Source organism: Pseudomonas sp. GL_117, assembly GCF_057835125.1.
This window is the reverse complement of record NZ_CM174418.1, coordinates 4,342,550-5,253,681: the sequence shown is the minus strand read 5'-3', so window position 1 is coordinate 5,253,681 and position 911,132 is coordinate 4,342,550. Positions and strand designations below refer to the sequence as shown.

General features: G+C 60.3%; 827 protein-coding genes, 13 tRNA genes, 6 rRNA genes, 1 other RNA gene, 11 pseudogenes and 2 riboswitches (2 of these 860 running past the window's edge). Of the genes and pseudogenes, 485 read left to right on the top strand and 373 right to left on the bottom strand.

What is annotated here, in order from left to right:
- Both AC3ISR_RS23960 and sfsA read left to right on the top strand, forming a co-directional pair.
- Positions 1–993, top strand: partial view of a pyridoxal phosphate-dependent aminotransferase gene (locus AC3ISR_RS23960; RefSeq protein WP_192298901.1) — the 3' portion only. It extends 180 nt beyond the left edge of the window; only the last 993 of its 1,173 coding nucleotides appear in the window; the start codon falls outside the window, past its left edge; its stop codon occupies positions 991–993.
- Positions 993–1,703 (top strand): DNA/RNA nuclease SfsA, encoded by a 711-nt coding sequence (gene sfsA / locus AC3ISR_RS23955; RefSeq protein ID WP_463984661.1) that lies wholly within the window; start codon positions 993–995, stop codon positions 1,701–1,703. The genes AC3ISR_RS23960 and sfsA overlap by 1 nt, the downstream gene beginning before the upstream one ends.
- Here sfsA and AC3ISR_RS23950 read toward each other — a convergent pair.
- On the bottom strand, positions 1,700–2,017 hold the full coding sequence (locus AC3ISR_RS23950) for a Rieske (2Fe-2S) protein (RefSeq protein WP_192298899.1): 318 nt from the start codon (positions 2,015–2,017) through the stop codon (positions 1,700–1,702). The genes sfsA and AC3ISR_RS23950 overlap by 4 nt on opposite strands.
- A 155-nt stretch (positions 2,018–2,172) precedes the next feature.
- Between AC3ISR_RS23950 and AC3ISR_RS23945 the strand changes: the two genes are divergently transcribed.
- From AC3ISR_RS23945 to AC3ISR_RS23935, 3 genes are read left to right on the top strand one after another with little or no spacing between them, the layout of a single operon-like run.
- On the top strand, positions 2,173–3,051 hold the full coding sequence (locus tag AC3ISR_RS23945; protein WP_463984660.1) for a heme/hemin ABC transporter substrate-binding protein: 879 nt from the start codon (positions 2,173–2,175) through the stop codon (positions 3,049–3,051).
- A 50-nt stretch (positions 3,052–3,101) separates the two neighbouring features.
- Positions 3,102–4,085: a FecCD family ABC transporter permease gene (locus tag AC3ISR_RS23940; RefSeq protein WP_192299107.1), complete on the top strand. Its 984-nt coding sequence runs from the start codon at positions 3,102–3,104 to the stop codon at positions 4,083–4,085.
- Complete coding sequence (locus AC3ISR_RS23935) at positions 4,085–4,852, top strand: heme ABC transporter ATP-binding protein (RefSeq protein ID WP_192298897.1); 768 nt, start codon at positions 4,085–4,087, stop codon at positions 4,850–4,852. Before AC3ISR_RS23940 ends, AC3ISR_RS23935 begins: the two co-directional genes overlap by 1 nt.
- A gap of 244 nt (positions 4,853–5,096) precedes the next feature.
- Here AC3ISR_RS23935 and AC3ISR_RS23930 read toward each other — a convergent pair whose 3' ends face one another.
- The 3 genes from AC3ISR_RS23930 to AC3ISR_RS23920 form a co-directional block, all read right to left on the bottom strand.
- Positions 5,097–5,369, bottom strand: coding sequence for a TfoX/Sxy family protein (locus tag AC3ISR_RS23930; protein WP_010562703.1), 273 nt, complete (start codon positions 5,367–5,369; stop codon positions 5,097–5,099).
- Positions 5,370–5,572: 203 nt separating this feature from the next.
- Positions 5,573–5,917: a pentapeptide repeat-containing protein gene (locus AC3ISR_RS23925; RefSeq protein ID WP_192298896.1), complete on the bottom strand. Its 345-nt coding sequence runs from the start codon at positions 5,915–5,917 to the stop codon at positions 5,573–5,575.
- A gap of 93 nt (positions 5,918–6,010) precedes the next feature.
- Positions 6,011–7,567, bottom strand: a complete 1,557-nt coding sequence (locus AC3ISR_RS23920) for a bifunctional aminoglycoside phosphotransferase/ATP-binding protein (protein WP_192298895.1) — start codon at positions 7,565–7,567, stop codon at positions 6,011–6,013.
- Positions 7,568–7,685: 118 nt separating this feature from the next.
- Between AC3ISR_RS23920 and mrcB the strand changes: the two genes are divergently transcribed.
- The 20 genes from mrcB (at position 7,686) to yfiB (ending at position 34,937) form a co-directional block, all read left to right on the top strand.
- Complete coding sequence (gene mrcB / locus AC3ISR_RS23915; protein ID WP_192298894.1) at positions 7,686–10,010, top strand: penicillin-binding protein 1B; 2,325 nt, start codon at positions 7,686–7,688, stop codon at positions 10,008–10,010.
- Positions 10,011–10,026: 16 nt separating this feature from the next.
- Positions 10,027–10,761 (top strand): tetratricopeptide repeat protein, encoded by a 735-nt coding sequence (locus AC3ISR_RS23910; RefSeq protein WP_192298893.1) that lies wholly within the window; start codon positions 10,027–10,029, stop codon positions 10,759–10,761.
- Positions 10,761–11,090 carry a YqcC family protein gene (locus tag AC3ISR_RS23905; RefSeq protein ID WP_192298892.1) on the top strand — a complete coding sequence of 110 codons (330 nt, stop codon included), beginning with the start codon at positions 10,761–10,763 and terminating at the stop codon, positions 11,088–11,090. The genes AC3ISR_RS23910 and AC3ISR_RS23905 overlap by 1 nt, the downstream gene beginning before the upstream one ends.
- A gap of 431 nt (positions 11,091–11,521) precedes the next feature.
- Complete coding sequence (locus AC3ISR_RS23900; protein ID WP_192298891.1) at positions 11,522–13,246, top strand: acetolactate synthase 3 large subunit; 1,725 nt, start codon at positions 11,522–11,524, stop codon at positions 13,244–13,246.
- 2 nt (positions 13,247–13,248) lie between these two features.
- A complete protein-coding gene (gene ilvN / locus AC3ISR_RS23895; RefSeq protein ID WP_003176102.1) occupies positions 13,249–13,740 on the top strand; it encodes an acetolactate synthase small subunit in 492 nt (163 codons plus the stop codon).
- Between the two features lie 47 nt (positions 13,741–13,787).
- Positions 13,788–14,804, top strand: a complete 1,017-nt coding sequence (gene ilvC, locus AC3ISR_RS23890) for a ketol-acid reductoisomerase (RefSeq protein ID WP_003194132.1) — start codon at positions 13,788–13,790, stop codon at positions 14,802–14,804.
- A 144-nt stretch (positions 14,805–14,948) separates the two neighbouring features.
- Positions 14,949–15,806: a CDP-diacylglycerol--serine O-phosphatidyltransferase gene (gene pssA / locus AC3ISR_RS23885; protein WP_017734128.1), complete on the top strand. Its 858-nt coding sequence runs from the start codon at positions 14,949–14,951 to the stop codon at positions 15,804–15,806.
- Between the two features lie 63 nt (positions 15,807–15,869).
- The gene (gene msrP, locus AC3ISR_RS23880; protein ID WP_463984659.1) at positions 15,870–16,883 is read left to right on the top strand and encodes a protein-methionine-sulfoxide reductase catalytic subunit MsrP; all 1,014 of its coding nucleotides are present in this window, start codon (positions 15,870–15,872) and stop codon (positions 16,881–16,883) included.
- Positions 16,883–17,503: a protein-methionine-sulfoxide reductase heme-binding subunit MsrQ gene (gene msrQ, locus AC3ISR_RS23875; protein ID WP_192298889.1), complete on the top strand. Its 621-nt coding sequence runs from the start codon at positions 16,883–16,885 to the stop codon at positions 17,501–17,503. The genes msrP and msrQ overlap by 1 nt, the downstream gene beginning before the upstream one ends.
- Positions 17,504–17,991: 488 nt before the next feature.
- Positions 17,992–19,528 (top strand): 16S ribosomal RNA (locus AC3ISR_RS23870).
- Between the two features lie 83 nt (positions 19,529–19,611).
- Positions 19,612–19,688: transfer RNA gene (locus AC3ISR_RS23865), tRNA-Ile, on the top strand.
- Positions 19,689–19,718: 30 nt separating this feature from the next.
- Positions 19,719–19,794, top strand: a tRNA-Ala gene (locus AC3ISR_RS23860).
- A gap of 247 nt (positions 19,795–20,041) precedes the next feature.
- Positions 20,042–22,933: ribosomal RNA gene (locus AC3ISR_RS23855) — 23S ribosomal RNA — on the top strand.
- Between the two features lie 149 nt (positions 22,934–23,082).
- Positions 23,083–23,198: ribosomal RNA gene (rrf, locus tag AC3ISR_RS23850) — 5S ribosomal RNA — on the top strand.
- The 16S, 23S and 5S rRNA genes sit together here with 2 tRNA genes alongside, the layout of an rRNA operon.
- A gap of 135 nt (positions 23,199–23,333) precedes the next feature.
- Positions 23,334–26,786 (top strand): exodeoxyribonuclease V subunit gamma, encoded by a 3,453-nt coding sequence (gene recC / locus AC3ISR_RS23845; RefSeq protein WP_463984457.1) that lies wholly within the window; start codon positions 23,334–23,336, stop codon positions 26,784–26,786.
- Entirely contained in the window at positions 26,783–30,457 is a 3,675-nt protein-coding gene (recB, locus tag AC3ISR_RS23840; RefSeq protein ID WP_463984456.1) for an exodeoxyribonuclease V subunit beta, read from the top strand. The genes recC and recB overlap by 4 nt, the downstream gene beginning before the upstream one ends.
- Positions 30,454–32,526 (top strand): exodeoxyribonuclease V subunit alpha, encoded by a 2,073-nt coding sequence (recD, locus tag AC3ISR_RS23835; protein WP_463984455.1) that lies wholly within the window; start codon positions 30,454–30,456, stop codon positions 32,524–32,526. Before recB ends, recD begins: the two co-directional genes overlap by 4 nt.
- An 89-nt stretch (positions 32,527–32,615) precedes the next feature.
- Positions 32,616–33,182 (top strand): regulatory sequestration protein YfiR, encoded by a 567-nt coding sequence (yfiR, locus tag AC3ISR_RS23830; protein ID WP_463984454.1) that lies wholly within the window; start codon positions 32,616–32,618, stop codon positions 33,180–33,182.
- On the top strand, positions 33,179–34,441 hold the full coding sequence (dgcN, locus tag AC3ISR_RS23825; protein ID WP_192300630.1) for a diguanylate cyclase DgcN/YfiN: 1,263 nt from the start codon (positions 33,179–33,181) through the stop codon (positions 34,439–34,441). The genes yfiR and dgcN overlap by 4 nt, the downstream gene beginning before the upstream one ends.
- A 4-nt stretch (positions 34,442–34,445) precedes the next feature.
- Complete coding sequence (gene yfiB, locus AC3ISR_RS23820; protein WP_226457244.1) at positions 34,446–34,937, top strand: outer membrane lipoprotein YfiB; 492 nt, start codon at positions 34,446–34,448, stop codon at positions 34,935–34,937.
- 127 nt (positions 34,938–35,064) lie between these two features.
- Here the strand turns inward: yfiB and AC3ISR_RS23815 are convergent, their stop codons facing one another.
- Entirely contained in the window at positions 35,065–36,021 is a 957-nt protein-coding gene (locus tag AC3ISR_RS23815; protein ID WP_192300628.1) for a LysR family transcriptional regulator, read from the bottom strand.
- 129 nt (positions 36,022–36,150) lie between these two features.
- On the opposite strand from AC3ISR_RS23815, the gene AC3ISR_RS23810 reads away from it, so the two are divergent.
- Complete coding sequence (locus AC3ISR_RS23810; RefSeq protein WP_463984453.1) at positions 36,151–37,668, top strand: CoA-acylating methylmalonate-semialdehyde dehydrogenase; 1,518 nt, start codon at positions 36,151–36,153, stop codon at positions 37,666–37,668.
- A gap of 15 nt (positions 37,669–37,683) precedes the next feature.
- Positions 37,684–38,571: a 3-hydroxyisobutyrate dehydrogenase gene (mmsB, locus tag AC3ISR_RS23805; RefSeq protein ID WP_192300626.1), complete on the top strand. Its 888-nt coding sequence runs from the start codon at positions 37,684–37,686 to the stop codon at positions 38,569–38,571.
- 62 nt (positions 38,572–38,633) lie between these two features.
- On the opposite strand, the gene AC3ISR_RS23800 is transcribed toward mmsB, so the two are convergent.
- The 4 genes and pseudogenes from AC3ISR_RS23800 to AC3ISR_RS23785 all read right to left on the bottom strand — a co-directional run.
- Positions 38,634–38,978 (bottom strand): cupin domain-containing protein, encoded by a 345-nt coding sequence (locus AC3ISR_RS23800; protein ID WP_192300625.1) that lies wholly within the window; start codon positions 38,976–38,978, stop codon positions 38,634–38,636.
- Positions 38,979–39,200: 222 nt separating this feature from the next.
- Positions 39,201–40,601, bottom strand: a complete 1,401-nt coding sequence (locus tag AC3ISR_RS23795) for an amino acid permease (protein WP_192300624.1) — start codon at positions 40,599–40,601, stop codon at positions 39,201–39,203.
- A 109-nt stretch (positions 40,602–40,710) separates the two neighbouring features.
- Positions 40,711–41,601, bottom strand: a complete 891-nt coding sequence (locus AC3ISR_RS23790; RefSeq protein WP_463984452.1) for a LysR family transcriptional regulator — start codon at positions 41,599–41,601, stop codon at positions 40,711–40,713.
- 80 nt (positions 41,602–41,681) lie between these two features.
- Positions 41,682–41,777, bottom strand: a pseudogene (locus AC3ISR_RS23785) (LysR family transcriptional regulator); the annotation flags it as partial.
- Between the two features lie 358 nt (positions 41,778–42,135).
- Here AC3ISR_RS23785 and AC3ISR_RS23780 point away from each other — a divergent pair.
- The 4 genes from AC3ISR_RS23780 to AC3ISR_RS23765 all read left to right on the top strand — a co-directional run bounded on the left by AC3ISR_RS23780 (position 42,136) and on the right by AC3ISR_RS23765 (position 46,177).
- Entirely contained in the window at positions 42,136–42,900 is a 765-nt protein-coding gene (locus AC3ISR_RS23780) for a sulfite exporter TauE/SafE family protein (protein WP_192300622.1), read from the top strand.
- 116 nt (positions 42,901–43,016) lie between these two features.
- Positions 43,017–43,607, top strand: coding sequence for an NADPH:quinone oxidoreductase MdaB (gene mdaB, locus AC3ISR_RS23775; RefSeq protein WP_192300621.1), 591 nt, complete (start codon positions 43,017–43,019; stop codon positions 43,605–43,607).
- A gap of 30 nt (positions 43,608–43,637) precedes the next feature.
- Positions 43,638–44,534 (top strand): LysR substrate-binding domain-containing protein, encoded by an 897-nt coding sequence (locus AC3ISR_RS23770; RefSeq protein ID WP_489324494.1) that lies wholly within the window; start codon positions 43,638–43,640, stop codon positions 44,532–44,534.
- A gap of 197 nt (positions 44,535–44,731) precedes the next feature.
- On the top strand, positions 44,732–46,177 hold the full coding sequence (locus AC3ISR_RS23765) for a SulP family inorganic anion transporter (RefSeq protein WP_463984451.1): 1,446 nt from the start codon (positions 44,732–44,734) through the stop codon (positions 46,175–46,177).
- 39 nt (positions 46,178–46,216) lie between these two features.
- Here AC3ISR_RS23765 and AC3ISR_RS23760 read toward each other — a convergent pair whose 3' ends face one another.
- Positions 46,217–46,597 carry a lysozyme inhibitor LprI family protein gene (locus AC3ISR_RS23760; RefSeq protein WP_463984450.1) on the bottom strand — a complete coding sequence of 127 codons (381 nt, stop codon included), beginning with the start codon at positions 46,595–46,597 and terminating at the stop codon, positions 46,217–46,219.
- Between the two features lie 194 nt (positions 46,598–46,791).
- Between AC3ISR_RS23760 and AC3ISR_RS23755 the strand changes: the two genes are divergently transcribed.
- The 4 genes from AC3ISR_RS23755 to AC3ISR_RS23740 are packed head-to-tail and all read left to right on the top strand — an operon-like array spanning position 46,792 to position 50,932.
- Entirely contained in the window at positions 46,792–48,195 is a 1,404-nt protein-coding gene (locus AC3ISR_RS23755) for a GntT/GntP/DsdX family permease (RefSeq protein WP_463984449.1), read from the top strand.
- 12 nt (positions 48,196–48,207) lie between these two features.
- Positions 48,208–49,068, top strand: a complete 861-nt coding sequence (locus tag AC3ISR_RS23750) for a MurR/RpiR family transcriptional regulator (RefSeq protein ID WP_192300616.1) — start codon at positions 48,208–48,210, stop codon at positions 49,066–49,068.
- Position 49,069: 1 nt separating this feature from the next.
- Positions 49,070–50,533 carry an N-acyl-D-amino-acid deacylase family protein gene (locus tag AC3ISR_RS23745; protein ID WP_463984448.1) on the top strand — a complete coding sequence of 488 codons (1,464 nt, stop codon included), beginning with the start codon at positions 49,070–49,072 and terminating at the stop codon, positions 50,531–50,533.
- A gap of 30 nt (positions 50,534–50,563) precedes the next feature.
- Positions 50,564–50,932, top strand: coding sequence for a glyoxalase superfamily protein (locus tag AC3ISR_RS23740; protein WP_192300614.1), 369 nt, complete (start codon positions 50,564–50,566; stop codon positions 50,930–50,932).
- A gap of 582 nt (positions 50,933–51,514) precedes the next feature.
- Here the strand turns inward: AC3ISR_RS23740 and AC3ISR_RS23735 are convergent.
- The 3 genes and pseudogenes from AC3ISR_RS23735 to AC3ISR_RS23725 all read right to left on the bottom strand — a co-directional run.
- Positions 51,515–52,111, bottom strand: a pseudogene (locus AC3ISR_RS23735) (methyl-accepting chemotaxis protein); the annotation flags it as partial.
- Between the two features lie 258 nt (positions 52,112–52,369).
- A pseudogene (locus tag AC3ISR_RS23730) lies at positions 52,370–53,434 on the bottom strand (methyl-accepting chemotaxis protein); the annotation flags it as partial.
- Between the two features lie 171 nt (positions 53,435–53,605).
- A complete protein-coding gene (locus tag AC3ISR_RS23725) occupies positions 53,606–59,242 on the bottom strand; it encodes a membrane-targeted effector domain-containing toxin (protein ID WP_463984447.1) in 5,637 nt (1,878 codons plus the stop codon).
- A 199-nt stretch (positions 59,243–59,441) separates the two neighbouring features.
- On the opposite strand from AC3ISR_RS23725, the gene bamJ reads away from it, so the two are divergent.
- The gene (bamJ, locus tag AC3ISR_RS23720; RefSeq protein ID WP_192300611.1) at positions 59,442–60,059 is read left to right on the top strand and encodes a BamJ family beta-barrel-assembly machinery protein; all 618 of its coding nucleotides are present in this window, start codon (positions 59,442–59,444) and stop codon (positions 60,057–60,059) included.
- 144 nt (positions 60,060–60,203) lie between these two features.
- Here the strand turns inward: bamJ and AC3ISR_RS23715 are convergent, their stop codons facing one another.
- The 3 genes from AC3ISR_RS23715 to AC3ISR_RS23705 all read right to left on the bottom strand — a co-directional run bounded on the left by AC3ISR_RS23715 (position 60,204) and on the right by AC3ISR_RS23705 (position 62,105).
- The gene (locus tag AC3ISR_RS23715; protein WP_056858344.1) at positions 60,204–60,461 is read right to left on the bottom strand and encodes a PA4570 family protein; all 258 of its coding nucleotides are present in this window, start codon (positions 60,459–60,461) and stop codon (positions 60,204–60,206) included.
- Between the two features lie 159 nt (positions 60,462–60,620).
- Positions 60,621–60,962, bottom strand: coding sequence for a zinc ribbon domain-containing protein YjdM (locus tag AC3ISR_RS23710; RefSeq protein WP_489324493.1), 342 nt, complete (start codon positions 60,960–60,962; stop codon positions 60,621–60,623).
- 174 nt (positions 60,963–61,136) lie between these two features.
- On the bottom strand, positions 61,137–62,105 hold the full coding sequence (locus AC3ISR_RS23705; RefSeq protein WP_192300610.1) for a polyprenyl synthetase family protein: 969 nt from the start codon (positions 62,103–62,105) through the stop codon (positions 61,137–61,139).
- Positions 62,106–62,344: 239 nt separating this feature from the next.
- Here AC3ISR_RS23705 and rplU point away from each other — a divergent pair, with 239 nt between their 5' ends.
- The 7 genes from rplU (at position 62,345) to AC3ISR_RS23670 (ending at position 67,935) form a co-directional block, all read left to right on the top strand.
- The gene (rplU, locus tag AC3ISR_RS23700) at positions 62,345–62,659 is read left to right on the top strand and encodes a 50S ribosomal protein L21 (RefSeq protein WP_007950961.1); all 315 of its coding nucleotides are present in this window, start codon (positions 62,345–62,347) and stop codon (positions 62,657–62,659) included.
- Between the two features lie 34 nt (positions 62,660–62,693).
- Positions 62,694–62,951 carry a 50S ribosomal protein L27 gene (rpmA, locus tag AC3ISR_RS23695; RefSeq protein WP_003176049.1) on the top strand — a complete coding sequence of 86 codons (258 nt, stop codon included), beginning with the start codon at positions 62,694–62,696 and terminating at the stop codon, positions 62,949–62,951.
- A 194-nt stretch (positions 62,952–63,145) separates the two neighbouring features.
- Positions 63,146–64,369 carry an Obg family GTPase CgtA gene (gene cgtA / locus AC3ISR_RS23690; protein ID WP_003230855.1) on the top strand — a complete coding sequence of 408 codons (1,224 nt, stop codon included), beginning with the start codon at positions 63,146–63,148 and terminating at the stop codon, positions 64,367–64,369.
- 123 nt (positions 64,370–64,492) lie between these two features.
- Positions 64,493–65,611 carry a glutamate 5-kinase gene (proB, locus tag AC3ISR_RS23685; RefSeq protein ID WP_003176047.1) on the top strand — a complete coding sequence of 373 codons (1,119 nt, stop codon included), beginning with the start codon at positions 64,493–64,495 and terminating at the stop codon, positions 65,609–65,611.
- A gap of 16 nt (positions 65,612–65,627) precedes the next feature.
- Positions 65,628–66,092, top strand: a complete 465-nt coding sequence (locus tag AC3ISR_RS23680; protein ID WP_034100556.1) for a CreA family protein — start codon at positions 65,628–65,630, stop codon at positions 66,090–66,092.
- Between the two features lie 101 nt (positions 66,093–66,193).
- Positions 66,194–66,676, top strand: a complete 483-nt coding sequence (locus AC3ISR_RS23675; RefSeq protein WP_192300609.1) for a glutathione peroxidase — start codon at positions 66,194–66,196, stop codon at positions 66,674–66,676.
- Positions 66,677–66,825: 149 nt separating this feature from the next.
- A complete protein-coding gene (locus tag AC3ISR_RS23670) occupies positions 66,826–67,935 on the top strand; it encodes an NADH:flavin oxidoreductase (RefSeq protein ID WP_192300636.1) in 1,110 nt (369 codons plus the stop codon).
- Between the two features lie 847 nt (positions 67,936–68,782).
- Here AC3ISR_RS23670 and AC3ISR_RS23665 read toward each other — a convergent pair.
- The gene (locus AC3ISR_RS23665) at positions 68,783–69,961 is read right to left on the bottom strand and encodes a glycosyltransferase family 4 protein (RefSeq protein WP_463984446.1); all 1,179 of its coding nucleotides are present in this window, start codon (positions 69,959–69,961) and stop codon (positions 68,783–68,785) included.
- Between the two features lie 54 nt (positions 69,962–70,015).
- Positions 70,016–70,780 (bottom strand): sulfate transporter CysZ, encoded by a 765-nt coding sequence (gene cysZ / locus AC3ISR_RS23660; protein ID WP_463984445.1) that lies wholly within the window; start codon positions 70,778–70,780, stop codon positions 70,016–70,018.
- 282 nt (positions 70,781–71,062) lie between these two features.
- On the opposite strand from cysZ, the gene trxB reads away from it, so the two are divergent.
- Positions 71,063–72,025: a thioredoxin-disulfide reductase gene (gene trxB, locus AC3ISR_RS23655; RefSeq protein ID WP_192300606.1), complete on the top strand. Its 963-nt coding sequence runs from the start codon at positions 71,063–71,065 to the stop codon at positions 72,023–72,025.
- Positions 72,026–72,382: 357 nt separating this feature from the next.
- On the opposite strand, the gene AC3ISR_RS23650 is transcribed toward trxB, so the two are convergent.
- From AC3ISR_RS23650 to AC3ISR_RS23625, 6 genes are all read right to left on the bottom strand, one after another.
- Positions 72,383–72,724: a HopJ type III effector protein gene (locus AC3ISR_RS23650; protein WP_192300605.1), complete on the bottom strand. Its 342-nt coding sequence runs from the start codon at positions 72,722–72,724 to the stop codon at positions 72,383–72,385.
- Positions 72,717–73,013 (bottom strand): DUF1244 domain-containing protein, encoded by a 297-nt coding sequence (locus AC3ISR_RS23645; protein ID WP_192300604.1) that lies wholly within the window; start codon positions 73,011–73,013, stop codon positions 72,717–72,719. The genes AC3ISR_RS23650 and AC3ISR_RS23645 overlap by 8 nt, the downstream gene beginning before the upstream one ends.
- Positions 73,014–73,095: 82 nt before the next feature.
- Positions 73,096–73,467, bottom strand: coding sequence for a dihydroneopterin triphosphate 2'-epimerase (gene folX, locus AC3ISR_RS23640; RefSeq protein WP_192300603.1), 372 nt, complete (start codon positions 73,465–73,467; stop codon positions 73,096–73,098).
- 2 nt (positions 73,468–73,469) lie between these two features.
- Positions 73,470–74,030, bottom strand: coding sequence for a GTP cyclohydrolase I FolE (gene folE, locus AC3ISR_RS23635; protein WP_192300602.1), 561 nt, complete (start codon positions 74,028–74,030; stop codon positions 73,470–73,472).
- A gap of 20 nt (positions 74,031–74,050) precedes the next feature.
- Positions 74,051–74,761: a dihydromonapterin reductase gene (folM, locus tag AC3ISR_RS23630; RefSeq protein ID WP_192300601.1), complete on the bottom strand. Its 711-nt coding sequence runs from the start codon at positions 74,759–74,761 to the stop codon at positions 74,051–74,053.
- A gap of 57 nt (positions 74,762–74,818) precedes the next feature.
- Positions 74,819–75,379: an antibiotic biosynthesis monooxygenase gene (locus AC3ISR_RS23625; protein WP_192300600.1), complete on the bottom strand. Its 561-nt coding sequence runs from the start codon at positions 75,377–75,379 to the stop codon at positions 74,819–74,821.
- Positions 75,380–75,591: 212 nt separating this feature from the next.
- Between AC3ISR_RS23625 and AC3ISR_RS23620 the strand changes: the two genes are divergently transcribed.
- Positions 75,592–76,551: a MerR family transcriptional regulator gene (locus AC3ISR_RS23620; protein WP_192300599.1), complete on the top strand. Its 960-nt coding sequence runs from the start codon at positions 75,592–75,594 to the stop codon at positions 76,549–76,551.
- 2 nt (positions 76,552–76,553) lie between these two features.
- Here AC3ISR_RS23620 and AC3ISR_RS23615 read toward each other — a convergent pair whose 3' ends face one another.
- Positions 76,554–77,159 (bottom strand): hypothetical protein, encoded by a 606-nt coding sequence (locus tag AC3ISR_RS23615; protein WP_192300598.1) that lies wholly within the window; start codon positions 77,157–77,159, stop codon positions 76,554–76,556.
- 60 nt (positions 77,160–77,219) lie between these two features.
- Positions 77,220–77,687: a PAS domain-containing protein gene (locus AC3ISR_RS23610; RefSeq protein WP_192300597.1), complete on the bottom strand. Its 468-nt coding sequence runs from the start codon at positions 77,685–77,687 to the stop codon at positions 77,220–77,222.
- Between the two features lie 129 nt (positions 77,688–77,816).
- Here AC3ISR_RS23610 and AC3ISR_RS23605 point away from each other — a divergent pair, with 129 nt between their 5' ends.
- A complete protein-coding gene (locus AC3ISR_RS23605; protein WP_192300596.1) occupies positions 77,817–78,272 on the top strand; it encodes a flavodoxin in 456 nt (151 codons plus the stop codon).
- On the opposite strand, the gene AC3ISR_RS23600 is transcribed toward AC3ISR_RS23605, so the two are convergent.
- A complete protein-coding gene (locus AC3ISR_RS23600; RefSeq protein WP_463984444.1) occupies positions 78,253–79,149 on the bottom strand; it encodes a LysR family transcriptional regulator in 897 nt (298 codons plus the stop codon). The two genes, AC3ISR_RS23605 and AC3ISR_RS23600, sit on opposite strands and share 20 nt — an antisense overlap.
- A gap of 98 nt (positions 79,150–79,247) precedes the next feature.
- Between AC3ISR_RS23600 and AC3ISR_RS23595 the strand changes: the two genes are divergently transcribed.
- From AC3ISR_RS23595 to AC3ISR_RS23560, 8 genes are all read left to right on the top strand, one after another.
- A complete protein-coding gene (locus tag AC3ISR_RS23595) occupies positions 79,248–79,619 on the top strand; it encodes a CidA/LrgA family protein (protein ID WP_192300594.1) in 372 nt (123 codons plus the stop codon).
- Positions 79,609–80,295: an LrgB family protein gene (locus AC3ISR_RS23590; protein WP_305391509.1), complete on the top strand. Its 687-nt coding sequence runs from the start codon at positions 79,609–79,611 to the stop codon at positions 80,293–80,295. The genes AC3ISR_RS23595 and AC3ISR_RS23590 overlap by 11 nt, the downstream gene beginning before the upstream one ends.
- 150 nt (positions 80,296–80,445) lie before the next feature.
- Positions 80,446–81,228, top strand: a complete 783-nt coding sequence (locus tag AC3ISR_RS23585) for a class II aldolase/adducin family protein (protein WP_192300592.1) — start codon at positions 80,446–80,448, stop codon at positions 81,226–81,228.
- Positions 81,228–82,130: an alpha/beta fold hydrolase gene (locus AC3ISR_RS23580; protein ID WP_463984443.1), complete on the top strand. Its 903-nt coding sequence runs from the start codon at positions 81,228–81,230 to the stop codon at positions 82,128–82,130. The genes AC3ISR_RS23585 and AC3ISR_RS23580 overlap by 1 nt, the downstream gene beginning before the upstream one ends.
- 261 nt (positions 82,131–82,391) lie before the next feature.
- Positions 82,392–83,303: an SDR family oxidoreductase gene (locus tag AC3ISR_RS23575; protein WP_463984442.1), complete on the top strand. Its 912-nt coding sequence runs from the start codon at positions 82,392–82,394 to the stop codon at positions 83,301–83,303.
- A 483-nt stretch (positions 83,304–83,786) separates the two neighbouring features.
- Entirely contained in the window at positions 83,787–85,577 is a 1,791-nt protein-coding gene (locus tag AC3ISR_RS23570) for a DUF1302 domain-containing protein (protein WP_192300589.1), read from the top strand.
- Positions 85,578–85,603: 26 nt separating this feature from the next.
- A complete protein-coding gene (locus AC3ISR_RS23565; protein WP_192300588.1) occupies positions 85,604–86,962 on the top strand; it encodes a DUF1329 domain-containing protein in 1,359 nt (452 codons plus the stop codon).
- 273 nt (positions 86,963–87,235) lie between these two features.
- Positions 87,236–89,734, top strand: coding sequence for a LuxR C-terminal-related transcriptional regulator (locus AC3ISR_RS23560; RefSeq protein ID WP_463984441.1), 2,499 nt, complete (start codon positions 87,236–87,238; stop codon positions 89,732–89,734).
- Here AC3ISR_RS23560 and AC3ISR_RS23555 read toward each other — a convergent pair.
- Positions 89,731–90,606 (bottom strand): helix-turn-helix domain-containing protein, encoded by an 876-nt coding sequence (locus tag AC3ISR_RS23555; RefSeq protein ID WP_463984440.1) that lies wholly within the window; start codon positions 90,604–90,606, stop codon positions 89,731–89,733. The genes AC3ISR_RS23560 and AC3ISR_RS23555 overlap by 4 nt on opposite strands.
- A 139-nt stretch (positions 90,607–90,745) precedes the next feature.
- Here AC3ISR_RS23555 and AC3ISR_RS23550 point away from each other — a divergent pair, with 139 nt between their 5' ends.
- Entirely contained in the window at positions 90,746–91,648 is a 903-nt protein-coding gene (locus tag AC3ISR_RS23550) for a DMT family transporter (RefSeq protein WP_192300585.1), read from the top strand.
- Positions 91,649–91,769: 121 nt separating this feature from the next.
- Here the strand turns inward: AC3ISR_RS23550 and norR are convergent, their stop codons facing one another.
- Positions 91,770–93,293, bottom strand: coding sequence for a nitric oxide reductase transcriptional regulator NorR (gene norR / locus AC3ISR_RS23545; RefSeq protein ID WP_192300584.1), 1,524 nt, complete (start codon positions 93,291–93,293; stop codon positions 91,770–91,772).
- A 147-nt stretch (positions 93,294–93,440) separates the two neighbouring features.
- Between norR and hmpA the strand changes: the two genes are divergently transcribed.
- The 8 genes from hmpA to ptaA all read left to right on the top strand — a co-directional run bounded on the left by hmpA (position 93,441) and on the right by ptaA (position 102,142).
- The gene (hmpA, locus tag AC3ISR_RS23540) at positions 93,441–94,622 is read left to right on the top strand and encodes an NO-inducible flavohemoprotein (RefSeq protein WP_463984439.1); all 1,182 of its coding nucleotides are present in this window, start codon (positions 93,441–93,443) and stop codon (positions 94,620–94,622) included.
- Between the two features lie 151 nt (positions 94,623–94,773).
- Entirely contained in the window at positions 94,774–95,280 is a 507-nt protein-coding gene (locus AC3ISR_RS23535) for a disulfide bond formation protein B (protein ID WP_192300582.1), read from the top strand.
- A gap of 793 nt (positions 95,281–96,073) precedes the next feature.
- A complete protein-coding gene (gene cyoA, locus AC3ISR_RS23530) occupies positions 96,074–97,015 on the top strand; it encodes a ubiquinol oxidase subunit II (RefSeq protein WP_192300581.1) in 942 nt (313 codons plus the stop codon).
- Positions 97,016–97,018: 3 nt separating this feature from the next.
- The gene (cyoB, locus tag AC3ISR_RS23525) at positions 97,019–99,037 is read left to right on the top strand and encodes a cytochrome o ubiquinol oxidase subunit I (protein WP_192300580.1); all 2,019 of its coding nucleotides are present in this window, start codon (positions 97,019–97,021) and stop codon (positions 99,035–99,037) included.
- A gap of 3 nt (positions 99,038–99,040) precedes the next feature.
- On the top strand, positions 99,041–99,667 hold the full coding sequence (locus AC3ISR_RS23520; protein WP_060754365.1) for a cytochrome o ubiquinol oxidase subunit III: 627 nt from the start codon (positions 99,041–99,043) through the stop codon (positions 99,665–99,667).
- Entirely contained in the window at positions 99,667–100,002 is a 336-nt protein-coding gene (gene cyoD, locus AC3ISR_RS23515; RefSeq protein ID WP_003176003.1) for a cytochrome o ubiquinol oxidase subunit IV, read from the top strand. Before AC3ISR_RS23520 ends, cyoD begins: the two co-directional genes overlap by 1 nt.
- 11 nt (positions 100,003–100,013) lie before the next feature.
- Complete coding sequence (gene cyoE, locus AC3ISR_RS23510) at positions 100,014–100,901, top strand: heme o synthase (RefSeq protein WP_034100500.1); 888 nt, start codon at positions 100,014–100,016, stop codon at positions 100,899–100,901.
- 146 nt (positions 100,902–101,047) lie between these two features.
- Entirely contained in the window at positions 101,048–102,142 is a 1,095-nt protein-coding gene (ptaA, locus tag AC3ISR_RS23505; protein WP_463984438.1) for a pyoverdine biosynthesis transaminase PtaA, read from the top strand.
- 69 nt (positions 102,143–102,211) lie between these two features.
- Here the strand turns inward: ptaA and AC3ISR_RS23500 are convergent, their stop codons facing one another.
- Positions 102,212–102,916 carry a hypothetical protein gene (locus AC3ISR_RS23500; protein ID WP_192300578.1) on the bottom strand — a complete coding sequence of 235 codons (705 nt, stop codon included), beginning with the start codon at positions 102,914–102,916 and terminating at the stop codon, positions 102,212–102,214.
- Between the two features lie 217 nt (positions 102,917–103,133).
- Here AC3ISR_RS23500 and AC3ISR_RS23495 point away from each other — a divergent pair, with 217 nt between their 5' ends.
- Positions 103,134–105,158 carry a c-type cytochrome gene (locus AC3ISR_RS23495; protein WP_463984437.1) on the top strand — a complete coding sequence of 675 codons (2,025 nt, stop codon included), beginning with the start codon at positions 103,134–103,136 and terminating at the stop codon, positions 105,156–105,158.
- Positions 105,159–105,200: 42 nt separating this feature from the next.
- On the opposite strand, the gene AC3ISR_RS23490 is transcribed toward AC3ISR_RS23495, so the two are convergent.
- The 8 genes from AC3ISR_RS23490 to AC3ISR_RS23455 all read right to left on the bottom strand — a co-directional run bounded on the left by AC3ISR_RS23490 (position 105,201) and on the right by AC3ISR_RS23455 (position 112,513).
- Positions 105,201–105,374 carry a hypothetical protein gene (locus AC3ISR_RS23490; protein ID WP_225595684.1) on the bottom strand — a complete coding sequence of 58 codons (174 nt, stop codon included), beginning with the start codon at positions 105,372–105,374 and terminating at the stop codon, positions 105,201–105,203.
- Positions 105,375–105,452: 78 nt separating this feature from the next.
- Positions 105,453–106,526, bottom strand: a complete 1,074-nt coding sequence (locus tag AC3ISR_RS23485) for a hypothetical protein (RefSeq protein ID WP_463984436.1) — start codon at positions 106,524–106,526, stop codon at positions 105,453–105,455.
- A gap of 55 nt (positions 106,527–106,581) precedes the next feature.
- Positions 106,582–107,940, bottom strand: coding sequence for a hypothetical protein (locus AC3ISR_RS23480; protein WP_192300574.1), 1,359 nt, complete (start codon positions 107,938–107,940; stop codon positions 106,582–106,584).
- A gap of 203 nt (positions 107,941–108,143) precedes the next feature.
- Entirely contained in the window at positions 108,144–108,788 is a 645-nt protein-coding gene (locus AC3ISR_RS23475; protein ID WP_318652611.1) for a response regulator transcription factor, read from the bottom strand.
- A complete protein-coding gene (locus AC3ISR_RS23470; protein WP_463984435.1) occupies positions 108,785–109,510 on the bottom strand; it encodes a sensor histidine kinase in 726 nt (241 codons plus the stop codon). Before AC3ISR_RS23470 ends, AC3ISR_RS23475 begins: the two co-directional genes overlap by 4 nt.
- 170 nt (positions 109,511–109,680) lie before the next feature.
- Positions 109,681–110,094 carry a helix-turn-helix transcriptional regulator gene (locus tag AC3ISR_RS23465; protein ID WP_192300571.1) on the bottom strand — a complete coding sequence of 138 codons (414 nt, stop codon included), beginning with the start codon at positions 110,092–110,094 and terminating at the stop codon, positions 109,681–109,683.
- A gap of 123 nt (positions 110,095–110,217) precedes the next feature.
- Positions 110,218–111,468, bottom strand: a complete 1,251-nt coding sequence (locus tag AC3ISR_RS23460) for a 2-aminoadipate transaminase (RefSeq protein ID WP_192300570.1) — start codon at positions 111,466–111,468, stop codon at positions 110,218–110,220.
- A 148-nt stretch (positions 111,469–111,616) separates the two neighbouring features.
- Positions 111,617–112,513: a LysR substrate-binding domain-containing protein gene (locus AC3ISR_RS23455; protein WP_226457283.1), complete on the bottom strand. Its 897-nt coding sequence runs from the start codon at positions 112,511–112,513 to the stop codon at positions 111,617–111,619.
- Between the two features lie 143 nt (positions 112,514–112,656).
- Here AC3ISR_RS23455 and AC3ISR_RS23450 point away from each other — a divergent pair, with 143 nt between their 5' ends.
- The gene (locus tag AC3ISR_RS23450; protein ID WP_463984434.1) at positions 112,657–113,685 is read left to right on the top strand and encodes an amino acid ABC transporter substrate-binding protein; all 1,029 of its coding nucleotides are present in this window, start codon (positions 112,657–112,659) and stop codon (positions 113,683–113,685) included.
- Between the two features lie 168 nt (positions 113,686–113,853).
- On the opposite strand, the gene AC3ISR_RS23445 is transcribed toward AC3ISR_RS23450, so the two are convergent.
- The 7 genes from AC3ISR_RS23445 to AC3ISR_RS23415 form a co-directional block, all read right to left on the bottom strand.
- The gene (locus AC3ISR_RS23445; RefSeq protein ID WP_192300567.1) at positions 113,854–114,171 is read right to left on the bottom strand and encodes an XRE family transcriptional regulator; all 318 of its coding nucleotides are present in this window, start codon (positions 114,169–114,171) and stop codon (positions 113,854–113,856) included.
- Between the two features lie 9 nt (positions 114,172–114,180).
- The gene (locus tag AC3ISR_RS23440) at positions 114,181–114,522 is read right to left on the bottom strand and encodes a type II toxin-antitoxin system RelE/ParE family toxin (RefSeq protein WP_192300566.1); all 342 of its coding nucleotides are present in this window, start codon (positions 114,520–114,522) and stop codon (positions 114,181–114,183) included.
- Between the two features lie 191 nt (positions 114,523–114,713).
- Positions 114,714–116,597: an alkaline phosphatase D family protein gene (locus AC3ISR_RS23435; RefSeq protein ID WP_463984433.1), complete on the bottom strand. Its 1,884-nt coding sequence runs from the start codon at positions 116,595–116,597 to the stop codon at positions 114,714–114,716.
- Between the two features lie 110 nt (positions 116,598–116,707).
- Complete coding sequence (locus tag AC3ISR_RS23430) at positions 116,708–116,905, bottom strand: hypothetical protein (RefSeq protein WP_463984432.1); 198 nt, start codon at positions 116,903–116,905, stop codon at positions 116,708–116,710.
- Between the two features lie 122 nt (positions 116,906–117,027).
- On the bottom strand, positions 117,028–119,271 hold the full coding sequence (locus AC3ISR_RS23425) for an ATP-binding protein (protein ID WP_192300563.1): 2,244 nt from the start codon (positions 119,269–119,271) through the stop codon (positions 117,028–117,030).
- Positions 119,268–119,882, bottom strand: a complete 615-nt coding sequence (locus AC3ISR_RS23420) for a biliverdin-producing heme oxygenase (protein WP_192300562.1) — start codon at positions 119,880–119,882, stop codon at positions 119,268–119,270. The genes AC3ISR_RS23425 and AC3ISR_RS23420 overlap by 4 nt, the downstream gene beginning before the upstream one ends.
- A gap of 195 nt (positions 119,883–120,077) precedes the next feature.
- Positions 120,078–120,458 (bottom strand): response regulator, encoded by a 381-nt coding sequence (locus tag AC3ISR_RS23415; protein ID WP_463984431.1) that lies wholly within the window; start codon positions 120,456–120,458, stop codon positions 120,078–120,080.
- A gap of 150 nt (positions 120,459–120,608) precedes the next feature.
- Between AC3ISR_RS23415 and AC3ISR_RS23410 the strand changes: the two genes are divergently transcribed.
- Together AC3ISR_RS23410 and AC3ISR_RS23405 are read left to right on the top strand one after the other, a co-directional pair.
- Entirely contained in the window at positions 120,609–121,130 is a 522-nt protein-coding gene (locus tag AC3ISR_RS23410; protein ID WP_318652610.1) for a demethoxyubiquinone hydroxylase family protein, read from the top strand.
- Positions 121,131–121,171: 41 nt separating this feature from the next.
- Positions 121,172–121,546 carry a c-type cytochrome gene (locus tag AC3ISR_RS23405; protein WP_192300560.1) on the top strand — a complete coding sequence of 125 codons (375 nt, stop codon included), beginning with the start codon at positions 121,172–121,174 and terminating at the stop codon, positions 121,544–121,546.
- On the opposite strand, the gene AC3ISR_RS23400 is transcribed toward AC3ISR_RS23405, so the two are convergent.
- The 5 genes from AC3ISR_RS23400 to AC3ISR_RS23380 all read right to left on the bottom strand — a co-directional run bounded on the left by AC3ISR_RS23400 (position 121,547) and on the right by AC3ISR_RS23380 (position 126,353).
- Positions 121,547–123,568 (bottom strand): LTA synthase family protein, encoded by a 2,022-nt coding sequence (locus AC3ISR_RS23400; RefSeq protein WP_463984430.1) that lies wholly within the window; start codon positions 123,566–123,568, stop codon positions 121,547–121,549.
- 71 nt (positions 123,569–123,639) lie between these two features.
- Positions 123,640–124,251: a hypothetical protein gene (locus AC3ISR_RS23395; RefSeq protein ID WP_463984429.1), complete on the bottom strand. Its 612-nt coding sequence runs from the start codon at positions 124,249–124,251 to the stop codon at positions 123,640–123,642.
- Positions 124,251–125,519: a sialidase family protein gene (locus AC3ISR_RS23390; RefSeq protein ID WP_192300557.1), complete on the bottom strand. Its 1,269-nt coding sequence runs from the start codon at positions 125,517–125,519 to the stop codon at positions 124,251–124,253. Before AC3ISR_RS23390 ends, AC3ISR_RS23395 begins: the two co-directional genes overlap by 1 nt.
- A gap of 22 nt (positions 125,520–125,541) precedes the next feature.
- Positions 125,542–126,087: a cytochrome b/b6 domain-containing protein gene (locus tag AC3ISR_RS23385; RefSeq protein ID WP_463984428.1), complete on the bottom strand. Its 546-nt coding sequence runs from the start codon at positions 126,085–126,087 to the stop codon at positions 125,542–125,544.
- The gene (locus tag AC3ISR_RS23380) at positions 126,087–126,353 is read right to left on the bottom strand and encodes a PepSY domain-containing protein (RefSeq protein ID WP_192300555.1); all 267 of its coding nucleotides are present in this window, start codon (positions 126,351–126,353) and stop codon (positions 126,087–126,089) included. Before AC3ISR_RS23380 ends, AC3ISR_RS23385 begins: the two co-directional genes overlap by 1 nt.
- A 146-nt stretch (positions 126,354–126,499) precedes the next feature.
- Between AC3ISR_RS23380 and AC3ISR_RS23375 the strand changes: the two genes are divergently transcribed.
- Positions 126,500–127,162: a response regulator gene (locus tag AC3ISR_RS23375; RefSeq protein ID WP_192300554.1), complete on the top strand. Its 663-nt coding sequence runs from the start codon at positions 126,500–126,502 to the stop codon at positions 127,160–127,162.
- On the top strand, positions 127,159–128,502 hold the full coding sequence (locus AC3ISR_RS23370; protein ID WP_192300553.1) for a sensor histidine kinase: 1,344 nt from the start codon (positions 127,159–127,161) through the stop codon (positions 128,500–128,502). Before AC3ISR_RS23375 ends, AC3ISR_RS23370 begins: the two co-directional genes overlap by 4 nt.
- A gap of 147 nt (positions 128,503–128,649) precedes the next feature.
- On the opposite strand, the gene AC3ISR_RS23365 is transcribed toward AC3ISR_RS23370, so the two are convergent.
- The 3 genes and pseudogenes from AC3ISR_RS23365 to AC3ISR_RS23355 form a co-directional block, all read right to left on the bottom strand.
- The gene (locus tag AC3ISR_RS23365) at positions 128,650–129,189 is read right to left on the bottom strand and encodes a hypothetical protein (RefSeq protein WP_463984427.1); all 540 of its coding nucleotides are present in this window, start codon (positions 129,187–129,189) and stop codon (positions 128,650–128,652) included.
- 8 nt (positions 129,190–129,197) lie between these two features.
- Positions 129,198–129,476 (bottom strand): colicin E3-like toxin immunity protein, encoded by a 279-nt coding sequence (locus tag AC3ISR_RS23360; protein WP_318652612.1) that lies wholly within the window; start codon positions 129,474–129,476, stop codon positions 129,198–129,200.
- Between the two features lie 20 nt (positions 129,477–129,496).
- Positions 129,497–130,142: pseudogene (locus AC3ISR_RS23355) on the bottom strand (colicin E3/pyocin S6 family cytotoxin).
- A gap of 281 nt (positions 130,143–130,423) precedes the next feature.
- Here AC3ISR_RS23355 and AC3ISR_RS23350 point away from each other — a divergent pair.
- Entirely contained in the window at positions 130,424–130,681 is a 258-nt protein-coding gene (locus AC3ISR_RS23350; RefSeq protein WP_225595688.1) for a hypothetical protein, read from the top strand.
- A complete protein-coding gene (locus AC3ISR_RS23345) occupies positions 130,629–130,925 on the top strand; it encodes a T6SS effector amidase Tae4 family protein (protein ID WP_463984426.1) in 297 nt (98 codons plus the stop codon). Before AC3ISR_RS23350 ends, AC3ISR_RS23345 begins: the two co-directional genes overlap by 53 nt.
- Before the next feature lie 442 nt (positions 130,926–131,367).
- Here AC3ISR_RS23345 and AC3ISR_RS23340 read toward each other — a convergent pair whose 3' ends face one another.
- Together AC3ISR_RS23340 and AC3ISR_RS23335 are read right to left on the bottom strand one after the other, a co-directional pair.
- Positions 131,368–131,739, bottom strand: coding sequence for a PH domain-containing protein (locus AC3ISR_RS23340; RefSeq protein WP_463984425.1), 372 nt, complete (start codon positions 131,737–131,739; stop codon positions 131,368–131,370).
- A gap of 27 nt (positions 131,740–131,766) precedes the next feature.
- A complete protein-coding gene (locus AC3ISR_RS23335) occupies positions 131,767–132,420 on the bottom strand; it encodes an NBR1-Ig-like domain-containing protein (RefSeq protein ID WP_463984424.1) in 654 nt (217 codons plus the stop codon).
- Between the two features lie 271 nt (positions 132,421–132,691).
- On the opposite strand from AC3ISR_RS23335, the gene AC3ISR_RS23330 reads away from it, so the two are divergent.
- Positions 132,692–133,498 carry an isopenicillin N synthase family oxygenase gene (locus tag AC3ISR_RS23330; protein ID WP_463984423.1) on the top strand — a complete coding sequence of 269 codons (807 nt, stop codon included), beginning with the start codon at positions 132,692–132,694 and terminating at the stop codon, positions 133,496–133,498.
- 24 nt (positions 133,499–133,522) lie between these two features.
- Positions 133,523–134,170 (top strand): LysE/ArgO family amino acid transporter, encoded by a 648-nt coding sequence (locus AC3ISR_RS23325; protein ID WP_463984422.1) that lies wholly within the window; start codon positions 133,523–133,525, stop codon positions 134,168–134,170.
- On the opposite strand, the gene AC3ISR_RS23320 is transcribed toward AC3ISR_RS23325, so the two are convergent.
- Complete coding sequence (locus AC3ISR_RS23320) at positions 134,132–134,461, bottom strand: hypothetical protein (RefSeq protein ID WP_192300546.1); 330 nt, start codon at positions 134,459–134,461, stop codon at positions 134,132–134,134. The two genes, AC3ISR_RS23325 and AC3ISR_RS23320, sit on opposite strands and share 39 nt — an antisense overlap.
- Positions 134,462–135,238: 777 nt before the next feature.
- Here AC3ISR_RS23320 and AC3ISR_RS23315 point away from each other — a divergent pair.
- The 5 genes from AC3ISR_RS23315 (at position 135,239) to rrf (AC3ISR_RS23295) (ending at position 140,445) form a co-directional block, all read left to right on the top strand.
- A 16S ribosomal RNA gene (locus AC3ISR_RS23315) occupies positions 135,239–136,775 on the top strand.
- 83 nt (positions 136,776–136,858) lie between these two features.
- Positions 136,859–136,935 (top strand) — tRNA-Ile (locus AC3ISR_RS23310).
- 30 nt (positions 136,936–136,965) lie between these two features.
- Positions 136,966–137,041 (top strand) — tRNA-Ala (locus AC3ISR_RS23305).
- A gap of 247 nt (positions 137,042–137,288) precedes the next feature.
- Positions 137,289–140,180 (top strand): 23S ribosomal RNA (locus AC3ISR_RS23300).
- Positions 140,181–140,329: 149 nt separating this feature from the next.
- Positions 140,330–140,445, top strand: a 5S ribosomal RNA gene (gene rrf / locus AC3ISR_RS23295).
- A 369-nt stretch (positions 140,446–140,814) separates the two neighbouring features.
- On the opposite strand, the gene AC3ISR_RS23290 is transcribed toward rrf (AC3ISR_RS23295), so the two are convergent.
- Positions 140,815–140,899: transfer RNA gene (locus AC3ISR_RS23290), tRNA-Leu, on the bottom strand.
- A 108-nt stretch (positions 140,900–141,007) separates the two neighbouring features.
- Here AC3ISR_RS23290 and queA point away from each other — a divergent pair.
- The 6 genes from queA to AC3ISR_RS23260 all read left to right on the top strand — a co-directional run bounded on the left by queA (position 141,008) and on the right by AC3ISR_RS23260 (position 147,081).
- Positions 141,008–142,057, top strand: coding sequence for a tRNA preQ1(34) S-adenosylmethionine ribosyltransferase-isomerase QueA (gene queA / locus AC3ISR_RS23285; RefSeq protein WP_192299575.1), 1,050 nt, complete (start codon positions 141,008–141,010; stop codon positions 142,055–142,057).
- A 5-nt stretch (positions 142,058–142,062) separates the two neighbouring features.
- Positions 142,063–143,178 carry a tRNA guanosine(34) transglycosylase Tgt gene (tgt, locus tag AC3ISR_RS23280; RefSeq protein WP_003175976.1) on the top strand — a complete coding sequence of 372 codons (1,116 nt, stop codon included), beginning with the start codon at positions 142,063–142,065 and terminating at the stop codon, positions 143,176–143,178.
- Positions 143,179–143,221: 43 nt separating this feature from the next.
- A complete protein-coding gene (gene yajC, locus AC3ISR_RS23275) occupies positions 143,222–143,560 on the top strand; it encodes a preprotein translocase subunit YajC (RefSeq protein ID WP_003175975.1) in 339 nt (112 codons plus the stop codon).
- A 62-nt stretch (positions 143,561–143,622) separates the two neighbouring features.
- Positions 143,623–145,491, top strand: coding sequence for a protein translocase subunit SecD (gene secD / locus AC3ISR_RS23270; RefSeq protein ID WP_192299574.1), 1,869 nt, complete (start codon positions 143,623–143,625; stop codon positions 145,489–145,491).
- A gap of 9 nt (positions 145,492–145,500) precedes the next feature.
- Complete coding sequence (secF, locus tag AC3ISR_RS23265; RefSeq protein ID WP_016977660.1) at positions 145,501–146,415, top strand: protein translocase subunit SecF; 915 nt, start codon at positions 145,501–145,503, stop codon at positions 146,413–146,415.
- Positions 146,416–146,538: 123 nt separating this feature from the next.
- A complete protein-coding gene (locus AC3ISR_RS23260; protein WP_192299573.1) occupies positions 146,539–147,081 on the top strand; it encodes a glycine zipper 2TM domain-containing protein in 543 nt (180 codons plus the stop codon).
- 205 nt (positions 147,082–147,286) lie between these two features.
- Here the strand turns inward: AC3ISR_RS23260 and suhB are convergent, their stop codons facing one another.
- Positions 147,287–148,102: a type III secretion system regulator SuhB gene (gene suhB / locus AC3ISR_RS23255; protein ID WP_003175971.1), complete on the bottom strand. Its 816-nt coding sequence runs from the start codon at positions 148,100–148,102 to the stop codon at positions 147,287–147,289.
- Between the two features lie 145 nt (positions 148,103–148,247).
- Between suhB and trmJ the strand changes: the two genes are divergently transcribed.
- From trmJ to AC3ISR_RS23150, 21 genes are all read left to right on the top strand, one after another.
- Entirely contained in the window at positions 148,248–149,018 is a 771-nt protein-coding gene (gene trmJ / locus AC3ISR_RS23250) for a tRNA (cytosine(32)/uridine(32)-2'-O)-methyltransferase TrmJ (RefSeq protein ID WP_192299572.1), read from the top strand.
- 3 nt (positions 149,019–149,021) lie between these two features.
- Entirely contained in the window at positions 149,022–149,804 is a 783-nt protein-coding gene (cysE, locus tag AC3ISR_RS23245; RefSeq protein ID WP_192299571.1) for a serine O-acetyltransferase, read from the top strand.
- A gap of 302 nt (positions 149,805–150,106) precedes the next feature.
- Positions 150,107–150,598: a Fe-S cluster assembly transcriptional regulator IscR gene (gene iscR, locus AC3ISR_RS23240; protein ID WP_003194020.1), complete on the top strand. Its 492-nt coding sequence runs from the start codon at positions 150,107–150,109 to the stop codon at positions 150,596–150,598.
- A 50-nt stretch (positions 150,599–150,648) separates the two neighbouring features.
- Positions 150,649–151,863: an IscS subfamily cysteine desulfurase gene (locus AC3ISR_RS23235; RefSeq protein ID WP_192299570.1), complete on the top strand. Its 1,215-nt coding sequence runs from the start codon at positions 150,649–150,651 to the stop codon at positions 151,861–151,863.
- A gap of 99 nt (positions 151,864–151,962) precedes the next feature.
- Positions 151,963–152,349 carry a Fe-S cluster assembly scaffold IscU gene (gene iscU, locus AC3ISR_RS23230; RefSeq protein WP_028617851.1) on the top strand — a complete coding sequence of 129 codons (387 nt, stop codon included), beginning with the start codon at positions 151,963–151,965 and terminating at the stop codon, positions 152,347–152,349.
- 28 nt (positions 152,350–152,377) lie between these two features.
- A complete protein-coding gene (gene iscA, locus AC3ISR_RS23225) occupies positions 152,378–152,701 on the top strand; it encodes an iron-sulfur cluster assembly protein IscA (protein ID WP_010565230.1) in 324 nt (107 codons plus the stop codon).
- A gap of 8 nt (positions 152,702–152,709) precedes the next feature.
- Positions 152,710–153,231, top strand: a complete 522-nt coding sequence (gene hscB / locus AC3ISR_RS23220; RefSeq protein WP_463984139.1) for a co-chaperone HscB — start codon at positions 152,710–152,712, stop codon at positions 153,229–153,231.
- Between the two features lie 53 nt (positions 153,232–153,284).
- Positions 153,285–155,147: a Fe-S protein assembly chaperone HscA gene (hscA, locus tag AC3ISR_RS23215; RefSeq protein WP_226457740.1), complete on the top strand. Its 1,863-nt coding sequence runs from the start codon at positions 153,285–153,287 to the stop codon at positions 155,145–155,147.
- Between the two features lie 3 nt (positions 155,148–155,150).
- The gene (gene fdx, locus AC3ISR_RS23210) at positions 155,151–155,492 is read left to right on the top strand and encodes an ISC system 2Fe-2S type ferredoxin (protein ID WP_015372914.1); all 342 of its coding nucleotides are present in this window, start codon (positions 155,151–155,153) and stop codon (positions 155,490–155,492) included.
- 14 nt (positions 155,493–155,506) lie between these two features.
- Positions 155,507–155,707, top strand: coding sequence for a Fe-S cluster assembly protein IscX (gene iscX / locus AC3ISR_RS23205; RefSeq protein WP_192299567.1), 201 nt, complete (start codon positions 155,507–155,509; stop codon positions 155,705–155,707).
- Between the two features lie 88 nt (positions 155,708–155,795).
- A complete protein-coding gene (gene ndk, locus AC3ISR_RS23200; protein ID WP_017846179.1) occupies positions 155,796–156,221 on the top strand; it encodes a nucleoside-diphosphate kinase in 426 nt (141 codons plus the stop codon).
- Between the two features lie 28 nt (positions 156,222–156,249).
- A complete protein-coding gene (gene rlmN / locus AC3ISR_RS23195; protein ID WP_192299566.1) occupies positions 156,250–157,398 on the top strand; it encodes a dual-specificity RNA methyltransferase RlmN in 1,149 nt (382 codons plus the stop codon).
- Between the two features lie 12 nt (positions 157,399–157,410).
- Complete coding sequence (pilW, locus tag AC3ISR_RS23190; protein ID WP_192299565.1) at positions 157,411–158,169, top strand: type IV pilus biogenesis/stability protein PilW; 759 nt, start codon at positions 157,411–157,413, stop codon at positions 158,167–158,169.
- On the top strand, positions 158,169–159,176 hold the full coding sequence (locus tag AC3ISR_RS23185; RefSeq protein WP_463984137.1) for a RodZ domain-containing protein: 1,008 nt from the start codon (positions 158,169–158,171) through the stop codon (positions 159,174–159,176). The genes pilW and AC3ISR_RS23185 overlap by 1 nt, the downstream gene beginning before the upstream one ends.
- A gap of 2 nt (positions 159,177–159,178) precedes the next feature.
- Complete coding sequence (ispG, locus tag AC3ISR_RS23180; RefSeq protein ID WP_003175952.1) at positions 159,179–160,288, top strand: flavodoxin-dependent (E)-4-hydroxy-3-methylbut-2-enyl-diphosphate synthase; 1,110 nt, start codon at positions 159,179–159,181, stop codon at positions 160,286–160,288.
- A 23-nt stretch (positions 160,289–160,311) separates the two neighbouring features.
- Positions 160,312–161,601 carry a histidine--tRNA ligase gene (hisS, locus tag AC3ISR_RS23175; protein ID WP_192299562.1) on the top strand — a complete coding sequence of 430 codons (1,290 nt, stop codon included), beginning with the start codon at positions 160,312–160,314 and terminating at the stop codon, positions 161,599–161,601.
- A gap of 41 nt (positions 161,602–161,642) precedes the next feature.
- On the top strand, positions 161,643–162,284 hold the full coding sequence (locus AC3ISR_RS23170; RefSeq protein WP_192299561.1) for a YfgM family protein: 642 nt from the start codon (positions 161,643–161,645) through the stop codon (positions 162,282–162,284).
- The gene (bamB, locus tag AC3ISR_RS23165; protein ID WP_192299560.1) at positions 162,277–163,428 is read left to right on the top strand and encodes an outer membrane protein assembly factor BamB; all 1,152 of its coding nucleotides are present in this window, start codon (positions 162,277–162,279) and stop codon (positions 163,426–163,428) included. Before AC3ISR_RS23170 ends, bamB begins: the two co-directional genes overlap by 8 nt.
- 134 nt (positions 163,429–163,562) lie before the next feature.
- Entirely contained in the window at positions 163,563–165,032 is a 1,470-nt protein-coding gene (gene der / locus AC3ISR_RS23160; RefSeq protein ID WP_016977675.1) for a ribosome biogenesis GTPase Der, read from the top strand.
- Positions 165,033–165,167: 135 nt separating this feature from the next.
- Positions 165,168–166,316, top strand: coding sequence for a pyridoxal phosphate-dependent aminotransferase (locus AC3ISR_RS23155; RefSeq protein WP_463984136.1), 1,149 nt, complete (start codon positions 165,168–165,170; stop codon positions 166,314–166,316).
- Positions 166,304–167,095 carry an amidohydrolase gene (locus tag AC3ISR_RS23150; protein WP_192299558.1) on the top strand — a complete coding sequence of 264 codons (792 nt, stop codon included), beginning with the start codon at positions 166,304–166,306 and terminating at the stop codon, positions 167,093–167,095. The genes AC3ISR_RS23155 and AC3ISR_RS23150 overlap by 13 nt, the downstream gene beginning before the upstream one ends.
- Before the next feature lie 176 nt (positions 167,096–167,271).
- On the opposite strand, the gene leuA is transcribed toward AC3ISR_RS23150, so the two are convergent.
- The 4 genes from leuA to AC3ISR_RS23130 form a co-directional block, all read right to left on the bottom strand.
- Positions 167,272–168,951 carry a 2-isopropylmalate synthase gene (leuA, locus tag AC3ISR_RS23145; protein WP_192299557.1) on the bottom strand — a complete coding sequence of 560 codons (1,680 nt, stop codon included), beginning with the start codon at positions 168,949–168,951 and terminating at the stop codon, positions 167,272–167,274.
- 321 nt (positions 168,952–169,272) lie between these two features.
- Positions 169,273–170,094 carry a peptidoglycan DD-metalloendopeptidase family protein gene (locus AC3ISR_RS23140; RefSeq protein WP_226457745.1) on the bottom strand — a complete coding sequence of 274 codons (822 nt, stop codon included), beginning with the start codon at positions 170,092–170,094 and terminating at the stop codon, positions 169,273–169,275.
- 3 nt (positions 170,095–170,097) lie between these two features.
- Positions 170,098–171,477 carry an exodeoxyribonuclease VII large subunit gene (gene xseA, locus AC3ISR_RS23135; RefSeq protein ID WP_192299555.1) on the bottom strand — a complete coding sequence of 460 codons (1,380 nt, stop codon included), beginning with the start codon at positions 171,475–171,477 and terminating at the stop codon, positions 170,098–170,100.
- Positions 171,478–171,507: 30 nt separating this feature from the next.
- The gene (locus tag AC3ISR_RS23130; protein ID WP_463984134.1) at positions 171,508–172,398 is read right to left on the bottom strand and encodes a LysR family transcriptional regulator; all 891 of its coding nucleotides are present in this window, start codon (positions 172,396–172,398) and stop codon (positions 171,508–171,510) included.
- Between the two features lie 99 nt (positions 172,399–172,497).
- Between AC3ISR_RS23130 and AC3ISR_RS23125 the strand changes: the two genes are divergently transcribed.
- From AC3ISR_RS23125 to guaA, 4 genes are all read left to right on the top strand, one after another.
- Complete coding sequence (locus AC3ISR_RS23125; protein ID WP_463984133.1) at positions 172,498–173,265, top strand: sulfite exporter TauE/SafE family protein; 768 nt, start codon at positions 172,498–172,500, stop codon at positions 173,263–173,265.
- A 161-nt stretch (positions 173,266–173,426) separates the two neighbouring features.
- Positions 173,427–173,975: a sugar ABC transporter ATPase gene (locus AC3ISR_RS23120; protein WP_192299552.1), complete on the top strand. Its 549-nt coding sequence runs from the start codon at positions 173,427–173,429 to the stop codon at positions 173,973–173,975.
- A gap of 104 nt (positions 173,976–174,079) precedes the next feature.
- Positions 174,080–175,549 (top strand): IMP dehydrogenase, encoded by a 1,470-nt coding sequence (guaB, locus tag AC3ISR_RS23115; RefSeq protein ID WP_192299551.1) that lies wholly within the window; start codon positions 174,080–174,082, stop codon positions 175,547–175,549.
- Between the two features lie 126 nt (positions 175,550–175,675).
- Complete coding sequence (gene guaA, locus AC3ISR_RS23110; protein WP_016977685.1) at positions 175,676–177,253, top strand: glutamine-hydrolyzing GMP synthase; 1,578 nt, start codon at positions 175,676–175,678, stop codon at positions 177,251–177,253.
- 143 nt (positions 177,254–177,396) lie between these two features.
- Here the strand turns inward: guaA and AC3ISR_RS23105 are convergent, their stop codons facing one another.
- A complete protein-coding gene (locus AC3ISR_RS23105) occupies positions 177,397–179,343 on the bottom strand; it encodes a putative bifunctional diguanylate cyclase/phosphodiesterase (RefSeq protein WP_192299550.1) in 1,947 nt (648 codons plus the stop codon).
- Positions 179,344–179,695: 352 nt separating this feature from the next.
- Positions 179,696–180,400, bottom strand: a complete 705-nt coding sequence (gene treR / locus AC3ISR_RS23100; RefSeq protein WP_192299549.1) for a trehalose operon repressor — start codon at positions 180,398–180,400, stop codon at positions 179,696–179,698.
- Between the two features lie 218 nt (positions 180,401–180,618).
- On the opposite strand from treR, the gene treP reads away from it, so the two are divergent.
- The 5 genes from treP to AC3ISR_RS23075 all read left to right on the top strand — a co-directional run bounded on the left by treP (position 180,619) and on the right by AC3ISR_RS23075 (position 188,084).
- The gene (gene treP / locus AC3ISR_RS23095; RefSeq protein WP_192299548.1) at positions 180,619–182,061 is read left to right on the top strand and encodes a PTS system trehalose-specific EIIBC component; all 1,443 of its coding nucleotides are present in this window, start codon (positions 180,619–180,621) and stop codon (positions 182,059–182,061) included.
- 108 nt (positions 182,062–182,169) lie between these two features.
- Positions 182,170–183,816: an alpha,alpha-phosphotrehalase gene (gene treC, locus AC3ISR_RS23090; protein ID WP_192299547.1), complete on the top strand. Its 1,647-nt coding sequence runs from the start codon at positions 182,170–182,172 to the stop codon at positions 183,814–183,816.
- A gap of 68 nt (positions 183,817–183,884) precedes the next feature.
- Positions 183,885–185,105: a maltoporin gene (locus AC3ISR_RS23085; protein ID WP_192299546.1), complete on the top strand. Its 1,221-nt coding sequence runs from the start codon at positions 183,885–183,887 to the stop codon at positions 185,103–185,105.
- Positions 185,106–185,292: 187 nt separating this feature from the next.
- Positions 185,293–187,809 (top strand): phosphoenolpyruvate--protein phosphotransferase, encoded by a 2,517-nt coding sequence (gene ptsP, locus AC3ISR_RS23080; RefSeq protein WP_463984130.1) that lies wholly within the window; start codon positions 185,293–185,295, stop codon positions 187,807–187,809.
- 2 nt (positions 187,810–187,811) lie between these two features.
- Positions 187,812–188,084, top strand: a complete 273-nt coding sequence (locus tag AC3ISR_RS23075) for a PTS sugar transporter subunit IIB (protein WP_192299544.1) — start codon at positions 187,812–187,814, stop codon at positions 188,082–188,084.
- A gap of 301 nt (positions 188,085–188,385) precedes the next feature.
- On the opposite strand, the gene mltF is transcribed toward AC3ISR_RS23075, so the two are convergent.
- Positions 188,386–189,846, bottom strand: coding sequence for a membrane-bound lytic murein transglycosylase MltF (gene mltF, locus AC3ISR_RS23070; RefSeq protein WP_192299543.1), 1,461 nt, complete (start codon positions 189,844–189,846; stop codon positions 188,386–188,388).
- Positions 189,847–190,133: 287 nt separating this feature from the next.
- Here mltF and purL point away from each other — a divergent pair, with 287 nt between their 5' ends.
- From purL to AC3ISR_RS23045, 5 genes are all read left to right on the top strand, one after another.
- Positions 190,134–194,030 carry a phosphoribosylformylglycinamidine synthase gene (gene purL, locus AC3ISR_RS23065; RefSeq protein WP_192299542.1) on the top strand — a complete coding sequence of 1,299 codons (3,897 nt, stop codon included), beginning with the start codon at positions 190,134–190,136 and terminating at the stop codon, positions 194,028–194,030.
- Between the two features lie 4 nt (positions 194,031–194,034).
- Positions 194,035–194,346, top strand: coding sequence for a YqfO family protein (locus AC3ISR_RS23060; RefSeq protein ID WP_192299541.1), 312 nt, complete (start codon positions 194,035–194,037; stop codon positions 194,344–194,346).
- Positions 194,347–194,718: 372 nt separating this feature from the next.
- Positions 194,719–195,288 (top strand): DUF6036 family nucleotidyltransferase, encoded by a 570-nt coding sequence (locus tag AC3ISR_RS23055; protein ID WP_463984129.1) that lies wholly within the window; start codon positions 194,719–194,721, stop codon positions 195,286–195,288.
- Positions 195,272–195,724, top strand: coding sequence for a hypothetical protein (locus AC3ISR_RS23050; RefSeq protein ID WP_463984128.1), 453 nt, complete (start codon positions 195,272–195,274; stop codon positions 195,722–195,724). The genes AC3ISR_RS23055 and AC3ISR_RS23050 overlap by 17 nt, the downstream gene beginning before the upstream one ends.
- A 201-nt stretch (positions 195,725–195,925) precedes the next feature.
- A complete protein-coding gene (locus AC3ISR_RS23045) occupies positions 195,926–196,234 on the top strand; it encodes a DUF6124 family protein (protein WP_463984127.1) in 309 nt (102 codons plus the stop codon).
- Between the two features lie 104 nt (positions 196,235–196,338).
- On the opposite strand, the gene nagE is transcribed toward AC3ISR_RS23045, so the two are convergent.
- From nagE to AC3ISR_RS23010, 7 genes are all read right to left on the bottom strand, one after another.
- The gene (gene nagE / locus AC3ISR_RS23040) at positions 196,339–198,045 is read right to left on the bottom strand and encodes an N-acetylglucosamine-specific PTS transporter subunit IIBC (RefSeq protein ID WP_463984126.1); all 1,707 of its coding nucleotides are present in this window, start codon (positions 198,043–198,045) and stop codon (positions 196,339–196,341) included.
- Positions 198,046–198,072: 27 nt separating this feature from the next.
- The gene (ptsP, locus tag AC3ISR_RS23035; RefSeq protein WP_463984125.1) at positions 198,073–200,583 is read right to left on the bottom strand and encodes a phosphoenolpyruvate--protein phosphotransferase; all 2,511 of its coding nucleotides are present in this window, start codon (positions 200,581–200,583) and stop codon (positions 198,073–198,075) included.
- A 36-nt stretch (positions 200,584–200,619) separates the two neighbouring features.
- Positions 200,620–201,630 (bottom strand): SIS domain-containing protein, encoded by a 1,011-nt coding sequence (locus tag AC3ISR_RS23030; protein WP_412547879.1) that lies wholly within the window; start codon positions 201,628–201,630, stop codon positions 200,620–200,622.
- Positions 201,623–202,729 (bottom strand): N-acetylglucosamine-6-phosphate deacetylase, encoded by a 1,107-nt coding sequence (gene nagA / locus AC3ISR_RS23025; protein WP_463984124.1) that lies wholly within the window; start codon positions 202,727–202,729, stop codon positions 201,623–201,625. Before nagA ends, AC3ISR_RS23030 begins: the two co-directional genes overlap by 8 nt.
- A 9-nt stretch (positions 202,730–202,738) precedes the next feature.
- The gene (locus AC3ISR_RS23020) at positions 202,739–203,497 is read right to left on the bottom strand and encodes a GntR family transcriptional regulator (protein ID WP_192299534.1); all 759 of its coding nucleotides are present in this window, start codon (positions 203,495–203,497) and stop codon (positions 202,739–202,741) included.
- Between the two features lie 262 nt (positions 203,498–203,759).
- Positions 203,760–204,263 (bottom strand): L,D-transpeptidase family protein, encoded by a 504-nt coding sequence (locus AC3ISR_RS23015; protein WP_192299533.1) that lies wholly within the window; start codon positions 204,261–204,263, stop codon positions 203,760–203,762.
- A gap of 36 nt (positions 204,264–204,299) precedes the next feature.
- Positions 204,300–204,848, bottom strand: coding sequence for an NUDIX hydrolase (locus tag AC3ISR_RS23010; protein WP_192299532.1), 549 nt, complete (start codon positions 204,846–204,848; stop codon positions 204,300–204,302).
- Positions 204,849–204,997: 149 nt separating this feature from the next.
- Here AC3ISR_RS23010 and AC3ISR_RS23005 point away from each other — a divergent pair, with 149 nt between their 5' ends.
- The 5 genes from AC3ISR_RS23005 (at position 204,998) to purT (ending at position 208,258) form a co-directional block, all read left to right on the top strand.
- Positions 204,998–205,600 carry a CoA pyrophosphatase gene (locus tag AC3ISR_RS23005; protein WP_192299531.1) on the top strand — a complete coding sequence of 201 codons (603 nt, stop codon included), beginning with the start codon at positions 204,998–205,000 and terminating at the stop codon, positions 205,598–205,600.
- 37 nt (positions 205,601–205,637) lie between these two features.
- On the top strand, positions 205,638–206,162 hold the full coding sequence (locus AC3ISR_RS23000) for a gamma carbonic anhydrase family protein (RefSeq protein ID WP_192299530.1): 525 nt from the start codon (positions 205,638–205,640) through the stop codon (positions 206,160–206,162).
- Positions 206,159–206,374: a DUF1289 domain-containing protein gene (locus tag AC3ISR_RS22995; protein ID WP_192299529.1), complete on the top strand. Its 216-nt coding sequence runs from the start codon at positions 206,159–206,161 to the stop codon at positions 206,372–206,374. Before AC3ISR_RS23000 ends, AC3ISR_RS22995 begins: the two co-directional genes overlap by 4 nt.
- A gap of 165 nt (positions 206,375–206,539) precedes the next feature.
- Positions 206,540–207,007, top strand: coding sequence for a VUT family protein (locus tag AC3ISR_RS22990; protein WP_192299528.1), 468 nt, complete (start codon positions 206,540–206,542; stop codon positions 207,005–207,007).
- A 69-nt stretch (positions 207,008–207,076) separates the two neighbouring features.
- A complete protein-coding gene (gene purT / locus AC3ISR_RS22985) occupies positions 207,077–208,258 on the top strand; it encodes a formate-dependent phosphoribosylglycinamide formyltransferase (protein WP_192299527.1) in 1,182 nt (393 codons plus the stop codon).
- A gap of 105 nt (positions 208,259–208,363) precedes the next feature.
- On the opposite strand, the gene AC3ISR_RS22980 is transcribed toward purT, so the two are convergent.
- From AC3ISR_RS22980 to AC3ISR_RS22970, 3 genes are all read right to left on the bottom strand, one after another.
- Positions 208,364–209,674: an MFS transporter gene (locus AC3ISR_RS22980; protein ID WP_489324492.1), complete on the bottom strand. Its 1,311-nt coding sequence runs from the start codon at positions 209,672–209,674 to the stop codon at positions 208,364–208,366.
- 255 nt (positions 209,675–209,929) lie between these two features.
- A complete protein-coding gene (locus tag AC3ISR_RS22975; RefSeq protein ID WP_463984122.1) occupies positions 209,930–211,168 on the bottom strand; it encodes a transporter associated domain-containing protein in 1,239 nt (412 codons plus the stop codon).
- Between the two features lie 12 nt (positions 211,169–211,180).
- Positions 211,181–211,993: a cytochrome C assembly family protein gene (locus AC3ISR_RS22970; RefSeq protein WP_192299524.1), complete on the bottom strand. Its 813-nt coding sequence runs from the start codon at positions 211,991–211,993 to the stop codon at positions 211,181–211,183.
- 234 nt (positions 211,994–212,227) lie between these two features.
- Here AC3ISR_RS22970 and ffh point away from each other — a divergent pair, with 234 nt between their 5' ends.
- From ffh to AC3ISR_RS22915, 11 genes are all read left to right on the top strand, one after another.
- A complete protein-coding gene (gene ffh / locus AC3ISR_RS22965) occupies positions 212,228–213,604 on the top strand; it encodes a signal recognition particle protein (RefSeq protein WP_024077237.1) in 1,377 nt (458 codons plus the stop codon).
- 251 nt (positions 213,605–213,855) lie between these two features.
- Positions 213,856–214,107, top strand: coding sequence for a 30S ribosomal protein S16 (rpsP, locus tag AC3ISR_RS22960; protein WP_045059142.1), 252 nt, complete (start codon positions 213,856–213,858; stop codon positions 214,105–214,107).
- A gap of 5 nt (positions 214,108–214,112) precedes the next feature.
- Entirely contained in the window at positions 214,113–214,649 is a 537-nt protein-coding gene (gene rimM / locus AC3ISR_RS22955; protein ID WP_017736776.1) for a ribosome maturation factor RimM, read from the top strand.
- Positions 214,631–215,404, top strand: coding sequence for a tRNA (guanosine(37)-N1)-methyltransferase TrmD (gene trmD / locus AC3ISR_RS22950; protein ID WP_192299523.1), 774 nt, complete (start codon positions 214,631–214,633; stop codon positions 215,402–215,404). The genes rimM and trmD overlap by 19 nt, the downstream gene beginning before the upstream one ends.
- Positions 215,405–215,449: 45 nt before the next feature.
- The gene (rplS, locus tag AC3ISR_RS22945) at positions 215,450–215,800 is read left to right on the top strand and encodes a 50S ribosomal protein L19 (RefSeq protein WP_003175895.1); all 351 of its coding nucleotides are present in this window, start codon (positions 215,450–215,452) and stop codon (positions 215,798–215,800) included.
- An 82-nt stretch (positions 215,801–215,882) separates the two neighbouring features.
- The gene (locus AC3ISR_RS22940; protein WP_192299522.1) at positions 215,883–216,296 is read left to right on the top strand and encodes an acyl-CoA thioesterase; all 414 of its coding nucleotides are present in this window, start codon (positions 215,883–215,885) and stop codon (positions 216,294–216,296) included.
- A 151-nt stretch (positions 216,297–216,447) separates the two neighbouring features.
- Complete coding sequence (gene xerD, locus AC3ISR_RS22935; RefSeq protein ID WP_192299521.1) at positions 216,448–217,344, top strand: site-specific tyrosine recombinase XerD; 897 nt, start codon at positions 216,448–216,450, stop codon at positions 217,342–217,344.
- Positions 217,345–217,483: 139 nt separating this feature from the next.
- On the top strand, positions 217,484–218,215 hold the full coding sequence (locus tag AC3ISR_RS22930) for a thioredoxin fold domain-containing protein (protein WP_124525023.1): 732 nt from the start codon (positions 217,484–217,486) through the stop codon (positions 218,213–218,215).
- Positions 218,216–218,344: 129 nt separating this feature from the next.
- Positions 218,345–219,649 (top strand): homoserine dehydrogenase, encoded by a 1,305-nt coding sequence (locus AC3ISR_RS22925; protein ID WP_192299520.1) that lies wholly within the window; start codon positions 218,345–218,347, stop codon positions 219,647–219,649.
- Between the two features lie 67 nt (positions 219,650–219,716).
- A complete protein-coding gene (gene thrC, locus AC3ISR_RS22920) occupies positions 219,717–221,126 on the top strand; it encodes a threonine synthase (RefSeq protein ID WP_192299519.1) in 1,410 nt (469 codons plus the stop codon).
- Between the two features lie 356 nt (positions 221,127–221,482).
- Positions 221,483–221,767: a DUF3509 domain-containing protein gene (locus tag AC3ISR_RS22915; RefSeq protein WP_192299518.1), complete on the top strand. Its 285-nt coding sequence runs from the start codon at positions 221,483–221,485 to the stop codon at positions 221,765–221,767.
- A gap of 170 nt (positions 221,768–221,937) precedes the next feature.
- Here AC3ISR_RS22915 and AC3ISR_RS22910 read toward each other — a convergent pair whose 3' ends face one another.
- Together AC3ISR_RS22910 and AC3ISR_RS22905 are read right to left on the bottom strand one after the other, a co-directional pair.
- On the bottom strand, positions 221,938–222,822 hold the full coding sequence (locus AC3ISR_RS22910) for a TIGR02285 family protein (RefSeq protein ID WP_192299517.1): 885 nt from the start codon (positions 222,820–222,822) through the stop codon (positions 221,938–221,940).
- Positions 222,822–224,021 (bottom strand): CaiB/BaiF CoA transferase family protein, encoded by a 1,200-nt coding sequence (locus tag AC3ISR_RS22905; RefSeq protein ID WP_192299516.1) that lies wholly within the window; start codon positions 224,019–224,021, stop codon positions 222,822–222,824. Before AC3ISR_RS22905 ends, AC3ISR_RS22910 begins: the two co-directional genes overlap by 1 nt.
- A gap of 148 nt (positions 224,022–224,169) precedes the next feature.
- Here AC3ISR_RS22905 and AC3ISR_RS22900 point away from each other — a divergent pair, with 148 nt between their 5' ends.
- Positions 224,170–224,712: a YaeQ family protein gene (locus AC3ISR_RS22900; RefSeq protein ID WP_192299515.1), complete on the top strand. Its 543-nt coding sequence runs from the start codon at positions 224,170–224,172 to the stop codon at positions 224,710–224,712.
- 92 nt (positions 224,713–224,804) lie between these two features.
- Complete coding sequence (gene recJ / locus AC3ISR_RS22895) at positions 224,805–226,514, top strand: single-stranded-DNA-specific exonuclease RecJ (RefSeq protein WP_226456294.1); 1,710 nt, start codon at positions 224,805–224,807, stop codon at positions 226,512–226,514.
- 137 nt (positions 226,515–226,651) lie between these two features.
- On the opposite strand, the gene AC3ISR_RS22890 is transcribed toward recJ, so the two are convergent.
- The 4 genes from AC3ISR_RS22890 to AC3ISR_RS22875 form a co-directional block, all read right to left on the bottom strand.
- Positions 226,652–227,932: a virulence factor family protein gene (locus tag AC3ISR_RS22890; protein ID WP_226456293.1), complete on the bottom strand. Its 1,281-nt coding sequence runs from the start codon at positions 227,930–227,932 to the stop codon at positions 226,652–226,654.
- Positions 227,932–230,574 (bottom strand): bifunctional lysylphosphatidylglycerol flippase/synthetase MprF, encoded by a 2,643-nt coding sequence (gene mprF / locus AC3ISR_RS22885; RefSeq protein ID WP_226456292.1) that lies wholly within the window; start codon positions 230,572–230,574, stop codon positions 227,932–227,934. The genes AC3ISR_RS22890 and mprF overlap by 1 nt, the downstream gene beginning before the upstream one ends.
- 266 nt (positions 230,575–230,840) lie before the next feature.
- Positions 230,841–230,917, bottom strand: a tRNA-Met gene (locus AC3ISR_RS22880).
- A gap of 207 nt (positions 230,918–231,124) precedes the next feature.
- A tRNA-Met gene (locus AC3ISR_RS22875) sits at positions 231,125–231,201 on the bottom strand.
- Between the two features lie 279 nt (positions 231,202–231,480).
- Here AC3ISR_RS22875 and dinB point away from each other — a divergent pair.
- The gene (gene dinB, locus AC3ISR_RS22870; RefSeq protein ID WP_192299511.1) at positions 231,481–232,539 is read left to right on the top strand and encodes a DNA polymerase IV; all 1,059 of its coding nucleotides are present in this window, start codon (positions 231,481–231,483) and stop codon (positions 232,537–232,539) included.
- 129 nt (positions 232,540–232,668) lie between these two features.
- Here dinB and AC3ISR_RS22865 read toward each other — a convergent pair whose 3' ends face one another.
- From AC3ISR_RS22865 to AC3ISR_RS22850, 4 genes are all read right to left on the bottom strand, one after another.
- Positions 232,669–233,622 carry a hypothetical protein gene (locus tag AC3ISR_RS22865; RefSeq protein ID WP_192299510.1) on the bottom strand — a complete coding sequence of 318 codons (954 nt, stop codon included), beginning with the start codon at positions 233,620–233,622 and terminating at the stop codon, positions 232,669–232,671.
- A 20-nt stretch (positions 233,623–233,642) separates the two neighbouring features.
- A complete protein-coding gene (locus AC3ISR_RS22860) occupies positions 233,643–235,358 on the bottom strand; it encodes a proline--tRNA ligase (protein WP_192299509.1) in 1,716 nt (571 codons plus the stop codon).
- Between the two features lie 184 nt (positions 235,359–235,542).
- Entirely contained in the window at positions 235,543–237,075 is a 1,533-nt protein-coding gene (locus tag AC3ISR_RS22855; RefSeq protein WP_192299508.1) for an AmpG family muropeptide MFS transporter, read from the bottom strand.
- A 43-nt stretch (positions 237,076–237,118) separates the two neighbouring features.
- Positions 237,119–237,433 carry an MGMT family protein gene (locus AC3ISR_RS22850; protein WP_017139745.1) on the bottom strand — a complete coding sequence of 105 codons (315 nt, stop codon included), beginning with the start codon at positions 237,431–237,433 and terminating at the stop codon, positions 237,119–237,121.
- A 192-nt stretch (positions 237,434–237,625) separates the two neighbouring features.
- Here AC3ISR_RS22850 and AC3ISR_RS22845 point away from each other — a divergent pair, with 192 nt between their 5' ends.
- The 5 genes from AC3ISR_RS22845 (at position 237,626) to groL (ending at position 242,252) form a co-directional block, all read left to right on the top strand.
- On the top strand, positions 237,626–238,633 hold the full coding sequence (locus AC3ISR_RS22845) for a DUF481 domain-containing protein (RefSeq protein WP_192299506.1): 1,008 nt from the start codon (positions 237,626–237,628) through the stop codon (positions 238,631–238,633).
- Between the two features lie 106 nt (positions 238,634–238,739).
- The gene (locus AC3ISR_RS22840) at positions 238,740–239,471 is read left to right on the top strand and encodes a HugZ family pyridoxamine 5'-phosphate oxidase (protein ID WP_192299505.1); all 732 of its coding nucleotides are present in this window, start codon (positions 238,740–238,742) and stop codon (positions 239,469–239,471) included.
- Positions 239,472–239,537: 66 nt separating this feature from the next.
- Positions 239,538–240,014 carry an FxsA family protein gene (locus AC3ISR_RS22835; protein WP_192299504.1) on the top strand — a complete coding sequence of 159 codons (477 nt, stop codon included), beginning with the start codon at positions 239,538–239,540 and terminating at the stop codon, positions 240,012–240,014.
- A gap of 247 nt (positions 240,015–240,261) precedes the next feature.
- The gene (locus AC3ISR_RS22830; protein ID WP_124525003.1) at positions 240,262–240,558 is read left to right on the top strand and encodes a co-chaperone GroES; all 297 of its coding nucleotides are present in this window, start codon (positions 240,262–240,264) and stop codon (positions 240,556–240,558) included.
- Positions 240,559–240,608: 50 nt separating this feature from the next.
- Positions 240,609–242,252, top strand: coding sequence for a chaperonin GroEL (groL, locus tag AC3ISR_RS22825; protein ID WP_463984120.1), 1,644 nt, complete (start codon positions 240,609–240,611; stop codon positions 242,250–242,252).
- Between the two features lie 215 nt (positions 242,253–242,467).
- On the opposite strand, the gene AC3ISR_RS22820 is transcribed toward groL, so the two are convergent.
- The gene (locus AC3ISR_RS22820; RefSeq protein ID WP_463984119.1) at positions 242,468–244,417 is read right to left on the bottom strand and encodes an LTA synthase family protein; all 1,950 of its coding nucleotides are present in this window, start codon (positions 244,415–244,417) and stop codon (positions 242,468–242,470) included.
- 201 nt (positions 244,418–244,618) lie between these two features.
- Here AC3ISR_RS22820 and colR point away from each other — a divergent pair, with 201 nt between their 5' ends.
- The 5 genes from colR to AC3ISR_RS22795 all read left to right on the top strand — a co-directional run bounded on the left by colR (position 244,619) and on the right by AC3ISR_RS22795 (position 248,392).
- Positions 244,619–245,302 (top strand): two-component system response regulator ColR, encoded by a 684-nt coding sequence (colR, locus tag AC3ISR_RS22815; protein ID WP_016975511.1) that lies wholly within the window; start codon positions 244,619–244,621, stop codon positions 245,300–245,302.
- The gene (locus AC3ISR_RS22810; RefSeq protein ID WP_192299501.1) at positions 245,292–246,572 is read left to right on the top strand and encodes a sensor histidine kinase; all 1,281 of its coding nucleotides are present in this window, start codon (positions 245,292–245,294) and stop codon (positions 246,570–246,572) included. Before colR ends, AC3ISR_RS22810 begins: the two co-directional genes overlap by 11 nt.
- Before the next feature lie 191 nt (positions 246,573–246,763).
- Positions 246,764–247,444: a class I SAM-dependent methyltransferase gene (locus tag AC3ISR_RS22805; RefSeq protein ID WP_192299500.1), complete on the top strand. Its 681-nt coding sequence runs from the start codon at positions 246,764–246,766 to the stop codon at positions 247,442–247,444.
- 4 nt (positions 247,445–247,448) lie between these two features.
- On the top strand, positions 247,449–248,168 hold the full coding sequence (locus AC3ISR_RS22800; RefSeq protein ID WP_192299499.1) for a lipopolysaccharide kinase InaA family protein: 720 nt from the start codon (positions 247,449–247,451) through the stop codon (positions 248,166–248,168).
- A complete protein-coding gene (locus AC3ISR_RS22795; RefSeq protein ID WP_192299498.1) occupies positions 248,165–248,392 on the top strand; it encodes a hypothetical protein in 228 nt (75 codons plus the stop codon). The genes AC3ISR_RS22800 and AC3ISR_RS22795 overlap by 4 nt, the downstream gene beginning before the upstream one ends.
- Positions 248,393–248,616: 224 nt before the next feature.
- On the opposite strand, the gene AC3ISR_RS22790 is transcribed toward AC3ISR_RS22795, so the two are convergent.
- From AC3ISR_RS22790 to AC3ISR_RS22770, 5 genes are all read right to left on the bottom strand, one after another.
- Positions 248,617–251,643 (bottom strand): multidrug efflux RND transporter permease subunit, encoded by a 3,027-nt coding sequence (locus tag AC3ISR_RS22790; protein WP_463984118.1) that lies wholly within the window; start codon positions 251,641–251,643, stop codon positions 248,617–248,619.
- Between the two features lie 3 nt (positions 251,644–251,646).
- The gene (locus AC3ISR_RS22785) at positions 251,647–252,777 is read right to left on the bottom strand and encodes an efflux RND transporter periplasmic adaptor subunit (RefSeq protein ID WP_463984117.1); all 1,131 of its coding nucleotides are present in this window, start codon (positions 252,775–252,777) and stop codon (positions 251,647–251,649) included.
- A 135-nt stretch (positions 252,778–252,912) separates the two neighbouring features.
- On the bottom strand, positions 252,913–254,010 hold the full coding sequence (locus tag AC3ISR_RS22780; RefSeq protein WP_192299577.1) for a DUF1513 domain-containing protein: 1,098 nt from the start codon (positions 254,008–254,010) through the stop codon (positions 252,913–252,915).
- 2 nt (positions 254,011–254,012) lie between these two features.
- Positions 254,013–255,077, bottom strand: coding sequence for an imelysin family protein (locus AC3ISR_RS22775; RefSeq protein ID WP_226456282.1), 1,065 nt, complete (start codon positions 255,075–255,077; stop codon positions 254,013–254,015).
- Between the two features lie 31 nt (positions 255,078–255,108).
- Positions 255,109–256,536 (bottom strand): di-heme oxidoreductase family protein, encoded by a 1,428-nt coding sequence (locus tag AC3ISR_RS22770; RefSeq protein WP_463984116.1) that lies wholly within the window; start codon positions 256,534–256,536, stop codon positions 255,109–255,111.
- A gap of 139 nt (positions 256,537–256,675) precedes the next feature.
- Between AC3ISR_RS22770 and AC3ISR_RS22765 the strand changes: the two genes are divergently transcribed.
- The gene (locus AC3ISR_RS22765) at positions 256,676–257,239 is read left to right on the top strand and encodes an NAD(P)H nitroreductase (protein ID WP_192299493.1); all 564 of its coding nucleotides are present in this window, start codon (positions 256,676–256,678) and stop codon (positions 257,237–257,239) included.
- Between the two features lie 168 nt (positions 257,240–257,407).
- Here the strand turns inward: AC3ISR_RS22765 and AC3ISR_RS22760 are convergent, their stop codons facing one another.
- The 7 genes from AC3ISR_RS22760 to gap form a co-directional block, all read right to left on the bottom strand.
- Positions 257,408–259,546 carry a methyl-accepting chemotaxis protein gene (locus AC3ISR_RS22760; RefSeq protein WP_463984115.1) on the bottom strand — a complete coding sequence of 713 codons (2,139 nt, stop codon included), beginning with the start codon at positions 259,544–259,546 and terminating at the stop codon, positions 257,408–257,410.
- A gap of 139 nt (positions 259,547–259,685) precedes the next feature.
- Positions 259,686–260,087 (bottom strand): YbaN family protein, encoded by a 402-nt coding sequence (locus AC3ISR_RS22755; RefSeq protein ID WP_226456278.1) that lies wholly within the window; start codon positions 260,085–260,087, stop codon positions 259,686–259,688.
- A gap of 187 nt (positions 260,088–260,274) precedes the next feature.
- Positions 260,275–260,883: a biliverdin-producing heme oxygenase gene (locus AC3ISR_RS22750; protein WP_463984114.1), complete on the bottom strand. Its 609-nt coding sequence runs from the start codon at positions 260,881–260,883 to the stop codon at positions 260,275–260,277.
- A gap of 135 nt (positions 260,884–261,018) precedes the next feature.
- On the bottom strand, positions 261,019–263,589 hold the full coding sequence (locus AC3ISR_RS22745) for a TonB-dependent receptor (protein WP_192299489.1): 2,571 nt from the start codon (positions 263,587–263,589) through the stop codon (positions 261,019–261,021).
- 115 nt (positions 263,590–263,704) lie between these two features.
- Positions 263,705–264,673, bottom strand: coding sequence for a FecR family protein (locus AC3ISR_RS22740; protein ID WP_192299488.1), 969 nt, complete (start codon positions 264,671–264,673; stop codon positions 263,705–263,707).
- A 61-nt stretch (positions 264,674–264,734) separates the two neighbouring features.
- Positions 264,735–265,253: an RNA polymerase sigma factor gene (locus AC3ISR_RS22735; RefSeq protein WP_192299487.1), complete on the bottom strand. Its 519-nt coding sequence runs from the start codon at positions 265,251–265,253 to the stop codon at positions 264,735–264,737.
- A gap of 244 nt (positions 265,254–265,497) precedes the next feature.
- Positions 265,498–266,499: a type I glyceraldehyde-3-phosphate dehydrogenase gene (gene gap / locus AC3ISR_RS22730; protein WP_192299486.1), complete on the bottom strand. Its 1,002-nt coding sequence runs from the start codon at positions 266,497–266,499 to the stop codon at positions 265,498–265,500.
- 221 nt (positions 266,500–266,720) lie between these two features.
- On the opposite strand from gap, the gene edd reads away from it, so the two are divergent.
- The 4 genes from edd to AC3ISR_RS22710 all read left to right on the top strand — a co-directional run bounded on the left by edd (position 266,721) and on the right by AC3ISR_RS22710 (position 271,837).
- Complete coding sequence (edd, locus tag AC3ISR_RS22725; protein ID WP_463984113.1) at positions 266,721–268,547, top strand: phosphogluconate dehydratase; 1,827 nt, start codon at positions 266,721–266,723, stop codon at positions 268,545–268,547.
- Complete coding sequence (locus tag AC3ISR_RS22720) at positions 268,544–269,500, top strand: glucokinase (protein ID WP_305391457.1); 957 nt, start codon at positions 268,544–268,546, stop codon at positions 269,498–269,500. The genes edd and AC3ISR_RS22720 overlap by 4 nt, the downstream gene beginning before the upstream one ends.
- 143 nt (positions 269,501–269,643) lie before the next feature.
- Positions 269,644–270,378 (top strand): response regulator, encoded by a 735-nt coding sequence (locus tag AC3ISR_RS22715; RefSeq protein WP_463984112.1) that lies wholly within the window; start codon positions 269,644–269,646, stop codon positions 270,376–270,378.
- Positions 270,368–271,837, top strand: a complete 1,470-nt coding sequence (locus AC3ISR_RS22710; protein ID WP_192299482.1) for an ATP-binding protein — start codon at positions 270,368–270,370, stop codon at positions 271,835–271,837. Before AC3ISR_RS22715 ends, AC3ISR_RS22710 begins: the two co-directional genes overlap by 11 nt.
- A 126-nt stretch (positions 271,838–271,963) precedes the next feature.
- Here the strand turns inward: AC3ISR_RS22710 and AC3ISR_RS22705 are convergent, their stop codons facing one another.
- Positions 271,964–272,893 carry an AraC family transcriptional regulator gene (locus AC3ISR_RS22705; protein WP_192299481.1) on the bottom strand — a complete coding sequence of 310 codons (930 nt, stop codon included), beginning with the start codon at positions 272,891–272,893 and terminating at the stop codon, positions 271,964–271,966.
- Positions 272,894–273,221: 328 nt separating this feature from the next.
- On the opposite strand from AC3ISR_RS22705, the gene AC3ISR_RS22700 reads away from it, so the two are divergent.
- Together AC3ISR_RS22700 and AC3ISR_RS22695 are read left to right on the top strand one after the other, a co-directional pair.
- Positions 273,222–273,563 carry an antibiotic biosynthesis monooxygenase family protein gene (locus AC3ISR_RS22700; protein ID WP_192299480.1) on the top strand — a complete coding sequence of 114 codons (342 nt, stop codon included), beginning with the start codon at positions 273,222–273,224 and terminating at the stop codon, positions 273,561–273,563.
- A gap of 12 nt (positions 273,564–273,575) precedes the next feature.
- Complete coding sequence (locus AC3ISR_RS22695) at positions 273,576–273,854, top strand: hypothetical protein (RefSeq protein WP_192299479.1); 279 nt, start codon at positions 273,576–273,578, stop codon at positions 273,852–273,854.
- Between the two features lie 159 nt (positions 273,855–274,013).
- Here the strand turns inward: AC3ISR_RS22695 and AC3ISR_RS22690 are convergent, their stop codons facing one another.
- Positions 274,014–274,646, bottom strand: a complete 633-nt coding sequence (locus tag AC3ISR_RS22690) for a flavin reductase family protein (RefSeq protein WP_192299478.1) — start codon at positions 274,644–274,646, stop codon at positions 274,014–274,016.
- A 196-nt stretch (positions 274,647–274,842) separates the two neighbouring features.
- Here AC3ISR_RS22690 and AC3ISR_RS22685 point away from each other — a divergent pair, with 196 nt between their 5' ends.
- Positions 274,843–275,604: a COG4705 family protein gene (locus AC3ISR_RS22685; protein ID WP_192299477.1), complete on the top strand. Its 762-nt coding sequence runs from the start codon at positions 274,843–274,845 to the stop codon at positions 275,602–275,604.
- Between the two features lie 127 nt (positions 275,605–275,731).
- Here the strand turns inward: AC3ISR_RS22685 and AC3ISR_RS22680 are convergent, their stop codons facing one another.
- The 4 genes from AC3ISR_RS22680 to AC3ISR_RS22665 form a co-directional block, all read right to left on the bottom strand.
- Positions 275,732–277,051, bottom strand: a complete 1,320-nt coding sequence (locus AC3ISR_RS22680; protein ID WP_192299476.1) for an MFS transporter — start codon at positions 277,049–277,051, stop codon at positions 275,732–275,734.
- 281 nt (positions 277,052–277,332) lie between these two features.
- Entirely contained in the window at positions 277,333–278,658 is a 1,326-nt protein-coding gene (locus AC3ISR_RS22675) for a sigma-54-dependent transcriptional regulator (RefSeq protein WP_463984111.1), read from the bottom strand.
- Positions 278,652–280,418, bottom strand: a complete 1,767-nt coding sequence (locus tag AC3ISR_RS22670) for an ATP-binding protein (protein ID WP_192299474.1) — start codon at positions 280,416–280,418, stop codon at positions 278,652–278,654. Before AC3ISR_RS22670 ends, AC3ISR_RS22675 begins: the two co-directional genes overlap by 7 nt.
- Positions 280,419–280,569: 151 nt before the next feature.
- On the bottom strand, positions 280,570–282,093 hold the full coding sequence (locus AC3ISR_RS22665; RefSeq protein ID WP_016971118.1) for a fumarate hydratase: 1,524 nt from the start codon (positions 282,091–282,093) through the stop codon (positions 280,570–280,572).
- A gap of 217 nt (positions 282,094–282,310) precedes the next feature.
- Here AC3ISR_RS22665 and AC3ISR_RS22660 point away from each other — a divergent pair, with 217 nt between their 5' ends.
- Together AC3ISR_RS22660 and AC3ISR_RS22655 are read left to right on the top strand one after the other, a co-directional pair.
- Complete coding sequence (locus AC3ISR_RS22660; RefSeq protein ID WP_192299473.1) at positions 282,311–283,243, top strand: iron-sulfur-binding ferredoxin reductase; 933 nt, start codon at positions 282,311–282,313, stop codon at positions 283,241–283,243.
- 30 nt (positions 283,244–283,273) lie between these two features.
- Positions 283,274–284,023: an enoyl-CoA hydratase-related protein gene (locus tag AC3ISR_RS22655; protein ID WP_192299472.1), complete on the top strand. Its 750-nt coding sequence runs from the start codon at positions 283,274–283,276 to the stop codon at positions 284,021–284,023.
- Positions 284,024–284,168: 145 nt separating this feature from the next.
- Here AC3ISR_RS22655 and pyk read toward each other — a convergent pair whose 3' ends face one another.
- The gene (gene pyk, locus AC3ISR_RS22650) at positions 284,169–285,620 is read right to left on the bottom strand and encodes a pyruvate kinase (protein WP_192299471.1); all 1,452 of its coding nucleotides are present in this window, start codon (positions 285,618–285,620) and stop codon (positions 284,169–284,171) included.
- A 173-nt stretch (positions 285,621–285,793) separates the two neighbouring features.
- Here pyk and AC3ISR_RS22645 point away from each other — a divergent pair, with 173 nt between their 5' ends.
- Together AC3ISR_RS22645 and AC3ISR_RS22640 are read left to right on the top strand one after the other, a co-directional pair.
- Positions 285,794–286,168 (top strand): tol-pal system YbgF family protein, encoded by a 375-nt coding sequence (locus AC3ISR_RS22645; RefSeq protein ID WP_192299470.1) that lies wholly within the window; start codon positions 285,794–285,796, stop codon positions 286,166–286,168.
- Between the two features lie 226 nt (positions 286,169–286,394).
- Positions 286,395–286,754, top strand: a complete 360-nt coding sequence (locus tag AC3ISR_RS22640; RefSeq protein ID WP_192299469.1) for a PilZ domain-containing protein — start codon at positions 286,395–286,397, stop codon at positions 286,752–286,754.
- Positions 286,755–286,814: 60 nt separating this feature from the next.
- On the opposite strand, the gene AC3ISR_RS22635 is transcribed toward AC3ISR_RS22640, so the two are convergent.
- Genes AC3ISR_RS22635 through AC3ISR_RS22610 form a run of 6 tightly spaced genes read right to left on the bottom strand, consistent with a single transcriptional unit; the run spans position 286,815 to position 293,488 of the window.
- Entirely contained in the window at positions 286,815–288,146 is a 1,332-nt protein-coding gene (locus AC3ISR_RS22635; RefSeq protein WP_192299468.1) for a DUF58 domain-containing protein, read from the bottom strand.
- 7 nt (positions 288,147–288,153) lie between these two features.
- On the bottom strand, positions 288,154–289,149 hold the full coding sequence (locus AC3ISR_RS22630; protein ID WP_192299467.1) for an AAA family ATPase: 996 nt from the start codon (positions 289,147–289,149) through the stop codon (positions 288,154–288,156).
- A complete protein-coding gene (locus AC3ISR_RS22625; RefSeq protein WP_463984109.1) occupies positions 289,146–290,306 on the bottom strand; it encodes a DUF4350 domain-containing protein in 1,161 nt (386 codons plus the stop codon). The genes AC3ISR_RS22630 and AC3ISR_RS22625 overlap by 4 nt, the downstream gene beginning before the upstream one ends.
- Complete coding sequence (locus AC3ISR_RS22620; RefSeq protein ID WP_463984108.1) at positions 290,303–291,832, bottom strand: DUF4129 domain-containing protein; 1,530 nt, start codon at positions 291,830–291,832, stop codon at positions 290,303–290,305. The genes AC3ISR_RS22625 and AC3ISR_RS22620 overlap by 4 nt, the downstream gene beginning before the upstream one ends.
- Positions 291,819–292,799, bottom strand: coding sequence for a stage II sporulation protein M (locus AC3ISR_RS22615; RefSeq protein WP_192299446.1), 981 nt, complete (start codon positions 292,797–292,799; stop codon positions 291,819–291,821). Before AC3ISR_RS22615 ends, AC3ISR_RS22620 begins: the two co-directional genes overlap by 14 nt.
- Positions 292,796–293,488 carry an RDD family protein gene (locus AC3ISR_RS22610; protein ID WP_192299445.1) on the bottom strand — a complete coding sequence of 231 codons (693 nt, stop codon included), beginning with the start codon at positions 293,486–293,488 and terminating at the stop codon, positions 292,796–292,798. Before AC3ISR_RS22610 ends, AC3ISR_RS22615 begins: the two co-directional genes overlap by 4 nt.
- A 167-nt stretch (positions 293,489–293,655) precedes the next feature.
- Between AC3ISR_RS22610 and sbcB the strand changes: the two genes are divergently transcribed.
- Entirely contained in the window at positions 293,656–295,083 is a 1,428-nt protein-coding gene (sbcB, locus tag AC3ISR_RS22605) for an exodeoxyribonuclease I (RefSeq protein ID WP_463984107.1), read from the top strand.
- A 90-nt stretch (positions 295,084–295,173) separates the two neighbouring features.
- Here sbcB and mvaT read toward each other — a convergent pair whose 3' ends face one another.
- Positions 295,174–295,548, bottom strand: coding sequence for a histone-like nucleoid-structuring protein MvaT (mvaT, locus tag AC3ISR_RS22600; protein ID WP_005790963.1), 375 nt, complete (start codon positions 295,546–295,548; stop codon positions 295,174–295,176).
- A gap of 349 nt (positions 295,549–295,897) precedes the next feature.
- On the opposite strand from mvaT, the gene purU reads away from it, so the two are divergent.
- A complete protein-coding gene (gene purU, locus AC3ISR_RS22595) occupies positions 295,898–296,746 on the top strand; it encodes a formyltetrahydrofolate deformylase (RefSeq protein ID WP_192299443.1) in 849 nt (282 codons plus the stop codon).
- A gap of 86 nt (positions 296,747–296,832) precedes the next feature.
- Positions 296,833–297,072, top strand: coding sequence for a hypothetical protein (locus tag AC3ISR_RS22590; RefSeq protein ID WP_192299579.1), 240 nt, complete (start codon positions 296,833–296,835; stop codon positions 297,070–297,072).
- On the opposite strand, the gene AC3ISR_RS22585 is transcribed toward AC3ISR_RS22590, so the two are convergent.
- Both AC3ISR_RS22585 and AC3ISR_RS22580 read right to left on the bottom strand, forming a co-directional pair.
- A complete protein-coding gene (locus AC3ISR_RS22585) occupies positions 296,995–297,759 on the bottom strand; it encodes a methyl-accepting chemotaxis protein (RefSeq protein ID WP_412547877.1) in 765 nt (254 codons plus the stop codon). The genes AC3ISR_RS22590 and AC3ISR_RS22585 overlap by 78 nt on opposite strands.
- A 93-nt stretch (positions 297,760–297,852) precedes the next feature.
- Positions 297,853–298,884 (bottom strand): annotated as a pseudogene (locus AC3ISR_RS22580) (cache domain-containing protein); the annotation flags it as partial.
- Between the two features lie 204 nt (positions 298,885–299,088).
- On the opposite strand from AC3ISR_RS22580, the gene AC3ISR_RS22575 reads away from it, so the two are divergent.
- Positions 299,089–300,567 carry a helicase HerA-like domain-containing protein gene (locus tag AC3ISR_RS22575; protein WP_489324491.1) on the top strand — a complete coding sequence of 493 codons (1,479 nt, stop codon included), beginning with the start codon at positions 299,089–299,091 and terminating at the stop codon, positions 300,565–300,567.
- A gap of 4 nt (positions 300,568–300,571) precedes the next feature.
- On the opposite strand, the gene AC3ISR_RS22570 is transcribed toward AC3ISR_RS22575, so the two are convergent.
- The gene (locus tag AC3ISR_RS22570) at positions 300,572–301,027 is read right to left on the bottom strand and encodes a DUF721 domain-containing protein (RefSeq protein ID WP_192299440.1); all 456 of its coding nucleotides are present in this window, start codon (positions 301,025–301,027) and stop codon (positions 300,572–300,574) included.
- A 305-nt stretch (positions 301,028–301,332) separates the two neighbouring features.
- On the opposite strand from AC3ISR_RS22570, the gene secA reads away from it, so the two are divergent.
- The 3 genes from secA (at position 301,333) to AC3ISR_RS22555 (ending at position 306,375) form a co-directional block, all read left to right on the top strand.
- A complete protein-coding gene (gene secA, locus AC3ISR_RS22565) occupies positions 301,333–304,068 on the top strand; it encodes a preprotein translocase subunit SecA (protein WP_192299439.1) in 2,736 nt (911 codons plus the stop codon).
- Positions 304,069–304,192: 124 nt separating this feature from the next.
- Entirely contained in the window at positions 304,193–305,410 is a 1,218-nt protein-coding gene (gene argJ / locus AC3ISR_RS22560) for a bifunctional glutamate N-acetyltransferase/amino-acid acetyltransferase ArgJ (protein ID WP_192299438.1), read from the top strand.
- Positions 305,411–305,430: 20 nt separating this feature from the next.
- Positions 305,431–306,375: a Nudix family hydrolase gene (locus AC3ISR_RS22555; protein ID WP_463984105.1), complete on the top strand. Its 945-nt coding sequence runs from the start codon at positions 305,431–305,433 to the stop codon at positions 306,373–306,375.
- Between the two features lie 125 nt (positions 306,376–306,500).
- Here AC3ISR_RS22555 and AC3ISR_RS22550 read toward each other — a convergent pair whose 3' ends face one another.
- The 3 genes from AC3ISR_RS22550 to AC3ISR_RS22540 are packed head-to-tail and all read right to left on the bottom strand — an operon-like array spanning position 306,501 to position 310,082.
- Positions 306,501–307,079: a cob(I)yrinic acid a,c-diamide adenosyltransferase gene (locus AC3ISR_RS22550; protein WP_463984104.1), complete on the bottom strand. Its 579-nt coding sequence runs from the start codon at positions 307,077–307,079 to the stop codon at positions 306,501–306,503.
- 2 nt (positions 307,080–307,081) lie between these two features.
- The gene (locus tag AC3ISR_RS22545) at positions 307,082–309,118 is read right to left on the bottom strand and encodes a sensor histidine kinase (protein WP_192299435.1); all 2,037 of its coding nucleotides are present in this window, start codon (positions 309,116–309,118) and stop codon (positions 307,082–307,084) included.
- 46 nt (positions 309,119–309,164) lie between these two features.
- Complete coding sequence (locus AC3ISR_RS22540) at positions 309,165–310,082, bottom strand: putative 2-dehydropantoate 2-reductase (RefSeq protein ID WP_192299434.1); 918 nt, start codon at positions 310,080–310,082, stop codon at positions 309,165–309,167.
- A 123-nt stretch (positions 310,083–310,205) separates the two neighbouring features.
- Here AC3ISR_RS22540 and AC3ISR_RS22535 point away from each other — a divergent pair, with 123 nt between their 5' ends.
- The gene (locus AC3ISR_RS22535) at positions 310,206–310,691 is read left to right on the top strand and encodes a YajQ family cyclic di-GMP-binding protein (RefSeq protein WP_003175814.1); all 486 of its coding nucleotides are present in this window, start codon (positions 310,206–310,208) and stop codon (positions 310,689–310,691) included.
- A 136-nt stretch (positions 310,692–310,827) separates the two neighbouring features.
- On the top strand, positions 310,828–311,670 hold the full coding sequence (locus AC3ISR_RS22530) for a mechanosensitive ion channel family protein (protein WP_463984102.1): 843 nt from the start codon (positions 310,828–310,830) through the stop codon (positions 311,668–311,670).
- 189 nt (positions 311,671–311,859) lie between these two features.
- Here the strand turns inward: AC3ISR_RS22530 and AC3ISR_RS22525 are convergent, their stop codons facing one another.
- A complete protein-coding gene (locus tag AC3ISR_RS22525; protein ID WP_463984101.1) occupies positions 311,860–313,161 on the bottom strand; it encodes an OprD family porin in 1,302 nt (433 codons plus the stop codon).
- A 733-nt stretch (positions 313,162–313,894) separates the two neighbouring features.
- Between AC3ISR_RS22525 and AC3ISR_RS22520 the strand changes: the two genes are divergently transcribed.
- On the top strand, positions 313,895–314,320 hold the full coding sequence (locus AC3ISR_RS22520; protein WP_463984100.1) for an HIT domain-containing protein: 426 nt from the start codon (positions 313,895–313,897) through the stop codon (positions 314,318–314,320).
- Positions 314,321–314,323: 3 nt separating this feature from the next.
- Positions 314,324–314,530, top strand: coding sequence for a SlyX family protein (locus AC3ISR_RS22515; RefSeq protein ID WP_010208093.1), 207 nt, complete (start codon positions 314,324–314,326; stop codon positions 314,528–314,530).
- A gap of 72 nt (positions 314,531–314,602) precedes the next feature.
- Here the strand turns inward: AC3ISR_RS22515 and AC3ISR_RS22510 are convergent, their stop codons facing one another.
- On the bottom strand, positions 314,603–315,205 hold the full coding sequence (locus tag AC3ISR_RS22510; RefSeq protein WP_191956007.1) for a cold-shock protein: 603 nt from the start codon (positions 315,203–315,205) through the stop codon (positions 314,603–314,605).
- Between the two features lie 428 nt (positions 315,206–315,633).
- Here AC3ISR_RS22510 and AC3ISR_RS22505 point away from each other — a divergent pair, with 428 nt between their 5' ends.
- The 18 genes from AC3ISR_RS22505 to AC3ISR_RS22420 all read left to right on the top strand — a co-directional run bounded on the left by AC3ISR_RS22505 (position 315,634) and on the right by AC3ISR_RS22420 (position 329,383).
- Complete coding sequence (locus AC3ISR_RS22505; protein WP_122720393.1) at positions 315,634–316,107, top strand: Dps family protein; 474 nt, start codon at positions 315,634–315,636, stop codon at positions 316,105–316,107.
- A gap of 181 nt (positions 316,108–316,288) precedes the next feature.
- Positions 316,289–316,630, top strand: coding sequence for a ribbon-helix-helix domain-containing protein (locus AC3ISR_RS22500; protein WP_192299430.1), 342 nt, complete (start codon positions 316,289–316,291; stop codon positions 316,628–316,630).
- A 171-nt stretch (positions 316,631–316,801) separates the two neighbouring features.
- Positions 316,802–317,023: an FmdB family zinc ribbon protein gene (locus AC3ISR_RS22495; RefSeq protein WP_010208103.1), complete on the top strand. Its 222-nt coding sequence runs from the start codon at positions 316,802–316,804 to the stop codon at positions 317,021–317,023.
- Positions 317,024–317,130: 107 nt separating this feature from the next.
- Entirely contained in the window at positions 317,131–318,906 is a 1,776-nt protein-coding gene (aspS, locus tag AC3ISR_RS22490; RefSeq protein WP_192299429.1) for an aspartate--tRNA ligase, read from the top strand.
- Between the two features lie 136 nt (positions 318,907–319,042).
- A complete protein-coding gene (locus AC3ISR_RS22485) occupies positions 319,043–319,789 on the top strand; it encodes a YebC/PmpR family DNA-binding transcriptional regulator (protein ID WP_192299428.1) in 747 nt (248 codons plus the stop codon).
- Between the two features lie 157 nt (positions 319,790–319,946).
- Positions 319,947–320,471: a crossover junction endodeoxyribonuclease RuvC gene (ruvC, locus tag AC3ISR_RS22480; RefSeq protein WP_065908840.1), complete on the top strand. Its 525-nt coding sequence runs from the start codon at positions 319,947–319,949 to the stop codon at positions 320,469–320,471.
- A 68-nt stretch (positions 320,472–320,539) separates the two neighbouring features.
- A complete protein-coding gene (ruvA, locus tag AC3ISR_RS22475) occupies positions 320,540–321,151 on the top strand; it encodes a Holliday junction branch migration protein RuvA (RefSeq protein ID WP_003193868.1) in 612 nt (203 codons plus the stop codon).
- A complete protein-coding gene (gene ruvB / locus AC3ISR_RS22470; RefSeq protein WP_015885611.1) occupies positions 321,152–322,210 on the top strand; it encodes a Holliday junction branch migration DNA helicase RuvB in 1,059 nt (352 codons plus the stop codon).
- Between the two features lie 138 nt (positions 322,211–322,348).
- A complete protein-coding gene (gene ybgC / locus AC3ISR_RS22465) occupies positions 322,349–322,804 on the top strand; it encodes a tol-pal system-associated acyl-CoA thioesterase (protein WP_015885610.1) in 456 nt (151 codons plus the stop codon).
- A gap of 1 nt (position 322,805) precedes the next feature.
- Positions 322,806–323,501 (top strand): protein TolQ, encoded by a 696-nt coding sequence (gene tolQ / locus AC3ISR_RS22460; protein WP_032890916.1) that lies wholly within the window; start codon positions 322,806–322,808, stop codon positions 323,499–323,501.
- A 23-nt stretch (positions 323,502–323,524) separates the two neighbouring features.
- Entirely contained in the window at positions 323,525–323,977 is a 453-nt protein-coding gene (gene tolR, locus AC3ISR_RS22455; protein WP_161549410.1) for a protein TolR, read from the top strand.
- A complete protein-coding gene (tolA, locus tag AC3ISR_RS22450; protein ID WP_159959465.1) occupies positions 323,977–325,050 on the top strand; it encodes a cell envelope integrity protein TolA in 1,074 nt (357 codons plus the stop codon). Before tolR ends, tolA begins: the two co-directional genes overlap by 1 nt.
- A gap of 17 nt (positions 325,051–325,067) precedes the next feature.
- Complete coding sequence (tolB, locus tag AC3ISR_RS22445; protein WP_192299426.1) at positions 325,068–326,348, top strand: Tol-Pal system beta propeller repeat protein TolB; 1,281 nt, start codon at positions 325,068–325,070, stop codon at positions 326,346–326,348.
- A 52-nt stretch (positions 326,349–326,400) separates the two neighbouring features.
- Positions 326,401–326,901 (top strand): peptidoglycan-associated lipoprotein Pal, encoded by a 501-nt coding sequence (gene pal / locus AC3ISR_RS22440; protein WP_003209827.1) that lies wholly within the window; start codon positions 326,401–326,403, stop codon positions 326,899–326,901.
- Positions 326,902–326,907: 6 nt separating this feature from the next.
- Complete coding sequence (ybgF, locus tag AC3ISR_RS22435; protein ID WP_192299425.1) at positions 326,908–327,741, top strand: tol-pal system protein YbgF; 834 nt, start codon at positions 326,908–326,910, stop codon at positions 327,739–327,741.
- A 164-nt stretch (positions 327,742–327,905) separates the two neighbouring features.
- The gene (gene queE / locus AC3ISR_RS22430; RefSeq protein WP_159955528.1) at positions 327,906–328,553 is read left to right on the top strand and encodes a 7-carboxy-7-deazaguanine synthase QueE; all 648 of its coding nucleotides are present in this window, start codon (positions 327,906–327,908) and stop codon (positions 328,551–328,553) included.
- A gap of 1 nt (position 328,554) precedes the next feature.
- On the top strand, positions 328,555–329,244 hold the full coding sequence (queC, locus tag AC3ISR_RS22425) for a 7-cyano-7-deazaguanine synthase QueC (RefSeq protein WP_192299424.1): 690 nt from the start codon (positions 328,555–328,557) through the stop codon (positions 329,242–329,244).
- A 63-nt stretch (positions 329,245–329,307) separates the two neighbouring features.
- A tRNA-Lys gene (locus AC3ISR_RS22420) sits at positions 329,308–329,383 on the top strand.
- Between the two features lie 477 nt (positions 329,384–329,860).
- Here the strand turns inward: AC3ISR_RS22420 and AC3ISR_RS22415 are convergent.
- From AC3ISR_RS22415 to AC3ISR_RS22400, 4 genes are all read right to left on the bottom strand, one after another.
- Positions 329,861–331,219, bottom strand: coding sequence for a site-specific integrase (locus AC3ISR_RS22415; RefSeq protein ID WP_489324489.1), 1,359 nt, complete (start codon positions 331,217–331,219; stop codon positions 329,861–329,863).
- A complete protein-coding gene (mobH, locus tag AC3ISR_RS22410; protein WP_489324488.1) occupies positions 331,216–333,054 on the bottom strand; it encodes a MobH family relaxase in 1,839 nt (612 codons plus the stop codon). The genes AC3ISR_RS22415 and mobH overlap by 4 nt, the downstream gene beginning before the upstream one ends.
- 377 nt (positions 333,055–333,431) lie before the next feature.
- Complete coding sequence (locus AC3ISR_RS22405; protein ID WP_489324487.1) at positions 333,432–333,788, bottom strand: type II toxin-antitoxin system RelE/ParE family toxin; 357 nt, start codon at positions 333,786–333,788, stop codon at positions 333,432–333,434.
- Positions 333,789–333,790: 2 nt separating this feature from the next.
- A complete protein-coding gene (locus AC3ISR_RS22400; RefSeq protein WP_489324486.1) occupies positions 333,791–334,081 on the bottom strand; it encodes a type II toxin-antitoxin system ParD family antitoxin in 291 nt (96 codons plus the stop codon).
- A 120-nt stretch (positions 334,082–334,201) separates the two neighbouring features.
- Between AC3ISR_RS22400 and AC3ISR_RS22395 the strand changes: the two genes are divergently transcribed.
- Positions 334,202–334,543 carry a hypothetical protein gene (locus AC3ISR_RS22395; RefSeq protein ID WP_489324485.1) on the top strand — a complete coding sequence of 114 codons (342 nt, stop codon included), beginning with the start codon at positions 334,202–334,204 and terminating at the stop codon, positions 334,541–334,543.
- Between the two features lie 417 nt (positions 334,544–334,960).
- On the opposite strand, the gene AC3ISR_RS22390 is transcribed toward AC3ISR_RS22395, so the two are convergent.
- The 16 genes from AC3ISR_RS22390 to AC3ISR_RS22315 form a co-directional block, all read right to left on the bottom strand.
- Complete coding sequence (locus AC3ISR_RS22390; protein WP_489324484.1) at positions 334,961–336,499, bottom strand: conjugal transfer protein TraG N-terminal domain-containing protein; 1,539 nt, start codon at positions 336,497–336,499, stop codon at positions 334,961–334,963.
- Complete coding sequence (locus tag AC3ISR_RS22385) at positions 336,499–336,846, bottom strand: hypothetical protein (RefSeq protein ID WP_489324483.1); 348 nt, start codon at positions 336,844–336,846, stop codon at positions 336,499–336,501. The genes AC3ISR_RS22390 and AC3ISR_RS22385 overlap by 1 nt, the downstream gene beginning before the upstream one ends.
- A 10-nt stretch (positions 336,847–336,856) precedes the next feature.
- Complete coding sequence (locus AC3ISR_RS22380) at positions 336,857–338,167, bottom strand: integrating conjugative element protein (RefSeq protein WP_489324855.1); 1,311 nt, start codon at positions 338,165–338,167, stop codon at positions 336,857–336,859.
- Positions 338,168–338,235: 68 nt separating this feature from the next.
- Positions 338,236–339,174: a TIGR03756 family integrating conjugative element protein gene (locus tag AC3ISR_RS22375; protein ID WP_489324482.1), complete on the bottom strand. Its 939-nt coding sequence runs from the start codon at positions 339,172–339,174 to the stop codon at positions 338,236–338,238.
- Positions 339,171–339,605 (bottom strand): TIGR03757 family integrating conjugative element protein, encoded by a 435-nt coding sequence (locus AC3ISR_RS22370; protein WP_463985022.1) that lies wholly within the window; start codon positions 339,603–339,605, stop codon positions 339,171–339,173. Before AC3ISR_RS22370 ends, AC3ISR_RS22375 begins: the two co-directional genes overlap by 4 nt.
- A gap of 313 nt (positions 339,606–339,918) precedes the next feature.
- Positions 339,919–340,467, bottom strand: coding sequence for a hypothetical protein (locus AC3ISR_RS22365; RefSeq protein ID WP_463985021.1), 549 nt, complete (start codon positions 340,465–340,467; stop codon positions 339,919–339,921).
- A gap of 329 nt (positions 340,468–340,796) precedes the next feature.
- Positions 340,797–341,048 carry a hypothetical protein gene (locus AC3ISR_RS22360; RefSeq protein ID WP_181639781.1) on the bottom strand — a complete coding sequence of 84 codons (252 nt, stop codon included), beginning with the start codon at positions 341,046–341,048 and terminating at the stop codon, positions 340,797–340,799.
- Between the two features lie 493 nt (positions 341,049–341,541).
- Positions 341,542–344,415 carry a conjugative transfer ATPase gene (locus AC3ISR_RS22355; protein ID WP_489324481.1) on the bottom strand — a complete coding sequence of 958 codons (2,874 nt, stop codon included), beginning with the start codon at positions 344,413–344,415 and terminating at the stop codon, positions 341,542–341,544.
- Positions 344,415–344,834, bottom strand: a complete 420-nt coding sequence (locus AC3ISR_RS22350; protein ID WP_489324480.1) for a TIGR03751 family conjugal transfer lipoprotein — start codon at positions 344,832–344,834, stop codon at positions 344,415–344,417. Before AC3ISR_RS22350 ends, AC3ISR_RS22355 begins: the two co-directional genes overlap by 1 nt.
- Entirely contained in the window at positions 344,812–346,278 is a 1,467-nt protein-coding gene (locus tag AC3ISR_RS22345; protein ID WP_489324479.1) for a TIGR03752 family integrating conjugative element protein, read from the bottom strand. The genes AC3ISR_RS22350 and AC3ISR_RS22345 overlap by 23 nt, the downstream gene beginning before the upstream one ends.
- The gene (locus tag AC3ISR_RS22340; RefSeq protein ID WP_489324478.1) at positions 346,268–347,155 is read right to left on the bottom strand and encodes a TIGR03749 family integrating conjugative element protein; all 888 of its coding nucleotides are present in this window, start codon (positions 347,153–347,155) and stop codon (positions 346,268–346,270) included. Before AC3ISR_RS22340 ends, AC3ISR_RS22345 begins: the two co-directional genes overlap by 11 nt.
- Positions 347,152–347,808: a PFL_4703 family integrating conjugative element protein gene (locus AC3ISR_RS22335; RefSeq protein WP_489324477.1), complete on the bottom strand. Its 657-nt coding sequence runs from the start codon at positions 347,806–347,808 to the stop codon at positions 347,152–347,154. Before AC3ISR_RS22335 ends, AC3ISR_RS22340 begins: the two co-directional genes overlap by 4 nt.
- Positions 347,805–348,185 carry a TIGR03750 family conjugal transfer protein gene (locus AC3ISR_RS22330; protein WP_489324476.1) on the bottom strand — a complete coding sequence of 127 codons (381 nt, stop codon included), beginning with the start codon at positions 348,183–348,185 and terminating at the stop codon, positions 347,805–347,807. The genes AC3ISR_RS22335 and AC3ISR_RS22330 overlap by 4 nt, the downstream gene beginning before the upstream one ends.
- A 12-nt stretch (positions 348,186–348,197) precedes the next feature.
- Positions 348,198–348,536 (bottom strand): TIGR03745 family integrating conjugative element membrane protein, encoded by a 339-nt coding sequence (locus AC3ISR_RS22325; protein WP_489324475.1) that lies wholly within the window; start codon positions 348,534–348,536, stop codon positions 348,198–348,200.
- Positions 348,537–348,554: 18 nt separating this feature from the next.
- On the bottom strand, positions 348,555–348,794 hold the full coding sequence (locus AC3ISR_RS22320; protein WP_489324474.1) for a TIGR03758 family integrating conjugative element protein: 240 nt from the start codon (positions 348,792–348,794) through the stop codon (positions 348,555–348,557).
- Positions 348,791–349,060, bottom strand: coding sequence for an integrative conjugative element protein, RAQPRD family (locus AC3ISR_RS22315; RefSeq protein WP_489324473.1), 270 nt, complete (start codon positions 349,058–349,060; stop codon positions 348,791–348,793). Before AC3ISR_RS22315 ends, AC3ISR_RS22320 begins: the two co-directional genes overlap by 4 nt.
- A 363-nt stretch (positions 349,061–349,423) precedes the next feature.
- Between AC3ISR_RS22315 and AC3ISR_RS22310 the strand changes: the two genes are divergently transcribed.
- Positions 349,424–349,612, top strand: a complete 189-nt coding sequence (locus AC3ISR_RS22310) for a hypothetical protein (protein ID WP_489324472.1) — start codon at positions 349,424–349,426, stop codon at positions 349,610–349,612.
- Positions 349,613–353,083, top strand: coding sequence for a tetratricopeptide repeat protein (locus AC3ISR_RS22305; RefSeq protein ID WP_489324471.1), 3,471 nt, complete (start codon positions 349,613–349,615; stop codon positions 353,081–353,083).
- Between the two features lie 304 nt (positions 353,084–353,387).
- Here the strand turns inward: AC3ISR_RS22305 and AC3ISR_RS22300 are convergent, their stop codons facing one another.
- The 10 genes from AC3ISR_RS22300 to AC3ISR_RS22255 form a co-directional block, all read right to left on the bottom strand.
- Positions 353,388–354,143, bottom strand: coding sequence for a TIGR03747 family integrating conjugative element membrane protein (locus AC3ISR_RS22300; RefSeq protein ID WP_489324470.1), 756 nt, complete (start codon positions 354,141–354,143; stop codon positions 353,388–353,390).
- Between the two features lie 18 nt (positions 354,144–354,161).
- The gene (gene traD / locus AC3ISR_RS22295; RefSeq protein WP_489324469.1) at positions 354,162–356,324 is read right to left on the bottom strand and encodes a type IV conjugative transfer system coupling protein TraD; all 2,163 of its coding nucleotides are present in this window, start codon (positions 356,322–356,324) and stop codon (positions 354,162–354,164) included.
- An 8-nt stretch (positions 356,325–356,332) separates the two neighbouring features.
- Positions 356,333–356,836, bottom strand: a complete 504-nt coding sequence (locus AC3ISR_RS22290; protein ID WP_489324468.1) for an integrating conjugative element protein — start codon at positions 356,834–356,836, stop codon at positions 356,333–356,335.
- Complete coding sequence (locus tag AC3ISR_RS22285; RefSeq protein ID WP_489324467.1) at positions 356,833–357,390, bottom strand: lysozyme family protein; 558 nt, start codon at positions 357,388–357,390, stop codon at positions 356,833–356,835. The genes AC3ISR_RS22290 and AC3ISR_RS22285 overlap by 4 nt, the downstream gene beginning before the upstream one ends.
- Positions 357,375–358,124 (bottom strand): TIGR03759 family integrating conjugative element protein, encoded by a 750-nt coding sequence (locus AC3ISR_RS22280; protein ID WP_489324466.1) that lies wholly within the window; start codon positions 358,122–358,124, stop codon positions 357,375–357,377. The genes AC3ISR_RS22285 and AC3ISR_RS22280 overlap by 16 nt, the downstream gene beginning before the upstream one ends.
- A gap of 6 nt (positions 358,125–358,130) precedes the next feature.
- Positions 358,131–358,829, bottom strand: coding sequence for a methyl-accepting chemotaxis protein (locus tag AC3ISR_RS22275; RefSeq protein WP_489324465.1), 699 nt, complete (start codon positions 358,827–358,829; stop codon positions 358,131–358,133).
- 66 nt (positions 358,830–358,895) lie between these two features.
- Complete coding sequence (locus AC3ISR_RS22270) at positions 358,896–359,183, bottom strand: short-chain dehydrogenase (protein ID WP_489324464.1); 288 nt, start codon at positions 359,181–359,183, stop codon at positions 358,896–358,898.
- Between the two features lie 353 nt (positions 359,184–359,536).
- Entirely contained in the window at positions 359,537–360,490 is a 954-nt protein-coding gene (locus tag AC3ISR_RS22265) for a hypothetical protein (RefSeq protein ID WP_489324463.1), read from the bottom strand.
- Between the two features lie 348 nt (positions 360,491–360,838).
- On the bottom strand, positions 360,839–362,116 hold the full coding sequence (umuC, locus tag AC3ISR_RS22260) for a translesion error-prone DNA polymerase V subunit UmuC (protein ID WP_489324462.1): 1,278 nt from the start codon (positions 362,114–362,116) through the stop codon (positions 360,839–360,841).
- Entirely contained in the window at positions 362,109–362,534 is a 426-nt protein-coding gene (locus AC3ISR_RS22255; RefSeq protein WP_489324461.1) for a LexA family protein, read from the bottom strand. Before AC3ISR_RS22255 ends, umuC begins: the two co-directional genes overlap by 8 nt.
- Before the next feature lie 267 nt (positions 362,535–362,801).
- Between AC3ISR_RS22255 and AC3ISR_RS22250 the strand changes: the two genes are divergently transcribed.
- The 3 genes from AC3ISR_RS22250 (at position 362,802) to AC3ISR_RS22240 (ending at position 370,171) form a co-directional block, all read left to right on the top strand.
- A complete protein-coding gene (locus AC3ISR_RS22250) occupies positions 362,802–363,878 on the top strand; it encodes a metallophosphoesterase family protein (protein ID WP_489324460.1) in 1,077 nt (358 codons plus the stop codon).
- 14 nt (positions 363,879–363,892) lie between these two features.
- The gene (locus AC3ISR_RS22245) at positions 363,893–366,100 is read left to right on the top strand and encodes a hypothetical protein (protein WP_489324459.1); all 2,208 of its coding nucleotides are present in this window, start codon (positions 363,893–363,895) and stop codon (positions 366,098–366,100) included.
- A 783-nt stretch (positions 366,101–366,883) separates the two neighbouring features.
- Positions 366,884–370,171 carry a hypothetical protein gene (locus AC3ISR_RS22240; protein ID WP_489324458.1) on the top strand — a complete coding sequence of 1,096 codons (3,288 nt, stop codon included), beginning with the start codon at positions 366,884–366,886 and terminating at the stop codon, positions 370,169–370,171.
- Positions 370,172–370,309: 138 nt separating this feature from the next.
- Here the strand turns inward: AC3ISR_RS22240 and AC3ISR_RS22235 are convergent, their stop codons facing one another.
- The 10 genes and pseudogenes from AC3ISR_RS22235 to AC3ISR_RS22190 all read right to left on the bottom strand — a co-directional run bounded on the left by AC3ISR_RS22235 (position 370,310) and on the right by AC3ISR_RS22190 (position 379,009).
- A complete protein-coding gene (locus AC3ISR_RS22235) occupies positions 370,310–371,644 on the bottom strand; it encodes an ATP-binding protein (protein WP_489324457.1) in 1,335 nt (444 codons plus the stop codon).
- A gap of 206 nt (positions 371,645–371,850) precedes the next feature.
- Positions 371,851–374,091 (bottom strand): SNF2-related protein, encoded by a 2,241-nt coding sequence (locus AC3ISR_RS22230; RefSeq protein WP_489324456.1) that lies wholly within the window; start codon positions 374,089–374,091, stop codon positions 371,851–371,853.
- Between the two features lie 90 nt (positions 374,092–374,181).
- Positions 374,182–375,615 (bottom strand): DUF6094 domain-containing protein, encoded by a 1,434-nt coding sequence (locus AC3ISR_RS22225; protein ID WP_489324455.1) that lies wholly within the window; start codon positions 375,613–375,615, stop codon positions 374,182–374,184.
- Between the two features lie 13 nt (positions 375,616–375,628).
- On the bottom strand, positions 375,629–376,237 hold the full coding sequence (locus AC3ISR_RS22220; protein ID WP_489324454.1) for a hypothetical protein: 609 nt from the start codon (positions 376,235–376,237) through the stop codon (positions 375,629–375,631).
- Between the two features lie 64 nt (positions 376,238–376,301).
- Complete coding sequence (locus AC3ISR_RS22215; protein WP_489324453.1) at positions 376,302–376,583, bottom strand: hypothetical protein; 282 nt, start codon at positions 376,581–376,583, stop codon at positions 376,302–376,304.
- A gap of 80 nt (positions 376,584–376,663) precedes the next feature.
- Positions 376,664–377,245: a DUF3275 family protein gene (locus tag AC3ISR_RS22210; protein WP_489324452.1), complete on the bottom strand. Its 582-nt coding sequence runs from the start codon at positions 377,243–377,245 to the stop codon at positions 376,664–376,666.
- 72 nt (positions 377,246–377,317) lie between these two features.
- On the bottom strand, positions 377,318–377,644 hold the full coding sequence (locus AC3ISR_RS22205) for a hypothetical protein (RefSeq protein ID WP_463984231.1): 327 nt from the start codon (positions 377,642–377,644) through the stop codon (positions 377,318–377,320).
- Between the two features lie 110 nt (positions 377,645–377,754).
- A complete protein-coding gene (locus AC3ISR_RS22200) occupies positions 377,755–378,069 on the bottom strand; it encodes a hypothetical protein (RefSeq protein ID WP_489324451.1) in 315 nt (104 codons plus the stop codon).
- 92 nt (positions 378,070–378,161) lie between these two features.
- A pseudogene (locus AC3ISR_RS22195) lies at positions 378,162–378,664 on the bottom strand (STY4534 family ICE replication protein).
- 96 nt (positions 378,665–378,760) lie between these two features.
- On the bottom strand, positions 378,761–379,009 hold the full coding sequence (locus tag AC3ISR_RS22190; protein ID WP_489324450.1) for a hypothetical protein: 249 nt from the start codon (positions 379,007–379,009) through the stop codon (positions 378,761–378,763).
- A 526-nt stretch (positions 379,010–379,535) separates the two neighbouring features.
- Between AC3ISR_RS22190 and AC3ISR_RS22185 the strand changes: the two genes are divergently transcribed.
- The 3 genes from AC3ISR_RS22185 (at position 379,536) to AC3ISR_RS22175 (ending at position 381,807) form a co-directional block, all read left to right on the top strand.
- A complete protein-coding gene (locus AC3ISR_RS22185) occupies positions 379,536–380,315 on the top strand; it encodes a hypothetical protein (RefSeq protein WP_489324449.1) in 780 nt (259 codons plus the stop codon).
- The gene (locus tag AC3ISR_RS22180) at positions 380,308–380,751 is read left to right on the top strand and encodes a hypothetical protein (protein ID WP_489324448.1); all 444 of its coding nucleotides are present in this window, start codon (positions 380,308–380,310) and stop codon (positions 380,749–380,751) included. The genes AC3ISR_RS22185 and AC3ISR_RS22180 overlap by 8 nt, the downstream gene beginning before the upstream one ends.
- 135 nt (positions 380,752–380,886) lie before the next feature.
- Entirely contained in the window at positions 380,887–381,807 is a 921-nt protein-coding gene (locus tag AC3ISR_RS22175) for a hypothetical protein (RefSeq protein ID WP_489324447.1), read from the top strand.
- 732 nt (positions 381,808–382,539) lie between these two features.
- Here the strand turns inward: AC3ISR_RS22175 and AC3ISR_RS22170 are convergent.
- From AC3ISR_RS22170 to AC3ISR_RS22060, 23 genes are all read right to left on the bottom strand, one after another.
- Complete coding sequence (locus AC3ISR_RS22170) at positions 382,540–382,851, bottom strand: hypothetical protein (RefSeq protein ID WP_489324446.1); 312 nt, start codon at positions 382,849–382,851, stop codon at positions 382,540–382,542.
- Between the two features lie 43 nt (positions 382,852–382,894).
- Positions 382,895–383,479, bottom strand: coding sequence for a type VI secretion system-associated protein TagO (locus tag AC3ISR_RS22165; protein WP_489324445.1), 585 nt, complete (start codon positions 383,477–383,479; stop codon positions 382,895–382,897).
- 137 nt (positions 383,480–383,616) lie between these two features.
- Positions 383,617–384,141, bottom strand: coding sequence for a PFGI-1 class ICE element type IV pilus protein PilL2 (gene pilL2, locus AC3ISR_RS22160; protein WP_489324444.1), 525 nt, complete (start codon positions 384,139–384,141; stop codon positions 383,617–383,619).
- Between the two features lie 180 nt (positions 384,142–384,321).
- On the bottom strand, positions 384,322–384,750 hold the full coding sequence (locus tag AC3ISR_RS22155; RefSeq protein ID WP_463984240.1) for a hypothetical protein: 429 nt from the start codon (positions 384,748–384,750) through the stop codon (positions 384,322–384,324).
- Positions 384,747–385,085, bottom strand: a complete 339-nt coding sequence (locus AC3ISR_RS22150; RefSeq protein ID WP_463984241.1) for a toxin-antitoxin system TumE family protein — start codon at positions 385,083–385,085, stop codon at positions 384,747–384,749. The genes AC3ISR_RS22155 and AC3ISR_RS22150 overlap by 4 nt, the downstream gene beginning before the upstream one ends.
- A 66-nt stretch (positions 385,086–385,151) precedes the next feature.
- On the bottom strand, positions 385,152–387,089 hold the full coding sequence (locus AC3ISR_RS22145; protein WP_489324854.1) for a DEAD/DEAH box helicase: 1,938 nt from the start codon (positions 387,087–387,089) through the stop codon (positions 385,152–385,154).
- A gap of 49 nt (positions 387,090–387,138) precedes the next feature.
- On the bottom strand, positions 387,139–389,043 hold the full coding sequence (topA, locus tag AC3ISR_RS22140) for a type I DNA topoisomerase (RefSeq protein WP_489324443.1): 1,905 nt from the start codon (positions 389,041–389,043) through the stop codon (positions 387,139–387,141).
- A 302-nt stretch (positions 389,044–389,345) separates the two neighbouring features.
- The gene (locus AC3ISR_RS22135; protein WP_489324442.1) at positions 389,346–390,485 is read right to left on the bottom strand and encodes a PDDEXK-like family protein; all 1,140 of its coding nucleotides are present in this window, start codon (positions 390,483–390,485) and stop codon (positions 389,346–389,348) included.
- 210 nt (positions 390,486–390,695) lie between these two features.
- On the bottom strand, positions 390,696–391,166 hold the full coding sequence (locus AC3ISR_RS22130) for a single-stranded DNA-binding protein (protein ID WP_489324441.1): 471 nt from the start codon (positions 391,164–391,166) through the stop codon (positions 390,696–390,698).
- Between the two features lie 10 nt (positions 391,167–391,176).
- Positions 391,177–391,989, bottom strand: coding sequence for a Rha family transcriptional regulator (locus AC3ISR_RS22125; protein WP_489324440.1), 813 nt, complete (start codon positions 391,987–391,989; stop codon positions 391,177–391,179).
- On the bottom strand, positions 391,986–392,543 hold the full coding sequence (locus tag AC3ISR_RS22120) for a DUF3158 family protein (RefSeq protein WP_489324439.1): 558 nt from the start codon (positions 392,541–392,543) through the stop codon (positions 391,986–391,988). The genes AC3ISR_RS22125 and AC3ISR_RS22120 overlap by 4 nt, the downstream gene beginning before the upstream one ends.
- 5 nt (positions 392,544–392,548) lie before the next feature.
- Positions 392,549–393,271, bottom strand: a complete 723-nt coding sequence (locus tag AC3ISR_RS22115) for a PFL_4669 family integrating conjugative element protein (protein WP_463984248.1) — start codon at positions 393,269–393,271, stop codon at positions 392,549–392,551.
- A 7-nt stretch (positions 393,272–393,278) separates the two neighbouring features.
- Positions 393,279–393,815: a hypothetical protein gene (locus AC3ISR_RS22110; protein ID WP_489324438.1), complete on the bottom strand. Its 537-nt coding sequence runs from the start codon at positions 393,813–393,815 to the stop codon at positions 393,279–393,281.
- Positions 393,799–395,133 carry an STY4528 family pathogenicity island replication protein gene (locus AC3ISR_RS22105; protein WP_489324437.1) on the bottom strand — a complete coding sequence of 445 codons (1,335 nt, stop codon included), beginning with the start codon at positions 395,131–395,133 and terminating at the stop codon, positions 393,799–393,801. The genes AC3ISR_RS22110 and AC3ISR_RS22105 overlap by 17 nt, the downstream gene beginning before the upstream one ends.
- Positions 395,130–395,834, bottom strand: coding sequence for a DUF2857 domain-containing protein (locus AC3ISR_RS22100; RefSeq protein ID WP_489324436.1), 705 nt, complete (start codon positions 395,832–395,834; stop codon positions 395,130–395,132). The genes AC3ISR_RS22105 and AC3ISR_RS22100 overlap by 4 nt, the downstream gene beginning before the upstream one ends.
- 28 nt (positions 395,835–395,862) lie before the next feature.
- Positions 395,863–397,569: a ParB family protein gene (locus AC3ISR_RS22095; RefSeq protein WP_489324435.1), complete on the bottom strand. Its 1,707-nt coding sequence runs from the start codon at positions 397,567–397,569 to the stop codon at positions 395,863–395,865.
- Positions 397,566–397,799: an Arc family DNA-binding protein gene (locus AC3ISR_RS22090; protein WP_463984253.1), complete on the bottom strand. Its 234-nt coding sequence runs from the start codon at positions 397,797–397,799 to the stop codon at positions 397,566–397,568. Before AC3ISR_RS22090 ends, AC3ISR_RS22095 begins: the two co-directional genes overlap by 4 nt.
- Entirely contained in the window at positions 397,799–398,038 is a 240-nt protein-coding gene (locus AC3ISR_RS22085; RefSeq protein WP_489324434.1) for a type II toxin-antitoxin system HicA family toxin, read from the bottom strand. Before AC3ISR_RS22085 ends, AC3ISR_RS22090 begins: the two co-directional genes overlap by 1 nt.
- Positions 398,035–398,391 carry a hypothetical protein gene (locus tag AC3ISR_RS22080; protein WP_489324433.1) on the bottom strand — a complete coding sequence of 119 codons (357 nt, stop codon included), beginning with the start codon at positions 398,389–398,391 and terminating at the stop codon, positions 398,035–398,037. Before AC3ISR_RS22080 ends, AC3ISR_RS22085 begins: the two co-directional genes overlap by 4 nt.
- Positions 398,388–399,737 carry a replicative DNA helicase gene (dnaB, locus tag AC3ISR_RS22075; RefSeq protein ID WP_489324432.1) on the bottom strand — a complete coding sequence of 450 codons (1,350 nt, stop codon included), beginning with the start codon at positions 399,735–399,737 and terminating at the stop codon, positions 398,388–398,390. Before dnaB ends, AC3ISR_RS22080 begins: the two co-directional genes overlap by 4 nt.
- Positions 399,734–400,426, bottom strand: a complete 693-nt coding sequence (locus tag AC3ISR_RS22070; protein WP_463984257.1) for a DUF2786 domain-containing protein — start codon at positions 400,424–400,426, stop codon at positions 399,734–399,736. Before AC3ISR_RS22070 ends, dnaB begins: the two co-directional genes overlap by 4 nt.
- Entirely contained in the window at positions 400,426–401,166 is a 741-nt protein-coding gene (locus AC3ISR_RS22065) for a hypothetical protein (RefSeq protein ID WP_463984258.1), read from the bottom strand. The genes AC3ISR_RS22070 and AC3ISR_RS22065 overlap by 1 nt, the downstream gene beginning before the upstream one ends.
- A 1-nt stretch (position 401,167) precedes the next feature.
- Positions 401,168–402,028, bottom strand: a complete 861-nt coding sequence (locus AC3ISR_RS22060) for a ParA family protein (RefSeq protein ID WP_489324431.1) — start codon at positions 402,026–402,028, stop codon at positions 401,168–401,170.
- A gap of 280 nt (positions 402,029–402,308) precedes the next feature.
- Here AC3ISR_RS22060 and AC3ISR_RS22055 point away from each other — a divergent pair, with 280 nt between their 5' ends.
- Positions 402,309–403,178: a phosphotransferase gene (locus tag AC3ISR_RS22055; protein WP_463984260.1), complete on the top strand. Its 870-nt coding sequence runs from the start codon at positions 402,309–402,311 to the stop codon at positions 403,176–403,178.
- Positions 403,179–403,183: 5 nt separating this feature from the next.
- Here AC3ISR_RS22055 and AC3ISR_RS22050 read toward each other — a convergent pair whose 3' ends face one another.
- Positions 403,184–403,747 (bottom strand): helix-turn-helix domain-containing protein, encoded by a 564-nt coding sequence (locus tag AC3ISR_RS22050; RefSeq protein WP_463984261.1) that lies wholly within the window; start codon positions 403,745–403,747, stop codon positions 403,184–403,186.
- 88 nt (positions 403,748–403,835) lie between these two features.
- Here AC3ISR_RS22050 and AC3ISR_RS22045 point away from each other — a divergent pair, with 88 nt between their 5' ends.
- Both AC3ISR_RS22045 and nadA read left to right on the top strand, forming a co-directional pair.
- Positions 403,836–404,000, top strand: a complete 165-nt coding sequence (locus AC3ISR_RS22045; RefSeq protein ID WP_463984262.1) for a hypothetical protein — start codon at positions 403,836–403,838, stop codon at positions 403,998–404,000.
- Between the two features lie 259 nt (positions 404,001–404,259).
- The gene (gene nadA, locus AC3ISR_RS22040) at positions 404,260–405,318 is read left to right on the top strand and encodes a quinolinate synthase NadA (protein ID WP_463984263.1); all 1,059 of its coding nucleotides are present in this window, start codon (positions 404,260–404,262) and stop codon (positions 405,316–405,318) included.
- 136 nt (positions 405,319–405,454) lie between these two features.
- Here nadA and AC3ISR_RS22035 read toward each other — a convergent pair whose 3' ends face one another.
- The 12 genes from AC3ISR_RS22035 to arcD (AC3ISR_RS21980) all read right to left on the bottom strand — a co-directional run bounded on the left by AC3ISR_RS22035 (position 405,455) and on the right by arcD (AC3ISR_RS21980) (position 419,813).
- Positions 405,455–405,943 (bottom strand): RDD family protein, encoded by a 489-nt coding sequence (locus AC3ISR_RS22035; RefSeq protein WP_192299421.1) that lies wholly within the window; start codon positions 405,941–405,943, stop codon positions 405,455–405,457.
- Positions 405,944–406,037: 94 nt separating this feature from the next.
- Positions 406,038–406,256, bottom strand: coding sequence for a cold-shock protein (locus tag AC3ISR_RS22030; protein ID WP_192299420.1), 219 nt, complete (start codon positions 406,254–406,256; stop codon positions 406,038–406,040).
- Between the two features lie 391 nt (positions 406,257–406,647).
- Positions 406,648–407,772: a glycine cleavage system aminomethyltransferase GcvT gene (gene gcvT, locus AC3ISR_RS22025; protein WP_463984264.1), complete on the bottom strand. Its 1,125-nt coding sequence runs from the start codon at positions 407,770–407,772 to the stop codon at positions 406,648–406,650.
- A 39-nt stretch (positions 407,773–407,811) separates the two neighbouring features.
- Positions 407,812–409,188 (bottom strand): L-serine ammonia-lyase, encoded by a 1,377-nt coding sequence (locus AC3ISR_RS22020; protein WP_463984265.1) that lies wholly within the window; start codon positions 409,186–409,188, stop codon positions 407,812–407,814.
- A gap of 161 nt (positions 409,189–409,349) precedes the next feature.
- On the bottom strand, positions 409,350–412,190 hold the full coding sequence (gene gcvP, locus AC3ISR_RS22015) for an aminomethyl-transferring glycine dehydrogenase (RefSeq protein WP_192299417.1): 2,841 nt from the start codon (positions 412,188–412,190) through the stop codon (positions 409,350–409,352).
- A gap of 10 nt (positions 412,191–412,200) precedes the next feature.
- Positions 412,201–412,584, bottom strand: a complete 384-nt coding sequence (gcvH, locus tag AC3ISR_RS22010) for a glycine cleavage system protein GcvH (protein ID WP_192299416.1) — start codon at positions 412,582–412,584, stop codon at positions 412,201–412,203.
- A 333-nt stretch (positions 412,585–412,917) separates the two neighbouring features.
- Positions 412,918–414,426 (bottom strand): sigma-54-dependent transcriptional regulator, encoded by a 1,509-nt coding sequence (locus AC3ISR_RS22005; RefSeq protein WP_192299415.1) that lies wholly within the window; start codon positions 414,424–414,426, stop codon positions 412,918–412,920.
- Positions 414,427–414,623: 197 nt separating this feature from the next.
- On the bottom strand, positions 414,624–414,986 hold the full coding sequence (locus AC3ISR_RS22000) for a DUF5064 family protein (RefSeq protein ID WP_192299414.1): 363 nt from the start codon (positions 414,984–414,986) through the stop codon (positions 414,624–414,626).
- 18 nt (positions 414,987–415,004) lie between these two features.
- A complete protein-coding gene (gene arcC, locus AC3ISR_RS21995; protein ID WP_192299413.1) occupies positions 415,005–415,934 on the bottom strand; it encodes a carbamate kinase in 930 nt (309 codons plus the stop codon).
- A 90-nt stretch (positions 415,935–416,024) separates the two neighbouring features.
- Positions 416,025–417,035, bottom strand: a complete 1,011-nt coding sequence (locus AC3ISR_RS21990) for an ornithine carbamoyltransferase (protein WP_192299412.1) — start codon at positions 417,033–417,035, stop codon at positions 416,025–416,027.
- A gap of 69 nt (positions 417,036–417,104) precedes the next feature.
- Positions 417,105–418,361: an arginine deiminase gene (gene arcA, locus AC3ISR_RS21985; RefSeq protein ID WP_192299411.1), complete on the bottom strand. Its 1,257-nt coding sequence runs from the start codon at positions 418,359–418,361 to the stop codon at positions 417,105–417,107.
- A gap of 24 nt (positions 418,362–418,385) precedes the next feature.
- Complete coding sequence (gene arcD / locus AC3ISR_RS21980; RefSeq protein ID WP_192299410.1) at positions 418,386–419,813, bottom strand: arginine-ornithine antiporter; 1,428 nt, start codon at positions 419,811–419,813, stop codon at positions 418,386–418,388.
- A gap of 446 nt (positions 419,814–420,259) precedes the next feature.
- Here arcD (AC3ISR_RS21980) and arcD (AC3ISR_RS21975) point away from each other — a divergent pair, with 446 nt between their 5' ends.
- The gene (arcD, locus tag AC3ISR_RS21975; protein WP_192299409.1) at positions 420,260–421,687 is read left to right on the top strand and encodes an arginine-ornithine antiporter; all 1,428 of its coding nucleotides are present in this window, start codon (positions 420,260–420,262) and stop codon (positions 421,685–421,687) included.
- Positions 421,688–421,792: 105 nt separating this feature from the next.
- Here the strand turns inward: arcD (AC3ISR_RS21975) and AC3ISR_RS21970 are convergent, their stop codons facing one another.
- The 7 genes from AC3ISR_RS21970 to AC3ISR_RS21940 form a co-directional block, all read right to left on the bottom strand.
- Entirely contained in the window at positions 421,793–423,142 is a 1,350-nt protein-coding gene (locus tag AC3ISR_RS21970) for a CoA transferase (RefSeq protein ID WP_192299408.1), read from the bottom strand.
- Between the two features lie 40 nt (positions 423,143–423,182).
- Positions 423,183–424,526: a sensor histidine kinase gene (locus AC3ISR_RS21965; RefSeq protein ID WP_192299407.1), complete on the bottom strand. Its 1,344-nt coding sequence runs from the start codon at positions 424,524–424,526 to the stop codon at positions 423,183–423,185.
- Between the two features lie 68 nt (positions 424,527–424,594).
- The gene (locus AC3ISR_RS21960) at positions 424,595–425,059 is read right to left on the bottom strand and encodes an LTXXQ domain protein (RefSeq protein WP_463984266.1); all 465 of its coding nucleotides are present in this window, start codon (positions 425,057–425,059) and stop codon (positions 424,595–424,597) included.
- 183 nt (positions 425,060–425,242) lie between these two features.
- Positions 425,243–425,920, bottom strand: a complete 678-nt coding sequence (locus AC3ISR_RS21955; RefSeq protein WP_192299405.1) for a response regulator transcription factor — start codon at positions 425,918–425,920, stop codon at positions 425,243–425,245.
- A gap of 7 nt (positions 425,921–425,927) precedes the next feature.
- Entirely contained in the window at positions 425,928–426,335 is a 408-nt protein-coding gene (locus tag AC3ISR_RS21950) for an SH3 domain-containing protein (protein ID WP_192299404.1), read from the bottom strand.
- A gap of 107 nt (positions 426,336–426,442) precedes the next feature.
- The gene (locus AC3ISR_RS21945; protein WP_010208140.1) at positions 426,443–426,742 is read right to left on the bottom strand and encodes a YciI family protein; all 300 of its coding nucleotides are present in this window, start codon (positions 426,740–426,742) and stop codon (positions 426,443–426,445) included.
- Between the two features lies 1 nt (position 426,743).
- Positions 426,744–427,340, bottom strand: a complete 597-nt coding sequence (locus AC3ISR_RS21940; protein ID WP_192299403.1) for a septation protein A — start codon at positions 427,338–427,340, stop codon at positions 426,744–426,746.
- Between the two features lie 87 nt (positions 427,341–427,427).
- On the opposite strand from AC3ISR_RS21940, the gene AC3ISR_RS21935 reads away from it, so the two are divergent.
- The 5 genes from AC3ISR_RS21935 (at position 427,428) to rluB (ending at position 432,269) form a co-directional block, all read left to right on the top strand.
- Positions 427,428–428,291 (top strand): PHP domain-containing protein, encoded by an 864-nt coding sequence (locus AC3ISR_RS21935; RefSeq protein ID WP_192299402.1) that lies wholly within the window; start codon positions 427,428–427,430, stop codon positions 428,289–428,291.
- 13 nt (positions 428,292–428,304) lie between these two features.
- Complete coding sequence (locus tag AC3ISR_RS21930) at positions 428,305–428,934, top strand: L-threonylcarbamoyladenylate synthase (RefSeq protein ID WP_192299401.1); 630 nt, start codon at positions 428,305–428,307, stop codon at positions 428,932–428,934.
- Complete coding sequence (locus AC3ISR_RS21925; RefSeq protein WP_489324430.1) at positions 428,935–429,753, top strand: segregation and condensation protein A; 819 nt, start codon at positions 428,935–428,937, stop codon at positions 429,751–429,753.
- A gap of 12 nt (positions 429,754–429,765) precedes the next feature.
- Complete coding sequence (gene scpB, locus AC3ISR_RS21920; protein WP_489324429.1) at positions 429,766–430,752, top strand: SMC-Scp complex subunit ScpB; 987 nt, start codon at positions 429,766–429,768, stop codon at positions 430,750–430,752.
- A 305-nt stretch (positions 430,753–431,057) separates the two neighbouring features.
- Entirely contained in the window at positions 431,058–432,269 is a 1,212-nt protein-coding gene (gene rluB / locus AC3ISR_RS21915) for a 23S rRNA pseudouridine(2605) synthase RluB (protein ID WP_192299399.1), read from the top strand.
- Positions 432,270–432,371: 102 nt separating this feature from the next.
- On the opposite strand, the gene AC3ISR_RS21910 is transcribed toward rluB, so the two are convergent.
- Together AC3ISR_RS21910 and AC3ISR_RS21905 are read right to left on the bottom strand one after the other, a co-directional pair.
- Positions 432,372–433,331 (bottom strand): M29 family metallopeptidase, encoded by a 960-nt coding sequence (locus AC3ISR_RS21910; RefSeq protein ID WP_489324428.1) that lies wholly within the window; start codon positions 433,329–433,331, stop codon positions 432,372–432,374.
- 74 nt (positions 433,332–433,405) lie between these two features.
- Positions 433,406–433,540: a hypothetical protein gene (locus tag AC3ISR_RS21905; RefSeq protein WP_263864820.1), complete on the bottom strand. Its 135-nt coding sequence runs from the start codon at positions 433,538–433,540 to the stop codon at positions 433,406–433,408.
- Between the two features lie 628 nt (positions 433,541–434,168).
- Between AC3ISR_RS21905 and AC3ISR_RS21900 the strand changes: the two genes are divergently transcribed.
- The 3 genes from AC3ISR_RS21900 to arfB all read left to right on the top strand — a co-directional run bounded on the left by AC3ISR_RS21900 (position 434,169) and on the right by arfB (position 436,247).
- A complete protein-coding gene (locus AC3ISR_RS21900; protein ID WP_463984270.1) occupies positions 434,169–435,590 on the top strand; it encodes an amino acid permease in 1,422 nt (473 codons plus the stop codon).
- A gap of 81 nt (positions 435,591–435,671) precedes the next feature.
- Positions 435,672–435,821, top strand: coding sequence for a hypothetical protein (locus tag AC3ISR_RS21895; RefSeq protein ID WP_463984271.1), 150 nt, complete (start codon positions 435,672–435,674; stop codon positions 435,819–435,821).
- Between the two features lie 12 nt (positions 435,822–435,833).
- Complete coding sequence (arfB, locus tag AC3ISR_RS21890; protein ID WP_192299396.1) at positions 435,834–436,247, top strand: alternative ribosome rescue aminoacyl-tRNA hydrolase ArfB; 414 nt, start codon at positions 435,834–435,836, stop codon at positions 436,245–436,247.
- On the opposite strand, the gene AC3ISR_RS21885 is transcribed toward arfB, so the two are convergent.
- The 4 genes from AC3ISR_RS21885 to AC3ISR_RS21870 all read right to left on the bottom strand — a co-directional run bounded on the left by AC3ISR_RS21885 (position 436,244) and on the right by AC3ISR_RS21870 (position 438,389).
- The gene (locus AC3ISR_RS21885) at positions 436,244–437,440 is read right to left on the bottom strand and encodes an MFS transporter (protein ID WP_226456231.1); all 1,197 of its coding nucleotides are present in this window, start codon (positions 437,438–437,440) and stop codon (positions 436,244–436,246) included. The genes arfB and AC3ISR_RS21885 overlap by 4 nt on opposite strands.
- Positions 437,441–437,544: 104 nt before the next feature.
- On the bottom strand, positions 437,545–437,715 hold the full coding sequence (locus AC3ISR_RS21880; RefSeq protein ID WP_226456230.1) for a hypothetical protein: 171 nt from the start codon (positions 437,713–437,715) through the stop codon (positions 437,545–437,547).
- A 74-nt stretch (positions 437,716–437,789) separates the two neighbouring features.
- A complete protein-coding gene (locus AC3ISR_RS21875; RefSeq protein ID WP_192299578.1) occupies positions 437,790–438,065 on the bottom strand; it encodes a hypothetical protein in 276 nt (91 codons plus the stop codon).
- A 12-nt stretch (positions 438,066–438,077) separates the two neighbouring features.
- On the bottom strand, positions 438,078–438,389 hold the full coding sequence (locus AC3ISR_RS21870) for an Mpo1-like protein (protein WP_192299393.1): 312 nt from the start codon (positions 438,387–438,389) through the stop codon (positions 438,078–438,080).
- Positions 438,390–438,550: 161 nt separating this feature from the next.
- Between AC3ISR_RS21870 and AC3ISR_RS21865 the strand changes: the two genes are divergently transcribed.
- The gene (locus AC3ISR_RS21865; RefSeq protein ID WP_192299392.1) at positions 438,551–439,609 is read left to right on the top strand and encodes an AraC family transcriptional regulator; all 1,059 of its coding nucleotides are present in this window, start codon (positions 438,551–438,553) and stop codon (positions 439,607–439,609) included.
- On the opposite strand, the gene AC3ISR_RS21860 is transcribed toward AC3ISR_RS21865, so the two are convergent.
- The 7 genes from AC3ISR_RS21860 to AC3ISR_RS21830 all read right to left on the bottom strand — a co-directional run bounded on the left by AC3ISR_RS21860 (position 439,566) and on the right by AC3ISR_RS21830 (position 447,744).
- A complete protein-coding gene (locus AC3ISR_RS21860) occupies positions 439,566–441,020 on the bottom strand; it encodes a TrkH family potassium uptake protein (protein ID WP_192299391.1) in 1,455 nt (484 codons plus the stop codon). The genes AC3ISR_RS21865 and AC3ISR_RS21860 overlap by 44 nt on opposite strands.
- 264 nt (positions 441,021–441,284) lie before the next feature.
- Positions 441,285–442,628 carry an imelysin family protein gene (locus AC3ISR_RS21855; protein ID WP_192299390.1) on the bottom strand — a complete coding sequence of 448 codons (1,344 nt, stop codon included), beginning with the start codon at positions 442,626–442,628 and terminating at the stop codon, positions 441,285–441,287.
- Between the two features lie 128 nt (positions 442,629–442,756).
- Positions 442,757–444,808, bottom strand: coding sequence for a putative bifunctional diguanylate cyclase/phosphodiesterase (locus tag AC3ISR_RS21850; RefSeq protein WP_192299389.1), 2,052 nt, complete (start codon positions 444,806–444,808; stop codon positions 442,757–442,759).
- Between the two features lie 529 nt (positions 444,809–445,337).
- Positions 445,338–445,565, bottom strand: coding sequence for a hypothetical protein (locus AC3ISR_RS21845; protein WP_192299388.1), 228 nt, complete (start codon positions 445,563–445,565; stop codon positions 445,338–445,340).
- A gap of 397 nt (positions 445,566–445,962) precedes the next feature.
- A complete protein-coding gene (locus tag AC3ISR_RS21840; protein WP_192301010.1) occupies positions 445,963–446,559 on the bottom strand; it encodes a superoxide dismutase in 597 nt (198 codons plus the stop codon).
- A gap of 178 nt (positions 446,560–446,737) precedes the next feature.
- The gene (locus AC3ISR_RS21835) at positions 446,738–447,337 is read right to left on the bottom strand and encodes a LysE/ArgO family amino acid transporter (protein WP_192301011.1); all 600 of its coding nucleotides are present in this window, start codon (positions 447,335–447,337) and stop codon (positions 446,738–446,740) included.
- A 5-nt stretch (positions 447,338–447,342) separates the two neighbouring features.
- Entirely contained in the window at positions 447,343–447,744 is a 402-nt protein-coding gene (locus tag AC3ISR_RS21830) for an ACT domain-containing protein (protein WP_192301012.1), read from the bottom strand.
- A gap of 99 nt (positions 447,745–447,843) precedes the next feature.
- On the opposite strand from AC3ISR_RS21830, the gene AC3ISR_RS21825 reads away from it, so the two are divergent.
- The 10 genes from AC3ISR_RS21825 (at position 447,844) to AC3ISR_RS21780 (ending at position 459,064) form a co-directional block, all read left to right on the top strand.
- Positions 447,844–448,737, top strand: coding sequence for a LysR family transcriptional regulator ArgP (locus AC3ISR_RS21825; protein ID WP_192301013.1), 894 nt, complete (start codon positions 447,844–447,846; stop codon positions 448,735–448,737).
- Positions 448,738–448,789: 52 nt separating this feature from the next.
- Complete coding sequence (locus tag AC3ISR_RS21820) at positions 448,790–449,788, top strand: NAD-dependent epimerase/dehydratase family protein (protein ID WP_192301014.1); 999 nt, start codon at positions 448,790–448,792, stop codon at positions 449,786–449,788.
- A gap of 114 nt (positions 449,789–449,902) precedes the next feature.
- Positions 449,903–450,748 carry an ATPase gene (locus AC3ISR_RS21815; RefSeq protein ID WP_463984272.1) on the top strand — a complete coding sequence of 282 codons (846 nt, stop codon included), beginning with the start codon at positions 449,903–449,905 and terminating at the stop codon, positions 450,746–450,748.
- Between the two features lie 277 nt (positions 450,749–451,025).
- Positions 451,026–452,285 carry a D-mannose isomerase gene (locus AC3ISR_RS21810; RefSeq protein WP_192301016.1) on the top strand — a complete coding sequence of 420 codons (1,260 nt, stop codon included), beginning with the start codon at positions 451,026–451,028 and terminating at the stop codon, positions 452,283–452,285.
- 104 nt (positions 452,286–452,389) lie between these two features.
- Positions 452,390–453,676, top strand: a complete 1,287-nt coding sequence (locus AC3ISR_RS21805; RefSeq protein WP_489324427.1) for an ABC transporter substrate-binding protein — start codon at positions 452,390–452,392, stop codon at positions 453,674–453,676.
- Positions 453,677–453,777: 101 nt separating this feature from the next.
- Entirely contained in the window at positions 453,778–454,686 is a 909-nt protein-coding gene (locus AC3ISR_RS21800; RefSeq protein ID WP_192301018.1) for a carbohydrate ABC transporter permease, read from the top strand.
- Positions 454,679–455,524 carry a carbohydrate ABC transporter permease gene (locus tag AC3ISR_RS21795; protein ID WP_124524882.1) on the top strand — a complete coding sequence of 282 codons (846 nt, stop codon included), beginning with the start codon at positions 454,679–454,681 and terminating at the stop codon, positions 455,522–455,524. Before AC3ISR_RS21800 ends, AC3ISR_RS21795 begins: the two co-directional genes overlap by 8 nt.
- A gap of 2 nt (positions 455,525–455,526) precedes the next feature.
- Positions 455,527–456,684 carry an ABC transporter ATP-binding protein gene (locus tag AC3ISR_RS21790; RefSeq protein ID WP_192301019.1) on the top strand — a complete coding sequence of 386 codons (1,158 nt, stop codon included), beginning with the start codon at positions 455,527–455,529 and terminating at the stop codon, positions 456,682–456,684.
- An 84-nt stretch (positions 456,685–456,768) separates the two neighbouring features.
- The gene (locus tag AC3ISR_RS21785; protein ID WP_192301020.1) at positions 456,769–458,115 is read left to right on the top strand and encodes a carbohydrate porin; all 1,347 of its coding nucleotides are present in this window, start codon (positions 456,769–456,771) and stop codon (positions 458,113–458,115) included.
- A gap of 103 nt (positions 458,116–458,218) precedes the next feature.
- Complete coding sequence (locus AC3ISR_RS21780; protein ID WP_192301021.1) at positions 458,219–459,064, top strand: D-hexose-6-phosphate mutarotase; 846 nt, start codon at positions 458,219–458,221, stop codon at positions 459,062–459,064.
- A gap of 122 nt (positions 459,065–459,186) precedes the next feature.
- On the opposite strand, the gene AC3ISR_RS21775 is transcribed toward AC3ISR_RS21780, so the two are convergent.
- The gene (locus AC3ISR_RS21775) at positions 459,187–460,047 is read right to left on the bottom strand and encodes a MurR/RpiR family transcriptional regulator (RefSeq protein ID WP_177413991.1); all 861 of its coding nucleotides are present in this window, start codon (positions 460,045–460,047) and stop codon (positions 459,187–459,189) included.
- Between the two features lie 218 nt (positions 460,048–460,265).
- Between AC3ISR_RS21775 and zwf the strand changes: the two genes are divergently transcribed.
- The 3 genes from zwf to AC3ISR_RS21760 are packed head-to-tail and all read left to right on the top strand — an operon-like array spanning position 460,266 to position 463,115.
- The gene (gene zwf, locus AC3ISR_RS21770) at positions 460,266–461,732 is read left to right on the top strand and encodes a glucose-6-phosphate dehydrogenase (RefSeq protein ID WP_463984274.1); all 1,467 of its coding nucleotides are present in this window, start codon (positions 460,266–460,268) and stop codon (positions 461,730–461,732) included.
- Positions 461,719–462,432 carry a 6-phosphogluconolactonase gene (pgl, locus tag AC3ISR_RS21765; RefSeq protein ID WP_192301023.1) on the top strand — a complete coding sequence of 238 codons (714 nt, stop codon included), beginning with the start codon at positions 461,719–461,721 and terminating at the stop codon, positions 462,430–462,432. The genes zwf and pgl overlap by 14 nt, the downstream gene beginning before the upstream one ends.
- 17 nt (positions 462,433–462,449) lie before the next feature.
- Positions 462,450–463,115, top strand: coding sequence for a bifunctional 4-hydroxy-2-oxoglutarate aldolase/2-dehydro-3-deoxy-phosphogluconate aldolase (locus AC3ISR_RS21760; protein WP_192301024.1), 666 nt, complete (start codon positions 462,450–462,452; stop codon positions 463,113–463,115).
- 221 nt (positions 463,116–463,336) lie between these two features.
- Here AC3ISR_RS21760 and AC3ISR_RS21755 read toward each other — a convergent pair whose 3' ends face one another.
- Positions 463,337–464,512, bottom strand: a complete 1,176-nt coding sequence (locus AC3ISR_RS21755) for an aminotransferase class V-fold PLP-dependent enzyme (protein ID WP_463984276.1) — start codon at positions 464,510–464,512, stop codon at positions 463,337–463,339.
- Positions 464,513–464,526: 14 nt separating this feature from the next.
- Positions 464,527–464,763, bottom strand: a complete 237-nt coding sequence (locus AC3ISR_RS21750) for a DUF3820 family protein (RefSeq protein WP_135289383.1) — start codon at positions 464,761–464,763, stop codon at positions 464,527–464,529.
- A gap of 205 nt (positions 464,764–464,968) precedes the next feature.
- Here AC3ISR_RS21750 and AC3ISR_RS21745 point away from each other — a divergent pair, with 205 nt between their 5' ends.
- A complete protein-coding gene (locus AC3ISR_RS21745) occupies positions 464,969–465,436 on the top strand; it encodes a ferritin-like domain-containing protein (protein WP_192301026.1) in 468 nt (155 codons plus the stop codon).
- A 124-nt stretch (positions 465,437–465,560) separates the two neighbouring features.
- On the opposite strand, the gene AC3ISR_RS21740 is transcribed toward AC3ISR_RS21745, so the two are convergent.
- Positions 465,561–466,031 (bottom strand): MaoC family dehydratase, encoded by a 471-nt coding sequence (locus AC3ISR_RS21740; protein ID WP_010208208.1) that lies wholly within the window; start codon positions 466,029–466,031, stop codon positions 465,561–465,563.
- A 57-nt stretch (positions 466,032–466,088) separates the two neighbouring features.
- Positions 466,089–467,033, bottom strand: coding sequence for an alpha/beta hydrolase (locus AC3ISR_RS21735; RefSeq protein ID WP_192301027.1), 945 nt, complete (start codon positions 467,031–467,033; stop codon positions 466,089–466,091).
- Positions 467,034–467,242: 209 nt separating this feature from the next.
- Here AC3ISR_RS21735 and fadD2 point away from each other — a divergent pair, with 209 nt between their 5' ends.
- Positions 467,243–468,931 (top strand): long-chain-fatty-acid--CoA ligase FadD2, encoded by a 1,689-nt coding sequence (fadD2, locus tag AC3ISR_RS21730; protein WP_192301028.1) that lies wholly within the window; start codon positions 467,243–467,245, stop codon positions 468,929–468,931.
- A gap of 392 nt (positions 468,932–469,323) precedes the next feature.
- Positions 469,324–471,015 carry a long-chain-fatty-acid--CoA ligase FadD1 gene (gene fadD1 / locus AC3ISR_RS21725; protein ID WP_463984277.1) on the top strand — a complete coding sequence of 564 codons (1,692 nt, stop codon included), beginning with the start codon at positions 469,324–469,326 and terminating at the stop codon, positions 471,013–471,015.
- Positions 471,016–471,135: 120 nt separating this feature from the next.
- Here fadD1 and AC3ISR_RS21720 read toward each other — a convergent pair whose 3' ends face one another.
- Positions 471,136–471,513 carry a hypothetical protein gene (locus AC3ISR_RS21720; protein WP_010208214.1) on the bottom strand — a complete coding sequence of 126 codons (378 nt, stop codon included), beginning with the start codon at positions 471,511–471,513 and terminating at the stop codon, positions 471,136–471,138.
- Positions 471,514–471,712: 199 nt separating this feature from the next.
- On the opposite strand from AC3ISR_RS21720, the gene AC3ISR_RS21715 reads away from it, so the two are divergent.
- The 3 genes from AC3ISR_RS21715 to def all read left to right on the top strand — a co-directional run bounded on the left by AC3ISR_RS21715 (position 471,713) and on the right by def (position 473,554).
- Entirely contained in the window at positions 471,713–471,898 is a 186-nt protein-coding gene (locus tag AC3ISR_RS21715; protein WP_192301030.1) for a CsbD family protein, read from the top strand.
- A gap of 168 nt (positions 471,899–472,066) precedes the next feature.
- Positions 472,067–473,011: a YihY/virulence factor BrkB family protein gene (locus AC3ISR_RS21710; protein ID WP_192301031.1), complete on the top strand. Its 945-nt coding sequence runs from the start codon at positions 472,067–472,069 to the stop codon at positions 473,009–473,011.
- A 3-nt stretch (positions 473,012–473,014) separates the two neighbouring features.
- Positions 473,015–473,554, top strand: a complete 540-nt coding sequence (def, locus tag AC3ISR_RS21705) for a peptide deformylase (RefSeq protein ID WP_226456213.1) — start codon at positions 473,015–473,017, stop codon at positions 473,552–473,554.
- Positions 473,555–473,691: 137 nt separating this feature from the next.
- Here the strand turns inward: def and AC3ISR_RS21700 are convergent, their stop codons facing one another.
- The 3 genes from AC3ISR_RS21700 to gstA all read right to left on the bottom strand — a co-directional run bounded on the left by AC3ISR_RS21700 (position 473,692) and on the right by gstA (position 475,886).
- The gene (locus AC3ISR_RS21700) at positions 473,692–474,510 is read right to left on the bottom strand and encodes a class I SAM-dependent methyltransferase (RefSeq protein ID WP_305391422.1); all 819 of its coding nucleotides are present in this window, start codon (positions 474,508–474,510) and stop codon (positions 473,692–473,694) included.
- Positions 474,511–474,570: 60 nt separating this feature from the next.
- Positions 474,571–475,008 carry a GNAT family N-acetyltransferase gene (locus tag AC3ISR_RS21695; protein ID WP_192301034.1) on the bottom strand — a complete coding sequence of 146 codons (438 nt, stop codon included), beginning with the start codon at positions 475,006–475,008 and terminating at the stop codon, positions 474,571–474,573.
- 275 nt (positions 475,009–475,283) lie between these two features.
- Positions 475,284–475,886: a glutathione transferase GstA gene (gstA, locus tag AC3ISR_RS21690; protein ID WP_489324426.1), complete on the bottom strand. Its 603-nt coding sequence runs from the start codon at positions 475,884–475,886 to the stop codon at positions 475,284–475,286.
- Positions 475,887–475,982: 96 nt separating this feature from the next.
- Between gstA and AC3ISR_RS21685 the strand changes: the two genes are divergently transcribed.
- The 3 genes and pseudogenes from AC3ISR_RS21685 to AC3ISR_RS21675 all read left to right on the top strand — a co-directional run bounded on the left by AC3ISR_RS21685 (position 475,983) and on the right by AC3ISR_RS21675 (position 478,340).
- Positions 475,983–476,852: a LysR family transcriptional regulator gene (locus AC3ISR_RS21685; RefSeq protein ID WP_192301036.1), complete on the top strand. Its 870-nt coding sequence runs from the start codon at positions 475,983–475,985 to the stop codon at positions 476,850–476,852.
- Between the two features lie 123 nt (positions 476,853–476,975).
- Positions 476,976–477,794, top strand: a pseudogene (locus AC3ISR_RS21680) (PAS domain-containing protein); the annotation flags it as partial.
- Positions 477,768–478,340 carry a methyl-accepting chemotaxis protein gene (locus AC3ISR_RS21675; RefSeq protein WP_489324853.1) on the top strand — a complete coding sequence of 191 codons (573 nt, stop codon included), beginning with the start codon at positions 477,768–477,770 and terminating at the stop codon, positions 478,338–478,340. The pseudogene AC3ISR_RS21680 and the gene AC3ISR_RS21675, both read left to right, overlap by 27 nt.
- A 145-nt stretch (positions 478,341–478,485) precedes the next feature.
- Here AC3ISR_RS21675 and AC3ISR_RS21670 read toward each other — a convergent pair whose 3' ends face one another.
- The 5 genes from AC3ISR_RS21670 to gntR form a co-directional block, all read right to left on the bottom strand.
- A complete protein-coding gene (locus AC3ISR_RS21670; RefSeq protein ID WP_192301038.1) occupies positions 478,486–478,974 on the bottom strand; it encodes a hypothetical protein in 489 nt (162 codons plus the stop codon).
- 156 nt (positions 478,975–479,130) lie between these two features.
- Complete coding sequence (locus AC3ISR_RS21665) at positions 479,131–479,550, bottom strand: hypothetical protein (RefSeq protein WP_192301039.1); 420 nt, start codon at positions 479,548–479,550, stop codon at positions 479,131–479,133.
- A 221-nt stretch (positions 479,551–479,771) separates the two neighbouring features.
- Positions 479,772–480,404 carry a glutathione S-transferase family protein gene (locus tag AC3ISR_RS21660; protein WP_192301040.1) on the bottom strand — a complete coding sequence of 211 codons (633 nt, stop codon included), beginning with the start codon at positions 480,402–480,404 and terminating at the stop codon, positions 479,772–479,774.
- Between the two features lie 323 nt (positions 480,405–480,727).
- Positions 480,728–481,144, bottom strand: a complete 417-nt coding sequence (locus AC3ISR_RS21655) for a hypothetical protein (protein ID WP_489324425.1) — start codon at positions 481,142–481,144, stop codon at positions 480,728–480,730.
- 353 nt (positions 481,145–481,497) lie between these two features.
- Positions 481,498–482,529 (bottom strand): HTH-type transcriptional regulator GntR, encoded by a 1,032-nt coding sequence (gene gntR, locus AC3ISR_RS21650; RefSeq protein ID WP_192301070.1) that lies wholly within the window; start codon positions 482,527–482,529, stop codon positions 481,498–481,500.
- 213 nt (positions 482,530–482,742) lie between these two features.
- Here gntR and AC3ISR_RS21645 point away from each other — a divergent pair, with 213 nt between their 5' ends.
- Both AC3ISR_RS21645 and AC3ISR_RS21640 read left to right on the top strand, forming a co-directional pair.
- Entirely contained in the window at positions 482,743–483,276 is a 534-nt protein-coding gene (locus AC3ISR_RS21645; protein WP_192301042.1) for a gluconokinase, read from the top strand.
- Positions 483,277–483,360: 84 nt separating this feature from the next.
- Positions 483,361–484,713, top strand: coding sequence for a GntP family permease (locus AC3ISR_RS21640; RefSeq protein WP_192301043.1), 1,353 nt, complete (start codon positions 483,361–483,363; stop codon positions 484,711–484,713).
- A 160-nt stretch (positions 484,714–484,873) separates the two neighbouring features.
- Here AC3ISR_RS21640 and alaC read toward each other — a convergent pair whose 3' ends face one another.
- On the bottom strand, positions 484,874–486,085 hold the full coding sequence (gene alaC / locus AC3ISR_RS21635) for an alanine transaminase (protein WP_192301044.1): 1,212 nt from the start codon (positions 486,083–486,085) through the stop codon (positions 484,874–484,876).
- Positions 486,086–486,281: 196 nt separating this feature from the next.
- Between alaC and AC3ISR_RS21630 the strand changes: the two genes are divergently transcribed.
- The gene (locus AC3ISR_RS21630; RefSeq protein ID WP_192301045.1) at positions 486,282–486,761 is read left to right on the top strand and encodes a GyrI-like domain-containing protein; all 480 of its coding nucleotides are present in this window, start codon (positions 486,282–486,284) and stop codon (positions 486,759–486,761) included.
- Between the two features lie 101 nt (positions 486,762–486,862).
- Here the strand turns inward: AC3ISR_RS21630 and AC3ISR_RS21625 are convergent, their stop codons facing one another.
- The gene (locus AC3ISR_RS21625) at positions 486,863–487,372 is read right to left on the bottom strand and encodes a GNAT family N-acetyltransferase (RefSeq protein ID WP_192301046.1); all 510 of its coding nucleotides are present in this window, start codon (positions 487,370–487,372) and stop codon (positions 486,863–486,865) included.
- A 157-nt stretch (positions 487,373–487,529) separates the two neighbouring features.
- Between AC3ISR_RS21625 and AC3ISR_RS21620 the strand changes: the two genes are divergently transcribed.
- A complete protein-coding gene (locus AC3ISR_RS21620) occupies positions 487,530–488,009 on the top strand; it encodes an SRPBCC family protein (protein ID WP_463984278.1) in 480 nt (159 codons plus the stop codon).
- A gap of 301 nt (positions 488,010–488,310) precedes the next feature.
- Here AC3ISR_RS21620 and AC3ISR_RS21615 read toward each other — a convergent pair whose 3' ends face one another.
- The gene (locus AC3ISR_RS21615) at positions 488,311–489,165 is read right to left on the bottom strand and encodes a LysR family transcriptional regulator (RefSeq protein WP_192301048.1); all 855 of its coding nucleotides are present in this window, start codon (positions 489,163–489,165) and stop codon (positions 488,311–488,313) included.
- 87 nt (positions 489,166–489,252) lie between these two features.
- Between AC3ISR_RS21615 and AC3ISR_RS21610 the strand changes: the two genes are divergently transcribed.
- Positions 489,253–489,765 (top strand): multidrug/biocide efflux PACE transporter, encoded by a 513-nt coding sequence (locus AC3ISR_RS21610; RefSeq protein ID WP_463984279.1) that lies wholly within the window; start codon positions 489,253–489,255, stop codon positions 489,763–489,765.
- On the opposite strand, the gene AC3ISR_RS21605 is transcribed toward AC3ISR_RS21610, so the two are convergent.
- Positions 489,664–490,422, bottom strand: coding sequence for an SDR family NAD(P)-dependent oxidoreductase (locus tag AC3ISR_RS21605; RefSeq protein ID WP_192301050.1), 759 nt, complete (start codon positions 490,420–490,422; stop codon positions 489,664–489,666). The two genes, AC3ISR_RS21610 and AC3ISR_RS21605, sit on opposite strands and share 102 nt — an antisense overlap.
- Before the next feature lie 106 nt (positions 490,423–490,528).
- On the opposite strand from AC3ISR_RS21605, the gene AC3ISR_RS21600 reads away from it, so the two are divergent.
- On the top strand, positions 490,529–491,425 hold the full coding sequence (locus AC3ISR_RS21600; protein ID WP_192301051.1) for a LysR family transcriptional regulator: 897 nt from the start codon (positions 490,529–490,531) through the stop codon (positions 491,423–491,425).
- Positions 491,426–491,474: 49 nt separating this feature from the next.
- On the opposite strand, the gene AC3ISR_RS21595 is transcribed toward AC3ISR_RS21600, so the two are convergent.
- The 5 genes from AC3ISR_RS21595 to AC3ISR_RS21575 all read right to left on the bottom strand — a co-directional run bounded on the left by AC3ISR_RS21595 (position 491,475) and on the right by AC3ISR_RS21575 (position 496,500).
- Complete coding sequence (locus tag AC3ISR_RS21595; protein WP_463984280.1) at positions 491,475–493,091, bottom strand: inorganic phosphate transporter; 1,617 nt, start codon at positions 493,089–493,091, stop codon at positions 491,475–491,477.
- A 161-nt stretch (positions 493,092–493,252) separates the two neighbouring features.
- Positions 493,253–494,275, bottom strand: coding sequence for a transporter (locus tag AC3ISR_RS21590; RefSeq protein ID WP_192301053.1), 1,023 nt, complete (start codon positions 494,273–494,275; stop codon positions 493,253–493,255).
- A 299-nt stretch (positions 494,276–494,574) separates the two neighbouring features.
- A complete protein-coding gene (locus tag AC3ISR_RS21585; RefSeq protein WP_192301055.1) occupies positions 494,575–494,880 on the bottom strand; it encodes a PepSY domain-containing protein in 306 nt (101 codons plus the stop codon).
- Between the two features lie 189 nt (positions 494,881–495,069).
- The gene (locus AC3ISR_RS21580; protein WP_463984281.1) at positions 495,070–495,372 is read right to left on the bottom strand and encodes a hypothetical protein; all 303 of its coding nucleotides are present in this window, start codon (positions 495,370–495,372) and stop codon (positions 495,070–495,072) included.
- Positions 495,373–496,500: a glycerophosphodiester phosphodiesterase family protein gene (locus tag AC3ISR_RS21575; RefSeq protein ID WP_192301056.1), complete on the bottom strand. Its 1,128-nt coding sequence runs from the start codon at positions 496,498–496,500 to the stop codon at positions 495,373–495,375.
- A gap of 232 nt (positions 496,501–496,732) precedes the next feature.
- Between AC3ISR_RS21575 and AC3ISR_RS21570 the strand changes: the two genes are divergently transcribed.
- On the top strand, positions 496,733–497,056 hold the full coding sequence (locus tag AC3ISR_RS21570) for a DUF2025 family protein (protein WP_192301057.1): 324 nt from the start codon (positions 496,733–496,735) through the stop codon (positions 497,054–497,056).
- A 72-nt stretch (positions 497,057–497,128) separates the two neighbouring features.
- Here the strand turns inward: AC3ISR_RS21570 and AC3ISR_RS21565 are convergent, their stop codons facing one another.
- Together AC3ISR_RS21565 and AC3ISR_RS21560 are read right to left on the bottom strand one after the other, a co-directional pair.
- On the bottom strand, positions 497,129–497,449 hold the full coding sequence (locus AC3ISR_RS21565; RefSeq protein ID WP_192301058.1) for an antibiotic biosynthesis monooxygenase family protein: 321 nt from the start codon (positions 497,447–497,449) through the stop codon (positions 497,129–497,131).
- The gene (locus AC3ISR_RS21560) at positions 497,446–498,144 is read right to left on the bottom strand and encodes a CTP synthase C-terminal region-related (seleno)protein (RefSeq protein WP_192301059.1); all 699 of its coding nucleotides are present in this window, start codon (positions 498,142–498,144) and stop codon (positions 497,446–497,448) included. The genes AC3ISR_RS21565 and AC3ISR_RS21560 overlap by 4 nt, the downstream gene beginning before the upstream one ends.
- Before the next feature lie 80 nt (positions 498,145–498,224).
- Between AC3ISR_RS21560 and AC3ISR_RS21555 the strand changes: the two genes are divergently transcribed.
- Entirely contained in the window at positions 498,225–499,106 is an 882-nt protein-coding gene (locus AC3ISR_RS21555) for a LysR family transcriptional regulator (RefSeq protein ID WP_192301060.1), read from the top strand.
- Between the two features lie 46 nt (positions 499,107–499,152).
- On the opposite strand, the gene AC3ISR_RS21550 is transcribed toward AC3ISR_RS21555, so the two are convergent.
- The 5 genes and pseudogenes from AC3ISR_RS21550 to AC3ISR_RS21530 form a co-directional block, all read right to left on the bottom strand.
- On the bottom strand, positions 499,153–499,683 hold the full coding sequence (locus AC3ISR_RS21550; protein ID WP_192301061.1) for a DUF1003 domain-containing protein: 531 nt from the start codon (positions 499,681–499,683) through the stop codon (positions 499,153–499,155).
- A 76-nt stretch (positions 499,684–499,759) separates the two neighbouring features.
- A pseudogene (locus AC3ISR_RS21545) lies at positions 499,760–500,194 on the bottom strand (methyl-accepting chemotaxis protein); the annotation flags it as partial.
- Positions 500,195–500,311: 117 nt separating this feature from the next.
- Positions 500,312–501,079: pseudogene (locus tag AC3ISR_RS21540) on the bottom strand (PAS domain-containing protein); the annotation flags it as partial.
- A 262-nt stretch (positions 501,080–501,341) separates the two neighbouring features.
- The gene (locus AC3ISR_RS21535) at positions 501,342–502,400 is read right to left on the bottom strand and encodes a diguanylate cyclase (RefSeq protein ID WP_192301062.1); all 1,059 of its coding nucleotides are present in this window, start codon (positions 502,398–502,400) and stop codon (positions 501,342–501,344) included.
- 184 nt (positions 502,401–502,584) lie between these two features.
- A complete protein-coding gene (locus tag AC3ISR_RS21530) occupies positions 502,585–503,202 on the bottom strand; it encodes a TetR/AcrR family transcriptional regulator (RefSeq protein ID WP_192301063.1) in 618 nt (205 codons plus the stop codon).
- 123 nt (positions 503,203–503,325) lie between these two features.
- Between AC3ISR_RS21530 and AC3ISR_RS21525 the strand changes: the two genes are divergently transcribed.
- The 3 genes from AC3ISR_RS21525 to AC3ISR_RS21515 all read left to right on the top strand — a co-directional run bounded on the left by AC3ISR_RS21525 (position 503,326) and on the right by AC3ISR_RS21515 (position 506,860).
- Positions 503,326–504,384, top strand: coding sequence for an MBL fold metallo-hydrolase (locus AC3ISR_RS21525; protein ID WP_463984282.1), 1,059 nt, complete (start codon positions 503,326–503,328; stop codon positions 504,382–504,384).
- A 107-nt stretch (positions 504,385–504,491) separates the two neighbouring features.
- A complete protein-coding gene (locus tag AC3ISR_RS21520; protein ID WP_225595736.1) occupies positions 504,492–505,214 on the top strand; it encodes a hypothetical protein in 723 nt (240 codons plus the stop codon).
- Between the two features lie 140 nt (positions 505,215–505,354).
- Positions 505,355–506,860 carry an amidase family protein gene (locus AC3ISR_RS21515; RefSeq protein ID WP_463984283.1) on the top strand — a complete coding sequence of 502 codons (1,506 nt, stop codon included), beginning with the start codon at positions 505,355–505,357 and terminating at the stop codon, positions 506,858–506,860.
- A gap of 59 nt (positions 506,861–506,919) precedes the next feature.
- Here AC3ISR_RS21515 and AC3ISR_RS21510 read toward each other — a convergent pair whose 3' ends face one another.
- The 6 genes from AC3ISR_RS21510 to AC3ISR_RS21485 form a co-directional block, all read right to left on the bottom strand.
- On the bottom strand, positions 506,920–507,300 hold the full coding sequence (locus tag AC3ISR_RS21510; protein ID WP_192301066.1) for a helix-turn-helix domain-containing protein: 381 nt from the start codon (positions 507,298–507,300) through the stop codon (positions 506,920–506,922).
- 106 nt (positions 507,301–507,406) lie between these two features.
- A complete protein-coding gene (locus AC3ISR_RS21505) occupies positions 507,407–508,354 on the bottom strand; it encodes a hypothetical protein (RefSeq protein ID WP_463984284.1) in 948 nt (315 codons plus the stop codon).
- Positions 508,355–508,677: 323 nt separating this feature from the next.
- Complete coding sequence (locus AC3ISR_RS21500) at positions 508,678–509,325, bottom strand: HAD-IB family hydrolase (RefSeq protein ID WP_463984288.1); 648 nt, start codon at positions 509,323–509,325, stop codon at positions 508,678–508,680.
- Between the two features lie 71 nt (positions 509,326–509,396).
- Positions 509,397–509,582 carry an HNH endonuclease gene (locus tag AC3ISR_RS21495; protein ID WP_463984285.1) on the bottom strand — a complete coding sequence of 62 codons (186 nt, stop codon included), beginning with the start codon at positions 509,580–509,582 and terminating at the stop codon, positions 509,397–509,399.
- A gap of 50 nt (positions 509,583–509,632) precedes the next feature.
- The gene (locus AC3ISR_RS21490) at positions 509,633–510,883 is read right to left on the bottom strand and encodes a ribonucleotide-diphosphate reductase subunit beta (RefSeq protein WP_305391406.1); all 1,251 of its coding nucleotides are present in this window, start codon (positions 510,881–510,883) and stop codon (positions 509,633–509,635) included.
- 485 nt (positions 510,884–511,368) lie between these two features.
- A complete protein-coding gene (locus AC3ISR_RS21485) occupies positions 511,369–511,638 on the bottom strand; it encodes a DUF2790 domain-containing protein (protein ID WP_192300705.1) in 270 nt (89 codons plus the stop codon).
- A gap of 397 nt (positions 511,639–512,035) precedes the next feature.
- Between AC3ISR_RS21485 and acs the strand changes: the two genes are divergently transcribed.
- The 7 genes from acs (at position 512,036) to argR (ending at position 520,082) form a co-directional block, all read left to right on the top strand.
- A complete protein-coding gene (acs, locus tag AC3ISR_RS21480) occupies positions 512,036–513,991 on the top strand; it encodes an acetate--CoA ligase (RefSeq protein ID WP_192300637.1) in 1,956 nt (651 codons plus the stop codon).
- Positions 513,992–514,687: 696 nt separating this feature from the next.
- Positions 514,688–515,473 carry an ABC transporter substrate-binding protein gene (locus tag AC3ISR_RS21475; RefSeq protein ID WP_192300638.1) on the top strand — a complete coding sequence of 262 codons (786 nt, stop codon included), beginning with the start codon at positions 514,688–514,690 and terminating at the stop codon, positions 515,471–515,473.
- A 91-nt stretch (positions 515,474–515,564) separates the two neighbouring features.
- Positions 515,565–516,254, top strand: a complete 690-nt coding sequence (locus tag AC3ISR_RS21470; protein WP_024077013.1) for an ABC transporter permease — start codon at positions 515,565–515,567, stop codon at positions 516,252–516,254.
- A complete protein-coding gene (locus AC3ISR_RS21465; RefSeq protein WP_061449306.1) occupies positions 516,251–516,949 on the top strand; it encodes an ABC transporter permease in 699 nt (232 codons plus the stop codon). The genes AC3ISR_RS21470 and AC3ISR_RS21465 overlap by 4 nt, the downstream gene beginning before the upstream one ends.
- A gap of 1 nt (position 516,950) precedes the next feature.
- Entirely contained in the window at positions 516,951–518,063 is a 1,113-nt protein-coding gene (locus AC3ISR_RS21460) for a M14 family metallopeptidase (protein ID WP_192300639.1), read from the top strand.
- Between the two features lie 27 nt (positions 518,064–518,090).
- On the top strand, positions 518,091–518,855 hold the full coding sequence (locus tag AC3ISR_RS21455) for an ABC transporter ATP-binding protein (protein ID WP_090400457.1): 765 nt from the start codon (positions 518,091–518,093) through the stop codon (positions 518,853–518,855).
- Positions 518,856–519,101: 246 nt separating this feature from the next.
- The gene (gene argR, locus AC3ISR_RS21450) at positions 519,102–520,082 is read left to right on the top strand and encodes a transcriptional regulator ArgR (protein WP_192300640.1); all 981 of its coding nucleotides are present in this window, start codon (positions 519,102–519,104) and stop codon (positions 520,080–520,082) included.
- Positions 520,083–520,086: 4 nt separating this feature from the next.
- On the opposite strand, the gene AC3ISR_RS21445 is transcribed toward argR, so the two are convergent.
- The gene (locus tag AC3ISR_RS21445) at positions 520,087–526,002 is read right to left on the bottom strand and encodes a dermonecrotic toxin domain-containing protein (RefSeq protein ID WP_489324424.1); all 5,916 of its coding nucleotides are present in this window, start codon (positions 526,000–526,002) and stop codon (positions 520,087–520,089) included.
- 288 nt (positions 526,003–526,290) lie between these two features.
- Between AC3ISR_RS21445 and AC3ISR_RS21440 the strand changes: the two genes are divergently transcribed.
- The 7 genes from AC3ISR_RS21440 to astE all read left to right on the top strand — a co-directional run bounded on the left by AC3ISR_RS21440 (position 526,291) and on the right by astE (position 534,161).
- A complete protein-coding gene (locus tag AC3ISR_RS21440) occupies positions 526,291–527,511 on the top strand; it encodes an aspartate aminotransferase family protein (protein WP_192300642.1) in 1,221 nt (406 codons plus the stop codon).
- A gap of 245 nt (positions 527,512–527,756) precedes the next feature.
- Positions 527,757–528,776 (top strand): arginine/ornithine succinyltransferase subunit alpha, encoded by a 1,020-nt coding sequence (aruF, locus tag AC3ISR_RS21435; protein ID WP_003175655.1) that lies wholly within the window; start codon positions 527,757–527,759, stop codon positions 528,774–528,776.
- Between the two features lie 52 nt (positions 528,777–528,828).
- Positions 528,829–529,854, top strand: coding sequence for an arginine N-succinyltransferase (gene astA / locus AC3ISR_RS21430; protein ID WP_192300643.1), 1,026 nt, complete (start codon positions 528,829–528,831; stop codon positions 529,852–529,854).
- Positions 529,851–531,320, top strand: a complete 1,470-nt coding sequence (gene astD / locus AC3ISR_RS21425) for a succinylglutamate-semialdehyde dehydrogenase (RefSeq protein ID WP_489324851.1) — start codon at positions 529,851–529,853, stop codon at positions 531,318–531,320. Before astA ends, astD begins: the two co-directional genes overlap by 4 nt.
- 150 nt (positions 531,321–531,470) lie before the next feature.
- Positions 531,471–532,817: an N-succinylarginine dihydrolase gene (gene astB, locus AC3ISR_RS21420; protein ID WP_489324423.1), complete on the top strand. Its 1,347-nt coding sequence runs from the start codon at positions 531,471–531,473 to the stop codon at positions 532,815–532,817.
- Between the two features lie 37 nt (positions 532,818–532,854).
- On the top strand, positions 532,855–533,145 hold the full coding sequence (locus AC3ISR_RS21415) for a hypothetical protein (RefSeq protein WP_003214319.1): 291 nt from the start codon (positions 532,855–532,857) through the stop codon (positions 533,143–533,145).
- Positions 533,146–533,156: 11 nt separating this feature from the next.
- Complete coding sequence (gene astE / locus AC3ISR_RS21410) at positions 533,157–534,161, top strand: succinylglutamate desuccinylase (RefSeq protein WP_192300645.1); 1,005 nt, start codon at positions 533,157–533,159, stop codon at positions 534,159–534,161.
- 71 nt (positions 534,162–534,232) lie between these two features.
- On the opposite strand, the gene AC3ISR_RS21405 is transcribed toward astE, so the two are convergent.
- Positions 534,233–534,742, bottom strand: coding sequence for a 6,7-dimethyl-8-ribityllumazine synthase (locus AC3ISR_RS21405; protein ID WP_192300646.1), 510 nt, complete (start codon positions 534,740–534,742; stop codon positions 534,233–534,235).
- 88 nt (positions 534,743–534,830) lie between these two features.
- Positions 534,831–535,000, bottom strand: a riboswitch (FMN riboswitch).
- 189 nt (positions 535,001–535,189) lie between these two features.
- Between AC3ISR_RS21405 and ltaE the strand changes: the two genes are divergently transcribed.
- From ltaE to mgtE, 8 genes are all read left to right on the top strand, one after another.
- Positions 535,190–536,194: a low-specificity L-threonine aldolase gene (gene ltaE, locus AC3ISR_RS21400; protein WP_192300647.1), complete on the top strand. Its 1,005-nt coding sequence runs from the start codon at positions 535,190–535,192 to the stop codon at positions 536,192–536,194.
- Between the two features lie 146 nt (positions 536,195–536,340).
- Positions 536,341–538,959, top strand: coding sequence for an alanine--tRNA ligase (alaS, locus tag AC3ISR_RS21395; protein WP_192300648.1), 2,619 nt, complete (start codon positions 536,341–536,343; stop codon positions 538,957–538,959).
- A 97-nt stretch (positions 538,960–539,056) separates the two neighbouring features.
- Entirely contained in the window at positions 539,057–540,298 is a 1,242-nt protein-coding gene (locus AC3ISR_RS21390) for an aspartate kinase (RefSeq protein ID WP_192300649.1), read from the top strand.
- Between the two features lie 178 nt (positions 540,299–540,476).
- On the top strand, positions 540,477–540,665 hold the full coding sequence (csrA, locus tag AC3ISR_RS21385; protein WP_003175645.1) for a carbon storage regulator CsrA: 189 nt from the start codon (positions 540,477–540,479) through the stop codon (positions 540,663–540,665).
- A 62-nt stretch (positions 540,666–540,727) separates the two neighbouring features.
- Positions 540,728–540,818: transfer RNA gene (locus AC3ISR_RS21380), tRNA-Ser, on the top strand.
- 107 nt (positions 540,819–540,925) lie between these two features.
- Positions 540,926–541,002, top strand: a tRNA-Arg gene (locus AC3ISR_RS21375).
- A gap of 72 nt (positions 541,003–541,074) precedes the next feature.
- Positions 541,075–541,151: transfer RNA gene (locus AC3ISR_RS21370), tRNA-Arg, on the top strand.
- A 349-nt stretch (positions 541,152–541,500) separates the two neighbouring features.
- Positions 541,501–542,943, top strand: a complete 1,443-nt coding sequence (gene mgtE, locus AC3ISR_RS21365; protein ID WP_192300650.1) for a magnesium transporter — start codon at positions 541,501–541,503, stop codon at positions 542,941–542,943.
- Between the two features lie 103 nt (positions 542,944–543,046).
- On the opposite strand, the gene AC3ISR_RS21360 is transcribed toward mgtE, so the two are convergent.
- From AC3ISR_RS21360 to AC3ISR_RS21350, 3 genes are all read right to left on the bottom strand, one after another.
- Entirely contained in the window at positions 543,047–543,373 is a 327-nt protein-coding gene (locus AC3ISR_RS21360; protein WP_003193592.1) for an Arc family DNA-binding protein, read from the bottom strand.
- 380 nt (positions 543,374–543,753) lie between these two features.
- Entirely contained in the window at positions 543,754–543,933 is a 180-nt protein-coding gene (locus AC3ISR_RS21355) for a PA3371 family protein (RefSeq protein WP_192300651.1), read from the bottom strand.
- 10 nt (positions 543,934–543,943) lie between these two features.
- Entirely contained in the window at positions 543,944–544,171 is a 228-nt protein-coding gene (locus AC3ISR_RS21350; protein WP_192300652.1) for a hypothetical protein, read from the bottom strand.
- Positions 544,172–544,497: 326 nt separating this feature from the next.
- On the opposite strand from AC3ISR_RS21350, the gene AC3ISR_RS21345 reads away from it, so the two are divergent.
- Both AC3ISR_RS21345 and AC3ISR_RS21340 read left to right on the top strand, forming a co-directional pair.
- A tRNA-Arg gene (locus AC3ISR_RS21345) sits at positions 544,498–544,574 on the top strand.
- Positions 544,575–544,842: 268 nt separating this feature from the next.
- Positions 544,843–546,237, top strand: coding sequence for an MFS transporter (locus tag AC3ISR_RS21340; RefSeq protein ID WP_192300653.1), 1,395 nt, complete (start codon positions 544,843–544,845; stop codon positions 546,235–546,237).
- 60 nt (positions 546,238–546,297) lie between these two features.
- Here AC3ISR_RS21340 and AC3ISR_RS21335 read toward each other — a convergent pair whose 3' ends face one another.
- From AC3ISR_RS21335 to flgA, 4 genes are all read right to left on the bottom strand, one after another.
- Positions 546,298–547,047, bottom strand: coding sequence for a flagellar brake protein (locus AC3ISR_RS21335; RefSeq protein ID WP_192300654.1), 750 nt, complete (start codon positions 547,045–547,047; stop codon positions 546,298–546,300).
- 96 nt (positions 547,048–547,143) lie between these two features.
- The gene (locus AC3ISR_RS21330) at positions 547,144–547,614 is read right to left on the bottom strand and encodes a flagella synthesis protein FlgN (protein WP_192300655.1); all 471 of its coding nucleotides are present in this window, start codon (positions 547,612–547,614) and stop codon (positions 547,144–547,146) included.
- Between the two features lie 48 nt (positions 547,615–547,662).
- The gene (flgM, locus tag AC3ISR_RS21325) at positions 547,663–547,986 is read right to left on the bottom strand and encodes a flagellar biosynthesis anti-sigma factor FlgM (protein WP_192300707.1); all 324 of its coding nucleotides are present in this window, start codon (positions 547,984–547,986) and stop codon (positions 547,663–547,665) included.
- Between the two features lie 142 nt (positions 547,987–548,128).
- The gene (flgA, locus tag AC3ISR_RS21320; RefSeq protein ID WP_192300656.1) at positions 548,129–548,893 is read right to left on the bottom strand and encodes a flagellar basal body P-ring formation chaperone FlgA; all 765 of its coding nucleotides are present in this window, start codon (positions 548,891–548,893) and stop codon (positions 548,129–548,131) included.
- A gap of 81 nt (positions 548,894–548,974) precedes the next feature.
- Here flgA and AC3ISR_RS21315 point away from each other — a divergent pair, with 81 nt between their 5' ends.
- The 7 genes from AC3ISR_RS21315 to AC3ISR_RS21285 all read left to right on the top strand — a co-directional run bounded on the left by AC3ISR_RS21315 (position 548,975) and on the right by AC3ISR_RS21285 (position 555,385).
- A complete protein-coding gene (locus AC3ISR_RS21315; RefSeq protein ID WP_192300657.1) occupies positions 548,975–549,907 on the top strand; it encodes a chemotaxis protein CheV in 933 nt (310 codons plus the stop codon).
- Between the two features lie 44 nt (positions 549,908–549,951).
- Positions 549,952–550,779: a protein-glutamate O-methyltransferase CheR gene (gene cheR, locus AC3ISR_RS21310; protein WP_060756330.1), complete on the top strand. Its 828-nt coding sequence runs from the start codon at positions 549,952–549,954 to the stop codon at positions 550,777–550,779.
- Positions 550,780–551,111: 332 nt separating this feature from the next.
- Positions 551,112–551,519 carry a flagellar basal body rod protein FlgB gene (gene flgB / locus AC3ISR_RS21305; RefSeq protein ID WP_159936855.1) on the top strand — a complete coding sequence of 136 codons (408 nt, stop codon included), beginning with the start codon at positions 551,112–551,114 and terminating at the stop codon, positions 551,517–551,519.
- 3 nt (positions 551,520–551,522) lie between these two features.
- On the top strand, positions 551,523–551,966 hold the full coding sequence (gene flgC, locus AC3ISR_RS21300) for a flagellar basal body rod protein FlgC (protein ID WP_192300658.1): 444 nt from the start codon (positions 551,523–551,525) through the stop codon (positions 551,964–551,966).
- A gap of 16 nt (positions 551,967–551,982) precedes the next feature.
- Positions 551,983–552,705: a flagellar hook assembly protein FlgD gene (gene flgD, locus AC3ISR_RS21295; protein WP_192300659.1), complete on the top strand. Its 723-nt coding sequence runs from the start codon at positions 551,983–551,985 to the stop codon at positions 552,703–552,705.
- A 33-nt stretch (positions 552,706–552,738) separates the two neighbouring features.
- Positions 552,739–554,058: a flagellar hook protein FlgE gene (flgE, locus tag AC3ISR_RS21290; RefSeq protein WP_192300660.1), complete on the top strand. Its 1,320-nt coding sequence runs from the start codon at positions 552,739–552,741 to the stop codon at positions 554,056–554,058.
- 181 nt (positions 554,059–554,239) lie between these two features.
- Positions 554,240–555,385, top strand: a complete 1,146-nt coding sequence (locus AC3ISR_RS21285; protein ID WP_489324422.1) for a hypothetical protein — start codon at positions 554,240–554,242, stop codon at positions 555,383–555,385.
- Positions 555,386–555,480: 95 nt separating this feature from the next.
- On the opposite strand, the gene AC3ISR_RS21280 is transcribed toward AC3ISR_RS21285, so the two are convergent.
- Positions 555,481–558,378 carry a ribonucleoside-diphosphate reductase subunit alpha gene (locus tag AC3ISR_RS21280; RefSeq protein WP_192300661.1) on the bottom strand — a complete coding sequence of 966 codons (2,898 nt, stop codon included), beginning with the start codon at positions 558,376–558,378 and terminating at the stop codon, positions 555,481–555,483.
- A 684-nt stretch (positions 558,379–559,062) separates the two neighbouring features.
- On the opposite strand from AC3ISR_RS21280, the gene AC3ISR_RS21275 reads away from it, so the two are divergent.
- Together AC3ISR_RS21275 and AC3ISR_RS21270 are read left to right on the top strand one after the other, a co-directional pair.
- Positions 559,063–559,788, top strand: a complete 726-nt coding sequence (locus AC3ISR_RS21275) for a response regulator (protein ID WP_192300662.1) — start codon at positions 559,063–559,065, stop codon at positions 559,786–559,788.
- Entirely contained in the window at positions 559,785–561,395 is a 1,611-nt protein-coding gene (locus AC3ISR_RS21270; protein WP_192300663.1) for an ATP-binding protein, read from the top strand. The genes AC3ISR_RS21275 and AC3ISR_RS21270 overlap by 4 nt, the downstream gene beginning before the upstream one ends.
- 98 nt (positions 561,396–561,493) lie before the next feature.
- Here the strand turns inward: AC3ISR_RS21270 and AC3ISR_RS21265 are convergent, their stop codons facing one another.
- The gene (locus AC3ISR_RS21265) at positions 561,494–562,210 is read right to left on the bottom strand and encodes a 4'-phosphopantetheinyl transferase family protein (protein ID WP_463984934.1); all 717 of its coding nucleotides are present in this window, start codon (positions 562,208–562,210) and stop codon (positions 561,494–561,496) included.
- A 110-nt stretch (positions 562,211–562,320) separates the two neighbouring features.
- On the opposite strand from AC3ISR_RS21265, the gene AC3ISR_RS21260 reads away from it, so the two are divergent.
- Genes AC3ISR_RS21260 through AC3ISR_RS21250 form a run of 3 tightly spaced genes read left to right on the top strand, consistent with a single transcriptional unit; the run spans position 562,321 to position 564,668 of the window.
- Entirely contained in the window at positions 562,321–562,629 is a 309-nt protein-coding gene (locus AC3ISR_RS21260) for a hypothetical protein (RefSeq protein ID WP_192300665.1), read from the top strand.
- Positions 562,630–562,647: 18 nt separating this feature from the next.
- On the top strand, positions 562,648–563,325 hold the full coding sequence (locus AC3ISR_RS21255; protein WP_192300666.1) for a response regulator transcription factor: 678 nt from the start codon (positions 562,648–562,650) through the stop codon (positions 563,323–563,325).
- Complete coding sequence (locus AC3ISR_RS21250) at positions 563,322–564,668, top strand: ATP-binding protein (protein ID WP_192300667.1); 1,347 nt, start codon at positions 563,322–563,324, stop codon at positions 564,666–564,668. Before AC3ISR_RS21255 ends, AC3ISR_RS21250 begins: the two co-directional genes overlap by 4 nt.
- A gap of 129 nt (positions 564,669–564,797) precedes the next feature.
- On the opposite strand, the gene AC3ISR_RS21245 is transcribed toward AC3ISR_RS21250, so the two are convergent.
- Positions 564,798–565,796 (bottom strand): AraC family transcriptional regulator, encoded by a 999-nt coding sequence (locus AC3ISR_RS21245; RefSeq protein WP_192300668.1) that lies wholly within the window; start codon positions 565,794–565,796, stop codon positions 564,798–564,800.
- 338 nt (positions 565,797–566,134) lie between these two features.
- On the opposite strand from AC3ISR_RS21245, the gene AC3ISR_RS21240 reads away from it, so the two are divergent.
- From AC3ISR_RS21240 to AC3ISR_RS21230, 3 genes are all read left to right on the top strand, one after another.
- Positions 566,135–567,466, top strand: coding sequence for a dicarboxylate/amino acid:cation symporter (locus AC3ISR_RS21240; RefSeq protein ID WP_192300669.1), 1,332 nt, complete (start codon positions 566,135–566,137; stop codon positions 567,464–567,466).
- Between the two features lie 124 nt (positions 567,467–567,590).
- Entirely contained in the window at positions 567,591–568,544 is a 954-nt protein-coding gene (locus tag AC3ISR_RS21235; protein ID WP_192300670.1) for an XdhC family protein, read from the top strand.
- Positions 568,541–569,140, top strand: a complete 600-nt coding sequence (locus AC3ISR_RS21230; protein WP_463984933.1) for a nucleotidyltransferase family protein — start codon at positions 568,541–568,543, stop codon at positions 569,138–569,140. The genes AC3ISR_RS21235 and AC3ISR_RS21230 overlap by 4 nt, the downstream gene beginning before the upstream one ends.
- Positions 569,141–569,214: 74 nt before the next feature.
- Here AC3ISR_RS21230 and rne read toward each other — a convergent pair whose 3' ends face one another.
- Complete coding sequence (gene rne / locus AC3ISR_RS21225; RefSeq protein ID WP_489324421.1) at positions 569,215–572,376, bottom strand: ribonuclease E; 3,162 nt, start codon at positions 572,374–572,376, stop codon at positions 569,215–569,217.
- A 768-nt stretch (positions 572,377–573,144) separates the two neighbouring features.
- Between rne and rluC the strand changes: the two genes are divergently transcribed.
- From rluC to AC3ISR_RS21210, 3 genes are read left to right on the top strand one after another with little or no spacing between them, the layout of a single operon-like run.
- Complete coding sequence (gene rluC / locus AC3ISR_RS21220; protein WP_033901273.1) at positions 573,145–574,104, top strand: 23S rRNA pseudouridine(955/2504/2580) synthase RluC; 960 nt, start codon at positions 573,145–573,147, stop codon at positions 574,102–574,104.
- Positions 574,091–574,753 carry an HAD-IA family hydrolase gene (locus tag AC3ISR_RS21215; RefSeq protein ID WP_192300673.1) on the top strand — a complete coding sequence of 221 codons (663 nt, stop codon included), beginning with the start codon at positions 574,091–574,093 and terminating at the stop codon, positions 574,751–574,753. The genes rluC and AC3ISR_RS21215 overlap by 14 nt, the downstream gene beginning before the upstream one ends.
- Before the next feature lie 21 nt (positions 574,754–574,774).
- The gene (locus tag AC3ISR_RS21210) at positions 574,775–575,758 is read left to right on the top strand and encodes a S49 family peptidase (protein ID WP_463984931.1); all 984 of its coding nucleotides are present in this window, start codon (positions 574,775–574,777) and stop codon (positions 575,756–575,758) included.
- 134 nt (positions 575,759–575,892) lie between these two features.
- Here the strand turns inward: AC3ISR_RS21210 and AC3ISR_RS21205 are convergent, their stop codons facing one another.
- Entirely contained in the window at positions 575,893–576,471 is a 579-nt protein-coding gene (locus AC3ISR_RS21205) for a Maf family protein (protein WP_489324420.1), read from the bottom strand.
- A gap of 105 nt (positions 576,472–576,576) precedes the next feature.
- Between AC3ISR_RS21205 and AC3ISR_RS21200 the strand changes: the two genes are divergently transcribed.
- The 20 genes from AC3ISR_RS21200 to AC3ISR_RS21105 all read left to right on the top strand — a co-directional run bounded on the left by AC3ISR_RS21200 (position 576,577) and on the right by AC3ISR_RS21105 (position 594,150).
- Entirely contained in the window at positions 576,577–577,107 is a 531-nt protein-coding gene (locus AC3ISR_RS21200) for a YceD family protein (protein WP_015885435.1), read from the top strand.
- Between the two features lie 13 nt (positions 577,108–577,120).
- Complete coding sequence (gene rpmF / locus AC3ISR_RS21195; RefSeq protein WP_008152339.1) at positions 577,121–577,303, top strand: 50S ribosomal protein L32; 183 nt, start codon at positions 577,121–577,123, stop codon at positions 577,301–577,303.
- Positions 577,304–577,307: 4 nt separating this feature from the next.
- On the top strand, positions 577,308–578,318 hold the full coding sequence (plsX, locus tag AC3ISR_RS21190) for a phosphate acyltransferase PlsX (RefSeq protein WP_192300676.1): 1,011 nt from the start codon (positions 577,308–577,310) through the stop codon (positions 578,316–578,318).
- 126 nt (positions 578,319–578,444) lie between these two features.
- Entirely contained in the window at positions 578,445–579,383 is a 939-nt protein-coding gene (gene fabD / locus AC3ISR_RS21185) for an ACP S-malonyltransferase (protein WP_021491483.1), read from the top strand.
- 19 nt (positions 579,384–579,402) lie between these two features.
- Complete coding sequence (fabG, locus tag AC3ISR_RS21180) at positions 579,403–580,146, top strand: 3-oxoacyl-ACP reductase FabG (protein ID WP_192300677.1); 744 nt, start codon at positions 579,403–579,405, stop codon at positions 580,144–580,146.
- 192 nt (positions 580,147–580,338) lie between these two features.
- Positions 580,339–580,575, top strand: a complete 237-nt coding sequence (gene acpP / locus AC3ISR_RS21175; RefSeq protein ID WP_003175607.1) for an acyl carrier protein — start codon at positions 580,339–580,341, stop codon at positions 580,573–580,575.
- Positions 580,576–580,700: 125 nt separating this feature from the next.
- Positions 580,701–581,945, top strand: coding sequence for a beta-ketoacyl-ACP synthase II (gene fabF, locus AC3ISR_RS21170; RefSeq protein ID WP_192300678.1), 1,245 nt, complete (start codon positions 580,701–580,703; stop codon positions 581,943–581,945).
- Positions 581,945–582,760 (top strand): aminodeoxychorismate lyase, encoded by an 816-nt coding sequence (gene pabC, locus AC3ISR_RS21165; RefSeq protein ID WP_192300679.1) that lies wholly within the window; start codon positions 581,945–581,947, stop codon positions 582,758–582,760. Before fabF ends, pabC begins: the two co-directional genes overlap by 1 nt.
- Before the next feature lies 1 nt (position 582,761).
- Entirely contained in the window at positions 582,762–583,862 is a 1,101-nt protein-coding gene (mltG, locus tag AC3ISR_RS21160) for an endolytic transglycosylase MltG (RefSeq protein WP_192300680.1), read from the top strand.
- A 19-nt stretch (positions 583,863–583,881) separates the two neighbouring features.
- Entirely contained in the window at positions 583,882–584,514 is a 633-nt protein-coding gene (gene tmk / locus AC3ISR_RS21155) for a dTMP kinase (RefSeq protein ID WP_192300681.1), read from the top strand.
- Positions 584,507–585,496: a DNA polymerase III subunit delta' gene (locus AC3ISR_RS21150; RefSeq protein ID WP_192300682.1), complete on the top strand. Its 990-nt coding sequence runs from the start codon at positions 584,507–584,509 to the stop codon at positions 585,494–585,496. Before tmk ends, AC3ISR_RS21150 begins: the two co-directional genes overlap by 8 nt.
- A 64-nt stretch (positions 585,497–585,560) precedes the next feature.
- Positions 585,561–586,346 carry a TatD family hydrolase gene (locus AC3ISR_RS21145; protein WP_192300683.1) on the top strand — a complete coding sequence of 262 codons (786 nt, stop codon included), beginning with the start codon at positions 585,561–585,563 and terminating at the stop codon, positions 586,344–586,346.
- Positions 586,347–586,775: 429 nt separating this feature from the next.
- Positions 586,776–587,429, top strand: coding sequence for a TetR/AcrR family transcriptional regulator (locus tag AC3ISR_RS21140; protein ID WP_192300684.1), 654 nt, complete (start codon positions 586,776–586,778; stop codon positions 587,427–587,429).
- Between the two features lie 115 nt (positions 587,430–587,544).
- Entirely contained in the window at positions 587,545–588,513 is a 969-nt protein-coding gene (locus AC3ISR_RS21135) for a GTP 3',8-cyclase MoaA (protein WP_192300685.1), read from the top strand.
- Between the two features lie 218 nt (positions 588,514–588,731).
- A complete protein-coding gene (locus AC3ISR_RS21130) occupies positions 588,732–589,337 on the top strand; it encodes a DUF4823 domain-containing protein (RefSeq protein WP_192300686.1) in 606 nt (201 codons plus the stop codon).
- A 16-nt stretch (positions 589,338–589,353) separates the two neighbouring features.
- Complete coding sequence (locus tag AC3ISR_RS21125) at positions 589,354–589,914, top strand: DUF1285 domain-containing protein (protein WP_463984929.1); 561 nt, start codon at positions 589,354–589,356, stop codon at positions 589,912–589,914.
- Between the two features lie 70 nt (positions 589,915–589,984).
- Positions 589,985–590,698 (top strand): GntR family transcriptional regulator, encoded by a 714-nt coding sequence (locus AC3ISR_RS21120; protein ID WP_192300688.1) that lies wholly within the window; start codon positions 589,985–589,987, stop codon positions 590,696–590,698.
- The gene (locus AC3ISR_RS21115) at positions 590,695–591,696 is read left to right on the top strand and encodes an ADP-ribosylglycohydrolase family protein (protein ID WP_192300689.1); all 1,002 of its coding nucleotides are present in this window, start codon (positions 590,695–590,697) and stop codon (positions 591,694–591,696) included. Before AC3ISR_RS21120 ends, AC3ISR_RS21115 begins: the two co-directional genes overlap by 4 nt.
- An 89-nt stretch (positions 591,697–591,785) precedes the next feature.
- On the top strand, positions 591,786–593,252 hold the full coding sequence (locus AC3ISR_RS21110; RefSeq protein ID WP_192300690.1) for a purine-cytosine permease family protein: 1,467 nt from the start codon (positions 591,786–591,788) through the stop codon (positions 593,250–593,252).
- A complete protein-coding gene (locus AC3ISR_RS21105) occupies positions 593,245–594,150 on the top strand; it encodes a PfkB family carbohydrate kinase (RefSeq protein ID WP_463984928.1) in 906 nt (301 codons plus the stop codon). The genes AC3ISR_RS21110 and AC3ISR_RS21105 overlap by 8 nt, the downstream gene beginning before the upstream one ends.
- 62 nt (positions 594,151–594,212) lie before the next feature.
- On the opposite strand, the gene AC3ISR_RS21100 is transcribed toward AC3ISR_RS21105, so the two are convergent.
- A complete protein-coding gene (locus AC3ISR_RS21100) occupies positions 594,213–594,545 on the bottom strand; it encodes a hypothetical protein (RefSeq protein ID WP_463984927.1) in 333 nt (110 codons plus the stop codon).
- A gap of 34 nt (positions 594,546–594,579) precedes the next feature.
- Positions 594,580–594,876, bottom strand: a pseudogene (locus AC3ISR_RS21095) (MFS transporter); the annotation flags it as partial.
- Positions 594,877–594,970: 94 nt separating this feature from the next.
- Between AC3ISR_RS21095 and AC3ISR_RS21090 the strand changes: the two are divergent.
- From AC3ISR_RS21090 to AC3ISR_RS21065, 6 genes are all read left to right on the top strand, one after another.
- Positions 594,971–595,450, top strand: coding sequence for a GNAT family N-acetyltransferase (locus AC3ISR_RS21090; protein ID WP_010208407.1), 480 nt, complete (start codon positions 594,971–594,973; stop codon positions 595,448–595,450).
- Between the two features lie 180 nt (positions 595,451–595,630).
- A complete protein-coding gene (locus AC3ISR_RS21085) occupies positions 595,631–596,452 on the top strand; it encodes an SDR family oxidoreductase (RefSeq protein WP_463984926.1) in 822 nt (273 codons plus the stop codon).
- 32 nt (positions 596,453–596,484) lie between these two features.
- Positions 596,485–597,465 carry a substrate-binding domain-containing protein gene (locus AC3ISR_RS21080; RefSeq protein ID WP_192300694.1) on the top strand — a complete coding sequence of 327 codons (981 nt, stop codon included), beginning with the start codon at positions 596,485–596,487 and terminating at the stop codon, positions 597,463–597,465.
- Entirely contained in the window at positions 597,462–598,961 is a 1,500-nt protein-coding gene (gene araG / locus AC3ISR_RS21075; protein ID WP_489324419.1) for an L-arabinose ABC transporter ATP-binding protein AraG, read from the top strand. Before AC3ISR_RS21080 ends, araG begins: the two co-directional genes overlap by 4 nt.
- A gap of 16 nt (positions 598,962–598,977) precedes the next feature.
- Complete coding sequence (gene araH / locus AC3ISR_RS21070; RefSeq protein ID WP_192300696.1) at positions 598,978–599,943, top strand: L-arabinose ABC transporter permease AraH; 966 nt, start codon at positions 598,978–598,980, stop codon at positions 599,941–599,943.
- 183 nt (positions 599,944–600,126) lie between these two features.
- Entirely contained in the window at positions 600,127–600,930 is an 804-nt protein-coding gene (locus AC3ISR_RS21065; RefSeq protein ID WP_463984181.1) for an IclR family transcriptional regulator, read from the top strand.
- Here AC3ISR_RS21065 and AC3ISR_RS21060 read toward each other — a convergent pair whose 3' ends face one another.
- Entirely contained in the window at positions 600,931–601,983 is a 1,053-nt protein-coding gene (locus tag AC3ISR_RS21060; RefSeq protein WP_192300698.1) for an NAD(P)-dependent alcohol dehydrogenase, read from the bottom strand. It lies immediately after the preceding gene.
- Between the two features lie 183 nt (positions 601,984–602,166).
- Here AC3ISR_RS21060 and AC3ISR_RS21055 point away from each other — a divergent pair, with 183 nt between their 5' ends.
- Positions 602,167–603,060 carry an AraC family transcriptional regulator gene (locus AC3ISR_RS21055; protein ID WP_192300699.1) on the top strand — a complete coding sequence of 298 codons (894 nt, stop codon included), beginning with the start codon at positions 602,167–602,169 and terminating at the stop codon, positions 603,058–603,060.
- A gap of 177 nt (positions 603,061–603,237) precedes the next feature.
- Here AC3ISR_RS21055 and AC3ISR_RS21050 read toward each other — a convergent pair whose 3' ends face one another.
- Positions 603,238–604,902, bottom strand: coding sequence for an electron transfer flavoprotein-ubiquinone oxidoreductase (locus AC3ISR_RS21050; RefSeq protein ID WP_192300700.1), 1,665 nt, complete (start codon positions 604,900–604,902; stop codon positions 603,238–603,240).
- Between the two features lie 505 nt (positions 604,903–605,407).
- On the opposite strand from AC3ISR_RS21050, the gene AC3ISR_RS21045 reads away from it, so the two are divergent.
- From AC3ISR_RS21045 to AC3ISR_RS20980, 14 genes are all read left to right on the top strand, one after another.
- A complete protein-coding gene (locus tag AC3ISR_RS21045) occupies positions 605,408–606,157 on the top strand; it encodes an electron transfer flavoprotein subunit beta/FixA family protein (protein ID WP_024076934.1) in 750 nt (249 codons plus the stop codon).
- A gap of 2 nt (positions 606,158–606,159) precedes the next feature.
- Positions 606,160–607,089, top strand: a complete 930-nt coding sequence (locus AC3ISR_RS21040; protein ID WP_192300701.1) for an electron transfer flavoprotein subunit alpha/FixB family protein — start codon at positions 606,160–606,162, stop codon at positions 607,087–607,089.
- 73 nt (positions 607,090–607,162) lie between these two features.
- Positions 607,163–607,978: a substrate-binding periplasmic protein gene (locus tag AC3ISR_RS21035; protein WP_192300702.1), complete on the top strand. Its 816-nt coding sequence runs from the start codon at positions 607,163–607,165 to the stop codon at positions 607,976–607,978.
- Between the two features lie 9 nt (positions 607,979–607,987).
- Positions 607,988–608,350: a DUF4398 domain-containing protein gene (locus AC3ISR_RS21030; protein ID WP_192300703.1), complete on the top strand. Its 363-nt coding sequence runs from the start codon at positions 607,988–607,990 to the stop codon at positions 608,348–608,350.
- Positions 608,347–609,162 (top strand): OmpA family protein, encoded by an 816-nt coding sequence (locus AC3ISR_RS21025; protein ID WP_192300704.1) that lies wholly within the window; start codon positions 608,347–608,349, stop codon positions 609,160–609,162. The genes AC3ISR_RS21030 and AC3ISR_RS21025 overlap by 4 nt, the downstream gene beginning before the upstream one ends.
- Positions 609,163–609,449: 287 nt before the next feature.
- Complete coding sequence (locus AC3ISR_RS21020; RefSeq protein ID WP_192297207.1) at positions 609,450–610,889, top strand: aminotransferase-like domain-containing protein; 1,440 nt, start codon at positions 609,450–609,452, stop codon at positions 610,887–610,889.
- Between the two features lie 104 nt (positions 610,890–610,993).
- Positions 610,994–611,461 carry a translation initiation factor 2 gene (locus AC3ISR_RS21015; RefSeq protein WP_489324418.1) on the top strand — a complete coding sequence of 156 codons (468 nt, stop codon included), beginning with the start codon at positions 610,994–610,996 and terminating at the stop codon, positions 611,459–611,461.
- A 162-nt stretch (positions 611,462–611,623) separates the two neighbouring features.
- Positions 611,624–611,878, top strand: a complete 255-nt coding sequence (locus tag AC3ISR_RS21010) for a YkgJ family cysteine cluster protein (RefSeq protein WP_015885398.1) — start codon at positions 611,624–611,626, stop codon at positions 611,876–611,878.
- Positions 611,879–611,919: 41 nt separating this feature from the next.
- Positions 611,920–612,525 (top strand): START domain-containing protein, encoded by a 606-nt coding sequence (locus AC3ISR_RS21005; protein WP_192297205.1) that lies wholly within the window; start codon positions 611,920–611,922, stop codon positions 612,523–612,525.
- A gap of 103 nt (positions 612,526–612,628) precedes the next feature.
- Positions 612,629–612,865 carry a hypothetical protein gene (locus AC3ISR_RS21000; RefSeq protein ID WP_192297244.1) on the top strand — a complete coding sequence of 79 codons (237 nt, stop codon included), beginning with the start codon at positions 612,629–612,631 and terminating at the stop codon, positions 612,863–612,865.
- Between the two features lie 213 nt (positions 612,866–613,078).
- Entirely contained in the window at positions 613,079–613,420 is a 342-nt protein-coding gene (locus tag AC3ISR_RS20995) for a ribonuclease E inhibitor RraB (RefSeq protein ID WP_025854181.1), read from the top strand.
- A 400-nt stretch (positions 613,421–613,820) separates the two neighbouring features.
- The gene (locus AC3ISR_RS20990) at positions 613,821–615,230 is read left to right on the top strand and encodes a circularly permuted type 2 ATP-grasp protein (RefSeq protein WP_192297204.1); all 1,410 of its coding nucleotides are present in this window, start codon (positions 613,821–613,823) and stop codon (positions 615,228–615,230) included.
- A 4-nt stretch (positions 615,231–615,234) separates the two neighbouring features.
- Positions 615,235–616,185: an alpha-E domain-containing protein gene (locus tag AC3ISR_RS20985; RefSeq protein WP_192297203.1), complete on the top strand. Its 951-nt coding sequence runs from the start codon at positions 615,235–615,237 to the stop codon at positions 616,183–616,185.
- Positions 616,182–616,985, top strand: a complete 804-nt coding sequence (locus tag AC3ISR_RS20980; RefSeq protein WP_192297202.1) for a transglutaminase family protein — start codon at positions 616,182–616,184, stop codon at positions 616,983–616,985. The genes AC3ISR_RS20985 and AC3ISR_RS20980 overlap by 4 nt, the downstream gene beginning before the upstream one ends.
- A gap of 121 nt (positions 616,986–617,106) precedes the next feature.
- Here AC3ISR_RS20980 and AC3ISR_RS20975 read toward each other — a convergent pair whose 3' ends face one another.
- Positions 617,107–617,913 carry a c-type cytochrome gene (locus AC3ISR_RS20975; RefSeq protein WP_192297243.1) on the bottom strand — a complete coding sequence of 269 codons (807 nt, stop codon included), beginning with the start codon at positions 617,911–617,913 and terminating at the stop codon, positions 617,107–617,109.
- Positions 617,914–618,562: 649 nt separating this feature from the next.
- Here AC3ISR_RS20975 and AC3ISR_RS20970 point away from each other — a divergent pair.
- The 3 genes from AC3ISR_RS20970 to AC3ISR_RS20960 all read left to right on the top strand — a co-directional run bounded on the left by AC3ISR_RS20970 (position 618,563) and on the right by AC3ISR_RS20960 (position 622,758).
- Positions 618,563–619,768, top strand: coding sequence for an acetyl-CoA C-acetyltransferase (locus tag AC3ISR_RS20970; RefSeq protein WP_192297201.1), 1,206 nt, complete (start codon positions 618,563–618,565; stop codon positions 619,766–619,768).
- A gap of 16 nt (positions 619,769–619,784) precedes the next feature.
- Positions 619,785–621,929: a 3-hydroxyacyl-CoA dehydrogenase NAD-binding domain-containing protein gene (locus AC3ISR_RS20965; RefSeq protein ID WP_489324417.1), complete on the top strand. Its 2,145-nt coding sequence runs from the start codon at positions 619,785–619,787 to the stop codon at positions 621,927–621,929.
- Positions 621,930–622,032: 103 nt separating this feature from the next.
- Complete coding sequence (locus AC3ISR_RS20960) at positions 622,033–622,758, top strand: amidotransferase (RefSeq protein ID WP_192297199.1); 726 nt, start codon at positions 622,033–622,035, stop codon at positions 622,756–622,758.
- On the opposite strand, the gene AC3ISR_RS20955 is transcribed toward AC3ISR_RS20960, so the two are convergent.
- The 3 genes from AC3ISR_RS20955 to AC3ISR_RS20945 form a co-directional block, all read right to left on the bottom strand.
- The gene (locus tag AC3ISR_RS20955) at positions 622,755–623,726 is read right to left on the bottom strand and encodes a magnesium and cobalt transport protein CorA (RefSeq protein ID WP_192297198.1); all 972 of its coding nucleotides are present in this window, start codon (positions 623,724–623,726) and stop codon (positions 622,755–622,757) included. The genes AC3ISR_RS20960 and AC3ISR_RS20955 overlap by 4 nt on opposite strands.
- Before the next feature lie 125 nt (positions 623,727–623,851).
- On the bottom strand, positions 623,852–624,574 hold the full coding sequence (locus AC3ISR_RS20950) for a lysophospholipid acyltransferase family protein (RefSeq protein WP_192297197.1): 723 nt from the start codon (positions 624,572–624,574) through the stop codon (positions 623,852–623,854).
- Between the two features lie 212 nt (positions 624,575–624,786).
- On the bottom strand, positions 624,787–625,479 hold the full coding sequence (locus AC3ISR_RS20945; protein WP_226454842.1) for a crotonase/enoyl-CoA hydratase family protein: 693 nt from the start codon (positions 625,477–625,479) through the stop codon (positions 624,787–624,789).
- Positions 625,480–625,815: 336 nt separating this feature from the next.
- Between AC3ISR_RS20945 and AC3ISR_RS20940 the strand changes: the two genes are divergently transcribed.
- The 4 genes and pseudogenes from AC3ISR_RS20940 to AC3ISR_RS20925 all read left to right on the top strand — a co-directional run bounded on the left by AC3ISR_RS20940 (position 625,816) and on the right by AC3ISR_RS20925 (position 628,300).
- Positions 625,816–625,905, top strand: a tRNA-Ser gene (locus tag AC3ISR_RS20940).
- Between the two features lie 427 nt (positions 625,906–626,332).
- On the top strand, positions 626,333–626,551 hold the full coding sequence (locus tag AC3ISR_RS20935; RefSeq protein ID WP_305391377.1) for a hypothetical protein: 219 nt from the start codon (positions 626,333–626,335) through the stop codon (positions 626,549–626,551).
- A gap of 174 nt (positions 626,552–626,725) precedes the next feature.
- Positions 626,726–626,851, top strand: coding sequence for a hypothetical protein (locus AC3ISR_RS20930; RefSeq protein WP_463984185.1), 126 nt, complete (start codon positions 626,726–626,728; stop codon positions 626,849–626,851).
- Between the two features lie 500 nt (positions 626,852–627,351).
- Positions 627,352–628,300: pseudogene (locus tag AC3ISR_RS20925) on the top strand (hypothetical protein).
- 38 nt (positions 628,301–628,338) lie between these two features.
- Here AC3ISR_RS20925 and AC3ISR_RS20920 read toward each other — a convergent pair.
- The 5 genes from AC3ISR_RS20920 to AC3ISR_RS20900 all read right to left on the bottom strand — a co-directional run bounded on the left by AC3ISR_RS20920 (position 628,339) and on the right by AC3ISR_RS20900 (position 632,840).
- The gene (locus AC3ISR_RS20920; protein ID WP_463984186.1) at positions 628,339–629,358 is read right to left on the bottom strand and encodes a hypothetical protein; all 1,020 of its coding nucleotides are present in this window, start codon (positions 629,356–629,358) and stop codon (positions 628,339–628,341) included.
- Between the two features lie 79 nt (positions 629,359–629,437).
- Entirely contained in the window at positions 629,438–630,388 is a 951-nt protein-coding gene (locus AC3ISR_RS20915; protein WP_463984187.1) for a DUF4238 domain-containing protein, read from the bottom strand.
- Between the two features lie 419 nt (positions 630,389–630,807).
- The gene (locus AC3ISR_RS20910) at positions 630,808–631,122 is read right to left on the bottom strand and encodes a type II toxin-antitoxin system YafQ family toxin (RefSeq protein ID WP_032887529.1); all 315 of its coding nucleotides are present in this window, start codon (positions 631,120–631,122) and stop codon (positions 630,808–630,810) included.
- Positions 631,052–631,378, bottom strand: a complete 327-nt coding sequence (locus tag AC3ISR_RS20905; RefSeq protein ID WP_032887531.1) for a type II toxin-antitoxin system RelB/DinJ family antitoxin — start codon at positions 631,376–631,378, stop codon at positions 631,052–631,054. The genes AC3ISR_RS20910 and AC3ISR_RS20905 overlap by 71 nt, the downstream gene beginning before the upstream one ends.
- Before the next feature lie 1,192 nt (positions 631,379–632,570).
- Entirely contained in the window at positions 632,571–632,840 is a 270-nt protein-coding gene (locus AC3ISR_RS20900) for a short-chain dehydrogenase (protein ID WP_463984188.1), read from the bottom strand.
- 251 nt (positions 632,841–633,091) lie between these two features.
- On the opposite strand from AC3ISR_RS20900, the gene AC3ISR_RS20895 reads away from it, so the two are divergent.
- Positions 633,092–633,550, top strand: a complete 459-nt coding sequence (locus AC3ISR_RS20895) for a DUF2442 domain-containing protein (protein ID WP_463984189.1) — start codon at positions 633,092–633,094, stop codon at positions 633,548–633,550.
- A 37-nt stretch (positions 633,551–633,587) separates the two neighbouring features.
- Here AC3ISR_RS20895 and AC3ISR_RS20890 read toward each other — a convergent pair whose 3' ends face one another.
- The 5 genes from AC3ISR_RS20890 to AC3ISR_RS20870 form a co-directional block, all read right to left on the bottom strand.
- Positions 633,588–633,989: a c-type cytochrome gene (locus AC3ISR_RS20890; RefSeq protein ID WP_463984190.1), complete on the bottom strand. Its 402-nt coding sequence runs from the start codon at positions 633,987–633,989 to the stop codon at positions 633,588–633,590.
- A gap of 30 nt (positions 633,990–634,019) precedes the next feature.
- Positions 634,020–635,060, bottom strand: a complete 1,041-nt coding sequence (locus tag AC3ISR_RS20885; RefSeq protein WP_463984191.1) for a DMT family transporter — start codon at positions 635,058–635,060, stop codon at positions 634,020–634,022.
- 86 nt (positions 635,061–635,146) lie between these two features.
- Positions 635,147–635,806 (bottom strand): M24 family metallopeptidase, encoded by a 660-nt coding sequence (locus AC3ISR_RS20880; RefSeq protein ID WP_192297191.1) that lies wholly within the window; start codon positions 635,804–635,806, stop codon positions 635,147–635,149.
- Positions 635,807–635,963: 157 nt separating this feature from the next.
- Entirely contained in the window at positions 635,964–636,542 is a 579-nt protein-coding gene (locus tag AC3ISR_RS20875; RefSeq protein WP_192297190.1) for a DUF4337 domain-containing protein, read from the bottom strand.
- Positions 636,543–636,596: 54 nt separating this feature from the next.
- The gene (locus tag AC3ISR_RS20870) at positions 636,597–636,962 is read right to left on the bottom strand and encodes a DUF2784 domain-containing protein (RefSeq protein WP_192297189.1); all 366 of its coding nucleotides are present in this window, start codon (positions 636,960–636,962) and stop codon (positions 636,597–636,599) included.
- Positions 636,963–637,072: 110 nt separating this feature from the next.
- Here AC3ISR_RS20870 and AC3ISR_RS20865 point away from each other — a divergent pair, with 110 nt between their 5' ends.
- Positions 637,073–637,759 (top strand): HAD-IA family hydrolase, encoded by a 687-nt coding sequence (locus tag AC3ISR_RS20865; RefSeq protein WP_192297188.1) that lies wholly within the window; start codon positions 637,073–637,075, stop codon positions 637,757–637,759.
- A gap of 133 nt (positions 637,760–637,892) precedes the next feature.
- Here AC3ISR_RS20865 and AC3ISR_RS20860 read toward each other — a convergent pair whose 3' ends face one another.
- Entirely contained in the window at positions 637,893–638,639 is a 747-nt protein-coding gene (locus tag AC3ISR_RS20860; protein ID WP_192297187.1) for a 3-oxoacyl-ACP reductase family protein, read from the bottom strand.
- Positions 638,640–638,765: 126 nt separating this feature from the next.
- On the opposite strand from AC3ISR_RS20860, the gene AC3ISR_RS20855 reads away from it, so the two are divergent.
- Positions 638,766–639,689 carry a LysR family transcriptional regulator gene (locus AC3ISR_RS20855; protein WP_192297186.1) on the top strand — a complete coding sequence of 308 codons (924 nt, stop codon included), beginning with the start codon at positions 638,766–638,768 and terminating at the stop codon, positions 639,687–639,689.
- A gap of 123 nt (positions 639,690–639,812) precedes the next feature.
- On the opposite strand, the gene AC3ISR_RS20850 is transcribed toward AC3ISR_RS20855, so the two are convergent.
- The 3 genes from AC3ISR_RS20850 to AC3ISR_RS20840 form a co-directional block, all read right to left on the bottom strand.
- Positions 639,813–640,541, bottom strand: coding sequence for an aspartate/glutamate racemase family protein (locus AC3ISR_RS20850; protein WP_065873911.1), 729 nt, complete (start codon positions 640,539–640,541; stop codon positions 639,813–639,815).
- Between the two features lie 13 nt (positions 640,542–640,554).
- The gene (locus AC3ISR_RS20845; protein ID WP_192297185.1) at positions 640,555–642,081 is read right to left on the bottom strand and encodes an NCS1 family nucleobase:cation symporter-1; all 1,527 of its coding nucleotides are present in this window, start codon (positions 642,079–642,081) and stop codon (positions 640,555–640,557) included.
- A gap of 498 nt (positions 642,082–642,579) precedes the next feature.
- Positions 642,580–643,314 carry a phosphoadenylyl-sulfate reductase gene (locus tag AC3ISR_RS20840; protein ID WP_105522965.1) on the bottom strand — a complete coding sequence of 245 codons (735 nt, stop codon included), beginning with the start codon at positions 643,312–643,314 and terminating at the stop codon, positions 642,580–642,582.
- A gap of 153 nt (positions 643,315–643,467) precedes the next feature.
- On the opposite strand from AC3ISR_RS20840, the gene thrH reads away from it, so the two are divergent.
- Positions 643,468–644,085: a bifunctional phosphoserine phosphatase/homoserine phosphotransferase ThrH gene (gene thrH / locus AC3ISR_RS20835; RefSeq protein WP_463973252.1), complete on the top strand. Its 618-nt coding sequence runs from the start codon at positions 643,468–643,470 to the stop codon at positions 644,083–644,085.
- A 123-nt stretch (positions 644,086–644,208) separates the two neighbouring features.
- Here the strand turns inward: thrH and pabB are convergent, their stop codons facing one another.
- The 4 genes from pabB to rloA all read right to left on the bottom strand — a co-directional run bounded on the left by pabB (position 644,209) and on the right by rloA (position 648,712).
- The gene (pabB, locus tag AC3ISR_RS20830) at positions 644,209–645,552 is read right to left on the bottom strand and encodes an aminodeoxychorismate synthase component I (RefSeq protein WP_463984192.1); all 1,344 of its coding nucleotides are present in this window, start codon (positions 645,550–645,552) and stop codon (positions 644,209–644,211) included.
- A gap of 99 nt (positions 645,553–645,651) precedes the next feature.
- Positions 645,652–646,638, bottom strand: coding sequence for an alpha-L-glutamate ligase-like protein (locus tag AC3ISR_RS20825; RefSeq protein ID WP_192297182.1), 987 nt, complete (start codon positions 646,636–646,638; stop codon positions 645,652–645,654).
- On the bottom strand, positions 646,638–648,170 hold the full coding sequence (gene rloB / locus AC3ISR_RS20820; RefSeq protein ID WP_192297181.1) for an osmotic stress tolerance membrane protein RloB: 1,533 nt from the start codon (positions 648,168–648,170) through the stop codon (positions 646,638–646,640). The genes AC3ISR_RS20825 and rloB overlap by 1 nt, the downstream gene beginning before the upstream one ends.
- Before the next feature lie 5 nt (positions 648,171–648,175).
- On the bottom strand, positions 648,176–648,712 hold the full coding sequence (gene rloA / locus AC3ISR_RS20815; RefSeq protein ID WP_192297180.1) for a retropepsin-like aspartic peptidase RloA: 537 nt from the start codon (positions 648,710–648,712) through the stop codon (positions 648,176–648,178).
- 272 nt (positions 648,713–648,984) lie between these two features.
- Between rloA and AC3ISR_RS20810 the strand changes: the two genes are divergently transcribed.
- From AC3ISR_RS20810 to prpD, 6 genes are all read left to right on the top strand, one after another.
- A complete protein-coding gene (locus AC3ISR_RS20810; protein WP_192297179.1) occupies positions 648,985–649,695 on the top strand; it encodes a GntR family transcriptional regulator in 711 nt (236 codons plus the stop codon).
- Positions 649,695–650,588, top strand: a complete 894-nt coding sequence (gene prpB / locus AC3ISR_RS20805) for a methylisocitrate lyase (protein WP_027603670.1) — start codon at positions 649,695–649,697, stop codon at positions 650,586–650,588. Before AC3ISR_RS20810 ends, prpB begins: the two co-directional genes overlap by 1 nt.
- Before the next feature lie 160 nt (positions 650,589–650,748).
- Positions 650,749–651,876 carry a bifunctional 2-methylcitrate synthase/citrate synthase gene (prpC, locus tag AC3ISR_RS20800; protein WP_192297178.1) on the top strand — a complete coding sequence of 376 codons (1,128 nt, stop codon included), beginning with the start codon at positions 650,749–650,751 and terminating at the stop codon, positions 651,874–651,876.
- A gap of 199 nt (positions 651,877–652,075) precedes the next feature.
- Positions 652,076–654,670 (top strand): Fe/S-dependent 2-methylisocitrate dehydratase AcnD, encoded by a 2,595-nt coding sequence (acnD, locus tag AC3ISR_RS20795; RefSeq protein ID WP_463984193.1) that lies wholly within the window; start codon positions 652,076–652,078, stop codon positions 654,668–654,670.
- A gap of 9 nt (positions 654,671–654,679) precedes the next feature.
- The gene (gene prpF, locus AC3ISR_RS20790; RefSeq protein WP_463984194.1) at positions 654,680–655,870 is read left to right on the top strand and encodes a 2-methylaconitate cis-trans isomerase PrpF; all 1,191 of its coding nucleotides are present in this window, start codon (positions 654,680–654,682) and stop codon (positions 655,868–655,870) included.
- A 229-nt stretch (positions 655,871–656,099) separates the two neighbouring features.
- Complete coding sequence (gene prpD, locus AC3ISR_RS20785) at positions 656,100–657,584, top strand: 2-methylcitrate dehydratase (RefSeq protein ID WP_463984195.1); 1,485 nt, start codon at positions 656,100–656,102, stop codon at positions 657,582–657,584.
- A gap of 123 nt (positions 657,585–657,707) precedes the next feature.
- Here the strand turns inward: prpD and AC3ISR_RS20780 are convergent, their stop codons facing one another.
- The 7 genes from AC3ISR_RS20780 to AC3ISR_RS20750 form a co-directional block, all read right to left on the bottom strand.
- Positions 657,708–659,030, bottom strand: coding sequence for an ABC transporter ATP-binding protein (locus tag AC3ISR_RS20780; protein ID WP_463984196.1), 1,323 nt, complete (start codon positions 659,028–659,030; stop codon positions 657,708–657,710).
- A 16-nt stretch (positions 659,031–659,046) separates the two neighbouring features.
- Positions 659,047–660,792 (bottom strand): ABC transporter permease, encoded by a 1,746-nt coding sequence (locus tag AC3ISR_RS20775; RefSeq protein ID WP_463984197.1) that lies wholly within the window; start codon positions 660,790–660,792, stop codon positions 659,047–659,049.
- 237 nt (positions 660,793–661,029) lie between these two features.
- The gene (locus AC3ISR_RS20770; protein WP_463984198.1) at positions 661,030–661,758 is read right to left on the bottom strand and encodes an alanyl-tRNA editing protein; all 729 of its coding nucleotides are present in this window, start codon (positions 661,756–661,758) and stop codon (positions 661,030–661,032) included.
- 2 nt (positions 661,759–661,760) lie between these two features.
- The gene (locus AC3ISR_RS20765) at positions 661,761–662,753 is read right to left on the bottom strand and encodes a serine O-acetyltransferase (protein ID WP_192297171.1); all 993 of its coding nucleotides are present in this window, start codon (positions 662,751–662,753) and stop codon (positions 661,761–661,763) included.
- A 37-nt stretch (positions 662,754–662,790) separates the two neighbouring features.
- Entirely contained in the window at positions 662,791–663,705 is a 915-nt protein-coding gene (locus AC3ISR_RS20760; RefSeq protein WP_192297170.1) for a PLP-dependent cysteine synthase family protein, read from the bottom strand.
- A gap of 15 nt (positions 663,706–663,720) precedes the next feature.
- Positions 663,721–665,583, bottom strand: coding sequence for a molybdopterin-synthase adenylyltransferase MoeB (moeB, locus tag AC3ISR_RS20755; protein WP_463984199.1), 1,863 nt, complete (start codon positions 665,581–665,583; stop codon positions 663,721–663,723).
- Between the two features lie 38 nt (positions 665,584–665,621).
- Positions 665,622–666,515: a DMT family transporter gene (locus tag AC3ISR_RS20750; RefSeq protein ID WP_192297241.1), complete on the bottom strand. Its 894-nt coding sequence runs from the start codon at positions 666,513–666,515 to the stop codon at positions 665,622–665,624.
- A gap of 160 nt (positions 666,516–666,675) precedes the next feature.
- Between AC3ISR_RS20750 and AC3ISR_RS20745 the strand changes: the two genes are divergently transcribed.
- Entirely contained in the window at positions 666,676–668,100 is a 1,425-nt protein-coding gene (locus AC3ISR_RS20745) for an aminotransferase-like domain-containing protein (protein ID WP_192297168.1), read from the top strand.
- Positions 668,101–668,239: 139 nt separating this feature from the next.
- On the opposite strand, the gene ppsR is transcribed toward AC3ISR_RS20745, so the two are convergent.
- Positions 668,240–669,058 (bottom strand): posphoenolpyruvate synthetase regulatory kinase/phosphorylase PpsR, encoded by an 819-nt coding sequence (gene ppsR, locus AC3ISR_RS20740; RefSeq protein WP_192297167.1) that lies wholly within the window; start codon positions 669,056–669,058, stop codon positions 668,240–668,242.
- Between the two features lie 178 nt (positions 669,059–669,236).
- Here ppsR and ppsA point away from each other — a divergent pair, with 178 nt between their 5' ends.
- The 8 genes from ppsA (at position 669,237) to AC3ISR_RS20700 (ending at position 677,334) form a co-directional block, all read left to right on the top strand.
- Positions 669,237–671,612: a phosphoenolpyruvate synthase gene (gene ppsA, locus AC3ISR_RS20735; protein ID WP_463984200.1), complete on the top strand. Its 2,376-nt coding sequence runs from the start codon at positions 669,237–669,239 to the stop codon at positions 671,610–671,612.
- A 106-nt stretch (positions 671,613–671,718) separates the two neighbouring features.
- Complete coding sequence (locus tag AC3ISR_RS20730) at positions 671,719–672,708, top strand: alpha/beta fold hydrolase (protein WP_192297165.1); 990 nt, start codon at positions 671,719–671,721, stop codon at positions 672,706–672,708.
- Between the two features lie 188 nt (positions 672,709–672,896).
- The gene (gene rraA / locus AC3ISR_RS20725) at positions 672,897–673,388 is read left to right on the top strand and encodes a ribonuclease E activity regulator RraA (protein ID WP_032887592.1); all 492 of its coding nucleotides are present in this window, start codon (positions 672,897–672,899) and stop codon (positions 673,386–673,388) included.
- Positions 673,389–673,413: 25 nt separating this feature from the next.
- Positions 673,414–674,409, top strand: coding sequence for a zinc transporter ZntB (locus AC3ISR_RS20720; protein WP_192297164.1), 996 nt, complete (start codon positions 673,414–673,416; stop codon positions 674,407–674,409).
- Between the two features lie 86 nt (positions 674,410–674,495).
- The gene (locus AC3ISR_RS20715) at positions 674,496–674,741 is read left to right on the top strand and encodes a CrfX protein (protein ID WP_192297163.1); all 246 of its coding nucleotides are present in this window, start codon (positions 674,496–674,498) and stop codon (positions 674,739–674,741) included.
- A gap of 2 nt (positions 674,742–674,743) precedes the next feature.
- A complete protein-coding gene (locus tag AC3ISR_RS20710) occupies positions 674,744–675,568 on the top strand; it encodes a mechanosensitive ion channel family protein (protein WP_003175519.1) in 825 nt (274 codons plus the stop codon).
- Between the two features lie 87 nt (positions 675,569–675,655).
- Positions 675,656–676,246 carry an RNA polymerase sigma factor SigX gene (gene sigX, locus AC3ISR_RS20705; protein WP_122485727.1) on the top strand — a complete coding sequence of 197 codons (591 nt, stop codon included), beginning with the start codon at positions 675,656–675,658 and terminating at the stop codon, positions 676,244–676,246.
- A gap of 107 nt (positions 676,247–676,353) precedes the next feature.
- Positions 676,354–677,334, top strand: coding sequence for an OmpA family protein (locus AC3ISR_RS20700; RefSeq protein ID WP_192297162.1), 981 nt, complete (start codon positions 676,354–676,356; stop codon positions 677,332–677,334).
- A gap of 60 nt (positions 677,335–677,394) precedes the next feature.
- Here AC3ISR_RS20700 and cobA read toward each other — a convergent pair whose 3' ends face one another.
- The 8 genes from cobA to AC3ISR_RS20660 form a co-directional block, all read right to left on the bottom strand.
- A complete protein-coding gene (cobA, locus tag AC3ISR_RS20695; protein WP_489324416.1) occupies positions 677,395–678,138 on the bottom strand; it encodes a uroporphyrinogen-III C-methyltransferase in 744 nt (247 codons plus the stop codon).
- 10 nt (positions 678,139–678,148) lie between these two features.
- Complete coding sequence (locus AC3ISR_RS20690) at positions 678,149–680,857, bottom strand: nitrate reductase (protein WP_463984202.1); 2,709 nt, start codon at positions 680,855–680,857, stop codon at positions 678,149–678,151.
- Positions 680,857–681,174 (bottom strand): nitrite reductase small subunit NirD, encoded by a 318-nt coding sequence (nirD, locus tag AC3ISR_RS20685; protein ID WP_463984203.1) that lies wholly within the window; start codon positions 681,172–681,174, stop codon positions 680,857–680,859. Before nirD ends, AC3ISR_RS20690 begins: the two co-directional genes overlap by 1 nt.
- Positions 681,171–683,624 carry a nitrite reductase large subunit NirB gene (gene nirB / locus AC3ISR_RS20680; RefSeq protein ID WP_192297158.1) on the bottom strand — a complete coding sequence of 818 codons (2,454 nt, stop codon included), beginning with the start codon at positions 683,622–683,624 and terminating at the stop codon, positions 681,171–681,173. Before nirB ends, nirD begins: the two co-directional genes overlap by 4 nt.
- Before the next feature lie 234 nt (positions 683,625–683,858).
- Positions 683,859–685,529, bottom strand: a complete 1,671-nt coding sequence (locus tag AC3ISR_RS20675; RefSeq protein WP_192297157.1) for a bifunctional protein-serine/threonine kinase/phosphatase — start codon at positions 685,527–685,529, stop codon at positions 683,859–683,861.
- Positions 685,529–686,740: a nitrate/nitrite transporter gene (locus tag AC3ISR_RS20670; protein ID WP_463984204.1), complete on the bottom strand. Its 1,212-nt coding sequence runs from the start codon at positions 686,738–686,740 to the stop codon at positions 685,529–685,531. Before AC3ISR_RS20670 ends, AC3ISR_RS20675 begins: the two co-directional genes overlap by 1 nt.
- Positions 686,741–686,951: 211 nt before the next feature.
- Positions 686,952–687,527, bottom strand: coding sequence for an ANTAR domain-containing response regulator (locus AC3ISR_RS20665; protein WP_192297155.1), 576 nt, complete (start codon positions 687,525–687,527; stop codon positions 686,952–686,954).
- Positions 687,528–687,540: 13 nt separating this feature from the next.
- Complete coding sequence (locus tag AC3ISR_RS20660) at positions 687,541–688,767, bottom strand: CmpA/NrtA family ABC transporter substrate-binding protein (protein ID WP_192297154.1); 1,227 nt, start codon at positions 688,765–688,767, stop codon at positions 687,541–687,543.
- Positions 688,768–689,017: 250 nt separating this feature from the next.
- Here AC3ISR_RS20660 and AC3ISR_RS20655 point away from each other — a divergent pair, with 250 nt between their 5' ends.
- The 5 genes from AC3ISR_RS20655 to AC3ISR_RS20635 all read left to right on the top strand — a co-directional run bounded on the left by AC3ISR_RS20655 (position 689,018) and on the right by AC3ISR_RS20635 (position 692,259).
- On the top strand, positions 689,018–689,911 hold the full coding sequence (locus AC3ISR_RS20655) for a secretin N-terminal domain-containing protein (RefSeq protein WP_463984205.1): 894 nt from the start codon (positions 689,018–689,020) through the stop codon (positions 689,909–689,911).
- 14 nt (positions 689,912–689,925) lie between these two features.
- A complete protein-coding gene (locus tag AC3ISR_RS20650; RefSeq protein WP_463984206.1) occupies positions 689,926–690,141 on the top strand; it encodes a FliM/FliN family flagellar motor switch protein in 216 nt (71 codons plus the stop codon).
- Between the two features lie 165 nt (positions 690,142–690,306).
- Positions 690,307–690,693, top strand: a complete 387-nt coding sequence (locus AC3ISR_RS20645; protein WP_226454900.1) for a winged helix-turn-helix domain-containing protein — start codon at positions 690,307–690,309, stop codon at positions 690,691–690,693.
- Complete coding sequence (locus AC3ISR_RS20640; protein WP_192297151.1) at positions 690,686–691,147, top strand: transglycosylase SLT domain-containing protein; 462 nt, start codon at positions 690,686–690,688, stop codon at positions 691,145–691,147. Before AC3ISR_RS20645 ends, AC3ISR_RS20640 begins: the two co-directional genes overlap by 8 nt.
- A gap of 86 nt (positions 691,148–691,233) precedes the next feature.
- Positions 691,234–692,259, top strand: coding sequence for a quinone-dependent dihydroorotate dehydrogenase (locus AC3ISR_RS20635; protein WP_192297150.1), 1,026 nt, complete (start codon positions 691,234–691,236; stop codon positions 692,257–692,259).
- 123 nt (positions 692,260–692,382) lie between these two features.
- Here AC3ISR_RS20635 and rmf read toward each other — a convergent pair whose 3' ends face one another.
- On the bottom strand, positions 692,383–692,598 hold the full coding sequence (gene rmf, locus AC3ISR_RS20630) for a ribosome modulation factor (protein ID WP_002553055.1): 216 nt from the start codon (positions 692,596–692,598) through the stop codon (positions 692,383–692,385).
- Positions 692,599–693,130: 532 nt separating this feature from the next.
- Between rmf and rlmKL the strand changes: the two genes are divergently transcribed.
- A complete protein-coding gene (gene rlmKL, locus AC3ISR_RS20625; RefSeq protein WP_192297149.1) occupies positions 693,131–695,395 on the top strand; it encodes a bifunctional 23S rRNA (guanine(2069)-N(7))-methyltransferase RlmK/23S rRNA (guanine(2445)-N(2))-methyltransferase RlmL in 2,265 nt (754 codons plus the stop codon).
- Between the two features lie 140 nt (positions 695,396–695,535).
- On the top strand, positions 695,536–697,935 hold the full coding sequence (locus tag AC3ISR_RS20620) for a sensor domain-containing diguanylate cyclase (RefSeq protein WP_463984207.1): 2,400 nt from the start codon (positions 695,536–695,538) through the stop codon (positions 697,933–697,935).
- Positions 697,936–697,959: 24 nt separating this feature from the next.
- Here AC3ISR_RS20620 and dacB read toward each other — a convergent pair whose 3' ends face one another.
- Positions 697,960–699,420, bottom strand: coding sequence for a D-alanyl-D-alanine carboxypeptidase/D-alanyl-D-alanine endopeptidase (dacB, locus tag AC3ISR_RS20615; protein WP_463984208.1), 1,461 nt, complete (start codon positions 699,418–699,420; stop codon positions 697,960–697,962).
- Positions 699,421–699,657: 237 nt separating this feature from the next.
- On the opposite strand from dacB, the gene AC3ISR_RS20610 reads away from it, so the two are divergent.
- Positions 699,658–700,002, top strand: a complete 345-nt coding sequence (locus AC3ISR_RS20610; RefSeq protein WP_016979277.1) for a YggL family protein — start codon at positions 699,658–699,660, stop codon at positions 700,000–700,002.
- Between the two features lie 37 nt (positions 700,003–700,039).
- On the opposite strand, the gene AC3ISR_RS20605 is transcribed toward AC3ISR_RS20610, so the two are convergent.
- The gene (locus tag AC3ISR_RS20605; RefSeq protein ID WP_192297146.1) at positions 700,040–701,230 is read right to left on the bottom strand and encodes a benzoate/H(+) symporter BenE family transporter; all 1,191 of its coding nucleotides are present in this window, start codon (positions 701,228–701,230) and stop codon (positions 700,040–700,042) included.
- A gap of 214 nt (positions 701,231–701,444) precedes the next feature.
- Between AC3ISR_RS20605 and AC3ISR_RS20600 the strand changes: the two genes are divergently transcribed.
- Positions 701,445–702,209 (top strand): GntR family transcriptional regulator, encoded by a 765-nt coding sequence (locus AC3ISR_RS20600; RefSeq protein WP_192297145.1) that lies wholly within the window; start codon positions 701,445–701,447, stop codon positions 702,207–702,209.
- 139 nt (positions 702,210–702,348) lie between these two features.
- Here AC3ISR_RS20600 and guaD read toward each other — a convergent pair whose 3' ends face one another.
- The 4 genes from guaD to xdhA all read right to left on the bottom strand — a co-directional run bounded on the left by guaD (position 702,349) and on the right by xdhA (position 708,461).
- Entirely contained in the window at positions 702,349–703,653 is a 1,305-nt protein-coding gene (guaD, locus tag AC3ISR_RS20595) for a guanine deaminase (protein ID WP_192297144.1), read from the bottom strand.
- A 12-nt stretch (positions 703,654–703,665) separates the two neighbouring features.
- Entirely contained in the window at positions 703,666–704,505 is an 840-nt protein-coding gene (gene xdhC, locus AC3ISR_RS20590) for a xanthine dehydrogenase accessory protein XdhC (protein WP_463984209.1), read from the bottom strand.
- Positions 704,506–704,620: 115 nt separating this feature from the next.
- A complete protein-coding gene (gene xdhB, locus AC3ISR_RS20585) occupies positions 704,621–707,020 on the bottom strand; it encodes a xanthine dehydrogenase molybdopterin binding subunit (RefSeq protein WP_463984210.1) in 2,400 nt (799 codons plus the stop codon).
- Positions 707,013–708,461: a xanthine dehydrogenase small subunit gene (xdhA, locus tag AC3ISR_RS20580; RefSeq protein ID WP_463984211.1), complete on the bottom strand. Its 1,449-nt coding sequence runs from the start codon at positions 708,459–708,461 to the stop codon at positions 707,013–707,015. Before xdhA ends, xdhB begins: the two co-directional genes overlap by 8 nt.
- Before the next feature lie 280 nt (positions 708,462–708,741).
- On the opposite strand from xdhA, the gene AC3ISR_RS20575 reads away from it, so the two are divergent.
- The 8 genes from AC3ISR_RS20575 to AC3ISR_RS20540 all read left to right on the top strand — a co-directional run bounded on the left by AC3ISR_RS20575 (position 708,742) and on the right by AC3ISR_RS20540 (position 720,144).
- Positions 708,742–709,401, top strand: a complete 660-nt coding sequence (locus AC3ISR_RS20575) for a GntR family transcriptional regulator (RefSeq protein ID WP_192297140.1) — start codon at positions 708,742–708,744, stop codon at positions 709,399–709,401.
- A gap of 2 nt (positions 709,402–709,403) precedes the next feature.
- Positions 709,404–712,892 carry a chromosome segregation protein SMC gene (gene smc, locus AC3ISR_RS20570; protein ID WP_463984212.1) on the top strand — a complete coding sequence of 1,163 codons (3,489 nt, stop codon included), beginning with the start codon at positions 709,404–709,406 and terminating at the stop codon, positions 712,890–712,892.
- Positions 712,893–713,183: 291 nt separating this feature from the next.
- The gene (zipA, locus tag AC3ISR_RS20565) at positions 713,184–714,047 is read left to right on the top strand and encodes a cell division protein ZipA (RefSeq protein ID WP_192297138.1); all 864 of its coding nucleotides are present in this window, start codon (positions 713,184–713,186) and stop codon (positions 714,045–714,047) included.
- A gap of 64 nt (positions 714,048–714,111) precedes the next feature.
- A complete protein-coding gene (gene ligA, locus AC3ISR_RS20560) occupies positions 714,112–716,469 on the top strand; it encodes an NAD-dependent DNA ligase LigA (protein WP_463984213.1) in 2,358 nt (785 codons plus the stop codon).
- Positions 716,470–716,762: 293 nt separating this feature from the next.
- Complete coding sequence (locus AC3ISR_RS20555; protein WP_463984214.1) at positions 716,763–717,929, top strand: zinc-binding metallopeptidase family protein; 1,167 nt, start codon at positions 716,763–716,765, stop codon at positions 717,927–717,929.
- A 238-nt stretch (positions 717,930–718,167) separates the two neighbouring features.
- Positions 718,168–718,264, top strand: an RNA gene (gene ffs, locus AC3ISR_RS20550) — signal recognition particle sRNA small type.
- 241 nt (positions 718,265–718,505) lie between these two features.
- A complete protein-coding gene (locus tag AC3ISR_RS20545) occupies positions 718,506–719,552 on the top strand; it encodes an N-acetylmuramidase family protein (protein ID WP_192297135.1) in 1,047 nt (348 codons plus the stop codon).
- 1 nt (position 719,553) lies between these two features.
- Positions 719,554–720,144, top strand: a complete 591-nt coding sequence (locus AC3ISR_RS20540) for a hypothetical protein (RefSeq protein ID WP_463984215.1) — start codon at positions 719,554–719,556, stop codon at positions 720,142–720,144.
- Between the two features lie 72 nt (positions 720,145–720,216).
- Here the strand turns inward: AC3ISR_RS20540 and AC3ISR_RS20535 are convergent, their stop codons facing one another.
- Complete coding sequence (locus AC3ISR_RS20535) at positions 720,217–721,080, bottom strand: LysR family transcriptional regulator (protein ID WP_463984216.1); 864 nt, start codon at positions 721,078–721,080, stop codon at positions 720,217–720,219.
- Between the two features lie 102 nt (positions 721,081–721,182).
- On the opposite strand from AC3ISR_RS20535, the gene AC3ISR_RS20530 reads away from it, so the two are divergent.
- Positions 721,183–722,082, top strand: coding sequence for a DMT family transporter (locus AC3ISR_RS20530; RefSeq protein ID WP_192297132.1), 900 nt, complete (start codon positions 721,183–721,185; stop codon positions 722,080–722,082).
- Here AC3ISR_RS20530 and AC3ISR_RS20525 read toward each other — a convergent pair.
- Positions 722,033–722,791 (bottom strand): substrate-binding periplasmic protein, encoded by a 759-nt coding sequence (locus tag AC3ISR_RS20525; RefSeq protein ID WP_192297131.1) that lies wholly within the window; start codon positions 722,789–722,791, stop codon positions 722,033–722,035. The genes AC3ISR_RS20530 and AC3ISR_RS20525 overlap by 50 nt on opposite strands.
- A gap of 133 nt (positions 722,792–722,924) precedes the next feature.
- On the opposite strand from AC3ISR_RS20525, the gene dnaX reads away from it, so the two are divergent.
- The 5 genes from dnaX (at position 722,925) to AC3ISR_RS20500 (ending at position 728,568) form a co-directional block, all read left to right on the top strand.
- Positions 722,925–724,985, top strand: a complete 2,061-nt coding sequence (gene dnaX, locus AC3ISR_RS20520; protein WP_192297130.1) for a DNA polymerase III subunit gamma/tau — start codon at positions 722,925–722,927, stop codon at positions 724,983–724,985.
- Between the two features lie 43 nt (positions 724,986–725,028).
- Positions 725,029–725,367 carry a YbaB/EbfC family nucleoid-associated protein gene (locus AC3ISR_RS20515; protein ID WP_003175481.1) on the top strand — a complete coding sequence of 113 codons (339 nt, stop codon included), beginning with the start codon at positions 725,029–725,031 and terminating at the stop codon, positions 725,365–725,367.
- 132 nt (positions 725,368–725,499) lie between these two features.
- Positions 725,500–726,534, top strand: coding sequence for an NADP-dependent oxidoreductase (locus tag AC3ISR_RS20510; RefSeq protein WP_192297129.1), 1,035 nt, complete (start codon positions 725,500–725,502; stop codon positions 726,532–726,534).
- Positions 726,535–726,600: 66 nt separating this feature from the next.
- Positions 726,601–727,203, top strand: a complete 603-nt coding sequence (gene recR, locus AC3ISR_RS20505; RefSeq protein ID WP_192297128.1) for a recombination mediator RecR — start codon at positions 726,601–726,603, stop codon at positions 727,201–727,203.
- Positions 727,204–727,419: 216 nt separating this feature from the next.
- The gene (locus tag AC3ISR_RS20500) at positions 727,420–728,568 is read left to right on the top strand and encodes an acyl-CoA dehydrogenase family protein (RefSeq protein ID WP_192297127.1); all 1,149 of its coding nucleotides are present in this window, start codon (positions 727,420–727,422) and stop codon (positions 728,566–728,568) included.
- Between the two features lie 117 nt (positions 728,569–728,685).
- On the opposite strand, the gene AC3ISR_RS20495 is transcribed toward AC3ISR_RS20500, so the two are convergent.
- Together AC3ISR_RS20495 and fnr are read right to left on the bottom strand one after the other, a co-directional pair.
- Positions 728,686–729,234, bottom strand: a complete 549-nt coding sequence (locus tag AC3ISR_RS20495) for an adenine phosphoribosyltransferase (protein ID WP_192297126.1) — start codon at positions 729,232–729,234, stop codon at positions 728,686–728,688.
- A 92-nt stretch (positions 729,235–729,326) separates the two neighbouring features.
- Positions 729,327–730,061 carry a fumarate/nitrate reduction transcriptional regulator Fnr gene (gene fnr, locus AC3ISR_RS20490; protein WP_192297125.1) on the bottom strand — a complete coding sequence of 245 codons (735 nt, stop codon included), beginning with the start codon at positions 730,059–730,061 and terminating at the stop codon, positions 729,327–729,329.
- A gap of 153 nt (positions 730,062–730,214) precedes the next feature.
- On the opposite strand from fnr, the gene AC3ISR_RS20485 reads away from it, so the two are divergent.
- Complete coding sequence (locus AC3ISR_RS20485; protein ID WP_463984217.1) at positions 730,215–730,664, top strand: hypothetical protein; 450 nt, start codon at positions 730,215–730,217, stop codon at positions 730,662–730,664.
- Here AC3ISR_RS20485 and hemN read toward each other — a convergent pair whose 3' ends face one another.
- The 14 genes from hemN to ccoN (AC3ISR_RS20415) all read right to left on the bottom strand — a co-directional run bounded on the left by hemN (position 730,665) and on the right by ccoN (AC3ISR_RS20415) (position 744,771).
- Positions 730,665–732,047, bottom strand: a complete 1,383-nt coding sequence (gene hemN / locus AC3ISR_RS20480) for an oxygen-independent coproporphyrinogen III oxidase (RefSeq protein WP_192297123.1) — start codon at positions 732,045–732,047, stop codon at positions 730,665–730,667. It abuts the gene before it with no gap.
- Between the two features lie 103 nt (positions 732,048–732,150).
- Positions 732,151–732,834, bottom strand: coding sequence for a sulfite exporter TauE/SafE family protein (locus tag AC3ISR_RS20475; RefSeq protein ID WP_226454929.1), 684 nt, complete (start codon positions 732,832–732,834; stop codon positions 732,151–732,153).
- Positions 732,827–733,039 carry a cbb3-type cytochrome oxidase assembly protein CcoS gene (gene ccoS, locus AC3ISR_RS20470; RefSeq protein ID WP_192297121.1) on the bottom strand — a complete coding sequence of 71 codons (213 nt, stop codon included), beginning with the start codon at positions 733,037–733,039 and terminating at the stop codon, positions 732,827–732,829. The genes AC3ISR_RS20475 and ccoS overlap by 8 nt, the downstream gene beginning before the upstream one ends.
- 22 nt (positions 733,040–733,061) lie before the next feature.
- Complete coding sequence (locus AC3ISR_RS20465; RefSeq protein ID WP_463984218.1) at positions 733,062–735,506, bottom strand: heavy metal translocating P-type ATPase; 2,445 nt, start codon at positions 735,504–735,506, stop codon at positions 733,062–733,064.
- A gap of 114 nt (positions 735,507–735,620) precedes the next feature.
- Positions 735,621–736,160: a FixH family protein gene (locus AC3ISR_RS20460; protein ID WP_192297119.1), complete on the bottom strand. Its 540-nt coding sequence runs from the start codon at positions 736,158–736,160 to the stop codon at positions 735,621–735,623.
- A gap of 20 nt (positions 736,161–736,180) precedes the next feature.
- Positions 736,181–737,584 carry a cytochrome c oxidase accessory protein CcoG gene (ccoG, locus tag AC3ISR_RS20455; RefSeq protein WP_192297118.1) on the bottom strand — a complete coding sequence of 468 codons (1,404 nt, stop codon included), beginning with the start codon at positions 737,582–737,584 and terminating at the stop codon, positions 736,181–736,183.
- 365 nt (positions 737,585–737,949) lie between these two features.
- A complete protein-coding gene (gene ccoP, locus AC3ISR_RS20450) occupies positions 737,950–738,927 on the bottom strand; it encodes a cytochrome-c oxidase, cbb3-type subunit III (RefSeq protein WP_192297117.1) in 978 nt (325 codons plus the stop codon).
- Positions 738,924–739,109: a CcoQ/FixQ family Cbb3-type cytochrome c oxidase assembly chaperone gene (locus tag AC3ISR_RS20445; protein ID WP_003193169.1), complete on the bottom strand. Its 186-nt coding sequence runs from the start codon at positions 739,107–739,109 to the stop codon at positions 738,924–738,926. The genes ccoP (AC3ISR_RS20450) and AC3ISR_RS20445 overlap by 4 nt, the downstream gene beginning before the upstream one ends.
- Positions 739,110–739,114: 5 nt before the next feature.
- The gene (gene ccoO / locus AC3ISR_RS20440; protein WP_003193167.1) at positions 739,115–739,723 is read right to left on the bottom strand and encodes a cytochrome-c oxidase, cbb3-type subunit II; all 609 of its coding nucleotides are present in this window, start codon (positions 739,721–739,723) and stop codon (positions 739,115–739,117) included.
- On the bottom strand, positions 739,723–741,165 hold the full coding sequence (gene ccoN, locus AC3ISR_RS20435) for a cytochrome-c oxidase, cbb3-type subunit I (protein WP_192297116.1): 1,443 nt from the start codon (positions 741,163–741,165) through the stop codon (positions 739,723–739,725). The genes ccoO (AC3ISR_RS20440) and ccoN (AC3ISR_RS20435) overlap by 1 nt, the downstream gene beginning before the upstream one ends.
- A 429-nt stretch (positions 741,166–741,594) precedes the next feature.
- On the bottom strand, positions 741,595–742,527 hold the full coding sequence (gene ccoP / locus AC3ISR_RS20430) for a cytochrome-c oxidase, cbb3-type subunit III (protein WP_192297115.1): 933 nt from the start codon (positions 742,525–742,527) through the stop codon (positions 741,595–741,597).
- Positions 742,524–742,724: a cbb3-type cytochrome oxidase subunit 3 gene (locus AC3ISR_RS20425; RefSeq protein ID WP_010208563.1), complete on the bottom strand. Its 201-nt coding sequence runs from the start codon at positions 742,722–742,724 to the stop codon at positions 742,524–742,526. Before AC3ISR_RS20425 ends, ccoP (AC3ISR_RS20430) begins: the two co-directional genes overlap by 4 nt.
- Before the next feature lie 3 nt (positions 742,725–742,727).
- On the bottom strand, positions 742,728–743,336 hold the full coding sequence (gene ccoO, locus AC3ISR_RS20420; RefSeq protein ID WP_192297114.1) for a cytochrome-c oxidase, cbb3-type subunit II: 609 nt from the start codon (positions 743,334–743,336) through the stop codon (positions 742,728–742,730).
- A gap of 10 nt (positions 743,337–743,346) precedes the next feature.
- The gene (gene ccoN, locus AC3ISR_RS20415) at positions 743,347–744,771 is read right to left on the bottom strand and encodes a cytochrome-c oxidase, cbb3-type subunit I (protein WP_192297113.1); all 1,425 of its coding nucleotides are present in this window, start codon (positions 744,769–744,771) and stop codon (positions 743,347–743,349) included.
- Positions 744,772–744,850: 79 nt separating this feature from the next.
- Between ccoN (AC3ISR_RS20415) and AC3ISR_RS20410 the strand changes: the two genes are divergently transcribed.
- The gene (locus AC3ISR_RS20410; RefSeq protein WP_192297112.1) at positions 744,851–745,543 is read left to right on the top strand and encodes an alpha/beta family hydrolase; all 693 of its coding nucleotides are present in this window, start codon (positions 744,851–744,853) and stop codon (positions 745,541–745,543) included.
- Positions 745,544–745,637: 94 nt separating this feature from the next.
- Here the strand turns inward: AC3ISR_RS20410 and AC3ISR_RS20405 are convergent, their stop codons facing one another.
- The 4 genes from AC3ISR_RS20405 to AC3ISR_RS20390 form a co-directional block, all read right to left on the bottom strand.
- Positions 745,638–747,203 (bottom strand): methyl-accepting chemotaxis protein, encoded by a 1,566-nt coding sequence (locus AC3ISR_RS20405; RefSeq protein ID WP_192297111.1) that lies wholly within the window; start codon positions 747,201–747,203, stop codon positions 745,638–745,640.
- Positions 747,204–747,276: 73 nt separating this feature from the next.
- The gene (locus AC3ISR_RS20400) at positions 747,277–748,068 is read right to left on the bottom strand and encodes a CPBP family intramembrane glutamic endopeptidase (RefSeq protein WP_305391333.1); all 792 of its coding nucleotides are present in this window, start codon (positions 748,066–748,068) and stop codon (positions 747,277–747,279) included.
- Positions 748,069–748,291: 223 nt separating this feature from the next.
- Entirely contained in the window at positions 748,292–749,176 is an 885-nt protein-coding gene (locus tag AC3ISR_RS20395) for a DMT family transporter (RefSeq protein WP_226454935.1), read from the bottom strand.
- 52 nt (positions 749,177–749,228) lie between these two features.
- Positions 749,229–750,854 carry a methyl-accepting chemotaxis protein gene (locus tag AC3ISR_RS20390; RefSeq protein ID WP_463984062.1) on the bottom strand — a complete coding sequence of 542 codons (1,626 nt, stop codon included), beginning with the start codon at positions 750,852–750,854 and terminating at the stop codon, positions 749,229–749,231.
- 389 nt (positions 750,855–751,243) lie between these two features.
- Here AC3ISR_RS20390 and aceK point away from each other — a divergent pair, with 389 nt between their 5' ends.
- Complete coding sequence (gene aceK / locus AC3ISR_RS20385) at positions 751,244–752,965, top strand: bifunctional isocitrate dehydrogenase kinase/phosphatase (protein WP_192297107.1); 1,722 nt, start codon at positions 751,244–751,246, stop codon at positions 752,963–752,965.
- A gap of 61 nt (positions 752,966–753,026) precedes the next feature.
- Here aceK and AC3ISR_RS20380 read toward each other — a convergent pair whose 3' ends face one another.
- A complete protein-coding gene (locus AC3ISR_RS20380) occupies positions 753,027–753,629 on the bottom strand; it encodes a hypothetical protein (protein WP_463984063.1) in 603 nt (200 codons plus the stop codon).
- Between the two features lie 592 nt (positions 753,630–754,221).
- On the opposite strand from AC3ISR_RS20380, the gene hrpA reads away from it, so the two are divergent.
- From hrpA to AC3ISR_RS20360, 4 genes are all read left to right on the top strand, one after another.
- Entirely contained in the window at positions 754,222–758,133 is a 3,912-nt protein-coding gene (gene hrpA, locus AC3ISR_RS20375; RefSeq protein ID WP_305391330.1) for an ATP-dependent RNA helicase HrpA, read from the top strand.
- Between the two features lie 255 nt (positions 758,134–758,388).
- A complete protein-coding gene (locus tag AC3ISR_RS20370; protein WP_192297104.1) occupies positions 758,389–759,510 on the top strand; it encodes a beta-ketoacyl-ACP synthase III in 1,122 nt (373 codons plus the stop codon).
- Positions 759,511–759,589: 79 nt separating this feature from the next.
- Complete coding sequence (locus AC3ISR_RS20365) at positions 759,590–760,204, top strand: RNA polymerase sigma factor (RefSeq protein WP_192297103.1); 615 nt, start codon at positions 759,590–759,592, stop codon at positions 760,202–760,204.
- Positions 760,198–760,443, top strand: a complete 246-nt coding sequence (locus AC3ISR_RS20360) for an anti-sigma factor family protein (protein ID WP_192297102.1) — start codon at positions 760,198–760,200, stop codon at positions 760,441–760,443. Before AC3ISR_RS20365 ends, AC3ISR_RS20360 begins: the two co-directional genes overlap by 7 nt.
- 107 nt (positions 760,444–760,550) lie before the next feature.
- Here the strand turns inward: AC3ISR_RS20360 and AC3ISR_RS20355 are convergent, their stop codons facing one another.
- Positions 760,551–761,873: a putative porin gene (locus tag AC3ISR_RS20355; protein ID WP_192297101.1), complete on the bottom strand. Its 1,323-nt coding sequence runs from the start codon at positions 761,871–761,873 to the stop codon at positions 760,551–760,553.
- Positions 761,874–762,156: 283 nt separating this feature from the next.
- Between AC3ISR_RS20355 and AC3ISR_RS20350 the strand changes: the two genes are divergently transcribed.
- Positions 762,157–763,281, top strand: a complete 1,125-nt coding sequence (locus AC3ISR_RS20350) for a GNAT family N-acetyltransferase (RefSeq protein WP_192297100.1) — start codon at positions 762,157–762,159, stop codon at positions 763,279–763,281.
- Between the two features lie 187 nt (positions 763,282–763,468).
- On the opposite strand, the gene aqpZ is transcribed toward AC3ISR_RS20350, so the two are convergent.
- The 5 genes from aqpZ to AC3ISR_RS20325 form a co-directional block, all read right to left on the bottom strand.
- A complete protein-coding gene (gene aqpZ / locus AC3ISR_RS20345) occupies positions 763,469–764,170 on the bottom strand; it encodes an aquaporin Z (protein ID WP_463984064.1) in 702 nt (233 codons plus the stop codon).
- A gap of 303 nt (positions 764,171–764,473) precedes the next feature.
- Positions 764,474–766,306 (bottom strand): ABC transporter ATP-binding protein, encoded by a 1,833-nt coding sequence (locus AC3ISR_RS20340; protein WP_192297098.1) that lies wholly within the window; start codon positions 766,304–766,306, stop codon positions 764,474–764,476.
- Positions 766,307–766,388: 82 nt separating this feature from the next.
- On the bottom strand, positions 766,389–766,952 hold the full coding sequence (locus tag AC3ISR_RS20335; RefSeq protein WP_226454944.1) for a peptidylprolyl isomerase: 564 nt from the start codon (positions 766,950–766,952) through the stop codon (positions 766,389–766,391).
- Between the two features lie 3 nt (positions 766,953–766,955).
- Positions 766,956–767,759 carry an alpha/beta fold hydrolase gene (locus AC3ISR_RS20330; RefSeq protein WP_192297096.1) on the bottom strand — a complete coding sequence of 268 codons (804 nt, stop codon included), beginning with the start codon at positions 767,757–767,759 and terminating at the stop codon, positions 766,956–766,958.
- 14 nt (positions 767,760–767,773) lie between these two features.
- Positions 767,774–768,697 (bottom strand): PA3225 family LysR-type transcriptional regulator, encoded by a 924-nt coding sequence (locus tag AC3ISR_RS20325; RefSeq protein WP_192297095.1) that lies wholly within the window; start codon positions 768,695–768,697, stop codon positions 767,774–767,776.
- Between the two features lie 49 nt (positions 768,698–768,746).
- Here AC3ISR_RS20325 and AC3ISR_RS20320 point away from each other — a divergent pair, with 49 nt between their 5' ends.
- The 5 genes from AC3ISR_RS20320 (at position 768,747) to AC3ISR_RS20300 (ending at position 773,603) form a co-directional block, all read left to right on the top strand.
- Positions 768,747–769,061 carry a 3-phosphoglycerate kinase gene (locus tag AC3ISR_RS20320; protein WP_192297094.1) on the top strand — a complete coding sequence of 105 codons (315 nt, stop codon included), beginning with the start codon at positions 768,747–768,749 and terminating at the stop codon, positions 769,059–769,061.
- A 151-nt stretch (positions 769,062–769,212) separates the two neighbouring features.
- Entirely contained in the window at positions 769,213–769,812 is a 600-nt protein-coding gene (locus tag AC3ISR_RS20315) for an FMN-dependent NADH-azoreductase (RefSeq protein WP_192297093.1), read from the top strand.
- 203 nt (positions 769,813–770,015) lie between these two features.
- Positions 770,016–770,882, top strand: coding sequence for a carboxylate/amino acid/amine transporter (locus AC3ISR_RS20310; RefSeq protein ID WP_463984065.1), 867 nt, complete (start codon positions 770,016–770,018; stop codon positions 770,880–770,882).
- Positions 770,883–771,094: 212 nt separating this feature from the next.
- Positions 771,095–772,348 (top strand): trypsin-like serine protease, encoded by a 1,254-nt coding sequence (locus AC3ISR_RS20305; RefSeq protein ID WP_463984066.1) that lies wholly within the window; start codon positions 771,095–771,097, stop codon positions 772,346–772,348.
- 1 nt (position 772,349) lies between these two features.
- A complete protein-coding gene (locus tag AC3ISR_RS20300) occupies positions 772,350–773,603 on the top strand; it encodes a hypothetical protein (protein ID WP_463984067.1) in 1,254 nt (417 codons plus the stop codon).
- A gap of 133 nt (positions 773,604–773,736) precedes the next feature.
- Here the strand turns inward: AC3ISR_RS20300 and AC3ISR_RS20295 are convergent, their stop codons facing one another.
- A complete protein-coding gene (locus AC3ISR_RS20295) occupies positions 773,737–775,035 on the bottom strand; it encodes a mechanosensitive ion channel family protein (RefSeq protein ID WP_305391324.1) in 1,299 nt (432 codons plus the stop codon).
- 193 nt (positions 775,036–775,228) lie between these two features.
- Here AC3ISR_RS20295 and AC3ISR_RS20290 point away from each other — a divergent pair, with 193 nt between their 5' ends.
- The 6 genes from AC3ISR_RS20290 to copD all read left to right on the top strand — a co-directional run bounded on the left by AC3ISR_RS20290 (position 775,229) and on the right by copD (position 781,070).
- Complete coding sequence (locus tag AC3ISR_RS20290) at positions 775,229–776,575, top strand: DEAD/DEAH box helicase (protein ID WP_135288619.1); 1,347 nt, start codon at positions 775,229–775,231, stop codon at positions 776,573–776,575.
- A 150-nt stretch (positions 776,576–776,725) separates the two neighbouring features.
- Positions 776,726–777,115, top strand: a complete 390-nt coding sequence (locus AC3ISR_RS20285; RefSeq protein WP_192297088.1) for a transcriptional regulator — start codon at positions 776,726–776,728, stop codon at positions 777,113–777,115.
- Between the two features lie 127 nt (positions 777,116–777,242).
- Positions 777,243–778,949, top strand: coding sequence for a copper resistance system multicopper oxidase (locus tag AC3ISR_RS20280; protein ID WP_463984068.1), 1,707 nt, complete (start codon positions 777,243–777,245; stop codon positions 778,947–778,949).
- A gap of 22 nt (positions 778,950–778,971) precedes the next feature.
- Positions 778,972–779,775 (top strand): copper resistance protein B, encoded by an 804-nt coding sequence (locus tag AC3ISR_RS20275; protein ID WP_225595266.1) that lies wholly within the window; start codon positions 778,972–778,974, stop codon positions 779,773–779,775.
- A 48-nt stretch (positions 779,776–779,823) separates the two neighbouring features.
- Positions 779,824–780,210, top strand: a complete 387-nt coding sequence (gene copC / locus AC3ISR_RS20270; RefSeq protein ID WP_192297085.1) for a copper homeostasis periplasmic binding protein CopC — start codon at positions 779,824–779,826, stop codon at positions 780,208–780,210.
- Complete coding sequence (gene copD / locus AC3ISR_RS20265) at positions 780,207–781,070, top strand: copper homeostasis membrane protein CopD (RefSeq protein WP_192297084.1); 864 nt, start codon at positions 780,207–780,209, stop codon at positions 781,068–781,070. Before copC ends, copD begins: the two co-directional genes overlap by 4 nt.
- On the opposite strand, the gene AC3ISR_RS20260 is transcribed toward copD, so the two are convergent.
- The 3 genes from AC3ISR_RS20260 to AC3ISR_RS20250 form a co-directional block, all read right to left on the bottom strand.
- Positions 781,067–781,933, bottom strand: a complete 867-nt coding sequence (locus AC3ISR_RS20260) for a DUF6279 family lipoprotein (RefSeq protein ID WP_192297083.1) — start codon at positions 781,931–781,933, stop codon at positions 781,067–781,069. The genes copD and AC3ISR_RS20260 overlap by 4 nt on opposite strands.
- Positions 781,934–781,999: 66 nt before the next feature.
- Positions 782,000–782,722, bottom strand: a complete 723-nt coding sequence (locus tag AC3ISR_RS20255; protein ID WP_192297082.1) for a TorF family putative porin — start codon at positions 782,720–782,722, stop codon at positions 782,000–782,002.
- A 208-nt stretch (positions 782,723–782,930) separates the two neighbouring features.
- The gene (locus tag AC3ISR_RS20250; RefSeq protein WP_017527541.1) at positions 782,931–783,110 is read right to left on the bottom strand and encodes a hypothetical protein; all 180 of its coding nucleotides are present in this window, start codon (positions 783,108–783,110) and stop codon (positions 782,931–782,933) included.
- Positions 783,111–783,432: 322 nt separating this feature from the next.
- Here AC3ISR_RS20250 and AC3ISR_RS20245 point away from each other — a divergent pair, with 322 nt between their 5' ends.
- The 3 genes from AC3ISR_RS20245 to AC3ISR_RS20235 all read left to right on the top strand — a co-directional run bounded on the left by AC3ISR_RS20245 (position 783,433) and on the right by AC3ISR_RS20235 (position 786,398).
- A complete protein-coding gene (locus AC3ISR_RS20245) occupies positions 783,433–784,269 on the top strand; it encodes a CvfB family protein (protein ID WP_192297081.1) in 837 nt (278 codons plus the stop codon).
- Positions 784,270–784,358: 89 nt separating this feature from the next.
- Entirely contained in the window at positions 784,359–784,757 is a 399-nt protein-coding gene (locus AC3ISR_RS20240; RefSeq protein ID WP_192297080.1) for a DUF2177 family protein, read from the top strand.
- A gap of 198 nt (positions 784,758–784,955) precedes the next feature.
- A complete protein-coding gene (locus AC3ISR_RS20235; RefSeq protein ID WP_192297079.1) occupies positions 784,956–786,398 on the top strand; it encodes an NCS1 family nucleobase:cation symporter-1 in 1,443 nt (480 codons plus the stop codon).
- Here the strand turns inward: AC3ISR_RS20235 and AC3ISR_RS20230 are convergent.
- Positions 786,310–787,506, bottom strand: a complete 1,197-nt coding sequence (locus AC3ISR_RS20230) for an MFS transporter (protein ID WP_463984069.1) — start codon at positions 787,504–787,506, stop codon at positions 786,310–786,312. The two genes, AC3ISR_RS20235 and AC3ISR_RS20230, sit on opposite strands and share 89 nt — an antisense overlap.
- A 102-nt stretch (positions 787,507–787,608) precedes the next feature.
- Here AC3ISR_RS20230 and ptrR point away from each other — a divergent pair, with 102 nt between their 5' ends.
- Positions 787,609–788,502 carry a putrescine utilization regulator PtrR gene (gene ptrR, locus AC3ISR_RS20225; RefSeq protein ID WP_192297077.1) on the top strand — a complete coding sequence of 298 codons (894 nt, stop codon included), beginning with the start codon at positions 787,609–787,611 and terminating at the stop codon, positions 788,500–788,502.
- 142 nt (positions 788,503–788,644) lie between these two features.
- Positions 788,645–788,767, top strand: a complete 123-nt coding sequence (locus tag AC3ISR_RS20220; protein WP_003193089.1) for a PA1414 family protein — start codon at positions 788,645–788,647, stop codon at positions 788,765–788,767.
- Positions 788,768–788,866: 99 nt separating this feature from the next.
- Here the strand turns inward: AC3ISR_RS20220 and AC3ISR_RS20215 are convergent, their stop codons facing one another.
- Genes AC3ISR_RS20215 through speB form a run of 4 tightly spaced genes read right to left on the bottom strand, consistent with a single transcriptional unit; the run spans position 788,867 to position 793,235 of the window.
- Positions 788,867–790,249, bottom strand: coding sequence for a sodium:solute symporter family protein (locus tag AC3ISR_RS20215; protein WP_192297076.1), 1,383 nt, complete (start codon positions 790,247–790,249; stop codon positions 788,867–788,869).
- Positions 790,250–790,269: 20 nt separating this feature from the next.
- The gene (locus AC3ISR_RS20210) at positions 790,270–791,841 is read right to left on the bottom strand and encodes a purine-cytosine permease family protein (protein ID WP_226454959.1); all 1,572 of its coding nucleotides are present in this window, start codon (positions 791,839–791,841) and stop codon (positions 790,270–790,272) included.
- Positions 791,842–791,862: 21 nt separating this feature from the next.
- Positions 791,863–792,285 carry a YybH family protein gene (locus tag AC3ISR_RS20205; RefSeq protein ID WP_192297074.1) on the bottom strand — a complete coding sequence of 141 codons (423 nt, stop codon included), beginning with the start codon at positions 792,283–792,285 and terminating at the stop codon, positions 791,863–791,865.
- Positions 792,285–793,235: an agmatinase gene (gene speB, locus AC3ISR_RS20200; RefSeq protein ID WP_003175388.1), complete on the bottom strand. Its 951-nt coding sequence runs from the start codon at positions 793,233–793,235 to the stop codon at positions 792,285–792,287. The genes AC3ISR_RS20205 and speB overlap by 1 nt, the downstream gene beginning before the upstream one ends.
- A gap of 161 nt (positions 793,236–793,396) precedes the next feature.
- Between speB and AC3ISR_RS20195 the strand changes: the two genes are divergently transcribed.
- The 8 genes from AC3ISR_RS20195 to AC3ISR_RS20160 all read left to right on the top strand — a co-directional run bounded on the left by AC3ISR_RS20195 (position 793,397) and on the right by AC3ISR_RS20160 (position 807,150).
- Positions 793,397–794,290, top strand: coding sequence for a LysR family transcriptional regulator (locus AC3ISR_RS20195; RefSeq protein WP_003193084.1), 894 nt, complete (start codon positions 793,397–793,399; stop codon positions 794,288–794,290).
- Between the two features lie 4 nt (positions 794,291–794,294).
- The gene (locus AC3ISR_RS20190) at positions 794,295–794,885 is read left to right on the top strand and encodes a tRNA-uridine aminocarboxypropyltransferase (protein WP_192297073.1); all 591 of its coding nucleotides are present in this window, start codon (positions 794,295–794,297) and stop codon (positions 794,883–794,885) included.
- Between the two features lie 72 nt (positions 794,886–794,957).
- Positions 794,958–800,879: an NEL-type E3 ubiquitin ligase domain-containing protein gene (locus AC3ISR_RS20185; RefSeq protein ID WP_463984070.1), complete on the top strand. Its 5,922-nt coding sequence runs from the start codon at positions 794,958–794,960 to the stop codon at positions 800,877–800,879.
- 80 nt (positions 800,880–800,959) lie between these two features.
- On the top strand, positions 800,960–801,862 hold the full coding sequence (gene cysM, locus AC3ISR_RS20180; protein ID WP_192297071.1) for a cysteine synthase CysM: 903 nt from the start codon (positions 800,960–800,962) through the stop codon (positions 801,860–801,862).
- Positions 801,862–803,214, top strand: a complete 1,353-nt coding sequence (gene rlmD, locus AC3ISR_RS20175; protein WP_192297070.1) for a 23S rRNA (uracil(1939)-C(5))-methyltransferase RlmD — start codon at positions 801,862–801,864, stop codon at positions 803,212–803,214. Before cysM ends, rlmD begins: the two co-directional genes overlap by 1 nt.
- A 120-nt stretch (positions 803,215–803,334) precedes the next feature.
- The gene (gene relA, locus AC3ISR_RS20170; protein WP_192297069.1) at positions 803,335–805,578 is read left to right on the top strand and encodes a GTP diphosphokinase; all 2,244 of its coding nucleotides are present in this window, start codon (positions 803,335–803,337) and stop codon (positions 805,576–805,578) included.
- Positions 805,579–805,745: 167 nt separating this feature from the next.
- The gene (mazG, locus tag AC3ISR_RS20165) at positions 805,746–806,579 is read left to right on the top strand and encodes a nucleoside triphosphate pyrophosphohydrolase (protein ID WP_192297068.1); all 834 of its coding nucleotides are present in this window, start codon (positions 805,746–805,748) and stop codon (positions 806,577–806,579) included.
- A gap of 25 nt (positions 806,580–806,604) precedes the next feature.
- Positions 806,605–807,150, top strand: a complete 546-nt coding sequence (locus AC3ISR_RS20160; protein ID WP_105694808.1) for a DUF2058 domain-containing protein — start codon at positions 806,605–806,607, stop codon at positions 807,148–807,150.
- Positions 807,151–807,244: 94 nt separating this feature from the next.
- Here the strand turns inward: AC3ISR_RS20160 and AC3ISR_RS20155 are convergent, their stop codons facing one another.
- The 4 genes from AC3ISR_RS20155 to purM form a co-directional block, all read right to left on the bottom strand.
- The gene (locus AC3ISR_RS20155; protein WP_017734626.1) at positions 807,245–807,433 is read right to left on the bottom strand and encodes a hypothetical protein; all 189 of its coding nucleotides are present in this window, start codon (positions 807,431–807,433) and stop codon (positions 807,245–807,247) included.
- A gap of 355 nt (positions 807,434–807,788) precedes the next feature.
- Positions 807,789–808,502 (bottom strand): DUF3108 domain-containing protein, encoded by a 714-nt coding sequence (locus tag AC3ISR_RS20150; protein WP_192297067.1) that lies wholly within the window; start codon positions 808,500–808,502, stop codon positions 807,789–807,791.
- Between the two features lie 8 nt (positions 808,503–808,510).
- Entirely contained in the window at positions 808,511–809,161 is a 651-nt protein-coding gene (gene purN / locus AC3ISR_RS20145; RefSeq protein ID WP_192297066.1) for a phosphoribosylglycinamide formyltransferase, read from the bottom strand.
- A complete protein-coding gene (purM, locus tag AC3ISR_RS20140) occupies positions 809,161–810,219 on the bottom strand; it encodes a phosphoribosylformylglycinamidine cyclo-ligase (protein WP_192297065.1) in 1,059 nt (352 codons plus the stop codon). Before purM ends, purN begins: the two co-directional genes overlap by 1 nt.
- Positions 810,220–810,559: 340 nt before the next feature.
- Here purM and AC3ISR_RS20135 point away from each other — a divergent pair, with 340 nt between their 5' ends.
- The 5 genes from AC3ISR_RS20135 to AC3ISR_RS20115 all read left to right on the top strand — a co-directional run bounded on the left by AC3ISR_RS20135 (position 810,560) and on the right by AC3ISR_RS20115 (position 815,105).
- The gene (locus AC3ISR_RS20135) at positions 810,560–811,564 is read left to right on the top strand and encodes a DUF2066 domain-containing protein (protein WP_192297064.1); all 1,005 of its coding nucleotides are present in this window, start codon (positions 810,560–810,562) and stop codon (positions 811,562–811,564) included.
- A 35-nt stretch (positions 811,565–811,599) separates the two neighbouring features.
- Complete coding sequence (locus AC3ISR_RS20130) at positions 811,600–812,673, top strand: AI-2E family transporter (RefSeq protein WP_192297063.1); 1,074 nt, start codon at positions 811,600–811,602, stop codon at positions 812,671–812,673.
- Between the two features lie 203 nt (positions 812,674–812,876).
- A complete protein-coding gene (hda, locus tag AC3ISR_RS20125; protein ID WP_058422138.1) occupies positions 812,877–813,581 on the top strand; it encodes a DnaA regulatory inactivator Hda in 705 nt (234 codons plus the stop codon).
- A gap of 213 nt (positions 813,582–813,794) precedes the next feature.
- Entirely contained in the window at positions 813,795–814,424 is a 630-nt protein-coding gene (locus tag AC3ISR_RS20120) for a C40 family peptidase (protein ID WP_192297061.1), read from the top strand.
- Positions 814,425–814,568: 144 nt separating this feature from the next.
- Complete coding sequence (locus AC3ISR_RS20115) at positions 814,569–815,105, top strand: C40 family peptidase (RefSeq protein WP_192297060.1); 537 nt, start codon at positions 814,569–814,571, stop codon at positions 815,103–815,105.
- A 133-nt stretch (positions 815,106–815,238) separates the two neighbouring features.
- Here AC3ISR_RS20115 and AC3ISR_RS20110 read toward each other — a convergent pair whose 3' ends face one another.
- A complete protein-coding gene (locus AC3ISR_RS20110; RefSeq protein WP_463984072.1) occupies positions 815,239–816,552 on the bottom strand; it encodes a PQQ-dependent sugar dehydrogenase in 1,314 nt (437 codons plus the stop codon).
- A gap of 99 nt (positions 816,553–816,651) precedes the next feature.
- Positions 816,652–816,886, top strand: a riboswitch (cobalamin riboswitch).
- An 80-nt stretch (positions 816,887–816,966) separates the two neighbouring features.
- Between AC3ISR_RS20110 and cobO the strand changes: the two genes are divergently transcribed.
- The 13 genes from cobO to AC3ISR_RS20045 all read left to right on the top strand — a co-directional run bounded on the left by cobO (position 816,967) and on the right by AC3ISR_RS20045 (position 828,284).
- Positions 816,967–817,578 (top strand): cob(I)yrinic acid a,c-diamide adenosyltransferase, encoded by a 612-nt coding sequence (gene cobO, locus AC3ISR_RS20105; RefSeq protein WP_192297058.1) that lies wholly within the window; start codon positions 816,967–816,969, stop codon positions 817,576–817,578.
- Positions 817,575–818,966 (top strand): cobyrinic acid a,c-diamide synthase CobB, encoded by a 1,392-nt coding sequence (locus tag AC3ISR_RS20100; protein WP_463984073.1) that lies wholly within the window; start codon positions 817,575–817,577, stop codon positions 818,964–818,966. Before cobO ends, AC3ISR_RS20100 begins: the two co-directional genes overlap by 4 nt.
- Positions 818,963–819,613 (top strand): 5,6-dimethylbenzimidazole synthase, encoded by a 651-nt coding sequence (bluB, locus tag AC3ISR_RS20095; protein ID WP_192297056.1) that lies wholly within the window; start codon positions 818,963–818,965, stop codon positions 819,611–819,613. The genes AC3ISR_RS20100 and bluB overlap by 4 nt, the downstream gene beginning before the upstream one ends.
- Positions 819,610–820,518, top strand: coding sequence for an adenosylcobinamide-phosphate synthase CbiB (gene cbiB / locus AC3ISR_RS20090; RefSeq protein ID WP_192297055.1), 909 nt, complete (start codon positions 819,610–819,612; stop codon positions 820,516–820,518). The genes bluB and cbiB overlap by 4 nt, the downstream gene beginning before the upstream one ends.
- Positions 820,511–821,500: a threonine-phosphate decarboxylase CobD gene (gene cobD / locus AC3ISR_RS20085; protein WP_305391318.1), complete on the top strand. Its 990-nt coding sequence runs from the start codon at positions 820,511–820,513 to the stop codon at positions 821,498–821,500. Before cbiB ends, cobD begins: the two co-directional genes overlap by 8 nt.
- The gene (locus AC3ISR_RS20080) at positions 821,497–822,948 is read left to right on the top strand and encodes a cobyric acid synthase (RefSeq protein WP_305391317.1); all 1,452 of its coding nucleotides are present in this window, start codon (positions 821,497–821,499) and stop codon (positions 822,946–822,948) included. The genes cobD and AC3ISR_RS20080 overlap by 4 nt, the downstream gene beginning before the upstream one ends.
- 51 nt (positions 822,949–822,999) lie before the next feature.
- Positions 823,000–823,521 carry a bifunctional adenosylcobinamide kinase/adenosylcobinamide-phosphate guanylyltransferase gene (gene cobU, locus AC3ISR_RS20075; RefSeq protein WP_192297052.1) on the top strand — a complete coding sequence of 174 codons (522 nt, stop codon included), beginning with the start codon at positions 823,000–823,002 and terminating at the stop codon, positions 823,519–823,521.
- A complete protein-coding gene (gene cobT, locus AC3ISR_RS20070; protein ID WP_192297051.1) occupies positions 823,518–824,573 on the top strand; it encodes a nicotinate-nucleotide--dimethylbenzimidazole phosphoribosyltransferase in 1,056 nt (351 codons plus the stop codon). The genes cobU and cobT overlap by 4 nt, the downstream gene beginning before the upstream one ends.
- Positions 824,570–825,145, top strand: coding sequence for an alpha-ribazole phosphatase family protein (gene cobC / locus AC3ISR_RS20065; protein WP_192297050.1), 576 nt, complete (start codon positions 824,570–824,572; stop codon positions 825,143–825,145). Before cobT ends, cobC begins: the two co-directional genes overlap by 4 nt.
- Positions 825,146–825,147: 2 nt before the next feature.
- Positions 825,148–825,876, top strand: coding sequence for an adenosylcobinamide-GDP ribazoletransferase (locus AC3ISR_RS20060; protein ID WP_192297049.1), 729 nt, complete (start codon positions 825,148–825,150; stop codon positions 825,874–825,876).
- Between the two features lie 42 nt (positions 825,877–825,918).
- Positions 825,919–826,323, top strand: a complete 405-nt coding sequence (locus AC3ISR_RS20055) for a MarR family winged helix-turn-helix transcriptional regulator (protein ID WP_192297048.1) — start codon at positions 825,919–825,921, stop codon at positions 826,321–826,323.
- 63 nt (positions 826,324–826,386) lie between these two features.
- The gene (locus AC3ISR_RS20050; RefSeq protein ID WP_463984097.1) at positions 826,387–827,586 is read left to right on the top strand and encodes an MFS transporter; all 1,200 of its coding nucleotides are present in this window, start codon (positions 826,387–826,389) and stop codon (positions 827,584–827,586) included.
- A 149-nt stretch (positions 827,587–827,735) separates the two neighbouring features.
- Positions 827,736–828,284 carry a glutathione peroxidase gene (locus AC3ISR_RS20045; RefSeq protein WP_226454975.1) on the top strand — a complete coding sequence of 183 codons (549 nt, stop codon included), beginning with the start codon at positions 827,736–827,738 and terminating at the stop codon, positions 828,282–828,284.
- 65 nt (positions 828,285–828,349) lie between these two features.
- Here the strand turns inward: AC3ISR_RS20045 and AC3ISR_RS20040 are convergent, their stop codons facing one another.
- The 4 genes from AC3ISR_RS20040 to AC3ISR_RS20025 all read right to left on the bottom strand — a co-directional run bounded on the left by AC3ISR_RS20040 (position 828,350) and on the right by AC3ISR_RS20025 (position 831,513).
- The gene (locus AC3ISR_RS20040) at positions 828,350–829,627 is read right to left on the bottom strand and encodes an OmpP1/FadL family transporter (RefSeq protein ID WP_463984078.1); all 1,278 of its coding nucleotides are present in this window, start codon (positions 829,625–829,627) and stop codon (positions 828,350–828,352) included.
- Between the two features lie 146 nt (positions 829,628–829,773).
- Complete coding sequence (locus AC3ISR_RS20035) at positions 829,774–830,256, bottom strand: hypothetical protein (protein WP_192297045.1); 483 nt, start codon at positions 830,254–830,256, stop codon at positions 829,774–829,776.
- Between the two features lie 283 nt (positions 830,257–830,539).
- Positions 830,540–830,764: a hypothetical protein gene (locus tag AC3ISR_RS20030; RefSeq protein WP_005790139.1), complete on the bottom strand. Its 225-nt coding sequence runs from the start codon at positions 830,762–830,764 to the stop codon at positions 830,540–830,542.
- Positions 830,765–831,207: 443 nt separating this feature from the next.
- The gene (locus AC3ISR_RS20025) at positions 831,208–831,513 is read right to left on the bottom strand and encodes a hypothetical protein (protein ID WP_463984079.1); all 306 of its coding nucleotides are present in this window, start codon (positions 831,511–831,513) and stop codon (positions 831,208–831,210) included.
- Between the two features lie 457 nt (positions 831,514–831,970).
- Here AC3ISR_RS20025 and AC3ISR_RS20020 point away from each other — a divergent pair, with 457 nt between their 5' ends.
- The gene (locus AC3ISR_RS20020) at positions 831,971–832,294 is read left to right on the top strand and encodes an SEL1-like repeat protein (RefSeq protein WP_192297043.1); all 324 of its coding nucleotides are present in this window, start codon (positions 831,971–831,973) and stop codon (positions 832,292–832,294) included.
- Positions 832,295–832,355: 61 nt separating this feature from the next.
- Positions 832,356–833,834 (top strand): DNA recombination protein RmuC, encoded by a 1,479-nt coding sequence (locus AC3ISR_RS20015; protein ID WP_463984098.1) that lies wholly within the window; start codon positions 832,356–832,358, stop codon positions 833,832–833,834.
- 34 nt (positions 833,835–833,868) lie between these two features.
- Here the strand turns inward: AC3ISR_RS20015 and AC3ISR_RS20010 are convergent, their stop codons facing one another.
- From AC3ISR_RS20010 to AC3ISR_RS20000, 3 genes are all read right to left on the bottom strand, one after another.
- On the bottom strand, positions 833,869–837,339 hold the full coding sequence (locus AC3ISR_RS20010; RefSeq protein WP_192297042.1) for a hybrid sensor histidine kinase/response regulator: 3,471 nt from the start codon (positions 837,337–837,339) through the stop codon (positions 833,869–833,871).
- 119 nt (positions 837,340–837,458) lie between these two features.
- Positions 837,459–837,842, bottom strand: a complete 384-nt coding sequence (locus AC3ISR_RS20005; RefSeq protein WP_192297041.1) for a YbaN family protein — start codon at positions 837,840–837,842, stop codon at positions 837,459–837,461.
- Between the two features lie 20 nt (positions 837,843–837,862).
- Positions 837,863–838,450, bottom strand: coding sequence for a UPF0149 family protein (locus tag AC3ISR_RS20000; RefSeq protein WP_192297040.1), 588 nt, complete (start codon positions 838,448–838,450; stop codon positions 837,863–837,865).
- Between the two features lie 265 nt (positions 838,451–838,715).
- Here AC3ISR_RS20000 and recQ point away from each other — a divergent pair, with 265 nt between their 5' ends.
- Positions 838,716–840,842: a DNA helicase RecQ gene (recQ, locus tag AC3ISR_RS19995; protein ID WP_192297039.1), complete on the top strand. Its 2,127-nt coding sequence runs from the start codon at positions 838,716–838,718 to the stop codon at positions 840,840–840,842.
- Positions 840,843–840,963: 121 nt separating this feature from the next.
- Complete coding sequence (locus AC3ISR_RS19990; protein WP_192297038.1) at positions 840,964–841,398, top strand: MarR family transcriptional regulator; 435 nt, start codon at positions 840,964–840,966, stop codon at positions 841,396–841,398.
- Between the two features lie 135 nt (positions 841,399–841,533).
- Here the strand turns inward: AC3ISR_RS19990 and AC3ISR_RS19985 are convergent, their stop codons facing one another.
- Positions 841,534–843,723, bottom strand: coding sequence for a patatin-like phospholipase family protein (locus AC3ISR_RS19985; protein ID WP_192297037.1), 2,190 nt, complete (start codon positions 843,721–843,723; stop codon positions 841,534–841,536).
- A gap of 84 nt (positions 843,724–843,807) precedes the next feature.
- Between AC3ISR_RS19985 and AC3ISR_RS19980 the strand changes: the two genes are divergently transcribed.
- On the top strand, positions 843,808–844,095 hold the full coding sequence (locus AC3ISR_RS19980) for an Rdx family protein (protein WP_226454981.1): 288 nt from the start codon (positions 843,808–843,810) through the stop codon (positions 844,093–844,095).
- A gap of 33 nt (positions 844,096–844,128) precedes the next feature.
- On the opposite strand, the gene AC3ISR_RS19975 is transcribed toward AC3ISR_RS19980, so the two are convergent.
- The 3 genes from AC3ISR_RS19975 to AC3ISR_RS19965 all read right to left on the bottom strand — a co-directional run bounded on the left by AC3ISR_RS19975 (position 844,129) and on the right by AC3ISR_RS19965 (position 846,275).
- A complete protein-coding gene (locus tag AC3ISR_RS19975) occupies positions 844,129–844,410 on the bottom strand; it encodes a hypothetical protein (RefSeq protein ID WP_463984080.1) in 282 nt (93 codons plus the stop codon).
- 132 nt (positions 844,411–844,542) lie between these two features.
- Positions 844,543–845,427 (bottom strand): DMT family transporter, encoded by an 885-nt coding sequence (locus AC3ISR_RS19970; RefSeq protein ID WP_192297034.1) that lies wholly within the window; start codon positions 845,425–845,427, stop codon positions 844,543–844,545.
- A gap of 98 nt (positions 845,428–845,525) precedes the next feature.
- Entirely contained in the window at positions 845,526–846,275 is a 750-nt protein-coding gene (locus AC3ISR_RS19965; RefSeq protein WP_192297033.1) for an AraC family transcriptional regulator, read from the bottom strand.
- A gap of 137 nt (positions 846,276–846,412) precedes the next feature.
- Between AC3ISR_RS19965 and AC3ISR_RS19960 the strand changes: the two genes are divergently transcribed.
- Positions 846,413–847,222 carry a UDP-2,3-diacylglucosamine diphosphatase gene (locus tag AC3ISR_RS19960; protein WP_192297032.1) on the top strand — a complete coding sequence of 270 codons (810 nt, stop codon included), beginning with the start codon at positions 846,413–846,415 and terminating at the stop codon, positions 847,220–847,222.
- 160 nt (positions 847,223–847,382) lie between these two features.
- On the opposite strand, the gene AC3ISR_RS19955 is transcribed toward AC3ISR_RS19960, so the two are convergent.
- The 3 genes from AC3ISR_RS19955 to phhA all read right to left on the bottom strand — a co-directional run bounded on the left by AC3ISR_RS19955 (position 847,383) and on the right by phhA (position 849,823).
- A complete protein-coding gene (locus AC3ISR_RS19955; protein WP_463984081.1) occupies positions 847,383–848,576 on the bottom strand; it encodes an amino acid aminotransferase in 1,194 nt (397 codons plus the stop codon).
- Positions 848,576–848,932 carry a 4a-hydroxytetrahydrobiopterin dehydratase gene (locus tag AC3ISR_RS19950; RefSeq protein WP_110625390.1) on the bottom strand — a complete coding sequence of 119 codons (357 nt, stop codon included), beginning with the start codon at positions 848,930–848,932 and terminating at the stop codon, positions 848,576–848,578. Before AC3ISR_RS19950 ends, AC3ISR_RS19955 begins: the two co-directional genes overlap by 1 nt.
- A 99-nt stretch (positions 848,933–849,031) precedes the next feature.
- Positions 849,032–849,823: a phenylalanine 4-monooxygenase gene (phhA, locus tag AC3ISR_RS19945; protein ID WP_192297030.1), complete on the bottom strand. Its 792-nt coding sequence runs from the start codon at positions 849,821–849,823 to the stop codon at positions 849,032–849,034.
- Between the two features lie 257 nt (positions 849,824–850,080).
- On the opposite strand from phhA, the gene AC3ISR_RS19940 reads away from it, so the two are divergent.
- Entirely contained in the window at positions 850,081–851,634 is a 1,554-nt protein-coding gene (locus tag AC3ISR_RS19940) for a sigma-54-dependent transcriptional regulator (RefSeq protein WP_192297029.1), read from the top strand.
- A 72-nt stretch (positions 851,635–851,706) separates the two neighbouring features.
- On the opposite strand, the gene AC3ISR_RS19935 is transcribed toward AC3ISR_RS19940, so the two are convergent.
- The gene (locus tag AC3ISR_RS19935; RefSeq protein ID WP_192297028.1) at positions 851,707–852,744 is read right to left on the bottom strand and encodes a hypothetical protein; all 1,038 of its coding nucleotides are present in this window, start codon (positions 852,742–852,744) and stop codon (positions 851,707–851,709) included.
- A gap of 586 nt (positions 852,745–853,330) precedes the next feature.
- Between AC3ISR_RS19935 and AC3ISR_RS19930 the strand changes: the two genes are divergently transcribed.
- The 52 genes from AC3ISR_RS19930 to AC3ISR_RS19675 all read left to right on the top strand — a co-directional run.
- Positions 853,331–854,071, top strand: coding sequence for a flagellar basal body rod protein FlgF (locus AC3ISR_RS19930; RefSeq protein WP_192297027.1), 741 nt, complete (start codon positions 853,331–853,333; stop codon positions 854,069–854,071).
- 62 nt (positions 854,072–854,133) lie between these two features.
- Positions 854,134–854,919, top strand: coding sequence for a flagellar basal-body rod protein FlgG (gene flgG / locus AC3ISR_RS19925; protein ID WP_005790105.1), 786 nt, complete (start codon positions 854,134–854,136; stop codon positions 854,917–854,919).
- Positions 854,920–854,972: 53 nt separating this feature from the next.
- Positions 854,973–855,668, top strand: a complete 696-nt coding sequence (gene flgH, locus AC3ISR_RS19920) for a flagellar basal body L-ring protein FlgH (RefSeq protein WP_192297026.1) — start codon at positions 854,973–854,975, stop codon at positions 855,666–855,668.
- Between the two features lie 3 nt (positions 855,669–855,671).
- Complete coding sequence (locus tag AC3ISR_RS19915) at positions 855,672–856,784, top strand: flagellar basal body P-ring protein FlgI (protein ID WP_370694869.1); 1,113 nt, start codon at positions 855,672–855,674, stop codon at positions 856,782–856,784.
- A 4-nt stretch (positions 856,785–856,788) separates the two neighbouring features.
- Entirely contained in the window at positions 856,789–858,054 is a 1,266-nt protein-coding gene (gene flgJ, locus AC3ISR_RS19910) for a flagellar assembly peptidoglycan hydrolase FlgJ (RefSeq protein WP_192297025.1), read from the top strand.
- Positions 858,055–858,064: 10 nt separating this feature from the next.
- On the top strand, positions 858,065–860,107 hold the full coding sequence (gene flgK, locus AC3ISR_RS19905; RefSeq protein WP_192297024.1) for a flagellar hook-associated protein FlgK: 2,043 nt from the start codon (positions 858,065–858,067) through the stop codon (positions 860,105–860,107).
- A gap of 14 nt (positions 860,108–860,121) precedes the next feature.
- Entirely contained in the window at positions 860,122–861,747 is a 1,626-nt protein-coding gene (locus tag AC3ISR_RS19900; RefSeq protein WP_192297023.1) for a flagellar hook-associated protein 3, read from the top strand.
- Between the two features lie 277 nt (positions 861,748–862,024).
- Complete coding sequence (locus tag AC3ISR_RS19895; RefSeq protein ID WP_192297022.1) at positions 862,025–862,954, top strand: ketoacyl-ACP synthase III; 930 nt, start codon at positions 862,025–862,027, stop codon at positions 862,952–862,954.
- 265 nt (positions 862,955–863,219) lie between these two features.
- Entirely contained in the window at positions 863,220–864,644 is a 1,425-nt protein-coding gene (locus AC3ISR_RS19890) for a flagellin N-terminal helical domain-containing protein (protein ID WP_192297021.1), read from the top strand.
- A gap of 74 nt (positions 864,645–864,718) precedes the next feature.
- Entirely contained in the window at positions 864,719–865,069 is a 351-nt protein-coding gene (locus tag AC3ISR_RS19885; protein WP_192297020.1) for a flagellar protein FlaG, read from the top strand.
- 81 nt (positions 865,070–865,150) lie between these two features.
- Positions 865,151–866,554, top strand: coding sequence for a flagellar filament capping protein FliD (fliD, locus tag AC3ISR_RS19880; protein ID WP_192297019.1), 1,404 nt, complete (start codon positions 865,151–865,153; stop codon positions 866,552–866,554).
- A 139-nt stretch (positions 866,555–866,693) separates the two neighbouring features.
- Positions 866,694–867,098, top strand: coding sequence for a flagellar export chaperone FliS (gene fliS, locus AC3ISR_RS19875; RefSeq protein WP_192297018.1), 405 nt, complete (start codon positions 866,694–866,696; stop codon positions 867,096–867,098).
- Between the two features lie 26 nt (positions 867,099–867,124).
- Entirely contained in the window at positions 867,125–867,421 is a 297-nt protein-coding gene (fliT, locus tag AC3ISR_RS19870; protein ID WP_192297017.1) for a flagellar protein FliT, read from the top strand.
- A 170-nt stretch (positions 867,422–867,591) separates the two neighbouring features.
- Positions 867,592–869,064: a sigma-54 dependent transcriptional regulator gene (locus tag AC3ISR_RS19865; RefSeq protein ID WP_192297016.1), complete on the top strand. Its 1,473-nt coding sequence runs from the start codon at positions 867,592–867,594 to the stop codon at positions 869,062–869,064.
- 110 nt (positions 869,065–869,174) lie between these two features.
- Positions 869,175–870,365 carry a sensor histidine kinase gene (locus tag AC3ISR_RS19860; RefSeq protein ID WP_192297015.1) on the top strand — a complete coding sequence of 397 codons (1,191 nt, stop codon included), beginning with the start codon at positions 869,175–869,177 and terminating at the stop codon, positions 870,363–870,365.
- A gap of 6 nt (positions 870,366–870,371) precedes the next feature.
- On the top strand, positions 870,372–871,748 hold the full coding sequence (locus AC3ISR_RS19855) for a sigma-54-dependent transcriptional regulator (protein WP_192297014.1): 1,377 nt from the start codon (positions 870,372–870,374) through the stop codon (positions 871,746–871,748).
- A 132-nt stretch (positions 871,749–871,880) separates the two neighbouring features.
- Complete coding sequence (gene fliE / locus AC3ISR_RS19850) at positions 871,881–872,210, top strand: flagellar hook-basal body complex protein FliE (RefSeq protein WP_192297013.1); 330 nt, start codon at positions 871,881–871,883, stop codon at positions 872,208–872,210.
- A gap of 16 nt (positions 872,211–872,226) precedes the next feature.
- The gene (gene fliF, locus AC3ISR_RS19845) at positions 872,227–874,008 is read left to right on the top strand and encodes a flagellar basal-body MS-ring/collar protein FliF (protein WP_192297012.1); all 1,782 of its coding nucleotides are present in this window, start codon (positions 872,227–872,229) and stop codon (positions 874,006–874,008) included.
- On the top strand, positions 874,001–875,020 hold the full coding sequence (gene fliG, locus AC3ISR_RS19840) for a flagellar motor switch protein FliG (protein ID WP_017735208.1): 1,020 nt from the start codon (positions 874,001–874,003) through the stop codon (positions 875,018–875,020). Before fliF ends, fliG begins: the two co-directional genes overlap by 8 nt.
- Positions 875,021–875,030: 10 nt before the next feature.
- Positions 875,031–875,795: a flagellar assembly protein FliH gene (gene fliH, locus AC3ISR_RS19835; protein ID WP_192297011.1), complete on the top strand. Its 765-nt coding sequence runs from the start codon at positions 875,031–875,033 to the stop codon at positions 875,793–875,795.
- Positions 875,785–877,143 carry a flagellar protein export ATPase FliI gene (gene fliI / locus AC3ISR_RS19830; protein WP_192297010.1) on the top strand — a complete coding sequence of 453 codons (1,359 nt, stop codon included), beginning with the start codon at positions 875,785–875,787 and terminating at the stop codon, positions 877,141–877,143. The genes fliH and fliI overlap by 11 nt, the downstream gene beginning before the upstream one ends.
- Before the next feature lie 3 nt (positions 877,144–877,146).
- Positions 877,147–877,596, top strand: a complete 450-nt coding sequence (fliJ, locus tag AC3ISR_RS19825) for a flagellar export protein FliJ (protein WP_192297009.1) — start codon at positions 877,147–877,149, stop codon at positions 877,594–877,596.
- A gap of 183 nt (positions 877,597–877,779) precedes the next feature.
- The gene (locus AC3ISR_RS19820; protein WP_192297008.1) at positions 877,780–878,085 is read left to right on the top strand and encodes an STAS domain-containing protein; all 306 of its coding nucleotides are present in this window, start codon (positions 877,780–877,782) and stop codon (positions 878,083–878,085) included.
- Positions 878,082–879,800, top strand: coding sequence for a SpoIIE family protein phosphatase (locus tag AC3ISR_RS19815; RefSeq protein ID WP_463984084.1), 1,719 nt, complete (start codon positions 878,082–878,084; stop codon positions 879,798–879,800). Before AC3ISR_RS19820 ends, AC3ISR_RS19815 begins: the two co-directional genes overlap by 4 nt.
- Before the next feature lie 30 nt (positions 879,801–879,830).
- The gene (locus AC3ISR_RS19810) at positions 879,831–880,178 is read left to right on the top strand and encodes an Hpt domain-containing protein (RefSeq protein WP_192297006.1); all 348 of its coding nucleotides are present in this window, start codon (positions 879,831–879,833) and stop codon (positions 880,176–880,178) included.
- Positions 880,179–880,320: 142 nt separating this feature from the next.
- A complete protein-coding gene (locus tag AC3ISR_RS19805) occupies positions 880,321–881,664 on the top strand; it encodes a flagellar hook-length control protein FliK (protein WP_463984085.1) in 1,344 nt (447 codons plus the stop codon).
- A 220-nt stretch (positions 881,665–881,884) separates the two neighbouring features.
- Positions 881,885–882,385: a flagellar basal body-associated protein FliL gene (gene fliL, locus AC3ISR_RS19800; protein ID WP_192297004.1), complete on the top strand. Its 501-nt coding sequence runs from the start codon at positions 881,885–881,887 to the stop codon at positions 882,383–882,385.
- A 9-nt stretch (positions 882,386–882,394) separates the two neighbouring features.
- Positions 882,395–883,363 (top strand): flagellar motor switch protein FliM, encoded by a 969-nt coding sequence (gene fliM / locus AC3ISR_RS19795; RefSeq protein WP_017735217.1) that lies wholly within the window; start codon positions 882,395–882,397, stop codon positions 883,361–883,363.
- Positions 883,364–883,406: 43 nt separating this feature from the next.
- Positions 883,407–883,874: a flagellar motor switch protein FliN gene (gene fliN, locus AC3ISR_RS19790; RefSeq protein ID WP_192297003.1), complete on the top strand. Its 468-nt coding sequence runs from the start codon at positions 883,407–883,409 to the stop codon at positions 883,872–883,874.
- A 1-nt stretch (position 883,875) separates the two neighbouring features.
- A complete protein-coding gene (gene fliO / locus AC3ISR_RS19785) occupies positions 883,876–884,310 on the top strand; it encodes a flagellar biosynthetic protein FliO (RefSeq protein ID WP_192297002.1) in 435 nt (144 codons plus the stop codon).
- Positions 884,310–885,053 (top strand): flagellar type III secretion system pore protein FliP, encoded by a 744-nt coding sequence (gene fliP / locus AC3ISR_RS19780; RefSeq protein WP_192297001.1) that lies wholly within the window; start codon positions 884,310–884,312, stop codon positions 885,051–885,053. Before fliO ends, fliP begins: the two co-directional genes overlap by 1 nt.
- Before the next feature lie 4 nt (positions 885,054–885,057).
- Complete coding sequence (gene fliQ / locus AC3ISR_RS19775) at positions 885,058–885,327, top strand: flagellar biosynthesis protein FliQ (protein ID WP_003214552.1); 270 nt, start codon at positions 885,058–885,060, stop codon at positions 885,325–885,327.
- Positions 885,328–885,331: 4 nt separating this feature from the next.
- The gene (gene fliR / locus AC3ISR_RS19770) at positions 885,332–886,117 is read left to right on the top strand and encodes a flagellar biosynthetic protein FliR (protein WP_192297000.1); all 786 of its coding nucleotides are present in this window, start codon (positions 885,332–885,334) and stop codon (positions 886,115–886,117) included.
- Between the two features lie 3 nt (positions 886,118–886,120).
- Positions 886,121–887,257, top strand: a complete 1,137-nt coding sequence (flhB, locus tag AC3ISR_RS19765; RefSeq protein WP_192296999.1) for a flagellar biosynthesis protein FlhB — start codon at positions 886,121–886,123, stop codon at positions 887,255–887,257.
- Positions 887,258–887,762: 505 nt separating this feature from the next.
- Positions 887,763–887,963, top strand: a complete 201-nt coding sequence (locus AC3ISR_RS19760) for a cold-shock protein (protein WP_192296997.1) — start codon at positions 887,763–887,765, stop codon at positions 887,961–887,963.
- A gap of 128 nt (positions 887,964–888,091) precedes the next feature.
- Positions 888,092–890,206: a flagellar biosynthesis protein FlhA gene (gene flhA / locus AC3ISR_RS19755; RefSeq protein ID WP_192296996.1), complete on the top strand. Its 2,115-nt coding sequence runs from the start codon at positions 888,092–888,094 to the stop codon at positions 890,204–890,206.
- Positions 890,207–890,217: 11 nt separating this feature from the next.
- Positions 890,218–891,534, top strand: coding sequence for a flagellar biosynthesis GTPase FlhF (flhF, locus tag AC3ISR_RS19750; RefSeq protein ID WP_192296995.1), 1,317 nt, complete (start codon positions 890,218–890,220; stop codon positions 891,532–891,534).
- A gap of 106 nt (positions 891,535–891,640) precedes the next feature.
- Positions 891,641–892,474, top strand: coding sequence for a flagellar synthesis regulator FleN (gene fleN / locus AC3ISR_RS19745; RefSeq protein ID WP_003192912.1), 834 nt, complete (start codon positions 891,641–891,643; stop codon positions 892,472–892,474).
- Complete coding sequence (gene fliA / locus AC3ISR_RS19740) at positions 892,471–893,211, top strand: RNA polymerase sigma factor FliA (RefSeq protein WP_065909829.1); 741 nt, start codon at positions 892,471–892,473, stop codon at positions 893,209–893,211. The genes fleN and fliA overlap by 4 nt, the downstream gene beginning before the upstream one ends.
- Positions 893,212–893,379: 168 nt before the next feature.
- Positions 893,380–893,754, top strand: coding sequence for a chemotaxis response regulator CheY (locus AC3ISR_RS19735; RefSeq protein WP_192296994.1), 375 nt, complete (start codon positions 893,380–893,382; stop codon positions 893,752–893,754).
- An 18-nt stretch (positions 893,755–893,772) separates the two neighbouring features.
- The gene (locus AC3ISR_RS19730) at positions 893,773–894,561 is read left to right on the top strand and encodes a protein phosphatase CheZ (protein ID WP_192296993.1); all 789 of its coding nucleotides are present in this window, start codon (positions 893,773–893,775) and stop codon (positions 894,559–894,561) included.
- Positions 894,562–894,572: 11 nt separating this feature from the next.
- Entirely contained in the window at positions 894,573–896,810 is a 2,238-nt protein-coding gene (locus AC3ISR_RS19725; protein ID WP_192296992.1) for a chemotaxis protein CheA, read from the top strand.
- 47 nt (positions 896,811–896,857) lie between these two features.
- Complete coding sequence (locus AC3ISR_RS19720; RefSeq protein WP_192296991.1) at positions 896,858–897,988, top strand: protein-glutamate methylesterase/protein-glutamine glutaminase; 1,131 nt, start codon at positions 896,858–896,860, stop codon at positions 897,986–897,988.
- Positions 897,988–898,728 (top strand): flagellar motor protein, encoded by a 741-nt coding sequence (locus AC3ISR_RS19715; RefSeq protein WP_192296990.1) that lies wholly within the window; start codon positions 897,988–897,990, stop codon positions 898,726–898,728. The genes AC3ISR_RS19720 and AC3ISR_RS19715 overlap by 1 nt, the downstream gene beginning before the upstream one ends.
- A 121-nt stretch (positions 898,729–898,849) precedes the next feature.
- Positions 898,850–899,737, top strand: a complete 888-nt coding sequence (gene motD, locus AC3ISR_RS19710; protein WP_463984086.1) for a flagellar motor protein MotD — start codon at positions 898,850–898,852, stop codon at positions 899,735–899,737.
- Between the two features lie 50 nt (positions 899,738–899,787).
- On the top strand, positions 899,788–900,576 hold the full coding sequence (locus tag AC3ISR_RS19705) for a ParA family protein (protein ID WP_192296988.1): 789 nt from the start codon (positions 899,788–899,790) through the stop codon (positions 900,574–900,576).
- The gene (locus AC3ISR_RS19700; protein ID WP_463984087.1) at positions 900,576–901,349 is read left to right on the top strand and encodes a CheW domain-containing protein; all 774 of its coding nucleotides are present in this window, start codon (positions 900,576–900,578) and stop codon (positions 901,347–901,349) included. The genes AC3ISR_RS19705 and AC3ISR_RS19700 overlap by 1 nt, the downstream gene beginning before the upstream one ends.
- 79 nt (positions 901,350–901,428) lie before the next feature.
- Entirely contained in the window at positions 901,429–901,914 is a 486-nt protein-coding gene (locus AC3ISR_RS19695) for a chemotaxis protein CheW (protein WP_017735234.1), read from the top strand.
- Positions 901,915–902,307 carry a DUF2802 domain-containing protein gene (locus AC3ISR_RS19690; RefSeq protein ID WP_192296986.1) on the top strand — a complete coding sequence of 131 codons (393 nt, stop codon included), beginning with the start codon at positions 901,915–901,917 and terminating at the stop codon, positions 902,305–902,307.
- A 458-nt stretch (positions 902,308–902,765) separates the two neighbouring features.
- Complete coding sequence (locus tag AC3ISR_RS19685) at positions 902,766–904,394, top strand: ShlB/FhaC/HecB family hemolysin secretion/activation protein (RefSeq protein ID WP_463984088.1); 1,629 nt, start codon at positions 902,766–902,768, stop codon at positions 904,392–904,394.
- Between the two features lie 11 nt (positions 904,395–904,405).
- Positions 904,406–904,927 carry a toxin-activating lysine-acyltransferase gene (locus AC3ISR_RS19680; RefSeq protein WP_192296984.1) on the top strand — a complete coding sequence of 174 codons (522 nt, stop codon included), beginning with the start codon at positions 904,406–904,408 and terminating at the stop codon, positions 904,925–904,927.
- Between the two features lie 24 nt (positions 904,928–904,951).
- Positions 904,952–911,132, top strand: the 5' portion of a protein-coding gene (locus AC3ISR_RS19675) for a hemagglutinin repeat-containing protein (protein WP_489324414.1). 1,589 nt of this gene lie beyond the right edge of the window; the window shows 6,181 of its 7,770 coding nt (coding positions 1–6,181); it begins with the start codon at positions 904,952–904,954; its stop codon lies off the right edge, out of view.

Genomic DNA, 911,132 nt, shown 5'->3' with positions numbered 1-911,132 from the left:
GGCAAGACCCGTTACACCGCAGCCCGCGGTCTACCTGAGTTGCGCGAAGCGATCAGCGGTTTCTACCAGCAACGTTACGGCTTGAATATCGACCCGGAGCGCATCCTGATCACGCCTGGGGGCTCAGGTGCATTGTTGTTGGCCAGCAGCTTGTTGGTGGATCCGGGCAAGCACTGGTTGCTGGCCGACCCTGGCTACCCGTGCAACCGCCACTTCCTGCGGCTGGTGGAGGGCGCGGCGCAGTTGGTGCCGGTGGGCCCGGACGTGCGCTATCAACTGACCGCCGAGCTGGTGGCCAGGCATTGGGACCAGGACAGTGTGGGCGCGCTGGTCGCTTCCCCTGCCAACCCGACCGGCACCATCCTCACGCGCGACGAACTGGCTGGCTTGTCGACGGCAATCAAGGCGCGTCACGGTCACTTGGTGGTGGACGAGATTTACCACGGCCTCACCTACGGCACCGATGCCGCCAGCGTGCTCGAAGTGGACGATGACGCCTTCGTCCTGAATAGTTTTTCGAAGTATTTCGGCATGACCGGCTGGCGCCTGGGTTGGCTGGTAGCACCACCGGCTGCAGTCGGGGAGTTGGAGAAACTCGCGCAGAACCTCTACATCAGCGCACCCAGCATGGCCCAGCATGCCGCGCTCGCGTGTTTCACCCCGGACACCCTGAGCATCCTCGAGGAGCGCCGCGCCGAATTCGGCCGCCGTCGCGACTTCCTGCTGCCGGCCCTGCGTGAACTGGGTTTTGGCATTGCGGTTGAGCCGCAGGGGGCGTTCTATTTGTATGCCGATATCAGCGCGTTCGGTGGTGATGCCTTCGCGTTTTGTCGACACTTCCTTGAAACCGAACATGTGGCGTTTACGCCGGGGCTGGATTTCGGTCGCCATCAGGCCAGCCATCATGTGCGTTTTGCCTACACGCAAAACCTTGAGCGGCTACAAGAGGCGGTGGATCGGATCGCCCGTGGGTTGCGGAGCTGGCAAGGCTGATGCGTTTTAATCCTCCCCTCGAACAAGCGCGGCTGATCCGTCGTTACAAGCGTTTTCTCACCGATATCGAAACCGTTGGCGGCGAGTTGCTGACTATTCACTGCCCGAACACTGGCTCGATGCTCAACTGCATGGTGGAAGGCGGGCAGGTGTGGTTCAGTCGTTCCAATGACCCCAAGCGCAAGCTGCCCGGCACCTGGGAAATCGCCGAGACACCCCAGGGCCGCCTGGCCTGCGTCAATACGGCACGCGCCAATCAGTTGGTCGAGGAGGCGTTGCACGCCGGGGTGATCGCTGAGCTCAATGGCTTCACCGCACTCAAGCGTGAAGTGCCGTACGGCCAGGAGAAAAGCCGCATCGATTTTCGCCTGGAATACCCCGACGGTGTGGCTTATGTGGAAGTCAAAAGTGTCACCCTGGGCTTCGATGACAGTGCGGTCGCGGCGTTCCCGGACGCGGTAACGCAGCGCGGAGCCAAGCATCTGCGCGAGTTGGCGCACCTGGCCCGCGAAGGGGTACGGGCGGTGCAGTTGTATTGCGTCAACCTCTCGGGGATTGAGGCGGTGCGCCCGGCCGTGGAAATCGATCCCGCTTACGCGGCGGCATTGCGTGAGGCCAAGGCTGCCGGTGTACAAGTGTTGGCGTATGGCGTGCGGGTCACGCCGCAGGAAGTATGCGTAGAGCGTCGCCTGGACGTACTGCTCGACTAGAGTTCCACCCACAAGCCCTGCGCGTCTTCACGGCCGGGCAGGGCGGTGAGGCTTTGGCCGGCGCACGGGCCGGAGATGCACTCGCCACTTTCGATCAGGAACAAGGCACCGTGGGTGGCGCACTGGATCAGGCTGGCGCTGGTGTCAAGGAACTGGTCCGGCTGCCATTCCAGCGGGATGCCGCGATGAGGGCAGCGGTTGATGTAGAAGTAGGCAACGCCGTCACGGCGCACCGCCAACAGTTTGCAGCCATCGATTTCAAAACCGCGGCTGCTGTCGGGGGCGAGGGTGTCGGAGGGGCAGAGAAACTTCATTTCAATCCTTAAGTGCCTTGACGTTCAAATGCAAACAATTATCAAATGCAGGCTTCGCCCGTCAGCTGACTGGGCGCCCAGTACGATGCCCGGCAGGGATTATCTGTCACATCGATGAGTGCCCGTAAGGCCCGCCTTTGGAAGGAAACCCTGTTATGCGCTTGAGTGCCAGCGCTATTGCGCTTGTTGTCGGACTGCTGTTCAACCTCGGGGCACACGCCTCTGAACGGCCACAACGCTGGGTCAGTGCCGGTGGGGCGCTTTCGGAGTGGGTGACGGCCCTGGGGGGCGAGTCGAATCTGGTGGGGGTGGACACCACAAGCCAGCATCCGGCCTCACTCAAGGCCTTGCCGAGTATTGGTTATCAACGACAACTGTCGGCGGAGGGCATCCTGAGCCTGCGTCCACAGATTCTGGTGGGCACCGAGGAGATGGGGCCGCCGCCGGTGCTGGCGCAGATCCGCAGCGCGGGCGTGCAGGTGGAGATGTTCTCGGCCCAGCCGGATCTGCCGACGCTGAAGGGCACCCTCCAGCACTTGGGCAAGTTGCTGGGTGATGAAACCAAGGCCAATGAGTTGTTTAGCGGATATGAGCAGGTTCTGGATCAGCAGAAGAACTGGTTGACCAAGGCCCAAGCCACGCAAAAGGCCCCGGGTGTATTGCTGTTGCTCGGCCATTCGGGTGGCAAGCCGCTGATTGCCGGCAAGGATACGGCGGCGGACTGGGTGTTGCAGCAGGCCGGTGGACGCAACCTGGCGACCCACAGTGGTTACAAGCCGTTTTCGGTAGAGTCGCTGGCTGGCTTGAGCCCTGATGTGCTGGTGTTCTCTGATCGCGCCCTGAGCGGTGATGCGGCGCGGGCGGCCCTGTTCAGGGAGAACCCGATCCTGGCTGCAACCCCGGCGGCCAAAGGGGGACGGGTGTTTGAGCTGGACCCCACGCTCTTGGTCGGTGGGCTTGGGCCGCGCTTGCCGCAAAGCCTCAAGCAATTGTCCGCCGGGTTTTATCCGTCCCAGGGCAAGCCTGCCCCATGACTACTCTGGTTAAACCCAAGACGCTGTTTATCGGGCTGGCGCTGTTGTGTGTGTTGGCGATTTGGCTCTCATTGGCCCTGGGGCCGGTCAGCCTGCCGTTGTTGGATACGCTCCGCGCGGCGTTGCGCTTGATGGGCGCCCCTATCGAGGCCCAAGGGCTGGAGCAGGCGGAGCTGATCCTGGGGCAGATCCGTTTGCCGCGTACGTTGCTGGGGCTGGCGGTGGGCGGGGTGCTCGCGTTGTCGGGCGTGGCGATGCAGGGCCTGTTTCGCAATCCGCTGGCGGACCCGGGGCTGGTCGGGGTGTCGAGCGGCGCGGCGTTGGGGGCGGCGATTGCGATTGTCGGCGGCGCTTTTTTTGGCGGTTTGCCGCAAGCGTTCGGCCCTTATTTGTTGTCATTGTGTGCGTTTCTCGGTGGCTTGGGGGTCACCGCACTGGTGTATCGGCTGGGGCGGCACAACGGGCAGACGAACGTCGCGACAATGCTGCTGGCCGGCATCGCTCTTACGGCGCTCGCGGGTTCGGCGGTGGGGCTGTTTACTTATCTGGCGGACGACGCCACCTTGCGCACCCTGACCTTCTGGAACCTGGGCAGCCTCAATGGCGCCAGCTATTCGCGGCTGTGGCCGTTGCTGCTGGTGAGTGCCGCTGTCGCGTTGTGGCTGCCGCGTCGGGCCAAGGCCTTGAATGCGCTGCTGCTGGGCGAGTCCGAGGCCAACCATCTCGGGGTTGATGTTGAGCGGCTCAAGCGCGAGTTGGTGTTCTGTACGGCCCTCGGCGTTGGCGCAGCCGTGGCGGCGGCGGGGATGATCGGGTTTGTCGGCTTGGTGGTGCCGCATCTGGTGCGATTGCTGGCGGGGCCGGATCATCGGGTGTTGCTGCCGGCGTCGGTGCTGGCGGGGGCGAGTTTATTGCTGTTTGCCGACTTGGTGGCCAGGCTGGCTTTGGCGCCGGCGGAGTTGCCCATCGGTATTGTGACTGCGTTTATCGGCGCGCCATTTTTTCTCTACCTGTTGTTGCGGGGGCGTGCCTGATGCTGCGTGTGGAAGACCTGCAGATCCGTCGCGGCCGCAAAACCGTGCTGGCGGATGTCACCCTGGAGCTGCTGCCGGGTGAAGTACTCGGTGTGCTGGGCCCCAATGGCGCGGGCAAAAGCACGTTGCTCGGTGCGTTGTGCGGTGAGTTGCCGCCGGATCAGGGCGGCGTATGGTTGGATCAGCGCCCGCTGAGCGAGTGGAGTGGTTCGCAGCGCGCGCAACGTTTGGCGGTGTTGCCGCAGTCTTCGTCCCTGGAGTTTGCCTTTCGCGTCGAAGAAGTCGTGGGCATGGGCCGCTTGCCCCATCAGACCGGGCGGATGCGCGATGATGAAATCATCGCGGCGGCCCTGCTGGCAGCGGATGTCGGGCATTTGAGCGGTCGCAGTTATCTCGCCTTGTCCGGCGGCGAGCGTCAACGCGTGCACCTGGCGCGAGTCTTGGCGCAGTTGTGGCCGGGGGAGGCTGGGCAGACATTGTTGCTGGATGAGCCGACATCGATGCTCGACCCTTTGCATCAACATACGACCTTGCAGGCGATCCGCACCTTCGCCGATCGCGGCGCGGCGGTGCTGGTGATTCTCCACGACCTGAATCTGGCGGCGCGTTACTGTGACCGGATCTTGCTGCTGGAGGCGGGGCGTCCCCATGCCCTGGATACGCCAGTACAGGTGATGCAGCCGGAGCCGCTCAAGGCAGTGTTCGGTTTGGATGTGTTGGTACAGCCGCATCCGGAACGGGGGCATCCGCTGATCATTGCGCGCTGAAACGTAGTTTTGCGCAGGCAAAAAAAGACCCGGCAAGAGCCGGGTCAAATAACCGTGATTAGCCTGATGAGGAGATAATCTGAGAGTCCGAACCAAGGGTCTTTCAGTTATCGGCTGATCTCGCGACCAGTTGTGATAATCATAACGATTCTCATTTGAGAGTCAACATTTGTTTTTGCATGCATTCGTGCTTTTCTCAAACGCTCGTTCGTAACCCCCGTCAACCCTGGCTCTGACCGTCGCGCTAATTCTTCTGGCGCGCCGAGATAGCATCCAATTGACGGTTCAACGCTTCCTTGCGCTCGGCTGGAATGTCGTTCCAGTGAACATCCATCAACGCCCCTTCAATTGCATACAGCAAGACTTTCGATGCGCGGAACCCGCGAGTCCGTACAGCTCGGTAGGCGTCGACCGCGCCCAGGCGACGCAGGTCGGACGCACTGTGGATGCCCACCGCATGCAGCCATTGTGCTGACGTCTTGCCGAGGTTTTTCAGGTGTTGCAGCTCATCGTTCATCAAGCCTCCTTGCGACGGCCGAATGGTGCGGTGGGTATCGTGACCAGGCAAGCCTGAAAAGGAGTGTAGCGCTCAGTAGGAAAAGCGTAGTTCTTTGGCCTGAAACGGCCTAAAAGCTTATAAGAATGGTGCGGGGATTTTTTGCAGGGCAGGGATGGAGCACCCCGGAGCACTGAATGTGTCCGGGGCTTTGCGGCAGGGAATTACTTGGTGCGATAACGCAGGCGTGTACCGAAATTGACCGACATGAGGATCTCGTCGGCGGTCAGTTCGGGCGGGAAGTAAGTACCGGATATCTGTGCATGGGCCAGGCTGGCGCCTTCGAGCGAGCACTCGCGCAGATCCAGGCCGCGCAAATCGGCCGAGCGGAAATAGGCGTCGGTGAAGTCCACGCCCGCGGCTTCCAGTTCGCGTAAATCCAGCCCTCGGAAGTCGCCACCGCGCATGTCGATCGTGCCGCCTTTTGGGCGCTCCAGGTTGAAGCCGCGAATATCGTCTTTATGCAGGAGCGAGTAGAGCGGTGTATCAAGAAGCTTCGGCTGACTCATGATGGCAACTCCTGTTAGTTTTATGACGCCATTATAGTGCCACTATTGCTTGGCCGTGCGCCGAAAGTCGGTGACACGGCCAAGAAATTTTTCTTACAGCCCAGGCAGGCGCTGACGGATGTGCGCGACCAAAGCGTCCAGTGTCCCGCTTTCATTGGTTTCGACGCGTTTGCTCAGGAGCAGTTCCTCGGCGCTCAGTGGTTCGCGGTTGGCCTGTTGCTCTTCGATAACGGCCAGTGTTGCGTCGGACGGATCGTTTTTGTCGGCCTGACGTTGTGCCAACCAGCTCTCGATAACGGCTTGTGGTGCGTTGCAGTCCAGGATCAGGAACGGTGCGCCAGTGGCTTCGGCAACCTTGGCGGCGGCGTCGCGTTGTGCGCGCTTGAGGAACGTGGCATCCAGCACTACCGGGAAACCGGCGCGCAGCACGATATCGGCGATTTCATTCAAGCGCGCGTAGGTGGCAGCGCTTGCGTCGGCTGCGTAGATACCGGCCTTGGGCGTGTTCTCGACCTGCTGTTCGCCGAACAGGCGTTTGCGTTCCACATCCGAGCGCAGGCGCACGGCACCCAGTGCCTCGACCAGGCGCATGGACACCTGGCTTTTGCCCACCGCGGAAACGCCGTGGGTAATTGCCAGGAACCGCGAAGGAATGGTGCTGTAGCTTTCCGCCAGGTTGGCGTAGTTGCGGTACTGGCGCAGGCTGCTGGCGCGTTGCACCGGGCTGGCGTCGCCTGGCATGCTGAACAGCGCGATCTTGGCGCGTACCAGGGCACGGTAGGCTTTATAGAAGTTCAGCACTTCGAGGCCCTGGTAGTCGCCGGTCAGTTCCAGGTATTGGCTGATAAAACGCCGTGCCAGGGATTTGAGGCCACGGTCTTCCAGGTCCATCGCGAGGAAACCGGTATCCGCGTACACGTCGGTGAAGCGGAACGGCTCGTTGAACTCGATGCAGTCGAAGATCACCACCTGGCCGTCGATCAAGGTGGCGTTGCCCAGGTGGATGTCGCCGTGGCATTCACGGGTGAAGCCGTCCTGCTTGCGCTGGATGAACAGTGGCTTGAGGCGTTCGAAGCTGCTTTCGGCCCAGGCTTGCAGCGCGTCGAGTTGAATCAGGTCGGCCTTGTCGCTGAGGAAGGGACGGATCTGGTCGAAGTTCTGGCGCACCGGTGCCATCACCTCGTCCGGAGTGCCGGCTGGGTGGTCTTGCGCAACTTTCGGTGCCGTCAGGTGGAACTGTGCGATCTGTTTGGCCATCTCATCGATGTGCGCGCTGGTCAGTTCGCCGTTGGCTTGCAAGGTGCTGAGCAGTTGGCTTTGCGGGAACTGGCGCATTTTCAGCGCGTACTCGATGACCGGGCCTTCACCGCCCAGTTGTGGGGCTTCGGCGGTGCCAGTGATCGGCAGCACCTCAAGATACAAATCCTTGGTCAGGCGCCCGTTGAGGCGCAGCTCTTCCCGGCAGAAATGGCCGCGATCATCCAGGGCCGTGAAGTCCAGAAAGCCGAAGTTCATCGGTTTCTTCAGTTTATAAGCGTAGGGCCCAGTGAGTATGACCCAGGAAATGTGGGTCTCGATCACTTGGAATTCTTCAACCGGATGAGGGTACAAAGCCGGGTTTTGCAGGGCTGCGATCAGGGACTGGCTCACGGGCGATCCTTCAAAGACTGGGGGAAATCATGGCGGGCATTATGGCTGCTGATGTCTGCCGTGCAAACCGCTGTCCGGCTCATGTTGATCATCAATAAAGTGCGTATAATCCGCCGCCATGACTCGAACCCGATCTCCCCGTTCCCGTAAAAAACCTCCTTCCCGTGGCCTGCGCCCTTGGCTGGGCTGGGCGCTCAAGCTCAGCCTGGTGGGCCTTGTGGTCCTCGCCGGCTTCGCGGTGTATCTCGATGCCGTGGTGCAGGAGAAGTTCTCCGGCAAGCGCTGGACCATCCCGGCCAAGGTGTATGCGCGGCCATTGGAATTGTTCAATGGCCAGAAGCTGAGCAAGGATGACTTCCTCACCGAGCTTGATGCCTTGGGCTATCGCCGTGAGCCCGTGAGCAACGGCCCGGGCGCCGCTGCCGTCAGCGGCAATACCGTCGACCTGAACACCCGCGGCTTCCAGTTCTATGAAGGCCTGGAAAAAGCCCAGCCGGTGCGCGTGCGTTTCTCCGGCGACTATGTGGCCGAGCTGTCGTCCCTCAACGGTTCGAAGCTGCCGGTAGTGCGTCTGGAACCGCTGATGATCGGCGGGATTTATCCGAAGAACCTTGAAGATCGCATCCTGATCAAGCTCGATCAGGTGCCGCCGTACCTGCTCGAAACCCTGGTCGCCGTAGAAGACCGCGATTTCTACAGCCACTGGGGCGTCTCGCCGAAGTCGATTGCCCGTGCCATCTGGGTGAACACCTCCGGCGGCAAGATGACCCAGGGCGGCAGTACGCTGACGCAACAGTTGGTGAAGAACTTCTACCTGACCAACGAGCGCAGCCTGACCCGTAAGCTCACTGAAGCCATGATGGCGATGCTGCTGGAGGTGCATTACAGCAAGCAGGAAATCCTCGAGGCGTACCTCAATGAGGTGTTCGTCGGCCAGGATGGTCAGCGCGCGGTGCATGGTTTCGGTCTGGCCAGCCAGTTCTTCTTTGGCCAGCCGCTGTCCGAGCTGAAGCTGCATCAGGTCGCTTTGCTGGTGGGGATGGTCAAGGGCCCGTCCTACTACAACCCGCGTCGCAACCCGGAGCGTGCGCTGGAGCGTCGTAACCTGGTGCTTGATGTGCTTGAGCAGCAGGGCGTTGCCACTGCAGAACAAGTGGCTGCGGCGAAGAAGATGCCGCTGGGCGTGACCACGCGCGGCAAGTTGGCTGACAGTTCGTTCCCGGGCTTTATCGACCTGGTCAAGCGCCAGTTGCGTGAAGACTATCGCGACGAAGACTTGACCGAAGAGGGCCTGCGTATCTTCACCAGTTTCGACCCGATCCTGCAGATGAAGGCCGAGGCGTCGGTAAATGACACCTTCAAGCGCATGACCGGCCGCAAAGGCGCCGACGAAGTCGAAGCGGCCATGGTCGTGACCAACCCGGAGACCGGCGAGGTCCAGGCCCTGGTTGGCAGTCGCCTGGCTAGCTTTGCCGGGTTCAACCGCGCGCTGGATGCGGTGCGACCGATCGGCTCGCTGGTCAAGCCGGCGGTTTACCTGACCGCGCTGGAGAAACCGAGCAAATACACACTGACCAGTTGGTTGTCGGATGATCCGCTGTCGGTCAAAGGCGGGGATGGCCAGGTGTGGACGCCGCAGAACTTCGACCGCCGTTCCCACGGCACGGTTTTCCTGTACCAGGGCCTGGCGCACTCCTACAACATCTCCACTTCACGCCTTGGGCTTGAAGTGGGCGTGCCGAACGTGTTGAAAACCCTCGCACGCCTGGGCATTACCCGTGAGTTCCCGGCCTTCCCGTCGATCCTGTTGGGTGCCGGTGCGATGACGCCGATGGAAGTCGCGACGATGTACCAGACCCTGGCCAACGGCGGTTTCAATACGCCGATGCGTGGGATTCGAAGCGTGCTGACTGCCGAAGGCGAGCCGCTCAAGCGTTATCCGTTCCAGATCCAGCAGCGTTTCGATGCAGGCTCCATCTACCTGATCCAGAACGCCATGCAGCGCGTGATGCGTGAAGGTACGGGCGCCTCGGTCTATAAGGTGCTGCCGTCGAACCTGACGCTGGCGGGCAAGACCGGCACCAGTAACGACTCGCGTGACAGCTGGTTCGCCGGTTTCGGCCAGGATGTGCTGGCGGTGGTGTGGATGGGCCGTGATGACAACGGCAAGACTCCGTTCACCGGCGCGACAGGTGCGTTGCAGGTCTGGACCAGTTTCATGCGCAAGGCCGACCCGCTGCCGTTGAACATGCCGCAGCCGGACAATATCGTGCAGGCCTGGATTGATCCGCACACGGGGCAGGGCTCTGACGCGAACTGTCCGGGTGCGGTACAGATGCCGTATATTCGCGGCAGCGAGCCACCACCCGGCGCCGCGTGCGGTGGCAGTTTGCCTGCTGACGCGGAGTCGGTGATGGATTGGGTCAAGGGCTGGATGAATTAAGCGAAGAGGGTTTCACGTGAACAAGTGGTTGTTTCCAGCTATTACAACTCTGGCTTTGCTCGGTGGTTGCTCCAGCGTGCAGCGCGGCTCCATCCCCGTGGTGGATTCGAGCACCGCTGTCTCCAACAGCGACCGTATCTCGGCCAATGGCGGTTTCCGCCAGACCGTGACCAACCGTCCCGCCCAGGCCCGGCCGCAGGCTGTGCCGCAGGATTCGGGCGTGGTGGTGATGGTGCCGGGTGCTGGCGCCGCGACATCGGCGCCCATCAGTGCCGAGCCGTGGACGCCGGGGCCAAGCACTTCCGGCCCGATCGATTCCACGCCGATCCAGTCGGCGCCGATCAACCAGGGCACCTACAATATGCCGTCGACGCCGAGCGGCATTCCGTCGTCGTCCAATTCCGGCGGCCTGTCGGCTGACGAGCAACTGGACGGCCCGGTGCTGGCGTTGTTGACCACTGCCCAGCAACAGCAGGCCGGTGGCGATTTGAACGGCGCATCGTCGAGTCTTGAGCGCGCCCAGCGTGTGGCACCTCGTGAGCCGCAAGTGTTGTATCGCCTGGCCCAGGTGCGCATGGCCCAGGGTGATGCGCCACAAGCCGAGCAGTTCGCCCGTCGTGGCCTGACGCTGGCCAATGGTCGCCCCGACCTGCAAGCCAACCTGTGGGCCCTGATCGGCGACGCGCGCGCCGCCCAGGGTGATGCCGCCGGTGCTGCTCAGGCGCGGCAGAAAGGCAAGGTCACGTACTGATGGATGCACGGTTTCCCGCAATTGCCGAGCAATTATTGCTGATCGAGCGCGAATTGCGCGTGCAGGGCTGGTGGGACGAGGTGTCCCCCGGCATTGAAGCGCTCAGCAGTGTCGAGCCGTTTTCGGTGGATACCCTGGACTTCCACCAGTGGCTGCAATGGATCTTCCTGGTGCGCATGAAGCAGATCCTCGAACAGGACCTGCCGCTGCCCAACGCCTCGGGGATCCTGGAGATGGCGGAAATGGTCTACGCCGACCGTCCGCGTGAGAGCCTCGGATTGCGTAACGCGCTGAAAAAGTTCGACCAATTGATCGTCGACGCTCGTTAATTGCCTGACTGCCGGGTTTTCCGGCAGTCTTGCGCACATTTCTACCGCTTGACGACATTCAGGCGAGTTTTATCCCTCCTCAAAGCCCTTTCTTCTACGTTCTCATGCGCTTAGTTGGAAAAAAGCGCAATTATTGCTTGACTTGAACGGCCTGAAACAGAAGAATCCAAAGTCCGCTGTATCGGGACTGCCAGAAGCAGGCCCGCTCAGCAGATCATGAGGCGCACACCCGCGCCGACCTGTTACACCCGCAACGCGTTACCTCGCGCTGGGTGGGAAAAGCCCGCAACACTTGGGACGATCCCAATACTTGCTCAGTCAGTGCTGACGTAGTCGGCGACCACCGTCGCTCATGCTCTGTTGAGAAGTAAACCTATTAAGACCCGTCGGTTTTCAACGGACGGTATTCTGGCGTTTTAGAGGTGAACAACGTGGAGCTTTTATCTGGCGGTGAGATGCTCGTCCGCTTTTTGCGTGACGAAGGCGTCGACTATATCTACGGGTACCCAGGTGGTGCTCTGCTGCATGTCTACGACGCACTGTTCAAGGAACCGGCTGTCAACCACATCCTGGTTCGCCACGAACAGGCCGCGACCCATATGGCGGACGGTTACGCCCGTGCCACCGGCAAGGCCGGCGTGGTACTGGTAACGTCCGGCCCAGGCGCAACCAATGCCATTACCGGCATCGCGACTGCTTATATGGATTCCATTCCGATGGTGATCATTTCCGGTCAGGTGCCAAGCACCATGGTCGGCACTGACGCATTCCAGGAAACCGACATGATCGGTATTTCCCGGCCGATCGTGAAACACAGCTTCATGATCAAGCACGCCTCGGAAATCCCGGAAGTCATGAAAAAGGCGTTCTACCTCGCACAGTCCGGTCGCCCGGGCCCTGTGGTGGTCGACATTCCAAAAGACATGACCAACCCGGCGGAAAAATTCGAATACGTCTTCCCGAAAAAAGCCAAGCTGCGCTCCTACAGCCCGGCCGTCCGTGGGCACTCGGGGCAAATCCGCAAGGCGGCAGAAATGCTCCTGGCGGCCAAGCGTCCCGTGCTGTACTCGGGTGGTGGCGTGATTCTCGGTGGTGGTTCTGCACCGCTGACCGAACTGGCCAAGCTGCTCAACCTGCCGGTAACCAATACCCTGATGGGTCTCGGCGCATTTCCGGGTACTGACCGTCAGTTCGTCGGCATGCTCGGCATGCACGGCAGCTACACAGCCAACCTGACCATGCACCACGCCGACGTGATCCTGGCCGTGGGCGCTCGTTTCGATGACCGTGTGATCAACGGCGCGAGCAAATTCTGCCCGAATGCCAAGATCATCCACATCGACATCGACCCGGCGTCCATCTCCAAGACCATCAAGGCCGACGTGCCGATCGTGGGTCCTGTAGAAAGCGTATTGACCGAAATGGTCGCTGCGCTCAAGGACATCGGCGAAACGCCGAACAAGGAATCCGTTGCCAGCTGGTGGAAACAGATCGACGAATGGCGCGGTGATCGCGGCCTGTTCCCTTACGACAAGGGTGACGGCAGCATCATCAAGCCACAGACCGTGATCGAGACCCTGTGCGAAGTGACCAAGGGCGACGCCTTTGTGACCTCCGACGTGGGCCAGCACCAGATGTTCGCCGCGCAGTACTACAAGTTCGACAAGCCAAACCGCTGGATCAACTCCGGTGGCCTGGGCACGATGGGCTTTGGTTTCCCTGCGGCCATGGGTGTGAAACTGAGCTTCCCGGACAGCGACGTCGCGTGCGTCACCGGCGAGGGCAGTATCCAGATGAACATCCAGGAACTGTCGACGTGCCTGCAATACGGTCTTCCAGTGAAGATCGTGTGCTTGAACAACGGCGTACTGGGCATGGTTCGTCAGTGGCAGGACATGAGCTACAACAGCCGTCACTCCCATTCCTACATGGAATCGCTGCCGGACTTCGTCAAGCTGGTTGAAGCCTATGGCCATGTCGGCATTCGCATCACCGATCTGAAAGATCTGAAGCCGAAGATGGAAGAAGCGTTCGCCATGAAGGATCGCCTGGTGTTCATCGATATCAAGGTGGATACCAGCGAGCACGTCTACCCGATGCAGATCAAAGACGGCTCTATGCGCGACATGTGGCTGAACAAGACGGAGCGTACTTAATCATGCGGCACATTATCTCCCTGCTTCTGGAGAACGAACCCGGCGCTCTGTCTCGTGTTGTCGGCCTGTTTTCGCAACGTAACTACAACATCGAAAGCCTGACCGTGGCCCCGACCGAAGACCCGACCCTGTCGCGTCTGACGTTGACCACCGTGGGCCACGATGAGGTGATCGAGCAGATCACCAAGAACCTCAACAAGCTGATCGAAGTGGTCAAGCTGGTCGACCTGTCGGAAAGTGCCCACATCGAGCGCGAGCTGATGCTGGTTAAAGTCAAGGCCACGGGCGCCCAACGTGCCGAGATCAAGCGCACTACCGATATTTATCGCGGGCAGATCGTCGATGTGAGCGCCAGCGTTTATACCGTTCAACTGACCGGTACAAGCGACAAGCTGGACAGCTTCATCCAGTCGATCGGGACGGCCTCGATTCTGGAAACGGTACGCAGTGGTGTCACCGGCATTGCCCGTGGCGACAAAGTACTCAGCATCTAAACCAAATTAGCGAATGGCCTTACGGCCTGGATATATAGAGGAACCTCATGAAAGTTTATTACGATAAAGATTGTGACCTGTCGATCATCCAGGGCAAGAAAGTCGCCATCATCGGCTACGGCTCCCAGGGTCACGCGCAAGCTTGCAACCTGAAAGATTCCGGCGTTGACGTGACTGTTGGCCTGCGCAAAGGCTCGGCCACTGTTGCCAAGGCAGAAGCCCATGGCCTGAAAGTGACTGACGTTGCTTCCGCTGTTGCTGCTGCCGACCTGGTCATGATCCTGACCCCGGACGAGTTCCAGTCCTCGCTGTACAAGAACGAAATCGAGCCGAACATCAAGAAGGGCGCCACCCTGGCCTTCTCCCACGGTTTCGCGATCCACTACAACCAGGTTGTACCGCGTGCTGACCTCGACGTGATCATGATCGCGCCGAAAGCACCGGGTCACACCGTGCGTTCCGAGTTCGTCAAAGGCGGCGGTATCCCTGACCTGATCGCGATCTACCAAGACGCATCGGGCAACGCCAAAAACGTTGCGCTGTCCTACGCAGCAGGCGTGGGTGGTGGTCGTACTGGCATCATCGAAACCACCTTCAAGGACGAGACTGAAACCGACCTGTTCGGCGAGCAAGCCGTTCTGTGCGGCGGTACCGTTGAGCTGGTGAAAGCTGGCTTCGAAACTCTGGTTGAAGCTGGCTACGCGCCAGAAATGGCCTACTTCGAGTGCTTGCACGAACTGAAGCTGATCGTTGACCTCATGTACGAAGGCGGTATCGCCAACATGAACTACTCGATCTCCAACAACGCCGAATACGGCGAATACGTCACTGGCCCGGAAGTGATCAACGCCGAGTCCCGTCAGGCTATGCGCAACGCCCTGAAACGTATTCAGGACGGCGAATACGCCAAAATGTTCATCAGCGAAGGCGCTACCGGCTACCCTTCGATGACCGCCAAGCGTCGTAACAACGCCGCTCACGGTATCGAAGTCATCGGCGAGCAACTGCGCTCCATGATGCCGTGGATCGGTGCCAACAAGATCGTCGACAAAGCCAAAAACTAAGTCGTACGGATCAAGAGAAAACGCGGCTTAGGCCGCGTTTTTTCGTTTGGGGGGCAGGTTCTGGTATAAAGCTGCATCGTTTGCGGGCGAACACTCGCCGCAAGTATCTGTCGAATTTTTTCACACCGTTGCAAGGTAAAGTCCATGAGCGAACGTCCCGAAGAGCCAAACCAGGCTCCTGACGCCGAAAGCCTGCTACCGATCGATGAGCATGTCGAAGAAGGGCATGACGCGGAGGGCCGCAAGGTCCGGCATCGTGGCATCTATCTGCTGCCCAATCTGTTCACTACGGCGAACCTGTTTGCCGGGTTCTATTCCATCATCAACTCCATGAGCGCCCAAAGTGCGCTGGCAGCGGGTGATGCGGTGAGTGCCAGCAAATACTTCGGTTTTGCTGCCATCGCAATCTTTGTTGCCATGGTGCTCGACGGCCTTGATGGGCGTGTGGCGCGCATGACCAATACCCAAAGTGCCTTCGGTGCCGAGTATGACTCGCTGTCGGACATGGTTGCCTTTGGTGTTGCGCCTGCGTTGCTGGCGTTTGCCTGGGCGCTGGGTGATATGGGCAAGGTCGGCTGGATGGTCGCCTTTATCTATGTCGCCGGGGCTGCATTGCGCCTGGCGCGTTTCAATACCCAGGTTGGGACCGCTGACAAGCGTTACTTCATTGGTCTGGCCAGCCCGGCTGCAGCAGGTGTGGTGGCGGGTATCGTCTGGGCATTCAGTGACTACGGTATCCAGGGTTCGAAGATGTCGTTCCTGGTGGCCTTGATGGTTGCGGCCGCTGGCATGCTGATGGTCAGCAATATCAAGTACAACAGCTTCAAGGAACTGGATCTCAAGGGGCGCGTGCCTTTTGTGGCAATCCTGGCCGTTGTGCTGGTGTTTGCAGTGGTCTTCAGTGATCCTCCGCGGATCCTGCTGCTGGCGTTCCTGGTCTATGCCGCGTCGGGCCCGGTTCAGTACTTGCTGCATCTGCGTCGGGACAAAACATTGCCTTAATGTAATTTCCCCCATACTCCGCAGTCTATTGGTGCATCAGTTCTCCAATGCTGCGGAGTTGCCATGTTAATCAAATTGCCAAAAGCGTCCGATTGCCACGAGTCGGATGTCACACCTGAATCCCTTTATTTCTCTCGCCGCAGCTTGCTCGGTGGTGCGCTCGCCGGTATCGCTGCCAGCAGCTTGCCGCGCTGGGCCAGTGCGGCTGATGCTTCCCGTTACGCCGATGTTGAGCCGGGCAAGGCACCGAATTGGTTTGCCGAGAAACTGCCTGGCACTCAATGGCAGGCTGTGACGGTGAAGGATGAAGCGATCACCCCCTTCAAGGATGCGACTCACTACAACAACTTCTATGAGTTCGGCACCGGCAAGGGCGATCCGGCAACGAATGCGGGTTCGCTCAAGACCGAGCCCTGGAGTGTTGTGATTGATGGTGAGGTTGCAAAGCCAGGGCGTTATGCCCTGGAAGATTTTATGAAGCCTTATCAGTTGGAGGAGCGGATCTACCGTTTACGGTGTGTCGAGGCGTGGTCGATGGTCATCCCCTGGATCGGCTTCCCTATCTCGGCGTTGCTCAAGCAAGTCGAACCGACCTCCAAGGCCAAGTACATTCGATTTGAAACGCTTCAGGACCCCAAGAGCATGCCGGGCCAGCGTTCGAGTTTTGGTTTGATCGACTGGCCATATATAGAAGGGTTGCGTCTGGATGAAGCGATGAACCCTTTGGCGATTCTTGCCGTTGGCATGTACGGGCGTGAACTGCCCAACCAGAACGGTGCGCCGCTGCGCTTGGTGGTGCCTTGGAAGTACGGCTTCAAAAGCGTGAAGTCCATTGTGCGCATCAGCCTGGTGAGCGAACAGCCGAAAACCACCTGGCAGAGTATTGCGGCGGATGAGTATGGGTTCTACGCGAACGTGAACCCCACGGTTGATCATCCGCGGTGGACCCAGGCGCGGGAGCGTCGCCTGCCGAGCGGCCTGTTCAGTCCCAATGTGCGTGAGACACAGATGTTCAATGGCTACTCGGATGAGGTTGCCTCCCTGTATGCCGGCCTTGATCTGCGGAAGAACTACTGATGCGCTACCCCATCTGGCGCCTCGGCGTTTTTATCGCGGTGGCCGTGTGGCCGCTATTCTGGCTATACGAGGCGTGGAGCTCTGTTCTCGGGCCTGATCCGGGCAAAGTGCTGGTGGATCGGCTGGGCCTGGGGACGTTGGTCCTTTTGCTGATCACTCTTGGAATGACGCCGTTGCAGAAGCTCAGCGGCTGGGCGGGGTGGATAGCTGTACGCCGGCAGTTGGGATTGTGGTGCTTTGCTTACGTAGTGCTGCATCTGGCGGCTTATTGCGTGTTTGTCCTTGGGCTCGACTGGTCGCAGTTGGGGGTGGAGTTGCGCAAGCGGCCTTACATTATTGTAGGGGCGCTGGGCTTCTTGTCGCTTTTGGTGTTGGCGGTGACTTCAAATCGCTATAGCCAGCGACGTTTGGGGAGTCGGTGGAAGAAATTGCATCGCCTGGTTTACGTGATTCTTGGGCTCGGCTTGCTGCATATGTTGTGGATAGTGCGGGCTGATCTCAAGGAGTGGGCGGTCTATGCATCTATAGGTGTATTGCTTTTGGCCCTGCGGATACCACCGGTGATGCGCCGAATCCCTCGTCTTATTGCCAAAAAGGCACCTTCTGCAACAAAAGCGTAATTAAAGGTTGACGGCAAATTGTAACTGTCTATAATTCGCCCCACTTCCGGCGCAGTCGAAACGGAAAACTCTTTGGTAAACAATGAGTTACGCAGTTTTCGGCAGCAGGTTGCTTCAGTTCATCGAAGCGCTGAGGAAGTTGAAAAAGAGGTGTTGACAGCAGCGTGTAACGCTGTAGAATTCTCCTCCCGCTAACGAGAGATCGTAAGCGCAAGTGGTTGAAGTTATTGAAGAAATCTTCGAAAGCTTCTGAAAATAATCACTTGACAGCAAATGAGGCTGCTGTAGAATGCGCGCCTCGGTTGAGACGAAAGATCTTAACCAACCGCTCTTTAACAACTGAATCAAGCAATTCGTGTGGGTGCTTGTGGAGTCAGACTGATAGTCAACAAGATTATCAGCATCACAAGTTACTCCGCGAGAAATCAAAGATGTAACCAACGATTGCTGAGCCAAGTTTAGGGTTTCTTAAAAACCCAAAGATGTTTGAACTGAAGAGTTTGATCATGGCTCAGATTGAACGCTGGCGGCAGGCCTAACACATGCAAGTCGAGCGGTAGAGAGAAGCTTGCTTCTCTTGAGAGCGGCGGACGGGTGAGTAATGCCTAGGAATCTGCCTGGTAGTGGGGGATAACGTTCGGAAACGGACGCTAATACCGCATACGTCCTACGGGAGAAAGCAGGGGACCTTCGGGCCTTGCGCTATCAGATGAGCCTAGGTCGGATTAGCTAGTTGGTGGGGTAATGGCTCACCAAGGCGACGATCCGTAACTGGTCTGAGAGGATGATCAGTCACACTGGAACTGAGACACGGTCCAGACTCCTACGGGAGGCAGCAGTGGGGAATATTGGACAATGGGCGAAAGCCTGATCCAGCCATGCCGCGTGTGTGAAGAAGGTCTTCGGATTGTAAAGCACTTTAAGTTGGGAGGAAGGGCAGTTACCTAATACGTATCTGTTTTGACGTTACCGACAGAATAAGCACCGGCTAACTCTGTGCCAGCAGCCGCGGTAATACAGAGGGTGCAAGCGTTAATCGGAATTACTGGGCGTAAAGCGCGCGTAGGTGGTTTGTTAAGTTGGATGTGAAATCCCCGGGCTCAACCTGGGAACTGCATTCAAAACTGACTGACTAGAGTATGGTAGAGGGTGGTGGAATTTCCTGTGTAGCGGTGAAATGCGTAGATATAGGAAGGAACACCAGTGGCGAAGGCGACCACCTGGACTAATACTGACACTGAGGTGCGAAAGCGTGGGGAGCAAACAGGATTAGATACCCTGGTAGTCCACGCCGTAAACGATGTCAACTAGCCGTTGGAAGCCTTGAGCTTTTAGTGGCGCAGCTAACGCATTAAGTTGACCGCCTGGGGAGTACGGCCGCAAGGTTAAAACTCAAATGAATTGACGGGGGCCCGCACAAGCGGTGGAGCATGTGGTTTAATTCGAAGCAACGCGAAGAACCTTACCAGGCCTTGACATCCAATGAACTTTCCAGAGATGGATTGGTGCCTTCGGGAACATTGAGACAGGTGCTGCATGGCTGTCGTCAGCTCGTGTCGTGAGATGTTGGGTTAAGTCCCGTAACGAGCGCAACCCTTGTCCTTAGTTACCAGCACGTAATGGTGGGCACTCTAAGGAGACTGCCGGTGACAAACCGGAGGAAGGTGGGGATGACGTCAAGTCATCATGGCCCTTACGGCCTGGGCTACACACGTGCTACAATGGTCGGTACAGAGGGTTGCCAAGCCGCGAGGTGGAGCTAATCCCATAAAACCGATCGTAGTCCGGATCGCAGTCTGCAACTCGACTGCGTGAAGTCGGAATCGCTAGTAATCGCGAATCAGAATGTCGCGGTGAATACGTTCCCGGGCCTTGTACACACCGCCCGTCACACCATGGGAGTGGGTTGCACCAGAAGTAGCTAGTCTAACCTTCGGGAGGACGGTTACCACGGTGTGATTCATGACTGGGGTGAAGTCGTAACAAGGTAGCCGTAGGGGAACCTGCGGCTGGATCACCTCCTTAATCGACGACATCAGCTGCTCCATAAGTTCCCACACGAATTGCTTGATTCATTGAAGAAGACGATAAAGAAGCAGCCCGAAATTGGGTCTGTAGCTCAGTTGGTTAGAGCGCACCCCTGATAAGGGTGAGGTCGGCAGTTCGAATCTGCCCAGACCCACCAATTTTGTGTGGGAAACGCCTGTAGAAATACGGGGCCATAGCTCAGCTGGGAGAGCGCCTGCCTTGCACGCAGGAGGTCAACGGTTCGATCCCGTTTGGCTCCACCACTACTGCTTCTGTTTGTTGAAAGCTTAGAAATGAGCATTCCATCGTGACGATGGTGAATGTTGATTTCTAGTCTTTGATTAGATCGTTCTTTAAAAATTTGGGTATGTGATAGAAAGATAGACTGAACGTTACTTTCACTGGTAACGGATCAGGCTAAGGTAAAATTTGTGAGTTCTCTTAGTTGAGAAATTCGAATTTTCGGCGAATGTTGTCTTCACAGTATAACCAGATTGCTTGGGGTTATATGGTCAAGTGAAGAAGCGCATACGGTGGATGCCTTGGCAGTCAGAGGCGATGAAAGACGTGGTAGCCTGCGAAAAGCTTCGGGGAGTCGGCAAACAGACTTTGATCCGGAGATGTCTGAATGGGGGAACCCAGCCATCATAAGATGGTTATCTTGTACTGAATACATAGGTGCAAGAAGCGAACCAGGGGAACTGAAACATCTAAGTACCCTGAGGAAAAGAAATCAACCGAGATTCCCTTAGTAGTGGCGAGCGAACGGGGACTAGCCCTTAAGTGGCTTTGAGATTAGCGGAACGCTCTGGAAAGTGCGGCCATAGTGGGTGATAGCCCTGTACGCGAAAATCTCTTAGTCATGAAATCGAGTAGGACGGAGCACGAGAAACTTTGTCTGAATATGGGGGGACCATCCTCCAAGGCTAAATACTACTGACTGACCGATAGTGAACTAGTACCGTGAGGGAAAGGCGAAAAGAACCCCGGAGAGGGGAGTGAAATAGATCCTGAAACCGTATGCGTACAAGCAGTGGGAGCAGACTTTGTTCTGTGACTGCGTACCTTTTGTATAATGGGTCAGCGACTTATTTTCAGTGGCGAGCTTAACCGAATAGGGGAGGCGTAGCGAAAGCGAGTCTTAATAGGGCGTCTAGTCGCTGGGAATAGACCCGAAACCGGGCGATCTATCCATGGGCAGGTTGAAGGTTGGGTAACACTAACTGGAGGACCGAACCGACTACCGTTGAAAAGTTAGCGGATGACCTGTGGATCGGAGTGAAAGGCTAATCAAGCTCGGAGATAGCTGGTTCTCCTCGAAAGCTATTTAGGTAGCGCCTCATGTATCACTGTAGGGGGTAGAGCACTGTTTCGGCTAGGGGGTCATCCCGACTTACCAAACCGATGCAAACTCCGAATACCTACAAGTGCCGAGCATGGGAGACACACGGCGGGTGCTAACGTCCGTCGTGAAAAGGGAAACAACCCAGACCGTCAGCTAAGGTCCCAAAGTTATGGTTAAGTGGGAAACGATGTGGGAAGGCTTAGACAGCTAGGAGGTTGGCTTAGAAGCAGCCACCCTTTAAAGAAAGCGTAATAGCTCACTAGTCGAGTCGGCCTGCGCGGAAGATGTAACGGGGCTCAAACCATACACCGAAGCTACGGGTATCACGTAAGTGATGCGGTAGAGGAGCGTTCTGTAAGCCTGTGAAGGTGAGTTGAGAAGCTTGCTGGAGGTATCAGAAGTGCGAATGCTGACATGAGTAACGACAATGGGTGTGAAAAACACCCACGCCGAAAGACCAAGGTTTCCTGCGCAACGTTAATCGACGCAGGGTTAGTCGGTCCCTAAGGCGAGGCTGAAAAGCGTAGTCGATGGAAAACAGGTTAATATTCCTGTACTTCTGGTTATTGCGATGGAGGGACGGAGAAGGCTAGGCCAGCTTGGCGTTGGTTGTCCAAGTTTAAGGTGGTAGGCTGAGATCTTAGGTAAATCCGGGATCTTAAGGCCGAGAGCTGATGACGAGTTAACTTTTAGTTAACGAAGTGGTTGATGCCATGCTTCCAAGAAAAGCTTCTAAGCTTCAGGTAACCAGGAACCGTACCCCAAACCGACACAGGTGGTTGGGTAGAGAATACCAAGGCGCTTGAGAGAACTCGGGTGAAGGAACTAGGCAAAATGGCACCGTAACTTCGGGAGAAGGTGCGCCGGTGAGGGTGAAGGACTTGCTCCGTAAGCTCATGCCGGTCGAAGATACCAGGCCGCTGCGACTGTTTATTAAAAACACAGCACTCTGCAAACACGAAAGTGGACGTATAGGGTGTGACGCCTGCCCGGTGCCGGAAGGTTAATTGATGGGGTTAGCTAACGCGAAGCTCTTGATCGAAGCCCCGGTAAACGGCGGCCGTAACTATAACGGTCCTAAGGTAGCGAAATTCCTTGTCGGGTAAGTTCCGACCTGCACGAATGGCGTAACGATGGCGGCGCTGTCTCCACCCGAGACTCAGTGAAATTGAAATCGCTGTGAAGATGCAGTGTATCCGCGGCTAGACGGAAAGACCCCGTGAACCTTTACTATAGCTTTGCACTGGACTTTGAATTTGCTTGTGTAGGATAGGTGGGAGGCTTTGAAGCGTGGACGCCAGTTCGCGTGGAGCCATCCTTGAAATACCACCCTGGCAACTTTGAGGTTCTAACTCAGGTCCGTTATCCGGATCGAGGACAGTGTATGGTGGGTAGTTTGACTGGGGCGGTCTCCTCCTAAAGAGTAACGGAGGAGTACGAAGGTGCGCTCAGACCGGTCGGAAATCGGTCGTAGAGTATAAAGGCAAAAGCGCGCTTGACTGCGAGACAGACACGTCGAGCAGGTACGAAAGTAGGTCTTAGTGATCCGGTGGTTCTGTATGGAAGGGCCATCGCTCAACGGATAAAAGGTACTCCGGGGATAACAGGCTGATACCGCCCAAGAGTTCATATCGACGGCGGTGTTTGGCACCTCGATGTCGGCTCATCACATCCTGGGGCTGAAGCCGGTCCCAAGGGTATGGCTGTTCGCCATTTAAAGTGGTACGCGAGCTGGGTTTAGAACGTCGTGAGACAGTTCGGTCCCTATCTGCCGTGGACGTTTGAGATTTGAGAGGGGCTGCTCCTAGTACGAGAGGACCGGAGTGGACGAACCTCTGGTGTTCCGGTTGTCACGCCAGTGGCATTGCCGGGTAGCTATGTTCGGAATAGATAACCGCTGAAAGCATCTAAGCGGGAAACTAGCCTCAAGATGAGATCTCACTGGAACCTTGAGTTCCCTGAAGGGCCGTCGAAGACTACGACGTTGATAGGTTGGGTGTGTAAGCGCTGTGAGGCGTTGAGCTAACCAATACTAATTGCCCGTGAGGCTTGACCATATAACACCCAAGCAATTTGCGTCGAAAGGCCAGATTGCGGTGTGTGAAGACGAAATAAACCGAAAGTTCGACGCTCACAAAACACCGAAAGCTATCACATACCCAATTTGCTGAAGCGAGGCACAAGCCACGACTCAGTACCCGAATTTCTTGACGACCATAGAGCATTGGAACCACCTGATCCCATCCCGAACTCAGCAGTGAAACGATGCATCGCCGATGGTAGTGTGGGGTTTCCCCATGTGAGAGTAGGTCATCGTCAAGATTAAATTCCGAAACCCCATTTGCGAAAGCAGATGGGGTTTTGTTTTGGGCGGTCGAAAAGTGCGAAGAGGGCCATTGCAATGGCCTTCAATGCTAAAGTCCACGCCTCGATTTTGCTTTTCCCAAGGAAGCCGTTATGCCGGATGCGACGTCTCTCAGTGCTGGATTCATGGTGGTTCATGGCAACCGCCTGGATGAACTGCGTAGCCTGGTCGTCAGCTGGATGCGTCGCTATCCCCTGGCGCCGCTTGAAAACGAGATCGCCCTGGTACAAAGCAACGGTATCGCCCAATGGCTCAAGTTGGCCTTGGCCGAAGACCCGGAAGATGACGACATGGGCGGTTGTGGTATTGCCGCAGCAATTGACGTGCAACTCCCCGGCAGTTTCATGTGGCAGCTCTACCGCATGGTCCTCGGCCGTGACGAAATCCCGCTCAAGTCCCTGCTCGACAAAGCCCCACTGACCTGGCGCCTCATGCGCCTGCTCCCGGAACTCATCGGTCAACCCTACTTCGAGCCGCTGCAACGCTTCCTCACCCACGACACCGACCTACGCAAACGCTACCAACTCGCCGAGCGCCTGGCCGACCTGTTCGACCAATATCAGGTTTACCGCGCCGACTGGCTTGAGGACTGGGCCGCAGGCAGCCACCAATTACGCAACGGCCGAGGCGAGTCAAAACCCCTCGACCCTGCCAACTGCTGGCAAGCCGAACTATGGCGTGCGCTATTGCTGGATGTCGGCGCAGAGGGCATGGCCGAAAGCCGTGCCGGCGTTCACCAGCGTTTCATCGAGCGCATCAACACCCTTGAAACGGCCCCCCCAGGCCTACCTTCGCGGGTGATCGTGTTTGGGATTTCATCGCTGCCCGCCCAAGCACTGGAAGCACTCGCCGGCCTCGCGCGTTTCAGCCAAGTCCTGCTCTGTGTACATAACCCTTGCCGTCACCACTGGTCCGACATCGTTGCCGACAAAGACTTGCTGCGTAACGAATACAAGCGCCAAGCACGCAAAGCCGGCATGCCGCTCACCATCGACCCGCAAACCCTGCACCAGCACGCCCACCCGTTGCTCGCCGCTTGGGGCAAACAAGGCCGCGACTACATCAGCCTGCTCGACAGCTACGACGATCCCAACAGCTACCGCGCCGCATTCCGCGACGGTCGCATTGACCTGTTCAGCGACAGCGAACCCACCACGCTGCTCAACCAACTCCAGGACGACATCCTCGAACTGCGCCCACTCAACGAAACCCGCGAACTCTGGCCCGCTGTCGACCTGGAGCGTGACACCTCAATCCGCTTCCACGTCGCCCACAGTGCCCAGCGCGAAGTGGAGATCCTCCACGACCAACTGCTCCAACGCTTCAGCGCCGACCCCGCATTGCGCCCGCGAGACATCATCGTCATGGTCCCCGACGTCGACAGCTACGCGCCGCACATCCGTGCCGTGTTCGGCCAGCTGGAACGCAACGACCCACGCTTCATCCCCTTCACCCTGACAGACCAGGGCCAACGCGGCCGCGATCCCTTGCTGATCGCCGTCGAACACCTGCTCAAACTCCCCGACAGCCGCTTCCCGGTCAGCGAAATCCTCGACCTGCTCGATGTGCCCGCCCTGCGCGAACGCTTCGCCGTCAAGGAGCGCGACCTACCCACGCTGCACCGCTGGATCGAAGGCGCCGGAATTCGTTGGGGGCTTGATGCGCAGCAACGCGCAGGGCTGGGGCTGCCACAAGAACTGGAACAAAACAGCTGGCGATTCGGCCTACGTCGGATGTTGCTTGGTTACGCCGTAGGCAGCGGCGCGTCCTGCGAAGGCATCGAACCCTACGACGAAATCGGCGGCCTGGATGCCGCCCTCATCGGTCCATTGGTCGCCTTGCTCGACGCCCTCAATGACGCGCATAAAACCCTGTCCGAGTCGGCAACCCCCCAGGTCTGGGGCGAGCGCCTGCAACGCCTGATGCAACTGTTCTTCCTGCCTAGCAGCGAGCACGACGACTACTTGCTGGGCCAACTCGAACAGCTGCGCGAAACCTGGCTGGAAACCTGCGAGTCCGTAGGCCTACAGGACGAGTTACCGCTCACCGTAGTCCGTGAGGCTTGGCTGGCTGGCTTGGACCAAGGCCGCCTGTCCCAACGCTTCCTCGCTGGAGCTGTCAATTTTTGTACACTGATGCCCATGCGAGCGATCCCGTTCAAACTTGTCTGCCTGCTCGGCATGAACGACGGCGACTACCCGCGCGCCCAGCCGCCGCTGGACTTTGACCTGATGGGCAGCGACTACCGTCCCGGCGACCGTTCACGCCGCGAAGACGACCGTTACCTGCTGCTCGAAGCCCTGCTCTCGGCGCGCGACCAGCTCTACATCAGTTGGGTCGGCCGCAGCATCCGCGACAACAGCGAGCGCCCGGCCTCGGTGCTGATCGGTCAGTTGCGCGACCACCTCGCCAGCGGCTGGCACCACGCCCACAGCGCCGAACCGCTGCTTGAGGCCATGACCCAGGAACACCCGCTGCAACCCTTCAGCGCCCGCTACTTCCACGAAGGCGACGCGCTGTTCAGCTACGCTCGCGAATGGCAGTTGCTGCACGAAGCATCTGATGTCGAAGCCAAAGCAGAACAATTGCCGGAGCATCACCAGGAAGAACCCCTGAGCCTCGGCCAGTTACAAGACTTCCTGCGCAACCCGGTCAAACATTTCTTCAGCCAGCGTCTGAAAGTGTTCTTCGAGGCCGCTGAAGTGCCTCTGGCCGATGAAGAACCCTTCGTTCTCGACGCCCTGCAACGCTACAGCCTCAGCGACAGTTTGTTAAACGCGGCACTGGCCGAGCCCGATCATCCTGACCAGGCCCTCAACGCCCAAGCCCTGCGCCTGCAAGGGAGTGGCCTGCTGCCCATGGTCGGTTTTGGCGAATGCCTGCGCAATGAATTAATCGAGCCGTTGCCCGACCTGCTGCAACGTTACCAACAACTGCTGGCTCTCTGGCCCACGCCACACATCGGTGCTGAACCGATCAGTTTTGAGCATCAAGGCATTCAGCTGGAAGGCTGGATCAGCGGCCTGCACCGGCGCAGTGATGGCGGATTGCTTAGCGTGACCACTATTCCCAACAGCATCGGTTCGATCAAGACTCGCAAGTGGCACCGGCTGATCCGCCCCTGGGTCAACCACGTGGTCGCGTGCGCCTGTGGCCTGTCGTTAAGTACCGGCCTGGTCGCCAGCGACGACACCCTGCTGCTGGCCCCTCTGGAGAAATCCACCGCCCAGGACATCCTGCGCAAGCTGCTCCAGGCCTGGCATCGCGGGATGCAAAAGCCGCTCCCCGTGGCCGTCAAGACCGCCTTCGCCTGGCTCGGCCAAACCGACCCGGCCAAAGCCGACGCCGCAGCCAGCAAAGCCTACGAAGGTGACGGCGTGAACACCGACGGCGAGCGCCGCGAAAGCCCTGCGCTCACCCGCCAATTCCCCGACTACGCGACACTCATCGCCAGCGCCGAATTCGAAGGCTGCTGCGAAACCCTGTATCGCCCGCTGATGAACGCAGCATGGCGATCACTGACCAGCGAGGAGGCCAGCGCATGAGCAGCAAACCCTTGGCCCTGGCCTTTCCGCTCAAAGGCAGCCAACTGATCGAGGCCAGCGCCGGCACCGGCAAGACCTTCACCATTTCTGCCTTATACCTGCGTCTTGTACTGGGGCACGGTGGCGAAGAGTCCGGGTTTGGCCGCGAACTGCTGCCACCGCAAATCCTCGTCGTAACCTTTACCGACGCCGCCACCAAGGAGCTGCGCGAGCGTATCCGCATCCGCCTGGCCGAAGCCGCGCGCTACTTTCGCGACGAAATCCAGCAACCCGATGCGCTGATCGCCGACCTGCGCAACCAATACCTGCCCGAACAGTGGCCCGCCTGCGCCAACCGCCTGGACATCGCCGCGCAATGGATGGACGAAGCCGCGGTTTCGACGATCCACAGTTGGTGCCAGCGCATGCTGCGCGAGCACGCGTTCGACAGCGGCAGCCTGTTCACTCAAACCCTGGAAACCGACCACAGCGACTTGCTTGGCGAAGTCCTGCGCGATTACTGGCGACTGTTCTGCTACCCGATGCACGACGATGCGCTCAACTGGGTCCGCACCCACTGGGGTGGCCCCGCTGCGCTGATGCCGCGGGTGCGCGCACTGTTTGGCAGCGAACGCCCCAGCGGTGAAAGCCGCGACCCTGCCGAACTGATCAACGCCTGCCTGCAGGAACGCCGCGAAGCGCTGATCGAACTCAAGGCACCTTGGCAACAATGGGCCAACGAACTGCGTGACATCTGCCTGCAAGCCGTGGCCGCCAAAGCCGTCGACGGCCGCAAGATGCAGGCGCGGTACTTCGAGCCCTGGTTCGAAAAAATCAGCGCCTGGGCCGCTGACGAAACCCTTGAGCAACTCGACATCGGCACCGGCTTCACGCGCCTGAGCCCCGACGGCATGGCCGAAGCCTGGAAGGGCGAGCCGCCGCAGCACCCTGGCATCGACGCCATGGCCGGCCTCAAGGCCGCCCTCGACGCGCTGCCAACCCCCGATGCCGCTGTGCTGCAACACGCCGCCGGTTGGGTCGGCAAACGCTTCGAAGAAGAAAAGCGTCGCCGCGCCGAAATGGGCTTCGACGACATGCTCACGCGCCTCAACACCGCGCTCCAGGCCGACGGCGGCGAGCGCCTGGCCAGTGTGATCCGCGAGCAGTTCCCGGTCGCGCTGATCGACGAATTCCAGGACACCGACCCGGTGCAATACAGCATCTTCGACAGCATTTACCGCATCGAAGAAAACCACCTCGACAGCGGCCTGTTCCTGATCGGCGACCCCAAACAGGCGATCTACGCCTTCCGCGGCGCCGACATCTACACTTACCTGCGCGCACGCGAGGCCACTACCGGGCGCCATCACACCCTGGGCACCAACTTCCGCTCCAGCCACGCGATGGTCGAGGCGGTCAACCACGTGTTCCAACGTGCCGAAAGCGGCCGTGGCGCGTTTCTCTTCCGCAAGCCGGACGGTGAAAACCCTGTGCCGTTCCAGCCGGTCTTGTCCCAAGGCCGCAAGGAGCTGTTGCAGGTCGATGGCCAGACGCTGCCGGCGATGAACCTGTGGCACCTGCCCACCGACCAACCGATTTCCACTGTGGTCTATCGCCAGCAACTGGCTGGCGCCTGTGCCACGCAGATTGCTGAACTGCTCAACGGCGGGCAGCAGGGCACAGCAGGTTTCCTACAGCCAGATGGTAGTTTCAACGGGGTGCTGCCGTCAGACATCGCCATCCTCGTGCGTGATGGCAAGGAAGCCCAAGCCGTGCGCGCCGAACTGGCCGCCCGTGGCGTACGCAGCGTGTACCTGTCGGACAAGGACTCGGTCTTCGCCGCCCAGGAAGCCCATGACCTGCTGGCCTGGCTCAAGGCCTGCGCCGAGCCGGACGTCGAGCGCCCGCTGCGCGCCGCCCTGGCTTGCGTAACCTTGAACCTGTCACTGCCGGAACTGGAGCGTCTGAACCAGGACGAACTGGCGTGGGAAACCCGCGTCATGCAGTTCCGTGGCTACCGCGCGATCTGGCGTACCCAAGGCGTGCTGCCGATGCTGCGGCGCTTGCTGCATGACTTCAAATTGCCGCAAACCCTGATCGCCCGCAGCGACGGCGAACGGGTGCTGACCAATCTGCTGCACCTCAGTGAACTGCTGCAACAAGCCGCCTCGGAACTGGACGGCGAACAGGCGTTGATCCGCCACCTGGCCGAACACCTGGCATTGTCGGGGCAGGCCGGGGAAGAGCAGATCCTGCGCCTGGAAAGCGATGAGCAACTGGTCAAAGTGGTGACGATTCACAAGTCCAAGGGCCTGGAGTACGACCTGGTCTTCCTGCCGTTCATCTGCTCGGCCAAACCGGTGGACGGCACGCGCTTGCCGCTGCACTACCACGATGAAAAGGGTAACCCCCAAGTCAGCCTGCGCCCGACCGCCGAGCTCATCACCCAGGCCGACGATGAGCGCCTGGCCGAGGACCTGCGCCTGTTCTACGTAGCCCTGACCCGCGCCAAGCACGCCTGTTGGCTCGGTATCGCCGACCTCAAGCGCGGCAACAGCAGCAGCTCGGTGTTACATCTCTCGGCGCTGGGCTACTTGCTCGGCGCCGGTGCCGCGCTGGGTGAGTCCGCCGCCCTGGCGCGCTGGTTGCTGGACTTGCAGGAAGGCTGCCCCGCCGTACACTACGGCCACGTGCCCGACGCGCAAGACATCCTCTTCCACCCGCCGCGCAACGAAGCCACCTTGCTCGCACCATTGCTGCCCAAACGCAAAGCGGCAGAGAACTGGTGGATCGCGTCCTACAGCGCCCTGCGCATTGGCGACAGCATGAGCGTGGCCACCCTTGAAGCCCCGGAAAGCCCACAGGCGCAAAAGCTGTTCGATGACGAGCGCCTCGACCCGGATGCGCCGCGCGAAGTGGCGGCTTCCGGCGGTGACATTCACCGTTTCCCACGCGGTCCGAATCCGGGGACTTTTCTCCACGGCCTGTTGGAATGGGCTGGCGAAGATGGTTTCAACGTCACCCCGCAGGCCATCGAACAAGCCGTTGGTGCGCGCTGCAATCGACGCAATTGGGAGGGCTGGATCACCACCCTCAGCGCCTGGCTGGGCCAGTTGCTGCACACCCCGCTGCCGGTGGATAACGATCAGGTCGCACTCAGCAACCTGCAGCAATACCAGATCGAAATGGAGTTCTGGTTCGCCAGCCACAAAGTCGACGTGCTCGCCCTCGACAAGCTGGTGTGCCAGGCCACCCACAACGGAGTGTCCCGGGTCGCCGCCGAACCGGTGCTGCTCAACGGCATGTTCAAGGGCTTTATCGACCTGACCTTTGAACACGACGGCCGCTATTACGTGGCCGACTACAAATCCAACTGGCTTGGCCCCGACGATTCGGCCTACACACTGGAAGCCATGGAGCAGTCGATCCTCGAGCATCGGTATGACCTGCAATACGTGCTTTACCTACTGGCCCTGCACCGCCAGCTCAAGGCACGCCTGCCCGATTATGACTACGACCGCCACGTCGGCGGTGCGCTCTACGTGTTCCTGCGCGGCGTTCAAGCCGCCAGCCATGGCGCGTATTTCACCCGCCCGCCGCGCGAACTGATCGAAAGCCTGGATCTGTTGTTTCAGGGCAAGCCCATCCCACCCAAGGTTGAGCCCGCCTGGGAACAAGGAGTTCTGCTATGAGCCTGTCGCCATTGCCGTTGGAGGCGTTGGACCCCCTCAGCCGCGCCGCCGACCTCGTGCAACTGCTGGAGCGCTGGGTTGACCGCGGCTGGCTGCGCGCCCTGGACAAGGCCTTCGTCGGCTTCCTGCACGAACTCGATCCCCAGGCCGACCCGCTGGTGCTGCTGGCCGCTGCATTGACCAGCCACCAACTGGGCCACGGTCACGTCTGCCTGGACCTGTTCGAAACCCTCAAGGCGCCGGACTTCGCGCTGTCCTTGCCGCCCGAAGGCGACCTGCAGACCGGCGCGATGGTGCTGCCGTCGCAACTGCTCGACGGCCTCGACGGTGGCCACTGGTGCCAGGCGCTGGCTGCCAGTCGCCTGGTGGCCCAGGCCGTCGACGCCAGTGAGGCCGCGCAAAGCCGCCCGCTGGTATTGGCCGGCACGCGCCTGTACCTGCGTCGTTACTGGACTTACGAGCGGCGCATCGACAGCGCCTTGCGTCGTCGCCTCGCCACCCAGGAAAGCGTCGCTGCCGACTTGCCCCAGCGTCTCAATGGCCTGTTCGACCAGCCGCCACCGGACGGCGTGATCGACTGGCAAAAACTCGCCTGCGCCCTGGCCACGCGCGGTGCATTCAGCATCGTCACCGGCGGCCCCGGCACCGGCAAGACCACCACCGTGGTGCGCCTGCTCGCACTGCTGCAAGCGCCGGCGGTAGAAGCCGGCAGCCCGTTGCGCATTCGCCTGGCCGCGCCCACCGGCAAAGCGGCGGCGCGTCTCACCGAATCCATCAGCCAGCAAGTCCAGTCGCTGACCGTGCCCGACGACGTGCGCGAAAAAATCCCGACCCAGGTCACCACGGTTCATCGCTTGCTGGGCAGCCGCCCGGGGACGCGCCATTTCCGTCATCACCTGGGCAACCCGTTGCCCCTGGATGTGCTGGTGGTGGACGAAGCCTCGATGATCGACCTGGAAATGATGGCCAACCTGCTGGACGCCTTGCCGCCCCATGCACGGCTGGTACTGCTGGGCGACAAGGACCAACTCGCCTCGGTGGAAGCGGGCGCTGTGCTTGGCGACTTGTGCCGCGACGCCGAAGCCGGCTGGTACAGCGCCGACACCCGCCAATGGCTGCAAGCGGTCAGCGGCGAAGACCTCAGCGCCAGCGGCCTGGAGGAAGACCGCGACGCCAGCCATCCCCTGGCCCAGCAAGTGGTGATGCTGCGCTACTCGCGGCGTTTCGGCGAAGGCAGCGGCATCGGTCAGCTCGCCCGCTGGGTCAACCAGCAAAACCCCGAGCAAGCCCGTGACCTGTTGAATGCCGGCAGCCACGCCGACCTGGCTTGCGTAAGGCTCAAAGGGGAACACGACCACGCCCTGGAACGCTTGGTCCTGGACGGGCAGGGCAGTGACGGCGCCAGAGGTTATCGCTACTACCTCGACCTGCTGCGCAGTGCGCGTCCCGCCCTCGACACCCCACGCGAAGACAATGCCTGGATCGACTGGGCACAACAGTTATTGCAGGCTTTCGACGCCTTCCAACTGCTCTGTGCCGTGCGCAAAGGCCCGTGGGGGGTAGAAGGGCTGAACCTGCGCATCACCGCCGCCTTGCGCAAAGCGCGGCTGATCGACGGCGACGAGCAATGGTACGAAGGCCGCCCGGTATTGATGACCCGCAACGATTACGGCCTGGGCCTGATGAACGGCGACATTGGCATCGCCCTCAAGCTGCCCGAAAGTGACGGTGGGCCCCAGGTGCTACGCGTCGCTTTCCCACGTAACGATGGCCAGGGTGGTGTACGGTTTGTTCTGCCCAGTCGTCTGAACGATGTGGAAACCGTGTACGCCATGACCGTGCACAAATCCCAGGGCTCGGAATTTACCCACACCGCGCTGATCCTGCCGGATGCGTTGAACCCGGTGCTGACCAAAGAACTGATCTACACCGGCATCACCCGGGCCAAGCGCTGGTTCAGCCTGATCGAACCCCGTGGCGGGGTATTTGAAGAGGCCGTGCGGCGCAAGGTCAAGCGCTTGAGCGGGCTGATGCTGGAGTTGGGGCATGTGGCGCAAAAACCTGACTGATAGGTCATTTATGGCGCTATATCGCGGGGGTTTCCGTCGCTGTGCTATCGTTGCGGCATCATTGTGACAAGTCCTGAGAGAAACGCTGCATGAACGTGGCTGTCTCGCCTACAGAGCGTCGTTTGAGCTGGAGACACATGCTGCTGACGGCGGTTCTGTGCATGCTCGCTCCCTGCGTGTTTGCCCAGGCGCCCAGCCCGGCGGATCATCGCGCCCAGGCCGTCACCCAGGTGGTACTCGGTATCCTCAGCTACGCCCGTTGGCCGGTGGAACCTGCGCAGTTGCGGCTGTGCATCGTCGGGCCCACCCAGTACACCGACGACCTGATCAAAGGCACCACCCAGGCCACCGGCCGTCCGGTGCTGGTCCAGCGCTTGCTGGCCGATCACCCCGACATCGTCAATACCTGTAACGCCGTATACATCGGCAAACTCAGCGCTGATGAACGCAGCAAGTTGTTTGCCTCACTGATCGGCCACCCGGTGCTGAGCATCAGTGAAGGTGGCGACCAGTGCACCGTCGGCAGTCTGTTCTGCCTGCGGGTAGGGGATGAGCAGGTGTCGTTCGAAGTCAATCTCGATTCGGTGGCGCGCAGCGGCGTGCGCATTCACCCGAGTGTGCTGCAACTGTCCCGACGCAGGGCGCCAGAGTCATGACCGCGCTGAAAGAACGCCCGACCCTGCGTTCGGTCATCGGCCGTGGGCACATGATCCTGGCGCTGGTGGCGGTGATTCTGGCGAGTGTGTCCTTGACCCTGCTCGGCGTGCTGGCGCTGCGTGTCTATGCCGAACACAACCTGCACCTGATCGCGCGTTCGATCAATTACACCGTGGAAGCGGCGGTGGTGTTCAACGACAGCGCGGCGGCCACCGAGGCCCTCAGTCTGATTGCCTCCACCGAAGAAGTGGCCCAGGCCGAAGTCTTCGATGCCAACGGCAAGTTGCTGGCGCAATGGGTGCGTCCGGACACCGGCATGCTTTCGCGGGTTGAGCTGGCGCTGGCGCATACCCTGCTTGAACAACCCATCAGCCAGCCGATCCTGCACCAAGGGCGCATCATCGGCAGCATCCACCTGACCGGCCACGGCGGCAGCCTGCTGCGCTTCTTGCTCAGTGGCCTGGCCGGGATTCTGATCTGCACCGCCCTCAGCGCCTGGGTCGCCCTGCACCTGGCCCAGCGCCTGTTGCGCGGCATCACCGGGCCGTTGCAAAGCCTCGCCGCCGTGGCCCACGCTGCCCGTAGCGAGCGGGATTTCGACCGCCGCGTGCCGCCGGCGCGGATTGCCGAACTCGACAGCCTGGGCAGCGACTTCAACGCCTTGCTCGGTGAGATGCAAGCCTGGCAGAACCACCTGCAAAGCGAGAACGAAACCCTCGCGCACCTGGCCAACCACGACAGCCTGACCGGCCTGCCCAATCGCGCGTTCTTCGAAGGCCGCTTGATCCGCGCCCTGCGCAGTGCCGCCAAGGCCAAGGAACAACTGGCGGTGCTGTACCTCGACAGCGACCGCTTCAAGGAAATCAACGACAGCTTCGGCCACGCCGCCGGTGATGCGGTGCTGGTGGCCGTCGCCGACCGTGTGCGTGCGCAGCTGCGTGAGGATGACCTGGTGGCACGCCTGGGCGGCGACGAATTCGCGATCCTGCTGGCGCCCCTGCACAAACTGGAAGATGCCCAGCGTATCGCCGACAACATCATCGCCAGCATGGACCTGCCCATCTCCGTGCCGGGAGAGGCCCAGGTGTTTACCTCCCTCAGTATCGGCATCGCCCTCTACCCCGATCATGGTGCCACCCCCGGCACCCTGCTCAATGCCGCCGATGCGGCGATGTACCAGGCCAAACGCTCGTCTTCGGGCGGCCAGCAAACGGCGGAATCGGAAGCCTCCGTCGTCAACGTTCAACACAGGAGTTGACCCCTTGTTCTCGACCGCGCGCTTTATGTTTATCACCCTCCTGGTGGCGCTGCTCGCCCTCGGCGGCTGCCAGACGGCCCCACCCAAAGGCCTGACCCCGGCGCAGATTGCCGTGCTCAAGCAACAAGGCTTTGAACTCACCGACGACGGCTGGGCCTTTGGCCTGTCTGGCAAAGTGCTGTTTGGCAGCGATGTCGAAAGCCTGAACCCGCCCAGTACCGAAATCGTCGAACGCATTGGCAAGGCCCTGCTCGGCGTGGGTATCGAACGGGTGCGTGTCGACGGCCACACCGACGCCTCGGGCAAGGAAACCTACAACCAGCAACTGTCGCTGCGTCGCGCGAAAAGCGTGGCCAAGGTACTGACCGGCGTGGGGATGAAGGAAGAAAACATCCAGTTGCGCGGGCTGGGCAGCAGCGAACCGGTAGCGCCGAATACCACGGTGGCAGGGCGTACGGAGAACCGGCGGGTATCGATCGTGGTGATCGCCGACTGAGTCGATTCACCTATTTTCAAATTGAAACACAATCAACTGTGGGAGCTGGCTTGCCTGCGATAGCGGTCTATCAGCCGTGAAGTGCCGACTGATCCACCGCAATCGCAGGCAAGCCAGCTCCCACACTCTATTTGGGGTGTGCTTTAAACCCCATCTCTCGTGTCTCCCCCATCAACAACCCCTGGTTCTGCTCCGTCACTTCCCGGATGTAATCCCACAGCAACGTAATCCGCTTCAACTTCCGCAGATCCTCCCGGCAGTACATCCAGAACTGCCGCGTAATCGCGATCTCCTCTCCCAGCACCGGCAACAAGCGCGGGTCCTGCGCCGCCAGGAAACACGGCAGGATCGCCATCGACCGTCCCTGCTGCGCTGCCACGTACTGCGCAATCACGCTGGTGCTGCGCAAGCTGGCGCTGGCGCCGGGCACCACGTTTGCCAGGTACAACAATTCCGAGCTGAACGCCAAGTCATCCACGTAACTGATGAACGGATGCTCGGCCAGATCCGCCGGGCGTCGGATCGGCGGGTGTTGGTCGAGGTATTCCTGGGTCGCGTACAACTGCAGTTTGTAGTCGCACAGCTTGCAGCACACGTAAGGCCCGTGTTCCGGGCGTTCCAGGGCGATGACGATGTCGGCTTCGCGCTTGGACAGGCTGATGAAGTGAGGCAGGGGCAGGATGTCCACCGAGATTGCCGGATACGTATCGACGAAGTGGCTCAATTGCGGCGTGACGAAAAAGCTGCCGAACCCTTCGGTACAGCCCATGCGCACATGCCCGGACAGCGCCACGCCAGAGCCGGAAACCTGCTCGCAGGCCATGTGCAGGGTGCTTTCGATCGACTCGGCATAGCCCAGCAAACGCTGGCCCTCGGGGGTGAGGACGAAGCCGTTGGTGCGGGACTTTTCGAACAGCAGGGTGCCGAGTGACACCTCCAGCGAACTGATACGCCGCGACACCGTGGTGTAGTCCACCGCCAGGCGCTTGGCGGCGACGCTGGCCTTGCGGGTGCGGGCCACTTCGAGGAAAAACTTCAGGTCATCCCAGTTCAGGGCGCCCAGTGACGTGATGTTTTTTTGCATATTGGTCCGGCTTTTATGTGCGTTCTTATTAGAGATTTGCACATCTATACTCCAAAAACAGTCCGAACGCCTCATTCCCAAGGCGATTCACGCGCCTTGTCTCTGCATAACTACAAGATTGGAGACCCCATGAACGCTTCTGCCGATATCTCCGTACAACAGGTCAAATTGCTGATCAATGGTGAATGGGTCGAGTCCAAGACCACCCACTGGCAAGACATCGTCAACCCGGCCACCCAAGAAGTGCTGGCCAAAGTCCCGTTCGCCACGGCCGATGAAGTCAATGCCGCCATCGACGCCGCTCACCGCGCCTTCCAGACCTGGAAGCTGACGCCGATCGGCGCGCGCATGCGCATCATGCTCAAGCTGCAAGCCCTGATCCGCGAACATTCCAAGCGCATCGCCGTGGTCCTCAGCGCCGAGCAGGGCAAGACCATTGCCGATGCCGAAGGCGATATTTTCCGCGGCCTGGAAGTGGTGGAACACGCCTGTTCCATCGGCACCCTGCAGATGGGCGAATTCGCCGAGAACGTCGCCGGTGGCGTCGACACCTACACCCTGCGTCAACCGATCGGCGTGTGCGCCGGCATCACCCCGTTCAACTTCCCGGCGATGATTCCGCTGTGGATGTTCCCGATGGCAATTGCCTGCGGTAACACATTCGTCCTCAAACCGTCCGAGCAGGACCCGCTGTCGACGATGCTGCTGGTAGAACTGGCGCTGGAAGCCGGTGTGCCGGCGGGCGTGCTCAACGTGGTGCACGGCGGCAAGGACGTGGTGGATGCGCTGTGCACCCACAAAGACATCAAGGCCGTGTCCTTCGTCGGCTCGACCGCAGTCGGCACCCATGTGTACGACTTGGCGGGCAAGCACGGCAAACGCGTGCAGTCGATGATGGGCGCCAAGAATCACGCCGTGGTGCTGCCGGATGCCAACCGCGAGCACACCCTCAACGCCCTGGTCGGTGCCGGTTTCGGCGCGGCAGGCCAGCGCTGCATGGCCACCTCGGTGGTGGTTCTGGTGGGGGCGTCCAAGCAATGGCTGCCGGACCTCAAAGCGCTGGCGCAGCAACTCAAGGTCAACGCCGGCAGTGAAGCCGGCACCGACGTCGGCCCGGTGATTTCCAAGCGTGCCAAGGCGCGCATCCTGGAACTGATCGAAAGCGGTGTGAAGGAAGGCGCCAAGCTGGAGCTGGACGGCCGCGACATCCAGGTGCCGGGCTACGAGCAAGGCAACTTTGTCGGCCCGACCCTGTTCTCCGGCGTGACCACCGACATGCAGATCTACACCCAGGAAATCTTCGGCCCGGTGCTGGTGGTGATCGAAGTTGCGACCCTCGATGAGGCCATCGCACTGGTCAACGCCAACCCGTTCGGCAATGGCACTGGCCTGTTCACTCAAAGTGGAGCGGCGGCGCGTAAGTTCCAGAGCGAAATCGATGTAGGCCAGGTCGGCATCAACATTCCGATCCCGGTGCCGGTGCCGTTCTTCAGCTTCACCGGTTCCCGTGGCTCCAAACTCGGCGACCTCGGCCCGTACGGCAAGCAAGTCGTGCAGTTCTACACCCAGACCAAGACCGTCACCAGCCGCTGGTTCGACGACGACACGGTCAACGATGGCGTCAACACCACCATCAACCTGCGCTGATTCCGGGAGACGAGCATGAAGATTGCATTTATCGGCCTGGGCAACATGGGCGCGCCCATGGCCCGCAACCTGATCAAGGCCGGCCACGCGCTGAACCTGTTCGACTTGAACCAGACGGTCCTCAAGGAACTGGCCGCGCTGGGCGGCACTATCAGCGCCTCACCGCGTGACGCGGCCAACGGCGCCGAACTGGTGATCACCATGCTGCCGGCCGCGGCCCATGTGCGCAGCGTCTGGCTGAATGAAGACGGCGTACTCGCCGGCATCGGCAAAGGCGTACCGGCGGTGGATTGCAGCACCATCGACCCGCAAACCGCGCGTGACGTAGCCGCGGCTGCGGCCAAGCAAGGCGTGGTGATGGCGGATGCACCGGTGTCCGGCGGCACCGGCGGCGCCCAGGCCGGGACGTTGACCTTTATGGTCGGCGCCACCGCAGAACTGTTCGCCACCCTGCAACCGGTGCTGGCGCAGATGGGCCGCAACATCGTGCACTGCGGCGACGTGGGTACCGGGCAAATCGCCAAGATCTGCAACAACCTGCTGCTGGGCATCAGCATGGTCGGCGTCAGCGAGGCCATGGCGCTGGGGGATGCGCTGGGCATCGATACCCAGGTGCTGGCGGGAATCATCAACAGCTCGACCGGGCGCTGCTGGAGTTCCGATACCTACAACCCGTGGCCGGGGGTGATCGAAACGGCGCCGTCGTCCCGTGGCTATACCGGCGGGTTTGGTGCCGACCTGATGCTCAAGGATCTGGGGCTGGCGACTGAAGCGGCACGCCAGGCGCACCAACCTGTGATCCTCGGCGCGGTGGCGCAGCAGTTGTACCAATCGATGAGTCAGCGTGGGGAGGGGGGCAAGGACTTCTCGGCAATCATCAACAGCTACCGCAAACCCGAATAAGGTCGACCTGTCGTGAGCGGGGCAAGCCTGCTCACGACAGCGGTTTTGGCTTCGGCAGCAGGTCAGGCGAACACGAAGTACTTACGCACGGTCTCGACCACTTCCCAGGTGCCTTTCATCCCCGGTTCCACCACAAAGATGTCCCCGGCGCGCAAGTGAATCGGCTCCAGGCCGTCTGGGGTGATGATGCAGTAGCCTTCCTGGAAGTGGCAGTATTCCCACTTCACGTAGTCCACATACCACTTGCCCGGTGTGCAGATCCAGGTGCCCATGATCTTGCTGCCGTCTTCGCTGGTATAGGCGTTGAGGTTGACGGTGTGCGGGTCGCCTTCGAGCTTTTCCCATTTGCACGCGTCCAGGACCGGCAGGGGGTGAGTGTCGCGCAGTACGGTGATGGGCTTGGACATGATGTCTCCGAGGCAGGGAATTCAAAGATGAACCCTACGGCCTCGGGCGTTGCGCCAGTGGTCTGAACTCGACATCGGGATGCCCAGAAGCGCAGCAGGGTCCGATTCCTCTGACACGCCTCTGTTCACTGTGGGAGCGGGCTTGCTCGCGAATGCGGTGGGCCAGTCAACTCAGCCGTAACTGGCCGACTGCATTCGCGGGCAAGCCCGCTCCCACACGGATTACTGCGCCACAGCGACTTTCGTGTTTTTCATCCGCAAGCGATAGGCAATGTAGATCACCCCCACCCACACCGGCATTGCAAACACCGAATTGCGAATCCCCGGGATCGCCAGCATCACGCTGATGATCACCACCATGAATGCCAGGCACAGGTAGTTGGTGTACGGGAACCAGAAGGTCTTGAACGATGGCGTCACGCCTTGCTCGCCCATGGCCTTGCGGAACTTGATGTGGGTGAGGCTGATCAGCGCCCAGTTGATCATCAGCGAGGCAACCACCAGTGCAAACAGCAGTTCCAGCGCGCTGTGCGGTGCCACATAGTTGACCACCACGCAGAGCATCGTCACCAACGCCGAGACCGCCAGGGCGCGTAGCGGCACGCCTTGCTTGTTGAGCTTCATCAGCGCTTTTGGCGCATCGCCTTGCTCGGCCAGGCCGAACAGCATGCGGCTGTTGCAGTACACGCCACTGTTGTAGACCGACAACGCTGCGGTCAGCACCACGAAGTTGAGGATGTGTGCCGCGGTGTCATTACCGATCAACGAGAAGATCTGCACAAACGGGCTGCCACTGTAGGCATCGCCCGACGCGCCGAGGGTTTGCAACAGTTGGTCCCACGGGTACAGCGACAGCAGCACGGTCAGGGCGCCGACGTAGAAAATCAGGATGCGGTACACCACCTGGTTGATCGCCTTGGGGATCACCTTGCGCGGCTCGCTGGCTTCGGCGGCGGTGATGCCCACCAGCTCCAGGCCACCGAACGAGAACATGATGAACGCCATCGACATCAACAGCCCCATGCCGCCATTCGGGAAGAACCCGCCGTGGTCCCACAGGTTGCTGATGGACGCTTGCGGGCCGCCAAGGCCGCTGAACAGCAGGTAGCAGCCGAGCAGGATCATGCCGATGATCGCCACCACCTTGATGATCGCAAACCAGAACTCGGCCTCACCGAAGAACTTCACGTTCAGGGTATTGATCAGGTTTACGGCCGCAAAGAACACCAGCGCGCTGACCCAGGTCGGAACCTCTGGCCACCAGAACTGGATGTACTTGCCCACCGCCGTCAGTTCGGCCATGCCGACCAGTACGTAGAGCACCCAGTAGTTCCAGCCCGCCAGAAAGCCCGCGTAGCCGCCCCAGTATTTGTGGGCGAAGTGGCTGAAGGAACCGGCCACCGGCTCTTCGACGATCATTTCGCCAAGCTGGCGCATCATCAGGAATGCGATGAAACCGGCGATCGCGTAACCCAGGATCATCGACGGCCCCGCTGACTTGAGCACGCCCGCCGAACCGAGGAACAGCCCCGTACCAATCGCCCCTCCCAAGGCGATCAGCTGAATATGCCGATTCTTCAGGCCCCGCTTGAGGCCCACCGGGTTAACCATGTCATCCGCCATTCACGTTACCTTCTACTTTTTTCGCGAGGTGGTGCACATCGCACCTGCCCTTGGAACTGCTGAGGGGGCAGATATTACTCTGCGTGACCGCCGAGCGTTATCAACGCGGTCAAAAAATGTGTGAGGGGTTCAGGGCGTCGAACAAGGCTTTGGCGTAACCGGGTAGCTGTTCAAATGAGCGCGCGCTGAGCAGCAGCTGTCGGCAGGCCCATTCTTCGCGCAAGGGTTGAGCCTTGAAGCGGCGTTCCTTCGGCCAACGCTCCAGGGCCGCCTGGGGCACGATGCCGAGCCCGGCGCCGCCTGCGACCATGCGGATAACCCCATCAAAACCCTCCGCGCGGATCCGCGTTTGCAGGCGGAACCCGGCGTGCAACGCCTGTTCTTCCAGATACACCGCCAGCGCGCTGTTGGCGGCGAGGCCTACGTAGTCGTGTTGCAGGCTATCGATGAAGCTGACGTTCCGGCTGGCGAGCGGATGATCCAGCGGCATGATCAACACCAGCGGGTCGTCGCGAAACGCCAGGGTCTGTAAGCCGTGGGTGTCCACCGCGTCGGAAATGATCCCGAGATCGGCCGTACCCTGGCGCAGTGCCTGGGTGATGCGCAGGCTGGGCAATTCCTGCAGGTCGATGTCGAGGTTGGGGTGCTCACGCAGAAAGTCCGCCAGCAGTTCCGGCAGGTATTCGCTGAGGGCGGTGGTGTTGCACAGCAGGCGCACCTGGCCTTTGACGCCGTTGGCGTATTCCGCCAGGTCCTGTTGCAGGTGTTCGGCCTGTTGCAGCAACAGGCGCGCGTGACGGGCCAGGGCCTTGCCGGCGGGCGTGGGGGTGACGCCACGGCGACCGCGTTCGAGGAACTCGATGCCCAGTGACGCTTCCATCGCCCGGATGCGTGCACTGGCAGCGGCCAGGGATAAATGGCTGCGGGCGCCGCCGGCGGTGATATTGCCGGTGTCGAGGATGTGCAGGTAGAGGCGCAGGTCGATCAGGTCAAAGTGCATGGCGGGGGTTCTTGAGTGACTGGGTTGGCCTCTTCGCGGGCAAGCCCGCTCCCACACTTGACCGGGTTCCAGCATGAGAGTGCGGCTGAATAATGGCTGCGGGCGGCGCCGGCGGTGATATTGCCGGTGTCGAGGATGTGCAGGTAGAGGCGCAGGTCGATCAGGTCAAAGTGCATGGCGGGGGGTCTCGAGTGATTGGGCTGGCCTCTTCGCGGGCAAGCCCGCTCCCACACTTGACCGGGTTCCAGCATGAGAATGGGGCTGAATAATGGCTGCGGGAGGCGCCGGCGGTGATATTGCCGGTAGGGGCGCAGGTCGATCAGGTCAAAGTGCATGGCGGGGGGGCTCGAGTGACTGGGCTGGCCTCTTCGCGGGCAAGCCTGCTCCCACACTTGACCGGGTTCCAGCATGAGAATGGGGTCGAATGTGGGAGCGGGCTTGCCCGCGAAAGCGTCATCAGCCTCACCCAAAACAAGAGGCTGCCTCAGTATATGGCGAATTTCCAACCCCGCCTCAACCCGCCACAATCCGGCCATGACTACTGTCCTCACGTTCTACCAAGACATCGGCCCCGCCCTGACCCTGCTGGTATTCGGCACCTTCCTGCTGGCCGGCGCCGTCAAGGGCGTTATCGGCCTGGGCCTGCCCACGGTCGCCATGGGCCTGCTCGGCCTGGCTATGCTCCCGGCGCAGGCTGCGGCGTTGCTGATCATTCCATCGACCGTTACCAACCTCTGGCAATTGGCATTCGGCGGCCACCTGCGTGCGCTGCTCAAACGCCTGTGGCCGCTGTTGCTGCTGATCTTCCTCGGCACCGGGCTCGGCACGCTGTGGCTGGGCATGGACGGCGGCGGCTGGGTGGTGCACGCCTTGGGCGGCGCGCTGCTGGTGTATGCGTTGAGCGGATTGTGCCTGCCTACGTTGAAGGTCAAGCCTGAAACCGAACGCTGGCTTGGCCCGGTGTGTGGCCTGGTCACCGGCATCATCACCTCGGCCACCGGCGTCTTCGTGATTCCGGCGGTGCCGTACCTGCAAGCCCTGGGCTTGAGCCGCGACCAACTGGTGCAGGCGCTGGGGCTGTCGTTCAGCGTGTCAACCCTGGCGTTGGCCGCCGGTCTGTCTTGGCGCGGCAGCCTCGGCGTTGGCGAAATCAATGCCTCGCTGCTGGCGCTGGTGCCCGCGCTGCTGGGTATGGGGTTGGGCCAAGTGGTGCGTCAGCGCATCAGCGCGGTGCTGTTCAAACGCGTGTTTCTTATCGGCATGGCACTGCTGGGCGGCCATCTGCTGATCAACGGTTAACAATCGCCGGGTATTCGTGCATTGCGGTCAAATGTATTTTGCCGCGCCACCGCTTATTCCGAGGGGCTGAGGTCGATAGTCTGCGTCCAGACATTTCAACTTCTGGAGACCCTCCCATGAAAAAAGTACTCCTGCTCAACGGCGGCAAAAAGTTCGCCCACTCCGATGGCCGCTACAACAACACCCTGCATGATGCCGCCGTGGCCGTGCTGGACCGTGGGGGTATCGACGTCAAGGTCACCCATATCGATGAAGGCTACGACGTGGCCGAAGAAGTCGCGAAATTCCTCTGGGCCGACGTGATCATCTACCAGATGCCCGGCTGGTGGATGGGCGCACCGTGGATCGTCAAGAAATACATCGACGAGGTCTTCACCGAAGGCCACGGCAGCCTGTACGCCAGCGATGGCCGCACCCGCTCCGATGCGTCGCAGAAATACGGCAGCGGCGGCCTGATCCAGGGCAAGCAATACATGCTGTCGCTGACCTGGAACGCACCGCAGCAAGCCTTCGACGACCCGAGCGACTTTTTCGAAGCCAAGGGCGTGGACGCGGTCTACTTCCCGTTCCACAAGGCCAACCAATTCCTTGGCATGACCGGCCTGCCGACCTTCCTCTGCGTGGACGTGATGAAACGCCCGGCCATCGACGCCGACGTGGCGCGCTACGAGCAGCATCTGGCGCAGGTGTTCAACCTCTCGGTGTAAGCTGCGGCTAACCGATTACGAGGACAGCCAGTGAAAGCCCGATCCGACGAGCTACAAATCTTCGTCAGCGTGATTGAGTGCGGCTCGATTTCCGCCGCGGCGGAGCAGGTCGGGCAGACGCCGTCGGCGGTCAGCCGCACCTTGTCGCGCCTGGAGGCCAAGCTCGACACCACGCTGATCAACCGCACCACGCGACGCATGGACCTGACCGAAGAGGGCAAGTACTTCTTCGAGCAGGCCAAGCTGATCCTGGCGCAGATGGATGAGCTGGAAGAACGCCTGTCGTCGCGCCAGAAGCACCCGGCCGGGCGCCTGCGTATCAATGCGGCTGTGCCGTTCATGCTGCACGGGATCGTGCCGTACATCGCCGAATTTCGCCGCCTGTACCCGCAGATCCAGTTGGAGCTGAACAGCGATGACTTGATCATCGACCTGCTGGAACAAAGCACCGACATCGCGATCCGCATCGGTACGCTGGCCGACTCCACCCTGCATGCCCGCGCCTTGGGCTGCACGCCGCTGCATATCCTCGCCAGCCCTGCCTATATCGAGCAGTTCGGCACGCCGACCACGGTAGCTGAACTGGCCGACCACACCTTGCTTGGCTTCACCCAGACTGAAACCCTCAACCACTGGCCACTGCGCCATGTGGAAGGCGAACGCTGGCTGATCCAGCCGGGCATTGCCGCGTCCAGCGGTGAAACCCTGCGCCAGCTGGCGCTGGAGGGGCAGGGCATTTGCTGCCTGTCGAACTTCATGACCAGCGCCGACATCGACGCCGGGCGCCTGGTGCCGGTGCTGGAGGCGTTCAACAGCGGCTATCGCCAGCCGATTCATGCGGTGTTCTATCGCAACTCGCAGTTGGCGCTGCGCATCCAGTGTTTCCTCGACTTTATCCAGGCCAAGCTGGCGCGGTATGCCTGCTAGCGGTTGGCTTGGGATCGCGGTGCAGCCTTTCGCAGGCAAGCCCGCTCCCACACTTGACGGCATTCCAAGGTTGAAACGCGGCCAAATGTGGGAGCTGGCTTGCCTGCGAAAGGCCCGACACGGTCCACCAGACTAGCCCCACCCCCCGGCAATTGCGTACCATCGCCCGCCTTATTCCCGCCTTACCCTGGTACTTCATGAACCTCACCCGTCTGCGCGCCGATGCCCTGGCCGGCCTCACCACGTCTTTCGCGCTGCTGCCCGAATGCATCGCCTTTGCCCTGGTGGCCCATCTCAACCCGCTGATGGGGCTCTACGGCGCCTTTATCATCTGCACGCTCACGGCGCTGTTCGGCGGTCGTCCCGGCATGGTCTCGGGTGCGGCAGGGTCGATGGCGGTGGTGATCGTCGCGCTGGTGGTGCAACACGGTGTGGAGTACCTGCTGGCCACGGTGCTGCTGGGCGGGTTGATCATGATCGCCTTTGGCCTGTTGCGCCTGGGCAAGCTGGTGCGCATGGTGCCGCACCCGGTGATGCTGGGGTTCGTCAACGGCCTGGCGATCATCATTGCATTGGCGCAACTGGAGCATTTCAAGAGCGGTGAACACTGGCTCGGCGGCAGGCCGCTGTACGTGATGATCGGCCTGGTGCTGGTGACCATGGCCATCGTCTACCTGCTGCCGCGCATCACCCGCGCAGTGCCGCCGGCGCTGGTGGCGATCCTTGGAGTGGGCCTGGCGGTGTACCTGCTTGGCCTGCCGACCCGCACCCTGGGCGATATGGCCCACATCGCCGGCGGCCTGCCGACGTTTGCGCTGCCGCAGGTCCCCTGGACCCTGGAAACCCTTGGCATCATCGCGCCGTACGCGTTCCTGATGGCCATGGTCGGCCTGCTGGAAACCCTGCTCACCCTTAACCTCACCGACGAAATCACCGAGACCCGTGGCTACCCTGATCGCGAAAGCGTGGCCCTGGGCGCGGCGAATATGGTCTCGGGCGTGTTCGGCGGCATGGGGGGTTGCGCGATGATCGGGCAAACCGTGATCAACCTCAGCTCCGGCGGGCGCGGGCGTTTTTCCGGGGTGTTTGCCGGGGTGATGATCCTGTTGTTTATCCTGTTCCTGTCGCCGTTTATCGAGCGCATTCCGCTGGCGGCGCTGGTCGGGGTGATGTTTGTGGTGTCCCAGCAGACCTTCGCCTGGGCGTCCTTGCGGGTGATCAACAAGGTGCCGCTCAACGATGTGCTGGTGATCCTGGCAGTGACGGTGATCACCGTGTTCACCGACCTGGCCACCGCCGTGCTGTGCGGGATCGTGATTGCGGCGCTGAACTTCGCCTGGCAACAGGCCCGCGAGTTGTACGCCGATACGCATCTGGAGGCCGATGGCAGCAAGCTCTATCGGGTGCACGGCACCTTGTTCTTCGCCTCGACCACGCCGTTCTTGAACCAGTTCGACCCGGCGGGCGACCCGGCGCAGGTGACGCTGGATTGCCGGCACCTGAGCTTTGTCGATTATTCAGCGATTGCCGCGCTGATGACCTTGCGCGAGCGGTATGCCAAGGCCGGCAAGCACCTGCGGGTGCTGCATTTGTCGGAGCGCTGCAAGAAGCTGCTCAAACGCGCCAAGGTGCATCACGACTGATGGTGGAACCTTGTGGCGAGGGAGCTTATTCCTACAGGGTCAGGGTCCGACCAGGTTTTCCAGTTCCTGGGCGCGGGTCTGGGTCATGTCCAGTACGCAGCCGGAGCCGTTGACCTGATCGATGCTGCCTCCGGTGGCTGAGCCGGCGAAGGCGCAATTGGCATCGCGGTATTTTATCCACAGGCGCTGCACGTCTTGCAGTTGCTGTTTGCGTGCGCCTTCCTGGGCGGCGAGGGCGGTCTTGTAGGCCGCGTTCAGGCGCTTGTCCTGCACCTTGGTTTCCTTGGCGTTGCAATTGACCATGTCGGCGGTGGTGTTGGCGCCGTCCATGCATTTTTGCAACGCCGCGTTTTCGGCAGCCGAGGCCGCGCCGCACAGGACGAGGAGCAGGGCGCCGATGGCTAGGGATGTACGAGTCATGGTCGTGTTTCCTGAGCGTGAGTGATTGCGCATTGTAGGACTCGACGACGACGCTTGAGTTTCCGACATCCTCTGATCTTCATGTAAGAACACCCCCCGAATTTTCATCCACAGCTGTCGGGCATATCCCCAGGCGACAGTGCTTGTCTGTGGGCGAAAATTACTTTCATAAAAATTGAAAACACTCATCGGTAATGATTTATGACTTTCACAACCTATTCGACGTGACCCTTTCCGAGGAGTACCGCATGGCCGCATTACCGGGCTTGGGGCTATTGGCATACGCTGCCATCGCCATCATCGCTTTGATCGTGCTGATTGCACGCTACCGACTCAACCCGTTTATCGTCATCACCCTGGTGTCCATTGGCCTGGCGCTGCTGGCCGGGATGCCGGCGGACACCATCATGGGTTCGTATGAAGCGGGCGTCGGCAAGACCCTGGGGCACATCGCCTTGGTCGTGGCGCTGGGCACCATGCTCGGCAAGATGATGGCCGAGTCCGGCGGCGCCGAGCAGGTAGCGCGTACCCTGATCAATCGGTTCGGCGAGCGCAACGCGCATTGGGCGATGGTCTGCATCGCGTTCCTGGTGGGGCTGCCGCTGTTTTTCGAGGTCGGTTTTGTGTTGCTGGTGCCGATCGCCTTTACCGTGGCGCGACGCGTGGGCGTGTCGATCCTGATGGTCGGTTTGCCGATGGTCGCCGGTTTGTCGGTGGTGCATGCCTTGGTGCCACCGCACCCGGCGGCGATGATGGCGGTGCTGGCGTATAACGCGTCGGTGGGGCAGACCGTGCTGTATGCGATTTTGATCGGTATTCCCACGGCGATCATCGCCGGCCCCGTGTACGCCAAATTCATCGTGCCGCGCATTCACCTGCCGGCGCAAAACCCGCTGGAACGCCAGTTCATCGAGCGCGAGCCGCGTACCCGCCTGCCCAGTTTTGCGCTGACCATGGGCACGATCCTGCTGCCGGTGGTGCTGATGATGATCGGTGGTTGGGCCAACGTGATCTCGACGCCGGGCAGCGGTTTCAACCAGTTCCTGTTGTTTATCGGCAACTCGGTGATTGCGCTGCTGCTGGCGACCTTGGTGAGTTTCTGGACCTTGGGCATCGCCCAGGGGTTTAACCGCGAGTCGATCCTCAAGTTCACCAACGAATGCCTGGCGCCGACGGCGAGCATCACCTTGCTGGTGGGCGCGGGCGGCGGCTTGAACCGCATCCTGGTGGATGCGGGCGTGACCAATGAAATCCTGGGGCTGGCCCACGCGTTTCAGCTGTCGCCGCTGGTGATGGGCTGGCTGTTCGCGGCGTTGATGCGCATCGCCACCGGCTCGGCGACGGTCGCCATGACTACCGCTTCCGGCGTGGTGGCGCCGGTGGCCATGGGCCTGGGTTATCCACACCCGGAATTGCTGGTGTTGGCCACTGGTGCGGGTTCGGTGATCTTTTCCCACGTCAATGACGGCGGCTTCTGGCTGATCAAGGAATACTTCAATATGACGGTAATCCAGACCTTCAAGACCTGGACCGTGCTGGAGACCTTGATTTCAGTGGTCGCCTTCGGTCTCACCTATGGTCTGTCCTGCCTTCTGTAACCCGGAGATTCCATGGACATCCTCTACCAGATCCGTGCCCGCCAGGATTCCTTCAGCGCCGGTGAAGGGCGTATCGCCAGGCTGCTGCTCGACGACGTGGGGTTTGCCGCGTCGGCCAGCCTGGAAGCGTTGTCCCAGCGGGCCGAGGTCAGTACGGCCACACTGTCGCGGTTTGCGCGCAGCGTGGGCTGTCGCGATTTGCGTGACCTGCGCCTGCAATTGGCCCAGGCCAGTGGGGTGGGCAGCCGTTTTCTGGACCCGGCGGGCAAGCCTGAGCAGTCGGCGTTTCATCGGCAGATTCTTGGCGACATCGAGGCGACTTTGCGCCAGCACTTGTCGGGGTTCAACCAGGCAGGGTTTGCCGATGCGGTCAGCCTGCTGGGCAAGGCACGGATGGTCCACGCGTTTGGCATGGGCGGCCCGTCGAGCCTGTGCAGCGACGAATTGCAGGTGCGCCTGGTGCGCCTGGGCTATCCGATTGCCGCCTGCCATGACCCGGTGATGATGCGGGTCACGGCGGCGACCCTGGGCTCGGATCACGCGTTGATTGTGTGTTCCTTGACCGGCCGCACGCCTGAGCTGCTGGACGTGGTGGCACTGGCGCGCAATTACGATGCACGCGTCATCGCCATCACCTTGGCCGACTCACCCTTGGCGCAGTTGGCGGATGTCCTGCTGCCGCTGCAACCGGCCGAAACCAGTTTTATCTACAAACCCACGGCGGCGCGCTACGGCATGCTGCTGGCCATCGACCTGCTCGCCACCGAGCTGGCACTGGCCCAGCCGGACGACAACCGCGAGCGCCTGCGCCGCATCAAGCTGGCCCTCGACGAATACCGCGGCGGCCCCGACAGCCTGCCGCTTGGAGACTGATATGAAGTACGACACGTTGATTCGCCAGGCGCTGATCATTGATGGCAGCAACACCCCCGGGTACATCGCCGATGTGGGACTGTGGGAGGGGCGCATCGCGGCGATCGGTGATTTGTCGCAGGCAACGGCCACGGATCAGATCGACGCCACGGGGCGCGTGCTGGCGCCGGGGTTTATCGACGTGCACACCCACGACGACACCATGGTGATCCGCCAGCCGCAGATGCTGCCCAAGCTGAGCCAGGGGGTGACCACGGTGATTGTCGGCAACTGTGGCATTAGCGCCTCGCCAGTGAGTTTGCGCGGTGACCCACCGGACCCGATGAATTTGCTGGGCACGCGTGAGGCGTTCACTTATCCACGGTTTGCCGATTACCGCACGGCCGTGGAAAGTGCTCATCCAGCGGTCAATGTCGCGGCGTTGATCGGCCACACGGCGTTGCGCAGCAACCATATGGACGATCTGCATCGCACCGCCACGCCGGACGAAATCACCGCCATGCGCGAGCAATTGCAAGACAGCCTCGCGGCCGGCGCCCTCGGTTTATCCACAGGCCTGGCCTACGCCAGTGCGTTTAGCGCCGAGACCGATGAAGTGTTGCAACTGAGTGAAGAACTGACGGCGTTCGGCGCGGTGTACACCACCCATTTGCGCAGTGAATTCGAGCCGGTACTGGAGGCCATGGACGAGGCGTTCCTGATCGGCCGGCACGCCAAGGTTCCGGTGATCATTTCTCACCTCAAATGTGCCGGAGCGGGTAATTGGGGGCGCAGTCCGCAGCTGTTGGCCGCGCTGGAGTCGGCGGCGAAAACCCACCCGGTGGGCTGTGATTGTTACCCCTATGCGGCGAGTTCTTCGACCCTGGATCTGAAGCAAGTCACCGACGCGTTTCGTATCACCATCACGTGGTCGACGCCGCACCCCGAGTTGGGCGGGCGTGATTTGCAGGACATCGCCGCCGAGTGGGACGTTTCGCTGATGGATGCTGCACGTCGCCTGCAACCGGCGGGGGCGGTGTACTACGGGATGGACGAGGCGGATGTGCGCCGCATCCTCGCGCATCCATTGTCCATGGTGGGCTCGGATGGGTTGCCGGAAGACCCGTTCCCCCACCCACGGTTGTGGGGCGCGTTTGCGCGGGTGCTCGGGCATTTCAGCCGGGATGTGGGGCTGTTCCCGCTGCACACGGCGGTGCACAAGATGACCGGCTTGTCGGCGGCGCGGTTTGGCTTGGCCGAGCGTGGCGAAATTCGCCAAGGGCACTGGGCCGACCTGGTGCTGTTCGACCCGTTGCGCGTGCGTGATGTGGCCGATTTCAAGGACCCGCAACGGGCGGCGCAGGGCATTGACGGGGTGTGGGTCAACGGCGTGTTGAGTTACTGCGAGGGGCAGGCCAATGGCCAACACGCCGGCCGGTTCCTGGCGCGCAATGGCGATTTGCGTTGTGGTTTTTCGTCTCTATAGTGGGGGCTTTTCATACACGGAGCGGTTGCCATGCACTTAGGAAAAGTCATCCCCATTTTGCGGATTTTCGACGAGGCCAAGGCGTTGGAGTTCTACGTCGAGTTCCTGGGGTTCAAGGTGGATTGGCAGCATCGTTTCGAGGCGAATTTTCCGCTGTATCTGCAAGTGTCACTGGGGGAATGTGTGTTGCACCTGACCGAGCATCATGGTGACGCCTCGCCGGGCGCAGCGGTGCGAATTCAGGCACAAGGCGTGGACGCCTATCAGCAGCAGTTGCAGGGCAAGGACTATCGCTATGCCAAGCCTGAGGTTGAGCCAACACCGTGGGGCTCGCGGGAGATGAGCATCAAGGACCCGTTTGGGAATCGGGTGGTGTTTGTTGAGGAGGGCGAGGGGTAAATCGCAGGCAATAAAAAACCGCCTTGGGAGGGCGGTTTTTTGCAATCCCAGTTAGTGGCTGGGTTTGATGTCTCACAGGAGCATTGGCTTGTCAGCGATGCTACTGTCGCTCAAAACTTTATGCAAGACCCGACAAAAAGTGGTTTCCACTGCAAAAAAAGCAACAACTTTGGATCGGGAGAATTGTTGCCTGTAACACCTTAGCGTAGATCGCTGAGCTAGCATCGTCCTCGTTCTATGTACATCGTGAGGAGGGGGACTGGGTTCGCGCGCAAATTTTGGACCGATCGCCACGGGCTAGTAATCCGTGCCGGATTCATGCGGGAGGACCATAAACCCAGCCGCCTCACAGGAGCATTGGCTTGCATCCGAAGGCTCACATGTTCCGGTAAGTGCGCTGGAGGTAAGGCCCAACTCACGGAGGGCCGAGTATGTCTAGGTTTGCACGACGTACGTGGAACCTCGTAGTGAACTGCCTGCGTGCTTATCACGTCTGGAAGTTCCTGCGGGACAGCTTCGATGACCGTTAAGGTCTGAGAAGTGGAGCCGCCTCGGTTCAGGCCGAGGCGGCTTTTTGGTTTCCTACACCCGGAAATGGCTGACCATCTGCTGCAACTGGCTACCCAAACGCGCCAATTCAACACTCGATTTCGCCGTCTCGTCACTCGCCGTAGCCGTCTGTTCCGAGACATCACGCACGTTCACGATACTGCGGCTGATCTCTTCTGCCACGGCACTCTGCTGTTCGGCGGCGGCGGCAATCTGTTGGTTCATCGACTGGATGTTCGACACCGTGCGGGTGATGTTTTCCAGGGACACACCGGCCTTGCGCGTCAGCTCGACGCTGCTGTCGGTGAGGCTGCGGCTGTTGTTCATCACATTGGCCACTTGCTGGGTGCCGTTCTGCAAACCGGCGACCAGGCCTTCGATTTCCTCGGTGGATTTCTGTGTGCGCTGGGCCAGGCCCCGCACTTCATCGGCGACCACGGCAAACCCACGACCGGCTTCACCGGCACGCGCGGCTTCAATCGCGGCGTTGAGTGCCAGCAGGTTGGTCTGCTCGGCCACGGCCTTGATCACGTCCATCACGCTGCCGATCTTGTTGCTCTCTTGTTGCAGGTGCGCCATGGCGTCGGTGGAACGTGCCACTTCGGCGGCCAGGCGCTCGATCTGGGCGATCGCTTCACCCACCACCTTGTCGCCTTCGCGGGCTTGGCCGTCGGCGTCGGAGGCGGCTTGGGAGGCTTGTTCAGCGTTGCGCGCGACTTCCTGCACGGTGGCGGTCATTTCATGCATTGCGGTGGCAACCTGATCGGTCTCGATCTTCTGGCTGTTCACCCCGGCGCTGGTTTGTTCGGTCACGGCCGACAGTTCTTCGGCGGCGCTGGCGATTTGTGTCACACCGTCGCGGATACCGCTGATCAGCTCGCGCAGGGTCGTGCCCATGCGCTGGATGCCTTGTTGCAGCACGCCCAGTTCGTCGCGGCGGGTGACCTGGATGTTGTGGCTCAAGTCGCCGGAAGCGATGCGCTCGACCACGGCCAGGGTTTCCTGCAGTGGGCGGGTGATCTGGCGGGTGATGACCAGTGCGGCGATAACCCCGACCAGCAGGGCCAGCAAGGTGCTGATCAATTGCAGGCTGCGGGCCTGGGCGCTTTCGGCGTCGCGGCGCTCAAGCTGGATGTCGTAGAGCTTGTCGCTGATGGTGACGATGTCGGCACCTTGGGTGGTCATTTCTGCGCGAGCGCTGACGATGTTGGCGTTGGCGGCCTTGTAGCTTTGTACGGCGGTGCGGTAGGCGCCAAGGGCGGTTTCAAGCGAAGCCAGTGCGGTTTGCTGTTCGGCACCAAAGACGGCGCTGAGCTTTTTCAAGCCACTGATGGCTTTTTCGATTTGTGCGGCGGCGCGGGCTTCGGTTTCGGCGTTGACGTTGCCGGTGTAGCCACGCACTTCATAACGGGCGAGCTGGAACTCTTCCTTGGCCTGGGTCAGTGCCTGGTACTGGACGAAACGCTCCGGACTGTCGGCCATCTGCTGCACGCTGGTGTCCAGGGCATTGATCTGGGCGTTGGCGATGTCGGCCTTGTCACCCATGACCTGGCGCGCGGCGTTGCCGTTACGGTAGGCCTCGCGCATTTTGTTCAAGGATTGCTGGTAGGCGGTGATGACGCTTTTCTGCTCGTTGAGCAGCTTGAGGTTATCCGGGCTCTTGAAGCTGTCCAGCAGCTTTTGTTGCTGGGCAGCGAACGCGTCCAGGTTGGTCTGTACGGTTTGTGCCACGGCTTCGTCACCGTTGGCCAGCATGTATTGCAGGCGCACGATGCGCAGCTTGGTCAGCGAGGCATTGAGCTGGGTGATATCGCTCATCCAGTTGCTGCGGTCGATCAGGCCGCCCAGGCTGGTCCAGCCGGTCAGGGCCAGGATCGAAGTGAGGACCAGTACCAGGCCGAAGCCCAGGCCGAGTTTGAGGTTGACGCTGATGTTACCGAACCAGCTGTTCATCGAATGCTCCGCAAGAGTGATGTCTGTTTGCTGGTTGATGTTGTTGTTTGAGCCAGCCGAGGTGTAGCGGGTTATCGGCGGCAAAACCTGAATCTGAAATGCTATTTCGGCTCATCGACGCAGGGCGCCGATGAGTGGTTGCGGGAGAATTGGGTCAGTGGCTCATGGGGTTTAGCCGACGTGCTTCAGGCCAACACCTCCGGGCGGAGGGGTTTTGAGCATATCGACCAGTTGCGATAAATAGAAAAAGCGCTGATGACGCTGTTCTGGCCAGCGCTCGATGAAGAACTGGCCCTTGTCGTTGATTTGAATGGGGGTGCTGACAATCTCATTGCCACGGGACATGTGCACAAGGTTGATCTCGGTGGAGGTTCGGCGCTCGACGATGAAATGCCCGGGTGTTGTGAGTCTGCTGCGGTCCGGCGGCGCCGGCACGCTTGGCACTCTTCGCCCAGGAATACCGACGTAGAGCGTGAAGTCACTGCGCAACGCCACGTCCTTACCTTCCTCGAACGATTCCCACGCCCCCTGGTGCAACGGCCTGGCCAGTTCCGGGGCGCTGTCGCGCACATGCAGGCTGACGGCATCCTGCAGCGTGGCGAGGCCCGGCACGCCCAGGTACGTATCGGTGTGGGTACTGCCCACGAACGCGACCCACTTGTGTGGCCCTTGGGCGAGTTGGTCGGCCTTGATCACCTCGTTGGCGAAGTAGCTGAACATTTGAAGGCGCGGCAAATCGCCATTCAGACCTTTGACGTAATAGGTGGCCGTACAGTCCAGCGCTCGTACGCGTATCCCGTATTTGTTGGCTTTCTTGACCAGGTGAGTGTAGGTGTCCGTGCCCTCGTAAAGGGGCATCTGGCCTCGGTCCAACTGCCGGAGGTAGTTCTCCAGGATCGACGGCATCTTCGAGGTGCGGTAGTAGGTTTCCAGGGCTTCCTGATGCAGATCGGTCAACAAATGCTCGAGGTACAGCGTCTTGACCCCCAGCTTTTTCAGGTGCTTGAAGTACTGGATCAGCAGGCGCTTGCTGGATTGCGCGGAATGGGCCTCGCCGATGACCAGCCCATTGCGCTGTTTGAACAGCCGTTCAAACAACACGCTCTCGTTTCTTGCGCTGGTCAGCTCGCCCAAGGCTCTGCGTTGGGGCAAGGTGAGGTCGGCGAAATGCGCTTTGGCAGTGGCGTACAGGCGCTGGCGGGTCTCGATGAAGGTGTTCATTGCCCTGGCATTCTCTGGCTGGGCGTGGGAGTAACGCGAGTCCAGGCCACGCCGCTCCAGGCGCATCTGGTCGATGTTCGCGCGCATCGCTGCCGGGATGTCGAACGCCGCGTAATGGGAGACGGTGCCCGATGCTGGCGTGAGGCTGCTCGGTGCGCGCAGTGCCCCATGGGTTGTTGCAATGGATAGGGCGTAGTCACCTCGGGACTGGGCGCTGCTGTGTGTGTCGGGCCACAGGCCGGTCGGCTCCCCAGGCGCCACGTCGTGAACGCGCAGCGCTGGCGCCTGTTGCAACTCCGCCAGCCCGGCAATGCGCTCGTAACGGCCCAGGCGGTTGGTCTCGACCAACGCCAGCCAACCTTCGTCCGGGTTGTGTTTCAGGTTGAACTCGATAGCGGTGTGAGAGTAGAAATTGCGCAGCTTGCTGCTGCGCGGCACAAAACGCGCGCCTTCGCCCAGGGCCAGCACGTGGCCCATATGGTATGAAACTGCAGCGTCCAGGCCGTCGATGGCGATGTTCAGGCGCTGGGTTTCGAGCAGCAGCTTGCGGTACGTGAACGGCGCATCCGCTGCGAACCCCAAGGCCTCGTCCACCTGCGCCAGATGCCGCTCGATCTGTTGCAGGGCGTGGGCTTTGTTGCCGCTGAGCTGGTTGTTGAGGATTTTCAACTTGCGATGGAACAGGTCGCGGGGCAGGTTCTCGATGTACACCCGCTTGAGTCCCTGTTCCGCCAGGCCTGGCAGTTGTTCGATCAACAGCTGTTTACTGGCGATGGAGTTGTCGACGGCTCCGATAATCAAGCGCTTGTTGCGGCTGAACAGGCTCTTGAGAATGTCGCTGTGGGCTGCGTTGCTCGCCAGTGCGGGCAGTGCGCTTTTCGGCGCCGGGGCCGGTAACGCCTGGTAGAACGCGTCGGCGTCTTCGCTCAAGCGTGCGACGTTTTGTTCATAGGCCGTGCGCAGTGGTTGCACTTCGATAAACGCGTTGCCTTGGGCCGCCGCCGCGTCCTGCCCCCGGCTTTGCATGTGTGTTTTGAAGCCTGGGTCGAGCAGGGTGCGGAAGGTCTTGGCCTGATCGGGCGCTACGTCGAAGGCCTCCAACGGGCTGCTTTCATCCGCCAGCAGCTTTTCGTATTGCTTGCGCCCACCCCCGGGGACGCTGAAACGCACCCACTGCCCATCACTGTTCTGGCTGACCAGGCGTGCGGTCGAATGGAGCTGGCCGGTCAGCGGGTCGTGGCGATACAGCAAGTAACGGCCCAAGGCGTCGGGAGTCTGCGATGCCCACAGTGGCTGCCCATCAAACAGGATGGATTGCATGCCTTCGGGGTTGATCGCATCCAGTTGCTTGAGCGGCGCACTGCCGACGGCGTGTGAACTGGTCTGGATGACGGCACGCAGGGGTTTGAAGCTGCTTTTGAGCAGTGGGCGCAAATCGAACAGCACGGCCCCCATAGCATTGGCCAGGAAGCCGACGTAGTGCTCAATCGCGGCTGCCATGTCGTTCTGGTGATAGGCGTTGAGGGCCAGCATGGCGTCCTTGAATGCCAGCAGGCCGCCCAAGGTCAAGCTCAGCAAGGGGAATGGCATCGTTGCAATGGCCGTTACCCACTCGATACAGGTCCACAGGATGCCGGTAATCATTTGGGTGCGATTGACCGTCGTGCCGTGCACGTCATCGATGGTGCGCTGCAAGCTCATGTTGTATAGCTCGTGGCGCAGATCGAGCAGCGGCGTGACGCGGCTTATCGAGTCGTGCCGAGCCGGGCTTGGGGTGGTGCGGTCGATGTCATCCGGCAGGCCGTTGCGGGCGTTCTCCAGAAACAGGTGCACTCTGCGCAGCGACTGCAACGACACACGAGAGCACCAATAGCCGGGCATGCCTTCGACTTTTTTCAGCAGGTAGTTGAACAGCTTCGCTTCGCGAAAGTTGACGCCGTCCGGTGCGTTGGGCGTGTACAACAACACGGGATAGTCGGCGTGGCTGAACAGGTAGTTGCCCATCACCCAATCACCGTCGATAAACAAGCGGTGGACTTTGTAGGTATTGCGCGTGGTGCTGCGGGTATCCGACAAGCTGTCGATGGCCTGGTTGAGCCAGCTCAGGTCGACACTGGCGATATGCCCCTTGAGTCGGGCCTCCAGCGCGGCACTCTGCATCTGCAATTGGTGAATCGCCAGCACCGCACTGCGTCGTTCGTGATAACCGGGGCTGTCGCTGGATTGCAGGCGCTGGCGCACTTCATTGATATAGCGTTCACCGACCCATACGCCGGTGACCGAGCGGGCAACGTTCTGTGCGGTCAGCGGGCTCAGATCTACGCCCTTGGGGCCGCGAAAGACCGCGGATCTGGAAAACTTCTCGTCGAGAAAGCCGATGCCGTCTGCATAGCCGTCGCGGTACAGGGTGGTGTAGGACAGTGGTGTTGGCGGCGCACCGAGCAATGTCCGTGGCGAGTAGGCGAAGACGCTGTCCGGGTCGATGTCATTTTTGGAGCGTCCCAGCAGTCTGTTCAGGCTGAGCCTGGCTTTATCGCGCAAATAGCTGTCGAAGCTCGGGAAATTGGCTTCGGCATCGGGTCTGGCATTGTAGGTGCGCAGGGCACCCTCGATGTTATCCGCCAGGGTGATCAGCCGGGTTCTGTCTGCCAGGGAGGCGTTACGAAACCAGGAGGGTGAGCTGAAACTGTAATCATCCAGTTGCAGCGCCAGGCGGTGTGCGGCCATCGCGTTCAGGCAATCGGCGTGGCTGCAGGGTTTGCCGAAGGTCACCTCGTGGTGTTCTTCGGCATCGGGGCGCAGGCTGATCGCCTGGATGAAGGTGCTCATTTTCGGGCGGAAGCGCAGCGGCACTTGTTGCAGTACGTAATTGCTCATCGTCTGGGGTTGATCCAGCCAACCGATGATATGGGTCTGGCATTCGCGCAGGCTGCTGAAGGCGAAGAACTGTTGTGCGCTGGGGGCGTCAGGGGTGCACAGCAATAGGCGTTTGACCTGGCCGTGGGCATCATCTTCGCGCAGCAGCCACAGGTCTCGCAGTTGAGCGCCGTGCAGCAGCACGGTTTGTGCGCAGAGCTGCGGGCGGGGATTTTCGCGCAGGTCTGCAAACAGCTGCACATCGTCCGGACTGAGGTGGCCTTGCAGCTGGGCAATGTAGGCCAAGGCGACCAGGCGCTGATCGAAAAACGTGCGGGCCGCCTGTTTGATCTGCGGGGTGCCCAGCACGGTTTTTTGTGTGTCGGCAAAGTCCAGGCGTGGTTGCAGGTCTTGCAGCAGGGTGATCAGCACTTGCGGGGTGAGTCGGGCATAAGCCGTATCGAGCGGGGCGCCGGCGTAGCTCAAGGTGCTGTGTTCAAGGAAGGCTGAGCCCGGCGCGCTGTCGCCGGTGTGCAGGCCGCGCAAGGCCAGTTCCACCAGTGAACGCTGCTGCTCGTAGGTGCCGACCGGCGGCACTGTGCGCCGGGTTGTGATGTGCAGCAGGTCCGGGTCGAGGTCGTGGATGTCCAGTTCATCGGCCAGTTTCTCGGCCCATTGGTGCCGGGCGAGGGCCTGGGGCGTTGCTGCCGGGCCGAACAGATTCATGAACGCCTCGCGCGCCTGGTTGTAGTTGCGCAGGTGTTGGTCGAGGGTGTCGCGAAGCGGCTTGCTGGCGCTGCGGTACCAGTCGGGCAGGGCGTAGAACAGGTCGCGCTCAAGCAGTCGCTGTGCGCGAAAGTCCAGGCGCAATGTCAGGTCGGGCAACGCGGCTTGGATGGCGTTGTCGAGGTGCTCCTTGATGTGTGTGGTGTCTGCATGGCTCAGGGCGTAATTGATGTCCTGTTCACGTTTGTCGAGCAGCGCTTGGTAGACGTGTTCGAACAGCGGTTTGTCCTGGATCGGAAGTAAGGTCAGTGGCCATATATCAACGGTATCCAGGTGTTGGTAGCGCACAGGCAGGTGACGATTGAACTCAGCCCGCCCGGTGGCGAGCGCCATCGCAGATTGCAGGCCTTGGTCCAGGTCGTGCAGCGAGTCGAAGGCTTCCAGACCCCGCGCGGGCGTGAACAACAAGACCGGCCCCACGGGGGGCGCTGCTGGCAGGCTGTCGACGACGGGGTTGGCCTGGCGCGTCAGCACAAACGCACCGGCGAATATGACGGTCTGTTCCTGGTAGGTGAAGGCCAGGGCGTACATGCCGGGGCGGAAGGTTGGCCCCAGCGAGCAGTTTTCCAGCATCTGCTGGTCGGCGGGGGACAGCAGGTTGTCACTGACGTTGAGCCGGGTTTCCAGTTCCAGCGCGTTGATGCCGGCGGTGAAGGTCAGATAAGTCTTACGGCTCTGCCCTGCGACGGCGCTGGTTTCATCCAGCGCCTTGAGGCGGCTGTTCAGGTCCGGTGGGATCACATCCTGATACAGGGCACGCGCCTGGCTCATAAACGTAGCGTTGATACGCTTGAGGTCGGTGTTGAGCTGTTGCAGCGTGGCGTACTCCGCCGGCAAGGTAACGGGGCGTTTGCTCTGGCCGCGCAGGGTGGGGTCAATCTCCAGCAAGTGGGCGTGAATCTGATCAAGCGTGGGCGCGGCATCGCGGGTATTCGGCGTACTCATTGGCACAACCCCTGAGGTGGTGAGTGGAATCACCAGCATGGGCAGCGCAGGGGCGTGTTCGGCAGTAGATAGGTATGTCGGTGCGCTCATCAAGGCACGGTGTTGTGTGCTAGTCTGCTGGCCCTTTTAGTTTTGGGTGACAAGGAACGCGCGGCTTTTGTGCGGCGTTTTCAGTGTTGTCCTACAGCGGAGCACCTTCATGTCCGAAGTTAATCTGTCCACCGACGAAACCCGCGTCAGCTACGGTATTGGCCGTCAACTGGGCGACCAACTGCGTGACAACCCGCCACCGGGTGTGAGCCTGGACGCCATCCTGGCTGGCCTGACCGACGCTTTCGCCGGCAAGCCAAGCCGTGTTGATCAAGAGCAAATGGCTGCCAGCTTCAAGGTTATCCGCGAAATCATGCAAGCCGAAGCGGCTGCCAAGGCCGAAGCGGCTGCTGGCGAAGGCCTGGCTTTCCTGGCTGAGAACGCCAAGCGTGATGGCATCACCACCCTGGCTTCCGGCCTGCAATTTGAAGTGCTGACTGCCGGTGAAGGCGCCAAGCCGACCCGTGAAGACCAGGTACGTACCCACTACCACGGCACCCTGATCGACGGCACTGTGTTCGACAGCTCCTACGAGCGCGGCCAGCCTGCAGAATTCCCGGTTGGCGGCGTGATCGCCGGCTGGACCGAAGCCCTGCAACTGATGAATGCCGGCAGCAAATGGCGCCTGTACGTGCCGAGCGAACTGGCTTACGGCGCTCAAGGCGTTGGCAGCATCCCGCCGCACAGCGTTCTGGTGTTCGACGTCGAGCTGCTCGACGTTCTGTAAGACCTGCTGATTACTGCGGGAAATGGCTTGTGTGGGAGCGGGCTTGCTCGCGAAGACGGCGTGTCAGTCGCACATTTATTGACTGACCCACCGCTTTCGCGAGCAAGCCCGCTCCCACATGAAGCTCGCTTCCACAGGATGGGCTCATGGATGGAATTTGCCATTCAATTCAGTGGCCGGGCGCAACGCTCGGGCATAGCAGAACAGAAACAGATTGCGCACCACTTCCTTCAGTACCCCGGGCTCACTTGAGCTCAAGCCATTCACGTCCAGGTCGCCCTGGTCCTGCAGCTCGCTCAGCGCCTCTTCTTCCAATACCGCACAGACTTCGCCGGTTTCCCGATGCAGGATGCGCAGGTAAGGGTGTGGGCGGTCCAGCCAGGCGTCTATCAAATAAGTCATGGTCGTTCTCCTTGATGGGTTTCAATGAGAATAATTCTTATTCGTAGAATAGCAAGTGCCTATTGGCGGTTTGTGGTTTTTTCTGTGTGGTTATTGCGCGGGGTCAACCGGGAGGGCGAAACGCCATCCCGCGGCGGGCGCGGGATGGAAGTTGCAGGTTCAGACCTTGCGGACGAACTCGGACTTGAGTTTCATCGGGCCGATACCGTCGATCTTGCAATCGATGTCGTGGTCGCCATCGCACAGGCGGATGTTCTTGACCTTGGTGCCGACCTTGACCACCAGGGAGGTGCCCTTGACCTTGAGGTCCTTGATCACGGTGATGGTGTCGCCGTCCTGCAGGACGTTGCCCACAGAGTCTTTCTTCGCGGTTTCATCGCTAGCCGCTTCGGCCTCGCCATTGGCGGACCACTCGTGGGCGCATTCCGGGCAGATCAGCTGGGCGCCGTCTTCGTAGGTGTATTCGGAATTGCATTTCGGGCAGGGTGGCAACGTGCTCACTAAAGCTCCTTGTAGAGTCAGGGATGGCTAAAAGTCGCACATTATATAGGGTTTTAACGGTGGGAGGGGCGGCTTGGCTCGGTCTAATGTGGGAGCTGGCTTGCCTGCGATATCGGTAGTGAATTCACTAAAGCTATCGCAGGCAAGCCAGCTCCCACATTAAACGGTGTGCAATCAGTGCGTACGGGCGACCGCAAACTCACTCAGCTCAACCAGTGCATCCCGGTATTCGCTGGCCGGCAGGGCTTCCAGGCATTGGATGGCACGGGCCACGTAGTCACGCGCCAATTGCGCGGTGTAGTCCAGCGAACCCGAGGCTTCCACGGCTTCGCGGATGCTTTCGAGGTCTTCGATCCCGCCTTTCTGGATCGCCTTGCGCACCAGGGCCGCCTGTTCCGGCGTGCCTTCGCGCATGGTGTAGATCAGCGGCAAGGTCGGCTTGCCCTCGGCCAGGTCGTCACCGACGTTCTTGCCCAGGGTCTCGGCGTCGCCGCGGTAATCGAGCAGGTCGTCTACCAGTTGGAAGGCCACGCCCAGGTGGTCGCCAAAGGTGCGCAGGGCTTCGGCCTGTTCGGCGGTCGCGCCACACAGCGCGGCGGCGCTATGGGTGGAGGCTTCGAAGAGCATCGCGGTTTTGCCGCGAATCACTTCCATATAGGTTTCTTCGGTGGTGCTGGCGTCGCGCACCTTGGACAGCTGCAACACTTCGCCTTCAGCGATGATGCGGGTGGCCTGGGACAGAATCTTCATCACCGGCATCGAGCCCAGTTCGACCATCATTTCGAACGAGCGCGAGTACAGGAAATCGCCGACCAGCACGCTGGGGGCGTTGCCCCACATGGCATTGGCGGTCTCGCGGCCACGGCGCATGCCCGACATGTCGACCACGTCGTCATGCAGCAGGGTCGCGGTGTGCAGGAATTCGATAGTCGCCGCCAGCAAACGCAAGTCGTCGCCTTCGCGACCCAGGGCCTTGCCACACAGCAACACTAATAAAGGACGCAGGCGTTTGCCGCCCGCCGACGTAATATAGTCGCCAATTTTGGAGACCAGCGGCACTTTGGACGTGAGCTGTTTCTTGATGATGCCGTCGACGGCGCTAAAATCGTCCGCGACCGCGCGGTAGAAAGCTTGGGGTTGCATCAGCTACAGTCGCTCCAGAAGGGTTGCGCGGCATGCTAGGACCCTGACCCCGCAGTGTCAAGGCGCGATAGACGGCCCCTTGCAAGGCTTCTATAGCTTGCGTACAATCGCGCACCCTGAACTTCCTGGGCAGCACCTGCCTTACGCAATTGCATTCGGGACGTCCATCCCATGCAGCCATGCCAGCCAATACCTCTTCTTATAAAGAGCTGGGTGAGCAGGATTATCGGAGAAATACCATGTCGTACGCAGTAATTGTTACTGGTGGCAAGCAATACAAAGTCGCCCCAGGTGAATACCTGAAGATCGAAAAACTGGAAGTCGCTACCGGCGAATCCGTTACCTTTGATCGCGTTCTGTTGGTCGCCAATGGCGATGACGTGAACATCGGCGCTCCAGTTGTTGCTGGCGCTACCGTTGTGGCTGAAGTGATCTCCCAAGGTCGTCACGATAAAGTCCGCATCATCAAGTTCCGTCGTCGTAAGCACCACATGAAGCGTATGGGCCACCGCCAGTGGTACACCGAGATCAAAATCACCGGTATTCAGGCTTAATTTCAGCCTAATTCCTCACTAGGAGAATTGACTCATGGCACACAAAAAAGCTGGTGGTAGTACCCGTAACGGTCGCGACTCAGAAGCCAAACGCCTTGGCGTGAAGATGTATGGCGGCCAGAAAATCATTCCGGGCAACATCATCGTGCGTCAGCGCGGCACCCAATTCCACGCCGGTTACGGTGTAGGCATGGGTAAAGATCACACCCTCTTCGCGAAAATCGAAGGCGTGATCAAGTTTGAAGTAAAAGGCGCGTTCAACCGCCGTTACGTGAGCGTTGTCGCAGCTTAATTGCGAGATCGCTGGAAAAGCCCTGTCTTGCGACGGGGCTTTTTCGTTTGTGGAGTGAGTCTCTTGCAAAGCTGTTTGTAATGGGCGATAGCAGCAGGATATGCGGTCGTTGCTTGAGGTCGCTGCGCTCATTTTTGCAAGAGTCTTATGTCTTGGTTTCTTAAGCTCGTCCATGCGGCGAGAGGCGTTTTGTTATGAAGTTCGTTGATGAAGTTTCCATCCGAGTAAAAGCAGGCGACGGCGGTAACGGTTGCATGAGTTTCCGTCGCGAAAAATTCATCGAAAACGGTGGCCCAAACGGCGGTGACGGCGGTGACGGCGGTTCCATCTACATGATGGCCGACGAAAACCTCAACACCCTGGTCGACTACCGTTACACCCGGCACTTCGATGCCGAGCGTGGCTCCAACGGCGGCAGCACCGACTGCACCGGTAAAAAAGGCGAAGACCTGGTGCTGCGCGTACCCGTCGGCACCACGATTATCGACTCCGCTACCCAGGAAGTGATCGGCGACCTGACCAAGGCCGGCCAGAAGCTGATGGTTGTGCAGGGCGGCTGGCACGGTCTGGGTAACACCCGATTCAAGTCCAGTACCAACCGTGCGCCACGCCAGACCACGCCAGGCAAGCCGGGCGAGCAGCGTGACCTCAAGCTGGAAATGAAAGTACTGGCCGACGTAGGCCTGTTGGGCCTGCCGAACGCGGGTAAAAGTACCTTCATCCGCTCGGTCTCGGCCGCCAAGCCGAAAGTCGCCGACTACCCGTTCACCACCCTGGTGCCAAACCTGGGCGTGGTCAGCGTCGACCGCTGGAAAAGCTTCGTGATCGCCGACATTCCCGGCCTGATCGAAGGCGCTTCCGACGGCGCCGGCCTGGGCATTCGCTTCCTCAAGCACTTGTCCCGCACCCGTTTGCTGCTGCACCTCGTGGACATGGCGCCGTTGGATGAAACCAGCGCAGCGGACGCCGCTGAAGTGATCGTCAGCGAACTGACCAAGTTCAGCCCGGCCCTGGCCGAGCGTGATCGCTGGTTGGTCCTGAACAAGTGCGACCAGATCCTCGAAGAAGAGCACGAAGAGCGCGTCAAGGAAATCGTCGACCGCCTGGAGTGGGAAGGCCCGGTCTACGTGATCTCGGCCATCGCCAAAGAAGGCACCGAGCGCCTGACCCGCGACATCATGCGCTACCTCGAAGACCGCGCCGACCGCCTGGCGGCCGACCCGGTGTTCAAGGCCGAACTGGCTGAACTCGACCAGCAGATCGAAGACGAAGCCCGTGCCCAGTTGCAGGCGCTGGACGACCAGCGTGCCCTGCGCCGCAGCGGCGTGAAGTCGGTCCATGACATCGGTGACGACGATTGGGACGAAGAAGACGTGGATGATGAAGACGGTCCTGAAATCATTTACGTGCGCGACTGATTCGTTGCAGTAAACTTAAGCGCCGCTCAATTGAGCGGCGTTTTGGTATCTGGGTATACGTAGTCACGAATAACGTTATGGGTTGCGCTGGGTCGCGCAGCCCTCTATCTAAGGTTGAAGATGATGCGGAGCAAAGTGACAGGTGCGCAGCGCTGGGTCGTAAAGATCGGAAGTGCGCTGCTGACGGCGGATGGCAAGGGGCTCGATCGTGCAGCCATGAGCGTCTGGGTCGAGCAAATGGTGGCCTTGCATGAGGCTGGCGTTGAGTTGGTGCTGGTGTCGTCCGGGGCGGTTGCCGCCGGGATGAGCCGCCTCGGCTGGACCGCGCGACCCAGCGCGATGCACGAACTGCAAGCCGCCGCCGCCATCGGCCAGATGGGCCTGGTACAAGCCTGGGAATCCAGCTTCGCCGAGCACGGCCGCCACACGGCGCAGATCCTGCTGACCCACGACGACCTGTCCGACCGCAAGCGCTACCTCAACGCCCGCAGTACCCTGCGTGCGCTGGTTGAGCTGAAAGTCATCCCGGTGATCAACGAAAACGACACCGTGGTCACCGACGAAATCCGTTTCGGCGACAACGACACCCTGGCCGCCCTGGTAGCCAACCTGGTGGAAGCCGACCTGCTGGTGATCCTCACCGACCGCGACGGCATGTTTGACGCCGACCCGCGCAACAACCCGGATGCGCAACTGATCTACGAAGCCCGCGCCGATGACCCTGCGCTGGACGCCGTGGCCGGCAGCGTCGGCGGTGCCTTGGGCCGTGGCGGCATGCAGACCAAGCTGCGCGCTGCACGCCTGGCTGCGCGTTCCGGTGCCCACACCATCATCGTCGGCGGGCGCATCGAGCGTGTGCTCGACCGCCTCAAGGCTGGCGAGCGGATCGGCACGCTGCTGTCGCCTGAGCGGGGTATGCTCGCGGCGCGCAAACAATGGTTGGCCGGTCATCTGCAAACCCGTGGCACCCTGGTGCTGGACGATGGCGCTGTATCTGCGCTGTCCCAAGGCAACAAAAGCTTGCTGCCGGTCGGCGTCAAGCTGGTGCAGGGCAGCTTCCGCCGTGGCGAGATGGTGGTGTGTGTGGCCCCGGACGGTCGTGAAATCGCCCGCGGCCTGGCCAACTACAGCGCCCTGGAAGCGCAGAAAATCATTGGGCAGTCGTCTGACGCGATTGTGGGCCTGTTGGGTTATATGGCGGAGCCGGAACTGGTGCACCGCGACAACCTGATCCTGGTTTAAACAAAGGGAGTATTCGATGCGCGTAATGAAGGGATTGCTCGGCCTGCTATTGGCCATGCCACTGTTGGCGTCTGCCGAAGAAGTTGGCCAGGTGTCGACGGTATTCAAGTTTGTCGGCCCCAACGACCGGATCGTCGTCGAAGCCTTCGATGACCCCAAGGTCGACGGTGTGACGTGCTACCTGTCGCGCGCCAAGACCGGCGGCGTCAAAGGCGGCCTGGGCCTGGCCGAAGACCGTGCCGAAGCCTCGATCGCCTGCCGTCAGGTGGGGCCGATCCGCTTCAAGGGCGAGCTCAAGGATGGCGACGAAGTATTCAAGGAGCGTACGTCGCTGGTGTTCAAGACCATGCAGGTGGTGCGCTTCCTCGACAAGAAGCGCAACACCCTGGTTTACCTGGTGTACAGCGACCGCCTGATCGAAGGCAGCCCGCAGAACGCCGTGACGGCGATTCCGATCCTGCCGTGGCCTACCGCTCAGTAATCCGCAGGCGGGTTTTGTCATCGGCGTCTATGATTGCAGGCTTGCGGGTTGTAATCTCGACGAGCCGCTTTGCTAAGAACATGGGATATCTGGAGTTCGTCATGAGTGCTTTCCACGATCTGAAACTCAAAGCTTTGGACGGACAAGAGCTGCCACTGGCACCCTTCAAGGGGCAAGTGGTGCTGGTGGTCAATGTGGCCTCCAAGTGTGGCTTGACCCCGCAATATGCGGCTCTGGAAAACCTCTACCAGCAATACAAGGGCCAGGGGTTTGTCGTGTTGGGCTTGCCCTGCAATCAGTTTGCAGGCCAGGAGCCGGGCAGCGAAGAGGAAATCCGCGAGTTCTGCAGCCTGAACTATGGCGTGACCTTCCCGCTGGGCGGCAAGCTTGACGTCAACGGCCCGGACCGTCACCAGCTCTACCGCTTGCTGGCGGGCGAGGGTGCGGAGTTTCCCGGGGATATAACCTGGAACTTCGAGAAATTCCTGCTGGGCAAGGATGGGCGGGTGCTTGCACGCTTCTCTCCGCGTACCGCACCGGATGATCCCACCATCGTCCAAGCCATCGAAAAAGCCTTGAATTAACTCGGCCCGGCCTGTGGAGGGGGAGCCAGCTCTCTCGCCACAGGTCAGTCGCCGTTCGCTTTTATCCTTTAATCACTCAGATCAATAGTGCTGTTCAGGCCTCTGTGGGGCCAATATTATCCACGTCATAAACCCGCCTTACGTGGAGCATCCCCATGCCTGTCCAAGCCTTGTTCAAACCCTTCCAGCTCGGTGCTCTGCAACTGTCGACCCGTGTAGTCATGGCGCCGATGACCCGTTCGTTCTCGCCGGGCGGCGTACCCAACGCCCAAGTCATCGAGTACTACCGCCGCCGCGCCGCTGCCGGTGTGGGCCTGATCATCACCGAAGGCACGGTGGTCGGCCACCCAGCATCCAACGGCTATCCCAACGTCCCGCATTTTTACGGTGAGGCCGCTCTGGCTGGCTGGAAAAAAGTGGTCGACGCCGTGCATGCCGAGGGCGGCAAGATCGTCCCGCAGCTGTGGCATGTGGGCAGTGTGCGGCGCATCGGCACCGAGCCGGATGCCAGCGTGCCGGCCTACGGCCCAATGGAAAAACTCAAGGACGGCAATGTCGTTGTCCATGGCATGACCCGGCAAGACATCCAAGACGTGATCAATGCCTTTGCCCAAGCCGCCAAGGATGCCCAACGCATCGGCATGGACGGCGTGGAGATCCACGGCGCCCACGGTTACTTGGTCGACCAGTTCTTCTGGGAAGGCAGCAACCAGCGCACCGACGAATATGGTGGCAGCCTGGCCAACCGTTCGCGTTTTGCCATCGAGTTGATCCGGGCCACCCGCGCCGCGGTTGGCGCGGACTTTCCGATCATCTTCCGTTTCTCTCAGTGGAAACAGCAGGACTACACCGCCCGACTGGTGCAAACCCCCGAGGCGCTGGGTGAGTTCCTGCAGCCGTTGGCTGACGCTGGTGTGGACATTTTCCACTGTTCCACTCGCCGCTTCTGGGAGCCGGAATTCGAAGGTTCCGACCTCAACCTGGCCGGTTGGACGCGCCAGCTCACCGGCAAGCCGACCATCACCGTAGGCAGCGTTGGCCTGGACGGCGAGTTCCTGCAATTCATGGTCAACACCGACAAGGTCGCGCAGCCGGCCAGCCTGGAGAAGCTGCTGGAGCGCCTCAACAATGAGGAATTCGACCTGGTTGCCGTGGGCCGTGCGTTGCTGGTGGACCCGGATTGGGCGGTGAAGGTGCGCGAAGGTCGCGAGGGCGACATTCTGCCGTTCAGTCGCGAGGCGTTGACCACGTTGGTCTGATCAAGCCATTCGGCGTTGGAGAGGGGCCGGGTATGTCGATACCCGGCCCTTTTATTTCAGCGGTTGCTCAAGCGATGGTGTGGTTGTACCGGCCGTCGCCCTGCATAGGGCGTCCGGTAACCGTCATCGTGGTCGGGCTGCCTCGGTGTAGGCCTTGACGAGGTTTGCCGGTAGTCCCAGTCGGGTTGTGAGTAGTCGCGATCCGGCTGTGGCCGGTACGGTGGGTTCCAGCCTGGTCGGGTGTACTGATAGTCGGGCTGTGGCGGGGGCGGAGGGTTCCAGCCTGGCCGGGTGTACTGGTGGTCGGGCTGTGGCTGGTACGGAGGGTTCCAGCCTGGCCGGGTGTACTGGTAGTCGGGCTGTGGCTGGTGCGGAGGGTTCCAGCCTGGCCGGGTGTACTGGTGGTCGGGCTGTGGCTGGTACGGAGGGTTCCAGCCTGGCCGGGTGTATGGCTGATCCGGCTGTGGCCGGTGTGGTGGGTTCCAGCCCGGCTGGGTGTGTTGGTTATCCGGCCGGGGTGGGCGCGGGCGATACCACGGTTGCTGAAGGTGGGTCTCGGGCCTTTGCGAGGGATTGCCCGTAGCCGCCGGAGCGCTGAAGTGCCAATTACCGTGAGCCGCTGCTCCGTTGATGTGTGTCGACATAAAAAACTCTTTCAGATTATGGGGTGCCCACCTTCACCAGGCAGGTGCGTCATGGGTGGCCATAATCGGAGTGACGTTCCCGAAATATCCTGTTTGGTGGCGGGGATTCAGACAATGCCTATTGCCTATTCCGAATCGCGGCCCCATAAACCGTCGGCTGTGGGCGCCGGGTGGTGAAGTGGATGACTGAAACTGTCGCCGGATCAGCGGGTGGAGGGTAACGGCGGAGCAACAAACTCTCCCTTGCACACACCCCGTAACTGGTGCTCGAACTGCTCGATGATCGCCGGCCAACCCTGGCGGCTGGCATGTTGGCGTGCATTCAGGCGCGCCCTGCGCAAACTCTCGCGCTCTTCGAGCAGCCAGCAGGCCGCATCGCAAAACGCCTCTTCATCCCCCGGCATCGCCAGTACGCCGTTATAGCCATGGCGGATATGCTGGGTCGCAGCCGCCTGGTCATACGCCACCACGCCCAACCCGGAAGCCATGGCTTCCAGCACCACGTTGCCGAAGGTTTCGGTGAGGCTGGGAAACAGGAACAGATCGCCCGACGCGTAATGCCGCGCCAGTTCTTCGCCGCGTTGCGTGCCGCAGAACACGGCGTCGGGCAGGTCATGTTCCAGCAGTGAGCGTTGCGGCCCGTCGCCGACGATGATCAATTTCAGCCTGCGCTGTGGATATGTGCTGCGCAGCGCCTCGAAACAGCGCTTGAGTACACCCAGGTTTTTCTCCTGGGCCAAACGTCCTACGTGCAAAACTGCAATGTCGTCATTGCCCAGGCCCCAGCTCTCACGCAGTACGTTGTCGCGCTTGGCCGGATGGAACAATTGGCTGTCGACGCCCCGCGACAACATGCCCAGCCGCTCGAAGTGGCGGCGTTCCAACTCCAGGCGCTGGCTGGCACTGGGCACCAGGGTCAAGGTCGAGCGGTTATGGAACCAGCGCAGATAATGGGTGACTACCCGGCTCAGCATGCTTAACCCATATTGGTTCGAGTACTGCTGGAAGTTGGTGTGAAAGCCGCTGACCACGCTGATCCCCAGGCGCCGGGCAGCCCGCAGCGCGGATAAGCCCAGCGGGCCCTCGGTGGCGATGTACAGTACATCCGGACGCTGGCGGGTCCAGCGGCGCAGCAATTTGTGCATCGACGACTGGCCCCATTGCAGGCCCGGGTAGCCCGGCAGCGGCCAGCCACGGCACAGCAGCAATTCGTCGTCGCTGGGACGGCTCTGGTCAGCGTTCTGGCGTGGACGCACCAGTTCGACCTGATGGCCGCGCGCGCGCAGACCTTCGCACAGGCGGCCAAGGGTATTGGCCACCCCGTTGATTTCGGGCGGGAAGGTTTCGGTGATCAGAGTGATGTGAAGCGAGGCTGTCGTCATGGCCCACAGTGTCACTGTGGGCCATGTCGTCATTGTGTCATTGGGATGATGGATTTATGACGTGGTCACGTTCTGCCGCGCCATTGCCTCGGCACCTTGCTCACGCACCCAGAACAAGGTCGCCCCGGCCACTGCCGCCGGCATCATCAACAGGTTGACCACCGGCACCAGCAACACCAGGTAAACGATGCCGCCGAAGCTCATGCTCTGCCAGCGTTTCTGGCGCAGCCAGGCGAGCATCTCGTTCCAGCCCAGCTTGTGGTTGTCGGCCGGGTAGTCGATGTACTGGATCGCCATCATCCACACCCCGAACAGTAGCCACAACGGCGCGGCGATCAGGTTGACCACCGGAATGAACGACAGGATAAACAAGCCGATGGCCCGTGGCAGGAAGTACCCCAGCTTGCGCATTTCCCGGGCCAGTGTGCGCGGCACCATGGCGATCAACTCACCCCAACTGAACGCCGGTAAATCATCGGTGCCACGCACCACCACTTCGACTTTCTCCGAAAGAAAACCGTTGAACGGCGCGGCGATGATATTGGCCAGCATGGTGAAGGTGAAAAACACCATCAGCACCACCAGCACCACAAACAGCGGCCATAGCAAGTAGTTGAGAAAGCTCAGCCAGTTCGGCAGCGTCGGCATCAGGTGGTCGACCCACAGGCTGAACTGATGGCCGGCGAAATAGATCAAGCCGACGAACAACACCAGGTTGATCGCCAGTGGCAGCAGCACAAACAGGCGCAGGCCAGGGCTCAAGACCAGTTTGAGGCCTTCACGCAGGTATTGCGGGCCGGAAAGGGCAGGGGCGGGCATGGATAACTCCGAGCAAAGGGGCGAACGCGCCGACCTTACCGGCTTTGTATCACGGGCGAAAGCGGCGACATCAGCCGTAACAAACACGTCGATCAGCCGGGTCGACTGCATAGGGACCGTCTATGAGCTGGATTGTTAATGCGTATTTCCTTAATCTTGCCCCCCTCTATACGCTGCACCCATTATTTTCAGGGCCTGCGAGTTAAAGCCTTCCCCAAGTGCTTCGTGGTCCCTTTTTTATTCCAGCCGCCTTGTGGTCCGGGCGGTCGACAGGAGTGAGTCATGTCTGATACCCGTCATTCGCGAGTGATTATTCTCGGTTCCGGCCCTGCCGGTTACAGCGCTGCGGTCTACGCTGCCCGGGCCAACCTCAAGCCGCTGCTGATCACCGGCATGCAGGCGGGCGGTCAATTGACCACCACCACTGAAGTCGACAACTGGCCGGGCGACGTCCACGGCCTGACCGGCCCGGCGCTGATGGAACGCATGAAAGAACACGCCGAGCGCTTCGAAACCGAGATCGTGTTTGACCATATCAACCAGGTCGACTTCTCCAAGAAGCCTTACAGCCTGACCGGCGACAGCGGCGTCTACACCTGTGACGCACTGATCATCGCGACCGGCGCCAGCGCCCGTTACCTGGGCCTGCCATCGGAAGAAGCGTTCATGGGCAAGGGCGTTTCCGCCTGCGCGACCTGCGACGGTTTCTTCTACCGCAACAAGCCGGTCGCTGTGGTCGGTGGCGGCAACACTGCCGTGGAAGAAGCGCTGTACCTGGCCAACATCGCCAGCACCGTGACTCTGGTTCACCGCCGCGAGACGTTCCGCGCCGAGAAGATCCTGATCGACAAGCTGCACGCCCGTGTGGCTGAAGGCAAGATCATCCTCAAGCTCAATGCCACCCTGGACGAAGTCCTGGGCGACAACATGGGCGTGACCGGCGCCCGCCTGAAAAACAACGACGGCAGCTTCGACGAGCTGAAAGTCGACGGCGTATTCATCGCCATCGGCCACACGCCGAACACATCGTTGTTCGAAGGCGTGCTGGAAGCCAAAGACGGCTATCTGGTCGTACAGGGCGGCCGTGAAGGCAATGCGACTGCGACCAACCTTGAAGGCATCTTCGCTGCTGGCGACGTAGCCGACCATGTGTATCGCCAGGCCATCACCTCGGCCGGCGCTGGTTGCATGGCGGCACTGGATGCCGAGCGTTACCTGGATGGTTTGGGCAACGCTTCGCTCTAAACCGTGGCAATAAAAAACCGGCTGAGAGGCCGGTTTTTTTACACCCACGATTTAACTGACACCAAAGCACAAATGTGGGAGCGGGCTTGCCCGCGAATGCTGAGTATCAGTCACTGAATTAGGCGACTGACCCACCGCTTTCGCGGGCAAGCCCGCTCCCACAGTTTGATGGTTGTCCGACTCAGGATCTGCGGGTCAGGGGCTGCGCCGTGAACGTCACACCCGCCAAGCCGGACACCAAAGCACAAATGTGGGAGCGGGCTTGCCCGCGAATGCTGAGTGTCAGTCACTGAATTAGACGACTGGCCCACCGCTTTCGCGGGCAAGCCCGCTCCCACAGTTTGATGGTTGTCCGGCTCAGGATCTGCGGGTCAGGGGCTGCGCCGTGAACGTCACACCCGCCAAGCCGTGTGCGATAAGTGCACGGATGTTGCCATGGTCACTGCCCTCAGGCGTCGCCACCACCGAACGGTAGTGCTCGCCAAACGCCAGCAGCGCTTGCTGATCGCTCAAGCCTTCCAGCACAGCCAGGCCCAGGGTCTTGCAGGAGCCTTCGTTCTGGCCGGCAGCGTTTTCCACATCACCATTGGTAAAGGCTTGCGGCTGGTAGTCATAACCTGCGGCAATAAACGCCAAGGTGTCGGCAAACGCATGTTCGCCGCTGTTGAGGCTGGCGCGCAGGGTGTTCAAATCAGTCATGGGTTTTTCCTTTGGCGAACGCCGCCTGTTGATCGGCGCTGGCTTCTTTCTGGTATTGGGCTTTCCACTCGGCGTACGGCATGCCGTACACCACTTCTCGGGCATCATCGAGGCTCAGCTCGATGTGGCGCTCATCGGCCTCGGCCTTGTACCACTTGGACAAGCAGTTGCGGCAGAAGCCTGCGAGGTTCATCAGGTCGATGTTCTGCACATCCTTGCGGCTGTCCAGGTGTGCCACCAGCCGGCGGAAGGCGGCTGCTTCGAGTTCGAGGCGTTGTTGGTCGGTCATAGTGGTCTCTTCGAGACAGCTTCAAGCGGGCAAGCTTCAAGCTGCAAGTTGGAATGGGTTGGCTTTAGCTTGCAGCTTGCAGCTAACGGCTTGCAGCTAACGTTATCGACACCGATTCGGCAAAGCGCAGCGCATGGGGCTTGTCCACTTCGACTTCGGCGTACAGCACTGTTTCATTGCTCATCACCAGATCCAGCAGTTCCTGGGTCAGGCGCTCCAGCAGGGCAAAACGGTTGCCTTCCACATGGGCAATGATCGCCTTGGTGATGGTGCGATAGTTCAGCGCATGGTCGATGTCATTGTCGCGCACGGCTTCCTGGGCGGCATACAGGATGGTCAGGTTGATCAGCACATCCTGCTTGTTGAGGATTTCGTCCTCGTTGATGCCGATGTAGGTGCGCAGGCACAGGTCCTTGACCCGGATGCGCGCCATGCCTGGTTGAAGTTGTGGCATTGCTACTTGCTCCGTCCGATCAGTTGCAGGAACTCCATGCGCGTGGTGTTCGACTCGCGGAACGCGCCGAGCATCACCGAGGTGTTCATGGTTGAATTCTGTTTCTCCACACCGCGCATCATCATGCACATGTGCTTGGCCTCGATCACCACTGCCACGCCGGCGGCCTGGGTCACTTCCTGGATCGCATCAGCGATTTGCCGCGTGAGGTTTTCCTGGATCTGCAGGCGCCGTGCGTACATGTCGACAATGCGCGCCAGCTTCGACAGGCCGAGGACCTTGCCGGTTGGAATATAGGCCACGTGGGCCTTGCCGATGAAGGGCAGCAGGTGGTGCTCGCATAGCGAGTACAGCTCGATGTCCTTGAGGATCACCATCTCGTCATTGTCGGAAGTAAACAGCGCGCCGTTGACGATGTCGTCCAGGTTCTGCTCGTAGCCGTGGCACAGGTACTGCATTGCCTTGGCCGCGCGCTTGGGGGTGTCGAGCAAACCTTCACGCTCCGGGTCTTCGCCCAGGCCTTTGAGGATCTCGCGGTAGTGTTGGGGCAGGGATAAGGTCATACAACATCCTCACAAACGGCTTACTTGATATGCCGCCCGCCGTTGACGGTCAGGGTGGTACCAGTGACATAGGGGTTGTCCAGCAGGTAACGCACGCTCTGGTAGATCACCTCGGGCCCGGGTTCGATGCCCAGTGCGGACTTGGCCAGCACCTGGGTGCGATAAGCGGCGTCGTCGCCTTCGTTGAACATCACCATGGCGGGCGCGATGCCGTTGACCTTGATCAGCGGCGCGAACTGCGCGGCAAACGACAGCGTGAGGCTGTCGAGCCCGGCCTTGGTGGCGCAATAGGCGATGTGCTGGCGGCTGCCCTTGCGCACCACGTCATCGCTGATGTGCACGATGTCGGCGGGTGTCGAGCGTTGTAGCAAAGCTGAACAATGCAGGTTGATCAGGTAAGGCGCAAGCATGTGCACGCTGAACATGTCGGTAAAGGCACGGCTTTCGTCGTCGGGACTCTCTGCGATCCAGGCCGAGGCGTTGTGGATGATCGCACGCAGGCTTTGGGTGTGGGTGTTCAGCTCGGCGATAAACGCCAGGATGCCGGCTTCGCTGGAGAAGTCGGCAAACACACCGATCGCACCGCGTTCGCGCAGGGCCTGCACGCCGGGACGTTCGCTGCGGTAGCTGAAAATCACCGGATGGCCGTCGTCCAGCAGGCGCTGGGCGCAATGCAGGCCGACACGCTGGCCGGCGCCGGTGATCAGGATCGGGGCGTGTGTTGCAGTCATGGAGGGCTCGCTTCGCTGGCAGGTTCAAATCATACCAGCGAGCGGCCCCCCCTGTACTCACGCGGCGGCTTCGGTGGCCTTGCGTGGTGTGGGCGCAGGGTGCAGCCAGTTGGCCAGCAGGTGGGTCGACAGCGGAATGAACAGATAAACCATCAGCGGCGTGAGTGCCAGGGTGCTGACCAGCACGCGCGGCACCAACTCCAGCTCATTGAGCAGCGGGCCCAGTACAAAGTTGAAGATCAGTGACACCGGGAAAAACGCCAGCCAGATCGCCACGGCCTGCTTCCAGCGCGGCGGCCGTGCACCCACGGCACCAAACCAACCGTCGATGCCGCTCACGCGATGCTCGGACGGGTCGGCAAACAGCTCGCTGCCACGGCCCAGCCAGGCACTGCGGGACGCGGAAAACTCCCAGGCATGCAGGGTCTTTTCATCGGCGAAGCGGAAGATGATCTGGAATTCGTCGTCATTGGGCGGCGGTGCGAGCACGCCTGAACCCAGGTAACCGGGGAAGTCGGTGGCCAATTGCTCGCCTTCGCGCAGCCAGGCCATCAGTTCTTCGTAGCGACCTTTGGCCACGCGACGCGCAACCATCAGGGTGACTGGGGAGGTAGACATTATGTATCTCCAAATAAACGGGTGCGCTGGACCGGGTAGGTGGCGCACGAACATAGCGGCGGGGTAGTGCCGCTATGTAAAAACAGGCAAGGATTATTCCTGTTTTACAGAAATACGCCAGTGACATTGGTCTAAAGAGGGTGGACCTTGAAAAAGACAGCTCTAAAGGCGTTAAATGGCTGCCCCAATTACCGTTGGTTTTTTGGCCTAAAATGCCCGAAATTACTGCTCCTCTTGATAGCATTTCACATCTGGATTCGACCGATTCCGAGGCGTTTTTTCCGATTCGTGAAGTGTCGAGATTGACAGGCATCAATCCAGTGACGCTGCGTGCATGGGAGCGGCGTTATGGCCTTATACAGCCGACGCGCACCGAAAGCGGGCACCGGCTCTACTCCAAGGCCGATATTGAGACGGTCAATCGTATTCTTGATTGGATCGAGCGCGGCGTGGCCGTAAGCAAGGTCGGCAAGATCCTGGCGCGCGACGACCAGCAGGCGCAAGCCGTGCGTGCCGAGCACGACACGCCTGAGGGCGCCGAGTGGGCTCAATGGCAGGCGCGGTTGAGGCTGGCCGTGAGTGCTTTCGATGATCGCCAGTTGGAGCATGTGTACGGCCAGATTTTTGCGACCTACCCCCAGAGCATCGTGTTCCAGGACATCCTGATGCCCCTGTGGAACGAGCTGCTGCGCCATCAAGGCCGATTCGGCCAGGCCAGTGAGTGGCTGTTCTTCGACGCGTTCCTGCGGGTACAGGCGTTGGCGCGTCTGCATGTGGCGTGCGCCTCGTCGGCCCCCCGGGTGCTGTTGGCGGCCATGCCCGGCGAATGCCGCAAGTTGGAATTGCTGGTGGCCGGGCTGTTGATGACGCGCGACGACCTGGCGGTGAAGGTGCTGGGCATGGGCCAGCCATTTGATGAGCTGACACTGGTCTGTGAAAAGACCCGTCCCCAGGCCCTGATCGTCTATTCCAACCGTTCCCACGGTTATGACCTGCCGGGGCGCCTGAACCGCCTGGCGCTGACCCTGGATTGCCCGTTGTTCCTGGCGGGGGTCGCGTCGGACCTGGCCGAGAAGGACCTGGCCGGTTCTTCCATCGGCTGCCTGGGCAATGAAGGACGCCTGATGCAGCGTCGCTTGCAGCAGTTTCTCAGTGGGCAGCTGGATACCTGAGATCAGGCGTGTACGTGCGGGTGGACCAGGCGGTGTTGATGCAGGATGAATTGGCGCAGGCGCTCGATCTCATCCGCATCGCTCTGGCTCAGGCGGTAGGCGAACAAACCGCGTGCGGTTACCCGTTCCAAAGTGCCGCGTAGCGCAATGCGTTCGTAACCGGAAGGGCTGAACCACAGCGCAAAGGTCTTGGGCGCCTTGACCCGGCCGCGGATCTCGACCAGCACCCCCTTGAATGACACTTCGTGCACCCACAGCGCGCCCGGCGTGCCTTTGATGTTCTCCAGTGCCACCGGTGCCTCGAGGGCCAGGCGCCACGGACGGATCATCGGCCCGTCTTCGAAAATGCTCGGCACCCCCAGACGCAGATGCACCGCATGAAACTCATCCTCCACCAGATGCAGGGGGAAGGTGAGTTGCTGGTTGTCGAACTGTGCCTGGATGGTGACGTGATCGTGAGCGGCCAGGCGTGTGAGCAAATCGCGGATCTGCGCGCCGCCGTTGACGGTCAGGCTCGATGAAGCATCCCGCAGGTTTAGCTGGGGGGTGTGCTGCATGTTCTGAATGAAATCCAGTTCATCCTGGGTCAGAAGTGCGTCGCGTCGCATCGATCATTGCTCAATGAGGGGGTACTAAAATGCCATTATCCGCTCTACAGACCGCATTATCTAAATTTTGTTAGATCCGCTCGTCATCTTTAGCGCGGCCAGCTCGGCCTTGACCTGGGCCAGTTCGGCTTCCAACTGGGCGACGCGCTGCTGGGCCTTGACCTGCAAGGTCACATCTTTTTGCACACCGACAAAATAAGTCTGCTTGTCGGCCTCGTTGTACACCGTCGACAACGACAATTCGTTCCAGAAGTGACTGCCGTCCTGACGATAGTTGCGCAGGATTTCCCGGCACGAACCGCCACAGTCCAACGCCTCGCGAATCGCCATCAGCGCCGGCTGGTCGCGGTCACCTGACTGCAGGAAGCGACAATCCTGGTACAGGATGTCATCCAGGTGGTAGCCGGTCAGCTTCTCGAATGCCGGGTTGACGTAAATTATCGGCTTGTCCTTGCCTTCGCGCTCGGCGACGACAATCCCGTCGTTGGAAGCGTTGACAACCATTTGCATCAGCTTGGCGTTGATCATTGAGCGGTCCATGGCTTGTTTTGGGAGCTTTGAGTTTATGGCAACGGTTGAATGTTTCACCGGGCCCGCTGAAATATTTGTGACAACTGCTAATATCCCAGCCTTTCACTCAACTACAGGATCAGATTGATGAAAGTCGCCATCCTTTCCGGCTCGGTCTACGGCACGGCTGAAGAAGTCGCCCGCCACGCCGCCGGTATCCTCAGCGCAGCCGGTTTTGAAGCCTGGTACAACCCGCGCGCCACCCTGGCGGACGTACAGGCTTTCGCGCCCGAAGCGTTTCTGGCGGTGACGTCCACCACCGGCATGGGTGAGCTGCCCGACAACCTGCAACCCCTGTATTCGGCCCTGCGTGACCAACTGCCCGCCACCTTGCGCGGTCTGCCCGGTGCGGTGATCGGCCTGGGCGACGCCAGCTACGGCGACACCTTCTGCGGCGGCGGCGAGCAAATGCGTGAACTGTTCGGCGAACTGGGCGTGCGCGAAGTGCTGCCGATGTTGCGCCTGGACGCCAGCGAAAGCGTCACCCCCGAGGCCGACGCCGAGCCCTGGTTGGCCGAGCTGGTCACTGCACTGCGCGGCTGACCGGATACTCGCGCAACAACGCCAGCCAGGCCTGGGCGGCTCTCGACAGATAGGCGCCCTCACGCCAGATGAATGCAATGTCCCAGCGCAGGAAGTCCGGCGCCTTGAGCGTCAGGCGCACCACGCCCGGTCGCACCAGCCCACGGGCGACCACGCTGGGCAGCAGCACCACGCCTTGACCGGCCGCGACCAAGGCCACGAGAAAATCCGCCTGGCCACTGCGGCCGATTTCCTTCGGGGTAAAACCCACTTGCTTGCACGCCTGCATCAGCCGGTCGTTCAGCACAAAACTGCGCTGGTACATCAGGAATGGCGTGTCCGCCAATTCCTCCAGGCGCACCTGGGCGTTTTCCGCCAGCGGGTGATCCATCGGCAGCAGGGCGTCCAAAGGCTCGTCGCAAAAGGCTTGCCAGGCGAAGGCCGGGTCGTTGGGCATCAGGCTGCCACCGACATCCAGCTCACCGTTGAGGATCGCCTGTTCGATAGTGCGGCTGCCGCCCTCCAGCAACTGGATAGTGACGTTGGGGTAACGCTTGCGATACTCGGCAAACAGCCCGGCGAACAACGTATCCCCCGCCAGCAGCGGCAAGCCCAGGCGCAGCTCGCCGCGGGCCAGTTGCTGCATGTCGTCCAGCTCACTGAGCAACTCGCTGTGCAGGCGCAGCATCGCCTCGGCGCGCTGCAATACCACCGCGCCGGTGGCGGTCAGGCGCACGTGCGAGCCGGTGCGCTCAAGCAACGGAGTGCCAAGGCTGTGCTCCAATTGCGCCACCTGTTTGCTCACGGCGGATTGGCTGATGTGCAAGGTTTTACCGGCTTGGGTAAAACCGCCCCGGTGGATGACTTCGACAAAGCTGCGCAGCTGTTTGAATTCCATGCTCTCAATTCCAGTTTGGAATAGTTGACAGTCTAACAATTCGCTGTGGGTATGGGGTTGGCCTCTTTAAAATGGGCGCTTGCGAGGACCCAAAGCCCATGAAACGTTTCACCCGTTTGTCTATTGAATTGGTTGTGCTGTTGGCCATCTACTTTCTCGGCTGCCAACTGGCCGTGTGGTTCGCCTGGCCTATCCCTGGTGGTGTCGTCGGCCTGGGCCTGCTCCTGGCCACGTTCGCCAGCGGCCTGGTCAAGCCCGCCGCCCTGCAATTGGGCGCTGGCGTGTTGATGGCCGAGATGCTGCTGTTCTTTATTCCGGCCTTGATGAGTTTGCTGGACTACGGCGGCCTGCTGCGCAACGAGGGCTGGCGCATCCTGCTGGTGATCGGCGTGAGCACCTTGGCGGTGATGTTGGTGACGGCGTTCACCGTTGAGATCGTCTGCCGCTGGAGGCTGCGCCATGAAGCTTGAACTGATGCCGGTGTTCTGGCTCGCCCTGACCCTGGGCGCGTACATCTTCAGCCGCTGGATCTACCGGCGCACCGGGCGCTATCTGTTGTCGCCGCTGATTCTGGTGCCGGTGCTCTTGCTGGCGGTGGCGGTGCCGATGCACACCGCCTACGCCGAATACGCCGCCGACACCCACTGGCTGATGCTGGTGCTGGGGCCGGTCACCGTGGCATTCGCCGTGCCGATCTGGCAACAGCGCCGCCTGTTGGCGCGGCACTGGTCGGCGTTGCTGCTGGGAATGGTCGCCGGCAGCGTGGCCTCCATCGGCACTTCGTTCGGCCTGGCCAAAGCGCTGGCGCTGGACAGCGCGGTGACAATGTCCCTGGTGCCGCGCTCCATCACCACACCGTTTGCCATGCCGGTGTCGTCCGACTTGGGCGGCGTGCCGGAACTCACCGCCGTGTTCGTGATGTTCACCGGCGTATTCGGTGCGATGCTCGGTGGCGTGTTGCTCAAGTGGCTGCCGCTGCGCACGCCCTTGGCGCGTGGCGCATTGTTTGGCGTGGGGGCCCATGGCGCCGGGGTCAGCCGGGCACATGAAGTGGGCGGTGAAGAAGGCTCGGTCGCCGGTTTGGTGATGGTATTGACCGGGCTGCTCAACCTGTTTGCCGCGCCTTTATTGGCGGCGCTTCTCTGACGCCATTTGCGCAGGTTTCAACTATTCTCAAAGCTGACTCGTACGGTCATCAAGCTGGCTGCCAAGGCAACTACGACGACTGGGACGTCTGACTAGACTGGCCCATCACTCAAAAAAACAATAAGAAAGTGCGCCAAGGAGGTCATCACCGTGAGCTTAGCCCCGGTTCTATCGCCGCAAAATGTCCAAGGCCAGGTCAGCGCTGCCGAATGGCAGACCCGTGTCGACCTGGCAGCCTGCTATCGCCTGGTGGCGTTGCACGGTTGGGATGACCTGATCTTTACCCACATCTCGGCCAAGGTGCCGGGCACCGATGACTTCCTGATCAACCCGTATGGGCTGATGTTCCACGAGATCACCGCGTCGAGCCTGGTCAAGGTCGACCAGGCCGGCAACAAGCTGATGGACAGCCCCTACGAGATCAACCCGGCGGGCTACACCATCCACAGCGCGATCCACGAAGTCCGCCACGACGTCACCTGCGTGCTGCACACCCACACCGCGTCCGGTGTCGCAGTGGCGGCGCAGAAGCAGGGCGTGCTGCCGATCAGCCAGCAATCGATCTTCGTGCTGTCGAGCCTGGCCTACCACGCCTACGAAGGCGTGGCGCTGAACCATGAAGAGAAGGCCCGCCTGCAGGCCGACCTCGGTGATAACAATTTCCTGATGTTGCACAACCACGGCCTGCTCACCTGCGCCGCCAGCATTGCCGACACCTTCCTGATGATGTTCACCTTCCAGCGGGCCTGCGACATCCAGGTGCTGGCGCAGAACGGTGGGGCCGAGTTGATCCCTATCGGCCCGCAGATTCTTGCCGGGGCCAAGGCGATGGTGGCGGCCGTGACCAAGAGTGCACAAGGCATGGGGGGCGCGCTGGCCTGGCCGGCGTTGCTGCGTAAGTTGGACAGCCTCGACCCTGGGTATAAAACCTGATGCCACTCGCCGAGATCCCGCTCACTGCCTGGCACAAGCGCGGCCAGAGCTTCGTCTTCCGTGGCCATACCATCCGTTATTGGGTGGCGGGGCAGGGCGAACCGCTGCTGCTGATCCACGGCTTCCCCACCGCCAGCTGGGACTGGCACTACCTGTGGCAACCCCTGGCCCAGCGCAACCTGGTGATCGCCTGCGACATGCTCGGCTTTGGCGAATCGGACAAACCCCTCGACCATGAGTACTGCCTCTTGGAGCAGGCGGATTTGCAGCAAGCCTTGCTGGAGCATTTGGGTGTGGACCAGCCGGTGCACGTGCTGGCCCATGACTACGGCGACAGCGTCGCCCAGGAACTGCTCGCGCGGCATTACGAAGCGCGTTTCCAGATGGCCAGTTGCGTGTTTCTCAACGGCGGCTTGTTCCCCGAAACCCACCGGCTGGCGCTGGTGCAGAAACTCCTGCTCAGCCCCCTGGGCTGGATGATCGGTCGCGCGTTTGGGCGCAGCGCGTTGTCCGACAGCTTCGGCCAGATTTTCGGTCCGCATACGCGCCCCAGCGAAAGTGCCCTGGATGATTTCTGGCGGTTGATCAACTGCAACGATGGCACGCGGGTGCTGCATAAACTGATCGCCTACGTGCCCCAGCGCCGTCGCCTGCGCGAGCGATGGCTGGAAGCGATGCAGCGTGACGAGGTGCCCCTGCGGGTGATCGACGGCGAGGTTGATCCGATTTCCGGTGCCCATATGGTGGCGCGTTATCAGCAGTTGATACCCCATGCCGATACGGTGCTGCTGGCCAATATCGGCCACTACCCGCAGATCGAGGCGCCGGTGCAGGTGCTCAAGCATTACCTGGCGTTTCGTGAGCGGATCGCCGGCCCGATGTCCTATCTGGCTTATTCCTGAAGGCACACAGTTCAACATCTGTGGGAGCGGGCTTGTGTGGGAGCGGGCTTGCTCGCCAAAGCGGTGGATCGGAGAAATAGGTGTCGACTGAAACACCGCCTTCGCGAGCAAGCCCGCTCCCACACAAGCTGACGTCCACGGCGCCCCGGCCATCATCCCCCAGCCTTATCGCGCACCATTCAGCCCTGGCCGACTTTATTGTGACCAGAGGCCGGGTGCCTGACACTCATGCCATTCCCATTGTCGCCAGCGGAGTTCGGTATGAGTGAGTCAGTGCAGTTCCAGGATAAGGTCGTGATCGTCACCGGAGCCGGCGGCGGGTTGGGCCGGGCCCATGCGCTGCTGTTCGCCCGCCACGGGGCCAAGGTGCTGGTCAACGACCTGGGCGGCTCGACCCAGGGCGAAGGTGCCAACGCCTCGGCGGCCGACCGCGTGGTCGCCGAAATCCGCGCCGCTGGCGGTATTGCCGAAGCCAACCACGACTCTGTCACCGACGGTGACAAGATCGTGCAGCACGCGCTGGAGGTGTTTGGCCGCATCGATGTGGTGGTCAACAACGCCGGCATCCTGCGCGACAAGACCTTCCACAAAATGGACGACAGCGACTGGGACCTGGTTTACCGGGTGCATGTCGAAGGCGCCTACAAAGTCACCCGCGCTGCCTGGCCGCATATGCGTGAGCAAGGGTATGGACGGGTGATCTTCACCGCGTCCACCTCGGGCATCTACGGCAACTTCGGCCAGTCCAACTACGGCATGGCCAAGCTCGGCCTGTATGGCTTGACCCGCACCCTGGCGCTGGAAGGGCGCAAGAACAACATCCTGGTCAACGCCATCGCGCCCACCGGCGGCACACGCATGACCGAAGGCCTGATTCCGCCGCAGGTGTTCGAGCGGCTCAAGCCGGAGTTGGTCAGCCCGCTGGTGGTGTACCTGGGCAGTGCCGCGTGCGAGGAAACGTCCGGCCTGTTTGAAGTGGGCGGCGGCTGGATCGGCAAGACCCGCTGGGAGCGCAGCCTTGGCGTGGGGTTCGATCCTGAAGCCGGTTTTTCCCCGGATGACGTCGCCGCGCACTGGCAGCAGATCTGCGACTTCGAGGGCGCCGCCCACCCCAAGGACAATATCGAGGCGCTGAAGGAGATGATGGCCAACTTGCAGAAGTACAGCCTCTGATCATTGCTCCAACAGCAGTGAATCGTGCGGGGCGCCAAGGGCGCCCCGTTTTATTGCGCGCATAAAAAAGGCCGCTGCATAGGCAGCGGCCGAAGTAAGACGTTGGATCAAGGAGCTACAAATCCACGTCAGTGAACACCGGTAACAGATTGATAAAAGGCATCAATCCCATTGAATCTGGCTTTTCTCCCGGTAGCGGAAGCGGGCGTTGTGCCCTGCAAGCCCGGTAAGAATAGTCGGTTGTAACAGAATGAGTAATAGCGCTTCAGGACAAGGACTGTTACCGATACCGCAACAGTTGCCGGGGCGCTATCCATTGGCCTGATAAGCCGCCATCCATTCGATCCATACCTGCCTCCAAACCCGCGGCCTGGGCGGCCGCTAATCCTTTCGAGCGACAACACGAATCCCTCCTTGGTGCGCTTATCGCTCCTGTTGCGCGGCAGTAGGGTGGGGCCTTCTGTCACTCACCGGGGAAGACGCATGACAAAAACAACAATGCGCGCCATCTTCACGCCACAGGCGCTGGCCGCTGCGGTTGCACTGGGTTGCTGTGCGCAGGCGCAGGCTGTTTCGTTCAACATTGGCGAGATCGAAGGGCAATTCGACTCCTCGCTGTCGGTCGGCGCGAGCTGGGGCATGCGCGATGCCGATAAGAAACTGGTGGGCACCGTCAATGGCGGCACCGGGCAGGCGTCTACCGGCGATGACGGACGGCTGAACTTCAAGAAGGGCGAAACCTTCTCCAAGATCTTCAAGGGCCTGCACGACCTGGAACTCAAGTACGGTGACAGCGGCATGTTTGTGCGCGGCAAGTACTGGTACGACTTCGAGTTGCAGGACGAAGACCGCGAATTCAAACAGATCAGCAACCACCACCGCGACGAAGGCGCGCGCTCGTCCGGCTACGAGCTGCTCGATGCCTTCGTCTATCACAACTATTCGATTGGCGATCAGCCGGGCAACGTGCGCCTGGGCAAGCAGGTGGTCAGCTGGGGCGAAAGCACCTTCATCGGCAACTCCATCAACAGCATCAACCCCATCGACGTTTCCGCCTTCCGTCGCCCTGGCGCGGAGATCAAGGAAGGGCTGATCCCGGTGAACATGCTGTTCGCCTCCCAGAGCCTGACCAACCAGCTGACGGTGGAAGGCTTCTACCAGTTGAATTGGCAGAACACCGTGCTGGATAACTGCGGTACGTTTTTTGGTGGCGACGTTGCGGCCCATGGCTGTAATGGCAACTACACCGTGGGCAACCCGGCGATTGCGCCGTTGCAGCCGGTGGCCGCAGCCTTCGGGCAGGGTTTTGAAGTGACGCGCGAGGGCGTGATCGTGCAGCGCGCACGGGACCGGGATGCGCGTGATGGCGGCCAGTTCGGTGCGGCCCTGCGCTGGCTGGGGGATGACACCGAGTACGGCCTGTATTTCATGAACTATCACAGCCGTACCCCGACCGTCGGCACCATCACCAACAACACCACGCTGGCCCGGCTCGGCGCCATCGCTGGCGCCGCCAACGGTATCGCGCCCGGCACTGGCTCGGGCCTGGTCCAGAGCCTGATGCTCGGCCGTGGCCAGTACTACCTCGACTACCCCGAGGACATCCGTCTGTTCGGCGCCAGTTTCTCCACCACCTTGCCGACCGGCACGGCGTGGACCGGCGAAATCAGCTACCGCCCGAATGCCCCGGTGCAACTCAACACCACCGACCTGACCCTGGCCCTGATCAACCCGGTGGCCGGCCAGGCGGCCTCACCGATCCGCAGCAACTTCGGCGACGACAACAAAGGCTACCGCCGCAAGGAAATCACCCAGATCCAAAGCACCATGACCCAGTTCTTCGACCAGGTGCTGGGCGCCGAACGCCTGACCCTGGTGGGCGAGGCGGCCTTCGTGCACGTCGCCGGGCTGGAAGACAAATCCAAGCTGCGTTACGGCCGTGACTCGGTCTACGGCGCCTACGGTTTCCAGGGCGACACCGACGGTTTTGTCACGGCCAACTCCTGGGGCTACCGCGCCCGGGCGATCCTTGACTACAACAACGCGCTGTTCGGGGTGAACCTCAAGCCCAACCTGTCGTGGTCCCACGACGTCGCCGGCTACGGCCCCAACGGCCTGTTCAACAAAGGCGCCAAGGCCATCAGCGTCGGCGTGGATGCGGACTACCGCAGCACCTACACCGCCAGCCTGAGCTACACCGACTTTTTTGGTGGCGACTACAACACCCTCACCGACCGTGACTTCCTCGCCCTCAGCTTTGGCGTGAACTTCTGATCTGGCTTAAAGAAGGACAAGAATCCATGCGTAAGACACTTGCTGTATTGGCTCTGAGTTTGCTGGCTGCCAATGTCATGGCTGCCGTATCGCCGCAGGAAGCCGACAAACTCGGCACCAGCCTGACCCCGATCGGCGCCGAAAAAGCCGGCAACGCCGACGGCTCGATCCCGGCCTGGACCGGCGGCATCCCGAAAAACGCCGGCGCGGTGGACAGCAAAGGCTTCCTCGCCGACCCGTTCTCCAGTGAAAAACCGCTGTTCGTGATCACCGCGGCCACCGTCGACAAGTACAAGGACAAACTCTCCGAAGGCCAGGTGGCGATGTTCAAGCGCTACCCCGAGACCTACAAGATCCCGGTGTACCCGAGCCACCGCACGGTCAACCTGCCGCCGGAGATCTACGAGTCGATCAAGCGCAGCGCGCTCAACGTCAAGCCAATCAACGACGGCAACGGCCTGGAGAACTTCACCGGCAACCGCTACTACGCGTTCCCGATTCCCAAGAACGGCGTGGAAGTGCTGTGGAACCACATCACCCGCTACCACGGCGGCAACCTGCGCCGCATCATCACCCAGGCCACACCGCAGACCAATGGCAGCTACACGCCGATCCGCTTCGAAGAAGAGGTGGCGGTGCCGCAACTGATCCCCGACATGGACCCGGCCAAGGCCGCCAACGTGCTGACCTTCTTCAAGCAGTCGGTGACCGCGCCGGCACGCCTGGCGGGCAACGTGCTGCTGGTGCACGAAACCCTCGACCAGGTGAAAGAGCCGCGCCTGGCGTGGATCTACAACGCCGGCCAACGCCGCGTACGCCGTGCCCCGCAAGTGGCGTATGACGGGCCGGGCACCGCGTCCGACGGCCTGCGCACCTCCGACAACTTCGACATGTTCTCCGGTGCGCCCGACCGCTACGACTGGAAGCTGGTGGGCAAGAAGGAGATGTACATCCCCTATAACAGCTACAAGCTGGACCAGCCGACACTCAAGTACGACGACATCATCAAGGCCGGCCACATCAACCAGGACCTGACCCGCTACGAACTGCACCGGGTGTGGGAAGTGGTCGGCACGGTCAAGCCCAGCGAGCGGCACATCTACGCCAAGCGCCACATGTACATCGACGAAGACAGCTGGCAGGTGGCGCTGGTGGATCACTATGACGGTCGTGGCCAACTGTGGCGTGTCGCCGAAGGGCATGCGCAGTTCTACTACAACCACCAGACCCCGGCCTACACCGTGGAAACCCTGTACGACATCATCGCCGGGCGCTACATCGCCCTGGGCATGAAGAACGAGGAGAAGAGCAGCTTCGTATTCGGCTTCAACGCCAAGGCCGCGGACTACACCCCCGCTGCGCTGCGAGCCGAAGGCGTACGCTGACTTCAGAGGTGAAATGCAATCCAACTGTGGGAGCAGGCTTGTGTGGGAGCGGGCTTGCTCGCGAATGCAGTGTGTCAGTCAAAGATGCTTCGACTGATCCACCGCCTTCGCGAGCAAGCCCGCTCCCACACAAGCCCTGCTCCCACATTCGTTTGTGTACACCTTGGGTTTTATGGCCACCAATCACCCCGCTGAATACTTCTTCAACAACCGCCAACCACAGGACTAGGGTACGCATCAGGTTGCATAACAATAAAAAAGCAGGATGCAGCAATGACCGCCATGACACGCTGCCTGGACCGTCCTGGATTCATGCCCCGGCTGTCCGCCCACCATCTGCTGCGCCCGCGCCTGGCCGAGCCTTTGCTGGCGGCGCAGGCACGGGTCAGGTTGCTCTGCGCCCCCGGTGGCAGTGGCAAGAGCGCCTTGCTCGCCGAGTGCGCGTTGCAGGCACCGGCCGCTTGCCAGGTGTATTGGCTGCCGCTCAATGGCGTCACCCTCAGCCCGCTGGAGTTGTGCCAGCGCCTGGCCCTGAACCTGGGCCTGCCGTTTACCGATGAAGCCACGTTGCTGCTCGACCTTGGTCGCTGGCAGGCCCCGGCGTGGCTGTTTCTCGATGATTTCTGCCGCCAGCCTGCGCCCGCACTGGACGCACTGCTCGACCGCCTGCTCAGCGCCGCCAGCCCGGCGTTGACCTGGTGGCTGGGCGCTCGCCGCCGGCCCCTCTGCAACTGGCCGCGCCTGTTGCTCGATGACGAACTGCTGGAATGCAGCGGCAGCGAACTGGCCTTCAGCGCTGCAGACATCCAGGCGCTGGCGCCGGGGCACGAGGTCGACCGCATCCTGCAGTTCAGCGGCGGCTGGTGCGCGGGCGTGCGGATCGCCCTGCTCGGCGACGGGCACCCGGACAAAACCCTGCTCGACTACCTGCAACACGAACTGTTCAGCAGCTTGCCGCCGGAACTGGCCGAGGCCTGGCGCGTGCTTGCCCATCTGCCGCGTTTCAACCCCGGCTTGTGCGAGCACCTGTTCGGCGCCGGCGACGGCGATCAGTACCTGCGCGACTTGCAGGCCCTCGGCGCCTTTATCCAGCCGTGGGAAGATGCCGCCGACTGGCTGCAGGTGTTCCCGCCGCTCGCGCAACTGCTGCGCGACGAGCCCTGGCCGGCCAAGCGCTCCTGGCATCGGCGTGCCTGCCAATGGTTCACCGCCGAGGGGGATTGGCAGGCGGCGTTCGAGCAGGCGTTGCTGGCGGAGGAATATGAGATCGCGGTCAGCCTGTTGCAGCACTTCAGTTTCGAGGACCTGTTCCGCCAGCAAAACGCCGTGCTGCTGTTGCGCCTGCACGAGCAGCATGGCGATGAGCTGATGCTCGGCTCGGCGCAACTGGTGGGGTTGGTCACGGCGGCCTTGTTGTTCGCCGGGCGCTTCGAACAGGCGGCGTTGTGCATCGATCAACTGGCGCGTTTCGCGCCGCAACCCAGCGCGGCGCAACAGTGCTATCTGCTGGCGCGCTGGCAGGCGCAATGGGGCTGGTTGCTGCATTTGCGTGGGGATGCCGAGCGTTCCCGCGAACATTTTCTTGAAGCGCTGCAAGCTTTGCCCGACAGCGCCTGGACCTCGCGCCTGATGTGCTTGTCGGGGCTGACCCAGCAAGCCTTGCTGCGCGGCGAACTGGAAGTGGCGCAAGCCTTGAGCCGCGAAGCGTTGTGCCTGGCCCGTGCCCACGGGTCATTGGTGTTGGAGGCGTTGCTGGAGTTGGACCACGCTCAATTGCTGGAACAGCGCGGCGCGCCGTACCGGGCGCAGAGCCTGTTGGAAAATGTCCAGGCGATGTTGCTCAAGCAGCGTCTCAAGGCCGGGCCGCTGGTCGGGCGCATCGCCTTGCGCCGTGGGCACCTGGCCTTGCGCCAAGGCCAGGATGCGCTGGCCGCCGAGTGTTTCGATGCCGGCTTGAAGATGTGTCTGCACAGCCAGGACAAGCGCGTGCTCTATGGTTTTCTCGGCCTGGCGTTGCTGGCGGCCAACCGTGGCGATTACGCCCAGGCCTTTGTGCAACTGCGCGAGGCCGAGCGGCTGATGCAGCAGCGTCAGGTGCCGGATTCGGTGTATCGCGCGGTGTTGCTGTTGGTCAGTGGGCACTTCTGGTTGCAACAGGGCCGTGCCGAGTTGACGCTCGAAGCGGTGCGGCGGGTGCTGCGTCACTTCCGCGGGCCACAGGCCAAGCAGGCTCCGCCGGCGACGTTGGAGTTGATACCGCGCCTGGAATACCTGTTGGTGCTGGCCGAAGTGAAACTGGGCTGTGCCGAGCAACCGTTGGAGCGCTTGCACGCCTTGCTGGCGACTATCCAGCAGCGCGGCATGTTGTGCCTGGAAACCGAACTGCACCTGGTGCTCGGCGAGGTGGCCTGGCAACTCGGCGACTCGACCCTGGCGCGGCGGTCGTTGCAGGCCGGGTTGGAGCTGGCCGCACGTTGCCAGGTGCAGCAGGCCATTCGTGAGCTGCGTTTGCGCTCGCCCGGGTTGTTGAGTGAGGTGGGGCTTGAAGCGCAGGTGTCGCCCGCCGGTGCGGCGGACAATCCCCTGAGCCAGCGCGAACTGGAAGTGCTGCAATTGATCGCCCTGGGTAGCTCCAACCTGGAAATCGCCGACCGTTTGTTTATCTCCCTGCACACGGTCAAGACCCATGCACGGCGCATCCACAGCAAGCTTGGCGTGGAGCGGCGCACGCAAGCGGTGGCCAAGGCGAAGACGTTGGGCCTGATGGTCTAGGCGCTGAACGCCTGGCGGTATTCGCCGGGCGTGGCGCCCATGGCCTGGCGGAAGCGGTGGGTGAAGTGGCTGGCGCTGGAAAAACCGCACATCAGGGCGATCTCACCCAGGGGCAGGGCGCTGCTGCGCAGCAGTGCCTGGGCGCGGGTCAAGCGCCGCGCCAGCAGGTATTGGTGCGGCGGCAGGCCGAAGCTTTGGCGGAACATTCGCGCGAAGTGGTATTCCGACAGCGCGCACAGCCCGGCGAGTTGCCCGAGGCTGATGGGGTCTTCCAGGTGCTGATCGATGTAGTCCACCAATAGCCTGCGCTGGTACGCCGCCAGCCCGCCTTTCAAGCGCAACCCATCGCGCGCGCCGACCTGGCTGAGCAGGGTGTGGCTGAGCATTTCGTGGGCCAGGCTGCTGGTCAGCAGGCGTTCGGCCGGTTCGTGCCAGTTGAGGGCGATCAACTGGTGGAAGCGCCGGGCCTGGTTGGCATCTTCCAGGAAGGTGCTTTCGCGCAGTTGCAACGCGCGCGGTTCGCGGTCGAGCAGGGTGACGCAGCCGAGGGCAAATTGCTCCGGGCTGAAATACACGTGGGCCAGGCGGATCTCGCCGTTGATCACCCAGGCCGACTGATGCTCGGCCGGCAGGATGCACAGCTTGTCGGGCCCGCCCTTGGTGCCCGGCTGATCGCGGCGAAACGTGCCGGTGCCGCCACCGACGTAGCAGGACAAGGTGTGATGGCTCGGTGCCTGATAATCCTGGGAATCGTGATGGTTGCTCCACAAGGCCGCAGACAAGCCGTCACCGAGCTCGGCGCAGGCTTCGAGGCGTGCGTTGGGCGAGCGGTTAAGGGCTTGGAAGACTTGCAGGGATTGCAGATCAGGCATGGCGAGCACTCTGTGGACGCCTTGCATCCTACTCCGCGCTGATGACGCTGTGATCCCACCGCCCGACAAAAGCGCAAGAATCTGCAAGCGGTTTGCTCGGGCCGGGGGCGACACTGGGGCTCAATCGATGGAGCCTGTCATGAACCTTTTCCTGTACTTACTCACCGTGCTGATCTGGGGCACCACCTGGATCGCCCTTAAATGGCAGCTGGGCGTGGTGGCGATCCCGGTGTCCATCGTCTATCGCTTCGGTCTCGCGGCGCTGGTGCTGTTTGCGTTGTTGCTGCTCAGCCGCCGGTTGCAGGTGATGAACCGGCGCGGGCATCTGATCTGCCTGGCCCAGGGCTTGTGCCTGTTCTGCGTGAACTTCATGTGCTTCCTGACGGCCAGCCAGTGGATTCCCAGCGGGCTGGTGGCCGTGGTGTTTTCCACGGCGACCTTGTGGAACGCGCTGAACGCCCGGGTGTTTTTCGGCCAGCGCGTGGCGCGCAATGTGTTGATGGGCGGCGGCCTGGGTCTGCTGGGGTTGGGCTTTCTGTTCTGGCCGGAGCTGGTCGGGCACACCGCCAGCCCGCAGACCCTGCTTGGCCTGGGCTTGGCGCTGCTCGGGACGATGTGTTTCTCGGCGGGCAACATGCTGTCGAGCCTGCAACAGAAAGCCGGGCTCAAGCCGCTGACCACCAATGCCTGGGGCATGGCGTATGGTTCGGCGATGTTGGCGACCTATTGCGCGGTGCGCGGGATTGCGTTCGAGATGGACTGGAGCGCGCGGTATATCGGCGCATTGTGGTACCTGGTGATCCCGGGCTCGGTGATCGGGTTTACCGCGTACCTGACCCTGGTCGGACGCATGGGGCCGGAGCGGGCGGCGTACTGCACGGTGCTGTTCCCGGTGGTGGCGTTGAATGTGTCGGCGTTTGCCGAGGGCTATCAATGGACCGGGGCGGCGCTGGTGGGGTTGGTGCTGGTGATGTTGGGGAATGTGTTGGTGTTCAGAAAACCCAAGCCCGTTACCCCCATCCTCAAGGCGCAGCAAATCTGATGTGGGGGCTTGTGTGGGAGCGGGCTTGCTCGCGAAGGCGGTGGGTCAGTCAACGGATTTAGCGACTGACACTCCGCCTTCGCGAGCAAGCCCGCTCCCACATTTGACCGAGTTGACCGGGTTATTTGAGACCGAGGCGCTTGGCCATGCGCCCCAGGTTGGCGCGGTCCAACCCCAGCTCACGGGCCGCACTGGCCCAATTGTGATCGTGACGCTCCAGGCAGGCGCTGATGATCTGGCGTTGAAAGTGCTCGGTGGCCTGGCGCAGGTCGCCCGTGACCATGGGGATCGCGTCGTCTGGGGCTTCGATGGCCGGCGCGCTGACGTCAGGCAAGTCCAGGTCCTGGGCGCTCAGGCTGAGAATCTTCGGCCGCTCGCGGCAGTTGCCCAGGGCTTTGAGCGCGCTGCGGCCGATCAAGTGTTCCAACTCTCGCACATTGCCCGGCCAGTTATAGGCCAGCAGCGCCGCCTGGGCATCGCTGCTCAGGCGCAGGCTGCCCAGGCCCATGCGCGAGCGGTTCTGCTCCAGGAAGAAACCCGCCAGCAGCAACACATCGCGCCCGCGCTCGCGCAGGGCCGGGACTTGCAGCGGGTACACGCTGAGGCGGTGGTAGAAGTCGGCGCGGTAGCGGCCGTTGCGCACTTCTTCGGCGAGGTCGCGGTTGGTGGCGGCGATCAGGCGCACGTCGACCTGATGTTCCTTGTCCGAGCCCAGTCGCTGCAACTGGCCGCTTTGCAGCACGCGCAGCAGTTTGGCCTGCACGCTCAGGGACAGTTCGCCGACTTCATCGAGGAACAGCGTGCCGCCATTGGCCAGTTCGAACTTGCCGCGTCGCTCATTCAGCGCGCCGGTAAAGGCGCCGCGCACATGGCCGAACAGCTCGCTTTCCACCAGGGTTTCCGGCAGGGCGGCGCAGTTGAGGCTGATCAGCGGTTTGTCGGCACGGGCTGACGCGGCGTGGATCGCCTGGGCCACCAACTCCTTGCCCACCCCGGTTTCGCCGGTGATCAGAACGGTGAGGTCGCTGCCGCCCACCAGCTTGATCTCTTCCACCAGGCGCTTGTGGGGTTTGCTCTGGCCGATCATTTCCTTGTGCTGCTGGCCGCTGGCCTCGCGATAGATTTCGGCGCGCAGGGTCAGGCGTTCGATACGTTCGGCGACGTTGACGGTCGCGGCCGCGAGGCTGGCGAAGGCTTGCAGGGCGTCGAGTTCGACCCGTTCGAAACGCTCGGTGTCGAGGGCGTCCAGGGTCAGCAGGCCCCATGGCCTGTCGTCGACAAACAGCGGGCAGCCCATGCAGTCGTGGACTTCCAGCTGCCCGTGTATGCCAGCGACGAGACCGTCGTAGGGGTCGGGCAATTCGCTGTCGCTGTCAAAGCGCGTCGGGCCGGGGCTGGCGAGCAATACGGCGAAGCGCGGGTGTTCACTGACCTTGAAGCGCCGCCCGAGGGTATCGGGGCTCAAGCCATCCACCGCCAGTGGTACCAGCCATTCACCGTCCAGGCGCAACAACGCGGCGGCATCACACGGCAGCAGGGCACGCATGGCTTGCAACAGGCGGCGGTAGCGCTCGCCTTCGGGCAGTTCACGGGACAGGTCGGCGACCAGGGGCAGCAGGGTGGTGAGCAGCGATTGTGCAGTCATAATGACTCCTTGTAGTCCTTATGACTATAAGGTGTAGGAAGTCATACTGACTACATATTGTTCAAGTTATTGAAATATAAGAATTTATAAGTTGGCACGAATACTGAGTAGGTAAAGGCAATCAGTAAAAAGACCCAGGAGTCTGCCATGCTTAGTGCCCAAGACCGTGCCATCGTCAAATCTACTGTGCCCCTGCTGGAAAGCGGTGGCGAAGCGCTGATCACCCATTTCTATCGCATGATGCTCTCCGAGTACCCTGAGGTGCGCCCGCTGTTCAACCAGGCTCACCAAGCCAGTGGCGACCAGCCGCGCGCCCTGGCCAACGGCGTGCTGATGTATGCGCGGCACATTGACCAGTTGGACCAACTGGGTGACCTGGTGGCGAAGATCATCAACAAGCACGTGGCCTTGCAGATCCTGCCGGAGCATTACCCGATCGTGGGGGCCTGCCTGCTGCGGGCGATTTCCGAAGTGCTGGGCAGCGAGATCGCCACCCCTGAAGTGATGAATGCCTGGGGCGCGGCCTACGGCCAACTGGCGGATATTCTGATCGGTGCCGAAAGCGCCATCTACGCTGAAAAAGCCCAGGCCCCAGGCGGTTGGCGCGGTGCGCGGGCGTTCACGCTGGTCAAGCGTGTGGAAGAAAGCGCCGAGATCACGTCCTTCTACTTTGCACCTGTGGATAACGGCCCGATCCTCGCGGCTGCGCCCGGCCAGTACATCGGCATGAAGTTGGTGCTGGACGGCGAAGAAGTGCGCCGCAACTATTCCCTGTCGGCCCTGAGCGATGCCGGCCAGTACCGCATCAGCGTCAAGCGCGAAGCCGGTGGGCGGGTGTCCAACTACCTGCATGATCAACTGCAGGTTGGCGCGACCATCGATCTGTTCCCGCCGGCGGGCGAGTTCACCTTGGTGGCCAGTGATAAACCGCTGGTGCTGATCAGCGGCGGGGTGGGTATCACACCGACCCTGCCAATGCTCGAAGCCGCGCTGGCGACCGAGCGCCCGGTGCACTTTATCCACTGCGCGCGCAATGGCGGGGTGCATGCGTTCCGCGATTGGGTGGATGCCCTGGCGGCCAAGCACCCGCAACTCAAGCGCTTCTATTGCTACGCCGAGGATGACGGGGTGAGCGCGGCGGCAGACAAGGTGGGCTTGTTGAGCCAGGCGCAACTGGCGGCGTGGTTGCCCGAGCAGCGTGATGTGGATGCGTATTTCCTCGGGCCCAAGGGCTTCATGGCGGCGGTCAAGCGTCACCTCAAGGCGTTGGGGGTTCCAGAGAAACAAAGCCGGTATGAGTTCTTCGGTCCGGCTGCGGCATTGGAGTAACACGCTGTCCGAATTGTGGGAGCGGGCAAGCCTGCTCCCACATGGGGTCGCTATTGCGACTGATTAATCTCCTGTTAACCCCTTTCTGTTTAAACCTCTCTCTGTGTGTAAACTTGCGGCCATTGGCATGACCAGACAAAGGGAAACAGAGATGAGTGACGAATTGCGTTTAGGCAGGGAGCGGCGCTTTCTGGTGTTGCTGGGCATCATCTGCCTGGCGCTGATCGGTGGTGCACTTTATATGCAGGTCGTGCTGGGCGAGGCGCCGTGCCCGCTGTGCATCCTGCAACGCTATGCGCTGCTGCTGATTGCGGTCTTCGCCTTCCTCGGCGCGGCCATGCGCCGCAAAGGCGCGGTGACGCTGTTCGAAGGCCTGGTGGTGCTCAGCGCCCTCGGCGGCGTGGCAGCAGCCGGCCATCATGTGTACACCCAGTTCTTCCCCCAGGTCAGTTGCGGCATCGATGTGCTGCAACCGATCGTCGACGACCTGCCCCTGGCCAAGGTGTTCCCCCTGGGCTTCCAGGTCGACGGTTTCTGCAGCACGCCGTATCCGCCGATACTGGGCCTGTCCCTGGCGCAATGGGCGCTGGTGGCGTTCGTGCTGACGGTGATCCTGGTGCCGCTGGGTATTTACCGTAACCGCCAACGCCGCACCTGAGTGTTGACTGAAACGCCCCGGTCCTCCTTGAGGGAAGTCCGGGGCGTTTTTGTTTGTAGGGTTTTGTGAACAGAGGGTGACACGGGACAATTCCGGGTGCGCGCAGCGTGCGACATGTTGTCACACGGAAGCTGCCGCAGGACATTTCCGACTCGCTCATTGCCTCGTTAAATTTGCCTAAAACGCGCAAATTGTGCTGTCAGTTCGTGGTTTGGACGAGGCGGCGCAGCTCACGCCGCCCGTGCCTTTGAGTGATGTCCGAATGCCTTGTTTTCTGGGGGGTTGGGTACGTTTAGCGTGCCCTTACACTGGGTAAGGGCTGTGACGTTTTGTGCAATAACACGGCAATTTTTGTGGTTTTTGTTGAGAATCGAACACGATAAGATCGCGAACCTTTGCGGTTTTGGTGAAGGATTGTTGCTGTAATCGATAAAAATTATTTCTTTATAAGACATGGTTTATACATCGCTAGCTAACTACAATCGCCCGCACTGAATGTCCGGTGCTGTTCAATATTTGAGCACTGGAGCGGTCGAGGGGCAGATGGATGGCTCTGTGCGACCCCAAGGTTCCGGCAGCCTTTCAACTATCCGCACCAAATGGAATTGGTCTGTAACAAGGCCTTTAACCACGAAATCGAATAAGAACTCACCGCAGGTCCGCGAAACGCGCCGTTAAATGGCGTGATGGGCAGGCTCTTATTCAATCGAAGAGAAATGCCAACCCTTGGCAGGGTGAAGTGTTGGCGATCAAAACCCAACTGCATTGCGCAAGCTGCTTTAGAGGTCGTGAGATGAGTAAAAACAGGTACCCCCGATTACTAGGCTTTTTGCCGCTGCTTGGCATGATGTTAATGCTGGGAGGCTGCAAGTGGACCTTGCTCGACCCGAAAGGACAGGTCGGCCTGGATGAACGAAACCTGATCATCACCGCCACCCTGCTGATGCTGCTGGTCGTGGTCCCTGTGATCATCATGACCTTCGCGTTCGCCTGGAAATATCGCGCGTCGAACACCAGCGCGACCTACGCGCCGAAGTGGTCGCACTCCACCAAGATCGAAATCGCGGTGTGGCTGGTCCCGATCCTCATCATCATTGCCCTGGGTTATGTGACCTACAAGTCCACCCACGCTCTGGACCCGTACCGTCCGCTGGAATCCGACGTCAAGCCGATCAACATCGAAGTCGTCGCGCTGGACTGGAAGTGGCTGTTCATCTACCCAGACCTGGGTATCGCCACTGTTAACCAGATCCGCTTCCCGGAACACACTCCGCTGAACTTCAAGATCACCTCCGACGCCGTGATGAACTCGTTCTTCATCCCAGCCCTGGGCGGCCAGATCTACGCGATGGCAGGCATGCAGACCAAGCTGCACCTGATCGCCAACCAGAAAGCTGAAATGGAAGGCATCTCCGCCAACTACAGCGGCGCTGGCTTCACCGGCATGAAATTCAAAGCGATCTCGACAAGCCAGGAAGAATTCGACGCCTGGGTAGCCGAAGTCAAGGCCGCACCTAAACAGCTTGATCAAGCTGAATACGACGCCCTGGCCAAACCAAGCCAGAACAACCCAGTCGCCCTGTACTCCACGTACGAGCCGAACCTGTTTCAGAAAATCGTCGACAAGTACGAAGGTATGAAGCCAGGCAAGCCGGTCAAGCACGAGAAGAAAGAAGTGGCCGCGGTTGAAGGTTCTGACACGGGCTCGCATTCAACTGCTGGGGCAGAGGAGTAAACGATGTTTGGTAAATTAAGTTGGGATGCGATCCCGTTCCACGAGCCGATTGTGATGATTACCATCGCCATGATCGCGCTGGGTGGTCTGGCGCTGTTCGCGGCAATCACTTATTTCAAGAAGTGGACCTACCTGTGGACCGAGTGGCTGACTTCGGTTGACCACAAGAAAATCGGCGTCATGTACATCATCGTGGCCATGGTCATGCTGCTGCGTGGTTTTGCCGACGCCATCATGATGCGTACCCAGTTGGCCATGGCCACCGAGGGTTCGCCTGGCTACCTGCCACCTGAACACTATGACCAGATCTTCACCGCCCACGGTGTGATCATGATCATCTTCATGGCGATGCCATTCTTCACCGGCCTGATGAACCTTGCAGTGCCGCTGCAGATCGGCGCGCGTGACGTTGCCTACCCGTTCCTGAACTCCCTGAGCTTCTGGCTGCTGGTTTCCGGCGTGGTGCTGATCAACGTATCCCTGGGCGTCGGCGAATTCGCCAAGACCGGTTGGGTTGCGTATCCGCCGCTGTCGGGCATTCAGTACAGCCCTGGCGTGGGTGTGGACTACTACATCTGGGCCCTACAGTTATCAGGACTCGGGACGACGCTGACGGGGGTCAACTTCCTGGCCACCGTGCTGAAAATGCGCGCCCCTGGCATGAAACTGATGGACATGCCGATCTTCACCTGGACCTGCACCTGGGCCAACGTCCTGATCGTGGCTTCGTTCCCGATCCTGGCCGCCACCATGGCGCTGCTGTCGCTTGACCGTTACCTGGATTTCCACATTTTCACCAATGAACTTGGTGGCAATCCAATGATGTACGTGAACCTGTTCTGGGCATGGGGTCACCCTGAGGTGTACATCCTGATCCTGCCAGCGTTCGGTATCTTCTCCGAAGTGATCTCGACCTTTACCGGCAAGCGCCTGTTCGGTCACCACTCGATGGTTTACGCATCGGGCGCAATCTCTGTACTGGGCTTCATGGTTTGGCTGCACCACTTCTTCACCATGGGTTCGGGGGCCAGCGTCAACGCCTTCTTCGGCCTGGCGACGATGCTGATTTCCATCCCGACGGGGGTGAAGCTATTCAACTGGCTGTTCACCATCTACCACGGTCGTCTGCGCATGACCAGCCAGGTCCTGTGGACCCTGGGCTTCATGGTGACCTTCGCCATCGGCGGCATGACTGGCGTACTGCTGGCCATCCCGGGTGCTGACTTCGTCCTGCACAACAGCCTGTTCGTGATCGCGCACTTCCATAACGTGATCATCGGTGGTGCGGTATTCGGTTACATCGCTGGCTTCAGCTTCTACTTCCCGAAAGCGTTCGGCTTCAAGCTGCACGAAGGCTGGGGCAAGGCTGCATTCTGGTTCTGGATCTCGGGCTTCTTCGTCGCGTTCATGCCGCTCTACGCGCTGGGCTTCATGGGCATGACCCGTCGTCTGAACGCCACTACCAACCCTGAGTGGGTGCCGTACCTGTACGTCGCCATGTTCGGTGCGGTGATGATCGCTGTGGGTATCGCCTGCCAGCTGATCCAGCTGTACGTGAGTATCCGTGATCGCAAGCAGAACATGTGCGAGTCCGGCGACCCATGGAATGGCCACACCCTGGAATGGTCGACTTCGTCGCCACCACCGTTCTACAACTTCGCCGTGATCCCGACTGCGAACACCATTGATGCGTTCACCGAAGCCAAGGAAGACGGTACTGCGTACCAGAAACCGGCCAAATATGAACCGATCCACATGCCAAGCAACACCGCCACTGGCGTGGTGATGGGTGCGCTGTTGACCGTGTTCGGTTTCGCGATGATCTGGCACATCTGGTGGCTGGCAATCGTGAGCCTGGTTGGCACTATCGGTTACTTCATCGTTCACGCAGCCCGTGACGATCAAGGCTACATGGTGCCGGTCGAAGAGATCGAACGCATCGAAGCCGAGCAGCACGCTCGCCTGGTAGCCGAGAAGAAGATCCCGGCCAACCGTGTTGAAACCTCGTTGGAACAGGCTTAAACCATGTCGAACTTAGTGACCAATGCTGGACACGCCCATGTCGATGACCATGGGCACGATGACCATCACCACGACTCGGGGCCGATGACCGTTTTCGGTTTCTGGCTCTACCTGATGACCGACTGCATCTTGTTTGCGTCGATCTTCGCGGTGTACGCGGTACTGGTAAACAACACTGCCGGTGGCCCGTCGGGCCACGACATCTTCGAACTGCCCTACGTGCTCGGCGAAACCGCCTTGCTGTTGTTCAGTTCGATCACCTACGGCTTCGCCATGTTGGCCTTCTACAAGGGCAACAAGAAAGGCGTACTGAGCTGGTTGGCACTGACCTTCCTGTTCGGCCTGGGCTTCATCGGCATGGAGATCAACGAGTTCCACCTGCTGATCTCCGAAGGTTACGGCCCGCACCGTTCCGGCTTCCTGTCCGCGTTCTTCACGCTGGTAGGCACCCACGGTCTGCACGTATCCGCCGGCCTGCTGTGGATGGCGGTGATGATGTATCAGGTCAATAAACACGGCCTGACCAACACCAACAAGACTCGCCTGAGCTGCCTGAGCCTGTTCTGGCACTTCCTGGACGTGGTCTGGATCTGCGTATTCACCGTTGTCTACCTGATGGGGACTCTGTAATGGCTAATGCACACTCCCATGACAGCCACGATGCAAGCCACGGCAGCGTCAAGTCGTACGCTATCGGCTTCATCCTGTCGGTCATCCTGACCCTGATCCCGTTCGGCCTGGTGATGTACCCGACCCTGCCGAAATCGATCACCTTGATGATCGTGTTGGCATTCGCGGTAATCCAGGTTCTGGTTCACCTGGTGTACTTCCTGCACCTGGACCGTTCCGAGGCCCAGCGTGAGAACGTGATTGCGTTCGTGTTCGCAGGCCTGGTGATCGTTCTGCTGGTTGGTCTGTCGCTGTGGATCATGTTCAGCATCCACACCTACATGATGGCGAAGTGAGGTAAGACCCGATGTCGCTTAAGCACTTTATCCAAATCACCAAACCGGGGATCATTTTCGGTAACGTGCTTTCTGTGGCGGGCGGTTTCTTCCTGGCCTCCAAGGGACATGTCGATCTGGCCATCTTCCTGGCTGCGATGATCGGTACGTCCCTGGTGGTGGCTTCCGGTTGCGTGTTCAACAACTGCATCGACCGTGACATCGACATCAAGATGGAGCGCACCAAGAATCGCGTGCTGGTCCAGGGCCTCATCTCCCTGAAGCTGGCACTGGTCTATGCGACCGTCCTCGGTGTTGCCGGTGTGGCGTTGTTGTACAAGGTGGCCAACCCGCTGGCGGCGCTGTTTGCCGTGATCGGGTTTGTCATCTACGTCGGCCTCTACAGCCTGTACCTCAAGCGCAAGTCGGTGCACGGCACGCTGGTGGGCAGTCTGTCGGGGGCGATGCCGCCGGTGATTGGTTATGTGGCTGTGACCAATAGCTTCGACATGGCCGCGCTGACGCTACTGGTGATGTTCAGCCTGTGGCAGATGCCGCACTCCTACGCCATTGCGATTTTCCGCTTCAATGACTACCTGGCTGCGTCGATTCCGGTTCTGCCGGTCAAGCGTGGCATCCAGGTGGCCAAGAAACACATCCTGCTCTACATCCTGGCCTTCCTCGTGGCGACCTTGATGTTGACCTTCAGTGGCTATGCCGGCATGAGCTACCTTGCCGTCGCCGCCGCCATGGGCATGTACTGGTTGTACATGGCCTGGACCGGCTACAAGGCGGTGGATGACACCGTCTGGGCGCGCAAGTTGTTCGTGTTCTCGATCTTCACCATCACCGCGCTCAGCGTGATGATGTCCCTGGATTTCCAAGTGCCGAAAGAGCTTCTGCTGACCTACGCTCACTGAGTGGTCGCGCAGTGAAAGAGCCCCGCCTTCGAGAGAAGCGCGGGGCTTTTTCTTGGGCGGGCGGTTAAATCGGACCAGGCTTTTCTCGTCTTACCCTCAAGTACGAGCTGTGCGAATCCATCCCCCGCCTTACAAGGAGTTGTCACATGGTCAGCGTTAGTCGTCGGTCCCTTCTCGCCGTGGGCGCAGCCCTGCCGCTGTTGGGGCGTCTGGACTGGGCGGTAGCGGCCCCGAAGCCGGCAAAGTCTGACAAGGTGCGGCTCAACTACAACGAAAGCCCCTACGGCCCCTCGGGCGTTGCGCGTGAGGCGATGCAGCGCGGCATCGCCAGCGCCGGGTTGTACCCCTACGGCCACATGTACGCACTGGCCGGGCTGTTCGCCCAGCAGCAAGGGCTTGCCGAGGACCAGGTGGCGGTGTTTTCCGGCTCCATGGCCGCGCTGCGGTTTGCGGTCCTGGCGTTTACCAGTGAAACCCGCGGGCTGGTGATGGCCACGCCGTCCTATGAAGTCCCGCGCCAGGCGGCCGAATCGCGCAAGGCGCCGGTGAAAGAGGTCGACCTCAACGCCGAACACGCCCACGACGTGCCCGCCATGCTCGCCGCCGACCCCCAGGCCGGCATGCTCTACCTGTGCAACCCCAACAACCCCACCGGCACCATGACCCCCACCGAGGCGATCCGCCACGCACTGGCGAACAAACCCAAGGGCAGCGTGCTGGTGGTGGACGAGGCTTACATCGACTTTTCCGACGCTCCCAGCGTGATCAGTTGGGTCAAGGAACACGATGACCTGCTGGTGCTGCGCACCTTCTCGAAAATCTACGGCATGGCCGGTGCCCGCGTCGGCCTGGCGGTGGGTCACCCGAAGTTGCTGGAACAACTGGCGGTGTTCGGCGGCGACAACGTCCCGGCCGGTTCGGCGTTGCTCGGCGCCAAGGCCAGCCTGGAAGACATCAAGCTACTGCCCCAGCGCAAGGCGCTCAACGCACAACTGCGCGACGAGACCGTGGCATGGTTGAAGGGGCGTGGGTTTACCTGCACGGTGTCCCAGAGCAACTGCTTCATGATCGACGTGAAGCAGCCGGCCGAGCAGGTTATCGAGCGTCTGGCAGAGCAGGGTGTGTTGATCGGGCGGGTGTGGAAGAACTGGCCGCAGTGGGTGCGGGTGACGGTGGGGAACAAGCAGGATATGCAGCGCTTTCGTGAGGCGTTTGCGGCGCAGGATGTGCGGGCTGTCTGACCCCGTATGAAACAGATGTGGGAGCGGGCCTGCTCCCACATTCAGTTCGGCGGTGTCGCTGGCGAGGTGTTATTGCTGGACGATGCTGTAACCGTCAAACGCACGCTGCTGCTGCAACGCGGTGATCACACTCTTGCGGCTCAGCGGTTGCTCAGCGCCGGTGTTGTCCACGAAGCTTTCCACTTCCAGCTCAGCCTCATCCCCTTCACCCACAAAGCTGAAGCCCAGGAATTCAAACGCCTCGCGGTCAACGTTCAGCTTCGAGCGCGGTGTGCGCAATGGCAGGGTGACGCTGATCCCATCCTTGCTGATCACAAACACTTCGGCTTCTTTCTTCGGGCGCGAGGCCTTGCTCTTGCCGGCGCTTGGGTTGCTGATGGCCTGGTGGCTCTGGTTCAGCACCTTCAACGCCAGGCCGTAGACCAGCTCCTGGAACTCGGGGTCGTCCTTGAAGCTGGACAGGATGCGGCTGATGGAGAACTTGCTGCTCAGGTCTTCCAGGGCGATGTTATCGGCGGCCTCGGCGTCCTTGAGTTGCTTGAGCTGGCCCATCAGGTCGTAGGCCTTGTCATCGTCGAAAGCGTCGTGGGCCTGGCGGATCGCCACGCGCAGTTCGCGGATCTGATCGCTTTCCTTGGAGGTGTGAAACGCGTCCAGCACCATTTCGCTGATGATCTTGGCCGCTGGCACATGCTGTGAAAGATTGATGGCGTTTTCGTATTCCGCTTTGGATTGCAAGGCGACTACGGATTCTTCGTGGTGGGAATCAGACATTGAAATTTCACTACTTCAGTAAACGGGAGACAAAAAAGCGTCGCGCATTTTCAAGGCGTGGGGGGATCAGGTCAAGGCAGCACATTGCTCCTGACCCATATCAAAACCCCCTGCCCGCATATCCGTTACAACAACCCTGCCTGATGAACCTATAAAAACGACCACTGACCTGCGCCAAGGGGGCCTCCCCACGCCAGGTGATTAAAGGACTAACACGATGGCGCTTTCTCTTGCACGCCTGGCCATGCTGGGGGCGACGCTGAGCGTGGCGCTTCCCCTGCACGCCAGCGCCCCCGACACCCCACTGATCGAGCATGGCAAGTACGTCGCGCAACTGGGCGACTGCATCGCTTGCCACACCGCCAAGCAAGGCCAAGTGATGGCGGGCGGGCTGGAGCTGAGCACGCCGATGGGCACGATCTTTTCCAGCAATATCACGCCCGACCGTGACACCGGCATCGGCAACTACACCTACGAGCAATTCGACCGGGTCATGCGCGAAGGTGTCACGCCCAGCGGTATGAACCTGTACCCGGCGATGCCATATCCGTCCTACGCCAAGATGAGCGAAGACGATATGCGCGCCTTGTACGCCTACCTGATGCAAGACGTAGCGCCTGTGCAGCGAGCCAACCGTGAAGCCGACATGGGTTTCCCGTTCAACCAGCGCTGGGGCCTGGCGCTGTGGAATTTCGCCTTTCTCGACAAGCGGCCCTTCCAGCCGGACCCGGCGCGGGATGCACAGCTCAACCGCGGCGCCTACCTCGTCCAGGGCCTGGGCCATTGCGGTTCGTGCCACACGCCGCGTGGCATCGCCTTCCAGGAAAAAGCCCTGAGTGATGAAGGCCGCAGTGGCCAGCATTACCTGGCTGGCGAAACCGTAGAGCATTGGCGCGCCCTGAGCCTGCGCAACCTGTGGACCGTGGAAGACACCGTGCAATTGCTCAAGACCGGGCAAAACCGCTTCGCCACGGTCGCCGGCAACATGGCCGATGTGATCCACCACAGCACCCAGCATTTCAGCGATGACGACCTCACGGCCATCGCCCGCTACCTCAAGTCCCTGCCACCGGGCAAAGACGATTTGCCAATGCCGTCCGTGGCCCAGGCACCCGCTGCGCCGCCGGCGGACCTGTTCACCAGCCGTGGCGGCCTGGGTTACATGCAGTTCTGCAGCGACTGCCATCGCAGCGACGGCGCCGGTGTCAAAGGCCTGTTCCCGCCGCTGGCGGGCAATCCGGGCATTGCCTCCAGCAACCCGACGTCACTGCTGCACATCACCCTGACGGGTTGGGAAACCGCGCAAACGGCCGCTCACCCACGGGTCTACACCATGCCCGGCTTCGCCCGCCTGGCCGATCAGGAAATCGCCGAGATCCTCAGCTTTGTGCGCACGAGCTGGGGCAATGGGGGCACGCCCGTCAGCGCGGCGCAGGTCAAAACGCTGCGTGACCAGCTCAACCCGGTGACCACCGATTCAACGGCATTTGAAACCCCGCGCCTGGCCGATCTGCTCGCCGCGCCCAACGCCGACCAAGTGGTGCGTGGCATGCGCCTGCATCTGCAAACCAAGGCATTGTTGCCGGACAACGTCGGCAACGCGCTCAATTGCACCAGTTGCCATCTCAACGCCGGTACCGTGGCGGACGGTTCGCCCTTTGTCGGCGTGTCGGCATTCTTCCCCAGCTACGCACCGCGTGCGGGCAAGGTGGTGAGCCTGGAAGAACGCATCAACGGCTGTTTCCGTCGCTCGATGAACGGCAAGCCATTGCCGCCGCAATCGGCGGATATGCAAGCGATGGTCGCCTACTTCGACTGGATGAAAAACAACACCCGCCCCGCAGACAAAGTCGCCGGGCGCGGCGTGGGCAAGGTCGACCCGGCGATCAAGCCGGACCTGGTCAATGGTCAAGCGGTCTACGCCAAGCAATGTGCGGTGTGCCATGGCGACAACGGCCAGGGCCTGGCGCGCGCCGACGGCGAACTGATCTACCCGCCGCTGTGGGGCGAGCAATCGTTCAATATCGGCGCCGGCATGGCCCGCACCTATACGGCGGCGGCATTCGTCAAACGCAACATGCCGATAGGCTTTCACGAGAAATTTCCGCTGGGGCAGGGTGGTTTGTCCGACCAGGACGCGGTGGATGTCGCGGCGTATTTCTCGGGGCAACCGCGCCCGGACTTCCCGGACAAGGTCAAGGATTGGCCCAATGGCGGCAAGCCCGCCGATGCACGTTATTGATGGGCTGAAAACGGGGAGCCGCCGGGCTCCCCGCGCAGCGGCCTAGGGGTAGGTGACCGCTCCCACCGAGCAGCTTTGCTTGTTGCTTTCATAACTGTTGGCCCGCACCGTCCACGTGCCGCCCTGGGTGGTGCCCAGCCAGATGGCGATGGTGGTGATCAGCGTCGCGTCATGGACGTGCTTGTCCTGGCGCCAGCAGACTTTCAGTTCGGTCATGGTTCCGTCTTGCGTGAATTTTTCCTGGCAATAGCTGGCCATGGTTGGGTTCTCCCTGAGTGGATGGCGGTACAGCGCTTAATGACCCGTGGCGCTTGGGATGCTGATCACCCCGAGCAACACCGGTATGTCGATGTCGGTGGAATCAAGCTCAATATCGAACTGGTCCGAGCCCGCACTCGTCACCGCGCCGGCCTGCACCGAGAACGGGCCGATACGGCTCACATTGCTGGCCAATTGCTGGGCCGATTGCAGGGTGCTGGCGCGCAGTTTCAGGCACGGGCGAAAGCCCAGCACTGCCTTGAGCGGCAGCAGGCCAAGCGGGCCGTCGAGCGCCAGAAAGGGCGGTGCGCCAGCGGGCAGTGGGTAACGGGTGGCGTCGAAGAAGCTCGGGTCGAGCCACGCGGCGGGGCTCAGGCTGAAGGTGCCGAAGGCCTGCATCGACACGCTCAGGCTCAGCGTCGTGGTGTCTTCCAGGGCGGCGAGGCTGGCGGTATCCACTTGGATAAAGGCAGGCGCGCTTTCCGGCACGTTGACGCTGACGGCATCGAGCACTGCCACGGGGGCAACGCGTGCTTGCCACTGTGCAAACGTGGCGCTCCAGTTTTCCAGGGCATAGCCGGGATACAGGTACTGAGGAGCGCCCGCCGCCAGTTGCACCCACATGTTGGTCGCGACCTTCTCCAGCTGCATGGCCAGCCAGCATTGATTGAGTGCCGCGCAAATCTCGGGGACGCTCGGCCCCAGCGTCGCCATCAGGTGTTGATGGGTCTGGGACAGCGGTGTGCTGTTCAGTTGTTGGGCCTGCAAGGGATTGGGCGGCGTCGAGGTGCTCACCAGTTGCCGATACCGATCAAAGTCGACCGGGCTGGCGTTTACGTTCGCCAGAGATACCGGTTGTGCGGCTTCCAGCAAGTAGCTGAGGTAAATCCAGTAAGCGGTGAACACCCCGCTGTGGATCGAATAAGTCCCCGTGGGCACGGGAATGCCATTGCCCAACTGGTAGATGCTGGCGTTGCATATGGCCGGAATCGGGCTACCCAGGTCGGTGTAGGTGTTGAGCGCGGTAATCGAAAACACTTCGCCGGGTGCTACTTGGGCCAGGTTGGCCAAGGTTTGGTCGTATAGCTGCCAAAGCGTTGGGTCTGCCACGCGCGATACTCCTGTGCCATGAGGCCGGGAGCCGCGAAGGCTCCCGGCCGGGCTGTCATTGGCCCAGTTGTTGGCTGACCACACCCAACAGAATCGGCAGGCTGCTGTGGATCGGACCGATGGTCACGGTGGCCGAGGCGTCATCCCAACGGATGTCTTGTTTGCTGCCATAGGCGGACGTAGTCGCCGACCCGATGCGGAACGGGCCGATGCCGATGGACGCGGTGGCCTGGGATTGCCAGCTGCTTTTCACGTTGCTGTAGTCGCTGGCCTTCATTTTCAGTTTCACCGTTGGCTCAAAGCCGACCACCAGTTGCGTCGGCACGGCCGCCAGGGAGCCGTTTTCGCCGAAGAAGGCCGGCGAGCCCGGTTTGAGTTTGTTCTGGAAGGTGTTCACCAGCGAACCGTTATCCCACCAGGCGCCCGGAGCGATGATAAAGCTGCCCAGACCAGTGAAGTCGACGGTCAGCGAGAAGTCGCTGCTTGAGGTGTCGATGCTGGTTTTCTGGCCACTGGCGGAACCGCTGGCGGTGAAGTTGAAAAAATCGCCGAACAGGCTGGCATTCGCCGAAGCACTCCAGCCGGATTGGCTGAAACTGTAACTGGCGGTGCTGGAGCTGACCGAAATCGAGGCCCCGACCTGCCCGGCGACGCTGGCGGCTTGCCAGGCGGCATACGCGGTGGCAAATCCTTGCAGGGTGTAGGACGGAGCAAAGGACGATACCAACGCACTGGCCGGTGGTGGAGTGGTGCCACCGACGACCACCGGCTGTGAACCCGGCGCTGCGATCGACCCGGAGGTCACGGCCATGTTGAACGGGTTTTGCGCGGTGAGGCTCTGCGCACCGTTGATCCCGACCTTGCTGCGTGCTTGCTGCAACGGCACATACCCGGCGCCATACGCCTGCACCATCAACGAATCGAGGGCGTTGGCGGCGCCAAGCAGATTGTTGTTGGCGGTGACGTAGCTTGGGTAGCTTTGTACGACCCACGTCGAGAACGGCACAAACGGTGGAGAGTTGATGGCTTTGTAGTTGACGTACTGCTGGATCGCCTGGGTGGTGACGTTGTTGAACGCGGTTTGCGCGGTGTTCAACGCCGACGTGGCAAGGTTCACCTGGCTGGCCAGGTTCGGGTTGGGGATCGCGCCCAGGTCGATGCAGTCCAGAAACACCGCGTAGCTGGTCAGCAGGCCGCCGGCCGGCGAGTACGACGGGCTGTTGGCGGGCACCACATCGCCCAGGCCGTGGATGTAGTAATTGACGATCGTCGGGTCGACGTTGCCCAGGTCGACGTTCAGCGTGGTGGAACCCGCGCTGAAGCGCTGACCGCCGCCCAGCCCACCGCTCAGTGCTTGATTTTGTACAGCCCCCATCCATTTTGCCCACAGGTCCAGCGTATCAACGTTAGCCATGACATTAAGCTCCAAATCGGTTGAGTAAACCGAGCACCGGGCAACCGCCGCGGTCTCCGAAGGCCATCAATGCAAAAGGTGAAGGGCACTGATAGCCGGAGGCCATATTCGTCATCGCGGGCGTTCGAGGCACTGTGCCGGATGCTGATTTACGTGTTCCGCAATACTGATTTTCGGATCGGTACAAGTACCGATGCCCGCCGTCAGACCAGGCCTTCGCGCAGCGCATAACGGGTCAATTGGGCGATGCCTTTGACGTTGAGCTTGCTCATGATGTGCTCGCGGTGGGTGCTCACGGTCTTGCTGCTGATGTGCATGCGTTCGGCAATCGCCCGCGTGGTGCAGCCTTCCACCAGCAACTGCAGGATCTGTTTTTCGCGCGGGCTCAAGGGGGCTCCGGCGACCCCGGTGCGTTGGCTGGGGTGTTGATGGGCGACCATCTCGGTGGCCACCTCCGGTGACAGGTAGATGCGCCCGCCGGCCACACTGCGCAAGGCCTTGAGCAGTTCTTCGGCGGCGCAGTCCTTGAGCAGGTAACCGCAGGCCCCCGACTCCAGCGCCAGGGCAATCTTGCGCAGTTCACCATGGGCGGAAACGCACAGACAACGCACGGCGGGGTAGGCCTGGCGGGCGCGAAGCAACGTGTCGATACCGTTGAGCAGCGGCATCTCCATATCCAGCACCACCAACTCGGGGCGCAGCAGGTCAATCTGCGACAACGCCTGCAGGCCATTTTCTGCCTGGCCGACGACGTGCATGTCCGCCTCGGCGGCGAGCAAGGCGGCCAGGCCCTGGCGAAACAGTTGGTGATCGTCAACCAGCAGCACCCGCAATGGGGCGCCGCTCACGGCGCAGGTACCCTGAAACGCCGGTGGTGTGCAGGGGCCATTGGGATCACCACACGGGCACATGTGCCAAAGCCAGGGCGCGAGTCGATCATTAGCCTGGCACCGACCGCTTCCAGGCGTTGGCGGATGCTCGCCAAGCCGCGGGAGGGGTCTATCAGCGTCGGGTCAAAGCCACGGCCACAATCGGCCAGCACCACTTCAACGCAGCGCTGAAGGCACGAAGAACTCAGGAACGCCTGGCTCGCCTCGCTGTGTTTGCGCAGGTTGGCCAGCAACTCATGGACGGCACGCAACACGGCGGCCATCAGCGGTGGCGCAAGCGGCAGGCGTGGCCCCTGAAGGTTGAGCAGAATCGATGGCGAACCGGTGAAGCGCTGGTGCATTTCGCGCACGCTGGTACGCAGCGCATCATCCAGGCGCAAGCCGCCCGCGGGGGGGCGCACGAGGCCGTCGATCACGTGGCGCAGTTGTTGGCTCACGTCACGAATCAGGCGCCGTATGTCCTCGATCATCGGTCGGATATGGGCGCTGCCCTCGTGGCGATTCAACTCCGCCAGGCGCAGTTGCGCCCATGCCAGGGTTTGCAGCGGTTGGTCGTGCAGCTCGTGGGAAATGCGTCGGCGCTCTTGTTCAAGCTGCGACAGTTCAAGCACAGGCGTTGCTGGCGAGGCGTGCGGGGCAAAGGTCTGTGGCCCGGCACGCAGGGTTTTTTGACGTGACATTCCTTGTCTCCGTGATAGATCGGGATAGTGCGTCACAAAAAGGGCGGTGCTGAAGGTTGCTGTGTCGCTTGCCCGATGTTCCTTGCAAAGGGGATGAATCACAACATTGGAGCCCAGCCGCGTGCAGCGCAATACTGCCGATGGCGTAGGTTTTACGCGGGCATGGCGGTCTAGAGCGGGTGTTGCAGGCAGTAGAGGACCAGTTGCGCCATGCGCTGGATGCCGAGTTTACGGTAGAGGTTTTCCCGGTGTTTGCGCACGGTGAGGTCACTGATGCCCAGGTTTTTTGCAATTTGCTTGCTGGTTTGCCCGGCGGCGATGTATTCGGCAATTTCCCGTTCACGGCGTGTCAACGGTGGTGCAAGGGCCAGCCGCCGACGGCCGGGGTGGAATTCCCATTCGACGGCAAAGGTGGCGAGTTGAACCGCAGACTTGAGCCCGGTTTTCGCCAGGATATTGCTGCGGTGTTTACGCGCGGTGAGTGGGCTGATGGCCAGGTGCAGGGCTACCGCCTGGCAATCCATGCCCATGCTGATCAATCGCAATACCGCTTGTTCGCGGGCCGTCAGGGCACCCGTATTCAAGGCCCGCTCCGGTTCCATATGGGGATGACTGCGCAAAATGTGACCCTGGAGTTCTCTGCTGAGAACAACGGTATAGCACTTTGACAGCAGTTCGGAGGGGCGACCCGCTCAGAGGTGACGCAATCAGACCAACTGCGCCAGGCAGCGCTGCAAAATATCCAGGCCTTCCTCCAGCACCGCAGGCTCGATCGTCAGCGGTGCGAGCAAGCGGATGATGTGCCGCGACTTGCCGCTGGGCATCAGCAGCAAGCCTGAATCCCGCGCCAGGCCGAGCAATTGCGTGAGTTGCTGGGGCGCCGGCGTGCCGTCGGCGTGGGCCAACTCGATGCCGCGCATGGCGCCGACGCCGGTCAGGCGGCCGAGGTAGGGCGACAGGCCTTGTGCACGCCAGGCGTTGTAGCGGCTGACGATGGCTTCTTCCTGCTGCGCGCCCCACGTGTTCAAGTGCGCATCGCTCATCGCATCCAGCGTGGCCAACGCTGCTGCGCAAGCAATCGGGTTGCCGGAATAGGTGCCGCCCAATCCGCCTTTGGGCAGGTTGTCGAGCAGCGCCTTGCGCCCGACCACCGCACCCAGTGGTACGCCACCGGCGATGCTTTTGCCCAGCAGGATCAGGTCCGGCTCAATGCCCAGGCGCGAAAAGGCGAAGCGCTGGCCGGTGCGGCCGAAGCCGGACTGGATTTCATCGGCGATCAGCAGGATGTTCTTTTCATCGCAAAAGTGCCGCAGGGCTTGGGCGAACCCACTGTCCAGGGCCAGGAAACCGCCTTCGCCCTGCACCGGCTCGATGATGAAGCAGGCCACGTCGTTGACGTCGATTTCCACGCTGAACAGGCGGTCCATGGCCTTCAAGGCCTCGGCGCAGGACACGTCGTTATCGGGGCTTGGATAAGGCAAGTGGTACACAGGGCCGGGTAGTACGCCGACCTTTTGCTTGTAGGGCGCTACCTTGCCATTGAGGTTGAGTGTGGCCAGGGTACGGCCGTGGAACGCGCCGTCAAACGCGATCACCGCCGTGCGGCCAGTGGCGCCGCGCACGATCTTCAAGGCGTTTTCCGCAGCTTCCGCGCCACTGTTGGTGAGCATGCCGCTGACCGGGTAATCCACTGGGATAAACGCGCTCAGACGCGTCATCAGTTCAATGTAGGGCGCGTGGGGCGCGGCGTTGAACGCGTAGTGGGTCAACTTTGTCGCCTGTTCGCGAATCGCCGCGACCACACCGGGGTGGCAATGGCCGAGGTTGAGTACGCCGATGCCGCCGACAAAATCGATATACCGTTTGCCCGTGGTGTCCCAGACCTCGGCGTTCCTGCCGTGGCTGAGGCTGATGGGGTGAACGATGGAAATCGACTGGCTGATGGTTTCGCGGCTCATGAATCTGGGACTCGGCAATGGAGGGCACCTTTTTATCTAAGCCGTGCGCCGGGCCTTGTCGCAAACGAAATAAAGTCGCCGGATCATTATTAAAATTCGGGATGTGCCGTGGCGAGGGCGCTTGCTGCCGCGGGGCGTGCAGCGGTGCCTATCCAGTTGGAGCACGTTGCTTTGCTACCTCGACGATCCAGCTGAGAAAGGCCTTTACCTTGGGAATCTCCCCGGCATGTTCGGCATGGGCGATAAAGTGCGCGCCAGCGCTGGGCATCGCGTACTGCCACGCAATCATCAAACTGCCATTGGCCAGCTCTTCGGCCACCAGATACTGTGGCACCAGCGCTACGCCGTAGCCCGACTGCGCGGCACGGATGCACATGTAGAAGGTGTCGAAACGCGGCCCGTGGTAGCTGTTCTGCGAGTGCAGGCCCTGTTCCAGGAACCATTCGTGCCAGGCCTCCGGGCGCGAGGTGCATTGCAGCAAGGTATGGCGCGACGAGGCGTCGCTGCCCTCGGCGACGAACCCCGGTGCACACACCGGTACCACCGCTTCACGAAACAACTCGATGCAGGTCGCCCCCGGCCACGAGCCCTGGCCGAAGAAAAACGCGATGTCGGCCTTGGCCTGCAGCACATCGAAGGGTTCCAGTTCGTTGCGCACGTCGAGGTGGATATTGGGGTGGCGCGCCGCGAAGTCCTTGAGCTTGGGCACCAGCCAGCGGTCACCGAAGGTCGGTTGGGTGGCGATGCGCAGCACTTCGGTCTCGCCACCGTAGGTGAGGATGTAGCGGCTGGAAATGTCCACCTGCGTGAGGATCTTGCGCACTTCGGCCAGGTACAGCGACCCCGCCGGCGACAGGTACAAGCGCTGGCGCACCCGTTCGAAGAGGTTGTGGCAGAGCATTTCCTCCAACTGCGCCACTTGCTTGCTCACGGCACTCTGGGTCAGGTGCAGCTCTTCGGCGGCGCGGGTGAAACTCAGGTGTCGGGCAGCGGCTTCGAAGCACTGCAGGGCGGTCATCGAGGGGGTCAAGCGTTTTGAAATCATGCAGTTCATTCCAAATCGGAAGGAGCCTTTGCCTAAAGGTCGTTTGTGGCAGCGGCGCAAAGCCGTTGATACTGCCCGCCAGCACTATAAACCGGCGCGGGATATGCGGCGCCGAATAAAAAGAACGACAGGGAGAGCCTTGCATGACCCCATTCAAAACCACTTTGGCCGCACTTGTTGCCAGCGCTGTACTGGGCCTGGCCGGCACCGCCCAGGCGGGCGTGACCCTTGATGCGATCCAGAAGAAAGGCTTTATCCAGTGCGGTGTCAGCGACGGCTTGCCAGGCTTTGGTGTGCCGGACAGCAACGGCAAGATGACCGGCATCGATGTGGACGTGTGCCACGCCGTCGCGGCGGCGGTGTTTGGTGATGCGTCGAAAGTGAAGTTCAGCCAGTTGACCGCCAAGGAGCGTTTCACTGCGTTGCAGTCCGGCGAAATCGACCTGATCTCGCGCAACACCACCTGGACCAGTTCGCGGGATTCGGGCATGGGCCTGGTGTTCACCGGCGTGACCTACTACGACGGCATCGGCTTTCTGGTGAACAACAAGCTGGGCGTCACCAGCGCCAAGCAACTGGACGGCGCGACGGTGTGTATCCAGGCCGGCACCACCACCGAACTCAATGTCTCCGACTACTTTCGCACCCACGGCCTGAAGTACACGCCGATCACCTTCGACACCGCCGATGAAAGCGCCAAGGGCCTGGAAGCCGGCCGTTGCGACGTGCTGACCACCGACCAGTCGGGCCTGTACGCCCAGCGCATCAAGATGGCCCACCCGGACGAATTTGTGGTGCTGCCGGAAATCATCTCCAAGGAACCCCTGGGCCCGCTGGTGCGCAAGGGCGATGACGAGTGGTTCAGCATCGTCAAGTGGACCCTGTTTGCCATGCTCAATGCCGAGGAAATGGGCATCACCTCGCAGAACGTCGAAGAGCAGGCCAAGACCACCAAGAACCCGGATGTGGCGCGTTTGCTCGGCGTAGACGGTGAGTACGGCAAGGACCTGAAACTGCGCAAGGATTGGGTGGTGCAGATCGTCAAGCAGGTGGGCAACTACGGCGAGGTGTTTGAGCGCAACATTGGCCAGGGCAGCGTGCTGAAGATCAAGCGTGGGTTGAATGCGTTGTGGAACAACGGCGGGATTCAATACGCGCCGCCAGTCAGGTAAGCGCAAGAGAGGGTGAGCAGTAACCTGTGGCGAGGGCGCTTGCTCCCACTGGACTGCGCAGCAGCCCCATGTTTTGGGGCCGCTTCGCGCCCCAGCGGGAGCAAGCTCCCTCGCCACAGGCGGTGGGTCAGGTAAAAATTGGCCGGCTGATCCACCGCCCCCGGGGGGTTACTGGACATCGCAGGCTGCGGCATTTGCATCGGAGTTCGGTACCAGGCGCACCTCTACACGCTGACCCAATGCCCTGGCTGCGCTCGCCAGAGTAGCCAGCGTCATGCCCGCATCATTCCCGTCGAGTGCACGGTCTACGGCTGTGCGGCTGGTATGCATACGTTCTGCCAGTGCTTTTTTACTGACCTTCTGCGCTTTCATCGCTTCTGCCAATTGCCAGGCGATAACACGCTTCAACGCGCCAGCAGAGACTTCCTCTATGAGCCCATCGTCGTTGAGAAAATCATCGAAGCTGGAGCCGATATGTTTGTTCATGGGGGGTCCTCATAGCTTGTTTTTGCGACGTCTGGCGGTAGCTAACTCGATCAGCGGAGTTTTCTGAGTCTTTTTGATGAAACCGTGCAACAGGACCATTTCGCTATCAACCAGCGTGAAGATGACTCGTGCAATGTTTTCACCGAGGTCAGTTCGCACCTCCCAGAGTCGATGTTCCAGTTTTCGAACCAGCGGCATTCCCTGCGGCCACGCGAACTGGACCGACTTGATGTCAGTGCCTATGAGTTTTCTTGATTCCCTGGGCAGTTCCATCAGCCATTCACGTACGGGCTCCTTGCCAGCCTCCGTTCGGAAAAAAGCGACGTTCAATACGAGATGTATGTCGTTCACTGAGAGTGCACCAAAATAGGTTCATATGGCAATCGGCGATTGATGGGGCTTTTCGCAAAGACCGGTAAGAGCCTGGCACTGTTTAGGTGAACGACGAGGCTTGAATATTTTCAGAAAGTTTCTTTAAAAACAGAGGGTTGTGAACATTCTGATGAGCGAGTGAGAGCATGGTTTTACATAGGTGAGAAAACTTACTGCGGCGCCACCATGCGCGTGCGCGGCGTCCCATCGGCGTTGTGCTGGTAGATCGCTTCAGGCTGGCCCTGTTCGTTGAAAAACACCTGGCCGATCCCTGCCGAATTCCATAGCCGTTCGCCCGCTTCGGCGTGTTCGGGAATGTGCGGCACTACTTGCATGGTGCGTCGACGGGTAAACCAGTTGAGCGGGGAGCGCGGTGAGTAGAGCCAGCGGTTGAGGCGGTCGAACCATTCCAGCAGGCGCGGCGGGAATTCGTTCTTGATGCCGCTGCTGGTGATCTGCCAGATTTTCGGGCCGGCGTTGCGGTGGCGGATCAGCACTTCGTAGACGAACGAGTAATGCACGTCGCCGGAGAGGATCACGTAGTTACCCGGCGTGCGGGAGTGACGGAAGATATTGAGGATCACCTGGGCGGCGCCGCGATGGGCCATCCAGTTTTCCGCGTCCACCAGCAGCGGGTAACCGCACCAACTGAAGACCTTTTGCACGGTTTCGATCAGCTTGACGCCGAAGATCGGTGCGGGTGAGACGATGATGGCCGAGGGGTGGTCGAGCAGTGCCTGTTGCAGTTCGCTCAAGGCTTCCCAGTCCAGCAGACCGGAGGGTTGCTTGAGGGTGAACTCGCTGCGCCAGCGCCGGGTGCGGGTGTCGAGCACCACCAGGGCCGGAGTGGTGGGCAGCACGTAGTGCCAGTGCTGGAATGTCAGCAGGGTTTCGAGCAATTCATCCTGTCTGGTCGCATCGAGGCAATTGTCCAGGGCGTGGGCGGTGAGCGTTTGGGTCTGGCTCAGCAGATCACCGAACACCTGCGGCTGGTTACCCCATCCCTGACAGAGCAGATAGGCGAGCAGCGCGTTGCCGATGATGCGTTTGGAAAACGGGTGGCCGTAGGCGGTTTCTTCCCATTGGGCGCTGAGGTTCCAGTCGTCGGTGATGTCATGGTCGTCAAAGATCATCAGCGTGGACAGGTGCGCAAACACCCGTGCGACACCCGGCAGGCCATCGCGGAACCGTTCGATCTGCACCTGTTCCCGGGCGTACCGCCGTTGTTCGTCCGCACCCAATTGCGGCGGTTGCGGCGCGATCAGTGTCCACGGCGTGGGCGACCATACCAGCAGGTACATCGCGATCACTTCGGCAAAGGTCACCAAGTGATTGTCGGCGGTGCTGCTGGTGAAAATCGGTTTCTTCGCCCCACCAAAAAAGCGTTCGCGCAGGGTTTCGTTGCTCTCCAGCGCGGGCAGCAGGTCGGCACGATGGTAATAGCTGGCGCGATGCCCATAGAGGCTGGCGCTGTCGTCCACCACCGCACCCTCAAGGGATTCGTCGAACAGGCCCAGGCGCTCGACCAAGGCATGAATCGCCCGCAGCATCGGCCCGGCGACATCGTCGGCGTAGATCTGGTCGCCGCTCATCATCAGCAAGGCCGGACGTTCTGTCGGGGTGGGTGCACCCGCCAGCAGGCGGTCGACACACAACAAGCCTTCGTCGGCACGGTGATGGGGTTTGCGGCAGGAGCCGTGCACCAGTTGCCGGATGCGACTGTGCAACACGAACGTCGGGCCGTGGGCATTGGCATAGAGCAGGTGCGGCGCCCAATCGGCGATGCCGTGGCCGTCGATCAGCAGGTCATAGCCAATCTCTACATCCTCGGGCAGCGCGTCATCCAGCGGTACGTCGATCAGGTGGATGAACGCGTGGCGCCCGACCGGCACGACCTGGCACTGACCCTGGTCCAGGGTGACCAGACGGGCCTGCCCGGCAACGTGCAGTTTGAGGGTCGGCGCCAGTTCGCGACTGCCCACCAGCCAGAACACCAGGCGGTGGGGTTCCAGCCGCCGTAGAAGCGGGCCAGCGAGGACAGCAGGTTGACGCATGGGTATGACGGCTCTGTTCAAGGACGATATTCAGATTAACGCAGTGGATGTCAGCATTTTGTTGAAGCGACCCAGAGGACGGTATTTAAACCGCCCCCTGACTCAACGCGTCAGATGATTCTTCCGCCGCCCAGGCTGTCGATGCTGCCAGAGCGCCGCTTGTCTTGCCGGTTTCTGCTACCGCTGAAATCAACGCTTGCGTCCGGAGTGGGCGGCGGTTGTCGGGGGGCTGTGATTTTTGCCGGCGTGGAAGTGGCCGGCAGAATGTTGTGTATGAACGTTGCGGTAGAACCGAAAAAAATATCCATGGCGTTTTCCTCTGAATGGTTGGGGTACGCCGCGCTGCATCATGGACACAGCGACGCGAGCCGACCTTACAGAGCGTGTGGCGGGAAACCTATAAGCGCCTCATCTCAAAACGTTGCGAGATTCAGGTATGCGAATCGCCAAGCACCTTGGGCACCGTAAAGCGGAACTCGCTGCCACGCCCCACCTCGCTTTCAGCAACAATTTTGCCGCCGTGGGCCTGGATGATGCCTTGGGTGATGTACAGCCCCAGCCCGCTGCCGGTGGGATTGTTTTCAGTCTGTGTCCAATAGCGATCAAACACGTGGGGCAGTTGCTCCGGCGCAATGCCTTCACCGCTGTCACGTACCGAAAACACGATCTCTTCACCGTTGCTCATGGCGCTGATACCGATATTGCCCTGGCGCGGGGTGAACTTGATGGCATTGCCGATCAGGTTCGACAGCACCTGGAACAGGCGCTCCGGGTCCGCATTGATCTGCAGGCCGGGCTCGGCATTGAACGACAGGTCGATGCCTTTCTCCATCGCCAGCGGCGCCAGCAGCGAGTAGGCCTCCTCAAAGATCTGGCTGACATCCAGCGACACCGGCTTGACCACATAACGCCCGGCCTCGATTTTCGAGGTGTCGAGCAGGTCCTCCAGCAACACGTTCATGCGCCCGGCGGCCTGTTGCATGGTGTCGATGGCCGAGGAAATCCGCCGCGAGGTGTGTGGGCCATCGGAGCTGAAGGCCTTTTGCATCATGCCGCAGAGCATCGAGATGACAGTCATCGGGTTGCGCAGGTCGTGGGACACCACCGCCACCAGTTCATCACGTGCGCGCACCGCTTGTTGCTCGCGCAGCACCTGGCGCGCCAGGTCGTTTTCCAGGGCGGACCGGCGCAGGTCGTTGGCGGCGAAGCGGTCGCCATGGCTCCATTTGGTGGAGATGCCGGCCATTTCCACTTTCCAGATTTCAAACGAGGTGCGTGGGCGAAGACGCAGGCCTGCGTCGGAGTTTTCCAGGGCCAGCGGCTTTTTCGGGTCGCCACTCCAATTGATGTTCTCTTTCACTTCCGGGCGGAACCACAGCACGCCGTTGTCCACCGGCTTGGGCAGGCTCATGGCCAACACGCCGCTGGCGACTTGTTGGAAGTCGACGGCCGGTGGATACACCGAGGCCAGGTTGTGGCTGGAAAACACCGGCTCGCCGCCTTGTTGCAGCCACTTGTGCAGCGCACGGATCTGCCCCGGTTCCGGGCAATTGCCGTAGCGGTGCAGTTGCTTGTCTTCGATGATCGCCACGCCGCCGGACAGGGTCAGGTTCATCAGCACCTGGGCTTGCTGGGCCAGGCCGTCGAAGACGTTTTCTTGGGACGCCTTCATCGCTTGATCCAGCAGGGCCAGGGCCTCGACCTTTTCTTCGCGTTGGCGGTTCAGGTCGAGGGCTTCCATGGCGCTGATCTGCAACGACAGCACCTGGCCGATGGTCTGGCAGGCGGTGCGCAGGTCGTTCGGCACCAGCAGCGGCGCGCGGTTGCCGCAACTGATCAGGCCCCAGAGCTTGTCGCCCTTCATCAGCGAGATGCTCATGGACGACAACACGCCCATGTTCTGCATGTATTGGCAGTGAATCGGCGACACGCTGCGCAGGGTGGCGAAGCTCAGGTCCAGCGGTTGGCCGGTGTCCGGGCGCAGCTTGGGCAGCAGTGGCACGGGTTCGTAGGCTGCGTTCGGGATGATGCGTAGCCAGTTGGTGCGATACAGCTCACGGGCCTGCTCCGGGATGTCGGACGCGGGGAAGAACAACCCGTTGAAAAGCTCCATGGACGGTGCTGATGCTTCGGCGATGACCTGGCCATGGCCTTCCTCTTCGAAACGGTAGATCAGCACACGGTCGTAACCGGTCATGGCCTGGATTTCATTCACGCTGATTTCGTACAGCGCCTGCAGGGTTTTCGCCGACTGCAAACGCTGCAGCATCTTGCCCAGGTCACTGGTGCGACCGTTCAGCGCCCGTGGGTGGAAATCCCTGAGCAGCGGTTCGAACTCCAGCACCAACACGTTCTGATGGCGATGCAACAAGCCCTCGAATTCCGCACCGTTGAACGTGACGTGCAGCGGTGGCGCGTCAAAAAACGTGTTGTTTGCGGCCATGGCTGCAACAGCCTGGGCTTGCTCGCTACCAATCAGCGTGTGCAGCGGCTGACCCAGCAGCGCCTCGGGCGCATGGCCGAACAATGTGCCGATGTTGGCGCTGACCTGGATGATTTCCAGGCCCGGTTCGGACAAGGTCAGCAGCACGCCGTGGGGTTGGATCGCCCCCGGGAAGCGAATGGGCTCGTCGGCACAGTTGGCAAGCAGCTTTTCAAAATCGTCGGGTTTCATAGCAGTACCTCCTGGCTGTCGAGCCATTGCTCAAAGCAGCTGAATGTCGAACAGGCTGCATCCACCGCGCGCTGTTTGGCGTCAGCGTCCAGCGGCAGGCGGCCCAGGTAATCGAGGAAATCCTTCCAGCGTCGACCGGTCTCGGCGCCGTACACATTGAGAAACGCGCCACCGTTGTCGGCGTCCAGGCCCAGGCGCTGGGCCATTTCCCGGCGCAGTACCTGGCCGCCCAAGGTTGCGCCTTCGAGCACATACAAGGCGCCTAGACAGGCGGCGGCGGTGTCGGATACCGGGAGTTCGGCGCAGCGGGGCAGGGCGTCGATGGCGAGGTTGTCCAGACCCAGCGCGTGCAGGTCGTCCACCAGCGTCGGTGTTTTCAGACGCATTGCCGAGTCGAAGCCTTCAGGAATCAAGGCGTTGTCATACAGTGAGGCTTCGATGGGCCGATAAAAGCCGTAGTACGCCTGGAGCAGGCGCCCATACCAATGGGCATCCAGCCGTTCAGAGAAAAACGGCAGGCGCTGTTCCAGCGCTACGTGCAGCAGGGCAGTGCCTGTGCGCAACGCTTCCAGCAAGGTGGGCGGACCAACGTCATGGGCCTTTGAGTGCATTCAGCTAGCTCGAACTGTGGGCCTGTCGGCCATGAATGACGCGTGGAAATGGGCGACGATTCTACACACCTCAGAGCCGATAACTGTCCGCACAAGGCGAATAGGCTGACCAGCGGATCAGAAAAGTCGCTCCATGCCTCATTAATGACCGCACTATTTGCCGCGAAGTTCGGTTTAAGTGATGTTGTGATGCTATCAGTGCACGGACGATCCGTGCCCGCTCAGTGCGGTTTGCACCGACTCCAGCAGGTGTTCAGTGCTCCACGGTTTGGGCAGAAAGCGCACCGAGCCCCCCAATTGCGTCGCCAGCCTGGCATTACCGGACGTCAGTAGCACCGGCACGCTCGGCCAGCGATGGGCCACCACCCGGCTCAAGTCATAGCCATTGAGCAACCCCGGCATCTGAACATCACTGACAATCAGGTCCACTGGTTCGTCGCCTCGTTCCAGGTAAATCATTCCTTCATCCGCCGAAGGAAACGATGTCACCAGCGCCCCGAATTCCTCCAGCACATCCACCATTAACGAGCGAATGATCTCGTCGTCTTCCAACACTAAAATCGATGGCTGAGCCATGATCCTTACTCCACCATCAGGGTTCATTAACGTGGAGTAGAGCACGACTGGATAGGTTCGATCGGATGTGTTCGAAGTGATGGGTGGTCATGAGAATGCCGTTGCAGGATACTCGCGCACCTCAAGGCCACTCGCGCAAGGCAGTCAACCGTGAATGATCCGGATCTGGGCAACCGCATGATCAAAGTCGACCATGCCGGTGAGCATGGCGCGATTTGCATCTACAGCGGCCAACTGTTCATGGCCCGGTTGTTGGTCCCGGGCATGGTGGCCGAGTTGCAAGAATTCCTCTCCCACGAACGGCGTCATCGCGAGGTGTTCAGGGCTGAACTGCAACGCCGCGGTTACCGCCGCTGCCGCAGCTATTGGTTGTGCGGGCTGGGTGGCCTGGTGCTGGGGTTGATCACTGGCCTGTGCGGGCGCAAGGCGATCGTTGCCACCACCGTTGCCGTGGAAAGCGTGGTGCTGCGCCACCTGGCCCATCAACTGCAGAGCTTGCACGACATCGACCCGCAGGCCGTAGCGGCGATTGCCTCGATTGTCGAGGAAGAACAGCACCACCACGATCACTCGGCGGCGCAGATTGATCAGCGTGACCCGTGGTTCCGTGGGTTGACGCCGGTGGTCACGGCGTGGACCGAAGCCGTGATCTGGATGGGCATGCGTTCCTGACAAACAGGCATAATCGCCCGCTACACCTGATGGAGCCTGCCATGAAGTACGCCTTGATCACCCTCGCCCTGACCCTCAGCGCCAGCCCCGCCTTTGCGGCCGGCGATGCCGAGGCGGGCGGCAAGCTGTTCACCAAGACTTGCGGCGGTTGCCACAGCGTTGGCGAAGGCGCGCGGGGCGGGTTTGGGCCGCAGCTCAATGGCATCATTGGCCGTCCCGCCGGTACCACGGACGACTACCAGTACTCCGACGCGATGAAAAACTCCGGCGTGGTCTGGACCCGCGACAAACTCGCCGCCTATATCGAGGCGCCGAAGAAGGTGGTGAGCGGCACACGGATGATCTTCTGGGGCATCAGCGACCAGGAGAAGATCGACAACATCCTGGCCTACCTCGAAACCTTCCAGCCCCGATAATCACTCGCGCACATTCCGGAACAGCATCCACCGCGCACTCTCATGCAGCCCGCGCGTGAGCCCCTGCAAGCGCTGGAATTCCTGCGGATGCTGCGCGGCCACGTCGTCTCGCGGGGTGTGTGAGGCCAGGTCATGCAGGGTCGGCGAGCTGCCGTCGTGCTGCATCTGCAACAGGAAATGTTGGGTTACGCCGCCGATAATCGGGAAGCTGCCTTCACGCAACACCAGCGGCACCACGCGTTCGCCTTCGGGCGCCGGCTGCTGGATATCGCGGCCCAGGGCACCATTGCGAAACGGCATGCCCGCCATACCCGCCACGGTCGGCAACAGGTCCGCCAGCCCCACCGCTTCTTCGATCACCTGTGGCGCCAGGCCAGGGGCGTGGATCAGCAGCGGCACGTTATTGCTCTCCAAGCCGAGCTGTTCGAAGGCCGGCGCCATGTGTGGGATCTGGCTGATGCGCGTGTTGTGGTCGCCGAAGAACACAAAGATGCTGTTGTCATACCAGCCGCCGGCCTTGGCGATCTCCATCAGGCGGCCGATGTTGTAGTCCAGCAGGCGCACCGCGTTGTATTGCTCGACGCTGCGCGACCCTGCGGCCTGGACTTGCTCCAGAGTCACCTCGGCGACCTGGAACCCATCGTTGTGTTTGGGGATGGTGAATGGCCGATGGTTGCCGGAGGTTTGCAGGTAGGCGAAGAACGGTTGCGCCTCCGGTACGGCACGCAGCAGTTGGTCGCTTTCCTTGAACAGGTCCAGGTCGGAAATGCCCCACACATCCACCCGTGGCGAGCGCCAGTGGCTTTCGTCATAGAGCTGCACGCCGTCGATGCTTTGGCGGATCAGGGCGTTGATGTTCGCCCAGCCGGCATTGCCGCCGATCATGTAGAACTTCTGGTAACCCGCGAACGCATTGATCAACGTGTGTTGCCGGGTGATCAGCGGGTTGCGTGTGGCGGTCTCCTGGCGGGTCACGTCCGGCACGCCGCTGATGCTGGCCCACACGGTCTTGGCGGTGCCGGTGACAGGTACGTAGAAGTGTTTGAAGAACCAGCTCTGCGTGGCCAGCTTGTCGAGGTTCGGCGTGGGGTTCAGCGGGTTGCCGTAGGCGCCGACAGCACTGGTGCCGAGGGATTCAAGCATCACGAACACTACATTGGGCGGGCGCTTGCCGGCCAGTCGATAGGGCTGCACGCCTTGTTCGCGGATGAAATTCAGTTGCTGGGTGTCGGGCTGATCGACCCCCAGGTAGTCGGCGATTTGCGGATAGTGTTCGCGCACCTTTTTTTCATCGAATTGCGACTGCCCGACCTTGAAAGTGTCGTACAAAAACAGCACCGGGTTCAGGCCCACGGCGGCGACTTGGCTGTTGCCAGAAAAGAACGCATCGCTCCAGCGCAGGGGCACCGGGTTTTCCAGGTTGAGATTGGCGACGCGACCAAGCAGGGCCAAGAGTACGGCGACCACGCCGATCACCGAGACTGACGCCACTGCCCATTTGCCCATCGGCTGGGCTGGACGCTCCAGGGTCAGGCGTTCCAGGCACACCAACGCCCATACCCACAACGCCACGGCGGCCAGCCAGCAGGCAGTTATCCACAGCACGGGGTAGGTTTCCCAAACCATCTGTTGTGAAATCTGCGCGTCTTGCAGGTAGCGCAACACGGTCGCGTTGATACGTACACCCAGGTAGGCGTAGTGGCCGAAGTCGATGATGTAGACCAGGCCGACCACGGCCAGGGCCATCACCAGATAACCGCGCGCCAGCCAGCGCAGGGCGGGCAGGGTAATGAGGTTCCAGCGCGGTAACCACGCCAGCACCGCCAGCGGCAGTAGCAGCAACACCGCCAGGCGCAGGTCGAAACGCAGGCCGATGCCGAGGGTTTCCAGTAACTGCGGAGTGTTTAACGGCAGGCCGGAAAAACCCAGCACAAATACCAGCCGCAACGCCGCCAGCAACACAAACACCAAGCCGATCGCGCCTACGCCGTAGCGCAGGCGGCGTGATTGCAACGCACTCATCATCTCTCTACTCAATCTAATAAACACCACAAGACAAATGTGGGAGCGGGCTTGCTCGCGAAAGCGGTGGGTCAGTTAGAGCTGCTGTGACTGACACTGCGCATTCGCGAGCAAGCCCGCTCCCACAGTTTGAATTGCATTAACCCGGCGATGACGCAGTAGGTCGCCAGGAGTGGGTCCACCAGATAATCCCAGTAGTTCTCCGACGCCTTCAGCCGCAGTGCAAACGCTAAAGTGCCCAGCACCAGCATCCACACGGCCAACGTATTACGCAGCCACAACATCAACAGCGCCGCCACGGCCACCAGCACAATCATCGGCCGCGGGTTGAACCCCCAACGGTACGGATCGACATACGTCAGCCCCAGCGTCGCCGGGTACAGCACCAAGCTCAACACACAGAACACCAGCAACATCTGCACCCGGTGCGGGCGAGCAAGCGGCTGCACCAAGCCCAATCGGCTCAAGGCAGCCCACGCCAGCAACACCAGCGTGCTGATCGCCAGGTCATCGGTAAAACTGCGCACATACGCCGCCAACGGCAGTTCATTGACCGGGATAAAACTCAACGCCACCAACACTGGCAGCAACCACGGCCGCCACGGCTGGGTGAAGCGCGGCGCGCACAGCGCCACAAACCCCAGCAACACAAAACTCAGATGGGCCTGCCACAGGGAAACCATCACAGACGCTCCGCCAGCCAGGCTTCGTTGAAGCTGACGTGTTTGATAAAGGTGTTATTCCACGAGTACACCAAGTGGTAGGTGCCGTCCGGGCTGCGGCTGAAATACGGGTACTCGTATTCGAAATCGCAGCCACGGGGTTTGCACACGCGGTAATCCAGGCTGCTCAGGAAACGTTGTTCCAGGGGCAGGCGTTTTGCGCCGCTGGAGGCGCGGAAGCCTTCGCCGATGATTTCTTTGTAGGCGTCGGGGGAGAACGGCTGGCCCAGCGGGTCCGGCGACTGGTCCAGTTGCACCACGGTGCGCCACTGACTGAGCTGGGCGTCGGTGCCGTAGAGGCTGAGCTTGAAGCGGCCGTCCTTCAGGTCGTTGAGTGCCACTAGCAAACCATCATCTTCGGTGCCCACCGCCGCCAGCGAGGAATTCGGGTTGGCCGGCTCCAGCGGGTATGGCTCGCTCCAGGTCTGCCCGGCGTCGGTGGTGCGGCTGGCCAGCACACGATGGTGAGTGTCGCCAGCGTAACGCAACATCGCCACGGCGCGCTGGCCGTCCAGCGGCACGATGGTCGGTTGCAGCGAGTGCTTGCCCCGGCTGATGCGGAATTTGTCGATCACGGCGCCGTCGGCGCTCAAGTACAGGTACTCGGCGAACTTGCCCATGAACTCGTGGTACACCGGCAGGCCAATGGAACCGTCGGCGTGGAACACCGGCGCGGCACGCACCAAGGTGCTGATATTGAAAAACGGCGAGGTCACCAGTTGCCTCGGTGCCGACCAGCTGGCGCCGAGGTCATCCGAGACCATCACATTGATCGCACTGGCGGCCCAGCCACCGACTGACACCGACACGTAAAACATCCACAGGCGATTGTCCGGCGCGAGGGCGATCACCGGGTTGCCGAGTTTGCGGATATAGCGCTGTGTGCCGTCGCGGGTGCTTTCCCGTGTGGCCAGTACCTGCTCGGCGCCCCATTCGCCGCTGCTGGCATCGAAGCGCGCGGTGCGCACTTGCACATCGGCGGCGCCTTCGCGGGAACCGGCGAACCACACCGCCATCAAGTCGCCGCCGGGCAGGGCAGTGACGGAGGAGGAGTGCACAAAATCCGTCAACTGCGTCGACACAAACCGGCTGGTGTACTGCGGGGCCGCCGCGACTTTCGCGGTCGTCGGGCTGGCCTGGGCAAACGGCGCCAGCACATGGGGCGGATGGCTTTGCCAGGCGGCGAGAAACACCGCGAGCAGGCCGCAAATCATTAAGACGGAGCGCATAGGAGACCTGTGGATAAAAGGATTACTGCGCACGTTCATCCGGCAGGCGCTTCCTGCGACCGGTGAGCATGGATAACGGTAAGTTGTCGCGTACCAGGGCACTTTCAAACAGCGCGGCCAACACATGCATACACACCAGGCCCAGCAGCCCATTCGCCGCGGTCTCGTGGATTTGTTGCGGCCAGTCGGCGCCCCACAGCGCATCGACTTCCTGCATCAAGAAGCCGCTGGCGCCAAGGGTGAGCAAAGCAAGCAACATCAACAGCATCACCAGCGCGCCAATCGGTGAATGACCCAGGCGATGTTGCGGCCGGCGGTTGAGCAGCGAACGCAGGTGGGCATTCAGCCGTTTGGGTGTCGGCCAAAAGTCCGTCCAGCGTGCGCTGCGCGGCCCGACGAAGCCCCACACTAAACGCACCAGCAGCCAGGCCATGGCGTAGTAGCCCAGCCAGACATGCCAGTCGTCGCCCGCTTCGTTAAAGAAGTAATTGGCGACAAAGACCCCGGCGATCGACAGGTGAAACAGCCGCACCAACGGGTCCCACAGGCGCAGGGATTCGCCTGGCATCAGCCTTTGATCTCAGTCTTCACAGCCTTGCCGGTCACCGGGTCGTGGTAGATCTCGACCTTGCGCTTGTCTTTGTCGAAACCGTAGATCTCGTAGCAATTGCCGTCGGTGACTTTGAATTTGCTGATCTGGTAGCCGTCGGCCTTGAGCTTGTCCTGGAAGGCTTGCTGGTCTTGCCATTGCGAGCGTTCGGCGGTGGTGCATTGCGGGCCGGCGAGGGCCAGGGGGCTGGTGAGAATCAGGGACAACAGCAGAATTTTGCGCATGGAAAAGCTCTCAGCAGAGGTGGGAGATTTCACAGTGCAAAACCAACCTTAGTGCAACCTTAGTTGGCAACGAGCCGTAACATCTTTGCCAGGGGTGTGCCTGGAAAACCCGGCATGATTTCGCCGTTTCCTACAGAGAATTAGTAATGCGTCTACTCCTTGTCGAAGATGATCGTGCCCTCGGCCAGGGGATTCGCGTGGCCTTGGGTGCCGAAGGCTACACCCTCGATTGGCTGCAAGATGGCGTCGCGGCCCTGCATGCGCTGCGTACGGAGTCGTTTGATCTATTGCTGCTCGACCTCGGTCTGCCGCGCCTCGACGGCCTTGATCTGTTGCAGCAACTGCGCGCCGAGCAACACGACTTGCCGGTGCTGATCCTCACCGCCCGCGACGGCACCGCCGAACGCATCGCCGGCCTGGACGCCGGTGCCGACGACTACCTGGTCAAACCTTTCGACGTCGAAGAACTCAAGGCCCGCGTACGCGCCCTGTTGCGCCGCAGCCAGGGGCGCGCGCAGCCGTTGCTGGAACACGCCGGCGTCAGCCTCGACCCGGCCACCCAGCAAGTGCGCTATCAAGATGGGGAGGTCATCGTGACGCCGATGGAATACCAACTGCTGCACCAACTGATGGTGCGCCCCGGCAAAGTGGTGACGCGCGAGCGCCTGTCCCGCGCGCTGTACGGCTGGCAGGACCGGGTCGAGAGCAATACCCTGGAAGTGCTGATCCATAATCTGCGCAAGAAGTTATCCACAGAGCTGATCCGCACCGTGCGCGGTGTCGGTTATGTGCTGGCGCTTAAACCATGACCTCGGTTCGTGCGCGCATCCTCATCCCCGTGTTGGTGCTGATCCTGCTCGGCGACGCGTTGATCAGCTGGCTGGTGCTGCGCGACAGCCACCACGAAATCGAAGAAGTCTACGACGCCCAACTCGCCCAAAGCGCGCGCCTGCTGCAAGGCGTGTTGCGCCAGCGCGACCCCGGCGAAGCCGACTGGCAGCGCTTGTACGAGGCGTTTGACCAGGCCATGAGCCGCGTGGGTGAGGAGGGCGTGGCCCATCCCTATGAAACCCGCCTGACCTTCCAGATCTGGCGCACCGACGGCCAACTGCTGGTGCGCTCCGCCGAAGCGCCGGTGCTGGCCACACCGCCTGCGACCCTCGGCTCCCACGACCTGATGGACAACGGCAACGACTGGTGCGCCTTCCTTCTCGCCGACCCGCAGCAAGGGCTGTTGATCTGGGTGGGCGAGCGTGACGACATTCGCCAGGACGTGATCCAGCGCATCATGCGCCACACCCTCTGGCCTACGTTGATCGGTGTACCACTGCTGGCGGTGTTGATCTGGCTGGTTATCGGTTGGGGCTTCAAACCGCTGCGCGCCATGGCCCTGTCGATTCGCGGACGCAATACCGACACCTTGCAACCGCTGCATTTAGCGCCACTGCCCAGCGACCTGGAACCCATGCAAACTGCGCTGAACCGGCTACTGGTCCAGGTGGACGAGCTATTGGAGCGCGAGCGCCGCTTCATCGCCGACGCCGCCCACGAACTGCGCACGCCCCTGGCGATCCTGCGCATCCACGCACAAAACGCGCAAAGCGCCGAAACCCCGGAGCAACGCCGTGAAGCCCTGGAGTTTCTGGTCAATGGCGTCGACCGCGCCACCCGCATCGGCAGCCAACTGCTGACCATGGCGCGCATCGAACCGCAACTGAACAACCCGGTGCGCAGTCGTGTGCAACTGACCGAGCTGGTGCGCGAAGAACTGGCCGAACTGACGCCGTTGGCCATGGAAAAAGGCGTGGAACTGGTGCTGGAAGGCGAGGAAGAGGTTTGGCTGGAAACCGAGCCTGTCGCGCTGGCGATTGCATTGCAAAACCTGGTCACCAATGCGCTGAATTTTTCGCCTGCTGGCAGTGAAGTGAAGGTGGTGATTGGCGCCAATTGCCTGAGCGTCGAAGACCAGGGGCCGGGGATCGATGAGGCGGAATTAGGGCGATTGTTCGAGCGGTTCTACAGCCGCGGGAACGCCAACGGCGCTGGGTTGGGGTTGGCGATTGTGGAGATGATCGTTGGCAAGATTGGCAGTCGCTTGGCGTTGCGGAATTTGGAGCAGGGTGGGTTGTGTGCCCGCCTGGAATTCTGACCCAGCATTAATCCCCAGTGGGAGCTGGCTTGCCTGCGAAGACGGCGTGTCAGCTGATATAAGTGCTGGCTGAGCCCCCGCTTTCGCAGGCAAGCCAGCTCCCACACTTTGACCTGTGCCAGGCTCGGGAAATGACTGCACCGCCAATCATCTGTGGGAGCTTTCGAGGCCCGGCGAAGTGGGCGATAGCGGATTGATCGACTTTGGTGTTTGGCTTTGGGGCTTCGTCGCAAGAGCGTGCGCATAGACCACACCGTTGAAGGTATGGGTTCTGCAGTCATAAAAGGTTGGCATGCGCTCAGGTGTCAGTTGGGGATCAACTTTTTGCAACAGGCCCGCATCGTCAACCCATAACCCGCTGTAGTAACTATTTTCATCCGTTCTCACATAGTCCTGCTTGTCGCTTTCATGGAGCGCGACCATCCAGAAGATTGGATCGGGGCGATCCAGGCGGGCGTTGGCTTCGCTGAAGACCTGGTCCCATGGGTGGCCGACTTTGGACAGTAGAAACCGATAGAGCGGCGTGTAGTCGAAACCGTGTCGATGGTGGCTGTGCATTGAGCTGCGGTTGGACTGTGCGGCCTTTTCGCTTTTGGTGTTTCGCTCGTACCGATAAGCGCAGTAACTGCCGTGACATACTCCATGGGTGCGGGTGTTGACTGAACGGTAGAGGAGGGGCTTTTTCATGGTCGGCCTCATGGGGTCTTGGGCTGCTTGGGGGGGGGTGGCCAGGCGCCTTGGTAGCGGAAGGAGATTTGGTAGTTGAAAAGGCCAGGCGCTATTACGTGTTGGAAGTACGGCTGGAGAATCGTTATCCAACTTGGTAGTACGTCGAACCCTCCTGCATATATCTGGGGCTCCTCGTTTAAATCGAGCGCGTTGAGGATGCTGTCCTCTTCCTCAAAGTCTGCTGAGTGTTCGCTTGCTTCCAAGTTGTCGGTTGTTTTGTTGAACCATTGCAGGCGTATTTTCATTGTCATAACAACGTCTCCAGTTATTTTTCTATGCGTCTTTCGTCTTTTGCTGGACCCCGTTGTTCGCCGGTGTAGGGGTCAAATGAGCCTAGATGCTCCAAGTCGCTGTATCGATATACTTCCAGTTCACCTCGTTCTGAGTCCCACTCAAAAATCCTCCTTCCTTTGGCGTCCTTCCAACGCTCTCGCAGGCCGCCGCCATTACGTTTTCGTGTCTTTCTTTTTTGTTCTATCAAGCCAGGGAATCCAGTGATGTCCTCGGTTTTTGGTGCAGGAAAGTAATCATAATCCGGGTTTTTCATCCCCTTCCGAGGCTGATTAACCACCACATACAACGGCCCAACCCCCGACTCCACCGGGAACACCAGAATAAAATCCCGATACTGCGGCGGATAAACCGGGGTCACCAAAATCTGCGCTGCCTTATTCCTCAATCAGCTCAAGGGGGACGTAACCGGATGGATCGTTGTAGTGAATGAGCCCGTCGGGCAGTTGGCAGGGCTTGAGGAATACGCCGCCGGGAGGTTTGGTGGGCGCAGGGTTTGCAGGAGGGAGAGGGGCGAGCAAGTCGATGGGCGGCGAATAGGGAATCCGTTTCGGCTGCGGGGTCAGGATGCGGCGTTTGAGTTGTTCTTCTTCGGTGATGGGGTAGGCGCGTTCTGACATGGCGGGCTCACTTCCTTGTGTGGGGGAGTGAGGCTACGGGGGGGAAGCGAGGGGCAGAAATAAGCGTTGTTCGATGGTTTTCGTGGGAAAAGTCAGCTGGCTTGTCGCGACGTTGAAAGTACGTATTTGAGTTCTCTCATCTGCGGGTGGGTGGGGCTGTGTGCTTTGGACTTCAGGCAAAACTTGCACACGAGTAGGACCGATCTGTTTTCCGTCTGCGTCCCTCTTTGAATGCAAGGTGTTTGTTACGGTCGCGCGAAAAAACGCGATGGAAATACCAAATGCTGACGTTCAACACCCTATGGAAAAACCACCCCGAAATTTTCGGCGATGCAGCCCCGTGCAGAACCAACGGCACCAAAAATTTCAGCGATCAATGCGCGATCAATTTAGGCGTGGCGCTGCGTCGATCTGAGCCGCTTAGTCGGCGTGCGCTATTGTTGGCAGCACCCCAAGAGCGAAGGCCATGTATTGGCAGCGGAGGAAATGGCCAGAGCATTAAGCCGTGCCAGCATCCCTGGTTTGAGGGCTGTTATTAAGTTGAAGCCCGAAGATTTTGAGGAAGTGCTAGCCGGGCAGCAGGGCGCTATCTTCTTCAAAGACTTTTGGCGGCGGGGGAGCGAGACGTTTGGCAATCGTAGTGGTGACCATATCGACCTGTGGAATGGGCGACGGTTGACGGATTGGCTGAGCTACCCGCGTATTCAGATGGGTTTTTCGGTTGAGGGGACTTTTTCGAGTTATCACGATTCCAGGGAGATTTGGTTTTGCAGGGTTTTATGACGGTGGTTAAGGGGATTGGGTTTGTGGTGTTGGTGGTTGCTGTAGCGCTTGTGGTGTTTAACGGGTTAGTGGTGGCGGTGTCTGCGTATTTTGGGCCGTTTTATGAGAGTGATGCGGAGCAGAGTCGGAATTTTGGGCTTTGGTTGGTGGGGAATGGGGGGGCGGTTGTGGGAGCGGTGGTGGGCGGGGCGGTCTGGTATTGCAGTTGTTTAAAGAGGGGCGCGGAGTCTCGGGAGAGTAGAACGGGGCGGAAATAGTTAGCTTTGTTTCGAATACTGCGATTTTCGTTTATTTCGTCTGGCGTTGGCCTCAACTGAATTACGCAACATTGGAGCTGCATCATGGTCACCAAGTTGCTCCCACATTTTGATCCGGTACAGCCGTTGAACGATGTAGGCAGCAAAAAGACCTTGGAGCGCCGAGGTCTTTTTTTACCCACCGATCAGGCCAGCAGATGCCTGGAAATCAACCGGGAAATTTCAACAATCGAAGTCTTCCCCGTGAATTCAAACTTCACTTTCCCCAACGAAGAAAAGTAAATCTCCAACTCAGAATCCAGATCAAACGTCCCGGATGTTTCCACCGAGTAGGCGACGATATTTTTATACGGCAGCGACGTGAAGTCCTTCTTGCTGCCGGTAATTCCCTGCACATTCACGGCGATGATGCGTTTGTTGGTGAAGACCACGCCGTCGCGCATGGATTTGTACGCATCGATCACTGTTTCGCCGTCCAGCAGCAGGGCGGATACGCGTTCGGCGTATTCGTTGTTTTGTTTGAGTTTGAAGAAGCCTTTGTTGTTGAAGTCGATCATGGGGCGATCCTTTTGATGGTGCGGCGCTTAGCGCGCCATGACGTTGACGATGACATGCAGGATAAACGCGGGTCCATAACAGGGCTGGCCTTGTTCATCTTCTATGCGCCAGATGGAAGTCACCGTGCAGGTTTCTTTGGGCGCGGCGAATGTGACGGTGAGGTGTACCGGCTGGCCAGGAAGGGTAACGGCAATCGGAATTTCGTTGGTAAGACTGCGCAGGTGGCTGTCCATCACCACTTCCAGTGGGGCGCCTGTGTCGGTGCGGCGGGCGATGACGTACTCGCCGTCTACTCGTACCAGCCTCCGCCCGCGCCAGGGGTGGGTGCCGAGGTTTTGGATTTCCCAGGTTTTTTGGAAGGTTTCGCCGGGTAGCACCACGGTTTGGTCGGGGGTAGTGACGTCGGCGTTGAAGACAACAACGTCACCGGGGTCGTGTAGGCCGGTGGCTCGGTTGGTGGCTGCCGTTGAATGGGTATCAAGCGGGGCGCCTGCCAGGTCGGCGAAGTAGCGGAACAGCAGCAGTGGCGAAACCTGGAGTGCTTTCGCGAGTTTGATCAGGGTGCGTACAGAGGGATCTTGGGAGGCGCCTCCGGCCAGGCCGTAGAGGTAGGTTCGGGAAATGCCGGATTCTCTGGCTAATGTGGTTATGGATTTGCCAAGCTCACGACTGCGTCGCACAACCAGAGCTCGGAGAGTGTTGCGCGTTCGTATACTCATATTCGATTGTTGATCCCCAGTACTTGGCAGCGGTTGTTACCTTGTTCGCCAAAAAAGACAACCTGCTCGCCGCGGCGAGTAACGCGTAATGCAAACTTGTGACCTGCTGGCGATGTTGTGAAGGACATGGATTGGTCCCTTTTTGGTTAGCTATATCCAGTGTCGTAGTTTCTCGCATGCTTGCGAACCTAGTGTTTGTTGCATTCCTTTACATCTATCATTGGATATAACCATGACTCAAATAAAAACCTGCTCTGATTCCATTGCTCGATCAGGCTTCGGCACTCTGCAAATACCGGATTCCATGTTTCAGGACTACAGAAAGATCGTTGATGGGTACTCAGCAATATCTCCTGCTACCAAAGCATCATTTTCATTCGGTCAGGATACCGATGGTTTTTTCCCATTTGGTGCCGAATATTCAGGCTCTGAGGACCATCCCGATCTGTGTGAGCGCTTCTGTTATTGGCCTGTCCATGTTTCGAAGCGAATCGGTTTTGAGTTCACACGGAGCGACTTTTTCGCGGCTGTGGATACCTTTGAACGACAGATCAGCGAGTTGGCTCAAGAGTTGATGGACGGCATCTGTGGTGAGTTTGGGGTCCCACCACTCGCTCCGTTTCGCTTGGCGTCCTACGTGCAGTTGTGTGTCTACGGTGTTCAGACGGCAAACATCGAACGCCGATTTGCCCAAGACCCTCATGAAGATGGGCATATGTTGTCGTTTATCAAACCTACTCGCGAAGGGCTTGTCTTGGTGAAGGGCGGCTCGCTGGAGTCGGTGCGTCTATTGGAGAACGAAGTTGCGGTTCTGGCAGGATCACTACTTACTGAACTCTCTGATTACGCAATTCCTGCTGCTTATCACGCGGTCCTTGCGCCTCAAAGGCCGGTCTCCAGAAGCTCGCTAATCTACTTTGCCAACCCGAATCCAGAGCAAGTGCTAACCAGCTTTTTCTGCAAGCAGCCAATTGACTTGAATAGCGCCGTAAACGCCCGACACACCGGGTTTGGTAATCAGCCTATTCAGCTTCCTTAATTTCCTCATGGGCACGAATACTTCATGGCTCCCTACTTCAATGCCCTTTTCCTTGAAGGCTTGCTCTTAGGTATCGGCCTATTCGCCGCCCCTGGCCCCAAAGACACCTTGGTCATCCGCCAAGGTGTCGGTCGCGGCCCTATCTGGGGGGTGGTTGCCATCTGCGTGTTCGCCGATGTTCTGCTGATCGCCCTGGGCATAGCCGGTCTGGGCAAGCTATTGGAAAGCCGGCCAGTACTGGTCGCGCTGTTGCTGATTTCCGGCGCGGCCTACCTGCTGTGGTTTGCTACTCAGCGCCTGTTGGCCTGCCTGCGTGACCACTCCATGCCGGACACCCTAAGCGGTAAATCGCAACGAGGGCTGTTACGGACGGCAGTTGTGCTGGGATTCGCCAACCCCTACGCCTGGCTCGATACCGTCGTGCTTATCGGCTCCATCGGCGCTGCAAAGCCCTTGAACCAACAAGCACTCTTCGCGACCGGTGCCATGACCGCATCACTGCTGTGGTTCGTATTCTTGGCGTTGGGATGTCAGCGTTTGACCAACCTGTTTCGCACTCCTGTGGTGTGGCGCTGGCTGGACGCCGTTGTGGCGGTGTTGATGGTGTATCTGGCCGGTATGTTGATCACCGATTCACTGGATGTCTTTAAGGTAATCCTTGAGGGTGGATAGGGGCGGGGGTAGTTCCTCGAGCTGATGAACGCTTTGCACGTCAGTCGCTAATCTTTTCAGCTCCCGCCCCAACACTGTCTCAGCCCCACCCACCGCAACCAGCGCCTGCCCCACACATACATCCACCTTCAGCAAAATCCCCGCCAAATCCCCCTGGCGCAGCAACAATCCAAACACCTCCCTGTCATAGCCAACCATCACCGGGTCGTCGCGCAAAACCGGACTGCCGCCGTCTTCCTCATGCACCAGTTTCAGTGCAAAAAGCGCCACAGCTTCCAGCGTCAATTCCATGGTCTCAGCTCCTTCACATACGGGGGAGGGCGATGATCACTGTTCTTGCGCGCCAAAAACAACCCCGCGCCTCAGCACTCCACTATCAACTCCGCGCGACGATTGCGGGGGCGGCCCTCGGCGCTGTTGTTGTCCGCCAGCGGTCGGGGTCTCCACATAACCAGTGGCTGCTAGGCGCCTTGGCTGTATGCCGTTGGCTTGCAGGTAGTCCTCCACGCTACCGGCGCGGGCGATTCCTTCTATATAGAGAGGGAAGGCCTGTTTTGGGTTGTTTGATAGAAAAACCAAATAAACGGTTGACGGCAGATTCTGGATGTCTATAATTCGCCCCACTTCCGGCGCAGTCGAAACGGAAAACTCCTTGGTAAACAATGAGTTACGCAGTTTTCGGCAGCAGGTTGCTTCAGTTCATCGAAGCGCTCAGGAAGTTGAAAAAGAGGTGTTGACAGCAGCGTGTAACGCTGTAGAATTCGCCTCCCGCTAACGAGAGATCGTAAGCGCAAGTGGTTGAAGTTGTTGAAGAAATCTTCGAAAGCTTCTGAAAATAATCACTTGACAGCAAATGAGGCTGCTGTAGAATGCGCGCCTCGGTTGAGACGAAAGATCTTAACCAACCGCTCTTTAACAACTGAATCAAGCAATTCGTGTGGGTGCTTGTGGAGTCAGACTGATAGTCAACAAGATTATCAGCATCACAAGTTACTCCGCGAGAAATCAAAGATGTAACCAACGATTGCTGAGCCAAGTTTAGGGTTTCTTAAAAACCCAAAGATGTTTGAACTGAAGAGTTTGATCATGGCTCAGATTGAACGCTGGCGGCAGGCCTAACACATGCAAGTCGAGCGGTAGAGAGAAGCTTGCTTCTCTTGAGAGCGGCGGACGGGTGAGTAATGCCTAGGAATCTGCCTGGTAGTGGGGGATAACGTTCGGAAACGGACGCTAATACCGCATACGTCCTACGGGAGAAAGCAGGGGACCTTCGGGCCTTGCGCTATCAGATGAGCCTAGGTCGGATTAGCTAGTTGGTGGGGTAATGGCTCACCAAGGCGACGATCCGTAACTGGTCTGAGAGGATGATCAGTCACACTGGAACTGAGACACGGTCCAGACTCCTACGGGAGGCAGCAGTGGGGAATATTGGACAATGGGCGAAAGCCTGATCCAGCCATGCCGCGTGTGTGAAGAAGGTCTTCGGATTGTAAAGCACTTTAAGTTGGGAGGAAGGGCAGTTACCTAATACGTATCTGTTTTGACGTTACCGACAGAATAAGCACCGGCTAACTCTGTGCCAGCAGCCGCGGTAATACAGAGGGTGCAAGCGTTAATCGGAATTACTGGGCGTAAAGCGCGCGTAGGTGGTTTGTTAAGTTGGATGTGAAATCCCCGGGCTCAACCTGGGAACTGCATTCAAAACTGACTGACTAGAGTATGGTAGAGGGTGGTGGAATTTCCTGTGTAGCGGTGAAATGCGTAGATATAGGAAGGAACACCAGTGGCGAAGGCGACCACCTGGACTAATACTGACACTGAGGTGCGAAAGCGTGGGGAGCAAACAGGATTAGATACCCTGGTAGTCCACGCCGTAAACGATGTCAACTAGCCGTTGGAAGCCTTGAGCTTTTAGTGGCGCAGCTAACGCATTAAGTTGACCGCCTGGGGAGTACGGCCGCAAGGTTAAAACTCAAATGAATTGACGGGGGCCCGCACAAGCGGTGGAGCATGTGGTTTAATTCGAAGCAACGCGAAGAACCTTACCAGGCCTTGACATCCAATGAACTTTCCAGAGATGGATTGGTGCCTTCGGGAACATTGAGACAGGTGCTGCATGGCTGTCGTCAGCTCGTGTCGTGAGATGTTGGGTTAAGTCCCGTAACGAGCGCAACCCTTGTCCTTAGTTACCAGCACGTAATGGTGGGCACTCTAAGGAGACTGCCGGTGACAAACCGGAGGAAGGTGGGGATGACGTCAAGTCATCATGGCCCTTACGGCCTGGGCTACACACGTGCTACAATGGTCGGTACAGAGGGTTGCCAAGCCGCGAGGTGGAGCTAATCCCACAAAACCGATCGTAGTCCGGATCGCAGTCTGCAACTCGACTGCGTGAAGTCGGAATCGCTAGTAATCGCGAATCAGAATGTCGCGGTGAATACGTTCCCGGGCCTTGTACACACCGCCCGTCACACCATGGGAGTGGGTTGCACCAGAAGTAGCTAGTCTAACCTTCGGGAGGACGGTTACCACGGTGTGATTCATGACTGGGGTGAAGTCGTAACAAGGTAGCCGTAGGGGAACCTGCGGCTGGATCACCTCCTTAATCGACGACATCAGCTGCTCCATAAGTTCCCACACGAATTGCTTGATTCATTGAAGAAGACGATAAAGAAGCAGCCCGAAATTGGGTCTGTAGCTCAGTTGGTTAGAGCGCACCCCTGATAAGGGTGAGGTCGGCAGTTCGAATCTGCCCAGACCCACCAATTTTGTGTGGGAAACGCCTGTAGAAATACGGGGCCATAGCTCAGCTGGGAGAGCGCCTGCCTTGCACGCAGGAGGTCAACGGTTCGATCCCGTTTGGCTCCACCACTACTGCTTCTGTTTGTTGAAAGCTTAGAAATGAGCATTCCATCGTAATGATGGTGAATGTTGATTTCTAGTCTTTGATTAGATCGTTCTTTAAAAATTTGGGTATGTGATAGAAAGATAGACTGAACGTTACTTTCACTGGTAACGGATCAGGCTAAGGTAAAATTTGTGAGTTCTCTTAGTTGAGAAATTCGAATTTTCGGCGAATGTTGTCTTCACAGTATAACCAGATTGCTTGGGGTTATATGGTCAAGTGAAGAAGCGCATACGGTGGATGCCTTGGCAGTCAGAGGCGATGAAAGACGTGGTAGCCTGCGAAAAGCTTCGGGGAGTCGGCAAACAGACTTTGATCCGGAGATGTCTGAATGGGGGAACCCAGCCATCATAAGATGGTTATCTTGTACTGAATACATAGGTGCAAGAGGCGAACCAGGGGAACTGAAACATCTAAGTACCCTGAGGAAAAGAAATCAACCGAGATTCCCTTAGTAGTGGCGAGCGAACGGGGACTAGCCCTTAAGTGGCTTTGAGATTAGCGGAACGCTCTGGAAAGTGCGGCCATAGTGGGTGATAGCCCTGTACGCGAAAATCTCTTAGTCATGAAATCGAGTAGGACGGAGCACGAGAAACTTTGTCTGAATATGGGGGGACCATCCTCCAAGGCTAAATACTACTGACTGACCGATAGTGAACTAGTACCGTGAGGGAAAGGCGAAAAGAACCCCGGAGAGGGGAGTGAAATAGATCCTGAAACCGTATGCGTACAAGCAGTGGGAGCAGACTTTGTTCTGTGACTGCGTACCTTTTGTATAATGGGTCAGCGACTTATTTTCAGTGGCGAGCTTAACCGAATAGGGGAGGCGTAGCGAAAGCGAGTCTTAATAGGGCGTCTAGTCGCTGGGAATAGACCCGAAACCGGGCGATCTATCCATGGGCAGGTTGAAGGTTGGGTAACACTAACTGGAGGACCGAACCGACTACCGTTGAAAAGTTAGCGGATGACCTGTGGATCGGAGTGAAAGGCTAATCAAGCTCGGAGATAGCTGGTTCTCCTCGAAAGCTATTTAGGTAGCGCCTCATGTATCACTGTAGGGGGTAGAGCACTGTTTCGGCTAGGGGGTCATCCCGACTTACCAAACCGATGCAAACTCCGAATACCTACAAGTGCCGAGCATGGGAGACACACGGCGGGTGCTAACGTCCGTCGTGAAAAGGGAAACAACCCAGACCGTCAGCTAAGGTCCCAAAGTTATGGTTAAGTGGGAAACGATGTGGGAAGGCTTAGACAGCTAGGAGGTTGGCTTAGAAGCAGCCACCCTTTAAAGAAAGCGTAATAGCTCACTAGTCGAGTCGGCCTGCGCGGAAGATGTAACGGGGCTCAAACCATACACCGAAGCTACGGGTATCACGTAAGTGATGCGGTAGAGGAGCGTTCTGTAAGCCTGTGAAGGTGAGTTGAGAAGCTTGCTGGAGGTATCAGAAGTGCGAATGCTGACATGAGTAACGACAATGGGTGTGAAAAACACCCACGCCGAAAGACCAAGGTTTCCTGCGCAACGTTAATCGACGCAGGGTTAGTCGGTCCCTAAGGCGAGGCTGAAAAGCGTAGTCGATGGAAAACAGGTTAATATTCCTGTACTTCTGGTTATTGCGATGGAGGGACGGAGAAGGCTAGGCCAGCTTGGCGTTGGTTGTCCAAGTTTAAGGTGGTAGGCTGAGATCTTAGGTAAATCCGGGATCTTAAGGCCGAGAGCTGATGACGAGTTACCTTTTAGGTAACGAAGTGGTTGATGCCATGCTTCCAAGAAAAGCTTCTAAGCTTCAGGTAACCAGGAACCGTACCCCAAACCGACACAGGTGGTTGGGTAGAGAATACCAAGGCGCTTGAGAGAACTCGGGTGAAGGAACTAGGCAAAATGGCACCGTAACTTCGGGAGAAGGTGCGCCGGTGAGGGTGAAGGACTTGCTCCGTAAGCTCATGCCGGTCGAAGATACCAGGCCGCTGCGACTGTTTATTAAAAACACAGCACTCTGCAAACACGAAAGTGGACGTATAGGGTGTGACGCCTGCCCGGTGCCGGAAGGTTAATTGATGGGGTTAGCTAACGCGAAGCTCTTGATCGAAGCCCCGGTAAACGGCGGCCGTAACTATAACGGTCCTAAGGTAGCGAAATTCCTTGTCGGGTAAGTTCCGACCTGCACGAATGGCGTAACGATGGCGGCGCTGTCTCCACCCGAGACTCAGTGAAATTGAAATCGCTGTGAAGATGCAGTGTATCCGCGGCTAGACGGAAAGACCCCGTGAACCTTTACTATAGCTTTGCACTGGACTTTGAATTTGCTTGTGTAGGATAGGTGGGAGGCTTTGAAGCGTGGACGCCAGTTCGCGTGGAGCCATCCTTGAAATACCACCCTGGCAACTTTGAGGTTCTAACTCAGGTCCGTTATCCGGATCGAGGACAGTGTATGGTGGGTAGTTTGACTGGGGCGGTCTCCTCCTAAAGAGTAACGGAGGAGTACGAAGGTGCGCTCAGACCGGTCGGAAATCGGTCGTAGAGTATAAAGGCAAAAGCGCGCTTGACTGCGAGACAGACACGTCGAGCAGGTACGAAAGTAGGTCTTAGTGATCCGGTGGTTCTGTATGGAAGGGCCATCGCTCAACGGATAAAAGGTACTCCGGGGATAACAGGCTGATACCGCCCAAGAGTTCATATCGACGGCGGTGTTTGGCACCTCGATGTCGGCTCATCACATCCTGGGGCTGAAGCCGGTCCCAAGGGTATGGCTGTTCGCCATTTAAAGTGGTACGCGAGCTGGGTTTAGAACGTCGTGAGACAGTTCGGTCCCTATCTGCCGTGGACGTTTGAGATTTGAGAGGGGCTGCTCCTAGTACGAGAGGACCGGAGTGGACGAACCTCTGGTGTTCCGGTTGTCACGCCAGTGGCATTGCCGGGTAGCTATGTTCGGAATAGATAACCGCTGAAAGCATCTAAGCGGGAAACTAGCCTCAAGATGAGATCTCACTGGAACCTTGAGTTCCCTGAAGGGCCGTCGAAGACTACGACGTTGATAGGTTGGGTGTGTAAGCGCTGTGAGGCGTTGAGCTAACCAATACTAATTGCCCGTGAGGCTTGACCATATAACACCCAAGCAATTTGCGTCGAAAGGCCAGATTGCGGTGTGTGAAGACGAAATGAACCGAAAGTTCGACGTTCACAAAACACCGAAAGCTATCACATACCCAATTTGCTGAAGCGAGGCACAAGCCACGACTCAGTACCCGAATTTCTTGACGACCATAGAGCATTGGAACCACCTGATCCCATCCCGAACTCAGCAGTGAAACGATGCATCGCCGATGGTAGTGTGGGGTTTCCCCATGTGAGAGTAGGTCATCGTCAAGATTAAATTCCGAAACCCCATTTGCGAAAGCAGATGGGGTTTTGTTTTGGGCGCGAAAAAAAGCCCAGGAAGGGCCGGTTTATCCTTTCATCGACGTTTTCAGTCCCGGGCAAGTTTATGATTTTTGAGTACGTTTCGGTCGCTGCTGGAGTCAATCTACCCGGCACTCCGAAGCGCTCTCCAGCGGGTCCTTGGAGGCTCGTAAGTGGCGATGAACGGTAGGGGGGGAGGGTCGTGTTGTCTTGGCGTGTCTGGGCGCTCCTGGAGAGGGCTCGGCACGATAGATCGCCTGCTAAAGGAAGGCTTGATGCGTTCCGCGCTTTTCTACAGACGAAAAAAAAGACCTTGAAATTCAAGGTCTTTTTTTAAGATGGTGCCCCGAGGGAGACTCGAACTCCCACTCCTTTCGAAAACGGATTTTGAATCCGCCGCGTCTACCAATTCCGCCATCAGGGCTCAATGGCGGCGAAGTATAGAGATGAGATTACCGTTGGTCAATCACCTTTCATGGTCAATTTTCACTATTTCCGCTAGACTTCCCGGCCCTGCTAGACGAACTCCATCATGCGCGTTGCTGACTTTACTTTTGAGCTTCCTGATTCGCTGATCGCTCGCCATCCTTTGGCCGAGCGTCGCGCCAGTCGACTGCTGACCCTGGACGGGCCCAGCGGTGCCCTCGCACACCGTCAATTCACTGATTTGCTGGAGCATTTGCGCCCAGGCGATCTGATGGTGTTCAACAATACCCGGGTGATTCCGGCGCGGCTGTTTGGCCAGAAAGCTTCCGGCGGCAAGCTGGAAATCCTGGTAGAGCGCGTACTGGACAGCCATCGTGTGCTGGCCCATGTGCGCTCCAGCAAGTCGCCGAAACCGGGCTCCTGCATCTTGATCGATGGTGGTGGCGAAGCCGAGATGGTGGCGCGCCATGACGCCCTGTTCGAACTCAAGTTCGCAGAAGAGGTGTTGCCTCTGCTGGAGCGTGTCGGCCATATGCCGCTGCCACCCTATATCGATCGCCCCGACGAAGACTCGGACCGCGAGCGCTACCAGACCGTCTACTCGCAGCGCCTGGGTGCCGTTGCCGCGCCGACCGCCGGGCTGCATTTCGACCAGCCACTGCTGGATGCGATTGCCGCCAAGGGCGTCGAGACCGCCTATGTGACCCTGCACGTGGGGGCCGGCACGTTTCAGCCGGTGCGTGTGGATAACATCGAAGACCACCACATGCACAGCGAGTGGCTGGAAGTCAGCCAGGAAGTTGTCGACGCTGTGGCCGCCTGCAAGGCGCGTGGCGGGCGAGTGGTGGCGGTAGGCACCACCAGCGTGCGCTCCCTGGAAAGCGCGGCACGTGATGGCGTGCTCAAGCCGTTCAGCGGCGACACCGACATCTTTATCTTCCCGGGCCGACCGTTCCATGTGGTCGATTGCCTGGTCACCAATTTCCATCTGCCCGAATCCACGCTGTTGATGCTGGTCTCGGCATTTGCCGGCTACCCGGAAACCATGGCCGCTTACCAGGCCGCCATCGCCAACGAGTACCGTTTTTTCAGCTACGGTGATGCGATGTTTATCACCCGCAACCCGGCGCCACGCGGCCCAGAGGAACAACTATGAGTCGTATGTCGTTTGAATTGCTCGCTACCGACGGCAAAGCCCGTCGCGGTCGCCTGACTTTCCCGCGCGGCACCGTGGAGACCCCGGCGTTCATGCCGGTCGGCACCTACGGCACCGTCAAGGGCATGTTGCCGCGCGACATCGTCGCCACCGGCGCCGAGATCATCCTCGGCAACACTTTCCACCTGTGGTTGCGTCCGGGCACGGAAGTGATCAAGAAGCATGGCGACCTGCATGACTTCATGAAGTGGCAAGGCCCGATCCTCACCGACTCCGGTGGTTTCCAGGTGTTCAGCCTGGGGGCCATGCGCAAGATCAAGGAAGAGGGTGTGACCTTCGCCTCGCCGGTAGACGGTTCCAAAGTGTTCATGGGCCCGGAGGAGTCGATGCAGGTGCAGCGCGACCTGGGCTCCGACATCGTGATGATTTTCGACGAGTGCACACCGTACCCGGCCGATGAGGACGTCGCGCGGATCTCCATGGAGCTTTCCCTGCGTTGGGCCCAGCGCTCGAAGAACGCACATGGTGATAACACCGCGGCGCTGTTCGGCATCGTCCAGGGCGGCATGCACGAAAGCCTGCGCAAACGCTCGCTGGAAGGCCTCGACAAGATCGGCTTTGACGGCCTGGCCATCGGCGGCTTGTCGGTTGGCGAGCCCAAGCACGAGATGATCAAGGTGCTGGATTATCTGCCGGGCCTGATGCCTGCTGACAAACCTCGTTACCTTATGGGCGTTGGCAAACCGGAAGATCTCGTAGAGGGTGTGCGCCGCGGTGTGGACATGTTCGATTGCGTGATGCCAACCCGTAATGCCCGCAATGGGCATCTGTTCATCGATACAGGCGTGCTGAAGATCCGTAACGCGTTCCATCGCCATGATGATTCGCCGCTGGATCCCACCTGTGATTGCTACACCTGCCAGAACTTCTCCCGTGCTTATCTGCACCATCTGGACAAGTGTGGGGAAATGCTGGGTAGCATGTTGAATACCATCCACAATTTGCGTCACTACCAAGTCCTGATGGCTGGTTTGCGCGAGGCTATTCAACAGGGTACATTGGCCGCCTTCGTCGATGCCTTCTATGCCAAGCGCGGGCTTCCTGTGCCGCCCTTGGACTGAGTTTTCCGACCCTAAGATTCACTATTTGCAACTGGAGTGCTAAATGAGCTTTTTTATCTCTAACGCCATGGCTGATGCCGCTGCGCCTGCCGCTGCCGGTCCTATGGGCGGTGGTTTCGAGTGGATTTTCCTGGTCGGCTTCCTGGTCATCTTCTACCTGATGATCTGGCGCCCACAGGCCAAGCGCGCCAAAGAGCAGAAAAACCTGCTGGGCAGCCTGCAGAAAGGTGACGAAGTCGTGACCACTGGCGGCATCGCCGGCAAGATCACCAAGGTTTCCGATGCTTTCGTGGTGCTGGAAGTTTCCGACACTGTGGAAATGAAGTTCCAGAAGGGCGCCATCGCCGCCACGCTGCCAAAAGGCACGCTCAAAGCGATCTAAGTAACAACCTTTACCAATCGACGGGGCGCGCAAGGCGCCCCGCGTCATAAGCGGGCGGCGTGATGCTGAACAAATACCCTCTGTGGAAATACGTACTGATCCTGGCGGTGCTGGCGATCGGTTTTATTTATTCCGCTCCCAATCTCTACCCTGATGACCCTGCGATCCAGATCACTGGCGCCAGCACTTCGCTGCAGGTCAATCAGGCTGATCTGGAACGCGCGAGCAAAGCGCTCACTGACGCAGGTATCCAGGTCAAGGCGGCAACGTTGGCAGCTGATGCGAAGGGCGGCTTGTTGCGCCTGACCAAGCAAGAAGACCAATTGCCGGCCAAAGATGTCGTGCGCAAGGTCATGGGTGACGACTACGTTGTCGCGCTCAACCTGGCACAGACCACGCCAAAATGGCTGCGCAGCATTGGCGCGCACCCGATGAAGCTGGGTCTGGACTTGTCCGGTGGTGTGCACTTCCTGCTGGAAGTCGACATGGACAAGGCCCTCGACGCACGCCTTAAAGTCTATGAGGGCGATGTGAAGAGCCTGCTGCGCAAAGAGAAATTGCGTTATCGCAGCCTGCCGCAGCTCAACGGTGCCATCCAGCTGGGCTTCTCTGACGAGGCTTCCCGCGAACAGGCCCGTGCACTGGTACGCAAGAACTTCACCGATTTCGACATCGTACCGGCCGACCTGAACGGTCAACCTGTACTGCGTCTGGCGATGACCCCGGCCAAGCTGGCGGAAATCCGCGAATACTCCATCAAGCAGAACTTGACCACGGTACGTAACCGCGTCAACGAACTGGGTGTGGCCGAGCCGATCGTTCAGCGCCAGGGTGCCAATCGCATCGTGGTTGAATTGCCGGGCGTACAGGACACTGCTGAAGCCAAGCGTATCCTGGGTAAAACCGCCAACCTGGAATTCCGCCTGGCCGCTGAGCCGGGAGCTTCCAAGGCCACCTCCGAGGAATTCGAGTTCCGCGAAGGCAACCGCCCGCCTGCACTGATCGAGCGTAGCCTGATCATCACTGGTGACCAGGTGACCGACGCCAAGGCCGGTTTCGGCGAGCACGGCACGCCTGAAGTAAACATCCGCCTGGATGGCCACGGTGGTGAGCTGATGAGCCGCGCCACGCGCAGCAACGTCGGTCGCAGCATGGCGGTCATCTTCATCGAGCAGCGTCCGGTCACCACCTACACCAAGCAAGTGGTCGACGGTGTAGAGAAAGATGTGCCGGTACAGTCCTTCAAGGAAGAGAAGAAGATCATCAGCCTGGCGACCATCCAGTCGCCGCTGGGTGCTCAATTCCGCATCACTGGCCTGAACGGTCAGGGCGAGTCGTCCGAGCTGGCACTGTTGCTGCGTGCCGGTGGCCTGGCGGCGCCGATGTACTTCGCTGAAGAGCGCACCATTGGCCCGAGCCTGGGTGCCGACAACATCACCAAGGGTATCGATGCGGCTTTGTGGGGCATGCTGTTCGTGTCGCTGTTCATCATCGCCATCTATCGCTTCTTCGGCGTCATCGCCACCGTGGCCCTGGCGGGCAACATGGTGATGCTGCTGGCCCTGATGTCGCTGCTGGGCGCTACACTGACCCTGCCAGGTATCGCCGGTATCGTACTCACCATGGGTATGGCGGTAGACGCCAACGTGCTGATCTTCTCGCGGATCCGTGAAGAGATCGCCGCCGGCATGACCGTACAGCGTGCAATCAACGAAGGCTTCGGCCGGGCATTTACCGCGATTCTCGACTCCAACCTGACCACCTTGCTGGTCGGCGGGATTCTCTTTGCCATGGGCACTGGCCCGGTCAAAGGTTTTGCGGTGACCATGTCCCTCGGTATCTTTACCTCGATGTTCACGGCCATCATGGTGACCCGCGCAATGGTCAACCTGATCTTTGGCGGGCGTGACTTCAAGAAGTTGTGGATTTAAGGGGCTGCCATGTTACGTACAATCAACTTCATGGGCGTTCGCAACGTTGCGTTCGGCGTCACTGTGCTCCTTACCGTTCTGGCGTTGTTCAGCTGGTTCCATAAGGGCTTGAACTACGGTCTGGACTTCACCGGCGGTACGCTCATCGAGCTGACCTACGAGAAGCCCGCCGACGTCACCCTGGTGCGCAACGAGCTGGTCAAGGCCGGCTATCACGAAGCCATCGTGCAGAGCTTCGGTGCAACCACCGACCTGCTGGTGCGTATGCCGGGCGAAGACCCGCAACTGGGTCACCAGGTAGCCGAGGCCTTGCAGAAGGTCGGCGGCGACAACCCGGCGTCGGTCAAGCGTGTCGAGTTCGTCGGCCCGCAGGTGGGTGAAGAACTGCGCGACCAGGGCGGCCTCGGCATGCTGATGGCGCTGGTCGGCATCATGATCTACCTGGCGTTCCGCTTTCAGTGGAAGTTCGGCGTCGGCGCGATTGTGTCGCTGATCCACGACGTGATCGTGACCGTGGGTATCCTGGCGTACTTCCAGGTTACCTTCGACCTGACCGTACTGGCAGCCGTGCTGGCGATCATTGGTTACTCCCTCAACGACACCATCGTGGTATTCGACCGGGTTCGTGAGAACTTCCGCGTACTGCGCAAGGCGTCGTTGATCGAGAACATCAACATCTCCACCACCCAGACCCTGCTGCGGACCATGGCGACGTCGATCTCCACCTTGCTGGCGATTGCCGCGCTGATGATCTTCGGTGGCGATAACCTGTGGGGCTTCTCCCTGGCGCTGTTCATCGGCGTTCTGGCGGGGACCTACTCGTCGATCTACATCGCCAACGTGGTGCTGATCTGGTTGAACCTCAACAGCGAAGACCTGATCCCTCCGGCCAGCACTGGCAAGGAGGTCGACGACCGCCCTTGATGGGCCGTTGTTGATCCGCTGTGACAAGAAAGGCACGAGTATTGAACTCGTGCCTTTTTTTTTGCTCCAAGGCTGGGTATAGCGCGGACGTTTCCGTCCGTTTGTGATGGTCAGGAGGTTCATGTGAACAAGTCGTTGCTGGTTGGTGCGGTATTGGGTGCTGTCGGTGTGACTGCCGGGGGTGCTTTTGCCACCTATAGCCTGGTAAAAAGCGGCCCTGAGTATGCGCAAGTGCTGGCGGTGCAGCCGGTGAAAACCCAGATCAAGACACCACGCGAGGTCTGCAAGGACGTCGCTGTGACCCGGCAGAAGCCGGTGCAGGATCAACATCAAATAGTCGGCACCGTGGTCGGTGCGCTGGCCGGTGGCCTGTTGGGCAACCAGGTCGGTGGCGGTAACGGTAAAAAGCTGGCCACTGTGGCCGGTGCGGTCGGTGGCGGTTATGCCGGTAACAAGGTTCAGGAAGGCATGCAGAACCGCGATACCTACACCACCACGCAAACCCGCTGTAACACCGTCAATGACATTAGCGACAAAGTGGTCGGTTACGACGTGCGTTACAACCTGGATGGCAAGGAAGGCACCGTGCGTATGGATCGCGATCCGGGTGGCCAGATTCCTGTGGATAAAGAAGGGCGTCTGATCCTCGGCCAGAATCAGCAGTAACCCATAAGCCTGGTGCAGTTCAAAATGTGGGAGCGGGCTTGCCCGCGAAAGCGGAGTGTCAGTCACCGGATGTATTGACTGGCCCACCGCATTCGCGGGCAAGCCCGCTCCCACATTGAGTATGTGTTGTGGCAGGAAATGCAGTGTTACCGCAATCCCAGGCAAAAAAAAGCACCCCGAAGGGTGCTTTTTTGTGCTCGCTCGCTTAGCGCTTCAGCGAGGCCGGCAGGTGCGGCTGGATTGCCGTCAATACTGCCTTGAAGCATTTGGTGTTACCCGCAACCACGTGACCTTTCTCAAGGAAGTCGTGACCGCCAGTGAAGTCGCTCACCAAGCCGCCTGCTTCCTGGATCAGCAGGGCGCCTGCAGCCATGTCCCACTCGGACAGCCCCGACTCCCAGAACGCATCAAACCGGCCGGCGGCCACGTAGGCCAGGTCCAGGCTCGCTGCGCCAGCGCGGCGGATGCCGGCAGTCTGGCCAACCAGGGCGCGGAACATGCCCAGGTAGTTTTCCAGGTTGTCCATCTGATCGTCACGGAACGGGAATCCGGTACCCAGCAGGGCGCCGTCCAGGCTGGTGCGGCCGCTGACACGCAGGCGACGGCCATTGAGCTGGGCGCCACGGCCACGGCTGGCGGTGAATTCTTCCTGACGGACCGGGTCCAGTACGACTGCGTGTTCCAGGCGGCCACGGTATTTGCACGCGATGCTCACGGCAAAGTGTGGAATGCCGCGCAGGAAGTTGGTGGTGCCATCCAGCGGGTCGATGATCCACAGGTAGTCTTCGCCTTCGCCGCTACCTTTGTGCAAACCGGTTTCTTCACCGAGGATGCCGTGGGTAGGGTAGGCCTTGCGCAGCGCGTCGATGATTTTCTGTTCGGCGGCGCGATCCACCTCGGATACGTAATCCTTGGCGTCTTTTTCGTCGACCTTGATGGTATCCAGGCGCTCGATGGAGCGGAAGATCAATTCACTGGCGCTGCGGGCGGCGCGCAGCGCGATATTCAGCATGGGCTGCATGGATGTGTCACCTAAGGTTGTTAAAGAAAGCCGGGCATTCTAGCAGAAACTTTCTTCAGGTGAAGGACGACGTTCGCTTTCATGGCATAACCTTAGGCGGTTCTGTAAGATTTGCTCCCCTTTCCTGTGTCCGAGAGCGCCTCCCTTGCTGCAAAACATTCGTGTCGTCTTGGTCAATACCAGTCATCCCGGCAATATCGGCGGGGTGGCGCGAGCCATGAAAAACATGGGGCTGACGCGCCTGGTGCTGGTCGAGCCGCGCGTGTTCCCGCACCACGAGGCCGATGCCCGCGCTTCGGGCGCCAATGACATCCTTGCAAATGCACAGGTGGTCGCCACGCTGGAAGACGCCTTGGTCGGCTGCAACCTGGTGCTCGGCACCAGCGCCCGCGACCGCCGCATCCCCTGGCCGCTGCTGGATCCGCGCGAATGCGGAACCAAAGTGGTGGAGGAGGCCGCTGGTGGCGCCGAAATCGCCCTGGTATTCGGTCGTGAAGATTCCGGCCTGACCAATGACGAGCTGCAGCGATGTCATTACCACGTACACATTCCATCAGATCCCGAGTTCAGTTCCTTGAACCTTGGGGCGGCGGTGCAGGTGTTGACTTACGAAGTGCGCATGGCCTGGCTGGCCGCTGCTGGCCAGCCGAGCAAAGTGGAAAAGGAAGAAGTCGCTTCGACCAAAAGTGGCGAGCTGGCCACCATGGACGAGCTGGAGCGGTTCTATGAGCACCTGGAGCAAACCCTGGTGGCCATCGAGTTCCTCGATCCTGAAAAACCACGGCACTTGATGGCGCGCCTGCGTCGCTTGTACGGACGCAGCTCGGTCAGCCGGGCGGAAATGAATATATTGCGTGGCATCCTCACGGAAACCCAGAAAGCGGCCCGTGGTGAGCTTCTAAAGCGGAAGGATTAAAAAATGTTCGAGCGTTTGCGAGAAGATATCCAAAGTGTTTTCCACCGGGACCCGGCGGCGCGCAACGCCTTTGAAGTGCTGACCTGCTACCCGGGCATGCACGCTATCTGGATTCACCGCTTGTCCAGCGCGTTGTGGGGCATGGGCTGGAAATGGCTGGCGCGGCTGGTGTCGAACTTCGGGCGTTGGATGACGGGGATCGAGATTCATCCGGGAGCCAAGGTGGGGCGTCGCTTCTTTATCGACCATGGCATGGGCATTGTTATCGGCGAGACCGCAGAAATCGGCGACGACGTGACGCTCTACCAGGGTGTGACCCTTGGCGGCACCAGCTGGAACAAGGGCAAGCGCCATCCGACCCTGGAGAATGGTGTGGTGGTCGGAGCGGGCGCCAAGGTGCTCGGCCCGTTTACCGTTGGTGCCGGCGCGAAAGTCGGGTCCAACGCCGTCGTGACCAAGGCTGTGCCGCCTGGCGCCACCGTTGTCGGCATTCCCGGGCGCATTATCGTCAAGCCGGAAGTCGGCGAAGAGCAGGAAGCCAAGCGCAAGGCCATGGCCGAGAAGATCGGCTTCGATGCCTATGGCGTCAGCGAAGATATGCCTGACCCGGTGGCGCGTGCCATTGGCCAGTTGCTCGATCATCTGCAAGCGGTGGACGGCAAGCTGGAGGGTATGTGCGGTGCGTTGAAGGATCTGGGGAGTCCTTACTGTGCGAAGGAGCTGCCTGAGTTGCGCGAAGAAGACTTCGCCGAAATCAAGGACGAAGCGGCTACCAGGGCGAGCTGAGTTCTCGCAATCGCCGCAAACCCCTTGTGGGAGCGGGCTTGCTCGCGAATACGGTGTATCAGTCGCCAAATATATTGACTGGCTCACTGCTTTCGCGAGCAAGCCCGCTCCCACTTTTGATCTCCGTTGGTCTCGCGGTCCCAGTCCGGTCGCCTTCCCGCTGTTCGTCACCACCCCATCCTGCTATGATTCGCGCGCCCTTTTTACGGGTAATCCTGACTAAAGTACTAGGTCTTATAGTTGACTTAAATACTCGGGAATCGCATACTCGCTCCCATTCTGAAACACCTTGGTACTTGTCCATGAGACTGACTACAAAAGGCCGATACGCGGTGACTGCCATGCTTGACTTGGCTTTGCACGCGCAAACTGGGCCGGTGTCCCTGGCCGATATCTCCGAGCGCCAAGGCATTTCCCTGTCCTATCTTGAGCAACTGTTCGCCAAATTGCGCCGCAGCAATCTGGTTTCCAGTGTGCGTGGGCCGGGTGGTGGCTATCAGCTGTCCCGCGATATGCAGGGCATCCAGGTCGCCCAGGTGATCGATGCGGTCAACGAATCCGTCGACGCCACCAAATGCCAGGGTCTGGGTGATTGCCATGCCGGCGACACCTGCCTGACGCACCACCTGTGGTGTGACTTGAGCCTGCAGATCCATGAGTTTTTGAGTGGTATCAGCTTGGCTGATCTTGTGACTCGCCGTGAGGTGCAAGAAGTAGCCCAGCGTCAGGACCAGCGCCGTTGCAATACCAAGGCGCCGCGTCTGGACAAGATCGAAGCGTCCGCCGTCGAGTGACAGCCGAAGAGCTAACGGCACGCCAGCCAGCCTGATTTAGGAGAAAGTCCATGAAATTGCCGATTTACCTTGATTACTCAGCGACCACCCCGGTTGATCCGCGTGTCGCGCAAAAGATGAGCGAGTGCCTGCTGGTTGACGGAAACTTCGGCAACCCTGCCTCCCGTTCCCACGTATTTGGCTGGAAGGCCGAGGAAGCGGTCGAGAACGCTCGTCGCCAAGTCGCTGACCTGGTCAATGCCGACCCGCGCGAAATCGTCTGGACCTCCGGTGCTACCGAATCCGACAACCTGGCAATCAAGGGCGCCGCGCACTTCTACGCGACCAAAGGCAAGCACCTGATCACCACCAAGATCGAGCACAAGGCTGTCCTCGACACCATGCGCCAACTGGAGCGTGAAGGTTTCGAGGTCACTTACCTTGAACCAACCACCGACGGTATCGTCACTCCGGCCATGATCGAAGCCGAGCTGCGTGAAGACACCATTCTGGTTTCCGTGATCCACGTGAACAACGAAATCGGCACCATCAACGACATCGCGGCCATCGGCGAGCTGACCCGCTCCAAAGGCGTGTTGCTGCATGTCGATGCGGCCCAGTCCACCGGCAAGGTCGACATCGACCTGTCGAAGCTGAAAGTCGACCTGATGTCGTTCTCCGCCCACAAGACCTATGGCCCTAAAGGCATCGGCGCGCTGTACGTGAGCCGCAAGCCTCGCGTACGCATCGAAGCCACCATGCACGGCGGCGGTCACGAGCGCGGCATGCGTTCGGGCACCCTGGCAACCCACCAGATCGTCGGCATGGGCGAAGCCTTCCGTGTAGCCAAGGAAGACATGGCTGCCGAAAACATCCGTATCAAGGCCCTGAGCGACCGCTTCTACAAGCAGGTCGAGAACCTTGAAGAGCTGTACATCAACGGCAGCATGACCGCCCGTGTACCGCACAACCTGAACTTGAGCTTCAACTACGTCGAAGGCGAGTCGCTGATCATGGCGCTCAAGGACCTGGCGGTTTCGTCCGGTTCGGCCTGCACCTCGGCGTCCCTTGAGCCGTCGTACGTACTGCGCGCCCTGGGCCGCAACGACGAACTGGCACACAGCTCGATCCGCTTTACGTTCGGCCGCTTCACCACCGAAGAAGAAGTCGACTACGCCGCGCAGAAAGTCTGCGAAGCCGTCAACAAGCTGCGCGTTCTGTCGCCGCTGTGGGACATGTACAAAGACGGTGTCGACATTTCCAAGATCGAGTGGGCGGCACACTAAATATAGAAGCCGCCACCCCGGCTCTGTAGGCACGTGGCGGAAAACGCAGGCGTGTCTACAGGGTTCCAGAGCGGCCCTGATGAGTGAGGATTCAGTACCATGGCTTACAGCGAAAAGGTCATCGACCACTACGAAAACCCGCGTAACGTCGGCAAGATGGACGCGGAAGACCCAGACGTCGGCACCGGCATGGTCGGCGCCCCGGCGTGCGGCGATGTCATGCGCCTGCAGATCAAGGTCAACGACGCGGGCGTTATCGAAGACGCCAAGTTCAAGACCTACGGCTGCGGTTCGGCCATCGCCTCCAGCTCCCTGGCGACCGAATGGATGAAAGGCAAGACCCTGGATGAGGCTGTCACCATCAGCAACACCCAGCTGGCCGAAGAACTGGCCCTGCCGCCAGTGAAAATCCACTGCTCCGTACTCGCAGAAGACGCCATCAAGGCGGCCGTTCGCGACTACAAGCAGAAGAAAGGCTTGATCTAAGCATTTGGCGACGAGTAAGGAGTCAACGATGGCTATCAGCATGACAGAAGCGGCTGCGCGGCACGTGCGACGCTCCCTGGATGGGCGCGGTAAAGGTGAGGGGATTCGTCTGGGTGTACGCACCACGGGCTGTTCCGGCCTTGCCTATGTGCTGGAGTTCGTCGACGAGGTGGTTGCGGAAGACCAGGTGTTCGAAAGTCACGGCGAGAAAGTGATCATCGACCCTAAAAGCCTGACCTACCTGGACGGCACCGAACTCGATTTCGTCAAGGAAGGGTTGAACGAAGGCTTCAAGTTCAACAACCCCAACGTACGCGGTGAATGTGGCTGCGGCGAAAGCTTCAACATCTGAGGCTATTCGTGGGTACTCCTTGTCATTTCGCTTTATTCGAGCTGCAGCCGAGTTTTCGGCTGGACCTTGAGCAGCTTGCCACGCGCTACCGAGAATTGGCGCGTGGTGTGCATCCGGACCGCTTTGCTGACGCTACCGAACGTGAGCAGCGCTTGGCGCTGGAGCAGTCGGCCAGCCTCAACGAAGCCTATCAGACGCTCAAAAGCCCCCCGAAACGCGCGCGCTACCTGCTCGCGATGAACGGTGGCGAGTTGCCGCTGGAAGTGACCGTGCATGACCCGGACTTCCTGAGGCAGCAGATGCAGTGGCGCGAAGAGCTCGAAGACTTGCAGGACGAGGCCGATCTGGCCGGTGTCGCAGTCTTCAAGCGTCGTCTGAAAACGGCCCAGGATGAGCTCAACGAAAGCTTCGCAGCCTGTTGGGATGACGCTGCGCAACGCGAACAGGCCGAACGCCTGATGCGGCGCATGCAGTTCCTCGACAAGCTCACCTACGAAGTGCGCCAGCTAGAAGAGCGCCTCGACGATTAACCCCGTGTGCTGCCCGTGATGCACGCCTGATAGACAGATAAGACCTGATTACCATGGCCCTACTGCAAATCGCCGAACCCGGCCAAAGTCCTCAACCGCACCAGCGTCGCCTGGCGGTCGGGATTGACCTGGGCACCACCAATTCCCTGGTCGCTGCCTTGCGCAGCGGCCTGTCCGAGCCGCTGCCCGACGCCGATGGCCAGGTGATCCTGCCGTCCGCCGTGCGTTACCACGCTGACCGTACCGAAGTGGGTGAGTCAGCCAGGCTGGCGGCGTCTACCGATCCGTTGAACACCGTGCTGTCGGTCAAGCGCCTGATGGGGCGTGGTTTGTCCGACGTCAAGCAGTTGGGTGACCAGCTGCCGTACCGCTTTGTCGGTGGCGAATCCCACATGCCGTTCATCGACACCGTCCAGGGCCCGAAAAGTCCGGTGGAAGTGTCGGCCGATATTCTCAAGGTGCTGCGCCAGCGTGCGGAAACCACCTTGGGCGGCGAACTGGTGGGGGCGGTGATCACCGTTCCGGCGTACTTCGATGACGCCCAGCGCCAGGCCACCAAGGATGCGGCAAAACTCGCCGGTCTGAACGTGCTGCGCCTGCTCAACGAGCCGACGGCGGCAGCGGTGGCTTATGGCCTCGACCAGCATGCCGAAGGCCTGGTTGCGATCTACGACCTGGGCGGCGGCACCTTTGATATTTCGATCCTGCGCCTGACCGGCGGCGTGTTTGAAGTGCTGGCCACCGGAGGCGACAGTGCCTTGGGCGGTGACGACTTCGACCACGCCATCGCGGGCTGGATCATCAGCAGCGCCGGCTTGTCTGCCGACCTGGACCCGGGCGCGCAACGCAACCTGTTGCAAACCGCCTGTGCCGCCAAGGAAGCACTGACTGACGCTGCATCTGTTGACGTCTCCTACGGCAACTGGTCGGCCCAACTGACCCGTGAAGCCTTCGATTCGCTCATCGAGCCGATGGTCGCCCGCAGCCTCAAGGCCTGCCGCCGCGCCGTGCGTGATTCCGGTATCGAGTTGGAAGATGTCGGCGCCGTGGTCATGGTCGGTGGTTCAACTCGCGTGCCGCGCGTTCGTGAGGCGGTCGCTGAAGCCTTTGGTCGCCAGCCGTTGACCGAAATCGACCCGGATCAAGTCGTCGCCATTGGCGCCGCCATCCAGGCCGATACCCTGGCCGGCAACAAGCGTGACGGCGGCGAACTGCTGCTGCTTGACGTGATTCCATTGTCCCTGGGGCTGGAAACCATGGGCGGCCTGATGGAGAAGGTGATTCCACGCAACACCACCATCCCCGTCGCCCGCGCCCAGGATTTCACTACGTACAAAGATGGCCAGACGGCCATGATGATCCATGTGCTGCAAGGCGAGCGCGAGCTGATCAGCGACTGCCGCTCCCTGGCGCGCTTTGAATTGCGTGGCATCCCGGCGATGGTGGCGGGTGCGGCGAAGATCCGCGTGACCTTCCAGGTCGACGCCGACGGCCTGCTGAACGTGGCCGCGCGCGAGATGGGTTCGGGCGTTGAGGCGAGCATCCAGGTCAAGCCGTCCTATGGCCTTACTGATGGTGAAATCGCCAAGATGCTCAAGGATTCGTTCCAGCACGCCAGTGACGACAAGGTCGCCCGCGTACTGCGTGAGCAACAAGTGGATGCCCAGCGCCTGCTCGAAGCGGTGCAGGGCGCCCTGGATGTCGACGGCGAGCGCCTGCTGGACGCCGAAGAGCGCATGGTCATCGACCTGCAGATGCAGGAACTGGCCGAATTGATGAAGGGCACCGATGGTTATGCCATCGAGCAGCAGACCAAGCGCCTGTCGCAAGTGACCGATGCCTTTGCCGCCCGCCGCATGGACCAGACGGTAAAAGCCGCCCTGGCGGGACGCAACCTGAATGAAATCGAGGAATAATTAATGCCGCAGGTCATTTTTCTGCCACACGCCGAGCATTGCCCGGACGGTATGGTCGTGGAGGCTGAGACCGGCAAGTCCATCCTCGAAGTTGCCCATGACAACCACATCGAGATCGAAAGTGCCTGCGGCGGCGTCTGCGCCTGCACCACTTGTCATTGCATCATCCGCGAGGGGTTCAACTCCCTGGAAGAGGCCGACGAGCTGGAAGAGGATTTTCTCGATCGCGCATGGGGCCTGGAGGCGCATTCGCGCCTAAGCTGTCAGGCCAAGGTCGGGACTGAAGACATCACCGTCGAAATTCCGAAATATTCGCTCAACCATGCGGCCGAAGCGCCGCACTGATTGGTAGTACTGTCATGAAATATGGTTGGAATGATGTACAGCGCATTGCTGAAGAGCTCGCTGAAGCGAAGCCGGATGTGGACCCGTTGAAGGTCAACTTCGTTGATCTGCAGCGCTGGATCATGGAGCTTCCCGATTTCGACAACACCTCTGGCCGCTGTGGCGAGAAGGTATTGGAAGCGGTCCAGGCGCTCTGGATCGAAGAAATCGACTGATCATCCCCGCAGGTTAGGCAATACCCGATAACCCGCGTATAATTCGCGGGTTTAATTTTTCGTAAATTACCGTTTCTGGAGTTACACCATGGCTGTTCAACGTACTTTCTCCATCATCAAGCCTGACGCTGTTGCAAAAAACGTCATCGGCGAGATCACCACTCGTTTCGAAAAAGCCGGCCTGAAGGTTGTAGCTTCGAAACTCAAGCAACTGTCCAAAGCCGAAGCTGAAGGCTTCTACGCTGAGCACAGCGCTCGTGGTTTCTTCGGCGACCTGGTTGCCTTCATGATCTCCGGTCCTGTTGTTGTTCAGGTTCTGGAAGGCGAAAACGCTATCGCTCTGAACCGTGAGCTGATGGGCGCTACCAACCCTAAAGAAGCTGCTGCCGGCACCATCCGTGCTGACTTCGCTGATTCCATCGACGCCAACGCTGTTCACGGTTCGGACTCCGAAGCCGCAGCTGCTCGTGAAATCTCGTACTTCTTCGCAGCTACTGAAGTAACCACTCGCTAAGCATTGGCTTAAGAGTGAAGGTGAATCCATGACTACATCGACTGTTAAAACCAACCTGCTGGGTCTGACCCAGCCGGAAATGGAGAAATTCTTCGACTCAATCGGGGAGAAGCGTTTCCGTGCCGGTCAGGTAATGAAATGGATTCACCACTTTGGCGTCGATGATTTCGACGCCATGACGAACGTCAGCAAGGCCCTGCGCGACAAGCTCAAGGCTATTGCCGAGGTGCGTGGTCCCGAAGTGGTCAGCGAGGACATCTCCAGCGACGGCACCCGTAAGTGGGTGGTGCGCGTGGCGTCCGGCAGCTGCGTCGAGACCGTATACATTCCCCAGGGCAAACGTGGCACCTTGTGCGTTTCGTCCCAGGCAGGCTGTGCCCTGGATTGCAGTTTCTGCTCCACCGGCAAGCAAGGCTTCAATAGCAACCTCACCGCCGCCGAAGTCATCGGCCAGGTGTGGATTGCCAACAAATCCTTTGGCAGCGTCCCGGCGACCGTCGACCGTGCCATCACCAACGTGGTGATGATGGGCATGGGTGAGCCGCTGCTGAACTTCGACAACGTCATCTCCGCCATGCACCTGATGATGGACGACCTGGGCTACGGCATCTCCAAGCGCCGCGTGACCCTGTCGACCTCCGGCGTGGTTCCGATGATCGATGAGCTGGCCAAGCACATCGACGTCTCCCTGGCGTTGTCGCTGCACGCACCCAATGACGCATTGCGTAACCAATTGGTGCCGATCAACAAGAAGTATCCGCTTAAGATGCTGCTCGAATCCTGCCAGCGTTACATGGCGACCTTGGGTGAGAAACGCGTGTTGACCGTCGAGTACACCCTGCTCAAGGACATCAACGACAAGGTCGAACACGCCGTCGAGATGATCGAGTTGCTCAAGAACACCCCGTGCAAGATCAACCTGATCCCGTTCAACCCGTTTCCCCATTCTGGCTACGAGCGGCCGAGCAACAACGCGATCCGCCGTTTCCAGGATCAACTGCACCAGGCTGGCTACAACGTCACCGTCCGCACCACCCGTGGTGAAGACATCGACGCCGCCTGTGGCCAACTGGTCGGGCAGGTGATGGACCGCACCCGCCGCAGTGAACGTTATATCGCCGGGCGCGAAGTGAATGCCGCCGACGATTTGCCGCTCATTGCCGTGAATCGAATCTGAGAGAGGATCTCTATGCCCTTGCGCCTTGCGCTGCTTTTGCTTGTTACCGGCCTTGTGGCCGGTTGTGTTTCATCGGGCTACGAGAGCCCTTTGCAAACCGGCAAAGGCCGTGATGAGGCGCGGGTTGCCTATGTGCAACTGGGGTTGGGTTATCTGCAACAGGGTCTGAGCGAACAGGCCAAGGTGCCGCTGAAGAAGGCGCTTGAGCTGGACAGCGACGATGCGGACGCCAATGCCGCGCTGGCCCTGGTGTTCCAGGCCCAGGCCGAGCCGGAACTGGCCGGCCAGTATTTCAACAAGGCCCTGGCCGCCCGTCCTGCCGACCCACGGCTGCTGAACAACTACGGCAGTTTCCTGTTCGAGCAGAAACGTTATGACCAGGCCGCCCTTTATTTCCAGCAAGCCAGCGCCGATACCCTCTATCCTGAGCGTTCCCGTGTCTTCGAGAACCTCGCAGTGACCTCGCTGCGCCTAGGCCAGCGCGACAGCGCTCGCCAGCAACTGGAAAAAGCCCTGCACTTGAATGGGCGTCAGCCGCGGGCCTTGCTCGAAATGGCTGAGTTGTCCTACGAAGACAGGCATTATGTGCCGGCACGTGACTATTACGAGCGTTTTAGCCTGCTCAGCGGGCAAAATGCACGTAGTCTATTGCTCGGTGTGCGGCTGGCGACGGTTCATGAAGAACGCGACACGGCCGCACGTTTTGGCCAGCAACTCGAACGACTCTATCCCGGTACGCCGGAATATCAGCAATACCTGTCGGAGCAATGATGAAAGCGGCGCACCCGGAAGTTGTAGCAGCTAATCGCGTAAACCCAGGCGACACCTTGCGTCAGGCCCGCGAAAGCAATGGTTGGTCGCTGGCGGAAGTGGCCCTCAAGCTCAATTTGACCACCACATCCCTGGCCAACCTGGAAGCCGGCGCGTTCGACAAGTTGCCGGGGCATACCTTCGCCCGTGGCTACATCCGCGCCTACGCCAAATTGCTCGGCATCGACCAAGCCATACTGGTCCAGGAGTTCGACCAATTCACCGGTACGGATTCCCAGGGCAGCAATGTCCACGGCTTGGGCCGTATCGAGGAGCCGGTGCGGGTTTCCCACACGATTCTGCGTATTGTCAGCCTGTTGCTGCTGATCGCCGTGATCGGCGGTGGTTTTGTCTGGTGGCAAGACCAGACCTCCCAGCGCACCAAAGACATGACCAGCAACGCCATGGAGCACGTCGAAGTCGAAAGCGCCGACGGCACCACCCAGATTCATCCACTGGATGAGCCGGAAGACCAGGCTGTTGCCGAAGGCCAGGCTGCCCCCGAAGCGCCGGTTGCCACCGAGCAACCCGCCCCGGAAACCGCGCCAGCCGCGACCGCCGCTGCACCGACTCCCGCGACGCCGACTGCACCGGCTCACGCCCAGGCCACCCCAGCCGCCCCGGTTGCGCAGGCGCATACGCCAGCCGCACCGGCACAAGCGCCTGCTCCAGTCACGCCTGCCGCCCCTGCGATTTCCGCGCCGACCACCCCAGCGTTGATCGCCGGTGATGGCCGCGTACAGGTCACTTTCATCGCCGACTGCTGGACGCAACTCACCGATGGCAATGGCAAGGTGCTGTTTAGCGGTCTGAAGCGTAAGGGAGATACGCTCGACCAGGCCGGCAAGCCTCCTTTGACGCTGCGTCTGGGCTTTGCCCGTGGCGCGCAAGTGGCCTACAACGGCCAGCCTGTGGACGTGGCGCCGTTCACCAGTGGCGAGACCGCTCGCCTCAAGTTGGGACAATAGTCATGCACGGCGAATCTCCAATCAAACGTCGCGTATCGCGCAAGATCTGGGTTGGCTCGGTGCCTGTGGGTGGCGATGCCCCCATCGCGGTCCAGAGCATGACCAACAGCGACACCAATGACGTGGCCGCCACCGTCGCCCAGATCAATCGTCTGGAAGCGGCTGGTGTCGACATCGTGCGCGTCTCCGTACCGGACATGGACGCCGCCGAAGCCTTCGGTCGCATCAAGCAGTTGGTCAAGGTGCCACTGGTTGCCGACATTCACTTCGACTACAAGATCGCCTTGCGCGTAGCCGAACTGGGTGTGGACTGCCTGCGGATCAACCCGGGCAACATCGGTCGCGAAGACCGTGTGCGTGCCGTGGTGGATGCTGCCCGTGATCGCGGTATTCCAATCCGTATCGGCGTCAACGCTGGTTCCCTGGAAAAAGACCTGCAAAAGAAATACGGCGAGCCTACGCCGGCAGCACTGGTTGAGTCGGCGCTGCGTCACGTTGAGCACCTCGAACGCCTGAATTTCCAGGACTTCAAGGTCAGCGTAAAGGCCTCCGACGTATTCATGGCGGTCGAAGCCTACCGCCTGCTGGCCAAGGAAATCGTGCAGCCGTTGCACCTGGGTATCACTGAAGCGGGCGGTTTGCGCTCAGGCACAGTGAAATCTGCGGTGGGTCTCGGTATGCTGCTCGCCGAAGGGATTGGCGATACCATCCGCATCTCCCTGGCGGCAGACCCTGTTGAGGAAGTGAAAGTCGGTTACGACATTCTCAAATCCCTGCGTTTGCGCTCCCGTGGCATCAATTTCATTGCCTGCCCGAGCTGCTCGCGGCAGAACTTCGACGTGGTGAAAACCATGAACGATCTGGAATTGCGCCTTGAAGACCTGTTGGTGCCACTGGATGTAGCGGTGATCGGTTGTGTGGTCAACGGTCCGGGCGAAGCCAAGGAAGCCCATGTGGGCTTGACCGGCGGTACACCGAACCTGATTTACATCGATGGCAAGCCGTCGCAGAAATTGACGAATGACAATCTGGTGGACGAGCTTGAAAAGCTGATCCGCGAGAAAGCGGCCGAAAAGGTCGCAGCTGACGCAGCGCTGATCGCGCGCGGCTGATTGAACGAATTTAAGGATTTGATGTGAGCAAGTCTCTGCAAGCCATTCGCGGCATGAACGACATCCTGCCGGAGCAGACGCCGTTGTGGCGCTACTTCGAAAGCACCGTCGCGCGCCTGCTGGATAACTACGGTTACAAGCAGATCCGCATGCCGATCGTCGAATTCACCGAGCTGTTCAAGCGCTCCATCGGTGAAGTGACCGACATCGTCGAAAAAGAAATGTACACCTTTGAAGACCGCAACGGCGACTCCCTGACCCTGCGTCCGGAAGGTACCGCCGCGTGCGTGCGCGCCGTGCTGGAGCATGGCCTCACCGGTGCCGGCCAGCCGCAGAAGTTGTGGTACATCGGCCCGATGTTCCGCCATGAACGGCCACAGAAAGGCCGTTATCGCCAGTTCCACCAGATCGGCCTGGAAGTGTTCAACATCGACGGCCCGGACATCGACGCCGAGCTGATCGTGCTGACCTGGCGCCTGTGGGGCCTGCTGGGCATCCGTGACGCGGTCAAGCTTGAACTCAACAGCCTGGGCACCAGCGAATCCCGCGGCCGCTATAAAGTGGCCCTGGTCGAGTACCTGTCCGCTCACCTGGACAAGTTGGACGAAGACAGCCAGCGCCGTCTGAAAACCAACCCGCTGCGCGTGCTCGATACCAAGAACGCCGACACCCAAGCCGTACTGGTCAACGCGCCGAAAATGGCCGATTACCTGGACGACGAGTCGCGCATTCACTTCGAGGGCCTCAAGGCTCGCCTGGATGCTGCCGGTATCCCGTTCGTGATCAACACCAAACTGGTGCGCGGCCTCGATTACTACAGCAAGACCGTGTTCGAGTGGGTCACCGACAAACTCGGCGCCCAGGGCACCGTGTGCGCCGGTGGGCGCTACGATGGCCTGGTCGAGCAGATGGGCGGCAAGCCGACCACTGGCGTGGGCTTCGCCATGGGCATCGAGCGCTTGATCCTGCTGCTGGAAACCCTGGAAAAGGTCCCGGAAGAAATCTCCCGTCAGGTGGATGTGTACCTCTGCGCCTTTGGCGAGGCCGCCGAACTGGCCGCCCTGGCCTTGAGCGAGAAGGTGCGCGACCAACTGCCGAACCTTCGCCTGCAGGTCAATGCCGGCGCCGGCAGCTTCAAGAGCCAGTTCAAGAAGGCCGACAAGAGCGGCGCGCTGTATGCGCTGATCCTTGGCGATGACGAACTGGCCCAGCAAGTGATAGGTTTCAAACCCCTGCGTGGCCAGGGCGAGCAACAGAACATTGCCTTTGATGCGCTCGCTGCGCACTTGGCCACCTGCGTCGTGCAGGGTTGAAGCTGTCGAACAGCCGAATTTAGCGATTAAGGAGTATTGGGGTGTCGAGTACTGATGATGAGCAACTGGCCGAGTTCAAGGACTGGTGGCAGCGTAACGGCAAGCCCCTGGTTACTGGCGGCCTGCTGGCTTTAGTGGTGGTGTTCGGCTGGCAAGCCTGGCACAAGTATCAGGCCAACCAGTCCCAAGGCGCCTCGGTCCTCTACCAGCAGTTGCTGGAAACCACGCTGACTCCGGATGGCAAGCCTGACCCGGCACAGGTTGCAGACCTGGCCGGCAAGCTGAAAAACGAATTTGGCGGTAGCACCTACGCCCAGTACGGCAGCCTGTTCGTCGCGAAAGTCGCGGTCGACACCGGCAAGCTGGATGACGCCGCCTCCGAGCTGAAGGCCATCGCCGACAAGCCGAAGAACCCGACCCTGGGTGAAATCGCACGTCAGCGCCTGGCTCAGGTACTGGCAGCACAGAACAAGGCCGACGAAGCACTCAAACTGCTCGACGGCGATGCTGACAAGGCATTTGTAGCCACTCGCGAAGAGCTCAAGGGCGACCTTCTGGTCCAATTGGGTCGTACCGACGAAGCCAATGCTGCGTACAAAAAAGCCAAGGCGGCGCTGTCTGATGAAGCGGCGGTCGGTGGCTTACAAATCAAGCTCGACGACTTGGCCAAAGGGGATGCGTGACGTGATCCGTTGGAAACATGCAGCATTGCTGGCTCTGGCCGTTCTGGCCGCGGGTTGCAGCAGCAACAGCAAGAAAGAACTGCCTCCTGCGGAGCTGACCAGCTTCAAGGAAGAAGTGGTCCTGCAAAAGCAGTGGAGCCGCTCCATCGGTGATGGCCAGGGCGAAACCTACAACATGTTGGTGCCGGCCATCGACGGTGACAACATTGTGGCCGCCGACGTAACCGGCGTGGTGATCTCCATGGATCGCCTCAACGGCGACGTGAAGTGGAAGAAAGACCTCGAACTGCCTGTCTCCGGCGCCGTCGGCGTAGGTTACGGCATGGTGATGCTCGGCACGCTGAAAGGCGAAGTCGTAGCCCTGGATTCCAGCACCGGTGAAGAGAAATGGCGCGCTCGCGTGACCAGTGAAGTTCTCGCACCGCCTGCCACCAACGGTGACATCGTCGTGGTGCAAACCCAGGACGATCGTGTGATTGGCCTCGACGCCAGCACCGGCCAGCAACGCTGGTTGTACGACAGCACCCCGGCGGTACTGACCTTGCGCGGCACCAGTGGTCCGGTTGTGACCAATAATCTGGCCGTTGCAGGCCTGTCGACCGGTAAAGTAGTCGCCCTGGACACCCAGAACGGCGTACCGGCCTGGGAAACCCGTGTGGCTATCCCACAAGGTCGTTCCGAGCTGGATCGCGTTGTGGACATCGACGGTGGCTTGCTGCTGTCGGGCGAAACCCTCTACGTCGCCACTTACCAGGGCCGTGTCGCGGCACTGGACCTGCAGAGCGGTCGTGTGAACTGGCAGCGTGATGCTTCCAGCTACGCCGGTGTCGCCCAAGGGTTTGGCAGCGTCTACGTAAGCCTGGCGTCCGGCACCGTTGAAAGTGTCGACGAGCGTTCCACCACTGCACTGTGGAGCAACGACTCCCTGGCCCGCCGTCAACTGTCGGCACCGGAAGTGTTCTCCAGCTACGTAGCGGTTGGCGACTTCGAAGGCTACCTGCACCTGCTGAGCCAGGTGGATGGTCGCTTCGTAGGTCGCGAGCGTATCGACAGCGACGGCCTGCGTGCGCGTCCGCTGGTCGTGGGTAACATGCTTTATGTGTTTGGCAACAGCGGCAAGCTGGAAGCCCTGACCATCAAGTAAGAACTATGCTTGGGGTAACACCCAGGCGGCCCCGCTTCGGCGGGGCATGCGGCATTTGATTATGCTGCCCCGAGCACCAGCCGCTGCCATGCAGCGGCTTTTGTATTTTCTGAAATAACGAAGTGGAGAGCCGCATGGTTCCCGTAATCGCCCTGGTGGGCCGACCTAACGTCGGCAAGTCCACCTTGTTCAACCGCCTGACCAGGACTCGCGACGCCATCGTCGGCGACTTGTCCGGTCTGACCCGTGATCGCCAATACGGTGAGGCAAAGTGGCAAGGGCGCTCCTACATTATTGTCGACACCGGTGGTATCTCCGGTGACGAGCACGGCATGGACGAAAAAATGGCCGAGCAGTCGCTGCTCGCCATTGAAGAAGCCGACGTCGTGCTGTTCCTGGTGGACGCCCGTGCGGGCTACACCGCTGCCGACCAAATGATTGGCGAGCACCTGCGCAAGCGCAACAAGCGTTCCTATCTGGTCGCGAACAAGATCGACAACATCGATCCTGAAGCTGCCCGTGCCGAATTCAGCCCGATGGGCCTGGGCGATGCGATCCCGGTCGCCGGTGCCCACGGTCGCGGCATCACCCAGATGCTGGAAATTGCCCTGCGCGATTTCCCCAAGGATGACGTCGAGGAAGAAGAGGGCGAAGAGGAAATCGTCGCCGAAGGTGAGGAAGCCAAGCGCATTCCTGGCCCGAGCGAAAAAGACGGTATCAAGATCGCTATCATCGGTCGTCCCAACGTCGGCAAGTCGACCCTGGTCAACCGCATGCTCGGTGAAGACCGCGTCATCGTCTATGACCAGCCCGGCACCACCCGCGACAGCATCTACATCCCGTTCGAACGCAACGAGGAAAAGTACACGCTGATCGACACCGCCGGTGTGCGCAAACGCGGCAAGATCCACGAGGAAGTTGAAAAGTTCTCGGTGGTCAAAACCCTGCAAGCGATCAAAGACGCCAACGTGGTGATCTTTGTGATGGACGCCCGCGAAGGCGTGGTGGACCACGACCTCAACCTGCTGGGCTTTGCCCTCGAGGCCGGTCGGGCACTGGTGATCGCGATCAACAAGTGGGACGGCATGACGCCGAGCGAGCGCGATTTCGTCAAGATCGAGCTGCAACGTCGGCTGTTCTTCGTCGAGTTCGCCGACATTCACTTCATCTCGGCATTGCACGGCACTGGCGTGGGCAACCTCTACGCGTCCGTGCAGAACTCGTTCAAGTCTGCCGTGACCCGTTGGCCGACCAACCGCCTGACCCAGATCCTGGAAGATGCGGTTGGCGAGCATGCGCCGCCGATGGTCAACAACCGCCGGATCAAACTGCGTTACGCCCACTTGGGTGGTGCCAACCCGCCGATTATCGTGATCCACGGTAACCAGATCGAGAAGGTGCCGAAGTCCTATGTGCGTTACCTGGAAAACACCTACCGCCGTGTCTTGAAACTGGTCGGTACACCGATCCGTATCGAGTTCAAGGGTGGCGAGAACCCGTACGAAGGCAACAAGAACACACTGACTGACCGTCAGGTGAACAAGAAGCGTCGTTTGATGACTCACCACAAGAAGGCCGACAAGAAGCGTCGTGACAAGAAGTAACGGCAGCTTCAAGTTGTAAGCGTCAAGCCTCAAGAAAGGGCTCCTTTGGAGCCCTTTTTTGTGCGCGAGGGTTTGTGCCTTGACCCCGTGCGATTGGCAGCTTAAAACTTGGGGCTCACCTGCAGGGGCTTTTTGATGATCACCAGCAAGCTGCCGAATGTCGGCACGACCATTTTCACCACCATGTCGCAACTCGCAGCCGAGACCGGCGCGCTCAACCTGTCCCAAGGGTTCCCCGACTTCAATGGTCCCCAAGGTTTGCTTGATGCCGTGGGCAAGCACGTCGCCAGCGGGCATAACCAGTACTCGCCGATGACCGGCTTGCCGGCCCTGCGTCAGCAAGTGGCGGCGAAGATCGCCCGCAGCTACGGCGCCAAGGTCGATGCCGACAGTGAAGTGACCGTGACCCCGGGCGCCACCGCCGCAATCTTCTGCGCGATCCAGGCAGTGATCCGAAATGGTGATGAAGTCATCGTGTTCGATCCCAGCTACGACAGCTACGAGCCGTCAGTCGAGCTGGCCGGCGGGCGCTGCGTGCATGTGCAGTTGAGCCTGGATGGCTTTGCGCTGGACTTCGACAAGATCCGCGCCGCGCTGTCGCCCCGTACGCGCATGATCATCCTCAACTCCCCGCACAACCCCACCGGTGCCTTGATCAGCCGTGCCGAGTTGGATCAGTTGGCCGATCTGATCCGCGACCGGGATATTTACCTGGTCAGCGACGAGGTCTATGAACACCTGGTGTACGACGGTGTGCCCCACGTGAGCGTACTGGCCCACGAAGAGCTGTATCAGCGCGCCTTCGTGGTCAGTTCCTTCGGCAAGACCTATCACGTCACCGGCTGGAAAACCGGCTACGTGGTCGCGCCAGCGGCCCTCACCGCTGAGCTGCGCAAGGTGCACCAGTACGTCAACTTCTGTGGCGTGACACCACTGCAGTTCGCCCTGGCCGACTTCATGGCCGAGCACCCGGAACACGTCGAGGAACTGCCAGCGTTCTACCAGGCCAAACGCGACCTGTTTTGCGACTTGCTGGCGCCGTCGCGCTTCAGCTTTAGTCGAGTGGCCGGCACCTACTTCCAACTGGTGGATTACTCACAGATCCGTCCGGACCTGGATGACGTCGCCATGTCGCTGTGGATGACTCGAGAACACGGCGTGGCGACGATTCCCGTCTCGGTGTTCTACCAGAACCCACCCCAAGGCCAGCGCCTGGTGCGCCTGTGCTTTGCCAAACGCGAGGAGACGCTGCGCCAAGCAGCCGAGAAGCTATGCGTGATCTGAGTGCACTGCCGGACCTGAACATCGCCCTGGTCCAGACCACCCTGGCCTGGCACGACCGCCAGGCCAACCTTGAACACTTCGAGGCACTGCTGGAGCAGGCCAGGGGCGCCGATCTGATCGTGTTGCCGGAGATGTTCACCACCGGGTTTTCCATGGCGTCCGACACCCTCGCCGAACCGGAGAACGGTCCGACCCATCGCTGGCTCCAGGCCCAGGCAGCGAAGTACGACGCGGTGATCACCGGCAGCGTGATCATCCAGGCCGCCGATGGCAGCCACCGCAACCGCCTGCTGTGGGCGCGACCCGATGGCGAGGTGCTGCACTACGACAAGCGCCACCTGTTCCGCATGGCCGGTGAGCACAATCACTACACCCCCGGCGAGCGCCAGGTGCAGTTCGAGTTGAAGGGCTGGCGTATCCGCCCGCTGATTTGCTACGACCTGCGCTTCCCGGTGTGGAGCCGCGATGCCCAGGACACCGACCTGTTGCTCTACACCGCCAACTGGCCCGGTGCGCGGCGTTTGCATTGGAACCGCCTGCTGCCGGCGCGGGCCATCGAGAACCTGTGCTACGTGGCGGCGGTGAATCGGGTGGGTACGGACGGCAAGGGTTTTGTCTACACCGGTGACAGCCAGGTGCTGGATTTCCAGGGTGAGACCCTGCTCAGTGCGGGGGAGGCGGATGGGGTGTTCCAGGTGTGCCTGAATGCGGCGGAGCTGGCGGCGTATCGCACCCGATTCCCGGCGAATCTGGATGCCGATACCTTTCAGTTTGTCTGATAGGCCGCCTTCGCGAGCAAGCCCGCTCCCACATTCGACCGCGTTTATCCTGTAGGAATGCGGTCGAATGTGGGAGCGGGCTTGCTCGCGAAGAGGCCATCAGCACCACCCAAGACCCAAAGCAAAAAAAGGCCCCTGGATTCACACCCAGGGGCCTTTCGCATTTCAGCAGCCGCTTACGCCGCTTTCGCTTCCAACTGGCTCAACGAGCGGTTCAGCGCGCTGAACACTGCCTTGAAGCTGGCCGTGGTGATGTTTTCATCAATGCCCACGCCATGTACCGGCCGCTCACCGTTCACACGCAGTTCGATGTACGCCGCCGCCTTGGCATTGGTACCGGCGCCGATTGCGTGTTCGTTGTAGTCCATGATCTCCACCTTGATCGGCAGGGCGGCAACCAGCGCTTCCAGCGTGCCGTAGCCCTTGCCGTGCCAGCGCAGGTTGGTTTCGCCCTGGCCTTTGCCCGAGACTTCCACTTCCACCGAGCTGTTGCCGTTCTCTTCCTGCAAGCGATGGCTGACCAGCGCATACGGGGTGTTGGCTTGCAGGTATTCACGCTGCAGCAACGCGTAGATTTGCGGCGCGGTCATCTCCAGGCCCACGCGGTCGGTTTCGGCCTGCACCACCTGGCTGAACTCGATCTGCATGCGACGCGGCAGGCTGATGTCGTATTCCTGCTCCAGCAGGTAGGCGATGCCGCCCTTGCCCGACTGGCTGTTCACGCGGATCACGGCCTCGTAGCTGCGACCAATGTCGGCCGGGTCGATCGGCAAGTAGGGCACTTCCCACAGGGCGTCGTCTTTCTGCTGGGCGAAGCCCTTGCGGATGGCATCCTGGTGGGAGCCGGAGAAGGCGGTGTGGACCAGGTCGCCGACGTACGGGTGGCGCGGGTGCACCTGGATCTGGTTGCACTCTTCGACGACTTTGCGCACGCCGTCGATGTCGGAGAAGTCCAGCTCAGGATTGACGCCCTGGGTGTACAGGTTCAGTGCCACGGTAACCAGGTCGACGTTACCGGTACGCTCGCCGTTGCCGAACAGGCAGCCTTCGACGCGGTCGGCACCGGCCATCAGGCCCAGTTCGGTGGCGGCCACACCAGTGCCACGGTCGTTGTGGGTGTGCAGGCTGATGATCACGCTGTCACGACGGTTGATATGACGACCGAACCACTCGATCTGGTCGGCATAGATGTTCGGCGTGGCGCATTCCACGGTAGCCGGCAGGTTGAGGATCATCTTGTGCTCGGGCGTCGGGTTCCACACCTCGATCACCGCGTCACAGACTTCCTTGGCGAACTCCAGTTCGGTCGCGCTGAAGGTCTCCGGGGAGTACTCGAAAGTCCACTGGGTTTCCGGCTGCTGGGCGGCGTATTTGACGAACAGCTTGGCCGCGTTGACCGCGATGGCCTTGATGCCGTCCTTGTCCTGGTTGAACACGATGCGGCGGAACGATGGCGAGGTCGCATTGTACAAGTGCACGATGGCTTTCTTGGCGCCGCGCAGGGATTCGAAGGTGCGCGCGATCAAGTCTTCACGACCCTGGGTCAGCACCTGAATGGTGGTGTCCTCGGGGATGTGGCCGTCTTCGATCAGGGTGCGCACGAAGTCGAAGTCGGTTTGCGAGGCGGCCGGGAACGACGCTTCGATTTCCTTCACGCCCACCGATACCAGGGTCTTCCAGAAACGCAGCTTCTTCGCGGCGTCCATCGGCTCGATCAGCGACTGGTTGCCATCACGCAGGTCGGAGCTGCACCAGATCGGCGCGGTGGTGATGGTTTTCGAAGGCCAGGTGCGGTCCGGGATGTCGATGGTCGGAAACGCGCGGTACTTCGAAGACGGGTCTTTGAGCATGCTCATCGGGAAATCCTTTGTTTAGGGGCCGAGAAAAGGCGGCCTGCCGTGTAACTGTTATTGGGGATAAAGCGGGGACGAGGCAGATCGATTCAGCCTGGCAGTCGTGCGCTGACGAGGCACAGGCTGCGGTGCTGGCGGAGCTGAATGAGGGTGTGAGAGGTTTTCATAAGCTCAACCCTAACCGCCGGGGTGAAAGATGGCAAGCAGTCGAGAAAAATTGAGATAAGTTCTGCTATTGGCTCGCGAAACAGGATTTTATGCCTGATAACTGTCAAGACTCTCGCTTTAATTGCGCGCCATTTGGCTGGCGCGCAATCGAGTCGGTCAGGGCTGGAACGCGCCGATAAAGATCGCCGGGTCGACCCGCGCATCGTTCAGGCTGACATTCCAATGCATATGCGGCCCGGTCGCACGGCCGGTCGAACCGACCTTGCCCACCACCGCGCCGCGGGTGAGTTGATCGCCGACTTTCACGTCGATCTTCGACATGTGGCAGAACATGCTGATAAAGCCCTGGCCATGGTCGACGAACACGGTGTTGCCGTTGAAGAAGTAGTTGCCCACCAGGATCACCTTGCCGTTCGCTGGAGTCTTGATCGGCGTACCGGCCGGTACGGCGAAATCCAGGCCCGAATGCGGGTTGCGCTCCTCGCCGTTGAAGAAGCGCCGCACGCCGAACTTGCTCGACAGCGGTCCGTTCACTGGTTTGTCCAGTATCAGGTTGCTGGGCAGGTTCGGGCTGAAGCTGCGGTAGGCCTTGATCTGCACCGCCAGCTCGGCCTCGATGCGCTTGAGCTGCGCCGGGTCCGGGTTCACCTGGCTTTTGTTCTTCAAGGTGATGCGCTGTTCCGGGTACTTCTTGTAGCCGACGATAAATGGCAGGTTGCGTCCACCGCTACTGATGCGTTCATTGCCCGGCTTGACCGTCAGCGGGATGCCGACGATTGCCAGCCAGTTGTCCTGCTCCCTGACCACCAACACCGGCTTGCCCAGGTAAGTGGCTTTCGGCGCGGCCGCCGATGGGCCCAACTCGACCACGGCCACACCGCCCGGCACCGGCTTGTTCAAGGTGCGGGTGATGTAGCTGTCGGCGTGGGCGTTGACGGCAAGGCACAACAACATCAACAGGCTGAATAAACGTGGCATCGATCAATCCAATAACGAAAGGGTGACGGGTGTCAGGTGATTGTCTTCCACCCGCACCTGCAGTTGGCCTTCACCGAGGCGTGCGGTCAGGCGCTGGCCGGTGTGGGTTTGTGCTGCGTTGCGAATCGCCTGGCCGCGCTCATCCAGCAGGATGCTGTAGCCACGCCCGAGGGTCGCCAGCGGGCTGACCACCTGCAACGTCTGCACCTGGCTTTGCAGTTGCAGGCGGCGCGCCTTGAGGCCTTCGCGCATGGCGCGGGGCAGACGCTCGGCGAGGCTGTCGAGGCGCTGGCGCAGCAGGGCCAGTTGACGGCCGGGGTGTTGGCCGGCGAGGCGGGTTTCCAGGCGGATCAGGCGTTCGCGACGGGTGTTGAGGTTGCGTTCGAAGGCGCGGCGCAGGCGCATGTCCAGGTCATCCAGGCGCTGGGCTTGCTGGCGCAGGCGCTCGCCGGGGTGACGCAGGCGTCGGGCCATGCCCTCCAGGCGCAGGCGGTCGTGGGTCAGGCGGTTGCGCATCAGCATCACCAGGCGGCGATGCAGGCTGTCGACCTGGCGCACCAGGTTGCTGGAATCGGGGGCCAGTAACTCGGCGGCGGCGGATGGGGTAGGGGCGCGCACGTCCGCGACGAAATCGCTGATGGAGACATCGGTTTCATGGCCGATGGCGCTGACGATAGGTGTCACGCAGGCATCTACTGCACGGGCGACCGCTTCTTCGTTGAAGCACCACAGGTCTTCCAGCGAGCCGCCGCCACGGGCCAGGATCAACGCGTCAAAGCCACGGGCGTCGGCCATTTTCAGTGCGCGCACAATCTGCGGGATCGCTTCGCGGCCTTGCACGGCGGTGGGGATCAATGTCAGTTGCACCTGCGGCGCACGGCGGCGGAACACGCTGATGATGTCGCGGATCACCGCGCCCGTGGGCGAGCTGATAATGCCGATCTTCTGCGGGTGGGCCGGCAGCGGCACCTTGCGCTCGGCACTGAACAGGCCTTCGGCGCTGAGCTTCTCCTTCAGCGCGTCGAAGGCCAGGCGCAGCGCGCCATCACCGGCAGGCTCTACGGTATCGAGGATCAGTTGGTAATCGCCGCGGCCTTCAAACAACGAAACCTTGCCGCGTACCTTCACCGCCAGGCCGTCCTTCAACGCCTGGCGCACCCGCGCCGCATTGTTGCGGAACAACGCGCAACGCACCTGGGCGCCGCTGTCCTTGAGGGTGAAATACACGTGGCCGGAAGCCGGGCGGGCGAGGTTGGAGATCTCGCCTTCGACCCAGATATTGGTGAACACGTCTTCCAGCAACACCCGCGCACGGCCGTTGAGCTGGCTGACAGTCAGGACTTCGCGGTCCAGGCCCAGGCGGGCAAACGGGTCTTTAATCATGAGCAGAGGTCTTTAATCATGGGCGGCAGTTTATAGGCATTCACGCAGGGTTTGACAGAATTGCTCCACCAGCGCGCTCGGCGTCTGCGCGCAGGCCAGGGCCACGGTGCTCAGGCAGTCCGGGTCGGCCAGCGGTAGAAACCGCACATTGGCGGGGGCGATGTCCTGCATGGATTTTGGTAACAAGGCAATACCGAAGCCGGCCTGGATCAACTGCAACTGGGTGGTCTTGCGCGACATGACCCGTGCCGCCTTGGGGAAAAATCCTGCACGCATGCACAGCTCGGCGGATAGATAACTCAGCCCCCCACGCTGGGGATGGGGGATCGAGATAAACGCTTCGTCCTTGAGTTGTTCCAGTTCAATCGGCGCATTACTGCGTGCCAACCCATGCTTTGGCGGCACCGCGAGCAACAGTTGTTCACTATATAAAGGTGTCACGCGCACGCCTTCGCGCTGGCGCAATACCGGCAAACGCAACACGCCCACCTCCAGGCGGCCGTCGGCGATTTCCTCCAATTGCGCCTCCGAGGACAGCTTGACGATGTCCATCGACACGCCCGGGCAGCGCTCCAGCCACGTACTGATGCCATGCAGCAACGCGCCACTCATCGGCACGGTACTGGAATGGCTCAAGCGCAGCGTGCCGCGTTGGCCGTTGCCGATTTGCGTGGTCATCTCGCAGGCCTTGAGCAGCTCACTCAGCAGGTTGCGCGCCCGTGGGTAGAAGGCTTCACCCGCCGCCGTCAGTCGGGGCTGGCGCGCAGTGCGTTCGAACAAGGGGGTTTGCAGTCTGGTTTCCAGCTCCTTGATCTGCCGGCTCAATGCGGATTGGGCGACAAACAAGCGCTCGGCTGCGGCGCTGAAGCTGCCACTGTCGGCGATTTCGACGAAGTAACGCAGTTGGCGGGTGGAGATCACGCGTCATGCCTTTTCGAGATGGGTGGAGGGCTTTGAAGATATTAGTCGCAACCCTCGTCGATGGCTAAAGTGAAGGCTATCTCTTTCAAGGAATAACCCATGAGCCCGGTTGAGCTGATGAGCCAGTGGTCGTTTGGCGCTGTGGATTGGCTGGTGATCGGCCTGGGCGTGGCGGTGGCCTACATCGTGTTTGGTATCGCCGGTTTTGGCACGGCGCTGGTGGCGGGGCCGATCCTGATCCTGTTTATGCCGCTGTTCAAGATCATCCCGCTGCTGGTGCTGCTGGATTTTGTCGCGGCGTTCGGCAATCTGCTGCAATCACGGCGCGACGTGAACAAGCCGGAGTTGCTGCGCCTGCTGCCGTGCATGGCGATCGGTTGCACCCTTGGCGTGGTGTTTTTGCTCAACCTGCACTCGGATGTGTTGCTGCTGTTGATGGGCCTGTTTATCAGTGCATATGCGATCTACAGCCTGGCCGTAAAAGCCCGGCCGGCGCAATTGGCGGCGGGTTGGTCGATCCCGATGGGCACCGTGGGCGGCTTGTTTGGGGCGTTGTTTGGCAGCGGCGGTTTTTTATACGCGATCTATCTGAACAGCCGCTTGCCCAAGGACGCGGCGCGCGCCACCCAAAGTGCGTTGATCAGTTGCAGCACGGTGGTGCGCTTGAGCCTGTTCCTGATTGCCGGGGTGTATGCGGATTTGCCGCTGTTGATGTTGGCGCTGTGCCTGTTGCCGGCGATGGTGCTGGGACTTTGGTTTGGGCGCAGGCTGACGATGCGCCTGTCCCGTGAAACCTTTGTGCGATTGGTGGCCTGGCTGGTGCTGGCCAGCGGTATTGCATTGATCGGGCGGTATTTGAGCGCTTGACCTGATTTCTTCAGGGATTAAGCTGCCAGCCTTCAGGGCCTCTTCGCGGGCAAGCCCGCTCCCACATTCGAGCGCATTTCTTCTGTTGGAATGCGGCCACCTGTGGGAGCGGGCTTGCCCGCGAAGGCGCCAGACGGCACACCGCAGGACTCTCAGGCCCCATGAACTCCCAAAGCATCCTTGTCCCGAAAATCTCCACCTTGCCCGTCCACGAACCCCGCGCCCGGGCGATTGTGCGTTGGCTGGTGCGCAAGAACATCATCAAGGAAGAACTCACCACCTGCGGGCGTACCGGCAACCGCATGGCCTACGCCATGGCCGATGGTGCCCGCGCCGTGGTGCTGTACCCCGAGGCGCTGCCATTCAACGAGCCGATCAACGGTCTGGAGATCATCTACAAGCGCTGCATCTATACGCCGGCCAAGGGCTTCCTCGAAGAAGCGGGCTGCCCGGAATGCCGCAAGGAAGTCGGCGAGGCGCTGTTCGAAAGCCTGGAAGACTGGATGCCGGGCCACACCGACAACTTCACCTGTCCGCTGTGTGGGCATGAAGACGACATCAACGGCTTCCTCTTCCTACAGGAATGCGGATTTTCCAACCTGGGATTCATCTTCAACAACTGGGCGGAGGCGGGGTTCAAGCAGAGCTTTATCGACGAATTTGCCGATTGGCTGGACCAGAAGATGAGTTGGGTCAAAGTCGAACTTTAATCCATCTATCAGTATTACCAAGTTTGTCAGAGTTTTACATTGAGCCCAGTGGGGTGCATGAGTATAATGGCGCGCTTCCATTTTCCCGCTCGGGAGCCCCCGCGATGCTGCGTATCAGCCAAGAAGCTCTGACATTCGACGACATTCTTTTAGTGCCCGGTTATTCCGAGGTGCTTCCTAACGAAGTCAGTCTCAAGACCCGCCTAACCCGTGGCATCGAGCTGAATATTCCACTGGTTTCCGCTGCCATGGACACCGTCACTGAAGCCCGTTTGGCAATCGCCATGGCTCAGGAAGGCGGCATCGGCATCATCCACAAGAACATGACCATCGAGCAGCAAGCTGCCGAAGTGCGCAAGGTCAAGCGTTACGAAGCTGGTGTGGTGAAAGATCCGATCACCATCGAAGCCGACGCCACCGTGCGCGACCTGTTCGATCTGACCCGCCTGCACAACATCTCCGGTGTTCCGGTGCTGCATGATGGCGACCTGGTCGGCATCGTCACTTCCCGTGACGTGCGTTTCGAAAACCGTCTTGAAGTCACCGTCCGTGAAGTGATGACGCCTAAAGAGCGCCTGGTCACGGTCATGGAAGGCGCCGACAAGAACGATGTGCGCGAACTGCTGCACAAGCACCGCATCGAGCGCGTGCTGATCGTCGACGACAAATTTGCCCTCAAGGGCATGATGACCGTCAACGACATCGAAAAAGCCAAGGCTTACCCGCTGGCCAGCAAGGATGACCAAGGTCGTCTGCGCGTTGGCGCTGCCGTCGGCACCGGTAAAGACACTGGCGACCGCGTTGCCGCGCTGGTGGCTGCTGGCGTTGACGTGGTAGTGGTCGACACTGCCCACGGTCACTCCAAAGGCGTGATCGACCGCGTGCGTTGGGTCAAGCAGAACTTCCCTGAAGTGCAAGTGATCGGCGGCAACATTGCCACCGGCGCTGCCGCCAAGGCCCTGGCCGAAGCGGGCGCGGATGCGGTCAAGGTCGGTATCGGCCCTGGCTCGATCTGCACCACCCGTATCGTTGCCGGTGTGGGCGTGCCGCAAATCAGCGCCATCGCCAACGTTGCTGCTGCCCTTGAAGGCACTGGCGTTCCGTTGATCGCCGACGGCGGCATCCGTTTCTCCGGTGACCTGTCCAAGGCCATCGTTGCCGGTGCTTCCTGCGTGATGATGGGCTCGATGTTCGCCGGTACCGAAGAAGCACCAGGCGAGATCGAACTGTTCCAGGGTCGTTCGTACAAGGCTTACCGCGGCATGGGTTCGCTGGGCGCCATGTCCCAGGCACAAGGCTCTTCCGACCGTTACTTCCAGGACTCCTCGGCAGGCGCCGAGAAGCTCGTTCCGGAAGGCATCGAAGGCCGTGTACCTTACAAAGGCACCCTGAGCGCGATCATCCACCAACTGATGGGCGGCCTGCGCTCCTCGATGGGCTACACCGGTAGCGCCAACATCGAAGAAATGCGCACCAAGCCAGAGTTCGTACGGATCACCGGCGCCGGCATGGCTGAATCCCATGTTCACGACGTGCAGATCACCAAGGAAGCGCCAAACTACCGCGTCGGCTGAAGCCGACGACTAGAAGCCACAAGTTATAAGCTGCAAGCGGGGCTGTGTTGGTGCAGCTCCCGCGCAGTCCCCGATTACTTGCAGCTTGCAGCTTGAAGCTCGCAACTGCTTTTCAGAGTCCCTCCCATGGCCCTCGACATTCACGCCCACCGCATCCTGATCCTCGACTTCGGTTCCCAGTACACCCAACTGATTGCCCGCCGCGTGCGTGAGATCGGCGTGTACTGCGAACTGCATCCGTTCGACATGGACGACGAAGCGATCCGCGAATTCGCACCGAAAGGCGTCATCCTCGCCGGTGGCCCCGAGTCCGTGCACGAAGCCAACAGCCCGCGCTGCCCGCAAGCCGTATTCGACCTGGGCGTGCCTGTCTTCGGTATCTGCTACGGCATGCAGACCATGGCCGAGCAACTGGGCGGCAAGGTTGAGGGTTCCGAACTGCGTGAATTCGGCTACGCCCGTGTCGACGTGGTCGGCAAGAGCCGCCTGCTGGACGGCATCGAAGACCACGTTGACGCCGACGGCCTGTTCGGCCTCGACGTGTGGATGAGCCACGGTGACAAGGTCACCAAGATGCCGGAAGACTTCCACATCCTGGCCAGCACCCCGAGCTGCCCGATCGCCGGCATGTTCAGCGACGAGCGTCGTTACTACGGCGTGCAGTTCCACCCGGAAGTGACCCACACCAAGCAAGGCGGCCGCATCCTGTCGCGCTTCATCCTCGACATCTGCGAGTGTGAAGCCCTGTGGACCCCGTCGAAAATCGCTGAAGATGCCATCGCCCAGGTTCGCGCCCAGGTCGGCACCGACAACGTACTGCTGGGCCTGTCCGGCGGCGTTGACTCCTCCGTGGTAGCAGCCCTGCTGCACAAAGCCATTGGCGACCAACTGACCTGCGTCTTCGTCGACAACGGCCTGCTGCGCCTGCACGAAGGTGAGCAAGTGATGGCCATGTTCGCCGAGAACATGGGCGTCAAGGTGATCCGCGCCAACGCTGAAGATCAGTTCCTCAACAACCTGGCCGGCGAGTCCGACCCGGAGAAGAAGCGCAAGATCATCGGTCGTACCTTCATCGACGTGTTCGATGCCCAGTCCAACAAACTGGACAACATCAAGTACCTCGCCCAGGGCACCATCTACCCTGACGTGATCGAGTCGGCCGGCGCCAAGAGCGGCAAGGCCCACGTGATCAAGTCCCACCACAACGTGGGTGGCCTGCCTGAGGAGATGAACCTCAAGCTGGTAGAACCGCTGCGCGAACTGTTCAAGGACGAAGTGCGCCGTCTGGGCCTGGAACTGGGCCTGCCGTACGACATGGTCTACCGCCACCCATTCCCGGGCCCGGGCCTGGGCGTGCGTATCCTCGGTGAAGTGAAGAAGGAATACGCCGACCTGCTGCGTCGCGCCGACCACATCTTCATCGAAGAGCTGCGCAAGGCCGACTGGTACCACAAGGTCAGCCAGGCGTTCGTGGTGTTCCAGCCGGTGAAATCCGTTGGCGTTGTAGGCGATGGCCGTCGTTACGCGTGGGTCGTGGCCCTGCGTGCCGTAGAAACCATCGACTTCATGACCGCCCGTTGGGCACACCTGCCGTACGAACTGCTGGAAACTGTCAGCGGCCGTATCATCAATGAGATCGAAGGCATTTCGCGCGTTACTTATGACGTGTCGAGCAAGCCGCCGGCGACGATTGAGTGGGAATGATCCCGCGTCCGGTACCGACCGGCATCAAGTGCTAAGAAATACCCCGAAAGCCCGCGTAACTGCGGGCTTTCTGCTTTTTTGGCCTGCCACCTTCGCTGTCGCTTCGGCATGAGCGCGAGTTGCGCCTTGCCCTCTTTGGCGGTTTAAACCACCTGCAACTTGGCCAGTTGCTCGCCTTCAAGCCAGGTACTGATGTCGCTGGCGCGCATGGGTTTGGAGAACAGGTAGCCTTGGGCCCAGGCGCAGCCGAGGTCTTTCAGGGCGTCGAGTTCTTCGGCGGTTTCCACGCCTTCGACGATGCATTCCAACTGCATGTCCTGGCACATGGCAATCAGCGACTTGACGATCTTGAAGCGAGCCGGGTCGAGGTGGATGTTGGTGACGAAGGTTCGGTCCACCTTCAGTTTGGTCAGCGACAGCGCATGGATCTGGCTCAGGCTGGAATAGCCGGTGCCGAAGTCGTCGAGAGAAATGCCACAGCCCAGTTCGCGAAACTGGCTGATCGCCCGCTGGGTCTGCGGCAGGTCTTGGATGGCCGCGGTTTCGGTGATTTCCAGATCGAGAGAGGGCGGGTCGAAACGGCTGTTCTTGATCTGCTCGACGATCTGCTGGGCGGCGTCCTGGGAACCACAGTCGTGAGCGGACAGGTTGAATGACAGGCGGATGCCCGCAGGCCAGCTCGTTGCCGCGTCCAGCGCCTTGTTCAGCAACGGTATAGTGAGGCGATTGATCATGCCGATACGCTCGGCAATCGGGATGAACTCACTTGGCGGGACGTTACCCAGCTCCGGGCTTTCCCAACGTGCCAACGCCTCGAAGGCGACTGTTTGCTGACTGTGAACATCCACGATGGGTTGGAACACCATGTAAAACTCACAATCCAGATCGGCCCTGCGCAGGGCCTGTTCGGTCAGCCCTTCGCGATTGAGCTGCTGGCGATGGGCTGCGCTGAACAGGCAGACCGAGCCTGGACGGTGGCGCTTGCTCTGGTACAGGGCATAGTCGGAGTATTCATACACTTGTGTGGCGCTGGATGCCTGATCCGGGAAGGTCGCGATGCCCAGTGACGCACTGATCTGAATAGGGATGTCCACCAGCAGAAACGGCTCGCGCATACTGGCGCAGATTCTCTCGCCAAAGGCCTGCAACTGGTCGTCGCTCATGGCCTGAGTGATGATCAGACCGAACTCGTCGCCTCCCAGCCGGGCCAGGTGTACTTCTTCGTTGAGTAACCCGGTCAGGCGCTGGCCAACCAGATAGAGCAGTTTGTCACCGATGCTATGGCCATAGAGATCGTTGACCGGCTTGAAGCCATCCAGGTCGATCAGCCCCACGGCCAGGCGAACCTCCTGCCCGCTGGCGCGGGACAGCAGCGTATCGAGGCTGGAAAAAAATTGCCGCCGATTGGCCAGCCCGGTCAGGCTGTCCTGGTTGGCCAGTTGAAGGTTTTCCTCACTGAGTTTTGCCGTCTGCGCCTGCATGTTCACCAGCCGGGTGAAGTCGGCGTACTGCGCCTTGAGAATGATCAGCATGGCGATGGACACCAGCAGGACGTCAATCGCAGTGGCCACAAAGGAAATGATATGGGTGGATGCGAAGAACACCACGAACGCCGAGTTGACCACTGCAGTGGTGACCAGGGCTGCCGGCAGCAGGTGCATCATGCAAAAAATGCAGCCGATGACGGTGATCGCCATATAAAAGGCGACATGCGCCTGGGAATAGCTGTCGCCATAGGGAAACAGCGCCAGCGACCAGGCGGTGAACGCCGCGGCGACAAACGGCGCGAGCATATTGGTGCGCTTAAGCGCCGTCAGCATCTGCGCCGGGCTGCGCGAGCGACTGCGCGTGCATATCCATTGCGCTGCACGAATCACCCCGAACAACGTCATGATCAAAGGGCAATACACCACCAGCCAGCGCGGCGCGACCGCAAAGTGGGTGCCCGCCAGCATCAGGCTGTTGACCAGCAGGATGAAATACATCATGGGCAACTGGCGAGACAGCGCGATGTATTGCGCCTTGACCAGACCGGGATTGTCCTTGGGCACAGACATGAGCGCTCGCACTCCGCGCAGTGTTTTCTTCATATATCCAAAGCTCTGAAAATACGGCCAGATAAATACCCAAACGGATTTTCCTTTCCCCCCTGGACCGAGCAGGGCTAAACACTGCTCTCATGGAAGTGTGTCGGCCGACCCCTCTTGTTTCTGCAATATTTGCGACTAGTGGCACTTTGAATTCGTTCCGGCAGCCGCGCGCAATAGTGGTAAGCGAGGCAAGCGCCTTCGGACAGCGCCGACAATTAACGGCCAATGGCTTGCTATCTGCGACGATTGGCGCTTTTGCGCAGGGAACGGGTGATTGGCGCTAACCGACCAGGGGCTATTTAGCAGACTCAACGAGCGCTGCTTCGCCCCGCACTGCTCAGCCAGATGTCGCTCAGCGGCGCGCAATATCCGAAAAGTAAAACTTATCCAACGTATGCCGCGACTCGGTGTACTCGAACTGCCGCCCATCCTGCAAAAACGTCTGGTTGCTCACCACGATCACATGGCTTTGGCCTTCGAGATCGAGGTGTGCCTGGTCGTCCTTGCTGCGGGGCAGGGCTTCGATGGTGCGCTGGGCGTAGGCGATTTGCAGTTGCAGGGTCTGTTCGATAAACGCGTAGATCGACTGCTCGGCGATGCTGCGGTCCAGGCCGGGGATCAGCTCGGCGACGAAATGGTTGATGTCGAGGATCACCCGTTTGCCGCCGATGCGCCGCACCCGTTTGATGCGGGTGATCAGGGTGCCGGGCTCGGCTTCGATATGTTGCAGCAGTGAACCTTCCAGCGGGAACTGGGTGAACTCGACGACGTCGGTGCGTACGTCATCGCCCAGGTCGGCGTGGGTTTCATGGAAGCTGACGATGCCGCCCAGTTGGAACTCAATCGGGTTGGGCGACAGCACGAAGGTGCCCTTGCCGTGGATCTTTTGCGCAAAGCCGCGCTCCTGCAACTGCTCGATAGCCCGGCGCACGGTGCCGCGGCTGGCCTGGTAGCTGTGCATCAGTTCGGTTTCGGAGGGGAGGCGCGTGCCGCGTTGCAGGCGTTCAGTGGTGATGCTGGCAAGCAGATCGGTATAGATCTGGTTGTATTTGCTCATGGGGATGGCTCTGTGCCTTTGCGTTCAGGCAGGAACCTTAGTGGCATGGGTGGGGTTTGTCCATTCGACCTACAGTGAGTCGGGTCCTACACCGAATAAACTTTTTGTAACTCGTCTGTACGAGTTATTGCTTTAACTCGTACAGACGAGTACTTTTGCCCTCGGCGTGCTGCCAATGACTGCCCCCCCAATAAAAAAAACCAAAGTGGAAACCAAGCATGAGCCACGACTATTCGAACATTGCCCGCGAGATCCTCGAACACCTCGGTGGCAGCGACAATCTTGAGCAAGCCGCCCACTGTGTGACCCGCCTGCGCCTGGCGTTGAAGGACCCGAGCCTGGTCAACGGCAGTGCGCTGAACCAGGTCGATCTGGTCAAGGGCTCGTTCTTCACCGGCGGCCTGTTCCAGGTGGTCATCGGCCCCGGCGAAGTGGAAAAGGTCTACGCCGCCCTGCGCGAACAGACCGGCCTCGCCGCCGCCACCATCGCCGACGTGAAGAAAAAAGGCGCCGACAAGACCAACGCCATGCAGCGCCTGGTGCGGGTGTTCTCCGATGTGTTCATGCCGATCCTGCCCGCGCTGATCATCGCCGGCCTGTTGATGGGCGTGAACAACCTGATGGGTGCCAAGGGCATGTTCATCGAGGGCAAGACGCTGCTGGAGGCGTATCCGAACCTGGATGGCCTGTGGAGCCTGATCAACCTGATGGCCAACACCTCGTTCGTGTTCCTGCCGGCGCTGGTGGGCTGGTCGGCGGCCAAGCGCTTTGGCGGCAGTGAAATCCTCGGCATCGTGCTGGGCCTGATGCTGGTGCACCCGGACCTGCTCAATGCCTGGAACTACGGTAAAGCTGTTGCCGGCCTCGACGGCCAGAGCCTGCCGTACTTCGATATTTTCGGCTGGTTCAAGATTGAAAAAGTCGGCTACCAGGGGCAGATCCTGCCGATCCTGATGGCCGCCTATGTGATGAGTGTCATCGAGAAATGGCTGCGGGCGCGGGTGCCCAACGCGATCCAACTGCTCGTCGTGCCGATCACCACCATCGTTGTCACCGGCGTGCTGGCCCTGGCGATCATCGGCCCGGTGACCCGTCACCTCGGCATCCTGATCACCGAAGGTGTGGTCACCCTGTTCGACCTGGCGCCGATGGTTGGCGGGGCGATTTTCGGCCTGCTGTATGCGCCGTTGGTGATCACCGGCATGCACCACATGTTCCTCGCCGTGGACCTGCAACTCATCTCGACCCAGGGCGGCACCTTTATCTGGCCGATGATTGTCATGTCCAACCTGGCCCAGGGCAGCGCCGCGCTTGGGGTGTTCTACATGACCCGCAATGCGCGGGACAAAAGCATGGCGTCCACCTCGGCGATTTCCGCGTACTTCGGCATCACGGAGCCAGCGATGTTCGGGGTGAACCTGCGCTTCAAGTTTCCGTTCTACGCCGCGCTGCTGGGCTCGGCGCTGGGCAGCATTTTCCTGTCGCTGAACAAGGTGCAGGCGTCGGCCATCGGGGTCGGTGGCTTGCCTGGGTTTATCTCGATCATTCCGCAGTACATCCCCAGTTTCGTGATCGGGATGGTGATTGCGATCGTGGTGCCGTTTGTTCTGACCTGTGGGTTGAGCATGAAGATTGTTCGGCCTGGGTACAGGGTTGCCTGAACCACTGCTATCGCGGGCAAGCCCGCTCCCACTTTTTGATTTGTGAATACATGCAGATGTGGGAGCTGGCTTGCAAAGCCAGCACCAAACTCTACTCAAGGAGCCCCCATGCAAAACTGGCAACACTCGGTGATCTACCAGATCTACCCCAAAAGCTTCCACAGCCACGCGGGTAACGCCACCGGTGACCTGTTGGGCATCGTGGACAAACTCGACTACCTCCAATGGCTGGGCGTCGACTGCCTGTGGATCACCCCGTTCCTACGCTCGCCGCAGCGCGACAACGGCTACGACATCAGCGACTACTACGCCATCGACCCCAGCTACGGGACCATGGCCGACTGCGAGTTGCTGATCAGCGAAGCCGCCAAGCGCGGCATCAAGCTGATGCTCGACATCGTGGTCAACCACACCTCCATCGAGCACGCGTGGTTCCAGCAAGCACGCAGCAGCCTCGACAACCCGTACCGCGACTTCTACATCTGGCGCGACCAGCCGAACAACTGGGAATCCAAGTTCGGCGGCTCGGCCTGGGAGTACGAGGCGCAAACCGGCCAGTATTTCCTGCACCTGTTCGACCACACCCAGGCCGACCTCAATTGGGACAACCCCAAGGTGCGCGCCGAAGTGTTCAAGCTGATGCGCTTCTGGCGTGACAAGGGCGTCGGCGGTTTCCGCCTGGACGTGATCAACCTGATCTCCAAGCCCGCCGATTTCCCCGAGGACAACACCGACGGCCGTCGCTTCTACACCGACGGCCCGAACGTGCACGAGTACTTGCAGGAAATGCACCGCGAAGTCTTCGAAGGCCACGACCTGATCAACGTCGGCGAGATGTCGTCCACCAGTCTGGAACACTGCATTCGTTATTCGAATCCAGCGTCGAAAGAGCTGTCGATGACCTTCAACTTTCATCACTTGAAAGTCGATTACCCAAACCTGCAGAAGTGGGTGAAGGCCGACTTCGATTTCCTCCAGCTCAAGCAGATCTTTTCCGACTGGCAACTGGGCATGCAGGCCGGTGGCGGCTGGAATGCGCTGTTCTGGTGTAACCACGACCAGCCGCGCGTGGTCTCGCGTTTTGGTGACGACGGTTTACACCGCGTGGTCTCGGCCAAGATGCTCGCCACCGCGCTGCACTTTCTCCAGGGCACGCCGTACGTGTATCAGGGCGAAGAGTTGGGCATGACCAACCCGGGCTTCGACCGCATCGAGCAATACCGTGATGTGGAGACCCTGAATATCTTCCGTCTCAAGCGCGATGCGGGCGAGTCCGAAGCCGTGAGCATGGCTGCGATCATGCAGAAGTCGCGGGACAACGGGCGTACGCCGATGCAGTGGAATGCCGGGGCCAACGCCGGTTTCAGCCGCGGCGAGCCGTGGATTGGTATTGCGGCCAATGCCTCGACGATCAACGTCGAATGCCAGCTGGATGACCCGGATTCGGTGCTGCATCACTACCGTGCGCTGATCGCCTTGCGTCGCCACGAGCCGCTGATCCAGCACGGCGTCTATCGCCAACTGCTGCCAGACCATCTCCAGGTCTGGGCCTACCTGCGCGAAGGTCACGGCGAACGCCTGCTGGTGCTGAACAACTTCTACGGCAAACCCTGCGAAATCCAACTGCCTGACAACGTGCTCAACGCGGCGACCGAGCAACGCCTGCTGATCAGCAACTACCCCGACTGCCCGCAGCGAAGCGCGGCGGTGGTGTTGCGCCCCTACGAATCGTTTGTGCTGCACCTCAAGGACTGAGACCCGCTGTAACCCCGTGTGGGAGCACGGGGCGCTGCAAAAACCATAATAAAAATTCGGAGTGCGTCATGAAAACAACAATAAAACTGGGCCTCGTTGCGTCCTGCCTGGGCTTGCCCTTCGGTGCGCAGGCGCTGGAATTTGCCGGTTACCTGCGTAGCGGCGCAGGCACTTCAACGGGCAGCGGTCCGCAACAATGCTTCCAATTGCCGGGGGCGCAATCCAAGTACCGCCTGGGTAACGAATGCGAACAATACGCTGAGCTGGAACTGCGTCAGGACCTGCTGACCCTCGACGACGGCTCGGTGCTCAGCGTTGATGCCATGGCCTCGCTCTATAACAAGTACGACCGCGAGCTCAAGTTCCAGGGCGAGAACAACGGCTCGGCGCGCATGCCGCAGATGTATGCGCAGTGGTCCAACCTGCCCAGCCTCAACGGCGGCTCGATCTGGGCCGGGCGGCGTTATTACAAGCGTAACGACATCCATATCTCCGACTTCTACTACTGGAACCAGAGCGCCACGGGCGGCGGCATCGAGGACGTGCTGATCGGCGACCTCAAGTACAGCTATGCGATTTCCCGCAAGGACAACCTGTACCAGAAGGAATACGCCACCCGTCACGACTTCAACGTTGCCGGCTTCAAGACCAACCCTGGCGGTGAGCTGGAACTGGGCTTGAGCTACATCGAAAAAGCCGGTGGGCGCGACACCAACAGCGGCTGGGCGCTCACCGCGCAGCACGTGCAAAAACCTTTCCTGGGCGGCAAGAACAAGTTCGCCTTGCAGTACGGCGAAGGCCCCGGCACCGGGCTCGGCTACACCGGCAATACATTCCTGGATAACAGCAGCAAGAGTTATCGCGCCGTGGAGTTTTTCGACTGGCAGGTGACTCCGCGTTTCGGCGGGCAGATCGAGGCGGTGTACCAGAAAGACATTCGCCCCGGCAGTCAGGACCAGACCTGGATGTCTGTCGGTGTGCGTCCGGCGTATGCCATCAGCGAGCAGTTCAAGCTGGTCACCGAGCTTGGCCATGATCAGGTCGATGCCAGTGGCGGCACGCGCAAGCTGAGCAAATTTACCTTTGCCCCGACCTGGTCACCCAAAGGCCCGGATTTCTGGGCGCGCCCGGAAGTGCGTTTGTACTACACCTATGCAACCTGGAACGAAGCGGCCAAGCGCGCGGCGAATGAGCTGGCGGCAGGGTCGGCGTTGTCCGATACCGGGTCGTACGGTACGGCGCGGCATGGGTCGAACTTTGGTGTGCAGGTCGAGTACTGGTGGAAGTAAGTATGTGGGTGTACGCGGACTAATAATGTGGGAGCGGGCTTGCTCGCGAATGCGGTGTATCAGCTATGTATTCGGTGACTGACACACTGCATTCGCGAGCAAGCCCGCTCCCACATGTTGATCTCCGCCGCCCCAGGGATTTGTATCCAACCGATGATTTTTACAGAACAAAACAACAGGTGAAGTCATGACCACAACTCAACCCCTGGAACTGCTGGCACCGCTGTCCGGCGTGCTGCTGGCACTGGACTCGGTGCCCGACCCGGTCTTCTCCAGCCGCCTGATCGGCGATGGCCTGTGCATCGACCCGACCTCGCAGACCCTCTGCGCACCGTTGGCCGGGGTGATCAGCAATATCCAGGACAGTGGGCATGCGGTCAGCATCACCGATGACCACGGCGTGCAGGTGCTGATGCATATCGGCCTGGACACCGTGAACCTCGCAGGCAAAGGTTTCACCCGCTTGGTGCAGGAAGGCCAGCGCGTGGAGGCCGGGCAGGCGCTGATCGAATTCGATGCCGATTATGTGGCGCTCAATGCCCGCAGCCTGCTGACCTTGATGCTGGTGGTCAGCGGTGAGCCGTTCACCTTGCTGGCGAACGGCTCGGTCGAGATGGGCCAGCCGCTGTTGCAGTTATCCCCAGCCGCGCCGGTTGACGCAGTGGATGAGGAGGAGGGCGATGCGCTGTTCTCCAAACCGCTGACGCTGCCCAACGCCAACGGCCTGCATGCGCGCCCGGCGGCGGTGCTGGCCCAGGCGGCCAAGGGCTTCAAGGCGAGCATCTACCTGCACAAGCAAACCCAGAGCGCCAACGCCAAGTCGCTGGTGGCGATCATGGCGCTGCAAACCGTGTACGGCGACACCTTGCAAGTGAGCGCCGCGGGCGAGGATGCCGACGCGGCGATCAAGGCATTGGTGGCGCTGTTGGCTGACGGTTGCGGCGAGACGGTCGCGGCAGCGGCCGAAGTGATTGCGCCGGTGTCATCGTCGACACTATTGCGTGGCGTGTGCGCGTCGCCGGGCTCGGCGTTTGGCCAGGTGGTTCAGGTGGCTGAGCCCGAGTTGAGCATCACCGAGCAGGGCGCTGGTGAAGCGGCCGAACGCGCCGCATTGCAGCGTGGCCTGCGGGCCGCCAACGCAGCGCTGCAAGCGTTGCAAGACAAGGCCGCCGGTAGCGCCCAGGCGGAGATTTTCCGTGCTCACCAAGAGTTGCTCGAAGACCCGACATTGCTTGAGCAAGCCCACGACCTGCTGGCGCAAGGCAAGAGCGCCGCGTTTGCCTGGAACAGCGCCACGCTCGCCACCGTCCAGTTGTTCCAGGGCCTGGGCAATGCGCTGATCGCCGAACGTGCAGCGGACTTGGCCGACGTTGGCCAACGCGTGCTCAAGTTGATCCTCGGCATTCAAGACAGCGCCTGGGACTTGCCCGAGCGCGCGATCCTGATCGCCGAACAGCTGACGCCCTCGCAAACCGCCAGCCTCGACACGCGCAAGGTGCTGGGGTTTGTCACCGTCGGCGGCGGCGCCACCAGTCACGTCGCGATCCTCGCCCGTGCCCTCGGCCTGCCGGCGATGTGTGGTGTGCCGCTGCAAGTGCTGGCGTTGGCCAATGGCAAGCAGGTGCTGCTGGATGCCGACAAAGGTGAGCTGCACCTGGAGCCGAACCTGGCTGAAATCGAACAGCTGGAGGCCGCGCGCCAACAGCAAGTACTGCGTCGCCAGCGCGAAGTGGCGCAGGCTGGATTAGCTGCCACTACTCGCGATGGGCATCACGTTGAAGTCACTGCCAACGTCGCCTCGTTGCAAGAAGTCGAGCAGTCGTTGACCCTGGGCGGCGAGGGGGTTGGCCTGCTGCGTTCCGAGTTCCTCTACCTGGACCGCAATCGCGCGCCCAGCCCGGAAGAACAGGCGGGCACCTACACCGCCATCGCCCGTGCCCTGGGCACCGAGCGCAATCTGGTGGTGCGTACCCTGGACGTCGGCGGCGACAAACCATTGGCCTACGTGCCGATGGACGCCGAGACCAACCCGTTCCTCGGCTTGCGCGGCATTCGCCTGTGCCTGGAGCGCCCGCAGCTGCTGCGCGAGCAGTTCCGTGCAATCCTCGCCAGCGCCGGTTTTGCGCGCCTGCACATCATGTTGCCGATGGTCAGCCTGCTGTCGGAGCTGCACCAGGCCCGCACGATTCTTCAGGAGGAAGCGCTGGCGCTCGGGCTCTCTGAACTGCCGAAACTTGGCATCATGATCGAAGTGCCGTCCGCCGCGCTGATGGCCGATGTGTTTGCGCCCCATGTGGATTTCTTCTCCATCGGCACCAATGACCTGACCCAATACACCCTGGCCATGGACCGCGACCACCCGCGCCTGGCCAGCCAGGCCGACAGCTTCCACCCGGCGGTGCTGCGCTTGATCGCCACTACCGTCAAGGCGGCCCATGCCCATGGCAAGTGGGTCGGCGTGTGTGGGGCGTTGGCCTCCGAAGCACTGGCGGTGCCGGTGTTGCTCGGGCTGGGGGTGGATGAGTTGTCGGTCAGCGTACCGTTGATCCCGACCATCAAGGCCACCGTGCGCGAGCTGGACCTGGCCGACTGCCAGATCATCGCCCGTCAGGTGCTGGGCCTGGAAGAAGCCGCCCAAGTGCGTGAGGCGTTGCGCCTGTACCACGCGGCCACCGTTGAAACCTCACCTGTCGTGGAGCTTTGAACATGTTCGAGAAATTGCAGCGGGCGTTCTGGAAGGCGTTGACTCCGGATTTGATTGCCGAGACGGTCGCCGCGCCTGGGGTGTTGTCAGCCGAAGTGCTGAATGCGTTGGGTGGGGCGGACAACCTCAAGTCGCAGCAGCGGGTGGCACTGACGCGGGTGAGGGTGCAGTTGTTGGATATGGCGAGGCTGGATGCCGCGGCGTTGAAGGCGGCGGGTGTGCCAGCGGTGATGGTGCTGACGGGGGGCGTGGTTCACCTGCTCACCGGCCTCTGAACCAGATGGAGATTCAAATGTGGGAGCGGGCTTGCCCGCGAATGCGCCGTGTCAGTCTCTACATGTGCCGACTGACCCACCGCTTTCGCGGGCAAGCCCGCTCCCACAGGTGATTGGTGTTGCTGGGCTGTCAGCGCTCGGCTGGAGATCCCCCTCACACCGCCAATCCCCTGTGGGAGCTGCCGAGCTTTAGCGAGGCTGCGAAGGCGGCGGCACTGTTGGTAGAGGTGTTGGCTGAACCACCGCTTTCGCGGGCAAGCCCGCTCCCACATTGGTTTGTGGTGTCTGGGAGAGTGCGTGCTTACAGTTGGGGGTTGTCTTCCGGCGGCTTGGTCTTGTTCACGCCCGGCACATGCAGGTTGCCTTCGACCACCTGGTTGCCCTCCAGCTGCGGCTGGGTCACCCAGGTCAGGATGTCGTAATAGCGCCGGATGTTCGCCACAAAGTGCACCGGCTCGCCACCCCGGGCATAACCGTAGCGGGTCTTGCTGTACCACTGCTTCTGCGACAGGCGCGGCAGCATCTTCTTGACGTCCAGCCACTTGTTCGGGTTCAGGCCTTCGCGCTTGGCCAGGGTGCGCGCATCTTCCAGGTGACCGGTGCCGACGTTGTAGGCAGCGAGGGCGAACCACGTACGGTCCGGCTCGGCGATGCTGTCGTCCAGTTCATCCTTGATCTTGGCCAGGTACTTGGCGCCGCCCATGATGCTTTGCTTGGGGTCCAGGCGGTTGGACACGCCCATGGCCTGGGCGGTGTTCTGGGTCAGCATCATCAGGCCGCGCACGCCGGTCTTGGAGGTGACCGCTGGTTGCCACAGCGATTCCTGATAGCCGATAGCCGCCAATAAACGCCAGTCGACCTTTTCTTCCTTGGCATAGGCCCGGAAGTGTTTCTCGTATTTGGGCAAGCGCTGCTGCAAGTGCTGGGCGAAGGTATAGGCGCCGACATAACCGAGTACATCAACGTGCCCGTAGTAGCGGTCTTTGAGCCGTTGCAGAGTGCCGTTCTTCTCGACCTTGTCCAGGTAACTGTTGATCTCGTTGAGCAGGCTGTTGTCTTCACCGGCGGCCACGGCCCAGCTCTGGTTGCTGGCGTTGCCGAGGTCGAACGCCACGCGTACGTTGGGGAAGTAGACTTGGTTCATCGCCACTTCGTTGGAGTCCACCAGGGTCAGGTCGATTTGCCCTTCGTCCACCATGCGTAGCAGGTCGACCACCTCAACGGCGTCGGATTCTTCATATTCGATTGCAGGGTTCTGCTGTTTAAGCGCCGCCAGTTGTTCGGCGTGGGTGCTGCCCTTGAGCACCATGATCTTCTTGCCCACAAGGTCCGCCGCATTCGTCGGGCGGGACTGGCCGTTGCGGTAGATGATCTGCGGGGTCACTTCAAGATAAGGGTGGGAGAAGCGCACCTGCTGCTGGCGCTGCTCGCTGCTGACCAGGCCGGCGGCGGCCAATACCGGGCCGTTGGTCTTGCCCAACTGGCCGAACAGGTCATCGAGGTTGTCGGCGGTCTCGATCTGCAACTTGACGCCCAGGTCATCGGCAAAACGCTTGACCAGTTCGTATTCGAAACCGGTTTCGCCGTTGCGGTCCTGGAAATAGGTCGCCGGGCTGTTCCGGGTAATCACCCGCAATACGCCATCCTCCTTGATTCGCTCGAGCGTGCTGGGTTTATCAACACAGGCGCTGAGCATCAGGAAGAGTCCGGTTGCGATGAGCCATTTGGCGCACCGCGGGCGCAAAGCAGTAGGGGAGAACATCTGCGCAGTATACGCAAACGGCCCACGGCGCCATATCTCGACAGCGCGGGACTTGTCTGCTAGGTGCCGAAAAAGCGTGCTGCAGCCCGCAGAAATGCGGGTTGGCGGGTGATTGTGACGGTTAAAATAACTGCGCCGAATGCCCTGGATAATGCCCCGATAGCGTGCAAACCATGCCAACTGACGTTCGGCAGCGGCCAGCGGTGCCGTTTCGGGTGCCGTTGGCGATGGTTTACGCTAGAATGCACGGCCTCAAAGCACACCCCCTTCCCGAGGCTGTCCCGAAGATGTTGATCCTGCGCGGCGCTCCTGCCCTTTCTGCCTTTCGCCACAGCAAACTCCTTGAGCAACTGAGCCAGAAGGTTCCAGCTGTTACAGGCCTGTACGCTGAATTTGCTCACTTCGCCGAAACCACCGGCGTATTGACCGCCGACGAACAGCAAGTGCTGGCACGCCTTCTGAAGTACGGCCCAAGCGTTCCCGTTCAAGAGCCGACTGGCCGCTTGTTCCTGGTTCTGCCACGGTTCGGCACCATCTCGCCTTGGTCGAGCAAGGCCAGCGACATCGCCCGCAACTGCGGCCTGGAAAAAATCCAGCGCCTGGAGCGTGGTATTGCCTTCTATGTCGCCGGCCAGTTCAGCGACGCCGAAGCCGAGCTGATCGCCAGCAGCCTGCACGACCGCATGACCCAGATCATCGTCGGCCAGCTGGAACAGGCCGCCGGTCTGTTCAGCCACGCCGAACCCAAGCCGCTGACCGCGATTGACGTGCTCGGTGGTGGTCGCGCCGCCCTCGAGAAGGCCAACACCGAACTCGGCCTGGCCCTGGCCGACGACGAGATCGACTACCTGGTCAACGCCTTCAACGGCTTGAAGCGCAACCCGCACGACATCGAACTGATGATGTTCGCCCAGGCCAACTCCGAGCACTGCCGTCACAAGATCTTCAACGCCAGTTGGGACATCGACGGCGAGAGCCAGGAAAAAAGCCTGTTCGGCATGATCAAGAACACCTACGTGATGCACAGCGAAGGCGTTCTGTCGGCTTACAAGGACAACGCCTCGGTCATCGTCGGCTCCGTCGCCGGCCGCTTCTTCCCGGACCCCGAGACCCGCCAGTACGGCGCGGTGCAGGAGCCGGTGCACATCCTGATGAAGGTCGAGACCCACAACCACCCGACCGCGATTGCCCCGTTCCCGGGCGCAGCCACCGGCTCCGGCGGCGAGATCCGCGACGAAGGTGCAACCGGCCGTGGCGCCAAGCCAAAGGCAGGCCTGACCGGTTTCACCGTGTCCAACCTGCAGATCCCGGGCTTCGAACAACCGTGGGAAGTGCCGTACGGCAAGCCTGAGCGCATCGTCACCGCGCTGGACATCATGATCGAAGGCCCGCTGGGCGGCGCTGCGTTCAATAACGAATTCGGCCGTCCGGCGCTGACCGGTTACTTCCGTACGTTCGAGCAGTCCATCACCACCCCGCGTGGCGATGAAGTGCGCGGCTACCACAAGCCGATCATGTTGGCTGGCGGCATGGGCAACATCCGTGAAGAACACGTCAAGAAAGGCGAGATCCTGGTCGGCTCCAAGCTGATCGTGCTCGGCGGCCCGGCAATGTTGATCGGCCTGGGCGGCGGCGCAGCTTCCTCCATGGCCACCGGCACCAGCTCGGCAGACCTGGACTTCGCTTCCGTACAGCGCGAAAACCCAGAGATGGAACGCCGCTGCCAGGAAGTCATCGACCGTTGCTGGCAGTTGGGTGACAAGAACCCGATCAGCTTCATCCACGACGTCGGCGCCGGCGGCTTGTCCAACGCCTTCCCGGAGCTGGTCAACGATGGCGACCGTGGTGGCCGTTTCGAACTGCGCAACATTCCAAACGACGAGCCGGGCATGGCCCCGCACGAAATCTGGAGCAACGAATCCCAGGAACGCTACGTGCTGGCTGTTGGCGCAGAAGACTTCGCGCGCTTCCAGGCCATCTGCGAACGCGAGCGTTGCCCGTTCGCCGTGGTCGGCGAAGCGACTGCCGAACCGCAACTGACGGTCACCGACAGCCACTTCGGCAACAGCCCGGTGGACATGCCGCTGGAAGTGCTGCTGGGCAAAGCCCCGCGCATGCACCGTTCGGCCGTACGTGAAACCGAACTGGGCGACGATTTCGACCCAAGCACGCTGGATCTGTCCGACAGCATCGAACGCGTGCTGCACCACCCGGCCGTGGCGAGCAAAAGCTTCCTGATCACCATCGGCGACCGCACCATCACCGGCCTGGTTGCCCGTGACCAGATGGTCGGTCCGTGGCAGGTCCCGGTGGCTGACGTTGCCGTCACCGCCACCAGCTTCGACGTCTACACAGGTGAAGCCATGGCCATGGGCGAGCGCACGCCGCTGGCCTTGCTGGACGCCCCGGCGTCGGGCCGCATGGCCATCGGTGAGACCCTCACCAACATCGCCGCGTCGCGCATCGGTAAATTGTCTGACATCAAACTGTCGGCCAATTGGATGTCCGCTGCCGGTCACCCGGGTGAAGACGCGCGCCTGTACGACACCGTCAAAGCCGTCGGCATGGAGCTGTGCCCTGAGCTGGGTATCACCATTCCGGTGGGCAAGGACTCCATGTCCATGGCCACCCGTTGGAACGAAGACGGCACCGACAAGAGCGTCACCTCGCCGCTGTCGCTGATCGTGACGGGTTTCGCGCCCGTCACCGACATCCGTCAGACCCTGACCCCGCAACTGCGCATGGACAAGGGCACCACCGACCTGATCCTGATCGACCTGGGCCGTGGCCAGAACCGCATGGGCGCGTCGATCCTCGCGCAAACCCATGGCAAGCTGGGCAAGCAGGCGCCGGACGTCGATGACGCCGAAGACCTCAAGGCCTTCTTCGCGGTGATCCAGGGCCTGAACGCCGACGGCCACCTGCTGGCTTACCATGACCGTTCCGACGGCGGTTTGCTGACCAGCGTCGTCGAAATGGCCTTCGCCGGTCACTGCGGCCTGAACATCGTGCTCGACAGCGTTGCCGAGGATAAGTCCGAGATCAACGGCATCCTGTTCAACGAAGAACTGGGCGCGGTGATCCAGGTTCGCCAGGACGCCACCCCGGACGTACTCGCACAATTCAGCGCCGCTGGCCTGGGTGATTGCGTAGCCGTGATTGGTCAGCCGATCAACAACGGCCAGATCGACATCGTCTTCAATGGCGACACCGTATTTGAAGGCCAGCGCCGTCTGCTGCAACGCCAGTGGGCCGAGACCAGCTACCAGATCCAGCGTCTGCGCGACAACGTGGAGTGCGCCGAGCAGGAATTCGACGTGATCCTGGAAGAAGACAACCCGGGCCTGAGCACCAAGCTCAGCTTCGACGTCAACCAGGACATCGCCGCGCCTTACATCAAGAAAGGCATCCGCCCACAAGTGGCGGTACTGCGTGAGCAGGGCGTCAACGGCCAGGTGGAAATGGCGGCTGCGTTCGATCGTGCCGGCTTCAATGCGATCGACGTGCACATGAGCGACATCCTCGCCGGTCGCGTTGACCTCAACGAGTTCAAAGGCCTGGTAGCCTGTGGCGGTTTCTCCTACGGCGACGTGCTGGGTGCCGGTGAAGGCTGGGCCAAGTCGGCCCTGTTCAACAGCCGTGCGCGCGATGCGTTCCAGGGCTTCTTCGAGCGCAACGACAGCTTCACCCTGGGCGTGTGCAACGGTTGCCAGATGATGTCCAACCTCAGCGAACTGATCCCGGGCAGCGAGTTCTGGCCGCACTTTGTGCGCAACCGTTCCGAGCAGTTCGAAGCCCGTGTCGCCATGGTGCAGGTGCAGGAGTCCAACTCGATCTTCCTGCAAGGCATGGCCGGTTCGCGCATGCCGATCGCCATCGCCCACGGTGAAGGCCATGCCGAGTTCGAAAGCGAAGAAGCGTTGCTGGAAGCCGACCTGTCCGGTTGCGTGGCCATGCGTTTCGTCGACAACCACGGCAAGGTCACCGAGACCTACCCGGCCAACCCGAACGGCTCGCCGCGCGGGATCACCGGCCTTACCAGCCGCGACGGTCGCGTCACCATCATGATGCCGCACCCGGAGCGGGTATTCCGCGCCGTGCAGAACTCGTGGCGCCCGGAAGAGTGGAACGAAGATGGCGCCTGGATGCGCATGTTCCGCAACGCTCGCGTGTGGGTGAACTAAGACGGTGTACAAGCTCGCCTTCTTTGTGCCCGACAGTCATGTGGAGACGGTGAAGACCGCCGTCTTCGCAGCTGGCGGTGGGCGCATCGGCAGCTACGACAGCTGCGCCTGGCAAGTGCTGGGCCGGGGCCAATTCCGTGCGATGGACGGCAGCCAGCCGTTTATCGGGCAAGTGGGCCAGGTTGAAGTGGTTGACGAATGGAAGGTTGAGCTGGTGGTGGCGGATGAGTTGATCGCGGCTGTTGTGGCTGCTTTGAAACTCAGCCACCCGTACGAGACACCCGCGTATGAAGTGTGGCAGTTGGCGGATTTCTGATTCGCATGCTGCAAAAACAACGAACCCGCCGGGCCAGTTTGGTCAGCGGGTTTTTTGTTGTCTGCTAGGGCCTCATCGCAGGCAAGCCCGCTCTCACATTCGACTGTATTCCCACATCAACATGTGGGAGCGGGCTTGCCCGCGATGGCGCCTGCCCTAGCACCTCAGACCTTTCCGACAAGCCTTTCAGGTTGTCCCTCGGAACCTGCCTCAATAGCCTTTTACGGTCGCTGTCGGTTCAGTGATCGGGATCTGAATTCGAGGCCCGTCCAGTAACATTGCTTACGGGTTTGACATTCAATGATGGCATTTCCAGATACCGTCGTTCCGCGCATCAAGACAAGTACTTCACTAGGACGAGCTTTGGTTGCGATGTTCAAGTCCATCGAAGAGGAATTGATGCTTGAAGGCGCCAAGCCGGGTGCGGTCAAGGTGATTGTTTTCGGCGGCTGCGCTGTTCACTTATATACGCACCATCGTATTTCCACGGATGTGGATGCGGAGATTTATTCCTCGGATTGTCGAAACACACTGCGCCTTCAAACCCTACTGGCAGAGTTTCCTGAACAGTTTTTCGATGAGCACTCTGGCCGTGTCATGGAGCTGAACTATGACCTTCAATACAACACCGGTTTTGGTCCGCTTCACGAAGACTATTGGGAGCGAAGCATCCCATTGGAAGACTTTTCGCTTGAATCCGCGTTGCACCTGCATATCGCGGCACCTGTCGATATTGCGATCTCAAAGTTGGGTAGAGCTACAGAGCAGGACGTGAGTGACATCATGGCGTTGCTCCGGGCGGGCTTCATAGTGACCACTGAGCTCCGTCGGCTGGCAATGCAGGCGATTGATATGTATGTTGGCAACAAAGAGCAGCCTAAATCTATTCTGACCAATATCTTGCACGAATATCTGGAGACTGCAGATGGCGAAGCCTATTAATGGTCCCGTCCTCTCGTCCGCCTTGGACACACTGGTCAAATGCCCTTTGAATCAGGCGGATGACGATGCGCTGGTGAGTGCCGCAAAAGCTGTCTGGTACTCGGACGCGAATCTCGTCGGTGAAGTGAAAAACTTTCTAGATGCTCACTCCTGCGAACTGGAACTTCGTCGCGCGGGGTATCTGCTGGAGCGCTTCACACGTTTTTCGTGTGTGACGGATAGCCGAGTTTTAGAAGCAATGCGTGCTATCGAGCTGTTTTCGGCGACTGCTTCCAAACAGGATGTGAAGCCTTTGGGCGTTGTTGCACTGCGCAGCCGTCGTGATGAACTGGCGGTGTCCTGGGGACTGAGTGAGGGGTTGGGTTTGAAGGTCCAAGCGCTGATGCCTTTTCAGACTCGTCATTACGAAGCGGAGCAGCGTGGGGCGTCTGCCTAGACGTTCGTTGCGATTAGAGAGCCCGGCTTAGGCCGGGTTTTTATTGTCTGCGATTTTTTCAGCTCGCGAATATTTCCGACAAGCCTTTCAGGTTGTCCCTCGGAACTCGCCTCAATAATTTTCGCCAGTCGCTGCTAATTCAGCGACCGGGACTGCAAGCCTGAAAAATCACCAGAAGCCTATTCCATCTGGAGTTTAATGATGATCAGCGACAACTTGCTAACCGGTTCAATCTCATCTCAAACCGAGTCCCACCACGCTGGTGATTCACCGTCCGACCAAATCTTCACTGTACTACCCAATCTGAACACCGAAGCCCTGCTCGCCAATGCTTCCCAGGACCTTGCGTCAGTGCAGGCGCTGATGGGCCATTTGGCTTTTGAAGTCGACGGTGCCCAGCGAGACATCGCACTGGCAGTTCACCGGATGCTCGAAGGTATCCAATTGATGGTGGGTCGGGTGTTGGACTTGAATGAGATTCCTGGTCTCAACACTCCAATCGCCAGTTAAGGCCAATCGCAGGCAAGCCAGCTCCCACATTTTGAATGTATTCACAGATCATAAATGTGGGAGCCGGGTTTGCCCGCGATGGGGCCTGTTCAGGCAATGATCAATCAAGCACCAGCCCCAACCTGCCGACCACTGACCAACCGTTCCAACGCTTCACCCAACCCCGACGCCTTGTCGCCGATCAGCAAGTGCCAAACACCACTATCCAATTGGCTCACGCCTTGGCAACCCAGCGCAGTCAGGTCAGCCTCGGACAGCACCGAGTCATCCCCCAGCTCCACCCGCAATCGAGTCATTGCCACCGCTTCCAACTGCCGTACATTCGCCCGGCCACCCAAGGCATCCAGCCATTTCTCGGCCTCCTGCACGTTCACCGCGACCGGTTTATCCACAGGCACAACCGTCACCGGCGCACTGGCAACAAACGCAGGCATCGCCAACCGAATCTCATCGGCAATGCTATCGGCCATCGGCCCCACCACCACCTGCAGACTCCCGCCATTCCCCGGCCGTACAACGGCCATGGCGCCCAATGCTTTCAAGTCCGCATCCACTGCTTTATTGCGATCGACCATGTCCAGGCGCAGACGTGTGGTACAGGCACCCACGCTCAGCAAATTGGCGGCACCGCCCAGCGCCCGGATATAGGCGCTGGCGCGCTGGTTATCGGTCATCACTTCAGCCTGCACCGCCTGGACATCCTCACGCCCCGGTGTCTTCAGGTTGAAACGACGAATGCAGTGGTTGAACACGCTGTAGTAGATCGCCGCGTAAGCCAACCCTACCGGGAACACCAACCAGCCATTGGTGGACTTGCCCCAACCCAGCACCATGTCGATAAACCCACCGGAGAAGGTAAACCCGAGGTGGATATTCAACATGTTGGTGACCGCCATCGACAGCCCGGTCAACAGCGCATGGATCAAGTACAGGAACGGCGCGAGGAACATGAACGCAAATTCAATCGGCTCGGTCACCCCGGTCAAAAACGAGGTCAGCGCCATCGACAGGAAAATCCCGCCCATCACCTTGCGGCGCTCCGGTAATGCATTGCGGTACATCGCCAGGCACGCCGCGGGCAGGCCGAACAGCATCACCGGGAACATGCCGGTCATGAATTGGCCGCCTTTGGGGTCGCCGGCGAAGTAGCGCGTCAGGTCGCCCGTCACCACGGCGCCGGTCGCGGGGTCGGTAAAACTGCCGAACACAAACCACGCCATATTGTTAAGAATATGGTGCAGCCCGGTAACGATCAGCAGGCGGTTGAACACGCCGAACACAAACGCCCCCAGGCTGCCGCTCTCCATCAGCAACACGCCAAAACTATTGATGCCATGCTGGATCGGCGGCCAGATCAAACCAAAGATCACCCCCAGCCCGACCGCGCTGAACCCGGTGACAATCGGCACAAACCGGCGCCCGCCAAAAAACGCCAGGTACTCTGGCAGCTTGATGTCCTTGAAGCGGTTGTACAGCCCGCCGGCCATCAGGCCGCTGGCGATACCGGCGAGCATGCCCATGTTGATGCTGGTGTCCATCACCTTGAGGGTGGAGATCATCACCAGGTAACCAATCGCCCCGGCCAGACCGGCGGTGCCGTTGTTGTCGCGGGCAAAGCCCACGGCAATGCCGATGGCGAAGATCAGCGCGAGGTTGGCGAAAATCGCCTGCCCCGCATCGTGCATCACCGCGATGTTCAACAGGTCGGTGTCGCCCAGGCGCAGCAGCAGGCCGGCGATGGGCAGGATCGCGATCGGCAGCATCAGCGCACGGCCAAGGCGTTGCAGGCCTTCGATGAAATGTTGGTACATGGCGAGTCTCCTTTTTTCTTGTTGTTGTCAGCTCAGCGGCCAGTGGTGTTGACAGGCTTGGCGAACCGCCTTGGCGCTGCTCAGGTCGAGCAGGCCCTGGCTCAGTTGCCGGCATTGCGCCGCGTCCAGGTGGCGGACGCGGTCCTTGATTTCACCGATCTGCGGCGGGCTCACCGACAGCTCGCTGACGCCCAGACCGATCAGTACCGGCGTGGCCAGCGGGTCGCAGGCGAGGGCGCCGCACACGCCGACCCAGCGCCCATGCCTGGCCGCGCCGGCGCAGGTCTGGGCGATCAGCCGCAGCAACGCCGGGTGCAACGCGTCGACCCGCGCGGCGAGGCCTGCATGGTCGCGGTCCATGGCCAGGGTGTACTGGGACAGGTCATTGGTGCCGATGGACAGGAAGTCCGCATGCTTGGCCAGTTGCTCGGCCAGCAGCGCGGCGGCGGGCACCTCGATCATCACGCCGAGTTCCGGGCGTTGGGTCAGTCCGAGCTCTACGCAGAGTTCGTCCAGGCGCTGGCGGATCTGCAGCAGTTCATCCACTTCGCTGACCATCGGCAGCAGGATGCGGCAGCGCGCCAGCGGCGAGACTTGCAGCAGTGCGCGCAGTTGCTGATCGAGCAGCTCGGGCCGCACCTGGGCCATGCGGATGCCGCGCAAGCCCAACACCGGATTGGCTTCGACCGGCAGCGGCAGGTAGTCGAGCTGCTTGTCGCCGCCCACATCGATGGTGCGGATGATCACCGTCTTGTCGCCCATGGCATCCAGCACGGCTTGATAGGCCTGGCGTTGCTCCAGCTCATCCGGTGCGGTGCGACGCTCGACAAAGAGGAACTCGGTGCGCAGCAGGCCGACGCCATCAGCACCGTTTTCGTACGCCAATTGGGCCTCGGCGCTGGAGGCAACGTTGGCAGCGACTTCGATGCTCACGCCATCGGTGGTGCGTGCCGCTTGTCGGGCCTGGGCCTGTTGCTGTTGGCGGCGCAGTGTCTGCGCGTCGCGCAGCTGGTGCACTTCGGCGTGGCGCGCTGCACTGGGGGCCAGTTCCAGGCGGCCGTTGGCAGCGTCCAGTACCACGCGTTGGCCGTGGGGCACGTCGAGTAGTTCGGCTCCCAGCGCGACCACGCAGGGCAGGCCTTTGCCTCGGGCGAGGATTGCCACATGGGACGTCGCACCGCCTTCGGCCATGCAGATGCCGACGGCGTGTTGTGCGCTCAACTGCAACAAGTCCGAGGGGGTCAGTTCGTGGGCGCTGACAATGGCGCCGGGCGGCAGTTCGAAATGCCAGGCTTCACCCAGCAAGGCGCGCAAGACACGTTGTTGCAGGTCGCGCAGGTCATTGGCGCGCTCGGCAAACAGTGGTTTGCCCAGGCTCAGCAACACCGCGCATTGGGCCTGGATCGCATCGCGCCAGGCGTGGGTGGCGGCGCTGCCGTGTTCGATGGCGCGGGTGGCCGCGTCGAGTAAGGTCGGGTCTTCCAGCAGGGCCAGGTGGGCGGCGAAGATGTCTTCCTCGTCGACGTTCTTGCGCTGGCGGGCGTGGTCGAGGGTGCTGCGGATTTCGCTACGTACCTGTTCCAGTGCCGTGTCCAAGTGTTGCAACTGTTCGTCGGCGGAGTGCTGGCCGGGGTCCTGCGGCAGTTCGATGCCGGTCAGGCGCACCAGTGGCCCGCACACCAGACCGGGGGCCGCGCACACGCCTTGCAATACACCGGCTTCGCGGTTCGCGCGGCGCGGCGTGATAGTCACCGGCGCGTGAGGTTCTTCGCCGACCGCCACTGACAACGCCGCGACCAATGCCTGCAACGCCGCCGCCGAATCCTTGCCGCGGCAGGTGACGCGCACCTCATCGCCTTCACCAATCCCCAGCCCCAACAGCCCGATCAGGCTGTCGCACGGCGCCGATTTGCCGGCGAAATGCAGCTGCGCCTGGCTGCTGAAACCCTGGGCCGCCTTGCGGATCAACGCCGCCGGACGCGCATGCAAACCGCCCCGGTGGGTGATGCGCACACTGGCGCTGCTTTCGCTCGCGGCGTTATCCACAGGCGCTTCAACCGCAGCTGCCGAGCGCGCCACGATCTGCAGCAACGGCTCACCGACCTTGACGGATTTTCCCGCGACCGAGCGTAGTTCAAAGTGCTCGCCGTTGGTCAGGATAATCAGGCTGACCAGGCTCCTGCACTGCCGCGCAATGCGGTCCAGATCAAACTGTATCAACGCCTGCCCCTGGCTCACCCGTGCACCGTCCTTGACCAGCAGCGCGAACCCTTCGCCATTCAGCTCCACGGTGTCGATGCCCACATGCATCAACACCTCGGCGCCGTTTTCGGCACGAATCGTCAGGGCATGCCCGGTGCGGGCGACGTGGATGATCACGCCGTCACAGGGCGCATGCAGGCAGTCGTTGAGCGGGTCGATGGCAATGCCGTCGCCGATGGCGCCGCTGGCGAACACTTCGTCGGGAACGTCGCCGAGGGCCAGTACTGGCCCGCTTAACGGGGCGCTGAGGGTCAATTTATTATTGTTGTAGGACATCGGCACGGTACTCATCAGGAAAACGCGGCAATCGACTCAGTGAGTGCGAGTGACTTTGCTCAGGTGGCGCGGCTGGTCCGGGTTCATGCCCCGGGCGACGGCGAGGCCTGCGGCCATCACGTAGAAACTCTGGATCGCCAGGATCGGGTCCAGGCTCGGGTGTTCGGCGCGGTTCAGGGTCAGGTCGCGCTCGGCGATGTCGTCCGGTGCAGCCAGCAGCACGCGGGCGCCGCGTTGGCGCATATCGGCGGCCAGGCTCAACAGGCCGGCTTGCTCGGCGCCGCGTGGGGCGAAGACCAGTAGCGGGTAGTTGTCGCCAATCAACGCCATCGGGCCGTGGCGCACTTCGGCGCTGCTGAAGGCTTCGGCCTGGATCGCCGAGGTTTCCTTGAGTTTGAGTGCGGCTTCCTGGGCGATGGCAAACCCGGCACCACGGCCGATCACCATCAGTTGCTGGCAACCGCGCAGCGCTTCAATGGCTGCGGACCAGTCCTGCCGGGCCGCTTCGCGCAGGCCGTCGGGCAGTGCCTGGCAGGCTTGCAGCAAATCCGCTTCGCCGTTCCAGTGGCCGACCAACTGCGCGCTGGCGCTGAGGGTGGCGATAAAGCTCTTGGTGGCGGCGACACTCTGTTCCGGCCCTGCGCACAGCGGTACGTGAAATTCGCAGGCGGCCTCCAGCGGCGAGTCTTCGGCGTTGACCATCGAGATACTCAGCGCGCCGCGCTTGCGCAGCAGGCGCAGGCTGTTGACCAGGTCCGGGCTCTGTCCCGATTGAGAGAAACCGAACGCCACCTGGCCGCTGACCTTCATTGGCGCTTGCAGCAACGTCACCACCGACATCGGCAACGAGGCGACCGGAATGCCCACATGCTGCATTGCCAGGTAGGCAAAGTAGCTGGCGGCGTGGTCCGAGCTGCCGCGCGCGATGGTCATCGCCACTTGCGGCGGCTGGCGCCGCAGGCGCCCGGCGATTTCCTCGAGCAGCGGCTGCAGGCGTTGCAGTTGGGCGGCGACGGCGTCGCAGGAGGCCAGGGCCTCTTCAAGCATTTTTGAAGTCAATGGTTTCTCCTTCGACCATTACGTCGGTGAGTTGCAGGGAGCGGTCCAGGCGCACGCAGTCGGCAAAGCTGCCGGGTTGCAGGCGGCCGCGTTCTTCCAGGCCCAGGTAGTCCGCCGGAAATTGCGACAGGCGTTGTGAGGCTTCGCTGATGGGCAGGCCGATTTTCACCAGGTTGCGCAGCGCCTGATCCATGGTCAGCGTACTGCCGGCCAGGGTGCCGTCGGCCAGGCGCACGCCGCCCAGGCATTTGGTCACGGTGTGGCTGCCCAGCTTGTATTCGCCGTCGGGCATGCCGGCGGCGGCGGTGGAGTCGGTGACGCAGTACAGGCAGGGGATCGCGCGCAGGGCCACGCGCATGGCGCCGGGGTGCACGTGCAGCAAGTCGGGAATCAGCTCGGCGTACTTGGCGTGGGCCAACGCGGCACCGACGATGCCTGGCTCACGGTGATGCAGCGGGCTCATGGCGTTGTACAAATGGGTGAAGCTGCTGGCGCCGGCGGCGAGGGCGGCGACACCTTCTTCGTAGCTGCCCAGGGTGTGGCCGATCTGCATGCGGATGCCGCGTGCGCTGAGGGCGCGGATCAAGGCGTCATGGCCGGCGATTTCCGGGGCGATGGTGATCACGCGGATCGGCGCCAGGCGCAGGTAGGCTTGCACTTCATCTATCAACGCGGTGTGGGCGAAGTTGGGCTGGGCGCCGAGTTTTCCCGGATTGATGTAGGGCCCTTCCAGGTGAACGCCAAGTACCCGGGCGCAGCCTGTAGGGCGTTGCTCGCAGAAGCTGCCGAGTTGCTCGAGCACACGGGAGATCTCGTCCACCGGCGCGGTCATGGTCGTAGCCAGCATTGACGTGGTGCCAAAGCGCACGTGGGTGCGGGTAATGGTCTGGAAGGCGGCAACGCCTTCCATGATGTCCTTGCCGCCACCGCCGTGCACATGCAGGTCGATAAAGCCCGGCAGCAGGTAGGGCAAATCGTTGCTGGCCGGGTCGCAAGGCGCGCCGTCGATGGCGACCACCTTGCCGTGTTCGTGCACCAGGCGGCCGCGCATCCAGCCGTGGGGCGTGAGGATATTGTCTTCGGACATGGCAGTTCTCTAAGGCCGCAACTCGGCGGCAAAGTCATAGCGGCGCAGCTCTGCGACAAAGTCGTAGTAATCGTTGCGGCAATAGGTGTCGGTGATTTCAATCGGCGTGTTGTCGGCGGTGTAGCCCACGCGGGTCATCAGCAGCATGGCGGTGCCGGGGGCGATGCCGACCAGCTTGGCGAATTCGTCCGAGGCGTTGATTGCCTGGATGTGTTGCAAGGCGCGCACGATGGGTTTGCCAATGCCTTCCAGGTATTCGTACAGCGAGCTGCCGACCACCTGTGGGTTGGGCAAGACGGTGGCGGGCATGGCGGTCATTTCAATGGCCATCACCGTGTCGTCGGCTTTGCGCAGGCGCTTGAGGCGCGCGACTTTGTCGGTGGGCGACAGGCACAGGCGGATCAGTTCTTCGTGGGTCGGCGGGGTGATGTCGCGCTCCAGCCATTGGGAGCTGGGCACGAAGCCCTTGAGGCGCAGCATCTCGCTGAAACCGGACAGGCGTGACAACGGCTGTTCCAGGCGCGGCGTGATAAAGGTGCCCGAGCCTTGGCTGCGGCGGATCAGGCCTTGGGCAAACAGCACTTCCAGGGCTTTGCGGGCGGTGACCCGCGAGATGCTCAACTGCTCGCACAGCGCACGTTCCGAGGGCAGCGCCTGTTCGGACGTCCACTGGCCGGCATGGATCGCCGCTTCCAGTTTGCGCGCCAGTTGCAGGTACAGCGGCGTGGATTGCTTGTCGTCGGGGCGCAGGGCCAGGATGGGGTTCATCGTTCAGGTTTCCGATGCGGTTATTGGAGTGTTGTCGCCCGGTATTGGCCGGAAATTAATACCACTTAAATACCATGTCAATGCAGCCAAAATGGTACAGGCCAGGGTTTTAGAGCCCTGTAGTAGGGCTTATTTTCAAGTGGTATTAGAGAGGTCTTTGTTGCGCGCAGAGCAGCGCAGCCCGGCGCGGTGAACTGGTATTCACCGGCGGGCGTGATCTGAGGTGGGATTTTTTTTGAATTAATTTACGAACGGTCGACGATTACGGACGAATCTCGATCAGGGTGCCGTCCTTGACCAGGTTCCACACTTCCCGCATGTCGACGTTGCGCATGCCGATGCAGCCGTCGGTCCAGTCCAGGGTGTGGAACCACTGCTCCGGGTATTCTTCGGTGTCGGGGGTGCCGTGGATCATGATCATGCTGCCGGGCTTCACGCCTTCGCGGCGGGCGCGTGCGGCGTCACTGATATTGGGGTAGGAAATGTGCATGGCCAGGTTGAAGCGCTCGCTGGTCTTGCGCCAGTCGAGCCAGTACAGGCCCTCCGGCGTGCGGCGGTCGCCCTCGACCAGTTTTTGGCCCTTGGGGTTCTTGCCGAGGGAAATGCGGTAGGTCTTGAGGGGCTTGCCGTCGTTGATCAACTGCAATTGGTGGGCGGACTTGAGGACCAGGACTTTTTCGACGGTTTTGCCGCCGATGGTTTCTACGGTGGAGGCTGATGACAACGTAGCGAACGACAGGCAGATAAGAGCGAGCAACAAACGCATTAAAACGGTTTCCCTGAGAAAAAGTGCTGCCTGGAATTATTTGGGCGACGGCATCATCGGCGGCACCGCTTCGCTGCGCACCGGGAACTGCTGTTGGCGGCGGTCGGCGAAAAAGCATTCTAAGGTACGCCCGACCGTGCGGAAAGCCAGCTCGGACCAAGGGATGTCGGCTTCGTCGAACAGCTGCACTTCAAGGCTTTCGGGGCCTGCGGCGAAATCCAGGTCGACCAGTTCGGCACGGTAGAAGATGTGCACCTGGTTGATGTGGGGCACATCGATCAGGGTGTAGATGCTCAGGTTGCACACACGGGCGCAGGCTTCTTCCAGGGTTTCGCGGGCGGCGGCCTGTTCGACGGTCTCGCCGTTTTCCATGAAGCCGGCGGGCAGGGTCCAGTAACCCAGGCGCGGTTCGATGGCGCGGCGGCACAACAGCACTTTATCGCCCCACACCGGCACGGTGCCGGCCACGATATTGGGGTTCTGATAATGAATGGTCGAACAGTGATCACACACAAAACGCAGGCGGCCGTCGCCGTCGGGGATGCGTTGGGTGACCGGTTTACCGCACTGGCTGCAGAAATTCATGCTGGGGTTCCTGGAAAGTGCGTCTATCTTGGCGTGGAGGGCAGGGCGCTGCAACAAGTTGTCGTTTAGCGACACCGACAGGGTTTTGGGGTTGGGCACCCGCACGCTTTGGTGCATGATGCAAGGTAGCCAACAGACCGAGATGACTCATGCTGGACGAGCTACTTCGCCGGGTAAGCAATCACACCCCCCACACGCTGGAAACTGACGGACGTTTCCCCGAGGCCGCGGTGCTGGTGCCGATTACCCGTAGTGACGAACCTGAGCTGATCCTGACCCTGCGCGCCAGCGGCCTGTCGACCCACGGTGGCGAAGTGGCCTTCCCCGGCGGGCGCCGTGACCCCGAAGACCCGGACCTGATCTTTACCGCCTTGCGCGAGGCCGAAGAAGAAATCGGCCTGCCGCCCGGCCTGGTGGAGGTGATCGGCCCGTTGAGCCCGTTGATTTCCCTGCATGGCATTCGGGTCACGCCTTATGTCGGCGTTATCCCCGATTACGTCGAATACCTGGCCAACGACGCCGAGATTGCCGCCGTTTTCAGCGTGCCTTTGGAGTTCTTCCGACAGGACCCGCGTGAACATACCCACAGGATCGATTACCAGGGCCGCAGTTGGTACGTGCCCAGTTATCGGTTTGGCGAATACAAGATCTGGGGCCTGACGGCGATCATGATCGTCGAGCTGATCAACCTGCTCTATGACGACGCCAAGATCAGCCTGCATCAGCCCCCCAAGAGCTTCATCAATAGCTAAAAGCCATCGTTTGAATGGCATGCCGTGAGGACACACCATGAAATACCGCCTGGGCGACGCCCGCGTCGAGACGCATCCCCACAGCTGGGTGGCCCCCAATGCCACGCTGGTGGGCAAGGTCAAGCTGGAGGAGGGCGCCAACGTCTGGTTCAACGCGGTGTTGCGTGGCGACAACGAGCTGATCCTGATTGGCAAGAACAGCAACGTGCAAGACGGCAGCGTGATGCACACCGACATGGGCTACCCGCTGACCCTGGGCACCGGCGTGACCATCGGCCACAACGCCATGTTGCACGGCTGTACCGTCGACGACTACAGCCTGATTGGCATCAACGCGGTGATCCTCAATGGCGCCAGGATTGGCAAGCATTGCATCATCGGCGCCAATTCGCTGATCGGCGAAGGCAAGGAAATTCCTGACGGCTCGCTGGTGATGGGTTCGCCGGGCAAGGTGGTGCGTGAGTTGACCGAGGCGCAGAAGAAGATGCTGGAAGCCAGCGCCGCGCACTATGTGCACAACTCGCAGCGTTATGCGCGTGACTTGGCTGAGCAGGAAGAATGAACCCGATCGAACGCTCCGTTGCCTCGCCGTGCGTGAGTATTTGTGCGCTGGATGACGACGATATCTGTACCGGCTGCCAGCGTACGGTAGACGAGATCACGCGCTGGGGGCGCATGGACAATGCCGAGCGCCGTGTGGTGTTGGGGTTGTGCCATGAGCGTGCGGTGGCGGGGGGGATGGTGTTTATGGTTTCGGGGAAATCTAGCGCCTGATAGATTGCTTTCGCGAGCAAGTCCGCTCCCACAGTTGACCGCATTCCTACAGAATAAACGCGGTCCAAATGTGGGAGCGGGCTTGCTCGCGAAGGGGCCCGCCCCGACGACATATTTCCAATTGTGAAGTACCCTGTGCGGCATAACCCACAGGTCCACTTTCCCATGCTCTTCCTGATCGCCTACATCAGCAGCGTCGTGCTGATCAACTTCGCCTTCTCCACCGCCCCGCACCTGGATGTCATCTGGTCCGCCTGGGGTGGCCTGGTGTTTATCCTGCGCGACATGGTGCAAACCCGCTTCGGCCACGGTGCAATCGTCGCCATGCTGGCGGCGCTGGTGCTGTCCTATGTCACGTCCGACCCGGCGATCGCGCTGGCCAGCGCCACGGCGTTTGCGGTGTCCGAGTGCATCGACTGGCTGGTGTTCAGCATCACCAAGCGTGCGCTTCACGACCGCCTGTGGATAAGCTCGGCGCTGAGCATTCCCCTCGATACCTTTATCTTTTTCGGCTTGATCGGTGCGCTTACCCCGGCCGTCGCGGGCACGGCGCTGGTGTCGAAATTCGCCGGGGTCACGGTGGTGTGGCTGATCATGGCCTGGCGCGTGCACAAGCGAGCTGTCGCCAACTGAGGCCAATTCTTGCAGTTCATGTAAAATGCCGGCCTTTCTCCCCATGATCCGCTCCCCTGAGGACCTGAGATGACCCGAATCGGAACTCCATTGTCGCCAACCGCGACCCGCGTTTTGCTGTGTGGCTGCGGTGAGCTGGGCAAGGAAGTGGTAATCGAGCTGCAACGCCTGGGCGTTGAAGTGATTGCCGTGGATCGCTACGCCAATGCGCCGGCCATGCAGGTCGCGCACCGCAGCCACGTGATCAATATGCTCGACGGCGCCGCCCTGCGTGCGGTGATCGAGGCCGAGAAGCCGCACTTCATCGTGCCGGAAATCGAAGCCATCGCCACCGCCACCCTGGTAGAGCTGGAAGCCGAAGGCTTCACCGTGATCCCGACTGCACGCGCAACCTCGCTGACCATGAACCGCGAAGGCATCCGTCGCCTGGCCGCTGAAGAGCTGGACCTGCCGACCTCGCCGTATCACTTCGCTGATACCTTCGAAGACTACAGCAAGGCCGTCCAGGACCTGGGCTTCCCGTGCGTGGTCAAGCCGGTGATGAGTTCGTCGGGCAAGGGCCAGAGCCTGCTGCGCAGCACCGACGACGTGCAGAAAGCCTGGGAGTACGCCCAGGAAGGCGGGCGCGCCGGCAAAGGGCGGGTGATCATCGAAGGCTTTATCGACTTCGACTACGAGATCACCTTGCTGACCGTGCGCCACATTGGCGGCACCACCTTCTGCGCGCCGGTTGGTCATCGTCAGGAGAAGGGCGATTACCAGGAGTCCTGGCAGCCACAGGCCATGAGCCCGATTGCCCTGGCCGAATCCGAGCGCGTTGCCAAGGCGGTCACCGAAGCATTGGGTGGCCGTGGTCTGTTTGGCGTGGAGTTGTTTATCAAGGGCGATCAGGTGTGGTTCAGCGAAGTTTCGCCGCGTCCCCATGACACGGGTTTGGTGACGTTGATTTCCCAGGATCTGTCGCAGTTCGCCTTGCACGCGCGGGCAATTCTCGGCCTGCCAATTCCATTGATCCGCCAGTTCGGACCTTCGGCTTCGGCGGTGATTCTGGTGGAGGGGCAGTCGACCCAGACTGCATTCGCCAACCTTGGCGCGGCCTTGAGCGAGCCGGACACGGCGTTGCGTCTGTTTGGTAAACCGGAAGTGAATGGCCAGCGCCGTATGGGCGTGGCGTTGGCGCGGGATGAGTCGATTGAAGCGGCTCGGGCTAAAGCGACCCGTGCTTCCAAGGCTGTTGTAGTAGAGCTGTAAACCGCGTCGCGCCCTTCGCGAGCAAGCCCGCTCCCACATTTGACCGCATTCTCATGCTGGAACTCGGTCAAGTGTGGGAGCGGGCTTGCTCGCGAAGGCGATCTATCAGGCGACTTTATTCAAATCGTTATCCCGCGTCTCTTTCAGGCACAGCACCGCAATCAAGCTAAGCAACGCTGCCGCCGACACATACCCACCGACATAGCTCAGCCCGCCCATCGCCACCAGCTTGGTCGCGAAGAACGGCGCCGCCGAGGCTCCCACAATCCCACCCAGGTTATAGGCCGCCGAAGCGCCGGTATAACGCACGCGGGTCGGGAACAGTTCCGGCAGCATCGCGCCCATCGGCGCAAAGGTCACGCCCATCAGGAACAGCTCCAGCGCCAGGAACAGCGCCACAGCCCAGGTCGAACCGTGGGTCAGCAGTGGTTCCATGGTGAAACCCGACAGGATCGCCAGGATTGCGCCGACGATCAGCACCGGCTTGCGCCCGTAGCGATCACTGGCCAAGGCCGCCAGTGGCGTCGCCAGGCCCATGAACAGCACCGCGAAGCACAGCAAGCCGAGGAACGTCTCGCGGCTGTAGCCCAGGGTGGACACGCCGTAGCTCAGGGAAAACGCCGTGGTGATGTAGAACAGCGCATAACACACCACCATCGATGCGGCGCCCAACAGTACTGGCAGCCAATGCTGGCTGAACAGCTCCACCAACGGCACTTTGACTGGCGCTTCTTTGGCCACGGCATTGGCGAACACCGGGGTCTCGTGCAGTTTGAGGCGCGCATACAGGCCAACCATCACCAGCGCAGCGCTGAGGATGAACGGGATACGCCAGCCCCAGCTGCGGAACTGCTCGTCGCTCAGGCTCATGGCCAGGATCAGGAACAAGCCGTTGGCCGCCAGGAAGCCGATCGACGGGCCCAATTGCGGGAACATACCGAACCAGGCACGTTTGCCTTTCGGTGCGTTCTCAGTCGCCAGCAAGGCTGCGCCACCCCATTCCCCGCCCAGGCCAAGGCCCTGGCCGAAACGCAGCACACACAGCAGGGTGGGGGCCCAGGCGCCGATGCTGTCATACCCCGGCAGCAAGCCGATCAACGTGGTGCACACGCCCATCAGCAGCAGCGAGGCCACCAGCGTGGATTTACGCCCGATACGGTCTCCGAAGTGGCCGAACAACGCCGAACCCAGCGGGCGGGCGATGAAGGCGATACCGAAGGTCAGGAACGATGCCAGCATCTGCGCGGTGCCGGAGGTCTGCGGGAAGAACACCGGGCCAATCACCAGTGCAGCGGCAGTGGCGTAGATATAGAAGTCGTAGAACTCGATGGCGGTGCCGACGATGCTCGCCGTGGCAACCCGCGCGGTCGAGTTGCTCGGTGCAGCGGTCGCCGCTTCGTTATAGGTGGTGCTCATGAAGGTATCCCTGGCAGTCAGTGCGCGTTTGGACGCGGATTATTATTGGTCGAACACCCATGGATCAGGGTTGTGTGCGGGGCCGCTCGGGATGGGGGCGGACACCGGTCAGACACGGTAATGCGGCGCCTGTCCGCTTGGAGTGCGGGTAGCACGCGGACGGGTGGGGCTCTGGTAGGCCGCAGGGATTATAGGAAGGGGTTTGGAGATACAACAAGAGGGACTGATGCACCGCAAACCAAATGTGTCAGATAGTCAGGCGGCGACCGGCACGCGATTGGTGTGCCAGATCAGCACCTTGCTCACCCGGTTGTCCTCGGTCTCGAGGATCTCCAGGCGATAGCGGCCGATCTTCAGGCACACCGCGCAATCGGGGATGGTTTCCAGCGCTTCAGTGACCAAACCATTGAGGGTTTTGGGCCCGTCGCTGGGCAGGTGCCAGTTCAGGCTCTTGTTCAACTCGCGGATCGATGCGGCGCCATCGATGATATAGCGACCGTCTGGTTGCGCCTCGATATGCGGGTTGTCCGCGCTCTGCTCGCTTTCGAATTCGCCGACGATCTCTTCGAGGATGTCTTCCAGGGTCACGATGCCCAGCACTTCGCCGTATTCGTCCACCACCATGCCCAGGCGCCGTTGCTGCTTGTGGAAATTCAGCAGTTGCAGTTGCAGCGGTGTGCTCTCCGGGACGAAGTAGGGCTCGTGGCAGGCGGCGAGCAACGCTTCTTTGGTCAGGCTGGCGTCGGGCAGCAGGTGCTGGATCTGGCGGGTGTTGAGCACCGCTTCCACTTGGTTGATGTCGCTGTGGAATACCGGCAGGCGTGTGCGTTGGGAGCTGCGCAGTTGCTCGATGATCGCTTCGATCGGGTCATCCAGGTTGATGCCGTCCACTTCGCTGCGCGGTACCAGGATGTCATTGACCGTGATGTTGTCGAGGGCGTGGATGCCGGGCATGCCAGGGGGACGGTCTGCGTCGGCCTGGGGCTCGGGTTCGTCGTCGTGATCAGGCAGTGGCTCGTCGCTCTTTTTCACCACGCCGGTCTTGCGGGCGAACGGGCGCAGCAACAAGAGGCTGATGCCGTTGAGCAGCCAGGCCAGGGGATAGAGGATTTTCAGCGGCACGCCCAGCAGCGCGTTGCCAAAGCCGAGCACCGCCTGCGGGTAGCGGGTGGCGAGGGCGCGGGGCAGGTAGTCGGCGAGGACCAGCAGGAGTGCACAGGAGATCAGCCAGCCCAGCCATGGACCGTTCTGCGCCCAGGCATAGATCGCCAGCAGCGTGCAGAGGATCACCACTGCGGCACGACACAGGCTGTTGCACAGGATCAGGCTATTGCGCGGAAAGTTCAGGCGCGCGGCCGCCTTGTCGCCCTGGCGAGTGCCCGGGCGCAGTGCCAGCAGGTGCTGTTGCGCGGCCTCGATAGCGGTAAACAGCGCCGCCCATAACACCAGCAAGGCGACTACCGCGAGCATCGGCCCCAAGGGCAAGTTGTCCATGATCGCGGTCCGTCAGATATGCAGGATGTATTCACGAACCAGCTTGCTGCCGAAATAGGCCAGCATCAGCAGGCAGAAACCGGCCAGGGTCCAGCGGATCGCCTTGTGCCCGCGCCAGCCGAGACGGTTGCGGCCCCACAGCAGCACGCTGAACACCACCCAGGCCAGGCACGCCAACAGGGTTTTGTGCACCAGGTGCTGGGCGAACAGGTTTTCGAAGAACAGCCAGCCAGAAATCAGCGACATCGACAGCAGTGTCCAGCCGGCCCACAGGAAACCGAACAGCAGGCTTTCCATGGTTTGCAGCGGCGGGAAGTTCTTGATCAGCCCGGACGGATGCTTGTGCTTGAGCTGGTGGTCCTGCAGCAGCAGGAGCAGGGCCTGGAACACCGCGATGGTGAACATGCCGTAGGCCAGGATCGACAGCAGGATATGCGCGAGGATGCCCGGCTCCTCATCGATCACCGGTACGGTGCCGGTCGGGGCGAATTGCGCCAGCAGCACCGTCAGCAAGCCGAGGGGGAATAGCAGGACCAGCAGGTTTTCCACCGGGATGCGCGAGCAGGCGATCAGCGTCAAGGCGATCACGGCGGCAGCGATCAGGCTGGCGGCACTGAAAAAATCCAGGCCCAGGCCGACTGGCGTCATCAGGTGGGTAAACAGGCTGGCAGCGTGAGCCAGCAGGGCAAGGACGCCAAGGCCGACCAGCAGGCGTTTGTCCGCCTTGGTGCCTTGGGCCAGACGAGTGCCCTGATAGAGAGTCGCAGCGGCATACAACACGGCGGCGGCGAGGCTGGATAGCAAACTGGGTGACAAAGGGAGCATAAATCCTGTTAGGCAAGCCCGAAAGCCGCTGAGTTTGGCATACCCCCGCGTAACACGAAAGACTCTCAGGCCAGACAGCGGGTGTGCACGGCGACAGTCTTCGCTATAATCCGCGACCTGCCCACGCCGCAGGCTCGCCAAGCGCTGTTTTTAATAGCGATTTATCACAGCCTGGGCCGCCATGACCTCGGTCTACCAATGCACTTCGCTGAATAGGGCCTGAAAGGATCGCGCATGTTTGAAAACTTGACTGACCGTCTCTCGCAGACGCTGCGCCACGTAACCGGCAAGGCCAAGCTGACCGAGGACAATATTAAAGATACCCTGCGCGAAGTGCGCATGGCGTTGCTGGAAGCCGACGTGGCGTTGCCTGTGGTCAAGGACTTCGTCAACTCGGTCAAGGAGCGCGCGGTCGGCACTGAAGTGTCCCGCAGCCTGACTCCGGGCCAGGCGTTTGTAAAAATCGTCCAGGCTGAACTCGAAAGCCTGATGGGCGCGGCCAACGAAGACCTGAACCTCAGCGCCGTGCCACCGGCTGTCGTGCTGATGGCGGGCCTGCAAGGTGCGGGCAAGACCACCACTGCCGGCAAGCTGGCGCGCTTCCTTAAAGAGCGCAAGAAGAAGTCCGTGATGGTCGTGTCGGCCGACGTATACCGTCCGGCGGCGATCAAGCAGCTGGAAATGCTTGCGGGCGAAGTGGGCGTGACCTTCTTCCCGTCCGACCTGAGCCAGAAGCCGGTCGACATCGCCAACGCGGCTATTAAAGAAGCCAGGCTGAAATTCATCGACGTGGTCATCGTCGATACCGCCGGTCGCTTGCACATCGACGAAGAGATGATGGGCGAGATCAAGGCGTTGCACGCTGCGATCAACCCGGTCGAGACGCTGTTCGTGGTCGACGCCATGACCGGCCAGGATGCGGCCAACACCGCCAAGGCCTTCGGTGACGCACTGCCGCTGACTGGCGTGATCCTGACCAAGGTCGACGGCGACGCCCGTGGCGGTGCCGCGCTGTCGGTGCGTGCCATTACTGGCAAGCCGATCAAGTTCATCGGTATGGGCGAGAAGAGCGACGCGCTCGAACCGTTCCATCCGGAGCGTATCGCTTCGCGTATCCTCGGCATGGGCGACGTGCTCAGCCTGATCGAGCAGGCCGAGGCCACGCTCGACAAGGACAAGGCCGACAAACTGGCCAAGAAGCTGAAGAAGGGCAAGGGCTTCGACCTCGAAGACTTCCGCGACCAGCTGCAACAAATGAAGAACATGGGCGGCCTCGGCGGCCTGATGGACAAGCTGCCAAACATCGGCGGTGTGAACCTGGCGCAAATGGGCAACGCCCAGGGCGCGGCAGAGAAGCAGTTCAAGCAGATGGAAGCCATCATCAACTCCATGACCCCGGCCGAGCGCCGCGACCCTGAGCTGATCAGCGGTTCGCGCAAGCGTCGGATCGCCATGGGTTCCGGCACCCAGGTGCAGGACATCGGTCGCTTGATCAAGCAGCACAAGCAGATGCAGAAGATGATGAAGAAATTCTCCGCCAAGGGCGGTATGGCCAAGATGATGCGCGGCATGGGCGGTATGTTGCCCGGTGGCGGCATGCCGAAAATGTAAAGAATTCGAGCGGGGGCCTGGCTCCTGCTCCGACCCACAGGGATGTGGGATCTCCAGCAAACCCGCCGTTGGCGGGGGCTGACTCGCCGTTTTAATCGACGGCTCTATAGCAGATCTGAATGGCACGCCTATAGGCGCCAGAAAAAGACATTTGCAAAAGTCCGGATATTCCTTAGAATATGCGGCCTTTCGGGCACCTATGCCCGCTGTGCATTTAGATTTGCAGCACCGACTACAGGAACGATGTTCACATGCTAACAATCCGTCTTGCCCTTGGCGGCTCCAAAAAGCGCCCGTTTTACCACTTGACCGTAACTGACAGCCGCAACCCACGTGACGGCTCTCACAAGGAACAAGTTGGCTTCTTCAACCCGGTTGCTCGTGGTCAAGAAGTCCGTCTGTCCGTGAACCAAGAGCGCGTAGCCTACTGGCTGAGCGTTGGTGCACAACCATCTGAGCGTGTTGCTCAGCTGCTGAAGGACTCGGCTAAGGCCGCAGCCTGAGCAATATGAACGCGACGCCAGCTGTTGCTGATGATTTGATCGTTATCGGCAAGATTTACTCTGTTCATGGCGTTCGCGGCGAAGTGAAGGTGTATTCCTTTACTGATCCGACTGAAAACCTGTTGCAGTACAAAACCTGGACGCTCAAGCGCGAAGGTAGTGTGAAACAGGTCGAGCTGGTCAGTGGACGCGGGAGCGACAAGTTCCTGGTCGCAAAGCTCAAGGGTCTTGATGATCGTGAAGAAGCTCGTCTTCTGGCCGGTTATGAGATCTGCGTGCCGCGTAACCTGTTCCCTGAATTGACCGACGGCGAGTACTACTGGTACCAGCTTGAAGGTCTGAAGGTTGTTGATCAACTCGGGCAATTGCTCGGGAAAATCGATCATCTTCTGGAAACCGGCGCCAATGATGTAATGGTGGTCAAGCCTTGCGCTGGCAGCCTGGATGATCGCGAACGCCTGTTGCCGTATACCGAGCAATGCGTGTTGGCCGTCGACCTGGCAGCGGGCGAGATGAAGGTGGAATGGGATGCGGACTTCTAAGCGTGGCTAATCTGCGCATTGAAGTGATCAGTTTGTTTCCCGAGATGTTTTCCGCCATCAGCGAGTACGGCATCACCAGTCGGGCGGTGAAACAGGGGCTGTTGCAGCTCACCTGTTGGAACCCGCGAGACTACACGACGGATCGACATCACACTGTGGACGATCGCCCATTTGGCGGTGGCCCGGGCATGGTGATGAAGATCAAGCCCCTGGAAGACGCATTGGCCCAGGCCAAGGCTGCAGCGGGGGAGAAGGCGAAGGTGATTTACCTGTCCCCTCAAGGCCGTCAGCTGAAACAGGCTGCGGTACGCGACATGGCGAATGAGGAAGCACTGATCCTGATTGCCGGTCGCTATGAAGGCATTGACGAGCGCTTTATAGAGGCTCATGTCGATGAAGAGTGGTCGATTGGGGACTATGTCCTGTCTGGCGGCGAGCTGCCGGCGATGGTCCTGATAGATGCGGTTACACGACTGCTGCCTGGAGCTTTAGGGCATGCGGACTCCGCGGAGGAAGATTCCTTCACGGATGGTTTGCTGGATTGCCCGCACTACACCCGACCGGAGGTGTATGCGGATCAGCGTGTTCCCGACGTATTGCTAAGTGGCAATCACGCACACATCCGGCGTTGGCGTTTACAGCAGTCCCTTGGTCGGACCTATGAACGACGCGCCGATCTTCTGGAAAGCCGCTCGCTTTCTGGAGAAGAGAAGAAGCTGCTCGAGGAATACATCCTCGCGCGGGACGATAGTTAACAACGTATCGATGGTAGGTCCATTGACTTACCTTAGGAGCACAGCATGACTAACAAAATCATCCTTGCACTCGAAGCAGAGCAGATGACCAAAGAGATCCCTACCTTTGCCCCGGGCGACACCATTGTCGTTCAGGTGAAAGTGAAGGAAGGCGACCGTTCGCGTCTGCAAGCGTTCGAAGGCGTGGTAATCGCCAAGCGTAACCGTGGTGTGAACAGTGCTTTCACTGTTCGTAAAATCTCCAACGGTGTTGGCGTAGAGCGTACTTTCCAGACCTACAGCCCGCAAATCGACAGCATGGCCGTCAAGCGTCGCGGTGACGTACGTAAAGCCAAGCTGTACTACCTGCGTGACCTGTCCGGTAAAGCAGCTCGCATCAAGGAAAAACTGGCTTAAGTCCAGCTTCCCGATGCAGAAAAAAGCAGCCTACGGGCTGCTTTTTTGTGCCTGAAATTTGTCTATTTGCCGGTATTTGTCCATGACCTCCCGCCTTGAAGAAATCCAGCGCCGCACCGACCTGTCCGTCACCCATGTGACCAAGGCCGTGTTCCCGCCGACCACCAATCACCACAATACGTTGTTCGGTGGCACTGCCTTGGCGTGGATGGATGAAGTGTCGTTCATCACGGCCACCCGTTTCTGCCGTCTCCCACTGGTCACGGTCTCCACCGACCGTATCGACTTCAACCACGCGATCCCGGCGGGTTCCATCGTTGAGTTGATCGGTCGCGTGATCAAAGTCGGTAACACCAGCCTCAAGGTCGAGGTGGAAGTGTTCGTCGAGAGCATGAGTGCTGATGGTCGCGAAAAGGCGATCCAGGGTGTGTTCAGTTTTGTGGCCATTGATGCCGATAAGCGACCAGTGCCAGTGCTGCCTGGGTTTGTAGACTGATCTGGAACCGCGTCGTGGCCTTCGCAGGCAAGCCTGCTCCCACATTTGATCGGTGTTGGATGCAAATCAGTGGTCCAACACAAAACCCTGTGGGAGCTGGCTTGCCTGCGATAGGATCTGACAGACACTCCAGTAATCCACCTGAGCCCCCATGCCCGCCATTGACCACCCCTTGATCGACCGCTTCCTCGATGCCCTTTGGTTGGAAAAAGGCCTGTCGGACAACACCCGCCAGGCTTACCGCAGCGACCTGGCCCTGTTCAATGGCTGGCTACAGGAAAAAAATCTCGAACTGCTCAACGCCGGCCGCGAGCTGATCCTCGACCACCTGGCCTGGCGCCTGGAACAGAACTACAAGCCACGATCCACTGCGCGATTCCTCTCCGGTGTGCGTGGTTTTTATCGCTATCTGCTGCGGGAAAAGCTGATCGCCCTCGACCCCACCCTGCAAGTCGATATGCCCCAACTTGGCAGACCATTGCCCAAATCCCTGTCGGAAGCTGACGTGGAGGCCTTGCTCGCCGCCCCGGACCTGAGTGAAGCCATCGGCCAGCGCGACCGCGCCATGCTCGAAGTGCTGTACGCCTGCGGCCTGCGGGTGACTGAGCTGATCAGCCTGACCCTGGAGCAAGTGAACCTGCGCCAGGGTGTGTTGCGGGTGATGGGCAAGGGCAGTAAGGAGCGGCTGGTGCCGATGGGCGAGGAGGCGATTGTGTGGGTCGAGCGCTATATGCGCGATGCCCGCGGCGAACTGCTCGGCGGGCGCCCCAGCGATGTGCTGTTCCCCAGCCTGCGTGGCGAGCAGATGACCCGCCAGACCTTCTGGCACCGCATCAAGCACCAGGCCAGGGTTGCCGGGATCGGTAAGACGCTGTCGCCCCACACGTTGCGCCATGCATTCGCTACGCATTTGCTCAACCACGGGGCGGATTTGCGTGTGGTCCAGATGCTGCTCGGCCACAGCGACTTATCCACCACCCAGATCTACACCCATGTGGCACGCGCACGTTTGCAGGATATGCACGCCAAGCACCACCCGCGAGGCTGAAAACGTCCAATTTATCCGGCCACGGGCTGCCCTGCGGCCCAACTGTGGTAGGCTTTGCCGGTTAGCAAAGGGGACGACCCAGACCTGTGTTGCCAAGCAGTGTTACTTCCCGTCCCTGCATCTGCCTTCAGGAGTTCCCATGCGCTTGACCCAGATTATTGCCGCCGCAGCCATTGCGTTGGTTTCCACCTTTGCCTTCGCCGATGACGCTGCCGAGCAGACCATCCGCAAGAGCCTGGCCAACCTGCAGCTCGATACCCCGATCGAAAGCATCAGCGCCAGCCCGATGGCAGGCCTGTATGAAGTCAAGCTCAAGGGCAGCCGCGTGCTGTACGCCAGCGCCGACGGCCAGTACATCGTCCAGGGCTACCTGTTCCAGTTGAAGGATGGCAAGCCGGTCAACCTGACGGAAAAAGCCGAACGCCTGGGTGTTTCCAAGCTGATCAATGGTATTCCGGTGGCCGAGACGGTGGTGTACCCGGCCATCGGCGAGACCAAGACCCATATCACCGTGTTCACCGACACGACCTGCCCGTATTGCCACAAGCTGCACGCCGAAGTGCCTGCGCTGAACAAGCTCGGCGTGGAAGTACGCTACGTAGCGTTCCCGCGCCAGGGCCTGGGTTCGCCGGGTGACGAGCAGTTGCAAGCGGTGTGGTGCTCGGCCGACAAGAAAGCCGCCATGGACAAGATGGTCGACGGCAAGGAAATCAAGGCGGCCAAATGTGCCAATCCGGTTTCCAAGCAATTCGCCTTGGGCCAGTCCATCGGTGTGAACGGTACGCCGGCCATCGTTTTGGCCGACGGCCAAGTGATTCCGGGCTACCAGCCAGCACCACAAGTTGCCAAACTGGCGCTCGGTGCCAAATAAATCAGTATCGTCGAAACGTCGACGATCAAGGCGCGCTGACACGTCGGCGGGTCGTTAATTGCAAGCCGCAGTCGTGCGGCTGTTTTCCACGGCCGACCTAGCGTCGGCCGTTTCATGGGGAGTTCTTCAGTGAAACCGGTCAAAGTAGGCATCTGTGGGTTAGGGACCGTCGGTGGCGGCACCTTCAACGTACTTCAGCGTAATGCTGAAGAAATTTCCCGCCGTGCAGGTCGCGGGATTGAAGTGGCGCAAATTGCCACGCGTTCGCCAAAGCCTCAGTTCGAAACGACCGGTATTGCGATTACCAACGATGTCTTCGCCGTTGCCACCAACCCCGAAATCGATATTGTCATTGAGCTGGTCGGCGGCTACACCGTGGCCCGCGAGCTGGTGCTCAAGGCCATCGAGAACGGCAAACACGTGGTCACCGCCAACAAGGCGCTGATCGCCGTGCACGGCAACGAGATCTTCGCCAAGGCGCGCGAGAAGGGCGTGATCGTGGCGTTCGAAGCGGCGGTGGCCGGTGGCATCCCGGTGATCAAGGCGATCCGGGAAGGCCTGTCTGCCAACCGTATCAACTGGGTGGCCGGCATCATCAACGGCACCGGTAACTTCATCCTCACCGAAATGCGCGAGAAGGGCCGCACCTTCGAAGACGTGCTGGCCGAAGCCCAGGCCCTGGGTTACGCCGAAGCCGACCCGACCTTCGACGTGGAAGGCATCGACGCCGCGCACAAGCTGACCATCCTGGCGTCCATCGCCTTTGGTATCCCGCTGCAGTTCGACAAGGCCTACACCGAAGGCATCACCAAGCTGACCACCGCGGATGTGAACTACGCCGAAGCCCTGGGCTACCGCATCAAGCACCTGGGCGTTGCGCGCAGCACCCCGGCAGGTATCGAGCTGCGTGTGCACCCGACGCTGATCCCGGCGGACCGCCTGATCGCCAACGTCAATGGCGTGATGAACGCCGTGATGGTCAACGGTGACGCCGCCGGCTCCACGCTGTTCTACGGCGCCGGTGCCGGTATGGAGCCAACCGCTTCGTCGGTGATCGCCGACCTGGTGGACGTGGTGCGTGCCATGACCAGCGACCCGGAAAACCGCGTACCGCACCTGGCCTTCCAGCCGGATTCGCTGTCGGCCCACCCGATCCTGCCGATCGAAGCCTGCGAAAGCGCCTACTACCTGCGTATCCAGGCCCAGGATCACCCGGGCGTACTGGCTCAGGTCGCGAGCATCCTGTCGGAGCGCGGTATCAATATAGAGTCGATCATGCAGAAGGAAGTCGAGGAGCAAAACGGCCAGGTGCCGATGATCCTGCTGACCCACCGCGTGCTCGAGCAGCACATCAACGATGCCATCACCGCCCTGGAAGCCCTGCAAGGCGTGGTCGGCCCGGTGGTGCGCATCCGCGTCGAACACTTGAACTAACCGATTTGTTCCAGGGGCCCCGTACGTGCGGCGGCCTCTGTTCGAGAATGTTTTAGAGGAGCCAGTCATGCGTTACATCAGCACCCGCGGCCAGGCACCGGCCCTGAATTTCGAAGATGTCCTGCTGGCAGGCCTTGCCACCGACGGCGGCCTGTACGTGCCGGAAAACCTGCCACGCTTCACCCAGGAAGAAATCGCCTCGTGGGCCGGTCTGCCGTACCACGAGCTGGCGTTCCGGGTGATGCGCCCGTTCGTCACCGGCAGCATTCCGGACGCGGATTTCAAGAAGATTCTGGAAGAGACGTACGGCGTGTTTTCCCACAACGCTATCGCCCCTCTGCGCCAGTTGAACGGCAACGAATGGGTCCTGGAGCTGTTCCACGGCCCCACCCTGGCGTTCAAGGACTTCGCACTGCAACTGCTGGGTCGCCTGCTGGACTACGTGCTGCAAAAGCGCGGCGAGCGCGTGGTGATCATCGGCGCCACCTCCGGTGATACCGGTTCGGCGGCCATCGAAGGCTGCAAGCACTGCGAAAACGTCGACATCTTTATCCTGCACCCGCACAAGCGCGTGTCGGAAGTGCAGCGTCGGCAGATGACCACCATCTTCGGCGAGAACATCCATAACATCGCCATCGAAGGCAACTTCGATGACTGCCAGGAAATGGTCAAGAACAGCTTCGCCGACCAGAGCTTCCTGAAGGGCACACGCCTGGTGGCGGTGAACTCGATCAACTGGGCGCGGATCATGGCCCAGATCGTCTATTACTTCCACGCCTCGCTACAGCTGGGTGGCCCGGCCCGTTCCGTGTCGTTCTCGGTGCCGACCGGCAACTTCGGCGACATCTTCGCCGGCTACCTGGCGCGCAACATGGGCCTGCCGATCAACCAGTTGATCGTCGCCACCAACCGAAACGACATCCTGCATCGCTTCATGAGCGGCAATCAGTACGTCAAGGAGACCCTGCACGCCACGCTGTCGCCGTCCATGGACATCATGGTCTCGTCGAACTTCGAACGCCTGCTGTTCGACATGCACGGTCGCAACGGTGCAGCCATTGCCGGCTTGATGGACACCTTCAAGCGCGGCGGCGGTTTCAGTGTGGATGAAGAGCGCTGGACCGAAACCCGCAAGCTGTTCGACTCCCTGGCCGTGGACGACGCGCAGACCTGCGAAACCATCGCAGAAGTCTATGCCCAGACCGGCGAGCTGCTGGACCCGCACACCGCCATTGGTGTGAAGGCCGCCCGCGAATGCCGTCGCAGCCTGGACATTCCGATGGTGATCCTGGGCACCGCGCATCCGGTCAAATTCCCGGAAGCGGTGGAGAAGGCCGGTGTCGGCAAGGCCCTGGAATTGCCGGTGCACTTGGCTGACCTGTTCGAACGTGAAGAACGTTGCACAGTCTTGGCCAATGACCTGAAGGCTGTGCAGACGTTTGTGAGCCAGCACGGAAATCGTGGCAAGCCGCTCTGATTCAATAGCTTTGCGAGGTTGCTCAAGCCCGTCTTCGTGACGGGCTTTTTTATTGGGGCAAGCCATACCCATGGGTTAACGACGTTTTTTGTTTTTGGCAGGCCCGGCCGAGCGCTATGAGAATAGCTTCTGCGCGACCACTATTACGCTGCCGACAGCGGCATAAAAGCCTGTTGCGTAAGTATTTATGTGCGCCGTTTTTTGCCTGTCATGTAGCAAGCGCATGCTGGAATCCGTCACCCATGACGCCCCCATAAAGACGATAAAGCGAACTTTCCTACGTCACAAACAGTCACTTAGGATAGATGCAGCTCCCGTTGAAACGATTGTTCCCGAACTATTGAGTGGTGATCGAGATGGAAAGTATCAGCCTATTGCTCGAAGAAGCACTGAGCCCTTATCAGGTTACGCTGACCACCTCTGGTGTGCAGGCCGAGTGCCTGGTAACCGTGAAGAACCCTGCTGGCGCCATCGTGGTCGAGCGTGAAGTCGACCGCGCCCAATTGATGGACAAGCGCGTGCTGGTGGATGTGGTGGATTGCCTGCTGCGCGACATCAAGATTGCCGAAGGGCGCCTGGAGCCCTCGGTCATTGCGGCCTTGCGCAACGCAGCCCAGACCCGCAGCGCCGCCGTTGCATGAAGAATTGTTTAATCATGGAAACTTCCTACGGCATGGCCGGTCAGATTTCGTAACAGCAAGAGCAAACATTGTGCTCCGGTGTTTGTGCCTTGCTGTACTGGTCTTTGTAGGCCACGTTTAACCCCGAAGTGTCTCCCCACTCTTCGGGGTTTCTTTTTGCCCGGGATTTGTCACTGCTCCGGGAAGTCCTGGAAAAAGCTCGGGTTGTCCCGCAGGTAACGTTCGCGCATGACCGGGTCCAGCCACGACGCATACGATTGCTGCACCTGCTCCAATGGAATCTCACGCAGCACTTGATTGATTCGCGCTATGGCCTGGCGACCCAGGGGTGTATCCGAGCAGGCAATGTGCGTGTGTTGGTAAGGTGCTGTGCCCTTGATGGGATAGAAGCTCAGGTCGTCGGTGGCAATGCCCTGTTGCTGGGCGTGGTAGCGGATCTCCGGCCAGTAACCCAGTACCGCCTCCAGGCGTCCCAGGCGCTGCATTTGCAACAGGCTGCCCAAGGCATCGTTGCCGTAGTGAAGGGCGAGCGTGTGGGTATCGGCGTGCTTGAGCTGCTCATCGATGACCGGTCCGTAGCTGCGCTCCGCGATCGCGCCCACCCGTGTCTTGTGGGCATCGAGGAAGGCCTGCAGGTCAAACTGGCCCTCGATGATGTAGGGCTTCATCGCGTCCAATTGGCTGTGCCGGATCGCGATGCCATTGCTGGCAACCACAAATGCCTGGCTGGAAAACACGATGTACTTGGCGCGATCTGGCGTCCACAGCAATGACGGGTCGCAGGTGAACGTAGGTTCGCGCAGCATCTGCATGCCACGCGCGCGATTGACGTGCTGCACCTGATGCCGGTACTCCGGCAAGTGTTCGATGAGAATCGGCAGCAACTGGTCCAGCGCGCCCTGGCCTTTGCCCGGCCCCTCGAAAATGGTCAGCGGCGGCAAGTCGCGCAGCAGCCAGATCAAGGTGTCTTCGGCATGCGCCGTTGCAGGCAGCCCACCCAGTATTGCGCAAGCGAGGCACCACTGGATGAACCAGCATCTGCACCGGTGGGCCATCAGATCGCGCCTTCCTCACGCAAACGCACAATGGCGGCAGCGTCGTAGCCCAGTTCAGCGAGTACCACGCTGTTGTGTTCACCCAGTTGCGGCCCGACCCATTCGCAACTGCCTGGGGTGTCCGACAGTTTCGGCACGATGCCTGGCATCTTGAAGTCCTTGCCGCCGGGCAGTTTGGCCTGGAGGAACATTTCCCTGGCGAGAAATTGCGGGTCGCCCAGCATGTCTTCGGCGCTGTAGATGCGACTGGCGGGTACCTCGGCGTTGTTCAATGCTTCGACCACCTGATCCAGCGCAAGCGAATTGACCCAGCGATCAATCACGCCATACAGCTCGTCGCGGCGGCTGTCGCGCCCGTCATTGCTGGCCAGTTGCGGATCATTGGCCAGGTCTTCGCGACCAATGGCCAGCATGAACCGCTTGAAGATCGCATCACCGTTGGCGCCGATCTGTACGTGCTTGCCATCGGCGCTGGTATGGATCGACGACGGTGTAATGCCCGGCATGATGTTGCCGGTGCGCTCGCGGATAAATCCGAAGACATCGAACTCGGGGATCATGCTTTCCATCATGGCGAAGATGGCCTCATACAGCGCCACGTCCACCACCTGGCCCAGCCCGCCATTCACCTCGCGATGACGCAGCGCCATCAACGCGCCGATCACCGCCCACAGCGCGGCAATCGAGTCGCCGATGGAAATCCCCGTACGCACCGGCGGGCGGTCCTCGAAGCCGGTGATGTAGCGCAGGCCGCCCATGGATTCGCCCACCGCGCCAAAACCCGGCTGGTCTTTCATGGGCCCGGTCTGGCCAAACCCCGACAGGCGCACCATCACCAGCTTGGGGTTCAGTGCATGCAAGGTTTCCCAGCTCAGGCCGAGCTTCTCCAGCACGCCGGGGCGGAAGTTTTCGATAAGGATGTCGGCGTCGGCCAGCAGCTGTTTAAGGATCGCCAAACCCTGTGGGTGCTTGAGGTTCAGCGTCAACGACTGCTTGTTGCGCGCCTGCACGAACCACCACAGCGAAGTGCCTTCATACAACTTGCGCCATTTGCGTAACGGGTCGCCGCCGTCCGGGGATTCGACCTTGATCACCTCGGCACCGAACTCGGCACAGATCCGTGACGCAAACGGGCCAGCGATCAGGGTGCCCAGTTCGATGACTTTCAGCCCGGCAAGTGGTTTGGCGGTAAACGACATGAGGATCCTTGCAAACATGAGACGGTGGTGTGATGCCTTTTAACATAGGCGAGCGGCCCAGGGATAAGGATGATGCAGCGCAGTATTCGTTGAATGGCCTCGCCATCGGTTAGACTGGCCGCCTTTCCCTGTCTCTAGAAGTCCGTTCATGGCCCAGCCGTCCACGACCTACAAATTCGAACTCAATCTCACCGACCTCGATCGTTCGGTGTACGAGAGCGTCAAACAGACCATCGCCCGGCATCCTTCGGAAACCGAAGAGCGCATGACCGTGCGCCTGCTGGCCTACGCCCTCTGGTACAACGAACAGTTGTCGTTCGGTCGTGGCCTGTCAGATGTAGACGAACCAGCCCTGTGGGAAAAAAGCCTGGATGACCGGGTTTTGCATTGGATCGAAGTTGGCCAGCCTGATGCCGACCGCCTGACCTGGTGCTCGCGCCGCACCGAGCGCACCAGCCTGCTGGCCTATGGCAGCCTGCGTGTGTGGGAAGGCAAGGTGGTGCCGGTGGCGAACAACCTCAAGAACGTGCACATCGCAGCTGTGCCGCAGGACGTCCTGGAGATCCTGGCCAAGGACATGCCGCGCGTTATCAAGTGGGACGTGATGATCAGCGAAGGCACGATGTTCGTGACTGACGACCGTGGCCAGCACGAAGTGCAGCTGCAATGGCTGGTCGGCGAACGCGGCTGAACCTGCAGCAGCAGGCAGCTCCCACAAAGGGCCTGTGCCGTTTTCACTATTGCTGTTTAACCGTTGTATCGAAGAGAAGCCTTCCTCACCCCATGCGTATCGATCCCCGCCCGTTGCCCGCCGTCCTGCCGTTTCTCGGTGATCTGCCACCGCTGTTGACCCGCCTCTACGCCGCACGCGGGGTACAGTCCGAAGCCGAGCTGGATAAAAGCCTGGCGCGGTTGATTCCCTATCAGCAGCTCAAGGGCATCGACGCGGCGGTGGATTTGCTGGTGACGGCCCTGGAACAGCGCCAGCGCATCCTGATCGTCGGCGACTTTGACGCCGATGGCGCCACTGCCAGCACCGTGGGCACCCTCGGCCTGCGTTTGCTCGGTGCGGCCCATGTCGATTACCTGGTGCCCAACCGCTTCGAATACGGCTACGGCCTGACCCCGGAAATCGTCGCCGTGGCCTTGCAGCGCGAGCCGCAGTTGCTGATCACTGTGGACAACGGCATTTCCAGTGTCGAAGGCGTGGCGGCGGCGAAAGCGGCGGGGCTGCAAGTGTTGGTCACCGACCACCACTTGCCGGGCGATGAGCTGCCGGCGGCGGATGCCATCGTCAACCCGAACCAGCCAGGTTGCGAGTTCCCCAGCAAGGCCCTGGCCGGCGTGGGGGTGATCTTTTACGTGCTGATGGCCCTGCGTGCGCGTTTGCGCAGCCTGGGCTGGTACGAGAACAAACCCCAACCGAACATCGGCGAGTTGCTCGACCTGGTGGCCCTGGGCAGCGTGGCCGACGTGGTGCCGTTGGACGCCAACAACCGTATCCTGGTGCACCAGGGCCTGGAGCGTATCCGCGCCGGGCGTGCGCGGCCAGGGATCAAGGCGATCCTCGAAGTGGCCAAGCGCGACGCGGCGCGCATCACCTCCACCGACCTGGGCTTTATCCTCGGGCCACGCCTCAACGCAGCCGGACGCCTGGATGACATGAGCCTGGGCATCGAGTGCCTGCTTACCACCGACTTCGCCGCCGCGCGGGAAATGGCGGCGCAACTGGATGGCATGAACCAGGACCGCAAATCCATCGAACAAGGCATGCAGCGCGAGGCCCTGGCCCAGCTCAAGGACTTGCCGGTGGAGTCGATGCCGTACGGTTTGTGCCTGTTCGACCCGGAATGGCACCAGGGCGTGATTGGCATCCTGGCGTCGCGCATGAAGGAGCGCTACTTCCGCCCGACCATCGCCTTCGCCGATGCCGGTGATGGCTTGCTCAAGGGCTCAGGGCGCTCTGTACCGGGCTTTCACATCCGCGACGCGCTGGCGGTGGTCGCGAGCCAGCATCCCAACCTGATCGCTAAATACGGCGGCCACGCCATGGCGGCGGGGCTGACATTGCCCGAGGAAAATTTCCCACTGTTTGCCGAAGCCTTTGATGCTGAAGTGCGTCGGCAACTGCGCGAAGAAGACCTCACCGGGCGCCTGCTGTCCGATGGCACCCTGGCAGTCGAAGAGTTTCACCTGGAACTGGCCCGCGCCTTGCGCCACGCCGGCCCGTGGGGGCAGCACTTTCCCGAGCCGTTGTTTCACGGGGTGTTTCAGTTGGTGGAACAGCGCGTGGTAGGGGAGCGGCACCTGAAGGTGGTGCTCAAGAGCGAATGCGGGTCGGTGAAGCTCGATGGCATTGCGTTTGGGGTGGACCGCGAGGTGTGGCCGAATCCGACGGTGAAGTGGGTGGAGCTGGCCTACAAGCTGGATGTGAATGAATTTCGGGGCAATGAAACGGTGCAACTGATGATTGCGCACATCGAGCCACGCTAGACCTTAATCACACCACGAAACAAATGTGGGAGCGGGCTTGCTCGCGAATACGGAGTGTCAGTCAAAGTTGCTGTGACTGATCTACCGCTTTCGCGAGCAAGCCCGCTCCCACATTGGGTTTTGCGTATGGCGCAGGATTACTCGGCCTTGGCCTGGTGCTTGACGATGATGTCCACCAAGCGCTTGGCCAGCGCCGGGTAGTTCTCATCAAAGTGATGCCCACCGGGTAGCTTCAAGGCTTCGCCTACAGCGGTTTTGTCGGTGCAGCCACTCTCGTCGACTTCTTCCGCACCGTAGATGCACACCACCTTCTCCGGCGGCAGCTTGGCCATTTCCGGGCCGGTCGCGGCTTCCTTGCCGGCGTTGCCAAGCCAGCCTTCCACTTCGATTTCAAAGCTGCCGGTACGGGCGAATGCCAGCAGGATGATCGCATCTACCCGTTGCTGTTCGTTTTCCGGCATGCGGTTGTAGATCGCTGGCAGCACGTCGGCACCGAACGAGTAACCGGTCAGCACGAAGCGCTTGGTGCCCCATTTCTGCCGGTAGTGCTGCATCAGCTCGGTGAGGTCCTTGGCGCTTTGTTCCGGGGTCTTGTGCTGCCAGTAGTAGCGCAGGGTGTCGATGCCGACCACCGGGTAGCCGATCTTGGCCATTTCACCGGCCACGTCACGGTCCAGGTCGCGCCAGCCGCCGTCACCGGAGAGGAACAGGGTCACGGTGTCCTTGGCCTGGCCAGCGGGCACTTCGACCACCGGGATCGCCAGGCCGCCGTTGTCCGAGCCCACCAGTTGCTTACGCAGCTCGTTGTTCAGCACTTGCGGGTAATGAATGTCGTAGTCGCTGATGCTGGTGGTGGCGCGCGGTGTGTCGCGTACGAAACTGGCGCTTTCATCGTCAGGGTTATCGTTCCAGGCCACCAGCCAGTTGCCGTGGGCCGAAGTTTTCGGCAGTGGGTCCTTGCAGCCTTCCTGCACCAGGGCGAAACCGACGGAGATGGCATTGGCCTTGTCGTCGTTCTGTGTCGCCAGCCAGCGCCAGGCGAGGGCTGCGCCAGGGCCGATGCCGCTGACCAGGGTGGCCGGGCCTTTGAGCTGGGCCAGGGCGCCTTGCAGCGCTTGTTCCTGCAACTTGCAGTCATCCTTTGGCAGGATCACTTGGACGATTTGTGCTTTGCCGCCCTGGCTCAGGGCAATCAGTTGGCTGTCGGTCAGGGTTTCTTCGGCCATCACGGCCACCGCTACGCGAGCTTTTGGCGTGCCGTTCGGGGTTACGCGGGTGATCACCGAACCGTCGGCCTGGGGCAATTGCTCCAGGGTCGGCTGCGGGGCAGGGCGGCTCCAGTACCAAAAGCCAGCGCCCGCGACCAGGGCGAGCAGCACTACCAGGGCCAATACATACCGCCAGGAACGTCGAATCATCAGCGTTTCACCAATCCAGTCAAGCCGCCCGCGATCAGGGCGGCGGTATCGGCCAGTGCCACCAGCGGATCAAGTCCTGCGGGCACGGCCATGTAACGGGGTTCCCAGTCTGGCTGGAACTTGTCTTTGAAGCGGCGCAAACCTTGGAAGTTATACAGTTGCTCGCCACGGCGGAACACCATCGAACCCAGGCGCTGGGTCAGCGGTGCGCCGCGACGTGGCTGCAGGCCCGACAACGGCACCATGCCGAGGCTGAAGCGGGCGTAGCCATGACTCTTATAGTGTTGAATCAGGCCGACCATCATGAACTCCATGGTCAACTTGGGTGCGTCCGGGTGGGCACGCATCAGGTCGAGGCTGGCCAGGTCATGGTTGTACGTCTCGAGCAGGTTGGCGAAGGCCACCGGGCGCCCTTCGAAGCGAATGATCGCAATGCGAAAGTGCTTGAGGTAGTCGTCGCTGAAACGGCCCAGGGAAAAACCCTTTTCCCGCACGTTCTTGCCGGTCAGCCAGGCGTCGGAAATGACTTTGAGCTCATCCATCGGCGCGGTGCCCGGTTCATGGATCTCCAGGGACAGGCCGTCCCGGGTGCCACGGTTCCAGGTGTAGCGCAGGTCCTTCATCTCTTTGCCCTTGGCTTCCAGGTCAAAGCGTTTCAGGTCGACGCGGGCTTCCTCGCCCAGTTTGATCGCGGTCAGGCCGATGTCCATGTAGTACGGCAGGTTTTCCGCACGCACCTGATAGAACACCGGGCGGGCGTGGTGGATGTCGCATAGGTCACGGAATTGCCAGATCATTTCGGCGCGAGGTTGGGTCGGGCCGATCGGATCGTACAAGGCTACCAGGCTGCGGCCACGACGGGCGTACATGAGGAAAGCTTCATCATTGGGATGAAACAGCAGCGCCTTGTCGCCGGTCAGCGCCAGGCCGCCGTCGGGCTGGGACGAGGCCATCAGGATCTTGCTGGCGCGCTCCAGTTCGTCAGGTGTCGGCAGGTGGATCACCGGGCGCGCAGTACGCAGCAGCCAGGTCAGGGACACGATCACCAGCAACACGGCGGCGCCCAGCAGCGAGCGCAGGCCGCGGGGGGCGTTGGCGTCCAGGGTGAACTGCCACCACAGCTGATGGCTGTACGGTACGTCCTGGTAAGCGAACAGCAGCAGCCAGATCGACGCCCCGAGCACACAGACGCTGGCCACCAGGTACAGCGGCGAGAACGGCAGTTCGGTGAGGCGGCTGGCGCGGTAGAACGAGCGTCGGAAGATCGCCAGCAGGATCGCGGTCATGGTCATCAAGCTGGCTTCTTCCCAATCGAAGCCTTTGAGGAGCGAGAGCAGGGCGCCCGCCAGCAACAGCACCATGGTCAGCATCCAGGCGGCCGACAGGCGTCGACGCAGGCCCTGGGCCAACAGCAGGCACAACACGCCGATCAGGCTGGCGCCAAAGTGCGAGGCGTCAATCAGGCGGTGGGGAATCAGGAAGCCGATGTTTTCCAGGCGTGAGTCGATTTCTGGCGTGGCGCCGGAAAACAGCAGGACCACGCCGGACAAAAAAACCAGCACGGCCAACACCGGTGCCGCGAGGCCTGAGGCAACCCGCAGGCTTTGCTGGGTCTGGAACAGGCGCTGGGCTTCGTTGACCAGCAGGAATACGCAGGCGATCAGCAGCGGCAGCACCACGTAGATCATGCGGTACAGCAGCAGAGCGGCGGCCAGCGGCGCGGCGCCGAGCTTATCGGCAAAGGCCGCGAGCAGGATGGCTTCGAAAACCCCCACACCCCCCGGCACATGGCTGAGCACACCGGCGGCGAGGGCCAGCAGGTACACCAGCAGGAACGGACCAAACGGTGGCGCTTCCGGCAGCAGCATATAAAGGACGGTGGCGGCAGCGGCGACGTCGAGTGCGGTGATGACCAGTTGCAGGAAGGTCAGACGCGCGCCGGGCAGGCGCAGGGTGCGACGGCCGATCTTGACCAGCAGGTTGTCGGCAAACGGTTGCTCCGGCAGGCGGCGGCGATAGAGGCCGACGCACAGTGCGATCGACAGCAGCAGCACCGCACCGGCGACACCGCCGAGCAAACCTTGCGACAAATTCAGTGCCGTGGCCGCGGCGGGCAGGTTGCTCAAGGTGGCCAGGGCGGCGAGAGGGGGCAGGGCACAACCGAGCGCCAGGCTGGCGAACACGGTCATGCGGGCGACTTCCGAAGCGCCAATACCGTGGCGAGCATACAGGCGGTAACGCACCGAGCCGCCGGAGAGCATCGACAGGCCAATCGCGTTGCCAATGGCAAAGGCGGTGAAACCGCCATGGGCCAGGGTCTTGGCCGGTAACTTCACCCCGGCATAGCGTGCGCCGGAGAATTCGTAGCCCAGCAGAATGACGAACCCGGCCACCGCTGCGGCAAACGCACCCAGCAGGGCAGGCTTGGGCACTTCCAGGATCGAGTCGTGGAGAGCGTAGAGATCCAGTTCCAGCAGCAAGTGTCGGCAAGCGATCAGGGCGATAGCAAACAGCAACAGGGTGACGGCCAATCCGATGGGTTGGCGGTATTTGCTCAACAGATCCAGCCAGCGCAAACGGGTGGGAGTGATCGGTTGTTCTGCTGTGACGGTGTCTTGTGGTTCAGACGAGTTGGCGCGCATCAATCACCTCGTGGATTGTGCGCGACAGGATGGAGGTATCCAGCCAAGTTACCAATCCCTATGGACAAAATAATTACAAATATTAACGCGTATCGCCGGGGGCGGCGACTGCGGCCATTGGTCGTAGAGGATTAAGCATAGCGTGCGATGAAATGGACTCTACAAACCGTGTACGGTTTCATGAAAGATGCCATGTCATTGTTTCAGAAGAACTTTTTCACCGGATACAAAAAAGGCCACTCTTTCGAGTAGCCTTTTTTGATGTTTGGTTGCGGGAGCCGGATTTGAACCGACGACCTTCGGGTTATGAGCCCGACGAGCTACCAGACTGCTCCATCCCGCGTCTGTGGGCGGCATTCTACAGCCAAGCGGCGGGGTGTCAACCGTTAATCAACTAATGGGTCAAATAAGTGTGAATTGACGGTCATCGGTTGGCCGTGCGCGGTAAGTGCGCGATGGGGAAAGACTTTTTTGTCTTACAATTTTCATACATACCCAAAACAGGCGCGCACAAAAAAGGCCACTCTTTCGAGTAGCCTTTTTTGATGTTTGGTTGCGGGAGCCGGATTTGAACCGACGACCTTCGGGTTATGAGCCCGACGAGCTACCAGACTGCTCCATCCCGCGTCTGTGTGTCGGCATTCTACAGAGGATCGCTGGGGTGTCAACCGCTGAATTGAAGAAAAGCGCTTGTGGTTCAATCGCTTAGCTCTCCATGAAGGCCTCTGGAAGCGCTCCAGGCCAGTGTGGCCGAGGGTTTCAGCTCTATTGGGATGCCGAATTCGATTGAGAAAATAAATTCATCTGGGATATTTCCTACCGCTTAAGCGGAAGATTCAAACTACTGGTGCTATATACAGGGGTGAGTGCGATACTGGCGATCCGTTGAATCAACCCTCTGTTTATATGACGCAACGCAAAATCATCCACGTCGACTGTGATTGCTTCTACGCTGCCATCGAGATGCGTGATGACCCGAGCCTGGCGCAAAAGCCGCTGGCGGTCGGTGGCTCGGCAGACAGGCGAGGGGTGATCGCCACCTGCAACTACGAAGCCCGGGCCTATGGCGTGCGTTCGGCCATGTCTTCACGCCACGCCCTGAAGCTCTGCCCGGACCTGACCATCGTCAAGCCGCGCATGGACGCCTATAAGGAAGCGTCGAAGGAAATCCAGACGATTTTTCGCGACTACACCGACCTGATCGAACCGCTGTCGCTGGATGAGGCCTACCTGGATGTCTCTGATAGCCCACACTTTGGCGGCAGTGCCACGCGTATCGCCCAGGACATTCGCCGCCGGGTTTCCAACCAGCTGCACATCACCGTGTCCGCAGGCGTAGCGCCGAACAAATTCCTGGCCAAGATCGCCAGTGACTGGAAGAAGCCCAACGGCCTGTTTGTGATTACCCCCGACCAGGTCGAAGACTTTGTCTCGCAGCTACGGGTGAGCAAGTTGCACGGTGTGGGCAAGGTCACCGCCGACAAGCTGGCACGCCTGGGTATCGAGGATTGTCTGCAACTGCGGGAATGGAACAAGCTGGCACTGGTGCGCGAATTCGGCAGTTTTGGCGAGCGGCTCTGGAGCCTGGCCCGTGGGATTGATGACCGGGCAGTGCAGAACGACAGTCGCCGGCAATCGATCAGCGTGGAAAACACCTACGATGTGGACCTGCCGGATCTCTCAAGCTGCCTGGCAAAACTGCCTGAACTGATGGAAACCCTGGCTGGGCGCATGGCGCGTATCGACAGCAGTTATCGTGCGGGCAAGCCGTTCGTCAAGGTGAAGTTTCATGACTTTACCCAGACCACTTTGGAGCAGGCGGGGGCAGGGCGGGATCTGGAGAGTTATCAACAGCTGCTGACGCAGGCGTTTAATCGGGGTGGGAAGCCGGTGCGGTTGCTGGGGATTGGGGTGCGCTTGCTGGATCTGAGCAGCGGCAATGAACAACTCGAATTTTCCTGGTAAAACCGGATAGAACTGTGGGAGCTGGCTTGCCTGCGATAGCGGTGGATCAGCCCGTTATATGCAAGCTGGTTCACCGCAATCGCGGGCAAGCCCGCTCCCACATTTTTGATATTTAGCTGTCTTAAAGTTTTAGCGAGCCCCAGGGTCCGCCACCAACCGCCCCGCATCCTTGGTCAACGCCTGCAAAAACTCCTGCTGCAACTCGGGGTCATTGCGCGTCAGTTCGATCAGGCTTTGTTCCAGCTCGCTGGCTTCTTCCTCCAGGCCCAACTCCGACAGGCGTTTGACTCGGTGCACCCACTGGTTCACCTCGTCATCCTCCAGGTCGTCATAGATCAGGCCGTGGGCTTCGAGCAACTTGCCGCGCAGGTTGCTGCTGATCGCCAGGGTCGAGTCCGAATGCACGTCGTCCTGGCCATCTTCCACACTGATTTTCAGGGTGGTGACGCGGTTCAGGTCTTGCTCGGCAAATGGGCTGTCCAGCAGGTTCAGGCGCAGGACGCCGTTACGGTCGGTGGTCAACTCATGGGTTTGCTTGCCAGCGGTAACCTGTACCGGACGTTCGCTCCAGGGCAGGCTCGAATACTCCACGCGCTTGTCGCGCTGGACTTCATCGATACCCGCCAGGTTCTGTTGCGCACGGCCGTGGGATTGCACGTTCATGAACGGGTTGAGGCCGTCCACGCCGTAGGTGAGCCAGTCGCGGGTCACGCTGGCCGGCAGGTTGCCAAGGGCGAAGATATTCACCACGTTGGCGCCCGCGCCGGCCACCAGGGCGACGGCACCCAAAGGCATCTCATAGAGTTTGCGCCAGGGCTGGTAGGGGGTGTAGCGGTCATAACGACGGGTGACTTCGAACTCGGTGACCTCAAAGGTCTTCTGCTCGTGAATCCGGACCCGGCGTTGCGGCAGCTCCAGCACTTTGGGTTCGCCTACATCAATCTGCAGGCTGTGGTCGAGCAACTTACGCTCGACCCGCTCCTCGTGCTCACTGCGTTGCGACATCTGGTTGGCGCAGCCGCTGACCAGCAGGGCGCCGCACAAGGCGGCGCCCCCCAGGGCTCTGGTGTTTCGCTTGAACATGACTTCTCTTGATCTGGTTTTCAGCGACGAATACGCGCCTGAAGGAAAGACAGCACGTCAGCCACCGGCAACGGTTGGGCTTCGGCTTCGGTCCGGCTCTTGTATTCCAGATTGCCATCGGCCAGGCCGCGGTCACTGACCACGATCCGGTGCGGGATGCCAATCAGTTCCATGTCGGCGAACTTGATGCCCGGGCTGGTTTTCTTGTCCCGGTCATCCAGCAATACTTCAAAACCGGCGGCCGTCAGTTCGGCATACAGTTTGTCGGTGGCTTCGCGTACCAGTTCGGTCTCATAACGCAGGGGGACCAGGGCGATCTGGAACGGCGCCAGGGTGTCGCTCCAGATGATGCCGTTTTCGTCGTTGTTCTGCTCGATGGCAGCGGCAACCACGCGGGAAACGCCGATGCCATAGCAGCCCATTTCCAGGATCACCGGCTTGCCGTTCTCGCCCAGCACTTTGCAGTTCATCGCCTGGCTGTATTTGTTGCCCAGCTGGAAGATGTGCCCGACTTCGATGCCGCGCTTGATTTCCAGGGTGCCCTTGCCATCCGGGCTCGGGTCGCCGGCGACGACATTACGCAGGTCGGCCACGGTCGGAACCGGCAGGTCACGTTCCCAGTTCACTCCGAAGTAGTGCTTGTCGTCGATGTTCGCGCCGATACCGAAGTCGCTCATCAGCTCGACCGAACGGTCGATGATGATCGGCAGCGGCAGGTTCAGCGGCCCCAGGGAGCCGGCACCGGCGCCGATGGCGTCGCGCAGTTCGGCATCGGTGGCCATGACCAGCGGGCTGGCCACGCCAGGTTGCTGGGCAGCCTTGATTTCGTTGAGTTCGTGGTCGCCACGGATCACCAGGGCGATCAGCTTGCCTTCTTCTTCGGCGCGCACGATCAGGGTCTTGATGGTCTTTTCAATCGGCAGATTGAATTTCTCCACCAGGGCCGCGATGGTCTTGGTATCCGGGGTGTCCACCAGGCGCAGTTCTTCGGCCGGCGCCGGGCGGGACGTTTCCCGTGGCACGGCTTCGGCTTTCTCGATGTTCGCCGCGTAGTCGGAACCGTTGCTGAACACGATGTCGTCTTCGCCGGATTCGGCCAGCACGTGGAACTCGTGGGAACCAGCGCCGCCGATGGAGCCGTTGTCCGCTTCAACCGGGCGGAATTTCAGGCCCAGGCGCGTGAACACGTTGCAGTAGGCCTGGTGCATGCGGTCGTAGGTGACCTGCAAGGACGCCTGGTCAGCGTGGAACGAATAGGCGTCCTTCATGATGAATTCGCGGCCGCGCATCAAGCCGAAGCGTGGGCGGATCTCATCACGGAACTTGGTCTGGATCTGATACAGGTTCAGCGGCAGCTGCTTGTAGCTGCTCAGCTCGTTGCGCATCAGGTCGGTGATCACTTCTTCGTGGGTCGGGCCGGCGCAGAAGTCGCGGCCGTGACGATCCTTGAAGCGCAGCAACTCAGGGCCGTACTCTTCCCAGCGCCCGGATTCCTGCCACAACTCAGCCGGTTGGGTGCTCGGCATCAACACTTCCAGAGAGCCGGCGGCGTTCATTTCTTCGCGAACGATGGCTTCGACCTTGCGCATCACCTTCAAGCCCATGGGCAACCAGGTGTACAGGCCGGAGGCCAGTTTGCGGATCATACCGGCACGCAGCATCAGTTGATGGCTGATCACGACCGCGTCGGAAGGCGTTTCTTTCTGTGTGGCGAGCAAATATTGACTGGTACGCATGGTAGGCCGTTGTCGGTTGCTTGGACTTGAAATGACTTGGGATTGTACGGGCGCAAGCTGTCGGAGTACAGGCATCCGAACGCAGAGGGGGATGTGGGAGCGGGCTTGCCCGCGAATGCGCAGTGTCAGGCGCTAAATCCGTTACTGACCCACCCCATTCGCGAGCAAGCCCGCTCCCACAGGTTCAGTCTTCTACCGGCGGGTTCAACCGAATCCGTCGATTCTCCTGGAACCAGTGCAACGCGATCAGAAACAGCGTTGGCACGCCGAGCATGCAGGTAATCAGGAAGAAGTTGTGATAGCCGAACTTCTCCACCATCACCCCCGAGTACCCGCCGATCAGGCGTGGCAGCAGCAGCATGATCGAGCTGAGCAGCGCATATTGTGTGGCGGAGAACTTGAGGTTGGTCAGGCTCGACAGATAGGCCACGAACGCCGAAGTGGCGAGGCCGGAACTGAAGTTATCCAGGGAGATGGTGAAGATCAGCATCTGCAGGTCCGGGCCCATGTCGGCAAGCATCACGAACAGCAGGTTGGTGCCGGCCGAGGCAATCCCGCCGATGAACAGGATCGGCAGGATACCGAACCGCACAATCAGCAAGCCGCCCATACCGGCGCCGAGCAGGGTCATGATCAGGCCGAAGATCTTGCTGACTCCGGCGATCTGGTCCTTGGTGAAGCCCTGGTCGATGTAGAACACGTTGGCCATCACGCCCATCACCGTATCGGACATGCGATAGGTGGCAATCAGCCCGAGCAGCAGCAGCGCCTGCCAGCGGTAACGCAGGATAAAGTCGTTGACCGGCGTCAGCACCGGCGCCAGGCCGCGACGGCCCATGGCTGACAGGCACAAGGCGGTGAGGGTGATATAGAGGATGGCGCGCAGGAACGCGCGGTCGTCCATCAGCAGGTCCCACACGCTCATGCCGTGGAACAGCACGCTGTCGAAATCGGTGTTGTACAGCTGGGTGAACATCGCCGGCACCGACACCAACAGCACGATCAGCACGAATACCGAGACCAGCTGGTGCACAAAACTGTAGCGTCCGGCTTGCAACTGGGTGCGCAGTGGCACGTTCGGTTCACGCATGAACAGGGTGGTCAGCAGCGCAGGCACCATCAGCACGCCAAACAGCACATAGGTGCCGAGCCACGCCGAGTGTTGATAGTTGAACCCGGTAGAGCCGAAACCTTCGGCAAAGAACAGTGCGCCGGCCGTGGCCAGCAGGGCGGCGATGCGGTAGCCGGACATGTAGCTGGCGGCCAGGGCGGCCTGGCGGGTGTCGTCGGCGATTTCCAGGCGGTAGGCGTCGACGGCAATGTCTTGGGTGGCGGACGCGAAGGCCACCACGACCGCGATGGCGATCAGCCAGGACAAGTGTTTCTGCGGGTCGCAGAAACCCATGCCGATCAATCCGAGGATCACCAGCGACTGGGCCAATACCAGCCAGGAACGACGACGTCCGAGTTTGCCCAGCAGCGGCAGGCGCCATTGGTCGAGCAGTGGCGACCAGACCCATTTAAAGGCGTAGGCCAAACCGATCAGGCTCGCATAGCCGATGGTTTCGCGAGCCACTCCGGCCTCACGCAACCACACAGAAAGCGTCGAGAACACCAACATGTAAGGCAGGCCGGCGGCAAAGCCGAGCAACAACAGGACCAACGTCGAGGGGCTGGCATAGGCAGCGAGCGCGGCGCGCCAGGTTTTACGGGGCATGGGCTGGAGTCTGCCTCAGGTTTGCGGAAACAAAGCGCGCACTCTAACCGCTGTGCTCTACCGGGCGCCAGCCATGACGCTGAATATCCACGCGATTGTTCAGGATACTGACACCTTCGCTGCGTAAACGCGCACGTTGTTCGTCGCCCGAGGCGCTGCCCACCGGCAGACTTATCCGACCGCCGGCACCCAACACCCGATGCCAGGGCAGGCGCGTGTCTTCGGGCAACTGGCTGAGGGTGCGTCCGACCCAGCGTGCGGCGCGGCCCAAACCCGCCAGATGGGCCAGCTCACCGTAGCTCACCACGCAACCTTCAGGCACTTGGGCCAGCGTCAGGTATAGCGCGGTACGGCGCATTTCGGCAGGGCTTTGCGGCGTATCGGCGGGTTGATTCACTGTGGCGCATCCGTTGAAAACATCGGTCTTATTGTAAGAAACGTCTGTAAACGTGCCGATGAGAATTGAACTCAATATAAATCCTTGAGTCAGTCCTAGCTATCTAACACGATAACGCGCCCTTTTCGCCAATCCTGAGCTCCGAATCCGCTTATGTTGTCCAGAACCCTGCTGTGCCTTGCTGTTTTCAGTGCTTCCACGCCCTTGCTGGCTGACACCGTCTGGTTGAAGAACGGTGACCGCCTGAGCGGCAAGATCAAAGTCTTCGACGGTGGCAAGCTGCTGATTCAGACCGACTACGCAGGCGCCATCCCGGTGGACTGGAAGCAGGTGAAGACCCTGGAGAGCGACCAGGAGTTGCTGGTCAAGCAGGATGCCTACACGGGCGAGAAGGCCAAGTCCCTGAGGGCGGCAGAGGATGGCAAGGTGGTGCTGGCCAACGGCGAGGCGCCGAAGACGGTCGATTTGGCCAGCATCCAGCAGATCATCAAGCCCAAGCCGGTCATCGAAGACCTGGTATGGAAGGGCAATGTCGACCTGGCGCTGGACTACAAGCGCGCCGAGAAAGACACCAATGACTACGACATCGACTTCAAGACCAGCGCGCGGCATGGCCAATGGCGCCACACCGGGCAGGGCGAGTACAACCGCGAGTTCCAGGACGACGTGACCACCACCGACAACTGGGCGCTGGAATATGACCTGGACCGCTTCCTCACCGAACACTGGTTCTGGCAGGGCCGTTTAACCTACAAGCGCGACAAGGTTGAAGACCTGTCCCGCCAGCGCACCGTCGGTACAGGCCCGGGCTACCAGTTCTGGGATGATGAACTGGGCGCGTTCTCCCTCGGCTCGCTGATCAACCGCACCGATTATGAATATGCCGAGGGCGGCAAGGACCATTTCTACTCGGCAGCGATGAAGTGGAACTACAACCGCTACCTGGTGGGCAAGACCGTCGAGTTCTTCACCATGGGCGAATTGGGCAAGCCGATCGACGGGCCGATCGATTATTCCCTGGATGCGGAAATGGGCCTGCGCTACAAAGTCACCGAATGGGCGTCCCTCAACCTCAAGGCCGAGCGCGACATCATCAGCGGCGACTCCGACAGCAGCCTGAGCAAGACCCGCTATACCGCCGGCTTCGGCGTGGCCTGGTAATAAGGCTGCACAAAACCCGCTTGGCAACCTTCGCCGATATTGATTACCTTGTGTTGAGATCCATTCCCATATGCCATGGGCGGCTGAATACCCGAGGAGTCATACGTTGAGCGCACAGGTTGCCAAGAACGCCCGAGAGCTGTTGCTCAAGGAATACCGTGGGGCTCTCGCCACACAATCGAAGGCCATGCCCGGTTTTCCCTTCGGCTCCGTGGTGCCGTACTGCCTGGACGAGCAGGGCCGCCCGCTGATCCTGATCAGCCGCATTGCCCAGCACACTCATAACCTGCAAAAAGACCCCAAGTGCTCGCTGCTGGTCGGCGAGCGCGAGGCGGACGACGTGCAAGCAGTGGGGCGCCTGACCTACCTGGCCGAGGCCGAAAAGATCGACGACCCGGCGGCGATCGAAGCGGCGGCAGAGCGTTATTACCGTTACTTTCCCGACTCGGCCAACTACCACAAGGCTCACGACTTCGACTTCTGGGTGCTCAAGCCCGTGCGTCATCGCTACATCGGCGGATTTGGCGCGATTCATTGGGTTGATCAACTCACCCTGGCCAACCCGTTCGCCGGCAAGGCCGAGCGCAGCATGATCGAGCACATGAACAGCGACCACGCCAAGGCCATCGCCCACTATGTCGCCTTGGCCGGCTTGCCTACCTCCGAACCTGCGCAACTGGCCGGCATCGACAGCGAAGGCATGCACCTGCGTATCGGCCAGTCGTTGCATTGGTTGCCCTTCGCGGAGTCTTGCAATACGCCGACACAAGTGCGCGAAGCCTTGGTTTCATTGGCTCACGCCGAGGTCTGGCCGAAAAAAACAGTGGCCAGCGCTTGAATTCACGAAACGGCGACGTCATCTAAGGTGGACTAGCAAGGCATTCTTGCGTTGAGGAACCATTTGATGCGCCCTTTTTTATTGCTCTTTCTGCTATTTCCAGTGTTGGAGCTGTTCGTCTTCGTTCAGGTCAGCGGAGCCATCGGGTTTTTCCCGGCGCTGCTGCTGATCATTCTCGGCTCGATGCTTGGCGTGCTGGTGCTGCGCGTCGCCGGCCTGGCCACTGCGCTGCGTGCCCGTGAGAGCTTGAACCGTGGCGAGCTGCCAGCCCAGACCATGCTTGAAGGCCTGATGATGGCCCTGGCCGGCGGCTTGTTGATCCTGCCGGGTTTCGTCAGCGACGTCGTTGGCCTGGTGTTGCTGTTGCCGTTCTCGCGCAAGTTGCTTGCCGGCAAGATGCGCCAGCGCGCCGAAGAGGCAGCGCTGCGCCAGCGGGCTTTCGCCGACGACCTGCAACCCCGTGGCGGCCCGGCCCCGCGCCAACCGCTGGGGCGTGAAGGGGATGTGATCGAAGGCGAGTTCGAACATCGCGACAGCAAATAACCGCTTCTTTGGCACGGCACCTTCGGGTGCCGTGTTGCTTTCAGCCGTCGGCACACGTAAAAAATTTCCGCCGAGGCCCCTTGTAATCGGCTTGTACGCCCTTATGTAACGGTCACCGCAAGGTTTCTGGTGGCAACACCAGACAGACTTCCGCGTCTTGCTTGGCGAGACGCGACCGGCACAGCCGGAATACAACCCGCCGGTACTGATACCGGCCGATGAAAAACACAATTAGGAGAGATCGACAATGAGCAAGCTTCGTCCTCTGCACGACCGCGTCGTTATCAAGCGCAGCGAAGAAGAAAAGAAAACCGCCGGCGGTATCGTTCTGCCAGGTTCGGCTGCTGAAAAAGCCAACCACGGTGTGATCGTCGCTGCAGGCCCAGGCAAGACTCTGGAAAACGGTGATGTTCGTGCGCTGGCAGTTAAAGTCGGTGACAAGGTTGTATTCGGTCCTTACTCCGGCAGCAACACTGTGAAAGTCGACGGCGAAGACCTGCTGGTTATGGCTGAGAACGAGATTCTCGCCGTTCTGGAAGACTGATTTCCCCGCTCATTTTCCCGTTACTACAAAGTATTTAAGGAATATCGATCATGGCTGCTAAAGAAGTTAAATTCGGCGACTCCGCCCGTAAGAAAATGCTCACCGGTGTCAACATCCTGGCTGACGCAGTAAAAGCGACCCTGGGCCCTAAAGGCCGTAACGTGATCATCGAGAAGAGCTTCGGCGCTCCGACCATCACCAAGGACGGCGTTTCCGTCGCCAAAGAAATCGAACTGGAAGACCGTTTCGAAAACATGGGCGCGCAGCTGGTCAAAGACGTTGCCTCCCGTGCCAACGATGACGCAGGCGACGGCACCACCACCGCCACCGTACTGGCTCAGTCGATCGTCAACGAAGGCCTGAAAGCCGTCGCTGCCGGCATGAACCCGATGGACCTCAAGCGCGGTATCGACAAGGCGACCATCGCCGTTGTTGCCGAGCTGAAAAACCTGTCCAAGCCATGCGCTGACACCAAGGCTATCGCTCAGGTAGGTACTATCTCTGCCAACTCCGACAGCTCCATCGGCGACATCATTGCCGAAGCCATGGAAAAAGTCGGTAAAGAAGGCGTGATCACCGTTGAAGAAGGCACTGGCCTGGAAAACGAACTGTCGGTTGTAGAAGGCATGCAGTTCGACCGTGGCTACCTGTCCCCGTACTTCGTCAACAAGCCAGACACCATGGTTGCCGAGCTGGAAAGCCCGCTGATCCTGCTGGTCGACAAAAAGATCTCGAACATCCGCGAAATGCTGCCAGTGCTGGAAGCCGTTGCCAAAGCCGGCCGTCCACTGCTGATCGTTTCCGAAGACGTTGAAGGCGAAGCCCTGGCGACTCTGGTTGTGAACAACATGCGTGGCATCGTCAAGGTTGCAGCCGTCAAGGCTCCAGGCTTCGGCGACCGTCGCAAGGCCATGCTGCAGGACATCGCCGTTCTGACCGGCGGTACCGTTATCTCCGAAGAGATCGGCCTGAGCCTGGAAAGCGCCACCCTGGAAAACCTGGGCAGCGCCAAGCGCGTGACCATCTCCAAGGAAGCCACCATCATCGTTGACGGTGCTGGCGTTGACGCTGACATCCAGTCGCGCATCACCCAGATCCGCGCCCAGGTTGCCGAGACTTCGTCCGACTACGACCGTGAAAAACTGCAAGAACGTCTGGCCAAGCTGTCCGGCGGCGTTGCAGTGATCAAGGTTGGCGCTGGTTCCGAAGTAGAAATGAAAGAGAAGAAAGCCCGCGTTGAAGACGCCCTGCACGCTACCCGTGCAGCCGTTGAAGAAGGCGTGGTACCTGGCGGTGGCGTTGCGCTGATCCGTGCTCTGGAAGCCCTGGTTGACCTCAAAGGCGACAACGCTGACCAGAACGTTGGTATCGCTGTTCTGCGTCGTGCCGTTGAATCGCCACTGCGTCAGATCGCTTCCAACAGCGGCGACGAGCCAAGTGTTGTGGTCAACGAAGTGAAGAACGGTAAAGGTAACTACGGTTACAACGCCGCGACCAGCGAATACGGTGACATGGTTGAGATGGGTATCCTGGACCCAACCAAAGTAACCCGTTCGGCGTTGCAGGCTGCCGCTTCTATCGCTGGTCTGCTGCTGACCACCGAAGTTGGGATTGCTGACAAGCCAAAGGCTGAAGGCGCTGGCGGCGGTATGCCAGACATGGGCGGCATGGGTGGCATGGGCGGCATGATGTAAGCCAGCCTTACCCCCGCACTGAAAAAGCCCCGCCTGCAGTGATGCAGGCGGGGCTTTTTTGTGGCTTGTGGCCAGTGTCTAGACTGTATGCACACATCAAACTGTGGGAGCTGGCTTGCCTGCGATAGCATCGCCTCGGTATCTACTGATACACCGAGTTGCCTTTATCGCAGGCAAGCCAGCTCCCACACAAGCCAGCCCCCCACAAGCCAGCCTTAGCGTTCGGTCAGTTGCGGGCTCGCATCCTTGGGGCCCTTCCAGCTCAACAACTGCTGCTTGAACCCATAACTGGCTGCCTGGTAGTAGGTGATCGCTCGCTGGATCAACGGATCATCGCTGCCCACCCGCGACTCCTGGCTCTCACCCAGGGCCTGGTCGTGGCGGCGCAAGCCCTGGCGTGGGCTGAGGATCGCCAGGTCCTTACCGTCAAACAAGCCCAGGTGCTGATAGTTGCCGACCACCACGCGCGGTGGCAGTGGGTTGTCCTGCAACAGGTTGCGGCCAAAGAAGGTCGATTCGTAGCTCAGGTTGATCAGCCCCAACAACGTCGGCGCAAGGTCGATCTGGCTGGCCAGTTGCGCGGACTCCCGAGGGTCGATCAGCTTGGGTGCATAGACGAACAGCGGAATCTGGTAGTTGGTGATGGGCAGGTCTTCCTTGCCCGCGCTGCCGGCGGTGTGGTCGGCGACGAACACGAAGATCGTGTTATCGAACCAGGGTTTCTGGCGCGCCGCCTGCAGGAATTCGCCGATGGCGTGGTCGGTGTATTTCACCGCGCCGTCACGACCGTTGCCGGACTTGATGTCGATGCGCCCGTCCGGGTAGGTGTAGGGGCGGTGGTTGGAGGTGGTCATCAGTTGCAGCAAGAACGGTTGCTGCCTGGCGTAGTCGGCATCGGCCAGTTTCAGGGTTTGTTTGTAGAGATCTTCGTCGGCCATGCCCCAGGCGTTTTTAAACGAGATTTCCGCTTCCGGCACGCTGCTCTGGTCCACCACCCGATAACCGTTGCCGCTGAAAAACGCGTTCATGTTGTCGAAGTAACCGCGCCCGCCATAGACGAACACGCTGTCGTAGCCAATGGCACTGAGTTGCTGGCCGAGGCTGGCGAAACCGCTTTCGCGGCCAATGCGCTTGACGATCGAGCGGCCGGGCGTCGGAGGGATCGCCAGGGTGATCGCTTCCAGGCCGCGGTCGGTGCGAGTGCCGGTGGCGTAGAAGTTGTTGAAGTACAGGCTTTGCTTGCGCAGGGCGTCGAGGTTGGGCGTCAGGTTGCGTTCATCGCCGTTGCTGCCCATGTACTTGGCGCTGAAGCTTTCGATGGTCACCAGCACGATGTTGGGTTTGCGCAGCGTGCCGGGGTTGTCGATGGCGCGGCGAATATCCAGCGGGTCTTTGCCGATGAAGCGTGCATTGGGCTCGCTGAGTTCGGCCCGCAATTGCTGGGCGACTACATCTGCCGGCAGTGTTTTGTAGAACTGCGGGTAGTCCAGCTCGTTGTTGCGGAAGGCGGCGAAAAACTGATACGGGCCGTTGCTGGCCAGTTCGTTGTTGTAGGCATTGCCGCCTTGGGTGCGCGGGCTGTCCTGGCTGATCAGCTGCAGGCTCAGGCCCGTGATGACCAGCAGGCTCAACGCAGTCACCAGGCGCCCACGCAGTGGCGGCAGCGGCGCGTTCATCGCCGCGTTGAACGGCTTGCGCAGGACCAGGCTCAACACAATCGCGAGCATCGCCAGCAGGCTGAGCAGTTTGCCGATCGGGTAGGACTCCAGCAGGTTGTTCAAGACCTCGTCGGAATACACCAGGTAATCGACGGCAATAAAGTTGAAGCGCACGCCGAATTCATCCCAGAACAGCCACTCGGCCACCGAGGTAAACAGCATCGCGAACAGGCTGACGCTGAGCACCGCTTGCAGGAACCAGCGATGGCCACGGCGGCGCCACAGCGCAGGCGGGCAGAGCAGCAGATACAGGCCCAGCGGCAGGGCGGCGTAGGCGAGGAAACCCAGGTCGTACAGCAGGCCCACGCCAAACACCGGCAGCAGGTTGCCGCTGACTTCATCGAGGTGAGTGATGAGCAACACGCCACGCGTGAGCAGGAAAACCAGGAGCCAGGCCCCGGTTACAAGCAGCAAATAGCGCATAGGCGCGGTTTTGAGAAACCCCATGTCCAAATTCCTTATATCGATGGGCGGCGATCTTCGTGCTGACACTGTAGTCAGTTTGTGAAGCTATAGTGAAAAACTCGTTGTAAGGTTAAATCAGTTGAAATCCTTTATCGACCGGTCTTTCAGGTCTATCCCTGAACCACACTTGGCCTTAAGCTGCGCGAGCCAACACGGCCGTTACCGCGTACGGAGACACTGCCCATGCGAATTCTATTGGTTGAAGACAACCGCGATATTCTGGCCAACCTGGCCGATTACCTGGGGCTCAAAGGCTATACCGTTGACTGTGCGCAGGACGGCTTGTCGGGCCTGCACCTGGCCGCCACCGAGCATTACGACCTGATCGTGCTCGACATCATGCTGCCCGGTATCGATGGCTACACCCTGTGCAAACGCCTGCGCGAAGACGCCCGTCGCGACACGCCAGTGATCATGCTCACCGCGCGCGACCAACTGGATGACCGGCTGCAGGGCTTCAAGTCCGGCGCCGATGACTACTTGCTCAAACCCTTTGCCCTGTCGGAGTTGGCCGCGCGCATCGAAGCCGTACTGCGCCGCGCCCAGGGTGGCGGGCGGCGTGCCCTGCAAGTGGCCGACCTGCATTACGATCTCGACACCCTGGAAGTCACCCGCGAAGGGCGCCTGCTCAAGCTCAACCCGGTCGGCCTGAAGCTGCTGGCGGTGCTGATGCAAAAAAGCCCGCATGTACTGCGCCGCGAAATCCTTGAAGAAGCCCTGTGGGGTGATGACTGCCCTGATAGCGACAGCCTGCGTAGCCACGTCCACCAATTGCGCCAAGTAATCGATAAACCGTTCGCCAAGCCATTGCTGCAAACGGTGCACGGTGTCGGTTATCGCCTGGCCGAGGGGCGTGATGGAGTTTAAGCAAAGCCTTGCCCAACGGATCATCATCGCCTTTGCCTTGATGAGCGCGTTGGTCGCGGGGGCCTTCGCCATGGGCATCGTTGCGACCGTGCACCTGGTGGAAGAGAAATTGATCTCGGCGGGCCTCGGCGGTGACTTGCAACGTCTGCTGCTGATGGACAGCGTCGAGGACTGGAACCACCGCCCCGAGCCGGACCAGCTGTTTTATTTCAGCGGCGGCCCCGGTGATTTCGACCTGCCCAAGGATCTGCGTCACCTTGAGCCCGGCTTCCATGAAGTGTTCCGTGAGTCGCTGTCGTACCACGCCATGGTCGAAGTGGTGGACGGTCGGCGCTACGTATTGCTGCAGGATCAAAGCGATTTCGAAGAGCGTGAGCGCGTACTGTTTGCCGTCGTGTTGGTGGGCTTTGTGCTCAGCCTGGCCCTGGCGGTATTCCTCGGCTGGGTGCTGGCGCGCAAAGTGATGGCGCCGGTGGTGCGTCTGGCCCGCCAGGTGCGTCATCGCGACCAGTTGCTGGGCCTTGCACCGCCCCTGGCGCCGGACTACGCGGCCGATGAAGTGGGCGAACTGGCCGTGGCGTTCGATGCCACGCTGGGGCGTTTGCGGCAGGCGTTGTCTCGCGAGCAGTTGTTTACCAGCGATGTCAGTCACGAATTGCGCACGCCGCTGATGGTGCTGGCCAGCTCCTGTGAATTGCTGCTGGAAAACCCCGCCATCGACCAGCGTGGGCGTAACCAGGTGGAGCGGATCGCTCGCGCCTGCGCGGAAATGCGCGAACTGGTGCAGACCTTCCTGATGCTGGCCCGGGCCCAGCATGACGATGGCAGCATGTCGCCTCGGGTGACCCTCAAACAGGTGGCCGACGACTTGCTCGGCCTCTGGCGCGAACCTATCGAGTGCAAGGGCCTGGAGTTGATCTACCAACCGGGCAACCCGCTGGATACCCGCTACAACGCGACCTTCCTGCACGCGGTGATGGGCAACCTGCTGCGCAATGCCTTGCACTACACCGAGCACGGCTTTATCCGCCTGACGCTGGAGCCCGAAGGCTTCGTGGTGGAAGACTCGGGCGTCGGTATCCCGGAAGACAAACGCGAAGCCATGTTCGAGCCCTTCGTGCGTGGCAGCGAGAAGCGCGGCGAAGGCCTCGGCCTGGGCTTGTCGCTGGTGCAACGGATCTGTGAGAACCAGGGCTGGAGCGTCAGCTTGAGCACCATGGAACCCAACGGCTGCCGCTTTCATGTTGAGCTGAGCCAGGTCAAGTCCTGAGGGCCAGGCTTGCCGTTATGCTGCGGCAAGCTTGCGTCGAATTTCGGCGAACATGGCCCAATGATACTGAATGTGTCTGTAAAGTCTTGAAATGTATGGGATTCGACAGGACAACTTTTTCACAAACAGTTGACCTGATGATCACAGTAGGGTGCTTAAGGTTGTAGGCATCAGCTACTGGAGATCCGTTGATGTCTTCCCCGATCAAGCTCGAATTTTCCGATAAGTACGACGATCAGCACGCCCAAGAATATTTGCTCAAGCATCAGGACAATCTGGCTCGCCGGTTGTCCCACAAACGCGACGAGCAATTGGCCCGTGGTGCGTTGGCCATGGCTGGTGAGCCTGGGCTGGTGCTGGACCTGCCTTGTGGCGCCGGGCGTTTCTGGCCGCTGTTGGCCGAAAAACCCAACCGCGTGATCATTGGTGCGGACAATTCCGAATCGATGTTGAAGGTCGCAATGGCCGCCCAACCCGCCGATGTGGTGAAACGGGTACGACCCTTGCAGACATCTGCCTTTGATATCGATTTGCCGGATAACTCGGTCGACAGCATTTTCTGTATGCGTCTGCTACACCATATTGGTGATCCGGCGCATCGGGTCGCGATACTGCGCGAGTTTCAGCGGGTTACGCGCGACAGCGTGATCCTTTCATTGTGGGTCGATGGCAATTTCAAGGCCTGGAAGCGTAAGCGTCTCGAAGAAAAACGGCGTGGCGAAGGTGAGCAAGAAGGTTACCAAAACCGCTTTGTGTTACCAGCTGCTACTGTTGAAGACGAATTCGAACAGGCCGGTTTCCGCGTTCAGGAATCTCTGGACTTCATGCCGCTCTACGCCATGTGGCGAGTGTATGTACTGAGAAAGAGGTAACAGGATGGCAGTTGAGTGCGTAGCGGGCAGTCACGTAGCTCCGGAGGAGAGATTTGATTTTTTCTGGCGCCAGCAGGGCGAATGGGTCGAGGAACCCAATCGTCGGCGCGGCGGTGAAAGTGGCGTGCAACGGGTGACCGGTCCGAACGGCCACTTGCTCTACAGCAAGCGCCAGACCGGCCACATCTACCGCAGTTGGCTGCACCCCTTCGGACGGCCCACCGTGCTGCGTGAGCGTGATGCGCTCAAGGGCCTGCGCTCTCTTGATGTGCGCGTGCCGGACCTGGTGTTTTGCGGGGCGCGTCGCGACCCCGAGCACCAATGGAAAGCACTGTTGGTGACGGCCGCCCTGGATGGCTTCGATGAAATCGAAAACTGGTATGCCGCCGGTGGCCGCGAACAGTACGGCGAATTGGTTCACGAACGTGTGCTCAAGGAGTTGGCCGGCACGCTGGTGCGTATGCACAAGGGGCGCTGGCAACATGGCTGCCTGTACATCAAGCACATCTTTATTCGTGTCACCGGCGAAGGCGACTCGGCCAATGTGGAGATTGCCTTGCTGGACTTCGAAAAATGCCGACAGCGGCTGACCGCTTATCGCGCGGCTTCCCACGACATGCAGCAGTTGCGGCGCCATTCGTCGTGGAGCAGCGCTGACTGGAACAAACTCAGCTACTTTTACGAGACGGCGTTTGGCAGCGCTATCAAGGGTTTAACCAGATGAAGCTAGAAATAGCACGAGGTCTGTTCCTGGTTGGGGCGCTGGGCGTTGCGGCGCTCGCCCTGGCGGCGTGGGAACAACCTCGCACACAAGTGCTCAGTGCCACGCAGGGTGGCGCGCAATGCCTGTTGCCGCGCGTTGCCAAGGCGAGCACGGCGGTCAAGCCTGATCATGAATTGTTGCTGTTCATGTTTGGGATGTCTCAAGGCATGAGGCCGCAAAGTTGAAACGATTCAACCCCCCTGAATAAGGCCTCGCACTGCGAGGCCTTTTTTTTGCCTGTAGTGAGCGGGCTTGCCCCGCGCTGGGTGGCGAAGCCGCCCCAAATCCCGGCACCTCGGTCTTTCTGATGCACCGCGGCGTACCGTTTAGGGCGGCTTCGCCACCCAGCGCGGGGCAAGCCCGCTCACTACAAGGTTCGGGTCAGGGGGATTGGCCCGCAGGACAAGGTTCAGGGCTTATCAGGTCTGGCCAGCAGGGTGTAGACGCACGGCAGCACAAACAGCGTAAACAACGTGCCAATCGACATCCCCGTCGCAATCACCATGCCGATGTCAAACCGGCTCACTGCCCCGGCGCCAGTGGCGAGGATCAGCGGCACCATGCCGAACACCATGGCGGCGGTGGTCATCAGCACTGGGCGCAAGCGAATCGCCGCGGCTTCTTCCACGGCCTGGCGAGGTGTCAGGCCCTTGTCCTTGCGCAGTTGGTTGGCAAACTCGACGATCAGAATCCCGTGCTTGCTGATCAGCCCGATCAAGGTGACCAACCCCACCTGGGTATAGATGTTCATGCTCGACCAGCCGAGGAACAGGGGAATCAACGCCCCGCAGATCGACAACGGCACCGTTACCAGGATCACCAGCGGGTCGCGAAAGCTTTCGAACTGCGCCGCCAGCACCAGGAAGATAATCGCCAAGGCCAGGCCAAAGGTCACCCACAGCGCCGTGCCTTCCTGGATAAATTGCCGGGATGCGCCGCTGTAGTCGAACGCGTAGCCGGGCGGTGTTTCTTCGATGGCAATCTGGCGCACCGTGTCTATCGCTTCACCCATGCTGACAATCGGGAAACCCGAGATCAGCGCCGAGTTGAGCTGCTGGAACTGGTTCAACTGCCGAGGTCGGGCGCGGTCGGAGAGTGTAATCAGCGTCGACAATGGCAGCAGCTCACCCTTGTTGTTTTTCACGTAGTAATTGTTCAACCAATCGGGGTTGTCACGGTAGGCGCGTTCGACCTGGGCGATCACCTTGTAACTGCGCCCGTCCAGGGTGAACCGGTTGATCTCCGCCTCCGCCAGCAACGTCGCCAGGGTGCCGCCAAGGTCCTGCATCGACACGCCCATCTGCGCCGCCTTGGCGCGGTCGATGTCCACCACGATTTCAGGTTTGTCGAACGCCAGGTCGATGTCGACAAACGCGAACTTGCCCGACTCCATCGCGCGCTTTTTCACCCGGTTGGCCACCTCCAGCAACGACTCGTAATCGTTGGCAGTGTTGATCACAAAGCCGAACGGCAAGCCTTCGCCCGTGCCCGGCAGGGACGGCAGGTTGAAGCCGAACACTTGCAGGCCGGGAATCTGCTCCAGGCGGTGCTGCACCTCGGGGAGGATTTGCATCTGGGTGCGGCTGCGCTCGTTCCATGGCTTGAGCAGAAAACCGCCGATGCCCGATTGCACGCCGTTGAAGCCGTTGATCTGGAACGACGAGTAGTACTCCGGGAACTCCTTGAAGATTTTTACGAACTCGTCGGTGTAGGTGTTGAGGTAGTCCAGGTTGGCCGGTTGCGGCGCGCTGGCCATCATGAAAATGATGCCCTGGTCTTCATCCGGGGCCAGTTGCGACTGGGTGAACTTGAGGAACACCGGGATCAGGCCCAGCACGATCAGCGCAAACACGATCACCACCGGGCGCGTGTTCAGGGTGCCGTGCAGCAGGCTTTGGTAGCGACGCTTGAGGCCGTCGAAAATGCGGTCGAGGCGATGGGCGAGGCCGGATGGGTTTTCGTCATGGCGCAACAACAGCGCGCACATCATCGGCGACAAGGTCAGGGCAATGATGCCGGAGATGATCACCGCGCCGGCCAATGTCAGCGCGAACTCCTTGAACAGCGCCCCGGTGAGCCCTTCAAGAAAACCGATGGGCGCATACACCGCCGCCAGGGTGATGGTCATCGACACCACCGGCAGGGCGATTTCCCGCGCACCTTCGAGCGCCGCATCCAGGGGCGTCTTGCCTTCCTCGATATGCCGGTGGATGTTTTCCACCACCACGATCGCATCGTCCACCACCAGGCCGATGGCCAAGACCATCGCCAGCAGCGTCAGCAGGTTGATCGAGTAACCCATCAACTGCATGAAAAACAGCACGCCGATCATCGACAACGGGATGGTGATCACCGGAATCACCACCGAGCGCAGGGCGCCGAGGAACAGGAACACCACCACGATCACGATCAGCACCGCTTCGAACAGGGTCTTGACCACCTCGTTGATGGACGCCTGGATAAACAGCGTGGCGTCGTAGGCAATTTCTGCCTTGAGGTTGGGCGGCAGCTGGGATTCCAACTGCGGCATGATCTTGCGCACTTCCTTGATCACCTCCAGCGGGTTGGCGCTGGGCGTCGCCTTGATGCCGATGTACACCGACGGCGTGCCGCCGAACGAGCTGATGGCGTTGTAGTTTTCCGCGCCCATTTCCACCCGTGCCACATCCCGCAGCAGTACGCGGCTGTCGCCGTCGGCCTTGACGGTAATGGCGCCAAACGCTTCGGCGGACTTGAGGTCGGTGTTGGCGTTGATGCTGGTGACCACGAACTCGCCCTTTACCTCGCCGGCGGCGGAGAGAAAGTTGTAGTGGCGCACCGCGTCGGTGATGTCGCTGGCGCTGAGGCCGAAACCGGCGAGTTTCACCGGGTCGAGCCAGATGCGCATGGCGAACACCTGGTTGCCGAGGATCTCCGCTTCGGCCATGCCCGGCAGGGTCGCGAGCTTGGGCTGGATCACCCGCGACAGGTAGTCGGTGATCTGCGGGTTGCTCAATTGCCCGCTGGAGAAACTGATGTACATCAGCGCCGAGGCGTCAGCGGCCTCTTTGCTCAGCACCGGGTCTTCGGCGTCCTGGGGCAGCTTGTTCTTTACCTCGTTGGCCTTGGCCAGCAGCTCGGTGAACAAGCGGTCGCTGTTGGAGCCGATGCGCGCGTAGATCGAGATCACCGAGAAATTCTGCCGACTGACCGAGGTCATGTAGTCGATGCCCTCGGCGCTCGCCAGGCTTTGCTGCAACGGTTGGGTGATGTAGCCCTGGATCGTTTCGGCGTTGGCACCGGGGTAGGCGGTGGTCACCGTGATCAGGGCGTTTTCCATGCTCGGGTATTGGCGCAGCGGCAACTTGCTGTAGGCCTGCATGCCCAGTAATACGATCAGCAGGCTGACCACCATGGCCAGCACCGGACGGCGGATAAAGGCGTCTGTGAACTTCATGGCTCAGTGCCCTGCCGGCAGGTTTTTGTCCGGGCTGATGGCGATGGGCGTGCCGTTGTCCAGCTTGAGCTGGCCGGCGCTGACCACCTGCTCGCCGGCTTTGAGGCCCTTGCTCACCAACACCAGGCCAGCGCGGCGCTCACCGGTCTCGACAAAGCGCCGCTCGGCGATCAGCACGGGCTGGCCGTGGGCGTCTTTTTCCGGCGTGCCGTCTTCGGCCTTTTTCTCGGCCACGGCGTACACCGAATTGCCGTAGAGGGTGTAGGTGATCGCGCCCTCCGGCACCACGACTTGCGCGGTCGGATCTGGCAGCAACACGTCCAGGCTGGTGAACATACCGGGCAGCAACTTGCCGTCCGGGTTGGCCAGGGTGGCGCGCACCAGCACGTTGCGCGTGGTGTTTTCCACCTTGGGGTTGATCGCGCTGATATTGCCGGGGAACTGCTGGCCTGGCCAGGCCGAGACTTGCACCTGCACGGCCTGGCCGAGGGCGATTTTGGGCACCGATTGTTCGGGGACGTAGAAGTCGACGTAGAGGCTGCTGAGGTCCTGCAAGGTGGCGATCACCGTGCCGCTGGCCAGGTAGTCGCCGACGTCCACCTGGCGAATGCCGATGGTGCCGCTGAACGGCGCGACGATATGTTTCTTCGCCAGCGACGCCTTGAGCTGATTGACCGTGGCCTTGTTCTTTTGCAGTTGTGCAGAGAGGCGATCGAACTCGCCCTTGGAGATTGCCTGGCTGCCCACCAGTTGGCTGCCGCGTCCGTAATCGAGCTGTGCCAGGCCCAGGTCGGCCTGGGCGGTTTCCAGCAGCGCGCTTTCCACCGCGCTGTCGAGTTGCACCAGGGGCTGCCCGGCCTTGACCTTCTGCCCGGATTCGAACTGCACGTCCTTGACCGTACCGGCCACCTCCAGGCTGAGGTTGACCCCTTGCAAGGCCTTGAGCGTGCCCACCGACGGCAGGCGTTGCTGCCATGGCTGCTCGGTCGCGGTGGCAACGGCCACGCTTACGGCGGGCTTGGGCTTGGCAAAGACCTGGATCTGCTGGTAGATGGAAAAGGCTTTATAGCCCCCCAGCAGCAGGACAATGAACAGCACGACAGCAAACATGATCAGCATGCGACGGCGCAGCATATTCCGATTCCTTGGAAAAACTGGGACAGACGAAGACAGACAAGTCCGGAACATTACTCCAGGTATTGAGGGGTTTCCAGCCGGTAAACCTGACAGGTAATGGGGCCAGTGCTGGCCCCTTCCAGGCTGCGCGGGTCAGACCAGATGCAGATGGTTATCCCAGAGCCCTGCCGGCAATTCCAAGGGTTTTGCGACCAATTGCGTCTGGCGGCAATCGTAGAAGCGGCAACGTCCCTGGCCGGAGGTGACGACAAAGCCGTCGGCCACAGCACCCACGCCGGCACAGTCCGGCAACGGCCCGTCCAGGCGCAGTGCACCGCTGTCCATGTCCCAGATAAAGAAGCGATTGCCACGCGGTGCGGTCAACGCCACCAGGCGCAATTCACTGTGCACGGCAACGCTGGCGGTGTAGTGCCCCATGGCCTGCAACTGCTCGTCGGCCACCGGGAACGCCACGAACGGCTGCCCCGGCCGCTTGATCGCGAGCAGCTCGGAACGCTCCTGGGATGGCCCCATGAACTGCTGGCCGGTGAGGATGGTGCCGTCGCTGGCGATCCCCATGTGGCGCACGCTGTTCATCTGCTGGCCGAGGGTTTCCTTGCTGATCAGCGTGCCGTCGCGCTGCATCAGCACCAGGCTGGGCTCCATGGCGTTGAGGTTCATTTCCACACGGCTTTCGGCTTCGGTGCGGATGCCACCGTTGGCCACCACCAGGGTTTCACCGTCGGGCATCCACGACACCTGGTGCGGGCCGATGCCGTGGGTGGATATCTCGCCGCTGTGCACCAGGCGCTCGCCTTCGAATTTGTACACACCGAGCAAGCCACGGCCGGGGTCGGAGGTGTCGTTCTCGGTGGCATACAGCCAGTCGCCGCTCTTGTGGATCACCGCGTGGCCATAGAAGTGACGATTGGCATGGGAGGTGATGGTCTGCAGCAGCGTGCCATCGCGCAAATCGATCAGGTAACTCTCGGTGCCCGGGCGACGGGCGACGAACAGTGCAATCGGCAGTGTCGGGTGGTTGATGATGTCGTGGCAGCGCTGGCCGACCTGGGTGGCAAACACCTGCTTGCCGTCCAGGCGAAATCCTACGGCGTAGTGCTTGCCGTCGCCATCATCCCGCGCTGACAAGAGCAGCGGGCCCTTGTCCTTGCTTTTGAACAGCGTCCAGCCCCCTAGCGTGAGAGCACTGAGCAGCACACTGCCAATGGCCAAAGCCTGTCGCCTGAGCATCATCAGTCACCGTCGTTGGCGTTAAAGCCCAGTTGGATACCCAGCGCCTTGGCCAGATCCCCCTCGTGCAGGCGGTGCACGACGTTGAGGCTGTCATAGAGGTCGTTGAGCTGCTGGCGCCCGGCGTCATCGCCCAACAGCTCGTTGAGGCTGCGCTGGTTGCTGGCGAACAGTTTCAGGGACGCGGCGTAGGCGGCGTCGATCTTGTCGGCCAATGGCTTCTGGTCGGACGGCAGCAGGCCACGCAGGCCTTTATTGTCGACGCCGACCCAGACGGTCTGGGCCGCCGCGAGGCTGGCTTCGAGGCTTTGCAGGGACGACTGGCTGCGCCACGCATCGGCCTGGAACGGCTGCGGGATACCCTTGGTCTGGCGGCCCATCGGCGTGCCGAGTTTCTTCTTCAGGGTGTCGAGTGCGGTCACTTGGACGCGCAGCAGGTCGGCGATGGCTTCGTGGGAATCAGCGTAACGCTGGTTCGGAAACTTGCTCATCTGCGCGAGCATGCCGTCGGTGCTGTTCCAGCTCGCCAGGATCTCCTCGGCGAGGGCTTTCTGGCGCTCGCCGATGGCCACCAGCAGCGGGCAGTAACGGGCCTTTTGCGCTTCGTCGGCGAGGTCGGTCTTGGCGTCATAGAGGATGTATTCGTAGGCCGACAGGCCTTGCACCACCACGCTTGACTTGGCCAGGGCGGCGCCGTCGATCTGCGGCTGGGCGGTCACGAGTTGTTCAACCTGACGGCCGACCAGGTTCTTTTTGTCTGGCCAGAACTGCACCTGCCACGAACGGTTGCCCTCGGCCAGCGGGCCGATCAGCAGCGGTTGCAACTCGGCCCAGGCTTTTTGCGCGTGGAGGAAATCGGCGCGGGCGGTGTCCAGGCTCTGTTTGCCCTGGCAGTAGGCGAGGGCGCTGACGGCCAACTGGCGGTCGGCTTCGACCCAACGGCTGTAGGTCGGCAGGATCACTTGCTTGGCGATGGCCGCCGAGGTCACGGCTTGCGGGTCTTGCGGCGAGCAGGCACCCAGGGCGAGGGCGGCCAGGCTGGTGAACAACAACTTGGGACGGAACATGTCGAGCTCCCTTCTGTAATTGGGGCGAAGCTTATAAAGAATTCAGGAACGCCAGCAACGCAGCGCGCTGCTCGGCATTAAAGGACAACACATGCTGCTGCGCCGCTTGTGCTTCACCGCCGTGCCACAGCACGGCTTCCAGCAGGTTGCGGGCGCGGCCGTCATGCAAGAACTGGGTGTGGCCACTCACGGTCTGCGTGAGGCCGATGCCCCACAACGGCGCGGTGCGCCAGTCGCGGCCACCGGCTTTGAATTCGCTGCGGTTGTCGGCAAGGCCTTCGCCCATGTCGTGCAGTAGCAGGTCGCTGTAGGGGCGGATCACCTGGTTGGCCAGTTCAGGTTCGGCGGCATTGGCGGCCGTGGTGAACGCGGGTTTGTGGCAACCCTGGCAACCGGCGCTGTAGAACAGGTTCTTGCCGGCGAGCACCTGCGGCGTGTCGACGTCGCGACGCACCGGCACGGCGAGGTTGCGGGTGTAGAACAGCACCAGGCGCAGGATGTTGTCGCTGACTTCCGGCTCGCCATCCGGGCCATCGCCGTTGGGCGCCTGTTTGCAGGCCACTTGGGCATCGGTGCAGTCATCAAAGGGTCTCAGGGACGTGGTGAGGCCCATATCACCAGAAAACGCGTGAACATTTTGTTGATTGAGGTTCGGTTGCCCGGCTTTCCAGCCAAAACGCCCGAGCACGGTTTTTTGTTGCGCGTCATCCCAGACCTGATTGGCACGGCCGACGATGGTGTCTGCGTCGGCGGTGTCCGCGCTGGTGTTGCGCAGGATGTCGGCGTCGCTGATGGCTTCGAGCAGGCCCAGGCCGATCATCGGCGGGGCGATACGCGCGGAAAAACGTGTGTCCGGGTGCATCGGGCCGTAGCCGAGCTGGGTGATCTGCAGGTTTGGCTTGCGCAACTCGACCACCGTGCCGTCGTTGAACGTCACGTTGACCGGCGTGTAGTCGACCCGCACCTTGCCTTCCGGCACGACGCCGGGCACTGCCATGTCCTGCAATTGGCCGCCGTAGACGGGCTCGGGCACCACGCCGGCTTGCTCGATCAGCTTGGCGTAGGCTGGCGCATCGGGGATCGACAGGCGCACCAGCATCGACACCGCGTTGGCCGCGTCGGGCAACGGCGGATGGCCGCGACCGTCCTTGATATGGCAGTTCTGGCAGGCATTGGTGTTGAACAGCGGGCCCAGGCCATCACGCGCGGTGGTGGTGGACGGCGCGATTACCCAGGGGCTGCGAAAGAAGCTGTTGCCGACGCTGAAATCCAGGCGACGTGTAGGCGACAGGTTGGCCGAGGGTAGGGAAAACGCGTTCTGGTCGCGCTTGTTCACGGTCGCAGCGCCGCCCGCCCGTGATTCACCCGGCTCGGCCTTGGTAAACCTGGGCGCGTCGTCGCAGGCGGTCAGGCTCAAGGCCAACCAAGCAGCGGACACCGGAAAAAGCCAACGGGACATCGAATTTCCTGAACGGCGGGCAAAAATAAGGTCGCAAAGTCTAACAGGGCAGGGCCGAATGAATAAGAGCAATTATCGTTTGGTGGGTGGTGCCGCATTCCCGCTAGAATGACCGCACATTTTTTTCTGGAGGTGGCCAATGCAGGCTCTCGACGCTTTGCTCAACCGTGTTTCCGTGCCGCGATTGTTGGAACCTGCGCCGACCCAGGAGCAGCGCGACGTGTTGTTCGCCGCCGCCATGCGCGCGCCGGACCACGGCCAGTTGCGCCCTTGGCGGTTCCTCACCGTCGAAGGCGCCGCTCGCGAGCAGATGGGCACGTTGCTGGCCGAAGCGGCACGCCTGCAAGACGCCGACGCCCCGCAAGCGCTGATCGACAAGGCCCAGAACGGCCCGCTGCGTGCGCCGTTGGTGGTGGTGGTGATTGCGCGTTTGCAGGAACACTTCAAGGTGCCCAAGTCCGAACAACTGCTGGCGGCGGCCTGCGCGGCCCATGGCATTTTGCTGGCGGCGTACGCCCAGGGGATTGGCGCGGTGTGGCGCACCGGCGAATTGTCCTACTCGGCGCATGTGGCCAAAGGCTTGGGGCTGACGGCGGATGAGGAAGTGATTGGCTTCCTGTACCTGGGTACGCCGCAGAACCCGCCGCGTACGGCGGCGAAGGAAGATGTGGCGGCGTTTGTCCAAGCCTGGCCCGGTCATTAAGACCAACGTGATCTAAATGTGGGAGCGGGCTTGTGTGGGAGCGGGCTTGCTCGCGAAGGCGGTGGATCAGTCAGAGATGAATTGACTGACACGCCGCCTTCGCGAGCAAGCCCGCTCCCACAAAAGCCCCGCACCCACAGGGGGGGCCATTGTTCTTGGGGTTGGGGACTAAACCCTGAACTGATCCATCAATTTCATCTGCTGGCTGGCCAATGCATTCAGTTGGCTGCTGATCGCCGCCGACTCGGTGGCCTGGCCGGTGAGTGTCTCGGTCACCGTACGGATCGCCGAGACGTTGCGGTTGACCTCTTCGGCCACCGCGCTCTGTTGCTCGGCGGCGCTGGCGATTTGCAGGTTCATGTCGCTGATCACCGTCACCGCATCACTGATCTTGCCCAGCGCCTGCACCGCCTGATGGATTTGCCCGGCATTGCTCTGGGCCTGGTTCTGGCTCGAGTGCATGGTTGCCACCACGCCACGTGTGCCGCTCTGGATACGTTCGATCACCAGGCGGATTTCCTCCACCGAGTCCTGGGTGCGCTTGGCCAGGTTGCGCACTTCGTCGGCCACCACCGCAAAACCACGCCCGCTTTCGCCGGCGCGTGCCGCTTCAATCGCCGCGTTGAGCGCCAGCAGGTTGGTCTGTTCGGCAATGCTGCGGATCACTTCCAGCACTGAACCAATCTGCTCGCTGTTGAGCGCCAGGGCTTCAACTTCACCCACGGCCTTGCTGACCTCTTCGGCCAGGGTGGTGATGTCGCGGGTGCTCTGCTCGATGATCGACAGGCCTTCCCGCGCCGACTGGTCCGCACCGCGTGCCGCGCTGGCGGCATTGGAGGCGCTGTTGGCGACGTCATGGGCGGTGGCGCTCATTTCATTCGAGGCGGTGGCTACCTGGTCGATTTCGCGGAACTGCACCTGCATGCCTTCGCTGGTCTGGCGCGCGATGGCCGAGGATTGGTCGGCCGTACCGCGTGCCTCGGTGATGCTTTGCTTGATCTGCGCGATGGTCGGTTGCAGCTTGTCGAGGAAGCGGTTGAACCAGTTCGCCAACTCGCCCAATTCGTCTTTTTTGCTATAGGTCAGGCGTTGGGTGAGGTCGCCGTCGCCGCTGGCGATGTCCTTGAGCATGGCGGCCACACTGTTGATCGGGCGGGTCACGCCGGTGGCGGTCAGCCAGATCAGCAGCAAGCCCAGCAGGCCAGCGGCGGCGGCCACCAGCAGGGCCTTGAGCGTACCGGCTGCCTGGGCGTTGTCGAGTACCCCCTGCAACTTGACGCTATCGGCGAGCATCACCGCTTTTGGCAGCTTGATCACCACGCCCCAGGCTTTGGCGTCGGCAATCGGCTTGACCGGGTACACGGCGCGGATGGTGTCAGCCTGTTCGCGGATCATGGGTTTATCACTGGCCAGCAACTGCACGATTTCCTTGCCCTCGGCGCCGAGGGTGTCGACCAGGTTCTTGCCGACCTTGGCCGGCTCGCCGCTGTAGGCGGCAATCAGGCCGGTGCTGGAGAGAATCTCCAGGTGCGCTGCGCCGTTGAACAGGTCCTTCTGCGCAGCGTCGGCGGTTGCTTGCAGGGCGGTGAGGGCGATGTCGACACCGATGACGCCGATGAGTTTGCCCTCCACGATCAGCGGCGAGGCGATGGTGGTCATGAGTACCTTTTTGCCGGCCACCGTATCCTCATACGGGTCCAGCAAGCAGGTATTGCGGGTGTCCCGTGGGCAGGTGTACCAGATGTTGTAGGGCGTACCGTTGAGGGTGAGGGTGGTCTTGTTCAGGTCTTCTTCGACCATGATGGTGTTCAAGCCTTCACCGCCGGCACGGCTCCAATAGCTGGAGAAGCGTCCTTTTTCGTTGGAGACGCGCGCCTTGTCATCGACGAATTCGCTGTCTTTGCCGTCGAGGCCGTTGGGCTCGAATGACAGCCAGAAACCCAGCACTTTGCTGTTGCGATCGAAGGTGGTTTTCAGGCTCTGGTTGATTTCTTCGCGCAGTGCGCCGGCTTCCAGGCCACGCTTGCTGGCCATGCTGCGCAAATCCTTGATTTGGTCGGCCAGTGCGGTCAGCGCCATCAGGCTGTCGCCGAAGGTTTTTTGCAACTGCACCGCTTGCTCGGCGGCCCTGGCTTGCAGCAGTTGTTCCACGCTGGCGGTGAGCATGCGCGAGCTTGAATCGCTGACCAACAGATCATTCTGGTTGGTGTTGTAGATATTGATGCTGACGACCAGCGCTATCACCCCCAACAGGCAAAGGCCGGACAGCAGCACGATTTTCAGGCGGATGGAGAGGGTGTTGAACATAGGCTCACTCGCGAGTGGAGTTGTTGGAAGGCACGCAGTGCAGGCCAAATCCCTTCAGCGCTATGTCTGAAACATCGGCGTAACAAATTTAATCATGAGCAGCAGGCGATGAGCGGTAGGAAAACGCCTACAGTCTGCGTTACACGGGCTGTGCGAGTCGTTCGGGGCGTGACCAGATCCACAGGTTGCCCAGGCTCATTCCGGCAATCGCCAGGTAGATCGGCCAGCCGTGATCGAGCATCACCAGCATCAGGCCGGCGCACAGCAGCATGCTCACGGTGGCGCTGACCTTGGCGCGCCGGGCGATGATCTTGCCGTTGCGCCAATTGAACAGGATCGGCCCGAACAGGCGGTGGTTCTCCAGCCAGGCGCTGAGGCGTGGCGAGCTTTTGGTGGCGGCCCAGGCGGCCAGCAGGATGAATTCGGTGGTGGGCAAACCCGGCACGACAATCGCGATCAACCCAATGCCCAGGCTGACGTAGGCCAGCAGGCCGAAGAGGAGCCGGGCGATTTTCGAGGTGGATTGGGTTTTGCCGGTCATGGGGGGGTCACAGGGATTCAATATGAAATGAGACCAGAATGTGGGGGGCGGGCTTGTGTGGGAGCGGGCTTGCTCGCGAAGGCGGTGTGCCAGTCGACATCTTTATCAACTGACAGACTGTATTCGCGAGCAAGCCCGCTCCCACACAAGCCCGCTCTCACATTTTTGATTGCATCCCAACCAAGGGTCAGGCCAGTTCAGGGGCGCTAGCGTACGCCTGTTCCAGCAATACGGTGAAGCGTACAAACGCATCCACAGCACCTTTTTCCACCGCGGCTTCTTCTTCAGCACTGAACTGCAGCGCGTCGAGGGTGCGGGTGAAGCGCTTCCAGCCTTCGGCGCGACCACCGGCGGGCTCGCCCAGGTGACGGGCACCGAAGGTTTCGCTCAGGCCCAGGCCTACCGCGCGCTTGATCAGGAACGCGGCGCCCAGCTTGGAGCCTTCGGACACGAACAGCCAGCCCAGGGCTTTGGCCTTGCTCGGGTTGCTCACCGCACCGGCCACGGGTGCGGGCACTTCGGTGTCGAGGTCGGCCAGGTCCAGCTTGGCGGCGTCGGCACGGCAGCGCTCGGCCAGGTCCGGGATGAGCTTGATCAGTTCGGCATCGGTGTACAGGGCCACCAGTTCCGACTGGAACAGGTACTGCGCGACCACGAAACGGGCGAAGTTGGCCTGGGTTTCGAACGGAGCGTGGGCTTTGACGAGGGCATCAAGCTGGGCGTGTGGCGCGTGGGTGATCTGGTTCAGGCGCTGGGAGCGCAGGTGTGGGCGTTCTGCGGTAGCTGTAGCGGTCATGGAAAAGTCCTTGAGAAGGGGAGCGCCTTGTTGCTCTTAAAGAGAGCCGTTATCAAATAGACGAACAGGAAGACGCGGCACAGTAAAAAAACCTCACCCCGTCGATGAAATTTCGACGAGGTGAGGCGAGTGCTATCAGATGTCCCAGATCAGGTTGATCGCAAAGTTGCGGCCAGGCTGGGTCAGGCGGTCGATGTTGGCGGGCGCGGTCACGCCGGCTTCGCCGATGCTGTCGAAGCTGCGCACGTCATCCCAGTTCCAGTATTTCTTGTCGGTCACGTTGTACAGGCCACCATTGATGGTCACGTCGTTTGTGACTTTGTAGAAACCGGTCAGGTCGACGATGCCAAAGCCTGGGGTCTTGAACGGGGCCTTGGTGGTGTCGCCATCGGGTGAGAAGAAGGTCGCGCTGTCGACACGGTTCTGTTTCTTGACCAGGGTCCAGCTGACCAGCGCACCGTAGTTCTGTTGCTCGTAGCCCAGGCCGAACACGCCCTTGAGCGGGTTGACGCTATTGATCGGCTCGCCGGTGTCTTCGTTGCGGCCGTAGGCATAGGCCACCGAACCCAGGGAGTACAGGCCCTGCGGCGCGCCGAAGGCGTCGAGGTTCAGGCGCCCCTTGGCTTCCACGCCCTTGATGGTGGCGCGCTTGATGTTGCTGGCCTTGAAGGCGGTGCCGGTGGGGGACAGCAACGCGGCGTCTTCGTTGATGAAGTCGCGGTACTTGTTATAGAACACCGCCACGTCGAAGTTGCCCGATTCGAAATTGCCACGCAGGCCGGTTTCGAAGCTCTTGCTGCTTTCCGGCTTGAGGTCCGAGTTCGGTTCGACCACGTAGCCTTGCTGGATATTCTCGAAGCGCCCGTACAGGGCCTTGGCCGACGGGGTGCGGAAGCCTTCGGCGTACTGGCCGAACCAGGTGTAGTTATCGGTCAGGGCGTAGGTCAGGCCGAATTTGGGCGATACGCGGTGCCAGGTCTTGTCGCTGTCGTCGTGGGCGTAGATGCGGTTCGGGTCGGTGGCGTTGAGGAAATCCTCGGTCAGCTTGGGCTTGAGCTGGGTGTAGTCATAACGCACGCTCGGCAGGAAGGTCCAGTCGCCCCAGCTGATCTGGTCCTGGGCGAACAGCGCGTAGGTGTTGATGGTCGGGTCCGGGAAGTCGCTGGCCGGCGTGACTTTGTCCGAGGCGAAGCTGCTGGGGCCACCGACGGTCGCGCAGTAGGTGCTGACGGTCAGGCAGGTGGCGCTGCCGGTACGCGAGCCGGTGACTTTGGCCTGTTTGAGGGTGGTGCCGTAGGTCACCACGTGGTCGGTGTCACCGATGGCGAAGGCTTTGTCCAGCTGGGCGTCGAAGATCCATTGTTTTTCCTGGTAGAGCGTCTCGCGCTCACGCAGCAGGTTGCGCGCACCCGACACGTAGTGTTCGGCGGTGCTCTGGTCGGTCTTGGCGATCTGGTAGTTGAGGCTGGTCTTGATGTGATCGGCAAACGGCGCGTCGAGGGCGAAGGTGTTTTCCAGGCCGAAGCGTTCACGGCTGATGGTGTCGTTGCCCGAGCGTGCGCGGTACAGGTTGCTGTTGAAGCCGGTGTTGAACGGGCCGCCTACCGCACTTTTCTGGTTTGTATCGCGGTCGTCCTTGTACTTCTCGTAGGTCAGCACCAGGCGGTTTTCGTCGCCGTAGTTCCAGCCCAGCTTGGCCAGGACGTTGGTGGTGCGCGCGTCTTCCGGGTTGGCGCCGGTGCGGGCCAGGCCGGTGGCATTGTTGCCGTCGTAGGATTCGGTCTCGTGGCCGTTGCGCTGGCTCAGGTGCAGCAACCCGTCGAAGTCCTGCACGCGGCCGGCGACGGTGCCGGAGGTCAGCCAGCTCTCGTCGGCGGAACTGTAGCCGGTCTTGAGGCGGGCGCCGACGTCCTGGCCGGGCTTGATGATGTCGTCCGGGTCGAGGGTGAAGTAGCTCACTGCGCCGCCGATGGCGCTGCTGCCGTACAGGGCTGACGCCGGGCCGCGCAGGATCTCGACGCGCTTGACGATTTCCGGGTCGACGTAGTTGCGACGGGTTTGCGCGTAGGGGCCGTTGGAGAAGTGATCGGGCACTTCAACGCCGTCGACCTGGGTGAGGATGCGGTCGCCGTCGATGCCACGGATGTTGAAGCCGGCATTGCCGGAGCGGGTACCTGCGCCGCCGACGGAGACGCCGGGCTCGTAGCGCACCAGGTCGCGGCTGTTGCCGACGTTGAGGCGGTCCAGCTCCTGGCGATCATGCACGCTGACGGTGCTGGGTACGCTGTTCACATCCTGTTCGTGGCGGGTGGCGCTGATGGTCACTTGTTGCAGGTTGAGGGTACTGCCGGCGGCGCGCTTTTCCAGGACGATATTGTTGTTGCCCAGTTTGCGGTAGCTCAGGTTGGTCCCCACCAACAGCTGGTCCAGGGCCTTTTCCGCTGACAGCGGGCCGCGTACGCCGGGGGACGAGACACCCTGGCCCAGTTCCGCCGGCAGGCCGACTTGCCAGCCGGTGACGCCGGTGAAGGCATTCAGCGCCGAGACCAGCGGTTGCTGGGCGATGCTGAAGTTGTAGTTGCCGTGGCTGCGTGGCGCCGGTTCGGCGGCGCTGGCGCTCATCACCGGCGCGCCGGCCAGCAGAATGGCGGCGGTCAGCAAGGACAAGACGGGCGAAGAAGACCGGCGATTGAAACGAGAGGACATCGAGAGCGCTCCGGAGTACGAATCTTATAGTTGCGAACCGAACCAAATAGGAATCAGTTGCATTGGCTAAGACGAGACGTACCGTCGCGGGCTATCGAGTAAAAATAATTCTCATTTAGTTCAGGATCACCAGCGCGGGGTATTCCGAGAGCTTGGCCGAAGTGATGTGTGCCAGGGAGCGCACCACATCCAAGGGCTGGTCGAGGCGGTAGTTGCCGGTCACGGCGACGCTGGCGAGCTGCTCGTTGTTATTGACGATCCAGCCGGGGTAGTAGCGGCGCAGCTCGGCGAGCACTTCGCCCATCGGGCAGTTTTCAAAGATCAGCCGGCCCTCGACCCACGCCAGGTCCTTGTCTGCATCCAGCTTGGCCGGTGGGCCGAAGCCCTTGGGGCCGATGCGGATGCTCTGCCCGGCGCTCAGGCGCACACGGGCGTCGTCGACGGTGTTGCTCAGGTCCACGTCGCCGCGTTGTACTTGCACCTGGGCCTCGCCGTTGAGGTAGCGCACGGCGAAGGCCGTGTCGCGCACGCTGGCGCGCACCGGGCCGGCGTCGATCTCCAGGGGCAGGCCACGGTTGGGCGCGATCTCGAAAAACGCTTCGCCCTGATACAGGCGGGCAACGCGTTGGTGGTCCTTGATGCTGCTGGAAAACGCCGAGTTGGTGTTCAGCAGCACTTTCGCGCCGTCGTCGAGTTGCAGGCGCTGGCGTTCGCCGACCACGGTCAGGTGGTCGGCTTGCAGGCGCACCGGCAGATTGCTGAAGCTGAACAGGCCGATCAGCAGCACGGCGGCGGTGGCCAGGGGTTTCCAATGCGGTTTGAGCCGGCGCCAGGCACTCGGCTTGCGCGGCGCGGCGAGGGCGACGGCAGCGCTGTGCACCGGCGCGCCCCCCCAGGCGGCCTGGGCCTTGGCGAAGGCGTGGACGTGGGCCGGATCGCTGGCCAGCCAGGCCTGGAACTCGGCCTGCTGCCCAGGCTGCGGGCACTGCAAGGTGATCAGCCAGTCGAGGGCCTGGTCCATAGCCGTGTCTTGCAACACCTCATGAGCCAGCTCATGGGGGCGCAGTTTATTCGGGTCCGTCACGGTGTTCCTCGGGTCTTCGCCACGTTTTATTGATCTTTCCTACAGCTGAATCGGGTGAAGCTTAAGGCCGATCCAGCCTTTCGGCCACACCTACACAGATGGCCATGATCAACTTCAGTTCCTTTTGCACGGTGCTCAAGGACACGTCCAACTGATCGGCAATCTCCTGGTAGCTGCAACCGTGCAGGCGGCTGAGGATGAAGATCTGCTGCTGGCGGGTGCTCAACTGGCCGAGGCTGACGCTCAGGTGTTCCAGCAGTTGCTCGGCCTGGGTCGCGTCTTCGGGCGTACTGATGGGGGCGGCGACGCTTTGCAGGACATCCAGCGGGACATCTTCCTGCAACGTACGGGCCTGGATCCTGCGTGAGCGCAGATGGTCCAGCGCCAGATTGCGCGCGGTTTGATAGACGAAGGGTTCGAGGTGGTCGATCGGCCGCTCGCTGAGGGCGCGGGTGACACGCAGGTAGGTTTCCTGCAAGAGGTCCTCGGCGGTGCTGTGGTTATTCACCATCCGCTGCAAGGTGCGTAGCAGAATCACCCGTTGGGTGAGAAAGACTTGGTTGAAGCGAGATTGGCTCACAGGGGTACCAGACCGATTTGCAGTTAATGATAATGCTTATCATCAACTTAAATGGCAAGTAGCACTTTCTGCGGGTTTGCGCCGAAGCAAGGAGGTTGCACACAACCCATGTGGGAGCGGGCTTGCTCGCGAATACAATCTGTCAGTTGATAAAGATGTCGACTGACCCACCGCCTTCGCGAGCAAGCCCGCTCCCACACAAGCCCCACACAAGCCAACTCCCGTGGGGATTTCTACTGGGCCGTTATTCGGCGTTGCACAGCGCCAGGCAGTTATCCAGCATACGGTTGGAGAACCCCCACTCGTTGTCATACCAGGCCAGCACTTTCAGCAATTTGCCAGTGGACTTGGTGTGATTGGCATCGAAAATCGACGACAACGGGTTGTGGTTGAAGTCGCTCGAAACCAGCGGCAGGGTGTTGTAACCGAGGATTTTCGAGTGCTGGCTGGCTTCCTTGAGCAGCGCGTTGACTTCTTCGGCCGTGGCTTCCTTCTTCAACTGCACGGTGAGGTCGACCAGCGACACGTTGATCACCGGCACACGCACGGCCATGCCGGTCAGCTTGCCTGCCAGTTCCGGCAGCACCAGGCCGACGGCTTCGGCGGCGCCGGTCTTGCTCGGGATCATGTTCTGGGTGGCCGACCGCGCGCGGTACGGGTCGGTGTGGTAGACGTCGGTCAGGTTCTGGTCGTTGGTGTAGGCATGAATGGTGGTCATCAGGCCGCTTTCGATGCCCAGTTCGCGGTGCAATACCTGGGCAACCGGCGCCAGGCAGTTGGTGGTGCACGAGGCGTTGGAGATGATCTGGTGGGATTGGCGCAGAATGTCGTGGTTCACCCCGTAGACGACGGTGGCGTCCGCGCCCTTGGCCGGTGCGGAAATGATCACCTTGCGTGCGCCGGCGGTAATATGGGCGGCAGCCTTGGCGCGGTCGGTGAACAGGCCGGTGCATTCGAACACCACGTCGATATTCAGCGCGGCCCACGGCAGTTCGGCCGGGTTGCGAATGGCACTGACAGCGATCCGGTCACCATTGACGGTCAGGCTTTCCTGATCGTGGGCGACCTCTGCTTCGAAAGTGCCATGTACGGTGTCGAATTTGAGCAGGTGGGCGTTGATCGAACTGTCGCCCAGATCGTTGATGGCGACGATCTGCAAATCCTGGCGGTAGCCTTGGGTATACAGTGCGCGCAGGACATTACGGCCGATACGGCCAAAACCATTGATTGCGATACGAAGAGTCATTGGAAAGTGCCTGTCGTCGATTTGTTGTAAGAATTACAAGATTATTCGCATAAAAATAGAAAACAAGCCTTTTTAGTGGCAATATTTTGTTCAATCTACAACGAGTGACCTGAATCAACTGGTCCGATGATTCAAACGACACCCTGCCATCCCATGGTTAGCGGGCGTTTGATCAGCATAGACACTCAGGTCGCCACATCCGTTAGCCTGGAGTTCTACACATGCATCCCCGCGTTCTTGAGGTCACCGAACGGCTTATCGCCCGTAGCCGCGCCACCCGCGAGGCTTACCTTTCGCTCATTCGCGGCGCAGCCAGCGACGGTCCGATGCGCGGCAAGCTGCAATGCGCCAACTTCGCCCACGGCGTGGCCGGTTGCGGCACTGAAGATAAAAATAGTCTGCGCATGATGAATGCCGCCAACGTGGCAATTGTTTCGTCATATAACGACATGCTCTCGGCGCACCAGCCGTACGAACATTTCCCTGAACAGATCAAGAAAGCCCTGCGCGAAGTGGGCTCGGTCGGCCAGTTCGCCGGCGGCACCCCCGCCATGTGCGACGGCGTGACCCAGGGCGAGCCCGGCATGGAGCTGAGCCTGCTCAGCCGCGAAGTGATTGCGATGTCCACGGCGGTAGCGCTGTCCCACAACATGTTCGACGCCGCGCTGATGCTGGGCATCTGCGACAAGATCGTCCCCGGCCTGATGATGGGCGCGCTGCGCTACGGTCACCTGCCGATGATTTTCGTGCCCGGCGGGCCGATGCCGTCCGGTATCTCCAACAAGCAGAAAGCCGACGTGCGCCAGCGCTACGCCGAAGGCAAGGCGACCCGCGAAGAACTGCTGGAATCGGAGATGAAGTCCTATCACAGCCCCGGCACCTGCACCTTCTACGGCACCGCCAACACCAACCAATTGCTGATGGAAGTGATGGGCCTGCACCTGCCCGGCGCCTCGTTCGTCAACCCGTACACGCCGCTGCGTGACGCGCTGACCCGCGAAGCCGCGCACCAGGTCACGCGCCTGACCAAGGCCAACGGCAACTTCATGCCGATTGGCGAGATCGTCGACGAGAAGTCCATCGTCAACTCGATCATTGCCCTCAACGCCACTGGCGGCTCGACCAACCACACCCTGCACATGCCGGCGATCGCCATGTCGGCGGGCATCATCCTGACCTGGGACGACATGGCCGACCTCTCCGAGGTGGTGCCGACCCTGTCCCACGTGTATCCAAACGGCAAGGCCGACATCAACCACTTCCAGGCGGCTGGCGGCATGTCGTTCCTGATCCGCGAACTGCTCGAAGCCGGCCTGCTCCACGAAGACGTCAACACCGTGGCGGGCAAGGGGCTGAGCCGCTACACCCAGGAACCGTTCCTGGTCGACGGCGAGCTGATCTGGCGCGACGGCCCGATCGAGAGCCTCGACGAAAGCATCCTGCGCCCCGTGGCCCGCGCGTTCTCGCCGGAGGGTGGCTTGCGCGTGATGGAAGGCAACCTCGGCCGTGGCGTGATGAAAGTCTCGGCCGTGGCCCCTGAGCACCAGATCGTTGAAGCGCCGGCGGTGGTGTTCCAGGATCAGCAAGACCTCGCCGATGCCTTCAAGGCCGGCCAGTTGGAAAAAGACTTCGTCGCGGTGATGCGCTTCCAGGGCCCGCGCTCCAACGGCATGCCCGAACTGCACAAGATGACCCCGTTCCTCGGCGTGTTGCAGGACCGTGGTTTCAAGGTTGCGTTGGTGACAGACGGGCGCATGTCCGGCGCCTCGGGTAAGATTCCCGCCGCGATCCACGTCAACCCCGAAGCCCAGAGCGGCGGGCCACTGGCGCGGGTGCGTGATGGCGATATTATTCGCGTGGATGGCGTCAAAGGCACCTTGGAGCTCAAGGTGGACGCCGAAGAATTTGCAGCGCGCGCGCCGGCCACGGGCCTTCTGGGCAATAACGTGGGAGCCGGTCGCGAGCTGTTTGCATTTATGCGCTTGGCCGCAAGCTCCGCAGAGCAGGGCGCCAGCGCCTTTACCTCTGCCCTGGAGACGCTTAAGTGAAGCTTGCGCTGGTCGGTGATATTGGTGGAACCAACGCGCGTTTTGCGTTGTGGCGCGATCAGGAGCTGCATTCGATCCGCGTGCATGCAACGGCGGACTATGCCAGCCCTGAGGATGCGATCAAGGTTTACCTCAAGGAAGAAGGCCTGCACATCGGCGACATCGGCGCGGTGTGCCTGTCGGTGGCCGGTCCCGTGAGTGGCGATGAATTCAAGTTCACCAACAACCATTGGCGCTTGAGCAGGGCGGCTTTCTGCAAGGCCTTGCAGGTAGACGAACTGCTGCTGGTCAATGACTTCTCGGCCATGGCCCTCGGCATGACCCGCCTCAAACCCGGCGAATTCCGCGTGGTCTGCGAAGGCACGCCGGAACCGTTGCGCCCGGCGGTAGTGATCGGCCCGGGCACCGGCCTGGGCGTCGGCACGCTGCTGGACCTGGGGGGCGGGCGTTTTGCCGCGCTGCCGGGGGAGGGCGGCCATGTCGACCTGCCATTGAGCAGCCCGCGAGAGACCCAGCTGTGGCAGCACATCTACTCTGAAATCGGCCATGTCAGCGCCGAAACCGCCTTGAGCGGCGGCGGCTTGCCGCGTCTGTACCGGGCGATTTGTGCCGTCGACGGGCATACCCCGGTGCTGGAAACCCCCGAAGCCATCACGGCCGCAGGCCTGGCCGGCGACCCGGTGGCGATGGAAGTGTTGGACCAGTTCAGCATCTGGCTGGGCCGCGTGGCCGGCAACAACGTGCTGACCACGGGCGGGCGCGGTGGTGTGTATATCGTGGGCGGGGTGATACCGAGGTTTGCCGACTTCTTTATCGCCAGCGGTTTCGCCAAGAGCTTTCGCGACAAAGGCTGCATGAGTGACTATTTCAAAGGTATTCCGGTGTGGTTGGTGACGGCTCCTTATTCCGGGTTGACTGGCGCGGGCGTGGCGCTTGAACAGGCTTTTGCGTAGGCCGCGATGGCCTCTTCGCGAGCAAGCCCGCTCCCACATCCTGGCGTGTGAACACCTTCAAGTGTGGGAGCGGGCTTGCCCGCGAAGGGGGCCTCAAGGGCAACAAATGACTTAAGCTTGGCCATAACAACAAGGAGGCCCCCGTGAGCGTAATCAGTAAATCCATTCTCCTCGTCGACGACGACCAGGAAATCCGCGAATTGCTGCAGACCTACCTCAGTCGCGCCGGCTTCCAGGTGCGTGGCGTGCCGGATGGCGCGGGGTTCCGCCAGGCGATGAACGAGGCGCCGTACGACCTGGTCATCCTCGATGTGATGCTGCCGGACGAAGACGGTTTCAGCCTTTGCCGCTGGATCCGCCAGCACCCGCGCCAGGCGCAGGTGCCGATCATCATGCTCACCGCCAGCTCAGACGAAACCGACCGTGTGATCGGCCTGGAACTGGGCGCCGACGATTACATCGGCAAGCCGTTCAGCCCGCGCGAGCTGCAAGCGCGGATCAAGGCGCTGTTGCGCCGTGCACAGTTCGGCCAGGAACAACGCGGCAGCAGCGATGTGCTGGCGTTCGATGAGTGGCGCCTGGACATGATCAGCCACCGGCTGTTCCACGTAGACGGCGAAGAAGTGATCCTCTCCGGCGCCGACTTTGCGCTGCTCAAATTGTTTCTCGATCACCCGCAACAGATCCTCGACCGCGACACCATCGGCAACGCCACCCGTGGCCGCGACCTGATGCCGTTGGACCGTATCGTCGACATGGCCGTCAGCCGCCTGCGCCAACGCCTGCGCGATACCGAAAAACCGCCGAGGCTGATCCGTACCGTGCGTGGCAGCGGTTATCAACTGGCAGCCAGCGTGGTTGCCGGCAATGCCCACTGAACATCTGAGCGAACGCCGTCGCCGCTTCCCGGTACCGCGCTCGCTGCTGGGGCGCATGCTGCTGCTGACCTTGCTGGTGGTGTTGTTTGCCCAGGCGCTGTCGAGCGTGATCTGGGTCTCGCAACTGCGCGCCACCCAGCTTGAAGGCCTGGTCACCAGTGCCCGCAGCCTGGCGCACTCGATGACGGCCAGCGTGAGTTATTTCCGTTCGTTGCCGGTGGCCTATCGCCCGTTGGTCCTCGACCAATTGCGCAGCATGGGCGGCACACGGTTCGTGGTGACGCTCAACGATCGGCCGCTGGACATGCAGGTCTTGCCGCAAACTCCGCGCAAACAGGCGGTACTGGAGGCGGTGGATGAAGTGCTGCGCCAGACCCTGGGCGCCGACGTGCATATCTCGGTGGAATTCGTCAGCGCCGAAGACCTGCGCATCTTCAACGCCGGTTTGAAACTCGACGAGTTGCCACGCTCATGGGCGCATTACGCGCTGACCCTGGAGCCGGTGAACCCGCCGGTGCTGGTCACCCAGATCCAGCTCGCCCCTGGCGAGTGGCTGTACATCGCCTCACTGCTGCCCGAGCCCTACACCAGCCTTGAAGAACAGGGCCTGCCATCCCAGCAAGTGTGGTTTATCGTGCTCACCAGCGGCTTCTTGCTGCTGTTTATCGGCCTGCTGGTGCACTGGCAAAGCCGGCCGCTCAAGCGCCTGGCGCGGGCGGCGCGGGACATGTCCCTGGGCGCCGACGTCGAACCCGTGGCCGAAGGCGGCGGCAGTGAAGTGGTCGAAGTGGGCCGCGCCTTCAACGCTATGCGCGAGCGCATCAGCCGTTACCTGACCGAGCGCAGCCAGTTGTTCAGCGCTATTTCCCACGACTTGCGCACCCCGATCACACGCCTGCGCCTGCGTGTGGAGTTGCTTGAGGACGAAAACCTGCAAGCCAAGTTCGGCCGCGACCTGGATGAATTGGAGTTGCTGGTCAAAGGTGCGCTGCAGTGCGTGAAAGACACCGACATCCACGAAAACATCGAGCCGGTGGACCTCAACCACGTGCTCGACTGCCTGGTCGAGCCGTACCTGGCGCCGAACGGCAACGGCCGCGTGACCCAGCACGGTCGTGCGCTGAGCACCTATCCGGGCAAGCCGCTGGCGCTCAAGCGCTGCATCGGCAACCTGATCGACAATGCGTTGAAGTACGGGCAGAACGCGCATTTGCACATCGAGGACGATGGCGCGCAGTTCATCCTGCATGTGGATGATGAAGGGCCGGGCGTGCCGGAGCAGCGCTTGGAGCAGGTGTTTGAGCCGCACTTCCGCTTGGCTGGGCAGCAGCAGGGGTACGGGCTGGGGTTGGGGATTGCGCGCAATATTGCCCACAGTCATGGCGGCGAGGTGAGTCTGCAGAATCTGCGCGAGGGGGGGCTGCGCGTGACCCTCCAGCTACCTCGTGGCCTGGATTAAAAAACGCCGCAGATCAAAATGTGGGAGCGGGCTTGCTCGCGAATGCAGTGGATCAGTGAATATATTTTTGACTGACACACCGCATTCGCGAGCAAGCCCGCTCCCACATTTTTGATCTCTATTGAATCAGATGCTTTGGCGCAGTCTGGCCAGGTCTCTCAAAGGCGGCGCGCCGAATAACCGGCTGTATTCGCGGCTGAACTGCGACGGGCTTTCATACCCCACCCGATACCCCGCCGCCGAGGCTTCCAGCCCTTCGGCAATCATCAGTCGGCGCGCCTCCTGTAACCGCAGCTGCTTCTGATATTGCAGCGGGCTCATGGCGGTAATCGCCTTGAACCGATGGTGCAAGGTCGAGACGCTGAGGTTCACTTCCTTGGCCAGGTCATCGATGCGCAGCGGCTGTTCATAGTTGCTGTTCAACCAGGTGATCGCCTGGCTGACCCGATGACTCTGACTGTTGGCCACGGCGATTTCATACAGGCGATAGCCCTGCGGCCCACGCAACAAACGGTAGAGGATTTCCCGGTTGATCAGCGGCGCGAGCATGGCGATGTCTTTGGGCGTATCCAGCAGGCGCGCCAGGCGCAGCACCGCGTCGAGCAACGGGTTGTCGATGCGGTCGACGTACATGCCGCGGGCGGTCGGACGCGACGGCACACCCATCGGCCCGGCTTCGGCGATCAGCGCGGTGAGTTGCGCCGGGTCGATATTGATGCGCACCGACAGGTTCGGGTCTTCGGGCGTGGCATCGATGATCCGCCCGGCGACCGGCATGGCGACCGAGAACACCAGGTAATTGAGCGGGTCATAGGCAAAGATTTCATCGGCCAGGCGCACTTCCTTGCTGCCACTGGCGAGGATGCACAACGCGGGCTCCACCAGCACCGGCATAAAGTCGCGTGGGGTGTTGTGGCGGTTCAGGTAGAGCGAAGTGATCGCGGTGCCGTAGGAACCGTCCTCCCAGGTGTGCCGGTGGACGATGCTGGCCAGTTCGGCACGCTGTTTTTCCATCTCGGCATCGAGGGGCGTGGACTGATGTTCAGCTGACGACATGGGGCGTCCTCTACAGGCTTTTTTGATGGGCTCAGCTTAGCGGCGACTTTTCAAAAAGTGTTACGTCGATTCTGCACAATCCTTGCCTGATCCTGCGATACGTCACGAATCAGGCAAGCAGCGGGGCTGTCATCTGCCTGAAACACTGAGTCTGCGGTGCTCATCTCTCCAGCGCCCCGGACCTGCGCACTACGCTTCTCGCAGGATTGTGCAATAAGCCGGCAGGAATAGACTAACCGCGCCGAGCGCCGCGCCGTTATCTTTGATCCTGTGGCAACACGCCCTCACCGTGCTTGCCGAGCATCACTTCTCAACGGGAGAGTCGAACATGTCCACCCCCATTCCCGCGAGCCATATGGCCTTTATCCGCGCCCGCAGCGGGTGCAGCACCGAACTCGGTGCACGCTTGAGCAGTTTGATCGAACCGGGCCGCCAGGCTCAGGGTTGCCTGCAATTCTCGTTGCAGCAGTCCCAGGTTGACGCCGATGTGTGGCTGGTCTCGGGCTTCTGGAGCAGCGAGCAGGCGATGAGCCTCTACTTCAACTCACCGGCCTTGATGATCTTCACTGAGCTGTTGAACGACATGGTGATCCGCAGTATGGATTTCCAGACATTCACCGATGCATCCGCCGCCAACGCCTATGGCGAGTACCTGCAACTTGCCGGCTAAATCAGGTTTAGAATGGCCGACTTTCCATTGGCCAGGACCTGCAACATGGCACGTAAAGAGTTTGCCCACCACGAAGCCGTTTCCGCCGTAGTGCCGGGAGAGGGTGGCTACAGCGCCGCCGTCGCCGTGAAGGCACTGGATGGCATGGGCGCACCGCGCTTTCACAAGATCCTTGATGGACAGAAGTTCAAGACGGCGTCCGATGCTGACGATGCGGCGGCACTGCAGCTTGAGCGGTTGATTGCTGTGGATGAAGAAGGTCAGCTGTCCTGGGCGCCTGCCACAGTCTAAATAACACTGCTGATCCAAAGGTGGGAGAGGGTTTGTGTGGGAGCGGGCTTGCTCGCGAATGCAGTCTGTCAGTTGATAAAGATGTCGACTGATACACCGCCTTCGCGAGCAAGCCCGCTCCCACACAAGCCCTCTCCCACAGTTTTGATCGCATTTCAGTCAGGGTTTGGTGGCCCCTGGGCGGTACATCTTGAACAGGGCTTCCGGGCCCAACTGGAAGTAATCTGCCGGCCCACCGCCACGCAAGATCGGCTCGGCGGCGGCCGTGTCGTAGACGCCATCCTTGAGCAACCACTTGGCAATATGCACCGCGACCACCTCGCCGAGCACCAGCCAGCTCGGCACCCGTTCCTTGTCGGCCCGTTGCAGCTGAATAATCTGCGTCACCTTGCATTCAAACGACACCGGGCTCTCGCCGACCCGTGGCACGGCAACGATTTTCGAAGCCACCGGCGTCAGCCCGGACAACTCGAATTCATTCACCTCAGGCGATACCGCTGCGCAACTCTGGTTCATCTGCTCGGCCAGCGGGCGGGTCGCCAGGTTCCACACGAACTCGCCGGTCTGCTCGATATTGTTCAGGCTGTCTTTGCGCCCGACGCTGGAAAACCCAATGATCGGCGGAATGTAGTTGAACGCATTGAAGAAGCTGTAAGGCGCCAGGTTCAAGCGGCCTTCACGGTCCTGGGAGGAAATCCAGCCGATGGGCCGTGGGCCGACGATGGCATTGAACGGGTCATGGGGCAGGCCGTGGCCGTTGGCGGGTTCGTAGAAGTGGATGTCGTCGGGCATGGCCGGGGTTCCTGCGATTGAGTGCGGTGAGGTGGCCATACTGCAAGGCATGGCGGTGAATTTCCATCGGCGATATGGAATTTTCATACAGCGCCCACCTATTTTTCACAGCTACACGTTCAGTCTGCGCGGCAGGTCGACGCCCCCTCATAAGTCGGCCAGTTCAAAGACTGAGCATTGGAGCTTTTTACCCCCCATGAACAAACTTCCTCAGATCACCCTGGCGTTCTGGGTCATGAAAATCTGCGCAACCACCCTGGGCGAAACCGCCGGGGATTTGCTCTCGATGACCCTGAATGTCGGCTACGCCCTCAGTTCGATGATCTTGATCAGCGTGTTCCTTGTCACCCTGGTGACGCAACTCTGGTCGAAAACCTACAACCCGGTGCTGTACTGGATCGTGATTCTGTCCACCAGCACGGCCGGCACCACCATGTCGGACTTTATGGACCGTACCTTGGGCCTGGGCTACGCAACGGGGTCGATGATCCTGATTGTGATCCTGATGATCATCTTCGCGATGTGGCACCTGAGCGGCGATTCGCTGAACGTGAACAAGGTGCAGACGTTCCGTGGCGAGTTGTTCTACTGGATGGCGATTCTGTTTTCCAACACCCTGGGCACCGCACTGGGCGACTTCCTGGCGGACGATTCGGGGCTGGGTTTTGCCGGCGGTGCGTTGTTGATCGGCTCGACCATTGCGGCCGTGGTGGCGCTCAAGTACTTCACGCGGATCTCGTCGGTGTTGTTGTTCTGGGTGGCGTTTGTGTTGACCCGCCCGTTTGGCGCGACACTGGGCGACTTCCTCACCAAACCCCATGAAAAGGGCGGGCTGGATTTCGGCACGATTGGCTCGTCGGCGGTGCTGGCGGCGGTGTTGGTGGTGATGATTGTCGGGGCGTCGTATGCGCAACGGCGGTATGGACGTGACCGCATTAGCCCGGCGATACAAAACTAAAATGTGGGAGCGGGCTTGCTCGCGAATGCGGTGGATCAGTCAAAATATCTGTGTCTGATACACCGCATTCGCGAGCAAGCCCGCTCCCACACAAGCCCGCTCCCACATTTAGAACTGCATTCAGCTGTTAGTCAGTGGTAATCCGCGAATGCTTGCGCGTGTCCTTCATGGTCACGTAGACCACCAGCGACACCGCGATGCACGCAGTCACATACCAGTAGTAACCGGTTTCCATGCCGATGCTCTTGAACCACAGCGCAATGTATTCAGCCGTACCGCCGAAGATCGACACCGTCAGCGCATACGGCAGGCCCACGCCCAATGCACGGATTTCAGTAGGGAACAGTTCGGCCTTCACCACCGCGTTGATCGAGGTGTAGCCGCTGACGATGATCAGCGCGGCCATGATCAGGAAGAACGCGCCCCACCAGGTCTGGATGGTGTGCAGGGTTGTGAGGATCGGTACGGTACACAGGGTGCCGAGGATACCGAAGGCGATCAGGATCGGCCGCCGGCCAACCTTGTCCGACAGGGCGCCGACCAGGGGTTGGATGCACATGAACAGAAACAGCGTCGCCGCCGAAATGGTGGTGGAGTCGGAAATGCTCATGCCGACGGTGTTCACCAGGTATTTCTGCATGTAGGTGGTGTAGGTGTAGAACGCCAGCGTGCCGCCCATGGTCAGGCCGACCACGGTCAATACTTCCTTGGGGTGACGCAGCAAGGTGCGCATCGCGCTTTCCTTGGCTTTTTCCTTCTTGGTGAACGACTCGGTTTCTTCCATGCCGCGACGCAGGTACAGCGCAACGACCGCGCACAGCGCGCCGATGGCGAACGGGATGCGCCAGCCCCAGGCGTACAGCTGCTCGGTGGTGAGCACTTGTTGCAGCACGATCAATACCGCCAGGGCAATGAGCTGGCCGGAAATCAGGGTCACGTACTGGAAGCTGGAGAAGAAACCGCGACGTTCCTTGGTCGCCATTTCACTCAGGTAGGTCGCGGAGGTGCCGTACTCGCCACCCACGGACAGGCCTTGCAGCAAGCGCGCGAGCACCAACAGGATGGGGGCGCCGATGCCGATGGTGTCATAGCCCGGCGTCAGGGCGATCAGCAACGAACCGAAGCACATCAACAGTACCGAGGCCATCAACGCGGCCTTGCGGCCTTTGTAGTCGGCGTACATGCCCATCAACCAGCCGCCGATCGGCCGCATGATGAAGCCCACGGCAAAGATCGCGGCGGTGTTCATCAGTTGCGCGGTGGAGGAACCGGCGGGAAAAAAGGCTTTGGCGAAGTACAGCGAGAATGCCGCGTAGACGTACCAGTCGTACCACTCGACCATGTTGCCGACCGAGCCGCTGAAGATCGATTTGATCCGGCTGGAGGTGGTGCGTTCTTTTGCCGGCGCGGCCGCCGACCCAAGAGGCAGGGCGTTGGAGTTATCCATTGAAGGATCCTTCATCTAGTTGTTTTTATGGAGCGTGCCTGGGCACAGCCTGGTTGGGGCTATAGCAGGAGCTGTGCCAGGTGGATGAAGGCCCGGTCTAGAAGGGTTTAGCGGATTTTTTGAGCGGAAAGTCGCTGATGTTTTGTGAGGGGTGAGCGGAAATCCGCTTATGGCGGTTGGCCTTTTCGCGGGCAAGCCCGCTCCCACAGCTGACCGAGTTCCAAATTTGGAATGCAGTCAGTGTGGGAGCGGGCTTGCCCGCGAAGACGGCCCGAAGGTCGCTAGAGAAACATCTCCCGCACCAACCCATGGCGCTGCATCTTTTCATTGAAGGTGCGCCGCGGCAGTTGCAGCTCCGCCAGCACCGCCTTGATGTCACCTTTGTGCCGCGTCAACGCCGCCTTCAAGCAATGGGCTTCGAACGCTTCCTGCTGCGCCGCCAACGATTGCCCGGCCTCGATGCCTTCCTGCTCCGGCTCGCCCAACCCCAGCACCTGGCGTTCGGCGACGTTGGCCAGCTCGCGCACATTGCCCGGCCAGTCGTGGCTGAGCAGGCGCCCCAACTGCGCGCCGCTCAAGGGCTCGATACTGCGGCCGAGGCGCTCGGCGGCACTGTGTGCAAAGTGGTCGAACAACAGCGGAATATCTTCACGCCGCTCACGCAACGGTGGCAGGCGCAGTTGCGCGACGTTCAACCGATAGGCCAGGTCTTCACGGAAACGCCCGGCGCGCGCTTCTTCCAGCAGATCGGGTTTGGTCGCGGCAATAATGCGCAAATCCACGTGGATGCTCTGGTTGGAGCCCAAGCGCTCCAGCTTCTGCTCCTGCAACACTCGCAGCAGCTTGACCTGCTGGGCCAGGGGCATGCTTTCGATTTCATCCAGGAACAGCGTGCCGCCGTGGGCGTATTCCAGTTTGCCGATGCGTTTGCCCTGAGCGCCGGTAAACGCGCCGCTTTCATGGCCGAACAGCTCGGCCTCAAACAGTTGCTCGGGGATCGCCGCGCAGTTGAGCGCCACAAACGGCTTTTTCGCGCGCGGGCCGAAATCATGCAGGCAGCGCGCAACCAGCTCCTTGCCGCTGCCGGTCTCGCCGCGAATCAGTACATTGACCGGCAAGCCTGCCAGGTCCAACACCTGGCGACGCAGGTTCTGCAACCCCCGGGACACGCCGAGCAGGCTCGATTCAAGCTGGGCCTTGTGGTCAGCCTGTTGATGCAGGCGCCGGTTTTCCAGGATCAGCCCGCGCTTGTCCAACGCCCGGCGCAGGCTGTTGAGCAGGGCGTCGGGGCTGAAGGGTTTTTCCAGAAAGTCGTAGGCACCGTCGCGCATGGCTTCCACCGCCATCGGCACATCGCCGTGGCCGGTGAGCAGGATCACCGGCAGGTCGGCATCGCGGCGTTGCACTTCGGCGAGCAACTCCAGGCCGCTGAGGCCGGGCATGCGCACATCGCTGAGGATCACGCCGGGGAAGTCCCTGGGCAACTGCGCCAGGCATGCCTCGGCGCGGCTGAACAGCTGCACCTCAAAGCCCGACAGGCTCAACCACTGCTCCACGGCCGTGCGGATGCTGGCTTCGTCATCGACCACAATCACCGCGTTCAACATAGGTCGGGCGTCTCCAGCGCGATTGGCAGCGTCAGGGTAAACACCGCGCCGTCGCCACGGTTGCCGGCGATCAGGCGCCCGCCCAATTCGTGCACGATGGCGTAGGACACCGCCAGCCCCAGGCCCAGCCCATCACCCACCGGCTTGGTGGTGAAGAAGGGGTCGAACACGCTGTTCAGGTGTTCTTCGGCGATCCCGCCGCCGCTGTCGCTGACGGTCAGTTGCCACAGCTGCTGGTCGGCGTGCAGGCGGATTTCCAGGCGTTTGCGCGGCTTGTCGGCCATGGCGTCGAGGGCATTGCGCAGCAGGTTGATCAGCACCTGTTCCAGGCGGATCGCGTCGCCGCGGACCCAGGCCGGGCGGGTCAGGTCGAGTACCACGCCGATGCCTTCGTCACGCAGGCGTGCGTCGAGCAGGTGCAGGGATTGGTCGACCACCATCGCCAGGTCCAGGCGTTCGCGCAGGCCGCTGGGGCTCTTGCGGGCGAAGGTCTTGAGGTGGCCGGTGAGCGCGGCCATGCGTGTGAGCATTTCGTCCAGCGGGGTCAGGGCCTTGTAGGCATCGTCCACGCGGCCGTGGTCGAGCAACAGGCGCAGGGTGGCCAACTGCATGCGCTGGGCGGTCAGGGGCTGGTTGATCTCATGGGCGAGGGCGGCGGACATCTGCCCCAGCGCCGCCAGCTTGGCCGATTGCACCAGGCCATCCTGGGCGGTGCGCAGCGCCTGGGTGCGTTCTTCCACCAGGCGCTCCAGCTCCTCGCGGCTGCGCTGGCGCAACCGGGCCAGGCGCCAGCGCTGCGTGAGGAACAACACCAGGAACACCAGGGCCAGCCAGGAGCCCGCGGCGGCCAGGCCGGCGTTGCGCTGGTCTTCAAAGGCGAATTGCGGTTTGCGCAGCAGGTGCAGGGTCCAGCCTTCGGCTTTGAGCGGCAGGGATTCCCAGATGTAATTGGCGTTGCCATCGGGGCCGTTGACGCGCATCAGGTGGCTGTTGTCGTCAAAGCGCTGCAAGGGCTGGGTGTCCAGCGGTTCCAGGTGTTTCTTGTCGTATTGGCGGGTGGCCTTGAGTTCGGCCAGGTCGGTTTCCGACAGCGGTCGCAGGTTGCGGTAACGCCAGCCTGGCTGATTGGCGATAAACACGATGCCGCGCGCGTCACTGACCAACAACAGGTCGTTGCCCTGGGCCCATTCGCGCTCGAGCTCGGGGAATTCCAGCTTGACCACCATGGCGCCGAGGAACTGCTCGTGTTCATCCACCACCGCGCTGGAAAGGAAGTAGCCCGGCACGCCTGTGGTCACCCCCACCGCGTAGAAGCGTCCCGTGCCCTGGCTTTTGGTCTGGCTGAAATACGGCCGGAACGCGTAGTTGTGCCCGACATAACTGCTCGGCAGGTTCCAGTTGCTGGCAGCCACCGCGAGGCCGTTGCGGTCCATCAACTCCAGGGTCGATGACTGTGCGGCGCCGTTGATGCGTTCCAGTTTGCGGTTGAGCACATCCTGGGTTGCGGGCTCCAGCGGGCCTTTCAACGCGCTGATCATTTCCGAGTCCAGCGCCAGCACGGCGGGCAGGGCGCGGTAGCGTTCGATCAGGGTGTGCAGGGAATTGGCGTACAGCGCGAGTTGCTGATTCGCACGAGCCGCATCGTCCACCAGGGCTTGGCGTTCGGCGTGGCGGGTGGCCAAGGCGGCGGCCAACAGCGCACCGGCGATGATCAACAGGGAATAGAAGGTCAGGCGCAGGGGGCGAGGGATCACGATCATACGGTGATGAACAGGCGCAGTGAGGGGAGTGCACCATATCATGCGTGCCTTGAATCTTGTGACGAATGGGTGTGTGTGGGAGCGTGCCAGCCATAAAAAAGGCGACTGGGCCGTGTAGCCGCAGTCGCCATTTTTTTTGGCAGGAAAGTGCTTATTGCACTTCTACCGCCAGGCTTTCACTGATCTTTTTCTGCCAGATGGCAGGACCGGTGATGTGCACGGATTCGCCCTTGCTGTCGACTGCAACGGTGACCGGCATGTCTTTGACGTCGAACTCGTAGATCGCTTCCATACCCAGTTCGGCGAACGCAACCACGCGCGACTTCTTGATGGCTTGCGCCACCAGGTAGGCAGCACCGCCGACGGCCATCAGGTACACGGCCTTGTGGTCCTTGATCGCTTCGATCGCAGTCGGGCCGCGCTCGGATTTGCCGATCATGCCCAACAGGCCGGTTTGCTCGAGGATCTGGCGGGTGAACTTGTCCATCCGCGTCGCGGTGGTCGGGCCAGCCGGGCCAACCACTTCTTCGCGCACCGGATCAACCGGGCCGACGTAGTAGATGAAACGACCCTTGAGGTCCACCGGCAGGGTTTCGCCCTTGTTCAGCATCTCGACCATGCGCTTGTGCGCGGCGTCGCGGCCGGTGAGCATTTTGCCGTTGAGCAACACGGTTTCGCCCGGCTGCCAGCTCTGCACTTCTTCCGGGGTCAGGGTGTCGAGGTTGACGCGACGGGCCGATGGGCCGGCTTCCCAGACGATTTCCGGGTAGGCGTCCAGCGGTGGCGCTTCCAGCGACGCCGGGCCCGAACCGTCGAGCACGAAGTGCGCGTGACGGGTGGCGGCGCAGTTGGGGATCATGCACACCGGCAGGGAGGCAGCGTGGGTCGGGTAGTCCATGATCTTCACGTCGAGCACGGTGGTCAGGCCACCCAGGCCCTGGGCGCCGATGCCCAGTTGGTTGACCTTCTCGAACAGCTCCAGGCGCATCTCTTCGATACGGTTCTGCGGGCCGCGCTTTTTCAGCTCGTGGATGTCGATGGATTCCATCAACACTTCCTTGGCCATCACCGCGGCTTTCTCGGCGGTGCCGCCGATGCCGATACCGAGCATGCCCGGTGGGCACCAGCCGGCGCCCATGGTCGGAACGGTCTTGAGCACCCAGTCGACGATCGAGTCGGACGGGTTGAGCATGGCCATTTTCGATTTGTTCTCGGAACCGCCACCCTTGGCCGCCACGTCCACTTCCACGGTGTTACCCGGGACGATGGAGTAGTGGATGACCGCAGGGGTGTTGTCCTTGGTGTTTTTACGCGCGCCTGCCGGGTCGGCGAGGATCGATGCACGCAGGACGTTTTCCGGCAGGTTGTAGGCGCGACGCACGCCTTCGTTGATCATGTCGTCCAGGCCCATGGTGGCGCCATCCCAACGTACGTCCATGCCTACGCGCACGAACACGGTAACGATACCGGTGTCCTGGCAGATCGGGCGATGGCCGGTGGCGCACATGCGCGAGTTGATCAGGATCTGGGCGATGGAGTCACGGGCCGCTGGCGATTCTTCGCGCAGGTAGGCTTCGTGCATGGCCTGGATGAAATCAACGGGGTGGTAGTAGGAAATGAATTGCAGGGCGTCGGCAACGCTCTGAATCAGGTCGTCTTGCTTGATCACGGTCATGAGTCGCGCTCCTCTATAAGGGAACATTCAATAAAGGTGGCTTCAGTGGGGTGCATCGGTCGGCTGAAGCCACCTTTCCAAGGCACGCCAATGGTGCAGGCGCGACGCTAAAAAGGCGCGGCAGTATAACCCGGCACGGTGGCCGATACACCCGACTATGGTCAAACTGTCGCAGGCATGATTCCCTGTGCCCATCCCCTGTGATTGAGACCTTTATATGCCTGAACTGCACGTCGGCGAACGCCACTGGTCGGTCGCCACCGGCAGCAATCTGTTGGATGCGTTGAATCAGGCGGGTGTGGCGGTGCCCTACAGTTGCCGCGCCGGCAGTTGCCATGCGTGTCTGGTGCGGTGTACCGGCGAGGTTTCCGATCGGCAGCCGGATGCCTTGAGCCCGGCCCAACGCCTGGAGGGTTGGCGGTTGGCCTGTCAGTGCCAAGTCAGCGCGGATCTGCGTGTCGAAACCTTTGATCCGGTGCGTGACGGTTTGGCGGCGCAGGTCGTGGGCGTCGATTGGTTGAGCTCGACGGTGCTGCGCCTGCGTCTGCAACCGGAACGTGGGCTGCGCTATCGCGCCGGCCAGCATCTGGTGGTGTGGGCGGGGCAGGTGGCGCGGCCTTACTCGCTGGCGAGTTTGCCGCAGGAGGACCCGTTCCTGGAGTTTCACCTCGACTGCCGTCAGCCTGGGGAATTCACCGATATTGCCCGTCAGTTGCAACTCGGCGACGGTTTGCGTCTGGGCGAGTTGCGTGGCGGCGCGTTGCAATATGATCCGGACTGGCAAGCCCGACCGTTGTGGCTGCTGGCGTCGGGCACGGGCCTGGGCCCATTGTGGGGGGTATTGCGTGAGGCGCTGCGCCAGGATCACCAGGGCGCCATCCGCGTGATTCACCAGGCCCATGATGTCGCCGGGCATTACCTGGCCGAACCCCTGGCAGCGCTGGCCGCGCAGCATCCGAACTTGACGGTGGAGCTGTGGACGGCGGCGCAGGCGACCCAGGCATTGGCGCAACTGCGGCTTGTTTCGCGGCAAACCTTGGCCTTACTCTGCGGACACCCCGCCCATGTCGACGCGTTCTCCAAGCGCCTGTTCCTGGCGGGCCTGCCGCGCAATCAACTGCTGGCCGACGTGTTCCTGCCCCGTGGTTGAGCGCTGAACTCCACAGCCGCGAGAATCGCCATGACCGACGCCATCCTGCAGCACCGCGAACGTGGGCTGCTGACCTTGCAGCTCAATCGCCCCGACAAGAAAAACGCCCTGACCCGTGGGATGTACACACAGTTGGCCAAGGCGCTGGAGTTGGCCGATGCAGATCCAGCCATTCATGCGGTGCTGATCCAGGGCAGCAGCGAGTGTTTTACCGCCGGCAATGACATCGGTGACTTCCTCGAGCAACCGCCTGCCGACCTCGACAGCCCGCCGTTTCACTTCATGCAAAGCCTGCTCAACTGCCGCAAACCGGTGATCGCCGCAGTGGCGGGCGCGGCGGTGGGGATCGGCACCACGCTATTGCTGCATTGCGACCTGGTCTATGTCAGCCGGGATGCGCGGTTGCGCATGCCGTTCGTCAACCTGGGGCTGTGTCCGGAGTTTGGCTCGAGCCTGATCCTGCCGCGACTGCTGGGGCATGCGAAGGCGGCAGAACTGTTGCTGTTGGGTGAGGGGTTCAGCGGTGAGCAGGCGGCGGCGTGGGGGATTGCGACCGAGGCGCTGGGCAGTGGCGAAGCGGCGTTGGCCAAGGCGCGGGAAGTGGCTGCGCGTTTCGAGACGCTGGCGCCGGGGGCGGTGCAGGTGACCAAGCAGTTGATGAAAAGCGTGGATCGCGAGCAGTTGCGGCGGGTGATTGAGGAGGAGGGCGCGTTGTTTACCCAGCGGTTGAGGTCGCCGGAGGCGGTTGCGGCGTTGTCGGCCTTTATCACTGGGCGATGATGCTTGGGTGATTGGTCTGGCCTCAAGGGGATCGCGGTCAAACTGTGGGAGCGGGCTTGCCCGCGATGAGGTCCTCTGTCGCCACACAAAAACCCAGGCATAAAAAAGCCCCGAACCAGTCGGGGCTTTTTCATTCAGCAGTCACTCAGACCATTGGGTCGCCAACGTGCAGAATCTTCATGCCGTTGGTGCCGCCAGTGGTGTGGTAGCTGTCGCCCTTGGTCAGGATGACCCAGTCGCCTTTTTCCACGACGCCGCGCTTGACCAACTCGTCGATGGCCGCCTGGCTGACTTCGTGCGGCGGCAGCGATGCCGGGTCGAACGGCACGGTGTACACACCACGGAACATCGCCGCGCGGGCCTGGGCTTCGCGGTGTGGGGTGAACGCGTAGATCGGCACCGAAGAACGGATGCGCGACATGATCAACGGCGTGTAGCCACTTTCGGTCAAGGCGATGATCGCCTTCACGCCCGGGAAGTGGTTGGCGGTGTACATGGCCGCCAGGGCGATGCTCTGGTCGCAGCTTTCAAACTCTTTGCCGATGCGGTGGCTGGAGGTCTTGCTGGTCGGGTGCTTTTCAGCGCCGACGCAGATACGCGCCATCGCTTGCACGGCTTCCAGTGGGTACGGGCCGGCGGCACTTTCAGCCGAGAGCATCACGGCGTCGGTGTAGTCGAGCACGGCGTTGGCCACGTCGGACACTTCGGCGCGGGTCGGCATCGGGTTCTGGATCATCGACTCCATCATCTGGGTCGCCACGATCACCGCTTTGTTGTGGCGGCGTGCGTGCAGGATGATCTTCTTCTGGATACCGATCAGCTCGGCGTCACCGATTTCCACACCGAGGTCGCCACGGGCAACCATCACGGCGTCGGAAGCCTTGATCAGGCCATCGAGGGTTTCGTCATCGGCCACGGCTTCGGCGCGTTCGATCTTCGCCACCAGCCAGGCGGTGCCGCCGGCTTCGTCGCGCAGTTTACGGGCGTATTCCATGTCGGCTGCGTCGCGCGGGAAGGACACGGCGAGGTAGTCCACTTCCATTTCAGCGGCGAGCTTGATGTCGGCCTTGTCTTTTTCAGTCAGGGCAGGAGCGGTCAGACCACCGCCGCGCCGGTTGATGCCTTTGTGGTCCGACAGCGGGCCGCCGATAATCACGGTGCAGTGCAGTTCGGTCGGGGTAGCGGTGTCGACGCGCATGACCACGCGGCCGTCATCCAGCAGCAGTTCGTCGCCGACGCCGCAATCCTTGACCAGGTCCGGGTAATCGATACCCACGACTTGCTGGTTGCCTTCGGTCAGCGGGTGGCTGGTGGAGAAGGTGAACTGGTCACCGATCTTCAGCTCGATGCGCTTGTTGGCGAATTTGGCGATACGGATTTTCGGGCCTTGCAGGTCACCCAGCAACGCCACGAAACGGCCATGCTTGGCCGCGAGGTCACGCACCAGCTTGGCACGAGCCTTGTGCTCGTCCGGGGTGCCGTGGGAGAAGTTCAGACGGGCGACGTCCAAACCAGCCAGAATCAGCTGTTCGAGGACTTCCGGCGAGTTGCTGGCCGGGCCAAGGGTGGCGACGATTTTGGTACGACGGACGGACATGCACAGACTCCTGAGTTCAAGCGCTGAGGAAGGCTACTATGCTCTTTCGTTGTAGTCATTGTTCGTTTGCACTACTTATCGACGATTGACTTGTTTTCGCGGCGGCTGATTACGAACAACCTTGAAGATTTTCGACGAGGGGTCGATACATTGCACAAGACAGGAGAACCCTCATGCGAATTTTGCTCGTTGCCGCCCTGGCCGTCAGTGTTGTCGGCTGCACCCGCTGGTCGATGGACCACCATTTGAACAACGCTTATCGCGCCTACAAGGTCGGCGATTGCGAGCGCGTCACCCTGGAATTGTCCCAGGTCGACCGCGAGAGCCGTACCCGGCGTTATGTGCAGCCGGAGGTCTCGATGTTGCGTGGGCAGTGCCTGGAGCGCCAGAAATTGTTTGTCGACGCTGTGCAGACCTATCAGTTCATCATCAATCAGTATCCGTCGAGTGAGTACGCCTACCGTGCCCGCGCGCGGCTCGATACCTTGCAACAGCTAGGGCACTACCCTGGAGCAAGCACCGCCCAGACGCGCCCGGCCTCGCTATGATGACATTCGTCATTTAATAACTGGCCCGTTGCCAGTCTTGGGCTATCCTTCGGATGTTCGTTTGTACAAGTTTCTATTCGAACGAATGAATGACCCGGATTCGGCAGTTGTCTGGTGACACAAGGTTGTATGTTGTCACTCCGATATCCAGGGAGAGCGAGAGATACGCGCTCGTTCCGAATCACTGGCACGGCCAGATTAATGGCCATTGGATGGCGATCTCACCATGTTTACTGACCGACGGATCGAGCGGCATCAGCTACCTTGTTTTCTGCAAGTATTCAACCGCCTCACTGACAAGCCCATCGGCTTTTTGGGTAACGTCTCGGCAGACGGGCTTATGTTGATCAGCCTGCTGCCCATGATGGTCGACGCGGACTTCGAGTTGCGCTTGAAGATTCCCGTGCCTGGCGACACCTTTGAGGCCATTGACCTGACGGCGACCTGCTTGTGGAGTCATGAAGACATCAACCCGCAGCATTACGATTCCGGGTTCAGGGTGCTCCAGGCGCCCGAGGAATATGGGCAACTGATCAGCGTATTGATGCATTACTTCAGTTTCGATCCTTTGCAGGCTTCAGCCTAGCTATCGCGTGCTGTCGGCCCGGTTGGGGACTGCCCCTTGCCGAGGCCGTGCGCTCTGTTCTCAGAGTACGCCCGCTTTCTTCCAGCCCAGGTAGCGTGTCACCAGGGCTGGGCCAAGCTCCGATGGTGGAGTGTCCAATACCGACAGGCCATGGGCGCTCAAGCGGTCATGCAGTTCATCCCGGGTATTGAGGTAGTCGACGGTGCCGCTGTAGGCCAGGGCTTCGGGCAAGGTTTGCACGGGGACCTGGCGCAGTTGGTCGAGTACTTCCTCGCGCAGGCTGGCCACCAGCACCCGGTGTTGGCGGCCGATGCGCTTGGCCGCGGTCAACAAAGCCTCATCGTCCTCATCCCGAAGGTTGGTGACCACAATCACCAGGGCGCGGCGTTTTTGTCGGGCCAGCAGTTGGCTGGCCGCGGCCTCGTAGTCGGCTGTGCGTCGTGTCGTGTCCAGGTCGTAGACTGCGTTGAGCAGCAGGTTCAACTGGCTGCTGCCCTTGACCGGTGCCAGGTAGCGCGACTGTTCACCGGCAAAGGTGCATAAGCCCACCGCATCGCCCTGGCGCAAGGCTACATAGCTGAGCAGCAGGCAGGCATTCAGCGCATGGTCGAAGTGCGACAGCTCGTCGTCCTGGCTGCGCATGCGTCGGCCGCAATCAAGCAAGAACACGATTTGTTGGTCGCGCTCATCCTGATATTCCCGGGCGATCGGTGTGCGTTGCCGTGCAGTCGCCTTCCAGTCGATCTGGCGCAGGCTGTCGCCCTCGCGAAATTCGCGCAGTTGATGAAACTCCAGCCCCAATCCGCGTCGCTGATGCTGCCGAACGCCCAACTGGCTCAGCCAGTTGTCCACTCCCAGGAGCTGTGCACCATAGAGTCGGGCGAAATCCGGGTAGACACGTGTGGCGTCGTTGACGTCGATCAAGCGCCGCACCGCCCATAGCCCAAGGTGGCTCGGCAGGTGCACCTCGCAACGAGTGAAAGTGAAATGCCCGCGCCGCAAGGGGCGCAGGCGATACCCCAGCTCACTGCGTTCACCTGGTCGCAGCGCGATGGACTGCGGCATGTTCTCTACGCTCAGGCCGTCGGGAGCATGGTCGAATACCTGCACGGTCAGGGGCTGTGGCGAGTCGTGTTCCAGCGTCAGGCGCACCTCGCCCCAGCGGCCCAGCGCCAGGCTGCCTGGCATCTGCCGTTGCACGCGTGGGGAAGGGCGACGGCGCAGGCGCGCGGCATCCAGCAACGCCAGTAGCAAAAGCGCCAGCAGCAGGCCCCAGGCTATCGAGTACAGGGTGTCGGGCACCTTGAACTGCAACGCGGTCGCCGCGCCGAGCAGGGTGTTCAGGCCAAGCAGTACTGCGAGCCAGGTCAACAGCAGGCGGGTCGGTTTCATGGGCGGTTCATTGCCGAGGTGCCGGGATCTGGTCGAGCATTTGCTTTAGCACCTGGTCCACGTCCAATCCGTCGATGTCCAGTTCGGGGGCGATACGCACCCGATGGCGCAATACCGCCAGGGCGCAGCCCTTGATGTCATCCGGGGTGACAAACTCACCGCCGCGCAACAGGGCCCTGGCCCGGGCGCCGCGTACCAGGGCGATGGACGCCCGGGGGCCGGCGCCAATGGTCAATCCTGGCCAACTGCGGGTGGCGCGTGCCAGGCGCACGGCATAGTCGAGTACCTGCTCGTCGAGGGGCAGTTCGCTGGCGATCTGTTGCAATTGCAGCACATCTTCAGCCTGCAACACGGTACGCAGGGGCTGTACATCAAGCATGTCGGCGCGGGATGAGCGCGTCACTTCGCGCACCATGTCCAGCTCTTGTTGTGCATCGGGGTAGTCCATGCGGACTTTCAGCATGAAGCGGTCCAGCTCGGCTTCGGGCAGGGGGTAGGTGCCTTCCTGTTCGATCGGGTTCTGGGTCGCCAGCACCATGAAGGGTTGGCCGATGGGCAGCGCTTCGCCTTCAAGGGTGACCTGACGTTCTTGCATGGCTTCGAGCAGCGCCGCCTGGGTCTTGGCCGGGGCGCGGTTGATCTCGTCAGCCAGCAGCAGATGGGTAAACAACGGCCCCTTTCGCAACTTGAACTGCTCAGTGTGCAGGTCGTACACGGCATGGCCGGTGACGTCGCTGGGCATCAGGTCCGGGGTGAACTGGATACGCGCGAATTCTCCACCGAAACACCGCGCAAGGGCGCGCACCAGCAAGGTCTTGCCCAGGCCGGGAACGCCTTCGAGCAAGACATGGCCGCCGGCGATCAGCGATGTGAGGACATCATCGATCACCTGATCCTGGCCAATGACCGCTTTACGTAGTTCGACACGCAGGGCCTGTGCCTGCCGACTGGCCTTTTGCAGGCTTTCGGTCGTCAGGGCAGTTGCCGGGGAATATTCGCTCATAGGGCGTTCCTGAGAGTTTGCAGGCTGGCCACCTGACGGCTGAAATCGGCGCTGGATAGCCGTTTTGCCGGGAGGGGGCCGAGGGCCTGGCTGATGACGTGAGAAGGTTGGCGCGTCAGGTGTTCGAGCACCTGCTGCTGTTCTGCGGAGTCGAGGTGTTCAAAACCTGGGTGACGCCGCCTTGCGGCGCGCAGGATGTCGCGCTGCAACGCACGCAGCAAAGCACCCTGGCCGCCGCGGCGGAGCAGGAAGTCGGCGCTCGCGTTCAGGTGTTCTTGCAGTTGCCGGCGTGCCTTGGGGGCCGGCGCTTGTATCGGACCTTGGCGCATGCCGACGTGCCAGAGTGCCAGGGCGAGCAGCGCAGCGAGTGCCACCAACGCCTGGGGGAAGTAGCGCAGCAACAGGGTGAACAGGTTGTCCACGTCGCTGTTGAACAGCAGGGTCACCGCGGTGCCTTGGTTGAGATACCACAGCAGCCAGGCGTTGTCGTGCTTGCCGATGTTCGGGTTTTTCCACAGGTCGCTGTCGGTGATCACCGTCACACGACCATGCCCGAGATTGAGTTGCATCAGGTGGATGGACTGGGCGCTATTGGCAGAAAACTGTGCCAGATGCTTGGGGTCGGTGAGGTTGAAGTCGGTATCGAAACTGAAATAGGCCGGTGCGGTTTCGTTGTCGACATAGAGCTTGGTCAGGTCTGGCGATTTCTGTTTTCGCGCAGGTACGGGCTCGTCAGGTTCGTCGCTCAATGCCTGGTGAATCTGCAGGTGATCCAGCAGCAAGTCGCCGCTGTTGCCGGTTTCTTCATCCCAGAGCGCTTCAGCCACCAATAGCAGATGGCCGCCGGACCTGGCCCAGTCCAACAGCTGCTCGGCCTGGCGTGGTGTCATGTTGCTGCGCTCGCCCAGCAACAGCAGGCTGTTGTTTTTGGCTGGCAGGGTCTTCAGCCTCTCAAGGCTATTGGCGTGTTCGACGCCCAGGCCTTGCTGGCGTAAAAAGTGTTCCGCTGCCAGGTAGGGGTTGGCTGCGGCCTCGGGTGAGGGGCCGCGGTCTATGACTTCATCGTAGGGGATCGCTTTGTTTCCGACATAGACAAGGCCTGCCCCCAGCAGGCACGTCAGCAGCGCTACGATGACCCACAGTAAAGTCCGTTTCATCGGGCTGCCCCCGCGTTGAACAAGGTGCGCCAATCACTGCACAGTTGCTGTTGAGCCTGGGCCGGGGGCAGGCGGTGGCCGTACGCGAGGTTTTGCCAGTGCCGGGTCAGCTCATCGCTGAATGCCAGCAAGTGCGGCTGTTGCAGCCGATGGATGCGTTCCAGGACCTGGCCTTCCGTATCGGCGCTTTTCAGTGGCAGGTTGAAGTCATGCAGCAACCGGCTAAGCAAACCTCGATAGAGCAGGCCTAGTGCTTCCCGTGGCTGTGTGGGCCAAAGTTGCTCGGCCGTGCTGGCGATGTCGTCGGGCAAGGTCTCGACGCCCAGTTCCAGGCCGAACAGTTGCGTGGGTATCGGTTTGGCGGGTTTTGGTTGGCGTGAGCGGCGCCGGCTGACAAAGGCGTGCAGCCAATCGCGATAGCGCCAGATGAGCAGGGCAATACCGGCGGCCAACAGGCTCCACAGCAGCACTTCCATGCCCAAGGCGACGTGTTTGAGGGTATTGCCGTTGAGGTTGTCCAGCCATGCCCGCAACCAGGCCGGCAGTTTGCCGTCGCCGTGTGCCTTGCTCTTAGTGGCGGGTTTCTCATCGCCGAAACGATAGCGCGTGACGGTTTCTGGATTTTTGAACGGTGGCTTCTCCAGCAATGCCTTGATCGACTGGCTGGCGGCCTGGGTTGTCACTGGTTTGGGCGGGGAGGCGTCCTCGGCCATGGCGTGGCCGCTGAATGGGCTCAGGGCCAGCACCGTCACCAGCACCAACAACGGCACTACGCTGCTCAGGCGTTCGCGCAGGCGGCGGAATACCAGCTCCAGGTCCCAAGCCTCCAGCACGGTACGGCGGTTGAGGTACAGGCTGAAGCCGCACGCGACATACATCGGCTCCCAGAACACCAGGATAAGGGCATAGAAGGCATTGCCCACGTGTTCCAGCCAGAGCCCCTCGGAACCCGTGGCCAGTGCCATTCGCTGCCAGTCCCAATCCAGTTCGAGCTGCTGGGGGATGAGTAGATAGAACAGGGCCATGCAGCCGAACCACAGGCCTATTTCCAGATGCACCCCAATAATGGTCAGCCAGCGTCCGGCCCAGGCGCTGCGTTGCTGCAAGACGCCCAAGCGTTTTTGGCGGTCGGGACCATCCAGGCCTTCGAGTTGACTGACCGGCATCAAAAAGCTGCGACTCAGGCTGAGTCGCCGCCAGGTCAGGCTGGCCAATAGCTGGCCTTTGAGCAGTCGCGGCCATTGGCTGACGGCCTGCCTGGCGCTGGGTGTCTCTGCGAACAGGGCTTTCGACAAGATATACAGCGGCAGACGATCAAAGGCCGGCTTCAGCCACCAGAACACCAACACAGCCGTGGAGGGATACTTCCAGAACAGTGCGGTCAGCAACGCGAAAACCGGCAAGGTCACCATCGCCCAACTGCCCATCAGCAGCCAGCGATGTTCCTGGGCCATCCGTACTCCAAGGTCCATGGCTTCCCATGGCGTGCGGGGGCGGATCACCACGCTGGCATTACTCAGGCGCATGGCGAGTCCGTCCGGCAAAGATCAGGTAAGCGGCCACCAGCAACCAGAGCAGGGTGCCCACCAGGTATTTGAGCCAGGGCGCAACGCTGGTGGTGGAAGACCAATAGGCTTCGATGAACGCGGCTATCAGCAGGAACACCATCACGCCGCACAGCATCTGCACGCTTTGATGCGCCGCCAGCCGCAGGGATTCGCCTCGCGTCAGTTGACCCGGGGCGATCAATGCCCAGCCCAGTTGCAGCCCCGCCGCGCCGGCCAGGGCGATGGCGCTGAGTTCGAAGGCGCCATGACCGATCACAAAGGACCAGAACGTCTGGCCAAAGCCTATTTCGGTGAGGTGGCCGGAGATCGCACCGATGATCAGGCCGTTGAATATCAGGAAGAACACACTGCCCAGCCCCAGCAACAAACCGGCGGCGAAGGTCTGGAACGCGATACCGATGTTATGCATCACGTAGTAGCCAAACATCATCCAGTCTTCGCTGGAAGCACGTTCGGCCGCGCGCCCGAGGCGGCTGGCCTCGGGGTTGTACATGCTGTGCATCTCGGCTACCTGCTGGGGGCCGACGATGCTGTAGATCAGGTCGGGAAACAGGTACACCAGCAGTGCTACACCGGCCAGGCTGCCGAAGAACAGCAGGCTGGCAACCAATACAAAGCGCCACTGCGCGCGAACCAGGCGTGGGAAGTCGGCCAGGATAAAACTCAGGACCTTTGCGCCCAATTGGCTGCGATGGCGGTAGAGCTGTTGATGGCCACGCAAGGCCAGTTGTTGCAGGGGGTCCACCAGATAACTGCTGTAGCCGCGCTCCTGAGCCAGGGCGAGGTGTTGGCACAGGCGCCGATACTGGTGGGGGAAGTCGGTCACGTCAGCGGCCTTGGCCTTGCCTTGTTCCAGCTGGGTCAGTTGTTCGGCGAAGGCATGCCATTGCGGCTGGTAACGGCTTTCGAACAGGCTCTGTTTCATGTTGGCCCCAACAGGCCGCGAGCCACGCCGTTGAGTTGTTCGGCGGCACGTGCCGGCGACACTTGCAGGGGCGTGGCGAGAATGGAGGCCAGTTCGTGGACCCGCTCGGCCGACAACTCACCCTGGCGTTCGGCAAAACCAAGGATGGCGCGTTGCTCGCTGAGGTCCAAGGCAAAGGGCAGGCGCAAGGCCGCAGCCGCGGGGACATTGGGACGGGGCAGGGGATGCTCGCGGTAGATCACCAGCGTACCGGCGGCGAGGTCGCCGAGTCGTTTGAAATGGGGGTGCTGCAGGCAACTGATGGCCCCGAGAAAGTAGCCGAAAGGCAGCATGTCGACAAAGCGCAGCAGGTTGCGGATCAACGAGGCGGACCAGCCGATGGGCGTGCCGTCATCCTGTACCACGCGCAAGCCCATCACCTGCTTGCCGGGGGAGCAGCCCTGGTTGAGCACTTCGAACAGCACCATGTACCACCAGCTGACCAGGAACAGCAGCAGCGAACCGATGCCGATGCCGATATTGCCGAGCAGCGCCAGGGGCACGACGAGGATTCCCATGACCAGCCCACGCAGGCCCAGGTCGAACCCGAAGGCCAATGCACGGGGTACCAGGCCGGCTGGGCGCAACGGCAGGTCGATGCCCTCCGGGGTCTCGATCTGGTAACGGGTGTCCAATGGGGCTGATGGCATCGCGATCCTTGGCAGTGCAGTGTGGCTGAGAGAGACGGATCCTAGCAGTGTCGGCGCTGGAAGCAACCATTCAAGGTTTTACTGGATGTTTGTACAGGGTCGATGGCGCTGGCTTCGAATGCCTTGCAGCGCCTAGACTTTGCCGATCTTCAGCACAGGAACAGCCCGTGACCTCCATTTTCTGGTACGACTATGAAACCACCGGCATCAATCCGCGCAGCGATCGCCCCCTTCAGGTCGCCGGTATCCGCACCGATCTTGAACTGAACGAGATCGGGCCGCCGGTCAACCTATACTGCCAACCCAGCGACGACATTCTGCCGCATCCTGCTGCATGTGCGATTACCGGCATCACCCCCGGCATCCTGGCGCAAAAAGGCTTGGCCGAGGCCGACTTCATGACGCGGGTGCACGCCGAACTGGCTGCCCCCGGTACTTGCGGGGCCGGTTACAACACCTTGCGGTTCGACGATGAAATGACGCGCTACAGCCTGTATCGCAACTTCTTCGACCCTTATGCCCGCGAGTGGCAAGGCGGCAACAGTCGCTGGGACTTGATCGACGTGGTGCGCACCGCCTACGCCCTGCGTCCGGAAGGTATCGAATGGCCGCAGCAGGACGGCCGTGTCACGCTCAAGCTTGAACGCCTGACCGCCGCCAACGGGATTGATCATGGCCAGGCCCACGATGCCTTGTCCGACGTGCGTGCCACCATTGCGCTGGCCCGGTTGATACGGGAGAAACAGCCCAAGCTGTATGACTGGCTGTTCCAGTTGCGCAGCAAACAGCGGGTGATGGACCAGGTGCGCCTGTTGCAGCCGATGGTGCATATCTCCGGACGTTTTTCGGCCGAGCGTCATTACCTGGGCGTTGTGTTGCCATTGGCTTGGCACCCACGCAATCGCAATGCGTTGATCGTCTGTGACCTGGGTCTCGACCCTCAAGGCTTGCTGGACCTTGATGCCGAAACCTTGCGTCAGCGCCTCTACACGCGGCGTGGCGAACTCGCTGACGGGGAACTGCCTGTGCCCCTCAAATTGCTGCACATCAATCGCTGCCCGGTGGTGGCTCCGTTGAATGTGTTGCGGGCGCAAGATCGTGAACGCTTGCACTTGGATATGGACAGTTACCAGGCGCGCGCGCTGCGGCTAACTGACGCACAGCAAGTTTGGCGCGACAAGTTGGCGAGCATTTATGCCGAGGAAGAATTCGCGCCGACAACAGACCCGGAGCAGCAGCTTTATGATGGTTTTATCGGCGATCGCGATCGGCGCTTATGTGAACAAGTACGCAACGCTGAACCTGCGCAACTAGCACATCAGCAGTGGCCGTTCGACGATCATCGCCTGCCCGAATTATTATTTCGCTACCGTGCGCGCAACTTTCCCGAGACCTTGAATAACGAGGAGCAACAACGCTGGAAATTATTTTGCCAGCAGCGTTTGTCGGACGCTGAGCTGGGCGCGCCGATTACCCTTGAGGGATTTAATCAGGCACGCCTGGAGTTGGCGGCAAGTGCCACGCCGTATCAGTTGCAGGTGTTGGCGCAGTGGCAGGAATATGCCGACGCTTTAGCGGCCCGGTTCAATTTGTAATCGGGGCCCTAGAGTATTTTCAGGCAATAAAAAACGCCAGCGAGCTGGCGTTTTCATAGTGTCGCGTATCAGGCCGCAGCCCGATGGGGCTTAGCCCAGCAGGGTAGCCCAACCTTCAACCACGTCACCGCCCCACTTGGCTTTCCACTCTTTCAGAGTCTTGTGGTTGCCACCTTTGGTTTCAATCACTTCGCCGTTGTGTGGGTTCTTGTATTGCTTGACCTTGCGAGCACGTTTGGTACCGGTAGTTTTCACGGCGCCACGTGGAGCCTTAACTTTCGACTCTGGGTCCAGCAGCGCGATGATGTCACGCAGGGACTTGGAGTATTCACCCATCAGGGTGCGCAGTTTGCCTTCGAATTCCAGCTCAGTTTGCAGCTTGTCGTCTTGGGACAGGTTCTTCAAGCGGGCTTGCAGCTCTTTGATAGCTTCTTCGGTGGCACGGTATTCGTTGATCAGGGACATGTGGACTACCTTATGTAGAGCGCTGATTGACAGGAAGTGGGGCAATAATAGTCAGGCCAAATCCTCAAGTAAACATTTAAGGGTGTATTTATGTGAATTGCGTTGAATGTTTGTGGCAATGCAATGCGTTGGAGTTAATTAATAGGGCATACGCGGCAAAGATAATCTACGTAAGAAAAGCATAATTGCCCGATTTTGCGCGTGAGCGTTCATATAGCGCTGGTAAAACCTTACGCTATTAAGGGGCGTATCGGTGCCAGGCCACCAGAATAAGCCTCGACGGATACTGCAGTTTTTCTGCGTAGTGGCTAGAATGGCGGCCTTTGCGAAGTTCTGGAGTTTTCCCCTAATGCGCACTTTTCGGCTGGTGATTGCTTGCCCGGACCGGGTTGGTATCGTTGCCAAAGTCAGTAATTTTCTGGCCTCCCACAACGGCTGGATCACCGAGGCGAGCCATCACTCGGACAATCTCAGCGGTTGGTTCTTCATGCGTCACGAGATTCGTGCCGACTCGCTGCCCTTTGGCCTTGATGCCTTCCGCGAGGCGTTTGCGCCGATTGCCGAAGAGTTTTCGATGAGCTGGCACATCACCGACACCGAGCAGAAAAAACGCGTGGTGCTGATGGCCAGCCGCGAATCCCACTGCCTGGCGGACTTGCTGCACCGCTGGCACAGCGATGAGCTGGACTGCGAGATCGCCTGCGTGATTTCCAACCACGACGACCTGCGCAGCATGGTTGAGTGGCATGGCATTCCGTACTACCACGTGCCGGTCAACCCGCAGGACAAGGAACCCGCGTTCGCCGAGGTGTCCCGCCTGGTCAAACAGCACGAAGCCGACGTCGTGGTGCTGGCGCGCTACATGCAGATCCTGCCGCCGGAGCTGTGCAGTGCCTACGCTGGCAAGGTGATCAATATCCACCACAGCTTCCTGCCGTCGTTTGTCGGCGCCAAGCCGTATCACCAGGCATCGCTGCGTGGTGTGAAGTTGATTGGTGCGACCTGCCACTACGTGACCGAAGAGCTGGACGCCGGCCCGATCATTGAGCAGGACGTGGTCCGCGTGAGCCACAGCGACAGCATCGAAGACATGGTGCGTTTCGGCCGTGACGTCGAGAAGATGGTGTTGGCCCGTGGCCTGCGTTACCACTTGGAAGACCGCGTGCTGGTTCACGGTAACAAGACTGTGGTGTTCTGATCACCGAGTGGTGATTGAAGAATGAAGGGCCTGGGCGTTAAATCGTCCCAGGCCCTTTTTTTTTGCCTGCCCTCAAGGAGTGGACCATGAGCGATCCGTTGGACAAAGCCACATCCAAAGCCCCGGCTACGCTGGGGGAGGGTTGTTTGAGCCGCTATGACCCGGATGACCTCGACAGCGAGGACGGCACCGATTTTCCCGGTGCCGCCGAACTGTGGGCGCGTGAGCAGGGCAAGCCTGCACACGGGTCAGATGCGGAAGCTGCCGACCAACTGCTTGAGCCGCCCGGCCTGTTGCTCAAGGTCGGCACAGGCACGCAAGGTTGACTGCAGGTTTTCCACACCTTCCTGGTTGAGGGTGTTGATTTCGGTGATGTCCATGTTGATCGACTCCACCACCGAGGTCTGTTCCTCGGTGGCGGTGGCGACCGACTGGTTCATGCCGTCGATTTCGCCGATACGTTGGGTCACGCTGTTCAGGCGTTCGCCGGCGAGGTTGGCAATCTCCACGCTGTCCTGGCTGTGACGCTGGCTTTCGCTCATGGTGCTGACCGAGTCCCGCGCACCGACTTGCAGCTCTTCGATCATGGTTTGCACCTGTTGCGCCGATTCCTGGGTGCGATGGGCCAGGTTGCGCACTTCATCGGCGACCACGGCAAAGCCACGGCCAGCTTCCCCGGCGCGGGCGGCTTCGATGGCGGCGTTGAGCGCCAGCAGGTTGGTTTGCTGGGAGATGCTGGTGATGACTTCGAGAATTTGCCCGATGTTCACCGTTTTGCTGTTAAGTGCTTCGATATTGGTGCTCGAAGCGCTGATCATCGCCGATAGCTGCGTCATCGCCTTGATGTTGCGCTCCACCACTTGCTGACCATCTTCCGCCAGGCTGCGCGCATCGCTGGCCTGGCTGGAGGCCTGCGCGGCGTTACGGGCGATTTCCTGGGCTGCGGCCCCCAGTTGATTGATGGCGGCAGCCACGCTGTTGGTGCGGCTGGCCTGTTCGTCGGAATTGACCATGGATGAGTTGGACGCGCTGACCACGCGCAGGGCCACTTCATTGACCTGCCCGGTGGCCGAGGACACTTCGCGGATCGACGTATGAATACGCTCGACGAAGCGGTTGAACGCGTTGCCCAGGGTGCCGAATTCGTCGTGGTTCTGGATGGTCAGGCGGCGCGTCAGGTCGCCTTCGCCATCGGCGATGTCCTGCATGGCGCGGGTCATCAGGTGCAACGGTTGCAGCAGCACACGGATCAGCATGCCAAGCAAGGCGATGATGATCACCACGGCAATGAGGGTGGCGATCACCGCCGAGGTGCGAAATTCGCTGAGCATGGCGAAGGCTTTGTCTTTATCCACCGAAATGCCGAGATACCAGTTCACCGACGGCAAGCCTTTGATCGGTGTGAAGGTGACGATGTTGTCCTTGCCGTTGGCCTCGACCTCGCTGAAGTCGCTGCTGATTTTCGGGGTGTTTTTGGGGTAGACGTCGGCCAGGGTCTTCATCACCAGGTTTTTGTCCGGGTGCACCAGGACCTTGCCGTCGGCACTGACCAGGAAGGCGTAGCCCATGCCGCCCAGGTCCAGCGCGCCAATGTTGTCCACCAGGGTTTGCAGGCTCAGGTCACCGCCCACGACGCCGATGCTTTGGCCGGACTTGATGCTGGGGGTGGCGATGGAAATGATCAATTTGCCAGTAGCGGCGTCGATGTAGGGTTCGGTCAGGGTCGAACCGTTACTGCTCTGGGCGCCCTTGTACCAGGGGCGAACGCGGGGGTCGAAGCCGTCCGGCATTTTGGTGTCGGGGCGGATGGTGAAGGCGCCCGTGCTGTCGCCTACGTAGGTTGCCATGAACGAGGAGGTCAGGGTTTTCTGATCCAGCAGGCTGCCGACCACACTCGGCTCGGGGTTGATGGCGATGTTCTGTGCGGCGTTTTCCACCAGGGCAATGCGCCCGGTGAGCCAGGTTTGAATGTTGCCTGCGGTGACGTCGCCCATTTCATTCAGGTAGCTGTTGAGGTCGTTGCGAATGGCGTTGCGTTGCAGGTAGTCGTTGTAGAGGGTAAACAGCGCGAATGCGGCGACGACGATAAGGGAGGCTGCAAGCAGGATTTTGTGGCTGAAGCGTAGATTTTTATTCATGGCTTGTAGGGTCCGCTAAGGTCTTAATATCCGATGCGCGTCCTTGTGGGAGGCGCAGAATGGCAGCGTCAAAAAAGGTGTGATATTGCTTGTGATAGCTCCGCTGGCTCCTGTGGGAATTATCTGACCTATTTTTAGACTTTGTGGGTCTCACATCTGTCTGTATCGACCTCGCGCTATTAAAGCTTAATCATGGGAGACAAAATGTCTGACTCCACGCAACTCCTGATCGGCGCAGACCTTGAAGGCCAGCCCATCGCCCAGGCCATGCGCCTGGGCAATCGCCACGGGCTTATCGCCGGCGCCACCGGCACGGGCAAGACCGTCACCTTGCAGCGTCTGGCCGAGGCGTTCAGCGATGCCGGTGTGGCGGTGTTTGCCGCTGACATCAAGGGCGATCTGTGTGGCCTGGGTGCCGCCGCCAACCCCCAGGGCAAAGTGGCCGAGCGCATTGCCGGCATGCCTTTCCTTAACTACACCGCCAAGGCTTATCCGGTCACGTTGTGGGATATACACGGGCAGTCCGGTCATCCGTTGCGCACCACCATCAGCGAAATGGGCCCGTTGTTGCTTGGCGCCCTGTTGGAGCTGACGGACAGCCAACAATCGGCGCTCTACGCGACATTCAAGGTGGCCGACCGCGAAGGTCTGTTGTTGCTGGACTTGAAGGACCTCAAGGCGCTGCTCAACCACTTGCGTTATCACCCGGAGTTGCTGGGCGAAGATGCCGCGTTGATGACCACCGGCTCCAGCCAGGCGCTGTTACGGCGCCTGGCGGTGTTGGAGCAGCAGGGCGCCGAAGCCTTGTTTGGCGAACCGGCCCTGCAACTTGAAGATATTCTGCAACCCGCCAGCGACGGACGGGGGCGCATCCACCTGCTGGACGCCAGCCGCCTGGTACACGAGGCGCCGAAGGTCTACGCGACGTTCCTGTTGTGGCTGCTGGCGGAGTTGTTCGAACAACTGCCAGAGCGTGGCGATGCAGACAAACCGCTGCTGGCGCTGTTTTTCGATGAGGCGCACTTGTTGTTCGCCGACACGCCCAGCGCCCTGCAAGAGCGCTTGGAACAGGTGGTGCGGCTGATTCGTTCGAAAGGGGTGGGGGTGTACTTCGTCACCCAGTCCCCGGGTGACCTGCCGGACACGGTGCTCGCGCAGCTCGGCCTGCGTATCCAGCACGGCCTGCGCGCGTTCACCACCAAAGAGCAGAAGTCTCTGCGGGCGGTGGCAGATGGTTTCCGACCGAACCCCGCGTTCGATGCTCTGGCGGTACTGACCGAGTTGGGCACGGGTGAGGCGTTGGTGGGCACCTTGCAGGAAAAAGGCACGCCGGAAGTCGTCCAGCGCGTGTTGGTTGCGCCGCCGCAATCGCGGATCGGGCCGTTGAGCGAGGTTGAACGCGTGGCATTGATCGCCAGTTCGCCGTTGCAGGGGCGCTATGACAAGCCGATCGATCGCGAATCAGCCTACGAAGTGCTGATGGCGCGCAAGGAGCTGGGGCCGACCGAGGAGGCCAAGCCGGCCGAAGAAGAGCCGAGTTTTACCGACAAGGCCGGAGCGTTTCTGGGAACGGCAGCGGGCAAGGCGTTGAAATCCGCCATGCAGCAGGCTGCCAATCAGATGGGGCGGCAGTTGGTGCGGGGGTTGCTGGGGTCGTTGCTTGGCGGCAGCAAGCGCAAGTAACGGCTCAGGCCTTGGGCTTGGCGTGGGCGGCGAGCCGCTCAAGCGCTGCGCGCAGGCCTGGATCGCTGATCCCGTCGGCCGTTGCCTGAATGGTTTCGGCCGCGTTTTCCGACAGATCCATGGTGTGCCCCACCGCGCCCTGCTGGACGGTGGGCGGTTGCACCTTGAACTGGATGCGCGTCAGGCTGGCGAATTCATCAAATGCCATCAATTGACGTTGCAGGCGCTTCTGTTGATAGCGCAGGCGGGTGGCCCAATGGCCATCTGTGACAATGAGTAGCAGGTTGCCCTCGCGCCACGACGCCACATGACAATGTTCACGTGCGGCCGGTTGCAGTTGGCTTTCGACCAGGCGCTGCAGATGGCCCAGGCGTTGTGCATGGCCAAAGATGGCTTTCAACGGCTTGGCTTCGCGAAGCAACGCGCCGGGAGCGCGGGCTGTAAGGGGGCGAAATGCCATTATTGGACACCTAAAGTAACAGAGCGGCCATCTTAGCAGAAAGCGCCTGTACGCCCCCAAGCCATGCGCTGAAGGGGTAAAGCCCGTGAAATCAATAGTTAACTTCTGTGCTCCATGGGTTGAAGTTCCGGTAAAAGCCCTTATTTTAAACAAGCCCTCTCACCGCCCCATGCCTGCATCGGGGAACAACGCCACTTTCCTCACCCACGATTCCGGGTAGAATGCGCGTTCGCATGCGGCCGTGAGGGCTGCTCGGGCCACTCACGGTGCGCCCTCCATCCCTATGTGTGGAAGAACCTGCCGATATGTTTGCGCCTTTGTTAAAGAAACTTTTTGGAAGCAAGAATGAGCGCGAAGTCAAACGCATGCTCAAGACGGTGCAGCTGGTCAATGCCTTCGAAGAGCAGATGGTTGCCCTTTCGGACGAGCAATTGCGCGCCAAGACCGAAGAGTTCAAGGCCCGCATAGCCAAAGGTGAAACCCTCGACAAGCTGCTTCCCGAAGCCTTTGCGGTCGCCCGTGAAGCCGGCAAGCGTGTCATGGGCATGCGCCACTTCGACGTCCAGTTGATCGGCGGCATGACCTTGCATGAAGGCATGATTGCCGAAATGCGTACCGGTGAAGGCAAGACCCTGGTGGCAACCCTGGGTGTTTACCTCAACGCACTGTCCGGCAAGGGCGTGCACGTTGTGACGGTGAACGACTACCTGGCTCGCCGGGACGCCAACTGGATGCGCCCGCTGTATGAATTCCTCGGCCTGACCGTCGGCGTAGTCACGCCGTTCCAGCCGCCGGAAGAGAAACGCGCCGCCTACGCCGCCGACATCACCTACGGCACCAACAACGAATTCGGTTTCGACTACCTGCGCGACAACATGGCGTTCAGCATGGAAGAAAAATTCCAGCGCGAACTCAACTTTGCCGTGATCGACGAAGTCGACTCCATCCTCATCGACGAAGCCCGTACCCCGCTGATCATCTCTGGCCAGGCCGAAGACAGCTCGCGCCTGTACACCGAGATCAACAAGTTGATCCCGCGCCTGGAGCAGCACATCGAGGAAGTCGAAGGCGTGGTGACCAAAGAAGGTCATTTCACCATCGACGAGAAGACCCGCCAGGTCGAACTCAACGAAGCCGGTCACCAGTTCGTCGAAGAAATGCTGACCCAGATCGGCGAGCTGGCCGAGGGTGAAAGCCTGTACTCGGCGCACAACCTGGGCCTGCTGACCCACGTGTATGCCGGCCTGCGTGCCCACAAGCTGTTCCATCGCAACGTTGAATACATCGTGCAGGACGGCCAGGTCGTGCTGGTCGACGAGCACACCGGCCGTACCATGCCGGGCCGCCGTCTGTCCGAGGGCCTGCACCAGGCCATCGAAGCGAAGGAACACCTCAACATCCAGGCTGAAAGCCAGACGTTGGCGTCCACTACCTTCCAGAACTACTTCCGTCTGTACAACAAACTGTCCGGCATGACCGGTACGGCCGACACCGAAGCGTTCGAATTCCACCAGATCTACGGTCTGTCGGTGGTGGTTATCCCGCCGAACAAGCCACTGGCGCGTAAGGACTACAACGACCTGGTGTTCCTGACCGCCGAAGAGAAGTACGCGGCGATCATCAACGACATCAAGGACGGCATGGCCAAGGGCCGCCCGATCCTGGTGGGTACCGCCACCATCGAGACTTCCGAGCACGTATCGAACCTGCTCAACAAGGAAGGCATCGAGCACAAGGTCCTCAACGCCAAGTTCCACGAAAAAGAAGCCGAGATCATCGCCCAGGCCGGTCGCCCAGGCGCACTGACCATCGCCACCAACATGGCGGGTCGTGGTACCGACATCCTGTTGGGCGGCAACTGGGAAGTGGAAGTCGCGGCCCTGGACAACCCGAGCCCCGAGCAGATCGCCCAGATCAAGGCCGACTGGCAGAAACGCCACCAGGCCGTGCTGGAATCCGGTGGCTTGCAGGTGATCGCTTCCGAGCGTCACGAATCGCGCCGTATCGACAACCAGCTGCGTGGCCGTGCCGGTCGCCAGGGTGACGCCGGCTCCAGCCGCTTCTACCTGTCCCTGGAAGACAGCCTGATGCGCATCTTCGCCTCGGACCGCGTGAAGAACTTCATGAAGGCCCTGGGCATGCAGTCCGGTGAAGCGATCGAGCACCGCATGGTGACCAACGCCATCGAGAAGGCGCAGCGCAAGGTTGAAGGGCGCAACTTCGACATTCGTAAGCAACTGCTTGAGTTCGATGACGTCAACAACGAACAGCGTAAAGTGATCTATCACATGCGTAACACGTTGCTGGCCGCCGACAACATTGGCGAGACCATCGCCGATTTCCGTCAGGACGTGCTCAACGCCACTGTCAGCGCGCACATTCCGCCACAGTCGCTGCCTGAGCAGTGGGATGTGGCCGGTCTGGAAGCAGCGTTGAAGAGCGATTTCGGCGTGGATCTTCCGGTTCAGCAATGGCTGGACGAAGACGACCACCTGTACGAAGAAACCCTGCGCGAAAAACTGATGGCCGAATTGCTGGCCGCGTACAACGAGAAAGAAGAGCAGGCGAGTGCCGAAGCACTGCGCACCTTCGAGAAGCAAATCGTACTGCGCGTGCTGGACGACCTGTGGAAAGACCACCTGTCGACCATGGACCACTTGCGTCACGGCATCCACCTGCGCGGCTACGCCCAGAAGAACCCGAAGCAGGAGTACAAGCGCGAGTCGTTCACGCTGTTCTCCGAACTGCTGGATTCGATCAAGCGCGATTCGATTCGCGTGCTGTCCCACGTTCAGGTGCGTCGCGAAGACCCGATCGAGGAAGAAGCTCGCCTGCGCCAGGAAGCCGAGGCACTGGCTGCGCGCATGCAGTTCCAGCACGACGAAGCGCCGGGCCTGGACGCCCCTGAGGTGTTGGGCGAAGAGGTCGATGTGGCCTTGGCTCAAACCCCGGTTCGCAACGACCAGAAACTGGGCCGCAACGAGCTGTGCTACTGCGGTTCGGGCAAGAAGTTCAAACACTGCCACGGCCAGATCGAATAAGATTTCGCCCTGACGCTGCAACACCTTGCGCCGCGACCGGCCTGTGCCGTCGCGGCGTTTTGCCATTAATTTCACCGTCGCTTACGACGGCACAGACATCACCTATTTTTTAAGGAGCGCATTCATGGCTGTTGGTCTTGGTCCTTTGCCCACTTTGCACCCGGTTGCCGGTTTTGAACTCGGTATCGCTTCGGCCGGCATCAAACGCCCAGGGCGCAAGGATGTGGTGGTGATGCGCTGTGCCGAAGGCTCGACCGTCGCCGGTGTGTTCACCCTCAACGCGTTCTGTGCCGCGCCGGTGATCCTGGCCAAGCAGCGTGTTGCCGGGACTATCCGTTACCTGCTGACCAACACTGGCAACGCCAACGCCGGCACCGGCGAGCCTGGTCTGGTAGCGGCTGCGCGTACCTGCGCCAAGCTGGCCCAACTGACTGGCGTGGACGCCAGCCAAGTGCTGCCGTACTCCACCGGCGTGATCGGCGAGCCGCTGCCCGTCGAGAAGATCGAAGGCGCACTGCAAGCCGCGCTGGACGACCTGTCTGTGGATAACTGGGCCGCCGCCGCCACCGGCATCATGACCACCGACACCCTGCCAAAAGGCGCCAGCCGCCAGTTCGTGCATGATGGCGTGACCGTCACCGTGACCGGCATCAGCAAGGGCGCGGGCATGATCCGTCCGAACATGGCCACCATGCTCGGCTACATCGCCACCGACGCCAAAGTCTCCCGCGACGTGTTGCATAGCCTGATCCTCGACGGCGCCAACAAGTCGTTCAACCGCATCACCATCGATGGCGACACCTCGACCAACGACTGCTGCATGCTGATCGCCACCGGCCAGGCCAACCTGCCGGAGATCACCGAGGCCAGCGGCCCGCTGTTCGCGGCGTTGAAGCAGGCGGTGTTCGAAGTGTGCATGGACGTGGCCCAGGCCATCGTGCGTGACGGCGAAGGCGCAACCAAGTTCGTCACCGTAGAAGTCAACGGCGGCGGCAATCACCAGGAATGCCTGGACGTGGGCTACACCGTGGCGCACTCGCCGCTGATCAAGACCGCCCTGTTTGCTTCCGACCCGAACTGGGGCCGTATCCTTGCGGCCGTCGGTCGTGCCGGCGTGCCAGACCTGGACGTGAGCAAGATCGACGTGTTCCTCGGTGACGTCTGCATCGCCAGCCGTGGCGCGCGTGCCGAAACCTACACCGAAGCCCAGGGCTCGGCCGTGATGCAGCAGGAAGAAATCACCATCCGCATCGAGCTGGGTCGCGGCGATTGCAGCGAAACCATCTGGACCACTGACCTGTCCCACGAGTACGTGAAGATCAACGCGGAATACCGCACCTGATCGCAGAGAGGATGAACGCGGTGAAACGAGTGCATGTAGCAGCAGCGGTGATCCGCGGTGTCGATGGCAGGATTTTGCTGGCGCGCCGCGCAGACACTCAGCATCAGGGCGGCCTTTGGGAGTTTCCCGGTGGCAAGGTGGAGGCCGATGAGTCGGTCGCAACCGCGCTGTCCCGCGAATTGCAGGAAGAACTGGGTATCCAGGTCACCACGGTGCGGCCGCTGATCCAGGTGCAGCATGACTACCCGGACAAGCAGGTGTTGCTGGATGTCTGGGAAGTCTCGGCCTTTACCGGCGAGCCCCATGGTGTGGAAGGGCAACCGCTGGAATGGGTGGCGCCCCGGGACCTGCCGAACTATGAGTTCCCGGCGGCCAATGCGCCGATTGTGGCTGCGGCGCGTTTGCCTGCCGAGTACCTGATCACTCCTGGTGAGCTGGAAACACCGACACTGTTGCGTGGCCTTCAGAAAGCCATTGCCGGGGGCATCAAGCTGGTTCAACTGCGTGCGCCCAACGGCTACGACCCCAAGTATCGTGACCTGGCGGTGGATGCGGTTGGCCTGTGTGCCGGCAAGGCGCAATTGATGCTCAAGGGCCCGTTCGAATGGTTGGGGGATTTTCCTTCAGCCGGCTGGCACATGACTTCGGCGCAATTGCGTAAATACGCCAGCAAAGGTCGACCGCTGCCTAAAGATCGTTGGTTGGCGGCGTCGTGCCACAACGCTGAAGAGCTGGCGCTGGCGGAATTGATGGATGTAGATTTTGTCACGCTGTCGCCGGTGCAACCGACCCAGACTCATCCTGACGCGCAGCCGTTGGGTTGGGAGCAGGCCGCGCAGTTGATCAGCGGCTTCAGCAAGCCGGTGTTTCTGTTGGGTGGGGTTGGGCCGGCCGAGCGGGAAAAGGCTTGGGGCGCTGGGGCTCAGGGTGTGGCCGGGATCCGGGCATTCTGGCCTGAGGTTTGATGCTGTTCTGACTGGCCTCTTCGCGAGCAAGCCCGCTCCCACACTTGACCGAGTTCCGACATGAGAATGCGGTCGAATGTGGGAGCGGGCTTGCTCGCGAAGGCGTCAGATCCGGCACTGATTAATCAATGGGGTTTAGCGGCTGCCTGCCACAAAACCTCGGCAACACCCTGGCGTTTGGCAATAATCCGCGCCGCCACGAACAACAAATCCGACAACCGATTGATATACGCCAACCCCACGCCTTCCAGTGGCTCAATCCCATTCAACTGCTGACACCGCCGCTCTGCACTACGCGCCAGGCTGCGGCATACGTGTGCCTGGGCGATCAACGCCGAGCCACCGGGCAGGATGAAGTTTTCCAGCGGCCCGACCTCCTCGTTCCAACGATCAATCGCCGCTTCCAATCGGTCCACTTCCGCCGCATTCAGCGCCTTGTACACCGGCATGGCCAGTTCACCGCCGAGGTCAAACAAGCGATGCTGGCACGGCGTAAGCACTTCGATCACATCTTTGAGTTGTGGGTGTTTGCCGCTCTGTTCTTCCAGATTGGCCAGCAATAGCCCCAGTTGACTATTGAGCGTATCCACCTCGCCAATCGCCTCCACGCGCGGGTGGTCCTTGGGCACGCGGCGGCCGTCACCGAGGCCGGTTTCGCCCTTGTCGCCGGTGCGGGTGTAGATCTTCGACAGGCGAAAGCCCATGGTCATTGCTCCAGTTGGGTGAGTTCGTAAGGCGGCAGTTGGCTGCCCGCCAGGGGCAGGCGCAAGGTGAAGCAAGTGCCTTGGCCGAGGGTCGATTGCACTTCCATCTGGCCCTTGTGGTTGTTGGTGATGATGAAGTACGACACCGATAGCCCAAGCCCGGTGCCCTGGCCGATTTCCTTGGTGGTGAAGAACGGCTCGAATGTGCGTTTGCGCACGTTTTCGCTCATGCCGATGCCGTTGTCTTCCACCTGGATCTCCGCCCACGGTGGGTTGAGGCGCGTGCGCAGGATGATGCGTCCGGGCTCGCGGTCGTCTTCACGCAGGTGAATGGCCTGGGCGGCGTTCTTGAGCAGGTTGAGCAACACTTGCTCAAGCTCGTTGGCGGTGCCGGGCACGGGGCCCAGTTGCGGGTCGAACTGGCGGACGATCGCCTGGCCCTTGAAGTCGAAGCCGATGGTCAGGTCGAAATCATTGCCAGCGATTTCCACGGCTTGATCGATCAGTGCGGGCAGGTCGCAGGGCGCCATCTGCCGGTTGCTGCGGCGACTGAAACTGAGCATGTGGGTCACGATTTTCGCTGCGCGCGCGCCGGCCTGCTGGATGCCGTCGAGTAGTTGCGGCACTTCACGGCTTTGCAGGTAGCGGTTCACCGTATCCAACTCGACGCCGACCTGTTCGGCGTGTTCGAGGTTCTTGGGCAGGTCCGGTGACAAGCGGCGGCGGATGTTCTGCACGTTATGCAGGATCGCCCCCAGTGGGTTGTTGATCTCATGGGCCATGCCGGCGGCCAGCCCGCCGACCGAAAGCATCTTCTCCGACTGCACCATCATTTCTTCCAGGGACAGGCGCTGGGTGATGTCGTCGATGCGGATCACCACCCCGCGCCCGGCGCCGCCCATCAGCGGGTAGAAGGTCAGGGCGTAGTGTTTGGGCTCGTCGTCCTTGATCCAGGTAACGCGCTCGATGCGTTCCACGGTGTGCTGTTCCACTGTGGCCTTGATCTGCGGCAGGTATGGCTTGAGCGGCTGGAACGCAAGGAAGATCGGCTGGTTCAGCGCTTCATCCAGGCGTGTGCCGGAGAGCGCGCTGGCCTCCTGGTTCCACTGGGTGACGTAGAGCTGTTCGTCGAGGGCGATCAGGGCCGACGGCATGGAGTCGATGATGCTGTTGAGGTAGTTCTGGAAACCCGTGAGCTTTTTCTCGATCTTGCTGCGCACCTGTACTTCGAGTTCCAGCTTGCGGTTGGTGTGGCGGGTTTCTTCGGCCAGGCCCTGGGCTTGGGCGTAGGCTTCCTGGGAGTCGTCCCGCGCGCGCTTGAGCTGCTGCTCGCGGGCTTCGATGCGCGACAGCATGGTGTTGAAGGCTTCGGCCAGGCTGCCGATTTCATCGTGGTTGCCGCGCCCGGCACGCAAGGCGTAGTTCTCTTCGCGGGTAACCTGGCGCGACAGTTCTTCCAATTCATGGATCGGCCGGGTGATCAGGCGTTTGATCTGCCGGGCGATGACCAGCCACAACAGCACACTGAAAATCAGGATGCCCAGGCTCGCGGTCAAGGTGCCGGTATAGAACGCTACCGGCAGCTCGCTGCTGGCGACCAGCAGCAAATGCCCGGATGGCTGGCCCGGACGGGGCAGTGTGATGACCTGGTTGCTGCGAAACTCGGTGGCGCGCCAAGCCTCGATATGCCGGTAGTTGTCCGGCAGGTGCAGGCGGTCGCCATGTTGCAATTGCGCCAGGCGGTTGCCTTCGCTGTCATAGAGGGCGGCGGCGCGCAGCGGTGAGTAGCTGGTCAGCTCGTTGAGCAGGGCGTCGGCTTTGGCCGGGGATTCCAGGGCTTCGGCGGCCAGGGCCGGGTTGGAGACCAACCGACCGATGGCTTGGAGTGCCTGGGGGGCCATGCTCTCCTGGGAGATCCAGTAGGCGGCGCTGATAAACGTGAGGTTGGCCACCAGCAATACAGTGGTCAGCAGCACCAGCAGGGCGGCGAGCAGTTTCTGCCCGACCGGTAGATTTTCAAGACGCTGGCGCAGCGGCATCAGGGTTTTCCCAGGTGATAGACAGGCGGGCAGGGTAGCGCGTGGTTCAGTCGCGGGGCAATCCGCGTGCATGCAACTGCTCGACCAGGCGCATTTGCACTTGTTGCAGGTGCGGCAGATTCAATTGGTGACGGGACGCCGCCTGGCAAGCATAGCCCAACAGGTAGCTGATTTCGGTGCGCCGGGCGTTGGCCACGTCTTGGTACATCGAGGAGTAATTGGCTGCAGTCGCCTGGATCACCCGTACCACTTCGCTGTGCAGGTCTTGTGCGGCGACGGGCTGGCCGCAGCATTCGAGCAACTCGCTCAATTCCGCGCAGAGGGTCGCGACCTCACAGGCGTGGGCCTGCAAGCCGCCGTTGCGGCATTGGTAAAGCACCGTCAGCGGATTTATCGCACAGTTGAGTGCGAGCTTGCGCCACAGGCGGGTGAGGATGTCGGTGCTCCATTCGTGAGGGATTCCTGCAGCCTGTAGGTCTTCCAGCCACAGCGGCGGGGTGGGATGCCTGGCGTCACCCAGCCAGGTGTAGCCGTGGCCGGCGAACACCACGCGCCAGTCGCCGTCGCGAAACGCGCCTTCGGTACTGGAGGCATAGATGCAGCGGGCCTGGGGTAACTGGGTGGCAACGGCGTCCTGGCTGCCGAGGCCGTTCTGCAGCAGGATCAGTTCGGCGTCTGGCGCGAGCCGATGTTGCAGCTGTGCGACGGCGCTTTGTGCGTCGTAGGCTTTGCACGCCACCAGCAGGCGACGGATTGGCTCTAGGTTGTCGGGCGTTTCGGCGATCACCGGGTAGGTGTGTGCCACATCATGCTCCACCAGGGTCAGGCCAGGTGTCGCCTGATAGCTGGCCAGGCGTGCCGCATCGCGCAGGATCAACCGCACGGGCACGCCCGCACGGGCCAGCCGCGTGGCCCAGAGGGTGCCAAGGCTGCCGGCGCCGAGAATATGCCAGGTGGTCGACATCAGATTTTGCTCCGTAGGGTCGCCCGCAGTGAACGAGGCGAAAGAACCGCTATAATGCTCCGGCATTTTAGCTCGGGCGCGCTCCATCTCTACTGAGCCCGCCCCTTATATTGGAGAAATGACATGCCTTCGTTCGACGTGGTATCCGAACTGGACAAACACGAAGTCACCAACGCCGTCGAGAACGCCGTCAAGGAACTGGACCGTCGCTATGACTTGAAAGGCAAGGGCAGCTTCGAATTCAAGGAAAAGGAACTGACCGTCAACCTGACCGCTGAAGCCGATTTCCAGCTGGAAGCGATGATCGAGATCCTCAAGCTGTCGCTGGTCAAGCGCAAGATCGATGCGCAGTGCCTTGAAATCAAGGACGCCTACGCCTCCGGCAAGCTGATGAAACAGGAAGCCGTGCTCAAGGAAGGCATCGACAAGGAGCTGGCGAAGAAGATCGTCGCTCATATCAAGGATGCCAAGCTCAAGGTCCAGGCTGCCATCCAGGGCGAGCAGGTGCGTGTTACCGGCAAGAAGCGTGACGACCTGCAAGAGGCCATCGCGGCCCTGCGCGCCAAGACCTTCGACATGCCGCTGCAGTTCAATAACTTCCGCGACTGATGGCACCTCGCGGAACCTGGGGGCGTTTTTGACGTCCCACGCCCCAGAATCCGTGCCTACACTTGAGCCCTACGGGGCTCATTTGCGTTTTTAGGCAGTCAATAAAGCCGCACATCCGCCACACAGGAGAAGCTACATGGATTTGAACGCTGAAATGGATCACTTGATCAAGACCTCGCAGTCGTGGGTCCCGATGATCATGGAATACGGCAGCCGGGTGCTGCTGGCCGTCCTCACCCTGGCCATCGGCTGGTGGCTGATCAACATATTGACCCACCGTGTGGGGCGCCTGCTGGCCCTGCGCAATGCGGACCTGGCCCTGCAACACTTCATCACCAACCTGGCCAACATCGCGCTGAAAGTCATGCTGATGGTCAACGTGGCGTCGATGATCGGCGTGGCAACCACCTCGTTCGTCGCCGCGATTGGTGCCGCGACCCTGGCCATCGGCCTGGCACTGCAGGGCAGCCTGGCGAACTTCGCCGGCGGCGTGCTGATTCTGCTGTTCCGCCCGTTCCGTATTGGTGACTGGATTGAAGCCCAGGGTACTTCGGGTACGGTCGACAGCATCCAGATCTTCCACACCGTGCTGCGCACCGGCGACAACAAGACGGTGATCATCCCGAACGGCAGCCTGTCCAACGGCATCATCACCAACACCAACCGTCAGCCGACCCGCAAGGTGGTATTTGATGTGGGTGTGGATTATGACGCCGACCTGCAGAAGGCCCGTGAGGTACTGCTGGATCTGGCGAAAGACCCGCGCGTGCTGGCAGACCCGGCCGCGGTAGCGGTGGTTTCGACCTTGGGCGACAGCTCTATCACTGTGTCCCTGCGTTGCTGGACCAAGACAGCGGACTATTGGGATGTGATGTTCATGTTCAATGAACTTGCCCGTGACCGTTTGAAAGCGGCGGGGATTGATATTCCGTTTCCACAGCGGGTTATTCGTGTGATGCAGGAAACTGCAACAAAGTAAGCGAAAGCCGCGCGTTTAACTTGGCCGAAAGGTCAGGTTAAACGTGTCACCTGAATCTCGTTAGTTAGCTTGCTAGTTATTTATCCGCTGAAATAAAACTGCAATAAAAAAGCCGCTCCCCTGTTTGCAGGGGAGCGGCTTTTTGTTTAAGGCCGAAGCCTTAAGTCATCGTTGTAATCGAACAGTAAATTACAAGATGTTCAGCGGGTATTGCGCGATCAGGCGCAGTTCGTCGATCGAAGGCGAACCGTAGTAAACGCCATCGCTCGAGCGGTAGGTTGCTTGACGCAGACGCAGGCTCAGATCCTTGGCCGGACCGCCTTGGATTACGTACTTGGCTTCGATGTCGCGTTCCCACTCTTTACCGTTGCTAGTGGTGCCAGTGTTGGCGCCGCTACCGGTAACGTAACGAGTCATGAAGCTCAGGCCAGGAACGCCGAAGGTTGCCATGTTGATGTCATAACGAGCCTGGTAGGACTTCTCGCCTTCGGCGTTGAAGTCGGAACGGGCGATGGAGTTGGCCAGGAAGATCGTGCCGCCACCGTCTACGCCGTAGCCGTAGTCGCCGTCACCGGTAACTTTCTGGGCTGCCAGGGTGAACGTGTGGGCGCCGATGGTGTAAGCACCCTGCAGGCTGAATGCGCGGTTATCGAGCTTGGTGGTGTTGTCTTTTTCCGCGCGTTGCAGGCCTGCGCCTTCGCTCTTGGTGTCGTAGATGTTGAAGTCTACCGCTACGGATTGGTCAGCGCTCAATGCGTGGGTCCAGTTCACGTTGGCGTAGAGTTTCTTCCAGTAATCTTCCACTTTCGAGTAGTAGAGGCTGGTGGTGAACTCTGGGGTCCAGGAGTAAACGCCGCCGACGAAGTTGGCATCACGCAGGCCAGTACCGGTAATCGGTTCATAGCTGCCGATACTGTCCTTGTAGGTCTGTGCCTGGGCAACGATCGAGGTGAAGTGACCGGCTTCGAGCTTCAGGCCTTTGATCTCGTTGCTGGTGATCGAAATGCCCTGAGGCAATTCTGGGAGCAAACGGCTGTCGTCAGATGCAAATACAGGAGCAGTGGTGTACTGGTCGCCGACTTTCAAGACGGTATCGGAGATACGGAACTTGATAGCGCCGCCGCCTTTGGAGTAGTCATCCTGCGAGCGACCGTCGGAGCCTTGAGGGAACAGGCCGGTGCCGGCGCGACCCTTGCCGCTGTCGAGCTTGACGCCCAGAAGACCGATTACATCAACACCGACACCGATGGTGCCTTGGGTGAAGCCGGATTGGTACAGGCCGTTGAAGCCCAGGCCGGTTTCTTCTTGGCGGCTTTGCGCAGTCGACGGGTTATTGCGTCGGTCACGGCTGAAATACAGCGCGCGAGTGTTGACGCTGAAAGTACTGTCTTCAACAAAGCCTTTGGCGTCGTCCTGGGAAGAGGCCATTGCGAACTGCGAGGTGCCTGCTGAAACAGCCAGGGCGATCATGCTCCACTTCATCACGCGCATCGTGATTTGCTCCTTTGGTTTTTAGGAAGAGTACTGCCGTCCCACCTGTATTTTTGTCTGGGCGGCTCTTTCTTTTTGTGTCGGCGCAAAGTTATATCACGCTGACAATACTTGGCGATACTTGCCTATCTTTCCTTTCAGCTTCTTTACGAGGCTGTCGCAAATTGCTAGATCCATGTCGCAAATTCACAGTCCTGAATGTAGCGGGACTGACAACTTCAATGCTGTTTCCAAGCTTTTTAAAAGTTTGGATTCTTCCTGGTTATACATTGAAACGCTGCTGTTCTTATCGCGTAACACCTGCTTCCAGGCGGGTGTCGTTGTCGACGATGTGAGGTTGAATGCAACAAGCGTGCACAAACCGGTAACCGAATGTCATTTTTTCGTGAAAGCCGTTATCTCAATGTAAAAACCGCATAAGCACGGGGTTTTTACGCCGTTTGGTTTGGGCTTGACGCCGGGCCATTACACCTGAACGGGGCCGCGCAAAACTTGCTCCAGAGCAAAACGTTACCGGTTCACCCCGCGAGTGGGTAATCGGCGGATCGCTTTGAGGCACAGGTGGGTCATTTTGGTGCGTCCCGCTGAGGCCCGACTTAGCGTAGTTGAAATATCCGCCTGCATCGAAAAGGTGCAGTTGTTTTTCTCGGGTTGCATCGCCTCTTCTGCATGGCGGGCCATTCGAAGGTATGCTGGGCGCCTGAAACTGACCTGCCAATACGGAGTGCCCGCGGTGTTCGCCTTAGACCAACGCCTGCAACAAGATACGCTGACCCTCGGGGATTTCCCCTTGTGCCGCCTGCTGCTGTCCAATGATTCGAATTACCCGTGGTTCATTCTTGTGCCGCGTATCAACGATATCAGTGAAGTGTTTCAACTGGGTGTCGCCGATCAGCAGACGCTGTGGCAAGAGACCACAGCCCTGGCACAACTTCTCAATGAAGGCCTGGCGGCGGACAAGATGAATATCGGCGCCCTTGGTAACGTGGTCAGTCAGTTGCACGTGCATGTGATCGTGCGCAAGCGCGATGACGCTGCCTGGCCTGCGCCGGTGTGGGGCAAACACCCCGCCGTGCCATACACCGCGGAGCAGGTTGCGGCCATTCGCGCCAGGTTGCGCACGCTGTTGCCGGCCGACTTCATCTTTACCCAGGGCTGAACCATGGATCTGCAAGACCGCGTCAACGACCTGGAAAGCCGCCTGGCGTTTCAGGACGATACTATCGAAACCCTCAATGACATCCTTGTCACCCAGCAACGGGCGGTCGAGCGTTTGCAATTGCAGATGACGGCACTGCTCAAGCGCCAGGAAGAAATGGGCGGCCAGTTCGAGACCTCCGAAGAAGAAGCGCCGCCGCCTCATTACTAAACAGGCGCGCAATAAAAAACCGCGATCCAGTCTGCACTGGATCGCGGTTTTTTTTTGCTGCGAAGGCGTGGATCAGCGACGCGGCAGGGCCGCAATCACGTCTTCGGCTTGCAGGCCTTTGTCGCGGTTCATCACGGAGAACTCCACGCGCTGGCCTTCCACCAGGACACGATGGCCTTCGCCGCGAATGGCCCGGAAGTGGACGAAGATGTCGTCGCCCGAATCACGAGAAATAAAGCCGAAGCCCTTGGACGTGTTGAACCACTTGACCGTCCCGGTATCGCGGTTGGTCATGTCGTAGTTTTGCGAAGCGGCTGCAGGCGACGAACGGTAGAAACTGATTGCCAGGTGCAGAACGATGGCAACCACGGCAATTACCAGGCTGAGCAGGATGGCCGGGTGGCCACCGACTTCAGGCATGGGTGCCAGGAGGGTGAGGGTTTGTACGACAACGGTCAGTACCAGCAGGGCGCTGACCAGGTTTTGCAGTTGATGACGTGTGCCTTTGTTCCAGTAAGGGATCACCGGTGCCAGCGTCAGGTTAAGAAGGCCGAACAAGGCCAGGTACAGAGCGTCATATTGTTGCAGGTAGGGCAGGCTTTCAGGCTGCAGGCTCGGGATAAAGGACAGCAGCAAAGCTGCAACGCCCGTTAGCAGGTGGACGATTTTCAACATTTTGATTAACTCACGTTAAGACGGATCACAAGGAAGAGCTGACTGGCACGGTTCGCTTCTGAACAATGGGAGGCGTTGAGCACGTGCGCGGGTATCAGCCTATGTAACGTGCCGCAAACATTAACGGCAGCCACACGCCGCCTATTTAACAGCAAAGGCTGTGCCTACTCAAATCAAGCATTTGCGGGTGTTGCAGGAGGCGCGGCGTTTATGCGGCAAACGCTTGTCCTAGACAGGTTTGGGTGTTTTGAGGGGTATTTCAAGAGTCTGCCTGCGCGCTGTAGCGCTTGCCCCACGCCGCCTGGCGAGCGGCAGAGGGGCGATTTGCCGCAGGTCACCGGGGTGTGTCGGGCTGCACAACACCGGGTCTCTTGCTAGAGTGGTCCTGCACCTGATCAATGAACGCTCGTCAATTGAAGGGAAAAAACATGGCAATCGATATTGGTATCAGTGAAGCAGACCGTAAATCCATCGTCGATGGGCTTTCGCGTCTGCTGTCCGATACCTACGTACTGTATCTGAAGACCCACAACTTCCACTGGAACGTCACGGGCCCCATGTTTCGTACGCTGCACTTGATGTTTGAGGAGCAGTACAACGAACTGGCGCTGGCGGTGGATTCCATTGCCGAACGTATCCGTGCCCTGGGTTTCCCGGCGCCGGGTGCCTATTCGATCTATGCTCGCCTGTCTTCCATCAAGGAGGAGGAAGGCGTGCCCAGCGCTGAAGAGATGATCAAGCAGCTGGTGGCGGGCCAGGAGGCGGTCACTCGTACCGCGCGTGGCATTTTTCCATTGCTCGACAAGGTCAGCGATGAGCCGACTGCCGACCTGCTGACCCAGCGCATGCAGGTCCACGAGAAGACCGCGTGGATGTTGCGTTCCCTGCTCGAAAACCAGTAGATACCTGCTTCGAGCGGCGCCACCCTGGCGCCGCTCGCTTGTTTCCCTGCGCTTCCTGGCGTTGTCCTACGACTATCAACTCCGCGTCTTCTGGCCGCTCTGCTCGTCCTGCTGTTTTATAGGCCCACTGTCCAACGGGAGTACCCCGTGGGCTGTTGTTTGGCAATGGAGTGTCAGGTGTATGTCACGCGGAGTGGGTAATGGAGTGATGGAGGCCTGTGGTTTCCATAAGATAAAGGTCGATCCCTTTGCAAAGGGATTCGACATGGGGCTGTCCAAGCCCTTGTCCCGATCGGTCAGGCTCAATGGGTTTTCCACGTGCCTGCGGCTTGAGCAGATCTATTGGAATATCCTCACGGAAATTGCCAGGATCAATGCCTGTTCGGTCAGTGCGTTGCTGTCGTATGTCGATCGGGAAGTGCATTTGCGTTACGGGGGGGTGAAGAACTTCAGTGGTCTGGTCCGTGTGGTGTGTGTGGTTCACGCATTGAAGGGCCATGTTGTGCCGCCGAACCCCGAGTAGCACGGCGGCCCCGAGGACGACCCGCTGCCCTGGCGGGCCGTGCTTAGGGCAGAAAGCCGGCTGCGCTGCCTTGATTTACCATATATAATCCCGCGCTTTGCTGCGCAGGCCGGGGCTGTTCTCCAAGGGCCAGGCGTGGCGCAGTAATGATCTGATCGCCGAGACATCGCCATGCCCATGTACGACTATCAATGTGCTTCCTGTGGTCATCAGTTGGAAGCCATTCAGAAGATCAGCGCAGCACCGCTGGTCGATTGCCCAGCCTGCCAGGCGCCGGAACTCAAGAAGATGTTGTCCATGCCGGGCTTCCGCCTGAGTGGCAGCGGCTGGTACGAGACCGATTTCAAGACCGGCTCGAAGAAGAATCTGGCGGGCGGCGACAAAGCAGACTGAGTTGAACTCTACGCGCAGGCTCCTGCATTATCCGTCCCCTGCTTTAATGTACGGTGACGAGGCAGGCCTCCACCGAATTTCGAATTACGAGAAGTGAAACCACTACCATGATGCGCAGCCACTATTGCGGCCAACTGAACGAGACCCTGGATGGTCAGGAAATCACCCTTTGCGGATGGGTTCACCGTCGCCGCGACCACGGCGGGGTGATCTTCCTCGATATCCGTGATCGTGATGGTCTGGCCCAGGTGGTGTTCGACCCGGACCGCGCCGAAAGCTTCGCCGCCGCCGACCGCGTGCGCAGCGAATACGTCGTGAAGATCACCGGCAAGGTTCGCCTGCGTCCGGCCGGTGCCGTGAACGCGAACATGGCCTCCGGTGCGATTGAAGTGCTGGGCTATGAACTGGAAGTGCTGAACGAGTCGGAAACCCCGCCGTTCCCACTCAACGAATACTCCGACGTGGGCGAAGAAACCCGCCTGCGCTACCGCTTCCTGGACCTGCGTCGTCCGGAAATGGCCGAGAAGCTGCGCCTGCGTTCGCGCATGACCACCAGCATCCGCCGTTTCCTCGACGAGAACGGCTTCCTGGACGTGGAAACGCCGATCCTGACCCGGGCCACCCCGGAAGGCGCGCGCGACTACCTGGTGCCGAGCCGTACCCATGCCGGTTCGTTCTTCGCCCTGCCGCAATCGCCACAGCTGTTCAAGCAACTGCTGATGGTCGCTGGCTTCGACCGTTACTACCAGATCGCCAAGTGCTTCCGCGACGAAGACCTGCGCGCCGACCGCCAGCCCGAATTCACCCAGATCGACATCGAGACCAGCTTCCTCGATGAAAACGAGATCATGGGCCTGACCGAAAAAATGATCCGCAACCTGTTCAAGGAAGTGCTGGATCTGGAATTCGGCGATTTCCCGCACATGACCTTCGAAGAAGCCATGCGCCGCTACGGTTCCGACAAGCCAGACCTGCGCAACCCGCTGGAACTGGTAGACGTGGCCGACCAGCTGAAGGAAGTCGACTTCAAGGTGTTCAGCGGCCCGGCCAATGACCCTAAATGCCGTATCGCCGCCCTGCGCGTACCTGGCGGCGCAAGCATGCCGCGCAAGCAGATCGACGACTACACCAAGTTTGTCGGCATCTACGGTGCCAAGGGCCTGGCTTACATCAAGGTCAACGAGCGTGCTAACGGTGTTGACGGTCTGCAATCGCCGATCGTGAAAAACATCCCGTTGGACAACCTGAACGCGATCCTCGATCGCGTTGGTGCAGTCGATGGCGACATCGTGTTCTTCGGCGCCGACAAGGCCAAGATCGTCAGCGAAGCCCTGGGCGCGCTGCGGATCAAGCTGGGTCACGACCTGAACCTGCTGACTTGCGAGTGGGCCCCGATGTGGGTCGTTGACTTCCCGATGTTCGAAGAGAACGACGACGGCAGCTTCAGCGCCTTGCACCACCCGTTCACCGCGCCGAAGTGCTCGCCGGCCGAGCTGGAAGCCAACCCGGCTGGCGCGCTGTCCCGCGCCTACGACATGGTTCTGAACGGTACTGAGCTGGGTGGCGGTTCGATCCGTATCCACCGCAAGGAAATGCAGCAAGCGGTGTTCCGCCTGTTGGGCATCAACGAAGCGGAACAGGAAGAGAAGTTCGGCTTCCTGCTCGACGCCCTGAAATACGGTGCGCCGCCCCACGGTGGCCTGGCGTTCGGCCTGGACCGTCTGGTGATGCTGATGACCGGCGCCCAGTCGATCCGTGAAGTGATCGCCTTCCCGAAAACCCAGAGCGCTGCGGACGTCATGACCCAGGCTCCGGGTGTGGTGGATGCCAAGGCACTGCGCGAACTGCACATCCGCCTGCGTGAGACACCGAAGGCTGAGTAAGGCTGCGGCGTGAAAGCGCATTGAGTTCTACGCAGTCTAAAAAAGGCGCATCTTCGGATGCGCCTTTGCGTTACAAGGGTTGCATCCTGCCTGGGGCAGGGTTGACAAGGTTTCTACAGAATTTCGGAGTTGTGTTATGGCTGGCCATTCCAAGTGGGCGAACATCAAGCACCGCAAAGAGCGTCAGGATGCCAAGAAAGGCAAGATCTTCACCAAGTGGATTCGCGAGCTGACTGTCGCCGCCCGCCAGGGCGGTGGTGACCCGGGCTCCAACCCGCGCCTGCGCCTCGCGCTGGACAAGGCCCTCGGCGCCAACATGAGCCGCGACATCATCGACCGCGCCGTGGCCCGTGGTGCCGGCGCTGCCGATACCGACGACATGGTCGAGCTGACCTACGAAGGCTACGGCCCGGGCGGTGTGGCGGTGATGGTCGAGTGCATGACCGACAACCGCAACCGCACTGCGGCGGCCGTGCGCCATGCGTTCAGCAAGTGCGGCGGCAACCTGGGCACCGATGGTTCAGTGGCTTACCTGTTCGAGCGTAAAGGGCAGATCACGTTCGCGCCGGGTACGGATGAAGACGCGCTGATGGAAGCGGCGATGGAAGCGGATGCGGACGACGTGGTCACCAACGACGATGGTTCCATCGACGTGTTCACCTCGTTTGCCAGTTTCTACTCCGTGCGTAACGCCCTGGAAACCGCCGGTTTCAAAGGTACCGACGCGGAAATCGTGATGCTGCCGACCACCAGCGCCGAACTGGACCTGGATGGCGCACAGAAAGTGCTGAAGCTGCTGGATATGCTCGAAGACCTGGATGATGTGCAGAACGTCTATTCCAACGCCGACATCCCGGAGGATGTGGCTGCACAGCTAGTCTGAGGTATGACGTCGATCAAAATGTGGGAGCGGGCTTGCCCGCGAATGCGGTGTACCAGTCGCTGAAAATGTTGACTGATCCACCGTCTTCGCGGGCAAGCCCGCTCCCACATTGGATCTCCTTAGTATCAAAAATTGTTTTACCCAAACCGCAGGCGTTATGACTTTAATCCTAGGTATCGACCCCGGTTCGCGCATCACCGGTTTTGGCGTGGTGCAACAGACCCCGCGTGGCTGCATCTATGTCGCCTCGGGCTGTATCCGCACCGGGGCGGGCGAGCTGGCCGAGCGCCTGCAGATTGTTTATCGCGGCGTGCGTGAAGTGATCCAGACCTATGGTCCGGTGACCATGGGCATCGAAAAGGTGTTCATGGCCAAAAACGCCGATTCGGCACTGAAGCTCGGCCAGGCCCGTGGTGCTGCCATCGTCGCGGGTGCCGAAGAGGGCATGGAGATCGCCGAATACACCGCGACCCAGGTCAAGCAGGCCGTGGTCGGCACCGGCGCGGCGAACAAGGAACAAGTGCAGATGATGGTCATGCACATGCTCAAGCTCACCGCAAAGCCACAAATCGACGCCTCCGACGCACTGGCCATCGCCATTTGCCACGCGCACACCCGTTCCAGCCTATTGCCTCACGGCCTGGGTACTGCACGCAGTCGTGGCGGGCGGCTGCGTCTCTGATAGCATCAGCGCAATCGTTTTTCCCGGTCAGGCCTTTTATCTGACCTCAAGCTTTAAGGATTTGAACCGTGATTGGACGCTTGCGCGGCACCCTGGCTGAAAAACAGCCGCCGCACCTGATTCTGGATGTAAACGGGTTGGGGTATGAGCTGGAAGTGCCCATGACCACCCTGTATCGCCTGCCGTCGGTCGGCGAGCCGATTACGCTGCACACCCACTTGGTGGTGCGCGAAGATGCGCAATTGCTCTATGGTTTCATTGGCAAGCGCGACCGTGATTTCTTCCGCGAGCTGATTCGCCTCAATGGTGTCGGGCCGAAGCTGGCGCTGGCGTTGATGTCGAGCCTGGAAGTGGATGAGCTGGTGCGCGCCGTCTCGGCCCAGGACACGTCGGCGCTGACCAAGGTGCCGGGGGTTGGCAAGAAGACCGCCGAGCGCTTGCTGGTCGAACTCAAGGACCGCTTCAAGGCCTGGGAAGTCGTACCGAGCATGTTCGCCCTGGTGCCGAACCAGCCGGATATGCCGGCGGCCCAGGTCGCCAGCGCCGAGAGCGACGCTGTCAACGCGCTGATTTCCCTGGGCTACAAGCCCCAGGAAGCCAGCAAGGCCGTGTCGGCCATCAAGGACAAGAACCTGAGTGCCGAAGATATGATCCGCCGCGCCCTGAAGGGAATGATTTAAGTGATTGAAGCTGATCGTCTGATTGCGGCCACCGGTCCGCGTGACCGTGAAGAAGTCCAGGACCGCGCCATCCGCCCGTTGAGCCTGGCCGACTACATTGGCCAGCCCACCGTGCGCGAGCAGATGGAGCTGTTTATCCAGGCGGCGCGCGGGCGCAGTGAGTCCTTGGACCACACGCTGATCTTCGGCCCGCCGGGCTTGGGTAAAACCACGCTGGCCAACATCATTGCCCAGGAAATGGGCGTGTCGATCAAGTCCACGTCCGGCCCCGTGCTGGAGCGTCCGGGTGATCTGGCGGCGTTGTTGACCAATCTTGAGCCCCACGACGTGCTGTTTATCGACGAGATTCATCGTCTGTCACCCATCGTCGAGGAAGTGCTGTACCCGGCGATGGAGGATTTCCAGCTCGACATCATGATCGGCGAAGGCCCGGCGGCCCGCTCGATCAAGCTCGACCTGCCACCCTTCACCCTGGTCGGCGCCACCACTCGCGCGGGCATGCTGACCAACCCGTTGCGAGACCGTTTCGGCATTGTTCAACGTCTAGAGTTCTATAGCACCGCAGACCTGGCGACCATCGTCAGCCGTTCGGCGGGCATTCTCGGTTTGCCCCTGGACCCGGAAGGTGCGTTTGAAATCGCCCGTCGTGCCCGCGGTACGCCACGAATCGCCAACCGTCTGCTGCGTCGCGTGCGTGACTTCGCCGAAGTGCGGGCCAAGGGGCATATCACCAAGGCCGTCGCCGACCTGGCCTTGAACCTGCTGGATGTGGACGAGCACGGCTTCGATCACCAGGACCGACGTCTACTCTTGACCATGATCGAGAAGTTCGACGGCGGCCCGGTGGGCGTTGACAGCCTGGCGGCTGCCATCAGTGAAGAGCGTCATACCATCGAGGATGTGTTGGAGCCTTACCTGATCCAGCAGGGCTATATCATGCGCACGCCGCGGGGGCGCGTGGTGACGCGCCACGCCTATCTGCACTTCGGGCTAAACATTCCGTCACGATTGGGTGAGATGCCCGTGGTAGACGAATTCCTTGATGCAGTGGACGATTAAAAAGGTCACGCCAGTCGATTTATCTGAGGTTTGTGCTGTCCTAGTGGCTGGTGTCGTCATTCAGTCGTTAGAAATGTTTCATAGAATGAAAAAACAGTTGCCCAGCCAATTGGCAACCTGAGGAGTAAGCACTAGAGTATGCGCGCGCAAAACGGGGATCAGTCGTTCGCACATCGCTGTCGCGTTTATTACGAGGACACCGATGCGGGCGGCATCGTGTATTACGTCAACTATCTCAAGTTCATGGAGCGGGCTCGCACCGAGCGGCTGCGGGAGCTGGGCTTTGCCCAATCCCAGCTGGCAGGGGAGGACCTGTTGTTTGTCGTGCATTCCAGCGAGGCGCGCTATCACGCGCCGGCGCGGCTCGACGACGAACTGCTGGTCAGCGCTGAAGTAATCGAATTGAACCGTGTCAGCCTGCGCTTCAAACAGCAGGTCAGGCGGGCAACGGATGCAACGCTGCTCTGTGAGGGGCAGTTCCTGGTGGCCTGTGTGCGCACCAATAGTTTGAAACCCCGGGCCATTCCCGAAGCTCTACGTGCGGCCTTTGCCGACGTAAGCGGCGCGGGTAAACAATCAAAGCAGGAGATTTAGCGTGGAACCTACCGTCGTCGACCATTCCTCCATGTGGAGCCTGGTCAGCAATGCCAGTGTCGTGGTTCAACTGGTGATGCTGATCCTGGTAGCCGCATCGGTTACCTCTTGGGTCATGATTTTTCAGCGCAGCAACCTGCTGCGTGCCGGTCGACGTGCCCTGGAGAGCTTTGAAGAGCGCTTCTGGTCGGGTATCGACCTGTCCAAGCTGTATCGCCAGGCGGGCAGCAACCCGGACCCGGATTCGGGCGTCGAGCAGATCTTCCGCGCTGGCTTCAAGGAATTCTCCCGTCTGCGCCAGCAGCCAGGCGTCGACCCGGAAGCGGTGATGGAAGGCGTGGCCCGTGCCATGCGCGTCGCCATCTCCCGCGAAGAAGAGAAGCTGGAGCAGAGCCTGCCGTTCCTCGCCACCGTGGGTTCCGTGAGCCCGTACATCGGTCTGTTCGGTACCGTGTGGGGCATCATGAACTCCTTCCGTGGCCTGGCCCAGGCTCAGCAAGCGACCCTGGCCACCGTGGCCCCGGGTATCGCCGAAGCCTTGATCGCCACTGCGATCGGCCTGTTCGCTGCGATCCCGGCAGTCATCGCCTACAACCGTTTTGCCGCCCGCGGCGAAAACCTGATTGGCCGTTACTACACCTTCGCCGATGAATTCCAGGCGATCCTGCACCGTAAAGTGCACACCAGCGAAGAATAAGCAGGTACCTCCCGATGGCTTTAATCACTCGAGCTCGAACCAAGCGCAAGCCGGTCGCCGAGATGAACGTAGTGCCTTACATCGACGTGATGCTGGTGCTGCTGGTGATCTTCATGGTGACCGCGCCGATGCTCAACCAGGGTGTGAAGGTTGACCTGCCCAAGGTTTCCAGCGAAGCCTTGCCCCAGGACAACAACACCCAGGTGCTGACCATTTCGATCAAGTCCGACAAGACCTATTACTGGAACCTTGGCAGCGAAGTCGACACTCAGAAGCAACAGGACAAGGCCATGACCTTGCCGGCGATGACCGATGCGGTGACCAAGATCATTCGCGCCGGCAACGAAGGCGGCAAGCACACCCAGGTGTTTATCCGGGGTGACAAGGCAGTCGACTACGGATCCGTCATGGGTGCCATGGGCGGGCTGCAGAAGGCCGGCGTCGGTAACGTTGGCTTGATTACCGAGGCGCCCTGATGCAGCAACAGCGAGAGCCGTCCGCCTCGGAAAGCTACTTCTGGCCTAGCGTCTGGGCAATTGCCCTGCACGTCCTGGTGTTTGGCATGCTGTTCGTAAGCTTTGCCATGACCCCGGACTTGCCGCCAGCCAAGCCGATCGTGCAGGCGACCCTGTATCAGCTGAAATCGAAAAGCCAGGCCACCACCCAGACCAATCAGAAGATTGCAGGTGAGGCCCAGAAGTCGGCTGCGCGCCAGACTGAAGTCGAACAGATGGAACAGAAGAAGGTCGAGCAGGAAGCGGTGAAGGCTGCTGCGGAACAAAAGAAAGAAGAGGCGGCTCAAAAGGCCGAGGAATCGAAAAAGGCTGACGAAGCGAAGAAGGCCGACGAGGCGAAAAAGGCTGATGAAGCCAAAAAAGCCGAGAAAGCTGCCGAAGCTAAAAAAGCCGAAGAGAAACAATTGGCTGATATAGCCAAGAAGAAATCTGAAGAAGAAGCCAAGAAAGCTGCCGAAGAAGAGGCCAAGAAAAAGGCCGCTGAAGAAGCCAAGAAGAAAATAGTCGAAGACGCGAAGAAGAAAGCCGCCGAAGACGCCAAGAAAAAAGCTGAAGCAGACGAGGCGAAGAAAAAAGTCGCCGACGACGCGAAGAAGAAAGCTGCCGCCGATGCCTCCAAGAAAAAGGCCCAGGAAGCAGCACGTAAATCCGCCGAAGAGAAAAAGGCCCAGGCCCTGGCAGATTTGCTTTCCGACACGCCGCAGCGTCAGCAAGCCTTGGCCGATGAACGTGGTGACGAAGTCGCGGGCAGTTTCGACGACCTGATTCGGGCACGGGCAGCGGAAGGCTGGACACGTCCACCTTCGGCACGCAAAGGCATGACAGTAGTGCTGCAGATCGGCATGTTGCCGGACGGTACGGTGACTTCGGTCAGCGTGGCCAAGTCCAGTGGCGATGGTTCGTTCGACAGTTCGGCGGTTGCAGCGGTCAAGAACATTGGCCGGTTGACCGAGATGCAGGGAATGAAACCAAGCGACTTCGCTCCCTATCGTTCATTCAAGATGACATTCACACCTGAGGATCTAGCCTTGTGAGAAACCTTCTTCGAGGAATGCTTGTCGTTATTTGCTGTATGGCAGGGATAGCGGCGGCGGATGAAAAGAACATCCTGGTCACCAGCGGTAGCGATCGGGCCACCCCGATTGCGGTAGTACCGTTCGGCTGGCAGGGCGGCAGCGTGCTGCCGGACGACATGGCCCAGATCGTCAGCGACGACCTGCGCAACTCCGGCTACTACGCGCCGATTCCGAAAGGCAACATGATCAGCCAGCCGAACCAGGCCAGCGAAGTCGTGTTCCGTGACTGGAAAGCCGTGGGCGCGCAGTACCTGATGGTCGGTAATATCACGCCGGCCGGCGGTCGCCTGCAAATCACCTACACCTTGTTCAACGTGGCCACCGAGCAGCAGGTCCTGACCGGCAGCGTGTCGGGCACAGCCGAGCAAATCCGCGACATGGCCCACTACATCTCGGACCAGTCGTTTGAAAAGCTCACCGGCATCAAAGGTGCTTTCTCGACGCGTCTGCTTTATGTAACGGCTGAGCGTTTCTCGGTAGACAACACCCGCTACACCTTGCAGCGTTCGGACTACGACGGTGCTCGTGCAGTGACCTTGCTGCAATCGCGTGAGCCCATCCTGTCGCCGCGTTTTGCGCCGGACGGCAAGCGTATTGCCTACGTGTCCTTTGAACAGAAGCGCCCGCGTATCTTCGTCCAGCACATCGATACTGGCCGTCGTGAGCAGATCACCAACTTCGAAGGCCTCAACGGTGCGCCAGCCTGGTCGCCGGATGGTTCGCGCCTGGCGTTCGTGCTGTCCAAGGACGGCAACCCGGACATCTACGTGATGAACATGGCTTCGCGTGCGATTACTCGCGTGACCAGCGGCCCGGGTATCAACACCGAACCGTTCTGGGGTAAGGATGGCTCGACCATCTTCTTCACCTCCGACCGTGGCGGCAAACCACAAATCTACAAGGCGAGTGTTGGTGGCGGTGGCGCGGAACGCGTGACTTTTATCGGCAACTACAACGCCAACCCTAAACTTTCGGCTGATGAAAAGACGTTGGTGATGATTCACCGTCAGGATGGTTTCACTAATTTCCGGGTTGCGGCCCAGGATTTGCAGCGCGGAACCGTAAAAATCCTCACAGATACCAACCTTGATGAGTCAGCCACTGTTGCGCCCAACGGCACCATGGTAATCTACGCCACCCGCCAGCAGGGCCGGGGAGTCTTGATGCTCGTGTCCATTAATGGACGCGTAAGGCTCCCACTTCCTACCGCTCAAGGCGAAGTCAGAGAACCATCCTGGTCCCCTTACCTGAACTGACGCGGCGCTACAAGATTTGCTTAACACACTGGGGTTCATTAGGAGTTTCACGATGGAAATGCTGAAGTTTGGTAAGTTTGCTGCTCTGGCTCTGGCTCTGTCCGTAGCCGTTGGTTGCTCGTCTAAAGGCGGCGACAATGCCGGTGAAGGCGCAGCTGTTGATCCAAACGCTGGTTACGGCGCTAACACTGGTGCAGTTGACGGCTCCCTGAGCGAAGAAGCTGCTCTGCGCGCTATCACCACTTTCTACTTCGAATACGACAGTTCGGACCTGAAACCAGAAGCCATGCGCGCTCTGGACGTTCACGCGAAGGACCTGAAAGCTAACGGCGCTCGCGTTGTTCTGGAAGGTAACACCGACGAACGTGGTACTCGTGAGTACAACATGGCACTGGGCGAGCGTCGTGCGAAAGCCGTTCAGCGCTACCTGGTACTGCAAGGTGTTGCTCCAGGCCAACTGGAACTGGTTTCCTACGGTAAAGAGCGTCCAGTTGCTACTGGCCACGACGAGCAGTCCTGGGCTCAAAACCGTCGCGTCGAACTGCGTAAGTAATTCGTCATGCGAACGTGCCGTCGTGCTCTGACTGTATTGGCTCTCAGCCTCGCACCGCTTGCGGTGTGGGCTGCGGTTCCTGTGGAAGATAGCAACTCTGGCTATAACAATAGCGGGAGCAGTTATCCGCCAGCAGGTTATGGCACGAACGGCGCCTATGCGGGGGGAGCGGCTACGTCCGCTCCCTCGGCACAGGGCGAACTGTTCAACCAGCTGCAACGCATGCAGGATCAATTGGCGCAGCAACAAGGCACCATTGAAATTCTGCAGAACGAAGTGCGCCAGCTGAAGCAAGAAGGCCTGGAACGTTACCAGGATCTTGATCGACGCATTGGAGCCGGTGTTACACCTGCCGCAACTCCTGATAATTCTTCCGCCGGTGGTGCACCTAGTGCTGCCATCGGTGGTGCAGCAGCGGGGGCGGCTGCCAGCCAAGCCCCTGCCGCGAGCAGCGAACCGGGTGATCCGGCGAAGGAAAAGCTGTATTACGATGCGGCGTTCGACCTGATCAAAGCCAAGGATTTCGATAAGGCCAGCCAGGCATTCAGCGCTTTCCTGCGCAAATACCCAAACAGCCAGTACGCGGGCAACGCCCAATACTGGTTGGGCGAGGTCAACCTGGCCAAGGGTGACTTGCAGGGCGCAGGCCAGGCATTTGCCAAGGTCAGCCAGCTCTATCCCAAGCATGCCAAGGTGCCGGATTCGCTGTACAAACTCGCTGACGTAGAACGCCGCCTGGGTCATACCGACAAGGTCAAAGGCATTCTGCAGCAAGTGGTTGCCCAGTATCCGGGGACTTCCGCTGCCCAGTTGGCCCAACGGGATCTGCAACGCTTGTAGGCAAAGCAGCCCGTTCAGAAGAAACCCGCGCCTGGCGCGGGTTTTTTCGTTAGAATCCACGCCCTTTTATGAAACACGCTTCTTGGGGTCTACGCGTTGGCGGGGTCTCATGAAGTGCCTGACGGAGGCGGACAGCCTGTTTAGCTGTTACGCCCGTGGCGACTATGCAAGACACATTACGTATCACCGAAGTTTTTTACTCTTTGCAGGGTGAAACGCGCACCGCTGGCCTGCCCACAGTATTTGTGCGCCTGACCGGTTGCCCGTTGCGCTGCCAATACTGCGACAGCGCCTACGCTTTCAGTGGTGGCACCGTGCGTACCCTCGACGACATCCTCGAACAGGTTGCCGGTTACCGGCCGCGCTACGTCTGCGTGACGGGCGGCGAGCCGTTGGCGCAACCCAATGCCATCCCTTTGCTCAAGCAGCTGTGCGATGCCGGTTACGAGGTGTCCCTGGAAACCAGCGGCGCCCTGGATATTTCCGCGGTCGACCCGCGGGTAAGCCGGGTAGTCGACCTCAAGACCCCGGACTCCAAGGAATCGCACCGCAACCGCTACGAGAACATCGACTTGCTGACGGCCAACGATCAGGTCAAGTTCGTTATCTGTTCCCGTGATGATTACGATTGGGCGAACTCCAAGCTGATCCAGTATGGCCTGGACCGTCGCGCGGGCGAGGTGCTGTTCTCTCCAAGCCACCACGACCTGAACGCACGCGACCTCGCCGATTGGGTGGTGGCGGACAATCTACCGGTGCGCCTGCAATTGCAGTTGCACAAATACCTTTGGAACGACGAGCCAGGACGCTGACATGACTGAGCACACCAACGATCAAAAACGCGCCGTGATTCTCCTGTCCGGCGGCCTCGACTCCGCTACCGTGGTCGCGATGGCGCAGGCGCAAGGCTACAGCTGCTACACCATGAGCTTCGACTACGGCCAGCGTCATCGCGCCGAACTGAACGCTGCCGCCCGCGTCGCCCGCGACATGGGCGTGGTCGAGCACAAGGTGATCGGCTTGAACCTCAATGGCATCGGCGGCTCGGCGCTCACTGACAGCAGCATCGACGTACCGGAAACACCCGGCGAAGGCATCCCGGTCACTTACGTACCGGCCCGCAACACCGTCTTCCTGTCCCTGGCCCTGGGCTGGGCTGAAGTGCTCAACGCCCGCGACATCTTTATCGGCGTCAACGCGGTGGACTACTCCGGTTACCCGGACTGCCGCCCAGAGTTCGTCGAATCGTTTGAACGCATGGCCAACCTGGCGACCAAAGCCGGTGTAGAAGGGCAGGGCTTCCGCATCCTGGCGCCGCTGCAAAACCTCAGCAAAGCCGATATCGTCAAGGCTGGCGTAGGACTTGGCGTCGATTATTCGCTGACAGTTTCCTGCTACCAGGCAGACGATGACGGCCGTGCTTGTGGGAAATGCGACAGCTGCCGACTGCGTGCAGAAGGCTTCCAAGCGGCCGGAATTACTGACCCAACGCGTTATTTCTGATTTTTTTAAAATAAGGTGTTGAATAATCCTTAGAAATCAGTATTATACGCGCCACAACACAGCGGGTCGTTAGCTCAGTTGGTAGAGCAGTTGGCTTTTAACCAATTGGTCGTAGGTTCGAATCCCACACGACCCACCATTTTTGGCGGTTTAGAAAATCCGGAAGGCCCACGCAAGTGAGGATTTCCGGGTTTTTTTTTGCCCGCGATTTAGGTCGGTGGACGGAGCTGAAGGCGCGCAACGCGCTCGATATCTTCGTAGACATGCAGCCGTCTGACGCGAAATCTAGTGTTGGCGTTTTGTGATGTCAATATGAGGTGGGCAGTAAAATCGGCGTTTTCGGTAATTTGCGGCGGGTCTGTCAGATGAAGGCTCGAAGCTAGTTAGGAAAAATCCTGAGCGCTTGTAGGCTTCTAGCGGTTCTCACCTTCCTACACGCAAAACGCGGGACTTGTTCAAGTCGTCATGTGGTTTTGCGGGGCTCAGTGGCCTTGCAACAGCCAGCAGGAAGTTAGAAGCAGAAAAACCGGCTTTCGCCGGCTTCTCTTCCACTGACCGGATGCTCAAACGGCACCGGTCAAGAGGGCTAGTTGTTGAGCTGAAACTGTTGGATGCTTCAGCCCCAGTTGTGGCTCTTCGCACCGCCCAAGCCGAGCATCAATGTAAGCATCATTGAGTGCTCCGCGCTCTCCTCGATAGCCGATGTTGGCAACTCTAGATCCTCCCACCATGTGCCTGGCCCATCCCAGGACAATTCGTGACTGAGCCCCGTACTCGCCGGCAGCATGGCCTGGTCCAGCGAATACCTCTCGGACTCCAGGCTCTGCACTTGGGTCAACAGCTTGTATGTCGCGAGCTCCTCCGGCGGAGGTATCGGAATTGGGGGATCAGCGGTGACGCATGCGACCGGCTGATCCGGGTTGTGTGTGATCAGCAAGGACACCGTCTCAGGCTCTGGCGCCTCAGTCTTCAGCAGCGGTTCTACAGGTATTTGCGTAGGTATTCGGTCGTCTACTCGGCGTTCCACCTTGAGTGACCCTTGGGCCATGCTGCGCTCCTGCATCACCGCTCGCATGTGGCTGTAATCAACCTCGATGTACCCCAAGGTCGTCGAGATATTGGAATGGTTCAACAAGCTCTTGGTCAGGTGAATGTTGCGCTCTGGTTGGCGCATCAGGTCGGTGGCCAGCGTATGCCGGAATCGGTGCGGGGTCATCCGCGTTTCAAGCCGTTTGTGAAGCTTGCGATACATGGCTTCGACCTGATCGGTGTTCATGGTCTTTCGGCGGTAGTGGTGGGAGAACCGATTTACATTGAAGAGCTGATCATCGGCATCGAATCCAATCGCCTTGGCCGCATCCCAAACCGCTCTGAGGTGGGGCTCAAGATCGCCTGTGATAGGTATGGAGTACTCGCGGTGGGTTTTCTCTTTGTCCGCCTCCACGCGTATTAAGCGGCTGTCCCAGTGAACATCCTGGTACCGGAGGTTAAGCAGCGCATTCAGGCGAATACCACTGTGGAAAAATAGCTCGAACACAGCCAGCCAAAACCATGCGGGGGTTATCTTGCTGCGCTTTTGGGTGATGCGCTCTTCAATCACCAACTCCTTCAGCCAATTTCGCGCCCATTTGATGGCTTCGCGCGGCACGGTTTTCTTGGGGCGCCTGGGTGGAATGACCGAAGTCTTTTTGAAAGGGTTGATCGTGGTGTGAGTCAGCGTGCCGTATTCAAGTCCATGGCCCCAGACGGTGCGCATATGATTTGAATAGGTGTTCCAGCTCGTCTTTGCAAGACCATCCTCCAGCACTTTTTTGCGCCATCCCAACACCGAGCGCTGGTCTATCGCCTCAAGCGTAACGCTCTCACCGAAATGCCTTAACAGCGCGCGGGTGGAGGCGAGGTAGATTTTTTCGGTGGCCTCTCGAAGTACTTGTGTAGAAAGGTAGTCCCGGGTCAGTTCCAATGGGGTGTTCATTCAGCCCCCTCTAATGATGAGGGCGGTAGGCTCAAGCTCACATTGTCAAAGGGGACCTCGCTGAAAAGCGTCAGCGGATCGATGAGCAGGTAACCCCGTAACTTTTTGGTGGTGCGTGGCCCGATTACATTGATGGTCCAGATGTTGTGGCTTGATTCAGTTTTTCGATGGAGTTTCAGCTTCTCGAAGCTTCGTTGAACCAGTTCCCAGGCGTTCAGTTTTTGAGCTTTAGCCTGTGTTTCCAAAGCCGGGAACTCCTGCACGAAACGTTTGAACACTCCCGGAGTAACTAACATCGCAGTGCCGGCAACGGTGTGAACCAGTGCCTTGGCATCGTTGATGATAATTTTGCGCGAGGCGATACCGGCTCTCAGCCAATCAACGAAACCCTGGCCCAGATCTGTTTTGTTCACGGGCGGCGTCAGCATGGGGTCGACGGCTTCTTGTACTGCTGATGCGTTTGGTTCGCAGGCATTTGCGTCGGGGATAGGAGGCGTCAGCATTTGTGGGGTGTGTTCTGCTGGCTGCTCGGTATTGGTCAGCAGCGCCAACAAGGCGTCGACCTCCGCCGGGTCATCAGCGGTGGGTGCTGAGCGCGTCAGAGGTGTTTGGGGCGTCGTAGGGACGTCATGGGCTGAGTCCTGCTGCGACGGTAGGGCCGGACTGTGCTGATGATCCTGCGCCTCCTCAGGCGGTGCATCTGACGCAATTTCAACGCTGCCCGCGTAGATCGGTGGCCGCTCACTCGGATTGCCCCAGATTAGCGCCGGTGAGAGCTTGAGCAAGGTGAATGTATTTCTCCACCCGCGACCGTTATCAATCGTGGCCTTCCAGATCGCTTTATCTTTAGCGTTTGTTTGAACGATGCCCTGATCCTGCAGCATGTTGAAGAAAGGTGCATTTGAGCTGGGCACCCCTTCGACGCCTTGGGACAGCAGACATGCCCTCAATTGGTCCGCAATGGGCTTGCTGACCAGCCACAAAGCATCCTGAGTCAGCCATCCATCTGCAGGTCCATCAGGCTGATTCAGCTTCAAGGTGTCACGCACCAAGTGGCGTAGACCTTCCGCCAGTTGTCGCTGTAGGGATTGTTTGGGCGCGGCCAATGCGCGGGATGGATTGCCGCCCAGCTCTTGAGCGACGGATGCCTGGTCGGCTTTGATCACGATCTCACCGAGGATGCCAGCATGTTCATATTGGCCCGCCAGGATAAATATCAGCTGCGACCAGGCCTCGGGAAAGCCACTGAGCCAGTCCAGTATGTTCGGCGTCAGGATTTGCGAATAGGCCAGCGCTGAGGCGGCTCCGTGGAGGTGGTAGTCCCTGTCCTTCAGGTACCGAAAACGGTACGGCCGTTTAATCGGTCCGTGCCACGGATGCCAGGTTTTTCCTCCCTCCAATTCGATGTGCACATCAACTGCGATCTTACCTGCGTCGTGTATCAACGCGCCGTAGGCTGCGGCAGCAGTCCAAGCCTCTGCCTGTGCTGATTGAGATTCCGGCGGTGCGCCTATCGGCAGCAGGTAGGTCTGTCGAATTTTCAGGGCATAGGCGACGATCTCCAGGCCGTGGTCCAGCATTCCACCAAGGTGCGCATGGTGATGATTCTGCGAGGCAGGAAGTAGCTGGACCAACTCTGCGTAGCGCTCCAGCGGTCGTCGGTAGAGTTCGGCAAACTGAGTGCGCGAAAGGGATGCGCGTTGCCAAATGTTCTCCAGTAGTTTTAGTCGACGAGGATGAGCGAGCAGCGCCTGGCTGGTCGCTGGCTCCAAGTAACCTTCTGGAGTATGAGTGTGGGTGGGTGCTGCTTTTCTACGGCGTCTTAGAGAGAACATAATCGGCTCCATGTAAGAAACATGGAGCGGGCTTTTCCTCTTTCTGACTGGGTTGGTTCAACGAAAAAGCATTGCTCGCTGCCCATCGAAATTCAAAGGGTATTTTGCCATCACGTCCATGTGCCGGCGGATTCTGGAGGGCGTGAACAGGCCTGGAAATCAGACGCTTCTCGGTGAAATGTAGTCTGCTTCCTTCATTCCCTGTGTGTCAGGTGTGTGAGCTTTGGGAGAGTAATCGACAGGTCGTGTCGGAGAAGATGTTTACGAAGGGAGGCCTAATCCCTTTGCGAAGCAAGCCCTTTCGGGTAGGGCTTTTACCCTTGTGATCCCTTCCATTGGCTTTTCCAGAACCATTTCCTTTTGGGCCATTTGCTGGGTCATTCTTTGGGGAGGTGAAGTCTGGCTTCCGCAGTCTCGTGCACCAGGCGAACGACCTCGATGGCCTGGTCATCGGCAAGCCGATAAAAAATAACGTGCTGAGGTTTTTGGACAACACCTACCGAGTTAGCTGCGCGCTTGCGGGAGTGGAGCAGATGAAAGCTTCGAAGGCCTGGTGCAATCTCATCGCGGAAACTGCTGCCAATGCGGTAGGGGACTGCGCCGATATCCTCCAGGGCCGTGAGAATCAGATCTTGGTAGCGTTGCCGGCAAGCGATGCCGAACTGTGCCTGGTAACGGCTCAAGATGTTCACGATATCTGATTGAGCAAGGGTGGATACTTGGTACTGCGGCATGCTCAATGACTCTCTGTGATCGGTAGTAAAATCTGCTCGGCAAGGGAGGCCATGAAGCGTTCCAGGTCTTCAGCGCCAACTTGTGTAAGGTCGCCCTCTTCAAGACTCGTGAGGCCGGTTGAAATGGTCTTCCGTAGATCGTCGGCTTTGGCGGACTCTTCAGCTTCGCGCTGTTCCAGCAGACGCAGCCCCTCACGTAGGACTTCGCTTGCGCTTTGATAGCGACCTGAAACAACAAGGTCATTGACGACCTGCTCCAGGTGGGGATTTAGTAATACGCTTCGTGTCGCCATGGGATGCTCTGGTTAAAAAATGTTGCACATTTCCATCGGCAATTATGCCGGTTGTCTTGAGCGAATTTCACTCGCGACGTATACGTGATTTCACTTTGGTCACATGAGCGGAGGGCTCTCATGTCATTACAGTCCTCTCAGGGATTTGCGGGTCGATTGGGTTATGGCCTAGGTCGATGCCTGCGCTTTTTCCTTCGAGATCCAAATCCAACAATCCGTTGGATGAAAAGACTGGTTTTCTTTGCCTCCGCACTATTTCTCTCGATACATTTTTTTCACTGGTTGGCAGGAGCGTTGCTCACTCTCATCAGCATGGTGCTCATTGTGTACGCGATGGCGAAAGGCGATTTTTCTATTCTTGAGGAGTTGGCCAAAGCAGAGGAGAGAGATGCTCCCTATGGGCGTGATGTCTTTGGCGCAAAGCTTGATTCCTGGGGTGGAGTGGAAGGTGAGTATCCATGAAGATGGGACTGTGATTAAACGGAGGGGGCCTCATGTCGTTACCAAATTCACACAGCATCGCTTCCCGGTTGGGCGTTAGCCTTGGTCGTGGGATGCGTTTTCTTCTGACTGACGAAAACAGCATTCTGCGATGGATCAAGAGAACCTTTGTGGTTGCAGCAGCGATTCTTACGATATTTCACATTGGGCACGGGTTTATCAGTGGGCTTTTGACCTTCGCGGTATTAGTGATCCTGACCCTCATGTTGGTCAAAGCCGGAGGGACAACTGATATAGCTGATCAAGGGAAAAATTCTGGGACTCAGCTTTCCAAATCTAAGAGTCTATGGGACTCAAATGGACCCGACAGTCTTTGGCACGGTGAGGATGAGCGCGTGAGGAGGTGATCTAACTCTTATCGAAATTACCTCTCTACTGTCATTTCACGATGTTGTTGCCTGCGCCTTTGATACCCCCTTCTACTGCCTGGCCACCTTTCTCGCCCGCACCTCGAACTGCCAGCGTGCCACTGGACAGCCCTTCGAGCACGTTACCGACCTTGACCCCTGCCCAACCGAGTGCCCCTATCCAGAACACGGGCATGATGATGAACATCGCCCCCATCACAAAATTCAAAATAGCATCCTGAGTCGCTGTGTTCAGTCCCATCACAGGATCGAAGCTGAGGTGGGGAGATCCAGAGCCGTAAAGCGCATCAAGGATTGTGGTGTCCACCCATCGGGCTAGCTGAAACCAGAAGTCCACGAACATCAGAGCAAAGAAAACTACCGTCAAGGTCATTGCGACGTTCAACTGATACGCGCCAATTATCAGTACGAGCGGCAGACAGATTACAAAGGCCATTTTCAAAAACGCCATAACCATCGGTAGCGCCTGACGCACCATGTCCATTGCAGGGAAATATGCCAAGGAGCCTACAGCGACCCCAAGTGTGCCCGTCGCCCGGGCCATGCCATTCCAAACGGTTCCGCCGATCTGCCCGCCATAGTCCGAGTACACATCACCCCTCACCTGATTCGAGGGTGAGACCAACTGACGAACTAGTGACTCGTTGACCTTATCCGGCGACATCCACTTGGCCCATCCCAGAAAACGTGACAGCAGATCCGGGTCGACCTGGCTTTGCAGGCGCTCCTTCAGACCCACGCCCGCATCACTCCACCACTGCTTACACGTTGGATAGCCACCACCACCCGTAACCTGCGGTAAACCAACGTCTCGCACAGGGTTGTACGGCCAAGCCGTGCGGGGCGTTTTTGAGTAATCGGTGTCGTAGTACCCGGCGGAGTTCAGTAGATGGCGCGATCCTATCCAGCTCAAGTCTTCGAGAATGTCTGTCGTGTTTTTATCGGCAACCACTTCAGGGCTGCGCATAAACAAGCGTGAGCGTGACGGGCCGTAGCAATCGTGAGTGAAGTCGGCCACTTCCTGGGCCAGCAACGGATTGTTGATCCGCGTTCGATCAATCTCCATCCGCATCTGTCGCAGGTCCGTGCCACACGGGATGGCTGCTACAGCACCACTGGTCAGTGCTTTAGACATGGAGTGCATAAACGCCCACCACATAGGCATTTCGGCACTCTTGCCCGCGAGCGAACTGAACGTGGTATTCCAGCCGGTTTCGGTCGGCGCGGGCAGGTTGTATTGGCACTGCTGAGACCTGCTTTGATCAAACGCCAGGGTATCGAAGCTCACATTGACGGCTGGTACTCCACAGAACGCCACGACGACGAAGCCTACGTAGATGTGGGTTTCGATCCGTGCTAACGACAGCACACCCTTGTTGCCCTCGTCGGCACCCTCTCCGCGCACTTTCAGCCACTCTCGAATGACGATGATGCAGAAGGGCAGGGCAAACAAGCCGCTGTCCTGGATCATCGCCCAGATGCCGTTGTTGATGATCCATGCGACCAGAGTGAGGTAATACTCCAGGTAATCGTTGGTGTAGAGCGTCATCAAACACCCCCTTGTTGTAGCAGGACTTTGCTCAGCTCTATCAGCCCAAACAGCATCACGATCAATATTTCGATTCTGGCTAAACGACCTCGATTGTTCAGTCGTATGGGCTCGGGAAGGCAGGTCTTGAGTTTGGTCCAGGTCACCATCAGAGCGATGTAGAGCAAGATTCGCCAGGCGAGGAGTTCCCAATAATGGTTACTGCTCCACAGCTGCCACTGTTTGGCATTGGCAAACAGGAAGAGGAAGGCGGCGCTCAGCATCATCAACGTGAGTGACACACCAAGACCCATGAGAAGGCCTCGCCCGACCCGGCGAGCCCGAGCGTGTTTTGTCATATCAGTCATGGCCTGTCTCTCATTGTCGACTCGTGGGCGCTGACTGGAGCTGGTTCAGGCGGTCGGTTTCTGCATCCCCCTGGAACACCCCTCGAGAGTTTTCCGCACGGGCTTTACTGCGCTCGATGATGGTCATCGGTGAGTTGTTCGCGAGCTGTTGGCGCATGTCCAATTCCATCTTGAGGTTGCCGATTTCCTGCTGCAGGGAAGACGTCTGCAGGTTCACTGCCTGGATGGCCAGATCGTTCGCGGCGACGTTCGGCTCCCGGCTGCCGGCAAGCAATGTGCGCTGCAGGATCAGGGCTTTTTCAAGCACATCGGAGAGCGCAACTTCGGAGGCCAAACGACGGGCGAGCACATCCTGGTCGCGCTCGTCTTTCAGGGCTGCGATAACTCCTCGGGTGATCGGCAGCGAGTTGCTGCTGGCGGCAGTGAGGTTTTCGAGCGACAAAGGTTTGCTGCCCGATAGCAACTCCTGTAGTGCCTTGAGCTTGGTGTCGTAGGTTTCCTGGATCAGCGGCGTCAGCCCCACGCCTGCGGATGTAACAGTCGCCGGGCAGCTGTCACAGGTCTGTTGTTGCTGTTCGCCGAGGACACGATTGGCGAAGCTGCTGGCTTCTTGCGGGGAGGACCAGACATTGCACACCAGGCCATTGCGGCATTCATCCTTGCTGATGGAGGACGTATCCTCGGCACTGCGCTTGTTAAGCAGGTTGTAACCGGCTTTGGTCACATCGCCCACGATACGAATCGGCTTCTGGCTTGAACCGCCCGCTCGATCTCCGCCGACCCAGGTCACGCCATCGTTGCCTGCCTTCTTCTCAACTTGCTCAACGGCAGACACCGCGTCGGTGTTGGAGCTCAGGGTTTGGCTCATCGCCTGACCCTCTGCGAGCTTGCCCCATCCCATCTGATTGCCGGCGATGTCTGCCATCCTGTCGCCGATAGCGCGGCAGGTGCTCTTGGAACGATCAAAATCCAGTCGCGCTTGCAGGATGCCGTTGGTGATCAAGTTGTAGAGGGCGGGGTTGGCACGTTGAAGAATCAATGCCGGCAGAGAGGCAACGGCACCAGTGGCGTTCTGTACCACGGTGCTCATGATGTTCTGGAAGCCTGAGGTCGCCCCGTTCAACTGGTTTTCCAGGGTGCTGCTCAGGCTCATGTTTCCGCAGATCAGATTGGTATTCCAGCCGGCACCCACGGAAATGCTGTCCATGTTTCCGGCACTGCCCATGCTCACTGCGTTACCGCCGCCGATGCTGTAGAGCACGTCGTCGCCGATGACGCTTCCGGAGGTTGAGGCGTTGATAGGGTCAGCAGAGAAGGCCATTGCACTGACCAGGCCGCAGACCAGTCCGACAGCCCATGGGGTGAATGTCATGTTGTGCTCCGATTTCATTAGAGACCCGTGCTACCCAGAAAGGTCTGGCCGCGCCGCTGACAGCAGGAATACGGCCGCCACAGTGCCCAGGCGTAACCACCGCTCACTGAGTCGATGCTCGGCATGATGTTGGGAAAGGTTGCGCAGGTCGGGTTGAGGGTTGGGGTCAACTCTTGCCATTTGCCAGTCAACGCCATGCCTTCCCGCAGCTCGCCTGCCGGCCAGTAACCTGGCATGGGGAGGGCGCGCATCGGCTGATAGACGTGGACCTGGCCGAGGCGGGTAGTGATGTCACCAGCGCGCTGCGCGATGACTGCGCCTGTCTTGTAGTCGTCGACCTGATTGAGGAAGCCGCTGCGTGGGTAGAGATTTCCCCAACTGCTCGCCGTGAATAGGCTGCCGACCTCGCGCATTCCGGGAATGAGTGCTTCGGGGTATACGGATTCGGGCATTCCGTATCGCCAGGCAATGGGGTCCAGCGTGCTGAGGAAGTAGGGCACAAACGGCAAGGTTGCCCCTTTGCATGCGTAGCCCGAGGCACTGGCGAACTGACTGAACGTCGCGCCTCCGGGGTGGCCGATGACGTCGGCCTCCTTGAACTTGATAGTGGTGTTTTCAGCGACGTGGTTGGTGGTGCCATCCTCGCCTGCTTGCGCCATGGGGGTTGGTGAACCGAGGGGGGACATCTCTACCCATGGGTTCATTCCAGTGCTGGAGTAGGCAGATACGACAGCGTCTGGCACGTAGTGGCGTACCTTGGCGGAGGTTCTGACTTTGCAGCCGAAGTTTGTGCATAGCAGCCAGTAGCAGATTCCGACTACCTGGTACTCCAGGCAGGAGGGGGAGAGGGAGGAGGTGATGATTGCTGCGGAGTTGATTGCGGCTGATGTGCTGACAGATAGGCTGAAGGTTATTGCCAGCGATAGGGGGCGAAGCAGGTGGGTTAGGCGCTTCATTGCAATGAGCCTCTAGCCTGCTTGATTCGCTCAACGGCCTTGGCCACGTCCGCTTCACCATAAATGACATAGCGGCGGTCTACGACGACGGCTGGAATTTTTTCAATGCCGAGACTCCACGCGTCGGTAAGGCCTTTCTGGGCGCTAGCTAGATCATTTTGCAAGCGTTTTCCAGCAGGGCTAGAGAGGTATCGTTGGATTGTTGCCGCTGCGTGGTTCGGGTCTACAGGTAGCTCATCAGATAGCCGATTTTCAAGGTGCACTTGCTTGTCTAATAGAATTACCCGGACATCAGCCGAAACACTTATGGGCAGGTTACGATCACTGATTACCCATGTCTCAGCTTGGATGATCCCTGAAGCAGGCATCAGGCACATCACAACAAGTCGGTGTACAACGCACTTCCGTAAAGAGGGGATGATTTTGGGCATCGCGCCGCGCCTAAAGTTGAGTTAGGCGCAGGAAACCTTATGGTGCGCAGCCGTGCAGTAGGAAATAGGATCCAGGGTGCGAATGTATTTTCATCTTGATGATCGTCGGTGAGACCAAAGCAACCTGGATGATCAAAAATGATGAATGGTCCTTTCCCTATTCAACAAATGGTTGAATAATGGGGGCACTGAAAAGGTAGCGCCGACCGGTGTAAGCGTCCATCCACCTCGCAAGAGGTCCGCACCATAGAGTGGGATAACCAAGAGATTCCGGATTAAAGTCAAAGCCCCGCATTGCGGGGTTTTGTCTTTTTCAGAGAGGTGTTTTGATTGCTTTGCCCAGATATCGATTCAGCAGGATGAATTTGAAGCTGATCGGTTTCTTGTACTGCAGTGGGTCATACCGTTCGTGTGCACTGTTGACGAATAGATTGAGGTGAGCGCCTTCCGCTTTCTTGGCTTTTGTAACGGTGAAGAACACTGCGTAATCGAAGGTGCGTCCTTGATGCACGACTTCTACGGTTACGAACTCTTCGTGGCCCGTATGCATGCAACGTCTTTCGCCGAGCGTCGCGATGATGTCAGGCAGCCGTTTCGATAGCTCCCAGCGTAAACAGCAAAATACTCTTTTTTCGCGCGAGTCTTCATACCAGCCATCAGCGCTGACAGTTTCACCCGGCAATGGAGCACGAGCGAAGCAATGCAACCCGTACGTGATGTTCACTCGTAGGTGCAGCTCGGGTTTTCCTTCCTTGCCTGGGATTGTGATTTCCCAGAGATGTGGACTCAGGTGGCTCAGGTCATAGACCGTCTCGCCTATGGTCGCTGCCTTCCAAGAAATTCCTATCGTTGGCTTTCCCATCTACTGCTTTTCTTCCACGTATTGACGTTGCCATTCAGTCATGTGCGCAGTGACTCGGGTGAAGGTCCGTCGAAGATTACGGGTTTAAGGCTGGTAATTTTCCCCACTTTTGCTTCCTCATTCAGCTTTCCGAAATACAAATGGAGGGTGCGAGTGCGCACCTTTTGATCGCAGAATAAAGATGCCTGAAAGCCCGAGTGAATTTCAACGCAACCCAATGCAGTTGCTCAATAGCTACAGACCAGCCGCTGGAGGTTTGGCAATTGGTAAGCTGTAGATACGGAAACGCCCCGCACAGGGCGGGGCGTTTTGAAACCGAGCAAACTTGTTTAGCGCGCTTTGTTGGACTGTGCAAGAACAGACCCAGCCAAGCTCACCTCCGTATCACTATACTTCAAGCTATTACTCACAATTTTGCTGGCGATCTCTTCCATTTCAGCACCTGTTTGTTTGGTGCTGGAGGATTGGGACAGCGCCGAGCCGGCCAATTGCTTTCCGAGTGCCGAAGCATGAGGGTCACGAAGTACTTTCGAGGCCAAGGTGGCGATGTCTTCGCCGGTTTGTTTAGTGTTGATGCTCATGGTCATACCTTTCAATCAGAGAATGTGATCCTGACCGAGGGCTACCATTCGGCACCTCCAGGTCTTCTTCATTTGACGTGGAGGCACTCGATTGGATGTAATACATGCACTCAAGTCAGGCGTACTTAACCGAATGGCTTCGAGAGCGGGTGGTTACGGAACGTTTGCTGACCTTACGTAATCACTCGCTGATTCCGCCCTCCCTGTCTGGGAATACGGTGCCGGAAACCTATATCTAGGGGTTTGTGTTGTCGGCAGACACAAGATGAGCGATTTTGAGAAACTAATCAAGCCGTCCAAATACACTCGTCTTGTGGATAAGTTGTGCATATCCTGTTGGGCCTATTGTCTAAGCCGTATGCTGTCAGGCTTGTAGAGCGGCTTGAAAATCTTACTTTTTTCAAACTTTGCTGCTCAGAGGTAGTTGAACTCTCTTTTTAGGTCGCCCGATTCAAATCGGTGAACCTGTTCTGGGACGTATTCAAAGGCGTTCTTAGTCGGCATGGGCTTCGATACCTCGATATAGGTCTAGTAATTTTGCAACTTCAATAGCCGCTTCCAGTTCGTTGAAACCCGTTGATTGCATGATGTCAAACCTCTGCTTCTTCTCCTCCGGCTCCGTCATAGCCAACGCCAAATGCAGACTCGGCGGCACCGCTCGAAACAGCAACTCCATGCTCTTCGAAAGCACCACCCCCTCCGTAAACTTCCCGCTCTCCTTCCGAGCCGACAGCATCATCGATCTCTGAGCCGCACTAAGCTCACGAAACCGCGCGATCTTCTCCACCTCATCCGGCGGCATGTTCAAGCAGATCCACCACTCAATCATATTCAGCAAGGCAGACGCCTCGGGCGGCACGTCGTCCACGTTCTGCGTGGCCATCCAATACCAGGCCCCAAGCTTGCGCCACATCTTCGTGATCTTAACGGAGTAGGAACACAGCAGCGGAACCTTCAGTTGGATATGCCCTTCGTCAGTGAAGAACACCAACGGTCGGCCCTTGAACTGGTCACGCTCTGCAATGTTATTCACGGTGTTCAGCAGTGAGATATACGAGATGGCCATCTGTGCGCTGTAGCCTTCGCGCGCGTACGTAGCCAGGTCGACGATGGTGATGTCCGCCTCCGGCCACGGTGTGCCAGGCCGGTTGAACATGTCTGCCTCGTTGCCCATACAGAACATGGACATGGCCTCGGCCATCTCCAAAAAACGTGCGCTGCGAGCTGCCGGGATGCCTGGTTCCAACCCGGTATCGCGGAGGGCTTCACGAATGTCTTGTGGCAGGACAATTCGCTGTTCGGCCACACACCTCTGCGCCGCATTGAGAATGCACTGGCGAATGGCACTACGATCCGCGCGGGTCAGTCGCGCATCTTCCCGGTCTTCGCCGCCGGTGATCATCAGCCTGGCAGCAATTTCCATCTCGCCCAGAATGTCCCGCTGATCGTCCTCTGTCTGGCTGACCAGGTGCTCGTCCGAGGCTTCAATGTCGTCAGCCGTTAGAACCTTGACGTTCCGACTTGGCACGACCAGCTTCACCGCGTCGGCGAACGGCGCCAGGCTGACACCAGACCCAGGCGAGAGCCGAACACGATTTACCGTTAAACCCAGTTTCTTCGCAAAATCACCGAACAACCCAAAGCTGTTACCCGCTTCAACAATAAACAGGCGAGGGCGGTATATCGCGACCAACTGATTAAGCATGCCGGTCGCGCTGGCCGACTTACCGGCACCGGTCGGACCGAACATGAACAGGTGTGCATTCATCTGGCGGTCGAGTTTGTTGAGTGGGTCGAATGTAATTGGAGCCCCGCCACGGTTGAACAGGGTAATTCCCGGGTGCCCGGTCCCGGTGGATCTGCCCCAGACGGGCGCCAGGTTCGCAATGTGCTGGGCGAACATCAGTTGCACATACCATTCCAGGGCTTTGCGCTCGTTCGGGTCGAAGTTGCCGGGTAGCCATCTGACATAGGAGTTCAGTGGGGCGACCTCGTCCTGCGGTTCGACGGGTTCCATGCCGGCACCCAGCAACGCGGTGCTGAGTTGCAGGCTGCGTTCCTGCAATTGCACCTGGTCCTTACCGCGAAGGAAAAACGCCACGCTGCCTTTGTACAGTTTGTGATGGCGACCCAGCATTTTCCGCGCTGTACCTACATCTTCGCGGGTCAACACCGATGCCTGCGTGTCGCCGATGGCCTTACGTGAAAGCTGCTCCAGATGCCCCTCAAGGATGTCCTGCGGCGTAATCACGAGCGTGATACAGAGGATGGTGTCCTCCGGCATTTTGTCGAATAGCGCGTTGAGTGCATCGCCACCCTTTCGGGTTTCACCTGTCAGGTGGCCTGTCTTGGGGGCGCCACGCAGTCGATCAAGCATCACCACGCGGTGGGGGAGGCCGTCGAAGTACCACAGTCCATTTTCCATGTCTGACAGTGGTTCGCGGTAGCAAAGGTTTTGTGAGAAGTCGGTACCGCTGGCGAGCGGCAATTCGTCTGGTCCCGCATCCGGTACAGGCTTGCACACCAGTTCGTAGAAACGGCGTATGTCAGCCTCTGCGGGACCTAGGTGATCCGGCCGGGGATTGAACCAGTGAATCAACCAGTGTCGGATGGCATGGCCATCCATGCGATGAGTTTTGATGCCGGCGTTTTCCAGGCCTCCCACCAACCGGTCACAGATGACTTTCAGGTAGGGGCCAGGGGCCTGGCCGCGCACGTCGGCTTCCACGCCACGGGTCCGTCGATAGACCACGAGCCGAACACGACGCTGCTGACCTCTCCAGGGCAGTTGGCTGACTTTGGTGTCTTCGAACAGGCCTCCCGGTTTAGAGATGGCTTCCAGATGCTGCTTCATCAGCGCCAGGTAATGCTCGGTAAACGTGGTTCCCCGTGCCCGCGGCTGAATGTAGTCGTGCAGTCGTTGCAGGTAATTGTCCCAATTGGTTTCGTCCTGGGCGTACAACTGAATTACCCACGGCGATGTTTCCAGCTCGTCGAAGGAATCCTGCAGGGCGTTTTCCAGGGCATCGCGCGCTTTGCGCAGCCACTCGGGGTCTCGGCCTTCGGTGCCGATCGGCGTCAGCTCAAAAAAGGCTGCGCGGGATACGCCATCCTCCAGCAACATGGCTTGCTCGTCAGGCAGGTAATCGACCCAGGGCAGCAGGTCTACGAAGGATGGATTGACGTTGTAGAGGCGACGAACATCAGCTGTGGTTGCAGGTTTATTCTTCGGATTTCGCCAGTCTTCTGGAGAGGGGATGCCCAGCGCGGCCAACCTGTTCAAGTAGCGTTCTGTTGCTGTATCGGTGTTATCCCGAGCTTTAAGATCAGGTGTCTTCCGCTTCTTGAAACGCTCAAAGAGGTCCATCAGTAATCCTCCGTCCGTTCACCCGGCATGGCGTACTGCACACGCTGATACAGCGGGAATACCGTGCTGTATCCCGGAATGGGCGCCGGGTCTGAGCCGGTCAGATGGGGGAACACGTACATCACCAGGTCCGGGTTCGGCAGGCGTTTGAACTGGCTGTAGATTTCGTTTTGAGCCGTGCGGGTGTACGCAACATTTTCGGCCCGCCCATCCTCCAACGACCTTCGCAAACCGAGGCGCGCATCGAGCAACTGACGGCTGCTGGCGCTGTTGCTTGAGCCAATCGAACCTTGCTCCCACACATCCATCATCGTGTTGTCGCCATGGGGGAGCAGTTCTTCTTTGCTCGTCGCGCAACCCGTAGAGAGCAGTGCAACGGCCAGGCATGCACCGTAATTAATCAAGCGTAGTCGAGACATGACGGGCTCCTGAGCGATAGTCGACCTTGCGGCCCTTGAGTTCGTAATCAATGGCCAACTGCTGGTCTAGGTGCACGGCGACTTTCGCGCCTGGCTGCACGTACACGGCCGCAAAGGCCTGCCCGTAGAGTTTGTTGACCCAACTGGAGATGTCATTGACGCCCTGGCCAATGATCTTGCCCATGGCCTCACTGCCGGACAGTCCAACAGTACCCACCGTTCCGGTCTGGGTGTTCACGAAGGAACTGACGTTGCCGTCCGGCTTGATCAGCGACGCGGCACCGGCGCCGGCAGCGGTGATCAGCACCTGGGAGCCGATGTACTGCGAGGCGTTGCTTTTGCGTTCGCCACTGATGCAGGGAATGCCGTAAGCGTCGCTGATCCAGCCCAGGCCGCCCTGGGTTGAAGCCTGGCTACTGCTGCCCGTTGCTTCCTCCGGCGGCGCTGGGAGCGTGCGGATGGTGCCGTCGTTGAAGACGAACGTCAGGCTTTTGATCTGCCCGCGCACGCAGGACAGCGTCCAGTCGCCTGCTGCCGTTCCGCTGGCGACGGCGCCTGCGACGTCGGGTAAGTCGATACCGTTGGCGGTGAGGTTGTCCGGGCCGATCAGGACCTTGAACGGGTAGGGGTCGTTGACGGTGCCGTCGATAGGCACTCGGCCGATCAGTGCGGACATCGCTACCGACCCCATCAGCGTCGAGTTCTGGGGCAGGGTGTAAACCTTGCGGACCTGTTTGCGCGCCTCCTGCGGGGAGACTTCACTCGCGACTGCCTGGGCGCTGGCATTCAGCGTGTTCTGGCCATGGCCCAAGGCTTCACCAAACGATGTGGGAAAGCTGAAACCGTTGGCTGCTTGAGCTGAGCCCGCGGCTATCGGTTTGCCATTGACGTCTACCGGCCTGGCGTCCTGCGCTTCGATCCAAATGATGTCGGTGCTAGGGGCTTTTTTGAAACCCTCGCCATCACCCGGCTGCAAGCCAAACCCGATGGGCAAGTCAGCCGCTGTCGAGTTCATCGCCTCGGTTTTGTTGCTCAAGGTGTTGAGCTGTTGTTGCAGGCTGTCCAGGAGTGATTGGCTTTGCTGCTGCGATTGTTCTTTCAGCGTGTCCTGGGCGCTTTTCAGTTTGCTGTCGACGTTTTGATCGATGTTCTGGAGGCGTTGAGTTAAATCCAGATTCTGCTGCTTCAGGTCGTCATTGCTTTTCAATGCGTTGGAGATCTGGGCTTTGAGCTGCCGGCTCTCCGAAACGATGGTCCGCAGGGTGTCGGCCGGAGTGTCTCCGTCTACACCCAGTCTTATCGCCTCGTCAGCGCTTAGCATTAGGGTCTCAGCTTCTTGAGCGTCCGGCTGTGCACTGCCGCCACTGAACAACTTGGCCACGATGAAAATTGCCAGGATCGCGAACGGAATAACCAGGAATTTGAGCAGTGGATTATTCTTCACGGCGTCCTCCTTTCGGATCGATCTGCCCGACAGCCAGCGGCAGGATTGATTCGGCCAGGCCATGGCCACGGGTCACCAGATACACCGTCGTTGTATCGCTCGCATCGCCGTGGGCACCGAGGTATGGGTGCTGGAATGTTGCAGTGATGAAATCTCCCATGAGGTCCCTTGGATCAAGAGCCAGGTATTGGGCGCTGGTGTTGCGCAGCTTCACTGCCGTCACCCAGTACTCATCCAATCTCCACGCACCTAGGGCCGAGGCCTCCACTGGTAAGGTCGGGAGCACGGTGCTGAGGTTCATTCCTCGATTGAGCTTGACCTGGGCGATGCCCTCCAAGGGTTCAACCGTGCGTAGAGGCGCATACAGCATCTGGGCGGCATATCGCGTCATCACCACGGGCAGAGGTGTTTCGCGCTGAGCCGTCGCTGAGACCTCCTCGGCAGAGGTGGCCGTCGGCGGGGCAGGGCGGTTGCCAGAAGGCTTGGCGCTGGCTTGCCCATATCGTGTGGCTGGGCTTTCGCCGGCAACGATCTTCACCGGTTCAGGGGCTTGCTGGTTTGCAGTTGCGGCTGTCGCGATGATGTCCACCAGCATGATCTCGCCGCTGACCATGTTTTGCAGTTGCAGGCGAGTGGGTTCTATCGGCTCATGAGCCAGCAGGTACAACGCACCGCCAGTGCTTTGCACGCGCAGCTTGTCGACTAGGTTGCGCGGTACACCGACTCGAACATTTTGATCAACAAAGACAATGCGCTCTTGCCCGACGATCAATGGCAGTGCCAGCGGGATACGCTCCCAACGCATGATTTCCACGGCATTGGCGAGGGCGCACTGGCCGAGTGTGAGTAACCCAGCAACGAGCAGGCGGCGCATCATGGCTTGCCTCCAGATTTAGGCAGTTCAGCAGAGACCTCGATCCGCTGGGGATTACCGCTGTAGCAGTCCCAGGCGAGGCCGAAGGGGTTGGTTTCGGGATCTATGTCGGAGCGAATGATGTGCAGGGGATAGCGGGCAAAGGCACGTTTCACGATTTCTCCGCCGTAGTGCTCGTCCGCGATGATGTCCAGGTTCACGGTCCAGTCGTTGATGCTGAGCGTCTCGATGCGTTGCACCGACGTATCGTTCAGCCCGCGCCCAGGAATCTCAGAGACACCGCGCTCACGCCTGCGCAGCTCGCCGCTGTTACGGCGAAGCTCGAAGTCTTTCTGCAGGTACGCCTTGCAGCTCGGTGTGAGGTAGCTGCCCAGACGGGTGATGTTGTCCTCGTAATCGACTTCACCGTCATTCGGCCAGCGGTTGATCTGCTGGAAAATGTAGAAGCCGAAGGCATACACAGACTCTGTTGGAACGTCCCACCAATGGCGGGTGCTGCCGGATCGAAGGTCTGGCGGCACATGAATGGTGAGATCGCGTGGAGCGCTTTGCCAGCCGTAAGCCATGTAGAGCCCCAGAATGACCATCAGCCCAATGATCAGGCGCAGGCTGCTGATGTGGGCGTGTTGAGCATCTACTTTTTTGCGGTAAGTCATGAGCCCTCCGTGCGACGGCAGGTCCAGGCACCGCTGCGAGTGATCAGGCGTGCGTTGTTCCAAGTGGGGAAGTGCTGGGCGAGCGTCAGTTGCATCTGGCGGTACAGCCAGGTGTCTGGCCGTCCGCGTTTCCAGCGCCTTAGAAGGCGGCTGGCCACGGTCAAACCAAGTACACCTCCCGCCAATGCACCGACGATGATCAGCGCCCAAACCTGGGTCAGAATCGCGAAAGCAATTCCTAGCACCATCCCAACGGCACCACTGATCAGCACCGTGCCCCACATCTCGTCGACGGTAAGGCCACCGATTACCGCGGGCTGGTCGTTCAAACGGGTAGGCAAGAAACTCAACGTGCCGTCTTCAAGAACATCTGGCATGGACGACCCTCGTTACAAAATGCCGGTGGCTTTCGTGACCAGGAAGATCCCAACACCGAGAACTCCCACCCCCACGGTGGCGGTGGCACCGAGGTCGCGCCATTTCTTCTTGCCGTCCTGGATCTCGTGGTACACGCCGAAGGCATGCCAGGCCACACCGAGGAACATCACGCCCAAGATGACTAGGCCGATCAGCATGAAGGCGTCGAAGCCGTAGTTCTGCATGGTTTGGATCAGGTTGGTGCCCTCGCCACGTGAGGGGGGCTGTGCAGCCGGCAGAGCGGCGGATGCGAACGAGGGCAGCAACGTTGCGCCAGTCACGGTGTAGAGGGTTTTGGTAAGGGACGACATGTTGAGACTCCGACTGGGTCAACTGAGGATGAAAAAGGTGAGGATCACGCTGAGAAGAAGGATCCGGACAACCGAGGGTGCCGCGATGGTTTGTTCCAGGTTGCCGGTGGCCCAGCCTCGGTAGCAGCTCCAGGTTGCCCAGGCTGCCCAGAGGAAGGTGATGGCTATGGCGAAGCCTACGAAAAGCAGGTAGCTGGCGCTGGGAGGGAAGCCGCCTGATGTTTGGAAGGCGGAGGCTTGGGCGCCGGACATGCTCATGGTTTGCGGCCTTCCGTTGTGTAGCTGCCGGAAAGCTCGACGGGGTCGCGGGGTTGGGCTCGGGAGGGGGAGAGGTGGTCTTTCAGTCCCTGACGGATTCGTGCAATGTCGTCGCTGAGGCGCTGGTAGTCGAAGAGGTAGCGCTGGCCGGGTTCGTCAGTGATATTGGCGCTGCGATGAGCTGTGTCTTCCAGTGCGTTTAGCTGGCGAAGCAATAGAGCTATGTTTTCATGTTTTAACATAGATACGGCCATGGCATTAGGCACAGCTAGGCAGCCTAAAGAAAGCCAAATGAGGCACTTGACGGCCCTTCGACACTTGATTGCAGCTTGGCATAGATCCCGAGGCACGGTTGGACTCTGGTGAATACTGATGTCGCCAGCTTGCAGTTTTCAGCGAAGGCCATGCCTCAAGAAAATAATTTTCAGAGCAAGTAGAATTTCTTTGCACTCCATAAGGTGCGTTGGTACACGACACAGTATGAAAGTGAAGGCGTGACATGCTAGTTGGTGGTCTGACCATCAACACTACGTTTGCTAGCGTAGGTTGGCCGGTGCTGAATCGGTAGCGTAGGACAGCTAGCTGCGATAGCATCTAGCCATCGCGGTGCCTGACCATGGAGGATTAATATGAGTTTTTCTATAGTAGATAACCCAAAATTAGCATTTGGCTTAGCAGTTGGACTGCTGCTTGTCATTGCAATAACTATTAAATTTGTATGGAAGCGAAAGACTACTGTCAGGGCCGACAGAGGTGGTGTGGCTATAAATGGATCTAATAAAGGTGCGATTAATACTTCCTACCGCAAAGGAAAATAAATGCGGAGTATCTTCGGTCTTCTTGCGCGATTCAAAAAAGATGAACCTACCGTAATAGCAAATAACGGTGGTGTCGCTTTAGGTGGTGATAATGCTGGGGTCATTATTGTTAATGACAAGAGCGAAATAAAAAACGCTCTAAAAGAGGTTCTGGTAAGTCAGGCAGAAGCTCGAAGTTTGGGAGTTGCCGGTGATCTTCAAAGTGAGATCGGTCGCCAGATCGATCATTACCGGGATAAAATGAATGAGGGGCGTGTTAGAGAAGCGTTGGGGCTTTATACTGAACTGATTACTCATCAGGCTAAAAATCTTAATGCACATTCGATTTTTAGAATTAAAGCAAATATTGCTATATGTAAGCATCTTTTGGGGGAGGCTGTTTATGCCTCTGTTTTGCTTTTTGAGGCGTGCACCTACGCTCCTGAAAACGATAAGGCAATAGCATTCAAGGCGTTTGCATATATAATCGCCGGGAAAGCAAAAGAAGCTATAAGTTATGGGCTCGCAGAGCTAAAAAATCACCCCCATAATGATGAGCTAGCTGGATTCATTATTCAGGCTGCCCGCATTGAAGGTCAATACCATGACGGGTTTAATGACTTGTATGAGACCCTCCCTGACGATGTGAAGCTTTCAAAAAGCGTTCGCTTGGCTCACATCCACTTTTTATCCTCGAAGGATGTAGAAGGGTGGATGACTTTAGCCGAGAAATATCTGGCTGAACATCCTGACGACTTGCTGGCTAAAAGTCTTGTGGCGCAAGGTGTTATTCAGTTATATGTTAATTCTCGGCAAGGTCCTAACGGTTTTAAATTTGCCTCAGAGGATATCGAGAAGTTGAAAGTGGCCGCAAAGTACTTTGAAGAGTATTGGGCGGAATTTCGAAATAGTGATAGATTGGCTAATGGCTGGGACCTGCAGGTTGTTCAGAGTCTTGTTGTATCCTATAAGCTGGTCGGTGATTTTGAATCGCTTCGCACTCTTTGTGCATACGTGATATCGGAGCTGGCGGCTGATCAAAGTTTAGTTGATGCTACTGCAAAAATTCTTTTGGATTTAGATGACCCTGATCTTTGTTTGAAAGCAATTGACAAGCTGGAGAACTTAGATGATGCCGGAAGGTTAAGGTTTTTGCTAATGCTTGCTCAAAAGGATTGGGCGGCTTTGTCAAGGTTTCAAGATTATAGTTTGGCTAAGTTTGATGGCGAGTTTTTAATTCAAGCTAAAGTTGTTGTTTATATTGCGAGGGCGAAAAAAGGAGATTCGCGGGGTAAGGCGAGTTTAGAACGGCTCCTTCAAAGCGAAAAGCTGGATAGTCGTGCTAGATTGCTTTTGTTTGATTTTTCGAACGCGTGTGGGCTGATTTCAATAGCCGAATTGGCTCGCCTTTACGGGAGCGAAATTGTCAGTGAGAATTCAGATGTTATTGAGTTCTTTCATTACATAAAATTGATCCGAACATTGATGCAGTGGAGGGAAATTGTCCTTCGGTTATCCTCGTTTCCTGATGCGTTGGATAATTACGAGCTAAAACACACACTTGCATTAGCCTATTTGAATGAGCATCCGTTGAGGGTTGAGGCGCTTGTTTTTTTTGAAGAGGTAGCGAAGAATCCTGAAGGTTTTTATTTGTTGTTAGGGCTTTTTTACTTTAAAAGAGCACGTTACGACGAAATACCTTCTCTGATTTCTCAGTACTATGATTCTGGCGGTCGTGATCTATATGGTTTAATTGCGTTAATTGATATAGCAAAAATACGTGATGATCAAGAAGCGCTGGGTAGCTTGTTTTCTAAATACGATCAAGAGCGTTATGACGGAACCCCTGAACAATGGATGCACGTTGCTAGGGGGTTGGTGGAGGCTGGAAATTCTAAAAAAGGTCTCGATCTTGGTTATACAATATATTCTCAGAATCCTAACGTAGCTAAAGTTGTATTGGGATATTTTCATCTGTTTCTGAGTGCAAATAAAAATGCTTTGCTAGATAAAGAAATGGCTGTAGGTGCCGGGTGCAGTATAAAACTAGTTTCGTCTGACGATAGAGTTGTAAAGCGTGAAGTGTCTGAATTCATTGAGGATGAAATCATATTGTCACCTGGGGCAGTTGACTCGTATGTTAGGAAAGTGATTGGTAAGTGTGTTGGTTATGAGTATACACAAGAGAGGCTGCAGGGTTCAGTTGTATGGAGGCTTGAGGAAGTAAAACATAAGTATTTGGAAGCGTTCCACAAGATTTGCGCTACTTACGAAAGTCAGTTTCCCGAAGATGGTGGGTTGTGGTCATTTAAAGTGGAGGAAGGTGATATACAGTCGCTGCTTGATTTTATTAAACGTCAAGCAGAAAAGGATGAAGACTTCATTGCTACTGTGACGGATAAGCACATTCCGCTTGGAATTGCTGCTGGTATGTGGAAAAAAAATGTTTTTCAAGTTTCTGATCTGCTGAGGTTTACTAATGGGCGGATAGACACCTGCTTAGGAACGGCTGATGAGAGGAAGAGTGCTTTAGATGTAATTGCTAGGCATAAAAACAAAATTATCGTTTTGGATGCTTATACTGCGTGGGTAGCAGCAGAGCTAGATTTGCTAGTGGTATTTGGTAAGTATTTTGAACGATTAATAGTTTCACAAGAGTCATTAAGTTCAATGCGACAGCTTGTCGGCGGGCGTGGCGAACTTGGCAGACGCCAATTCAATGTTGGCTGGAGTAAAGGTCGTTTTGTAAGTGCGGAATTCACTGAGGCAGATATAAAGGCTCAGTCTGAAGGTTTTTTAGAGAATATTTCAAAAATCGAGGGCTGTTGTAGTGTTGTTCACTATAATTTCTCAAGTGGACTTGATGAGCTTACTGAAACTTTGCTCGATATTAGCCCTGAGGCTGTAGCGCCCTATTTTTTAGCAAAGGAGCACAGTGCGCTTTTTGTTTCGGATGATGGTTATTCTAGAGAGTTTGCAAAGCATAGCTATGGGGTTGCTGATAGCACATGGTTGCAGGCAATTGTTAATGAGCTGATGCGCGAACAGGTCATTTCACCATTTCACTATGTAAATGCAATAGTTGGATTGTGCAGATTTAAACATGCTTCGGTATCGATAAGCTCGTATGTCATTGAGTCGGTATTTGAAAGGGATCATACGAAAGGGTTGGATGAGTTTAAGTTGATAAGTGGTTATGTAGGCGGGCCTCATGCGGAGGTTAATAGTCATTTTGGATTAGTTATGCGGTTTATCGTGCGTCATTGGGTATTTGAGTATAATCCTTCGTATGACCCGTTTCTTGAGAAAATGCTAGCGCTAAGCCATGGAGATGCTTTTCCGTCAGCGAAAGTTAAGATGGCTACTAGTATAATGCTTGAACGAGTGCTGCAAATGCCTGATGGCGTACGGCTATTGAATGATATGACCGAGTATCCGATATTGCGGCTGCGAGAGTTTATTTTTGAATGGTGGGAAGGGCATTTTTATTGAGTTTTCGATTTGGCCGTACACGTATAAAGTCTTGTGTTTTTGCTAGTAATATAGAAGAGTCATACACACTTCTAATGTTGGTGGCGATAAAGCTATAGTGTTTTACATTGTGATTTTTCAGAAAGTGGCCACCTCATTTTCTCTATGAGAGATCGCTATCGCTCAGGGTATTAGCTTCGTCGGATACCCATCATACACTGGGAATTTTGCGCTATGAATCGACCAGTAAGTGAGAATGAAAAAGCGTAAAGTCGCCTGTGAACAGGGAAGTAGAGTGTTCTAATAGCTACTGCAATGGCCGCAGTTAAAGGTATTTTTTAAAAGTTGAAACGGTGAGGTGCACGGAGGCGCCTATTGTCATCGCACAAGGCAGCAGAATCAAAAGTGGACTAATGCTGATCGGCAAGGCCAGATACACCGTCCAAGGCACCATAATTAACGGAATAATTGTCCCCCGGGCTTTGTGATATAGGTAGCTCGATTCTCTGCCAGATCTGAACTTCCGCAAGTCACGCTGTACCAGACCATCGACCAAACCAGTGAACGCCGCGAGCACAAACAGTGGAATGGTCAGCGTCAGAATGACTATCCGAACACAAAACGTCAGTACAGTGTACAGTGCAGCCAAGCCGTAGTCTTGAAAGCTGATCAATCCACGACCGATTTCATAGCGTAAATCTAAGTTGCCGTCCTGTTGCTGCGAGGTCGAGCGAGCGTACTGAGTCAGGCCATTCACGGTATCTTGCAATCCTGTTTTCTCCACTACCCAATAGTAAACAGTCTCAGCGAGCCACGTTGCTGTCCGCCCAGGCTCTTTGATCACCACACTCCGCAGCAAGTCCTGGGACAACCACTCCAACTCATACTCAAACATCTGCTGCGCATGCCTCCACCCCATGTCTGGCCAGAAGAAATACATGCAGAACCATTCAACGATGATCGCCCCCAGCAGCGACCCAAACATCACACCAAAAAATTGAAAAGGAGCCGCAAACACCGCGCCCAAAAAGGTTTTCTGTCCTTCTTGTTGCTGCTCAGCCTGCTCAGCGATATCGGCCATGTCCTTGTCCTTTCATACCTATACGGTTTTCCCGTCGTTGGCCATCTGACGGAAGTCATCCACTAGGTCATCCGGGAGCGATTCGCTCAGCTCCTGGTACCCCAGCGCCTGCCACCAATCAGCACTAGTATCTGACCCTTTGCGCATTCCATCAGCGATTGCCTGCAGGTCTTTGGGCATAACCTCATCCGGATCATTCGCCGGCAACGGCATACGAATCTTCCACAGATTTCCCCCTTCAATCAGAGCAAAGCACTGCCCCTTCGGCAGCCCAACCACATGCGCGGGCTCAATCATCGGCACGCTGACGCTTTGAATCTGGTCCTGTGTGTTGGAGGTGAACGCCGCCTTGCCGTTGATTGAATCATTGGCGCTACTGGCCGGTGTGCTGGTAAACACCTGTACCTTCGGCAGCTGATTGGTCAACAACTCAGCAGTGGCGGTCTCACGCACCCGCAGCATGAACAGGTTGTTGAAGTTACCAATGACCTGGCCAGCCTTCGCGCGGCTTCCGATCTTTGCCTCGATGTCACTCATCGTCTGGGTGTAAGCAGTAACCTGCATGCCGGCGCCGCCGCCCTTGTTGATCATCGGGATGAACTCTTCCCCCATCAGCTCATTGAACTCGTCGGCGTGTACATTGATCGCCACCTTGCCGCCGACGGCACCCGGCAAGCCATCATCAATGCCGAACTTGTAGATGTGTCCCGCTACCGATACCAGGTCACTGAACATAGAGTTACCCACAGCCGCAGCAACTTCCGTATCGGAAAGCGCATCGAGGCCGACATACACCACAGCGCGTTTGCGGATGACCTGCATCCAGTCAAAAATTGGTCTTGGGTCCTCAAGGTCCATGTAGTCCGGCGATAGAAGTTCCGCGATCCGGCCGGTGGTCAGTTTTTCCAGCAGCGGCAGGAGGCTGGCGACGATCTTGTCGAAGTAGGTCTTGTCGTACCGAACCGCCGACCGTAGGCCATCCATCACTGGATCAGAGATACGTTTTTGCGTGAGGTACATGTCGAGCGCAACCACGCGCAGCGGGCGGTCTTTCATGGCGAAGCTGAGGTTTTTGCGATCGATCTTGCCTTCGATTTCAACAATGGTCTGCCAGGCTTTGGAGTCGTGCTCGGCGAAGTAGCTTTTGGCGTACTCCTCGAACAGCGCATCAATATTGATCACATGCCTGAGGATCTGCTCGTAATCCGGTCGACGGCCGAGGGCGACCAGGGCGCGGGCGATAATGTTGACGAAACGCCAGGCGAACTCACGGAACGCGGCGGAGTTGCCTTCCCCCGAGAGTTGGCCAGCAATCCGTGTCGCCACCTCCGAGATTCGGCCGAAGCGTCCCACGGCGTTGTAGCGTGCAGAGTGGTCGGGCCAGCCCAGGTGGAAAACATAGAACTCGTCCAGGCGTCCGGCGCGTTTGCACTCGATGTACATGCGTTTCAGTAAGTCGGCATCACCTTTGGGGTCGAAGACAATCACCACCTCGCGGTCCAGGCCCGCGTCTGAATTTGCGCGTTTGTGTGTACGCCGAATGTCCTGGGTAATAAACAGCTCGGCCAGCCGCGTTTTGCCCACACGTGTAGTACCCAGTACCAGGGAATGGCCAACCCGCTCACCCAACGGCAAGCTGACGTCGCTTTCGTGTGGTTCGATCCCGTGAAGACGCGGCAGGCCGCCGACTGGAGGAAGTGGGCGGGCGGGGTTGAGCGCTACATCCCACGACGTCGCTTTTGTCAGTAGCTTGATGGGGAAGGGGGCGTACTCCAGCCGTTCTTCAATTCGCCGCGCGAGCTTATACACGGAGGTCGGTTCGACGTACTCGGCGTATTTGGGCAGGTAGGTGTCCTGCAGGCGCTGCGTGTGTTTCTGCGTCCAGCGGAAACCCTTGCCGATGAATAGTCGCTCGTTGCTGACCGGAATATCCTTGCTGGTCATGGTGTAGCGGGGCAGGCGCCGGATATTGCGGCGGTAGCGCAGGACCACTAGCGCCTGCCTCAGCCGAATAAAACCGAGGCATAGAAAACCTGTTGCGGCGACCACCCCGAACAGCGGCGTCAGTGCAAATGCCCAAGGCGCAAAAACACACAGCAGGGCAGCTGTGGCGCATACCACCACGGTGTACAGCTCAACGGCCGGTCGCAGCAGCGCCTCTATGGTGTATTTGGTCGCCACGCAGGCCTCTACTGCTGGATCGCGGTGGCGGTGATCAGCAACGGGTAGTGCCTGATCCCAAGGCGGTGCGCCAGGTCATCTGAGGGCGCGGGCACCACCTGGAGTCCCTCAGCCCAGCGTTGCACTTCAGCAAAGCGCTCGGCGTTGGCCACGTTGACCACTAGGCCAAGGGCTTGCAGTTGCTGCAGCTGTTCTCGACGTCGTGATAGCCAGGTTCTGGACGCGTCGTCATCACCAATGATGAACAGCGGCTGTAGGCCCGGGGCGTTGATCACCCGACCTTGTACTTCGCCCGGTTTCAGATATTCGGAGGTCACTGGAAACGCACCCTGGCCAAGTACGCCAATGTCAGCCAGCGATGGCGATTGCTCGGTAGGCTCCGGCATCAAGCTCTCGTAGTAGGGGAGGGCGGACACCCCGCCACGGTCTTCAACCACAATCAGTCTGCTGGCATTCGCTACGAGAGGCGCGGATAAACACAGCAATAACACGGCATTAAAAAGTGGGTTCATGGGTTATTCACCATTGGGGATGCGCCGATGACACGGCTGAGATGTTTGGTAAATGCTCGGCGATAACGGGCTGCGGGCTCGCCTCCGGCCGGACGGTGATAGCGGCCGGCGGCAGTGATCCAGTCGCCACCTTTGGATTTGTGCTCCGCCAGGATCTGCGCCGTGACTGACAGATTTTTGTGCGGATCCAACCCTTCACACGGCGAGTTGTAGCGATGGCCGTTGGCGCCAAGGTTGGTCTGCCCCAGGCCCACGTCGACGCGATGGGATCCCGCAGTCCGCAGCGCTTGCAGCAATGCACCGCATGCATCGCTACGGCTGGCGAAGCGATAACCGTTGCCGGCGATATTCAATGTCCAGGGCCAAGGCACCAATTGCCCACGAAGCCATGTACCGCTTTCCTGTAGGGCGATGGAATACAACACCTCAGAAGGCACACCGGCAGGCAGAGCGATCAACTGATAGGCCGGTTGCGGAGCCTCCCCCGCACTTGCAAAGGCTGTGCTGAGCAAAAGGCTCGCTGACAATAGTGTGCGGCTTACTGACGTTGCCACTGTCCGTTCACCTCTCGCATCACGGCCGGTAGCTCGCCACCCAGGCCTGTGCTTTTCCAGCGACCTTCGTCGTGATTCAGCGTGATCTGTTTGTCACGCACACGTTCTGGCTCAATACCGGCTGCTAGCGCCCAACGGCGGATCTTTCGATCTTCGCCTTGGCTACCGACGAAATAGAGGTCGAAGGGCAGCTTCTGGGCCTGGAGTTCTTTGGTTCGCGCGATGCACGGCGTGCAGTTGTCTTGCACGAAGATCGTCAGTCGACTTGCAGCCTTCAGTTGGGGCGGTGGACGTGAGGCGAGGGACAGTGGGTTGGGCGTGATTTGAATGATCTTTTCGCTGGGGTAGAGGTTGGCGAATGCTTGGTCGTAGGCGCGCTGGTAGGCCAGCTCCTTATCAACACGTTCGCGCTCGGCCTTTACCTGCAATTCTGCATAGCGCCTGCGCTCGTCGGCGGTTCTGGCTTCGATGCCCAGGGCGGTCAATGGATCCAGGCCAGGTGAATAGATACCTCGGGGGCCATTCATCAACGTTTGGTAGCGCGTCCATTCCTGGGAGGTTAGGCCCCATTCGCGGGCCAACTCAGTCTGAGTGATGTGGGTATCACTGAGCTTTGTGTTGGTAGCTGATTCTGGCTCGGCAGCCGCAAAGGCGTTCCATGTCGCTATGAGCGTTGCTGTGCCCAAGATGAGCGCCAGGCTGGTTTTTTTCAGTGACGAGAGAGAGACGAACATAAAGGCTTATCGCTCTACAGTGACGACTTGAGGTGTACCGGCCACGTCGAAGCGAGCAGAGTTATTCTCCAACGCCTTGAGTCGCCAGGAGGTGCCCGCCACGGTGTCGCCCGGTTGGATGAGGTAGAGCTGGCTCAATCGAGTGCTATCAAGTGGGCCGACAGAGAGAAAGCGTTCACCGCCTCGGTACTCGATACCCACGACGGTGAATGGCGGATCTTGGTGTTTGGCTGGGGTAGAGCTGGCCTTGTTGGTGGCGCCCTTGAGCGTTGATCTGGGTTGAGGCGTAGAGAGTTGCTTGGTTTGGGATCGGTTCAGTTCGTGAACGCGTGCGCTGAGCGCCTCCACTTCGGCTTTCAGGGGCAAGAATTCTGAAGAGGGCGTGGCCGTGCTGGAGATGTCTTGCGCCACTTCCGAGGCTTGCTCTGCAGCTCTCTGCGCTGCATCAATGCGGGTTGACAAGGCTTGCTGGCCAGCACGAAAGTCTTCCTCAGAGACCAGCTTCTTGTCGTCGATCCGGTCAAGTCGATCATCTAGCTCCCGAACTTTTACCAGCAGTTCGTTGATCGACTCGTTGTTCGCTGATGTCGCCAGACGCTCGCTGAGCAGGACGATTTGCTGATGCTCATACAGCAGCAGTCCGGCCAAAATGGCGGAGCAGAGGCTGAGAGCCACAGTGGTACGTGTTGGGCGTGATGATTTCATTGGCGTCCTCGCGCGGAAACGAGGACACCCTCTCAAACGGGGTTATGGCGCGCAGCAGGAAATAGGTTATTCACGCGCAGCGGAATTCGGCTGTTCCAGATCCAGGCGTTGAGCGATCACATTCAGTAAGTCGCACCCATCGCGCAGCGGAATGCACACCAGCTGCGCGAAGTCGCTGAGGACCACGGAGTCGGTATTGATTTCGCTGCGCATCGCAAGGTTTTCGAGAACCTGCGTGACCGCACGGATGCGATAGTTGGCAGCGTCGAGCAGGGTGTTCAAGGGGGCTGAGGTCTTGACGAATAAGGCGGGAGATCCGTCAGTTTCGCTGGTGAGTGCGATGTAGTCGTTCATGAGTAAAGCTCCACAAGAGAGAGATTTACCAGCCTGCCGTCGCCAAACGACTGGGTGGCAACTGTACGCAGGTTGGCGAACCGGTGTGGAAGCCGGCAGACCCGAAGGTCTCCCACGCACAGCTGCCATAACGACATCTACGCGCATGCGAAAACGCCTGCAATCAAGCAAACGCTTCTGCATTCCACAACGGGTCGCCAAACCCGGTCGCCGTATGGGCGACGGGCGGACTATAAGGTGTGTTAGAAAGGCGGTGCAAGAGTTTAAAGAGGCGAGTGATGCTTCCTACTAAGCTCATCGCAGTGCTGTCAGCACACGACGATGTTCAGGCTCAGTCGGTTGTGGAATAGAGTCTATTTCTCTCCTCGTCCGCTCAAACCAGGTACTGCATTGCGTAGTGATTCAAAGAGAGTGGTGGCTGAATACCATTTCCGGCTAACTTTAGCTTCGTTCGGGTTTTCTACGTATCCTTCCTCCCACTTTTTGTGGGCTGGATCATCTGGGAGTAGCCCTTCGGCAATTGCCGCGCTGATGTCGACCTTGCATACGCTTGCTTTGGTACCAGAAATTTTTTTATATTTTGAAGCTACGTGGAGCGCGTGCTCGCTTAGATATTCACATAGTTTTAAAGAGTAAAAAATTGCGTCATTGCTGTACAAAAAAATTCCATTTACGGATGAACCATACTCTTTGTTTGTATTTCCGTTAACGGAAAGGCCAAAGTACATGGCTTCCACAGAATAGCCGCTTGGAATATCGCCAGCTTTAAAGCTTTCAATCAGTTCATTTCGTCGCGTGATTGCATTGTTTAGTAATTCAATTGACTCACTCAAAGCAGTTACTGCTCTGAGTGCCTTATCCGAGCTTTGATCCATTACGACATTTTGTAATGCTTCGATGGGGATATTCATTGTTTGGAGTTGGTGAAGCATAAGAATTGCATGAAATGGTTCTGAGGGTGAAGAACGCTTCTTTCGATGCTCATCAAGGCGATTTAACTCACTGTCATATTGCTCTTTTAGATCCTTGACATACTGTTTCTTTATTGCCATGGCCACGTTACTAGCTGACAGTGCAAGCATGATTCCGCGATTTGAAACTTGAATTTCTTTTTTTAAAAAGTCAATGTTCTTGGTTTTTTCGTTGTTACGTTGAGCTGCCCAAGCTCCCGCGTAAGCGCCGGCCAAGGTAGCTGCCAATGTCATTAAGAATGAGAACCAACCAAAATTCTGCAAAAACTCCAAGCTTGGTAATAATGGGGCCGAACGCCAAAACGCTCCACCCGTAGACACCCAGACATCTTCCATTGTCGCCCCTCATATTGAACACCACGACTATCCGTAGCACATAGCCATCGATGATAGCGGAGCGCCTTCCGGTACGGCAATCTGCGAATGGGATGGATGAAGATAGATGAATGATTCGCAGATGATTGCTCTAGGTACGGGGGCTGAGCTTTGTAAGGCGGCCGTTAAGAGAAAACTTTTTTCTCCCGTTCACTGCTCGTAGAAATGTTAGTACTATAATAATTATATCGGCGCCGATGTAACAGTGCTGCCCGGGGGGATCAGTACAGTATCAGGAGCCCTACTTTTAAGTTTGGTGAAGCTCTAGAAATCGACGGGCGACTTATAAGCTTTGTAGGCACATCGCGCCTAATTACATCTCACCGCCCACAGTTGATCCAATCGTGTGGTGTAGCTTTGACTCATGAGCTCACGCCGCATCGCCCAGTCAGGATTATCCGGCACGCTCGCCGACCGCAGTGTGCCCTTTCCCCATCGTTCATTGATCTGATCAAGAACAGTCATCACCTTGGTCGCCTCGACTGGCTGCGAGACCGCGAACAGATCATCCGTATATTCGCCCGGCTGACATAAATTGAGCAGCATGACTTCGGCTTTGCTGTAGTTGAACCCCGCGCGAAAGACCTGCCCGACGGCTTCAACAGCGGCCCGCGTGAGCAGGCGCACGTCGTCCGTTGGATATGGCAGATCCACCACCACCCCATTGGCGTACTTCGCCTCTTCGGGGTTGAACATCCCCGTACGAATAGACACGCGGACCTTTTTGCACAGGGATTTCTGTGCCCTCAGCTTTTCGGAAGCACGCATCATGTAGGTGGCCACAGCCTCCTTGATCGGCGCCAGTTCGGTCAGGCGCTTGCCGAACATCCGGCTGCAGCAGATTTCTTGTTTTGGCGGGTCAGGTTCATCTAGCTCCAGGCATGGAGTGCCGGACAACTCCCGCGCGGTTTTTTCAATCACTACGCTGAACTTGCTGCGCAGCATCGAAGGATCCGCCTTGGCCAGGTCCATCGCGGATTTGATACCCATCCCATCCAGGTGCAGCTTCATCCGTCGACCAACACCCCAGACCTCGGCCACATCGGTGTTTCGCAGTACCCAGTCGCGTTTGGCAGGGGAGCAGATGTCGACCACTCCACCAGTTTGCCCCTGAAGGCGCTTCGCAGTGTGGTTGGCCAGCTTTGCCAGTGTTTTGGTGTGAGCTATGCCTACGCCAACTGGGATTCCCGTGCAGCGCAGCACCTGATTCCGAATCCGACGGCCCAGAGCATCAAGGTCTGCCATTCCCGTGAGATCGGCAAACGCCTCGTCGATGCTATACACCTCGACTGCGGGCACCATGGCCTCAATCAGCGTCATGACGCGCTCGCTCATGTCGCCGTACAGCGCGTAGTTCGACGAAAACGCAATGATGCTGTGCTGCTTGAGCTTGTGCTTGATCTGGAAATACGGCTCGCCCATTTTGATGAAGGGCTTGGCGTCGTAACTGCGGGCGATGACGCAGCCGTCGTTGTTGCTCAGCACCACGATCGGCACCTTCGCCAAGTCCGGCCGGAACACGCGTTCGCAGCTAGCGTAAAAGCTGTTGCAGTCGATCAGCGCGAAAACAGGGGCCTGCTTAGACATGGCTGCGCACTGTGCTGGTGATGACGCCCCAGATCGACAATTCATCGCCTTCAAGGATGTACCGTGCAGGGTATTTCGGGTTTTCTGACAGCAGAATGACTTCGCTGCCGCGCTTGCACAGGCGCTTGCAAATGGGCTCATTGTTCAGCGCAGCGACGACCAGATGCCCGTGAACCGGTTCGATAGAGCGGTCAACGATCCCAATGTCACCTTCAAAGATGCCGACGCCTTGCATGCTGTCGCCAGTGATGGTGATCAGGTAGACGTGGGGGGCGCGGATGTTCAGAACCTCGTCCAGTGAGATATGCCGCTCAATGTGGTCGGCTGCGGGCGAGGGGAAGCCAGCAGGGACCTGGAAGGAGCAGAAAGGCAATATCACGCCGCCTTCGGCGATGGGACCTAGAATGGAAAAGCTCATGATGCGATCTTCTACAGGTGCTGTACGAATATACAGTTAACTTTGTAGGAGGCTTGCGGTCAATTTTTCTGTAGGGGATTTCGACGGAAGGGGGAACCAGCTACGCGCTACGCACGTGCCGGGCATGATGAGTGAGTAACTGTGGTCGTCAAGAGGGGTAATCCCTGTCTTGTTTACCCCGTATGCGGAAAGACACCATGAGATTGGTGCGTATTACCTACTTAACGTAGTAGTATCGTTATGGCATCAATTCATGGTCGGGAAGTTATGGAACAACAGAATACATTGCATTGGCTGCATATCAGCGACTATCACTCAGGCCAAAAAAACGCCAAAGAGTATTGGCCACAAATTCGCAGGCGACTTTATGAAAATATAAAGTCGCATTGTGAAACTGTTGGTGCCATAGATCTTGTAATATTTTCTGGTGATATTGCATTCAAGGGAGATGTCGAGGAATACAACGAAGTTAAGAAAGAGCTAGTTGATCTGTGGGCCTATTTTTCTCAGCTAAACCAAACGCCAAAACTCTTTATAGTTCCAGGTAACCATGATTTAGTGCGACCAAGCGACGCTGCTCCATTGAGGAACGTGGCGCAACTATTAAGATGTGCTCCGGCTGTAAAGAATGATATTTTCAATAATCAGCACGGGGTGTACCGAAAAGAACTGGATGTAGCATTTGAAAGCTATAAAAAATTTGTAGATGATATTGGTCGGGAACTCCCTCTTTTGCTTGATGTTAAGGGGGTGATACCTGGTGACGTATCTGGCGTCCTGGATGTAAATGGTCTAAAGGTAGGTGTTATTGGTCTAAACTCAGCTTGGACGCACCTAGCAGATGGCGATCTAAAGGGGAAGTTGGATATATACGTTGAACAGGCAAATTCTGTGGCGAACGGGGATTTACCAGCGTGGACCGATGGTAATCATCTAAATTTGCTAGTTACACATCATCCCGTTAGTTGGTTTAATCCGGAAGCTCGAAGCGATTTTAACAGTGAGATTTTCGTTGCTGATTTGTTCGATGCGCATTTGTTTGGTCATATGCATGACAACTTACCAGAAGTTAGTGTGGGTGCAAGTGGGGAAAGGCGTGCTTTTCAAGTAGCTTCTCTCTTTGGTTTAGAGAAGGTAAGAGGGCAGACCCAAAGAAAACACGGATTTTTCTTTGTGAAAGTGGATGCTAATTTATCAACATGGACTATATGGCCCCGAATTATCGAACAGAAACAGCATGGTTGGGATCTAGGTCGAGATGGAGCTTTATTGAAGGGAGATGAAATAAGCTACACGCTAAACTGGAAAGCAAGGAGGCCAGTTGAGAAAATACTAAAAAAGTAGAAACGCTAGATAAGTTGCCAGACGTATTAGGTGCAGGTGGGAATGCACTTATGCTTGAAGGGTATTTGTCTAGAATTACCTATCATTTGCCGCATTTCAAACCTCATATGGATTGCCGTCGAGTGGAGTTAAATCAGGCTCTAGATGACTTAGGGGCTGAGTCGATAACCTGGATTGTTGCTGAATGGGATATGGGAGGGGATGACTTTTTAGCAGTTATAAAAAGTTTAAGTTCCCTGGCGGGTAGTAAAGTGTTTCGATTGGATATGAGTGCTTTTGAAGGTGTTGATGATCTAGGGGCGTTACGAAGTATAACCGTTGATGGTGATATAAATAAGCTTCTCGAACAGCTCGATTCTGTCGGCGGCTGCTATGTGATATTGGATGACGTACGGCTTGGGAAAGTAGGAATTAACGATGCAGATGTTATTGCTGGCGTAAAAACTCTTGCGGAAAGTATCAGGGATTTTTGCGCGGAAACCAAAGTTATTGTTCGAAGTGGGCGCGAGTTTGTTAGTGGTGGTGTTAAGCCAGTTATATTAAGGCAGCTAGATCAGGCTGAGTGTAAAGTCTATGTGGATCTACATCCTGATGGCAAGAATGCTTCAGATGAAGACGTGCTCTCTGGCGATCTGTATGATTATACTCAGGGACTACCAGGTCGTGTAGATAGAGTCTTAGCTAGTTTAGAGTACTCAAACTTTTCCGATATGGCGAATGGAAGTTCTGATCAGTCTATTGAAGATCAGGCTGAAATATCACTTGATGCTAAGCACTTAATTGAACAGCTTAAGTCTGATGAACTTGAGGGGGGGCGTCTTTATAAGTTATTACTTGCTTTGTCTGTTTTCTCCTTTGGGGAGTCACTAGAATCAATAAAGTATTTCTATAGGGAAAAGCCTTTTAGAGTTGCGATGCTCTCTGAGCTGATTGATTTAGGTCTAGCTGAAGTTGTAGAGGTGTCAGAAATTGGCCGTAAGCGCGGTGAGTTCAAAAGCTTTGTTGCGGTCAAAAGGACCGTGCAAGCTTACTTGTTAAGAACAATCGATGAAGAAAAAATTCCTGGTTTGTATGAACAAGCTGTAGCAGTGTATTTTGGCAAAGAATATAAGCTGGGTAAGTACAAGCTCAGTGCATCTTTAAGGCTGAGGGATCATAACTTGAGCTCTATTGCAGAGCAAAATGCAAGCTTGATCCTTAATCGATTTATAGCTGATGTCACAGACGTAGATGAAGGTTCGGGTAAAGAGATACTGGAAAGGGTGCGGTTGTTACATTATTATGTGGACAAGTTAGATTTAAATCATAAATATCTATATTTAGTTAGGTTGTGCAAGGTTGTAGTTCCAAAGTTAGTTGGTTATGAAGATGATAGTTTTGTAAAGAACATTAAAAGAAAATATGCTGTTGGTCTTCGCATGCTAGGGCGTTATAAAGAGTCGATTAGTATTTTTGATGAATTGTTAACTCGTAAGAATGATGCAGAAGCTGTTGCTGCGATGAATGTAAGTTGTGCTTATTCTTATCAGTCCCTAAAAGATTTTACGAGTGCTGAAAGATATGCGCAGATAGTTAAAGATAGTAAAATAAGAGGTGCTTCTCGATATCATGCGGAAAGCATTTTGGTTATGGTTTCCAAAGATGAGAGAAAGTTTGGAAAGCTCAAGAGGCTAGCCGCAAAGGCTCGAAAAGATAAGTGCTTCACATCTGCGAACAACATGGAGTTTGATCTTGTTGAACAATGTGAAGATCCTCATGTGCAAATGGATTTATATGAAAAAATTTGGAAGCAGGCAAAGAAAGATGGTGATGATTATAATGCTTTGAGGGGCGTTTCTGATTATTGTTATTTGGCAATGAAGCACGGGAGAGACTTGAAGGACGATGAACCAATGTTTCTTCTGGAGGCATATCGGTTTTCATGCGGTCAGCGTCAAAGTGGAATGTTTCAAAGATGTCATGAAGCTTTGTGGATATTTTTTGAAACTCATAAAAGTTTGGATAACTTGCTCGTATTATTCCGGCATAGTTCAATCCTGCAAAGATTGACGGGAAAGGATAATAAAGAGAAAGAGTATTTATTTAAAATAATAAATCTGCTGGGTGACGGAGCGCTCGATCTTGGAGGGATAGATGAAGGTGTCAAGAGGTACTTCGTTGCAAGGGCTTTGAGTCATAATGCTTTGCCTTCAAAAGGTATTCAGAAAATAATTAGCAGGTAGTTGGAGTGCTAAGGATGAGGCTAGTGCACTTCAAGAAGATAATTTTCTGTTTGTGAGATATGCTATCTGCGATGAGTTTCATATGACAAGGCCGAAAAATCGGGATCAGATCACACTTAAACAATGATGTTCTGACCCCGACTTGTGTGATGTGATCTCCACCTTACCGCTACAGCGCGTCGACGTTTTGATATGATGCCTTGTTACTCGAGAACTATCAGGTCGTAGCTTAACGCTTTTCCACCTCTTCGTACGCAAAGACCAAGCAGCGTATGGCATAGTGGCCTATCATCGGTTGATCTACAGCAGTTGATGAGTGGCACCTCCTCACGGTTGGGTTGAGGTGGCGTTACAGTGGTTGTTACTCTGAAGGTTGATTGAGTTTTCGACGTAATCCTTGTCCTTTATTGAGGTTAAAGCATCCTGCTGATGATATGTTCTGCGTCAGTGAGATAGTGTCGTATCAACCGCTCTATATGAAATAGCGCATTTCGAAGGTGAGACTCGGCTGTATGTGTAACGATGGGCCTTTTAAGGAGAATCTGCCGAAAGTAACGCTCTATCACGTAGGGCTGTTGATTTTCTTCCTTCTGAACTGGTGCTCTTCAATAGCTATGATACGGCTAGAATGTTATTCGTATATTTATTGGTTGTTGTTGGATTTTATACTAAAAAACAGAATTGAATTTAGTCAAGTAATGGCGTATTCGAGCCTTGATAAAAGATACATAGTATTTTTGGCGAATATGGATATCGGCTATCAATCCGCATTGAGGAAACAAATTGAAAGCATTGCGTGTTGCTGAAGAAAGTGCATATAGAGCATTTAGAGAGCGAGTCCTTCTAGAATTTAAGCAAGAAGGTTCGAGCGCAACAAGCCTGTCTTATTATGAAAATAATGCTGGCCTAGCGTTTCGGACGCTTCGTGAGCAAATGCAAGCGATACGCGGCTGGGTGCGTGACAACGCATCAAGGCTACTTGCCACCGAGCCTAATTTGGAGCCCCTGATACGCCGTACGCTGAGTATCCCTATATCGGTCCAACTCATGGCTGTTCCTCAGCCCTTCTATCGGTATGTCCTTCATCTTTTCATGCCTACGCGAGTCCTCTGCGGGAAAATACGAGAAATTTTTGTGCAGGTTAAAACTTACGAGGGTAGGGAGTATCTGCACAACACTATATTTTCTCGTTTGTTGCCGAGGGAACTTGAGTACTTTACTCCAAGCATTGACTTTGCATTTCGTCACTTGGATATACCCAATAGGGAAGCTCTAATCGATCTAAGACGGTTGGATTATGGCTGGTTAGTCGCCTCCTATGGTGTTGGTTTGCGAAAACTTTCAGATATTGCGCGCTACGCAAATTATGGCTGTTGGCCACTTGATGGGGAGTTTGCGAAACTCTTGGTAAGCGAACGCATTGTTCAGAGTGAGGAAGAGTTTAATTGGCTTCGCTATAGTCGTGACTCCTATCACTATAGGTTAGTGGATCAGAGAGCGCACCTGCAGGAGGCTCGCCGCCTATTGCAGGTTATGCGCAACAATAAGATTTCGCGCGAAAGGATTGCTGGGGTATTTCGTTATCCGCTATCTCTGTTTAATTCGGGTCGTCTGGCCTGTAATGTTGCTGCATTAAATACAGCCGGGGTTGTTGATACAACTACTGTGTTAGAGATGATGGAGGATCAATTGTGGCGAGCCAGTACAGAAAAATGGTCATATATTTTGAATGTTATAGGGGCGCACTCTCCAGTTGATATTCGCCGATTTAAGTCCCTGCTGAGCTCGGGTAGGACGCCATCTGTCAGTTTGGTTTTGCACTTGAAGTACTTGGGGGCGTCAATTCAGGGCCTAGAAAGTTGTCAAGGTTTAATAATCGAACTAAGTAAGTATGAAGAACATAGGGTGCCTATTGCTGAGCTTGATATTTTAACCGCAGCACCTTATTCGTTGACCATTGAGCAGGTTTCACGTTGTACTGTTTATTTGTTGGATGGTGAGAGGTTGTCTGAATATCTATCTGTGCTGATCAGGCACGGGTTTAGGGCAGTTGAAGATATAATTGCTTTCCAGGCTTGCTATCGTGATGTAACGGCTAACGATCTTGAACGTTGGCTTACGATTCTTGGTGATCGTCGGGTTGGCGTGGACGTTACAGTAATCGTCAGTTGGTTGAGTCAAGCCCGGCAGGGCGGAAATCTTAGCGCTTACCAGTATTTGCTGGACGCAATTGATATGTCTAAATTCAAGCACCTTCAGCAGGCGCTACCACTGGCCAGTATGGGGCGTGTGATTTTGCAATTTTTAGTAGAGCGAAAAAGATTAAGTAGCGTAAAACTACTGTGTAAGTGGTACTACAAAAAAGCGAAGGGGATTCAAGGGTTGCGACCATGGGGGAGTGAGGACGATGACTATTTACTCTTGCTTGGTGATGCCTATGAACGGAATAACTTTAGTGTGCTCATTGGCAATCAAACCTGTATATATGAGGTGTTGAGAGAGCGGGTTTCTGAAAAAATTGGTCGCTTTCCTTTCAACTCAGATGAAATTACCCAAGCGGAATATCATCAGGCATATGCAAAAATGCTAGTCACGGAACGTGCTTCCTTACTCCCTATGTTACCTACAATCCTTGACCGTACTAAAGGAGTACTTCTTCGTAGTATTGTTCGCGCAGCATGGGGGCCACCTCAGCTGTTACAGGAGCAACTTGAGGCGCTAAGCCCACTGATAGACCAGCTTCTTGCAGGTCGAGGTCCCGTGTCGAGTAAGCTCACAGAACTAGAGACGGACGCCATTGCTATGCTTTATCGGACGTCGGTAGACACAATAAAAAATACCTGGTCAAAAGTAATAGGTCGTGAGGAAGATTTGAGCGGTCTTAAACCGCGTAGAGACTATCCTATGAAGTGGGAGAGTGCGATTCACAAAGTTCACACGCCTCTTGAACGGAACAGCCTGCTAGCTATCAAGCAGGCTGCAATATTTGCTAAATTGCTTACAGATAAATTAAAGGTGGAAGTCACGAAAGACTTTGATGATACATTCAAGAGCTTACAGCCAGAAAGACTTCGTGATTCCGCGCGAGATCCTTGGTCATTAGCGGCACATCTTGGTGTTTTGTTAGTTGTAGGTGGGCGAGACACATTAATTACGCAGTGGGTATCGCGTGACCTGGAGGCAGTCGCAGAGATTGCTGATGAGGGACCGCAAACATTTGAGCGAATTGAACAATTGGGGAAGCTATTCTCAAGTACATTGCCCGATGCATTGGATGAGCATGCAAATGCGTTTTGTGAAGGTTTTTGTCCTGAGGACGCAATTTCTATCAGTGCCTGCTTAGTCGGTAAAGATCAGCTTGATGTGACGACAGTTCCTCAGAAACAACTTGAAAGTGCAATTTGTCAAATCCGGGAAAACGTATTGGCTGTTTGTCAGCGCTGGATTGCAAGAGAACTATTAAAATTCTCTAAGAAAAAATCTAATAATTTTAATACTTCTATATTAGCAGTCGTGACTAAGCACCCAGCTGCTTATTTTGCTAAGGACGCGGCTCATCTGTGCACGCGAGGTAACACCGAAATGTGGGATGAGGGGCGGCACTCACATTTGGTAGTATTCGATGCTGCACAGCGACAGCTTGCTGGAATGGCGTTGATTTATATTGAGTCGATTTCTGAGATTCATCGAACAAAAAAATGTTTGATTATTCGAGCGATCAATCCAATGGACGATATGCTAAGTACGCATACCGTATCCTCTATCGTAGACGAGTTTCTCAGAGTGGCTATTGAGATAGCTCGTGACAACGGGTTGGCAGCTGTATTGTTTCCTGATCACAAAGGAATGCATCTTTTGTCTAACCAATCTTCAATAGAAGAGGATCTTAAGGATCGTTATATAAATGCTAAGTTCGATCATGGTTTTGATCCAGTTGTCCATGAGTTCCCCAATGAACACGTAGTGACTCTTAAAGTACAGCGGACAGTAACATCGAATTTTTGTGCATACGAACATGGACGGGAAAATGTTAACACGCTATATGTTGTTTGGCAGGAAACTCCTAGTTAGATACAAACTCTGGATAATAGGGGGCTTCACGCCCGAATTAATCTAAAGGATGCCGTATCTATAACGAGACTCGCCCTCTTTGGGGCGAATCTCATTACTGCTTACTACTGGTGTTTTATGTAGGTGCCTGATATAAAATTAGCGAATGCCTTTTGGGGTCTCTGATTTGAAGTATCCCACGTTTTTTGCAGGGACCCTGATGTAGTATTTTATGTTTGCACTTGACTCTTCACTTATTATTTCGATTCTATTTGCTTCGGCTTGCATTCTGATATAGCCACGCAACATTTTTTCCCTGAAATGGTAGTATCCTTGTTTTGTTCCCTTTACTAGAATCTGACCATATTCAGGCTTCAGCAAGTTTCGAACTCGGGCGGTGTATATGTCATATTTTAAGGGTTGTTTGTTTTCTATCTGTTTCATTATGCTTTGATATCGGGAGTGCATAGATGACATATAAGCGCCTTGCCATTCGTCCGCAGAAGTAGACCATAATACCTCTTCGTAATCTTGGGTGCGTTGGTTTATTGCTAGCTCATATGGTCTAGCTAACTCGGCAGATATACTCTGGATAGCCACGTCTAGTGCTGAGAAATAGTCCTCCCAATTTACTGCTATAACTTTTTCTTCTTTTTCAAATAGAATCCATAGCAGCTTTTCAACGATAAGGTGTACGTAGTATGGATATCCATCGCTCACAGCAGCTATGCGAACACAAATGTCCCTACTGATCTCAATGTTGAATTCATTTAGTGCAGCTATCGCAATGTCCCAGCGAGCATCCCAGCTCAGCTTTGGTAGTTCAATTGTTTCCAGCTGCCGAATAGCGGACCTATGCGAACCTAAGATTTCATTTAAAGTACTACCAACTCCTGTGAAGATAAATTTAAGTGGAACCTGCTTGTCACCCATTTGTTTTAGAAGGTCTGCGAGCATGTCTATTTCTGCATCACTGGACATACGGTCAACTTCATCTACTACCACTACAGGCGTGTCAGAATGGAGTAGAGCTACCTCTTTTAGTACTTCAACTGCATCGCCGAGACTAGTTATTTTTGTGGAGAAGTCAATAGGGGTGCTTTCACTTTTCAGAGAGTAAGAAAGCCACTTGAATTTTATCGATGCTTCTTGAATTAGCTTTATGTTTGATGTCCAGGCTCGTTTTATTGCTTGGGATGCGATATTGGCAACTATAGTTTTGACTGTTGAGTCAGGTGCGCAGGAAACATCAATGTATCCGTTGTCTGAGCTTTGCCATTGGTTAGCGGCTGTAGCCGCAAGTGAGGATTTACCCACGCCTCGCTCACCAAAAATGAATACGTTGCGTCCGTGTGCCATTAATGCTTTGTCAATTCGATCAAGCTCTTTTTCTCTGCCGATCAAATGTTCAACTGAAAGTATTGGTCTGGAAGGGGAGACGACTTCATTAAGCTTTTTTCCAAATTCTCTCCGGTCGTAACCTTCAATAGCCATATCCAATCCCTGTGGTTTTAATTTTATATGATAATATTTTTGAGCTGAAAGCACATAGAGAAAGCATACGCACAGTGATCCAATTCGTCTAACGGGCGTAGGATCCCGAAAAATGTCGAAAATTCATACGCCTCTTTTCCCCTTCTCCAGTTCTTCAAAGTGGTCAGCTACACGATAAAAATGGCCACTTGAGAGTGGCCATAAAGTTATGCATAAATCAGTTGTCTAGCAAGAGTCACCTCCACCGAGTCCCCTCCTTGATTAAGCGAATCAAGTCCTGACTCCGGAACATCTCCCGACGTACTCTGAGTCACAGCGATCTTCTTGGCCATCAGTTGCAAGCAAGTAATTTCCGAGCTGCCGGCATAGCCGAAAAATACCACTCTCACAGGATAATTCTGTCCGATTCGCCACGACCGTCTCGCCGCCTGTTGCAGGGTGTACACGTTGTACCCCGTCTGCAAAAACACAATCGTCGGAAAGTCCAGCAGATCCAACCCCGTCTTAACCAGTTCCGGGTTGGTGACCAGCACATCCACCCCACGATCCACCTGGTCGAGAATCCAATCCTCCCGCCTGGCGGTATCCACCGACGCCCTCAACACCGCAACCTTCAACCCGGCCCGTTCCAGCAACCGTTTCAGTCGAGATGTGGTATCGCGAGTGCCGCTGTACACGGTGTAAGCCAGTACCTTACGGCCTTTGGCTTTCTCCGCGAGGCATAGGTCAATCAGCGCCTGCTCCTTCGGCATCCGTTGTTCATCGCCAAAGATTGATGGCACAAAGGCCAACGTGTCCTTGCTACGCGGATGTTTAACGATCTCCGGTCGAAAGCAGCAATCCGGCCAGGCCAGCAACACGTTGAGCACAACCCCTAAGAGGGTCGTATCCCGTCGTGCCAAAGCCTGACGTAGTTCTTGGGTCAGTTTGCCGGCCAGCTGCTGATAGGCCGCAGCCTGTTCCGCAGACATGGCAACGTCGATGAACTCCTCCTGATACGTCGGCAACACATTGCCGCCAATGTCTTTGAGTTTGAGAAACACGGTAAACGGCAACACAAATCGGTGAATACCTTTCGGGCCAAAGCCTGGGGCTTTTACCGTTCGTACCGAGAGCTTTTTCCCCTTGGCCGTTTTGTGCGATTCGTTGTCCCGTTCGGTGTAGATGTCCTTCAACACGCCGTGATCGCGCATGAAGGACATCGCCGCCGGAGCCATGCTGCCGCGTGCGTTGGGTCGATAACCGTCCTCGATCATGCGACGGGTGAGGATGCGGAACAGGAGGTAGAACAGGTCGTCGGCGTAACCGCCCATGAGGGTGCCAGTCAGCAGTACGCACTTGCGTGCTTTCGCTGCCAATACACCCATGGCCTGGCCCTGGGCCGAACCGCTGTTTTTGTACTCGTGCCCTTCATCCACTACGAGCAGGTCGAAGAATCCGTCCGGCAAGTATCGTTTGATGAACTCGGTGGGTTGGTAGCCGCCTTCGCCAAAGCCGAACTCGATGTTGGCCATCGCGCGTTCCATCCGTTTGGCTTGGCGGTCGTTGAAGACGAAGTTGCCCTTGGAGTCCATCAGGTTGATGAATTCGCTGACGTTGTCGACCAGCATCGAGGCGAGAAAGTCTTCCCCGAAGTCGTTCAGCAGTTTGTCAGCGCGGACTGGGCCGATGGTCGGGATCCGGCACATCGATTTGAGGATGGTCGCTCGGCGGGTGCCGTTTTCGGTTTTGCCTGGGCGCATCAGCGTCCAGAGTGGGCCGTGGCATTGAGGGCAGCTTCGGCGGCGTTCCTCTCGGTGAAATGCTTCGAGTGCGATCCTGTTGCCTTCCGGATCCTCCAGTAGGCGACCGCAGTCGGGACAACTTGCCCAACGATGCCCACCACCAGATCGACGTGGCCAACACACGGGGCGCCAGTGGAACCCCATCCGCATGCGCACGCGCCCGAGGATGAAGAACTCTTGTCGACCGTCGTGAGGCTCGCCCAGTTGGTCGCGCAGTTTGAGGAGTTTGACCAGGGTGTCTGGGCCGTTGAGTACCCAGACGCGTGCGTCCGGGATGGTTTCGAGAATCTCTCGGCGCCATTTGTAGACCAGGTGCGGGGGCGAAACGACCAAGGTGCGGCGGTATCCGGCGTTGTGCATAACGGCCGCTACTGCGATGGCCATCATGGTTTTACCGGTACCCATCTCGGCATTGATTATGGCTGCCTGTTCGTTGCGGTCGAGCAAGAGTGCGGCAACGGCTTGTACCACTTCCGCCTGGGCGGGAAACGGCTGGCGTTTGAGCGTGCTCATCACCCGTTGGTGGGTTTCGTTGATGTGGCCGGTGTAAACCGGTGGGTTGGAGCTGTTCAGTGAGTCGAGCAGTTCGTCGCCGAATTCGTTGATGAACTCGGTCAGGCCGATGACCAGGGGCGCTGTCGGGGCTTGTGAGAGGTCGTTCATGGTTGTTTCTCCATCAGGAATGAAACAGGGCATGCACGACACCCCGTGGGTATGGTGAATACCCTGCGGGTTGGTTGAGGTACGGCTTTGTTAGTAGTCCGATGGCAACAACAGGGTTGTCACGCTTCGGTCGGCTTCGGTGATGATCCAGAGCCGCGTTTCGTCGCCGGCGCTGATGTTGTAGCTGGAGAACAGACGATCCCCTGACGTCAGGGCATCTTGGTTTTGTTGCCAGTCTTCTTTGGGCAGTTCCCCCCAGTCGCCTGAGATGTGTCGCCGCAGGTATGGGGTTGGGTCGAGTTGTCCGTGTTCCACGAGGTGATGCACGGCTCGGGTGAGCACTACGCGGCCTGGGTCAAAGATCACGGCGGTGTCTGGTTTGTCAGGCTCAGGCGATGGGGCCGCTGATGAGCTGATGGTGATGACACGTCCCTGGTTGATGGAGCCTGGCGTCATGTCCCACGCCCGAATGATGGGCACGAAACGATCGGTCAGGATCCTTACCTCGGAGACGTTGCCGTCCTGGTCTTCGGTGAACTCGGTCTTGCGGACTTTATCTTTGTAGGTGTCGCCCTTGAGTACCAGCACTCGACCGGTTTTCGATGTGACCACCCCAGAGATCGCGCCGGCAGCCAACGCTAACGCCAGGTGCCAGCGTGATAGCTCTCGCACTGGGGGCCGAGGTTGGGCGCCGAGTTGACCGAAGTGCAGGGTGAAGTCTGGCCACATGCCGCGCAGCCGTTTGACCTCCTGGCTGAGTTGTTCGGGCTCTAGCGTCAGGCGGTAGAAGTGATCGAGGTCAGTTGTTGCAGGTAGGACCCTGTAAGGCTCCTCCTGCCAACTGGCCGGTAGCGCTTCTGCCGTTTGCTCGCCGGTGCCGATGGCTCGCAGTCGTTTGCGTATGTGGGTGATTTCTCGCGGTTGAGCCAGTTCTCGGCGTCGAGTGCGAATACCGAAAATCACCACCTGTTTGAAGGTTGGATCGGCCGCGCTGTAAATCTGCAGCTCGGTGAAGTGGTTACACAGCCAACCGCACAGTTCGTCGTCCAGCACGTAGTGCGGAACGATGAACACCAACACTCCACCGTATTGCAGCAGGGGAAGGCTTCGCTGATAGAACATCTTCTCCAACCGCCGACGGCCAGTGCCCTGGTACTGCGAGGCGCCAGAGTGGTCGGAGACCAGGTCGCCGTAAGGTGGGTTGAGCCAGAGCAGGCCGAACGCCTGACGGCTGATCATGGTGTCCATCAGGTCACTGTGCAGCACGCGGTCCAGCAGTGTTTTGCAGTGCTCGGCACGTTCTTGATCGTATTCGACGGCGTAGGTTTCTACGCGGTCTCGCCCGATTGCGTGCGCGGCTTCGGCCAGGGCAACCCCTTCGCCGGCACACGGATCAAAGATGCGCATTTTGCCGGTTGGGGAGGGGGCCAGTGCCTGTAGCGTGCGCTCCAAGGTGATTTCGTCGGTGGGGTAATAGCCGTTGCGCGCGAAGTTGCGGGCCAGGCGGGGGAACATCAAAGCCATGGTTGGGCTCCTTTCAGCAAGGCTCTGAATGAGCGTGAGTCGAGAGTTGTCCTTGGCGGATGAGGTCGCCGAGGGCAGGTTCGAGGACAGCCAGTTGCAGCGACAATCGCCAGGCGGTGATGGCGCCGTGAGCTCCAGGAAGGGCTTGCAACATGTTGTGTTGGGTCAGCACCTGCAATACCGGCTCACGCCAATGCGGCAGCAGCGGTAGGGGACAGGTTTCGGTGATGAGCGGCCAGAGGCGCTGGTGTGCCAGTTGCCCTTGTTCGAGCAGGGCATAGGCGAAGTGGTTTGCACGGTCTGGCTGCACGCAGCGCCGGTCGAACAGCCATAGGTGGACCAGGCTGCCGAATAACGTTCCGCGAAATTGCCGAGTGGTGCGCTTTTCCAGGAGGTCGACGTTGGGGAAGACTGGAATGCTCCGGCCGTCGACGAGGTAGTGAAACTGGTCCAGACCGTCCTCAGTCGAGCCGAGGGTTAGTCTGGCCAGGAATTCCTGTAGCGCTGTGTCACGGCCCCAGGTGGAGAGAAAAATCAGGTTGCGTTGTTCGTCGCAGGCGCAGGCGTCTACGTATAGGTCAGGGCATTCTTCGATTGGGAAGAGCTGGGTAAGGTTGGGCATGTGATCCTCCGGTGTGGAGGGGAATCCGCCCTGAGGGGCGGTAAAGCCCCTCGGGTGCGATGTCTTAACAGGTGGTGTTCTGTAGTGCGCCTGATTTGTACGCTTTGTCTTTCGGGTCAAACCAGACGGCGTTGTTTTCAAACAGCGGGCTGTAGCCCTTGAGATAGAGCCGCACCAGGTATTTGGGGCGCAGCTGCACAGCGGCGTCAGCTTGTTCGGCTGTCAGGTCGAGTTCCTCAATGAAGAGGTCCCACAGTTCCTCATCAGTCGATACCTGGTTGTTGGCGAGGTGATCCTCGATGTCGCTCAGGATCTTGGGTGTCAGGTTGGTGAAGATTGGGTTCATGTGATGCTCCTGCAGTGGCGAGGAGCGCCCATGAGGGAGCCCCTCAAGGGTGGTGGTAGGTCGCAGTGATGTGCGGTTTGTCAGGTGTTGGAGATTTTCCAAACCTGCAGTTTGAAGTTGTGCACGTAGCCGAGCTCTGTGAGTCGATTGCACTGTTGGCGCAATTGCTTGCGGTCAACGGTGGTGTCTAGCCTGACCGTGTCGCCGAGGGGCCAGATCGTGCCGAACAGCGCAGAATCTGCCTCCAGGTCGTTGGTGCTGTCTGACGGTGTCATCCCGAAAGGAGCATCTTTCTGCACCGCAGACGCGGTGGGCGAAGTTGTTCCTGGTTGGGATTTCGGTGGTGCTTCTTCATCCAGCGGATCAGGTTCGTTCGGGGAAAGCCTGGCAGCGTCTTCCGCCGTCAGGTTGTCCACGTCGTCCAGGCTCATGCTGTCGAGCTTGGCGCGGATTTCGACGACCAAACGTCCGGCGCTGGAGTAGTACGACGGGCGGATTTCTGTGATCAGAAAGTCGCCGTGGTACTTGCCCTCGCCGTACTGATCGAGGAGCGCGTCTTTGATAACAAAGTCACCGATTGAAGTTGAAAGCCGCCCGACGTTGAAGTCGCCGTTGCGGCCGTTGATAGTGCGGATGGCCAGTTGGCCGGGGATGTTGATCATGGGCAGCTCCACACTGCTATGAAGAAAAGCCCGACAGTGCCGGGCTGGAGTAGGGCGGTGAGTGCTGCGCGGTTAAGGGCAGGAGGTTTGTGTTTCCTCTCTGAGTGATACGTGCAGGTAGAAAACACCGGGGGGCGATTCTATGCGTTCGAGTTTTAGGTTTACCCAGTAGCGATCAGGGTTGTCGCCGGAGGGTAGTAACCGATAGAGGCCGAAGTTGAGCGATGTGCTGTCAGGTTGAATAAGCAGTTCCCGGTACACCATCCAAACAACATCGCTTAGACGGTTGCTGATAGCTGATGCGTCGGGTGCGTTTTCGAGGTGCACTGCTTCTTGCCAGGCCCCGGGGGTTAGAACCACGGGGAGTTTCATGAAGTCAGGTGTTTTGGTGGTGTGCATGGTGATTCTCCAGAGTCGGGAAATCACCAGGCCCGGCCGGGAGGTGAGTTCCCGGTGGGGTAAAAATGCTGTGGCAGTGTCAGCTAGGACGACGGTTAGTGTTGGACGAGTCAGTGCTCGTCGTGACTTTCAGGTTCTGGGTCTAAGCGGTGGCGTGCATCCCAATACTCTGTGAGCAAACCGAACTCAGATAGCATCGGGCTGATGCCTGGAGAGAAATCACTTAGATGGTCCAGCTTGGCCAATTGAATAACTCCAGATTGAGCTTCGAGCCAGATGTCTGGATACCGGAAGAAATGCGGGTCATCGTGAGTGTCCACTGACGCGATAACCTGTGAAATTTCATCCAGCACTTTGTGAGCGCGAGCTTGAGCAGCGGTTAGGCCGATCATGATCAGGAGCTGCAGCCGTTTTGTGTTGTGCATGTGGTGAGTCTCCAAGCGCGGGGAATCACCAGTCCTGAAGGGAGGTGTTCCCTTAGGCATTTGAGATGAGAGTGGTGCCTTGTAAGACGTCGCTACGCGGGTTGAAGCATCTTTGCTTCAACTGGGTTTTGATCTTCATCCGAGTTGCTCCCTGAGTCGCCAGGCTGGCTCGGCAGAGATTCATCGGAGTCATTTGATTTGGCTTGGTGGACGATTTTTCCATCGACCTTGATCCAGCCGATAAAAAGCAGCCGCCCCTTGATGCTTGCACCGGGTTGGCCTTTTTTCTCGCCTTTCAATAGGTAAACGCGTCCGCCCAGATGTCACCGATTCGGAAGCTCACAAGGACCTTCTTGCCAGCGTCCACGGCTGCTCGGCAGCGACGAATGAGGTGTTCAGCCTCAGTGCCGACGACGTTGCAGTCAATGTAGGTGTACTCGGCGTCGTCGCACGAACCGTGCAATGCAGCGACGGCAACAGACAGGATTGGCTTGCCTTTGCCGCGAGGTTGGACTTCCCGGATGCGGTTGAGGTAACCGATGCCGGTGGTGTGCAGGTCGAAGAATTTGGCTTCGTTGGTTTGAGCGTTGCTCATGGTGGTTCTCCTTTTTCGAAACGACAGAAAGCGGAGAAACACCTCGCCCAGCGGGGATGGGTTCCCCGCGAGGTTGGGTGGAGCAGAAGGTGGTGCTTACAAGAGCTTCATTGCAGCGACTGCGACGCCGACGGCTGCTGACAACATGAAACCCATGCGAATTGTGAGCCTGGAATCAAGTTGAGCGATTTCGGCTTTGAGTTCAGCTGTTGCTGCAGCCAGATCTGCTTTGGTTGCCAAGCGTGAAAGCATATCGGTCTCCAAGGCTTCAATGACTGCATTCGCTTTCTGTTCCGGGACGTTAATCGAGATCAACGCTTGGTAGAGAGCCAGTTCTGTTTTCATTAGACCTCCAAAAAATAAAGAGGCCTGCCCAGACGGGACAGGCCCGTCGTGGGTGGGGATAAGGTGCTTCCATCGACTGAAGTCGATTGATCGCGCTACCGGAAGCTATGGCGATCTAGGGAGTGGATCAATGCGGCGAACCGCATCGTAGTCTCGCGGATCCTGACTACATGGGCATGTTGCTGACGACGTCAGCTATACATGAATATAGAATAAAATATGCGGATGGCTTGTCAAGCCCCGAAAACGCTAGGTATAGCTAGGTTTGATTAGTGTAAACGATTGATATTTGCCTATTAGACCTTGGTCTTGAGTCCGCAGGTGCCTGTTCAATAAAAATTTCTGGTCGGCGCTTTATCACTGGCGCAATAGCCAGTAGTTTTGCGAATTTTTATGGTTGTTAATATAATATTGCTTGAGGTGAAGACGTAGTCGATTAATTGCAGTGTTTTTTTAAGCTATTAAGGCGCTTGTGAATCTACACAGGATGTCGTTTGGCTGGATTTGGTTTAGTTGAGGAGTTGGAATGTACAAAGGATTTAATGTAAATGATTTTGAAGGTGGCGATTTTTCTTCTTATATAGAGTATGGAAGAACGCTACATGCGAAAAACAAGAGGGTTGCTAAGGCCGGGCTTGAGTCTTTTAAGGATGAAAATGGTAGGTTGAATGCTTCTGCAGTAGTTGATGAGTGGTTTCCCGATATTGAATACGATGTTTTTTTGTCTCATTCGCATAAAGATGAAGATGCTGTAATAGGTTTTTCGGGCTGGTTGTATGAAGAGTTTGGGTTGACCTCATTTATTGACTCTTGTATCTGGGGTTACTCTGACGAGTTGCTGAAGTTGATCGATGTGGAACACTGTTGGGATAAAGCTAGGGATGCGTACGATTATGACGAGCGCAATAGGTCAACAAGTCACGTTCATATGATGCTTTCGATAGCATTGATGAAGACAATAGATCGTTGTGAATCTGTATTTTTTCTAAATACTCCGAACTCTATTCTTCCTCGAGACTATATTAAAGGTAAGGGTGTTACAGCGTCTCCGTGGATATATTCGGAGATATCGATGTGTAGTTTGATTCGAAAAAGGCCTATATCAGCTCATCGTACTTTTTCGTTAGAGGCTCTTGCTGAAAGTAGAAGCTTAGAAAAGTCTTTGCAAGTTGATTATGATATGGATTTGTCGCATTTGTCACTGCTTTCTCAAGCGGACTTGTTTGCATGGAGGAAAGTTTGTAATAAGCGGGGGGCGCGAGCTCTAGATTCGCTCTATCAATTGAAGGGGGCATTTTATGGATGAGAAAATTGCGCACCTAGGGTACATACAAGGTGTAGTGAATCGCATGGGTAATAATTCATTTCTTGTTAAAGGATGGGCTATTGCTCTGACTGCGGCGATATTGGCTGTTTCAATAAGCAATGTTGATGCGAAACTGATTTGTGTGGCGCTTTTTTCAGTGCTGATTTTTTGGTGGCTCGACTCTTACTATCTTAGGCAGGAAAAGGTGTACCGAAAATTTTATGACCGTATTGCGGATGATAGTGTGAGTGTCTCGCCATTCTCAATGAATGCTAATGTGGTGGGTGATGAGGTTGCTTCGGTTATGAGAGTGGCAATTACGAAAACGGTTTTTCCGTTTTATTTTCCGATGTTTTCGCTTCTTTTGATTTTTGTCATTAAGTTGAGTTTCAACTTTGAGTTAGGATTTTATAAATGGTTGTGTCAGGCTGCATAAGCTGAGGACTTAAGGCTTAATGCGGCGGAGTCAGATGTCTTCGCCGCATAGTCGAATGCGTTGCATAGTGATGATCCTGTGGAGATAGTGTTCGGGTTTCTACGGTTGGCGTTTTAAAGCGAATTGAGGTGGCAAGTGTTTTCTAAAGAAAATTTGTTATCTGAACCGTCTGATGAGAATTGTTTGGATGGGTTTGAATTGCATTTGGTTGAAGCGGGTGAGAGATATATTGAAGGCATAGTCGTTCGTGGATTTGAAGTGGATAAAATTTCGTTTGGATGCAGTAAGAGCGATGTTTTTGCTCGAGTGACAGTTGATGGTGATAATTCATATTTTATTGAGTTTGGACGTAAGCTGACTTCTGCAATTCTTAAGGTTTCTGAAGAGGTTTCATCTCGCATAAATAATGTTCTTCCGTGGCTTAAAGCTGAGGATGCAGTTGTATTTATTTTTGATTATTTAAGCTGGTTTGTGCTTCATCATGAAGTTGCTCATATAATTCATGGTCATCTGGAGTACGTGCTAGAGCGGGGTATAAAAGGGTATGTTGAAATAAATGACAAATTTAAACCTTTAATTCATCTGCATAAAGATGTTGAAACTTCGAAAGAGTATTGGCGGGCGCTTGAGAGCGAGGCTGACGCATTTGCAGTTGGGTCATCTTTGCCAAGCTATTTGTACATCAATAGGACGAGTCAATGGGCCCTGCTTGACGAGAATAGTGCTTGGTTTTGTCATGGGGTCATGGTATCGATCGTGTATCATTTAATGAGTGCGCTTGCAAAGGGTGTAGATGATTTTCGACATCCTGACCCGCGAGTTCGATTGAATTTGACGCTGGCTAGTATAAATTTGCTTGCCAAAGGCTATAGTCGTGATGTCGGCGAAATAACAGGTTTCATGGTAGACGCTCAACAGAAAGTTGCCTCGGATCTATTGCGTATTCCCATGGATTACAATAAGGCTATTGAGTCTGCTAGCTATATGCTAACTCTTGATAAGGTAGTGGCTAGTTTAGCTATTAGTGGGTACAGGAAGCGTAAGCGGAAGAGGTGATTTTTTATGCTTATAGTTTTTCTTTGGTTTTCACGTTCGTGGTACAAAAAACTCAATTCTGAAAGAAGGTTGTAGGTGGGGGGCTACGGCGTGTTAAAGAGTTGCCGAAACTAACTAAATAAATAGTTACCTTCGGCTTTGAGTTGCAGGTGAATGGTTTAAAATGCCACTTATGAGAGCTGAGGCGACGCTGATCTCTGGGCTGTGATCAGGACGTCTCATATTCTTCACCTGGCCAATTTTCGTGGCTGAGGCCAGCAAACAGAAGGCACGCATCCGCGCACAAAAGGGGCCCTGCGTTTCGCCGGCGGGCCACCGGCCAGGAAAAGCAGCTACCAAAAGGTAGCCTGATGATCCTTCTCAAGACCTTCAGGCTACCCTTCGAAACAGCTTTAAAAAACATGGGCCGCAACACCAGTGCGGCCCTATGACTACCGTGCTTCGAACCTCAAGAGAACCCTATGTGCCTTTGAAACTCGCTTTTCACGAGTTGACGGCTGCGTGTCTGCTTGGAACAGGGAGACACAGGGAGAATCCTCAACCAGGTCCGCACGCCCTTCCCGGAGCTATGCGTGCTTTGGGGTTGGTGATGGGTAAACCGCATCACCGGGCGCTACTGATGACCGTCAGTAGCCAGCGGGGTGGAACAGTTGGTGGGGCGATATTGGCACAAGGTGTTTATGTCTGCCAGAGCATGTGTGTCAATCAATGTGACTGACACACATGCTCTTTTCACCGATCAAAACGCTTGCCGCCTGTCGAGACGAGATATAGCCAGTCTGAGTAGGGAAGACGGACAAGAATTTTGCTGTTTTCAACTACCGCAGCCATAGTCATCCCCCGGCAGAGCAAGCTGACACCGCCTTGCAAGCGGTCGCATATTGCGTCAGGGCTATCGATAAAGTCGGTTTTGCTTAGGCGAAGTATGATCACCGTCCGACCTTCAGGGATAGCCCCTATAGGGGGAACGACAAACACCGTGAGCTGCGTGTAGATGACGATGGCGACCGCAATCAGCAAAGCAGCAATCAGTGATTTTTTCATTCCTGCACTCATATGACTTCCCTGCGATGGAGGTGGAGACTGATCACCACTTGCACGCGGTGCGAATTTCTTTCAACGCCTCTCCGGCACCGGTTGTATCGAATGTCGCAGTAACGGGGTTTTCGTTATATGGCGTTACATTGGCTACGAAGCTATCAGACGAAATCATCGCCTTTAACGATGAAACCGGCGATCCAGGAAAGAACGTGGACTTATTGTCGGTGGAAAGCTGCCATGAAGATTTCACTGCTTTTGCTCTGCCAATACGATGTGTTACAGATGTTGAGTCAGTGCCCAGGAATGAGGCCCAATTGATATAGAAGTCCGTTTCGCCTTTTGAGCATCGAACAACCAAATCAATGCCGTCTCCATATCGACCCCTTCCAGAGGTGGCATCGAGCATGGCGATGTAAATAGATTTATCAGTAAGTGGGTCTGTGGAGGTACTGGTGGACCACTTACCTTTGCCAGCGGTCGTAGTCGAAACAGTTTTAGGGGCTAGGTCGTTCGCGTCTGCAATTGCGTCATAACAAGTTAAGCGTTCAACCGAGCCCGTCATGGATGCACATAAGGCCACTTGCTTTTCGTCGATGGCAGCGTTTGATACCACCGGTATCAGCAAGAGCATTACCGCTACGATTCCATTCGTTTTCATTTCACGACCCTGTGATGGCAAAAGGAGATCATAGCACCTGTGCAGGCTACGTTAGCAGCCTTGCTAAGCATTGATAAGCGCCGACCTTGGGTCGTTTTCGTAGTGAATGTTCACCCCTTGGATTGGGCCGTTGCCTCGTAACCCGGACGTATGTCGTAGCAGATTCGGCGGTTCACCTCGTCAACGTTCACCTGCCAAGCATGACCTGCGAGCACTTGTAAGGTATCACGCAGTGTCATCGGTCCAAGCCGGTACTGGGATGCGGGCAATGGGAGGCTATAGAGAGAATTAACCTGGTTTGTGTCCGACGAGCACAGAGCATACCCCGACCGATCCAGTACGTACTGCAGGGCATCGCCCACGCTGGGATGCATGGTGGCAGGAACATTAAGGTCGATGATCTGAGCGAGTAAGTCGCGCTGGTCTTCTTTGGGCAATGTACTGGCCAAGGTGTAGCGACCGTAGCGTACGAAGGACTTTTTTTCGGCTGCGGCCCCATTAGCGTAAAGATCTGGTGTGAGTGGCCCAGGGTTGGGGTAACTGTCGACAGTTGGAAGGGGTGTTTGGTACGTAGTCTGGGCCGTGCAACCGGCAACAACCGTGAGAAGAGTTAGAGCAGCGAGGTACCTGATCATGAGCCGTGAAGCCTCCTTTGACGAGAGGGTGACGGTGGCATGAGTCTCATCCCTAATCAGTGAACAATAGATTTTCGGTGTGGTGATCAATTACTAGCGTAGGAGGGCCGAAATGCTTGATGTCGGGGCAGAAACAAAGAAGCCCGCAAAGCGGGCTCAGTGACACAGTGGTTCTGTACTTTATTTTTCGTTTTGCTTAATCCGGCGCTTCTCGGTTTTTGAAGGTTTTTCCTCCACGGAGAAGACGCCGTTGTCCAAGTTAAAAACGAACATATTGCGGTAGTTTCTTCGCATCACGCGCGCGTCCGCATTGAAGGTATCGGACGCTGAAATCCACACGGCTTTCTTAGATAGCTCGTGACGCATTGTGCCAAAGGTCAGCGTCTTCATGCCGGCCTTGCGCTTGTTACCTCCACCCAGAATCAGCTTGAGTGGAGATTTTTTTGGTTTTTGCTCTTGTTCAGCCTTGAACGTGTTCATCTCGTCAAGATCTTCAAAGCTGACGTTCTCGTAGGCTTCCACTTGCTCGCCACGATCAAGTTTTTGAGCAAGCGAAGTCATCCGGGCGAAAAAGTCCTTTTCGGTTTCGTGCCTGACGGTCGTCTTCATTTGCCTTTCCTCTTTTTGAGGTGTGTTTGCCATTGCTCTTGAAACTGCTCAAGGGTCTTCTCGAAGGATTCGAATTCAACGGGGATATATTTACCCATGTCATGCTTATGGTGCTCACCATGAGCATTGTCATATCCGATGACCCGACCATTATCTACAGAACAGATGGCGTGGTTGATATAGGCCATGCTGTAGGTAACAATTTTTCCTGTTGCCGGGTCTTTCACGTACTGAATTCGAATCTGGCCGTTGCCTTTTTTGTCTGCAATCTTGAAGGAATCTTCATAGAAATCCGGCTCCGGCTCCTTCCTTTTGATGCCCTTCTTCGCTGCCATTATAGACCCAAACGCCTCGTCAATGTGGTCGTGCCCGCCCTACGGCAGTGGCCGATAATATCGCAGCTAAAGCGCGGCCGTAAGCTCAGCCCTGTTCATCGCAGCAGCATTCGGCTCAATCAGATCCCGCGTCAATTGCCGCTTATCCTGCAACAATTGCCAAAGCATTTGATCAATGGTGTCCTCCACGAGCGGGATCTTCACCACCACCAAACGCCGCTGACCGTTACGAAAGGCTCTATCTTCTGCCTGATCCTGTATCCCAGGCGTCCAGGGCAAACCCAAAAACATGACGTAATTTGCAGCAGTCAAGTTATTGCCTGTTCCAGCAGCCGAGGTCGTGGCAGCAAAAATTCTGATTTCTGGGTCGTCTTGAAATGTATCAATAGCTTTCTGACGCTTCCCTACAGAGTCGCTGCCCACCATTGTTACGCAGCCGTAACCGACTTCCAGGCACTGACTCCGCAAGGTGGCCACAGTGTCCTTGAATTCACAGAACAGAATCACCTTGTCCTCTGCATCCAACTCACCCAGCAGCTCCATGACAACTCGTACCTTTACCCTCTCCAGCAACTGACGCAACGATCCCAGCCTGGCAAGCCCTGGTCTATCCTCGTACCGGATGCGTTCGTATTCCCGGCGCTCCTCGGCGGACAACTCCACCGGCAGTGTCTGGCGCTGCTTCCCCTTCAGGCCTGGCAGTACATCCTTGCGCCGACGAAGCATCCAATCACCGATAGCGTCCCGTAAGTTTTTTCGAAAGTCCTGACTGCCGGCAAACTGTTCGCAGAACTCCTTGAGCGGTAACTGCCCAACTGGATGACCCGACAGGCGCAGTAGGGTATGCAGTTCAGACTCACGGTTTAGGACCGGCGTGCCGGTCAGCAGGTAGCGATTGGGCACCTTCGCCGCAATGTCGAAACCATGACGCGTCCAGGCTGCCGTGGGCTCTTTCAGGCGATGGGCCTCGTCGATGATCATCACTTCGAAGTGACCTGCCTGCAGTACGTAATCGCCCAGGCGTTCGTAGTTGGTGATGATCCATCGCGAGGCAGGGTCAAAGACCTGCATGCCGATTTTGGCCTCTGGGTACACCATCTGGATTTCTCGTTTCCAGTTAATGATCAAGGTCGACAAGGTGATGACCAGGATCGGTCGGTCTGCCGCTCTGATGGCTGCTGCAAGGATTGCCTGGCGTGTTTTACCCAGCCCCATGTCGTCGGCTAGCAATGCGCTGGTGCGTTGCAGCAGGTGCTGAATCCCTGCTGGTTGATGATCCAGCAGTGAGTGTCCTGCCAGCGCCTGTGTGATCTGCGCAGTGGTCAGCCCAGTACGCTCAATAGTTGGGATCGCCGCGAGGTACACATCGGTTGAGGAGTCGTCCGGCGCTGAACTCAGGCTCCGTTCCTGAGGTGGCCCTCCCAATTCGATACGGGTGATTGTCTCGGCAGGGACGATAGAACCGTCGGTCAGCAACTCCTGAACGGTGTCGAGTATCTCGAACTGATCTTCCGACAATCCGAGTTCCAAAATCAGATTGCTGCGCACAAGCTCAGCACTGGCGTCGATGCGCCATGACTTGGATTGACCGAGGAATACACCACGCATTCGGCGAGCTACGGCAACTGCTCCAGGATGGTACTCACCCGACAGTAGGACGCCGCCATGGGTGAGTGGGGCGATTCGGAACACCAGCTTCCAGGTAAAAGCTTGCCGATCTGGCGCGCCCTGCGCTGCCTCAATCTTCTGGTAAAACGATTGCCAGGTATCCCCAAACCGGCCATCTGACAGCGCCATTAAATGTTGAAAGACGACATCAAGCTCTCTCAGTAGCTTGTCCTTGGATAGGCGCCAGAAGCGATACAGCGGGTGGTCGTTGCGTCGAATGAAGTACCCTCCACGGTCAAGTAACAACCTGTTGGCACCCTCCAGAAACTGCAATTTCAGACCGAAGTCATAGCCGTCGAACACCACCGTTTCGAGTAAGTCCGACTGCCGATTCATCACGCGAGGAGGATTTGTGCCAGCTCGCTGCGGTGGATGAGCCACGGGATCAAATGCCCCTTGGCTTATCGAAGTTTGGCTTGCCGTTTACAGTGGGGTAGGTGACTTTGCATCCATTGGATTTGAAGCCAGTACAGCCCCAGAAATCGTATCCGCCGTCGCCTTTCTTCTGCCGCCTGACGAGAGGTTGATGGCATTTGGTGCAGGCGTAGCCGGTGGTTGCTTGGGGTGTCCGGGCAGGTGAGTCCATGGGAACGCTTGGCAATTCCCGCTGATGCGAGAGTTCCTCCTCCAGGCGCTTATACAGGCGAGCGACCACGGCGCCGTATGTGTCCTGACCCTGAGCGATCTTGTCCAGGTCCTGCTCCAGCTCCCGAGTGAAATCCAGCTCCACGAAGCTGAAGATTCCTTCAAGCTTGGCGATTGTTTCATTGCCCAACGGCGCCGGGACCAGCTTGCGATTTTTTTCCTCGATCAAGCCTTTGCCGGTGATGTTTTTCAAGATTGACGCGAAAGTGCTCGGACGGCCGATACCGCGACGCTCCATTTCCTTGATCAGGCTGGCCTTGGTGTAGCGTGGTGGCGGCTGGGTTTTCTTCTGTAGCAGTTCGCCGCTGTGCACGCTGAGGATTTGCTTGGGCAAGAGCGCGGGAACCTGATTATCTGCCTCGGCATCCTTTTCATCGTCGGTATCATCAGCCTTGAGCAACTTCAGCCATCCTGGATAAGACAGCGTTTTGCCCGTGGCATTGAAGGTCAGCGTTTTACCCTGTGGACCGATACCCATTAATTTGGCCGTGCGCACGTCATATACGGCTGCCTCAAGCTGACTGGCGAGCGCACGAGTCCGAATGAGCCTGTAAAGGTCGAGCTCATCGTCATTCTCACCGGCATTGCCGTCAGCCCAATCCGTCGGTGTGATTGCGGGGTGTCCCTCTTGGGCACCCTCGGCAGCTTTAAACCTCCTGCGAACATCGACGGTTTTCACGCCCAAGGCATTGGCCACTGCCCGTATGTGGTCCATGGCTTCATCTGGAACATTGGGGTTATCCGTGCGGTGATGGGTGATGACACCTTGTTCGTACAGTCGCTGAGCAACCTGCATGGTCTTGTCTGGATCCCAGCGCAAGGCATTGCTCGCGGCCTGTTGCAGCGTGGACGAGATGAACGGTGCTGGTGGATGACGTTCGGCCTGACGGTCTTCGCACGACTCAACAATGGCGTTACGAGTACTTGCAACGAGTTGTGCCAGGCTCATGTCCTGCACATATGGAAACTCTCTACTCGCGAAGTCCGGCACCGGTTGCCAGTCGGCGTGCCAGCAACTGCCTTGAGCTACGTTCAGAAAGTTGAGGCGAGCGCCAAAATGGTTGATCACCTTGAAGTTACAAATTTCCCGTTCGCGCAGCACTACCAGATACACCGCTGGAGATTGGACCCGGCCGGCAGACGTAGGCTTGCCCATCAACCGACGCAGCTCCTGGGTCACCAAGTAGCCGACAAGGCGGTCAAGCACACGACGACATTCCTGGGACGCGACCCTGTTCAAATCTATCTGCCGAGGGTTGGCGAGTGCTTCTTCGACACGCTTTAGGGTTATCTCGTTGAAGGTAATGCGCTTGTAGTGGTTGCACCTCAGCACCTGCTGAATATGCCAGCTGATACTTTCGCCCTCACGGTCCGGGTCGGTAGCCAGATAGATCTCGCTGGCTTGCTTCGCTGCGGCCTTGATGATTCGGACGGCTTTGGCGCTTTTATCCAGGACTTCGTAGACCGGCGTGAAGTCCTTGCGCACACCAGTGGTGATCATGGTGTCGTCCTGACCTTTCGCCGGCAGGTCGCGGATATGGCCGCCGCTGGCTACTACCTCCCAGTCTTCGCCTGGGCGGAGTTTCTTCATCATTGGCTTGAGCTTTTTCAGCTTGCCGGGCGCTTCGATGATCAGCAGCTTCATGGGGTATCCCGTCTCGGATGTGCAGAGACGGACTTTCGCGGTCGAGCGGGGGAGCGGCAATGGGAAATGGTTGCCAGGGGGAGGGGGCTATTCCTGACTCAACATGGGAGCTATGAAACGAGAAGGCCCAAACATAGAGCCGGACAAGCCAGCTCCAGGGGGATGGGCGCTATTGGGGATAATCTTGACGAGGGGCGCGCCTATGTCAACTTGCTTGGCGATACGCCTCAACAGCTGCGAGAAGCTCTTCGTTGCTCCAACCCTTTGCCATATGTGGTCCTCCCGGAATGTTATTTCTGCAGTCAGACAAACTTCTGATGAGCACGCTGCCAAAGTTCGTTGACGTCATCAATCAAGCTGATGGCAATCGATTCCCTCATTTCTGGATCTCGAAGGAGTGCCAAGTCTTCGTTAGATGGCGCATGGAGGTTCACATCAATTTTTGAGTAGCTCCAGTACAGAGTGCTGGTATTGCGGCTGCGGGGTGCGATATCTCGGCTTAGCTCAAATAAGCGTTCACGGTCCCCTGGATGCTGCTCACCATCACAGAAGTAACCCGCGTAAAGCCTGTGGTTGACCTCGACGTATACGCCACCTTGCATAAAGCTGAAGGGGAAGGTGAGTCCGATGTATTTGTTGTTTTTTGCCTTTTTGTAAAAGTCAGAAACTGCCTCCTTCGTGGCCGAAACCACAGGACAACCGAGGTGCGGATACTGCCGCGCTTGATAAGCCGTCATGCGTTGCCAAATATCGAATTGCAGGTCGGCCAGTACAGATTGGAACGCATGGTTGATGTCGGCGATCACGAAAATATTCTCGCCCAGCAGAATCTGTTCTTTCAGCTTGCTCATGTAGATCTCACTCTGGTCACTGGATGTCAGCTTTTGGAGTAGTTCGATGTACTGGAAAATGCTTTCCCGCACGCCGGGCTCGCGGGCTACCAGTGGGATACAGTCCTTCAACCAAGAGATGATCTCGGCTTCGTAGCTAATAAGAATTACAGGCAGCGACTTTTTGCTTTGCTCACTGGGCTCGGCACCATCCAAGGTGAGGTACGTGGTCCAAATATCGCGGTAGCCTTCCCCCAGCATTTGCTGATGGTAGTCCCACAACTGTTCGTCACGGTCGCGGGCGTAGACCTTATTCTCGATGATCACGGCTTGATGGGATGGGTTGCGAACGAGGATGTCGATGTTCTTGTACTCGACCTCGACAATTGCATTCGATGAATCGAAGTTCTTGACGCCCACTCGCTCCAACAAGAGATTCAGCAGCGCTGCGCCCTGATTGTGGCTAGCTTTTGGGTCGAGCAAGAAGGCCAGGAAGCGCGAGTGAAGCCGCACCTCGTCACTTGAGCTACGTAGTACAGAGAAGAGGTTGAAGCCAGGCGGCCGTTGATGCCTTGCGCGCAGCAATGCCGAGATTTGTAGAAAGTCGTCCATGAGCGGGGCCCTGATTTAAGCCAAGTTACGGCGATTAGTATCAGGTAAATCATACGTGGAGTGATGGCTTTTTGATATTTGCGGGGCGCCAGCGGGAGGTTATGCAGAAAGAACCGGAGTTCTGAGTTTCAAAGGTGGGCGCGCAGGGTTGAGGAGCCGTTGAATCAACTCCTCTAACATCAGCAGCGTCACGAATAGGCCGCGAAAATTTTATCCCCTGTCAAACAGCTCATCAGGGTCCGGATATTCATCCGATCCAGAGGTCGGTTGCGGTGCGGGCTGAGGCCCATTGGACTGCTGCGAAGTTTGAGTCTGCGACGGTGCCAGGTTCACCATCGTGACCCGATGCGGCAACATGCCAATGCGACTTGCTTGAATCTTCAACGCTTGAAACTCCCCTTCATCGGTTTTCCAGCGATCCATCACTGCACGACCAGAAATCATCACTCGCATGCCTTTCTGAAACAGCTGGGCGTAGTGTTCCGCGTCCTTGTGCCACCACTCCACACTTGCCCAGAATCCGCCTCGATCCTCATACCCACCCTTGCCATCCGGGATTGAGTTATCGAAGTAGGCGTTGATTCGCACGAGCCGACGCGGATCTTTGTTGCCGTTGGGAAATTCCTTGAACTCAGGTGCAGAGCCGATATTGCCTTCCCAGCCTTGGATGGGTGTACCCATGGCGTTTTCCTCAATGATTTGATTTGTTGTATACGAAGGGGTTTCGTGTGGCGTGACTAGATACGTAGCCCAGCAACTCCCGGGCTAGTTGGGAGGTTTCGGCCAACTTGCCAGCCATGTGGTTTTTGAAAGCGTCACTGGCTAACTTCTCGACGCCGCTGTCGTATAGCGAATTGAACACCAGTTCAGAATCATGTGCAGAGCGGAGCAGCCCATACAAAAGGTCTTTTGCTATGGAACTGCCTGCGACTCCTGGCAGCACTTGAGCTGCAGCACCTTCACCGATGATCTGCCCTTGCAGGAAGTGAATCGCTTGTTTGAGTTGATCTGGTGAAGCCTGGTCCAGAGACTCCAAGTCCAAGTAGTTCTGCAACACTTGTTCTGAGCTGGGCCGAGGAGGGCGGCCGAAGGTGCGGTCACGCATCAGGTCGAGAGTTTTTAAGGCGAATTTGAGCAGGTGTTTGTGGCTCAGCATTTCGGGCTGATCCTCCAGCACCTTCTCAATTTTGTTGAATGCAGCGATATATGATTCTTTCCACCTAGCGGCTTCTTTGCCGGTGAAGCCCATACAGAGAAAGGTGAATCCATCGCGATTCATACGAAAGTAAGGCTCGGGTTTGTTGTTCGCACCAGTACGAGAACACTCCGCAAAATTGCGGAGTGTGAATTCTGCGGAACACTCCATCGTTCGAATGCGCTTTAGTACGTCGTCATGCCGCTTTCCAAAGTGGATTGCCACATCCAGGCTTGTGGTGGTCGCTCTTCCGTCCACAAACTCTAATGTGATCTCGTTGGAGTAGGCACTTGGAGTATTGTTAGTCATGTCTTCCTCTCCGATTGCGTTTGAAGTGGCAAATTCTTGAGCTGCTGTAGCCGAGCGTCGTGTACCGCCTCTGCCTGGCCCATTTTTTCTACGCACTCAGCAGCCTGCTTACCGATTGAGTGCAACAAACTCATCTGCATGTTCAGCGTGATGCGCTGCAGTTCCATGGCGTAAAGGTCCTGCAGCAATGACTCTGGTGTTCTTGCTGACGCCATCATTTCAGCCCAGACCCCCACACCCATCCGGCGATCTGTCACTTGTTGCCATCTCAGAAACTGGGTGCCGGCCTGGGTGTTTTGCTCAGTCAGCCGAACGGGCACCAAAGTGAATGGATACCGCCGGGCCTGGTTCAGCACTTCCTGGGCAAGTGCTTTCAATTCCGCTTCTTGGGCTCGACACAGATCGGCAAACTGGGCCAGCTCCCCCTTACCTTTAAAAGGCTTTAAAAGGCCCTTTAGTGAGGCGGCCTGTTGCAGGCGCTGAAAGGCTTCCGGTTGCAGTGGCTGAAAGGCGGTCTGTTGCAGCGATCTATGATTGGCAGTGATCTGGGACATACGGATCAGCCCTCGGCGATGTCGTCGAAGTCTTCTTCCTCAATCACCTGCTGACCACGAATGATCGGTGGGGCGAAGTTCGACCGGCGAGTGCCTTCGAGAATGTCCTGCGGCAGTTCACCGTAACGCTCAAACATTTTGCGGGCTGCTTCAGCCTTGGCATTGTTGGCCGCGAAGTCATCGCGCGCCGCGCCGGAGTATTTGTATAGCTGGGCCAGGCCGAAGAGTTTGCGCATGAGCGCTGCGCCTTCATCAATCCAGGCCTCCATGTCGCGTCGACCTATCAGACCGACGTGGTGGCCGAGCAAGATACGGCGCACGATTTCGTCATATCCCGCGAGTAGAGCGGCGGCCTTGAAGCCGATTGGGTTTGAGATGTAAAGCGGCAAGCTGACTGGCTGGATGGAGAGGTTGTCGCTGATGCTAATAGCCGGGGGGAGGGTGGCCATAACGGAATCTAAGCGCTCTTCGATGGCTGCAAGCGCATCTGTCGAGACTTCGACTTTCTCTTCCAGCAGGATCAGCCACCAGTCTGAGTAGGGGTCGTCTTGTGATGCACCGCGCGAGATGCGCTTGATGAGATTGCAGAAACCGGTCAACCCGATGATGCCGGGTTTTAGCTCGTTTTTAGGGCGCCCCAGCCAAAGTCGGGCCGCGTGATGGGTGTGAAGGGTCAGGCCCACTTCACTACGCAAAGAACCAATGTTGAAACGCAGACTGTCGGCCATGGTGCAGTTATTCCTGGGAAACAAGTGATGCGCTCATGCTGCAATCTGGTCCGAAGGAGAGCAGCAAGAAATAGGTTTTGCGACGGAAGGGGATTTGTTGCGCACTGGGTCGCTTGCTGGGTGTTGCGGGCCGCAACACCTGCATAGAGATTGCCGATGGCATTGCTGGGTCCAGACGAAGTGATGTGGGCCACATCACCTGGGTAGAGATTGCCGATGGCATTGCTGGGTCCAGACGAAGTGATGTGGGCCACATCACCTGGGTAGTGATTGCCGATGACGTTGCTGGATCCTGACGAAGTGATGTGGGCCACATCACCTGGGTAGTGATTGCCGACGATGTTGTTGGAGCCAGACGAAGTGATGTGGGCCACATCACTTGGGTATTGATTGCCGAGACGTCGCTGGATCCTGACGAAGTGATGTGGGCCACATCACCTGTGTAGTGATTGCCGATGACGTCGCTGGACCCTGACAAAGTGATGTGGCCCACATCACCCACCAACGCCCCCCACAACACTTCCCAATCAAGTACCACGATCACGTGGATCTCCCCGGCCAGGCCTTAAAAGCCGCATGATTTCACCGAGCTGCTGATTCGCGGTCTTGATCGACGCCTCGCTTGGAGGCGCGTTCACGACCGGTGCTGGCGGAGTAGGCTCCGGGATAGGTAGGTTTTGCCCGGGAAACGAACCCGCCTGGCTTGAGTGATCGTTCTTGGCCGGGGGCTTCTCAGCTGGAGCCCACATGCTGTTGAAATCACCGCTCACCGCCTTGGCGATCAAGGTCATCAGGTAACCAAACGGGTTGCGAACCTCTCCCGTGTCACACCGATGCGCCCATTGTTTGATCAGCGCCGGCCTCAAGTTTTCCGGGACTCTGCGCAGTGCCTGCAGCGCTCTGTGCTTGTGATCAACCGGCAGCCGGTGAATCGCCGCGAGAAAATCGGCAGCGTTCTCCGGTGAGTCGGGCGGTACTTGTACAAGCTTTTTACAAACATCTTTGTCTGTATTTGTATACGTACTATATGAGTTCGGATTCCGAACTGAGTGCGTACTCCGCGATTTTCCACTGAGTTCGGATTCCGAACTGGGGTCGAAAACGGCGTCTGAAGAGGTGTCGACACTGAGTTCGGAATCCGAACTCTGTAAAACTGGAGGGGGATTTTGCTGAGTTCGGATTCCGAACTCAGTTCCCTGAGGCGCTGCTTGAGTCAGTTCTTCAGCCCAAGATTGTTCGTTGATGCGCGACTCAATGACGTCCAGACGACTTGGCAAGCGCTGACCAACATCGGGGTCAGCAGAAAATTCCCTCCAGGCAATCTGCGCGACCTCTCGAATCACCTTGGTCTGATGCCCCATGGAATGGATGAGTAACTGCAAGTAGTCCTTGTCGAGCTCCATGGCTTCAGCCGGTGAGACGGGTTCGTCATGCAACAGATAGACATTGCCCTGGACCTGGCCGCTGAGGTCATTGCGTACACGTCTACCGAGGCTGAGCCAGCGTGTCAGGCGAAGTAAGACCAACGCTTTGGAGATGGTTTCCCGAGAGGCCTGTTTCCCTGGGTGCATGCCCAGGTAGGGCCGCAGTTGGTCGTAGGTGGGGAATGCCGTCAAGCCATCGTCATTGATTAGCAGGCGAAACACCTGCCACGTGTTTCGCTCAAGGGGGCTGAGTCGGTCGTCCAGTAGCAGTCGGCGAGGAACAGTCTCATGAGGGTTTCCGCTGAAGATGATGCCTGAGTGCGGGGAAAGACCCTGGGCCCCTGGAAGTGTCGACTCTTTTTTCTTTTGCAGGAGCGCTTCAAGGTGGTCCTTGGCCGAGTCTAGAAGGGACGACAACGGAAGCCGTGAAACCTTCATAGCTTGGCATCACCTTTTGCCGATCTTGCAAGCGAGGGCTCTTGGTTTTGGTTATTGAGCATCTTCAGCTTTCGTGGCGTCCAGGCGTTGCCGTTTGGGGGAGGGTAAAGCCCCTCCCTGATCCAGTTTTGAATGCGATTCCAGATGACGGCGAGGTTCAGGCTGTCAGTGAGGCCATCATCAGCGACGTTTTCCTGAGGCGCATTCAGTTCTTCCGCAACCAACATGGCGACATTGAGCAAGGCGACGGTGTCATTGAGTTCGACTTGATGCTCCTTCATCAAATCAGTCCAGCGATACCAGAGCTGGGTATCCATTTCTTCACTGAACTCGCGCCAACGGCCTCGACGTGCCGTAATGCCCATCATCAGGCGTTGAAGCGCGACATCTTGTGGAGAAAGACCGAAGAACTGTTGCAGCATCTGGGTCGTTGCGCCAAGACGGAGGGCTCGTTCAAGCATGCGCACTTCTTCGTTTGAGCGTTGAGCCCCGTTGAGAAGTCTTTTCACGATATCTCCATCGATGCTTACGGTGCACCAGGAAACAGGGGTGTTGAGCAATAAGCTCAACACCGACGGCTGCTGGAACTGGGCCAGTAGTTCGGGTTCCAGGCCCATTTCGATGCAGCGTCGTAGCTGACCATTGCGCATGTTATGCAGCACTTGAGACAGGATGGCCTCGTTAATCGGCGTCTTGGACATTACGACTTCCTCCGGTGAACGCTTTTCATCAATTGTCGATCTGGTGCGCGGGGTCATTGAGATGGGTGACTTCAAGATCAATCAGGCGTCGTGCGAGGCGAATGACACGGAATAACTTCACCAGCGCTTCATCACTCAGTCGGCCTGACGAGCCGGGGGGCTGATCTTTAGTAGTGGGTTGCCCCATTAGGAGCTGGCCGAGTCCCGCAGCGAACTCGAAGTCAGTGAGAGCGTCCACCTGTAGCTCAGGTTTTTGCTTGATCAGTTTGAGTGCTATTGCAACCGAACCGCTCAAGGACTCCAAAAGCAACATGGTGTGCTGTGCAGTCGCCGACAGTTCCGATTCCTCGGCTGCGCTGTGATAGCTGAATCCGATGCCTCCTTGAATATCGTGGATTGCGCCGGGTGCATTCACGGAAGTGAGAATTTCTCGGGCTAGTTGCGCAATGTGCTCACGAAGCAGGTCCGGCGTATCGATTTCACGCTCGATGTACCAAAGGTCAGAAATGGGATGCAGGCCGCCAACCTGCACCGGAATCGCCACCAGCGCGTTGGTGTTGAAGTCGGGAAGCTCCTCACCGTCAATGGCTGCGAGTCGCCGTTTTATCTGGAGTACCTTGGTAGTCGTACTCACGGGGCTGACCACATGACCATCCAGTCGGGCTTGTTGCTCTTCGGGGCTTAGGATGACGGGCGGGGCAGAGGCCACCGGTTGTATGGGAGGAGGGTTGTTTGCCGGGAGCAGCACTGGATCTGGGCTTTCTGGGGCAGGAGGTTGTTCTTCGAGGCTTTTCGCGGGGGCTTCTACAGGCATAAGAGGGAGCTCAACGATAGGCGTTGAACGTCTTACTTGGTCTATGTTTAGGGTTATCTCAAGCAGAACCTTTTCGTAGCTGAGTTTCAGTGGGTCTTGAAGTTGATGAACCAGTTCGTCCTGAAAGCGCTCGACAGAAAATTCGTCGGCCTCTCCTTCAAACTGAGCCAAAACTTCCTGGTATACCGCATCAAATTTGAGTGCATTTTCTTCAACTTGATAATGCCGCTCCCAGCAGGCCAGTGCGCATTTTCTGAGACTGAGCAGCTTGGTTACGCGATCAAATCCGAGGCCTGAGTAGAGCAAACCTGGGATCGTTGGAAGGAGGTAGCGAATAGTGTCCAGCATACGGCTGACGTGAGGTTGAGACACGGGGTACCCATCCGCAGCCAAGCGTTTTGCAAGCTCGCGTTGAGAAAGCGCAGTACCGAGTTCTGCTTCATAGAGCAATCTCGCTTTGTCGACCCCGACAGCACGCTCGATAAATTTGAGCTGGCCCTGAAGATCGTTCTCTGCCAAATGCCCAGTTAGGGAAATGATTTCACCACGGGTCTCGTCCCACGGCCGAAAAAGGCAATGAAACCTGAAGAACCGATCTTCCCCAGTTTCCTGGTACAGCTCATTAAGAATCGCCAGGCGCGTATTCCCCCCATTCCTGATGCGAAACTTCTCCTCCCCAGGCTTGCGCGTCACCGGAGGAGGGGCATCAAGCCCGCGCTGCCGGATCGAATCTTTGATCTCGGCATACTTGGGATTGCGCGTGGTCCTTGGGTTCTCGTCATAGGGCCGCGTCTCATCCAGCGTCAACACCATCGGTGTGTCGACAATTGGATCGCTCATGCGCGCGACTGCCGGAGCCTTGGGTTCGAACGCCGGCTGCATAATCTTTTCCTTCATGGACTGCATCAAAGACTCTTTCATGTGCCGTCCCCCGAACCTTGCGCAGCGTTTACCGCCAATAACTGATCAATGGTGCGCAGCGCTCGATCCAGGTCCGCCTCAAGCTTGGCCGTTGTTTCCAGGCGATGAACAACCTCCGAGTTCATGGACCGCACGTTCTCGCTCGCCTTAGCCGCAATAAGCTCGCGCATGCCGGCCGGAAGGCGAACAACAAATTTCTCTTCAAGTTTGCGGGCTAGTCGTTTCGGCATCAGATTTCCTCCAGGGTGTGTTGGGACATGGCACGTTCGGCACGACGAAGTTGTGCTTTGGCGTTCAGTTCAGCGCGGTAATCGCTGGGCGTGGATGAGGTGTAGATAGAGCCCAGACCAGGCTTGGTGAACCTGATGTGACCACCACGGGTGCGTGACACCGTCCAGCCGTTTGCTTTTGCAAAATCGACCAGTTGGCGAAGGTTTTCGCGCGTGCCGCGTAGCAGGTTGGCTGTCATAGTCCCGACTCCTCTGTAGCCAGCGCGTGGCCCATTTGCAGTGCGACAATTTGGGCCTGGTCGCCAGGGAAACGGGTACCGAGGTCGTGCAGGAACTGTTGTGCGGCATCGCGCGCAGCTGGAATTCGGAACACCACGCTGTAGTGCCGAGCTTCATTCGGTTGCGTCAGGTGAAGAGGGGCATCCACCAACTCTTCCACGTCAGAACTGCTGCAATAGGGGCAGACCAGTACCTCAACGTCCTCTTCGAAAGGTCTTGGGTGAGGTATGCAATGCCGGACGCGCTGGTGCATATGATGAGTTTTGCAGCTGAGACACCAATGGGTGATGCCTGGCAGTGGACGGGTATTCATACGGAGGCTCCTTGCCAGACACTGTTGGCGCTGAGGTTTGCAAAACGGGTTTGATGAGGGATGAAGGCGGTTCTGACGGCCCCGACTGGGCCGTTGCGGGCCTTGCCGATGATGATTTCAGCGATGCCCGGCTGCTCGGTCTCGGGGTGGTAGTACTCGTCGCGGTAGATGAACATGATCAGATCGGCGTCCTGCTCAATGGCGCCACTGTCGCGTAGGTCTGCGTTGATCGGGCGCTTGTTCGGACGGCGCTCCAGCTCCCGATTCAGTTGGGAGAGGGCGATGACTGGGCAATTCATCTCCTTGGCCAATGCCTTCAACGCCTGGGAGATAGCGCTGATTTCATTGACGCGGTTTTCCTGGCCGGGGCAGCGCATCAGCTGCAGGTAATCCACCAGGATCAGTGACGGGTGACCAAAGCGCCGCGCCGCTCGGCGGGATTTGGCCCGAAGGGCGGTCGGTGTGAGGGCAGAGGTGTCGTCAATGACCAAGCGTTCGCCATAGCTGTTGATGCGTGCCACAGCGGCGGCCAGCTTGGGCCAGTCCTCGTCGTCGAGTTTGCCCTTCAACAATTTGCTGAGGTCGATGTGGCCAAGGATGGCCATCAGCCGATAGATCAGCGCTTTCGCAGGCATTTCCAGGCTGAACACCTGCACTGTCCGCTCCAGCTTGGCTTGCAAGGCTGAGTCCACGCAGTTCAAGGCGAAGGCAGTTTTGCCCATCGATGGGCGGGCGCCGAGGATGATCAAGTCAGCATCCTGGAATCCTGAAGTCAGGGCGTCCAACTCATCAATGCCCGAGGCCACGCCGGTTACTGAAACGTTGCCATTGAAGTGTTCGTCGATTTGGTCAACGACGTTCATCAGGCACTGGTTGAGGTTGACGAATTCCGCCGCACGCTTACCACCGCCCAGGGCGAAGAGCTGCTGTTCAATCGACTCCTGAACCTCCGTGGCGTTGGCCTGAGGGTCTGTTGCTTCGCGGGAGCACTGGTATCCCAGGGACATCAACTGGCGGAGCTGCGAGCGATTACGCACGATGGACGCGTAGTGCTCAATGTTCGCGACCGACGGAGTGTTGTGGGCCAACTCGCCCAGGTAAGCGAGGCCTCCAGCATCCTCAGGGGTTTCCAAGGCGTCGAGGACGGTCACGACATCGAATGGAATGGACTTGCTGGCGAGCGCGGCCATTGTTTGGAAAATCAACCGATGCTCGTGTCGAAAGAAGTCCACAGCATCCAATCTGTCGGCCAAGAGGTCCCAGGTGGTGTTATCCAGCAGCAGACCACCCAAAACACCTTGCTCTGCTTCAATCGAGTAGGGAGGCGACAAGTCGAGGTGGTTCATGACAAAGACTCCAGCGCGGCCTGACGATTCTTCCCCACACCCCGATGGAGCCGCACCTGCTGGCCTTGCTGCCAGCCGGCCTCCAGCGAATTGGCATCGTGGCCTTTGGGACTTTGAGAGCGAATCTCTATGGTTTGAAGACTCGGGTGATGATGTTCTAGGTAAGCGTTGATCGCCTGTACCACGTCATCGTCCATCGCACCGGCAAACTCCACGACTTTGTGGTTCACCGCATTCAGCCATCCTTCTGCGAACAACAAGCCCCGGCGACGCTTGGTTTTCAGCTGGCAGCGTTTCTGTCGGGCGACATGCGCACGACGTGCCGCCACCAGTTGGTGGTGAAGTGCTGAATAGGCATGGGCCGCAAGCTCCGGCGAGATTCCCACGCCCAGGAACTTGAACGACCAGCTCTGTACCTGGTTGTGATAGGCGATGTGTTGACAGTCGAACGCCCGCCCGCAGATCAGCGCAAGGTGGTGCAGCCAGTCTTGGGGCGCGCGACGGGTGCCGGTCGGAATGCTGACGTCCCCAATGGAATGGGCTGCAATTTCGATGGCTTCGAGGTTGTATTGCTTCATCAGGGCGCGGGCCTGACGGAGCGCAGTTTGGGCTTCGTTTGGCGAGGCGCCGCTGGAGTTGGCCAAGGCAAAGCACTTGGCGACGCGGTCGAGGACTTTCTGCCTGTCCATTATTGCTCGTCCTCCAGCATTTCTATCGAGGACAGGGCATGCGACCAGAGCTGGAGGGTTTCGACCTCGTAGGGGTCGCTTGATACCTGGGTGTAAAGCGCTTCGACTTGACGTTGCAGTGCGAGAAAACGCTCCTGAACAGTCATCTCGCCCTTCAACGCCAAGTGCTCTTGAATCCCGTATTTCAGGTCAGATCGCAGTGTTGCAATCTTATCTTCCCAGAAGCGCCTTGGACTCTTCCGACCATTGATGCTGGGAGTGTCGGTGACGTAATTCCGGTAGCGGAGCGAAAACTCAACCGGCGTATAGAAAGCGTGAAAGTAACCCGCACGATTCAAAACCAAGGCAAGTCGAATGATTTCCAGCTTATGCCCCAGCGTATCGGTGGGGAGCGGGTAGGCGTATTCAACGAGTTTCTTTGCCGATGCGTCACGGTCTTTCTGGCGTGTTTTGGCTGCAGTCTCGGACCGCTGACGTTTCTCTTTCGCGTGTTCAATGTTGAACCCGACGGACTGGATCAAATTGGCCGCATCGCGCAGAAGCTGGCGTTGCTCAAAACTTAGTTTCCCCCCGATCTTTCCGAGTAGCGTGACGCTATTGGAAAAAGCGTGAAGTTCCCGTGCCGTGGATGTGAGCTTGGTTTGCAGGCTGCGTAGGTCTTTGGCGGTGTGATACGTACTCAGCTCAAGCACCACCTCGGCGGTGATGGTTTTTGCTTGGGTAATGGAGGACTTCTGCATCTCAAAGCGCTCCCTTTACAAGCGATTTCACCGCGTCCTGAGTGAGCCGTTCGAAGCGGTCGCTCCACTCTGGGAAAACCTCGATTGCCAGCCTTCTGATAACCGCCAAAGCAGAAGGGGATTCACGGTCCGAAGGTTGTCGATATTCCAGTCGATGCGCTGGTTTACCTTGGGATGCGGCGTTTCGAAACACCACGGCGGCCGGAACGGTGCTTTCCAAAACACTTATTTCTGAGCTGTCTTTGAAGACCTCACGCACCGATTGCTCGATCATTTTTGCGTCGTTGGTAAGGTCGGTGCTGTTGAACACGATCTTCACGGGCGGGATCTTCATGCCGAGCCGCTCGTAAGCGCGCAGGCCATCCAGCATCTGCAAGGTCCCGCGATTGAATTCCCGAGCGGCGAGCATGTTCGGCTCAAGGGGCGACACCACCAGATCCGACGCCAAGGCTGCCATCTCCACCAGGATCGACTTGGCGCCCTGGGTGTCGATCAGCACCAGGTCGAAATGGTCCTGGAACGCTGGCATCAGGTGGTTGAGGCGCAATCTGCCGTCGGGTGCCTGTAAGAGCAGGTTGTTCAGCTGGTTGTTGACGTCATTCGATAAGACCAATGACAGATTGGGGATCGTCGTGCTGGAAATGACGAGGGCAGGATCAATGACATTGGACGTGAGCATGTCGTAGATACCGCCTTGCGCTTCTTCAAGCAGGGGGTAGTACGACGAGAGAGAAGGCTGCGTCGGGTCAAGATCGATCAGTAGTGTTCGCAGCCCAGCGTCAGCACAAACAGCACCAAGGTTCGCGCAAATGGTGGTCTTGCCCACGCCACCTTTGGTATCTGCAATCGCAGTAATTTTCATCTGTTGAAGCCTCTAATGTGAGATCATTAGAGGCTGCGAGCCTACGGGGATACCGACCTAGAGCTGCGCCTTACCAGTTTCCTAAACTACGCATCCAATTGTCTTTTAACCAATTGGTCGTAGGTTCGAATCCCACACGACCCACCATTTTTGGCGGTTTAGAAAATCCGGAAGGCCCACGCAAGTGAGGATTTCCGGGTTTTTTTTTGCTTGCGATTTAGGTAAGCCTGCGTAGCTGGACGATTTAGCCAAAGCCGATAGCCCATGTGAGGAAGGCCCAATGCGTCACCTAAACCGCATGACCCGCGCATTCCAAACCACGCCCCTCGGCGACCTAATCTTCTATTTCGACCCCCGCTATCAGCCTGAACTCTCCACGCTGGTCCAGCGCTTCCTCGCCGCACCGGAACAACACACCACCCTCGACATACCCGAGGCCACGCGCGGGGTGTTCCTGCTGGAGGGCGAGCGCCGGTGGGTGTTGAAGCACAACAAGCTTGAGCACTGGAAAAAACAGCTGCAGAACTACCTGGGGCTAAAACGTGCATTTGGCCTGCATGACCTGACCAACGAGTTCATTAACCTGTCCGTGGTGTCCACCAAGTCAGCCAGCGTGCCGCGCGTCGCCGGGTTCGGCTATAAAGCGCGCTTTCCGTTCCTGAAAGAGGAGTACCTGCTGGTGGGCTTTTTTGATGATCATTGCAGTGTGGATGATCGTCTTGTCGCGCAACCTGAACAGGCCGCTGCACTACTGCCACAGGTGTTTCGACTGTTTGCGCAGATGCTCGCCGAAGGGTTTGTGCACATGGACCCCCACCCCAAGAACATCTTGATCGCGCCGGACGGTCAGCTGCGCCTAATCGATTTTGAGTGCTGCGCGCATTCGGTTATCGATCATGACTTCAGCCTGGGTTTCTCCATGGGTTACTTCTATCACTTCTGGATCAAGCGCTTCGTCAGCCTCGAAGCCTATCGTGCGCTCTGTGAGCGTTACCTGGTGGACGAGCAGCCGAATCTGCAACGGTCCATCTTCGACCCCGTATTCGAACGCTTCCTTACCCGGAAAGTCTCGCGCACCACGCGCTACAGCATCCTGACCAACCCCAAGGCCCAGGCAGCCTTCAAACGGGCTCCCGCCACGCACCCTTGACGGGCTCAGCGCCGTTTGCCAAACACCGACTTGGGCGGTTTGCCAAAAAACCGCGTAAACGCTGCGCTGAAGTTATTCGGAAATTTGTACCCCACCTGATAAGCCGCCTGGGCCACCTGACAGCCACTTTCCAGCAAGGTGTAGGCCTTGCGCATGCGGATCTCGTTGAGTATGCGGTGCGCAGTGGAGTTGAAGCGGTAGTGCAAACCTTCCTTGAGCTTGAACTCGTTGAGCCCGACCGCCGTGCAGAGACAGGGGATGGTCAGCGGCTGGTCCATCTGCTCGATCATGATGTCGCGCGCGCGCTCGAGTTTCTCGATGTCGGTCGCGCTGAATTGCAGGCTTTGCGAGAGCGCGTCGGGGCTCAGCAGCTTGAGCTGTTCGCAGAGCAGGCTCAGGGTGTGAATGTGCATGTCCAGGGTGCCGGTCACGCCGTGGTTGAGGTAGCGGGTCAGGGCGCTGGCATGGCTGGCGCTGGCGGCCGAGGTCTTCTGGAATTCCAGTTGGCGCACGTTGCCGTTGCCGAGGATTTGCTGGGTGCGCTGCTCGCCGATGTATTTGTTGAGCATGCTCTCGCCAATCAACAGGCGCAGTTGACCGGCAATCCGCAGCGGCCGCTCATTTGATCCTCAGTTTGATTGAAATAGGGAGACGTTCATGAAGGCAACGTTAGGCATTTGCTTGATTACCCTGGCGCAGCCGTTGATTGAGGACGTGACGTTTGTCATCGAGCACTTGCAGGCCGGTTTGCAACCGCTGCCGCGCACCGGCCCGGGCTTTTCCGGCTGGTGCGGGCGCGCCTTGATGGGCGGCGGAGATTGATCCACGGGTGGTCTGAGGGCCGCGTCATGGGACAAAAAAAGGGAAGCTCCGCTGCTGGGGCTTCCCTTTTTTGCCCGACAGACGCACGTGCAAACGCCAGATTGGGCTTTTGAATCGATTGGATATTCTGTAGCCTTGCGCGGCTTCTGTTTCAACCGTGCTTGATGAGCAAAAACACTTCGTCCGGCGGCGCCCGATGGGCTCCAGAGCCGGTGGTACACTCGACTTTCGCGCTACTGCGCCTGCAGGTCTTGCGAACATGACGCAAATTTCCGAACGCCTACTGGTTCAAGCCCACCTCGACGCCAAGCAGCCCAAGGCCCTCAGCGCCGATGAAGAGGCGAGCCTGCGTGCCGCCATTGCCGCCGAGCTCAAAGCCCAGGACGCGGTGCTGGTTGCCCACTTCTATTGCGACCCGGTGATTCAGGCCCTGGCCGAAGAAACCGGCGGCTGTGTCTCCGACTCCCTGGAAATGGCCCGCTTCGGCGCCGCCCACCCGGCCAAGACCGTACTGGTCGCCGGCGTGCGGTTCATGGGCGAGACCGCCAAGATCCTCACCCCCGAAAAACGTATCCTCATGCCGACCCTGGAAGCCACGTGCTCCCTGGATCTGGGCTGCCCGGTGGACGAGTTTTCCGCGTTTTGCGACCAGCATCCCGAGCGCACGGTGGTGGTCTACGCCAACACCTCGGCGGCGGTCAAAGCCCGCGCCGATTGGGTGGTGACGTCCAGCTGCGCGCTGGAAATCGTCGAGAGCCTGATGGACAACGGCGAGACCATCATCTGGGGCCCGGACAAGCACCTGGGCACCTACATCCAGCGCCAGACCGGTGCCGACATGCTGCTGTGGGACGGTGCATGCATCGTCCATGAGGAGTTCAAGTCCAAGCAGCTGGAGGACATGAAGGCGCTGTACCCGGACGCCGCGATCCTGGTGCACCCGGAATCGCCGACGGCGGTGATCGAACTGGCCGACGCGGTGGGTTCCACCAGCCAACTGATTGCCGCCGCCCAGCGTTTGCCGAACAAGACATTTATCGTGGCGACCGACCGCGGCATCTTCTACAAGATGCAGCAGCTGTGCCCGGACAAGGTGTTTGTCGAAGCGCCCACCGCCGGTAACGGCGCGGCATGCCGCAGTTGCGCGCATTGCCCGTGGATGGCGATGAACACGCTGGAGCGCACATTGCAGTGCCTGCGTAAGGGCAGCAACGAGATCTTCGTTGAGCCGTCGGTGATTCCGCATGCGGTAAGGCCGCTCAAGCGCATGCTGGATTTCACCCAGGCGGCGCGGTTGAAGCTTGCCGGTAACGCCTGACCTGAGGCGAACTCGGCCAAAAATGTGGGAGCGGGCTTGCTCGCGAAGGCGGAGTGTCAGTCGATATATTGATTGACTGATACACCGCCTTCGCGAGCAAGCCCGCTCCCACATTTGGATCTTCATTTGGTCGGGGTTATTTCTTCTGCTTCGGTATCCGCACCAACTGCGTGTCCGAATAGATGTCATGCCAGCTGCGCTTTTGCTTATCAAACAGCGACCAGACAAACCCCAGCCCCACGCACAGCCACGACGCAATCGACACCACAAACCGCAGCAGCGCCTGCCACAGGCTGATCCGCGAGCCGTCGGCGTTCTGCACGCGCACGCCCCACACCTGCATGCCCAGGGTCTGCCCGGAATGGGTCCAGAACTTGGCGAAGAAGCCAAACAGCACAAAAAACAGAATCGTCGACAGCAACGGATCGCCGTCCAGCGCACCGGATTCGGTCAGGGTGCGCATCTTGGCTTCGCCGATAAACGCCATCCACACCAGCTTGTAGATAAACGCGGTGACGATCAGCAGCGCGGTGCACAACAGGAAGTCATAGAACATCGCTGCCAGACGACGGCCCAGGCCAACGGCGGGAAATTCGCCCTGGGGGCTCAGCAGGGATTTGGACATGGCAGGGCTCTCTGGAGAAAAAAGCCATAGTACGGAATAACGCCCATAAAAAAGCCCCTGATGTCATATCAGGGGCTTTTTGTCGCAGGAAGGATCAGCCTTCTGCTTGTACTTCGTCTGCTTGCAGGCCTTTTTGGCCCTGGATCGAGACGAAGGTCACTTTCTGGCCTTCTTTCAGGCTCTTGAAGCCGTTGCCCTGAATAGCGCGGAAATGCACGAACAGATCCGGGCCGCTTTCTGGAGTGATAAAACCAAACCCTTTTTCGTCGTTAAACCACTTGACGGTGCCGCTCTGACGTTTGCTATCCGACATTTTCTTATTTCCTTGACGCTAAAAATTAATGACAGCCTCTTTCGCATGAAAGAGTACTGGACTGGATTGCAGGAAAGTAAGACGTCGAACGGGTTGTAGCGCAACTACTTCAGCTACTGCCCAGGTCCAGGTTCAAAGCGACCCATGCAAACACAGTGGGCAAACTCTACGCCAACTAATAAGTAAAATACAAGCCCTGACAAAACCCCAGCGTTTGCTCGGTTTTATGACACTTTGGTGGCTGTTCGGGACTGGCCTTATTCGATAGAGTTGATCACTTGTTATAGGATATTCCTTAATGTATTGACTATCGTCAATGCACTGTTTTATGGCGGTTGCGTTACAAATTAGTGCGCATTAACGCAACCGCGTTACTTATAGGAACAGTTACTCAGCCACGATAGTAACGCTGTGGGACGAATGGCGTTTTACTTACACGAAGAGGCACCTTTTTCCCACGTACCAACGCAGAGACTTCAGTGTCCAGCGCGATGAATGCGCTGTCCAGGTAACCCATGGCGAGCGGGCCGCCGAGGGTCGGACCAAAACCGCCGCTGCACACGCAGCCGATCACGGTGCCGTGTTCGTCGACGATCTCTGCGCCTTCCCGTACCGGCGTGCGTTCTTGCGGCAGCAGGCCCACACGCTTGCGGCTCACACCGGCTTGCTGTTGGGTGAAGATGCGGTCGGCACCCGGGAAGCCGCCGGCACGCGCGCCGTCGGCCCGGCGGACCTTGGAGATCGCCCACAGCAGGCTGGCTTCGATCGGCGTGGTGTCGGCGTTCATGTCATGGCCGTACAGGCACAGGCCGGCTTCCAGGCGCAGGGAGTCGCGGGCGCCCAGGCCGATGGGCTGGACTTCGGTCTCGGCCAGCAGGCTGCGGGCCAGGCTTTCGGCGCTGGCAGCGGGTACGGAGATTTCAAAACCGTCTTCACCGGTGTAGCCCGAACGGCTGACATAGCAGTCCACCCCCAGCAGGCGCAGGGAGGCGAACTGCATGAAGGTCATCTTGGTGACTTCCGGCGCCAGGCGCGCCAGCACCTTTACCGCCGCCGGGCCTTGCAGGGCGAGCAGGGCGCGTTCTTCGAACAGCGGTTCGATGCTGCATTGTTCGCCAATGTGTTTGCGCAGGTGCGCCAGGTCCTGGTCCTTGCAGGCCGCGTTGACCACCAGGAACAGTTCGTCGTTACCCAGGTTGGCCACCATCAGGTCGTCGAGGATGCCGCCCTGCTCGTTGGTGAACATCGCGTAGCGCTGCATGCCGACCGGCAGGTCGATGATGTCGACCGGTACCAGGGTTTCCAGGGCCTTGGCGGCATTCGCGCCGGTGAGGCGGATCTGGCCCATGTGGGACACGTCGAACAACCCGGCCTGTTCACGGGTGTGCAGGTGTTCCTTCATCACGCCCAGTGGGTATTGCACCGGCATGTCGTAGCCGGCAAAGGGCACCATGCGCGCGCCGAGTTCGATGTGCAGGGCATGCAGTGGGGTTTTCAACAGGGTTTCGGTGGACATGTTCAGCTCCTGAAAAACGTGCTGGCGCGCCTTGAGGCGTCAGCACTCGATAATGTTGACCGCCAAACCGCCACGGGCGGTTTCCTTGTATTTGCTTTTCATATCGGCGCCGGTCTGGCGCATGGTGCGGATGACCTTGTCGAGGGACACAAAGTGCTGCCCGTCGCCGCGCAAGGCCATGCGTACCGCATTGATGGCTTTCACCGAGCCCATCGCATTGCGCTCGATGCACGGCACCTGCACCAGCCCGCCAATCGGGTCGCAGGTCAGGCCGAGGTTGTGCTCCATGCCGATTTCGGCGGCGTTTTCCACCTGGGAAACCGTGCCGCCCAACACCTCACACAGGGCGCCGGCGGCCATTGAACAGGCCACGCCGACTTCGCCCTGGCAGCCGACTTCGGCGCCGGAAATCGAGGCGTTTTCCTTGTACAGAATGCCGATGGCGGCAGCGGTGAGCAGAAAGCGCACCACGCCGTCTTCGTTCGCGCCGGGGATAAAGCGCATGTAGTAATGCAGCACCGCCGGCACGATTCCGGCCGCACCGTTGGTGGGCGCCGTCACGACGCGTCCGCCATTGGCGTTTTCTTCGTTGACGGCCAGGGCATAGAGGTTGACCCAGTCCAGTACCGACAGCGGATCACGCAGCGCCGATTCCGGGTTTTTGCACAGCTGGCGATGCAACGCCGCCGCGCGGCGCTTGACCTTCAAACCGCCGGGCAAGATGCCTTCATTGCGACAGCCCGCAGCCACACAATCTTGCATCACCTGCCAGATCTTCAGCAGCCCGGCGCGGGTTTCGGCTTCGGGGCGCCAGGCACTTTCGTTGGTCAGCATGACCTGGCTGATAGACAGCCCGTAGGTCGTGCAATGCTGCAGCAAGTCTTTACCGTGTTTGAACGGGAAGGTCAGCGGGGTGGCATCTTCGACGATACGGTCGGCGCCGGCCGCGTCTTCATCCACCACAAAACCACCACCGACCGAGTAGTACTCGCGGCTGCGGATCTGGATATGGGCGGTGTCGAAGGCACGAAAAATCATGCCGTTGGGATGGTAGGCGAGGGGTTTGCGAATCATCGCCAGGTGTTCTTTCTCGTTGAACACGATGCTGTGTTCGCCGAGCAGATTGAGGCGGCCGTCCTTGCGCATCTGCGCCAGGCGCGTGGCCACGGTTTCGGTGTTGACGGTGTCCGGGTGTTCGCCTTCCAGGCCCAGCAACACGGCCTTGTCGCTGCCGTGGCCTTTGCCGGTGGCGCCCAGCGAGCCGTAGAGTTCCACCTTGACGCAAGTGGTGGCGCTCAGCAGGTCGTCACGCTTGAGCCCCTCGACGAATCGAGCGGCGGCGCGCATCGGGCCGACGGTGTGGGAGCTGGAGGGGCCGATGCCAATCTTGAACAGGTCGAACACGCTTAAAGACATGGTTGTTCTCCGGTTTCTTATTATTTTCTGAAGGCCCACTCGGTTAAATGTGGGAGCGGGCTTGCTCGCGAAAGCGGTGGGTCAATCACAGTTGTATCAACTGATAGACCGCATTCGCGAGCAAGCCCGCTCCCACATTTTTGACCGAGTACAGCCTCAGGTTACGCGTAGCTCTCGATGGAAGGGCAGGCGCACACCAGATTGCGATCACCAAACACGTTGTCCACGCGCCCAACCGGCGGCCAGTACTTGCCTTCGATCAACGACGGCACCGGGTACACCGCTTGCTCGCGGGTGTACGGGTGCGTCCATTCACCGACCAGTTCAGCGGCGGTGTGCGGGGCGTTTTTCAGTGGGTTGTCGTCCTTGTCCAGGGTGCCGTTTTCCACTGCGCGGATTTCTTCGCGGATGGCGATCATGGCGTTGCAGAAGCGGTCCAGTTCTTCCTTGGATTCGCTCTCGGTCGGCTCGATCATCAAGGTGCCGGCCACCGGGAACGACATGGTTGGCGCATGGAAACCGAAGTCGATCAGGCGCTTGGCCACGTCATCCACGCTGATGCCGCTGCTGTCTTTCAATGGGCGCAGATCCAGGATGCATTCGTGGGCGACCAGGCCGTTGCTGCCGGTGTAGAGGACCGGGTAGTGCTCTTCCAGGCGACGGGAAATGTAGTTGGCATTCAGGATTGCCAGCTGCGAAGCGCGCTTGAGGCCCGCACCGCCCATCATGCTGATGTACATCCAGGTGATCGGCAAAATGCTCGCGCTGCCGAACGGCGCCGCGCACACCGCGCCTTCCTTGCGTTCCATGGCCGCGTGGCCCGGCAGGAACGGCGTGAGGTGCGCTTTGACGCCAATCGGGCCGACGCCCGGGCCGCCACCGCCGTGGGGAATGCAAAAGGTCTTGTGCAGGTTCAGGTGGGACACGTCGCCGCCGAACTTGCCCGGTGCGCACAGGCCGACCATGGCGTTCATGTTGGCGCCGTCGATGTACACCTGGCCGCCGTTGTCGTGGATGATCCCGCAGATTTCGCGGATACCTTCTTCGAACACGCCGTGGGTGGACGGGTAGGTGATCATCATTGCGGCGAGCTGATCGCGGTGCTCGATGGCCTTGGCGCGCAGGTCTTCGATGTCGACGTTGCCGCGGGCATCGCAGGCGGTCACCACCACACGCATGCCGGCCATGTTGGCGGTGGCCGGGTTGGTGCCGTGGGCCGACGACGGGATCAAGCAGATGTCGCGGCGCGCATCGCCACGGCTCTGGTGATAGGCACGGATCGCCAGGAGGCCGGCGTACTCACCCTGGGAACCGGCGTTCGGTTGCAGGGAGATCGCGTCGTAACCTGTGGCCGCGCAGAGCATGGCTTCCAGGTCGGAGGTCAGCTCCAGGTAGCCGGCGCTCTGCTCGGCCGGGGCGAACGGGTGCAGGGCGCCGAACTCGGCCCAGGTCACCGGGATCATTTCGCTGGCGGCGTTGAGCTTCATGGTGCACGAGCCCAGCGGGATCATGGTGCGGTCCAGCGCCAGGTCCTTGTCGGCCAGTTTGCGCAGGTAGCGCATCAGCTCGGTTTCCGAGTGATAGCGGTTGAACACCGGGTGGCTGAGCACCGGCGATTGGCGCAGCAGCGCGGCGGGCAGGGTGCTGTCGACGCTGGCATTGAAGTCCGGCAGGGCCTTGCCGTCGGCGAAGATCGCCCACAGGGTTTCGATGTCGGCCTGGGTGGTGGTTTCATCCACGGAAACGCCAAGACGCTCAGCGTCTACCACACGCAGGTTGATGCGCTGGGCACGGGCCTTGTCATGCAGGGCCGCGGTGTGGGCGCCGGTGTTGAGGGTGAGGGTGTCGAAGAAGTTTTGCTGCTCGGCCTTGAAACCCAGGGTAGCCAGGCCGTTGGCCAGGATCGCGGCCAGCTGGTGCACACGCTGGGCAATCTGGGTCAGGCCTTTGGGGCCGTGGTACACGGCGTACATGCTGGCGATGTTGGCCAGCAGCACCTGGGCGGTGCAGATGTTCGATGTGGCTTTCTCGCGGCGGATATGTTGCTCGCGGGTCTGCATGGCCAGGCGCAGGGCCGGCTTGCCGAAACGGTCGACGGACACACCGACCAGGCGGCCGGGCATGTCGCGCTTGAACGCATCCTTGGTGGAGAAGTACGCCGCGTGCGGGCCACCAAAGCCCAGCGGCACGCCGAAGCGTTGTGCGCTGCCGATGGCCACGTCGGCGCCGAACTCGCCCGGCGGGGCCAGCAGGGTCAGGGCCAGCAGGTCGGCGGCCACGGCCACCAGGGCGTTGGCGGCGTGGAAGCGCTCGGTCAGTGCGCGGTAGTCGAACACGTCGCCATTGCTGGCCGGGTATTGCAGCAGGGCGCCGAAGAACGGGCTGACATCGGTCAGTTCGCGTTCGTCGCCCACCACCACGTCGATGCCCAGTGGCTCGGCACGGGTGCGCAGCACGTCGAGGGTTTGCGGGTGGCTGTGGATCGAGGCGAAGAAGGCGTTGCTGCCCTTGTTCTTGCTCAGGCGCTTGCAGAAGGTCATGGCTTCTGCAGCGGCGGTGGCTTCGTCCAGCAGCGAGGCGTTGGCGATCGGCAGGCCGGTAAGGTCGCTGATCAGGGTCTGGAAGTTCAGCAGCGCTTCCAGACGGCCTTGGGAGATTTCCGGCTGGTACGGCGTGTAGGCGGTGTACCAGGCCGGGTTTTCCAGGAGGTTGCGCAGGATCGGCGCCGGCGTGTGGCAGTTGTAGTAGCCCTGGCCGATGTAGGTCTTGAACAGTTGGTTCTTGCCGGCGATGGCCTTGATCTTGGCCAGGGCCGCGGCTTCGCTCAGGCCGTCTTCCAGGCCGAGTACGCTGGTGCCCTTGATGCTTTCCGGGATCACGCTGGCGCTCAGGGCTTCGAGGGAGTCGAAACCGAGGCTGGCGAGCATATGTTGCTCGTCTTGCGCGCGCGGGCCGATGTGGCGGGCGATGAATTCGTTGGCGGTGCTGATGTTAACGGTCATTGCGCGCTCCTCAAGCTTCGGCGTTGGCTTTGATCAGGCGGTCGTACGCGTCCTGATCCAACAGTTTAGCTACCGCGTCGGCATCGGCCGGTTTAAAGCGGAAGAACCAGCCTTCGCCCAGCGGGTCTTCGTTGACCAGTTCCGGGCTGTCGCTCAGTTTGTCGTTCACTTCCAGCACTTCGCCGGTCAGGGGCATGTACACGCCGCTGGCGGCCTTGACCGATTCCACGGTGGACGCTTCGGCGCCTTGCTCGTAGGCCTGCAACTCCGGCAGTTGCACGAAAACCACGTCACCCAGCGCGTTCTGCGCAAAAGCCGTGATACCCACGGTGACGCTGCCGTCAGCTTCGGCGCGCAGCCATTCGTGATCTTCGGTGAAACGCAACTCGCTCATGAAAACTCCTCAGGGCCAGAATCGTCTGGTGGACGGGATTGGAATAATGAGGAGTTGCTTAGCAAGAACGCGGCCAAGGTTATTAAATTGTTATAAAACAACGACTTAGTTAATTTGGTTAGAGCGTTATGCATTTCGCCTGTAGCGATTTCGATACAGTTGGACCCGTTAAAAAAAGCCTATGTGGATCAAAGCCTTGCATGGCACGCAAAAAACAGGGTTGTAGCGAAATCGTTACGCTGTAGCGCTTTCAGTACACGGAATGTCGTTCCTGGACCAAAAATGGGAAGGCATCCCAAATGTGGGAGCATTCCACATTTGGATTTTGTGAGTTCAGGGCTTGTTGGGAATGCCGTACTTGCGCAAGCGATGGGCAATCGCCGTATGGGAGGTCTGCAAACGGCTGGCCAGTTGGCGGGTCGAGGGGTAGCTGGTGTAGAGCGTTTCCAGCAGGTTGCGTTCGAAGTCTTCCATCGCCTGCTCCAGGCTGTCGACTTCGTTGTCATTCTGGCGGGCCACCGAGGTGCCGGCGATGTCGAGGTCGCCGATGTCCACCAGGCTGCTTTCGCAGATGGCGGCGGCGCGGAAGATCACGTTTTGCAACTGGCGCACATTGCCCGGCCAGCGGTTGCCCAGCAGCGCCGGATAGGTGCCGGGGGCCAGGCGGCAGACCGGGCGCTGGATCTGCGCGCAGGCCTGCTGCATGAAGTAGCGCGCCAGCAGCAGGATGTCCTGGCCCCGTTGGCGCAGCGGCGGCACTTCGACGTTGAGCACGTTGAGGCGGTAGAACAGGTCTTCGCGGAAGGTGCCTTCGCTGACCATCTTTTCCAGGTCGCGGTGGGTGGCGCTGAGGATGCGCACGTTGACCTTCACCTCACGGTCACCCCCCACGCGACGGAAACTGCCGTCATTGAGAAAACGCAGGAGCTTGGCCTGCAGATACGGCGACATCTCGCCGATTTCATCGAGAAACACCGTGCCCTGGTTGGCCAGCTCCATCAGCCCCGGCTTGCCACCGCGCTGGGCGCCGGTAAACGCGCCCGGTGCATAGCCGAACAACTCGCTCTCGGCGAGGTTTTCCGGCAACGCCGCGCAGTTCAGTGCCAGGAACGGTGCACTGTGCCGCGCACTGATGGCGTGGCAGGCCCGCGCCACCAGTTCCTTGCCCGTGCCGGTTTCGCCCTGGATCAACAGCGGCGCATCCAGCGCCGCCACCCGCTGTGCGCGGGCCTTGAGGGTGCGGATCACCGGGGACTCGCCGAGCAGCGCATCAAAGCCTTCGGCGTGGTCGTGGTGCAGTGCCGACAGTTGTTCGCCGATGCGGTTGGGTTGGTACAACGTCAGCAGGGCGCCGGCGTCTGTGATCGGCGTGGCGTCCAGCAGCAGGGTCTGGCCGTTGACGCTGATTTCGCGCAAGGGCAAACGAAAGCCCTGCTCCAGCAAGGTCTCCAGCAGCTTGGGGTCGTTGAACAGTGCGCTGATGCTTTCCCCGGCCGGTTCGCGGCCGTACAGGGCGATCAGTGCCGGGTTGGCCAGCAGGATCGTGCCCGCGCTGTCCAGCGCCAGCACCGGGTCGGTCATGGCGGCCAGCAGGGCGTCGAGTTGCAGGTGGCGACGTTGGCCGGGAAGGATGTCGACCACGGTGACGGCTTGCACGCCATGCACGCTGAACAACGCATCACGCAGTTCTTCGAGCACATCAGCGCTGAGGGTCGGCGCGTCGATATAGACGTTGGGCGGCACCATCTCCACCGCATCCAGGTTGAGATTGCGCCCACCGAGCAGGGCCAGGACTTCCTGGGTGATGCCGACGCGGTCGATGAAGCTGACGTGGATACGCATGGGATGGCGCTTGGTTCTGGGATGCGAAGGGTGCCAAGTATGCCTTGGAGCGAGGGTAGAGGTGAAATCTCACATGGGATGAAGATCCAAATGTGGGAGCGGGCTTGCTCGCGAATGCGGTGTATCAGTCACTGATGTGCTAACTGATCGACCGCATTCGCGAGCAAGCCCGCTCCCACAGGGGATTTACGCTGTGCTTACTCTAAGTGCTCAGGTTTGACCGGATCACCTGGCTTCACATCCAGTTGACGGCGCACATCCTCGAACATCAAGTCGTACTGCTTGTGCATCGAGCCGTTGAGCACCGCCACCTTTGGCATGCCGTACTTCTGCGCAATGTTCATCGCATGCCGGGCAAAGTCGAATGCCTGGTCCTTGGGCAGGAAAAACTCCTCTTTGATGTCCTTGCCCTGCACCGAGCCATGCAGCTTGAAGAGCATGCCCTTGCCTTCCTTGGGGTCCTGGCTGACTTCATAGTCGATGCACAGGTTGTAGCTGTAGTCATTGGCATTGAGTGCATGACGTTCAACGTGCAAGTGACCCGGTTCAAAGGTGGCCATCGGCGTTTCTCCTCAACTTCACAGGTAGGTAATGCCAGGCTTTGCCGTGCTGATGCGTGTACCGGCGCTGCCCTGGACGATCGCTTCGATGTCCGAGAGTGAACCGATGACTGCGGTTTTGCCAGTCTTGCGGGCGAACTCGCAGGCCGCTTGCACCTTGGGCCCCATGGAGCCGGCGGCGAAGCCGAGTTTCTCGATTTCGTCGGGGTGGGCATGGCCGATGGCTTTCTGGGTCGGCTTGCCGTAGTCGATAAAGGCCGCGTTGACGTCGGTGGCGATCACCAGCAGATCGGCGTCCAGTTGCGAGGCCAACAGCGACGAACACAGGTCTTTGTCGATCACCGCCTCAATGCCACGCAGTTTGCCGTCTTCGCCATACATGGTCGGGATGCCGCCGCCGCCAGCGCAGATCACGATGGCGCTTTTTTCCAGCAGCCACTTGATCGGGCGGATTTCAAAGATGCGTTTGGGCCGCGGGCTGGCGACCACACGGCGGTACTTGTCGCCATCCGGCGCAATGGCCCAGCCTTTTTCGGCGGCGAGCTTCTGCGCTTCGGCCTTGGAATACACCGGGCCAATCGGTTTGGTCGGGTTCTGGAAGGCCGGGTCCTTGGCGTCGACTTCGACCTGGGTGAGCAGGGTGGCGAACGGCACCTCGAAGTCCAGCAGGTTGCCCAGTTCCTGTTCGATGATGTAGCCGATCATGCCTTCGGTCTCGGCGCCCAGCACATCCAGCGGGTAAGGCGAAACCTGGGTGTAGGCCGCCGCCTGCAACGACAGCAGGCCGACTTGCGGACCATTGCCGTGGGCGATCACCAGTTCGTTGCCAGAATGGATCTTGGCGATCTGTTCGGTGGCGATCCGGATATTGGCGCGTTGGTTGTCCGCGGTCATGGGTTCACCACGGCGGAGCAGGGCGTTGCCGCCCAGTGCAACGACGATACGCATACAGAGTGTCCTTCTGAAATTCATCGTTGTGAACACGGTGCAAAAAATGTGGGAGCAAGCCCGCTCCCACAGTTGACCGCATTCCTTCAGTTACAGGTCGGCGAGGGTGGAGACCAGGATCGCCTTGATGGTGTGCATGCGGTTTTCCGCCTGCTCGAAGGCAATGCACGCCGGCGACTCGAACACGTCATCCGTCACTTCAATGCCATTGGCCAGGTGCGGATACTGTTCGGCAATCTGCTTGCCGATCTTGGTATCGCTGTTGTGGAACGCCGGCAGGCAGTGCATGAACTTGGTGCGTGGGTTGCCGGTGGCTTTCATCAACTGGGCGTTCACCTGGTACGGCAGCAGTTGCTCGATGCGTTCAGCCCAGGCTTCCACTGGCTCGCCCATGGACACCCAGACGTCGGTGTGGATGAAGTCCACGCCTTTGACCGCAGCTTTCGGGTCGTCGGTGAGGGTGAGGCGTGCGCCGCTTTCTTCCGCGTATTTTTTGCAGCGGCTGACCAGGTCATCGTGGGGCCACAGCGCTTTCGGTGCGCAGATGCGTACGTCCATGCCGAGTTTGGAACCTACCAGCAGCAGCGAGTTGCCCATGTTGTTGCGTGCGTCACCCAGGTAGGCGTAGCTGATCTCGTGAATCGGCTTGTCGGCGTGTTCACGCATGGTCAGCACGTCGGCGATCATCTGGGTCGGGTGGTATTCGTCGGTCAGGCCGTTGAATACGGGCACCCCGGCGAACTTGGCCAGTTCCTCGACGATTTCCTGCTTGAAGCCACGGTATTCGATGGCGTCATACATGCGCCCGAGCACGCGGGCGGTGTCTTTCATGCTTTCTTTGTGGCCGATCTGCGACGAGCCCGGGTCGATGTAGGTGACGTTGGCGCCCTGGTCATAGGCCGCCACTTCGAAGGCGCATCGGGTGCGGGTCGAGGTTTTTTCGAAGATCAGCGCAATGTTGTTGCCCTTGAGGTGCTGCTGTTCGGTGCCGGTGTACTTGGCGCGCTTGAGGTCGCGGGACAGGTCCAGCAGGTAGCGCAGCTCGCGCGGGGTGTGGTGTTCCAGGCTGAGCAGGCTGCGGTTGTGGATGTTGAACGCCATGATGATTCTCCTTGGATTCGGTAATCGGCCCGGTCGGCGCGGGATATGCGCCGCCGGGTGGATGGTCGTTTAGTAGTCGATAGGGTCGCGGATGATCGGGCAGGTCATGCAGTGGCCGCCGCCACGGCCCCGGCCGAGTTCACCGGCGCTGATGGTGATGACTTCCACGCCGGCCTTGCGCAGCAGGGTGTTGGTGTAGGTGTTGCGGTCGTAGCCGATGACCACGCCGGGCTCCACGGCGACCACGTTGTTGCCGTCGTCCCACTGCTCGCGCTCGGCGGCGAAGGCGTTGCCGCCGGTTTCCACTACCCGCAGGGCCTTGAGGCCAAGGGCAGCGGCAACGGTGTCGAGGAAGTTGGTTTTTTCGCGTTGGATGTCGATACCGTGCGGCTTGCTTTCGTCAGGGCGCAGGGTGAAGGCGACGATCTGGTTGACCACTTCGGGGAAGATGGTCACGAGGTCGCGGTCGCAGAAGCTGAACACGGTGTCCAGGTGCATCGCGGCGCGGGATTTCGGCAGACCGGCAACGATCACCTTCTCCACCGCCTTGTTCTTGAACAGGTTGCGCGCCAGCTGGCCGATCGCCTGGTGGGACGAGCGCTCGCCCATGCCGATCAACACCACCCCGTTGCCGATCGGCATCACGTCGCCGCCTTCCAGGGTGGACGCGCCATGATCCTTGTCGGGGTCGCCATACCAGACCTGGAAGTCGGCGTTGGTGAACTCGGGGTGGAATTTGTAGATGGCCGAAGCCAGCAGGGTTTCCTGACGTCGCGCCGGCCAGTACATCGGGTTCAGCGTCACGCCGCCATAGATCCAGCAAGTGGTGTCACGGGTGAACTGGGTGTTGGGCAGTGGCGGCAGGATGAAGCTGGCGTGGCCGAGGAAGTCGCGGAACATTTCGATGGTCTTGCCGCCGAACTGGCTCGGCAGGTCATCGGCCGAGACGCCACCGATGAGGAACTCGGCGACCTTGCGTGGTTCCAGGCTGCGCAGCCAGGAGCCGACTTCATTGACCAGGCCCAGGCCGACCGTATCGGCAGTGATCTTGCGTTCCAGGATCCAGTCCAGCGCTTCAGGGATGGCAACGATGTCGGTGAGCAGGTTGTGCATTTCCAGCACATCAATATCCCGCTCGCGCATCTTGGTCACGAAGTCGAAATGGTCGCGCTTGGCCTGGGCCACCCACAGCACATCATCGAACAGCAGTTCATCGCAGTTGTTGGGCGTCAGCCGCTGGTGGGCCAGGCCTGGGGAGCACACCATGACTTTGCGCAGTTTGCCGGCTTCGGAATGTACGCCGTACTTCACTTTTTCCGTGGTCATTACAGATCCTCCAGTTATCAACAATTACAAGGTTAGGAAACCGTCGTAGAGCCCATAGGCCGCCACCAGGGCGCCAATGACCACTGCGGCGAAGATCAGCTTCTCGACGTTGGTGAAAATCGGTTTGCCCAGTTCACGCTTGGCCTTGGCGAACAGGATTGCGCCGGGGGCGTAGAGCAGGGCGGAGAGCAGCAGGTATTTGGTACCGCCGGCGTAAAGCAGCCAGATCGCATAGATCAGGGCGACGGCGCCGATGAACAGGTCTTTCTGGCGCTCCTTCAGGGCGTTTTCGTAGGTCTCGCCGCGCACCGCCAGCAGCAGGGCGTAGGCCGCCGACCACAGGTACGGCACCAGGATCATCGAGGTGGCGAGGTAGATCAGCGACAAGTAGGTGCTGGCGGAGAACAGCGTGATCACCAGGAACACCTGCACCATCGCGTTGGTCAGCCACAGGGAGTTGACCGGCACGTGATTGGCGTTTTCCTTGCGCAGGAACTCCGGCATGGTGTGGTCCTTGGCGGCGGCGAACATGATCTCCGCACACAACAGCACCCACGACAGCAGCGCACCCAACAGCGAGATGATCAAGCCGACGCTGATCAGCACCGCGCCCCAGTGGCCCACCACGTGTTCCAGCACGGCGGCCATCGACGGGTTCTGCAGCTTGGCCAGTTCCGGTTGGGTCATGATCCCCAGGGACAGCACGTTCACCAGCATCAGGAACAGCAGCACGGTGATAAAGCCGATGACAGTGGCCTTACCCACGTCCGAGCGTTTCTCCGCACGGGACGAGAAGATGCTCGCGCCCTCGATACCGATGAACACCCACACGGTGACCAGCATCATGTTGCGCACCTGGTTCATCACGCTACCCAGGCTCGGGTTTTTCACGCCCCAGATGTCGGCGGTGAAGATGTCCAGCTTGAACGCGAACAGTGCGATCAACACGAACAGCACCAGCGGCACGACCTTGGCGACGGTAGTCACCAGGTTGATGAACGCCGCTTCCTTGATCCCGCGCAGCACCAGGAAGTGCACGGCCCATAGCAGCACCGATGCGCCGATCACGGCTGCGGGGGTGTTGCCTTCGCCGAAGATCGGAAAGAAGTAACCGAGGGTGCTGAACAAGAGTACGAAGTACCCCACGTTGCCTAGCCAGGCACTGATCCAGTAGCCCCAGGCCGACGAGAAGCCCATGTAGTCGCCGAAACCGGCCTTGGCGTAGGCGTACACGCCGCCGTCGAGGTCGGGCTTGCGATTGGCAAGGGTTTGAAAGACGAACGCGAGGGTCAACATGCCAATGGCGGTAATGACCCAACCGATCAACACCGCGCCCACATCAGCACTGGCGGCCATGTTTTGCGGCAGTGAGAAGATCCCGCCACCAATCATCGAACCCACGACAAGTGCAACCAGTGCGCCAAGCCTAAGTTTTCCAGGAGTTTCAGACATTGCGTGACTCCAATGCAGGAGAAGAGAGACCACAGAATAAATCCGTGAGCTATTCAAACAGCTGACTCAGATCACTTCATTGGCACATTCCATTGTGAATTAATGACTTAGGATGGAATCCCATTGGCAATGAAAAGCTCCGAAAGGTGCTTTCCAGAGCGGCTCCTCCGTTATAGTTAACTAATTAGTCAGGGGGTTGGACGTTTGAAGCTAGACCGTTTTCACGGATGTGCAAACTTTTTGTACGATGTTTTACAAAGCTTTCAGAATTGTAAAAGTTGATGGTGTATTTAAAATTCAAATAAGACTAAATGTGTTTTTTTGACATGCCATTGCGTTATGAACAGCCGAGTTTTATTTGCTATCGCTATTAAGCGCTACACTCATTTGCGTCCGTAGTTGAGTGCACAGTTGTCAGCTGATTTTTGTTTTAGCTAGGAGTCTGCATGTCCCAACCGGCCCAGAAGCTTCGACTCAGTGCCCTCATCGCCCTGGTGGTGGGGTCAATGATCGGCGGCGGAATTTTTTCCCTGCCACAAAATATGGCCGCCCGTGCCGAGGTGGGTGCGGTGTTGATCGGCTGGGGAATTACCGCCATCGGTATGTTGACCCTGGCGTTTGTGTTCCAGACCCTGGCCAATCGCAAGCCTGAACTGGATTCAGGCGTGTATGCCTATGCCAAGGCGGGGTTTGGCGACTACATGGGGTTTTCGTCGGCCTGGGGCTACTGGATCAGCGCATGGATGGGCAACGTCGGTTACTTCGTGTTGCTGTTCAGCACCCTCGGTTACTTTTTTCCGGTGTTTGGCCAGGGCAATACGCCGGTGGCCATCGGCTGTGCGTCGCTGCTGCTGTGGGCCGTGCATTTCCTGGTGATGCGCGGGATCAAGGAGGCGGCGTTCATCAATCAGATCACCACCGTGGCGAAGATCGTACCGTTGGTGATGTTTATCGTGATCGCCGTGGTGGCGTTCGAGGCCGACATCTTCACCCGTGACGTCTGGGGCCTGGGCAATCCGAAACTCGGCACGGTGGTGGATCAGGTGCGCAACATGATGCTGGTCACCGTGTTTGTGTTCATCGGCATTGAAGGTGCCAGCGTGTACTCGGCGCGCGCCGAAAAACGCTCGGACGTGGGCCGCGCCACCTTGATCGGTTTTCTCGGTGTGCTGGCGCTGTTGGTGCTGGTGAATGTGTTGTCATTGGGGATCATGAGCCAGTCGCAGCTCTCGCAACTGCAAAACCCCTCCCTGGCGGGCGTGCTGGAACATATCGTCGGGCCGTGGGGGGCAATGGCGATCAGCATCGGCCTGGCCGTGTCGTTGCTCGGCGCATTGCTGTCGTGGGCGCTGCTGTGTGCCGAAATCCTCTATGCCACGGCCCATGACAAGACCATGCCGGCGTTTTTGAAGAAGGAAAACACCAATCAGGTGCCGGTCAACGCGCTGTGGCTGACCAACGTGATGATCCAACTCTTCCTGGTGATCACGCTGTTTTCCCACAGCACCTACACCACGTTGATCTATCTGGCTTCGTCGATGATCCTGGTGCCGTATTTGTGGTCGGCGGCGTATGCGGTGCTGTTGAGTGGGCGCGGTGAAACCTATGAAGGTGAACAGGGCCGACGCATGAAGGATCTGCTGGTGGGCTTGATCGCGCTGGGGTATGCGGTGTGGCTGCTCTATGCCGGCGGGTTGAAATACCTGCTGCTGTCGGCGCTGTTGTATGCGCCGGGGGTGATTCTGTTTGCCCTGGCCAAGCGCGAGCAGGGGCAGCCGTTGTTCACCCACATGGAGAAAGGCATTTTCAGCTGCGTGATTGCGGGGGCGGGGTTGGCGGCGTATGGGTTGTACAGCGGAGTGTTGAGTTTGTGAGGGGGTGACGGTACTGGCCTCTTCGCGGGCAAGCCCGCTCTCACATGTTGACTGCGCCGCCTATCCAATGTGAGAGCAGGCTTGCCTGCGAAGGCGACCTTCAGGTCACCACTGCGCCCGATGTGAACCCAGTTCCCCCGCCGGCAAATCCCACTGCAACGGTGAGCCGCTGATACTCAGCGGCGCCAGCAACCGATGGGCCTGGCCCCACGCCGTCTGCTCCACCAGCAAACCCTGATCGCCCGGCGTTTCGGCACGCAACGCCGGTTGTTCCGGCACCTGTCCAGCTTCCATCAATAACCTCGCCGTGCGTGCCAGTGACAACCGCGCCGAGCCACCGCGTCGGGTCTTCAATCGTTCACTCAAGGCTTGGATGGCCGCGGCCGCCATCAAATACCCCGTGGCGTGATCCAGCGCCTGCACCGGCAGTGGCACCGGTTTGTCCGTGTGTTTCCAGGCCATGCCGGCGTCTGCGATGCCGCTGCTCATCTGTACCAGGCTGTCGAAGCCCCGGCGGTTGCGCCATGGGCCGCTCCAGCCGTAGGCGTTGAGGCTTACGTCGATCAGGCCGGGGGCGAGGGTCTGCCACTCGCTGGCGGTGTAGCCCAGGTGTTCAAGGGCATCGGCGCGGTAGCCGTGAAACAGGATGTCGGCGTCCTTGAGCAAGGCTTCGAAAACCTGTCGGCCTTGCGCGGTTTTCAGGTCCAGGCGGGCGCAGCGTTTGCCCAAGGTCATCTCCGGGACGACACCGGGTTCGTTCCAGGTGGGCGCGTCGATGCGCAACACATCGGCACCCAGGCCGGCAAGAAAACGACTGGCCACGGGACCGGCCAGCACGCGGGTCAGGTCCAGCACCCTGATGCCCGCCAGCGGGCGCGCCACCGAACCGAGCCAGGGCTGGTCGGTGGTGGTGTCGAAGGTCTGGCGCTGCACCAGCGCTTCGGCGTTGACGGCCAGCCCCTGGGGATGTGCCTGCCAGGCCTGCCAAGTGCGCATCTGCGCGGCGCACCCGCCCTCATCGACAATCGCCTGCTCCAATTCTGCGGCGTTCCACGCGGCGACTTTGGCGGCCATCGCCTTGCGCTCGGCAACCTGGCCCAACACGCGTTCGGCGGCGGCACGGTGATGGGGGGCGTTGGTGTGCAAGCGTATCCAGCCATCGGCGCTGGGGTAGTCGCCGGCCACCGGGTCCCACAGCGGCGGCACTTGCCAGCCCAGCGGGCGGAGCGAGGACGCGAACCAGAAGGAGGCGAGGCGTCGGTCCACACTGACGTTGGGCAGGCGCCCGGTCTGTTGCTGGATCAACTGGGCCACGGCCTGGCCAGCGGCGCCGAGGCTGGCGGCAGCCAGTTCGGTGACAGCGAAGGTCGAGGGCAGGGCACCGGCCTCGGTCAAGGTCAGTGGGGTGTGCGGCAGATCGAGTGCGGCTTGGATGGGTGTCAGCAAGTCAGTCATCAAAGGCCCTCCGTAAGAGAAGGGCCACTATAAGAGATGATCAGGCCGGTGTGACAACTCCAGGTTCCAACGGCAGGTCGATGCTGGCGATAAAGCCGCCGTCAGGGTGATTGGCCAGGGTCAGGCTGCCACCATGGCGCTCGGCGGCGCGGCGCGCAATCGCCAGGCCCAGGCCATGGCCTTGGGCGGTCTGGCCGGGGGCGCGGTAGAACGGTTCACCCAACTGGCTGAGGTGTTCGGCATCGACGCCGGGACCGTGGTCGCGCACGCTGATCAGGATGCGTTCGCCCTGGCGTTGCGCAGCCAGCTCGATGGGCTGCCCCTGCGGATTGAAGCGCTGGGCATTGCGCAGCAGGTTGTCCACGGCGCGTTCGATCATGGTCGGCCAGCCTTTGAGCTGCAGGTCGGGCGCTGCACTCAGTTGTACGAGCTGATCCGGCGCGCCGAGTTGGGCGTCCTTTTGCAGGGTCTTGAGCAATGCACTGAGGTCGATGTCTTCGGCGCTGGCGTTGTCGGCATCGACGCGCGCCAGCACCAGGATTTCGCTGATCAAGGCTTCGAGGCGATCACATTCGCGGGTCAGGCGTGGCCAGAGCTTTTCTCGTTCTTCGGGGCTGGCGCGTTCGGCCAGGGCCAGGGCGATACGCAGACGGGCCAGGGGCGAGCGCAGTTCGTGGGATACGTCGCGCAGCAATTGGCGCTGACTGCCGATCAGGCTTTGCAGGCGCGCGCCCATGCGGTTGAAGTCGGTGGCGAGTACACCGAACTCATCGCGGCGGTTGGCCAGTTGCGCCAGGCTGTTCTGCTGGTAGGTGGCTTGGCCGAGGTCGTGCACCGCACCGCGCAGGCGGCTGAGGGGGCGGGTGATGGAAAGCGTCACCAGCAGGCTGAACAGCGTCAGTACCACCAGCGCAATCGCTAGCGCGCTGAGCGGCCACAGCAGGCTGTTGCGGTGCCAGGCATCCAGTTCCGGGTGGGGAATGCGGTAGATCAGCAGGTAGGTGTCGCCGGTTTTTTCGCTGGTGTATTCGGCCGTCAGGCGGCGCCAGGGCAGGTGGCCGTCCTGGCTGTCGTTCTGGCGGGCCTCGAAGGCGGCGGCGCGGCGCGGGAAGGTGCCGCGTACTACCGGGTCGCCGCTTTCGTTCAGCACTTGCACGTCGATGTGGTACTGGCGCTTGCGCTGTTGCAGCAAGTCCTGGGCGGCGTCTTCGCCTTGGGATTCGTAGAGCTCGGTCCACTCTTGCGCCAGGTTGTTGAGGCCAGGGTGGCGGCTGAGAATCCAGGCATCTTGATTGAGCATATGCCCAAGCAGGATCGACAACCCGGCAACCAGGGCGATGGCCAGCCAGAAACTGGCCAGGATCCGCCAGAACAATGAACGCACAGGAAACCCTCAAACAGGAAAAGCCCAGTGGCGGTGGCCACTGGGCTGGGAGCGTTAACGCGTGGGCATTATTGCGCTTTTTGCGGCTGTTGCGCTTTCCAGGCCTGGAATTCCTTCCACTCGGCACGACGCTCGGCTTGTTTCTTGACGATCTCGTCGAACTTCTTCTGCTGGTCAGGCTTGAGTACCGCGCGGATGTCCGCCTGGGTTTTCTGCTTGCTGGCGGCAATTTCGTCCTGCATGGCTTTCTGGTCAGCGGCTGGCAGTTTGTCCAGGTACTTCTTGGTCAGGTCTTTGCGAGCGTGCCATTGGTCGCCCATCAACTTGCCGATCTGCTGGCGCTGTTCCTTGCTCAGGTCCAGTTGGCTGAAGGGGCCGCCTTTGCCACGCGGACCGTGTTCACCGCCGTGGCCCGGGCCGCCCATCATGTGGCCTTCCGGACCGCCCATCGGGCCTGGGCCTTCAGGCATTGCTGCCATGGCGACGGTTGGCAGGGCTGCGGCGAACATCAAAGCGATAAGGGGCTTGCGCATGGTGATTCTCCTGTCTCTATTCCGGTGAGTCCGGATGTGAGTAGATTACGGAGATCAAGGTCAGCGGCGGTCAGGGGAGCGTAAAGCTTGGGTAAAGAGGGTTTTGGTCGGGCCTGACAAAAACTTGCGCGTCAGAACACCGCGTGTGGGAGCGGGCCTGCTCCCACAGGGACAGCGGATGGCTCAAAGGCTGTAGTAGTAGCCGCGGCTACGCAGTGCCATGATCCGTGGCCGGCCATCGGGGTGCGGGCCGATCTTCTTGCGCAGGTTGCTGACGTGCATGTCCAGGCTGCGATCGTAAAGGGTCAGCTTGCGGCCCAGGGCAATCTGCGCCAGTTCCTGTTTATCCAGCGGTTCGCCGGGCTGACGCAGCAAGGCTTCGAGCAGGCGGCTTTCGGAGACGGTGAGGGTGAATTCCTGTTCGTCGATGCTGACTACACCGCGCACCGGGCTGAAGCACAGGTCGCCCAGTTCCATCTGCGTGGAGACCGCGGCCGGGTGGCTGCGGCGCAGCACGGCGCGCAGGCGGGCGGTGAGTTCGCGGGGGTCGCAGGGCTTGGCCAGGTAATCGTCGGCGCCGAGTTCCAGGCCGAGGATGCGGTCCAGCGGTTCGCCACGGGCCGACAGCATCAGCACGGGCAGCTCGGGGTGGTCGGTGCGCAATTGCTTGAGCAGCTCGAGTCCGCTGCCGTCGGGCAGCATTACGTCGAGCACCACGGCGGCGGGCGCACTGTCGGCCAGGGCTTTGCGCGCACTAGAGCCGTCATGGCAGGCGCGCACCTGGAAACCTTCCTGGCTCAACCAACTGCTCAGCAGCTCACAGAGCTCCTGGTCATCATCTATCAGTAACAGCTCGCTCATGACTCACTCAATTTAGCCATTGTCGACGGCGACGGTGCCCACCACTGGCGAAGATCCCGCACAGCAAGGCGATCAATGCGACGGCCCCGCCGGTGACAAACCACTGTTGTTGCTCGGTCAGCCAGCGGGTCAAGGCGCCGCCCTGCGTCTCTTTGAGTTGCTGGGCCAGGCGTTGGTTCTCTTGGCGAAGACGACTCAATTGCGCGCTTTCGCGGGCGGCGTCCGCGTTTTGCAGTTGCTTGCTCAGTTCATCGCGCTGGCGTTCGCTTTCTTTCAAGCGTTGCTGCAACTCGGTGATCTGGCTGCCGGCACTCAACGACAGAGGCGTCGAATTGCCGGTGTTAGGGGTTTCTTCAGCGTGGGCCGTAGCCCCGATCGTTAACACTACCAACAGACACAACTGACGTAAGCGCATCGGAACTCCTGATTCCACACGAATATTCAGAACGTTGTCGGCAGGTTACCGAGAATAATGAGCCATTGGGAGTGTGCCGAACGCAATAGGTTCGGCACGGACCCCGGTCAAGGCAGGACTTGCTTGAACGGCTTGATCACCACGTCGGCATAAACGCCGGCCGCGACATACGGATCAGCCTTGGCCCAGGCTTGGGCATCGGCGAGGGAGGCGAACTCGGCAACGATCAGGCTGCCGGTGAAACCGGCTTCGCCCGGGTCGTTGCTGTCTACCGCCGGGTGCGGGCCGGCCAGTACGATGCGGCCTTCGGCTTGCAGCTGCTTGAGGCGCTCGACGTGGGCCGGGCGGACGCTCAGGCGTTTTTCCAGCGAGTTGGCAACGTCGGTGGCAATGATGGCGTAGAGCATGTCAGTCCTCGGTTTTTGGCGTGGTGGGGGCGGCGTCATGCAGGTGGCGCGACAGGTAGATGCCCTGGCCGACCAGGAACAGCACGGTCATGCCCAGGCTGCCGAAGACCTTGAAGTCGACCCAGTAGTCCTGGAATGTAAACGCGACGAACAGGTTGGCGGCGCCGCAGAAGATGAAGAACACGATCCAGGCGATGTTCAGGCGTGTCCACACCGGCTCCGGCAGGGTCAGCGCGTGGCCCATGATCCGCTTGATCAGCAGGCGGTCACCGATGAAGTGGCTGCCGATAAACACCAGGGCGAACAGCCAGTTGACCACCGGCGCTTTCCATTTGAGGAAGGTTTCGCTGTGGAAGGCCAGGGTCAGGCCGCCGAATACCAGGCAGGCGACCAGGGTCAGCCATTGGCTTTTTTCCAGCTTGCGCTGGGAGATGAAGATGGCGCCGTAGACGACGATAGAGCTGATGATCAGTACGGCGGTGGCGCTGTAGATGCCTCCGAACGAGAGCTGGTGACCGGCGATATCGATGACCCTGGGGTCGAGTTTGGTAACGATGAAAAACAGCAACAGCGGGATGAAGTCGATGAATTGTTTCACAGTAAGAGCCAGAAGCTGGATGTGGCGGCATAATAACAAACATCCTTGGTAGCGAAAGCGCCAGCTGACTTGAGGTTACACACTCCCGTGAATGTTGATTTGCACTGCCACAGCACGGCCTCCGACGGCGCCCTGGCGCCCGCGGTACTGGTTGCGCGTGCGTTTGAAAAAGGCGTGCGAGTCCTGGCGTTGACCGACCACGACACCCTCGAGGGCCTCGATGAAGCCCGCACGGCGGCGCAGGCGCTGGGCATGCAACTGGTCAACGGCGTGGAATTGTCCTGCACCTGGGGCGGCGCCACCATTCACGTGCTCGGCTACGGTTTCGATCAAACAGCCGCGCCGCTGGTGGCCGCCATTGCGGCGTTGCATGATGGCCGCTGGCTGCGCTCCGAAGAAATCAGTCGCAAACTCGGCCTCAAAGGCATGCCCAACGCCCTCGACGGCGCCCGTGCCATCCAGCAGGAGCTGGGGGACAGTGGCAACGCCCCGGCCCGGCCGCATTTCGCCGACTGGATGGTGCGCGAAGGGTTTGTCAAAGACCGCGCCGAAGCTTTCCGCAAATGGTTGGGCGCCGGCAAGCTGGGCGACGTCAAACAACACTGGCCGACCCTGGAAGACACGGTCGAGACCCTGCGCGCCTCCGGCGCCTGGGTCAGCCTGGCACATCCATGGCATTACGATTTCACCCGCAGCAAGCGCCGCAAGCTGATCAGCGACTATATTGGAGCAGGCGGCCACGCAATCGAAGTGGTCAACGGGCACCAGCCCGCCGAACAGGTGGGCAGCCTGGCGATCCTTGCCCGCGAATTTGGTCTGCTGGTCAGCGCCGGCAGTGACTTTCATGGCCCAGGTGGTTGGTCCGAAATCGGCGAGTATCGCCAGGTACCTGATGACCTGCCGCTCTTGTCGGGGCGATTCAAGCATGACCCCATTACTGCCACCGTCTGAACAGGTAGAACACGTGAGTCAATTCTTCCAGATTCATCCGGAAAACCCCCAGGCGCGCCTGATCAAACAGGCTGTGGAGATCATTCGCGCCGGCGGCGTGGTGATCTATCCGACGGACTCGTCCTACGCCATCGGTTGCCAGATCGGCGACAAGGGCGCGGTCGAACGTGTGCGCCGCCTGCGCCAGTTGGATGACAAACACAACTTCGCGCTGATCTGCAGCGACTTGTCCCAACTCGGGCTGTTCGCCAAGGTCGACACCGGCACGTTCCGCCTGCTCAAGGCCCACACGCCGGGGCCCTACACCTTCATTCTCAACGCCACCCGCGAAGTGCCGCGCCTGTTGCTGCACCCGAAGAAGCGCACCATCGGCCTGCGCGTACCCGAGCACCCCATCGCCCTGGCGCTGCTGGCCGAGCTGGGTGAGCCGTTGATGAGCGTGTCGCTGATCATGCCCGGTGAAACCGAGCCGCTGGAAGATCCGTACGAAATGCGCCAACTCCTGGAAAAACAGGTCGACCTGATCATCGACGGTGGCTTCGGCGGCAACAAAGCCTCCACCGTGATCAACCTGGCCGATGGCGAGCCGGAAGTGATCCGCGTCGGTTGCGGCGATCCGGCGCCGTTCATGGTCGAGGCCTGAATGTCCGCTGTGCAAACCGTTGATCCCCAGGCCGGCGCCCAGCAGGAACTGCCATTTGCCATGGTCTATGGCCAGGCGGTCATGGAAATGCCCCTGGACCTGTACATCCCGCCGGACGCCCTGGAAGTCTTCCTGGAAGCCTTCGAGGGCCCGCTGGACCTGCTGCTGTACTTGATTCGCAAGCAGAACATCAACATCCTCGACATCCCGGTGGCGGAAATCACCCGCCAGTACATGGGCTATGTCGAGCTGATGCAGTCGGTGCGCCTGGAGTTGGCCGCCGAGTACCTGGTGATGGCCGCGATGCTCGCCGAGATCAAGTCGCGCATGCTGCTGCCGCGTTCGGAGACAGTGGAAGCCGAAGAAGACGACCCGCGTGCCGAACTGATCCGTCGCCTGCAAGAGTACGAGCGTTTCAAGGCTGCTGCCGAAGGTATCGACGGTCTGAGCCGCGTCGGTCGTGACGTGGTGGTGCCCAAGCTGGATGCGCCCGAGGCCCGCGCCCGAAAGCTGTTGCCGGATGTAAGCCTGGAAGAATTGTTGATGTCCATGGCCGAGGTGCTGCGCCGTGGCGATATGTTCGAGAGTCATCAGGTCAGCCGCGAGGCGCTGTCCACCCGCGAACGCATGAGTGATGTGCTCGAGCGCCTCAAGGGCGGCGGGTTTGTGCCGTTCGTCGAGCTGTTCACGAAAGAAGAAGGGCGTTTGGGGGTAGTGGTGACCTTCATGGCGGTCCTTGAATTGGTCAAGGAATCCTTGGTCGAGCTGGTCCAGAATGAGCCTTTTGCGGCTATCCACGTGCGGGCGCGAGCCGAATAAAGAGCTGAATCGATGAATCTGACTGAACCCCGCGAACTGGCCCCGCTCCTGGAGGCTTTTCTACTGGCCTCGGGTAAGCCCCAATCGTTGGAGCGCCTGTTCGAACTGTTTGAAGAAGCCGAGCGCCCTGAGCCGCCGGTGTTCAAGAAGGCGCTGGAGATTCTGCGCAAATCCTGCGATGGCCGAGCCTTTGAATTGCGCGAAGTTGCGTCAGGCTATCGCTTGCAGATCCGTGAGAAGTTTTCCCCGTGGGTCGGCCGACTGTGGGAAGAGCGCCCGCAGCGTTATTCGCGGGCGATGCTGGAGACCATGGCGCTGATCGCCTATCGCCAACCGATTACCCGGGGCGAGATCGAGGACGTACGGGGCGTGGCGGTCAACAGCCATATCGTCAAGACCCTGCTGGAGCGCGAGTGGATTCGCATCGTCGGCTACCGCGACGTGCCCGGCAAACCGGCGATGTTTGCCACCACCAAGGTGTTTCTCGACCACTTCAACCTGAAAAACCTCGATGACTTGCCGCCGTTGGCCGAACTGCGCGAGATGGAAGCCGAGCCGGTGCTCGACTTCGATGACGCGCCGGTGCCGGCTGGCTTGCAGGAGCTGGCCGATGCCAGCGCCGAGCCGGAAGAGCCGAAGGATGAAACCAGCTTCCATACGCTGTTGCTGGAACTGGATGACATGGAGCAGGGCATCAAGACTGACTTTGACGACCTGCTGCGTGATGGTGCCGCTGAGCCTGAGGCCCTGGAAAATACTGAGCCTGAGCCTGAGCCTGAGCCTGAGCCCGAACCCGAACCCGAACCCGAACCCGAACCCGAACCCGAACCCGAACCCGAACCCGAACCCGAGGAAGACATCCTGGGCGTTGCCCAAGCCCGTGAAAAACTCCTGGCCGCCGTCGCCGCCCTCGAACAGCCGGCCCTGAGCGACGAAGAAGCCGAAGCCCGCGCGCTGGCCGAAGCCATCGAAGCGGAACGCCGCGAACTCGAAGACTGATTCAATCTCACAAACACTGCTGAACCCCCTGTGGGAGCGGGCTTGCTCGCGAAAGCGTTCTATCAGTTGGCTTATGTGGTAACTGACACACCGCATTCGCGAGCAAGCTCGCTCCCACATGTTGATCTGCTGTGGGCCACTGGTCGGTGCAAGGCAGGCGACTTTGCCTTTATCGACTAGTCTCTGATGCGCAACCCGCGCCATACGCGTATGATTCGCGACCCTTCGCCGACCTCTTCGGCCAAGACCCCGCTTTCAACACTCTTCAGGCCACGCCTGAATCGACCCACCGGGAGGTGCTTAAGATGAACGACAAAGACCAGAACGACAGCCAGGAAATCGGCCCAGCAGGCGAAAAACTGCAAAAGGTGCTGGCGCGTATCGGCGTGGGCTCGCGCCGCGACGTCGAAGCCTGGATCACCCAGAAGCGCATCAAGGTCAACGGCGTCGAGGCCACCCTCGGCCAGCGCGTCGACCTGCACGATGCAATCACCATTGATGGCAAGGTCATCAAGCGTGAAGAAGCCGCCGAATCGGTGCGCCGCGTGATCATGTACAACAAGCCCGATGGCGAGATCTGCACCCGTGACGACCCGGAAGGCCGTCCGACCGTGTTCGACAAGATGCCCAAGCCTAAAGAAGGCCGTTGGATCAACATCGGGCGCCTGGACATCAACACCACTGGTTTGCTGATGTTTACCACCGACGGTGAACTGGCCAACCGCCTGATGCACCCGTCCTATGAGATGGACCGCGAATACGCCGTGCGTGTACGTGGCGAAGTCGATGACGAGATGATCGAGCGCCTGAAAGCTGGTGTGGTCCTCGAAGACGGCCCGGCCAAGTTCACCGACATCAAGCAGGCTCCAGGCGGCGAAGGTTTCAACCACTGGTACCACTGCGTGGTGATGGAAGGCCGTAACCGTGAAGTCCGTCGCCTGTGGGAATCCCAGGGCCTGGTGGTCAGCCGCCTGAAGCGCGTGCGTTTCGGCCCGGTGTTCCTGAACTCCGACCTGCCGATGGGCCGCTGGCGCGAAATGAGCCAGTACGAAGTCGACATCCTCAGCGCCGAAGTCGGCCTGACGCCGGTCGCCATGCCGCAGATGAATGCCAAGAGCAAAGACAAGCTTGAGCGTATGCAGCGTAAATCGTCGCGTCCTGTGGCGCGTACCGAGCGTGTTGCGCGCACGCTGCGCCCAGCGTTGAATGCACCGGCCACCGGCGGTCGTATCTCCCGTGAGCCGCACATCGAAGGCGAGCGCCGCCCAACCGCGCCATCGCGTCAGGAAGGCGAGCGCGCTCCACGTGCACCGCGTCCGGCTCCGACGGGTGGTCGCAGCAACCGTGGTGAAGCCGAGCGCCCGGCCGACAACGCCAGCACCAAGCGTCCAGCCAAGCCGGCGGCGAACAAGCGCCCTGGCCCGAAACTGGTCGCGGACGAGCCGTCGGGCAAGCGCCGTGGCGCGCCGGCCGGTTCGGGCCAGCGTCCTGGTTTTGGTCGCAAGAAGCCGCAGTGATGTTTTAAGCGCGGCCTGAAAACGCCAACCCTCGGGTTGGCGTTTTTTTTTGCCATTCAAAAAATGTGTGTGGGGGCTCCCCAGCGCTGCTGATAGCGGGATTCAGAAGGCAAAGCTGCCATCAAACACCGGCTTGTCATCCAGTGCCAACACCCCGCTGGCGAAGATCAGGTCCAGATGGTGGCTGCCTTTCTGCCCGCCGCCCAAGCCCAGGTGCAAGCCGCAGTGGCGCTCCTCGAAGCCCGCATTGCGCGCATACAGATCCTTGACCCCTTCATTGGTGCCAATCCCCAATTCCTCCACGCGCCGGTTCGACGGGTTGGCGTTCAGGTACTTGTTGAAATCCTCCACCAGCCCCGGCACATCACTGGCCACGCTGCACACCGTCGAATTTTCGATCCACAACTGCAGTGGCGATTGCAGCACGCCGTACTTGCGCGCAAACGGGATGGTGCTGAGGAAAGTACCGACAAACCGTACCTGGCCATTGATGGCTTCGCTGTGGGTGGCGATTTCGCCGGGCGCCAGGTCGTGGTTGCCGACGCCGTTGATATTGGTCCACTTGCGCACGCTGCTCAGCGGCGCCTGAAGGCGTGAACCGTGCTTGTCGGTAAAGCTCAGCACCTGGGCCTGGGACAGGCGCCGGATCAGCGTGGCGTTGAGGTCGGCGATGCGCTGGGGCTCGACGCTGAAGGTGTCGTAGAAGTAGTCGCCGTAATCCTTGAACAGCAGGGACTTCTGCCAGTGCTCCGCCATCACCCCTTGCAGGTCGCGGATAAACGCCGGGCCTTGGGCGCTGGGGTTGGGCAGTGTCGACGAGTCGTACAGGAACAGGTACAGGTCGCAGGTTTCGATGGCCTGGGCCAGGGTCTCGCTGCTGACCAGATCCAGGCGCTGCACCTGGAAGTTGAAACGCGCGGCGCTGGCTTGGGTGATGGCCAGGGCAATCGCCTCATATCGCGCAGTGTGGCCCAGCAGTATGGTGGGGCAGCTCAGGCCGGCGAGGGCCGGGTGGTGGGCGAGGTAGTAAAGAAAGTGTTCGACGGCGCGGGCCTTGTCCATGACGGGTGTCCTTGTGTGCCTTGGGTAAGGGGGGCAGGTGCCGTGCACAGCACCTGCCGGGAGCCTGTCGGGCGTTACGGCCACATGGCGGTGCCAAACGGCACCACGGCGTCCGCTTGCATCATTTCCACGGCGGCCTCATGGGTAGGGGCTTCAAACCAATCGTCGAGTTGCAGTTCGGTTTCCAGAGCGTTTTCCAGTGTGTGCATGCTGTCTCTCCTTGAAGGCATTTTCAGAATGGCTTGCCGACCGGCAAGTGGTTTGAACCTAGGAGAGAGTGTTTCAGAAAGCAAAAAATTTAATGACACGGTTCCATTGGCGATTTTTGTTGTGGTTTTCCATGGGGATTTTTTCCTGAGGAAATACAGCAGGCTGGGGGTGCTGATTTTGAACGAATCGGCGACCGCCAATTTTTCTAAAACTGACAGCCGTAACGTAGGTTTTCCGCGCTGTAACGATAAATTTACGAGTCTGTGGCGGGTTCATTGGCGTAGCGGTTGCCGTAAGGAATACCTGACAGTTCGTCGCACGCACCATTCGAGAGCGGCCCCAAGCAGTCGAGCGGTGTACAATGCGCCGCGTTTTACTGTGACCCCTCCTTGCGCAACCACGCGAAAGGCCAAGACCTCAGGGTTTGCCTACCCTGATCACTCCGTTTGGCTACGAGCCGGACGGGTTCGATTTCGTCACAGATAAAAACAAACAGGTGACGCATGACCCTTAGAACGACGCTGTACTCCTGGTGCCTGCGCTGGGGTTTGAGCGGGGCTGCTTGAGTCGAGATTCACGGCAGCTACGTGTATTCAACATCATCAAACCTTGCGTGAGACCCTTTTCATGAGTGGACCCCATTCCTCTTCAGGCGAGCTGAAACGCGGCCTGAAAAATCGTCATATCCAGCTGATCGCCCTCGGTGGCGCCATCGGTACCGGCCTGTTCCTCGGCTCGGCCGGGGTGCTCAAATCCGCCGGCCCGTCGATGATCCTGGGCTATGCCATCTGCGGCTTCATCGCCTTCATGATCATGCGCCAGCTTGGCGAAATGATCGTCGAAGAGCCGGTCGCCGGTTCCTTCAGCCACTTTGCCCACAAGTACTGGGGCGGTTTCGCCGGCTTCCTGTCGGGCTGGAACTGCTGGATCCTGTACATCCTGGTGGGCATGTCGGAGCTGACGGCCGTCGGCAAATACGTGCATTACTGGTGGCCGGAGATCCCGACCTGGGTCTCGGCGGCGGCGTTCTTCGTGTTGATCAACCTGATCAACCTGGCCAACGTCAAAGTCTTCGGTGAGGCCGAGTTCTGGTTCGCGATCATCAAGGTGGTGGCCATTGTCGGCATGATCGCCCTGGGCAGCTACCTGCTGGTCAGCGGCAGCGGCGGCCCGCAAGCTTCGGTGAGCAACCTGTGGGAACACGGCGGCTTCTTCCCCCACGGCGTTGGCGGCCTGGTGATGGCCATGGCGATCATCATGTTCTCCTTCGGCGGCCTGGAAATGCTCGGCTTCACCGCTGCCGAAGCCGACCAGCCACGCACCGTGATCCCGAAAGCGATCAACCAGGTGATCTACCGCATCCTGATTTTCTACATCGGCGCGCTGGTTGTGCTGCTGTCGCTGACCCCGTGGGACAGCCTGTTGACCACCCTCAACGCGTCCGGCGATGCCTATAGCGGCAGCCCGTTCGTGCAAGTGTTCTCGATGCTCGGCAGCAACACCGCTGCGCACATCCTCAACTTCGTGGTCCTGACCGCGGCACTGTCGGTGTACAACAGCGGCACGTACTGCAACAGCCGTATGCTGCTGGGCATGGCCGAGCAGGGCGATGCGCCTAAAGCGCTGGCCAAGATCGACAAGCGCGGCGTGCCGGTGCGTTCGATCCTCGCCTCGGCGGCAGTGACGCTGGTGGCGGTGCTGATGAACTACCTGATCCCGCAGCACGCGCTGGAACTGCTGATGTCGTTGGTCGTGGCCACGCTGGTGATCAACTGGGCGATGATCAGCTTCTCGCACTTCAAGTTCCGCCAGCACATGAACCGCACCGGCCAGGTGCCGTTGTTCAAGGCGCTGTGGTACCCGTACGGCAACTACATCTGCCTGGCGTTCGTGGCGTTTATCCTGGTGGTGATGCTGATGATCCCGGGCATCCAGGTGTCGGTGTACGCGATCCCGGTGTGGGTGGCGTTTATGGCGGTGTGTTATGGCATCAAGAACAAGCGCAGTGCCGAAGCGATGCAAGCCTCGGCGAATGCGGCGTTGAAATAAGCCAACGCCCGAAAACACGGAACCCGGCGCTTTGCCGGGTTTTTTGTGGGCGCTGGCGGGTTAGACTCGCGCCTCGTTTTAATGCGTGACCGGCACAGCGGTCCTTTACGCCTGATCGGCTTGGATTTGAGCGGTTTTCGCTTCAATGATGCCAAACTGTTCAAAGGCGCCGTGATTTCCAAAGCCCAGGCGTCGATGTTGTTGTCCGAGTTGGGCTTGTCCGTTGCTTAGGGTTTTTGATTGATGCTGGTGATTTCCAACAATGTGCACTTGCCCGATGCCGAGATCGAGCTGACCGCCATTCGCGCCCAGGGCGCCGGTGGGCAGAACGTCAACAAGGTGTCGAGCGCGGTGCACCTGCGTTTTGACATCCCGGCGTCGTCGTTGCCGGAGTTCTACAAGGAGCGGCTGCTGGCGCTGCGTGACAGCCGCATCACCAGTGACGGCGTGCTGGTGTTGAAAGCTCAGCAGTATCGGACCCAGGAGCAGAACCGCGCGGATGCGCTGGAGCGTCTGGTGGAGTTGATCCTCAGTGCCACCAAGGTCGAGAAGAAGCGCCGCCCGACCAAGCCGACGCTGGGCTCGAAAAAGCGTCGCCTCGAATCCAAGACCAAGCGCGGCAACATCAAGGCCGGGCGCGGCAAGGTCGACTTTTAGTCGCCGCGCGTTTCGCGGGCCTTGGGCGCCTGGCGGTACAGGTAAACGCTGAGCAGCAAGCCACCGAGGGCAGCGAGGGCGGCGAACAGGAAGATCGATGCAAAGCCAAAGCCGGCCGCGACCGCCCCAGCCAGCGGTCCGGTGATCCCCAGGGACAAGTCGATGAACAACGAGTAGGCGCCCACCGCCGAGCCACGGCTGGAGGCGGGTACCAGGTTGACCGCCTCCACGCCCAGCGCCGGAAACACCAGGGAAAAACCGAAGCCGCTCAATGCCGCGCCCGCCAGGGCCAGGTTGGCGTCCGGCGCCAGCCATAACAACAGCAGGCCAAGGATCTCCACCGACAGGCAGGCAATCGCCACGCGAAAGCCGCCGATGCGGTTGATCAAGTTGCCAAACAACAGGCGCGCACCGATAAAGCTCGCGCCGAACAGGCTCAGGGCCCACACCGCGTTGTCCCAGTGCTGGGTGGTGTAATACAGGGTGATAAAGGTGGCGATGGTGCCGAATCCGATCGAGCCCAGCGCCAGCGCGCAACCGTGGGGCAGCACGCGGCCCAGCACGTTCATGAACGGCAGCCGCACGCCTGCGACGATGGGCGCGGCTTCCTTCTTCCAGGCCAGCAGCAGGCCGATGACGGCGAGCAGGATGATGCTGACGCCCATGCTCCACAGGCCCAGGCTTTTCACCAGCAACACGCCCAACGGTGCGCCGACGGCCAGGGCGCCATAACTGGCGATACCATTCCACGAAATGACCTTGGCCGTATTGGCCGCGCCGACACGGCCGATGCCCCAGCCGATGGCGCCAGAGCCCACCAGGCTTTCCGCGCTGCCCAGCACCAGGCGCCCGATGAGCAGGCTGCCCAGGCTGATCGCCGGTAGGCTGGAAAACCACGCGGCCAGCAGCATGAACACACCGCTCAGGCCACAGCCGACCAACCCGATCAATACCGCGCGCTTGCTGCCCAGGTTGTCGATGATTTTGCCGGCATACGGGCGGCTCAGCAGGGTGGCCAGGTATTGCAAGCTGATCACCAGGCCGGCGATAACGGCGCCGTAGCCCAGTTCACTGTGGACATAGCCGGGCAATACGGCGAGGGGGATGCCGATATTCAGGTAGCCGATAAAGGTAAACAACACGATGGAAACAACTTGCAGCGTGACCGCCATGGGGCGCTGGGTATCTGGCATGGGAGAGGTCCACAGTCGCAGCAGGTAAAGATAGGCTGCTAATGATACCGATGGTTTGGCCCACGCAGGGCGGTAAATTCCAAAAACGTCAGATCAGAAAGACGTCAGGACTTGGACGGGGCGAGCAATTGGGTGGTGACCAGGGCGGCCAAGGCGTTTTCCTGGGTGCCAAAGCGCTTGAGCAGCAGGGCTTGTTTGTCCGCGCTGAGGCGGTTCCAGACGTCGACCATCTGCAAGGCAGCGTCGAGGACGGCGGTATCCGGGGTATCTGTCATGGTGTCTATCCAGGTCTATTCAGGCAGTGTGGAAAGCGCGCAAAGCTGCGCTTTCCACACGGTCTGTTACGGCGTCAGCCCTGGCTTTTGCCGTCGACTGGTTTTGCTTCTTTGGCCTCAGGCTGCTTTGGGCTGGCCTGCTGCGGTGTTGGCTGCTCAGTTTCGTGCAGGCTTGGGAAGGGGAGATTAGGTATCTCGTGCATCGTCGTCGCTCCTCGCAAGGTCTGTTTTTTCAATCGCAGGTGATTCCGCGCTCTCAAAAAGCCTTGGCAGGATACAGCACTGCAAATGACAAAAAGATTTTTCTGTCGGCGGATGTCGGAACTTTGATCATTTAACGCAAGTGACATGGGGTCACACGTCTAGAACGGGACTTTGCCGAGGATCATGTCGCGATACATCACGAAATCCCCCAATAAGCTGTAGAACGGGTGCTTGAAGGTCGCCGGGCGGTTCCTTTCGAAGAAGAAGTGGCCGATCCAGGCAAAGCTGTAGCCGGCAATCGGTATGGCCAGCAGCAACGCCAATGAGCCCCGACCAATGGCATAGGCCAGGATGCCGATCACCAGGGTGGTGCCGATGAAATGCAGGCGCCGGCAGGTACTGTTGGCATGCTCGCCCAGGTAATACGGGTAGAACTCAGCAAAGCTATTGAATTGCTTGATATTTTCCACGATTGCCGGCCCTTTGATTGTTGTGCCGCCCAACAGATGTTCGGCGGGGAGCTTATTTGAGTCTAGAGTGATCAGTGGTAACGGCCAGTGACAATAGATGCCACTTTAGTATCCTTGGCTTTCCTGGCTGCCGTTTAAGCCTGCTTTATTAAGAAGACGCCATGAGCGAACGAACAACTTCTGCAAGCTGGGCGATGGGGATAGTCAAGGCATTGGAAATGGATGGCCTGGACTGCCGGACGCTGTTCAAGCAACTGGGCCTGGATTACGCCGCCCTGAATGACCCCGATGCACGGTTTGCGCAAGACTCCATGACCCGCCTGTGGCAGCGCGCGGTGGAACTGTCCGGCAACCCGGCAATTGGTCTGAACATGGGCAAGGTGGTGCGCCCGGCCTCGTTTCATGTGGCCGGGTATGCGTTGATGTCGAGCAACACGCTGGCCGAGGGTTTTATGCGCCTGGTGCGTTACCAGCGGATCATTGCCGAAAGTGCCGACCTGAGTTTCCGCCTGCTACCTGAAGGCTATGCGCTGATTCTGACGGTGCATGGCGATCACTTGCCGCCCACCCGGCAAAGCGCCGAAGCCTCGCTGGCCAGTGCTCTGGCGCTGTGCGGCTGGCTCAGCGGCCGCACCCTGCAGCCGCGTAAAGTGCTGTTGCAAGGCGATCACCCGGTGGACCTGGGGCCGTACAAACAAGCCTTCCATGCCCCGCTGGAATTCAACGCGGCCTACGATGCACTGATTTTCGAGCAGGCCGACATGGAGGCGCCGCTGCCCACCGCCAACGAGGCCATGGCGCTGCTGCATGATCGGTTTGCCGGTGAGTACCTGGCGCGCTTCTCGGAAAGCCGCGTGACCCACAAGGCCCGGCAGGTGCTGTGCCGCCTGTTGCCCCAGGGCGAGCCCAAGCGCGAAGTGGTGGCGCAGACGCTGCACCTGTCCCAGCGCACCCTGCAACGGCGATTGCAGGAGGAGGGCACCAGTTTTCAGACCCTGCTTGATGACACCCGTCGCGAACTGGCCGAGCAATACCTGGCGCAACCGAGCATGACCCTGCTGGAAATTGCCTACCTGTTGGGGTTTGCCGACCCGAGCAATTTCTTCCGCGCCTTCCGTCGCTGGTTCGATGCCACGCCCGGTGAATACCGGACGCGGTTGCTCGAAGCGTCGACGGTCAGTGGCGCCAAAACGCCGGAATACACAGAACAAAGACCGTAATGATCTCCAGTCGGCCGAGCAGCATGCCGAGCGACAGGATCCACTTGGCCGCATCCGGGAGGCTGGCGAAGTTGCCGGCCGGGCCGATGGTTTCCCCCAGGCCCGGGCCGACGCCGGACACCGTGCTGGCAGCGCCGGTCAGCGCGGTCATCCAGTCCAGGCCGAGCAGCGACAGTGCAAGGGCGATGGCGCAGATGGTGATGGCGAAGAAGAACGAAAAAGTCAGGATCGAGCGTACGATTTCTTCGTCGAGACGGTGGCCGTTGTACTTCTGCTTGATCACCGCGCGAGGGTGAATCAACTGGTTCAAGTTGGCCTTGAGCAGGATGTAGGCGACCTGGAAGCGGAAGATCTTGATCCCGCCCGCCGTGGAGCCGGAGCAGCCGCCGATAAAGCCCAGGTAGAAAAACAGCATCAGTGAGAAGTTGCCCCACAGGCTGTAGTCCCCCAGTGCAAAACCTGTAGTGGTCACCACCGAGGTAACGTTCAGCGCCACGTGGCGCAGGGCGTCCAGCCAATGCAGGTCGGTGGTCCACCAGTACCAGGTGCCGAGCACCAGCCAGGTTACCAACAGCAAGCCGAGCAAGCCCTGCACCTGCTGATCCTTGACCAGCGCCTTGCGGTTGCCGCGCAACGTGGCGACATACAGGGTAAACGGCAGGCTGCCGAGGATCATCACCACCACCGCGACCCAGTGCACCGCCGGTTGTTTCCAGTGGGCCAGCGACTCATCGGAGGTGGAGAAACCGCCGGTGGAGATCGCCGACATCGCGTGGTTGATCGCATCGAACAAACCCATGCCGGCCCACCAGAACGCCAGGCTGCCCAGGATGGTGATGCCCACGTACGCCGCCACGATCAGGCGCGCCACCATGTGCGAGCGCGGCATGACCTTTTCCGAGCGGTCCGAGGATTCGGTCTGGAACAGACGCATGCCACCGATGCGCAGCAGCGGCAGGATCGCCACTGCCATGCCGATAAAACCGATACCGCCGAGCCAGTGCAGCAGCGAGCGCCACATCAGGATGCCCGGCGACATGCTGTCCAGCCCGCTCAATACGGTGGAGCCGGTGGCGGTGATGCCGGACATGCTTTCGAAAAACGAGTCGGTGTAGCTGATGTGCTGGGTCAGCAGGAACGGCAGCGCGGCAAAGATGCACACCACTACCCAGCTTGTGACGGTGAGCAGGTACATGTCCCGTGGGCGCAGGTGCACGTGTTCGGGGCGACCGGGGATGACCAGGGCCAGGCCGGCGAGAAAAGTGATCATGCTGGCCCACAGGAACGAGGGCAGGTCGCGGGTGCGTTCGAAGATCACCAGGGTGGCCATGGGCACCACCATGGCGATTGCGAGGGTGATCAGGAAGATGCCGATGATGAAACCGATGATGCGTAGGGTCGGCAACGCCATGAAGTGAGCTCGGGTGATTGGGCAGAGGCGCCATTCTACCTGGGGTGCAGGTCTTGTAAACCGGCCCCTTCAGGCGGTACCGAGCAAATGGGGGAGTGGGCTTGTGTGGGAGCGGGCTTGCTCGCGAATGCGGTGGGTCAGCCAAATATCCAGTGACTGATACAGCGCATTCGCGAGCAAGCCCGCTCCCACATGGGGTTTGTGGTGTTTGATGCAGGCATAAAAAAGGCGACCCGAAGGCCGCCTCATTCAACTCGGCGTTGATCAGAACTCGTGATCAGCGTTGTCCGGGTTCAGGTCGCTGATGCCCAGCTTGCCCGCCGCCGCTTCGATCGAACCGGTCTGCTTGACCAGCGCCGCGATGGCGTCACGTACGATCTGGTTGCCCGCATCGTTACCGGCCGCGATCAACTGGTCGTAGTGCTCACCCTTGTTGGCGTGGTCAACCATGACCTGGATCTTCGCTTCGGTCGCTGCCAGGTCTGCCTTCAGCGCGCTGTCGGCAGCCGGGTCGACCTTGGCCACCAGGGACGACAGGCTGGCGCCGGTCAGCTGGGTGCCGTCGGTGCGGGTGTATTCGCCCAGGTAGACGTTGCGGATGCCCTTGGCGTCGTAGAAGTGCGAGTTGTGGGTGTTGTCGCTGAAGCAGTCCTGCTCGTCTTCCGGCGAGTTGGCTTCCAGGGACACTTTCATACGCTCACCAGCCAGTTCGCCGAGGGACAGGCTACCCATGCCGAACAGCATTTTGCGCAGGCCGTCGGTGGCCGGTTCAGCCTCCAGGGTGGCGCGGTAGTTGTCGGCGACGTTTGGCTTCCAGTTGCCGACCATTTCTTCCAGGTCGCTCACCAGCAGCTGGGTCACGGCGCTCAGGTAGGCGCGGCGACGCTCGTTGTGGCCGCCCGTGGCGCCGTCGCCGGTCAGGTAGTCCGATGCTGGACGGTTGCCGGCGCCAGGGCCGGTGCCGTTCAGGTCCTGGCCCCAGAGCAGGAATTCGATGGCGTGGTAGCCGGTGGCGACGTTGGCTTCGGAACCGCCCAGCTCGTTGAGGCTGGCAAGTTTTTCCGGGGTGATTTCCTTCACGTCGACCTTGTCTTCGCCGACCTGGACTTCAGTGTTGGCGACGATGTTGGCGGTCGCGCCTGGGTTACCCAGGGCGTGTTCGTAGGACTTGTCGACGTAGTCGATCAGGCCTTCGTCCAGCGGCCATGCGTTCACCTGGCCTTCCCAGTCGTCGATGATGGTGTTGCCGAAGCGGAACACTTCGCTCTGCAGGTACGGGACGCGTGCGGCAACCCAGGCCGCGCGGGCGGCTTTCAGGGTTTCGTCGTTCGGCTTGGCGAGGAACGCGTCGATGGCGGTCTGCAGGGTTTTGGCGGTGGATTCGGCGTCGCTGTAGACCGCGAACACCATGTCAGCGTAATGCGCGACCACGGCCTTGGCAGCCGCTTCGTCGACTTGGCCGGCAGGGGTGGCAGCCGCTGGAGCGGTAGTGCTGGCAGCCGGGGTCGGCGCCTGTGGCGCGGCGGCCTTGTCTTTACCTTCGCCGCAACCGGCGAGAGAAATGGCAATGGCCAGCAGACTGGCGGTGGCCAGGGGCATACGAATCATGGCGAACATCCTGCTTCGGTTGTTGATAGGGCGCGCGGGGGGGAGCGCAAAACTGCGACATAATGCGAAAGATTTGCATTTTGTGTAAAGGCTTAAACGCGGGAAATATTCAGTATCGTTTTCTCGGTTCAAAGAATCGCGGCGTTATTGCGCTCTGACTGTTTCAGATACGCGGCCAATTCCCGCGCCGGCAGCGGTTTGCTGTAGTGATAGCCCTGCCCCTCATGGCAACCCTCGGAGATGATGTAGGCCTCTTGTTCCGCGGTTTCCACGCCTTCGGCGATCACCTGCATGCCCAGGCTTTTACCCAGCTGGATAATCGCCCGCACGATGGTGGCATCGTCGTCGTCATCCAGCAGGTCCTGGACGAAGCTCTTGTCGATCTTGATCTTGTCCAGGGGAAGGCTTTTCAGGTAGCTGAGGGATGAATAGCCGGTGCCGAAGTCGTCAATCGCGATCAACGCTCCGGAGCGGCGCAGGCTCAGCAGGTGTTGGGCGGCGGTGCTGATGTCTTCCATCAGGCCGGTTTCGGTGACTTCCAGCTCCAGGCTGCGCGGCGGCAGGCGGTAGATCTGCATCAGGTTGTTGACCACTCGCGGCAACTCGGTGTGGTGCAACTGCACGGTGGACAGGTTGACCGCCATGCGCAACTCGGTGAAACCCAGGTCATGCCATTCGCGCAACTGCCGGCAGGCCTGGTCCAGTACCCATTCGCCAATTGCGATGATGGTGCCGTTCTGTTCGGCCAATGGGATGAACAAGTCAGGCGGCACCAGGCCATGTTCCGGGTGCTGCCAGCGGATCAACGCTTCGACGCCCACCACACGGTGGTCGCGGTAGCTGATTTGCGGTTGGTACACCAGGTGGAACTGGTTGCGACTCAAGGCGTCGCGCAGGTCTTTTTCCAGTTCGCGGCGGCGGCGCATTTCGCTGTCGACGCTGGCGATATAGAACTGGTAGCGGTTGCGTGACCGGCTCTTGGCCAGGGTCATGGTCTGTTCGGCTTTTTGCAGCAGCTTCTCGGTGCTGTCGCCATCTTCCGGAAACAGGGTGATGCCTATAGTGGCGCGCAGGCGGATCTGTTCGTGGTCGAGGGCGAATTCCGCTTCGAGGTCATCGAGGATGCTTTGCGCCAACTCCGCGGCTTCGTAGGGTTGGTCGATGTCGGCCTGCACCAGGGCGAACTGGTCGCCCCCCAGGCGGGCGAGGGCGCCGAGGCGGCCGCTATGGGCGCGCAAACGGTCGGCGAGGGCCAGCAGCAATTGGTCGCCGGCCTGGTAGGTGAACTGCTCGTTGACGCTCTTGAAGTCGTCCAGGCCCACGCACAACACCGCCACGCGGCGCTGTCGGCGGCCGGCGTCGATGAGGATCTTGTCCAGTTGTTCCTGCAGCTTCTGGCGATTGGGCAACCCGGTCAGGAAGTCGTACTGCGCCATGCGACGCAGGCTGCTCTCGGCCTCGTGACGCAGGTGGGTGTTGCGCTCGATGGATTCGAGCAACTGGTTGGCGGTATTGATCCACAGCCCCAGTTCATTGCGTTCATGGCCTTTGAGCTGGGGGATCTTGTGTTCGCTGGGCCGGTCCGGGTTGATCGACGTCAGGTGCTCGATGATCCGCGACAACGGCTTGGTCAGCAGCCAGTGGTAGACCAGGTACAACACCAGGCCCATCGCCAGGGCCCGAAGCACTCCGGAGATAAAGATAATCACCGAGCTGACAATAAAATCCTTGCCGTACGTGGCGGTGTCGAGGGTGATGCTCAGGTCGCCGTAGTACTCGCTGTAGGGACCTTTGCCCACCAATGCCGTGGTGAACGTGCGTTCCTGGCCAAGAATCAGGTCGGTCAGCCAACGGCTGGGGGATTGCTGCAAGGCGCGGCTTTTTTCCGCGAGCATGGTTTCGTTGGGATGGCCGATGGACGCCATGCGTACCGCATCGTCTTGAAACAGGCCCTCAATGACCTGCATTCCCATCTCGCGGTCCAGGCTGTAGACGGCCTGGGTCGAGGGGTCGCGGAACATGTCGAGGATGCGCTGGGCATCGCTGGCCACGGCCTGGCGCGTTTTGTAGGCATCAAAGACGATCTGCGCCACGCTCAGCGCTACACCCACGACCAGGGCCGACAGCAGCACGACCCGTAGCAACTTCACCGACAAGCTGTTTTTGAGTTCCAGCTTCAAAGGGGGATTCCTTGTTCCATGCGGGTAGCCTCAATATGCCATGAGTATTGGCAATCTGAGGGTGGCAGTCAAAGGGACATTCGGTTAAGCGGGAAATGTTGAGAAAAGTGGAACCCAGCTCGCGGAAATTGCCACCCACGCGGTGAGGGGAATGAGCCTCTCGTTGAATACTGGAGTACTTATTTATGGTTATGGCATTGGCAGGATTAGCGTTGCCTGCAGTGGCTGCGGCTGCGGCCCCTATGGTTGGGCAGGGTTTTAAAGTGTTAGGGGATGTTGGCGGGCAGTTCGTAAAAGGCGCGTTAAGCGCGGTCTTGGGTGGCACGGGTCTAGGGCAGTCAAATTCAACAATCAACTATGGGGTCGGCAACAATAACCAAAACATAATGGAGCTAATAGGCCGCCATATGGTGGAGAATTCCTCGAGGCGTTAAGCCCACATATTCCCTGGCATGCCCCGTGCGATAGCGGAGTCAAAAGCCGCAGGAGCAGGATCGGATTGGTCCTGCTCCTGCCCTGGCGCTATCGTTTATTTAATGAAACTGATCGTCTGCTGAGCCTTGTTGGTCAGGGCGGCGAACTGTATCGGTTCGGTGGATTCGCTCTTTGGACTCTCTGCGCCGATTTTCTTTGCTACTGCGTCGGCTAAGGGTTGGATCAGTGGTGCAATAGCTTTTACCACTTCGCCAACGACAGGAATTGCGGCTTTCAATAGATCGCCACCCAGCGAGATTGCGGAGGCTGCGCTTATTGTCATTATGATTTCTCCGATAGGTTAAGGGGTCGTATCCCCTCACCGAATAAGTGGCGGCTGACGCTGTGAGAGTTCCTCGTGGGGTTTGCGCTAACCATGAAAAAGCCCGGCAATTCAGGCTGTGTGAAAACCTAGCAATCTGCCGCCCGGTTCCTGCTTCGCCAACTCGACGGTACACGAACGGAAATGGCGCTAGCGATGCAGGTGTACAACCTGAAAAGAGCCATAAACGTTTCGGGGGTGCGAAAAATGATGGAGTTGATGGGCTGAAAAGCCCTTTTTTGCTATCCGAAACCGCAAAAGCAAATGCCCCGACAAGTCGGGGCATTTGCTTTAGACCGGCGTGGGCTGCGTTTTCACACAGCCTGCATTGCCGGGCTTTTTTTACTGCAAGGACTGCTTAGGCAGTGAAGGTCTTGCCTTCGAACTGCTCAGCCACGAACTTCCAGTTGACCAGGTTCCAGAACGCTTCCACATACTTTGGACGCGCGTTGCGGTAGTCGATGTAGTAGGCGTGTTCCCACACGTCGCAGGTCAGCAGCGGGGTGTCGCCGCTGGTCAGCGGGTTGCCGGCGCCGATGGTGCTGGCCAGGGCCAGGGAACCGTCAGCCTTTTTCACCAGCCAGCCCCAACCGGAACCGAAGGTGCCGACGGAGGTCTTGGTGAACTCTTCCTTGAACTTGTCGAACGAACCGAACGCAGCGTTGATGGCTTCAGCCAGCGCGCCGGTTGGTTGACCGCCGGCGTTTGGCGCCAGGCAGTTCCAGTAGAAGGTGTGGTTCCAGACCTGGGCAGCGTTGTTGAAGATGCCGCCCGAAGAGGACTTGACGATCTCTTCCAGGGTCTTGCCTTCGAACTCGGTGCCTGGCACCAGGTTGTTCAGGTTCACGACATAGGTGTTGTGGTGCTTGTCGTGGTGGAATTCCAAGGTTTCCTTGGAGATGTGCGGCTGCAGGGCATCGTGTGCGTAGGGCAGCGGCGGCAATTCGAAAGCCATGATGATTCTCCTAATCAGGTCAGTTGCGGTGAGCGCAAGGCCGATCACGGGCGGCCAAACAAGCGCCGGGGAGTTTGTACTCTTTGCGGCGCAGGGTCCGGATCATAGCACCGGGGGTGCGGCAAAACCACGCAACAACTGTGTGGGATAGAGGTTCCAGAGCGTTTTGGAATATTCGTCAGGCGGCGATCAATTGATAGGCCACGCTGAACATCATCACCGCCACCAACAGGTCCAGCAGGCGCCAGGTGGCCGGGCGTGCCAGCCACGGCGCCAACCATGCCGCACCGAGGGCCAGGGTGGCGAACCACAGGAAGGACGCACTGGCCGCCCCAGCCACGTAGGCACCGGGTTCGGTTTGTTGCGCGCCCAGTGAGCCGATCAGCAATACCGTGTCCAGATACACATGGGGATTGAGCAGCGTCACCGCCAAGGCACTGAGCATCACCGCGCGCAACGAACGCACCTTGAGTTTGCCGCCCTGCTCCAGGCTTTGGCTCGAAAATGCCCGACGCAGTGCCAGGGTGCCATACCACAACAGGAATGCCGCGCCGCCCCAGCGGGCAATCGCCAGCAGCAGCGGGTTTTGCGCCAGCACCGTGGCCAGGCCGAACACCCCCGCGGCCACCAACAACGCGTCGCATACCACGCACAACGCTGCGACGGGCAAATGGTGTTCGCGGCGCAGGCTTTGCGCCAGCACGAAGGCGTTCTGGGTGCCGATGGCCATGATCAAACCGAGGGCCACCAACAGGCCGTTCACATAGCTTTGCCACATAGGATTTACTCCGCGTCCGCCGCCAGTTGCCGTAGCACCTGCAAGGCACGCTCGGCATCGGCGCGGCCGACGAACAGGTGATCGTGGTAATAACCGGCAATCACATTGCAGCTGATTCCGGCCTGGCCCAGCGCGCTGGCAAAGGCGGCGGTGAGGCCGACAGCCTCCAGGGACGAATGCACGTTCAAGGTGATCCAGGCGGCCACGTAGTCGAATTGCAATCCTGCCTGTTCGGCTTGCTCGCGCTTAACAATCAGCGTCAGGCCTTCCTGTTCGCGAAAGCTGCCGATCACTTCACAGCCCGCCGGGATGCGGTGGTCGGGCAGGGTGCAGAACACATAGTCGCCGTCATTCAACTGCGGGCTCATGCTACTTAGCAGGGTCGCCAGGGCGGTTTCGCCAGTCATGTGAGAATTCCTTGAATAGGGAGAAGCAATGCTGGTCATTCTCACGGGCGAAGCTGTATAAGAAAAACCAATATTGCTGATCGCTCATTAGAGAAACTGATGTTCGACTATAAATTGCTTTCCGCCCTGGCAGCGGTGGTGGAACAGGCCGGCTTTGAACGCGGCGCCCAAGTGCTGGGGTTGTCGCAATCGGCGATTTCCCAGCGCATCAAGCTGCTTGAAGCACGCATCGGCCAGCCGGTGCTGGTGCGGGCCACGCCGCCGACGCCCACCGACATCGGCCGGCGCCTGCTTAACCATGTGCAACAGGTGCGCCTGCTGGAGCGCGACCTGCAAAGCCAGGTGCCGGCGCTGGACGCAGAGGGCATGCCCGAACGCCTGCGCATCGCCTTGAACGCCGACAGCCTTGCCACCTGGTGGGCCGAGGCGGTCAGCGCGTTTTGTGCCGAGCAGCATTTGCTGCTGGACCTGGTGGTGGAGGATCAGACCGTCGGCCTCAAACGCATGCGCGCCGGTGAAGTGGCGGCCTGTATCTGCGCCAGCGAGCGCCCGGTAGCCGGGGCCCGCAGCCTGTTGCTCGGCGCCATGCGCTATCGTGCGCTGGCCAGTCCGGCGTTTATCGCCCGGCACTTTCCCGGAGGGGTACGTGCCGATCAACTGGCGCGCACTCCGGCGCTGGTGTTCGGTCCGGATGATTTCCTGCAACACCGTTACCTGGCTTCGCTTGGTGTGGACGGTGGTTTCGAACACCATTTATGCCCATCTTCCGAAGGCTTCATTCGCCTGACGGAGGCCGGGCTCGGTTGGGGCCTGGTGCCGGAATTACAGGTGCGCGACCAGTTGGAAAAGGGCGTGCTGGTGGAGTTATTGCCAGATAAGCCCATCGATGTGCCGCTGTACTGGCATCATTGGCGCAGTGGCGGGCAACTGCTGGGCTTGTTGACCGACCATCTGGCCCAGGCGTGTGGCCAATGGCTGGTGCCGTTGGACTGACAGCGGGCGTCAAGGCAACAGCGATGAAAAATGAAAGAACATGGGGTAATACATGAAAATTCTGGTCACCGGCGCAAGCGGCTTCATCGGCGGACGCTTTGCGCGTTTCGCCCTGGAGCAGGGCCTCGACGTGCGGGTCAACGGGCGACGCGCCGAAGGTGTGGAGCACCTGGTCAGGCGCGGTGCCGAGTTTATCCAGGGTGATTTGAATGATGCCGACCTGGTACGCGAACTGTGCCGCGACGTTGAAGCCGTGGTGCATTGCGCGGGCGCCGTCGGGTTGTGGGGCAAGTATCAGGACTTCTACCAGGGCAATGTGCTGGTGACTGAAAACGTCGTCGAGGCCTGCCTTAAACAGCGTGTCGGCCGGTTGGTGCACCTGTCGTCGCCGTCGATCTACTTTGATGGGCGCGACCACCTCGGGTTGACCGAAGAGCAAGTCCCCAAGCGTTTCAAGCATCCTTACGCCGCGACCAAATACCTGGCCGAGCAGAAGGTGTTCGGCGCCCAGGAGTTTGGCCTCGAAGTGCTGGCGCTGCGCCCGCGTTTCGTGACGGGCGCCGGCGACATGAGCATCTTCCCGCGCCTGTTGAAAATGCAGCGCAAGAACCGCCTGGCCATCGTCGGCGACGGTTTGAACAAAGTTGATTTCACCAGCGTGCACAACCTCAACGAAGCGCTGCTCAGCAGTTTGCTCGCCACAGGTTCGGCGTTGGGCAAGGCCTACAACATCAGCAACGGTGCCCCGGTGCCGGTGTGGGATGTGGTGAACTATGTGATGCGTCAAATGGAACTGCCGCAGGTGAAGCGTTACCGGTCCTACGGCTTGTCCTACGGCGTTGCGGCGTTGAACGAAGCGTTCTGCGCGATGTGGCCCGGCCGCCCGGAACCGGCGCTGTCGCGTCTGGGCATGCAAGTGATGAACAAAGATTTCACCCTCGACATCAGCCGTGCCAGGCATTATCTGGACTACGAGCCCAAGGTCAGCCTGTGGACCGCCCTCGACGAGTTCTGCGGCTGGTGGAAGGCCCAGGATTCGGGGCTCAAGTAAGGTCACAACAGGCAACACATCGGGAACCGAATTCGTGGTTCCGGGTCGATCAGAGCGACAGGACTGCGGTTTATACTCCCGTCGCTCGCCACCTCACCGATTCAGGGTTGATTCATGCGTAACGATGCCAAAGACGATTTCGACGACGTTCCCAGCCTGCGGGCCGATGTAGGGGATGACGATGATTTCGAACCGACTCCCGCCACCTCGGTGCGTTCGCGCAACACGAAGGTGGTCAAGGTCAAGAGCGCCAGCACCGGGCCATTGTGGGCCCTGATCGGCGCGCTGCTCTTCGCCTTCGCCGGGCTGGCCTGGTGGAGCTTCCAGCAGATTTCCCTGATGGGTCAGCAACTGGTCGCCACCCAGGAAAGCTTTGCGCGCATCAGCGAAGAAGCGGCGGGGCGCCTGCAGGATATTTCCGGCAAGGTCGTCGCCAGTGAGGCCAGTGTGAACAACGGCAGTGAAGCGTTGAAGTTGCAGATCCGCCAGTTGGAGACCCAGTTGCTGGAGCAGGGCAAGCAGCAGGTCGGCGTGGCCGGTCAGGCCACCGAGCTCGACAAGCGCCTGGCGGCCATGACCGCCAGCACCACCGAACTGTCGAGCGCCAACAGCAAGCTGCAAGGCCAGGTGCAGGCCTTGACCGACGCCGTGGCAGGCTTGAAGGCGGCACAAGGTGAGGCGGCCAAGCGCGATGCCGAGTTCAAGGAGCTGGCCGCCGATGTAGCCGCACTGAAGAAACAAGGTAACCCGAGTGCGGCCATTGCCCGTTTGGAGCAGGACCTGGTGGTGCTCAAGAGCGCCCAGGAAAACCAGCCGGCCAGCAGCGATGCGCCGACCAATAAAGAGTTTGATGTGTTCCGCATCCAGACCACCCGCAACATCACCACCTTGCAGAGCCAGGTGCAGAACCTGCAGCAACAGCTTAATGCGCCGGCGAGGGTCACACCGTTGGGGCAGTGATCCCACCGGCGTGTAAAACGATTTAAATGTGGGAGCAAGCTTGTGTGGGAGCGGGCTTGCTCGCGAACGCAGTGAATCAGCCAATGAATCCGTTGACTGACCCACCGCTTTCGCGAGCAAGCCCGCTCCCACATTTTTGTACTGGGGCCAAGAGTTAAATAGTGCTCTTGGCCGCATCGTCACCGCTTGGTGACATTTCCCATCCCCTTCGTTACTTGCCCCCATCCTGCCCTTGTTTAGACTCCGGTCACCCCATAAACAATAATAAGGGCCACCCATGACCACCCAACCACTGCCTGCCAGCAGTTGGCTGAACGCGCCTGCCCATCACGCCTGGCTTGCCGCCGAAGGCCAGCGTCTGTTGGCATTCGCCAAGGCCGCGCGCCTGCCCGACGGTTTCGGCAACCTGGACGACAGAGGCCAACTGCCGGCCGATGCCCACGCCGAAACCATGAACACTGCCCGCATGACCCACAGCTTTGCCATGGCCTACGCCCTTGGCCTGCCGGGTTACGCCGAGTGGGTGGCCCACGGTGTCGCGGCCCTCAGTGGTTCGCTGAAGGATGCGCAGCACGGTGGCTGGTTCGCCACGCCCCGCGCCCTCGATGGCAACCGTGGCAAGGCTGCTTACCTGCACGCCTTTGTCGCCCTGGCCGCCAGCTCCGCGGTGGTGGCCGGTGTTCCCGGTGCCCAGGCCCTGCTAAACGACGCGATCCACATCATCGACCAGTGCTTCTGGAACGAGGAGGAGGGCGTCATGCTCGAAACCTTTGCCCAGGATTGGAGTGGCGTCGAAGCCTATCGCGGCGCCAACAGCAACATGCACGCCACCGAGGCCTTCCTCGCCCTGGCCGATGTAACCGGTGACACGCGTTGGCTGGACCGCGCGCTGCGGATCGTCGAGCGGGTGATCCACACCCACGCCGCCGGCAACCAGTACATGGTGATCGAACATTTCGACGCCCACTGGCAGCCCCTGCTGGATTACAACGAAGACAATCGCGCCGACGGCTTCCGCCCCTACGGCATCACTCCTGGCCATGGGTTCGAGTGGGCGCGGCTGGTGCTGCACCTGGAGGCCTCGCGCCTGCGCGCTGGGCTGGTCACGCCGGACTGGTTGTTGACCGACGCCAAAGGCCTGTTCGCCAGCGCCTGCGAATACGCTTGGGCGGTCGATGGTGCGCCCGGCATTGTCTACACCCTGGACTGGAACCAGCGCCCGGTGGTGCGTGAGCGCCTGCACTGGACCCACGCCGAAGCCAGCGCCGCAGCCCAGGCCTTGCTCAAACGCACCGGTGAGTTGCACTACGAAACCTGGTATCGGCGTTTCTGGGAGTTCTGCGAAACCCATTTCATCGACCGCATCCACGGCAGCTGGCACCACGAGCTCAGCCCGCACAACCAACCCAGCAGCACGATCTGGGCTGGCAAGCCGGACCTGTACCATGCCTGGCAAGCGGTGCTGCTGCCTGCGCTACCGTTGGCGCCAAGCATGGCCAGTGCATTGGGGGCGGGGTCTTATGTCACCAGCTGGTGACATTTGTACGTCCCTTTGTTACCTGCGCCCTAAATATCCATGTTTAAACTCCGTGCAGCGCAAGCTCTAGACTTGCATGCATAACAACAAAAAAAGGTACTCAGATGAACGCGATTAATCGCCTCGCCGTCGCTATTTCCATTGCCTCGTTGTTTCCCCTCAGTGCATTTGCCGCCGACTCCAAAGGTACGGTTGAAGTGGTGCATTGGTGGACCTCTGGCGGTGAGAAAGCGGCAGTGGATGTCCTGAAGGCCCAAGTTGAGAAAGACGGTTTCACCTGGAAAGACGGTGCCGTCGCCGGTGGCGGTGGTGCCACGGCCATGACTGTGCTGAAAAGCCGCGCAGTTGCGGGCAACCCACCCGGCGTTGCCCAGATCAAAGGTCCCGACATCCAGGAATGGGCGTCCACTGGCCTGCTCGACACCGACGTCTTGAAAGGCGTGGCCAAAGACGAAAAGTGGGATTCCCTGCTCGACAAAAAAGTCTCCGATACCGTGAAGTTCGACGGTGACTACGTCGCCGTACCTGTGAACATCCACCGCGTCAACTGGCTGTGGATCAACCCGGAAGTCTTCAAGAAAGCCGGCATCACCAAGAACCCGACCACCCTCGAAGAATTCTACGCAGCCGGCGACAAGCTCAAGGCTGCCGGTTTCATTGCGCTCGCCCACGGCGGCCAGCCTTGGCAGGACAGCACGGTGTTCGAAGCCGTCGTCCTGTCGGTGATGGGAGCCGACGGCTACAAGAAAGCCCTGGTCGACCTGGACAACGCTGCGCTGACGGGCCCGGAAATGGTCAAGTCGCTCACCGAGCTGAAAAAAGTCGCGACCTATATGGACGTCGACGGCAAAGGCCAGGACTGGAACCTCGAAGCCGGCAAAGTCATCAACGGCAAGGCCGGCATGCAGATCATGGGTGACTGGGCCAAGTCCGAGTGGACCGCCGCCAAGAAAGTCGCGGGCAAGGACTACGAGTGCGTCGCCTTCCCGGGCACCGAGAAAGCCTTCACCTACAACATCGACTCCCTGGCGGTGTTCAAGCAGAAAGACAAAGGCACTGCCGCTGGCCAGCAGAACATTGCCAAAGTCGTGCTGGGTGAAAACTTCCAGAAGGTCTTCAGCATCAACAAAGGCTCGATCCCGGTGCGTAACGACATGTTGAACAACATGGACAAGCTCGGCTTCGACTCCTGCGCCCAGACCGCTGCCAAGGACTTCCTGGCCGACGCCAAGACCGGCGGCCTGCAGCCAAGCATGGCGCACAACATGGCCACCAACCTGGCGGTGCAAGGCGCGTTCTTTGATGTCGTGACCAACTTCCTCAACGACCCGAAAGCCGACCCGGCCGACACCGCCAAGAAACTGGGCGCTGCGATCAAGTCGGCCAAGTAAGCGACAAGCTGCAAGTTATTAGCTGCAAGTGGTTTGCAACCTCTCTTGCCGCTTATAGCTTGTAACTTGCAGCTGCCCTCACTCTTTCATTGGATTTCCCCATGAGTTCTGTTGCTGTGTTCAGCAAAGCCTCGCCGTTCGATGCACTGCAGCGCTGGCTACCGAAACTGGTGCTGGCGCCGAGCATGTTCATCGTACTGGTGGGCTTCTACGGCTACATCCTGTGGACGTTTGTGCTGTCGTTCACCACATCCACTTTCCTGCCCAGCTACAAGTGGGCGGGGTTGGCGCAATATGAGCGCCTGTTCGACAACGACCGCTGGTGGGTCGCGAGCAAAAACCTGGCGCTGTTTGGCGGCATGTTTATCGGCATCACCCTGGTGATTGGTGTTCTGCTGGCGGTGTTTCTCGACCAGCGTATCCGTCGTGAAGGTTTTATCCGCACCATTTACCTGTACCCGATGGCGCTCTCGATGATCGTTACGGGTACGGCCTGGAAGTGGCTGCTCAACCCGGGCATGGGCCTGGACAAACTCCTGCGGGACTGGGGCTGGGAAGGCTTCCGTCTCGACTGGCTGATCGACCCGGATCGCGTGGTCTATTGCCTGGTAATCGCTGCGGTGTGGCAAGCCTCGGGTTTCATCATGGCGATGTTCCTCGCGGGCCTGCGTGGGGTTGATCAATCGATCATCCGCGCCGCACAGATCGATGGCGCCAGCCTGCCGCGCATCTACTGGAGCGTGGTGCTGCCCAGCCTGCGTCCGGTGTTCTTCAGTGCCGTGATGATCCTGGCGCACATTGCGATCAAGAGCTTCGACCTGGTGGCGGCGATGACCGCAGGTGGGCCGGGCTACTCGTCCGACCTGCCGGCGATGTTCATGTACTCGTTCACCTTCAGCCGTGGCCAGATGGGCATGGGCTCGGCCAGTGCCATCCTGATGCTCGGTGCGATCCTTGCGATCATCGTGCCTTACCTCTACTCCGAGCTGAGGACCAAACGCCATGACTAGTCTCGCCTCCAAACCTGCCATCAGCTTGAGTCGCGTCGCGATCTACGCGGTGCTGATCCTCGCGGTGCTGCTGTACCTGGTGCCGCTGGTGGTGATGTTGCTCACCAGCTTCAAGACCCCGGATGACATCAGCAACGGCAACCTGCTGAGCTGGCCGACCGTGGTCACCGGCATCGGCTGGGTCAAGGCCTGGGCCACGGTAGACGGTTACTTCTGGAACTCGATCAAGATCACTGTGCCGGCCGTGCTGATCTCCACGGCCATCGGTGCGTTGAACGGCTATGTGCTGTCGTTCTGGCGCTTCAAAGGTTCGCAGTTATTCTTCGGCTTGCTGTTGTTCGGCTGCTTCCTGCCGTTCCAGACCGTGCTGCTGCCCGCGTCGTTCACCCTTGGCAAGATGGGCCTGGCCAGCACCACCACCGGCCTGGTGTTTATTCATGTGGTCTACGGGCTGGCGTTCACCACGCTGTTCTTCCGTAACTACTACGTGAGCATTCCGGATGCGCTGGTCAAGGCCGCACGCCTGGACGGTGCAGGTTTCTTCACCATCTTCCGTCGGATCATTCTGCCGATGTCGACCCCGATCATCATGGTCTGCCTGATCTGGCAATTTACCCAGATCTGGAACGACTTCCTGTTCGGCGTGGTGTTCTCCAGCGGCGACTCCCAGCCCATCACGGTGGCGCTGAACAACCTGGTCAACACCAGCACCGGGGCCAAGGAATATAACGTGGATATGGCGGCGGCGATGATCGCCGGGCTGCCGACCCTGCTGGTCTATGTGATCGCAGGCAAGTATTTCGTGCGCGGCCTCACGGCCGGCGCGGTCAAGGGGTAATCATGGCTACGCTTGAACTTCGCAATGTAAACAAGACCTATGGCCCCGGCCTGCCCGACACCTTGAAGAACATCGAACTGTCGATCAAGGAAGGCGAATTCCTCATCCTGGTCGGCCCTTCGGGTTGCGGTAAATCCACGCTGATGAACTGCATCGCCGGCCTGGAAACCATCACTGGCGGCGCGATCATGATCGGCGACCAGGACGTCAGCGGCATGAGCCCCAAGGATCGCGACATCGCCATGGTGTTCCAGTCCTACGCGCTGTACCCGACCATGAGCGTGCGCGAGAACATCGAATTCGGCCTCAAGATCCGCAAGATGCCCCAGGCCGACATCGACGCCGAAGTGGCACGCGTGGCCAAGCTGTTGCAGATCGAACACCTGCTCAACCGCAAGCCGGGCCAACTCTCCGGTGGTCAGCAACAACGTGTGGCCATGGGCCGTGCCCTGGCGCGGCGGCCGAAGATCTACCTGTTCGACGAACCGCTGTCCAACCTCGACGCCAAGCTGCGCGTCGAGATGCGCACCGAAATGAAACTGATGCACCAGCGCCTGAAAACCACCACCGTCTACGTCACCCACGACCAGATCGAAGCGATGACCCTGGGCGACAAAGTGGCGGTGATGAAGGACGGCATCATTCAGCAGTTCGGCACGCCGAAAGACATCTACAACAACCCGGCCAACCAGTTCGTGGCGAGCTTTATCGGTTCGCCGCCGATGAACTTCGTGCCCCTGCGCCTGCAACGCAAGGACGGTCGTCTGGTGGCCCTGCTCGACAGCGGCCAGGCCCGTTGCGAGCTGGTGCTGAACGTGACCGACGCCGGTCTTGAAGACCGTGACGTGATCCTTGGCCTGCGCCCCGAGCAGATCCTGCTGGCGGCGGGCGAGGGCAACGGTTCGAGCATCCGCGCCGAAGTGCAGGTCACCGAACCGACCGGCCCGGACACCCTGGTATTCGTGCAACTCAATGACACCAAGGTCTGCTGCCGCCTGGCGCCCGACGTGGCCCCGCAGGTGGGCGAGACCCTGACCCTGCAATTTGATCCATCCAAGGTATTGCTGTTCGACGCCAATACCGGCGAGCGTCTGGGCACTGCTTCTTCATTGCCCGCACAGGGGCATGCCGACAATGTGGCCCAATTCAAAGGCCGCTGAAGCAGTTAAGTTGTTGTTTTTGATAAAAAAGTAACCCGCGTTAGATAAAAACAGTTTAATAACAATAAAGACGAGGATGTAGGGATGAAAAAGCAACACAACACTACCCGGCTGATCTGCCAACTGTCAGCGGCAGCAGCCCTGGTTTTGTCCGCCAATGCGATGGCGGACGAAGCATTCAGCGCCGATTCCAAGTGGATGACCGGCGATTGGGGCGGCGAACGGACCAAGCTGATCGAGCAAGGTATTGACATCAAGGCTGACTACGTAGGCGAAATGGGCTACAACGCCCACGGCGGCTACAACACCGACAAGACCGGTCGCTACTCCGACCAGTTCGGCTTGGGCGTCGCGCTGGACCTGCAAAAACTGTGGGGCTGGGACAACACCCAGGCCAAGATCCAGTTGACCAACCGTAATGGCCAGAACATCTCCAACGATCGCATCGGCGACCCGCGTGCCGGCACGCTGAGTTCGTCGATGGAAGTCTACGGCCGTGGCCACATGGTGCGTCTGACCCAGTTCTGGATCCAGCACCAGATGTTCGACAACAAGTTGGACGTGAAGCTCGGTTACTTCGGTGAAGGCGAAGACTTCAACACCTTCCCGTGCGACTTCCAGAACCTGTCGTTCTGCGGTTCCCAGGTCGGTAACTATGTGAGCACCTGGTACAACTGGCCGGTCAGCCAGGCTGCGATCCGCGTGAAGTACCACATCAATCCTGAGCTGTACGCGCAAATCGGTGCGTACAACCAGAACCCGTCGCAGCTGGAGCACGGCAACGGCTTCAAGCTCAGCGGCAGCGGCACCAAAGGCACCGTTATCCCGGTGGAATTGGTCTGGTCGCCGAAGGTCAATAACCTGCCGGGCGAATACCGTGTGGGTTACTACAAGAGCGCGGCTGATGCCTCCGACGTGCGTGAAGACGTGAACGGTAACGATGCGGCTACCACGCGCGCGGCCTACCGTACCCACAGCAGCAAAAAAGGCTACTGGTTCGTTGCCCAGCAGCAGCTCACCACCCACAACGGCGACGCTTCCCGTGGTCTGAACATCGCGGCCAACGCCACGTTCCACGACAAGGAAACCAACACCGTCGACAACTACCAGTCGTTGATGCTGGTGTACAAAGGTCCGTTCGACGCGCGTCCAAAAGATGACGTCGGCATCGGTGCGGCGCGTCTGCACGTCAACAATGACGTGAAGAAAAACGCCGAGCTGCTCAACGCCTCCAATGGCGTGAGCGACTACGACAACCCGCTGTACACGCCGATCCGCGAGACCGAGTACAACTTTGAAATCAACTACGGTTTCCACGTCACCAACTGGCTGACCGTGCGTCCCAACCTGCAATACGTCGTGCAACCTGGCGGCGTGGACAAAGTCGACAACGCGTTGGTGGCTGGCCTGAAAATTCAGTCTACGTTCTAACGTTGTTGCGATAAGCTCCTTCTCTCTGTGCGCATTTTGCGGGTAGCCATGGCTATCCGCTTTTTTTTGCGCAGCACTGTGAAGACCTTCAGGACAGTGGCAAATGCATGAGCAACCGCTGCAACGCTTTTTCAAATCCCTGCGCGAACGTCCAGTGTTCGCCTGGGAGCGCTTTCAGATGCGCGACGTATTGGTGATCGACCACCCGCTGTGCCAGGCGGTGTTCAGTCGTCAGGGCGCGCAACTGTTGCACTTTCAACCCACGGGGCAAAAACCCTGGCTGTGGTGTGCGGCGAAGTGGCCGCAAGTCGGCGCGATCCGTGGTGGCGTGCCGGTGTGCTGGCCGTGGTATGGCCGTCATCCCAGCGAGAACGCGTGGCCATCCCACGGCTGGGCGCGGCTGATCGACTGGAAACTGCTCGACAGCAGCACCGACGACGACGGTGTGCGTCTGCACTGGCAACTGCAGTTGTGCGATTGGCAGGTCGACCTGCACGCACACCTGGGCGACACCCTGGAACTGCGCCTGAGCACCGAGCATCAGGACGAACTGCCGTGTCAGTTGAGCCATGCTTTGCACGCCTACTGGCGTATTGGTCACGTTGATGAGGTAGCGCTGTCTGGGCTCGACGGCGCGCAAGGTTATGACCAGCTCAGTCGCCAGGCTTGCCAGCAGGAAGGTGAGTTGCGGGTGGACGGCGGCTGCCAGCGGGTGTTCCAGCATGACGGTGAATTGCAGCTCAAGGACCACGCCTGGCAGCGCGAACTGTGCATCGATACCGGCGACAGCGCCGACACCGTGGTGTGGCATCCGGGCAGTCGTCCGCTGTTGGGCGTGAGCTTCAACGAGGCGTCGGGGTTTGTGTGCGTGGAGTCGGCAATGGCCGCTGCCAGTTTGGCGCCGGGGGAGCGGGCGCATTTGAGTCTGCAGGCCAGGGCTAGGGTGTAGCGGTGTGGCTGCGGGCCCCTTCGCGAGCAAGCCCGCTCCCACATTTGAATGTGTTCACAAATCAAAATGTGGGAGCGGGCTTGCTCGCGAAGAGGCCGGTACAGCTGGTAGAGATTCCAGCCTTAGTTGAACTCATCTCCAACCGGATACCGGCTGTCATTCAAGCTCTCTTTGATCTTGCGCAGATGGGGCTGGAAATCCACCCCACGGCGCAGCGTCATGCCTGTCGCCAGCACATCCAGCACCGTCAACTGAATGATCCGCGAGGTCATCGGCATATAGATGTCCGTATCTTCCGGCAGCGGAATATTCAGGCTCACCGTACTGGCCTTGGCCAATGGTGAGTTCTCGGCGGTCACGCCCAGCACCGAGGCGCCGTTGCTGCGGGCGATACGTGCCACTTCCACCAGCTCACGGGTACGCCCGGTGTAGGAAATGATCACGAACAGCTCGCCCGTATGCGCCACCGACGCGATCATGCGCTGCATCAGCACGTCCGCGTGGGCGGTGACCGACAGGTTGAAGCGGAAGAACTTGTGCAGCGCGTCCATCGCCACCGGTGCCGAAGCGCCGAGGCCGAAGAAGTGGATCTGCCGCGCCTGGATCAGCAGGTCCACGGCCTTGCTGATCAAGTTCGGGTCCAGGGCCTGGCAGGCGCTGTCCAGGGACGCGATGGCGCTGCCAAAGATCTTCTGGGTGTAGGCCTCGGGGTTATCATCGGCCTCCACGGCGCGGCTGACATACGCAGCACCGCTGGCCAGGCTTTGCGCCAGTTGCAATTTCAGTTCAGGGTAGCCGCTGACGCCGAACGAACGGCAGAAACGGTTGACCGTCGGTTCACTGACCGAGGCGGCTTGGGCGAGGGCGGCGATAGAGAAGCGGGTCGCCTGCTGCGGGTTGAGCAGGATGACCTCGGCGACTTTTTTCTCGGCCTTGTTCAATTCTTCGAGGCGGTTCTGGATCTGTTCCAGAAGATTTCGCACGCGGTCCATTCAGTCTTTCCTTCGGGCGACGATGCAAATAAGGGTGGCAACCAATCGACCAGTGGTCTTTTGCGGTGGCCTATCCTACTGAGGGTAGCTGAACACCACCACTCGCAATGCGTATTTCGGGAAAATGTTGTGGTTATTACTACATTTTTCCTTGAGTGATGCCTTGAAAAAAGGTATTTGTAGCTTAACTTGATAAAAGAACAAACATCATGCCTTCGATAACCGTAGAACCCTGCACCTTTGCCCTGTTTGGCGCCTTGGGTGATCTGGCGCTGCGCAAGTTATTTCCTGCCCTCTATCAACTCGATGGCGCCGGGCTCTTGCACGACGACACCCGCATCCTGGCCCTGGCCCGTGAAGCCGGGACCGAGCAACAGCACCTGGCCCATATCGAAAAAGAACTGCGCAGCTACGTCGGCAAGGAACTGGACGAAACCATCGCCCAACGTTTCCTGGCCCGCCTGACCTACGTCCACGTCGACTTCAAGAACGCCGATGACTACGTCGCCCTGGCGGAAAAAGTCGGCCACGAACAACGTCTGATCGCCTACTTCGCCACCCCGGCGGCGGTGTACGGTGCGATCTGCGAAAACCTGGCCAAGGCCGGCCTGGCGGAAAACACCCGCGTGGTGCTGGAAAAACCCATCGGCTCGGACCTGGAATCCTCGCGCAAGGTCAACGATGCCGTGGCGCAGTTCTTCCCGGAAAACCGCACCTACCGCATCGACCACTACCTGGGCAAAGAAACCGTCCAGAACCTGATCGCCCTGCGTTTCGCCAACAGCCTGTTCGAAACCCAGTGGAACCAGAACTACATTTCCCACGTGGAAATCACCGTCGCCGAGCAGGTTGGCATCGAAGGCCGTTGGGGCTACTTCGACAAGGCCGGCCAGCTGCGCGACATGATCCAGAACCACTTGCTGCAACTGCTTTGCCTGATCGCCATGGACCCGCCGGCTGACCTGTCCGCCGACAGTATCCGTGACGAGAAGGTCAAGGTGCTCAAGGCCCTGGCGCCGATCAGCCCGGAAGGCCTGACCACCCAGGTTGTGCGCGGCCAGTACATTGCCGGCTACAGCGCTGGCAAGCCGGTGCCGGGTTACCTCGAAGAAGAGAATTCCAACACCCAGAGCGACACCGAGACCTTCGTCGCCCTGCGTGCCGACATCCGCAACTGGCGTTGGGCCGGGGTGCCGTTCTACTTGCGCACCGGCAAGCGCATGCCGCAAAAGCTGTCGCAGATCGTTATCCACTTCAAGGAACCGTCCCACTACATCTTCGCCCCCGAGCAGCGCTTGCAGATCAGTAACAAGCTGATCATCCGCCTGCAACCGGACGAAGGTATTTCCTTGCGTGTAATGACCAAGGAGCAGGGCCTGGACAAGGGCATGCAACTGCGCAGCGGGCCGCTGCAACTGAATTTTTCCGACACCTATCGCAGCGCACGGATTCCCGATGCCTACGAGCGGTTGTTGCTCGAAGTGATGCGCGGCAATCAGAACCTGTTTGTGCGTAAAGATGAAATCGAAGCCGCGTGGAAGTGGTGTGACCAGTTGATCGCCGGGTGGAAAAAATCCGGTGATGCGCCCAAGCCGTACGCGGCGGGTTCCTGGGGGCCGATGAGCTCCATTGCATTGATCACGCGGGATGGGAGGTCGTGGTATGGCGATATCTGATTTGAAACTGCCCCAGGGCGTCACGCCGCACGAGTACCGTACGCCGGTGCTGTTGGCGCAAGGCCTGGCCAATGACGTGGCCGAGCAATTGCGTGCGGCCATCAGCGCCCGTGGCGAAGCCACGTTGGTGGTGTCCGGTGGCCGTAGCCCCGTGGCGTTTTTCCAGAACCTGGCCAAGCAAGGCCTGGACTGGTCCAAGGTGACGATCACCCTGGCCGACGAACGCTGGGTGCCGGTGGAACACGCCGACAGCAACGCCGGTCTGCTCAAGCAGTACTTGCTGCAAGGCCCGGCGGCCAAGGCCAAATTCCTGAGCCTGTACAGCGCCGCGGCCAATCTTGAAGACGCTGCCGAGCAGGCCGATCGCCTGCTGGCGGAATTGCCGGCGATTGACGTGTTGGTGCTGGGCATGGGCGATGACGGTCACACCGCGTCGCTGTTTCCCAACAGCCCGAACCTGAGCGAAGCCTTGCAGCCGGACGGCACGCGCCGTTGCTGGCCGATGCTGGCGCCGACCGTACCCCACCAGCGCCTGACCATGAGTCGCGCGCTGCTGGCTTCGGCGAACTACACCGTACTGTCGATTTCCGGCAGTTCGAAATTGACGACCTTGAGCGCTGCACTGGCCGGTGACGACATCGCTGCCATGCCGATTCGCGCGTTTTTGCAACCCACATTAGAGATTTACTGGTGCCCATGAGCCAAGGATCAGCCGCTATGAAAAGCCCTCAACCGACCGTGTCCATGGCGGATAAAGTTGCCCTGATCGACAGCCTCTGCGCCAAGGCGCGGATCCTGCCGGTGATCACCATCGCCCGCGAACAGGACATCCTGCCGCTGGCCGATGCCCTGGCCGCCGGTGGTTTGACCGCGCTGGAAGTGACCCTGCGTTCGCAGTTCGGCCTCAAGGCCATTCAGGTGCTGCGCGAGCAACGGCCGGAACTGTGCACCGGTGCTGGCACCGTGCTGGATCGCCATATGCTCGAAGCGGCCGAAGTCGCCGGCTCGCAATTTATCGTCACCCCAGGCATCACCCGCGACCTGCTGGAAGCCTCGGTACACAGCGCAATCCCGCTGCTGCCGGGCATCAGCAACGCCTCCGGGATCATGGAAGGCTATGCGCTGGGTTATCGCCGCTTCAAGCTGTTCCCGGCTGAAGTCAGCGGCGGCGTCGCGGCAATCAAGGCCCTGGGCGGCCCGTTTGGCGAAGTGAAATTCTGCCCGACCGGCGGCGTTGGTCCGGCCAACATCAAAAGCTACATGGCGTTGAAAAACGTGATGTGCGTGGGCGGTAGCTGGATGCTTGATCCTGAGTGGATCAAGAACGGCGACTGGGCCCGCATTCAGGAAGTCACCGCCGAGGCGCTGGCGCTGCTGGATTGATCTGATTCATCGAATCGTTGTTGCTGTGCTTGACGGCATTTTTGCGGTGCACTTGGTCGGTGTACCGCTTTTTTTTGCCTGCAGAAACCCTTTCAGGCCAGCGTAAATCCTTGGGTTGGAATGGGCTTGTGTGGGAGCGGGCTTGCTCGCGAATGCGGTGGTTCAGCTTGCAGATGTATTGCTGACACACCGCATTCGCGAGCAAGCCCGCTCCCACAGTTTTAATCGGCGTTGAGTTCGGCGATGGCGGTGACCAAGACATTGATATCCGCAGCCGACGTCACCAACCCCGGCGTCACCCGAATGCAGGTCCCAAACGCCGCGCCCACCCGTGTGGTGGTAAACAGGTTGTAGTCCTTGAGTAAACGATCTGCCATCGCCTGCTGGTCCCTTCCGACAAACTTGAACGCCGTAATCCCGCAATACAGGCGCGGATCATCCGACGTCAGCACCTCAACCCCCGCCAGCGGCCGCACCTTGCTCACCCACAGGTCACGCAGGTAATTCACCCGCGCGCCCTTGGCCGCCGAGCCTCCCAGGCTTCGATGCTCCTCAAACACCGAGGGCAAGGTCATCAGCGCCGGAAAATTCGGTGTGCTGTAGGACGTGCGTGCGCGCACGTCGCTGGGCGGGTAGTGAAACTCGCCCATGTCCGGGTCGATGTCGGCCAGGCGCTCGGGCGCGATGTACAGAAAACCCAGGGTCAGCGGCGCGCCGATCCATTTGTGCAGATTGAAACCGGCGAACTGAATGCCCAGTTCGGCGAGGTTGAAGTCGATCTGGCCCAGGGCGTGAGCGCCGTCGAGGATCACATCCACATCATATTCACGCGCCGCCTTGGCGATCGCCTCGACCGGCATCACCAGGCCAGTGCGATGGGTGACGTGGGTCAGCGCCATCAGCTTTAAACGTGGGTATTGCGCGAACGCATCGCGATATGTCCGCAGCAGGCTGTCGAAACTCGCCGGGTGCGCGTGGGACAGTTCGATCACCTCCACGCCGCGAACCCCGGCCAACCAGCGCATGGCGCCTTTGACCGTGTCGTACTCCAGGTCACTGATCAACACCTGATCCCCCGGCTCCAGGCGGTTGTAGTTACGGATCACCGACTGCAAGGCCTCGGTGGCGTTGCGGGTGAAGGCGACCGACTCGGGGTCGACGTTGATCAGCTCAGCCAGTTGGCGGCGGATCTCGACGTTTTCGCCCTGCTCGAAACGCTGGCGCACATGCAGGGAATTGCTGCGGTTGATAAACGCCACGTGTTCCAGATACTGCGCGCGCACGACGCGGCTCATGCGTCCGAAATAGCCGTTTTCCAGATTGATCGGGCCAGGCTCCAGCTCATAGCGCCTGGCAATGGCGGTCCAGTGTTGCTCGTTATCGGCATTCCTTGGCATGGCGGGGTTCTTTCTTAATGGCGGGGGGCGGGCTTGCCGTGTTTTACACGCAACGGTTCGAGCAATTCGGCCAGGCCGTTGCTGTCGATTTCCTGCATCAATGCCAGCAGCCCGCCCAGTTCGCCGTGGGGGAAACCTTCTCGGGCAAACCAGTTCAGGTAGGGGCCGGGCAGGTCGGCGATGATCCGGCCCTTGTACTTGCCGAAGGGCATTTGGCGGGTGATCAGCAGTTCGAGTTTTTCGGGGTTCATGGGGCTTCAGACGAATGAGTCGAGAGCCCTGAAAATACAGGCATTCTGCATGAAGGCCAATTGACAGATCATGCAAATAACGTACATACAGATGGTTCAAATATTTTTAAGTTATTGAAAACAAAGGAAAAGTTGTTATTGAAAAAACTGGCACGGGCGCTGCAATCATTAAGACAACCTCTTAACCCGTACAAGGAATTGGAAAATGACTGACATCACCAAAGAATCGATCTCCGTACTGAACGACCTGATTGAAACCAGCATCGACGGTCAAAAGGGTTTCAAAGAGTGCGCTGAAGACATCAAGCACCCAGAGCTCAAAGCGTTGTTCGCCAAGCGTTCCGCCGACTGCGCCACTGCTGCTGCCGAGCTGAAGACTGCCGTGCGTGCCTTGGGTGGCGATCCGGAAGATTCCGGCAGCGTTGCCGGCGCACTGCACCGTGGCTGGGTCGACGTGAAGTCGATGCTCACCGGCAAGGATGAAGAGGCGGTACTGAACGAAGCCGAGCGCGGTGAAGACCACGCACTGAAGGCTTACAAAGAAGCGATCGAGAAGATCAACAAGCACAACCTGTTGGGCATTCGTGACCTGGTTGAGCGTCAGTACCACGGCGTGCAACGTAACCACGACCAGGTGAAGGCGCTGCGTAACCAGGCTCGCGCCCAGTCGTAAGCCTTAGGTTGTAACGAATGTGGGAGCGGGCTTGCTCGCGAATGCGGTCTCTCAGTCACAGTGTTGGTGACTGATCCACCGCTTTCGCGGGCAAGCCCGCTCCCACATTTGTATTGTGTAGATTTCAGCCAATGCTGATCGGCGGCAATTCGGTCAGCGTCACCACCTGCTGCTTACGCGGTGCCAGAATCTCCGCTTCACCATCCACCACCAACTCATCGCGCTGGTTGAACACCCGCGTGGCGATGCGTACGCGGAATTTCGGCAGTTTTTCGAGAATTTCCAGGCGCACGGTCAGGGTGTCGCCGATCTTCACCGGCTTCTGAAAGCTCATCTGCTGGCCGATATAGATAGTGCCCGGCCCAGGCAATTCGCAGGCTACCGCCGCGCTGATCAGGGCACCGCTGAACATGCCGTGGGCGATACGCTCCTTGAACATGGTCGCCTTGGCGTATTCGGCGTCCAGGTGCACCGGGTTGTGGTCACCGGACATCGCGGCGAACAGCTGGATGTCGCGCTCTTCCACCAATTTGCTGTAGCTGGCGGTCTGGCCGACTTCAAGGGCTTCGTACGGGGTGTTGGTTACCTGGGTCATCTAAAGGTGCATCCTGTGGCTAATCGGTAATTTAATCGGCTGATTCTAAAGCAAACATTATTCGCAGCGGGCCGGCCTGTGCAGGGTCAGGGCCTGGTCGAGCCACGTCAGCAGGTCGGCGGTGACTTGGTCACGGTTGGTTTCGTTGAACACTTCATGGCGCGCCTGCGGGTAGATCGTCAGTTGCACGTGGCGGCAGCCGGCTTCACGCAGGGCGTTGGCCAGATGGGTGAGACGCTTGCCCTCACTCACCGGATCACATTCGCCGCCGGTCACCAGGATCGGCAGGCCCGGATCGATCTGCGCGAGATTGGACGCTTTGCTGATTTGCTGCAAGCCGCCGAGCAGGTCGACCCACAGCTGGTTGGTGCAGCGGAAACCGCAGAGCGGGTCGTTGATGTACTTGTCGACTTCCGCCGGGTCGCGGCTGAGCCAGTCGAAGGCCGTACGGTTGGGTTTGAACGCTTTGTTGAATGAGCCGAACGACAGGAAGTCGATCAACGCACTGCGCCCGCGCAGGCCCTGGCGGGCCCGCTCGATGCGCGCGATCACCCGGGCGGCGCGGTACAGCGCCACGGGTTGGAAATTCGAGCCGCTCAGAGCCGCGCCGCTCAGGCTGGCGCTGTGATGCAGCAGATAGGCCTGGGCGATGTAGCTGCCCATGCTGTGGCCCAGCAGAATGATCGGCAGCCCCGGATGCTGCTGGCCGATATGCTGGTTGAGGCTGGCGAGGTCGCCCACCACTTTGTTCCAGCCGTCGTGCTCGGCGTACAGGCCCAGGGTGCCTTCGTCGGCGGTGCGGCCGTGGCCACGCTGGTCCGGTGCATACAGGCCGTAGCCCGCCGCACACAGTGCCTGTGCCAGGCGCGCATAGCGCCCGCTGTGCTCGGCCATGCCGTGGGACAGCATGATCATCGCCTTGGCGGGGCCGTCCGGCAGCCATTGATTGACGTACAGGCGGCTGTGGTCATTCGCGGTCAGCCAGAAGGTGCTGTGGTTCATGGCGGTTCCTTTGCTCGGGGTCGTTGCAGTGTATAGCTCATCCCACGGGAAGCGTCTGATCAGTGCAGGGCCTTGTAGGAAGATTCACGCAATTAATGACGCTCTTTCCTGTATTTGCCTGTTTGGCCATAGCTGCTAACGTCCCCAAAGCTCCGCTTTGTATGCAGTGCAAAAGCGGCCGGACACACTCAGGTAAGAGGACAAGAATAATGCAACCTGATTTCTGGAATGACAAACGCGCCGCGGGCGTTCCCAATGCCATCGACCTCACCTCTTACAAGTCGGTGATCGAAGTCTTCGAGCGTTCCTGCAAGACCTTTGCCGACCGTCCGGCGTTCAGCAACATGGGTATCACCCTGACCTACGCCGAGCTGGAGCGCCAAAGTGCGGCGTTCGCCGGCTACCTGCAACAGCACACCGACCTCAAGCCCGGCGAGCGCATTGCGGTGCAGATGCCCAACGTGCTGCATTATCCGATTGCCGTGTTCGGCGCCCTGCGCGCCGGGCTGATCGTGGTCAACACCAACCCGCTGTACACCCCACGCGAGATGCGCCACCAGTTCAAGGACGCCGGCGTGCGTGCGCTGGTCTACCTCAACCTGTTCGGTTCGCGGGTGCAGGAAGTGTGCGCCGATACCGAGATCGACTACCTGATCGAAGCCAAGATGGGCGATTTCATGCCCGCTGCCAAAGGCTGGCTGGTCAACACCGTGGTCGACAAGGTCAAGAAAATGGTCCCGGCCTATAGCCTGCCGCGCGCCGTTTCCTTCAAGCGTGCGTTGCGCATGGGCGCAGGCCTGGGCGTGATCCGCCATCCCGTGACCCTGGACGACATCGCAGTGCTGCAATACACCGGCGGCACCACCGGCCTGGCCAAGGGCGCGATGCTCACCCACGGCAACCTTGTGGCGAACATGCAGCAGGCGCGGGCGTGCATGTCCCAGGTCAACGACGACGGTCAGCCGCTGGTGCGCGAGGGGCAGGAAGTGATGATCGCGCCGCTGCCGCTGTACCACATCTATGCATTCACGGCGAACTGCATGTGCATGATGGTGACCGGCAACCACAACGTGCTGATCACCAATCCGCGCGACATCGGCGGCTTTATCAAGGAGTTGAAGAAGTGGCGCTTCTCCTGCCTGCTGGGGTTGAACACGCTGTTTGTGGCATTGATGGATCATCCGGACTTCAAGACCCTGGATTTCTCCCACCTCAAGATCACCAACTCCGGTGGCACCGCGCTGGTCAAGGCCACTGCGGAGCGCTGGAAAGCGCTGACCGGCTGCACTATCGGCGAGGGCTACGGGCTGACGGAAACGTCGCCGGTCGCCAGCACCAACCCCTACGGCAGCCAATCGCGGTTGGGCACCGTGGGCATTCCGGTGCCGGGCACGGCGATGAAAGTCATTGATGACGAAGGCCGCGAATTGCCCTTGGGCGAGCGCGGCGAGTTGTGCATCAAGGGTCCGCAGGTCATGAAGGGCTACTGGCAGCAGCCGGTGGCCACCGCCGAGACGCTCGACGCCGAAGGCTGGCTCAAGACCGGCGACATTGCGGTGATCGACACCGATGGCTTTGTCAGCATCGTCGACCGCAAGAAAGACCTGATCATTGTCTCGGGCTTCAATGTGTACCCCAACGAGATCGAAGATGTGGTGATGGCGCACCCGGCGGTGGCCAACTGCGCGGTGATCGGCGTGCCGGACGAGCGCACGGGGGAGGCGGTGAAGCTGTTCGTGGTCGCCCGCGCCCAGGGTGTGAGCCTTGAGGAATTGAAGACGTACTGCAAGACCAACTTCACCGGCTACAAGGTGCCCAAGCATATTGTGTTGCGTGAGTCGTTGCCGATGACTCCTGTAGGGAAAATCTTGCGGCGGGAACTGCGCGACATCGCCTGACCCCGAATTGAAATGCAATCAAAAAATGTGGGAGCGGGCTTGCCCGCGAATGCGGTGTACCAGTCACCAGATATGTAGACTGATGCACCGCATTCGCGAGCAAGCCCGCTCCCACATTTGCTGTTCGGTGTCCTCAAAGCCTTATTCCAGAGCCTTTCCCGAGGCAAATTAAGTGCTGTTTATAGTGTGACCAAATATTGTAGGACAGTCGCGAATATGACTGTAGGGCCCGCGTTTGGCTCTAGTCGGCCCTTGGCAAAGCTGCTACTCTCGGCGCGCTTTGTGACGTCTCGGCCTGCTTGAAAGCGCCAGATTCACCTTAAAAAAACATACACCAATAATAATCGCATCAAATGCGATGATGAATTCGCGTCGCTGAGGAGTGGGCTTCCATGAACGAAGACTTTTGGAAGGATAAGTACCCCGCCGGGATTGCTGCAGAAATCAATCCAGACGAGTATCCGAATATTCAGGCGGTACTGAAGCAGTCCTGCCAGCGCTTCGCCAACAAACCGGCTTTCAGCAACCTGGGCAAGACAATCACCTACGGTGAGTTGTACGAATTGTCCGGTGCTTTCGCCGCGTACCTGCAACAGCACACCGACTTGAAGCCCGGCGACCGCATCGCCGTGCAACTGCCCAACGTCCTGCAGTACCCGGTCGCCGTGTTCGGTGCCATCCGGGCCGGCTTGATCGTGGTCAACACCAACCCGCTGTACACCGCGCGGGAAATGGAACACCAATTCAACGACTCCGGTGCCAAGGCCTTGGTCTGCCTGGCCAACATGGCGCACCTGGCGGAAAAGGTCGTGCCCAAGACCGCCGTCCAGCATGTGATCGTCACCGAAGTCGCCGACCTGTTGCCGCCGCTCAAGCGTCTGCTGATCAACAGCGTCATCAAGTACGTGAAAAAAATGGTCCCGGCTTATCACTTGCCCAAGGCGATCAAGTTCAACGATGTGCTGGCCAAGGGGCAGGGCCAGCCGGTCAGCGACGCCAACCCCGCCAGCAGTGATGTGGCCGTGCTGCAATACACCGGCGGCACCACCGGCGTGGCCAAGGGCGCGATGCTCACCCACCGCAACCTTGTCGCCAACATGCTGCAATGCAAGGCGCTGATGGGCTCGAACCTCAATGAGGGCTGCGAGATCCTGATCACGCCGCTGCCGCTGTACCACATCTATGCGTTCACCTTTCATTGCATGGCGATGATGCTGATCGGCAACCACAACATCCTGATCAGCAACCCGCGCGACCTGCCGGCGATGGTCAAGGAATTGTCCAAGTGGAAGTTCAGCGGTTTTGTCGGCCTGAACACGCTGTTCGTGGCGCTGTGCAACAACGAAGCGTTCCGCAAGCTGGACTTCTCTGCGCTGAAGGTCACCCTGTCGGGCGGCATGGCCCTGCAACTGGCCGCCGCCGAGCGTTGGAAAGCCGTGACCGGCTGCAGCATCTGCGAAGGCTACGGCATGACCGAAACCAGTCCGGTGGCCACGGTCAATCCGAGCCAGAGCATCCAGATCGGCACCATTGGCATTCCCGTGCCTTCGACAGTCTGCAAAGTCATCTCCGACGACGGCGTCGAGCTGGCGCTGGGCGAAACCGGCGAGCTGTGCGTCAAGGGCCCGCAGGTGATGAAGGGGTACTGGCAGCGCGAAGATGCCACCGCCGAGATCCTCGACAGCGAGGGTTGGTTGAAGACCGGTGACATCGCGATCATCCAGCCCGATGGCTACATGCGTATTGTCGACCGCAAGAAGGACATGATCCTGGTCTCGGGCTTCAACGTGTACCCCAACGAGCTGGAAGACGTGCTGGCAGGCCTGCCGGGTGTGCTGCAATGCGCGGCCATCGGTGTGCCGGACGAGAAGTCCGGGGAGATCATCAAGATCTTCATCGTGGTCAAGCCGGGCGCCACCCTGACCAAGGACCAGGTGATGGAGCATATGCGCGCCAACGTTACGGCCTACAAGGTGCCGAAGGTCATTGAGTTCCGCGATGCGTTGCCGACGACCAACGTGGGCAAGATCCTGCGGCGTGAGTTGCGTGATGAAGAGCTGAAAAAGCTCGGTCTCAAGAAGTAACGCATTAAAAAACCCCGCGAACGCGGGGTTTTTTTATGCCTGCTGATTTCCCGGGCTGGATTGGAACGCAATCCAATGTGGGAGCAGGCAAGCCAGCTTCCACCGTTTTTGATCCGGTTTTTACAGGGCGAACTGGGCGAAGCCGACGCCTGCACCCGCTGGCCGCACGTCCTTCAAGAACGAATCCTTATCTGCGCTCAGCTCCAGGGTGATCTCCGGCTTGCGCTTGCCCGCATTGCGCACCACCAGGCCTTCGATGTGTTCGCGCAAAAACGCCGTCGGCACCTTCAGGTGCAGCAACTGGTCGGTCTCGGCGTTGTGCATCAACAGGTGAATCCACTCGTACTGGCCCACCGCAATACGGCCCACCGGCAGATCGAACCACCAGATGTTGCGTTTGCGGTCCAGGTCGGTGAAGTGGCAGTTGTTGACGCCGAGTACGGCACCGCCCAGTTCGGTGTTTCTGCGGGCGATGGCCTGTGCTTTATTGAGTTTCATAACCTTCCTACGGGATCTGTTATTCAGCGTTATAGCCTGAATGTGCCGGGCATTCTCGTGGGTTGGCCACAAAACATAAAGCCAAACCTGCGCCCGGCGATGAAATGTCCATGGAAAATAATTGAAACTCTGCCGGACAGCCCCGGGTCAATTTCTACGTAATGACCAAAACCCTTGATTGTTCTTCTGGAGAAATACCATGGGCAGCACAGCGGATAAGGCAAAAGGTTTGAAAGACGAAGCCGTCGGCAACATCAAGCAAGGCATCGGCAAAGTTACCGGAAACGACAAGCTGCGCGCTGAAGGCGTGGTGCAGGAAAAGAAAGGCCAGGTTGAAAAGGCCATTGGTGACACCAAGGACGCGGTCAAGAAAGCCGTCAAATAAGGCAGCACTTGAGCAGTCGGAGCGGCCATCCACGGATGGCCGTTTTTTTGTCAGCGGATGCGGTTAAAGTTTCGAAATTGTTTCAAGGTCGCCAAATAAGCTACCTTGATGTAGAAAACGGCCCCTGAGTCGCCCTTGAACTCACTTTTTGCGGCGAAAGGAGACGCTATGATTTTTCCGGTCCTTGATGGCCTCAAGCTACATAAAGTGTTGGTGCGCACCGTCAAAGAGTTCGTCGATGATGAGATGTCCACCTACGCCTCGGCGCTGGCCTACCAGATGCTGTTTTCGCTGTTTCCCTTCCTGCTGTTTCTCATCGCCCTGATTGGTTTCCTGCACCTGCCCGATTTCTTCACCTGGCTGCGCCTGCAGTCGGAGCTGGTATTGCCGCCCCAAGCCCTGGAGCAGGTCAACCCGGTGATCGACCAGCTGCAGCAATCCAAGGGTGGGCTGCTGTCGGTGGGTATCGTGATTGCGCTGTGGACCGCTTCGGCGGGTGTGCGCCTGATGATGAGCGCAATGAACGCCGCCTACGACGTGGTCGAAGGCCGGCCGATCTGGAAGCGTTTTCCGCTGTCGATTTTCTACACCGTCGGCATTGCCGGCATGCTGCTGGCCGCTGCGGCGCTGATGGTGCTCGGCCCACAAGTGATGGAATGGGTGGCGGGGCAGATCGGCATGCAGGAGTTCGTGGTCACCCTGTGGACCATCCTGCGCTGGCCGCTGATCGTGATCCTGCTGATGTTCGCCGTGGCCCTCATGTACTACGTGATGCCCGACGTAAAACAGAAATTCCGCTTCATCACCCCAGGCTCGGTATTGGCGGTGGTAGTGTGGATTGTCGCGTCCCTGGGCTTTGGCTACTACGTCAAGACGTTTGCCGATTACAACGCCATGTACGGCAGCATCGGTGCGATCATCGTGCTGCTCCTGTATTTCTACATTTCCGCCGCCGTGCTGCTGCTGGGGGCAGAGATGAATGCCGTGATCGAACACATGTCGGCTCAAGGCAAGGAGCCTGGCGCGAAGGATTTCGACGAGCCAGCCCATGAAAAACAGCATGTCTCCGGCCTCGGCCGGGACCATTCCAAGCCCACTACTGATGAAGTCTGATCGATGATCCGTGAAATCCTGAAAATGGGCGACGAGCGCCTGCTGCGTATCGCGCCACCGGTGCCGCCGGAGATGTTCGACAGCCCCGAGCTGTGGCAATTGATCGACGACATGTTCCAGACCATGGAGCACGTCGGTGGTGTCGGCCTGGCCGCCCCGCAGATCGGCGTTGACCTGCAACTGGTGATCTTTGGTTTCGAGGCCAGCGAACGCTACCCGGACGCGCCGCCGGTGCCGCAGACCATCCTGATCAACCCGTTGATCACGCCGCTCAGTCCGGTGTTGGAGGAGGGGTATGAAGGCTGCCTGTCCGTGCCTGGCTTGCGTGGTGCGGTGAACCGTTACCAGCAGATTCGCTACGAGGGTTTCGACCCCAAGGGCGAGCCGATCGTACGGGTTGCCGACGGGTTCCATGCGCGGGTGGTGCAGCATGAATGCGACCACTTGATCGGCCGGTTGTACCCTTCGCGGATTACCGATTTCAGCAAGTTCGGATTTATCGAAGTGATGTTCCCCGACATGGACCCCACGGCTGACGATTAGCTTTCAAGCCCAATGAGGCAAAACTGTGGGAGCGGGCTTGCTCGCGAATGCGGTGTTTCAGTCGACATATCAGGTGACTGGTACACCGCATTCGCGAGCAAGCCCGCTCCCACAGTTGGAATGCACTTCAAATAGGTTTATTTGGCTGGCTTGACGAACCGCAACGTCAGCCGATCCGACTCGCCAATTGCCACATACCTGGCCTTGTCCTGTTCGCCCAACTTCAACGTCGGCGGCAATGTCCACACCCCCGCCGGATAATCCTTGGTGTCCTTGGGGTTGGCGTTCACTTCACTCTGCGCCGCCAGCTTGAACCCGGCATCGGTGGCCAGTTTCACCACCTGGGCGGTGGTCAGGTAGCCGCTGTCCTTGATTGCTTCCAGGTCTGCTCCGTCCTTGGCCCGGTGATCTTCCACGCCCAGTACGCCACCGGGCTTGAGCACCTTGTAAAACGCGCTGAAGGTCGCGTCGGCGGTGCCCGCCAACACCCAGTTATGCACATTGCGAAAGGTCAGCACCGCATCCGCCGAGCCCGGCTTGCCGAACACCGGCGCCTTGGGATCGAACTCGACGACTTCGGCCTTGCCATACCGCGTCGGGTCTGCGGCGAATTTCTTCTTCAGGTTCTCTTCGGACGTACGCGCGTAGGCGCTGCTGCTCGCGGCCTGTACGGCAGCGATGTAATGCCCGTGGTCCTTGAGCAGCGGTGCCAGCAGCTCGCTGTACCAACCGCCGCCCGGGGTGATTTCGATCACGCTCTGTTTGGCGCCCAGGCCAAAGAATTCCAGGGTCTGTTGTGGATGGCGATAACCGTCGCGGGCGCTGTTGGCCGGGTCACGCCAGCTGCCGGCGAGTACGCTTTGGTACTGCTTGGCGCTGATCGGCGCGTCGGCGGCCTGGCTGAGGGGCGGGACGAGGAGGGCGGTGAGGCAGAAAGCTGCAAGCGTCGTTTTCATGATCATCCTGTGAGGGGGCCACTGTGTCGCCGAGGCTAGCATGGGCCTTGTACCCACGGATCACACATTATCCGAGGTCAACCTCACTAACGGTTCTAAGCCCATGGCGATCATCGGCTTGTTGCGTTTGTAGCGCACCAGACGTTCGCTGAGGGATTGCGGTAGCAGTGTGTCCTGAGTGAATCCCATGCGTTGATACAACCCTTCCAGGTCCGGATGGCACAGCAGCCATACGGTGCCTTCGCACGCGGCCACCGCCTGCAGAATCAGGGTTGCCGCCAACCCCCGGCCGCGATAGGCCGGGTCTACAAACACCCCGGTCAACCACTGCCCGCCCACCACCGGCGTGAGGCACAGGCCCGCGACAATCTCGCCGTCGCGTGCGACCCACAAACGCCCGCCCTTGAGCGCTTTCATCGAGCAATTGTGGCTGCGATAGAACTTGTTCAGCAGCGGCCACAGGGGTTCTGCCAGTAGATCGATGGTCAACTCGGGCATGGTGTTCAGACGACGTGATGAAGGGGGCGCGATTATAAGCGCCTTCTGTCGGGCAATAGGTGGTATACCCAGTGTTACGTTCCCTGACAGTGGAGTACGCATCATGGCCAAAGGTATGGATTCAAAGAAAGCCGCGAAGAAAAAACCGGCAAAAACCGCCGATGAAAAACGCGCCGACAAGAAAGCCAAGAAATCCGAGGGTGGTTTGTTCGGCCATTGAGTTTCAAGCCTGATGTGGGAGCTGCCTGGCTCCCACATGCTCATCCCATTTCAGCTCATTGAGCTTCTGCCGCCAGTGCCGCAATCACTGCCGGCCGCTGCCCGACCCTTTGTTCAAACGCCTGCAGCGCCGGCCATTCGCGCAGATCAATAGCGTGGAACGCCGCCCAGCGCAGCACCACGAACAGATAAGCGTCCGCCACCGAATACTGCGAACCCAGCAGATAGTCCTGGCGCTCCAACGTCTGCACCAGAATCGCAAAGCGCTTGAACAGTGTGGCCTGGAACATCGCCCGCACTTCGCCCTGGATCGCGCCGTTGAAGAACACCGCCAGCCCGCCATGGATCTCGGTGGCAATAAAATTCAGCCATTCCTGCAAGCGCACCCGCTCCCAGCTGCCATTGGCCGGGGCCAGTCCGGCGGCGGGTTTCAGGTCTGCCAGGTATGGCAGGATCGCGCTGGCTTCGGTCAACACTTGGCCGTTGTCCAGTTGCAGTGCCGCCACGTAGCCCTTGGGGTTGATCTGTAGGAAGTCCTCACCGTTGGCCGTGGTTTTTGCCTGGTTATCCACCTTCACCAACTCAAATGGCAGCGCCAACTCCCGCAGCACGATGTGTGGGGCGAGGGAACAGGCGTGAGGGAAGTAATACAGTTTCATCGAGGGCAGCTCCGTTGGATTTGCGCCAGTCTCGCGGGCATGACACCGTGCGTAAAATTAAACCTTCAGAGCCCTGCCATAAGGACAGCTACTGCCATGATGAACCTGATGCACTGGCGCCTGCTGGTGGCCGTTGCCGACCACGGCAGCATCACCGCCGCCGCCGAGCACGTGGGCATGACCCAGTCCGCCGCCAGCCAGGCCATGGCAGGCATGGAGTCGACCCTGGGGGCGCAACTGTTTACCCGCGCGCCGCGCCAGACCTTGCCCACCGCCCTGGGCCTGAGTGTGATCGAGCAGGCGCGGGTGATGCTCGGCGCCTTGCAGGCGATTCGCAGCACCGTCGACGAAGCCAGGCCGATGTTGCGTGGAAGTCTTCGCATCGCCAGTTTCCCCATGGTGCTGGCGACGTTTCTGACGCCGCTGTTGCAGCGTTTCGCTCAACTGTACCCAGGCATCGACGTCACCACCCTGGAAGTCACCGACAACGAAGTGAACACCTTGCTCGACGCCGGCCTGATCGATCTGGGCGTGGTGCTCAACCCCAAGCCGGAGCGCAATGCCACGGTGTTGGGGCGCGACAACTGGCTGGCGGTGTTGCCGCAGGCGCATGCGCTGGCCCAGCGTCCGGCGGATGCCACGCTGACGCTGGAGGAGTTGTTGCAACAGCCGTTTGTACTGGCCACTGGCGGCTGCACTGCCAATGCCCGCAGCCTGGCCGCCGAGGCGGGGCTGACTTTGGCTGATATTCGCGTGCAAGTGCGCGAATGGAGCAGCGCCTTCAGCCTGGTGCGTGATGGCATCGGCGTGACCCTGGTGCCCGAAGTGACACTGCCTGTCCAGCGCCAGGGCCTGCGGGTGATGCCACTGGCCGTGCCCCTGCACCGTGAGTTCTCTTTGGTGGCCTCGCAAACCTGCCCGCCCTCCGTCGCTGCCCGCGCGTTGTTGAAAACGCTGGCTGACTAGTGGCCTTGCGTAGCGCCGAGCCCTGTCTATGCTCATCCAAAACCGATGATGACACTTGGCATATATAGCGTTTCGGATGGTTTGTTCCCCATGAAAAGCGTGCCAGCAGTATCCAACTGATGAATGGAATGCGCCTTCCAGGCGCCGGGACTCAAGGGTGATCTGACCATGTTCAACCGCCATCACAAAGCCGATCTGCGCGAAATCGAACGTTTCTCCTGCGCCCTGACCGAAGCCAACGCCAAACTCGCCGCCATCAGCCGTTCGATGGCGATGATCGAGTTCGATCGCAATGGAGTGATCCTGGATGCCAACGACAACTTCTGCAAAACCATGGGTTACAGCGCCGAGGAAATTCGCGGCAAGCATCACCGGATTTTTTGCGACGAGGCCTACACCCAAACCGAGCCCTACGCCAAGCTCTGGCGCGACCTGGCGCGGGGGGAGGCCATCAGTGGCACCTTCATGCGCTTGAACAAGCACGGTGAGGAGGTCTGGCTTGAAGCCAGCTACATGCCGGTGCTGGACAGTGACAATCAGGTACAGAGTGTCATCAAGGTGGCGTCGGACATTTCCGCGCGGGTCCACCATGAACACGAAAACCAGAGCCTGATCGATGCCATCGGCCGCTCCATGGCGGTGATCGAGTTTACCCCGCAAGGGCAGATCCTCAACGCCAACGACAACTTCCTGCGCACTGTGCAGTACTCCTTGGACGAAATCATCGGCCAGCATCACAGCATGTTCTGCCACCGCAGCGAGGTCGAATCGCCCGCCTATAAGGCGTTCTGGGCCTCGCTGAACCGCGGCGAATATCACTCTCACCGCTTTGAACGCAAAAGCAAATACGGCAAGACGCTGTTTCTGGAAGCGTCCTACAACCCGATCTTCGACACCAATGGGCGCCTGTACAAAGTGGTGAAGTTCGCCAGCGACATCACCGACCAGGTCTCGACCCTACGCAACGCTGCCGATTCGGCCCACGCCACATCGGTACAAAACGACGCCTGCGCGCGCAAAGGTTCGGAGGTGGTGCAGCAAACCGTGCAGATCATCGAAGAAATTTCCCAGGACTTGAACCAGGCCGCCGTGAGTATCGACGCGGTGAGCAAGCAGTCGGACATCATCGGCGCCATCGTGCAGACCATCCGCAGCATTGCCGAGCAGACCAACATGCTCGCGCTCAATGCCGCCATTGAAGCCGCACGGGCAGGTCAGCATGGGCGCGGCTTTGCGGTGGTGGCCGATGAAGTGCGCAGCCTCGCGGGGCGCACCAGCCAGGCGACGGTGGAGATTGTCGACGTTGTACGCAAGAACCACGACCTTTCGCTGAGCGCGGTGTCGAGCATGCAATCGAGCCTGAGCCGCACGGGGCTGGGTGTGGAACTGGCGAATGAGGCAGGGCAGGTGATCCTGGAAATTCAGGAAGGGTCACGGCACGTGGTGGATGCGATCAGTCAGTTCAATTCGACCCTGCAACTGCAATAACACCCGTAGTGAGCGGGCTTGCCCGCGCTGGGCGGCGCAGCCGCCCCAAATCCAGGCACCTCGGTCTTCCTGATCCACCGCGGCGATCTGTTTGGGGTGGCTTCGCCGCCCGGCGCGGGCAAGCCCGCTCACTACGGGTTGCGTTTTAGATTGCGGCGAGGGTTTCTTTTACGCTTTGAGCCGGGTCAGTGGCCTTGGCGGCAACCTGCTGCTCTTGCTGCTGCTTCAAGCGCTCGGCCACTTGCTTGGAAATCGCGTCCTGCTTTTCCTGCGTCATGTTCTGCACATCCGCTTCGGTCAAACCCTGTTCCTTGAGCAATTGTTCACGGATACGCTCGGCCGGAGTCTTGCTCATGTAATCGGTGAATTCCGAACGTGCCGCCGACGTGGCATTGACCGCTGGAACATCCGTGGTTGCCGCCTGCAACTGCACGCGGGTCTTGGCGAAGGCTTCGTCGATACGGTCGGCGGCCTTGTCCAGTTCCCTCTGCGCGGCCGGCACGGTAATGCTCTGCTGCGCCGCTTGCACCGCACCGCTGTACAGCGCGCTGGCGGCGGCGTTGGCGGGGTCCATATCGGAGCGCTTGAGCTGCTGGAGGGTCGTCACAGCTTGGGTGTTGTTGTTAACCAGCATGATCGGTCACCTGGGGAAATGTTCGTGTGCCACAGGTAGAGCAAATAGCGTGCCGATGATGAAGTGCCTATCAACGTGGCGGCTGGCCAATGAAAGCGGCAAAAAATGGCGGGTACGGGCCAATTTTTGCCGCAGCGCTGCCAGATCTTGCCTTCTTCATACGGTGCGAATGTCAAAGTCTCCTTTGAACGAATGGTCGGTGCCATCAACTTGCGCCACTACGTCGAATGTACCCGATGCGCAGCCCTTGGTCTGGTCGTAAGTGGTCAGATTGAGCATGCCACTTTTTGCCGGATAAGAGGTTCGTTGGCCGCTGCTTGTCTGGCGAAAGTAGCTCACCCGGACAGTGTCTGGAAACGGTTGCGGTACTGGAATAGGGCCTGGAACTACGTTACCGGGGAAGTCGATCTGGATGCCGGTAAAGCTATTGTTCTGGGTTGGTTGCAGGCCACTCAGCGTGACGCCTCTGGTTCCCGTGGGCGATTGGCGATAGCTGACATCGGTGGTGTTGATCTCGCCTTCGAAGGCAGTGGAATTCAGCCAACCCTCAGAGGCGTTAGGGGTGCTTTGTGTCATGTTCCTCTCCTTTTTTTGACGCCGCCGCTGCCCGATATGGACTAGCGGGCTCAGCAGTAAAGCGTCGTAAAAAGGCGGGGTCTACTGTCAGAACTGACAGTTGTTTCATCTGGCTGACGAAGGGTACCCCACGGGTCTGCAAGGACCTCGTCAGTCAAATGCCATGGGCGATCCAGCGTTTCGAGCGTCTCGAAAAGCCCTTTCCCGGTGCTGTCCTTCGCTCAGTTATGCCCGTCGAGGGCAAACGCCTGGAAGCCCGGCCGTTGGCTGAGGCGTTGGTAATACGCCTCGACGGCCGGGTAGCGCGGATGCTCCAGCGGCGCGTTGCGCCAGCGGTGCACCGACAGGCCGACGAGGATGTCGGCCAGGGTGAACTCATCGCCAGCCACGTAGGCACCGGTCTTGAGCAACTGTTGTTCGAGCAGGCCCATCTTGCTGTTCCAGGCTTGCACACCGGCCTGGATGCGCTGCGGGTCCTGGTAATCGGGGTGCTGGCGTACCAGTGCATGGAACGCGTAGCCCCAGGACGGGTTGAGTTCGGTGGCTTGCCAATCCATCCATTGCTCGACGCGCGCCCGTGGCGCGGGTTCGGCGGGCAGCAGGTCATGGCGTTCGTAGAGGCCCACGAGGTAACGGCAGATGGTGTTGGATTCCCACAGCACACCGTGATCGTCGATCAGCACGGGCACCTGGGCGTTGGGGTTCAGGGCGAGGAACTTGGGGGATTGGGTGGGGGTGTAGCCGATGCCCCAGTCTTCGCGCTTGTAGTCGATGCCGAGTTCCTGGCAGGTCCACAGCACTTTGCGCACGTTGATGGAGGAAGTGCGGCCCAAGATTTTCAGAGAATGTCCCATGGTGCTTTCCTTGCGGTGGAGAGCAGCCAATCTAGCAGTGGACAGCAGCGACGGCGAGTGCGCACTGTCTATTTCTTTCTCACTGGAACCCAGATCCTTCAACTATTGTTGACGGATCTGCTCGCGATGGATGTTCTCATGCAGTCTGTTAATTCGGAGTGCATCGATGGAACTGGCGCGATGATTTCGGCAAGGCGTGGCCTGTCGTAGGCCACGTCTTATTGCGAGCAGTTATATAATGCAGCGAAGTTGCGACGTGCTTGATAAGCTGAGTGTCGGTATTCTCATCTGATAAAATCTTTGTTGAAAAGGTGGTTGTGTTTCTATCTTTGCGTAATATTGAACTCGATTGCAAACTTTTCATTAGCCCCGTCGCGGTTTGATATGAAGTTGGATTTTCCCGTTAGGTGCGATATTTTTTCGATGTAAGTCATCTCGAAAGTACCAGTGTCTGCGTTATAGAACTCACCACTGCCATTGCTGGGGTTATAAAGGCCAAAGGCCCAGGGCCTGCCATCGAAATCGGTCACTTGGAAGTCTCCCTTAGACGTACCATCCACAAGTGCGACGTTGAATTCAATCAGGATCCTATCGCCAGATGGAGATGATACTAACCCCGCCACGATCATGACCCCATTGGCCAAGAAATAAAAATCTGTAGCGTGATAAGCGCCGAAGGGCGATTCAGTTACCCTAAAGTAACCTGTGAACTTAGGGTTTTTGTTGGGTGTGGGGTTCATGGTGGATTCCTCTCGCGTTTTTTATGCGGTGTATCTCTATTTGGAGATGGGTCGAGTATGGGCGGCGAGAGTGGTGTGTCTACTGTCATACTTGACAGTGGTAGCCACGTATCTGTTGACGTATGGTTTAAGGTTTTTATATTCGAGTGGGGGGTGGTGTTTTTTATTTCGCTATTGCAAGTTTCGACGTGTCGCTTTTAGTGCTTGGAAATGAATTGAGTGGTTGATGCAAGCCGCACCAGCGCAGCCGAAGGTGCACTCAGCGGTGGGTCAATTATCGGGTGCAGTGGTGGCTACTCAGCAATCGGCGCCAAGTACCCTCCCACAGGTTTAGTGTGCTCGGCTTTTGAGCGTCAGGTACTTTCGCGCACCTGCAACTCAAAGCCCATATCCACCACCGGCTTGGCCACCTTGTTGCCCGCCATGATCGTCAACAGATGCTCTGCTGAACGCCGACCAATTGCTTCACGCGGCGTGCTGATGCTGCTCAGGCGCGGCACCATGAACGATGACGACGGCAAGTCGTTGAAACCCAGCACCGCCACGCGTTCCGGCACCTTAATGCCGTGGCGCAGGGCTTCGAGCAGCGCGCCCTGGGCCAGGTCGTCATTGCCGAAGAAGATCGCGTCCACATCGGGATGGGCGGCCAGCAACTGCAGGAACAGTTCGCCTCCCAGGCCCACGGAGGACGGGCGTGGCGTCAGCACTTCCAGTGCCGGGTCGTACAGGCCGGCCTGTTGCAGCGCCCGGCGGAAACCTTCGCCACGCAGCAGGGTGCGTTGGTCCAGTTGCGCGCCGATATACGCCAGGCGCTTGCGCCCACGGGCCAGCAGGTGCGCCGCCGCCGTTTCACCGGCTGCCAGTTGCGAGAAGCCTACGCAGTTCACGCCGGCGTTGGGGTCCAGGTCCATCATGTAGACGCAGGGAACATTGCTGCTCTCGACCATCCGTCGGGCGCTCTCGGTCCGGTCGAAGCCGGTCAGCAGCAAACCCCGTGGCTGGTAGGCCATGTAGTTGCGCAGCAGGTTTTCTTCTTCATCGCGCGAATAGTGGGAGTTGCCGATCAGCACTTCAAAACCCTTGGGCCGCAGCACTTGGTGGATGGCTTCGAGGGTTTCGATAAACAGCAGGTTGGACAGCGACGGCACGATCACCACCACCGAATGGCTCTGGGCCGAAGCCAGGGCGCGGGCGGCGGGGTTGACCACGTAATTCAACTCGGCAGCGGCGTGCTGGACTTTTTCGACCAGCTCTGTCGCTACGGTGCTGATGCCGCGCAGGGCGCGGGAGGCGGTAATCGGGCTGACGCCAGCGAGGCGGGCGACTTCGTTGAGGGTCGGGCGACCCGTGGTGCGCAATTTTTTATCGTTCTTGGAGGTCATCAGGCGGCTTGCCAAACAAAAATCGAGGCACTAAGGTAGCGCTGTCTCCAAAAGGCTGCAAATTCTTGAACAAAGGGTTGCCTGATCCTGTTCAAACGCTTGGAGCGGATGCACGCGTCACTCCATAAAAAAAGACAAGACGGCGCGGGAAAAGCCTGTTTTTGCACTAGCCTTACAGCGTGCAAAGGTAGCGCTATCTGCGTCCTGAGGTGTTTCATGAGTCAACCTGTTACTGCCCTGGTCATCATGGGTGTTGCTGGCTGTGGCAAGACCAGCGTCAGCGAAGCCGTGTGCCGTCTGAACGGCGCTACCGCCATCGAAGGCGACAGCTTCCACCCTGCCGCCAACATCGAAAAGATGAGCGCCGGCCACCCCCTCAACGACGACGACCGCGCCGGCTGGCTCGACATCCTTTGCGATGAACTGCGCCGTTCGCTAAAAGCCGGCGAACACCCGGTGCTCACCTGCTCGGCCCTCAAGAAGAAATACCGCGACCACCTGCGCGAAGCCGCGCCGGGCCTGGGTTTCGTGTTTCTGGAGTTGAGCCGTGAAGTGGCGTCCGACCGCGTGTCCCATCGACCCGGCCATTTCATGCCGGCAAGCCTGATCGACAGCCAGTTCGCCACCCTTGAATCGCCCGTGGGCGAGCCGCTGACCCTGGCCCTCAACGCCAGCGTCGACAGCGTCGAGCAATTGGCCGAGCAGACCCATGCCTGGTGGCTGCAACACGGCTTCGAACCTTCCAAGTGATTTTTTGCCGGAAAAGATAGCGCTATCTACGGCAGGAAATTCAACACCCGCTTTAATAACAACAACAAACAGGAGAGACCCCCCATGTTTGGCATGTCCCACGAGTCCTACCTGCTGCTAGATGCAGTGGTCACTATCATCGGGTTGATCGTTCTGATCACCAAGTTCAAGGTTCATCCGTTCATTGCACTGATCATCGCGGCCGGCTTCCTCGGCCTGACCTCGGGCATGCCCGTGGACAAGATCATCAAGGCGTTCCAGGACGGCTTCGGCGGTGTGCTCGGCTTTGTCGGCATTATCCTCGCGCTGGGTACGATGCTCGGCAAGATGATGGCTGAATCCGGCGGTGCCGATCAGATCGCCCAGACCCTGATCCGTGCCTTCGGCAAGGAAAAGGTCCAGTGGGCCATGATGTTCGCCGCGTTCCTGGTGGGCATCCCGCTGTTCTTCGAGATCGGTTTTGTACTGCTGATCCCGCTGGTATTCATCGTCGCGCGCCGCACCGGCGTGTCGCTGATCAAGATCGGCATCCCGCTGCTCGCCGGCCTCTCGGCGGTGCACGGCCTGGTGCCACCGCACCCGGGCCCGCTGCTGGCCATCGGCGTGTTTGGCGCGGACATCGGCAAGACCATCCTGTACGGCCTGATCGTGGCACTGCCGACCGCCATCATTGCCGGCCCGATCTTCGGTACGTTTATCGCCAAGTACATCCCGGGCAATCCGTCCCAGGAACTGGTCGATCAACTGGCCCGCGAGTCGCAACACAAGTCGCTGCCGAGCTTCAGCATCACCCTGATCACCGTGCTGCTGCCGGTGTTCCTGATGCTGCTGAAAACCTTTGCCGACATCGGTCTGCCGGACGGCCATATCGTGCGCAACTGGATGGACATGATCGGTCACCCGATCTCCGCCCTGTTGCTGGCATTGTTGCTGTCGCTGTACACCTTTGGCCATCGCCAGGGCATCCACTCCAAGCAGATCCTCAAATTGCTCGACGCCAGCCTTGCGCCGACCGCCGCGATCATCCTGATCATCGGTGCCGGTGGTGGCTTCAAGCAGATGCTGGTGACCAGTGGTGTGGGCGATGTGATCGGCCATATGGCGGTGAACGCACAGATCAACCCGATCCTGCTGGCGTGGCTGGTGGCGGCGGTGATCCGCGTGGCGACCGGTTCGGCGACCGTGGCGACCATTACTGGCGCGGGCATCGTGGTGCCGGTGGTGGGCATGATTCCAGGGGTTAACCGCGAGCTGCTGGTGCTGGCGACGGGGGCGGGGTCGTTGATCCTGTCGCACGTCAACGATGCGGGCTTCTGGCTGGTGAAGCAGTACTTCAACATGACCGTGGCGGAAACGTTCAAGACGTGGACGGCGATGGAGACGATTCTGTCTGTGGTCGCGCTGATCTTCATCATGCTGTTGTCGCTGGTGGTGTAACAGGTACACCACAAAGGTAGGGTTCAAACCCAACCCAAATGTGTGAGCGGGCTTGCTCGCGAATGCGGTGGATCAGTCACCCAATACATTAACTGATCCACCGCATTCGCGAGCAAGCCCGCTCCCACAGTTTTGACCATATTCCTACAGGTTGATCGGGTCAGGCTTTAGGGCCTAGGCCATCAGCCCTGAACATCCCGCGAATCCCCCGCACCGCCTGCCGTATCCGGTCCTGGTTCTCGATCAGCGCAAAGCGCACATGATCGTCGCCATACTCACCAAAGCCGATGCCCGGCGACACACACACCTTCGCCTCCAGCAGCAGCTTCTTGGCAAATTCCAGCGAGCCCATTTCGGCGTACGCCTCGGGAATTTTCGCCCAGACGTACATCGACGCCTTCGGATTTTCCACCATCCAGCCCAGTTCATGCAGGCCCTTGACCAGCACGTTGCGGCGCTGGCGATACTGCTCGGCAATGTCCTTCACGCACTGTTGGTCGCCTTCCAGCGCGGCAATCGCCGCCACTTGCAGCGGGGTGAAGGTGCCGTAGTCGTGGTAGCTCTTGATGCGCGCCAGGGCGTTGACCAGTTCCGGGTTACCCACCATGAAACCGATGCGCCAGCCGGCCATGTTGTAGCTCTTGGACAGGGTGAAGAACTCCACCGCAATGTCCTTGGCACCGGGCACTTGCATGATCGACGGGGCTTTCCAGCCGTCGTAGACGATGTCGGCGTAGGCCAGGTCGTGGATTACCAGCACGTCATATTGCTTGGCCAGAGCGATCACGCGCTCGAAGAAGTCCAGCTCCACGCACTGCGCGGTGGGGTTGGACGGAAAGCCCAGGATCATCATCTTTGGCTTGGGGATCGAGCCGCGAATCGCCCGTTCCAGCTCGGCGAAGAAGTCCACGCCAGGCACCAGCGGTACCGAGCGCACCTGGGCGCCGGCAATCACGGCACCGTAGATGTGGATCGGGTAGCTGGGGTTGGGCACCAGCACGGTGTCGCCCTGGTCCAGGGTGGCCAGCATCAAGTGCGCCAGGCCTTCCTTGGAACCGATGGTCACGATGGCTTCCGACTCGGGGTCGATGTCCACTTCATAACGGTCCTTGTACCAGCGCGAAATCGCCCGGCGCAGACGCGGAATGCCTTTGGAGGTGGAGTAGCCGTGGGTGTCTTCACGCTGGGCCACTTGTACGAGTTTCTCGACAATGTGCGGCGGCGTGGGGCCGTCGGGGTTGCCCATGCTCAAGTCGATGATGTCTTCGCCGCGCCGACGCGCAGCCATCTTCAGCTCGGCAGTGATATTGAAAACGTAAGGGGGGAGTCGATCTATGCGCGCAAAGCGGCGCGGCGAACCTTGGTCGGCCATTGTTGCCTCGAGAGTACGTAAGCGCCCGGAACCGTCCGAGCGACGTTGGCCACTGCGGTGGCCTGCGGGGCAGACAATACGGTCGATGATGGCCAGTTGTCCAGATGCGTAGGAAAATTTTCTGCTTGGAGTGCAGCGTCGATATAGCCCTATACTCGATGCGGGTTTGTTCCCCTATAAGAAGGAGACTGTTCCAATGGATCAGCAGACAACACAACCGTTAGAGCCACGCATGGAAGAGGGTAAAGCCCTGGTGATCGCCGGTGTACAAGGGCGTTATTCGAAGGCCACCGTGGGTGATATTCCCAAATTGTGGGAGTTGTTCGACACCTGCATCAAAGACATCAAGCAACGCGTCGGCGGCGTGACTTACGGGGTGTGCCATAACCCCAACCACGGCGAGTTCGACTACATGGCCGGGGTTGAAGTGCCGCGTAAAAGCGATGTGCCCGGTAACTTCGAAACCGTTGAAATCCCGGCCCATCGCTACGCCGTGTTCCCGCATTACGGGCCGGTACAGGCGCTGGAGCAGACCTATGAACGCATCATGTTCGAGTGGTTGCCGCACTCGGGCTTCAAGGTGGCGGGGCCGGATTTCGAGCGTTACAGCGCGGATTTTGATGTGACGAAGGGCACGGGGACGGTGGAGGTCTGGCTGCCGGTGGAGCCCAAGTAAACCCATCGATCTCTGTGGCGAGGGCGCCTGCTGGCGCTGGACTGCGCAGCAGGCCCCTCGCTGGGGGACGCTTCGTGCCCCAACGGGAGCAAGCGCCCTCGCTACAGGTCTAGCGTCGTTGACTCGGCAATGGCGCATTTCAACCTGCGCTCATACCCCGCCCGCGCCTTGTACGCCTCCCCGCAATCCACCCATCCAGCTCCAAGATACAAGCCCATTGCCGCCACATTTTCGGTGTCCACCGACAACTCGATCCCCTTGATCTGCGGCCACGCCAGCAACGCCGCAGCGGGCAGCGCCTGCAAGCACGCCTTGCCGAACCCGCGCCCTTGTTGGCCACGATCGACTTGCAGCGCATGCAGCGTGGCGCTGTGCTCGTCGGCCCAATGGGGCAGGCACGGCGGGCGTTTGAGCAGCAGGAAAGCCACGGGCTGGTCGTCTGCGAGGAGGGCGAAGCCTTTGATGCCAGGGTTGGGGTTGACCCGCAGGCTGTTCAGCGCGCAGTAGATGTCGCCGCAAAACGGCAGCTGTTCGGGGTGCACTTGCAGGCTGTCGAGCTGCTGTTTTTGCAACATGCTCAACGTCTCATAGGGGACGAGGCGGGTTTCCATCGGGGCTGCATCCCAAATACTACAAAGAGGCGCGGATTCTAGCGGGTTTGGCGCCGGTCTGGTCGAGTGCCACCTCCCGGCGCTGCGAACTATAGTGAATGCCGTGCACCGTTGACTCTCTGAACACAACAAACATAAGACTCAGGAGGTTTATTCCATGTCTACCCAACCTGCCGAATTTGAGTTGTCCATCAGCCGTGTGATCGACGCGCCCCGCAGCCGAGTGTTCCGCGCCTGGACCGAGCAGGCGCTGCTGCAACAATGGTGGGGCCCCCACGGCATGACCACCCCCGAATGCGAAATGAACCTGTGGGTCGGTGGGCTGTTTCGCACCCTGATGCGCGCGCCGGACGGCAGCGAATACCCGACCGAGGGCGTGTTCCTGGAAATCGTCGCGCCCCGGCGGCTGGTGTTTACCGATGCGTTCAGGCCGGGGTGGATCCCCTCGGGCAAGGCGTTCATGACCGCAGAAGTGACGTTGCAGGAGGTCGAAGGCAACAAGACGCTCTATACCGCGCGGGCGATGCATTGGAGTGCTGAGGATAAACAGGCGCATGAAGCGATGGGCTTTCATGACGGCTGGGGCCAGAGCCTGGATCGCTTGGTGACGCTGGTCACAACCGGCATGCGCGATTGACCAGGCGGTAGGCAATCAACACTGTGGGAGATTCTATGGGTGAGGGGCAGCATATCCGCCAGCAGTACCGCCGCCTTCGCAGCCTCGCCAAAGCTCGACAACTCCCACAGGGAATTGGCAGTGCCTGGGCGATCTCCAGCCGAGCGCCTACTGCCCATCAACACCGATCACCTGTGGGAGCGGGCTTGCCCGCGAAAGCGGCGGTTCAGCCAACACCTCCACCAACAGTGCCGCCGCCTTCGCAGCCTCGCTAAAGCTCGACACATCTGCTCTGCATTGTTGCGCCCAGCATATTCGGGCATCACTCCAACATCTTGCCCAGTAACCAGCTCCCCGCCGGCCCCGGCGGGTGGTGGCGGGACCACAGGGCATCCACCGCCACCGACCGCGGCCAACTGCGGGCCTTGAGCTCCACCAGGCGGCCGCCGTCAAAACGCTCCACCAGCCAGCGCGGCAGCGGTGCCCAGCCAAAGCCGAGCTGGGCCATCTCCATCAACATCAAGTAACTGGGCGCCGACCACACCCGCCCGCTGGCACGGGTTTCAGTCGGGTTGATGATACTCGCCAGGCGCAGTTCGCGGTGTTGGCGCAGGGTGTCGACGGGGATGCTTTTCAGCCTGGCCAGCGGATGTTCGGGCGCGGCAAACAGGGCGATTTCCGTGCGCTCTTGCACTGGCGCGCCGGTGAGGTCGGGCGGGTAAGTCTCCTGTTGTTCGATAAACGCGATCTGCGCCCGGCCGCTCTGTACCAGGGCGATCAAGTCTTCGCACTCGGCGATCAAGCATTCCAGTTCAAGGTCCGGATAACGCTGTTCAAACGCACTGAGGGCCACTTCAAAGCGGTCGGACTGGTAGGTGTCGGACATCGCAATCGTCAGCTTCGGCTCCAGGCCCTGGGACAACTGGCTCGCCGCCAATTCCAGGCGGCTGCTGGCTTCCAGCACCTGTTCGGCGCGTTGCAGCAACACATGCCCGGCCGGGGTCAGCGTCGGCTTGCGGCTGCTGCGATCAAACAGCACCACGTCCAGGTCGATCTCCAGACTCGCCACCGCCGCGCTGACTGTGGATTGGCTCTTGCCCAGCTTGCGCGCCGCCGCCGAAAACGAGCCCTGGGTCGCCGCCTGGACAAACGCCTGGAGCACTTCATGTGAGGCCATGACTATCGCCTTGATCGATGGTTATTGGTTATGAAGTATCGGCACAGGGGGTAATGATGGCAACCTCTTCACTCACGGAGCCGGGCCATGACCCCTACCAAATCGATGACTGAACGTGTGGGCCAAGCCCTCGGCTTTGAAGGCCTGGCCTTGTTGATCTGCACCCCGTTGCTGGTGTGGATCACCGGCCGGCCGGCGTTGGAGATGGGCGCTGTCACGCTGGGGATCAGCCTGCTGGCGCTGACCTGGAACATCATTTTCAACAGCCTGTTCGACCGCCTCAAGGCGCGTCTGCAACTGGCCAACAACAGCGGCACGCGGGTGCTGCATGCGCTGATGTTCGAAGGCGGGCTGATCCTGGTGTGTGTGCCGTTGATCGCGGCGTGGCTGAACATCAGCTTGATGGACGCGTTTATCCTCGACATCGGTGTACTGCTGTTCTTCCTGCCGTACACCTATGTCTATCACTGGGTCTATGACGTGCTGCGTGACAAGTTCCTACAGAAACATGCCGCCCGAGGCCTCGATGCGCTGCCCGGTGATCCAGTGGCTGCCGTCGGCCAGCAAGAGGGAAATGGCCCCGCCAATATCGTCCGGTAAACCGGCGCGGCCCAGGGCGGTATTGTTGGCGACCATCGTGTTCAATGCGGCGTTGTCACGCACGGCGCCGCCGCCGAAATCGGTCTCGATGGCACCCGGTGCAAGGATGTTCACGCTGATGCCGCGACCGCCCAACTCCTTGGCCTGATAGCGCGTGAGCACTTCCATTGCGCCTTTCATCGCGGCATACGCGGCATAACCCGGTAGGCTGAAGCGCGCCAGGCCGCTGGAAATATTGAGAATGCGACCACCGTCGCGGATCAGCGGCAGCAGCTTCTGGGTCAGGAAAAATGGACCTTTGAATTGGATCGCCAGCAGTTGGTCGAACTGCGCCTCGGTGGTCTCGGCAAAGCTGGCATGGGCGCCGATGCCAGCGTTATTGATCAGAAAATCGAAGCGCTCCTGTGCGAAAACATCCTTGAGCAAAGTGCCGACGTCGCCAACAAAATCATTGAAGGTCGCGCTTTGGCCCACATCCAGTTGCAGCATCGCGGCACGGCCGCCCAGCGCCTGGATCTGCTCGGCCACCGCCTGGGCTTCGGCGGCAGCACTGTGGTAGGTGCCGATGATGTCGACGCCTTGTGCTGCCAGGTGCAGCGCGGTGCTTTTGCCCAGGCCACGGCTGGCGCCGGTGATCAATGCGATTTTACGGGTCATGGTGCAATCCTCTCGGGTGGTCAGTGGGATTGAGTGTATTTGTCCGCTCATTACGTGATAAACAGCGCTATACCGGAATCACTGGCCGGATAAAGCGAACAATCCCATGAACAAACTTGAGCTGTTGCGCACCTTTGTGCGCGTTACCGAACTGTCGAGTTTTACCGGCGCGGGCGAGAGCCTGGGGCTGCCGCGCTCCACCGTGTCCGAGCATGTGCAGGCGCTGGAAGAACTGCTCGGCACGCGCCTGCTGCAGCGCACCACGCGCAAGGTCCAGGCGACCCAGGACGGTCGCGTGTTGTATGAGCGCAGCAAGGACTTGCTGGCGCACATGGACGAGCTGGAAGGGCTGTTCCGCCAGGATGAAGCGCAATTGAGCGGGCGCATTCGCGTGGACATGCCCAACGTGATGGCACGGGAATTGATCCTGCCGCGCCTGCCCGAATTCATGGATGCGCACCCGTTGATCGAGCTGGAAATCAGCAGCACCGACCGCCAGGTCGACCTGCTCGCCGAAGGCTTCGATTGCGTACTGCGCGTCGGCGCGCAGCCGGACCAGACCGTCGTCGCGCGGCTGCTGTGCCGCCTGCCGATGATCAACTGCGCCAGCGCGGCGTACTTGCAACGGTATGGCGTGCCCCAGACGCTGGCCGACCTCGCGCATCATCACCTGGTGCATTATGTGCGCCCGTTGGGCTCACGTTCGGCGGGGTTCGAGTACCAACAGGGCAACAAGGTGCAGCGCATTCCCATGGCCGGGCGGGTCACGGTCAACAGCACCGACGCGTACCGTGTGGCGTGCCTGGGCGGGTTTGGGATTACCCAGGTGCCGGCCCTGGGGATTCGCGAGTTGCTGGCCAGTGGGGAACTGGTGGCGGTGTTGCCCGACTACCCGGCGCCGCCGTTGGATGTGTCGTTGCTGTACGCCGGTCAGCGGCACTTGCCGCAGCGAGTGCGGGTATTCATGGATTGGTTGGCCACTCTTTTACAGTCGCAGTTGTAGCAAATGTGGGAGGTGGCTTGCCCCTCCCACATGTTTACCCTCTGCCGGTTCAGAAGAGTTTGGTGAATAGCCAGTAGAGGCTGCCCGACAACACAATCGCCGCCGGCAACGTCAACACCCACGCCATCAACAGATTGCGGATGGTCTTCATCTGCAACCCGCCGCCATTGGCCACCATGGTTCCCGCCACACCGGACGACAGCACATGGGTGGTCGACACCGGCAAGCCAAACATATCCGCCGCGCCGATGGTCAGCATCGCCACGGTTTCCGCCGAAGCCCCTTGGGCATAGGTCATGTGGGTCTTGCCGATCTTCTCGCCCACCGTCACCACAATGCGTTTCCAGCCGACCATGGTGCCCAGGCCGAGGGCGATGGCCACGGCGATCTTCACCCACAGCGGGATAAAGCGCGTGGAGTTGTCGATCTGTTGCTTGAACAGTTGCAGCTTGCTTTGGGTATCGGCGTCGAAATTGCCGACCTTGCCCTTGTCCATCAAGCGAATGGTTTCGCTGGTCAGGTACATGTCGTTACGCACGTTGCCCACCGCTTCGGCGGGGACCTTGGCCAGGGAACCGTAGCCTTTGACCTGCTCGCCGATCTGCCCGGCGAGGGCGGCGAGGGCCGGGATCAGTTGCGGAGTGACTTCCTTGGTACTGACGTACGCCGACAGAATCGGCCGTGGGTTGCCCGGCAATGCCTGCGGCGCGCTTTTCGCCAGCGCCACTTGGGTCACTTCGGCCACGGCGGCAAATTGCAAGGATTGCTCGGCGGGCATGGTGCGGTTCAGCGCGTAGGCCATCGGCAACGTGCCCACCAGGATCAGCATGATCAGGCCCATGCCTTTTTGCCCATCGTTGGAGCCGTGGGCGAACGACACGCCGGTGCAGGTGGCGATCAGCATGCCGCGAATCCACCAAGGCGGTGGGGTGTCGCCTTTCGGCGCCTTGTACAGCGAGCGGTTCTTCACAAACGCGCGCAGCGCCAGCAACAGCAGGGCGGCAAAGCCAAAGCCGATCAGCGGCGACAGCAGCAGCGCGTAACCGATCTTGGTGGCCTGGGCCCAATCCACTCCGCTGGTGCCGTCACGCCCGTGCATCAAGGCATTCGCCACGCCGACGCCGATGATCGAGCCGATCAGGGTGTGGGACGACGAGGCCGGCAAACCCAGCCACCAGGTGCCCAGGTTCCACAGGATCGCGGCGATCAGCAGGGCGAAGATCATCGCGAAACCGGCCGACGAGCCGACCTGCAAAATCAGCTCCACCGGCAGCAGGGCAATGATGCCGAACGCCACGGCACCGCTGGAGAGCAGCACGCCGAGGAAGTTGAAAAAGCCCGACCACACCACCGCAAAATGCGGCGGCAGCGAGTTGGTGTAGATCACCGTCGCCACCGCGTTGGCGGTGTCGTGGAAGCCGTTGACGAACTCGAAGCCCAGGGCGATCAACAGCGCCACGCCGAGCAGCAGGAAGGGGGTCCAGGTGGTGACCACCGTGCCCAGTTCGTGCATGTCGTGCATCAGGCTGTAGGCGGTGAACAGCAGGCCCATGGCGAGCACGGCGAAGAAAATGATCACCGTGAGCAGGTTGGGCTTCTTGTCCAGCCGGGGTTTGGGGGCCGCGGGGGAGGCGTGCGTGGAGGCAGTCAGGGAAGGGGTGGCCATGCCGGAGCATCCAGTGTGAGAGGGATGCTGCCCATGATCATTGCAGAATGTTACAGAGATGCTGCCATATGTCAGTGTTTCAATGATTGAAGATGCCGCTGGTCGAGATCACACCGCAGGGCCAAATGTGGGAGCGACCACATTTTCAATGGCGTTCCAGTTCAGTAATCCTTGCGTTTGCGGAACGCCCAGCGCCCTGCAATCAGGGTAAAGGTCGCGACCAAGGCCACCAATATCCAGAAGCCTTCCGGGTCCTGGGAAAGCGGCACGCCCCCCACGTTCATGCCGAAAAAACCGGCAATGATGTTGATCGGCAATGCCAGCACCGTCACCACCGTCAGGGTGAACAGCGTGCGGTTGCTTTGCTCGTTGAGGTTGGCGGCGATCTCTTCCTGCAACAGCTTGATACGCTCTCCGAGCGCCGTGAGGTCGTTGATGATCAGCGCAAACTCCTCGGTGGATTTGCGCAACTCCTTCACGTCTTCCTTTTGCAGCCACTGCGGTGGGCGGTTGAGCAGGCGCAGCAGCGAGCCCGGTTCCAGCGCCAGCAGGCGTTGCAGGCGCACCAGCACCCGCCGCGCGGCACCGAGTTCGGCGCGGTTGGTGGACAGGCGCGAAGACAGCAACTGGTCTTCGATATGGTCGACGCTGATGCTGGTCTTGCGCACGATCTGCGTCAGCACCTCGCCCTGATCGCGCAGCAGATGCACGAGCAACTCCAGCGGCGAACGGAAGCGTTCCCCGGCCTTTACCGACGAGCGCAGTTTGTCCACCGAGTGCAACGGTTGCAGGCGTGCACTGATCAGCAGGCGGCTGCGGGCGCACACCCACAGCGTGGAAATATCCGACGAGACCATGCTGCTGAAGTTGAACACCACGTCGTTGACCACCGCCAGCAAGGCCGAGTCAACGTGTTCGATACGGGTGGAGCGTGAGCCTTCGTGCAGGGCTTCGAAGAACTCATCCGGCAATTCCAGGTGTTTCTGCATCCAGCGTTCGCACGCGGCATGGGCCAGGTTCAGGTGCAGCCACAGGAATTCTTCCGGGTCTTGTGGGGCCTGTAGCGCAGCCAGTGCGGTGGCCGAGTCGATCTGTTCACCCTTTTCGCCTGGGCGAAAACGAAAACCGTAGAGCAAGCCGAACAGGTCGGAGTCCTGGTGGCTGTGGTCAATGCTGTGATTCATGGAGGCTCGCAGGGAAAGGGCCTGTAGGACGTTTCACAGGTCGCGTAGCTGAATCATTGCAAGGAGATTTGACAGTTTTGTGACGGCTTTGTGTTTATTTCAGCTGCGTGAGGTTTATTTGATTGTTTCTCAGGGAACGTTCAAAACGCGTCTAGCCCGGCAGATACGGCGCGCTTGGGCGCCTGATGAACCTGTGGGAGCGGGCTTGCTCGCGAAGGCGGTTTATCAGAAACACATTCAGTGACTGATCCACCGCCTTCGCGAGCAAGCCCGCTCCCACATGGGGTTCTGCGTTTTGATCAAGTATCCAGTTTGTTTTCCAGCACTTCGCCGGTCTTGGCGTCGAGCTTCACGTCCCACTTCTTGCCGGTGGTGTCGGTCAGTTCAACTTCGTAGACCAGGCGACCGGCCTTGTCTTCCAGCTCGGTGTCGTGGATAACGGCGCCAGGGTGTTTGGCCAGGGCGTCTTTGTTGAGTTGTTCAAAAGGCTTCACCGCGCCTGATTGCAACAGGCTTGGAATCTGGTCAGGGCGAACGTCGGCTTGAGCCAGGCCGGCGGTCAGGGTCAAGGCGGTGGCGGCGAACAAAGCGGTCAGGGTTTTCATCGTGTGGGTCCTTTTGGGGTGAGCTGTTTAAGTGGCCTCAGGTTAGTCAGCGCAACTTAACTCACCCTTAATTATTTCAAGCAGTTGCGCAGTTTGTTCAATTCGTCGGGCGCGGCGGGTTTCATGCTGGGGGCTGTGGCAATCGCACCTGCTGCTGGTGTTCGCGGGCACTGCGTTTTATCGCGATGCCTAGCGCACGGCCTCCAAGGACAGGTCTGCGTGCAACAACGGGGCGAGATCGAACACGGCAGGCTCGGCATATAGCACCGATACCTCACCCTGGCTCTCAAGAATGGCGTGGGGCTGACGCGAAGGGATAAACAGACGATGGGCTCTGGTGATCTGGCCATCGAGGTTGACCGTGATCGGCGAACCGTTGGAGCACATCATCTGATGCGCATAGTGCGCATGGGGCGCGGTACGCCCCAGCTCGCCGATGATCAGGCCGTAGTCACGCCCCAACCACAGGCGGCCTGACCAATGGGCCTTCACTCAGTACTTATAGTCGTTCAGCAAGTCCTGCACGCTGGACGACGGCCAGCGCTTGTAGAACTTCAGCAGTTCGGCCGCGCGGTTGGTGAAGATGCCGTCCACGCCAGCCTTCATCACCTTGTCGAAGTCCACCGGCTCATCGACGGTGTAGACGTGCACCAGCAGGCCTTTGTCGTGGGTCAGCTTGTTCATTTCAGGCTTGACCAGGTTCGAATAACTTTGATCGCCATGGGCGGTCAGCTCAGCCGACGGGCCAGTGCCGATGGCACCGAGGCTCTTGGCTTCGTCGACCCACTTTTCGAACTCGGCGGCGTCTTTCGGCTCTTGCTTGGCATAGTAGGCGGCCTTGGTGGTTTCGCCGGACTCGGCGAACGTCTGCTTGGATTTTGGCTCGATGCTGCCTTCACCGACCCACAACAGCAGGATTTTCGGGGTGTTCGGCATCTCTTTTTGCAGCTCGACCAGGCTCGACTTCTCGAAGGTTTGCAGCACCACGCGGCCCTTGCCCTGGCCGACACCGGTGTTGCTCTTGCCCAGCTTGGAGCCGGCGGAACTCAACCAGCCTTTATCCAGCAGCTTGTTTTTCAGGTCGGCCTCGATGCCCGGGAATTGCTTGGGCTCCTTGGTCTCGATGTACAGGCCGGGTTTGTGCTGTGGGTTGCCTTCGGCGATCTTGATGATGTCGTCCAGGCTCTGGATTTTCAGGCCGACGAAACCCGGGCGGGCGCGGTCCGGGTAAGCGGCGTTGAACCAGCTGCCGGCGTCGAGGCTTTGCAGTTCTTTCCAGGTGAATTCGTTGGCCGGTGCGTCTTTGCGCTCGGGGAACTTGGTGGCCACGTCGGTGGTGCGCTGCAGGTTGTTGTCGTGCAGGGCGAACAGCACGCCGTCCTTGCTGCGTTGCAGGTCCATTTCCAGGTAGTCGGCACCCAGGTCGCGTGCAACTTTGTAGGCGGCGGCGGTGGATTCGGGAGCGTCGTACGAGGCGCCACGGTGAGCGATGACGGCGGGATACGGAATGCCTTCGTTTGTCGCCAATTCAGCCGGGCTGATCGGATCGGCAGCCTGTGCCTGGCCGAGGCCAAGCGTCAGGGCGAGCAGCAGGGCGCTCTTGGTGAACGTGACAGGCATATGCGAAGTCCTTTCGTGGAGGTAGCTTTGAGAAGGCCTCCTTTTTAACAATTGATTGCGAACGGCGCCATCACCAAACCGACATTAACGTGCGCATGCGCCAATTTTCTGGGTTTTTTTGCGGTGCATTGCAGTACTCTTGCCCGAAGCTTCCCCGACAGAGGGCGGCAATTTCTGCCACGCGTGTAAACCATCTTTCCAGTCCCTGTGGGACTTTTCAGTGAGGTTTACCATGCGCATCACTTCCGAGCTTATCTGCCAGGCTGCCGACAGACTCCACGGTTTTGTCGGACTGAACCGCAAGACCGGGCAGTACATCGTGCGTTTCAGCGAAGACTCCTTCGGCATGGATGTGGCCGATGACGGCATCATCCCCACCGCCGAATTTGTCTGGCTGCCCGCCGAGGATGACACCATGACGTTGTCCCGCGAGCGCATCCAATTGCTGCTGGACCAGAACATCGACGACCGCATCAACATCAGTGAGCCGCTGCGGGTGTACATGCGCCGGGTCGAGATCCCGCAGATTGCTGCGTTGCGCAGTCTGGTCAGCTAGCTACCTGTTTGCGAGGTTATAGAGAGCCAAATGTGGCAGCGGGCAAGCCCGCTCCCACAGGGGGGCAGCATTTCAGTTCTGGAACGCATAGTCCCGTTCGACTTTGCATACCCGTGTCTGAAACGCCGAGTACCAAAGGGCCCGTCCTTGCTCGCGCACGGCACTGTGCTCGGCCTGCCGCTTCCACGCCAGGATCGCCGCCTCGCTTTGCCAGTACGACACGGTGATCCCCAGGCCATCCTCCCGCGCCGATTCCACCCCGAGAAACCCCGGTTGCCCACGCGCCAGTTCCAGCATGTGCGTGGCGGCCGCGCCGTAGCCGTGATCGCCCTCGGTGCGCAGCGAGCTGAAAATCACTGCGTAGTAGGGCGGGGTTGGTGTGACGGCGATCATGCGGACACCTCCCGGCAGGCGTTGAGCAAGGCCATCGCCAGCGGCGGCGTGATGCCGTTGAGGGCGGCGCGTTCGGGTTGGAACAAGGTGGCGACGAAAAACGGGCGATCGAGCAACTCCACCGCGCGCAGATCGCCCGCCGAGTCGTGGCCGCAGGCAATCAAGTCGCCTTCGAGCAGGGCATCGAGAAACTCGCGATTGACCCCGTAACGGCAGCGATAGCCCTCTTCAAGGTCCAGCGTGCCGTAGGCCTCGGCGATGCGGGTGTAGGGCGCCAGACGCACGCGGTCGGTGGCTTCCACCAGGGCGCAGCTCAGCGGCGCGATCACCGCGCGTTTGGCCTCGGGGTTCAGTTCGCCATGTTGCGCATCCGCCCAGCCCAATACGTGGCGGGCATATTCCAGCACTGCGTGCTGAAAACCGCCGCAGGTGCCGAGGAACGGTCGCCGCTGCTCGCGGGCAAAACGGATGGCTTGCAGGGCGCCGTCGGTGTCGCGATAGGGGCTGGCGGGCACGCACCAAAAACCGTCAAAGCCGTGCAGCGATGGCAAGTTGTCGGTGTCGAGCCATTGCAGGTGAACGGTCAGGCCAAGCCTGTCGGCCGCCTGTTGCAGGGCCACGGGAATGGCTTGGTGCGCGGTGACAGCGGGGTGGTATTCGCCGATCAGGGCGAGGTGCAGCGTAGAGGCGTTCATCGTGTGCATCCCATGGCTTGTGGTGTCCTGGGGCGCACTATAAATTGGCGTTCACGCAATCAATATTGGCGTTTACCCATATGTTCAATGCGTCAACGCACTATCAGATTGACTACCCCGACTTGTCGCTGATCCTCGCGCTGGTGCGCGGTGGCTCCCTCGCGCGGGCGGCGGCGTTGTTGCGGGTGGACGTGTCCACGGTGTTTCGCGCAGTGCGGCGCCTGGAGGCGGCATTGGGCCAGACGCTGTTTGAAAAAAGCCGCGCCGGCTACTTGCCCACGGGCTTGGCGCGGGACCTGGCGCAACAGGCCGAACGTGCCGAACAAGCGCTGGAGGCGGCGCGCATTGGCGTGGAGCAGGGCGGTGAAGTGATCAGCGGCACGGTGCGCCTGACCTGTACCGACTCGGTGTTGCAAGGGTTGCTGCTGCCTGCCTTGGCGCAATTCATGCCGGATTATCCGGCGCTGACCCTGGAGCTGAGTACGTCCAACGACTTCGCCAACCTCAGCCGCCGCGATGCGGACATCGCCCTACGCTTGACCAAGACGCCGCCGGAACACCTTGTAGGACGCTGCCTCGGCAACGTCGCCTACCAGGTGTGTGCGAGCCCGGGTTTTGCGCGTGAGCATGCCGGGCGCGAGTTGGCCGAACTGGCCTGGATCGCCCCGGATGATTTCATGCCGGACCACCCGACGGTGGCCTGGCGTCGCGAGCACCTGCCGGGTGTACGCCTTGGTTATCGCTGCAACAGTATGCTATCGGTCACCGAACTGGTGCGTGCCGGGCTGGGTGTGGCGGCGTTGCCGGACTTTCTCCTGGATGAGGGCTTGCAACCGATGGGGCCGACGTTGGCAGGGCATGGCACGGCGCTGTGGTTGCTCACCCGTCCTGACTGCCGGGCGTTGCGCTCGGTGGTGGCGTTGTTTGATGAATTGGGGCGGCACATCCGGATGAAGCCCTAGACCCAAATCAAAAATGTGGGGGGACAAGCCCCCCTCCCATATGGGATTACGGGTGTTCTTGGGGTTTTCTTACAAAGTGCTCGTGCAGTTCACACGTCAGGCTTTCGACATGTTCCGTCAGTTGCTTGGTCATTTCCGTCAGCCGGGTGTTCTGTTCGAGTAATTCCAGCAACTGTTTGGTGGTCTGCGCGGCCTGGGCCTGGCGTTCGGTATTGGCCACGGCAAGGGCTTCACGGTGCTGCGCATCGGCGTCGGACTGGGCTTTGTCCCGCGCTGCCTGGCGTGTCTGCGCCAGCAGGATCAGCGGCGCGGCGTAGGCCGCTTGCAGGCTGAAGGCGAGGTTGAGCAGGATGAACGGGTAGGCGTCGAAGTGCGTCACGCCGGTCATGTTCAATACCATCCACACCACCACGATCACGGTCTGCGCACCGAGGAAGGTCGGCGTGCCGAAGAATCGGGCGAAGGCTTCGGCCTTGAGGGCAAAGGTGTCATTGCCAAACGTCGGTGCCAGGTGGGCATGGGGGCGGTGGAAACGCAGATGATCGACGGGGGCGGCTTCAGGTTTGCTTGGGGTCATGATGGGCTCGGATCTTCAACTGAGAGACAGTGAAGCACTATAGACCGAGCCCCCGACGCTACGTATGAAGATCGGGTCAGTTGCCGCCACGCTCGTTGGCGAATGCACTGACTGCCTGCACGGCCTCGCTGGTGCCTTCACGAATCTGCAGGATCACCGTGCCGGCGCGGTTGGCCAGGTCGACACCCTGGGCCGCGCGGTCGCGGGTGCCGTCCATGCTGTGGATGGCCTGGCGGGTTTCGTCTTGGATCATCGCGATCATGCTGGAGATCTCCGCGGTGGAGCCGCTGGTACGCGCTGCCAGTTGCCGCACTTCATCGGCCACCACGGCAAAACCACGGCCTTGTTCACCCGCACGTGCCGCTTCGATGGCCGCGTTGAGGGCCAGCAGGTTGGTCTGGTCGGCGATGCCACGAATGGTGTTGACGATGGCGGTGATCTGCTGCGAACGCTCGCCCAGCTTGGCGATCAGTTGTGAGGAGCCGTCAATGTCGGCGGCAATCTCGCGCATGCCGCTGGCCGTTTGCTGGATCACTTCGGCGCCTTTTTCGGCGATGTCCCGGGTGCTCAGGGAGATGTGGTACGCCTGGGCTGCGCTGGCCGCATCGGCGCTGTGCTGCTGCACCATGGCGGTGACGTCGGAGGCGAACTTGACCACTTTGCACAGGCGTCCGCCGGCGTCATACACCGGGTTGTAGTTGGCTTCCAGCCACACGGTGCGGCCGTTTTTATCCACGCGCTCGAACTGGCCGCTGAACATTTCGCCCTGGTTCAGGCGGCGCCAGAACTCGCTGTAGGCCGCACTGTTGGCCAACTCCGGGGTGCAGAACAGGCGGTGATGCTGGCCCTGGACCTGTGTGAGGCTGTAGCCCATGCGTTGTAGGAAATTCGTATTGGCGGTGAGGATGGTACCGTCGAGGTTGAACTCGATCACCGCCATCGCCCGGCCGATGGCGTCCAACTTGGCGTTGGCTTCGCTCTCGGCTTGCAGGCGTGGGGTCACGTCCATGGCGTACTTCACCACCTTGACCACGCGGCCGGCGTCGTCGCGTACCGGGTTGTAGCTGGCTTCCAGCCATACTGAATGGCCGTCGCCTGCCACCCGTTCGAAGGTGCCGGACTGGAACTGGCCGTTGCGCAGGTTCGTCCACAACTGGTTGTACTCGGCGCTACGCGCAAATGCGGGGGTACAGAACAGCTTGTGGGGCTGGCCGACGATCTGTTCGGCGCGGTAGCTCATGGTCTTGAGGAAGTTGTCGTTGGCCCGCAGCACGTTGCCTTGCAGGTCGAATTCGATCACCGCCATGGAGCGTTCGAGGGCGTCCAGCAGGCTGGCCTGTTGGGCCACGGTATGTTGCAGGGCGCTGATGGTTTTTTTGTGGGCGTTAAATAGCATGTTCGGATGCTCGGGCAAGCAAGCGTAGGGGGTATCCATGTGAGGTCGCCTGCCCCGTAAGGCGCTGGGCTCTACGGTTGACGTGCTCATTGTCAGCTTCCTGGTGCTGACAGCGGGGGTGGAACAACGGGGTCAGAGTCGCGTAGCGGGAAGAAAGTTCGGCGATGTGCCACTACTTTTTAGCGGCGGCGCCCAATGAAGGCATTATGCTATCGCTGCGAGTGCTGGGCAGGAAATTCAGACGAGGTGTCGTACGACAACTTCAGGCGGAATGAGCCACGCAGTAGTTGCTGACGTTGACCCGGTTGCGCCCGGTGGCCTTGGCGGCGTACAGCGCCCGATCCGCGGCGTTGAGCCACATCGCGGCATCGCTGAAACCGGGTTGGAAGTCGGCCAGGCCGATGCTCAGGCTGACGCGTAGCTCCGGGATCTGCGGGTTACGGTAGTTGCTGAAGGTCTCGCGCATGCGTTCCATCAACTGCGCGGCTTCTTCCAGGGGCATTTTCGGAAGAATCACGCAGAACTCATCGCCACCATAGCGTCCGGCCAGGTCGTTTTCCCGCAGGTTGCGCCGCAACTCCAGGCTCAGTTGGCGCAGCACCGCGTCACCGACGATATGGCCGTGGGTGTCGTTGATCTGTTTGAAGTGGTCAATGTCGATCAGCGTGATGGTGGCGTGGCTTTGTTGTTGCCGGCACTTATGGAATTTGATGTGCAGCAGGTCTTTCCACGAACCGTGATTAAGCAAGCCCGTGAGGCTGTCGATACGGCTGAGGGCGCTGAGGGCGCGCTTGTGCTCGGACAGTTTGATCGCCAATTGGTAACAGACCATGCCGATGGCCATGGGGTAGAGGGTCAGCATCGGCAGGCAGGCGTAGACCTCAAGCACGCTGACATCCGTGTCGAAGCGCATGCCGAACAGCAACCACCCGGCCCCGATACCCGCTGCCTGGGCCAACAGGCCGCGCAGGAACATCTGTTTGCCGCCCGCTGCGACGTTATTCATGGCCATCATGGACAGGATGGTCACGGCCGTCAGCGGCGAGAACTGAATGGCTGCCGCCCAGAACCCGCCGAAAAACGAGTCGTAGATCAGGTTGCGTTTTTCGGCCTGATAGGGGAACTGGGCGCGCGTCGAGAGTTGATACGCCACATGCGCCCAGGCAAGGCCATTGAACAGCAGGAACGCCCAGACCCAACCGGGCATCGAGAGCGGGTAGAGGGCGGCGGCGACACTGATGCCGCCGATGCCCAGGCCGATGATCCTTGGCTTGTAGATACGCCTGGCAAATGAGAGCCCTTTGCCTTGTCGGTTTTCCATAAATTCTGAGTCAGCTCTTTTTGCAGGTACGGCAGCGTGTTCGTGGGGTAACCGTTTATCGGATAAGGCTGTGAATATTGTCAGTTATTTGCGCACGAATAATCAGTGGCCTTACAGGCCATTTGTGCAAAACAGAGGGCGAATGCGTCAAAAACGACCTGCGATGTCGTTCAAGCAACAGCGTCTACCGAGGGTGGACTTCGTAGCCGGCCAGGAACAGGTCGATGGCAGACTCGATCACGCTGGCCTGGTTGGCGGCATCCAGGGTCGGTTGGCCAAGGGTGATTTGCGGCCAGAACGCGAACGCCTTGAGCAGGCTTTGGATCTGGTGGGCGGCGAATGCCGGATCGCTGCAACTGAGGCGGCCGTCTTCCTGGGCGGCGCGGACCCACTGGGTAAAACCTTCTTCGCGCTGGCTCAGGCGGGTCACCATGTCTTGGGCACGTTCCGGCGAGTGAATGGTGGCGGCGATAGCGACCCGGGCCAGGTCGAGGAAATTGGCATCCGCCATCATCTTCATCTTGGCCTCCAGCAACCCGCGCAGTTGCTCGCGCAGCGGGCGGTCGCTGGCGTAGCTCACATCCAGTTGCGCGACGCTGCTGGCCCACAATTGGTGAAGGATTTCGGCGAACAATTCCTCCTTGCTCGGGAAGTGGTTGTACACGGTGCGCTTGGAAACACCGGCGGTGGCGGCGATCTTGTCCATGCTGGTGACCTCGAAACCGTTGGCGCGAAACTCGGCGATGGCCGCAGCCACGATGGCTTCGCGTTTACGGTCGGTGAGGCGTTGAGGGGCAGTCATGGGGGGCATTCGGCTCGGCAGGGGAAATTACACTCGGTAGTTTACTTGCTCCGGATTTTGTTGCAATCTTGAAACTACACTGTGCAGTGTAATTCTTCAGCGCTCTGTAGGAGTCACCTGGTAATGGCCATCCTCTCATCCCGTGTCGACCCTTTGCCTGAGGGGCTCAAACCTGCCGAGCAGGAACAGGGCCCCTTCAGTAACGATGCTCCCGTACAACACGGCGGCTTTGGCAAAACCTTGCGGATTTTCTGGAACATGCTGTTCAACAAGCCACGCAGCACGCGGCCGGTGGGGACGATCCCAGTGCAACCGCTGACCCGTGACCAGTTGCTGGCAGCGCCCGATCACAGTGTGTTTCGCCTTGGGCATTCCACGGTCTTGCTGAAAATGCGCGGTAAGTTCTGGGTGACCGACCCGGTCTTCGCTGAGCGCGCTTCGCCGTTCAGTTGGGCTGGCCCCAAGCGTTTCCACCAGCCCCCCATCAGCCTCGATGAACTGCCTGCGCTAGAGGCGGTGATTCTTTCCCACAACCATTACGACCATCTTGACTACAAGGCGGTCGTGGAATTGGCTGACAAGACTCGCTATTTTCTCGCACCGCTGGGCGTGGGCGACATTCTCGTCAAGTGGGGCGTTGAACCCGGCAAAGTACGGCAACTGGATTGGTGGCAGGGCACCGAGGTGGATGGCATCCGGTTTGTCGCCACACCTGCGCAGCATTTTTCCGGGCGCGGCTTGTTCGACAGCAACCAGACCCTGTGGTGTTCCTGGGTGATGATCGACGGCGCGCGGCGGATCTTCTTCAGCGGTGACACCGGCTATTTCGATGGCTTCAAACGCATCGGCGAGCAGTACGGCCCGTTTGATCTGACGCTGATGGAAACCGGTGCCTACAACGTCGACTGGCCCCACGTGCACATGCAGCCAGAGCAAACCTTGCAAGCACACATCGACCTCAAGGGGCGTTGGCTGCTGCCGATTCACAACGGCACCTTCGACCTGGCGTTCCATGCCTGGCACGAACCGTTCGACCGCATCATGGCCTTGGCGTGGGAGCGCAATGTGTCGATCACCACGCCGGCGATGGGCCAGGCGTTCAGCCTGAACCAACCTGAGCGCGGGCAGGCGTGGTGGCTGGAGGTGGAAACCCAGGGCGCCGAAGAAAGCCTGGCAAGCTGAAGCTGGCGGCGTCGGAAAAAGGAGTTTTCAAGGTGTTTCCGGGCTGCGACAGAGGCCGGATGAGGGTGCGATGATTCCCGGAAAATTAATTTCTGGGGGACGTTTTGATGGATGAAAAGTGTAGGAAAATTTGTGCAGTACGCGTGCCGTGCCTGCCGGTGCAAGTGCTGCCCACGTTTGTCGAGCCTGCACCTGCTGGCCACGTTCCTGAGGCAGCGGGCCAGCGCGGTATTGCGTTTAGCGTCGAACCCCAGGCCGGCATGCCGCATGAGGTGAGTATCCCGATCCCTGGATATGACGCACCGGCGATTCCCTTGAAAACCGTGCGTGATCCCTCGCTGTCATTGATCGCCCTGAGTGGTATCGACCCCTCTGGACCAGTCATGGTGGAGGTGCCTCTGGTGCAGAACAACACCACATTCACTGCGACCCCGGCTCTGGCTGGCCGACGCGTGGGGGTTGCCGAGCGATTTGATGATCAGACACCGATCGAGCACCACGCCTCTTTTCTCCGCGCGCTGGAGATACTGCGGCGGGCTGGCGCGCACTTGGTGCTGGTGCCTGCCCGCGCGACCAAGGGCGATCTGCACTTCACCTTGCAGAGCCTTAATGAAGTCGATGAGCTTGTCAGCGAATATCGCTTGGATGCGGTGGTGTCCGACAGCCGCACTGGAGCGTTTCACAGCGCTTGCTGGAACGGTTACCCAGCGCTCAACGAACCGCTTGAGGACGGGGCGACACTGTGGTTCTACGGTGCGCGCTGGTCGAAGGCGATGTTGGCGACGCTGGTGCAGGGCTATCGCAGCGTGCGTGCGTTGACTCCGGTTTAGGCCAGGCTACCCCATGCGTTGAACAATCCCACGGTATGAACGACTGGCCTCGCGCAGCCTGGATGGAGGGGCGTTTTTAGAATGGTGTGCGGATCAACATAGGTCCTTCGTCAATTCTTACCCCTTCCTGGAGGTGTTGCATGTTTGGTATTGGTCTTGGTGTGGGCGCGGTAATTAGCCAGGCGTCGAGAATGATGGGGGTGAAACCCGCGGGCGATCTACGCAAACCGGTACCGCCTGGCACTGAGTATGTCGGTGTTCGCGAACTCGGCGAGCAAATGGCACGGCCGGGTGGGTTCACCTCGGAAGATCTGGTCACCTATTTGCAAGCGCGCATTCGTAAGCTCGACCCCGCGTTAAGCACCATCATCGAACTCAACCCACAAGCGTTGGAGATTGCACGCGAACTGGACCGCGAGCGCGTGTCTGGCAAGATCAGGGGGCCGCTGCATGGGATTCCGGTGCTGCTCAAGGACACGATCGAGACAGGCGATACCCAGCAAACCAGCGCCGGCGCGTTTGGATTGACGGGGACGGCGGCGAGCAAAGATGGGTTTATTGTCGAGCGCCTGCGTGAGCAGGGCGCGGTGATCCTGGGCAAGACCAACCTGACGGAACTCGCGGGTTTTCGCGGCGGCCCCGACGGTTGGAGCAGTCGGGGCGGGCAAACGCGCAACCCTTACCATGCGGATGCACCGGTCGGTGGTTCAAGTTCGGGATCGGCCGCCGCTGTTGCCGCCGGGTTGGCGCCGCTGGCCGTGGGCACCGAAACCAGCGGTTCGATCATTGTGCCGGCGGCGCTCAACGGCGTGGTCGGTTTCAAGCCCAGCGTGGGCGTGTTGAGCCGCAGCGGCATCATTCCAGCCAGCCACCGGCAGGACACACCGGGGCCGATGGCGCGCTCGGTGTTTGATGCTGCGCTCATGCTTAATGCCATGTCTGGCAGCGACCCTGACGACAGCGCGAACATTGATGCGCCCAAGGGCATCGACTACACCGCATTGCTCAAACCCGGAGCGTTGCACGGCAAGCGTATTGGTTACCCGGCGACCTTTTGCGCGAAGGGCGAAAGCTTGTCGGTGGACAATAGCCCTCAATTCGCCCGGGCACTTGAGGTGCTTCGGGCGCAAGGGGCAACTGTGGTGCCGGTGAATATGCGACTGGCCGACGCCTCGCGTTATGGCGAATTGTTGTTTGCCGATGTGAAGGACGAGTTGAATGACTACCTGGCCAAGCGACAGGGACTGCCGGTCAAGTCGGTGCCGCAACTGATTGCGTTCAACGATGCGCGTGATGGAACCGCCACCGAGCACCAGCCGGTACTCAAGCAAATCGAGGCATCCACCCTCACGCCTGAGGAGCGCGAACCCCTATGGGATGCCCTGATCCAGGAGTTTCGTGGCACCTTGGATGAGCTGATTGACGAGCAAAACCTTGATGCGGTGGTCTCGGACTTCGAGACCAACAGCTACTTTGCGGTCGCCGCAGCTGGTTACCCTGGTGTCTCGGTGCCTTCCGGGAAAAATGACGACGGCGTACCGACCAGCGCGTATTTCTTTGGTGCCCGCTGGAGCGAACCGACATTGCTGGCGGTTGCCCATGGGTATGAGCAGGCTGCGAAAGTGGGGATCAAGCCGGTTCTTTAACGTCAACGCATTACACTTCATCCTGCGCCGCCTACGCTGTCCAGTGATCCGGCAGGACACTACGCACCATTCGGTTGAGGGGCTGGTGAGTCAAGAGAGGCCGCTGTTGAACCCATCAGCCGCGAGATGATACCTGGCTCGGCGGGTTCGGCCGGAGCAGGGGTAGACCTGCGTGCACTCATTCCCCACCCCGGCGCGAACCCTGGGAAAAACACCAGCCCCTCCGCCTCCAGCCGAAACGCCAGGGTCAACCGGGTTTCATCTTCCACGTCGGCGTGGCTTTCAAAGCGTTGCACCGCTTCCACTGCCACACCCGCCTGGCGGGCCAGGTCTTCGCGGCTCCAGCCCAGCATCGCACGGGCCTGGGCGCTGTGCTTGGCGGTGAATTGGTGCAGGACGATCTGTTGTTCTACGAAAGAGCTCATTGCCAGAGAGGACATGGGGTTTCTCCAGGATTCGACGGGGGAGGGCAAACTATACTGTGTTTTTGTACAGTTGTTTTGACCGCTCATCAACTGGATTTTTTCGAAGGCTCGCGACCAGCCTTTACTCCACCCCCGGCGCCTCCCGAATAATCAAGTGATCCAGGTTCTCGATATTCGCGCTGAACACCCCGAACGTCTGCTCGGGGTGTTTCTTGCTTGGCACCTGTTTCAACTCGGGCGTCACCCCGTAAAAGAAGCAGTACAGCGCCTGTTTACTGTCCACCGCCGCCTTGATCTGCTCCAGGAACGCCTTGCGCTTGCGGTAGTTCTCGATCAGCTTTTTGCTCAGGTAGACGTTGACCGAGTAAGGCTTCTTGTCGAGCCACACCTTCTTTTCGAAGTCGATGCGAAAGCTGCTGGTGTAGTCCTTGATCGCCTTGATCCTGCCCCAGTAGATCAGGCCCTTGTTGTCTTGCAGGTACTCGATCTTCTTGAAAAACGCCCAGTACGTCGCAGTATGCTCGCCGATCTTCAGCGGCATGCTTTTGAGCTTGTGCTTGTCGTCGATGTTCGACACATAGCATTCCACCGGGTGGGCGAACACACTGGTTTTGTCTGGGGGGGTGTCAGTGGCGACGTGGGAGGTGCTGCTGCGGATTGAAGGTGTTTTCGTTGGCTCTTGTGGGGCGTTTGCTTCGGTGTCGACCACAGTGGCTTTGCGTTGGTATTGGCGGCGGGTGAGCACAAACTCCGATGGGAAATTGTCCTCGCGCTCGTCGTCGCTTTCACCGGATGCGGCCTTGTGCGTGCTGGCATAACGGCAGCCGTCGATATGCCGGGTGCCGGCCTTGTTCTTGAAGTGCGGCGTGCGTTGGTAGTTGACGTTTTTTGCGTTGAAGGTGCTCAGCGTGTTGCCCGCATCGAATGCTGCACGGCATTCATCGTTGGGGCAGAGGAAACGATCCTTGTCGGAATCGAAGTCGCTGGTTTCGTCGAAATTCAGGTCTCGTACGTCGTAGATCGACAGCTTTTCATCGAGACTCAGGCTGTAGGCCGTGTCGAATTTCATGGGGCTCGGGTCCGTGAGATAGTTCGCTATTAATAGCGGGATTTGCCTCAAATATCAGCAACAAAAGCAATCCGTATACCTTTGGCGAGGCGACGATGGGGCCGCCATGATTCACTCGTAACGACGGCCAAGGCGCTTGCGAATATCTACGTTCGACCGCGTGCCAGGCTTGCGGGTCGAGGATTGGGTTTAAGCTGCGCGGCAGAGCAGCGTCAGCGTTCACGGTTTTCAGACTCGCACCGATCAAATGTGGGACCTGTCTCACCCCTGTGAGGCTGCGAAGGGATCGACTCAGTTTTTTTTGCCGACCCCACCCACTGGTATCACCGCTGCAACCGGGCCCGCTTTTTCTTCTTCCCATGAAAATGCCGAAAATGCGCATCCTGCGCCGCCGCCAGCAACTCCCGATCCCCGCGTGTGTCACCCCAGGCCCGCAGACGATAATCCCCCAGGTCCCCATACACCGCTTCAAGCCGCAGCACCTTGTTCTCACAGCGGCAATTGTTGCCGGTCAGCTTGCCGGTCAGCACCCCGTCGACCACTTCAAGCTCGGTGCCGATCAACTTGATCCCCAGGCGATCGGCAAACGGCTGCAACACCAGCGCCGGCGACGCCGAGCACAGGGTCACCACTGCTCCGGACTTCAACTCATCGGCCACCGACTGCAAGCCGCTTGGGCGCATCAACTTGGTCCAATACGCCTGGCAATACGCTTGCGCCTGCTGCTGCACCCAAGCTTTCTCCACCCCGGTCATGAAGGTGCGGATCAACTGCGCCTTCAACTCATCCCGGCTGGTCAGCCGCAACAAAAACCGCAGCCCAGGCACCGCGAGCTTCACCATCCGCCGGCAGAACTCAGCCTTGCCAAAGGCAAACTTGAGGAACGGCACAAAACTGTCGTGGTGGGTCAGGGTGCCGTCGAAGTCAAACACGGAAAGTACTTTGGCATCGGCGGGGCCGGCTTCGAGCATGTCTGGGGTCACGGGGTGGCCTCGGTCGTATCTACTGAATATTGGAATGCACCAGCTGTGACAACCGCAGTTTACTCGCGTATCAATCTATCGATTTTCGCGTAAACCGCTGCGGTAAAAGCCTCCCGGTCGCTGGGCCGGTGACAACGCTGATGGCAATTGGGGCACAAGGCTACAGCATTGGTGATGTGATCCGAACCCTTCCGGGCGAGGTGCTGGGTGCGATGTGCTTCAAGAAATGGCAAATCACCAGGCATAAAAAAGCCCCGAGCGAGTCAGGGCTTCTTGATATTGCTTGGCGCGGGAATCAATCCCAGCTCAACGCACCGCCAGTCTGATACTCGATCACACGGGTCTCAAAGAAGTTCTTCTCTTTCTTCAAGTCCATGATCTCGCTCATCCACGGGAACGGGTTGGTGGTGCCTGGGTATTCTTCCTTCAAGCCGATCTGCGACAGACGACGGTTGGCGATGAACTTGAGGTAGTCCTCCATCATCGCTGCGTTCATGCCCAACACGCCGCGGGGCATGGTGTCGCGGGCGTATTCGATCTCCAGTTGGGTCCCTTGCAGGATCATCTGGGTCGCTTCTTCCTTCATCTCGGCATCCCACAGGTGTGGGTTTTCGATTTTGATCTGGTTGATCACGTCGATGCCGAAGTTCAGGTGCATCGACTCGTCGCGCAGGATGTACTGGAACTGCTCGGCCACGCCGGTCATTTTGTTGCGGCGGCCCATGGACAGGATCTGGGTGAAGCCGCAGTAGAAGAAGATGCCTTCCAGCACGCAGTAGTACGCGACCAGGTTGCGCAGCAGTTCCTTGTCGGTGTCGACGGTGCCGGTTTCGAACTTCGGATCGGAGATCGAACGGGTGTACTTCAGGCCCCAGGCGGCTTTCTTCGCGACCGATGGAATCTCGTGGTACATGTTGAAGATCTCGCCTTCATCCATGGCCAGCGATTCGATGCAGTACTGGTAGGCGTGGGTGTGGATCGCCTCTTCGAAGGCCTGGCGCAGGATGTACTGGCGGCACTCCGGGTTGGTGATCAGGCGGTACACGGCCAGCACCAGGTTGTTGGCGACCAGGGAGTCGGCGGTGGAGAAGAAGCCCAGGTTGCGCATGACGATGCGACGTTCGTCGTCGGTCAGGCCTTCGGGGTTTTTCCACAGCGCGATGTCGGCGGTCATGTTGACCTCTTGCGGCATCCAATGGTTGGCGCAGCCGTCGAGGTACTTCTGCCAGGCCCAGTCGTACTTGAAGGGTACGAGTTGGTTGAGGTCGGCGCGGCAGTTGATCATGCGCTTTTCGTCAACGGCGACGCGGGCGGAGGCGCCTTCGAGTTCGGCGAGGCCTTCGGCGATGTCGAGTTTGTCCAGCGCAGCTTTGGCGCGCACGATGGCAGCGGAGTCGTTGGCGGTGACGGCGCGGGCTTCCACGGCAGCGGCAGCGCCGGCACCGTCGAGGCGGTCCATGTTGGCTTCGGTGGCGTGGCCGGCGTTGGCACCTTTGGTGGCTACTTCGCCTTCTTCTTCTTTGTCGAATTCGTCCCAGCTCAGCATGACGTGTCGTCTCCTGCGTGAGGGCTCAAAGGTGCCCGTGTGAAACCGGATGGTTGGGTGTTCACACGGCCCAGAGGCCGCGGTGGATCTTAAGGAATCGTTTGTTGCAACAGCTCGCGCAGGCATTAAACGGAATCAGGGTTACGGGTGGTCTGCTTGAGGCTTGAGGGGCGGAGCGCAGGTGTTTGCTCCAGCGGGGCCTCAGGTCTGGCTCTTCATCCCAGTGTAAAGGGATATTGCAGGCCCGATTTACCCGCGCATTATAGGGAAAAAATCGGCTTTGTGTTGTGGCGGATGGTCACGGATCGCAGACAAAAAGCCTGCTTTTCAAGCCAAGGCACGGGTTTGCTGGGGTTGGCTGGAGGGACGAGCGGCAGGTTTTTTTTCGAGGGGGCGCAGCGCGGGGAGGAGGGGGAGGTTTTTTGGCCGCAAGAACGATTTCTTGCGGCGAGTACGATCAGGTTCAACTTGCACTAACGAAGTTGTTATCCGTTAGAGCAGCCATTGCCCATTACATGGTAATTAAGAATATGGCGCTGACCTTGTGAATCTTCATATTCCATCTTCACCGGTACAACTTCGCAGACTTCTGGAATCGCGCTCATGGACAGTACTTTGGCAACGTCCAGATGGGTGCTGTAAGTGTAGTCCTCGACAATCGGGGCATTGCGGTCAGCTACGTCAGTCGGGGCTTCGTCGGCCAGGGCGGCGGTGGCGCACAAGCTGCTGAGGGCCATAACTACTAGAGCTTTCATTTCTATTTTTACCTTATTGAGGTCGAAGTGGGTCACGGGGCCTTTGTGAGGCCACGTGTGTAACTTAGGGTTGTTTGGTTCGGATTAACGTTGCCTTCGTGGGGGCTGTTGCGTTGTTAATCACAGTGCCTCTGTTGGCGGAAGTGATTCTAGGCTCGCGGGTTATATTCATATACCCGTGCTTTTGATAAACACTATTGGCGGTTTTTGTAACAATCCACGGGTAAAGCTTTTTTCATCAAGGCGCAAAACGCCACGGGCCGCGGGCCAGAGCCGCCAAAGCACATAGCAGGGCAAAATGTAGGGGCTTGTTACTACCATCGTCGAATGGTTCTATGGGGCAGCCCCGGCTAAAACAGGGCATACAAAAACAACTATTGTCACCGAGGTAAGAAAGATGAGTGCGGCTTCCCTGTACCCCGTTCGCCCCGAAGTAGCAGCCAACACGCTGACCGACGAGGCGACCTACAAGGCCATGTACCAGCAGTCGGTGGTCAACCCCGATGGTTTCTGGCGTGAGCAAGCCAAGCGCCTTGACTGGGTCAAGCCTTTCACCGCGGTGAAGCAGACCTCGTTCGACGATCACCATGTCGACATCAAGTGGTTTGCCGATGGCACCCTGAACGTTTCCTACAACTGCCTGGACCGTCACCTCGCCGAGCGTGGCGACCAGGCTGCGATCATCTGGGAGGGCGACGATCCTTCCGAAAGCCGCACCATCACCTATCGCGAGCTGCATGAAGAAGTCTGCAAGTTCGCCAACGCCCTGCGCGGCCAGGATGTGCATCGCGGCGACGTGGTGACTATCTATATGCCGATGATCCCCGAAGCCGTGGTCGCCATGCTGGCGTGTGCCCGTATCGGTGCGATCCATTCCGTGGTGTTTGGCGGTTTTTCGCCGGAAGCCCTGGCCGGTCGCATCATCGACTGTAAGTCGAAGGTGGTGATCACCGCCGACGAAGGTATCCGCGCCGGTAAGAAGATTCCGTTGAAGGCCAACGTCGACGACGCCCTGACCAACCCGGAAACCAGCAGCATCCAGAAAGTCATCGTGTGCAAGCGCACCAGTGGCAACATCAAGTGGAACCAGCATCGCGACATCTGGTACGAAGACCTGATGAAAGTGGCAGGCACCGTCTGCGCACCCAAAGAGATGGGCGCCGAAGAGGCCCTCTTCATCCTTTATACCTCCGGCTCCACCGGCAAGCCCAAGGGCGTGCAGCACACCACCGGCGGCTATCTGCTCTACGCGGCCCTGACCCACGAGCGCGTGTTCGACTACCGCCCAGGTGAAATCTACTGGTGCACCGCCGACGTCGGTTGGGTTACCGGCCACACCTATATCGTCTACGGCCCGCTGGCCAATGGCGCGACCACGCTGCTGTTCGAAGGCGTGCCCAACTACCCGGACATCACCCGCGTCGGCAAGATCGTCGACAAGCACAAGGTCAATATCCTCTACACCGCGCCGACCGCTATCCGCGCGATGATGGCGTCCGGCACTGCCGCTTGCGAGGGCGTGGATGGCAGCAGCCTGCGTCTGCTGGGGTCGGTGGGTGAGCCGATTAACCCTGAAGCGTGGGACTGGTACTACAAGAACGTCGGCCAATCCCGTTGCCCGATCGTCGACACCTGGTGGCAGACCGAAACCGGCGCGACGCTGATGAGCCCGCTGCCGGGCGCCCATGCGCTCAAGCCGGGTTCAGCGGCGCGGCCGTTCTTTGGCGTGGTGCCGGCGTTGGTGGATAACCTGGGCAACATCATCGAAGGCGCTGCCGAAGGCAACCTGGTGATCCTCGATTCGTGGCCAGGCCAGGCGCGGACGCTGTACGGCGACCATGACCGGTTCGTCGACACCTACTTCAAGACCTTCCGTGGCATGTACTTCACCGGCGACGGCGCCCGTCGCGATGAAGACGGCTACTGGTGGATCACCGGGCGCGTGGATGACGTGTTGAACGTATCTGGCCACCGCATGGGCACCGCCGAGATCGAAAGTGCCATGGTGGCCCACCCGAAAGTCGCCGAAGCGGCGGTGGTCGGTGTGCCGCATGACATCAAGGGCCAGGGCATCTATGTGTATGTCACCCTCAAGAATGGCGAAGAGCCGAACGAAGCGCTGCGCCTGGAATTGAAGAACTGGGTGCGTAAAGAGATCGGGCCGATTGCTTCGCCGGACGTGATCCAGTGGGCGCCGGGCTTGCCGAAGACGCGTTCGGGGAAAATCATGCGCCGCATTCTGCGCAAGATTGCCACGGCCGAGTACGACGGGCTGGGGGATATTTCCACCCTGGCGGACCCAGGTGTGGTGGCGCATCTGATTGAAACGCACAAGACCATGAACGTCGCGTAAGGCGGGTTGGTGGTACAGAGCCCTATTCGGTGTAAGCCGGATGGGGCTTTTTTGTGGGACCTTGCAAGCTGTGGAGATCCCCGGTGGGAGCGGGCTTGCTCGCGAATGCGGTGGGTCATTCAACATCTCCAGCGACTGACACTCTGCATTCGCGAGCAAGCCCGCTCCCACATTTGGATTGCATTTCATAGCGAGGGAGGTGGTGGTATGACGAGCCTGCATAACCATCAAGCCAATAAATATCGGTTTCTCTCGTAGGACGTTTCTGAATGTTACCGGCGGCCCTAAATGTGTAACCCCGCGCCCAAACATGAGGCAAAGCGCTACGCCTGCGCCCCGAAAAGCTCCATTGCAGACACCCATATCAATAAGATTAAACGCCAGACTTGCCGTGCCAGAAGGGTTTGCGAATAATAGGCCCGCAATTTGCAGTATCAATAGGTTTAATGTCTTTTGTCTCTGCATAAAATTCAGAGGCTGTCAATGTGCTGGAACCGCTTTCTCGGTGCTTCTGTAAATTGTTGTCGCATTGAGGAAATATCGGCTTCCGGCCTGTCGTTAGAATGCCGATCACTCGCTCGTCGTCTCCGGTGTGTAACTGGTGTAGGACGCAGCACCGCAATTCGGTTTCCCTTATGTCGCATCGTGGGCCATGGCTCATACTGCTGTTTTGCCCTATACCGATGGAGTCCCAAGATGAAGAAACTCGTGCTGTTGGGCGCCCTGGCGCTGTCCGTGCTGTCCATGCAGGCTTTCGCTGATGAGAAGCCTCTGAAAATTGGTATCGAAGCGGCCTACCCTCCGTTTGCCTCGAAGGCGCCGGATGGCAGCATCGTGGGTTTTGACTACGACATCGGCAACGCCCTGTGCGAAGAGATGAAGGTCAAGTGCACCTGGGTCGAGCAAGAATTCGACGGCCTGATCCCGGCGCTCAAAGTGCGCAAGATCGACGCGATCCTGTCGTCCATGTCCATCACCGAAGATCGCAAGAAGTCCGTGGACTTCACCAAACGCTACTACCTGAGCCCGGCGCGCCTGGTGATGAAGGACGGCGTAGCGGTCAGCGACAGTCTGGCTGAGCTCAAAGACAAGAAGATCGGCGTGCAGCGCGGTTCGATCCACGACCGTTTCGCCAAGGAAGTGCTGGCTCCCAAAGGCGCCACCATCGTTCCCTACGGCACCCAGAACGAAATCTACCTGGACGTGGCTGCCGGTCGTCTTGACGGTACCGTGGCCGACGCCACCCTGCTGGAAGACGGTTTCCTGAAGACCGACGCTGGCAAAGGCTACGCGTTCACCGGCCCATCCTTCACCGACGCCAAATACTTCGGCGACGGTATCGGCATCGCGGTCCGCAAAGGCGACAAGGAAAACCTGGACCGCATCAACGCTGCCATCACCGCGATCCGTGCCAACGGCAAATACAAAGAAATCGAGAAAAAGTACTTCAACTTCGATATTTACGGCCCAGAAGCCCAGTAAATACTCGCAGCTGTCAGTCCGAAATGGCGCAAGCAACAGAATTCCTGCGGTTTGCGCCATTTTTTCATCCCCCTTTTCGAGGACCTGAATCATGTTGAAAGGCTACGGGGCCGTCATCCTCGATGGCGCATGGTTGACGCTTCAGCTCGCCTTGTCGTCCATGGCCTTGGCCATTGTTCTGGGTCTGATCGGGGTCGCGTTACGCCTGTCGCCGGTGCGCTGGTTGGCCTGGCTGGGTGACTTGTACTCCACGGTGATCCGCGGGATCCCCGACCTGGTGCTGATCCTGCTGATTTTCTACGGCGGCCAGGACTTGCTTAACCGCGTCGCGCCGTTGCTCGGCTACGACGACTATATCGACTTGAACCCCTTGGCCGCCGGCATCGGCACCCTGGGTTTCATCTTTGGCGCCTACCTGTCGGAAACCTTCCGCGGCGCCTTCATGGCTATTCCCAAGGGTCAGGCCGAGGCCGGCCTGGCGTATGGCATGAGCAGTTTCCAGGTGTTTTTCCGGGTGATGGTGCCGCAGATGATCCGGCTGGCGATCCCTGGTTTCACCAACAACTGGCTGGTCCTCACCAAGGCCACCGCGCTGATCTCGGTGGTGGGTTTGCAAGACATGATGTTCAAGGCCAAGCAGGCGGCAGACGCCACCCGCGAGCCTTTTACCTTCTTCCTCGCAGTGGCGGCGATGTACCTGGTGATCACCAGCGTGTCGTTGCTGGCCCTGCGTCATCTTGAGAAGCGCTACTCGGTAGGCGTAAGGGCGGCTGATCTATGATCTTCGACTACAACGTCATCTGGGAGGCCATGCCGCTGTACCTTGGCGGCCTGCTGACCACCCTGAAACTGCTCGCCATCTCGTTGTTCTTCGGCCTGCTCGCCGCCTTGCCCCTGGGCTTGATGCGTGTGTCCAAGCAGCCGGTGGTCAACGGTGCGGCCTGGCTCTACACCTATGTGATCCGCGGTACGCCGATGCTGGTGCAGCTGTTCCTGATCTACTACGGCCTGGCCCAGTTCGAAGTGGTGCGCGAGAGCTTCCTGTGGCCGCTGCTGTCCAGCGCCACGTTCTGTGCGTGCCTGGCGTTTGCGATCAACACCAGCGCCTACACCGCCGAGATCATTGCCGGTAGCCTCAAGGCCACGCCCAATGGCGAGATCGAAGCGGCCAAGGCCATGGGCATGTCGCGCTACAAGCTGTATCGCCGCATCCTGCTGCCGTCGGCCCTGCGCCGCGCACTGCCGCAGTACAGCAACGAAGTGATCATGATGTTGCAGACCACCAGCCTGGCCTCGATCGTCACCCTGATCGACATCACCGGTGCCGCGCGCACGGTGAATGCGCAGTTCTACCTGCCGTTCGAAGCCTATATCACCGCCGGCGTGTTCTACCTGTGCCTGACCTTCATCCTGGTGCGCCTGTTCAAGTTGGCCGAGCGCCGTTGGCTGAGCTACCTGGCTCCAAGGAAGCACTGATATGGAACGTATCGATCACCTGTTGCCCTGGGGGCATTTGGGCTGCGAGCGCCAACTGAGCGTGTTCCGCTTCGGCAGCGGCGAGCGCAAGGCCTATATCCAGGCCAGCCTGCACGCCGATGAATTGCCCGGCATGCGCACCGCCTGGGAACTGAAAAAGCGTCTCACCGAGCTGGAAGAGCAGGGCGCCCTCAACGGCGTCATCGAGCTGGTTCCGGTGGCCAACCCGATGGGCCTCGGCCAGCTGCTGCAAGGCGCACACCAGGGGCGTTTCGAGGTCGGCAGCGGCAAGAACTTCAACCGCGATTTCGTCGCGTTGGACGAGCCGGTTGCCGCGCTGCTGGAAGGCAAGCTGGGGGACGATCCTCACGCCAACGTGCGCCTGATCCGACAGGCCATGATTGACACTCTCGACGCCTTGCCTGAGCCGGCGAGCCAGCTGCAAGGCATGCAGCGGGTGCTGTTGCGCCACGCCTGCAGCGCCGACGTGGTGCTCGACCTGCATTGCGACTGCGAAGCCGCATTGCACCTGTATGCGTTGCCCCAGCATTGGCCGCAGTGGCGTTCGCTGGCCGCGCACCTGAATGTGAAGGTCGGCCTGTTGGCGGAAGACTCCGGTGGCAGTTCGTTCGATGAAGCCTGCTCGACGCCCTGGTTGCGTTTGTCCAAGGCGTTTCCAGACGCGCAGATCCCGTTGGCGTGCCTGGCGACTACGCTGGAGTTGGGTGGCCAATCCGACACCGGGCGCGACGAGGCGATTTTCCACGCCGAAGGCATTCTGGCGTTCCTCGCCGAGCAAGGCCTGATCAAGGGCCAATGGCCGGCGGCACAATTCGATGCCTGTGAAGGCATGCCGTTCGAAGGCACCGAGATGCTGTTCGCGCCCCATCCTGGCGTGATCAGTTTCCTGCGCAAGCCGGGTGAATGGGTCGAGGCCGGTGATGAGATTTTTGAAGTGATTGATCCCTTGTCCGACCAGGTCAGCATTGTTTGCGCCGGCACGTCCGGGGTGCTGTTTGCCGTTGAGCGGCTGCGTTATGCCCAAGCAGGTTTTTGGCTGGCCAAGGTCGCGGGGCGCGAAGCCCTGCGCCATGGCAATTTGCTGAATGACTGACCCACTGTTTTTGTGAGAACCGACCGCATGTACAAACTTGAAGTCCAAGACCTGCATAAACGCTATGGCAGTCATGAAGTGCTCAAAGGCGTGTCCCTGGCCGCCGCGGCCGGTGACGTGATCAGCATCATCGGTTCCAGCGGTTCGGGCAAAAGTACCTTTTTGCGCTGCATCAACCTGCTGGAGCAACCCCACGCCGGCAAGATTCTGCTCAATAACGAAGAGCTGAAACTGGTGGCCAACAAGGACGGCGCCCTCAAGGCCGCCGATCCGAAACAGCTGCAGCGCATGCGTTCGCGCCTGTCGATGGTGTTCCAGCATTTCAACCTGTGGTCGCACATGACCGCGTTGGAAAACGTCATGGAAGCGCCGGTGCACGTGCTCGGCATGTCGAAGAAAGACGCCCGTGAAAAGGCCGAGCATTACCTGGCCAAGGTCGGCGTGGGCCATCGCAAGGATGCGTTCCCCGGCCACATGTCCGGCGGCGAGCAGCAACGTGTGGCGATTGCCCGTGCCCTGGCGATGGAACCGGAGGTGATGCTGTTCGACGAACCCACTTCGGCCCTCGACCCGGAACTGGTCGGTGAAGTGCTCAAGGTGATGCAGGACCTGGCCCAGGAAGGCCGCACCATGGTGGTGGTGACGCACGAAATGGGCTTTGCCCGTGAAGTGTCGAACCAGTTGGTGTTTTTGCACAAAGGCATCGTCGAAGAACGTGGCAACCCGCGTGAAGTACTGGTGAACCCGCAGTCCGAGCGTTTGCAGCAGTTCTTGTCCGGTAGCTTGAAATAATCAAGGCTGCTTTTGTGCACTGAAGTAGTGCATGATCGGAAATCTTGAGGCTAGCTCAAATCCCCTGTGGGAGCGGGCTTGCTCGCGAAAGCGGTACATCAGATATACCTGTATCAACTGAAACACCGCTTTCGCGAGCAAGCCCGCTCCCACATTGGTTCTTCACCGTTTTTAAGATTTGTGTTGGTTTACCGGCTAGCATTAGCCCCTGTCTTCATTACTGTTACTCGCTTCGGATAGCCCTACATGACCGCCCATCGCATTGGTTTCCTGATTTGGCCCAGCACAAAAGCACTCACGCTTGCGCTGGCTGAGGAGGCCTTGCGCGTTGCTCAGCGGGTGCATCCGGACGTGGTCTACGAACTGTCGTTCCTGCTCGCCGAGCCGGCCTCCGATGGCGCCTGGCAACTGCCGGGCGAGCCGTGGGGCGGCAAGCTGGAAGGTTTCCAGAAACTGTTCCTGCTGGCGGACGAACCGCCCACCGCCATCGCCTCGCAACTGAGCAGCGCGCTCAAGCAACTGGTGCGCGCCGGTTGCGTGATCGGTGGCTTGTCGGCCGGTGTCTACCCGCTGGCCCAGCTCGGCCTGCTCGACGGCTACCGTGCCGCCGTGCACTGGCGCTGGCAGGACGATTTCGCCGAGCGTTTCCCCAAGGTCATCGCCACCAGCCACCTGTTCGACTGGGACCGCGACCGTCTCACCGCCTGCGGTGGCATGTCGGTACTCGACCTGCTGCTGGCGGTGCTGGCCCGCGATCACGGGGCCGAACTGGCTGGTGCGGTCTCCGAAGAACTGGTGGTGGAGCGCATCCGCGAAGGCGGTGAACGCCAGCGCATTCCGTTGCAGAACCGCCTGGGTTCCAGCCACCCGAAGCTGACCCAGGCCGTGCTGTTGATGGAAGCGAATATCGAAGAGCCGCTGACCACCGACGAAATCGCCCAGCACGTGTGCGTGTCGCGACGACAACTCGAGCGCATCTTCAAGCAATACCTCAACCGCGTTCCCAGCCAGTACTACCTGGAACTGCGCCTGAACAAGGCGCGCCAGATGCTCATGCAAACCAGCAAGTCGATCATCCAGATCGGCCTGTCGTGCGGCTTCTCCTCGGGGCCGCACTTCTCCAGCGCCTACCGCAATTTCTTCGGCGCCACCCCGCGTGAAGACCGCAACCAGCGGCGCAGCAGCAGCCCGTTCGAGCTGTCGTCGGTGCCCGCCGAACGCGGCTAGACGCTTATTCCTCCTCTGTCTGGGGCGTCGGTGGCGACAACGGGTTGCCCTGCTCATCCATGCTCGCCTCGGGCACCTGGAAATCCATGCCGGTGCGCAGGTAGTAGCTGCGCAGCCTGCCAATACTTTGCGCCGACCAAGGGTTGTCACTCAGGTCGCAGTCCTCCAGGAACGTGGGGATCATCTCCAGCAGGTCGGGGGGGATGTGGCTGATCTGGTTCTGGCTCACGTCCAGTGTGTCCAGCGCGCTGAGTTGAAACACGCCGCGAGGCAACTCGCGGATCCGGGTGTTGCGCAGGTGCAGTGAAGTCAACTGGCTCAACCGCCTGACATCGGGTGCCAGTGTCAGCGGGTTCTCGCTCAAGTCCAGAAACTCGATGTCCGCCAAGTCGCCGATGGCCGCGCTGTCGGAAGCGCTGAGCCTGAGTTGGCAGTGGGACAGTTCCAGGCTTGTCAGTTTGCGCATGCTGAACAGCGATTGCGGCAACGCAGGCAGATGACACCGGGTCACGACCAGCGATTGCAGGTTCGGGAAGCAGCCCAAGGTACCGTCGAGTCCGGTGGTCGTGCCGTCGCCGGTGTATTGGAACCAGGACACATGGTCGAAGTGTGCACTCAGTTGCGGCAGGTCACCGAGGATGGGAGTGTCCAACACCAGCGCATGGGTGAGTTCATCATTCAGGCTCTCTTCGTCTTCGGCGCCTTCGCGGCGCCACGCCTGTTGCAGCAGGGTCTTGAAATCATTGCGCAGCAGTTGCTGACGCGCCCGTTCCGCTTCGTCCAGCGGCGTATCCAGTATGGGGTGGCGTTGCGGCACATCCAGCATCCACTGTTGCAGGTCTGTCGTCAGTTGGGCGTATTCGGCTTCCAGGCGGCCGAGGGTGGGGGACACGGCGTCCATGGTGCCGGGGAGCCTGAAAATGAAGCGGTCGGCTTCGGCCTCGGTAAAGGTCGGGTACAGGCGCAACAGGCGTTCCCGATCGGCCTCGGGGGCCTGGGCATTGAAGTTTTCTCGCCGGGCCTGGCTGTAGCGCTTGACCTGTTCGAGCGCCGCCGGCGATAGCGGGTTGCCGGACAGGTCATAGGCGCGGCTGACCTGCTCCGACAAGTTGAACAGTTCTTCGGGCAGCGTCTCGATGGCGTTATTGCTCAAGTTCACCGTGCTGCGCGGCACGCTGTTGACCAGGCTGGCGGGCACTTCGCGCAGGCCGGTGTCGGCCAGCAATACGTTGGACAGCCTCGGTAGTTGATGAAAGTCTGGCGTACGGCCCAGGGGGTTGTGGCTCAGGTCCAGGTATTCCAGGTGTTGCATGCCTTGCAGGGCGGTTGCGGCGGGCGCTGACAGTGTGATGTTGCACCGGGGCAGGCCGAGAAACGTCAGGTTGGGCCGTGAAAGGATCGTGGCGGGGATCTGCCCGAGTGGGGCGTTTTCGATGTCCAGGATGTCCAGCGCAGGGAAACTGTCGAGAAACGCCGCGGGCTCCAGTGCGCCGCCATTACCGTGAATCACTAGAGAGCGCACATGGTCGAAGCGCGCGCTGAGCGTCGGCAGCTCGCCGACCAGGGGTTGGTCGATGACCAGGGACTGGAGCATGCGTGTCTCCTGAGTCGTGATCCGCCTCCAGCTGTCTTCCAGGCGCTGGCTCAAGGCACTGCGCCTGGCCTGTTCCAGGGCCGGTTGGCCGGGTGCCTGACGCCAGGTGCTGAGCTGTTGTTGCAGCCTGTCCAGTTCGCCGGCCAAGCGTGCCAGTTCGATCCGCCCCTGTTCGATATTGCCCGGCAGGGTAAAAATCAAGCGGTTGATTGCCGGGCGGTCCAGTGTCGGGTACAGCCGCTGCGCATCGCGGATGTCGGTGGGGTGGGCGTCGGCCTCCCAGCAGGTGCCGTGGACCTGGAAGTAAGCCTTGACCCGTTGCAGGGTCGAGCCGGAAAGGGGGTTGTTCGACAGGTCCAATCGGTAGCTGGAGGTGGCAGGCTGGTTGTAGATCGCTTCAGGCAGCTCGCTGATGCGGTTGTCGCTCAGGATGGCCGCCTCCAGCTCAGGCCGGTTGAGTAGGCCCGCGGGCACGCGATCGATGCCGGTGCGGGTCAGGTCCAGGGCCATCAGGTTGTGCAGGGCTTGCACGTCCGGCACCAGGCCCAGCGGGTTGTGATCCAGCGCGAGGGTTTGCAGGCGGCTCATCGAGGCGAGCTCGACCTGGTTGGCAGCTGTGAGCACTATGTTGCAGTCGCTCAGGCTGAGGGTGTTGAGGTTCGGCCAGGTGTGTACTTGCGCCGGTAAGCTGCCCAGGGGCGTGTGGCGCACTTCCAGGTGACGCACGCGCTGGAAGCGACTCAAAAACGCCTGGGCGCCACGGGTCGTGCGCGTGCCGATCAGGGACAGCAGCGACACATGGTCGAAATGGGCGCTCAGGTTGGGCAGCTCGCCCATGATCGGTATGTCCAGGCGCAGGGTATGGCCGTTGCGTGCGGGGTCGTCGAAGTACTGGTCGACATCGGTTTCACGCAGCCAGGCCTGTTCGAGTTGCCGGGCCATCAGTTGCCGGTTGCGCCGTTCATAACGGCGTTGGCCGGGGGTGAGTGGCTCGCCGGTTTCCGGGTGGTGGGTAGGGCTCGCGGTTTGCCAGGCCGCCAGCTCTTGCTGCAGTTGGCGATGTTCCTCAGCCAGGGCCGCCAACCGGTTGGCCGCACCGCCGGGTTGGCGTTCCCACTGCTCGAGCAGCGCGGGGATGCGGTCGCGGTCGAGCCGTGGGTACAGCAGCTCGGCCCGTTGTTGCAACGTCAGGGGTTGGTCGGAGGCGGGCGGTTGAGCGGGATAGCCGCCGTTGTTACCCAGCAGGCGCAGGGTTTCGAGTGACGGCGCTTTGGGTGCGCCATTGCTGAGTACCACGCGCAGCTCATCCCGGGGCAGCGGCCGTTGGCGCAAGCGGCGTTTGAGTTCCGGGCCGTCGCTGACCTGGATGCCCAGCGCGTCGCGTTGCGCATCGGGCAAGGCTTTAAGGATGGCGCTGTACAGGTCGGTTTCGCCAAACAGCGCACCCCGGTCGTCATAGGGCACATAGCGGCCATCGTCGGTACGTACCAGGGTGCGCACGATGGCGGCATCGGCGGGGCCGACGCTGTTCCAGACCGGCCCGTGCGGCGATTGATAGCGGGCCACCAGGCGCACCCGAGGCGACCAGCGCGGCATCAGTTTCAGCGAGTTGAGCGCCAGGCGATCGCTGTCGATACCCGCTGTGGCATCCAGGTGCTGGCCTTCATAGGCGCGATTGAGGCGAACCTCCCGCATGGCGGTCATGGCCAGTTGCGCCAGGCGCGGCGGCGTGCGTTGCTGGTCCAGCGTGTGCAGCTCGCTGCCGGTGGCGTGCTCCAGCAGGTGCTCGGCGACATTCACCGGCAACCCAGGTGCGGTGTCGATCAGGCGCTGGGCAGCGGCAGACGGGGCGGGTTGCGGGAGCGCGTAGCGCGAGTCGAACAGTTGCGCGCGTTGCCGTTCGGCAATGTCGGCCAGCACGCGGCGCAGGTTTTTCGCGCGGGTATCCAGGCTCAATTGCGGGTCGCTGGCCCGTTCGCCGAACGATGCGCGGATCTCTTCCGGGCTCAGGGCCTCCAGCACGGTCTTGAGCAAGTCGCCGTTCTTCAACTGCGCTTCGTGGATTTGCACCACGGGCCGGTCGCTTTCACCGAAGCGCCACGCCACGTTACCTTCGGCATCCAGAAAATGCAGGGCTTTGGCGGTTGGCCAATAGCCGTAGCTGGTCAGCAGTTGCAACTGATCCTGTGGATCGATCGCGTGGTACACCGCCGGGTCGTCACTGCGCAGTTGCTCGATCAGTTGCTCAATGGCGCGGTTGATGCGCATCCGGCTCAAGGTGTCGCTGAGCAATGGGGGAAGCGGGTCGCCCCTGACGTGCATCCTGCGCAGGGCGGCTTCATCCACGCCGCTCAGTTGCAGGGCCAGCGCACGGTCGGCGTCGCTGAGGTCATGCGCGCGGTGACCCAGGCGCTGCAGCAAGGTCGAGGAGTCCCATTGCATCGGCTGCTCCAGTTCGCTGTGCCAGGCGCCGGCGCCGTTATGGGTGAGGGTCGGGCGGTAGGCGTCGGGGCGGCTGGGGTGCTTGATCACATAGCGCCCGGTACCGGGCGTCTGCTCCACGGCATAGTGCTGGCCTGCCAGGGGCAGGATGGCCTCGTCACGCACCTTCAGCAGCCCCAGCCCGTCATGCCCCAGGCGCGGCGGCACGTTTATGGCCTGTTGGTAGGGCTTGAGGTCGGGTTTCCAGTAGCGGGTCTTGCCATTGGCGAGGGTGACGGGCTTGAAACGGTCGATGAACGTCAACACGTTCTGTGGCAGCAGCTTGCGCAGTTCGGTCACGCCCAAGGTGCTGCCGGCGACAAAAATACCCGCCTGCACCAAGGATTCGAGGATATTCATCAGGTGGCCGAACGCCTGCTTGTCCAGGCCTTGCGCCCAATCGACGATGCCTTCAAATACCTCATCCAGCAGTTGATAGGCCATGTAGCCCAGCATCAGTTCACCCAGGCCCGGGATGAAGGGCGCCACCACCAGCAGCACAGCGTTGAGCACCGATGAGGCGACGCTGACAAACGAGTCCCACAACGCCCAGCGTGCATTTCGATCGGCATCGGCGGTGGGCACGGCCAAGGTGCGGGCGTCATTGAGCAGCTTGTTTAGCGTCTGCTGATAAAGGTGTTGCCAGACGTCGCCTGAAATCGGTGTGGCAGCCACTTGCAGCGTGGGCGCAGCGATGGGCTCCTCGCGCCACGGCGCCTGGCCATCGCCCGGCTTGGGAGGGTGCCAGGTGATCCGTGCCAACCGCTGTTTGAGGTCGGCAAAAAACACCCCGCGTTGCGCGTGGGCCACAAAACGGCTGAAAAAACCCTGGTACTGCTCGTCACGCAGTTGCTCGGCCAGGGTCTGCTGGAAGGCGCGCGACGATGCATATTCCTTGATGGGGTGCTGCGGGTCGTCCGGCACATAGGCCACCACGCGCTGTACCGTGCGGGCGTGCTCCGGGTCGGGGGCGAACAGCAGGATGCCGCTGAGTGGGGCGTCCATCATGCTCAGGGCATGGCACACCATGGGACGGCCGCCGATCGTCACGCCAGTGCGCCCGGCGATCAGGTCTTCAATCGCTCTGGCGTAATCGGCCTGGATGTCGCCCTGTACCCGCGCCACTTGCAGGGCTGCGCGCAGGGCGGCCTTTTGGTGGATGTTGACTTTGTGCTGCAGCACGGCGCGGGCGACGGGCTCTGTCATGCCCAGCGCCTCGCGCAGGTAGGTGGCATAGCGGGCGCCGATATCCAGTTCGCGGCACAGCCTGGTGAAGGCGGCAATCGACAGGGCCTGTTTGATCGCGGGCAAGGTGTCGAACTGTCCGTCGTCGGAGGGCCGGGTGATAAAGGTCGAGCCCGCCTCGTATGCCTGCGGGCGCATTTCCTGGGCGTCGAAGTTATGCAGGGCCGCGTCCAGCAGTGACACGGTCCAGGCCCGCGCCGCGCCTGAGGTCAACGAGGGAAACCAAGGCACGTGCTGGGGAATGTACAGGCGCACGAAGATCGCTTCGGCATCCAGGTTCAGGCTGAAGCGAGTGAGCAGGGCGTCTTCGAGGATCGGCTTGGCGAAGGCCCTGGCGTCCTGTACGTGTGCGAGGGCCTGGTCAAGGTTGTTGCGGGCGGTCCAGAGCTCGGCAGTGTGTTGGCTGAGCGCGGTTTTTAATGGCGCGGGCGCATTCGCCAGCGCCACGGCGTGTTGCGGTTGGGCGTTTTTCAGGTCGCTGCGGGTGCGGGTGCTGGCTTGCCCGAGCCACTGCGGGAACGCACCGAGCAGCGGTGCGTAATGGCTGTCCGGGTGACGGGTACTCTGGGCCAGGGTGGCGGGTGGGGAAGCGGTCGTCATGAGCTTGATCTCTTGGGTCATGAAAACGGCTAGTAGATCAGCGGCACCGCGGCCCATGAGCTTAGATAGTTAGGGGGCGGGGCGTGTAATGGTCCTGCCGTAAAACCGCCGGGCAGTTTAAACTGCGCCTTTGCGACGCTATTTGTCGCATTGGCGTAAACCCGCTGAAAACGCGGGTTGGCGCTATAAGAAGTTGTCGCTTGGCGACAAGGCTGCACTGAAAACTGTCCTTACAATCCCTGCATCGCCCGCCAGTTCCAGGCAGGCGTTCCTCTTCAGGAGACTCCGATGTCCGTTGAGCAAGCCCCGGTGCAACGTGCCGATTTCGACCAAGTCATGGTGCCCAATTACGCACCTGCCGCATTCATCCCCGTGCGTGGCGAAGGTTCCCGTGTATGGGACCAGGCGGGTCGCGAACTGATCGACTTTGCCGGCGGTATCGCGGTCAACGTATTGGGCCATGCCCATCCGGCGCTGGTCGGTGCACTGACCGAGCAGGCCAACAAGCTGTGGCACGTCTCCAACGTCTTCACCAACGAGCCGGCGCTGCGCCTGGCCCACAAGCTGATCGACGCCACCTTTGCCGAGCGTGTGTTCTTCTGCAACTCCGGCGCCGAAGCCAACGAGGCCGCGTTCAAGCTGGCCCGTCGCGTCGCGTTCGACCGTTTCGGCACTGAGAAGTACGAGATCATCGCCGCGCTGAACAGCTTCCACGGCCGCACCCTGTTCACTGTCAACGTCGGTGGCCAGTCCAAGTACTCCGATGGTTTCGGTCCAAAAATCACCGGCATCACCCACGTTCCCTACAACGACCTGGCCGCGCTGAAAGCCGCCGTTTCGGACAAGACCTGCGCCGTGGTGCTGGAGCCGATCCAGGGCGAAGGCGGCGTGCTGCCGGCCGAATTGGCCTACCTGCAAGGTGCCCGTGAGCTGTGCGACGCGCACGACGCTCTGTTGGTGTTCGACGAAGTGCAAACCGGCATGGGCCGTACCGGCAAGCTGTTCGCCTACCAGCACTACGGCGTGACCCCGGACATCCTGACCAGCGCCAAGAGCCTGGGAGGTGGTTTCCCGATCGCGGCGATGCTCACCACCGAAGCGCTGGCCAAACACCTGGTCGTGGGCACCCACGGCACCACCTACGGCGGCAACCCGCTGGCATGTGCGGTGGGCGAGGCGGTGATCGACGTGATCAACACCCCGCAAGTGCTGGCTGGCGTGAACGCCAAGCACGACCTGTTCAAGGCGCGCCTGGAGCAGATCGGCAAGCAATACGGGATCTTCACCGAAGTGCGCGGCATGGGCCTGCTGCTCGGTTGCGTGTTGAGCGACGCGTTCAAGGGCAAGGCCAAGGACGTGTTCAACGCGGCCGAGAAAGAAAACCTGATGATCCTGCAAGCCGGCCCGGACGTGGTGCGTTTTGCCCCAAGCCTGGTGGTGGAAGAGGCGGACATCAAGGAAGGTCTGGACCGTTTTGAGCGTGCTGTGAAGACGTTGACGCAAGGCTGATACACGGTTCGGTGACCGGCGATACGGGCACCGAACACAAATTTTGTATGCCGGACTCCTTGGTTGGAGCTGTGAAGGTCAAATGTGGGAGCGGGCTTGCTCGCGAATGCAGTGGTTCAGTCACTTCAAATGTTGAATGACACACCGCTTTCGCGAGCAAGCCCGCTCCCACACCTGACCTCACGGGTTTCAAGACTGTGTCCGGCATTTTTTCCTGCAAGTTTTTCGAGTTAAGGAGTGACACCATGCTGGTGATGCGCCCCGCGCAAATGGCTGATCTGGGCGAGGTACAGCGTCTGGCTGCGGACAGCCCGATTGGTGTCACCTCCCTGCCGGATGACGTCGAGCGCCTCAGCGACAAGATCGCCGCCAGTGAAGCGTCCTTCGCGGCCGAGGTCAGTTTCAACGGTGAAGAAAGCTATTTCTTCGTGCTCGAAGACACCGAGACCGGCAAGCTCGCCGGTTGCTCGGCCATCGTCGCCTCGGCCGGTTACTCGGAACCTTTCTACAGTTTTCGTAACGAGACCTTCGTGCACGCTTCCCGCGAGCTGAAGATCCACAACAAGATCCACGTGCTTTCCCAATGCCACGACCTCACCGGCAACAGCCTGCTCACCAGTTTCTACGTGGTGCCCGAGCTGGTCGGTTCGCCGTGGTCGGAACTCAATTCCCGTGGCCGCCTGCTGTTCGTCGCCAGCCACCCCGAGCGCTTTGCCGACTCGGTGGTGACCGAGATCGTCGGCTACAGCGACGAGAACGGTGACTCGCCGTTCTGGGACGCCATCGGTCGCAACTTCTTCGACCTCAACTACGCCGCCGCCGAGCGCTTGTGCGGGCTGAAAAGCCGCACCTTCCTCGCCGAGCTGATGCCCCATTACCCGATCTATGTGCCGCTGTTGCCGGACGAAGCCCAGGAAGCCATGGGCCAGGTGCACCCGCGTGCGCAGATCACCTTCGACATCCTGATGCGCGAAGGTTTCGAGACCGACCATTACATCGACATCTTCGACGGTGGCCCGACGCTGCACGCGCGGGTTTCGGGCATTCGTTCGATTGCCCAGAGCCGCGTGGTGCCGGTGAAGATCGGCGAGATGGTCAAGGGGGTCGGTCGCCAGTACCTGGTGAGCAATGCGCAGTTGCAGGATTACCGCGCGGTGATGCTGGAACTGGACTACGCACCGGGCAAGCCAGTCACCCTGGACCTGGCAGCGGCCGAAGCGTTGGGCGTCGGCGAAGGCGCGAGCGTGCGCCTGGTCGCGGTTTAAAAGCAGAGTTTCGCGGGTGGCTCGAACAGAGCGGCCCGTCTGAGGAGATAGCATGATCGTTCGTCCCGTACGCAGCAGCGACTTACCGGCCCTGATTGATCTGGCGCGCAGCACCGGCACCGGCCTCACCACCTTGCCGGCCAACGAAGAGCGCCTGACCCACCGCGTGGGCTGGGCCGAAAAAACCTTTCGCGGCGACGCCGGGCGCGGCGATGCCGACTACCTGTTCGTGCTGGAAAACGACGAAGGCCGCGTGGTGGGTATTTCCGCCATCGCTGGCGCCGTCGGCCTGCGTGAGCCCTGGTACAACTTCCGGGTCGGCCTGACGGTCAGCGCCTCCCAGGAGCTGAATATCTACCGTGAGATCCCGACGCTGTTCCTGGCCAACGACCTCACCGGCAATTCCGAGCTGTGCTCGTTGTTCCTGCACGCCGATTACCGCACCGGCCTCAACGGTCGCATGCTGGCCAAGGCGCGCATGCTGTTTATCGCCGAGTTCCCGCAACTGTTCGGCAACAAGATCATCGCCGAGATGCGCGGGGTGTCCAATGACGCCGGGCGTTCGCCGTTCTGGGAAAGCCTGGGGCGACACTTCTTCAAGATGGAATTCAGCCAGGCCGATTACCTCACCGGGGTCGGCAACAAGGCCTTTATCGCCGAACTGATGCCGAAATTTCCGCTGTACAGCTGCTTCCTTTCCGAGGATGCGCGCAACGTGATCGGCAAGGTCCACCCGGATACCGAACCGGCGCTGAGCATGCTCAAGAGTGAAGGTTTCAGCTACCAGGGCTACGTCGACATCTTCGACGCAGGCCCGGCGGTGGAGTGCGAGACCAGCAAGATCCGTGCGGTGCGCGACAGCCAGGCCCTGGTGCTGGCGATTGGCACGCCGGGGGAGGATGCCACGCCGTTCCTGATCCATAACCGCAAGCGCGAGGAGTGCCGCATCACCGCCGCTCCGGCCCGTCTGGCGGCCGGCACGCTGGTGGTCGATCCGCAGACCGCCAAGCGCCTGCAGCTGGTGGTGGGTGATCAAGTGCGTGCCGTACCGTTGTCTGCTGCTCGGGAGTCGAAATAATGAATTCGCTGTATATCGCAGGTAGCTGGCTGGCTGGCCAGGGTGAACTGTTTGAATCGCGCAACCCCGTGACCCAGCAGGTGCTGTGGGCCGGCAACGGCGCCACTGCCGAGCAGGTCGAGTCTGCCGTGCAGGCTGCGCGCCAGGCGTTCCCGGCCTGGGCCCGGCGCCCGCTGGAAGAGCGCATCGGTGTACTGGAAGCCTTCGCGGCTACCCTGAAGAAACGCGCTGATGAAATCGCCCGTTGCATCGGTGAGGAAACTGGCAAGCCGCTGTGGGAGTCGGCCACCGAAGTCACCAGCATGGCCAACAAGATCGCGATCTCGGTGCAAAGCTACCGCGAGCGCACCGGCGAGAAGAGCGGCCCCCTGGGCGACGCCACTGCGGTGTTGCGCCACAAACCCCACGGTGTGGTGGCGGTGTTTGGCCCGTATAACTTCCCCGGCCATTTGCCTAACGGGCATATCGTCCCGGCGTTGCTGGCGGGCAATACCGTACTGTTCAAACCCAGCGAGCTGACCCCCAAGGTCGCCGAGCTGACCGTGCAGTGCTGGATCGAAGCCGGTTTGCCGGTGGGTGTGTTGAACCTGCTGCAAGGTGCTCGGGAAACCGGGATCGCGCTGGCGGCCAACCCCGGGATCGACGGGTTGTTCTTCACCGGCTCCAGCCGCACCGGCAATCATCTGCACCAGCAATTCTCCGGGCGCCCGGACAAGATCCTGGCGCTGGAAATGGGCGGCAACAACCCGCTGGTGGTCGACGAAGTGGCCGACGTGGATGCGGCGGTCTACACCATTATCCAGTCGGCGTTTATCTCGGCTGGCCAGCGCTGCACCTGCGCCCGGCGCCTGCTGGTGCCGCAAGGCGCGTGGGGCGATGCGCTGCTGGCGCGGCTGGTCGCTGTGAGTTCGACGATTGAAGTGGGGGCATTCGACCAGCAACCCGCGCCGTTCATGGGCTCGGTGATTTCCCTGGCAGCGGCCAAGGCGTTGATGGAGGCCCAGGAGCTGATGCTGGCCAACGGCGCCGTGGCGTTGCTGGAAATGACCCAGCCGCAGGCTCAGGCCGCGCTGTTGACGCCCGGCATCATCGACGTGACCGGTGTGACCGAGCACGCAGACGAAGAACTGTTCGGCCCGCTGTTGCAGGTGATTCGCTACGCTGATTTCGCGGCGGCGATTGCCGAGGCCAACAACACCCAGTACGGCCTGGCCGCGGGTTTGTTGTCGGATTGCGAAGCGCGTTACCAGCAGTTCTGGCTGGAAAGCCGCGCCGGGATCGTCAATTGGAACAAGCAACTGACCGGCGCGGCGAGTACCGCACCGTTCGGTGGGGTAGGGGCGTCGGGCAACCATCGCGCCAGTGCGTATTACGCGGCGGATTATTGTGCGTATCCGGTGGCGTCGCTGGAAACTCCATCATTGGTTGTTCCAGCAACCCTGACTCCTGGGATAACACTGATCTAAACGTGGGAGCGGGCTTGCTCGCGAAAGCAGTCTGTCAGTTGATGCATCAGGTGCCTGACTCACCGCATTCGCGAGCAAGCCCGCTCCCACATTTGATCTCTGTTGTGTTGAAGATTGCCTATAAAAACAGATGTTCGTGGAGCCTCGCCGATGAAATCCTATGAAGTCAATTTTGACGGTCTAGTGGGGCCGACCCATAACTACGGCGGTTTGTCCTTCGGCAACGTCGCGTCCCAGAGCAACAGCCAACAGCATTCCAACCCCAAGGAAGCGGCGTTGCAGGGCTTGCAGAAAATGAAGGCCCTGATGGACATGGGCTTTGTGCAAGGCGTGCTGGCGCCCCAGGAGCGTCCTGATGTGGCAGCCTTGCGCAACTTAGGCTTCAGCGGCAGCGACGCACAGGTCATCCAGCAAGCCGCCAAGGATGCGATGCCTCTGTTGGTGGCAAGCTGCTCGGCATCGAGCATGTGGGTCGCCAACGCCGCCACGGTCAGCCCGAGTGCCGACACCGCGGATGGTCGCGTGCATTTCACCGCCGCGAACCTCAACTGCAAATACCACCGCAGCATCGAGCACCCGACCACCAGCCGCGTGCTGGGGGCGATGTTTGCCGATCAGAAGCACTTCGCCCACCACGCCGCGTTGCCGGCGGTAGCGCAGTTCGGCGACGAAGGCGCGGCCAACCACACGCGTTTGTGCCGTGAATATGGTGAGGCCGGCGTCGAGTTCTTTGTGTTCGGTCGCAGTGCGTTTGACAGCCGTTTTCCGGCGCCGCAGAAGTATCCGGCGCGCCAGACACTGGAAGCGTCCCGGGCCGTTGCACGACTGCATGGCCTGAAGGACGAAGGCGTGGTCTACGCCCAGCAGAACCCTGCGGTGATCGATGCCGGCGTGTTCCACAACGATGTGATCGCGGTGGGCAACGGCGAAGTGCTGTTCTATCACGAGGACGCGTTCCTCAATACCGAGCAGATGCTCGCTGAGCTGCAAGCCAAGTTGGGCAAGCTGGGCGGCAACTTCCAATCGGTGTGCGTACCGCGTGCCCTGGTCAGCGTCGAGGACGCGGTACGTTCCTACCTGTTCAATAGCCAGTTGCTGACCCGCGCTGACGGCTCGATGCTGCTGATCGTGCCGGAAGAATGCCGCGCCAACGAACGCGTCTGGACTTACCTGCAAGGCCTGACCGCCTCCGGTGGGCTGATCCGCGAAGTGAAGGTGTTCGACCTCAAGCAAAGCATGCAGAACGGCGGTGGCCCGGCGTGCCTGCGTTTGCGCGTGGCATTGAACGAAACCGAGCTGGCAGCGGTGAACCCAGGGGTTATCATGACCGCGCCGTTGTACGACACCCTGACCCAATGGGTCGGCAAGCACTACCGCGACAGCCTGCGCGAAACCGACCTGGCTGACCCGCAATTGTTGCTTGAATGCCGGACGGCACTGGATGAACTGACGCAAATCCTTAAACTGGGCTCGGTTTATCCTTTCCAGATCAATTAACGCCACCTTCTATTACGACCTTTGGCTGAGACTATTTATGACCACCGACACCCTCAAACTGATCCTTGAAGACACCGACGGCACCCAGCTGGAAACCTCCTGCACCCGCGTTGCCGTGGTGTGGCAGGGCAAGGAAATCTGGATCCAGCACGACGGCCGCGGCCAACTGCTGATCGGCGTGGACGTGGAAGAAGGCGACGCCGAATACGCCAACCTGCTGATGCGCCCATTGGCCACCAACCTGATGAGCCTGCAACTGGAAATGGAACCGGCCGACGTCGAAGGTGATGACGACGATCACGTCCACGGCCCAGGCTGCAACCACTAAGGAAGCGCTCTATGCTCGCCCTCGGCAAACTGCTTGAACTGACCCTCGCCGGTCGCGAACCGGCGCAAAAAATTCAACTGACTGTCGGCGGCGTGCAGATGCGCTGGCTCAGCGAGGGCGCGCTTGAAGTGCGCCCACCGCAGGCCCAGGACAACGGCAGCGACCTGCTGCTGTCGTCCGGGATCCATGGCAACGAAACCGCGCCGATCGAACTGCTCGACCGCCTGTTGCATGGCATCGCCCGCGGGGAGATCAAACCCCGCAACCGTATTCTGTTCCTGTTCGGCAACCCCGAGGCCATGCGTCGCGGTGAGCGTTACCTGGAACTGGACGTCAACCGGCTGTTCAACGGCCGGCACGAACAAAACATCGGCCCGGAGGCCATGCGCGCCGCCGAGCTGGAGCAATTGGCCCGCAGCTTCTTCAGCCAGCCGGGCCGTGCGCGCCTGCATTACGACCTGCATACCGCGATTCGTGGCTCGAAGATCGAGCAGTTTGCGCTGTACCCGTGGAAGGCCGGGCGCCAGCATTCGCGCCGAGAGCTGGCGCGTCTGCGCGCCGCCGGCATGGAAGCTGTGCTGTTGCAGAACAAGACTTCGATCACCTTCACCGCCTTTACCTACGAGCAGCTCGACGCCGAAGCCTTCACCCTGGAGTTGGGCAAGGCGCGGCCGTTCGGGCAGAACCAGGGGGTGGACGTGTCGCGCCTGGAGGCGCGCCTCAAGCAGATCATCGAAGGCACCGAGCCTGAGACCGACAGCCTTGACGGCCTGAAGCTGTTCGCCGTGGCGCGGGAAGTGATCAAGCACAGCGATACCTTCCTGCTGCACTTGCCGGCGGACGTGGAAAACTTCTCGGAGTTGGAAAAGGGCTACCTGCTGGCCGAAGACGTGGCCAAGACCCGTTGGGTGATCGAAGAGGAGGGCGCACGCATTATCTTTCCCAACCCGAAGGTGAAGAACGGCTTGCGCGCCGGGATTCTGATTGTGCCGACGACGGATGCCGGCTTGGTGTAGTGCTTGAGGTTTAACGCCGTCCAATGTGGGAGCGGGCAGGCCCGCTCCTACATTGGGTTTTGTGCTGTGACTTAGACCGCTACGGCCCGTGGCTCGCTGCGACGGATCGCACGGACCTTGTGCAGCGTGTCAGCGCAGGTGCGTGCCGCTTCCTGGCCTTTGTGTACGAAGTGCTCGTAGAAGAAGGTCTGGTGCTCGCTGCCCGCGTGGAAGTGATGCGGCGTCAGGGACACCGAGAACACCGGCACTTCGGTTTCCAGCTGAACCTGCATCAGGCCGCTCACTACCGATTGGGCGACGAATTCGTGACGGTAGATGCCACCGTCCACCACCAGCGCGGCGGCAACGATACCGGCGTAGCGGCCGGTCTTGGCCAGCAGCTTGGCGTGCAGGGGCATTTCAAAGGCGCCGCCGACTTCAAAGAAATCGATGTCCGACTCCTGGTAGCCCTGGGCGATCATTTCGGCGAGGAAGCCTTTGCGCGATTGGTCGACAATTTCCTTGTGCCAGCAGGCCTGGATAAACGCGACGCGCTCGCCGTGATGGTTTTTGCTTTTGCTGTCGATTGCGGTGGGTTGCATGTTCTGACTCCTGTTTAAGAAAAAAACAGGGCGTTATGAATCGAATGGGATTTAAGGGTACGCAAGACAAGCGGCCCTTAGGTGCCAATCCCGTTCTCTCTTCATCCGGACTATGACCGTCGGCCCCGGGATCACACCGGGTCTGCTGACCTTGGTGCCGTCCCGCGTGAGCAGTTCGAGGCGCCAAGCGCTCGCGGGCTATACACATTGCGTGTAATTACCGCCGGTGGGGAATTGCACCCCGCCCTGAGAACGTTGCCGCCAGAACCCTGGCGGCGGAGAGTTTTTATCATGGTTTTTCAAAAACTGCACGGCTGTCGTATCGATAGGCTATATCGGTTTGTTTGGTTGGTATTCGATTGAATAGACCTGGGGCTTGATATTCTGCGGCGTTGCCCGCAGTAATGACCTTCAAAAGGACTTATCCAACCCTTAGAGGCCCGTTTCATGTCTGTGATCGACCTGCGCAGCGACACCGTGACCCAACCCACCCCCGGCATGCGAGACGCGATGGCCACTGCCGCCAGCGGCGATGACGTGTACGGCGAAGACCCCAGCGTCAACCATCTGGAAGCCGAAATGGCCAGGCGCCTGGGCTTTGAAGCCGCGTTGTTCGTGCCCACCGGCACCATGAGCAACCTGCTGGCGTTGATGGCCCATTGTGAGCGCGGCGAGGAGTACATCGTCGGCCAGCAAGCCCACACCTACAAATACGAAGGCGGTGGCGCGGCGGTGCTCGGTTCGATCCAGCCGCAGCCGCTGGAAGTGCAGGCGGACGGTTCACTGGATTTGCACGAGGTGCTGGCGGCGATCAAGCCGGACGACTTCCACTTCGCCCGCACTCGCCTGCTGGCGCTGGAAAACACCATGCAGGGCAAGGTTTTGCCGCTGGCGTACCTGGCCAAGGCGCGGGCGTTCACCCGTGAGCATGGCCTGGCGCTGCACCTGGACGGTGCGCGGATCTATAACGCTGCGGTCAAGCTGGGGGTGGATGCGCGGGAAATCGCCCAGCATTTCGATTCGGTTTCGGTGTGCCTGTCCAAAGGCCTCGGCGCGCCGATTGGCTCAGTGCTCTGTGGTTCGACGGCGTTGATCGCCAAGGCGCGACGCCTGCGCAAGATGGTTGGCGGCGGCATGCGCCAGGCCGGCTCACTGGCGGCGGCGGGGCTGTATGCATTGGATCATCAGGTACAGCGCCTGGCCGACGACCACGCCAACGCCCAATGGCTGGGGGACGAGTTGCGCAAGGCTGGCTATGAAGTGGAGCCGGTGCAGACCAACATGGTCTACGTGCAGGTCGGCGACCAGGCCCAGGCACTGAAGGCGTTCGCGGCCGAGCGCGGGATCAAGTTGAGTGCCGCGCCGCGTCTGCGCATGGTCACCCATTTGGATGTGAGCCGCGCGCAGATCGAGCAGGTGCTGGCGACATTCGTCGAATTTTCGCGCAAATGACCCTGCAGACCGTCCAATTGAACCTTTCAATCGTATAAACACGCTGTACCACCGGCAAAGGGCCGATATAATGCGGCCCTTTGCCGTCGCTCCGTCTGATGATGTTGCGCACTGGCCTTTGGCCGCAGCCTCCGTGGAAGAACCTAATGAAAAGCGCAGAAATCCGTGAAGCCTTCCTTCGCTTCTTCGAAGAGCAAGGTCACACCCGTGTCTCCTCCAGCTCTTTGATCCCAGGCAATGACCCAACCCTGCTGTTCACTAACGCGGGGATGAACCAGTTCAAGGACTGCTTCCTGGGCCAGGAAAAACGCGCGTACACCCGTGCCACCAGCAGCCAGAAGTGCGTGCGTGCCGGCGGCAAGAACAGCGACTTGGAAAACGTCGGTTACACCGCTCGTCACCACACCTTCTTCGAAATGCTGGGCAACTTCAGCTTTGGCGACTATTTCAAGAAAGATGCGATCACCTTCGCCTGGACCTTCCTGACCGGCGTGTTGAAGCTGCCCAAAGAAAAGCTCTGGGTCACCGTCTATGCGACGGACGACGAAGCGTATGACATCTGGACCCAGCAAATCGGCGTGCCTGAAGAGCGCATGATCCGTATCGGCGACAACAAAGGCGCGCCGTACGCTTCCGACAACTTCTGGACCATGGGCGATACCGGCCCGTGCGGCCCTTGCACCGAGATCTTCTACGACCACGGCGCCGACATCTGGGGTGGCCCGCCAGGCTCGCCGGAAGAAGACGGTGACCGCTACATCGAGATCTGGAACAACGTATTCATGCAGTTCAACCGCACCGCCGACGGCGTGTTGCATCCGTTGCCAGCGCCGTCGGTCGACACCGGCATGGGCCTGGAGCGGATCAGTGCGGTGATGCAGCACGTGCATTCCAACTACGAAATCGACCTGTTCACCAACCTGCTGAGCGCCTCGGCGGCGGCCATTGGCTGTGCCAATGACAACCAGTCTTCGCTCAAGGTGGTGTCCGATCACATCCGTTCCTGCGGCTTCCTGATCGCCGATGGCGTGCTGCCGTCGAACGAAGGCCGTGGATATGTGCTGCGCCGCATCATCCGCCGCGCCTGCCGCCACGGTAACAAGCTGGGCGCCACTGGCAGCTTCTTCTACAAGATCGTCGCCGCACTGGTTGCCGAGATGGGCGACGCCTTCCCGGAGCTCAAGCAGCAGCAAGGTAATATCGAGCGCGTGCTCAAGGCTGAAGAAGAGCAGTTCTCCAAGACCCTCGAGCACGGCCTGAAAATCCTCGAGCAGGATCTGGCCGGGCTCAAAGGCACCGTGGTGCCGGGCGACGTGGTGTTCAAGCTGTACGACACCTACGGCTTCCCGATGGACCTGACTGCCGACATCGCCCGTGAGCGCGAGCTGACCATCGATGAAGCCGGTTTTGAGCGCGAGATGGAAGCCCAGCGTGTGCGTGCACGTTCCGCCAGTTCCTTTGGCCTGGACTACAACACCTTGGTCAAGGTTGATGTGCCGACCGAGTTCACCGGCTATAGCGCTACCGTGGGCTCGGCCAAGATCGTCGCCATTTATAAAGACGGCAAGTCGGTCGACGTGTTGAACGAAGGCGAGGAGGCGGTAGTAGTCCTGGACCAGACGCCGTTCTACGCCGAGTCCGGTGGCCAGGTTGGTGACTGTGGTTTCCTCAGTTCGACGTCCGGTCGGTTTGAAGTGCGCGACACCACCAAGACCGGCGGTGCGTTCCTGCATCACGGCAAGTTGGTGCTGGGCAACCTGACCGTTGGTGCGCCGGTCGACACTCAGGTCGACGCCAACGTGCGCCACGCCACGGCGCTGAACCACTCGGCCACTCACTTGCTGCACGCTGCACTGCGTCAGGTGCTGGGCGATCACGTCCAGCAGAAGGGCTCGTTGGTCGATAGCCAGCGCCTGCGTTTCGACTTCAGCCACTTCGAAGCGATCAAGCCGGAGCAGATCAAGGCCCTGGAAGACATCGTCAACGCCGAGATCCGCAAGAACACCCCGGTGCAAACCGAAGAAACCGACATCGAGACCGCCAAGGCCAAGGGCGCCATGGCGCTGTTCGGCGAGAAGTACGGCGACAGCGTGCGCGTACTGAGCATGGGCGGTGATTTCTCGGTGGAACTGTGTGGCGGTATCCACGCCAACCGCACCGGCGACATCGCCCTGCTGAAAATCATCAGCGAAGGTGGTGTGGCGTCCGGTGTGCGGCGTATCGAGGCAGTGACCGGTGCTGCGGCCCTGGCCTACCTCAATGCGGCCGAAGAACAACTCAAGGAAGCGGCCAGCCTGGTCAAGGGCAGCCGCGACAACCTGATCGACAAGCTGTCCGCCGTACTGGAGCGCAACCGCGCCCTGGAGAAACAGCTGGAGCAGTTGCAAGCCAAGGCAGCCAGTGCGGCGGGCGACGATCTGTCGGCTTCTGCGGTGGACGTCAAGGACGTGAAAGTCCTGGCCGCGCGCCTGGACGGTCAGGACGGCAAGGCGCTGTTGGCCTTGGTCGATCAGTTGAAGAACAAGCTCGGCCGCGCAGTGATCCTGCTCGGCGGTGTCCATGAGGATAAGGTCGTTCTGGTTGCCGGTGTAACCAAGGACCTGACTGGCCAACTCAAGGCCGGTGATTTGATGAAACAAGCCGCTGCGGCAGTGGGCGGGAAGGGTGGTGGTCGTCCGGACATGGCGCAAGGCGGTGGTGTAGACGCCGGTGCCCTGGACGCGGCCCTGGCCCTGACCGTGCCGTTTGTCGAGGCGGGTATTTAAGGCGCCATGATTGAGCCCATGGTCTAGTCATGGGCTCGCTCCGGTGCTGGAAGATTTGTTTATTGGGCGCCCCTTTACGGGCTGAGGCGGCTTAGAAATGGCTTTGATCGTACAGAAATTTGGAGGCACCTCGGTCGGCTCCGTCGAACGGATCGAGCAGGTGGCCGACAAGGTTAAGAAATTCCGCGATGCCGGCGACGACCTGGTGGTGGTGCTGTCGGCCATGAGCGGCGAGACCAATCGCCTGATCGACCTGGCCAAGGCTATCAGCGGTGATCAAGCGCCGCTGCCGCGTGAGCTGGATGTGATCGTGTCTACCGGCGAGCAGGTGACCATCGCGTTGCTGGCCATGGCGCTGAACAAGCGCGGTGTGCCGGCGGTGTCCTACACTGGCAGCCAGGTGCGCATCCTCACCGATAGCGCACACACCAAGGCGCGCATCCTGCAGATTGACGATCAGAAAATTCGTGCTGATCTGAAAGCAGGGCGCGTGGTAGTTGTAGCCGGCTTCCAGGGTGTGGACGAGCACGGCAACATCACCACCCTCGGGCGTGGCGGTTCGGACACCACCGGCGTGGCGCTGGCAGCGGCTCTCAAGGCTGATGAGTGCCAGATCTACACCGATGTGGATGGCGTCTATACCACTGACCCGCGTGTGGTGTCCGTGGCCCAGCGCCTGGACAAGATCACCTTTGAAGAGATGCTGGAAATGGCCAGCCTCGGTTCCAAGGTGTTGCAGATCCGTGCGGTGGAATTCGCCGGCAAGTACAACGTTCCGCTGCGCGTATTGCACAGCTTCAAAGAGGGTCCGGGCACCCTCATTACTATTGATGAAGAGGAATCCATGGAACAGCCGATCATTTCCGGTATCGCTTTCAACCGTGATGAAGCCAAGCTGACCATCCGTGGCGTGCCAGACACCCCGGGTGTGGCCTTCAAGATTCTCGGCCCGATCAGTAATGCGAATGTAGAAGTCGACATGATCGTGCAGAACGTTTCGCACGATAACACCACCGATTTCACCTTCACCGTGCACCGCAACGAGTACGATGCGGCGTTCAAGATCCTGGAAAACACTGCCAGCGAGATTGGCGCGCGTGAAGTGGTGGGTGACACCAAGATTGCCAAGGTGTCGATCGTGGGCGTGGGCATGCGTTCCCATGCCGGCGTTGCCAGCCGCATGTTTGGCGCCCTGGCCAAGGAAAGCATCAACATCCAGATGATCTCCACGTCGGAGATCAAGGTCTCGGTGGTGATCGAAGAGAAGTACCTGGAACTGGCTGTCCGCGCGCTGCATACCGCGTTCGAGCTCGACGCTCCGGCCCGACAGGGCGAGTGATGCGGTAATGCCAGGAAGGCGCGGTTTACCGCGCCTTTCCTTTTTTTGTAGGGCGCATGTTCTTTTGCGTGGGCTCGACAATACTTAGGCGGGTAGGGCCATGGCCTTTGGGTTGTAGGTCGAACGCCTTTTTTTTGCAGACTGTTGTTCCTGAACTGAAATGCGTGAGGAGAAAGGTATGCTGATTCTGACTCGTCGTTGCGCAGAAAGCCTGATTATTGGTGATGGCGAAATCACCGTGACTGTGCTCGGCGTCAAAGGCAATCAAGTGCGTATTGGGGTTAACGCTCCGAAAGAGGTAGCGGTCCACCGTGAGGAAATCTACCTGCGGATCAAGAAAGAGAAGGACGAAGAACCAAGCCTTTAATTTTTATCGTTTTTTATGTTTGCAAACGGGGATGAACGTGGTTAATATACGCCCCGTGTTGCGGAGAGCTGGCCGAGTGGCCGAAGGCGCTCCCCTGCTAAGGGAGTACACCTCAAAAGGGTGTCGGGGGTTCGAATCCCCCGTTCTCCGCCATTATTTGCTTAGTACGTTGCAATCTGGTTTTTTCGTAAGTTGTTGAAATTAAACGAAAAAATAGCTTTACATAGAGATTGAACGGCCTATAATGCGCGGCAACAAATGCACTCGTAGCTCAGCTGGATAGAGTACTCGGCTACGAACCGAGCGGTCACAGGTTCGAATCCTGTCGAGTGCACCATTTAAGAGTCAGTTGCAGCAATGCAGGTGGCTTGGCTCCAACCAGTTGTGATCTGGTCTAAAAACACAATCTGCACTCGTAGCTCAGCTGGATAGAGTACTCGGCTACGAACCGAGCGGTCACAGGTTCGAATCCTGTCGAGTGCACCATACAAACAAAAAGCCCGCCTAGTGCGGGCTTTTTGCCGTCTGGGGTTTGTGTGGGAATGATCCCGGGTTTTATCTTTTCTCCTACGTCATGTGTTTTCCTTTCGGGCAGCGTCGTCGCAGTTCATAGATCCAGCCATTGCTCAGCTTTTGCTCGCAAGCGCTTGTTCTTGCCAGTTTTTTAACGTTTAAAGCGGTCGGGCGGTGTATCATTGCGCCCGTCAGCCCCGCCGGGGCTTGTGGAATACCTCCATGGACTTACCCAGTAGTTACTCAGTACCCCGTTTTACCAATCATGAATTGACTGATTGATCCTTCCGGCGTGCCCCGCTGCTGGGAGTGGAGTTCGCCTATGACCGAAGTAGAAGTAAAGAAAACACAAGAAAGCCTGCAGGATCGCCTGGCTCAAGTCATCGAGCTGCTGCAGCGCCAGCGTGTGGTCGAAGACCTTACGCATCGCCAGGAAGGTCCGAACCACGACCGCGTCGAAAACCTGGTCCACCGCCAAAACCTCGTCGAGTTGCAGCGCAAGCTCGATGATCTGCACTCCGCCGACGTCGCTTACATCCTCGAAGCCTTGCCGCTCGATGATCGACTGACCCTCTGGCAGTTGGTCAAGGCTGACCGCGACGGCGACATCCTTCTCGAAGTATCCGACTCGGTCCGTGAAACCCTGATCGCCGACATGGACGATCACGAGCTCCTGGCTGCGGCCAAGGAGATGGACGCCGACGAACTCGCTGACTTGGCCCCTGAGCTGCCGCGTGACGTCGTGCACGAGCTGATGGAGGCCCTCGACGGCCAGCAACGTGAGCGAGTGCGCTCCGCGCTGTCCTATGACGAGGACCAGGTCGGCGCCCTGATGGACTTCGAGATGGTCACCATCCGCGAAGACGTCAGCCTGGAAGTGGTTCTGCGCTACCTGCGCCGGCTGAAAGAGCTGCCTGGCCATACCGACAAACTGTTCGTGGTCGACTACGAAGGCATTCTCAAGGGTGTGCTGCCGATCAAGCGTTTGCTGGTCAATGATCCGGACAAGAAAGTTGCGGACCTGATGGCCAGCGACACGGTGAGTTTTCACCCGGACGAAGATGCGTACGAGGCTGCCCAGGCGTTCGAGCGTTACGACTTGATCTCGGCGCCGGTAGTCGACAAGAACGGCAAGCTGATTGGTCGTTTGACCATCGATGAAATGGTCGACTTGATTCGTGAGGAAAGTGAGACCGAAGTCCTCAACATGGCGGGTTTGCGTGAAGAGGAAGACATTTTTGCATCGGTCTGGCGCTCACTGCATAACCGTTGGGCGTGGTTGGCGATCAACCTGATTACCGCGTTTATTGCGTCGCGGGTGATTGGGTTGTTCGAGGGCTCGATCGAGAAATTGGTGGCCCTTGCGGCGCTGATGCCGATTGTGGCCGGCATCGGCGGCAACTCGGGTAACCAGACGATTACCATGATCGTGCGTGCCATGGCGCTGGATCAGGTGAGTACCGCCAATTCATCGCGCTTGCTGCGCAAGGAGCTGGCGGTTGGCTTGATCAACGGTCTTGTGTGGGGTGGGGTAATTGGTGTGGTGGCTTACTTGCTCTACGGCAGTTGGTCGCTCGGCGTCGTGATGACGGCCGCCATGACCCTCAATCTGCTGCTGGCCGCCTTGATGGGTGTGTTGATCCCCATGACCCTGGCCCGGCTCGGGCGCGACCCTGCGATGGGTGCCAGTGTGATGATCACCGCGATGACCGACAGTGGTGGCTTCTTCATCTTCCTGGGGTTGGCAACGATCTTCCTGCTTTGATCCAACCCCGATGGGGGCAGCTCTGCCCCCTTGCTGCATCCTCTTCCCAAATCCCAGGCAAAAAAAAGCCAGCACATGGCTGGCTTCGGCTTTCAGGTGCAGATCAATTGGCTTCTGCGGCCGCCTCAACGTCGTGCGCGATAAGCGAGACGAGAGCATTTTGCTGGCGGTGGGAGAGCTGACGAAAACGCTGCAGCAGTTCGCGTTCGTGCAGTGACAGCTCAGGGCTGTCCAGGCGCATGCTCAACTCTTCGCCCAACGCACCTTCCTGAATAAGGCTTTGCTCCAGGCGCGCGATGATTTCGGAGTTCATGCTGCGGTGATGATTGCGAGCCACCTCGGCAATGCGTTCCCGCATTCCGTCTGGCAGACGTACGACGAACTTGTCAGCCGTACGGCTGGAATAAATTGCCTGTTTCAATGGGCGCATATATTTAACCGGTTAGTTCAGGGGAGCGGTTTCTGGAATTGGCCGCAAGCGATGAGTGTTAAGACAAGGCTCACGACCAAAGTTCAACCTGAATTGCAAAGAGGCCGCATCATGCCTCAGATTTGCCAGTTCCTTGGCGTCAATTCTGTGACAAATATTGAACTGCCTAAAGGCTTAATGCCAGCACTGATTTGCATTTTTGCGGACTGGTTGGAAAACTTTTTGGCGAAGGATTTCATCCAGTAATGATCGCGCAAAGCCCGGCCGCAAAAGGGTTTTAGGCCGCACATCGTATAGCAAAGTGGCCTTTTGCCCTTGAATTTAAGACTAGTGGCAATCTGCCGATTTACTAGCACGAGGCGACATAAGGTAGGTGGGAGTCAACGCAGTACGGGGTCGAATTTGATCCGGCGACCCACGATGAGGGTCAGCAACAGAATGCCGGCAAACACGCCGCTGGCGATAAATGCGCTGGATTGCACGTCCCGCGCGCTGGCATTCAGTCCCAGGATGGCACTGGCCAGGGTCAGGCAGAGAAACAGCCAGGCGGGCTTGTTCATTGGGACGTCCTCAGAAAACCCAGTGTTCGGCGGATGGCGCTGCTTGAGTGCCCTGGGTCAGGTGAATGTCGGATTGCGGTTTGACGGCCATCACGGCCAGTTGCGGACGCTGTTGCAAATGATGGGGCACGGGCTGGCGCAGCTGCGCGGTGTCGTCGCTAGTGTTCGATTGGAAATGGAAGGCCACCAATGCCGCCAGGGCTGCGGTGTTGAGAGCTAACAGAAGGGCGCTGTTCATAATCATGTTCTCCGCAGCAGGCATGGCCGAGTTGGTTTTATAAGGGAAGTATTGCAGAACCCGTGCCAAGGTTTTAATTCAATAAAATCAGTTACTTAAGTGTAGTTTGGTGGGCTGTTTTATTGCAATTTGCAATGCTGGCATTTTGGGGTAATGCATTTTGCACGATGGCGCCAAGTGCCCGGTTCCACGGGACCAAACGGCAGCTACCCCGGTAAGCTGCGGCCTACACTCAAAAAGCCTACAGACGACATGACAAAACCCAACCCGGCCGTTAACATGCACGCCGTCCGTCGCACCGCCCCTCGGCGAGATGACGGTCATTGGTCCCAGTAGCTCAATTGGATAGAGCATCCCCCTCCTAAGGGGAAGGTTGGCCGTTCGAACCGGCCCTGGGACACCAGATCCAAAGCCCCGCACAGATTGTTCTGGCGGGGCTTTTTTGTGGGCGCTTTTTAAAGATGTGTCGAACCTTGACGCTGTTCAGGGTTCACAGCAGGTGCGCGGTGTATTTATCACGATCTATGTACCTTGCAGCCAGCCGGGCAGCGTCTGACGGTTAAGCAAAATAATCCCCGGAAACAGCATATGCCGCCTGTCCGGACCCGCCCACCCAGGACTATCATGCCGATAGCCCTGTCTCTCACCGCAAGGAGCCGCTCGGAACGCCGATGCGCCAGATCTGGAAATCTTTTCGAGCCCTTTATTTCGCCTCTTTGATGATGCTGATCGGCTCCGGCCTGCTCAGTACTTACCTGGCCTTGCGCCTGGCGGCCGACCATGTGGACAGCCTGTGGGTCGGTGCGCTGATGGCGGCCAACTACTTTGGCCTGGTGCTGGGCGGCAAGATCGGGCATCGCCTGATTGCCCGGGTCGGGCATATCCGCGCGTATGCCACCTGTGCCGGGATCGTCGGCGCGGCAGTGCTGGGGCATGGCCTGATTGACTGGCTGCCGGCGTGGATCGTACTGCGGGTCATTGTCGGCCTGGGGATGATGTGCCAGTACATGGTCATCGAGAGTTGGCTGAATGAACAGGCGGACGCCAAGCAGCGCGGTGTGGTGTTCAGCGGCTACATGATCGCCTCCTACCTGGGGCTGGTGCTGGGTCAACTGATCCTGGTGATGCACCCCCAGCTCGGCCTCGAATTGCTGATGTTGGTCGCGTTGTGCTTTGCCCTGTGCCTGGTGCCGGTGGCGATGACCCGACGGATTCACCCGGCGCCGCTGCATCCGGCGCCGATGGAACCGCGCTTCTTTATCAAGCGGGTGCCGCAGTCGCTGAGTACGGTGCTGGGCGCGGGGTTGATCGTCGGCTCGTTCTACGGCCTGGCGCCGCTGTATGCCTCGCAGCAAGGCTTGAGCACCGAGCAGGTCGGTCTGTTCATGGGTAGCTGCATTTTTGCCGGTCTGGTGGTGCAGTGGCCGTTGGGCTGGTTGTCTGATCGCTATGATCGCGCCCTGTTGATTCGTTGTTTCGCCCTGTGCCTGGCGGTGGCGGCGTTGCCGTTGGCGGTGCTCACCCAAGTGCCGTTGGAAGTGCTGTTCGTGGCCGGGTTTGTGTGTTCCCTAGTGCAGTTCTGTCTGTATCCGCTGGCTGTGGCGTTCTCCAATGACCACGTGGAAGGTGATCGCCGCGTCTCGCTCACCGCGATGTTGCTGGTGACCTACGGCGTGGGTGCCAGTATCGGGCCGTTGCTGGCCGGTGTGGTGATGAAGCTGTTCGGCAGCCAAATGTTGTACGCGTTCTTCAGCCTATGTGCGTTGATCCTGGTGTGGCGCATCCGGCCGAAGGCGGTGACCAACCTGCATCAGGTGGACGATGCGCCGCTGCATCACGTGGCCATGCCCGACAGCATGTCCAGTTCGCCGCTGGTGGCGGCGCTGGACCCGCGGGTCGATGAACAAGTGGTGCAAGAGCAGATGCAGACCGCTGCGCCGCAAGAGCCTGAGGCCGAGACTGAAGCCGATGCGCAGCCAGCGGTTGAAGAGCCTGCCTTCGAAGGGCCACCGGAGCCCTTGGGCCCCGAAGAGCATCCCCATGACTTGAGCAGGGCGCGCCCCTGAATGCAAAAACGGGCAGATCCCATCAGGATCTGCCCGTTTTTTTGCTGCATGCGTTAAGGCTTAAAAGTCGTCGTCTTTATCAAAACGCCGTGCTTCACGTTGCAGTTGGTACACAAACCGTTCGACCTGGCGTTGTACCAGGCCACTCATGTTGTGGAAGCGCACGCCAGCGAAGGTGGTGTTGATCTTCTCTTCGAAGTGCAGGTAACGCAGTTCGACGGAGGTGGTCATGCTGCCGAAGGGCAGGGCGGCGATAAAGCGGTCATAGACCTGGCCCAGTTGCAGGCGCTCGGAGATGTCGCCTTCAAAACGCAATTTGCAGCCAGTGGCGGAGATGTCCAGCAGCTTGCCGCTGACCGGCGCCTTGAGTTTCTCGCCGCCCAGCTCGATGTTCACCAGTTGTGCCAGCTTCAGCGCGGCGCGAAAGGCATTGCGGCGCTGATGGTAGACCACCTCGTCCGGCATGCTGCCGGTGTAGATACGGTGGCCGTCTTTTTCACTGATGGTGTAGGTGCCATTGCTTTCCCAGGCGACGCGCACGCCTTCGTGGAAACCTTCGATGCGAAACGGTTCGCCGCTTTCGAGGAAGCGCTCGCCATCGCGCGGGATCATTTCGTCCAGTGCCAGGGTCTTTTTGTCCCGGTCGACGTCCACCAGGTAGCTTTGGAAGCGCTGGCTGCGTTCGTGGAAGGTGATGATCAGCGGGTCGTGGCTTTCTTGCAGCATCCGCAAGGTGCCGACAATTTCCAGGGGCGTAGTGAGTACCTTGGGTGGCTGCGGTGCATCTTCCGCATTAAGGGCGTTGAACACGGTTCTTCCATCTCCAGACAAAATACGACTACACGCAAGAACCGGCATTTTGCCAGTATGTGGCGCGCCTTGGATAGGGCGCGCTGTAAACCGGCGTCAGGCTTGGCTGCGGGTGCTTGGCTTGACCAGGCGTGAGGTGGAGCCTTGGGCGTTGTACAAGGCTGGAGGCTCACCGCCATGGAGTATACGCAACTGGTTGGCGGTCGTGGCTTGCTGAAGTTGGATCGACTGACCGTTGAGCAGGTTGGCTTCCTGGCATTGGGCGAGCAATTGATTGAGTTCTTTGCTCTGCGCCAGCAACTGGTCGCCGACGGAGGAGTGACTGGCCAATTGTGCGAGGCCGTCGTGGTCAGCGGGCAGGCCCAGGCTGAGGAGAATTTCACTGCGTTTCTTGCCGTGTTGTTCCAGCAGCACGATCAACGACTGCTTGCGTGCCAGGATTTCTTCCAGCAGGGGCATGTCCCGGCCATAGAGGGCCAGGGATTCTTCTTTTAGCAGCTCGAGCAAATGTTGCGTCGGCGCCAGATCATCAATGATCAGTTGAAGCAGGTTTTCGTCGTGGTGCATGGCTGGCCTTGGGGTTTAAGCGTCCAAAAGCCCGGCGCAGGCCTTTGCCTAGCGCTCGGCTTCGAAGTTAAGCAGCTTGCTGGCTACACGGTTGCTGTCGACTTTGTAGCTGCCATCGGCGATTGCTTGTTTCAATTCGGCCACGCGGGCCTTATTGACAATCGGCTGATCGCGCAGCGAGTCAGTGACCTTCTGCAACTGTTGAGCCTCATTGCTCAGGTGTACGGATTCCCCGCTTTGGCTGGCGCCAACCTGTTCTGCCTTGGCGGGCAGCGGTTGCGGCTTGGCTTCTACGCTGTCCTTGGCACCGCTGGTGCGCGTAGAGCCGGGCAAAGCCTGGGTACTGTTTAAACGGCTGAAATCGATGACCATGATAAAAAAACCTCTGGGTATTTGGACGCTTGCCATGTTTTCGGCCATACCCGGACAAACTTTAGGCTCGATTGACAATAAACCTGCGCGCGCTGACGTCTGACGCACAGTGTAGAAAAAGCCGGCGCCCGATACCAGTGATCTATAAAGCCACTTCGACTTGCCCCGGGGCTGTCACCCGCGCCTTGATCACTCGATTGGAGTTGAGGTTCTTTACCCGTATCTGTTCGCTCATGCCGCCGTTGGACAGCGCTTCCCCTGGCATTTTCACCTGCAACGCACCGCTGCTCGCGGAAATAACCACCTGATCACCCTTGCGAATTACTTCAGCCTGCTCAAGATGCACCAGGGTAATGACCTGGTCGGTGACCACTGGTCGGGTCAATTTCTGCCCGACGGCCTGGTCCACGGAGGTGAGGTAGCCCTGGCTGATCAGGCTGATGTCGCGTTCACGCAGTACAACATCGTCGAGACCGATGATGCCGGTGCGCTTCAGTGGGCGGGCGACCACCACCACATCGCGGAACAGTTTGACCTGCGCCGGCACGAACACCGTCCAGGGTGACGCGCCTTCGCAGCGCACTTTGACCGTCACGCGACCAATGGGTTGGGCGGGACTTTCCAGGGTGGCTGTCAATTCCTTGTCGCACATTGGCATGCGCAAACGCGGGTCCAATGGGTTGACTTGGATTTCATAACGCCCCGGTGTCTGTGTGGTTGCCAGATAATCTTCTACAGTGAACTCAAGAAACCCCTGAGTGACGCCGATAAGTAGATCAGGCAAGGTGACGTTGTCCGCGCGGGCCGCGCTGTTGAGGCCCAGGGCGAACAATGCCAGCGAGACGCAGAGCAATCTGCTGTACCGTGGTAATTGAAGGCGTCGGGAAACTGTCGTTTTAATATCCATAGCCAATAATTAGCAAAGCTCGTGCCGTTTAGAGTTGGGTGCGCGTCGCACCCTCGAAGGTTTTAGCGTAGGAGTCTGGGCATGGCAGGAGTAATGGATTCAGTAAACCAGCGCACACAGCTGGTAGGGCAGAATCGCCTGGAGTTGTTGCTTTTTCGCCTGGATGGCAAACAGCTATATGGCATCAACGTATTCAAGGTGCGGGAGGTGCTGCAATGTCCCAAGCTGACGATCATGCCCAAGTCCAGCCCGGTGGTGTGTGGCGTCGCCAACATCCGTGGTGCGACCATCCCGATTCTTGACCTGGCCCTCGCCACTGGTTCGTCCGGTTTGCAGGACCGCGAAAGCCCGTTCGTGATCATTACCGAGTACAACACCAAGACCCAGGGGTTCCTGGTGCGCTCGGTGGAGCGCATCGTCAACATGAACTGGGAAGAGATCCATCCACCGCCCAAGGGCACCGGCCGCGATCACTACCTCACGGCGGTGACGCGGGTCGATAACCAGTTGGTGGAAATCATCGACGTGGAGAAGATCCTCGCCGAAGTGGCGCCGACCTCGGAATCGATTTCGGTGGGTGTGGTCGACGCTGAAACCGCACACAAGGCAATTTCGTTGCGTGTGCTGACGGTGGACGACTCGTCGGTGGCGCGCAAACAGGTGACCCGTTGCCTGGAAACCATCGGTGTTGAGGTGGTGGCGCTCAATGATGGCCGCCAGGCCCTGGATTACCTGCGCAAGCTGGTGGATGACGGCAAGAAGCCGGAAGAAGAATTCTTGATGATGATTTCCGACATCGAGATGCCGGAAATGGACGGCTACACCCTCACGGCCGAGATCCGCAACGATCCACGCATGCAAAAATTGCATATCATCCTGCATACTTCATTGTCAGGCGTATTCAATCAGGCGATGGTCAAGAAAGTCGGTGCCGATGACTTCCTGGCCAAATTCCGCCCTGATGACCTGGCAAACCGGGTAGTCGACCGGATCAAGGCAGCAGATCACGGCTAGGGGCATTTGCCCCTGGCGGTCACACGATTTAAGAGGCGGTATCATTGTCTACGGGTAATTTGGATTTCGAACAGTTCCGGGTCTTCCTGGAAAAAGCCTGTGGCATATTGCTCGGTGAAAACAAGCAGTACCTGGTATCCAGCCGTCTCAACAAACTGATGGAACAGCAGGGCATCAAATCCCTGGGTGAGTTGGTGCAGCGTATCCAGGGCCAGCCGCGCAGCGGGCTCAAGGAAATGGTGGTCGATGCCATGACCACCAACGAAACCCTGTGGTTTCGTGATACCTACCCGTTTGAAGTGCTCAAGAGCAAAGTGCTCCCGGAGGCCATCAAGGCCAGCCCGGGCCAGCGCTTGCGCATCTGGTCGGCGGCGTGCTCCTCGGGGCAGGAACCGTATTCGATCTCGATGTCCATCGATGAGTTCGAGCGGACCAACATGGGCCAGCTCAAGGCCGGTGCGCAGATCGTCGCCACCGACTTGTCCGGCACCATGCTCACCAACTGCAAGACCGGCGAATACGACAGCCTGGCGCTGGGCCGTGGCTTGTCCCAGGAGCGCCTGCAACGTTACTTCGAGCCGAAAGGGGCAGGGCGTTGGGCGGTCAAGGCGCCGATCAAGAACCGGGTGGAGTTTCGCTCGTTCAACCTGCTCGACAGCTACGCCAGCCTGGGCAAGTTCGACATGGTGTTCTGCCGCAACGTGCTGATCTACTTCTCGGCCGAAGTGAAGAAAGACATCCTGTTGCGCATCCATGGCACGCTCAAGCGTGGCGGCTATTTGTTCCTGGGTGCTTCCGAGGCGCTGAACGGTCTGCCGGATCACTACCAGATGGTGCAGTGCAGTCCTGGGATCATCTACCAGGCCAAGTAAGCATCAAAAACGTGGGAGCCAGGCTTGTGTGGGGGCTGGCTTGCCTGCGATAGCATCACCTCTGTATCACTGAAGTACCGAGGTGTCTGCATCGCAGGCAAGCCAGCTCCCACACAAACCAGCTCCCACAGTTGTTTTTGCGGCAATCCTCTCAATAGCGGCAAACCCCATTGCCGCTTTACTGGCACCACGCGGAAACCCATTGCCGCTTTTCTGGCATTGCCGCCCGGCAACTTCCCCGCAAAGCCCTGAAACACGGGCCTTCGAAGAATTGGCACACACCTTGCTATAACCCTGTTAACGAAAAGCAGGTCAGCCTAAAGGTTTCCGCCATGAGCATCAGCTTCGATAAAGCGCTCGGTATCCACGAACAAGCCCTGGGCTTCCGCGCCCAGCGTGCCGAAGTCCTGGCCAACAACATTGCCAACGCCGATACCCCGAACTACAAGGCTCGGGACCTGGACTTCTCCGCCGTGCTCGCCGCACAGCAGGACAAGAACAAGAACGGCACCTTCGCCTTGAACATGACCAACAACCGTCATATCGAAGCGCAAGGCCTGAGCAGTGGGGACGAGTCGCTGCTGTATCGCACGCCGATGCAGCCGTCGATCGACCAGAACACCGTCGACGCCCAGCTGGAGCAATCGGCCTACGCCGAGAACTCGGTGAACTTCCAGGCCAGCTTCACCCTGCTCAACAGCAAATTCAAAGGGCTGATGTCAGCCCTGCGTGGAGAGTAAGCCATGTCCCTGTCCAGTGTTTTCAATATTGCCGGTAGTGGCATGAGCGCCCAGACCACGCGTCTGAACACCGTCGCCAGTAACATCGCCAACGCCGAAACCGTGTCGTCGAGCATTGACCAGACCTACCGCGCCCGCCACCCAGTGTTCGCCACCATGTTCCAGGCCGGTCAGAACGGCGGCAGCGACTCGTTGTTCCAGGAGCAGGGTGCCGCAGGTTCCGGCGTGCAGGTGTTGGGCGTGGTCGAAGACCAGAGCAACCTCGAAGCCCGCTACGAACCCAACCACCCTGCCGCGAACGAAAAGGGTTACGTGTACTACCCCAACGTCAACGTGGTCGAGGAAATGGCTGACATGATTTCCGCCAGTCGCTCGTTCCAGACCAACGCGGAAATGATGAACACCGCCAAAACCATGATGCAAAAAGTCCTGACCCTGGGTCAGTGATAAGGGGCGCCGAATAATGGCTATCGTTGATACAACATCAACCAATACAGCGGTGCAGAACCTTTTCAACACGAAGGTCAACACTGCCACCAACAATGTTGCGAGCGCTGCCACCGCTGCCACGGGCAACCAGTCCCTGGGCAAGGATGCATTCCTGCAATTGCTGGTGACTCAGCTGAAGAACCAGAACCCGCTGTCGCCTCAGGACAACGGCGCGTTCGTGGCCCAGCTGGCGCAGTTCAGCAGCCTGGAAGGCATCAACACGCTGAACGACTCGGTGAATGCGATCTCCAGCAACTTCAGCTCGTCGCAAGCGCTGCAGGCTTCGTCGCTGGTGGGGCGTTCGATCATCACCCAGACCGACAAGGCCCTGGTGGATACGAGCAAGAGCATGACCGGTTCGGTCGCGGTGACTTCGGCGGTGGGCAACGTCTCCATCAAGATCACCGACAAAGACGGCAACGTGGTACGCACCATCGACATGGGCGCCCAGAGTGCCGGCACTTCCGACTTTATCTGGGATGGCAAGAACGAAAAGGGCGAGGTTGCTCCAGCGGGCACCTACACCTTCGCGGCCACCACCAAGAACGACAAGGGCGACGCCGTTGCCTTGAGCACTTCGCTGCCAGCCACGGTCACCAGCGTGACCCTGAGCAAGACCGGCGGCGAAATGCTGCTGAACCTGGCGGGCGGCATGGGCAGCGTCAAGCTGTCGCAAATTCAGACTATCGGTACATAGAGCCGGCTAAATACGGCAGAAAGGGAGAGAAGCATGTCTTTTAACATCGGCCTTAGCGGCCTCTATGCGGCCAACAAACAACTGGACGTGACCGGCAACAACATCGCCAACGTCGCGACCACTGGCTTCAAATCGTCCCGTGCGGAATTCGCGGACATCTACGCCGCGTCCAAACTGGGTACCGGCCAGAACAGCATCGGCAACGGGGTGAACCTGGCGGCGGTGTCCCAGCAGTTCACCCAGGGTGACGTCAACAACAGCGGCGGCGTGCTGGACATGGCGATCCAGGGCGGCGGCTTCTTCGTACAGAAGGGCAGCGACGGCTCGCTGGAATACACCCGTAGCGGCGCCTTCCGTGCCGACAAAGATGGTTACATCACCAACAACACTGGCACCTCGCGCCTGCAAGGCTATGCGGCGGATGACAATGGCAAGATCGTCAAGGGTGGCCTGGTCGACCTGCAACTGAACCTGTCGAGCCTGCCGCCAAAGGCGTCCACCAAGGTGGATTCCACCAGTAACCTGAATTCGTCGGACCTGCCGATCGACCAGACGGCACACCCGTTTGATCCTACCAAGACCGACAGCTTCAACACCCAGTACTCCACCACGCTTTACGATACCCAGGGCAACGCCCACTCGATGGTGCAGTACATGGTCAAGACGGGCTCCAACGTCTGGAAGTCCTACACCTTGATCGACGGCCGCAACCCTGACGGTACTGCCATCAGCGGTTCCGACCCATTCGGCGTGACGGCGCCTGTCGCGTCGACGCTGACCTTTGACGAAGCCGGCAAACTCAAGACTATTGTTGCGCCGAATGTCGCTGGCACCACAATGACCGTTGACGACTGGGTTCCAGGCGGCATGGTCAACGGCTTGTGGCAGAAAAACGGTGCTAAAGCCAACCCTGACGGGATCGCCGTCAACATGGGCAACATTACCCAGTACAACTCCGCCAGCTACCGTAACCCGCCGGTCACCGACGGCTACGCCACCGGCCAGATCACTGGCTTGAAAATCGACGGCAGCGGCGTACTGTTCGCCACGTTCAGCAACCAGCAGAGCAAGGCCATCGGCCAGATCTCCCTGGCCAGCTTCAACAACGAACAGGGCCTGCAGCCATCGGGCGGCACCACCTGGAGAGAGACCTTCGCATCGGGCCAGCCGGGTTACGACGCCCCGCAAACCGGCACCCTGGGTTCGATCGTGGCCAACTCCCTGGAGAACTCCAACGTCAACCTGACCAATGAGCTGGTGGACCTGATCAAGGCCCAGAGCAACTATCAGGCGAACGCCAAGACCATCTCCACCCAGAGCACCATCATGCAGACCATCATTCAGATGACGTGATGCTGACCTGTAAATGGTGAAGAAAAACCCCTCGATGAGGGGTTTTTTTTGCAGATTTTTCTTGTGCCGAGCTCGTTTTTCCCGCGCATAAATCCGATTTTTGACACGGTTTATTTTGGAACTGGCTACGCCCTTTTCATTACCCATGAGATCAACAGGGGGCTCATTGAGGGGGGGGTATATGTTAAGAGGCAGCGTGCCGGCCCAGGTGTCATGGGGGGGATTCAGTCGTAATAACTATGCGGGTGGTTTCGGAAAAGATCAGAACAAGACCGACGATCCTCAGAAAGTAGAGACCGATAAACAGACCCTTTCGAACCTGCTCAAGGCGTTGGAGGACGCCCAAAAAACCTCCAAGAATCAGCTCGAGCAGGACTTGCGTGACAAACTCAATGAACTGCGAAAGTCGCTCGGCGAGAAAAGGTTCAAAGAGCTCATCGAGGAGCTGAAGAATGCTTCTGAGGCTTGGCTCGCTTTCTTGAAAGCGTTGTTCCCGAATATGTTTCCAGATGACGTACCACCAGCTCCACCGATTGATAACCGCGGTGGCGGTGGTGGCGGCGGCGGCGGCGGCGGTGGTGGTGGTGGTGGTGGTGGTGGTGGTGGTGGTGGTGGTGGCGGCGGTCGCCGCATTGTCAACCCAAGAGACTTTGGTGGCTCGGAGCCGATGTCCAATATTCCGCCTACCACGGGGGCTCGCTTTTACGACTACACGACCAGCGGCTGGAAACCGGGGGAGAAACCCAGTACAGAGTTCGGGCCTGGTAACATCTGGAGTGGTCTCTACCAGAAATACTTTGGAACCTGTGTGACTGTTGCAGCTTGCAAGGCGCTGATAATGCATCGCGGCAAGGACCCTCAGGACATCTTCGACAATGTCACCGAGACGGCCGACGGCTTTGACGTCACGATGCCGGATAAATTCCGTTGTTTTATTTCCAGAGACGAATTGAAGCAGGCCGCAGAATATGCGGGCTTTGAGGGGGATGATCCACAACTGCTGAGAACCGGCATCTTTCTGTATGCGGCAAGTGCCAAGCGTGCGCAGATTGAGGGTAATGGTCTGGATGACAATCCCGACGATGCCAAGCGCAGCTTTCGACATGCGATGCAAAGCCTGAACAACGGTGAAATGCCCCATGAGGCGCTAGACCGCCTTGGTTACAAAGGCCGTTACCGTGTAAGCACGAGCAATGAGCTCGCGAATGGTCAACTAGGGGTGGTGGCCTACAACGGGCACGCAATGGCTGTTATTGGAGGGCGTGTCGAGTTGTGGGGGCGCAGAGGAGGCAGACCTCAGGAAGGCATCGCGTACGCATTGATCTGACTGCAGCGCTTAACAAAAAAAACCGATAAACCCTATGCAGTCGGGGTTTATCGGGTTTATCAATCCCGGGCATTCACGCCCGGGACCGCCTCAGCTTATTGGCAGGCTTCGCAATCTGGCTCGTCAATCGCACAAGCCTTTGGCACTGGTGCCGGGCCGGCTGGCGCGGCGAGAACCGAATCGTCACCGTGGTTGCCGCCGCTGGAAACCGCGTTCAGCTTACCGGTGTTGATGGTCGATTTCTCGGTGCTGGTCGCGGCCAGGGCACGGAGGTAGTAAGTGGTTTTCAAGCCACGGTACCACGCCATGCGGTAGGTCACGTCCAGCTTCTTGCCCGATGCGCCGGCGATGTACAGGTTCAGGGACTGGGCCTGGTCGATCCACTTCTGACGACGGCTGGCGGCGTCAACGATCCACTTGGTGTCCACTTCGAAAGCGGTCGCGTAGAGCTCTTTGAGTTCTTGCGGGATGCGCTCGATCTGCTGCACGGAGCCGTCGTAGTACTTCAGGTCGTTGATCATGACCGAGTCCCACAGGCCGCGGGCCTTGAGGTCGCGAACCAGGTACGGGTTGATCACGGTGAATTCGCCCGACAGGTTCGATTTCACATACAGGTTCTGGTAGGTCGGTTCGATCGACTGCGATACGCCGGTGATGTTGGCGATGGTCGCGGTCGGCGCGATGGCCATGATGTTGGAGTTACGAATGCCTTTCTGCACGCGGGCACGTACCGGCGCCCAGTCCAGGGATTCGTTCAGGTCAACGTCGATGTACTTCTGGCCACGTTGCTCGATCAGGATCTGTTGCGAATCCAGCGGCAGGATGCCCTTGGACCACAGCGAACCCTGGAACGTCTCGTAGGCACCGCGCTCGTCGGCCAGGTCGCAGGAAGCCTGGATCGCGTAGTAGCTGACCGCTTCCATGGACTTGTCGGCGAACTCGACCGCAGCATCCGAACCGTAAGGAATGTGCTGCAGGTACAAAGCGTCCTGGAAGCCCATGATGCCCAGGCCGACCGGACGGTGCTTGAAGTTGGAGTTCTGCGCCTGTGGCACCGAGTAGTAGTTGATGTCGATCACGTTATCGAGCATGCGCACTGCGGTGTTGACGGTACGTTCCAGCTTGGCGGTGTCCAGCTTGCCGTTGACGATGTGGTTCGGCAGGTTGATCGAGCCCAGGTTGCAAACGGCGATCTCGTCCTTGTTGGTGTTCAAGGTGATCTCGGTGCACAGGTTCGAACTGTGGACCACGCCCACGTGCTGCTGCGGGCTGCGCAGGTTGCACGGGTCTTTGAAGGTCAGCCATGGGTGACCGGTTTCGAACAGCATGGACAGCATCTTGCGCCACAGGTCTTTGGCCTGGATGGTCTTGAACAGCTTGATCTTGCCTGGGTACTGGGCCAGGGCTTCGTAGTACTCGTAGCGCTCTTCGAAGGCCTTGCCGGTCAGGTCGTGCAGGTCCGGCACTTCGGATGGCGAGAACAGGGTCCACTGGCCGTCGTCGAAGACGCGCTTCATGAACAGGTCAGGGATCCAGTTGGCGGTGTTCATGTCGTGGGTACGACGACGATCATCACCGGTGTTCTTGCGCAGCTCGATGAACTCTTCAATGTCCATGTGCCAGGTTTCCAGGTAGGCACACACAGCGCCTTTGCGCTTGCCGCCCTGGTTAACCGCAACGGCGGTGTCGTTCACCACTTTCAGGAACGGTACAACGCCCTGGGACTTGCCGTTGGTGCCCTTGATGTACGAACCCAGTGCACGCACCGGTGTCCAGTCGTTGCCCAGGCCGCCGGCGAATTTGGACAACATGGCGTTGTCGTGGATCGCGTGGTAGATGCCCGACAGGTCATCCGGCACGGTGGTCAGGTAGCAGCTGGACAGCTGTGGACGCAGGGTGCCGGCGTTGAACAGGGTCGGGGTCGACGACATGTAGTCGAAGGACGACAGCAGGTTGTAGAACTCGATGGCACGGTCTTCTTTGTGCTTCTCTTCGATCGCCAGGCCCATGGCCACGCGCATGAAGAACACTTGCGGCAGTTCGAAGCGGATACCGTCCTTGTGGATGAAGTAACGGTCGTACAGGGTTTGCAGGCCCAGGTAGGTGAACTGCTGGTCACGCTCGTGGTTGATCGCCTTGCCGAGTTTTTCCAGGTCGAAGCTGGCCAGGACCGGGTTGAGCAATTCGAATTCGATACCCTTGGCGATGTAGGCCGGCAGGGCCTTGGCGTACAGGTCGGCCATCTCGTGGTGGGTCGCGCTGTCGGCAACGCCGAGGAAGCCCAGGCCTTCGGCACGCAGGGTGTCCATCAGCAGGCGTGCGGTCACGAACGAGTAGTTCGGCTCACGTTCAACCAGGGTACGGGCGGTCATCACCAGGGCGGTGTTGACGTCGGTCAGGGCTACGCCGTCGTACAGGTTCTTCAGGGTTTCGCGCTGGATCAGGTCACCGTCGACTTCTTCCAGGCCTTCGCAGGCCTCGGTCACGATGGTGTTCAGGCGGCCCAGGTCCAGCGGTGCAAACGTGCCGTCGGCCAGGGTGATGCGGATCGATGGGTGAGCTTGTACCGCAGCGTCTTCGGCCGGGGTGCGGACAGCGCGTTCCTTGGAGCGGGCGTCACGGTAGATCACGTAGTCGCGGGCGACTTTCTGTTCGCCGGCACGCATCAGGGCCAGTTCGACCTGGTCCTGGATTTCTTCGATATGGATGGTGCCGCCCGACGGCATGCGACGCTTGAAGGTCGCGGTGACTTGTTCGGTCAGGCGGGCAACGGTGTCGTGGATGCGCGACGAGGCAGCAGCGGTGCCGCCTTCAACTGCAAGGAACGCTTTGGTGATGGCGACGGTGATTTTGTCATCGGTGTAAGGAACGACAGTGCCGTTACGCTTGATCACGCGCAATTGGCCTGGTGCAGTGGCGGACAGATCCTGGTTCGAATCAGCGGCCTGCGGCACGGAGCCTTGCGGGTTCTCGCGAGTTGTGTCGGTTTGCATGGGGGGTTGTCTCCGCGTTCTATATTTGATTGCGAGTGCCAGGCTTTTCCTGCAACACCCGTACCGTTTTCCATATCGGGGATGGGAAACAGCTGCCATCCGCGTGAGCGGTTTGGTCTACTGAAAAATCGGTTGGTTCCCTACTGCGCTAGCAATAAAACCCTTGAATATCGAACCACTTGTGTGGTTGGGCGCTTTGCGCAAAAACCCTACATATAGGGTCTGCTGTGTCGCCGAGGTACAAGATAATGCGTTTCGGAAGGGTTGGCAACGCAGTAACCTGTGGATAACGCTGTGGGTAAAATGTGTATGAAAGGCTGAATGTGTGTGTAGGCCGCATTACTGCTGCGTTGCACCGTTTGTCATGAAATATTTCCGACCTAAAACAGCTGGGCCGTTTTCGAAGGGCGCGAACCCTATCACAAAATATCGCGATCACCGAATGGATTTCCCGCCTTGTGCTACAGGCCGTGAGCATGGCTACAATCGGCCTTTGTTATGCCTCTGAAACATGACAAACAGGGTATGACCGATGGAAATCAAACTGTGGGAGCGGGCTTGCCCGCGAAGGCGATGTATCAGCAACAGATTCGGTGACTGACACTGCGCTTTCGCGGGCAAGTCCGCTCCCACATGCAGATATCCCTGGGTAAGAAGAATGTCTAATAACAACGAGGACCGCCCGTGGAGCAAGAAGCCTGGCAGATACTGATCGTCGAGGACGACGAGCGATTGGCCGAGTTGACCCGTGATTACCTGGAAAGCAACGGCCTGCGCGTATCGGTAGAAAGCGACGGTGCCCTGGCCGCGGCGCGTATCGTTGCCGAACAACCCGACCTGGTGATCCTCGACCTCATGCTCCCCGGCGAAGACGGCCTGAGCATCTGCCGCAAGGTGCGTGAGCGCTACGACGGCGTGATCCTGATGCTCACCGCGCGTACCGACGACATGGACCAGGTGCTCGGCCTGGACATGGGCGCCGACGACTACGTGTGCAAACCCGTGCGTCCACGCCTCTTGTTGGCGCGCATCCAGGCCCTGCTGCGGCGCAGCGAACCGGCCGAAGCGGCCATCGTCGAAAACCAGCGCCGCCTGCAATTCGGCCCGCTGGTGGTGGACAACGCCCTGCGCGAAGCCTGGCTGCATGACGGCGGCATCGAGCTGACCAGCGCCGAATTCGACCTGCTATGGCTATTGGTGGCGAATGCCGGGCGCATTCTGTCCCGCGAAGAAATCTTCATCGCCCTGCGCGGCATCGGCTACGACGGCCAGGACCGCTCCATAGATGTGCGTATCTCGCGCATCCGCCCGAAAATAGGCGATGACCCGATCCACCCGCGCCTGATCAAGACCATCCGCAGCAAAGGCTATCTGTTCGTCCCCGAAGCCGCTGCCGATATGCCGCTGTGAACTCGATCTTCCTGCGCATCTACGGCGGCATGTGCGCGGCGCTGATCCTGGTGGCGCTGCTCGGCGTACTCGCCCTGCACCTGCTCAACGAAGTGCGCAGCGGCCAGTACCGCGAGCGCCTGGCCCACGGCACGTTCGCCCTGATGGGCGATAACCTGCAACCCATGAGTGCCATCGAGCGCCAGCGCGCCCTGGCGGTGTGGGAGCGCTTGCTCGGTATTCCCCTGGAGTTGCGCAGCCTCAGCGACGCGCAGTTGGACCTCAGCCAACGCAATCGCCTGCAGCGCGGCCAGGTGCTGGTGCAGCAGACCGGCCCCCATGCGGCGCGCGTGTTGCGCCTGGTCAGCGAACGCGAATCCCTGGTGCTGACCGGCGAAGTGCAGCAGATCAGCGAGCAATTGGCCCGGGCGACCATTTACCTGCTGGCCGACGAACTGGTGCGTTTTCCGGTCGCCGAACAGCCGCAACGCCTGGCCGACATAAAGGAAGCCAAGGGGTTTGGCTTCGAGATGCACCTGATGGCCCTTGACCAGACCGATATGGACGACGACCAGCGCCGCCGCGTATCGGAAGGCGATACGGTGATGGCCCTTGGCAAGGGCGGTGATTCGATCCGCGTGTTCGCCGGCATGGTTGGTACGCCGTGGGTGTTGGAAATCGGCCCGCTTTATCAGATGAACCCGTACCCGGCGCAATGGCTGATCCTGATCGCGTTGATCGGCCTGACCCTGATCGGTTTGATCGTCTATCTATTGGTGCGCCAGTTGGAGCGCCGCTTGCGCGGCCTGGAAGCCGCCGCCACACGGATCGCCAAAGGCAGCCTGGAGGTGCGCGTGCCGGCCCGTGGCGCCGACTCGGTGGGGCGCCTGGCTGCCGCCTTTAATGGCATGGCCGAGCACTTGCAGCAATTGCTGGCGATCCAGCGCGAACTGGTGCGTGCGGTGTCCCACGAACTGCGCACTCCGGTGGCGCGCTTGCGCTTCGGCCTGGAGATGGTGGGCGATGCCACCACGCCCGAGGCTCGACGCAAATACCTGGAGGGCATGGACAGTGACATTCAGGACCTCGATGGCCTGGTCGATGAAATGCTCACCTATGCCCGCCTGGAACAGGGCGCGCCGGAGCTGAATTTCCAGCGTGTCGACCTCAGCGCCTTGCTCGATCAGGTGGTCGGCGAATTATCGCCACTGCGCCCGCAAGTCTCGGTCGCCCGTGGTATTTGCCTGTCCTCGGCGCATTGGGACGACGCCTGGGTCGACGCCGAGCCGCGCTACCTGCACCGCGCCCTGCAAAACCTGGTGAGCAACGCCATGCGTCACGCCCAGGGGCAGGTGCTGATCAGTTACCAGGTCGGCCAGGTGCGTTGCCGCATCGATGTGGAGGATGACGGACCGGGTGTGCCGGAAAGCGCCTGGGAGCGCATCTTCACGCCGTTCCTGCGCTTGGATGACAGCCGCACCCGTGCTTCCGGTGGGCATGGGCTGGGGTTGTCGATCGTGCGGCGGATCATCTACTGGCATGGCGGGCGGGCGTTGATCGGCAAGAGCAACAACCTGGGTGGGGCTTGTTTCAGCTTGAGTTGGCCCAGGGATCAGGAGAAACCTTGAGGCCGCTTTCGCGAGCAAGCCCGCTCCCACACTCGACCGAGTTCCAGCAGGGGAATGCATTCAAATGTGGGAGCGGGCTTGCCCGCGAAAGCGGTCTATCAGGCGCCGATAGCCACCAGGCTCAACAACTGCCCATCCGCCAGCACAAACTGCCCCACCAACTCCTTGCCATAACACCACTCGCTGGACAGGTCCGTCAGCAAGCGTAACCGCACAGCCCCTGACTCATCCCACTGCACCACCTCGGCGTGTTCAAAATAAAAGCGCTTCTGCACAATCGGATACAGCGCCTTGAACAAGCTCTCCTTGGCCGAAAACGTCAGCGTCACCAGCAACGCAACCTGCTCGCGCGGCACATGCGCCATGCGCTTGAGTTCATCGGCGGTGAGGATTTCGCCCGCCAGCCGTTCGGCGCGCTCCAGCGGCATCACGTTCTCCAGGTCCATCCCCAGCCCGCGCCACTGCGCCTTGTGCCCGACAATCGCTGCGGCATGCCCGGTGCTGTGGGTGATGGAGCCGCTGATATGCCCAGGCCACACGGGGGCACGGTCTTCGCCGATGGCCGGGATGCAATCGAGCTGATCCAGCTGCTGCAACGCGGCACGGGCGCACAAGCGGCCGGCAAGGAACTCGGCCTGGCGCTTGGCCACTGAGCGCTGGATGCTCGGCGGTGGCGGCACGGCGCTGCGCTGGAAATCGCCCTCGGCCAGTAAGGTCGGGTCGAAGCGAGTGCTGAGCAATACCGTGCCCGGCAAGGGTTCGGGCAGCGACCAATGGGCGTCGAGTGGGGTGCAGCAAGCGGGTAAAGGAGTCATGGGCGGTATTCTGCCGAGTTGGCGGGCCAGAGGATAGCCCGCTGTTCAGGGGGAGTTCAGGGGCGCCTGCGTAGTCTGGCCCTACAGCCAAACGCATAGAGGTAAGCACCATGACTGCGATCAAAAAGCTGATGTTGGCGTTAACCATGCTCAGCGCCACCGCCGGGGCCCAGGCCTCGGACGCGGCCTTTGCTGCATTCGGTAGCGAAAAAACCAAGAAATCCAGCACGCTGATCCAGCGTGTCAGCTTTGAAGATGCGGGCAGCCAACCTACGCCGTGGGGCCAGGCCCTGGGCTTGACCGCCGCGCAACCGGCCTACCGTGCCGGCTACGCACACCTGACGGGCCACTACAATGGCACTAAACTGCGCCCGCAAGACTTGCAGGGCCGCTATGATGTCCCTCTGTCGGACAGTTGATTTGCCTTGGAGAGCCTTATGAAATTGCTGGTGGTGGAAGATGAGGCGCTGCTGCGCCATCACCTGTTGACCCGCCTGACCGACAGCGGGCATGTGGTCGAGGCCGTGGCCAATGCCGAAGAAGCGCTGTACCAGACTGGCCAATTCAACCATGACCTGGCGATCATTGACCTGGGCCTGCCCGGCATGGGCGGCCTGGATCTGATCCGCCAACTGCGTACCCAGGCCAAGACCTTCCCGATCCTGATCCTCACCGCCCGTGGCAACTGGCAGGACAAGGTCGAAGGCCTGGCCGCCGGGGCCGACGACTATGTGGTCAAACCGTTCCAGTTCGAAGAGCTGGAGGCGCGGATGAACGCCTTGCTGCGCCGCTCCAGCGGGTTCACCCAGTCGACCATCGTCGCCGGGCCCTTGTTGCTGGACCTCAATCGCAAGCAAGCGTCCCTCGATGAACAGCCGTTGGCGTTGACCGCGTACGAGTATCGGATTCTCGAATACCTCATGCGTCACCATCAGCAAGTGGTCGCCAAGGACCGCCTGATGGAACAACTCTATCCGGATGACGACGAGCGCGATCCGAACGTGATCGAAGTGCTGGTCGGCCGCCTGCGCCGCAAGTTGGAAGGCCCGGGCGGGTTCAAGCCGATCGACACCGTGCGTGGCCTGGGCTACCTGTTCAATGAGCGCTGCCTTTGATTCGCTCGCTGCGCGTGCGCCTGATGCTGGCGGCCGCCACCCTGGCCGTGCTGTTTATGCTCGGTTTGCTGCCGGCGATGCAAGGCGCGTTCAGCCTGGCGTTGCAGGATTCCATCGAGCAGCGCTTGGCGTCGGATGTCACCACCCTGATTTCCGCCGCCCGTGTGGAAAACAACCGCCTGCTGATGCCGGCGCAGTTGCCGGACGAGCGCTTCAACCTCACCGATAGCCGCCTGCTCGGCTATATCTACGACCGTGAGGGCCACCTGGTGTGGCGCTCGCGGGCGACCAAAGAAGAGAACATCAACTACAAGCCGCGCTACGACGGACGCGGCAATGAGTTTGCGCGGATTCGCGAGGCCAATGGCCAGGAGTTCTTTGTCTATGACGTCGAGGTCAAGTTGCTCGGTGGCAAGAGTGCGGCGTTCAGTATCGTTGCCCTGCAACCAGTGCGTGAATACCAGCTGACCCTCGAAGGCCTGCGCGAAAACCTCTATCTGGGTTTCGGCGCGGCCTTGCTGGTGCTGCTCACGCTATTGTGGCTGGGCCTGACCTGGGGCCTGCAAGCCTTGCGGCGCTTGAGCCAGGAACTGGACCAGATCGAAGGCGGCACCCGTGAAAGCCTTTCCGAAGAACACCCCCGCGAACTGCTGCGTCTTACCGGTTCCCTCAACCGCTTGCTGGCCAGCGAGCGCGAGCAGCGGGCGCGCTACCGCGATTCCCTCGACGACCTGGCCCACAGCCTGAAAACTCCGCTCGCTGTGCTGCAGGGCGTGAGCGAAGACATGGCCCAGCGCCCGGAAGACCGCGACCAGGCCTGGGTGCTGCAATCGCAGATCGAGCGCATGAGCCAGCAGATCAGCTACCAACTGCAGCGCGCCAGCCTGCGCAAAAGCGGCCTGGTGCGCCATCAGGTCCGCCTGGAACCGGTGCTGCAAAGCCTGTGCGACACCCTGGACAAGGTCTACCGCGACAAGCGCGTCAGCGTGTCCTTCGATTTGCCGGACGAGTGCTATGTGCCGATCGAGAAGGGCGCCTTGCTTGAACTGCTCGGCAACCTGCTGGAAAACGCCTACCGCCTGTGTGTACGCCAAGTGCGTATCCGTCTGGTGGAAAGCCTCGAAGGCATCGAGTTGTGCGTCGAGGATGACGGGCCGGGCGTGCCGCCGGATCAGCGTGCACGGATTCTGCAACGGGGTGAGCGGCTGGACCGCCAGCATCCGGGGCAGGGCATCGGGTTGGCGGTGGTCAAGGACATTATTGAGAGCTACGGTGCGCGGCTGACCCTTGGGGATTCGCCGTTGGGTGGGGCCGCGTTCAAGATTCACTTTCCGGCTGTTTGATCTTTATTGGTCATGCTGGCCTCTTCGCGAGCAAGCCCGCTCCCACATTCGACCGAGTTCCAACGTTGGAATGCAATCAAGTGTGGGAGCGGGCTTGCTCGCGAAGAGGCCAGTATAAGCAACACACCTCTAACTCTCCTGCGCCCGGTAAGCCCCTGGCGTCACCCCCGTCCACTTCTTGAACGCCCGGTGAAACGCTGACGGCTCGGAAAACCCCAGCTGCTCGGCAATCTCCTGCAACGACAAATCCGCCCGTCCCAGGTGATAGATGGCGATGTCCCGCCGCAGCTCATCCTTGAGTGCTTGAAAGCTGGTGCCTTCTTCGCGCAGGTGCCGCCGCAGGGTCTGCGGGCTGATGTGCAGGTGCTGGGCAACCGCTTCCAGGTCCGGCCAGGGCGTGCGGTCGCGGCTGAGCAAGCGGCGCAGTTGGCTGCTGAGGCTGTCGCCTTCGTCCGGGCGTGACAGCAAGTCGGCAGGCGAGCGTTCGAGGAAGTGCTTGAGCGTGCGCTCGTCCTGCAACAGCGGCAGGCTCAGGTAGCGCGCGGGAAACACCAGGCTGCTGTGCGGCGCGCCGAACACCAGGGGGCAGGGGAACAGCAGGTCGTACTCTCCGGCATGGGCTGGCATCGGGTAGCTGAAGGTGGCCTGGTTCAGCCGGATGCGCTGGCCGATCAGCCAACTGCCGAGGCGATGCCAGATCACCAGCAGGCATTCGCTGAGGAAGTGATCCGGGTCCCACAGCTGTGAGTCGTCCAGGCTCAAGCGGGCCATGTCGCCTTCGCGCGTCAGCTGCCAGCGCGGGCCCTGTGGGAATAGGCTATAAAATAATAAGCCGCGTTCCAGCGCCTTCTCCAGGGTGCGGCAGTGGATCAGCGCGTGGCACATCATGGCGAAGGTGCCGCGCTTGCTCGGGCCTTCGGCAAAGCCCAGGTATTCGTCATCCAGCCCCAGCCAGAGCATTTGCAGCAGCCGGGTAAATTGCTCCGGGGCAATGCGGGCGCGCGGTTCGCTCAGCAGTTCGGGGGTGATGCCCAGTTGTTGCAGCAGGCCCGAATAGTCGTAACCCGCCCGGCGCGCACCGCCGAGGGCTGCTCGGGCGTAATGACTGGCGATGGTACGTTCACGCATGCGAAGGCCTCGTCCATGGAATGGCGGATGGTAGCCAGCCGAGGGTAGGGCGACAAGGCGGATATCCGCCAAATTGTAGGACGTGATTGGACGAGTGGGCGGAAATCCGCCACCTGATTCGGCGCGCTGGAGGGCGCCTGAAGAGCCTCAGCCCTGATGTCTAAAGGCCTTCAGGGTTTTTCAGAGAAGTGGCACGACGTTTGCGATATAGATTACAGCGCAGGCCGCTCCGACAGGCCTCGCAAACAACAAATCCCTCCAGTGCAGGAGGGTTCGCAATTCAAGTGTCGTGGGCAATGGCGGATCTTTGCCACACGGGACGATTGAGGAATTTTGCAATGACGACTCGTCAGCCAATCTACAAATCCCTGTATTTCCAGGTGATCGTTGCAATCGTTATCGGTATTTTGCTCGGTCACTTCTATCCGGATACCGGCGTGGCCCTCAAGCCATTGGGTGACGGGTTCATCAAACTGATCAAAATGGTCATCGCCCCGATCATCTTCTGCACCGTTGTCAGCGGCATCGCTGGCATGCAAAGCATGAAATCGGTCGGCAAGACTGGCGGCTACGCGCTGCTGTACTTCGAAATCGTTTCGACCATCGCGCTGCTGATCGGCCTGGTCGTGGTCAACGTTGTGCAACCGGGCGCCGGCATGCACATCGACGTGGCTACCCTGGACGCTTCGAAAGTCGCGGCCTACGTGACTGCCGGTAAAGACCAGAGCATCGTTGGCTTTATCCTCAACGTTATCCCGAACACCATCGTCGGCGCCTTCGCCAACGGCGACATCCTGCAAGTGCTGATGTTCTCGGTGATCTTCGGTTTCGCCCTGCACCGCCTGGGTGCCTACGGCAAGCCGGTACTGGACTTCATCGATCGCTTCGCCCACGTGATGTTCAACATCATCAACATGATCATGAAGCTCGCGCCAATCGGTGCCCTGGGCGCCATGGCGTTCACCATCGGTGCCTATGGCGTAGGTTCCCTGGTGCAACTGGGCCAGCTGATGATCTGCTTCTACATCACCTGCGTGCTGTTCGTGCTGGTGGTGCTGGGCGCTATCTGCCGCGCTCACGGTTTCAGCGTGATCAAGCTGATCCGCTACATCCGTGAAGAGCTGCTGATCGTTCTGGGTACTTCGTCTTCCGAATCCGCACTGCCACGCATGCTGATCAAGATGGAGCGTCTGGGCGCGAAGAAATCCGTAGTAGGCCTGGTGATCCCGACTGGCTACTCCTTCAACCTCGACGGTACGTCGATCTACCTGACCATGGCGGCCGTGTTCATCGCCCAGGCGACTGACACCCACATGGACATCACCCACCAGATCACGCTGCTGCTGGTGCTGCTGCTGTCCTCCAAAGGCGCTGCGGGCGTGACCGGTTCGGGCTTCATCGTACTGGCTGCAACCCTGTCGGCCGTAGGCCATCTGCCGGTTGCCGGCTTGGCGCTGATCCTGGGTATCGACCGCTTCATGTCTGAAGCCCGCGCCCTGACCAACCTGGTTGGTAACGCCGTGGCCACCCTGGTTGTGGCCAAGTGGGTCAAGGAACTGGACACCGACAAGCTGCAAAGCGAGCTGGCGTCCGGCGGTACCGGTATCTCGGAAACCCGCGAACTGGATGACCTGGGCGTGGCCGAAGGCCCTGCACCTACCGTCAAGTAAGCTACTGCCGGCGTGAACTGACGCCGACCGCGATACACAAACGCCCCGACCTGTTCGGGGCGTTTGCGTTTCTGGTTTACAGTGGGTGAATCTGTTTGCCGTTGTAAAGCTTGCTGGAGGTTTGATGGACAGCGTTGATCTGAATGTCCTGCGCAGCGTGCTCGAATGGCGTCGCGCCGGGCAGCGTGTGGTGTTGTACAGCGTCGTGCAGACCTGGGGCAGTGCGCCACGGCCGCCGGGGGCAATGTTGGCCTTGCGTGGTGATGGTGTGGTGATCGGCTCGGTGTCCGGCGGTTGCATCGAGGATGACCTGATCGCGCGGCTGCAAGATGGTCGCTTGCCGGCCGATGGGCCGCCGGTGCAGCTGGTGACTTACGGTGTCACCCGCGATGAGGCGGCGCGTTTTGGCTTGCCGTGCGGCGGCACCCTGCGCCTGACCGAGGAGCGTGTTGATGAGTGGGAGTGGGTGTCGCAATTGCTGGAACGCTGCGAGGCCCACCAGATTGTCGCCCGTGAACTTAACCTGGCGACCGGCGAGGTGACACTGAGCGAGGCGAACAAGACCGATGCGGTGACCTTCGACGGCGAGCGCCTGCGTGCGATTTACGGCCCGCGTTGGCGCCTGTTGCTGATCGGCGCCGGCCAACTGTCGCGCTACGTGGCGCAAATGGCGCGGCTGCTGGATTTCGAAGTACTGATCTGCGACCCGCGGGAAGAGTTCGTCTACGGCTGGGAGCAGCAGCACGGCCGCTTCGTGCCGGGCATGCCGGACGAAGCGGTGTTGAATATCCACACCGATGAACGTACGGCCATCGTCTGCCTTACCCATGACCCGCGCCTGGATGACATGGCGTTGCTGACGGCGTTGAATTCACCGGCGTTCTACATTGGCGCCCTGGGTTCGCGGGTCAATACGCAGAAGCGCCGGGAAACCTTGGCGGCGCTGGGGTTGTCGGCAGAGGCGATTGCGCGTTTGCATGGGCCGATTGGTTTGTATATCGGCAGCCATACACCGGCGGAAATCGCGCTATCGCTGCTGGCGGAAATTGTCGCGATCAAAAATGGCGTGGTGTCGTGACGGTCACTGCGCTTGTATTGGCGGCAGGGCAGGGCACACGGTTCCGCGCTGAAGCGGGCGATGCCCAGGACAAGCTGTTGGCCGCCTGCATGGGCCTGGATGGCGTGATGCGACCGGTGATCGAGCAGGTGCTGCTGAACCTGCCGGCGAGCATTGTACGGCGCTGGGTGGTGACTTCGCCGGGGCGGGATGAGGTGGTTCGTCTGGCCAGGGCGTATGGCTGTGAGGTGCTGTTGCTGGAGTCTGCAGGTATGGGCGACAGCCTTGCGGCGGCGGTTGCGGCCAGTGGTTCGGCTGACGGTTGGCTGGTGGTGCTGGGGGATATGCCGTTTATTCAGCCTGCGAGTATTGAGCGGGTGGTGGAGGGGCTGGAGGTGGATGGCATTCGTGTGCCGGTGCAGAGCGGGCGGTATGGGCATCCTGTGGCGTTTGGGGCTGCGTTTGGGCCGCAGTTGATGGCGCTGAGCGGTGATCGTGGAGGGCGGGCGTTGTTTGTGTCGGCATCGGTGCAGGAGGTACTGGTGGACGACCCGGGGGTGCTTTGGGATGTCGACTTGCCGCAACTCTTGAGCTTCACACCACCTCGCTCGGATTGAACTGCATGGCAAATTGGAAGCATCAAAAAGCCCCGCCTGATCACTCAGGCGGGGCTTTTTAGTCGCTGCTGGAATCAGGCGAGAGGTTTGCTCTCGTGTTCTGCTTCCTGTGCAGCGGCAGCGGCAGCTGCTTCAGCTTCCTTGCGACGACGACGCACTTCACGTGGGTCGTTCGGCGCACGGCCGTTTTCGGTCAAGGCGCTGGCCGGGGCTGCTTCAACCACCGGAGCGGCGACTTCGGCAACCACTGGCGCTTCAACCACGGGTGCAGGCTCGACAACCGGTGCTGGCTCAGCCACTGGAGCAGGTTCTGCAACCACGACAGCTTCGGCAACCGGAGCCGGCGCTTCTTCTACCACAGGGGCAGGCGCTGGCGCTTCAACCGGGGCGGCTGGCTCGGCAGTCCACTGGAAGGCGGTCTGTTCTTCACGAACTTCACGAACTTCACGAACTTCCGGGGCGGCTTCGACAACGGGTGCTTCAACCACGGCTTCAACCACTGGCTGAGGCTCAACGACCGGTGCCGCTTCTACCGCAACCACTTCGACTTCTGGCTGGGCTTCGTGAACCGGTGCCAGTTCGACTTGCGCAACAACCGGCGCTTCGACTGGTGTGGTTGCTTCTACAACCGGCGCTTCGGCAACAGGTGCTTCAACAGCCGGCACTTCAACAGCCGGCGCTTCTACCACTGGGGTTTCGGCGACGGGAGCTTCAACTGCGGCGGTTTCTTCGACAGCAGCGGTCGCACGTTCAGCCTGCTCGTGGGCCTGGGCTTCAGCCGATGCGCTGATGACCGAGCTGGCAACGGCCGCGGTCACGGCCAGGCCGGCAGCCAGTTCGGTGCCAGTGGCTGCTTCTGCGTTCTCGCCGGCTTCTTCCGAGCCTTCGATCACGTTGCCGTTGGCGTCACGTTGACGCTCACGACGGTTGCTGCGACGACGCTGGCCACGGGAGCGGCGGCGTGGGCGATCGCCTTCGGCGCCGTCCTGACCGTCTTCCTGCGACTGCTCTTCAGCGCTCAGTACTTCTTCGTCTTCGCTGGCAGCGGCGGCCTGTTCGGCACGTGGCTGACGCTCTTCACGCGGTGGGCGTGGCTGACGTTCTTCACGTGGCGCACGCTCTTCGCGTGGCTGGCGAGCCGGGCGCTCTTCAGCAACAGCGGCGGCACCAGCAGCGGCGATGGCAGGTGCTGCATCCAGCGGTTCACGCAGTTCACGCACGCGTTCTTCACGCTCGCCACGTGGCTTGCGATCTTCACGTGGGGCACGTGGGGTGCGTGGTGCGCGTTCTTCACGCGGTGCACGCTCTTCGCGGGCTACGGTTGGAGTCTCTTCACGGGCTTCGCGAGGAGCACGCTCTTCACGTGGTGCGCGCTCTTCACGCGGTGCACGTTCTTCGCGTGGCTTGCGCTCTTCGTCACGGCGGCCGTTGCGGTTACGGCTCTGCTGGCGACCGTTGCGACGTTCTTCGTTGCGCGCCGGGCGCTCGGCCGCTGGTTTTTCAACCACAACCGGAGCAGCAGGCTCTTCCTTGGTGGCAAACAGGCTGACCAGCGACTTCACCAGGCCCTTGAACAGGCTTGGCTCAGGCAGGGCGGCCGGTGCGGCAACCGGAGCGGCGGCTTCAACCGGGACCGGTGCGTTGGCACGGGCTGGCGCGGTCTTGACGGCGGCTTCCTGGCGAACCAGGGTGCGGGTCGCAGCGGCTGGCTGGACTTCTTCCACTTCGGCAGCAGCAGCGGCGATTTCGTAGCTGGACTGGCCGCTGTGGGCTTCCGGGCTGTCATCACGCAGGCGCTGCACTTCGAAGTGCGGCGTTTCGAGGTGATCGTTCGGCAGGATGACGATACGGGCACGGGTGCGCAGTTCGATCTTGGTGATCGAGTTGCGTTTTTCGTTGAGCAGGAACGCGGCAACCGGGATCGGCACTTGCGCGCGGACTTCGGCGGTGCGGTCTTTCAGGGCTTCTTCTTCGATCAGGCGCAGGATTGCCAGGGACAGCGATTCAACGTCACGGATGATGCCGGTGCCGTTGCAACGCGGGCAGACGATGCCGCTGCTCTCGCCCAGGGACGGACGCAGACGCTGACGGGACATTTCCAGCAGGCCGAAGCGCGAGATGCGGCCGACTTGCACGCGGGCACGGTCAGCTTCCAGGCATTCGCGGACTTTCTCTTCCACGGCGCGCTGGTTCTTGGCTGGAGTCATGTCGATGAAGTCGATCACGATCAGGCCGCCGATGTCACGCAGGCGCAGCTGGCGGGCGATTTCTTCAGCCGCTTCCAGGTTGGTCTGCAGGGCGGTTTCTTCGATGTCGCTGCCTTTCGTTGCGCGCGCCGAGTTGATGTCGATGGACACCAGGGCTTCGGTCGGGTCGATCACGATGGAGCCACCGGAAGGCAGTTCGACTACGCGCTGGAAGGCGGTCTCGATCTGGCTTTCGATCTGGAAACGGTTGAACAGCGGTACGCTGTCTTCGTACAGCTTGATCTTGCTGGCGTACTGCGGCATCACCTGGCGGATGAAGGTCAGGGCTTCGTCCTGGGCTTCAACGCTGTCGATCAGCACTTCGCCGATGTCCTGGCGCAGGTAGTCGCGGATGGCGCGGATGATCACGTTGCTTTCCTGGTAGATCAGGAATGGCGCGGAACGATCCAGGGACGCTTCTTTGATGGCGGTCCACAGTTGCAGCAGGTAGTCGAGGTCCCACTGCATTTCTTCGCTGCTGCGGCCAAGGCCGGCAGTGCGAACGATCAGGCCCATGTCGGCCGGTGCAACCAGGCCGTTCAGCGCTTCACGCAGTTCGTTGCGCTCTTCGCCTTCGATGCGACGGGAAATGCCGCCGGCACGTGGGTTGTTCGGCATCAGGACCAGGTAACGGCCAGCCAGGCTGATGAAGGTGGTCAGGGCTGCGCCCTTGTTGCCACGTTCTTCTTTTTCCACCTGGACGATGACTTCCTGGCCTTCGCTCAGGACGTCCTTGATGTTCACACGGCCTTCAGGGGCTTTCTTGAAGTATTCGCGGGAGATTTCTTTGAGTGGCAGGAAGCCGTGGCGCTCGGAGCCGAAATCGACAAAGGCAGCCTCAAGGCTTGGTTCGATGCGAGTAATACGGCCTTTATAGATGTTGGCCTTTTTTTGCTCGCGTGCACCGGATTCGATGTCCAGGTCGTAGAGGCGTTGGCCATCTACCAGTGCAACACGCAACTCTTCGGGTTGAGTTGCGTTAATCAGCATTCTTTTCATGTTGTACCGTCGGTTTCCGGGCTGCCGGAAACGGCGTTCGGCACACACGACTTCTCACGGTCGGTGTCAGGTGCGTCAAGAGTGGTTGGCCACTCCAGTGTCCAGCGACATCTGCCCAAAGGGGGCAAAGGCGCGACGGACGCGTCCTGCTTGTTTGCTGTGGTGACCAAGGCACCACTTCAACAAAAGCTAAGGTCAGGAGGAGGAATCAACCGGCGACTGTGGACGAGATGAAGCGTCTAAATATAAGCCTAGTGCTACACGGTCCGACGGTTGTGCATCTCCACCCTACACGTATCCCTGATAATTCGGGTGCTGCCGCGCGCAGAATCCGCAGCGGGTTGGCATTTACCGTGTTTTCCAATGGGGAGAACACGCTCATGGCTAAACAAGACTAGGTGTGGGCGACTGCGCTCTCACTCAGCTCTTAACAGGCGTTGTTTCCGAAGCATTCGCCATGGTCTGGCCCAAGACTGACTGCACTTTGTGAACTGGCCGTAAATATCGGCGCAAAACGCGAGTATTCACTCTGCTTTCTGCACTCGCTTCAGGCCTCATGTCACCTGCGCTCGTTACAATCCTGAGCCTTCCAAGGTGGCGAAAGCCCCGTAGGACGGCCTCGCGTCCTGATGAATTGCGATGGTCAGGGCCGGCTGTATGCCGCATGTCCTCTGGCCAGGCCGCTTTTGGCGGCGTTCGCGACTATAGCAGCAATGATTAAGTGCTTCAATTCCATAAAAAATTGTTATCATCGCCGCCATGACGACTACCGCCCCCCAGACCCCCAGCGTCCAGCTGCTCGAGGTCTCGCCGGAATATGCCGGCCAACGCATCGACAATTTTCTCCTGGCCAGGCTCAAAGGCGTGCCCAAGACCTTGATTTACCGCATCTTGCGTAAAGGTGAAGTGCGGGTGAACAAGGGCCGGATCAAGCCCGAGTACAAGCTGCAGGCGGGCGATATCGTCCGTGTGCCGCCGGTGCGCGTGCCGGAACGTGACGAGCCTGTGCCGCTGGCCCAGGGCCTGTTGCAGCGCCTGGAAGCCTCGATTGTCTTCGAAGACAACAAGCTGATCGTGATCAACAAGCCTTGCGGCATTGCCGTCCACGGCGGCAGCGGCCTGAATTTCGGTGTGATCGAAGCCTTTCGTCAGTTGCGTCCGGATGCCAAGGAGCTGGAGTTGGTCCACCGCCTGGACCGTGACACTTCCGGTCTGCTGATGATCGCCAAGAAGCGCAGCATGTTGCGCCACCTGCACACCGCCCTGCGTGGCGATGGCGTGGACAAGCGCTACATGGCGCTGGTGCGTGGCAACTGGGCCAGCTCGATCAAGAGCGTGCGGGCGCCGCTGCAGAAGAGCAACCTGCGCTCCGGCGAGCGCATGGTGGAGGTGGACGAGGAGGGCAAAGAAGCCCTGACCCTGTTCAAGGTGCTGCGCCGCTTCGGCGACTTTGCCACCATGGTCGAAGCCAAGCCGGTCACCGGGCGAACCCACCAGATTCGTGTGCACACCCTGCATGCCGGGCATTGCATCGCCGGTGACACCAAGTACGGCGACGAGGATTTCTCCAAGGAAATCCGCGACCTGGGTGGCAAACGCCTGTTCCTGCACGCCTACATGCTCACCGTGCCGCTGCCGGATGGCGGCGAACTGAAGCTGCAGGCCCCGGTCGACGAGATGTGGGCCAAGACCGTGGAGCGTTTGAGTGTCGCACCCTGACTACAAGCTGCTGATTTTTGATTGGGACGGCACGTTGGCCGATTCGATTGGCCGGATCGTCGAGTCGATGCACGCTGCGTCGACCCGCTCGGGTTATGCGTTGTGCAGCGATCATGCGGTCAAGGGCATCATCGGCCTGGGCCTGCCCGAAGCGATCCGCACCCTGTACCCCGAGATCAGCGATGCTGAGCTGATCGCGTTCCGTGAACACTACGCCGACCACTACATCGCCCTGGAGGCCGAGCCTTCGCCGTTGTTTGAGGGGGTGGTGCATTCCCTGGCCGCGTTCCGCGCCGAGGGTTACCACCTGGCGGTCGCCACCGGCAAGGCCCGTCGCGGGCTGGATCGCGTGCTCAGGGCCCATGGCTGGGAAGATTACTTCGACATTACCCGCGCTGCCGATGAAACCGCCAGCAAGCCGCACCCGTTGATGCTGGAGCAGATCCTCGCCCATTGCGGCGTAGCGCCGCGCCAGGCGTTGATGGTGGGCGATGCCTCCTTCGACCTGATGATGGCGCGCAACGCGGGCATGGACTGTGTTGCGGTCAGTTATGGCGCCCAGTCCGCCGAAGCCTTGCAGCAGTACGAACCACGGCTGACGATCAATCATTTTTCCGAATTGCAAGCCTGGCTCGGTCAGGCTCACTAAGTCTTTGCTGGGGTTATTGGCATGAGTGATGAGTGGAAAGCGCCTGAAAAGGCCGAGAATGGTGACGACAAGAGCTGGAAGCTGCTGGAGAAGACCCTCCTGGCCGGCGTCCAGGAGCAGCGTCGTGCGCGGCGGTGGGGGATTTTCTTCAAGCTGCTGACCTTCACTTACCTGCTCGGCATGCTGGTGCTGTTCAGTCCGCTGGTGGACATGGAGAAGAGTGCCGCCCGTGGCAGCAACTACACCGCCTTGATCGAGGTGCGTGGGGTAATTGCCGACAAGGAGGCCGCCAGTGCCGACAACATCGTCGGTAGTCTGCGCTCGGCGTTTGAAGATCCCAAGGTCAAGGGTGTGATCCTGCGTATCAACAGCCCGGGCGGCAGTCCGGTGCAGTCGGGTTACGTGTATGACGAGATTCGTCGCCTGCGCGGCCTGCACCCGGATACCAAGCTGTATGCGGTGATTTCCGATCTGGGTGCCTCAGGTGCCTATTACATTGCCAGTGCCGCTGACCAGATCTACGCCGACAAGGCCAGCCTGGTCGGTTCCATTGGCGTGACAGCGGCCGGTTATGGCTTTGTCGGCGCCATGGAGAAGCTGGGTGTGGAGCGTCGCACCTATACGTCGGGTGAGCACAAGTCGTTCCTGGATCCGTTTCAGCCGCAGAAGCCTGATGAGACCCAGTTCTGGCAGGGTGTGCTCGACACCACGCATCGCCAGTTCATCGCCAGCGTGAAGCAGGGGCGCGGGGATCGGCTGAAGGATAAGGAGCATCCGGAGCTGTTTTCCGGCTTGGTCTGGTCCGGCGAGCAGGCGCTGCCGTTGGGCTTGATCGATGGGCTGGGCAGTGCCAGCTCGGTGGCGCGGGACGTGGTCGGCGAGAAAGAGCTGGTGGACTTTACGGTGCAGGAATCGCCGTTTGATCGGTTCTCCAAGAAGCTGGGTGCCAGCGTGGCGGAGAAGCTCGCGCTGTACATGGGCTTCCAGGGTCCGACCCTGCGCTGAGATTTCGAACCTGGTGTAGATCAAAATGTGGGAGCGGGCCTGCCCGCGAATGCGGTGTTTCAGTCACCTGATGTATTGGCTGATCCACTGCATTCGCGGGCAAGCCCGCTCCCACATTTGGTTTTGTGGTGGGCTTAGGGGATTTGTACGCCTTCGGCCAGCAGCATATCCACCAGTCGAATCAATGGCAGCCCGATCAGGCTGGTGGCATCCGGCCCTTCGGTGCTCTGGAACAGGCTCACGCCCAGTCCCTCGGCCTTGAAGCTGCCTGCGCAGTCATACGGCTGCTCGATGCGCAGGTAACGCTCGATTCGCTCGGCGTCCAGTACGCGCATCTGCACCGTGAATGGCACGCAGTCCACCTGGCAGTGGCCGGTGTCGCTGTTGAGCAGGGCCAGGCCGGTGAGGAAGCTGACGCGCTTGCCGCTCGCCGCCAGCAATTGTTCACGGGCGTTCTCGAAGGTGTGGGGTTTGCCGATGATCCGTCCGTCGAGCGCCGCCACTTGGTCGGAGCCGATGATCAAATGCCCTGGGTGCTCGGCGGCAAGGGCGCGGGCTTTTTCTGCGGCGAGGCGCTTGACCTGCTCGACGGCAGACTCATTGGCGCGATGGCTTTCGTCAATGTCCGGCGAGCTGCAGATGAACGGCAAGTGCAGGCGGCCGAGCAATTCCCGGCGATAAACCGAGCTGGAAGCGAGTAATAAAGGCAGCATGGGCGTCTCCTCAGGGCAGTCGCGGATTCTAGCGAGGACTCCTGGCGACGGACAGGGCTGAATTTCCTTTGACATGGCTGGGTGCATCCCTATAATGCTGCGCCTATGTTGAATGACCCGATTCCACCTCACGTTGACCCGCGCAAATTGGCTGATCGTGGCACTTCCCTTCAAGGTGAATTGCTGCTGGCCGATTTGGAGAGACTCTGCGACCCGCTTTCCGACACTGTCGGTACGGTGCAGGCGAAATTCGTTTTTGAACGAGATGAACGTAAATCTGTGGTAATTCACAGCTTTATCGACACCGAAGTCAAAATGGTTTGCCAGCGTTGTCTTGAGCTGGTCACCCTGCCGATTCACAGCGAATGCAGTTACGCTGTGGTAAAGGAGGGTGCGAATACCCAGTCGTTGCCGAAAGGTTATGACGTGCTGGAACTGGGCGAAGATCCATTGGATCTGCATGCACTGATCGAGGAGGAGCTTCTGCTCGCCTTGCCCATTGTGCCTGCTCATCATCCGGAAGAATGCCAGCAGCCGGAGGGGCTCGATGACGAGTCCGAACCGAGCGAGGACGAGGTAACGCGGTCCAACCCGTTCAGTGTATTGGCGCAGTTAAAGCGTGACCCAAACGTTTAGGAGTTAATCAATTATGGCTGTTCAGCAGAACAAAAAATCCCGCTCTGCCCGTGACATGCGTCGTTCGCACGACGCCCTGACGGCAAGCACTCTGTCTGTAGAAAAAACCACTGGTGAAATTCACCTGCGTCACCACGTATCGCCAGAAGGCGTATACCGTGGTCGTAAAGTGATCGACAAGGGCGCTGACGAGTAATCACTTGTCTGCTCTAGTCATCGCGATAGACGCAATGGGCGGGGACTTCGGTCCCCGCAGCATTGTTCAGGCCTGCATTGCCAGCCTGTCTGCAACGCCCTCGCTGCACCTGACCCTTGTCGGTCAACCCTCCTTACTTGAAGAACTGATTGCCAGCCATCCGGCGGTGGATCGCGCGCGCCTGACGATTACGCCAGCCAGCGAAACCATCACCATGGATGAGAAGCCGGCGGCTGCCCTGCGTGGCAAGCCTGACTCTTCAATGCGGGTGGCGCTTGAGTTGCTGCGCGATGGCAAGGTGCAAGCCTGCGTCAGTGCGGGCAATACCGGGGCGTTGATGGCGTTGTCGCGCTATGTACTCAAGACGCTGCCAGGCATTGACCGGCCGGCGATGGTCGCGGCCATTCCGACGCAGAAGGGCTATTGCCAACTGCTGGACCTTGGCGCGAACGTCGATTGCAGTGCCGAGCACCTGTTCCAGTTCGCCGTCATGGGCTCGGTGGCTGCCGAAGCGCTAGGCGTGGCTCGCCCGCGAGTGGCGCTGCTGAATATCGGCACCGAAGACATCAAGGGCAACCAGCAGGTCAAGCTCGCCGCTACGCTGCTTCAAGGCGCACGCGGCTTGAACTACATCGGCTTCGTCGAAGGTGATGGTTTGTACCGGGGTGAGGCGGATGTGGTGGTGTGCGACGGGTTTGTCGGCAATATCCTGCTCAAATCCAGTGAGGGGCTGGCGACCATGATCGCCGCGCGCATCGAGGCGTTGTTCAGGCAAGGTTTTGCGTCGCGCCTGGTCGGTGCCCTGGCGCTGCCGTTGATGCGGCGCCTGCAGGCTGACCTGGCGCCGGCGCGGCATAACGGTGCGAGCTTTCTCGGCCTGCAGGGCATTGTGGTGAAAAGCCATGGTTCGGCCGGTGTAGAAGGCTTTCAAAGCGCGATTGCGCGAGCCCTGATCGAGATCCAGGAAAACCTGCCGCAACGCTTGCATGGCCGTCTTGAAGACCTGTTGCCTTAGGCGAATCGGCCCGGAAATGCTTAAATGTGACCGGCCAGTTCAATTGACCATCCAATCTGTCAGTTTCGTGCGCTCCCATCGTAGGCGCGTTCATTTTTGACGACCAGATCATTAGGGGCTTGTTACATGTCTACATCCCTCGCATTCGTCTTTCCAGGGCAGGGTTCGCAGTCCCTCGGCATGTTGGCCGAGCTGGGCGCGCAATACCCGCTGATCCTGGACACTTTCAAGGAAGCTTCCGATGCCCTGGGTTACGACCTGTGGGCTCTGACCCAGCAAGGGCCGGAAGAGCAGCTCAATCAAACCGACAAGACCCAGCCGGCCATCCTGACCGCTTCGATCGCCCTGTGGCGCTTGTGGCTGGCCGAAGGCGGCGCGCGTCCGGCATTCGTTGCCGGTCACAGCCTGGGCGAATACAGCGCCCTGGTCGCGGCGGGCAGCCTGACCCTCGGTGAAGCGGTCAAGCTGGTCGAGCGTCGTGGTCAACTGATGCAAGAAGCCGTTCCGGCGGGGCAGGGCGGCATGGCCGCAATCCTGGGCCTGGACGACGCAGTGGTGATCGAAGCCTGTGCCGAAGCGGCCCAGGGCGAAGTGGTCAGCGCAGTGAACTTCAACTCCCCTGGTCAGGTGGTGATCGCCGGTGCCAAGGCAGCAGTCGAGCGCGCCATCGAAGGCTGCAAGGCTCGTGGTGCCAAGCGTGCGTTGCCGTTGCCGGTAAGCGTGCCGTCCCACTGTGAGCTGATGCGCCCGGCAGCCGAGCGTTTTGCCGAGTCCATCGCCGCCATCAACTGGCAGGCGCCGCAGATCCCGCTGGTGCAGAACGTCAGCGCGGCCGTGGCCGCCGACCTCGATACCCTCAAGCGCGACCTGCTGGAGCAGCTCTACAAGCCGGTACGCTGGGTTGAATCGGTCCAGACCCTGGCCGCCAATGGCGCCACTGAACTGGTCGAGTGCGGCCCGGGCAAAGTCCTGGCCGGCCTGAACAAGCGCTGCGCCGACGGTGTGTCGACCGCTAACCTCAATACCCCGGATGCCTTTGCTGCCGCTCGCGCAGCACTGGCCTGAAGAATTAGGAGAAGCCTGCATGAGTCTGCAAGGTAAAGTTGCACTGGTTACTGGCGCAAGCCGTGGTATTGGCCAGGCCATCGCCCTCGAACTGGGTCGCCAAGGCGCCATCGTGATCGGCACCGCCACTTCCGCTTCGGGCGCCGAGCGTATCGCCGCGACCCTGAAGGAAAACGGCGTACAAGGCACCGGCCTTGAGCTGAACGTGACCAGCGATGAGTCCGTGGCTGCCGTATTGGCCCAGATCACTGCGCAGTTCGGCGCGCCGGCTATTCTGGTAAACAACGCCGGTATTACCCGCGACAACCTGATGATGCGCATGAAAGACGACGAGTGGTACGACGTGGTCGATACCAACCTGAACAGTCTGTTTCGCCTGTCCAAGGGCGTTTTGCGCGGCATGACCAAGGCGCGTTGGGGCCGAATTATCAATATTGGCTCCGTAGTGGGTGCCATGGGCAACGCAGGCCAAGTAAACTACGCGTCCGCCAAGGCCGGTCTGGAAGGTTTCAGCCGTGCATTGGCACGTGAAGTCGGTTCGCGGTCGATTACGGTCAACTCGGTGGCCCCAGGGTTCATCGACACCGATATGACCCGCGAGCTGCCGGAAGCACAGCGTGAAGCCTTGCTGACGCAGATTCCGCTGGGCCGTCTGGGCCAGGCTCAAGAGATCGCGAATGTGGTCACTTTCCTGGCATCCGACGGTGCGGCATACGTGACTGGGGCTACAATCCCGGTTAACGGCGGGATGTACATGAGTTAAATTGTGACGGATCGCTTCAAAAAAATGTCATACGAGCTGTCTAAAATCCGTTATAAAGCTGCAACTTAATTTATAGGCAGGTGGCCGACCGGGTACGTGGGTGAAGCTTTCAGTTGAAAAGCTGAAAAGGCTTTCTATACACTTACCCACTGGCCAGCTGCCTGAATTTGTCCATTAGGAGTTAAACAAGGTATGAGCACCATCGAAGAGCGCGTCAAGAAAATCGTTGCCGAGCAACTGGGCGTCAAAGAAGAAGAAGTGGTCAACACTGCTTCCTTCGTAGAAGACCTGGGTGCCGATTCCCTTGACACCGTTGAGCTGGTGATGGCTCTGGAAGAGGAATTCGAGACCGAAATCCCGGACGAAGAAGCTGAAAAAATCACTACTGTTCAAGCTGCTATCGACTACGTTACCAGCCATCAGGCGTAATAGTTTTTAGTCGTCGCTTGCTGTTGGGAAAAACCGCACTGCTGTTACAGCGTGCGGTTTTTTCTTTAGCTCTGACGAAAAGTGAGCCTGAAGCAAAGTGTCGTCATTAGAAAAAGGAGAGTGCTGTGTCGCGTAGACGCGTCGTAGTCACCGGTATGGGTATGTTGTCGCCACTGGGTACGGATGTGCCGAGCAGTTGGCAGGGCATTCTGGCTGGCCGCAGTGGTATTGGTCTGATTGAACATACGGACCTTTCTGCCTATTCCACCCGTTTTGGCGGCTCGGTAAAGGGTTTCAATGTCGAGGAATATCTCTCGATCAAAGAGTCCCGCAAACTCGACCTGTTCATTCAGTACGGCCTGGCTGCCGGTTTTCAGGCAGTGCGTAATGCCGGCCTGGAAGTTACCGACGCCAACCGTGATCGCATCGGCGTGGCCATGGGTTCGGGTATTGGTGGTCTGACCAATATCGAAGAAACCAGCCGCATCCTGCACGATACTGGCCCCCGTCGAATTTCACCGTTCTTCGTGCCGGGCTCGATCATCAATATGATTTCCGGCTTCCTGTCCATCCACTTGGGCGCACAGGGACCTAACTACGCCATCGCCACCGCGTGCACTACCGGTACGCATTGCATCGGTATGGCGGCGCGCAACATCGCCTACGACGAAGCTGACGTGATGATCGCCGGCGGCGCTGAAATGGCTGCCTGCGGCCTTGGCATGGGCGGCTTTGGCGCGTCCCGTGCGCTGTCGACCCGCAACGACGAGCCGACCCGTGCCAGCCGTCCGTGGGACAAGGGCCGTGACGGTTTCGTGCTGTCCGACGGTGCCGGCGCCCTGGTGCTGGAAGAGTTGGAACACGCCAAGGCGCGTGGCGCCACCATCTACGCCGAGCTGATCGGCTTTGGCATGAGCGGCGACGCCTACCACATGACTTCGCCACCGTCCGACGGTGCCGGTGCTGCACGTTGCATCACCAACGCCCTGCGCGACGCGAAGATCAATGCGGACCAGGTGCAGTACATCAATGCCCACGGCACCTCGACCCCGACCGGCGACCTGGCGGAAGCCGAGGCCATCAAGTCGGTGTTCGGCGAACACGCCTACAAGCTGGCGGTCAGTTCCACCAAGTCCATGACCGGTCACCTGTTGGGTGCGGCGGGCGCGGTCGAGGCGATTTTCAGTGTGATGGCCATCAAGGATCAGGTCGCTCCGCCGACCATCAACCTGGATGAGCCGGACGAGGGCTGCGATCTGAACTTCGTGCCGCATGAACCGCAACCGATGCCGATCGACGTGACGATCTCCAACTCGTTCGGCTTTGGTGGCACCAACGGTTCCCTGGTGTTCCGCCGGTTCGCCGAGTGATGGACAGCTGGGTCGACGGTCAGCCAGCGGACAGCGTGCCTCTGAAAGATCGCGGCCTGGCGTATGGCGATGGGCTATTCGAGACCATCGCCGTCAAGGCCGGGCAGCCTGTGCTGCTCGACCGCCACCTGCAGCGTCTTGAAGACGGTTGCAGGCGCCTCGCTCTCGCCGCGGATCACAGTGTGATTCGCAGCGAAGTGCAGGCCTATGCCGCCGCCCTCGGCGACGGTGTTCTCAAGTTGATCCTCACCCGTGGCGACAGCCTGAGAGGTTATGGCCTCAACCCCGGCGCGCCGCTGCGCCGTATCTTGCAGGGCAGTCCGCCCGCTACCTATCCCCCGGCTCATGGAAGCGACGGCATCCGCCTGTTTCCGTGCGCCACCCGCTTGGCCGAGCAGCCTCTGCTTGCCGGCCTCAAACACCTCAACCGCCTGGAACAAGTGATCGCCCGCGCCGAATGGCAGGATGCCGAGCACGCCGAAGGCTTGATGCTGGATACGTCCGGGCGGGTCATTGAAGGCGTATTCAGCAACCTGTTCCTGGTGCGCAACGGCTTGTTATTAACCGCCGATCTGACCCGTTGCGGCGTTGCCGGCGTGATGCGCGCCGAGATTCTGGCCCAGGCGCAAACCCTGGGCATCCCGGTGGCCGTGGCCGACATCAGCATCGAACAGTTGCAGCAGGCCGATGAAGTCTTCGTTTGCAACAGCGTTTATGGCATCTGGCCGGTGCGTGCCTGCGCTGCGATGAGCTGGTCGGTTGGGCCGCTCACCCGTAAACTGCAAGGCATTGTTCGCGCGCTATTGGATATTTGAGTTGATACGAAAACTGGTTGTACTGCTGCTGGTTGGTCTGTTCTCGGCGGCTTTGCTGTTGGGCTATGGCGCCTGGAAATACGACGCTGCCCTCAAGCAGCCCCTGAACCTGACCCAGGAGCAGCTGCTCGACGTACCGGCCGGGGCGACGCCTACCGGCACCTTCAATCGCCTCGAAGCCGACGGCGTGCTCGACGGCGCCTTCTGGTTGCGTCTTTACTGGCGTTTCAATCTCGACGGCCAGCCCCTGCACAGCGGCGAATACCGCATGACCCCCGGCATGACCGCACAAGGTTTGATCGGCCTGTGGCAGCGTGGCGAAGTGGTGCAATACAGCCTGACTCTGGTGGAGGGCTGGAACTTCCGCCAAGTACGCTCGGCCCTGGCCAAGCATGAAAAGATCGTGCAAACCCTGTCAGGCCTCACCGACAGCGAAGTGATGGACAAGCTTGGCCACCCCGGCGTGTTTCCGGAAGGGCGCTTCTTCCCCGACACCTACCGCTTCGTACGCGGCATGACTGACGTCGAGTTCCTGAAAAAAGCCTACAACCGCCTGGACGATGTCCTCGCCCAGGAGTGGAGCAAGCGGGCTGCCGATGTGCCGTATACCGAGCCCTACCAGGCGCTGATCATGGCTTCGCTGGTGGAGAAGGAGACCGGCGTGCCGGAGGAGCGCGGCCAGATTGCCGGGGTGTTTGTGCGCCGGATGAAGATCGGCATGCTGCTGCAGACCGACCCGACGGTGATCTATGGCCTGGGGGAGCGCTACAACGGCAAGTTGACCCGTGCCCATCTCAAGGAAGCCAACCCCTACAACACCTACATGATTGCCGGCCTGCCGCCGACGCCCATCGCCATGGTCGGCCGCGAAGCGATCCATGCCGCGCTGAACCCGGTGCCGGGCAGCAGCCTGTATTTTGTCGCCCGTGGCGATGGCAGCCATATTTTCTCCGATGACCTGGATGCGCATAATGCCGCCGTGCGCGAGTTCCAGCTCAAGCGCCGCGCCGATTACCGCTCCAGCCCGGCGCCTGCGGCAAAGCCGGCAGAAGACGCAACACCACCGGCCGATGCGCCTGCCGAACCGCAAAGCCCGCAATGACTCTGACTAAGGACTGCCCGTGACTGGCTTGTTTATTACCCTGGAAGGCCCTGAAGGCGCCGGCAAAAGCACCAACCGCGATTACCTGGCCGAGCGCTTGCGCGCTGATGGCGTCGAGGTGGTGTTGACCCGTGAGCCCGGTGGCACGCCGCTGGCCGAGCGCATCCGCGAAGTGCTGCTGGCCCCGGGTGACGAGCCGATGAATCCGGATACCGAACTGCTGCTGGTGTTCGCCGCCCGCGCCCAGCATCTGGCTGAAGTGATCCGCCCGGCGCTGGCCCGCGGTGCCGTCGTGATCTGCGACCGCTTCACCGATTCCACCTACGCCTACCAGGGCGGCGGCCGCGGTTTGTCCCTGGCGCGTATCGCCACCTTGGAAACCTTCGTGCAAGGCGATCTGCGTCCCGACCTGACCCTGGTATTCGACCTGCCGGTGGAAGTCGGCCTGGCCCGCGCCAGTGCCCGTGGTCGCCTGGATCGCTTCGAGCTGGAAGGCCGTGCATTCTTCGACGCGGTGCGCAGCGCGTTTCTCGCGCGTGCCAAGGCCGAGCCGGCACGCTACTACCTGCTGGACGCTGCCCAACCCTTGGCCCAGGTGCAGCACGCCATCGATGCCTTGCTGCCCACGTTGCTGGAGCGCGCCCGTGGCTGAAGCCTACCCGTGGCAGGCCAGCCTCTGGCAACAGTTGGCCGGCCGTGCCCAGCACGCCCACGCTTACCTGTTGCACGGGCCGATTGGCATCGGCAAGCGCGCGCTTGCCGAGCGTCTGATGGCCAGCCTGTTGTGCCAGCGCCCGGTCAATCTGGAGGCGTGTGGCGAGTGCAAATCCTGCCTGTTGCTCAAGGCCGGCAGCCATCCGGATAACTACCTGCTGGAACCTGAAGAAGCCGACAAGGCGATCAAGGTCGATCAGGTGCGCGATCTCGTCAGCTTCGTGGTGCAGACCGCGCAGATGGGCGGGCGCAAAGTCGTGTTGATCGAGCCGGTGGAGGCGATGAACATCAATGCCGCCAACGCCCTGCTCAAGAGCCTGGAAGAGCCGTCCGGCGATACGGTGTTGCTGCTGGTGAGCCACCAGTCCAGTCGTTTGCTGCCGACTATCCGCAGCCGCTGTGTACAGCAGGCCTGCCCGTTGCCGAGCGAGGCCATGAGCCTCGAGTGGCTGGCCCAGGCGTTGCCGGAGTGCAGCGCAGAAGAGCGTGGCGAATTGCTGACCCTGGCCGCCGGTTCGCCGCTGGCTGCGGTGAAATTGCAGGCCCAAGGCGTACGTGAACAACGTGCGCTGGTGGTGGATGGGGTGAAGAAACTGCTCAAGCAGGAACTGTCCGCCACCCAGTTGGCCGAGACGGCCTGGAAGGATATTCCGCTGTTGCTGCTGTTCGACTGGTTTTGCGACTGGTCGAGCCTGATCCTGCGCTATCAGTTGACCCAGGACGAAAACGGCCTGGGCCTGCCGGACATGCGCAAAGTCGTGCAGTACCTGGCGCAGAAAAGCGCTCAGGACAAGGTGCTCAACATTCAGGACTGGATTCTTGCCCAGCGCCAGAAGGTGCTCGGCAAAGCCAACCTCAACCGCGTGCTGTTGCTCGAAGCGCTGCTGGTGCAGTGGGTCGGTTTGCTCGGCCGCCGTTAATTTCCGTGGCCGACCGGTGTATCGTCGGCCAGACCCTTTTTCGCGACTCAAGTTGTAATTGCCCATGCTCGTAGATTCCCATTGCCACCTAGATCGCCTTGACCTCGCCCAGCACGGCGGCTCCCTTGATGCCGCCCTCGAAGCCGCGCGCCAGTGTGGGGTAGGGCACTTCCTGTGCATCGGCGTCAGCGCTGAAAACGCGGCCGACGTCAAAGCCCTGGCCGAGCGTTATGTGGATGTGGACTGCTCGGTGGGGATCCACCCGCTGGACCTCAAGCCCGGCGAAGCCCCGGCCCTCGACTGGTTGCTGGGCGAACTCAATCACCCGCGTGTGGTGGCGATCGGCGAAACCGGCCTGGATTACCACTACGAACCCGAGGCTGCCGAATTGCAGCAGGCCTCCTTCCGCCTGCACTTGCAGGCCGCCCAGCAGACCGGCAAGCCGGTGATCGTCCACACCCGTGGCGCCCGCGCCGACACCCTGGCCCTGCTGCGCGAAGCCGCGTTGCCCCAGGCCGGTGTGCTGCATTGCTTCACCGAAGACTGGGACATGGCCAAGGCGGCCCTGGACCTGGGTTTCTACATTTCCCTGTCGGGTATCGTCACCTTCCGCAACGCCGACGCCCTTCGCGATGTGGCGCGCCAAGTGCCGGCCGATCGCCTGCTGGTGGAGACCGACTCGCCGTACCTGGCGCCCATCCCCCATCGCGGCAAGCCGAACCTGCCGGAGTACGTGCGGGATGTGGCGGATTACCTGGCGATGTTGCGCGGCGAGTCCTACGAGCGTTTTGCCGAGCAGACCACGCAGAACTTCAAGCGTCTGTTCCCGTTGGCCCACGTCAAATCGTAGGCAAAAAAAACCCGGGTTCTGGGGGGTGAATCCGGGTTAAGACCATTAGGAGTAAAACAGGGCACGCAGTCCGTCGGTACCCAGGGTCGGCGCGTCACTTGGGGGAGATGTCACGCCGACAGTTCAAGTATTGATCAGTATCTGATTCAGTCCAGTCGTGACTGGTCGATTTTTAAACAGATTTGGAATACACGCGCTTCGCTTGAGTTCTCATCGCGCGGGTGCACAGGCGCAGTTTGTGCGTGTTATTTCTGACTGGGAGCGGTGAAAACGTTGGCGCGCTGAAACTAAAGTGCATGACGGGTTCACATAGGCGTTGCCCAACGACCGTTCAGTCGGGATAATCCCTCGCACCGGGTAAATCGTATCGCCGCGTCTGCGTGGCCCTGCGCAACCCTCCCCATAGTCACCTTTGCAGACCTCTTCCTCATGCACAAAGAACCCCGTAAGGTCCGTGAGTTTCGCCGCCGTGAGCAGGAAATTCTCGACACCGCGCTCAAGCTGTTCCTCGAACAAGGTGAAGACAGCGTCACCGTCGAGATGATCGCGGATGCCGTGGGTATCGGCAAAGGCACGATCTACAAGCACTTCAAGTCCAAGGCCGAGATCTACCTGCGCCTGATGCTCGATTACGAGCGCGACTTGAACGAGCTGCTGCATTCGGCCGATGTGGACAAGGACAAGGAAGCCCTGTCCCGCGCCTACTTCGAGTTCCGCATGCGCGACCCGCAGCGTTATCGCCTGTTCGACCGCCTGGAAGAAAAGGTGGTCAAGGGCCATCAGGTGCCGGAAATGGTCGAGGAACTGCACAAGATCCGCGCCTCGAACTTCGAACGCCTGACCCTGTTGATCAAGGGCCGCATCAGCGAAGGCAAGCTTGAAGACGTACCGCCGTATTTCCACTACTGCGCCGCCTGGGCGTTGGTGCATGGTGCCGTGGCGCTGTACCACTCGCCATTCTGGAGCAATGTGTTGGAAGATCAGGAAGGTTTCTTCCAGTTCCTGATGGACATCGGCGTGCGCATGGGCAACAAGCGCAAGCACAGCACCGAACTGCCGCCCGCTGAAACGCCCGCCAGCTAATGATTTGCTGCCACGCGTAGTACCCCAGGAATATACTCAGGCAAGGACTCTTGCTAAAAGCTGATTTTTAAGTCAGCTTTTAGCGCGCCCGAATCATCCTCTGCCGGAGTGATCCATGATCGTTGATCGTCAAGGCAGGCGTTTTCGCAATTTGCGGATCAGCCTGACCTCAGCCTGCAATTATGCGTGTACCTACTGCGTGCCCAATGGCAAGCGGTTGGTGGCTGCCCAGGACGAACTCTCGGCCGAGGCCATGGCGCGGGGTGTCGAGTACCTGATCGAAGCGGCGGGCATCGAGCGCCTGCGCATCACCGGCGGTGAGCCGCTGGTCAGTCCCAAACTGGAAGCCTTCATGGGCGCGGTGGGGCAGCTGGGCCTGAGTGACATCAGCCTGACCACCAACGGCCAACTGCTGGCGCGCAAACTGCCGTTGCTGGTGGAGGCCGGGATCAAGCGCATCAACGTCTCCCTCGACACCCTGGACGCCGCCGCCTTCCGCAGCATCGCCCGTGGCGGCGACCTGGCCAGCGTGCTCGACGGTATGGACCAGGCCCGCGCCGCCGGGATCAAGATCAAGGTCAACATGGTGCCGTTGCGCGGCCAGAACCTGGATCAGGTGATGCCACTGCTCGACTACTGCCTGGAGCGTGGTTACGAGCTGCGTTTTATCGAGTTGATGCGCATGGGCCACCTGGCCAAGGATTCCAATGCATTCCTGCAGCAATTCGTCAGCCTGCAACAGCTGCTCAGCCTGATCGGCGAACAATACGAATACCTGCAAGCCAACGCTCCGGTGGACGCCACCGCTGTGCGTTATGAAATCCCCGGCAAGGGCTACTTCGGCGTGATCGCCAACGAAAGCGTGCCGTTCTGCCGCACCTGTTCGCGGCTGCGCCTGTCGTCCACGGGTTGGTTGCATGGCTGTCTGTCGTCGAGCAACCGTCACTATGTCGGCGACCTGCTGGACAAGCCGCGCCATCAGGCGCTGCCGGCGCTGCAAGGGCTGTTGATGAAGGCCTTGGGCGATAAGCAGGAAGTGGCGTTCTCGGGCGGGGCCACCATCATGAAGATCATTGGCGGCTGACCCGATATTCTTCCGCCACATTCCCCTGTGGGAGCGGGCTTGCTCGCGAATGCGGTGTATCAGAAACAGATGTGCTGACTGACACACCGCATTCGCGAGCAAGCCCGCTCCCACACAAGCCCGCTCCCACATTTGATTTGTGTCGTCTGTGAATGGCGCGGATTCTGCATCTCACGCCCATTCGCCGGTTTTCCGTCACCGGCTTCTGGAGGATTAGGATGCGTAGTCTGGTTTTGTTGCTGGCGTCGTTGGCGCTGAGTGGTTGCATGACCGTCAGCGATATGGCCGAAGGCACTCGCTATCAGATGAGTGACGCCGGGTTGCTCGACCACAGCGACACCCGCCGTACCAACTCGATCCGCCTGCAACCGGACTCCTTTGTCTTTATCGCTCAAGGCGCATTTGTGCCGCCGGGCAGTGCCTACCCGCGTCCCAACGTGGTGGCCGAAGAAGCCTTCAACGGGTTCGTCGAATACTTCCCCATGGTCCGTCGCGCCCGTCAGCCGGAAGGCCTCGAGCAGGCAATGACTGAAGCGCGCGGCGCGGGGGCCCACTACCTGCTGTATTGCCGTTTCGCGGCAGCCGATGACCGCATCGGCAACGCCGATGAATGGGCCGACCAGGAAGCCCTCGATCGCGTCGGCCTCGACAGCGGTGTGATCCAGGTGATGTTGATCGAGACCAGCACCCAGTATTTGATTGATACTGTGCGGATTCGCAGCCGTGGCGGTTTACTGACGTTCCACGACAACCGACCCCAGGATCTGATCGCCCGCCCCCTGGCGCAGTACGCCCGCAGCCTGCTGGGCATGAGCGATCAATAAGACACAGGAGCAGCCCATGACCGATTCCGCCAAGGCCAATGATCTGTTGGCCCAACTGCCCAAGGGCAAGGGACCGGCGCCAGTGCACCTATGGAACCCGGAGTTCTGCGGCCATATCGACATGCGCATCGCCCGCGACGGCATCTGGTTCTACCAGGGCACGCCGATCGGGCGTAAGCCGATGGTCAAGTTGTTCTCCAATATCATCCGCCGCGATGGCGATGAGTACTTTCTGATCACTCCCGTGGAAAAAGTCGGCATCCGCGTCGATGATGCGCCGTTCGTTGCGCTGACACTTGACGTCGAAGGGCAGGGCGAAAGCCAGGTGCTGCGCTTTACCACCAATGTCGACGAGCAGATCGATGCCGGCCTCGAGCACCCGCTGCGGGTGGTCATTGACCCAGTCACCCAGGAACCGTCACCCTATCTACGGGTGCGCACCAACCTTGAAGCCCTCGTGCATCGCAATGTGTTCTACCAATTGGTCGAACTGGCGGTCAGCCGTCCGATCAACGGTCAGAACTGGCTTGGCGTCTGGAGTGGCGGGGAATTCTTCAGGATTGGCCTGGAACCCTGAGGCTGGCTTTTTCATCCTCCTAAAATAATTCGCTTGCTGACAGCGGGCGCTTTCGGGTATGAATTTGTACATGATTAGACATGTTCGTTTTGATAAGAAAAAACGCGTCGTCGACGAGCTCATCCGCCGTATCGAGGGTGGGGTGATGGCCGACGGTTTCCTGCTCCCGGGTGAGCATCAACTGGCCGAAGAGTTTGCCGTCAGCCGGGGCACCCTGCGCGAGGCGCTGGCCGAGCTCAAGCGACGTCATTACATTGCGACCCAGAGCGGCGTCGGCTCCATCGTTACCTTTGACGGCATGATGCTCGACCAGCGCAGCGGCTGGGCACAAGCCCTGGCGGACACCGGGGCGCAGGTGAGCACCGACGTCCTGCGGTTCGAGGCCGTGAGCCGCCCGGACCTGTTCAGCCGCTTCGGCACCGAGCAATTCATTGCTCTCGACCGCCGCCGGCGCACGTCAGACGGTACCGCCGTGTCCCTGGAACGTTCGCTGATGCCGGCTTCCGGTGGCCTGGAGAGCCTGCCGGATGTTGGCCTGATCGAAAACTCCCTGACCATCACCTTGGCAGCCTACGGCTTTGTCGGCGCCGAAGGTGACCAATGGATCGGCGCCGAGCCCCTCAGTGACAGCGACGCCGAGCTGCTCGGTCGCCCCAGCGGCAGCGTGTTTCTCAAGGCCTCGCGCACCACCTATGACCGTCGCGAGCGCTTTATGGAATACGTTGAAAGCTTGCTCGACCCGCTGCACTTTCGCCTGCATCTGCAATTTGGAAACCCGAAATGACCCCGCTCAACCGCGCGCTCGGCGCCTTCTACGGCCTGGCCTTGGGCGATGCCCTGGGCATGCCCACCCAGTCCCTGAGCCGCGAACAGGTGCGCGCACGCTTCGGTGCGATCACCACCCTGGAAGATGCCGACGCCAACCAGCCCATCGCACCGAACATGCCCGCCGGTTCCATCACCGATGACACCGAGCAGGCGATTCTGGTCGGCGAGCTGCTCGTCGAAGGCCGAGGCACCATCGAGCCGAGCGTGCTGGCCAAGCGCTTGATCGCGTGGGAAGCGCTGATGCGCGCCAAGGGTTCCCAGGACTTGCTCGGCCCATCGACCAAACGTGCGATCGACATGATCCTCGCCGGCCACACCCCGCAGGAGTCCGGGCGTTACGGCACCACCAACGGTGCCGCGATGCGCATCACCCCGGTCGGTATCGCCGCTGATGTCAGCGATCCGGCGCGGTTTATCCAGGCTGTGATCCAGGCGTGCCAGGTCACCCACAACACCAGCCTGGGCATCTCCAGCGCGGCGGCGGTGGCGGCGGTGGTCTCGGCCGGGATCAACGGCGTGGATTTGGGCGAAGCACTGAACATCGGCACCCAGATCGCCCAGCAGGCGCAAAGCCATGGTCACTGGATTGCCGGAGGACGCATGTCCACCCGCATCAGTTGGGCGCGCACCCTGAGTGTCGGCAGTGGCGACAAAGCGCTGTTTGCCGATTTGCTCTACGAATTGATCGGCACCTCCGTCGCATCCCAGGAGTCGGTCGTGGTCTCGTTCGCCCTTGCGCAGCAAGTGGCGGTGGGCGACATGAGCGCGTTTGAAGCCTTGTGCCTGGCTGCCAGCCTGGGCGGCGACACCGATACCATCGCCGCGATTCTCGGCGCCATGCTGGGTGCCTGCCTGGGCATGCAGTGCTGGCCACAGGCGATGGTCGAGCAGGTCAGGCGGGTCAATGGTCTGGACTTGCAGCCACTGGTCCAGGCACTACTCGCCCTGCGCTGACTGGCACAGATCCACCCGCTCCCACACTTGATCGACTGCATGGAACACTTGCCACAACCACAATAAGACAGGCACCAGGAGCATCCTTCATGAGTAGCACCCCTAGCGGCCAAAGCGCCGGGCAATTGGAAACACGTGGTATCGAACCGGTTCCGGAAAGCGAGTGCAACGGCCATCCGCTGCAACTGTTCTGGGTCTGGTTCGCCGCCAATATCAGCATCCTCGGCCTGCCGCTGGGGGCGACGCTGGTGGCGTTTCGCGGCCTGGCCATCTGGCAGGCAATCATCGTCGCGATCCTCGGCGCGGCCGGTTCGTTCGCGGTGGTGGGCATCATCTCCATCGCCGGTCGACGTGGCCGTGCGCCGAGCCTGACCTTGTCCCGGGCGATCTTCGGCGTGCGCGGCAACATCGGCCCGACGCTGGTCTCGCTGATGTCGCGCCTGGGCTGGGAAACCGTGAACACCACCACAGCCGCGTTCGTGCTGCTGTCGTTGTGCTCGATCCTGTTTGGCTCGCCGGTCGAGGCGAAAAGCGCACCGGTTCTGACGCTAGTATTCATCGCCATCTTCGTGCTGCTGACCCTGTCGGTATCCGGCCTCGGTCACGCCACCTTGCTGGTGATCCAGAAGTGGGCGACCTACGTGTTCGGCGCCCTGAATATCCTGGTGGGCGGCTTCCTCTGCGCCACCATCGACTGGAGCGCGGTGTTCAACGCGACGCCGGCGCCGCTGAGTGCGATGATCATCGGCGTCGGCACCATGGCCGCCGGCACGGGGATCGGCTGGGCCAATGCCGGCGCCGACATGTCGCGTTACCAGCACCGCAGCGTCAAGGCCGTGCGCCTGGTGGCCTCGGCCGCGTTTGGCGCGGGCATCCCGCTGGTGCTGCTGATCACCCTCGGCGGCCTGCTCTCGGTGGGCAACAACGACCTGGCCTCGGCCACCGACCCGATCATCGCGATCCGCGACATGCTGCCGACCTGGATGGCCGTGCCGTACCTGATCACCGCGTTCGGCGGGCTGCTGCTGTCGAACAACCTGTCGGTGTACTCGGCGGGCCTCACCACCTTGACCCTCGGCTTGAAGGTCAAGCGCGTGCACGCAGTGATCGTCGACATCGTGGCGATCTTCGCCGGCTCGATCTACTTCATGCTGATCGCCGACAGCTTCTACGGCCCGTTCATCACCTTCATTTCGCTGTTGGCGGTACCGATCACCGCGTGGGTCGGGATCTTCGTGGTCGACCTGATCCACCGTCACCACTACAGCGCCAACGACCTGCTGGACGTCAGCCCGAGCAGTGCCTATTGGTACCGCGGCGGCGTGGAATGGCGCGCGTTTGGCGCCTGGGCCGTGGCGATCGTGCTGGGTTTCAGCTTTACCACCATCGGCACCACCGCCGAAAACATCTGGTTCGCCGGGCCTTTGTCCGACTCCTGGCTGGGCCACAACGGCCTGGGCTGGATCGTCACCTTCCTGGTGGCCGGCGGGATTTATGCCGTACTGGGCGGCGCATCCGACCGTCGCCCGGCGTTAGTCGAGCGTCGTCATGTCTAGATTGCTGCACACCGGCCAGGTCATTGTCGATCTGGTCATGGCCCTGGAAACCTTGCCCGCGACTGGCGGTGACGTGTTGGCACAATCCGCCAGTTTCGAAGCCGGCGGTGGTTTCAACGTGATGGCGGCGGCACGGCGCAACGGCTTGCCGGTGGTGTATCTCGGGCGCCATGGCAACGGGCGCTTTGGTGACTTGGCCCGCGCGGCGATGCAGGCCGAAGGTGTCGAGATGGCCCAGGCCGCCAGCCCCGATAAAGACACGGGCTTGTGTGTGTCCCTGACCGAGGCGACGACCGAGCGCACGTTCATTTCCCATCTTGGTGCCGAGGGCGAGTTGACGGCCGAGGATTTGGCGCGGGTTGTCCCGCAGGCGGACGATTATGTCTATGTCAGCGGTTACAGCCTGTTGCTCGAAGGCAAGGCCCAGGCGTTGCTCGATTGGCTGTTGGCGCTGCCGCGTGAGATCACCCTGGTGTTCGATCCGGGCCCGCTGGTCAAGGCGCCGGAGTCGGCGCTGATGGCAGCGTTGCTGCCGCGTATCGACATCTGGACCAGCAATGGTCCGGAGGTGTTGGCATTTACTGGTGCGGCTACGTTGGCGCAGGCCTTGAGCGCCTTGCAACGGTATCTGCCCGAGGGCGCATTGCGGGTGGTGCGCGATGGCCCGAATGGCTGCTGGGTGAATGCCGAACAGGTGCCGGGCTTCAAGGTGACGGCGGTGGACAGCAACGGTGCGGGGGATGCCCATGCTGGGGTGTTTATCGCAGGCTTGGCCAATGGCCTCGCACCCGCCCAGGCGGCGCGCCGTGCGAACGCTGCGGCAGCCTTGGCCGTGACACGCTGGGGCCCGGCTACTTCTCCTGGCACCGCCGAGGTCGACGCGCTATTGGTGCGCTGAACCGCGGCAAAAATATGGCAGGAGGCAAGCCCCCTGCCACATTGGGTTTCGGAACATGCCTTCTACGGCGCAGGCTGTTTCGGCGCGCCCGGCAGGTTGGAGTCATCGCCTTTGTTGATCGTCGGCTCGTTCACCGAGGGGCCCATCTTGCCATTGCCCACCGCAGTTGGCGCCTGGCGTTCCGCGTCGTGCCCCTGGGTGTGCGGGTCGGCGCCGTTGGAGTTTTCGATCACCGCCCCATTGTTGATTTGCAGCCCCGTGCCCATGGATTTCTGGGACTCGGTGGTCGCGTCAGGAGTGCTCGTGCCGGTGGAGGAGGTGGCCGCAAAACCGCTCAGCGAAACCGACGACAACAGGCCTGCAAAGGCGAGGGCAGCCAACTTGGAATGCTTCATGAGGGAATCTCCATAGAGTTATTGTCCTTACCCTCTATTGGTCCGCCCGCAAGGCTGGTTGGTGCCTGGATGGCGACGAACGGCGCAGTACCAGCCGAACAACGCTGATCAGCCAATTGAGCGCCGCCACCGCCGTCACACTCAACAACAGCGTGGGCATGCCGTGTTCGACGATGATCTTGCCCGCCAGCAACGGAAACCCGAACACCCCGATAAAGTACGCCAGGCTGAACAACAGCAACGCCTGGGAGGTGCTGCCCGGCGGTGCTTCGTTGGCCACCAACCCGTTGATCACCGAATACGTCAGGCCGTAACCCACCCCCAACGTGACCTGCCGACGGAGTAACGGCAGCGATGAAAATGCACTGCAATCAGTCATGAATCCCCCTTAGTATGTGTGCTTTGAAATTGCCCAAGGCTCGACCATGACCATCGAGATTCGCCCCGCGGTGCCCAGCGATGCTGCGCAGATCCTGACTTTCATCACCGAACTGGCCGAGTACGAAAAGGCCCGGCATGAAGTGATCGCCAGTGTCGTGGACATCGAGCGCAGCCTGTTCAGTGAGGGCGCCACCGCCCATGGCCTGATCTGTTTGCGCGACGGCTTGCCGATTGGTTTCGCGGTGTTCTTTTTCAGCTACTCCACGTGGCTGGGCAGCAACTGCCTGTACCTCGAAGACCTCTACATCAACCCGGAACAACGCGGCGGCGGTGCGGGCAAGAAGTTGCTGCGCCACCTGGCGAAGATCGCCTTTGACAACGGTTGCGGGCGCTTCGAATGGAGCGTGCTGGACTGGAACGAGCCGGCGATCGCCTTCTACAAATCCATCGGCGCGCAGCCCCAGGAAGAGTGGGTGCGCTACCGCATGGAAGGCGATGCGTTGCGCGACTTTGCCTTGGGCTGAGATCACTTTTTAGAAAGCACTGAAGTTCAAATGTGGGAGCTCCCATATAAGCCGGCTCCCAATTTTTTTGCGCATTTGCTCAGTATGTGGGATGCAAATTTATATATTGAGATATTTCAAAAGATAGGTTTATAGTCGACGGCATCAGCACTCACTACCAAAAATAAAACAGGTGAAGCGATGCAGGCACAACCGTTGTCCCTCCCCGCCGTGCCCGAGCCAACCTACGGCGAGCGGCTCAAAGACAAGGTGGTGATCATCACCGGCGCCGCCCAAGGCATCGGCGAGGCCATCGTCGCGTGCTTCCAGGCCCAGCAGGCGCGCCTGGTCATCGCCGACATCCAGGCTGAAAAAGTCCAAGCCGTTGCCGCCCACTGGCGCGAACGCGGCGCTGCAATCCACGCCCAACCCGTCGACATCACCTCAAAAGAGCAATGGCAAGCGCTGGTCAACCTGACCATCGAGCGTTTTGGCCGTGTGGACGTGCTGGTCAACTGCGCCGGGGTCAACGTGTTCCGCGACCCGCTGCAAATGAGCGACGAAGACTGGCGCCGCTGCTTCGCCATCGACCTCGACGGCGCCTGGTTCGGCTGCCGTGCGGTGCTGCCGTATATGATCGAGCAGGGCATCGGCAACATCATCAATATCGCCTCCACCCATTCCAGTCACATCATCCCCGGCTGCTTTCCCTATCCCGTGGCCAAGCACGGCCTGCTTGGCCTGACCCGCGCCCTTGGCATCGAATACGCGCCCAAGGGCATCCGCGTGAATGCCATCGCGCCGGGCTATATCGAGACTCAGCTCAACGTCGACTATTGGAACGGTTTCCCCGACCCCCACGCCGAGCGCCAGCGCGCCTTCGACCTGCACCCGCCCAAGCGCATCGGCCAGCCAGTGGAAGTCGCGATGACCGCGCTGTTTCTGGCGACCGACGAGGCGCCCTTTATCAATGCCACCTGCCTGATGATTGATGGCGGGCGGTCTGTGATGTACCACGACTAAAGCGTTCTCCAATAACAAGAAGGAGGTGGTTCATGTTGAAGAAGACACTCGGCACCCTGGCGCTCGCCGTCGCGTTCAGCGGCGTTGTTTCGGCTGAAGAAGTGAAGATCGGCTTTCTGGTCAAGCAGGCTGAGGAACCGTGGTTCCAGACCGAATGGGCCTTCGCCGAAAAAGCCGGCAAGGACCATGGGTTTACCGTGATCAAGATCGCCGTGCCCGATGGCGAGAAAACCCTTTCGGCCATCGACAGCCTCGCGGCCAACGGCGCCAAGGGCTTTGTGATCTGCCCGCCGGATGTGTCCCTCGGCCCGGCGATCGTGGCCAAGGCCAAGGCCAATGGCTTGAAAGTCATGGCGGTGGATGATCGTTTCGTCGATGCCAAGGGCAACTTCATGGAGGACGTGCCGTACCTGGGCATGGCCGCTTTCGAAGTCGGCCAGAAACAAGGCGCGGCCATGGCTGGCGAAGCGAAAAAGCGCGGTTGGGACTGGAAGGACACCTACGCGGTGATCAACACCTATAACGAACTCGACACCGGTAAAAAACGCACCGACGGCTCGATCAAATCCCTGGAAGAAGCCGGCCTTCCCAAGGACCACATCCTCACCGCCGCCCTGAAAACCCTCGACGTGCCGGGCAGCATGGACGCGACCAACTCGGCCCTGGTCAAGCTGCCCAGTGGCGCGAAAAACCTGATCATCGGCGGCATGAACGACAACACCGTGCTTGGCGGCGTGCGCGCCACCGAAAGCGCCGGCTTCAAGGCGGCCAACGTGATCGGCATCGGTATCAACGGCACCGACGCCATCGGCGAGCTGAAAAAGCCTGACAGTGGTTTCTTCGGTTCGATGCTGCCGAGCCCGCATATCGAGGGCTACAACACGGCGCTGGCGATGTATGAGTGGGTCACCACCGGCAAGGAACCGGCGAAGTACACGGCGATGGACGAAGTAACGCTGATCACCCGCGAAAATTTCCAGGCGGAACTGACCAAAATCGGTCTGTGGAAATGAGCGGCGCGGCCCTGCGTTTCAATGGCATCGGCAAGGAGTTTCCCGGGGTCAAGGCCTTGGCGCAGATCAGCTTTGAAGCGCGGCCGCACGCGGTACACGCGCTGATGGGCGAGAACGGCGCGGGCAAGTCGACGCTGCTGAAAATCCTTGGCGGCGCCTACATCCCAAGCAGCGGCACAGTGCAGATCGGCGAGCAGGTCATGGCCTTCAAATGCGCCGCCGACAGCATCGCCAACGGCGTGGCGGTGATCCACCAGGAGCTGCACCTGGTGCCGGAAATGACCGTCGCCGAAAACCTGTTCCTCGGGCATTTGCCGTCGCGGTTCGGCGTGGTCAATCGGGGCTTGCTGCGCCAGCAGGCCCTCGCTTGCCTCAAGGGCCTGGCGGATGAAATCGACCCGGCCGAAAAGCTCGGCCGCCTGTCCCTGGGCCAGCGCCAACTGGTGGAAATCGCCAAGGCGCTGTCCCGTGGCGCCCATGTGATCGCGTTTGACGAGCCCACCAGCAGCCTGTCGGCGCGGGAGATCGACCGCTTGATGGCGATCATCACGCGTCTGCGCGACGAGGGCAAAGTGGTGCTCTACGTGTCGCACCGCATGGAAGAAGTGTTCCGCATCTGCAACGCGGTGACGGTGTTCAAGGACGGCCGCTTCGTGCGCACCTTCGATGACATGAGCGCGCTGACCCATGACCAGTTGGTGACGTGCATGGTCGGGCGCGACATTCAGGACATCTACGATTACCGCCCGCGTGACCACGGCGAAGTGGCGTTGAAGGTCGACGGTTTACAAGGCCCCGGCTTGCGTGAACCGATCAGCTTTGACGTGCGCAAGGGCGAGATTCTCGGCCTGTTCGGCCTGGTTGGGGCAGGGCGCACCGAACTGTTCCGTCTGCTCAGCGGTTTAGAGCGCACCAGCGCCGGTCGCATGGAGCTGTGCGGCGCGCCGCTGCAACTGCGCTCACCGCGCGATGCCATCGCCGCCGGGGTGCTGCTGTGCCCGGAAGACCGCAAAAAGGAAGGCATCATCCCGCTGTCCAGCGTCGCCGAGAACATCAACATCAGCGCCCGTGGCGCCCATTCGGCGTTCGGCTGGTTGTTGCGTGACGGCTGGGAAAAGGGCAACGCCGAGCACCAGATCAAGGCGATGAAGGTCAAGACGCCGAATGCCGAGCAGAAGATCATGTACCTCTCCGGCGGCAACCAGCAGAAGGCCATTCTCGGCCGCTGGCTGTCGATGCCGATGAAGGTGCTGCTGCTCGACGAACCCACCCGCGGTATCGATATCGGCGCCAAGTCGGAGATCTACCAGATCATCCATACCCTGGCAGCAAGCGGGGTTGCGGTGATCGTGGTGTCCAGCGATTTGATGGAAGTGATGGGCATCAGCGACCGCATCCTGGTGATGAGTGAAGGCGCCTTGACCGGCGAATTGACCCGCGCCGAAGCGGACGAAGCACGGCTGTTGCAACTGGCTCTCCCGCGTTCGCGGGCTTGATGAATTCGAGGTGAGTATGTCCGAGGTAAAAACTGCAAAGGGCTTCTGGCCGGGTTTCAACCAGCGCAAGTTCCTCGATGACTGGGTGATGTTGCTCGCGGCACTGGGCATCTTTGTGCTCAGTGCGTTGTTTATCGACAACTTCCTTTCGCCGCTGAACATGCGCGGGCTGGGCCTGGCGATTTCCACGGTGGGCATCGCCGCCTGCACCATGTTGTTCTGCCTGGCGTCGGGGCATTTCGACCTGTCGGTGGGCTCGGTGATCGCCTGCGCCGGCGTGGTGGCCGGCATCGTGATCCGCGACACCGACAGCGTGGTGCTCGGCGTGTCGGCCGCGTTGGCGATGGGCCTGGTGGTGGGGCTGATCAACGGCATCGTGATTGCCAAGCTGCGCATCAATGCGTTGATTGCGACGCTGGCGACCATGCAGATCGTGCGCGGCCTGGCCTACATCTTCTCCAATGGCAAGGCGGTGGGGGTGATGGATGAACGTTTCTTCGTGTTCGGCAACGGCCAACTGCTGGGTGTGCCGGTGCCGATCATCATCACCGTGCTGTGTTTTGTGTTCTTTGGCTGGCTGCTCAACTACACCACCTACGGGCGCAATACCATGGCCATTGGCGGCAATCAGGAAGCGGCGCTGCTGGCCGGGGTGAATGTGGACCGCACCAAGATCATCATCTTTGCCGTACACGGCTTGGTGGGCGCGTTGGCCGGGGTGATCCTCGCCTCGCGCATGACCTCGGGCCAACCGATGATTGGCCAGGGCTTCGAGCTGACGGTGATTTCGGCGTGCGTGCTGGGTGGGGTGTCGTTGAGCGGCGGGATCGGCATGATCCGGCATGTGATCGCCGGGGTGTTGATCCTGGCGATCATCGAGAATGCGATGAACCTGAAGAACATCGATACCTTCTACCAGTACGTGATCCGTGGTTCGATCCTGTTGTTGGCCGTCATCATCGACCGCATGAAACAACGTTAAACCATGCCATGTGAGGGCTAAATGTGGGAGCGGGCTTGCTCGCGAATGCGGTGGTTCAGCAAATTCATCAGGTATCTGACACACCGCTTTCGCGAGCAAGCCCGCTCCCACATTTGGATCTGCACTTTATTGAAGGTCGGTATTTGCCATAATGCCCGTGCTTTCACACTTAATAGGCCCGACATGCAGGAAAACGCTCCCATCCCCACCAAAGAAACCGCCCCCACCGGCACCCAGACCCTGCTCCGTGGCCTGGGCGTGGTACAAGCGGTGGCGGCCGGTGCGCGGGATCTGAAAGAGATCGCCAAACGCATCGGCACCACCCGCAGCACCACCCACCGCCTGGCCAGTTGCCTGGTGGAGGAGCGCTACCTGCGCGTGGTGCCGCAAGTCGGTTACCTGCTGGGGCCCAAATTGATCGAGCTGGGTTTCCAGGCGCGTGAAGAGCTGCCGTTGGTGACGTTGGCGGTGCCGTACCTGGACGAATTGTCGGCGTTGACCGGGGACACCATCCACCTGGCCATCCGCGAGTACGACGACGTGCTCTACCTGCACAAGAACCCCGGCCGCAATGGCCCGGAAATGCGCTCGCGGGTCGGCCACCGCATGCCGCTGGCGCGTACGGGCATCGGCAAGGCGTTGCTGTTGGATGATTCGCTCGAAGAGTGGCAGCGCCTGTACGACGTCAGCTTGCCGGCCGCAGGGAAAAGCCCGCAGTGGCCGCTGCACCCGGAGCAGTCCTGGGCCCAGTTCGAGCAGCGCATGCGTGAATACGTGGTGGGCGGTTATGCGTTCGACCTGGAAGACAACGAACCGTCGATCCGTTGTGTCGCGGCACCTGTGCGCGATGCCAGCCGGCGGATTGTCGCCGGCATCAGCATCGCCAGTACCGTGCCCTACATGCCGCTGGAGAAAATGGCCGAGCTGATCCCTGTGATCAAACAGGTCGCAGCGCGGCTGTCAGCGGAGTTGGGCGCGAAGGCCTGATCAGACCTTGAGGGTCGCCATGTCGATGACAAAGCGGTACTTCACATCGCCGGCGATCATGCGGCTGTAGGCTTCGTTGATGTTGCGGATGTCGAGCATTTCGATGTCGCAGCTGATGCCGTGTTCGGCGCAGAAATCCAGGACTTCCTGGGTTTCGGCAATGCCACCGATCAGCGAACCGGCCAGCACCTTGCGGCCCAGGATCAGCTTGGCGGCGTTGACCGGCGGGTCGACCGGCTCGATCAGGCCGACCAGGATGTGCACGCCGTCAAAGCGCAGCACGTCGAGGTAGGGGTTGAGGTCGTGCTGCACCGGGATGGTGTCCAGCAGGAAATCGAACTGCCCGGCCGCGGCTTGCATCTGCGCAGCGTCGGTGGACACGATCACATGGTCGGCGCCCTGGCGACGGCCTTCCTCGGCCTTGCTCGCCGAGCGGGTGAACAAGGTCACTTCGGCGCCGATCGCCTTGGCCAGCTTGATGCCCATGTGGCCGAGGCCGCCCATGCCCAATACGCCGACCTTGTCGCCAGCCTTGATGCCGTAGTGCTTGATCGGCGAGTACATGGTCACGCCGGCGCAAAGGATCGGCGCGGCGCTGGCCAGGTCGAGCCTGGCCGGGATCTTCACCACGAAGTGTTCGCTGACCACGATGCTGTCGGAGTAGCCGCCCATGGTGTTGCTGCCGTCGACGCGGTCCGGGGTGGCGTAGGTCATGGTCGGGCCTTCGAGGCAGTATTGCTCCAGGTCCGACTTGCACGCGTCGCAGTGACGGCACGAGTCGACCATGCAGCCCACGCCGACCAGATCGCCGACTTTGTGCGCGGTGACGTCGGCGCCGACGGCGGTGACTTTGCCGACGATCTCGTGGCCCGGCATCAGCGGGTACACGGCGATGCCCCACTCGTTGCGTGCCTGGTGGATGTCGGAGTGGCACACGCCGCAGTACAGGATCTCGATGGCCACATCATCGACGCGCGGGCTGCGGCGCTGGAAGGACATGGGGGCGAGGGGAGTGGTGGCCGACTGGGCGGCATAACCGATGGCGGTGTACATGGGAAAAACCTCGCAAAAAGCAATGACAGGTGAGGCGGCGCATTCTCCGCGCCGGGCCTTGCAGCGGCCATGGCGATTGCTCCGAGTCTCATGCCTATTCGTCCGGAGGTGCCCCGGGTTTGGATTTTTGTGTCGCCGGACCTGCGATGATGCGTTCATCCCTTTTTCGCGAAGTTTTTTGCCATGTTGTTGACTCGCCATCTTGATGCCAACGCCACGCTGGTTTCCTTGATCGAGGGGCTGACGCCCTGCGACGGTTTCTCGCCGACCCACCTGCCGGGCGTGAAGGTATTGCGCGCCAGCTGCGATGTGGCGCGCGGCCCACAGATCTATGAGCCCAGCCTGATGTTCGTGGCCCAGGGCAGCAAAGTCGCCTACCTGGGCCCGCGCACGCTGGAGTATGGCGCCGGGCACTATTTGATCCAGGCCATGCCGGTGCCGTTCGAGTGCGAGACGTTTGCCATGGCACCGGATGCGCCGCTCTACGGGGTGACGGTGGGCATCGACCGTGTGGTGCTGGGGGAGTTGGTGATGGCCATGGGCATTCAGGCCGGGCCGCCGCCGACGGCGCAGACGTTGGAGTCGATGAGTTCGGTGGTGCTGGATGACGCCATGCGTGGCTGCGTCGAACGGCTGCTGCAGTGCCTGCATGATCCGCTGGAAAGCCGGATCATGGGCCCGGCGCGGGTGCGTGAATTGTTGTTCACCGCGCTGCGCGGGCCACAGGCCGATGTGTTGCGCGCCTTGGTGGAACAGCAGGGGCAGTTTTCGCGAATCGCTACGTCATTGAATCACCTGCACGCCCATTATGCCGAGCCGTTGAATATCGAGACATTGGCGGGGTATGCGCACATGAGTGCGTCGACGTTTCATGAGCATTTCAAGCGCTGCACCTTGTTGTCGCCGGTGCAGTACCTGAAGCGATTGCGCTTGTTGAAGGCGCAGCAGTTGCTGATGGTGGAAGGCATGGGGGTGGCGCAGGCGGCGCATAGCGTGGGGTATCAGAGTACGTCGCAGTTCAGTCGCGAATATAAGCGCTACTTCGAGCGTAACCCCGGCGAGGAGCGCGTCGCCTGACTTTTTATTGATTCAACACTGGTCAGTGTGGGAGCTGGCTTGCCTGCGATAGCGGTGGGTCAGCCACATGTAGGGTTCAGATACACCGCTATCGCGGGCAAGCCAGCTCCCACATTTGACCGCGTTTGACCCATAAAAAAGGCTCCCGTCTGGGAGCCTTTTCTTTAAACAGTTAGCTTACATATTCGGGTAAGTCGGCCCACCCGCGCCTTCCGGCGTCACCCAGGTGATGTTCTGCGAAGGGTCCTTGATGTCACAGGTCTTGCAGTGCACGCAGTTCTGGGCGTTGATCTGGAAGCGCTTGGCGCCGTCTTCCTGGGTGATCACTTCATACACGCCCGCCGGGCAGTAGCGCTGAGCCGGTTCATCGTAGAGCGGCAGGTTGGTGCCGATCGGGATGCTCGGGTCTTTCAGCTTCAAGTGGCACGGCTGTTCTTCTTCATGGTTGGTACCGGAGATGAACACCGAGCTCAGCTTGTCGAAGCTCAGCTTGCCGTCGGGTTTGGGGTAGTCGATTTTCTTGCTGTCCTTGGCCAGCTTGAGGCAGGCGTAGTCCGGCTTGGTGTCGTGCAGGGTGAACGGCATCTTGCCGCCCAGGATGTTCTGGTCGAACCAGTTGAAACCTGCACCGATGATCGGGCCGAACTTGTGCATCGCTGGGCCGAAGTTGCGGCTGGCGAACAGTTCTTCGTAGAGCCAACTGGACTTGAAGCTGTCGACGTAAGCGGTCAGTTCATCACCGCCTTCGGATTCGGCAAACAGGCGGTCGGCCACGGCGTCGGCGGCGAGCATGCCAGACTTCATCGCGGTGTGGCTGCCCTTGATCTTGGCCACGTTCATGGTGCCCAGGTCGCAGCCGATCAATGCGCCGCCCTTGAATACCATCTTCGGCAGCGAGTTGATGCCACCTTTGGCCAGGGCGCGGGCGCCGTAGCTGATGCGCTTGCCGCCTTCGAGGTACTGGGCCAGCACCGGGTGGTGCTTGAGGCGCTGGAACTCATCGAACGGCGACAGGAAGGTGTTGCTGTAGGACAGGTCGACGATCAGGCCGACGACCACCTGGTTGTTTTCCAGGTGATAGAGGAACGAACCGCCGGTGTTCTCGTTGCTCATGATGTCCAGCGGCCAACCGGCGGTGTGCACCACCAGGCCTGGTTGATGCTTGGCTGGGTCGATTTCCCAGATTTCCTTGAGGCCGATGCCGTAGTGCTGGGCGTCGGCGTCGCTGTCCAGGTTGAAGCGCTGGATCAGCTGCTTGCCGATGTGGCCGCGGCAACCTTCGGCGAACAACGTGTACTTGCCACGCAGTTCCATGCCTGGGGTGTAGACGCCTTCTTTCGGGTTGCCTTCGCGGTCGACGCCGAGGTCGCCGGTGATGATCCCGCGTACCACGCCGTTTTCGTCGAACAGCGCTTCCTGGGCGGCGAAGCCTGGGTAGACTTCCACGCCCAGGTTCTCGGCCTGCTGGGCCAGCCAGCGGCACAGGTTGCCCAGGGAGATGATGTAGTTGCCTTCGTTGTGCATGGTCTTGGGCACAAAGAAGTCAGGAACCTTGGTGGAGGCTTCGGGGCTGCGCAGTACATAGATGTCATCGCGCACCACGGGGGTGTTGAGCGGGGCGCCGAGTTCTTTCCAGTCCGGGAACAATTCGTTCAGGGCGCGGGGTTCAAACACCGCACCGGAGAGAATATGTGCGCCCACTTCGGAGCCTTTCTCGACCACGCAGACGCTGATTTCCTTACCGGCTTCGGCGGCCTTCTGCTTCAGTCGGCAGGCGGCAGACAGGCCCGCCGGGCCAGCGCCGACGATGACCACGTCGAATTCCATGTATTCGCGTTCCACAGGTTATCTCCTACTCAAGGCTCAACAGGCTTTTTTTCTAATGGATGGAGGTTCGGTGTCGTCTGGCGCAAAGGCCTGACCCACCTTTCTCTCTAGGTGGCGCATTATATATAGACCACTGCGAGCGTCCAATACAAACGTTTGTTTGAATTGCTCGCAGGCTAGGTAAATCAAAGCAACGCGGCTTATGACTGGCTATTTTGCCGTATTGACCAGAATAGGCGTTCCGGTCAATATACGGTCGGTTTTGCGCTTACCGTAGGCAGACAGCAGGTTTCAAGAGCACGTCCAAAAGCAAGACAGGTGACGCGCGCCGAAACTCGGGCGCGCAGTTTACACGCTGCGATAAAGAATGACCTCTCAGTCACCACTGACGAACGGTCGTCATTTCCCGTGAGCAAGGTCATCCGCCGACGTTTTTGGAGGTGCCCTTGTGTGCCGATGAGCATCAACCGCCAGGTTCGCCTAGGCGACTTTCTTTTCACCGGAGAGTAACGAGGAATCCATGAAGGTTCTTGTAGCTGTCAAACGCGTTGTCGATTACAACGTGAAAGTTCGCGTCAAGGCGGACAATTCCGGCGTCGATCTTGCTAACGTCAAGATGTCGATGAACCCGTTCTGTGAAATCGCCGTGGAAGAAGCCGTACGCCTGAAAGAGAAAGGCGTGGCAACTGAAATCGTCGTGGTTTCCATCGGCCCGACCACTGCTCAAGAGCAGCTGCGTACCGCCCTGGCACTGGGTGCCGACCGCGCCATCCTGGTCGAATCCGCTGAAGAGCTGACCTCCCTGGCCGTGGCCAAGCTGCTCAAGGCTGTTGTCGACAAGGAACAGCCTCAGCTGGTGATCCTTGGCAAGCAAGCCATCGACAGCGACAACAACCAGACTGGCCAGATGCTGGCTGCACTGACCGGTTACGGCCAGGGCACCTTCGCGTCCAAAGTCGAAGTGAGCGGTGACAGCGTCGCCGTGACCCGTGAAATCGACGGCGGCGCCCAGACCGTTTCCCTGAAACTGCCGGCCATCGTCACCACCGACCTGCGTTTGAACGAGCCGCGCTACGCGTCCCTGCCAAACATCATGAAAGCCAAGAAGAAGCCTCTCGAAGTGCTGACTCCGGATGCTTTGGGCGTTTCCACCGCGTCCACCAACAAGACCGTCAAGGTTGAAGCACCGGCTGCACGCAGCGCGGGCATCAAGGTCAAGTCGGTCGCTGAACTGGTCGAGAAACTGAAAAACGAAGCGAAGGTAATCTGACAATGACTATCTTGGTAATCGCTGAACACGACAACAAGGTCGTGGCCCCGGCCACCCTGAACACCGTGGCTGCTGCCGCTAAAATCGGTGGCGATATTCACGTGCTGGTTGCAGGTCAGGGCGCTGGCGCCGTGGCTGAAGCCGCCGCGAAAATCGCTGGCGTGAGCAAGGTGCTGCTGGCCGACAACGCCGCGTACGCTCACCAGTTGCCGGAAAACGTTGCCCCTCTGGTTGCAGAGCTGGGCGCTGGCTACAGCCACATCCTGGCTGCCGCCACTTCCAACGGCAAAAACATCCTGCCACGCGTCGCCGCGCAGCTGGACGTTGACCAGATCTCCGAGATCGTTTCGGTTGAAAGCGCTGACACCTTCAAGCGCCCGATCTACGCCGGCAACGCCATTGCCACCGTGCAATCGACGGCCTCGGTAAAAGTCATCACCGTGCGTGCCACCGGTTTCGACCCGGTTGCCGCCGAAGGTGGTTCGGCTGCCGTTGAAGCCGTTGCAGCTGCCCACAACGCGGGTACTTCCAGCTTTGTTGGTGAAGAGCTGGCCAAGTCGGATCGTCCTGAGCTGACCGCTGCCAAGATCGTCGTTTCCGGCGGGCGTGGCATGCAGAACGGTGACAACTTCAAGCACCTGTATGCCCTGGCCGACAAGCTGGGCGCTGCGGTCGGCGCTTCCCGCGCGGCCGTCGACGCAGGTTTCGTACCCAACGACATGCAGGTCGGCCAGACCGGCAAGATCGTGGCGCCACAGCTGTACATCGCCGTCGGTATCTCCGGCGCGATCCAGCACCTGGCCGGCATGAAAGACTCCAAAGTGATCGTTGCGATCAACAAGGACGAAGAAGCGCCGATCTTCCAGGTAGCCGACTACGGCCTGGTGGCAGACTTGTTCGAAGCCGTACCCGAGCTGGAGAAGCTGGTCTAATCCAGTCGCTTCACTTATAAAGAGCCCGGTCCTTGTGACCGGGTTTTTTTTTGACTTGCTGGAGCACCTCGCCATGGAACTGCGCCCCTGGACCTTACTGCTGAGCCTCACGCTACTGCCAGGCCTGGCGCTGGCCGCCGGCAAATGCGAGCGCCTGGTGATCACCGGCAGCCCCGACGCACCGCCTTTGCTCTGGCGCGACCCCCAAGACCCCACACGCCTGATCGGTGCCACCGCCGATGTGCTGCAACAAGTGGGCAAGGACCTCGGCCTGAAAATCGACCTGCTCTACGGCGGCAAACGCTCCCTGGCCCTGGACGAAGTGCGCAGCGGGCGCATGGACATCCTCGCCGACGCGCCGCTGAACCTGGGCGAGTTGGACACCCTCGACTACATCCACCCGGCACTGGTGCAGACCGACTACCTGGTCTGGACCCGCAAGGACTCGACACTGGCCTACACCACCGCCGCCGACCTGCACGGCCACAAAGGTGCGGCCTCAGAGCGCGCACGGTTGAGCGCCGCCTTCGAAACGTTCGCCGGGCAGCAGCTCACCCTGCAACGCCTGCCAAGTCTGACGCCGGCGTTTCAGAAACTGCTGCTCGGGGAAGTGGACTACGTCCTTGCCGGTCGTTACTCCGGCATGGCCATGGCCCAGACCCTGGGGATGAGCAATGACTTGATTGCGCATGAGGTGCCCATCGATCAGCCCGGCCTGTACCTGGCGATTTCCCACAACTCTGCCTGCAATGATCCGTGGCTGCGCGGACAGCTGGCGAAAAAGATGACAGAATTGCCCGCGTCCGGTGTGGTGCAAGCGGCAACGCAGCGCAATCTCGAGCGCTGGAAAGCGCAATTGCAGCAACCTGTCGGCACTCCAGCAAAGTAAGGATTTTCAGTGACTCTTCGACCTCTTTTCGCGGCCCTCGCCGTTGTCGCTTTGGCGGGATGTGCGGCCGATCCTGCGCCGAATGAACAAATGCGCCTCACCCAGCAAGCCCTGGAACAAGCCAGCGCCGTGGGTGCCAACACCGATGAATCACCCGAGTTGAAACTGGCCGAAGCCAAATTCGCCCGGGCCAAGGGCAGCATGGCCGACGAGTCCTACAAGAACGCCCGTATGCGCTCTGAGCAAGCCGAGCTGGACGCGCGCCTGGCCGAAGCCAAGGTGCTGACCCGCAAAAGCCAGGAACAGTTGAACGTGCTCAACACCCGCATCACACGCCTGCGCAAGCAGTTGCAGTTGGGGGAAGCCCAATGAGCCCGATGATCCGTGGTTTGAGTGGTGCGCTGCTGTTGGTTTCGGCGGTGTTGGGCGGTTGCGCCAGTCACCCTGATAGCGAGCAGGCTTTGCAGCAGGCGGGCAGCGACTTCCAGAAGGTCAAGGAAGACGCCAACGTGCTGCGCTTTGCGCCCAAGGACGTGATCCGCGCCGGTGAATCCCTGGCCCGCGCCGACCGCCTGTCGAGCTACTGGGGCAGCGGCGCCGACGTCGCGCATTACGCCTATCTGAGCCAGCGTTACAGCGCGATTGCCCGCGAACACACCGAGCAGGCGCTCAATGCCGAGCGCGGTGCCAAGCTCGAGTTGGAGCGCCAGCGCCTGCAACTGGCCCTGCGTGAAAGCAAGCTGACCAGTGTGCAGCAACAGGGCAAATGGCTCGAAGAACAGATCGCCAGCCTGACCACCACCCAGACCGATCGTGGCTTGGTGATGACCCTGGGCGACGTGTTGTTCGATACCGGTGAAGCGGAACTGAAAAACTCCGCCAACCGCACCGTGCTGAAAATCGTGCAGTTCCTGCAACTGAACCCCAAGCGCGTGGTGCGTATCGAGGGTTACACCGACAGCACCGGCGGCGAGCAGGAAAACCTCAAGCTGTCCCGTGACCGTGCGCAATCGGTGGCCGATGTGCTGGTGGACCTGGGCATCGACGAAAAACGCATCCAGGTTGAAGGTTATGGTGACCAGTACCCGGTCGAAGCCAACGCTTCCGAGCGGGGCAGGGCGCAGAACCGGCGGGTAGAAATCGTGTTCTCCGACGAAAAAGGCCAGTTGGGCGCCGCCCGCTAGACGCCACACACAAATCCCAATGTGTAAGTGAGCTTGTGTGGGAGCGGGCTTGCCCGCGATTGCGGTGGGTCAGCCAGAGTTGTTTCTGCTGATACACCCCTATCGCGGGCAAGCCCGCTCCCACATTTTGTTTGGTGTACACCTAAAAGGCTCTTGAGCACCCTTACAGTTTTTACTGTCACTCCCGCCCGCGCTCGACTATTGTGGCAACTGTCCCCGTACACTTTTAAACTGTGCCGGTATGTTTCACACAAAAATAAAATACCCGTGAAATCGAGTGCTGCGTCATGACCAATCTGTTGCTTTACCAACGTATCGCCCAGCAACTGGCCGAGGACATCCGGCGCGGCGTCTATCAACCGGGCGAGCGCGTGCCTTCGGTGCGCAAGATGAGCTCCCAGCTCAACGTCAGCCACGCCACGGTGTTGCAGGCCTATGCCAACCTGGAAGACCAGGGGCTGATCCGCGCACGCCCGCAGTCGGGCTACTACGTACACCAGACGCCGGCGCTCACCGCGCCAACGCCAGACATCGCCCGCGTCGAGCGCCCAGGGTTGGTCACCCGCAGTAGCATTATCCAACAGGTATTGGTCGAATCGCGCCGCGAAGGGGTGTTCCCGTTGGGCGCCGCCGTGCCGAGTGTCGATTACTTGCCGGTGCGCGCGTTGCACCAGCAGTTGGCCAAGGTCACGCGCTTCCAGAGCCCACGGGCGTTCAGCTATATGTTCAGCCCTGGTTTCGAGCCGCTGCGCCGCCAGGTGGCGATCCGCATGCGCGATGCGGGCGTGGTGGTCGACCCGTCCGAAGTGGTGATCACCCATGGCTGCGTCGATGCGCTGCAGATGTCGCTGCGCGTGCTGACCCGGCCTGGCGACCTGATCGCCGCCGAATCGCCGACGTATTACGGCTTGCTGCAACTGGCTGATCTGCTTGGCCTCAAGGTCATCGAGATCCCCAGTGATCCAGCCTCCGGCATGAGCCTGGAAGCCTTGCAACTGGCGGCCAACCAATGGTCGATCAAGGCCCTGGTGCTGACCACGCGCCTGAGCAATCCCCTCGGTGGCACCATGCCCGAGGAACGGCAAAAACAGTTGCTGCGCCTGGCGTCGGATTTCGATATTCAGATCGTCGAGGACGACATTTACGGCGAATTGATGTTTGAAGTCGGTCGCACCAAGGCCCTCAAGGCCTACGACCGCCTGGACCGGGTGATCTATTGCTCGAGCTTCTCCAAGACCCTGTCACCCGGCGTGCGGATCGGTTGGATGATTGCCGGCAAGTACCAGCAGGAAATCCAGCGCCTGCAGATGTTCAGCACCCATTCGGCGTGCAGCGTCACGCAGATGGGCGTTGCCGCGTATCTGGAGAACGGGGGCTATGATCGCCACCTGCGTTACATCCGCCAGGAGTACCGCAAGAACCTCAACGCCTTCCAGCTCGCCGTGCAGCAGTACTTCCCCGAAGGCACGCAGATGACCCGTCCCAGTGGTGGTTTTATCCTGTGGGTCAGTTTGCCGGGACGGGTCAATACCCAGGAACTGCACGTACGCGCCTTGCAACAAGGCATCAGCATTGCGCCGGGGCTGATCTTCAGTAACACCGAGCAGTTCAACCACTGTATCCGTCTCAATTGCGGCACAGCGTGGAACCGCGAGGCAGAGCGGGCGCTGATGACGTTGGGGATGCTCGCCAGCCAACTTTGCCAGGAAACCGCCGCCGGCTTTTGAGCCCGGGAACAGGGACATGACCGGCCGCCGGCCAATCACCGCGCTTGTCATGCTGCCCACAACAAGCGAGCATATGGCCCTCTGCCGTTAATGCTGTAGGCGATATGACCTGTATTTTTCGCACTGTCTTGGTGATTGGCCTGTTAAGCCTGTGTAACGTCAGCACAGTGCTGGCGGCAGCACCTGTGACCCAGGGCAAGGTCACCGCCGGCGCCACGCAGAAGCCCCCGGCCAAAAAGGCCGTCGAGGCCAAGAAAAAAGCCGCTGCGGTGAAAAAGCGTACGACAAGCAAGTCGAAGTCGTCCCAGGAAATTACCCAGACCAAATTGCCACCGGCACAGTTGGACCTGTCCCTGCCTTCGGACATGGTCAGGCACTTGCAACCCATCGGCACCATGCCCAAGCCCCAGAGCGTGCCCCTGCTGCCGCCGATGTTTGGCGAGAAACCGGCAGGCAACAGCGCCTTCCAGATCAACGGTCGCCTGCTCAGCAATGAGATGAAGCTGCAACTGCGCAACGAAGAGCGGCGTGACGTTGAAGGCGCAGCGTTGGAATTCGAGTTCAAGCAGTAAACTTTTCCTGCAAACGTGACGTGGCTCTTCGACCATGTGTCGGAGACTGGTCAGTCATTTTTGTTTTCTGCGAAAAACCCCTGTTAGACCATTTTAAAACGGCTGTTTAAGGGCGTACTCTAGCCCGGCCATCCACATTGAGTCGTCGAGGACCTGCCTGTCATGAATTGCCGTGAAGGCTGTGGCGCGTGCTGCATCGCCCCCTCCATCAGTTCGCCATTACCGGGAATGCCACAAGGCAAACCGGCGGGCGAACGCTGCCTGCACCTGTCGGTCGAACAACTGTGCCTGCTGTTCGGGCAGCCGGAACGGCCGGCGGTATGCAGTGATTTCAAGGCGGACATCGAGGTCTGCGGTACCGACCAGGCCGATGCGATCCGCTTGATCGGTTGGTGGGAGCAGATGACGGCGGCTTGATGGGCTTTACTATCGGAACTTCAACAATAAGGAATACAACAATGGGTTCGCTGAAACGAATGGCTGTGCTGTGCGGGTTTACGGTGTTGTTTGCTGCTACGGCCCAGGCTGAGGATTGGCAGGTCGCCAAAGATGAAGACGGGATCAAGGTGTCCTTGAGCGAAGTGGCCGGCTCCAAGTACAAGGCCTATCGCGGTGTGACCACGATCAAGGCGCCGGTGGCCAAGATCCAGGCACTGCAAGAAGACGTCGCGGGTGCCTGTGCCTGGATTCACGAGTGCAAATCGCAAAAACTGCTCAAGCAGGAAGGCGACAAGAGCTGGACTTACACCCAGTTCAAGGCTCCGTTCCCGGTGACCGACCGTGACTCCATCCTGGAGATCACCACCTCCAAGGCCGCTGACGGCACCCTGACGCGCAAGCTGCTGGAAGTGCCGACCTACCAGCCGGAAGTCAAAGGCTACGTGCGTGTGGCCCAGGTCGAGGGCTTCTGGAAACTGGTGCCCAAAGGCGACAACCTGACCGAAGTCACTTACCAGGTGCACACCGAGCCAGGCGGCAGCGTGCCATCGTGGTTGGCCAACAAATTCGTGGTGGATGCGCCGTTCAACACCTTGAAAGCCCTCAAGGACCACGCCGAGAAGTAAGCGCAATTGATCCGGTGCCTCCAGCCTTGAGTGGAACGTTTGGCGATCCCTCAAGGTCCAGATGGATGTGAGCCCACACATGGGTTTTATCGAGGAGGCACCGATGCAAACGTGGAACATTACCTTCGTTGATGATCACGGCGAGACTTCGGTGGAGCAGTTCACCTGCAATAAAAAGCCCAGCCTTGAAGAAGCTGCGCACATGATCCGCAACAAGCTGCTGCCGGTCGCCGCCGAACTCGACCTCAATGACCTTGAGGGGCGCCAGTCTGAGCCCACGGTGAAAATCCTCAAAGACCAGAACAGTATTCAAATCCTCGACATTTTGCCCGCCGCCTGAACATTGCGTGGTTGCCACTAAAGTGCCTCTGGTGGTGGTCAAAGCTTCGCGCTACTCTGCAAGCGAGATCAGCGAATGAATCGCTAAGGTCTGGTCTTGTCAGCTACATGCTTGTTTTCCAGCGGTGTTGTCATCGCCGTAGTCCATGCGCCAGTACGGCGTGGGCCTCGGGAAGCACGGAAAGTCTATCCATCGGTCAGAGGAGCACTTTTCATGAGCACAGCCTATCAAGAAGACATCAGCACCAACGTTCTGCGCCGCATGAAAGAAGGCGGCTTCGACTTCTCGCGTTTCCACCCCATTGAGTTCTACGCCATTTTCCCGGATGAGGAACGTGCGCGCAGGGCTGCGGGTGAGTTTCGTGGGGAATCCCTGAATGCCCAGGTCAGTGCGCGCGACGATGGCGCCTGGTATCTGGAACTGAGCAAAATCATGTTTGCCACCTACGACGGTATAGGAGACTTCGAACAGGACTTTGGGGCGGTGGTAGAGCCTCTGGGCGGGATTATCGAAGGATGGGGCGTCAAGCAGGAGGTGCGTGGGTTACCCATGTAGTTGTATGAAAAAACGCAGCGTATCGGCTGACCTTTGGGTCGGCCGATTTTGTTTGTGGCGTGGGACAACTATTCTGAACTTGTGCGCCATTTTTCAGCACCAAAAAAAAGCCACCCAAGAAGGGTGGCCTAAAGGGAAGAGCGGTGTGCTGAAGGAGCGTGTTCAGCAGATAGGGCGATTATCCGCAGGCTTGGCCGGGCAGTGAAATCAACTCTGGCTATGCTGCTGATAGTCAAAGCCCGCATTGCGATGAAGCGCGCGACGGGACGGCGGGCATCTGGCTGCACCAGGACGGTGCGCTTGTGTCCTTGCTTTAATTCAACTCACTGATTTTTAAGTGTTTATGCCGCTGGCACGGGCCTTGCGATGGTTCTAGCGCCCGGGTGACAAGGAGTTCGGCATGATCCGCACTTATTACGATGAAATGTACGATGGGGCAGGCCAGGTCCGGCCTCATTACCGCGAGTTCGCCCGCTGGTTGGCCGAAACCCCAGATGATCTGTTGGCCCAGCGCCGGCGTGAAGCCGATTTGCTGTTTCACCGCGCCGGCATCACCTTCACCCTCTACGGTGACGAGCAGGGCACCGAGCGGTTGATTCCCTTCGACACCATCCCGCGCAGCATCCCGGCCAGCGAATGGCGGGTTGTCGAGCGTGGCTGCATCCAGCGGGTCAAAGCGCTGAACATGTTTCTCGCCGACCTGTACCACGATCAGCGCATCATCAAGGCCGGGATCATCCCCGCCGAGCAGGTGCTGGCCAACGAGCAATACCAGTTGGCAATGCAGGGCCTGGACCTGCACCGCGACCTGTATTCCCACATCTCCGGGGTCGATCTCGTGCGTGATGGCGACGGCACCTACTACGTGCTGGAAGACAACCTGCGCACACCGAGCGGCGTCAGTTATATGCTCGAAGACCGCAAGATGATGATGCGCCTGTTCCCCGAGCTGTTCGCCGCCCAACGCATCGCGCCCATCGACCATTACCCCAACCTGCTGCTCGACACCCTGAAAAGCTCCAGCCCCCTGGACAACCCCAGCGTGGTGGTGTTGACCCCCGGGCGCTTCAACAGCGCGTTTTTCGAACATGCCTTCCTGGCCCGGGAAATGGGCGTGGAACTGGTGGAAGGTGCCGACCTGTTCGTACGCGATGACCGCGTGTTCATGCGCACCACCGATGGCCCCAAGGCCGTGGACGTGATCTACCGCCGCCTCGACGACGCCTTCCTCGACCCGCTGGCGTTCAATCCGGACTCCATGCTCGGCGTGCCCGGCCTGCTGGCCGCGTACCGCTCCGGCAATGTCGTGCTGGCGAATGCCATCGGCACTGGGGTGGCGGATGACAAGTCGGTGTACCCATTCGTCACCGATATGATCCGTTTTTACCTGGACGAAGAACCGATCCTCAACAACGTTCCTACCTTCCAGTGCCGTAAGCCCGACGAACTGTCCCACGTCCTGGCCAACCTGCCGGATCTGGTCGTGAAGGAAACCCAAGGCTCCGGTGGCTACGGCATGCTGGTCGGCCCTGCCTCCACCGCAGCGCAAATCGAGGCCTTCCGTGTACGTATCAAGGCCAAGCCCCACGCCTATATCGCGCAGCCAACCCTGTGTTTATCGACGTGCCCGACCTTTGTCGAAAACGGCATCGCGCCACGCCATATCGACCTGCGTCCGTTCGTCCTGTCCGGCAAGGAAACCCGTGTAGTGCCTGGCGGTTTGACCCGCGTGGCGCTGCGTGAGGGTTCGCTGGTGGTTAATTCGTCCCAGGGCGGTGGTACCAAAGACACCTGGGTGGTAGAGGACTGATGCCATGTTGAGTAGAACTGCCTCGGATTTGTATTGGATGTCGCGCTACCTGGAGCGCGCGGAAAACCTCGCGCGCATGCTCGATGTCAGCTATTCGCTGTCGCTGATGCCCCAGGACGGGCGCGGTGATGGCCTGCATGAACTGGCCATGCCGCTGTTGATTACCGGCACCCTGGATGACTACCGCGAGCGCCACGCTGAGCTGCACGCCGAACACCTGCTGCACTTCTTTGCCCTGGACGCGGCCAACCCGGCCAGCATCTACAGCTGCCTCGGCGCTGCGCGGGCCAGTGCCCATGCGGTGCGTGGGCGAATTACCGCCGACATGTGGGAAAACATCAACGCCACCTGGCTGGATATTCGCGACATTGCCCAGCAGGGCCTGAGCCGTTATGGCATGAGCCGCTTCTGTGAATGGGTCAAGGAGCGTTCCCACCTGTTCCGGGGCGCAACCTACGGCACCATCATGCGCAATGACGCCTTTCGTTTTATCCGCCTGGGTACGTTTATCGAGCGCGCCGACAACACCCTGCGCCTGCTCGACGCACGTTATGAAATGGCCGGCGACCAGGCTGCAGCGGTCACCGACGGTACGGCCCACGCCTACTATCAATGGAGCGCCTTGCTGCGTGCGCTGTCGTCGTTCGAGGCCTACACCGAGATCTATCGCGATGCGCCAGGCGCACGACAAGTCGCCGAATTGTTGTTGCTGCGCGCCGATGTGCCACGTTCATTGCGCGCCTGCAGCGAAGAGATCGACCAGATCCTCGCCAGCCTGCCCGGCCTCAACGGCCGCCCGGCCCAGCGCCTGGCCGCCGAGATGGATGCGCGCCTGCGTTTTACCGCCATTGATGAAATCCTCGAGGAAGGCCTGCACGCCTGGCTGACCGACTTTATCCCCCTGGTGCGCCAGTTGGGCGACGCCATCTACAGCTCCTACCTGGAGGCCGCATGAGACTCTCCATCAGCCACGAAACCACCTACCACTATGAAGACCAGGTTCGCGCCAGCATTCAGTACCTGCGCCTTACGCCCCACGACAGCGAGCGCCAGAACGTCATCAGTTGGCAGCTCGACCTGCCGCGCCCGGTACGTGCGCAAGTGGACCCATTCGGCAACATCCTGCATGTGCTGACCCTGGACGAGCCCCATGACGCCATCATCATCGGTGCCCGTGGCCAGGTAGACATCGACGAACTGAGCGAGGCCGAACACGAGAGCCAATCGGCGTTCCCGTTCCTGCGCAGTACGCGCCTGACCGAGCCTGACGAGGCCCTGCGCGGGTTTGCCCTGCAACACTGCCATCAACGCCGCGACCGCAACGCGCTGATCGACTTGATGCACGCCCTCAACCACTCAATGGTCTACACACCCGGCGCCACCGAAGTCGACACCAGCGCCGCCGAAGCTTTCGCCGGCCGTGCTGGCGTATGCCAGGACCACGCCCATGCGTTCCTCGCCTGCGCCCGCAGCCTGGGGATTCCGGCGCGGTATGTGTCGGGATATTTGTACAGCGAAGACAGTGCGCACCTGGCCAGCCATGCCTGGGCCGAAGCCTGGCTGGATGACGCGTGGTACAGCTTTGACGTGACCAACCAACTGGCGCGGCCCGAGCGGCACCTGAAGTTGGCGGTGGGCCTGGATTACCTCGACGCCTGCCCGGTACGCGGCATGCGCCGTGGCGGTGGGCATGAGCAGATGCATGCCAAGGTGTTCGTGGCGCCGACGCCGATGATTGCTGTGCAGCAACAGTAGGCGAAGACGATCAACGGTGGGAGCTGGCTTGCCTGCGATGGCGGTGGTTCAGCTAGACATGGATTGGCTGACAGTCCGCTATCGCAGGCAAGCCAGCTCCCACAGTTGATATAAGTTGTACTTAGGGTTGTTGTTTACGCCCCGCCATGTGCTTCAAATATCCCACCAACAAATCCAACTCGCGGTCCGGCAACACACCGGCCGCAAACCCCGGCATCTTCGCCTGTGGCCAGTGCCTCAGGCTTTGCGGGTCACGGATATAGCGCTTGAGAAAGTCACCGCTGAAATATTCCGTGGGGTTGTAGGGAATGTTCAGATCCGGCCCCACCTGCGCGTCCCCGGCACCATTGAGCCGATGGCACGCCAGGCAGTTTTTCTGGAACAACGCAAAGCCCTGGTTGATCGGATCATCGGCGGCCAGTTCCGAGGCCGGCAACAGTGCCGGAAAACGCTCTGCAACGGTCTTCAACTGCTTGATCGCGCAGATCTGGAACGGCCACTGTTCCGGGCTGATATGCCCGGCTTGCGGGTCGGTCCACACCAGATAGAACGGCCCGGCACTCGGTTTGCCATCCGCCAGCGCCGGCCATGGCTGCGCCGGGTCCTCCACCGCCAGCCAGGCGCGGGCGCCGTGGGTTGCCAGCAAGGGCGCGGCCGTGAGTTCGGCGGCAAACCCGTCCAGGGCAACCGCTTGCAGATGGCTCTGTGCTGTGAGGCCCGGTAGGAGTGCTGCCAGCGGCACCGCGCGATAAGTCATGGTGCGCTTGTAGGAAACGTCATCGATGATCTGAATTGTTTTGACCGCCGGGTGTTTGAGCAATTCGGCGGTCTGCCAGGTCTTGCTGGCATGGTCCAGGTCGATGGTCAATTGCGCCGCCGTGACCGGCAGGGCCATGAACAGGGCGAGGAGGGCAAGGATCGATTTCAAGAGAAAGGCCTGCTGCAAAGTGGCGATGGCGCTCACGATACCGGAAAAATCCAGGCAAAAAGACAGCCCCTGCAACAGGATTGCTATTGGCAATATCCCGGCAGGTGCTGCCAAAAACTGCAGTCCTGATGCTGTGTATACGCGCAGTGCGGGTGTTTAAGGGTTACCCAATGATCTTGGTCAGGTTGGGTAGGATCAGAATCAGTGTGGTGGCGAACAGAATAAGTCCCGCCTGACGAACTTTCGAGTGCTTGAACATGGCTGACTGCCTTTTTTTGTTATTCCTGAGCGTCAAATACGTGCCGTTTTATCGCAGTATGACGGTATGACGTGTCGCTTTTCTTACAGCTGCTCCAGCAAAACCCGGCAGCAACCTCCTACTGATTCAACCTTAGAGCCCTCGTTCTGCGTGGCTTAGATCCATTTCATATCAGCTCATCAGCATTCGCGCTAAAAACGGCATGAGGCCTAACGCCATCTTGGCGCCAGACCGTTGGCTAGACAGCTAAAACGATTAATCAGCGGATTGCCCCGGCGACCTACCGTTCGTCCGAGCGAGGGGGTCAAAAGCAATGAGCGCATCCGTCATTGAAACCGTGTCAATCGGGCCTAAGGTAGGGGCACACAGGTACAGCGGTTCGAGGACGTCATGACCCAAGCTTTGATCTTTGATGCGATACGCACGCCCCGGGGCAAAGGCAAGGCTGACGGCGCCTTGTACAGCGTCAAGCCGGTGACCCTGGTGGCCGGTTTGCTCACCGCACTGGCCCGGCGCAATGACCTCGACACCCAGCAGGTGGATGACATCGTGCTGGGCTGTGTGACCCCGGTGGGCGACCAGGGCGCCGACATCGCCAAGACCGCCGCGTTGGTGGCGGACTGGGACGTCAGCGTCGCCGGCGTACAGGTCAACCGTTTCTGCGCCTCGGGCCTGGAAGCGGTGAATCTCGGCGCGATGAAAGTGCGTTCCGGTTTTGAAGACCTGGTGGTGGTCGGCGGCGTCGAGTCCATGTCCCGCGTGCCCATGGGCAGCGATGGCGGCGCCTGGGTGCTGGACCCGCACACCAACCTGCACAGCCATTTCACCCCGCAAGGTATCGGCGCGGACCTGATCGCCACCCTGGAAGGCTTCACACGCCAGGATGTCGACGCCTTTGCCCTACACTCGCAGCAGAAAGCGGCGAGGGCGCGTGCCGACGGTTCCTTCAACAAGTCGCTGGTCGCGGTGCAGGACCAGAACGGCATCGTGCTGCTGGACCACGATGAATTCATCCGTGGCGACTCCACGCTCGAAGGGCTGGGCAAGCTCAAGCCGAGCTTCGAGATGATCGGGCAGATGGGCTTTGATGCCACGGCGCTGCGGGTCTACAGCCATGTCGAACGCATCCAGCACGTACACACACCGGGCAACAGTTCCGGGATTGTCGATGGTGCCGCGTTGATGTTGATCGGCTCCGAGGCCAAGGGCCGCGAGCTGCGCCTGCAACCGCGGGCGCGCATTGTCGCCACGGCGGTGACAAGCACCGACCCGACCATCATGCTCACCGGCCCCGCGCCGGCGACACGCAAGGCCCTGGCCAAGGCCGGCTTGCGCGTCGAGGACATCGACCTGTTCGAGGTCAACGAAGCGTTTGCTTCTGTGGTGCTCAAATTCATCAAGGACATGCGTATCGACGCCGCCCGGGTCAACGTCAACGGCGGCTCCATCGCCATGGGCCACCCGTTGGGCGCCACCGGCTGCGCCATCCTCGGCACCTTGCTCGACGAACTGGAAGCACGCCAGCAGCGTTACGGCCTGGCCACCCTGTGTGTCGGCGGCGGCATGGGTATCGCCACCATCATCGAACGGCTCTGAGCCCAAGGAATCCAGCATGACCCAAGCCATTCGTTACGAAAAAGGCCAGGACCAGATCGTGGTGCTGACCCTCGACATGCCCGGCCAGAGCGCCAACACCATGAATGGCGCGTACCGCGAGGCCATGGCGGCCAGCGTTGCGCGTCTGGAGGCGGAGATAGACACGCTGGCCGGCGTGGTCATCACCTCGGCGAAAAAGACCTTTTTCGCCGGCGGCGACCTCAATGAACTGATCAGGGTCGACAAGGCCCAGGCCAAGGATTTCCATGACGGCGTGTTGCTGCTCAAGGCGCAACTGCGCCGCCTGGAAACCCTTGGCAAGCCGGTGGTGGCCGCGATCAACGGCGCCGCCCTGGGCGGCGGCTGGGAGATTTGCCTGGCGTGTCATTACCGGGTCGTGCTGGACGACAAATCCGTGCAGCTCGGCCTGCCGGAGGTGACCCTGGGCCTGCTGCCGGGTGGCGGCGGGGTGGTGCGCATGGTGCGCATGCTGGGCCTGGAAAAGGCCTTGCCGTACTTGCTGGAGGGCAAAAAAATCCGTCCGCAACCGGCGTTGCAGGCCGGTTTGATCAACGAGCTGGCGGCGGATCGCGATGAGCTGCTGGCCAAGTCCCGCGCCTGGATTCTTGCCAACCCCGAGGCCCGGCAGCCGTGGGACAACAAGGGCTATCAGCTCCCCGGTGGCACGCCGTCGAACCCGAAAGTGGCGCAGATGCTGGCAATCGCCCCGTCGATCTTGCGCAGCAAAACCCAAGGCTGTTTCCCGGCACCGGAGAAGATCCTGTGTGCCGCCGTTGAGGGCGCCCAGGTCGATTTCGACACCGCGCACCTGATCGAAACCCGCTACTTCACCGAGCTGGTCACCGGACAAGTGGCGAAAAACATGATCGGCACGTTCTGGTTCCAGCTCAACGAGATCAATGCGGGCAGCTCCCGTCCCCACGGTTTTGCGCCGTACGTCACGCGCAAAGTCGGGGTGCTCGGCGCGGGCATGATGGGCGCGGGCATCGCCTATGCGAGTGCCTGCGCGGGTATCGAGGTGGTGCTCAAGGACATCAATCCGGCGGCCGCCGAAAAGGGCAAGGCGCACTCGGCGGCGTTGCTCGACAAGAAAGTCAGCCGTGGGCAATTGAGCGTCGAACAGCGGGAAACCACCCTGGCGCGCATTCATCCTACGGACTCGGACGCCGACCTGGCGGGCTGCGATTTGATCATCGAGGCAGTGTTCGAAGACCGCGAACTCAAGGCCAAGGTGTCCGCCGCCGCCCAGCGCGTGGTGGGGGCCGACGCGGTGATCGCCTCCAACACCTCGACCTTGCCGATCAGCGGGCTGGCCACGGCGGTGCCGGACCAAGGCAAGTTCATCGGCCTGCATTTCTTTAGCCCGGTGGACAAGATGCCCCTGGTGGAAATCATCAAGGGCGTCCACACCTCGGACGAAACCCTGGCCCGAGGTTTCGACTTCGTACTGCAAATCAAGAAAACCCCGATCGTGGTCAACGACAGTCGCGGTTTTTTCACTTCCCGGGTGTTCGGCACCTTTACCAACGAAGGTATTGCCATGCTCGGCGAAGGCGTGGCGGCGCCGATGATCGAGACCGAAGCGCGCAAGGCCGGCATGCCCGTGGGGCCGTTGGCGGTGTCGGATGAAGTATCCCTCAGCCTGATGAGCCATATCCGACAGCAGGCGGCCAAGGATCTGCTCGTAGAAGGCAAGGCTGTGCCGCAGCACCCGGCGACGTTGGTGATTGATCTGTTGGTTAACGAATACAAACGCGGGGGCAAGGCGGCGGGTGGCGGGTTTTACGACTATCCGAGCGGCGCGCAGAAATTCCTGTGGCCGGAGCTCAAAAGCCGCTTTGAACGGCCCGACCAACGCATCTCGCCGCAGGATGTGCGCGACCGCCTGCTGTTCATCCAGGCCATCGAAACCGTGCGCTGCGTGGAGGAGGGTGTATTGCGGTCGACGGCGGATGCCAACGTCGGTTCGATCTTCGGCATCGGCTTTGCCGCGTGGACTGGCGGCGCGTTGCAGTTTATCAATCAGTATGGCTTGAACGATTTCATCGCCCGCGCCCGCTACCTGGCGCAGCAGTATGGCGAGCGCTTCACGCCACCGGCGTTGCTGCTGGAAAAAGCCGCGCAGGGCGCATCTTTCTAGGCGTTCACACGGCTCAGACGGTGAGAGAGGGACTTGCTTTGCAGGTGGGTTTCGAGGCAGGCTTGGGTGTGCATTATTCCCATCACCGTGTCAGGTATTTTTTATGTCGCTACGCGTCTGCATTCTGGAAACCGATGTCCTGCGCCCGGAGTTGGTGGATCAATATCAGGGGTATGGGCAGATGTTCCAGCGTCTGTTTTCCCAGCAGCCGATTGCGGCCGAGTTCGTCGTGTACAACGTGATGAACGGCGAATACCCGGACGACAGCGAGCAGTTCGACGCTTACCTCGTCACCGGCAGCAAGGCTGACTCCTTCGGCACCGACCCTTGGATCGAGAGGCTGCGGGCGTACCTGCTCAACCGCTATGAGCGTGGCGACAAATTGCTGGGCATCTGCTTTGGCCACCAACTGCTGGCGCTATTGCTGGGCGGCAAGAGTGAGCGCGCAAGCCAGGGCTGGGGTGTGGGCATCCACAACTACAAGATGGCCGCCAAGGCGCCGTGGATGAGCCCACGGGTGGAAGAGCTGACGCTGCTGATCAGCCACCAGGACCAAGTCACCGCGCTACCGGAAAACGCCACCGTCATCGCCTCCAGCGATTTCTGCCCGTTTGCCGCGTACCACATCAACGACCAGGTGCTGTGCTTCCAGGGCCACCCGGAATTCATCCACGATTACTCCCGCGCCTTGCTGGATATTCGCCAGCAGAACCTGGGTGAGAAAATCTACAACAGCGGCGTGGCCAGCCTGGAACATGACCACCACGGCGTGACCGTGGCGGAGTGGATGATGCGTTTTGTCGCGCACAAGCCTGACGCAGCGGCTTAAAGCCAGCCCGAACGTTTGAAGCTGGCCCACAAGCCGGTGCAACCCAGTGCGATAAACCCGAGCACCGCAAAATAGCCGTAGTGCCATTGCAGCTCGGGCATGTTCTGGAAGTTCATCCCATAAATCCCCGCCACCGCCGTGGGGAACGCGAGGATCGCCGCCCACGCGGCGAACTTGCGCTGCACCACACTCTGGCGTGACGCCTCCAGCAACACACCGATCTCGATGGTCTGGCTGGCGATGTCGCGCAGGGTGGTGAGGTCTTCCATCTGCCGTGTCACGTGGATCTGCACGTCACGGAAATACGGGCGCATATTCTTGTCGATGAACGGGAAGCTCAGCTTCTGCAGTTCCTGGCTGATCTCCACCATCGGCGCCACATAGCGCTTGAGCCGCAGCACGTCGCGACGCAGGCCGTGAAGGTTCTGGATGTCGCGCTCATTCAAAGAACTGCACAGCACGTTGCGCTCCAACTCATCGATCTCGGCATGGATCGCTTCGCTCACGGGCTGGTAGTTCTCGGTGACGAAATCCAGCAGCGCATACAGTACGAAATCTTCCCCGTGTTCCAGCAGCAACGGCCGCGCCTCACAACGTTGGCGCACAAAGCCGTAGGACGCCGAATGACCGTTGCGTGCCGTGATGATGTAGCCGTTACCGGCAAAGATATGGGTTTCGATAAACACCAGCTTGCCGTTCTCGCGCACCGGCGAGTACGTGACGATAAACAGTGCATCGCCGAACGTCTCCAGCTTCGGCCGGCTGTGTTTTTCCAGGGCGTCTTCGATGGCCAGTTCATGCAGGTTGAACTGGCGTTGCAGGTTGGCCAGCTCCTGGGCGTTGGGTTCTTCCAGGCCGATCCAGACAAAGTGGCCGGGTTTGGCGGCCCAGGCCGCGCCTTCGTCGAGGGTAATGTCAGTAACTTTCTTACCGGCGCTGTAGACAGCGGCCGCAACAACTCTACCCATGGTGCTGATCACTTCTTATTAGGAGGACAGGTGTTGGGCAGCTTAGCCCGAAAGGCGTTCCATTGTGGGAACACAAGCTTGTAATGCTTGCTCGCGCTGGGGCGCGAAGCGCTCCCAAGACATCCTCACCCCCGCACCCACTCAAGATCCATCTGCGCAATACAAGCCTCCATCTGCACCTGACACGCCTGCATCAACCTCGGCACGTCATCCACCGTCATGCCAACCGTAGGAATCGGCGGCAACGAGCGTATGAGCACATCACCACTGTTCCAGCGATTCAGGCGCATCTGCGTGACGTAATTGTTCACGCACACCTGCACGATCGGCACACCGGCGGCAATCGCCATATGGAACGCGCCCTTCTTGAACGGCAGCAAACCCTTGCCCAGGTTGCGCGTGCCTTCCGGGAACACCCAGATCGACGTGTCCTTGTGTTGCAGCGTATCGGTGGTGGTGAGCATCGCCCGGCGCGCCTTGTGCGCATTGCCCCGGTCGATCAGCACATTGCCCGCCAGCCAGAACAACTGGCCGAACAACGGCACCCATTTCAGGCTTTTCTTGGCGATACACACAGTGCGATGGGGCACCACGTTGCCAAACACAAACAGGTCATAGTTGGACTGATGGTTGGCGATGATCACACAGCCGCTGGGCTTGTTTCGCAACGAGTCCACGTCGGCCTTGAGGTTCAGCCCCAGAATCCACATGGCCGGCAGTGCGTATAAACGTGCGCACACGCGACTGTTGTCCGGGTTGAACGGTCGGCAGATCCCGACGAGCACGCCCAGCACACCGGCGAGCATAAAATGCAGGCCCATCAACAACATACGCAGCAGAAAAAGCATCGACACGGCCTATCGGGACAAAAGGTGGCGCAGTGTACGGATGTGCACTGTATTCGGCAATTACCCCTGTAGAGGTAGGAGATAGGCGATGTTTAAGTACATGTTTCAACATGTGCCAGCAGCGGCCGCCTAGAGCGGCTAGGGACGTTTCGAGTTTGTTTGTAAGAAAAAGCCCGACTCAAGGTCGGGCTCTGGTGTGGCGGATGTAAGGCTTAACTCAGGATATGGCCCTGATCCTGGATGATGGCGTCATCCAGGGCGTCCAGCAGCGCCTTACGCACCTTCAACTTGGTGTGCTTGTGGGCGTTCATGTTGATCTTCTTCAACTGCCGTGCCGCTTCCAGGGCGGCAGCGTGCAGCTCTTCAGGCGCCACCACCTTGTCCAGGAAGCCAGCCTGCAACGCGCCTTGCGGGTCAAACATCTCGGCATTGATCACCGAGCGATGAAACGCCGATTTGCGCAGGCGATCCCGTGCCAGCTCGATCCCGGCGTGGTGCATGGTCATGCCGATCGCCACTTCATTCAGGCCAATGCTGAACGGGCCCTCGACCCCAATCCGATAATCCGCCGACAACAGCAGGAACGCGCCCTTGGCCACCGCATGCCCAGGGCACGCCACGATCACCGGGAACGGATGCGACAACAGACGCCGCGCCAACGTCGAGCCCGACGTCACCAGACCGATGGCTTCTTTAGGGCCGGCCGTCATCACCTTCAAATCATAACCACCCGACAAAATCCCCGGCGTCCCGGTGATGATCACCACCGCCCGATCCTTCTCGGCCTGATCCAGTGCCGCATTAAACGCACTGACCACATCCGGAGAAATGGCATTCACCTTGCCGTTGCTCAACGTCAGGGTCGCGATACCGTCTTCGAGGTGGTAAGTAATCAACTCACTCATGACGCGGTTCCTTGTATGACTTGTTATAGATAGGCTGTTTATAGAAACGCATCCCCAAACGTTACCCACCCCACCCGCCCCGGTAAAGCGCCATGACTGACTACCCAGTCAGACTTTTCCCGCTCACCCAGCGGCGGACGGCCTAGGGCAGGGCACAACAGCCGCCCCAGACACCCGCCGACGGTGCCTGAGAATGGCAGAAACACCACCCCTTGCCGGGCATGCAATGGCATATCCCGCTAAGCGCATGAAAATTCTGAAAAAAACCTTTGCCATCGGAAAGGCTTTCGACTACATTAGCGCGCCTCGACAGACTGAACTGGTTTGACGAGATACGGTGAAGTGTCCGAGTGGCTTAAGGAGCACGCCTGGAAAGTGTGTATACAAGAAATTGTATCGAGAGTTCGAATCTCTCCTTCACCGCCACATTAAGTAAACACAAACCCCCGGTTTTCCTAGAGAAAGCCGGGGGTTTGTGGTTTCTGGCGTCTGAAAAATTGCCATATGGGACAGATCTGGGGCAGATGGGTGTTTTTTAAGGGGGCTGACCCTCTCTTGTTCAAATGGGAAACCCCCGCCAAAACCCCGCTAAACCCCGCCGTAGACTGGTGGCTCACCACTACCAGCCCCCCGGAGGGGCAGCACCATGGCGTTTCCTTTGATTGATCACACTGCCCAACCCGCGCCGTGCCCGGCGCCGACCGGGCGGCAGCACCGGCCCCCGATTCCGCCGCTGTTACCGGTGGTCAGCGGGCCGGTGGCCCAGCCGATAACTTATGCCAGTCCGACGCTGGAGTTTCCCCGCGAGTTGGCTGCTGTGATTACAATGGGGCCTTATTCAAGGAGAGCAGCAATGAGCACTGGAAATAATATCGGCACTGAATACTTGGTCGGTCTGGCCAAGCAGGCAACCAACGGTTCGGCTGTGCATCTGGCGGCCCTGTCTGCTCTTGGTCAGGCCGGCGGGCCGGCGGCGCTTGATTATTTGGTTGGCCTGGCGAAACAAGCTACGAATGGCTCGGCTTTACACTTGGCTGCCGTTGCAGCACTGGGAAAGGCTAGCCGCGAGTGATCGCCTAGCACTTCCAATAACGCCGCTTATGTAAGATCGGCCCCCACACTTTGCGTAAGCGTGGGGGCCTTTTTTATACCCTTTGCTTACCGATACTCCCTGGTCTGGTAGACCAGAACCCCCTACAGTGGTTTTACGCACAGTCACCCCCTCATTTGAAAAGAAATCGCTTCCATGCCGCTACCCGTCACGCCGTCCTATGAGCAGCGCTTGGGGACCCTGCGTAGCTACGCGCCCGAGGTAGCCGAGTTGGCCGCTCGCATCGCCCAGGCCATGAAGCCCGAAGCCCTGGTGCAGTAGGTCAACACCCTGGAAAGCGTATTGTTCGACTACTTGCAGACGGTCGGCTAACAGCAGGCGCGCAGCGTTACGCGCTTGAGTGTGTGGTTTTACTAACTGGTCCATGGGTAGGCCTTGCAACACGCCGAAGCCGCTGCGTTCCTAGCCGAAGCGGCGCACCATGGTGGCCCGTTAGGAGTAGCAGAGTGAGCACGGTGGACCTGAAAGGCACGAACTATGAGGTGGCTGGTAAGCTAGAACACTGGGCACGTGACTGGTAGCGGGGTAAGGAATGGTTGCTGTGCCGGCACTGCGGCGGCATCCAGACTTTTGATGGCGTCGCCAGCGGCAAGCCCTTTGCCGCGCATAAAGACAAGTGTTCAGGTTTGAAAGGCGGCCATCGCTACCCTCTGCGTGAACTGCGTACTGCCGTTGACACCCTGACTGCGGTCGCGCCATGAGTGCTATCAAGGCGAGCGGGTCACTTCGGTGACGCTGGCCGGCACTCAGATGGCATTGAAATGGAAGACGCAATAAAACGAGCGGTAGAACGCCAGTTTCCCGAACTGACCGGTGGCTATCACCTGCCACGGTTCGCCAAGGTGATCGCCGTACCTGATGCCCCTGCCGGCGCCGACGTCTGTGACGACTTCCGGCTGCCCTTTGGCGTTCACCTGCAGGTGCTCGGCCCGGACGGAGAGGTGGACGCGGGCCTGCCGGTGTCGGTCGGTGGGGATGAAATGGGCTTCTATGCATTCCCGGAGGAGGGCACCACGGTCGTGGTGTGCTTTGCGTACGGGTTGCCGCACAAGCCCTATATCCAGATGGTGCTGCCCCACGGTCTGACTCTTCCAAGCGTGCCGAAAGGTGACCAGGTGTGGCAGCACAGCGAAGCTTGCCAACAGCGCGTTGATGCGGACGGCAACTGGCTACGCCAAACAGACGGCAAGATCCAGGACAAGGCGGTCCAGCGGGAAGTGGAGGCGATGGAAAACACCGAGAGCTTCCAGAGCCACACCAGGGCGGTGGACGACCATTCAACCGAGTCGGTGGGTGGGATCAAGAAGATCGAGGCGCTGGGCGCGCTTTAGCTGCTGTCGGGGGGGATCTGCGAGTCTGGCAGCGGTGGATGATTTGCACCAGGCGACTGGGCGGGATTTGAACCTGATGGTGGGGCAGAAGCTAAACGCCACGGTGGGTGGGGATATGGAGGAAAGGATTCAGGGGCTGCGCCGGAGCGTGGCGGGCGGCGGCCAGCACTTGATTGCGCCTAAGAATTGGGTGGGATCAGAAAGTGTGAATATATTCCAAGTGCTCTGCGATTTGCTCGACCTGGTGCTAGAGATGAATATGCAATTGGCGATGCACACACATGGACCAACACCGGTTCCGGGCAACTCAGCCGTTTTCACTTCTAACGCAGAGTCGATATCAAGACTCGCAGCCAGCCTTAAGCCAATTACAGACTAAAGTCTTAAATTGCTTTAAGTCTGTAATGCGCCATTTTGCTACCTTATACCTTCGGCATATGTATAACAGTCGGTAGTGATAACTTGATTGAGGTCGGAGTCAACTATTTGGACATTCACTGAGTGGGCCGAACAGATGGATTCGATCTTGGCTTTCAGTTTTTTGTTAGAGAGGCTTTCTTGTAAACCTAAAGCCGATTGATAGTTTTTGTTATGAGACTTTCTGATTTCTATGCTTGTTTTGAGAGGGACCGGAGACAAGATGATTTTGTTTATAAATAAACTCATGTTTTTTATTTTTAGCTCGACTTTTTTTTCGTCGTTCACTGTGCTTTTTCCGAATGCATAGTCGAAGCTGATATTGTTCCTGTCAGGCCACAGTATGAGCCGAATTTCATTTTCATAGCTGAAATGCTTAGCTTTTGAATAAAAGGGTTTAGTGCTGAGCTCATTCGTGCCGAATTTTGTTGTTTTATGATCGATGTACTCGACCTTTTGAATAGAAAAATTGTACCGTTCATCAAACTCTAAATTGTCTAAAATGGAACCTACGGTGGTCTCAATGCATACTGAGGTTCCATGAGTACGTTCACATCGCGGACAGTATTCGTCGTGGTTGCAGCCTGCCCCGGTAATGCCATAAAGTGACCACATTGCTTCACATTCATGATTTAGGTCAGTCCAGCAGTTTGCATACAACCAAGAGTTGATTGTTTTTAAATACGTATCGCCGTTTAGCTTTTTTTCGCTACCAAACAAACCCTCAAAGGTTTCATTGTTTATTTCGTTGATCCTTTTCTCGGCCTGCTCCTTTTCGGGGGATACTGGATCGCTTGCTCTGTAATTAATCGCTAGGTCAAAAATTTCCAAGGAAACACTTATGTCTGGATAGTTTTGGCCAGTAATACCACCTTCTAATTGGTCTGCGAACCTATCGAATCGTGGGAAATATAATTTGCCCGAGGTCAGCAGGCTTTCAAACTTGTCCAATGATATGTAGCGCTTTACTATCAAGTCTCTATCAACACCTACCGATATATTTCCCATTTCAATATCCATGTCGTAAGTTTATGTAGTTGGCGCTCCCAATTAAGAGTGTTGGGTCTGTGAGGTCGCGCCCTTACTTGATTGGTTGTTTTCAAGGCTGTATTTTTTTGATTTCCTGAGTGAAGTATAGAATGTTACCGCTCTTGAGCTTTGATCTGGCCATAATAGGCTCAATTCGAAATTTAGAGTTTTTTCGAATGAATTGTTCAGTCCAGTCGCTATTTTGACAAGAAAAAACGACAGATTCCGCGCACTGCACAAATAACCTATTTAGTGTTTTGGCCTCGGCTAAGGATAGCTTCTTTTTTTTGTGTTTGAAATGTTCGAAGTCGTGGTCAAGTGTTTTGTAGTGTCGTTCTGGGTTTGGTTTTATGCGGATCGCAATTTGGGGAGTTAATGGGAATATTCTATTGAAAATTTTGTTATCTGAACCATGTTCAATTGCTACAGGAAAGTCGCTACTGAAAAATGGGCTGTCCGCGTGTGGGTTTTCCAGTATGTCCCATGTTGAGTTTCCAAAAACAGCAACATGATACAGAATTGATCTTATACCAAAAGCCTGAGGGTACTTGCCATCTACATCTATAGTGAGCTTACCCATTTTTATCAGTTCGGTCATCGACTCGGCACCAAGTTCTGACGGAGGAGGAGGTATTTTTTTTGTGCTGTCTAGCATTATTGCTTGGTCTTCAACAATGCCTCGAAAAAGTTCAGAGTGAATGCGCATCGCTGCTGGTGAGCAAGTTATTATGTAGGATAAAAAACCGGAAACCGTATAAATCACTTCCTTGTCAATGTTGTTGGCTTTTATTTTTTCGACTGCAGTATTGTATTTAGGCTCAATATCCTCAAGAAATTTCTCGATTGCTCGACTATCTTCAAGGTACTTGTTGGTACTCCCTTCATCTACTCGACATACAGACTTGGAGTTTGGAGTGAAAAACTTCAAATCCGCTTTCCTGTAAGCGTACATCTGTTTTTCTAGGTCTTTTGAATAGAAGTTTTTGAGATGTACTTGTGACACATAATGATCTAGTGCCATGGATTTCATCCAGGAGGGGGCGGAATTTTTGAATGGTTAGGATTCAGGGGGCGGGTATCCCCGCCCCCCTAGCCTAGGAAGAAAATCTTTCAATAAGCCAACATGTAAAAAACACGATGACCCAAAGATCAATTTCCACCTCTACCACTTTTAAACGCAGCCTAAACATGGCAGTAGCCCTGTTTCGTGCTGGCAGCGCTGCCAACTTTTTAAGGGTTGGCATTTATATAGCGCCTTGCCAGGCGCTTGCTATTGGTTAACCGCGAATCACCGCAAGCAGCAGCTCCGGAGCCTGAGTTATCCGAGTGGCACAGCCAGGAACGGGCTCAGACTACTTCACCTTTAGCGGCTAGAGAGGCCGCATTCAGGGGGTATCACTCCCTCCGAAACCTTTTGGCCGACAGGTGTTACATCGGCCATCATTCAAACAGTTCGGCATGGCTGCCCAGGTCTACAAAAGTCACTAGGTCAGCTCGCGAGTGTTCGTAAATCATCAGGAAGTCACCTCCAATATGGCACTCCCTGAAACCATCCCAATTACCTGTCAACGCATGATCACGATATTCTGCTGGTAGTTGATCTCCCAAGAAAAGCATCGTCATCACAACACGGACTTCATTCATATCCCGACGGCCTGCACGCTTATAGCGCTCCCAGGACTTTTTAAATTCCGGCGTCTGCGCGCACTGCTTTGGCAGATCTGCCCGCTTTTGCTTCTTCTCCGGCTTCGCCATCAGTATCCCTTAGCATGTCGTCGATCGAGTCAAACTGGCGACGAATTTCACGCGCCTGCGCCATAGCACGAGCGGTCTTCTCCGAAGGTACACGCACCTCGAAAGGCAGGCCTTGCGTTGTCACTACCTGTCGGAGGAAAAGACGCATAGCGTCACTGAGGCTCAGCCCGCAGGCATTCAGCACAGCAGTAGCGCGATCCTTCAAATCCTCGTCGATGCGGCAACGCACGTCAGTGGTTTTCAGTAATGCGGACATATTATCACTCCCTCACAAAAATGTAGCTACGTTGTGGCTACAGTCAAAGTATGGGTCAACCCATCAAATTTGATCAAGCTCTTTCTGTCCTGAACAGGACGTTAGGCAGCCCATGCGTCGGAAACCGCAACGCAGATCAAAAAGCCCTGGTACTAAAAAATGAGACGAAAAAGCACTTATCCCCCTCCCGCCGACGGGCTTTGTGTCCCTTTTTTGTGCAAAGGCGTAGTGGGGTGCAAACGATGCCCCCGCCCAAGCCCGCTGCGGGGTCTGGGGGATGCTTCGCAATTGCACAGAGTGCAACGCTTTGCAAAACAGTGCAGTGGCCTTGCACATGCGTCACAGGACGGCAGGGGAGTGGTCACGCAGACGAGGTGCCCGGTTTACGGGGGCTCTGGTTGTGAAAACCTGCAGCAGGCGGTGATTTCGTTTTCGGAGCCGCTAATATCTGGGGATCGACCAGCCACTGTCGGACACTACGCAAAAACGACTGAGAGGCCCAGCCTGTATGCGTTTCAAACGTTTTGAGACATTGCACAGCACCGCCATCAATTTCCAGCTGTTAGTACCAGCCTAGAGCGTGTGGAAAAAATCGCTGAAACGATGGGCGGATGGCTTTTTTCCAGGCGAGGGGTGGGAAAAGGGTAATTTTAGTAATTGGCAGGTCATAACGGGCTGGAGCCCTTATAGAACGTGGCTTTCAGCCATTACCTTGGAGGGTAATATAAGGTAACGAGAGAGGTAATATTTTGTTCAAACCCCCATTTTGCTGGGTTTGGCGGCTCACTGGCATTACTAGCTCTGAAAGTAATTTTCTAACCACTTACTTACCTTATTATTACCTCTATAAAACTATATCAACTACCTGATTTTATTGGGTTTTATCCGGTTTATCACAGCTCATTACCAAAATTACCTTTTTCCCATGCCTCAACATAAATCGTTCAAAACGTCTGTTCTGACCGTTTTCTACAACCTGGCGCATTTAAGCTATGGGACTGACGTTGTACAGATCCTACGCACGCGACCGGGCTGCAGCCCTCATAAACCAGGGGCCTCGGTTTCGAAAACCGCGAACGGGTAGTTTCGAATCTCTCCTTCACCGCCAAATTCGATGTAAACAAAACCCCTGGTTTCGAGAGAAACCAGGGGTTTTGTGATTTCTGGAGTCTGAAAATTTACGTCTTTTGGATTACGCGTGCGTCGTATCCATGCGCTGTCCTATGACATCCAGCAAATCGCACCCGTCGAGTAACGGAATTGCGCAGAGCAATGCAAAGTCGCTAAGCACGACGGCATCACTGTTGACCTCGCCTCTCAGGGCAAGATTTTCAAGAACTTGAGTTACGGCGCGGATTCGATAGGTTGCAGCGTCCAGGAGGATGTCGAGAGGTGCAGTGGCATCGACAAAAAGTGCAGGAGTGGCGGTGTCGTTGCTGGTAAGTGCTATGTATGGGTTCATGGGTCAAGTCCGTTCGATTAGAGGGATATTTGCCACCCATTCTTGTATTCGGGCCGCCAAACCCGGTCGCCATTTGCGCGACCGAGCGACTATAGGCTTGGTGATTTTGAAGTGGCAGAGCGGCTCTTCCGAGAGCTTTGTAAGACGTTGCGCAAATTGCTGATTTTGGTCGATGAGTTTGAAGTCAGCCGCCTTTACTCCATTAAAAGCTTAGGCGCGTATGGGATGAACAAAACCCGAGGAACTGACTTATGACCAGCAAGCTTCGCATCTCTGCTGTGCAACCCGTTGCCGGCAAGCAGGCTCTTGAGATTGAGTGGAATAACGGCAAGCGGCACACCGTCGATCTCACCGATCATATAAATACTTTCCCCATCCTCAAGCCGCTTTTGGATTTAGCTCTCTTCGGCCAAGTGAAAGTCGACGAATGGGGCTTTGACGTGACATGGGGCAATGACCTTGAACTGTCGGCCGTCACGCTGCATCGCCTGGCATTGGAGCAGTCGGGAGAGGTCATGCTTACGCAGGATTTCAGGGCGTGGATGCTCAGTAACAACCTGTCGCTTTCCGCTGCAGCGGTGGAGTTGGGTTTCTCTCGACGGACCATCACCGCGTATAGCAGTGGCGCCGCTTTGATCCCCAAGCATGTGGGGCTTGCGTGTTTGGGGTGGGAGTATGTGCATCGGGGGCACACGGGTCAGCAAGCCTGAGTGAGGCGGCCGAGACAGCCGCCTCTTGCTCCAAAACTCATCGCCCCTTCGCAATCACACCACTCATATACTCATTCAAATCGCGAAAATCCTGAACACTCCAAGCGTGCGGCGGCACCTTCACGCCATTCTCCCGGAGTGTCCTTGGAATCAGGTCTCCATTGGGCCGAAGTATGACCGAAGACACAATGACGCCCGGGTAGTCGCTCATGCGTTTCTTGAATGCGCGTGTTGTCAGGTCCGGGGTAGAAGGATTGCTCTTATTGGCCAGGGGCCCCGTGGCCTTGAGATCTGCTCCGTGACACATGGCGCAGCGTTGTGAATAGAGGTTCTTGCCATTGATGTTATCCGCGAAGGACAGTGGTGCGTGAATCAGCCAGGCCAATCCAAATGAAGCAATGAGTGAAGCTCTCACGGGTATACGTCCTTGTTTTGTCATTGGGGCGGGCTTTGCAGGGGCAAGGGCGCCTCAATGCCTATGTCGATGATGCACATCCGGAAAATGCGCGTGACTATGCCGCACCGGGCTGTGGATATGCACATGGTTATGCGGCACTGCCGGGTCCCATTCAAAGTCGTGTTCGTGCTGGTGATGCTCGTCATGCACGTGGCGGTGCCCGTGTTCCATTGCCTCATGTTGATGGTCATGGGCGTGCCGCTCCGTCAGGTGTAGCCACACGCCGATGGCCATCAGTGCCGATGCTGCCCAGAACGCCAGTGTCACCGATTCCCCCAGCACCAGCAGCGCTATCGCCGCGCCGAGGAACGGTGCCGTGGAAAAGTATGCGCCGGTCCGCGCACTGCCGAGCCCGCGCAGGGCCAGGACAAAGAGGACCAGGCTGATGCCGTAACCCAGGAACCCCACCAACAGGATCGGCGTCAGCTGCGCCAAGCCCGGCATCTGTGCGCCGAGATAAACCGCCAGGCTGCAATTGACCAGCCCGGCCATCAGCCCTTTGGTGCCGGCGATGAACACGGCGTCAGACGCGGAGACCTTGCGTGTCAGATTGTTATCAATCCCCCAGCACAAACACGCCAGTGCCACCGCGAACGGCCCGGTCCAATCCTGCTGGCCGCCGCCATCGCCTGCGCCGGATAGCGCCAGGCCCCCCAGTACGATGGCAAACATGCCGAGGACGATGCGCCGATCGGCGTTTTCCCTGAACACCAGCCACGCGATCAGCGCGGTCAGGACTGACTCGAGGTTGAGCATCAGGGAGGCCGTCGCGCCAGAGGTGCGGGTGAGGCCGAACATCAGCGCAACCGGGCCGAGGATGCCGCCGAATGCAATGGCACCGAGTAGCCAGGGCCATTCTGCTGGGTTCAGGCCGCTGGGTTTCCAGCCGCGATCACGGATCAGCCGCACGCTGGCGAGTCCGACGCCGCTGCCGAGGTAGAGCAGGCCGGCGAGCAGTACGGGCGAGAGGCCCAGGCCGAGGCTTTTGGCGAGTGGGGTGCTGGCGCCGAAGAGGGCGGCGGCGGCCAGGGCGTAAACGATGCTGAGGTTCATGGGGCGTCCTCGAAAGTAGGCCCCATGATACGACTTATGGGGCTTTATTCATGCCCGCACGTGAACCAGGCTGCGTCCTTTACGCGTCAGGCGAGCAAGTCTTCGTAGAAGGCGCCGTAGGGTTTGCTCGGGTGGGCGATCTGGATTTCGAGGATCCACAATCCGGCATTCGGGTAGTGCTCGAAGTCGCCAAGGTCGCCGCCACGGTGGATGGCGTGGGGGAAGTCGCTGACGCGGTGGCCCTTGATGTCGAGGTTCAATTGCCAGCCCATGGCCTGGGCTTGTGCTTCGGCGTAGCGGTACAGCTCGAGGCCGACGACCTGCTCGTTTTTCCAGCGTGCCTGCACGCGGTCGAAGAGTTCCTTGGCCGCGCTGGCGCAGGCAATCATTTCCGGGTCGTTGCCGGTGGCGAACGTGGCGCCGGCATCACCTTCGTGGCCTTGCCACACGGCGCCCATGTCGATAAAGAAGATGTCGTCTTCGCCCAGCACCGGGTCACCTTCGGAGCGCTGGTTGAATGCCTTGAGGGTATTGGCGCCAAAGCGCACCAGCAGCGGGTGCCAGATGCGTTGCATGTCGAGATCGGCGAGGACGTGCTTGCCCAGTTCGCGGGCTTGGGATTCAAGCATGCCGGGGCGGATGCGTTGGGCGAGTTGTTCGATGGCTTGCCAGGTCATGGCCTGGGCGTAGCGCATGGATTCTATGTTGTAGGCGGCGCCCACGGCTTCCTTGGGTTGTGCGGTCACCAGCGGTTCCTCGGCTTGTGTCGGTTTGTCGTTATGCTTTTTACTATATAGCGCTTGGGTGGTGTAGTGACAGCGCAAATTGTGGGGGCTGACCCACCGTCATCGCAGGCAAGCCAGCTCCCACACAAGCCAGCTCCCGCATGGGGTTGGCGGGGTGTCAGATGTGCAGCCATGCGAGGCTTCCGAGCACCACCGCCACGCCCGCCGCCGCATACGACATGCGCTTCAACCACTCCTTCCTCGTCAATAACGTAATCGCCGCCAGCGAAATCGCGATCTGAATCGCGGTCATCGCCTGGGCCCAGCGGTGGTGCTGGTGCAGCGCCTGTTCCGACTTTTCATCCCATTCCTTCGAGGTGGCCTCAAGCTTCTCGGCTTGCTTGCGCACGTCTTCCTTCTGGCTTTTGTAGCGCTCGATCTCGTCCTTGTAATGCGCCGCGTCCACGCCGGGAATGTGGGTGGCCAGTTCCGCCAGGTTCTGTCGGCTGGATTTGGCCTGGTAGTAGTTCCATTGGTTGGCGGCTTCGGTCTTGATGATGGCGGCGTTGTTTTTGTCCATCGCCGCTTCGCTTTCGGTGGAGCCGGCCTGGTAACTGAGCATGGCGCCGAGGGTGGCCATGAGGGCCGTCATCACGGCGATGCGGCTGGCGAAATTGTCCCCGCGGGCGTGAGCATGTTCGGTGGTGTGTTCGATGTGTTTTTCGTGGGGGCTGGGGACTTCGAAGGCTTCGGACATGGGAGCGTCTATGAAGGGACTAAGGGAGTCTGATTCTTCACCAGCGAAGCTGTCTCAAGCCTGTACGTAACGTCGGATCAGCCAGCCGTACACCGCGACGTTGATCGCGACCACCACCGCGCCCAGCGCCAGTTGAATATCCGGCGTCAGCCCGGCGGGGTAGATCAGCGTGAGGATGTAATGCTCGATAAACCCGCCGCCATAACCATCCTGCCCGGCGAGGTGGCGAAACAGGTTTTCCCAGCGGGTCAGCGGGCAGGGCAGGTGCAGCAGCTCAACCGCGATGCCCCAGGCCACGGCAGGCAAGTGCAGCCAGATCACGCGGCGCCACTTGAGGGCGAGCAACCCACCGAACAGCACGAACAGGATAAAGCTGAGGTGAAACAGCACCAGGCTGTCGGCGGCGAGACGGTAGAACATCGCGGGCACTTCAAAAGAAAGGGCGCACAGTCTAAAGGGTTGCCTGGCGGCAAGGGTGGCCGTTATTGTGCTGAATCCTTTTAGTCCTCCGCTCCCAAGGTTCTGTAGTGATGAATGCACCGCGTACCGCTGTCCCGATCAAGGCCGTGATTTTCGATATGGACGGGTTGTTGCTGGATACAGAAGGCATCTACACCGAAGTCACGCAGATCATCGCTGAACGCTACGGCCGCACCTATGACTGGGGGATCAAGCAGCACATCATCGGGCGTGGTGCCCAGGACCTGGCCGACTACGTGGTCAAGGCGCTGGATCTGCCGATTACCCCAGCGGAGTTTTTGCGGGTCCGCGAGCCCTTGATGAGCGAGCGTTTCCCCACCGCCCTGGGTATGCCCGGTGCCGAAGCGCTGGTGCGCCACTTGAAGGCGCATGACATTCCGATTGCCGTGGGCACCAGTTCGTCGCGCAATTCGTTTGGCCACAAGACTACGTTGCACCGCGAGTGGTTTGGCCTGTTCGACACCATCGTCACCGCTGACGACCCGGAAGTCGGCGCCGCCAAACCTGCGCCCGACATCTTCCTCACCGCCGCCCGCCGCCTGGGCATTGCACCCGAGGACTGCCTGGTGTTCGAAGATTCGCCGTTCGGCGTGACCGCCGCCAAAGCTGCGAACATGACCGCCATCGCCGTGCCGGATGAGGCCATGGCCGACAGCAAGTACCAGCATGCCGACCAGATCATCCGCAGACTTGCGGACTTTGACCTGGCGGCTTACGGCTTGCCGCCCATCCGCTGAATAAACGCGGTAAAAAACTGTGGGAGCGGGCTTGCTCGCGAAAGCGCAGTGTCAGTCAACAGATTGATCGACTGATCCACTGCTTTCGCGAGCAAGCCCGCTCCCACATTGGGTTTTGCAGTGTTCCAGCAAACTAGGCGCTGAAACCACCATCGATGGTCAGGCTCGCCCCAGTGATATAACCGGCTTCCGGCCCGGCGAGGTACGCCACAAAACTGGCAATCTCCTCCACATGCCCATACCGCCCCACCGCCATCAGCCCGATCAAGCTCTCGGCAAAATCACTGTTCGCCGGGTTCATGTCGGTATCCACCGGCCCAGGCTGCACGTTGTTGATGGTAATCCCGCGTGGCCCCAGATCCCGTGCCAGGCCTTTGGTCAAGCCCACCAGCGCCGCCTTGCTCATCGCATACGGGCCACCGCCGCCAAAGGGCATGCGCTCGGCGTTGGTACTGCCGATATTGATCACCCGGCCGCCGTCTCCCATATGCTTGGCCGCTTCCTGGGTCGCAATAAACACGCTGCGCACGTTGATCGCCAGGGTCTGGTCGAAGTCTTCCAGCTTGAACGTTTCCAGCGGCGCGATGGCCAGGACGCCGGCGTTGTTCACCAGGATGTCCAGGCGGCCAAAGGCTTCGACGGTGGCGTTGACCGCGTTGCGGATCGCTGCGGCATCGGCGCTGTCGGCGTGGATCGCCAAGGCCTTGCCACCTTCGCTGATCACGCTGTTCTGTAATTCTTCAGCCTTGGCGGCCGAGCTCACGTAAGTAAAGGCAACCGCTGCACCTTGCGCCGCCAGGCGCTTGACGATGGCGGCGCCGATGCCGCGGGAGCCGCCTTGAATCAAGGCGACTTTGCCGCTGAGGTTGTGTGTGGTCATGTCGAACTCCTAGCTGTTCAAGGCGGGATGCCTTGTTGTTGGAGCCGAGTATCGACCTCACCCACACCTATCGGTAGACCGTGATTGCTATAGTCTGTGTAAACCAAAAGTTTAGAGTGTGGCGATATGGAAAGCTTTGGCAGTATCGAATGCTTTGTGCGCAGCGCCGAAGGCGGCAGTTTTGCCGAGGCGGCGCGGCACCTGAGCCTGACACCGGCGGCGGTGGGCAAAAGCGTCGCCAAGCTGGAAGCGCGCCTCGGTGTGCGCCTGTTCCAGCGCAGCACCCGCCGCCTGACCCTTACCGAAGCCGGCAAGCTGTTCCTTGAAGAAGTCAGCGGCAGCCTCACCACCATCCAGAACGCCGTGGCCAACCTGGCCAGCGCCGAAGGGCGGCCAGTGGGCACGCTCAAGGTCAGTATGGGCACGGTGTTTGGCAACCGCTACGTGGTGCCGCTGTTGGGCGCGTTCATGGCGCGCTTCCCGGACATAAGCCCGGACTGGCATTTCGATAACCGCCAGGTCGACCTGATCGGCCAAGGCTTCGATGCGGCCATCGGCGGCGGTTTTGAACTGCCCCAAGGCGTGGTGGCACGCAAGCTCACGCCCGCGCATCGGGTGCTGGTGGCCGCACCGGATTACTTGGCACAACGCCCGCCGGTGCGGGCGCCCGAGGACTTGTCGCGCTGCCTCGGCATCCTGATCCGCTCACCGCAGACCGGGCGCATACGTTCCTGGCAATTGACCAGTATCGAGCGTGAGCACCGGCCGTTGGTGCTCAAGCCGAGCATGACCATGAGCGACTCCGAGGCCGCCTGCTGCGCCAGCGCCCAGGGTCTGGGCATTGCCTTGGTGAGTATGCCCATGGCTGTGCCGTTTCTGGACAGCGGCGCGGTGGTGCGGGTGCTGCCTGACTGGTACGTCGACGACGGCAACATCTCCATCTACTACGCCGAACATAAACTGCTGCCTGGCAAGACCCGCGCATTTGTAGATTTCATTATTGAGCAGTTTGCCGAGCAGCAGTTGGGGCAGCGCTTCAGTGCGGTTTGATCCTCCTGGTGGACCGAGTCGCCTGCATCGCAGGCAAGCCAGCTCCCACAGGAGAATGCATTTCACAGTTGCACTGCGATCAACTGTGGGAGCCGGGCTTGTCGGCGATGCGGGCAGCTCGGTCTACCGGCCGAACTGGCCCGGCCAACCGATGACCTTCTTTGGCCTGGGGGTCGCATAGGTCCTGATCTTCGACGTCGACAACCCCAGTCGTACCAGCGACTCGGCAATCGTCACCGCCGCTGTCACCCCATCCACCACCGGCACGCCGGTGCGCTGGCGGATCTGCTCATCCAGCCCGGCCATGCCACCGCAACCCAGGCAGATCACCTCGGCCTTGTCCTCGCGAATGGCCAGTTCCGCCTGGCGCACGATGGCTTCCATCGCGGCCAACGGGTCTTCTTCCAGCTCCAGCACCGCCATGCCACTGGCGCGTACCGAGGCGCAACGCTGGTAGAGCCCTGCGAGTTTCAGGCGGTCTTCGATCAGCGGCACAGTGCGGTCGAGAGTGGTCACCACCGAGTAGGCATGGCCGAGGAACATCGCGGTACTGGCGGCGGCTTCGGTGATGTCCACCACCGGCACGTTCAACAATTCCTGCAAGCCTTCACGGCCGTGTTCGCCATAGCCGGCCTGAATCACCGCATCGAACGGTTGGTCGTAGGCCATCACCCGGTCCATCACCGCGATGGCCGCCAGGTAGCTTTCAAAGTTGCCCTCCACCGATTCCGCGCCGAAGTAAGGCGTGAGCCCGACAATCTCGGTGCCCGGCGCGGCCACGGCGCGTGCCTGCTGGGCGATGGTTTCGGTGATGGATTCGGTGGTGTTGACGTTGACCACGAGGATGCGCATGGAATGTCCTTGATTAATGGCTGACGTTATCGACGGCAATGCTTTCGCCACTGACATCGGCGTAGAACGGCTGGCGCTTGGCGATCAGCAGGTAGAGCAACCCTGCAATACCGGCGCCAAACATCCAGGAGAACGGTGACACGCTGGCGAAACCGGGCAGCAGGGCCAGGAGAATGGCGATCACTGCCGCAGGAACAAATGCCGCTACGGCACGCAGATTGACCCCGCGGCTGTAGTAATAAGCGCCATTCGGGTCTTCGCTATACAGTTGCAGCACATCTACCCGGCTTTTACGGATCAGCCAGTAATCGACCATGATCACCCCGTACAACGGCCCCAGCAGCGCGCCCAGGCCCGACAGGAAGTACACGATCACCAGCGGGCTGTTGTAGAGGTTCCACGGCAGGATCAGTACGGCCACGGTGGCGCTGATCAACCCGGCACGACGGAAGTTCAGGTACTTGGGCGCCAGGTTGCTCAATACAAAGGCCGGCGCGACAAAGTTGGCCATGATATTCACCGCCACGGTGACGATCAGGAACGCCAGGCAACCCAGGACCAGGAAGAAGGTGTTCGGGATGGCGGCGATGATTTCGGTCGGGCTTTCGATTACCCGGCCGTTGAGTTGGAATTGCCCGCCGCACAGCAGCACGGTGATCGCGGCAAACACCAGGATGTTCACCGGCAGGCCCCAGAAGTTGCCGACCTGGATGGTCTTGCGGCAGGGCGAGGAGCGGGCGAAGTCGCAGAAGTTGAGGATCAGCGTGCCGTAGATCGACAGCCACAGCGCGCCGCCCGCGAAGATATTGCGCCACATCTCACCACCGCTGAGCGGCTCGCGGATCGACCAGGCGATGCTGCCGCCGGTCTGGAAATACATCCAACCGGCCAGCGCGGCCACGGTCAGCAAAATCACCGGCCCGGCGAAGCCTTCGTAGCGGCGCACCATTTCCATGCCGTAGGCCAGGATCACCAGTTGCACCAGCCAGATCGCCACAAAACACGCCCAGCCCAGGGAGGACAGACCGAGGATCGAGTCGTGGTCATAGTCGGCAAAGCCTGGATGAATGGCGGTCAGCAGCACGCGGAAAACCACCGAGGCCAGGTAGGTCTGGATACCAAACCAGGCAATCGCGATGACGGCGCGGATCAACGCCGGAATCTGTGCGCCATGAATACCGAAACTGATGCGGCTGATCACCGGGAACGGCACGCCGGTCTTCTGCCCCATGTAACCCGACAAGTTCATGAAGAAATACACCAGCGCAGCGCCAATGCCGAGGGACAGCAATATCTGCCAGCCGCCCAGGCCCAGTGCATATAAGCCAATGGCGAACGAATAGTTGGCGATGTTGTGCACGTCGTTGGTCCATAGCGCAAAGATGCTGTAGCGCCCCCAGCGTCGCCCTTCGACTTTGGTGGGCGCCAGGTCCTTGTTGTGCAGGCGCGGGCTCAGCACCAGCGGGCCAGGGTCGACGGCCGCGGGGTGAAGGGCGGAGGGCAGATCCAGTGCGATGTTATTCGAGAGACTTGTACGCATTCCGGCAGGCTCCAGCACATCCGCAGGAGAGCCGCAGATGGCAAAGTGTATGTAGGTTTTGTATTTATTGTATACAAAGCGCTTTTCACCTTAAGCCACATGCGTGCCAGTTTTCGATCTATGAAAACTGTAGGTAATTTCGTTTTTGTAGGTGGGATAAATAAATAACTGAATTACAAGAAATATAAATTGACCGATTGAACAGCTATTTATTTTTTGGCGGGAAGAGGGCGATTCACGAACGGGAAAGATAGGCGGGAATAGGTGTTACGTATTGGTGCGTACAAGCAAAAATTGCACACATAAATGGCACCGATAGTTACACGTGTGTGTACATCTCAAGTAACCAATATAAGACAAATGTGGGAGGGGCTGGTGTGGGAGCCGGGCTTGCCCGCGATGCAGGCACCGCGGTGTATCAGTGATACCGGGGTGATGCTATCGCAGGCAAGCCAGCTCCCACACAAGCCGGCTCCCAGATTGTTTACTGCATCAGCCTCAAGCCTTGCTGATGATGTTCCCCGCATGCAGCCCACATTCCTTCTGCGTCGCTTCCTCCCACCACCAACGCCCTTCGCGCTCATGCTGGTTCGGCAACACCGGGCGGGTGCACGGCTCGCAGCCGATGCTGATAAAGCCACGCTCATGCAGGCTGTTGTACGGCAGTTCCAGCATGCGGATGTAGCCCCAGATCTCTTCGCTGGTCATCTGTGCCAGGGGGTTGAACTTGTACAGCGTGCGCTCTGGCGTGGAGAACGCCGAGTCGATTTCCAGCGCCGCTACCTGGCTGCGGGTGCCAGGGCTCTGGTCGCGGCGCTGGCCGGTAGCCCAGGCGCTGACACCGGACAGTTTGCGGCGCAGGGGCTCGATCTTGCGCACGCCGCAGCATTCGCCATGACCGTCCTTGTAGAAGCTGAACAGGCCCTTTTCCTTGACGAAGGGTTCCAGCTTGGTCTGGTCCGGCGAGATCAGCTCGATGTCGATTTTGTAGAACTCACGCACCTGCTCGATGAACCGGTAGGTCTCCGGGTGCAGGCGGCCGGTGTCGAGGCTGAACACCTTGACGTTCTTGTTCAGCTTCCAGGCCATGTCCACCAGCACCACGTCCTCGGCACCGCTGAAGGAAATCCACAGGTCATCGCCGAACTGGCTGAACGCCAGTTTGAGAATGTCCTGAGCGGACTTGTTGGCATAAGTCGCGGCGAGTTCAGCGACGTCGAAGGCTTGGTTCATCAGCACGGTTCCTACAAGGTCAGTGGCGCTAAGCGCTCTATAGGTGGGCGATGGTATCAAAATCCGCCCTGCGTTGCGGCCGCGAGCTTGAATCGCTAGAGTTCGGCAGTCCTTTTGCTCGCTCAACGTCAACAATATAAATAGGAGTGTCTTGTGGAAATTGCCTGTCTCGACCTGGAAGGGGTGCTGGTTCCGGAAATCTGGATCGCCTTCGCCGAAAAAACCGGTATTGAATCCCTGCGGGCCACCACCCGTGACATTCCCGACTACGACGTGCTGATGAAGCAGCGCCTGCGCATTCTTGACGAACATGGGCTCAAGCTCGCCGACATCCAGGAAGTGATTGCCACCCTCAAGCCGCTGGACGGCGCCATCGAGTTCGTCAACTGGCTGCGCGAACGCTTCCAGGTGGTGATTCTGTCGGACACCTTCTATGAATTCTCCCAGCCGCTGATGCGCCAACTGGGCTTCCCGACACTGCTGTGCCACCGTCTGATCACCGACGAAACCGACCGCGTGGTGAGTTACCAACTGCGCCAGAAAGACCCCAAGCGTCAGTCAGTACTGGCGTTCAAAAGCCTGTACTACCGGGTGATTGCTGCGGGCGATTCCTACAATGACACCACCATGCTGGGCGAGGCCGACCGTGGGATCCTGTTCCATGCGCCGGAGAATGTGATCCGCGAGTTCCCGCAGTTCCCGGCGGTGCACACGTTTGAGGATTTGAAGCAGGAATTTATCAAGGCGTCGAATCGGTCGTTGAGCCTGTAAGGCTTTCAGCGCGGCGGCTGGCCTCTTCGCGGGCAAGCCCGCTCCCACATTTGACTGCATTCTCATGATGGAACTCGGTCAAGTGTGGGAGCTGGCTTGCCTGCGAAGAGGCCAGCCCAGTCACTACAAACCGTCCAGTGTCTCCAACAACACCCGCACCTTCGTCAGCGACTCCTGGTACTCCGCCTCCCATTCCGAGTCCGCGACAATCCCGCCGCCGCCCCAGCAACAAACCTGCCCGTCCTTGACCAGCAAGCTGCGGATGGCGATGGAACTGTCCATCTCGCCACGCACGTCCAGGTACACCAACGAGCCGCAGTACAAACCGCGCCTTGTAGGTTCAAGCTCGTCGATGATCTGCATCGCGCGGATCTTCGGTGCGCCGGTGATGGAGCCGCCGGGGAAGCTGCCGGCGATCAAGTCGAGGGCGTCCTTGTCATCGGCCAGGGTGCCGACAACGCTGCTGACCAGATGGTGCACGTTGGGGTAGCTTTCCAGGCTGAACAGTTCCGGCACGCTCACCGAGCCGGTGCGGCAGGTGCGGCCGAGGTCGTTGCGCAGCAGGTCGACGATCATCAGGTTTTCGGCGCGATCCTTGGGGCTGGTCAGCAGTTCGGCGGCGTTGGCGGCGTCTTCTTCTGGCGTCAGGCCACGGGGGCGGGTGCCTTTGATCGGGCGGGTTTCAACGCGGCGTTCGCTGATGTGCACGAAGCGTTCCGGCGACAGGCTCAGCACGGCGCCGTCATCGGGCAGGCTCTGGAACCCGGAGAAAGGCGTAGGGCAGGCTGCGCGCAGGGCGCAGTAGGCGACCCACGGGTCCCCGCTGCACGGCGCGCGAAAGCGCTGGGCAAAGTTGACCTGGTAGCAGTCGCCGGCCTGGATGTAGTCCTGAATCCGCACGATGGCCTGTCGATAGGCCTCGGCGGTGAGGTCGGGGGCCATGGGGCCTTGAAGCTTGAAAGGCACCGGTATGTCGCTGGCGTCGGCGCTGAACAGCGCGATCAGCCGTTGCCGCTCATTGGCGGGCAGTGTCGGATGAAACACCAATTGGCTGGTCTGCGCCTGGTGATCACTGATCAGCGCCCAGGCGTACAGCCCAAAACGCGCATCCGGCAGGTGTAAATCGTCGGCTGCCAGATGGGGCATCTGCTCAAGGTGCCGGCCAAAGTCATAGCTCAGGTAGCCGATCAAGCCGCCGGCAAACGGCAGTGCATAACCGGCCGGCAAATCCGCCTCACCTAGCTGCGCCAGGTTTTCCCGCAGGCGTTGCAGGAAATTACTACCGTTTTCGTCAGGCGATACCGTCAATGTCTCTACAGGCCAGGCGCTGAGCAGGTCATAGCGGCCACGCTCGGCAGCCGGGCGGCCGCTGTCCAGCAGCACCGCGCCAGGCGCATGGCGAATCGCTGCGAAATACTCGACGGGGTTGGTCCGGTAGGGCAGCGGGTGTACAGAACAGGTCGACATGCGGGGTGGATCAGCCATGGGCGCGGGGGAGGGCATTGTAGTCCCCTGTAGGACTAGCTCCTAGAGGGGATGTCGGGGATAGACAGTTTGAGGGCCGGATCAACCTTCAACCGGCGGAATATGCCCAAACATTTCCTGCACAAATTTCACCCGTTCTTCCGGAGTTTCGCTCACGCCAGCCGCTTTCAGCTCCTCCAACCGTGCTTCCACCGCGTGGGTGCGCAGGGTCAGCCCGCAGTCGTTGGCGATCTGGATATTCAGCCCCGGCCGCGCATTCAGTTCCAGGATCAGCGGGCCTTTTTCCTGGTCGAGCACCATGTCCACGCCGATATAACCCAGCCCGCACAGCTCGTAGCAACCGGCCGCGAGCTTCATGAAACCGTCCCAGTTGGGCAGTTGCACGCCGTCCACCGCGTTGGTGGTGTCGGGGTGTTTGGTGATGATGTTGTTCAGCCAGGTGCCCCGCAGGGTCAGGCCGGTGGCCAGGTCGACGCCCACGCCGATGGCCCCCTGGTGCAGGTTGGCCTTGCCGCCGGACTGGCGTGTCGGCAGGCGCAACATGGCCATCACCGGGTAACCCATCAGCACAATGATGCGGATGTCCGGCACGCCTTCGTAGCTGATGCTCTTGAAGATCTGGTCGGGTACCACGCGGTACTCGATCAGCGCGCGGTCACGGTGGCCGCCCAGGGAATACAGGCCGGTGAGGATGCTGGAGATCTGATGCTCGATTTCTTCATGGCTGATGATCTTGCCCGACACCGTGCGATAGCGGCCCTCGAAGCGGTCCGCCACCACCAGGATGCCATCACCGCCGGCGCCCTGGGCCGGCTTGATCACGAAGTCGCTGCGCCCACCGATGATCTCGTCGAGCTTGTCGATTTCCTTCTCGGTGGAGATCACTCCGTACATTTGCGGCACGTGGATGCCAGCGGCAATCGCCCGTTCCTTGGTGATGATCTTGTCATCCACGATCGGGTACAGGCTGCGCTTGTTGTACTTGAGCACGTAGTCGGCATTACGCCGGTTGATGCCCATGATTCCCCGCGCTTCGAGGGCTTTCCAGGTCTTCCAGAAACCGAACATTACTGGTCAGCCTTCAAGAACGCCTTGAAACGCACCAGCTCGGTCAGGCGGTAGCCGCGATAACGCCCCATGGCCAGCATGAAGCCCACCAGGATCAACAGGATCGCCGGGAAGGTAAACACGAAGTACACCAGCTCCGGCACGCTCATGATCAGGTGCGCCAGGGACGCGGCGAACAACGTGCCGATCGCCACTTTCAGCGCATGGTTGGCGCCGCGTTCCTCCCAGGTGATCGACAGGCGTTCGATGGTCATGGTCAGGATCACCATAGGGAACAGCGCCACCGACAAGCCGCGCTCCAGGCCCAGCTTGTGGCTGAACAGGCTGATGGCGGCGATCAGCACCACCACGAAGGTCAGCACCACCGACAGCCTCGGCAGCATCTGCAACTTCAAATGCTCCAGGTAGGAGCGCAACGAAAGCCCCAGCGCCGTGATAATCGTAAACAGCACAATCCCGAAGCCCAGCTGTGTCTCGCGGAAGGCCAGGGCGATCAGCACCGGGGTGAAGGTGCCCAGCGTCTGCAAGCCGATCAGGTTGCGCAGGATCAGGATCACCAGCACGCCGATCGGGATCATCACCATGATCATGAAGGTCTGCTGGGTTTGCAGCGGCAGGCCGTACAACGAGTATTCGAGGAAGTTGGCGTCGGTGTTTTCGTCCGTCAGCTTGGCCAGGCGAATCGCGTTCATCTCGCTGTTGTTCAGGCTGAAGGTCACCATGGCTTTCTTGCCGCCATCCACCGTGATCAGGTTTTCATCGCCAGTCCACCACAGCAGGCGGTCGGCGGGCAGGCCTTGTTCGCCGGTTTCCGGGTTGAAGTACAGCCAGTCATTGCCGTTGAAACTGCGCAGCCACAGCTCCGGGGTTTGTGGTTGGTCGGCGACGAGGCGGATGGTGTGGACTTTTTCCACCGGCACGTGGGCGATGGACAGCAGCAACTCGACGATCTTGGCCTTGTGCGGCGTCGACGGGTCGCCCGCCAGCAGCAGCTTCACGTTGTCGTCGTTGAGGTTGTTGGTGCGCTTGATGGCTTCGGTGATGAAGGTCTCGACGTCGGCCGAGTGCTGGCGGATCGGCGCCAGCAGGGCTTCGGCGGCGATTTTTTCCGGGCCTTCCACGGCGATGCTGTCGCGGAAGGTCGGGCCCTTGATCTTGACCTTTTCACCGCTGTAACGCTTGGTCAGCACCAGGCGGTAATACAGGGTCTGGTTGCCTTTGGCGCGGCGCGCCGACCAGGTCACCTTGCGGTTGCCGTCGATGCGGTTGACGCTGACCCCGTAGTTGTTCGAGATGAAGCTCTCGTTGAGGCTGACGAAGTCGCGGCTCAGCGGCGGCACGAACATTTGGATCTTCACCGGGTCCTTCGGGTTGGCGACGAACTCGACCTTGGCGTCGATATTCCACAAGTCGTCGGTGGCGTCCTCGGTAACGGGGATCCCCAGCACGAAAATCTGGTAGGCGGTGACCGAAATACCCAACACCACCAGGATGGTGATCAGGATTTTCAGGTGCAGGGTCAGAGAGCGCATTCGGTTTACTCGGCGGTATAAGCGTCGGCGGCGCAGGCGGGTTTGCCTGCTGCGTATTTAAGACTGGGGTCGACCAGCGCATCAAAGCGTTTCAAGGCTTCGGAGCCGATCAGCAGCGGGTATTGGAATGCGCTACGGTCAGTCAAGTTCACTTCGATGCTGCGTAAAGCGTTGCCCATGCAGACGTCGAGGGCAATCACCGGACGGGCGGTGTATTTCTTGTCCTCATCGGGGTCGTAGTCACCGGCGCGGCGCTTGATCTTGCTGACGCGGGCCAGGGGCAGTTCGATGGGGTGGGAATGGGCGGTGTCGATGGCCAGGTAGAAGCGTACCCAGGATTCACCATTGCGCTTGAAGCGCTTGATGTCGCGGGCACTGAGGGAGGCGGTCTTGGCACCGGTGTCGAGTTTGGCGGCGACTTCGAGGTCGATACCCGCCAGCTTGGCGTATTCGTTCAGGCCATACACAGTCTTCTCGGCGGCAACGCCAAGGCTTGGTAGGGTCAAGAGGCTAATCAATAGAAGGAAGGGCTTGAGTCTCATAAATCCCGAGGCTGTACAGTGCGATGTTCAATTCAAGGCGACTGGCATTGCTGCGCAAACTCCCTCGTGCGCCTTTTCATCAGGTGATGTCAGGCAAAAGCGGCGGGCATTCTAACATGATGCTTTTTTGGCGCCAGCGCTGGCAGGCGGCCATGCCCTTATCAAGTGTGAAGGGGGTTATTAGACGATTGTCGACAATGTGGATTTATTCTTTGACTATCCAGGCTTGATTGGCTAGTTTTTGCCACATTGATTTTAAAGGTGTCGACAATATGCTGGATCAAGCGGAAGCCTCGGTGGCGACAACGGACGAATCCCAGACCATGTCTGAGAACGTCTTCCGCCGTATCCAGGCCGCCATCGTCAAGGGCGAGATCGCCCCCGGCAGCAAGATCTCCGAGCCGGAGCTGGCGCGCACCTACGGCATCAGCCGTGGCCCGCTGCGTGAGGCGATCCACCGCCTGGAAGGCCAGCGCCTGCTGGTGCGCATACCGCATGTTGGCGCGCGGGTGGTGTCGTTGAGCCACGCCGAGTTGATCGAACTCTATGAAATCCGCGAATCCCTCGAAGGCATGGCCTGCCGCCTGGCGGCCGAGCGCATGACCGACGCCGAAATCGAAGAGCTGCGCCAAGTGCTGCATACCCACGAACGCGACGCCGCGTTCCAGGCTGGCGTCGGCTACTACCAGCAGGAAGGCGATTTCGACTTCCACTACCGGATCATCCAGGGCGCCGGCAACCGCACCCTCACGCAAATGCTCTGCGGCGAGCTGTACCAGTTGGTGCGCATGTACCGCATCCAGTTCTCCGCCACACCCAATCGTCCACGCCAGGCCTTTGCCGAACACCACCGGATTCTGGACGCGATTGCCGATCGCGACGGTGAACTGGCCGAACTGTTGATGCGCCGCCACATCGGCGCATCCAAACGCAACATTGCCCGTCACTTCCCCGACGGCGCAGCCCAATCACGAGGTGAATGATGAGTTCCAATAACAAGAGCACCCCAGGCCAGCGTTTCCGTGACGCCGTCGCCAGTGAGCACCCGCTGCAAGTGGTTGGCGCGATCAATGCCAACCACGCGCTGCTGGCCAAGCGCGCCGGATTCAAGGCCATTTACCTGTCGGGTGGCGGGGTTGCGGCGGGTTCCCTGGGGGTGCCGGACCTGGGCATCACCGGCCTGGATGACGTGCTCACCGACGTGCGCCGCATCACCGACGTGTGTGATCTGCCGCTGCTGGTGGACGTGGACACCGGTTTCGGCTCCTCGGCGTTCAACGTGGCGCGTACGGTCAAGTCGATGATCAAGTTCGGCGCTGCCGCCATCCACATCGAAGACCAGGTCGGTGCCAAGCGCTGCGGCCACCGCCCGAACAAGGAAATCGTGTCCCAGCAGGAAATGGTCGACCGCATCAAGGCCGCCGTGGATGCGCGCACCGATGACAGCTTCGTGATCATGGCGCGCACCGACGCCCTCGCGGTGGAAGGCCTGGAGTCCGCCCTTGAGCGTGCCGCCGCCTGCATCGAGGCCGGCGCCGACATGGTCTTCCCTGAAGCCATCACGGAACTGGAGATGTACAAGCTGTTCGCCGCCCGTGTGAAAGCCCCGATCCTGGCCAACATCACCGAATTCGGCGCCACGCCGCTGTACACCACCGAACAGTTGAAATCTGCCGATGTTTCCATCGTGCTGTACCCGCTCTCGGCCTTCCGCGCCATGAACAAGGCCGCCGAGAATGTATACACCGCGATCCGTCGCGACGGCACCCAACAGAACGTGATCGACACCATGCAAACCCGCATGGAACTGTACGACCGCATCGACTACCACACCTTCGAGCAGAAGCTCGACGCGTTGTTTGCTGCGAAAAAGTGATTTTGTGGGAGCAGGCTTGTGTGGGAGCGGGCTTGCTCGCGAAAGCGGTGTATCAGCTGTAATTGCTGTGACTGACACACCGTCTTCGCGAGCAAGCCCGCTCCCACACGAACCCAGCTCCACACGCGACTCCCTATAAGTACAAGATTGGAGAACAGACATGGCTGAAGCAAAAGTACTGAGCGGCGCCGGCCTGCGTGGCCAGGTGGCCGGGCAGACCGCACTGTCCACCGTGGGCCAGGCCGGTGCCGGCCTGACCTATCGCGGCTACGACGTGCGCGAACTGGCCGCCGATGCGCAGTTTGAAGAAGTCGCCTACCTGCTGCTGTACGGTGAACTGCCGAGCAAGGCCGAACTGGCCGCCTACAGCGCCAAGCTGAGCAAGCTGCGCGACCTGCCCCAAGCCCTGAAGGAAGTGCTGGAACGCATCCCCGCCGACGCCCACCCGATGGACGTGATGCGCACGGGTTGCTCGTTCCTGGGCAACATCGAGCCGGAAACCGACTTCAGCGTGCAACGCGACGTCACCGACCGCCTGCTCGCCGCCTTCCCGGCGATCATGTGCTACTGGTATCGCTTCAGCCACGACGGCCAGCGCATCGACTGCGTGACCGACGAGCCAAGCATTGGCGGGCATTTCCTGCACCTGTTGCACGGCAAGAAGCCGAGCGAGCTGCACGTCAAGGTGATGAATGTGTCGCTGATCCTCTATGCCGAACACGAATTCAACGCCTCGACCTTCACCGCCCGGGTGTGTGCGTCGACCCTGTCGGACTTGTATTCCTGCGTCACCGCCGCCATCGGCTCCCTGCGCGGCCCTCTGCATGGCGGTGCCAACGAAGCGGCGATGGAAATGATCGAGCGGTTCTCGTCCGCTGAAGAAGCGGTCGAAGGCACCCTCGGCATGCTGGCGCGCAAGGACAAGATCATGGGCTTTGGCCACGCGATCTACAAAGACAACGACCCGCGCAATGAAGTGATCAAGGGCTGGGCGAAAAAGCTTGCTGACGAAGTGGGCGACACCGTGTTGTTCCCGGTGTCCGAAGCCATCGACAAGACCATGTGGGAGCAGAAGAAGCTGTTCCCCAACGCCGACTTCTACCATGCCTCGGCGTACCACTTCATGGGTATCCCGACAAAGCTGTTCACGCCGATCTTTGTCTGCTCGCGCCTGACCGGCTGGGCTGCGCATGTGTTCGAGCAGCGTGCCAACAACCGCATCATCCGTCCAAGCGCCGAGTACATCGGCGTAGAACAGCGCAAGTTCGTGGCAATCGAACGTCGCTGAGTAAGAAGACCGGCGACCCTGAATTGGAAACCGGATCAAATGTGGGAGCGGGCTTGCTCGCGAAAGCGGTGTCTCAGTCGCGGGTGTGTTGAATGACACACCGCTTTCGCGAGCAAGCCCGCTCCCACACTGGGATCGCATTTCAATTCTGGATAGGCACAGGTCTTCCTTTTGCAACTACCGTGACCGAGTCCTGACGATGAACACTGAATTTCGCAAACCGCTCCCCGGCAGCCGCCTGGATTTCTTCGACGCCCGCGCGGCTGTCGAGGCCATCACCCCCGGTGCCTACGCCACCTTGCCCTACACCTCCCGCGTGCTCGCCGAAAACCTCGTGCGTCGCTGTGACCCGGCCACCCTCAATGCGTCCCTGCGCCAACTGATCGAGCGCAAGCGTGACCTCGACTTCCCGTGGTTCCCGGCCCGTGTGGTGTGCCATGACATCCTCGGCCAGACCGCCCTGGTCGACCTCGCCGGCCTGCGCGACGCCATCGCCCTGCAAGGCGGCGACCCGGCGCAGGTCAACCCGGTGGTGCCGACGCAATTGATCGTCGACCACTCCCTGGCCGTCGAAGCCGGTGGTTTTGATCCGGACGCGTTCGAGAAGAACCGCGCCATCGAAGACCGGCGCAACGAAGACCGCTTCCACTTTATCGAGTGGACCAAGAAAGCCTTCAAGAACGTCGACGTGATTCCGCCGGGCAACGGCATCATGCACCAGATCAACCTGGAGAAAATGTCCCCGGTGATCCAGGTGCGTGACGGCGTGGCCTTCCCGGATACCTGTGTCGGCACCGACAGCCACACCCCGCACGTGGACGCGTTGGGCGTGATCGCCATCGGCGTCGGCGGCCTCGAAGCCGAGAGCGTGATGCTCGGCCGCGCCTCGTGGATGCGCCTGCCGGAAAGCGTCGGTGTCGAGCTGACGGGTAAGCTGCAACCGGGCATCACCGCCACCGACATGGTGCTGGCGCTGACCGAGTTCCTGCGCAAACAGAAAGTGGTGGGCGCGTGGCTGGAGTTCTTTGGCGAAGGTGCTTCGGCCCTGACCCTCGGCGACCGTGCGACCATCTCCAACATGGCCCCGGAATACGGGGCCACGGCGGCGATGTTCTATATCGATCAGCAAACCATCGCCTACCTGAAACTCACCGGCCGCGAAGACGAACAGGTCGCGCTGGTGGAGCAATATGCACGTCACACCGGCCTGTGGGCCGATGACCTCAAAAGCGCGCAATACGAGCGCGGCCTGACGTTCGACCTGTCCAGCGTAGTGCGCAACATGGCAGGCCCGAGCAACCCCCATGCGCGCGTGGCGACCAGCGACCTGGCCGCCAAAGGCATCAGCGGCCAATGGGAAGACGTGCCCGGCCAGATGCCCGACGGCGCGGTGATCATTGCGGCCATCACCAGTTGCACCAACACCAGCAACCCGCGCAACGTGATTGCCGCAGGCCTTCTGGCACGCAATGCCAACAAACTGGGGCTGACGCGCAAACCGTGGGTCAAATCCTCATTGGCGCCAGGTTCGAAGACCGTGGCCATGTACCTGGAAGACGCCGGCCTGGATCATGAACTGGAACAACTCGGCTTTGGCGTGGTGGCGTTTGCCTGCACCACGTGCAACGGCATGTCCGGCGCGCTCGATCCGGTGATCCAGCAGGAAATCATCGACCGCGACTTGTACGCCACCGCCGTGCTGTCGGGTAACCGCAACTTTGACGGGCGCATTCACCCGTACGCCAAGCAAGCATTCCTCGCCTCGCCGCCGTTGGTGGTGGCCTACGCGATTGCTGGCACCATCCGTTTCGACATCGAAAAAGACGTGCTCGGCGTCGACGCCAACGGCCAGGAAATCCGCCTGCAAGACATCTGGCCGAGCGACGAAGAAATCGACGCGGTGGTCAAGGCCTCGGTCAAGCCGGAGCAGTTCCGCAAGGTCTACATCCCGATGTTCGCGATCCATGAAGACACCGGCCCCAAAGTCGCGCCGCTGTACGACTGGCGCCCGCAAAGCACCTATATCCGTCGACCGCCTTACTGGGAAGGCGCGCTGGCCGGCGCCCGTCCGCTCAAGGGCATGCGCCCGCTGGCGGTGCTGCCGGACAACATCACCACCGACCACCTGTCGCCGTCCAACGCGATCATGCTCGACAGCGCCGCCGGTGAATACCTGGCGAAAATGGGCTTGCCGGAAGTCGACTTCAACTCCTACGCGACCCATCGCGGCGACCACTTGACTGCGCAGCGCGCGACCTTTGCCAACCCGAAACTGTTCAACGAAATGGTGGTGGAAAACGGCAAGGTCAAGCAGGGCTCCCTGGCGCGGATCGAGCCGGAAGGCCAGGTCACGCGGATGTGGGAAGCCATCGAAACCTACATGGAACGCAAGCAGCCGCTGATCATCATTGCCGGCGCCGACTACGGTCAGGGCTCGTCCCGTGACTGGGCGGCCAAGGGCGTGCGCCTGGCCGGTGTGGAAGCGATCGCCGCCGAAGGTTTCGAGCGCATCCACCGCACCAATCTGGTGGGCATGGGCGTGTTGCCGCTGGAGTTCCTGCCGGGCACCGACCGTCATACGTTGCAGATCGATGGCAGCGAAACCTATGACGTGGTCGGCGCACGCACCCCGCGTGCCACGCTGACCCTGGTGATCAACCGCAAGAATGGCGAACGTGTCGAAGTGCCGGTGACCTGCCGCCTCGACACTGCCGAAGAAGTGTCGATCTACGAAGCGGGTGGCGTGTTGCAGCGTTTTGCCCAGGACTTCCTGGAATCGGCGGCAACGGCCTGAGGGGGAACCATGGCACACGTAGCGCAAATCAAGATCCCCGCCACCTACATGCGTGGCGGCACCAGCAAAGGCGTGTTTTTCAGCCTCACGGACCTGCCCGAAGCGGCGCAGGTACCGGGCGCGGCACGCGACGCCCTGCTGCTGCGGGTGATCGGCAGCCCCGACCCCTATGACAAGCAAATCGACGGCATGGGCGGCGCCACGTCGAGCACCAGCAAAACCGTGATCCTCGCCAAAAGCACCCGCGCCGAGCACGACGTGGATTACCTGTTCGGCCAGGTGTCCATCGACAAGCCGTTCGTGGATTGGAGCGGCAACTGCGGCAACCTGTCGGCGGCGGTCGGTTCGTTTGCTGTCAGCGCGGGGCTGGTCGACCCGGCCCGTGTGCCCCGCAACGGCGTGGCCGTGGTGCGTGTGTGGCAGGCCAATATCGGCAAGACCATCATTGCCCACGTGCCGATCACCGACGGCGCCGTGCAGGAAACCGGTGACTTCGAGCTGGATGGCGTGACCTTCCCGGCCGCCGAAGTGCAGTTGGAGTTCATGGACCCGGCGGCGGACGAAGAGGGCGGCGGCGGTTCGATGTTCCCCACCGGCAACCTGATCGACGACCTCGAGGTGCCGGGTGTCGGCACCTTCAAGGCGACGCTGATCAACGCCGGCATCCCGACGATCTTCATCAACGCCGAAGACCTCGGCTACACCGGCACCGAACTTCAAGGCGCGATCAACAGCGACCCGAAAGCCCTGGCGATGTTCGAAACCGTTCGCGCCTACGGCGCGCTGCGTATGGGCCTGATCAAGCAACTGGATGAAGCGGCCCGGCGCCAGCACACACCGAAGATCGCATTTGTGGCCAAGCCTGCGGACTACGTGGCCTCGAGCGGCAAGGCGATCAAGGCCGACGATGTGGATTTGCTGGTGCGTGCACTGTCCATGGGCAAGTTGCACCACGCGATGATGGGCACGGCGGCGGTGGCGATTGGCACGGCGGCGGCGATTTCCGGCACGCTGGTCAACCTCGCCGCGGGTGGCGTGGAGCGCAATGCGGTGCGCTTCGGGCATCCGTCGGGCACGTTGCGGGTGGGCGCCGAAGCCAGTCAGGTGGACGGTGAGTGGGTAGTGAAAAAAGCCATCATGAGCCGCAGTGCGCGGGTATTGATGGAAGGCTTCGTGCGCATCCCCGGCGACGCCTTCTAAGCCCAACACCAATCCCTAATGTGGGATAGGGCTTGTGTGGGAGCGGGCTTGCTCGCGAAGGCGCTGGGTCAGTGAAGTCTGTATCGACTGAAACACCGCCATCGTGGGCAAGCCCGCTCCCACAGGGGACTACCTACGTAGAGTTTTTATTCCAAGGCAGGCATTCAAGACCTGCTTTCAACAACCGTGAGCCCGAGGACTAACCCCAACCCTTTCTTGGAGCACTGCCATGAGCGCCAATGTCGACCAGAACAACCGCCCCGACTACGACCAGGTCCTGCAGGACATCGCCGACTACGTCCTCAACTACCGGATCGATTCCCAGGCCGCCCTGGACACCGCCCGCAACTGCCTGATGGACACCCTGGGGTGCGGCCTGCTGGCCCTGCGTTTCCCCGAGTGCACCAAGCACCTGGGGCCGATTGTCGAGGGCACGGTGGTGCCGTTCGGTGCACGGGTGCCGGGCACCTCGTTCCGCTTGGACCCGGTCAAGGCCGCGTGGGACATCGGCTGCATCGTGCGTTGGCTTGACTACAACGACACCTGGCTCGCTGCTGAATGGGGCCACCCTTCGGATAACCTCGGTGGCATCCTGGCCGTGGCCGATCACCTCTCACAAAAACGCGTGGCCAACGGCGAGGCGCCGCTGACTGTGCGTGCGGTACTCGAAGCGATGATCATGGCCCATGAGATTCAGGGAGTGATTGCCCTGGAAAACTCGTTCAATCGTGTCGGCCTCGACCATGTGCTGTTAGTGAAAGTTGCCTCCACGGCGGTGACCGCCAAGCTGATGGGGGCCAGTCGCGAGCAGTTGCTTGCCGCGCTGTCCCACGCGTTTGTCGATGGGCAGGCGCTGCGCACCTATCGGCACGCGCCTAACGCGGGTTCGCGCAAGTCCTGGGCGGCGGGGGATGCGTCGAGTCGCGGTGTGCGCCTGGCCGACATCGCCCTGCGTGGCGAGATGGGCATCCCCGGCGTCTTGAGCGCGCCGCAATGGGGTTTCTACGACGTGCTGTTCAGCCACACCAACAAGGACCTGGCCCTCAAGCCCGAAGACAAACGCGCATTCAGCCTGTCCCAGCCCTACGGCACGTACGTGATGGAAAACGTGCTGTTCAAGATCAGCTTCCCCGCCGAATTCCACGCGCAAACCGCCTGCGAAGCCGCCGTGACCTTGCACCCGTTGGTCAAGGATCGCCTGCATGAAATCGAGCGCATCGTGATCACCACCCATGAATCGGCGATCCGCATCATCTCCAAGGTCGGCCAACTGGCCAACGCTGCCGACCGTGACCACTGCCTGCAATACATGACCGCCGTGCCGCTGGCGTTTGGCAATTTGGTGGCCGAGCAGTACGAAGATGAATTCCACGCCGCGCACCCGATCATCGACGCGTTGCGCGACAAGATGGTCATCGTTGAAGACCCGCGCTACAGCCGCGAATACCTGGAAGCCGACAAACGCTCAATTGCCAACGCGGTGCAGGTGTTTTTCACGGACGGCTCCAGTACCGAGCAGGTGGCGGTGGAATACCCGATTGGTCATCGCCGTCGTCGGGTGGAGGGTATTGCATTGCTGGAAGACAAGTTCAAGGCCAACCTGGCCACGCGGTTTACCGCGCAGCGCAGCGGGGAGATTTTTGCGTTGTGCAAGGATCAGGCGAAGCTTGAGGCCACGCCGGTCAATCGCTTTGTGGATTTGTTCGTCATTTAAATAACAACGCGGTCAACTGTGGGAGCTGGCTTGCCTGCGATAGCGGTGGGTCAGCCACACATATGGCACAGATGGGCCGCTATCGCAGGCAAGCCAGCTCCCACAGGTTGCTCTGTGTTGTTCTTACATACTGCCTTCAACGTCCTCCAGGCTGAAGGTCTCGGTGTGGTCGTCATACGAAAAGATCTCCGCATACCGCCCCCACGCCACCACGCTTTCCAGGGTCTTTTCCACGAAGGCTTCGGTCATCGAGTCTTCCAGCTCCTGCTCGAAACGCACCCGTGGCGCGCGGTGCCCGCTGCGTTCGAGCAGTACCTGGTGAATGCGCGCGGCCAGCGGTACGTGCTGGATCAGATGCTCGGCGAACAGGGTCTTGCGTTCCTGGGTGCCGTAGTCGGCAAACAGTTTGCCGGCGTCGGTGAGGGTGATGTCGGCGCCCTTGAGTTCGGCGAAGCCCAAATGCTCGAGCATCTCGGCCACCGGGAACAGGTCGTCGACTTCCAGCAAGCGCCGCTCGGCCACGGTGGGCAAGCCCGCGTGGCCGTTGTAGGGCTCGGCGGCCAGGGTTTCGATCAGGCCGGCCATCAGGTTGGTGGAGACTTCCGGCAGCAGGCTGCTCATCTTCAACTCCGGCTTGCCGGCGCTGGCATCGGCGCTGCGTCGGTCGGTCATCAGCGCGTAGATGTCATCGACCATTTGCCGGAACGTCGGGTCCAGGCGGTTGCGTGGGTGGGCAAACGGCACCTTGATCTCGGCGACCACCCGGCCGGGGTTGGAGGACAGCACCAGGATGCGGTCGCACATCAACACCGCTTCTTCGATGTTGTGGGTCACGATCAGGATCGATTTGATCGGTAATTGCTTGCCACTCCACAGCTCCAGCAAGTCGGTGCGCAGGGTTTCGGCGGTGAGCACGTCGAGGGCGGAGAAGGGTTCGTCCATCAGCAGCAGGGTCGGGTTGACCACCAGCCCACGGGCAAACCCGACGCGCTGGCGCATGCCGCCGGACAATTCGCGGGGGTAGGCGTTTTCAAAACCGTCCAGGCCGATCAGGTCGATGGCGGCCAGGGCACGGCGGCGGGCTTCCTTGCGTTCGACCTGCAAGGCTTGCAGGCCGGCCTCGACGTTTTCCAGCACGGTCAGCCACGGGAACAGGGCAAAGGTCTGGAACACCATGGCCACGCCTTCGGCCGGGCCGGTCAGCGGTACGCCGTGGTAGCGCACGTCGCCCGACGACGGCTGGATCAGCCCGGCAATAATGCGCAGCAAGGTCGACTTGCCGGAACCGGAACGGCCGAGCATGCCGACGATCTCGCCTTCGTGCAGGCTCAGGTCCACGCCGCTGAGCACTTGCAGCTCGTCTTTGCCTTTGCCGAACACCCGGTTCACATTTTTCAGCGAGTAGATTTCCGGGGTGTCGGCAGTGTGTTCGGTATAGGTACTCATCTCGGCAAATTGCCCCTCAATTCAGACGCAGTTTGTTCTCAGCCATGGCGTACATCGGGCGCCAGACCGCACGGTTGAAGACCACCACAAAGATCGACATCACCACCACGCCCAGGGCGATTTTCGGGAAGTCGCCCGCCGCGGTGGTTTGTGCAATGTAGGCGCCAAGGCCGTGGGCGACCACATTGTCCTGGCCCCAGGACACATACTCGGAAACGATGCTGGCGTTCCATGCGCCACCCGATGCGGTAATCGCGCCGGTGACGTAGTACGGGAAAATGCCCGGCAGCATCACCTTGCGCCACCACAGCCAGCCGCGAATGCGGAAGTTGGCGGCGGCTTCCTTGTAGTCATTGGGAAACGCGCTGGCACCGGCCACCACGTTGAACAGGATGTACCACTGGGTGCCCAGGACGATCAGCGGGCTGAGCCAGATGTCCGGGTTGAGGTGGTAGTGCAGGATCACAATGACGAACACCGGGAACAGCAGGTTCGCCGGAAACGCGGCGAGGAACTGCGCCACGGGCTGGATCTTTTGCGCCAGGCGCGGACGCAGGCCGATCATCACGCCCAGCGGCACCCAGATCAGCGAGGCAATCAGGATCAGGCCGGTCACTCGCAGCAGGGTTATAAAACCGAGCACGAACACATGGCCGACCTCGGCGAAGGTCACTTCGGTGCCGACGTACTGCACGATGTGGTACAGCGCGTAGGCCGTGAGCAGGCCAATCAATCCGCCCCATACCCAATCGATCACCTTGGACGCTGCCGGCGATTCGCTCGGCAATGCCTTGAACGCGCCGCCGGCGAGCCTGAAGGGTTTGTTGCCGATGCGGCCGATGGCGCGGGTGATGGGGCGCAGGATGCGTTGGACCATGCGCGTGCGCTGGATCAGGTTCAGCACCCAGGATTGCGGCGCAGCGCCCTGGGAGGCGGTGGTTTCCATGCGGAACTTGTCGGCCCAGGCCACCAGTGGGCGGAACAGGAACTGGTCGTAGATCAGGATCACCGCGATCATCGCCAGGATCACATAGCCCACGGCATGCAGGTCTTTCTGGGCAATGGCCAAGGCCAGGTACGAACCGACGCCGGGCAGGGTGATGGTCTTGTCGCCGACGGTGATGGCTTCGGAGGCGACCACGAAAAACCAGCCGCCGGACATGCTCATCATCATGTTCCACACCAGCCCCGGCATGGCAAACGGCACGTCGAGCTTCCAGAACCGTTGCCAGCCGGACAGCCGCAGGTTGGTGGACACTTCCACCAGGTCATGGGGCAGCATGCGCAGCGACTGGTAGAAGCTGAATGTCATGTTCCAGGCCTGGCTGGTGAAGATCGCGAAGATCGCCGCGAACTCTGCGCCCAGTACGCGGCCGGGAAACAGCAGCAGGAAGAAGGTCACGGTAAACGAGATGTAACCGAGCACCGGCACCGATTGCAGGATGTCGAGCACGGGCACCAGCAGTTTTTCGGCGCGCCGGCTTTTGGCGGCCAGGGTGCCGTAGAGCAGGGTGAAGATCAGCGCCGCGACCATCGCCGCGAGCATGCGCAGGGTGGTGCGCATCGCATATTCCGGCAGGTTGGCGGGGTCGAGGGAAATGACCTCGCTCTGCAGCGTCTCGATGGGGGCCCAGGTTTCCCGCGCAGTGATGGAAAAAAACAGCAGAAAGCCGATCACCAGCGGCAGGGCGACCAAATCCCAACGGTTGGGCAGCAAGCGCATGGTGGATGCTGGTATGTAGTGACGGAGCACTTTATTCATAGGCAGTCATTCCTGCAGCGTTCAGGTTCAGGGGAGCGGTGGGGTGAGCTTGGCTTCGGTTCGAAAGACCCCGCGAGAAGGGGCGGGCGCTCTTTCTCCGAGAGTCAGGTGGCAGTGCATCAGGACGATGACCTGCTGGCGAGATTCTACGTTTCTGAATGTTACAAGGCGGATAAATTTCCTGTCAGTTCGCTGTACGAAAAGCGGCCGGGGGGGGGCTCCCCAGCCGCGTGGCCATTACTCGAAGCGCAGGATCACCCGCCGGTTGTGTTTGCTCTTCTTCTCGATCTTCTCGCAGAACACCCGGCCGATTTCCTCGGTGTTGATCACGTGGGTGCCGCCGCAGGGCTGGATGTCGATGCCGGCGATTTCAATGATGCGCACCGAGCCCTGGATCACTGGCGGCGCGACCGCCTGGGTGCGGGTGATCTGCAGCAGGGTGGCGTATTCCGAGGCAGGCATCGCCAGGGCCTTTACCGTGTGGGCCTGTTCGATCAGCGCATTGAGGTCGCGGGTGAGGCTGTCTTTGTCGAGGGTCATTTCCGGCAGGTCGAAGTCCAGGCGGCCTTTGTCGGCGCTGATGCTGCAGCCGGTCACGGGGGCATCGATCAGCGAACACAACAGGTGCAGGCAGGTGTGCATCTTCATGTGCTGGTAGCGTCGCTCCCAATCGAGGCCGGCGTCGACTTGCACACCGGAGGTCAATTGTTCGGGGCAGTGTTCCACCTGGTGCCAGATGATCGAACGCAGCACCGGGTCGCGTACCGTACCGACCACCTCGACCCGCGTGCCGTCCGCCAGGGTTAAGTGGCCGGTGTCGCCCGGTTGCCCGCCGCCGGTGGGGTAGAACAACGTGTGTTCCAGGGCAATGCCGTGTTCGCTGACGGCAATCACCCGGGCGCTGAATGCGTTCTGGTAGGGCGCGCTGTCAAACAGCGCCAGGGTTTCCATGGTGTGCACGGACATGTTCAACCTCGGACGATCAGTGGGCTGGCTTGCAATAAATGACGCACCATTGCGCTCAAGCCAGGGGGGGATAGCAGGGTGATTTCAAATTCCGGGCCGCAGACCTTGAGGTTCAGCGGCAGGCGCGGCAGGTAGCCGTCCGAGTCGATGCGGTGCAGGCGGAACTGCAGGTGATGGCGTTCTTTCACCGTGGGTTCGAGCAACAACCCCTGCAAGGGGTGAAAGTCGGCGTCCAGCACGGTGACCTTGTGGTTGGCATTGATCTCGCCGACCACGTGCAGGCGCTCGTCGAGGGCGAAGGCCCCGAGGTAGTTGCTATGGTCCGACTCGTCGTTTTTTTGCAATTGCACCTGGTTCACCACCTTGACCTTGGTGCCCGCCGGCACGTCCTGGGTGATCACGCAGGAGGGGCTGATGAACACATCGTCGCCGATCAGCACATAACCCAGCACGCGCGCGCCGGAGCCGATCTCGACGTTGTTGCCCAGGCGCGGGTGGCGCTTGCCGTCCGGGTTGTTGGCAATGCCACGGGCACCGAGGGTCACGCCGCAGAGGATGTAGCAGTCGTTGCCGATCTCGCAGGTCTCGCCGATCACGGTGCCGTAGCCATGGTCGAGCACAAAGCGCCGGCCGATGCGCGCGGCCGGGTGGATCTCGGCGCCGGAGAGGATCTTGCCCTGGTTGCTGAGCTTGAGGGCAATGCGTGAAAACACGCCGTTGGTCTGGTCCGGGAAATTCCACACCAGGTGCGCCAGGCGATAGAACAGCACGGCCTTGAACGAGGCGTAGGACTCCAGGATCAGTTCGCCGCGCCCGCGCGACGCCGGGTCACGGTAGGCGTAGGCGATCAGGTCTTCGGCCACGGCCTGGGCGGCGTTCTGCACCAAGGGCGCCAGGTGCGGTTCCAGCTGCTTCATCTGCGTTGGCGTAAGGGTCTTGATGAGGTGGGTGAGCAACTCATCGTGCAGCTGTTGCATGTCAATAAAGCCCCCCATGGAGGCACCCCCACATTCTGGATGGTTGGGAAACCGTTTATTCGAAACTGGGCAGGTAGCTGTCGGCATTGTCGTAGACCATGGTCAGTACCACCGTTTCGGTGGGCAGTTCCGGGGCGAGCCTGGCGATGGCGACCATATTGGCCGCCGAGGACAGGCCCAGGCTGATGGCGTCCGTGCGCATGATGCGTTTCATCATGTCGATGCACTCCTGGCGCGACACCTTGAGCATGCCGTCCAGTACGTCGAGGTTGAGAATGCTCGGAATCAGGCCTATCGACAGGCCCTGGATATGGTGCGGCGCGTGCTGGTTTTTCAGCAGGTCGCATTCTTCCGGCTCCACGCCCATCACCCGCAGCTGCGGCCATGTGGCCTTGAGGGTTTCGCCGATGCCGGTGATATGGCCGCCGGTGCCGATGCCGCTGACGAAGTAGTCCACGCGCAGATCACCGAAGGCACGCAGGATCTCCGGCGCGGTGGTCTCGCGGTGGGTTTGCGGATTGGCACCATTGCGCTGCTGGTTGAGCATCACGTAGCTGGGGTTTTCCAGCTGCATTTCCAGGCACTTCTCGCCATGGGAGTTGTTGCCCAGGCGGCTGTCCGACAGCACCACCTTGGCCCCGTAGAGGCGCAGCAACTTCTGTTTTTCCGGGCTGTAGTTATCGGGGATCACCAGCACCACTTTGTAGCCCAGCACATTGCCGGCCATTACCAGGCCAATGCCGGTGTTGCCGCCACTGGGCTCGATGATGGTTTGCCCGGCGTTACGGATCAGCACGCCACGCCGTTCGGCGTCGAGGATCATGCCCAGAGCGATGCGCGCCTTGTGGCTGCCGCCGGGGTTGAGGGATTCGAGCTTGGCGTAGACCTCGATGCCGAGGTCTTCGGAAAACTGCGCCAGACGCACGATGGGCGTGTGGCCGATCACGTCGAGGATGGAGTCATGCAGCATCAGTCGATCCCCGGCTCAATACAACGGCATGTCGGGTTCGACGTCGCGCACCCAGTGTTTCATCCCGCCCTGCAAGACCTTGGTATTGGCGAAACCGGCCGCCAGCAGGGTCGTGGCAGCTTGTTCGGCGCGGGTGCCGGCGTAGCAGATCAGGTAGTGGGTATTGTCGCGGCTGAGGCTGTCGAGTTGCCTGTCCAGTTCGGCCAGGGGAATGTGCACCACGCCTGGTAGTTTGCACACTTCCAGTTCGCTGGCGTCACGCACGTCCAGCAGCACATCGGCGCTGTGGTGGTGTTCGAGCAGTTGCTTGAGGACGCGGGGCTTGATGTAGCGTTCTGCGGCCAGCGACGGCTGGCTTGGCACGGCGTCGGCGCAGACCGCTGGCGCCTGGGTCTGGCTGTGGCGCAGGTCCGAGCAGCACGGGCAGTCGGCGCGGCGCTTGAAGCGGATCTCGCTGAACTTCATCGCCAGCGCATCGAAGCGCATCAGGCGGCCGGACAGGGGTTCGCCGATGCCGATCAGCAATTTGATCGCTTCGGTGGCCTGGATCATCCCGACCACGCCGGGCAGCACACCGATGACCCCGCCGGCGCTGCAATTGGGCGCCAGTTCGGCGGGCGGAGCCTGGGGGAACAGGCAGCGGTAGCACGGCCCACCTTTATAGTTGAGCACGCTGATCTGCCCGTCGAAGCGGTAGATGGCGCCGTACACCAGGGGTTTGCCAAGCTGGACGCAGGCGTCGTTGACCAGGTATCGGGTGTCGAAATTGTCGGTGCCGTCTATCACCAGATCGTAGGCGCCCACCAGTTCCAGGGCGTTGTCGGCATTCAGGGCGGTGTCATGGGCATTGATCTGGATGTGGCGGTTGAGGTCTTGCAGGCGCTGCTTGGCGGACTCGACCTTGGGCAGGCCCAACGTGCTGTTGCCGTGGACGATCTGGCGTTGCAGGTTGCTGCTTTCCACCACGTCGAAATCCACCAGCCCCAGGGTGCCGATGCCGGCTGCCGCCAGGTACAGGCTGATGGGCGAGCCCAGGCCGCCGGTGCCGATGATCAGCACCTTGGCTTTCTTGAGGTTCAACTGGCCTTCGCGGCCAACGCCCGGCAGGGTGATGTGGCGCACATAGCGCTGCACCTCTTCATTGCTCAGCGTGTCGACATCGATGCCGCCAGAAGTGGCGAGCAGCACTTCGATCCTGGCCTTTTCCGGGAGGCGATCATCGGCGCCCACCAGTTCTTCCTCGGCGGTAAACAGGAAGTGCTCCTTGAGCTGGTTGTTCTGCTCGTGGAACAGGTGCGGGCGCAGTTGCGGGTGGTTGATGCAGAGGTTTTCAATGACTTCGCGCAATGTCGATCCGGTGCCTTCAAGGGGCGATTCCGGCAGCTTGGCTACGCGAACCAGAATGTCGGGGAAAGAGACAGCGTTCATGGACAACTCCGTGTGCAGGTCGTTGAAAGGGTTGAGGGCGAAATGCTTGCCATCCCAGGCAAACAGTTTTGAGCCCAGGGCGTGGCCCTGGCGAACGTCGACCACCAGATAACTCACAGGGAAGATCGGTTCGCCCATGAACAGCGCCTTGTCCTGGTCTTCGTCACTGAAGTAGGCGCCTACGTCGGGGTGGGAGTGATAGATCACCACCACTGGGTTATTGCCGCGAGACGCCTTGTTCATCAGTAGGGTGTCGGCCACCGAGAAGGTGTAGCCGTTGGCGGCGGTGCGCGGGTACATCTGGGGGTTCTTGCGGTGCAGCTCGTTCTGGATATTGCTGCCCAGGTGCACACTGCCGTCGGCGAAGACGAAGCCACAGCATTCCTCGGGATAGCTGGAGCTGGCGTGGGCGTAGATCTGTTCCAGGGCTTTTGGGCGGAGGACGTCCATGTTTCTCTCGCGTGGTTGATGTTGATGGGGCCGCAAGCTCAATTTTTCTTGGCCAGGAGTTTTTCAATCGGCAACTTGGTGATCGCAAAGCCGGCCAGCAGGATGGCCGAGTACAGCATCAGGTCGCGGGAAATCGCCATGCCTTCGTACCAGGCGCCGATGATCACCGCGAACACCGGAAAGATGATGAACACGAACGACAGGATGATCGGGCTCAAGCGCTTGAGCAGCATGAAGTACACGATGAACCCGCCGACCGAGGCCACCAGCCCCAGGTAGAACAATGCGCTCCAGGAGCGCAGGGTGATGGCCTCGAAGGTCGGCGTTTCAAACCACAGGCCCGCCACGAACAGCATCAGCCCGGCAATGCCGATGGGCAGGGTGTTGTAGGTGATCACGCTGATGGCGCTGCCTTTTTGCTTGGTAATGACGTAGCACAAGGCGTGCATGATCGCGGCGCTCAGAATGGCCAGTACCCCGAGAAACTCGGCGTGGTCCAGGTGCAGGCCCTGGCTCTTGATGATCATGTAGAGGCTGCCGAAACCGATGCCGATGCCGACCACCTGGGAGAAGTAGATGCGCTCACGCAGGAACAGCGCGGAGAAAATCAGGATGAACACCGGCATGCAACTGAACAGCAGGGCGGTAAGCCCGGACGAGACATGCATCTCGCCGTAGTTGAGCAGGTAATAAGGAACACTGAAGTAGGAAAGCGTCACGAACACGAAGAACCAGCGGCTTTCCCGGGGAAACAGGATCGGCTCACGGCGCACCATGGCAAAACACAGGAACAGCGGGAAGGCGATCAGGAAGCGCAGGCCGGCGGACGTCAGCGGCGGCACGCTCTCCACGGCGATCTTGATGCCCAGCCAGGTGGTGCCCCAGCTCAGGCACACGATCAGGAACATCACGCTGGTGACCAGGCCGGCCAGCCATTGTTTCTGGGATTTGGTTTTTTCAGTGTTTTCGAGAACGGCGGACATTGGCATCGTTTATTACTTCCATGAGCCGGAATTGAACTCTATATTGACTGTGTATTGAGTTGTTTCATCCGGTGATTGAACCCGTAAAAGCACACTATTAGGGCGAAAGATGGCTGTCAAAACAAATATTGACATGGTGTCAATTATGCGTGAGGGGTTGTCCAGCGGTCAGGGCGTGAAGTACAAGCGCCTGTCCGATGTCATGGAACGGGGCATCCTTGAAGGGCTGATTGAACCAGGACGAAAGCTACCGCCTCATCGGGTGCTTTCCGACAATCTGGGGGTGACCATCGGCACCATCAGCCGGGCCTACGGCGAGTTGGAACGCCTGGGGTTGGTGGTGGCGCGGGTGGGGGACGGAACTTTCGTGCGCAAGCGTGGGATGGAGCGCCAGCGCGATGAAGGCTTTCGCAACTTCAGCGAGGAGCCGCGCCAGTACTTCGACATGAGCCGCAACATGCATATCCCAGGGCAGGAAACGGCCTTCCTGGCCCAGAGCCTGCAAACCCTGGCGACCAACGCCAAGTTCCTCCAGGACATCAGTGCCTACACGCCCGACGCCGGGCTGCCGCGTTATCGCGAGGCGGGTGCGCAATGGCTGGTACAGCGCGATTTTCATCCGATTCCCGAGCAGGTCATCTGCGTCAACGGCGGCCAGCACGGTTTGCTCTGCGCCATGATGGCGTTGCTGCGCGCCGGCGATACGGTGGTCACCGAGCAACTGACCTATCCAGGGTTGATCACGGCGGCGCGCATGTTGGGCGTGCGCCTGATCGGCCTGGAGATGGATGAGGAAGGCGTGCTGCCGGGGGCGTTGGATGAAGTCTGTCGTAACCACCGGGTTTCGGCGTTGTATTGCACGCCGACCATTCAGAACCCGACCACTGCAGTACTTTCGATTCCGCGCCGCGAAGCCTTGGCCCGAGTCTGTCGGGAACACAATCTACTGATTCTTGAAGATGAAGCCCACGGCGTGCTGGTGGAGGATCGTCCACCGCCCCTCAGCTATTTCGCGCCTGAGCGTACGATTTTGATCAGCAGCTTGAGCAAGGCAGTGTCTGCCGGGTTGCGCGTGGGCTATGTGCATGCACCACCGGCCTTGGTCAGCCGCATCTCGGCGGCGCTGCGCTCGACCTGCTGGATGGCCACGCCGGTGACGCTGGAACTGGCGACACAGTGGATCGAAAACGGCACCGCCGAATACCTGCTGCGCCAGCAGATCAATGAGATCAGTCGCCGCAAAGCCTTGGTGCAAGGGTTGTTGGCCGGTCTTGAATACCGCACGCACCTCAACAGCCCGCACTTCTGGATTGAAGTCCCGGAGCCGTGGCGCGCGTCGGAAATCGAAGCCGAGCTCAAACAGAACAATTACCTGATCGCCACCGCCGAGGCGTTTGCCGTGGGGCAGACGGCGGTGCCGCAGTTTATTCGGGCGAGTATCTGCAATACGTCGGGGGATGATCAGTTGCTGTTGGCCGGGTTTGATGCGCTGGCGACCGCGCTGGGGCAGGGCGGCGGACGATTTCAATTGTAGCGAGCGGGCTTGCCCGCGCTGGGGGGCGAAGCCGCCCCAATAAGGCCGCCGCGGTGTTTCAGAAAGACCGAGGCCGCCTGGATTTGGGGCGGCTGCGCCCCCCAGCGCGGGGCAAGCCCGCTCACTACAGGCTTCGGGGTTACTTGAAACGGCGCTCTACGCCTTTTTCCACCAGAATCTTCGCTGAAATCTCTTCCACCGAGAAATGCGTGGAATTGATGTGCGCAATATTCTCGCGGCGGAACAGATTTTCCACTTCACGCACCTCGAATTCGCACTGCGCATAGCTGGAATAACGGCTATTGGGCTTGCGCTCGTTGCGGATCGAGGTAAGGCGGTCCGGGTCGATGGTCAGGCCGAACAGCTTGTGCCGGTGCGAACGCAAGGCCGCAGGCAGCGTCAGGTGTTCCATGTCGTCCTCGGTCAGCGGGTAGTTGGCCGCGCGGATACCGAATTGCATGGCCATGTACAGGCAGGTCGGGGTCTTGCCGCAGCGCGATACGCCCACCAGGATCAGGTCGGCCTTGTCGTAGTAGTGCGTGCGGGCGCCGTCGTCATTGTCGAGGGCGAAGTTCACCGCCTCGATACGCTCCATATAGTTGGAGTTATGGCCAATGGAATGGGACTTTCCTACGGAGTACGAGGAGTGTTCACTCAGCTCTTGTTCCAGGGGCGCCAGGAAGGTCGAGAAGATGTCGATCATGAAACCATTCGAGGTCGCAAGGATCTCACGGATGTCTTGATTGACGATCGTGTCGAAAATGATCGGCCGAAAGCCGTCTTTTTCAGCCGCCAGATTGATTTGTTGTACCATGGCCCGCGCTTTTTCCACGCTGTCGATATAAGGCCGCGTGAATTTGGCGAAGGTAATGTTTTCGAACTGCGCGAGCAGGCTTTGACCCAATGTTTCGGCTGTGATGCCGGTGCCGTCGGAGATAAAGAAAGCAGATCGTTTCATTTGAGCCCTGGGCCTTAAGCTGATGACGAATCTTGGATATGATAGGCGCGATTTTGCCGTCCCACAGTGGGCCGCATTCTCACTTATTTTCCAGGTCCAGGCCACAAACGCCGGCGAAAGCTCCTACTGAGCAGCCCGCGTCCTGAGCTTTTCCAACACAGTTAGTGGAGAGATCACCTTGGTAGAGTACGTAGTTTCCCTCGATAAGCTCGGCGTCCATGATGTAGAGCACGTAGGGGGCAAGAACGCATCCCTCGGCGAGATGATCAGTAATCTTGCAGGCGCTGGTGTATCGGTGCCCGGTGGTTTTGCCACCACGGCCCAGGCTTACCGCGATTTCCTCGAACTGAGCGGCCTCAATGCTCAGATCCACGCCGCGCTGGACGCACTGGACGTCGACGACGTCAACGCCCTGGCCAAGACCGGCAGCCAGATCCGCCAGTGGATCATGGAAGCCGAGTTCCCCGAGAAGCTCAACGCGGAAATCCGCACCGCCTTCGCCGCCCTGTCGGCGGGCAACCCGGACATGGCCGTCGCCGTGCGCTCCTCGGCCACTGCCGAAGACTTGCCGGACGCCTCCTTCGCCGGTCAGCAGGAAACCTTCCTGAACATCCGCGGCGTGGAAAACGTGATCCGCGCGGCCAAGGAAGTCTTCGCCTCGCTGTTCAACGACCGCGCCATTTCCTACCGCGTACACCAAGGTTTCGACCACAAGCTGGTGGCCCTGTCTGCCGGTGTGCAGCGCATGGTGCGTTCGGAAACCGGCACCGCCGGCGTAATGTTCACCCTGGACACCGAATCCGGCTTCCGTGATGTGGTGTTTATCACCGGCGCCTACGGCCTGGGCGAAACCGTCGTACAAGGCGCGGTAAACCCGGACGAATTCTACGTACACAAGGGCACCCTCGAAGCGGGTCGCCCGGCCATCCTGCGCCGTAACCTGGGCAGCAAGGCCATCAAGATGATCTACGGCGACGAGGCCAAGGCCGGTCGCTCGGTCAAGACCGTTGATGTCGACAAGGCCGAGCGCGCGCGTTTCTGCCTGACCGACGTTGAAGTCAGCGAATTGGCCAAACAAGCGATGATCATCGAAAAGCACTACAAGTGCCCGATGGACATCGAGTGGGCCAAAGACGGCGACGACGGCAAGCTGTACATCGTGCAGGCCCGTCCGGAAACCGTGAAGAGCCGCACTTCGGCCAACGTCATGGAACGCTACCTGCTGAAAGAAACCGGCACCGTGCTGGTGGAAGGCCGTGCCATCGGCCAGCGCATCGGCGCCGGCAAGGTGCGGATCATCAAGGACGTGTCCGAAATGGATAAAGTCCAGCCAGGTGACGTACTGGTCTCCGACATGACCGACCCGGATTGGGAACCGGTGATGAAGCGCGCCAGCGCGATCGTCACCAACCGTGGCGGGCGGACTTGCCACGCGGCGATCATCGCCCGTGAGCTGGGGATTCCTGCGGTGGTGGGTTGCGGTAACGCTACCCAGCTGTTGAAAGACGGCCAGGGCGTGACGGTTTCCTGCGCCGAAGGCGATACCGGTTTCATCTTTGAAGGTGAACTGGGCTTCGACATCAAGCAAAACTCCATCGATGCCATGCCAGACCTGCCGTTCAAGATCATGATGAACGTCGGCAACCCGGACCGTGCCTTCGATTTCGCGCAACTGCCGAACGCCGGTGTGGGCCTGGCCCGCCTGGAGTTCATCATCAACCGCATGATCGGCGTGCACCCCAAGGCCCTGTTGAACTACGACGGCCTGCCGCTGGACATCAAGGAAAGCGTCGACAAACGCATCGCCGGCTACAACGACCCGGTGGGCTTCTACGTCGAGAAATTGGTGGAAGGCATCAGCACCCTGGCGGCGGCGTTCTACCCGAAAAAGGTCATCGTGCGCCTGTCGGACTTCAAGTCCAACGAATACGCCAACCTGATCGGCGGCAAGCTCTACGAGCCGGAAGAAGAAAACCCGATGCTGGGTTTCCGTGGCGCCTCGCGTTACATCAGCGAAGCGTTCCGTGACTGCTTCGAGCTCGAATGCCGCGCCCTCAAGCGTGTGCGCAACGAGATGGGCCTGACCAACGTCGAGATCATGGTGCCGTTCGTGCGTACCCTGGGCGAAGCGAGCCAGGTTGTCGACCTGCTGGCTGAAAACGGCCTGTCCCGTGGCGATAACGGCCTGCGCGTGATCATGATGTGCGAACTGCCGTCCAACGCCATCCTGGCCGAAGAGTTCCTGGAGTACTTCGACGGCTTCTCCATCGGTTCCAACGACCTGACCCAGCTGACCCTGGGCCTGGACCGCGACTCCGGGATCATCGCGCACCTGTTCGACGAGCGAAATCCTGCGGTCAAGAAGCTGCTGTCCAACGCCATCCAGGCCTGTAACAAGGCTGGCAAGTACATCGGCATCTGCGGCCAAGGCCCTTCCGACCATCCGGATCTGGCCCGCTGGCTGATGGAGCAGGGCATCGAAAGCGTCTCGCTGAACCCCGATTCCGTGCTGGAAACCTGGTTCTTCCTGGCGGAAGGCCAAGCGTCCGCCTAAGGTCGATACGTCAAAAGTGCCGGTCACCTGTCGCGGGTGACCGGCATTCTTATCTGTACAGGGCGGCAATCCCCGCGGACGCCGCCCTTTTTTGTGCAAGAGCATTATGCAAAGCAGTAGCAACCTGTTTCCTGTCGCCCTGATCAGCGCTGAACGTCGTGGCGACCTGAGTGAAGATGTCTACCGACTCAAACCCGGTAACAGTCCCGACGGCACCGTCGAGCTCGCGGTTACCCGTTTGGGCCTGGCGGATGTCCCGCAAAACCGGGGCATTCCCGTTATTTTATTGCATGGCAGTTTTTCCAACCGACGCTTCTGGTATTCGCCCAAGGGGCTCGGCCTGGGGGCCTACCTGGCGCGCCAAGGGTTTGATGTATGGATCCCGGAAATGCGCGGTCATGGCTTGTCCAAGCGCAACCATGACTACACGCGCAACCGCGTCGCCGACTATGCGCGTTACGATTTGCCGGCCATTGGCGCGTTTGTACGTGAGCAAAGTGCGCAGGTTCCGCACTGGATCGGCCATTCCCTGGGCGCCACGACCTTGGCTGCGGCCCTGGGAGGCGAGTATCTGGGGGCACCGGCGGTGGCTTCTGCGGCATTGTTTGGCTGTCAGGTCAGTCGCACGCACTGGCCGTTGAAGCTGCCGCCGGTGGAGTGGACGGGGCGCGTGCTGTTGAAACGCATCGGCGGGATTTCCGGCTCACGCTACAAGCGCGGCCCAGAGGATGAGCCGGCGGGCGTGCTGATCGAAGCCATGCGCTGGAATGGCCTGTTTGGCCGTTTTGGCGAGGGTAAGAATGATTGGTGGAAAGGTTTGGCCGAGGTCGATGTGCCGCTGTTGGCGGTGAGCGCCGCCGGCGATCATCAAGACCCGGACTGGGCCTGCCGCAAGCTGTTCGAACAGGTGGGTTCTGAGCATCGCCAGTACCTGTGCCTGGGACGCCAGCAGGGTTTCAGCGGGGATTTCGGGCACGTAGAGATGCTGGTCAGCAAAGCGGCGCAGGCTGAAGTGTGGCCGTTGATGACGCAATGGCTGAAGGATCCGCTCACACCTTTGCCCGGTGCCTCGGTCGAGCCTGCGACTAAGGTTTGATGGAGCGCTCAGCCACGGGCGTTTCGCTCCTTTGCGGTTGCGGCTAAGATATGACGCGCTGAACGCTTCTGGTCATATTCAGTCGCGCAGTGGCTATTGCGTTGCGGCGAAGCGAGTGGGATGTTCTGCGCCTGTTTCGACCGGTACTTCCTTGAAAGACACTTCTTTGGCAGAAAGGAATTTTTTCGATGAACCATTACGTGACCCCCGACCTGTGCGATGCCTACCCGGACCTGGTGCAGGTCGTCGAGCCGATGTTCAGCAACTTCGGTGGCCGAGATTCCTTTGGCGGTGAGATCGTCACCATCAAGTGCTTCGAGGACAACTCGCTGGTCAAGGAACAAGCCGACCAGCCGGGCGCTGGCAAGGTGTTGGTGGTTGACGGTGGTGGTTCCCTGCGCCGCGCCTTGCTGGGCGACATGATCGCCGAGAAAGCCGCGAAAAACGGTTGGGAAGGCCTGGTGATCTACGGTTGCATCCGTGATGTCGATGTCATCGCGCAGACCGACCTGGGGGTGCAGGCCCTGGCCAGCCATCCGATGAAGACCGACAAGCGCGGGATCGGCGACCTGAACGTGGTGGTGACGTTTGCCGGGGTGACGTTCCGTCCGGGTGAGTACATCTACGCCGACAACAATGGCGTGATTGTCTCGCCAAGCCCGCTGAAAATGCCTGAATAAACTGCAATAGCCGACAGGGGTGAGGATGTTCGAGGAAGAAAACGCGCAATGGGGGCTGGTGCATGCCCTGGTGCTGGACGGTAAAGGCGGTGCGCGTTCGATTGCCCGGACTGAGCTTGACGATTTGCAACTGCAGCCCCAGGAAAGCCTGTGGCTGCACTGGGATCGCAGCCATCCCCAAACGCAGACCTGGCTGCGCAAATCCAGTGGCCTGAGTGAATTCGCCTGCGACCTGCTGCTGGAGGAAAACACCCGCCCGCGCCTGTTGCCACTGCCGGATGCGCAGCTGTTGCTGTTCCTGCGCGGGGTCAACCTGAACCCCGGCGCCGAGCCGGAGGACATGGTCTCGGTACGTATCTTTGCTGCGGCCAACCGGGTGATTTCCCTGCGCCTGCGACCGTTGCGTGCCACCGATGAGCTGTTGGTGCAGTTGGCGGATGGCAAAGGTCCTAAAACGGCGTCAGAACTTATCCTTTATATGGCGCAGTACCTGACCAATAAAGTGCAGGATCTGGTCACCGACCTGTCTGAAATCGTCGATACCGAGGAAGAAAAACTCGATACCGACGAACGGTATACCCCGGAACATGGCAGCGTTTTGCAGATCCGTCGGCGAGCGGCCGGGCTCAAGCGATTCCTCGCCCCGCAGCGCGACATTTTTGCCCAGCTGACGCGGATCAAATTGCCGTGGTTCTGTGACGACGATGCCGATTACTGGAACGAATTGAACAACAGTCTGACGCGTTACCTGGAAGAGCTCGAATTGGCTCGGGAGCGCGTGGGGCTTGTGCTGGAGGCCGAAGACCGGCGTTTGAGCGTGCGCATGAACCGCACCATGTATCGCTTCGGTATCATCACCGGGATCTTCCTGCCGATGAGTTTTCTCACCGGTTTGCTGGGTATCAATGTGGGCGGGATTCCGTTCTCCGCCAGCCCCTACGGATTCGTGATTGCCTGCCTGATGATGGTGGCGGTTGCGCTGGGACAATGGTGGCTATTTCGACGATTGCGCTGGGTTTGAGCTGAATATGAGCTGAACGTAGGAAGGGTCCTATGTGACCCCAAGAATTTTACCCTCGTCTTTTAAAACACTTGCGAGAGGTCTTTATGCACGATCCGTTCGAACAGTCTTTGCGTGACATGCTCAATGCTTCGCCATCCAACCGGGATGACGATGCCTGCCTGGGTCGCGTGCTGAAAACCGCCAACCGTCAGGTAGGGGCGGGTGATTTGTTCGGTCTGCTCGGTCGTTGGCTGCCGGCGTTGATGATGGCCCTGAACAATGGTTCGGCCCACGTATCGCCGGTTTCCCGTCGTAGATCTCTTGCTCGCACTGCTGATAAGGCTGATTGAATATGGAACTTGATCTCTGGACCCAGAGCCTGGTCACCGCGATGACCGCGTTGTGGACCAAGGTGGCGAACTTCATTCCCAACCTGTTTGGTGCTCTGGTACTGGTGTTGCTGGGCTTTGTCGTGGCCAAGCTGCTCGACACCCTGCTGTCCAAATTGCTCGCCAAACTGGGCCTTGATCGCCTGATGGCCGGCACCGGCCTGACCAAGTTGCTGGGCCGTGCCGGGCTGCAAGTGCCGATCTCCACGCTGATCGGCAAGATCGTCTACTGGTTCGTATTGCTGATTTTTCTGGTTTCTGCGGCTCAATCCCTTGGACTTGAGCGAGTTTCAGCTACGCTCGACATGCTGGCGCTGTATTTGCCGAAGGTTTTCGGCGGCGCGTTGGTGCTGCTGGTAGGCGTTCTGCTGGCGCAATTGGCCAATGGCCTGGTGCGCGGCGCCGCGGAAGGCGTGGGGCTGGACTATGCCGCAGGCCTCGGGCGAATTGCCCAGGGGCTGGTGATCATCATCAGTATTTCGGTCGCGATCAGCCAGTTGGAGGTCAAGACTGACCTGCTCAACCACGTGATTGTGATCGTTTTGATTACCGTTGGTCTGGCCGTTGCACTGGCCATGGGCCTCGGAAGCCGGGAAATTGCCGGCCAGATTCTTGCGGGAATCTATGTGCGTGAGCTGTATCAGGTGGGGCAACAGGTGCGTGTGGGCGAGGTCGAAGGGCAAATCGAGGAGATCGGTACTGTCAAGACGACAGTGCTGACCGACGACGGCGACCTCGTGTCGTTGTCCAATCGGATTCTCCTGGAGCAGCAGGTCAGTAGCCGCTAATCCGGCAAACCCTGCTAATGTACGCCGCCGCAAACCCGGGTGACCGGGCTGTAGCGGACATTGACCTGACTGTCGGCACGACTTGTTTTGAATAAAGCCCAAACGCTGTCCACGCGCTATGACCCCCGTGAGCTCTCTGATGAGGAGTTGGTCGCGCGCTCGCACACGGAGCTGTTTCACGTAACTCGCGCGTACGAAGAATTGATGCGCAGATATCAACGCACTCTGTTCAACGTTTGTTCAAGGTATTTAGGGAACGATAGAGATGCGGATGATGTCTGTCAGGAAGTGATGCTCAAGGTGCTGTACGGCTTGAAGAACTTCGAGGGGAAATCGAAGTTCAAGACATGGCTCTATAGCATCACGTACAACGAGTGCATCACGCAGTATCGCAAGGAACGACGAAAGCGTCGCTTGATGGACGCGTTGAGTCTGGACCCCCTTGAGGAAGCGTCTGAAGAGAAGACGCCGGCACCCGAGGAGAAGGGCGGACTCGATCGTTGGTTGGTGTATGTGAACCCGATTGACCGGGAAATTCTGGTGCTACGATTTGTCGCAGAGCTCGAGTTTCAGGAAATCGCTGACATCATGCACATGGGTTTGAGTGCTACAAAAATGCGTTACAAACGTGCTCTAGATAAATTACGTGAGAAATTTGCGGGCGAGACTGAAACTTAGTGCGTGGCAAATATCTCTTACGTGTAGGCAAGTTCTGTTAGACTTGTCGCCGAGTTGTCCCCCGGTTTGTGGGACTGCTTTACAATCACCAGATGGGGATTTAACGGATGAAACTGAAAAACACCTTGGGCTTGGCCATTGGTACTCTTATTGCCGCTTCTTCTTTCGGCGCACTGGCACAAGGCCAAGGCGCAGTTGAAGGCGAGCTGTTCTACAAGAAGCAATTCAACGATAGCGTTAAGCACATCGAAGACGGCTTCAACCCAGGCGCTCGCATTGGTTACTTCCTGACCGACGACCTGTCGTTGAACCTGTCCTACGACAAAACCAACCACACCCGTTCGAACGACGGTACTGGTAACCAGAAAATCAAAGGCGATACCGGCAGCCTGGTTGCCCAGTATCACTTCGGTCAAGCTGGCGTAGACAGCCTGCGTCCATACGTAGAAGGTGGTTTCGGTCACCAGAGCCGTGGCAACGTCAAAGCTGACGGCCACAGCGGTCGCGATCAGTCGACCCTGGCTATCGTTGGTACTGGCGTGAAGTACTACTTCACCGACAACCTGTACGCTCGTGCTGGTGTTGAAGCTGACTACGCTATGGACAACGGCAAGTGGGATTACTCCGCACTGGTTGGCCTGGGTGTGAACTTCGGCGGCAACGCTGGCGCAGTAGCTCCGGCTCCTACCCCAGCACCAGCTCCAGAGCCAACTCCAGAGCCAGAAGCTCCAGTTGCTCAGGTTGTTCGTGTTGAGCTGGACGTTAAGTTCGACTTCGACAAGGCCGTTGTTAAGCCTAACAGCTACGGCGACGTGAAAAACCTGGCTGACTTCATGAAGCAGTACCCAGCTACCCACGTAGAAGTGGCTGGTCACACTGACTCCGTAGGTCCAGACGCTTACAACCAGAAGCTGTCCCAGCGTCGTGCTGACGCTGTTAAGCAAGTCCTGGTTAAAGACGGCGTTGCTGCCAACCGCGTAACTTCCGTAGGTTACGGCGAATCCCGCCCAGTTGCTGACAACGCAACTGAAGCTGGTCGTGCTGTTAACCGTCGTGTAGAAGCGTCGGTTGAAGCCCAAGCTCAGTAATTACTGAGTGGTAGAAAAAAGCCCGGCTCAGGCCGGGCTTTTTTTCGCCTGCAATTTGCCTCAGGCGCTGGCCGCTGCCGCTACATAAGCGGCTTGCCCATTGGCCGCGACCTTGCCAATCACCAGGATGGCCGGGCTCTTCAAGGCAAACGCCTGGGCGTCCTCATGCATCCGCGACAGCGCACTGCGGCATTCGCGCTGGTGAGGCAACGAAGCGTTTTCGATCATCGCCACCGGCATATCCGCCGCCATGCCGCCCTCCAGCAGTTGCTGGCGAATCTCCTCCAGCTTCGCCACCCCCATGTACACCACCAACGTCGTCCCGCTTTCGGCCAATGCACGCCAATTCAGGCTGCTGTCGTCCTGGGTATGCGCCGTGACCAGGGTTACACCACGGCTGACACCGCGCAACGTCAGGGGGATCGCGCAATTCGTCGCCCCCGCCAGGCCCGCGGTAATTCCGTTGACCAACTCCACCTCGATCCCGCGCTCATGCAGCCACATGGCTTCTTCGCCGCCCCGCCCGAAAATGCACGGATCGCCGCCCTTGAGCCGTACCACGCACTTACCCTGGCGCGCATAACGCAGCATCAGGCGGTGGATGAAATCCTGCGGCGTCGAGCGACAACCACCGCGCTTTCCTACCGTGATCACCCGCGCACTCGCGCAGTGTTCCAGCACCGCGGGATTGACCAAGTCATCAATCAGTACCACATCGGCCTCATGCAGGGCCCTTACCGCCTTGAGGGTCAGCAGTTCCGGATCACCGGGGCCTGCGCCCACCAGCCAGACTTTTGCGCTCATGTCGTTGCCCTCACACACTGATTGCGATTGGCTGCAGGTTGCTCGCCAATAAACGTTTGATTTCCGGGACACAGGAGCCGCATTGCGTGCCGCAACCCAACTCCCGCTTCAACCCATCCAGATCCAGGCCCCGGCCAATGGCGCTGCACACAGCGTTCTCGCTGACGTTTTTGCAGTTGCACAGGATCTTGCTGCTGGCCGCCGCACCCCCCGGCGGGGCGCTGAGGGGCGCCAACAACCAGCGGCGCAGTTGATCGTCTGTACGCCCCTCCAGCCACAGGCTTTGCAGCCAGTGCCGCGCCAAGGTTTCCCCGGCGAGGCGCAGCGCCGTGATACGGCCTTTTTCGATTTTCACCCGCTTGCCAATCGAGCGGCGCGGGTCGTCATAGGCCATCACCGGCCCGTCATTCAGGCCCAGCAATTGGTCGATACGCGTCAGCAGTTGCAGGTCGGGCGCCTCGCTGTGTGCGGCCCGCACCAGCAGGGCAGGGCGCTCGCGCCCGGCCAGGCTCAGGCTCACGTAGGCAAAGCCCTCGCACAGCGGGCGCAAGGCTTCAAAGTGTTGCTGCACATCGCCCTCGATCAGGGCGAACAGCTGCCAAGGCAGGTGCACGGTCTCCAGGCGCACCCCGCTGTGCTTGAGTTCCGGCTGTTTCGACAACGGATCGAATGCCGGCTGGGTGAGTGCGTTCACGCCGCCCTTGAGAAACCGATCCCCCCAATGCATCGGCAGGAACGCCTGGCCCGGGCGCACACTGTCGTCCGCGCTGACGGCCACGATCACTTGCCCGCGACGGCTTTTCAGGTTGACCAGATCACCGTCTTTCACGCGATGACGGCGCATTTCGTCCGGATGCAGGCTCAGCAATGCCTCGCTGACGTGCCCGAACAACTGCGCGGCAGTGCCGGTGCGGCTCATGCCGTGCCACTGGTCGCGCAGGCGGCCGGTGATCAGGGTCAGGGGGAAGCGTGCATCGCGCTGTTCCTTGGCTGCGCGATACGGGTCGGCGACAAACTGCGCGCGCCCGCTGGCGGTGGGGAAGAGGCCATCGCTATACAGGCGTGGCGTGCCGGCCTGTGCCCCTTTCGGAAACGGCCATTGTTGTGGCCCGATCTTGTCGAGCAGGGCGTGGCTGATGCCTGACAGGTCGAGGTCACGCTCCTGGGTCAGCAGTTTGTATTCGTCAAAAACCTGCGCAGGCTGCTCGAACGCAAACAGACTGTCGCGCCCTGGACGCAAGCGACGTTCCAGACGCTGTGCGAAATCTACGGTAATTGCCCAATCCGGCCGCGCTTCTCCCGGTGGGGCGATAGCTCGGCGAACGTGGGAAATGCGCCGTTCGGAGTTGGTCACCGTGCCTTCCTTCTCCCCCCAACTGGCGGCGGGCAACAACAGGTCGGCAAAGGCTGCGGTTTCCGTCGTCCGAAACGCCTCCTGCAACACCACAAAGGGACAAGCCGCCAACGCCGCGCGCACGCTGTTCTGGTCCGGCAGCGATTGCGCCGGGTTGGTGCAGGCGATCCACACCGCCTTGATCTTGCCGGCCTGCATCTGCTCGAACAGTTCGACAGCGGTCAGCCCGGTAGCCGCCGGCAACGACTCAACCCCCCAATACGCCGCAACCTGTGCGCGATGCTCTGGGTTCGCTGCCTCACGGTGCCCCGGCAGCAAATTCGACAAACTGCCGGTTTCGCGCCCGCCCATGGCATTCGGCTGACCGGTCAGGGAAAACGGCCCACAGCCTGGTCGGCCGATGGTGCCGGTGGCCAGGTGCAGATTGATCAGCGCGCTGTTTTTTGCGCTGCCGGCGGTGGACTGATTAAGCCCCATGCACCACAGCGACAGGAAACTGCTGGAGGTGCCCACCCACTCGGCACACAAGCGCAGTTGCTCGACGCTGATCCCGCACAACTGTGTGACCATCTGCGGCGTGTAGTCGTGCACCAAGCGCTTGAGCTCGGCCAAGCCCTCGGTATGCGCCTGGATAAACGCGCGGTCGATCCAGTCTTCCCACAGCAGCAAATGCAAGATCCCATGGAACAACGCCACATCGGTGCCCGGCAGAATCGCCAGGTGCAGGTCAGCCAAGTCGCAAGTGTCCGTACGGCGTGGATCGATCACCAGCACTTTCATTTGGGGGCGGCGTGCCTTGGCCTCTTCAAGACGTCGGAACAATACCGGGTGGGCGTAGGCCATATTGCTGCCAACGATCATCACGCAGTCGCTGTTTTCCAGGTCCTCATAACTGCAAGGCGGCGCATCGGCACCCAGGCTGCGCTTGTAGCCGACCACCGCCGAGGACATGCACAGCCGCGAGTTGCTATCGATGTTGTTGGTACCCACCAGGGCGCGGGCGAGTTTGTTGAAACTGTAGTAGTCCTCGGTCAGCAGTTGCCCGGAGATGTAGAAGGCCACGCTGTCCGGCCCGTGTTCGGCGAGGGTGTCGGCGAACACGTTGGCGGCGTGTTCCAGCGCGGTATCCCAGTCGGTGCGCGAGCGCGCCAGGTCTTTGCCCAGGCGCAGCTCCGGGTACAAGGCGCGGGCGGATATGTCGCCGGTCAGGTGCAGGCTGGAGCCCTTGCTGCACAATTTGCCAAAGTTGGCCGGGTGGCTCGGGTCGCCCGTCACCCCCAGGATTTGCGCGCCGTCATGTTCGATCAACACGCCGCACCCCACCCCGCAATAGCAGCAGGTGGACGCGGTGGTCTGGCGGTTCATCACACGGTGTCCCGCAGGGCCAGCAGCACCCGGCCGTTTTCCACACGGGCCGGGTGATGGTGGGCGCAACCGACGTCTGGTGCCTGGGCTTCGCCGGACGCCAGGTCGATCTGCCAGTTGTGCAGCGGGCAGGCCACGCGCTTGCCGTAGATCAAGCCTTGGGACAACGGGCCGCCCTTGTGTGGGCAGCGGTCGTCAAGGGCGAAGACTTCATCATCACTGGTACGAAAAATCGCGATGTCGCCCTTGGGGCCTTGGATGATGCGCGAGCCCAGCACGTTGATTTCGTCGAGGGCGCAGATATTCAGCCAGTTCATGCCGGCACCTCCAGTTGTTGGACGGGGATCACATCAAATTCTTTTTTCAGCAGCGGCTGTTCCAGGCGCTCTTTCCACGGATCTTGTTCGAACGACAGCGAGAACTGCAGGCGCTCGTTGAGGGCTTGGCGGCGGGCGGGGTCTTCGAGTACGGCTTTCTTGATGTGCTCCATGCCGACCCGTTGCAGGTAGTGCACGGTGCGCTCAAGGTAGAAGGCTTCTTCGCGGTACAGCTGTAGGAAGGCGCCGTTGTACTCACGCACTTCTTCAGCGGTTTTCAGCTTGACGAAGAACTCCGCCACCTCGGTCTTGATCCCACCGTTGCCGCCGATGTACATCTCCCAGCCGGAATCGACGCCGATGATTCCCACGTCCTTGATGCCGGCTTCCGAGCAATTGCGTGGGCAGCCGGACACTGCCAGCTTGACCTTGTGCGGCGACCACATATTGAACAGGTCGTGCTCAAGCTCGATGCCCAGTTGCGTGGAGTTTTGCGTGCCGAAGCGGCAGAACTCGCTGCCCACGCAGGTTTTTACAGTGCGGATGGACTTGCCGTAGGCATGGCCGGATGGCATGTCGAGGTCTTTCCACACCCCCGGCAGGTCCTGCTTCTTGATACCGAGCAGGTCGATGCGCTGACCGCCGGTGACCTTGACCATTGGCACGTTGTATTTGTCGGCCACATCGGCGATGCGGCGCAGTTCCCCAGGATTGGTCACACCGCCCCACATCCGGGGGACTACGGAGTAGGTGCCGTCTTTCTGAATGTTGGCGTGGGCGCGTTCGTTGATCAGGCGCGATTGCGGATCATCCTTGGCCTCGCCGGGCCAGGTGGAAATCAGGTAGTAGTTCAGCGCCGGGCGGCAGGTGGCGCAGCCGTTGGGTGTGCGCCAGTTGAGGTAGCTCATGGTGCCGGCGATGGTCAGCAAGTGCTGGTCGCGGATGGCCTGGCGGATTTGCCCGTGGTTGAGGTCGCTGCAACCGCAGATGGCTTTCTCGCTTTTCGGTTTGACATCGGCCGCACCGCCCACGGTGTTGATCAGGATCTGCTCGACCAAGCCGACGCAGGAACCGCAAGAACTGGCGGCCTTGGTGTGTTTTTTCACCTCATCGACACTGAACAAGCCCTGTTCCTGGATCGCCTTGACGATGGTGCCCTTGCACACGCCGTTGCAGCCGCAGACCTCGGCGTTGTCGGCCATGCTCATGGCCTTGTCCTGGCCTTGATGGCCTACGTCACCCAAGGCGTTTTCGCCGAACATAAGGTGGTCGCGGATCTCGCCGATGGCGTGGTTCTCACGGATCTGGCGGAAATACCAACCACCGTCGGCGGTGTCGCCGTACAGGCAGGCGCCGACCAGGATGTCGTCCTTGATCACCAGCTTCTTGTACACGCCGCCAATCGGGTCGGAGAGGGTGATGGTCTCGGTGCCTTCGCCGCCCATGAAGTCCCCGGCCGAAAACAGGTCGATACCGGTCACTTTCAACTTGGTCGAAGTCACCGAGCCTTTGTAGGTGGCAAAACCCAGTTGGGCCAAATGGTTGGCGCAGACTTTGGCCTGTTCGAACAAGGGCGCCACCAGGCCGTAGGCGATCCCGCGATGGCTGGCGCATTCGCCGATCGCGTAGATGCGTGGGTCGTAGGTTTGCAGGGTGTCGTTGACCAGAATCCCACGGTTGCACGGGATACCGGATTTTTCCGCGAGTTCGGTGTTGGGGCGAATGCCGGCGGCCATCACCACCAAATCCGCGGGGATTATGTCGCCGTTCTTGAACTGCACCGAGCCGACGCGACCATTGCCGGCATCATGCAGCGCCTGGGTCTGTTCACACAGGCGAAACACCAGGCCTCGGCTTTCCAGTTCGGTTTGCAGCAGTTGGCCGCTGGTCTTGTCCAGTTGTCGCTCCAGCAGCCACTCGCCGATATGCACCACGGTCACGTGCATACCGCGCAGCATCAGGCCGTTGGCGGCTTCCAGGCCGAGCAGGCCGCCGCCGATGACCACCGCGTGCTTATGAGTCTTGGCGGTGTCGATCATGGCCTGGGTGTCGGCGATGTCGCGGTAGCCGATCACGCCCTGCAAGGTATTGCCGGGGATCGGCAGGATAAACGGGGTAGAGCCGGTGGCGATCAGCAGGCGATCGTATTCGGCTTCGCTGCCGTCTTCGGCGATGACGATGCGTTTGACGCGGTCGATCTGCACCACTTTGCGGTTCAGCAGCAACTTGATGTTGTTGTCCAGATACCAGCTGAGGTCGTTGAGCACGATCTCTTCAAAGGTCTGTTCACCGGCCAGCACCGGCGACAGCAGGATGCGGTTGTAGTTGGTGTGCGGCTCGGCGCCGAACACGGTGATGTCGTACAGGTCGCTGCTCAGCTTGAGCAATTCTTCAAGGGTGCGAACCCCGGCCATGCCGTTGCCGATCATCACTAATTTGAGTTTTTTCATGTCGTTCTCCGCAATGGCTCGACAAATCACGCGCAAACAAAAAAAGGCGTCCCCGCTAGTTACCTAGCGAGGACGCCTTTGTCCTGGTCCCGTTCTCTCGGGAAGCGCGACCCTTCGTCGTTGAAGGGGCGGCTATATGTCTGTTGTTGAAAGAGCTAATGCAGCGGTTGTGCCAAGTTGGCAGATGCCCGGATTTATTGGGTTTGGGCCCGATGTCGCAGAGCTATTTGCCCTCTAGTGGTGCAGCAGCCAGTACAGCAGCACCAGATTGAGCAGCAAAGACATGGCGGCCAGGGTTTGCCAGACCTTGAGCGGTTCGCGCTCCAGCAGCGGCCTTGGGTGCACGCTCAATTCGCGGCGGTCGGCCTGTTCCAGGTCGCGCAGCCACTCTTCAGCGGTTTCATAACGTTGTGTGGGTTGCGAGGCCACCGCCCGTCCCAGGCTCAGGGGCAGCCACTCCGGCAGGTCGGGGCGATACCGGCTGGCGCTGACGGGTTGGGTGAAGCGCGGCCGTTGGAACGCTTCGATTTCTCCGTAGGGATAATGCCCGGTCAGCAGGTAATACAGCGTCACGCCGACACTGTACAAATCCTGTTGGGCCGTAGGACGTTCTCCACTGAAAGCCTCGGGCGCGATAAAACTCGGGGTGCCGGGCAGCAGGTGCGCGCGGTCTTCGGAGAGCCCCGGGCAGTAGGCCAGGCCGAAATCCAGCACGCGCAACTCACCGTCGTCCCCCTGCAACAGGTTCTCCGGTTTTATGTCGCGGTGCAGGATCTGCCGCCGATGCAGCATGCCCACCGCGCGTACCAACCGCTCGGCGATGGACAGCCATTGCGCCAGGGGCAATGGGCCTTGTTGCTGGAACAGTTGTGCCAGGGTTCTCCCCGGATATTCGCGCATCACATAGTACAAATGCTGACGCGCGCTGGCGGCGTGGACTTCAGGAAACGCGCGCCCGGCTACCCGGCGCAGGAACCACTCCTCCGACAGCAAGGCCTGCCCCGCGTCGCTGTCGTCGTCGCGGTTGAGGGGCAGGGTTTTCAGCAGCCATGGCTGCTGCTGGGCATCGCGTACCCGGTACAGCAATGACTGTCGACTGTGTGCCAGCACACCTTCTACCTGCCAGCCCTCGAAGGATTGGCCGGTTTTCAGTGGCGGCGGCAGCGGCCATTGCTGCAACTGCACCAGCGCGTCGCCGAGGGTCGCGGCGCCGAGCGTGTCGATACGCACCAGCAGGGCACTGGCGTTGTCCTGGCTGCCGGCCAGGTGTGCGGCATTGACCAGGGTGTTGACCGCCAGTTCGAGGTCGGTTTGCTCACGCAGGATCGCGCTGATGCTGTGCTCGGCAAGGGTGGCCCACACGCCGTCGCTGAGCAGCAGGAAGCACTCGCCTTGGCGCAATTCGCCGTCGAGAAAGTCCAGCACCAGGTGTTGATCCAGGCCGAGGGCGCGCTTGAGCACATGCTGCATGCCCGGTTGCTCCCACACATGGTCGTCGCTGATGCGTTGCAACTCGCCATCCAGCCAGCGATACACCCGGCAATCGCCGACATGCGCCAGGGTGAAACGCTGGCCGCGAAACACCAGGGCGCTGAGGGTGGTCAGCAGTGGCTGGCCGCCGCCATTGGCTTGCAGCCAGCGGTTCTGCGCGAGCAGCAAGCGTTCGAGCGCCTGGGCCACGCCCCAGGTTTGCGGCGTGGCGTAATAGTCCAGGGCCAGTGCCTGCAAGGTCGAGCGTGCCGCCAGGCCGCCGTCGGCGCATTGGCTGACGCCGTCGGCCAGGGCGCACAGGTAACCTTTGCTTGCGGCCAGTTCGGCCACGGGCGTGACCACCCGCAGCGCGTCCTGGTTTTCCGGGCGTGGGCCGATGGCGCTGGCGTGGGCGATGCTCAGTTGCAGGCTCATCAGACGCGCGCGGCCGTCACGGCGGCCGAGCCCCAGGTGGTGCGCCAGCGACGCTTCACGCCGTGCAGGCCGAACCAGGCCAGCACGCCCAGGCTAGCGAACAGCCACAAGGCCAATTGATAGCTGCCGGTGCTCTGTTTGATCGCGCCCATTCCTGCCGCCAGGGCAAAGCCGCCGATACCGCCGGCCATGCCGATCAGGCCGGTCATCACGCCGATTTCACGGCGAAAACGTTGCGGCACCAACTGGAATACCGCGCCATTACCGGCACCAAGACCGAGCATGGTGCAGACGAAAAGTGCCAGTGCCGCGTAGGAACTCGGCAGGTTGAAACCCACCGCCGCGATGCACACCGCCGCCACGCCGTACATGCCGAGCAGGGTACGAATCCCGCCGAAACGGTCGGCCAGGGCGCCGCCCAGCGGGCGCATCAGGCTGCCGCCGAACACGCAGGCGGCGGTGTAGTAGCCAGCGGTCACCGGGCTCAGGCCGTACTGGTCGTTAAAATAGCCGGGCAGGGCACTGGCCAGGCCGATAAAGCCGCCGAAGGTCACGCTGTAGAAAAACATGAACCACCAGCTGTCACGGTCGCCCAGGGCCTTGAAGTAGTCGGCCATGGATTTGGCTTTCGGCCGTTCGGGAGCATTGCGGGCGAGCCAGGCGAACACGATCAGGGTCAGGGTCAATGGGATCAGCGCAAAACCGAACACATTGCTCCAGCCAAACGCGGCTGCCAGCACTGGCGCCAGCAACGCCGCAAACACGGTGCCGGAGTTGCCTGCGCCCGCAATGCCCATGGCTTTGCCTTGATGTTCGGCGGGATACCACTGGGACGCCAATGGCAATGCGACCGCAAAGGATGCGCCGGCCATGCCGAGGAACACGCCCAGCAACAGGGCTTGTTCGTAGCTGTGGATACCGAGTTTCCAGGCGCCTGATAACGCCGCGATCACGATCACCTGGCCGATCAGCCCGGCGGTCTTGGGTGACAGCTTGTCGGCCAGCATGCCCATCAAAAAGCGCAGCACCGCGCCGGCGAGGATCGGCGTCGCGACCATCAGGCCACGCTGTTGAGTGGTCAGGTGCAGGTCGGCGGCAATCTGAATCGCCAGCGGGCCCAACAGATACCAGACCATGAAGCTCAAATCGAAATACAGGAATGCGGCAAACAGGGTCGGGGTGTGCCCGGATTTCCAGAAGCTTGATTTCATCACGCACCTCAACGGTTGGTAGTCTTGTAAGAAGGCCTGGTGATGGAACAGCCGGCTAAGGCCGCCCCACCGGCCCCATGCACTGGGGCCAAAACGCAAAAACGCCGCCACCGGGTTCGCGAGGGGCAAACCGGATGTGCGACGTCTTTGTCGTGGAGGGGCAACCGCCGTTGGCTACCTGTGAAGATCCTTTAGCAAGAGCTGCGCCAGATCAGCGGAGCAACTCGCTCATGGCGATAATCTGCTCCGCCACCTGGATCAGTTTCTGCTGGCGACTCATGGCCTGGCGGCGCATCAGGGTGTAGGCCTCTTCTTCATTGCAGGCCTTCATTTTCATCAGCATGCCCTTGGCCAGTTCGATGCGCTTGCGCTCGGCCAACTGCTGGTCGCGGGCCTGCAGCTGGGCGCGCAGGGCCTGGTCACTCTCGAAGCGTGCCATGGCCACGTCGAGGATCGGTTGCAGGCGTTGGGCCTGGATGCCTTCGACGATGTAGGCGCTGACGCCGGACTTGATCGCCTGGCGCATCACATCTGGGTCATGTTCGTCGGTAAACATCACAATGGGCCGGGGCTGGTCGCGGCTGACCAGCACCACTTGTTCCATCACATCGCGCCCGGGTGACTCGGTATCGATCAGGATCACGTCCGGACGCACCGTTTCGACGCGCGCGGGCAGGTCGATGGTCAGGCCTGACTCATCGATCACCTCGAAACCGGCCTCGATCAGCGCGGCCTTGAGTCGGCCGACCTTACGCGGGGTGTCGTTGATCAACAGGATTCGCAGCATATCGTTCTTCCTGTCAGCGCAAGGCCTGGCGGCTTGTGGGATCGGTCATTGCGTGCAGGCGGAAACTGCGCGCGTAGGCGGCGGGGTCACGGCCGTCCCAGATCTTGCCGTCGATCAGTTGGCTGCTGCGCATGTCCGCGGCTGTCGTGCTGAGGCCAACGGCGCTGGCGGCGTCGCGATAGAGCGCTAGTTGCTGGACCTGGCGGGCAACATCCAGATAGTCCGGGTCGTCGCGCAACAGGCCCCAGCGACGGAATTGAGTCATGAACCACATGCCGTCGGAGAGATACGGCAGGTTTACCGCGCCTTCGGCAAAAAAACGCAGGGCATGGGGGTCTTGCCAGTGGTTGCCGAGGCCGTCGTCGTAGGTGCCGAGCAGGCGCGGTTCGATGCAGTCGAGCGGCGCGTCAAGGTAGTCGCGGGCGCTGAGCAATTGCGCGGTGGATCGGCGGTTTTCCTGGCTTTGTTCAATGAAGCGGCTGGCTTCGAGGATCGCCATCACCAGTACGCGAGCGGTGTTGGGGTATTGGTCGACGAACGCCTGGGTGCAGCCAAGGACTTTTTCCGGATGATCCGGCCAGATCGCCTGGGTAGTCGCCATCGTAAAGCCCTGGTTCTGCTTCACCGCGCTGGCGGACCAGGGTTCGCCGACACAGAAACCGTCGATACGCCCGGCTTGCAGATGCGCGACCATTTGCGGCGGAGGGACTACAACGCTATCGACATCCCGTAGCGGATGAATGCCCTGGCTCGCCAGCCAGTAATACAGCCACATGGCGTGGGTGCCTGTGGGAAACGTCTGGGCAAAGGTCAGTTTTGTGCGGCTTTGGTGCACGTGGCGATCCAGCGCCTCAGGAGTGACCACTCCTTGCTGTTGCAGGCCGTGGGACAGGTTGATGCTCTGGCCGTTCTGGTTCAGGCCCATCAGCACCGCCATGTCGGTCGGCGCAACGCCGCCGATGCCCAGGTGCACCGCGTAGATCAGCCCATACAGGCTGTGGGCGGCGTCGAGTTCACCGCTGACCAGTTTGTCGCGCAGGTTGGCCCAGGACGCCTGGCGCTTGAGGTTGAGTGTCAGGCCATAAGGTTGGGCGAAGCCCTGGGTGGCGGCGACGACCAGCGAGGCGCAATCGCTCAAGGCCATGAAGCCGAGGTCCAGGCTGCTTCTTTCCGGGGCGTCACTGCCATTGACCCAGGCCAGCGCATTGCGGGTCGGGCTGTAGTCTGCCGGTTCGTTCATCAACACCTGCCTTTTCTCTCAAAAAAAAGCGTCGTTCCCTCGGGTGGCGGTAGAGGCCCTTGCAAGGTAACGACGCCTTTGTCCGTAAGCCTGCGCCTTCGTTGGCGCGCGCTCTGATGCACAGTGCAAAGCAATGCACATGCCACGGGGCGGTGGAGGTCACTTGCCGTCAGCTTTCCGTCAAGATTGAAAGCTGAGTGCCTTTCAGTATGGCCGTTTCTTTACGCCCGGCCGCCCAGGAAACCCCAAGGTGCAGACTGATCCCCGTGCAAGCATGACCCGCCACCGGCTGTGCAACTGGTTGTTGTGCGTTGCGTTGTTGCTGGGCTCCTCGTTTGCCCGGGGTGAGCTCTATCTGGCGCAGGATCAAAGCCTGCGCAGGTTTTTTACCGCGCTTTCCGTGCCCCTGGGTTTGCCGGTGGTGGTCAGTCCTCAAGCCGCTCGCCGGCAGGTCAGTGGCGTATTCGATTTCGAGACCCCGCAACAGGTTCTGGAACTGCTGGCCGAGCGCGAAGGGTTGATCTGGTACAGCCACGGGCGCGTGGTGTACCTCTATGACGCTGGTGAAGCGCGCAGCTCGGCGGTGGCGCTCCGCTACATTTCCGTCGCTCGGCTGCGCAGCCTGATGGGGCGTGCCGGGCTTGACGAATCGCGTTATCCGCTGCGTGCAAGCGGAGCGCGTACGTTCTATGTGTCGGGCCCGCCAAGCTATGTGGACCGGGTACTGCGCCTGGCACAACTGATGGACCGCAAACCAGCCGAGCCCGCAGCGGCGTTTGGTGTGGTGCAGGTGTTCAACCGTGACGTGGCGGATCGCAGTTACGGGGCGGGCGCAAACACGATTACGGTGCCGGGGATGGTTTCGCTGATCGAGGCCCGCCTCGCCAAGGAGCGCAAGGGCGCGCCGGCTGACGCCCGTCTTGCGCTGATTGCCTACCCCGATACCAACAGCTTGCTGATCAAGGGCAAGCCCGCCCAGGTGACACTGATCAAGAAGTGGGTGGCGGAGTTGGATGTCTTCAAACCGCCGGATGATGCCGCGTTGTGGCAGGCCGACAATGCTGTGCCACCGCTGCTGAGTGCCGAGCAGTCCAAGCGTGTGCAACGTGCATTTATGCGGCCGGGTCGCGAAATCTCTCACTGAATAGGCGTTTTCCCATGCACCTGGAAATACTTCTGCAGGAGCAACTGATCAGTCGCAAGCGCCTGGCGGCGTTCGACGTGGGCAAGGTGCTGCCCTTGGCACCGGGCATCACCCGCTGCGTCGAAGTTCGGGTTAACGGCCATTTAATGGCGTTGGGCGAGCTGGTGCAGTTGGAGGATCGGTTAGGGATTGAGCTGCATGAGATCTACCAGGAGTGGCTAGGTCGGTAGGGCCGCGCAAGGAATTGTCCTAAGGCACGCTTCCGAAAATCGCGGGATGAATGGGTTTTGTCCTAGCGCGAGGTGTAGGACGGTTTTTTATAGTCATGCGGTTGGCGGGTGGTCGGTACAGGAAAATAGGGAATTCAATGTCAGTAGTTGGATGCAGAGGTACGTATGGCTGTCGTGATTGATGAATCGACGGCGCCCCTCGTCTTTGCCCGCTGGACCTTGCATGGCGATGGCCGTTTGACCAGCGGGGAGGTGGACATTCAGTTGCCGCCCAAAGAGGGGCAGGTCCTGCGGTTGCTGCTGGCCTCGGCCGGCACGCTGATGACCAAGGATCGTTTGCTGGAGCTGGCCTGGCCTCGTGGCGAGGTGGCCGAGGAATCACTGACGCGTTGCATCTACTCGCTGCGCAAGCACTTGAAGGGCGACAAGGGCTTTATCAAGACGATCTATGGCAGGGGCTATCGCTTTACCTGCGAGGTGCGGACCGGGGCGGATGATCCCGCGCCGGTCGCGTATGTGTGTTCGGTGTGTGGGCAGGTGAGCAATGGTTAAGGTGTGGAGCAAAGGGTTGTTGCTGAGCCTATTGATGGGCAGCACCCCGGCACTGGCGTACTGCTGGGACGAAGTGGCCAGCCGCTACGACATTGAGCCGGAGTTGCTGCAGGCCATCGCGGCAGTAGAGTCAGGCTACCGCGCCAGCGCGATCAACACCGCCAATCGTAATGGCACGCGAGACATCGGCCTGATGCAGATCAACAGCATTCATTTGCCGCGATTGCTCAACCAGGGCATTACCGAAGAGAGGCTGTTGAGCGAGCCGTGTCTGTCGATAGAGGTAGCGGCTTCGATTCTTTCCGAGTTCATTCAGCGCTTTGGCTACAACTGGACCGCCGTGGGTTCCTATAACGTCGGTGTAGGCTCCGGCCCCAAGCGTGATGCGCTACGGATGCAGTATGCGCAGAAGATCTGGGCGCGTTATGAGGAACTGGTCGCCAATCGCAGCTGATGATTGGGCGGCACGCCTCGCATGCAGCGCGCCACCGCGGCTATAATCGCCGTCACCTTTCGCCGCCATCCGAGTCTAGCCCGCCCATGTATACCCTGGCCCGCCAGCTGTTGTTCAAACTCTCTCCGGAAACTTCCCACGATCTGTCCCTGGACCTGATCGGTGCCGGTGGCCGCCTGGGGCTCAATGGCCTGGTATGCAAGGCGCCGGCAAAGATGCCGGTGTCGGTAATGGGGCTGGATTTCCCCAATCCGGTCGGGCTGGCGGCTGGCCTGGACAAGAACGGCGCGGCCATCGACGGCTTCGCGCAACTGGGTTTCGGTTTTGTCGAAATCGGCACCGTGACCCCGCGTCCGCAGCCGGGCAACCCCAAGCCGCGCATCTTCCGCTTGCCGGAAGCCGAGGCGATCATCAACCGCATGGGGTTCAACAACCTGGGGGTCGATAACCTGCTGTCGCGGGTTCAGGCGGCGAAGTACAAGGGCATCCTCGGCATCAATATCGGCAAGAACTTCGACACGCCGGTGGAACGTGCGGTGGATGACTACCTGATCTGCCTGGACAAGGTCTACGCCCACGCCAGCTACGTCACGGTCAACGTCAGCTCACCCAATACCCCGGGCCTGCGCAGCCTGCAGTTCGGTGACTCCCTCAAGCAATTGCTTGAAGCCCTGCGCCAGCGCCAGGAAGACCTGGCCGTACGCCATGGCAAGCGCGTGCCGTTGGCGATCAAGATTGCCCCGGACATGAGCGACGAAGAAACCGTACTGGTGGCCCAGGCCCTGGTGGATTCGGGTATGGATGCAGTGATTGCCACCAACACCACCCTCAGTCGTGTCGGTGTCGAAGGCCTTGCCCATGGCGACGAAGCGGGTGGCCTGTCAGGTGCGCCGGTGCGTGAGCAGAGCACCCATATCGTCAAGGTGTTGGCCGCCGAACTGGCCGGGCGCTTGCCGATCATCGCCGCGGGCGGTATCACCGAAGGCAAGCATGCGGCCGAGAAGATCGCTGCCGGCGCCAGCCTGGTGCAGTTGTACTCCGGGTTCATCTACAAGGGCCCGGCGCTGATCCGCCAGGCGGTGGATGCCATCGCCGCACTGCCAAAGGCCTGACAAGCGCCCATTAAAAAGGGCTCCATAAAGGAGCCCCCTGGGCCGAAGCCCGCCGCCCGGATAGGACGTGCATGGTTAAGTCGTTATCGCTTCAACAGTGTGTGTCGGAATTGAATGCCCTTATTAGCCGACGGCGTGAAGTTCGTTGAGTCTGTGGATTCCCGCAGTGCCAGTCATACCGTCCCAGTTGTCGCCGCGTCCTTCTCGCCAGCCGTTGATCCAGGCTTGGCGTACCGACGGTAGAGTAAATGGGCAAAGCTCACGGGATTTGCCATGAACGCCATATTGATATCCGCGTAAAAACGCTCTTTCCAACGGATCACGCTTAAGTCTTCTCATAGGGTGTTTCCCTCACTTGTTGACTGTCTTGATATCCTTCGGCCCCGTTGGGAGCCGGGCAGAGTTTTTCTGCCGTTGGTGGGCTCGCTGCCGGCGTGGCGAGCCTATGTGTCGGCGTCGTTACGGCGCCAACCTGTGTTGAGTTCTAACCAATAGGTCACATGGATTCAATGATCGTTTTGTCATAAGCACGTAACGATAACGATGCTATAGCCATAAGCTGGGCTGGCTTTTCGCCCCATTTGTCTGGCAAACCCAGCTATGATGCACCCTGCAAAGAGGATGGGTTTAATCCTTTAGTGAGAATGCCCGCCCGTTGCAGTCGGTTATTATTCGACGAAGGGTCGGAATATTTCCTTTTGTTGCTGCACTTTATCGATCTGCCCCGTCACTCAACGCCCAAAGGGCCTGCAGGCGGGGTGGGACGGCACATTCGTGCCACGCGAGCACTCTTCAAGAAAAGTGCTTGATTGAAAACCGAGCCGGCGATGCGTCGCCCGTTCATTTATTGCTGAAAAGCCTGGAATGCCCCATGTCGGACCGTTTTGAACTCTTCCTCACTTGCCCCAAGGGCCTCGAAGGCCTGCTGATCGAGGAAGCCATCGGGCTTGGCCTTGAGGAAGCTCGCGAGCACACCTCGGCCGTGCGCGGCATGGCCGACATGGAAACCGCCTACCGCCTGTGCCTCTGGTCGCGCCTGGCCAACCGCGTGTTGTTGGTGCTCAAGCGCTTCCCGATGAAGGACGCCGAAGACCTCTACCACGGCGTGCTGGACATCGAATGGGCCGATCACATGGTGCCGGACGGCACCTTGGCCGTGGAATTCAGCGGCCATGGCTCGGGCATCGACAACACCCACTTCGGCGCGCTGAAGGTCAAGGATGCGATTGTCGACAAGCTGCGCACCCCGACCGGCGAACGTCCGTCCATCGACAAGATCAACCCGGACCTGCGCATCCACCTGCGCCTGGACCGTGGCGAAGCCATTCTGTCCCTCGACCTCTCCGGCCACAGCCTGCACCAGCGCGGCTACCGTCTGCAGCAGGGTGCAGCACCGTTGAAGGAAAACCTCGCGGCAGCCGTGCTGATCCGTGCCGGCTGGCCGCGCATCGCTGCCGAAGGCGGCGCGCTGACTGACCCGATGTGCGGCGTGGGTACCTTCCTGGTGGAAGGCGCGATGATCGCTGCCGACATGGCACCGAACCTGAACCGTGAGTTGTGGGGCTTCACCACCTGGCTCGGTCACGTCCCGGCTTTGTGGAAGAAACTTCACGCCGAAGCGTCGGAACGTGCCGCGATCGGCATGAACAAACCGCCGTTGTGGATTCGTGGCTATGAAGCCGACCCGCGCCTGATCCAACCTGCGCGCAACAACATCGAACGCGCGGGCCTGAGCCATTGGATCAAGGTGTACCAGGGCGAAGTCGGCACGTTCGAGCCGCGCCCGGACCAGAACCAGAAAGGCCTGGTCATCTGCAACCCGCCGTACGGCGAGCGTCTGGGTGACGAAGCCAGCCTGTTGTACCTCTACCAGAACCTCGGCGAGCGCCTGCGCCAGGCGTGCATGGGCTGGGAAGCGGCGGTGTTCACCGGCGCGCCGGACCTGGGCAAGCGCATGGGCATCCGCAGCCACAAGCAGTATTCGTTCTGGAACGGTGCGTTGCCGTGCAAATTGCTGCTGATCAAGGTCAACCCCGACCAGTTCGTCACCGGCGAGCGTCGCACGCCAGAGCAACGCCAGGCGGAACGTGAGCAAGCCGCTTACGATCAAGCCCCGGTCGAGCCGCAAGAGCGCCAGTACAACAAGAACGGCAACCCGATCAAGCCCGCCCCGGCTCCGGTGGTTGAACAGGCACGCCTGAGTGAAGGCGGGCAGATGTTCGCCAATCGCCTGCAAAAGAACCTCAAGCTGCTGGGCAAGTGGGCCAAGCGCGAAGGCGTGGATTGCTACCGCGTGTACGACGCCGACATGCCGGAATATTCCATGGCCATCGACCTGTACCACGATTGGGTGCATGTGCAGGAATACGCCGCACCGAAGTCCATCGACCCGGAAAAAGCCTCCGCCCGCATGTTTGATGCCCTGGCCGCGATTCCCCAGGCGCTGAACATCGACAAGAGCCGCGTCGTCGTCAAGCGCCGCGAGCGCCAGAGTGGCACCAAGCAGTACGAGCGCCAGAGCGCCCAGGGCAAGTTCACTGAGGTCAGCGAAGGCGGCGTGAAGTTGCTGGTCAACCTCACCGACTACCTCGACACCGGCCTGTTCCTCGACCACCGTCCGATGCGCATGCGTATCCAGAAAGAAGCGGCCGGCAAGCGTTTCCTCAACCTGTATTGCTACACCGCTACCGCAAGTGTGCACGCAGCCAAGGGCGGCGCACGCAGCACCACCAGTGTCGATTTGTCCAAGACTTACCTGGACTGGGCGCGTCGCAACTTCTCCCTCAACGGTTTCTCCGACAAGAACCGTCTGGAGCAGGGCGATGTGATGGCGTGGCTGGAAGCCAGTCGTGATGAATTCGACCTGATCTTCATCGACCCGCCGACCTTCTCCAACTCCAAGCGCATGGAAGGCATCTTCGACGTGCAGCGTGACCACGTGCAGCTGCTCGACCTGGCCATGGCCCGCCTGGCGCCGGGTGGCGTGCTGTATTTCTCGAACAACTTCCGCAAGTTCGCGCTGGAGGACAACCTCAGCGAGCGCTATGCGGTCGAAGAGATCAGTGACAAGACCATTGACCCGGATTTCGCGCGCAACGCGAAGATTCACCGGGCGTGGAAAATCACTGCACGCTGATCGCTCCTAAAAAAAGCCGCAAGCCTGGATTTTTCCGGGCTTGCGGCTTTTTTGCGCTGGTCAAATACAGGGCCGATGGCTATAACTTAATGCCTAGCCAAAGTGACACCCCCCGCACGCTGGCGTTGTGAGTGTTGCCTATGCCGTTGCAAGCTGTTCGCCCGAAAATCCTAGGTTTTATCAGTGAGCAGGCATCGGCTTGGCTGGTGGCGTTGATGGTGTTCCTGGCCGGTGGCGCGCTGACGTTGATCATCGCCTGGGCCGCCTCCGACCTCTACGAGCAGCAGGTGCGCCAACGCTTTCAACTGCTGGTCAATGAACGCTACACCCGCCTGCAAGAGCGCTTCGAGGACCAGGAGCAACGCCTGGGCAGCCTGCGGCGTTTTTTCGTCAACTCCGGCGAGGTTTCCCGCGAAGAATTCGATGGTTTTGCCCAGCCCCTGCTGTTGCGGACCCGTGCTTATGCCTGGGCGCCACGGGTGTTTCGCGACCAGCGCAGTGCGTTTGAAGAGGATGTGTCGCGCCAGCGCGGTGAGCCGTTCAGCATTCGTGAGCTGAATGCCCAAGGGGAGCTGGCGTCGGCGCCCGAGCGCGATGAATACGTGCCGGTGCTCTACAGCCAGACCCAGAGTCTGCTCGGCTCGCCCCTGGGCTTTGACTTGCTGGCCCAGCCGCTGCGGCGTTCAGTTCTTGAGCGCGCGTTGAAGACGGGCAAGCTGGCCGTGTCGCAACCCATGCAACTGGTCGGCGTCGAACCAGCCTACGCCGCCGGCGTCTTGCTGGTGGCACCCGTGAGTAAGCTGCCCGAAACCCAACAATCCCAGGCTGAGCCCTACGGCTATGTGATGGCGGTGATCAGCATGCGGCAATTGGTGGCCGACGGTTTGCCCAAGCCGAACCGTGACAACCTGGTCATGCAGATCATCGACACGTCCGACATCCGCAAGCGCGCACTGTATGAGTCCAGCAATGCGCCGGGCAGCAGCGACCTGGTGGCCGCACGCCGGCTGAGCCTGGGGGATCATGTGTATGCCTTGAACCTGCGTCCGAGCCAGGTGTTCGACCAGGCCAACCATTCCTCGATGAGTACGATCCTGACCATGGGCGGGCTGCTTAGCCTGTTGCTCAGCGCGTTGCTGTATGTGTTGGTCAGCCAGCGCCAGCGCGCGCTGAAACTGGTCGAGCAACGCACCGAGCAGTTGCGTGTGCGAGAGCTGGAGTTGCGCGGCGCCCATGGGCAACTGCGCAGCGTGCTGAATGCGGCGACCCAAGTCGCAATCATTGCTACCGACCTGCGCGGCGTGATCAACACCTTCAATGCGGGGGCCGAGCAGATGCTGGGGTTCAAGTCCGAGGATGTGTTGGGGCGCTTGACCCTGGACAGCCTGCACCTGGAATCGGAGCTCGATGCCCGCGCCGCCACGCTGAGCATGGCCATGGGCAAGCGGATTCCGCCAAGCCAGGCGATGCTGGTGGAGCGCCCCGACCACCAGCACGAGGCTCGGGAGTGGACCCTCAAGCGCCGGGACGGCAGCCAACTGACCGTGAATATGCTGGCCACCGTATTGCTTGATGACCATGGCTTGTGGGTCGGGCACTTGGCGATCTACCTTGACATCACCGAGCAAAAGCGCGCCTACGAGGCCCTGGCCGCGCGGGACCGCCTGCTCAAGAAACTCAGTGCCCACGTGCCCGGCGGGATCTTCCAGTTCACCCTCGAAGCCCATGAAAAGTGGCGTTTCATCTACGCCAGCGATGGCATGCGCGATATTTATGAAATCGAGCCAGGCACGTTGCAACAGGACGCCAGCCGGGTGCTTGAGCGCATTCATCCCCTGGATGTGGAGCGGGTGCGGGCATCGATTCGTCTATCTGCGTTGCAGTTGAGCCATTGGCGTGAAGAGTACCGTGTGCAGTTGCCGCAACGCGGCCTGCGCTGGATTCGCGGCGAAGCCACGCCGGAAGAATTACCGGGAGGCGGCACCTTGTGGCATGGCTACGTATCGGATATTTCCGATCTGAAACGGGTCGAGGAAGAGCTGCGCGCGCTCTCCATCACCGACTCTCTGACTGGCATCCACAACCGCCGCTATTTCCAGGACCGCCTCAAGGCCGAGATGTTACGACTCAACCGTGTCTCCGGTTCGCTGTCGTTGATCATGCTGGATATTGACCACTTCAAGCGGATCAACGACCAGCATGGCCACGGCGTGGGCGATGGGGTGTTGCAGGAGCTGTGCAGGCGCATCAGTGTGCGCCTGCGGCGTACCGACGTGTTCTGCCGCCTGGGCGGTGAAGAGTTCATGGTGCTGTGCCCCAACACCGACGGCAAGCAGGCCTACAGCCTGGCGATGGAATTGTGGCAGTCGTTGCGCAATGCGCCGATGGAGCCGGTGGGCATTGTCACTGCCAGCTTTGGTGTGGCCAGTTGGCGGGTGGATGAAGGCATCGATGGCTTGCTGTTGCGGGCGGACTCGGCGGTGTATGTCGCCAAGCAGGCGGGCAGGGACCGGGTGGAGGTTGAAGGCTTGCGTACGTGAGACCGTCGCAAGCCCTCCTACAGATTAAAGGACTGGCGCGGCCGCCACCGCCTTCGGCTGGCGGTACAGGTCCAGCAACACCTGATCCAGCACCGACGATGCCCCCCACGGCTTCGGATCGTTGAGGATTGCCACCACCGCCCAGGTATTGCCGTTGTTGTCGCGGCTGAATCCGGCGATGGCGCGCACGGTGTTCAAGGTACCGGTCTTGACGTGGGCCTCGCCGCGCATCGCGGTGGTCTTCAGGCGTTTACGCATGGTGCCGTCGGTGCCGGCAATCGGCAGTGAGCTGATGTACTCCGCCGCGTAGGGGCTTTTCCATGCCGCTTGCAACATGGCGGCCATTTCGCGGGCGCTGACACGTTCGGCACGGGACAAGCCGGAGCCGTTCTCCATCACCAGGTGCGGCGCGGTGATGCCCTTTTTCGCCAACCATTGGCGCACGACACGCTGGCCGGCTTTGGCGTCGTCACCGTCGGCATCGTTGCGGAACTGCGCGCCCAGGCTCAGGAACAACTGCTGGGCCATGGTGTTGTTACTGTATTTGTTGATGTCGCGGATGATTTCCGCCAGGTCCGGCGAGAACGCCCGAGCCAGTACCTTGGCATCCTTGGGCACTGGTGCCTGAATGTCGCGGCCCTGGATGGAACCGCCCAGCTCCTGCCAGATCGCCCGCACGGCGCCGGCGGTGTAGGTGGCATGGTCGAGCAGCGACAGGTACGTCTGCGAGCTGCAGCCATCGGCCAACTGGCCGCTGACGGTCACCGTCACGCTGCCATCGGCGGCCGTTACCGGGTTGTAGCGCACATCGCCAGTGCATTGCTTGGCGTTGGACACCTTGACCTGATTGTCGATGCGGATGCTGGCAATTGGCGGCTCGACCGAGACGATCACCCGCCCCGAATCATTGCGGGTCACAAAACGCAGGGCCTTGAGGTTGACCAGCAGGGCGTCGGGCTTGACCAGGAACGGCTTGTTCTCGTCGTTGCCATCGTCATTGAACTCGGGCAAGAGCGGCTGTTTGAAGAAGGCACGGTCCAGCACCAGGTCGCCGGTGACTTGCTGCACACCGTTGGCGCGCAGGTCGCGCATCAGCAGCCAGAGTTTTTCCATGTTCAGCTTGGGATCACCGCCGCCCTTGAGGTACAGGTTGCCGTGCAACACGCCACCGCTGAGGGTACCGTCGGTGTAGAACTCGGTTTTCCACTGGTGGTTGGGCCCCAGCATTTCCAGAGCCGCGTAGGTGGTGACCAGCTTCATGGTGGAGGCCGGGTTGACCGAGACGTCGGCGTTGAAGACGGTAGGTGTGCCCGGGCCGTTCAGGGGGATCATTACCAGGGACAGTGCATTGTTTTGCAGTTTGGCTTTGGACAGCGCCTGTTGGACATTCGGCGGCAGGCTGTTGTTGACGGGGGCGGCGCGGACGCAGAAGGCCAATGGCAAGAGCAGACCGGCAAGGAGCAATGGACGAAAAGATTTGATCATAAAGAATAAAACCCTACTGCTGAGAAGGGTGAAAAAGGCGAGGGGTATAGACAGAAAATCCCTCATTGGTCATGAAAGTGTCGGCATTATGCCCCAAGGTGGGGCCTGTTGTAGCTGAACGATAGCTGGAAATCGGCGTTTTTTTGCAGGCAATTTGCCGCCCGTCCCAGAGAGTCGGGCAATCGCCGCCTTAAACTGCTAAAGTGCCGCCCGTTATTACTTAAGAGGATTGTTCCAATGGCGACTAACCGTTCCCAGCGTCTGCGCAAAAAACTGTGCGTTGATGAATTTCAAGAGCTGGGTTTCGAACTGAACCTGGACTTCAACGAAGGCCTGAGTGAAGAAGCTATCGACGCTTTCCTCGAAGCATTCATCAAAGAAGCCATGGAAGCCAACGGTCTGGGCTATGTTGGCGGCGATGACTTCGGTCTGGTTTGCTTGCAGAAGCGTGGCTCGGTCTCCGAAGAGCAGCGTGCTGCCGTTGAAGCCTGGCTGAAAACCCGTTCCGAGCTGACCAAGGCTGAAGTCAGCCCGTTGCTGGACGTGTGGTATCCGGAAAAGCCGATCAACGCGGCTAAGTGATACTGAAAAAAACGGCGACCTGAGGGTCGCCGTTTTTTTATGCCTTGCGCCCATTCAGAATCAACAGCGTCAACACCCCCGCGACAATCCCCCAGAACGCCGACCCGATGGAAAACAGCGTCAAGCCTGACGCAGTGACCATAAAGGTGATCAACGCCGCTTCCCGCTCCTTCGGCTCGTTCATGGCGATGCTCAGGCCATTGATGATCGAGCCAAACAATGCCAACGCCGCGATCGACAGCACCAGTTCCTTGGGCAATGCGGCGAACAGTGCCGCCAGCGTCGCGCCAAACACCCCGGCAATCCCGTAGAACACCCCGCACCAGACCGCCGCCGTGTAGCGCTTGTTACGGTCTTCATGGGCGTGAGGCCCGGTGCAGATCGCCGCGCTGATCGCGGCCAGGTTGATGCCGTGGGAACCGAAAGGCGACAGTACCAGGGATGCGAGGCCCGTAGCGGTGATCAGCGGCGAGGCTGGAACGTTGTAGCCATCTGCCCGCAAGACCGCCACGCCGGGCATGTTTTGCGAGGTCATCGCCACCACGAACAGCGGGATGCCGATGCTGATGGTCGCCGCCAGGGAGAAGTGCGGGGTGGTCCATACCGGCGTCGCCACTTCCAGGTGGAAGCCGCTGAAATCCAACAGGCCCATCCACCCCGACAGCAGCGTGCCGAGCACCAGCGCAGCCAACACCGCATAACGCGGCGACAGGCGCTTGATGATCAGGTAGGTGAAAAACATCCCCAGCACCAGGCCGGTGCGGTGTTGCGCGGCGACAAAAATCTCGCTGCCGATCTTGAACAGGATCCCCGCCAGCAAGGCCGCAGCCAGCGACGCCGGGATGCGCTTGACGAGTTTTTCAAAACTGCCGGTCAACCCACAGATCGTCACCAGCACCGCGCAGGTGATGTAGGCGCCGATGGCCTCGCCGTAACTCACTCCACCCAGGCTGGTGATCAGCAACGCGGCGCCGGGTGTCGACCAGGCAATGGTGATCGGCGTGCGATAGCGCAAGGACAGGCCGATGCTGCACACCGCCATGCCGATGGAAATCGCCCAGATCCACGAGGAAATCTGCGCCGTGGTCAAACCGGCGGCCTGACCGGCCTGGAACATCAGCACCAGGGAGCTGGTATAGCCGGTCATCATGGCGATGAAACCGGCGACGATCGCCGATGCAGAGGTGTCGGCCAGTGGGCGCAGCGGCGCTTGGGCGGCTTCGGACATAGAAAGGTGTTCCTTTAACCAGAGAAATTGCTGATTCAAGCCTAAACTCAAACGTAACCACTCATTGCAATACAGCCGAGACCGCAAACAGCCGTACAGTGTGTTGGCGCAATCGGTTGTGTACAATGTGCGCTGTTTTTAGGTGATACTTGCCAGCAACACGCTGTTGCCGTATTACCGTTATTTCGCCGCCGTTCTCCCGACCCGAGTGCCCATGAACGAACAGTTGCAACCTCTCAAGAAACAACCGCGAGCTGGCAAGGCCGGTCGCAGCGGAACCCAGGACGATATTGTCTACGCGCATATCTTCGAGGCGATCCTCGAACAACGCCTGGCACCCGGCACCAAATTGAGCGAAGAGGCACTGGGCGAAATCTTCGGCGTCAGCCGCACCATCATTCGTCGCGCCCTGTCGCGCCTGGCCCATGAAGGCGTGGTGCTGCTGCGGCCCAACCGCGGTGCAGTGGTTGCCAGCCCGAGTGTGGAAGAGGCCCGCCAGGTATTTATGGCGCGGCGTCTGGTAGAACGCGCGATTACCGAGCTGGCGGTCCAGCACGCCACTGCCGAACAATTGGCCGAACTGCGTCAGATGGTCAACGACGAGCGCGACAGCTTTTCCCGTGGCGACCGTGGGGCGGGTATCCGTCTCTCCGGCGAATTCCACCTCAAGCTGGCCGAGGCGGCGAAAAACGCGCCGCTGATCAGCTTCCAGCGCAGCCTGGTGTCCCAGACGTCATTGATCATCGCCCAGTACGAAAGCGGCAACCGCTCGCACTGCTCCTACGATGAACACACCCAGTTGATCGATGCGATCGAAGCGCGGGACGCGGCGTTGGCCGTGGACCTGATGATGCATCACATGGATCACATCGACAGCAAGCTCAACCTTGATGAGGAAAGTGCGTCGGATGATTTGCATGCGGTGTTTTCGCACCTGTTGCAGACCAAGAAACCGGGGCGCTCTTCAGTAAAACTGTAATTTCCCTGAATCACCGGGGACAAAAAATGTGGGAGCGGGCTTGCTCGCGAATGCGGTGGATCAGTCGAAACATCTGTGACTGACATACCGCATTCGCGAGCAAGCCCGCTCCCACATTGGTTTTGTGGTGTTTGCTGGATTAGCGTTGGTGTACCAATTGCCCGGCCGCATAGGTCTGCAACACCGTCCGATCATCCCCAAGCGTCATCAGCACAAACAACGTCTCGGCAATGTCATTGGCCTGTTTCAAGCGATAGCTCAGCAGCGGCGTGGCGTTGTAGTCCAGCACCAGGAAATCCGCATCCGTGCCCGGCTGCAACGTACCGATCTTGTCTTCCAGGCGCAGCGCCCGTGCGCCGCCCAATGTGGCGAGATACAGCGACTTGAACGGGCTCAATCGCGCGCCCTGCAACTGCATGACCTTGTAGGCTTCGTTCAAGGTTTGCAGCAACGAGAAGCTGGTGCCGCCGCCCACGTCCGTGCCCAGTCCTACATTCAATTTGTGTTTTTCCGCCATCGGCAGGTTGAACAAACCACTGCCGAGGAACAGGTTCGACGTCGGGCAGAACGCCACCGCCGAACCGGTCTCCGCCAACCGCGCGCACTCGTCATCACACAGGTGCACACCGTGGGCAAACACCGAGCGCTCGCCGAGCAGCTGGTAATGGTCGTACACATCCAGGTAGCCGTTTCGCTCGGGGAACAGCTCTTTTACCCACTCGATTTCCTGCTTGTTCTCACTGATGTGAGTCTGCATGTACAGGTCCGGGTATTCCCCCAGCAGTTGCCCGGCCAGCGCCAGTTGTTCCGGCGTGCTGGTCGGTGCGAAGCGTGGCGTGACGGCGTAGTGCAGGCGGCCCTTGCCGTGCCAGCGCTCGATCAGCGCCTTGCTTTGCTGGTAGCCGGTTTCGGCGGTGTCGGTCAGGTAGTCCGGGGCATTGCGGTCCATCATCACCTTGCCGGCGATCATGCGCAGGTCGAGTTTTTCCGCTGCTTCAAAGAACGCATTCACCGACTGCGGATGCACGCTGCCGAACACCAGCGCAGTGGTGGTGCCGTTGCGTAGGAGTTCCTTGATGAAGATGTCGGCGACTTCCTCGGCGTGGGCCTTGTCGGCGAATTGGCTTTCACACGGGAAGGTGTAGGTGTTGAGCCAGTCCAGCAACTGCTCGCCGTAGGCGCCGACCATGCCGGTTTGCGGCAGGTGGATGTGGGTGTCGATCAGGCCGGGGGTGATCAGCGCATCCTGGTAGTGGGTGATGTCGATGTCGGAAGGTAGGGTCGGCAGCAGGTCCTGCGCATGGCCGACAGCGCTGATCTGACCGTTCTCAATCACCAGTAGGCCATCTTCGAAATACTCGTAGGAGGCTTCGATGCCAACTTCGGCGGGGTCGGCGATGCTGTGCAGAATGGCGGCACGGTAGGCTTTGCGAGTCAAAGGCATGGTTATCTCAATTCAAATGGCTTGGCTGCGGCGTGAAGCCGGCAGCAGTTTGGCAATGGGTTCGGCGCTGGCGGTGTGCTGGCCGAAATTGGCGTTATAGGTGGCGATGATCTCGCCGGCGATGGAGATGGCGATCTCTACCGGCAATTTGCCCTTTACCTCGCTGAGGCCCATGGGGCAGCGCATGCGTTGCAATTGCGCGGCGTCGAAGCCGCGCTCACGCAGGCGGTGTTCGAACTTGACGCGTTTGGTCTTCGAGCCGATCAGGCCGAAGTAGGCGAAGTCGTTGCGTTTGAGCAGGGCGGCGGTGAGTTCCAGGTCCAGCGCGTGATTGTGGGTCATGACGATGCAGTAACTGCCCGCTGGCAGGTCGGCAATTTCGTCGACCGGCTCTTCGCTGACGATTTTACGCACGCCCTGGGGGATATGTTCCGGAAACTCCTGTTCACGCGAATCGATCCAGCGCACCCGGCACGGCAGGCTCGCCAGCAACGGCACCAGCGCGCGGCCGACGTGGCCGGCGCCAAACACCGCGATCTGTGCCTGCACCTGGCCCATGGGTTCGAACAGCAGCACCGTCACGCCGCCGCAGCACTGGCCCAGGCTGGCGCCGAGGCTGAAGCGCTCCAGATGGGTGTTCTGCTGGCCACGCACGAGCATGTCCCGGGCGATCTGCATCGCCTTGTATTCCAGGTGCCCGCCGCCGATGGTGTCGAAGGTCTGGGCGGCGCTGATCACCATCTTGGAACCGGCATTGCGTGGTGTGGAGCCGAGTTCTTCGATGATGGTCACGAGCACGCAGGGTTCGCCGCTGGTTTGCAGGTGGGCGAGGGCGCTGATCCAGTTGTTCATGTCTACCTCAACATTTCTGTTGTCAGTTCGTCCGTCTTCGCGAGCAAGCCCGCTCCCACAGGGGATTGCATTCCAAATGTGGGAGCGGGCTTGCTCGCGAAGGCCGCGCTTGGGTCTAGAGCGAAGCCATCTCGGTATCAGCCTCAGCCACCTTCGCCGCCGTCAACTGCCGCATCTGCTCACAGCCCCACAGCACCCGCTCCGGCGTCGCCGGGGCATCGATCTTTGGCTGATGCCGGTAATCCGCCAGGCTCGCCACCGCATCCTTGATCGCGCACCACGAGGCAATCCCGAGCATGAACGGCGGTTCGCCCACAGCCTTGGAATGGAACACCGTGTCTTCCGGGTTCTTGCGGTTTTCCACCAGCTTGACCCGCAGGTCCAGCGGCATGTCCGCCACCGCCGGGATCTTGTAGCTGGCCGGACCGTTGGTCATCAGCTTGCCCTTGTTGTTCCACACCAACTCTTCCATGGTCAGCCAGCCCATGCCCTGGATAAACCCGCCTTCGACCTGGCCGATGTCGATGGCCGGGTTCAGCGAGGCGCCCACGTCGTGGAGGATGTCGGTGCGCAGCATCTTGTATTCGCCGGTCAGGGTATCGACGATCACTTCGCAGCACGCCGCGCCGAAGGCGAAGTAGTAGAACGGCCGGCCGCGTGACTGGCTGCGGTCGTAGAAGATTTTCGGGGTCTTGTAGAACCCGGTACTCGACAGCGAAACCTGGGCGAAATACGCCTGTTGGATCAGCGCTTCGAAGGTCAGGATCTGCTCACGCACGCGCACATGGCCGTTGTGGAACGCCACGTCCGCTTCACTGACGTCGTACTTGCGCGCAGCAAACTCCACCAGGCGTTGCTTGATGGTTTCGGCGGCGTTCTGCGCGGCCTTGCCGTTCAGGTCGGCACCGCTGGAGGCGGCAGTCGGCGAGGTGTTGGGCACTTTGTCGGTGTTGGTGGCGGTGATCTGCACGCGGTCGATTTCCACCTGGAACACTTCGGCCACCACTTGCGCGACCTTGGTGTTCAAGCCCTGGCCCATTTCGGTGCCGCCGTGGTTCAGGTGGATGCTGCCGTCCGTATAGATATGGATCAGCGCACCGGCCTGGTTGAGGAAACTGGCGGTAAACGAAATGCCGAACTTCACCGGGGTCAGCGCCAGGCCTTTTTTCAGGATCGGGCTATGGGCGTTGTACAGGCGGATCGCTTCGCGGCGCTCGGCGTATTGGCTGCTGGCCTCCAGTTCGGCGGTCATCTCTTCGAGCAGGTTGTGTTCGACGGTCTGGTAGTAGTGGGTGACGTTGCGCTCGGTCTTGCCGTAGTAGTTGGCCTTGCGCACCGCCAGCGGATCGAGGGCTAGATGGCGCGCGATGGCGTCCATTACTTCCTCGATAGCGACCATGCCTTGCGGGCCGCCGAAGCCGCGATACGCGGTGTTGGACGCGGTGTTGGTCTTGCAGCGATGGCCGTTGACGGTGGCGTCGCCCAGGTAATAGGCGTTGTCGGCGTGGAACATCGCACGGTCGACAATCGAGTTGGACAAGTCCGGCGAGCAGCCGCAGTTGCCGGCCAGGTCCAGGTTGATCCCGTGCAGGCGGCCGCTGTCGTCAAAGCCCACGTCGTATTCGATATAGAAGGGGTGGCGCTTGCCGGTCATCAGCATGTCTTCGACACGCGGCAGGCGCATCTTGGTCGGCTGGCCGGTGAGGCGCGCGACCACCGCGCACAGACACGCGGGGCTGGCGGCCTGGGTTTCCTTGCCGCCGAAACCACCGCCCATGCGGCGCATGTCGACCACGATCTTGTTCATCGACACGTCCAGCACTTCGGCCACCAGTTTCTGCACTTCGGTGGGGTTCTGCGTGGAGCAGTAGACGATCATGCCGCCGTCTTCGGTGGGCATTACCGAGGAGATTTGCGTCTCCAGGTAGAAGTGTTCCTGGCCGCCGATGTGCAGGGTGCCCTGGATACGGTTTTTGGCCGACGCCAGCGCGCCTGCCGAATCACCCCGTTGGTGGGTGTGGCTGTCGAGCACAAAGTGCTTGTTGCGGAAGGCCTCGACCACATCCAGCACCGGCTCCAGGTCTTCGTATTCGATCACCGCAGCCATCGCGGCTTTGCGCGCGGTTTCCAGATCACGCGCGGCGACGGCGAGTACGACCTGGCCGACGAACTGCACCGTGTCGATGGCCAGCAACGGGTCGCCGGGCAGCAGCGGGCCGATGTCTTTCAGGCCTGGCACGTCTTCGTGGGTGATGACGATACGCACGCCTTCGAAGGCATAGCAGGGGGCGGTGTCGATGCTGAGGATTTTCGCGTGGGCGCGGTCGGACATGCGCGCATACAGGTGCAACTGGTTGGGGAATTCCAGGCGGTCATCGATGTACTGCGCTTCGCCGCTGACGTGCTTGGCGGCGCTGTCATGCTTGACGCTGCGGCCGACTCCGGTGGTGAGGTCCTGGGCGAACAACTCGGCCAGTTCGGCCTGGGTTTTAACGACGGCGTGATGGTTAGACATAAGCGGTCACCCGAGTCTCGATGTGCGGCGTTTGCAGCTCGATGAAGTATTTGCGCAGCAGGTTCTGTGCGCTGAGCAGGCGGTATTCCTTACTGGCGCGGAAGTCCGACAGTGGGGTGAAATCCTCGGCCAGGGCGGCGCAGGCGTTCTCGACGGTGGCGCTGTTCCAGGTGGCGCCGAGCAACGCGGCTTCGCAGCTTTTGGCGCGTTTGGGCGTGGCGGCCATGCCGCCGAACGCCACGCGGGCTTCGCGCACCACACCGTTGTCGATCTTCAGGTTGAACGCGGCGCAGACCGCGGAAATATCATCGTCCAGGCGCTTGGACACCTTGTAGGCGCGAAACAGTGCATGGCCCTTGGGTACGATGATTTTTTCGATGAATTCGCTGTCCTGGCGGGCGGTGACGCGGTAGTCGATGAAATAGTCTTCCAGCGCCAGGGTGCGACGGGTGTTGCCCTTGCACAGCACGATCTGCGCGCCGAGGGCGATCAGCAGCGGCGGCGAATCGCCAATCGGCGAGGCGTTGCCAATGTTGCCACCGAGGGTGCCCTGGTTGCGGATCTGCAAGGAGGCAAAGCGCTGCAGCAGTTCACCGAAGTCCGGGTAGGCCTGGTGCAGCGCGGTGTAGCAATCGGAGAGGGCAGTGGCGGCGCCGATTTCCAGGCGGTCATCGAAGTCTTCGATGCGCTTCATCTCTTCGATGTTGCCGACGTAGATCATCACTGGCAGGGTGCGGTGAAACTGCGTGACTTCCAGGGCCAGGTCGGTGCCGCCAGCCAGCAGTCGCGCTTGCGGGTAGGAATCGTAGAGGTCGGCCAGGTCGGCGACGGTCAGCGGCACCAGGCAGCGTTTGTCGCCACTGTTGAGTTCGCCGGTCTGGGTCGGCGCGATGGCTTTGAGGCTCGCGATGGTCTGGGCTTCTCGGCTGTCGAACTGATCCTGGGGTTTGTTGCAGCAGGCCTGTTCGGCAGCGGCGAGGATCGGGCGATAGCCGGTGCAGCGGCACAGGTTGCCGGCCAGGGCTTCATGGGCTTTTTGGCTGTCGGGGGCGTCGCTGTTCTTTTGCAGGGCGAACAGCGACATCACGAAACCAGGGGTGCAAAAGCCGCACTGCGAGCCGTGGCACTCGACCATCGCCTGTTGCACGCTGTGCAGTTGGCCCTGGTGCTTGAGGTCTTCGACGCTGATCAGTTGTTTGCCGTGCAGCGACGACACGAAGGTCAGGCACGAGTTGAGGCTGCGATAACGGATCTGCTCGGCGCCCTGGGCGTCGGTGTGCAGTTCGCCGACCACCACGGTGCACGCACCGCAGTCGCCGCTGGCGCAGCCTTCCTTGGTGCCGGGCTTGCCCAGATGCTCGCGCAGATAGTTGAGCACGGTGAGATTGGGGTCCAGGGCGTGCTCGCTACGGAGTTCCTGGTTGAGTAAAAACTGGATCACGGAAGGCCTCGCAGACTCATTATTGTTGTTAACCGCTTTGCGCCGAATCTAGTCATCTCTGACTTTTCGGTCAACGAATTTCTGACCAGGAGGTCAAGAAAATGCGATCGCAACACTTTCAATTATGGTCCAGTCTTCTGGAACCGGCGTTTTCAGGGGCTTTTGAGTTTTCAGCTTTGCTTATTCCGTGCCAAATTCGCCACGGTGGGCGTAGCGCCATCAGCGGGCCAATGCGCTACACTGCCGCGCTTGTATCGATAGAAGATTTTGAAGGGAAAACATGACGTTCAAGGCGCCGGACAGTCTCGCCGAGCAAATCGCTCACCACCTCGCCGAACGCATCATTCGCGGCGAACTCAAGCCTGGGGAGCGCATCCAGGAGCAAAAGGTCACGCTGGCCCTCAACGTCAGCCGTGGTTCCGTGCGCGAAGCCTTGTTGATCCTCGAACGCCGCCACCTCATCGCGATCCTGCCGCGCCGTGGCGCCCACGTCACCGAACTCACCGCGCACAAGGTGCAGAGCCTGTGCACGCTGATGGGCGAGTTGTACATCCTGCTCGGCAATGCGGTCGCCCAAGGCTGGCAGACCCAGGCCGACATGGCGCCGTTCGTGCAGATCCAGCAGCGCCTGGTGACCAATTTCGAGCGCCAGGACATCCGCGCCTTCGTCGAAGAAAGCTTCAACGTGATGCGCGCCGCGTACCCCTTCGCCAACAACCCGTACCTGCAGGAAACCGTCGAGAACCTGCAACCGGCGATGAACCGCGCGTATTACCTGGCGCTGGATCAACGCAAGGCGTCCATGAGCGAATACCTGGTGCTGTTCGAGCAACTGCTCGCCGCCGTACTCGCCCGTGACCTGGCGCAGATCCGCCTGGTGTTGTCGGCCTACGGCGAGCGCAGTTGCTCGCTGGTCATCGCTGCGTTGGCGGACGCCTAAACGTGCGGCTCAAGTGCATCAAGCTGGCGGGGTTCAAATCCTTCGTCGACCCGACCACGGTGAACTTCCCCAGTAACATGGCGGCGGTGGTCGGGCCCAATGGTTGCGGCAAGTCGAACATCATCGACGCCGTCCGCTGGGTGATGGGCGAGAGCTCGGCCAAGAACCTGCGCGGCGAGTCGATGACCGACGTCATCTTCAACGGCTCCACCAGCCGCAAGCCCGTGAGCCAGGCCAGTATCGAACTGGTGTTCGACAACTCCGATGGCACATTGATTGGCGAGTACGCGGCCTACGCCGAAATCTCGATCCGCCGCAAAGTGACCCGCGACAGCCAGAACAGTTATTTCCTCAACGGCACCAAGTGTCGCCGTCGGGACATCACCGATATTTTCCTCGGCACCGGCCTGGGGCCGCGCAGCTACTCGATCATCGAGCAGGGCATGATCTCCAAGCTGATCGAAGCCAAGCCCGAAGACCTGCGCAACTTTATCGAGGAAGCGGCCGGCATCTCCAAGTACAAGGAGCGCCGCCGCGAGACCGAAAACCGTATCCGTCGTACCCACGAGAACCTCGCCCGTCTCACCGACCTGCGTGAAGAGCTGGAGCGCCAGTTGGAGCGCCTGCACCGCCAGGCCCAGGCCGCCGAGAAGTATCAGGAATACAAGGGCGAGGAGCGCCAGCTCAAGGCGCAACTGTCGGCCCTGCGCTGGCAGGCGTTGAACGAGCAGGTCGGCCAGCGCGAAGCCATTATCGGCACCCAGGAAATCAGCTTTGAAGCCCTGGTGGCCGAGCAGCGCAACGCCGACGCCAGCATCGAGCGCCTGCGCGACGGGCACCATGATTTGTCCGAGCGCTTCAATCTGGTGCAGGGCCGCTTCTATTCGGTGGGCGGCGATATTGCCCGCGTCGAGCAGAGCATCCAGCACGGCCAGCAGCGTTTGCGCCAGTTGCAGGATGATCTCAAGGAAGCCGAACGCGCGCGCCTGGAGACCGAGTCCCACCTGGGCCACGACCGCACTTTGCTGCTGACCCTTGGTGAAGAGCTGGACATGCTCATCCCCGAGCAGGAAGTCACCAGCGCCGCCGCCGAAGAGGCCGCCGCCGCCCTGGAAGAATCCGAAAGCACCATGCATGGCTGGCAGGAGCAGTGGGACACGTTCAACCTGCAATCCGCCGAACCACGCCGCCAGGCCGAGGTGCAGCAGTCGCGCATCCAGCAACTGGAAACCAGCATGGAGCGCTTGGCCGAGCGCCAGCGCCGGATGCAGGAAGAGCGTGCGCTGCTGTCTGCCGACCCGGAAGACGCGGCGATCATGGCGCTGAGCGAGCAACTGGCCGAAAGCGAAATGACCCTGGAAGAGCTGGAGGCCAGCGAAGAACAACAAGTGGAGCGCCTGGAGCAGTTGCGCCAGCAGTTGCAACAGGCGACCCAGGCGCAACAGCAGGCCCAGGGCGATTTGCAGCGGCTCAATGGGCGCCTGGCGTCCCTTGAAGCCTTGCAGCAAGCCGCCTTGGACCCGGGCACCGGCACCGCCGAATGGCTGCGCGATCAGCATCTGGCCGAACGCCCGCGCCTGGCGGAAGGCCTGAAAGTGGAAGCGGGCTGGGAGCTGGCGGTGGAAACCGTACTCGGCGCCGACCTGCAAGCGGTGCTGGTGGATGATTTTGGCGGCTTTGACCTGGCCGGGTTTGCCCAGGGCGATCTGCGTTTGCTCAGCCCGGCGGCGGATGGCACGCGGGTGCCGGGCAGTCTGTTGGATAAAGTTGAAGCGGCGATTGATCTGTCGCCCTGGCTGGGCCAGGTCAAGCCGGTGGATTCCCTGGAGCAGGCCCTGGCCCAACGTGGTCAACTGGCGGCCGGCGAAAGCCTGATCAGCCGTGACGGCTATTGGGTCGGCCGGCACTTTCTGCGGGTGCGCCGCGCCAGTGAAGCGCAAAGCGGTGTATTGGCCCGTGGCCAGGAAATCGTCAACCTGATCGCCGAGCGTGAAGAGCGCGAAGCCACCCTGGAAAGCCTGGAAACCCAACTGCAAACCCTGCGCGCCACCCAGCGCCAGCAAGAGACCGGCCGCGAACACCTGCGCCGTCTGTTGCAGGACGAAGCGCGCCAGCAAGGCGAGCTGAAAGCCCAGCTGTCCGCGAGCAAAGCCAAGGTCGAGCAACTGACCCTGCGCCGCACCCGCCTCGACGAAGAGGTTGCGGAAATGGGCGAGCAGCGCGCCCTGGAACACGAACAGATCGGCGAAGCGCGCCTGCAGTTGCAGGAAGCCCTCGACAGCATGGCCCTCGACACCGAACAGCGCGAACTGCTGCTGGCCCAGCGTGACAGCCTGCGCGAACGCCTCGACCGTGTGCGTCAGGAGGCCCGCCAGCACAAGGATCATGCGCACCAGTTGGCGGTACGGTTGGGCTCGCTCAAAGCTCAGCACGCGTCCACCGCCCAGGCCCTTGAGCGTCTGGAGATGCAATCCGAACGCCTCACCGAAAAGCGCGAGCAACTGAGCCTCAACCTGGAAGAGGGCGAGGCGCCGCTGGAAGAGTTGCGCCTCAAGCTCGAAGAATTGCTCGACAAGCGCATGACCGTCGACGAAGAACTCAAGACCGCGCAGATCGCCCTGGAAGACGCCGACCGCGAACTGCGCGACGCTGAAAAGCGCCGCACCCAGGCCGAGCAGCAATCCCAGTTGATCCGTGGCCAACTCGAACAACAGCGCATGGAATGGCAAGCCCTGACCGTGCGCCGCAAGACCCTGCAAGACCAGCTGCTTGAAGATGGCTACGACCTGCACGGCGTGCTCAACACGTTGACCACCCAGGCCAACGAGAAAGACGCCGAGGAAGAACTGGAGCGGATTGCCGCGCGTATCCAGCGCCTTGGCGCGATCAACCTCGCGGCCATCGACGAATACCAGCAACAATCCGAGCGTAAACGTTATCTGGACGCGCAGGACGCCGACTTGGTCGAGGCCCTGGACACCCTGGAAAACGTGATCCGCAAGATCGACAAGGAAACCCGCAACCGCTTCAAAGATACCTTTGATCAGATTAATAGCGGTTTACAGGCGTTATTTCCGAAAGTTTTCGGCGGTGGCAGCGCTTACTTGGAACTGACGGGCGAAGATCTACTCGATACAGGGGTAACGATCATGGCGCGGCCTCCGGGCAAGAAGAACAGCACCATCCATTTGTTGTCCGGCGGCGAAAAAGCCCTGACCGCATTGGCCCTGGTATTTGCCATCTTCAAGTTGAACCCGGCGCCGTTCTGCATGCTCGACGAAGTTGACGCGCCATTGGATGACGCTAACGTTGGACGTTACGCGCGACTGGTTAAAGAGATGTCCCAGACCGTGCAGTTCATCTATATCACCCACAACAAGATCGCCATGGAAATGGCGGATCAATTGATGGGTGTGACGATGCACGAGCCTGGGTGTTCGCGACTGGTTGCGGTGGATGTGGAAGAAGCGATGGCGATGGTGGACGCCTAGCGGCGCAGTTTTTAGCTATAAGCTGCAAGCTGCAAGTGAGTTGGCTTGAGCTTGCAGCTTATAACTTGCAGCTTGTAGCTCACAGTTGGCGTCAACGTACGAAAATGCCATTGCTGAGCGAAGATGCCAATCCAATACATCTTTCGCCAACTGTGCTAATTTAATGTCAATTTTTCGTATGCGTGGGCAAAACGTCAGTCAGAACATAGAGTTGGCGCCACGTTTTAAAGCGGTTTGCACGGTGCTAAACCCCTTATTTTTCAGCATTTTTTATTAGAGGCACGGGATTACATGGAAATCGGTCTGCGCGAGTGGCTGATCGTCATCGGCATTATTGTCATTGCCGGTATTCTTTTTGATGGCTGGCGCCGCATGCGCGGTGGCAAGGGCAAGCTCAAGTTCCGTCTGGACCGCAACCTGTCCAACTTGCCTGACGACGACGGCGGCGCCGAGCTGCTGGGGCCGCCCCGTGTGCTGGATACCCATAAAGAACCGCAACTGGACGAGCATGACCTGCCGTCGATGAGCGCGCCGCTGCGTGAAGCCCGCGAGCCGTCGCCCAAGCGTGGCAAGCGTGCCAGCGCCGCCGTGGCCGAGCCGCATCAGGGCGACCTGAACCTCGACGTCGATGAAGGCCCGAGCTTCAGCAGCCGCGATGATGATTTCCCCGATGAGAATGTCGGCAAGACTGCTGCGCGCCAATCGGTCAACGACCAGCCGGCTGCCGAAGAAGTCTTGGTGATCAGCGTGATCTGCCGCGACGCTGCAGGTTTCAAAGGCCCGGCGCTGTTGCAGAACATCCTCGAAAGCGGCCTGCGGTTTGGCGAGATGGATATTTTCCACCGTCACGAAAGCATGGCCGGTAACGGCGAAGTGCTGTTCTCCATGGCCAACGCGGTCAAGCCCGGCACCTTCGACCTGGACGACATCGACCTGTTCAGCACCCCGGCGGTGAGCTTCTTCCTCGGCCTGCCAGGCCCGCGTCACCCGAAACAAGCGTTCGACGTCATGGTGGCTGCGGCGCGCAAGCTGTCCCAGGAACTGAACGGCGAACTGAAGGATGATCAACGCAGCGTCCTGACCGCCCAGACCATCGAACACTACCGTCAGCGCATCGTCGAGTTCGAGCGTCGCGCCCTGACACAAAAACGCTGAGTAGAATAAGCGCACCAACATTTGAGCAGCTACGGCTGCTCTTTTGCTTTATGAGAGAACACCGATGACCGCCGCCCACACCCGCATCCTCGAACTGCGCGCTGAACTGGATCAGCACAACTACCGCTACCACGTCCTCGACGAGCCGAGCATTCCGGACGCCGAGTACGATCGCTTGTTCCACGAGCTCAAGGCCCTGGAGGCCGAGCACCCGGAGTTGGTCACGCGGGATTCGCCGACACAGCGGGTGGGCAGTGCGGCGTTGTCGGCGTTCACCCAGGTCAAGCATGACGTGCCGATGCTCAGTCTCGGCAACGCATTCGATGAAACCACCATGCTCGAGTTCGATCGCCGCGTGACCGAAGGGCTCGACTTGCCCACCGGCGATCTGTTTGGCGGTGGTGCAGCGGTGGAATACAGCTGTGAGCCCAAGCTCGATGGCCTGGCGGTCAGCCTGGTGTATCAGGATGGCGAACTGGTGCGCGGCGCCACCCGTGGCGACGGCACTACCGGCGAAGACATCAGCGTGAACGTGCGCACCGTGCGCAATATCCCGCTGAAGCTGCACGGCAGCGGTTGGCCGGCGACCCTCGAAGTGCGCGGCGAAGTGTTCATGTCCAAGGCCGGTTTCGAACGGCTCAACGCCGCGCAACTGGAAATCGGCGGCAAGACCTTCGCCAACCCGCGCAACGCCGCCGCCGGCAGCCTGCGTCAGTTGGATTCGAAGATCACCGCGAGCCGCCCGCTGGAGTTCTGCTGCTACGGCGTGACCACCGATCTCAGCGATACCCACATCGGCAACCTGCAACAGTTGCAGAAATGGGGCATGCCCATCAGCCATGAGCTGAAACTGGCCAAGGGCATCCAGGATTGCCTGGAGTATTATCGCGACATCGGCGAGCGTCGCAGCAGCCTGCCGTATGAAATCGACGGCGTGGTATTCAAGGTCAACAGCATTGCCTACCAGCGTGAACTGGGCTTTCGCGCCCGCGAACCGCGCTGGGCCATCGCGCATAAATTCCCGGCCACGGAAGAGTTGACTGAACTGCTCGACGTGGAATTCCAGGTCGGCCGCACGGGCGCCGTCACCCCGGTGGCGCGCTTGAAGCCGGTCAAGGTCGCGGGTGTCACCGTGTCCAACGCCACCTTGCACAACATGGATGAAGTGGCACGCCTGGGCGTCATGATCGGCGACACGGTGATCATCCGCCGCGCCGGTGATGTGATCCCGCAGGTCGTCTCCGTGGTGCTCGAGCGTCGTCCGGAACACGCCCGTGCGGTGCCGATCCCTGAGAGCTGCCCGGTGTGCGGTTCCCATGTGGAGCGCACCCAGTTGGTCAAGCGCAGCAAGGGCAAGGAAACTGTCAGTGAAGGCGCGGTGTACCGCTGCGTCGGCCGCCTGGCGTGTGGGGCGCAGCTCAAGCAAGCGATCATCCATTTTGTCTCGCGCCGGGCCATGGACATCGACGGCCTGGGCGACAAGACCATCGAGCAACTGGTGGATGAGAAGCTCATCGGCTCGCCGGCTGACCTCTACAAGCTCAAGTACGAGCAGATCATCGACCTGGAAGGCTTCGCCGACATTTCCAGCAAGAAGCTGATCACCGCCATCGAAAACAGCAAGACTCCGACCCTGGCGCGCTTTATCTATGCCCTGGGGATTCCGGACGTGGGCGAGGAGACCGCCAAGGTGCTGGCGCGCTCCCTGGCTTCCCTGGAGCGGGTGCAGAAGGCCTTGCCGGAAGTGCTGACGTACTTGCCCGATGTGGGGTTGGAAGTGGCGCACGAGATCCACAGCTTCTTTGAAGACAGCCATAACCAGGACGTGATCGGCGCGTTGCTGTCGCCGGACGAGTGCGGCCTGCAATTGCAGGATCAAGGCGACCTGAGCGCCGAGTTCGCCGCCAGCGCGACCTTGGGCGGTTTGCTCGACAAACTGCACGTGCCCAGTGTCGGCCCGGGTGCTGCGCAGAAACTGGCAGACAAGTTCGGCAGCCTGCAAGGCGTGATCAACGCCGATTGGCTGGACATGCGCCAGGCGCTGCCCGAGAAGCAGGCCAAGGCGGTGCGCGAGTTTTTTGATAACCCCGACAACGCCCGCCGTGCCCTGGCCATTGAGCAGCAGCTCAAGGACTTTGGCATGCACTGGGACAGCGAAAAGAAAGTCGTCGAAGGCTTGCCCGAAGCTGGTCACACCTGGGTACTCACCGGTTCCCTGGAGCTGATGAGCCGTGACGTCGCCAAGGACAAGCTGGAAAGCCTCGGCGCCAAGGTGGCGGGTTCCGTTTCGGCGAAAACCCATTGCGTGGTCGCCGGGCCGGGCGCCGGTTCAAAACTGGCCAAGGCCAGCGAGCTGGGCCTGAAGGTGCTGGATGAAGAGGCCTTTGTTGCCTTCCTGGCCAAGCACCACATCACGCTCTGATAGCGCTTTGTAACGGGAATGCTTGCTGTACTGCGCTGGTTCGCCGTGATTGGCGGACTTGCTGTGCTGGGCTGGTTCGCTTTGATGGACGGACTCATTGTAGTGAGCGGGCTTGCCCCGCGCTGGGGGGCGAAGCCGCCCCAAACGGTCCACCGCGGTATTTCAGGAAGAACGCGGTGCCTGGATTTGGGGCGGCTGCGCCCCCCAGCGCGGGGCAAGCCCGCTCACTACAACGATGTGGAACGATCTCTAGGGGGAAATGATCTAGTCTCTGTCACCCAGGGAGAGACGCCATGTTCCGCTACTTCGAACAACTCAGTTCGCGCATTGCCGCACCGTTCGTGGTCGATACCACGCGCAACGCCAAGGTATGGCAGTGCCGCTGCGGCCAATCCTTGTTCTTTCGCAACAGCCAGTGCCTGGCCTGCCAGGCGCTGTTGGGTTATCAGCCCGGGCAAGGTCGCCTGGCCTCCCTGCAGCCCGGTCCTGTCGAAGGCACCTGGCAGCAGGACGGCAACCTGGAAGCGGGCGCCTTTCGTCGTTGCGCCAACCTCGACACCCCGGCCGCCTGCAACTGGCTGATCCCGGCCCACAGCACTGCGGCGCTGTGCGTGGCGTGCAGCCTCAATCGCACCATTCCCGACCTGTCGATCCCGGAAAACCCCGAACGCTGGCGCAAAGTGGAGACCGCCAAGCGTCGCCTGGTGGCGCAACTCATCAGCCTGGGTTTGCAGGTCGTGCCCAAAAGCGTCGACGAAGACACCGGCCTGGCCTTCGATTTCATCGGCATCGACCTGGAAGGCAACGCGCCCATGACCGGCCATGCCAGCGGCCTGATCACCCTGGACATCAAGGAAGCCGACGACGCCCATCGTGAGAAAGTTCGCGTACAGATGCGCGAACCTTACCGCACCTTGCTCGGACATTTTCGCCATGAGGTGGGGCATTACTACTGGGACCGACTGATTGCCGACAGCCACTGGATCGAGCCGTTTCGCCAACTGTTCGGCGACGAACGCGCCAGTTATGCCGATGCCCTCGATCAGCACTATCAGCAGGGCCCACGTCCCGACTGGCAGCAGGCCTGCGTCAGCGCCTACGCGACCATGCACCCCTGGGAAGACTGGGCCGAAACCTGGGCGCACTACCTGCACATGATGGACGCCGTCGACACCGCCCTGAGCTTCGGCATGAGCGCGCGCGAGATGGACCTGGATTACCAGCCGTTCCCCCTCAGCACCCTCTACGATCCCGAGCACCCGGGCGGCCCGGCGTTCCTGTCGTTCGTCAACGCGTGGATCGAACTGGCCGGTATGCTCAACGAGCTGTCGCGCAGCATGGGCCAGCCGGATTTCTATCCGTTTGTACTGCCACCGGCGGTGATCGCCAAGTTGCACTTCATTCACTTGGTGATCCAGGAGGAGGGCGGCCGGGCGGATGAGGTCCTACAGGCCCAGTGAAATGGCTTTTCTGTGGGAGCTGGCTTGCCTGCGATAGCATCACCTAGGTCCAACTGATACACCGAGGTGCCTGCATCGCAGGCAAGCCAGCTCCCACAGGGGGCGATGTACTGGCTGAGGCCGTGGGCAAGTGCTTGAACCGCCAGATGTTTTTATTCCAGCACCAACGGTTGTAACTTCCGATGAGATCGGTACAATGGCCCCGCTTGCCGAGAGGCAGGCGTCGTTATGGTGACCCCATCGGTCCCCCCGCAACGATTACCCGTGAACCTGGTCAGAGCCGGAAGGCAGCAGCCACAGCGGGAACATTGTGTGCCGGGGTGTGGCTGGTGGGGTTGCCTCCATAACGCTCTTCCCCGCAGTACCTCTTCTGCTTCAAATCAAAAATTCTTTTATTCAGTCATCTGCCAGGTTTATTGCGCAGCACATGACGGCTGTTTCACAACTTTCAATACCCCACTTTACAAGCCAAAACCACCTTGTTAGTTTCCGCCGGCGACTTGTTTCAGAATATGACAATGGCGCGAATTTGATATTGAAGTGCTATCACTTCTTTAACTAACAAGGATGTCTGTGATGAAAAGCCTGCAAGGGTTGCCCCGTCTTATCAGTGCTTCGGTAGGCGCTCCCGGCAAAGCCCGTAACTTGCCCGCCGATGTGCAGTGCATCCAGTATTTATTCAATCTGATCATCCCCAAACTGGGTTTTCCGCTGGCCGAGAACGGCAAGTGCGACGGCCAGTTGGTGCAGTGCATCAGCCAGTATCAGTTCCGTCATCTCAAGTATGCGCATCCCGACGGGGTGATCGACCCCACCGGCCGTACGTTCAACAGCCTGATCGAGGAAGCAGTGAAGGTGCCGGTCAAAGCCTATCCAACCCTGCGCATCCCGAGCTTTCTCAACGTGTTCGGCAACAACCAGGGCGATGCGGTGCAGGCCACGGTCAATGTGTACCTGGATCGCATGCGGGCGATGATCGAGGCTGAGCGGCGCAACCGCCAGTTGATGCTCCAGGCCACGTGCGACGGGGGCATGACCCTCAGTGAAACGGATTTCAAGAACGCCGCCACCCAGTTGGGTAACGGTATTTCGGTGAATATCATCAAGGCTTTCGCCACGGTTGAATCCGGCGGGCGCTCGGGCTTTGGCCCGGCCAAGTTGCCGGTGATCGCCTTTGAAGGGCACCTGTTTCGCAAGTACACCAAGCACATCTACGACCAGGCGCACCCGCTGCTGTCATACCCCTATGTGAGAAAGGCCGGGCCGCAGTGGCAGGTCAATAACAAGGATCAGGTCAAGGCCTGGGAAACCATGGCCACCGCCTTTGCCCTGGATCAGGAAGCGGCGCTGATGTCCGCATCCTGGGGCATGTTTCAGGTGATGGGGTTCAACTTTGCGGCGTGTGGTTACAAGACTGTGTTTGAATTCGCTGCGGCATTAAAGATTAATGCCGGCAGCCAACTAAAGGCGTTCCTGGGTTTTTGCAGCCAGAGCCCGGCGTTGATGAAAGCCATGAAAGACAAGGATTTCGCCGGTATGGCGCGCAACTATAACGGCAAGGATTACGGCATCTATGACCAGCTTATTGAGAAAGCCTACAACGCACTTGAAGGGAAGAAATAAGATGACCCGTTTTCTGGCGATGAGTGTGTTGTCGTTGTGTGTCGTGGCACCTGCGTTTGCCGATGCGCCCGCGTTGCATTCGGGCAAGTACGAAGGTTTGATGCTGGCGGTGACGCCAGAGCATCAGGTAGAGGGCTTCTACGCCGAAGAACTGGGCGAGGGTGTGACCCACAGTTGCGCCTTTTACCTGCAGGGCAAGGCGAATGCACTGACCACCTGGCTCGACGATGCCTACCCAGGCAGCGTGAGTCCGTCTTCCGACGGCGTGACCCTGACCGTTGAGCAGGGCCGCCAGCACCCCGGCTGCATGAGCGTGTTGATGCCGGAGATTGCTACTGGCCTGGACCTGACCCAGACCGCCAACAAGCAGTGGATTGGCCTGGTGACGGTGTCCGCCGACAAGGCCTACCTGCTGAAAACCCCGGGCGCCAAGGTGGCCAAGCGTCCGTATATCGTCAAGGATGATGTGGTTGGCGTGCTGGCGTTCAAGGATGGCTGGGCCCAGGTCGAGTTCATCAATGCCCAGAATCGTTCGTTTATTGGCTGGATCAGCGCGGATCAGTACGCGCGCCTGGCACCTCCGAAAAGCTGATCTCAACAACACACCGCAAAAATGTGGGAGCGCGCCCGCTCCCACACAAGCCCGCTCCGACAGGGGCATGTGTCAACCAAAGGTCTCGCGAAGTAACCCGGCAAACGCATCCCTGGCCAGATGCCGCTGGGTGTCCTTGTTCCAGAACAATAGATTGTCCACCGTCTGCCACTCGTCAAACCGATACGACGCCAGCTGATTGGCCTGCTCATACCGCGCCAGGATGCCTTCCGGCGCCAATGCCACGCCAATCCCCGCGCTTACGCAACCAATGATCGTGCCCCAACTGGCATAGCTGGCAATGTTCGGTCTGAAATCCTGAGGCTTGACCCAGTTTTCCAGCGCTGCACGGTAGGGGCAGCCGGGCGGCCACACCAGCAAGGTGCGCCCAGCCAGGTCGGCGGCGCTGTGGATCGGTGCGCTTGCCGCGCTGGCGATCAACACCAGGCGCTCACTGTAGACCACGCAGTGTTCGAGCTTGGCGCGCTTGCCGCCACTGGCCACCAGCGCCACATCCAGACGGTGGTGTTGCAGGTCGTCGAGCAACTGGCCCCAGGCGCCGGTTACCAGTTCCAGGCAGACCTGCGGGTAGCGTCGGTGATATTCCGCGAGCAATGGAGGCAGACGCCCGCTGGCACTGGACTCCACCGCGCCGATGCGCAGGGTGCCACGGGGGATGGCGTTGGCGTCCACGGCGCGTTTGGATTCGTCCACCAAGGCCAGGATGCGCTCGCAGTACTCCAGGAAAATCTCCCCGGCGGCGCTGATGACCAGCCCGCGCCCGGCACGGATAAACAGCGGCGTGCCCAACTCGCTTTCCAGTTGCTTGATGCGCGTGGTGATGTTGTACGGCACGCAATGCAACTGCACGGCAGCCTGGGCCACGCTGCCGGTTTGCGCGACGGCTCGCACCATTTTCAGTTGGGCCAGTTCCATTGCTCAGTTCCAGTGATTGCAGAAGTCAGAAACGCTTAATTGTCCTACGGATTACCGGGGCCAAGACTGACGGCATTCCTTCTCTGTTTCTGGATGCCTTCGATGAATTCCCCGTCACCCGTCAAGCTTACGCTAGTGGTTGCCAGCGTCATCCTCTGTTGGGCCTATTCGCCAATTGGCGTGCACATGGGGCTGCACAGCTACAGCCCCGGGCAATTGGCCTTGCTGCGGTTTCTGATTGCGTCAGTGTTCATGGGCGGCGTGGCGCTGGTAATGGGCATCGGCCGGCCGCGCCTGTGCGATCTGCCGTGGTTGCTGGTGCTGGGTTTTTTCGGCGTATTCCTGCATCACACCAGCCTCAACTATGGGCAGCAATTCGTCACGGCGGCGGCGTCCAGCGTGCTGGCGCAGTCGGCGCCGTTGTTCAGTGTATTGATCGCGTTTTTCTGCCTGAAGGAGGGCGTCAGCGCTTGGCGTTGGGGGTGCGTGCTGCTGGGGCTGGCGGGCGTGCTGGTGGTGGCCTGGGGTGATCAGGGTGTGGGTGACATCGACCCGCGTGGCTTGTTGATCCTGGTGGCGGCGCTGTCGTGGAGTGTGTACTTCGCCATCCAGAAGCACTTTGCCCACCGCTACAGCCCGCTGACCATGGCGTGCTACATGGTGTGGGCGGGCACTCTGATGTTGTGTAGCAACCTGCCCGGCCTGCCGGCTGCGGTGGTGCAGGCGCCATTGGCGGAAAACCTCGCGGTGCTGGTGTTGGGGATTTTCCCCAGCGCCCTGGCGTACCTGGCCTGGGCGTATGTGTTGAAACACGTCGAGGTCAGCCGGGCGTCGGTGGCGATGTACTTGATTCCGCCCGTGGCCATGCTGATGGCCGCGACGCTGCTTGGCGAACGGATTGCCCTGCCAGTGGTGCTGGGCGGGGTGATCGTGTTGGCCAGTGTGGCGGCGATCAGTCTTGAGGGGCGTTGGGTGCGCGCTCCCCGGTGTACAGCTGGATGATGTCATCGATCTCGCCGGACATTTTCATCCGCAGCAAGGTGCGCAAAATTTGTTGCACCGGCACGTTCGGGTCATTGCGCACCGTGCACCCCAGGCTCTGCTCCTCGATCACCGCGACTTTATGCAAGCGCTGGCCGGGTGCCAGGTTCTGGTTGAAGCGTTCGAGTATCCACTCATTGATGACCGCATATTTGAAGCGACCGGCCACCAGCTTGTGCAGCACCTGTTCTTCGCTGCGGGCGTCGTCACGCATGAGTTGGCCGCTGGCAAACAGCGGGTCGAGGGCGGTGTAGCGATAGCTCAGCACTGTGCCGATCAACTGCGGGGCCAGTTTGTCCAGTTGCACCGTCTGCGCGGGTACATGGGCGCTGACCAGCAGGTTGCGCTGCACAAACAGCGGAACGCTCCAGAGGTAGTCGCCGGGCATATCGTCGACCCAAGCCTGGGCGACATAACAGCGCACATCTATCTCGCCATGCTCCATGGCGGGGGCGATGCGCGCCCGCGCCAGTACGTGGAACTGCGCCGGCTGCCCGACCTGGGTGGCCAGGCTCGACATCAGGTCATACAAAATACCCTGCGCGGGACGGCCATCCTCCAGTTGCACCATGGGCATCGCCCAACTGTCGGAAACCGAGAAGCGCAGCGGTGCAGGCGCTGCAAGGCTGGCCGTGGCAATCATCCATAAAATGCCCAGGACTGCGCGCATATGCTCTCCGGGTTCAGGCCTTTATAGGGCCAGTCACAAGAGCTTAGTCAGATTAGGCAAGCGTGCCGGATGCAATTTCCCCCTTGCTCCGCTAGCATTACCGGCTTCTGTTTCCCAGTTGCGACGGTTTTCGATGAGTTATCAGGTTCTTGCACGTAAATGGCGTCCGCGCTCGTTCCGCGAAATGGTCGGCCAGACCCATGTGCTCAAGGCTCTGATCAATGCCTTGGACAGCCAGCGGCTGCACCACGCCTACCTGTTCACCGGCACCCGTGGGGTGGGCAAGACCACCATCGCGCGCATCATCGCCAAATGCCTGAACTGTGAAACCGGTATCACTTCGACGCCCTGCGGCACCTGCTCGGTGTGCCGGGAAATCGACGAAGGGCGTTTCGTCGACCTGATCGAGATCGACGCCGCGAGCCGCACCAAGGTCGAAGACACCCGCGAGCTGCTCGACAACGTGCAGTACGCGCCGAGCCGTGGCCGCTTCAAGGTCTACCTGATCGACGAAGTGCACATGCTGTCCAGCCACTCCTTCAACGCCTTGTTGAAAACCCTGGAAGAGCCGCCGCCCTACGTCAAATTCATCCTGGCCACTACCGATCCACAGAAACTTCCTGCAACGATTCTGTCGCGGTGCCTGCAGTTCTCCCTGAAAAACATGACCCCCGAGCGGGTGGTCGAGCATTTGACCCACGTGCTGGGTGTCGAGAACGTGCCGTTCGAAGACGACGCACTGTGGCTGCTCGGCCGCGCCGCCGATGGCTCGATGCGGGATGCCATGAGCCTCACCGACCAGGCCATTGCCTTTGGTGAAGGCAAGGTCATGGCCGCCGATGTGCGCGCCATGCTCGGCACCCTCGACCATGGCCAGGTTTTCGACGTGCTGCACGCATTGATCGAAGGCGACGCCAAGGCGCTGCTCGAAGCCGTGCGTCATCTGTCGGAGCAAGGCCCGGACTGGAACGGCGTGCTTTCGGAAATCCTCAACGTGCTGCATCGCGTCGCCATCGCCCAGGCCCTGCCCGAGGGGGTCGACAACGGCCATGGCGACCGCGACCGCGTGCTGGCCCTGGCCCAGGCGTTGCCGGCCGAAGACGTGCAGTTCTACTACCAGATGGGCCTGATCGGCCGCCGGGACTTGCCCCTGGCACCGGACCCGCGTGGCGGCTTCGAGATGGTCCTGCTGCGCATGCTGGCCTTCCGGCCTGCTGATTCGACCGATGCGCCGAGACAGCCGCTAAAGCCAGTGGGGATCAGCCAGGCCACAGTTGATTCCGCCAAACCAGTGGCTGGCGCGGCGGTGGTTGCGCCAGTGGCTGCTGCGCCGGTTCCCGCGCCAGCGCCTGAACCGGTGCCTGTGGCAGAGCCCGAGCCCGAGCCCGAGCCTGCACCCGTTGTCGAGCCGCAAGCTGTCGTCGACCTGCCGTGGAACGACCCGGTAGACGCCGAGGCCGAGGCCGAAGTCGAGCAGCAACCCGTCGTGGAGCCCGTGCTGGAAACCACCGGCGAGCAGCCCGAGCTGACGCCGATGCCTACGCCGACCCCGGACAGCGTTGTGTTGGACGCTCCGGAGTGGGTGTCCGCGCCGGTGCCCGAGCCCACCGTCGCCCAGGTGGAGGCGTCCGTTCCCGGCATCGACCTCGACGACGAGCCGCCGCTGGACGAAGACTACATCGAGCCGGACATGGATTCGGCCTACAGCTACCTGGACGATCTGGCCAGCGAACACACCGCCGAGCCGGCCCCCGAGCCCGAGGCTGAGCCAGCTGCGGCGCCGGCCACCGGCCTGGCCTTGCAATGGCTGGAATTGTTCCCGAAACTGCCGATCTCTGGCATGACCGGCAGCATCGCCGCCAACTGCACATTGATCTCCATCGAAGGCGACCACTGGCTGTTGCACCTGGACCCGGCCCACAGCGCCCTGTTCAACGCCACCCAGCAACGTCGCCTGAATGACGCGCTGAACCAGTACCATGAGCGCACGCTGACCATCGCCATCGAGCTGATCAAGCCCGAGCAGGAAACCCCGGCCCAGGCCGCGACCCGTCGGCGAATCAACCGCCAGCGTGAGGCCGAGGACTCGATCCACGGCGATCCGCTCATCCAGCAAATGATGCAACAGTTCGGGGCGGTCGTCCGTCACGATACTATTGAACCTGTCGAAGCCCCGGTGCCCCAAGCGTCATGAAACCGGGCTACTAATTGATCCACGTACTTTTGAGGTGATTCCCATGATGAAAGGTGGCATGGCCGGCCTGATGAAGCAGGCGCAGCAGATGCAGGAAAAAATGGCCAAGATGCAGGAAGAACTGGCCAACGCCGAAGTCACCGGTAAAGCCGGTGGCGATATGGTCAGCGTGGTGATGACCGGTCGTCACGACATCAAGCGCGTGAGCATCGACCCGAGCGTATTGCCAGGTGTCGGCGAAGACGACCTGGAAATGCTCGAAGCGCTGTTCGCCGCGGCCGTCAACGACGCCGTGCGCAAGATCGAAGCCAACAGCCAGGAAAAAATGGGCGGTGTGACCGCGGGCATGCAACTGCCACCGGGCATGAAGCTGCCGTTCTGATCGGCGATCGTTAGCTAGACTCCAATGCCAGGCCTTGTGCCTGGCATTTTTGTTTGTGTCGATCCGATCGAACCCAGGCACCCCCAATACGGTCTGCACCCTATACCGATGGATTCGCGAAAGGAGCCCCAGATGCCACAACAACCCATTCTGAACCAGCGCATTGTGCTGGTCTCACGCCCCGTGGGCGCGCCGACCCCGGAAAACTTCCGCATGGAGCGCGTGGCCTTGCCGGAGCTGGCAGACGGCCAAGTCTTGCTGAAGACGCTGTACCTGTCCCTCGACCCTTACATGCGCGGACGTATGAGCGACGCGCCGTCCTACGCCGCGCCGGTGGAAATCGACGAGGTGATGACCGGTGGTGCTGTCAGCCGTATCGAACAGTCGCGCAACCCGAAATTCGAGGTGGGTGATCTGGTGGTCGGTGCCACGGGCTGGCAGAGCCATGGCATTTCCGACGGGCGCAATCTGATCCCGGTGCCCAATGGGCTCCCCAGCCCCTCCATGGCCTTGGGGGTCCTCGGCATGCCGGGCATGACCGCCTACATGGGCCTGATGGACATCGGCCAGCCCAAGGCCGGCGAAACCCTGGTGGTGGCAGCCGCGTCCGGTGCGGTGGGTTCGGTGGTAGGGCAGGTGGCCAAGCTCAAGGGCTTGCGTGTGGTCGGGATTGCCGGTGGCGCCGACAAATGCCGTTATGTGGTGGATGAGCTGGGTTTTGATGCGTGCATCGACCACAAAAGCGAGGCGTTCGCCGATGAACTGGCGCAAGCCTGCTTCAAAGGCGTGGACATTTACTTCGAAAACGTCGGCGGCAAAGTCTTCGATGCGGTGCTGCCGCTGCTCAACCCCAAGGCACGCATCCCGCTGTGCGGGCTGATCGCCGGCTACAACGTCCATCAGCCGCCCACGGGCCCCGACCGCTTGCCTGCGCTGCAACGCACCTTGCTGACCAAGCGCGTGCGTATCCAGGGTTTTATCGTGTTTGACGACTACGGCGACCGCCAGCCCGAATTCCTCAGCGCGATGGCGCCGTGGGTGCGGGATGGCAAGATCAAGTTCCGCGAAGACGTAGTCGACGGCCTGGAGCAGGCGCCTGAAGCCTTTATCGGTTTGCTCGAAGGACGCAACTTCGGCAAGTTGGTGGTGCGCGTCGCACAGGATTGAGCATTTGACGCTAATCCGGGGCGCGGGTATAAACCGCGTCTCGTCGTTTTGTCGGACCCTTCGCCCATGAGCTTCAGCCCCCTGATTCGCCAACTGATCGACGCCCTGCGCACCTTGCCCGGCGTCGGCCAGAAAACCGCCCAGCGCATGGCGCTGCAACTGCTGGAGCGTGATCGCAGCGGCGGTACCCGGTTGGCCCAGGCCCTGAGCCAGGCCATGACCGGCGTAGGCCACTGCCGCCTGTGCCGCACCCTCACCGAAGAAGACCTCTGCCCGCAATGCGCCGACCCGCGCCGCGACGACACGCTGCTGTGCGTGGTGGAAGGGCCGATGGATGTGTACGCGGTGGAGCAGACCGGCTATCGCGGGCGCTACTTTGTGCTCAAGGGCCACCTGTCGCCGCTGGACGGCCTTGGGCCGGAAGCGATCGGCATTCCGCAACTGGTGGCGCGCATTGAAGAGCAGGGCACCTTTACCGAGGTGATCCTGGCCACCAACCCGACAGTGGAAGGTGAGGCGACGGCGCATTACATCGCGCAACTGCTGACCAACAAAGGCCTGATCACCTCGCGCATCGCCCATGGCGTGCCGCTGGGTGGGGAGTTGGAGTTGGTGGACGGCGGCACGCTGGCGCACTCCTTTGCAGGTCGCAAGCCGATCGCGCTCTAAGCCACATTGCAAAACTAAATGTGGGAGCGGGCTTGCTCGCGAATACAGTGTGTCAGTCGCCAGATTTATTGACTGATTCACCGCGTTCGCGAGCAAGCCCGCTCCCACACAGAGCTGCTCCCACATTGGTTTTGTGTTGAGGGTGAGGTTTGCGCCCGGCTTGCTAACCAAGCAAGCGCTTGGTAATTTCCCTCCACCTCACCGTGGAGCTTGCCGATGTCTGCCTATCAGGACTACTTCGACCCCAGCCACCAGTTGATCCGCGACAGCGTGCGCCGTTTCGTCGAGCGCGAGATGTTGCCGGGCATCGAGCAGTGGGAGGAGGCCGAGAGCTTTCCCCGTGAGCTGTACCTCAAGGCCGGTGCGGCGGGGATCCTGGGGATTGGCTACCCGGAAGACCTCGGCGGCAGTCATGCCGGAGATCTGTTTGCCAAGGTCGCGGCCAGTGAGGAATTGATGCGCTGTGGCTCTGCCGGGGTCGTGGCCGGGCTCGGTTCGTTGGATATCGGCTTGCCGCCGGTGGTCAAATGGGCGCGGCCCGAAGTGCGCGAGCGTGTGGCGCCGCAAGTACTGTCGGGCGACAAAATCATCGCCCTGGCCGTCACCGAACCGGGCGGCGGCTCCGACGTGGCCAACCTGCAAACCCGCGCCATCCGCGAGGGCGATTGCTACCGGGTCAGCGGCAGCAAGACCTTTATCACCAGCGGCGTGCGCGCCGACTTCTACACGGTCGCCGTGCGCACCGGCGGGCCGGGTTTTGGCGGCATCAGCCTGCTGCTCATCGAAAAACACACTCCGGGTTTCACCGTCGGCCAGCCCCTGAAGAAAATGGGCTGGTGGGCGTCGGACACTGCCGAATTGTTCTTCGACGATTGTCATGTGCCCGTAGGCAATCTGATCGGCGCCGAGAACATGGGGTTTGCCTGCATCATGGGCAACTTCCAGAGTGAACGCCTGGCCTTGGCCTTGATGGCCAACATGACAGCGCAGCTGGCCCTGGAGGAAAGCCTCAACTGGGCGACCCAGCGCGAGGCGTTTGGCAAGCCCATCGGCAAGTTCCAGGTGCTCAAGCATCGCCTGGCGGAAATGGCCACGGCGGTGGAAGTCTCACGGGAGTTCACCTATCGCCAGGCGGCGAAGATGGCTGCGGGCAAGAGTGTGATCAAGGAGATATCCATGGCCAAGAACCTGGCGACCGACACGGCGGACCGGGTCACTTATGACGCGGTGCAGATTCTGGGTGGGCAGGGCTATATGCGCGGCAGCCTGGTGGAGCGGCTGTATCGGGACAATCGCATCTTGTCGATTGGTGGGGGGACGCGGGAGGTGATGAACGAGATCATCAGCAAGCAGATGGGGCTTTAAGTGGCGTGTTGTTTTTTAGGGCCTCATCGCAGGCAAGCCAGCTCCCACATTTGACGGTGTTCACACATCAAAATGTGGGAGCGGGCTTGCCCGCGATGGCGTCAGCCCAGGCAACCCTTACCTTTCAGTCAGGGCAAACTGCGTCAAACAAAACGTCGGAATCCCCATATCTTCCAAACGCTGCGAGCCACCCAGCTCGGGCAAATCGATAATCGCCGCCGCTTCAAAGATCTTCGCGCCCATGCGCCGCACCAGGTTGGCCGCTGCGATCAGCGTACCGCCGGTGGCGATCAGGTCATCGAACATCAGCACCGAGTCGCCTTCGCACAGGCTGTCGGCATGCACTTCCAGGAACGCTTCGCCGTATTCGGTCTGGTAACCCTCGGCCAGCACGTCCGCCGGCAATTTGCCTTGCTTGCGGAACAGGATCAGCGGTTTGTTCAGTTGGTAGGCGATGATCGAGCCAATCAGGAAGCCGCGGGCATCCATGGCGCCGATGTGGCTGAAGTCGGCTTCGACGTAGCGGTGGGCAAAGCTGTCGGCCACCAGGCGCAGGGCGCGGGGCGACTGGAACAGGGGCGTGATGTCACGAAAGATCACCCCAGGCTTGGGGAAGTCGATGACAGGGCGGATCAGGGATTTGATGTCGAACGAATCGAAGGTCATCGTCGAAGAGTCCTGGGGCTGGAAACGGACTCGAAGTATACCTGCGGCCTCGCCGATTGGCGCGGCCACAGGTGTCTGGATCAGCCTTTCGCTTAACCTTCGAGCGAACCGCCGGCCAGTGCGCACAGTTGGATCGGGTCGAGAATGTGCACTTCCTTGCCCTCGGCCGCGATCAGTTCGTTCTGCTGGAAGCGGGTGAACACGCGGGACACGGTTTCCACCGCGAGGCCCAGGTAGTTGCCGATTTCGTTGCGTGACATGCTCAAGCGGAACTGGTTGGCCGAAAAACCACGGGCACGGAAGCGCGCGGACAAGTTGACCAGGAAGGTGGCGATGCGCTCGTCGGCGGTTTTCTTCGACAACAGCAGCATCATCTGCTGGTCGTCACGAATCTCGCGGCTCATCACACGCATCAACTGACGGCGCAGTTGCGGCAGTTGCAGGGCCAGTTCGTCCAGGCGTTCGAAGGGAATTTCGCACACCGACGTCGTCTCCAGCGCCTGGGCCGACACCGGGTGAATCTCGGTGTCCATGCCCGACAGCCCCACCAACTCGCTCGGCAGATGGAAACCGGTGATCTGCTCTTCGCCGCTGTCGCTCAGGCTGAACGTCTTCAAGGCACCCGAACGTACTGCATAAACGGAATCGAACCCGTCGCCCTGGCGAAACAGGAACTCGCCTTTTTTCAGCGGGCGGCCACGTTTTACGATGTCGTCCAACGCATCCATGTCTTCCAAATTCAGCGAAAGTGGCAAGCAGAGGGGGGCCAGGCTGCAATCCTTGCAATGAGCCTGGCTGTGAGCGCGCAGTTTTACTGGCTCGGACATTTATTAAATCCTTGTGGGGAAACACACATAAGACGTAAGGGTAACGCACTGGGGGGCAAGGAGGCCAGCCTGTACAAAAAACCGGCAAAGGTATAAAGCTTTTTGTATCGAGGCCGATACAAGGACGTGTTTTTACGAGCAGGAGCTCAGCCCATGATTGTTTTCGCGGTCAATAACCCCCAGCTCCGCGTGCCGACGGTGCCGGACGCGCAGCCGGCCGCTGCGGTCGAGGATAAGGACACCGCCGCGTTGCCAGCGGCCGAAGGCGTCAAGGTGACGATTTCCTCGGATGCATTCAAGGCGGCTGCGGCAAAAAGCCCCGATTCGGACATCGACGACAGCGGCCTGGACGATAACGTCAAACAGATCCTGAAGATGATCCGCCAGATCAAGCAGCAGCTCGAGGAAAAGATGGCCGAGCTGCAAGCCATCGCCATGGACCAAAGCCTGACGGCAGAGGAACGGCAGATGAAGACCGCCAACCTGCAAACTGCCATCAGCTCCTTGCAGGCCGGGCTCGTCACCGCCCAGGTGTCCCTGGCCAAGGCGATGAAAGGCATGAGCTCGGAAGACGTCGGAAAAGTCCTCGCGTTGTCGAGTTGATCAGATCACCCGGGAGAACCGCTGCCGGTTCTGGTGCTCCAGGTACGCATCGAACACCATGCACACCGACCGCACCAACAACCGCCCGGCTGGCAACACCCGGATGCCCTGGGCATCGAGTTCGATCAGGCCGTCTGCCGCCATGGCTTCGAGTTGCGGCCAGATCTCGTCGAAATAGCCGCGAAAATCGATATTGAAGGTCTGTTCGACCTTGTCGAATGCCAGGCTGAAATTGCAGATCAACTGCTGGATCACTTCCCGCCGCAAACGATCGTCCGTGGTGCACACCAAGCCACGGCTGGTGGCCAGTTGCGCGCCGGCCAGGGTGTTCTGGTAGGCGTTGAGGTCGCTGCTGTTCTGGCAATACAGGTCGCCGATCTGGCTGATGGCCGACACGCCCAGGCCGATCAGGTCGCAATGGCCGTGGGTGGTGTAGCCCTGGAAGTTGCGTTGCAGGGTGCCTTCTTCCTGGGCGATGGCCAATTCGTCATCCGGCAGGGCGAAGTGGTCCATGCCGATGTAGCGATAGCCGGCCTGGGTCAGTTGCTCGATGGTGGTTTGCAGCATCAGCAGTTTTTCCGCCGGGGAGGGCAGGTCGTCGGTGTTGATCCGCCGCTGCGGCATGAAGCGTTCCGGCAAGTGGGCGTAGTTGAACACCGACAGGCGATCGGGTTGCAACTTGATCACTTCTTCCACGGTGCGCGCGAAGTTGATCGGCGTTTGCTTGGGCAGGCCGTAGATCAGGTCGATATTGATCGAGCGAAATTGCAGGGTGCGCGCCGCATCGATGACTGCGCGGGTTTCTTCCAGGCTTTGCAGGCGATTGACCGCGCGCTGCACCTCGGGGTCGAGGTCTTGCAAGCCGATGCTCACACGGTTGAAGCCCAGCTCACGCAGCAGGCCCATGGTGGCCCAGTCGGCTTCGCGTGGGTCGATCTCGATGCCGTAGTCGCCGGAATCGTCGCCGAGCAAATTGAAGTGGCGGCGCAGGCTGGCCATGACCTGGCGCAGTTCATCGTGGCTGAGAAACGTCGGGGTGCCGCCGCCGAAGTGCAGTTGCTCCACTGGCTGTTTCGGGTCGAGATGGCAGGCCATCAACTGGATCTCTTGCTCCAGACGCTGCAAGTAGCCTTGGGCGCGCCCGCGATCCTTGGTGATGACCTTGTTGCAGGCGCAGTAGTAGCAAATGTTCGCGCAGAATGGCACGTGCACGTACAGCGACAGCGGTCGCGCGGCCTTGCGGCTGTCGCGCAGGGCGTGGAGCAGGTCGAAGGTGCCGACCTGGCTGTCGAATTGTACGGCGGTGGGGTAGGACGTGTAGCGCGGCCCCGCCAAGTCGTAGCGATGAATCAGATCAGTGTCCCAACGAATGGCGTCGAGCATGCGGGCGTTCCCCCGGATAGGCTAATGGGCCGAGTCTAGGGGCGTTGCAGGGAGGGCACCTTGATTTGCATCAACAGGCAGCGGCGCTATGCCACAGAGCGATTCAGTGGCCCATCAACAGGTGCTGATGCGGGCCGGGCAGCGTCCAGATCCCGAAGAGCATGACCAGCACGCCACCCGCCATGCGCACGCTGCGCTTGCGCAATAACGCGGTCACCCGCTCCGCCGCCAGCCCGGTGGCCAGCAGCACCGGCCAGGTGCCCAGGCCAAACGCGAGCATCAGCACTGCGCTGTCGAGCGCATTGCCCTGGCTCGCCGCCCACAGCAAGGTGCTGTAGACCAACCCGCACGGCAACCAGCCCCACAGCGCGCCCAACAGCAACGCACGTGGCAGGCTGGACACCGGCAGCAAACGGTTGGCAATCGGCTGGATATGCCGCCACAGGCCGCGTCCGAGGCTCTCGATGCGGGTCAGGCCGCTCCACCAACCGGCCAGGTACAGCCCCATGCAGATCAGCAGCAGCCCGGCGAGCACGCGCATGAACATTGCCGCCGGGCTGTTGGCCACGGCCCAGCCCGCCAGGCCGATCAACAAACCGGCGGTGGCATAGCTGAGGATGCGCCCCAGGTTGTACGCCAGCAGCAGGCGAAAGCGGCGGCTGCGTTGTTCCTTGGGGATCGCCAGGGTCAACGCGCCCATCAGCCCGCCGCACATGCCCAGGCAATGGCCGCCGCCCAGCAGGCCGAGGATCAGCGCGGAGACCAGCAATGGCGCCAGTTCAAGCATGGGGTGGGTCTTTCGGTGGTTGTTCGGGGTGGTTGGCTTCGTCGACGGCGGCCAGGTGGTTCGGGTCCTGATCGTCGAACAGTACGCTGTGGGCCGGGCCGTCGAGGTCGTCGTACTGGCCGCTGTCCACCGCCCAGAAGAAGATGTAGATGGCCACGCCTACCAACAGCAGCGCCGCCGGAATCATCACGTAGAGAGCTGGCATGTGTACTCCATGTTCGCGCGGCTCACGCCGGCAGCGGACGGGTGACTAAAGGGGCGTTGGCGGCCGGCGCGCTCGGTTGACGAGTCAGGCGCAGGGCGTTGAGCACCACGGTCAATGAACTGAGGGACATGCCGACCGCAGCCCAAATCGGTGTGATCCAACCCAGGGCGGCAAACGGCAGCATAAGGCCATTGTACAAGCCCGCCCACAACAGGTTTTCAATGATGACCCGACGGGTGCGCCGCGCCAAGCTGAAGGCGTGCACCAGCGCGTCCAGGCGGTTGGACAGTAACACTGCATCGGCGCTGGTTTTCGCCAGGTCGGTGGCTGAACCCATGGCCACGCTGATGTCGGCGGCGGCGAGCACGGGTACATCGTTGACCCCGTCGCCGAGCATCAGCACCTTGCGGCCCTGCTGGTGCAACTGTTGCAGCATGTGCAGCTTGTCGTCGGGGCGCAGGCCGCCGTGGGCTTCGTCGATGCCCAGCTCGGCGGCGACGCTGGCGACCATCGGCGAGCTGTCCCCCGACAGCAGCAGCGTACGCCAGCCGCGGGCCTTGCACGCCGCCAAAAGCGCCGGGGCGTCGCTGCGCAAACGGTCATCGAGGACGAACCAGGCGAGGGCACCCTGGGTATCGCCCAGCAGCAGCCATTGGCCGGCTTCGTCGGGGGGCGTCGGGATCGCACAGCCGCTCAGTGCACACACAAAGGCCGGCTGGCCGATGCGCAACTGGCGCTCGCCTACGCGGCCTTCCAGGCCAAGGCCGGGGGAGCTGAGCACTTCGTCGGCGGCCAGCGGTGCGCGGCCAAAGGCGCGGGCGATCGGGTGTTCGGAGCGGTTTTCGAGGGCGGCGGCGAGGCTCAGGCAGTCGTCGCTGTTCAGTGCGCTCAACGGGCGGATCGCGCGCAGTGCCAGGCGCCCTTCGGTGAGGGTGCCGGTCTTGTCGAAAATCACCGTGTCGATCTGGTTCAGGCCTTCTAACACATGGCCGCGGGTCAGCAGCAGCCCGAGTTTGTGCAGGGTGCCGGTGGCGGCGGTGAGGGCGGTCGGCGTGGCCAGGGACAAGGCGCACGGGCAGGTGGCGACCAGCATCGCCAGCACGATCCAGAACGCCCGCGACGAATCCAGTTGCCACCACACCAGGCCGATCACGCCAGCGGCAATCAGCGAGCACAGCAGAAACCACTGCGCGGCGCGGTCGGCGATTTCGGCCAGGCGCGGCTTCTCGGCCTGGGCCCGTTCCAGCAGACGCACGATGGCGGACAGGCGGGTGTCGTGGCCCAGGGCGCGCACTTCGACGCTCAGCGCGCCTTCGACATTCAGCGTACCGGCGGTGACCGCATCGCCGACCTGGCGTGGTTGTGGCAGGTATTCGCCGGTGAGCAGGGACTCGTCGATGCTCGATTGACCGTCGAGGATCACCCCATCCGCCGGCAACACCGCGCCGGGATGCACCAGCACGCGGTCACCCACGGCCAATTCACGCAGCAGGATGCGTTCGCTCTGGCCATCGGCCTTGAGGCGCAGGCACGAGGCGGGCAACAGGTTGACCAACTGCGCGGTGGCCGCCGCCGTGCGTTCCCGCGCGCGCCGCTCCAGGTAACGGCCGGCCAGCAGGAACAGGGCAAACATGCCCACGGCATCAAAGTAGAGCTCGCCGACGCCGGTGATCGCGGTCCAGATCCCCGCCAGATAGGCCCCGCCAATTGCCAGGGACACCGACACATCCATGGTCAGGTGGCGGGTGCGCAAGTCGCGCAGGGCGCCCTTGAAGAATGGCGCGCAGCTGTAGAACACGATGGGGGTTGTCAGAAACATCGCCACCCAGCGCAGGATAACGTGCAGCTCCGCGCTCAGGTCGATGTTGAATTCCGGCCAGGTGGCCATGGTTGCCATCATCGCCTGGAACCACAGCAATCCAGCGACGCCGAGCTGGCGCAGGGCCAGGCGGTTTTCGTTGGCCAGTTGCTCGGCGGCACGGTCGGCCTGATAGGGGTGGGCGGCGTAACCGATATGGCGCAACTCGCTGAGCAATTGGCTCAACGGCAATTGCCCATCGGCCCAGCGCACGTGCAGGCGATGGTTGGACAGGTTCAGGCGCGCCTCGGCCACGGCGGGCAGGTTGCGCAGGTGTTTTTCGATCAGCCAGCCGCAGGCGGCGCAACTGATGCCTTCCATCAATAGGGTGGTTTCGGCGAGTTCGCCACTGTGGTGGACGAAGGGTTTTTGCACGTCGGCGCGGTCATACAGCGCCAGTTCGTCCACCAATTGCACCGGCAGCGCCTCAGGGTTGGCCGAGGCTTCGCTGCGGTGCTGGTAGTAGCTTTCCAGGCCACCGGCGACGATGGCTTCGGCCACCGCCTGGCAACCCGGGCAGCAGAGTTCGCGGCGTTCGCCGAGGATTTCGGCGGTGAACCGGCTGCCGGAGGGGACGGGCAGGGCGCAGTGGTAGCAAGGGGTGGTCATGGGCTGGAATCTGTAGTGGCTGTTAGGGCCTCTTCGCGAGCAAGCCCGCTCCCACATGGGATCGCGGTCTCCTGTGGGAGCGGGCTTGCTCGCGAAGCGCGAAGCGCAGGCTTATTACTTTTTCAGGTCTTCGGCACCTTGCAGCGGCTCATCCCCCAACAGCAAATCCTTGTCGTGGCTGACCTGCTCCTCTTCGAACATGCGCCAGGTGCGGTCGCCTTCCACTCCAAGCAGTTCGACGAAACGGCGGCCTTCGACCTTGTCGGTGACCTGGCCGATATAGCGGCCGGGTTCGCTGGCGCTGCGGGCCAGGTTGATCTTGCGGTCCTTCTCCGGTTGGGTCGGGGAAATCAGGTTGAGTTCCAGGTTGGCCGGGTTGCTGTTGCCGGTCAGGTGCACGTCGACTTCGCCGGTCAGCTCATCCAGGTGCACCTTGGCGCGCAGTTGCAGGGTCTGGGCCAGCAGTTCGCGGTCGAGGGAACGGTTGATGCCTTTGCCTGCCTCGTAGTAGTTGTCGTTGACCAGGTTATCCGGGTTGTTCACCGCGATGGTCACCATGGACAAGGTCAAAGTCACCGAGCAGGCCAGGATGGCAATGATGATCCAGGGCCAGAGGTGCTTGTACCAAGGGCTTGTGGCAGTCGCTACGGGCATTGTTCTGCTCTCTATTTAACTTAACGGACTTGTGGGCCAATGAACCGGCTCTTGGCTTCAATTCGCACGTCGGGGTCGTCGGCATCGGTGAGGATGAATTTGACCTCGTTGGTGCTGGACGGCAATTGCTCCGGCGCACTCGACAGCTCTACCGGCATGCTGATGATGTCGCCCGCAGCCACCTTGATCTCGCGGCGGCCTTGCAGCTTCAGGTCCGGCAGGCCGGCGGCGTCGAGCACGTAGGTGTGGTCGCGCTGGTCCTTGTTCATGATCTTCAGGCTGTAGACGTTTTCGATGCGGCCTTCGGCGTTTTCGCGGTACAGCACACGGTCCTTGCTCACGTCGAAACCGACCAGCGAACGCATGAAGAAGGCGGCGACCAGCAGGCCGATCATTGCCAGCAATACCAGCGCGTAGCCGATCAGGCGGGGGCGCAGTTTGTGGGTCTTCTGCCCGGACAGGTTGTGCTCGGTGGTGTAGCTGATCAGGCCGCGCGGGTAGTCCATCTTGTCCATGATGTTGTCGCAGGCGTCGATGCATGCGGCGCAACCGATGCATTCGATCTGCAGGCCGTCGCGGATGTCGATCCCGGTCGGGCACACCTGCACGCACATCGTGCAATCGATGCAATCGCCCAGGCCCTGGGCCTTGTAGTCGCTGCCTTTTTTACGTGGGCCGCGTAGTTCGCCACGGCGCGGGTCGTAGGAAACGATCAGGGTGTCTTTATCGAACATCACGCTCTGGAAGCGCGCGTACGGACACATGTAGATGCACACCTGCTCGCGCAGCCAGCCGGCGTTGCCGTAGGTGGCGAGGGTGAAAAAGCCAACCCAGAAATACGACCAGCCATCGGCCTGGCCGGTGAAGAAGTCGATCACCAGCTCGCGGATCGGCGAGAAGTAGCCGACAAAGGTCATGCCAGTGACAAAGCCGATCAGCAGCCACAGCGTGTGCTTGCTGAATTTGCGCAGGAACTTGTTGGCGCCCATCGGTGCCTTGTCGAGCTTGATGCGCTGGTTGCGGTCGCCTTCGGTGACCTTTTCGCACCACATGAAAATCCACGTCCACACGCTTTGCGGGCAGGTATACCCGCACCACACGCGCCCGGCGTAGACGGTGATAAAGAACAGGCCAAAGGCCGCAACGATCAGAATGCCCGAAAGCAGGATGAAGTCCTGGGGCCAGAAGGTGGCGCCAAAAATAAAGAATTTACGTTCCGGCAGGTTCCACCACACAGCCTGGTGGCCACCCCAGTTCAGCCACACGGTGCCGAAGTAGAGCAGGAACAATCCCGCGCCGCCGAGCATGCGCAGATTGCGGAACAGGCCAGTGAAGGCGCGGGTGTAGATTTTCTCTCGCGAGGCGTAGAGATCGACGGTTTTGGCAGGGGGGGTAACGTCATGTACCGGTATCTGGTCGCTCATCATTGCATCCCACGGCGGTGGAGATTTGCCTCGGTCAGTACGTGCCGGCCGGGGTCAAATTAAGGGTGTTGCAGTGGCCTAATGATACGCCCCCGATGGTGCGCAAAGGGTGCGACCTTTGGTCGCGTTGGGGGAAATCAATTGATGGTGTACGTGATCTGGATCAATTGACTTGGCAAGTATGGTCGGTTTTGGCGGGCTCGGCCTTCAAAAACCAGCGATCTGATGTGATGAAGCTGATGTGGGAGCGGGCTTGCCCGCGAATGCGGTGTATCAGTCGACACCTCTGTGCCTGGACTATCGCATTCGCGGGCAAGCCCGCTCCCACACCGGTTTTTCAGGGTTTTCAAAGGTGGTGAGCGGCGTTACTGCTCCTCAGCCTTCTTGTTGCCATGGGACAGGCTGTAAACATACGCCGCCAGCAAGTGCACCTTGTCGTTGCCTTGCAGTTGTTCCTGCGCAGGCATCTGGCCCTGACGGCCGTAACGGATGGTCTGTTGCAGTTGGGCGAAGCTCGAACCGTAGATGAACGCGCCAGGGTGAGTCAGGTCCGGCGCGCCCATGGCTGGTGTGCCTTTACCGGCCGGGCCGTGGCAGGCGACGCAGTTGGTGGCGAAGAGTTTCTCGCCGTTGGCCACGTCGGCCTTGGCGCCTTCCGGCAGTTTGCGGCCATCGAGGTTGGTCAGTACAAAACCGGCCACGTCGGCCACGCCTTGCTCGCCAATCACTTCGGCCCAGGCCGGCATGATCGCGTGGCGGCCTTTCATGATGGTTTCCTTGATCGTTGCCGGCTCGCCGCCCCAGCGCCAGTCGGCGTCGGTCAGGTTGGGGAAGCCATAGGCGCCCTTGGCATCGGAACCGTGGCACACCGAGCAGTTGGAGGCGAACAAACGGCCGCCCATCTTCAGGGCTTGCGGGTCCTTGGCCACTTCTTCAATCGGCATCGACGCGAATTTGGCGAAGATCGGCCCGAACTTGGCGTCCGACTTGGCCATTTCCTTTTCCCATTCGTGCACGCCGGTCCAGCCGGCCTGGCCGTTGGCGAAGGGGGTTTGCTTGTCGTTGTCGAGGTAGGCGTAGCCCGGCAGCAGGCCTTTCCAGTTGCCCAGGCCGGGGTACAGCGCCAGGTAACCGAGGGCGAAGATGATGGTGCCGACGAACAGCATGAACCACCATTTCGGCAGTGGGTTGTCGTATTCCTCGATGCCGTCGAACGAGTGGCCGACGGTCTCGTCGGTTTGTTCGGCGCGCTGCCCCCTGCGGGTCGACAGCAACAGCCAGGTCAGGGCGAAGATGGTTCCCAGGCTGAGGACTGTGACGTACAGACTCCAGAACGTAGTCATTCTTTGTTACTCCTAGAAGCTTGCTCGACGTGCTTGATGGCTTCGGGATCATCCGCAAAGGGCAGCATGGTCGCGTCGTCAAACTCCGACTTGCGGCGGGGGCTGAACACCCACAGCGCCAGGCCGATAAAGGCCACCATCACCACGACGGTGCCCAGGCCTCGAATCATCCCGATATCCATGAAGGTCACCGTTTGCTTTTGATGATGGTGCCAAGGCCTTGCAGGTAGGCCACCAATGCGTCCATTTCGGTCTTGCCCTTCACGGCTGCGGCTGCACCGGCGATGTCTTCGTCGGTGTAGGGCACGCCCAGGGTGCGCAAGACTTCCATCTTCTTCGCGGTGTCCTTGCCGTCGAGCTTGTTTTCCACGAGGAACGGGTACGCCGGCATTTTCGATTCAGGCACTACGTTGCGCGGGTTGTACAAGTGCGCACGCTGCCAGTCATCGGAGTAACGCCCGCCGACACGCGCCAGGTCCGGCCCGGTGCGCTTGGAGCCCCACAGGAACGGGTGGTCCCACACGCTTTCGCCGGCGACCGAGTAGTGGCCGTAGCGTTCGGTTTCGGCGCGGAACGGGCGGATCATCTGCGAGTGGCAGCCGACACAACCGTTGGCGATGTAGACGTCGCGGCCTTCCAGTTCAAGGGCGGTACGCGGCTTCATGCCTTCGACCGGCTTGTTGGTGACGTCCTGGAAAAACAGTGGAACGATCTGGGTCAGGCCGCCGATGCTCACGGCGATGACCATGAAGAAGGCCAGCAGGCCGATATTCTTCTCGACTACTTCATGCTTCATCAGTGGGCTCCCACAACGACGATCTTGGCGGCTGCTTCGGCTTCTGCAGGGTCGGAAGCACGCACGGTGCGCCAGACGTTGTAGGCCATGAACAGCATGCCGGTGGCAAAGAACGCGCCGCCCAGGGCACGGACGATGTAGCCCGGGTGGCTGGCTTGCAGGGCTTCGACGAAGGAGTAGGTGAGGGTGCCGTCATCATTGATCGCACGCCACATCAGGCCCTGGGTGATGCCGTTGACCCACATCGAGGCGATGTAGAGCACGGTGCCGATGGTGGCGAGCCAGAAGTGCGTGTTGATCAGCCCGACGCTGTGCATCTGCGCACGGCCGAAGATTTTCGGGATCATGTGGTACAGCGCGCCGATGGAGATCATCGCCACCCAACCAAGGGCGCCGGCGTGTACGTGGCCGATGGTCCAGTCGGTGTAGTGGGAGAGCGAGTTGACGGTCTTGATCGCCATCATCGGCCCTTCGAAGGTCGACATGCCGTAGAACGCCAGCGACACCACGAGGAAACGCAGGATCGGGTCGGTGCGCAATTTATGCCAGGCGCCCGACAGGGTCATCATGCCGTTGATCATGCCGCCCCAGCTGGGTGCCAGCAGGATGATCGACATCGCCATGCCCAGGGACTGCGCCCAGTCCGGCAACGCGGTGTAGTGCAAGTGGTGCGGGCCGGCCCAGATGTACAGGGTGATCAGCGCCCAGAAGTGCACGATGGACAGGCGGTACGAGTAAATAGGACGTTCGGCCTGTTTCGGCACGAAGTAGTACATCATCCCCAGGAAACCGGTGGTCAGGAAAAAACCGACCGCGTTGTGCCCGTACCACCACTGGATCATCGCGTCCGTCGCCCCGGCGTAGGCCGAGTAGGACTTGAACAGGCTGACCGGCAAGGAGGCGTGGTTGACGATGTGCAGCATCGCCGTGACCAGGATGAAGGCGCCGTAGAACCAGTTACCCACATAGATGTGCTTGGTCTTGCGCTTGGTGATGGTGCCGAAGAACACCACCGCGTAGATCACCCACACGATCGCGAGCAAAATGGCGATGGGCCATTCCAGCTCAGCGTATTCCTTGGTGGTGGTGTAGCCCAGCGGCAAGGTGATGCCGGCCCCGACGATCACCGCTTGCCATCCCCAGAAGGTGAACGCGGCGAGGCCATCGGAGATCAGTCGCGTCTGGCAGGTTCGCTGCACGACATAGTAGGAGGTGGCAAACAACGCACATCCACCGAAGGCGAAGATCACCAGGTTGGTGTGCAGCGGGCGCAGGCGACCGAAGGTCGTCCAGGGCAAGCCGAAGTTCAATTCCGGCCAGACCAGTTGCGAGGCGATGAAGACCCCGAGCCCCATGCCAAGGATCCCCCAGACCACCGTCATGATGGCGAACTGGCGGACTACCTTATAGTTATAAGCAGTCGGACTGATTGCTGTGCTCATTCTAAGGTTCCACGGTTTAGGTTTTTTTATAGGTAAAAATCGGCCGCAAGTATGTAGAAAGCGAGAGGCCAATGCAACGCAACGCTGACCTGGGTCAAGGCGTTCCACGCCAGATTCTGCGCCCTTTCCCTGTTTTGCGTAAGGATAAAATCGGAATTCAAAAGCTGATCAAGTGGACAGGAATTTTTTCGGCTCGCGACGGGAGTCGTCGCGTACGCCAGAACCGGTCCGCTGTGGGGAAGCGTAGACCCGAATGGCAAGAGGGGAAAGTTGTGCTTTGGAGGGGGTGTGACAAAAGGTCGCGAGGACGCAGCGAGTGAAAGCCCGATGTTACGTTGCTACTTTGCCAGTGCGAGCAGCAAGCGAGCCCCACAAAAAAGCCCCGCCCGGTTTACACCGGGCGGGGCTTCAAGGGTTTACGAAGTCTGGTTACTGCGCAGCCTTCTGCTCCCCATGGGACAAGCTGTAAACATACGCCGCCAACAAGTGCACCTTATCGTTGCCTTGCAGCACATCCTGCGCCGGCATCTGGCCTTGACGGCCGTGACGGATGGTCTGCTGCAACTGCGCCAGGCTGGTGCCGTAGATGAAACCGGCAGGCTCGGTCAGGTTCGGCGCACCCATGGCTTCCATGCCGTGGCCTTGCGGGCCGTGGCAGGCCACGCAGGTGGTGTTGAACGCGGCTTGGCCGGCGGCCAGGTCGGCGGTGCTGTCGGCCGGCAATGGCAGTTTGGCCAGGTCGTGACGGACATAGGCGGCCACGTTTTTCACACCGTCTTCGCCGAGGATTTCACCCCAGGCCGGCATCGCCGCGTGGCGACCGTTGAGGATGGTGGTCTTGATCGCCTCGGCCGAACCGCCCCAGCGCCAGATGTTGTCCGCCAGGTTCGGGAAACCGTATGCGCCCTTGGCGTCCGAGCCGTGGCACACCGCGCAGTTGGAGGCAAACAGGCGGCCGCCCATTTTCAACGCTTGCGGGTCTTTAGCGACTTCTTCCACGGGCATGGCTGCGAATTTGGCGAAGATCGGCCCGAACTTGGCGTCGGCCTTGGCCATTTCCTTGTCCCATTCCTTGTTCTGGGTCCAGCCGTCCTCGTAGCCTGGCAATACGCCTTTCCAGTTGCCCAGGCCCGGGTAGAGGATCAGGTAGCCGACCGCAAACACCAGGGTGCCGGCGAACAACATGAACCACCACTGGGGCAGCGGGTTGTCGTATTCCTCGATCCCGTCGAAGGCGTGGCCCATGGTCTGGTCGACGCTGCCCTTGGTCTCGCCCTTGCGGGTGCCGATCAACAGCCAGGTCAGGCCGATCAGGCTACCCAGGGTCAGTACGCAGATCCATGTACTCCAAAATAGGGTCATGGCCGGGTGCTCCTTATTGCAGGCTCTTCTTGAGCGTCGGATGGAGAGGGTTCATCGGCGAACGGCAGCAGGCGCGCCTGCTCGAATTCCGCATTGCGCCGGTTGTTGAACACCCACAGCGACAGGCCGATAAAGGCGATGGCGACGACCAGCGTGCCAAGGCCGCGGATGGTGCCCGCATCGAATTCAAATCCCATGGCTCACCTCTTGCTCTTGATGGCAGTGCCGAGCACTTGCAGGTACGAAACCAGCGCGTCCATCTCGGTCTTGCCCTTGAGGCTGGCGACTGCGCCGCTGATGTCGTCGTCGGTGTACGGCACGCCGAGGGTGCGCATCACGCTCAACTTTTTCTCGGTGTGGCTGCTGTCGACCGGGGCTGTGACCAACCACGGGTAGGCCGGCATTTTCGACTCAGGCACCACGTTGCGCGGGTTGTACAAGTGCGCGCGATGCCAGTCGTCCGAGTAGCGTGCGCCGACACGTGCCAGGTCCGGCCCGGTACGCTTGGAGCCCCACAGGAACGGGTGGTCCCACACGCTTTCGCCAGCGACCGAGTAGTGGCCGTAGCGTTCGGTTTCGGCGCGGAACGGACGGATCATCTGCGAGTGGCACTGTACGCAGCCTTCACGGATGTAGATGTCACGGCCTTCCAGTTGCAGCGCGGTGTAGGGCTTCATGCCCTCCACCGGCTTGTTGGTGACGTCCTGGAAGAACAGCGGGACGATCTGGGTCAGGCCGCCGATACTCACGGCCAGCACCATCAGCAGCATCAGGATGCCGACGTTCTTTTCAATCGTTTCGTGTTTCATCACAGACTCCTCAGGCCAGCTGCGCAGTGGTGGCGGCTTCGACAGGCTGTGGCGAACGCACGGTGCGCCACGTGTTGTAAGCCATCAGCAACATGCCGGTGAGGAATACTGCACCGCCCACCAACCGCACGATGAAGCCTGGGTGGCTGGCCACCAGGGTTTCGACGAAGGAGTAGGTCAAGGTGCCGTCTTCGTTGACCGCACGCCACATCAGGCCCTGGGCGATGCCGTTGACCCACATCGAGGCGATGTAGAGCACGGTGCCGATGGTGGCCAGCCAGAAGTGCGCGTTGATCAGGCCGAGGCTGTACATCTGCTCGCGGCCGAAGATTTTCGGGATCATGTGGTACAGCGCGCCGATGGAGATCATCGCTACCCAGCCGAGGGCACCCGCGTGTACGTGGCCGATGGTCCAGTCGGTGTAGTGGGAGAGGGCGTTCACGGTCTTGATCGCCATCATCGGGCCTTCAAACGTCGACATGCCGTAGAACGCCAGCGATACCACCAGGAAGCGCAGGATCGGGTCGCTGCGCAACTTATGCCAGGCGCCCGACAAGGTCATCATGCCGTTGATCATGCCGCCCCAGCTCGGAGCCAGCAGCACCAGCGACATCACCATGCCCAGGGACTGTGCCCAGTCCGGCAGCGCGGTGTAGTGCAAGTGGTGAGGACCGGCCCAGATGTACAGGGTGATCAGTGCCCAGAAGTGCACGATGGACAAGCGATAGGAATACACCGGACGCTCGGCCTGTTTCGGCACGAAGTAGTACATCATCCCCAGGAAACCGGCGGTGAGGAAGAAGCCTACCGCGTTGTGCCCGTACCACCACTGCACCATGGCATCCGTCGCACCACCGTAGAGGGAGTAGGACTTGGTCAGGCTGACCGGGATTTCCAGGTTGTTGACGATATGCAGGATCGCCACGGTGATGATGAACGCACCGAAGAACCAGTTACCGACATAGATATGCTTGGTGTTGCGCTTCATCACCGTGCCGAAGAACACGATGGCGTAGGCCACCCAGACGATGGTGATGAGAATGTCGATCGGCCATTCCAGCTCGGCGTATTCCTTGGAGCTGGTGTAGCCCAGCGGCAAGGTGATCGCGGCCAGCAGGATGACCAACTGCCAGCCCCAGAAGCAGAACGCGGCGATTTTCGGCGCGAACAGCTGGGTCTGGCAGGTGCGTTGCACCGAGTAGAAGGAGCTGGCGAACAGCGCGCAGCCACCGAACGCGAAGATCACCGCGTTGGTGTGCAGCGGGCGCAGGCGGCCGAAGCTGGTCCACGGCAGATCGAAGTTCAGAGCAGGCCAGACCAATTGGGCGGCGAGAAAAACCCCGAGCCCCATGCCGACGATGCCCCACACCACCGTCATAATGGCGAATTGGCGGACCACCTTGTAGTTATAGGCGGTACTTAAAGTAGTGTTCATGGTTCCCCATCCACGGTTCAACCCAAGCAAATGCCGCACTTGGGCTGGAGTTATAGGCAGACTAAATAGCGAGGCAAGCATGGGCAAAGAGCACAAGGCCAGTATTGACGGGGATCAATGGGCGCAGTGTGTGCGGGAACGCGGATGGCTGTGGGATGTCGCGTCGAACGTTGCAGGACATACGCCTGTAACGTTGATCCTGGCCCACGGCGCCGGTGCACCGATGGACTCATCCTTCATGGGCGACATGGCTGCACGCCTTGCCGGGCACGGTGTGAACGTGTTGCGCTTCGAGTTCCCCTACATGGCCCAGCGCCGTGTGGACGGCGGTAAACGCCCACCGAACCCGGCGCCGAAACTGCTGGACGCCTGGCGGGAGGTGTATGCCGAGGTGCGACGTCATGTCGCTGGGAAGCTGGCGGTGGGCGGCAAGTCCATGGGCGGGCGCATGGCCAGTCTGTTGGCGGATGAATTGGGCGCTGATGGGCTGGTGTGCCTGGGTTATCCGTTCTATGCGGTGGGCAAGCCGGAGAAACCTCGGGTCGAGCATCTGGCGGGGTTGAAGACGCCGACATTGATCGTGCAGGGCGAGCGCGATGCCCTGGGGAATCGGGCGGCGGTGGAAGGCTATGTGTTGTCGCCGAACATCGAGGTGATGTGGCTGGTGGCGGGGGATCATGACTTGAAGCCGTTGAAGGCTTCGGGGTTCAGTCATGAGCAGCATCTGGCCGCTGCGGCGCTGAAAGTGGCTGGGTTTCTCGGCGGCTGCTAGGGCCTCTTCGCAAGCAAGCCCGCTCCCACATTTAACCGTGTACATCCCTTGGAATGCAGTCGAATGTGGGAGCGGGCTTGCTCGCGAAAGCGATTTACCGGTTGAACCGCTCCACCAGCGAATACTGGGTATTGGCGGTATGCGTCAGCTCTTCACTCAACTGCGCCGAATTCAACGCCTGCTCCGACGTCTGATCCGCCAACAGCGCGATCGTGCTGATATTGCGGCTGATCTCTTCCGCCACCGAGCTTTGCTCCTCGGTTGCCGCCGCAATCTGGGTGGTCATATCGGTGATATGCGCCACCGCCTCACTGATACCCACCAACGCCTGATCCGCTTCCATTACCCGCGCCACGCCTTCTTCGGCCTGGCGATGCCCGGCGTCCATGGTCTGGACGGCGGCGGCGGCAGTCTGCTGCAGCTTGGCGATCAAGGTATGGATCTGCCCGGTGGACTCGGCCGTACGCTGGGCCAGTTGGCGCACCTCGTCGGCGACCACCGCAAAACCACGGCCCATCTCACCGGCACGTGCCGCTTCGATGGCGGCGTTGAGCGCCAGCAGGTTGGTCTGGTCGGCGATGCCTTTGATCACGTCGACCACGCCGCCGATTTCATCGCTGTCCTTGGCCAGTTGGGTGACGGTCACGCCGGTCTCGCCAACGGCCACCGACAGGCGCTGAATCGCCTCGCGGGTTTCCCCGGCGATGTCGCGGCCACGACCGGTCAGGCGATTGGCCTCCTGGGTCGCATCGGCGGTGCGCTGCACGTGGCTGGCGACTTCCTGGGTGGTTGCCGCCATCTGGTTGACCGCGGTGGCCACCTGTTCGGTCTCCACGCGCTGGCGTTCCAGGCCGCTGGAGCTGTTGTGCGCCAGAGTGTTGGACTGCGCTGCCTGGTCGTTGAGGTGCTCGGCAGTGTCCTGCAAGCGTGTCAGGCACGTCTTCAGACGGGCTTCCTGGCTGAGGATCGACATCTCCAATCGCGCCTGTGCGCCACGGCTGTCGGTGTACATCTGCGCGATCAACGGGTCGGAGGTGGTCTGCTCGGCCAGGCGTAGCAAACGCTTGAGGCCGCGCTGCTGCCAGCTCAGGCCCAGCAGGCCGAGCGGCACCGACAAGCCCGCCGCCAGGGCGAAGCCCCAGTGGGAGTTGAGCGACGCACCGATCATGAAGCTCAGTTGGCTGACCAGGATAAACGGCACCCAGTCCTGCAATACCGGCAGCCACTTGTCCCGCTGGGGAACGGCCGACTTGCCCTGGTTGATGCGTTGATAGAGCGCTTCGGCCCGGCGGATCTGCTCGGCGGTGGGCTTGATGCGCACCGATTCGTAGCCGACCACCTGGTTGCCGTCGAAGACTGGCGTCACGTAGGCGTTAACCCAGTAGTGATCCCCGGTCTTGCAGCGGTTCTTGACAATGCCCATCCATGGCAAGCCTTGTTTGAGCGTGGACCACATATGCGCGAACACAGCCGCCGGTACATCCGGGTGACGCACCAGGTTGTGCGGTGCGCGCAGCAGTTCGTCACGGGTGAACCCACTGATTTCGACAAATGCGTCGTTGCAGTAGGTGATCACACCCTTGGCGTCTGTGGTGGAGATCAACCGTTGCTGAGCGGGGAAAGTACGTTCGCGCTGGGTAACGGGTTGGTTATTACGCATGATTGTTCAATCCGCAAGGCTTTCAATGGGTATCGGCACGGGCAGGGGTTTATTTAACTTATTTTTGCAACAATCAACCGGCCAGCATCGGGTACGTAAACAAACCGAAGTGAAGCAGGTTCAAGCCAAAGTGCGTCGCTACCGCTGCGCCCAACCCGCCAAAGCGATACGCCAGGCCATAACCGGCCCCGGCAATGCTGGCCAGCAGCACCCACTGCCAGCCCGCGCCCAGGTGCACCAGGCCGAACAACAGCGAGGCCAGCAGCAGTGCGAGGTTGTCGCCGTAGGGCAGCTGTTTGAAGCGCTGGCTCAAGCCGCCCTGGATGTAGCCACGGAACAGCGCTTCTTCGACCAGCGTGACCAGCAGCAGGTTGTTCAACACCCACAGCCACGCCTGCTCCGGCCATTTTGGCGCCCAGCTGATCATGCCCAGCAACGCCGCGCCACCCAGCGCGGCAACAGCCGTGAGGGTCAGGGCCAGTGCTGCGACGCAGATCGACAGGCGCAACGAACGACGCGCCACGATCCACGGGCAGGCCAGCAGCAGCCAGAAGCCGATCAGCGGTTTGTCCTGGTTCAGGTACATCGAGAAGGGCACTGCATCCGGGGTCAACCGCTGCGGGTCAATGCCGCGGCCGTTGTAGAAACCCGGCAACCAGTGCAGCGCCAGGCTCAAGGCCAGCACGATAAACAAGCCGTGGCCCAGGTAGCGTGCCCATGGCGTGCGTTGCTGGCGTACCGCGTAGCCGGCCAGCAACAACAGGGCCACCGACACCCCGGCCAGCACGCCCAATTGCCCGTAGATCAGGGCCAGGCCATAGCCAATGGAAAGAAGTGCCAGGTACAGCCAGGGCAATGTGAGCATGGGGAATCCTTGGAAAAATCTGGGCGGCATTATAGCGGCCGTCCTACAGGTGCCAGATGAAAACTCCTCCACGCCCCGGCCTTCCCCGACAACCTGTAGTGAACGGGCTTGCCCGCGCTGGGTGGCGCAGCCGCCCTAAACCCAGGCACCTCGGTGTATCAGTAAGACGCAGGCGGTTGGATTTGGGGCGGCTGCGCCCCCCAGCGCGGGGCAAGCCCGCTCACTACAGGTTTGGGCGGCGTAGGACTAGCCATAGCGCTCCGGCAATCAGTACTGCGCCATACACATGGGCCATCGACAACGGCTCGCCCAACAACAGCGCGCCCCACAACACCCCAAATGGCGGGATCAGAAAGGTCGTGGTCATCGACTTCACCGGCCCGATGGCCGTCAGCAAGCGGAAGTACAGGACGTAGGCCAGCGCCGTACACACCAGCCCCAACCCCAGCAACGACCCCCACACCGGCCAGCCACCCCAGCTCGCGGGCGGATGGTTGATGGCGCTGTAGGCGAACAGCGGCAGCAGAAACAGGGTGGCGCCGAGCATACTGCCCAAGGCCGACAAGCGACTGTCCAGCCCGCCGCGTTGATCCAGCCAGCGCCGTGCGAGGAACCCGGCAAAGCCATAACAGGTGGTGGCCACCAGGCAGGCCAGCGCGCCCATCAACAGTTCCAGGTCAAACGCCACCGGCCCCGCGCGGGTCAGTACGCCGACGCCCAGCAGGCCCAGGCTGACCCCGGCGAGTTTCGACGGCGTCAGGCGTTCACTGAAAAACAACCCGCCGATCAACACGCCCATCAACGGCGTGGTGGCGTTGAAGATTGCCGAGTAACCCGCTGGCAGCACCTGGGCCGCCACCGAATACATGGTCGCCGGGATGCCCGAGTTGATGACCCCCAGCAGCAGGACGGTCTTGAACTTGCCCTGGAAATCCCACTTCACGCGCATTACCGCGAGCATCGCCAGCAAGCCGGCGGCGGCAATCGACACGCGGAAAAACGCGGTCGGCACTGCCCCGAGTTCCGGTGCGATGATGCGCATAAACAGGAAACTCGCGCCCCAAATGGCAGCGAGCCCCAGCAGGTATACGGTGTCGACAGGTCTCACAGAACACTCCTACATCAATCAGGCGGCGAGTGTTGCACGAGCCCTGCGCGGATCACAGGACAAACCGTGTGACCAACCCATTGAGGTCCACCGCCAGGCGCGACAGTTCCTGGCTGGCGGCCGAGGTCTGGGTCGCTCCGGCGGCGGTCTGGGTGGACAGGTCGCGAATGTTCACCAGGCTGCGGTCGACTTCGCGGGCCACCAGTGCCTGCTGTTCGGCGGCGCTGGCGATCACCAGGTTGCGCTGGCTGATCTGCGAAATGGCTGCGGTGATCTTTTCCAGGGCGCTGCCGGCGCTGTTGGCCCGCTGCAAGGTCTGGCCGGCGTGCTCCGCGCTGCTGTTCAGCGCGCCGACGGTGTCCTGGGTGCCTTGCTGGATACCGTTGATCATCTGCTCGATTTCTTCGGTGGAGTCCTGGGTGCGTTGCGCCAGCGAGCGCACCTCGTCGGCGACCACTGCAAAACCACGGCCGGCCTCGCCCGCGCGGGCGGCTTCAATCGCTGCGTTGAGGGCCAGCAGGTTGGTTTGCCCGGCGATGCCACGGATCACTTCCAGCACCTTGCTGATGTCCTGGGCCTGCACCGCCAGGCCTTCGGCCTTGTTCGAGGCGCCGAGCACTTCGTCCACCAGGTTCTGGATCGAACTGATGGTTTCGCTGATCTGGTAGTGGCCGTGCTTGCTGTCTTCGTCGGACGCCTTCGACGCCTCGGCGCTGGACACCGCATTGCCCGCCACTTCGTCCACCGCCGCGCTCATCTGGGTGACGGCGGTGGCGGCCTGTTCGATTTCATCGTTCTGCGCTTGCAGGCCACGGGTGCTCTGTTCCATCACCGAGCTCATCTCTTCCGCGGCGGAGGCCAGTTGTTGCGCCGATTCGCTGATGCCTCGGATGGTGGCCTGCAACTCGGCCTGCATGCCGGCCAGGGCGCCGAGCAATTGCGCCGGTTCGTCCTTGCCTTGCACAGTGATCGGCTGGCTCAAGTCTCCGGCGGCGATGGTGCGCGCCACCGTCAGTGCCTGGCTGATGGGGGCGGTGATGCTGCGTGTCAGCAGCCAGGCCAGCGCCAAGGTCGCGATCAACGCAAACACGATGATCAGGCCGACCACCCACAGCGCGCTCGAGTACGTGCGCGCGGCCGCATCCACCGCCGACTCGACGCCGCTCTGGTTAAAGGTAATCAGGCTTTCCAGGCTTTTGCCGAGGACCACGCCCTGGGGCGCCAGGCGCGTGTTGAGCAGGTCGATGGCGTCTTGTTGCTGGTCGCCGTCCACCAGCGTGATGATCTGCCCGACCAGGTTGAGGTAGCTGTTCACATTGACCTTGAGCTGCTTGAGCAACTCGCGCTCTTGATCGTTGCTGAGCAAGGTCTCGTGATGTTCCAGCAAGGTTTGCAGTTCGCTGCGCTGGCGGGTGATCAGGCTTTTGCTGTTGTCGCGAATCCGCGACTCATCAGTGGTCGCCAGGCGCAAGGTTTCCAGGCGGATGCTGGCGACGTAGGCGGCGCTGTCGTGGATATTCTCGATGCTCGGCATCCACGATTGCTCGATGATCAGCGCGCTTTCGCGCAGCTTGGCCATCTGCCCCAGGCCAAACAGGCCGACAATCACCAGCAGGCTGGCCAGAACCCCAAAACTCAGACTGGCACGCACGCCGATCCGCATATTCCTCAATGACATCTCAATGCTCCTTAGGCGATTAGAACCTGTCCCCGGGTCGGTCTTTTGACCTTGTTAGGGTGGGGAGGGGCGCGCTGTATATCAAAGTGCCACTAATGAGGTAATCAGGGTTTCCCTTACGTTGCATCGATGCGGTTACACATCACTGCGCTTGAGTGACATGCGCTGTTTTTCACGGCCAACCCGCCAAGCTACGGCGTTTCAGGCGTGCGGAAAAATCCACTGCGACGTTTTGGTGCATTTATTGACCGGCTGGTCGACTTATGAAAATTGAAAGTAAATGTACGAAGTGCACCAAGTTGTACAACCGTGCGCGAAAAAACCTCCTTCTCCTGCCTTCCTACACTGGCTAAGCTCAGGGCTTCCAGATTCCCGTAGAGGTTTCCCGCATGTCGCAACCGACGCCCGCCCTTGCCATCGCCCGCATGATCCTCGATGGCTTTGACGATTACCGCGAGCACTTCCGCCAGATCACCGATGGCGCCCGCGAGCGTTTCGAAAAGGCCCAGTGGCAGCTGGGGCAGGCGGCGTCGGCGGCGCGGATCAACCTGTATGAAGAAAAGGTCAGTGAAGTGACCACGCGCCTGCGCGCCAGCTTCAGCGAAGACGAGCTGTTGGACGTAGGCCTGTGGCCGTTGGTGAAAAACGCTTACATCGGCCTGATCGACCTGCGTTTCGACGATGAGCTGTCCGAGACCTGGTACAACTCGATTTTCTGCGGCCTGTTCAGCCACGACTTGATCAGCGACGGCTGCATGTTCATCCACACCACCCGGCCCAGCCTGCGCCGGGCGCGTGCGGCGCAAACCCGCAACTACCTGCCGGCGGGCAACATCGCCGGGATGCTTGGACAGATCTTTGCCGACTACCGCTTCAGCGAGCCTTACGCCGACCTGCCCGCCGACCTGCGCCGCCTCGAAGCGCAATTGCGCGAGAACCTGCCGGACTGGGTGTGCAAGGACCCGGACCTCAAGGTCGAGCTGTTTTCCTCGGTGCTCTACCGCAATAAAGGCGCGTACCTCGTAGGACGCATCTATACCCGCGACGAACAATGGCCGTTGGTGATCCCGCTGCTGCACCGTGAAGGGCAGGGCATCCAGATCGACGCGTTGATCACCGACGAAGCCGACGTGTCGATCATCTTTTCGTTTACCCGTTCCTACTTCATGGTCGATGTGCCGGTGCCGGCGGAATTCATCGGCTTTCTGCGGCGCATCCTGCCGGGCAAGCATATCGCCGAGCTGTACACCTCCATCGGCTTCTACAAACACGGCAAGTCGGAGTTCTACCGCGCGCTGATCAACCACCTGGCGACCACCGACGACCAGTTCATCATGGCCCCCGGCGTGCGCGGCATGGTCATGAGCGTGTTCACGCTGCCGGGCTTCAACACCGTGTTCAAGATCATCAAGGACCGCTTTTCGCCGTCGAAAAACGTCAACCGCGCCACCGTGATCGAGAAGTACCGGCTGGTCAAAAGCGTCGACCGCGTCGGGCGCATGGCCGACACCCAGGAATTCGCCGACTTTCGCTTCCCCCTGAGCAAATTCGAGCCCGAGTGCCTGGCCGAATTGCTCGAAGTCGCCGCCGGCACCGTCGAAGTCGAAGGTGACACGGTGCTGATCCGCCACTGCTGGACCGAACGGCGCATGACCCCGCTCAATCTCTACCTCGACCACGCCAACCCCGCCCAAGTGCGCGAGGCCCTGGAAGACTATGGCCTGGCCATCAAGCAATTGGCGGCGGCGAATATTTTTCCGGGTGACATGTTGCTCAAGAATTTCGGCGTCACCCGCCACGGCCGCGTGGTGTTCTATGACTACGACGAAATCTGCTTTCTGACCGAGGCCAACTTCCGCCACATCCCCGCGCCGCGCACCCCCGAGGATGAAATGGCCTCCGAGCCCTGGTACTCCATTGGCCCGCTGGATGTGTTTCCCGAAGAATTCCCGCCGTTTCTGTTTGCCGATGCGGGCCAGCGCAAGTTGTTCAATGAATTGCACGGCGAGTTGTACAACGCCGATTATTGGAAGGGGCTGCAAGAGGCGATTCGCGCCGGTAAGGTTATTGATGTTTTCCCTTACCGACGCACCGGTCGAACGGCCGACTAAAGCCCGTCATACGCCAGGCAATGCGAAGGTGTCGATCAGGCCGGGCCTGATCGACAAGGCATTAGACGCCTTCCGCTTTTCTGTTTTCCTTGCGCACATCTTTCAGCCAAGGCTGGCCGTTGCCTAGCGCCAACAGTGAGTCCGAGTGGTTGGACGCGCGGTTTTTGTCGGTCTGGTTGGTGCCGTTTGTCTGAACATCTCTAGCTTGTTTGTAGAGATTTTTCATCTCGTTCCCCAGCTCTTTGTCTGTTTTCTTGACCTCCTGGCGGTGTTTGTACTGGGTCACTGGGTTCCTGCTGGATGGAGGGTTCTGTTCCTGGTTGATGCGTTTTTCCGTCAGGTTCAGGGCCTTGTTATAGCTTTCTTTAGGGATTGCAGACGTCGGAAACTGTTCAGGAAGCGTCGACAGGACGCTGTGCTGATGGGTGAGTGCCTGGACATTGGTTTTTTGGGTGGCACTCAATGATGAACTGGGTGTTTGGTTGAGCAGTGGTTGCGATGAGCTGGCGCTTGAATAGGTACTGGATGAGCGCTCGCGGGGTTCCGGGTTATGCCAGGAACTGTGCGATGTCGAGGTCTCAGGCGCGATGGACTGATATTTGTTGGCGTAATTGTGGTTGTTACCACTATTGCTGTAGGCATAGCTATTGGAGTCAATGGGCATAACGATTTCATGTCCTGTACGTGGTGAGAGGGCGCGTGTACGTGGCCAGTCAGCGGGAGAATCCACTCAGTGCGTTCATCCCGCGCATGGCTTGCGCGCTGGGTTGACTGCTGATTCGGCTCGCTGTCAGGTTGGTGGTTGGCGTAGATGAGGCCTGGCGGTTCGCAGGCTGCTCACTGGCGTTTTTTGTATAGCTGGGCGGGAATTCATAGGCTGGCGGTGGCAGCGAGTCAGCCGATCGAGGCTGCGCACGCATCGCGTCTGCATAAGAAGGTAGATGGGGGGTGGCAGTGGATGAGTCGATTGGCATAGGAGCTCCGTTCTGAGTCGGCGTTAATGAACAGCCAGTCAGGACTGGCCAGCTCATTGGAGCGCTTGCGTCACCCGTCACAAATCGGATTTTCGCTAGAAACGTGTGGGGGAGAGTGTTGATCCGCTGTAGTTAATTTCGCCACGGCATGAGCGAAAGTCCCGTTGCTTTTGACGGGCCGTCTTCAGAACCGTCGAAATCTGCGACAATCGCCAACTCGTCTTATCCGTCCACCGCTGTGCAGGTCATGCCTGCCCCATCCCGAAGACCTTTACCACCCAGATGACTGACCAAGCGCCCACTATCGACCAACTGCTCAAAACCCTCGACCACGCCATGCTTGCCGACCGCCACCGTTTGCGTCGGCAGTTGCTTGAGCTGCGCAAAAAGCCCGACGAGGACAAGTTGGCGCAGTGGGTCGTGCGCATGCAGGCGTCCTGTGCCCAGGTCACGGCGCGGCGCGCCAGCCTGCCGGTGATTCGTTATGACGACAGCCTGCCGATTGCGGCCAAGCGCGATGAAATCAAAGAAGCGCTGAACCAGCATCAGGTGCTGATCATTGCCGGCGAAACCGGCTCGGGCAAGACCACCCAGTTGCCGAAGATCTGCCTGGAAATCGGTCGTGGCCAGTTCGGTCTCATTGGTCACACCCAGCCCCGCCGGATCGCCGCACGCAGCGTGGCCAGCCGGGTCGCCGAAGAGTTGGCCACGCCATTGGGCGCGCTGGTCGGTTATCAGGTGCGCTTTGAAGACCAGAGCGATTCCAACACCCTGATCAAGCTGATGACAGACGGCATCCTGCTGGCAGAAACCCAGAACGACCGCTACCTCGAGCGCTACGACACGATCATCGTCGACGAAGCCCACGAACGCAGCCTTAACATCGACTTCCTGCTGGGCTACCTGAAAACCCTGCTGCCGCGCCGCCCGGACCTGAAGGTCATCATCACCTCGGCGACCATTGACCTGGAGCGTTTCTCCAAGCACTTCGACGATGCCCCGATCGTCGAAGTCTCGGGTCGCACTTTCCCGGTGGACACCTGGTATCGCCCGCTGACCCTGGAGCAGGACGAGGAGGGCAACCGCGTCGAGGATGACCTCACCGTTGACCAGGCGATCCTGGCCACCCTGGATGAAATCGCCGCCTACGAGCGCAGCGAACGGCGCAGCCCGGGTGATGTGCTGGTGTTCCTGCCGGGTGAGCGCGAGATCCGCGATGCCGCCGAAATGCTGCGCAAGGCCCAGCTCAAGCACACCGAAATCCTGCCGCTGTATGCGCGCCTGTCACCGGCCGAGCAGCAGCGGATTTTCCAGTCCCATCCAGGCCGTCGTGTGGTGCTGGCAACCAACGTCGCGGAAACCTCGCTGACCGTACCGGGCATCCGTTATGTGATCGACAGCGGCACCGCGCGCATCAGCCGCTACAGCTACCGTGCCAAGGTGCAACGTCTGCCGATCGAAGCGATTTCCCAGGCCAGCGCCAACCAGCGTAAAGGTCGTTGCGGCCGGGTCGAGCCGGGCATCTGCATCCGCTTGTACAGTGAAGAGGATTTTATCGGGCGTCCGGAATTTACCGACCCGGAAATCCTGCGTACCAACCTCGCCGCCGTGATCCTGCAGATGCTGCACCTGCGCCTCGGCGAAATCACCGACTTCCCGTTTATCGAGCCGCCGGACGGCAAGGCCATCAGCGACGGTTTCAACCTGCTGCAAGAGCTCTCGGCGGTGGACCGCAACAGCCAGCTCACGCCGTTGGGCCGCCAACTGGCGCGCCTGCCGGTGGACCCGCGCATGGGCCGCATGCTGCTGGAAGCGGCCAAGCTCGGCAGTTTGCAGGAAGTGCTGATCGTCGCCAGCGCCATGTCGATCCAGGACCCGCGCGAGCGCCCGCCGGAGCGTCAACAGGCCGCCGACCAGGCCCACGCCCAGTGGAAAGATGCGGATTCGGACTTCGCCGGGTTGGTCAATCTGTGGCGCGGTTTTGAAGAGCAGCGCCAGGCACTCACCGCCAGCCCTTTGCGTAACTGGTGCCGCAAGAACTTCCTCAACTACCTGCGCCTGCGCGAATGGCGCGATTCCCACCGCCAGCTCAGCCTGATCTGTCGCGACATGCAGCTGACGATCAATAAAGAGCCGGCGGATTTCCCCAAACTGCACAAGGCGGTGCTGTCCGGCCTGCTCAGCCAGATCGGCCAGAAAACCGAAGACGGCGATTACCTCGGTGCGCGCCAGCGGCGCTTCTGGATTCACCCGTCATCGGGCATCGGCAAGAAGCGCCCGCAATGGCTGATGACCGCCGAATTGGTGGAAACCACCAAGCTGTATGCGCGCATGGTTGCCAAGATCGATGCCGACTGGATCGAGCCGCTGGCCGGGCACCTGATCAAGAAGAACCACTTCGAACCGCATTGGGAGAAAAAGCGCGGCCAGGTGGTGGCGTTCGAGCAGATCACCCTGTTCGGGCTGATCGTGGTCGGGCGCCGGCCGGTGCATTACGGGCCGATTGACCCGGTGGTGTCCCGTGAGTTGTTTATCCGCGAAGGCTTGGTGCGTGGCGAGATCCAGTCGCGGGCCAAGTGCCTGACCGCCAACCAGCAACTGCTGGAACAGCTCGATGAGCTGGAAGCCAAGGCGCGCCGTCGTGACATCCTCGCCGACGAGGAAACGCTGTATGCCTTCTACGATGCGCGCTTGCCGGCAGAGATCCACCAGACTGCGACGTTTGACAGCTGGTACAAGATCCACAGCCAGAAAGACCCGCAGCTGTTGATCATGCGCGAAGAAGACGTGCTGGCCCGCGAGGCCAGTGAGGTCACCGCCGCGCATTACCCGGACACCCTGCACCTGGGCGACCTGGCCCTGGCCTTGAGTTACCACTTCGAACCCAACCACCCCCGCGACGGCGTAACCCTGCGCGTGCCCGCGCCGCTGTTGCCGGCGTTGCCGCCGGAACGCCTGGAATGGCTGGTGCCGGGGCTGATCGAGGCCAAATGCATCGCCCTGGTGCGCAACCTGCCAAAGGCGCTGCGCAAGAACTTCGTGCCGGTGCCGGACTTCGTCAAGGCGGCGCTGCAACGCATCGAATTCGGCCAGGGCTCGCTGCCCCAGGCGCTCGGCCGTGAGTTGCTGCGCATGACCGGTGCCCGCGTCAGCGATGAAGCCTGGGCCGAGGCGGCGCAGCAGGTGGACAACCATCTGAAGATGAACCTGGAAGTGGTCGATGGCCAAGGCAAGTTCCTCGGCGAAGGCCGCGACCTGGCCGAGCTGACCGCACGCTTCGCCGAAGCCAGCCAGGCCGCGCTGGCGGTGCCGCAAACTGCGAAAAGCCAACAGCCGGTAGAGGCCAAGGTGTTCGCGGCGGTGGCGCAGAAGACCCAGCAAAAGATCGCCGGCCTGTCGATGACGGTTTATCCGGCGCTGGTGGAAGAAAACGGTACGGTCAAGGAAGGGCGTTTTTCCACGGCCGCCGAAGCTGAATTCCAACATCGCCGCGCCTTGCAGCGTTTGCTGATGCAGCAACTGGCGGAACCGGCCAAATTCCTGCGCGGCAAATTGCCCGGCCTGACTGAGTTGGGGTTGATGTACCGCGAACTGGGGCGTATCGATGCACTGGTGGAAGACATCCTGCTGGCCAGCCTCGACACCTGCGTGCTCGAAGGCGAAACCAGCCTGCCGCGTGACGGCGCGGGTTTGGCCGCCTTGGCCGAGCGCAAGCGCGGCAGTTGGACCGAGCATGCCGAACGCCTGGCACGCTTGACCCTGGAGGTTCTGAAGCTCTGGCACGCACTGCAAAAACGTTTCAAAGGCAAGATCGACCTGGCTCAGGCCGTGGCCCTGAATGACATCAAGCAGCAACTGGGCAACCTGGTGTATCCCGGTTTTGTACGGGAAACCCCGGCGCAGTGGTTCAAGGAACTGCCACGCTATCTCAAGGCCATCGAGCTGCGCCTGGAGAAACTGCCGAGCCAGGTACAGAAGGATCGGGTCTGGAGTGGCGAGTTGGCCGGTTTGTGGGCGCAGTACGAGAATCGCCTGAAAAAACACGCCCAGGAAGGCAAGCGCGATCCTCAACTGGAGCTCTACCGCTGGTGGTTGGAAGAGTACCGGGTGTCGTTGTTTGGCCAGCAGTTGGGCACCAAGGTGCCGATTTCCGACAAGCGCCTGAGCAAGCAATGGAGCCAGGTAGAGCCCTGAAAGCCAACACAACCCCCCCTGTGGGAGCATTCCAAGGGAAAACGGTGTTTGTGCGCAGATAGCGCCAAACTCCGAGGGTTGTGGCAAACTTCGCGCCTATAAATGCCGGGATCGTCGTTACAGGCTGGCGGTTGCAGCCACGGCGCGATGGAATAAAGCGATGCCAGTTTGATGTCCGCTGGGCGGATTCGGACTACTTACAGTTTGGTACGAAGGTACCAACATTCCCTGCCTGACAGATTTAGAGGAACGACCGTGCATAACGTCGTCATCAGCGGCACTGGCCTGTACACCCCGGCCAACAGCATCTCCAACGAAGAGCTGGTGCAGTCTTTCAATACCTACGTCCAGCACTTCAACACCGACAACGCCGCCGCCATCGAGCGCGGTGAAGTTCAGGCGCTGACCGAGTCCAGTGCAGCCTTCATCGAAAAAGCCTCGGGCATCAAGAGCCGTTTCGTGATGGACAAGGAAGGCATTCTCGACCCGCAGCGCATGACCCCGCGCCTGCCCGAGCGCAGTAACGACGAATGGTCGGTGCTCTGCCAGATGGCCATCGGCGCCGCCGAACAAGCCCTGCAGCGTGCCGGCAAGACTGCCGCTGACATCGACGGCGTGATCGTCGCCTGTTCCAACCTGCAACGCGCCTATCCGGCCATTGCCATTGAAGTCCAGGAAGCCCTGGGTATCGAAGGTTTCGGCTTTGACATGAACGTGGCGTGCTCCTCGGCCACGTTCGGCATCCAGAACGCTGCCAACAGCATCCAACTGGGCCAGGCCCGGGCGATCCTGATGGTCAACCCGGAAGTCTGCACCGGTCACTTGAATTTCCGTGACCGCGACAGCCACTTCATCTTTGGTGATGCGGCCACCGCCGTCGTCCTCGAACGTGCCGACCTGGCGACCTCCGAGCACCAGTTCGACGTGGTCAGCACCAAGCTGCTGACCAAGTTCTCCAATAACATCCGCAACAACTTCGGCTTCCTCAACCGCGCGGCGGAAGAGGGCATCGGCGCGCCCGACAAACTGTTCGTGCAGGAAGGCCGCAAGGTCTTCCGTGATGTGTGCCCGATGGTGGCCGAGCTGATTGGTGTGCACCTGGCGGAAAACCAGTTGAACGTCGCCGATGTGAAGCGTTTCTGGCTGCATCAGGCCAACCTGAGCATGAACCACCTGATCGTGAAGAAACTGCTGGGCCGCGAAGCCACGGTGGAAGAAGCGCCGGTGATCCTCGACACCTACGCCAATACCAGTTCGGCGGGTTCGGTGATTGCGTTCCATACTTACCAGGACGATTTGCCCAAGGGCTCCGTGGCGGTGCTCAGCTCGTTTGGCGCAGGCTACTCGATCGGCAGCGTGATCCTGCGTAAACGCTGATCGGTGGGGTGTGCGCGGTCAATGGGTGGGAGCTGGCTTCCACAGTGATCGCATGTTCAAAGTGAAATTGAGGTAGCCCATGGCAGCAGCCGACGACGCGGATCTGCTTGAACGCCTGCTCAAGGGTGAGCAGCGGGCCTACAAGGAATTGGTCAGCACCTACCAGAGCGCCATGCGCGCGGTGGCCTATGCGATCGTCGGCCAGCGCCATGCCGATGAAATCGTGCAGGACGCCTGGCTGTCGGTGGTCCGCAACCTGTCCAGGTTCGAAGGGCGCTCCAGCCTCAAGACCTGGCTGTTGACCATCACCGCCAACGCCGCCAAGGGACGCTACAAGCAGAACCGCCGTGAAGTGCTACTCGACGACCTGCCGTCACCCCATGGCACCATCGGCGATGACCGCTTCACCCCGGACGATGGCCACTGGGCCGTCGCCCCCTATGCCTGGCACCAGGACACCCCGGAAGCCTTGCTCACCGAAGGCGAACTGCGCGACTGCCTGGAGCACACCTTGTCGAGCCTGTCGGAGTTGCAGAGCAGCGTGCTGGTACTGCGTGAGCGCCAGGGCCTGGAGTTGGAAGAGATCTGTAATCTTCTGACGCTCTCACTCTCCAATGTCCGTGTGCTGCTGCATCGGGCACGGCTTAAAGTCTTCGCCACGGTGGAGCATTTTGAGGAAACGGGCGAATGCTGACCTGTAAAGAACAAGTGGCGCGGTCCAGTGACTATCTTGATGGGCAATTGACCTTTCGCGAGCGCCTGCTGGTGCGTCATCACTTGATGTTCTGCCCGAACTGCCGACGGTTTATCCGCCAGATGCGTTTGATGCAGGCTACGCTGAAGCTGCTGCCGCAAGAGCCGGTAGGGGATGTGGATGCCTTGGCGCAGCAATTGGCTGCCGAACGGCTCAAGGATCAGAAAGGCGGGGAGTAGGCAGGCTCGCGTGGCGGGAGCGGACGGATGATGGGGACCGATCCGACCACGAGAGACTGTTGCAGCCACCTTGGGCCGTCCTGGCCCAAGGCTCGTAACACTGACTCTTAGAACTTGGCTTCTGCGTCCAGCTGCAGGGTGTTGGTGTTGGCGTCACGCTGGGTTCGGCTGGCGTAGTCGGCCTTGGTCAGGAAGTACGTGGCACCGAGTGCGAAGTTCTTGTCGATGTCATAGCTGACCTTCATTTTGTGACCGCGCGAACCCGTGGTGCCGTTGGCGAAGTCCGAGTCGGTGAAGGCACCCACTACAGCGTTACGTTGAGTGTCGCGATAGTTGTAGTCCAGGTTGAAACCGAACACCTTGGACTTGGCGCCGATCAGCCAGGCGGTGTCCTGGTCGGTCACGGCGTCGTTGTTTTTCACGTACTGGCCGTAGAACGCCAGAGGCACTGCCAGGCCGCCGATGTCGGCTTGGGCGAAACCTTCATACAGACGGAACTGGTTGTCGGCCGAGTTACCGTTGACCGCCAGCGCGCAAGGCGTGGTGGTGGTTGTGCACCGGCTGTCCTTGTCATTCTGGTAGGCGTAGACGCTGCCGCCCAGGGTCATTTTCAGGTTGTCGGTGACCGAGAAGCGCGTCCCCAGCTGGCCGGAGGTCAGGCGCAGGTCGTGGCGGAATTGCACGCCGTCGCCGTCGACGTTGTCCTTGAGGTTGTAGTTGCCGAGGCTGCCGAACAGCTCGGCGCTGCTGCCCAGTGGGTATTTGTAGGTGACTGCCAGGCCTTCTGGGTTGATGTCGCTATCCCAGATCACGTCGCCCATGTTGACCCACGGTTGCAGCATCTTGCCGCCGATCACGTGCAGGTTCTTGATCTGGTCCGGGTGGTAGTCGATGTAGCCGAGGTCCAGCCAGATCGACTTCTTGTCGAAGTAGTTGTCCTGATCCTGGTTGGTGGAGCGCGCGTCGTCGCTGCTACCTGTGGCAATGCGGATACCGGTGTCGACTTGCGAGTTGATCTCGGTGTAGGCGCCGAGGCGGGCACGGATGCGCTGGCGATCCTTGTCACGGCCGCCGTTGTTGGATTCACCCTGGATTTTCACGGTTTCCTGACGGAAACGTACGTCACCCTTGAACTGAGTCTTGGCCGCCCAGGCCAGCTTCTGGTCGAAGCTGCTCAGTTCGTTGGTTTTTTTCGCGGTGGCCGCGATCTGTTCGTTGGTCTCTTGTTGAGCTTGCCGTGCGATCTGCTGTTCTTTCTGATCCCGTGCCAGCTCAGCTTGCAGTTCGCTGTATTGGGCGTTGGTGATCTGGCCGTTGGCCTTGAGCATGTCGAGCAATTTAGCGTCGACTGCAGCGCTGGCCGGTACGCTCAGGGCCAGCAACAGGCCACCGCACAGGATCGCCGCAGTTTTAGTGGAAGCAAGACGCATATCAATCTCCGAAAGTGAGGAGGGATGGCAAACCATCCAGGACACAACCGACCAATGACGGACGGAAAAAATGCCGCCTGGTAGCACCAGGCGCTCTAAAAACAGGCGTCAGTATCGCGATCGTTTATGACGGCGCAGTGGCGAAGTGATGTCATCTAGATGACAAATTATTCATGCTGGGAACTATTGGTTTAGAGCCTTGTCCGGCGATTCGAGGGTGTGCGAAAGCCGCCGATAAGCGATACTCGCGAGGCTTTCACACCCCCAAGAAATGAGGATGCCGATGCCGCTGCAACGTCTGATCAGCCTGTCCGAAATCGCCCCACAGACCTGGGATGCACTCGTGGCGGACGCCCAGCCGTTTGTGCGGCACGCGTTCCTGAGTGCGCTGGAGGACAGTGGCAGTGTCGGCCCGCATTCGGGGTGGCAACCGGAGCATCTGCTGCACTGGGAAGGCGAGCGGCTGGTGGCGGCGCTGCCCTGTTATCGCAAGTGGCACTCCTATGGCGAGTACGTGTTTGACCATGGCTGGGCGGACGCCTGTGAACGGGCCGGTATCGAGTACTATCCCAAGTTGCTGACGGCCGTGCCGTTCAGCCCGGTCAGCGGGCCACGTTTGCTGGCGGCGAGTGCCGAGGACGGTTTCGAGCTGCTCAAGAGCCTGCCGGGCTACCTGGAAATCGAAGGGCTCTCCAGCGCCCATGTCAACTTCACCGACGATCTGGCCGATGCGGCGTTGGCGCAGCAACCGGGCTGGCTGCAGCGCCTGGGCTGTCAATTCCACTGGCAGAACCGTGGCTACCGCGACTTCCAGGACTTCCTCGACGCCCTCAGCTCGCGCAAGCGTAAACAGATGCGCAAGGAGCGTGAGCAAGTGGCCGGGCAGGGCATCGACTTCGAATGGCTGCAAGGCCATGAGCTGAGCGAGGCGCAGTGGGATTTTGTCTACGCCTGCTACGCCAACACCTACGCGGTGCGCCGCCAATCACCGTACCTGACCCGCGAGTTTTTCAGCCTGCTTGCCGAACGCATGCCCGCAGCGATTCGCGTGGTGCTGGCCAAACAAGGCACACGGCCGGTGGCCATGGCGTTCAGCCTGATCGGTGGCGACAGTTTCTACGGTCGTTACTGGGGCTGCCTGGCGGAATTCGACCGCCTGCATTTCGAAACCTGTTTCTACCAGGGCATGGACTACGCCATCGCCCACGGCGTGCAACGTTTCGATGCTGGCGCGCAGGGCGAGCACAAGTTGATTCGCGGGTTTGAGCCGGTGATCACGCGGTCGTGGCATTACTTGCGGCACGCGGGGTTGAAGACGGCCGTAGAGGATTTCCTGGAGCGTGAACGGGTAGGGATCGTGGCCTATGCCGAAGAGGCGCGAACCGCATTGCCATACCGCCAGCCCTAACCTCGTAGTGAGCGGGCTTGCCCGCGCTGGGGGGCGCAGCCGCCCCAAACGGTACGCTGCGGTGTATCAGCAAGACTGCGGTGTCTGGATTTGGGGCGGCTTCGCCCCCCAGCGCGGGGCAAGCCCGCTCACTACAGCCGTGCGGGAAAGCCCTGCCTATTGCCGGCAGGGCTGATACCGCATTGCTTCAGGCCGGTTCCTCCTTGCCCAGCCAGCGATAGGTAAAACCGCCCACCACCGCCCCGAGGATCGGCGCGAGCCAGAACATCCACAATTGCTGGATCGCCCACCCGCCAACGATCAAGGCTGGCCCCGTACTGCGAGCGGGGTTGACCGAGGTGTTGGTCACGGGAATGGAGATCAGGTGGATCAGCGTCAAGGCCAGGCCGATGGCGATTGGCGCGAGGCCCTTCGGGGCGCGGTGGTCGGTGGCGCCGAGGATGATCAGCACGAACATCGCGGTCATCACCACCTCGGTCACAAACCCCGCCGCCATCGAATAACCGCCGGGCGAATGCTCGCCATAACCGTTCGACGCCAGGCCCGAGGCCAGTTCGAAGCCGGGTTTGCCACTGGCAATGAAGTACAACAATGCGGCGGCAAGCGTGCCGCCGACGACCTGGGCGACGATGTACGCCGGCAACTCCCTGGCCGCAAACCTCCCGCCCACGACCAGCCCCACCGACACCGCTGGGTTGAGGTGACAACCGCTGATATGTCCGATGGCAAACGCCATGGTCAGCACCGTCAACCCGAACGCCAGGGACACCCCCAGCAAACCAATCCCGACTGCCGGGAACGCTGCGGCCAATACCGCACTCCCGCAACCGCCCAACACCAGCCAAAACGTACCCAACCCCTCTGTGATTGAACGTTTGAACAAAGACATGCAGCACGTCCTTGATAGATCGCTCTACCGAATCTGTAAAACAGTGATGCTCCCTGCATTGACTACAGCGCCCGTCTGGGCACTGCGTTGATTACAGCAGGGTTGTGGCACAAATCCAGTGCCCAAATGGGGAAGGGCCCCATGAAACATGGCGCCTGGCACTGATCAAATGTGGGAGCGGGCTTGCTCGCGAAAGCGGTGTGTCAGTCACAGTTGTTTTGACTGACACACCGCTTTCGCGAGCAAGCCCGCTCCCACACAAGCCCGCTCCCACAGGTTGAACTGTGTTTGAGCGGTAGATTATTAGTCGATGCCGACAAAGCCGCCGGTCTGGTGCTGCCACAGCCGCGCATACAGCCCGCCATGGGCCAGCAACTCGGCATGGCTGCCCGTCTCGGCGATCTGGCCTTTCTCCAGCACCACCAGGCGGTCCATCCGCGCAATGGTGGACAGGCGGTGGGCAATCGCGATCACGGTCTTGCCCTGCATCAGGGTTTCCAGGCTTTCCTGGATCGCCGCTTCCACTTCCGAGTCCAGTGCCGAGGTCGCTTCGTCCATGATCAGGATCGGCGCGTCCTTGAGCAGCACGCGGGCAATCGCGATGCGCTGGCGCTGCCCACCGGAGAGTTTCACCCCGCGTTCGCCCACATGGGCATCCAGCCCGGTGCGGCCTTCGGAGTCCGACAGCAAAGGGATGAACTCATCGGCACGCGCCTTGTGCACCGCCGCCCAGAGTTCTTCGTCGGTGGCGTCCGGCTTGCCGTACAGCAAGTTGTCGCGGATCGAACGGTGCAGCAACGAGGTGTCCTGGGTGATCATGCCGATCTGCGCACGCAGGGATTCCTGGGCCACGTCGGCGATGTTCTGCCCGTCGATCAGGATGCGCCCGCCTTGCAGGTCATACAGGCGCAGCAGCAGGTTGACCAGGGTCGACTTGCCCGCGCCGGACGGGCCGATCAGGCCGATTTTCTCGCCGGCCTTGATCTCCAGGTTCAGCCCGCCAATGATCCCGCTCTTCTTGCCGTAGTGGAAATCCACGTGCTCGAAGCGCACTTCGCCGTGGGGCACCGTCAGGCGCGGGGCGTTCTCGCGGTCGATCACCGCCAGCGGCTGGGCGATGGTTTTCAAACCGTCCTGCACCATGCCGATGTTTTCGAAAATGCCGTTGACCACCCACATGATCCAACCGGACATGTTGACGATACGGATCACCAGGCCGGTGGCCAGCGCGATGGCGCCCACCGAGATCAGCGACTGCGTCCACAACCACAAGGCCAGGCCGGTGGTGGTGACGATCAGCAGGCCGTTCATGGTGGTGATCACGATATCCATGCTGGTGACGACACGGCTGGCCAGTTGGGTCTTTTCGGTCTGCTCGATGATCGCTTCCTTGGCGTACTGCTGCTCGTATTGGGTATGGGCGAACAGTTTCAAGGTGGTGATGTTGGTGTAGCCGTCGACGATGCGGCCCATCAACTTGGAGCGCGCCTCGGAGGAAATCACCGAGCGTTCCTTCACCCGTGGCACGAAGTAACGCAGCGCCAGGCTGTAGCAGATGATCCAGGTCACCAGCGGGATCATCAGGCGCCAGTCGGCCTCGGCAAACAGCACCAGGGAACTGATGGCGTAGATCGCCACGTGCCAGATCGCGTCCACGGCGGCCACGGCGGAGTCGCGCAGGGAGTTGCCGGTTTGCATGATGCGCTGGGCGATGCGCCCGGCGAAGTCGTTCTGGAAGAAATTCAGGCTCTGCTTGAGCACGTAGCTGTGGTTCTGCCAGCGGATCAGGCTGGTCATGCCGGGGCTGATGGTCTGGTGCACCAGCAGGTCATGCAGGGCGCCGAAGATCGGGCGCAGCAGCAGGGCGACCACGGCCATCCAGATCAGCTCGGTGCTGTGCACTTGGAAGAAATTCGCGGGCGGTGTGCCCTGGGCCAGGTCGATGATGCGGCTCAGGTAGCTGAACAGCGCGACTTCGATCAGCGCACCGATCAGGCCCACCACCAGCAAGGCGGCGAAATGCGGCCAGACCTGGCGCAGGTAATAGAGGTAGAAGGGCAGGACTTTATCGGGTGGGGCGTCGCTGGGCGCGTCGCGGAAAATATCGATCAGTTGTTCAAAACGACGATAGAGCATTAGGTATGACGCCCGCAGGGCGGGCTCTCCTTTCAAATGCGCGCGCGGCCTTGTGGGCCACGCGCGGAACCTCCTGCGGACCTCAGTCGATGCGCTTGGCCGACTTGATCAGGACAGGATCGATTGGCACGTTCTGCATGCCCTGCTTGGTGGTGGTCTGGGAGTTGACGATGACATCGACCACGTCCATGCCCTTGACCACCTTGGCGAACACCGCGTAACCGGCGTCACGGCCCGGGTCGAGGAACGCATTGTCGGCAACGTTGATGAAGAACTGGCTGGTGGCCGAGTTCGGGTCGTTGGTGCGGGCCATGGACAAGGTGCCGCGCACGTTATGCAGGCCGTTGCTGGCTTCGTTGCGGATCGGCGCTTCGGTCGGCTTTTGCGACATCTGTGGGGTGAACCCGCCGCCCTGGATCATGAAACCAGGGATCACGCGGTGGAAAATCGTGTTGGTGTAGAAACCCTTGTCCACGTAGGCCAGGAAGTTCTTGGTACTGATCGGCGCCTTGACCGGGTCCAGTTCGATTTCGATGTTGCCGTTGGTGGTGATGATTTCGACGCGGGGCGCCTTGGCAGCCTCGGCCGCCATCAGGTTGGCAGCGAATAGAACGGAACCGGCAAAGAAGGCGATTTTTTTCAGCATGGGTCAGTGATCCTGGGTAGTGGTTTCGACTGTCTTTAGAAAATCGAGCAAGGTAGCGTTAAAGACTTCGGGTTGATCCAGCGGCGTGGCATGGCGGGAATCTTCGATCACCACCAGTCGCGCATCGGGCAGCAGTTTTACATAGTTTTGTTTCTGCGCCACGGGGGTGTAGTCGTGGTCGGCGCTGATGACCAGCGTAGGACAGGTAATTCGGGAAAGATGTTCCTGCACCCCCCAGCCCACAATTGCATCGAAGCTGGCGAGATAAGCACGTTTGTCGTTTTTTGCCCAGCGTTCGGCCATCTTGCGACGCAGGCCGGCCTGCGCCGGTTTGGGGAACAGCCGCTCGCCCAACGCCTTGCCGATCGTGGACAGGCTCAGCAACCGCGCCAGGCTCCAGCGCTTGGCCCACTGCCAGTAATCGTCGGCGCTGCGAACTTTCACTTCGGGCGCGCTGTTGACGATGCACAGGCTCTTGAGCAGGGCCGGTTCGTCCACCGCCAGTTGGAAGGCGATCATGCCGCCCATGGACAAGCCCACCACGTGGGCCGGCGGTAGGCTCAGGTGCTCGAACAAGGCAATCAGGTCGTCAGTGAAACCCCGGATGCTGTAGCGCTCACGGGGTTTATCCGAGCGGCCATGACCTCGCACGTCTACCACGATCAGGCGGTAATGCCTGGCCAGCACTGGAATCTGCAGTTCCCAATCCTGGCTGCTGGAGCCCAGGCCGTGGATCAGGATCAGTGGGGTGCCGTGGCCGTATTCCTCGTAGTGCAGGCTGCATCCCTCGTGGTCGAACCAGGCCATGGGTGAACTCCGTTTCAGGCTTGCTGGGGGGCGGCGAAAGGCGCGTCCAACGGGGCGGTGTCAAAGGTACGCAGCAGTTCCACGAGGATCTGCGTCGCGGGCCCCAGGGGTTTGTCCTTGTTGGAGTAGAGGTAGAACGTGGGGTGACGGCTGCCGCCCTGTTCCAAGGGTAGCTGCTTGAGCACGCCCTCGGTGAGTTCGCGTTCGATCATGTGCCGGGGCAACCAGGCAAAGCCCAGGCCGCTGCCCACGAATGATGCGGCGGTGGCCAGGCTGCCGACGGTCCAGCGCTGCTCGGCGCCGAGCCAGCCTACATCGCGCGGTTGCTGGCGGCCGGAGTCGCGGATCACCACCTGCATCTGGCTTTCCAGGTCCTGGAAGCTCAGTTCGCGGTTCATGCGGTGCAGAGCGTGTTCGGGGTGGGCCACGGCGACAAATTCCACGTCGCTCATTTCCGTGCCCAGGTAACCGGGGATACTGAAACCGCAGATCGCCAGGTCAGCCACGCCTTCGATCAACAACTCTTCCACGCCGGACAGCACCTCCTCGCGCAGGCGCACGCGGCAGCCACGGCTCTGCGGCATAAAGGCCGAGAGGGCGCGCACCAGGCGTGCATTCGGGTAGGCGGCGTCCACCACCAGGCGCACTTCGGCTTCCCAGCCCTGTTCCATATGGTGTGCGAGGTCTTCCAGCTGGCTGGCATTCTTCACCAGTTGCCGCGAGCGGCGTAACAGCACTTCGCCGGCGTCGGTGAGCACGGCCTTGCGCCCGTCGATGCGCAACAGCGGCACGCCAAGCTGATCTTGCATGCGGGCCACGGTGTAGCTCACCGAGGACTGCGAACGGTGCAGCGCTTCAGCCGCCTGGGCGAAGCCGCCGTGGTCGACCACGGCCTGCAGCGTGCGCCATTGATCGAGGGTAACGCGGGGCGCTTTCAAGATGGGTTCCTCTTGTCCTAAGCTGGCGGTCCTTATTGGAGACCACCGAATGAGAAAATTCTGTTGTGTGTTGCTGGCGCTGCTGCCGCTGAGCGCGTTTGCCTATTCCATCGACGTGACGAAAAAGATCGACGGCGTGAGCATTGATTACACCGCCTCCGATGTGGACGGTGACATCAGTTCGATCCGCCTGAATAACTACGGCACCAACGATGCAGTGTGTTCGGTAACCTTCACCAACGGCCCGGAAGCGCCGCGCAATCGCAAGGTCACGGTGCCGGCAGGTAAAAGCACCAACACCACCGTCAAGTTCAACCGCGCCATCATCAAGATGCGCATTGCCCTGGCTTGCAGCCCGAAATAACCCGACAGCGGAGCATCTCCAGAGGAATACTCCGCTTATAAACAAATTTATAGATGGGTTATAGCAGTTTTTTGCGCTTTTTTATCGAATTGGCTCTGTTTAATCTCCACTCCATCGACTTACAGCATTTACAGATGGAGCCTACGCAGCCATGTCCAACGTTCTGATCATCGAAAGCAGCGCCCGCCAGCAAGGCTCGATCTCCCGCCAGCTGACCCAGCAGTTCATCAGCCAATGGCAGGCCGCCCACCCGGCGGACCGGATCACCGTCCGTGACGTGGCCCTCAACCCGTTGCCACACCTGGATGCCGACCTGCTGGGCGGTTGGATGAAACCTGCAGATCAGCGTAGCGCCAGCGAACAAGCCAGCCTCGACCGCTCCAACGCATTGACCGATGAGTTGCTCGCCGCCGACGTGCTGGTGATGGCCGCGCCGATGTACAACTTCGCCATCCCCAGCACCCTCAAGGCCTGGCTGGACCACGTGCTGCGCGCCGGTGTGACGTTCAAATACACCGCCACCGGCCCGCAGGGCTTGCTCATTGGCAAGCGCGCCATCGTGTTGACCGCCCGCGGCGGCATCCACACCGGCGCCACGTCGGATCACCAGGAACCGTACCTGCGCCAGGTCATGGGCTTTATCGGCATCCACGACGTGACTTTCATTCATGCCGAAGGCGTGAACCTGAGCGGTGACTTCCAGGAAAAGGGCATCAACCACGCCAAGGCGCTGTTGGCACAGGTCGCCTGATCCTTTAATCGTCAGATAATCGCGCGGTGTTTATCTAGTGCCACGCAAACCCTTCAAGTACGCGTAATGAACCTCCCTTTGCACTTTTTGCTCCTGAGTGCTCCTGCCCGACTGCCGCTTTAGCGAGGTCGGGTTTTTTTTGCCCTGAGTTTCGTCAAGCGCCGAAAACCTTTAATGTCCCGCCCATTCGAAGCGAGGCGCGCATGGGCTATCTACTGGTTGTCACCCTGATTCAGGCATTTTCCTTCAGCTTGATCGGCGAGTACCTCGCCGGTCACGTCGACAGCTACTTCGCCGTGCTGGTGCGCGTGTTGCTGGCCGGCCTGGTGTTTATCCCGCTGACCCGCTGGCGTTCGGTGGAACCGGCCTTCATGCGCGGCATGCTGGTGATTGGCGCGCTGCAATTTGGCGTGACCTACGTGTGCCTGTACCTGAGCTTTCGCGTGCTCACGGTGCCGGAGGTGCTGCTGTTCACCATCCTCACGCCGTTGCATGTGACCCTGATCGAAGACGCCCTCAACCGCCGCTTCAACCCCTGGGCGCTGGTCGCCGCACTGGTGGCGGTGGCGGGCGCGGCGGTGATTCGCTTCGACCAGATCACCCCGCACTTCCTGGGTGGCTTCCTGCTGCTGCAACTGGCCAACTTCACCTATGCCGCCGGGCAGGTGATGTACAAGCATCTGGTCCAGCGCTACCCGAGCGACCTGCCGCATTACCGGCGTTTCGGTTTCTTCTATGTGGGCGCTTTGCTGGTGGTGTTGCCGGCGTTCCTGCTGTTCGGCAAGGCCAACTTCCTGCCCGATGCACCGTTGCAATGGGGCGTGCTGGTATTCCTGGGGTTGGTCAGTACGGCACTGGGCATGTACTGGTGGAACAAGGGCGCCTGCCTGGTGCAGGGCGGCACGCTGGCGGTGATGAACAACCTGCATGTGCCGGTGGGGTTGCTGCTGAATTTGCTGATCTGGAACCAGCATGAACCGTTGGGGCGCTTGGCGTTGGGCGGGTTGGTGATTTTGGCGGCGGTGTGGATCAGTCGGTTGGGGGTTGAGCGCCGCGTATCTTCGGTTTGAGTTGGGGGGATTGATATTTTTCGCTTCCCGATGGACGCCAGCGCAATGCTGGCTAAGCTCACCGGTGTAGGTATCCAACCCAACGGATCATCACCGTGAGTAAGGTTTGAGAAGCCGACCCGGCGGGTCGGTCCCTTCTTTGAAGTACTTGTCGTATCAGCGTGATTGAGCGCCTGAGGCCTTTTTTATCCTTGAGATGAAAGGTGTACATAATGGCTGCTTGTTTCTCACGTTTGCGCGCCCTCAGCGCTGCTTCCATCGGCAGTGCTTCAGCTGTTCTGCTCGTCTTGTCTTTTTTCCTGACCTTTGCGGCGCCTGCTTTGGCACAGGACGAGGGTGGGGTCGAGAGGGAATTTGCGAAGGATCGCCTGGTTGACTCGTTCAACAGCTTTCAAGCGCATCAGGACGCCGCGGCTTGGTTATCAAACGCTGCGCGGATGGGAAGCGCGGCATTGGAAAACCAGGCAGCGGTGAGGCTGAAACGCGGTGGCGGTGAAAACCAGCAAACCATAGAACCAGATCCCATCGGGTCACCGATTGTGAACGGAGCCCCTCAGCACCAGCCGATCAACCGAGGCAGAGTGATGGGCTGTGGCAACTCGGTCGGCGAACTGCGTGGCCTGGTGCCACTGCCACGGGACCGCAAATATGCGGTCACCCTGGTGGCGTTGGACCGCGGTTGCCTGGACGATTCCGGCAGCGCGCCGAATGTGCCCAACCCTGAAATCCCCAAGCGTTCAGTGGTGGTAATGGCTTATCAGGGGCGTGCGTTTTGTACTGGGATGCTTCTGGACGAGCGCACATTGATGACGGCGCGCCACTGCTTTATCCGGCAAACGGATGGAAAGGTACGCGACGAGTTCCGCTCTGCATTGCCCTCGACTATCACCATTCAAAGTGTGGATCTCAAGCGCAGGGTAGTGGTTTCGAACGCGGATATAGAGCGGTTGCAAGTGTTCAAGCGCTTTGACATCGACCAGGACCCGGTACGTGTCCCAGCCCTGACATTACGAGAGCCTGGCGCCGAAGCACTGCCTGAAGCCTTATACAAGACGCCGCAAGCAGAACAGCTGTTATGGATCGGTGGCCCCTTTGCGCTGCTCGATGAAGCGTTGGACATGCTTGAGCCCTCGCGCAGCGTGGTTACGGGCACGGCTCGCCCCAGCTGGCTAGACGCTTTCCGTTGGAGTGCCGCCGATGCCGCACAGTGCAGGGTGCAGGCCGTCGGCCCGGCCTGTATCTACCACACGTGCCAGACATCCAAGGGTTTCAGCGGTAGCCCGATGATTCTCTCCGCTTATGAAAAAGCCAACGGGCAAGGCGCCGTTATCGAGTATGTAGGCGTCCATTCTGGAACCCCGGGTTTTGACGAAGATGAAGGTTGGCCGGCCTGTGCTGAATCCAGCGGGAGCTTTGATGGCTCGATGTATTCGGCATTCAACGTTGGAAAAAATGGAGGTTTCTAAAATGCTAAAGACAATCTGGATTGTGTTCTTGAGTTGCCTGGCTGCTGGGTGCGGATACTTTGATGTCAAACCCCGAGACTCTGAACAAGGGCCCGTCATTGCCAGGGCGTTTTTCAGCAACAGTGCGTGCAGTGCATCCGGCGGGGTGAGCGAGAGTGCATTGGGGGTCAAGGCATTGACGTTCGGCGTGGACAAAGTCAGTGAATGGGTCGTGGGCTACCTGACCGATGCGGTGGCGCAAGCGGCAAAGGCCGATAGAGAGACGGTGACGATCATCGGGCAAAACCCGGACTATCTGTTCGGCGTGCAGGGAGAGACGGTGAGGATGCGGGGTTGTCTGTATGTCGTCGTGGCGCCACGTGTGAAGAAAGGTGAGTTCTGCCCGCAAACAGCAGGTGAGAGTCAGGGCAACTGGTACAACCCTGTCAACTGCAAGAGCGGCGTGGCGACAGAAATGGTGGATAAGTGGAAGGAATGGAGCCTGGGCACGCCGACGTTCTTCGCACAGATCTCATTTAAAGTGCCCAAAGGCGGCCCGGCCTCGACGGTCATCCCACAGGTCTACAAGATTTATTACCCCAAGCCCGTGACCACCATGAACGAAGATAAGGTCAAGGGCTTTTCAATCCTGGTCTCGGCCTCCAAGCCCGGCATGTCGACTCAATCAACGGGGGATAAGGTCATGGAGGTGTTCATCGGCGGAGATGGGGTTACGCCGAAAACCGTGAGCACTGACAACTCGCTGCAAGCCAGTGGGCTATGGGTCAACCTGCCGGCCCAGGAAGGGGAAAAGGGTGAAAGCTATGCCGGCCCTGTGAACTTGAGCGTGACAGTCGCTGAAACCCCACACCCAACGGTTTGGTTGCAAACCATCGCTGATTTTGTCGCGACGCAAAAACAGCCCGCCACCGACTGGTTGCGCGCACAAGTCGACCCCGTGGCGAAGGCCGCTGCCGCCAATGCTGAAGAAGTGGCCGCGGCAACGCTGCGTAAAAGCGCACATGAGTCGTGCTCGGCCTTTTCGACTCAGGTGGAAAAGCTCTCTGAGTCGGCAGAGGAGCTTTCGCGCAATGCGTATGCGAACTATGAGGAGCGCCAGCGCGCCTTGAGCGCTTTTGCCATTGGCTGCGACGACGCCAAACTGGCAGGCTCCGCTGCCACCCAGGCCTGGGAAAAAGCCGGCCTGAAGGGCGCAGTGTGCCTGCGTGATCAAGCGCCCAAGCATCAGATCAAGGCGCTGTGCGCGTCGCGGTGAACCTGCGCTGGCAAATCCACCACTGACCCTGTGGGAGCGGGCTCGCCCGCGATGGGCGAGTGTCAGTTTGTGAATCTTTCGACTGATACACCGCTATCGCGGGCAAGCCCGCTCCCACAAATGGTTGGTGGTGCTAGGCAGATTTGTTTTCCAACGGTGGTAAATGACTGGCACCGAGCAGGGCCGGCAGCATCCCAGCGCGCAAGTCATTGCCACTCGGCTGCTGATACAGGCTCAAGCCAAACTCCGGCAACACTGCCAGCAGATAGTCAAAAATGTCCCCCTGGATCCGCTCGTAATCCGCCCACGCCGTGGTGCGCGTGAAGCAGTAGATCTCCAGCGGCACACCCTGGGCGGTGGTTTGCATCTGGCGCACCATGCAGGTCATGTTCGGCTGGATGTCCGGGTGGCTTTTCAGATAGGCCAGGGCGTAGGCGCGAAAGGTGCCGAGGTTGGTCATGCGCCGCCGGTTGGCCGACAGTTGCGCACTGTGGCCCTGGGCTTCGTTCCACGCCTTGAGCTCGGCCTGCTTGCGCCCGATGTAGTCGGTGAGCAGGTGCACCTGGGTCATGCGTACCTCTTCATCGTCGCGCAGGAAGCGCACGCCACTGGCGTCGATAAACAGGCTGCGCTTGATCCGTCGCCCGCCCGAGGCCTGCATGCCGCGCCAGTTCTTGAACGACTCGGACATCAGGCGCCAGGTGGGGATGGAGACGATGGTCTTGTCGAAGTTCTGCACCTTGACCGTGTGCAGGGTGATGTCCACCACATCGCCATCGGCGCCGACCTGAGGCATTTCGATCCAGTCGCCGACCCGCAGCATGTCGTTGCTGGTCAGTTGCACGCTGGCGACGAACGACAGCAGGGTGTCCTTGTACACCAACAGGATCACCGCCGACATCGCACCCAGGCCCGACAGCAGCAATAGCGGCGAACGGTCGATCAGGGTGGCGACGATGATGATCGCGCCAAACACATACAGAACCATTTTCGCCAGTTGCACGTAGCCCTTGATCGAGCGGGTGCGCGCATGTTCGGTGCGCGCGTAGATGTCCAGCAGGGCGTTGAGCAGGGCGCTCATGGCCAGCGTCAGGAACAGGATGCTGATCGCCAGGGCCACGTTGCCGATGAACAGGATCGCGGTCTTGCTCAGGTCCGGCACCAGATACAGGCCGAACTGGATCACCAGTGATGGCGTCATCTGCGCCAGGCGGTGGAAGACTTTGTTGTGTCGCAGGTCATTGAGCCAGTGCAGGGCCGGTTGCCGGCCAAGCAACTTGATGGTGTGCAGGATCAGGTAGCGCGCCATCCGTCCGAGCAAGAGCGCCACCACCAGCAACACCAGAAGGCCGAGGCTGGCGTGCAGCAACGGGTGTTCATCGAGGGCGCCCCAAAGGTCTTGGACGTTGAGCCAGAGCTGTTTTATATCCATGGGTGAAACCGATTCTTCTGTGGGACAAGACGGGGCGATTAGAGCATTGAAGTGCTACAAAGTTGGCGTCACGGACAAAAGTCCTGACAAAAAAGTGGCTGATTAGCACCGTTCGCGTAAAGAAACTCGGTTTGGACGCCCGAAACCGTTACCCTATGCAGCTGATATTTTGTATTTCTTCGAGGTAGCACCCGTGTTTTCCCAATTCGCCCTGCACGAACGCCTGCTCAAAGCCGTGGCCGAGCTTAAATTTGTCGAGCCAACGCCTGTGCAAGCAGCGGCCATCCCGCTCGCGCTCGAAGGGCGTGACCTGCGGGTGACAGCTCAAACCGGCAGCGGCAAGACCGCGGCTTTTGTCCTGCCGGTGCTGAACCGCCTGATCGGCCCGGCCAAGGTCCGCGTGAGCATCAAGACCCTGATCCTGCTGCCGACCCGCGAGTTGGCCCAGCAGACCCTGAAGGAAGTGGAGCGCTTCTCGCAGTTCACCTTCATCAAGTCCGGCATCATTACCGGCGGCGAAGACTTCAAGGTGCAGGCCGCCATGCTGCGCAAGGTGCCGGACATCCTGATCGGCACCCCGGGCCGCATGATCGAGCAACTCAACGCCGGCAACCTTGACCTCAAGGAAGTCGAAGTACTGGTGCTGGACGAAGCCGACCGCATGCTCGACATGGGCTTTGCCGACGACGTGCAGCGTCTGGTGGGCGAGTGCGTCAACCGCCAGCAGACCATGCTGTTCTCCGCCACCACCGGCGGTTCGACCCTGCGCGACATGGTCGCCAAGGTGCTGAACAACCCTGAGCACTTGCAGGTCAACAACGTCAGCGACCTGAACGCGACTACGCGCCAGCAGATCGTCACCGCCGACCACAACGTGCACAAAGAGCAGATCCTCAACTGGCTGTTGGCCAACGAGACCTATCAGAAGGCCATCGTGTTCACCAACACCCGCGCTGCCGCCGACCGCATCTACGGTCGCCTGGTTGCCCAGGATTACAAGGCGTTCGTGCTGCACGGCGAGAAAGACCAGAAGGACCGCAAGCTGGCCATCGACCGCCTCAAGGCCGGCGGCGTGAAGATCCTCGTGGCCACCGACGTTGCTGCCCGTGGCCTCGACGTGGATGGCCTGGACCTGGTGATCAACTTCGACATGCCCCGCAGCGGCGACGAATACGTGCACCGTATCGGCCGTACCGGGCGTGCCGGCAACGATGGCCTGGCCATCTCGCTGATCTGCCACGGCGACTGGAACCTGATGTCGAGCATCGAACGCTACCTCAAGCAGTCGTTCGAGCGCCGCACCATCAAGGAAGTCAAAGGCACCTACACCGGGCCGAAGAAGGTCAAGGCGTCGGGCAAGGCCGTTGGCGTGAAGAAGAAAAAGACCGACGCCAAGGGTGACAAAAAGAAAACCGGTGCCAAGTCGCCGACCAAGCGCAAGATCGCCAACCGGCCGAAGACCGACAACCTGTCGCTCGTCAGCAAGGACGGCATGGCGCCGCTCAAGCGCCGCAAGCCAGAAGCACCGGCTGCCGAGTAAGGCAGGGGTGAGGTGAAAGAACCGGACGATTGTCCGGTTTTTTTATGTCCGCCGGTTATGCAGCTTCGTCGGCTGGACTGAACGGCGCCTAGCGAGGCCTGTCCACCGCGTATCGGGCCACTTTTCCGTCGGCCTGCAGGAGGAATAGGGATGACGACTTACAACTGGGATCTGATCGAACGCCTGTTGCATGAAGTACAGAACGGCGAAGGCAGCTTCGCGCCGCGCAAATACGCTGAACAAGAGGCCGCCGAGAAGGCTACGGCAGGCGAGTCCACCGGCAATCTGGATGCGTTGAAAAAGACTGCTGCGGATTATGAAGCGCTGTTGTTCAAGCGCGGCTTTATTGAATCGCGTCCTGAGGAGGAGGGCGGCAACGGCGAGAACTTCATTCTCACCCCGCTGGGTGCCCAATTGCTGGCGCTGATCGACAGCTCGATCCCGGGCAACGACCACCCGCGCCAGGTGCTGGATGAGCAGGCCGACGCGCTGGACCCTGCGACATTTGCCGAGGTGGCCGCAAAAGCCCAGATCGCCTGAGGCCCTTCACGTCCCGGCGCCCGCTGCGGCGCCGGGCGAACCTGTCAGATCAGTAATCTGGCGCTAAGGTGGCTGACAGCCATCCCTGCCTAATCTGCGGCCATTCAACTGACGGACTTGAATCGGCATGCACTTCACCCCCTCACGACGCACCTTTGTCAAAGGCCTCGCCGCCGGCGGCTTGCTTGGCGGGCTCGGGCTCTGGCGCAGCCCGGTCTGGGCCCTCACCAGTCCCGGCCAGCCTACTGTGCTGGCAGGCACCGAGTTTGAGTTGTTCATCGACCAGACCCCGGTCAACCTCACCGGCCGCAACCGCACCGCGCTGACCATCAATGGCAGCCTGCCCGGCCCGTTGCTGCGCTGGCGCGAAGGCGACACCGTGACCCTGCGCGTGAAAAACCGCCTGGCCGAGCCGACCTCGATCCACTGGCACGGCATCCTGCTGCCCTCGACCATGGACGGCGTGCCTGGCCTGAGCTTCAAGGGCATCGAGCCGGGCGGGGTGTTTGTCTACCAGTTCACCCTCAAGCAGCACGGCACCTACTGGTATCACAGCCATTCCGGGTTTCAGGAACAGCAGGGCGTGTATGGCCCGCTGGTGATCGATCCCCGTGAACCCGAGCCGTTCACGGTGCAGCGTGACTATGTGGTGATGCTCTCGGATTGGACCGACGAAGATCCCGTCGCCCTGATGAAAACCCTCAAGAAGCAGTCCGATTACTACAACCTGCACAAACCCACCGTCAGCGATTTTGTCCGCGATGTGGGGGCGCAGGGCTGGAAAGCCACGGCCGCCGACCGCCTGATGTGGGCGCAGATGAAGATGAACCCCACGGACCTGGCCGATGTCAGCGGCGAGACCTACACCTACCTGCTCAATGGCCAGCCGCCCGAGCGCAACTGGACCGGGTTGTTCGAGGCGGGCGAGACGGTTCGCCTGCGCTTTATCAACGGCTCGGCCATGAGCTACTTCGATGTGCGCATCCCAGGGCTGAAAATGACCGTGATTGCCGCCGATGGCCAACCGGTGACGCCGGTCAGGGTCGATGAGTTTCGCATTGCCGTCGCCGAGACGTTCGACGTACTGGTCGAGCCTACGGCGCAGGCTTACACGGTGTTTGCGCAGTCGATGGACCGCAGCGGTTTCGCCCGCGGCACGCTGGCCCGCCAGGCTGGCGCCACGGCGCCAGTGCCGACGCTGGAGCCGCGCCCCTGGATCACCATGGACGACATGGGCATGGGTGGCATGGACCACGGCGCCATGGCCGATATGCCGCAGATGGCCGGCATGGACCACAGTGCCATGGCGATGCAGAGCCACCCGGCCAGCGAACGCAATAACCCGCTGGTGGACATGCAGGCCATGAACCCGCTGCCCAAGCTCGACGACCCCGGCATCGGCCTGCGCAACAACGGCCGGCGCGTGCTGACCTACGCCGACCTGCGCAGCACCTTCGAAGACCCCGACGGCCGCGATCCCAGCCGCACGATCGAGTTGCATCTGACCGGGCACATGGAGAAGTTCGCCTGGTCGTTCAATGGCGTGAAATTTTCCGATGCCGAGCCTCTGGCATTGACCTACGGCGAGCGGGTGCGGCTGGTGTTGGTCAACGACACCATGATGAGCCATCCGATCCACCTGCACGGCCTGTGGAGCGACCTGGAGGACGAGAACGGCCAGTTCCAGGTGCGCAAACACACCATCGACATGCCGCCGGGGTCGCGGCGCAGCTACCGCGTGACGGCAGATGCGCTGGGCCGATGGGCTTATCACTGCCACCTGCTGTACCACATGGAGATGGGCATGTTTCGTGAGGTGCGCGTGCATGAATAAGCATGTGAATAGAAGTGCCTGGATGGCCTCTGGGTTCATCGCACTGACGTTTGGCCCGCTGGCGTTGGCGGACGAGTTTCAGGGCATGAGCCCTGCCTCCCCGGCTCTCACCGAGAGCCGCACGCCGATCCCGCCGTTGACCGACGCAGACCGCGCGGCGGTGTACAACGTGCCGGGCGGGCATATGGTGCACGACAGCGCCGTGCATTCGATGTTGCTGGTCAACCAGTTGGAATGGCAGGGCGGCGAGGGTGACGGTGTTCTGAACTGGGACATCAAGGGTTGGGTCGGCGGTGACATCGACCGCCTGTGGTTGCGTAGCGAGGGTGAGCGCAGTGCCGGGCGCACGGAAAGTGCCGAGGCCCAGGCCCTGTGGGGGCATGCCATCAACCCATGGTGGGACTTGGTCGGCGGCGTACGCCAGGATTTCAAACCCGGCGACGGCCAAACCTGGGCCGCCTTTGGCGTGCAGGGCATGGCGCTGTACGGCTTCGAGGCCGAAGCGACGCTGTTTGTCGGTGAATCCGGCCACACCGCCGCACGCCTGGAAGGTGACTACGACATTCTGCTGAGCAACCGGCTGATTCTGCAGCCCACCGCCGAACTCAATCTGTATGGACGCAACGATCCGCAGCGCGGTGTCGGCTCGGGGCTGTCGGACAGCGAGCTGGGCCTGAGGCTGCGCTACGAAGTGCGACGTGAATTCGCGCCCTACGTGGGCGTCACCTGGAACCGCCGCTATGGCCAGACCGCGCAATACACCCGGGAAGACGGCGAGGACGTCAGCCAACTGCGCTGGGTAGTCGGCGTGCGCCTGTGGTTCTGACGTTCACTCTTCTTATAACTTGCCGCCATGAGCGGCTTGGAGCCTTGCATGTCGATGTTGAAAACGCTGTTGGTGGGCGCTGTGCTGTCGGTCGGATGGGGCGCCAGTTTTACGCTCTCGGCGCACCCTAAACTGTTGTCCTCCATCCCCGCGGACGGTGCCCAGGGCGCGGCGCCGGCGGTGATTGAGCTGCACTTCTCGGAAAACCTGCTGACGCAGTTTTCCGGGGCCAAGCTGAGCATGACTGCAATGCCCGGCATGACCCATGCGCCGATGCCGGTCAAAGCCAGTGTCGCGGCCAGTAGCGACCCGAAGGTGATGTTGATCAAGCCCGCTTCGCTGTTGGCGCCCGGCACCTACCGGGTGGACTGGCGTGCGGTGTCGTCGGATACGCATCCGATCCTCGGCAACGTGGTGTTCAGCGTCCAGCCATGAGTGAAATGATCCCGGTGTTGTTGCGGTTTGTGCTGTACCTGGACTTGATGCTGGTGTTTGGCCTGGGTTTGTTTGGCCTCTACGCAAGGCACTGCCGGTTGGATGTGAGGCGGCTGCTGCGGTGGATGGCGAGCCTGGGAGTGCTGCTGTCGGTGCTGTCGATGGTGTCCATGACCCAAGCCATGAGTGGTGCCGAGGACTGGCAAACGCTGTGGCCGCATGTGCAGATGATGCTGGCGCACACCGAACTGGGATGGACGTGGTGCCTGCGTCTTGTGGCGCTGGTCGTGGTGCTGCTCAGCCCCCGGCTGGCCACGTTGTGCGGCGGCGTCGCACTGGTGACGCTGGCATGGGCTGGGCATGGGGTGATGCACGAGGGCGCGCTGGGGGTGTGGCATCTGGTCAGCGACATTGCGCATTTGCTGGCGGCGGCGGGTTGGGTCGGGGCGCTGGCTGCGTTCGGGCTGTTGTTGATGCGCCCGTCGTTACCCGGCGCACCGCATGTCGAGGCGTTGGCGCAGGCGTTGGTGGGCTTCGAGCGGGTCGGCATGGGGTTTGTCGCGGTGCTGATCGTGACGGGCGTGACCAATTACCTGCTGGTGGTCGGGCTGAATCCGGACGGGCTCAGCGAAGGGCTTTATGCACTGTTGTTGGGCCTCAAGTTGGCGGTGTTCGGTTTGATGCTGGGATTGGCGGCGCTCAATCGCTTTCATCTGACGCCATGGTTGCAGCGGTCCCTGGCCTCAGGCGACAACGCGACGGCGACCCGGGCATTGCGCCGCAGCATCGCGGTGGAGTTTGGCGCCGTGGTGTTGATCCTCGGGTTGGTCGCCTGGCTGGGCACCTTGGCGCCGGATTAACCTTTTGCGCTTTGCAGGCATTTGAGTGCCTGCAAGTCGCTGCGCACCTTGGCGATTTTCTGTATGAGTTTCTGGCGTTGTTGCACCGTGGTCTCGGCCATCACGTCGACAATCAGGCTGCGGGCCTCGGCCTCCGTTTGTGCGTAAGCGGCACTGTATTGCGGGGTCCACAGGCTTTCGCGGTCCACCAGTAGTTGCTCGATCTTCGGCGCGAAGCCGGCGCTGTGGCGTTGCCTCACGGCGGCGCTGAACTGCGCCTGCCACTGGGCGCGGTTGCCGATCCAGGCCTGGTTCTGTTCGCCCAGCGCGCTGGACCAGGCGCTGACGCGCGCCTGCTGGCTGGCACTGAGCGGGCCGATCCAGGCATCCAGGCGTTTGTTCATGCGCTCGGCACGGTCCTTGATTTGCTCGGCCAGTGGCGGTTTGAGGTACTCGTCCTGGCGTTTGCGCAGGTCCTTGGCCAGGGCCGCGTTCATGTCCCGCACCTGCTGGTCGTCCAGGCCTTGCAGCAACTCGATGGCCGACGGGGTGATCTGCCGCGCGATTTGAGTGATGGCCTGCTTGGCTTCGGCGGTTCGCGCTTGCAGCGCGGCATCGCTGACCTGATGGTTGTCGGCCATCTGTTGCAGGCGGTCGAGCCAGTCGAGGTAGCCCGGCAGTTGTGTGCTGCAGTGCCAGGCCAGGTGTTCCTTGAGGGTGTCGTTGAACCAGCTCTTCTGCCCGGCATTCATGTCCAGGTAGTCGTTGAGGGTCCAGGGGATGATCACATCGAGGTTGCGGTAGGCCAGGCCGACGCGATTGCAGCCGGCCAGCACCAGGCTTAGGGTCAGCAGCACCGTCAGGAGTTTGAGCCGTTGCAGCATGGGCGGGTCCTTTCGCGCGAGGGATTGAGGTATGTGAACCCGCATGGGATGCAACAGTTCAGCCCATCAATAAAACGACCGCACTGCCTTCAACGTCAACAGGCCATCGCATTGCGAGTTGTGTCCGGAGTAGGCCGAGCAATTGCTGCCGCTGAGGCTGGAGTCGCTGTAGATCAGGTTCAGGTCAACGCCCATCCACTGTCGGGAGAATTGCACCGACCAATCACTGAAGCTGCTGATGGAGCCACCGTCGACGGAGGCCGGGGTGCCCAACTGATGAGTGGTGTATTTCAGGCTGACGCCGATGCCGAACGGTTGGGTGCCACTGAGGTCGGCGAACAGGGTGCTGTCCTGGCGGTCCGGGTCGTTGCTGAAGGAGGCGCCGAAGCGATTGCCCAGCAGGTTCAGGCCGCCGTAGAACTCTTGGCTGTCGAGAGGGCTTAGCTTGGGATAGCTGTAGTGGATCAGGCCGACTTCGTAGCCCAGGGTCTGGTCGAACGGGTGCTTGAAGCCCATGTAGGAGTCGACTTCGAGGGTGCTGTCCGGCGACAGGCCCATGCTGGGGGAGAATTGGCCGAAGTACAGGCCGCTGTCGTGGCTCAGGTCGAGGCCGCCGTGGAATGAGTCGCTGCCCGGAGACGTCGGTTTGACCAGGCCTTGGGCCATGCTGCGGCTGGGTGTGGTGCCCAATTTCAGGTCGAAGTCGCCCAATTCGCGCTGAAAGATCTGCGCTTGGGCGAGGGGGCTGGCTGCCAGGGCAGTGAGCAGGAAAATGCACGCTTTGAACATGCTTCACTCCATGAAAAGCGAGGAGCAGTAACCGGGGGAAAATCGGGCAGATGCCCGTGCTAGACGTGTGCAAGCATACCGGCGAATGCGCGGGGTTGAGCCCCGTTCGTCGATTGACGCAATGTTGGATGTGTCGGGAGGGTGCTTCGGGCTCTAGTCCTAGCGCCTTGATGGCAAGGCGCTTAGGGACCAGGTGTGTTGCGCGGTATTACTTTTTACCCAGGCTGATCTGCTTGGACGGGCCGAAAGTCTGGCCGCTCACGCCCTTGGCAATTTGCTGGATTTCGCCACCGGACTTGAGGAATGCAGCAATCTGGTTGTTGATCGATTCGCTGGTTTCAACGGCGGGAGCTGGCTTTGCTTTGCTGTTGGATGCTTTTACACGCATGGCGGCCACTAACCTGTAGAAAATTAACTTGGCCAGGCATCGTACAGGAAATACTTGACAATTGCTTGGTAAATATCCTCCGGGAATAAGTGCTGCGCCAGGAAATAAGCAAAGTTTATCCTTGAAATAAGCCCCTAACTTACTGTTTTAACTCGAAACCATTGGGTGGTGAGTGGCATGTGCACCAGTGAAATTCAGCGCAATGATCAGACGAGCGGGGCGCTGCCACCACCGCGCCACGCCAGCCCTCGATTTTTCAGGCGCGCGCGCGTGGCGGGCACAACTCGGGTAGAATGCCGCCCACGTAACGAGGGTATTGGAAATGGCTTTAGTCGGGCGCTACAACAGCTTGCAAGTGGTTAAACACACTAACTTTGGTTTGTACCTGGATGGTGCGCAAGACGGTGAAATCCTCTTGCCTAATCGGTATATCCCCAAAGATATTCCCAGTGAAGATGAAGATTGGCTGAACGTTTTCATTTATCTGGACAGCGATGACAAACTTATCGCCACCACTGAAAAACCGAAAGTTCAAGTGGGCGAATTTGCCAGTTTGAAAGTCGTCGAAGTCAACAGTATCGGCGTCTTCCTCGATTGGGGTCTGCCCAAGGATCTGTTGCTGCCGTATTCGGAAGAAAAGCGCCAGATGACCGCCGGTGAATATTGCGTGGTGCACGTCTACCTCGACAAACACACCAAGCGCATCACCGCCACTGCACGCCTGGATCGCTACCTGGACAAGACGCCGGCCAACTACGAGGTGGGCCAGGAAGTCAATCTGCTGGTGGCCGAAGCCACCGACATGGGCTTCAAGGCGATCATCAACAACAAGCACTGGGGCCTGATCCACAAGAACGAAGTGTTCAAGTTCCTGCGTCCGGGCAAGGAAGAAAAAGGCTTTATCAAAGAGATCCGCGCCGATGGCAACATCAGCCTGAGCCTGCAGCCGGTGGGCCAGGAAGCGGCCTCCAGCCTGAACTCCAAGATCCTCGCCAAGTTGCGTGAAAACAACGGCACCTTGCCGGTCAGCGACAAAAGCGACCCGGCGGTGATCAGCAACTTGTTCGGCGTGAGCAAGGGCAACTTCAAGAAGGCTATTGGTGCCCTCTACAAGCAGGGCCAGATCGTGATTCATGCGGATCGCATTGAACTAAGCTGATCGACGTTCCTCTTTGTATGAAAGGGCTTGTGGTGGCGAGGGAGGTGGTGGCCTCGCCACGACAGGCTGTCTTCTGCCAGAGGTGTGTCATGTCCAAAAAATCAGTATTCGCCTACCTCGGCACCTTGCTCGCGTTCCTGGTGCTTGACGGTCTCTGGCTCGGCGTCCTCATGGGCCCGACCTACAAATCCCTGCTGGGCCCGCTGATGCTTGATCAGCCACGGTTAGTGCCCGCAGTACTCTTCTATCTCCTGTATGTCCTCGGCTGCGTGGTGTTTGTCGTCTTGCCCAGCGCGAGTTGGCAGCGTGCGGCGCGTCTGGGGGCCTTGTTGGGCCTGGTCGCCTACGGCACTTATGACCTGAGCAACTGGGCCACGCTGCACGGCTGGTCTGGCGGGCTGGCGCTGATGGACATGGCCTGGGGCACCTGCCTGACGGCGGCATGCTGCACGCTTGGGTATTTGTGTGCAGATCGGGTGCGCCAGTGATTGTGTACAGGATTTTTGTGCACCGTTGCTGAGCGAAGTCCCCGCATCCCATCATTGGTCAAGCTGTTTGGGGCGTGATTCGCTGGGGATTGTGTGCCATTGGCACGCATTCTGCTGACTGCTTCGTATACAAACCATGCCGCCTACCGTATGCACAGTGCTACGGCAGCGCAGGCCGGTATTACGAGGAGCCCAGCGATGACCGAACAATTGCCCAAAGGCTACAGCCCGCGCCTGTACAACCAGGACCTGGGCCCACTGCCGCAGAAGTGGACCTGGTACAACATTTTCGCGTTCTGGATGAGCGACGTGCACAGCGTCGGCGGCTATGTGTTCGCCGCCAGCCTGTTCGCCCTGGGGCTAGCCAGTTGGCAGGTATTGATCGCCTTGCTCGCCGGTATCGGCATCGTGCAGTTGATCGCCAACCTGGTGGCCAAGCCGAGCCAGCAAGCCGCCGTACCGTACCCGGTAATTTGCCGACTGGCCTTTGGGGTGTTTGGCGCGAATATTCCTGCGGTGATTCGTGGCTTGATTGCCGTGGCCTGGTACGGGATTCAGACCTATCTGGCTTCCAGCGCCCTGATCATCGTGGTGCTGCGCTTTTTCCCACAAATGGCGGTGTATGCAGAGCCGCATTTTGCGGGCCTGTCCTACCTCGGCTGGTTTGGTTTCCTAAGCTTGTGGGTGCTGCAAGCGGCGGTGTTCTGGGCCGGCATGGAGTCCATCCGCCGCTTTATCGATTGGGCCGGGCCGGTGGTGTATGCGGTGATGTTTGCCCTGGCGGGGTGGATCGTGTGGAAGGCGGGCTGGGCGAATATCAGCTTCACCCTATCGGAAAAATCCCTGTCGGGCTGGCAGGCGTTTGGTCAGGTGATCGTGGCAACGGCGTTGGTGGTGTCGTACTTCTCCGGCCCGACGTTGAACTTCGGCGATTTCAGTCGCTACTGCCGCAGCATGCACGACGTGCGACGCGGCAATTTCTGGGGGCTGCCGGTAAATTTCCTGGCGTTCTCGCTGGTCACCGTGGTGATCGTCTCGGGCACTTTGCCGGTGTTCGGTGAAATGCTCCACGACCCGATTGCCACTGTGTCGCGCATCGATAACAGCATGGCCGTGCTGCTCGGCGCCTTTGCCTTTGTGACCGCCACCATCGGTATCAATATTGTTGCCAATTTTGTTTCCCCTGCGTTCGATTTCGCCAACGTCGCGCCGAGCAAAATCAGCTGGCGCGCCGGTGGCATGATCGCCGCCGTGGCATCGATCTTCATTACCCCGTGGAACCTGTTCAACAACCCGCTGATGATCCACTACACCCTGGACATCCTCGCTGCGTTTATCGGGCCGTTGTTCGGCATCCTGCTGGTGGACTTCTACCTGATCAAAAAGCAGCAGATCGACGTGGATGCGCTGTTCGACGACAGCCCAGGCGGTCGTTATTACTTCGATGGCGGCGTGAACTGGACGGCGGTCAAGGCGCTGGTGCCGGCGACATTGGTCGGTGTCGCGATCACCTTCACCCCGGCGTTGCAAGGCATGGCCAATTTCGCCTGGTTCACCGGGTGCTTCCTGGGTGGGCTGTTCTTCCTGGTGCTGGCGCGTCGTGAACAGCTTCGTGTGCCTGTGCCCCTGGTTGCCGGCTGAGCAGCGCACCTGCCACCAGCAGGCCGCATCCGGCGATCACCAACGCCGGGTGCAGGCCGCCGCTCAGATGACTGCTCACTGAAGCCAGCAACGGCCCGCTCAACTGGCCCGTGGCAAAGCTGGCAGTCAGCAAACCGGTGCTGCGCTGGTAGTCGTGGGGCGCGATTTCTCTCAAGCGCGCCATTACCAATTGCATACACGCCAGGAACGGTGCACCACACAGCGACACGCCCAGCGCCAGCCCCCAGCCATTGCCCAGCAAGCAGGCGAACACACCGGCACCCTGTAGCCACAGCGTGGTCATCAGCCAGCGCCGCGTGGTGTTCGGGTCCTTGCGGCGCAGGCTGGCGACAACCACGCCTAGCGCTGCTGCCAGGCCGAAACACGGCCAGAACAGATCGGCCTGCCAGGCGCCGCTGAACTGCGCACTGGCCATCTGTGACAGAAAGGTCGCCGGGATGATGTAGCCCAAGCCGAACAGAAAGTAGATCCAGCCCAAGTGGGCGATGCTCTGGTTGCGGCCAGCACTGGCAGTGGGTGCAGAGTTGGCTGTCGGCCGGGGCAGGTAGGGCAGCACGGCGAGCAACATCACCAGCGCCACGGCCCCATACACCAGCCACAAGGTGGCGCTATCCTGTCCCAGCAGGTTCGAGACCAGTGCCAGCAAGCCCGTCAGCAAGATCCCCAATCCCGGACCGGCAAATACCAACGCCCCCAGGCGCGGCTGGCCAGCGGCAAGCGCCAGGGGTTGGCTCAGGCTGGTGATCATCACCAGCGCCCAGGCGCTCGCAACGCCGGTGCCGAAGCGCAACAACACGTGCGGCCAGAAACCGTGGGCCCAGTACGACGCAAGTGTCAGCAGCACGCACAGCCACAGCCCGCCATACAGGCGGCCGCGTACGTGGTGATGGCTGCGGGCGAAGATCGAATCCACCGCGCCGACGAAATAGCCCAGGTAATTGGCAGCAGCGATCAGGCCGGCGCCGGTCAGGTCGATCTGCCCCTCACTCAGCAGGTGCGGCATTTGTGGGGTGAGGGCGAAGCGGCCAATGCCCATGGCTATCATCAAGGCGATAAAGCTGGCGAGTAGGCGGGGGCGGGCTGACATGCTGTGTTCCTGCGGGTTAGCGAGTGATCTTCAGCCTAAAGCGCATTGACTTTCTGTAAAATTGAATAATAGTGAGTAACTTGTTCAGTTTTGGAGAAAGGTATGGAGTTCAGTCAATTGCGCATTTTCCAGGCGGTGGCAGAGGAGGGCTCCATCACCCGCGCAGCTGAGCGCCTGCACCGTGTGCCGTCGAACCTGTCGACGCGGCTCAAGCAGATGGAGGAGCAACTCGGCGTTGAACTGTTCGTGCGAGAACGCCAGCGCTTGCAACTTTCTCCTGCGGGTAAGGTGCTGCTGGACTACAGCACTCGTCTGCTCGCGCTGCATGACGAAGCTCACGGCGCGGTCCAGGGCGGACAACCGGCCGGCGACTTTGTGCTGGGCAGCATGTACAGCACGGCGGCGGTGCATTTGCCTAAGCTGTTGGCCCGCTATCACAAGGCGTATCCGATGGTGAACCTTCAGGTGCAATCGGCGCCCAGCGGTGAGTTGCTCGAAGGGTTGATTACCGGTCGCCTGGATGCCGCCTTTGTGGACGGCCCAATTACCATCGCGAGTCTGGAAGGTGTGGCCCTGTGCGAAGAACGCTTGGTGTTGATTTGCGAGGCTGACCACCCACCTGTGCGTGGGCCGCAGGATGTGGCGGGGCGTGCGGTGTTCACCTTCCGACGTAGTTGCGCCTATCGCACACGGCTGGAAACGTGGTTTTCCCACGAACACGTAGCCATGGGGCGGGCAATCGAGATCGAGTCCTATCAGGGCATGCTGGCCTGTGTGATCGCCGGTTCGGGGGTGGCGCTGATGTCCGAATCCATGCTCGACAGCCTGCCGGGCAAGGACAGCGTGTCCGTTCATCCGCTGACAGGGCATTTTGCCACTGCGACCACCTGGCTGATGTGGCGAAAGGGTATGCTCGGCGCTAACCTCAATGCATGGATCGACCTGCAGCAAGAAGGCAAGGTCGGGCTCGAGCAAGACACACGCGCAAGTGCTTGAGCGATTCGTCAGGATTTCGATGAATTCAGTAATAGTTCGTTGTGGTTTCGTACAAGCAATGCGTAGGACTTATGGCTACTATCCTGTAGGAAGAGGCGAAAGAATTGACCGCCGACCCGCATTACCCTCAAAGGGGGCAACCATGAAAGAGAAAATTCAAAACTGGCTCCATGACCTCGGTGTTGCACTGGGCCTGATCGAGCCGCCCCTGCAGCCGGTGCCGATCCGCACGGATGATGAGCAGCGCCGGCCGCGTCGCAGATAAACGCTGGTCGACCACAAGGCGCCCGTTGCAGGTAAAAAAAACGGGCACGACATCCGACGTCGTGCCCGCTGAAGAAACCGCTCTAAAACCGGTTGCGCATCACACCGCGCGCGCCGTTGCTGCCTGTGGCTTGCGCGACAGCACACTGACCAGCACAAAACTCACCAGCCCTATCGCCAGGCTGTAGTAGATCGGCGTGTTCGCATCCAGGCCATCCTTGAACATGAACACCAGCGCCGTCACAAAGCCCAGGGTCATCGAGGTGATCGCGCCGGAGGTGGTCGCACGCTTCCAGAAAATCGCCCCGATCAGCGGGATCAACATACCGCCCACCAACAGGTTGTAGGCCAGGGTCAGCGCGCTGATCACATCATTCACCACCAGCGCGATACCCAGCACGGCAACACCGGTCAGCATCGTGAACAAACGGTTGATCGCCAGGCTCGACTGTTTACCGCCACGCAGGCGTGGCAGCAGGTCTTCGGTCAGAACGGTGGAGGCGGCCAGCAAGCCGGCACTCGCGGTGGACATCATGGCGGCCAGTGCCGCAGCGATCACCAGGCCACGGATGCCATCGGGCAGCGAGACTTTGACGATGGCGGCAAACGCGTTGTTCACGTTGTCCAGGTCCGGGATCAGCACATGGGCGGCCATGCCGATCAACGCACAAGCCAGGCCGTAGAGGATGCAGTAGAAACCGGCGAAAGTGCCGGCGTACTTGGCGACCTTTTCGTCGCGGGCGGTGAACACGCGCTGCCAGATGTCCTGGCCGATCAGGATGCCGAAAAAGTAGATCATGAAGTAGGTGATGATCGTGTCCCAGCCAATCGCGGTGAAGCTGAAGTTGGACGCGGGCAGTTTGGCCACCAGTTCATCCCAGCCGCCGACGCGGTACAGGCAGATCGGCAGCAGGATAAACATCAGGCCGACGGTCTTGATCACGAACTGCACGATGTCGGTGAGGGTCAGCGACCACATGCCGCCAATGGTCGAGTACACCACCACCACGCCACCGCCGAGCAGCACCGAGATCCAGAACGGCAGGCCGAACAGCACTTGCAGCACGGTGCCGATGGCCAGGATCGAGGTCACGCCAATCATCAGCGCGTAGGCCAGCATGATCACCGCGCTCGCTTGGCGGGCCATGGGGTTGTAGCGTTTTTCCAACACCTGGGTGACGGTGAAGATCTTCAGCTTGAGCAGCGGCTTGGCGAGGAACAGGTTCAGCGCAATGATCCCCATGCCCAATGCGGCGCACAGCCAGAAGCCGGAAATACCATGCACATAGCCCAGGCGCACGGTGCCGACGGTGGAGGCACCGCCCAACACGGTGGCGGCCATGGTGCCCATGTACAGCGACGGGCCGAGGTTGCGGCCGGCCACCAGGTAGTCTTCGTGGGTCTTGGCGCGACGCATGCCGTAATAGCCGAGCACGAGCATGCCGGCGGCGTAGATGAGTACGACGAATAAATCCAAAGCCATGACGGCGATTCTCCGATTTCTTATTGTGATGACGAAGCTTGGTGTGGCGAGGGCGCTTGTTCCCGCTCGCCTGCGAAGCTGGAGGCTGCTGTTTTAGGGCCGCTTCGCACCCCGGCGGGAGCAAGTTCCCTCGCCACAAAGGCCGGCCCATACACCGCAGCCGGCTCAGGAAATACACGCAGCAAGGTCAGGTACACCACCGACGCCAGCCCCAGCGTCACCGGCAGACTGATGTCGATGCCATCGGCCAGGTTGCCCAGCGGCCCAACGAACTGCCCCGGCAGGTTGACGAAGCACAGGCCCACCAGCGCACTCGGAATCCAGGCCCCCAGCCCGCGCCAGTTCCAGCCATGGCTGAACCAGTAGCGGCCGCCACTTTCACCACGGGTGAACACTTGCAAGTCATCCGGGCAATAGAAGCCGCGACGCACGATCAGGCCGATGATCATCATCACCATCCACGGTGTGGTACAGGTGATGATCAGCACGGCGAAGGTCGACACGCTCTGCACCAGGTTGGCGGCGAAACGTCCGATAAAGATAAAGGCAATCGACATCAGCCCAATCAGCAGGGTCGCCTTGACCCGCGACAGCAGGCGCGGGAACACACTGGACATGTCCAACCCCGTGCCATACAGCGATGTGGTGCCGGTGGACATGCCGCCGATCACCGCAATCAGGCACACCGGCAGGAAGAACCAGCTCGGCGCCACCGCGAGTAAACCGCCGACGTAGTTGTTGGCCGCGATGTAGTCCGGTGCCTTGACTGCCACGATGGTCGCGGTGGCCAGGCCGAACAGGAACGGGATCAATGTGGCGATCTGGGCCAGGACCACGGCCAGCATGATGCGCATTTTCGGCGTCTCACGCGGGATGTAACGCGACCAGTCCCCGAGGAACGCGCCGAAGGAAATCGGGTTGCTCATGGCCACCAGCGCCGCGCCGATAAACGCCGCCCAGAAGCCGCTCTGGCCCATGGCGACGGTGCCGGCGAAGTGGCTGTCGAAGGTCGGCGCGAAGGCGAAGATCCCGAGTAAAAACAGGAGGCTCGCCGCCCACACCGCGATGCGGTTGACCCACAGCATGAAGCGAAAGCCGTAGATGCACACGGTCAGCACCAGGATCGCGAACACGCCGTAGGCCAGGCCCAGGGTCAGGTCGGTTTCCGGTAGGCCTACCAGACGTTTCGCACCGCCCACCAGCGCATCGCCTGAACTCCACACCGACAGTGAGAAGAAGGCAATCGCCGTCAGCAGTGACAGAAACGAGCCGACAATCCGCCCGTGCACGCCGAAGTGCGCACCGGACGACACCGCGTTGTTGGTGCCGTTGATCGGCCCGAACAGGCCCATGGGCGCCAGGATCAGCGCCCCCACCAGCACGCCGAGCACAATCGCCCACACCCCGGCCTGGAACGACAGGCCGAACAGCACGGGAAAGGAACCCAGCACGGCGGTGGCAAAGGTATTGGCACCGCCGAAGATCAGGCGGAACAGATCCTTGGGCCCGGCGGTACGTTCATGGTCCGGGATCTGCTCGACCCCGTTGGTTTCTATCTTGCGAATACTTTTATCGTTGTTTTTATTATTCATGATCAGCTCCGATCACATTGGCTAAGGGGGCGGCAGCCCTTCCGGCATAGCGGACAAATGTTCGTGACAGGCCAGCCACAGGCCTTGTTTTTGTTCTGTGCGATTCCCTTGCCGTTTGAAGACAATGGTCTCGCGTTCCTGGCTAAAAAATTGCTCCCCGTTCATGCGCAGCTCGGTGGCCACGTCATGCATAAAAATCGCCACGTCACCTTGCAGGCTGACCACGGCGTTGCTCGACGTGCAGGAGAGCACTTCGAAGCCCTCGTCCCGGCGCCAGCTGTTCCACAACGCCTGGTAGGCGTCGCGACTGAGCAGTGGCTGGGGCAGGGTGTAGAACACAAAGCTGGCATCGGCCGTGAACGCGCCGAAGTAGGCGGCGCGGTCATTGCGGGCGAAGGCCGCCACCAGGTCGGCGGCGGCTTGCAGCACCTCGCGCGTGCTCATCAGCGGTGCGCCACGCCAGGCAGTACGCAGAGCATCTCGTACAGCAGGTTGGCGCCGAGCAGCGAGGTGTTGCCGGTGGTGTCGTAGGGCGGCGAAACTTCTACCAGGTCACAACCAATCAGGTCGAGGCCCTGGCAGCCGCGGATGATCTCGATGGCCTGGATGGTGGTCAGCCCGCCGATTTCCGGGGTGCCGGTGCCCGGTGCCCAGGCCGGGTCGATGCCGTCGATGTCAAAGCTCAGGTACACCGGGCCGCCGCCGACTTTTTCCCGCACTTCGGCCATCAACGGCGCAAGGGAGTGGTGCCAGCATTCTTCGGCCTGGACCACACGAAAGCCCTGCTTGCGGCTCCAGTTGAAGTCTTCGGCGGTGTAGCCCTGGGCGCGCAGGCCGATCTGCACCACGCGGTCGCAATCAAGCAAACCTTCCTCCACGGCGCGGCGGAAGGTGGTGCCGTGGGCGATTTTCTCGCCGAACATATGGTCGTTCACATCGGCGTGGGCATCGATGTGCACCAGCCCGACCTTGCCGTGTTTCTTGTGGATCGCCCGCAGGATCGGCAGGGTGATGGTGTGGTCACCGCCCAGGGTCATGGGGATCACATTGTGTTCGAGGATCTCGTCGTAGGCTTCTTCGATGATGCGTACGGCGTCGAGCAGGTTGAAGGTGTTGATCGCCACGTCGCCGATGTCGGCCACCGACAGCGAGTCGAACGGTGCCGCGCCAGTGGCCATGTTGTAGGGGCGGATCATCACCGATTCGGCGCGGATTTCGCGTGGCCCGAAACGGGTGCCGGCGCGCAGCGAGGTGCCGATGTCCAGGGGCACGCCGATAAAGGCGGCGTCCAGGCCCTTGGCGGTTTGCAGGTGGGGAAGTCGCATCATGGTGGCGATGCCGGCAAAGCGCGGCATTTCGTTGCCGCCCAGTGGTTGGTGGAAAATCTTGTCCACGGGAGTGCCTCATCGTTGTTGTGTTTATTAGAGGCCGATTCTGCGAAATACCCCGAGGCGAAAGAATCGGCAGGGGCAAATACTTAGTTCAGATTTTTCTAAACTAATCCCTGAGGTAAACTTCGCTCCCACAGGATTATGTGTGTGCCTTCGGAGACCCCATGGCCAACGCCTTGCCCGACCTGAAACTCTTGCGCATCTTCGTCAGCGTCGTACGCCACCAAGGGTTCGCCAGTGCCCAGCACGAGCTCAACCTGTCCACGTCGGCCATCAGCACCTATATGAGCCAGCTGGAGTCGGCGCTGGGTCTGGTGTTGTGCCACCGTGGGCGGGGCGGGTTCAGCCTGACCAGCAAGGGCGAGTTGTTCCATCAGGAAACCCTGCGCCTGCTCGGCGAGTTGGAAGGCTTCGAGCAGTACGCCGCGGCGTTGAAAGGCGAGTTGCGCGGTACCCTCAAGCTCGGCGTGCTTGACTCCACCGTCAGCGACAAAGCCTTGCCGTTCGCCGAAGTCATCGGCGCCTACAGCCTCGAACACCCGGCGGTGCACCTGCATTTGTCGGTGATGAGCCCTTACGAACTGCAACTGGGCGTGCAGGACAACCGTCTCGACCTGGCCATCGGCGCCTTCTCCAACCGCATGAGCGGGCTGATCTACATGCCGCTGTACCGCGAACAGCACTGGTTGTATTGCAGCACCCGCCACCCGTTGTTCAACGAGCGGCGCATCCCCGAGCAGGTGATCACCCAGCAGCGCATGGTCGGGCGCGGCTACTGGAGCCAGGCGGAACTGGCGCGCCACGGCTTCAAGCACAGCGCCGCCACGGTGGAAAGTATGGAGGCGCAACTGATCCTGGTGCTGTCCGGTGCCTACATCGGCTACTTGCCCGAACACTACGCCCAGGCCTGGGCCGACAAGGGCGACTTGCGCGTCTTGCTGCCGGCGACCTTCGGCTACCAGGCGCCGTTCTCGATGATCATGCGCCGAGGTCGCAGCCGTGAGCCACTGATCCAGACCTTTCGCGACTTGCTCAAAACCCAGCTCAACCAGGCCTGAAACCATGTCCAGACCCCAATGCTCCCGTTGCCTCAGGCCTCTGGCCCATTGCCTGTGCCCACTGATACCCAGCCTCGACAGCCGCACCCGGGTGTTGCTGTTGCAGCACCCGAGCGAGGTCAACCACGCACTCAACACGGCACGGTTGGCGGCGTTGGGGCTGAACAATGCGCAGTTGGTGGTGGGCGAGGTGTTTGCTGATTTGCCGGCGTTGTTGAACCCGCCGGGTTATCAGGCGCGGTTGTTGTTCCCCGGCGACGATGCCCAGCCATTGCAAGGGTATACACCTGACGATCAGCCGTTGTTGCTGGTGGTGCCTGACGGCACCTGGCGCAAGGCGCGCAAACTGTTGCACCTCAACCCGTTGCTGGCGGCGTTGCCCAGGGTGAGCCTGGCCGAAGGCGCCGTCTCCCGTTATCGGCTGCGCAAGGCGCCGGGACCGGGGGCGTTGTCGACGGTCGAGGCGATTGTGCAGGCCTTGCAGGTGCTGGAGGCGCCGACCTCGTTCGAGCCGTTGCTCCAGCCGTTCGAGGCGTTGATCGAAGGGCAGATCGCCGCGATGGGGCCTTTGGTCTTCGCCAAAAACCACGCTTGATGCATGGCGCTACATAGCTACCGGAGCAGCTGATGGCGACTGGGTAGGCTCGTTCATTTAAGGAGCGTACCTATGGCTGAACCGAATTCCCCTGACACGTTGGCCGCGTTTATGGCGCAGCATCCCGGGCCGCTGATGTCGCGTGCGCAGTGGTCTGCCTTGCAGGCCCTGGACGGATACCGGGTAAAGTTCGATGCCTTTCTCGGTGAACTCAACGACGACGAGCGGTTTGAATACGTACGTCTGCAACGGGCGTGGGTTTCTGCGCAATACGCACTGGAACAAGGCATTCATGAACTGACCCTGGCTTTCGAGCAACAGGCCCTGGCGTCGCTGCGCCAAGGCCTGAAATCCCTGACGGGTCAGGACATCGACCCAAAAGTTGCACAGATCCATACGCGTTACCTTCAATCGGCCAATCGTGTTCGCCGTGGCGCCGATGGCGATGTGATAAAAACCGCCAGCCTCACGCTGTGGGACGCCGCGTGCATTAACTACGACGGGCTGACCGGCTGGAGTTATCCCGGCCGCACGGGGTTGGCTGACGCCAGCTTTCTTGACGAGGGTATCAATGCCAACGCGGCTGATTTCATAACGCTGGTGCGCAGGCTGGATCTCGGCGGGCAACTCAAGACGCGTCTGGATCAGGCACTGTCGGCCTCCGCCGAGTTGGGCGGGCGGGTCATGGCACTGGCCGCGGCTGAGTTCGAATTCGCGCTGATCGAGGCCCTGAGAACCACTGCCGCAAGCCGGGTGGACAGGGCGTGTTATCGGGCCGTGAAGCAAGCGTTGGTGGGAGGGGCGCGCTGGGAGAACGTTGAGGAAATGCTGCTGTTTATCCCCCACGGGGTGGACAACCTCAGTTGGTTGCCGCAATCCCTGGGGTTCACCGGGCAATACGTCGGCCCGCCCCCCGGCGACAGCCTGAGCATTCCCCATATCGTGTTTTCCGTCAGTGGTTGCCGGGGCGCCTTCAGCTTCTTCCCGAATCGTCCTGGTGGCTCGTTGCGTCACCATGCCAGCCACCGCGAAGCCTGTGAGGAATTTCACGTCGCCTTCCAGGGTTTCTACCGCAGAGGCGAGGTCGATTGGCTGTATCAGATGATGTCACTGCGTGACTGTGCACGCGTAAAGCAGCTTGCCAACGCTTCTGTCCGCCCCCAGGGCCTCAATGACGTCGCCCACCTGCTTTACACATTGGCGCAGTCCATTCCCTCGCTCGACAAGGCCCAGAGCATTGGCAGTGTGCGCACCCCGGTGCAGAAGGTGCCCGTGGTCAGCTTGAGTGCCTTCTACATCAAGCGTTGCCGCGCCAACCTGCAAGAACTGGCCAACGAGATGCCGGGATTGATGCCGAGCGTGATCGAGGTGTTCCAGGCCTTGCTCAATGAAATCCTCAACCTGTTGTTGATTCCGGTGCCGGGAGCACCCACCGGGCTGGGGCGGGCACGCGCGTTTGGCATGTTCGTCGCGTTGACCCAGGGCTTGATCGGCGGGGGCCATCAGGCGTTGCAGGGGCGGCCAGGCGAACTGCTGCAGGCATTTGTCGATCTGGCCGATTTATTGATCAGCGGCCGCATGCATACCCGGCTGGCGTTCACCGCGCAGCGTCGGCATCAGCGTCTTTATCAGCAACTCTCGCGGTCGCACACGGTTATCGACCCTCAGCACCCGACGGGCCCGCAGTTGCTCGAACGAATGCTCGGCGCGAAGGATGTGCCTTCCCGTGCGCTGGACGCCGTGCTCGATTCAAGTGCCACCTCGCATGCTGCCCTGAACCAAGTGTGGGAGGGCGCGCCGCCTTCGGCGTCACTGGTTGAGGCGGTGCAGCGTTTCAACACTGATCGGTTGATCGACTGGGTAAGCCAGGGCGCCAATCCCGATCACCCTGCGCCCGTCGGTGCTGTTGAGGTCATGGCGCCGCTGCTCACCCAGTTGGCGGACTGGCCGGCAAACACCGCGTTGAGCATTGCCAATCAGCAAGGCCTGGAGCTGCGACGCTACAGCGCCAATACGATGGGACCGCCGACAGAAACGGTCACCGTCATCGCCCTGGAAAACTATCAATTCGCCTATGGGCCCACGAACCGTCGCGTCGTGCATCTGCCGAATGCCATCGCCGCGCTGATGCCGACAGTTTTTGCCGCGGGCGCACCGCTGATTCGCCAGCAACTGGCGGCGCTGGCCAAGACCTTGAGCATCGAGTTGTTTGAGGCACTGACGCGCTTTGCCGGGGCGAGTCGCTCGACGGCCAAGGCGGCCAGCAGGGGCGTGCGGCAATTGTTGCCTGATCGCGTCGGCCACGAGTTGTCCATGCCGGCGGTGGTTGCGCAATTGCAGGCACTGCACCCACAGGTGAGCCTGGCGCGCTTGCTTGAGGTGCTGCGCGAACATCCGTTGTCGGCACACCAACAGATGCAGTTGCTGACTTCGCAATTGCAGCCTGAAGCGCTGTATGACGCCTTGCGCGCGGCCCGTCGGGGAGCGCGTCGGGAGGCCATTGTCGATGGCCTGTTCCACCGCCGCCGCTTTGACCGGCAAACCCAGAATTGGGCGGCCGCGTATGCCCATGGCGTGTTGAGTGATGGGCTCGGGCGAGCACTGGTCGTCAGCTGGGCCGAGCAGCCGGTGCCTTATGTTTCCAAGGGCACTCAAGATCGAACCCTGGTCGTGATCGATCATCGCCTGGGGCGGTTCGCGGCGTATGACGCACAGGCGCACCGCAGCGGCGAGATGTTCACTGGCGCCGACAGCTTCTATGCCCTCATCGTGAGCCAGTTGTCTGAGCAAGACCGTGCCCGCCTGGGGCTCTCGGCGGCGCAGGCCATCGGCGATCTGCGTCACCAAGTCGCCCAGGCGCTGGTGCGCAATCGTGCGCCCGACGGCACGTTCTATCCGTATCGACGTGAGATCGCGGCGTACGCCCGTAGCGACGATACTTCACGCATCGGCGCCGAACCCGACGCGCTGGGCCTGTATGCCCTCGGCTCGGCGCGCTACCTGTTTATCGAAGGCGACTGTTTCAAGGTGGCCCAAGCGGACCCGGCACAGCCGTGGCGCATCCAGCACCCCTCGTTGAACGACGCTTACGCCCCGGCCCTCACCCATAACGGCGCTGGTGCGTGGCGCCATGAATGGGAAGACCCGCTGACTTGGGACGGCCAACGACCGTTTTATCGACTGGGGCCGTTGGCCCGTGCGCTGGGGCCGGATGCGATTGAGCAGGTGCTGCGGATCAGCGGGGTGACAACAGACATGCTGCGCCGGGTGCATGTACGCAATGAGCTTCCCCCCGCCGTCCTGCAGGATACCCTTGAGCGCTTCACGGTCCATCAGCGGGTCAAGGCCGGTATGGACGTTGGTGCGGCTTTTTTCGAACGGATGCTGGGCGAAGTCGGTGCCGATCGCGCCGATGCACTGGTGGGGCGCAAGGACGTCGCGCATTCCGATCAGATCACCGTGCTGGAGGCAAAAGTGGCGCTGGACAAGCCGCAGATGGAACACCTGTTCTTCGAGGCGTTATGCCCTGATCGCCGGCATTCCAATGACCCGCTGGCGCAAGTACTGCAGCGTGACTACCCCGATTTGACCAACCGGGTCGCCGAAGACCTGGTGCGCGCTGTCACCCCGGCCGAGCGCCGCAGCCTGGAGAGCGGGGTGGTCCCGTTGACGCTGACCTCGGCGATCCGATGGTGGGTGCAATACCTGCGCAAAACCAGGATTCTGGAGAGCGCGCACCTGCCGGCCAGCGCCGACGAGGACAGTGCGACCGCGCTCCTGCATGCATTGGCGCAAATAGACGGTTGGCCGGCGCACCTTCGGGTTGAAGTCTGGCAAGGCGGTTTTATGCAGACCAGCGTCGGCCCGTTCGATGCGGCGCTCAAGTGCATGGTGGAGCGGGTATCCCACCAGTATCAGGCTTATATGCCCCAGGCAAACGGGCGGCGACAGCCAGTGGGACGCCCGGGTCCATTCCTTGAGGTGTTACTGGCCGCGCTGCCGCTGGCCGAGCGGCAGTCATTGGGGTTCACCCAGGGCGCCGGGGAGGGGGAATTGCTCGAGCAGGTGCGTTGGCGTTTGCAACGCATATGGGAGTTTGCCGAGACCCAGAGGCGTGTGGGGCGCCGTCCGCATTTCCATCCGCCACAGCGTGTTGCGGATGGGCGCATCGCTTATCCGCTGAGCGGTAGAGGATTGAGGCCGATGGAGCGCGCCCAGGTGGCGCGCTTGCGCGCGTTGTATCCGGCGAGAACCGACGACGAGGTTCTACAGCTGTGGCGGGACGCGGGCGACTCGGTTCGAGAACGCGATGGGATGATCGACTATCTCTACAACGAACGTGAGGCGATGAACGTTGCGCTGGGGCAATGGCTTCATGGGGCGACCGGCCCTGCGCGGGAGGCCCGGGCGCAGGCGGTTGTACGTATCCAGCGATGTTGGGCCAGGGAGGCCTCCAGTCACGGGACGGCCATGGTCAAGGAACTGAATCTCGATGGCCTGGACCTGACCGATTTGCCCACGTTGGGCGCGCATTTCGGGCACGTGGAGGTATTGAGCCTGAAGCGAAACCAACTGTCTCAATTGCCTACGCGTTTCCTGCGCTGTTTCCCGGGGGTGACGCGGCTTTACCTGAGCGACAACAGGTTCGAGCAGATGCCGCCGGGGCTTTCCGAGGTCCCGCGGCTGAGGGCCTTGTACCTGGGTAACAATCGACTCAAGTTCAGGCTGGGCGATGTGATCCGGCTGAGTGAGCTGACGCAATTGCGCGTGTTGGATTTGTCCTCGAACCCCCTTCGCCAAGGGCAGCGACTGAACTTGGCGGGTTTGAAACACCTGCGCTATCTGAACCTGCGCAACACTCAGTTGGAAAGCCTGCCCAAGGGGGCTGTCACCCTGAAATGGCTGGAGGTGTTTGACCTCGCAAACAACCGCATCCAAGTGCTGACTCGGTCTGACCTGTTTATCTACGCGGATGTCCATCGCGCCATGGACCTGTCCGGCAACCCCTTGTCGCAGGGCACGCTTCAGATGCTTCGTGTTTATCGCGAACAACCGGGGCGTTCTGGCATTCATTTCGGATTGCACCCGCATGATATTCCCGTCACTGCCGGCCCCGACCGCTGGCTGGCGGTGCTGGCGGTCAGGGACGTACCGTCGCACCTCGCGCTTTGGCAGGACTTGCAGGGGCGGGAGATTTTTGCGCGTTTTTTCACGCTGATCGAGCGTGTTGCCGCTGACCCCAAGTTTGTTGCCGCGGGTTATCGAGCCCTGCGAGAAGACCTCACCGGCAGAGTCTGGCGCTTGATCGAAGGGGCTGCCAATACTCCGCAACTGGCGACGATCCTGTTCGAGCATCCGTACGACATGAGCGCTGGCGTGAACGGTTGCATGGTGTCGCTCAACAATTTGGAGCTCAAATTCAGAATGTTCGAACTGCTCACCGGGGGTGACGGCGATGGGATGCCGCTGCTCAATTGTTTGCGGGCCAGCAGCCGCTTGGCGGCCATCACGAACGCTGTGCTTTTGTTCGAACCGCATCAGACGCCGGAGCTGGCGGGCACACGCATACTGGCTTACCGAATTGCCTTGTCCGCGGCCCTGGACCTCCCGCTGGGCTTCGATCAACGGCTGGATCGGACGTTGGGCACCCCCAGCCCCGAGAGCGTTGCCGCGATGCTTAACGGCATCCTGGCGGGCGAGACGAGGTTGGACTGGCCTGGGTGGCTGATTGAGAAGACGTATTGGCGGCAGTTCCTGCAAGCCAAGTATCAGGTGCGTCTTCAAGCCACGCTGGGGCATTACGATCAGGCGCTGGAGGACGCCTTGGATAGAGTCAACCGTGCAGAGCTCAGCGATGGGGCCTACCTGGCGTTGGCCAATGACCTGTCCAACCGGCGCTCAGTCGATGAGGACCGCTTGTTTCTGGCGTTGACAAAAGGTGAGTGGGCCAACTTCACAGGTGCCGCCGATACTGCTTATACCTATCAGCAATAAGCACCTTACTTTGCGTGATATGGCCCGCCGGGCTTTCCCGGTATGATGTCCGCCCCCGCAGTCTGGATTGCGAATACGCCATGACCTTGCAGTACCCTACAATTGCCGATTGCGTCGGCAACACGCCCCTGGTCCGCTTGCAACGCATGGCGGGAGAAACCAGCAATACCCTGTTGCTCAAGCTCGAAGGGAACAACCCGGCCGGCTCCGTGAAGGACCGCCCGGCGCTGTCGATGATCACCCGCGCCGAGTTGCGCGGGCAGATCAAGCCCGGCGACACCCTGATCGAAGCCACCTCGGGTAACACCGGGATCGCCCTGGCCATGGCCGCCGCGATCAAGGGTTACAAGATGATCCTGATCATGCCCGACAACGGCAGCGCCGAGCGCAAGGCGGCGATGACCGCCTACGGCGCCCAGTTGGTGCTGGTGACCCAGGAAGAAGGCATGGAAGGCGCCCGCGACCTCGCCGAGCGCATGGCCGCCGAAGGCCGTGGCCTGGTGCTGGACCAGTTCGCCAATGGCGACAACCCCGAGGCGCACTACACCAGCACCGGCCCGGAAATCTGGCGCCAGACCGGGGGCACCATCACCCATTTCGTCAGTTCCATGGGCACCACCGGCACCATCATGGGCAACTCGCGCTACCTCAAGGAGCAGAACCCGGCGATCCAGATCGTCGGCCTGCAACCGATGGAAGGCGCAGCCATCCCGGGTATCCGTCGCTGGCCCGAAGAGTATCTGCCGAAGATCTACAACGCGACGCGCGTGGACCGCATCATCGACATGGCCCAGCGTGAAGCCGAAGACACCACCCGGCGCCTGGCCCGTGAAGAAGGCATCTTCTGCGGCGTGTCCTCCGGTGGCGCCGTGGCGGGTATGTTGCGCTTGTCCCAAGAAGTGGAAAACGCGGTGATCGTCGCGATCATCTGTGACCGTGGCGACCGTTACTTGTCGACCGGCATTTTCGACGAACCCAACTGATGGCCAAGCACGAGAGAGGCCTGCGCTTCCAACCGACGGGCGGCAGCCGGGCCCCGCAGATTCCAGTGGGCAAGAAACAACGCCTGACCATCGAGCGCCTGGCCAACGATGGCCGTGGCATCGTGTTCTTCGAAGGCCGCACCTGGTTCGTGAACGGTGCGCTGGCCGGTGAAGAAGTCGAAGCGCGGGTGTTGGGGGCCCACGGCAAAGTGGTCGAGGCGCGCACCGAGCGGGTGTTCAAGGCCAGCGAACTGCGCCGCCCGGCGCCGTGTGCCCACGTTGGCCGCTGTGGCGGTTGCAGCGTGCAGCACTTGCCCCATGGCGAACAACTTGCCCTGAAACAGCGCATGCTCGCCGAGCAACTGTCCCGCGTGGCGGGTGTCGAACCGCAGGAGTGGGCCGCACCTTTGAGCGGTCCGGAATTCGGCTACCGTCGCCGTGCCCGTGTAGCGGTGCGTTGGGATGCCAAGGCGAAAAAACTCGAAGTGGGTTTGCGTGCCGTGGCCAGCCAGGACATCGTCGCCATCGATGATTGCCCGGTGCTGGTACAGGCCTTGCAACCGATCATGCAGCGTCTGCCGAACATGCTGCGTCGCCTGAGCAAACCCCAGGCCCTGGGGCATGTGGAGCTGTTCAGCGGTACATCCGTCGCCGTGCTGCTGCGGCATATGGCGCCATTGTCGGACGCGGACCTGCTGGTATTGAAAGAATTCTGCGCGTTCCATCAAGCCCAGTTGTGGCTGCATGGCGAGGGCCAGCCGGAGCCGGTGGATGCCGATGCCGCGTTGGGTTTTCAGCTGGAGCAGTGGGGCCTGGAACTGGCCTACCGTCCCGGCGACTTCGTGCAAGTCAACGCCGCTGTCAACGCGGCGATGGTGGCCCAGGCCCTGGAATGGCTGGCCCCACAGCCTGACGAACGCGTATTGGACCTGTTTTGTGGCCTGGGCAACTTTGCCCTGCCACTGGCCAGACAAGTACGCGAAGTGGTCGCGGTGGAGGGCGTGCAGACCATGGTGGATCGGGCGGCGCTTAATGCCGTCAGCAACAATTTGCATAATGCGCAGTTTTTTCAGGCCGATTTGTCCCAGCCTTTGACTGACGCAGAATGGGCCAAACAGGGCTTTTCTGCGGTACTCTTGGACCCACCCCGCGATGGTGCCCAAGAGGTTGTGCGCAAGCTCGCCACTCTGGGGGCCAAGCGCCTGGTGTATGTGTCCTGCAACCCGGCGACGCTGGCGCGGGACACGGTTGAGTTGGTCAAGCAAGGCTACCGGCTAAAACGTGCCGGGATCCTCGACATGTTTCCGCAGACAGCGCATGTCGAGGCCATGGCGTTATTTGAAGCGGGCTAGGATGCCCGTTTAATCCGACTGGCCTGCGTTCTCCAGGGCCTGTGATCTGCCACGGAGTTCGCAGTAAAGTCGGCGATGATTTTGGCGCATCAGAGGTGCGTCGTAGGGAAGGTAAGCAAGATGGTACAGGTGAGAGCACACCAGCCGATCAACACCGACGGCAGTATCAATCTCGAGGCATGGCTGGATCATGCCGTCAGTGTCGACCCGGCACTGGACCGTGAAGCCTTGAAGGCAGCCTGCGAGTTCGCTCGCGAGTCTGAGCAACAAGACAATGCGGCCAAGAACCTGTGGGCCGAAGGCACTTCGAGCTTTCGCACCGGGCTCGAGATCGCCGAGATCCTTGCCGATCTCAAGCTGGACCAGGATTCGCTGATCGCCGCCGTGCTCTATCGCGGCGTGCGTGAAGGGCATATCGCGTTGCCGCTGGTCAGCCAGCGCTTCGGCGCCGTGGTGGCCAAGCTGATCGACGGCGTGCTGCGCATGGCCGCCATCAGCGCCAGCCTCAGCCCGCGCCAGTCGATGGTGCTGGGCACCCAGGGCCAGGTGGAAAACCTGCGCAAGATGCTGGTGGCGATGGTCGATGACGTGCGCGTCGCCCTGATCAAGCTGGCCGAACGCACCTGCGCGATCCGGGCGGTGAAGACCGCCGACGACGAAAAACGCAACCGTGTGGCCCGCGAGGTGTTCGACATCTACGCGCCGCTGGCACACCGCCTGGGCATCGGCCATATCAAGTGGGAGCTGGAGGACTTGTCCTTCCGCTACCTCGAACCCGATCAATACAAACAGATCGCCACGCTGCTGCACGAGCGGCGGCTGGACCGTGAGCGCTTTATCACCGATGTGATGAACCAGCTGCGCTCCGAGTTGCAGGCTACCGGCGTCGATGCCGACATCAGCGGCCGCGCCAAGCACATCTATTCCATCTGGCGCAAAATGCAGCGCAAGGGCCTGGCCTTCAGCCAGATCTACGATGTGCGCGCCGTGCGTGTGCTGGTGCCGGAAATGCGCGACTGCTACACCGCGCTGGGCATTGTCCACACCCTGTGGCGGCATATTCCCAAGGAGTTTGACGACTACATCGCCAACCCCAAGGAAAACGGCTACCGCTCGCTGCACACCGCCGTGATCGGCCCTGAGGGCAAGGTGCTGGAAGTGCAGATCCGCACCCACGCCATGCACGAAGAGGCCGAGTTGGGCGTGTGTGCGCACTGGCGCTACAAGGGCACCGACGTCAAGGCCGGTTCCAACCAGTACGAAGAGAAAATCTCCTGGCTGCGCCAAGTCCTGGAATGGCACGAAGAACTCGGCGACATCGGCGGCCTCGCCGAACAGTTGCGCGTGGACATCGAGCCGGACCGGGTCTACATCTTTACCCCTGACGGCCATGCCATCGACCTGCCCAAGGGCGCCACGCCGCTGGACTTCGCTTACCGCGTACACACCGAGATCGGCCACAACTGCCGGGGCGCCAAGATCAACGGGCGCATCGTGCCGCTCAACTACAGCCTGCAAACCGGTGAACAGGTCGAGATCATCACCAGCAAGCACGGCACGCCGAGCCGCGACTGGCTGAACCCGAACCTGGGCTACATCACCACGTCGCGGGCGCGGGCGAAGATCGTGCACTGGTTCAAGTTGCAGGCGCGCGACCAGAACGTCGCCGCCGGCAAGACCCTGCTCGAACGCGAACTGGCCCGCCTGGGCCTGCCGCAGGTGGACTTCGACAAGCTGGCCGAAAAGGCCAACATGAAGATCGCCGAAGACATGTTCGCCGCCCTCGGTGCCGGCGACCTGCGCCTGGCGCAACTGGTCAACCTGGCGCAACAACTGGTCGAACCGGAGCGCGGCAGCGAGCAGTTGGAGTTGATCCCGCGCAAAGCCACCGGCTACAAGCCGGGCAAACGCGGCGACATCCAGATCCAGGGCGTGGGCAACCTGATGACGCAAATGGCCGGCTGCTGCCAGCCGTTGCCGGGCGACGCGATCGTCGGCTACATCACCCAGGGCCGTGGCGTGAGCATTCACCGCCAGGACTGCGCTTCGGTGCTGCAACTGGGCGGGCGTGAGCCGGAGCGGATCATTCAGGTCAGCTGGGGCCCGGTGCCGGTCCTCACCTATCCGGTGGACATCGTCATCCGTGCCTACGACCGTTCCGGTCTGCTGCGGGACGTGTCGCAAGTGCTGCTCAACGAGCGGATCAACGTGCTGGCGGTCAACACCCGCTCGAACAAAGAGGACAACACCGCGTTGATGTCCTTGACCATCGAGATCCCGGGCCTGGACGCGTTGGGGCGGTTGCTGGGGCGGATTTCCCAGTTGCCGAACATCATCGAGACGCGGCGTAACCGTACGCCATGATTAGCTGGATGAACGCGGGCTAACATGTGGGAGGGCTTTTGTGGGAGCGGGCTTGCTCGCGAATACGGTGTGTCAGTGCCAGATTCATTGGCTGACACTACGCATTCGCGAGCAAGCCCGCTCCCACATTTGATCTTCTGCGTGCCCACTTGATCGGACAGAAACTGATGTATTCACTAGATGACCTGCTGCACCTGATGAACCGCCTGCGCGACCCGCAATACGGCTGCCCGTGGGACATCAAGCAAACCTACGCCACCATCGTCCCGCATACCCTTGAAGAAGCCTACGAAGTCGCCGATGCCATCGAGCGCGGTGACTTCGATCACTTGCAAGGCGAGCTCGGCGACCTGTTGTTCCAGGTGGTGTATTACAGCCAGCTGGCCCGGGAAGAAGGGCGTTTCGAATTTGCCGGCGTGATCGACAGCATCACGCGCAAGCTGATCCGTCGTCATCCCCACGTGTTCCCCAGCGGCGATCTGTACGCACCGCTGGATACCCCCCGGTTGAACGAAGAGCAGGTCAAGCACCGTTGGGAGCAGATCAAGGCCGAGGAGCGTGCGCAAAAGTCCTGCGCACCGGAGCAACTGTCCCTGCTCGATGACGTACCCACGGCGCTGCCATCCTTGTCTCGTGCCGCCAAGTTGCAAAAGCGCGCCAGCCAGGTCGGTTTTGACTGGCCATCCGCCTTGCCGGTGGTGGACAACGTCCGCGAAGAGCTGGATGAAGTACTCGAAGCCATGGCTGACAACGACCCCGCCGCCATCGCCGATGAAGTTGGCGACCTGCTATTTGCCGCGGTCAACCTGGCCCGTCACCTCAAGGTCGACCCGGAAACCGCGCTGCGTGGCGCCAATGCCAAGTTCGAACGACGTTTCCGATTTATCGAACAGGCATTGCGCGATACGCATCAATCCATAGAAGATTGCACCCTCGAAGAGTTGGACGCCCTGTGGGGTGAAGCCAAACGCCAGGAAAAGAACATGTCCAGCTGCGGTTGAGCGGCTGCCTAAGTGAGTAAGCACCATGAGCATTTCCCTTCGCGATCAGTTGCTCAAAGCAGGTCTGGTCAACCAAAAGCAGGCCAAGCAGGTCGGCAAAGAGAAACAGAAGCAGCAGCGCCTGGTCCACAAGGGCCAGATCGAGGCCGACGACACCCAGGCCCGCCTGGCTGCCGAAGCGAAGGCCGAGAAGGTCAAGCGCGATCAGGAACTCAATCGCCAGCAGCAGGAAAAAGCCGAGGCCAAGGCCCGCACGGCCCAGGTCAAGCAACTGATCGAGACCTCGCGCCTGCCCAAGCTGACCACCGAGGATTACTACAACTTCGTGGATGACAAGAAGGTCAAGCGCCTGTCGGTCAACACGTTGATGCGCAACAAGCTGAGCAACGGCTCCCTGGCGATCGTGCATCACGGTGGTGGTTACGAGGTGATCCCGCGTGAAGCGGCGCTGAAGATCCAGGAGCGTGCGCCAGAGCGCATCGTGCAGCTCAACATCCTCACCGAAAGCCAGGTGCCGGACGAGGATGATCCATACGCGGCCTACCAGATCCCGGATGATCTGATGTGGTAAGGCTGTAGAAACAACAAACCCCGCTCAAAAGGCGGGGTTTTTGTTGATAGGTACTCCGGCTGCGTGGGCTGGAGCACCTATAGGATTTCGATACTCAGGAGCTTTCTGCCTGGCGTTTCATCTCAAGCGACTCGAGCTCGTTCTTATAATTGTGAGCGTCACTCTCGTTGTGAAACATGCCGACCAGCAGGTCTTGTTGGTGTACATCCCAGATGTGAATCCCATGGCCCAGCGCTTCATGGGACATATGTGCATCGTCGCGTTCAGTTACTTTTACAGTCATCTGCTTGCTCCAATCTCTGGTGGGTCTGCGGCAAGTCGTCGCAGGCCTTTGTTATATGTTTTGTTAGCTTGCTAAGTAAACCGACTTTTCGCGCAACAATTCATTGCAGGAACTGCAACAGTGCTGCAGGCCTTGAGGAGTGGGGGTTTGCGGTATGGGTGCTGGAGTTTTATGACAGAAGTTTCATGTTGAGAGCCCGCTATCGCCATCGCAGGCAAGCCCGCTCCCACAGGGGAATGCATTTCAAATGTGGGAGCTGGCTTGCCTGCGATGACTGCACAAGCCTCTATATAGAATCCGCAGGCAAAAAAAAGCCCCGCAGTCAGCGAGGCTCTTTTTTTGACTCATCAGCCGATCAGCTACCTTTGACAGCCTTGCCGTCAACCGTACCGTCTTGCAGCATGATGTTGTATTCCTTGCCGTCAGTCTCGACCTGACGCAGGGCAACCAGGATGCCGCCCTGGTCCTTGGCAAACCACATCTGGGTGATGCGCTTGCTTTGGGTTGGGTCACGCACGCGCTCAACCTTGATCGCGTCGATGGAGCCGACCTTGGTCTGGACCTTTTCCGGGCCGATCACGCGGAAGTCGTAGGTGTCGACGTCGGTGCCTTCGACCACGTTGTAGCTCATGCTTTTCTTGCCAGCGGCAACGTCGCGCTGCAGGGCCAACTGGTAGGTCGACTTGTCGAGCATGCCGCTTTGCAGGGCCACGTTGACCGGGTCTTTGTTTTCAAAACCGGTGACTTTCTTGGCGGTTTGATCGAAGTCCAGGTTGATCTTCTTGGCTTTGCCCAGCCCACCGCGTTCGAAGATGTAGCTCTTCGGTTGCAGGGTGTCCTTGTCAAACAGGATCACGCTGGTTTCGGTGAGGCTGGCGATCATCATGGAAGCCTTGAAGTTCAAGGTCCAGGTGCCGTCGCCATTCTTGGCCAGGCTGCGTTCAGCCGAACCACTCATGGGCAACTGTTTCCAGTCGGCGGTGTAGCTAACGGAGAAAGGGTGAAGGTCTGCCGCTTGCACCGCAGGCAAGGCAAACAGAGCAAAAGCGAAGAGCAAGGCGCGACGCATAAAATCTCCTAGGTTCGAATCAAGTGGCCGCTGGCCGCGAGTAACTGACCGTCCAATAATGCACCCTGCTCACCAAGAATCAACCGCCCCTCGGCAAACCAGCGCACTGCCAGCGGGTAAATCCTGTGTTCCTGGGCGTGAACCCGTTGCGCAAGGCTCTGCGCTGAGTCATCCGACTCTACCGGAACCACTGCCTGTACGACCAGAGGCCCGCCATCGAGTTCCTCGGTGACGAAGTGCACGCTGCAGCCATGCTCGCTGTCGCCGGCGTCGAGCGCCCGCTGGTGCGTGTGCATGCCTTTGTATTTAGGCAGGAGGGAAGGGTGGATGTTGAGCAGGCGCCCAGCGTAGTGCCGCACGAAATCAGCGCTGAGGATGCGCATGAAACCGGCGAGGACCACGAGTTTGGGATTGAAGGCGTCGATCAGTTCGACCAAGGCGGCATCGAAGGCTTCGCGGCCTTCGAAGGCCTTGTGATCCAGGGAGCGGGTGGCGATACCCGCGTCGCTGGCGCGTTGCAGGCCGAACGCGTCGCTGCGGTTGGAGATCACCGCAGCGATGCGCACCGGGCTGTCGCCGGTGCGCGTGCTGTCGATCAGGGCCTGCAAGTTACTGCCGGTGCCGGAGAGCAGCACCACGACATCACAGGTCTGGGACATCAATGAGCCTTGAGGTTCTTCAGTTCAACCTGGGCCGCGCCTTCCGGTGCGGTGGCGATCTGACCGATGACCCAAGGCTGTTCGCCCGCTTCACGCAGTACGTTCAACGCGGTTTCAACGTGCTCTTGGGCCACGCAGATGACCATGCCGACGCCGCAGTTCAGCACGCGGTGCATTTCGTTTTCGTTGACGTTGCCTTTCTCTTGCAGCCAGTCGAAGACTGCAGGACGCTGCCAGCTGGCCACGTCGACAATCGCCTGGGCGCCTTTTGGCAGCACGCGCGGGATGTTGTCCAGCAGGCCGCCACCCGTGATGTGGGCCATGGCCTTGACGGCGCCAGTGTCCTTGATCAGCTTGAGCAGTGGCTTGACGTAGATGCGGGTCGGGGCCATCAGCAGGTCGGTCAGCGGTTTGCCGTCGAGCTGGATGTTTTCGATGTCGGCGCCGGACACTTCGATGATCTTGCGGATCAGCGAGTAGCCGTTGGAGTGCGGGCCGGACGATGGCAGGGCGAGCAGGGCGTCACCGGCGGCAACCTTGGAGCCGTCGATGATCTCGGCTTTCTCGACCACACCGACGCAGAAGCCGGCCAGGTCGTAGTCTTCGCCTTCGTACATGCCTGGCATTTCAGCGGTTTCGCCGCCGACCAGGGAGCAACCCGACAGTTCGCAACCGGCGCCAATGCCGGTCACAACCTGGGTGGCGGTCTCGACGTTGAGCTTGCCGGTGGCGTAGTAGTCCAGGAAGAACAACGGCTCGGCGCCGCACACCACCAGGTCGTTGACGCACATGGCCACCAGGTCGATGCCGATGCTGTCGTGCTTGTTCAGGTTCAGTGCCAGGCGCAGCTTGGTGCCCACGCCGTCGGTGCCGGAGACCAGCACTGGCTGTTTGTAGCCGGCCGGGATCTCGCAGAGGGCGCCGAAACCGCCCAGGCCGCCCATGACTTCGGGGCGCGCAGTGCGCTTGGCGACGCTCTTGATGCGTTCGACCAATGCTTCACCGGCGTCGATGTCTACACCGGCGTCCTTGTAGCTCAGGGAGGGTTGCTTGCTCATGATCCAGGCCTTTAGGGGGGATTCAGGGGTAACGACCGAGCGGGCGGGGGCTTTTATAAAGGCCACGCCGTTGACGGTCTGCGAAGGCGCGCGATTTTATCAGGCTTGAGGGGCAGCGGCCATCCTCGGGCCGACGGGCAGAGGCATATGGGTTAAAAAAATGCTAATCCGGTCTGCTTTGGTACGTATTAAGGTATAGCCTTGAACCCGCTATCGTTATGACAGTACGAAAACTTACCGATACCCGTGAATGTTTTGCCAGCCGCTGTGGTCACAGCCCTGGTAAGCCGAATTCACGCGGTCTGTTCCAGCCGCTAAATTTGTCGTTCGGGAATCTTCCATGCGTCTGTGTAAATTCTTCTTTGTAGGCTGCTTGTCGTTGGTCAGCCTGGCGAGTCATGCCGAAACCCTCAATGGCCTGTATCAAGTGCTCGAACCCGTCAGTAGCCAGTCGCCGCAAGAGCGCGACCAGGCGACCCAGCGTGCCGTGCAAACCCTGGTGATCCGCCTGACCGGCGACGCCAAGGCCGCCGATGGCCCGGGCCTGGCGGCGGTTCGCAAGGACCCGCAGCAAATCATCACGCAATACGGCTACGACGCCGGCCCGCCGGAAAGCCTGCAAGTGGATTTTGACCCGGTCAGCACCGACCGCGCCTTGCGTGATGCGGGTCTGTCGATCTGGGGCAGCAACCGGCCGTCGATCCTTGGCTGGTGGCTGAATGACTCTACCGAAGGCAGCAGTCTGGTCGGTGATGGCCAAAGCGTCGCCCAGGCATTGCGTCGCGCGGCACAGCACCGTGGGCTGCCGTTGCGGCTGCCGCTGGGTGACTTGGAAGAGCAGGTGGTGGCCACCGCGCCCAACCTGGAAAGCGCCGACGCCACGCCACTGCGCGCCGCCTCCGAGCGCTACGGCGCGGATGCCCTGTTGGCCGTGCATGCGCGCCAGGAAGGCAACCAGTGGCAGGCCAAGTGGCGCTTGTGGCTGGGCGACAAGAGCGAGCAGGGCAGCGTCCAAGGCGCCGATACGGGCGCGGTGGCCGATGCCGTCATGCTGGCGGTCAGCCAGAAGCTGGCACCGCGCTTTGCGGTCAAGGCCGGGGTAAGCAGCGAGCAGTTGCTCGAAGTACAAGGCATGAACCTGGAGCGCTATGCCGCCCTGGGGCATCTGCTCGAGCCGTTTGGTGGCCAGCCGCAGTCTGTGGATGGCGACCGCATCGTCTATCGCGTCAACGGCAGTGTCGATCAATTGCGTACCCAGTTGGGCCTGGCCAAGTTGCAGGAGGTTGGGCCTGGTGAAGCACCGGCGGCAGCAACGCCTGCGGCGCAACTGCGGTTTCGTTGGTAACAGTTCTTCCTTATATAGAAGCAATGGAGTGGTTTATGGCGGATACGCGTCGTTGGGTGTGGCTTGGTGGGCTGGTCCTGCTGTGCGCGTTTGTTTTCTTGCTGCATTCGATCCTGACGCCGTTCCTGGTTGCGTTGCTGCTGGCCTACCTGTTTGATCCGGTGGTGGATCGCCTGGAGAAGGTCGGCTTGTCACGGACCTGGGGCGTGGTGACGGTTTTCGCCTTGTTCACCCTGATCATCACGGCGCTGGTGCTGGTGCTGGTGCCGATGTTGGCCAAGCAATTGTTCCGCCTCTATGAACTGGCCCCGCAGATGCTGGATTGGCTGCAGCACACGGCGATGCCGTGGGCCCAGGCCAAGCTGGGGCTGGCGGATGGGTTCTGGAAGTTCGACAAGGTCAAGGCCGCGATCAGCGAGCATATGGGGCAGACCACCGACATTGTCGGCGTCGTACTCAGCCAGGCCACGGCGTCCAGCCTGGCGCTGATCGGCTGGTTGACCAATCTGGTGCTGATCCCGGTGGTGGCGTTTTACCTGCTGCGCGACTGGGACATCATGATGGCCAAGATCCGCAGCCTGCTGCCGCGCAACCGTGAAGAGCGCATCGTCTCGCTGGCAGAGGAGTGTCATGAGGTGCTGGGTGCGTTTGTGCGCGGTCAGTTGCTGGTGATGCTGGCCCTGGGGGTTATCTATGCTGCCGGCCTGATGGCGATCGGCCTGGAACTGGGCTTGTTGATTGGTCTGATCGCCGGCCTGGCGGCCATCGTGCCGTACATGGGCTTTGTGATTGGTATCGGCGCGGCGCTGGTTGCCGGGTTGTTCCAGTTTGGTGGCGACCTGTACCCGATGCTCGGGATTGTCGCGGTGTTCATGGTCGGCCAGGCGCTCGAAGGCATGGTGCTCACGCCGTTGTTGGTGGGGGATCGGATCGGTCTGCACCCGGTGGCGGTGATCTTTGCGATCCTGGCGGGCGGAGAGCTGTTCGGCTTTACTGGCATCCTGCTGGCGTTGCCGGTGGCGGCGGTGATCATGGTGCTGGTGCGCCATGTGCATGACTTGTACAAGGATTCGGATGTGTACACGGGGGTCGAAGACCCTGATCTGTAAACGTTGCGTCACAAACCCGGCCTTGGTCGGGTTTGTTGTTTCTGGGGGTGGGGCGTCAAACAATCCGCGCAAAACCGGTAAGTTAACGCAAACCTTTGATTTTGCTTGTGGTCTGCTGCATTGTGCGCCCGGCGTCACGGGTATAAACTTTGCAAACTTTACACAGAGGCCACTAGCGGTTCGTTTGGAGCCGTTCAGTCAGCATGAAACCGATTCAGCTGCCCTTGGGTGTGCGTCTGCGTGACGACGCCACCTTTATCAACTACTACCCAGGCGCCAATGCCGCTGCACTCGGCTATGTCGAGCGGCTCTGCGAAGCCGACGCCGGGTGGACCGAAAGCCTGATCTATCTGTGGGGCAAGCACGGCGTAGGGCGTACTCACCTGTTGCAGGCCGCGTGTTTGCGTTTTGAACAGATGGGCGAGCCGGCGGTTTATTTGCCGTTGGCCGAGTTGATGGATCGCGGTATCGGTATCTTCGACCACCTCGAGCAATATGAGCTGGTCTGCCTGGACGATCTGCAGGCCATCGCCGGCAAGGCGGAGTGGGAAGAGGCGTTGTTTCATCTGTTCAACCGTTTGCGTGACAGCGGCCGGCGCTTGCTGATCGCTGCATCCACTTCGCCGCGGGAACTGCCGGTCAAGCTGGCGGATCTCAAATCTCGCCTGACCCTGGCGCTGATCTTCCAGATGCGTCCCCTGTCTGACGAAGACAAATTGCGTGCCCTGCAATTGCGTGCCTCCCGTCGCGGTTTGCACCTCACCGATGAGGTCGGGCACTTCATTCTGACCCGCGGCACCCGCAGCATGAGCGCGTTGTTCGATTTGCTCGAACAGCTCGATCAGGCCTCTCTGCAAGCCCAGCGCAAGCTGACGATTCCTTTCCTCAAGGAAACCCTCGGCTGGTAGCCAGCCCTTTGTTTTCGCGGCTTTCGGCAAATTCCAGGCGCCAGAAAACCTGCGTTTGGGCCGGGTTGGCCACGCAAATCGGTTGCATAGGGTGTTAAGGGCTTAGATGTCATCGTCCAAACAAGAAGTCACATAGATCACGATTGAATTTGCAAATCGATCTGATAGCGGGCATAGTCTCGGCTTCTTTACACATCAGCCACGGTCGTGCCCATGCTAAATCGCTTCGCACCCCTCGTGCCTCTCGCACTCGTTACCCTGTTGTTTGGTTGCGCCTCCCACCCTCAACAGGTGGCCGAGCAGCAAAAACCTCAGGTTCAAAATCAGGCAAAATTCGTCGCTGCACAGTCTGCTTCTGTTTATGAAGAAGAGCTGGCGACTGAAAAGGAACTGGGCGCCTTCTCCGGCAACAAGCCTTACCAGCTTCCAGTCCTGGCCGACAGCATTCTCGAACGCGGCATGTCCCTGATCGGTACCCGTTACCGTTTCGGTGGTACCTCTGAAGCCGGTTTCGACTGCAGCGGCTTCATCGGCTACCTGTTTCGTGAAGAAGCTGGCATGAACCTGCCGCGCTCCACTCGCGAAATGATCAACGTGAATGCACCGTTGGTCGCACGCAACAACCTCAAGCCCGGTGATCTGCTTTTCTTTAGTACTGCTGGCCGTGGTCGCGTAAGCCATGCCGGTATCTACCTGGGCGACAACCAGTTTATCCACTCCAGCAGCCGTCGCAGTGGCGGTGTCCGAGTCGACAACCTGGGCGATAGCTACTGGAGCAAAACCTTCATCGAAGCCAAGCGCGCACTCGCCATGGCCCCGACGACGGTTACCGCTAGCAAGTAAACTTAAAGTGATACTTGAAGTTTGACGTGTAAGCGCTAGAATCCCTGGATATTGTTGGAAACCGTACGCGCGAGCTCTGCTTGCGCGTTCTGGTTTTCAGCGTTCGGCAGCGAAAGCCGCATCCAGACCAGGATTGTTCTGCACATGTCGACCTCGGCCCGCCTGATTCTTATTGTTTGCGCCGCGCTCCTCAGCGCCTGCGCCAGCCGTCCACCGCCCGCTCCCGTAGCGGTGAAGCCCAAGCCGGTGTTCAACTATTCCACCCAGAATTTCTCGCCTGTCGCCGAAGACGTACTCTTTCGCGCGCTCGGCCTGGTCGGTACGCCTTATCGCTGGGGCGGCAACACGCCGGACTCAGGCTTTGATTGCAGTGGCCTGATCGGTTTTGTCTACCGCGATGCGGCCGGCATTTCCCTGCCACGCACCACCCGCGAACTGATCGTGATGCGCGCCCAGGATGTGAGTGAAGAGAATCTGCAAACCGGTGACCTGCTGTTCTTTGCCACCGGCGGCGGCTCACAGGTCAGTCACGCCGGCATCTACGTCGGTGAAGGCCGTTTCGTCCACGCGCCGCAAACCGGCGGCACGGTGAAGCTGGACACCTTGTCCAAGGCGTATTGGCAGAATGCTTACCTGAGCGCCAAGCGCGTATTGCCAGGGAGTCTGGCACGTAATCCCTGAGCTGACAGAGATCTGAGTGTGGGAGCGGGCTTGCTCGCGAAGGCGCCGGATCAGACCACACATCTGTGACTGACACACCGCCTTCGCGAGCAAGCCCGCTCCCACATGGGGTTTGTGGTGGACTGAAGCCTACCTACTTAGCTGCTGAAACCCGCCACACCTTATTTCCCACGTCATCCGCCACCAGCAAATCCCCCTGCTGATCAATCACCACGCCCACCGGCCGGCCCATGGCTTTCTCGTCTTTGTCGAGGAACCCGGTCAGCACATCCACCGGCTGTCCCTTGGGCTGGCCAGCCTCGAACGGTACGAAGATCACCTTGTAACCACTGTGGGGCTTGCGATTCCACGAACCATGCTGGCCGATGAATGCGCCATTCGTGAAAGGGGCGGGCAATTTGCTGTTCTCGGCAAACGTCAGTCCCAGCGAGGCGGTATGCGGGCCTACGGCGTAGTCTGGTGCAATCGCCTTGGCCACCAGGTCGAGGTTTTGCGGATTGACTCGCACATCCACATGCTGCCCGTAGTAGCTGAACGGCCAGCCATAGAAGGCGCCATCCTGAACCGAGGTGATGTAGTCCGGCACCAGGTCGCTACCGATTTCATCGCGCTCGTTCACCGCCGTCCACAGCTTGCCGCTTTGTGGTTCCCAGGCCATGCCGTTAGGGTTGCGCAGGCCCGAAGCGAAAATGCGGTGCTGGCCGCTGGCGCGGTCCACTTCCCAGATCGCCGCCCGGCCTTCTTCTGCCTGTAGGCCGTTTTCCCCAACGTTGCTGTTGGAGCCTACGCTTACGTACAGCTTGCGGCCGTCTTTGCTCGCCACCACGTTCTTGGTCCAGTGGTGGTTGATGCTACCGCCGGGTAGGTCGACCACCTTGGTACCGGCTGCCTTGATCGCGGTTGCTCCCGGTTGGTAGGGGAAGCGCAGCAGCTTGTCCGAGTCCGCCACATACAGATCATTGCCCACCAGGGTCATGCCGAAGGGCGAATTGAGGTTTTCAAGAAATACTGTCCGGGTCTCGGCGATGCCATCGTGGTCGGCATCGCGCAGCAACGTGATGCGGTTCGGGCTAGGCACGCCCGCACCGGCTCGGCCCATGACCTTTTCCATCACCCAGCCACGAATGCCCTTTGAGTCATCGGGTTTGGGCGGCGCATTGGTTTCTGCCACCAGTACGTCGCCATTGGGCAGCACATACAGCCAGCGCGGGTGGTCCAGGCCCTCGGCAAACGCCGCCACCTGGGTGCCCGCGGCGGGAGTTGGCTTCGCACCCGCAGGCCACCCTACGGCTGGTGCGATGTTTACCGTGGGGATCAGGGTCTTGTTCGGCTCCGGTAGCTTGGGGGAAGGCCCGGTTCCGTCAGACACTTGCAAGGTCGAACTTTCACCGCAGGCGGCGAGGGCGCCTGCGAACATGATCAGTAGGGCAAGTCGGGTCTTGTGCATGTTTTTCTCCTGGGTACCTGCAAGGGTAGAGGCATGCAGCGGTCCGATGGTTCAAGTGCGAAGCCGGCTTTAATTGACGCTCCACCCCCAACCCTCTACCCTTCGCGACTTGTTCCAGGTGCTCTGTGACCCACGGGTCGACCGAGTGAAACAGGGAAGCCGGTGAGTGAGCGCACTTGTACACAGTGCTGCCGCGATCCCGGCGCTGCCCCCGCAACGGTAAATGAGTCAAGACCCTGCTTTCTGCCACTGTATCGCCCCGCGATATGGGAAGGCGCAGCGTCGGCGATCGCCACTCATGAGCCCGGAGACCGGCCTGAAACATCCAACAGCATCACGGTGGGCGATGCTTGGCTGTCTGTTTTGTCTTTTTCCTGCCCGCCGTTTTTTGTCCAGCCCCAACGGAGAGCTGCCATGACCGATTCCCCTGAACGCGACGAACGCCACCTGGCGCGCATGCTGCGCAAAAAAGCCGTGATCGACGAGCGCATCGCCAACTCGCCCAACGAATGCGGTTTGCTGCTGGTGCTCACCGGCAACGGCAAAGGCAAGAGCAGTTCTGCGTTCGGCATGCTGGCTCGGGCCATGGGCCACGGCATGCAGTGCGGTGTGGTGCAGTTCATCAAGGGGCGCAACAGCACGGGCGAAGAGCTGTTCTTCCGCCGCTTCCCTGAGCAAGTGCGTTTTCACGTCATGGGCGAAGGCTTCACCTGGGAAACCCAGGACCGCCAACGTGACATCGCCGCCGCCGAAGCCGCCTGGGCGGTGTCCCGCGAGCTGCTGCAAGATCCCGCCATCGGCCTTGTCGTCCTTGACGAACTGAACATCGCCCTCAAACACGGCTACCTCGATCTGGACCAAGTGCTCAGCGACCTGCAAGCCCGTCCGCCGATGCAACACGTGGTGGTCACCGGCCGTGGCGCCAAGCCCGAGCTGATCGAAATGGGCGACACCGTCACCGAAATGGGCATGCTCAAGCACGCGTTCCAGGCCGGTATCAAGGCACAGAAGGGCGTCGAACTTTGAATCAGCCCCGTCATTGCCCGGCCGTCTTGATCGCCGCACCGGCATCCGGCCAGGGCAAAACCACCGTCACCGCCGCGCTCGCCCGTTTGCACCGCAACCTGGGACGCAAGGTGCGCGTGTTCAAATGCGGGCCGGACTTTCTCGACCCGATGATCCATGAGCGCGCCAGCGGTGCGCCGGTGTATCAATTGGACATGTGGATGGTGGGAGAGCAGGAAAGTCGTCGCCTGTTGTGGGAAGCCGCCGGCGAGGCTGACCTGATCCTCATTGAAGGCGTGATGGGCCTGTTCGACGGCACGCCATCCAGCGCTGACCTGGCGCGCCACTTTGGCGTGCCGGTGCTCGGTGTGATCGACGGCACCGCCATGGCCCAGACCTTCGGCGCCCTCGCGCTGGGCCTGGCGCGTTATCAGCCGGACCTGCCGTTCGCCGGCGTGCTGGCCAACCGCGTAGGCACGCTGCGCCACGCACAATTGCTCGAAGGCAGTCTGACCGAAGGCCTGCGCTGGTACGGCGCGCTGTCCCGCGAGACCGGCATCGAATTGCCCAGCCGCCACCTGGGCCTGGTACAAGCCAGCGAACTGAATGACCTCGACCTGCGCCTCGACGCCGCCGCCCAAGCCCTGGGCAGCAGTTGCGAAGTCGCATTGCCGCCGCCGGTGACGTTCGCTGCGCCGCAGATCATTGAGGCCGAGCCGTTGCTCAACGGCGTGCGCATTGCCGTGGCTCGCGACGAAGCCTTCGCCTTCACCTACGGCGCCAGCCTCGACCTGTTGCGGGCGATGGGCGCCGAATTGCACTTCTTCTCGCCGATCCACGACCGCGAATTGCCTGACGCCGACAGCCTGTATCTGCCGGGTGGTTACCCGGAATTGCATCACCAGGCGCTGTCGGAAAACACCGCGATGCTCGATGCGATCCGTGCTCATCACGCTGCTGGCAAACCGCTGCTCGCCGAGTGCGGCGGCATGTTGTACCTGCTGGACTCGCTCACCGATGTCGACGGCCAGCGTGCCGAGTTGCTCGGTCTGCTGCAGGGCGATGCCGTGATGCAAAAGAAACTGGCCGCCCTGGCCCTGCAAAATGTCGAACTGCCGGAAGGCACATTGCGCGGTCACACCTATCACCACTCCCTGACCAGCACCGACTGCACGCCGATTGCCCGTGGCGTGAGCCCCAACGGTGGGCGTGGTGCCGAGGCGGTTTTCCGACAGGGGCGGATGACGGCTTCCTACGTGCACTTTTATTTTCCGTCGAATCCGGCGGCGGTGGCGGCACTGTTTGCGCCGGACCGGGAGGGTGCCATCGCAGGCAAGCCCGCTCCCACAGGGGATCGCGTCGAAACCCAATCCAATGTGGGAGCGGGCTTGCCCGCGAAGAGGCCATGACCGACAACGCCTTCCCTGAGGCCGACCGCCAGGCCGTCTACCGCGCCATCGCCGAACGCCGCGACATGCGCCACTTCAGCGGCGGCACCGTCGCGCCTGAACTGCTGCAGCGCCTGCTCCAGGCCGCACACCAGGCGCCCAGCGTCGGCCTGATGCAACCCTGGCGCTTCATCCGTATCAGTGACCGCCAACTGCGTGGGCAAATCCAGCAACTGGTGGAAGAAGAACGCATCCGCACCGCCGAAGCCCTGGGCGAGCGCTCCGACGAATTCATGAAGCTCAAGGTCGAAGGCATCCACGATTGCGCCGAGGTATTGGTAGCAGCGCTGATGGACGACCGCGAGCGCCACATCTTCGGTCGTCGCACCTTGCCGGAAATGGACATGGCCTCGCTGTCCTGTGCAATCCAGAACCTGTGGCTGGCTGCCCGCGTCGAAGGCCTGGGCATGGGCTGGGTCTCGCTGTTCGAGCCCCAGGCCCTGGCCGACCTGCTGGGCCTGCCGCCCGGCGCCAAACCCCTGGCTGTGCTGTGCCTGGGCCCGGTCGCTGCGTTCTACCCGGCACCGATGTTGCAACTCGAAGGCTGGACCGAGCCGCGGCCGCTGAGTGACATGCTGTACGAAAATTCTTGGGGAGTGAGTCAATGAGTGTGGCCTTGCTGTGTGTCGCCGCAGTCGCGCTGGATGCGCTGCTGGGCGAACCCAGGCGCTGGCATCCGCTGGTGGCGTTCGGCAATTTCGCCGGGCGCATCGAGCAACGCTTCAACAGCGGTGGCCGGGGCTGGCGCAGCCATGGCGTGACCGCGTGGTTTATCGCCGTGGTGCCGTTGACCCTGCTGGCCACCGCTTTGTCGTGGGCACCGTATATCGGCTGGATCTTGGAGATCCTGGCGTTGTACTGCGCCCTCGGCATGCGCAGCCTTGGCGAGCATGTGATCCCGGTCGCCCAGGCGCTGCGCAGTGATGACCTGGACGAAGCGCGAAAGCGTGTGAGTTACCTTGTCAGCCGTCAGACCAGCGAACTGGACCGTACCGAAGTCGCCCGCGCCGCCACCGAGTCGGTACTGGAGAACGGCAGCGACGCGGTATTCGCCGCGCTGTTCTGGTTTGTCGTTGCCGGTGTGCCGGGCGTGGTGCTGTACCGCCTGAGCAACACCCTCGACGCCATGTGGGGCTATCGCAACGAACGTTTCGAGCGTTTCGGTTGGGCGGCGGCCAAGATCGACGACGTTCTGAACTATATTCCTGCGCGCCTGGTGGCATTGACCTACGCGCTGCTGGGCAAAACCCGCCTGGCGTTGAAGTGCTGGCGTACCCAGGGCCCAACGTGGGACAGCCCCAACGCCGGCCCGGTGATGGCGGCCGGCGCTGGTGCGCTGGGTGTCGAATTGGGCGGCGCCGCGATTTATCACGGCGAAGTACATCAACGCCCGCAACTGGGCGAAGGCCCGGCGGCGGATGCGGACTCCATCGACCGAGGCTGGCAACTGGTGCAGCGCGGCGTATGGTTGTGGCTGCTGATCCTATGCGCGGGGGCGCAATTTTATGCTTGAGCACGGTGGCCGGCTGCGCAAGGCAGCGATTCAATACGGGATTGCCGAGGCCGATTGGCTCGACCTGTCCAGCGGCCTCGCGCCGTGGCCGTGGGCGATCCCGGAAATTCCGCTGCGGGCCTGGGCACGCTTGCCGGAAACCGACGACGGCCTGGAACGCGCCGCCAGCGAATATTACGGCGCCGCCCATTTGCTGCCGGTGCCGGGCTCCCAGGCGGCGATCCAACTGTTGCCGCGCTTGCGGCGGGCGGGCAAGGTCGGCGTGCTGTCGCCGTGCTATGCCGAACACGCCGAAGCCTGGCGCCGCGCCGGTTATGTGGTGCGCGAAGTGCTGGAGCAGGAAGTGGACTTCTTTCTCGACAACCTCGACGTGCTGGTGGTGGTCAACCCGAACAATCCCACCGGCCTCAGCCTGAGTCCGCAACGCCTGCTGGACTGGCATGCGCGGCTGGCGCAGCGGGGCGGCTGGCTGGTGGTGGATGAAGCCTTCATGGACGTCACGCCGCACCTGAGCCTGGCGAGCCAGGCCCATCAGGTCGGGTTGATTGTGTTGCGCTCGTTCGGCAAGTTCTTTGGACTGGCCGGTGTGCGCCTCGGTTTTGTCCTGGCCGAGCGCAAGTTGCTCAGGCTGCTTGCCGAACAGGTGGGACCCTGGGCCGTCAGCGGCCCCACCCGCGTGCTGGGCCAAGTCTGCCTGGCGGATACGGCCGGGCACACGCGCCAGCGCGAGCGCTGTATCGAGGCCAGCCAGCGGCTGTTCGACCTGCTTGAGCGCCACGGCTTCCAACCCCACGGCGGCTGTGCCTTGTTCCAATGGCTGATCACCCCGCATGCCGAGCGCATGCACGAATTCATGGCCCAGCGCGGCATCTTGCTGCGCCTGTTCGTTCACGACAGCAGCCTGCGTTTTGGCTTGCCTGATAGCGCCGCCGATTGGCTGCGCCTTGACGAAGCGCTGACGGCCTACAAGGACGCTGCATGAGTACGCTGATGGTGCAAGGCACCACCTCCGATGCCGGCAAGAGCACCCTGGTCACCGCACTGTGCCGTTGGCTGGTCCGCCAGGGCGTGGCCGTGGCGCCGTTCAAGCCGCAGAACATGGCCCTCAACAGCGCCGTGACGGCCGAAGGTGGCGAGATCGGCCGCGCCCAAGCCGTGCAGGCCCAGGCTGCCAACCTGGCGCCCCATACCGACATGAACCCGGTGCTGCTCAAGCCCAACAGTGACACCGGTTCCCAGGTGATCATCCACGGCCGTGCCGTCACCAGTATGAACGCCGTGGCCTATCACGATTACAAAGCCATCGCGATGCAAGCCGTGCTGGCCTCCCATGCACGCCTGAGCGATGCCTATCCGGTGGTGATGGTGGAGGGCGCGGGCTCCCCGGCGGAGATCAACCTGCGCGCCAACGACATCGCCAACATGGGCTTCGCCGAAGCCGTGGATTGCCCGGTGCTGCTGATCGCCGACATCAATCGTGGCGGCGTATTCGCGCACCTGGTTGGCACCCTGGAATTGCTGTCGCCGAGCGAACAGGCGCGGGTCAAAGGCTTCATCATCAACCGTTTTCGCGGCGATATTGCGTTGTTGCAACCCGGCCTGGATTGGCTGCAAGCGCGCACCGGCAAGCCTGTGGTGGGCGTACTGCCCTACGTGATGGACCTGCACCTGGAAGCCGAAGACGGCATCGACAAGCGCCAGATCGACAAGGCCGCCCAAGTGCTCAAGGTGGTGGTGCCGGTGTTGCCGCGCATCAGCAACCACACGGATTTCGACCCGCTGCGCCTGCATCCCCAGGTGGATTTGCAATTTGTCGGGCCGGGCCAGCCGATTCCGCCTGCCGACCTGATCATCCTGCCGGGCTCGAAAAGCGTGCGCAGCGACCTGGCCTACTTGCGTGCCAACGGCTGGGACAGCGCCGTGGCGCGACATTTGCGCTATGGCGGCAAAGTGCTTGGCATTTGCGGCGGCTTGCAGATGCTCGGCGAGCAGGTTCACGACCCGTTGGGCCTGGAAGGGCCGTCGGGCTCCAGCCATGGCTTGGGGCTGCTGGCCTTCAGCACCACGCTGGAAGAAGAAAAGCAGTTGCGCAACGTGCGCGGGCGCCTGCTGTTGGAAAACGCCGAGGTCAGCGGGTATGAGATCCATGCGGGCGTGACGTCCGGCAGCGCGCTGGCGAACGCCGCCGTGTTGCTGGATGACGGGCGCAGCGACGGCGCCCAGAGTGCGGACGGGCAGATTCTCGGCACCTACCTTCACGGCCTGTTCGAAACCCCGGCCGCGTGCAGCGCGTTGCTGCGCTGGGCGGGCTTGCAGGATGTGCAAAGCGTGGATTACCACGCGTTGCGCGAGCGTGACATCGAGCGCTTGGCGGACTTGGTGGAGAACCACCTGGACACTGAATTGCTGCGCACGCTGTGTGGGATTTAACTGTATGTGGGTTTCAACTGCTGCACTGCTCCCACAGGAAGGTGTGACCTTATGCTGCAACTGATCCTCGGCGGCGCCCGCTCCGGCAAAAGCCGTCTCGCCGAAAAGCTCGCCAGCGACAGCGCGTTGCCGGTCATCTACATCGCCACCAGCCAGCCGCTGGACGGTGAGATGAACGAACGCATCGCCCTGCATCGCCAGCGTCGCCCCGACCACTGGGGGCTGATCGAAGAACCCGTCGAACTGGCCCGTGTCCTGCGCGAAAACGCCGCCGTCGGGCGCTGCCTGTTGGTGGATTGCCTGACGCTGTGGCTGACCAACCTGCTGATGCTCGAAGACCCCCAGCGCCTGGGGTTCGAGCGCGATCAACTGCTGGAAACCCTGGCCGCGCTGCCGGGTGAAATCATTTTTGTCAGCAACGAGACCGGCCTCGGTGTCGTGCCGCTGGGCGAATTGACTCGCCGCTATGTGGATGAAGCCGGTTGGCTGCATCAAGCTTTGGCTGAGCGTTGTCAGCGTGTTGTCCTGACGGTTGCCGGCCTGCCCCTGACTTTGAAAGGTACTGCGTTATGACTGACATCTGGTGGCTCAACCCATGTAAGGCGATTGACACTGCGGCGTACGAACAAGCCTTGGCGCGCCAGCAGCAACTGACCAAACCGGCGGGTTCCCTTGGCCAGTTGGAAGCGTTGGCCGTGCAATTGGCCGGCTTGCAGGGGCAGGTCAAACCTTCGGTAGATCAACTGTGGATCGCGATCTTTGCCGGTGATCATGGTGTGGTCGCCGAAGGCGTGTCGGCGTTTCCCCAGGAAGTCACCGGGCAGATGCTGCATAACTTTGTCACCGGCGGTGCTGCTATCAGCGTACTGGCGCGGCAGTTGGACGCGCAGTTGGAAGTGATCGACCTCGGCACGGTCACGCCGTCGCTGAACCTGCCTGGGGTACGTCACCTGAATATCGGCGCGGGCACCGCCAACTTCGTCAACGGCCCGGCGATGACTGGAGCCCAGGGGCGGTTGGCGTTGCAAGCCGGTCGTGACAGTGCGCGTCGCGCGCTGGCGAGCGGTGCGCAGTTGTTTATCGGCGGTGAGATGGGCATCGGCAACACCACTGCCGCCAGTGCGCTGGCGTGTGCGTTGCTCGATTGCCCGGTCAGCGATCTGACGGGGCCGGGCACCGGCTTGAATGCCCAAGGCGTCAGTCACAAGGTTGCGGTGATCGAGCGGGCACTGGCGTTGCACGCCGGGCAGCGCGATGACGCGTTGCACACCCTGTTCAATCTCGGCGGCTTTGAAGTTGCCGCACTGGTCGGCGCTTACCTGGCCTGCGCCCAGGAAGGCATCGTGGTGCTGGTGGACGGGTTTATCTGCAGCGTCGCCGCACTGGTGGCCACACGCCTGAACCCGGGCTGCCGCGAATGGCTGGTGTTCGGCCACCGGGGCGCCGAGCCAGGCCATCGTCTCGTGCTGCAAAACCTCGACGCACAGCCGCTGCTGGAGCTCGGCCTGCGCCTGGGCGAAGGTAGCGGCGCGGCCCTGGCGGTGCCATTGTTGCGCCTGGCGTGTGCCTTGCACGGCCAGATGGCCACCTTCGCCGAAGCCGCCGTGGCAGACCGCCCGGCATGACTTTGCACCTGGACCTGTTGCGCCACGGCGAGACCGAGCTGGGCGGCGGCCTGCGCGGCAGCCTGGACGACGCGCTGACCGCCAAGGGCTGGGAACAGATGCGCGCCGCCGTGGTGGCCCAGGGGCCGTGGCATCGGCTGGTCAGCTCGCCTTTGCAGCGTTGCGCACGTTTTGCCGAAGAGTTGGGCGCTCAGCTGCAGGTGCCGGTCAGCCTGGAGCCGGATCTGCAAGAGCTGCACTTCGGCGCCTGGGAAGGCCAAAGTGCTGCGGCGCTGATGGAGACCGACGCCGAAGCGCTCGGCTTGTTCTGGGCAGATCCCTACAGCTTTACACCGCCTGAGGGTGAGGCGGTCAGCGACTTTTCCGACCGCGTTCTCGCTGCCGTCGCACGCTTGCAGCAAGCGCACGCCGGTGAGCGGGTGTTGTTGGTCAGTCACGGCGGCGTGATGCGCTTGTTGCTGGCGCGGGCGCGGGGCTTGCCCCGTGAGCAATTGCTGAATGTCGAAGTCGGCCATGGCGCGCTGTTCAATCTGCAGGTCGCGGCTGACGGCGTGCTGAAGGAAGGAATCTGACGATGTTGCCGTTCTGGATCGCCCTGCAATTTCTCAGTAGCTTGCCGATTCGCCTACCGGGCATGCCACAGCCGCAGGAGCTGGGACGCTCGTTGCTGTTTTATCCGCTGGTCGGCCTGTTGTTCGGCTCGCTGTTGTGGGGCTTGAACGCGTTGTTGATGGGCGCCCCGTTGTTGCTGCATGCCGCGTTGTTGCTGACCGCCTGGGTGTTGCTCAGTGGCGGCTTGCACCTCGATGGCCTGGCCGACAGCGCCGACGCCTGGCTTGGTGGCTTCGGCGACCGCGAGCGCACGCTGACCATCATGAAGGACCCGCGCAGTGGGCCGATTGCCGTGGTCACGCTGGGGCTGGTGCTGCTGCTCAAGTTCACCGCGCTGGTGGCGTTGATCGAACAGCATAACGGCGTAGCGCTGATCCTGGCGCCATTGATCGGGCGCGCATCGATGCTGGGCTTGTTCTTGACCACGCGCTACGTGCGTGCCGGCGGGTTGGGGCAGGCGCTGTCGGATCATTTACCGAGAGTTGTGGCCCAACAGGTGCTGATCCTCAGTGGCCTGGCGTGCCTGCTGATCGGTGGTTTCAGCGGCGGGATCGCTGTGCTGCTCGCGGCGCTATGTTTTGTCGGTTTGCGCCACCTGATGGTCAAGCGCCTCAGTGGCACCACGGGCGACACTGCCGGGGCCTTGCTGGAACTGCTGGAAGTCGCGGTTCTGGTCGGTTTAGCGCTGTAACACTTTCTTGCAAATCCTTAATCGCGGGTATATACACGTTCCATGCTTGCCTCCCAATGTTTATGCACCAACCTGCGACGTGCCGCCCGTGGCGTCAGCAGGCATTACGACGGCGCTCTCGACGGCTTCGGGATCAACGTTGCCCAGTATTCTTTGCTGTGCAACTTGCAGCGTCTGGATCAACCGAGCATTTCCAGCCTGGCGGAAGCCATGGGTCTGGACCGCAGCACCTTGGGGCGCAACCTGCGGGTGCTGGAAGGCGAAGGCCTGGTGCAACTGGTGGAAGGCAATGACCTGCGCAACCGCCTGGTGCTGTTGACCGAGGCCGGTGCGCAACGATTGGCCGCGGCGTTACCGGCGTGGGAAGCAGCACAGCAGAAATTGATCGATCAACTCGGCGCAGATAAACGCGAAACCTTGTTGGCCTTGCTGGACGAACTCGCCTGACGGCAGGTTTGTTCCAATACAAGCGGGTATATACCCGTGAACGGAGAATAAGAAATGACCTCGATGTGGCGCACCAGTGGTTGGATCCTTGTGGGGAGTGCGCTGATCCTGGCGTTGTCCTTGGGCGTGCGGCATGGCTTCGGCCTGTTCCTGGCGCCGATGAGCGCCGAATTCGGTTGGGGGCGCGGCACCTTCGCCCTGGCTATCGCCTTGCAGAATCTGGTGTGGGGCCTGGCGCAGCCGTTTGCCGGTGCGTTGGCGGACCGTTTCGGTGCGACCAAAGTGGTGTTTGTCGGCGGGGTGCTGTACGCCGTGGGCCTGGTATTCATGGGCTTGTCCGACTCGGCGTGGTCGTTATCCCTCAGTGCAGGCTTGCTGATTGGTATCGGCCTGTCCGGCACCTCATTTTCGGTGATTCTCGGCGTGGTTGGCCGTGCCGTCGCGCCGGAAAAGCGCAGTATGGCGATGGGGATCGCGAGCGCGGCCGGTTCGTTTGGCCAGTTCGCCATGGTGCCAGGCACTTTGGGCTTGATCAGTTGGTTGGGTTGGTCCGCTGCATTGCTGGCGTTGGGCCTGATGGTGGCGTTGATTCTGCCGCTGGTCGGCATGCTCAAGGATCGCCCGCTGCCGTCGATGGCTGGTCAGCAAACCTTGGGTGAAGCGTTGAAAGAAGCGTGCGGCCACTCAGGGTTCTGGCTGCTGGCGTTTGGTTTTTTCGTCTGCGGCTTCCAGGTGGTGTTTATCGGCGTGCATCTGCCGGCCTACCTGGTGGACCAACATCTGCCTGCAACCACAGGTACCACGGTGCTGGCGTTGATTGGCCTGTTCAATATCATCGGCACCTACACCGCTGGCTGGCTCGGTGGGCGTATGTCCAAACCGCGCTTGTTGACCGCGTTGTATCTGCTGCGCGCCGTGGTCATCGTCTTGTTCCTGTGGGCGCCGGTGACCCAGGTCAGCGCCTACCTGTTCGGCATGGCGATGGGCTTGTTGTGGCTGTCCACCGTGCCGCTGACCAACGGCACGGTCGCGACGCTGTTTGGCGTACGAAATCTCTCGATGCTTGGCGGGATTGTGTTCCTGTTCCATCAGATCGGTTCCTTCCTTGGTGGTTGGCTGGGCGGGGTGGTCTATGATCGAACCGGTAACTACGATTTGATCTGGCAGGGCGCAATCGCGTTGAGCCTGCTCGCGGCGGCATTGAATTGGCCCGTGCGCGAGCGGCCGGTGGCACGTTTGCAGGCGCAGATGGAGGCGGCATGAGCATAGCGGCAAGGGGGTTGCTGATCGCGGCGGGGTTGGTCCTGACGCTGCTCGCCTGGTGGGGTTGGCAGCACGGTGGCCTGGCGTTGATGCAACTGGGTATGTCGATCTGTTAAGTTCGGACTCTGACTTTTTCAAGGACACACGACATGCAGATGCGCTGGCTCGCTGTACCCGTGCTGATGGCGATTGGCAGTGCCGCAATGGCCGCCGATTGCCCGCCGTTGCTGGAGGGCCAATTGCCCAAGCTGCGGGCCAAGGAATCCATCGACTTGTGCCAGCGTTTTGCTGGCAAGCCCCTGGTGATCGTCAATACCGCGAGCTTCTGTGGGTTCGCCCCGCAGTTCAAAGGCCTCGAAGCCTTGTATCAACGTTACAAGGATCAAGGGCTGGAAGTGATCGGTGTGCCTTCAGATGACTTCAAGCAAGAGGCCAAGACCGGCGAGGAGACTGCCAAGGTCTGCTACGTGAATTACGGCGTGACCTTCACCATGACCGAACCGCAGAAGGTCAAGGGGCCGGATGCGGTGCATTTGTTCAAGGTATTGGCGCAGCAGAGTAATGCGCCGAAGTGGAATTTCTACAAGTATGTGGTCGACCGCCAGGGCAAGGTGATTGCTGATTTCTCCAGCCTGACCAAGCCGGACAGCCCGGATCTGATCGAAGCGGTGGAGAAGGCGTTGGCTTCGAAGCCCTGATCGTCAGCCATTAAAAAGCCCCGCCTCCTTTGCAGGAGAGCGGGGCTTTTTTACGCGGTTCTGAATCAGAACTTGTAAGTCATGCCCAGGCCGAAACCGTTGGCACTGTTTTCATACTTGGCGCGGTAGCTCGACGGCGCGGCGGTGTTGTTCACCTTCACGTCCTCTTCCTTCAGGTAGGAATACGCCAGGTCGATGGTCATGTTGTCCATGACTGCGTAGCCCAGGCCAACGCTGAAAATCGTCCGGTCGCCGGTAGGGATACGTGGCGAGCGATCCTGGTTGTTGGTTGGCGACTGGTCGAAGGTCAGGCCGGTACGCAGCACAACCTGCTTGGTCAGCTGGTACGAGGTGCCCACGGCGTAAGCCCAGGTGTCGTGCCAGTCTTGTTTCTCGGTGATGCTGCTGATTCGGCTCGGGGCGAGAATGCCGCCGTTGGCTCCGGTCACGCCTTCGTTGTTGACGGTGATCTCTTTCAGGCGGCTCCAGCGAGTCCAGGTGGTACCGGCGTAGAGTTTCCAGGCGTCAGTCAGGTCTTGAGTGACCGACAGGTCGTAGGATTCCGGAGTCTCGATTTTCAGCGAGGCGTCGTAACGGTTGTTACGCAGGAAGCCTTGAGTCTGCGCTGGGCCGCTGACGGTGGTGTGGCCTTCCAGCTTGTAGTTGACCTTGGAGTGGTAGGTCAGGCCGACGCGGGTGGTATCGGTCGCCTGGACCAGCACGCCGATGTTGAAGCCCAGCGCGGTGTCGTCACCCTTGATCTTGACGTTGGTGTCGGGAAGTGCCGCGTTAAGGGTTTTTTCCGATTCCAGTACCCCGGAGATCCGGTTGATGGTCGGACCGAAACCGATGGACACGCGGTCGTTGAAGGCATAGCTGACAGTTGGCTGGAAGGTCATCACCTTCACTTCGCTCTTGCTGCCGAAGCCACGGCCCTGGAAACCGTTTTCATAGTCGGTGACCAGGCCGAACGGTGCGTACACGCCGAAGCCGATAGCCCACTGATCGTTGAGTTTGTTGGTGTAGAAACCGAAAGGTACGGCGGTGAATGGAACCATGTCACCTTTGTTGGAGCCGCTGGAAACGCCACCCGTATCCTTGATATTGGTCGACGCATCGATAGCCGCAACACCACCGGTGACTTGCTGGCCATTCAGGCGGGACATACCGGCAGGGTTACCGTAGACAGTGCTTGCATCATCGGCAGAAGAGGAGCGACCTGCGAAACCCGTACCCATCCCGCTGACGCTCTGTTCGTTGAGTGCGAAACCGCTTGCGAACAGTTGGGAGGATGCCATGGCAACGGCGAGGCTAAGTGTGGTCTTGAGCATTACTTTTTTCATTATTAGAACTCCGTGGTGATCACCGCTGCGGAAAGTATCAATAAATCTCACATCGCGCTATAGGCTGTAATGCAGGAGATAGAGCGGTTTTGTAGGACAATCCGACCAAAATTCGGGTTTTTTGGCGAATCTTGCAAATTGCCCGGTCAGCAAACCGCGTGATTCATGGGTGAAACACAGGTTTGCCAGGTTTGCGTGAAATCGCGCAGCCTTCCTTGGGGATGAAATATTTCTTTCCAGATACGTGCCATGGCTAAAACATCGCCGGGAGGGGGCAGGGCGGGATGATGTTGTTCCACCAATAGCCAGGCAATGGCGGTGGCGTAACGCAGGTTTACGGTGAGTTCCAGTTGGGGAGCACTGAGAAAGGCATGTTGGCTGGCCAAGCCGCGTACCAGGCTGGCGCGTTCGGGGTCCAGCGCCAGGTAGTTGTCCCACAGCGCGCGATGGCGAGGTTCGGTGATGCTGTACAGGCCATGGCCGCGCCGGTCGTGCAAGGCGGAGCCGAGTTCCGACTGGCTGGCCGCGATGCCCAGTAGCAGGGCTTCAGCCGTCTGGTTGTGGCGGCCCAGGTACATCAACGTTGGCCGGATCACATAACGACACAATTCGCTGGCAGCGATACCCATACAAGCCTCAATCCGTGACGGAAGTGGTCGACGAGGCCTGAGAGGTGGGGGCTTGGCAGCGGTGGATCGGATCTCAGGCTCGCCGGAAGCGGATCATGCCGCTTGAGTTGAAGTGTAGTGTCATATTCATGATGTAAAGGACTGTTTTTAAAACATCTTATTCATTTAGTTATATCGTTTATATCTGTTTGAACTTAGTAAAAAAGCCGAATCTACACATTCAAGGCAATAAAAAACCCTGTGTTTTAAACAGGGTTTTTTGTGTTTCAGCGACTCGGGTCGATCAGGCAGTCAGTGCCTGACGGGTACGCTCGATCACGGCCTGCAGCGGCTCGGCGCTGGAGTATTGATCGGGGTACAGGCGTTCGCTGTGACGAGCGATGCCGTGTTCGTTGACCAGGGTGAAGCTGAAGCAGCCTTTGCGAGCAGCCATGATCAGGCAATTCATTGGTGCAAAAGCGTTGGTGAGGGTGCGAATGGCATCCTGAGTATGGATTTGAGCGTTCATATTATTGGTGTTCCTACAAATGACACGGATAAGAACCGTGCAACGTTAAAACGTTCCAGTAACGTTGATCACCATTGATCAAACGAAGAACCCGACTGGAACAAAGCAGCCAGTTTGAAGCGCTAATAAGTTAGGCGCGCTTGGGCTGGCAGGTAGGTACTTAGGAGGGCAGGCAACACAACAGGGGCAAAGGTTCTGGGCCCAGGGTGAAGATCCTGATCAATTTGCAGGTTGGTTCGGTCAGAGTATTGGAACTTCGCGGCACCCTTTGCTTGTTCAAAGGCGGTGTCGTCGCAAGTGATACCTGGAAACCATCGAGGTGGTCGGTCCCGCGTTGTTCGGGGGAGTTGTTCGACCAGAATTGACTTTCAGCTTGGTACTAACGCCGCGGATAGTAACGGATTGAAACAAGGAAAGAAAGTGTGCTAGCCAAAAAACTTCAATCAACCCCCTACCAGGCTGCGATAGATCAGCACCGTAGCGGCTGCGGCCAGGGAGCAACCCAAGGCGTAGGCCGCCAGGGTCAGGCGCCAGGACTGGCCGGCTTCAATCACTTGCATCACGTCGCGCATGTCGTTGATCCTGCCGTCACCCAACTCGATGCACAGGCTTACGGCAGTAAAGGCGGCCGACAGCAGGATGGCGATGGCAAACAACGCGCCGTCAGGCGCGGGCAGGGCCGCGTTGATGCCCAGGGCGGTTGCGCAGATTGCGAGCAGCAGGAGTGCGAATAACAGAATTCCTTTCATCGGCGGTGCACGCTTGCGTTATGGGTAGAGCAGTGTGGCCAGCCCGTATCGATTTGAAAAGTCCTCCCACGTGACTCGCCGGTAACGTTTTTCGTAGAAGTCGCAGCAAAAAAAGCCGCCGATATAACCGTCTGATCGGGACTTGTGCACATTAGTTGCGGAGTGTGTAACCAACCTGTCAACTCCTTCGCAGGGCCGCCTTTAGCCTGCAATGGAAATTTAAGTCAATGAAAAATCTCGCTTTTTTTAATTGGTGAAAAAATCGTCAGTTTGACTGCGGCCCCCGTTCCACGGGCCTTTGCGCGGGTTAAAGGGGGGTTGTCCACTGAGTTATCCACAGCTTCTGTGGATTGTCCCTAGCGCTTGCTCTAGAACGGGCGTGCTGAGATTTTTCAGCTTTACCTGTACGAAAAAAAGAGTAGAGTGGCGCGCCTTCCGATCTGCCCCACAGTGCTTTATGAAGTTTCGCTCAGTATCACCTTCTGTTACCGACACTCCACAGACTGTTACCGCACCCAAGCGTTTCTCCTTGAAGGTTGCCTTGTGGCTGCTCGACAGCCCGCGCCTGGGGCACAGCACCAACGTCAAACACTTCGCCGGGCGCTTGCTCAAGCAGCCTGCCCGTGATGGCGTGGTGGCCGCCCAGAGCCGCCTGGGCCAGCTGATGTGCCGTGAATGCGGTAACGCCCGCGACCGCCGCATCGGCCATGACCTATTGCGCCAGGCTGCCCGCGCCGGTGATCGTCGCGCCCAACGCGAACTCGGCCAGGTCGAAGACTGAGCTGTCGTCAGACCCTGTGCTCCGTTAACCTTGCTCTTTTTCGGTAATGGCAGAAATGGCTATGGTTTTTGACTGGACCAGTGTTGCCCTGGGCCTTGCTGGCGCCGCGTTGCCTCTGTTGGCCGTGTGCTGGCAACTTCAACGGCGGCTGACCGCCCGCACCACCGGCTGGGAGCTGCTCGAAGAGCGCCTGGCGACTGCGCAACTGGCCCAGGAAGGCCTGGCGGCTCAACTGGACGCCAGTCGTGACGAAATCAGCGACCTGAGCCACGCCAACGCCGCCAAGCAAGCTGACTTGGCCGCCTTGCGCCGTGAGGTCGAACTGTTGCAGATCGACCGCGACAATGCCCGCGACGCCGCCCACGCCTGGAACCTCGACCGCAACGCCAAGGACACCGAGCTACGCCGCCTCGATGCGCTGTCGGCGGCCTTGCGCGCCGAGTTGCGCGAGCAACAGGACAGCCACCAGCAACGCCTCACTGACCTGCAAGGTTCGCGTGACGAGCTGCGTGCGCAGTTCGCCGAACTGGCCGGCAAGATTTTCGATGAGCGCGAACAGCGCTTTGCCGAGACCAGCCAGGAACGCCTCGGCCAGTTGCTCGACCCGTTGAAGGAACGCATCCAATCCTTCGAAAAACGTGTGGAAGAAAGCTATCAGAATGAAGCCCGCGAGCGCTTTTCCCTGGCCAAGGAACTGGAGCGCCTACAGCAACTGAACCTGCGTCTGTCGGACGAGGCCACCAACCTGACCCGCGCCCTCAAGGGCCAGAAAACCCAGGGTAACTGGGGCGAACTGATCCTTGAGCGAGTGCTGGAACACGCTGGCCTGGAGAAGGGCCGTGAATACCAGACTCAGGTCAGCCTCAAGGGCCCGGACGGTGAGCGCTTCCAGCCCGACGTGTTGATCATGTTGCCCGGCGACAAGCAGGTGGTGGTCGACTCGAAGGTCAGCCTGACCGCCTATCAACAGTATGTCGGCGCGGACGACGAAGTGATCGGCCAAGCGGCGCTCAAGCAACACGTATTGTCCCTGCGCAATCACGTCAAAGGCTTGGCCGGCAAGGATTACAAGCGCCTCGAAGGCTTGCATAGCCTGGATTTCGTGTTGTTGTTCGTGCCGATCGAGGCGGCGTTTTCCGCCGCGCTGCAGGCTGAACCGAACCTGTTCCAGGAAGCGTTCGACCGCCATATCGTGATCGTCAGCCCGACCACTTTGCTCGCCACCTTGCGGGTGATCGACAGCTTGTGGAAGCAGGAGCGTCAGAGCCAGAACGCCCGTGAAATCGCCGAGCGTGCCGGTTGGCTGTACGACAAGTTCGTGTTGTTTATCCAGGACCTGGATGAAGTAGGCAATCGTCTGCAGCAGTTGGATAAGGCTTACAGCTCGGCGCGGAACAAGCTTACAGATGGCCGCGGAAATCTGGTCAGCCGTACCGAGCAGTTAAAGTTGCTCGGTGCGCGTGCCAGCAAAAGTCTCCCTGCCGACCTGCTGGAACGGGCAATGACCGATACCGATGGCGTTGCCCATCTGCCTGAATAAACCCCGCCCACAATTCAGATCGAGCACGGCCTGGCTACAGTGGCAAATGCCTACTCAGCAACGCGCGCAACGCCGCCGGCTTCACCGGCTTGGCCAGGTAATCCAGCCCGGCCGCGTGCACCTCGGCCACCATCTCCGGACGGCCATCGGCGCTGATCACCACGCCGGGAATCGGCTCGGCCAATTGCGCGCGCAACCAACCCATCAACTCGGTGCCGGTTTCGCCATGGTCCAGGTGGTAATCCACCAAGGCCAGTTGCGGACGCACGCCGTCTGCCAGCAGTGCCGCGCATTGCGCCTGGTCGGTAGCCGTCCACACCTCGCAGCCCCAACGACTCAGCAGGCTGCGCATGCCGATCAGGATGCTCTCTTCGTTGTCCACGCACAGCACTTGCGCGCCACTCAGCGGCTGGCCGTTCTCCGGTGTCGCCAACACCCGTGGGCTGGCCTGGTTGCGCGCCAATGGCACACTGACGCTGAACACACTGCCCTTGCCCGGCCAGGAGCGCACGCGCAACGGGTGGCCCAGTACGCGGCACAAGCCATCGGCAATTGCCAGGCCCAGGCCCAGGCCCTTTTCCGCGCGGGTCTGGTGGCTGTCGAGACGCTTGAACTCTTCGAAGATCACCTTCTGTTTATCCAGTGGAATGCCGGGGCCACGGTCCCAGACTTCCAGGCATAACTCGCCCTCGCGGCGACGTACGCCAAGCAGCACCGGGCCGTCGGCATAGCGGAAGGCGTTGGTGAGAAAATTCTGCAAGATTCGCCGCAGCAGCTTGATGTCGCTGTCCACCCGCAAACGGCTGCCGCGCACGCGAAAGCGCAAGCCTTGTTCCTGGGCCAGGGCCTTGAACTCGGCGCCGAGGGTGTCGAACAGCTCATTGAGTGCAAAGGGTTGGCGCTGCGGGTTGATCTTGCCGTTTTCCAGGCGCGAGATGTCCAGCAGGTCGCTGATCAGGTCCTCGGCGGAACGCAGCGAACTGTCCAGATGCTGCACCAATTGCCGGGCTTCACTGGACATGCCGTCGTTCTGATGTGACAGCGCGGCGGAAAACAGCCGGGCGGCGTTGAGTGGTTGCATCAGGTCATGGCTGACCGCCGCGAGGAAACGGGTCTTCGACTGGCTGGCGGATTCGGCCACGCCCTTGGCGTCAGTGAGTGCCACGTTGAGCTGCGACAGTTCATGGGTGCGCTCGGTCACCCGCTGCTCAAGGCCCTCGTTGGCCTCAGTGAGCGCTTGCTCGGCTTCGCGGAACGCGGTGATGTCGGTGAAGCTCATGACGAAACCACCGCCCGGCATCGGGTTGCCGATCAGCTCGATCACCCGCCCGTTGGGGAACAAGCGCTCTGAGGTGTGCGCGCGGCCCTGGCGCATCCAGTGCAGGCGACGCGCCACATGGACTTCGGCCTCACCCGGCCCGCACAGGCCGCGCTCGGCGTTGTAACGGATGATGTCGGCAATCGGCCGGCCGACGCTGATCAGGCCTTCCGGGTAGTTGAACAGCTCCAGGTAGCGCCGGTTCCACGCCACCAACTTGAGAGACTGGTCCACCACGCTGATGCCCTGGGTAATGTTTTCAATCGCACCTTGCAGCAGGGCCCGGTTGAATTGCAGCACCTCGGAGGCTTCGTCGGCGATACGTACGACGTCCTCCAGTTGCATTTCCCGACCTTCAATCGCGGCTTTTACTACAGCGCGTGTCGACGAAGCGCCGAGCACACCGGCCAGCAGGCGTTCGGTGTGGGCGATCCAATCGTTGTCGGCGTTCTGGTTGGGGTTGAAACCTTTGCCCTGGCGATAGGCGAAGCGGATAAAACTCTGCTGGGCGCGTTCTTCACCGACAAAACGTGCGGCCAGGCTGAGCAGGTCGCTGATCTGTACCGACAGCATCGAGCGTGCGTTGGCGCGCTGGCTGATTTCCTGGCCGATAAAACGCCCGGCCTGCCAGTGCTCGGACACCCGTGTGCGCGACAGCATCGACACCCACACGAACAGCGTGAAGTTGCCTGCCAGGGAGAACACGGTGCCCAGGGTCAATGAAGTCACGGACAAGCCAAACGGATGGGAGTGCATCCATGTCAGGCCAGGGAAAAGACTTAGCGACCAGCCGAGACTTTTCGCCGTCACAGGTAGGACCAGGGTGTAGAACCACAGGAAAGTCCCCGCCGCCAAGCCGGCAAACACGCCGCGCCGGTTGGCCTGCTTCCAATACAACGCACCCAGCATCGCCGGCGCCAGTTGGGTCACGGCGGCAAAGGCGATCTGGCCGATGGTCGCCAGGCTTGCGGTGGAGCCCAGCAAGCGATAGCTCACGTAGGCCAGCAGAAGGATGATCACGATGCTGACCCGGCGTACCGAGAGCATCCAGTGCCGGAACACTTCGAACGGCCGCTCGGCGCTGGAACGGCGCAATAGCCAGGGTAGCAACATGTCGTTGGAGACCATGGTCGACAGGGCGATGCTCGCCACGATCACCATGCCGGTGGCTGCCGAGGCGCCGCCGATAAACGCCAGCACGGCGAGGGCCGGATGCGCTTCGGCCATGGGCAGGCTGATTACGTAGGAATCCGGCAATACCGAACCGGGCAACAGCATCTTGCCACCGAGGGCGATAGGGACGACGAACAGTGCGGCGAGGATCAGGTAGGCGGGGAATACCCATTTGGCCAGGCGCAGGTCCTGCGGGTCGATGTTCTCCACCACCGTCACATGGAACTGCCGGGGCAGGCAGATGATCGCCATCATGGCCACGCCGGTCTGCACCACCATCGACGGCCAGTTGACTGTCTCTTTCCAGTATTCGTCGAGGCGCGGTGCAAGCATCGCCTGGCTGAACAGGTCGCCGAAACCGTCATACAGGCCGTAGGTCACAAACGCGCCGACCGCGAGAAAGGCGAACAGCTTGACCAGCGACTCAAACGCAATCGCCAGCACCATGCCACGGTGGTGCTCGGTGGCGTCGAGGTTGCGGGTGCCGAAGACGATGGTGAACAGGGCCAGAACCAGTGACACGATCAGCGCCGTGTCCTGGGCGCGGGTGCCGGTGGTGTCGGCGCCTGCGCCGATCAGCAGGTTCACCCCCAACACAATGCCTTTGAGTTGCAGGGCGATATAGGGCAGTACGCCGACCAGGCAGATCAGCGCCACCACCACGGCCAGGGATTGGGATTTACCGTAGCGTGCGGCGATAAAGTCGGCGATGGAGGTGATGTTTTCCTGCTTGCTGATCAGGATCATCTTTTGCAGCACCCAAGGTGCCAGCACCAGTAGCAGCACCGGTCCCAGGTAGATCGGTAAAAACGCCCACAACTGTTCGGCAGCTTGCCCTACAGAGCCAAAGAAGGTCCAACTGGTGCAGTAGACTGCCAGCGACAGGCTGTACACCCAGGCACGCATGCGGGGCGGCAGCGGCGCACGGCGGCGGTCACCATAAAAGGCGATGGCGAACATAATGGCCATATAGGCCAGGGCAACGGCGGCGATCAGCCCGCTGGACAGCGTCATGGTAACTCCGAGCATAAGAACGCCCGGGCATTTCAGGCCCGGTTGGACAGTCTCGCATGATGCATGGGGTTAGTCAGTGTCGACCAAGGTCGTGTGAGGGAGAATGTCGCAGGGTGTGTCTAGCGCGGCGGCAGGGTTTTCTGGCGCAGGATGTAGATCGACACCAGCACGGCACTGGTCAGCATGAAGCCGCGTGCCCACGGTAGAGGTACCAGATAGCAGGACAGGCCGATACTCAGCCACATCAAACCGATGGCGTAGACCTTGCCTTTGAGGGGGATGCCGTTGCCGTCCAGGTAATCGCGAATCCACGGGCCCAGGCGCGGGTGTTCCACCAGCCAGTGGTAGAAGCGCGGAGAGCTGCGGGCGAAGCAGGCGGCGGCGAGGAGCAGGAAGGGCGTGGTTGGCAACACCGGCAGGAAAATGCCAATCACCCCCAGCGCTACGCTCAGCCAGCCGATGGCCAGCAGCACGTAACGCAGGAGAGGCGAGCGATTGCCCATGGGTGTCACGGGCAAACGACTCAGTGGTGACGTGGCTTGAGGATCGCCGGTTTTTCGTCAGGGGCGTTGCACAGCAGGTACAGGGCGGTCAGGGCTTCCGGGATCTGTACGATCATGTCGTCCATCAGGTTGGCGTCGGAGGCGATGTCGGCGAACTCTGGCTGGTCGTCGAACAGGCCCGAACCGACCATGATCGGCAGCAGCATCTCGCTGACTTCTTCCTCGGCGGTTTCGAACCAGGCGGCTTCGCGCAGGAACACGCCTTCCATGAAGCCGATGCACCAGCCGCGCAAGTCGGAGTCGTCCGGCTCTTCGCCCAGGTCCAGGTCGCACGGCAGCTCGAATTCCTCGTCGGAGGCCAGTTGGCGACCGATGTGGGCTTTGAGGGCGATCAGGGTCGATTCGATTTCTTCGCGCTGGGCGGCGTCGGCGTAGTGCGGCTCTTCGGCGAACAGGGCGTCGATCCATTCACGATCAGGAACAGGCTCGGCACAGATGGACAGGGCGGTCAGGTAGCCGTGGGCGGCCACGTAGTCCAGCGCCTCGTCATGCAGCTCATCGGCGTCGAGGAAGGCTTGCAGGCGGGTTAGTTGCTCAGCGAAGGACATTGAAGGACTACCTTGGGAATAAACGATGCTGAATTCTAGGCTTTCTTGAGCGCCCAGGCCAGCCGCATGGCAGATTAGATCGCGGCCGCTATTCGTCAGCCGCGCCCTTTGCCGGGTGTCGCTCGGGTATACTGCCGCGTTTTGTGATGCCCCTGCAGGCCAAGCGCCAACCCGCGAAAACTTCGCTTACGGATTATTTCCCGTGAGGACGGATTTTTTCGGCCAGCCTGTACAGAGGGATTTCGGCGATATTTTGGAGTTTTACATGCTCGAGCAGGCTCAACGCGTCCTCAAGGACATCTTCGGCTACGACAGTTTTCGTGGCCGCCAGGGTGCGATCATTGAGCGCGTGGCCAGTGGCGGTGATGCCCTGGTACTGATGCCTACCGGCGGCGGCAAGTCGTTGTGCTTCCAGGTGCCGGCGCTGTTGCGCAACGGGCTGGCGGTGGTGGTGTCGCCGCTGATCGCGTTGATGGACGACCAGGTTGCGACCCTGGAAGAACTGGGCGTCGCCGCAGCGTCCTTGAACTCCACCCTCAGCGCCGAACAGCAGCGCGACCTGGCCGCGCGGATCAAGCGCGGTGAGGTGAAGATGCTCTATCTGGCGCCCGAGCGCCTGGTACAGCCGCGCATGCTGGCGTTCCTGCAGAGCCTGGAAATCGCCCTGTTCGCCATCGATGAAGCCCACTGCGTATCGCAATGGGGCCACGATTTCCGGCGCGAATACCTGCAACTGGGCCAGTTGGCCGAGCTGTTTCCCGATGTGCCGCGTATCGCCCTGACCGCCACTGCCGACAAACGCACCCGCGAAGAAATCGTCGAGCGCCTGCATTTGCAGAACGCCGAGCGCTTCCTGTCGAGCTTCGACCGCCCGAATATTTTCTACCGCATCGTGCCCAAGGAGCAGCCGCGCAAGCAGCTGCTCGCGTTCCTCTCCGAGCGGCGCAGCGATGCGGGCATCGTCTATTGCCTGTCGCGCAAGAAGGTCGATGAAGTCGCGGCGTTCCTCTGCGAGCAGGGCTACCCGGCGTTGCCGTACCACGCCGGCCTGCCCAACGAAACGCGCTCGGCGCACCAAAAGCGCTTCCTCAACGAGGAAGGCCTGATCATGGTTGCTACCATCGCGTTTGGCATGGGGATCGACAAATCCAACGTGCGCTTTGTGGCACACATGGACCTGCCCAAGTCCCTTGAGGCGTACTACCAGGAAACCGGTCGTGCGGGCCGTGACGGCCTGCCGGCGGATGCGTGGATGGTCTACGGCCTGCAAGACGTGGTGATGCTCAAGCAGATGCTGCAAAACTCCGAAGGCGACGAGCGTCACAAACGCCTGGAACAGCACAAGCTCGACGCCATGCTCTCGCTGTGTGAAGAAACCCGCTGCCGCCGCCAGACGTTGCTCGCCTATTTCGACGAAGACATGCCCGAGCCCTGTGGCCATTGTGACAACTGCACCGATGGCGTGCAGACCTGGGATGCCACCGAGCCGGCACGCCAGGGCTTGTCCGCCATCTATCGCACCGGCCAGCGTTATGGCGTCGGCCATTTGGTGGATGTGCTGCTGGGCAAGGACAACGAAAAGGTCCGCAGCTTCGGTCATGAAAAACTCTCGGTCTATGGCGTTGGCAAGGCCCGCGCCGAAGGGGAGTGGCGCTCGCTGTTCCGGCAGATGGTCGCGCGTGGCCTGGTGGACATCGACATCGAGGGCTATGGCGGCCTGCGCTTGAATGACAGTTGCCGGCCGCTGCTCAAGGGCGAAGTCAGCCTTGAATTGCGCCGCGACCTCAAGCCGCAAACCACTGCGAAGACCAGCACCAGCCAGGCCAGCCAACTGGTGCGTGGCGAAGAGCGTGAACAGTGGGAAGCCTTGCGCACCCTGCGGCGCAAATTGGCCCAGGAACACAGCGTGCCGCCGTACGTTATCTTCCCCGACTCCACCTTGCTGGAGATGCTGCGCGAGCAGCCGACAACGATGGCGCAAATGGCCCGGGTCAGTGGCGTGGGTGCGCGCAAGCTGGAGCGTTATGGGCAGGCGTTTCTCGAAGTGCTCGGTGGCCAGGCCGAAGCGCCGAAGGAAGTCGCGGATATTCGCCACGAACTGATCAGCCTGGCGCGCGCCGGCATGACGCCGATCCAGATCGCCGGCCAGTTGCAATGTTCGGAGAAGAACGTCTACACCCTTTTGGCGGAGTCCATTGGCGCCCAGCAGCTGTCGCTGGAACAGGCACTTGATCTGCCGGAGGATCTGCTCGGCGAAATCCAGGACGCGTTCCTTGACGGAGAGGGCGAATTGCCACCTGTGGCGGAGATCGCGCCGTTGTTCACCGGGCGTGTGCCTGAAGGGGTTTTGTACTGCGTGCGTGCCGCTTTGCAGTCTGAATTCGAAATTTAGTGTGCCAATTACGACAATGTAACGAATCAGTACATAGCACCTCTTGCCTGTTGGCAGGGCTCATGCTTAGCTGACTAATAATTAGCCACACTTTATTTTCAGTCTAAACCATGAGTTTTTTATGCCGTTAACCGATCAACACCGCTTTGGCATGCAGTTGGCGCAAATGTCCCGAGGTTGGCGCGCCGAACTGGATCGCCGTCTGGCGGGGCTGGGGTTGTCCCAGGCACGCTGGCTGGTGCTGTTGCACCTGGCCCGGTTCGAAGAAGCCCCTACCCAGCGTGAGCTCGCACAAAGTGTCGGCGTAGAAGGGCCAACCTTGGCCAGGCTGCTCGACAGCCTGGAAAGCCAAGGCCTGGTGCAACGCCAGGCGGTGGTCGAAGACCGCCGTGCCAAGCGCATCCTGCTGTGTGATACCGCGCGCCCGTTGATCGACCAGATCGAGACAATTGCCACGCAACTGCGCCGTGAGCTGTTTGTAGGCGTGGATGAAGAGGATATGCGCGTGTGCATGCGGGTGCACGGGCACATCCTGGCGAACCTGGAAAAGTCCTGATTGCGGATACGACTAAGATCAAACTGTGGGAGCGGGCTTGCTCGCGAATGTGGTGTGTCAGTCAACAGATTCATTGGCTGATCCACCGCCTTCGCGGGCAAGCCCGCTCCCACATTTGGTTTTGTGTTCGGCTTTCTAGAAGGTTTGGCCCAGGTTCAGGTACACCGCCTTCTGATTGTCATCATTGAACCCATAGCTGAAATTCAGCGGCCCCAACGGCGTATCGAAGCCCAGGAAAACGCTCGCCGCGTTGATATACCCACTGTCGAACTCGTTGTCGTTGTTCCACGCCCGACCGCGCTCCACTGACGCACCCAGGTACAGTGGGAAATCCAGCGGCAAGTACGAGCGCGGTGTCAGCCGGCGGTAATACACCGCGCGCATCAGGCTGATGTTCTGTCCCGAGATGGCATCTTCGCGAAACCCCGACAACTGTCGCGCCCCACCCAGCAGGAAGCTGGAAATCACCACGTCGGATTTATCCAGCGTACGCCCGTAGCGCCCGCCCAGGATCAGGGTGTCCGGGCCGCTGCTCATGGCCTTGTCCAGCTTGAACTCCCACTGGCGGTAGCGCTGGTCCGAGCCGAGCCCCGGTTCGAATTCCCGGTAGGCCAGGCCGATGTCTTCGCCGGTATGGGGGAAGTACACGTTATCCAGGGAGTCGAAGGAGTACTTCAGCTCATAGAAGCCTTCGCTGAAGCTCACGCTCGGCAGGTCGCGGTCGCCGATGCGCACATCCGCCTTGCCCCAGGCTTCGCCGACGCCAAAGCGGATTTCGCCGCTGTTGCCGATCTGGCGTCCCAGGTTCAAGCCAAAGCCGTAGCGTTCCAGGCGGTATTCGGAGATAGGGTCGTTGTCCAGGATCAATTCCACGTTCTGCGCCTGGGCGCTGATGTAGGGTGCGACGAAGTAGCGTGAACCGGTATCCAGTGGTTGATAGAACTCGCTGTACAGCTCCTGGCGATCACCGATCTGCACGCGCGTCAGCCATTCGGCGCCGAGGCGGTTGATGCCGTTCATGCGGTAGCTGGCGCCGAGGTTGAAGGCGCTGTCGCCGCGCATGTCGTCCGACAGGTTCAGGCCCAGGCGCAGGTAGTCGGTGCCGGCGCGCTTGCCCCGTGCGCTGATTACCAAGGTGTTGTCCTGGCCCTTTTTCACCACGCGATATTGCACTTGCTCGAAGTAATCCAGGCCGTACAAGGTGCCCATGTCGGTTTGCAGGCGCCCCAGGTTGAGCGGTTCGCCCAAGGGTTGGCGAATGTAGTAGCGGATCACGTCGTCGCTGACCTTGGAGTCGTTTTCCACGTTGATCGCGGTAATCACTGGCGTGCGCTCGCCCGGCGTGCGTGCAGCGATCAATTGCGCGTCGATGGGGGCGGCGGGACGCAGGTGCGCCAGGCGTAAGTCGAGGGCGCGGGTGGCGCGGTAGCCGGCGTCGATCATGTCCTTGGCGCGGCCGAAGTCGGTCACGCCGTAGGCGGCCAGGGGCGGCTGGATCAGCACGTCCTTGGGGTGCAGGTCCTTGAGCTGTTCTTCGGAATTGCGCCGGGTCATCAGGGTGATGGATTGGTTGAGTACGTCCACCACCGTTGCCAGTTGTTTGCGCGAACGTAGCGGGGTGCCGATGTCCACCACGATGGCGATATCCACGCCCATCTCCCGCGCCACATCCAGCGGGATATTGTCGGTCATGCCGCCGTCCACCAGCAGTCGGCCGTCCAGTTCCACCGGGGCGAACACCGCCGGGATCGACATGCTGGCGCGGATCACCTGGGGCAGATGGCCCTTGCGAAATACCACCTTTTCCCCGGTGGTGATGTCGGTGGCTACGGCACGAAACGGGATCGGCAGCTTGTCGAAATTTCGCGTGTTGCTGGCGTGGGCGAACATGCTTTCCAGCAGCAACGCCAGGTTCTGGCCCTGGATCACACCCAGTGGCAAGCCCAGGCTGCCGTCGTCGCGAAAGCTGAGTTTCTGTTTGATCAGGAAATCGCGGTCATCCTGCTTGCGCCGGAACGGCACGTCTTCCCGTGGCGGCGCGTCGGACAGGGCCTGTTGCCAGTCGATGCTCAGCGCGAGCTTTTCCAGCTCGTCGATCTTGTAGCCGGAGGCGTACAGCCCGCCGATCACCGCGCCCATGCTGGTGCCGGCAATGGCATCGATCTGGATGCCCTGTTCTTCCAGGGCCTTGAGCACGCCGATATGCGACAGGCCTCGGGCGGCGCCGCCGGAGAGCACCAGGCCGATTTTCGGGCGTGGGCTTTCAACGGCTTGGGCGAGGAGGGGGAGCAGGCACAGCAGTAGGCAGGACAACAGGCGGCGCATCGTGAATCTCGGGACTGGGCGATAAAGGCCGGTATTATAGCCACCCGAACCCCCGAGCCCGTTACGCCAGGAGCCTGTCAAACAATGTCCACGCGCAAACCCGAGATCGTCATCACCTATTGCACCCAATGCCAGTGGCTGTTGCGCGCCGCGTGGCTGGCCCAGGAACTGTTGAGCACGTTCGCCGATGACTTGGGCAGGGTGGCGCTGGAGCCGGCCACAGGTGGCGCATTTCGCATCACCTGCGACGGCGTGCAGATCTGGGAGCGCAAGCTTGATGGCGGTTTCCCCGAAGCCAAGGTGCTCAAGCAGCGCGTGCGCGACAGGATCGACCCGCAACGCGACCTCGGGCACAACGACCGCACGCCGTAAAGGCCGCCGCCCCTGAGGGCGGTGGCCGGGCACCTATTTGGCGTCGAGCTTTTGCTTGATGAAGCCGATGACCCACGTCAGCACCAACCCGCCGACGCCACCGCCGACGATATTGCTGCCGACCGCTGCCACATCCAGTGCTTCGGTGCCGGCGGTGCCGGTGAGTGCCGAAACAATCTGGCCCAGTACCAATCCGCCAATACCGCCGAGAAAGGTGTTGAGCCCGGTCCCCATACTTTGTTTGGTCATGCCGGCGATGTTGCCACCGCCTGCGCCGCTGATGATTTGAACCAACAAGTTGATGAGCATTTCCATGGTAAAGCTCCTGCATCGCGTTAATGGGGTGACCACTCGCTTGCAGCAACTTCGGAAAACACCATGGCTGTCGTCGAGCTGTCGGGTACCCGTTGAACGACTACTGGCTGTTGCGGATGTTTAAAGTATAGATCAGGCCGTTGTCGCGGGCTGTTTGGCCTGGCTCGCACTGCCCATCAGCCCCGACAGCACAATGGCGACGATGATCAGCAGGCCACCGAGCAACATGCGTAAGGTCGGGGTTTCGGCGAACAGCAGCCAGGCCACGGTGATGCCATAGACCGGTTCCATGGCGAACACCACCGACGCGGTGCGCGCCTTGATCACCGCGAGGCTGGCGACAAACAGGCTGTGGGCCAGGCCGGTGCAGAACACCCCGAGCAGGCCGATCCACAGCCAATCAATGCCCCGCACGTCCGCCAGACCAGGCGCCGCCACGGGCAAGAGCAGGGCGGCGACCACCACGTTCTGGCACAGCGCCGCCTGCACCGCCGGAATCCGTCCGGAGCTGGCGCGGTTGTTCAGCGACAGCAGGGAAAACAGCAGCCCCGACGCGATGCCCCAGAGCAAGCCGCCGGTGGCCGCGCTGGCGAGGTTGAAGTCTGGCGTGACCAACACCAGGCCGATGCTGACCAGCACCACCAGCAGCACTTCGTTGGCGCGGATGCGTTCACGGAAGATCAGCCCTTCGAGGATCACGGTAAACGCCGGGAACGCGGTAAAGCCCAGCGTGGCAACGGCCACGCCGGCGACCTTGACCGCCATGAAGAACGTCACCCAATGCGCCGCCAGCAATACGCCGCTGACCAGCAGCCGGCGCCAGTCGCGGCTTTCCAGGTGTTTCCAGGGGGCATTGCTGGCGAAACGCGCGAACACCGCCAGGGCCAGCACGGCGAACGCGGCGCGACCAAACACGATAATGGCCGGCGACGCCGCCGCCAGCTTGCCGAATACGCCGGTGAGGCCAAACATCAATGCGCCGATATGCAGGGCGCCGAGGGCTGAACGGGGAGTCATTGCGATCCTTGAAACAACGAGGTGACAGAAGCCCAGTCTAGGGGGTTGCAGGCGTGGGTGTCTGTCGTACGACTCGCGATTTTTAGCGCAGGACTCTTCTACGCTGAACGTCGCAGCGCGCCTGGCGAAGCGCCAAACTCGCGCAGCATCGCGGCGGCAAACGCGCTTTGCGAGCTGTAGCCGACTCGCTCGGCGATTTCGCCGATGGGCAGCGGGGTACTTCGCAGCAAACCGAGGGCCAGTTGCAGGCGTCGGCTGCGGATGTAGTCCATGGGCGTCTGCCCGCATTCGGCCACGAACCGCGCATGCAGGCGCGGCACCGACAGGTCGGCGATGCGCGCGAGGTCGGCGACCTGCAAGGGGTGGGCGACATGGCGTTCGATGTGCGCATTGAACGCGGCATACGGCAGGCGCTTGCCCGCCAGCGGCTGCTCCTGGGGATGATTGAGACTGGCCAGCAGCAACACCGCGCCTTGCTGCACGATCAGCGGGTCGTCCACCGGACTGCGGGCCAGCCATTGCACCAGTTGGTGTTGCCGGGCGTCCAAGGCCAGGCGCGCCGGTTGATCGAGCAGGCGGCGGCTGGCGTCGGCGTGCTCGCCCAAGGATTGCAGCACCCAGTGCTCGGTGGGCACGTCCAGCACCAGGCAGCGGCTGCCGTCGCGGCTGTCGCAGGCGTGGTGGGCGTCGTAGGGCAGCACCATCACGCTGCTTTCCCGCACCTGGCTGCCACGGCCATCGACCTCGAAATCCAGGTGCCCGGACAGGCCGAACACCAGTTGCGCATGCTCGTGGCTGTGGGCAATCGGGGCGGTGGTGTAATGGCGTAGCGTGAGGATCGGTCTCATCGCGGTCTCCTGGGGCAGGCTGTCGCAGTCTACAACGCTTCGCGGCTTGCGGGCGTTGTCATCAGACTGACGCACAGTTGTCATGGGCTATTAATCGCCCTGGCGCAAGCTCGCGAAAACACCGTCGAGGGACACCCATGACCAGTGCCGAGTTGATCAAGCCCAGCCGCAAGCAACGGGTGCGTACCCTGTGGATTTCCGACGTGCACCTGGGCACCCGGGATTGCCAGGCCGAACATCTGTCGCAATTCCTCAAGGGCTACCAGGCCGACAAAATCTACCTGGTGGGCGACATTATCGATGGCTGGAAACTGCGCGGCGGCATGTATTGGCCCCAGGCTCACACCAATGTGATCCGTCGCCTGCTGACCATGGCCAAGCGTGGCACTGAAGTGATCTACGTCACCGGCAACCATGACGAATTCCTGCGCCGTTATTCGAAGCTGATCCTGGGCAATATCCAGTTGGTCGACGAAGCGGTGCACGTGACGGCCGACGGTCGCCATCTGCTGGTGATCCACGGTGACCAGTTTGACGTGATCACCCGTTATCACCGCTGGCTGGCGTTCCTTGGCGATTCGGCCTACGAATTCACCCTCACGCTGAACCGCTGGCTCAATCACTGGCGCGCGCGGTATGGCTACGGTTACTGGTCGCTGTCGGCGTATTTGAAGCACAAGGTGAAGACGGCCGTGAACTTCATCAGCGATTTCGAAGAAGCCATCGCCCATGAGGTCACCAAGCGTGAGTTGCACGGGGTAGTGTGCGGGCATATCCACCATGCGGAGATTCGCAAGGTGGGCGAGGTGGACTACCTCAATTGCGGGGATTGGGTGGAGTCGTGCACGGCGCTGATCGAGCACTGGGATGGGCAGATCGAGTTGTATCGGTTGGCGGATGCGCAGGCCAAAGAGGCGCAGCTCAAGGCCGAAATGGTTGCTGGCTGAAAGGTTGTCCTCGGTCCAAATGTGGGAGCTGGCTTGCCTGCGATAGCTGTCTATCAGTGAAAAATGTGGGGCTGACACACCGCTATCGCAGGCAAGCCAGCTCCCACACAAGCCAGCTCCCACACAAGCCAGCTCCCACACAGGCCAGCTCCGGGTTTTGTCAGTTGGAAACGTCGGCGATCGCTTTGGCAAGCAGCGCCAAGCGCGTCGCATCAATCCCGGCAACGTTGGCCCGCCCCGAATTGACCATATACACGCTGTGCTTCTCGCGCAGCTGCTTGACCTGCTCGGCACTCAAACCGGTGTAGGAAAACATTCCGCGCTGCGCACCAATATGAGCAAAACGCTCGGCCAGACCATGGGGGGCCAAGGCCTCGACCAAGCCGGAGCGCAGGTGCGCGATCCGTGAACGCATGGCTTCGACTTCTTCGCTCCACTGCTGTTTCAGGCCAGCATCACCGAGGATGGTCGCGACCACCGCGGCGCCGTGATCCGGCGGTGTCGACCACAGGTTGCGCGCGATATTCGCCAGTTGGCTGCGCACATCCGTCAGCTTTTCGGCATCCGCCGCGCACACGATCAGCGCGCCGACACGGTCGCTGTACAGGCCGAAGTTCTTCGAGCAGGAACTGGTGATCAACACTTCCGGCAGCTCGGCGGCAAACAATCGCACCGCCCAGGCGTCTTGCTCCAGGCCATCGCCAAAGCCCTGGTAGGCGAAGTCGATCAGGGGCAGTAACCGGCGTTCGCGCACGATCTGCAACACCTGGCGCCAGTCATCCTGGGACAGGTCGAACCCCGTCGGGTTATGGCAGCACGCGTGCAGCAGCACCACATCACCGTGGGGGATGGTGGCGAGGGTCGCGAGCATCGCTGCCACATCCAGGCGATTGTCCGCGCCCACGTAGGGGTAGTGGCTGACCTTGAGCCCGGCCTTGGCGAAGATACTTTCGTGGATCGGCCAGGTCGGGTTGCTCAACCACACGCCACGGCCAGGCAGGCTGTGGGCGATGAAGTCGGCGCTCAGGCGCAGGGCACCGGTGCCGCCCGGGGTCTGGGTAGCGCCGGCGCGGCGGGCGTGGATCAGCGTGGAGTTGCTGCCGAGCACCAGTTGGCTGATCAACGTGCCGAAGGCGGCATTGCCGTGGCCGCCGATGTAGGTCTTGGTGGTTTGCGTGTCCACCAGGCGCTGTTCGGCGAGTTTTACCGAGTGGGGAATCGGCGTCAGGCCCTGGTCGTCTTTATACACACCTACGCCGAGGTCGAATTTGTGCGGGTTGCTGTCCTGGGCATACAGGTCCATCAGCCCAAGGATCGGGTCGCCGGGCACGCGGTCAATCGCATCAAAATGCATTACTTGCGGCCCTCGGCGTTCTTGGCCACTTCGTCGGTGCGCGCGGCCATGATGAAGTCGTTGCGGTGCAGGCCCTTGATGGAGTGGCTCCACCAGGTCACGGTGACTTTGCCCCACTCGGTGAGCAGGCCTGGGTGGTGGCCTTCGGCTTCCGATATTTCACCCATGGCGTTGGTGAAGGCCAGGGCGAATTTGAAGTTCTTGAACAGGAAGACCTTTTCCAACTGCATCACGCCGTCGCGCACTTCGATATTCCAGTCGGGGATCTGCTTGATCAGCACCGGCAGTTCTTCGTCGCTGACTTGCGGGGCGTCGGCGCGGCAGGCTTCGCAGTGGGCTTGGTTCAAGGTGGTCATGTGAAAGTGTCCTGAATTCGAGTATTTGAAGGTCAGTGGCGTCACCCTAAAGCAACGCGGGGCCAGGGAACAGACTCACCTGGCGCAAAAAACCGAGGTTTAGGCGGCTTTGGGTTTGGGCGGGAACTTGGGCGCGTGCAAACCCAGCTGCATGCCGCGCTCGACCATGCCCATGATGTCCTCCTGCGCGACTTCGAACAGGCGCTTGAGCTCGGGCAATACGAAGTACAGCGGTTGCAGGATGTCGATGCGATACGGCGTGCGCATCGCTTCCAGCGGATCGAAGGCCTGGTGCTCGGGTTCGGACGACAGGCTGTACACCGTCTCCTTGGGCGACGACAAAATGCCGCCACCGTAGATGCGCAGGCCGGCGGGCGTATCGACCAGGCCGAACTCGATGGTCATCCAGTACAGCCGCGCCAGGTACACCCGTTGCTCCTTGGTGGCCGCGAGGCCGAGCTTGCCATAGGTGTGGGTGAATTCGGCGAACCAGGGGTTGGTCAGCAGCGGGCAGTGGCCGAAGATCTCGTGGAAAATATCCGGTTCTTGCAGGTAGTCCAGCTCTTCACGGGTACGGATGAACGTCGCCACCGGAAACTGTTTGCTGGCGAGCAATTCGAAGAAGGTCTGGAAGGGGATCAGTGCCGGCACGCGGGCGACTTGCCAGCCGGTGGTCTCGGCCAGCACTTTGTTGACCTCGCCCAACTGCGGGATACGGTCCAGGGGCAGGCCGAGCTTGTCGATGCCGTCCAGGTATTCCTGGCAGGCGCGACCCTCGATCACTTTCAACTGGCGCGTGATCAGGGTGTTCCACACCGCGTGTTCTTCCGGCGGGTAGTGGATAAAACCTTGCGCATCGGGCTCGCGGGCCACGTACTGCGTCTGCTTCATACGGCTCTCCTGCTAGGCATTCGTTCTTGTTATGTCCTGCTGTGCCTCTATTGATAACCCGGCGTGGGCAAGAATCCATCCGCCTCTGACGAGGGTGTGTAGGAAAATGCCCTGGTTTTCGTAAAGTAATCGTTACGCTTGTGGCGTCTGGCGCTGCATTGGGCTGGGAAAAGCTCACAAGCTGTCACATAATCTTGACGACTATCTGCGCTCAGCGACAAAAAGACGCGGCGCCTTCCCACCTTTCGGGTCTTTTCATGCGTATCAAAGTGCACTGCCAGAACCGCATCGGCATCTTGCGGGACATCCTCAACCTGCTGGTGGAGTACGGCGTCAACGTCGCCAAAGGCGAGGTGGGCGGTGAGCATGGCAACGCCATCTATCTGTTCTGCCCGAACCTGGTGAACATGCAGTTCCAGGCCTTGCGCCCGCAATTCGAGGCGATTGCCGGGGTGTTTGGTGTGAAAAGGGTAGGGCTGATGCCCAGCGAACGTCGGCATATGGAGCTCAATGCGCTGCTTGGCGCCCTGGAGTTCCCGGTGCTGTCCATCGACATGGGCGGCTCCATCGTCGCCGCCAACCGCGCTGCGGCGCAGTTGCTGGGCGTGCGGGTGGATGAGGTGCCGGGCATTCCATTGTCGCGTTACGCCGAGGATTTCGACTTGCCGGAACTGGTGCGTGCGAGCAAGTCGCGGATCAACGGGCTGCGGGTCAAGGTCAAGGGCGACGTGTTTTTGGCGGACATCGCGCCGCTGCAATCTTCCGAGCACGATGACAGCGAAGCCATGGCCGGTGCCGTGTTGACCCTGCACCGCGCCGATCGGGTCGGTGAGCGCATCTATAACGTGCGCAAGCAGGAGCTGCGCGGTTTCGACAGTATCTTCCAAAGCTCCAAGGTCATGGCCGCCGTGGTCCGCGAGGCCCGGCGCATGGCACCGCTGGATGCGCCGCTATTAATAGAAGGCGAAACCGGCACCGGCAAGGAATTGCTCGCACGTGCCTGCCACCTGGCCAGCCCGCGTGGGCAGTCGCCGTTGATGGCACTCAACTGCGCGGGTTTGCCGGAGTCGATGGCCGAGACCGAATTGTTCGGTTACGGCCCAGGTGCATTTGAAGGCGCACGGGCCGAAGGCAAGCTGGGGCTGCTGGAGCTGACGGCGGGGGGGACGTTGTTTCTCGATGGTGTCGGGGAAATGAGTGCGCGCTTGCAGGTGAAGTTGCTGCGCTTCCTGCAGGACGGTTGCTTCCGGCGTGTGGGCAGTGATGAAGAGGTCTACTTGGATGTGCGGGTGATCTGCGCGACTCAAGTGGACTTGTCGGAACTCTGCGCCCGTGGTGAATTCCGCCAGGACCTTTACCACCGGCTCAACGTGCTGTCGCTGCATATCCCGCCGCTGCGCGAATGCCTGGATGGCTTGGCACCATTGGTTGATCACTTCCTCGACCAGGCCAGCCGCCAGATTGGTTGCCCGCTGCCCAAGCTGGCGCCGGCGGCCATGGAGCGCCTCAGCCATTACCACTGGCCGGGCAACGTGCGGCAGCTGGAAAACGTGCTGTTCCAGGCGGTGTCGTTGTGTGATGGCGGTACGGTCAAGGCTGAGCATATTCGCTTGCCGGACTATGGTGTGCGTCAACCCCTTGGCGATTTTTCCCTGGAGGGTGGTTTGGACGAAATTGTCGGGCGGTTTGAGAAGGCGGTGTTGGAAGCACTCTATGCAGAACACCCCAGCAGCCGACAACTGGGCAAGCGCCTGGGGGTTTCTCATACCACGATTGCCAATAAGTTGCGGGACTTTGGCGTGAGCAAATAGTGCCCTGTACATTCATAGGCCGAACACTGCACTGAATGGCGCAGTGTTCGGCCCAAGTTGCGGTGAAGGCTGTCAGGACGGTCGATCCTCCTCAGTACCAATGGGTATGATTTTTCCGTTGCCTTTTTCCACCCAGGCGAGCAGCGTCTCGCTGTTATCGTTATGTTTCGGGAATGAAGTCAGCGTGTAACTTTTATCTTGTTCCAGTGCGTCGAGACTTTTTTTGACTTCCGGGTGCAGGGCACCATATTCGCCGGCTTTCAAGGCGTCGGAGGTTATTCCCTCATTAATGGACTTTATCGGCGCAGACATTATTTTCGGGAGTCGCCACAGTGGATGAATGCTGTCGTGAGTCAGAGGGCCTTCACTTGCCATTGCCTGGATTAATACAGGGGTGTCGCTGTTAGTGGGTATCCAGGCCGATGCTGTACTTGAGGGACTGTCCAGTGTTATCAGGCGGTAGTCCTGATTTTTATCCAACTTTTCAAGCTCTTTGATGGCTTGCGGCGAAAGCGTTCCGAATTTACCCGCGCGGATGTCATTGGCCGTGATACCACGGTCGGTCTGTACCCTGTGGTCTGGCAAGCTGTCGAGGAGTTGGCGCAGTGCGCCCACTGTGGGGTTTCCCTGTGGTGGGCTTGGTTTGAAATCCGAGCGCACATCCCAATCCCGGCGGGCGTCGGGGCGTCCACCGTCGGGGTTGTAGTCCCAGTTGCGGCGGGCGTCGGGGAATCCACGGTCAGGACGATAGTCCCAGTCGCGGCGGGTCTCGGGGAATCCACGGTCAGGCCGGTAGGCCCAGTCGCGGCGGGCGTCTGGGAATCCGCGGTCAGGGCGGTAGTCCCGGTCGCGGCGGGTGTCGGGGAATCCCCGGTCGGGGCGGTAGTCCCAGTCGCGGCGGGCGTCGGGGAGCCTGCGGTCGGAGCGGTAGTCAAAATCCCTGCGGGAGCCCGGACGATTAAAGTCGGCTCGATGGTCGTGATTGCAGCGGTGATAGTGGGGTTCGGCAGGCGGACGCCGGGAGGGGCGTGATTCATACTCTCGGTCCCGTTCATATAGGGAGGTGGGGTCTCTGAAGTAAGTCGTGTATGCGTCGTTGGTTCTAAACATGTTACTGGCCTTTTATTGATAAGAATGTAGGTCGCAGAGTCATTCAGTCAAAGTTGATTGGTGAGTGCAGTTCTGCGAGGTGCGAGAGTTGCGTAAGTAAGGGTGGGGCGACAAGTTGGTATTGTTGAGTATTTGTAAATGTATGTCGGAGTAATCTTCAAGTAGTTGGTCGTCAGGCTTTTTTTAAAACTTCAAGTTAAAACACACGCGTTAACTAATTGGGTGGCGCGCGAGGTGTTGCGGTTGGCGCGCAGTGCGTGAATTTTGAAATGATAAATGGCGTGAGTGCAGCGTTTTATTTCAAGAGGCCGCGGTTACATTTAAACGAATGGGCAAGGGGGGGCGCAGGGCGCAGGGCCAGCACCTTGTGCCTGTGATGCGGGTCACCGCCATCGCCGGTCTTTGCCGTAAGCGGCATGACACCGCCGTTTTTTCGACTCGCCTGCCGGCCGTCTCGACGGCGTCAAGCCATCGATGCCCCGTATCCATTGGGTTTTCCGGCGGTTTTGAAAGTTGGTTCGCAAATTGCTTAAGCCTCATCAGTACAGCGGTGGGCGGCAAGCGTCCGTCAGAAAGAGGATAGAGCGTGGACAAGTACCTTTATGTGGCAATGACCGGCGCCAGCCAGAATGCTCTGGCGCAGAAGGCCCATGCCAACAACCTGGCGAACATTTCCACCAATGGTTTCCAACGCGACCTGGAACAGGCGCGTTCGATGCCGGTGTTTGGTGACAGCTTTCCGGCGCGGGCGTTTGCCCTGACCGAACGCCCGGCCACCGACTTCACCCCTGGCGCGATGATCGAAACCGGCCGTGACCTCGACGTGGCCGTCAGCGGCGACGGCTGGATGGCCGTGCAAACCCCTGACGGCAGCGAGGCCTACGTGCGCAGCGCAAGCATGAACGTCGATGCGTTGGGCGTGCTGCGTGCCGGCAACGGCATGCCGATCATGGGCAACGGTGGCCCGATTGCCGTGCCACCCCAGCAAAAAATCGAAGTGGGCGCCGACGGCACCATCAGCATTCGCGCCATGGGCGAAGGCCCGCGCGTCATGGCTGAAGTGGACCGGATCAAGCTGGTCCAGCCTGACCTGAAGAATATGACCAAAGGCCTCGACGGCACCATCCACACCAAGGATGGCCAGCCGGCCCAGGCCGATGCGGGCGTCAAGCTGACCTCGGGCTTCTTGCAGGCCAGCAACGTCAATGCGGTGGAAGAAATGACCGCAGTGCTCGCGCTTTCCAAGCAGTTCGAGCTGCACATCAAGATGATGAACAGCGCCAAAGAAGACGACCAGGCCATGACTCGCGTCATGCAGATGAGCTGATTGCAGCCCACTAATTAATTTGCCACGCCGCGCCAACAAACAGGCGCACAGAGGAGAACAGCATGCTTCCGGCTCTATGGGTTGCCAAAACCGGTCTGTCCGCCCAGGACACCAACCTGACCACCATCTCCAACAACCTGGCGAACGTGTCGACCACGGGTTTCAAGCGTGACCGCGCCGAGTTCCAGGACCTGCTCTACCAGATCAAGAAGCAGCCGGGCGCCCAGTCGACCCAGGACAGCGAACTGCCATCGGGCCTGCAACTGGGTACCGGTGTGCAGATCGTCGGCACGCAGAAGAACTTCAGTGCCGGTAACCTGCAACAGACCGGCCAGCCGCTGGACATGGCGATCAACGGCCGTGGTTTCTTCCAGATCCTGCAACCGGATGGCACTACCTCCTACACCCGCGACGGTACTTTCCACCTGGATTCCAACGGCCAGATCGTGACCGCCAACGGTTTCGCCCTGGAGCCTGCGGTTGTCGTGCCAGCAGATGCCAAGACCTTCACCGTCGGCAACGACGGCACCGTGTCGATCACCGTAGCCGGCAACCCGGCGTCGCAAGTGATCGGCAACCTGCAAACCGCCGACTTCATCAACCCGGCCGGTCTGCAAGCCATGGGCAACAACCTGTTCCTCGAAACCGCCTCCAGCGGCGCGCCGCAAATCGGCACCCCTGGCCTGAACGGTTTCGGCACCACGCTGCAAAGCACCCTGGAAACCTCCAACGTGAGCACGGTTGAGGAGATGGTCAACATGATCACCACCCAGCGCGCCTACGAGATGAACTCCAAGGTGATTTCCACCGCCGACCAGATGCTCTCGTTTGTCACGCAGAATCTGTAATCAAGTCTATGGGGCGCTCTTGAGGGCGCCTGCAACACCGTGAGGTAAGGGTCATGAATCGCTACGTTTCTGTTCTGGCATTGAGTGGGATCACCGTGCTCGCGGGCTGTGTCGCCCCAACGCCAAAACCCAATGACCCGTACTACGCGCCGGTGTTGCCACGCACGCCGCTGCCGGCGGCGGCCAACAATGGCTCGATCTACCAGGCCGGTTTCGAACAGAACCTGTACAGCGACCGCAAGGCGTTCCGGGTCGGTGACATCATCACCATCACCCTGAACGAGAAGACCCAGGCCAGCAAGAATGCCAACTCCCAGGTGGGCAAGACCAGCAAGACCGGTATCGGCCTGACCTCGTTGTTTGGCGCCGTGCCGAACACCAACAACCCGCTGGGCGATGGCGACCTGAGCCTGAGCGCCGGCTACAGCGGTGATCGCGCCACCAATGGCAAGAGTTCGGCGGGGCAGGGCAACAGCCTGACCGGTTCGATCACCGTCACCGTGGCCGATGTGCTGCCCAACGGCATCATCGCCGTGCGCGGTGAAAAGTGGATGACCCTCAACACCGGTGACGAGCTGGTGCGCATTGCCGGCATGGTCCGTGCCGATGACATCTCCACCGACAACACTGTGCCGTCCACACGGATTGCTGATGCACGCATTACCTACTCGGGTACGGGTTCGTTTGCTGATGCAAGTCAGCCGGGCTGGTTCGACCGTTTCTTCCTTAGCCCGCTGTTCCCTTTCTAGGTGATGACTTTGAACCTCAAACAGCTGATGGCAGCGGCACTCTTGCTGTCCCTGAGCGCCGTCGCCCAGGCCGAGCGCCTGAAAGACATCGCGAGCATCTCCGGCGTGCGTTCCAACCAGTTGATCGGTTACGGCCTGGTGGTGGGGCTCAACGGTACGGGTGACCAGACCACCCAGACCCCGTTCACCTTGCAGACCTTCAACAACATGCTCTCGCAGTTCGGCATCAAGGTGCCGGCGGGTTCGGGCAACGTGCAACTGAAAAACGTCGCGGCCGTGTCGATCAGTGCCGACCTGCCGGCGTTCTCCAAGCCAGGCCAGGTGGTGGACATCACCGTGTCGTCCATCGGTAACTCGAAAAGCCTGCGTGGCGGCACCCTGTTGATGACGCCGCTCAAAGGTATCGACGGTAACGTCTACGCCATTGCCCAGGGCAACCTGGTGGTGGGCGGGTTTGACGCCGAAGGTCGCGACGGTTCGAAGATCACCGTCAACGTGCCGTCGGCCGGGCGGATTCCTGGCGGCGCCACGGTGGAACGCACCGTGCCGAGCGGCTTCAACCAGGGCAATAGCCTGACCCTGAACCTCAACCGTTCCGACTTCACCACCGCCAAGCGTGTGGTCGACAAGATCAACGACATGCTCGGCCCTGGCGTGGCCCAGGCCATCGACGGCGGCTCGATCCGCGTGACCGCGCCGCTGGACCCAAGCCAGCGGGTGGACTACCTGTCGATCCTGGAAAACCTTGAAGTCGACCCGGGCCAGGCGGTGGCCAAAGTCATCATCAACTCGCGCACCGGCACCATCGTGATCGGCCAGAACGTCAAGGTTTCGCCGGCGGCGGTGACCCACGGCAGCCTGACCGTGACCATCACCGAAGACCCGATCGTCAGCCAGCCTGGGCCGTTGTCCAACGGCCAGACGGCAGTGGTGCCGCGCTCGCGTGTCAACGCTCAGCAAGAAGCCAAGCCGATGTTCAAATTCGGCCCCGGCACCACCCTGGATGAGATTGTCCGTGCGGTGAACCAGGTGGGCGCAGCGCCCGGCGACTTGATGGCGATCCTTGAAGCATTGAAACAGGCCGGCGCCTTGCAAGCCGACCTGATCGTGATCTGAGGCCATGGCCATGGATATGCGCAAGAGCGGGATCAGCAGCACGGCGGACTCGGGGTCTTATTCCGACTTGGGCAGGCTTAACCAGCTCAAGGTCGGCGCCGACAAGAACAGCGAAGGCAACATGCGCAAGGTGGCGCAGGAGTTTGAGTCGTTGTTCGTCAGCGAAATGCTCAAGTCCATGCGTTCGGCCACCGAGGCGTTGGGCAAGGACAACCCGATGAACACGCCGGCGGCCAAGCAGTATCAGGAAATGTACGACCAGCAGTTGGCGGTGTCGATGTCCCGCGAAGGCGGTGGTATCGGCCTGGCCGATGTGCTGATGCGCCAGATGCAGAAGAACAAGCCGGTGGACGCCCAGGCGGCTACCTTGCAGGGCCCGGCGGCGGCAGAGCCGGTGAAGAAGGTCGATGTGCCGACGGAAATTGGCGCCGGTACCCAGGCCGACGGTGCGCTCGGTCGCTCCAATGGCCAGCGTCCATTGTGGGCCTATCGCGTCGCGGTGCCCGAAGGCACTGCCAGCGCTCACGTCAACGATATGGAGTTGATGAACCAGCGCCGCATCGCCTTGCCGAGCAAACTCACCGACCGCCTGCTGGCCGGCATCGTGCCCAGCACCGACACCACGGTCGCCAAGGCGGCACCGCTGCGTAACAGCGCTGCCGATGACAATGTGGTCAACAGCACCACGCGCAGCTTTGCCGTGCCCAGCGATCGCATGCAGATCTACAGCCGCGCCATCGCCCAGCCGCCGCTGGCGCCAGCGAAAAAAGCCTTCAGTTCCCAGGATGAGTTCGTCGCCACCATGTTGCCGATGGCCAAGGCCGCCGCTGCGCGGATTGGCGTCGATCCGAAGTACCTGGTGGCCCAGGCCGCCCTGGAAACCGGCTGGGGCAAATCGGTAATGCGTGCCGAAGACGGCAGCAGCAGCCACAACCTGTTTGGCATCAAGGCCGGCCAGAGCTGGCAGGGCGGTCAGGCCCGTGCGATCACCAGCGAGTTCCGCGATGGCGCGATGGTCAAGGAAACGGCGCAGTTCCGTTCCTACGCCTCGTACCAGGACAGCTTCCACGACCTCGTGACCTTGCTGCAAAGCAATGATCGCTATAAAGAAGTTGTGAAATCGGCCGATAACCCCGAACAGTTTGTACGCGAGTTGCAAAAAGCCGGTTACGCAACCGACCCGGCCTATGCCAGCAAGATTTCGCAGATCGCCAAAACGATGAACAGTTACCAGAATTACGCTGCCGCTGGCGCAACCACACATTTATAAGGTCTGAACCATGAGTTTGCTCAGTATCGGGATGTCAGGGCTCAATGCCGCTCAAGGATCGTTGTCGGTCTTGAGTAATAACATTGCCAACGCCAATACCTCGGGCTATTCGCGTCAGCAGACTACCCAGAGCGCCAACGCGTCCAACCCTTACGGCGGCGTGTTCATCGGCAGCGGCACCACCCTGGCCGACGTGCGCCGGGTGTATAACGAATACCTCGACGCGGCCTACCAGAACAGCACCTCGCTCAACAGCGATGCCAAGGCCTACCTGGACCAGGTAAGTGCGGTCGACAAGACCCTGTCGGACAAGACCACCGGCATGTCCGCTGTGCTCAGTTCGTTCTTCGCCGCGGTGCAGACGGCTTCGGCGAACCCGAGCGATGCGTCGGCGCGCCAGATCCTGCTGACCAATGCGCAGACCCTGACCAACCGTTTCAACGCGATTTCCACCCAGTTGAGCACGCAGAAAGAGACCATCAACGGTCAGTTGACTTCCATGAGCGATCAGGTCAACCAGCTGACCTCGTCGATTGCGTCCCTCAACAAACAGATCAACCAGGTTCAGGGTTCGAGCAACGTTACCCCGGCCAACCTGCTGGACGCGCGTGCCGAAGCCGTGCGCTCGCTCAATGAGCTGATCGGCGTGACCGCCAGCGAGAAGAACGGCGTGTTCAGCGTCAGCACCGGCACTGGCCAATCGCTGGTGATGGGCGACCAGTCCAACACTATCTCCGCCGTGCCGAGCGACAGCGATGCAAGCCAATACACGATCCAGTTGAACATGGCCGGCAACACCAAGGTCGACCTGGGCAACGTGATCAGTGGTGGCAGCATCGGCGGCCTGCTGCGGTATCGCAGCGACGTGTTGACGCCGGCCATCAATGACCTGGGCCGCATCGCCACGGTGACGTCCGACGTGATCAACAGCCAGTTGGGCCAGGGCCTGGACCTCAACGGCGAGTTCGGTGCCGCGATGTTCAAGGACATCAACAGTGTCGCCTCGATTGCCCAGCGCAGTGTCGCATCGGCGTCCAACACCGGCGACGGTGGCCTGAACGTGACGATCAAGGACAGCAGCAAGCTGACCAACTTCGATTACAAGGTGACCTTCACCGCAGCCGACAAGTACAGCGTGGTGCGTTCCGATGGCAAGGCCATGGGTAACTTCACCCTGGACCCGACCCAGCCGGCGCCGGTGATCGACGGTTTCGCCTTGACCCTCAAGACCGGCACCATGCAGCCGGGCGACAGCTTCAAGGTCAGCCCGACCGCCAACGGCGCCAAGGAAATCGGCACGGTCCTTACCGACCCGAGCAAGATTGCCTTTGCCGCGCCATTGTCCGGCGAGGGCAGCAAGACCAACCAGGGCACCGGCACCTTCACGCCGCCAACCCTGACGGTGCCTCTGGACATCGCCGGCGGTGCCGCGACCGCGCAGTTGCAAGTGGGTATCGAGCACTCGATGCCAGTGAAAATGGTTTTTGGCAAACCGGCGGCCGATGGCACCCAGAGCTACACGATCAATAACGCCCAGGGCGATCCGATCGGCTCCGGCAGCATCGTCCCGGGGCAGGCCAACAAGATCACCATCAACGTGCCGATGCGCGCTGCGGATGGCACGCTGGTGAGCCCGGCCAAGAGCTTCAGCTTCGACACCACGGTAGGCGGCTCGCCGACCGATGGTGACAGCACCTCGTTTTCGTTCAATGCCACGGGCGTTTCCGACAACCGCAACGCCCAGAAACTGCTGGACCTGCAGACCAAGGCGACCGTCGGTACAGCCGCCGATGGCAGCGGTGGCACCAGCCTGGTGGGGGCCAACAGCAAGCTGGTGTCCACCGTCGGCGCCAAGGCGGCCGCGGCCACCACCGACACCACCGCGACCAACGCGCTGCTGACGGCCAACAAGAATGCGCGCAACTCGGTGTCCCAGGTCAACCTGGACGAAGAGGCGGGCGACATGATCAAGTTTCAGCAGTACTACACCGCGTCGTCGCAGATCATCAAGGCCGCGCAAGAAACCTTCAGCACGCTGATCAATAGTCTTTAAGGGAGCCTGGGACGATGCGCATTTCGACACAGCAGTATTTCGACACCAGCGCGACTCGCTATACGGATAACTATTCCAGCGTGGTCAAGGCGCAGCAGCAGGCGAGTTCAGGCGTGCGTGTGCAGACCGCCGCCGATGATCCGGTTGCCGCGCAGCGTTTGCTGATGCTGCAACAACAGAAAGACATGCTGGCGCAGTACAGCGGCAACATCACCAATATCCAGAGTTCGCTGACCAACCAAGAAAGCGTGCTGGATGCGATCAACACCACCCTCCAGGCGGCCAGCCAGTTGGCCTTGAAGGCCGGTGGCGTGACCAGCGATGCGGACCGCAAATCCATTTCCGTTGAAGTGGGGGCTCTTGAGGATCAGTTGCTGGGCTTGCTCAACAGCAAGGACGCGGCGGGCAAATACCTGTTCTCCGGTTCCAAGACCGACACGCCGCCGTATTCGCGCAACAATGATGGTACTTACAACTATCAGGGCGACGAAAATGAGCTGAGCCTGCAAGTGTCCGAGACGCTGACCGTACGCACCGGCGATACGGGCAAGACGATCCTGGAAGGCGCGGTCAACAACAGCCGCACGAAGTCCACGTACACCACGCCTGCACCCGTGCCGCCCGCGACCACTCCGTCGCAAGTGGACGATCACAAGGTCGCCATTTCGGCGGGCCTGGTGACGTCGGGTATTGAATACAACAAGTCGTACGCCGACGGCCAGCCGTACAAGCTGACCTTCACCAGCAGCACCCAGTATGTGGTGACGGATAAAGGCGGCAACGACATTACCTCGCAGCTTCCGGGCAACGGGACGTTCGACTCTACCAAGGAGGGCAGTGCCAGCGTCAACCTGCGTGGGGTCAAGTTCGACATCAGTGTCGACCTGACCGACAAGGCCACCGGGCCGGATGCCGATGCGATGGTCAAGGGGCGTGAGTTCACGCTCTCGGCCAAGCCGGACACGTTCAACGTCGCCCGCACCGCGAGTAACACGTCGCCGACGCAACTGACCAATGCCACGGTCAGTAGCCCGGCCAAGTACGCCAGCACCTTCCCGGCCAACAGTGGCGTGCTGATCAAGTTCAGCGATACCGATCCGAACGCCTACGAGGTGTTTTCGCAGCCCTACACCCCCAACAGCAAGGCGATTGATTCGGGTGTCATCGATGCGACCGCCACGCCGAGCCCGACGATCACGGCGGCGGGCGTTACGTTCAGCCTGAGCGGCGCGCCGAATGTCGGCGATCAGTTTTCGGTCGGTGCCAGTACCCACAAAACCCAGAGCGCCCTCGATACCTTGAGTCAGCTGCGCATTGCTCTGGAGCAACCGGCGGATGGAATTCCCGGTGCACGGGTCAAGCTGCAGGACGCCTTGAACGCTGCCGTCAGTAACCTGACCAGCTCAACCGACCAGGTGGATAACGTGCGTGGTTCCATCGGTGCGCGGCAGAATGCGCTGAATGTGCAGTCCAGCGAAAACACCAGTGTCGGCCTGGCCAATACCAGCACTATGAGTGCCCTGGCCAACGTCGATATGGGTGAGGCCGCGATCAACCTGACCTTGCAGCAAACCATGCTCGAAGCCTCGCAGCTGGCATTTGTGAAAGTCTCGCAGTTGAGCCTGTTCAACAAGATGTAAACGGCGTCATCCCCAGCGGCCCAGCCTGGAAACAGGCTGGGCCGTTGTCGTTTACGCGGTTTAATTGTTTGAAGGTTTTGCATAAACCACACAGAATTGAGTGACCTGTGAGTCATAAAGCGCATCTTCACTGTATCGTGTGAAAAGGATAAGTCGTCTCAGAGTCCTTGCGCAGCGGCTTTCAGCGAGTTTTTTGCGGGGTTGCCCCCTTTATTGTCAGCACCCGGCGAGGCGACTCGCGGGGTGATCTCCAGCTATTTAGTATTGGGAAGCCACAATGATTGGCATAAAAAGCATCGCCAGTTACGTGCCGGCCGACGGGATCGATAACTACGCCCAGGGTGCCAAATTCGCCAAGGATGAAGAGTTCATCATTGGCAAGATCGGTTCGGCGTTCCTGCCGCGCAAGGAAGCCGCGCAGGAAACCTCCGATCTGTGTGTCGAGGCGGTCAACGCTTTGTTTGCCAATAACCCCGATTTGAAGCGTGAGTCCATCGACGCGCTGATCGTCGTCACCCAGAACGGTGATGAAGAGGGTTTGCCCCACACGGCCGCCATCGTCCAGGACAAGCTCGGCTTGCCGACTCACGTCGCGGCGTTCGATATTTCCCTGGGCTGCTCCGGCTACGTCTACGGCATCTACGCGATGAAGGGCTTCATGGAAGCCACTGGCCTGAAAAACGGCCTGCTGATCACCGCCGACCCGTATTCGAAGATCGTTGATCCGGAAGACCGCAACACCACCATGCTGTTCGGTGACGCTGCCACCGCGACCTGGATGGGCGAAGACGCGTCCTGGCTGCTGGGCAAGTCCAAGTTCGGCACCGACGGTTCCGGCGCGCCGCACCTGAAGGTCAGCGACGGTGTGTTCTTCATGAACGGTCGCCAGGTGTTCAACTTTGCCCTGCTTAAAGTGCCTGCGCATCTGCACGAGCTGCTCAATGAGTCGGATCTGCAAGCGGACGACATCGATGCGTTCTGCATCCACCAGGGCAGTGCGGCGATTGTCGATGCCGTGGCGCGTCGGTTTGAAGATGCGCCGGTGGACAAGTTCATCAAGGACATGGTCGAGACCGGCAACACCGTGTCGTCGAGCATTCCATTGCTGCTGGAAAAGCACGTGATGGATGCGACCTGGAAGCGCGTGGCCATCAGCGGTTTTGGAGTGGGCCTGTCGTGGGGTTCGGCGATTCTGCATCGTCCGTGAGCCTTTAACGCGTAGCACAAAAAAACGCCGATGATCGAAAGATCATCGGCGTTTTTTATTTGGCGCCAGAAAAGCCAATGAATTCGGGGTTTTTTGCCTGCGTAAGCCCTTGAATTGCAAGGGGTGGCACGTCGCCAGCAAAAAAATCAAAAAAAATCCTCAAGCAACTGCCCAGCACGACGATAACTATTACGTAGGTTCTCAGGCCACACCCGGCGGTTGCCAGGGCCGGAAGCCGCAGTATCCATCCAACGAGGATTTCGTCATGGCTTTAACAGTAAACACCAACATTGCTTCGATCACTACTCAGGGCAACCTGAACAAAGCCGGCGGCGCCCTGGCCACCTCCATGCAGCGCCTGTCTTCCGGCCTGCGTATCAACAGCGCTAAAGACGACGCTGCAGGCCTGCAGATCGCTAACCGCCTGACCAGCCAAATCAACGGCCTGGGCCAAGCAGTAAAAAACGTGAACGATGGTATCTCCATCGCTCAGACCGCTGAAGGCGCGATGCAGGCTTCGACCGACATCCTGCAAAAAATGCGTACCCTGGCTCTGTCCTCCGCTACCGGTTCCCTGAGCGCTGACGACCGTAAGTCGAACAACGACGAATACCAGGCTCTGACTTCGGAACTGACCCGTATCTCGCAAACCACTACTTTCGGTGGCCAGAAGCTGCTGGACGGTTCGTACGGTACCAAAGCCATCCAGGTTGGCGCCAACGCTAACGAAACCATCAACCTGAGCCTGGAAAACGTTGCAGCCAACAACATTGGTTCGCAGCAGATCAAAACCAAGGCCATCGTACCTAGCGCCACTGGCCTGGCTGGCGGCGCCATCACTGTTACCGGCAACGGTCAGACCAAAACCGTAAACTACGCTGCAGGCGCTTCGGCTAAAGACATCGCTGCGGGCCTGAACGGTTCGATCGGTGGCCTGACCGCTACCGCCAGCACTGAAGTCAAACTGGATGTAGGCGCTGCCACTCCGTCGAACTTCAAACTGGCTGTAGGTAGCGGTAATGCTGTTGATTTCGTCGGCGTGAAGGACCTGGCCGGCCTGGCTGACCAGCTGAAATCGAACGCTGCCAAACTGGGCATCAGCGTTAACTACGACGAATCCAACAAAACCCTGTCGGTTAAGTCGGATTCCGGCGAAAACCTGTCGTTCTCGGGTGCTGATGCCAACGCCCAGACCAACATCCTGGTTGGCGCTAAAGACGGCGCTGGCGCATTCGCCACCCCGGCTGCTCTGGGTGCTGCTGCAATCGTTGTGACCGGTGAGGTTTCCCTGGATTCGGCTAAAGGCTACTCCCTGAGCGACGCTGGTACTGGTGTATCGGACTTGTTCGCGGCTGCTACCGTTTCGTCGACCAAGACCACCATCTCTAACACCGACGTGACCGACTCTACCAACGCTCAAAACGCGCTGGCTGTTATCGACAAGGCCATCGGCACCATCGACGGCGTTCGTTCGGGCCTGGGTGCTACTCAGAACCGTCTGACTACCACTGCAGACAACCTGCAGAACATTCAGAAGAACTCCACCGCTGCACGTTCCACCGTTCAGGACGTCGACTTCGCTTCCGAAACCGCCGAACTGACCAAGCAACAAACCCTGCAGTCGGCTTCCACCGCGATCCTGTCGCAGGCTAACCAGCTGCCATCCGCTGTACTGAAGCTGCTTCAGTAATCCCAGCGCTTGGTAACTAACGGAAGGGTGCGTCTACGTGCCCTTCCGTTTTTTCGGTTTAGAGGAGATTGGACATGGACATGAGTGTAAAGCTGAACCAGTCTTATCCGCCGGTTGCACCCCTAAGCGCATCTGCCCAGGTAGTGACTGATAAAGCCGTTCCAAAAGCCCAGGAAGCCGCCGCCACAGCAAAACAGCCTGAGCGTGCCGACCTGGAACAAGCAGTAACCGATATTCGAGAATTCGTTCAAGCTGCCCAGCGCAGCCTGGATTTTTCCATTGATGACTCCACCCATCGCGTGGTGGTCAAGGTCATCGCCACCGACAGTGGTGAAGTGATTCGCCAGATTCCGTCGGAAACGGCATTGAAACTGGCACAGAGCCTTTCCAGCGCCAGCAGCTTGTTGTTCGACGACAAGGCCTGAGCTGGCATGAAACTTGTTGTTGTCAGGTCTTGAGGCGCAATAAGTCAAGATAACGGCAGCCACCGAACAGGAGATACGAAGATGGCGGGTTCAACGGTAAGTGGTATCGGTTCCAATATCGATACGCAGGCGATCGTGACGTCCTTGGTGAACGCCGAAAAGGTGCCCAAGCAGACGCAGATCAATACCGCATCAGCGAAAGCGACCACCACGCTGTCTTCGATCGGCAAGATTCAAGCGGCGCTGGACGCGTTTCGTGGTGCGCTCGACACGATGGCCAAGGACAGCAGCTTTACCGGCCTGACGGGTTCGTCCTCGGATGAAAAAGTCGCGACCATGACCTCCAGCAATACCGCCTCGACAGGTAGCTTCCGACTGATCGTCAACCAATTGGCCCAGGCGTCGAAGCTGTCCAGCGCCAATTTTTCCGGTGGTACTTCTTCGGTGGTGAATGCCACCAACAAGTCGACGACGCTGACGATTACCCAGTCCAGCAAAAACTATGACTTGAATATCCCGGCCGGTGCGACCTTGCAGCAGGTGCGGGATTCGATCAACACCCAGTTTGGTACGTCGGGATTGAGCGCCAACATCCAGACCGACTCCAATGGTTCCCGGTTGATCCTGACGTCGACCAAGATGGGTACGGGCTCTGACCTGACGCTTTCGGGTGATTCGGGATTGGATGTCGGGGCTAGTGTCGTTGATGAGCCCAAGGATGCGTTGTACAGCATCGATGGTGTTTCTTCGGTGTCCAAGACCAACAACATTGAAGGGGCACTCAGTGGTGTGAACATCAAGCTGGTGTCGGTTTCGGCGCTCAAGACGGCAGGTGATGTCAGTGATAACCCGGTGAGAAACGCCACGCTAATCACGGTGAGCACCAACACCACGGCGCTCAAGTCCGGGGTCAAGGGTTTCATTGATACCTATAACGCCTTGATCACTGCGATGAACGCCGAAACCAAGGTCACCAAGAACCTGGACGGTAGCACCACGGCGGCAACGCTGACGGGCGACTCGACCATGCGCTCCCTGCAGAGCGCGATTCGCAACGAGTTCAACACGCTGTCGGGCACAGGGGCGTTGAAGTCCCTGGCACAATTTGGCGTGAGCACCAGTTCGACCACTGGCCTGCTGACGATCGATGACAAGAAGTGGGATGCAGCGGTTAAAACCAACGCGGCCGACATCAACAGCATGTTCTCCGGCAAGGACGGCATGCTGGCGCGGATGAAAAGCGCCACCGACGATTTCGCCAAGGCCAGCACCGGCATCCTGGCTACGCGTTCGACCTCCTTGTCGGATACGCTCAAGGACCTGACCAAGGAGCAGTCCACCCTGGACGAGCGCATGACCTTGCTCACCAACAGCCTGTCGGCCAAATACAACGCCATGGACACCCTGGTCGCCCAATTGCGCCAGCAAAGCACCAGTGTCATGACCACGCTCAATGCGCTGAACAACGTAAAGACCAATAGTTGATCCCGCGTCATAAAAAAAGGCCAGGCGACCTGCCTGGCCTTTTTTATCGAGAGACGACTGGCGCTAAAGCTTTTTGCGAGCCAGTCGACATATTGGTTACTCAACCACTTTCCGCTGTCGCCCGTCACGAGGTAGAAACATGAATCCCATGAGAGCCCTTCGCCAATACCAGAAGGTCAATTCCCATGCTCAGATCTCCGAAGCCAGCCCTCATCGTCTGGTGCAGATGCTGATGGAAGGTGGGCTCGACCGCATGGCCCAGGCCAAAGGTGCGTTGGCACGTGGTGACATCGCGGCAAAGGGTTTGATGCTCGGCAAGGCCATCGACATCGTGATCGGCCTGCGTGATGGGCTCGACGCCCAGAAAAGTGACAACCCGGCTTACGTCCAGCAGTTGGAAAGCCTGTACGCCTACATGACCAACCGTCTGATGGAAGCGAACCTGCATAACGATGCGGACATGATCGACGAAGTCGCCCGTTTGCTGATTACCGTAAAAGAAGGCTGGGATGCTATTGGCGCGCCGCAGGCCGCCGCTGAATAAGGCCTGAGGGCCTTGAGGATCACGTCATGAGCCATGCACTGCAACGCATTGATGAAACTCGCGAGGCGCTGATGGGCGCGCTGGCGGAGCGCAATTGGGACGCCATTGGCGAGCTCGATCTGGGTTGCCGCAGTGTGATCGATGAGGCGCTCAGCGAAGCGCCGGAAGACGAGAGCATGTTGCGCGAAAAACTCGAAAGTCTGCTGGCGGTATATCAGCAGTTGCTGGAAGTGACGACGGGCGAAAGACAGGCGATTTTTGAAGAGATGTCGCAGATCAACCAAGCTAAAAATGCGTCAAAGGTTTACCATCTGTTCGGCTGAATAGCGTCAGTTGGTCCGAACGGTGCGTCATATATTTGACTGTGCCAGCATTTTTGACTTAACTAGTGCTGTTTTCAGATTTCAGACGTCTAGTAAGGTACAAAATCGTACAAGCGTCTTGATTGCCCTCATTCTTGGGCAGGAAGTTTTACTAGGGAAGTTGCTATTGCATGTGGCGTGAAACCAAAATTCTGCTGATTGATGACGATAGCGTCCGCCGCCGCGATTTAGCGGTGATTTTGAATTTTCTTGGCGAAGAAAATCTGCCCTGCGGCAGCCATGACTGGCAGCAGGCGGTCAGCTCATTGTCATCGAGCCGTGAAGTCATTTGTGTGCTGATCGGGACGGTAAACGCTCCTGGCGCTGTTTTGGGCTTGTTAAAGACACTGTCCACCTGGGATGAGTTCCTTCCAGTTTTGCTAATTGGCGAAATTTCTCCCGTCGACCTGCCCGAAGACCAGCGTCGCCGGGTACTTTCCTCCCTGGAAATGCCGCCCAGCTACAGCAAATTGCTTGATTCCCTGCACCGCGCCCAGGTCTATCGCGAGATGTACGACCAGGCCCGCGAGCGCGGTCGCCACCGTGAACCCAACCTGTTCCGCAGCCTGGTCGGCACCAGCCGTGCGATCCAGCACGTGCGCCAGATGATGCAGCAAGTGGCCGATACCGACGCCAGCGTGCTGATCCTCGGCGAGTCGGGCACTGGCAAGGAAGTGGTGGCGCGCAACCTGCACTACCACTCCAAGCGTCGTGACGGGCCCTTTGTGCCGGTCAACTGCGGGGCGATCCCGGCAGAGCTGCTCGAAAGCGAATTGTTCGGCCACGAGAAGGGCGCCTTTACCGGGGCGATCACCAGCCGTGCCGGGCGTTTCGAGCTGGCCAACGGCGGCACCCTGTTCCTCGACGAAATCGGCGACATGCCGCTGCCGATGCAAGTCAAGCTGCTGCGCGTGTTGCAGGAGCGCACCTTCGAGCGCGTGGGCAGCAACAAGACCCAGAGCGTCGATGTACGCATCATCGCGGCGACCCACAAGAACCTCGAAAGCATGATCGAGGTCGGCAGCTTCCGCGAAGACCTGTACTACCGCCTCAACGTCTTCCCGATCGAGATGGCCCCGCTGCGCGAGCGCGTCGAAGACATCCCGCTGCTGATGAACGAACTGATCTCGCGCATGGAGCACGAAAAGCGCGGCTCGATCCGGTTCAACTCCGCGGCGATCATGTCCCTGTGCCGCCACGGCTGGCCGGGCAACGTGCGGGAGCTGGCCAACCTGGTCGAGCGCATGGCGATCATGCATCCCTACGGTGTGATCGGCGTGGTCGAGTTGCCGAAGAAATTCCGCTACGTCGACGACGAAGACGAGCAACTCGACAGCCTGCGCAGCGACATGGAAGAGCGTGTAGCCATCAACGGCCATACCCCGGACTTCGGTTCCACCGCCATGCTGCCGCCGGAAGGCCTCGACCTGAAGGATTACCTCGGCAACCTGGAACAAGGCCTGATCCAACAGGCCCTGGACGACGCCAACGGCATCGTCGCCCGCGCCGCCGAGCGCTTGCGTATCCGCCGTACCACCCTGGTGGAGAAGATGCGCAAGTACGGCATGAGCCGTCGAGAAGGTGATGAACAGGCGGATGATTGACGCCTGTTTTCCAAGCCGCTGATTAATCAGCGGTTTTTTTTCGGCACAAGTATTGCTACAGCCCTCGCAACGTTCCGTTTAACTGACGGTCAGCCAAGCGAGAGAGCATGATGCCCCACGCCGCCCAACTATCTTCGGTGCCTGACGCCGAGCAGCTCAGTCGCAATGGCCTGGAACAGGCCTTTTCGCTGTTCAATCAGATGTCCAGCCAACTGACGGACTCCTACAGCCTGCTTGAAGCCCGGGTGTCCGAGCTCAAGGGCGAGCTGGAAGTGGTCAGCGCCCAGCGCATGCAAGAGCTGGCCGAAAAAGAGCGCCTGGCCAACCGTCTGCAAAACCTGTTGTCGCTGTTGCCTGGTGGCGTGATCGTCATCGACGAAGACGGCCGCGTGCGCGAGGCCAACCCGGCCGCCTGCGACCTGCTCGGCCTGCCACTGGAAGGCGAGCTGTGGCGCCACGTCATCACCCGCTGTTTCGCCCCGCGTGAAGACGATGGCCATGAAATCTCCCTGAAAGACGGGCGCCGCCTGTCCATCGCCACCCGCTCCCTGGATGCCGAGCCCGGCCAGTTGGTGCTGCTCAACGACCTGACCGAAACCCGTCACCTGCAAGACCAGTTGGCGCGGCATGAGCGTTTGTCGTCGCTAGGGCGGATGGTCGCTTCTTTGGCGCATCAGATCCGTACGCCCCTGTCGGCCGCGTTGATCTACGCCAGTCATTTGACTGATGAGCAATTGCCACCACAGACCCAGCAGCGGTTTGCCGGGCGTCTCAAGGAGCGCCTGCACGAGTTGGAACACCAAGTGCGCGACATGCTGGTGTTCGCCCGTGGCGAGTTGCCGCTCACCGACCGCATCACCCCGGCCGAGCTGATGCGTGCCCTGCAAGCGGCTGCGAGTACCCATATCCAGGACGTCCAGGTGCGCTGGCAGTGCGACAGCCACCTCGGCGAACTGCTGTGCAATCGCGACACCCTGGTCGGCGCGCTGCTCAACCTGATCGAAAACGCCACCCAGGCCAGCGCCCCCGGCGCACGCCTGAAGATTCACCTGTACTGCCGCGAACAAACCCTGCGCCTGTGCATCAGCGACAGTGGCAGCGGCATCGACCCGCAGGTACTGCGGCGCCTGGGCGAACCCTTTTTCACCACCAAGACCAACGGAACGGGCCTCGGCCTGACCGTGGTCAAGGCCGTGGCACGCGCCCATCAGGGAGAATTGCAGCTGCGTTCCCGTGTGGGGCGTGGCACCTGTGCATTGATGACCTTGCCGCTGTTTTCAGGCGTGGCAAGCACGGAGTAAACGAACATGGCAATCAAGGTTTTATTGGTAGAAGACGACCGCGCCCTGCGTGAAGCACTGGCTGACACGCTGCTGTTGGCGGGCCATGACTATCGGGCGGTCGGCTCGGCCGAGGAAGCCTTGGAGGCGGTAGAGCAGGAGTCCTTCAGCTTGGTGGTCAGCGACGTCAACATGCCTGGCATGGATGGTCACCAATTGCTCGGCCTGCTGCGCGCGCGCCAGCCACAGCTGCCAGTGTTGCTGATGACCGCCCACGGCGCGGTAGAGCGCGCGGTGGATGCCATGCGTCAGGGGGCGGCAGACTATCTGGTCAAGCCTTTTGAGCCGAAGGCCTTGATCGACCTGGTCGCGCGCCATGCCCTTGGGATGATCTCGGCCAGCGACGGCGAAGGCCCGATTGCCTTCGAGCCGGCCAGCGCCCAGTTGCTGGAACTGGCGGCCCGTGTCGCGCGCAGCGATTCCACAGTGCTGATCTCCGGCGAGTCCGGCACCGGCAAGGAAGTGCTGGCGCGCTACATCCACCAGCAATCCAGACGCGCCAGCCAGCCGTTCATTGCGATCAACTGCGCGGCGATCCCGGACAACATGCTTGAAGCCACCCTGTTCGGCCACGAAAAAGGCTCATTTACCGGCGCCATCGCGGCCCAGGCCGGCAAGTTCGAACAGGCCGACGGCGGCACCATCCTGCTCGATGAAATCTCCGAAATGCCCCTGGGTCTGCAAGCCAAATTGCTGCGGGTGCTACAGGAGCGCGAGGTGGAGCGGGTCGGCGCGCGCAAGCCGATCCAATTGGATATTCGCGTGGTCGCCACCACCAACCGCGACCTGGCGGGTGAAGTGGCGGCGGGGCGCTTCCGTGAAGACCTGTTCTACCGGCTCTCGGTGTTCCCCCTGGCCTGGCGCCCGCTGCGTGAACGCCCGGCCGACATCGTGCCGCTGGCTGAGCGCCTGCTGAATAACCACGTCAAAAAAATGAAGCACGCCCAGGCGCGCTTGTCGGCCGAGGCCCAGGCCTGCCTGATCGCCTACCCGTGGCCCGGCAACGTGCGCGAGTTGGATAACGCGATCCAGCGCGCGCTGATCCTGCAACAGGGCGGCCTGATCCAACCCCAGGATTTCTGCCTGGCCATGGGCAGCGGTGCCGCGCCACTGCCGACCTTGGCGCCCGCGCCAGTGGTGGCCGAGGCCGAGTCTGCCGGAGCGTTGGGCGACGACCTGCGCCGCCGCGAATTTCAGATGATCATCGACACCCTGCGCGCCGAGCGCGGCCGGCGCAAAGAGGCTGCCGAACGCCTGGGCATCAGCCCGCGCACCCTGCGCTACAAGCTGGCGCAAATGCGCGATGCGGGGATGGATGTGGAAGCTTATCTGTTTGCCACCTAGTCGGTATTAAGACCGACAAGGTTTGTCGCCTTTTCTTACGAATCGATACAGAGCTGGCACCCTTGTTGCTACTTCCCTTGGTAATTGCGGCGTAGTGTCAAAAAAAATGCGGGTTGTCGGAGAGAGAAGGTCATGAGCCAGGGTATTGAGTTCAATCGGTTGATGTTGGATATGCGCTCCATGCAAATGGATGCCATGGCTCAACCGAAATCCGTCGCGCCAGCGCCGGAATTGGGCCAAAGCAGTTTCGCCGACATGCTCGGTTCGGCAATCAATAAAGTCAGTGACACCCAACAAGCGTCCAACCAATTGGCGAGCGCGTTCGAAATCGGCAAAAGCGGCGTGGACCTCACCGATGTGATGGTCGCCTCGCAAAAAGCCAGCGTGTCGTTCCAGGCGTTGACCCAGGTGCGTAACAAGCTGGTTCAGGCTTATCAAGACATCATGCAGATGCCGGTTTAAGGACGAGATTTAAGTCATGGCAGAAGCAGTCGTGGACAACGCACCCGCCAAGGCAGACGGCAAACCGCCGCTGTTTGGCCTGTCGTTCCTGGAAAACCTCTCCGAAATGACCATGCTGCGTCAGGTAGGCCTGATGGTCGGCCTGGCTGCCAGCGTGGCGATTGGTTTTGCCGTGGTGCTGTGGTCGCAGCAACCGGATTACCGGCCGTTGTACGGCAGCCTGGCGGGCATGGACTCCAAGCAGATCATGGAAACCCTCGCCGCCGCCGACATCGCCTACACCGTCGAGCCCAATTCCGGCGCCTTGCTGGTCAAGGCCGACGACGTGGCCCGTGCGCGCATGAAGCTCGCCGCTGCCGGCGTGACGCCGTCCGACGCCAACATCGGTTTTGAAATTCTCGACAAAGACCAGGGCCTGGGCACTTCCCAGTTCATGGAAGCCACCCGCTACCGTCGTGGCCTGGAAGGCGAGCTGGCCCGCACCATCTCCAGCCTGAACAACGTCAAGGGCGCCCGCGTGCACTTGGCCATCCCGAAGAGCTCGGTGTTTGTACGTGACGAACGCAAGCCAAGCGCCTCGGTCCTGGTGGAGCTGTTCTCCGGCCGCTCCCTGGAGCCTGGCCAGGTGCTGGCGATCATCAACCTGGTGGCCACCAGCGTTCCCGAGCTGAGCAAGTCGCAAATCACCGTGGTCGACCAGAAGGGCAACCTGCTGTCGGACATGGCCGAAAACTCGGCACTGACCCAGGCAGGCAAGCAGTTCGACTACAGCCGCCGCATGGAAAGCATGCTCACCCAGCGTGTGCACAACATCCTGCAACCTGTGCTGGGCAACGACCGCTACAAGGCTGAAGTGTCAGCCGATGTGGACTTCAGTGCCGTCGAGTCGACTTCCGAACAATTCAACCCGGACCAGCCGGCGCTGCGCAGCGAGCAGTCCACCAGCGAACAACGCACCGCCAGCAGTGGCCCGCAAGGTGTGCCGGGTGCCCTGAGCAACCAGCCACCAACCCCGGCCTCGGCCCCGCAAACCACCGGCGGCGCCGCAGCCACCGCAGGCGCCATCGCCCCGGGCCAACCGCTGTTGGACGCCAACGGCCAGCAGATCATGGACCCGGCCACCGGCCAGCCAATGCTCGCACCGTACCCGGCGGACAAGCGTAACCAGTCCACCAAGAACTTCGAGCTCGACCGTTCCATCAGCCACACCAAGCAACAGCAGGGCCGCGTCAATCGCCTGTCGGTGTCGGTGGTGGTCGATGACCAGGTCAAGGTCAATGCCGCTGACGGCACCATTACCCGTGCCCCATGGGGCGCCGATGAATTGGCGCGTTTCACCCGCCTGGTGCAGGACGCGGTCGGTTTTGACGCAAGCCGTGGCGACAGCGTCAGCGTGATCAACATGCCGTTCTCCGCCGAGCGTGGCGAAGTGATTGCCGAAGCGGCGTTCTATACGCAGCCGTGGTTCTGGGACATCGTCAAGCAAGTGTTGGGTGTGTTGTTCATCCTGGTACTGGTGTTCGGCGTGCTGCGCCCGGTGCTCAACAACATCACCGGCAATGGCAGCAAGAAACAACTGGCGGCCTTTGGTGGCGGCGACGTGGAGTTGGGTGGCATGGGCGGCCTGGATGGCGAACTGGCCAACGACCGCGTCAGCCTCGGCGGCCCGCAAAGCATCCTGTTGCCAAGCCCGAGCGAAGGTTACGACGCTCAGCTGAACGCAATCAAAAGTCTGGTAGCAGAAGACCCGGGTCGTGTGGCCCAGGTCGTGAAAGAGTGGATCAACGCAGATGAGTGATAATCGAGCCGCTGTTGCCAAACTGACCAAGGTCGACAAAGCCGCCGTGCTGCTGCTGTCCCTCGGTGAAACCGACGCCGCCCAAGTGCTGCGCCACATGGGCCCCAAAGAGGTCCAGCGGGTTGGCGTGGCCATGGCGCAGATGCGCAATGTGCACCGCGAGCAAGTCGAGCAGGTGATGAGCGAGTTCGTCGAGATCGTCGGCGACCAGACCAGCCTGGGCGTCGGCTCCGACAGCTACATCCGCAAGATGCTCACCTCGGCCTTGGGCGAAGACAAGGCCAACGGCCTGATCGATCGCATCCTGCTGGGTGGCAACACCAGTGGTCTCGACAGCCTCAAGTGGATGGAACCGCGCGCCGTCGCCGACGTGATCCGCTTCGAGCACCCGCAGATCCAGGCCATCGTCGTCGCGTATCTCGACCCGGACCAGGCCGGTGAAGTGCTTGGCCACTTCGACCATAAAGTGCGCCTGGACATCATCCTGCGCGTGTCGTCGCTGAACACTGTGCAGCCGGCGGCCTTGAAAGAATTGAACACCATCCTGGAGAAGCAGTTCTCCGGCAACTCCAACGCCGCGCGCACCACCCTGGGTGGTATCAAGCGTGCCGCCGACATCATGAACTTCCTCGACAGCTCGGTCGAAGGCCAGTTGATGGACTCGATCCGCGAGATCGACGACACCCTGTCCGGCCAGATCGAAGACCTCATGTTCGTGTTCAACAACCTCTCCGATGTCGACGACCGTGGCATCCAGGCGTTGCTGCGCGAAGTCTCCTCCGACGTGCTGGTGCTGGCCCTCAAGGGCTCGGACGAAGGCGTCAAAGAGAAGATCTTCAAGAACATGTCCAAGCGTGCCTCCGAACTGTTGCGCGACGACCTCGAAGCCAAGGGCCCGGTGCGCGTCAGCGACGTGGAAACCGCACAGAAAGAAATCCTCACCATTGCCCGCCGTATGGCCGAAGCCGGAGAAATCGTTCTCGGCGGGAAGGGCGGCGAAGAAATGATCTAAGGCGCCCCTGATGTCGAACAAAGATGAGGCACCCAGCGATCTGATTCGCGCACGGGATGTCGGCGGGTTCGACATCTGGTCGCTGCCCAGCTTCGATCCGCATGTGCCGCAACCCGAGCCCGAGCCGGAACCCGAAGTGCCGGCGGAAATGGAAGAAGTGCCGCTGGAGGAAGTCCAGCCACTGACCCTCGAAGAGTTGGAAAGCATCCGCCAGGAAGCCTACAACGAAGGCTTTGCCGCCGGGGAAAAGGACGGCTTTCGCGCCACCACGCTCAAGGTGCGCCAGGAGGCCGAGGCTGCGCTGGCCGTCAAGCTTTCCAGCCTGGAGCGCTTGATGGTCGGGTTGTTCGACCCGATTGCCGAGCAGGATTCGCAGATCGAAAAAACCATGGTCGGCCTGGTGGAGCACATTGCGCGCCAGGTGATCCAGCGCGAACTGGTGCTCGACTCCAGCCAAATCGAAAGCGTCATGCGCGAAGCTCTCAAGCTGCTGCCTCTGGGCGTCGGCAATGTGCGTCTGTACATCAACCCGCAGGATTTCGAGCAGGTCAAAGCCCTGCGCGAGCGCCATGAGGAAACCTGGCGCATCGTTGAAGATGCGGCGTTGCAGCCCGGTGGCTGCCGGGTCGAGACCGAGCACAGCCGCATCGACGCCACCGTGGAGACGCGCGTCAGCCAGATCATGGCCAAGCTGCTCGATCAAGCCCACGAGCAGGTGCTCAACCCCGCCGAACCCGACCTGAGCGTTGACCTGGACGCCCCCGATGCGCCTTGATCGCACCAGCTTCGCCAAGCGCCTGAGTGGTTACACCGAGGCCACCGAGTTGCCCGGCCAACCGATCCTCGAAGGGCGCCTGTTGCGCATGGTCGGCCTGACCCTCGAAGCCGAAGGCCTGCGTGCCGCCATGGGCAGTCGCTGCCTGGTGATCAACGACGACAGCTACCACCCGGTGCAGGTTGAAGCCGAGGTGATGGGCTTTTCCGGCAGCAAGATTTTCCTGATGCCCGTTGGCAGCCTGGCCGGTATTGCCCCCGGCGCCCGCGTGGTGCCCCTGGCCGACACCGGCCGCCTGCCGATGGGCATCAGCATGCTCGGCCGCGTACTCGACGGCGCCGGTCGTGCGCTGGACGGCAAGGGTGGCATGAAGGCCGAAGACTGGGTGCCGATGGACGGCCCGACGATCAACCCGCTCAAGCGCAACCCGATCAGCCAGCCGCTGGACGTGGGCATTCGCAGCATCAACGGATTATTGACGGTCGGGCGCGGCCAGCGTCTGGGCCTGTTTGCCGGTACGGGTGTGGGTAAATCGGTATTGCTGGGCATGATGACCCGGTTTACCGAGGCCGACATCATCGTGGTCGGGCTGATCGGCGAGCGGGGGCGCGAGGTGAAGGAGTTCATCGAGCACAGCCTTGGCGAAGAAGGCCTCAAGCGTTCGGTGGTGGTCGCCTCCCCGGCGGACGATGCGCCGTTGATGCGTTTGCGCGCCGCGATGTATTGCACGCGCATCGCCGAATATTTTCGCGACAAGGGCAAGAACGTCCTGTTGCTGATGGACTCGCTTACCCGTTTCGCCCAGGCCCAGCGGGAAATCGCCCTGGCCATCGGCGAGCCGCCGGCGACCAAGGGCTATCCGCCGTCGGTGTTCGCCAAGCTGCCGAAACTGGTGGAGCGTGCCGGTAATGCCGAGGCCGGTGGCGGCTCGATCACTGCGTTTTATACGGTGTTGTCCGAAGGCGATGACCAGCAGGACCCCATCGCCGACTCGGCGCGGGGCGTGCTTGACGGCCACATCGTGCTGTCGCGGCGCCTGGCGGAGGAGGGGCACTACCCGGCCATCGACATCGAAGCGTCCATCAGCCGGGTGATGCCATCGGTGGTCACGCCGCAGCATATGGCCCGCGCACAACAGTTCAAGCAGTTGTGGTCGCGTTATCAGCAGAGCCGCGACTTGATCAGCGTCGGTGCCTATGTGGCCGGTGGCGACCGTGACACCGATCTGGCGATTGCCCTGCAACCGCAGCTGGTGACCTACCTGCGCCAGGGTCTCAACGACAAGATCAGCATGGGTGAAAGCGAAGCGCACCTGGGCTCGATCTTCGCCCCGGCGCCAGGCGGCTAAGCCATGGCCAGTACGCGCTCTTCACGCCTGGCGCCGGTGGTGGACATGGCCGAAAAGGCCGAAAAAACCGCCGTGCAACGTCTGGGCTATTTCCAGGGCCAGGTGCGCCTGGCGGAAAGCAAGCTGGGCGACCTGGAGCGCTTTCGCAGCGAGTACCAGCAGCAGTGGATCGAGCGCGGGACCCAAGGTGTGTCGGGCCAGTGGTTGATGGGCTACCAGGGCTTCCTCAACCAGCTGGAGACCGCCGTCGACCAGCAGCGCCAAAGCCTGCTCTGGCACCAGAACAACTTCGAAAAGGCCCGCGACAGCTGGCAGCAGGCCTATGCGCGGGTCGAGGGCTTGCGCAAATTGGTGCAGCGCTATATCGACGAAGCGCGGGCGCTGGAAGACAAGCGCGAGCAAAAGCTGCTGGATGAACTCTCCCAGCGCCTGCCCCGCCCGTCGCAATACTGAATGTGGATGAGGGCTTGTGTGGGAGCGGGCTTGCTCGCGAATGCGGTGTATCAGTTGGAAAATTCATTGACTGATCCAGCGCATTCGCGAGCAAGCCCGCTCCCACATTTGAACTGCTGTGTTGCTGCTATTCACTTCAGCTGCTAAACCTTTGTCTACCGCCTATGACAAGGAAGCAGTCACATGTCAGTCGAGTCCGAAGTATCCCTGGATGGGAAGAAGTTGACGATCGCGATCCGTGGTCGTTTCGATTTTGGCAGCCACCAAGTGTTTCGTGATGCCTATGAGCGTTTCTACAAGGTGCCCGAGCTGTACGTCGTGGACCTCAAGGAAACCACCTACATGGACAGCTCGGCCCTGGGCATGCTCCTGCTGCTGCGCGATCATGCCGGCGGTGACAACTCGGAAGTGCAGGTGGTCAACAGTAACTCCGATGTGCGCAAGATCCTCGCCATCTCCAACTTCGACAAACTGTTCGACATCAGTTGAGCGGCCTGGCCCCCGTGCTGGAGCCGTTGACGGTGCTGATTGCCGAAGACAGCGCCGCCGACGTGCTGTTGTTGTCGACCATCGTCAAGCGCCAGGGACACCGCGTGCTCACGGCCAGCAACGGCCTCGATGCCGTGCAGGTGTTTGCCCGCGAACGCCCGCAACTGGTATTGATGGACGCGCTGATGCCAGTGATGGACGGTTTTGAAGCCGCGCGCCAGATCAAGCAACTGGCCGGTGAGGCGCTGGTGCCGATCATCTTCCTGACCTCCCTGCGCGAGAGCGCGGCCCTGGCCCAGTGCCTGGATGCCGGCGGTGATGACTTCCTGGCCAAGCCCTACAACCAACTGATCCTGGCGGCGAAGATCAACGCCATGGACCGCCTGCGCCGTTTGCAGGCCACGGTACTGCAGCAACGCGACCTGATCGCCAGGCACCACGACTACCTGGTGCACGAGCAGCGGGTGGCCAAGGCGGTGTTCGACAAAGTCGCGCATTCGGGCTGTATCAACGCCGCGCCGAATATCCGCTACCTGCAATCGCCCTATGCGCTGTTCAACGGTGACCTGCTGCTGGCCGCGTATACGCCGTCGGGCGATATGCATGTGCTGCTCGGCGACTTTACCGGCCACGGCCTGCCGGCGGCGGTCGGCGCCATGCCCCTGGCGGAGGTGTTCTACGGCATGACCGCCAAGGGCTACGGCTTGGCCCAGATCCTGCGGGAAATGAACGTCAAGCTTAAACGCATCCTGCCGGTGGACATGTTCTGTTGCGCCACCCTGTTGTGCCTGAGCGCCCAGCGGCGTGCGGTGGAGGTGTGGAACGGTGGCATGCCCGAAGGTTATGTCCATGAAGTCGCCAGCGGCAAGCGTACGGCGCTGGAGCCACGGCATTTGCCGTTGGGCGTGTTGTCGGCCGAGGCGTTTGACGACAGCACCGAAGTCTGGCCGATGGCCCTGGGTGACCGGGTGTTTTTGCTCTCCGACGGCGTACTCGACACGGCTGACACCGCTGATCAGCTGTTTGGCGTCGAACGTTTACATCAGGTATTCGCCGCCAATCGCGAGCCCGACCGGCTGTTTGAAGAGATCGAGCAGGCCTTGGCCGCGTTTCGCGGTGAGGCGCGCGACGATGTGAGCATGGTGGAAATCACCCTGCAAGATGGGCCATCCCTGCGTGCGACGGGGCCGCTGTATACCGATAGCGGCCAGTCGTGCCCGCTGGATTGGTCGGTGAGTTTCGAGTTCCGCGCCGAAACCCTCAAGCGTCACAACCCCTTGCCGTACCTGTTGCAGTTGCTGCTGGAGGTCCATGGCCTGCGCGAGCAGAGCGGGGCGCTGTACAGCGTGATGGCCGAGTTGTACTCCAACGCCCTGGAGCATGGCGTGCTGGGCCTGGACTCGCGGCTCAAGCGCGACGTGCACGGTTTTGCCGACTACTACCGCCAGCGCAACGAGCGGCTGGCGCAGCTCAGTAGTGGCTATGTGCGTGTGCATGTGCAGGTGGTGCCGACGCTGGGCGGCGGGCAGCTGTCCTTGCGCATCGAAGACAGCGGCGCCGGGTTTGACGTGGATCAAGTGTTGGCACGGCCCCTGGACGTTGATCGGCTGTCCGGTCGCGGCTTGAATCTGGTCCGTCAATTGAGCGGCGATGTGCGCTGGTCCGATGGCGGGCGCAGTGTCTGCGTGGAGTTTTCATGGCCGGCTCAGGCATAATCCGCCGATTCTTGATCAAGGAGCGAACAAGTGGCTGAGATTCATCTGGACCCCGACGTGCTGTCGGGTTTGCAGGAAGTCATGGAGGGCGAGTACCCCAGGCTGTTGGATACCTTCCTCGATGATTCGCAAAAACGCGTCGAAGCCTTGCGCAAGGCGCGCGATGACGCCAAGGCGCTGGGGCGTATCGCCCATAGCTTCAAGGGCAGCAGCGGCAACCTCGGTGCGGTGCGGTTGGCGCAGTTGTGCCAGCGGCTGGAGGCTGAGTCTGCGCAAGCGCCTGGCGCTGACCTGGGGGTTCTGGTGGATCAGATTGATCATGAGTTTGCCTTGGTGCGCCCGCTGTACGAATCGGAGCGCCAGCGCTTCCAGCTCTGATGTGCTGATAGAGATATGAAGATCCAAATGTGGGAACGGGCCCTCTCCCACATTTTTCAGCTGCGCTCGGCAACCTGGCCCGACTCTTGCTCTACCTCCAGATACTGCATCCCCGACCCTCATGCAGTGGAGACCTTTACCTATGCCAGTCGCCCCTAATTCGCTTCTTCAGGCTGCCCCTGCGGCCAAGCCTCAAGCGCCTGCCGCCAACCCGCCGGCAGCGGCTGCGGAGCCGCGTGACAAGGGCGCCGGCTTTGCTCAGGTGTTCGCCAATCAGGGTTCCAAACCTGTGGCAAAGGCCGACGATACCCCGTCGAAAACCAGCCGTGACAAGTCTGCCGACAGCAGCGCCAAGCCTGCGGCCGGCGGCGACAAGCCTGCCGCCAGCACACCGGCAGTTGCCGATAGCGGCAATCCTTTGCCTGCCAACCCGCCGGCCAAGGCTGATGACAGCGCCAGCAAGAGTGATGACGACAAGCCCGCCGACCCAAGTCTGGTGCAACAGCCGGTGGTTGACCCGGTCGTAGATCCGGCGTTGGTGGCGACGGTCACGCCAGTCGCCGTGCCAGTGCCAGTGCCGGTGGCTCCGGCAACCGTCGCGCCTGTGGTTGATGAAAAGGCCCAGCCCGTGACCGCAGCACCGCTTGCCGTGACCGATGAGGTCAAGGCACCAGCGTTCGACCCCGCCAGCGACCCTCTCGACGCAATGCCGGCCGTGCGCCTGGCGATGGAGCAGGGCGGTCACGTCTCCGCCAGTAGCCAGGCCCCCCAGAAAAGCGCGCCGCCGCCGGACCTGGACCAGCCGACCGCCGCCCAGAATTTCAGTGCCGGCCTGGCCAATATGGTCGACCAGCAAGCCGCCAAGGACAGCACTGACCAGGGCGGTGACAAAGCCTTCGGCGGGCTGATCGAAGACGGCCTCAAAGACCTCAAGGGCGCCAGCAGCGACACCCGCGTCGATGACTTCGCCAATCGCCTGGCTGCCTTGACCCAGGCCGCCACGCCGAAAACCGCAAACGCCCTGCCGCCGGTGATCAACGCACCGCTGGCCATGCACCAGAGCGGCTGGACCGAGGAAGTGGTCAACCGCGTGATGTACCTGTCCAGCGCCAACCTCAAGTCGGCGGAGATCCAACTGCAACCGGCCGAACTCGGGCGCCTGGACATCAAAGTCAATATGACGGCGGACCAGCAAGCCCAGGTCAGCTTCATGAGCGGCCATGCGGTGGTGCGCGAGGCGCTGGAAAGCCAATCCGGGCGCTTGCGTGAGATGTTTGCCCAGCAGGGCATGGGGCAGGTGGATGTGAACGTGTCGGACCAGTCCCGTGGCCAGGAGCAGCAGCAACAGCAGAATCAGGCGCGGGGCATCAGTAGCAGCGGACGTGGTGACAGTGGCGACAGCACTGCCCATGCCGAAGTGGCTGAAGCAGTGACGCCTGTGATCTCCAACGTCATCGGCTCCAGCGCCGTCGACTACTACGCCTGACCTGAACCTGTCGCGGGACAAAATGTGGGAGCGGGCTTGCTCGCGAATGCGGTGTGTCAGTCAATACATCTGTCACTGACACACCGCATTCGCGAGCAAGCCCGCTCCCACATTTGATTGGTGGTGCTGGCTCTGCCCAATTACCAGACAACTCTGGCATAACACTTGCTCTTGCCTTTCCGTAGATCTATGAATCCCCGAATAGTGACGGATTATTGGCATGGCGAAGAGCGACGACGCAGCAAAACCACCCGCAGGCAAAGGCAAGCTCAAGCTTATCCTGATGATTGTCGTGGGCCTGATCCTGGCCATTGGCGCCTCGGTGGGTGGCACCTGGTACATCATGCACAGCAGCGCGAGCAAACCGGCGCCTGCGGCTGAAACCGCCAGCAACGTCAAGCAACCGGCAATCTTCGAGCCGATGCTCCCGGCCTTTGTCGCCAACTTCAATCAGAACGGCCGCCAGCGCTACCTGCAAGTGAGCATCACCTTGCTCGCGCGCAACCAGGCTGACCTGGAAGCCCTCAAGGTGCACATGCCGGTGATCCGCAACAACCTGGTGATGCTGTTCTCCGGGCAGAGCTTCGATGCCCTGGCCACCCCGGTCGGCCAGGAAATGCTGCGCCAGAAGGTCACTGCCAGCGTGCAGGAAGTGGCCCAGAAAGAGCTCGGCAAAGTCGTGATCGAGCAGGCGCTCTTCACTAACTTCGTATTGCAGTAGGATCACGACATGGCCGTGCAAGACCTGCTGTCCCAGGATGAAATCGACGCACTGCTGCATGGCGTCGACGATGGTCTGGTGCAGACCGAAATGGCTGCCGAACCCGGCAGCGTCAAAAGTTATGACCTGACCAGCCAGGATCGCATCGTCCGTGGACGTATGCCGACCCTGGAGATGATCAACGAACGTTTCGCCCGTTACACCCGCATCAGCATGTTCAACATGCTGCGCCGCTCGGCGGACGTGGCGGTCGGTGGCGTGCAGGTGATGAAGTTCGGTGAATACGTGCACTCGCTGTACGTGCCCACCAGCCTCAACCTGGTCAAGATCAAGCCGCTGCGCGGCACTGCGCTGTTCATCCTTGACGCCAAGCTGGTGTTCAAGTTGGTGGACAACTTCTTCGGCGGCGACGGCCGTCACGCCAAGATCGAAGGCCGTGAATTCACCCCCACCGAACTGCGGGTGGTGCGCATGGTGCTGGAGCAAGCCTTCATCGACTTGAAGGAAGCCTGGCAGGCGATCATGGAAGTCAATTTCGAGTACATCAACTCGGAAGTGAACCCGGCCATGGCCAACATCGTCGGCCCCAGCGAAGCCATTGTGGTGTCCACGTTCCACATCGAACTCGATGGCGGTGGCGGCGACCTGCACGTGACCATGCCGTACTCGATGATCGAGCCGGTGCGCGAGATGCTCGACGCCGGTTTCCAGTCCGACCTGGACGACCAGGACGAGCGCTGGGTCAAGGCCCTGCGCGAAGACCTGCTGGATGTGGACGTGCCGCTCAGCGCCACCGTGGCCCGTCGCCAATTGCGCCTGCGGGACATCCTGCACATGCAGCCGGGTGATGTGATCCCTGTGGAATTGCCGGAAGAAATGATCATGCGCGCCAATGGCGTGCCGTCATTCAAGGTCAAGCTCGGTTCCCACAAGGGCAACCTGGCACTGCAAGTGATCGAGCCGATCAACCGTCGCTGATCCAACCCTAATTTATGAATGCTTGCTCCGCCGAGGACATGTAATGGCTACCGAACACGAAAACACTTCCGCCGAAGACCAGGCCCTGGCTGACGAATGGGCTGCGGCCCTGGAAGAAACTGGCGAAGTCGGTCAGGACGACATCGACGCGCTGCTGGCCGCTGACGCCGCCACCGCGCCGGCCGGCAACCGCTTGCAGATGGAAGAATTCGGCAGCGTGCCGAAGAACCACGAGCCGGTGAGCCTCGATGGCCCGAACCTGGACGTGATCCTCGACATCCCGGTGTCGATCTCCATGGAAGTCGGCAGCACCGACATCAACATCCGCAACCTGTTGCAACTCAACCAGGGTTCGGTGATCGAGCTCGATCGCCTGGCCGGTGAGCCGCTGGACGTACTGGTCAATGGCACCCTGATCGCCCACGGCGAAGTGGTGGTGGTCAACGAAAAGTTCGGCATCCGCCTGACCGACGTGATCAGCCCGAGCGAACGCATCAAGAAGTTGCGCTGATATGAAGCGGCTGATGCTCGGACTGTTGCTCGCGCTGCCGTTGAGTGTGTTGGCGGCGGAGCCCGTGGCCCAGGCCGCGGCGGCACCGGTCGGCAGTGGCGTCGGTGGCCAGTTGACCCAACTGGTGCTGGGCCTGTTGCTGGTGGTCGGCTTGATCTTCGTGCTCGCCTGGCTGATGCGCCGCGTGCAGAACGTCGGCCCGGGCAACGCCCAGGTGATCGAACTGATCGGCTCGCGCGCCCTCGGCCCGCGTGATCGGCTGGTGCTGGTGCAGGTGGGGGAGGAGCAGATCCTGCTCGGCCTCACCCCCGGCCGCATCACCCCGCTGCATGTGCTCAAGACGCCCGTCAACGTGGATCAGACCCAGTCCGCCACGCCAGAATTCGCCCAGCGCCTGATGGAGTTGTTGGGCAAGGATCAGAAGGATAAGAAGTAATGCGCGTTTTCTTGACGCTCATGCTGTTGCTGGCTGCGCCACTGGCGTTCGCCGCCGACCCGTTGTCGATCCCGGCGATTACCCTGGGCACCAACGCCGCCGGCGCCCAGGAATATTCGGTCAGCCTGCAGATCCTGCTGATCATGACTGCGCTGAGTTTCATCCCGGCGTTTGTCATGCTGATGACCAGCTTCACGCGGATCATCATCGTGTTCTCGATCCTGCGCCAGGCCCTCGGCTTGCAGCAGACGCCGTCGAACCAGATCCTCACCGGCATGGCCCTGTTCCTGACGATGTTCATCATGGCGCCGGTGTTCGACAAGGTGAACCAGCAAGCCCTGCAGCCTTACCTCGCCGAAACCATCACTGCCCAAGTCGCGATCGACAAGGCCCAGGGGCCGATCAAGGACTTCATGCTGTCGCAGACCCGCTCCAGCGACCTGGAGCTGTTCATGCGCCTGTCCAAGCGCACCGACATCGCCACCCCGGACCAGGCGCCGTTGACCATCCTGGTGCCGGCGTTCGTCACCTCCGAATTGAAGACCGCGTTCCAGATCGGCTTCATGATCTTTATCCCGTTCCTGATCATCGACCTGGTGGTGGCGAGCGTGCTGATGGCCATGGGGATGATGATGCTGTCGCCGCTGATCATCTCGTTGCCGTTCAAAATCATGCTGTTTGTGCTGGTGGACGGCTGGGCGCTGATTATCGGCACGCTCGCCGGCAGTTTCGGAGGGGTATAGCGCCATGACGCCAGAAGTCGCCGTTGACCTGTTCCGTGAAGCGCTGTGGCTGACCACCATGATGGTTGCTGTGCTGGTGGTGCCAAGCCTGTTGGTGGGCCTATTGGTGGCGATGTTCCAGGCCGCGACCCAGATCAACGAACAGACCTTGAGCTTCCTGCCGCGCCTGCTGGTGATGCTGATCACCCTGATCGTCGCCGGCCCGTGGCTGGTGCAAACCTTCATGGAATACATCCTGCAGTTGTACGGCAGTATTCCGCAGTTGATCGGCTGAGCCGATGCAATCTTTGCTGGCATTGACCGACACCCAGATCAGTACCTGGGTGGCGTCCTTCATCCTGCCGCTGTTTCGCGTGACGGCGATGTTGATGGCCATGCCGGTGTTCGGCACGACCCTGGTGCCGCGCCGGGTGCGCCTGTATTTCGCGGTGGCGATCACCGTGGTGCTGGTCCCCGGCTTGCCGCCGATGCCACCTGTGAATGCGCTCGATCTCAGCGCCTTGCTGTTGATCGCCGAGCAGGTGCTGATCGGCGCCATGCTGGGCTTCTCCCTGCAACTGTTCTTCCAGGCGTTTGTGATTGCCGGGCAAATCATCTCGATCCAGATGGGCATGGGCTTCGCGTCCATGGTCGACCCCACCAACGGCGTGTCGGCAGCGGTGATCGGGCAATTCCTGACCATGCTGGTGACCTTGTTGTTCCTTGCCATGAACGGCCACCTGGTGGCGTTCGAAGTGTTGACGGAGAGCTTCACCACCTTGCCGGTGGGCTCGGGGCTGGTGGTCAACCATTTCTGGGAGATGGTCGGGCGTCTCGGTTGGGTGCTGGGCGCCTCGCTGCTGCTGGTGTTGCCCGCGATCACTGCGCTGCTGGTGGTCAACATCGCGTTTGGCGTGATGACCCGCGCGGCGCCGCAACTGAACATTTTCTCGATTGGTTTCCCGTTGACCCTGGTGTTGGGCATGGGGATTTTCTGGATCGGCCTGGCCGACATTCTCAATCAGTATCAACCGCTGGCGTCCGACGCCTTGCAGTTCTTACGTGATCTGGCACGGGCGCGCTGAGCCATGGCCGAGAGCGAGAGCGGTCAGGACAAGACAGAAGACCCCACGGAGAAACGCAAAAAGGACTCCAGGGAAAAGGGCGAGATCGCCCGCTCGAAAGAGCTGAATACCGTCGCGACCATGATGGCCGGCGCCGGCGCCCTGCTGATCTACGGCGGTGGCCTGGCGCTGGACTTGATGGAGTTGATGAAACACAACTTCAGCTTGCCCCGCGAAGTGCTGCTGAACCCTGGCGCGATGGGCCAGTACCTGCTGCATTCGGGCAAGATCGCGATTCTGGCGGTGCAGCCGATCCTGATCACCTTGCTGTTGGCCGCGCTGATCGGCCCGGTCGCCCTTGGCGGCTGGCTGTTCGCGGCCGGCAGCATGGCGCCCAAATTCAGCCGCATGAACCCCGCTGCCGGGCTCAAGCGCATGTTCTCGGCCAAGGCGCTGGTGGAGTTGCTCAAGGCCTTGGCCAAATTCATCCTGATCCTGTTCGTCGCGCTGATGGTATTGACCTCTGACATCGACGACCTGCTGCGCATCGCCCACGAGCCGCTGGAGTCGGCGATCATCCACAGCGTGCAGGTGGTGGGGTGGAGCGCGCTGTGGATGGCCGCCGGGCTGATCATCATTGCTGCCGTGGATGCGCCGATCCAGTTGTGGGAAAGCCACAAGAAACTGCTGATGACCAAGCAGGAAGTGCGCGATGAACACAAGGACCAGGAAGGGCGTCCCGAGGTCAAACAGCGCATCCGCCAACTGCAGCGGGAAATGTCCCAGCGCAAGATGATGGCCTCGGTGCCCGACGCCGACGTGATCATCACCAACCCGACCCACTACGCCGTGGCGCTCAAGTACGACCCGGAGAAAGGCGGCGCGCCGATGCTGTTGGCCAAGGGCAGTGACTTTACCGCACTGAAAATCCGCGAAATCGCCGTGGCCAACGACATCCTGCTGCTGGAGTCGCCGGCACTGGCGCGGTCGATCTTCTACTCCACCGACCTCGACCAGGAAATCCCGGCCGGGCTTTACCTGGCGGTGGCGCAGGTGTTGGCCTATGTCTATCAGATCCGCCAATACCGCGCGGGCAAAGGCAAGCGGCCTGATCCGCTCAAGGACCTGCCGATTCCCCCGGATTTACGCCGCGACTCCTGATATTCCCCTTACCCTGTAGTGAGCGGGCTTGCCCCGCGCTGGGCGGCGAAGCCGCCCTAAATCCCGACACCTCGGCCTTCCTGAAACATCGCGGCGTCCCGTTTGGGGCGGCTTCGCCACCCAGCGCAGGCAAGCCCGCTCACTACGGAAATCGCATGCATACCGTTCGTCGTAAATCCTTGCTGACCTGTCAACTCTGACAGTAGCCAGCCTGCGCGTCCCGCGTTTCCATGGCAGCAGAAACTGCGTGTAGGAACAAGCAGCGAGGCAGCAATGAAGTGGGTGACCGGAACCGTCAGGTTTTACAGCAGTGAGACAGGGGAAGGGGTCATCGCAATGGATGGCGGGAGTGAGCAGGTGCGGGTAGACCTCACCAGCTCGGCCGGGGTTCGGCTCAAGGTTGGGCAGCGGGTGCGATTTGGCAGGATTCATCGTCCCCGGGGCATCTTTGCAGTCAGCGTCACACTGATCTCGGGTTTTTGAATGAGATGTCGGGAGAGCGGCAATGGCGACAGGCACGGTGAAGTGGTTCAACGCGGAAAAGGGCTTTGGGTTTATCCAGCAGGAAGATGGTACGGATGTTTTTGTCCACTATTCGGCGATCGAGGCCAGCGGATTCAAGAGCCTTGCTGAAGGGCAAAAGGTCGAGTTCGAGATAACGCCCGGACAAAAAGGACCGCAGGCTGCAAACGTACGGGTCGTGTAAAAAAACGCTCCTCGTCTGACTTGGGTAAAAGTTGGAAGGCTTCTTGCAATACCGCCTTCAAGTCGCCTCCTGGCGTCAAAACTTTGCTTCAAGGAACACGAGGAATACCGGTGGTAGATCGCTCTCAAATGTTCAGCACGGCCCGTGGCACCCTGACTGACCTGTCGCGGGGCAATCTGGGTGTGCCGTTGCTGTTACTGGTGATGCTGGCAATGATGATGTTGCCGATGCCGCCGTTCCTGCTGGACGTGTTCTTCACCTTCAACATCGCCCTGTCCGTCGTGGTCCTGCTGGTCTGCGTATACGCGCTGCGGCCGTTGGATTTCGCGGTATTCCCCACGATCCTGCTGGTGGCAACCCTGTTGCGCCTGGCGCTCAACGTGGCGTCGACCCGCGTGGTGATGCTTCACGGCCAGGACGGCCACGCCGCCGCCGGCAAGGTGATCCAGGCCTTTGGTGAGGTGGTGATCGGCGGTAACTACGTGGTCGGTATCGTGGTGTTCGCGATTCTGATGATCATCAACTTCGTCGTGGTGACCAAGGGTGCCGGGCGGATTTCCGAGGTGAGCGCACGGTTCACCCTCGATGCGATGCCCGGCAAGCAGATGGCGATCGACGCCGACCTCAACGCCGGCCTGATCGACCAGAACCAAGCCAAGACGCGCCGCCTGGAAGTCGCCCAGGAAGCCGAGTTCTACGGTTCCATGGACGGTGCCAGCAAGTTCGTGCGCGGTGACGCCATCGCCGGCCTGCTGATTCTGTTCATCAACCTGATCGGTGGCATGGCCGTCGGTATCTTCCAGCACGGCATGACCTTTGGCGATGCGGGCAAGGTGTACGCCTTGCTGACCATCGGTGACGGTTTAGTGGCGCAATTGCCATCACTGTTGTTATCCACAGCTGCCGCGATCATGGTGACCCGTGCCTCGGGCTCCGAAGACATGGGCAAGCAGATCAGCCGGCAGATGTTTGCCTCGCCCAAGGCCCTGGCCGTGGCGGCGGGCATCATGGCGATCATGGGCATCGTGCCGGGCATGCCCCACGTATCGTTCCTGAGCATGGCGGCCCTGGCAGGCGGCGCGGCGTACCTGTTCTGGAGAAAGCAAAATGCGGTCAAGGTCCAGGCCCTGCAAGAGGTGGCGCGCCAGCAGGAACTGCTGCCGTCCCCGGCCCGCGCCTCGGAAACCAAGGAGCTGGGCTGGGACGACGTGACCCCGATCGACATGATCGGCCTGGAAGTCGGCTACCGCCTGATCCCGCTGGTGGACCGCAACCAGGGCGGCCAGCTGCTGGCGCGGATCAAGGGCGTGCGCAAGAAATTGTCCCAGGACCTGGGCTTCCTGATGCCCACCGTGCACATCCGCGACAACCTCGACCTGGCCCCCAGTGCCTACCGCCTGACCCTGATGGGCGTGATCCTCGCCGAAGCCGAGATCTACCCGGACCGCGAGTTGGCGATCAACCCCGGCCAGGTATTCGGCAGCCTCAACGGCATTACCGCCAAAGATCCGGCTTTTGGCCTGGAAGCGGTGTGGATCGAAATCAGCCAGCGCAGCCAGGCGCAGTCCCTGGGCTACACCGTGGTTGACGCCAGCACCGTGGTCGCCACCCACCTTAACCAGATCTTGTACAAGCACTCCCACGAGCTGATCGGCCACGAGGAAGTCCAGCAATTGATGGGTTTGCTGGCCAAGGCTTCGCCAAAACTCGCCGAAGAGCTGGTGCCGGGCGTGCTGTCGCTGTCGCAGTTGCTCAAGGTGTTGCAGGCGCTGCTGGCCGAACAGGTGCCGGTGCGCGACATTCGCAGCATCGCCGAGGCCATCGCCAACAATGCCGCCAAGAGTCAAGATACCGCCGCGCTGGTGGCGGCGGTGCGTGTCGGATTGTCTCGCGCCATCGTGCAAAGCATTGTAGGGACTGAGTCTGAGCTGCCTGTGATCACCTTGGAGCCAAGGTTGGAACAAATATTGCTCAATAGTATTCAGAAGGCAGGACAAGGCCAGGAAGAGGGCGTTCTGCTGGAGCCAAGCATGGCTGAAAAACTGCAGCGTTCGTTGATCGACGCCGCACAACGCCAGGAAATGCAGGGCCATCCGGTGATTCTGCTGGTGGCCGGCCCCGTCCGGGCGATGTTGTCGCGGTTTGGACGCCTGGCAGTTCCGAATTTGCACGTTTTGGCTTATCAGGAAATTCCTGACAACAAGCAAGTGACTATCGTCGCGACAGTAGGGCCCAACGGCTGAGGTAGTGGGTTATGCAAGTGAAGCGTTTTTTCGCCGCCGATATGCGTCAGGCCATGAAACTGGTGCGTGATGAGCTGGGCGCCGATGCCGCGATTATCGGTAACCGTCGTATTGCCGGCGGTGTCGAGCTGACGGCTGCCCTGGATTACACGCCTTCGGCGCTGGCGCCGCGTGTGCCGAACATGGAACTCGAAGACGAGCTGCGCAAGACCGCCTCGCGCATTGTGTCGGCCCAGGCCGAACTGAGCATGCGCGGCGACAGCGATGCCACCACCAATCGCCAGTTGTTCGCCGGCCTGCCGTTGACCGCTGCGGAGCCCTTGGTTGAGCCCACCTTCACCGAACCACCGCGTCCTGCAGCGCCGCCACCGGCGGGCGCAGTCGACCAGCGTGTGTTTGACTCGATGCGCTTTGAACTCAATGGCCTGCGTGAGCTGCTGGAAGTGCAGCTGGGCTCCCTGGCGTGGACACAGTTGCAAGGCAGCAAGCCGGCCCAGGCCAACCTGTGGCGCCGCCTGCAACGCATCGGCCTGTCCGGCCCGTTGTCCCGCGACCTGCTGGCACTGACCACCGAAATCGACGAGCCTCGCCAGGCCTGGCGCATGCTGCTGGCGCACCTGGCGCGGATGATCGTCACCCCGGAAATCGAGCCCCTGGAAGAGGGCGGTGTGATCGCCATGGTCGGCCCTGCCGGCATGGGCAAGACCACCACACTGGCCAAGCTGGCCGCGCGTTATGTGCTCAAGTACGGCGCGCACAACATCGCGCTGGTGAGCATGGACAGCTACCGCATCGGCGCCCAGGAGCAGCTCAAGACCCTGGGCCGTATCCTCAATGTGTCGGTGACCCACGTCGACCCGGGCCAGTCCCTGGCCAACGCCCTCGATCCGCTGCTGCGCAAGCGCGTGGTGCTGATCGACACCGCCGGCCTGCAGGCCAGCGATCCGGCGCTGCGCATGCAACTGGAAAGCCTGGCCGGGCGTGGCATCAAGTCGAAAAATTACCTGGTGCTTGCAACCACCAGCCAGAAACAGGTTCTTACCGCTGCATACCACAGCTACAAACGTTGCGGCCTGGCCGGCTGCATCCTGACTAAACTGGATGAGACGGCGAGCCTGGGCGAAGTATTGAGCCTGGCGATCAGCCATGAATTACCGGTCGCCTACCTGACCGACGGGCCGCGGATCCCGGATGATTTGCATCTGCCGCGCCGTCATCAGTTGGTCAGCCGCGCTGTCAGCGTGCAAATGCAAGAAGAGCCTAGCGAGGAAGCGATGGCCGATATGTTCGCCGACCTCTACCACAACCCGGCAAAGCGGGTGGGTTGAGGGCAGGGCGAACACCGTGAAATGTATCTACATCGTTGGTCTGCAAGCGATTCACGCGGCCAAGCCATGTAGCCTGCGTCTAAGCAAGACAAGGTAAAGAAATAAAATGGGCAGCATGCATCCCGTACAGGTGATCGCGGTGACCGGCGGCAAAGGTGGCGTCGGGAAAACTAACGTGTCAGTGAATTTGTCCCTGGCCCTGGCAGAGCTTGGCCGTCGGGTCATGTTGCTGGATGCTGACCTGGGTCTGGCGAATGTCGACGTTCTGCTGGGGCTGACGCCCAAACACACCCTCGCCGATGTGATCGAGGGCCGCTGCGAGCTGCGTGATGTGCTGCTCCAGGGTCCTGGCGGGATCCGCATCGTACCGGCTGCCTCCGGCACCCAGAGCATGGTGCACTTGAGCCCGGCGCAGCATGCCGGCCTGATCCAGGCGTTCAGCGACATTGGCGACAACCTCGACGTGCTGGTGATCGACACCGCCGCCGGGATCGGCGAGTCGGTGGTCAGCTTCGTGCGCGCCGCGCAGGAAGTCTTGCTGGTGGTCTGCGATGAACCCACCTCGATCACCGATGCCTACGCCCTGATCAAATTGCTTAACCGTGACTACGGCATGAACCGCTTCCGCGTCCTGGCCAACATGGCCCAGAGCCCGCAGGAAGGGCGCAACCTGTTCGCCAAGTTGACCAAGGTCACGGATCGCTTTCTCGATGTCGCCTTACAATACGTAGGCGCAGTTCCCTATGACGAGTGTGTGCGCAAGGCCGTGCAAAAGCAGCGTGCGGTCTATGAAGCGTTCCCTCGTTCGAAGTGCGCACTGGCGTTCAAGGCTATTGCTCAGAAGGTCGATACTTGGCCATTGCCCGCCAATCCCCGGGGGCATCTGGAGTTTTTCGTCGAGCGATTGGTGCATCAGACGAGCGCGGGACCTGTGCTATGACATCCAGCGGCTACAACCTTTACAAGAAGTCGGCACGTGACAGCCAGGGCGAATTGATCGAGCGCTATGCGCCGCTGGTCAAGCGCATCGCCTATCACCTGCTGGCGCGCCTGCCGGCGAGTGTGCAGGTCGAAGACTTGATCCAGGCCGGCATGATCGGCCTGCTTGAAGTGTCGACCAAATACGATGCGAGCAAGGGTGCCAGTTTCGAGACGTACGCGGGCATCCGTATCCGTGGCGCGATGCTCGATGAGGTGCGTAAAGGTGATTGGGCGCCGCGGTCGGTACACCGCAATACGCGCATGGTCAGTGACGCAATTCGCGCAATTGAAGCAAAAACCGGTCGCGACGCTAAAGATCACGAAGTTGCGGCCGAACTCCAATTGAGTCTCGACGATTATTACGGGATTTTGAACGATACCTTGGGCAGCCGCCTGTTCAGCTTCGACGACCTGCTACAGGACGGCGAACACGAAGGGCTGCACGAGGACGGCGCGAGTGCACATCTTGAGCCGTCGCGCGACCTGGAGGATGAACGCTTCCAGGGCGCGTTGGCGGACGCGATTGCCAATTTGCCGGAGCGTGAGCGACTGGTGTTGGCGCTGTACTACGACGAAGAGCTGAACCTCAAGGAAATCGGTGAGGTCCTGGGGGTCAGCGAATCGCGTGTCAGCCAGCTGCATAGCCAGTGCGCAGCCCGCTTGCGGGGGCGGTTGGGAGAGTGGCGCGCGCGCTGACAGGCAGTGTGGGGACACTGCAGACGAGACCGTGAAGGCGTGACGCTTTTGCGGTTTTGCGCCGTGGTGCCCTGGGCAGTCCTTTTTGTGTAACGCCTGTTGATTGAAATGGCGCGTCCAGGTGCTGGGCGCGTTTAAGACTGCTTGGAGGTCGAATTGGACAAGAACATGAAAATCCTCATCGTTGATGACTTCTCAACGATGCGGCGGATCATTAAAAACCTGTTGCGTGACCTTGGGTTCACAAACACGGTCGAGGCGGATGACGGCCTTACGGCGATTCCGATCCTCAACAGCGGGAGCATCGACTTTCTGGTAACCGACTGGAACATGCCGGGCATGACCGGTATCGACCTGCTGCGTCACGTGCGTGCCGACGAAAAGCTGCGCGGCCTGCCCGTGCTGATGGTGACCGCCGAAGCCAAGCGTGAACAGATCATCGAAGCCGCCCAAGCCGGGGTAAACGGTTACGTGGTCAAACCTTTCACTGCATTGGCCTTGAAAGAGAAGATCGAAAAAATCTTCGAACGCATCCACGGCTAATGCCATCGCGGGGGAGCTATGGAGCATAAAGAAACATCACAGGGAGACTTCGAGTCGACCCTGAAAAAGCATGCTCACCAGTTGGTCGACTGCCTTGAGAGAGGCCAGTTCGGCGACGCGGTGCAGTTGATCCATGAGCTCAACCAGACCCGTGACCGCGGCCTGTACCAGGAAGTGGGCAAGCTCACGCGTGAGCTGCATAGTGCGATCGTCAATTTCCAGATCGACCCGCACATGCCCCAGGCCGAAGAGATCTCGCAGATCACCGATGCCACCGAGCGCCTGTCCTATGTGGTCAGGCTGACTGAGGCGGCGGCCAACCGCACCATGGACCTGGTGGAAAACGCCACGCCTCTGGTCAACGGCATGGCCACCGAAGCCCAGGCCTTGAGCCACGACTGGGGTCGCTTCATGCGCCGCGAAGTCGGGGCCGAAGAGTTTCGTGAGTTGGCACGTCGGGTCGAAGGTTTCCTGTCACGCAGTGAGCAGGAAAACCGCATGGTTTCCAGCAACCTCAATGACATTCTGCTGGCCCAGGATTACCAGGACCTCACCGGTCAGGTGATCAAGCGTGTGACCCAATTGGTCACCGAAGTGGAAAGCAATTTGCTCAAATTGGTGCTCATGGCAGGCCAGGTTGACCGTTTTGCCGGCATCGAACATGACCGCGAAGCGATCCTCTCGGAAAAAGATCCACAAAAACATCTCGCCAAGGGTGAAGGTCCGCAGATTCATGCCGATAAACGTGAAGACGTTGTATCGGGTCAAGATGATGTCGATGACCTGTTATCCAGTTTAGGCTTCTAAGGAGCACCCACATGAGCTTCGGCGCCGATGAAGAGATCCTTCAGGATTTCCTTGTAGAGGCCGGCGAAATTTTAGAGCAGTTGTCCGAGCAACTGGTCGAGCTGGAAAGCCGACCGGATGATGCGAACCTGCTCAATGCAATTTTTCGCGGTTTTCATACTGTAAAAGGGGGCGCCGGCTTCCTCCAGCTCCATGAGCTGGTGGAGTGCTGCCACATCGCCGAGAACGTGTTCGACATCCTGCGCAAGGGTGAGCGGCACGTCGACTCGGAGTTGATGGACGTGATTCTCGAAGCACTGGATGCGGTCAACGGCATGTTCAGCCAAGTGCGTGAACGTGCCCCGATCACCGCAGCCACGCCGGAACTGCTGGCCGCCCTGGCGCGCTATGCCGAGCCTGCCGACATGTCGGTGGCACCGGTGGCTGAAGCTGTGCCGGAACCTGTGGCAGAGCCCGAAGCGGACGTGACCGACAGCGAGTTCGAGCAACTGCTCAACTCCCTCAGCGCGGTCAAGGCCGAGGCTGAAGCTCCGGCAGCGCCCGTTGCGGCGCCGACGGGCGAAGACATTACCGACGCTGAGTTCGAATCGCTGCTCGACCAGTTGCACGGCAAAGGCCAGTTCGCCGCCGACGCGGTGGCACCTGCCGCGCCGACCGAAACGCCTACCGAAGCGCCAGCCGCCTCGACCAGCACCGACATCACCGACGACGAATTTGAAGCGTTGCTCGACCAACTGCATGGCAAGGGCACGTTTGCAGCCGACGCCTTGCCCGCCGTCGCAGCCACCGCGCCAACCGCGGCGGCTGCCACGCCTGCTGCACCTGCCGCACCTGCCGGCGACGGACTGATCTCCGATCACGAGTTCGAGTCGTTGCTGGACGAACTGCACGGCAAAGGCAAGTTCACCGAAGTGGGCGCGACGGCCAAGGTCGCCACGCCGGCGCCAGCAGCGGCGGCGAAAGCTGCGACTCCGGCAGCCGCCAAACCGGCTCCCGCGCCTGCTGCGGCGCCCGCCGCCGCTGCCCCAGCACGTGCCGCGGCACCTGCACCGGCTGGCGCTGAAAAGCCTGCCAGTGAAGCCGAAACCACCGTGCGGGTTGATACCGCACGCCTGGACGACATCATGAACATGGTCGGCGAACTGGTGCTGGTGCGTAACCGCCTGGTGCGCCTGGGCCTGAACAGCGGCGATGAGGCCATGCAGAAGGCCGTGTCGAACCTCGACGTGGTCACCGCCGACCTGCAAACCGCCGTGATGAAAACGCGGATGCAGCCGATCAAGAAAGTCTTCGGTCGCTTCCCGCGCCTGGTTCGCGACCTCGCGCGCCAGCTCAAGAAAGAAATCAACCTGGAACTGGTGGGTGAAGAAACCGACCTCGACAAAAACCTTGTCGAGGCCCTGGCCGACCCGCTGGTCCACTTGGTGCGCAACGCCGTCGACCACGGCGTGGAAACCCCGGAAGAACGCGAAGCCTCGGGCAAGTCCCGTGGCGGCAAGGTGATCCTGGCGGCGGAGCAAGAAGGCGACCATATCCTGCTGTCGATTACCGATGACGGCAAAGGCATGGACCCGACCATCCTGCGCAATATCGCGGTCAAGCGTGGCGTGATGGACAAGGACGCCGCCGACCGCCTGACCGACACCGAGTGCTACAACCTGATCTTCGCCCCGGGCTTCTCGACCAAGACCGAGATCTCCGACGTGTCCGGCCGTGGCGTCGGCATGGACGTGGTGAAGACCAAGATCAGCCAGCTCAACGGCTCGATCAATATCTACTCGACCAAGGGCCAGGGTTCGAAGATCGTGATCAAGGTGCCGTTGACCTTGGCGATCATGCCGACCCTGATGGTGATGCTGGGCAACCAGGCGTTCGCCTTCCCGCTGGTCAACGTCAACGAGATCTTCCACCTCGACCTGTCGCGCACCAACGTGGTCGACGGCCAGGAAGTGGTGATCGTGCGTGACAAGGCGTTGCCACTGTTCTACCTCAAGCGCTGGCTGGTGGCTTCGGCTGCCCATGAAGAGCAGCGCGAAGGCCATGTGGTGATTCTTTCCGTGGGCACCCAGCGTATCGGCTTTGTCGTCGATCAACTGGTTGGCCAGGAAGAAGTGGTGATCAAGCCTTTGGGCAAAATGCTGCAGGGAACCCCGGGCATGTCGGGTGCGACCATCACCGGTGACGGTCGGATCGCGCTGATTCTCGATGTTCCGAGCATGCTCAAGCGTTACGCCGCTCGGCGTATTTGATTCTGGTGGGGTAGGGCGGTTCGCCCGCCCCGCCTAACGGAGTGTTTATGGCAGTCAAGGTCCTGGTGGTGGACGATTCGGGTTTCTTCCGCCGCCGCGTCTCGGAAATTCTTTCCGCCGATCCAAGCATCCAGGTGGTCGGCACGGCCACCAACGGCAAAGAGGCGATTGATCAAGCCATTGCGTTGAAGCCGGACGTGATCACCATGGACTACGAGATGCCGATGATGGATGGCATCACGGCAGTTCGACACATCATGCAACGCTGCCCGACCCCGGTATTGATGTTCTCCTCGCTGACGCACGAAGGCGCCCGGGTAACCCTCGATGCGCTGGACGCTGGTGCGGTGGACTTCCTGCCGAAGAATTTCGAAGACATCTCGCGCAACCCCGAGAAGGTCAAGCAACTGCTGTGCGAGAAAGTCCACAGTATTTCCCGCAGCAACCGTCGCAGCCTGTTCAGCGCACCGGCCCCCGCGCCTGCGCCGACACCGGCGGCTGCCGCATCGGCGAGCACGTTCGGCCGCCCGGCACCCGCTCCGGTTGCCCGGCCTGCGCTGACAGCACCGACGCGTGCTGCGGCCGCCACGGCGCACTCGCCAGCGCCGAAACGCAAAGCCTACAAGCTGGTCGCTATCGGCACCTCCACCGGCGGCCCGGTGGCCTTGCAGCGCGTGTTGACGCAGTTGCCGGCCAACTTCCCGGCGCCGATTGTGTTGATCCAACACATGCCAGCGGCCTTCACCAAGGCGTTCGCCGAACGCTTGGACAAGCTGTGCCGCATCAGCGTCAAGGAAGCCGAGGATGGCGACATCCTGCGTCCTGGCCTGGCGCTGCTGGCGCCCGGTGGCAAGCAGATGATGGTGGACGGGCGCGGTGCGATCAAAATCCTGCCGGGCGACGAGCGCCTGAACTACAAACCCTGTGTGGACATCACCTTCGGTTCGGCTGCCAAGTCCTACGGCGACAAAGTTCTGGCGGTGGTCCTCACCGGCATGGGCGCCGACGGCCGTGAAGGCGCGCGCCTGCTCAAGCAGGGCGGCAGCGCGATCTGGGCGCAGGACGAAGCCAGCTGCGTGATCTATGGCATGCCCATGGCCATCGTCAAGGCTGAGCTGGCCGACGCCGTGTACAGCCTGGACGACATCGGCAAGCATCTGGTGGAGGCCTGCCTCTAATGGATGTGTTGAGCCTGATCGGCATCACCATGGCGTTTGTCGCAATCATCGGCGGCAACTACCTCGAAGGCGGCCACCTCGGCGCCCTCGCCAACGGTCCGGCTGCGTTGATCGTGATTGGCGGCACCGTGGGCGCCGCGTTGTTGCAGTCGCCGTTGAGCTCGTTCAAGCGCGCCATGCAGATCTTGGTGTGGATCATTTTTCCGCCGCGCGTCGACCTGGCCGGCGGCATCGACCGCGTGGTCAACTGGAGCCTCACCGCCCGCAAGGAAGGCCTGCTGGGCCTGGAAGGCGTGGCCGATGCCGAGCCCGACAGCTATGCGCGCAAAGGCCTGCAATTGCTGGTGGACGGCGCCGAACCGGAAGCGATCCGCAGCATCCTGGAGGTGGATTTCTACACCCAGGAGAGCCGTGACATCAATGCCGCCAAAGTCTTTGAAAGCATGGGCGGCTACGCGCCGACCATCGGCATCATCGGTGCGGTGATGGGCCTGATCCACGTGATGGGCAACCTCGCCGATCCGTCGCAACTGGGCAGCGGGATTGCCGTGGCGTTCGTCGCCACCATCTACGGCGTGGCCAGCGCCAACCTGGTGTTGCTGCCGGTGGCGAGCAAGCTCAAGTCCATTGCCCAGCGCCAGTCGCGTTATCGCGAGATGTTGCTCGAAGGCATCCTGTCGATTGCCGAGGGGGAAAACCCACGCTCCATCGAATTGAAGCTCCAGGGCTTCATGGACTGATGGCGATGGTTATCGATCTGTGGCGCACTGGTCTTTGGTGGCGAGCGAGCAAGCTCGCCCGTCACCACCACAACACGCTCGCCAGCCACAGGGAATTGTGTGTTCAGAGAGGTAACTGCCAGTGAGCCGTCGCCGTCGCGAGCCTGAAGAACACGTCAACCACGAACGTTGGCTGGTGTCCTACGCGGACTTCATCACCTTGCTGTTCGCGTTTTTCGTGGTGATGTACTCCATCTCGTCGATCAACGAAGGCAAGTACAAAGTCATTTCCCAGGCGCTGATCGGGGTGTTCAACGACACCGATCGCGCCCTCAAGCCGATTCCCATTGGCGAAGAGCGGCCCAGGACCGTGACCCCGGCCAAGCCGCTGGTCAACGACAGCGACGAAACCGCCGCCGGCGTCGGTGGCACCAGTGATCCACTCAAGAGCATCGCCGACGACATCAGCGCCGCCTTTGGCGACCTGATCAGTTCCAACCAGATGACCGTGCGCGGCAATGAGTTGTGGGTCGAGATCGAACTCAATTCCAGCCTGCTGTTCGCCAGTGCCGATGCGCTGCCCAGCGACCAGGCGTTCACCATCATCGACAAGGTCGCGGCGATCCTCAAACCGTTCGAGAACCCGATTCACGTCGAGGGCTTTACCGATAATTTCCCGATCAGCACCGCGCAGTACCCGACCAACTGGGAGCTGTCCTCGGCGCGGGCGTCGAGCATCGTGCGCATGCTCGCGATGCAGGGGGTGAACCCCGAACGCCTGGCGTCGGTGGGGTATGGTGAGTTCCAGCCAGTGGCGAATAACGCCACGGTAGAAGGCCGCGCCAAGAACCGCCGGGTAGTGCTGGTGGTATCACGCAACCTGGATGTGCGCCGCAGCCTGACCGGCACCGGCACCGCCAATGCAACACCGGATGCGGCCTTGAAGCGGGCTGGCACACAAACTGCACCGGCCCCTGCAAAGCCGCCGGTGCGTCAGAGCTCCGTCAATTCTCCGTCACCGGCTCAATAACCTATGCAATGTCTCGGTCGCGCCTGTGCCCACCGGGAGGAACCAACCGAATGAGAGTCTGGGCAGTTGCCAATCAAAAAGGTGGAGTCGGCAAGACCACCACCTCCATCGCCTTAGCCGGCTTGCTGGCCGAGGCGGGCAAGCGTGTGGTCGTGGTCGACCTCGACCCCCACGGCTCGATGACCAGCTACTTCGGCTACGACCCGGATGCGCTGGAACACAGCTGCTACGACCTGTTCCTGCATAAAGGCAGTGTGCCGGCCGACCTGCCGGGGCAACTGCTGCTGCCCACCAGCAACGACAGCATTTCCCTGTTGCCGTCGAGCACCGCGCTGGCCACCCTCGAGCGCCAGTCGCCGGGGCAGAGCGGCCTGGGCCTGGTGATCGCCAAGACCTTGGCGCAGCTGTGGCAGGACTTCGACTACGCCATCATCGACAGCCCGCCGTTGCTCGGCGTGCTGATGGTCAACGCCTTGGCGGCCAGCCAGCAACTGGTGATCCCGGTACAGACCGAGCACCTGGCGGTCAAAGGCCTGGAACGCATGGTCAGCACCCTGGCGATGATCAACCGCTCGCGCAAGCAGGCGCTGCCGTACAGCATCGTGCCGACCTTGTTCGACCGCCGTACCCAGGCGTCCCTCGGCACCTTGCGCGTATTGCGCGATGCCTACCCGGACACCATCTGGAACGGCTACATCCCGGTGGACACGCGCCTGCGTGACGCCAGCCGCGCCGGCCTCACGCCGTCACAGTTCGACGGCAAGAGCCGTGGCGTGATGGCCTACCGCGCGCTGCTCAAGCACCTGTTGTCCCAGCAACTTGTGGCGCAGGTGGCTTGATGAACCGTCCTGTCGAACTTAAGACCCGGCCGCAACTGGCACTGGAATCCTACCTGGATGGCCTGCTGCAGGAGGCGACCGCCGAAGAGTTGCCCGAGCCGATTCTGGTGCTTGAGCCAGAAAGCACGCTGGATGAATTCCAGTTGGCAGTGCTCGAAGAACAAGCCCGGGATGCCCACGTTGCCCCGGTTGTAGCGCCATTTGAGCCCGTGGTGGTCGCCCCGGTGGTGGTCGAGCCGGTGGTCGAAGTGCACCTGCCGCCGAGCATCACGCCACCGCCGGTCACTGGTGATGGTCGCCCAAGCTGGGCTGCCGAGCCGTTCGAGTGCCTGCTGTTCGACGTCGCCGGCTTGACCCTGGCGGTGCCGCTGGTGTGCCTGGGCTCGATCTACTCCCTGGAAGGCCAGGAGTTGACGCCATTGTTCGGGCAACCGGAGTGGTTCCTCGGCATCCTGCCCAGCCAGGCCGGCAACCTCAAGGTGCTCGACACAGCGCGCTGGGTGATGCCCGACCGCTACCGCGACGACTTCCGCCAGGGTTTGCAATACGTGATCTCGGTGCAGGGCTACGAGTGGGGGCTGGCGGTGCATCAAGTCAGCCGCTCGTTGCGCCTGGACCCGAACGAAATCAAATGGCGCAGCCACCGGGGCCAGCGGCCTTGGCTGGCGGGCACCGTGATCGAACACATGTGCGCATTGCTCGACGTGTCCGAATTGGCCGAGCTGATCGCCAGTGGGGCCGTCAAGTCGATGCCCGGTAACACACGCAGTTGATTGAACAATAAGGGCCGCGCGCAAGTGCGGCCAACGAAGTACACACGCCGTTTCAACGGCATTTGAAGGGGTCAGGGGTATGAACAACAAGTCAGCGTCCGCACAAGGTTTGGATGATCCGATCCTGCAATGGGTAACCTTCAAGCTGGACAACGAGTCCTATGGCATCAACGTAATGCGCGTGCAGGAAGTGCTGCGCTACACCGAGATCGCGCCGGTACCGGGTGCGCCGAGCTACGTGCTGGGCATCATCAACCTGCGCGGCAACGTGGTGACGGTGATCGACACTCGCCAGCGTTTTGGTCTGGTGCCGACCGAAGTCAATGACAACACCCGTATCGTCATCATCGAAGCCGACAAGCAAGTGGTCGGGATCATGGTCGACAGCGTGGCCGAAGTGGTTTACCTGCGCCAATCGGAAGTGGAAACCGCGCCGAACGTCGGTAACGAAGAGTCTGCCAAGTTCATCCAGGGCGTGTGCAACAAGAACGGCGAACTGCTGATTCTGGTTGAGCTGGACAAGATGATGAGCGAAGAAGAATGGTCGGATCTGGAGAACATCTGATTGTTTCTTGAAGCGGCGGTGATCGTCCTGGCCCTGTTGTGGGTCGGGACGTTGGCCTTCCTGCTGCGCTATTTGCGCCAGCAACGGGAAGTGGCCCTGCAACAGGCCGAGCGCGACGCCGTGCGCGACCGGCGTGTGGTCGAGCTGGCCAAGCGTGTCGATCACTTTCAGCAAAGTGCGGTGCGGGTCGGGGACGAGGTGCATGAACTGCGCGCGATCCTCGCACCGTTGCCGGACAAGCTGGCGCAGATCGAGCAGCGTGATCCGTCGAGCCTATCGTTTGCCCAGGCGGCGAAGCTGGTGGGCATGGGCGCGACGGTGGATGAGCTGACCCAGTCTTGCGGCCTGACCCAGGCCGAGGCGCAGTTGATGAGCAAGTTGCACAAGAACTGATCCTTGGTTTCATCCCAACCGTAGTGAGCGGGCTTGCCCGCGCTGGGTGGCGAAGCCGCCCCAAACGGGCCGCCGCGGTGTATCAGGTCGTCCGTGGTGCCGCGACCTGTGACGGCTACTGTAGATGGGGATATGAAACTGTACAAAAGTTGAATTTTTGTCGAGTCTGGAGAAATCAGCTCTAGGCCTCGAGATAGAGCCTTCAACACTAAAATCCAAGCCTTCCCACCCCCCCCCGTTTTTGCGAAATGTGTCACAAGGCCATACATCCCGATGGCACTTTTATGTCTTTGTGGTGACCAACCTGCGCATGTAGGAAGTTTCACTCACAAGGATGCGAAATGTCATTCGACGCTCTACCTAGAACAAAACCCTCTGTTTTGCTGCAGTCTTGCGTCGCCACCTGCTCCCTTGTCGGTTTTCTAACCAGCGCGGCGGCACTCGCGGCTGAACCCCAAGTGCCTGCCCAGCAATTGCTCCTGCAGCAACAACGTGAACGTGCCCAGCGCGAGCAGTTGGAGCCGTCCCCCGACGTGCGTCTCGAAGCCCCGCAAGACAGCACCGGCACCCTGCGTCTGCCGCGCAATGAAACGCCGTGCTTCAAGATCGACCGCGTGGTCCTCACCGGCGAGCAGTCCGAAGATTTCCAGTGGGCCTTGCGTGCCGCCAACCCGAGCGACGATCCGGTGCTGGGCCAATGCATCGGCTCTGCCGGTATCAACCTGACGATGAAACGCATCCAGAACGCGATCATCGCCAAGGGCTTCATCACCACCCGCGTCCTCGCCCAGGCCCAGGACTTGAACCAGGGCACGCTGGCGTTGGTGCTGGTGCCGGGGCGCATCAAGCACATCCGTTTCGCCCCGGGCACCTCAAGCCGCGCCAACTACTGGAACGCCATGCCCGCGTCGCCTGGCGATGTGCTCAACCTGCGCGACATCGAACAGGCGCTGGAAAACTTCAAGCGCGTGCCCACCGCCGAAGCCGACGTGCAGATCACGCCGGCCGAAGGCGCGGACGCGAAGCCGGGGGAGAGCGATGTGGTGATTGCCTGGAAGCAGGCGATTCCGGTGCGCGTCAGCCTGTCGGTGGACGACTCCGGCAGCAAACAGACCGGCAAGTACCAAGGCAACGTCGCCCTGTCGCTGGATAACCTGGCGAGCCTCAACGATCTGTTCTACATCAGCTTCAACCACGACCTGGGCGGCGGTCAGAGCGGCGATCGCGGCTCGAAGGGCCACACCGTGCACTACTCGGTGCCCTACGACTATTGGCAGTTGAGCCTGACGTCCAGCGAATACGACTACCACCAGACGATCGCCGGGGTGAACCAGGCCTATTCCTACAGTGGCCGCAGCCGGACCAACGAGGTGCAACTGTCACGGGTGATCTACCGCGACGCAGTGCGCAAGACCACCGTGTCGGTCGGCGGCTGGAGCCGCACCTCCAGCAACTACGTCGAAGACACCGAAATCGAATCGCAACGGCGGCGCATGGCCGGTTGGCAGGCCGGGATCAATCACCGTGAATTCATCGGCGCCAGCACCCTCGACCTTGGCGTGGGTTATCGCCGTGGCACCGGCGCCCGCGATGCACTGCGTGCCCCCGAAGAAGAAACCGGCGAAGGCACCTCGCGCTCGCAGATCATCAGCGCCAACGCGCAATTGCAGGTGCCGTTCACCCTGGCCGATCAACGCCTGCGTTACGTCGCGGGCTGGCGCGGGCAGTGGAACCGCACGCCGCTGATCCCTCAGGACCGCTTTTCGATTGGCGGGCGCTACACCGTGCGCGGCTTTGACGGCGAGCAGATCCTGTCGGCCGAACGCGGCTGGACGTTCAGTAACGACCTGGGCCTGAGCCTGGCCAACACCGGCCAGGAGCTGTACCTGGGCGTGGACTACGGCGAAGTCGGCGGGCATTCCACCCAGCAGCTCGCGGGCCGACGCCTGGCTGGTGCGGTGGTGGGCCTGCGCGGCGGCTACAAGCAGTTTTCCTATGACATCTACACCGGCAAACCCCTGGAAAAACCCAAGGGTTTCCAGACCGCCGACGTGACCAGTGGCTTCAGCGCCAACTGGTCGTTTTGAAGGAGCCCAGCATGCGCCACGACACCCTGGAGGTGCTCGCCCCCGAGCGCGCCGACAGCGCCATCGACGAAGCCCAGGTGCTGGGCTCGGCGGTGTGGCTGTGGATGCACTCGGCAGCCCATCGCGATGCGCCGTTGCACAGCCTGTCGAGCCTGTTGTTGCCGGCGATCAAGCGGCGTCAGTTCATCTTGATCAGTGAGGAAGGGCGGCCGGTGTTTTTCCTGTCATGGCTCAACCTCAGTGCCGAGGCCGAGGCGCGCTACCTGCGTGCACCGGCGGTGTGCCTGCCGGCAGAAGACTGGGACAGCGGCGATCGGTTGTGGGTCAACGACTGGGTTGCGCCGTTCGGCCATACCCGGCGGATCAGCCGCTTGCTGCTGCGGCGTCTGTGGCCCACGAAGGTGTTCCGCGCGCTGCACCACAAAGGCGAAGAGCGCGGTTTGCGCGTCTTGAACTTCCAGGGTATCGCCGTCCTGGACCTGGAGGCGCAAGCCTGGTTTGCCACTCACCCGTTACCCAGCGACGCGCTCTGATCAGCCACCGCGCAAAGGACTTGCATGAACAAGCATCTATTTCGAGTTGTCTTCAACCGCGCCCGTGGCCTGCTGATGGTGGTGGCCGAGAACGTCAAGAGTGCCTGCAAGGCCCCCGGCACCACACGCGCCGTGGCCCAGGCCGGCCCGCTGGTGGCGACGCTCACGCCCCTGCGCTTTGCGCTGATGCTGGGCATGGGCTGGGTCGCGCTGGTCGCGCCCGTCCAGGCTCAAGTCGTGGCGGACGGCTCCGCGCCTGCGGGCCAGCGCCCGACTATCGGCGCCGCCGGTAACGGTGCGCCCGTGGTGAACATTACGGCGCCGAGCGGCGCGGGCGTGTCGCGCAACACCTATTCGCAGTTCGATGTGGACAAGCGCGGGGTGATCCTCAACAACGGCGCGACCAACAGCCAGACTCAACTGGGCGGCTGGATCGAAGGCAACCGCGCGCTGGCCAACGGCAGCGCACGGGTGATTCTCAACGAGGTCAATTCGAACAACCCGAGCCAGTTGCGCGGCTTTGTCGAAGTTGCCGGTTCCAAGGCCCAGGTGGTGATTGCCAACCCGTCGGGCATCACCTGTGAAGGCTGCGGTTTTATCAACGCCGACCGCGCCACGCTGACCACTGGGCGCGCGCAGTTCGAGAATGGCTTGATCAGCGGCTATCAAGTCTCGGGCGGCAAGGTCACGGTCGGCGGCGCAGGCATGGACAGTACCCGCGCCGACTACACCGAGATCATCGCGCGCACCGTCGAGGTGAACGCCGGGATCTGGTCGAAAGACCTGACCATCAAGACCGGCACCAGCGGCCAGCCGCCGGCAGACACGCCCGCAGTGGCCATTGACGTGGCGCAGCTGGGCGGCATGTATGCCGGCAAGATCACCCTGGTCGGCAACGGCGCCGGTGTGGGCGTGCGCAACGCCGGGCAGATCGGCTCCAGTGCCGGTGAAGTGGTGATCAGCAGCGACGGGCGTATCGAAAACCGTGGCCAGATCAGCAGCGCCACCGACCTGACGGCGACGGCCGACAAGGGCATCGACAACAGCGGCACGCTGTTCGCCCAGGGCAACCTGGCGCTGACCACTGGCGCCGATATCGACAACAAAGGCATCGCGTCGGCCCAAGGCAATGCACGCCTGAGCGCCACTGGAGCGATTCGCAGCCACACAGGTTCGGCCCTGGCGGCGGGCGTCGACAGTGCCGGCAAGCTGGGCAACAGCGGCTCGCTGACCCTGACCTCGGCGGGCACGATCGCGGCCAAGGGGCAGAACCTCGCGGCACAAAAACTCACTGCCAACGCCGCCCAGGTCGACCTGAGCGACAGCCAGACCTCGGCCCAGAGCGTCGAGCTGACCAGCACCAATGGCAACCTGGACCTGCGCCGCAGCCGCGTCACCGCAGGCCAGGCGCTGACCGCCAACGCCAACCAGAGCTTGCTCAGCGATGCGGCCCAGGTGGGCGCGGCGCAGATCAGCGTTACCGCGCTGGACCTGTCCAACGCCGCCGGCAAATGGGTCCAGACCGGCAACGGCGGCATGCGTGTGACCGTCACGCGCAACCTCGATAACACCGGCGGCACCCTCGCCAGCGGCGGGCGCCTCGACGTGAGTGCCAACACCCTGGGCAACCGGGGAGGCCTGGTACAGTCCGGTGCGCAGGGCGACCTGGCCGTCACTGCGCGCGAGCACTTGGACAACGCAAACGGCAAGCTGGTGACCGCCGCGCAACTGACCCTCGATGGCGGCACCCTGGATAACAGCAGCGGGCAGATCACCGCAGGCGGCGCGCTGGGTATCAACGCCGCGCAGTTGAACAACGCCAAGGGCACCGTCGCCGCCACGCAAAACCTGACAGTTACCGCCGGTAGCGTATTGAACCAGGGCGGTACGCTTGGTTCGGTGGCCGGCGATTTGCTGCTCAACAGCACCACCACAGCGCTCGACAACACCGGCGGCCGCCTCGAGGCGACCAAGGCATTGACCGTCAACGCCCAAGGGTTGACCAATAGCGGTGGCGTGGTCACCGCCGCGCAACTGCGCGTCGACACCCACGGCCAACAGCTGGACAACAGCGGCGGCACCCTCAACGCCAGCGACACCCTGACTCTCGACAGCGGCGCGCTGAACAACGACGGCGGCATCGTGCAGGCCAAGTCGAGCCTCAAGGTGGACACCCACGGCCAGTTGCTGACCAACCGCGATTCGGGCAGCACCGGCGGCATCCTCGGCCAGCGCGACGTCACCGTGCGCGCCGGGCAGTTGCTCAACGACCGTGGCTTTATCGGCAGCGCCAGCACCTTGCAGGTCTACGCCCAGCAACTGAGTAACCAGGCCGGTCTGTTGCGTGCCGACGGGTATCTGTTGCTGAGCAGCGCCAGCGTGGATAACAGCAGCACCCAGGGCGCCAACCAGGGCATCAAGGGCCAGTCTGTCGCGATGGATGCAGACACTGTCAGCAACCGCAGTGGTTCGATTGTTTCCGACACCACCCTGAGCGTCACCGGCAGCGGTACCCTGGACAACGAACAGGGGATTCTCTCGGCCGGTAGCAACCTGACCGTGGCCGACCGCGACCTCGCGCAAAAACGCCAGGTCATCAACAATGGCGCAGGCACCTTGATTGCCGGCCAATCGCTGTTGATCGACAGTGCCAACTACACCGGCAGTGGCAAGGTGTTGAGCCTGGGCGACCTGACGTTCCGCCTGACCCAGGACTTCATCAACAGCGGCCTGTTCCAGGCCAACGGCAATGTGGCACTGGCGACCGCCGGGCGGCTGACCAACGTGGGCACCTTGCAGGCGGGCAACCTGCTGCGCCTCGACGCCAACGTGATCGACAACGGCGCCGCTGGCGTGATCAGCGCACGTAGCGTGCAGGCCAACGCGGCCACACAACTGGACAACCGTGGCCTGATCGACGCCGAGACCACTCGCCTGGGCACCGCAACCCTGAACAACCTTGGCACCGGGCGCATCTACGGTGATCAACTGGCGATTGCCGCCGGCACGCTCAACAACACCCTCGAAGGCGCATCGGCCGCGACCATTGCCGCACGCAACCGCCTGGACATCGGCGCGCAGGTCCTCAACAACCGTGAACACGGGCTGATCTTCAGCACCGGCAACCTGTTCATCGGCGGTGCACTGGATGCCAACGACCAGGCCAGCGGCCAGGCGCAGGTGTTGAACAACGCCAGTGCCACCGTCGAAGCGCTGGGCAGCCTGACTGTCAACGCCAGGCAGATCAACAACACCAACGAACACTTCGCCACCCAGCAGGTGCAAGTGTCCACCCAGGCGTTGCAGGAATACCTGCTGTCGGGCTCGACCAACCGCTACCTGCCGGGGCAGATCTCGCTGTACAACGACGAGGTGCTGCACCTCGTCACCCCGGAAGGCTACGGCACGCGCTGGAACCGCTATGACTACACCCGCACCGTCACCCAGACGCAGATCGTCGCGTCAGACCCGGCGCAAATGCTCGCCGGCGGCAATATCAACCTGATCGCCGACCAGGTGTACAACGACAAGAGCCGCATCATCGCCGGCCAGGCGTTGAACGCCAGCGTCGGTTCGGTAATCAACACCGAATTGAGCGGCCAGAAAGTCACGTCCGACAGCGGCACTTTGTCCAGCTACTACCGCATCCAGCGCAAAGGCCGTGACCGCCAGGGTCTGAACGTCACGGCCTATACCCCGGCGCCGTTGATCGAGCAGATCTCGCTGACGCCGACCGTCTTTACCGAGTACGCGGCCATCAACGGCACGGGCACCCAGGTCGGCGCGCTGGTGCTGGCCAAGGTCACCGACAGCGCGGCGGGTACCGGTGACCTGGCCGGTGCCGGGCGCACCTATGCGGTCAGCCCGATCAGCCAGGTGCAGGCGCTGACCCAACAGAACGCGACCGGCGCGGTGGAGCAGATCCGTACCGGCGGTTTCAACCCGGACCTGCCCAACAGCAGCCTGTACCAGATCAACCCGAACAGCACCGCCGGTTACCTGGTGGAGACCGACCCGCGGTTTGCCAACTACGGCAAGTGGCTGTCGTCGGACTACATGCTCGAACGCCTGAACCTTGACCCGGCGGGCACTCAGCAACGCCTGGGCGACGGGTTCTACGAGCAGAAGCTGATCCGCGAACAAGTCGCGCAGCTCACCGGGCGCCGGTTTGTCGACGGCTATGCCAGCGACGAAGCGCAATACCGCGGCATGATCGACAGCGCCGTGACTCTGGCCGACCAGTGGAAACTGATCCCGGGCGTGGCGCTGACCGCCGAGCAAATGGCGCAGTTGACCAGCGACATCGTGTGGCTGGTGTCCAAGGACGTCACCCTGGCCAGCGGCGAAGTGCGCCAGGTGCTGGTACCACAGGTGTATGTGCGGGTTCGCGAAGGCGATGTGGATGGCTCGGGCGCGTTGATGGCCGGGCGCACCCTGAACCTGGATGTACGCGGTGACCTGGTCAACTCGGGCAGCCTGGCCGGGCGCGACGGTGTGACCATCAGCGTGCAGAACCTCGACAACCTCGGCGGGCGCATCCAGGGCAACGACGTGTCGCTCAATGCCAGCCAGGACCTGAACAACATCGGTGGCCTGATCAGCGCCAACAGTCGCCTGGCGTTGAGCGCCGGCAATGACATCAACGTGCGTTCGATCACCACCGACAGCACCAGCGAGCAGGGCATCCGCACCGCGTTGTCGCGGGTGGCCGGGCTGTACGTGTCGGCCCCGGCGGCGAACCTGATTGCCACGGCGGGCCATGACATCAACCTGCAAGCGGCCCAGGTCAGCAACACGGGCGTCGGCGGCAAGACCGCGCTGGTGGCGGGCAACGACATCACCTTGAGCACGGTCAAAGAGTCCTATACCCAGGCCAACCAGTGGGACGGCGACAACTGGCGCAAGGAAGCCGGGCGCAATGAGGTCGGCAGTTCGGTACAAGCCAACGGCGACATTCGCCTGGGCGCCGGGCGTGACGTGCAGGCACGCGGTGCGCTGGTCAACAGTGACGCCGGCGCGGTGTCGGTGAGCGCGCTGCGCGACATCAACGTCGAGGCCAGCGAGCGCTTCAACAGTGCGGACGAGGCGCACAAGGTCAAGGGCAGCAACGGCATGTTCTCCAGCAAGACCACCACCACCCGCGATACGGTGGCCCAGACCACCGCGCAAGGCTCGACGTTCAGCGGCGAGCAGACGGTGATGCAGGCGGGCAACAACATCACCCTCACCGGCAGCAACGTGGTCTCGACCTCGGGCACGGCGCTGGTGGCGGGCAATGACATCAAGGTGTTGGCGGCCACTGAGACCCTCGACGAAAAACACACCAAGGACGTGAAGACCAGCGGCATGTTCAGCGGTGGCGCGATTGCCGTCACCATCGGCTCGCAGCAGCAGACCAACAAGGACAGCAGCCAGCAGACCACGGCCGCCGCCAGCAGCGTCGGGTCCACCGACGGCAATGTGCTGATCAGCGCGGGCGGCGAATACCGCCAGGTTGGCAGCAATGTGAGTGCGCCCAAGGGCGATGTGTCGATTGACGCATCCGAGGTCAATATCCTTGAGGCGCGCAATCTCGCCGCGCAGCAACAGGAGCAGCGCTTCAAGCAGACCGGCGTGAGCCTGACCCTGACCAACCCCATCGTGAACGCGGTGCAAACCGGCCAGCGCATGAACAAGGCCGCCGAGCGCACCGACGACAAGCGCATGAAAGCCCTCGCCGCGCTGAACACCGCCTGGGCCGCCAGCGAAGCTCATACCCAAGTGATGGCCGACCCGGCAGCGGCGGGCGGGATCAACTTGAGCATCGCCCTGGGCATGAACAAGAGCGAGAACAAAAGCGAGCAGACTTCCAACACAGCGGCCGGCTCGACGGTGGCGGCGGGGCACGATGTGTCGATTGTGGCCACGGGCGGCAAGCGCAACAACGACCTGACCGTGCAGGGCAGCCAGATCACTGCCGGCAACGATGCGTTGCTCAAGGCCGACGGCAATATCCTGCTGGCGGGTGCGCAGAACACCATCGAGCAGCACAGCACCAACAAAAGCGTGAACGGCAGCCTGGGGATTGGTATCTCTTTCGGCAGCGAGAAAAACGGCCTGAGCTTCAACGCTTCAGCCTCCCAGAGCCGCGGCAATGCCGATGGCAACGACCTGGTCTGGAGCAACACCCACGTGACAGCGGGCAACCAGGCCAGCCTGATTTCCG

What these genes read in the sequence shown, in the direction of transcription:
- AC3ISR_RS20610 (WP_016979277.1), top strand. Translation starts at nt 699,658, where the DNA reads ATGGCGACTAACCGTTCCCAGCGTCTGCGCAAAAAACTGTGCGTTGAT.
- mvaT (WP_005790963.1), bottom strand. Translation starts at nt 295,548, where the DNA reads ATGTCCCTGATCAACGAATACCGTGCCACCGAAGAAGCTATCAAAGAG.
- AC3ISR_RS22770 (WP_463984116.1), bottom strand. Translation starts at nt 256,536, where the DNA reads ATGTCCCGTTGGCTTTTTCCGGTGTCCGCTGCTTGGTTGGCCTTGAGC.
- AC3ISR_RS20495 (WP_192297126.1), bottom strand. Translation starts at nt 729,234, where the DNA reads ATGACCTTCGATTCGTTCGACATCAAATCCCTGATCCGCCCTGTCATC.
- AC3ISR_RS20365 (WP_192297103.1), top strand. Translation starts at nt 759,590, where the DNA reads ATGGCAGCAGCCGACGACGCGGATCTGCTTGAACGCCTGCTCAAGGGT.
- norR (WP_192300584.1), bottom strand. Translation starts at nt 93,293, where the DNA reads ATGACTGCACAATCGCTGCTCACCACCCTGCTGCCCCTGGTCGCCGAC.
- ptrR (WP_192297077.1), top strand. Translation starts at nt 787,609, where the DNA reads ATGGAGTTCAGTCAATTGCGCATTTTCCAGGCGGTGGCAGAGGAGGGC.
- AC3ISR_RS19730 (WP_192296993.1), top strand. Translation starts at nt 893,773, where the DNA reads ATGGAGCATAAAGAAACATCACAGGGAGACTTCGAGTCGACCCTGAAA.
- AC3ISR_RS23705 (WP_192300610.1), bottom strand. Translation starts at nt 62,105, where the DNA reads ATGCAACCCCAAGCTTTCTACCGCGCGGTCGCGGACGATTTTAGCGCC.
- treC (WP_192299547.1), top strand. Translation starts at nt 182,170, where the DNA reads ATGCAAAACTGGCAACACTCGGTGATCTACCAGATCTACCCCAAAAGC.
- tolA (WP_159959465.1), top strand. Translation starts at nt 323,977, where the DNA reads ATGCAGCAACAGCGAGAGCCGTCCGCCTCGGAAAGCTACTTCTGGCCT.
- astE (WP_192300645.1), top strand. Translation starts at nt 533,157, where the DNA reads ATGCTCGCCCTCGGCAAACTGCTTGAACTGACCCTCGCCGGTCGCGAA.
- AC3ISR_RS20340 (WP_192297098.1), bottom strand. Translation starts at nt 766,306, where the DNA reads ATGCTCTATCGTCGTTTTGAACAACTGATCGATATTTTCCGCGACGCG.
- AC3ISR_RS21065 (WP_463984181.1), top strand. Translation starts at nt 600,127, where the DNA reads ATGCAGGAAAACGCTCCCATCCCCACCAAAGAAACCGCCCCCACCGGC.
- fliI (WP_192297010.1), top strand. Translation starts at nt 875,785, where the DNA reads ATGCGCCTTGATCGCACCAGCTTCGCCAAGCGCCTGAGTGGTTACACC.
- AC3ISR_RS22135 (WP_489324442.1), bottom strand. Translation starts at nt 390,485, where the DNA reads ATGGACGACTTTCTACAAATCTCGGCATTGCTGCGCGCAAGGCATCAA.
- AC3ISR_RS20195 (WP_003193084.1), top strand. Translation starts at nt 793,397, where the DNA reads ATGGCCAACGCCTTGCCCGACCTGAAACTCTTGCGCATCTTCGTCAGC.
- AC3ISR_RS22070 (WP_463984257.1), bottom strand. Translation starts at nt 400,426, where the DNA reads ATGGACAGGCAGAAAGTCCTCGACCGCGTCGCCAAGTGCTTTGCCTTG.
- AC3ISR_RS23945 (WP_463984660.1), top strand. Translation starts at nt 2,173, where the DNA reads ATGCGCTTGAGTGCCAGCGCTATTGCGCTTGTTGTCGGACTGCTGTTC.
- AC3ISR_RS20730 (WP_192297165.1), top strand. Translation starts at nt 671,719, where the DNA reads ATGCAAAGCAGTAGCAACCTGTTTCCTGTCGCCCTGATCAGCGCTGAA.
- astA (WP_192300643.1), top strand. Translation starts at nt 528,829, where the DNA reads ATGATCGTTCGTCCCGTACGCAGCAGCGACTTACCGGCCCTGATTGAT.
- AC3ISR_RS21440 (WP_192300642.1), top strand. Translation starts at nt 526,291, where the DNA reads ATGTCCGTTGAGCAAGCCCCGGTGCAACGTGCCGATTTCGACCAAGTC.
- AC3ISR_RS22575 (WP_489324491.1), top strand. Translation starts at nt 299,089, where the DNA reads ATGTCTGACTCCACGCAACTCCTGATCGGCGCAGACCTTGAAGGCCAG.
- AC3ISR_RS21825 (WP_192301013.1), top strand. Translation starts at nt 447,844, where the DNA reads ATGTTCGACTATAAATTGCTTTCCGCCCTGGCAGCGGTGGTGGAACAG.
- AC3ISR_RS23760 (WP_463984450.1), bottom strand. Translation starts at nt 46,597, where the DNA reads ATGACTCGTACATCCCTAGCCATCGGCGCCCTGCTCCTCGTCCTGTGC.
- AC3ISR_RS20980 (WP_192297202.1), top strand. Translation starts at nt 616,182, where the DNA reads ATGAGACTCTCCATCAGCCACGAAACCACCTACCACTATGAAGACCAG.
- AC3ISR_RS19975 (WP_463984080.1), bottom strand. Translation starts at nt 844,410, where the DNA reads ATGGAAATGCTCATCAACTTGTTGGTTCAAATCATCAGCGGCGCAGGC.
- AC3ISR_RS23405 (WP_192300560.1), top strand. Translation starts at nt 121,172, where the DNA reads ATGAAGTACGCCTTGATCACCCTCGCCCTGACCCTCAGCGCCAGCCCC.
- AC3ISR_RS22530 (WP_463984102.1), top strand. Translation starts at nt 310,828, where the DNA reads ATGGATTTGAACGCTGAAATGGATCACTTGATCAAGACCTCGCAGTCG.
- AC3ISR_RS20900 (WP_463984188.1), bottom strand. Translation starts at nt 632,840, where the DNA reads ATGAACCCATACATAGCACTTACCAGCAACGACACCGCCACTCCTGCA.
- AC3ISR_RS23030 (WP_412547879.1), bottom strand. Translation starts at nt 201,630, where the DNA reads ATGCTTGAAGAGGCCCTGGCCTCCTGCGACGCCGTCGCCGCCCAACTG.
- AC3ISR_RS22640 (WP_192299469.1), top strand. Translation starts at nt 286,395, where the DNA reads ATGTTTACTGACCGACGGATCGAGCGGCATCAGCTACCTTGTTTTCTG.
- dinB (WP_192299511.1), top strand. Translation starts at nt 231,481, where the DNA reads ATGACGCAACGCAAAATCATCCACGTCGACTGTGATTGCTTCTACGCT.
- AC3ISR_RS22255 (WP_489324461.1), bottom strand. Translation starts at nt 362,534, where the DNA reads ATGAGCTTTTCCATTCTAGGTCCCATCGCCGAAGGCGGCGTGATATTG.
- AC3ISR_RS21055 (WP_192300699.1), top strand. Translation starts at nt 602,167, where the DNA reads ATGTTGTTGACTCGCCATCTTGATGCCAACGCCACGCTGGTTTCCTTG.
- AC3ISR_RS21500 (WP_463984288.1), bottom strand. Translation starts at nt 509,325, where the DNA reads ATGCTCGAAGCCGGCCCCGCCGATGCCAAAGTACTTTCCGTGTTTGAC.
- AC3ISR_RS22380 (WP_489324855.1), bottom strand. Translation starts at nt 338,167, where the DNA reads ATGGCCTTCTCTGCTGACCCTATCAACGCCTCAACCTCCGGAAGCGTC.
- ptsP (WP_463984130.1), top strand. Translation starts at nt 185,293, where the DNA reads ATGACCACAACTCAACCCCTGGAACTGCTGGCACCGCTGTCCGGCGTG.
- cyoD (WP_003176003.1), top strand. Translation starts at nt 99,667, where the DNA reads ATGGCTAATGCACACTCCCATGACAGCCACGATGCAAGCCACGGCAGC.
- der (WP_016977675.1), top strand. Translation starts at nt 163,563, where the DNA reads ATGGTTCCCGTAATCGCCCTGGTGGGCCGACCTAACGTCGGCAAGTCC.
- AC3ISR_RS20360 (WP_192297102.1), top strand. Translation starts at nt 760,198, where the DNA reads ATGCTGACCTGTAAAGAACAAGTGGCGCGGTCCAGTGACTATCTTGAT.
- AC3ISR_RS23055 (WP_463984129.1), top strand. Translation starts at nt 194,719, where the DNA reads ATGTTCAAGTCCATCGAAGAGGAATTGATGCTTGAAGGCGCCAAGCCG.
- AC3ISR_RS22910 (WP_192299517.1), bottom strand. Translation starts at nt 222,822, where the DNA reads ATGGCCCACCGGTGCAGATGCTGGTTCATCCAGTGGTGCCTCGCTTGC.
- rluC (WP_033901273.1), top strand. Translation starts at nt 573,145, where the DNA reads ATGACGACTACCGCCCCCCAGACCCCCAGCGTCCAGCTGCTCGAGGTC.
- AC3ISR_RS20130 (WP_192297063.1), top strand. Translation starts at nt 811,600, where the DNA reads ATGGCGGATACGCGTCGTTGGGTGTGGCTTGGTGGGCTGGTCCTGCTG.
- AC3ISR_RS23470 (WP_463984435.1), bottom strand. Translation starts at nt 109,510, where the DNA reads ATGTCACGTCAAAAAACCCTGCGTGCCGGGCCACAGACCTTTGCCCCG.
- xerD (WP_192299521.1), top strand. Translation starts at nt 216,448, where the DNA reads ATGCCCGCCATTGACCACCCCTTGATCGACCGCTTCCTCGATGCCCTT.
- AC3ISR_RS22850 (WP_017139745.1), bottom strand. Translation starts at nt 237,433, where the DNA reads ATGCGCCGTACCGCGCTATACCTGACGCTGGCCCAAGTGCCTGAAGGT.
- AC3ISR_RS21955 (WP_192299405.1), bottom strand. Translation starts at nt 425,920, where the DNA reads ATGAGCGAGCTGTTACTGATAGATGATGACCAGGAGCTCTGTGAGCTG.
- cysM (WP_192297071.1), top strand. Translation starts at nt 800,960, where the DNA reads ATGACCTTGCAGTACCCTACAATTGCCGATTGCGTCGGCAACACGCCC.
- AC3ISR_RS21245 (WP_192300668.1), bottom strand. Translation starts at nt 565,796, where the DNA reads ATGCGTGAACGTACCATCGCCAGTCATTACGCCCGAGCAGCCCTCGGC.
- AC3ISR_RS22975 (WP_463984122.1), bottom strand. Translation starts at nt 211,168, where the DNA reads ATGGACAACTTGCCCTTGGGGCCGATGCTCGCGGTAGTCGCCTTGCTG.
- AC3ISR_RS20960 (WP_192297199.1), top strand. Translation starts at nt 622,033, where the DNA reads ATGTCGCTACGCGTCTGCATTCTGGAAACCGATGTCCTGCGCCCGGAG.
- AC3ISR_RS20605 (WP_192297146.1), bottom strand. Translation starts at nt 701,230, where the DNA reads ATGTCCGAAGCCGCCCAAGCGCCGCTGCGCCCACTGGCCGACACCTCT.
- AC3ISR_RS20665 (WP_192297155.1), bottom strand. Translation starts at nt 687,527, where the DNA reads ATGCTGCGAATCCTGTTGATCAACGACACCCCGCGTAAGGTCGGCCGA.
- AC3ISR_RS22050 (WP_463984261.1), bottom strand. Translation starts at nt 403,747, where the DNA reads ATGCTCAACAAATACATCGGCGAGCAGCGCACCCAGCAAATCCTCGGC.
- AC3ISR_RS20745 (WP_192297168.1), top strand. Translation starts at nt 666,676, where the DNA reads ATGGCTGTCAAAACAAATATTGACATGGTGTCAATTATGCGTGAGGGG.
- AC3ISR_RS20355 (WP_192297101.1), bottom strand. Translation starts at nt 761,873, where the DNA reads ATGCGTCTTGCTTCCACTAAAACTGCGGCGATCCTGTGCGGTGGCCTG.
- AC3ISR_RS19970 (WP_192297034.1), bottom strand. Translation starts at nt 845,427, where the DNA reads ATGACTCCCCGTTCAGCCCTCGGCGCCCTGCATATCGGCGCATTGATG.
- cysZ (WP_463984445.1), bottom strand. Translation starts at nt 70,780, where the DNA reads ATGCCCGCCCCTGCCCTTTCCGGCCCGCAATACCTGCGTGAAGGCCTC.
- AC3ISR_RS23000 (WP_192299530.1), top strand. Translation starts at nt 205,638, where the DNA reads ATGAAATACCGCCTGGGCGACGCCCGCGTCGAGACGCATCCCCACAGC.
- AC3ISR_RS22370 (WP_463985022.1), bottom strand. Translation starts at nt 339,605, where the DNA reads ATGCCCAAAATCATCCCCTCTTTACGGAAGTGCGTTGTACACCGACTT.
- rplU (WP_007950961.1), top strand. Translation starts at nt 62,345, where the DNA reads ATGTCGTACGCAGTAATTGTTACTGGTGGCAAGCAATACAAAGTCGCC.
- xdhC (WP_463984209.1), bottom strand. Translation starts at nt 704,505, where the DNA reads ATGAACAACTGGATCAGCGCCCTCGCCCACCTGCAAACCAGCGGCGAA.
- AC3ISR_RS19885 (WP_192297020.1), top strand. Translation starts at nt 864,719, where the DNA reads ATGGACATGAGTGTAAAGCTGAACCAGTCTTATCCGCCGGTTGCACCC.
- AC3ISR_RS20475 (WP_226454929.1), bottom strand. Translation starts at nt 732,834, where the DNA reads ATGCTTGAACTGGCGCCATTGCTGGTCTCCGCGCTGATCCTCGGCCTG.
- AC3ISR_RS19990 (WP_192297038.1), top strand. Translation starts at nt 840,964, where the DNA reads ATGCCGTTAACCGATCAACACCGCTTTGGCATGCAGTTGGCGCAAATG.
- moeB (WP_463984199.1), bottom strand. Translation starts at nt 665,583, where the DNA reads ATGGACGTCCTCCGCCCAAAAGCCCTGGAACAGATCTACGCCCACGCC.
- AC3ISR_RS20350 (WP_192297100.1), top strand. Translation starts at nt 762,157, where the DNA reads ATGCCGCTGCAACGTCTGATCAGCCTGTCCGAAATCGCCCCACAGACC.
- AC3ISR_RS20870 (WP_192297189.1), bottom strand. Translation starts at nt 636,962, where the DNA reads ATGTTCTACCGTCTCGCCGCCGACAGCCTGGTGCTGTTTCACCTCAGC.
- AC3ISR_RS23680 (WP_034100556.1), top strand. Translation starts at nt 65,628, where the DNA reads ATGCGCGTAATGAAGGGATTGCTCGGCCTGCTATTGGCCATGCCACTG.
- hmpA (WP_463984439.1), top strand. Translation starts at nt 93,441, where the DNA reads ATGCTTAGTGCCCAAGACCGTGCCATCGTCAAATCTACTGTGCCCCTG.
- cobA (WP_489324416.1), bottom strand. Translation starts at nt 678,138, where the DNA reads ATGAGCGCAAAAGTCTGGCTGGTGGGCGCAGGCCCCGGTGATCCGGAA.
- AC3ISR_RS22265 (WP_489324463.1), bottom strand. Translation starts at nt 360,490, where the DNA reads ATGGAAGATGTCTGGGTGTCTACGGGTGGAGCGTTTTGGCGTTCGGCC.
- AC3ISR_RS23155 (WP_463984136.1), top strand. Translation starts at nt 165,168, where the DNA reads ATGATCACCAGCAAGCTGCCGAATGTCGGCACGACCATTTTCACCACC.
- AC3ISR_RS22890 (WP_226456293.1), bottom strand. Translation starts at nt 227,932, where the DNA reads ATGATTCGACGTTCCTGGCGGTATGTATTGGCCCTGGTAGTGCTGCTC.
- AC3ISR_RS23925 (WP_192298896.1), bottom strand. Translation starts at nt 5,917, where the DNA reads ATGAGTCAGCCGAAGCTTCTTGATACACCGCTCTACTCGCTCCTGCAT.
- AC3ISR_RS22035 (WP_192299421.1), bottom strand. Translation starts at nt 405,943, where the DNA reads ATGTCCAAATCCCTGCTGAGCCCCCAGGGCGAATTTCCCGCCGTTGGC.
- AC3ISR_RS19940 (WP_192297029.1), top strand. Translation starts at nt 850,081, where the DNA reads ATGCGTATCAAAGTGCACTGCCAGAACCGCATCGGCATCTTGCGGGAC.
- AC3ISR_RS23420 (WP_192300562.1), bottom strand. Translation starts at nt 119,882, where the DNA reads ATGCACTCAAAGGCCCATGACGTTGGTCCGCCCACCTTGCTGGAAGCG.
- AC3ISR_RS23320 (WP_192300546.1), bottom strand. Translation starts at nt 134,461, where the DNA reads ATGGAATTGACGCTGGAAGCTGTGGCGCTTTTTGCACTGAAACTGGTG.
- hscA (WP_226457740.1), top strand. Translation starts at nt 153,285, where the DNA reads ATGGCCCTACTGCAAATCGCCGAACCCGGCCAAAGTCCTCAACCGCAC.
- recD (WP_463984455.1), top strand. Translation starts at nt 30,454, where the DNA reads ATGAGCCTGTCGCCATTGCCGTTGGAGGCGTTGGACCCCCTCAGCCGC.
- AC3ISR_RS21005 (WP_192297205.1), top strand. Translation starts at nt 611,920, where the DNA reads ATGGGTTCGCTGAAACGAATGGCTGTGCTGTGCGGGTTTACGGTGTTG.
- AC3ISR_RS22585 (WP_412547877.1), bottom strand. Translation starts at nt 297,759, where the DNA reads ATGGTCAATTCCGACGAACAGGCCAGCCGCACCAACAGCGTGGCTGCC.
- AC3ISR_RS21600 (WP_192301051.1), top strand. Translation starts at nt 490,529, where the DNA reads ATGAACAAACTTGAGCTGTTGCGCACCTTTGTGCGCGTTACCGAACTG.
- AC3ISR_RS20310 (WP_463984065.1), top strand. Translation starts at nt 770,016, where the DNA reads ATGGGCTATCTACTGGTTGTCACCCTGATTCAGGCATTTTCCTTCAGC.
- AC3ISR_RS21615 (WP_192301048.1), bottom strand. Translation starts at nt 489,165, where the DNA reads ATGGCCTCACATGAAGTGCTCCAGGCGTTTGTCCAGGCGGCGACCCAG.
- AC3ISR_RS23360 (WP_318652612.1), bottom strand. Translation starts at nt 129,476, where the DNA reads ATGAAAATACGCCTGCAATGGTTCAACAAAACAACCGACAACTTGGAA.
- AC3ISR_RS22065 (WP_463984258.1), bottom strand. Translation starts at nt 401,166, where the DNA reads ATGCAGAAGTCCTCCATTACCCAAGCAAAAACCATCACCGCCGAGGTG.
- AC3ISR_RS21590 (WP_192301053.1), bottom strand. Translation starts at nt 494,275, where the DNA reads ATGAATCACAGCATTGACCACAGCCACCAGGACTCCGACCTGTTCGGC.
- AC3ISR_RS22695 (WP_192299479.1), top strand. Translation starts at nt 273,576, where the DNA reads ATGGCCGACTTTCCATTGGCCAGGACCTGCAACATGGCACGTAAAGAG.
- rlmN (WP_192299566.1), top strand. Translation starts at nt 156,250, where the DNA reads ATGACTACATCGACTGTTAAAACCAACCTGCTGGGTCTGACCCAGCCG.
- purT (WP_192299527.1), top strand. Translation starts at nt 207,077, where the DNA reads ATGACCCGAATCGGAACTCCATTGTCGCCAACCGCGACCCGCGTTTTG.
- dnaB (WP_489324432.1), bottom strand. Translation starts at nt 399,737, where the DNA reads ATGAACCACCTCGACTTGTCGCCTCCCTACTCGATTGAAGCAGAGCAA.
- AC3ISR_RS20305 (WP_463984066.1), top strand. Translation starts at nt 771,095, where the DNA reads ATGGCTGCTTGTTTCTCACGTTTGCGCGCCCTCAGCGCTGCTTCCATC.
- AC3ISR_RS21905 (WP_263864820.1), bottom strand. Translation starts at nt 433,540, where the DNA reads ATGCACACACTGGAAAACGCTCTGGAAACCGAACTGCAACTCGACGAT.
- scpB (WP_489324429.1), top strand. Translation starts at nt 429,766, where the DNA reads ATGAATCTGACTGAACCCCGCGAACTGGCCCCGCTCCTGGAGGCTTTT.
- AC3ISR_RS21565 (WP_192301058.1), bottom strand. Translation starts at nt 497,449, where the DNA reads ATGATCGCCGTCACACCAACCCCGCCCTACTACGCAGTGATTTTCAGC.
- ccoN (WP_192297113.1), bottom strand. Translation starts at nt 744,771, where the DNA reads ATGAACACTACTTTAAGTACCGCCTATAACTACAAGGTGGTCCGCCAA.
- AC3ISR_RS21575 (WP_192301056.1), bottom strand. Translation starts at nt 496,500, where the DNA reads ATGCCTGTCACGTTCACCAAGAGCGCCCTGCTGCTCGCCCTGACGCTT.
- cgtA (WP_003230855.1), top strand. Translation starts at nt 63,146, where the DNA reads ATGAAGTTCGTTGATGAAGTTTCCATCCGAGTAAAAGCAGGCGACGGC.
- AC3ISR_RS20035 (WP_192297045.1), bottom strand. Translation starts at nt 830,256, where the DNA reads ATGGGTATCGCTGCCAGCGAATTGTGTCGTTATGTGATCCGGCCAACG.
- rne (WP_489324421.1), bottom strand. Translation starts at nt 572,376, where the DNA reads ATGCTGATTAACGCAACTCAACCCGAAGAGTTGCGTGTTGCACTGGTA.
- AC3ISR_RS20715 (WP_192297163.1), top strand. Translation starts at nt 674,496, where the DNA reads ATGCACGATCCGTTCGAACAGTCTTTGCGTGACATGCTCAATGCTTCG.
- flhF (WP_192296995.1), top strand. Translation starts at nt 890,218, where the DNA reads ATGCAAGTGAAGCGTTTTTTCGCCGCCGATATGCGTCAGGCCATGAAA.
- gap (WP_192299486.1), bottom strand. Translation starts at nt 266,499, where the DNA reads ATGACTCTTCGTATCGCAATCAATGGTTTTGGCCGTATCGGCCGTAAT.
- AC3ISR_RS21840 (WP_192301010.1), bottom strand. Translation starts at nt 446,559, where the DNA reads ATGGCTTTCGAATTGCCGCCGCTGCCCTACGCACACGATGCCCTGCAG.
- AC3ISR_RS22700 (WP_192299480.1), top strand. Translation starts at nt 273,222, where the DNA reads ATGTCCACCCCCATTCCCGCGAGCCATATGGCCTTTATCCGCGCCCGC.
- AC3ISR_RS20040 (WP_463984078.1), bottom strand. Translation starts at nt 829,627, where the DNA reads ATGAAAAAAGTAATGCTCAAGACCACACTTAGCCTCGCCGTTGCCATG.
- AC3ISR_RS22115 (WP_463984248.1), bottom strand. Translation starts at nt 393,271, where the DNA reads ATGGCCGACAGTCTGCGTTTCAACATTGGTTCTTTGCGTAGTGAAGTG.
- AC3ISR_RS20400 (WP_305391333.1), bottom strand. Translation starts at nt 748,068, where the DNA reads ATGCTCACATTGCCCTGGCTGTACCTGGCACTTCTTTCCATTGGCTAT.
- secF (WP_016977660.1), top strand. Translation starts at nt 145,501, where the DNA reads ATGTTACGTACAATCAACTTCATGGGCGTTCGCAACGTTGCGTTCGGC.
- edd (WP_463984113.1), top strand. Translation starts at nt 266,721, where the DNA reads ATGCATCCCCGCGTTCTTGAGGTCACCGAACGGCTTATCGCCCGTAGC.
- guaA (WP_016977685.1), top strand. Translation starts at nt 175,676, where the DNA reads ATGGCCCTCGACATTCACGCCCACCGCATCCTGATCCTCGACTTCGGT.
- AC3ISR_RS23665 (WP_463984446.1), bottom strand. Translation starts at nt 69,961, where the DNA reads ATGACGACAGCCTCGCTTCACATCACTCTGATCACCGAAACCTTCCCG.
- AC3ISR_RS22085 (WP_489324434.1), bottom strand. Translation starts at nt 398,038, where the DNA reads ATGACAGCCAACCTGCTACGCGGCACGCGCGAAAACCTTCGCCAACTG.
- AC3ISR_RS23445 (WP_192300567.1), bottom strand. Translation starts at nt 114,171, where the DNA reads ATGAACAAACATATCGGCTCCAGCTTCGATGATTTTCTCAACGACGAT.
- AC3ISR_RS22375 (WP_489324482.1), bottom strand. Translation starts at nt 339,174, where the DNA reads ATGAAGCGCCTAACCCACCTGCTTCGCCCCCTATCGCTGGCAATAACC.
- AC3ISR_RS22755 (WP_226456278.1), bottom strand. Translation starts at nt 260,087, where the DNA reads ATGACCGGCAAAACCCAATCCACCTCGAAAATCGCCCGGCTCCTCTTC.
- AC3ISR_RS22305 (WP_489324471.1), top strand. Translation starts at nt 349,613, where the DNA reads ATGCGGAGTATCTTCGGTCTTCTTGCGCGATTCAAAAAAGATGAACCT.
- AC3ISR_RS21080 (WP_192300694.1), top strand. Translation starts at nt 596,485, where the DNA reads ATGTTGAAGAAGACACTCGGCACCCTGGCGCTCGCCGTCGCGTTCAGC.
- AC3ISR_RS20030 (WP_005790139.1), bottom strand. Translation starts at nt 830,764, where the DNA reads ATGAACGCTCAAATCCATACTCAGGATGCCATTCGCACCCTCACCAAC.
- AC3ISR_RS20990 (WP_192297204.1), top strand. Translation starts at nt 613,821, where the DNA reads ATGATCCGCACTTATTACGATGAAATGTACGATGGGGCAGGCCAGGTC.
- AC3ISR_RS21090 (WP_010208407.1), top strand. Translation starts at nt 594,971, where the DNA reads ATGACCATCGAGATTCGCCCCGCGGTGCCCAGCGATGCTGCGCAGATC.
- AC3ISR_RS20700 (WP_192297162.1), top strand. Translation starts at nt 676,354, where the DNA reads ATGAAACTGAAAAACACCTTGGGCTTGGCCATTGGTACTCTTATTGCC.
- AC3ISR_RS23150 (WP_192299558.1), top strand. Translation starts at nt 166,304, where the DNA reads ATGCGTGATCTGAGTGCACTGCCGGACCTGAACATCGCCCTGGTCCAG.
- AC3ISR_RS22210 (WP_489324452.1), bottom strand. Translation starts at nt 377,245, where the DNA reads ATGATCAACATCCCCGGCCAACTGGCCATCCGCACTATCAACGGCCGC.
- AC3ISR_RS21800 (WP_192301018.1), top strand. Translation starts at nt 453,778, where the DNA reads ATGAGTTCTGTTGCTGTGTTCAGCAAAGCCTCGCCGTTCGATGCACTG.
- AC3ISR_RS20865 (WP_192297188.1), top strand. Translation starts at nt 637,073, where the DNA reads ATGAATGCACCGCGTACCGCTGTCCCGATCAAGGCCGTGATTTTCGAT.
- AC3ISR_RS20380 (WP_463984063.1), bottom strand. Translation starts at nt 753,629, where the DNA reads ATGCCCATTGACTCCAATAGCTATGCCTACAGCAATAGTGGTAACAAC.
- AC3ISR_RS22355 (WP_489324481.1), bottom strand. Translation starts at nt 344,415, where the DNA reads ATGGACCTCTTTGAGCGTTTCAAGAAGCGGAAGACACCTGATCTTAAA.
- AC3ISR_RS23725 (WP_463984447.1), bottom strand. Translation starts at nt 59,242, where the DNA reads ATGAGTACGCCGAATACCCGCGATGCCGCGCCCACGCTTGATCAGATT.
- AC3ISR_RS21745 (WP_192301026.1), top strand. Translation starts at nt 464,969, where the DNA reads ATGACTGACATCACCAAAGAATCGATCTCCGTACTGAACGACCTGATT.
- AC3ISR_RS19895 (WP_192297022.1), top strand. Translation starts at nt 862,025, where the DNA reads ATGATTGGCATAAAAAGCATCGCCAGTTACGTGCCGGCCGACGGGATC.
- AC3ISR_RS22275 (WP_489324465.1), bottom strand. Translation starts at nt 358,829, where the DNA reads ATGAAATCATCACGCCCAACACGTACCACTGTGGCTCTCAGCCTCTGC.
- AC3ISR_RS21945 (WP_010208140.1), bottom strand. Translation starts at nt 426,742, where the DNA reads ATGCTCTACGCCATCATTGCCACCGACGTTGCCAACTCGCTGGAAAAA.
- ccoP (WP_192297115.1), bottom strand. Translation starts at nt 742,527, where the DNA reads ATGACCCTATTTTGGAGTACATGGATCTGCGTACTGACCCTGGGTAGC.
- fliL (WP_192297004.1), top strand. Translation starts at nt 881,885, where the DNA reads ATGGCGAAGAGCGACGACGCAGCAAAACCACCCGCAGGCAAAGGCAAG.
- AC3ISR_RS22780 (WP_192299577.1), bottom strand. Translation starts at nt 254,010, where the DNA reads ATGCTCAGGCGACAGGCTTTGGCCATTGGCAGTGTGCTGCTCAGTGCT.
- AC3ISR_RS21875 (WP_192299578.1), bottom strand. Translation starts at nt 438,065, where the DNA reads ATGTCACTTGCGTTAAATGATCAAAGTTCCGACATCCGCCGACAGAAA.
- AC3ISR_RS19980 (WP_226454981.1), top strand. Translation starts at nt 843,808, where the DNA reads ATGTCCACGCGCAAACCCGAGATCGTCATCACCTATTGCACCCAATGC.
- pabB (WP_463984192.1), bottom strand. Translation starts at nt 645,552, where the DNA reads ATGTCGACCTGTTCTGTACACCCGCTGCCCTACCGGACCAACCCCGTC.
- AC3ISR_RS21925 (WP_489324430.1), top strand. Translation starts at nt 428,935, where the DNA reads ATGTCCGCTGTGCAAACCGTTGATCCCCAGGCCGGCGCCCAGCAGGAA.
- acpP (WP_003175607.1), top strand. Translation starts at nt 580,339, where the DNA reads ATGAGCACCATCGAAGAGCGCGTCAAGAAAATCGTTGCCGAGCAACTG.
- AC3ISR_RS21720 (WP_010208214.1), bottom strand. Translation starts at nt 471,513, where the DNA reads ATGAAACTCAATAAAGCACAGGCCATCGCCCGCAGAAACACCGAACTG.
- AC3ISR_RS21515 (WP_463984283.1), top strand. Translation starts at nt 505,355, where the DNA reads ATGTTTGGTATTGGTCTTGGTGTGGGCGCGGTAATTAGCCAGGCGTCG.
- AC3ISR_RS21355 (WP_192300651.1), bottom strand. Translation starts at nt 543,933, where the DNA reads ATGAACAAGCCCGCCTGGCTGTTTCTCTGCCTGACCCTGGCCAGTGCC.
- AC3ISR_RS20575 (WP_192297140.1), top strand. Translation starts at nt 708,742, where the DNA reads ATGACGTTCAAGGCGCCGGACAGTCTCGCCGAGCAAATCGCTCACCAC.
- AC3ISR_RS20230 (WP_463984069.1), bottom strand. Translation starts at nt 787,506, where the DNA reads ATGTCAGCCCGCCCCCGCCTACTCGCCAGCTTTATCGCCTTGATGATA.
- argR (WP_192300640.1), top strand. Translation starts at nt 519,102, where the DNA reads ATGACCGCCCATCGCATTGGTTTCCTGATTTGGCCCAGCACAAAAGCA.
- AC3ISR_RS22810 (WP_192299501.1), top strand. Translation starts at nt 245,292, where the DNA reads ATGGAGTTTAAGCAAAGCCTTGCCCAACGGATCATCATCGCCTTTGCC.
- def (WP_226456213.1), top strand. Translation starts at nt 473,015, where the DNA reads ATGATCCGTGAAATCCTGAAAATGGGCGACGAGCGCCTGCTGCGTATC.
- AC3ISR_RS20535 (WP_463984216.1), bottom strand. Translation starts at nt 721,080, where the DNA reads ATGGAACTGGCCCAACTGAAAATGGTGCGAGCCGTCGCGCAAACCGGC.
- AC3ISR_RS23600 (WP_463984444.1), bottom strand. Translation starts at nt 79,149, where the DNA reads ATGGAATTCAAACAGCTGCGCAGCTTTGTCGAAGTCATCCACCGGGGC.
- hemN (WP_192297123.1), bottom strand. Translation starts at nt 732,047, where the DNA reads ATGCTCGACGCCATTCGTTGGGACACTGATCTGATTCATCGCTACGAC.
- flgC (WP_192300658.1), top strand. Translation starts at nt 551,523, where the DNA reads ATGTCCCTGTCCAGTGTTTTCAATATTGCCGGTAGTGGCATGAGCGCC.
- AC3ISR_RS21010 (WP_015885398.1), top strand. Translation starts at nt 611,624, where the DNA reads ATGAATTGCCGTGAAGGCTGTGGCGCGTGCTGCATCGCCCCCTCCATC.
- AC3ISR_RS22000 (WP_192299414.1), bottom strand. Translation starts at nt 414,986, where the DNA reads ATGGCCACCTTTGAACCGGGTCACTTGCACGTTGAACGTCATGCACTC.
- AC3ISR_RS19950 (WP_110625390.1), bottom strand. Translation starts at nt 848,932, where the DNA reads ATGACCACCTTGAACCAAGCCCACTGCGAAGCCTGCCGCGCCGACGCC.
- trxB (WP_192300606.1), top strand. Translation starts at nt 71,063, where the DNA reads ATGTCTGATACCCGTCATTCGCGAGTGATTATTCTCGGTTCCGGCCCT.
- AC3ISR_RS20280 (WP_463984068.1), top strand. Translation starts at nt 777,243, where the DNA reads ATGCACTTCACCCCCTCACGACGCACCTTTGTCAAAGGCCTCGCCGCC.
- AC3ISR_RS20840 (WP_105522965.1), bottom strand. Translation starts at nt 643,314, where the DNA reads ATGAACCAAGCCTTCGACGTCGCTGAACTCGCCGCGACTTATGCCAAC.
- AC3ISR_RS21865 (WP_192299392.1), top strand. Translation starts at nt 438,551, where the DNA reads ATGAGCGAACGAACAACTTCTGCAAGCTGGGCGATGGGGATAGTCAAG.
- AC3ISR_RS23045 (WP_463984127.1), top strand. Translation starts at nt 195,926, where the DNA reads ATGATCAGCGACAACTTGCTAACCGGTTCAATCTCATCTCAAACCGAG.
- rlmKL (WP_192297149.1), top strand. Translation starts at nt 693,131, where the DNA reads ATGTCGGACCGTTTTGAACTCTTCCTCACTTGCCCCAAGGGCCTCGAA.
- ybgF (WP_192299425.1), top strand. Translation starts at nt 326,908, where the DNA reads ATGCGAACGTGCCGTCGTGCTCTGACTGTATTGGCTCTCAGCCTCGCA.
- AC3ISR_RS20965 (WP_489324417.1), top strand. Translation starts at nt 619,785, where the DNA reads ATGACCCAAGCCATTCGTTACGAAAAAGGCCAGGACCAGATCGTGGTG.
- AC3ISR_RS21755 (WP_463984276.1), bottom strand. Translation starts at nt 464,512, where the DNA reads ATGCCAAGGAATGCCGATAACGAGCAACACTGGACCGCCATTGCCAGG.
- fabG (WP_192300677.1), top strand. Translation starts at nt 579,403, where the DNA reads ATGAGTCTGCAAGGTAAAGTTGCACTGGTTACTGGCGCAAGCCGTGGT.
- AC3ISR_RS21880 (WP_226456230.1), bottom strand. Translation starts at nt 437,715, where the DNA reads ATGACAGATACCCCGGATACCGCCGTCCTCGACGCTGCCTTGCAGATG.
- AC3ISR_RS22835 (WP_192299504.1), top strand. Translation starts at nt 239,538, where the DNA reads ATGCGCCCTTTTTTATTGCTCTTTCTGCTATTTCCAGTGTTGGAGCTG.
- flgB (WP_159936855.1), top strand. Translation starts at nt 551,112, where the DNA reads ATGAGCATCAGCTTCGATAAAGCGCTCGGTATCCACGAACAAGCCCTG.
- AC3ISR_RS20330 (WP_192297096.1), bottom strand. Translation starts at nt 767,759, where the DNA reads ATGGCCTGGTTCGACCACGAGGGATGCAGCCTGCACTACGAGGAATAC.
- prpB (WP_027603670.1), top strand. Translation starts at nt 649,695, where the DNA reads ATGAGTTCCAATAACAAGAGCACCCCAGGCCAGCGTTTCCGTGACGCC.
- AC3ISR_RS22300 (WP_489324470.1), bottom strand. Translation starts at nt 354,143, where the DNA reads ATGGCCGATATCGCTGAGCAGGCTGAGCAGCAACAAGAAGGACAGAAA.
- AC3ISR_RS20235 (WP_192297079.1), top strand. Translation starts at nt 784,956, where the DNA reads ATGACCGAACAATTGCCCAAAGGCTACAGCCCGCGCCTGTACAACCAG.
- AC3ISR_RS20890 (WP_463984190.1), bottom strand. Translation starts at nt 633,989, where the DNA reads ATGACAAAACAAGGACGTATACCCGTGAGAGCTTCACTCATTGCTTCA.
- AC3ISR_RS20010 (WP_192297042.1), bottom strand. Translation starts at nt 837,339, where the DNA reads ATGACGCTGTCCAGCGGGCTGATCGCCGCCGTTGCCCTGGCCTATATG.
- AC3ISR_RS20775 (WP_463984197.1), bottom strand. Translation starts at nt 660,792, where the DNA reads ATGAATAAAGTGCTCCGTCACTACATACCAGCATCCACCATGCGCTTG.
- AC3ISR_RS22045 (WP_463984262.1), top strand. Translation starts at nt 403,836, where the DNA reads ATGAAGGCAACGTTAGGCATTTGCTTGATTACCCTGGCGCAGCCGTTG.
- AC3ISR_RS22360 (WP_181639781.1), bottom strand. Translation starts at nt 341,048, where the DNA reads ATGAGCATCAACACTAAACAAACCGGCGAAGACATCGCCACCTTGGCC.
- AC3ISR_RS21120 (WP_192300688.1), top strand. Translation starts at nt 589,985, where the DNA reads ATGATTAGACATGTTCGTTTTGATAAGAAAAAACGCGTCGTCGACGAG.
- AC3ISR_RS20855 (WP_192297186.1), top strand. Translation starts at nt 638,766, where the DNA reads ATGGAAAGCTTTGGCAGTATCGAATGCTTTGTGCGCAGCGCCGAAGGC.
- groL (WP_463984120.1), top strand. Translation starts at nt 240,609, where the DNA reads ATGGCTGCTAAAGAAGTTAAATTCGGCGACTCCGCCCGTAAGAAAATG.
- argJ (WP_192299438.1), top strand. Translation starts at nt 304,193, where the DNA reads ATGGCTGTTGGTCTTGGTCCTTTGCCCACTTTGCACCCGGTTGCCGGT.
- AC3ISR_RS20295 (WP_305391324.1), bottom strand. Translation starts at nt 775,035, where the DNA reads ATGGATATAAAACAGCTCTGGCTCAACGTCCAAGACCTTTGGGGCGCC.
- AC3ISR_RS22505 (WP_122720393.1), top strand. Translation starts at nt 315,634, where the DNA reads ATGGCAATCGATATTGGTATCAGTGAAGCAGACCGTAAATCCATCGTC.
- AC3ISR_RS20850 (WP_065873911.1), bottom strand. Translation starts at nt 640,541, where the DNA reads ATGCGCATCCTCGTGGTCAACGTCAACACCACCGAATCCATCACCGAA.
- rmf (WP_002553055.1), bottom strand. Translation starts at nt 692,598, where the DNA reads ATGAGAAGACTTAAGCGTGATCCGTTGGAAAGAGCGTTTTTACGCGGA.
- AC3ISR_RS20020 (WP_192297043.1), top strand. Translation starts at nt 831,971, where the DNA reads ATGAAGTTTCGCTCAGTATCACCTTCTGTTACCGACACTCCACAGACT.
- zwf (WP_463984274.1), top strand. Translation starts at nt 460,266, where the DNA reads ATGCCTTCGATAACCGTAGAACCCTGCACCTTTGCCCTGTTTGGCGCC.
- colR (WP_016975511.1), top strand. Translation starts at nt 244,619, where the DNA reads ATGCGAATTCTATTGGTTGAAGACAACCGCGATATTCTGGCCAACCTG.
- AC3ISR_RS22795 (WP_192299498.1), top strand. Translation starts at nt 248,165, where the DNA reads ATGAAGCTAGAAATAGCACGAGGTCTGTTCCTGGTTGGGGCGCTGGGC.
- AC3ISR_RS22685 (WP_192299477.1), top strand. Translation starts at nt 274,843, where the DNA reads ATGAACAAACTTCCTCAGATCACCCTGGCGTTCTGGGTCATGAAAATC.
- cyoB (WP_192300580.1), top strand. Translation starts at nt 97,019, where the DNA reads ATGTTTGGTAAATTAAGTTGGGATGCGATCCCGTTCCACGAGCCGATT.
- pabC (WP_192300679.1), top strand. Translation starts at nt 581,945, where the DNA reads ATGGACAGCTGGGTCGACGGTCAGCCAGCGGACAGCGTGCCTCTGAAA.
- fliP (WP_192297001.1), top strand. Translation starts at nt 884,310, where the DNA reads ATGCGCGTTTTCTTGACGCTCATGCTGTTGCTGGCTGCGCCACTGGCG.
- AC3ISR_RS20445 (WP_003193169.1), bottom strand. Translation starts at nt 739,109, where the DNA reads ATGGATATCGGGATGATTCGAGGCCTGGGCACCGTCGTGGTGATGGTG.
- flgJ (WP_192297025.1), top strand. Translation starts at nt 856,789, where the DNA reads ATGGCCATGGATATGCGCAAGAGCGGGATCAGCAGCACGGCGGACTCG.
- AC3ISR_RS21040 (WP_192300701.1), top strand. Translation starts at nt 606,160, where the DNA reads ATGACTATCTTGGTAATCGCTGAACACGACAACAAGGTCGTGGCCCCG.
- AC3ISR_RS22760 (WP_463984115.1), bottom strand. Translation starts at nt 259,546, where the DNA reads ATGTTCAACACCCTCTCCATCCGCCTGAAAATCGTGCTGCTGTCCGGC.
- AC3ISR_RS22280 (WP_489324466.1), bottom strand. Translation starts at nt 358,124, where the DNA reads ATGTTCGTCTCTCTCTCGTCACTGAAAAAAACCAGCCTGGCGCTCATC.
- AC3ISR_RS23550 (WP_192300585.1), top strand. Translation starts at nt 90,746, where the DNA reads ATGAACCTTTTCCTGTACTTACTCACCGTGCTGATCTGGGGCACCACC.
- AC3ISR_RS21495 (WP_463984285.1), bottom strand. Translation starts at nt 509,582, where the DNA reads ATGCCTGGTGATTTGCCATTTCTTGAAGCACATCGCACCCAGCACCTC.
- AC3ISR_RS21485 (WP_192300705.1), bottom strand. Translation starts at nt 511,638, where the DNA reads ATGAAAGCTCTAGTAGTTATGGCCCTCAGCAGCTTGTGCGCCACCGCC.
- AC3ISR_RS21585 (WP_192301055.1), bottom strand. Translation starts at nt 494,880, where the DNA reads ATGAAAACCCTGACCGCTTTGTTCGCCGCCACCGCCTTGACCCTGACC.
- arcD (WP_192299410.1), bottom strand. Translation starts at nt 419,813, where the DNA reads ATGTCTGAAACTCCTGGAAAACTTAGGCTTGGCGCACTGGTTGCACTT.
- AC3ISR_RS23500 (WP_192300578.1), bottom strand. Translation starts at nt 102,916, where the DNA reads ATGTCTGATTCCCACCACGAAGAATCCGTAGTCGCCTTGCAATCCAAA.
- AC3ISR_RS21570 (WP_192301057.1), top strand. Translation starts at nt 496,733, where the DNA reads ATGCGCATCACTTCCGAGCTTATCTGCCAGGCTGCCGACAGACTCCAC.
- AC3ISR_RS19680 (WP_192296984.1), top strand. Translation starts at nt 904,406, where the DNA reads ATGCGCCACGACACCCTGGAGGTGCTCGCCCCCGAGCGCGCCGACAGC.
- guaD (WP_192297144.1), bottom strand. Translation starts at nt 703,653, where the DNA reads ATGCCTTTGACTCGCAAAGCCTACCGTGCCGCCATTCTGCACAGCATC.
- ppsR (WP_192297167.1), bottom strand. Translation starts at nt 669,058, where the DNA reads ATGAAACGATCTGCTTTCTTTATCTCCGACGGCACCGGCATCACAGCC.
- AC3ISR_RS21630 (WP_192301045.1), top strand. Translation starts at nt 486,282, where the DNA reads ATGGATCAGCAGACAACACAACCGTTAGAGCCACGCATGGAAGAGGGT.
- AC3ISR_RS20285 (WP_192297088.1), top strand. Translation starts at nt 776,726, where the DNA reads ATGACGACTTACAACTGGGATCTGATCGAACGCCTGTTGCATGAAGTA.
- AC3ISR_RS20720 (WP_192297164.1), top strand. Translation starts at nt 673,414, where the DNA reads ATGTTCGAGGAAGAAAACGCGCAATGGGGGCTGGTGCATGCCCTGGTG.
- AC3ISR_RS19760 (WP_192296997.1), top strand. Translation starts at nt 887,763, where the DNA reads ATGGCGACAGGCACGGTGAAGTGGTTCAACGCGGAAAAGGGCTTTGGG.
- bluB (WP_192297056.1), top strand. Translation starts at nt 818,963, where the DNA reads ATGACCGACAACGCCTTCCCTGAGGCCGACCGCCAGGCCGTCTACCGC.
- pilL2 (WP_489324444.1), bottom strand. Translation starts at nt 384,141, where the DNA reads ATGATCAGGTACCTCGCTGCTCTAACTCTTCTCACGGTTGTTGCCGGT.
- AC3ISR_RS21900 (WP_463984270.1), top strand. Translation starts at nt 434,169, where the DNA reads ATGAGTGGACCCCATTCCTCTTCAGGCGAGCTGAAACGCGGCCTGAAA.
- nadA (WP_463984263.1), top strand. Translation starts at nt 404,260, where the DNA reads ATGACGCAAATTTCCGAACGCCTACTGGTTCAAGCCCACCTCGACGCC.
- AC3ISR_RS22090 (WP_463984253.1), bottom strand. Translation starts at nt 397,799, where the DNA reads ATGCCGAAACGACTAGCCCGCAAACTTGAAGAGAAATTTGTTGTTCGC.
- AC3ISR_RS22095 (WP_489324435.1), bottom strand. Translation starts at nt 397,569, where the DNA reads ATGAAAGAGTCTTTGATGCAGTCCATGAAGGAAAAGATTATGCAGCCG.
- AC3ISR_RS20460 (WP_192297119.1), bottom strand. Translation starts at nt 736,160, where the DNA reads ATGCCCGTAGCGACTGCCACAAGCCCTTGGTACAAGCACCTCTGGCCC.
- AC3ISR_RS21315 (WP_192300657.1), top strand. Translation starts at nt 548,975, where the DNA reads ATGGCAGGAGTAATGGATTCAGTAAACCAGCGCACACAGCTGGTAGGG.
- AC3ISR_RS20425 (WP_010208563.1), bottom strand. Translation starts at nt 742,724, where the DNA reads ATGGGATTTGAATTCGATGCGGGCACCATCCGCGGCCTTGGCACGCTG.
- xdhB (WP_463984210.1), bottom strand. Translation starts at nt 707,020, where the DNA reads ATGTCTAACCATCACGCCGTCGTTAAAACCCAGGCCGAACTGGCCGAG.
- AC3ISR_RS20770 (WP_463984198.1), bottom strand. Translation starts at nt 661,758, where the DNA reads ATGTCCGTGCACACCATGGAAACCCTGGCGCTGTTTGACAGCGCGCCC.
- ccoO (WP_003193167.1), bottom strand. Translation starts at nt 739,723, where the DNA reads ATGAAGCATGAAGTAGTCGAGAAGAATATCGGCCTGCTGGCCTTCTTC.
- AC3ISR_RS22340 (WP_489324478.1), bottom strand. Translation starts at nt 347,155, where the DNA reads ATGATGCGCCGCCTGCTCGTTGCTGGGTTACTCACACTCGGCCAGTGC.
- AC3ISR_RS21330 (WP_192300655.1), bottom strand. Translation starts at nt 547,614, where the DNA reads ATGCACCACGACGAAAACCTGCTTCAACTGATCATTGATGATCTGGCG.
- AC3ISR_RS19960 (WP_192297032.1), top strand. Translation starts at nt 846,413, where the DNA reads ATGACCAGTGCCGAGTTGATCAAGCCCAGCCGCAAGCAACGGGTGCGT.
- gcvH (WP_192299416.1), bottom strand. Translation starts at nt 412,584, where the DNA reads ATGAGCGAGTTGCGTTTCACCGAAGATCACGAATGGCTGCGCGCCGAA.
- AC3ISR_RS23800 (WP_192300625.1), bottom strand. Translation starts at nt 38,978, where the DNA reads ATGTCCAAGCCCATCACCGTACTGCGCGACACTCACCCCCTGCCGGTC.
- AC3ISR_RS20320 (WP_192297094.1), top strand. Translation starts at nt 768,747, where the DNA reads ATGAGAAAATTCTGTTGTGTGTTGCTGGCGCTGCTGCCGCTGAGCGCG.
- prpC (WP_192297178.1), top strand. Translation starts at nt 650,749, where the DNA reads ATGGCTGAAGCAAAAGTACTGAGCGGCGCCGGCCTGCGTGGCCAGGTG.
- AC3ISR_RS21115 (WP_192300689.1), top strand. Translation starts at nt 590,695, where the DNA reads ATGACCCCGCTCAACCGCGCGCTCGGCGCCTTCTACGGCCTGGCCTTG.
- AC3ISR_RS22500 (WP_192299430.1), top strand. Translation starts at nt 316,289, where the DNA reads ATGTCACGCGGAGTGGGTAATGGAGTGATGGAGGCCTGTGGTTTCCAT.
- AC3ISR_RS21700 (WP_305391422.1), bottom strand. Translation starts at nt 474,510, where the DNA reads ATGAAAACGACGCTTGCAGCTTTCTGCCTCACCGCCCTCCTCGTCCCG.
- arfB (WP_192299396.1), top strand. Translation starts at nt 435,834, where the DNA reads ATGCTGGTGATTTCCAACAATGTGCACTTGCCCGATGCCGAGATCGAG.
- AC3ISR_RS22630 (WP_192299467.1), bottom strand. Translation starts at nt 289,149, where the DNA reads ATGAGCGAATATTCCCCGGCAACTGCCCTGACGACCGAAAGCCTGCAA.
- AC3ISR_RS22290 (WP_489324468.1), bottom strand. Translation starts at nt 356,836, where the DNA reads ATGAACCCACTTTTTAATGCCGTGTTATTGCTGTGTTTATCCGCGCCT.
- flgG (WP_005790105.1), top strand. Translation starts at nt 854,134, where the DNA reads ATGCTTCCGGCTCTATGGGTTGCCAAAACCGGTCTGTCCGCCCAGGAC.
- AC3ISR_RS23450 (WP_463984434.1), top strand. Translation starts at nt 112,657, where the DNA reads ATGACCCCATTCAAAACCACTTTGGCCGCACTTGTTGCCAGCGCTGTA.
- AC3ISR_RS23745 (WP_463984448.1), top strand. Translation starts at nt 49,070, where the DNA reads ATGAAGTACGACACGTTGATTCGCCAGGCGCTGATCATTGATGGCAGC.
- AC3ISR_RS20045 (WP_226454975.1), top strand. Translation starts at nt 827,736, where the DNA reads ATGCAGATGCGCTGGCTCGCTGTACCCGTGCTGATGGCGATTGGCAGT.
- AC3ISR_RS23125 (WP_463984133.1), top strand. Translation starts at nt 172,498, where the DNA reads ATGAGCCCGGTTGAGCTGATGAGCCAGTGGTCGTTTGGCGCTGTGGAT.
- fliO (WP_192297002.1), top strand. Translation starts at nt 883,876, where the DNA reads ATGAAGCGGCTGATGCTCGGACTGTTGCTCGCGCTGCCGTTGAGTGTG.
- rpsP (WP_045059142.1), top strand. Translation starts at nt 213,856, where the DNA reads ATGCTAACAATCCGTCTTGCCCTTGGCGGCTCCAAAAAGCGCCCGTTT.
- AC3ISR_RS21100 (WP_463984927.1), bottom strand. Translation starts at nt 594,545, where the DNA reads ATGAAGCATTCCAAGTTGGCTGCCCTCGCCTTTGCAGGCCTGTTGTCG.
- AC3ISR_RS23400 (WP_463984430.1), bottom strand. Translation starts at nt 123,568, where the DNA reads ATGAGTGCGTTGCAATCACGCCGCCTGCGCTACGGCGTAGGCGCGATC.
- AC3ISR_RS23185 (WP_463984137.1), top strand. Translation starts at nt 158,169, where the DNA reads ATGAAAGCGGCGCACCCGGAAGTTGTAGCAGCTAATCGCGTAAACCCA.
- ptsP (WP_463984125.1), bottom strand. Translation starts at nt 200,583, where the DNA reads ATGTCCTACAACAATAATAAATTGACCCTCAGCGCCCCGTTAAGCGGG.
- AC3ISR_RS22205 (WP_463984231.1), bottom strand. Translation starts at nt 377,644, where the DNA reads ATGCACACCACCAAAACACCTGACTTCATGAAACTCCCCGTGGTTCTA.
- acnD (WP_463984193.1), top strand. Translation starts at nt 652,076, where the DNA reads ATGAACACTGAATTTCGCAAACCGCTCCCCGGCAGCCGCCTGGATTTC.
- AC3ISR_RS21255 (WP_192300666.1), top strand. Translation starts at nt 562,648, where the DNA reads ATGAAATTGCTGGTGGTGGAAGATGAGGCGCTGCTGCGCCATCACCTG.
- AC3ISR_RS19955 (WP_463984081.1), bottom strand. Translation starts at nt 848,576, where the DNA reads ATGCATTTTGATGCGATTGACCGCGTGCCCGGCGACCCGATCCTTGGG.
- AC3ISR_RS20540 (WP_463984215.1), top strand. Translation starts at nt 719,554, where the DNA reads ATGACCCGTTTTCTGGCGATGAGTGTGTTGTCGTTGTGTGTCGTGGCA.
- AC3ISR_RS22790 (WP_463984118.1), bottom strand. Translation starts at nt 251,643, where the DNA reads ATGAAGTTCACAGACGCCTTTATCCGCCGTCCGGTGCTGGCCATGGTG.
- AC3ISR_RS22590 (WP_192299579.1), top strand. Translation starts at nt 296,833, where the DNA reads ATGAGCGATCCGTTGGACAAAGCCACATCCAAAGCCCCGGCTACGCTG.
- ispG (WP_003175952.1), top strand. Translation starts at nt 159,179, where the DNA reads ATGCACGGCGAATCTCCAATCAAACGTCGCGTATCGCGCAAGATCTGG.
- AC3ISR_RS20950 (WP_192297197.1), bottom strand. Translation starts at nt 624,574, where the DNA reads ATGCTTTTTCTGCTGCGTATGTTGTTGATGGGCCTGCATTTTATGCTC.
- AC3ISR_RS22645 (WP_192299470.1), top strand. Translation starts at nt 285,794, where the DNA reads ATGCGAATTTTGCTCGTTGCCGCCCTGGCCGTCAGTGTTGTCGGCTGC.
- gcvT (WP_463984264.1), bottom strand. Translation starts at nt 407,772, where the DNA reads ATGTCCACCGAAACCCTGTTGAAAACCCCACTGCATGCCCTGCACATC.
- gstA (WP_489324426.1), bottom strand. Translation starts at nt 475,886, where the DNA reads ATGAAACTGTATTACTTCCCTCACGCCTGTTCCCTCGCCCCACACATC.
- AC3ISR_RS20160 (WP_105694808.1), top strand. Translation starts at nt 806,605, where the DNA reads ATGAGCATTTCCCTTCGCGATCAGTTGCTCAAAGCAGGTCTGGTCAAC.
- AC3ISR_RS20135 (WP_192297064.1), top strand. Translation starts at nt 810,560, where the DNA reads ATGCGTCTGTGTAAATTCTTCTTTGTAGGCTGCTTGTCGTTGGTCAGC.
- umuC (WP_489324462.1), bottom strand. Translation starts at nt 362,116, where the DNA reads ATGTCTAAGCAGGCCCCTGTTTTCGCGCTGATCGACTGCAACAGCTTT.
- AC3ISR_RS22775 (WP_226456282.1), bottom strand. Translation starts at nt 255,077, where the DNA reads ATGTTCCGTCCCAAGTTGTTGTTCACCAGCCTGGCCGCCCTCGCCCTG.
- AC3ISR_RS23345 (WP_463984426.1), top strand. Translation starts at nt 130,629, where the DNA reads ATGGCCAGAGCATTAAGCCGTGCCAGCATCCCTGGTTTGAGGGCTGTT.
- ltaE (WP_192300647.1), top strand. Translation starts at nt 535,190, where the DNA reads ATGTCTGTGATCGACCTGCGCAGCGACACCGTGACCCAACCCACCCCC.
- AC3ISR_RS22655 (WP_192299472.1), top strand. Translation starts at nt 283,274, where the DNA reads ATGACCGACGCCATCCTGCAGCACCGCGAACGTGGGCTGCTGACCTTG.
- mdaB (WP_192300621.1), top strand. Translation starts at nt 43,017, where the DNA reads ATGAAAAAAGTACTCCTGCTCAACGGCGGCAAAAAGTTCGCCCACTCC.
- recQ (WP_192297039.1), top strand. Translation starts at nt 838,716, where the DNA reads ATGCTCGAGCAGGCTCAACGCGTCCTCAAGGACATCTTCGGCTACGAC.
- AC3ISR_RS21970 (WP_192299408.1), bottom strand. Translation starts at nt 423,142, where the DNA reads ATGACTGACTTGCTGACACCCATCCAAGCCGCACTCGATCTGCCGCAC.
- AC3ISR_RS22625 (WP_463984109.1), bottom strand. Translation starts at nt 290,306, where the DNA reads ATGAAACGGACTTTACTGTGGGTCATCGTAGCGCTGCTGACGTGCCTG.
- iscU (WP_028617851.1), top strand. Translation starts at nt 151,963, where the DNA reads ATGGCTTACAGCGAAAAGGTCATCGACCACTACGAAAACCCGCGTAAC.
- AC3ISR_RS20000 (WP_192297040.1), bottom strand. Translation starts at nt 838,450, where the DNA reads ATGTCCTTCGCTGAGCAACTAACCCGCCTGCAAGCCTTCCTCGACGCC.
- AC3ISR_RS22080 (WP_489324433.1), bottom strand. Translation starts at nt 398,391, where the DNA reads ATGAATACCCGTCCACTGCCAGGCATCACCCATTGGTGTCTCAGCTGC.
- acs (WP_192300637.1), top strand. Translation starts at nt 512,036, where the DNA reads ATGAGTGCGGCTTCCCTGTACCCCGTTCGCCCCGAAGTAGCAGCCAAC.
- AC3ISR_RS23905 (WP_192298892.1), top strand. Translation starts at nt 10,761, where the DNA reads ATGGATGCACGGTTTCCCGCAATTGCCGAGCAATTATTGCTGATCGAG.
- flgD (WP_192300659.1), top strand. Translation starts at nt 551,983, where the DNA reads ATGGCTATCGTTGATACAACATCAACCAATACAGCGGTGCAGAACCTT.
- aspS (WP_192299429.1), top strand. Translation starts at nt 317,131, where the DNA reads ATGATGCGCAGCCACTATTGCGGCCAACTGAACGAGACCCTGGATGGT.
- AC3ISR_RS20525 (WP_192297131.1), bottom strand. Translation starts at nt 722,791, where the DNA reads ATGCGCGCAGTCCTGGGCATTTTATGGATGATTGCCACGGCCAGCCTT.
- AC3ISR_RS21610 (WP_463984279.1), top strand. Translation starts at nt 489,253, where the DNA reads ATGACCCCTACCAAATCGATGACTGAACGTGTGGGCCAAGCCCTCGGC.
- AC3ISR_RS19855 (WP_192297014.1), top strand. Translation starts at nt 870,372, where the DNA reads ATGGCAATCAAGGTTTTATTGGTAGAAGACGACCGCGCCCTGCGTGAA.
- AC3ISR_RS21595 (WP_463984280.1), bottom strand. Translation starts at nt 493,091, where the DNA reads ATGGCCACCCCTTCCCTGACTGCCTCCACGCACGCCTCCCCCGCGGCC.
- AC3ISR_RS22230 (WP_489324456.1), bottom strand. Translation starts at nt 374,091, where the DNA reads ATGAACGACCTCTCACAAGCCCCGACAGCGCCCCTGGTCATCGGCCTG.
- AC3ISR_RS21455 (WP_090400457.1), top strand. Translation starts at nt 518,091, where the DNA reads ATGTACAAACTTGAAGTCCAAGACCTGCATAAACGCTATGGCAGTCAT.
- AC3ISR_RS22365 (WP_463985021.1), bottom strand. Translation starts at nt 340,467, where the DNA reads ATGGGAAAGCCAACGATAGGAATTTCTTGGAAGGCAGCGACCATAGGC.
- rpmF (WP_008152339.1), top strand. Translation starts at nt 577,121, where the DNA reads ATGGCTGTTCAGCAGAACAAAAAATCCCGCTCTGCCCGTGACATGCGT.
- AC3ISR_RS20300 (WP_463984067.1), top strand. Translation starts at nt 772,350, where the DNA reads ATGCTAAAGACAATCTGGATTGTGTTCTTGAGTTGCCTGGCTGCTGGG.
- AC3ISR_RS20005 (WP_192297041.1), bottom strand. Translation starts at nt 837,842, where the DNA reads ATGGGCAATCGCTCGCCTCTCCTGCGTTACGTGCTGCTGGCCATCGGC.
- AC3ISR_RS21640 (WP_192301043.1), top strand. Translation starts at nt 483,361, where the DNA reads ATGTTTGGCATGTCCCACGAGTCCTACCTGCTGCTAGATGCAGTGGTC.
- AC3ISR_RS22550 (WP_463984104.1), bottom strand. Translation starts at nt 307,079, where the DNA reads ATGGGCTTTCGCCTGTCGAAGATCTACACCCGCACCGGCGACAAGGGC.
- AC3ISR_RS20485 (WP_463984217.1), top strand. Translation starts at nt 730,215, where the DNA reads ATGATTGTTTTCGCGGTCAATAACCCCCAGCTCCGCGTGCCGACGGTG.
- AC3ISR_RS22130 (WP_489324441.1), bottom strand. Translation starts at nt 391,166, where the DNA reads ATGGGTACACCCATCCAAGGCTGGGAAGGCAATATCGGCTCTGCACCT.
- AC3ISR_RS23350 (WP_225595688.1), top strand. Translation starts at nt 130,424, where the DNA reads ATGCTGACGTTCAACACCCTATGGAAAAACCACCCCGAAATTTTCGGC.
- flgM (WP_192300707.1), bottom strand. Translation starts at nt 547,986, where the DNA reads ATGGTCATCGATTTCAGCCGTTTAAACAGTACCCAGGCTTTGCCCGGC.
- AC3ISR_RS21280 (WP_192300661.1), bottom strand. Translation starts at nt 558,378, where the DNA reads ATGCAAACCGACACAACTCGCGAGAACCCGCAAGGCTCCGTGCCGCAG.
- AC3ISR_RS23325 (WP_463984422.1), top strand. Translation starts at nt 133,523, where the DNA reads ATGGCTCCCTACTTCAATGCCCTTTTCCTTGAAGGCTTGCTCTTAGGT.
- AC3ISR_RS20410 (WP_192297112.1), top strand. Translation starts at nt 744,851, where the DNA reads ATGGGCAAAGAGCACAAGGCCAGTATTGACGGGGATCAATGGGCGCAG.
- fnr (WP_192297125.1), bottom strand. Translation starts at nt 730,061, where the DNA reads ATGTCCGAGCCAGTAAAACTGCGCGCTCACAGCCAGGCTCATTGCAAG.
- AC3ISR_RS20640 (WP_192297151.1), top strand. Translation starts at nt 690,686, where the DNA reads ATGGTTAAGGTGTGGAGCAAAGGGTTGTTGCTGAGCCTATTGATGGGC.
- AC3ISR_RS22320 (WP_489324474.1), bottom strand. Translation starts at nt 348,794, where the DNA reads ATGAGCATGTCCGGCGCCCAAGCCTCCGCCTTCCAAACATCAGGCGGC.
- rpmA (WP_003176049.1), top strand. Translation starts at nt 62,694, where the DNA reads ATGGCACACAAAAAAGCTGGTGGTAGTACCCGTAACGGTCGCGACTCA.
- AC3ISR_RS23675 (WP_192300609.1), top strand. Translation starts at nt 66,194, where the DNA reads ATGAGTGCTTTCCACGATCTGAAACTCAAAGCTTTGGACGGACAAGAG.
- nagE (WP_463984126.1), bottom strand. Translation starts at nt 198,045, where the DNA reads ATGTACCAACATTTCATCGAAGGCCTGCAACGCCTTGGCCGTGCGCTG.
- AC3ISR_RS21000 (WP_192297244.1), top strand. Translation starts at nt 612,629, where the DNA reads ATGCAAACGTGGAACATTACCTTCGTTGATGATCACGGCGAGACTTCG.
- AC3ISR_RS23490 (WP_225595684.1), bottom strand. Translation starts at nt 105,374, where the DNA reads ATGACCGAACTGAAAGTCTGCTGGCGCCAGGACAAGCACGTCCATGAC.
- aceK (WP_192297107.1), top strand. Translation starts at nt 751,244, where the DNA reads ATGTCGCAACCGACGCCCGCCCTTGCCATCGCCCGCATGATCCTCGAT.
- AC3ISR_RS21465 (WP_061449306.1), top strand. Translation starts at nt 516,251, where the DNA reads ATGATCTTCGACTACAACGTCATCTGGGAGGCCATGCCGCTGTACCTT.
- AC3ISR_RS19700 (WP_463984087.1), top strand. Translation starts at nt 900,576, where the DNA reads ATGAACCGTCCTGTCGAACTTAAGACCCGGCCGCAACTGGCACTGGAA.
- araH (WP_192300696.1), top strand. Translation starts at nt 598,978, where the DNA reads ATGTCCGAGGTAAAAACTGCAAAGGGCTTCTGGCCGGGTTTCAACCAG.
- AC3ISR_RS22995 (WP_192299529.1), top strand. Translation starts at nt 206,159, where the DNA reads ATGAACCCGATCGAACGCTCCGTTGCCTCGCCGTGCGTGAGTATTTGT.
- AC3ISR_RS20860 (WP_192297187.1), bottom strand. Translation starts at nt 638,639, where the DNA reads ATGACCACACACAACCTCAGCGGCAAAGTCGCCTTGATTCAAGGCGGC.
- AC3ISR_RS20690 (WP_463984202.1), bottom strand. Translation starts at nt 680,857, where the DNA reads ATGAACCGCCAGACCACCGCGTCCACCTGCTGCTATTGCGGGGTGGGG.
- AC3ISR_RS19695 (WP_017735234.1), top strand. Translation starts at nt 901,429, where the DNA reads ATGAACAACAAGTCAGCGTCCGCACAAGGTTTGGATGATCCGATCCTG.
- dnaX (WP_192297130.1), top strand. Translation starts at nt 722,925, where the DNA reads ATGAGTTATCAGGTTCTTGCACGTAAATGGCGTCCGCGCTCGTTCCGC.
- AC3ISR_RS23020 (WP_192299534.1), bottom strand. Translation starts at nt 203,497, where the DNA reads ATGAACCCCATCCTGGCCCTGCGCCCCGACGACAAGCAATCCACGCCG.
- AC3ISR_RS22120 (WP_489324439.1), bottom strand. Translation starts at nt 392,543, where the DNA reads ATGTCCCAGATCACTGCCAATCATAGATCGCTGCAACAGACCGCCTTT.
- AC3ISR_RS22865 (WP_192299510.1), bottom strand. Translation starts at nt 233,622, where the DNA reads ATGTTCAAGCGAAACACCAGAGCCCTGGGGGGCGCCGCCTTGTGCGGC.
- trmD (WP_192299523.1), top strand. Translation starts at nt 214,631, where the DNA reads ATGGGATGCGGACTTCTAAGCGTGGCTAATCTGCGCATTGAAGTGATC.
- AC3ISR_RS22190 (WP_489324450.1), bottom strand. Translation starts at nt 379,009, where the DNA reads ATGAAAACAGAACTGGCTCTCTACCAAGCGTTGATCTCGATTAACGTC.
- mprF (WP_226456292.1), bottom strand. Translation starts at nt 230,574, where the DNA reads ATGCGCGCCAACTCGTCTGAACCACAAGACACCGTCACAGCAGAACAA.
- AC3ISR_RS20190 (WP_192297073.1), top strand. Translation starts at nt 794,295, where the DNA reads ATGTCCAGACCCCAATGCTCCCGTTGCCTCAGGCCTCTGGCCCATTGC.
- pssA (WP_017734128.1), top strand. Translation starts at nt 14,949, where the DNA reads ATGAGCGAACGTCCCGAAGAGCCAAACCAGGCTCCTGACGCCGAAAGC.
- recR (WP_192297128.1), top strand. Translation starts at nt 726,601, where the DNA reads ATGAGCTTCAGCCCCCTGATTCGCCAACTGATCGACGCCCTGCGCACC.
- AC3ISR_RS19725 (WP_192296992.1), top strand. Translation starts at nt 894,573, where the DNA reads ATGAGCTTCGGCGCCGATGAAGAGATCCTTCAGGATTTCCTTGTAGAG.
- hda (WP_058422138.1), top strand. Translation starts at nt 812,877, where the DNA reads ATGAAACCGATTCAGCTGCCCTTGGGTGTGCGTCTGCGTGACGACGCC.
- AC3ISR_RS23810 (WP_463984453.1), top strand. Translation starts at nt 36,151, where the DNA reads ATGAACGCTTCTGCCGATATCTCCGTACAACAGGTCAAATTGCTGATC.
- AC3ISR_RS22610 (WP_192299445.1), bottom strand. Translation starts at nt 293,488, where the DNA reads ATGCCATCAGCCCCATTGGACACCCGTTACCAGATCGAGACCCCGGAG.
- arcD (WP_192299409.1), top strand. Translation starts at nt 420,260, where the DNA reads ATGTCCCAACCGGCCCAGAAGCTTCGACTCAGTGCCCTCATCGCCCTG.
- AC3ISR_RS20620 (WP_463984207.1), top strand. Translation starts at nt 695,536, where the DNA reads ATGCCGTTGCAAGCTGTTCGCCCGAAAATCCTAGGTTTTATCAGTGAG.
- AC3ISR_RS23375 (WP_192300554.1), top strand. Translation starts at nt 126,500, where the DNA reads ATGCGTCTACTCCTTGTCGAAGATGATCGTGCCCTCGGCCAGGGGATT.
- AC3ISR_RS22800 (WP_192299499.1), top strand. Translation starts at nt 247,449, where the DNA reads ATGGCAGTTGAGTGCGTAGCGGGCAGTCACGTAGCTCCGGAGGAGAGA.
- AC3ISR_RS21035 (WP_192300702.1), top strand. Translation starts at nt 607,163, where the DNA reads ATGGAACTGCGCCCCTGGACCTTACTGCTGAGCCTCACGCTACTGCCA.
- AC3ISR_RS22395 (WP_489324485.1), top strand. Translation starts at nt 334,202, where the DNA reads ATGTCATTACAGTCCTCTCAGGGATTTGCGGGTCGATTGGGTTATGGC.
- AC3ISR_RS20015 (WP_463984098.1), top strand. Translation starts at nt 832,356, where the DNA reads ATGGTTTTTGACTGGACCAGTGTTGCCCTGGGCCTTGCTGGCGCCGCG.
- AC3ISR_RS23565 (WP_192300588.1), top strand. Translation starts at nt 85,604, where the DNA reads ATGCGTAAGACACTTGCTGTATTGGCTCTGAGTTTGCTGGCTGCCAAT.
- AC3ISR_RS22940 (WP_192299522.1), top strand. Translation starts at nt 215,883, where the DNA reads ATGACCTCCCGCCTTGAAGAAATCCAGCGCCGCACCGACCTGTCCGTC.
- AC3ISR_RS22170 (WP_489324446.1), bottom strand. Translation starts at nt 382,851, where the DNA reads ATGAAAAAATCACTGATTGCTGCTTTGCTGATTGCGGTCGCCATCGTC.
- aqpZ (WP_463984064.1), bottom strand. Translation starts at nt 764,170, where the DNA reads ATGTCTTTGTTCAAACGTTCAATCACAGAGGGGTTGGGTACGTTTTGG.
- AC3ISR_RS22905 (WP_192299516.1), bottom strand. Translation starts at nt 224,021, where the DNA reads ATGTCGTTTACCGCCAAACCACTTGCCGGGCTGAAAGTCATCGAACTG.
- AC3ISR_RS20810 (WP_192297179.1), top strand. Translation starts at nt 648,985, where the DNA reads ATGCTGGATCAAGCGGAAGCCTCGGTGGCGACAACGGACGAATCCCAG.
- nirD (WP_463984203.1), bottom strand. Translation starts at nt 681,174, where the DNA reads ATGAACTGGCTGAATATCTGCGCCCTCGACGAAATCAACGTGCTGGGC.
- AC3ISR_RS21460 (WP_192300639.1), top strand. Translation starts at nt 516,951, where the DNA reads ATGGAACGTATCGATCACCTGTTGCCCTGGGGGCATTTGGGCTGCGAG.
- folM (WP_192300601.1), bottom strand. Translation starts at nt 74,761, where the DNA reads ATGACTGCAACACACGCCCCGATCCTGATCACCGGCGCCGGCCAGCGT.
- AC3ISR_RS22030 (WP_192299420.1), bottom strand. Translation starts at nt 406,256, where the DNA reads ATGTCGGATAGCAAACGTCAGAGCGGCACCGTCAAGTGGTTTAACGAC.
- secA (WP_192299439.1), top strand. Translation starts at nt 301,333, where the DNA reads ATGTTTGCGCCTTTGTTAAAGAAACTTTTTGGAAGCAAGAATGAGCGC.
- AC3ISR_RS23460 (WP_192300570.1), bottom strand. Translation starts at nt 111,468, where the DNA reads ATGAGCCGCGAAACCATCAGCCAGTCGATTTCCATCGTTCACCCCATC.
- recJ (WP_226456294.1), top strand. Translation starts at nt 224,805, where the DNA reads ATGCGTATCGATCCCCGCCCGTTGCCCGCCGTCCTGCCGTTTCTCGGT.
- AC3ISR_RS20240 (WP_192297080.1), top strand. Translation starts at nt 784,359, where the DNA reads ATGTCCAAAAAATCAGTATTCGCCTACCTCGGCACCTTGCTCGCGTTC.
- fliT (WP_192297017.1), top strand. Translation starts at nt 867,125, where the DNA reads ATGAGCCATGCACTGCAACGCATTGATGAAACTCGCGAGGCGCTGATG.
- AC3ISR_RS20545 (WP_192297135.1), top strand. Translation starts at nt 718,506, where the DNA reads ATGAAAAGCCTGCAAGGGTTGCCCCGTCTTATCAGTGCTTCGGTAGGC.
- mazG (WP_192297068.1), top strand. Translation starts at nt 805,746, where the DNA reads ATGTATTCACTAGATGACCTGCTGCACCTGATGAACCGCCTGCGCGAC.
- pyk (WP_192299471.1), bottom strand. Translation starts at nt 285,620, where the DNA reads ATGTCCGTCCGTCGTACCAAAATCGTCGCCACCCTTGGCCCGGCCAGC.
- topA (WP_489324443.1), bottom strand. Translation starts at nt 389,043, where the DNA reads ATGAAGCTGCTGATCATCGAAGCGCCCGGCAAGCTGAAAAAGCTCAAG.
- bamB (WP_192299560.1), top strand. Translation starts at nt 162,277, where the DNA reads ATGCGTGACGTGATCCGTTGGAAACATGCAGCATTGCTGGCTCTGGCC.
- AC3ISR_RS21105 (WP_463984928.1), top strand. Translation starts at nt 593,245, where the DNA reads ATGTCTAGATTGCTGCACACCGGCCAGGTCATTGTCGATCTGGTCATG.
- ptaA (WP_463984438.1), top strand. Translation starts at nt 101,048, where the DNA reads ATGGTCAGCGTTAGTCGTCGGTCCCTTCTCGCCGTGGGCGCAGCCCTG.
- AC3ISR_RS23435 (WP_463984433.1), bottom strand. Translation starts at nt 116,597, where the DNA reads ATGCGTCAACCTGCTGTCCTCGCTGGCCCGCTTCTACGGCGGCTGGAA.
- AC3ISR_RS22980 (WP_489324492.1), bottom strand. Translation starts at nt 209,674, where the DNA reads ATGAGCACCACCTATAACGAAGCGGCGACCGCTGCACCGAGCAACTCG.
- AC3ISR_RS23340 (WP_463984425.1), bottom strand. Translation starts at nt 131,739, where the DNA reads ATGATCGACTTCAACAACAAAGGCTTCTTCAAACTCAAACAAAACAAC.
- cobO (WP_192297058.1), top strand. Translation starts at nt 816,967, where the DNA reads ATGACCGATTCCCCTGAACGCGACGAACGCCACCTGGCGCGCATGCTG.
- AC3ISR_RS21670 (WP_192301038.1), bottom strand. Translation starts at nt 478,974, where the DNA reads ATGCTGGTTAACAACAACACCCAAGCTGTGACGACCCTCCAGCAGCTC.
- AC3ISR_RS20895 (WP_463984189.1), top strand. Translation starts at nt 633,092, where the DNA reads ATGACCAGCAAGCTTCGCATCTCTGCTGTGCAACCCGTTGCCGGCAAG.
- AC3ISR_RS22485 (WP_192299428.1), top strand. Translation starts at nt 319,043, where the DNA reads ATGGCTGGCCATTCCAAGTGGGCGAACATCAAGCACCGCAAAGAGCGT.
- bamJ (WP_192300611.1), top strand. Translation starts at nt 59,442, where the DNA reads ATGTCCGAAGTTAATCTGTCCACCGACGAAACCCGCGTCAGCTACGGT.
- AC3ISR_RS20635 (WP_192297150.1), top strand. Translation starts at nt 691,234, where the DNA reads ATGTATACCCTGGCCCGCCAGCTGTTGTTCAAACTCTCTCCGGAAACT.
- phhA (WP_192297030.1), bottom strand. Translation starts at nt 849,823, where the DNA reads ATGAAGCAGACGCAGTACGTGGCCCGCGAGCCCGATGCGCAAGGTTTT.
- AC3ISR_RS21820 (WP_192301014.1), top strand. Translation starts at nt 448,790, where the DNA reads ATGAAAATTCTGGTCACCGGCGCAAGCGGCTTCATCGGCGGACGCTTT.
- fliS (WP_192297018.1), top strand. Translation starts at nt 866,694, where the DNA reads ATGAATCCCATGAGAGCCCTTCGCCAATACCAGAAGGTCAATTCCCAT.
- AC3ISR_RS22705 (WP_192299481.1), bottom strand. Translation starts at nt 272,893, where the DNA reads ATGTCGTCAGCTGAACATCAGTCCACGCCCCTCGATGCCGAGATGGAA.
- AC3ISR_RS22830 (WP_124525003.1), top strand. Translation starts at nt 240,262, where the DNA reads ATGAGCAAGCTTCGTCCTCTGCACGACCGCGTCGTTATCAAGCGCAGC.
- AC3ISR_RS21750 (WP_135289383.1), bottom strand. Translation starts at nt 464,763, where the DNA reads ATGAACCCCGAAAAACTCGAACTGCTGATCACCCGCCAAATGCCCTTC.
- AC3ISR_RS21340 (WP_192300653.1), top strand. Translation starts at nt 544,843, where the DNA reads ATGCGCCAGATCTGGAAATCTTTTCGAGCCCTTTATTTCGCCTCTTTG.
- AC3ISR_RS21285 (WP_489324422.1), top strand. Translation starts at nt 554,240, where the DNA reads ATGTTAAGAGGCAGCGTGCCGGCCCAGGTGTCATGGGGGGGATTCAGT.
- fleN (WP_003192912.1), top strand. Translation starts at nt 891,641, where the DNA reads ATGGGCAGCATGCATCCCGTACAGGTGATCGCGGTGACCGGCGGCAAA.
- AC3ISR_RS22900 (WP_192299515.1), top strand. Translation starts at nt 224,170, where the DNA reads ATGGCCCAGCCGTCCACGACCTACAAATTCGAACTCAATCTCACCGAC.
- ilvN (WP_003176102.1), top strand. Translation starts at nt 13,249, where the DNA reads ATGCGGCACATTATCTCCCTGCTTCTGGAGAACGAACCCGGCGCTCTG.
- rlmD (WP_192297070.1), top strand. Translation starts at nt 801,862, where the DNA reads ATGGCCAAGCACGAGAGAGGCCTGCGCTTCCAACCGACGGGCGGCAGC.
- purU (WP_192299443.1), top strand. Translation starts at nt 295,898, where the DNA reads ATGCGCACTTTTCGGCTGGTGATTGCTTGCCCGGACCGGGTTGGTATC.
- ruvC (WP_065908840.1), top strand. Translation starts at nt 319,947, where the DNA reads ATGACTTTAATCCTAGGTATCGACCCCGGTTCGCGCATCACCGGTTTT.
- AC3ISR_RS20825 (WP_192297182.1), bottom strand. Translation starts at nt 646,638, where the DNA reads ATGTTCGGTTTCTGGAAGACCTGGAAAGCCCTCGAAGCGCGGGGAATC.
- AC3ISR_RS22680 (WP_192299476.1), bottom strand. Translation starts at nt 277,051, where the DNA reads ATGGATAACTCCAACGCCCTGCCTCTTGGGTCGGCGGCCGCGCCGGCA.
- AC3ISR_RS20150 (WP_192297067.1), bottom strand. Translation starts at nt 808,502, where the DNA reads ATGCGTCGCGCCTTGCTCTTCGCTTTTGCTCTGTTTGCCTTGCCTGCG.
- AC3ISR_RS23520 (WP_060754365.1), top strand. Translation starts at nt 99,041, where the DNA reads ATGTCGAACTTAGTGACCAATGCTGGACACGCCCATGTCGATGACCAT.
- ybgC (WP_015885610.1), top strand. Translation starts at nt 322,349, where the DNA reads ATGCGCGCGCAAAACGGGGATCAGTCGTTCGCACATCGCTGTCGCGTT.
- mltF (WP_192299543.1), bottom strand. Translation starts at nt 189,846, where the DNA reads ATGTTCTCCCCTACTGCTTTGCGCCCGCGGTGCGCCAAATGGCTCATC.
- tgt (WP_003175976.1), top strand. Translation starts at nt 142,063, where the DNA reads ATGTCGTTTGAATTGCTCGCTACCGACGGCAAAGCCCGTCGCGGTCGC.
- AC3ISR_RS21695 (WP_192301034.1), bottom strand. Translation starts at nt 475,008, where the DNA reads ATGCCCGAGTTGACCATCGATCTACTGGCAGAACCCCTGTGGCCGCTG.
- AC3ISR_RS22105 (WP_489324437.1), bottom strand. Translation starts at nt 395,133, where the DNA reads ATGAAGGTTTCACGGCTTCCGTTGTCGTCCCTTCTAGACTCGGCCAAG.
- ndk (WP_017846179.1), top strand. Translation starts at nt 155,796, where the DNA reads ATGGCTGTTCAACGTACTTTCTCCATCATCAAGCCTGACGCTGTTGCA.
- AC3ISR_RS20080 (WP_305391317.1), top strand. Translation starts at nt 821,497, where the DNA reads ATGAGTACGCTGATGGTGCAAGGCACCACCTCCGATGCCGGCAAGAGC.
- AC3ISR_RS22820 (WP_463984119.1), bottom strand. Translation starts at nt 244,417, where the DNA reads ATGGGGTTTCTCAAAACCGCGCCTATGCGCTATTTGCTGCTTGTAACC.
- mobH (WP_489324488.1), bottom strand. Translation starts at nt 333,054, where the DNA reads ATGTTCTCTCTAAGACGCCGTAGAAAAGCAGCACCCACCCACACTCAT.
- AC3ISR_RS21715 (WP_192301030.1), top strand. Translation starts at nt 471,713, where the DNA reads ATGGGCAGCACAGCGGATAAGGCAAAAGGTTTGAAAGACGAAGCCGTC.
- AC3ISR_RS22495 (WP_010208103.1), top strand. Translation starts at nt 316,802, where the DNA reads ATGCCCATGTACGACTATCAATGTGCTTCCTGTGGTCATCAGTTGGAA.
- AC3ISR_RS20905 (WP_032887531.1), bottom strand. Translation starts at nt 631,378, where the DNA reads ATGTCCGCATTACTGAAAACCACTGACGTGCGTTGCCGCATCGACGAG.
- AC3ISR_RS20885 (WP_463984191.1), bottom strand. Translation starts at nt 635,060, where the DNA reads ATGAACCTCAGCATCGTTTACGCCCTGGCCGCCGCCGCCCTCTTCGGC.
- AC3ISR_RS20660 (WP_192297154.1), bottom strand. Translation starts at nt 688,767, where the DNA reads ATGAACGAACCGGCAGACTACAGCCCGACCCGCAATGCGCTGGCCTGG.
- AC3ISR_RS20995 (WP_025854181.1), top strand. Translation starts at nt 613,079, where the DNA reads ATGAGCACAGCCTATCAAGAAGACATCAGCACCAACGTTCTGCGCCGC.
- AC3ISR_RS20250 (WP_017527541.1), bottom strand. Translation starts at nt 783,110, where the DNA reads ATGCGTGTAAAAGCATCCAACAGCAAAGCAAAGCCAGCTCCCGCCGTT.
- AC3ISR_RS21535 (WP_192301062.1), bottom strand. Translation starts at nt 502,400, where the DNA reads ATGGAAAACCGACAAGGCAAAGGGCTCTCATTTGCCAGGCGTATCTAC.
- AC3ISR_RS22525 (WP_463984101.1), bottom strand. Translation starts at nt 313,161, where the DNA reads ATGCGCGTGATGAAGTGGAGCATGATCGCCCTGGCTGTTTCAGCAGGC.
- AC3ISR_RS21520 (WP_225595736.1), top strand. Translation starts at nt 504,492, where the DNA reads ATGGATGAAAAGTGTAGGAAAATTTGTGCAGTACGCGTGCCGTGCCTG.
- AC3ISR_RS22325 (WP_489324475.1), bottom strand. Translation starts at nt 348,536, where the DNA reads ATGTCGTCCCTTACCAAAACCCTCTACACCGTGACTGGCGCAACGTTG.
- iscX (WP_192299567.1), top strand. Translation starts at nt 155,507, where the DNA reads ATGAAATATGGTTGGAATGATGTACAGCGCATTGCTGAAGAGCTCGCT.
- AC3ISR_RS20875 (WP_192297190.1), bottom strand. Translation starts at nt 636,542, where the DNA reads ATGTCCGAAGCCTTCGAAGTCCCCAGCCCCCACGAAAAACACATCGAA.
- aruF (WP_003175655.1), top strand. Translation starts at nt 527,757, where the DNA reads ATGCTGGTGATGCGCCCCGCGCAAATGGCTGATCTGGGCGAGGTACAG.
- AC3ISR_RS21605 (WP_192301050.1), bottom strand. Translation starts at nt 490,422, where the DNA reads ATGACCCGTAAAATCGCATTGATCACCGGCGCCAGCCGTGGCCTGGGC.
- treP (WP_192299548.1), top strand. Translation starts at nt 180,619, where the DNA reads ATGAGCCACGACTATTCGAACATTGCCCGCGAGATCCTCGAACACCTC.
- AC3ISR_RS20935 (WP_305391377.1), top strand. Translation starts at nt 626,333, where the DNA reads ATGAGCACTGGAAATAATATCGGCACTGAATACTTGGTCGGTCTGGCC.
- dacB (WP_463984208.1), bottom strand. Translation starts at nt 699,420, where the DNA reads ATGATCAAATCTTTTCGTCCATTGCTCCTTGCCGGTCTGCTCTTGCCA.
- AC3ISR_RS20670 (WP_463984204.1), bottom strand. Translation starts at nt 686,740, where the DNA reads ATGAAATCAAGCTTCTGGAAATCCGGGCACACCCCGACCCTGTTTGCC.
- AC3ISR_RS21735 (WP_192301027.1), bottom strand. Translation starts at nt 467,033, where the DNA reads ATGAACCACAGCACCTTCTGGCTGACCGCGAATGACCACAGCCGCCTG.
- AC3ISR_RS20760 (WP_192297170.1), bottom strand. Translation starts at nt 663,705, where the DNA reads ATGCTGCATGACTCCATCCTCGACGTGATCGGCCACACGCCCATCGTG.
- AC3ISR_RS23645 (WP_192300604.1), bottom strand. Translation starts at nt 73,013, where the DNA reads ATGACCGACCAACAACGCCTCGAACTCGAAGCAGCCGCCTTCCGCCGG.
- AC3ISR_RS21060 (WP_192300698.1), bottom strand. Translation starts at nt 601,983, where the DNA reads ATGTACACCGCCATCGGTTATGCCGCCCAGTCGGCCACCACTCCCCTC.
- AC3ISR_RS21130 (WP_192300686.1), top strand. Translation starts at nt 588,732, where the DNA reads ATGCGTAGTCTGGTTTTGTTGCTGGCGTCGTTGGCGCTGAGTGGTTGC.
- queA (WP_192299575.1), top strand. Translation starts at nt 141,008, where the DNA reads ATGCGCGTTGCTGACTTTACTTTTGAGCTTCCTGATTCGCTGATCGCT.
- AC3ISR_RS21235 (WP_192300670.1), top strand. Translation starts at nt 567,591, where the DNA reads ATGGACAGCGTTGATCTGAATGTCCTGCGCAGCGTGCTCGAATGGCGT.
- secD (WP_192299574.1), top strand. Translation starts at nt 143,623, where the DNA reads ATGCTGAACAAATACCCTCTGTGGAAATACGTACTGATCCTGGCGGTG.
- AC3ISR_RS23570 (WP_192300589.1), top strand. Translation starts at nt 83,787, where the DNA reads ATGACAAAAACAACAATGCGCGCCATCTTCACGCCACAGGCGCTGGCC.
- AC3ISR_RS23935 (WP_192298897.1), top strand. Translation starts at nt 4,085, where the DNA reads ATGCTGCGTGTGGAAGACCTGCAGATCCGTCGCGGCCGCAAAACCGTG.
- cobC (WP_192297050.1), top strand. Translation starts at nt 824,570, where the DNA reads ATGACTTTGCACCTGGACCTGTTGCGCCACGGCGAGACCGAGCTGGGC.
- AC3ISR_RS22020 (WP_463984265.1), bottom strand. Translation starts at nt 409,188, where the DNA reads ATGTCTTTAAGCGTGTTCGACCTGTTCAAGATTGGCATCGGCCCCTCC.
- AC3ISR_RS22330 (WP_489324476.1), bottom strand. Translation starts at nt 348,185, where the DNA reads ATGCCAGATGTTCTTGAAGACGGCACGTTGAGTTTCTTGCCTACCCGT.
- AC3ISR_RS20650 (WP_463984206.1), top strand. Translation starts at nt 689,926, where the DNA reads ATGCACCTGGAAATACTTCTGCAGGAGCAACTGATCAGTCGCAAGCGC.
- recC (WP_463984457.1), top strand. Translation starts at nt 23,334, where the DNA reads ATGCCGGATGCGACGTCTCTCAGTGCTGGATTCATGGTGGTTCATGGC.
- cyoE (WP_034100500.1), top strand. Translation starts at nt 100,014, where the DNA reads ATGTCGCTTAAGCACTTTATCCAAATCACCAAACCGGGGATCATTTTC.
- dgcN (WP_192300630.1), top strand. Translation starts at nt 33,179, where the DNA reads ATGACCGCGCTGAAAGAACGCCCGACCCTGCGTTCGGTCATCGGCCGT.
- fliR (WP_192297000.1), top strand. Translation starts at nt 885,332, where the DNA reads ATGCAATCTTTGCTGGCATTGACCGACACCCAGATCAGTACCTGGGTG.
- AC3ISR_RS23605 (WP_192300596.1), top strand. Translation starts at nt 77,817, where the DNA reads ATGAAAGTCGCCATCCTTTCCGGCTCGGTCTACGGCACGGCTGAAGAA.
- AC3ISR_RS20845 (WP_192297185.1), bottom strand. Translation starts at nt 642,081, where the DNA reads ATGCGTACAAGTCTCTCGAATAACATCGCACTGGATCTGCCCTCCGCC.
- AC3ISR_RS21625 (WP_192301046.1), bottom strand. Translation starts at nt 487,372, where the DNA reads ATGGAAACCCGCCTCGTCCCCTATGAGACGTTGAGCATGTTGCAAAAA.
- AC3ISR_RS23595 (WP_192300594.1), top strand. Translation starts at nt 79,248, where the DNA reads ATGAAACGTTTCACCCGTTTGTCTATTGAATTGGTTGTGCTGTTGGCC.
- AC3ISR_RS23950 (WP_192298899.1), bottom strand. Translation starts at nt 2,017, where the DNA reads ATGAAGTTTCTCTGCCCCTCCGACACCCTCGCCCCCGACAGCAGCCGC.
- mmsB (WP_192300626.1), top strand. Translation starts at nt 37,684, where the DNA reads ATGAAGATTGCATTTATCGGCCTGGGCAACATGGGCGCGCCCATGGCC.
- AC3ISR_RS20060 (WP_192297049.1), top strand. Translation starts at nt 825,148, where the DNA reads ATGTTGCCGTTCTGGATCGCCCTGCAATTTCTCAGTAGCTTGCCGATT.
- AC3ISR_RS21530 (WP_192301063.1), bottom strand. Translation starts at nt 503,202, where the DNA reads ATGACTGCCCCTCAACGCCTCACCGACCGTAAACGCGAAGCCATCGTG.
- alaC (WP_192301044.1), bottom strand. Translation starts at nt 486,085, where the DNA reads ATGGCCGACCAAGGTTCGCCGCGCCGCTTTGCGCGCATAGATCGACTC.
- AC3ISR_RS21910 (WP_489324428.1), bottom strand. Translation starts at nt 433,331, where the DNA reads ATGGACAAGGCCCGCGCCGTCGAACACTTTCTTTACTACCTCGCCCAC.
- AC3ISR_RS21405 (WP_192300646.1), bottom strand. Translation starts at nt 534,742, where the DNA reads ATGCAACCCACCGCAATCGACAGCAAAAGCAAAAACCATCACGGCGAG.
- flgH (WP_192297026.1), top strand. Translation starts at nt 854,973, where the DNA reads ATGAATCGCTACGTTTCTGTTCTGGCATTGAGTGGGATCACCGTGCTC.
- AC3ISR_RS23085 (WP_192299546.1), top strand. Translation starts at nt 183,885, where the DNA reads ATGAAAACAACAATAAAACTGGGCCTCGTTGCGTCCTGCCTGGGCTTG.
- AC3ISR_RS22385 (WP_489324483.1), bottom strand. Translation starts at nt 336,846, where the DNA reads ATGACTGATATGACAAAACACGCTCGGGCTCGCCGGGTCGGGCGAGGC.
- queC (WP_192299424.1), top strand. Translation starts at nt 328,555, where the DNA reads ATGACTGAGCACACCAACGATCAAAAACGCGCCGTGATTCTCCTGTCC.
- gcvP (WP_192299417.1), bottom strand. Translation starts at nt 412,190, where the DNA reads ATGACCGTTAACATCAGCACCGCCAACGAATTCATCGCCCGCCACATC.
- AC3ISR_RS22145 (WP_489324854.1), bottom strand. Translation starts at nt 387,089, where the DNA reads ATGAATCGGCAGTCGGACTTACTCGAAACGGTGGTGTTCGACGGCTAT.
- nagA (WP_463984124.1), bottom strand. Translation starts at nt 202,729, where the DNA reads ATGTCCGAAGACAATATCCTCACGCCCCACGGCTGGATGCGCGGCCGC.
- AC3ISR_RS20500 (WP_192297127.1), top strand. Translation starts at nt 727,420, where the DNA reads ATGTCTGCCTATCAGGACTACTTCGACCCCAGCCACCAGTTGATCCGC.
- cobD (WP_305391318.1), top strand. Translation starts at nt 820,511, where the DNA reads ATGCTTGAGCACGGTGGCCGGCTGCGCAAGGCAGCGATTCAATACGGG.
- AC3ISR_RS22005 (WP_192299415.1), bottom strand. Translation starts at nt 414,426, where the DNA reads ATGCGTATCCACGTCAGCTTCATCGACCGCGTCGGCATCACCCAGGAA.
- AC3ISR_RS20255 (WP_192297082.1), bottom strand. Translation starts at nt 782,722, where the DNA reads ATGTTCAAAGCGTGCATTTTCCTGCTCACTGCCCTGGCAGCCAGCCCC.
- AC3ISR_RS23590 (WP_305391509.1), top strand. Translation starts at nt 79,609, where the DNA reads ATGAAGCTTGAACTGATGCCGGTGTTCTGGCTCGCCCTGACCCTGGGC.
- AC3ISR_RS21085 (WP_463984926.1), top strand. Translation starts at nt 595,631, where the DNA reads ATGCAGGCACAACCGTTGTCCCTCCCCGCCGTGCCCGAGCCAACCTAC.
- pgl (WP_192301023.1), top strand. Translation starts at nt 461,719, where the DNA reads ATGGCGATATCTGATTTGAAACTGCCCCAGGGCGTCACGCCGCACGAG.
- ccoO (WP_192297114.1), bottom strand. Translation starts at nt 743,336, where the DNA reads ATGAAACACGAAACGATTGAAAAGAACGTCGGCATCCTGATGCTGCTG.
- AC3ISR_RS21360 (WP_003193592.1), bottom strand. Translation starts at nt 543,373, where the DNA reads ATGCGCCCATTGAAACAGGCAATTTATTCCAGCCGTACGGCTGACAAG.
- AC3ISR_RS22060 (WP_489324431.1), bottom strand. Translation starts at nt 402,028, where the DNA reads ATGAAAATTACTGCGATTGCAGATACCAAAGGTGGCGTGGGCAAGACC.
- AC3ISR_RS20910 (WP_032887529.1), bottom strand. Translation starts at nt 631,122, where the DNA reads ATGGCGAAGCCGGAGAAGAAGCAAAAGCGGGCAGATCTGCCAAAGCAG.
- prpD (WP_463984195.1), top strand. Translation starts at nt 656,100, where the DNA reads ATGAGCGCCAATGTCGACCAGAACAACCGCCCCGACTACGACCAGGTC.
- AC3ISR_RS23425 (WP_192300563.1), bottom strand. Translation starts at nt 119,271, where the DNA reads ATGAAACCCGACGATTTTGAAAAGCTGCTTGCCAACTGTGCCGACGAG.
- AC3ISR_RS23815 (WP_192300628.1), bottom strand. Translation starts at nt 36,021, where the DNA reads ATGCAAAAAAACATCACGTCACTGGGCGCCCTGAACTGGGATGACCTG.
- AC3ISR_RS22535 (WP_003175814.1), top strand. Translation starts at nt 310,206, where the DNA reads ATGCCTTCGTTCGACGTGGTATCCGAACTGGACAAACACGAAGTCACC.
- AC3ISR_RS22545 (WP_192299435.1), bottom strand. Translation starts at nt 309,118, where the DNA reads ATGCCGCTGCGCCAGCGTCTTGAAAATCTACCGGTCGGGCAGAAACTG.
- hrpA (WP_305391330.1), top strand. Translation starts at nt 754,222, where the DNA reads ATGACTGACCAAGCGCCCACTATCGACCAACTGCTCAAAACCCTCGAC.
- AC3ISR_RS21620 (WP_463984278.1), top strand. Translation starts at nt 487,530, where the DNA reads ATGTCTACCCAACCTGCCGAATTTGAGTTGTCCATCAGCCGTGTGATC.
- AC3ISR_RS23495 (WP_463984437.1), top strand. Translation starts at nt 103,134, where the DNA reads ATGGCGCTTTCTCTTGCACGCCTGGCCATGCTGGGGGCGACGCTGAGC.
- AC3ISR_RS23555 (WP_463984440.1), bottom strand. Translation starts at nt 90,606, where the DNA reads ATGCCTGATCTGCAATCCCTGCAAGTCTTCCAAGCCCTTAACCGCTCG.
- proB (WP_003176047.1), top strand. Translation starts at nt 64,493, where the DNA reads ATGCGGAGCAAAGTGACAGGTGCGCAGCGCTGGGTCGTAAAGATCGGA.
- fadD2 (WP_192301028.1), top strand. Translation starts at nt 467,243, where the DNA reads ATGCAACCTGATTTCTGGAATGACAAACGCGCCGCGGGCGTTCCCAAT.
- AC3ISR_RS23005 (WP_192299531.1), top strand. Translation starts at nt 204,998, where the DNA reads ATGCTGGACGAGCTACTTCGCCGGGTAAGCAATCACACCCCCCACACG.
- AC3ISR_RS22785 (WP_463984117.1), bottom strand. Translation starts at nt 252,777, where the DNA reads ATGCTGCGCCGTCGCATGCTGATCATGTTTGCTGTCGTGCTGTTCATT.
- AC3ISR_RS23560 (WP_463984441.1), top strand. Translation starts at nt 87,236, where the DNA reads ATGACCGCCATGACACGCTGCCTGGACCGTCCTGGATTCATGCCCCGG.
- AC3ISR_RS21990 (WP_192299412.1), bottom strand. Translation starts at nt 417,035, where the DNA reads ATGGCGTTCAACATCCACAACCGCAGCCTGCTCAGCCTGGAACACCAC.
- ccoG (WP_192297118.1), bottom strand. Translation starts at nt 737,584, where the DNA reads ATGAGCGACCAGATACCGGTACATGACGTTACCCCCCCTGCCAAAACC.
- AC3ISR_RS23625 (WP_192300600.1), bottom strand. Translation starts at nt 75,379, where the DNA reads ATGTCTACCTCCCCAGTCACCCTGATGGTTGCGCGTCGCGTGGCCAAA.
- fliN (WP_192297003.1), top strand. Translation starts at nt 883,407, where the DNA reads ATGGCTACCGAACACGAAAACACTTCCGCCGAAGACCAGGCCCTGGCT.
- mgtE (WP_192300650.1), top strand. Translation starts at nt 541,501, where the DNA reads ATGACCGAAGTAGAAGTAAAGAAAACACAAGAAAGCCTGCAGGATCGC.
- cyoA (WP_192300581.1), top strand. Translation starts at nt 96,074, where the DNA reads ATGAGTAAAAACAGGTACCCCCGATTACTAGGCTTTTTGCCGCTGCTT.
- AC3ISR_RS23330 (WP_463984423.1), top strand. Translation starts at nt 132,692, where the DNA reads ATGACTCAAATAAAAACCTGCTCTGATTCCATTGCTCGATCAGGCTTC.
- leuA (WP_192299557.1), bottom strand. Translation starts at nt 168,951, where the DNA reads ATGAGCATGCTCAAAGACCCGTCTTCGAAGTACCGCGCGTTTCCGACC.
- fliE (WP_192297013.1), top strand. Translation starts at nt 871,881, where the DNA reads ATGAGCCAGGGTATTGAGTTCAATCGGTTGATGTTGGATATGCGCTCC.
- AC3ISR_RS23075 (WP_192299544.1), top strand. Translation starts at nt 187,812, where the DNA reads ATGTTCGAGAAATTGCAGCGGGCGTTCTGGAAGGCGTTGACTCCGGAT.
- AC3ISR_RS21045 (WP_024076934.1), top strand. Translation starts at nt 605,408, where the DNA reads ATGAAGGTTCTTGTAGCTGTCAAACGCGTTGTCGATTACAACGTGAAA.
- AC3ISR_RS20205 (WP_192297074.1), bottom strand. Translation starts at nt 792,285, where the DNA reads ATGAGCACGCGCGAGGTGCTGCAAGCCGCCGCCGACCTGGTGGCGGCC.
- AC3ISR_RS21685 (WP_192301036.1), top strand. Translation starts at nt 475,983, where the DNA reads ATGATGAACCTGATGCACTGGCGCCTGCTGGTGGCCGTTGCCGACCAC.
- AC3ISR_RS21555 (WP_192301060.1), top strand. Translation starts at nt 498,225, where the DNA reads ATGTTCAATGCGTCAACGCACTATCAGATTGACTACCCCGACTTGTCG.
- yfiR (WP_463984454.1), top strand. Translation starts at nt 32,616, where the DNA reads ATGAACGTGGCTGTCTCGCCTACAGAGCGTCGTTTGAGCTGGAGACAC.
- AC3ISR_RS20315 (WP_192297093.1), top strand. Translation starts at nt 769,213, where the DNA reads ATGTCCAACGTTCTGATCATCGAAAGCAGCGCCCGCCAGCAAGGCTCG.
- AC3ISR_RS20275 (WP_225595266.1), top strand. Translation starts at nt 778,972, where the DNA reads ATGGCCTCTGGGTTCATCGCACTGACGTTTGGCCCGCTGGCGTTGGCG.
- AC3ISR_RS20405 (WP_192297111.1), bottom strand. Translation starts at nt 747,203, where the DNA reads ATGCGTAATAACCAACCCGTTACCCAGCGCGAACGTACTTTCCCCGCT.
- pilW (WP_192299565.1), top strand. Translation starts at nt 157,411, where the DNA reads ATGCCCTTGCGCCTTGCGCTGCTTTTGCTTGTTACCGGCCTTGTGGCC.
- AC3ISR_RS19705 (WP_192296988.1), top strand. Translation starts at nt 899,788, where the DNA reads ATGAGAGTCTGGGCAGTTGCCAATCAAAAAGGTGGAGTCGGCAAGACC.
- fadD1 (WP_463984277.1), top strand. Translation starts at nt 469,324, where the DNA reads ATGAACGAAGACTTTTGGAAGGATAAGTACCCCGCCGGGATTGCTGCA.
- AC3ISR_RS20530 (WP_192297132.1), top strand. Translation starts at nt 721,183, where the DNA reads ATGAATTCCCCGTCACCCGTCAAGCTTACGCTAGTGGTTGCCAGCGTC.
- ligA (WP_463984213.1), top strand. Translation starts at nt 714,112, where the DNA reads ATGACCGCCGCCCACACCCGCATCCTCGAACTGCGCGCTGAACTGGAT.
- AC3ISR_RS22510 (WP_191956007.1), bottom strand. Translation starts at nt 315,205, where the DNA reads ATGTTGAAAATCGTCCACCTGCTAACGGGCGTTGCAGCTTTGCTGCTG.
- AC3ISR_RS22225 (WP_489324455.1), bottom strand. Translation starts at nt 375,615, where the DNA reads ATGGCTTTGATGTTCCCCCGCCTGGCCCGCAACTTCGCGCGCAACGGC.
- AC3ISR_RS20115 (WP_192297060.1), top strand. Translation starts at nt 814,569, where the DNA reads ATGTCGACCTCGGCCCGCCTGATTCTTATTGTTTGCGCCGCGCTCCTC.
- arcA (WP_192299411.1), bottom strand. Translation starts at nt 418,361, where the DNA reads ATGACCACGGAAAAAGTGAAGTACGGCGTACATTCCGAAGCCGGCAAA.
- AC3ISR_RS19720 (WP_192296991.1), top strand. Translation starts at nt 896,858, where the DNA reads ATGGCAGTCAAGGTCCTGGTGGTGGACGATTCGGGTTTCTTCCGCCGC.
- mrcB (WP_192298894.1), top strand. Translation starts at nt 7,686, where the DNA reads ATGACTCGAACCCGATCTCCCCGTTCCCGTAAAAAACCTCCTTCCCGT.
- flgE (WP_192300660.1), top strand. Translation starts at nt 552,739, where the DNA reads ATGTCTTTTAACATCGGCCTTAGCGGCCTCTATGCGGCCAACAAACAA.
- fliJ (WP_192297009.1), top strand. Translation starts at nt 877,147, where the DNA reads ATGGCCAGTACGCGCTCTTCACGCCTGGCGCCGGTGGTGGACATGGCC.
- AC3ISR_RS22990 (WP_192299528.1), top strand. Translation starts at nt 206,540, where the DNA reads ATGCTCTTCCTGATCGCCTACATCAGCAGCGTCGTGCTGATCAACTTC.
- AC3ISR_RS21810 (WP_192301016.1), top strand. Translation starts at nt 451,026, where the DNA reads ATGACCACCCAACCACTGCCTGCCAGCAGTTGGCTGAACGCGCCTGCC.
- iscR (WP_003194020.1), top strand. Translation starts at nt 150,107, where the DNA reads ATGAGACTGACTACAAAAGGCCGATACGCGGTGACTGCCATGCTTGAC.
- AC3ISR_RS23790 (WP_463984452.1), bottom strand. Translation starts at nt 41,601, where the DNA reads ATGCACTTTGACCTGATCGACCTGCGCCTCTACCTGCACATCCTCGAC.
- AC3ISR_RS20025 (WP_463984079.1), bottom strand. Translation starts at nt 831,513, where the DNA reads ATGAAAGGAATTCTGTTATTCGCACTCCTGCTGCTCGCAATCTGCGCA.
- AC3ISR_RS22915 (WP_192299518.1), top strand. Translation starts at nt 221,483, where the DNA reads ATGGAAAGTATCAGCCTATTGCTCGAAGAAGCACTGAGCCCTTATCAG.
- AC3ISR_RS21260 (WP_192300665.1), top strand. Translation starts at nt 562,321, where the DNA reads ATGACTGCGATCAAAAAGCTGATGTTGGCGTTAACCATGCTCAGCGCC.
- AC3ISR_RS20920 (WP_463984186.1), bottom strand. Translation starts at nt 629,358, where the DNA reads ATGGATATTGAAATGGGAAATATATCGGTAGGTGTTGATAGAGACTTG.
- AC3ISR_RS23015 (WP_192299533.1), bottom strand. Translation starts at nt 204,263, where the DNA reads ATGCGTTTGTTGCTCGCTCTTATCTGCCTGTCGTTCGCTACGTTGTCA.
- AC3ISR_RS23430 (WP_463984432.1), bottom strand. Translation starts at nt 116,905, where the DNA reads ATGGATATTTTTTTCGGTTCTACCGCAACGTTCATACACAACATTCTG.
- AC3ISR_RS21020 (WP_192297207.1), top strand. Translation starts at nt 609,450, where the DNA reads ATGACCAATCTGTTGCTTTACCAACGTATCGCCCAGCAACTGGCCGAG.
- AC3ISR_RS22390 (WP_489324484.1), bottom strand. Translation starts at nt 336,499, where the DNA reads ATGACGCTCTACACCAACGATTACCTGGAGTATTACCTCACTCTGGTC.
- AC3ISR_RS22620 (WP_463984108.1), bottom strand. Translation starts at nt 291,832, where the DNA reads ATGCGCCTGAGTAATGCCAGCGTGGTGATCCGCCCCCGCACGCCATGG.
- ccoS (WP_192297121.1), bottom strand. Translation starts at nt 733,039, where the DNA reads ATGCCAGCTCTCTACGTGATGATTCCGGCGGCGCTGCTGTTGGTAGGC.
- sfsA (WP_463984661.1), top strand. Translation starts at nt 993, where the DNA reads ATGCGTTTTAATCCTCCCCTCGAACAAGCGCGGCTGATCCGTCGTTAC.
- AC3ISR_RS19860 (WP_192297015.1), top strand. Translation starts at nt 869,175, where the DNA reads ATGCCCCACGCCGCCCAACTATCTTCGGTGCCTGACGCCGAGCAGCTC.
- AC3ISR_RS22675 (WP_463984111.1), bottom strand. Translation starts at nt 278,658, where the DNA reads ATGTTGAACGCGGTGATTGTGGTCGATGACGAAGCCAGCATCCGCACG.
- cysE (WP_192299571.1), top strand. Translation starts at nt 149,022, where the DNA reads ATGTTCGAGCGTTTGCGAGAAGATATCCAAAGTGTTTTCCACCGGGAC.
- purM (WP_192297065.1), bottom strand. Translation starts at nt 810,219, where the DNA reads ATGAGCAAGCAACCCTCCCTGAGCTACAAGGACGCCGGTGTAGACATC.
- AC3ISR_RS22805 (WP_192299500.1), top strand. Translation starts at nt 246,764, where the DNA reads ATGTCTTCCCCGATCAAGCTCGAATTTTCCGATAAGTACGACGATCAG.
- AC3ISR_RS20645 (WP_226454900.1), top strand. Translation starts at nt 690,307, where the DNA reads ATGGCTGTCGTGATTGATGAATCGACGGCGCCCCTCGTCTTTGCCCGC.
- AC3ISR_RS20710 (WP_003175519.1), top strand. Translation starts at nt 674,744, where the DNA reads ATGGAACTTGATCTCTGGACCCAGAGCCTGGTCACCGCGATGACCGCG.
- AC3ISR_RS21265 (WP_463984934.1), bottom strand. Translation starts at nt 562,210, where the DNA reads ATGACTCCTTTACCCGCTTGCTGCACCCCACTCGACGCCCATTGGTCG.
- AC3ISR_RS20555 (WP_463984214.1), top strand. Translation starts at nt 716,763, where the DNA reads ATGTTCCGCTACTTCGAACAACTCAGTTCGCGCATTGCCGCACCGTTC.
- AC3ISR_RS23765 (WP_463984451.1), top strand. Translation starts at nt 44,732, where the DNA reads ATGAACCTCACCCGTCTGCGCGCCGATGCCCTGGCCGGCCTCACCACG.
- AC3ISR_RS23140 (WP_226457745.1), bottom strand. Translation starts at nt 170,094, where the DNA reads ATGCCACGTTTATTCAGCCTGTTGATGTTGTTGTGCCTTGCCGTCAAC.
- AC3ISR_RS23650 (WP_192300605.1), bottom strand. Translation starts at nt 72,724, where the DNA reads ATGACTGATTTGAACACCCTGCGCGCCAGCCTCAACAGCGGCGAACAT.
- flgK (WP_192297024.1), top strand. Translation starts at nt 858,065, where the DNA reads ATGAGTTTGCTCAGTATCGGGATGTCAGGGCTCAATGCCGCTCAAGGA.
- AC3ISR_RS21205 (WP_489324420.1), bottom strand. Translation starts at nt 576,471, where the DNA reads ATGCTGCCTTTATTACTCGCTTCCAGCTCGGTTTATCGCCGGGAATTG.
- iscA (WP_010565230.1), top strand. Translation starts at nt 152,378, where the DNA reads ATGGCTATCAGCATGACAGAAGCGGCTGCGCGGCACGTGCGACGCTCC.
- ffh (WP_024077237.1), top strand. Translation starts at nt 212,228, where the DNA reads ATGTTTGAAAACTTGACTGACCGTCTCTCGCAGACGCTGCGCCACGTA.
- AC3ISR_RS22055 (WP_463984260.1), top strand. Translation starts at nt 402,309, where the DNA reads ATGCGTCACCTAAACCGCATGACCCGCGCATTCCAAACCACGCCCCTC.
- AC3ISR_RS21655 (WP_489324425.1), bottom strand. Translation starts at nt 481,144, where the DNA reads ATGAACCCCACACCCAACAAAAACCCTAAGTTCACAGGTTACTTTAGG.
- AC3ISR_RS19900 (WP_192297023.1), top strand. Translation starts at nt 860,122, where the DNA reads ATGCGCATTTCGACACAGCAGTATTTCGACACCAGCGCGACTCGCTAT.
- AC3ISR_RS21815 (WP_463984272.1), top strand. Translation starts at nt 449,903, where the DNA reads ATGCGTAACGATGCCAAAGACGATTTCGACGACGTTCCCAGCCTGCGG.
- AC3ISR_RS22970 (WP_192299524.1), bottom strand. Translation starts at nt 211,993, where the DNA reads ATGCTCCCTTTGTCACCCAGTTTGCTATCCAGCCTCGCCGCCGCCGTG.
- cobU (WP_192297052.1), top strand. Translation starts at nt 823,000, where the DNA reads ATGCTGCAACTGATCCTCGGCGGCGCCCGCTCCGGCAAAAGCCGTCTC.
- zipA (WP_192297138.1), top strand. Translation starts at nt 713,184, where the DNA reads ATGGAAATCGGTCTGCGCGAGTGGCTGATCGTCATCGGCATTATTGTC.
- AC3ISR_RS22185 (WP_489324449.1), top strand. Translation starts at nt 379,536, where the DNA reads ATGTACAAAGGATTTAATGTAAATGATTTTGAAGGTGGCGATTTTTCT.
- AC3ISR_RS21140 (WP_192300684.1), top strand. Translation starts at nt 586,776, where the DNA reads ATGCACAAAGAACCCCGTAAGGTCCGTGAGTTTCGCCGCCGTGAGCAG.
- AC3ISR_RS23395 (WP_463984429.1), bottom strand. Translation starts at nt 124,251, where the DNA reads ATGGTTTCCCTGTGGCAGGCCCATCTGAGTTTTGTGTTGCTGGGGTTT.
- AC3ISR_RS22220 (WP_489324454.1), bottom strand. Translation starts at nt 376,237, where the DNA reads ATGCCCAACCTTACCCAGCTCTTCCCAATCGAAGAATGCCCTGACCTA.
- AC3ISR_RS19805 (WP_463984085.1), top strand. Translation starts at nt 880,321, where the DNA reads ATGCCAGTCGCCCCTAATTCGCTTCTTCAGGCTGCCCCTGCGGCCAAG.
- AC3ISR_RS23455 (WP_226457283.1), bottom strand. Translation starts at nt 112,513, where the DNA reads ATGATTTCAAAACGCTTGACCCCCTCGATGACCGCCCTGCAGTGCTTC.
- AC3ISR_RS21475 (WP_192300638.1), top strand. Translation starts at nt 514,688, where the DNA reads ATGAAGAAACTCGTGCTGTTGGGCGCCCTGGCGCTGTCCGTGCTGTCC.
- AC3ISR_RS20055 (WP_192297048.1), top strand. Translation starts at nt 825,919, where the DNA reads ATGCTTGCCTCCCAATGTTTATGCACCAACCTGCGACGTGCCGCCCGT.
- AC3ISR_RS21350 (WP_192300652.1), bottom strand. Translation starts at nt 544,171, where the DNA reads ATGAACAGCGCCCTTCTGTTAGCTCTCAACACCGCAGCCCTGGCGGCA.
- AC3ISR_RS22350 (WP_489324480.1), bottom strand. Translation starts at nt 344,834, where the DNA reads ATGTCTCGACTACGCTTGATTAATTACGGTGCATGCCTGGCCGTTGCA.
- AC3ISR_RS22665 (WP_016971118.1), bottom strand. Translation starts at nt 282,093, where the DNA reads ATGACCGTGATCAAGCAAGACGACCTGATTCAGAGCGTTGCCGACGCC.
- AC3ISR_RS20335 (WP_226454944.1), bottom strand. Translation starts at nt 766,952, where the DNA reads ATGCTGAAAAAAATCGCCTTCTTTGCCGGTTCCGTTCTATTCGCTGCC.
- AC3ISR_RS23365 (WP_463984427.1), bottom strand. Translation starts at nt 129,189, where the DNA reads ATGAAAAAGCCCCTCCTCTACCGTTCAGTCAACACCCGCACCCATGGA.
- csrA (WP_003175645.1), top strand. Translation starts at nt 540,477, where the DNA reads ATGCTGATTCTGACTCGTCGTTGCGCAGAAAGCCTGATTATTGGTGAT.
- AC3ISR_RS22745 (WP_192299489.1), bottom strand. Translation starts at nt 263,589, where the DNA reads ATGTCCTCTCGTTTCAATCGCCGGTCTTCTTCGCCCGTCTTGTCCTTG.
- AC3ISR_RS20260 (WP_192297083.1), bottom strand. Translation starts at nt 781,933, where the DNA reads ATGCTGCAACGGCTCAAACTCCTGACGGTGCTGCTGACCCTAAGCCTG.
- AC3ISR_RS19915 (WP_370694869.1), top strand. Translation starts at nt 855,672, where the DNA reads ATGACTTTGAACCTCAAACAGCTGATGGCAGCGGCACTCTTGCTGTCC.
- fliD (WP_192297019.1), top strand. Translation starts at nt 865,151, where the DNA reads ATGGCGGGTTCAACGGTAAGTGGTATCGGTTCCAATATCGATACGCAG.
- AC3ISR_RS21780 (WP_192301021.1), top strand. Translation starts at nt 458,219, where the DNA reads ATGCATGAGCAACCGCTGCAACGCTTTTTCAAATCCCTGCGCGAACGT.
- copD (WP_192297084.1), top strand. Translation starts at nt 780,207, where the DNA reads ATGAGTGAAATGATCCCGGTGTTGTTGCGGTTTGTGCTGTACCTGGAC.
- AC3ISR_RS21525 (WP_463984282.1), top strand. Translation starts at nt 503,326, where the DNA reads ATGGCCATCCTCTCATCCCGTGTCGACCCTTTGCCTGAGGGGCTCAAA.
- yajC (WP_003175975.1), top strand. Translation starts at nt 143,222, where the DNA reads ATGAGCTTTTTTATCTCTAACGCCATGGCTGATGCCGCTGCGCCTGCC.
- guaB (WP_192299551.1), top strand. Translation starts at nt 174,080, where the DNA reads ATGCTGCGTATCAGCCAAGAAGCTCTGACATTCGACGACATTCTTTTA.
- AC3ISR_RS23615 (WP_192300598.1), bottom strand. Translation starts at nt 77,159, where the DNA reads ATGCGACGCGACGCACTTCTGACCCAGGATGAACTGGATTTCATTCAG.
- AC3ISR_RS19820 (WP_192297008.1), top strand. Translation starts at nt 877,780, where the DNA reads ATGTCAGTCGAGTCCGAAGTATCCCTGGATGGGAAGAAGTTGACGATC.
- AC3ISR_RS21200 (WP_015885435.1), top strand. Translation starts at nt 576,577, where the DNA reads ATGTTGAATGACCCGATTCCACCTCACGTTGACCCGCGCAAATTGGCT.
- AC3ISR_RS22215 (WP_489324453.1), bottom strand. Translation starts at nt 376,583, where the DNA reads ATGAACCCAATCTTCACCAACCTGACACCCAAGATCCTGAGCGACATC.
- relA (WP_192297069.1), top strand. Translation starts at nt 803,335, where the DNA reads ATGGTACAGGTGAGAGCACACCAGCCGATCAACACCGACGGCAGTATC.
- AC3ISR_RS23750 (WP_192300616.1), top strand. Translation starts at nt 48,208, where the DNA reads ATGGACATCCTCTACCAGATCCGTGCCCGCCAGGATTCCTTCAGCGCC.
- purL (WP_192299542.1), top strand. Translation starts at nt 190,134, where the DNA reads ATGTTGATCCTGCGCGGCGCTCCTGCCCTTTCTGCCTTTCGCCACAGC.
- AC3ISR_RS22100 (WP_489324436.1), bottom strand. Translation starts at nt 395,834, where the DNA reads ATGTCCAAGACGCCGATTAACGAGGCCATCCTGTCTCAAGTGCTGCAT.
- flgA (WP_192300656.1), bottom strand. Translation starts at nt 548,893, where the DNA reads ATGGATATTAAAACGACAGTTTCCCGACGCCTTCAATTACCACGGTAC.
- AC3ISR_RS23740 (WP_192300614.1), top strand. Translation starts at nt 50,564, where the DNA reads ATGCACTTAGGAAAAGTCATCCCCATTTTGCGGATTTTCGACGAGGCC.
- ccoP (WP_192297117.1), bottom strand. Translation starts at nt 738,927, where the DNA reads ATGACTACGTTCTGGAGTCTGTACGTCACAGTCCTCAGCCTGGGAACC.
- AC3ISR_RS23010 (WP_192299532.1), bottom strand. Translation starts at nt 204,848, where the DNA reads ATGAATTTCTGCAGCCAGTGCGGTAAACCGGTCACCCAACGCATCCCC.
- AC3ISR_RS22930 (WP_124525023.1), top strand. Translation starts at nt 217,484, where the DNA reads ATGCGCTTGACCCAGATTATTGCCGCCGCAGCCATTGCGTTGGTTTCC.
- AC3ISR_RS21510 (WP_192301066.1), bottom strand. Translation starts at nt 507,300, where the DNA reads ATGTCCTCTCTGGCAATGAGCTCTTTCGTAGAACAACAGATCGTCCTG.
- AC3ISR_RS21830 (WP_192301012.1), bottom strand. Translation starts at nt 447,744, where the DNA reads ATGACTGGCGAAACCGCCCTGGCGACCCTGCTAAGTAGCATGAGCCCG.
- AC3ISR_RS20930 (WP_463984185.1), top strand. Translation starts at nt 626,726, where the DNA reads ATGCCGCTACCCGTCACGCCGTCCTATGAGCAGCGCTTGGGGACCCTG.
- AC3ISR_RS20945 (WP_226454842.1), bottom strand. Translation starts at nt 625,479, where the DNA reads ATGAGTGAGTTGATTACTTACCACCTCGAAGACGGTATCGCGACCCTG.
- AC3ISR_RS22855 (WP_192299508.1), bottom strand. Translation starts at nt 237,075, where the DNA reads ATGCCCCGTAAAACCTGGCGCGCCGCGCTCGCTGCCTATGCCAGCCCC.
- AC3ISR_RS20050 (WP_463984097.1), top strand. Translation starts at nt 826,387, where the DNA reads ATGTGGCGCACCAGTGGTTGGATCCTTGTGGGGAGTGCGCTGATCCTG.
- rraA (WP_032887592.1), top strand. Translation starts at nt 672,897, where the DNA reads ATGAACCATTACGTGACCCCCGACCTGTGCGATGCCTACCCGGACCTG.
- AC3ISR_RS20765 (WP_192297171.1), bottom strand. Translation starts at nt 662,753, where the DNA reads ATGGGGGGCTTTATTGACATGCAACAGCTGCACGATGAGTTGCTCACC.
- AC3ISR_RS22335 (WP_489324477.1), bottom strand. Translation starts at nt 347,808, where the DNA reads ATGACTTACCGCAAAAAAGTAGATGCTCAACACGCCCACATCAGCAGC.
- fliQ (WP_003214552.1), top strand. Translation starts at nt 885,058, where the DNA reads ATGACGCCAGAAGTCGCCGTTGACCTGTTCCGTGAAGCGCTGTGGCTG.
- AC3ISR_RS22635 (WP_192299468.1), bottom strand. Translation starts at nt 288,146, where the DNA reads ATGAAACCGACCCGCCTGCTGTTGACCTGGCTCGCAGTACTGCTTGGC.
- cbiB (WP_192297055.1), top strand. Translation starts at nt 819,610, where the DNA reads ATGAGTGTGGCCTTGCTGTGTGTCGCCGCAGTCGCGCTGGATGCGCTG.
- AC3ISR_RS22235 (WP_489324457.1), bottom strand. Translation starts at nt 371,644, where the DNA reads ATGGCTATTGAAGGTTACGACCGGAGAGAATTTGGAAAAAAGCTTAAT.
- AC3ISR_RS21135 (WP_192300685.1), top strand. Translation starts at nt 587,545, where the DNA reads ATGATCGTTGATCGTCAAGGCAGGCGTTTTCGCAATTTGCGGATCAGC.
- AC3ISR_RS22570 (WP_192299440.1), bottom strand. Translation starts at nt 301,027, where the DNA reads ATGGCATTTCGCCCCCTTACAGCCCGCGCTCCCGGCGCGTTGCTTCGC.
- AC3ISR_RS22540 (WP_192299434.1), bottom strand. Translation starts at nt 310,082, where the DNA reads ATGTCGACCACCTGGCATATTCTCGGCGCCGGCAGCCTTGGCACCCTC.
- folX (WP_192300603.1), bottom strand. Translation starts at nt 73,467, where the DNA reads ATGCCACAACTTCAACCAGGCATGGCGCGCATCCGGGTCAAGGACCTG.
- rloB (WP_192297181.1), bottom strand. Translation starts at nt 648,170, where the DNA reads ATGCGCTCTCTGACCCTGCACCTGAAAATCCTGATCACCATCCTGGTG.
- AC3ISR_RS22310 (WP_489324472.1), top strand. Translation starts at nt 349,424, where the DNA reads ATGAGTTTTTCTATAGTAGATAACCCAAAATTAGCATTTGGCTTAGCA.
- AC3ISR_RS22180 (WP_489324448.1), top strand. Translation starts at nt 380,308, where the DNA reads ATGGATGAGAAAATTGCGCACCTAGGGTACATACAAGGTGTAGTGAAT.
- AC3ISR_RS20510 (WP_192297129.1), top strand. Translation starts at nt 725,500, where the DNA reads ATGCCACAACAACCCATTCTGAACCAGCGCATTGTGCTGGTCTCACGC.
- msrP (WP_463984659.1), top strand. Translation starts at nt 15,870, where the DNA reads ATGTTAATCAAATTGCCAAAAGCGTCCGATTGCCACGAGTCGGATGTC.
- AC3ISR_RS21665 (WP_192301039.1), bottom strand. Translation starts at nt 479,550, where the DNA reads ATGACACAAAGCACCCCTAACGCCTCTGAGGGTTGGCTGAATTCCACT.
- AC3ISR_RS19865 (WP_192297016.1), top strand. Translation starts at nt 867,592, where the DNA reads ATGTGGCGTGAAACCAAAATTCTGCTGATTGATGACGATAGCGTCCGC.
- rloA (WP_192297180.1), bottom strand. Translation starts at nt 648,712, where the DNA reads ATGAGACTCAAGCCCTTCCTTCTATTGATTAGCCTCTTGACCCTACCA.
- AC3ISR_RS19715 (WP_192296990.1), top strand. Translation starts at nt 897,988, where the DNA reads ATGGATGTGTTGAGCCTGATCGGCATCACCATGGCGTTTGTCGCAATC.
- ilvC (WP_003194132.1), top strand. Translation starts at nt 13,788, where the DNA reads ATGAAAGTTTATTACGATAAAGATTGTGACCTGTCGATCATCCAGGGC.
- AC3ISR_RS20120 (WP_192297061.1), top strand. Translation starts at nt 813,795, where the DNA reads ATGCTAAATCGCTTCGCACCCCTCGTGCCTCTCGCACTCGTTACCCTG.
- AC3ISR_RS23390 (WP_192300557.1), bottom strand. Translation starts at nt 125,519, where the DNA reads ATGCGCTCCGTCTTAATGATTTGCGGCCTGCTCGCGGTGTTTCTCGCC.
- AC3ISR_RS22845 (WP_192299506.1), top strand. Translation starts at nt 237,626, where the DNA reads ATGTTGTCCAGAACCCTGCTGTGCCTTGCTGTTTTCAGTGCTTCCACG.
- AC3ISR_RS23105 (WP_192299550.1), bottom strand. Translation starts at nt 179,343, where the DNA reads ATGAAGAAAACACTGCGCGGAGTGCGAGCGCTCATGTCTGTGCCCAAG.
- flhB (WP_192296999.1), top strand. Translation starts at nt 886,121, where the DNA reads ATGGCCGAGAGCGAGAGCGGTCAGGACAAGACAGAAGACCCCACGGAG.
- AC3ISR_RS23480 (WP_192300574.1), bottom strand. Translation starts at nt 107,940, where the DNA reads ATGGCTAACGTTGATACGCTGGACCTGTGGGCAAAATGGATGGGGGCT.
- rplS (WP_003175895.1), top strand. Translation starts at nt 215,450, where the DNA reads ATGACTAACAAAATCATCCTTGCACTCGAAGCAGAGCAGATGACCAAA.
- AC3ISR_RS22405 (WP_489324487.1), bottom strand. Translation starts at nt 333,788, where the DNA reads ATGCCGCAGTACCAAGTATCCACCCTTGCTCAATCAGATATCGTGAAC.
- AC3ISR_RS20780 (WP_463984196.1), bottom strand. Translation starts at nt 659,030, where the DNA reads ATGAGTACCTATACCGAACACACTGCCGACACCCCGGAAATCTACTCG.
- AC3ISR_RS23620 (WP_192300599.1), top strand. Translation starts at nt 75,592, where the DNA reads ATGCCCGAAATTACTGCTCCTCTTGATAGCATTTCACATCTGGATTCG.
- AC3ISR_RS21015 (WP_489324418.1), top strand. Translation starts at nt 610,994, where the DNA reads ATGACCTGTATTTTTCGCACTGTCTTGGTGATTGGCCTGTTAAGCCTG.
- fliF (WP_192297012.1), top strand. Translation starts at nt 872,227, where the DNA reads ATGGCAGAAGCAGTCGTGGACAACGCACCCGCCAAGGCAGACGGCAAA.
- AC3ISR_RS23380 (WP_192300555.1), bottom strand. Translation starts at nt 126,353, where the DNA reads ATGCGCAAAATTCTGCTGTTGTCCCTGATTCTCACCAGCCCCCTGGCC.
- AC3ISR_RS23370 (WP_192300553.1), top strand. Translation starts at nt 127,159, where the DNA reads ATGACCTCGGTTCGTGCGCGCATCCTCATCCCCGTGTTGGTGCTGATC.
- AC3ISR_RS22660 (WP_192299473.1), top strand. Translation starts at nt 282,311, where the DNA reads ATGCCTGAACTGCACGTCGGCGAACGCCACTGGTCGGTCGCCACCGGC.
- AC3ISR_RS22690 (WP_192299478.1), bottom strand. Translation starts at nt 274,646, where the DNA reads ATGCCCGACGACATCCACTTCTACGAACCCGCCAACGGCCACGGCCTG.
- suhB (WP_003175971.1), bottom strand. Translation starts at nt 148,102, where the DNA reads ATGCAGCCCATGCTGAATATCGCGCTGCGCGCCGCCCGCAGCGCCAGT.
- AC3ISR_RS20155 (WP_017734626.1), bottom strand. Translation starts at nt 807,433, where the DNA reads ATGACTGTAAAAGTAACTGAACGCGACGATGCACATATGTCCCATGAA.
- AC3ISR_RS23780 (WP_192300622.1), top strand. Translation starts at nt 42,136, where the DNA reads ATGACTACTGTCCTCACGTTCTACCAAGACATCGGCCCCGCCCTGACC.
- AC3ISR_RS20915 (WP_463984187.1), bottom strand. Translation starts at nt 630,388, where the DNA reads ATGGCACTAGATCATTATGTGTCACAAGTACATCTCAAAAACTTCTAT.
- fliA (WP_065909829.1), top strand. Translation starts at nt 892,471, where the DNA reads ATGACATCCAGCGGCTACAACCTTTACAAGAAGTCGGCACGTGACAGC.
- AC3ISR_RS22400 (WP_489324486.1), bottom strand. Translation starts at nt 334,081, where the DNA reads ATGGCGACACGAAGCGTATTACTAAATCCCCACCTGGAGCAGGTCGTC.
- AC3ISR_RS21960 (WP_463984266.1), bottom strand. Translation starts at nt 425,059, where the DNA reads ATGCGCAAGCCCCTTATCGCTTTGATGTTCGCCGCAGCCCTGCCAACC.
- AC3ISR_RS20215 (WP_192297076.1), bottom strand. Translation starts at nt 790,249, where the DNA reads ATGGCTTTGGATTTATTCGTCGTACTCATCTACGCCGCCGGCATGCTC.
- AC3ISR_RS21710 (WP_192301031.1), top strand. Translation starts at nt 472,067, where the DNA reads ATGATTTTTCCGGTCCTTGATGGCCTCAAGCTACATAAAGTGTTGGTG.
- AC3ISR_RS21445 (WP_489324424.1), bottom strand. Translation starts at nt 526,002, where the DNA reads ATGACGACCGCTTCCCCACCCGCCACCCTGGCCCAGAGTACCCGTCAC.
- AC3ISR_RS21390 (WP_192300649.1), top strand. Translation starts at nt 539,057, where the DNA reads ATGGCTTTGATCGTACAGAAATTTGGAGGCACCTCGGTCGGCTCCGTC.
- AC3ISR_RS22615 (WP_192299446.1), bottom strand. Translation starts at nt 292,799, where the DNA reads ATGAAACAGAGCCTGTTCGAAAGCCGTTACCAGCCGCAATGGCATGCC.
- AC3ISR_RS21835 (WP_192301011.1), bottom strand. Translation starts at nt 447,337, where the DNA reads ATGTGGCAAAGCTATGTGAACGGCCTGTTGGTGGCCCTCGGTTTGATC.
- fliH (WP_192297011.1), top strand. Translation starts at nt 875,031, where the DNA reads ATGTCGAACAAAGATGAGGCACCCAGCGATCTGATTCGCGCACGGGAT.
- AC3ISR_RS21950 (WP_192299404.1), bottom strand. Translation starts at nt 426,335, where the DNA reads ATGCGCTTACGTCAGTTGTGTCTGTTGGTAGTGTTAACGATCGGGGCT.
- purN (WP_192297066.1), bottom strand. Translation starts at nt 809,161, where the DNA reads ATGTCCCAGACCTGTGATGTCGTGGTGCTGCTCTCCGGCACCGGCAGT.
- AC3ISR_RS23575 (WP_463984442.1), top strand. Translation starts at nt 82,392, where the DNA reads ATGAGTGAGTCAGTGCAGTTCCAGGATAAGGTCGTGATCGTCACCGGA.
- copC (WP_192297085.1), top strand. Translation starts at nt 779,824, where the DNA reads ATGTCGATGTTGAAAACGCTGTTGGTGGGCGCTGTGCTGTCGGTCGGA.
- AC3ISR_RS22150 (WP_463984241.1), bottom strand. Translation starts at nt 385,085, where the DNA reads ATGGCAGCGAAGAAGGGCATCAAAAGGAAGGAGCCGGAGCCGGATTTC.
- AC3ISR_RS20515 (WP_003175481.1), top strand. Translation starts at nt 725,029, where the DNA reads ATGATGAAAGGTGGCATGGCCGGCCTGATGAAGCAGGCGCAGCAGATG.
- astB (WP_489324423.1), top strand. Translation starts at nt 531,471, where the DNA reads ATGAAATCCTATGAAGTCAATTTTGACGGTCTAGTGGGGCCGACCCAT.
- AC3ISR_RS20675 (WP_192297157.1), bottom strand. Translation starts at nt 685,529, where the DNA reads ATGAGCCTGCAACTGAGCATCGCCCACGCCAGCGCCATCGGCCCACGC.
- AC3ISR_RS21110 (WP_192300690.1), top strand. Translation starts at nt 591,786, where the DNA reads ATGAGTAGCACCCCTAGCGGCCAAAGCGCCGGGCAATTGGAAACACGT.
- arcC (WP_192299413.1), bottom strand. Translation starts at nt 415,934, where the DNA reads ATGCGTATCGTCGTTGCACTGGGCGGCAACGCCCTGCTCCGCCGTGGT.
- AC3ISR_RS23385 (WP_463984428.1), bottom strand. Translation starts at nt 126,087, where the DNA reads ATGCCAGGCGAATCCCTGCGCCTGTGGGACCCGTTGGTGCGGCTGTTT.
- AC3ISR_RS19965 (WP_192297033.1), bottom strand. Translation starts at nt 846,275, where the DNA reads ATGAGACCGATCCTCACGCTACGCCATTACACCACCGCCCCGATTGCC.
- AC3ISR_RS21790 (WP_192301019.1), top strand. Translation starts at nt 455,527, where the DNA reads ATGGCTACGCTTGAACTTCGCAATGTAAACAAGACCTATGGCCCCGGC.
- AC3ISR_RS21210 (WP_463984931.1), top strand. Translation starts at nt 574,775, where the DNA reads ATGAGTGATGAGTGGAAAGCGCCTGAAAAGGCCGAGAATGGTGACGAC.
- AC3ISR_RS20970 (WP_192297201.1), top strand. Translation starts at nt 618,563, where the DNA reads ATGACCCAAGCTTTGATCTTTGATGCGATACGCACGCCCCGGGGCAAA.
- AC3ISR_RS21470 (WP_024077013.1), top strand. Translation starts at nt 515,565, where the DNA reads ATGTTGAAAGGCTACGGGGCCGTCATCCTCGATGGCGCATGGTTGACG.
- folE (WP_192300602.1), bottom strand. Translation starts at nt 74,030, where the DNA reads ATGACCTTATCCCTGCCCCAACACTACCGCGAGATCCTCAAAGGCCTG.
- AC3ISR_RS20955 (WP_192297198.1), bottom strand. Translation starts at nt 623,726, where the DNA reads ATGGGTAGAGTTGTTGCGGCCGCTGTCTACAGCGCCGGTAAGAAAGTT.
- AC3ISR_RS22515 (WP_010208093.1), top strand. Translation starts at nt 314,324, where the DNA reads ATGGATCTGCAAGACCGCGTCAACGACCTGGAAAGCCGCCTGGCGTTT.
- AC3ISR_RS22860 (WP_192299509.1), bottom strand. Translation starts at nt 235,358, where the DNA reads ATGCGTACCAGTCAATATTTGCTCGCCACACAGAAAGAAACGCCTTCC.
- AC3ISR_RS21785 (WP_192301020.1), top strand. Translation starts at nt 456,769, where the DNA reads ATGAAAAAGCAACACAACACTACCCGGCTGATCTGCCAACTGTCAGCG.
- thrC (WP_192299519.1), top strand. Translation starts at nt 219,717, where the DNA reads ATGCGTTACATCAGCACCCGCGGCCAGGCACCGGCCCTGAATTTCGAA.
- fliM (WP_017735217.1), top strand. Translation starts at nt 882,395, where the DNA reads ATGGCCGTGCAAGACCTGCTGTCCCAGGATGAAATCGACGCACTGCTG.
- flhA (WP_192296996.1), top strand. Translation starts at nt 888,092, where the DNA reads ATGTTCAGCACGGCCCGTGGCACCCTGACTGACCTGTCGCGGGGCAAT.
- treR (WP_192299549.1), bottom strand. Translation starts at nt 180,400, where the DNA reads ATGAGCAAATACAACCAGATCTATACCGATCTGCTTGCCAGCATCACC.
- pal (WP_003209827.1), top strand. Translation starts at nt 326,401, where the DNA reads ATGGAAATGCTGAAGTTTGGTAAGTTTGCTGCTCTGGCTCTGGCTCTG.
- fliG (WP_017735208.1), top strand. Translation starts at nt 874,001, where the DNA reads ATGAGTGATAATCGAGCCGCTGTTGCCAAACTGACCAAGGTCGACAAA.
- AC3ISR_RS22155 (WP_463984240.1), bottom strand. Translation starts at nt 384,750, where the DNA reads ATGAAGACGACCGTCAGGCACGAAACCGAAAAGGACTTTTTCGCCCGG.
- AC3ISR_RS22125 (WP_489324440.1), bottom strand. Translation starts at nt 391,989, where the DNA reads ATGACTAACAATACTCCAAGTGCCTACTCCAACGAGATCACATTAGAG.
- cobT (WP_192297051.1), top strand. Translation starts at nt 823,518, where the DNA reads ATGACTGACATCTGGTGGCTCAACCCATGTAAGGCGATTGACACTGCG.
- rluB (WP_192299399.1), top strand. Translation starts at nt 431,058, where the DNA reads ATGAACGACAAAGACCAGAACGACAGCCAGGAAATCGGCCCAGCAGGC.
- AC3ISR_RS22750 (WP_463984114.1), bottom strand. Translation starts at nt 260,883, where the DNA reads ATGACCGCTACAGCTACCGCAGAACGCCCACACCTGCGCTCCCAGCGC.
- AC3ISR_RS23120 (WP_192299552.1), top strand. Translation starts at nt 173,427, where the DNA reads ATGAACTCCCAAAGCATCCTTGTCCCGAAAATCTCCACCTTGCCCGTC.
- AC3ISR_RS22765 (WP_192299493.1), top strand. Translation starts at nt 256,676, where the DNA reads ATGCAGGCTCTCGACGCTTTGCTCAACCGTGTTTCCGTGCCGCGATTG.
- AC3ISR_RS22415 (WP_489324489.1), bottom strand. Translation starts at nt 331,219, where the DNA reads ATGAACACCCCATTGGAACTGACCCGGGACTACCTTTCTACACAAGTA.
- AC3ISR_RS23050 (WP_463984128.1), top strand. Translation starts at nt 195,272, where the DNA reads ATGGCGAAGCCTATTAATGGTCCCGTCCTCTCGTCCGCCTTGGACACA.
- AC3ISR_RS21740 (WP_010208208.1), bottom strand. Translation starts at nt 466,031, where the DNA reads ATGACCCAGGTAACCAACACCCCGTACGAAGCCCTTGAAGTCGGCCAG.
- nirB (WP_192297158.1), bottom strand. Translation starts at nt 683,624, where the DNA reads ATGAAAAAACTCAAATTAGTGATGATCGGCAACGGCATGGCCGGGGTT.
- AC3ISR_RS21860 (WP_192299391.1), bottom strand. Translation starts at nt 441,020, where the DNA reads ATGGCGTTGCCGACCCTACGCATCATCGGTTTCATCATCGGCATCTTC.
- fdx (WP_015372914.1), top strand. Translation starts at nt 155,151, where the DNA reads ATGCCGCAGGTCATTTTTCTGCCACACGCCGAGCATTGCCCGGACGGT.
- AC3ISR_RS23610 (WP_192300597.1), bottom strand. Translation starts at nt 77,687, where the DNA reads ATGATCAACGCCAAGCTGATGCAAATGGTTGTCAACGCTTCCAACGAC.
- AC3ISR_RS21645 (WP_192301042.1), top strand. Translation starts at nt 482,743, where the DNA reads ATGAGTCAACCTGTTACTGCCCTGGTCATCATGGGTGTTGCTGGCTGT.
- AC3ISR_RS20985 (WP_192297203.1), top strand. Translation starts at nt 615,235, where the DNA reads ATGTTGAGTAGAACTGCCTCGGATTTGTATTGGATGTCGCGCTACCTG.
- AC3ISR_RS19735 (WP_192296994.1), top strand. Translation starts at nt 893,380, where the DNA reads ATGAAAATCCTCATCGTTGATGACTTCTCAACGATGCGGCGGATCATT.
- AC3ISR_RS21845 (WP_192299388.1), bottom strand. Translation starts at nt 445,565, where the DNA reads ATGACAATAAGCGCAGCCTCCGCAATCTCGCTGGGTGGCGATCTATTG.
- AC3ISR_RS22670 (WP_192299474.1), bottom strand. Translation starts at nt 280,418, where the DNA reads ATGATCGTGATCCCTCGCCCCCTGCGCCTGACCTTCTATTCCCTGTTG.
- queE (WP_159955528.1), top strand. Translation starts at nt 327,906, where the DNA reads ATGCAAGACACATTACGTATCACCGAAGTTTTTTACTCTTTGCAGGGT.
- AC3ISR_RS21855 (WP_192299390.1), bottom strand. Translation starts at nt 442,628, where the DNA reads ATGATTCGTATGCCCCTGGCCACCGCCAGTCTGCTGGCCATTGCCATT.
- AC3ISR_RS20185 (WP_463984070.1), top strand. Translation starts at nt 794,958, where the DNA reads ATGGCTGAACCGAATTCCCCTGACACGTTGGCCGCGTTTATGGCGCAG.
- AC3ISR_RS21025 (WP_192300704.1), top strand. Translation starts at nt 608,347, where the DNA reads ATGAGCCCGATGATCCGTGGTTTGAGTGGTGCGCTGCTGTTGGTTTCG.
- AC3ISR_RS21490 (WP_305391406.1), bottom strand. Translation starts at nt 510,883, where the DNA reads ATGCTGAGCTGGGACGAATTCGACAAAGAAGAAGAAGGCGAAGTAGCC.
- AC3ISR_RS23755 (WP_463984449.1), top strand. Translation starts at nt 46,792, where the DNA reads ATGATTTATGACTTTCACAACCTATTCGACGTGACCCTTTCCGAGGAG.
- rimM (WP_017736776.1), top strand. Translation starts at nt 214,113, where the DNA reads ATGAACGCGACGCCAGCTGTTGCTGATGATTTGATCGTTATCGGCAAG.
- tolB (WP_192299426.1), top strand. Translation starts at nt 325,068, where the DNA reads ATGCTTGTCGTTATTTGCTGTATGGCAGGGATAGCGGCGGCGGATGAA.
- msrQ (WP_192298889.1), top strand. Translation starts at nt 16,883, where the DNA reads ATGCGCTACCCCATCTGGCGCCTCGGCGTTTTTATCGCGGTGGCCGTG.
- AC3ISR_RS23415 (WP_463984431.1), bottom strand. Translation starts at nt 120,458, where the DNA reads ATGGCTCAGCCATCGATTTTAGTGTTGGAAGACGACGAGATCATTCGC.
- alaS (WP_192300648.1), top strand. Translation starts at nt 536,341, where the DNA reads ATGAAAAGCGCAGAAATCCGTGAAGCCTTCCTTCGCTTCTTCGAAGAG.
- AC3ISR_RS23235 (WP_192299570.1), top strand. Translation starts at nt 150,649, where the DNA reads ATGAAATTGCCGATTTACCTTGATTACTCAGCGACCACCCCGGTTGAT.
- araG (WP_489324419.1), top strand. Translation starts at nt 597,462, where the DNA reads ATGAGCGGCGCGGCCCTGCGTTTCAATGGCATCGGCAAGGAGTTTCCC.
- AC3ISR_RS21660 (WP_192301040.1), bottom strand. Translation starts at nt 480,404, where the DNA reads ATGGGACATTCTCTGAAAATCTTGGGCCGCACTTCCTCCATCAACGTG.
- AC3ISR_RS21415 (WP_003214319.1), top strand. Translation starts at nt 532,855, where the DNA reads ATGACCACCGACACCCTCAAACTGATCCTTGAAGACACCGACGGCACC.
- AC3ISR_RS22270 (WP_489324464.1), bottom strand. Translation starts at nt 359,183, where the DNA reads ATGAACGACTACATCGCACTCACCAGCGAAACTGACGGATCTCCCGCC.
- AC3ISR_RS21760 (WP_192301024.1), top strand. Translation starts at nt 462,450, where the DNA reads ATGAAAAGCCCTCAACCGACCGTGTCCATGGCGGATAAAGTTGCCCTG.
- AC3ISR_RS20600 (WP_192297145.1), top strand. Translation starts at nt 701,445, where the DNA reads ATGAACGAACAGTTGCAACCTCTCAAGAAACAACCGCGAGCTGGCAAG.
- AC3ISR_RS22250 (WP_489324460.1), top strand. Translation starts at nt 362,802, where the DNA reads ATGGAACAACAGAATACATTGCATTGGCTGCATATCAGCGACTATCAC.
- AC3ISR_RS20465 (WP_463984218.1), bottom strand. Translation starts at nt 735,506, where the DNA reads ATGACCACCCCTTGCTACCACTGCGCCCTGCCCGTCCCCTCCGGCAGC.
- AC3ISR_RS22710 (WP_192299482.1), top strand. Translation starts at nt 270,368, where the DNA reads ATGCCCACTGAACATCTGAGCGAACGCCGTCGCCGCTTCCCGGTACCG.
- AC3ISR_RS23580 (WP_463984443.1), top strand. Translation starts at nt 81,228, where the DNA reads ATGCCACTCGCCGAGATCCCGCTCACTGCCTGGCACAAGCGCGGCCAG.
- AC3ISR_RS22200 (WP_489324451.1), bottom strand. Translation starts at nt 378,069, where the DNA reads ATGCACAACACAAAACGGCTGCAGCTCCTGATCATGATCGGCCTAACC.
- AC3ISR_RS20245 (WP_192297081.1), top strand. Translation starts at nt 783,433, where the DNA reads ATGGCTTTAGTCGGGCGCTACAACAGCTTGCAAGTGGTTAAACACACT.
- AC3ISR_RS21145 (WP_192300683.1), top strand. Translation starts at nt 585,561, where the DNA reads ATGCTCGTAGATTCCCATTGCCACCTAGATCGCCTTGACCTCGCCCAG.
- AC3ISR_RS21550 (WP_192301061.1), bottom strand. Translation starts at nt 499,683, where the DNA reads ATGACCCCAAGCAAACCTGAAGCCGCCCCCGTCGATCATCTGCGTTTC.
- AC3ISR_RS23930 (WP_010562703.1), bottom strand. Translation starts at nt 5,369, where the DNA reads ATGAACGATGAGCTGCAACACCTGAAAAACCTCGGCAAGACGTCAGCA.
- AC3ISR_RS20390 (WP_463984062.1), bottom strand. Translation starts at nt 750,854, where the DNA reads ATGTCATTGAGGAATATGCGGATCGGCGTGCGTGCCAGTCTGAGTTTT.
- AC3ISR_RS19985 (WP_192297037.1), bottom strand. Translation starts at nt 843,723, where the DNA reads ATGCGCCGCCTGTTGTCCTGCCTACTGCTGTGCCTGCTCCCCCTCCTC.
- AC3ISR_RS21505 (WP_463984284.1), bottom strand. Translation starts at nt 508,354, where the DNA reads ATGAAATTCGACACGGCCTACAGCCTGAGTCTCGATGAAAAGCTGTCG.
- AC3ISR_RS22165 (WP_489324445.1), bottom strand. Translation starts at nt 383,479, where the DNA reads ATGCTCTTGCTGATACCGGTGGTATCAAACGCTGCCATCGACGAAAAG.
- AC3ISR_RS23715 (WP_056858344.1), bottom strand. Translation starts at nt 60,461, where the DNA reads ATGACTTATTTGATAGACGCCTGGCTGGACCGCCCACACCCTTACCTG.
- AC3ISR_RS21240 (WP_192300669.1), top strand. Translation starts at nt 566,135, where the DNA reads ATGACGACTCGTCAGCCAATCTACAAATCCCTGTATTTCCAGGTGATC.
- AC3ISR_RS21805 (WP_489324427.1), top strand. Translation starts at nt 452,390, where the DNA reads ATGAACGCGATTAATCGCCTCGCCGTCGCTATTTCCATTGCCTCGTTG.
- xseA (WP_192299555.1), bottom strand. Translation starts at nt 171,477, where the DNA reads ATGATTAAAGACCCGTTTGCCCGCCTGGGCCTGGACCGCGAAGTCCTG.
- AC3ISR_RS23795 (WP_192300624.1), bottom strand. Translation starts at nt 40,601, where the DNA reads ATGGCGGATGACATGGTTAACCCGGTGGGCCTCAAGCGGGGCCTGAAG.
- AC3ISR_RS20220 (WP_003193089.1), top strand. Translation starts at nt 788,645, where the DNA reads ATGAAAGAGAAAATTCAAAACTGGCTCCATGACCTCGGTGTTGCACTG.
- AC3ISR_RS21560 (WP_192301059.1), bottom strand. Translation starts at nt 498,144, where the DNA reads ATGAACGCCTCTACGCTGCACCTCGCCCTGATCGGCGAATACCACCCC.
- AC3ISR_RS19890 (WP_192297021.1), top strand. Translation starts at nt 863,220, where the DNA reads ATGGCTTTAACAGTAAACACCAACATTGCTTCGATCACTACTCAGGGC.
- AC3ISR_RS21885 (WP_226456231.1), bottom strand. Translation starts at nt 437,440, where the DNA reads ATGCCAGATACCCAGCGCCCCATGGCGGTCACGCTGCAAGTTGTTTCC.
- AC3ISR_RS21795 (WP_124524882.1), top strand. Translation starts at nt 454,679, where the DNA reads ATGACTAGTCTCGCCTCCAAACCTGCCATCAGCTTGAGTCGCGTCGCG.
- AC3ISR_RS21125 (WP_463984929.1), top strand. Translation starts at nt 589,354, where the DNA reads ATGACCGATTCCGCCAAGGCCAATGATCTGTTGGCCCAACTGCCCAAG.
- AC3ISR_RS19935 (WP_192297028.1), bottom strand. Translation starts at nt 852,744, where the DNA reads ATGTTTAGAACCAACGACGCATACACGACTTACTTCAGAGACCCCACC.
- AC3ISR_RS23535 (WP_192300582.1), top strand. Translation starts at nt 94,774, where the DNA reads ATGAGTGACGAATTGCGTTTAGGCAGGGAGCGGCGCTTTCTGGTGTTG.
- AC3ISR_RS21895 (WP_463984271.1), top strand. Translation starts at nt 435,672, where the DNA reads ATGCGTGACCGGCACAGCGGTCCTTTACGCCTGATCGGCTTGGATTTG.
- prpF (WP_463984194.1), top strand. Translation starts at nt 654,680, where the DNA reads ATGGCACACGTAGCGCAAATCAAGATCCCCGCCACCTACATGCGTGGC.
- AC3ISR_RS20110 (WP_463984072.1), bottom strand. Translation starts at nt 816,552, where the DNA reads ATGCACAAGACCCGACTTGCCCTACTGATCATGTTCGCAGGCGCCCTC.
- AC3ISR_RS20210 (WP_226454959.1), bottom strand. Translation starts at nt 791,841, where the DNA reads ATGAATAATAAAAACAACGATAAAAGTATTCGCAAGATAGAAACCAAC.
- ccoN (WP_192297116.1), bottom strand. Translation starts at nt 741,165, where the DNA reads ATGAGCACAGCAATCAGTCCGACTGCTTATAACTATAAGGTAGTCCGC.
- recB (WP_463984456.1), top strand. Translation starts at nt 26,783, where the DNA reads ATGAGCAGCAAACCCTTGGCCCTGGCCTTTCCGCTCAAAGGCAGCCAA.
- fabD (WP_021491483.1), top strand. Translation starts at nt 578,445, where the DNA reads ATGTCTACATCCCTCGCATTCGTCTTTCCAGGGCAGGGTTCGCAGTCC.